At 54.3% G+C, this 922746-nt stretch carries 859 protein-coding genes, 22 tRNA genes, 3 rRNA genes, 2 other RNA genes, 17 pseudogenes, 2 riboswitches and 2 other annotated features (2 of these 907 only partly in view); of the genes and pseudogenes, 378 read left to right on the plus strand and 525 right to left on the minus strand.

Features of this window, described 5'->3' with window-relative positions; all coding sequences use genetic code 11:
- From narH to JZ655_RS11940, 3 genes are all read right to left on the minus strand, one after another.
- Positions 1–401, minus strand: the 5' end (the start) of a protein-coding gene (gene narH, locus JZ655_RS11930) for a nitrate reductase subunit beta (protein ID WP_040075258.1). 1135 nt of this gene lie to the left of the window's left edge; 401 of the gene's 1536 nt are visible here — the first part of the coding sequence; its start codon is at positions 399–401; its stop codon lies off the left edge, out of view.
- Positions 398–4141, minus strand: a complete 3744-nt coding sequence (locus JZ655_RS11935; protein ID WP_207291877.1) for a nitrate reductase subunit alpha — start codon at positions 4139–4141, stop codon at positions 398–400. The genes narH and JZ655_RS11935 overlap by 4 nt, the downstream gene beginning before the upstream one ends.
- A 382-nt stretch (positions 4142–4523) precedes the next feature.
- On the minus strand, positions 4524–5921 hold the full coding sequence (locus JZ655_RS11940) for a NarK family nitrate/nitrite MFS transporter (protein WP_207291878.1): 1398 nt from the start codon (positions 5919–5921) through the stop codon (positions 4524–4526).
- Positions 5922–6229: 308 nt separating this feature from the next.
- Between JZ655_RS11940 and narX the strand changes: the two genes are divergently transcribed.
- Together narX and narL are read left to right on the plus strand one after the other, a co-directional pair.
- Entirely contained in the window at positions 6230–8026 is a 1797-nt protein-coding gene (narX, locus tag JZ655_RS11945; RefSeq protein WP_040075255.1) for a nitrate/nitrite two-component system sensor histidine kinase NarX, read from the plus strand.
- On the plus strand, positions 8019–8669 hold the full coding sequence (narL, locus tag JZ655_RS11950; protein WP_040075254.1) for a two-component system response regulator NarL: 651 nt from the start codon (positions 8019–8021) through the stop codon (positions 8667–8669). Before narX ends, narL begins: the two co-directional genes overlap by 8 nt.
- Here narL and JZ655_RS11955 read toward each other — a convergent pair whose 3' ends face one another.
- From JZ655_RS11955 to nasR, 7 genes are all read right to left on the minus strand, one after another.
- Positions 8670–10076, minus strand: coding sequence for a YchO/YchP family invasin (locus JZ655_RS11955; RefSeq protein ID WP_207291879.1), 1407 nt, complete (start codon positions 10074–10076; stop codon positions 8670–8672).
- Positions 10077–10151: 75 nt separating this feature from the next.
- Positions 10152–12701, minus strand: coding sequence for a nitrate reductase (locus JZ655_RS11960; protein ID WP_207291880.1), 2550 nt, complete (start codon positions 12699–12701; stop codon positions 10152–10154).
- Positions 12698–16684: a nitrite reductase large subunit NirB gene (nirB, locus tag JZ655_RS11965; RefSeq protein WP_207291881.1), complete on the minus strand. Its 3987-nt coding sequence runs from the start codon at positions 16682–16684 to the stop codon at positions 12698–12700. Before nirB ends, JZ655_RS11960 begins: the two co-directional genes overlap by 4 nt.
- A 9-nt stretch (positions 16685–16693) precedes the next feature.
- Positions 16694–17482 (minus strand): ABC transporter ATP-binding protein, encoded by a 789-nt coding sequence (locus JZ655_RS11970; protein ID WP_207291882.1) that lies wholly within the window; start codon positions 17480–17482, stop codon positions 16694–16696.
- 9 nt (positions 17483–17491) lie between these two features.
- A complete protein-coding gene (ntrB, locus tag JZ655_RS11975; protein WP_207291883.1) occupies positions 17492–18373 on the minus strand; it encodes a nitrate ABC transporter permease in 882 nt (293 codons plus the stop codon).
- Between the two features lies 1 nt (position 18374).
- Positions 18375–19622: a CmpA/NrtA family ABC transporter substrate-binding protein gene (locus tag JZ655_RS11980; protein WP_207291884.1), complete on the minus strand. Its 1248-nt coding sequence runs from the start codon at positions 19620–19622 to the stop codon at positions 18375–18377.
- A gap of 230 nt (positions 19623–19852) precedes the next feature.
- Positions 19853–21031: a nitrate regulatory protein NasR gene (gene nasR, locus JZ655_RS11985; protein ID WP_207291885.1), complete on the minus strand. Its 1179-nt coding sequence runs from the start codon at positions 21029–21031 to the stop codon at positions 19853–19855.
- Between the two features lie 73 nt (positions 21032–21104).
- Here nasR and JZ655_RS11990 point away from each other — a divergent pair, with 73 nt between their 5' ends.
- From JZ655_RS11990 to JZ655_RS12000, 3 genes are all read left to right on the plus strand, one after another.
- Positions 21105–21458 (plus strand): DsrE/DsrF/TusD sulfur relay family protein, encoded by a 354-nt coding sequence (locus JZ655_RS11990; RefSeq protein WP_040075245.1) that lies wholly within the window; start codon positions 21105–21107, stop codon positions 21456–21458.
- A gap of 107 nt (positions 21459–21565) precedes the next feature.
- The gene (locus JZ655_RS11995; RefSeq protein ID WP_207291886.1) at positions 21566–23350 is read left to right on the plus strand and encodes a methyl-accepting chemotaxis protein; all 1785 of its coding nucleotides are present in this window, start codon (positions 21566–21568) and stop codon (positions 23348–23350) included.
- A gap of 212 nt (positions 23351–23562) precedes the next feature.
- Positions 23563–23805, plus strand: coding sequence for a DUF1883 domain-containing protein (locus JZ655_RS12000; protein ID WP_207291887.1), 243 nt, complete (start codon positions 23563–23565; stop codon positions 23803–23805).
- Between the two features lie 31 nt (positions 23806–23836).
- Here JZ655_RS12000 and JZ655_RS12005 read toward each other — a convergent pair whose 3' ends face one another.
- Positions 23837–24532 (minus strand): gamma-glutamylcyclotransferase, encoded by a 696-nt coding sequence (locus tag JZ655_RS12005; protein WP_207291888.1) that lies wholly within the window; start codon positions 24530–24532, stop codon positions 23837–23839.
- A 197-nt stretch (positions 24533–24729) separates the two neighbouring features.
- Entirely contained in the window at positions 24730–24960 is a 231-nt protein-coding gene (gene chaB / locus JZ655_RS12010; RefSeq protein ID WP_207291889.1) for a putative cation transport regulator ChaB, read from the minus strand.
- Positions 24961–25230: 270 nt separating this feature from the next.
- On the opposite strand from chaB, the gene chaA reads away from it, so the two are divergent.
- A complete protein-coding gene (gene chaA / locus JZ655_RS12015) occupies positions 25231–26325 on the plus strand; it encodes a sodium-potassium/proton antiporter ChaA (RefSeq protein WP_207291890.1) in 1095 nt (364 codons plus the stop codon).
- Positions 26326–26376: 51 nt separating this feature from the next.
- Here the strand turns inward: chaA and kdsA are convergent, their stop codons facing one another.
- From kdsA to hemA, 6 genes are read right to left on the minus strand one after another with little or no spacing between them, the layout of a single operon-like run.
- Positions 26377–27231 (minus strand): 3-deoxy-8-phosphooctulonate synthase, encoded by an 855-nt coding sequence (kdsA, locus tag JZ655_RS12020; RefSeq protein WP_040075238.1) that lies wholly within the window; start codon positions 27229–27231, stop codon positions 26377–26379.
- Between the two features lie 36 nt (positions 27232–27267).
- Positions 27268–28077 carry an invasion regulator SirB1 gene (sirB1, locus tag JZ655_RS12025; RefSeq protein ID WP_040075237.1) on the minus strand — a complete coding sequence of 270 codons (810 nt, stop codon included), beginning with the start codon at positions 28075–28077 and terminating at the stop codon, positions 27268–27270.
- A 2-nt stretch (positions 28078–28079) separates the two neighbouring features.
- A complete protein-coding gene (gene sirB2 / locus JZ655_RS12030; RefSeq protein ID WP_040075236.1) occupies positions 28080–28469 on the minus strand; it encodes an invasion regulator SirB2 in 390 nt (129 codons plus the stop codon).
- Complete coding sequence (gene prmC / locus JZ655_RS12035) at positions 28466–29296, minus strand: peptide chain release factor N(5)-glutamine methyltransferase (protein WP_207291891.1); 831 nt, start codon at positions 29294–29296, stop codon at positions 28466–28468. Before prmC ends, sirB2 begins: the two co-directional genes overlap by 4 nt.
- Complete coding sequence (prfA, locus tag JZ655_RS12040) at positions 29296–30378, minus strand: peptide chain release factor 1 (RefSeq protein WP_046885179.1); 1083 nt, start codon at positions 30376–30378, stop codon at positions 29296–29298. The genes prmC and prfA overlap by 1 nt, the downstream gene beginning before the upstream one ends.
- A 42-nt stretch (positions 30379–30420) precedes the next feature.
- Positions 30421–31677: a glutamyl-tRNA reductase gene (gene hemA, locus JZ655_RS12045; protein WP_040075233.1), complete on the minus strand. Its 1257-nt coding sequence runs from the start codon at positions 31675–31677 to the stop codon at positions 30421–30423.
- Positions 31678–31877: 200 nt separating this feature from the next.
- On the opposite strand from hemA, the gene lolB reads away from it, so the two are divergent.
- The 4 genes from lolB (at position 31878) to dauA (ending at position 36225) form a co-directional block, all read left to right on the plus strand.
- A complete protein-coding gene (gene lolB, locus JZ655_RS12050; protein ID WP_040075232.1) occupies positions 31878–32489 on the plus strand; it encodes a lipoprotein insertase outer membrane protein LolB in 612 nt (203 codons plus the stop codon).
- On the plus strand, positions 32486–33355 hold the full coding sequence (ispE, locus tag JZ655_RS12055) for a 4-(cytidine 5'-diphospho)-2-C-methyl-D-erythritol kinase (protein ID WP_207291892.1): 870 nt from the start codon (positions 32486–32488) through the stop codon (positions 33353–33355). Before lolB ends, ispE begins: the two co-directional genes overlap by 4 nt.
- A gap of 125 nt (positions 33356–33480) precedes the next feature.
- On the plus strand, positions 33481–34428 hold the full coding sequence (gene prs, locus JZ655_RS12060; RefSeq protein ID WP_040078464.1) for a ribose-phosphate diphosphokinase: 948 nt from the start codon (positions 33481–33483) through the stop codon (positions 34426–34428).
- 120 nt (positions 34429–34548) lie between these two features.
- Complete coding sequence (dauA, locus tag JZ655_RS12065) at positions 34549–36225, plus strand: C4-dicarboxylic acid transporter DauA (protein WP_207293841.1); 1677 nt, start codon at positions 34549–34551, stop codon at positions 36223–36225.
- Here the strand turns inward: dauA and JZ655_RS12070 are convergent.
- Both JZ655_RS12070 and ychH read right to left on the minus strand, forming a co-directional pair.
- The gene (locus JZ655_RS12070; RefSeq protein WP_207291893.1) at positions 36220–37254 is read right to left on the minus strand and encodes a MerR family transcriptional regulator; all 1035 of its coding nucleotides are present in this window, start codon (positions 37252–37254) and stop codon (positions 36220–36222) included. The genes dauA and JZ655_RS12070 overlap by 6 nt on opposite strands.
- Positions 37255–37370: 116 nt before the next feature.
- A complete protein-coding gene (gene ychH / locus JZ655_RS12075) occupies positions 37371–37646 on the minus strand; it encodes a stress-induced protein YchH (RefSeq protein ID WP_046885176.1) in 276 nt (91 codons plus the stop codon).
- A 273-nt stretch (positions 37647–37919) separates the two neighbouring features.
- Between ychH and pth the strand changes: the two genes are divergently transcribed.
- Together pth and ychF are read left to right on the plus strand one after the other, a co-directional pair.
- A complete protein-coding gene (gene pth, locus JZ655_RS12080; RefSeq protein ID WP_040075229.1) occupies positions 37920–38504 on the plus strand; it encodes an aminoacyl-tRNA hydrolase in 585 nt (194 codons plus the stop codon).
- A gap of 126 nt (positions 38505–38630) precedes the next feature.
- Positions 38631–39725, plus strand: coding sequence for a redox-regulated ATPase YchF (gene ychF, locus JZ655_RS12085; protein WP_040075227.1), 1095 nt, complete (start codon positions 38631–38633; stop codon positions 39723–39725).
- A 57-nt stretch (positions 39726–39782) separates the two neighbouring features.
- On the opposite strand, the gene JZ655_RS12090 is transcribed toward ychF, so the two are convergent.
- Positions 39783–41777: a TonB-dependent receptor domain-containing protein gene (locus JZ655_RS12090; RefSeq protein ID WP_207291894.1), complete on the minus strand. Its 1995-nt coding sequence runs from the start codon at positions 41775–41777 to the stop codon at positions 39783–39785.
- Between the two features lie 10 nt (positions 41778–41787).
- Complete coding sequence (yncE, locus tag JZ655_RS12095; protein WP_207291895.1) at positions 41788–42846, minus strand: 7-bladed beta-propeller protein YncE; 1059 nt, start codon at positions 42844–42846, stop codon at positions 41788–41790.
- A 267-nt stretch (positions 42847–43113) separates the two neighbouring features.
- On the opposite strand from yncE, the gene JZ655_RS12100 reads away from it, so the two are divergent.
- The 3 genes from JZ655_RS12100 to JZ655_RS12110 all read left to right on the plus strand — a co-directional run bounded on the left by JZ655_RS12100 (position 43114) and on the right by JZ655_RS12110 (position 46562).
- The gene (locus JZ655_RS12100; protein WP_207291896.1) at positions 43114–45402 is read left to right on the plus strand and encodes an FdhF/YdeP family oxidoreductase; all 2289 of its coding nucleotides are present in this window, start codon (positions 43114–43116) and stop codon (positions 45400–45402) included.
- Between the two features lie 100 nt (positions 45403–45502).
- Entirely contained in the window at positions 45503–46240 is a 738-nt protein-coding gene (locus JZ655_RS12105; protein ID WP_207291897.1) for an AzlC family ABC transporter permease, read from the plus strand.
- 55 nt (positions 46241–46295) lie between these two features.
- Complete coding sequence (locus tag JZ655_RS12110) at positions 46296–46562, plus strand: AzlD domain-containing protein (protein ID WP_233804214.1); 267 nt, start codon at positions 46296–46298, stop codon at positions 46560–46562.
- Here JZ655_RS12110 and JZ655_RS12115 read toward each other — a convergent pair.
- The 3 genes and pseudogenes from JZ655_RS12115 to JZ655_RS12125 form a co-directional block, all read right to left on the minus strand.
- Positions 46560–47342 (minus strand): annotated as a pseudogene (locus tag JZ655_RS12115) (phosphate/phosphite/phosphonate ABC transporter substrate-binding protein); the annotation flags it as partial. The gene JZ655_RS12110 and the pseudogene JZ655_RS12115 sit on opposite strands and share 3 nt — an antisense overlap.
- A complete protein-coding gene (locus JZ655_RS12120) occupies positions 47305–47499 on the minus strand; it encodes a hypothetical protein (RefSeq protein WP_425352490.1) in 195 nt (64 codons plus the stop codon). The pseudogene JZ655_RS12115 and the gene JZ655_RS12120, both read right to left, overlap by 38 nt.
- 60 nt (positions 47500–47559) lie before the next feature.
- Entirely contained in the window at positions 47560–48762 is a 1203-nt protein-coding gene (locus tag JZ655_RS12125; RefSeq protein WP_207291898.1) for an MFS transporter, read from the minus strand.
- Between the two features lie 115 nt (positions 48763–48877).
- Between JZ655_RS12125 and JZ655_RS12130 the strand changes: the two genes are divergently transcribed.
- Positions 48878–49834, plus strand: a complete 957-nt coding sequence (locus JZ655_RS12130) for an AraC family transcriptional regulator (protein WP_207291899.1) — start codon at positions 48878–48880, stop codon at positions 49832–49834.
- 52 nt (positions 49835–49886) lie between these two features.
- On the opposite strand, the gene JZ655_RS12135 is transcribed toward JZ655_RS12130, so the two are convergent.
- Together JZ655_RS12135 and JZ655_RS12140 are read right to left on the minus strand one after the other, a co-directional pair.
- Complete coding sequence (locus JZ655_RS12135) at positions 49887–50636, minus strand: phage antirepressor KilAC domain-containing protein (RefSeq protein WP_040075218.1); 750 nt, start codon at positions 50634–50636, stop codon at positions 49887–49889.
- Positions 50637–50777: 141 nt separating this feature from the next.
- The gene (locus JZ655_RS12140) at positions 50778–51563 is read right to left on the minus strand and encodes an OBAP family protein (RefSeq protein ID WP_207291900.1); all 786 of its coding nucleotides are present in this window, start codon (positions 51561–51563) and stop codon (positions 50778–50780) included.
- Positions 51564–51790: 227 nt separating this feature from the next.
- Here JZ655_RS12140 and JZ655_RS12145 point away from each other — a divergent pair, with 227 nt between their 5' ends.
- Complete coding sequence (locus JZ655_RS12145) at positions 51791–53467, plus strand: alpha,alpha-trehalase (RefSeq protein WP_207291901.1); 1677 nt, start codon at positions 51791–51793, stop codon at positions 53465–53467.
- A 38-nt stretch (positions 53468–53505) separates the two neighbouring features.
- Here the strand turns inward: JZ655_RS12145 and JZ655_RS12150 are convergent, their stop codons facing one another.
- Entirely contained in the window at positions 53506–53760 is a 255-nt protein-coding gene (locus JZ655_RS12150) for a GlsB/YeaQ/YmgE family stress response membrane protein (RefSeq protein WP_046885150.1), read from the minus strand.
- Between the two features lie 204 nt (positions 53761–53964).
- Between JZ655_RS12150 and ycgR the strand changes: the two genes are divergently transcribed.
- On the plus strand, positions 53965–54696 hold the full coding sequence (ycgR, locus tag JZ655_RS12155; protein ID WP_207291902.1) for a flagellar brake protein YcgR: 732 nt from the start codon (positions 53965–53967) through the stop codon (positions 54694–54696).
- Between the two features lie 36 nt (positions 54697–54732).
- On the opposite strand, the gene emtA is transcribed toward ycgR, so the two are convergent.
- Positions 54733–55344 (minus strand): membrane-bound lytic murein transglycosylase EmtA, encoded by a 612-nt coding sequence (emtA, locus tag JZ655_RS12160; protein WP_040075211.1) that lies wholly within the window; start codon positions 55342–55344, stop codon positions 54733–54735.
- A gap of 113 nt (positions 55345–55457) precedes the next feature.
- Between emtA and ldcA the strand changes: the two genes are divergently transcribed.
- The gene (gene ldcA, locus JZ655_RS12165; RefSeq protein ID WP_046885147.1) at positions 55458–56372 is read left to right on the plus strand and encodes a muramoyltetrapeptide carboxypeptidase; all 915 of its coding nucleotides are present in this window, start codon (positions 55458–55460) and stop codon (positions 56370–56372) included.
- Positions 56373–56469: 97 nt separating this feature from the next.
- Positions 56470–58137 (plus strand): annotated as a pseudogene (locus JZ655_RS12170) (potassium/proton antiporter); the annotation flags it as partial.
- Between the two features lie 510 nt (positions 58138–58647).
- On the opposite strand, the gene dadX reads toward JZ655_RS12170, so the two are convergent.
- Together dadX and JZ655_RS12180 are read right to left on the minus strand one after the other, a co-directional pair.
- Positions 58648–59718 carry a catabolic alanine racemase DadX gene (gene dadX, locus JZ655_RS12175; RefSeq protein WP_207291904.1) on the minus strand — a complete coding sequence of 357 codons (1071 nt, stop codon included), beginning with the start codon at positions 59716–59718 and terminating at the stop codon, positions 58648–58650.
- A gap of 13 nt (positions 59719–59731) precedes the next feature.
- Positions 59732–61030 (minus strand): D-amino acid dehydrogenase, encoded by a 1299-nt coding sequence (locus tag JZ655_RS12180; RefSeq protein ID WP_207291905.1) that lies wholly within the window; start codon positions 61028–61030, stop codon positions 59732–59734.
- Between the two features lie 323 nt (positions 61031–61353).
- Between JZ655_RS12180 and JZ655_RS12185 the strand changes: the two genes are divergently transcribed.
- On the plus strand, positions 61354–62886 hold the full coding sequence (locus JZ655_RS12185; protein WP_207291906.1) for a SpoVR family protein: 1533 nt from the start codon (positions 61354–61356) through the stop codon (positions 62884–62886).
- A gap of 31 nt (positions 62887–62917) precedes the next feature.
- On the opposite strand, the gene fadR is transcribed toward JZ655_RS12185, so the two are convergent.
- Positions 62918–63637 carry a fatty acid metabolism transcriptional regulator FadR gene (fadR, locus tag JZ655_RS12190; RefSeq protein ID WP_040075204.1) on the minus strand — a complete coding sequence of 240 codons (720 nt, stop codon included), beginning with the start codon at positions 63635–63637 and terminating at the stop codon, positions 62918–62920.
- A 196-nt stretch (positions 63638–63833) separates the two neighbouring features.
- Here fadR and nhaB point away from each other — a divergent pair, with 196 nt between their 5' ends.
- Both nhaB and dsbB read left to right on the plus strand, forming a co-directional pair.
- Entirely contained in the window at positions 63834–65372 is a 1539-nt protein-coding gene (nhaB, locus tag JZ655_RS12195) for a sodium/proton antiporter NhaB (RefSeq protein ID WP_207291907.1), read from the plus strand.
- 144 nt (positions 65373–65516) lie between these two features.
- Positions 65517–66047: a disulfide bond formation protein DsbB gene (gene dsbB, locus JZ655_RS12200; protein WP_040075202.1), complete on the plus strand. Its 531-nt coding sequence runs from the start codon at positions 65517–65519 to the stop codon at positions 66045–66047.
- Positions 66048–66090: 43 nt separating this feature from the next.
- On the opposite strand, the gene JZ655_RS12205 is transcribed toward dsbB, so the two are convergent.
- The 4 genes from JZ655_RS12205 to JZ655_RS12220 form a co-directional block, all read right to left on the minus strand.
- Positions 66091–66531: a YcgN family cysteine cluster protein gene (locus JZ655_RS12205; RefSeq protein WP_040075201.1), complete on the minus strand. Its 441-nt coding sequence runs from the start codon at positions 66529–66531 to the stop codon at positions 66091–66093.
- A 94-nt stretch (positions 66532–66625) separates the two neighbouring features.
- Positions 66626–67285, minus strand: coding sequence for a fumarylacetoacetate hydrolase family protein (locus tag JZ655_RS12210; RefSeq protein WP_207291908.1), 660 nt, complete (start codon positions 67283–67285; stop codon positions 66626–66628).
- A gap of 46 nt (positions 67286–67331) precedes the next feature.
- Positions 67332–67607: a YcgL domain-containing protein gene (locus JZ655_RS12215; RefSeq protein ID WP_207293842.1), complete on the minus strand. Its 276-nt coding sequence runs from the start codon at positions 67605–67607 to the stop codon at positions 67332–67334.
- A gap of 139 nt (positions 67608–67746) precedes the next feature.
- On the minus strand, positions 67747–68136 hold the full coding sequence (locus JZ655_RS12220) for a HumD family translesion DNA polymerase (protein WP_207291909.1): 390 nt from the start codon (positions 68134–68136) through the stop codon (positions 67747–67749).
- A gap of 247 nt (positions 68137–68383) precedes the next feature.
- Between JZ655_RS12220 and JZ655_RS12225 the strand changes: the two genes are divergently transcribed.
- A complete protein-coding gene (locus JZ655_RS12225; RefSeq protein ID WP_207291910.1) occupies positions 68384–69379 on the plus strand; it encodes an acyltransferase in 996 nt (331 codons plus the stop codon).
- Positions 69380–69411: 32 nt separating this feature from the next.
- Here the strand turns inward: JZ655_RS12225 and JZ655_RS12230 are convergent, their stop codons facing one another.
- The 7 genes from JZ655_RS12230 to JZ655_RS12260 all read right to left on the minus strand — a co-directional run bounded on the left by JZ655_RS12230 (position 69412) and on the right by JZ655_RS12260 (position 74827).
- Entirely contained in the window at positions 69412–70317 is a 906-nt protein-coding gene (locus tag JZ655_RS12230; RefSeq protein WP_207291911.1) for an SGNH/GDSL hydrolase family protein, read from the minus strand.
- A gap of 119 nt (positions 70318–70436) precedes the next feature.
- A protein-coding gene (locus tag JZ655_RS12235) for an IS3 family transposase (RefSeq protein ID WP_160435769.1) occupies positions 70437–71584 on the minus strand; the annotation gives its coding sequence in 2 pieces (ribosomal slippage) (positions 70437–71347 and positions 71347–71584; 1149 coding nt in all).
- Positions 71585–71628: 44 nt separating this feature from the next.
- Positions 71629–72918 (minus strand): replicative DNA helicase, encoded by a 1290-nt coding sequence (locus JZ655_RS12240; protein ID WP_242637266.1) that lies wholly within the window; start codon positions 72916–72918, stop codon positions 71629–71631.
- Positions 72915–74015: a DNA replication protein gene (locus tag JZ655_RS21410; protein ID WP_242637267.1), complete on the minus strand. Its 1101-nt coding sequence runs from the start codon at positions 74013–74015 to the stop codon at positions 72915–72917. The genes JZ655_RS12240 and JZ655_RS21410 overlap by 4 nt, the downstream gene beginning before the upstream one ends.
- A 46-nt stretch (positions 74016–74061) precedes the next feature.
- Positions 74062–74226, minus strand: coding sequence for a hypothetical protein (locus tag JZ655_RS12250; protein ID WP_207291912.1), 165 nt, complete (start codon positions 74224–74226; stop codon positions 74062–74064).
- A gap of 41 nt (positions 74227–74267) precedes the next feature.
- A complete protein-coding gene (locus JZ655_RS12255) occupies positions 74268–74552 on the minus strand; it encodes a CII family transcriptional regulator (RefSeq protein ID WP_023306037.1) in 285 nt (94 codons plus the stop codon).
- Positions 74553–74638: 86 nt separating this feature from the next.
- Positions 74639–74827 carry a Cro/CI family transcriptional regulator gene (locus tag JZ655_RS12260; protein ID WP_023306036.1) on the minus strand — a complete coding sequence of 63 codons (189 nt, stop codon included), beginning with the start codon at positions 74825–74827 and terminating at the stop codon, positions 74639–74641.
- Positions 74828–74930: 103 nt separating this feature from the next.
- Here JZ655_RS12260 and JZ655_RS12265 point away from each other — a divergent pair, with 103 nt between their 5' ends.
- The 28 genes from JZ655_RS12265 (at position 74931) to minE (ending at position 88232) form a co-directional block, all read left to right on the plus strand.
- Complete coding sequence (locus JZ655_RS12265; RefSeq protein WP_207291913.1) at positions 74931–75641, plus strand: LexA family protein; 711 nt, start codon at positions 74931–74933, stop codon at positions 75639–75641.
- Positions 75642–75702: 61 nt separating this feature from the next.
- A complete protein-coding gene (locus JZ655_RS12270) occupies positions 75703–75954 on the plus strand; it encodes a hypothetical protein (RefSeq protein WP_207291914.1) in 252 nt (83 codons plus the stop codon).
- Positions 75951–76466, plus strand: a complete 516-nt coding sequence (locus JZ655_RS12275; protein WP_207291915.1) for a hypothetical protein — start codon at positions 75951–75953, stop codon at positions 76464–76466. Before JZ655_RS12270 ends, JZ655_RS12275 begins: the two co-directional genes overlap by 4 nt.
- Positions 76467–76603: 137 nt before the next feature.
- Complete coding sequence (locus JZ655_RS21550; protein WP_207291916.1) at positions 76604–76864, plus strand: hypothetical protein; 261 nt, start codon at positions 76604–76606, stop codon at positions 76862–76864.
- A 725-nt stretch (positions 76865–77589) separates the two neighbouring features.
- Entirely contained in the window at positions 77590–77757 is a 168-nt protein-coding gene (locus tag JZ655_RS12285; RefSeq protein WP_207291917.1) for a hypothetical protein, read from the plus strand.
- Positions 77758–77965: 208 nt separating this feature from the next.
- Positions 77966–78286, plus strand: a complete 321-nt coding sequence (locus tag JZ655_RS12290) for a hypothetical protein (RefSeq protein ID WP_207291918.1) — start codon at positions 77966–77968, stop codon at positions 78284–78286.
- Between the two features lie 53 nt (positions 78287–78339).
- Positions 78340–78531, plus strand: coding sequence for a DUF7167 family protein (locus JZ655_RS12295; protein WP_207291919.1), 192 nt, complete (start codon positions 78340–78342; stop codon positions 78529–78531).
- 55 nt (positions 78532–78586) lie between these two features.
- Positions 78587–78853, plus strand: coding sequence for a hypothetical protein (locus JZ655_RS12300; RefSeq protein ID WP_207291920.1), 267 nt, complete (start codon positions 78587–78589; stop codon positions 78851–78853).
- A gap of 144 nt (positions 78854–78997) precedes the next feature.
- Positions 78998–79336: a hypothetical protein gene (locus JZ655_RS12305; RefSeq protein WP_207291921.1), complete on the plus strand. Its 339-nt coding sequence runs from the start codon at positions 78998–79000 to the stop codon at positions 79334–79336.
- Positions 79333–79491, plus strand: a complete 159-nt coding sequence (locus JZ655_RS12310) for a hypothetical protein (RefSeq protein WP_177205267.1) — start codon at positions 79333–79335, stop codon at positions 79489–79491. The genes JZ655_RS12305 and JZ655_RS12310 overlap by 4 nt, the downstream gene beginning before the upstream one ends.
- Positions 79488–79694, plus strand: a complete 207-nt coding sequence (locus JZ655_RS12315; RefSeq protein ID WP_207291922.1) for a cell division protein FtsZ — start codon at positions 79488–79490, stop codon at positions 79692–79694. The genes JZ655_RS12310 and JZ655_RS12315 overlap by 4 nt, the downstream gene beginning before the upstream one ends.
- A gap of 10 nt (positions 79695–79704) precedes the next feature.
- Positions 79705–80139, plus strand: coding sequence for a zinc-finger-containing protein (locus JZ655_RS12320; protein ID WP_207291923.1), 435 nt, complete (start codon positions 79705–79707; stop codon positions 80137–80139).
- Positions 80140–80216: 77 nt separating this feature from the next.
- A complete protein-coding gene (locus JZ655_RS12325; RefSeq protein ID WP_207291924.1) occupies positions 80217–80414 on the plus strand; it encodes a thioredoxin reductase in 198 nt (65 codons plus the stop codon).
- Complete coding sequence (locus JZ655_RS12330; protein ID WP_207291925.1) at positions 80411–80569, plus strand: hypothetical protein; 159 nt, start codon at positions 80411–80413, stop codon at positions 80567–80569. Before JZ655_RS12325 ends, JZ655_RS12330 begins: the two co-directional genes overlap by 4 nt.
- Entirely contained in the window at positions 80566–81291 is a 726-nt protein-coding gene (locus tag JZ655_RS12335) for a Rad52/Rad22 family DNA repair protein (RefSeq protein ID WP_207291926.1), read from the plus strand. Before JZ655_RS12330 ends, JZ655_RS12335 begins: the two co-directional genes overlap by 4 nt.
- Positions 81292–81825 (plus strand): single-stranded DNA-binding protein, encoded by a 534-nt coding sequence (locus tag JZ655_RS12340; protein ID WP_207291927.1) that lies wholly within the window; start codon positions 81292–81294, stop codon positions 81823–81825. It abuts the gene before it with no gap.
- Between the two features lie 8 nt (positions 81826–81833).
- Positions 81834–82382 (plus strand): 3'-5' exonuclease, encoded by a 549-nt coding sequence (locus tag JZ655_RS12345; protein ID WP_207291928.1) that lies wholly within the window; start codon positions 81834–81836, stop codon positions 82380–82382.
- A gap of 21 nt (positions 82383–82403) precedes the next feature.
- The gene (locus tag JZ655_RS12350) at positions 82404–82733 is read left to right on the plus strand and encodes a hypothetical protein (protein ID WP_207291929.1); all 330 of its coding nucleotides are present in this window, start codon (positions 82404–82406) and stop codon (positions 82731–82733) included.
- The gene (locus JZ655_RS12355; protein ID WP_207291930.1) at positions 82733–82891 is read left to right on the plus strand and encodes a DUF1317 family protein; all 159 of its coding nucleotides are present in this window, start codon (positions 82733–82735) and stop codon (positions 82889–82891) included. Before JZ655_RS12350 ends, JZ655_RS12355 begins: the two co-directional genes overlap by 1 nt.
- Complete coding sequence (locus JZ655_RS12360; RefSeq protein ID WP_207291931.1) at positions 82888–83439, plus strand: phage N-6-adenine-methyltransferase; 552 nt, start codon at positions 82888–82890, stop codon at positions 83437–83439. The genes JZ655_RS12355 and JZ655_RS12360 overlap by 4 nt, the downstream gene beginning before the upstream one ends.
- A complete protein-coding gene (locus tag JZ655_RS12365; protein WP_242637269.1) occupies positions 83436–83660 on the plus strand; it encodes a hypothetical protein in 225 nt (74 codons plus the stop codon). Before JZ655_RS12360 ends, JZ655_RS12365 begins: the two co-directional genes overlap by 4 nt.
- 2 nt (positions 83661–83662) lie before the next feature.
- Complete coding sequence (locus JZ655_RS12370; RefSeq protein WP_207291932.1) at positions 83663–83878, plus strand: TraR/DksA family transcriptional regulator; 216 nt, start codon at positions 83663–83665, stop codon at positions 83876–83878.
- Positions 83879–83968: 90 nt separating this feature from the next.
- On the plus strand, positions 83969–84238 hold the full coding sequence (locus tag JZ655_RS12375) for a hypothetical protein (protein ID WP_207291933.1): 270 nt from the start codon (positions 83969–83971) through the stop codon (positions 84236–84238).
- Positions 84239–84326: 88 nt separating this feature from the next.
- Positions 84327–84953, plus strand: a complete 627-nt coding sequence (locus JZ655_RS12380; protein WP_207291934.1) for an Eac protein — start codon at positions 84327–84329, stop codon at positions 84951–84953.
- Positions 84954–85189: 236 nt separating this feature from the next.
- Positions 85190–86239 (plus strand): tyrosine-type recombinase/integrase, encoded by a 1050-nt coding sequence (locus JZ655_RS12385; protein ID WP_207291935.1) that lies wholly within the window; start codon positions 85190–85192, stop codon positions 86237–86239.
- Positions 86240–86415: 176 nt separating this feature from the next.
- Entirely contained in the window at positions 86416–87123 is a 708-nt protein-coding gene (gene minC, locus JZ655_RS12390) for a septum site-determining protein MinC (protein WP_046885140.1), read from the plus strand.
- 23 nt (positions 87124–87146) lie between these two features.
- Positions 87147–87959 carry a septum site-determining protein MinD gene (gene minD / locus JZ655_RS12395; protein WP_040075197.1) on the plus strand — a complete coding sequence of 271 codons (813 nt, stop codon included), beginning with the start codon at positions 87147–87149 and terminating at the stop codon, positions 87957–87959.
- A 3-nt stretch (positions 87960–87962) separates the two neighbouring features.
- Positions 87963–88232, plus strand: a complete 270-nt coding sequence (gene minE, locus JZ655_RS12400) for a cell division topological specificity factor MinE (RefSeq protein ID WP_040075196.1) — start codon at positions 87963–87965, stop codon at positions 88230–88232.
- Between the two features lie 42 nt (positions 88233–88274).
- On the opposite strand, the gene rnd is transcribed toward minE, so the two are convergent.
- From rnd to yoaA, 5 genes are all read right to left on the minus strand, one after another.
- Complete coding sequence (gene rnd / locus JZ655_RS12405) at positions 88275–89402, minus strand: ribonuclease D (RefSeq protein WP_207291936.1); 1128 nt, start codon at positions 89400–89402, stop codon at positions 88275–88277.
- Positions 89403–89476: 74 nt separating this feature from the next.
- Positions 89477–91162 carry a long-chain-fatty-acid--CoA ligase FadD gene (gene fadD, locus JZ655_RS12410; RefSeq protein WP_207291937.1) on the minus strand — a complete coding sequence of 562 codons (1686 nt, stop codon included), beginning with the start codon at positions 91160–91162 and terminating at the stop codon, positions 89477–89479.
- A 203-nt stretch (positions 91163–91365) separates the two neighbouring features.
- Complete coding sequence (locus JZ655_RS12415) at positions 91366–91950, minus strand: Slp family lipoprotein (protein WP_207291938.1); 585 nt, start codon at positions 91948–91950, stop codon at positions 91366–91368.
- Positions 91951–91987: 37 nt separating this feature from the next.
- Positions 91988–92683 (minus strand): tRNA (adenosine(37)-N6)-threonylcarbamoyltransferase complex dimerization subunit type 1 TsaB, encoded by a 696-nt coding sequence (gene tsaB, locus JZ655_RS12420; protein WP_207291939.1) that lies wholly within the window; start codon positions 92681–92683, stop codon positions 91988–91990.
- Between the two features lie 66 nt (positions 92684–92749).
- Positions 92750–94660, minus strand: coding sequence for a DNA repair helicase YoaA (gene yoaA, locus JZ655_RS12425; RefSeq protein WP_207291940.1), 1911 nt, complete (start codon positions 94658–94660; stop codon positions 92750–92752).
- Between the two features lie 126 nt (positions 94661–94786).
- On the opposite strand from yoaA, the gene JZ655_RS12430 reads away from it, so the two are divergent.
- Positions 94787–95131, plus strand: coding sequence for a RidA family protein (locus JZ655_RS12430; protein WP_207291941.1), 345 nt, complete (start codon positions 94787–94789; stop codon positions 95129–95131).
- Positions 95132–95139: 8 nt separating this feature from the next.
- Here the strand turns inward: JZ655_RS12430 and JZ655_RS12435 are convergent, their stop codons facing one another.
- The gene (locus tag JZ655_RS12435; protein ID WP_040075189.1) at positions 95140–95322 is read right to left on the minus strand and encodes a YoaH family protein; all 183 of its coding nucleotides are present in this window, start codon (positions 95320–95322) and stop codon (positions 95140–95142) included.
- A 61-nt stretch (positions 95323–95383) separates the two neighbouring features.
- On the opposite strand from JZ655_RS12435, the gene pabB reads away from it, so the two are divergent.
- From pabB to JZ655_RS12455, 4 genes are all read left to right on the plus strand, one after another.
- On the plus strand, positions 95384–96745 hold the full coding sequence (pabB, locus tag JZ655_RS12440) for an aminodeoxychorismate synthase component 1 (RefSeq protein WP_207291942.1): 1362 nt from the start codon (positions 95384–95386) through the stop codon (positions 96743–96745).
- A 3-nt stretch (positions 96746–96748) separates the two neighbouring features.
- The gene (locus JZ655_RS12445; protein ID WP_040075186.1) at positions 96749–97327 is read left to right on the plus strand and encodes a CoA pyrophosphatase; all 579 of its coding nucleotides are present in this window, start codon (positions 96749–96751) and stop codon (positions 97325–97327) included.
- A gap of 183 nt (positions 97328–97510) precedes the next feature.
- A complete protein-coding gene (gene sdaA, locus JZ655_RS12450) occupies positions 97511–98875 on the plus strand; it encodes an L-serine ammonia-lyase (RefSeq protein ID WP_040075185.1) in 1365 nt (454 codons plus the stop codon).
- A gap of 131 nt (positions 98876–99006) precedes the next feature.
- The gene (locus JZ655_RS12455) at positions 99007–100605 is read left to right on the plus strand and encodes an EAL domain-containing protein (protein ID WP_207291943.1); all 1599 of its coding nucleotides are present in this window, start codon (positions 99007–99009) and stop codon (positions 100603–100605) included.
- Here JZ655_RS12455 and yoaE read toward each other — a convergent pair whose 3' ends face one another.
- Positions 100606–102165 (minus strand): CNNM family cation transport protein YoaE, encoded by a 1560-nt coding sequence (gene yoaE / locus JZ655_RS12460; protein ID WP_040075182.1) that lies wholly within the window; start codon positions 102163–102165, stop codon positions 100606–100608.
- Positions 102166–102628: 463 nt separating this feature from the next.
- Here yoaE and manX point away from each other — a divergent pair, with 463 nt between their 5' ends.
- The 5 genes from manX (at position 102629) to mntP (ending at position 106765) form a co-directional block, all read left to right on the plus strand.
- Positions 102629–103591, plus strand: coding sequence for a PTS mannose transporter subunit IIAB (gene manX / locus JZ655_RS12465; protein WP_207291944.1), 963 nt, complete (start codon positions 102629–102631; stop codon positions 103589–103591).
- Between the two features lie 47 nt (positions 103592–103638).
- Complete coding sequence (gene manY / locus JZ655_RS12470) at positions 103639–104439, plus strand: PTS mannose transporter subunit IIC (RefSeq protein WP_040075179.1); 801 nt, start codon at positions 103639–103641, stop codon at positions 104437–104439.
- Between the two features lie 12 nt (positions 104440–104451).
- Entirely contained in the window at positions 104452–105303 is an 852-nt protein-coding gene (locus JZ655_RS12475; protein ID WP_040075177.1) for a PTS mannose transporter subunit IID, read from the plus strand.
- 55 nt (positions 105304–105358) lie between these two features.
- Positions 105359–105817 (plus strand): DUF986 family protein, encoded by a 459-nt coding sequence (locus JZ655_RS12480; RefSeq protein WP_207291945.1) that lies wholly within the window; start codon positions 105359–105361, stop codon positions 105815–105817.
- A gap of 197 nt (positions 105818–106014) precedes the next feature.
- Positions 106015–106150, plus strand: a riboswitch (yybP-ykoY riboswitch).
- Positions 106151–106198: 48 nt separating this feature from the next.
- Entirely contained in the window at positions 106199–106765 is a 567-nt protein-coding gene (gene mntP / locus JZ655_RS12485) for a manganese efflux pump MntP (RefSeq protein ID WP_207291946.1), read from the plus strand.
- Here the strand turns inward: mntP and rlmA are convergent.
- The 7 genes and pseudogenes from rlmA to mgrB form a co-directional block, all read right to left on the minus strand.
- Positions 106762–107577 (minus strand): 23S rRNA (guanine(745)-N(1))-methyltransferase, encoded by an 816-nt coding sequence (gene rlmA / locus JZ655_RS12490; RefSeq protein WP_046885131.1) that lies wholly within the window; start codon positions 107575–107577, stop codon positions 106762–106764. The two genes, mntP and rlmA, sit on opposite strands and share 4 nt — an antisense overlap.
- Positions 107578–107643: 66 nt before the next feature.
- The gene (gene ftsI, locus JZ655_RS12495; protein WP_207291947.1) at positions 107644–109362 is read right to left on the minus strand and encodes a peptidoglycan glycosyltransferase FtsI; all 1719 of its coding nucleotides are present in this window, start codon (positions 109360–109362) and stop codon (positions 107644–107646) included.
- A 219-nt stretch (positions 109363–109581) separates the two neighbouring features.
- Positions 109582–109791 carry a transcription antiterminator/RNA stability regulator CspE gene (gene cspE, locus JZ655_RS12500; protein WP_001062678.1) on the minus strand — a complete coding sequence of 70 codons (210 nt, stop codon included), beginning with the start codon at positions 109789–109791 and terminating at the stop codon, positions 109582–109584.
- 12 nt (positions 109792–109803) lie between these two features.
- Positions 109804–109948, minus strand: a pseudogene (locus tag JZ655_RS12505) (DUF2627 domain-containing protein).
- A 523-nt stretch (positions 109949–110471) separates the two neighbouring features.
- Entirely contained in the window at positions 110472–111461 is a 990-nt protein-coding gene (locus JZ655_RS12510) for an MBL fold metallo-hydrolase (protein WP_207291948.1), read from the minus strand.
- A gap of 20 nt (positions 111462–111481) precedes the next feature.
- Positions 111482–111772: a YebO family protein gene (locus JZ655_RS12515; protein ID WP_046885127.1), complete on the minus strand. Its 291-nt coding sequence runs from the start codon at positions 111770–111772 to the stop codon at positions 111482–111484.
- A 74-nt stretch (positions 111773–111846) separates the two neighbouring features.
- The gene (mgrB, locus tag JZ655_RS12520; protein WP_207291949.1) at positions 111847–111990 is read right to left on the minus strand and encodes a PhoP/PhoQ regulatory lipoprotein MgrB; all 144 of its coding nucleotides are present in this window, start codon (positions 111988–111990) and stop codon (positions 111847–111849) included.
- A 161-nt stretch (positions 111991–112151) separates the two neighbouring features.
- Here mgrB and JZ655_RS12525 point away from each other — a divergent pair, with 161 nt between their 5' ends.
- Positions 112152–112391: a YobH family protein gene (locus JZ655_RS12525; RefSeq protein ID WP_040078461.1), complete on the plus strand. Its 240-nt coding sequence runs from the start codon at positions 112152–112154 to the stop codon at positions 112389–112391.
- A 49-nt stretch (positions 112392–112440) separates the two neighbouring features.
- Here the strand turns inward: JZ655_RS12525 and kdgR are convergent, their stop codons facing one another.
- Complete coding sequence (gene kdgR, locus JZ655_RS12530; RefSeq protein WP_040075168.1) at positions 112441–113232, minus strand: DNA-binding transcriptional regulator KdgR; 792 nt, start codon at positions 113230–113232, stop codon at positions 112441–112443.
- Between the two features lie 177 nt (positions 113233–113409).
- Here kdgR and JZ655_RS12535 point away from each other — a divergent pair, with 177 nt between their 5' ends.
- On the plus strand, positions 113410–114780 hold the full coding sequence (locus JZ655_RS12535; protein WP_207291950.1) for an MFS transporter: 1371 nt from the start codon (positions 113410–113412) through the stop codon (positions 114778–114780).
- A gap of 48 nt (positions 114781–114828) precedes the next feature.
- On the opposite strand, the gene htpX is transcribed toward JZ655_RS12535, so the two are convergent.
- The 4 genes from htpX to JZ655_RS12555 form a co-directional block, all read right to left on the minus strand.
- On the minus strand, positions 114829–115710 hold the full coding sequence (gene htpX, locus JZ655_RS12540; protein WP_046885124.1) for a protease HtpX: 882 nt from the start codon (positions 115708–115710) through the stop codon (positions 114829–114831).
- Between the two features lie 193 nt (positions 115711–115903).
- Positions 115904–117952: a carboxy terminal-processing peptidase gene (gene prc / locus JZ655_RS12545; protein WP_207291951.1), complete on the minus strand. Its 2049-nt coding sequence runs from the start codon at positions 117950–117952 to the stop codon at positions 115904–115906.
- A 19-nt stretch (positions 117953–117971) separates the two neighbouring features.
- A complete protein-coding gene (gene proQ, locus JZ655_RS12550) occupies positions 117972–118658 on the minus strand; it encodes an RNA chaperone ProQ (RefSeq protein WP_207291952.1) in 687 nt (228 codons plus the stop codon).
- Positions 118659–118755: 97 nt separating this feature from the next.
- The gene (locus JZ655_RS12555) at positions 118756–119253 is read right to left on the minus strand and encodes a GAF domain-containing protein (protein ID WP_040075162.1); all 498 of its coding nucleotides are present in this window, start codon (positions 119251–119253) and stop codon (positions 118756–118758) included.
- 131 nt (positions 119254–119384) lie between these two features.
- Between JZ655_RS12555 and yebS the strand changes: the two genes are divergently transcribed.
- The 5 genes from yebS (at position 119385) to JZ655_RS12580 (ending at position 125426) form a co-directional block, all read left to right on the plus strand.
- A complete protein-coding gene (gene yebS / locus JZ655_RS12560) occupies positions 119385–120668 on the plus strand; it encodes a membrane integrity lipid transport subunit YebS (protein ID WP_046885122.1) in 1284 nt (427 codons plus the stop codon).
- Positions 120637–123270, plus strand: coding sequence for a PqiB family protein (locus JZ655_RS12565; protein ID WP_207291953.1), 2634 nt, complete (start codon positions 120637–120639; stop codon positions 123268–123270). The genes yebS and JZ655_RS12565 overlap by 32 nt, the downstream gene beginning before the upstream one ends.
- 76 nt (positions 123271–123346) lie before the next feature.
- Positions 123347–124789: a 16S rRNA (cytosine(1407)-C(5))-methyltransferase RsmF gene (gene rsmF, locus JZ655_RS12570; protein ID WP_207291954.1), complete on the plus strand. Its 1443-nt coding sequence runs from the start codon at positions 123347–123349 to the stop codon at positions 124787–124789.
- Positions 124790–124892: 103 nt separating this feature from the next.
- Positions 124893–125132 (plus strand): YebV family protein, encoded by a 240-nt coding sequence (locus JZ655_RS12575; RefSeq protein WP_040075156.1) that lies wholly within the window; start codon positions 124893–124895, stop codon positions 125130–125132.
- A gap of 102 nt (positions 125133–125234) precedes the next feature.
- On the plus strand, positions 125235–125426 hold the full coding sequence (locus tag JZ655_RS12580; RefSeq protein ID WP_040075154.1) for a YdfD/YebW family protein: 192 nt from the start codon (positions 125235–125237) through the stop codon (positions 125424–125426).
- On the opposite strand, the gene pphA is transcribed toward JZ655_RS12580, so the two are convergent.
- From pphA to yobA, 4 genes are all read right to left on the minus strand, one after another.
- Positions 125427–126071 (minus strand): protein-serine/threonine phosphatase, encoded by a 645-nt coding sequence (gene pphA, locus JZ655_RS12585; RefSeq protein ID WP_207291955.1) that lies wholly within the window; start codon positions 126069–126071, stop codon positions 125427–125429.
- Between the two features lie 532 nt (positions 126072–126603).
- Entirely contained in the window at positions 126604–126942 is a 339-nt protein-coding gene (locus tag JZ655_RS12590; protein WP_040075152.1) for a YebY family protein, read from the minus strand.
- Between the two features lie 16 nt (positions 126943–126958).
- Positions 126959–127831, minus strand: coding sequence for a copper homeostasis membrane protein CopD (copD, locus tag JZ655_RS12595; protein ID WP_207291956.1), 873 nt, complete (start codon positions 127829–127831; stop codon positions 126959–126961).
- 1 nt (position 127832) lies between these two features.
- The gene (gene yobA / locus JZ655_RS12600; protein ID WP_207291957.1) at positions 127833–128198 is read right to left on the minus strand and encodes a CopC domain-containing protein YobA; all 366 of its coding nucleotides are present in this window, start codon (positions 128196–128198) and stop codon (positions 127833–127835) included.
- Between the two features lie 137 nt (positions 128199–128335).
- Between yobA and JZ655_RS12605 the strand changes: the two genes are divergently transcribed.
- Positions 128336–128566, plus strand: a complete 231-nt coding sequence (locus JZ655_RS12605) for a DNA polymerase III subunit theta (RefSeq protein WP_040075148.1) — start codon at positions 128336–128338, stop codon at positions 128564–128566.
- A gap of 324 nt (positions 128567–128890) precedes the next feature.
- A complete protein-coding gene (gene exoX, locus JZ655_RS12610) occupies positions 128891–129553 on the plus strand; it encodes an exodeoxyribonuclease X (RefSeq protein ID WP_207291958.1) in 663 nt (220 codons plus the stop codon).
- Here exoX and ptrB read toward each other — a convergent pair.
- The 3 genes from ptrB to yebF form a co-directional block, all read right to left on the minus strand.
- Positions 129550–131610 (minus strand): oligopeptidase B, encoded by a 2061-nt coding sequence (gene ptrB / locus JZ655_RS12615; protein WP_207291959.1) that lies wholly within the window; start codon positions 131608–131610, stop codon positions 129550–129552. The genes exoX and ptrB overlap by 4 nt on opposite strands.
- Positions 131611–131699: 89 nt before the next feature.
- Positions 131700–132350, minus strand: coding sequence for a tellurite resistance TerB family protein (locus JZ655_RS12620; RefSeq protein WP_207291960.1), 651 nt, complete (start codon positions 132348–132350; stop codon positions 131700–131702).
- A 92-nt stretch (positions 132351–132442) separates the two neighbouring features.
- Positions 132443–132790, minus strand: a complete 348-nt coding sequence (yebF, locus tag JZ655_RS12625; protein WP_207291961.1) for a protein YebF — start codon at positions 132788–132790, stop codon at positions 132443–132445.
- Positions 132791–132939: 149 nt separating this feature from the next.
- On the opposite strand from yebF, the gene purT reads away from it, so the two are divergent.
- The gene (gene purT, locus JZ655_RS12630) at positions 132940–134118 is read left to right on the plus strand and encodes a formate-dependent phosphoribosylglycinamide formyltransferase (RefSeq protein WP_207291962.1); all 1179 of its coding nucleotides are present in this window, start codon (positions 132940–132942) and stop codon (positions 134116–134118) included.
- Positions 134119–134162: 44 nt separating this feature from the next.
- Here the strand turns inward: purT and kdgA are convergent, their stop codons facing one another.
- The 3 genes from kdgA to zwf all read right to left on the minus strand — a co-directional run bounded on the left by kdgA (position 134163) and on the right by zwf (position 138363).
- A complete protein-coding gene (gene kdgA / locus JZ655_RS12635; RefSeq protein WP_207291963.1) occupies positions 134163–134804 on the minus strand; it encodes a bifunctional 4-hydroxy-2-oxoglutarate aldolase/2-dehydro-3-deoxy-phosphogluconate aldolase in 642 nt (213 codons plus the stop codon).
- 39 nt (positions 134805–134843) lie between these two features.
- On the minus strand, positions 134844–136655 hold the full coding sequence (edd, locus tag JZ655_RS12640; RefSeq protein WP_207291964.1) for a phosphogluconate dehydratase: 1812 nt from the start codon (positions 136653–136655) through the stop codon (positions 134844–134846).
- A 232-nt stretch (positions 136656–136887) separates the two neighbouring features.
- Positions 136888–138363, minus strand: coding sequence for a glucose-6-phosphate dehydrogenase (zwf, locus tag JZ655_RS12645; RefSeq protein WP_040075139.1), 1476 nt, complete (start codon positions 138361–138363; stop codon positions 136888–136890).
- 360 nt (positions 138364–138723) lie between these two features.
- On the opposite strand from zwf, the gene JZ655_RS12650 reads away from it, so the two are divergent.
- Both JZ655_RS12650 and pyk read left to right on the plus strand, forming a co-directional pair.
- Positions 138724–139593, plus strand: a complete 870-nt coding sequence (locus tag JZ655_RS12650) for a MurR/RpiR family transcriptional regulator (protein WP_207293844.1) — start codon at positions 138724–138726, stop codon at positions 139591–139593.
- Between the two features lie 108 nt (positions 139594–139701).
- Positions 139702–141144, plus strand: a complete 1443-nt coding sequence (gene pyk / locus JZ655_RS12655; RefSeq protein WP_046885108.1) for a pyruvate kinase — start codon at positions 139702–139704, stop codon at positions 141142–141144.
- A 46-nt stretch (positions 141145–141190) separates the two neighbouring features.
- On the opposite strand, the gene lpxM is transcribed toward pyk, so the two are convergent.
- The 3 genes from lpxM to znuA form a co-directional block, all read right to left on the minus strand.
- Positions 141191–142162, minus strand: coding sequence for a lauroyl-Kdo(2)-lipid IV(A) myristoyltransferase (gene lpxM, locus JZ655_RS12660; protein ID WP_207291965.1), 972 nt, complete (start codon positions 142160–142162; stop codon positions 141191–141193).
- A 118-nt stretch (positions 142163–142280) separates the two neighbouring features.
- Positions 142281–143600 (minus strand): murein DD-endopeptidase MepM, encoded by a 1320-nt coding sequence (gene mepM / locus JZ655_RS12665; RefSeq protein ID WP_207291966.1) that lies wholly within the window; start codon positions 143598–143600, stop codon positions 142281–142283.
- A gap of 15 nt (positions 143601–143615) precedes the next feature.
- Complete coding sequence (znuA, locus tag JZ655_RS12670; protein WP_046885106.1) at positions 143616–144560, minus strand: zinc ABC transporter substrate-binding protein ZnuA; 945 nt, start codon at positions 144558–144560, stop codon at positions 143616–143618.
- Positions 144561–144637: 77 nt separating this feature from the next.
- On the opposite strand from znuA, the gene znuC reads away from it, so the two are divergent.
- A complete protein-coding gene (gene znuC / locus JZ655_RS12675) occupies positions 144638–145393 on the plus strand; it encodes a zinc ABC transporter ATP-binding protein ZnuC (RefSeq protein WP_040075130.1) in 756 nt (251 codons plus the stop codon).
- On the plus strand, positions 145390–146175 hold the full coding sequence (gene znuB, locus JZ655_RS12680; protein ID WP_040075128.1) for a zinc ABC transporter permease subunit ZnuB: 786 nt from the start codon (positions 145390–145392) through the stop codon (positions 146173–146175). The genes znuC and znuB overlap by 4 nt, the downstream gene beginning before the upstream one ends.
- A gap of 39 nt (positions 146176–146214) precedes the next feature.
- Here znuB and ruvB read toward each other — a convergent pair whose 3' ends face one another.
- The 6 genes from ruvB to aspS form a co-directional block, all read right to left on the minus strand.
- Positions 146215–147225 carry a Holliday junction branch migration DNA helicase RuvB gene (ruvB, locus tag JZ655_RS12685; RefSeq protein WP_040075127.1) on the minus strand — a complete coding sequence of 337 codons (1011 nt, stop codon included), beginning with the start codon at positions 147223–147225 and terminating at the stop codon, positions 146215–146217.
- Between the two features lie 8 nt (positions 147226–147233).
- Positions 147234–147845: a Holliday junction branch migration protein RuvA gene (ruvA, locus tag JZ655_RS12690; RefSeq protein WP_040075126.1), complete on the minus strand. Its 612-nt coding sequence runs from the start codon at positions 147843–147845 to the stop codon at positions 147234–147236.
- A gap of 81 nt (positions 147846–147926) precedes the next feature.
- On the minus strand, positions 147927–148448 hold the full coding sequence (gene ruvC, locus JZ655_RS12695) for a crossover junction endodeoxyribonuclease RuvC (RefSeq protein ID WP_040075124.1): 522 nt from the start codon (positions 148446–148448) through the stop codon (positions 147927–147929).
- Positions 148449–148482: 34 nt separating this feature from the next.
- Complete coding sequence (locus JZ655_RS12700; RefSeq protein WP_040075122.1) at positions 148483–149223, minus strand: YebC/PmpR family DNA-binding transcriptional regulator; 741 nt, start codon at positions 149221–149223, stop codon at positions 148483–148485.
- A 27-nt stretch (positions 149224–149250) separates the two neighbouring features.
- Entirely contained in the window at positions 149251–149694 is a 444-nt protein-coding gene (gene nudB / locus JZ655_RS12705; protein ID WP_040075121.1) for a dihydroneopterin triphosphate diphosphatase, read from the minus strand.
- 1 nt (position 149695) lies between these two features.
- Complete coding sequence (gene aspS / locus JZ655_RS12710) at positions 149696–151468, minus strand: aspartate--tRNA ligase (protein ID WP_207291967.1); 1773 nt, start codon at positions 151466–151468, stop codon at positions 149696–149698.
- A 264-nt stretch (positions 151469–151732) separates the two neighbouring features.
- On the opposite strand from aspS, the gene JZ655_RS12715 reads away from it, so the two are divergent.
- Genes JZ655_RS12715 through cmoB form a run of 5 tightly spaced genes read left to right on the plus strand, consistent with a single transcriptional unit; the run spans position 151733 to position 155312 of the window.
- Positions 151733–152299, plus strand: coding sequence for a hydrolase (locus tag JZ655_RS12715; protein ID WP_207291968.1), 567 nt, complete (start codon positions 151733–151735; stop codon positions 152297–152299).
- Positions 152296–153114 carry a DUF72 domain-containing protein gene (locus JZ655_RS12720; protein WP_207291969.1) on the plus strand — a complete coding sequence of 273 codons (819 nt, stop codon included), beginning with the start codon at positions 152296–152298 and terminating at the stop codon, positions 153112–153114. The genes JZ655_RS12715 and JZ655_RS12720 overlap by 4 nt, the downstream gene beginning before the upstream one ends.
- A 50-nt stretch (positions 153115–153164) precedes the next feature.
- On the plus strand, positions 153165–153560 hold the full coding sequence (locus JZ655_RS12725; RefSeq protein WP_040075115.1) for an MAPEG family protein: 396 nt from the start codon (positions 153165–153167) through the stop codon (positions 153558–153560).
- A gap of 40 nt (positions 153561–153600) precedes the next feature.
- Entirely contained in the window at positions 153601–154344 is a 744-nt protein-coding gene (gene cmoA / locus JZ655_RS12730) for a carboxy-S-adenosyl-L-methionine synthase CmoA (RefSeq protein WP_040075113.1), read from the plus strand.
- Positions 154341–155312 (plus strand): tRNA 5-methoxyuridine(34)/uridine 5-oxyacetic acid(34) synthase CmoB, encoded by a 972-nt coding sequence (gene cmoB / locus JZ655_RS12735; RefSeq protein ID WP_207291970.1) that lies wholly within the window; start codon positions 154341–154343, stop codon positions 155310–155312. The genes cmoA and cmoB overlap by 4 nt, the downstream gene beginning before the upstream one ends.
- Before the next feature lie 145 nt (positions 155313–155457).
- On the opposite strand, the gene cutC is transcribed toward cmoB, so the two are convergent.
- Positions 155458–156201 carry a copper homeostasis protein CutC gene (gene cutC, locus JZ655_RS12740; RefSeq protein ID WP_207291971.1) on the minus strand — a complete coding sequence of 248 codons (744 nt, stop codon included), beginning with the start codon at positions 156199–156201 and terminating at the stop codon, positions 155458–155460.
- Between the two features lie 85 nt (positions 156202–156286).
- Positions 156287–156847: a VOC family protein gene (locus JZ655_RS12745; protein WP_046885098.1), complete on the minus strand. Its 561-nt coding sequence runs from the start codon at positions 156845–156847 to the stop codon at positions 156287–156289.
- 173 nt (positions 156848–157020) lie between these two features.
- On the opposite strand from JZ655_RS12745, the gene argS reads away from it, so the two are divergent.
- Positions 157021–158754, plus strand: a complete 1734-nt coding sequence (gene argS / locus JZ655_RS12750; protein WP_207291972.1) for an arginine--tRNA ligase — start codon at positions 157021–157023, stop codon at positions 158752–158754.
- Positions 158755–158789: 35 nt separating this feature from the next.
- Here argS and bglB read toward each other — a convergent pair whose 3' ends face one another.
- The 24 genes from bglB to flhD all read right to left on the minus strand — a co-directional run bounded on the left by bglB (position 158790) and on the right by flhD (position 184215).
- Positions 158790–159929 (minus strand): beta-galactosidase BglB, encoded by a 1140-nt coding sequence (bglB, locus tag JZ655_RS12755; protein WP_207291973.1) that lies wholly within the window; start codon positions 159927–159929, stop codon positions 158790–158792.
- Positions 159930–159939: 10 nt separating this feature from the next.
- Positions 159940–161517, minus strand: a complete 1578-nt coding sequence (locus JZ655_RS12760; protein ID WP_207291974.1) for an MFS transporter — start codon at positions 161515–161517, stop codon at positions 159940–159942.
- A gap of 257 nt (positions 161518–161774) precedes the next feature.
- Positions 161775–162305, minus strand: a complete 531-nt coding sequence (locus tag JZ655_RS12765) for a DUF805 domain-containing protein (RefSeq protein ID WP_046885095.1) — start codon at positions 162303–162305, stop codon at positions 161775–161777.
- Positions 162306–162342: 37 nt separating this feature from the next.
- Positions 162343–162732, minus strand: coding sequence for a hypothetical protein (locus JZ655_RS12770; RefSeq protein WP_207291975.1), 390 nt, complete (start codon positions 162730–162732; stop codon positions 162343–162345).
- A 243-nt stretch (positions 162733–162975) separates the two neighbouring features.
- Positions 162976–163368, minus strand: coding sequence for a flagellar protein FlhE (gene flhE / locus JZ655_RS12775; protein WP_046885093.1), 393 nt, complete (start codon positions 163366–163368; stop codon positions 162976–162978).
- Positions 163368–165446 carry a flagellar biosynthesis protein FlhA gene (gene flhA / locus JZ655_RS12780; protein ID WP_046885092.1) on the minus strand — a complete coding sequence of 693 codons (2079 nt, stop codon included), beginning with the start codon at positions 165444–165446 and terminating at the stop codon, positions 163368–163370. The genes flhE and flhA overlap by 1 nt, the downstream gene beginning before the upstream one ends.
- Positions 165439–166587 carry a flagellar biosynthesis protein FlhB gene (flhB, locus tag JZ655_RS12785; protein WP_207291976.1) on the minus strand — a complete coding sequence of 383 codons (1149 nt, stop codon included), beginning with the start codon at positions 166585–166587 and terminating at the stop codon, positions 165439–165441. Before flhB ends, flhA begins: the two co-directional genes overlap by 8 nt.
- Before the next feature lie 145 nt (positions 166588–166732).
- Positions 166733–167377 (minus strand): protein phosphatase CheZ, encoded by a 645-nt coding sequence (gene cheZ, locus JZ655_RS12790; protein ID WP_040075096.1) that lies wholly within the window; start codon positions 167375–167377, stop codon positions 166733–166735.
- Between the two features lie 10 nt (positions 167378–167387).
- The gene (cheY, locus tag JZ655_RS12795) at positions 167388–167777 is read right to left on the minus strand and encodes a chemotaxis response regulator CheY (protein ID WP_046885090.1); all 390 of its coding nucleotides are present in this window, start codon (positions 167775–167777) and stop codon (positions 167388–167390) included.
- A 16-nt stretch (positions 167778–167793) separates the two neighbouring features.
- Positions 167794–168843, minus strand: a complete 1050-nt coding sequence (locus JZ655_RS12800) for a protein-glutamate methylesterase/protein-glutamine glutaminase (RefSeq protein ID WP_207291977.1) — start codon at positions 168841–168843, stop codon at positions 167794–167796.
- The gene (cheR, locus tag JZ655_RS12805) at positions 168840–169706 is read right to left on the minus strand and encodes a protein-glutamate O-methyltransferase CheR (protein ID WP_207291978.1); all 867 of its coding nucleotides are present in this window, start codon (positions 169704–169706) and stop codon (positions 168840–168842) included. The genes JZ655_RS12800 and cheR overlap by 4 nt, the downstream gene beginning before the upstream one ends.
- Before the next feature lie 19 nt (positions 169707–169725).
- Positions 169726–171327, minus strand: a complete 1602-nt coding sequence (gene tap / locus JZ655_RS12810) for a methyl-accepting chemotaxis protein IV (RefSeq protein ID WP_046885089.1) — start codon at positions 171325–171327, stop codon at positions 169726–169728.
- Between the two features lie 44 nt (positions 171328–171371).
- The gene (gene tar / locus JZ655_RS12815; RefSeq protein ID WP_207291979.1) at positions 171372–173039 is read right to left on the minus strand and encodes a methyl-accepting chemotaxis protein II; all 1668 of its coding nucleotides are present in this window, start codon (positions 173037–173039) and stop codon (positions 171372–171374) included.
- Between the two features lie 83 nt (positions 173040–173122).
- Positions 173123–174088, minus strand: a complete 966-nt coding sequence (locus JZ655_RS12820; RefSeq protein ID WP_207291980.1) for a Csu type fimbrial protein — start codon at positions 174086–174088, stop codon at positions 173123–173125.
- The gene (locus JZ655_RS12825; RefSeq protein WP_207291981.1) at positions 174085–176466 is read right to left on the minus strand and encodes a fimbria/pilus outer membrane usher protein; all 2382 of its coding nucleotides are present in this window, start codon (positions 176464–176466) and stop codon (positions 174085–174087) included. The genes JZ655_RS12820 and JZ655_RS12825 overlap by 4 nt, the downstream gene beginning before the upstream one ends.
- The gene (locus tag JZ655_RS12830; protein WP_040075086.1) at positions 176442–177200 is read right to left on the minus strand and encodes a fimbrial biogenesis chaperone; all 759 of its coding nucleotides are present in this window, start codon (positions 177198–177200) and stop codon (positions 176442–176444) included. Before JZ655_RS12830 ends, JZ655_RS12825 begins: the two co-directional genes overlap by 25 nt.
- 15 nt (positions 177201–177215) lie before the next feature.
- Positions 177216–177719 (minus strand): Csu type fimbrial protein, encoded by a 504-nt coding sequence (locus JZ655_RS12835; RefSeq protein WP_425352491.1) that lies wholly within the window; start codon positions 177717–177719, stop codon positions 177216–177218.
- Positions 177720–177775: 56 nt separating this feature from the next.
- Positions 177776–178345: a Csu type fimbrial protein gene (locus JZ655_RS12840; protein WP_040075084.1), complete on the minus strand. Its 570-nt coding sequence runs from the start codon at positions 178343–178345 to the stop codon at positions 177776–177778.
- A gap of 453 nt (positions 178346–178798) precedes the next feature.
- Complete coding sequence (gene cheW / locus JZ655_RS12845; protein WP_040075083.1) at positions 178799–179302, minus strand: chemotaxis protein CheW; 504 nt, start codon at positions 179300–179302, stop codon at positions 178799–178801.
- 21 nt (positions 179303–179323) lie between these two features.
- Entirely contained in the window at positions 179324–181342 is a 2019-nt protein-coding gene (gene cheA, locus JZ655_RS12850; protein WP_207291983.1) for a chemotaxis protein CheA, read from the minus strand.
- Positions 181343–181346: 4 nt separating this feature from the next.
- Positions 181347–182276 carry a flagellar motor protein MotB gene (gene motB / locus JZ655_RS12855; protein WP_046885083.1) on the minus strand — a complete coding sequence of 310 codons (930 nt, stop codon included), beginning with the start codon at positions 182274–182276 and terminating at the stop codon, positions 181347–181349.
- Positions 182273–183160, minus strand: coding sequence for a flagellar motor stator protein MotA (gene motA, locus JZ655_RS12860; RefSeq protein ID WP_040075080.1), 888 nt, complete (start codon positions 183158–183160; stop codon positions 182273–182275). The genes motB and motA overlap by 4 nt, the downstream gene beginning before the upstream one ends.
- A 123-nt stretch (positions 183161–183283) precedes the next feature.
- Positions 183284–183862 (minus strand): flagellar transcriptional regulator FlhC, encoded by a 579-nt coding sequence (gene flhC / locus JZ655_RS12865; protein ID WP_207293845.1) that lies wholly within the window; start codon positions 183860–183862, stop codon positions 183284–183286.
- 2 nt (positions 183863–183864) lie between these two features.
- Positions 183865–184215: a flagellar transcriptional regulator FlhD gene (gene flhD / locus JZ655_RS12870; protein WP_040075078.1), complete on the minus strand. Its 351-nt coding sequence runs from the start codon at positions 184213–184215 to the stop codon at positions 183865–183867.
- A gap of 791 nt (positions 184216–185006) precedes the next feature.
- On the opposite strand from flhD, the gene uspC reads away from it, so the two are divergent.
- Positions 185007–185435, plus strand: a complete 429-nt coding sequence (gene uspC / locus JZ655_RS12875) for a universal stress protein UspC (RefSeq protein WP_207291984.1) — start codon at positions 185007–185009, stop codon at positions 185433–185435.
- A gap of 19 nt (positions 185436–185454) precedes the next feature.
- Here the strand turns inward: uspC and otsA are convergent, their stop codons facing one another.
- The 6 genes from otsA to JZ655_RS12905 form a co-directional block, all read right to left on the minus strand.
- A complete protein-coding gene (otsA, locus tag JZ655_RS12880) occupies positions 185455–186879 on the minus strand; it encodes an alpha,alpha-trehalose-phosphate synthase (RefSeq protein ID WP_207291985.1) in 1425 nt (474 codons plus the stop codon).
- A complete protein-coding gene (gene otsB / locus JZ655_RS12885; RefSeq protein ID WP_207291986.1) occupies positions 186854–187660 on the minus strand; it encodes a trehalose-phosphatase in 807 nt (268 codons plus the stop codon). Before otsB ends, otsA begins: the two co-directional genes overlap by 26 nt.
- Positions 187661–187833: 173 nt before the next feature.
- Positions 187834–188814: an arabinose ABC transporter permease AraH gene (gene araH, locus JZ655_RS12890; protein WP_040075074.1), complete on the minus strand. Its 981-nt coding sequence runs from the start codon at positions 188812–188814 to the stop codon at positions 187834–187836.
- A 14-nt stretch (positions 188815–188828) separates the two neighbouring features.
- Positions 188829–190343: an L-arabinose ABC transporter ATP-binding protein AraG gene (gene araG, locus JZ655_RS12895; protein WP_207291987.1), complete on the minus strand. Its 1515-nt coding sequence runs from the start codon at positions 190341–190343 to the stop codon at positions 188829–188831.
- 69 nt (positions 190344–190412) lie between these two features.
- On the minus strand, positions 190413–191402 hold the full coding sequence (gene araF, locus JZ655_RS12900; RefSeq protein ID WP_046885078.1) for an arabinose ABC transporter substrate-binding protein AraF: 990 nt from the start codon (positions 191400–191402) through the stop codon (positions 190413–190415).
- Positions 191403–191718: 316 nt separating this feature from the next.
- The gene (locus JZ655_RS12905; RefSeq protein WP_207291988.1) at positions 191719–192276 is read right to left on the minus strand and encodes a DJ-1/PfpI family protein; all 558 of its coding nucleotides are present in this window, start codon (positions 192274–192276) and stop codon (positions 191719–191721) included.
- Positions 192277–192811: 535 nt separating this feature from the next.
- Here JZ655_RS12905 and JZ655_RS12910 point away from each other — a divergent pair.
- Together JZ655_RS12910 and JZ655_RS12915 are read left to right on the plus strand one after the other, a co-directional pair.
- Positions 192812–193315, plus strand: coding sequence for a non-heme ferritin-like protein (locus JZ655_RS12910; RefSeq protein WP_040075070.1), 504 nt, complete (start codon positions 192812–192814; stop codon positions 193313–193315).
- Between the two features lie 167 nt (positions 193316–193482).
- A complete protein-coding gene (locus JZ655_RS12915) occupies positions 193483–194826 on the plus strand; it encodes an anaerobic C4-dicarboxylate transporter (RefSeq protein ID WP_207291989.1) in 1344 nt (447 codons plus the stop codon).
- A 78-nt stretch (positions 194827–194904) separates the two neighbouring features.
- On the opposite strand, the gene JZ655_RS12920 is transcribed toward JZ655_RS12915, so the two are convergent.
- Both JZ655_RS12920 and azuC read right to left on the minus strand, forming a co-directional pair.
- Complete coding sequence (locus JZ655_RS12920) at positions 194905–195156, minus strand: DUF2766 family protein (RefSeq protein WP_046885075.1); 252 nt, start codon at positions 195154–195156, stop codon at positions 194905–194907.
- 108 nt (positions 195157–195264) lie between these two features.
- Entirely contained in the window at positions 195265–195348 is an 84-nt protein-coding gene (gene azuC, locus JZ655_RS12925) for a stress response protein AzuC (RefSeq protein ID WP_154298819.1), read from the minus strand.
- A gap of 211 nt (positions 195349–195559) precedes the next feature.
- On the opposite strand from azuC, the gene JZ655_RS12930 reads away from it, so the two are divergent.
- The gene (locus JZ655_RS12930; protein ID WP_207291990.1) at positions 195560–196981 is read left to right on the plus strand and encodes an MFS transporter; all 1422 of its coding nucleotides are present in this window, start codon (positions 195560–195562) and stop codon (positions 196979–196981) included.
- Positions 196982–197022: 41 nt separating this feature from the next.
- On the opposite strand, the gene JZ655_RS12935 is transcribed toward JZ655_RS12930, so the two are convergent.
- Positions 197023–197661: an RpiB/LacA/LacB family sugar-phosphate isomerase gene (locus JZ655_RS12935; RefSeq protein WP_207291991.1), complete on the minus strand. Its 639-nt coding sequence runs from the start codon at positions 197659–197661 to the stop codon at positions 197023–197025.
- A gap of 249 nt (positions 197662–197910) precedes the next feature.
- Here JZ655_RS12935 and JZ655_RS12940 point away from each other — a divergent pair, with 249 nt between their 5' ends.
- The 3 genes from JZ655_RS12940 to ftnA all read left to right on the plus strand — a co-directional run bounded on the left by JZ655_RS12940 (position 197911) and on the right by ftnA (position 201230).
- A complete protein-coding gene (locus JZ655_RS12940; RefSeq protein ID WP_242637270.1) occupies positions 197911–200088 on the plus strand; it encodes an HD domain-containing phosphohydrolase in 2178 nt (725 codons plus the stop codon).
- 97 nt (positions 200089–200185) lie between these two features.
- Positions 200186–200524, plus strand: coding sequence for a YecR family lipoprotein (gene yecR, locus JZ655_RS12945; protein WP_207291992.1), 339 nt, complete (start codon positions 200186–200188; stop codon positions 200522–200524).
- Positions 200525–200732: 208 nt separating this feature from the next.
- Positions 200733–201230 carry a non-heme ferritin gene (ftnA, locus tag JZ655_RS12950; RefSeq protein WP_207291993.1) on the plus strand — a complete coding sequence of 166 codons (498 nt, stop codon included), beginning with the start codon at positions 200733–200735 and terminating at the stop codon, positions 201228–201230.
- A gap of 38 nt (positions 201231–201268) precedes the next feature.
- On the opposite strand, the gene JZ655_RS12955 is transcribed toward ftnA, so the two are convergent.
- Both JZ655_RS12955 and JZ655_RS12960 read right to left on the minus strand, forming a co-directional pair.
- On the minus strand, positions 201269–201508 hold the full coding sequence (locus JZ655_RS12955) for a YecH family metal-binding protein (protein WP_207291994.1): 240 nt from the start codon (positions 201506–201508) through the stop codon (positions 201269–201271).
- A 66-nt stretch (positions 201509–201574) separates the two neighbouring features.
- A complete protein-coding gene (locus JZ655_RS12960) occupies positions 201575–201916 on the minus strand; it encodes a hypothetical protein (protein ID WP_046885071.1) in 342 nt (113 codons plus the stop codon).
- Positions 201917–202166: 250 nt separating this feature from the next.
- On the opposite strand from JZ655_RS12960, the gene tyrP reads away from it, so the two are divergent.
- Positions 202167–203378 carry a tyrosine transporter TyrP gene (gene tyrP / locus JZ655_RS12965; RefSeq protein ID WP_207291995.1) on the plus strand — a complete coding sequence of 404 codons (1212 nt, stop codon included), beginning with the start codon at positions 202167–202169 and terminating at the stop codon, positions 203376–203378.
- A 33-nt stretch (positions 203379–203411) separates the two neighbouring features.
- Here tyrP and JZ655_RS12970 read toward each other — a convergent pair whose 3' ends face one another.
- A complete protein-coding gene (locus JZ655_RS12970; protein ID WP_040075060.1) occupies positions 203412–204080 on the minus strand; it encodes a YecA/YgfB family protein in 669 nt (222 codons plus the stop codon).
- A 424-nt stretch (positions 204081–204504) separates the two neighbouring features.
- Here JZ655_RS12970 and JZ655_RS12975 point away from each other — a divergent pair, with 424 nt between their 5' ends.
- From JZ655_RS12975 to JZ655_RS12995, 5 genes are all read left to right on the plus strand, one after another.
- Entirely contained in the window at positions 204505–205626 is a 1122-nt protein-coding gene (locus JZ655_RS12975; protein ID WP_040075059.1) for a branched-chain amino acid ABC transporter substrate-binding protein, read from the plus strand.
- 97 nt (positions 205627–205723) lie between these two features.
- Entirely contained in the window at positions 205724–206638 is a 915-nt protein-coding gene (locus JZ655_RS12980) for an ABC transporter permease subunit (RefSeq protein ID WP_040078459.1), read from the plus strand.
- A 10-nt stretch (positions 206639–206648) separates the two neighbouring features.
- Positions 206649–207920: a high-affinity branched-chain amino acid ABC transporter permease LivM gene (gene livM / locus JZ655_RS12985; RefSeq protein WP_207291996.1), complete on the plus strand. Its 1272-nt coding sequence runs from the start codon at positions 206649–206651 to the stop codon at positions 207918–207920.
- Positions 207917–208792 (plus strand): ABC transporter ATP-binding protein, encoded by an 876-nt coding sequence (locus JZ655_RS12990; RefSeq protein ID WP_040075057.1) that lies wholly within the window; start codon positions 207917–207919, stop codon positions 208790–208792. Before livM ends, JZ655_RS12990 begins: the two co-directional genes overlap by 4 nt.
- A complete protein-coding gene (locus tag JZ655_RS12995; protein WP_046885065.1) occupies positions 208789–209505 on the plus strand; it encodes an ABC transporter ATP-binding protein in 717 nt (238 codons plus the stop codon). Before JZ655_RS12990 ends, JZ655_RS12995 begins: the two co-directional genes overlap by 4 nt.
- Positions 209506–209576: 71 nt before the next feature.
- Here JZ655_RS12995 and JZ655_RS13000 read toward each other — a convergent pair.
- The 6 genes from JZ655_RS13000 to uvrY all read right to left on the minus strand — a co-directional run bounded on the left by JZ655_RS13000 (position 209577) and on the right by uvrY (position 213117).
- Positions 209577–209663: transfer RNA gene (locus JZ655_RS13000), tRNA-Leu, on the minus strand.
- Positions 209664–209675: 12 nt separating this feature from the next.
- A tRNA-Cys gene (locus tag JZ655_RS13005) sits at positions 209676–209749 on the minus strand.
- Positions 209750–209799: 50 nt separating this feature from the next.
- A tRNA-Gly gene (locus tag JZ655_RS13010) sits at positions 209800–209875 on the minus strand.
- A gap of 151 nt (positions 209876–210026) precedes the next feature.
- Entirely contained in the window at positions 210027–210575 is a 549-nt protein-coding gene (gene pgsA, locus JZ655_RS13015) for a CDP-diacylglycerol--glycerol-3-phosphate 3-phosphatidyltransferase (protein WP_040075055.1), read from the minus strand.
- 56 nt (positions 210576–210631) lie between these two features.
- A complete protein-coding gene (gene uvrC, locus JZ655_RS13020; protein WP_207291997.1) occupies positions 210632–212464 on the minus strand; it encodes an excinuclease ABC subunit UvrC in 1833 nt (610 codons plus the stop codon).
- Positions 212461–213117 carry a UvrY/SirA/GacA family response regulator transcription factor gene (uvrY, locus tag JZ655_RS13025; RefSeq protein ID WP_040075052.1) on the minus strand — a complete coding sequence of 219 codons (657 nt, stop codon included), beginning with the start codon at positions 213115–213117 and terminating at the stop codon, positions 212461–212463. Before uvrY ends, uvrC begins: the two co-directional genes overlap by 4 nt.
- A gap of 378 nt (positions 213118–213495) precedes the next feature.
- Between uvrY and JZ655_RS21645 the strand changes: the two genes are divergently transcribed.
- Both JZ655_RS21645 and JZ655_RS13030 read left to right on the plus strand, forming a co-directional pair.
- On the plus strand, positions 213496–213549 hold the full coding sequence (locus JZ655_RS21645; protein ID WP_422732497.1) for a hypothetical protein: 54 nt from the start codon (positions 213496–213498) through the stop codon (positions 213547–213549).
- 35 nt (positions 213550–213584) lie between these two features.
- Entirely contained in the window at positions 213585–213809 is a 225-nt protein-coding gene (locus JZ655_RS13030) for a DUF2594 family protein (RefSeq protein WP_040075051.1), read from the plus strand.
- A gap of 68 nt (positions 213810–213877) precedes the next feature.
- Here JZ655_RS13030 and sdiA read toward each other — a convergent pair whose 3' ends face one another.
- The 10 genes and pseudogenes from sdiA to JZ655_RS13080 all read right to left on the minus strand — a co-directional run.
- Positions 213878–214600, minus strand: coding sequence for a quorum-sensing transcriptional regulator SdiA (gene sdiA, locus JZ655_RS13035; RefSeq protein ID WP_040075050.1), 723 nt, complete (start codon positions 214598–214600; stop codon positions 213878–213880).
- A gap of 222 nt (positions 214601–214822) precedes the next feature.
- Positions 214823–215575, minus strand: coding sequence for an L-cystine ABC transporter ATP-binding protein TcyN (gene tcyN, locus JZ655_RS13040; RefSeq protein ID WP_207291998.1), 753 nt, complete (start codon positions 215573–215575; stop codon positions 214823–214825).
- On the minus strand, positions 215572–216240 hold the full coding sequence (gene tcyL / locus JZ655_RS13045) for a cystine ABC transporter permease (RefSeq protein ID WP_046884874.1): 669 nt from the start codon (positions 216238–216240) through the stop codon (positions 215572–215574). The genes tcyN and tcyL overlap by 4 nt, the downstream gene beginning before the upstream one ends.
- Before the next feature lie 20 nt (positions 216241–216260).
- Complete coding sequence (gene dcyD / locus JZ655_RS13050; protein WP_046884873.1) at positions 216261–217247, minus strand: D-cysteine desulfhydrase; 987 nt, start codon at positions 217245–217247, stop codon at positions 216261–216263.
- 104 nt (positions 217248–217351) lie between these two features.
- The gene (tcyJ, locus tag JZ655_RS13055; RefSeq protein WP_046884872.1) at positions 217352–218152 is read right to left on the minus strand and encodes a cystine ABC transporter substrate-binding protein; all 801 of its coding nucleotides are present in this window, start codon (positions 218150–218152) and stop codon (positions 217352–217354) included.
- Positions 218153–218239: 87 nt separating this feature from the next.
- Positions 218240–218791 (minus strand): flagella biosynthesis regulatory protein FliZ, encoded by a 552-nt coding sequence (gene fliZ, locus JZ655_RS13060; protein WP_046884871.1) that lies wholly within the window; start codon positions 218789–218791, stop codon positions 218240–218242.
- 55 nt (positions 218792–218846) lie between these two features.
- Positions 218847–219566 carry an RNA polymerase sigma factor FliA gene (gene fliA / locus JZ655_RS13065; RefSeq protein ID WP_040075043.1) on the minus strand — a complete coding sequence of 240 codons (720 nt, stop codon included), beginning with the start codon at positions 219564–219566 and terminating at the stop codon, positions 218847–218849.
- A 208-nt stretch (positions 219567–219774) separates the two neighbouring features.
- On the minus strand, positions 219775–220821 hold the full coding sequence (gene fliB, locus JZ655_RS13070) for a flagellin lysine-N-methylase (RefSeq protein ID WP_207291999.1): 1047 nt from the start codon (positions 220819–220821) through the stop codon (positions 219775–219777).
- A 7-nt stretch (positions 220822–220828) separates the two neighbouring features.
- A protein-coding gene (locus JZ655_RS13075; RefSeq protein WP_160435769.1) for an IS3 family transposase occupies positions 220829–221976 on the minus strand; the annotation gives its coding sequence in 2 pieces (ribosomal slippage) (positions 220829–221739 and positions 221739–221976; 1149 coding nt in all).
- Between the two features lie 652 nt (positions 221977–222628).
- Positions 222629–223148, minus strand: a pseudogene (locus JZ655_RS13080) (flagellin N-terminal helical domain-containing protein); the annotation flags it as partial.
- A gap of 254 nt (positions 223149–223402) precedes the next feature.
- Between JZ655_RS13080 and fliD the strand changes: the two are divergent.
- The 4 genes from fliD to amyA all read left to right on the plus strand — a co-directional run bounded on the left by fliD (position 223403) and on the right by amyA (position 227162).
- The gene (gene fliD, locus JZ655_RS13085) at positions 223403–224815 is read left to right on the plus strand and encodes a flagellar filament capping protein FliD (RefSeq protein WP_207292000.1); all 1413 of its coding nucleotides are present in this window, start codon (positions 223403–223405) and stop codon (positions 224813–224815) included.
- Between the two features lie 12 nt (positions 224816–224827).
- The gene (fliS, locus tag JZ655_RS13090; protein WP_040075038.1) at positions 224828–225238 is read left to right on the plus strand and encodes a flagellar export chaperone FliS; all 411 of its coding nucleotides are present in this window, start codon (positions 224828–224830) and stop codon (positions 225236–225238) included.
- On the plus strand, positions 225235–225603 hold the full coding sequence (fliT, locus tag JZ655_RS13095; RefSeq protein ID WP_040075037.1) for a flagella biosynthesis regulatory protein FliT: 369 nt from the start codon (positions 225235–225237) through the stop codon (positions 225601–225603). Before fliS ends, fliT begins: the two co-directional genes overlap by 4 nt.
- A 71-nt stretch (positions 225604–225674) precedes the next feature.
- A complete protein-coding gene (amyA, locus tag JZ655_RS13100) occupies positions 225675–227162 on the plus strand; it encodes an alpha-amylase (protein ID WP_207293847.1) in 1488 nt (495 codons plus the stop codon).
- Between the two features lie 41 nt (positions 227163–227203).
- Here amyA and yedD read toward each other — a convergent pair whose 3' ends face one another.
- Both yedD and fliE read right to left on the minus strand, forming a co-directional pair.
- On the minus strand, positions 227204–227617 hold the full coding sequence (gene yedD / locus JZ655_RS13105) for a lipoprotein YedD (protein ID WP_040078455.1): 414 nt from the start codon (positions 227615–227617) through the stop codon (positions 227204–227206).
- A gap of 69 nt (positions 227618–227686) precedes the next feature.
- Positions 227687–228001, minus strand: coding sequence for a flagellar hook-basal body complex protein FliE (gene fliE, locus JZ655_RS13110; RefSeq protein ID WP_040074974.1), 315 nt, complete (start codon positions 227999–228001; stop codon positions 227687–227689).
- A gap of 229 nt (positions 228002–228230) precedes the next feature.
- Here fliE and fliF point away from each other — a divergent pair, with 229 nt between their 5' ends.
- From fliF to rcsA, 14 genes are all read left to right on the plus strand, one after another.
- Positions 228231–229913, plus strand: a complete 1683-nt coding sequence (fliF, locus tag JZ655_RS13115) for a flagellar basal-body MS-ring/collar protein FliF (RefSeq protein WP_046884852.1) — start codon at positions 228231–228233, stop codon at positions 229911–229913.
- Positions 229906–230901 carry a flagellar motor switch protein FliG gene (fliG, locus tag JZ655_RS13120; protein ID WP_040074972.1) on the plus strand — a complete coding sequence of 332 codons (996 nt, stop codon included), beginning with the start codon at positions 229906–229908 and terminating at the stop codon, positions 230899–230901. The genes fliF and fliG overlap by 8 nt, the downstream gene beginning before the upstream one ends.
- A complete protein-coding gene (gene fliH, locus JZ655_RS13125; protein WP_046884851.1) occupies positions 230894–231604 on the plus strand; it encodes a flagellar assembly protein FliH in 711 nt (236 codons plus the stop codon). Before fliG ends, fliH begins: the two co-directional genes overlap by 8 nt.
- Positions 231604–232974: a flagellar protein export ATPase FliI gene (gene fliI / locus JZ655_RS13130; protein ID WP_046884850.1), complete on the plus strand. Its 1371-nt coding sequence runs from the start codon at positions 231604–231606 to the stop codon at positions 232972–232974. Before fliH ends, fliI begins: the two co-directional genes overlap by 1 nt.
- A gap of 21 nt (positions 232975–232995) precedes the next feature.
- Positions 232996–233439: a flagellar export protein FliJ gene (fliJ, locus tag JZ655_RS13135; protein WP_040074969.1), complete on the plus strand. Its 444-nt coding sequence runs from the start codon at positions 232996–232998 to the stop codon at positions 233437–233439.
- Positions 233436–234647 carry a flagellar hook length control protein FliK gene (gene fliK, locus JZ655_RS13140; protein ID WP_207292001.1) on the plus strand — a complete coding sequence of 404 codons (1212 nt, stop codon included), beginning with the start codon at positions 233436–233438 and terminating at the stop codon, positions 234645–234647. The genes fliJ and fliK overlap by 4 nt, the downstream gene beginning before the upstream one ends.
- Positions 234648–234753: 106 nt before the next feature.
- Positions 234754–235221, plus strand: a complete 468-nt coding sequence (gene fliL, locus JZ655_RS13145; RefSeq protein WP_040074967.1) for a flagellar basal body-associated protein FliL — start codon at positions 234754–234756, stop codon at positions 235219–235221.
- Positions 235222–235225: 4 nt separating this feature from the next.
- Positions 235226–236230, plus strand: a complete 1005-nt coding sequence (gene fliM, locus JZ655_RS13150; protein ID WP_040074966.1) for a flagellar motor switch protein FliM — start codon at positions 235226–235228, stop codon at positions 236228–236230.
- Entirely contained in the window at positions 236227–236640 is a 414-nt protein-coding gene (gene fliN, locus JZ655_RS13155) for a flagellar motor switch protein FliN (protein ID WP_040074965.1), read from the plus strand. Before fliM ends, fliN begins: the two co-directional genes overlap by 4 nt.
- Before the next feature lies 1 nt (position 236641).
- Positions 236642–237016: a flagellar biosynthetic protein FliO gene (fliO, locus tag JZ655_RS13160; protein WP_207292002.1), complete on the plus strand. Its 375-nt coding sequence runs from the start codon at positions 236642–236644 to the stop codon at positions 237014–237016.
- On the plus strand, positions 237016–237753 hold the full coding sequence (gene fliP, locus JZ655_RS13165) for a flagellar type III secretion system pore protein FliP (protein ID WP_040074963.1): 738 nt from the start codon (positions 237016–237018) through the stop codon (positions 237751–237753). The genes fliO and fliP overlap by 1 nt, the downstream gene beginning before the upstream one ends.
- Before the next feature lie 9 nt (positions 237754–237762).
- Positions 237763–238032, plus strand: a complete 270-nt coding sequence (fliQ, locus tag JZ655_RS13170; protein WP_040074962.1) for a flagellar biosynthesis protein FliQ — start codon at positions 237763–237765, stop codon at positions 238030–238032.
- An 8-nt stretch (positions 238033–238040) separates the two neighbouring features.
- Positions 238041–238835, plus strand: coding sequence for a flagellar biosynthetic protein FliR (fliR, locus tag JZ655_RS13175; protein ID WP_040074961.1), 795 nt, complete (start codon positions 238041–238043; stop codon positions 238833–238835).
- A gap of 283 nt (positions 238836–239118) precedes the next feature.
- Positions 239119–239742, plus strand: a complete 624-nt coding sequence (gene rcsA, locus JZ655_RS13180; protein ID WP_046884848.1) for a transcriptional regulator RcsA — start codon at positions 239119–239121, stop codon at positions 239740–239742.
- Positions 239743–239820: 78 nt separating this feature from the next.
- Here rcsA and dsrB read toward each other — a convergent pair whose 3' ends face one another.
- Positions 239821–240009, minus strand: a complete 189-nt coding sequence (gene dsrB / locus JZ655_RS13185; protein WP_046884847.1) for a protein DsrB — start codon at positions 240007–240009, stop codon at positions 239821–239823.
- A 126-nt stretch (positions 240010–240135) separates the two neighbouring features.
- On the opposite strand from dsrB, the gene yodD reads away from it, so the two are divergent.
- Together yodD and JZ655_RS13195 are read left to right on the plus strand one after the other, a co-directional pair.
- Entirely contained in the window at positions 240136–240363 is a 228-nt protein-coding gene (gene yodD / locus JZ655_RS13190; RefSeq protein ID WP_040074957.1) for a YodD family peroxide/acid resistance protein, read from the plus strand.
- A 298-nt stretch (positions 240364–240661) separates the two neighbouring features.
- Positions 240662–241474 carry a mannosyl-3-phosphoglycerate phosphatase-related protein gene (locus JZ655_RS13195; protein ID WP_207292003.1) on the plus strand — a complete coding sequence of 271 codons (813 nt, stop codon included), beginning with the start codon at positions 240662–240664 and terminating at the stop codon, positions 241472–241474.
- Here the strand turns inward: JZ655_RS13195 and dgcQ are convergent.
- The 3 genes from dgcQ to JZ655_RS13210 all read right to left on the minus strand — a co-directional run bounded on the left by dgcQ (position 241459) and on the right by JZ655_RS13210 (position 244425).
- Positions 241459–243147, minus strand: a complete 1689-nt coding sequence (dgcQ, locus tag JZ655_RS13200; RefSeq protein WP_207292004.1) for a cellulose biosynthesis regulator diguanylate cyclase DgcQ — start codon at positions 243145–243147, stop codon at positions 241459–241461. The two genes, JZ655_RS13195 and dgcQ, sit on opposite strands and share 16 nt — an antisense overlap.
- A 116-nt stretch (positions 243148–243263) precedes the next feature.
- The gene (locus tag JZ655_RS13205) at positions 243264–243446 is read right to left on the minus strand and encodes a YodC family protein (protein ID WP_040074953.1); all 183 of its coding nucleotides are present in this window, start codon (positions 243444–243446) and stop codon (positions 243264–243266) included.
- A gap of 67 nt (positions 243447–243513) precedes the next feature.
- Positions 243514–244425 (minus strand): DUF808 domain-containing protein, encoded by a 912-nt coding sequence (locus tag JZ655_RS13210; RefSeq protein WP_046884929.1) that lies wholly within the window; start codon positions 244423–244425, stop codon positions 243514–243516.
- A 178-nt stretch (positions 244426–244603) separates the two neighbouring features.
- On the opposite strand from JZ655_RS13210, the gene yedA reads away from it, so the two are divergent.
- Complete coding sequence (gene yedA, locus JZ655_RS13215; protein WP_207292005.1) at positions 244604–245518, plus strand: drug/metabolite exporter YedA; 915 nt, start codon at positions 244604–244606, stop codon at positions 245516–245518.
- Here the strand turns inward: yedA and JZ655_RS13220 are convergent.
- The 3 genes from JZ655_RS13220 to JZ655_RS13230 are packed head-to-tail and all read right to left on the minus strand — an operon-like array spanning position 245478 to position 248141.
- Complete coding sequence (locus JZ655_RS13220) at positions 245478–245981, minus strand: very short patch repair endonuclease (protein ID WP_207292006.1); 504 nt, start codon at positions 245979–245981, stop codon at positions 245478–245480. The genes yedA and JZ655_RS13220 overlap by 41 nt on opposite strands.
- Positions 245962–247395, minus strand: coding sequence for a DNA cytosine methyltransferase (locus JZ655_RS13225; RefSeq protein ID WP_207292007.1), 1434 nt, complete (start codon positions 247393–247395; stop codon positions 245962–245964). The genes JZ655_RS13220 and JZ655_RS13225 overlap by 20 nt, the downstream gene beginning before the upstream one ends.
- Positions 247396–247445: 50 nt before the next feature.
- Complete coding sequence (locus JZ655_RS13230; RefSeq protein ID WP_207292008.1) at positions 247446–248141, minus strand: phosphohydrolase; 696 nt, start codon at positions 248139–248141, stop codon at positions 247446–247448.
- Between the two features lie 620 nt (positions 248142–248761).
- Here JZ655_RS13230 and JZ655_RS13235 point away from each other — a divergent pair.
- The 3 genes from JZ655_RS13235 to dcuR all read left to right on the plus strand — a co-directional run bounded on the left by JZ655_RS13235 (position 248762) and on the right by dcuR (position 252290).
- Positions 248762–249838 carry a porin gene (locus JZ655_RS13235; protein WP_207292009.1) on the plus strand — a complete coding sequence of 359 codons (1077 nt, stop codon included), beginning with the start codon at positions 248762–248764 and terminating at the stop codon, positions 249836–249838.
- A 131-nt stretch (positions 249839–249969) separates the two neighbouring features.
- On the plus strand, positions 249970–251568 hold the full coding sequence (locus JZ655_RS13240) for a sensor histidine kinase (RefSeq protein WP_207292010.1): 1599 nt from the start codon (positions 249970–249972) through the stop codon (positions 251566–251568).
- Positions 251565–252290, plus strand: a complete 726-nt coding sequence (gene dcuR, locus JZ655_RS13245) for a two-component system response regulator DcuR (protein WP_207292011.1) — start codon at positions 251565–251567, stop codon at positions 252288–252290. Before JZ655_RS13240 ends, dcuR begins: the two co-directional genes overlap by 4 nt.
- 146 nt (positions 252291–252436) lie before the next feature.
- Here dcuR and JZ655_RS13250 read toward each other — a convergent pair.
- A tRNA-Ser gene (locus JZ655_RS13250) sits at positions 252437–252526 on the minus strand.
- Positions 252527–252619: 93 nt separating this feature from the next.
- Between JZ655_RS13250 and mtfA the strand changes: the two genes are divergently transcribed.
- Both mtfA and JZ655_RS13260 read left to right on the plus strand, forming a co-directional pair.
- A complete protein-coding gene (mtfA, locus tag JZ655_RS13255; RefSeq protein WP_207292012.1) occupies positions 252620–253417 on the plus strand; it encodes a DgsA anti-repressor MtfA in 798 nt (265 codons plus the stop codon).
- A 100-nt stretch (positions 253418–253517) separates the two neighbouring features.
- Positions 253518–253593, plus strand: a tRNA-Asn gene (locus tag JZ655_RS13260).
- Between the two features lie 61 nt (positions 253594–253654).
- Here the strand turns inward: JZ655_RS13260 and JZ655_RS13265 are convergent.
- The 3 genes from JZ655_RS13265 to nac all read right to left on the minus strand — a co-directional run bounded on the left by JZ655_RS13265 (position 253655) and on the right by nac (position 256944).
- Complete coding sequence (locus JZ655_RS13265; RefSeq protein WP_207292013.1) at positions 253655–254662, minus strand: hypothetical protein; 1008 nt, start codon at positions 254660–254662, stop codon at positions 253655–253657.
- Positions 254663–254979: 317 nt separating this feature from the next.
- Positions 254980–255930, minus strand: a complete 951-nt coding sequence (gene cbl / locus JZ655_RS13270; protein WP_207292014.1) for an HTH-type transcriptional regulator Cbl — start codon at positions 255928–255930, stop codon at positions 254980–254982.
- 96 nt (positions 255931–256026) lie between these two features.
- Positions 256027–256944, minus strand: a complete 918-nt coding sequence (gene nac, locus JZ655_RS13275; RefSeq protein ID WP_040074943.1) for a nitrogen assimilation transcriptional regulator NAC — start codon at positions 256942–256944, stop codon at positions 256027–256029.
- Positions 256945–257266: 322 nt separating this feature from the next.
- Here nac and JZ655_RS13280 point away from each other — a divergent pair.
- Positions 257267–257342, plus strand: a tRNA-Asn gene (locus JZ655_RS13280).
- 117 nt (positions 257343–257459) lie between these two features.
- Here JZ655_RS13280 and JZ655_RS13285 read toward each other — a convergent pair.
- From JZ655_RS13285 to JZ655_RS13300, 4 genes are all read right to left on the minus strand, one after another.
- Positions 257460–257834: a fimbrial protein gene (locus JZ655_RS13285; protein WP_207292015.1), complete on the minus strand. Its 375-nt coding sequence runs from the start codon at positions 257832–257834 to the stop codon at positions 257460–257462.
- 195 nt (positions 257835–258029) lie between these two features.
- Positions 258030–258983, minus strand: a complete 954-nt coding sequence (locus JZ655_RS13290) for a fimbrial protein (protein ID WP_207292016.1) — start codon at positions 258981–258983, stop codon at positions 258030–258032.
- Positions 258967–261501, minus strand: coding sequence for a fimbria/pilus outer membrane usher protein (locus JZ655_RS13295; protein WP_242637271.1), 2535 nt, complete (start codon positions 261499–261501; stop codon positions 258967–258969). Before JZ655_RS13295 ends, JZ655_RS13290 begins: the two co-directional genes overlap by 17 nt.
- 34 nt (positions 261502–261535) lie before the next feature.
- Positions 261536–262210 (minus strand): fimbrial biogenesis chaperone, encoded by a 675-nt coding sequence (locus JZ655_RS13300; protein WP_207292017.1) that lies wholly within the window; start codon positions 262208–262210, stop codon positions 261536–261538.
- 332 nt (positions 262211–262542) lie between these two features.
- Here JZ655_RS13300 and shiA point away from each other — a divergent pair, with 332 nt between their 5' ends.
- The 3 genes from shiA to JZ655_RS13315 all read left to right on the plus strand — a co-directional run bounded on the left by shiA (position 262543) and on the right by JZ655_RS13315 (position 267203).
- Positions 262543–263856 carry a shikimate transporter gene (gene shiA, locus JZ655_RS13305; RefSeq protein ID WP_207292018.1) on the plus strand — a complete coding sequence of 438 codons (1314 nt, stop codon included), beginning with the start codon at positions 262543–262545 and terminating at the stop codon, positions 263854–263856.
- A 113-nt stretch (positions 263857–263969) separates the two neighbouring features.
- A complete protein-coding gene (locus tag JZ655_RS13310) occupies positions 263970–265424 on the plus strand; it encodes an AMP nucleosidase (RefSeq protein WP_207292019.1) in 1455 nt (484 codons plus the stop codon).
- A gap of 18 nt (positions 265425–265442) precedes the next feature.
- Positions 265443–267203 carry an aminopeptidase P family protein gene (locus tag JZ655_RS13315; RefSeq protein ID WP_207292020.1) on the plus strand — a complete coding sequence of 587 codons (1761 nt, stop codon included), beginning with the start codon at positions 265443–265445 and terminating at the stop codon, positions 267201–267203.
- A 68-nt stretch (positions 267204–267271) separates the two neighbouring features.
- On the opposite strand, the gene JZ655_RS13320 is transcribed toward JZ655_RS13315, so the two are convergent.
- Positions 267272–267347: transfer RNA gene (locus tag JZ655_RS13320), tRNA-Asn, on the minus strand.
- 80 nt (positions 267348–267427) lie between these two features.
- Positions 267428–268923 (minus strand): annotated as a pseudogene (locus tag JZ655_RS13325) (EmmdR/YeeO family multidrug/toxin efflux MATE transporter).
- Positions 268924–269084: 161 nt separating this feature from the next.
- Between JZ655_RS13325 and JZ655_RS13330 the strand changes: the two are divergent.
- Positions 269085–269160: transfer RNA gene (locus JZ655_RS13330), tRNA-Asn, on the plus strand.
- Positions 269161–269278: 118 nt separating this feature from the next.
- Here the strand turns inward: JZ655_RS13330 and JZ655_RS13335 are convergent.
- The 4 genes from JZ655_RS13335 to dacD all read right to left on the minus strand — a co-directional run bounded on the left by JZ655_RS13335 (position 269279) and on the right by dacD (position 272707).
- A complete protein-coding gene (locus JZ655_RS13335) occupies positions 269279–269614 on the minus strand; it encodes a DUF496 family protein (RefSeq protein WP_040074937.1) in 336 nt (111 codons plus the stop codon).
- A 167-nt stretch (positions 269615–269781) separates the two neighbouring features.
- On the minus strand, positions 269782–270840 hold the full coding sequence (locus JZ655_RS13340) for an FUSC family protein (RefSeq protein WP_207292022.1): 1059 nt from the start codon (positions 270838–270840) through the stop codon (positions 269782–269784).
- Between the two features lie 101 nt (positions 270841–270941).
- A complete protein-coding gene (sbmC, locus tag JZ655_RS13345) occupies positions 270942–271415 on the minus strand; it encodes a DNA gyrase inhibitor SbmC (protein WP_207292023.1) in 474 nt (157 codons plus the stop codon).
- A 119-nt stretch (positions 271416–271534) separates the two neighbouring features.
- On the minus strand, positions 271535–272707 hold the full coding sequence (dacD, locus tag JZ655_RS13350; protein ID WP_207293849.1) for a serine-type D-Ala-D-Ala carboxypeptidase DacD: 1173 nt from the start codon (positions 272705–272707) through the stop codon (positions 271535–271537).
- Between the two features lie 337 nt (positions 272708–273044).
- Here dacD and JZ655_RS13355 point away from each other — a divergent pair.
- From JZ655_RS13355 to JZ655_RS13365, 3 genes and pseudogenes are all read left to right on the plus strand, one after another.
- Positions 273045–273742, plus strand: a protein-coding gene (locus tag JZ655_RS13355; protein ID WP_242637262.1) for an IS1-like element IS1A family transposase whose coding sequence is annotated in 2 segments (ribosomal slippage) — positions 273045–273294 and positions 273294–273742 — 699 coding nt in all. Because the reading frame shifts where the segments join, the coding sequence is not laid out codon by codon here.
- A 16-nt stretch (positions 273743–273758) separates the two neighbouring features.
- A pseudogene (locus tag JZ655_RS13360) lies at positions 273759–274160 on the plus strand (IS3 family transposase); the annotation flags it as partial.
- A gap of 326 nt (positions 274161–274486) precedes the next feature.
- Positions 274487–274678 (plus strand): helix-turn-helix transcriptional regulator, encoded by a 192-nt coding sequence (locus JZ655_RS13365; RefSeq protein WP_207293850.1) that lies wholly within the window; start codon positions 274487–274489, stop codon positions 274676–274678.
- Here JZ655_RS13365 and JZ655_RS13370 read toward each other — a convergent pair.
- Positions 274659–275837: a tyrosine-type recombinase/integrase gene (locus tag JZ655_RS13370; RefSeq protein ID WP_207292024.1), complete on the minus strand. Its 1179-nt coding sequence runs from the start codon at positions 275835–275837 to the stop codon at positions 274659–274661. The two genes, JZ655_RS13365 and JZ655_RS13370, sit on opposite strands and share 20 nt — an antisense overlap.
- Before the next feature lie 181 nt (positions 275838–276018).
- On the opposite strand from JZ655_RS13370, the gene sbcB reads away from it, so the two are divergent.
- Positions 276019–277443, plus strand: a complete 1425-nt coding sequence (sbcB, locus tag JZ655_RS13375; RefSeq protein ID WP_207292025.1) for an exodeoxyribonuclease I — start codon at positions 276019–276021, stop codon at positions 277441–277443.
- Positions 277444–277476: 33 nt separating this feature from the next.
- Here sbcB and tsuB read toward each other — a convergent pair whose 3' ends face one another.
- The 6 genes from tsuB to JZ655_RS13405 form a co-directional block, all read right to left on the minus strand.
- Positions 277477–277704 carry a thiosulfate utilization sulfurtransferase TsuB/YeeD gene (gene tsuB, locus JZ655_RS13380; RefSeq protein WP_040074933.1) on the minus strand — a complete coding sequence of 76 codons (228 nt, stop codon included), beginning with the start codon at positions 277702–277704 and terminating at the stop codon, positions 277477–277479.
- An 18-nt stretch (positions 277705–277722) separates the two neighbouring features.
- Positions 277723–278778 carry a thiosulfate utilization transporter TsuA/YeeE gene (tsuA, locus tag JZ655_RS13385; protein WP_207292026.1) on the minus strand — a complete coding sequence of 352 codons (1056 nt, stop codon included), beginning with the start codon at positions 278776–278778 and terminating at the stop codon, positions 277723–277725.
- A 157-nt stretch (positions 278779–278935) separates the two neighbouring features.
- A complete protein-coding gene (locus tag JZ655_RS13390; RefSeq protein ID WP_046884827.1) occupies positions 278936–280294 on the minus strand; it encodes an APC family permease in 1359 nt (452 codons plus the stop codon).
- Complete coding sequence (yoeI, locus tag JZ655_RS21650) at positions 280284–280346, minus strand: membrane protein YoeI (protein WP_100245854.1); 63 nt, start codon at positions 280344–280346, stop codon at positions 280284–280286. Before yoeI ends, JZ655_RS13390 begins: the two co-directional genes overlap by 11 nt.
- A 219-nt stretch (positions 280347–280565) precedes the next feature.
- The gene (locus JZ655_RS13400) at positions 280566–281495 is read right to left on the minus strand and encodes a LysR substrate-binding domain-containing protein (protein WP_040074930.1); all 930 of its coding nucleotides are present in this window, start codon (positions 281493–281495) and stop codon (positions 280566–280568) included.
- Between the two features lie 38 nt (positions 281496–281533).
- The gene (locus JZ655_RS13405) at positions 281534–282358 is read right to left on the minus strand and encodes an SDR family oxidoreductase (RefSeq protein WP_207292027.1); all 825 of its coding nucleotides are present in this window, start codon (positions 282356–282358) and stop codon (positions 281534–281536) included.
- Positions 282359–282532: 174 nt separating this feature from the next.
- Between JZ655_RS13405 and hisL the strand changes: the two genes are divergently transcribed.
- The 9 genes from hisL to hisIE all read left to right on the plus strand — a co-directional run bounded on the left by hisL (position 282533) and on the right by hisIE (position 289748).
- Positions 282533–282583 (plus strand): his operon leader peptide, encoded by a 51-nt coding sequence (hisL, locus tag JZ655_RS13410; protein WP_154298781.1) that lies wholly within the window; start codon positions 282533–282535, stop codon positions 282581–282583.
- Positions 282559–282681 (plus strand) — a sequence feature (His leader region). It overlaps the preceding gene by 25 nt.
- A gap of 45 nt (positions 282682–282726) precedes the next feature.
- Positions 282727–283626 (plus strand): ATP phosphoribosyltransferase, encoded by a 900-nt coding sequence (gene hisG, locus JZ655_RS13415; protein WP_040074928.1) that lies wholly within the window; start codon positions 282727–282729, stop codon positions 283624–283626.
- Positions 283627–283631: 5 nt separating this feature from the next.
- Positions 283632–284936, plus strand: a complete 1305-nt coding sequence (hisD, locus tag JZ655_RS13420; RefSeq protein ID WP_207292028.1) for a histidinol dehydrogenase — start codon at positions 283632–283634, stop codon at positions 284934–284936.
- The gene (gene hisC, locus JZ655_RS13425; protein WP_046884824.1) at positions 284933–285994 is read left to right on the plus strand and encodes a histidinol-phosphate transaminase; all 1062 of its coding nucleotides are present in this window, start codon (positions 284933–284935) and stop codon (positions 285992–285994) included. Before hisD ends, hisC begins: the two co-directional genes overlap by 4 nt.
- Entirely contained in the window at positions 285991–287058 is a 1068-nt protein-coding gene (hisB, locus tag JZ655_RS13430) for a bifunctional histidinol-phosphatase/imidazoleglycerol-phosphate dehydratase HisB (protein ID WP_040074925.1), read from the plus strand. Before hisC ends, hisB begins: the two co-directional genes overlap by 4 nt.
- Positions 287058–287648 (plus strand): imidazole glycerol phosphate synthase subunit HisH, encoded by a 591-nt coding sequence (hisH, locus tag JZ655_RS13435; protein WP_207292029.1) that lies wholly within the window; start codon positions 287058–287060, stop codon positions 287646–287648. Before hisB ends, hisH begins: the two co-directional genes overlap by 1 nt.
- Positions 287648–288385, plus strand: coding sequence for a 1-(5-phosphoribosyl)-5-[(5-phosphoribosylamino)methylideneamino]imidazole-4-carboxamide isomerase (hisA, locus tag JZ655_RS13440; protein WP_207292030.1), 738 nt, complete (start codon positions 287648–287650; stop codon positions 288383–288385). Before hisH ends, hisA begins: the two co-directional genes overlap by 1 nt.
- Complete coding sequence (gene hisF, locus JZ655_RS13445; RefSeq protein ID WP_207292031.1) at positions 288367–289143, plus strand: imidazole glycerol phosphate synthase subunit HisF; 777 nt, start codon at positions 288367–288369, stop codon at positions 289141–289143. The genes hisA and hisF overlap by 19 nt, the downstream gene beginning before the upstream one ends.
- Positions 289137–289748: a bifunctional phosphoribosyl-AMP cyclohydrolase/phosphoribosyl-ATP diphosphatase HisIE gene (gene hisIE, locus JZ655_RS13450; protein WP_207292032.1), complete on the plus strand. Its 612-nt coding sequence runs from the start codon at positions 289137–289139 to the stop codon at positions 289746–289748. Before hisF ends, hisIE begins: the two co-directional genes overlap by 7 nt.
- A 41-nt stretch (positions 289749–289789) precedes the next feature.
- On the opposite strand, the gene wzzB is transcribed toward hisIE, so the two are convergent.
- On the minus strand, positions 289790–290770 hold the full coding sequence (gene wzzB, locus JZ655_RS13455) for an LPS O-antigen chain length determinant protein WzzB (RefSeq protein ID WP_207292033.1): 981 nt from the start codon (positions 290768–290770) through the stop codon (positions 289790–289792).
- 135 nt (positions 290771–290905) lie between these two features.
- Positions 290906–292096, minus strand: coding sequence for an RNA-guided endonuclease InsQ/TnpB family protein (locus JZ655_RS13460; protein ID WP_207292034.1), 1191 nt, complete (start codon positions 292094–292096; stop codon positions 290906–290908).
- Between the two features lie 57 nt (positions 292097–292153).
- Between JZ655_RS13460 and tnpA the strand changes: the two genes are divergently transcribed.
- Together tnpA and JZ655_RS13470 are read left to right on the plus strand one after the other, a co-directional pair.
- Positions 292154–292579: an IS200/IS605 family transposase gene (tnpA, locus tag JZ655_RS13465; RefSeq protein WP_207292035.1), complete on the plus strand. Its 426-nt coding sequence runs from the start codon at positions 292154–292156 to the stop codon at positions 292577–292579.
- Between the two features lie 70 nt (positions 292580–292649).
- Entirely contained in the window at positions 292650–293111 is a 462-nt protein-coding gene (locus JZ655_RS13470; RefSeq protein WP_207292036.1) for a helix-turn-helix domain-containing protein, read from the plus strand.
- Between the two features lie 4 nt (positions 293112–293115).
- On the opposite strand, the pseudogene JZ655_RS13475 reads toward JZ655_RS13470, so the two are convergent.
- From JZ655_RS13475 to istA, 3 genes and pseudogenes are all read right to left on the minus strand, one after another.
- A pseudogene (locus JZ655_RS13475) lies at positions 293116–294648 on the minus strand (IS3 family transposase).
- Between the two features lie 70 nt (positions 294649–294718).
- Complete coding sequence (istB, locus tag JZ655_RS13480; RefSeq protein WP_207293851.1) at positions 294719–295516, minus strand: IS21-like element helper ATPase IstB; 798 nt, start codon at positions 295514–295516, stop codon at positions 294719–294721.
- Positions 295516–296684, minus strand: a pseudogene (istA, locus tag JZ655_RS13485) (IS21 family transposase). The gene istB and the pseudogene istA overlap by 1 nt, the downstream one beginning before the upstream one ends.
- Positions 296685–296787: 103 nt before the next feature.
- Here istA and JZ655_RS13495 point away from each other — a divergent pair.
- A pseudogene (locus JZ655_RS13495) lies at positions 296788–297735 on the plus strand (IS3 family transposase); the annotation flags it as partial.
- A gap of 173 nt (positions 297736–297908) precedes the next feature.
- Here the strand turns inward: JZ655_RS13495 and ugd are convergent.
- The 29 genes from ugd to JZ655_RS13645 all read right to left on the minus strand — a co-directional run bounded on the left by ugd (position 297909) and on the right by JZ655_RS13645 (position 331657).
- Positions 297909–299075, minus strand: a complete 1167-nt coding sequence (gene ugd / locus JZ655_RS13505; protein WP_207292039.1) for a UDP-glucose 6-dehydrogenase — start codon at positions 299073–299075, stop codon at positions 297909–297911.
- A gap of 231 nt (positions 299076–299306) precedes the next feature.
- Positions 299307–300713, minus strand: coding sequence for an NADP-dependent phosphogluconate dehydrogenase (gene gndA, locus JZ655_RS13510; protein ID WP_207292040.1), 1407 nt, complete (start codon positions 300711–300713; stop codon positions 299307–299309).
- 185 nt (positions 300714–300898) lie between these two features.
- A complete protein-coding gene (locus JZ655_RS13515; RefSeq protein WP_207292041.1) occupies positions 300899–302134 on the minus strand; it encodes a glycosyltransferase family 4 protein in 1236 nt (411 codons plus the stop codon).
- 2 nt (positions 302135–302136) lie between these two features.
- The gene (locus JZ655_RS13520) at positions 302137–303270 is read right to left on the minus strand and encodes a glycosyltransferase family 4 protein (RefSeq protein ID WP_207292042.1); all 1134 of its coding nucleotides are present in this window, start codon (positions 303268–303270) and stop codon (positions 302137–302139) included.
- On the minus strand, positions 303245–303787 hold the full coding sequence (locus JZ655_RS13525) for an acyltransferase (protein ID WP_242637272.1): 543 nt from the start codon (positions 303785–303787) through the stop codon (positions 303245–303247). Before JZ655_RS13525 ends, JZ655_RS13520 begins: the two co-directional genes overlap by 26 nt.
- Positions 303781–305013, minus strand: coding sequence for a polysaccharide biosynthesis protein (locus tag JZ655_RS13530; RefSeq protein WP_207292043.1), 1233 nt, complete (start codon positions 305011–305013; stop codon positions 303781–303783). Before JZ655_RS13530 ends, JZ655_RS13525 begins: the two co-directional genes overlap by 7 nt.
- Positions 305010–306314, minus strand: a complete 1305-nt coding sequence (locus tag JZ655_RS13535) for a hypothetical protein (RefSeq protein ID WP_207292044.1) — start codon at positions 306312–306314, stop codon at positions 305010–305012. Before JZ655_RS13535 ends, JZ655_RS13530 begins: the two co-directional genes overlap by 4 nt.
- A gap of 58 nt (positions 306315–306372) precedes the next feature.
- Positions 306373–307653: a Vi polysaccharide biosynthesis UDP-N-acetylglucosamine C-6 dehydrogenase TviB gene (gene tviB, locus JZ655_RS13540; protein WP_207292045.1), complete on the minus strand. Its 1281-nt coding sequence runs from the start codon at positions 307651–307653 to the stop codon at positions 306373–306375.
- A gap of 409 nt (positions 307654–308062) precedes the next feature.
- A complete protein-coding gene (galF, locus tag JZ655_RS13545) occupies positions 308063–308956 on the minus strand; it encodes a UTP--glucose-1-phosphate uridylyltransferase GalF (RefSeq protein ID WP_207292046.1) in 894 nt (297 codons plus the stop codon).
- Between the two features lie 169 nt (positions 308957–309125).
- Positions 309126–310511 (minus strand): colanic acid biosynthesis protein WcaM, encoded by a 1386-nt coding sequence (gene wcaM / locus JZ655_RS13550; protein WP_207292047.1) that lies wholly within the window; start codon positions 310509–310511, stop codon positions 309126–309128.
- A gap of 12 nt (positions 310512–310523) precedes the next feature.
- On the minus strand, positions 310524–311744 hold the full coding sequence (gene wcaL, locus JZ655_RS13555) for a colanic acid biosynthesis glycosyltransferase WcaL (RefSeq protein ID WP_207292048.1): 1221 nt from the start codon (positions 311742–311744) through the stop codon (positions 310524–310526).
- Positions 311741–313021: a colanic acid biosynthesis pyruvyl transferase WcaK gene (gene wcaK, locus JZ655_RS13560; RefSeq protein ID WP_207292049.1), complete on the minus strand. Its 1281-nt coding sequence runs from the start codon at positions 313019–313021 to the stop codon at positions 311741–311743. The genes wcaL and wcaK overlap by 4 nt, the downstream gene beginning before the upstream one ends.
- Positions 313022–313070: 49 nt before the next feature.
- Complete coding sequence (gene wzxC, locus JZ655_RS13565) at positions 313071–314549, minus strand: MOP flippase family protein (protein ID WP_207292050.1); 1479 nt, start codon at positions 314547–314549, stop codon at positions 313071–313073.
- Position 314550: 1 nt separating this feature from the next.
- Positions 314551–315945 (minus strand): undecaprenyl-phosphate glucose phosphotransferase, encoded by a 1395-nt coding sequence (wcaJ, locus tag JZ655_RS13570; RefSeq protein ID WP_040074900.1) that lies wholly within the window; start codon positions 315943–315945, stop codon positions 314551–314553.
- 81 nt (positions 315946–316026) lie between these two features.
- A complete protein-coding gene (gene cpsG, locus JZ655_RS13575; RefSeq protein WP_207292051.1) occupies positions 316027–317397 on the minus strand; it encodes a phosphomannomutase/phosphoglucomutase in 1371 nt (456 codons plus the stop codon).
- A gap of 111 nt (positions 317398–317508) precedes the next feature.
- Positions 317509–318945, minus strand: a complete 1437-nt coding sequence (gene cpsB, locus JZ655_RS13580) for a mannose-1-phosphate guanyltransferase (RefSeq protein WP_040074898.1) — start codon at positions 318943–318945, stop codon at positions 317509–317511.
- 3 nt (positions 318946–318948) lie between these two features.
- On the minus strand, positions 318949–320172 hold the full coding sequence (wcaI, locus tag JZ655_RS13585; protein WP_207292052.1) for a colanic acid biosynthesis glycosyltransferase WcaI: 1224 nt from the start codon (positions 320170–320172) through the stop codon (positions 318949–318951).
- A complete protein-coding gene (locus JZ655_RS13590) occupies positions 320169–320648 on the minus strand; it encodes a GDP-mannose mannosyl hydrolase (RefSeq protein WP_207293853.1) in 480 nt (159 codons plus the stop codon). The genes wcaI and JZ655_RS13590 overlap by 4 nt, the downstream gene beginning before the upstream one ends.
- Positions 320649–320650: 2 nt before the next feature.
- Positions 320651–321616 carry a GDP-L-fucose synthase gene (gene fcl / locus JZ655_RS13595; protein WP_207292053.1) on the minus strand — a complete coding sequence of 322 codons (966 nt, stop codon included), beginning with the start codon at positions 321614–321616 and terminating at the stop codon, positions 320651–320653.
- Between the two features lie 2 nt (positions 321617–321618).
- Complete coding sequence (gene gmd / locus JZ655_RS13600) at positions 321619–322740, minus strand: GDP-mannose 4,6-dehydratase (RefSeq protein ID WP_040074894.1); 1122 nt, start codon at positions 322738–322740, stop codon at positions 321619–321621.
- A 19-nt stretch (positions 322741–322759) separates the two neighbouring features.
- Complete coding sequence (wcaF, locus tag JZ655_RS13605; protein WP_207292054.1) at positions 322760–323314, minus strand: colanic acid biosynthesis acetyltransferase WcaF; 555 nt, start codon at positions 323312–323314, stop codon at positions 322760–322762.
- A 15-nt stretch (positions 323315–323329) separates the two neighbouring features.
- The gene (gene wcaE, locus JZ655_RS13610; protein ID WP_207292055.1) at positions 323330–324076 is read right to left on the minus strand and encodes a colanic acid biosynthesis glycosyltransferase WcaE; all 747 of its coding nucleotides are present in this window, start codon (positions 324074–324076) and stop codon (positions 323330–323332) included.
- A gap of 12 nt (positions 324077–324088) precedes the next feature.
- Complete coding sequence (gene wcaD, locus JZ655_RS13615) at positions 324089–325309, minus strand: colanic acid polymerase WcaD (protein ID WP_207293854.1); 1221 nt, start codon at positions 325307–325309, stop codon at positions 324089–324091.
- Positions 325284–326501 (minus strand): colanic acid biosynthesis glycosyltransferase WcaC, encoded by a 1218-nt coding sequence (wcaC, locus tag JZ655_RS13620; protein WP_207292056.1) that lies wholly within the window; start codon positions 326499–326501, stop codon positions 325284–325286. Before wcaC ends, wcaD begins: the two co-directional genes overlap by 26 nt.
- Entirely contained in the window at positions 326498–326989 is a 492-nt protein-coding gene (gene wcaB / locus JZ655_RS13625) for a colanic acid biosynthesis acetyltransferase WcaB (protein WP_040074888.1), read from the minus strand. The genes wcaC and wcaB overlap by 4 nt, the downstream gene beginning before the upstream one ends.
- Complete coding sequence (gene wcaA / locus JZ655_RS13630) at positions 326989–327831, minus strand: colanic acid biosynthesis glycosyltransferase WcaA (protein WP_207292057.1); 843 nt, start codon at positions 327829–327831, stop codon at positions 326989–326991. Before wcaA ends, wcaB begins: the two co-directional genes overlap by 1 nt.
- A 74-nt stretch (positions 327832–327905) precedes the next feature.
- The gene (wzc, locus tag JZ655_RS13635; RefSeq protein WP_207292058.1) at positions 327906–330068 is read right to left on the minus strand and encodes a tyrosine-protein kinase Wzc; all 2163 of its coding nucleotides are present in this window, start codon (positions 330066–330068) and stop codon (positions 327906–327908) included.
- Between the two features lie 2 nt (positions 330069–330070).
- A complete protein-coding gene (gene wzb, locus JZ655_RS13640) occupies positions 330071–330514 on the minus strand; it encodes a low molecular weight protein-tyrosine-phosphatase Wzb (protein WP_040074885.1) in 444 nt (147 codons plus the stop codon).
- A 6-nt stretch (positions 330515–330520) separates the two neighbouring features.
- A complete protein-coding gene (locus tag JZ655_RS13645; protein WP_040074884.1) occupies positions 330521–331657 on the minus strand; it encodes a polysaccharide export protein in 1137 nt (378 codons plus the stop codon).
- A gap of 691 nt (positions 331658–332348) precedes the next feature.
- Between JZ655_RS13645 and JZ655_RS13650 the strand changes: the two genes are divergently transcribed.
- A complete protein-coding gene (locus tag JZ655_RS13650; protein ID WP_207292059.1) occupies positions 332349–333923 on the plus strand; it encodes a TerC family protein in 1575 nt (524 codons plus the stop codon).
- Between the two features lie 40 nt (positions 333924–333963).
- Here JZ655_RS13650 and asmA read toward each other — a convergent pair whose 3' ends face one another.
- From asmA to udk, 3 genes are all read right to left on the minus strand, one after another.
- Positions 333964–335808 carry an outer membrane assembly protein AsmA gene (asmA, locus tag JZ655_RS13655; RefSeq protein WP_207292060.1) on the minus strand — a complete coding sequence of 615 codons (1845 nt, stop codon included), beginning with the start codon at positions 335806–335808 and terminating at the stop codon, positions 333964–333966.
- 26 nt (positions 335809–335834) lie between these two features.
- Positions 335835–336416 carry a dCTP deaminase gene (gene dcd / locus JZ655_RS13660; protein WP_040074881.1) on the minus strand — a complete coding sequence of 194 codons (582 nt, stop codon included), beginning with the start codon at positions 336414–336416 and terminating at the stop codon, positions 335835–335837.
- A 91-nt stretch (positions 336417–336507) separates the two neighbouring features.
- The gene (gene udk, locus JZ655_RS13665; RefSeq protein WP_040074880.1) at positions 336508–337149 is read right to left on the minus strand and encodes a uridine kinase; all 642 of its coding nucleotides are present in this window, start codon (positions 337147–337149) and stop codon (positions 336508–336510) included.
- A gap of 342 nt (positions 337150–337491) precedes the next feature.
- On the opposite strand from udk, the gene JZ655_RS13670 reads away from it, so the two are divergent.
- A complete protein-coding gene (locus JZ655_RS13670; protein ID WP_207292061.1) occupies positions 337492–340818 on the plus strand; it encodes a diguanylate cyclase in 3327 nt (1108 codons plus the stop codon).
- Here JZ655_RS13670 and alkA read toward each other — a convergent pair.
- Complete coding sequence (alkA, locus tag JZ655_RS13675) at positions 340783–341655, minus strand: DNA-3-methyladenine glycosylase 2 (protein ID WP_207292062.1); 873 nt, start codon at positions 341653–341655, stop codon at positions 340783–340785. The two genes, JZ655_RS13670 and alkA, sit on opposite strands and share 36 nt — an antisense overlap.
- A 134-nt stretch (positions 341656–341789) precedes the next feature.
- Here alkA and yegD point away from each other — a divergent pair, with 134 nt between their 5' ends.
- The 7 genes and pseudogenes from yegD to baeR all read left to right on the plus strand — a co-directional run bounded on the left by yegD (position 341790) and on the right by baeR (position 354304).
- On the plus strand, positions 341790–343142 hold the full coding sequence (gene yegD / locus JZ655_RS13680) for a molecular chaperone (protein ID WP_207292063.1): 1353 nt from the start codon (positions 341790–341792) through the stop codon (positions 343140–343142).
- 207 nt (positions 343143–343349) lie between these two features.
- Positions 343350–344582: an MdtA/MuxA family multidrug efflux RND transporter periplasmic adaptor subunit gene (locus JZ655_RS13685; RefSeq protein WP_207292064.1), complete on the plus strand. Its 1233-nt coding sequence runs from the start codon at positions 343350–343352 to the stop codon at positions 344580–344582.
- Positions 344582–347704, plus strand: a complete 3123-nt coding sequence (locus JZ655_RS13690) for an MdtB/MuxB family multidrug efflux RND transporter permease subunit (RefSeq protein WP_207292065.1) — start codon at positions 344582–344584, stop codon at positions 347702–347704. The genes JZ655_RS13685 and JZ655_RS13690 overlap by 1 nt, the downstream gene beginning before the upstream one ends.
- Positions 347705–350797 (plus strand): multidrug efflux RND transporter permease subunit MdtC, encoded by a 3093-nt coding sequence (gene mdtC, locus JZ655_RS13695; protein ID WP_207292066.1) that lies wholly within the window; start codon positions 347705–347707, stop codon positions 350795–350797.
- Positions 350781–352185: pseudogene (mdtD, locus tag JZ655_RS13700) on the plus strand (multidrug transporter subunit MdtD). The gene mdtC and the pseudogene mdtD overlap by 17 nt, the downstream one beginning before the upstream one ends.
- Complete coding sequence (baeS, locus tag JZ655_RS13705; protein WP_207292067.1) at positions 352182–353585, plus strand: envelope stress sensor histidine kinase BaeS; 1404 nt, start codon at positions 352182–352184, stop codon at positions 353583–353585. The pseudogene mdtD and the gene baeS overlap by 4 nt, the downstream one beginning before the upstream one ends.
- On the plus strand, positions 353582–354304 hold the full coding sequence (gene baeR / locus JZ655_RS13710) for an envelope stress response regulator BaeR (protein ID WP_046884784.1): 723 nt from the start codon (positions 353582–353584) through the stop codon (positions 354302–354304). The genes baeS and baeR overlap by 4 nt, the downstream gene beginning before the upstream one ends.
- A 72-nt stretch (positions 354305–354376) precedes the next feature.
- On the opposite strand, the gene JZ655_RS13715 is transcribed toward baeR, so the two are convergent.
- On the minus strand, positions 354377–355120 hold the full coding sequence (locus tag JZ655_RS13715) for a MerR family transcriptional regulator (protein WP_046884783.1): 744 nt from the start codon (positions 355118–355120) through the stop codon (positions 354377–354379).
- Positions 355121–355234: 114 nt separating this feature from the next.
- Entirely contained in the window at positions 355235–356455 is a 1221-nt protein-coding gene (locus JZ655_RS13720) for a diguanylate phosphodiesterase (RefSeq protein ID WP_207292068.1), read from the minus strand.
- 326 nt (positions 356456–356781) lie between these two features.
- Here JZ655_RS13720 and ycgZ point away from each other — a divergent pair, with 326 nt between their 5' ends.
- The 6 genes from ycgZ (at position 356782) to yegS (ending at position 361035) form a co-directional block, all read left to right on the plus strand.
- On the plus strand, positions 356782–357021 hold the full coding sequence (gene ycgZ, locus JZ655_RS13725) for a regulatory protein YcgZ (protein ID WP_040074864.1): 240 nt from the start codon (positions 356782–356784) through the stop codon (positions 357019–357021).
- 139 nt (positions 357022–357160) lie between these two features.
- Positions 357161–357484 carry a hypothetical protein gene (locus JZ655_RS13730; RefSeq protein ID WP_207292069.1) on the plus strand — a complete coding sequence of 108 codons (324 nt, stop codon included), beginning with the start codon at positions 357161–357163 and terminating at the stop codon, positions 357482–357484.
- Between the two features lie 50 nt (positions 357485–357534).
- Positions 357535–357801 carry a biofilm development regulator YmgB/AriR family protein gene (locus JZ655_RS13735; protein WP_040078438.1) on the plus strand — a complete coding sequence of 89 codons (267 nt, stop codon included), beginning with the start codon at positions 357535–357537 and terminating at the stop codon, positions 357799–357801.
- Positions 357802–357975: 174 nt separating this feature from the next.
- Positions 357976–359337 (plus strand): prephenate-dependent tRNA uridine(34) hydroxylase TrhP, encoded by a 1362-nt coding sequence (gene trhP / locus JZ655_RS13740; protein WP_046884780.1) that lies wholly within the window; start codon positions 357976–357978, stop codon positions 359335–359337.
- A 333-nt stretch (positions 359338–359670) separates the two neighbouring features.
- The gene (locus JZ655_RS13745) at positions 359671–360009 is read left to right on the plus strand and encodes an anti-adapter protein iraM (RefSeq protein WP_207292070.1); all 339 of its coding nucleotides are present in this window, start codon (positions 359671–359673) and stop codon (positions 360007–360009) included.
- 126 nt (positions 360010–360135) lie between these two features.
- Complete coding sequence (gene yegS, locus JZ655_RS13750; RefSeq protein WP_207292071.1) at positions 360136–361035, plus strand: lipid kinase YegS; 900 nt, start codon at positions 360136–360138, stop codon at positions 361033–361035.
- 32 nt (positions 361036–361067) lie between these two features.
- Here yegS and JZ655_RS13755 read toward each other — a convergent pair whose 3' ends face one another.
- The 9 genes from JZ655_RS13755 to thiM all read right to left on the minus strand — a co-directional run bounded on the left by JZ655_RS13755 (position 361068) and on the right by thiM (position 370497).
- Positions 361068–361841, minus strand: a complete 774-nt coding sequence (locus JZ655_RS13755; protein ID WP_207292072.1) for an ABC transporter ATP-binding protein — start codon at positions 361839–361841, stop codon at positions 361068–361070.
- Between the two features lie 9 nt (positions 361842–361850).
- Positions 361851–362714, minus strand: coding sequence for an ABC transporter ATP-binding protein (locus JZ655_RS13760; RefSeq protein WP_207292073.1), 864 nt, complete (start codon positions 362712–362714; stop codon positions 361851–361853).
- Positions 362686–363591 carry an ABC transporter permease gene (locus JZ655_RS13765; RefSeq protein ID WP_040074856.1) on the minus strand — a complete coding sequence of 302 codons (906 nt, stop codon included), beginning with the start codon at positions 363589–363591 and terminating at the stop codon, positions 362686–362688. The genes JZ655_RS13760 and JZ655_RS13765 overlap by 29 nt, the downstream gene beginning before the upstream one ends.
- Positions 363588–364625: an ABC transporter permease gene (locus JZ655_RS13770; RefSeq protein WP_040074855.1), complete on the minus strand. Its 1038-nt coding sequence runs from the start codon at positions 364623–364625 to the stop codon at positions 363588–363590. Before JZ655_RS13770 ends, JZ655_RS13765 begins: the two co-directional genes overlap by 4 nt.
- Entirely contained in the window at positions 364622–366238 is a 1617-nt protein-coding gene (locus JZ655_RS13775) for an ABC transporter substrate-binding protein (protein WP_207292074.1), read from the minus strand. The genes JZ655_RS13770 and JZ655_RS13775 overlap by 4 nt, the downstream gene beginning before the upstream one ends.
- 33 nt (positions 366239–366271) lie before the next feature.
- Entirely contained in the window at positions 366272–367426 is a 1155-nt protein-coding gene (locus tag JZ655_RS13780; RefSeq protein WP_207292075.1) for a mandelate racemase family protein, read from the minus strand.
- Positions 367427–367693: 267 nt separating this feature from the next.
- The gene (gene fbaB / locus JZ655_RS13785) at positions 367694–368746 is read right to left on the minus strand and encodes a class I fructose-bisphosphate aldolase (RefSeq protein ID WP_040074852.1); all 1053 of its coding nucleotides are present in this window, start codon (positions 368744–368746) and stop codon (positions 367694–367696) included.
- A gap of 183 nt (positions 368747–368929) precedes the next feature.
- Positions 368930–369730, minus strand: a complete 801-nt coding sequence (thiD, locus tag JZ655_RS13790) for a bifunctional hydroxymethylpyrimidine kinase/phosphomethylpyrimidine kinase (RefSeq protein ID WP_207292076.1) — start codon at positions 369728–369730, stop codon at positions 368930–368932.
- Entirely contained in the window at positions 369727–370497 is a 771-nt protein-coding gene (gene thiM / locus JZ655_RS13795) for a hydroxyethylthiazole kinase (RefSeq protein ID WP_207292077.1), read from the minus strand. Before thiM ends, thiD begins: the two co-directional genes overlap by 4 nt.
- Before the next feature lie 36 nt (positions 370498–370533).
- Positions 370534–370630, minus strand: a riboswitch (TPP riboswitch).
- 354 nt (positions 370631–370984) lie between these two features.
- On the opposite strand from thiM, the gene JZ655_RS13800 reads away from it, so the two are divergent.
- Both JZ655_RS13800 and JZ655_RS13805 read left to right on the plus strand, forming a co-directional pair.
- A complete protein-coding gene (locus JZ655_RS13800) occupies positions 370985–372370 on the plus strand; it encodes a diaminobutyrate--2-oxoglutarate transaminase (RefSeq protein WP_040074848.1) in 1386 nt (461 codons plus the stop codon).
- 18 nt (positions 372371–372388) lie between these two features.
- Complete coding sequence (locus JZ655_RS13805; RefSeq protein ID WP_040074847.1) at positions 372389–373855, plus strand: pyridoxal phosphate-dependent decarboxylase family protein; 1467 nt, start codon at positions 372389–372391, stop codon at positions 373853–373855.
- A gap of 36 nt (positions 373856–373891) precedes the next feature.
- Here JZ655_RS13805 and JZ655_RS13810 read toward each other — a convergent pair whose 3' ends face one another.
- From JZ655_RS13810 to JZ655_RS13840, 7 genes are all read right to left on the minus strand, one after another.
- Positions 373892–374395: a protein disulfide oxidoreductase gene (locus tag JZ655_RS13810; RefSeq protein ID WP_046884770.1), complete on the minus strand. Its 504-nt coding sequence runs from the start codon at positions 374393–374395 to the stop codon at positions 373892–373894.
- Complete coding sequence (locus JZ655_RS13815; protein WP_207292078.1) at positions 374385–374984, minus strand: DsbA family protein; 600 nt, start codon at positions 374982–374984, stop codon at positions 374385–374387. Before JZ655_RS13815 ends, JZ655_RS13810 begins: the two co-directional genes overlap by 11 nt.
- A complete protein-coding gene (locus tag JZ655_RS13820; protein WP_207292079.1) occupies positions 374984–376990 on the minus strand; it encodes a protein-disulfide reductase DsbD family protein in 2007 nt (668 codons plus the stop codon). The genes JZ655_RS13815 and JZ655_RS13820 overlap by 1 nt, the downstream gene beginning before the upstream one ends.
- Before the next feature lie 48 nt (positions 376991–377038).
- Positions 377039–377383, minus strand: a complete 345-nt coding sequence (locus JZ655_RS13825; protein WP_207292080.1) for a copper resistance protein — start codon at positions 377381–377383, stop codon at positions 377039–377041.
- 112 nt (positions 377384–377495) lie between these two features.
- The gene (locus JZ655_RS13830) at positions 377496–379697 is read right to left on the minus strand and encodes a polysaccharide biosynthesis tyrosine autokinase (protein WP_207292081.1); all 2202 of its coding nucleotides are present in this window, start codon (positions 379695–379697) and stop codon (positions 377496–377498) included.
- Positions 379679–380155, minus strand: coding sequence for an arsenate reductase/protein-tyrosine-phosphatase family protein (locus JZ655_RS13835; protein WP_207292082.1), 477 nt, complete (start codon positions 380153–380155; stop codon positions 379679–379681). Before JZ655_RS13835 ends, JZ655_RS13830 begins: the two co-directional genes overlap by 19 nt.
- On the minus strand, positions 380146–381282 hold the full coding sequence (locus tag JZ655_RS13840; RefSeq protein WP_046884765.1) for a polysaccharide export protein: 1137 nt from the start codon (positions 381280–381282) through the stop codon (positions 380146–380148). The genes JZ655_RS13835 and JZ655_RS13840 overlap by 10 nt, the downstream gene beginning before the upstream one ends.
- 459 nt (positions 381283–381741) lie before the next feature.
- Between JZ655_RS13840 and JZ655_RS13845 the strand changes: the two genes are divergently transcribed.
- Together JZ655_RS13845 and JZ655_RS13850 are read left to right on the plus strand one after the other, a co-directional pair.
- Complete coding sequence (locus tag JZ655_RS13845; protein WP_040074836.1) at positions 381742–382074, plus strand: RcnB family protein; 333 nt, start codon at positions 381742–381744, stop codon at positions 382072–382074.
- Positions 382025–382507 (plus strand): GNAT family N-acetyltransferase, encoded by a 483-nt coding sequence (locus JZ655_RS13850; protein WP_207292083.1) that lies wholly within the window; start codon positions 382025–382027, stop codon positions 382505–382507. The genes JZ655_RS13845 and JZ655_RS13850 overlap by 50 nt, the downstream gene beginning before the upstream one ends.
- Positions 382508–382522: 15 nt before the next feature.
- On the opposite strand, the gene apbC is transcribed toward JZ655_RS13850, so the two are convergent.
- Positions 382523–383632 (minus strand): iron-sulfur cluster carrier protein ApbC, encoded by a 1110-nt coding sequence (apbC, locus tag JZ655_RS13855; RefSeq protein ID WP_040074834.1) that lies wholly within the window; start codon positions 383630–383632, stop codon positions 382523–382525.
- A 166-nt stretch (positions 383633–383798) separates the two neighbouring features.
- Here apbC and metG point away from each other — a divergent pair, with 166 nt between their 5' ends.
- Together metG and JZ655_RS13865 are read left to right on the plus strand one after the other, a co-directional pair.
- Entirely contained in the window at positions 383799–385832 is a 2034-nt protein-coding gene (gene metG, locus JZ655_RS13860) for a methionine--tRNA ligase (protein ID WP_207292084.1), read from the plus strand.
- Between the two features lie 145 nt (positions 385833–385977).
- Complete coding sequence (locus tag JZ655_RS13865; protein WP_207292085.1) at positions 385978–386433, plus strand: DUF1307 domain-containing protein; 456 nt, start codon at positions 385978–385980, stop codon at positions 386431–386433.
- Positions 386434–386477: 44 nt separating this feature from the next.
- Here JZ655_RS13865 and JZ655_RS13870 read toward each other — a convergent pair whose 3' ends face one another.
- The 3 genes from JZ655_RS13870 to JZ655_RS13880 are packed head-to-tail and all read right to left on the minus strand — an operon-like array spanning position 386478 to position 389394.
- Complete coding sequence (locus JZ655_RS13870; RefSeq protein ID WP_207292086.1) at positions 386478–386945, minus strand: YehS family protein; 468 nt, start codon at positions 386943–386945, stop codon at positions 386478–386480.
- 47 nt (positions 386946–386992) lie between these two features.
- Positions 386993–387712 carry a two-component system response regulator BtsR gene (gene btsR, locus JZ655_RS13875; RefSeq protein ID WP_040074830.1) on the minus strand — a complete coding sequence of 240 codons (720 nt, stop codon included), beginning with the start codon at positions 387710–387712 and terminating at the stop codon, positions 386993–386995.
- Positions 387706–389394, minus strand: a complete 1689-nt coding sequence (locus JZ655_RS13880) for a sensor histidine kinase (protein ID WP_040074829.1) — start codon at positions 389392–389394, stop codon at positions 387706–387708. The genes btsR and JZ655_RS13880 overlap by 7 nt, the downstream gene beginning before the upstream one ends.
- Before the next feature lie 219 nt (positions 389395–389613).
- Here JZ655_RS13880 and mlrA point away from each other — a divergent pair, with 219 nt between their 5' ends.
- Both mlrA and JZ655_RS13890 read left to right on the plus strand, forming a co-directional pair.
- Entirely contained in the window at positions 389614–390348 is a 735-nt protein-coding gene (gene mlrA, locus JZ655_RS13885; protein ID WP_207292087.1) for an HTH-type transcriptional regulator MlrA, read from the plus strand.
- Between the two features lie 59 nt (positions 390349–390407).
- The gene (locus tag JZ655_RS13890) at positions 390408–390521 is read left to right on the plus strand and encodes a protein YohO (RefSeq protein ID WP_072039489.1); all 114 of its coding nucleotides are present in this window, start codon (positions 390408–390410) and stop codon (positions 390519–390521) included.
- Here JZ655_RS13890 and JZ655_RS13895 read toward each other — a convergent pair.
- The 5 genes from JZ655_RS13895 to bglX form a co-directional block, all read right to left on the minus strand.
- Positions 390496–391233 carry an ABC transporter permease gene (locus tag JZ655_RS13895; RefSeq protein WP_040074827.1) on the minus strand — a complete coding sequence of 246 codons (738 nt, stop codon included), beginning with the start codon at positions 391231–391233 and terminating at the stop codon, positions 390496–390498. The two genes, JZ655_RS13890 and JZ655_RS13895, sit on opposite strands and share 26 nt — an antisense overlap.
- Positions 391217–392167 carry an ABC transporter ATP-binding protein gene (locus JZ655_RS13900; RefSeq protein ID WP_207292088.1) on the minus strand — a complete coding sequence of 317 codons (951 nt, stop codon included), beginning with the start codon at positions 392165–392167 and terminating at the stop codon, positions 391217–391219. Before JZ655_RS13900 ends, JZ655_RS13895 begins: the two co-directional genes overlap by 17 nt.
- Positions 392160–393317 (minus strand): ABC transporter permease, encoded by a 1158-nt coding sequence (locus tag JZ655_RS13905; protein ID WP_040074825.1) that lies wholly within the window; start codon positions 393315–393317, stop codon positions 392160–392162. The genes JZ655_RS13900 and JZ655_RS13905 overlap by 8 nt, the downstream gene beginning before the upstream one ends.
- A 22-nt stretch (positions 393318–393339) precedes the next feature.
- A complete protein-coding gene (gene osmF / locus JZ655_RS13910; protein ID WP_207292089.1) occupies positions 393340–394257 on the minus strand; it encodes a glycine betaine ABC transporter substrate-binding protein OsmF in 918 nt (305 codons plus the stop codon).
- Between the two features lie 144 nt (positions 394258–394401).
- Complete coding sequence (gene bglX, locus JZ655_RS13915) at positions 394402–396699, minus strand: beta-glucosidase BglX (protein ID WP_207292090.1); 2298 nt, start codon at positions 396697–396699, stop codon at positions 394402–394404.
- Positions 396700–396886: 187 nt separating this feature from the next.
- Between bglX and dld the strand changes: the two genes are divergently transcribed.
- Together dld and JZ655_RS13925 are read left to right on the plus strand one after the other, a co-directional pair.
- Positions 396887–398635 carry a D-lactate dehydrogenase gene (dld, locus tag JZ655_RS13920; RefSeq protein ID WP_207292091.1) on the plus strand — a complete coding sequence of 583 codons (1749 nt, stop codon included), beginning with the start codon at positions 396887–396889 and terminating at the stop codon, positions 398633–398635.
- Between the two features lie 110 nt (positions 398636–398745).
- A complete protein-coding gene (locus JZ655_RS13925; RefSeq protein WP_207292092.1) occupies positions 398746–399300 on the plus strand; it encodes a GNAT family N-acetyltransferase in 555 nt (184 codons plus the stop codon).
- Here the strand turns inward: JZ655_RS13925 and pbpG are convergent, their stop codons facing one another.
- Genes pbpG through JZ655_RS13940 form a run of 3 tightly spaced genes read right to left on the minus strand, consistent with a single transcriptional unit; the run spans position 399301 to position 401003 of the window.
- Complete coding sequence (gene pbpG / locus JZ655_RS13930; protein WP_040074818.1) at positions 399301–400248, minus strand: D-alanyl-D-alanine endopeptidase; 948 nt, start codon at positions 400246–400248, stop codon at positions 399301–399303.
- A gap of 17 nt (positions 400249–400265) precedes the next feature.
- Positions 400266–400415 carry a hypothetical protein gene (locus tag JZ655_RS13935; RefSeq protein WP_154298770.1) on the minus strand — a complete coding sequence of 50 codons (150 nt, stop codon included), beginning with the start codon at positions 400413–400415 and terminating at the stop codon, positions 400266–400268.
- On the minus strand, positions 400416–401003 hold the full coding sequence (locus tag JZ655_RS13940; RefSeq protein WP_040074817.1) for a Yip1 family protein: 588 nt from the start codon (positions 401001–401003) through the stop codon (positions 400416–400418).
- A gap of 116 nt (positions 401004–401119) precedes the next feature.
- Here JZ655_RS13940 and JZ655_RS13945 point away from each other — a divergent pair, with 116 nt between their 5' ends.
- Positions 401120–401686: a DedA family protein gene (locus JZ655_RS13945; RefSeq protein ID WP_207292093.1), complete on the plus strand. Its 567-nt coding sequence runs from the start codon at positions 401120–401122 to the stop codon at positions 401684–401686.
- A gap of 6 nt (positions 401687–401692) precedes the next feature.
- On the opposite strand, the gene JZ655_RS13950 is transcribed toward JZ655_RS13945, so the two are convergent.
- The gene (locus tag JZ655_RS13950) at positions 401693–402466 is read right to left on the minus strand and encodes an SDR family oxidoreductase (protein WP_207292094.1); all 774 of its coding nucleotides are present in this window, start codon (positions 402464–402466) and stop codon (positions 401693–401695) included.
- A gap of 110 nt (positions 402467–402576) precedes the next feature.
- Between JZ655_RS13950 and JZ655_RS21710 the strand changes: the two genes are divergently transcribed.
- Positions 402577–402660, plus strand: a complete 84-nt coding sequence (locus JZ655_RS21710) for a small membrane protein YohP (protein WP_483423527.1) — start codon at positions 402577–402579, stop codon at positions 402658–402660.
- A 43-nt stretch (positions 402661–402703) separates the two neighbouring features.
- Here JZ655_RS21710 and JZ655_RS13955 read toward each other — a convergent pair whose 3' ends face one another.
- The 6 genes from JZ655_RS13955 to JZ655_RS13980 all read right to left on the minus strand — a co-directional run bounded on the left by JZ655_RS13955 (position 402704) and on the right by JZ655_RS13980 (position 409164).
- Positions 402704–404098, minus strand: coding sequence for a glycoside hydrolase family 1 protein (locus JZ655_RS13955; protein ID WP_207292095.1), 1395 nt, complete (start codon positions 404096–404098; stop codon positions 402704–402706).
- A gap of 14 nt (positions 404099–404112) precedes the next feature.
- Positions 404113–405969, minus strand: coding sequence for a PTS beta-glucoside transporter subunit IIABC (gene bglF, locus JZ655_RS13960; protein ID WP_207292096.1), 1857 nt, complete (start codon positions 405967–405969; stop codon positions 404113–404115).
- A gap of 135 nt (positions 405970–406104) precedes the next feature.
- The gene (gene licT, locus JZ655_RS13965) at positions 406105–406938 is read right to left on the minus strand and encodes a BglG family transcription antiterminator LicT (protein WP_040074811.1); all 834 of its coding nucleotides are present in this window, start codon (positions 406936–406938) and stop codon (positions 406105–406107) included.
- Between the two features lie 248 nt (positions 406939–407186).
- On the minus strand, positions 407187–408119 hold the full coding sequence (gene dusC, locus JZ655_RS13970) for a tRNA dihydrouridine(16) synthase DusC (RefSeq protein ID WP_207292097.1): 933 nt from the start codon (positions 408117–408119) through the stop codon (positions 407187–407189).
- Positions 408120–408185: 66 nt separating this feature from the next.
- On the minus strand, positions 408186–408965 hold the full coding sequence (gene map / locus JZ655_RS13975) for a type I methionyl aminopeptidase (RefSeq protein ID WP_207292098.1): 780 nt from the start codon (positions 408963–408965) through the stop codon (positions 408186–408188).
- Positions 408946–409164: a ParD-like family protein gene (locus JZ655_RS13980; RefSeq protein WP_004868736.1), complete on the minus strand. Its 219-nt coding sequence runs from the start codon at positions 409162–409164 to the stop codon at positions 408946–408948. The genes map and JZ655_RS13980 overlap by 20 nt, the downstream gene beginning before the upstream one ends.
- Positions 409165–409349: 185 nt before the next feature.
- Here JZ655_RS13980 and JZ655_RS13985 point away from each other — a divergent pair, with 185 nt between their 5' ends.
- From JZ655_RS13985 to tolA, 5 genes are all read left to right on the plus strand, one after another.
- The gene (locus JZ655_RS13985; RefSeq protein ID WP_207292099.1) at positions 409350–409748 is read left to right on the plus strand and encodes a CidA/LrgA family protein; all 399 of its coding nucleotides are present in this window, start codon (positions 409350–409352) and stop codon (positions 409746–409748) included.
- Positions 409745–410440: a CidB/LrgB family autolysis modulator gene (locus JZ655_RS13990; protein ID WP_207292100.1), complete on the plus strand. Its 696-nt coding sequence runs from the start codon at positions 409745–409747 to the stop codon at positions 410438–410440. Before JZ655_RS13985 ends, JZ655_RS13990 begins: the two co-directional genes overlap by 4 nt.
- Before the next feature lie 128 nt (positions 410441–410568).
- Entirely contained in the window at positions 410569–411453 is an 885-nt protein-coding gene (gene cdd, locus JZ655_RS13995; protein ID WP_207292101.1) for a cytidine deaminase, read from the plus strand.
- 127 nt (positions 411454–411580) lie between these two features.
- Entirely contained in the window at positions 411581–412300 is a 720-nt protein-coding gene (sanA, locus tag JZ655_RS14000) for an outer membrane permeability protein SanA (RefSeq protein ID WP_046884742.1), read from the plus strand.
- Positions 412301–412587: 287 nt separating this feature from the next.
- On the plus strand, positions 412588–412974 hold the full coding sequence (tolA, locus tag JZ655_RS14005) for a cell envelope integrity protein TolA (RefSeq protein WP_207292102.1): 387 nt from the start codon (positions 412588–412590) through the stop codon (positions 412972–412974).
- Positions 412975–413216: 242 nt separating this feature from the next.
- Here tolA and JZ655_RS14010 read toward each other — a convergent pair.
- From JZ655_RS14010 to JZ655_RS14070, 14 genes and pseudogenes are all read right to left on the minus strand, one after another.
- Positions 413217–413990 (minus strand): annotated as a pseudogene (locus tag JZ655_RS14010) (IS3 family transposase); the annotation flags it as partial.
- A pseudogene (locus JZ655_RS14015) lies at positions 413987–414310 on the minus strand (carboxymuconolactone decarboxylase family protein); the annotation flags it as partial. The pseudogenes JZ655_RS14010 and JZ655_RS14015, both read right to left, overlap by 4 nt.
- Before the next feature lie 889 nt (positions 414311–415199).
- Positions 415200–416222: a DUF3307 domain-containing protein gene (locus tag JZ655_RS14020; RefSeq protein ID WP_207292104.1), complete on the minus strand. Its 1023-nt coding sequence runs from the start codon at positions 416220–416222 to the stop codon at positions 415200–415202.
- The gene (locus tag JZ655_RS14025; protein ID WP_207292105.1) at positions 416223–416879 is read right to left on the minus strand and encodes a hypothetical protein; all 657 of its coding nucleotides are present in this window, start codon (positions 416877–416879) and stop codon (positions 416223–416225) included.
- Between the two features lie 198 nt (positions 416880–417077).
- Positions 417078–417437, minus strand: a complete 360-nt coding sequence (locus JZ655_RS14030) for a hypothetical protein (RefSeq protein ID WP_207292106.1) — start codon at positions 417435–417437, stop codon at positions 417078–417080.
- A gap of 158 nt (positions 417438–417595) precedes the next feature.
- The gene (locus JZ655_RS21510; protein WP_281064304.1) at positions 417596–417727 is read right to left on the minus strand and encodes a hypothetical protein; all 132 of its coding nucleotides are present in this window, start codon (positions 417725–417727) and stop codon (positions 417596–417598) included.
- Positions 417728–417850: 123 nt separating this feature from the next.
- Positions 417851–418597: an HNH endonuclease gene (locus JZ655_RS14035; RefSeq protein WP_207292107.1), complete on the minus strand. Its 747-nt coding sequence runs from the start codon at positions 418595–418597 to the stop codon at positions 417851–417853.
- A 638-nt stretch (positions 418598–419235) separates the two neighbouring features.
- Positions 419236–420246 (minus strand): galactose/methyl galactoside ABC transporter permease MglC, encoded by a 1011-nt coding sequence (gene mglC / locus JZ655_RS14040; protein ID WP_040074800.1) that lies wholly within the window; start codon positions 420244–420246, stop codon positions 419236–419238.
- Between the two features lie 15 nt (positions 420247–420261).
- Positions 420262–421782: a galactose/methyl galactoside ABC transporter ATP-binding protein MglA gene (gene mglA / locus JZ655_RS14045; RefSeq protein ID WP_046884740.1), complete on the minus strand. Its 1521-nt coding sequence runs from the start codon at positions 421780–421782 to the stop codon at positions 420262–420264.
- 81 nt (positions 421783–421863) lie between these two features.
- Positions 421864–422862, minus strand: coding sequence for a galactose/glucose ABC transporter substrate-binding protein MglB (gene mglB / locus JZ655_RS14050; protein ID WP_046884739.1), 999 nt, complete (start codon positions 422860–422862; stop codon positions 421864–421866).
- A 295-nt stretch (positions 422863–423157) separates the two neighbouring features.
- A complete protein-coding gene (gene galS, locus JZ655_RS14055) occupies positions 423158–424180 on the minus strand; it encodes an HTH-type transcriptional regulator GalS (RefSeq protein WP_207292108.1) in 1023 nt (340 codons plus the stop codon).
- Between the two features lie 155 nt (positions 424181–424335).
- Positions 424336–425493, minus strand: coding sequence for a DUF418 domain-containing protein YeiB (yeiB, locus tag JZ655_RS14060; RefSeq protein ID WP_207292109.1), 1158 nt, complete (start codon positions 425491–425493; stop codon positions 424336–424338).
- Between the two features lie 17 nt (positions 425494–425510).
- Positions 425511–426179 carry a GTP cyclohydrolase I FolE gene (gene folE, locus JZ655_RS14065; protein ID WP_046884737.1) on the minus strand — a complete coding sequence of 223 codons (669 nt, stop codon included), beginning with the start codon at positions 426177–426179 and terminating at the stop codon, positions 425511–425513.
- A gap of 106 nt (positions 426180–426285) precedes the next feature.
- Positions 426286–427431: a YbfB/YjiJ family MFS transporter gene (locus JZ655_RS14070; protein WP_207292110.1), complete on the minus strand. Its 1146-nt coding sequence runs from the start codon at positions 427429–427431 to the stop codon at positions 426286–426288.
- A 137-nt stretch (positions 427432–427568) separates the two neighbouring features.
- On the opposite strand from JZ655_RS14070, the gene fghA reads away from it, so the two are divergent.
- On the plus strand, positions 427569–428405 hold the full coding sequence (fghA, locus tag JZ655_RS14075) for an S-formylglutathione hydrolase (protein WP_207292111.1): 837 nt from the start codon (positions 427569–427571) through the stop codon (positions 428403–428405).
- A 255-nt stretch (positions 428406–428660) separates the two neighbouring features.
- Positions 428661–430646, plus strand: a complete 1986-nt coding sequence (locus tag JZ655_RS14080) for a ligand-gated channel protein (RefSeq protein WP_207292112.1) — start codon at positions 428661–428663, stop codon at positions 430644–430646.
- Positions 430647–430700: 54 nt separating this feature from the next.
- Here JZ655_RS14080 and JZ655_RS14085 read toward each other — a convergent pair whose 3' ends face one another.
- Positions 430701–432170 (minus strand): amino acid permease, encoded by a 1470-nt coding sequence (locus tag JZ655_RS14085; RefSeq protein WP_040074787.1) that lies wholly within the window; start codon positions 432168–432170, stop codon positions 430701–430703.
- Between the two features lie 155 nt (positions 432171–432325).
- Complete coding sequence (gene yieE, locus JZ655_RS14090) at positions 432326–433192, minus strand: DNA-binding transcriptional regulator YeiE (RefSeq protein ID WP_207292113.1); 867 nt, start codon at positions 433190–433192, stop codon at positions 432326–432328.
- Between the two features lie 125 nt (positions 433193–433317).
- Between yieE and JZ655_RS14095 the strand changes: the two genes are divergently transcribed.
- Positions 433318–434364: a YeiH family protein gene (locus JZ655_RS14095; protein ID WP_207292114.1), complete on the plus strand. Its 1047-nt coding sequence runs from the start codon at positions 433318–433320 to the stop codon at positions 434362–434364.
- A 76-nt stretch (positions 434365–434440) separates the two neighbouring features.
- Positions 434441–435298 carry a deoxyribonuclease IV gene (gene nfo / locus JZ655_RS14100; protein ID WP_040074784.1) on the plus strand — a complete coding sequence of 286 codons (858 nt, stop codon included), beginning with the start codon at positions 434441–434443 and terminating at the stop codon, positions 435296–435298.
- An 84-nt stretch (positions 435299–435382) separates the two neighbouring features.
- Here nfo and JZ655_RS14105 read toward each other — a convergent pair whose 3' ends face one another.
- Both JZ655_RS14105 and rihB read right to left on the minus strand, forming a co-directional pair.
- Positions 435383–436636: a NupC/NupG family nucleoside CNT transporter gene (locus tag JZ655_RS14105; protein ID WP_040074783.1), complete on the minus strand. Its 1254-nt coding sequence runs from the start codon at positions 436634–436636 to the stop codon at positions 435383–435385.
- A 115-nt stretch (positions 436637–436751) separates the two neighbouring features.
- The gene (gene rihB / locus JZ655_RS14110) at positions 436752–437684 is read right to left on the minus strand and encodes a ribosylpyrimidine nucleosidase (RefSeq protein WP_207292115.1); all 933 of its coding nucleotides are present in this window, start codon (positions 437682–437684) and stop codon (positions 436752–436754) included.
- A 126-nt stretch (positions 437685–437810) separates the two neighbouring features.
- Between rihB and JZ655_RS14115 the strand changes: the two genes are divergently transcribed.
- Entirely contained in the window at positions 437811–438509 is a 699-nt protein-coding gene (locus JZ655_RS14115; RefSeq protein ID WP_046884729.1) for a transcriptional regulator YeiL, read from the plus strand.
- Positions 438510–438700: 191 nt separating this feature from the next.
- On the opposite strand, the gene fruA is transcribed toward JZ655_RS14115, so the two are convergent.
- From fruA to fruB, 3 genes are read right to left on the minus strand one after another with little or no spacing between them, the layout of a single operon-like run.
- Positions 438701–440386 carry a PTS fructose transporter subunit IIBC gene (gene fruA / locus JZ655_RS14120; RefSeq protein ID WP_207292116.1) on the minus strand — a complete coding sequence of 562 codons (1686 nt, stop codon included), beginning with the start codon at positions 440384–440386 and terminating at the stop codon, positions 438701–438703.
- A gap of 16 nt (positions 440387–440402) precedes the next feature.
- The gene (fruK, locus tag JZ655_RS14125; RefSeq protein WP_040074777.1) at positions 440403–441341 is read right to left on the minus strand and encodes a 1-phosphofructokinase; all 939 of its coding nucleotides are present in this window, start codon (positions 441339–441341) and stop codon (positions 440403–440405) included.
- Entirely contained in the window at positions 441341–442471 is a 1131-nt protein-coding gene (gene fruB, locus JZ655_RS14130; protein WP_040074776.1) for a fused PTS fructose transporter subunit IIA/HPr protein, read from the minus strand. The genes fruK and fruB overlap by 1 nt, the downstream gene beginning before the upstream one ends.
- 367 nt (positions 442472–442838) lie before the next feature.
- On the opposite strand from fruB, the gene setB reads away from it, so the two are divergent.
- On the plus strand, positions 442839–444020 hold the full coding sequence (setB, locus tag JZ655_RS14135; RefSeq protein WP_207292117.1) for a sugar efflux transporter SetB: 1182 nt from the start codon (positions 442839–442841) through the stop codon (positions 444018–444020).
- Here the strand turns inward: setB and JZ655_RS14140 are convergent.
- Positions 444017–444271, minus strand: coding sequence for a YkgJ family cysteine cluster protein (locus JZ655_RS14140; RefSeq protein ID WP_046884725.1), 255 nt, complete (start codon positions 444269–444271; stop codon positions 444017–444019). The two genes, setB and JZ655_RS14140, sit on opposite strands and share 4 nt — an antisense overlap.
- 164 nt (positions 444272–444435) lie before the next feature.
- Here JZ655_RS14140 and yeiP point away from each other — a divergent pair, with 164 nt between their 5' ends.
- Complete coding sequence (yeiP, locus tag JZ655_RS14145) at positions 444436–445008, plus strand: elongation factor P-like protein YeiP (RefSeq protein ID WP_040074772.1); 573 nt, start codon at positions 444436–444438, stop codon at positions 445006–445008.
- A 33-nt stretch (positions 445009–445041) separates the two neighbouring features.
- On the opposite strand, the gene uxuA is transcribed toward yeiP, so the two are convergent.
- On the minus strand, positions 445042–446232 hold the full coding sequence (gene uxuA, locus JZ655_RS14150; RefSeq protein ID WP_207292118.1) for a mannonate dehydratase: 1191 nt from the start codon (positions 446230–446232) through the stop codon (positions 445042–445044).
- 206 nt (positions 446233–446438) lie between these two features.
- Here uxuA and JZ655_RS14155 point away from each other — a divergent pair, with 206 nt between their 5' ends.
- From JZ655_RS14155 to yejF, 9 genes are all read left to right on the plus strand, one after another.
- Positions 446439–447911, plus strand: coding sequence for a mannitol dehydrogenase family protein (locus tag JZ655_RS14155; RefSeq protein ID WP_040074770.1), 1473 nt, complete (start codon positions 446439–446441; stop codon positions 447909–447911).
- 119 nt (positions 447912–448030) lie between these two features.
- Complete coding sequence (locus tag JZ655_RS14160) at positions 448031–449017, plus strand: CobW family GTP-binding protein (RefSeq protein ID WP_207292119.1); 987 nt, start codon at positions 448031–448033, stop codon at positions 449015–449017.
- A 33-nt stretch (positions 449018–449050) separates the two neighbouring features.
- Complete coding sequence (locus JZ655_RS14165) at positions 449051–449767, plus strand: phosphatase PAP2 family protein (RefSeq protein ID WP_207293855.1); 717 nt, start codon at positions 449051–449053, stop codon at positions 449765–449767.
- 411 nt (positions 449768–450178) lie between these two features.
- Positions 450179–450748: a bifunctional murein DD-endopeptidase/murein LD-carboxypeptidase gene (gene mepS, locus JZ655_RS14170; protein WP_040074767.1), complete on the plus strand. Its 570-nt coding sequence runs from the start codon at positions 450179–450181 to the stop codon at positions 450746–450748.
- 197 nt (positions 450749–450945) lie between these two features.
- On the plus strand, positions 450946–452502 hold the full coding sequence (locus JZ655_RS14175; RefSeq protein WP_207293856.1) for a cyclic di-GMP phosphodiesterase: 1557 nt from the start codon (positions 450946–450948) through the stop codon (positions 452500–452502).
- Positions 452503–452579: 77 nt separating this feature from the next.
- Entirely contained in the window at positions 452580–454385 is a 1806-nt protein-coding gene (locus JZ655_RS14180) for an extracellular solute-binding protein (protein ID WP_207292120.1), read from the plus strand.
- An 8-nt stretch (positions 454386–454393) separates the two neighbouring features.
- Complete coding sequence (locus tag JZ655_RS14185) at positions 454394–455488, plus strand: microcin C ABC transporter permease YejB (RefSeq protein ID WP_046884720.1); 1095 nt, start codon at positions 454394–454396, stop codon at positions 455486–455488.
- Positions 455488–456513, plus strand: coding sequence for an ABC transporter permease (locus tag JZ655_RS14190; protein WP_046884719.1), 1026 nt, complete (start codon positions 455488–455490; stop codon positions 456511–456513). The genes JZ655_RS14185 and JZ655_RS14190 overlap by 1 nt, the downstream gene beginning before the upstream one ends.
- Position 456514: 1 nt before the next feature.
- Positions 456515–458104: a microcin C ABC transporter ATP-binding protein YejF gene (yejF, locus tag JZ655_RS14195; RefSeq protein WP_207292121.1), complete on the plus strand. Its 1590-nt coding sequence runs from the start codon at positions 456515–456517 to the stop codon at positions 458102–458104.
- Between the two features lie 3 nt (positions 458105–458107).
- Here the strand turns inward: yejF and JZ655_RS14200 are convergent, their stop codons facing one another.
- The 3 genes from JZ655_RS14200 to rsuA all read right to left on the minus strand — a co-directional run bounded on the left by JZ655_RS14200 (position 458108) and on the right by rsuA (position 460704).
- Entirely contained in the window at positions 458108–458452 is a 345-nt protein-coding gene (locus JZ655_RS14200) for a YejG family protein (protein ID WP_040074760.1), read from the minus strand.
- Between the two features lie 333 nt (positions 458453–458785).
- Positions 458786–459982 (minus strand): Bcr/CflA family multidrug efflux MFS transporter, encoded by a 1197-nt coding sequence (locus JZ655_RS14205; protein ID WP_207292122.1) that lies wholly within the window; start codon positions 459980–459982, stop codon positions 458786–458788.
- A 14-nt stretch (positions 459983–459996) separates the two neighbouring features.
- Positions 459997–460704 (minus strand): 16S rRNA pseudouridine(516) synthase RsuA, encoded by a 708-nt coding sequence (gene rsuA / locus JZ655_RS14210; RefSeq protein ID WP_040074757.1) that lies wholly within the window; start codon positions 460702–460704, stop codon positions 459997–459999.
- Positions 460705–460854: 150 nt separating this feature from the next.
- On the opposite strand from rsuA, the gene radD reads away from it, so the two are divergent.
- Positions 460855–462615 (plus strand): DNA repair helicase RadD, encoded by a 1761-nt coding sequence (radD, locus tag JZ655_RS14215; RefSeq protein WP_040074756.1) that lies wholly within the window; start codon positions 460855–460857, stop codon positions 462613–462615.
- Positions 462616–462739: 124 nt separating this feature from the next.
- The gene (rplY, locus tag JZ655_RS14220) at positions 462740–463024 is read left to right on the plus strand and encodes a 50S ribosomal protein L25 (protein ID WP_040074755.1); all 285 of its coding nucleotides are present in this window, start codon (positions 462740–462742) and stop codon (positions 463022–463024) included.
- A 53-nt stretch (positions 463025–463077) separates the two neighbouring features.
- On the opposite strand, the gene yejK is transcribed toward rplY, so the two are convergent.
- Positions 463078–464085: a nucleoid-associated protein YejK gene (gene yejK / locus JZ655_RS14225; RefSeq protein WP_040074754.1), complete on the minus strand. Its 1008-nt coding sequence runs from the start codon at positions 464083–464085 to the stop codon at positions 463078–463080.
- Between the two features lie 134 nt (positions 464086–464219).
- Between yejK and JZ655_RS14230 the strand changes: the two genes are divergently transcribed.
- The 3 genes from JZ655_RS14230 (at position 464220) to JZ655_RS14240 (ending at position 466376) form a co-directional block, all read left to right on the plus strand.
- Positions 464220–464447, plus strand: coding sequence for a YejL family protein (locus JZ655_RS14230; RefSeq protein ID WP_040074752.1), 228 nt, complete (start codon positions 464220–464222; stop codon positions 464445–464447).
- A gap of 19 nt (positions 464448–464466) precedes the next feature.
- Positions 464467–466227: an LPS biosynthesis-modulating metalloenzyme YejM gene (yejM, locus tag JZ655_RS14235; protein ID WP_207292123.1), complete on the plus strand. Its 1761-nt coding sequence runs from the start codon at positions 464467–464469 to the stop codon at positions 466225–466227.
- Positions 466228–466299: 72 nt separating this feature from the next.
- Positions 466300–466376: transfer RNA gene (locus JZ655_RS14240), tRNA-Pro, on the plus strand.
- Between the two features lie 348 nt (positions 466377–466724).
- Here the strand turns inward: JZ655_RS14240 and JZ655_RS14245 are convergent.
- Positions 466725–466985: a DUF2534 family protein gene (locus JZ655_RS14245; RefSeq protein ID WP_040074749.1), complete on the minus strand. Its 261-nt coding sequence runs from the start codon at positions 466983–466985 to the stop codon at positions 466725–466727.
- A 206-nt stretch (positions 466986–467191) separates the two neighbouring features.
- Here JZ655_RS14245 and eco point away from each other — a divergent pair, with 206 nt between their 5' ends.
- On the plus strand, positions 467192–467668 hold the full coding sequence (eco, locus tag JZ655_RS14250; protein ID WP_242637273.1) for a serine protease inhibitor ecotin: 477 nt from the start codon (positions 467192–467194) through the stop codon (positions 467666–467668).
- 45 nt (positions 467669–467713) lie between these two features.
- On the opposite strand, the gene JZ655_RS14255 is transcribed toward eco, so the two are convergent.
- Complete coding sequence (locus tag JZ655_RS14255) at positions 467714–469102, minus strand: DUF1996 domain-containing protein (protein WP_207292125.1); 1389 nt, start codon at positions 469100–469102, stop codon at positions 467714–467716.
- 141 nt (positions 469103–469243) lie between these two features.
- Positions 469244–470902 (minus strand): malate dehydrogenase (quinone), encoded by a 1659-nt coding sequence (gene mqo, locus JZ655_RS14260; protein ID WP_046884713.1) that lies wholly within the window; start codon positions 470900–470902, stop codon positions 469244–469246.
- A gap of 177 nt (positions 470903–471079) precedes the next feature.
- Between mqo and JZ655_RS14265 the strand changes: the two genes are divergently transcribed.
- On the plus strand, positions 471080–472378 hold the full coding sequence (locus JZ655_RS14265; protein ID WP_207293857.1) for a SulP family inorganic anion transporter: 1299 nt from the start codon (positions 471080–471082) through the stop codon (positions 472376–472378).
- On the opposite strand, the gene mgtE is transcribed toward JZ655_RS14265, so the two are convergent.
- From mgtE to JZ655_RS14295, 6 genes are all read right to left on the minus strand, one after another.
- Positions 472341–473777, minus strand: a complete 1437-nt coding sequence (gene mgtE, locus JZ655_RS14270) for a magnesium transporter (RefSeq protein ID WP_207292126.1) — start codon at positions 473775–473777, stop codon at positions 472341–472343. The two genes, JZ655_RS14265 and mgtE, sit on opposite strands and share 38 nt — an antisense overlap.
- Positions 473778–473917: 140 nt before the next feature.
- On the minus strand, positions 473918–475561 hold the full coding sequence (locus JZ655_RS14275) for a multidrug ABC transporter permease/ATP-binding protein (RefSeq protein ID WP_207292127.1): 1644 nt from the start codon (positions 475559–475561) through the stop codon (positions 473918–473920).
- Between the two features lie 76 nt (positions 475562–475637).
- Entirely contained in the window at positions 475638–476288 is a 651-nt protein-coding gene (gene alkB, locus JZ655_RS14280) for a DNA oxidative demethylase AlkB (protein WP_207292128.1), read from the minus strand.
- Positions 476288–477358 (minus strand): bifunctional DNA-binding transcriptional regulator/O6-methylguanine-DNA methyltransferase Ada, encoded by a 1071-nt coding sequence (gene ada / locus JZ655_RS14285; RefSeq protein WP_207293858.1) that lies wholly within the window; start codon positions 477356–477358, stop codon positions 476288–476290. The genes alkB and ada overlap by 1 nt, the downstream gene beginning before the upstream one ends.
- A gap of 72 nt (positions 477359–477430) precedes the next feature.
- Positions 477431–478489 carry an FAD:protein FMN transferase ApbE gene (apbE, locus tag JZ655_RS14290; RefSeq protein WP_046884708.1) on the minus strand — a complete coding sequence of 353 codons (1059 nt, stop codon included), beginning with the start codon at positions 478487–478489 and terminating at the stop codon, positions 477431–477433.
- A gap of 118 nt (positions 478490–478607) precedes the next feature.
- Positions 478608–479738 (minus strand): porin OmpC, encoded by a 1131-nt coding sequence (locus JZ655_RS14295; RefSeq protein WP_046884707.1) that lies wholly within the window; start codon positions 479736–479738, stop codon positions 478608–478610.
- Positions 479739–480481: 743 nt separating this feature from the next.
- Here JZ655_RS14295 and rcsD point away from each other — a divergent pair.
- A complete protein-coding gene (gene rcsD, locus JZ655_RS14300; RefSeq protein WP_207292129.1) occupies positions 480482–483154 on the plus strand; it encodes a phosphotransferase RcsD in 2673 nt (890 codons plus the stop codon).
- Positions 483155–483170: 16 nt separating this feature from the next.
- A complete protein-coding gene (gene rcsB / locus JZ655_RS14305) occupies positions 483171–483821 on the plus strand; it encodes a response regulator transcription factor RcsB (protein WP_001061917.1) in 651 nt (216 codons plus the stop codon).
- Between the two features lie 66 nt (positions 483822–483887).
- Here the strand turns inward: rcsB and rcsC are convergent, their stop codons facing one another.
- Both rcsC and gyrA read right to left on the minus strand, forming a co-directional pair.
- Entirely contained in the window at positions 483888–486731 is a 2844-nt protein-coding gene (gene rcsC / locus JZ655_RS14310) for a two-component system sensor histidine kinase RcsC (protein WP_207292130.1), read from the minus strand.
- Positions 486732–486866: 135 nt separating this feature from the next.
- Positions 486867–489503, minus strand: a complete 2637-nt coding sequence (gene gyrA / locus JZ655_RS14315; RefSeq protein WP_207292131.1) for a DNA topoisomerase (ATP-hydrolyzing) subunit A — start codon at positions 489501–489503, stop codon at positions 486867–486869.
- Between the two features lie 146 nt (positions 489504–489649).
- Here gyrA and ubiG point away from each other — a divergent pair, with 146 nt between their 5' ends.
- The 4 genes from ubiG (at position 489650) to yfaE (ending at position 494502) form a co-directional block, all read left to right on the plus strand.
- Positions 489650–490378 (plus strand): bifunctional 2-polyprenyl-6-hydroxyphenol methylase/3-demethylubiquinol 3-O-methyltransferase UbiG, encoded by a 729-nt coding sequence (ubiG, locus tag JZ655_RS14320; protein WP_207292132.1) that lies wholly within the window; start codon positions 489650–489652, stop codon positions 490376–490378.
- A gap of 348 nt (positions 490379–490726) precedes the next feature.
- On the plus strand, positions 490727–493012 hold the full coding sequence (gene nrdA, locus JZ655_RS14325; RefSeq protein ID WP_040074725.1) for a class 1a ribonucleoside-diphosphate reductase subunit alpha: 2286 nt from the start codon (positions 490727–490729) through the stop codon (positions 493010–493012).
- A gap of 105 nt (positions 493013–493117) precedes the next feature.
- Positions 493118–494248, plus strand: a complete 1131-nt coding sequence (gene nrdB, locus JZ655_RS14330; RefSeq protein ID WP_040074723.1) for a class Ia ribonucleoside-diphosphate reductase subunit beta — start codon at positions 493118–493120, stop codon at positions 494246–494248.
- On the plus strand, positions 494248–494502 hold the full coding sequence (yfaE, locus tag JZ655_RS14335; protein ID WP_040074722.1) for a class I ribonucleotide reductase maintenance protein YfaE: 255 nt from the start codon (positions 494248–494250) through the stop codon (positions 494500–494502). The genes nrdB and yfaE overlap by 1 nt, the downstream gene beginning before the upstream one ends.
- A gap of 6 nt (positions 494503–494508) precedes the next feature.
- Here yfaE and inaA read toward each other — a convergent pair whose 3' ends face one another.
- The 3 genes from inaA to glpT all read right to left on the minus strand — a co-directional run bounded on the left by inaA (position 494509) and on the right by glpT (position 497817).
- A complete protein-coding gene (gene inaA, locus JZ655_RS14340) occupies positions 494509–495159 on the minus strand; it encodes a lipopolysaccharide kinase InaA (protein WP_207292133.1) in 651 nt (216 codons plus the stop codon).
- A 232-nt stretch (positions 495160–495391) separates the two neighbouring features.
- On the minus strand, positions 495392–496453 hold the full coding sequence (gene glpQ / locus JZ655_RS14345) for a glycerophosphodiester phosphodiesterase (RefSeq protein ID WP_046884702.1): 1062 nt from the start codon (positions 496451–496453) through the stop codon (positions 495392–495394).
- Between the two features lie 11 nt (positions 496454–496464).
- Positions 496465–497817, minus strand: a complete 1353-nt coding sequence (glpT, locus tag JZ655_RS14350; RefSeq protein WP_006176478.1) for a glycerol-3-phosphate transporter — start codon at positions 497815–497817, stop codon at positions 496465–496467.
- Between the two features lie 250 nt (positions 497818–498067).
- On the opposite strand from glpT, the gene glpA reads away from it, so the two are divergent.
- From glpA to glpC, 3 genes are read left to right on the plus strand one after another with little or no spacing between them, the layout of a single operon-like run.
- Entirely contained in the window at positions 498068–499696 is a 1629-nt protein-coding gene (glpA, locus tag JZ655_RS14355; RefSeq protein WP_207292134.1) for an anaerobic glycerol-3-phosphate dehydrogenase subunit A, read from the plus strand.
- Positions 499686–500903, plus strand: coding sequence for a glycerol-3-phosphate dehydrogenase subunit GlpB (glpB, locus tag JZ655_RS14360; RefSeq protein ID WP_207292135.1), 1218 nt, complete (start codon positions 499686–499688; stop codon positions 500901–500903). The genes glpA and glpB overlap by 11 nt, the downstream gene beginning before the upstream one ends.
- A complete protein-coding gene (gene glpC / locus JZ655_RS14365; RefSeq protein ID WP_207292136.1) occupies positions 500900–502090 on the plus strand; it encodes an anaerobic glycerol-3-phosphate dehydrogenase subunit GlpC in 1191 nt (396 codons plus the stop codon). Before glpB ends, glpC begins: the two co-directional genes overlap by 4 nt.
- Positions 502091–502123: 33 nt before the next feature.
- On the opposite strand, the gene JZ655_RS14370 is transcribed toward glpC, so the two are convergent.
- The 10 genes from JZ655_RS14370 to JZ655_RS14415 all read right to left on the minus strand — a co-directional run bounded on the left by JZ655_RS14370 (position 502124) and on the right by JZ655_RS14415 (position 512119).
- A complete protein-coding gene (locus tag JZ655_RS14370; RefSeq protein ID WP_207292137.1) occupies positions 502124–503323 on the minus strand; it encodes a nicotinamide mononucleotide deamidase-related protein YfaY in 1200 nt (399 codons plus the stop codon).
- A 93-nt stretch (positions 503324–503416) separates the two neighbouring features.
- Positions 503417–503956: a YfaZ family outer membrane protein gene (locus JZ655_RS14375; RefSeq protein ID WP_046884697.1), complete on the minus strand. Its 540-nt coding sequence runs from the start codon at positions 503954–503956 to the stop codon at positions 503417–503419.
- A 245-nt stretch (positions 503957–504201) separates the two neighbouring features.
- A complete protein-coding gene (menE, locus tag JZ655_RS14380; protein ID WP_207292138.1) occupies positions 504202–505563 on the minus strand; it encodes an o-succinylbenzoate--CoA ligase in 1362 nt (453 codons plus the stop codon).
- A complete protein-coding gene (gene menC / locus JZ655_RS14385; protein WP_207292139.1) occupies positions 505560–506525 on the minus strand; it encodes an o-succinylbenzoate synthase in 966 nt (321 codons plus the stop codon). Before menC ends, menE begins: the two co-directional genes overlap by 4 nt.
- On the minus strand, positions 506525–507382 hold the full coding sequence (menB, locus tag JZ655_RS14390) for a 1,4-dihydroxy-2-naphthoyl-CoA synthase (RefSeq protein WP_207292140.1): 858 nt from the start codon (positions 507380–507382) through the stop codon (positions 506525–506527). Before menB ends, menC begins: the two co-directional genes overlap by 1 nt.
- The gene (menH, locus tag JZ655_RS14395; RefSeq protein ID WP_207292141.1) at positions 507379–508155 is read right to left on the minus strand and encodes a 2-succinyl-6-hydroxy-2,4-cyclohexadiene-1-carboxylate synthase; all 777 of its coding nucleotides are present in this window, start codon (positions 508153–508155) and stop codon (positions 507379–507381) included. Before menH ends, menB begins: the two co-directional genes overlap by 4 nt.
- Complete coding sequence (gene menD / locus JZ655_RS14400; RefSeq protein ID WP_207292142.1) at positions 508152–509822, minus strand: 2-succinyl-5-enolpyruvyl-6-hydroxy-3-cyclohexene-1-carboxylic-acid synthase; 1671 nt, start codon at positions 509820–509822, stop codon at positions 508152–508154. The genes menH and menD overlap by 4 nt, the downstream gene beginning before the upstream one ends.
- Before the next feature lie 88 nt (positions 509823–509910).
- The gene (gene menF / locus JZ655_RS14405; RefSeq protein WP_207292143.1) at positions 509911–511206 is read right to left on the minus strand and encodes an isochorismate synthase MenF; all 1296 of its coding nucleotides are present in this window, start codon (positions 511204–511206) and stop codon (positions 509911–509913) included.
- A 92-nt stretch (positions 511207–511298) separates the two neighbouring features.
- Complete coding sequence (elaB, locus tag JZ655_RS14410) at positions 511299–511604, minus strand: stress response protein ElaB (protein WP_040074693.1); 306 nt, start codon at positions 511602–511604, stop codon at positions 511299–511301.
- Between the two features lie 62 nt (positions 511605–511666).
- Positions 511667–512119, minus strand: coding sequence for a GNAT family N-acetyltransferase (locus JZ655_RS14415; protein WP_207292144.1), 453 nt, complete (start codon positions 512117–512119; stop codon positions 511667–511669).
- A 71-nt stretch (positions 512120–512190) separates the two neighbouring features.
- Here JZ655_RS14415 and rnz point away from each other — a divergent pair, with 71 nt between their 5' ends.
- Both rnz and JZ655_RS14425 read left to right on the plus strand, forming a co-directional pair.
- Positions 512191–513108, plus strand: coding sequence for a ribonuclease Z (gene rnz / locus JZ655_RS14420; RefSeq protein ID WP_207292145.1), 918 nt, complete (start codon positions 512191–512193; stop codon positions 513106–513108).
- A 64-nt stretch (positions 513109–513172) separates the two neighbouring features.
- A complete protein-coding gene (locus JZ655_RS14425; protein ID WP_040074689.1) occupies positions 513173–514177 on the plus strand; it encodes a chemotaxis protein in 1005 nt (334 codons plus the stop codon).
- Positions 514178–514349: 172 nt separating this feature from the next.
- Here JZ655_RS14425 and nuoN read toward each other — a convergent pair whose 3' ends face one another.
- The 14 genes from nuoN to lrhA all read right to left on the minus strand — a co-directional run bounded on the left by nuoN (position 514350) and on the right by lrhA (position 530954).
- Positions 514350–515807: an NADH-quinone oxidoreductase subunit NuoN gene (gene nuoN, locus JZ655_RS14430; protein WP_046884689.1), complete on the minus strand. Its 1458-nt coding sequence runs from the start codon at positions 515805–515807 to the stop codon at positions 514350–514352.
- A gap of 6 nt (positions 515808–515813) precedes the next feature.
- Positions 515814–517343, minus strand: coding sequence for an NADH-quinone oxidoreductase subunit M (gene nuoM, locus JZ655_RS14435; protein WP_040074686.1), 1530 nt, complete (start codon positions 517341–517343; stop codon positions 515814–515816).
- A 76-nt stretch (positions 517344–517419) separates the two neighbouring features.
- Positions 517420–519261, minus strand: a complete 1842-nt coding sequence (gene nuoL / locus JZ655_RS14440; RefSeq protein ID WP_040074685.1) for an NADH-quinone oxidoreductase subunit L — start codon at positions 519259–519261, stop codon at positions 517420–517422.
- Positions 519258–519560, minus strand: a complete 303-nt coding sequence (gene nuoK / locus JZ655_RS14445; RefSeq protein ID WP_207292146.1) for an NADH-quinone oxidoreductase subunit NuoK — start codon at positions 519558–519560, stop codon at positions 519258–519260. The genes nuoL and nuoK overlap by 4 nt, the downstream gene beginning before the upstream one ends.
- Positions 519557–520111: an NADH-quinone oxidoreductase subunit J gene (gene nuoJ, locus JZ655_RS14450; protein ID WP_040074683.1), complete on the minus strand. Its 555-nt coding sequence runs from the start codon at positions 520109–520111 to the stop codon at positions 519557–519559. Before nuoJ ends, nuoK begins: the two co-directional genes overlap by 4 nt.
- A gap of 10 nt (positions 520112–520121) precedes the next feature.
- Positions 520122–520664: an NADH-quinone oxidoreductase subunit NuoI gene (nuoI, locus tag JZ655_RS14455; protein WP_003861491.1), complete on the minus strand. Its 543-nt coding sequence runs from the start codon at positions 520662–520664 to the stop codon at positions 520122–520124.
- 13 nt (positions 520665–520677) lie between these two features.
- A complete protein-coding gene (nuoH, locus tag JZ655_RS14460) occupies positions 520678–521655 on the minus strand; it encodes an NADH-quinone oxidoreductase subunit NuoH (protein WP_040074682.1) in 978 nt (325 codons plus the stop codon).
- On the minus strand, positions 521652–524375 hold the full coding sequence (nuoG, locus tag JZ655_RS14465) for an NADH-quinone oxidoreductase subunit NuoG (RefSeq protein WP_040074680.1): 2724 nt from the start codon (positions 524373–524375) through the stop codon (positions 521652–521654). Before nuoG ends, nuoH begins: the two co-directional genes overlap by 4 nt.
- Before the next feature lie 145 nt (positions 524376–524520).
- On the minus strand, positions 524521–525858 hold the full coding sequence (nuoF, locus tag JZ655_RS14470; protein WP_046884688.1) for an NADH-quinone oxidoreductase subunit NuoF: 1338 nt from the start codon (positions 525856–525858) through the stop codon (positions 524521–524523).
- A complete protein-coding gene (gene nuoE / locus JZ655_RS14475; protein WP_006176513.1) occupies positions 525858–526358 on the minus strand; it encodes an NADH-quinone oxidoreductase subunit NuoE in 501 nt (166 codons plus the stop codon). Before nuoE ends, nuoF begins: the two co-directional genes overlap by 1 nt.
- Before the next feature lie 2 nt (positions 526359–526360).
- Positions 526361–528163, minus strand: coding sequence for an NADH-quinone oxidoreductase subunit C/D (gene nuoC, locus JZ655_RS14480; RefSeq protein WP_154298765.1), 1803 nt, complete (start codon positions 528161–528163; stop codon positions 526361–526363).
- Between the two features lie 90 nt (positions 528164–528253).
- Positions 528254–528928 carry an NADH-quinone oxidoreductase subunit NuoB gene (nuoB, locus tag JZ655_RS14485; RefSeq protein ID WP_032612787.1) on the minus strand — a complete coding sequence of 225 codons (675 nt, stop codon included), beginning with the start codon at positions 528926–528928 and terminating at the stop codon, positions 528254–528256.
- 15 nt (positions 528929–528943) lie between these two features.
- Positions 528944–529384: an NADH-quinone oxidoreductase subunit NuoA gene (gene nuoA / locus JZ655_RS14490; protein WP_032612789.1), complete on the minus strand. Its 441-nt coding sequence runs from the start codon at positions 529382–529384 to the stop codon at positions 528944–528946.
- Between the two features lie 631 nt (positions 529385–530015).
- Positions 530016–530954, minus strand: a complete 939-nt coding sequence (lrhA, locus tag JZ655_RS14495; RefSeq protein ID WP_207292147.1) for a transcriptional regulator LrhA — start codon at positions 530952–530954, stop codon at positions 530016–530018.
- 948 nt (positions 530955–531902) lie between these two features.
- Between lrhA and alaA the strand changes: the two genes are divergently transcribed.
- Together alaA and yfbR are read left to right on the plus strand one after the other, a co-directional pair.
- Positions 531903–533117, plus strand: a complete 1215-nt coding sequence (gene alaA, locus JZ655_RS14500) for an alanine transaminase AlaA (protein ID WP_046884686.1) — start codon at positions 531903–531905, stop codon at positions 533115–533117.
- Between the two features lie 92 nt (positions 533118–533209).
- Positions 533210–533809, plus strand: a complete 600-nt coding sequence (gene yfbR / locus JZ655_RS14505; protein WP_040074673.1) for a 5'-deoxynucleotidase — start codon at positions 533210–533212, stop codon at positions 533807–533809.
- A gap of 45 nt (positions 533810–533854) precedes the next feature.
- On the opposite strand, the gene JZ655_RS14510 is transcribed toward yfbR, so the two are convergent.
- The 4 genes from JZ655_RS14510 to yfbV all read right to left on the minus strand — a co-directional run bounded on the left by JZ655_RS14510 (position 533855) and on the right by yfbV (position 537477).
- Complete coding sequence (locus JZ655_RS14510; RefSeq protein WP_207292148.1) at positions 533855–535687, minus strand: SLC13 family permease; 1833 nt, start codon at positions 535685–535687, stop codon at positions 533855–533857.
- Positions 535688–535763: 76 nt separating this feature from the next.
- Positions 535764–536423: a sugar phosphatase gene (locus tag JZ655_RS14515; protein WP_207292149.1), complete on the minus strand. Its 660-nt coding sequence runs from the start codon at positions 536421–536423 to the stop codon at positions 535764–535766.
- Positions 536424–536434: 11 nt separating this feature from the next.
- Positions 536435–536929, minus strand: a complete 495-nt coding sequence (locus tag JZ655_RS14520; RefSeq protein WP_207293859.1) for a YfbU family protein — start codon at positions 536927–536929, stop codon at positions 536435–536437.
- Between the two features lie 92 nt (positions 536930–537021).
- The gene (gene yfbV, locus JZ655_RS14525; protein WP_040074666.1) at positions 537022–537477 is read right to left on the minus strand and encodes a terminus macrodomain insulation protein YfbV; all 456 of its coding nucleotides are present in this window, start codon (positions 537475–537477) and stop codon (positions 537022–537024) included.
- Positions 537478–537814: 337 nt separating this feature from the next.
- Between yfbV and ackA the strand changes: the two genes are divergently transcribed.
- Positions 537815–539017 carry an acetate kinase gene (gene ackA / locus JZ655_RS14530; RefSeq protein ID WP_207292150.1) on the plus strand — a complete coding sequence of 401 codons (1203 nt, stop codon included), beginning with the start codon at positions 537815–537817 and terminating at the stop codon, positions 539015–539017.
- Positions 539018–539094: 77 nt separating this feature from the next.
- Positions 539095–541236: a phosphate acetyltransferase gene (gene pta, locus JZ655_RS14535; protein WP_207292151.1), complete on the plus strand. Its 2142-nt coding sequence runs from the start codon at positions 539095–539097 to the stop codon at positions 541234–541236.
- A gap of 45 nt (positions 541237–541281) precedes the next feature.
- On the opposite strand, the gene JZ655_RS14540 is transcribed toward pta, so the two are convergent.
- The 5 genes from JZ655_RS14540 to JZ655_RS14560 all read right to left on the minus strand — a co-directional run bounded on the left by JZ655_RS14540 (position 541282) and on the right by JZ655_RS14560 (position 545264).
- Complete coding sequence (locus tag JZ655_RS14540; RefSeq protein ID WP_207292152.1) at positions 541282–542235, minus strand: transketolase family protein; 954 nt, start codon at positions 542233–542235, stop codon at positions 541282–541284.
- Positions 542228–543058 (minus strand): transketolase, encoded by an 831-nt coding sequence (locus tag JZ655_RS14545; RefSeq protein ID WP_207292153.1) that lies wholly within the window; start codon positions 543056–543058, stop codon positions 542228–542230. Before JZ655_RS14545 ends, JZ655_RS14540 begins: the two co-directional genes overlap by 8 nt.
- A complete protein-coding gene (locus JZ655_RS14550; RefSeq protein ID WP_040074659.1) occupies positions 543055–544446 on the minus strand; it encodes a PTS ascorbate transporter subunit IIC in 1392 nt (463 codons plus the stop codon). The genes JZ655_RS14545 and JZ655_RS14550 overlap by 4 nt, the downstream gene beginning before the upstream one ends.
- Before the next feature lie 22 nt (positions 544447–544468).
- A complete protein-coding gene (locus tag JZ655_RS14555; protein WP_040074658.1) occupies positions 544469–544741 on the minus strand; it encodes a PTS sugar transporter subunit IIB in 273 nt (90 codons plus the stop codon).
- Positions 544742–544820: 79 nt separating this feature from the next.
- The gene (locus tag JZ655_RS14560; protein WP_046884681.1) at positions 544821–545264 is read right to left on the minus strand and encodes a PTS sugar transporter subunit IIA; all 444 of its coding nucleotides are present in this window, start codon (positions 545262–545264) and stop codon (positions 544821–544823) included.
- A 250-nt stretch (positions 545265–545514) separates the two neighbouring features.
- On the opposite strand from JZ655_RS14560, the gene JZ655_RS14565 reads away from it, so the two are divergent.
- On the plus strand, positions 545515–546534 hold the full coding sequence (locus JZ655_RS14565; RefSeq protein ID WP_040074654.1) for a LacI family DNA-binding transcriptional regulator: 1020 nt from the start codon (positions 545515–545517) through the stop codon (positions 546532–546534).
- 3 nt (positions 546535–546537) lie between these two features.
- Here JZ655_RS14565 and yfcD read toward each other — a convergent pair whose 3' ends face one another.
- From yfcD to yfcF, 3 genes are read right to left on the minus strand one after another with little or no spacing between them, the layout of a single operon-like run.
- Entirely contained in the window at positions 546538–547092 is a 555-nt protein-coding gene (yfcD, locus tag JZ655_RS14570) for an NUDIX hydrolase YfcD (RefSeq protein WP_040074653.1), read from the minus strand.
- Between the two features lie 56 nt (positions 547093–547148).
- Positions 547149–547700 (minus strand): phosphodiesterase, encoded by a 552-nt coding sequence (yfcE, locus tag JZ655_RS14575; RefSeq protein ID WP_046884678.1) that lies wholly within the window; start codon positions 547698–547700, stop codon positions 547149–547151.
- Positions 547701–547753: 53 nt separating this feature from the next.
- Positions 547754–548398, minus strand: a complete 645-nt coding sequence (gene yfcF / locus JZ655_RS14580; RefSeq protein ID WP_046884921.1) for a glutathione transferase — start codon at positions 548396–548398, stop codon at positions 547754–547756.
- A 136-nt stretch (positions 548399–548534) separates the two neighbouring features.
- Between yfcF and yfcG the strand changes: the two genes are divergently transcribed.
- The 4 genes from yfcG to JZ655_RS14600 all read left to right on the plus strand — a co-directional run bounded on the left by yfcG (position 548535) and on the right by JZ655_RS14600 (position 551081).
- A complete protein-coding gene (gene yfcG, locus JZ655_RS14585) occupies positions 548535–549155 on the plus strand; it encodes a GSH-dependent disulfide bond oxidoreductase (RefSeq protein ID WP_046884677.1) in 621 nt (206 codons plus the stop codon).
- Between the two features lie 69 nt (positions 549156–549224).
- Entirely contained in the window at positions 549225–549587 is a 363-nt protein-coding gene (folX, locus tag JZ655_RS14590) for a dihydroneopterin triphosphate 2'-epimerase (protein WP_040074650.1), read from the plus strand.
- Positions 549588–549606: 19 nt separating this feature from the next.
- Entirely contained in the window at positions 549607–550500 is an 894-nt protein-coding gene (locus JZ655_RS14595) for a TIGR01777 family oxidoreductase (RefSeq protein ID WP_046884676.1), read from the plus strand.
- Between the two features lie 56 nt (positions 550501–550556).
- Positions 550557–551081, plus strand: a complete 525-nt coding sequence (locus tag JZ655_RS14600; RefSeq protein WP_046884675.1) for a GNAT family N-acetyltransferase — start codon at positions 550557–550559, stop codon at positions 551079–551081.
- 22 nt (positions 551082–551103) lie between these two features.
- Here JZ655_RS14600 and hisP read toward each other — a convergent pair whose 3' ends face one another.
- From hisP to pdxB, 15 genes are all read right to left on the minus strand, one after another.
- Positions 551104–551877, minus strand: a complete 774-nt coding sequence (gene hisP, locus JZ655_RS14605) for a histidine ABC transporter ATP-binding protein HisP (protein WP_040074647.1) — start codon at positions 551875–551877, stop codon at positions 551104–551106.
- A 7-nt stretch (positions 551878–551884) separates the two neighbouring features.
- Entirely contained in the window at positions 551885–552601 is a 717-nt protein-coding gene (gene hisM, locus JZ655_RS14610; protein WP_040074646.1) for a histidine ABC transporter permease HisM, read from the minus strand.
- Positions 552598–553284 (minus strand): histidine ABC transporter permease HisQ, encoded by a 687-nt coding sequence (locus JZ655_RS14615; RefSeq protein WP_040074645.1) that lies wholly within the window; start codon positions 553282–553284, stop codon positions 552598–552600. Before JZ655_RS14615 ends, hisM begins: the two co-directional genes overlap by 4 nt.
- A gap of 82 nt (positions 553285–553366) precedes the next feature.
- Positions 553367–554149 carry a histidine ABC transporter substrate-binding protein HisJ gene (hisJ, locus tag JZ655_RS14620; RefSeq protein ID WP_207292154.1) on the minus strand — a complete coding sequence of 261 codons (783 nt, stop codon included), beginning with the start codon at positions 554147–554149 and terminating at the stop codon, positions 553367–553369.
- Positions 554150–554389: 240 nt separating this feature from the next.
- On the minus strand, positions 554390–555172 hold the full coding sequence (gene argT / locus JZ655_RS14625) for a lysine/arginine/ornithine ABC transporter substrate-binding protein ArgT (RefSeq protein ID WP_040074643.1): 783 nt from the start codon (positions 555170–555172) through the stop codon (positions 554390–554392).
- Between the two features lie 287 nt (positions 555173–555459).
- On the minus strand, positions 555460–556029 hold the full coding sequence (locus tag JZ655_RS14630; protein WP_040074642.1) for a UbiX family flavin prenyltransferase: 570 nt from the start codon (positions 556027–556029) through the stop codon (positions 555460–555462).
- Positions 556030–556118: 89 nt separating this feature from the next.
- The gene (gene purF, locus JZ655_RS14635) at positions 556119–557636 is read right to left on the minus strand and encodes an amidophosphoribosyltransferase (protein WP_040074641.1); all 1518 of its coding nucleotides are present in this window, start codon (positions 557634–557636) and stop codon (positions 556119–556121) included.
- A gap of 36 nt (positions 557637–557672) precedes the next feature.
- Positions 557673–558161 (minus strand): colicin V production protein, encoded by a 489-nt coding sequence (gene cvpA / locus JZ655_RS14640; RefSeq protein ID WP_040074640.1) that lies wholly within the window; start codon positions 558159–558161, stop codon positions 557673–557675.
- Between the two features lie 198 nt (positions 558162–558359).
- Complete coding sequence (gene dedD, locus JZ655_RS14645; RefSeq protein ID WP_046884673.1) at positions 558360–559067, minus strand: cell division protein DedD; 708 nt, start codon at positions 559065–559067, stop codon at positions 558360–558362.
- The gene (gene folC / locus JZ655_RS14650) at positions 559057–560325 is read right to left on the minus strand and encodes a bifunctional tetrahydrofolate synthase/dihydrofolate synthase (RefSeq protein WP_207292155.1); all 1269 of its coding nucleotides are present in this window, start codon (positions 560323–560325) and stop codon (positions 559057–559059) included. Before folC ends, dedD begins: the two co-directional genes overlap by 11 nt.
- A gap of 69 nt (positions 560326–560394) precedes the next feature.
- Positions 560395–561300, minus strand: a complete 906-nt coding sequence (accD, locus tag JZ655_RS14655; RefSeq protein WP_040074637.1) for an acetyl-CoA carboxylase, carboxyltransferase subunit beta — start codon at positions 561298–561300, stop codon at positions 560395–560397.
- Positions 561301–561454: 154 nt separating this feature from the next.
- Positions 561455–562114, minus strand: coding sequence for a DedA family protein (locus JZ655_RS14660; protein ID WP_207292156.1), 660 nt, complete (start codon positions 562112–562114; stop codon positions 561455–561457).
- A 28-nt stretch (positions 562115–562142) separates the two neighbouring features.
- The gene (gene truA, locus JZ655_RS14665; protein ID WP_046884671.1) at positions 562143–562955 is read right to left on the minus strand and encodes a tRNA pseudouridine(38-40) synthase TruA; all 813 of its coding nucleotides are present in this window, start codon (positions 562953–562955) and stop codon (positions 562143–562145) included.
- Positions 562955–563968 (minus strand): aspartate-semialdehyde dehydrogenase, encoded by a 1014-nt coding sequence (locus tag JZ655_RS14670; RefSeq protein ID WP_040074633.1) that lies wholly within the window; start codon positions 563966–563968, stop codon positions 562955–562957. The genes truA and JZ655_RS14670 overlap by 1 nt, the downstream gene beginning before the upstream one ends.
- 63 nt (positions 563969–564031) lie before the next feature.
- Entirely contained in the window at positions 564032–565168 is a 1137-nt protein-coding gene (gene pdxB / locus JZ655_RS14675; RefSeq protein ID WP_207292157.1) for a 4-phosphoerythronate dehydrogenase PdxB, read from the minus strand.
- A gap of 114 nt (positions 565169–565282) precedes the next feature.
- Here pdxB and flk point away from each other — a divergent pair, with 114 nt between their 5' ends.
- Positions 565283–566287, plus strand: a complete 1005-nt coding sequence (flk, locus tag JZ655_RS14680; protein ID WP_040074631.1) for a flagella biosynthesis regulator Flk — start codon at positions 565283–565285, stop codon at positions 566285–566287.
- A gap of 41 nt (positions 566288–566328) precedes the next feature.
- On the opposite strand, the gene JZ655_RS14685 is transcribed toward flk, so the two are convergent.
- Together JZ655_RS14685 and fabB are read right to left on the minus strand one after the other, a co-directional pair.
- Positions 566329–567504: an MFS transporter gene (locus JZ655_RS14685; protein WP_207292158.1), complete on the minus strand. Its 1176-nt coding sequence runs from the start codon at positions 567502–567504 to the stop codon at positions 566329–566331.
- A 206-nt stretch (positions 567505–567710) separates the two neighbouring features.
- Positions 567711–568928, minus strand: a complete 1218-nt coding sequence (gene fabB / locus JZ655_RS14690; protein WP_207292159.1) for a beta-ketoacyl-ACP synthase I — start codon at positions 568926–568928, stop codon at positions 567711–567713.
- A 158-nt stretch (positions 568929–569086) separates the two neighbouring features.
- Between fabB and mnmC the strand changes: the two genes are divergently transcribed.
- Entirely contained in the window at positions 569087–571087 is a 2001-nt protein-coding gene (gene mnmC, locus JZ655_RS14695) for a bifunctional tRNA (5-methylaminomethyl-2-thiouridine)(34)-methyltransferase MnmC2/FAD-dependent 5-carboxymethylaminomethyl-2-thiouridine(34) oxidoreductase MnmC1 (protein WP_207292160.1), read from the plus strand.
- 38 nt (positions 571088–571125) lie between these two features.
- Here the strand turns inward: mnmC and JZ655_RS14700 are convergent, their stop codons facing one another.
- From JZ655_RS14700 to prmB, 6 genes are all read right to left on the minus strand, one after another.
- Positions 571126–571404 (minus strand): YfcL family protein, encoded by a 279-nt coding sequence (locus tag JZ655_RS14700; protein WP_040074625.1) that lies wholly within the window; start codon positions 571402–571404, stop codon positions 571126–571128.
- 9 nt (positions 571405–571413) lie between these two features.
- On the minus strand, positions 571414–571962 hold the full coding sequence (locus tag JZ655_RS14705) for an elongation factor P hydroxylase (RefSeq protein ID WP_046884667.1): 549 nt from the start codon (positions 571960–571962) through the stop codon (positions 571414–571416).
- Positions 571962–572771, minus strand: a complete 810-nt coding sequence (locus tag JZ655_RS14710) for a sulfite exporter TauE/SafE family protein (RefSeq protein WP_040074622.1) — start codon at positions 572769–572771, stop codon at positions 571962–571964. The genes JZ655_RS14705 and JZ655_RS14710 overlap by 1 nt, the downstream gene beginning before the upstream one ends.
- Positions 572771–573595, minus strand: a complete 825-nt coding sequence (gene mepA / locus JZ655_RS14715; protein ID WP_207292161.1) for a penicillin-insensitive murein endopeptidase — start codon at positions 573593–573595, stop codon at positions 572771–572773. Before mepA ends, JZ655_RS14710 begins: the two co-directional genes overlap by 1 nt.
- Positions 573596–573597: 2 nt before the next feature.
- On the minus strand, positions 573598–574683 hold the full coding sequence (gene aroC / locus JZ655_RS14720; protein WP_207292162.1) for a chorismate synthase: 1086 nt from the start codon (positions 574681–574683) through the stop codon (positions 573598–573600).
- Positions 574684–574744: 61 nt separating this feature from the next.
- Positions 574745–575677 (minus strand): 50S ribosomal protein L3 N(5)-glutamine methyltransferase, encoded by a 933-nt coding sequence (gene prmB / locus JZ655_RS14725; RefSeq protein ID WP_040074619.1) that lies wholly within the window; start codon positions 575675–575677, stop codon positions 574745–574747.
- A 157-nt stretch (positions 575678–575834) separates the two neighbouring features.
- Between prmB and smrB the strand changes: the two genes are divergently transcribed.
- Entirely contained in the window at positions 575835–576386 is a 552-nt protein-coding gene (gene smrB / locus JZ655_RS14730) for an endonuclease SmrB (RefSeq protein WP_040074618.1), read from the plus strand.
- 43 nt (positions 576387–576429) lie between these two features.
- Here smrB and sixA read toward each other — a convergent pair whose 3' ends face one another.
- From sixA to JZ655_RS14750, 4 genes are all read right to left on the minus strand, one after another.
- Entirely contained in the window at positions 576430–576915 is a 486-nt protein-coding gene (sixA, locus tag JZ655_RS14735; RefSeq protein ID WP_207292163.1) for a phosphohistidine phosphatase SixA, read from the minus strand.
- A 206-nt stretch (positions 576916–577121) separates the two neighbouring features.
- Positions 577122–579269, minus strand: coding sequence for a fatty acid oxidation complex subunit alpha FadJ (fadJ, locus tag JZ655_RS14740; RefSeq protein WP_207292164.1), 2148 nt, complete (start codon positions 579267–579269; stop codon positions 577122–577124).
- Positions 579269–580579, minus strand: a complete 1311-nt coding sequence (fadI, locus tag JZ655_RS14745) for an acetyl-CoA C-acyltransferase FadI (RefSeq protein ID WP_207292165.1) — start codon at positions 580577–580579, stop codon at positions 579269–579271. Before fadI ends, fadJ begins: the two co-directional genes overlap by 1 nt.
- A gap of 161 nt (positions 580580–580740) precedes the next feature.
- A complete protein-coding gene (locus tag JZ655_RS14750) occupies positions 580741–581025 on the minus strand; it encodes a YfcZ/YiiS family protein (protein ID WP_040074614.1) in 285 nt (94 codons plus the stop codon).
- A gap of 371 nt (positions 581026–581396) precedes the next feature.
- On the opposite strand from JZ655_RS14750, the gene fadL reads away from it, so the two are divergent.
- The gene (gene fadL / locus JZ655_RS14755; RefSeq protein WP_040074613.1) at positions 581397–582743 is read left to right on the plus strand and encodes a long-chain fatty acid transporter FadL; all 1347 of its coding nucleotides are present in this window, start codon (positions 581397–581399) and stop codon (positions 582741–582743) included.
- Positions 582744–582787: 44 nt separating this feature from the next.
- Here fadL and mlaA read toward each other — a convergent pair whose 3' ends face one another.
- Positions 582788–583540, minus strand: coding sequence for a phospholipid-binding lipoprotein MlaA (mlaA, locus tag JZ655_RS14760; RefSeq protein WP_046884662.1), 753 nt, complete (start codon positions 583538–583540; stop codon positions 582788–582790).
- Between the two features lie 314 nt (positions 583541–583854).
- Between mlaA and JZ655_RS14765 the strand changes: the two genes are divergently transcribed.
- The 5 genes from JZ655_RS14765 to JZ655_RS14785 all read left to right on the plus strand — a co-directional run bounded on the left by JZ655_RS14765 (position 583855) and on the right by JZ655_RS14785 (position 587687).
- Positions 583855–584796 (plus strand): formate/nitrite transporter family protein, encoded by a 942-nt coding sequence (locus JZ655_RS14765; RefSeq protein WP_046884661.1) that lies wholly within the window; start codon positions 583855–583857, stop codon positions 584794–584796.
- Between the two features lie 75 nt (positions 584797–584871).
- Positions 584872–584943, plus strand: a tRNA-Arg gene (locus JZ655_RS14770).
- Positions 584944–585130: 187 nt separating this feature from the next.
- Positions 585131–586420, plus strand: coding sequence for a tyrosine-type recombinase/integrase (locus JZ655_RS14775; protein WP_069219528.1), 1290 nt, complete (start codon positions 585131–585133; stop codon positions 586418–586420).
- Complete coding sequence (locus tag JZ655_RS14780; RefSeq protein WP_069219527.1) at positions 586420–587361, plus strand: hypothetical protein; 942 nt, start codon at positions 586420–586422, stop codon at positions 587359–587361. Before JZ655_RS14775 ends, JZ655_RS14780 begins: the two co-directional genes overlap by 1 nt.
- Positions 587362–587474: 113 nt before the next feature.
- Positions 587475–587687: a helix-turn-helix transcriptional regulator gene (locus JZ655_RS14785; RefSeq protein WP_000153152.1), complete on the plus strand. Its 213-nt coding sequence runs from the start codon at positions 587475–587477 to the stop codon at positions 587685–587687.
- Positions 587688–587736: 49 nt separating this feature from the next.
- Here JZ655_RS14785 and JZ655_RS14790 read toward each other — a convergent pair whose 3' ends face one another.
- Entirely contained in the window at positions 587737–587910 is a 174-nt protein-coding gene (locus JZ655_RS14790; protein WP_162837907.1) for a hypothetical protein, read from the minus strand.
- Between the two features lie 134 nt (positions 587911–588044).
- On the opposite strand from JZ655_RS14790, the gene JZ655_RS14795 reads away from it, so the two are divergent.
- From JZ655_RS14795 to JZ655_RS14830, 8 genes are all read left to right on the plus strand, one after another.
- Positions 588045–588221 carry a host cell division inhibitor Icd-like protein gene (locus JZ655_RS14795; RefSeq protein WP_081328898.1) on the plus strand — a complete coding sequence of 59 codons (177 nt, stop codon included), beginning with the start codon at positions 588045–588047 and terminating at the stop codon, positions 588219–588221.
- Entirely contained in the window at positions 588214–588573 is a 360-nt protein-coding gene (locus tag JZ655_RS14800) for a hypothetical protein (protein ID WP_207292166.1), read from the plus strand. The genes JZ655_RS14795 and JZ655_RS14800 overlap by 8 nt, the downstream gene beginning before the upstream one ends.
- A 31-nt stretch (positions 588574–588604) precedes the next feature.
- The gene (locus tag JZ655_RS14805) at positions 588605–588889 is read left to right on the plus strand and encodes a hypothetical protein (protein ID WP_069219524.1); all 285 of its coding nucleotides are present in this window, start codon (positions 588605–588607) and stop codon (positions 588887–588889) included.
- Positions 588886–589269 carry a DUF5375 family protein gene (locus JZ655_RS14810; RefSeq protein WP_069219523.1) on the plus strand — a complete coding sequence of 128 codons (384 nt, stop codon included), beginning with the start codon at positions 588886–588888 and terminating at the stop codon, positions 589267–589269. Before JZ655_RS14805 ends, JZ655_RS14810 begins: the two co-directional genes overlap by 4 nt.
- Positions 589266–591938 (plus strand): TOPRIM and DUF927 domain-containing protein, encoded by a 2673-nt coding sequence (locus JZ655_RS14815; protein WP_207292167.1) that lies wholly within the window; start codon positions 589266–589268, stop codon positions 591936–591938. The genes JZ655_RS14810 and JZ655_RS14815 overlap by 4 nt, the downstream gene beginning before the upstream one ends.
- Positions 591939–592338: 400 nt before the next feature.
- Complete coding sequence (locus JZ655_RS14820; protein WP_207292168.1) at positions 592339–593100, plus strand: phage polarity suppression protein; 762 nt, start codon at positions 592339–592341, stop codon at positions 593098–593100.
- Positions 593100–593372: an ogr/Delta-like zinc finger family protein gene (locus JZ655_RS14825; protein WP_085843853.1), complete on the plus strand. Its 273-nt coding sequence runs from the start codon at positions 593100–593102 to the stop codon at positions 593370–593372. The genes JZ655_RS14820 and JZ655_RS14825 overlap by 1 nt, the downstream gene beginning before the upstream one ends.
- Positions 593373–593835: 463 nt before the next feature.
- Positions 593836–594711: a hypothetical protein gene (locus JZ655_RS14830; protein WP_207292169.1), complete on the plus strand. Its 876-nt coding sequence runs from the start codon at positions 593836–593838 to the stop codon at positions 594709–594711.
- Between the two features lie 78 nt (positions 594712–594789).
- Here the strand turns inward: JZ655_RS14830 and JZ655_RS14835 are convergent, their stop codons facing one another.
- Positions 594790–595746, minus strand: a complete 957-nt coding sequence (locus JZ655_RS14835; protein WP_032171695.1) for an HNH endonuclease — start codon at positions 595744–595746, stop codon at positions 594790–594792.
- A gap of 1226 nt (positions 595747–596972) precedes the next feature.
- Between JZ655_RS14835 and lpxP the strand changes: the two genes are divergently transcribed.
- Positions 596973–597893: a kdo(2)-lipid IV(A) palmitoleoyltransferase gene (lpxP, locus tag JZ655_RS14840; RefSeq protein ID WP_154298761.1), complete on the plus strand. Its 921-nt coding sequence runs from the start codon at positions 596973–596975 to the stop codon at positions 597891–597893.
- Between the two features lie 338 nt (positions 597894–598231).
- Entirely contained in the window at positions 598232–598321 is a 90-nt protein-coding gene (gene ypdK / locus JZ655_RS14845; protein WP_207292170.1) for a membrane protein YpdK, read from the plus strand.
- Positions 598322–598379: 58 nt separating this feature from the next.
- Here the strand turns inward: ypdK and alaC are convergent, their stop codons facing one another.
- Positions 598380–599618 (minus strand): alanine transaminase, encoded by a 1239-nt coding sequence (alaC, locus tag JZ655_RS14850; protein ID WP_046884660.1) that lies wholly within the window; start codon positions 599616–599618, stop codon positions 598380–598382.
- A 385-nt stretch (positions 599619–600003) separates the two neighbouring features.
- Here alaC and JZ655_RS14855 point away from each other — a divergent pair, with 385 nt between their 5' ends.
- Both JZ655_RS14855 and JZ655_RS14860 read left to right on the plus strand, forming a co-directional pair.
- Positions 600004–601701: a sensor histidine kinase gene (locus JZ655_RS14855; protein ID WP_046884659.1), complete on the plus strand. Its 1698-nt coding sequence runs from the start codon at positions 600004–600006 to the stop codon at positions 601699–601701.
- Positions 601702–601713: 12 nt separating this feature from the next.
- Complete coding sequence (locus JZ655_RS14860; RefSeq protein WP_040074607.1) at positions 601714–602454, plus strand: LytR/AlgR family response regulator transcription factor; 741 nt, start codon at positions 601714–601716, stop codon at positions 602452–602454.
- A 41-nt stretch (positions 602455–602495) separates the two neighbouring features.
- Here the strand turns inward: JZ655_RS14860 and glk are convergent, their stop codons facing one another.
- On the minus strand, positions 602496–603461 hold the full coding sequence (gene glk / locus JZ655_RS14865; RefSeq protein WP_040074606.1) for a glucokinase: 966 nt from the start codon (positions 603459–603461) through the stop codon (positions 602496–602498).
- A 204-nt stretch (positions 603462–603665) separates the two neighbouring features.
- Here glk and JZ655_RS14870 point away from each other — a divergent pair, with 204 nt between their 5' ends.
- A complete protein-coding gene (locus tag JZ655_RS14870; RefSeq protein ID WP_207292171.1) occupies positions 603666–604901 on the plus strand; it encodes an ion channel protein in 1236 nt (411 codons plus the stop codon).
- Here the strand turns inward: JZ655_RS14870 and ipdC are convergent, their stop codons facing one another.
- Positions 604902–606557, minus strand: coding sequence for an indolepyruvate decarboxylase (ipdC, locus tag JZ655_RS14875; protein ID WP_207292172.1), 1656 nt, complete (start codon positions 606555–606557; stop codon positions 604902–604904).
- A 183-nt stretch (positions 606558–606740) separates the two neighbouring features.
- On the opposite strand from ipdC, the gene mgrA reads away from it, so the two are divergent.
- Together mgrA and ypeC are read left to right on the plus strand one after the other, a co-directional pair.
- The gene (gene mgrA / locus JZ655_RS14880; RefSeq protein ID WP_046884655.1) at positions 606741–607739 is read left to right on the plus strand and encodes an L-glyceraldehyde 3-phosphate reductase; all 999 of its coding nucleotides are present in this window, start codon (positions 606741–606743) and stop codon (positions 607737–607739) included.
- Positions 607740–607865: 126 nt separating this feature from the next.
- A complete protein-coding gene (gene ypeC, locus JZ655_RS14885; RefSeq protein ID WP_046884654.1) occupies positions 607866–608207 on the plus strand; it encodes a DUF2502 domain-containing protein YpeC in 342 nt (113 codons plus the stop codon).
- Positions 608208–608250: 43 nt separating this feature from the next.
- Here the strand turns inward: ypeC and JZ655_RS14890 are convergent, their stop codons facing one another.
- On the minus strand, positions 608251–609489 hold the full coding sequence (locus JZ655_RS14890; RefSeq protein WP_207292173.1) for an Nramp family divalent metal transporter: 1239 nt from the start codon (positions 609487–609489) through the stop codon (positions 608251–608253).
- A gap of 348 nt (positions 609490–609837) precedes the next feature.
- Here JZ655_RS14890 and JZ655_RS14895 point away from each other — a divergent pair, with 348 nt between their 5' ends.
- The gene (locus tag JZ655_RS14895; protein WP_046884653.1) at positions 609838–611025 is read left to right on the plus strand and encodes a NupC/NupG family nucleoside CNT transporter; all 1188 of its coding nucleotides are present in this window, start codon (positions 609838–609840) and stop codon (positions 611023–611025) included.
- Between the two features lie 44 nt (positions 611026–611069).
- On the opposite strand, the gene JZ655_RS14900 is transcribed toward JZ655_RS14895, so the two are convergent.
- The 3 genes from JZ655_RS14900 to JZ655_RS14910 all read right to left on the minus strand — a co-directional run bounded on the left by JZ655_RS14900 (position 611070) and on the right by JZ655_RS14910 (position 613665).
- Positions 611070–613259 (minus strand): sensor domain-containing phosphodiesterase, encoded by a 2190-nt coding sequence (locus JZ655_RS14900; protein ID WP_207292174.1) that lies wholly within the window; start codon positions 613257–613259, stop codon positions 611070–611072.
- A 211-nt stretch (positions 613260–613470) separates the two neighbouring features.
- Positions 613471–613546: transfer RNA gene (locus tag JZ655_RS14905), tRNA-Ala, on the minus strand.
- Positions 613547–613589: 43 nt separating this feature from the next.
- Positions 613590–613665 (minus strand) — tRNA-Ala (locus JZ655_RS14910).
- 219 nt (positions 613666–613884) lie between these two features.
- Between JZ655_RS14910 and JZ655_RS14915 the strand changes: the two genes are divergently transcribed.
- Positions 613885–614238, plus strand: coding sequence for a YfeC-like transcriptional regulator (locus JZ655_RS14915; RefSeq protein WP_040074598.1), 354 nt, complete (start codon positions 613885–613887; stop codon positions 614236–614238).
- A 6-nt stretch (positions 614239–614244) separates the two neighbouring features.
- Positions 614245–614640 carry a YfeC-like transcriptional regulator gene (locus JZ655_RS14920; protein ID WP_207292175.1) on the plus strand — a complete coding sequence of 132 codons (396 nt, stop codon included), beginning with the start codon at positions 614245–614247 and terminating at the stop codon, positions 614638–614640.
- Positions 614641–614685: 45 nt separating this feature from the next.
- Here JZ655_RS14920 and gltX read toward each other — a convergent pair whose 3' ends face one another.
- Entirely contained in the window at positions 614686–616101 is a 1416-nt protein-coding gene (gene gltX, locus JZ655_RS14925; protein ID WP_046884650.1) for a glutamate--tRNA ligase, read from the minus strand.
- Positions 616102–616358: 257 nt separating this feature from the next.
- Between gltX and JZ655_RS14930 the strand changes: the two genes are divergently transcribed.
- The 6 genes from JZ655_RS14930 (at position 616359) to JZ655_RS14955 (ending at position 617449) form a co-directional block, all read left to right on the plus strand.
- A tRNA-Val gene (locus JZ655_RS14930) sits at positions 616359–616434 on the plus strand.
- A gap of 40 nt (positions 616435–616474) precedes the next feature.
- Positions 616475–616550: transfer RNA gene (locus JZ655_RS14935), tRNA-Val, on the plus strand.
- A 29-nt stretch (positions 616551–616579) separates the two neighbouring features.
- Positions 616580–616655, plus strand: a tRNA-Val gene (locus tag JZ655_RS14940).
- A 4-nt stretch (positions 616656–616659) separates the two neighbouring features.
- Positions 616660–616735, plus strand: a tRNA-Lys gene (locus JZ655_RS14945).
- Between the two features lie 29 nt (positions 616736–616764).
- A non-coding RNA gene (locus tag JZ655_RS14950) (RtT sRNA) lies at positions 616765–616890 on the plus strand.
- A 217-nt stretch (positions 616891–617107) separates the two neighbouring features.
- Positions 617108–617449: a FlxA-like family protein gene (locus JZ655_RS14955; protein ID WP_040074595.1), complete on the plus strand. Its 342-nt coding sequence runs from the start codon at positions 617108–617110 to the stop codon at positions 617447–617449.
- Here the strand turns inward: JZ655_RS14955 and JZ655_RS14960 are convergent.
- Positions 617446–618381: a LysR family transcriptional regulator gene (locus JZ655_RS14960; protein WP_207292176.1), complete on the minus strand. Its 936-nt coding sequence runs from the start codon at positions 618379–618381 to the stop codon at positions 617446–617448. The two genes, JZ655_RS14955 and JZ655_RS14960, sit on opposite strands and share 4 nt — an antisense overlap.
- 89 nt (positions 618382–618470) lie before the next feature.
- Here JZ655_RS14960 and JZ655_RS14965 point away from each other — a divergent pair, with 89 nt between their 5' ends.
- Entirely contained in the window at positions 618471–619469 is a 999-nt protein-coding gene (locus JZ655_RS14965) for a bile acid:sodium symporter family protein (RefSeq protein ID WP_046884647.1), read from the plus strand.
- On the opposite strand, the gene JZ655_RS14970 is transcribed toward JZ655_RS14965, so the two are convergent.
- The 3 genes from JZ655_RS14970 to zipA all read right to left on the minus strand — a co-directional run bounded on the left by JZ655_RS14970 (position 619466) and on the right by zipA (position 622773).
- Positions 619466–619681 (minus strand): DUF3820 family protein, encoded by a 216-nt coding sequence (locus tag JZ655_RS14970; RefSeq protein WP_003861328.1) that lies wholly within the window; start codon positions 619679–619681, stop codon positions 619466–619468. The genes JZ655_RS14965 and JZ655_RS14970 overlap by 4 nt on opposite strands.
- 1 nt (position 619682) lies before the next feature.
- A complete protein-coding gene (ligA, locus tag JZ655_RS14975) occupies positions 619683–621698 on the minus strand; it encodes an NAD-dependent DNA ligase LigA (protein ID WP_207292177.1) in 2016 nt (671 codons plus the stop codon).
- Positions 621699–621765: 67 nt separating this feature from the next.
- Entirely contained in the window at positions 621766–622773 is a 1008-nt protein-coding gene (zipA, locus tag JZ655_RS14980) for a cell division protein ZipA (protein WP_207292178.1), read from the minus strand.
- Between the two features lie 230 nt (positions 622774–623003).
- Between zipA and cysZ the strand changes: the two genes are divergently transcribed.
- The 5 genes from cysZ to crr all read left to right on the plus strand — a co-directional run bounded on the left by cysZ (position 623004) and on the right by crr (position 627849).
- A complete protein-coding gene (cysZ, locus tag JZ655_RS14985; RefSeq protein ID WP_207292179.1) occupies positions 623004–623765 on the plus strand; it encodes a sulfate transporter CysZ in 762 nt (253 codons plus the stop codon).
- A gap of 153 nt (positions 623766–623918) precedes the next feature.
- Positions 623919–624890 (plus strand): cysteine synthase A, encoded by a 972-nt coding sequence (gene cysK / locus JZ655_RS14990; RefSeq protein ID WP_046884645.1) that lies wholly within the window; start codon positions 623919–623921, stop codon positions 624888–624890.
- A 379-nt stretch (positions 624891–625269) separates the two neighbouring features.
- Positions 625270–625527, plus strand: coding sequence for a phosphocarrier protein Hpr (gene ptsH, locus JZ655_RS14995; RefSeq protein WP_000487600.1), 258 nt, complete (start codon positions 625270–625272; stop codon positions 625525–625527).
- A 44-nt stretch (positions 625528–625571) separates the two neighbouring features.
- Positions 625572–627299: a phosphoenolpyruvate-protein phosphotransferase PtsI gene (gene ptsI, locus JZ655_RS15000; RefSeq protein WP_040074587.1), complete on the plus strand. Its 1728-nt coding sequence runs from the start codon at positions 625572–625574 to the stop codon at positions 627297–627299.
- Positions 627300–627339: 40 nt separating this feature from the next.
- Positions 627340–627849 (plus strand): PTS glucose transporter subunit IIA, encoded by a 510-nt coding sequence (gene crr / locus JZ655_RS15005; protein ID WP_003861316.1) that lies wholly within the window; start codon positions 627340–627342, stop codon positions 627847–627849.
- A 44-nt stretch (positions 627850–627893) separates the two neighbouring features.
- On the opposite strand, the gene pdxK is transcribed toward crr, so the two are convergent.
- The 10 genes from pdxK to JZ655_RS15055 form a co-directional block, all read right to left on the minus strand.
- A complete protein-coding gene (pdxK, locus tag JZ655_RS15010) occupies positions 627894–628730 on the minus strand; it encodes a pyridoxine/pyridoxal/pyridoxamine kinase (RefSeq protein ID WP_040074585.1) in 837 nt (278 codons plus the stop codon).
- A 5-nt stretch (positions 628731–628735) separates the two neighbouring features.
- A complete protein-coding gene (gene cysM / locus JZ655_RS15015; protein ID WP_040074584.1) occupies positions 628736–629647 on the minus strand; it encodes a cysteine synthase CysM in 912 nt (303 codons plus the stop codon).
- A gap of 67 nt (positions 629648–629714) precedes the next feature.
- Positions 629715–630809, minus strand: a complete 1095-nt coding sequence (gene cysA / locus JZ655_RS15020) for a sulfate/thiosulfate ABC transporter ATP-binding protein CysA (RefSeq protein ID WP_040074583.1) — start codon at positions 630807–630809, stop codon at positions 629715–629717.
- Positions 630799–631674: a sulfate/thiosulfate ABC transporter permease CysW gene (cysW, locus tag JZ655_RS15025; RefSeq protein ID WP_046884643.1), complete on the minus strand. Its 876-nt coding sequence runs from the start codon at positions 631672–631674 to the stop codon at positions 630799–630801. Before cysW ends, cysA begins: the two co-directional genes overlap by 11 nt.
- On the minus strand, positions 631674–632507 hold the full coding sequence (gene cysT, locus JZ655_RS15030; protein WP_040074581.1) for a sulfate/thiosulfate ABC transporter permease CysT: 834 nt from the start codon (positions 632505–632507) through the stop codon (positions 631674–631676). Before cysT ends, cysW begins: the two co-directional genes overlap by 1 nt.
- Positions 632507–633523 carry a thiosulfate/sulfate ABC transporter substrate-binding protein CysP gene (gene cysP, locus JZ655_RS15035; RefSeq protein ID WP_040074580.1) on the minus strand — a complete coding sequence of 339 codons (1017 nt, stop codon included), beginning with the start codon at positions 633521–633523 and terminating at the stop codon, positions 632507–632509. Before cysP ends, cysT begins: the two co-directional genes overlap by 1 nt.
- A 171-nt stretch (positions 633524–633694) precedes the next feature.
- On the minus strand, positions 633695–634594 hold the full coding sequence (locus JZ655_RS15040; RefSeq protein WP_040074579.1) for a Dyp-type peroxidase: 900 nt from the start codon (positions 634592–634594) through the stop codon (positions 633695–633697).
- A 93-nt stretch (positions 634595–634687) separates the two neighbouring features.
- A complete protein-coding gene (locus JZ655_RS15045; protein ID WP_040074578.1) occupies positions 634688–635263 on the minus strand; it encodes an RpoE-regulated lipoprotein in 576 nt (191 codons plus the stop codon).
- 62 nt (positions 635264–635325) lie between these two features.
- Positions 635326–635775, minus strand: a complete 450-nt coding sequence (locus JZ655_RS15050) for a DUF2919 domain-containing protein (RefSeq protein ID WP_207292180.1) — start codon at positions 635773–635775, stop codon at positions 635326–635328.
- Positions 635762–636187: a GNAT family acetyltransferase gene (locus tag JZ655_RS15055; RefSeq protein ID WP_040074576.1), complete on the minus strand. Its 426-nt coding sequence runs from the start codon at positions 636185–636187 to the stop codon at positions 635762–635764. The genes JZ655_RS15050 and JZ655_RS15055 overlap by 14 nt, the downstream gene beginning before the upstream one ends.
- 213 nt (positions 636188–636400) lie before the next feature.
- On the opposite strand from JZ655_RS15055, the gene amiA reads away from it, so the two are divergent.
- The gene (gene amiA, locus JZ655_RS15060; protein WP_046884640.1) at positions 636401–637273 is read left to right on the plus strand and encodes an N-acetylmuramoyl-L-alanine amidase AmiA; all 873 of its coding nucleotides are present in this window, start codon (positions 636401–636403) and stop codon (positions 637271–637273) included.
- Positions 637273–638172 carry an oxygen-dependent coproporphyrinogen oxidase gene (hemF, locus tag JZ655_RS15065; RefSeq protein ID WP_207292181.1) on the plus strand — a complete coding sequence of 300 codons (900 nt, stop codon included), beginning with the start codon at positions 637273–637275 and terminating at the stop codon, positions 638170–638172. Before amiA ends, hemF begins: the two co-directional genes overlap by 1 nt.
- A 201-nt stretch (positions 638173–638373) precedes the next feature.
- On the opposite strand, the gene maeB is transcribed toward hemF, so the two are convergent.
- On the minus strand, positions 638374–640653 hold the full coding sequence (maeB, locus tag JZ655_RS15070) for an NADP-dependent oxaloacetate-decarboxylating malate dehydrogenase (protein ID WP_046884638.1): 2280 nt from the start codon (positions 640651–640653) through the stop codon (positions 638374–638376).
- Positions 640654–640945: 292 nt separating this feature from the next.
- On the opposite strand from maeB, the gene tal reads away from it, so the two are divergent.
- Together tal and tkt are read left to right on the plus strand one after the other, a co-directional pair.
- The gene (gene tal / locus JZ655_RS15075; RefSeq protein WP_207292182.1) at positions 640946–641896 is read left to right on the plus strand and encodes a transaldolase; all 951 of its coding nucleotides are present in this window, start codon (positions 640946–640948) and stop codon (positions 641894–641896) included.
- Positions 641897–641915: 19 nt separating this feature from the next.
- Complete coding sequence (gene tkt / locus JZ655_RS15080; RefSeq protein WP_040074571.1) at positions 641916–643904, plus strand: transketolase; 1989 nt, start codon at positions 641916–641918, stop codon at positions 643902–643904.
- On the opposite strand, the gene JZ655_RS15085 is transcribed toward tkt, so the two are convergent.
- The 3 genes from JZ655_RS15085 to aegA all read right to left on the minus strand — a co-directional run bounded on the left by JZ655_RS15085 (position 643901) and on the right by aegA (position 647674).
- On the minus strand, positions 643901–644944 hold the full coding sequence (locus JZ655_RS15085; RefSeq protein ID WP_207292183.1) for a DUF1176 domain-containing protein: 1044 nt from the start codon (positions 644942–644944) through the stop codon (positions 643901–643903). The two genes, tkt and JZ655_RS15085, sit on opposite strands and share 4 nt — an antisense overlap.
- A 123-nt stretch (positions 644945–645067) precedes the next feature.
- Positions 645068–645643, minus strand: a complete 576-nt coding sequence (nudK, locus tag JZ655_RS15090; protein WP_046884635.1) for a GDP-mannose pyrophosphatase NudK — start codon at positions 645641–645643, stop codon at positions 645068–645070.
- 66 nt (positions 645644–645709) lie between these two features.
- A complete protein-coding gene (aegA, locus tag JZ655_RS15095) occupies positions 645710–647674 on the minus strand; it encodes a formate-dependent uric acid utilization protein AegA (protein ID WP_207292184.1) in 1965 nt (654 codons plus the stop codon).
- 216 nt (positions 647675–647890) lie between these two features.
- On the opposite strand from aegA, the gene narQ reads away from it, so the two are divergent.
- Together narQ and acrD are read left to right on the plus strand one after the other, a co-directional pair.
- A complete protein-coding gene (gene narQ, locus JZ655_RS15100) occupies positions 647891–649564 on the plus strand; it encodes a nitrate/nitrite two-component system sensor histidine kinase NarQ (RefSeq protein ID WP_207292185.1) in 1674 nt (557 codons plus the stop codon).
- Positions 649565–649784: 220 nt separating this feature from the next.
- Positions 649785–652898, plus strand: coding sequence for a multidrug efflux RND transporter permease AcrD (acrD, locus tag JZ655_RS15105; protein ID WP_207292186.1), 3114 nt, complete (start codon positions 649785–649787; stop codon positions 652896–652898).
- Positions 652899–653005: 107 nt separating this feature from the next.
- On the opposite strand, the gene ypfM is transcribed toward acrD, so the two are convergent.
- Positions 653006–653065, minus strand: a complete 60-nt coding sequence (gene ypfM, locus JZ655_RS15110; RefSeq protein ID WP_001386977.1) for a protein YpfM — start codon at positions 653063–653065, stop codon at positions 653006–653008.
- A gap of 388 nt (positions 653066–653453) precedes the next feature.
- Here ypfM and JZ655_RS15115 point away from each other — a divergent pair, with 388 nt between their 5' ends.
- The 3 genes from JZ655_RS15115 to JZ655_RS15125 are packed head-to-tail and all read left to right on the plus strand — an operon-like array spanning position 653454 to position 655164.
- Complete coding sequence (locus tag JZ655_RS15115; RefSeq protein WP_207292187.1) at positions 653454–653810, plus strand: ArsC family reductase; 357 nt, start codon at positions 653454–653456, stop codon at positions 653808–653810.
- Between the two features lie 3 nt (positions 653811–653813).
- Positions 653814–654941: a succinyl-diaminopimelate desuccinylase gene (dapE, locus tag JZ655_RS15120; protein WP_040074563.1), complete on the plus strand. Its 1128-nt coding sequence runs from the start codon at positions 653814–653816 to the stop codon at positions 654939–654941.
- Between the two features lie 25 nt (positions 654942–654966).
- Positions 654967–655164: a YpfN family protein gene (locus JZ655_RS15125; RefSeq protein WP_040074562.1), complete on the plus strand. Its 198-nt coding sequence runs from the start codon at positions 654967–654969 to the stop codon at positions 655162–655164.
- Between the two features lie 36 nt (positions 655165–655200).
- Here JZ655_RS15125 and ypfH read toward each other — a convergent pair whose 3' ends face one another.
- The 6 genes from ypfH to dapA form a co-directional block, all read right to left on the minus strand.
- The gene (gene ypfH / locus JZ655_RS15130) at positions 655201–655896 is read right to left on the minus strand and encodes an esterase (RefSeq protein ID WP_207292188.1); all 696 of its coding nucleotides are present in this window, start codon (positions 655894–655896) and stop codon (positions 655201–655203) included.
- Between the two features lie 73 nt (positions 655897–655969).
- Positions 655970–657985 (minus strand): tRNA(Met) cytidine acetyltransferase TmcA, encoded by a 2016-nt coding sequence (locus JZ655_RS15135; RefSeq protein ID WP_207292189.1) that lies wholly within the window; start codon positions 657983–657985, stop codon positions 655970–655972.
- Positions 657985–658848 (minus strand): KPN_02809 family neutral zinc metallopeptidase, encoded by an 864-nt coding sequence (gene ypfJ, locus JZ655_RS15140; RefSeq protein WP_040074560.1) that lies wholly within the window; start codon positions 658846–658848, stop codon positions 657985–657987. Before ypfJ ends, JZ655_RS15135 begins: the two co-directional genes overlap by 1 nt.
- Positions 658849–658972: 124 nt before the next feature.
- Positions 658973–659686 (minus strand): phosphoribosylaminoimidazolesuccinocarboxamide synthase, encoded by a 714-nt coding sequence (gene purC, locus JZ655_RS15145; protein ID WP_046884628.1) that lies wholly within the window; start codon positions 659684–659686, stop codon positions 658973–658975.
- 110 nt (positions 659687–659796) lie between these two features.
- Positions 659797–660831, minus strand: coding sequence for an outer membrane protein assembly factor BamC (bamC, locus tag JZ655_RS15150; protein WP_040074558.1), 1035 nt, complete (start codon positions 660829–660831; stop codon positions 659797–659799).
- A 16-nt stretch (positions 660832–660847) separates the two neighbouring features.
- A complete protein-coding gene (gene dapA / locus JZ655_RS15155) occupies positions 660848–661726 on the minus strand; it encodes a 4-hydroxy-tetrahydrodipicolinate synthase (protein WP_040074557.1) in 879 nt (292 codons plus the stop codon).
- A gap of 145 nt (positions 661727–661871) precedes the next feature.
- Here dapA and JZ655_RS15160 point away from each other — a divergent pair, with 145 nt between their 5' ends.
- Both JZ655_RS15160 and bcp read left to right on the plus strand, forming a co-directional pair.
- The gene (locus JZ655_RS15160; protein WP_040074556.1) at positions 661872–662441 is read left to right on the plus strand and encodes a glycine cleavage system transcriptional repressor; all 570 of its coding nucleotides are present in this window, start codon (positions 661872–661874) and stop codon (positions 662439–662441) included.
- A complete protein-coding gene (gene bcp / locus JZ655_RS15165; protein ID WP_040074555.1) occupies positions 662441–662911 on the plus strand; it encodes a thioredoxin-dependent thiol peroxidase in 471 nt (156 codons plus the stop codon). The genes JZ655_RS15160 and bcp overlap by 1 nt, the downstream gene beginning before the upstream one ends.
- A gap of 51 nt (positions 662912–662962) precedes the next feature.
- On the opposite strand, the gene JZ655_RS15170 is transcribed toward bcp, so the two are convergent.
- Positions 662963–664024 carry an AI-2E family transporter gene (locus tag JZ655_RS15170; protein WP_207292190.1) on the minus strand — a complete coding sequence of 354 codons (1062 nt, stop codon included), beginning with the start codon at positions 664022–664024 and terminating at the stop codon, positions 662963–662965.
- 220 nt (positions 664025–664244) lie between these two features.
- Here JZ655_RS15170 and bepA point away from each other — a divergent pair, with 220 nt between their 5' ends.
- Entirely contained in the window at positions 664245–665708 is a 1464-nt protein-coding gene (bepA, locus tag JZ655_RS15175) for a beta-barrel assembly-enhancing protease (protein ID WP_207292191.1), read from the plus strand.
- A 12-nt stretch (positions 665709–665720) separates the two neighbouring features.
- Positions 665721–666080: an arsenate reductase (glutaredoxin) gene (gene arsC / locus JZ655_RS15180; RefSeq protein ID WP_040074551.1), complete on the plus strand. Its 360-nt coding sequence runs from the start codon at positions 665721–665723 to the stop codon at positions 666078–666080.
- A gap of 29 nt (positions 666081–666109) precedes the next feature.
- On the opposite strand, the gene JZ655_RS15185 is transcribed toward arsC, so the two are convergent.
- From JZ655_RS15185 to JZ655_RS15200, 4 genes are all read right to left on the minus strand, one after another.
- Positions 666110–666811: a DnaA inactivator Hda gene (locus JZ655_RS15185; RefSeq protein ID WP_212478503.1), complete on the minus strand. Its 702-nt coding sequence runs from the start codon at positions 666809–666811 to the stop codon at positions 666110–666112.
- Positions 666812–666906: 95 nt separating this feature from the next.
- Positions 666907–668196 carry a uracil permease gene (gene uraA, locus JZ655_RS15190; RefSeq protein ID WP_040074549.1) on the minus strand — a complete coding sequence of 430 codons (1290 nt, stop codon included), beginning with the start codon at positions 668194–668196 and terminating at the stop codon, positions 666907–666909.
- Positions 668197–668283: 87 nt separating this feature from the next.
- Positions 668284–668910 carry a uracil phosphoribosyltransferase gene (gene upp / locus JZ655_RS15195; protein WP_040074548.1) on the minus strand — a complete coding sequence of 209 codons (627 nt, stop codon included), beginning with the start codon at positions 668908–668910 and terminating at the stop codon, positions 668284–668286.
- Positions 668911–669073: 163 nt separating this feature from the next.
- A complete protein-coding gene (locus tag JZ655_RS15200; protein ID WP_207292192.1) occupies positions 669074–670507 on the minus strand; it encodes a 6-phospho-beta-glucosidase in 1434 nt (477 codons plus the stop codon).
- 280 nt (positions 670508–670787) lie between these two features.
- Here JZ655_RS15200 and purM point away from each other — a divergent pair, with 280 nt between their 5' ends.
- The 4 genes from purM (at position 670788) to ppx (ending at position 676282) form a co-directional block, all read left to right on the plus strand.
- Positions 670788–671825: a phosphoribosylformylglycinamidine cyclo-ligase gene (gene purM / locus JZ655_RS15205; protein WP_207292193.1), complete on the plus strand. Its 1038-nt coding sequence runs from the start codon at positions 670788–670790 to the stop codon at positions 671823–671825.
- Positions 671822–672463, plus strand: coding sequence for a phosphoribosylglycinamide formyltransferase (purN, locus tag JZ655_RS15210; RefSeq protein WP_207292194.1), 642 nt, complete (start codon positions 671822–671824; stop codon positions 672461–672463). Before purM ends, purN begins: the two co-directional genes overlap by 4 nt.
- Positions 672464–672676: 213 nt before the next feature.
- Complete coding sequence (gene ppk1 / locus JZ655_RS15215) at positions 672677–674737, plus strand: polyphosphate kinase 1 (protein ID WP_040074543.1); 2061 nt, start codon at positions 672677–672679, stop codon at positions 674735–674737.
- A 3-nt stretch (positions 674738–674740) separates the two neighbouring features.
- Positions 674741–676282, plus strand: a complete 1542-nt coding sequence (gene ppx, locus JZ655_RS15220; protein WP_046884622.1) for an exopolyphosphatase — start codon at positions 674741–674743, stop codon at positions 676280–676282.
- Positions 676283–676291: 9 nt separating this feature from the next.
- On the opposite strand, the pseudogene JZ655_RS15225 reads toward ppx, so the two are convergent.
- Both JZ655_RS15225 and JZ655_RS15230 read right to left on the minus strand, forming a co-directional pair.
- A pseudogene (locus JZ655_RS15225) lies at positions 676292–678033 on the minus strand (EAL domain-containing protein); the annotation flags it as partial.
- Positions 678034–678038: 5 nt separating this feature from the next.
- Positions 678039–678736 (minus strand): IS1-like element IS1A family transposase gene (locus JZ655_RS15230; RefSeq protein WP_242637262.1). Its coding sequence is split into 2 segments (ribosomal slippage): positions 678039–678487 and positions 678487–678736, totalling 699 coding nucleotides; the frame shifts between segments, so codons are not numbered across the junction.
- Between the two features lie 219 nt (positions 678737–678955).
- On the opposite strand from JZ655_RS15230, the gene JZ655_RS15235 reads away from it, so the two are divergent.
- Complete coding sequence (locus JZ655_RS15235; protein WP_046884620.1) at positions 678956–679144, plus strand: YfgG family protein; 189 nt, start codon at positions 678956–678958, stop codon at positions 679142–679144.
- A 44-nt stretch (positions 679145–679188) separates the two neighbouring features.
- Here JZ655_RS15235 and JZ655_RS15240 read toward each other — a convergent pair whose 3' ends face one another.
- Positions 679189–680064: a LysR family transcriptional regulator gene (locus JZ655_RS15240; RefSeq protein WP_207292195.1), complete on the minus strand. Its 876-nt coding sequence runs from the start codon at positions 680062–680064 to the stop codon at positions 679189–679191.
- A 97-nt stretch (positions 680065–680161) separates the two neighbouring features.
- Here JZ655_RS15240 and JZ655_RS15245 point away from each other — a divergent pair, with 97 nt between their 5' ends.
- From JZ655_RS15245 to JZ655_RS15260, 4 genes are all read left to right on the plus strand, one after another.
- A complete protein-coding gene (locus JZ655_RS15245) occupies positions 680162–681325 on the plus strand; it encodes an MFS transporter (RefSeq protein WP_207292196.1) in 1164 nt (387 codons plus the stop codon).
- 317 nt (positions 681326–681642) lie between these two features.
- Positions 681643–682104, plus strand: a complete 462-nt coding sequence (locus JZ655_RS15250) for a DUF6130 family protein (protein ID WP_207292197.1) — start codon at positions 681643–681645, stop codon at positions 682102–682104.
- 34 nt (positions 682105–682138) lie between these two features.
- Positions 682139–682393 carry a YdgH/BhsA/McbA family protein gene (locus JZ655_RS15255; protein WP_212478468.1) on the plus strand — a complete coding sequence of 85 codons (255 nt, stop codon included), beginning with the start codon at positions 682139–682141 and terminating at the stop codon, positions 682391–682393.
- A gap of 10 nt (positions 682394–682403) precedes the next feature.
- Complete coding sequence (locus JZ655_RS15260) at positions 682404–683153, plus strand: alpha/beta fold hydrolase (RefSeq protein WP_207293861.1); 750 nt, start codon at positions 682404–682406, stop codon at positions 683151–683153.
- A gap of 60 nt (positions 683154–683213) precedes the next feature.
- Here JZ655_RS15260 and guaA read toward each other — a convergent pair whose 3' ends face one another.
- Both guaA and guaB read right to left on the minus strand, forming a co-directional pair.
- A complete protein-coding gene (guaA, locus tag JZ655_RS15265; protein WP_040074536.1) occupies positions 683214–684791 on the minus strand; it encodes a glutamine-hydrolyzing GMP synthase in 1578 nt (525 codons plus the stop codon).
- 63 nt (positions 684792–684854) lie between these two features.
- Positions 684855–686321, minus strand: a complete 1467-nt coding sequence (gene guaB / locus JZ655_RS15270; RefSeq protein ID WP_207292198.1) for an IMP dehydrogenase — start codon at positions 686319–686321, stop codon at positions 684855–684857.
- Positions 686322–686479: 158 nt separating this feature from the next.
- On the opposite strand from guaB, the gene xseA reads away from it, so the two are divergent.
- On the plus strand, positions 686480–687856 hold the full coding sequence (gene xseA / locus JZ655_RS15275; RefSeq protein WP_207292199.1) for an exodeoxyribonuclease VII large subunit: 1377 nt from the start codon (positions 686480–686482) through the stop codon (positions 687854–687856).
- Here xseA and JZ655_RS15280 read toward each other — a convergent pair.
- Positions 687853–688995, minus strand: a complete 1143-nt coding sequence (locus JZ655_RS15280) for an MFS transporter (RefSeq protein ID WP_207292200.1) — start codon at positions 688993–688995, stop codon at positions 687853–687855. The genes xseA and JZ655_RS15280 overlap by 4 nt on opposite strands.
- A gap of 159 nt (positions 688996–689154) precedes the next feature.
- On the opposite strand from JZ655_RS15280, the gene JZ655_RS15285 reads away from it, so the two are divergent.
- Together JZ655_RS15285 and JZ655_RS15290 are read left to right on the plus strand one after the other, a co-directional pair.
- Positions 689155–690174, plus strand: coding sequence for a M4 family metallopeptidase (locus tag JZ655_RS15285; RefSeq protein WP_040074532.1), 1020 nt, complete (start codon positions 689155–689157; stop codon positions 690172–690174).
- Complete coding sequence (locus tag JZ655_RS15290; RefSeq protein ID WP_046884561.1) at positions 690175–690525, plus strand: protealysin inhibitor emfourin; 351 nt, start codon at positions 690175–690177, stop codon at positions 690523–690525. It abuts the gene before it with no gap.
- Here JZ655_RS15290 and JZ655_RS15295 read toward each other — a convergent pair.
- The 13 genes from JZ655_RS15295 to JZ655_RS15355 form a co-directional block, all read right to left on the minus strand.
- On the minus strand, positions 690522–690743 hold the full coding sequence (locus JZ655_RS15295) for a zinc ribbon domain-containing protein (protein ID WP_207292201.1): 222 nt from the start codon (positions 690741–690743) through the stop codon (positions 690522–690524). The genes JZ655_RS15290 and JZ655_RS15295 overlap by 4 nt on opposite strands.
- A gap of 50 nt (positions 690744–690793) precedes the next feature.
- On the minus strand, positions 690794–691873 hold the full coding sequence (locus JZ655_RS15300) for a Gfo/Idh/MocA family oxidoreductase (RefSeq protein ID WP_207292202.1): 1080 nt from the start codon (positions 691871–691873) through the stop codon (positions 690794–690796).
- A 69-nt stretch (positions 691874–691942) separates the two neighbouring features.
- Positions 691943–693496 (minus strand): peptide MFS transporter, encoded by a 1554-nt coding sequence (locus tag JZ655_RS15305; RefSeq protein ID WP_207292203.1) that lies wholly within the window; start codon positions 693494–693496, stop codon positions 691943–691945.
- Positions 693497–693806: 310 nt separating this feature from the next.
- Entirely contained in the window at positions 693807–695279 is a 1473-nt protein-coding gene (gene der / locus JZ655_RS15310) for a ribosome biogenesis GTPase Der (RefSeq protein ID WP_040074525.1), read from the minus strand.
- Positions 695280–695389: 110 nt separating this feature from the next.
- Complete coding sequence (bamB, locus tag JZ655_RS15315) at positions 695390–696568, minus strand: outer membrane protein assembly factor BamB (RefSeq protein ID WP_040074524.1); 1179 nt, start codon at positions 696566–696568, stop codon at positions 695390–695392.
- Between the two features lie 10 nt (positions 696569–696578).
- Positions 696579–697199 (minus strand): YfgM family protein, encoded by a 621-nt coding sequence (locus JZ655_RS15320; RefSeq protein ID WP_040074522.1) that lies wholly within the window; start codon positions 697197–697199, stop codon positions 696579–696581.
- Positions 697200–697212: 13 nt separating this feature from the next.
- The gene (gene hisS / locus JZ655_RS15325; protein ID WP_040074520.1) at positions 697213–698487 is read right to left on the minus strand and encodes a histidine--tRNA ligase; all 1275 of its coding nucleotides are present in this window, start codon (positions 698485–698487) and stop codon (positions 697213–697215) included.
- Positions 698488–698579: 92 nt separating this feature from the next.
- Positions 698580–699698: a flavodoxin-dependent (E)-4-hydroxy-3-methylbut-2-enyl-diphosphate synthase gene (gene ispG / locus JZ655_RS15330; RefSeq protein WP_040074518.1), complete on the minus strand. Its 1119-nt coding sequence runs from the start codon at positions 699696–699698 to the stop codon at positions 698580–698582.
- Positions 699699–699724: 26 nt separating this feature from the next.
- Positions 699725–700720, minus strand: a complete 996-nt coding sequence (gene rodZ / locus JZ655_RS15335) for a cytoskeleton protein RodZ (protein WP_207292204.1) — start codon at positions 700718–700720, stop codon at positions 699725–699727.
- Positions 700721–701012: 292 nt separating this feature from the next.
- Positions 701013–702179, minus strand: coding sequence for a dual-specificity RNA methyltransferase RlmN (gene rlmN, locus JZ655_RS15340; RefSeq protein WP_040074516.1), 1167 nt, complete (start codon positions 702177–702179; stop codon positions 701013–701015).
- A gap of 169 nt (positions 702180–702348) precedes the next feature.
- Positions 702349–702780, minus strand: a complete 432-nt coding sequence (ndk, locus tag JZ655_RS15345; RefSeq protein ID WP_003860625.1) for a nucleoside-diphosphate kinase — start codon at positions 702778–702780, stop codon at positions 702349–702351.
- A 161-nt stretch (positions 702781–702941) separates the two neighbouring features.
- Complete coding sequence (gene pbpC / locus JZ655_RS15350; RefSeq protein ID WP_207292205.1) at positions 702942–705266, minus strand: peptidoglycan glycosyltransferase PbpC; 2325 nt, start codon at positions 705264–705266, stop codon at positions 702942–702944.
- 1 nt (position 705267) lies between these two features.
- Entirely contained in the window at positions 705268–710226 is a 4959-nt protein-coding gene (locus JZ655_RS15355) for an alpha-2-macroglobulin family protein (protein ID WP_207292206.1), read from the minus strand.
- 286 nt (positions 710227–710512) lie between these two features.
- Here JZ655_RS15355 and JZ655_RS15360 point away from each other — a divergent pair, with 286 nt between their 5' ends.
- The 4 genes from JZ655_RS15360 to JZ655_RS15375 all read left to right on the plus strand — a co-directional run bounded on the left by JZ655_RS15360 (position 710513) and on the right by JZ655_RS15375 (position 715146).
- Positions 710513–712057 (plus strand): PTS transporter subunit EIIC, encoded by a 1545-nt coding sequence (locus JZ655_RS15360; protein ID WP_207292207.1) that lies wholly within the window; start codon positions 710513–710515, stop codon positions 712055–712057.
- A 12-nt stretch (positions 712058–712069) separates the two neighbouring features.
- Complete coding sequence (locus JZ655_RS15365) at positions 712070–713434, plus strand: 6-phospho-alpha-glucosidase (RefSeq protein ID WP_046884554.1); 1365 nt, start codon at positions 712070–712072, stop codon at positions 713432–713434.
- Between the two features lie 93 nt (positions 713435–713527).
- A complete protein-coding gene (gene sseA / locus JZ655_RS15370) occupies positions 713528–714376 on the plus strand; it encodes a 3-mercaptopyruvate sulfurtransferase (RefSeq protein ID WP_040074510.1) in 849 nt (282 codons plus the stop codon).
- Positions 714376–715146 (plus strand): MurR/RpiR family transcriptional regulator, encoded by a 771-nt coding sequence (locus JZ655_RS15375; protein ID WP_207292208.1) that lies wholly within the window; start codon positions 714376–714378, stop codon positions 715144–715146. The genes sseA and JZ655_RS15375 overlap by 1 nt, the downstream gene beginning before the upstream one ends.
- A gap of 18 nt (positions 715147–715164) precedes the next feature.
- On the opposite strand, the gene sseB is transcribed toward JZ655_RS15375, so the two are convergent.
- From sseB to trmJ, 11 genes are all read right to left on the minus strand, one after another.
- Entirely contained in the window at positions 715165–715941 is a 777-nt protein-coding gene (gene sseB / locus JZ655_RS15380) for an enhanced serine sensitivity protein SseB (RefSeq protein ID WP_207292209.1), read from the minus strand.
- A gap of 112 nt (positions 715942–716053) precedes the next feature.
- On the minus strand, positions 716054–717340 hold the full coding sequence (gene pepB, locus JZ655_RS15385) for an aminopeptidase PepB (protein WP_040074503.1): 1287 nt from the start codon (positions 717338–717340) through the stop codon (positions 716054–716056).
- 53 nt (positions 717341–717393) lie between these two features.
- Complete coding sequence (gene iscX, locus JZ655_RS15390) at positions 717394–717594, minus strand: Fe-S cluster assembly protein IscX (RefSeq protein ID WP_040074502.1); 201 nt, start codon at positions 717592–717594, stop codon at positions 717394–717396.
- A gap of 1 nt (position 717595) precedes the next feature.
- On the minus strand, positions 717596–717931 hold the full coding sequence (fdx, locus tag JZ655_RS15395) for an ISC system 2Fe-2S type ferredoxin (protein WP_040074501.1): 336 nt from the start codon (positions 717929–717931) through the stop codon (positions 717596–717598).
- A gap of 1 nt (position 717932) precedes the next feature.
- A complete protein-coding gene (hscA, locus tag JZ655_RS15400; RefSeq protein WP_207292210.1) occupies positions 717933–719783 on the minus strand; it encodes a Fe-S protein assembly chaperone HscA in 1851 nt (616 codons plus the stop codon).
- Positions 719784–719797: 14 nt separating this feature from the next.
- Positions 719798–720313 carry a co-chaperone HscB gene (gene hscB / locus JZ655_RS15405; protein WP_046884550.1) on the minus strand — a complete coding sequence of 172 codons (516 nt, stop codon included), beginning with the start codon at positions 720311–720313 and terminating at the stop codon, positions 719798–719800.
- A gap of 77 nt (positions 720314–720390) precedes the next feature.
- Positions 720391–720714 (minus strand): iron-sulfur cluster assembly protein IscA, encoded by a 324-nt coding sequence (gene iscA, locus JZ655_RS15410; protein ID WP_040074497.1) that lies wholly within the window; start codon positions 720712–720714, stop codon positions 720391–720393.
- A 15-nt stretch (positions 720715–720729) separates the two neighbouring features.
- Positions 720730–721116: a Fe-S cluster assembly scaffold IscU gene (iscU, locus tag JZ655_RS15415; RefSeq protein WP_207292211.1), complete on the minus strand. Its 387-nt coding sequence runs from the start codon at positions 721114–721116 to the stop codon at positions 720730–720732.
- Between the two features lie 24 nt (positions 721117–721140).
- Positions 721141–722355, minus strand: coding sequence for an IscS subfamily cysteine desulfurase (locus JZ655_RS15420; RefSeq protein WP_040074495.1), 1215 nt, complete (start codon positions 722353–722355; stop codon positions 721141–721143).
- 170 nt (positions 722356–722525) lie between these two features.
- The gene (gene iscR, locus JZ655_RS15425) at positions 722526–723017 is read right to left on the minus strand and encodes a Fe-S cluster assembly transcriptional regulator IscR (RefSeq protein ID WP_040074494.1); all 492 of its coding nucleotides are present in this window, start codon (positions 723015–723017) and stop codon (positions 722526–722528) included.
- Between the two features lie 214 nt (positions 723018–723231).
- Positions 723232–723960 carry a tRNA (cytosine(32)/uridine(32)-2'-O)-methyltransferase TrmJ gene (trmJ, locus tag JZ655_RS15430; RefSeq protein WP_040074493.1) on the minus strand — a complete coding sequence of 243 codons (729 nt, stop codon included), beginning with the start codon at positions 723958–723960 and terminating at the stop codon, positions 723232–723234.
- A gap of 125 nt (positions 723961–724085) precedes the next feature.
- Here trmJ and suhB point away from each other — a divergent pair, with 125 nt between their 5' ends.
- The gene (gene suhB / locus JZ655_RS15435) at positions 724086–724892 is read left to right on the plus strand and encodes an inositol-1-monophosphatase (RefSeq protein ID WP_172657805.1); all 807 of its coding nucleotides are present in this window, start codon (positions 724086–724088) and stop codon (positions 724890–724892) included.
- A 193-nt stretch (positions 724893–725085) separates the two neighbouring features.
- Here suhB and JZ655_RS15440 read toward each other — a convergent pair whose 3' ends face one another.
- Both JZ655_RS15440 and JZ655_RS15445 read right to left on the minus strand, forming a co-directional pair.
- Positions 725086–726066 (minus strand): nickel/cobalt transporter, encoded by a 981-nt coding sequence (locus tag JZ655_RS15440; RefSeq protein ID WP_207292212.1) that lies wholly within the window; start codon positions 726064–726066, stop codon positions 725086–725088.
- Positions 726057–726695 carry a DUF1007 family protein gene (locus JZ655_RS15445; protein ID WP_207292213.1) on the minus strand — a complete coding sequence of 213 codons (639 nt, stop codon included), beginning with the start codon at positions 726693–726695 and terminating at the stop codon, positions 726057–726059. Before JZ655_RS15445 ends, JZ655_RS15440 begins: the two co-directional genes overlap by 10 nt.
- A 124-nt stretch (positions 726696–726819) precedes the next feature.
- Between JZ655_RS15445 and csiE the strand changes: the two genes are divergently transcribed.
- On the plus strand, positions 726820–728097 hold the full coding sequence (csiE, locus tag JZ655_RS15450; RefSeq protein ID WP_207292214.1) for a stationary phase inducible protein CsiE: 1278 nt from the start codon (positions 726820–726822) through the stop codon (positions 728095–728097).
- On the opposite strand, the gene JZ655_RS15455 is transcribed toward csiE, so the two are convergent.
- Both JZ655_RS15455 and JZ655_RS15460 read right to left on the minus strand, forming a co-directional pair.
- Positions 728094–729230, minus strand: coding sequence for a 3-phenylpropionate MFS transporter (locus JZ655_RS15455; protein WP_207292215.1), 1137 nt, complete (start codon positions 729228–729230; stop codon positions 728094–728096). The genes csiE and JZ655_RS15455 overlap by 4 nt on opposite strands.
- Before the next feature lie 144 nt (positions 729231–729374).
- Complete coding sequence (locus tag JZ655_RS15460) at positions 729375–729872, minus strand: DUF2569 domain-containing protein (protein ID WP_046884545.1); 498 nt, start codon at positions 729870–729872, stop codon at positions 729375–729377.
- Positions 729873–730030: 158 nt separating this feature from the next.
- On the opposite strand from JZ655_RS15460, the pseudogene JZ655_RS15465 reads away from it, so the two are divergent.
- Positions 730031–730454: pseudogene (locus JZ655_RS15465) on the plus strand (DoxX family protein).
- A 70-nt stretch (positions 730455–730524) separates the two neighbouring features.
- On the opposite strand, the gene glyA reads toward JZ655_RS15465, so the two are convergent.
- Positions 730525–731778 (minus strand): serine hydroxymethyltransferase, encoded by a 1254-nt coding sequence (gene glyA / locus JZ655_RS15470; protein ID WP_046884544.1) that lies wholly within the window; start codon positions 731776–731778, stop codon positions 730525–730527.
- A gap of 304 nt (positions 731779–732082) precedes the next feature.
- On the opposite strand from glyA, the gene hmpA reads away from it, so the two are divergent.
- Positions 732083–733273 carry an NO-inducible flavohemoprotein gene (gene hmpA, locus JZ655_RS15475; RefSeq protein ID WP_207292216.1) on the plus strand — a complete coding sequence of 397 codons (1191 nt, stop codon included), beginning with the start codon at positions 732083–732085 and terminating at the stop codon, positions 733271–733273.
- Between the two features lie 64 nt (positions 733274–733337).
- Here the strand turns inward: hmpA and glnB are convergent, their stop codons facing one another.
- From glnB to purL, 5 genes are all read right to left on the minus strand, one after another.
- A complete protein-coding gene (gene glnB, locus JZ655_RS15480; protein ID WP_003860685.1) occupies positions 733338–733676 on the minus strand; it encodes a nitrogen regulatory protein P-II in 339 nt (112 codons plus the stop codon).
- 79 nt (positions 733677–733755) lie between these two features.
- Complete coding sequence (gene glrR, locus JZ655_RS15485; RefSeq protein WP_207292217.1) at positions 733756–735090, minus strand: two-component system response regulator GlrR; 1335 nt, start codon at positions 735088–735090, stop codon at positions 733756–733758.
- Positions 735080–735787, minus strand: coding sequence for a two-component system QseEF-associated lipoprotein QseG (gene qseG / locus JZ655_RS15490; protein WP_207292218.1), 708 nt, complete (start codon positions 735785–735787; stop codon positions 735080–735082). The genes glrR and qseG overlap by 11 nt, the downstream gene beginning before the upstream one ends.
- Positions 735784–737217, minus strand: coding sequence for a sensor histidine kinase (gene qseE / locus JZ655_RS15495; protein ID WP_207292219.1), 1434 nt, complete (start codon positions 737215–737217; stop codon positions 735784–735786). Before qseE ends, qseG begins: the two co-directional genes overlap by 4 nt.
- A 543-nt stretch (positions 737218–737760) precedes the next feature.
- Positions 737761–741648, minus strand: a complete 3888-nt coding sequence (gene purL / locus JZ655_RS15500; RefSeq protein WP_207292220.1) for a phosphoribosylformylglycinamidine synthase — start codon at positions 741646–741648, stop codon at positions 737761–737763.
- Between the two features lie 36 nt (positions 741649–741684).
- On the opposite strand from purL, the pseudogene JZ655_RS21655 reads away from it, so the two are divergent.
- Both JZ655_RS21655 and mltF read left to right on the plus strand, forming a co-directional pair.
- Positions 741685–741769 (plus strand): annotated as a pseudogene (locus JZ655_RS21655) (hypothetical protein); the annotation flags it as partial.
- Positions 741770–741916: 147 nt separating this feature from the next.
- Entirely contained in the window at positions 741917–743467 is a 1551-nt protein-coding gene (gene mltF, locus JZ655_RS15505) for a membrane-bound lytic murein transglycosylase MltF (RefSeq protein ID WP_207292221.1), read from the plus strand.
- Here the strand turns inward: mltF and tadA are convergent.
- The 4 genes from tadA to murQ are packed head-to-tail and all read right to left on the minus strand — an operon-like array spanning position 743355 to position 746814.
- Positions 743355–743894 carry a tRNA adenosine(34) deaminase TadA gene (gene tadA / locus JZ655_RS15510; RefSeq protein WP_207292222.1) on the minus strand — a complete coding sequence of 180 codons (540 nt, stop codon included), beginning with the start codon at positions 743892–743894 and terminating at the stop codon, positions 743355–743357. The genes mltF and tadA overlap by 113 nt on opposite strands.
- Positions 743895–743918: 24 nt before the next feature.
- Positions 743919–744554, minus strand: a complete 636-nt coding sequence (gene yfhb, locus JZ655_RS15515; RefSeq protein WP_207292223.1) for a phosphatidylglycerophosphatase C — start codon at positions 744552–744554, stop codon at positions 743919–743921.
- Between the two features lie 3 nt (positions 744555–744557).
- The gene (locus JZ655_RS15520; RefSeq protein WP_207292224.1) at positions 744558–745910 is read right to left on the minus strand and encodes a PTS transporter subunit EIIC; all 1353 of its coding nucleotides are present in this window, start codon (positions 745908–745910) and stop codon (positions 744558–744560) included.
- A 10-nt stretch (positions 745911–745920) separates the two neighbouring features.
- Positions 745921–746814, minus strand: coding sequence for an N-acetylmuramic acid 6-phosphate etherase (murQ, locus tag JZ655_RS15525; protein WP_207292225.1), 894 nt, complete (start codon positions 746812–746814; stop codon positions 745921–745923).
- Positions 746815–746932: 118 nt separating this feature from the next.
- Between murQ and JZ655_RS15530 the strand changes: the two genes are divergently transcribed.
- Positions 746933–747781, plus strand: a complete 849-nt coding sequence (locus JZ655_RS15530; protein ID WP_046884535.1) for a MurR/RpiR family transcriptional regulator — start codon at positions 746933–746935, stop codon at positions 747779–747781.
- Positions 747782–747837: 56 nt separating this feature from the next.
- Positions 747838–748098: a YfhL family 4Fe-4S dicluster ferredoxin gene (locus JZ655_RS15535; protein WP_040074472.1), complete on the plus strand. Its 261-nt coding sequence runs from the start codon at positions 747838–747840 to the stop codon at positions 748096–748098.
- On the opposite strand, the gene acpS is transcribed toward JZ655_RS15535, so the two are convergent.
- The 13 genes from acpS to JZ655_RS21425 all read right to left on the minus strand — a co-directional run bounded on the left by acpS (position 748095) and on the right by JZ655_RS21425 (position 757759).
- On the minus strand, positions 748095–748475 hold the full coding sequence (acpS, locus tag JZ655_RS15540; RefSeq protein ID WP_040074471.1) for a holo-ACP synthase: 381 nt from the start codon (positions 748473–748475) through the stop codon (positions 748095–748097). The two genes, JZ655_RS15535 and acpS, sit on opposite strands and share 4 nt — an antisense overlap.
- Positions 748475–749206 (minus strand): pyridoxine 5'-phosphate synthase, encoded by a 732-nt coding sequence (gene pdxJ / locus JZ655_RS15545; RefSeq protein WP_207292226.1) that lies wholly within the window; start codon positions 749204–749206, stop codon positions 748475–748477. Before pdxJ ends, acpS begins: the two co-directional genes overlap by 1 nt.
- Before the next feature lie 24 nt (positions 749207–749230).
- On the minus strand, positions 749231–749941 hold the full coding sequence (recO, locus tag JZ655_RS15550) for a DNA repair protein RecO (RefSeq protein WP_046884533.1): 711 nt from the start codon (positions 749939–749941) through the stop codon (positions 749231–749233).
- A gap of 18 nt (positions 749942–749959) precedes the next feature.
- Complete coding sequence (gene era / locus JZ655_RS15555) at positions 749960–750865, minus strand: GTPase Era (RefSeq protein ID WP_040074468.1); 906 nt, start codon at positions 750863–750865, stop codon at positions 749960–749962.
- Positions 750862–751542, minus strand: a complete 681-nt coding sequence (gene rnc, locus JZ655_RS15560; RefSeq protein WP_040074467.1) for a ribonuclease III — start codon at positions 751540–751542, stop codon at positions 750862–750864. Before rnc ends, era begins: the two co-directional genes overlap by 4 nt.
- 223 nt (positions 751543–751765) lie before the next feature.
- The gene (gene lepB, locus JZ655_RS15565; RefSeq protein ID WP_040074466.1) at positions 751766–752740 is read right to left on the minus strand and encodes a signal peptidase I; all 975 of its coding nucleotides are present in this window, start codon (positions 752738–752740) and stop codon (positions 751766–751768) included.
- 15 nt (positions 752741–752755) lie between these two features.
- Positions 752756–754555 carry a translation elongation factor 4 gene (gene lepA, locus JZ655_RS15570; RefSeq protein WP_046884532.1) on the minus strand — a complete coding sequence of 600 codons (1800 nt, stop codon included), beginning with the start codon at positions 754553–754555 and terminating at the stop codon, positions 752756–752758.
- 186 nt (positions 754556–754741) lie between these two features.
- Positions 754742–755218 (minus strand): SoxR-reducing system protein RseC, encoded by a 477-nt coding sequence (gene rseC / locus JZ655_RS15575; RefSeq protein ID WP_046884531.1) that lies wholly within the window; start codon positions 755216–755218, stop codon positions 754742–754744.
- A complete protein-coding gene (gene rseB / locus JZ655_RS15580) occupies positions 755215–756168 on the minus strand; it encodes a sigma-E factor regulatory protein RseB (protein ID WP_040074462.1) in 954 nt (317 codons plus the stop codon). Before rseB ends, rseC begins: the two co-directional genes overlap by 4 nt.
- Entirely contained in the window at positions 756168–756818 is a 651-nt protein-coding gene (gene rseA, locus JZ655_RS15585) for an anti-sigma-E factor RseA (RefSeq protein ID WP_207292227.1), read from the minus strand. Before rseA ends, rseB begins: the two co-directional genes overlap by 1 nt.
- Positions 756819–756849: 31 nt before the next feature.
- Positions 756850–757425, minus strand: coding sequence for an RNA polymerase sigma factor RpoE (gene rpoE, locus JZ655_RS15590; RefSeq protein ID WP_032613187.1), 576 nt, complete (start codon positions 757423–757425; stop codon positions 756850–756852).
- Positions 757422–757490 carry a rpoE leader peptide RseD gene (rseD, locus tag JZ655_RS21660; protein WP_231313890.1) on the minus strand — a complete coding sequence of 23 codons (69 nt, stop codon included), beginning with the start codon at positions 757488–757490 and terminating at the stop codon, positions 757422–757424. Before rseD ends, rpoE begins: the two co-directional genes overlap by 4 nt.
- The gene (locus JZ655_RS21425; RefSeq protein ID WP_046884530.1) at positions 757478–757759 is read right to left on the minus strand and encodes a hypothetical protein; all 282 of its coding nucleotides are present in this window, start codon (positions 757757–757759) and stop codon (positions 757478–757480) included. The genes rseD and JZ655_RS21425 overlap by 13 nt, the downstream gene beginning before the upstream one ends.
- Positions 757760–757845: 86 nt before the next feature.
- Here JZ655_RS21425 and nadB point away from each other — a divergent pair, with 86 nt between their 5' ends.
- Positions 757846–759465 carry an L-aspartate oxidase gene (gene nadB / locus JZ655_RS15600; protein ID WP_207292228.1) on the plus strand — a complete coding sequence of 540 codons (1620 nt, stop codon included), beginning with the start codon at positions 757846–757848 and terminating at the stop codon, positions 759463–759465.
- Here the strand turns inward: nadB and trmN are convergent.
- Positions 759450–760187 carry a tRNA(1)(Val) (adenine(37)-N(6))-methyltransferase TrmN gene (gene trmN / locus JZ655_RS15605; protein ID WP_207292229.1) on the minus strand — a complete coding sequence of 246 codons (738 nt, stop codon included), beginning with the start codon at positions 760185–760187 and terminating at the stop codon, positions 759450–759452. The genes nadB and trmN overlap by 16 nt on opposite strands.
- 132 nt (positions 760188–760319) lie before the next feature.
- Between trmN and srmB the strand changes: the two genes are divergently transcribed.
- Entirely contained in the window at positions 760320–761648 is a 1329-nt protein-coding gene (gene srmB, locus JZ655_RS15610) for an ATP-dependent RNA helicase SrmB (protein WP_046884527.1), read from the plus strand.
- 49 nt (positions 761649–761697) lie between these two features.
- Here srmB and grcA read toward each other — a convergent pair whose 3' ends face one another.
- A complete protein-coding gene (gene grcA / locus JZ655_RS15615; protein WP_040074456.1) occupies positions 761698–762081 on the minus strand; it encodes an autonomous glycyl radical cofactor GrcA in 384 nt (127 codons plus the stop codon).
- A 314-nt stretch (positions 762082–762395) separates the two neighbouring features.
- On the opposite strand from grcA, the gene ung reads away from it, so the two are divergent.
- Positions 762396–763085 (plus strand): uracil-DNA glycosylase, encoded by a 690-nt coding sequence (gene ung, locus JZ655_RS15620; protein ID WP_207292230.1) that lies wholly within the window; start codon positions 762396–762398, stop codon positions 763083–763085.
- Between the two features lie 47 nt (positions 763086–763132).
- Here ung and JZ655_RS15625 read toward each other — a convergent pair whose 3' ends face one another.
- Positions 763133–764203: a tRNA/rRNA methyltransferase gene (locus JZ655_RS15625; RefSeq protein ID WP_040074454.1), complete on the minus strand. Its 1071-nt coding sequence runs from the start codon at positions 764201–764203 to the stop codon at positions 763133–763135.
- Between the two features lie 205 nt (positions 764204–764408).
- Here JZ655_RS15625 and trxC point away from each other — a divergent pair, with 205 nt between their 5' ends.
- The 5 genes from trxC to JZ655_RS15650 all read left to right on the plus strand — a co-directional run bounded on the left by trxC (position 764409) and on the right by JZ655_RS15650 (position 770131).
- Entirely contained in the window at positions 764409–764828 is a 420-nt protein-coding gene (gene trxC, locus JZ655_RS15630; RefSeq protein WP_040074452.1) for a thioredoxin TrxC, read from the plus strand.
- 71 nt (positions 764829–764899) lie between these two features.
- Positions 764900–765598: a tRNA-uridine aminocarboxypropyltransferase gene (locus tag JZ655_RS15635; RefSeq protein WP_040074451.1), complete on the plus strand. Its 699-nt coding sequence runs from the start codon at positions 764900–764902 to the stop codon at positions 765596–765598.
- A gap of 35 nt (positions 765599–765633) precedes the next feature.
- Positions 765634–768297, plus strand: coding sequence for a bifunctional acetate--CoA ligase family protein/GNAT family N-acetyltransferase (locus JZ655_RS15640; protein ID WP_207292231.1), 2664 nt, complete (start codon positions 765634–765636; stop codon positions 768295–768297).
- Positions 768298–768407: 110 nt separating this feature from the next.
- Positions 768408–769763, plus strand: coding sequence for a CDP-diacylglycerol--serine O-phosphatidyltransferase (pssA, locus tag JZ655_RS15645; RefSeq protein WP_207293862.1), 1356 nt, complete (start codon positions 768408–768410; stop codon positions 769761–769763).
- A 44-nt stretch (positions 769764–769807) separates the two neighbouring features.
- A complete protein-coding gene (locus JZ655_RS15650) occupies positions 769808–770131 on the plus strand; it encodes a YfiM family lipoprotein (RefSeq protein ID WP_046884524.1) in 324 nt (107 codons plus the stop codon).
- On the opposite strand, the gene JZ655_RS15655 is transcribed toward JZ655_RS15650, so the two are convergent.
- From JZ655_RS15655 to rluD, 9 genes are all read right to left on the minus strand, one after another.
- The gene (locus JZ655_RS15655; RefSeq protein ID WP_207292232.1) at positions 770128–771435 is read right to left on the minus strand and encodes an MFS transporter; all 1308 of its coding nucleotides are present in this window, start codon (positions 771433–771435) and stop codon (positions 770128–770130) included. The genes JZ655_RS15650 and JZ655_RS15655 overlap by 4 nt on opposite strands.
- A 152-nt stretch (positions 771436–771587) precedes the next feature.
- Complete coding sequence (locus tag JZ655_RS15660) at positions 771588–772043, minus strand: DUF4385 domain-containing protein (protein ID WP_207292233.1); 456 nt, start codon at positions 772041–772043, stop codon at positions 771588–771590.
- 118 nt (positions 772044–772161) lie between these two features.
- Positions 772162–772277 (minus strand): 5S ribosomal RNA (gene rrf, locus JZ655_RS15665).
- 71 nt (positions 772278–772348) lie between these two features.
- A 23S ribosomal RNA gene (locus JZ655_RS15670) occupies positions 772349–775254 on the minus strand.
- A 183-nt stretch (positions 775255–775437) separates the two neighbouring features.
- Positions 775438–775512 (minus strand) — tRNA-Glu (locus tag JZ655_RS15675).
- 87 nt (positions 775513–775599) lie between these two features.
- A 16S ribosomal RNA gene (locus JZ655_RS15680) occupies positions 775600–777139 on the minus strand.
- The 16S, 23S and 5S rRNA genes sit together here with 1 tRNA gene alongside, the layout of an rRNA operon.
- Positions 777140–777599: 460 nt before the next feature.
- Positions 777600–780173, minus strand: coding sequence for an ATP-dependent chaperone ClpB (gene clpB / locus JZ655_RS15685; protein ID WP_040074444.1), 2574 nt, complete (start codon positions 780171–780173; stop codon positions 777600–777602).
- A gap of 129 nt (positions 780174–780302) precedes the next feature.
- Positions 780303–781034 (minus strand): purine nucleoside phosphorylase YfiH, encoded by a 732-nt coding sequence (gene yfiH, locus JZ655_RS15690; RefSeq protein ID WP_207292234.1) that lies wholly within the window; start codon positions 781032–781034, stop codon positions 780303–780305.
- A complete protein-coding gene (gene rluD / locus JZ655_RS15695) occupies positions 781031–782011 on the minus strand; it encodes a 23S rRNA pseudouridine(1911/1915/1917) synthase RluD (protein ID WP_046886231.1) in 981 nt (326 codons plus the stop codon). The genes yfiH and rluD overlap by 4 nt, the downstream gene beginning before the upstream one ends.
- Before the next feature lie 130 nt (positions 782012–782141).
- On the opposite strand from rluD, the gene bamD reads away from it, so the two are divergent.
- From bamD to pheA, 4 genes are all read left to right on the plus strand, one after another.
- The gene (bamD, locus tag JZ655_RS15700) at positions 782142–782879 is read left to right on the plus strand and encodes an outer membrane protein assembly factor BamD (RefSeq protein WP_046886232.1); all 738 of its coding nucleotides are present in this window, start codon (positions 782142–782144) and stop codon (positions 782877–782879) included.
- 270 nt (positions 782880–783149) lie between these two features.
- Positions 783150–783491 (plus strand): ribosome-associated translation inhibitor RaiA, encoded by a 342-nt coding sequence (gene raiA, locus JZ655_RS15705; RefSeq protein WP_032613238.1) that lies wholly within the window; start codon positions 783150–783152, stop codon positions 783489–783491.
- A 103-nt stretch (positions 783492–783594) separates the two neighbouring features.
- Positions 783595–783720: a sequence feature (Phe leader region), on the plus strand.
- Entirely contained in the window at positions 783596–783643 is a 48-nt protein-coding gene (locus tag JZ655_RS21665; RefSeq protein ID WP_411815397.1) for a hypothetical protein, read from the plus strand. Its footprint overlaps the feature before it by 48 nt.
- Positions 783721–783750: 30 nt before the next feature.
- Positions 783751–784911, plus strand: a complete 1161-nt coding sequence (pheA, locus tag JZ655_RS15710) for a bifunctional chorismate mutase/prephenate dehydratase (RefSeq protein WP_207292235.1) — start codon at positions 783751–783753, stop codon at positions 784909–784911.
- Here the strand turns inward: pheA and JZ655_RS15715 are convergent.
- The 3 genes from JZ655_RS15715 to aroF are packed head-to-tail and all read right to left on the minus strand — an operon-like array spanning position 784908 to position 788043.
- The gene (locus tag JZ655_RS15715; RefSeq protein ID WP_207292236.1) at positions 784908–785780 is read right to left on the minus strand and encodes an SMP-30/gluconolactonase/LRE family protein; all 873 of its coding nucleotides are present in this window, start codon (positions 785778–785780) and stop codon (positions 784908–784910) included. The two genes, pheA and JZ655_RS15715, sit on opposite strands and share 4 nt — an antisense overlap.
- Before the next feature lie 60 nt (positions 785781–785840).
- The gene (tyrA, locus tag JZ655_RS15720) at positions 785841–786962 is read right to left on the minus strand and encodes a bifunctional chorismate mutase/prephenate dehydrogenase (protein ID WP_207292237.1); all 1122 of its coding nucleotides are present in this window, start codon (positions 786960–786962) and stop codon (positions 785841–785843) included.
- A gap of 10 nt (positions 786963–786972) precedes the next feature.
- The gene (aroF, locus tag JZ655_RS15725; RefSeq protein WP_207292238.1) at positions 786973–788043 is read right to left on the minus strand and encodes a 3-deoxy-7-phosphoheptulonate synthase; all 1071 of its coding nucleotides are present in this window, start codon (positions 788041–788043) and stop codon (positions 786973–786975) included.
- A gap of 214 nt (positions 788044–788257) precedes the next feature.
- Here aroF and JZ655_RS15730 point away from each other — a divergent pair, with 214 nt between their 5' ends.
- Entirely contained in the window at positions 788258–788482 is a 225-nt protein-coding gene (locus JZ655_RS15730) for a DUF2799 domain-containing protein (RefSeq protein WP_207292239.1), read from the plus strand.
- Positions 788483–788492: 10 nt separating this feature from the next.
- On the opposite strand, the gene JZ655_RS15735 is transcribed toward JZ655_RS15730, so the two are convergent.
- Positions 788493–789190, minus strand: a protein-coding gene (locus JZ655_RS15735; RefSeq protein ID WP_242637262.1) for an IS1-like element IS1A family transposase whose coding sequence is annotated in 2 segments (ribosomal slippage) — positions 788493–788941 and positions 788941–789190 — 699 coding nt in all. Because the reading frame shifts where the segments join, the coding sequence is not laid out codon by codon here.
- 49 nt (positions 789191–789239) lie between these two features.
- Between JZ655_RS15735 and dgcN the strand changes: the two genes are divergently transcribed.
- Complete coding sequence (dgcN, locus tag JZ655_RS15740; protein WP_281069594.1) at positions 789240–790412, plus strand: diguanylate cyclase DgcN/YfiN; 1173 nt, start codon at positions 789240–789242, stop codon at positions 790410–790412.
- Between the two features lie 4 nt (positions 790413–790416).
- On the plus strand, positions 790417–790899 hold the full coding sequence (locus JZ655_RS15745; RefSeq protein ID WP_040074432.1) for an OmpA family protein: 483 nt from the start codon (positions 790417–790419) through the stop codon (positions 790897–790899).
- 4 nt (positions 790900–790903) lie between these two features.
- Here the strand turns inward: JZ655_RS15745 and JZ655_RS15750 are convergent, their stop codons facing one another.
- The 7 genes from JZ655_RS15750 to ffh all read right to left on the minus strand — a co-directional run bounded on the left by JZ655_RS15750 (position 790904) and on the right by ffh (position 796478).
- Positions 790904–792271: a PepSY-associated TM helix domain-containing protein gene (locus JZ655_RS15750; protein ID WP_207292241.1), complete on the minus strand. Its 1368-nt coding sequence runs from the start codon at positions 792269–792271 to the stop codon at positions 790904–790906.
- Between the two features lie 38 nt (positions 792272–792309).
- Entirely contained in the window at positions 792310–792738 is a 429-nt protein-coding gene (locus tag JZ655_RS15755) for a DUF2946 domain-containing protein (protein ID WP_040074430.1), read from the minus strand.
- A gap of 131 nt (positions 792739–792869) precedes the next feature.
- Entirely contained in the window at positions 792870–793217 is a 348-nt protein-coding gene (rplS, locus tag JZ655_RS15760) for a 50S ribosomal protein L19 (RefSeq protein ID WP_002914145.1), read from the minus strand.
- A gap of 43 nt (positions 793218–793260) precedes the next feature.
- Positions 793261–794028, minus strand: a complete 768-nt coding sequence (trmD, locus tag JZ655_RS15765) for a tRNA (guanosine(37)-N1)-methyltransferase TrmD (protein WP_040074388.1) — start codon at positions 794026–794028, stop codon at positions 793261–793263.
- Positions 794029–794058: 30 nt separating this feature from the next.
- Positions 794059–794598 (minus strand): ribosome maturation factor RimM, encoded by a 540-nt coding sequence (rimM, locus tag JZ655_RS15770; protein WP_040074387.1) that lies wholly within the window; start codon positions 794596–794598, stop codon positions 794059–794061.
- 15 nt (positions 794599–794613) lie between these two features.
- Positions 794614–794862, minus strand: coding sequence for a 30S ribosomal protein S16 (gene rpsP, locus JZ655_RS15775; protein ID WP_003863133.1), 249 nt, complete (start codon positions 794860–794862; stop codon positions 794614–794616).
- A 254-nt stretch (positions 794863–795116) separates the two neighbouring features.
- On the minus strand, positions 795117–796478 hold the full coding sequence (gene ffh / locus JZ655_RS15780; RefSeq protein WP_046886243.1) for a signal recognition particle protein: 1362 nt from the start codon (positions 796476–796478) through the stop codon (positions 795117–795119).
- A gap of 166 nt (positions 796479–796644) precedes the next feature.
- On the opposite strand from ffh, the gene JZ655_RS15785 reads away from it, so the two are divergent.
- Both JZ655_RS15785 and JZ655_RS15790 read left to right on the plus strand, forming a co-directional pair.
- On the plus strand, positions 796645–797436 hold the full coding sequence (locus JZ655_RS15785; RefSeq protein WP_046886254.1) for a cytochrome C assembly family protein: 792 nt from the start codon (positions 796645–796647) through the stop codon (positions 797434–797436).
- A gap of 17 nt (positions 797437–797453) precedes the next feature.
- Positions 797454–798743, plus strand: a complete 1290-nt coding sequence (locus JZ655_RS15790; protein WP_207293863.1) for an HlyC/CorC family transporter — start codon at positions 797454–797456, stop codon at positions 798741–798743.
- A 48-nt stretch (positions 798744–798791) separates the two neighbouring features.
- On the opposite strand, the gene grpE is transcribed toward JZ655_RS15790, so the two are convergent.
- Positions 798792–799385, minus strand: a complete 594-nt coding sequence (gene grpE, locus JZ655_RS15795) for a nucleotide exchange factor GrpE (protein WP_040074383.1) — start codon at positions 799383–799385, stop codon at positions 798792–798794.
- A 121-nt stretch (positions 799386–799506) separates the two neighbouring features.
- On the opposite strand from grpE, the gene nadK reads away from it, so the two are divergent.
- From nadK to bamE, 3 genes are all read left to right on the plus strand, one after another.
- Positions 799507–800385 (plus strand): NAD(+) kinase, encoded by an 879-nt coding sequence (gene nadK, locus JZ655_RS15800; RefSeq protein ID WP_040078426.1) that lies wholly within the window; start codon positions 799507–799509, stop codon positions 800383–800385.
- An 85-nt stretch (positions 800386–800470) separates the two neighbouring features.
- The gene (gene recN / locus JZ655_RS15805; protein WP_207292242.1) at positions 800471–802132 is read left to right on the plus strand and encodes a DNA repair protein RecN; all 1662 of its coding nucleotides are present in this window, start codon (positions 800471–800473) and stop codon (positions 802130–802132) included.
- Positions 802133–802283: 151 nt separating this feature from the next.
- Positions 802284–802625, plus strand: coding sequence for an outer membrane protein assembly factor BamE (bamE, locus tag JZ655_RS15810; protein WP_040074379.1), 342 nt, complete (start codon positions 802284–802286; stop codon positions 802623–802625).
- Positions 802626–802683: 58 nt separating this feature from the next.
- Here bamE and JZ655_RS15815 read toward each other — a convergent pair whose 3' ends face one another.
- Together JZ655_RS15815 and JZ655_RS15820 are read right to left on the minus strand one after the other, a co-directional pair.
- Entirely contained in the window at positions 802684–802971 is a 288-nt protein-coding gene (locus JZ655_RS15815; RefSeq protein ID WP_207292243.1) for an RnfH family protein, read from the minus strand.
- Positions 802961–803398 carry a type II toxin-antitoxin system RatA family toxin gene (locus JZ655_RS15820; RefSeq protein WP_207292244.1) on the minus strand — a complete coding sequence of 146 codons (438 nt, stop codon included), beginning with the start codon at positions 803396–803398 and terminating at the stop codon, positions 802961–802963. Before JZ655_RS15820 ends, JZ655_RS15815 begins: the two co-directional genes overlap by 11 nt.
- 155 nt (positions 803399–803553) lie before the next feature.
- Between JZ655_RS15820 and smpB the strand changes: the two genes are divergently transcribed.
- The 3 genes from smpB to JZ655_RS15835 all read left to right on the plus strand — a co-directional run bounded on the left by smpB (position 803554) and on the right by JZ655_RS15835 (position 805868).
- A complete protein-coding gene (smpB, locus tag JZ655_RS15825) occupies positions 803554–804036 on the plus strand; it encodes an SsrA-binding protein SmpB (RefSeq protein WP_040074375.1) in 483 nt (160 codons plus the stop codon).
- Between the two features lie 89 nt (positions 804037–804125).
- Positions 804126–804488: a transfer-messenger RNA gene (gene ssrA / locus JZ655_RS15830) on the plus strand.
- A gap of 183 nt (positions 804489–804671) precedes the next feature.
- Positions 804672–805868, plus strand: coding sequence for an integrase domain-containing protein (locus JZ655_RS15835; protein WP_204083215.1), 1197 nt, complete (start codon positions 804672–804674; stop codon positions 805866–805868).
- Between the two features lie 36 nt (positions 805869–805904).
- Here the strand turns inward: JZ655_RS15835 and JZ655_RS15840 are convergent, their stop codons facing one another.
- The 4 genes from JZ655_RS15840 to JZ655_RS15855 form a co-directional block, all read right to left on the minus strand.
- Entirely contained in the window at positions 805905–807842 is a 1938-nt protein-coding gene (locus JZ655_RS15840; RefSeq protein WP_207292245.1) for an AIPR family protein, read from the minus strand.
- Between the two features lie 511 nt (positions 807843–808353).
- Complete coding sequence (locus tag JZ655_RS15845) at positions 808354–808920, minus strand: phage polarity suppression protein (protein ID WP_207292246.1); 567 nt, start codon at positions 808918–808920, stop codon at positions 808354–808356.
- A 10-nt stretch (positions 808921–808930) separates the two neighbouring features.
- Complete coding sequence (locus JZ655_RS15850; protein ID WP_207292247.1) at positions 808931–809170, minus strand: ogr/Delta-like zinc finger family protein; 240 nt, start codon at positions 809168–809170, stop codon at positions 808931–808933.
- Positions 809167–809970, minus strand: coding sequence for a capsid protein (locus JZ655_RS15855; RefSeq protein WP_207292248.1), 804 nt, complete (start codon positions 809968–809970; stop codon positions 809167–809169). Before JZ655_RS15855 ends, JZ655_RS15850 begins: the two co-directional genes overlap by 4 nt.
- A 552-nt stretch (positions 809971–810522) precedes the next feature.
- Here JZ655_RS15855 and JZ655_RS15860 point away from each other — a divergent pair.
- The 6 genes from JZ655_RS15860 (at position 810523) to JZ655_RS15885 (ending at position 814998) form a co-directional block, all read left to right on the plus strand.
- Positions 810523–810789, plus strand: coding sequence for a helix-turn-helix transcriptional regulator (locus JZ655_RS15860; RefSeq protein WP_207292249.1), 267 nt, complete (start codon positions 810523–810525; stop codon positions 810787–810789).
- The gene (locus JZ655_RS15865) at positions 810786–811343 is read left to right on the plus strand and encodes a host cell division inhibitor Icd-like protein (protein ID WP_207292250.1); all 558 of its coding nucleotides are present in this window, start codon (positions 810786–810788) and stop codon (positions 811341–811343) included. The genes JZ655_RS15860 and JZ655_RS15865 overlap by 4 nt, the downstream gene beginning before the upstream one ends.
- Positions 811340–811567, plus strand: a complete 228-nt coding sequence (locus JZ655_RS15870; RefSeq protein WP_207292251.1) for a hypothetical protein — start codon at positions 811340–811342, stop codon at positions 811565–811567. The genes JZ655_RS15865 and JZ655_RS15870 overlap by 4 nt, the downstream gene beginning before the upstream one ends.
- Entirely contained in the window at positions 811564–811884 is a 321-nt protein-coding gene (locus JZ655_RS15875; RefSeq protein WP_207292252.1) for a DUF5375 domain-containing protein, read from the plus strand. Before JZ655_RS15870 ends, JZ655_RS15875 begins: the two co-directional genes overlap by 4 nt.
- A gap of 14 nt (positions 811885–811898) precedes the next feature.
- Positions 811899–814232, plus strand: a complete 2334-nt coding sequence (locus tag JZ655_RS15880) for a primase-helicase zinc-binding domain-containing protein (protein WP_207292253.1) — start codon at positions 811899–811901, stop codon at positions 814230–814232.
- 265 nt (positions 814233–814497) lie between these two features.
- A complete protein-coding gene (locus JZ655_RS15885) occupies positions 814498–814998 on the plus strand; it encodes a DUF6998 domain-containing protein (protein ID WP_207292254.1) in 501 nt (166 codons plus the stop codon).
- Between the two features lie 234 nt (positions 814999–815232).
- On the opposite strand, the gene JZ655_RS15890 is transcribed toward JZ655_RS15885, so the two are convergent.
- A protein-coding gene (locus JZ655_RS15890; RefSeq protein ID WP_160435769.1) for an IS3 family transposase occupies positions 815233–816380 on the minus strand; the annotation gives its coding sequence in 2 pieces (ribosomal slippage) (positions 815233–816143 and positions 816143–816380; 1149 coding nt in all).
- Positions 816381–816443: 63 nt separating this feature from the next.
- Here JZ655_RS15890 and JZ655_RS15895 point away from each other — a divergent pair.
- A pseudogene (locus JZ655_RS15895) lies at positions 816444–816656 on the plus strand (secretion protein HlyD); the annotation flags it as partial.
- Positions 816657–816693: 37 nt separating this feature from the next.
- On the opposite strand, the gene JZ655_RS15900 reads toward JZ655_RS15895, so the two are convergent.
- Together JZ655_RS15900 and JZ655_RS15905 are read right to left on the minus strand one after the other, a co-directional pair.
- The gene (locus JZ655_RS15900) at positions 816694–817038 is read right to left on the minus strand and encodes a type II toxin-antitoxin system HicB family antitoxin (RefSeq protein WP_207292255.1); all 345 of its coding nucleotides are present in this window, start codon (positions 817036–817038) and stop codon (positions 816694–816696) included.
- Positions 817031–817309 (minus strand): type II toxin-antitoxin system HicA family toxin, encoded by a 279-nt coding sequence (locus tag JZ655_RS15905; protein WP_046886088.1) that lies wholly within the window; start codon positions 817307–817309, stop codon positions 817031–817033. The genes JZ655_RS15900 and JZ655_RS15905 overlap by 8 nt, the downstream gene beginning before the upstream one ends.
- 804 nt (positions 817310–818113) lie before the next feature.
- Here JZ655_RS15905 and JZ655_RS15910 point away from each other — a divergent pair.
- From JZ655_RS15910 to cydB, 6 genes are all read left to right on the plus strand, one after another.
- Positions 818114–818299: a con-10 family general stress protein gene (locus tag JZ655_RS15910; protein WP_040074347.1), complete on the plus strand. Its 186-nt coding sequence runs from the start codon at positions 818114–818116 to the stop codon at positions 818297–818299.
- A 94-nt stretch (positions 818300–818393) separates the two neighbouring features.
- Positions 818394–818888 carry a YciE/YciF ferroxidase family protein gene (locus JZ655_RS15915; RefSeq protein ID WP_040074346.1) on the plus strand — a complete coding sequence of 165 codons (495 nt, stop codon included), beginning with the start codon at positions 818394–818396 and terminating at the stop codon, positions 818886–818888.
- Between the two features lie 30 nt (positions 818889–818918).
- The gene (locus JZ655_RS15920) at positions 818919–819425 is read left to right on the plus strand and encodes a ferritin-like domain-containing protein (RefSeq protein WP_040074345.1); all 507 of its coding nucleotides are present in this window, start codon (positions 818919–818921) and stop codon (positions 819423–819425) included.
- A 15-nt stretch (positions 819426–819440) separates the two neighbouring features.
- Entirely contained in the window at positions 819441–820313 is an 873-nt protein-coding gene (locus tag JZ655_RS15925; RefSeq protein ID WP_207292256.1) for a manganese catalase family protein, read from the plus strand.
- A 68-nt stretch (positions 820314–820381) separates the two neighbouring features.
- The gene (locus JZ655_RS15930) at positions 820382–821785 is read left to right on the plus strand and encodes a cytochrome ubiquinol oxidase subunit I (protein WP_046886090.1); all 1404 of its coding nucleotides are present in this window, start codon (positions 820382–820384) and stop codon (positions 821783–821785) included.
- A complete protein-coding gene (gene cydB / locus JZ655_RS15935; protein WP_207292257.1) occupies positions 821785–822795 on the plus strand; it encodes a cytochrome d ubiquinol oxidase subunit II in 1011 nt (336 codons plus the stop codon). The genes JZ655_RS15930 and cydB overlap by 1 nt, the downstream gene beginning before the upstream one ends.
- A gap of 89 nt (positions 822796–822884) precedes the next feature.
- Here cydB and JZ655_RS15940 read toward each other — a convergent pair whose 3' ends face one another.
- The 4 genes from JZ655_RS15940 to JZ655_RS15955 are packed head-to-tail and all read right to left on the minus strand — an operon-like array spanning position 822885 to position 825380.
- Positions 822885–823874 (minus strand): SDR family oxidoreductase, encoded by a 990-nt coding sequence (locus JZ655_RS15940; RefSeq protein WP_207292258.1) that lies wholly within the window; start codon positions 823872–823874, stop codon positions 822885–822887.
- Between the two features lie 10 nt (positions 823875–823884).
- The gene (locus tag JZ655_RS15945) at positions 823885–824409 is read right to left on the minus strand and encodes a 2-oxo-tetronate isomerase (RefSeq protein WP_046886092.1); all 525 of its coding nucleotides are present in this window, start codon (positions 824407–824409) and stop codon (positions 823885–823887) included.
- A complete protein-coding gene (locus JZ655_RS15950; RefSeq protein WP_207292259.1) occupies positions 824406–824858 on the minus strand; it encodes a DUF421 domain-containing protein in 453 nt (150 codons plus the stop codon). Before JZ655_RS15950 ends, JZ655_RS15945 begins: the two co-directional genes overlap by 4 nt.
- 9 nt (positions 824859–824867) lie before the next feature.
- Positions 824868–825380 carry a hypothetical protein gene (locus JZ655_RS15955; RefSeq protein ID WP_207292260.1) on the minus strand — a complete coding sequence of 171 codons (513 nt, stop codon included), beginning with the start codon at positions 825378–825380 and terminating at the stop codon, positions 824868–824870.
- Between the two features lie 142 nt (positions 825381–825522).
- Here JZ655_RS15955 and JZ655_RS15960 point away from each other — a divergent pair, with 142 nt between their 5' ends.
- The 6 genes from JZ655_RS15960 (at position 825523) to JZ655_RS15985 (ending at position 837294) form a co-directional block, all read left to right on the plus strand.
- Positions 825523–825915, plus strand: coding sequence for a YdeI family stress tolerance OB fold protein (locus tag JZ655_RS15960; protein ID WP_046886094.1), 393 nt, complete (start codon positions 825523–825525; stop codon positions 825913–825915).
- Positions 825916–826191: 276 nt separating this feature from the next.
- Complete coding sequence (locus JZ655_RS15965; RefSeq protein ID WP_207292261.1) at positions 826192–827814, plus strand: ShlB/FhaC/HecB family hemolysin secretion/activation protein; 1623 nt, start codon at positions 826192–826194, stop codon at positions 827812–827814.
- Entirely contained in the window at positions 827814–828362 is a 549-nt protein-coding gene (locus JZ655_RS15970) for a toxin-activating lysine-acyltransferase (protein WP_040074334.1), read from the plus strand. The genes JZ655_RS15965 and JZ655_RS15970 overlap by 1 nt, the downstream gene beginning before the upstream one ends.
- Entirely contained in the window at positions 828355–836121 is a 7767-nt protein-coding gene (locus tag JZ655_RS15975) for a two-partner secretion domain-containing protein (RefSeq protein ID WP_207292262.1), read from the plus strand. The genes JZ655_RS15970 and JZ655_RS15975 overlap by 8 nt, the downstream gene beginning before the upstream one ends.
- A gap of 12 nt (positions 836122–836133) precedes the next feature.
- On the plus strand, positions 836134–836490 hold the full coding sequence (locus JZ655_RS15980; protein WP_207292263.1) for a hypothetical protein: 357 nt from the start codon (positions 836134–836136) through the stop codon (positions 836488–836490).
- Positions 836491–836733: 243 nt separating this feature from the next.
- Positions 836734–837294 carry an Ail/Lom family outer membrane beta-barrel protein gene (locus JZ655_RS15985; protein WP_207292264.1) on the plus strand — a complete coding sequence of 187 codons (561 nt, stop codon included), beginning with the start codon at positions 836734–836736 and terminating at the stop codon, positions 837292–837294.
- On the opposite strand, the gene JZ655_RS15990 is transcribed toward JZ655_RS15985, so the two are convergent.
- Positions 837291–838181 carry a LysR family transcriptional regulator gene (locus tag JZ655_RS15990; RefSeq protein WP_207292265.1) on the minus strand — a complete coding sequence of 297 codons (891 nt, stop codon included), beginning with the start codon at positions 838179–838181 and terminating at the stop codon, positions 837291–837293. The genes JZ655_RS15985 and JZ655_RS15990 overlap by 4 nt on opposite strands.
- 97 nt (positions 838182–838278) lie before the next feature.
- Between JZ655_RS15990 and JZ655_RS15995 the strand changes: the two genes are divergently transcribed.
- Positions 838279–838881 (plus strand): short chain dehydrogenase, encoded by a 603-nt coding sequence (locus tag JZ655_RS15995; RefSeq protein ID WP_207292266.1) that lies wholly within the window; start codon positions 838279–838281, stop codon positions 838879–838881.
- A gap of 208 nt (positions 838882–839089) precedes the next feature.
- On the opposite strand, the gene JZ655_RS16000 is transcribed toward JZ655_RS15995, so the two are convergent.
- The 6 genes from JZ655_RS16000 to JZ655_RS16025 all read right to left on the minus strand — a co-directional run bounded on the left by JZ655_RS16000 (position 839090) and on the right by JZ655_RS16025 (position 846782).
- Positions 839090–840469, minus strand: a complete 1380-nt coding sequence (locus tag JZ655_RS16000; protein WP_207292267.1) for an amidohydrolase family protein — start codon at positions 840467–840469, stop codon at positions 839090–839092.
- Positions 840470–840486: 17 nt separating this feature from the next.
- Positions 840487–841437 carry a carbamate kinase family protein gene (locus tag JZ655_RS16005; protein WP_040074322.1) on the minus strand — a complete coding sequence of 317 codons (951 nt, stop codon included), beginning with the start codon at positions 841435–841437 and terminating at the stop codon, positions 840487–840489.
- A 118-nt stretch (positions 841438–841555) separates the two neighbouring features.
- Complete coding sequence (locus tag JZ655_RS16010) at positions 841556–843100, minus strand: xanthine permease (RefSeq protein WP_207292268.1); 1545 nt, start codon at positions 843098–843100, stop codon at positions 841556–841558.
- Between the two features lie 11 nt (positions 843101–843111).
- A complete protein-coding gene (locus JZ655_RS16015; RefSeq protein ID WP_207292269.1) occupies positions 843112–844527 on the minus strand; it encodes a YlbE family protein in 1416 nt (471 codons plus the stop codon).
- On the minus strand, positions 844527–846068 hold the full coding sequence (fdrA, locus tag JZ655_RS16020) for an acyl-CoA synthetase FdrA (protein ID WP_207292270.1): 1542 nt from the start codon (positions 846066–846068) through the stop codon (positions 844527–844529). Before fdrA ends, JZ655_RS16015 begins: the two co-directional genes overlap by 1 nt.
- 108 nt (positions 846069–846176) lie before the next feature.
- Positions 846177–846782 (minus strand): ankyrin repeat domain-containing protein, encoded by a 606-nt coding sequence (locus JZ655_RS16025; protein WP_207292271.1) that lies wholly within the window; start codon positions 846780–846782, stop codon positions 846177–846179.
- Positions 846783–847141: 359 nt separating this feature from the next.
- Between JZ655_RS16025 and JZ655_RS16030 the strand changes: the two genes are divergently transcribed.
- A complete protein-coding gene (locus JZ655_RS16030; RefSeq protein ID WP_207292272.1) occupies positions 847142–848071 on the plus strand; it encodes a LysR substrate-binding domain-containing protein in 930 nt (309 codons plus the stop codon).
- On the opposite strand, the gene JZ655_RS16035 is transcribed toward JZ655_RS16030, so the two are convergent.
- Entirely contained in the window at positions 848068–848226 is a 159-nt protein-coding gene (locus JZ655_RS16035; RefSeq protein ID WP_040074316.1) for a YqaE/Pmp3 family membrane protein, read from the minus strand. The two genes, JZ655_RS16030 and JZ655_RS16035, sit on opposite strands and share 4 nt — an antisense overlap.
- A gap of 221 nt (positions 848227–848447) precedes the next feature.
- Here JZ655_RS16035 and JZ655_RS16040 point away from each other — a divergent pair, with 221 nt between their 5' ends.
- A complete protein-coding gene (locus JZ655_RS16040) occupies positions 848448–848627 on the plus strand; it encodes a hypothetical protein (protein WP_040074315.1) in 180 nt (59 codons plus the stop codon).
- Positions 848628–848669: 42 nt separating this feature from the next.
- Here the strand turns inward: JZ655_RS16040 and stpA are convergent, their stop codons facing one another.
- Positions 848670–849074, minus strand: a complete 405-nt coding sequence (gene stpA / locus JZ655_RS16045) for a DNA-binding protein StpA (protein ID WP_207292273.1) — start codon at positions 849072–849074, stop codon at positions 848670–848672.
- A 629-nt stretch (positions 849075–849703) separates the two neighbouring features.
- Here stpA and alaE point away from each other — a divergent pair.
- On the plus strand, positions 849704–850171 hold the full coding sequence (gene alaE, locus JZ655_RS16050; protein ID WP_046886110.1) for an L-alanine exporter AlaE: 468 nt from the start codon (positions 849704–849706) through the stop codon (positions 850169–850171).
- Positions 850172–850185: 14 nt separating this feature from the next.
- Here the strand turns inward: alaE and JZ655_RS16055 are convergent, their stop codons facing one another.
- Positions 850186–850530 carry a DUF2002 family protein gene (locus tag JZ655_RS16055; protein ID WP_040074312.1) on the minus strand — a complete coding sequence of 115 codons (345 nt, stop codon included), beginning with the start codon at positions 850528–850530 and terminating at the stop codon, positions 850186–850188.
- 161 nt (positions 850531–850691) lie between these two features.
- Here JZ655_RS16055 and JZ655_RS16060 point away from each other — a divergent pair, with 161 nt between their 5' ends.
- The 12 genes from JZ655_RS16060 to emrB all read left to right on the plus strand — a co-directional run bounded on the left by JZ655_RS16060 (position 850692) and on the right by emrB (position 863751).
- Entirely contained in the window at positions 850692–851018 is a 327-nt protein-coding gene (locus JZ655_RS16060) for an ElaB/YgaM/YqjD family protein (RefSeq protein ID WP_040074311.1), read from the plus strand.
- Positions 851019–851254: 236 nt separating this feature from the next.
- Entirely contained in the window at positions 851255–851509 is a 255-nt protein-coding gene (gene nrdH, locus JZ655_RS16065; protein ID WP_072039482.1) for a glutaredoxin-like protein NrdH, read from the plus strand.
- Positions 851506–851916, plus strand: a complete 411-nt coding sequence (gene nrdI, locus JZ655_RS16070; protein ID WP_207292274.1) for a class Ib ribonucleoside-diphosphate reductase assembly flavoprotein NrdI — start codon at positions 851506–851508, stop codon at positions 851914–851916. Before nrdH ends, nrdI begins: the two co-directional genes overlap by 4 nt.
- Entirely contained in the window at positions 851889–854033 is a 2145-nt protein-coding gene (gene nrdE / locus JZ655_RS16075) for a class 1b ribonucleoside-diphosphate reductase subunit alpha (protein WP_207292275.1), read from the plus strand. Before nrdI ends, nrdE begins: the two co-directional genes overlap by 28 nt.
- Before the next feature lie 9 nt (positions 854034–854042).
- Positions 854043–855002: a class 1b ribonucleoside-diphosphate reductase subunit beta gene (gene nrdF / locus JZ655_RS16080; protein WP_046886115.1), complete on the plus strand. Its 960-nt coding sequence runs from the start codon at positions 854043–854045 to the stop codon at positions 855000–855002.
- A 332-nt stretch (positions 855003–855334) separates the two neighbouring features.
- Positions 855335–856537 carry a glycine betaine/L-proline ABC transporter ATP-binding protein ProV gene (gene proV, locus JZ655_RS16085; RefSeq protein WP_207292276.1) on the plus strand — a complete coding sequence of 401 codons (1203 nt, stop codon included), beginning with the start codon at positions 855335–855337 and terminating at the stop codon, positions 856535–856537.
- A complete protein-coding gene (proW, locus tag JZ655_RS16090; protein ID WP_040074305.1) occupies positions 856530–857591 on the plus strand; it encodes a glycine betaine/L-proline ABC transporter permease ProW in 1062 nt (353 codons plus the stop codon). Before proV ends, proW begins: the two co-directional genes overlap by 8 nt.
- Before the next feature lie 68 nt (positions 857592–857659).
- Positions 857660–858655: a glycine betaine/L-proline ABC transporter substrate-binding protein ProX gene (gene proX / locus JZ655_RS16095; protein ID WP_207292277.1), complete on the plus strand. Its 996-nt coding sequence runs from the start codon at positions 857660–857662 to the stop codon at positions 858653–858655.
- A gap of 173 nt (positions 858656–858828) precedes the next feature.
- Positions 858829–860013, plus strand: coding sequence for an MFS transporter (locus JZ655_RS16100; RefSeq protein WP_040074303.1), 1185 nt, complete (start codon positions 858829–858831; stop codon positions 860011–860013).
- Positions 860014–860357: 344 nt separating this feature from the next.
- Positions 860358–860888 (plus strand): transcriptional repressor MprA, encoded by a 531-nt coding sequence (gene mprA, locus JZ655_RS16105; RefSeq protein ID WP_207292278.1) that lies wholly within the window; start codon positions 860358–860360, stop codon positions 860886–860888.
- Positions 860889–861014: 126 nt separating this feature from the next.
- Entirely contained in the window at positions 861015–862187 is a 1173-nt protein-coding gene (gene emrA, locus JZ655_RS16110) for a multidrug efflux MFS transporter periplasmic adaptor subunit EmrA (protein WP_207292279.1), read from the plus strand.
- Between the two features lie 16 nt (positions 862188–862203).
- Positions 862204–863751: a multidrug efflux MFS transporter permease subunit EmrB gene (emrB, locus tag JZ655_RS16115; protein WP_040074298.1), complete on the plus strand. Its 1548-nt coding sequence runs from the start codon at positions 862204–862206 to the stop codon at positions 863749–863751.
- Between the two features lie 51 nt (positions 863752–863802).
- Here emrB and JZ655_RS16120 read toward each other — a convergent pair whose 3' ends face one another.
- From JZ655_RS16120 to mltB, 20 genes are all read right to left on the minus strand, one after another.
- Complete coding sequence (locus tag JZ655_RS16120) at positions 863803–867105, minus strand: FKBP-type peptidyl-prolyl cis-trans isomerase N-terminal domain-containing protein (protein WP_207292280.1); 3303 nt, start codon at positions 867103–867105, stop codon at positions 863803–863805.
- Positions 867106–867326: 221 nt separating this feature from the next.
- Complete coding sequence (locus JZ655_RS16125; RefSeq protein ID WP_207292281.1) at positions 867327–867692, minus strand: hypothetical protein; 366 nt, start codon at positions 867690–867692, stop codon at positions 867327–867329.
- A gap of 238 nt (positions 867693–867930) precedes the next feature.
- Complete coding sequence (gene luxS / locus JZ655_RS16130) at positions 867931–868446, minus strand: S-ribosylhomocysteine lyase (RefSeq protein WP_040074294.1); 516 nt, start codon at positions 868444–868446, stop codon at positions 867931–867933.
- Positions 868447–868597: 151 nt separating this feature from the next.
- On the minus strand, positions 868598–870142 hold the full coding sequence (gene gshA / locus JZ655_RS16135) for a glutamate--cysteine ligase (protein ID WP_207292282.1): 1545 nt from the start codon (positions 870140–870142) through the stop codon (positions 868598–868600).
- A gap of 71 nt (positions 870143–870213) precedes the next feature.
- Positions 870214–870642: a YqaA family protein gene (locus JZ655_RS16140; protein WP_046886122.1), complete on the minus strand. Its 429-nt coding sequence runs from the start codon at positions 870640–870642 to the stop codon at positions 870214–870216.
- Positions 870639–871205 carry a fructose-1-phosphate/6-phosphogluconate phosphatase gene (gene yqaB / locus JZ655_RS16145; RefSeq protein WP_207292283.1) on the minus strand — a complete coding sequence of 189 codons (567 nt, stop codon included), beginning with the start codon at positions 871203–871205 and terminating at the stop codon, positions 870639–870641. Before yqaB ends, JZ655_RS16140 begins: the two co-directional genes overlap by 4 nt.
- 173 nt (positions 871206–871378) lie before the next feature.
- Positions 871379–871455 (minus strand) — tRNA-Arg (locus JZ655_RS16150).
- A 65-nt stretch (positions 871456–871520) separates the two neighbouring features.
- Positions 871521–871597: transfer RNA gene (locus tag JZ655_RS16155), tRNA-Arg, on the minus strand.
- A gap of 64 nt (positions 871598–871661) precedes the next feature.
- A tRNA-Arg gene (locus JZ655_RS16160) sits at positions 871662–871738 on the minus strand.
- 197 nt (positions 871739–871935) lie between these two features.
- A tRNA-Arg gene (locus JZ655_RS16165) sits at positions 871936–872012 on the minus strand.
- A 4-nt stretch (positions 872013–872016) separates the two neighbouring features.
- Positions 872017–872109 (minus strand) — tRNA-Ser (locus JZ655_RS16170).
- Between the two features lie 342 nt (positions 872110–872451).
- Complete coding sequence (gene csrA, locus JZ655_RS16175; RefSeq protein WP_000906486.1) at positions 872452–872637, minus strand: carbon storage regulator CsrA; 186 nt, start codon at positions 872635–872637, stop codon at positions 872452–872454.
- A gap of 241 nt (positions 872638–872878) precedes the next feature.
- Entirely contained in the window at positions 872879–875506 is a 2628-nt protein-coding gene (gene alaS / locus JZ655_RS16180; RefSeq protein WP_207292284.1) for an alanine--tRNA ligase, read from the minus strand.
- A 131-nt stretch (positions 875507–875637) separates the two neighbouring features.
- Positions 875638–876138: a recombination regulator RecX gene (gene recX / locus JZ655_RS16185; protein WP_040074289.1), complete on the minus strand. Its 501-nt coding sequence runs from the start codon at positions 876136–876138 to the stop codon at positions 875638–875640.
- A gap of 67 nt (positions 876139–876205) precedes the next feature.
- The gene (recA, locus tag JZ655_RS16190; protein WP_040074288.1) at positions 876206–877264 is read right to left on the minus strand and encodes a recombinase RecA; all 1059 of its coding nucleotides are present in this window, start codon (positions 877262–877264) and stop codon (positions 876206–876208) included.
- A gap of 89 nt (positions 877265–877353) precedes the next feature.
- Positions 877354–877851 (minus strand): nicotinamide-nucleotide amidase, encoded by a 498-nt coding sequence (gene pncC / locus JZ655_RS16195; RefSeq protein ID WP_046886163.1) that lies wholly within the window; start codon positions 877849–877851, stop codon positions 877354–877356.
- A gap of 128 nt (positions 877852–877979) precedes the next feature.
- Positions 877980–878858 (minus strand): metal ABC transporter substrate-binding protein, encoded by an 879-nt coding sequence (locus JZ655_RS16200; RefSeq protein WP_207293864.1) that lies wholly within the window; start codon positions 878856–878858, stop codon positions 877980–877982.
- A 14-nt stretch (positions 878859–878872) separates the two neighbouring features.
- Entirely contained in the window at positions 878873–879733 is an 861-nt protein-coding gene (locus JZ655_RS16205) for a metal ABC transporter permease (protein ID WP_207292285.1), read from the minus strand.
- On the minus strand, positions 879730–880383 hold the full coding sequence (locus JZ655_RS16210; protein WP_207292286.1) for a metal ABC transporter ATP-binding protein: 654 nt from the start codon (positions 880381–880383) through the stop codon (positions 879730–879732). The genes JZ655_RS16205 and JZ655_RS16210 overlap by 4 nt, the downstream gene beginning before the upstream one ends.
- A gap of 233 nt (positions 880384–880616) precedes the next feature.
- Positions 880617–881717 carry a lytic murein transglycosylase B gene (gene mltB, locus JZ655_RS16215; protein WP_046886138.1) on the minus strand — a complete coding sequence of 367 codons (1101 nt, stop codon included), beginning with the start codon at positions 881715–881717 and terminating at the stop codon, positions 880617–880619.
- A 192-nt stretch (positions 881718–881909) separates the two neighbouring features.
- On the opposite strand from mltB, the gene gutQ reads away from it, so the two are divergent.
- Complete coding sequence (gene gutQ / locus JZ655_RS16220; RefSeq protein WP_040074283.1) at positions 881910–882875, plus strand: arabinose-5-phosphate isomerase GutQ; 966 nt, start codon at positions 881910–881912, stop codon at positions 882873–882875.
- On the opposite strand, the gene norR is transcribed toward gutQ, so the two are convergent.
- Positions 882872–884386: a nitric oxide reductase transcriptional regulator NorR gene (norR, locus tag JZ655_RS16225; RefSeq protein WP_207292287.1), complete on the minus strand. Its 1515-nt coding sequence runs from the start codon at positions 884384–884386 to the stop codon at positions 882872–882874. The two genes, gutQ and norR, sit on opposite strands and share 4 nt — an antisense overlap.
- A 190-nt stretch (positions 884387–884576) precedes the next feature.
- Between norR and norV the strand changes: the two genes are divergently transcribed.
- The 4 genes from norV to JZ655_RS16245 all read left to right on the plus strand — a co-directional run bounded on the left by norV (position 884577) and on the right by JZ655_RS16245 (position 889253).
- Positions 884577–886022 (plus strand): anaerobic nitric oxide reductase flavorubredoxin, encoded by a 1446-nt coding sequence (norV, locus tag JZ655_RS16230; RefSeq protein ID WP_207292288.1) that lies wholly within the window; start codon positions 884577–884579, stop codon positions 886020–886022.
- A complete protein-coding gene (norW, locus tag JZ655_RS16235; RefSeq protein WP_207292289.1) occupies positions 886019–887152 on the plus strand; it encodes an NADH:flavorubredoxin reductase NorW in 1134 nt (377 codons plus the stop codon). The genes norV and norW overlap by 4 nt, the downstream gene beginning before the upstream one ends.
- Before the next feature lie 163 nt (positions 887153–887315).
- Positions 887316–887474 (plus strand): hypothetical protein, encoded by a 159-nt coding sequence (locus JZ655_RS16240; protein WP_207292290.1) that lies wholly within the window; start codon positions 887316–887318, stop codon positions 887472–887474.
- A gap of 129 nt (positions 887475–887603) precedes the next feature.
- The gene (locus JZ655_RS16245; RefSeq protein ID WP_207292291.1) at positions 887604–889253 is read left to right on the plus strand and encodes an SgrR family transcriptional regulator; all 1650 of its coding nucleotides are present in this window, start codon (positions 887604–887606) and stop codon (positions 889251–889253) included.
- Here JZ655_RS16245 and JZ655_RS16250 read toward each other — a convergent pair.
- Entirely contained in the window at positions 889250–890263 is a 1014-nt protein-coding gene (locus JZ655_RS16250; RefSeq protein ID WP_040074278.1) for a LacI family DNA-binding transcriptional regulator, read from the minus strand. The genes JZ655_RS16245 and JZ655_RS16250 overlap by 4 nt on opposite strands.
- Positions 890264–890505: 242 nt before the next feature.
- Between JZ655_RS16250 and ascF the strand changes: the two genes are divergently transcribed.
- From ascF to JZ655_RS16280, 6 genes are all read left to right on the plus strand, one after another.
- Positions 890506–891957, plus strand: coding sequence for a PTS cellobiose/arbutin/salicin transporter subunit IIBC (ascF, locus tag JZ655_RS16255; RefSeq protein ID WP_207292292.1), 1452 nt, complete (start codon positions 890506–890508; stop codon positions 891955–891957).
- Between the two features lie 19 nt (positions 891958–891976).
- A complete protein-coding gene (locus JZ655_RS16260; RefSeq protein ID WP_040078404.1) occupies positions 891977–893401 on the plus strand; it encodes a 6-phospho-beta-glucosidase in 1425 nt (474 codons plus the stop codon).
- 206 nt (positions 893402–893607) lie between these two features.
- Positions 893608–894606 carry a siderophore ABC transporter substrate-binding protein EitA gene (eitA, locus tag JZ655_RS16265; protein WP_207292293.1) on the plus strand — a complete coding sequence of 333 codons (999 nt, stop codon included), beginning with the start codon at positions 893608–893610 and terminating at the stop codon, positions 894604–894606.
- On the plus strand, positions 894606–895643 hold the full coding sequence (locus JZ655_RS16270) for a FecCD family ABC transporter permease (protein WP_046886142.1): 1038 nt from the start codon (positions 894606–894608) through the stop codon (positions 895641–895643). The genes eitA and JZ655_RS16270 overlap by 1 nt, the downstream gene beginning before the upstream one ends.
- Complete coding sequence (eitC, locus tag JZ655_RS16275) at positions 895643–896404, plus strand: siderophore ABC transporter ATP-binding protein EitC (RefSeq protein WP_207292294.1); 762 nt, start codon at positions 895643–895645, stop codon at positions 896402–896404. Before JZ655_RS16270 ends, eitC begins: the two co-directional genes overlap by 1 nt.
- A gap of 14 nt (positions 896405–896418) precedes the next feature.
- Positions 896419–897639, plus strand: coding sequence for an MDR family MFS transporter (locus JZ655_RS16280; RefSeq protein ID WP_233800749.1), 1221 nt, complete (start codon positions 896419–896421; stop codon positions 897637–897639).
- Between the two features lie 3 nt (positions 897640–897642).
- Here the strand turns inward: JZ655_RS16280 and JZ655_RS16285 are convergent, their stop codons facing one another.
- Positions 897643–897987 carry a nitrous oxide-stimulated promoter family protein gene (locus tag JZ655_RS16285; protein ID WP_040074271.1) on the minus strand — a complete coding sequence of 115 codons (345 nt, stop codon included), beginning with the start codon at positions 897985–897987 and terminating at the stop codon, positions 897643–897645.
- A 184-nt stretch (positions 897988–898171) separates the two neighbouring features.
- On the opposite strand from JZ655_RS16285, the gene JZ655_RS16290 reads away from it, so the two are divergent.
- From JZ655_RS16290 to JZ655_RS16300, 3 genes and pseudogenes are all read left to right on the plus strand, one after another.
- Entirely contained in the window at positions 898172–898402 is a 231-nt protein-coding gene (locus JZ655_RS16290) for a SymE family type I addiction module toxin (protein ID WP_040074270.1), read from the plus strand.
- 323 nt (positions 898403–898725) lie between these two features.
- Positions 898726–899085: pseudogene (locus tag JZ655_RS16295) on the plus strand (Fic/DOC family protein); the annotation flags it as partial.
- Between the two features lie 360 nt (positions 899086–899445).
- Complete coding sequence (locus tag JZ655_RS16300) at positions 899446–900603, plus strand: DnaJ-like cysteine-rich domain-containing protein (RefSeq protein WP_207292296.1); 1158 nt, start codon at positions 899446–899448, stop codon at positions 900601–900603.
- Between the two features lie 3 nt (positions 900604–900606).
- Here JZ655_RS16300 and JZ655_RS16305 read toward each other — a convergent pair whose 3' ends face one another.
- From JZ655_RS16305 to JZ655_RS16320, 4 genes are all read right to left on the minus strand, one after another.
- Positions 900607–901668, minus strand: a complete 1062-nt coding sequence (locus JZ655_RS16305; protein ID WP_207292297.1) for a DNA methyltransferase — start codon at positions 901666–901668, stop codon at positions 900607–900609.
- A gap of 573 nt (positions 901669–902241) precedes the next feature.
- Positions 902242–903672 carry a hypothetical protein gene (locus JZ655_RS21435; RefSeq protein ID WP_242637275.1) on the minus strand — a complete coding sequence of 477 codons (1431 nt, stop codon included), beginning with the start codon at positions 903670–903672 and terminating at the stop codon, positions 902242–902244.
- Positions 903673–904238: 566 nt separating this feature from the next.
- Entirely contained in the window at positions 904239–905351 is a 1113-nt protein-coding gene (locus JZ655_RS16315; RefSeq protein WP_207292298.1) for a hypothetical protein, read from the minus strand.
- Positions 905352–905464: 113 nt separating this feature from the next.
- Positions 905465–905665 (minus strand): helix-turn-helix transcriptional regulator, encoded by a 201-nt coding sequence (locus tag JZ655_RS16320; RefSeq protein ID WP_207292299.1) that lies wholly within the window; start codon positions 905663–905665, stop codon positions 905465–905467.
- Positions 905666–905883: 218 nt separating this feature from the next.
- On the opposite strand from JZ655_RS16320, the gene JZ655_RS16325 reads away from it, so the two are divergent.
- Complete coding sequence (locus JZ655_RS16325) at positions 905884–906273, plus strand: hypothetical protein (RefSeq protein ID WP_207292300.1); 390 nt, start codon at positions 905884–905886, stop codon at positions 906271–906273.
- Positions 906274–906369: 96 nt separating this feature from the next.
- Here JZ655_RS16325 and JZ655_RS16330 read toward each other — a convergent pair whose 3' ends face one another.
- Positions 906370–906819 carry a hypothetical protein gene (locus JZ655_RS16330; protein ID WP_207292301.1) on the minus strand — a complete coding sequence of 150 codons (450 nt, stop codon included), beginning with the start codon at positions 906817–906819 and terminating at the stop codon, positions 906370–906372.
- Between the two features lies 1 nt (position 906820).
- Positions 906821–907018 carry a helix-turn-helix transcriptional regulator gene (locus JZ655_RS16335; RefSeq protein WP_077295220.1) on the minus strand — a complete coding sequence of 66 codons (198 nt, stop codon included), beginning with the start codon at positions 907016–907018 and terminating at the stop codon, positions 906821–906823.
- A 222-nt stretch (positions 907019–907240) separates the two neighbouring features.
- Here JZ655_RS16335 and JZ655_RS16340 point away from each other — a divergent pair, with 222 nt between their 5' ends.
- Positions 907241–907855, plus strand: a complete 615-nt coding sequence (locus tag JZ655_RS16340) for a hypothetical protein (RefSeq protein WP_207292302.1) — start codon at positions 907241–907243, stop codon at positions 907853–907855.
- On the opposite strand, the gene JZ655_RS16345 is transcribed toward JZ655_RS16340, so the two are convergent.
- The 5 genes from JZ655_RS16345 to JZ655_RS16365 form a co-directional block, all read right to left on the minus strand.
- Positions 907842–908771, minus strand: coding sequence for a tyrosine-type recombinase/integrase (locus JZ655_RS16345; protein WP_207292303.1), 930 nt, complete (start codon positions 908769–908771; stop codon positions 907842–907844). The two genes, JZ655_RS16340 and JZ655_RS16345, sit on opposite strands and share 14 nt — an antisense overlap.
- 46 nt (positions 908772–908817) lie before the next feature.
- Positions 908818–909270 carry a RadC family protein gene (gene radC / locus JZ655_RS16350; protein WP_207292304.1) on the minus strand — a complete coding sequence of 151 codons (453 nt, stop codon included), beginning with the start codon at positions 909268–909270 and terminating at the stop codon, positions 908818–908820.
- Between the two features lies 1 nt (position 909271).
- Entirely contained in the window at positions 909272–909733 is a 462-nt protein-coding gene (locus tag JZ655_RS16355) for a hypothetical protein (RefSeq protein ID WP_207293866.1), read from the minus strand.
- Positions 909734–909852: 119 nt separating this feature from the next.
- The gene (locus tag JZ655_RS16360) at positions 909853–910245 is read right to left on the minus strand and encodes a DUF2787 family protein (protein ID WP_207293867.1); all 393 of its coding nucleotides are present in this window, start codon (positions 910243–910245) and stop codon (positions 909853–909855) included.
- A 353-nt stretch (positions 910246–910598) separates the two neighbouring features.
- Positions 910599–911087, minus strand: a complete 489-nt coding sequence (locus tag JZ655_RS16365; protein ID WP_207293868.1) for a hypothetical protein — start codon at positions 911085–911087, stop codon at positions 910599–910601.
- 120 nt (positions 911088–911207) lie between these two features.
- Here JZ655_RS16365 and JZ655_RS16370 point away from each other — a divergent pair, with 120 nt between their 5' ends.
- From JZ655_RS16370 to JZ655_RS16410, 9 genes are all read left to right on the plus strand, one after another.
- Positions 911208–911477 carry a helix-turn-helix domain-containing protein gene (locus JZ655_RS16370; RefSeq protein ID WP_071645127.1) on the plus strand — a complete coding sequence of 90 codons (270 nt, stop codon included), beginning with the start codon at positions 911208–911210 and terminating at the stop codon, positions 911475–911477.
- Positions 911478–911488: 11 nt separating this feature from the next.
- The gene (locus tag JZ655_RS16375; protein ID WP_207292305.1) at positions 911489–912004 is read left to right on the plus strand and encodes a hypothetical protein; all 516 of its coding nucleotides are present in this window, start codon (positions 911489–911491) and stop codon (positions 912002–912004) included.
- 14 nt (positions 912005–912018) lie between these two features.
- Positions 912019–912378, plus strand: coding sequence for an acyl-CoA dehydrogenase (locus JZ655_RS16380; RefSeq protein ID WP_207292306.1), 360 nt, complete (start codon positions 912019–912021; stop codon positions 912376–912378).
- A 30-nt stretch (positions 912379–912408) separates the two neighbouring features.
- A complete protein-coding gene (locus JZ655_RS16385; RefSeq protein WP_207292307.1) occupies positions 912409–912744 on the plus strand; it encodes a hypothetical protein in 336 nt (111 codons plus the stop codon).
- Positions 912745–913014: 270 nt separating this feature from the next.
- Positions 913015–913218, plus strand: a complete 204-nt coding sequence (locus JZ655_RS16390; protein WP_242637278.1) for a hypothetical protein — start codon at positions 913015–913017, stop codon at positions 913216–913218.
- A gap of 378 nt (positions 913219–913596) precedes the next feature.
- Positions 913597–915330, plus strand: coding sequence for an HD domain-containing phosphohydrolase (locus JZ655_RS16395; RefSeq protein ID WP_207292308.1), 1734 nt, complete (start codon positions 913597–913599; stop codon positions 915328–915330).
- An 18-nt stretch (positions 915331–915348) separates the two neighbouring features.
- Entirely contained in the window at positions 915349–916176 is an 828-nt protein-coding gene (locus tag JZ655_RS16400; protein ID WP_207292309.1) for a CHASE4 domain-containing protein, read from the plus strand.
- A gap of 21 nt (positions 916177–916197) precedes the next feature.
- Positions 916198–917865 carry a putative bifunctional diguanylate cyclase/phosphodiesterase gene (locus JZ655_RS16405; protein WP_207292310.1) on the plus strand — a complete coding sequence of 556 codons (1668 nt, stop codon included), beginning with the start codon at positions 916198–916200 and terminating at the stop codon, positions 917863–917865.
- 324 nt (positions 917866–918189) lie between these two features.
- Positions 918190–919734, plus strand: a complete 1545-nt coding sequence (locus JZ655_RS16410; RefSeq protein WP_207292311.1) for a methyl-accepting chemotaxis protein — start codon at positions 918190–918192, stop codon at positions 919732–919734.
- Between the two features lie 27 nt (positions 919735–919761).
- Here JZ655_RS16410 and JZ655_RS16415 read toward each other — a convergent pair whose 3' ends face one another.
- Both JZ655_RS16415 and JZ655_RS16420 read right to left on the minus strand, forming a co-directional pair.
- Positions 919762–920721: a sensor domain-containing diguanylate cyclase gene (locus tag JZ655_RS16415; protein WP_207292312.1), complete on the minus strand. Its 960-nt coding sequence runs from the start codon at positions 920719–920721 to the stop codon at positions 919762–919764.
- Between the two features lie 988 nt (positions 920722–921709).
- Positions 921710–922746, minus strand: partial view of a tyrosine-type recombinase/integrase gene (locus JZ655_RS16420; RefSeq protein WP_207292313.1) — the 3' portion only. The gene runs 244 nt beyond the window's last position; the window shows 1037 of its 1281 coding nt (coding positions 245–1281); the start codon falls outside the window, past its right edge; it ends in the stop codon at positions 921710–921712.

Genomic DNA, 922746 nt, shown 5'->3' on the forward strand with positions numbered 1-922746 from the left:
ATGCGCTGCCCGGTGATCAGGGAGCGAGGGCGTGCAATCGGCTGGTGCTTACCTTCTGCGGCGTTATGCAGGTTCTGATAGTCAAAATCAAACGGCTCGTAGTAATCGTCGATGCCCGGCAGATGCGGGTTTGCGAAGATTTTACCCAGCAGCATGGCACGGTTACCCATGCGCGGCTGAATTTTGCCGTTGATTTTGCGGATCCAGCCGCCCTTGTATTTTTCCTGGTCTTCCCAGTTGGTCGGGAAACCGGTGCCTGGCTTGGTTTCAACGTTGTTAAACCAGGCATATTCCGTACCTTCACGGCTGGTCCAGACGTTTTTACAGGTGACTGAGCAGGTATGACAGCCGATGCATTTATCCAAATTCAGCACCATGCCGACTTGTGAACGAATTTTCATTTTACGCTCTCCTGTACCTGGTCATTACCTTCGCCATCTAACCAGTTAATATTCTTCATCTTACGAACCACCACAAACTCATCGCGGTTAGACCCTACCGTACCGTAGTAGTTAAAGCCGTAGGCCAGCTGCGCATAGCCGCCGATCATGTGGGTTGGCTTCGGCGTAATACGGGTGACGGAGTTATGGATACCGCCGCGCTGCTCGGTAATTTCTGAGCCTGGAATGTTCACGATACGTTCCTGCGCGTGGTACATCATGGTCATACCTGCCGGTACACGCTGGCTCACTACCGCACGGGCGGTTAATGAACCGTTGCTGTTGAACACTTCGATCCAGTCGTTATCTTTAATGCCCAGATCCTTCGCATCCGCCTCGCTCATCCAGACAATTGGCCCACCACGACCCAGCGTCAGCATCAGCAGGTTGTCGCTGTAGGTGGAGTGGATACCCCATTTCTGGTGCGGCGTCAGGAAGTTCAGCGCTTTCTCAGGGTTACCGTTGGACTTCTCACCCATCACCGCTTTCACCGAACGGGTGTCGATTGGTGGACGGTAAACCAGCAGGCTTTCACCGAAGTCGCGCATCCACTGGTGATCCTGATACAGGGACTGACGTCCGGTCAGGGTGCGCCATGGGATCAGCTCGTGAACGTTGGTGTAACCCGCGTTGTAAGAAACATGCTCATCTTCCAGGCCTGACCAGGTCGGGCTGGAGATGATTTTACGCGGCTGGGCCTGAATATCCCGGAAGCGGATTTTCTCGTCTTCTTTATTCAGCGCCAGGTGCGTGTGGTCACGACCGGTGAACTCGCTGAGCGCAGCCCAGGCTTTCACGGCCACCTGACCGTTCGTTTCCGGTGCCAGCGTGAGGATCATCTCTGCGGCATCGATCGCGGTGTTGAGCATTGGCTGGCCTTTGGCCGGGCCCTCTGCTTTGGTGTAATTGAGCTTACGCAGCAGGTCCATTTCGCTCTGGGTATTCCAGGCAATCCCTTTCCCGCCGTTACCGATTTTCTCCATCAGCGGGCCGATAGAGGTAAAGCGCTCGTAAGTTGCCGGGTAGTCACGTTCCACCGGAATGATGTGCGGCGCGGTGACGCCCGGGATCAGGTCGCACTCGCCTTTTTTCCAGTCTTTTACGTCCAGCGGCTGCGCCAGTTCGGCAGCAGAGTCATGCTGGATTGGCAGCGTAACCACGTCGGTCTCTTTACCCAGGTGACCCACGCACACTTCGGAGAATTTCTTCGCGATGCCTTTGTAGATTTCCCAGTCGCTTTTCGATTCCCATGCCGGATCAACGGCGGCAGACAGCGGATGAATAAACGGATGCATATCCGAGGTATTCATGTCGTCTTTTTCGTACCAGGTCGCGGTTGGCAGAACGATATCGGAGTACAGGCAGGTGCTTGAGAGACGGAAGTCCAGAGTCACCACCAGATCCAGCTTGCCGTCCAGGCCGTTATCTTTCCATTCAACCTCTTCAGGCTTCACGCCGCCCTGCTTGCCGAGATCTTTGCCCTGGATACCGTGGTCGGTACCGAGCAGGTATTTCAGCATGAACTCGTGACCTTTACCGGAAGAGCCCAGCAGGTTAGAGCGCCAGATAAACAGGTTACGCGGGTGGTTTTTACCGTTTTCAGGCTGTTCCGCCGCAAAGCGGATAGCGCCCTCTTTCAGGGATTTGACGGTGTAATCCACCGGCGACATACCCGCTTTCTTCGCCTCGTCTGCGATACGCAGCGGGTTGGTCCCCAACTGTGGCGCAGACGGCAGCCAGCCCATACGCTCAGCGCGCACGTTGAAGTCGATCAGGTGGCCGCTGTAGCGGGATTTATCCGCCGTTGGCGACAGCAGTTCCTGCGCGGTGACCGTCTCGTAACGCCACTGGCTGGAGTGGTTGTAGAAATAGGAGGTGCTATTCATATGACGAGCCGGACGCTGCCAGTCGAGGGCAAACGCCAGCGGCTGCCAGCCGGTCTGCGGACGCAGTTTTTCCTGGCCAACATAGTGTGCCCAGCCGCCGCCGCTCTGACCGACACAGCCACAGAAGACCAGCATGTTGATCAGACCGCGATAGTTCATATCGAGGTGGTACCAGTGGTTCAGACCCGCGCCGACGATAATCATTGAACGGCCGTGCGTTTTGTCGGCGTTCTCCGCAAACTCGCGGGCAATGCGGGTGATCTGCGCGGCAGGTACGCCGGTGATCTGTTCAGCCCAGGCCGGGGTATAGGCTTTCACTTCTTCATAGCCGGTGGCACAGTTTTCATCGTTCAGACCGCGCTCCAGGCCATAGTTGGCCATAGTCAGGTCGTAAACGGTGGTCACCAGGGCAGTTGAACCATCTGCCAGCTGCAGGCGTTTTACCGGCAGTTTGTGCATCAGGACGTTATTCAGCTCAACCTTATTGAAATGTTCGGTGCCTTCGCCGCCAAAGTACGGGAAGCCAACGTCAGCGATCTCATCCTGGCTGCCCAGCATGCTCAGACGCAGCTCGGTTTCTTCGCCGGAGGTGCCGTCGCGCTGCTCCAGGTTCCATTTACCCTTCTCACCCCAGCGGAAACCGATAGAGCCGTTAGGTGCAACCAGCTCACCATTGCTGTTACAGGCAACGGTTTTCCACTCCGGGTTATTTTCCTGACCAAGCGCATCCACCAGATCGGCGGCGCGCAGCATGCGGCCTGCCGCATAGTAGCCATCGCGCTCTTCGAGCATCACCAGCATCGGGAAATCGGTGTAACGACGCACGTAGTCGGTGAAATACTGGCTCGGTTTATCGAGGTGGAATTCACGCAGCATGACGTGGCCCATCGCCAGCGCCATCGCGGCATCGGTACCCTGCTTCGGTGCCAGCCACAGGTCGCACAGTTTGGCGATTTCTGCGTAGTCCGGCGTGATGGCAACGGTTTTGGTGCCTTTGTAACGCACTTCAGTAAAGAAATGGGCATCTGGGGTACGGGTCTGCGGTACGTTAGAACCCCATGCCAGGATGTAGCTGGAGTTATACCAGTCAGCCGATTCAGGCACGTCGGTCTGCTCACCCCAGGTCTGCGGAGACGCTGGCGGTAAATCGCAGTACCAGTCATAGAAGCTGAGGCAGGTGCCGCCAATCAGGGAGAGGTAGCGGGCGCCGGAGGCGTAAGAGACCATCGACATCGCCGGGATCGGCGAGAAGCCAGCCACGCGGTCCGGACCGTACGTTTTCACGGTGTAGACGTTAGACGCGGCAATCAGCTCGTTCACCTCTTGCCAGGAAGAGCGAACAAACCCGCCGCGACCACGCGCCTGTTTAAAGCTTTTCGCTTTGTCAGCGTCTTCAATAATAGAGGCCCAGGCATCAACCGGATCGCTGTGCTGAACCTTCGCCTCACGCCACATTTTCATCAGGCGTTTACGCATCAGCGGGTATTTCAGACGGTTAGCGCTGTAGAGGTACCAAGAGTAGCTGGCACCACGCGGGCAGCCGCGCGGCTCGTGGTTTGGCAGATCCGGACGGGTGCGCGGGTAATCGGTTTGCTGGACTTCCCAGGTCACCAGACCATTTTTAACGAAAATTTTCCAGCTACATGAGCCAGTGCAGTTTACGCCGTGGGTAGAACGCACAACTTTGTCATGCTGCCAGCGTTGACGGTAACCGTCTTCCCAGTCCCGGTTGGTCTCCAGAACCTGGCCGTGCCCATCGGCAAAAGTTTCGCCCTTCTGTTTGAAGTAGCGAAACCGGTCCAAAAATTTGCTCATCGGGTATCTCCTGTGTGGAGCCTGTGGCTCTCTAAATCGACATTGCTGATTTGCCGCGAAGGTAACGCTATGAAAGATGGTGAGAATTGATAACGATCAAGGCGAAGGGGGTCTGGAGCAAAGGACAAACGAAGCCATACCACCAAAGCGGTATAAAAATAAATCGATTAATTCTCTGTTTTTAAAGGATATTATTTATTTATCGTACAATATGTAAGGGGTCATTTCTGCCCGGAGGTATTAAGGGGTAGGTAGCCCTGTCAGACGATGGCGATCACACTGCTGCATGGGCTACCCGACTGCCCACACCGTTAAGTATGTTGTAACTAATTACGGCTAAAAAAAAGCGCGGCATCGAGCCGCGCAAACGGATAATCAAATATTACTTATTTTTATTGGAATTACGGCCATATACCAGCCAGGTCACCAGGACGCAGACGATATAGAAAACGAGGAAGATTTTCATGGCACCGGCCGGTGAGCCGGTCAGCTCAAGGGAGATACCAAAGGCTTTAGGGATAAAGAAGCCGCCAATCGCGCCAATCGCCGAGATAAAGCCCAGCGCCGCGGCGGTGTCGGTACCCGCTTCACGCATCGCCTGCTCTTCAGTGCCGCCCTGGGCTTTGACGCGATCCATGGTCAGCTTACGGAAAATAACTGAGATCATCTGGAACGTTGAAGCGCTTCCCAGCCCGGCGGTCAGGAACAGCACCATAAATACCCCGAAGAAGGCGATAAAGCTTCCCCCTTCCCCGTGCGATGGCAGCGTCATGAACAGCAGCGCACAGAAGATGGCCATCACCACAAAGTTCACCAGCGTTACGCGGGTGCCGCCCAGTCGGTCAGATACCATACCGCCCAGAGAACGTGCCAGCGCACCAATGAACGGACCAAAGAAGGCGAAGTGCAGGATCTGGACTTCCGGGAACTGCGTTTTTGACAGCATGGCAAAACCCGCAGAGAAACCGATAAAGGAGCCGAAGGTCGCCAGATACAGTAATGCCATCACCCACAGGTGCGCGCGCTTCAGCACCGGTAACTGCTCGCTCAGAGAGGCCTTCGATGCTGACAGATCGTTCATAAAGAACCACGCCGCCAGGGTAAAGACCACGAGGAAGGGTACCCAGATCCAGGCAGCATTTTCGAGGTACAGAGAGGAACCATCCGGTTGCTCAACCCCGGTTCCGCCGAAGACAGCGAAGATGGACATGGAAATAGCCAGCGGAGCAAGCAGCTGCATCACGCTCACCCCCATGTTCCCCAGTCCACCGTTAATGCCCAGCGCACCACCCTGCTTGGCTTTCGGGAAGAAGAAGCTGATATTCGCCATACTGGACGCGAAGTTTGCGCCGGCAAAGCCGCACAGCAGAGAGATGATGACAAAGACGCTAAACGGCGTAGAGGTGTCCTGCACCGCGAAACCCAGCCACACGCAAGGAATGATCATGATGCCGGTACTAAACGCCGTCCAGCGGCGGCCACCAAACACGGGCACCATAAAGGCATAAGGAACGCGCAGCAGCGCCCCGGACAACGACGGTAAGGCCGTCAACATAAAGAGTTGATCGGTGGTAAAATTAAACCCCACTTTGGGTAAGTTAACCGCTACCGCACTGAACAGCATCCAGACGCAGAACGCCAGCAGCAGACAAGGCACGGAAATCCATAAATTACGACTTGCAACACGTTGACCGCGCTGTTGCCAGAATGCCGGATCTTCCGGACGCCATTCTGTAATAACAGCCCCTGTTGCCCGCTCTGGGGCAGATGAGTGACTCATAGACACCTCTGATTATCAAAAGATGCTGCAAACATTAGGGTTTTAAGCTGGCGGTAAGTTGATGCAAATCAAAGGAAAAGTGGGCGAAAATTTGTTAAAAATTTCCACATCACTCGAAGTGAGTAGTATTTAACGCTTAAAAAGGTGTGGTTTTTCACGCTACTGCTCATACCGCCCTCGCGCCTCCTCCCATTCATCATACCTATGGCAATTTGTGGGTAATCCTTTAGAGGTATGGGTATACTCCAGGGTATGCCCGAGAATAAGGCTCCTCCGAGTCCAGGCATTGTCAGGAGCCACACCGCCCTATGTTTAAACGCTGTTTTTCGCCGCTCACCCTGGTTAATCAACTGGTGCTGATTGTGTTGCTGTCTACCGCTATAGGGGTGACCGGCATGGCGATCTCTGGCTGGCTGGTACAGGGCGTGCAAGGCAGTGCGCATGCGATAAACAAAGCCGGATCGTTGCGGATGCAGAGCTACCGGCTACTGGCGGCCGTACCGCTAGAAGAGAAAGATCAACCGCTACTCGACGAGATGGAGAAAACGGCCTTCAGCAAAGACCTGCAAAGAGCGGCACAACGCGACGGGCAACAAGCCCAGCTGCAGGCGCTGCAGGGTTACTGGCACGGCCAACTGGCACCGGGGCTTAAGCAGGCGCAAAGCGCAGACAGCGTGGCCGGCGATGTCGCGACCTTTGTCGGGCGCATCGACGCTCTGGTCACCGCCATCGATCTGAGTACGGAAAAACGCATTGAGCGGGTGGTATTCCTGCACCGGCTGATGACGGTATTTATGTGTTTGCTGCTGGTCTTTACCATCATCTGGCTGCGTGCAAAGTTGCTGCACCCCTGGCGGCAATTGCTGGCCATGGCGCGCGCCGTCACCGAGCGCGACTTTACTCGTCGCGCGAATATTAGCGGTCGTAACGAGATGGCGATGCTGGGCGATGCCCTGAATACCATGTCTGCTGAACTGGCAGAGAGCTATGCGGTGCTCGAACAGCGGGTACGCGAAAAGACCGCCGGTCTTGAACAAAAAAATGAGATCCTCTCTTTCCTCTGGCAGGCCAATCGCCGCCTGCACTCCCGGGTACCGCTGTGCGAACGTCTGTCGCCGGTACTGAATGGGTTACAGAATCTGACTTTGCTGCATGATATCGAACTGCGCGTCTACGACGTGGAGGATGAAGAGAATCATCAGGAGTTTACCTGCCAGTCGGACATGAGTTGCGACGAAATCGGCTGTCATCTCTGCCCGCGACATCTCCCTCCCCTGACCACCAGCGGCACCCCGCTTAAGTGGCGGCTGGCCGATAACCTCTATCAGTACGGGATCTTACTGGCGACGCTGCCCGCTGGCCGCCACCTCAGCCACGATCAGCAGCAACTAGTGGATACGCTGGTCGAGCAGCTGACGGCTACGCTGGCCCTCGACCGACATCAGGAGAAACAGCAGCAGCTTATCGTAATGGAAGAGCGCGCTACCATTGCGCGCGAACTGCACGACTCGATTGCCCAGTCGCTCTCCTGTATGAAGATGCAGGTGAGCTGCCTGCAGATGCAGGATGAGGGGTTGCCTGAGAGCAGCAAACAGCTGTTGAGCCAGATCCGCAACGAACTGAATACCTCCTGGGTACAGCTTCGCGAGCTGCTCACTACCTTCCGCCTGCAGCTGACTGAGCCAGGCCTGCGCCCGGCGCTGGAGGCCAGCTGCCAGGAGTATAGTGCCCGACTCGGTTTCCCGGTGCAGCTCGATTACCAGTTGCCGCCGCGCTTTGTCCCCTCCCATCAGGCGATCCATCTGCTGCAAATTGCCCGGGAAGCGTTAAGCAATGCGTTGAAACATTCCGGTGCCACGGCGGTGACGCTGACCGTGAGTCAACATGAAAATCAGGTTCGACTCCGGGTCCGCGACAACGGCTGCGGCCTGCCGGAAAATGCCGAAAGAAGTAACCACTACGGTTTAATCATTATGCGAGACCGTGCGCAGAGTCTGCGCGGGGATTGCCAGGTACGTCGGGTCGACACCGGCGGTACCGAAGTGGTGGTGACCTTTATTCCCGAAAAGCCCCATTTATCTTCTCAAGGAGAACATGATGACTAACCAGGAGCCAGCCACAATCCTGTTAATCGACGATCATCCGATGCTGCGCACCGGCGTGAAACAACTGATCAGCATGGCGCAGGACATTACGGTGGTCGGTGAGGCCAGCAATGGCGAGCAGGGTATTGAACTTGCCGATGCCCTCGATCCGGATCTGATCTTGCTCGATCTCAACATGCCGGGGATGAACGGTCTGGAGACGCTGGATAAGCTGCGTGAACGCTCGCTCTCAGGCCGGGTGGTGGTCTTTAGCGTCTCCAATCATGAAGAAGATGTCGTTACCGCGCTCAAGCGTGGTGCGGATGGTTATCTGCTGAAAGATATGGAGCCGGAAGATCTGCTTAAAGCGCTGCAGCAAGCTGCCGCCGGTGAAATGGTCCTGAGCGAGGCTCTCACCCCGGTGCTGGCCGCCAGCCTGCGCGCCAACCGCGCCACCTCGGATCGTGATGTCAGCCAGTTGACTCCGCGTGAGCGCGATATCCTGAAGCTGATTGCCCAGGGGTTGCCGAACAAAATGATTGCTCGTCGTCTGGATATCACCGAAAGCACGGTAAAAGTGCATGTAAAACATATGCTGAAAAAGATGAAGCTGAAATCCCGCGTTGAAGCGGCGGTATGGGTCCATCAGGAGCGTATTTTCTAATCACTCTTCCGGCAGCAAGTTCCAGCGCGGGTCATCTGCAGGCGCCGCCAGCAGCGGTTCCGTCAGCGCGAGCGTGATCTCATTGGAGGAGACACGCTGCCCCTTTTCATCTTCCACCACCACTGACAACCGCCAGCGGTTACTGGCCCCTTCGCTATCATCCCAGGCGGGCATAATGATGCTCCAGCCATCGCTGTCATTCGCGTTAGCCGGCGAGGTCAGACTCAGCGCCTGAGCATCTCCCTGCCAGTGCAATTGACGCACGCCGTGAGCACTGCGTATTTGCAATTTGAGCATCACCGTCTCGCCCGGTTTCAGATCCCAGGGGGGTGTAGCCAGCCAAACGGAGAGCGTCTTACGCTGGCGAAACTCCATCACCGGCAGGTTCTGGCGCTCAACCGGATCGTAGCGACTGCCGCGTAGCGATCGGCTCGCGGCGACTTCGCTGGCCGAGAGCTGTTTTTTTAGCGGTACGCCAAAGCGATAATTTACCTTCAGCCCAAGGTTGTTCTGACTGACGCCGCTCTCGCCCTGTTTATGGGCTGCGGTAAAGGTCAACAGCGGGATGGGGGTGTAATCCAGCCCCAGGTTCACCGCCAGCGGATTATGGTAGCCGGTACCGCTGTGAAACAGATCGACGTTATCGCCAAAATATTGTTCGAAGCTGACGCTGGTATTGAGGTGATGGTAGAACGGCAGCCAGGCTCTGGCGGTCACGTCGTACCCGCGCGCCATCCGCTGCTCCTCCAGCGCAGTGGCGTTGCGCCAGCTGGCCAGCGGGTGGTAGTAGTTGGCCGACAGCCGCAAATATTCACCCCACGCCTCGGCCCCTACGCCCGCACGCTGCAGGTTTTCATCCAGCAGATTGTCATAGAAGGTGTTGTAGCCCACCAGCCAGTTGCCGGCAATCCAACGCTGCCCCACCCCCGCATTACCGACCAGCCCGTCCTCCTGCTGGGTTAAACCCATCTGGCTATAGCTCAGGAAACGGTTGTTATCCTGCCAGGGGATAAACCAGCTACCGTGGCTGCCGGTGAAATTCCCCTCCTGATCTACCAGCAGATCAACGCTGGCGTTGCCCCAGGGCTGAAGCCAGGATTCGATTTGCTGATTGACCTGCTCGCTCACCACATCCCGCACCTGGCCGAAGGCAAACAGCCGGGCCTGCTCCTCGGTTGTCAGGCCGTTGTCGGTCATGCTGGCTTCACCAAAAGCTTTTGCCATCTCCGCCAGATGTTTCTCGCCCTCACCGGTAGGACGGGCGAGGCCGAGATCGGGTAAGCCATCGTTATTGTTATCGAAAGGATTCTGTGCCTGTTCAACGAAGGTGTTAGGCGCAGCAGTAACGCTTCCAGCGAGGGAAAGAAGGATCGGGATCAGGGTTCTGACGCGAGGTAACACAGCCATTAATGTCGTAAAGGGGGCCCTGTGAAAATCAAAAACACCCCCATACTTTAACGTTTTGTGACGCCTTTTGCAGCCTTAAGGGGAATTTTCAGGAATAACCTGACACTGCGCCAGCAGCCCTTTTAGCTCCGGAATACAGGAGCCGCAGTTGGTGCCACAGCGCAGTGCGGCGCCCAGGGCGATTGCCGATTCACATCCCCCGGCAATCGCCTGACGGATCGCCTCCTCTCCGACGCTAAAACAGCTGCAGACGATCCGCCCCTGCGCGGGACGCTCGTTCGCCCCCTGCCCGCTGAGCAGAGCATGCCGGGCATCCAGCGTCCGGGGCGGCTGGTCAAAGGCATCGCTAATGGCCTGATGCGCCAGTTCGGGGCGTTCGGTGCCGCTCCAGAACCCCAGCATCAGCGCGCCATTGTGCCAGGCCAGCAGGTTACTCTGCGTCCCGCTCTGGGCCACCTGCAGTTGCCAGCCGCGAGCGCTGCAGTGATTCATTAGCTCCTCCAGCAGCGGTCGGTCCGCGGCCAGCGTAAACCGCTGCACACCGGTTGCCGCTTTACGCCACCAGGTGACATAACCGGGCAGTTCCGGCGCCTCGCGGCTGTAGAGCTCCCCCTGCCACCCGGGCTGCCAGGGCATGACCCGAACCGCAGTCTGTTTGCACTCTGGCTGACCGGAGAGCGGATCGCGCCGCCCCTCCACCAGCGCGTTGACCTTCCCCTGACGGGCAAAAACGCTGTTCCAGTGCATGGGGGCGAAGAGCTCGCCGTCGCGCTGGGCCGTGCTGACGCGGATCCGGGCCACCATCACCCCGCGAGGGGAGCTGATGCGGGCCAGCCGATCGTCGTGCAGTCCCAGGCGTGCGGTATCGCTGACGCTTACCTCCACCGTCGGTTCGTCGCAGTGCTGCATTAATCTGGCTACGTAACCGGTGCGGGTCATGGTATGCCACTGATCGCGCACCCGCCCGCTGTTAAGAATGAAGGGGTACAGCGCGTCTGGCGTGGCGCCGTGCCGCTGCGGCGTAACCGCCACCATCTGGGCTCGTTGCAGGCGCGCCCTGTCCAGCGGCCACTGCCAGGGGGTGAGCGTATCCCACTGCTCCCGGCTCAGTTTTGCCAGCGCTCCCAGATTCAGCGCCCGCGTGCCCGGGTTTTCGAATGCGGTGAGTGCGGCATGTTCACAGAAGATTTCATGGGGATGTTGCCAGCTAAAGGCCGCGCCGTGCCCAAGCTGCTCTGCGATACGGGCGATAATCCACCAGTCGGGTTTCGCCTCGCCTGGGGCGGGCAAAAACGCCCGCTGGCGCGAGATACGCCGCTCGGAGTTGGTGACGGTGCCCTCCTTTTCGCCCCAGCCCAGCGCCGGAAAGCGTACATGGGCGAAACGGCTGGTGTCGGTGTCGCGCATCACCTCAGAGACGATCACCAGCGGACAGGCAGCCAGCGCCTGGCACACCGTGTGGCTATCGGGCAGCGACACCGCCGGATTGGTGCCCATGATCCAGACCGCCTTCACCTCACCCCGGGCGATGGCATCAAACAACTCTACCGCCATCAACCCCGGCGTTTGCGCCAGCCGCTCTGTACCCCAGAAGCGGGCCACCCGGCTAAGATCGTCCGGCTCAAAATTCATGTGTGCCGCCAGCTGGTTGGCCAGCCCGCCCACCTCGCGCCCCCCCATCGCATTTGGCTGTCCGGTCAGCGAAAAGGGGCCGCACCCTTCGCGATCGATTTTGCCGCTGGCGATATGGACGTTGATGATGGCATTGCATTTGTCGCTGCCGCTGGCGGACTGGTTAATGCCCATGGTGTAGAGCGTAATGGCCCGCGGGGCGGCGATAAACCACTGATAGAAGGTCTCCACGACCCTGGTGGGCAGTTCGCAGAAGGCCGCCACCCGGCTCACAGGCCAGTCGCGCGCTCGCTGTTGGGCCTCGCTATCGCCCGCGCCAAGCGCATTGAGCAAGCCGACAAAGAGGCCCGCGTCGCTGCCCGGCGCCAGTTTAATATGCAGGTCGGCGATATCGCAGGTGGCGGTACGACGGGGATCGATAACCACCACCTTCATCGCCGGATTCGCTGCGCGCGCCCGCACCAGACGTTGATAGAGCACCGGATGGGTCCAGGCGGCGTTCGAGCCTGCCAGCACCACCAGATCGCTGTTTTCGATGTCCTGATAACTGCACGGCACCATATCTTCCCCAAAGGCGCGCTTGTAGCCCACCACCGCTGACGACATGCAGAGTCGTGAGTTGGTGTCGATGTTGGCGGCGCCGATGAATCCCTTCATGAGCTTGTTTGCAGCGTAGTAGTCTTCCGTCAACAGCTGGCCCGAGGCATAAAACGCCACTGCCTGCGGGCCGAAGCGGTCAATAATTTCACGCAGCCGCTGGCCCGCCGCATCCAGCGCCCGGGGCCAGCTCACCGGCTGGTTATCCAGCTCCGGTTGCAATAACCGGCCTGCTAATCCCGTGGTCTCCCCGAGCGCAGAACCTTTGACGCACAGTCGCCCAAAGTTGGCCGGGTGCTGCTCATCGCCCCGCACGGTGACGGAACCCGCCTCAACGCGGGCCACTACGCCACAGCCTACGCCGCAGTAGGGACAGGTGGTTCGGGTTTCACTCATGAGGCCTCCGCGCGCATGAGCAGCGCTTCACTGCTGACCCATACCTGATTGCCTTCAATTTTAACCGGCCAGGCGCGTACGGCCTGCTCCCCGGTATCACACTGGCGGCCATCGCGCAGGCGAATGCGCGTTTTATAGAGTGGCGAAATCACCACCGGCTCGCCGCCCGCGTCGCCCAGAATACCGCGCGACAGCACATTGGCGCTGCTGCCCGGCTCCAGATCGTCCAGCGCATAGACCGCTTTGCCAAAGCGGAACAGCGCAATCTGTTGTTCCCCCAGTCGGGCGCCAATCCCGGCCTGCTCGGGGATCTCGTCAATTCCGCAGATCGCCTGCCAGCGTTTGTGCTGAACCGGTGCCGCCTCGTTAACCTGGCTGCGGAACAGCGCCAGACGGTGAGGATCGGCAAGTGTGGTTTGCCATTCGCACTGGTAGGTATCCACTACGCGCGCCATCTCTTGCTCCAGCTCCGCGGCAATACCGAGGCTGTCTTCTATGATCACCTCCCGGAGATATTCCAGCCCTCCTTCAAGGTTATCCATCCAGGTACTGGTACGCTGCAGACGATCGGCGGTGCGGATATAGAACATCAGGAAGCGATCCACCAGACGGATCAGGGTCGCGTCGTCAAGATCGCTGGCGAAGAGATCGGCATGGCGCGGCTTCATGCCGCCGTTACCGCACAGATAGAGATTCCAGCCCTTATCGGTAGCAATCACCCCTACGTCTTTGCTCTGGGCTTCAGCGCACTCGCGCGTACAGCCTGAGACGGCCATTTTGATTTTGTGCGGGGCCCGCAAACCTTTGTAGCGATTTTCCAGGGCGACGGCGAGGCCGGTGGAGTTCTGCACCCCGTAACGGCACCAGGTCGACCCCACGCAGGATTTGACGGTGCGCAGCGATTTACCGTAGGCATGCCCGGTTTCGAAGCCCGCCGCGACCAGTTCGCGCCAGATGTCCGGCAACTGATCCAGCCGGGCGCCAAAGAGATCGATACGCTGCCCACCGGTGATTTTGCTGTAGAGTTGATAACGTTTGGCGATCTGTCCGATGGCAATCAGCCCGTCCGCCGTCACCTCTCCGGCGGCCATCCGCGGCACCACCGAGTAGGTGCCATCTTTCTGAATATTGGCGAAGTAGCGATCGTTGGTGTCCTGCAGAGGCAGATGCGCCGGCTTCAGCAGGTATTCGTTCCAGCACGAGGCCAGCACCGATCCCACCAGCGGTTTACAGATTTCACACCCGTGGCCCCTGCCGTAGCGGCTAATCAGCTGATCAAAGGTATGAATCCGGTTGACGCGAACCAGGTGGTAGATCTCCTGGCGCGAGTAGGGGAAGTGTTCACAAATATCTTTTTTCACCTCCACACCCTGGGCCGCCAGTTGGTACTCCATCACCTGCTTCACCAGCGCGCTGCAGCCGCCGCAGCCGGTGGCCGCTTTGGTGCACTGCTTGATGGCCCCCATATCGCCCGCGCCGCTGCTGACCGCCTGGCAGATATCCCCTTTGCTGACGTTATGACAGGAACAGATTTGCGCGCTCTCCGGCAGAGCCGCCACGCCGAGGGCTTTCGGCGCGTTCCCGGCGCTGGCGGGCAGGATCAGGGTCTCCGGATCTTTCGGCAGCGCAATGCCGTTGAGCATCATCTGCACCAGGGTGGCGTACTCTGCTGCATCGCCTACCAGCACGCCCCCCAGCAGGGTTTTGTTGTCGGCGCTGACCACGATTTTTTTATAGATTTGCTGCGGGCCGTGCGTCCACTGATAGCACAGAGCGCCCGGCGTGCGACCGTGTGCATCGCCAAACGAGGCGACATCCACCCCCAGCAGCTTGAGCTTGGTGCTCATATCCGCCCCGGTAAAACCGCTCTCTTCACCGGCAAGGGTGGCGGCGGCTACGCGGGCCATCTGATAACCCGGGGCGACCAGCCCGTAGATCTTGCCCTCCCACAGGGCGCATTCACCAATCGCATAGATATCCTTATCCGGCGTACGGCACTGGTTATCAATGCAAATTCCGCCGCGTTCGCCGAGCTGAAGCCCGCTCGCCCGGGCCAGGGCGTCCTGGGGGCGGATCCCCGCCGAGAAGACCACCATATCGGTCGCCAGCTCGCCGCCGTCGGCAAAGCGCAGCAGCAGACCGGCCTGCGTCATGGCAATTTCGCTGGTCGCTTTGCTGGTGTGTACCCCTACCCCGAGGGCTTCGATTTTGCGTCGCAGCATAGCTGCCCCGTCGTTGTCGAGCTGCACCGCCATCAGATTGGGGGCAAATTCCACCACATGCGTTTCCAGCCCAAGCTGTTTCAGGGCGTTGGCGGCTTCGAGCCCCAGCAGCCCGCCGCCAATGACCACCCCGGTACGCGAATTTTTCGCCTGCGCGGCGATCTGGTCCAGATCGTCGAGGGTACGGTAGACAAAGCAGCCCGGCAGATCATGCCCCGGCACCGGCGGTACAAAGGGATAAGAGCCGGTCGCCAGGACCAGCTTGTCCCAGTGGGTTTCATGCCCCGAGGCAGACCGCACAACGCGCGCATCGCGATCGATCGCCACCACCTGCCGGGAAAGGCGCAGTTCGATCCCATGTTCGGCAAAGAAATCCCCCTCAACCATCGACAGAGAGTCGGCGCTGCGTCCGGCAAAATAGTCAGAAAGATGGACGCGGTCATAGGCGGCGTATCGCTCCTCGCCAAAGACTACAATCTGATATTGCTGGTGCAGATTGTGTTTTACGCACTCTTCCAGAAAATGGTGACCGACCATACCGTGCCCTACCACCACCAACGTTGGTTTTGTCATAGCGTTCTTTCCTGCAACCTGCGGCTGCGTTGTGAATCGATCGAACAGCCAGTCCGCCTGGGCGGGTTCTGACTGAGCCAGTAAGTCCGTGAAGGTTGCCGCGCTGCGGCACTCTCCCAGCAACAGCACGCCCGCAAGCCTGCCGTCGCGAATCAGTAATCGACGATAGTGCCGGGTCAGGGGATCCCAGCTGCTCCAGAGGGCATCCCCCTCTCCGGCTGCGACCTGACCGGCGCTGAAGAGCTCAATCCCTGTCACCTTCAGGCGCATCCCGCTTTCAGTGGCGGCAAAAGGTGCGCAATATTCCCCTGCCAGCCGCGCCGCCAGCACCTCCGCCTGCGCCAGACAAGGGGCGACCACTCCCCAGGTTTGGCCGTCCAGCTCGCAACATTCGCCAATGGCGCTAACGCCCTCAATGGCGCTCTGCATCTGCTGGTTCACCAGGATGCCGCGTCCGCACGGGACCCCGCTCTCCTGGGCCAGTGCGATACGGGGTTTCACTCCCGTCGCCAGTAGCACGCGGGTGGCACAGAGTTCTCGCCCGGTGCTGAGCGTGACGTGCTGGGGGTGGATCTCGCGGATGGCGCACTCCAGCTCGCTGTGAATACCGCGCTCGCTCAGGGCCTCTTCCAGCAAGGCTCCGGCCTGCTGATCCAGCTGCTGATCCATCAGCCAGGGGCCGCGATGTATCAAAGTGACGTTGTCACAGATTCGTTTCAACGCCGCAGCGGCTTCAACGCCGAGCACCCCGCCGCCCAGCACCACCGCAGGGCCAAGGGTCGAGAGAATGGCTTCAACATCGGCCTGGGTACGAAAGGTAAAAACATGTGGCTGGTGACTGCCCGGGATCGGCGGCACGACGGGCTGCGAGCCGGTGGCGAATACAAGTTCATCCCACGCCAGGCTACGCGCATCGGTATGAAGTAAACGGGCCGCGATATCGACCCGAACCACCTGCTCGCCGTTAATGACCTCGACCCCGCGCTGTTGATACCAGTCGTCATCGTGATAACCGATGTCGGCAAACGCCTTCTCGCCCCCCAGTAGGGGTGAAAGCTGAATGCGGTTATAGGCGTGACACGGCTCATCGCCGATCGCGGTGATAGCAAAGCGACCTGGAGCACGGGCTGTCAGTGCCTCAATCAGTCGCGTTGCCGCCATGCCGTTGCCGATGATGACCAGTCGCATAGAGACTCCTCAGGCCGCTTTCGGCTGTTTTTCGTAGAGGAAGTGCAGGATCTGCTGACGCATGTGGTGATACCGGCTATCGTCCGCCAGCTGCACCCGGTTGCGCGGACGCGGCAGGTCGACGCGCAGGATCTCTCCCACCGTCGCCGCCGGGCCGTTGGTCATCATCAGCACCCGGTCCGAGAGCAGCACCGCCTCGTCGACGTCGTGAGTAATCAACACAATAGTGGTGTTAAGCGCCTGCTGAATGTTCATCACGGAGTCCTGCAGATGGGCACGGGTCAGGGCATCAAGCGCGCCGAACGGCTCATCCATTAGCAGGACTTTTGGCTTCATGGCCAGCGCCCGGGCGATGCCGACACGCTGCTTCATACCGCCCGAGATATCCCCCGGGCGCTTGTGCAGGGCGTGCCCCATCTGCACGCGGTCGAGATTGTGCTCAATCCACTCTTTACGCTCAGCCTTGCTCATGGTGCGGCGAAAGACCTGATCCACCGCCAGCGCCACGTTGTCGAAGCAGGTGAGCCACGGCAGCAGGGAGTGATTCTGGAAGACCACCGCCCGCTCCGGCCCCGGCCCGGCAATTTCGCGGTTATCGCAAATCAGTCCTCCTTCGGTGGGCAACGTAATCCCGGCAATCAGATTTAGCAGCGTCGATTTCCCGCAGCCGGAGTGGCCAATCAGGCTGACGGTTTCCCCTTCGTGGATATCGAACGAGACATTCTGCAGCGCCAGAAACTCGCCGCTGGCGGTGGAAAAACGCTGGCTAACGGCCTGGACCTGAATTAATGGTTTCATGTGCGCTCCTTATTTATCCTGCCAGCTGAAGCGGCGTGCGATGAGCATTAGCCCCTGCTCCAGCAGTAACCCGACCACGCCGATAATGACGATGGCGATGAGAATGTTTTCAACGTTGAGGTTGTTCCACTCGTTCCAGATCCAGAAGCCGATACCCAGTCCGCCGGTTAGCATCTCGGCGGCGACAATCACCAGCCAGGCAATACCAATTGAGAGGCGCACCCCGGTGAGTACCGCAGGCAATACGGCGGGGAAGAGAATGCGGCGCATCACGGTCCACTCGGAGAGTTGCAGCACCCGCGCCACGTTGAGGTAGTCCTCCGGTATGCGGCGTACCCCCTCGGCGGTGTTGATCACCATCGGCCAGATAGAGCAGATAAAAATGGTCCAGCTGGAGGCCGGTTCGGCTTTCTGGAATAGCAGCAGACCAATCGGCAGCCAGGCCAGCGGACTGACCGGGCGCAGCAGCGCGACAAGCGGGGTGAACATGCGTGAGAAGAAGACAAAACGGCCAATCAGGAAGCCAAGAGGGATCCCCACCAGCGCGGCGAGGCCGAAACCCACCGCCACGCGCTGCAGCGAGGCCAGCACATTCCAGCCGATACCCATGTCGTTTGGCCCGTCACGATAGAACGGATCTGCAAACAGGGTTCGCGCCGACTCCAGAGTGCTGAGCGGCGTAGGGAAACCTTTACTGTTGATGGCGGCCAGCTGCCAGCAGAGCACCAGCAACCCAAGGCCCAGTGCGGCCGGGATAAGCTGTTGTAAAAAACCGTTCATTCGGCGGGCAAATGCCGGGGCGCGCCGACGCACCTGAACCGGCGGCAGCGTAATGACTTCCCCGATGACGGGCGTCTCCACCGCCGCTTTGGTGTTTTGCAGATGTTTCATATCAGGCCTCCGTACGGTGAATGGCAAAATTGCGGGCATAGGCTTTAGGATCGGTTCCGTTCCAGACGGTGCCGTCCATCAGGGTGCTGCTGCGCATGGGTGAAGTGGGTGCGGTGATCCCGCCGACCGCCGTGGCGGCCTCCTGCCAGATATCGGTGCGATTGATGCGGCTGGCGAGAGCGGCATAGTCCGGGTCGCTTTTCAACAACCCCCAACGGCGGAACTGGGTCAAAAACCACATGCCATCGGAGTGCCAGGGATAGCTGACTGCCCCCTCGTCAAAAAAGCGGATCGGATGACTGTCCTGCCAGCGGTCGCCAAGGCCGTTGTCGTACGCCCCCAACATTCGGCCCGTGAGATACTGCTCTTTCGTATTGAGCCAGGCCCGGCGGGCAAGAATTTGCGCGGTTTCGCGTTTATTCTCCGGCGAGGCGTCGATCCAGCGTTGCGCCTCCATTACGGCAGAGACCAGCGCCCGGGCGGTATTGGGGTGCTGCGCTACCCATGCGCTGCGGGTACCAAGAATTTTTTCAGGGTGATCCGGCCAGATCGCCTGGCTGGTGGCGGCGGTAAAACCAATTCGATCGTTGATGGCGCGGGCGTTCCACGGCTCGCCGACGCAAAAGCCCACCATGTTGCCGATGCGCATGTTCATCACCATCTGCGGCGGCGGCACCACCACGGTGCGCACATCGTCAAAGGGGTTAATTCCCGCGCTTGCCAGCCAGTAGTAGAGCCACATGGCATGCGTGCCGGTGGGAAAGGTATGGGCGAAGGTGTAGGTTCCCGGCGCCTGCTGAGAGACCTGCTTGTGCAGCCCTTCGGCATCCCGTATCCCCTGCTCCGCCAGATCCATCGACAGGGTAATAGCCTGGCCGTTCTGGTTCAGGGTCATCAGGTTCGCCATCGGCGTGGCCTTACCGGCAATCCCCAGCTCCAGGCCATACAGCAGGCCATAGAGAATGTGGGCCGCGTCCAGCTCGCCCGCGACCAGCTTGTCTCGCACCGCCGCCCAGCTCGCCTCTTTGGTGGGCACGATGGTGATCCCATATTTTTTATCGAACCCTTTGAGGGCCGCGATAGCCACCGGGGCGCAGTCCGTCAGCGGAATAAATCCGACGCGTACGGTTTCCAGTTCTGGCTTATCTGAGCCTGCAGCCCAGGCCGCCTGCATGATGCCGGGTAACATCATTGCCCCGCCTGCCAGCGCGCTGGCCTGTAAAAATCGCCGTCTCGTCCACTCCACCATGCCCACTCCTGAAAAAAAGCCAAAAAAAAAGCGTCCGACAGTGCCGAAGCACTGCAGGACGCCTTTATCCCGAAGACTGACGCGCCGCCGTTGGCGCGTCGTCGAAAAATGGTTAATGAGTTAATGCAAAGGTGATGCCAGCTTTTAACGGCTTCATTTCCGGGCTTTTTCACGCCAGGCGGCAGCAAAACGCACCCCAACCATGCAGCAAATGCCCACAGACCGTGCAACTACTCCTTTGGTGTTACCTGCCAGAGTGCCTTAACGGTGAGCAGCGCCCGGGCGATATCCACCATGCGCTGGTTCTTGTCCATCGCCATCTTACGCAGCTGACACCAGGCTTGATCTTCGCTCATCTGCTGATGAGTCATCAGCACGCTTTTGGCTTTATCGATGATCTTGCGCTCCTCCAGGGTGTCGCGCATCGATGCCAGCTGCTGCGATAGTTGCTCAATCTCGCGCGCCTGCTGGCGAACCAGCGGTAAGAGTGGCTGAACAGGATAGTGGCCGAGGGGCTCACCGACCGCCGCAGCTTCCGGCGGGTAGTCGTCGGCGTGGGTAATCAGCCGATCGACGGCAATCATCAGATCGGCAATGAGCAGCTCTTCCTGGCTGCGCAGGTGTTCCAGCCGCTCGGTCAGCAGTGAAAACCAGTGCAGCGCCAGCACGCCGTTGTCCGCAGCAGGCTGTCGGGTGCAGGCCAGACGACGCAGCTGTTCCGCCTCCGCGCCGGGGGTGCTTAAGGTGAAATGCTCCTGCAACTGCTGAGGGGTAAGTGAGAGAAAAACGTCAAAGCAGGCCTGCTGGCCGTCGATGCGGTCCACCAGCGTCTGACGCATCTCGTCGCTGAAGAAGCCCTGCGTAAAGCCGATGGCCCCCAGCGCCCGCTCCTGCCCGACCAGCTCTTTGCCCTGCATCAGACTATAAAGGGCAACAAAACGGCCCGCGATTTGCGGATCGTCAATGCTATCATTGAGTTGCGGCACGATACTGAGCAGGTGGCGCAGCGTGCGGCTATAGTGCTCCATGGCGCGGTCAGCCGCCAGGGTGCGGGCCATAATCTGTTCGCGCAGAGTGGGCAACTGTTCAAGATGATGCAGGGCATGGGCCACGCGCTCACAGAGCGCGGCGCTGGCCATCAGCGGTGAGCCCAGCGCCTGCTGTAAAGCGAGCAGCTGTTCATCCACCAGCGCGCGGCTGGCTTTACACTCCGGGGCATACAGCGCACCCTGTGAACAGAGCCAAATATTCGAGGCGCCGCGTTCGCACTGGAGCATATGCGCCAGATGGCTAATGCGGCTGACCAGCGTACCCAGCTGTGCCAGTTTGCAGAGCTGCTGTTTACGCATCAATTTTGCGTGCTGTAACCATTCGGTGGCGCCGGGTGGACTGCCCGTTATTTTCATCATGCTTACTCTCCCGGGTCGTTGGTATCAGGATCAGTAAGCAATAACCGTGCCTTATCATTTAACAGGAGAAAATATGCAGAAGATTGTGATTATCGCCAACGGGGCGGCCTACGGAAGTGAATCCCTGTTCAACAGCCTGCGTCTGGCCATCGCCCTGCGTGAACAGGACAACGCGCCGGAATTGAAACTGTTTTTAATGTCTGATGCGGTCACGGCAGGGCTGCGCGGCCAGAAGCCTGCGGAGGGGTATAACATTCAGCAAATGCTGGAGATCCTGACGGCGCAAAATGTGCCGGTTAAACTCTGCAAAACTTGCACCGATGGGCGTGGCATCACGGCGTTACCGCTGATTGACGGCGTGGAGATCGGGACGCTGGTTGAGTTGGCGCAGTGGACTCTGTCCGCCGATAAAGTATTAACTTTCTAATAATAACCTTCAGTAGATATATTTTTCTTATGGACGCGGTTGCAGCATCAAGTTTGCCTCTGGGTTGCCGATAGGCTCTTTACAATCACTCAGAAGGTATTTCACTTATGTTCAGGTCAATTCGCGCACGCATTATCGCGGCGGCAGTCGGGTGTCTGTTCGTCGCGTTACTTCTTAACACCGTAATCAACTACCAGGTCACCCGCCTGGATAACCTGCAAACACAGCGCGATATGCTCGCCAGCAGCGGCTCTAGTCATAGCCTCGCCATTGGCGACTGGGTTGCGACCAAAATGACCGCGATTACCTCCCTGCAAAGCGTGGCCCTGACCGAAGATCCAGTACCGGTCTTCAAACAGCTGGCGCAGGCAGCGGGTTTTAGTAACGTCTATGTGGGCTATGCGACGAAAACCGCGAAATTTTCTGACCCGACCGGCGTGCCCGCCGATTACGACCCCACCGTACGCCCGTGGTATCAGCAGGTGCTGAACGCCGACGCACCGGCGGTAACGGCCCCCTACGTCGATGCAGGCACTGGTAAACTGGTGGTCACCTTCGCAGTACCGGTTAAAGAGAACGGGACGCTGAAAGCCGTCGTGGCGGGGGATGTGGTGATGGACAGCGTGGTGGCGAACGTGCGCGAGATCCATCCCACGCCGGCCAGCAGCGGCCTGCTGGTCAACAGCGATGGCAGCGTCATTGCCGCCAGCGATCCGGCTCTGACGCTGAAACCCTTTGCAGAAGCCATCAGCGGTGCCGACCTCAATGCCCTGAAAAAAGGGGACACCTCTACCGGCCTGCTGAAAGGTGCCGAGAAGAACTTTGCCGCCACGCCGATCCCGGGTACCCAGTGGATGCTGGTGGTGGCTTTGGATCAGCACGATGCCACCAGCGGTATGCGCTCGATGCTGAAAGCCTCCGCCCTGTCGCTGGTGATTTTGATCCTGCTCGCCGGCGCGGTAGTGCACGTCACCATTGCCCGCCTGCTTAAACGCCTGTCGGAAATTCGCGACGCCATGCACGCCATCGCCAACGGCACCAACGATCTCTCCCAGCGCCTGCCAGAGCAAGGCCAGGACGAAGTGGCCGAGATTGCCCACGCCTTTAACGCCTTTAGCGACAAGCTGTCGGTGGTGATGGCCCAGCTGCGCGACGCCAGCGCGTCGGTGAAAACCGCCGCCCAGGAGATTGCCGCCGGGAACCATGACCTTTCTGGCCGCACCGAGCAGGCGGCTTCAAGCCTGCGTGAAACCGCCAGCGCTGTCGAGCAGATCACCGCCTCGGTGGCGCAGTCGACGGAGTCGGCGGTACAAGCAAACGATCAGGCCTCCCGTGCCACCGAAGCCGCCTCGCGCGGTGGCAATGTGGTGTCTCAGGCGATCACCACCATGCAGTCTATTGAGAGCGCCTCGGCCAAAATCGGGGATATCACCAGCGTCATCGACGGTATTGCCTTCCAGACCAATATTCTGGCGCTGAATGCCTCGGTGGAAGCGGCGCGCGCCGGTGAGCAAGGGCGTGGGTTTGCTGTGGTGGCGGGCGAAGTGCGTAATCTGGCCAGCCGCAGCGCCCAGGCGGCGAAAGAGATCAAATCCCTGATCGACTCAACCACCCAGAGTGTGGCTACCGGCTCGCGTTATGTGCACCTGGCGGGTGAGAGCATGCAGGAGATCGTGGCCAGTATCGGCAGTGTGTCCGGCATCATGCACCAGATCACCGTCGCCACTCACGAGCAGATGAAAGGGATTCAGGAGATTAACCACGCGGTGAATCATCTTGACCGGATGGTGCAGCAGAACGCCGAGCTGGTTGTACAATCTGCCGCAGCCGCCAGCGCACTGCAGGGCCAGGCGGGCGAACTGGCTGAAACGGCCGGGCATTTCCGCATTTAATCTTAATCTGACGCGCATTCACCGTGAAAATGCGCGTCAGTGAAGCCCTTTCAGAAAGATTGTCATTTTTGTTTAAGGCTTATTCTTTTTTTTGATCAAAATCAGCACTCCAACCCCACCCCTTTGGTGTTATGCAGCGAGTGGATTGTGAACAACATCACGCTCAGGATTAACCGCAGGGAGCGCGTTTTTTTCGCATAACGGGGTAAAAAATGGCACTGGTGAAAACAAGTTTAAAACTCTTTGGTGGGGATACGGTGGTGGTGCGCTGCTCAGAGCGTTGTCATATCCATCTGATGAACTGCAAGGCGCCGCAGAAAACGCAGGCAGATATACTCAGCGTACAAAACCGGGATAATGCCTGGCTGACGGTGCCCTATACCGGCACCTGGGAGGTGTTAATCGATAGCCATAGCCAGTCGCTGGAGCATTCGATTAGTTTTGTGGCTGCTTAAAACGAAAACGCCCGGCTTCCCGGGCGTTTTTTCAGGCGTAGCCGGGGCGCAGATGGCTCTCCGGCGGGGTACAGTCCAGTAATGCACGCACCTTCATTACCAACTCATTCAGACACTCATCCTGCATTCCCAGACGCGTCAGCTCCTGGTCGAGTGAGAAGAGATATTGTGCGTTAGTGCCCAGCGGCCCGCTGGCGGCGGCGATCAATGGGGCGATAACCTGCGTGCGGGTATCAGATTCATACAGAGGATGACGCGGATCCATGATGAACACCAGCGCGTTAACGGTACGACCATCGTCGAGTTCCAGTTTGCACCAACTCGGCATATAGCAGCCGGTGATCATCTCGCGTTTCCACAGCAGCGTCAGCTCCTCTTCAAGAGCGGTATCGGGTAGACGGTAGGCCACCCCCGTGGTGCGTCCGCCCTCTTTCAGTGCAAGCATGCGTCCCGGCTGACAGGCGCTGCCGCGTCCTGCCGTCAGGCGCAGACAGAACGCACGGTGCCAGCCCGGTAGCGTACCGGTGGCCGACTCGACAAATTCCAGCGCCGGGTTCCACATTAACGAACCATAGCCGAAGATCCAGACCGGACCCGCGTCCGGACGGCAGGCCAGCGTGGCCGCAAGCGACGCGGCACGCTGTTCAGCCGACCAGAGAAGCGACTCTTCAATCGCACCGAAGGCCGTTTTGCAATCGGCCTTCATTAAGAAATCTCGCGTTAACACATTGCACCTCCGCCACTGCATGCCTCCTTGCGACAACTTTTTTTGAACCATCCAGGTCTTTTTACTGCTCATTTAGAAAGCAGTTCCAGTGACGATATGCAATTCCCTCGCCGCTTGCAACCCGGCGCTAGATTAATCGCCTTATTCGTCAAAGTTTGCAGTGTTGCGGTGTGATAGCGCTCACGCCTGACGCGCGTTTAGCGCTTTTTATGCCACTTATCGTCCTCTCCCTTCTCGTAATCCTGTTTGACGGCGGCCCAGGCGACCTTATGCGCCGTCTCCTCCCGGCTGTCATCACCCCGGCGATCATCCTTATCTTTATATTGATCCCAGGCGCTATTGAAGGCCTCTTTATAAATATCCTGCGCATGGGCAGGAAGCACATGCTGAACGCTATCGGGTAAATCGCTTTTTGATTTATAGGGCATTGTGAACCTCTCTTTTTCTGAACTTATTAAGTGTGGTAGACAACGCCAAATGGCGCCAGAAAAAGAAAGTAACTGTTCGAAAACGATTTATAATTAATTGTTATTCATTATTTATTTAGAAAAGATGCTGAATAATAGCTTCTTTGCTCTAAATATCTTAAAAACCGTAAAATCAAGTAAAGCATCATCAGAAATTGACTGAATTCTGTTAACTTATTGACCTTCAGTTTCTATCTATAATTACAAGCACCTGCATTGATGGAGAAACACATGACAACCACACATGAGGCGGTTAAGACCCGCCACAAGGAGACGTCACTCATTTTCCCGGTGCTGGCACTGGCTGTGCTGTACTTCTGGGGAAGCACACAGTCACTGCCAGTGGTCATCGGCATTAATATCCTGGCGCTGGTGGGGATCCTTTCTAGCGCATTCAGCGTGGTGCGCCATGCGGATGTTCTGGCCCACCGTCTCGGCGAACCTTACGGCTCGCTCATTTTAAGCCTTTCCGTTGTTATTCTGGAAGTTAGCCTGATTTCCGCGCTGATGGCGACGGGCGACGCCGCGCCGACATTAATGCGCGATACGCTCTATTCCATCATCATGATTGTGACCGGCGGCCTGGTGGGCTTTTCGCTGCTGCTGGGTGGGCGCAAATTTGCCACCCAGTATATGAACCTGTTCGGAATCAAACAGTATCTGATCGCCCTCTTCCCGCTGGCGATTATTGTGCTGGTCTTTCCGATGGCGTTACCGGGCGGCAACTTCACCACCGGACAAGCCCTGCTGGTGGCGCTGATCTCGGCGGCCATGTATGGCGTGTTCCTGCTTATTCAGACCAAAACGCACCAGAGTCTGTTCGTCTATGAACATGAAGATGACGGCGATGATCCGCACCACGGTAAGCCTTCCGCCCACAGTAGCCTGTGGCATGCCGTCTGGCTGGTCGTGCACCTGATTGCCGTGATTGCTGTGACCAAAATGAATGCCAATCCGCTGGAGGCGCTGCTCACTGAGCTGAACGCGCCGGTGGCCTTCACTGGCTTCCTGGTGGCGCTGTTGATTCTCTCGCCGGAAGGGCTGGGTGCGCTGAAAGCGGTATTGAATAACCAGGTGCAGCGCGCCATGAACCTCTTCTTCGGTTCAGTGCTCGCCACCATCTCCCTGACGGTACCCGTGGTGACCCTGATTGCCTTTATCACCGGCAATGAGCTGCAGTTCGCTCTGGGCGCACCAGAGATGATCGTAATGGTCGCCTCGCTGCTGCTGTGCCAGATTTCCTTCTCTACCGGGCGTACCAACGTGCTGAACGGTGCCGCGCATATGGCCCTGTTTGCCGCCTACCTGATGACGATATTCGCCTGAGTGCGTATCTGGCTTCAGGCCAAAAAAAACCCGCCGAGGCGGGTTTTTTTATTAGTTGCTGGTATCCAGCTCTTCAAAGTTCTTGACCAGATCGTCAATCGCTTTGATCTGTTTCAGGAATGGCTCCAGCTTATCCAACGGCAGCGCGGACGGGCCGTCGCATTTTGCGTTGGCTGGATCCGGGTGCGCTTCGATAAACAGACCGGCCAGACCGGTTGCCATCCCGGCGCGCGCCAGTTCAGTCACCTGGGCGCGACGGCCGCCAGAGGCGGCACCAAACGGGTCGCGGCACTGCAGCGCGTGGGTGACGTCAAAGATCACCGGCGACTGGTTAGAGACGTTCTTCATGACGCCAAAGCCCAGCATATCGACAACCAGGTTGTCATAACCGAAGTTCGCCCCACGGTCACACAGAATAACCTTGTCGTTACCGCCTTCGATGAACTTATCGACGATATTCCCCATCTGACCAGGGCTTACGAACTGCGGCTTCTTCACGTTAATCACGGCGCCGGTCTTCGCCATCGCTTCGACCAGGTCGGTCTGACGGGCAAGGAATGCAGGCAGCTGAATGACGTCAACCACGTCTGCGACTGGCTGCGCCTGTGCGGATTCGTGTACGTCGGTAATGATCTTCACGCCGAAAGTCTGCTTCAGCTCCTGGAAAATTTTCATCCCCTCTTCCAGGCCCGGGCCACGGTAAGAGTGAATAGAGGAGCGGTTGGCTTTATCAAAAGAGGCTTTGAACACATACGGGATGCCCAGCTTCTGGGTCACGGTTACGTAGTGTTCGCAGATACGCATGGCGAGGTCACGAGACTCCAGAACGTTCATGCCGCCGAACAGCACGAACGGCAGGTCGTTCGCTACATTAATGTCGCCAATGCTAACCACTTTTTGTTTCATAGGATTGCCTTATTCAAAGGTGAATCGGAATTATGATTAATGCAGTGTAATCGGTTTGTGCGCGATGGAGTTGATCTGCGCGCGAATCATCTCGCTGATCGGATCTTCCGGGCACTGTTCCACGAAATAGCTCAGATCGTTCAGCGCGACGTGGTCGCACTCCAGTTGAACGTAAATCAGGCCACGATCGCGGATTTCATAAGGGTCTTCCGGATTGAACTGTAACAGCACTTCACTGGCCCGTAAGGCCAGCTCCATCTGCCGCTCTTCCATCAGTGCGGACTTGAGGGTATCCAGCAATTTGCGGATCACCTCGGCGTTGTCGGCTTCGTCCAGATCTTCATTGAACAGCTCAGCCACCGGGCTGATGTTCCCCTTTAACCAGACGTCGAGGGTGTGCTCGTTAAGCGTCTCGCCGTTAAAGGGATTGATTAACCACATTTCGCCGTCCAGCCACTCGCCGCGCAGGATCATCTGCGTCGGGAAAATGACCGGCACCAGTGGAATATCCAGACGGTGGGCCACCCAAAGGAAAATGGCCCCCAGCGACACCGCGCTTCCCTGGCGGTGTTTCAGAACCTGGTCCAGCCACAGGGCATCCGACAGACGATAAACGCCACGTTTATCGCCGAATCCCCATTCGCCATAGAAAAGCGAAATCAGCTTTTCCAGTTGCCACTCCTGTGGACGTGCTTCGCTAATTTCTTCACGCGCCAGGCTGGCGAGATGTTCCAGTTCATCGTAGACATACTGCGCGTTGAAATCATCGCGGATTATCTCGGATATCTGGACCATTCCATCGCACAACGGCACTTTGTTAAATTCGAAATCGGCTAAGGACTTCATACTTACCCCAGTAACGGTATTCTTGTGGTGGCGAGTTTAATGATGATGTACAGCACCACCAGCCCCAGCAAAAAGGCGATAAACCCCGCCTGCTGGCTGCGCGGACGACGTCGCCCCAGCGCAATAAAACCCAAAACGATGTAGATGATAACGCCAAACAGCTTCTCAGTCAGCCATCCCCCTTCTTGCGTAAAGGGCAGATAGCCCGTTTTCCACATTAAACCGACCCCGGAAAGAAACAGGACGGTATCAACGCAGTGCGGCGCAACGCGTACCCAGCGGGCGTTTATCAGCGCATTATTGCTGTAACGCCACCAGTACCGCAGGATGAAAAAAGTGATGGTGAGTACCACGGCAGAAATATGCAGGGTGATTAACAGACTGAAACTCATGCCCGTTTTCCCAGCGTCAGGCGTTCATTGCCGCCGTAGTCAAGACAGGTTTCCACCGAGGTATAGCCTGCCGCACAAAAAAGTTCGCGTACCGCTTCGCCCTGCGTCCAGCCGTGCTCCAGTAACAGCCAGCCGTCTGGCTGCAAGTGGTGACGCGCTCTGGTAATGATGTGGTCAAGATCGGCCAGCCCCGCATTGGCCGCCACCAGTGCGGTCAGCGGCTCAAAGCGCACATCGCCCTGCGACAGATGCGGGTCGAGCTCATCGATATAGGGCGGATTGCTGACGATCATTGAGAATGTCTGGTTGCCCAGCGCACTGAACCAGCTACTGCAAAGGACGGTGACGTTGCTTAAGGCGTGGCGGGCCACATTGCGTTGCGCCAGCGCCACCGCATCGGGCATCAGGTCGACGGCGGTGATAGCGCAATCGGGTCGCTCGCTGGCCAGGGCCAACGCGATGGCACCGGTACCGGTGCCGAGATCGAGAATCTCGCAGGGGGTTGCAGGCAGACGCGCCAGCGCCTGCTCCACCAGACACTCGGTATCCGGACGCGGGATCAGCGTGGCCGCAGAGACATACAACGGTAGCGACCAGAACTCACGCTCGCCGACCAGATGCGCCACCGGCTCGCCGGTTTTGCGTCGGGACAGCAGTTCATCCAGCTGTGCCTGCTGTTCAGCCGTCAGTGGCGTTTCACCGAACGCGAGAATATAGGTGCGTGCCTTGCCGGTCACATGCTCCAGCAGGATCTCGGCGTCGCGGCGGGGGCTTTCGCTCTCCGCCAGCGCTGCAATAGCCTGCTGTAACCAGTGGTGAAAATCCATTAATCCTGCTCTGCCAACGCCGCCAGCTGATCGGCCTGGTACTCCTGCACGATGGGCTCAATCAGGGCGTCGAGCTTGCCTTCCATGGTCTCATCCAGACGGTAGATGGTGAGGTTAATACGGTGGTCAGTCACGCGACCCTGCGGGAAGTTGTAGGTACGGTTACGATCGCTGCGATCGCCGCTACCCAGCAGGTTACGACGGGTAGAGGCTTCGGCCTGCTGGCGTTTTGCCACCTCAGCCGCATGGATACGCGCACCCAGCACCGACAGCGCTTTGGCTTTGTTTTTGTGCTGTGAACGTTCATCCTGACACTCCACCACGATCCCGGTGGGCAGGTGGGTAATACGGATTGCGGAATCGGTGGTGTTAACGTGCTGGCCACCCGCGCCGGAGGAGCGGAAGGTATCGATACGCAGATCGGCCGGGTTGATGTCCGGCAGTTCCGCTTCAGGCAGTTCCGGCATCACCGCCACGGTGCAGGCGGAGGTATGGATACGGCCCTGAGATTCAGTCGCCGGCACGCGCTGCACGCGATGGCCGCCAGATTCAAACTTCAGACGGCCATAGGCACCGTCGCCGCTGATCTTGGCGATCACCTCTTTATAGCCACCATGTTCGCCCTCGCTGGCGCTCATGATCTCCACGCGCCAGCGACGGGACTCCGCATAACGGCTGTACATCCGGAACAGGTCGCCGGCAAAAAGCGCCGCTTCATCACCGCCGGTTCCGGCGCGCACTTCCACAAACGCATTGCGTTCGTCGTCCGGATCTTTTGGCAGCAACAGCACCTGCAGCTCTTGTTCCATCTCTTCGGAACGGGCCCTGGCCTCCTGCAGCTCTTCCTGCGCCATTTCACGCATTTCCGGATCGTCGAGCATCATCTGCGCCGTTTCAATATCTTCCTGAACCTGCTGCCAGGCGGTAAAGCAACGCGCAACATCGCTCAGCTGCGCATATTCACGCGACAGAGCGCGAAAACGCTCCTGATCGGCAATGGTCGCGGCATCGCCGAGCAGAGCCTGAACTTCTTCATGACGCTCGTGCAGAGCTTCCAGTTTGGCGACGATAGAGGGCTTCATAGGCGTAAGTGCACCTTGTAATAAAATTGGGGGTAGAGGGCGCTATTCCAGCCCGAGGCTGTCGCGCAGAATATTCAGGCGTTCGTCATCCCCGTCACGGGCGGCCTGTTGAAGTGATTTGGTTGGTGCATGGATAAGACGATTCGTCAGTTTCCACGCCAGATCCTGCATGATGACCTGCGGATCGCCGCCCTGTTCGAGGGCTGCCATCGCTTTTGCCGTCAGTTCATTGCGAACCTGTTCAGCCTGGCCACGGTATTCACGGATAGTCTGGCTGGCGCTTTGTGCTCGCAGCCAGGCCATAAATTCGCTGGTTTCTTGCTCGACGATAGTCTCTGCCTGCACCGCCGCCGCCTTACGCTGGGCAAGGTTGTGCGAAATGATGCTCTGCAGATCGTCCACGCTGTATAAATACGCGTTAGCCAGCTTGCCTACTTCCGGTTCGACATCGCGCGGGACGGCGATGTCCACCAGCAGCATCGGCTGATTACGACGCGATTTTAGGGCGCGCTCCACCATGCCTTTGCCAATAATGGGCAGCGGGCTGGCGGTAGAGCTGATAATAATATCCGCCTCCTGCAGGCGCGCGTCGATATCGCTCAACGAGACCACTTCGGCCCCGACCTCCTCTGCCAGCGCTTGCGCACGTTCGCGGGTGCGGTTGGCGATGATCATCTTTTTGACTTTGTGTTCGCGCAGGTGACGGGCGACCAGTTCAATGGTCTCCCCTGCGCCAACCAGTAAAACGGTGACCGTGGAGAGCGATTCAAAGATTTGACGCGCCAGAGTACAGGCAGCAAAAGCAACAGATACCGCACTGGCACCAATGTCGGTTTCGGTTCGCACTCGTTTGGCGACAGAGAATGATTTCTGGAACATGCGCTCCAGTTCGCTGGCCTTCAGATGCCCCTTCTGGGAGTCCGCAAAGGCTTTTTTAACCTGGCCGAGGATCTGCGGCTCGCCAAGCACCAGCGAATCCAGGCCGCTGGCGACGCGCATTAAATGGCTGACCGCGTCGTTGTCGTGGTGCCAGTAAAGGCTATTTCGCAGCTCATCTTCGTTCAGATTATGGTATTCACATAGCCAGCGAATGAGCGCTTCGTGCAGGTTATCCTGCTCCTCTACGCTCAGGTACAGCTCGGTACGGTTGCACGTCGACAGCACCACGCCGCCCTGCACCATCGGTTGGGCAAGGAGACTCTCCAGCGCTTGGTCGAGATTATCCGGCGAAAACGTAACGCGTTCTCGCAGTGAAACCGGGGCTGTTTTGTGGTTAATACCGAGTGCTAAAAGGGTCATGTGAGCGGGAGTAGTACCAGCGTTAATAAGGTTAGCAGGTCGCATCATACAGGATGCGCGAGATCAATAAAAGAGACAGCCCCCTTTCGGAGTAATAGCTTAGATCGCGCTTTGAGATAATTTGAACGTAGACGCTACCACGACGGGACGCTAGCATTAACAGTTATAACTGCCACGTATCTCAAGGATTTGTCATCATTATGACCAGAATGATTCGCCTGCTGCCCCTGGCCGCGCTGGTGCTTACTGCATGTTCGATTACTCCGCCAAAAGGGCCGGGTAAAAGCCCTGATTCGCCTCAGTGGCGCCAGCATCAGCAAGAGGTGCGTTCGTTAAACCAATACCAGACCCGTGGCGCCTTCGCCTACCTGTCCGATCAGCAGAAAGTCTACGCCCGCTTCTTCTGGCAACAGACCGGCCAGGATCGCTATCGTCTGCTGCTGCTGAACCCGCTGGGCAGCACCGAAATGGAGCTGCTGGCCCAGCCCGGTACCGTGCAGATCACCGACAATAAAGGGCAGAAATATAGCGGAACGGACGCGGAAGAGATGATTGGTAAGCTGACCGGCATGCCGATCCCCATCAGCAGCCTGCGTCAGTGGATCCTGGGTCTGCCGGGCGATGCCACCGATTACAAACTCGACGACCAGTATCGCCTGAGCCAGGTAAATTACAGCCAGAATGGTAAAAACTGGAAAGTGGTTTACGGCGGCTATGACAGCAGCGGTAAAACGGCGCTACCCTCCAGCCTGGAGTTGACCGAGGGCAGCCAGCGTATCAAGCTGAAAATGGATAACTGGATTGTCAAATGATGACCCACTGGCCCTCTCCTGCAAAACTGAACCTGTTTTTATACATTACAGGACAGCGTGCCGATGGTTATCACACGCTTCAGACGTTATTCCAGTTTGTTGATTATGGCGACACGCTCTCCGTTGCGTTGCGCCAGGATGGGCAACTCAACCTGCTGACCCCTGTTGAAGGGGTGGAAAACGAAGACAACCTGATTGTGCGTGCGGCGCGCCTGCTGATGAACGCGGCGCAGCAGTCCGGTCGCCTGCCCGCCGGCAGCGGCGCGGATATTCGCGTTGAGAAGCGTCTGCCGATGGGCGGTGGACTAGGCGGCGGGTCGTCTAACGCCGCCACGGTGCTGGTGGTATTGAATCATCTTTGGGGCTGCGGGCTCTCTGACGATGAACTGGCCGAACTGGGCCTGACTCTTGGTGCCGATGTACCGGTCTTCGTGCGGGGTCACGCGGCCTTTGCCGAAGGGGTGGGAGAAGTGCTCACGCCGGTGAATCCGCCGGAAAAGTGGTACCTGGTGGCCCACCCCGGCGTCAGCATTCCGACGCCGGTCATTTTCAAGGATCCGGGGCTAACACGTAATACGCCGGTGCGGTCAATAGAAACGTTATTAAATTGTGAATTCGGCAATGATTGCGAGGATATCGCAAGAAAACGTTTTCGCGAGGTTGATGCGGCGCTTTCCTGGCTGTTAGAATACGCGCCGTCGCGCCTGACTGGCACAGGAGCCTGTGTCTTTGCTGAATTTGACACAGAGACTGCTGCACGTCAGGTGCTCGAGCTGGCCCCGGAATGGCTGCACGGTTTTGTGGCGCGAGGTGTGAACATCTCCCCGCTACGACAGGCCATTCTGGCGCAACCTGAGTTTCGGTGACAACGTCACCCTGTTCCAGACGTTGCATCGCGCTCTTTAATACACCGCCTGGATAGCGTTCGCCTGGCCCGCACAGTTTTTGGCGAAGGTTATCCACCACTGGACGCATGCCTGAGGTTCTTCTCGTGCCTGATATGAAGCTTTTTGCTGGTAACGCCACCCCGGAACTAGCACAACGTATTGCCAACCGCCTGTACACTTCTCTCGGCGACGCCGCTGTAGGTCGCTTTAGCGACGGCGAAGTCAGCGTACAAATTAACGAAAATGTACGCGGTGGTGATATTTTCATCATCCAGTCCACCTGTGCTCCAACGAACGACAACCTGATGGAATTGGTTGTTATGGTCGATGCCCTGCGCCGTGCTTCTGCAGGCCGTATCACGGCTGTTATCCCTTACTTTGGCTATGCCCGCCAGGACCGTCGCGTCCGCTCCGCGCGTGTGCCAATTACCGCTAAAGTTGTTGCTGACTTCCTCTCCAGCGTAGGCGTTGACCGTGTTCTGACGGTTGACCTGCACGCTGAGCAGATCCAGGGCTTCTTCGACGTTCCGGTTGATAACGTATTCGGCAGCCCAATCCTGCTCGAAGATATGCTGCATCTCAACCTGGACAATCCTATTGTGGTTTCTCCGGATATCGGCGGCGTGGTTCGCGCACGTGCTATTGCCAAACTGCTGAACGACACCGACATGGCGATCATCGACAAGCGTCGTCCGCGCGCTAACGTCTCTCAGGTGATGCACATCATCGGTGACGTTGCTGGCCGCGACTGCGTGCTGGTTGATGACATGATCGATACCGGCGGCACCCTGTGCAAAGCCGCGGAAGCCCTGAAAGAGCGTGGTGCTAAGCGTGTATTCGCTTATGCAACACACCCTATCTTCTCGGGTAATGCGGTAAACAACCTGCGCAACTCCGTTATTGATGAAGTTGTGGTTTGCGACACTATCCCGTTAAGTGATGAGATCAAGGCGCTGCCAAACGTGCGCACCCTGACCCTCTCCGGGATGCTGGCCGAAGCGATTCGTCGTATCAGCAACGAAGAATCTATCTCGGCTATGTTCGAACACTAATCGGACGCAGCCTGAAAACCCGCTACGGCGGGTTTTTTTGTCTGTGAGTTTCATTTGTATGATTAATGCCTCCTTCACCTGCCATTGATATGACAGATGATGCGCACACGGATGATGATTGTGAAAAACGCTTCCTCTCATGTATTGCCCTTTCGCGCCCTCATCGACGCTTGCTGGAAAGAGAAGTACACCCTGTCGCGCCTGACGCGTGACCTGATAGCCGGGATCACCGTCGGCATTATCGCCATCCCGCTGGCGATGGCGCTGGCGATAGGGAGCGGCGTGGCGCCGCAGTATGGCCTCTACACCGCCGCAGTGGCGGGGATCGTTATCGCCCTGAGCGGCGGATCGCGCTACAGCGTCTCCGGTCCCACCGCCGCCTTTGTCGTGATTCTCTATCCGGTTTCCCAGCAGTTTGGTCTTGCCGGCCTGCTGGTTGCCACCCTGATGTCAGGCGGATTTCTGATCCTGTTTGGCCTGGCGCGCTTCGGCAGGTTGATTGAGTACATCCCCCTTCCGGTGACCCTGGGCTTCACCTCCGGGATCGGGATCACTATCGGGACCATGCAGATAAAAGATTTTCTTGGCCTGCAGTTAACGCATGTGCCGGAACATTACTTGCAAAAGGTGGGCGCGCTGGCGATGGCGCTGCCGACGGTCAATCTGGGGGATGCCGCGATTGGCATCGTCACGCTCGGCACCTTAATTCTGTGGCCACGGTTAGGCATTCGCCTGCCGGGGCATCTTCCGGCGCTACTGCTGGGCTGTGGGGTCATGGGCGTAGTGAACCTGTTGGGTGGGCAGGTGGCCACCATCGGTTCGCAGTTCCACTATCTTCTGGCGGATGGCACGCAGGGCAACGGTATTCCGCAGCTGTTACCCCAGTTAGTTCTCCCCTGGGATATGCCGGGTTCTGATTTCACCCTGAGCTGGGATTCCCTGCAAGCCCTGCTTCCCGCCGCGTTTTCAATGGCGATGCTGGGTGCTATCGAATCACTCCTGTGCGCCGTGGTGCTGGACGGCATGACGGGCACTAAACACAACGCCAACAGTGAACTGATAGGCCAGGGGCTGGGGAATATCGTTGCGCCGTTCTTTGGCGGGATCACCGCCACGGCCGCGATTGCCCGTTCTGCCGCCAACGTACGCGCCGGGGCGACGTCGCCCATCTCCGCGGTGATCCACGCCCTGCTGGTGATCCTCGCCCTGCTGGTGCTGGCACCGTTACTCTCATGGCTGCCGCTCTCGGCGATGGCTGCCCTGCTGCTGATGGTGGCCTGGAACATGAGCGAGGCGCACAAGGTGGTGAACCTCCTGCGCCGGGCCCCGAAAGACGACATCATCGTGATGCTCATCTGTATGTCCCTGACCGTCTTGTTCGACATGGTGATAGCGATTAGCGTCGGGATCGTACTGGCATCCCTGCTCTTTATGCGCCGCATTGCCCGCATGACGCGACTTGCCCCGGTAAACGTCATTGTGCCCGACGACGTGCTGGTGCTGCGGGTTATCGGCCCGCTGTTCTTCGCAGCGGCAGAGGGGGTGTTTAATGACCTGGAGGCCCGAATCGTAAATAAACGCGTCGTGGTGCTGGAGTGGGACGCAGTGCTGGTACTGGATGCGGGCGGTCTGGACGCCTTCCAGCGCGTTGTGCAACGTCTGCCGGAAGGCTGTGAATTACGGATCTGTAACCTGGAGTTCCAGCCGCTGCGCAGTATGGCGCGTGCGGGGATCCAGCCAGTTGCTGGCCGCTTGTCATTCTATCCGACCCGCGACGCAGCGTTAGAAACGTTATGAATAGCGGCGCTGCATCATGATGCCAATCGCCTGTTGTAGCCAGCCAAGCACTTCAGGCGTCATCCAGGTCCCTTTCATCAGATGGGGCTCCTGCTCCATCGCCTGGCGAAATTTCTGCTGCGTCACCGGGTCGGTTCCTGCATAGGACTGAAACAGTTCGAGCCACGTTTGCGCCAGAGCCTGCGCCTGCGGGCTCGCGGCTGACAGCCCTTCCCGACAGGCCTGGTGCAGTTTAGCCACCAGCGAGGGCCACTCCATCATCCGATCAAAGTAGTGGGCGCGGGTAAAGGCCATCTCCTGCGGGGTGAGATAGCGCTGCCAGATGGCGAGCTTGCTCTCGGCAAAGGCCCGGGTGATAAAATCGAGGATATTGGCGTTGATACCGGTCTGTTCGCGCATCTGCGGCTCCACGCTGTGCATCTCGTTCAGCCGGGTCAGAAACTCGGGCTTGCCGGCGGTATCTTGTTCCAGCTGCGTCATCCAGCGGGTGGCTAACGCTGTCGCGCGCGGATCATCTACCCTAACGTTCTCTTCCAGCAACGCCTGCGCCTCGGCAACCAGCCCGCTCCAGGTAGCGGCCAGCGCCTCTCCCTGTACGGCAAACGGCAACTGCTGTAACTCTTCTTTGCTAAACCAGCGATCGTACATATTCATTAACTCCAGCGTATGTAGCCAGGACTCCAGATCGGGCTCGCCGCCGGCGGCCAGTTTGCAGCGCAGGCCAGCCAGCTGCTCTCGCAGGGTATGAATGCTGCGTAGTTGCTTATCCAGCAAGGCAATTTGCCCATCAAGCAGTGCAGCCATAGAGTGCGTATCCCGATCGAGGCAATCCTTTATCTCAGCAAGCTCCAGCCCGGCTTTAGCCAGCACCTGAATACGGTGCAGGCGCTGAACATCCGCCAGGTTATAGAGTCGGTAGCCTGCCGCACTTCTGGCGGAGGGGAGCAGTAAGCCTGTTTGTTCATAGTGGTGAAGTGTCCGGACGGTAATCCCCGCTCGCGTTGCCAACTGCCCAACCTGAATTAACATTGCTGCTCCTTTTTTCGCGCCATCGATGACACTGTGGATCCTGACGTTACGTGAGGGTCAAGGCAAGGGGCAAAAAAAAACGGCTCCCGCAGGAACCGTCTTGATGGCATCCCAGATTAACTGGGCTTATGTTGATCGCGGCGACAACGTTTGTCGTAGTGGCGTACCCACCAGTATTTGTCGCAGACTTGCTCATGGCCGCTGACGCGGGCTCCTGCGAGCCAGAGAACGGCGCCCAGGAAGATGCTCAGTATCGCGCCATGCGCAAAGTATTGTGGCAGGTTAAATTGCGGAAGCTGGTTTAAAATAGAGTAACCGACGCCCCCTACCATGACGATCAATCCCAACCCCATGAGCACGTTACCGAGTAACGAAGCGTTTCTGCGTTTCATGTGTCACCTCCGGAACTTTGGGTTGCAGGGTTAACTATCCCTAATCCTGATGTGCAAAGTATAGACAGCCCCCCTTTTATTGATTGCGGGAGCGATCACATTTATGCACTTTGAGTCAACAAAACTTTACAAATAACCTATTGAGCTACTTGAAAATCTAATGATTCAGCGGAGCAATTATTCCATTCCCAAACATCGGGCGGCAGAATTTTGTCAAGCGGCGCGGCAGACAGTACACTACGCGCCAGACTTAGAACCCTCAGGAAGTTAAACGTGACGATTAAATTGATTGTCGGCCTGGCCAACCCTGGCGCGGAATATGCGGCAACCCGCCACAATGCGGGCGCATGGTATGTCGACCTGCTGGCTGAGCGGTTACGTGCCCCCCTGCGCGAAGAGCCAAAATTCTTCGGCTATACCTCCCGCATTAACCTTGCCGGCGCAGATGTGCGTCTGCTGGTGCCGACCACCTTTATGAATTTAAGCGGCAAAGCCGTGGCGGCGATGGCCACCTTTTATCGCATCAACCCGGACGAAATCCTGGTGGCGCATGATGAGCTCGACCTGCCGCCCGGCGTGGCGAAGTTTAAACTCGGTGGCGGCCACGGTGGCCATAACGGCTTAAAAGACATTATTAGCAAACTGGGCAATAACCCGAATTTCCACCGTTTGCGCGTCGGGATAGGCCATCCGGGCGATAAAAACAAAGTTGTAGGCTTTGTGTTAGGTAAACCTCCCGCCTCCGAGCAGAAATTGATCGACGACGCGGTTGACGAAGCGGTGCGTTGTACGGAGATCTGGATTAAAGAGGGCTTAACCAAAGCCACTAATCGTCTGCACGCTTTCAAAGCGCAATAAGCGGCGTCACGCCCCTTTTTTGCCCCGCGCGCTGCGGGTTACGTGTATAATAGGCGTAGTTATTTACTTTTCTTCGACTCGTTATGCTTAACGTGTTGAATATCAAGATATTAAGGTGATTCAGAAATGGGATTCAAATGCGGTATCGTTGGTCTGCCTAACGTTGGCAAATCCACCCTGTTCAATGCGCTCACGAAAGCGGGTATCGAAGCGGCTAACTTCCCGTTCTGTACCATTGAGCCAAACACCGGTGTCGTGCCGATGCCTGACTCACGCCTGGATCAGCTGGCAGAAATTGTTAAGCCACAGCGTATTCTGCCGACGACGATGGAGTTCGTGGATATCGCGGGGCTGGTAAAAGGGGCTTCTAAAGGTGAAGGTCTGGGCAACCAGTTCCTGACTAACATCCGTGAGACCGAAGCGATTGGCCACGTTGTGCGTTGCTTTGAGAACGACAACATTATCCACGTGAACAACAAAGTGGATCCGGCTGATGATATCGATGTGATCAACACCGAGCTGGCGCTGGCGGATCTGGATACCTGTGAACGTGCGCTGCAGCGCGTGCAGAAGAAAGCCAAAGGCGGCGACAAAGACGCGAAAGCGGAACAGGCTGCGCTGGAAAAATGTCTGCCACAGCTGGAAAACGCCGGCATGCTGCGTGCGCTGAAAAACTTGACCGACGAAGACAAAGCGGCGATCAAATACCTGAGCTTCCTGACTCTGAAGCCAACCATGTATATCGCAAACGTCAATGAAGACGGTTTCGAGAACAACCCTTACCTGGATAAAGTACGCGAAATCGCCGCTGCGGAAGGCTCCGTTGTGGTGGCGGTCTGTGCGGCTGTTGAATCCGACATCGCTGAGCTGGACGACGCCGACCGTGAAGAGTTTATGGCCGAGCTGGGTCTGGAAGAGCCGGGTCTGAACCGCGTGATCCGCGCGGGCTACCAGCTGCTGAACCTGCAAACGTACTTCACCGCTGGCGTGAAAGAAGTGCGCGCATGGACCATCCCGGTAGGCGCAACGGCTCCGCAGGCGGCAGGTAAAATCCATACCGACTTCGAGAAAGGCTTTATCCGTGCACAGACCATCGCCTTCGACGACTTCATCACTTATAAGGGTGAGCAAGGGGCGAAAGAGGCCGGTAAGATGCGTGCAGAAGGGAAAGATTACGTAGTGAAAGATGGCGACGTGATGAACTTCCTGTTCAACGTCTAATTCTCCCCTGCCCAAACAAAAATCCACGCCCCGGCGTGGATTTTTTTTTAGCTGTCCTTAGAACTCTACCCTTGCGCCAAGGTTGTAGCGGCGCCCTTCCAGGACCGACGCTTCGTTATAAGAGGTGGAATGAAGCGGGTTCGCATCAAACAGGTTATAGATGCCCGCCATTAACGTCAGGTTCTTATTCACCCGATACCGCGTCCCCAGATCCATTACCGCATAGGCTTCGGTCGAGGTGGATTTACCGATATCCGGCGTGTTGCTCCGCCAGCTCGCTTTCGTCCAGAGTTCCAGATCGTTCAACGCTTCCCAGGTCAGGGAGATATTGGCCATGCTGGTCGGGAATTCGTTCAGCGCATCCCCTTTATACTGGCCGCTCTTCTGCTCGCTGTGGGTATAGGTGTAGTTGACGTTAGCCTTCAGGGTCGGCGTGGCCTGCCAGTCACCGTTCAGCTCCAGACCATAAATTTCCGCATCACTGACGTTAAAGTACTGGGAGACCGATTCGGCTTCATAACCGTTGTAGACACACATCTGCGTCGCGGTCGCGGTACAGATGGTGTAATCGCTGATCTTGTCTTTGAATTTGGTGTGGAAGACAGTGGCATCCAGCGCCAGCGTATCCTTCTGCCAGTAAACCCCCACCTCGGTGTTGACGCTCTTCTCCGGTTTCAGGTCGTCATTACCGATACCAATCTCAGAGTAGGGATAGCTGCCATACACGCTGGTAAAGCCGGAGTTGTTCTGACGGAGATCTGGCTTTTTATAGCCCGCAGAGACGCCGCCTTTTACTGCCCAGTTTTCATCGAGCGTCCAGTTGCCGTAAAGTTTTGGCGTTACGTGGTAGCCGAAGTAGCTGTCGTGATCCAGACGCGCCGAGGTGGTCATCGTAAAGTCTGGCACAATCATCCAGGCATCTTCAGCGAATACCGCCCAGCCATCGCGGCTGATCTTGCTTACCGGCGTTACCCCTGGCACCTCTTTGTCGGCGATGCCGAAGGTGTCGTCCAGCTCATTACGCGTATAGTTTGCCCCCAGCGTCAGCTTGTGATCGCCCAGGGTGAAGGTGTTGGCACTGTTGGCCTCAAAGTTATTCTGTTTGACGAATTGCGGTGACAAATACGGCACGCGGTACTCAGTACGTGCTTTTTCATAGCTGACAAAGTTCTTCGACTCGAGGATATCACCGTACCAGGCGTGCTGAGACAGCGAGATCGCATCGCGATCGAAACCCCAGTACCAGGGGTTACCGTGGCGGGTTTTCTCCTGATGCCCTTTGACCGCATTGAGATCCCAGAGCTGTGTATCGGTCGGCGACATGGAGATGGTGGCATCCAGGTTGCCCGCCTCGTGCTTAACGAAGCGCTCTTTATCGGGGCTGTCATCATCGCGACGATCCAGATAATCCGCCGCCAGGCTAACGCCAAGCTTGCCCGGAATAACGGGCCCCATCAGGAACAGATTTGTCTGGTTGGTATTACCGTATTCGCTCTTTTCCTGCAGGAAGTAGTTATCCTCCAGCACGCCGGTCCAGCTATCAAGGTTATAGCCTTTTTTGGTGATCACGTTGACCACCCCACCGATGGAGTCCGAGCCATACAGCGAAGACATAGGTCCACGAATGACCTCTATACGCTCGATGGCCGCAATCGGCGGCATAAAGGCCGCTTCGGTACCAATGTGGTGACCATATGGACGAGATTCACGGGTCCCCTGCTTGATCCCGTTCACCATATACGACGTATAGGACGAGTCCATACCGCGCATCTGCACGTCACCGGTCGCCAGGCTACCGTTGCCGCTGCCCGTTAACACACCCGGCATCTCCCGGAGTGCCTCGGTAACGTTCTGGTTCGAGCGGGTGTTCAACTCTTTCTCATTGACCACCGAGATGGTGGCCGGTGCTTCGCGGCGCTCCTGGCTGAAACCGGTGGCGGTTACTACCAGCTGATCTTCGTTCGCCGGATCGCTATCGGCGGCGATGGCGGCAGGCGTTATGCCGGTTAAGGCGAGCGAAATCGCCACGGCCATGCGTGTCCTGGTTATCACGACGTATTCCTTAAAGTTGGGTTAAATCGATCTTGAGAACGTAGTCAGCCTTATTCGCCTTCTCATCCTGTTTCACGCTGACATACAACGTGTTGGCATCGGGAGAGAGCACCAGGCTGTTAGGCATCGCCGCCGTTGTAATGGTGTGTTTGACGGCGTTGGTTTTCGCGTCGATGACGCTAATCTGGCGATCGTTACGATGGGTGACATAGACCTCGTTGCGCGCGCCGTTGTAAAGCGCGGCAATGGAGTTCGGGGTGTCGATGCGTTGCTTTAGCTTGCCGGTCGCCAGATCGACCACCAGCACATCGCGCGTATTGGTATCTGCGATATAGCCCACGCCCGCTGCGGGGTTAAGCGCAATATTGAGGAAGTAATGGTCGGTCTCTTTGGGATCCACCTTCACGCGCGAAAGCACCTCTGAACTCCTGCCATCCAGGGTCACCAGCTCGCCGCTTCCGGTTACGGCATAGACTTTGTCCGCTGCGGTATCCACTGCAAACCCAACCGGATCCATCCCTTCGAGGGTTTTCGTCAGTGCCTGTTTTTGCGTATCCACGACCCACAGCAGCCCTTTTCCTTTACCGCCCATGCCGGAGATATAAAGACGCTGATGCTTCTTATCCAGCACCGCTTCGCGCGGATGGATCCGTTTCTTAGGATCGCTGGCGTCACTCAGTTGCAGGGTTTTGACCGCCTTGCCGCTGCGGGTATCCAGCGCGGTGATGGAGCCATCCAGCGCATTGCCCATCCAGAGCACGTGGTTCTCCTGATCGAGCGCCAGCGCAAAGATGCGCCGTTCGGTATCGATGCTCTTTTTCATAGCCAGAGAGTCTGCAGCCAGTTCGAAAAGGATGCCGGTGGTTTTGTCGGCCGCAAAAGAGGGGGAAGAGGCGGCATAGACCGTGTGCCGGGCGTTGTCATAGGCTAGTTCGTAAACCCCGTGCCCCAGCGCCTGGGAGTGAAAATCCTTTTCGCTAAATGTTTTTGCTAACGCTGAACCAGAGTACAGGGCCAGCGCAATAGCCACTGCGCAGAATGCTTGTTTCTTAGGTTGTTGAGGTGTCATGTCATTTTTCTTTACATTTAATTACGTAAAACAAATGATAATTATTATTAATATCATATTCAATTGCACTGCAAGCTTAAATACCTACCAATATCTGCCTTAATTGCGCATTAATTAACCACCAGTTATCAAAATGCCAACCCGATCCCGCTTTTCCTCACGAAAGTACGGCGTCAGTGACCCAATGTTTACTTTTCTCCACGACTAAAAATGCTATTACTAATAAGCAACATTTATGTAGCAATTTCAGATCAGTCAGGAGTTCCAATGAATAAGAAAAGACGCTCCGTTCCCGGCATCCGTCATTACGATGGCCCCGCCGGGGGATGGGGAGCGCTGAAAGCCACCGCCATCGCCGTACGCACTCAGATGGATGCCCTGGAAGCCCCTGCTACGCTGTTACGCACTAACCAGCCCGACGGCTTTGACTGCCCCGGCTGCGCATGGCCCGATAAAGAACACAAATCCACCTTCCAGTTTTGTGAAAACGGCGCAAAAGCCGTCACCTGGGAGGCGACCACCAAACGCGTCACCCCGGAATTTTTTGCCAACAACAGCGTCTCCTCGCTGTGGGCTAAAAGCGATTACGAGCTGGAGGGCTATGGTCGCCTGACCCACCCGATGGTGTATGACAAAGCCAGCGACACCTTCCGCCCGGTTGAGTGGCAAGAGGCATTCAGGCGAATCGGTGAGAAACTCCGTCAACTCGACCCCGACGCCGTTGAGTTCTATACCTCTGGCCGGGCGTCGAATGAAGCGGCGTTTTTACTGCAGCTTTTTGCCCGTGAGCTGGGCACCAATAACTTCCCGGACTGCTCCAATATGTGCCACGAAGCCACCAGCACCGGCCTGCCGCGCTCAATCGGCATCGGCAAAGGCACCGTATCGCTGGAAGATTTCGATAAAACCGAGCTGGTTATCTCTATCGGCCATAATCCCGGGACTAACCACCCTCGGATGATGGGCACCCTCCATGAGCTGTCGCGCCGCGGCGTGCCGATCATCGTCTTCAACCCGCTGCGTGAACGCGCTCTGGAGCGCTTCGCCGATCCGCAAAGCGTGGTTGAGATGGCAACCCTGGGTTCAACAGACATCGCGTCAACCTACTTTCAGGTCAAAGCAGGCGGCGATGCCGCCGCGCTAAAAGGGATCGCCAAACATCTGCTGGAAAGGGAAGTACGCGAGGGCGGGATCCTCGACCAGCCGTTTATCGACGCACATACCCAGGGATTTGCTGATTTCGCCGCGGATATCGCGGCCACGGGCTGGGAAGAGATTGAGCAAGAGTCCGGGTTAACCCGTGAGGATCTGGACGTGGTAGCGCGCGCCTACGCCAAATCGAACGCCACTATCATTACCTATGGCATGGGCGTTACTCAGCACAACAAAGGCACCGCCAACGTGCGCCTGATTGCTGACCTGCTCCTGCTGCGCGGCAATATTGGGAAGCCCGGCGCGGGCATCTGTCCCCTGCGTGGCCATTCAAACGTACAGGGCAACCGCACGGTGGGCATTACCGAAAAACCGACCGCCGCGTTCCTGTCCCGTATCGAAGAGGTGTTTGGCTTTACCCCGCCGACAAAACATGGCCACGATGCGGTGATGGCCACCCAGGCGATGATCGCCGGTGAAGCCAAAGCGCTGATCTGCCTGGGCGGTAACTTTGCCGTGGCGATGCCCGACCATGAACAGGCGTTTCCGGCGCTGCAGAAGCTCGACCTTAGCGTTCACGTAGGCACGAAGCTAAATCGCACCCATCTGCTGGTGGCGAAAGAGACCTGGCTCTTCCCGTGCCTGGGACGCACCGAGCTGGATATGCAGCGCACCGGGCGCCAGTCGATAACGGTTGAAGACTCCATGTCGATGGTGCATGCCTCGTCGGGAAAACTGCGTCCCGCCTCGCCTCACCTGCTCTCAGAGCCGGCCATTGTGGCCGGGATGGCGAGAGCCGCCCTGCCCGACAGCAAAGTCAACTGGGAGGAGCTGGTCGCTGATTACGATATGATCCGCGATCGCATTGAGCAGACTATCCCCGGCTTTACCGACTACAACCAGCGCATCCGCACGCCGGGCGGTTTTCGCATGCCCTTACCGCCTACCGAACGCGTCTGGCCTACCCCAAGCGGCAAAGCGATGTTCTCGGTGTTTGAGGGGGTTGATGAGAACGCCAAAGGGGTGGGCGAGAGTGTACTGCGCCTCATAACCCTGCGCAGCCATGACCAGTACAACACCACCATTTATGCCATGGATGACCGCTACCGCGGGGTCTTTGGCCGCCGCGATATTCTCTTTATGAACGAAGAGGACATGACGGAACGTGGGCTGGAGCATGGCGACAGGGTAGATATTGAAACCGCGCTGCCGGGTCACGCCCAGCGTCTGGAAGATATTACGGTGGTCGCCTACAGCATCGCCCGGGGCTCGGTTGGGGCCTATTATCCGGAAGCCAACGTGCTGGTGCCGCTGGATTATCTTGATAAAGAGAGCGGCACCCCTTCTTACAAATCGGTACCCGTTCGCCTTACGCTGCGCTCGAAAGAGATCCGCCCGCTGTAGCGTTTGTCATGCCGGGCAGTACGCCCGGCATAAATTTTACTGTCGCGCATTTCCCGTTTTCTGAAGATAATCACCCGGTGAGGATAAAACGGGACGCGCGATGTTAATGAAAACACAACCACTCCACAGGGATGCCGTTTTGGCGTTTCGCGCAGGCGTATCGGCCTGTTTACCGACCATTCCGGGCTACTGGAGCATTGGCTTTGCCGCCGGCGCCATAGGCACCCTTTCCGGTTTCACCACCCTACAAACCGCACTGCTGGCCAGCCTGCTTTACGCCGGGTCGGCGCAGTTTCTGTTTTACTCCCTCTGGGCGACGGGGGCAGAGGTCGCCTCGGTGGTGTTCAGCGTTCTGCTGGTCAACCTGCGTTATTTACTGATGAGTTCAGCCATGAGCGTCTTTTTTCGCGAACACACTACCCTGGAAAAGATCGTGAGCGGCCTGCTGTTAACGGACGAAACCTTCGGCGTAGCGGTACAACATGGCAGCCAGCAAAGCAAAGTCCGCTTTGCCTGGATGTTCGGGCTGAACGTGGCCGCCTGGCTAAACTGGATCCTGGCCTGCGTGGTAGGGGCATGGCTCGCCGCCGCGCTGCCACCGGCATTGATGGAGGGGCTGAGCTTTAGCCTGGTGTCGATGTTTATTGGTCTGGTGCTGATGCTGTGGTTTGCCAGCCAGCGCAAAATTCTGGAGACCTTCAGCATTTCGGCGGCGGTTATCGTCACCCTCTTCACCGCCGGGCAGACCGATATCAGCATTGTCATTATCATTGCCGCCTCGGTGGCCGCGACCCTGTCGACCCTGGGTCTGCGCCTGTTCTACAAAGGAGAGCGCTAATATGGAGCGAAATATTCTGCTGGCGATCGTCGCTTCTGCCCTGGTGACCGCCCTGATGCGCACTATACCGATTCTGCTGCTATCACGTTTCCGGCTCGCCCCGGTGGTGCAACAGTGGCTGAGCTTCATCCCCGCCGCGATCATGGCGGCGATCATCACCGCCGAGCTGCTGGGCAAACCGGCGCTTACTCCCTCCGGCATGAGTCTCTCCCTCGTGGCGGCCATCATCGCTGCGGTGGCCGGGGTGGCGACCCGGAGCCTGTTTGCCACGGTCATCGTCGGCATGATGGCCTTCACCGCACTCAATTTCTTTTTCGGATAGACGCTTGACCCCGAGCCCGGCGGCAGCATCACGCCGGGTCAACAGCACTTGCCACGCCTCGCGCGACATTTCGCTAAATCCCCTGATCAGCACCCTTTGCGCCGTCGGGCTGTGAGCGACCTCCTCCAGTGCGCCGCGTAATGCCGACACCGTCGCATCCGGCGTGCCTGCCGGGGTGATGAGCGGCAGCCCCGGCGCGAGTGGGCTACGGCCGATAATAGATAACCCCTGCAACAGCTCCGGCTCATGACGCTGTAATAGCGCCCAGGTCACACAGTCGATCGCGGCAATATCCGCCTGCCCTTCGCGTAGCGCCACCAGCGACTGGCGATGGCTGCCGCTAAAGAGGGTCGCAGCGAAAAAATGTGTTTCAACGCCGAGTCCGGCGATCATGCCCAACAGCACGTTATAACCGGACCAGGAGTCGGGGGCGTTACACACCACCCTTCGGCCACGAAAATCCGCCAGGGTTTTGCCCTCCTCCTCTGAGCGGGCCACCAGCCAGCTGCGGTAATGAACGCCTTCGCATCCCAGCGCCGAGTAATGAAATGCTCCTACCACCTGCACATCGGGTAGTTGGGTCATTAAAGGAAAGCCGCAACTCTGGCTCAGGAGCAGATCGGGGCTGCGCCAGTGGTGGAGAAGGTCCCTGGGCAAGACGGGTTGAAGATGATCGACGGCCAGCCCCTGCTTCACCAGTTGCGTTTTTACCGCCAGCCAGAAGGCCTGGTTGTCATCCGGATTAACCGCGTACATGGGAAAGGCGAGCGGACTGCTCATCCGCGCCTCCCGGATGGGCAGTGACATCCTCCTGGCGTTTCCAGAACTGGCGTAACCATTCGCTATCCCCCCTTACCATTTCCTGGTTGCGCCGGTGATAACGTACCCTGTCGCGCAGCCACACCTTGCGAAGACCGTACCAGGGCACCCCCGGCAGGCCGTGATGTAGAGAATGATAGTTGAGATTAAAAACCGCAGCCGCCGGTAAAGGAGGAACTCACTCCGCTTGCCCGGTTACCGGTTTAACCCGCACGCCGACAAAGACCATCACCATCGCAGCGACCAGCAGCACGCCGCTCGCGGTAAAGACCCCGCTGGCACCGTTAAGATCAAATACCGCTCCGCCCCCTGCTGCACCGGCGCTGATGGCCAGTTGAATGGAGGCCACCATTAACCCGCCGGCACTTTCCGCTTCATCCGTGACCGTAGTGGCAAGCCAGGTTGACCAGCCCACCGGCACCAGTCCAAAGGCAAACCCCCACAGCGCTACCAGCAGGCCATCCAGCATCGCCAGGTGCCCGAAAGCCGCCATCAGCAGTGCCAGGATACCCATGGCAAACGGCACCAGAGCCAGCGTGAGACGGAGGTTTCGCGCCAGCAGGTGTCCGGCAATCGAGGTTCCCACAAAGTTGGCAATACCAAAACCGAGCAGGATCAGTGAAATGGTCTCGACGCTCGCCTGGCCTACGGTCTCAAGGAAGGGGCGCAGATAGGTGAAGAAGGTAAAATGACCGCTGAAGATGAGGATGGTGGCCAGCAGGCCGCCAACCATTCCCGGGCGGCGGAGCACATGCAGCAACGTGCGCAGGCTGCCGCTGTTTTCCGGACGCATAGCAGGCAGTACCCACAGCTGCCAAAGCAGCGCCAGGCCGCTGGGGATCGCACAGAGGATAAAGACGTTACGCCAGCCAATCAGGCTGCCAAGATAGCTGCCGAGCGGTGCGGCGACCACCGTGGCAATCGACACGCCGGAGAAGATGATCGCCAGCGCCTTTGGTACATCGGCGGGGGGCACCAGGCGCATGGCGGTGGCCGTGGACATCGCCCAGAATCCGCCTATCGCTACACCCAGCAGCAGACGGCCTGCCAACAGTACCTCCAGCGAAGGGGCAAATGCCACCAGCAAGCTAGAGACAATCTGCATGATTGAGAAGAACATTAACACCCAGCGCCGATCGATGCTTTTGGTCGCCGGGGTGATCAGCAACCCCGTCACCAGCGCCACCAGCGCAGTGGCAGTCACGGTCTGCCCTGCCACGCCCTCGCTAACGCCCAGGCTTGCCGCCATTGGGGTGAGCAGGCTGGCAGGCAAAAACTCGGCGGTAATGAGCCCGAAGACCCCCAGCCCCAGTGACCAGACCGCACGCCAGGCGGGTCTGGCAGGGGTTAAGGCCTGGCTGGCCGCGATAGATGAATTCATCTGTTATTCTCCGGTTATTAAAATGTGACATCTGTCGCAAATAATAGGAAGTTCACCCCGGACGATCTATTACATATAATCTCCAATTATTGATTAATCGTCCGGAGTTGCCGTTATGACCCTCCATGCCCCTGATTTGATCAGCGAAATGCTGCGCGGAATGCGCCTCTCCGGGGTGAAATATCGCCGTATCGAAGCCAGCGCCCCCTTCGGCGTAGCGTTCAGCCATGCGCCCGGAAAGGCGCAGTTTCACTTTATTAGCCGGGGTCCGGCGGTACTGAAAATGGAGAGCGGCGCAACCTTTGCCCTCAACAGCGGCGATGCGCTGTTTATTCCCAACGGTAATTCACATGCCCTGCTCTCGGACGAACATGCCGACGTTACGCCGGTGTCGGCCTTCCCCAGCGAGCCGATTTGCAATTCGGTATGTGATATTCACTGCGAGCCGTGCCCGGACAGTGAGAATGTGATTATTTTCAGTGGATGTATGGATTTCGAACTGGGGGGGATGCAGCCGCTGATCCGCGCCATGCCGGAGGTGATGATGGTCAGCCGACTCATGTCCACCTGGCCTGAAATTCACCCGTTACTGGCCGCGATGGAACGCGAATCGACAGCCCAGCAGGTGGGTTTTGCCGGAATACTCGCCCGTCTGGCGGACGTGGTGGCCGCGCTGATTGTGCGCGGCTGGGTTGAATCCGGCTGCGGCAAAGCCACGGGTTGGGTACAGGTGCTGCGTGATCCACGCCTGAGCCGGGCGATTTATGCCATGCACCAGCAGCCAGGCATAAACTGGAGCGTGGCGGAGCTGGCCAGAGAGGTGGGGACATCGCGCTCGGTCTTTGCTGAGCGTTTTCTCTCCGCCACCGGCACGACACCGGCCAAATATCTGGGCGAGCTTCGGATGCGGCTGGCGATCCAGTATATCGGGCAGGAAAATCAGGCCATCGAAACCGTGGCACTGCGCCTGGGATACAGTTCGCTGGCGGCCTTTAGCCGGGCATTTAAGCGTATCGTCGGCCATTCGCCGGGGGCGCTGCGCGAGGCAGGCCAGGTGCCTGAGGAGATTTGACCCTCTCGCCCCCGGCCTGGCGCCGGGGTACGAAGGGTGATGTACGCGGGGGTTATAGCCAGTTTTGCCCTGGGGTTGCCCCCTCGCTGCGCTCATCGCGAGGTACTTCAATCAACAGCGAAGAGAGGTGTTTTGCCCACAGTCCGGCAACCCATTTCACGCCGCGCGCCGTAAAGCGAGCCTGAGACCAGCTGTGCTGGTTTTCACCCACGCCGCTGTGCAGGGTAAAATAGCCCGCCTCAATATGATGCTGCGGTGGTACCAGGGTTCCCCCCACGCGCTGCATGATATTACGCTCCAGTAAAAATGCCCGGAACGCAGGCTCTTTCGCGTTCAGCATTTTACAGAGCTGACGAAAGCCCAGCGATGTATTCACGCTAATGAACTGATCAAAAAAGGCGGCCTTTGGGGCGGAACGGGCAAGTTCCTCCTCCGCACGCTGGCGTTTTTCGTACTGCTCGGCCCACGCGCGCGCCGCCGCTGCCGGATTAGTGAAATCAGGAAGATTGACGCTTTTCTCTCGCTCCTGCCAGCGATCCAGCATGGTGGCGGTAAAGGCCGGAGAGATGCGCGACACCGTCAGCAGGGAGTCGCGTTTGTTCAGCAAAAACTCCTGCCGCATTTCACCTTCACGCTCATACACACTCGCCGTCACAGGCTGCGAAAGACGTTGCGCCGTTTCCAGGCTTTTAACCATGCGCTTCACCTCGGTATGGGTCATACCGATCACCTTCGCGATTTCACGGCTGCTGATGGTGGCAGGCTGCTCATAGGACGGGAAACTTTCAACAGGAATTACCATAGGATTCACCCCTCACTCATACAATACTCGGGTAATTTGCTCTAATAGTATACAAATACCTGTTTAAATATCCAGTATAATTTTTGTCCATTTTACGACGCGTGCTGGCCTACCACTAACAGGATCCCATCTTTATGATCTTTAAGGTGAATGCTGTTCAGAGGTGCCGAAATGCGCGGTATCACCCTTGCCATGCTCTCCACTTCCCTTCACGCGCTGGAGCTGTATGACCTCTCCGTGCTGCCAGGCATTGGCCCCCTTCGCTACCGGGTGCGCGACGATATCAGCGCGCTGACGTTTAATCTCCTGCGTATTGATCTTCAGACGACGATCGCGATCCGCCAGCAGCCCAGGATCGAGTTGCCCTTCTCCCGTGAAGCCCATCATCAGTGCCGGTATACCCAGCGGCAGGTTTTTATCCCGATCGGTATGCCAGGTGTGCCAGGTCTTGCCGTAGGTGTTCACTATTTTTTTCATTAACGCCTTATCCGCGATGGCAGGCAGCCCCGGTGCCACCAGACTCCCTGATTTCACTTCGTACTGATGGCTGTGCCAGAGTTTTTTCTCTTCTGGCGGTAAGGTGTTAAAGAGACGTTCGCTGATGATGTACTCCACCCCCATCAGCCGGGCATCCCGGGTATTACCATCATAAATGACCGCCTGCATGACATCGTCATTCAGTACCGTCACATAATGATGGGCCTCCATTTGCCCATTTTTATCCCCGCTATAGAAATGGAAACCATCCAGATAAGCGCTAATGGCATCAATAGGGGGGCGAGACTGAATGACTTGCGCACCCGTTTCCAGCGTACTGAGAGTCGCGGAGGTCTTCTCTCCGGGGATCGGCGTTTGCGGCGGCGTGTTATTCGCCCCGCAGCCGACAAGCATCACCATGGCTGGAACGAACAGAGACAGAAATTTCATGAGCACTCCCTTTATGTTAACCCGGTTATGAAGGTAGTGCAGGCTCGGGAATTAATCCGGTGAAAAGGCAAAAAAGCGCACTTTTACTCTGGCCCCTGCGCAGCGGTAAATTGTCTGTAACTGCGCAAAATGCCGTATCCGGCACGCGAAATGTCTAAGATTCGTCTAAGGTTTTCAGGTGATTGATGACAGCGGACACGCTGCTCAGCAACTTAAGGAGAATCACCATGATAACACCTCAACTGCGCCCTGCGCTGCGGCTGGCAATGGGTGGCATATTGCTTGGTTTTAGCGCCTGTAGCCTTGCCGACGATGCCCCTGCCGGGCAGCCGCAATCCCCTGATATCCTGTTTGGTCCGCTGTTTAATGATGTACAGAGCGCCAAGCTCTTCCCCGATCAGAAGACCTTTGCCGACGCGGTGCCAAAAAGCGATCCGCTGATGATCCTGGCCGATTACCGTATGCAGCGAAATCAGTCCGGCTTCGATCTGCGCCATTTTGTGGATATGAACTTCACCCTGCCCAAAGCGGGCGAAAAGTATGTTCCCCCCGCAGGACAGAGTCTGCGTGAACATATTGATGGTCTCTGGCCCGTGCTGACGCGCACCACCGATACCGCCGGCAAATGGGACTCCCTGCTTCCGCTGCCTAAGCCGTACGTAGTGCCGGGCGGCCGTTTTCGTGAGGTCTATTACTGGGATAGCTATTTCACCATGCTGGGGCTGGCGCAGAGTGGCCACTGGGATAAGATTGCCGATATGGTGGCGAACTTCGGGCATGAGATCGACGCCTGGGGACACATTCCTAACGGCAACCGCAGCTACTACCTGAGCCGCTCCCAGCCGCCTTTCTTCTCACTGATGGTAGAGTTACTGGCGACCCACGATCCCGAGGCGCTGAAGCAGTACCGTCCTCAGATGGAGAAAGAGCATGCCTACTGGATGGAGGGCGTCGATGCACTCCAGCCAGGCCAGGCTAATCAACGCGTGGTGAAACTGGAGGATGGATCCATTCTCAACCGCTACTGGGACGATCGTGACACGCCGCGTCCGGAGTCGTGGATGGATGATGTGACTACCGCCAAAAACAACCCCGATCGACCGGCGACGGAGATCTACCGGGATCTGCGTTCTGCGGCCGCTTCCGGCTGGGACTTCAGTTCGCGCTGGATGGACGACCCGAAAAAACTGGGCACCATACGCACCACCAGCATTGTGCCGGTGGATCTGAACGCCCTGATGTTCAAGATGGAAAAATTGCTGGCAAAAGCCAGCCAGGAAGCGGGTGACAGCGCCGCAGCCAGCAAATATGACGGCCTGGCGAGCGCACGTCAGAAGGCGATGGAGAGCCACCTGTGGAATGATAAAGAGGGCTGGTATGCCGATTACGACCTGAAAACCAAAAAGGTCCGTAACCAACTGACCGCCGCTGCACTCTTCCCGCTGTATGTGAATGCGGCTGCGCAGGATCGCGCCGATAAAGTGGCGAAGGCCACCGCGTCGCGTCTGCTGAAACCCGGTGGCATTACTACCACTACCGTTAACAGCGGTCAGCAGTGGGATGCCCCAAACGGTTGGGCGCCGCTGCAGTGGGTCGCAACCGAAGGGTTGCAGAACTACGGGCATAAAAAAGTGGCGATGGATGTAACCTGGCGCTTCCTGACCAACGTACAGCACACCTACGACCGGGAGAAAAAACTGGTGGAGAAATATGACGTCTCTACCACCGGCACGGGTGGCGGTGGCGGCGAATATCCGCTGCAGGATGGTTTCGGCTGGACTAACGGCGTGACCCTACAGATGCTGAGCCTGGTCTGTCCGAAGGAAAAACCGTGCGATAGCCTGCCCGCAAACCAACCCGCGGCAAACGATGAGCCTGCCCCGCAGGCTCAGGCCGCGCAATAAAGAAAAAGGCCCTCAGATGAGGGCCTTTTTTTACGACGTTATGCGCGACGTAACAACCTGAATATACCCAGCACAACGATGGCGCCGACCACGGCGACCAGGAAACTGTGCAAATTAAAACCAGATACACTGCCGCCGATACCGAACATGGTAGCCAGCCAGCCGCCCACGACAGCACCCACGACGCCCAGGACACAGGTCAGAATAAAGCCGCCGCCATCACGACCAGGCATAATAAACTTGGCGATAACGCCAGCAACCAGACCAAATACAATCCAGGCGATGATACCCATAGCGATGCCCTCTTGCTTTGAAAGGCGCGCGAGACACCTGTCCGCGCAGGTAATGTAAGTATAGGCAATGGTGAGAAAATCATTTTCTTCTCACTGACTTAATTCGTCCGGCACAACGAAAAAAATCCCTGGTTTGTATTAAGTTCTGCGCAGGTGCTGCCGATAACTCAGGGATAGTCTCTCAATATCGAGGAGCCCCAGGGCGTGAGTAATTACAGTGAGCAGTTCCTGAAAAACAATCCGCTGGCTGTGTTAGGTGTATTACGGGACCTGCAAAAAAATGATGTCCCGGTACGTATTAGCTGGGGCAACAACCAGTTTATTAGCAAGATTCTCGACCTATCACCTGACAACGTGATTATCGACCTGGGTAGCCAGGACTATGAAAACCGCGCGGTGCTGCGCGCCGAGAGCCTCTGCGTCACGGCAGATACCAAAGGCGCCAAGGTTGAATTCACGCTGCCGGCATTTGAAGAAGGAGAGTATGAGTCGCTGCCTGCTTTCGTTGCCCCCCTGCCCGATTCCGTCTGGTTTATTCAGCGTCGCGAGTTTTTCCGTATTCCTGCGCCACTGCACCCTGCTTACTACTGCAGAGCCAAAATGCCGGACAAAAGTGAACTGCGCTTTCGCCTGTATGACCTCTCGCTGGGGGGAATGGGCGCATTAATGGAGGGCGCGAAACCGGAGTCGCTGGAGGAAGGGATGCGGTTTTCGCAGCTTGAGCTGGATATGGCGAACTGGGGGATATTTCGCGTCGATGCCCAGCTGATCTCCGTAAGCGAGCGGCAAGTGGTGGACGGTAAAAACGAGACCATTTCTACCCCGCGTCTCAGCTTCCGCTTCCTGAACGTCAGTCCGGCGGTTGAGCGCGATCTGCAACGTATCATCTTCTCACTGGAACGCGATGCGCGCGAGCGCGCGAGCAAAGTGCGCTGAGGATAACCGGGCAGCGTGGGGCTGCCCGGCCTGTTTTTACATCGCGTCCATCGCTTTCTGTACTTTCCAGATATAGCGCGGTGCCTGCGGAGCCGGATGGTTTTGCACCACGTGATCGTAAAACTCCTGTTTATTGAGATCGTTGATCTCGCTTATTGCCTTTTTACGATCCGACGAGAAGGTTCGCAGTAACGCGCCTGCCCCGTTCACGTATGAGACCACCAGCGCATACTGCATCACTTCCGGGTCTTCAATTCCCTTCAGAATGCCGTGTTCGAGAATACTCAGATAGGCCGTGCCCATCGAGATATTGCGCTCCGGGTTTTTCAGCTCGCTGGTAGAGGGCTCACCCTTCCAGCCCATATAGCGATACACTTCGCGCCCGGCCGTGGAGGCTTTAAGCTGCATCAGCCCAACCGCGTTGGATTTACTCACCAGCGTCGGATTACCGCCCGACTCCACCGCGATGATTGCGGTGATCAGCCGTGGACTCACCCCCCATGCCGCACCGGCTTTTTCGGTGATAGGCATCCACTGCATAGCGCGTTTGACCGGCACTTCCGGGTTCCAGGGTTGTTGTTTGTAATCCTGCTTCGACGAACAGCCCGCCAGCAATACCATCAAAAAAGCAAACCATCTCAATTTCACGTCATCTATCCTTATGGCCAGTCATCGCAGCTGCCCTCTCATCCACTTGCTGAAGGGCAATAACAAGCGGCATGATATATACATTTGGTTTTATAAGTCAGCAAGGAAATGCCATGTCTCAGTTTCATCTTATCGCTCCGTCCGGGTACTGCATAAACCAGGAGGCGGCGCAGCGGGGAATAGCGCGTCTCATTGAGAGCGGCCATAGCGTACAAAATCAGACAATTGTACCCCGCCGCCAGCAACGTTTTGCCGGCACCGAAGCGCAGAGACTGAACGATATCAATGCGCTAGCCACGCTGCCCGGCGCTGATCAAATTGTGATGGCGGTACGCGGCGGCTACGGTGCCAGCCGCCTGCTGGAGCAGATTGACTGGGCAGGGCTGGCGAGACGTCAGCAGCAGGATCCGCTGCTCATCTGCGGTCACAGTGATTTTACCGTGATTCAGTTGGGTCTGCTGGCACTGCACAATGTCATCACCTTTAGCGGCCCCATGCTGGCGGGCAATTTCGGCGCCCCGACGCTGGATGCCTTTACCATCGACCATTTCTGGCGGGCGCTGAGAAATCCTACCTTCACCCTGCACTGGCAGGGTCAGGGCCCCCGTTGCACCTGCGAGGGTCAACTCTGGGGCGGCAACCTGGCGATGCTGGTATCGCTGATTGGCACCCCCTGGCTACCCGTCATTGAGAACGGCATCCTGGTGCTGGAAGATATCAATGAGCATCCGTTCCGCGTTGAACGCATGCTGTTGCAGCTACACCATGCGGGTATCCTCGCGCGCCAGCGGGCGATTGTGTTGGGCAGTTTTAGCGGCGCAGCGGCCAATGATTACGATGCCGGCTACGATCTGCAAACCATGATCGATTACCTTCGTAGCAGAGTAGCGGTACCGGTGATCGCCGGACTCGATTTCGGCCACGAACAGCAGACGGTCACGCTGCCGCTGGGTGCGCAGGCAGTCCTTTTAAACGATGAAAAGGGCACCTCTTTAACGGTTAGCGGCCATCCGGTCATAAAGTCATAAAAAAAGGTGCTTAACCGCCTCATTTAAACGCTGTGAGTGTCGTTAATATGTTAGGGTTTTAATAACAGTCACAGCGTCAGGCGGGAGTAAGCAAACATTGGATGCCGCAGCAATAATCAGTCTCTTTATCCTGGGTTCAGTTCTTGTAACCTGTAGTATTTTATTAAGTTCGTTTTCTTCCCGTCTCGGCATACCTATTCTGGTTATTTTCCTGGCTATCGGCATGCTCGCAGGCGTTGATGGCGTGGGCGGTATTCCTTTCGATAACTACCCCATGGCGTACATGATCAGTAACCTCGCGCTGGCGGTGATCCTCCTTGACGGCGGCATGCGCACGCAGGCCAGCTCCTTTCGCGTAGCGCTGGGCCCGGCCCTGTCGCTGGCCACGGTCGGAGTGCTTATTACCTCAGGCCTGACGGGAATGATGGCGGCATGGTTATTTAAGCTGGATATCATGGAGGGGCTGCTGATTGGCGCCATTGTCGGCTCTACCGACGCCGCCGCGGTATTTTCTCTTTTGGGAGGCAAGGGGCTTAACGAACGTGTCGGCTCCACGCTTGAGATTGAATCCGGCAGCAACGACCCCATGGCGGTATTTCTTACCATCACGCTGATTGAGATGATTCAGCAGCATGAAACCGGCCTCAGCTGGATGTTCGCCTGGCACATCATCCAGCAGTTTGGTCTGGGGATCATTATCGGTCTAGCCGGGGGGTATTTGCTCCAGCAGATGATTAACCGCATTTCGCTGCCTGGCGGTCTCTACCCCTTACTGGCGCTCAGCGGCGGAATTTTGATCTTTGCCCTTACCACCGCGCTGGATGGCAGCGGCATCCTGGCGGTTTATCTGTGCGGCTTTTTGCTGGGTAACCGGCCTATCCGTAACCGGCACGCCATTTTGCAGAACTTCGACGGGCTAGCCTGGCTGGCACAAATTGGCATGTTCCTGGTGCTGGGGCTGCTGGTGACCCCGTCCGATCTGCTGCCAATTGCCGTACCGGCGCTGCTCTTATCGGCATGGATGATCTTCTTCGCGCGTCCACTGTCGGTATTTGCTGGCCTGCTGCCGTTCCGCGGATTTAACCTGCGCGAGCGCATCTTTATCAGTTGGGTTGGTTTACGCGGCGCGGTGCCGATCATCCTGGCCGTCTTCCCGATGATGGCGGGGCTGGATAACGCCCGCTTGTTCTTCAATGTGGCCTTCTTTGTGGTGCTGGTGTCGTTACTCTTCCAGGGGACCTCGCTGGGCTGGGCGGCCAAAAAAGCCAAAGTGGTGGTGCCGCCGGTCGGCTGGCCGGTCTCCCGCGTCGGGCTGGATATTCATCCGGAGAACCCGTGGGAGCAATTTGTCTACCAGCTGAGCGCCGATAAGTGGTGCGTGGGCGCGTCATTGCGCGACCTGCACATGCCCAGCGAAACACGCATCGCCGCGCTGTTTCGTGATAACGCTCTGCTGCACCCGACCGGCAGTACGCGCCTGCGCGAGAACGATATTCTCTGCGTGATTGGCCGCGAGCGAGACCTGCCTGCGCTGGGCAAGCTGTTTAGCCAGTCGCCGCCGGTGGCGCTGGATCAGCGCTTCTTCGGTGATTTTATTCTGGAGGCCAGTGCCAAGTTTGCCGACGTGGCCTTGATCTACGGTCTTGATGAAGGTCTGGAGTATCGCCAACAACAGCAGACGCTGGGTGAGATTATTCAGCAACTGCTAGGCGCCGCGCCGGTAGTGGGTGATCAGGTGGAGTTTGCGGGGATGATCTGGACCGTCGCTGAGAAGCAAGATAACGCAGTCCTGAAGGTGGGTGTTCGCGTTGCTGAGGATGCTGAAGAGTAGCGGCCTTGTTTATCGTATAAACAAGGCAATCTGAGGGTTGTAATGCCGATCAGTTAAGCACGGTGGAATTGTTCCGTTCACCTCATGTTCAGCAGAATATGGCATCACACCACCCGTGAACGTGATAAGGGGGACCGCCGGGCCCCCCTTATCAATCCCCGCGGCCCCGCGACGAAATCGGTGCTTCGCACTGCGCTCACCTCCCGACCTCCTGCCTGCGGTCGGCTCAACTCGACGTCCCTGTCTCGCTTCGCCTCTGGCCGCCATCCATGGCGTCCAGCCCTTGTCATCCGGTCTCCGGTTCGCCGATTTCAGCGGGGAGTCAACACCCGTGCCCCGGTCAGGCCGCTGAGGAAACGGCATAGAACAGAAATGCTTTAGTTAACGGAACAATTCACCCTACTTAACTGACTGGCATGACATCCCACGTTGTTTTTTTAGTGGTTACACCGTCACAACCGGTACCCGCGGTGCCAGGGCGCACATCAACTCGTAACCGATGGTGCCTGCCGCTGCGGCGACATCATCAATTTTTATCTCGTTGCCCCAGAGCTCAACCGGTGAACCGATACCCGCTTGCGGGCACGGCGTTAAGTCAATGGCCATCATATCCATTGAGATAGCGCCAACGGTGCCGGTGCGTACCCCATCCACCCATACCGGGGTGCCGTTGGGGGCGATGCGCGGATAACCATCGGCATATCCCCCCGCCACGATGCCGATCCGCTGCTCCCCGCTGGCGCGGTAGCGGCTGCCATAACCTACGGCATCACCCGCCTTCAGGGTCTGTACGCCGATAATTTCGCTGCGCAGGGTCATCACCGGTTTTATTCCGCTATTGGCTACATCCTGCCACTGACCCGACGGCGAGGCGCCGTACAAAATGATGCCGGGGCGCACCCAGTCGAAATGGGCCTGAGGATGCCAGAGCGTGGCCGCCGAGTTAGAGAGCGACCGCGGGCAGTTAAGCCCCTCGGCCGCCTGTTCGATACGCGCCATTGGCGCGGTAATTCCGTCGGGCAGTTCCGATTCGGCGAAGTGGGACATTAAGGTCATTTCGCCCACATTCTGCATGGCACGCAGCTGCTGCCAGACGCTGTGCACCCGCTCAGGTGGGAAGCCCAGGCGATTCATGCCGCTGTTGACCTTCACGTAGATATCCAGCGGCGCGTGCAGTTTCGCATTTTGCAGAACTTTGACCTGCCAGTTGCTGTGAATGCTGGTAGTAAGACGATATTTATCCAGCAGGGGTAACTCATCCGCATGGAAGAACCCCTCAAGCAGTAAAATCGGCCCTTTCCAGCCGCGCTCACGCAGCAGGATCGCCTCTTCAAGATTGAGCAAGGCAAAACCATCGGTAGCGCTTAAGGCGCTCCAGATGCGATCCAGACCATGGCCATATGCATTGGCTTTGACCACCGACCAGACGCGTGAAGCTGGCGCAGCGCGACGCACAACCTGCAGGTTATCCTTCAGGGCCTGCAAATCGATCTGTGCCAGAACGGGACGGGACATGACGACTCCTTTATTAGTTATGTGCGCCGTGCAGGTGTTGTGCGCGTGACGGAGAGTACCCCGGACGATAGCGCGCCACACTTAAATCATCAAACGGAATTGCCGGCGTCCGCCCGGAGATCAAATCGCTCAGCAGCTGACCAGAGCCACACGCCATGGTCCAGCCCAGCGTGCCGTGGCCGGTATTGAGCCACAGGTTTTTAAACGGCGTGCGGCCTACCACAGGCGTACCGTCCGGCGTCATCGGACGCAACCCGGTCCAGAAAGTGGCCTGCTCGATAACACCGCCGCGTGGGAAAAGATCCCCGACGACCATCTCGAGCGTTTCACGCCGCGGCTGCAGCAGCTCGGTGTTAAAACCGACAATTTCAGCCATGCCACCCACGCGGATGCGGTTATCAAAGCGGGTGATGGCGATTTTATAAGTCTCATCCAGGATGGTCGAAACCGGGGCGCCACTCTCCTCTTTCACCGGGATGGTGAGCGAGTAGCCCTTCAGCGGATAGACCGGAATGTCGACAATGCCTTTCAGCATGGCGGTGGCGTATGAGCCAAAGGCCATAACGTAGGCGTCAGCTTTGACCACCTCTTCCCCGCATTTCACACCGTAGATTTTTTCCCCTTCGTACAGCAGCTGATCGACAGCGGTGTTGTAACGGAATTTCACCCCTGCCTGCTCCGCCATCAGAGCCAGGTTCTGGGTAAAGAGCTGGCAGTCGCCGGTTTCATCGTTAGGCAGACGCAGGCCGCCGGTCAGTTTATGCGCCACGTCCGCCAGCGCAGGCTCAATCTGGGCCAGTTGACTGGCTTCCAGCAGTTGATAAGGCACGCCCGCATCTTCCAGCACTGCAATATCACGGGTGGCGTTCTCGTACTGCTGCGCCGTGCGGAACAGCTGCAGGGTGCCGCCCTGCCGTCCTTCATACTGGATATTGGTGCTGGCGCGCAGCGCTTTCAGGCAGTCGCGGCTGTATTCCGCCAGACGCACCATGCGGCCTTTATTCTCCATATAGTGCCGCGTGTCGCAGTTACGCAGCATCTGCCACATCCACTTTAACTGAGACTGGGTGCCATCCAGGCTTATCGCCAGCGGCGCATGGCGCTGGAACATCCATTTAATCGCCTTCAACGGCACACCGGGTGCCGCCCATGGCGCCGCATAGCCTGGCGAAATCTGCCCCGCGTTCGCGGCGCTGGTCTCCAGGGCCGGGCCCGGCTCCCGATCGATGACGGTCACATCATGTCCCGCCTGACTCAGATACCAGGCGCTGGTTACGCCAACGACGCCACTTCCCAGTATGACAACACGCATAGCCACTCCGTTAATAAGCAAAAGAACAATCTTCTGATTACAGATTGATAACTCAGATGAAAATATTATTCAACATACGGCTTTTTTATGGTGACTTACCTCACACCTTCCCCATCAGGCGGGGATGGGCGTTATTTGGCATCTCCTGCTGCGCGTCATTTTTAACCAGTATAAAATACTGCCGGGACCCCATTTTACCCCGTATTGAAAACGGGAAATCGCAAAGAAAAAAATCCTGCGTCAGCACGCTTTTGAATGGGGTGTTCTATGCTTGAAAAGAGGTTCTCCAGACAGAGAGAGCTAATCACAATGAGGGCGCGCTAATGGCTACTATTGATTCGATGAATAAGGACAGCACACGTCTCAACGACGGACCCGACTGGACCTTCGAGCTGCTGGATATCTATCTGGCAGAGATCGATCGGGTGGCAAAGTTGTACCGTCTGGATACCTATCCTCATCAGATTGAGGTCATCACCTCCGAACAGATGATGGACGCCTACTCCAGCGTCGGGATGCCCATCAACTATCCGCACTGGTCATTCGGCAAAAAATTTATCGAAACCGAACGCCTCTACAAGCATGGCCAGCAAGGGCTGGCGTATGAAATTGTGATTAACTCTAACCCCTGCATTGCCTATCTGATGGAAGAAAACACCATTACCATGCAGGCGTTAGTGATGGCCCACGCCTGTTACGGACACAACTCTTTCTTCAAGAACAACTATCTGTTCCGTAGCTGGACCGACGCCAGCTCAATCGTGGATTACCTGATTTTCGCCCGAAAATACATTACCGAGTGCGAAGAGCGCTACGGCGTGGATGAGGTGGAGAAGCTGCTCGACTCTTGCCACGCGCTGATGAACTATGGTGTGGATCGTTACAAACGCCCGCAGAAGATCTCTTTGCAGGAGGAGAAAGCGCGGCAGAAAAGCCGCGAAGAGTATCTGCAAAGCCAGGTGAATACGCTGTGGCGTACCCTGCCAAGACGCGAGGAGGAGAAGGCCATGCCCGAGGCTCGCCGCTATCCCTCCGAGCCGCAGGAGAATCTGCTCTATTTTATGGAGAAAAACGCCCCGCTGCTGGAGTCCTGGCAGCGTGAGATCCTGCGCATTGTGCGCAAGGTGAGCCAGTATTTCTATCCGCAGAAACAGACCCAGGTGATGAATGAAGGCTGGGCCACCTTCTGGCACTACACCATCCTTAATCACCTGTATGACGAAGGCAAAGTGACCGAGCGCTTTATGCTGGAGTTTCTGCATAGCCACACGAATGTAGTGTTCCAGCCGCCCTATAACAGCCCCTGGTACAGCGGGATCAACCCCTACGCGCTGGGCTTTGCCATGTTCCAGGACATCAAGCGTATTTGCCAGACGCCGACCGAAGAGGACAAGTATTGGTTCCCGGACATCGCCGGTTCAGACTGGCTGACAACGCTCCACTTCGCGATGCGCGACTTTAAGGATGAGAGCTTTATCAGCCAGTTCTTGTCTCCCAAAGTGATGCGCGACTTCCGCCTGTTCACGGTCATGGATGACGACCGCAATAACTATCTGGAGATTTCCGCGATTCATAATGAAGAGGGATACCGTGAGATTCGCAATCGCCTCTCCTCTCAGTACAACCTGAGTAACCTTGAGCCCAATATTCAGGTGTGGAATGTGGACCTGCGGGGCGACCGTTCATTAACGCTGCGTTATATCCCGCATAATCGCGCGCCGCTGGATAAGGGACGCAAAGAGGTGCTGAAACATGTGCATCGTCTGTGGGGATTTGACGTCACGCTGGAGCAGCAAAACGAGGATGGCAGCGTGGAGTTACTGGAACGTTGTCCCCCGCGAATGAACACGCTTTAAACAAAAAAGCCTCTCGATGAGAGGCTTTTTTTTAGTGACCGTGAATGGCCAGATCGCCGGGCAGCGTCTTCTGCATACGGTGCCAGATCTCACCACTCTCATGACCGTAGCGGCGTACCGTTTCGTATACTTGATCGTGCTGGCTTTCTGAACAGAGCTCGCTGAGCTTGTGGTAAAAACCGAGCGCCAACGCGCGGGCTTCCGGATTGGCGAAGTAGTGACGCCCAATGCGGGTATACAGACCTTTCATTCCGTTCAGGATCAGCCCGTAAATCGGGTTGCCGGAGGCAAAGGCCAGGCCGCGGAAGATGTTGTAATCCAGGGTGGCAAAGGCATCGGCATGATCTTCAACTTCGGTTGCACGGGCCAGCACTTCCAGCGCCTGGTCCGGATGCTGGCGGAATGCCGTGCGGATGAAGATAGTCGAGATGTTCGTGCGCACAGAGAGCAGGTTATCGATCAACTGCGGTACACTTTCATGATCGAGGCGCGCCAGCGTTTCGAGGATGTTCAGCCCCGATGTCTCCCAGAAGTTATTCACTTTGGTCGGTTTGCCATGCTGGATCGTCAGCCAGCCATCGCGGGCCAGACGCTGCAACACTTCACGTAAGGTAGTACGGGTAACGCCAATCAGTTCAGAGAGTTCTCGTTCAGCGGGAAGGATCGATCCAGGTGGGAAACGGTTATTCCAGATGCTTTCGATGATGTACTCTTCCGCGAAACCCGCCGGGCTTTGCGCCTTAATGACCATAGTGAGATTTCCATTACACAGCTTTTTGCTAATGGACTCATCATACCAGAGGCAGGCAGAGGCAGATAGCGCAGCGACGCGAGAAAAAAGGGATCGCTGTTCTATTTTTGTCAATTTACGTCTGCCTCCATGCCCCCTGTGCAGCTCAGTTGCGTATACTTAAATTGTAATTATGTGATGGGCAAGGAAATCTGCTGTGGAAATGTCTTATGGGCGCGCTTTTTGGCGCAATTTTTTAGGTCAGTCGCCGGACTGGTACAAACTGACTCTTCTCGCGTTTTTGATTATCAACCCGGTAATCTTTTTCATTCATCCCTTCACCGCGGGCTGGCTGCTGGTGGCGGAGTTTATTTTCACCCTGGCGATGGCGCTAAAATGTTATCCGCTGTTGCCCGGTGGGCTGCTGGCCTTCGAGGCGGTCGTGATCGGCATGACCAGCGCGGACCACGTGAAAACAGAGCTGGCGAATAATCTGGAAGTCTTGCTGCTGCTGATGTTTATGGTGGCAGGGATCTTCTTTATGAAGCAGTTGCTGCTGTTTATCTTCACGCGCCTGCTGCTGAGCATTCCGTCAAAGACCCTGCTCTCCCTTGCTTTCTGCTGCGCAGCCGCATTCCTGTCGGCGTTTTTGGATGCGCTGACGGTAGTGGCGGTGGTCATCAGCGTCGCCGTGGGCTTTTACGATATTTATCACCGGTTCGCCTCCTCGCGCCCGGCAGAGACGCTACAGGATGACAGCCATGTCGATGCCCAACAGCGCGATGTGCTGGAGCAGTTTCGCGCCTTTTTACGCAGCCTGATGATGCACGCCGGGGTGGGTACCGCGCTGGGTGGCGTCATGACCATGGTCGGCGAGCCGCAGAACCTGATTATCGCTAAAGCGGTGGGCTGGGGCTTTGGTGACTTCTTCCTGCGCATTGCACCCGTTAGCGTGCCAGTTCTGGTGTGCGGGCTCTTTACTTGCTGGCTGGTGGAAAAGAGAAAATGGTTTGGCTACGGTACTGAACTGCCTGCCCCGGTACGCCAGGTGCTGCAGGATTATGATGCGAAAAGCCGCAGCCAGCGGACTCGTCAGCAGACGCTTAACCTGATTGTCCAGGGGGTCATTGGCGTCTGGCTGATCATTGCCCTGGCGTTTCATCTTGCTGAGGTAGGCCTGATTGGCCTGTCGGTGATTATTCTCGCCACCTCGCTCACCGGCGTGACCGACGAACACGCCATCGGTAAGGCGTTTACCGAGGCGCTGCCTTTTACCGCTCTGCTGGCGGTCTTTTTTGCGGTGGTGGCGGTCATTGTTGATCAGCAACTGTTTGCGCCTATTATCCACTTTGTTCTGCAGGCCGAGCCGGACGCGCAGCTCACGCTGTTTTATCTCTTTAACGGCCTGCTGTCGTCGATTTCGGACAACGTCTTTGTAGGCTCGGTCTATATTAACGAAGCCAAAGCGGCGCTGGAGAGCGGAGCCATTGATCGCCAGCAGTTCGAGATGCTGGCGGTGGCGATCAACACCGGGACTAACCTCCCCTCGGTTGCCACTCCAAACGGCCAGGCCGCCTTCCTCTTCCTGCTCACCTCTGCGCTGGCCCCACTCATCAGGCTCTCTTATGGCCGCATGGTATGGATGGCGTTGCCCTACACGGTGGTCTTAACGCTGGTTGGTTTGTTGTGCGTCAAAATTATGTTGATTCCTCTTACCCACTGGATGATCGGGGCGGGTATACTGGCCGCGCAATAAGTCAGTCAAACCGGGCAGTCAGATGCCCGGTTTGACTTTCCGCATGATAAATATCCGATTACGTTTTATTTTTCGCTGAGCAGGTGGCGTGTGAAATGAATTCGTTTACACTGCGCTTTCTAAGCATGTCCCAGGGAAATGATTATGTTGAGATTTTTGAACCAGTGCTCGCGCGGTCGCGGAGCGTGGTTATTGATGGCGCTGACCGCCTTTGCGCTGGAAATGGTCGCGCTGTGGTTCCAGCATGTGATGCTGCTGCAACCCTGCGTGATGTGTATCTATGAGCGTTGTGCACTATTTGGCATTATGGGTGCCGGTCTGGTCGGCGCTATCGCGCCGAAGACGCCGTTACGCTACGCGGCTATCGCCATCTGGTTATACAGCGCCTGGCAAGGCGTTGAGTTGGCCTGGCAGCACACCATGATCCAGCTGCACCCCTCGCCGTTTATGACCTGCGATTTTGCCGCTCGCTTCCCAGGCTGGCTGCCGCTGGATAAATGGCTGCCGCAGGTGTTCGTGGCATCGGGCGACTGCTCTGTGCGTCAGTGGGAGTTTCTGTCACTGGAGATGCCGCAGTGGCTGGTTGGTATTTTTGCGGCTTACTTCATCGTGGCGCTGCTGGTACTGATTGCTCAACCCTTCAAACCGAAAAAACGCGATCTGTTTGGTCGGTAATGAATGCGAATAAAAAAACCCGCCTCGGCGGGTTTTTTTATGTTTAACGATTGGGATGATTCAAAATGTGGTCTTCCCAGTCGCGCACCTCAGACTCTTTCACCGCAATATGGCGTACCGAAATACGCTCGCCGTGCATCGCCGCTTTCGAACCGGTCAATAACGGGTGCCACGTCGGTAACCCCTTCCCTTCCGCCAGCAGACGATAGGCGCAGGTATGGGGCAACCACTCGAAGGTTGGCAGGTTATCACGGGTCAATTTTATGCAGTCCGGCTCAAGCTCGAAGCGACGCTCATAATTACGACACTGACAGGTTTTAATATTGAGTTGGTTGCAGGCGACGTTAGTGAAATAGATCTCATCAGAGTCTTCATCCATCAGCTTATGCAGGCAGCACTGCCCGCAGCCATCGCACAACGATTCCCACTCCGCGTCGGTCATTTCGTCGAGAGTTTTGCTTTGCCAGAAAGGGATTTCGCTCATAAGGATGTCCACACGTCAAAAAGAAAGCGCACCTTATAACCAGTCTGGCACGGGGATGCAAGTTTTGCCGCCCATTAGCGGCGGCAAGCTGTGCTTACAGCACGCGGGTTTTCAGCGACTGGCCTTTAAAAGCCACTTCCAGTTCATCACCGCTATTCAACGGCCCAACCCCATCCGGGGTGCCCGTCAGGATCACATCACCCGGTTTCAGGGTGAAGAAACGGCTCATATAGGCAATAAGCGGGACGATTTTATGGATCATGTCTGCCGTGGTGCCTTCCTGACGCACTTCGCCGTTCACCTTGAGGCTGAGCGGGGTATTTTGTGGATCGTCAGGAAATTCAGAAACAGGCACAAATCCGGAGATCGGGCAGGAATTATCAAAACCTTTGGCTTTTTCCCACGGCTGACCGGCTTTTTTCATTTTACCCTGTACGTCGCGCAGCGTCAGATCCAGCGCCACACCATAACCCGCTATCGCTTTCTGGACATGCTCTTCCGAGGCCTGACGAAGCGTTGCGCCAATCAGTACCGCCAGCTCAACTTCATGATGGACTGATCCCAGCCCCTGCGGCAGGGCCAGCGGCTGGCGAATATCGCAAAGCGCTGTTTCAGGTTTAATAAACAGCACGGGTTCGTCCGGAACCGCGCTACCCATTTCCTGAATATGCTTCGCATAATTACTGCCTACGCAAACTACTTTACTTACAGGATAATCGAGTAATGCCCCTTGCCAGTTATGATGCTGATACATAATCGTCCCCTAAAAGGTTAATGTGACGCTGACAGATAATTCTGAACTACTTTTTTCCCTGCTCCGCAAGATGCTGTTTAAGTAAATTCTCCGGAGGAGGAGGAAGTTGTAAATAATAGCCTTGCTCGGCCAGTGCGGTTTTTACTTTTTCGAGATCGGCATTGATCAATTTTTTACGGCCATCCAGCGGCAGAAGCATCGCCAGCTGGCGTGGACCAAACTGCTTCAGTAATTCTTCAGGCACGCGGGAAAAATCGTCTTTTTTTTCGACATACAGATAAGCCTGGTCGCGTTGGGTACTTCTATAGATCACACAAAACATACTTTTACTCTTTTTGATGCGTAATTTCGACATACGCTATCACCAACCAAACCCGCACCACAAGCCAGCCAGCTTAAAATGGGTTTGCAGATTTTTGCCTTCCTCTGCTCATTTGTGTCAATCCTGTGGCACATTCCCGTCACATCACCGGGCATTCGTCGAACTCACCCGACCGCGCATCATTGATGATGTACTTGATCACCCCAAACACCGCCAGCGCATCTGACGTATTCTCCCTGTCCACCGGCAACTCCTCCCATCTCCCATCAGCAAGATTCTCCAGGTGTGGTCGCGGATGAGTCCGGTACCGCTTTATCCTGAATTCACCCTCAAGAGCACAAACAAGAAGAGAACCGTCGCAGGGCTTCAATACCGAGTCGATGAGCAGCAGCGCACCGGACATGATTCCGGCTCGATAGTGAGTCTCTGCCGCGCGCATGTAGTACGTGGCTGACGGATGGCTTATGAGCATCGAGTCAAGTGATATACGTGATTCGGTGAAGTCTGCTGCGGGTGATGGAAAGCCCATGATCTGCACTCCAATTTATACTGTATACATATACAGTGCATCACCCATTGAGATTGATCAACACGCATTGGGCAGCCATATTAGAACAGCAATATGATGAGAATTACGCCTGATAGGTTTTTAAAAGCGAATGAATCATTTGCGCGCCTAAGCTAAATTTAGATGTACATCACAGTAATCACGAGTATCAGTTTGCAATTGAATAATTATCCATTGTATAGTTTTGTTTTTTGCGCGAATTTACACAATGAATCAACGTATTGTCTGGCTGGACAACATAAGAGCTCTGTCTTGCATTCTGGTGGTGCTTCTTCATGCTGCTGCTCCATATCTATATAAATTTCAGAAAATAGATATATCTACCTGGTATGTGGCGAATATTATCGACTCATTTACCAGAGTCTGCGTACCTCTATTTTTTATGATTTCGGGGTACATCTTTATGCGCAATAAAGATGTTAAAACCAAGAATATTATAAAACTTGTGGTGAATTTGGTTTTTTATAGCTCAATCTCCGTGGCATATATTGCATATGCTTACGGCATTGTTCCATCTCTTGAGACTTTGTTTAAAGCTATAACAAAACCCGTTTTCTATCATTTGTGGTTTTTCTACACGATAATTCTGTGCTATATCTTCTTCTGTATTTTTCAGGTTAAGCAAGTATCACCTAAAAAAATGATTTTCGTGGCTTCGATCATCTTTGTATTTTTCAATCTCAGATCATTCCACTTCACGAGAACTCTTTTTGATTTTGAAATGAAAGGAGTGCTGTTCCTGGATGAGTCGACTTTGTTTTACCTTGTCTATGCAGCGCTCGGGGCGTCGTTAGGTGCTGCTGAGAGTAATGGCAAGAATAATAAGCTATATCTTCTTGGTTTTGTTGTGTTCTCGGCTTTAACCGCAGTATTTACCGCGCTAGCCTCTCACAAGGGAGGGACTTGGTTTGGCGGGTTCTACAGCAACTTCTCATTCCTGGTTCTTTGGGCATCAATTTGCATGTTCATCTTCATAAAGAACTGCGGCGATTCATTTCTTATTTTTGGGAAGGCAACACCATTCATAGCATCGGTTTCTCTGCCTGTTTATGGTCTGCACGCTCTTGTACTTGATTATATAAATAAGGTGCACAAAGATTCCAACTACTTTGATATCCTGTATGTATTTTCAGTAGGGGCTATAGTCAGCGTCGCGATGGGATATTTGATTTATAAGCTAGACACCAGAAGATTTGTTTCATGATTTAATTGGCAAGGCATCCCCTTGCCAAAATCTTAAAAACTCGACTCCATAAACGCAGAGATTTTGTCTGCGAGCAATTCATATCCTTCCTTGGTTGGATGTACACCATCAACAAGGTATTCTTTCGCGGTATATTGATTTATTCCGCTTTTCCTATACCCGTCCCATACCTCAATGTGATTCCTACCGCAGCACTCTATCAATGCGTCTACAAAATCAACAAGGAATACACCATTTGCATTCGTTGTTTTATCTGAACCACCATTGACGCCATCATAATCAGACGGAGTTCTTAATCTCCATAGAGGGGTTATAAACACTAGCCGCATTCTTGGATTTCGATCCAGTAACTGCTGAATAATATAGTTTATACTGCCACAGAATGTTGAACCATCAGGTGTGAAGTCTGTAACCTTTCCAATTTGGTTATTAATATGTCTGTTGCCACCATAGTCGTTAGTTCCGAACGCAACTATCGCGTAATCAACGCTTTCCCAGTCAGTCAGTTTCAGTTTATTTATTTGCGGAAGGTTATTATCGCTAAACTCACGGATTAAATCGTCAGCGAAAGACTCCATTCGTGAATAATCATTGGTATTAATGGAGTGAGCAATGCGGTACATACTCATTGAATCGTAACCGATATGGATGTGAGCACCCATACGGCAGCCACCGAAGCCATACTTGAGGACATTCGCACCGGTTCGAAGCGCTATACGCTCCGGAATATCACCAAACTCTGTCAATGAGTCACCGAAGTAAGCAATTGTTTTTTTGCTTAGCGAACGCCTATTTGCAACAGGCTTATCTATCAACTTCCTAATGCCATTTTTATCATCTTCTGGTGTCTTTTTATTTGCTGAAACATACCCGGACATTGCAAATGCACCCGCTATAGATGCCAGTGTCAGCTTGAGTATGTTTCGCCTGTTTTCCATTGATAATGCCACCCCGTCAGATTTCAGATTAATAGGATCTTACGTCGTGACGGGCGCACATTCAATGTTTTACCAGCGAGCCTCCCAATTCACCGCTGCAGTGAATCGCCACAGATAATCTAGACACTTCCGAGCCGCTGATAATATTGTTTTTCGTATTCAGTTGGTGGCATATGATCACTCGAACCATGCCGACGCTTACTGTTATAAAACATTTCGATGTAATCAAAAATATCACCGCGAGCTTCTTCTCGCGTTCCGTAGATCTTTTTCTTTATCCGTTCACGTTTCAGTAGCTGGAAAAAACTTTCTGCGACTGCGTTGTCATGACAGTTACCGCGACGGCTCATACTGCCCTCCAGCCCGTGTGATTTCAGGAACGACTGCCACTCATAGCTTGTGTACTGACTGCCTTGATCAGAATGAACCAGCACCTGCTTTTGAGGATTACGTCGCCACACGGCCATCAGAAGTGCATTCAGGACAATATCCTTTGTCATCCGGGGCTGCATTGACCAGCCAATAACTTTGCGCGAGAACAGGTCAACAACCACAGCCAGATACAGCCAGCCTTCGTGAGTCCGGATGTAGGTGATGTCCGTTACCCAACGCTCATCCGGTGCTTCCGGGTTGAACTGCCGCTGGAGCCTGTTGGGCGTCACGATGCTGGTTTCACCCTTACGTGCCCGTGGGCTACGGTACCCGACCTGAGCCCTTATCCCGGCACGCTTCATCAGTCGCCAGACACGGTTAACTCCGCACTGTTGTCCGGTATCCCGCAGGTCGAGGTGGATCTTGCGATAACCATAAACGCAACCCGACTCCAGCCAGAACTGCTTTATCAGCCCCGTCAGCCTCAGGTCAGCATGATGCCGCCGTGAATCCGGCTGCTGAAGCCAGGCGTAAAAACCACTCGGATGCACATCCAGCACCCGACAAAGCAGTCGGACAGGCCAGCAATAGGTGTTGTCACGGATAAAGGCGTACCTCAGTCGGACAGCTTTGCGAAGTACGCCGCGGCTTTTTTTAATATGTCCCGTTCGTCGGTAACCCGCTTCAGCTCTTTCTGGAGGCGTCGGATCTCAGCCTGAGCGTCTGACTGGACTTTATTGGTTGAGGAATCCGGGCCATATGCCTTTATCCAGGCATAAAGACTGTGGGTGGTGATACCGAGACGTGTTGCCACGCTGGAAACAGAATGGCCGCGATCAACAACCTGTTTTACCGCTTCAATTTTAAACTCTTCGGGATAACGCTTACCGCTCATGGGCACCTCTCTTTAAGTCATCTTAAATGACTCTGAGGTGTCTGTTAAACCCGTGGCGATTCACACGGGGCGTGTCGGGATTTAACGCAGATGATTTCGGTTATGCCTTTCAGTTCTGTGTTCGGGTTGTATTTCTCATCCCGGTAGATCATGAAAATGACATCGGCTTCCTGCTCGATAACACCGGACTCTCGGAGGTCAGCTGCGACCGGGCGCTTGTTCGCACGCTCTTCGACCTTACGGTTAAGCTGAGCCAGTGCGATGACCGGGCAGCGCAACTCCTTCGCCAGGTTCTTCAGCCCAGTGGCGATCTCCCCTACGCTGCGGTTCATGTTCTCAGGGTCAGACATGCGCATCTTCTGGAGGTAATCGACAATGACCACACCAAGTCCGCCAAGCTTCTTGCTCATGCGCCGGGCTTCCGCTCGCACCTGGTGAACGCTGAGGGATGGCTTGTCGTTGATATAGATCGGGGCTTCGATGAAATCCTTCATGCAGTGGCCGACCTTACCCCAGGCACCATCCATCACGCCGCTTTGCTTGCTGAGTAAATCCTCTTTGCTCACCCGGGCCCGGTGGAAAGCGACACGCTCCGAGATCTGATCAACTGGCATTTCCAGACTGAAGAACAGCACAGGCTTTTTGTTCTTCAGGCCGACGGTCTCGGTCACGGTGGTGCTGAACATGGTTTTCCCCATGCCCGGGCGACCGCCAACAACGATGAAATCGGTGTTGTTGAACCCGCCGAAAGCGCTGTCGATGGTTGCCATACCCAGCTCGGTTTTGTGCTTCCAGATATCGCCGCTGATAATCGACTGGATGGTCTCAAGAGACATGTCGATCCCGGTGGTGATGTGCTCGGTTCCATAGTCAGCACTGTGCTCAATGCCGGAGATATCAGCCTGAATGTTGCCGATGATGTCAGCTATACCCTCACTGGATGGCTCCGATAGTTTCTGTATCCCTACCTGCAGGGCAAGAGTCATCCGGCGACCCAGGTGCATTTCACGAAGCTTCTCGCAATAAGCCGCAAGGTTTGCGAACGACGGCGTGTTCTTGCTGCATTCAGCCAGGTAAGCGAATCCACCTGCGTCCTCCAGCGCCCCAAGATGCTCAAGGTCACTGGTCAGGGTTAGCAGGTCTATCTTCTCCCCGGACTCGTTGAGGCGCTTGTAGGACCGCAGAGCCACCTTGTGAGGCGCTGCTGTGAAGTGATCCTCAGTCAGCCCCTCAATCGCGTCAGTCGCCATATCAGCACCCTCTGTGCGCCCTGCTGCAAGCATGATCCCGCCAATGACGGCCTGCTCAACGTACAAATCGATAAAACGGCTCATGCAGTCACTCCCTTGCGCATACGGTGCTCGTTGATGGCCTGCTCGTAGACAGAGCCCCAGTTTTTCGGATTCAGGATCCAGTCGAGAGTCAGCCATGGCTGATCGCCTCGGGTGCTGAACAGGGAGGATTTCCCGATCAGCTCGAAGGCCATGCCCATGTGCTTCAGCTCTCGCCAGTTGCCCTGGCTGGTTTTGCCATTCCAGACCGCCTCAAGGTCGCGGTAGGCCGGTCGGCGGCGGCTCCACTCATGCAGCGAGACAGCCTTAGCCGGGAATTTGCCATTCCAGAGTTTGATGATCTCTTCGTGTGGGCATGGTGCCGGGTTGCTGCCCTGCCCGTCTGCCCAGATCAGGGCGTCTGACAGGTAGCCATCGAAGCGGGTCATTCGGCACAGGTTTTCCGGCTTGAATCTGTGGTCCCATTTTGCGTGGGCCCAGCGGATAACCAGTTTCAGCTCTTCAGCGGTGTAGCACTGGTCTTTGCACTTCACGGTGGTGAGCGCTTTTTCGAACGGTGCCAGGTTTGAGTAACGACCGCCTGTCAGCTGGTTGAAGTAATCCATGACTTCCTGAGCGAGCATGTTTTCCCCCTGGGGGGTAAGGGGGGTTTTATTAGTTTTAGTAACTCCATTCTTGTTCTGTTCGACGGGTGGTTCGTCACCCCCTTCGACGGGTACGAGCTTCAAGACCGCGCCAGCACTGGGTTTAGGTTCGACTGGAGGTTCGTCACTACCTTCGACGCCTGAAATACCCTGATATTCACAGTAATTTGTGATGGTAATCACGGTTCCGAATGGGGTTCCTTTAGTGCTTAACATCCCTTCCCGACTGAAGAAATTCAGCATTCGCTCAACGGCTTTCGAGCTCTTTTCGTTGCCATCCTGATCGCGAAGTTTTCTCGCCAGAATGGCGGTGGTGGTCACCAGCTGCCCGGCCCCAAGCATCCACTCACGACCGGCAAATTCAACGCTGCCCGGCTTAAAGCGAGCCTCACCAAGCAGGCGCACCCACAGGGCTAACTTTGCTGTATCCTTTGACCACGGTGCCGTGAGAGCGCTTCTGAACATGGCAAAGTGACCCTGCTTCCTGTTGTCCACGCGAGAGCTCCTGGAGGAATACACGCCTCCGTTTCGATCTGCTAACTTAACGACGCCCATGCTTCACCCCTGACTTAGCCATTGCGATGCGGATAACCCCAATCAGGCGCTCTGCGAATGCCTGGTTCTTGGACGCTGCGACGATAAGACCGTCTGGCGAATCTGGATGGCGTCGCTCCTCTTTTTCCTGGTACTTTTTGCGTTTAGCCATTAAAATGACTCCTGTTAGATGTGTTGGCGTAACACAGTGACTTAAGCCCTGAACGAGTTACCGCTCGTTTGGGGTTTTTCATTTGAGAGAATCTCCGCAACCTGCTTTGCCAGTCTCGCCATGTCGTCATCAACGACACCCCACTCCAGAACCGCTAAGAGCATCGCCAGCTTAGGCAGCATGTTTTCTTTCCAGCGGGTAATGCCTGATTTATCCATCCCGATCGCTTTGGCCACGTTTGAGGCACCTTTCATGGCAATCTGATTCAGGATCCAGGACTCAATTTTTCGAGCCTGGGCTTTGTTTCGGGTAGTTGTGTTTTCCATTAGTTAAAATCCTTAATAAGTTGTTGAGTCGGCTGACTAATCAGCCGAGTAAAATTGGGTTCCAGATTGTTAAAGAGCGGTAGTACTTACGGGGTTTTGCTGTGCGGGAAAGGCTTGATTTCTTCAGCCTTGATTTTCCCGTCGGGCAGTCGGTTGATAAAAATCTGACGCCCAACCCTAATTGCCTTGCTGATTGCCGTCTGGTGTACACCGATAGCGTCAGCTGCTTTGGCCTGACCTACCTCGCCAACAAACTCAGCTAAAGAAATCTTCATGTGGTTGCTCCTTTGAGTGCACAACCAAACAATACCAGAAGTATTACATAAAGCAATACCTGCGGTATTTTTAAAATATGAGCTTTGGTATTAATATCTGATAATGGAAAAGAAAAAGATCCTCACCACCGCTCAAGTGGCTGATTCACAGCGTTTAAAAGCCCTTTACGAAGCGAAGAAAAAAGAACTGGGTATTACTCAGCAATCCATTGCGGACGCGCTGGACATATCTCAGGGTGCCGTCGGCCATTACCTGAATGGAAGGAATGCCTTAAATACAGCGGTAGCATCGGTCTTTGCCAGGCTTCTTGGGGTTAGTGTCTCGGACTTCAGTCCTTCCCTGGCGAAGGAAATCTCTGATATGAGTTCGGTAGCGTCAGAAAATACTTCGTTCGCCGGGCATTATTCACCTGGCTCAAAATATCCCGTCCTTAGCAAGGTACAGGCCGGCGCATGGTGCGAGGCTGTTGAGCCGTACACTCTAAAGGATATAGACCTTTGGCTTGAATCAGATGCTCATATTCAGGGGGAGGCGTTCTGGCTGCAGGTGGATGGTGACTCGATGACAGCTCCAGCTGGCCTTAGCATCCCTGAAGGTACCTTCGTTCTTTTCGATACGGGCCGCGAGGCGATCAACGGCAGCCTGGTAATAGCAAAGCTATCTGATTCTAACGAGGCGACGTTTAAGAAGCTGGTTATCGATGGTGCACAGAAGTATCTGAAGGGGCTCAATCCCCAGTGGCCGCTTGTGGCAATTAACGGCAACTGTCGGATCATAGGTGTCGCTGTAGAGACAAAATTACGATTGATATAATTTTAGCGTTAACGGTTCAAAGTTAACTGTAACGTTAACCATGACTCACACGGAAAGTTAAATGAACTTCTCTATCTTCGGTGGCGATATCGACCTAAGCGCAATGCCCGACAGCATTAAAGAGCTTAGGATTTTTTGGGAATCGTTGTATGATAAGTGCCCTGTAATAGCGTTGCTCTTGATATTGATGGTTCCGGTGACGTTGCTCTATATCATCTACACTGTAGGTAGCATCTTTAAAAATGAACGATCTCTTGATAAAAAGGTCGTAGAAGCAATGAAGAAATCGAAAAAGAGGGGGAAAAAGAAATGATTGTTAACATGCTGTCAGCTCTTGCCCTTGCTTTAGTTATCGTTGCGTACTGGGTATTGTGCCGCAGGCGCGCATTGAGATATCAGAAAAAAGCTGTAGAGCTTATCGAAGAATACTTTGAAGATAGGGGTGTTCCAGAAGCAGATAAAGAGTCGTTGTATCGCTCTTACCGTCTATCTCGTAAATTTTATATGTTGCCCTTATGCGCCATGGCGTGTCCGTTCGTCTTGGCTTACATGTTGATAGCAAAAGGCAAGCTCGACATTAAGCCAACTCAGAGAGCGAACAACAAACTCTATGATGCAGCTTTTGATCAGTGCATGAAAATGACAATCAGCAAAAATCCAATATCTTCTATATTGGCGATTGCGTTGATTGGATTAAGTTTTGCTTTCGCAATCCCGGTTGGTGTCATCCTTAACAGACTGTCATCAATGCCTACAGCTGCTGGAATAGCAAACCTTTTTGCAACCATAAGCTCAGTGGCTTCAAGAAAAGCTCACGGCCACTAATATTACAAACCCGGCCACCGCGCCGGGTTTTTTATGCCTGCTATAGCGAGATCCAAAAGTTACTGCGCTGGCGTTAAAATCAATGACTTACACTAACCACTAAAGCCAGCATCCAATGCAATTCAATCACTTATGACGTGATCCAAAATAACCTGCGCTGGCGCATGTTGCTCCTGCACTTTTTTGTCACTCCTGCACTACCTTCCTTTCCGCACTATCTCGGCTGCATCCCTGTTCACGCCCTTCCCTATCACATTGCCAGCATCTCTTCGGTTCTGCTCCAGCTGCTCGACCAGGTTATCTCTGTTAATCACCTTCCCGTCACCTATAAGCTGAACGATAGCTGCACCAATGGCGCAGCCGATCATGCCTGCACGCTCTTCGTCCATCATAACTGACACCCTATTTGCTGTTTTTCGAAGCATATCACTGAGATTTACAAAAATAAATTCCCTTATATTTCATACCAATAGTATTAATTCTCAATTTATTAATACTCGCGGTATTGCTATAAATTAATACCGCTAGTATTGTTACCCCATCGAAACGAACTCGACAGCTGAGCGAAGTTAGCCAGCGGCGGACAGCAAGTCGCCTGCTTTTTAACAATTCAGACAAGCAGCAAATCACCCGGAGCGCTCCTGGCAAATTGAAATGGCGCCCAATGGGATTGAGGCAGGTGTGTAACGCGTGGCGGGTATAGCGCACGAAGAGGACGCCGCACCGGAATGGTTTGCTGCTCAGTCGCCCTGAACATCGGGGCAGATTTACCAGGTGGCATTCACGAGTGCCACCCGGCAAATCAACCAACAACCAAGGAGAGCATATGCGACGGCGCAAATCTTTAAATACAAATTACTAATACCTGGTCGGCGTACTGCATACATCGTGCAGTTGCGATGTACTCCCCCGGCATAGTCGGGGGTTTACAAGGAATGTTTTGGGGTGTGGTGAAGCTCAACGGCGAGCTAGGGAATAGTTTTGTGGCAAATACTCGCGATAAGTAGCTGCAAGGCGCGCGTAACCCAATCGGCAGCGCACCGATGGAAGCTGGTTCGACTCCAGCCACCACACCGCCAAAGCATTTCACAGCGCGTTAATAACAACTTATTGAGGTGAGGAAATGGAAATAGAAGTACCAGAAAGTTTCGACCCGGAATGGCAAGCAGCAATGCTGGAACAGCTGGCGGGAAATATCTCAGCTTTTAAAGAGCGAGATGATGAACCGAATGAGCTTCTTATCGACTGCGAAGAGATTATCGAAGCTCTTCGTGAATATTCAGGGTATTGAGGTCGCTTAGGCGGCCTTCACCATAGGTCATTTACGAGTGGCCTGCGGTGAATAAACAAAGGGGTGAATCAGCCTCAAGCATCGAAAGCCGGTGCTTGGTGATGGTAATCTCACCATCATCAACCTAACAGGAGACGATGATTCTGTTCTGGTTGAATTGGAGAAGACTTCTTAGCCCGCCCCGTGCGGGCATTTTTTCGGGGGTTGTATGTCTGCTGACGATATCTCATTGAAATATGGCACACATCAGCCAGAGACGACTCTGGCGACTCTTTCCATTGAAGAGGCATCAGAAATCATTCGGGAGAAGCTTCGCGCTGAGGTTCGCTCAGAACTCGAAGGCGAGTATGGGGATCGAATTTACTATGCAGAGGAAGAGGCTTCCGAATGGGAGAGTCGCGCTGATGACTTCGAATCAGACGCTAAGCAGCTGGCGATGGCTATAAGGGAGGCTCTAGATGCTGAGAGTCTTGATGATGCAAAAATCATCCTGGAAAGGGTCAAGCGTGACCTTGATAACTATTTCTGACTGAGGTCGCTTAGGCGGCCTTTTTTACGCGGGTAACTACAGAGGGTGAGGGTATGGGCAGGAAGTTCAAAGTTTACCTGGATTCAGGGGCGAACATCCACAGTCGCTATGAGGCAGAGGTTGATCTGGATGACTTCGGAATCTCGTCAGAGGAATGGGATGAAATGTCTGACGAAGAGCAGCAGGAAACCATGCGTGAAGTAGCGTGGGAGCGCATGGAATGGGGCTACAACGAAATTAAATAGGCTGCGTAACGCGGCCTTTTTTTTGCGGGTAACTACAGAGGGTAAGGCGATGCAAGTGCAAGTGAGCGTTAGGAAAGAGGTGAACGTTAAGCGCATCAAGACCTGCATAAAGGTTTGCGACCGCTTTACGGCAGAAGTATTTGATGAGGCGGATAACAACATTCGCACCATTGAGAATGAGTACGTTCCTGACTGTTTTCCGGGTCAGCATTACGGCGACTATCTGGAGCTTGATATAGATATCGAAACCGGGCAAATCCTCAACTGGAAAAAGCCAACACCTGAGCAGCTCAGTCAGCTACTCGGCGAAGAAGACGAATAGACCCGCTCCGGCGGGTTTTTTATCGGCCATACATAGGCAGATTTTCGAGTCTGCCCATTTATGACAACCGGCGGCCATCCACCGCCCCTTAGCGCAGAAGTCTTGTTTAACGTTCAGCGGCCCGGCTTAAGGGCGGAGATGATTATGAAAAGTAATTTCGCATGGGGAGACTCCAAGTTCCCGCAAGTTGGGCAAGAAGTAAATTTCTGGATTGATGAAGACTCTCGATACGCTCAGGGAGTGGTTGTTTATTCAGGTCGTAAGGGCGCCACAGTTGATATTGGCTATCTGGCTTCATCTGGTGAGCCGGGTGACTTCTCGCCAATCACTGAAGAAGACCGTAAGAAATACGCCTTCATCAATGCTCTGCATTATGACCCATGCGTTATTGGGGAGCATCGCTTATTTAAGAACACCGCAGAAGCTCTGTACGACGCAATCAAGGCAGGGAAAGTTCCTGGCGTTAAGTTGGAGTCATCATGACAGTCACCCACAACGGCAAGCAGTACACCGCCAAAAAGCTCAACGATAACGAGTGGCAACTGACGTCGGTATCGGCACCGCGTGAAAAACTGACGCTGAACCGCTGGCAGATGCATATCGCTGGCCTCCTGGAACAGGTTGAGGTAAAGGTATGATTGGAATGCACTACGGCACCGCATCAGTGCCACGTGGCGAGGTTTTACCGGGCACAATGCTGCAACACCACGGTAAAACTTATCGCGCCTCTGCGAACGTTGCGAAAGGCCTGTACGCCTTCAACATCTTCGAAAAAACCATCATCAAAAGTGATTCCGTCGTTGTGCTGCTGAATGAGCGCGGCGAGCCGATGGTTCACTGAGGTCGCTGATATGGAAATCAAAACTCCAGCAAATCCAAGCAAAAAGGCGACGGCCAGAGTAGAGAATCCTCTTCCCGCGCCAACTAATTGTCACCTGTGCTCTGGTTTAGTGCGGATCGGCACTCATGAAGAAGTCTATGGACGCGACTTCAGTGAATGGCCGTATGTCTATCTTTGCGAATGCTGCGGAGCATACGTCGGGCTTCATCCTTTCACAGCGATACCTCTCGGGACTCTGGCAGACAAGCCAACCCGCGACGCGCGGAAGAGCTGCAAGATGCCTTTTGAACGGATCTGGAAGTCCGGAGCCATGACGCGCACTGAGGCATACCAATGGCTGGCTGGCAAGATGGGTATACCTGTTACCGAATGCCACTTCGGCTGGTTCACCGTAGAGCAGTGTCAGGCGGCAATGGCGCACTGCAAAGAATGGCTTAACGGCTAACTCTCCCTACCCTACCTAAACCATCTGGCAGAACATCTTTGCCTGTTGGCTCACAACTAAATTTCAGGAGTTCAGCAATGAACATTACATGCGAGTGCGTGGATGTGCGCACGTCTGTAGGTCCGCATAACAACATCAAGCTTGAACTTGAAGGTGTGGTGCTGGCCGGCACCGTGGACACCAGAGAGGTGCTTAAACAACTGGATGGCGCTGTAGTCATCGAATGGTTGGTTGAGCAGGGTTACACCGTCAATCATCAGGAGCGTGCAGCATGATCGCAATGGAGCGCTGGGATGACGATGCTTTCGTCCGGCTGATGCGTGACGTTATCCCTGATGCGCCGGAAGAGAAAGACGAGCCAGTTAACCTGGCAGCAGAACGTCAGAATCAGGTGATTAGTTGGGCTGAATTTGCAGGAGATTTCACATGAACCTGAATCTGTTAGATGAGCCATTCGCCACTGTAGATATCGAGTGGCGCATTCAGCAAGCAGGGAAAAGCGGCAACAAGATCTGGGCCAAGGTGCTGGCCTACGTCACCAATCGGGCAATCATGAAGCGTCTCGATGAAGTGTGCGGGAAAGCAGGCTGGCGTAACGAATATCGCGACATCCCTAATAACGGCGGGGTTGAGTGCGGCATCTCCATCAAGGTGGATGGAGAGTGGATCACCAAATGGGATGCAGCTGAAAACACCCAAGTGGAAGCGGTTAAAGGTGGGCGTTCTGGGGCGATGAAACGCGCCGCCGTGCAGTGGGGGATCGGGCGTTATCTATACAACCTTGAAGAAGGATTCGCCATTGTCTCTGCGGAGCGGGCAAATGGATTCCACTATGCCAAATCAAAAGAAGTTGGCGTGTTTTACTGGAAACCACCTGCCTTGCCAGCCTGGGCATTACCTGCCGGGGCGGTGCATGAGCAGATCGAACCACAGCCTGCAGAGCAAACAAAAGAGCCAGATCCACCTCAAGGCGTGGATGCGGACAAGATACTCGCCGCGTTCTCTTCTTATGCCAATAACGAAACGGACATCAAGAAGTTAACTGAGCAATACAGAAAGACCTGGGCGGAACTTAGTGGGTATGTAGAGCACCAGGAAAAATGCAAAGACGTCACTGGCATCAGACGTTCAGAACTTACACAGGCGGCATAAATGGCAAGTAAAGGCGTTAACAAAGTAATCCTCGTTGGCAACCTCGGGCAGGATCCTGAGGTTCGTTATCTGCCAAGTGGTGGAGCGGTAGCAAATATCACGCTGGCGACCTCGGAGTCGTGGCGAGATAAGGCGACCGGCGAGCAGAAAGAGCAGACTGAATGGCACCGGGTTGTGCTGTTCGGAAAGCTGGCAGAAGTGGCTGGCGAATATCTCCGCAAGGGCTCTCAGGTTTATATCGAAGGCCAGTTACGTACCCGGAAATGGACGGATCAGTCAGGCACTGATAAGTACACCACGGAGGTGCTGGTAAACGTCGGCGGGGTCATGCAGATGCTCGGTGGACGGCAGGCAGGCGCACAGGCGGGAAGTGGTCAGCAGCAATCAGGTAACTCTTCCGGTAACGGGCAACCTCGCCAGCAACAGCGGTCAGCATCTGCTCAGTCAAATGAGCCACCTATGGATTTCGACGACGATATTCCGTTTGCTCCCGTAACCCTTCCCTTCCCTCGCCACACTATTCACGCCATTTAAGGATGAACATGAACCACTTAATGATTGACCTAGAAACGATGGGTAAAGGGCCATACGCGCCGATCATCTCCATTGGCGCCGTATTCTTCGATCCGAACACCGGGGCCACTGGCGATGACTTCCAGGTAAACGTATCGCTTGAGTCATCAATGAGGTTCCGCGCCCGGCCTGACGCCTCAACAATCCTGTGGTGGATGGAGCAAGGCGAGGATGCTCGAAAATCGTTAACCAATGACACCGAAGAGCTTTCCACCGCTCTGTGCTGGCTGTCTGATTTCATCGCTAAGCACGCCAAGCCGCGATTCGTTCAGGTATGGGGTAACGGCGCATCATTCGACTGCGTCATTCTCCGTAACAGCTACGCGCTTACCTGGCAGGAAGCGCCGTGGCAATGGTGGAATGACCGCGATGTGCGCACCGTCGTCGAGATGGGTAAAGCGATCGGATTCGACCCTAAGCGCGATATGCCATTCGAAGGAACCAGACACAGCGCCCTGGACGATGCCATTCATCAGGCCAAATACGTTTCCGCCATCTGGCAGAAATTAGTCAAGTAACACTCAGTTAAGGATTAAAAAATGTCACAACCTCCTCAAGGGGCGGGTTACTTTCGCGCGCCCAAAAAACTGGAATCGAAGGATGAAGTGATCGCTCGCGTCTGCGCCTTCCTTGCGGAGGAGTTGGGAAAGAAGCGAGTGGATAAGCGCAGTCAGGAAGAAAAGGATATGGCGGCTGATGCTTGCTGGGAGGAGAGAGGGTTACGCAGATACGAATCCATGCTCTGGCGAAACAACTTCAAAGCCTCCTTCTCTCCTGTATTCATCCCATGCGGCCCTATGCAGCCATCACGAATTAACGACCGAGACCGTGACTATATCGGTCGCTACGGCCATGTGAGGAACGACTGATGAAACATGCTCACGACGACATTGTTATTTACGGGCTTCGACTGACATTCATTGTCGGACCTAACGGCTGGCTGATGCCATGGGGTGATGTCATCTGCAACCCTCTGAAGGCGCAGCGACTGACTGAAGAGTATCTCAACAGGCAGGAGGCCGCATGAGCGATTACACCGGAAGTAATACGCCAGCGGATCAGCGTGATTTATGGCGCACGCCACCGGCACTGTTTGCAGCACTGGATGCTGAGTTCTGCTTTCAACTGGACGCCGCCGCCGCACCTCACAACACGCTCTGCCGCAAGTTCATCACCGCCGAGCAGAACACGCTGGAAACACCGTGGGCCGACTACCTCACCATCCCCGGTTATGCCTGGATGAACCCACCTTATAGCGACGTCACGCCATTTGTGAAGAAGGCTGCAGCGGAGAGCGAGAACCAGATTGGTACCGTCATGCTGGTTCCGGCTGATACATCCGTAGGCTGGTTCAAGGAAGCTATCCAGACCGCCAGCGAGGTTCGCTTCATCACCGCCGGGCGGCTGGCATTTATCAACCCGGTCACCGGTAAGCCGGTCAGTGGGAATAATAAAGGCAGTATGCTCATCATCTGGCGACCGTACCCGCGTACACACTGCCACTTCGCAACTGTGGATCGGGATGAGTTGATGGCTTTCGGGGCGAAACTTCTCGCCCGACGGGAGGAAGCATGAAGAATATGACCATTGAGCAAGAGAACGCTCTGCGCGCCACTGCCAAGAGATGTAACGATGAGCTGAAAGAGGCCATGGCGCAGAAGCCAAAGCCGAAGTTTGACTCTGTCAGTCGGCCACTGTTGGCGAAGCACTACGAGAAGATAAAGGGGCTTGGAGTCCCTTTTTTATTGTTCGTCTACACCATCGGCATGATTAACAAACAGTTCCGGGAGCATTGACCATGGACATCATCGATACAGCAGCAGAGATAGAAGAGCTTCAGCGTAACGCTGCCCTTTCCGCTCACCGCATCAACCGTAACGCCGTATCAGCTGAGCGTTGTGAAGAATGCGACGAACCAATTCCCGATCCGCGGCGCGCTGCCGTTCCCGGCTGCCAGACCTGCTCCAGTTGCCAAGAAGAAATAGAGCTGAGGAATAAGCAGAGGGGGTTCTAACTCATCCTTGCCCCCTTACTAAGCGGCGGTATTTACGTCCTTCACTGTGTCAGCCTAATATTTGTTAGTCTGTATTCAGGAGATCATAAGATGAAAGATATTATGCTTTTTGGTGCTGGACATGAAGGCACAAAGAAACAGGTTGAACCCGGGAAAGAATCCTACTACTTCAACAGCAAACCAGTACCATCGCCCACAGGCAATAATATAGTTAGTCATAGTGCAGAGCGGGTTTCATTCCGGGTTAGCACTGTTTATCCAGAAAAAGGAGGTTTTTTGATTGGAGTGCATGGTGAAGAACCTTCAGATAAAACGATAGTAGATGCGATATTTAAGTACAACCCTACCCCGCTAAACTGAAAACAGTGTACTGAAACGAACCTCGCCCTGGCGGGGTTTTTTATTGGATAAAACTCGCTGCGCCCAGCGTGCGGCATGAGGATAGATTATGTCAGACCAAAGCAAATTTTATGATTACTACATGGTTGAAGGCGATGAAGTGAAGTCGCTTATTGCCGGTTACGACGCTATCGGAGAGCAGCGTAACGCCATTCTGCCTGAAGCGGCCGGAAAGGTAGGTGCCATTGCATGGACAACATCTAGCGGATGGGGCGGCGGAGGCGGTTTGCTTAGTGGGTTTGTGTGGGAAAAGGGATATGAGTTCCCCTGCCCTATGACTATCAAGCGTGAAGAGATGTTTGATGGAAAGCGGGTGGTTCTTGGAAGGGGAAAAGGAAATACAAAGGAAGGGCGGGCTTTCAATAAGCAGCTCGATGCTGCGATGCAGGAAGCTAACGCAAAGCTAAAATCGCTGCCTGAGTGGAAAGACTACATCGTCAACCACTACGGGATTATGCGTACTGGAATCGGTGGCCCTTCAGGTCGTGGTTTCGGTTTCGCTATGCTTTCGACTTATGGCGGCAAAGCGCCGGGGCGTGATGATTGTCTGGTTTTTGCCATCCCCAACAACATCGAAGATCGGCACGGAAAGGTGGCAATCCCTGAGAACTTCCAAAAGCTCACCTACGGTCAGTTTTACGACATTGTGAATAGCGAACCTAACGAAGCCGCCTGAGGGCGGTTTATTTTTGCCTGGAGTAAACCAATGGCCGGAAACACACCATTCATGAAGGTGCCGGAGCTTGCGGCACGCATCAATGTCTCTCCCAGCACCATCTATCGCAACCCTGCCAGATATCACATGTTCAAAGTAGGCGGTTCATGGCGGGCCAGCGAAGAAAGCGTGGAAAAGTTCTCTCAAACATCCAACAATGTATTCCGGCTGGCTGTGGTCGGTAAGGAACATATGAAATGCCGATCTACAAAAGAGGTAAAACCTACTGGGTCGATATCTCCGCTCCAGATGGAACGCGAGTTAGACACTCTTCTGGCACCGAAGAAAAGGCAAAGGCGCAGGAGTACCACGATAAGCTGAAGCATGAGATGTGGGATGTCTCCAGACTTGATAAACGTAAGGAACATCTATTTGAGGAAATCGTAATCATGGCCCTCAAGGACGCAGAGGGCCAGAAGCTATACGATACGAAGAAAGGTTATGCGAAGTACTGGCTTTCAGTTTTTAAAGGAAGAGCGATCTCCACTATCCAGGGGGATGAAATTGCCAGAAAGATGCCAACCCATGCTCAGCATAAATCCCGAAAGCCACTTGAGAACGGAACTATCAACCGCTACCGGGCGTTTATCATCAGGGCGTTCTCGCTGGCTCTTAAGCATGGATGGATTGATCACCGGCCATACGTACCAGAACTCAGAGAGCCTAAGGTTCGTGTGCGGTGGATAAGGAAGTGGCAAGCCAGAGAGCTGATCGAGTCAATTAGCGCCCCCGTTCTGAAGCGGATAGTCTCCTTCGCCCTGCTTACCGGAGCAAGGCGCGGAGAAATACTTACGCTCAGGTGGGATAACGTTGATATCGAAAACAGAAATGCGATGGTCACCGCCGAGAACGCCAAATCAGGACGGGCCAGATCACTACCGCTTAACGATGAAGCGATAAGAGTACTTCGTGAATGCGATATGTCATGCGAGTACGTTTTCTCGATAAATGGGGAAAGGCTGATGGATATCGAGAGGAAAGAGTTTAACCGGGCGCTGCAGTCCGTACAAATTTCTGACTTCCGTTTTCACGACCTGAGGCATACCTGGGCAAGCTGGCATATTCAGAATGGAACACCTCTCATGATGTTAAAGGAAATGGGCGGTTGGGAGACTCTGGAAATGGTGAAAAAATATGCCCACCTGAGTGCTGAACATTTGAACAGATTCGTTGACTCTGTCACGTTTTTGACACAGGACGATGAATTACAAAAAATACGAGGAGAAAAGAAGCGAGTAAGCGGCTGATATGATTAATGTTTTTTGAGGGTGTTTTTTGAACTTAGTCTAATAAAAATAGACTTTTACTCTGAATTAATGGGTGGTTGCTTGCCTCAATATAATAGTGACTATAACATGCCTGATACTCTTCGGAATATCGCGTCGGATACGTCGCGGTTCAAAGCAAATTGAGTAAGGCCAGGATGTCAAACACGCCCATCGAGCTTAAAGGCAGTAGCTTCACCTTATCAGTGGTTCATTTGCATGATGCAAAACCCGAGGTTATTCGTCAGGCGTTAGAAGACAAAATCGCTCAGGCGCCCGCATTTCTAAAACATGCTCCCGTGGTCATTAATGTCAGCGACCTTGACGCACCGATCAACTGGCAGCGCCTGCAGCAGGCGGTGACCTCTACCGGACTACGGATCGTGGGCATTAGCGGCTGCAAAGATGCCGAACTGAAAGCTGAAATCGATCGGGCTGGCCTGCCGTTGTTGAATGAAGGCAAAGAAAAAGCCCCACGCGCCGCCCCCACCGAGGCCGCTCCGCCTGCCCCGCCGGTTGAAATTGATAGCACAGTCACAAAAACGCGATTGATTGATCTGCCGGTTCGTTCCGGTCAGCGCATTTATGCGCCAAACTGTGACTTAATTGTGACCAACCACGTTAGCGCGGGCGCGGAACTGATCGCGGATGGCAATATTCATATTTATGGCAGCATGCGTGGACGCGCGCTGGCTGGCGCCAGTGGCGATCGCGACGCGCAAATTTTTTGTACCCACCTGTCGGCGGAGCTGGTTTCCATCGCAGGGGTTTACTGGCTGAGCGATAAAATCCCGGCCGAATTTTATGGCAAAGCGGCGCGTCTGCAACTGGCAGATAACGCTTTGACTGTTCAACCGTTGAATTGATCCCTTTTTAACAAGGAATTTCTATGGCACGCATTATTGTTGTTACTTCGGGTAAAGGAGGCGTTGGCAAGACCACCTCCAGCGCGGCCATCGCTACTGGTTTGGCCCAGAAGGGAAAGAAAACCGTCGTTATCGATTTTGATATCGGCCTGCGTAACCTCGACCTGATCATGGGCTGCGAGCGTCGCGTGGTGTACGACTTCGTTAACGTTATTCAGGGCGATGCCACCCTAAACCAGGCGCTGATCAAAGATAAGCGCACGGAAAACCTTTATATCCTCCCCGCGTCTCAGACGCGCGACAAAGACGCGCTGACGCGTGAAGGCGTGGAGAAAGTGCTGGATGAGCTGAAAAAGATGGAGTTTGACTTCATTGTTTGCGACTCGCCGGCAGGGATTGAAACCGGTGCATTGATGGCGCTCTACTTTGCTGATGAAGCCATCATTACCACCAACCCTGAAGTCTCGTCTGTTCGTGACTCCGACCGTATCCTGGGTATCCTGGCGTCCAAATCACGTCGTGCGGAAAATGGACAGGATCCAATCAAAGAACACCTGCTGCTCACCCGCTACAATCCGGGCCGGGTCAACAAAGGTGACATGCTGAGCATGGAAGACGTGCTCGAAATTCTGCGCATTAAACTGGTGGGCGTTATCCCGGAAGATCAGTCCGTGCTGCGCGCGTCAAACCAGGGTGAACCTGTTATTCTCGACGCCACCGCCGACGCGGGTAAAGCTTATGCTGATACCGTGGACCGTCTGCTTGGTGAAGAACGTCCTTTCCGCTTCATTGAAGAAGAGAAGAAAGGTTTCCTCAAACGCCTGTTCGGAGGATAAGTTATGGCATTACTGGACTTTTTTCTCTCGCGGAAAAAAAGCACCGCCAACATCGCGAAAGAGCGACTGCAAATTATTGTGGCGGAACGACGCCGCAGCGACGCTGAGCCGCACTACCTGCCTCAGTTGCGTAAAGACATTCTGGAAGTGATTTGTAAATACGTGCAGATTGACCCGGAAATGGTCTCTGTACAGCTGGAGCAACGGGACGGGGACATCTCGATTCTGGAGCTCAACGTCACCCTACCAGAAGCGGAAGAGTCACGTTCCTAGTGACGTATAGCGCCGGGCAGCGCGCTGCCCGGCCTACCCTTCTTACAGCGGATAGTTTTTCAGCAGTGCGCTCAGGCGTTCAGCCATTAACTCCCCGCGCCAGCCTGCCATCAGCTCCGGCAACCCGTTCTGCGGTTTTAACTGCCAGTGCCAGTTGAGCAACTGATTGATTTGACGACGTGACGCCAGCAGCTCTGCGCTGAGTTTGCTCTCTGTCGCCACCTCCTGGACCAGCGCCTTGATCTCTTTAAACGCTTTACGGTAGCCAGGCATGTCCATTAGATTCAACAGCGGTTCCGGCAGTTCGTCTTCCGGGATCTCCTGCGCTTTGGCCACCAGCGCCAGTAACGTTTTGCCGTGGAAACGGATCTCGCTACCGGAGAGGCCAATGCTGTCTAGCTCACCCATGCTGCCCGGCATAAAGCGCGCCACGCCCCAGAGATGTTCTTCCCGCACCACAAAATTCACCGCCATGTCGCGGTCGCGGGCTTTACGCAGACGCCATTCCGCCAGCAACTGCAGACAAGCCAGCTGGCGCGTACGCAGCTGTGAAGCGTTATTGATGTCGCGCCAGGCGTCTTTCGGGTCGACGGTCTCCTGACGACGTTGCTGCGTCATCCAGCACTCGTCCAGCGCGGCTGGCAGCCAGCCAGAGGCTTCGGCCTCTTTCATCAGCTGTCCGGCAATGGGCAGCAAATAGAAAACGTCGGCGGCAGCGTAATCAAGCTGGCGCTCGGTGAGCGGACGCGCCAGCCAGTCGGTACGGGATTCGCTCTTATCGATAGCCAGTCCGGTGTACTCTTCGACCATCGCGGCAAAGCCCCAGGAGAGCGGACGACCGGAGAAGGCGGCCAGAATCTGGGTGTCGATAAGCGGTTGCGGCATAATGCCGAAGGTATTCAGGAAGACTTCCAGATCTTCACTCCCGGCATGCAGATATTTGGTCACAGCGGTGTTCAGCATCAGCTCGCGCAGCGGCGCCCAGTCGGTGATGCCCAGCGGGTCAATTAAGGCCAGCCGTTTGCCATCATACATCTGTATCAGGCCCAGCTGTGGATAGTAGGTGCGGGTACGAACAAACTCGGTATCCAGGGCGATAGCGGGTGCATCACGCGTGACATCGCACAGGGAGGCCAGCTCGTCGTTGGTGGTGATCATCTGGTAATTCAAAACAAGTTCTCTTTGGTTTGCGCCCATAAAAAAACGCCGGCTTAGCCAGCGTTTTGGGGTGACTCACACGAAGCTCAGGCCTTATTGTCGCTTTTGGCGCGCGCTTCGTCACGTAATTCTCGTCGTAATATCTTGCCGACGTTGGATTTTGGCAGTTCATCACGAAACTCAACCAGTTTCGGGACTTTATACCCGGTAAGCTGGCGTCGGCAGAAGGTAATCAGCGCCTCTTCGGTCAGCGACGGATCCTTTTTCACCACAAAAATCTTCACCGTTTCGCCGCTTGTGCCGGCCGGTACGCCGACAGCGGCCACCTCCTGCACCCCGTTGTGCTGCATAACCACTTCTTCGATTTCGTTGGGATAGACGTTGAATCCGGAGACCAGAATCATATCTTTCTTACGATCGACAATACGCAGGAAACCCTCGTCATCCATCACGGCGATATCGCCGGTATGAAGCCAGCCGTCTTTGATGATCTCATCGGTGGCGTCCGGACGCTGCCAGTAACCCAGCATGACCTGAGGCCCTTTCACGCAGAGCTCACCGGGCTCGCCTGGCACCACTTCGTTATCGTTATCATCCACCAGTTTGGCTTCCGTGGAGGGCACCGGCAGGCCAATGCTGCCGCTGTGATAGTCAATATCGTGCGGGTTGACGCTGACCAGCGGCGAGCACTCGGTGAGCCCGTAGCCTTCAAGCAGATATTGGCCGGTCAGTTTCACCCAACGTTCGGCAACCGCCTGCTGCACCGGCATACCGCCACCGGCAGAGAGGTGCAGGGTTGAGAAATCGAGTTGCTGGAACTCTTTGTTGTTCAACAGTGCATTAAACAGGGTGTTGACCCCGGTCATGGCGGTGAAGGGGTATTTCGCCAGTTCCTTCACCAGGCCCGGGATATCGCGCGGGTTGGTGATAAGCACGTTTTGTCCGCCCAGTTCAATAAAGAGCAGGCAGTTCATGGTTAGTGCAAAGATGTGATACAGTGGAAGCGCGGTGATCACCAGCTCTTTGCCACGATGGAGCAGCGGGCCGTAGGTGGCGTTTACCTGTTCGAGGTTGGCCAGCATATTTCGATGGGTCAGCATCGCCCCTTTCGCTACGCCGGTGGTGCCGCCGGTATATTGCAGAAACGCCAAATCTTCCGGGACGATTTCGGGTTTAACATACTGCATGCGGTAGCCCGTCTGCAGGGCCCGGCGGAAGGAGATGGCATCTGGCAGGTGATATTTGGGTACCAGCCGCTTAACGTATTTGACGACGAAGTTCACCAGCGTACCCTTCGCGGTGGAGAGCTGATCGCCCATCCGCGTCAGGATCACGTGTTTGACCTGAGTTTTGTCCACCACTTTTTCCAGCGTGTGGGCAAAGTTAGAGACGATAACAATCGCCGCCGCACCGCTGTCATTCAGCTGGTGCTCCAGCTCACGTGGGGTATAGAGCGGGTTGACGTTAACTACGATCATGCCTGCGCGCAAAATGCCAAACAGCGCGACCGGGTATTGCAGCAGGTTTGGCATCATCAATGCCACCCGATCCCCTTTTTGTAACCCTAAGCCTTGCTGGAGATAGGCGGCAAAAGCCCGGCTGCGCTCTTCCAGTTTGCGGAAGGTCATGACCTCGCCCATGTTCACGAACGCGGGCTGGTCGGCATAGCGTGCCACCGAATGTTCAAACAGTTCAACCAGGGATTGATAGCGGTCAGGATTGATCTCCGCAGGAACATCCGCGGGATAACGGTTTAGCCAAACCTTATTCAATGAATCACCTCTGAAATGAGTATTTGTCGTCATCACAACCCCGGTTAAATACAAAGTGTTAACATTATATTAACTCAGCGTACCAGTTTATTAATTGTCCGCTTTTCGGGTTGCGAAGCACGTCACTATTTATTTTTGTTATATCCGTATAAAACGAGAAACAGCGGCGAGGCCGCTGTTTCTTTTTCAATAATAACAGTAAGTTACTCTGTTACTACGTTCTGAACGCGAGCTGGACCGGGGTTATACCAGCCCCAGCCACCGTAGCCGCCATAACGGTACGGATGGGGTCCCCAGTACCAGGGATCGATAGGCTGCGGCGGCATCATGACCTGTTGCGTAACATGCCAGCGTTTGTAGCCGTTGGCCCGCATGGTCATAAATTTGTAGGGGGTGCTGCCCACCTTGCCTTCCGCCGTACCGGTGATAGGACCCACGACGGTGACCAGTTGCCCACGAAAATCAACCGGGTCGAGGAACCCGTTCACGTCCGCATAGATACGGCCACGTGACGCTTCGCCCAGTATCGGACGCGCGCCGCTATCGAGTGCGACCGTGGCAATCTCCAGCCGGGTTTTACCCTGCTGGTTGTACACCTCGACCACCTTACCGCCAAAACGCGCTTCCTGGCCGACGTAAAGTTCAGGTGCGTTCATCACCCGGACCAGATCTTGCTGCGGCGTCGGACTGCTGCCTTTGATGGCGTCCGGTACCGATACGCATCCACTCAATGCCAGCGCCACCGCGCCGGCCGCCAGAAGGCGTACTACATAATTATGAACCGCCATGATGCGACCCCTTTTTCTCAGTTCCTGATACTGAGATTCACTCGCGGCCTGGAAGTTTCTTCCATGCCACCTCGTTTCGTAAATAAACTGGTTCGGCCTTCTCAACCGCCACCGTTTTGCCTGCTGCCAGCAGATGGCAGGCGATGGGGAGCATGTCTTCGGCTTCAGGCAGCAACATCTCGCCCTCTTCCAGCGTTACGCTACTCGCCTGCGCCATATCCGGCCAGGCTTTCCAGCCCGTACCTACCGTTGCCCAGACGCCGGAAAGCTGCTTCAACCGCTCGCTAACGGCTTCCGGCTTGAGTACCGCTTCACTCTCTTCACCGTGCCAGACACCCTGTTCATCACGCGTGTACTCCGCCCAATAAACCTCACCCATGCGGGCATCAATGGCGGCCAGCACGCGGGTGGCGCCGGTTTTACGCCAGGCACCTTGTGCCATGGTTGCCAGGGTAGAGACGCCAATCATTGGCAGCCCGGCGCCGAGCGCCAGCCCTTGCGCAATACCGATGCCAATACGCACGCCGGTAAAGCTCCCCGGGCCGCGGCCAAAGGCCAGCGCGTCGAGGTCGGTTAAAGTGGTGTCGCCCTGAGTCAGGATCATCTTTACCAGCGGTAAAATGCGCTGGGTGTGTTCTCGTGGGCACTCTTCGAAATGAGCAGAGATGGCACCGTCATTCCACAGGGCAACAGAACAGGCCTCTGTGGCGGTATCAATAGCCAGAATTCGCATCAGTTGTCGCGCTCTCGCAGTGGGTCAATACAAAATGGCGCGCATCTTAGCACACTCCAGGGCAAATTACTCCGCCGATGGCGCCGCCAGGAAACGCACTGCTCGATTGATGTCCCGCGTGCGCGGCGCGGGTGGCAGACTGGCAATAAAGGTTGCGCCGTAAGGACGCATCACCAACCGGTTGTCGCAGATCACCAGCACCCCCCGATCGTCTATATCGCGGATAAGACGCCCTACCCCCTGTTTAAGGGTGATCACCGCGTCCGGTAGCTGCACATCGTCGAAGGGATCGCCTCCGCGCAGGCGGCAATCCTCCATACGGGCCTTCAGCAACGGATCGTCCGGCGAGGTAAAGGGCAGCTTATCGATAATAACCAGAGAGAGCGCATCGCCGCGGACATCCACCCCTTCCCAGAAGCTGCTGGTTGCCACCAGCAGGGCATTGCCGTGGCTAACAAACTGCTGCAACAGTTGGCCTTTACTGGTCTCACCCTGTAACAGCACCGGCAGGGTCATGGTGGCGCGGAACTGCTCTGCCAGGTCGCGCATCATGGCGTGAGAGGTGCAGAGCATAAAGCAGCGCCCGTTGTTCGCCTCGATCATCGGTTTAAGCATCGCCGCCAGGTGGCGCGCCGCGCCGGGCTGATTCGCCAGTGGTAAATTACGTGGTACGCAGAGCAGCGCCTGAGTCGCGTAGTCAAATGGGCTGGGTAGCAGCAGCGACTCCGCCTCGTTAATCCCCAGTCGTTCGGTGAAGTGGTGCAGGTCATCATTTACCGAGAGGGTCGCGGAGGTGAAAATCCAGCTCCCCGGCTTGTCGGCCATGACTTCTTTGAATTTATCCGCCACGGTAAGCGGCGTAAGGGCCAGGGTGAAATGGCGCGAGTTACATTCGTACCAGTAGCTGTATCCCGGCTGGTTGATCTCTTTCAGGCGCTTAAGACGGGCACGGTAAAGGGTGGCGCGTTCAAAAGCCGCGTCCAGTAATGCGGAGCGGCCCAGAGATAATTTCGCCACGTCATAGCAGAGCTCCAGCGCATCATCCAGCAGCAGGAGCGCGCGCTGAATAGTATTGTCTGCCAGAAGTTCACGCAGATTGCCGCGAAAGCCCGGATCGCCCAGCTGCATGCGGAAATCCTGTGTACTCTGCGCCAGACGATCAGCACATTTTTGTAACTGCTGGGTATCCTTCAGTTCGGTGCGGTAAGCGATAGTGAAATCTTTGGCCAGATCCAGCAGCTGACGGCTGGAGAGGGACTGGCCGAAATATTGACTGGCAATATCCGGCAGTTGATGGGCCTCATCGAAGATCATCACGTCAGCCTCGGGGATCAGTTCACCAAAGCCGCTCTCTTTTACCACCATATCGGCCAGGAAGAGGTGATGGTTGACCACCACGACGTCAGCGTTCATCGCCGTCTTACGCGCTTTCACCACGTAGCAGTCTTTATAGAGCGGGCAGTCGCTACCGAGGCAGTTATCGTTGGTGCTGGTGACCAGCGGCCAGGCGGCAGAATCTTCGGCCACGCTGGCGCAGGTGCTGATATCGCCATCCTGGGTCTGGTTGGCCCAGGCGCGAAGGATGATGACATCGCTCAGCGTTTGTACCGGCAGATCGCCCCCCGCCAGCGCTTGTTGCTCCAGGCGTTCGAGGCAGAGGTAGTTTGAGCGACCCTTCAGCAGCGCCAGCCGGCCTTTATATTTGAGAGCCTTGGCCACGGTGGGCAGATCGCGACTGTAAAGCTGATCCTGCAGCGCTTTCGAACCGGTCGAGATAATGACCTTTTTCTTCGCCCGTAGCGCAGGCGCCAGATAGGCGTATGTTTTCCCGGTCCCGGTCCCCGCTTCCACAACCAGCGGCTGCCCGTTATCGATCGCGCGCGCGACGGCATGCGCCATCTGGCGCTGGGGCTCACGCGGTTTAAAGCCAGGAATTGCTTTTGCTAACTGCCCGTCTGCTGCGAAATCGTCTGCCACTCTGCCCCCTGTAATTTTGCACAGGGGATTATGTCAGGCTGCCGGGCCTTGCGCCAGTCGATAGTGACGGCGGCGAGACAATATGGCAGTCTTGCCCGGCAATGAAAAAATAACGAGGAGACGTTTATGACAATTGTGCGCATTGATGCCGAAGCCCGCTGGTCTGATGTGGTGATCCACAACCAGACCCTCTACTACACCGGCGTACCGGAGAATCTGGATGCCGAGGCCTTTGAGCAGACAGCCAACACCCTGGCACAGATTGACGCTATCCTGCAAAAACAGGGCAGCGATAAATCGAAGATCCTGGATGCGACCATTTTTCTGGCGAATAAAGATGATTTTGCAGCCATGAACAAGGCCTGGGATGCGTGGGTAGTCGCGGGCCACGCGCCTGTACGCTGCACCGTACAGGCCACGCTGATGAAACCGCAATATAAGGTTGAGATTAAGATTATCGCCGCGGTATAACGCGCCGGTTACTCTTCTTCATCATCCTCAAAACGCGCCACGATCCGCTCGCCGGTATGGGTGGCGCGAAGTTCTTCTGCCACCTGCGCAATGGCCTGGCCGCTGCTCATCCCTTCGGACATTAACGTCTGAATGCGTTCAACTGCTTTCTGCTGCTGCTCGTGGCTCAGTGAAGGTAAACCTGCAAACATCATTAACTCCTGCTAGATTATCAGCGCTAATTATTTCACGCTGCCCGGTTGTTTGCTATAGATGAACTCGTTATCCCCCACCGTTATTTCGTTACTCTGGCGTCCAGACGCCGCTGAAGCATGGTTTGCGCCGCTGAGCCATCAACCCTGGGCGATGCTGCTGCATTCCGGCCACGCTGACCATCCCTATAGCCGGTTTGATATTCTGGTGGCCGATCCCGTCGCCACGCTGGTTACCGAGGGTGAGCTTACCCGAATAACGCGGGAGACGGTGTTCGAATCGTCTGGCTGCCCATTGAGCTTGCTGCAGCAGATGCTGGACGACCTGGGCCTGCCTGCGGATGCGCACCCCGATCTGCCTTTTCAGGGCGGCGCGCTGGGGCTCTTTGGCTACGATCTGGGTCGTCGCTTTGAAACGCTGCCGCAGCAGGCAGTTGACGACATCAGCCTGCCGGATATGGCGGTGGGGCTGTACGACTGGGCGGTCATTGTTGATCACCATAAACAGGCCGTATCGCTGGTCTGCCATGGCGATGCGAAGGCGCGACTGGCGTGGCTGGAAGCACAGCGTCCCCCGACAGGGCAAACCCCGTTTCGCCTCACCTCTGACTGGCGCGCAAACATGACCGCGCTGGAGTATGACGCAAAATTCCGCCAGGTGCAGGCTTATCTGCACAGTGGCGATTGCTATCAGGTGAATCTTGCCCAGCGTTTTCAGGCTCACTATCAGGGTGATGAATGGCAGGCATTTACTCGCCTGAATGCGCAGAACCGCGCCCCCTTCAGCGCCTTTATGCGCCTTGAACAGGGGGCGATTCTGAGCCTGTCACCTGAGCGCTTTATTCATCTGGCCGAGGGCGAAATTCAGACCCGCCCCATTAAAGGCACGCTACCGCGTCTTACCGATCCCGATGACGATCGCCAGCAGGCGGAAAAACTGGCCGCCTCCCCGAAAGATCGCGCCGAAAATCTGATGATCGTAGATTTGATGCGTAATGATATCGGGCGCGTGGCCGAACCCGGCAGCGTGCGGGTGCCCGAACTGTTCGTGGTTGAGCCTTTCCCGGCGGTCCACCATTTAGTCAGTACCATTACCGCGCGCCTGCCCGCATCGCACAGCGCCTGCGATCTGCTGCGGGCGGCATTTCCGGGGGGGTCGATTACCGGTGCGCCAAAGGTGCGGGCGATGGCAATTATCGACGAACTGGAACCCCAGCGCCGTAACGCCTGGTGCGGCAGCATCGGCTATATCAGCCTCTGCGGTACCATGGATACCAGCATTACCATCCGCACCCTGACCGCCTTTGACGGGCAGCTATACTGCTCTGCAGGCGGCGGTATCGTGGCTGACAGTGAGTCGGCGGCGGAGTATCAGGAAACCTTTGATAAAGTAAACCGCATACTGCAACAACTGGAGAGTTAAATCGTGGAGACCCGCAATCTGACCCTGGATGATTTTTTATCGCGTTTTCAGTTATTACGGCCGCAGGTCAATAGCGCCTCGCTTAATCAGCGCCAGGCCGCGGTGCTGATCCCGGTGGTACGCCGCGACGAACCCGGACTGTTGCTCACCCAACGCTCCCCGCTGATGCGTAAACATGCCGGTCAGGTTGCCTTCCCCGGTGGCGCAGTAGACAGCAGCGATGCTTCGCTGATTGCCGCCGCGTTGCGCGAAGCGCAGGAAGAGGTGGCGATTCCGCCCGAGGTTGTGGAAGTGATTGGCGTGCTCCCGCCTGTCGACAGCGTGACCGGGTTTCAGGTTACGCCGGTGGTGGGGTTGATTCCGCCAAATCTGCACTATCACGCCAGCGAAGACGAAGTGGCGGCAGTATTTGAAATGCCACTGGCGGAGGCCCTACGTCTGGGTCGTTATCACCCCCTCGATATTCATCGTCGCGGCCACCATCATCGGGTCTGGTTATCCTGGTACCAGCATTATTTTGTCTGGGGCATGACGGCAGGCATTATTCGTGAACTGGCGCTGCAAATTGGCCTGAAGCCTTGACTATACTTTACATTCCCGACTTTTTACTGCGTTTGCGATCGCTCTCTCGCTATTAGTAAAACCGCCGTTAGCCATTAGTTTAATTCATGTGAATAGTTGAGCTGACGATCAGGTTCCCTCTTACACTATGCGCAGTTATAACATCGTTACTGGAAACCCGGTAACCCTGTCAGGAGTGTTAAAGTGATTAGTATATTCGACATGTTCAAAGTGGGTATTGGCCCCTCCTCTTCCCACACTGTCGGCCCTATGAAGGCCGGTAAACAGTTCGTCGATGACCTGGTCGAAAAAGGATTACTGGAAAGCGTTACCCGTGTTGCCGTAGATGTCTATGGCTCGCTCTCTTTAACGGGTAAAGGCCACCACACCGATATCGCCATCATAATGGGTCTGGCCGGGAATATGCCGGATACCGTTGATATTGACGCCATTCCGGCGTTTATTCGCGACGTTGAAACGCGCGGCCGCCTGCTGCTGGCTAACGGCCAGCACGAAGTCGATTTCCCGCAGGATGACGGCATGCGTTTTCGCAGCGACAACCTCTCACTGCACGAAAACGGCATGCAGATCCACGCCTTTAACGGCGATAAAGTGATTTACAGCAAAACCTATTACTCCATCGGCGGTGGTTTCATCGTTGATGAAGAGCATTTCGGCAAAGATACGGCCGGTGATGTCAATGTCCCCTATCCGTTTAAATCCGCCCAGGAGATGCTGAACTACTGCAAAGAGACCGGCCTGTCGCTTTCCGGCATGGTGATGCAGAACGAACTGGCGCTGCACAGCAAGAAAGAGATTGAAGAGTACTTTGCGAACGTGTGGCAGACCATGCGTGCCTGTATCGATCGCGGTATCAATACTGAAGGCGTATTGCCTGGCCCACTGCGCGTGCCGCGTCGTGCCTCGGCGCTGCGTCGCATGCTGGTGACCACCGACAAATACTCCAATGACCCGATGAACGTGGTGGACTGGGTAAACATGTTTGCCCTGGCGGTCAACGAAGAGAACGCAGCCGGTGGCCGCGTTGTGACGGCCCCAACTAACGGCGCCTGCGGGATCGTGCCGGCGGTACTGGCTTATTACGATCACTTCATCGAATCCGTTAGCCCGGACATCTACATTCGTTACTTCCTGGCTGCGGGTGCGGTGGGCGCGCTCTATAAGATGAACGCCTCCATTTCCGGCGCGGAAGTGGGTTGTCAGGGTGAAGTGGGCGTGGCCTGCTCGATGGCTGCTGCCGGTCTGGCTGAGCTGCTGGGCGCCAGTCCGGAACAAGTTTGCGTTGCCGCAGAGATTGGCATGGAGCATAACCTCGGTCTAACCTGTGACCCGGTCGCCGGTCAGGTGCAGGTACCGTGCATTGAGCGTAACGCCATTGCGTCGGTGAAAGCGATCAATGCCTCACGCATGGCGATGCGTCGTACCAGCGAGCCGCGCGTTTCACTGGATAAGGTTATCGAAACCATGTACGAAACCGGGAAAGATATGAACGCGAAATATCGCGAAACTTCCCGCGGTGGCCTGGCTATCAAGGTGCAGTGCGACTAATCCCCCCTTTCGCCCATCTGCAACGGATGGGCGAAATTTCTCCCCTCGTCTCGTCTCCTTAATATTTCCCCACTACACTTGCTGTATTGCCTGCGGCATTGGGTGCCCCTGGCTTACCGGATGACCCCTGCATGCAAACTGCGCAAAGGATAATCACCCATTATCGTCGAAAACGCCTCGCGGTTTGCGTGGTGGTTGCGGTTCTCACCCTGATTACGACCCTTGGCATCCGCTTTATTTCGCAACGTAATCTTAACCAGCACCGTACTGTCGCCTTTGTCACCCACGCCGTCGAGGCGCTGGATAAAATTTTGCTGCCGTTGCAAGCCAGCCGTGAAGCGCTGCTGCCGCTGGTAGGACGTCCATGCCTTTCTACCCACTTGCTGTTGCGCCGACATGCCGCCATCCTGCAGACCGTGCGCACGATCGGGCTGGTTAAAGACGGAATCCTTTACTGTTCCAGTATTTTTGGTCAACGCGATGTACCTGTTCGCCAACTCCAACCTGCGCTTCCCTTCCCGGAACCTTTACTGGTGCTCTCGACGGATCGGTCACTGCTGCATGGTAGCCCCATTCTGATCCAGTGGTATCCGCTGCCTGGTAACAGCCAGAACGGGGTCATGGAGGGGGTCAATATCGATCTGATTGCCCGCATGATCCTCGAACCGCAAGCCCCCCTGATTAACGAAGTTACCCTGAGCGTAGGCAATAAACACCTGCGTTACGGATCGAATGTCTCTGATACCCTGACACACAATGCTGGCGACAAAATTTATCGCCAGCCGTCGGGTAATTTCCCCTTTTCCATCACCGTCAGCGGCCCGGGCCCTACGGCATTAGCGTTAAAGGAGCTTCCTGGCCAGTTGCCGCTGGCTCTGCTGTTAAGCCTGCTACTGGGCTATATCGCCTGGCTGGCCACCGCAAACAGGATGAGCTTTACCTGGGAGATAAATCTCGGCCTTGCCGCCCGCGAATTTGAGCTGTTCTGCCAGCCGCTGATGAATGCGCGTAATCAGGAGTGCGTCGGCGTGGAGATCCTGCTGCGCTGGAATAATCCGCGCCAGGGGTGGATCTCCCCTGACGTGTTTATCCCCCTGGCTGAGGAACACAATCTGATTATTCCCCTCACCCGCTATGTCATCACGGAAACCGTACGCCAGCTGACGGTATTCCCGGCGGATCCTGGCTTCCATATCGGAATCAATGTTGCCGCCAGCCATTTCCGCCATGGCGTGCTACTGCGTGACCTGAATCACCACTGGTTTAACGCCCGCCCTGTACAACAGCTCATAATTGAACTGACCGAGCGCGATGCCCTGCTGGACGTGGATTGCCGTCTGGTACGGGAATTACACCGAAAAGAGGTCAAACTGGCGATTGATGATTTTGGCACCGGGAATTGCTCGCTCTCATGGCTGGAAAAGCTGCATCCGGATGTGCTGAAAATTGATAAGTCATTTACGGCTGCGATAGGGACAGACGCGGTGAACTCTACCGTGACCGATATCATTATTGCCCTTGCACAGCGGTTGAACATTGAACTGGTGGCAGAAGGGGTAGAAACCCCTGAACAAGCGCGTCATCTTCGCCAGCGCGGGGTGCACATTTTGCAGGGATATTTTTATGCGCGACCGATGCCGCTAAGAGACTTTCCGGGGTGGCTGGCGGGGAGTTCGCCCCCGCCAGCGCCGCATAACGGGCAGATCATGCCCGCGATGCCGCTACATTAATTACTCGTCTTCTTCGTGCTCTGACTGCTCTTTAACAATACGCACCAGATCCACGCGGTAGTCGTTCGCCGTCACAATGGTGATCTTCAGCGGCGGCAGTTCCAGAACATCACCGGTACGCGGGATCTGACCATTAATGGCAATGACCAGACCGGCTACGGTGGCGATATCGTCATCATGATTAGTCAGGTGCTCCAGCCCCAGCGTGTGTTGCAGCGCATGCAGGTCGGTGGCGCCTTTTACCAGCCAGCCGTCGTTATCGGCAACAATTTCCGGCGTTTCGTCGGCATCCGGGAACTCACCGGCAATCGCCTCCAGCACGTCCAGCGGCGTAACCAGCCCCTGAACCACACCAAACTCGTTGGTCACAATAACAAAGCTACCGCGAGCACGACGCAATACGCCCAGCAGGTTAATCGGGTCGAGCGTTTCCGGTACCACAATGGCCGGCGATGCGGCGGCTATGGCCTCGACATCTACACCCTCTTCCAGCGCAACCAGAAGCTCTTTAGCACGTACCACACCGATAATTTCATCCAGCTCGCCGCGACACACCGGGAACAGACTGTGTGGCGAAGAGAGCAGTTGCTGGCGGATTTCATCCATGCTCAGGCTGGCGTCAACCCAACTGATTTCACCGCGGGGCGTCATGATGCCACGCAGAGAGCGGGAGGCGAGCGACAGTACGCCGTTAATCATGTAGCGCTCTTCTTCAACAAAAGCACCTTCGGGTACCGGCACCGTCACATGGTTTTCGCTCTCCGGCTGAACCGTTGCCTGGCGACGACCGCCCATCAGACGCAAGATGGCATCCGCAGTACGCGCACGCAACGGCTGGTTAGATTGCTGACGAATGAAGTTACGTCGCGCAACCTGGTTGAAGAACTCAATGATGATCGAGAAGCCAATCGCCGCGTACAGATAACCTTTCGGAATATGGAAGCCGAAACCTTCTGCGACCAGGCTCAAACCAATCATCAGCAGGAAGCTCAGACAGAGCACCACCACCGTCGGGTGTTCGTTGACGAATCGCGTCAGCGGTTTCGAGGCCAACAACATCACCGCCATGGCAATGACCACCGCGGCCATCATGACCGGAAGATGGTTTACCATACCCACTGCGGTAATGACCGCATCCAGGGAGAAGACCGCATCCAGCACCACAATCTGCATTACCACAACCCAGAAGCTGGCGTAGCCTTTACCATGCCCGCCATCATGCTGCCTGTTTTCAAGCCGTTCGTGTAGCTCGGTCGTGGCTTTGAAGAGAAGGAATAGTCCCCCCACCAGCATGATCAGGTCGCGTCCAGAGAAGGTAAAATCCCACACGCTGAAGAGCGGTTTGGTGAGCGTAACCATCCACGAAATAACGGAAAGCAGCGCAAGACGCATAATCAGCGCCAGCGACAGGCCGATAAGGCGTGCTTTGTCACGTTGTTTAGGCGGCAGCTTGTCCGCAAGAATGGCAATAAACACCAGGTTGTCGATGCCGAGCACAATCTCGAGCACCACCAGCGTGAGAAGCCCCACCCAGATTTGCGGGTCCATTAAGAATTCCATGACAAGCTCCTGCTGAAGGAATGACAAAACGGCGCCGCGTTAGAAACGGGCGAAGCGGTAAAAGACGATTTAAGTGTGTGGCGAGAATCGCCGGTGAGGCTGATCCAAAGGGATCGGGTAGGTGACTGACGTCGGTGACGGTCCATACAGTGGGCTATAGCCCATTACTCCTGACAATTAAACGGAAGGTAAACATATCAGAGACATGAGCTTTAAGGCAAAGATTTACTTTCCTTTGCAAACAGATGTTACCGTCTCCATTTCGCGCCGCAAATTATCCAACACGCTAAAGCTAAATTACGGATCTTCATCACATAAATTATTTTTTCACTGTCTAAAATAATTCGCTGAAGTCTGAGTTAGTTCTACTCTAACCCTTATCTGAATCGATTCGCTGTAATGAACACGATTTATGATGCCCTCGTCACACAGGTGCATAAACGATAATAAATGGAGGTAGCAAGTGACCATTGCTATTGTAATAGGCACACATGGTTGGGCTGCAGAGCAGTTACTCAAAACAGCAGAGATGTTGCTTGGCGAGCAGGAAAATGTTGGCTGGATCGATTTCGTGCCCGGCGAAAACGCCGAAACATTAATCGAGAAATACACGGCTCAACTTGAAAAGCTCGATACCCGCAGCGGCGTGCTGTTTCTCGTCGATACATGGGGTGGCAGTCCGTTCAACGCCGCCAGCCGCATTGTCGTCGATAAAGAGCACCATGAAGTCGTGGCTGGCGTTAACATTCCGATGCTTGTCGAAACGCTGATGGCGCGTGACGATAACCCGAGCTTTGACGAACTGGTAGCACTGGCGGTAGAAACCGGCCGCGAAGGCGTGAAAGCGTTGAAAGCTCAGCCAGTAGAGAAACCCGCGCCGGTGGCGGCAGCGCCGAAAGCGGCAACGCCTGCCAAACCGATGGGGCCAAATGATTATATGGTTATCGGCCTTGCCCGTATCGATGACCGTTTAATTCACGGCCAGGTGGCAACGCGCTGGACCAAAGAAACCAACGTACAACGCATTATCGTCGTCAGCGATGAAGTTGCCGCAGACACCGTCCGCAAAACCCTTCTTACCCAGGTCGCTCCACCGGGCGTAACCGCTCACGTGGTGGACGTTGCCAAAATGATCCGCGTTTACAACAACCCGAAATATGCGGGTGAACGCGTCATGCTTCTGTTTACTAACCCGACAGACGTTGAGCGTCTTGTTGAAGGCGGCGTGAAAATCACCTCCGTCAACATCGGTGGTATGGCTTTCCGTCAGAGGAAAACGCAGGTCAACAACGCGATTTCAGTCGATGAAAAAGATATCGAAGCCTTCAATAAACTGAATGCACGCGGTATCGAGCTGGAAGCCCGTAAGGTTTCTACCGATCAGAGACTGAAAATGATGGACTTGATCGGCAAAGTTGGGAAATAACCCGGCGCTGATTTTTCACACAAAGCTTATGTTATAGGAGAAGTACAATGGAGATTACCACTCTTCAGATTGTGCTGGTGTTCATCGTCGCGTGTATTGCGGGTATGGAATCCGTACTTGATGAATTTCAGTTTCACCGTCCGTTGGTCGCCTGTACCTTAATTGGTGCCGTTCTTGGCGATATGAAAACCGGTATTATCATCGGTGGTACCCTGGAAATGATCGCCCTGGGCTGGATGAACATCGGTGCGGCCGTTGCCCCGGATGCGGCCCTCGCCTCCATCATCTCTACCGTTCTGGTTATTGCCGGGCACCAAAGTATCGGCGCCGGTATCGCGCTGGCTATTCCACTGGCCGCGGCAGGCCAGGTTCTGACCATCATTGTTCGTACTATCACCGTCGCCTTCCAGCACGCTGCCGATAAGGCGGCGGATAACGGCAACCTGACGGCACTCTCATGGATCCACGTTTCATCCCTGTTCCTGCAGGCGATGCGTATCGCAATCCCGGCGGTTATCGTTGCTATCTCTGTCGGTACCAGCGAAGTGCAGAGCATGCTGAACGCCATTCCAGAAGTGGTGACCGGAGGTCTGAACATCGCCGGTGGCATGATCGTTGTGGTCGGTTATGCGATGGTTATCAACATGATGCGTGCAGGCTACCTGATGCCGTTCTTCTACCTCGGCTTCGTGACCGCGGCGTTTACTAACTTCAACCTGGTTGCTCTGGGTGTGATTGGCGCCGTCATGGCGATTCTCTACATTCAGTTGAGCCCGAAATACAACCGCGTAGCGGGTGCACCAGCGCAGGCGGCTGGTACTAACGATCTCGATAACGAACTGGACTAACAGGTGAGCGACATGGTTGATATGACTAAAACTACCCCAGAGAAGAAACTGACTCCGGGCGATATTCGTGGCGTGTTCATCCGTTCAAACCTGTTCCAGGGTTCGTGGAACTTCGAACGTATGCAGGCGCTGGGCTTCTGCTTCTCAATGGTGCCGGCGATTAAACGCCTGTATCCAGAAAATAATGAAGCACGACGTCAGGCAATTAAACGTCACCTGGAATTCTTCAACACCCATCCGTATGTTGCCGCCCCGGTTCTGGGCGTGACTCTGGCGATGGAAGAGCAGCGTGCGAACGGCGCAGAGATTGACGATGGTGCCATCAACGGTATCAAAGTGGGTCTGATGGGGCCGCTGGCGGGCGTGGGTGACCCGATCTTCTGGGGTACGGTGCGTCCAGTCTTCGCCGCGCTTGGCGCCGGTATTGCGATGAGCGGTAGCCTGCTTGGTCCACTGCTGTTCTTCATTCTTTTTAACCTTGTCCGCCTGGCAACCCGTTACTACGGCGTGGCTTATGGCTATCGTAAAGGCGTGGACATTGTTAAGGATATGGGCGGCGGCTTCCTGCAAAAACTGACCGAGGGGGCCTCCATTCTCGGCCTGTTTGTGATGGGCGCGCTGGTTAACAAATGGACGCACGTTAACATCCCGCTGGTGGTCTCTACCATCACCGGTCAGGATGGTCAGACGCGCGTGACCACGGTGCAAACCATCCTTGACCAGCTGATGCCTGGCCTGGTTCCGCTGCTGTTGACCTTCGCTTGTATGTGGCTTCTGCGTAAGAAAGTTAACCCACTGTGGATTATCGTTGGCTTCTTTGTCATCGGTATCGCGGGCTATGCTGTTGGCCTGCTGGGTCTGTAAGACGTTGCGTTAAACGCCGGGGGCTTGCCCCCGGCTTTTTTTATCTGGAGGATGAATGACGATCACGGACATCGTACTGGTTTTTTTTATTGTTGCACTTCTGGCTTATGCCATCTACGACGAATGGATCATGCCGCGACGTCATGGCGCGACGCTGCTGTCTATCCCCCTGCTACGTCGCGGCCGCGTTGATGCCTTTATCTTTGCCGGCCTGCTGGTGATTCTGATTTATAACAACGTAATGAACGGCGGTGCATTATTAACCACATGGTTATTATGTGCGCTGGCATTAATGGCGATCTATCTGTTCTGGATCCGGGCGCCCAAAATCCTCTTCAAAAAGGATGGGTTCTTTTTCGCCAATGTATGGATAGAATATAACCGTATTAAAGAGATGAATTTATCGGAAGATGGCGTGCTGGTGATGCAATTAGAACAGCGGCGTCTGCTCATTCGGGTACGGAATATAGACGACCTGGAAAAGATATACAAATTACTTGTTAAAACTCAATAACTTGAAATTATAGCACTGGCTATATTTGGACTGATTTTCTCCGCACAATTATAGCCAAAGCTATATTAGACAATAAAATCCACTTATATTTATTAACGTTATTCTCACCAATAAACTCAAATGAAAATCGTTATCAAGAAGTTAGTGAAATTATAATTCCTGAATATTGTTTTAACGGCTAAAAATATGTTAAGGTTGCGCCCGTCGTTGGGGAGTAGCCGATTTCCTTTCAAGGAAATGTACGTGTCAACATACTCGTTGCAAAACGTGGCACGTACGGACAGTTCATATCAGAACTGTCAGGCGAGACCATAGATACATCTACTGCTGTTTACTGGGGGCAGTGATGTGTCATATGGAGATCCCGGTCTGGACGCACTTATGAATTTCTCAGCAACACTTCTACTGGCCTTTGGCATGTCGATGGACGCATTTGCGGCCTCGATGGGGAAAGGCGCCACCCTGCATAAACCTAAATTCTCTGAAGCACTGCGCACTGGCCTTATCTTTGGCGCAATCGAAACCCTGACGCCGCTTATCGGCTGGGGTTTGGGTATGCTGGCAAGCCAGGTTGTGCTGGAGTGGAATCACTGGATCGCCTTTGTGCTGCTGGTCTTCCTCGGTGGGCGTATGGTCATTGAAGGTTTTCGCAACGAGCGTTGTGAAGATGACGCGCCGGTTCGCCGTCACGGCTTCTGGCTGCTGGTGACTACCGCGATTGCCACCAGCCTGGATGCGATGGCGGTGGGCGTCGGTCTGGCATTTCTGCAGGTTAATATTATCGCCACCGCCCTGGCCATTGGCTGTGCGACATTCATCATGTCAACGCTGGGGATGATGATCGGTCGGTATATTGGCCCGCTGTTGGGTAAACGGGCCGAAATTCTGGGAGGCGTTGTACTGATAGGTATTGGTGTACAAATCCTCTGGAGCCACTTCGCAGGTTAATCGACACGCTGCCAGCAGTGGATGCTGAAATCCGTCTGGCAACGGAATACCTTCTCGTTCTTTAATGCGTCCCACACCGCCGGTTTTGCACGCCAGGCAAACGGCGTCATCTGTAACAAGGCTACCGCCTCTTCTCCGCTCAGGTTCATCTCATACCCGAGTTCTTGCTCATCAGCCAGTCGGAAACCGCTCAGTTGCTCAGAATGCGGAGCGTGAAGCTGTACCTCATCGTAAATCAGACCTTTCAGCTCCATCAGATGGCGTGGCCCTGGCGTCACGGTGATCACCCAACCCCCTGCTTTCACCACTCGCGCCAACTCTTCGCCTTTGCACGGGGCATAGATGCGGATAACCGCGTCCATGCTGTTATCGTTAAACGGCAAGCGATGGCTGGAGGCCACACAAAAAGTCACGGCAGGGTAGCGTTTGGCGGCAGCGCGAATAGCGACCTTAGAAACATCGAGGCCAAACGTGCTTGCCCCCTTTTGCCGGGCGATATCTGCAAACGCGGCGGTGTAATAGCCTTCACCACAGCCGATATCCAGAATCGTGGCGGCGTTATCTGCCAGTTTCGTTGTCAGCAAGTGCCCAACCCGGTCGCGCAGCGGCTGATAATGGCTGGCGTCCAGGAAAGCCCGGCGTGCCTGCATCATCTCTGCGCTGTCACCCGGATCTTTAGAGCGTTTATGCTGTACCGGCAGCAAGTTAACATACCCCTCTTTCGCCAAATCGTAGCGGTGCCCCTGTGGGCAGGCATAGCTTTTATCGGTTAGCACCAGCGGCGCGTGGCAAAGTGGACAACAGAAGGACATGGTAACTCCGGGCAATCGTAAAGGGCGAGAGTTTACCGCTAATTGCCCGGTTATAAAACGCCTGACTTAACGCATCACAATGAGATGGCTCGATTCCGGAGCGAGACCATCGGGTGGAATATTTTCGAGTCGAAGCACATCTCCCATTATCTGGCTAAAGACCGGAGCCGACACCGCCCCGCCATAGTAGGCGCCGTTCTGGGGATCGTTAATTACCACCGCCAGCGCAAAGCGCGGACGACTGGCGGGCGCAACGCCGGCAGTATAGGCCACGTACTTATCGACATACTTACCGCTCTCATCAATCTTTTTCGCGGTACCGGTCTTAACGGCAACCCGGTAGTCACGTACCGCCGCTTTCACGCCGCCGCCGCCCGGCAGCGCCACGCTCTCCATCATATGTTCAACCTCTTTCACGATCTCTGGCGGCATAACCTGGGTGCCCATTACCGGAGGATCGATACGCGTGATCGACAGAGGGCGCTCTACACCGTAGCTACCAATAGTGGCATAGACGTGTGCCAACTGCAGTGGCGTGACCATCAGTCCATAGCCAAAGGAGAACGTAGCTCGATCCAACTGACTCCAGAATTTGCGTTCAGGTAGCAGGCCGCTGCTTTCGCCGGTTAGCCCCAGCCCGGTGCTTCGTCCAAAACCAAAGCCTTTATAAGTATCCAGCAGGCGCTGAATGGGCATCGCCAGCGAAAGGCGTGATACCCCGGTATCGCTCGATTTTTGCAAAATGCCGGTCATCGTCAGCTCAGGATAGTAACCTACGTCGCGGATACGGTGTCCGGCCAGCGTATAGGGATGCGTATCGATTACGCTGTCAGGCTGTACCAGCCCTTGCTTCAGAGCGGTCATCAGCACCAGCGGCTTAACGGTTGAGCCGGGTTCAAAGGTGTCGCTAATGGCGCGGTTGCGGAAATCGTTCAAGGTTGCCCCTTCACGATTATTGGGGTTGAAGTCCGGGAAGCTCGCCATGCTGAGAATTTCACCCGTCCGCACGTCAATCAGTACCGCTGCACCGGATTCCGCTTTGTTCCAGGCGACGGCATTATCCAGGGCATCCTCTGTGATCGTCTGCAATCGTGCATCAATGCTAAGGTGAATAGTATGGGCGGGAACCGGTGGCTGCTCGGTGATATTTTCAATGACATGCCCATATCGGTCTTTACGTACCTTGCGCAGGCCCGGTTTGCCAGTGAGCTGTCGATTAAAGCTCTTTTCAATCCCTTCTATACCCTGCCCATCAATATTGGTAAAACCAATTAAGTTGGCCGCTACGTGTCCTGAAGGGTAAAAACGGCGCGACTCATCTCGTAGGTTAATGCCCGGCAGATGCAGTTTCTCGATCCATTGCGCCTGCGCCGGATCGATCTGTCGAGCCAGGTAAATAAAACGACCTCGCGGATTACTATTGATACGCTGCGACAAGGTGTCGAGTGAGAGATGCAGTGTGTTCGCCAGGGCTTGCCAGCGGTCATCAAACCCTACGCCACCCTTCTCCCGCACCGTTTTGGGGTCGGCCCAGACCGCCTGAACCGGCACGCTCACTGCCAGCGGCCTGCCCTCCCGGTCAACGATCATTCCGCGAGGTGCATCGATGGGTACCTCACGCAAGGAGCGCTTGTCCTCCTGCGCCACCAGCGTGTCCGGCTTGATAATTTGTAACCAGGCCACGCGAGCCAGTAGAAAAACGAGGCTGCAAAGTATGACAAAGCAGAGTAAAGCAAAACGCGTCGGGGTGAAATTTGCTGCGGGGTTGAAAGGTCTTTTTTTCACCGTGGCTCCAGGGCTATAAAACAACGCCCTGATTTAACGGGAAATTTGCACGGTGCGGGTAAAAACAATGCTAATAACCTCGCAGCTTTGCAACAAAATGCGAACAGATGGCCTTGTGTTAACACTTTGAAAAGCAGGCATTAAAAAGCCCCGCATTAACGCGAGGCTTTATGTGCTCAGCTGAAACGACCTGGCGTTTCAACGTTGGCAGGGGTTCGATCAGATAGCGGTTACGTTAACAGCAGCCGGACCTTTCTGGCCGTCCTGAATTTCGAACTCAACGTTCTGGCCTTCAGCCAGAGTTTTGAAGCCATTGCCCTGGATTGCAGAGAAGTGTACGAATACATCTTTGCTGCCGTCAGCTGGGGTAATGAAGCCAAAACCTTTAGACTCGTTGAACCACTTAACTTGACCTTTAATCTTTGCCATTTGCAAAATTCCTTAGAGTGTTTTCATAGCCCGCAGGCATTAACTGAGATAAAACTGAGACATTACTGCATGAGGCACTAATATAAGGTTCGGCAGAGAAGCGGTATTCAACGACAACGTGTTTACTCAGGACTTCTTTACTGAAAATGCCACACATAAACAGAACTGTACCTCGTTTGACCCAAACCGTGTTATCACATACAACGTAAATAATGGCAAGCCATTTTTAAACGTGTCTCGATCAGTCGCACAAATTCCGAAGCTAACTTGCCACAATCTGCACGGTAAGCAACGTGTGCGGTATACCGGGCCTGAGTGGTGCTTGTCCAGTCACTGTCTTCATAAGCGCTGTAATCTAAGACTTTTTTACCATAGCTCAATAACTTCCGAACGTCCAGCCAGGCTATTAATTTTTCTGAATGAGGCTATTTTGTTAGAACTTTTTCCGAAACGTTATGCACAAATGATCGTAACGGTAAAGTGGGTTGTCTTGATAAAACATTGTATATCGCTTCGCCTCTTTCTATATTTACATTGGCAATTCTAATTTCTCTCTGCACCAAAATAATGAAACTTTTATGATCTTGCCTCAAAAAAAGGCAAGCAAAACGTTTCGATAAAAATAAAACATTAATGGTACAGGTTAATATCAGAATAATAGTAAACGAAGCGATGAATAGTCATAAGGATAAATATTGACCGATGTTTAGTATTTTGAAGTTATTGTTAATTGTGGCTGTATGATTGAGTGCCTGCCGTAGTTCAGCCACGGGTTCATCAAGCGACTCATCGGCCAGTTCGAAGACGCCCCAGTGAATGGGGATGGCAAGCGGCATTCCTAGCTGCTGCCAGAGGGAGACTGCCGAACGCGGGTCCATATGGTTTGTCGCCATGAACCATTCTGGTGCATATGCGCCTATCGGGAGGGCGATCGCATCGAGTTTACCGAAACGCTGCGCAATGGTGAGTAACTCTGGCGTATATCCGGTATCGCCGCTGAACCAAAATCGCCGTTCACTGCCCTCGAATACCCATCCGCACCAAAGCGCACAGTTCCGATCCCAAAAGCTACGCATGCTCCAGTGCTGGGCCGGAACGGCACTGTAGGTGATGCCTTGATGCACATAGCTTTGCCACCAGTCCAGTTCAACGATGTGCTTCGCGCCCCGACGTCGAAACCAGTCCCCCAGCCCCAGAGGGACAAACAGGGTAAGCTTTGGAAATCGTTGCAATAACTGACGAACGGTAGCGGAATCGAGGTGATCATAATGATTATGAGAGATGACTAGCGCATCAATGGCCGGTAGCCCAGCCACGCTAATCACCGCAGGGGTTTTGCGCAGCGGTCCGGCAAAACTTACGGGCGAGGCACGCCGGGAGAACACCGGGTCCGTGAGAATATACTGACCACTGATTCGCAGCAATAGACTGGCATGGCCCAGCCACCAGACAGCGTCTCCTTCGGGGGTAGTAAGATCGACAGGTTGGCACCAGTCATGGATAAATTTTTCATAGCCGCCGCGAGGAGGTTTCGGTAAACCGGCAGCTTTGCGCTCTTTGCGCCAGCGCTCAACATCTCCAGGCTGGTACCCAGCAGCAGAAGTATTGCGAAAACCCTGCGGGGTATGGTGAGGCAGGGAGGGGTTATACCAGGGATTTTTCCGGGTCATGTTCACCTCCCCAGATGCGATTAACGCTCAGCGACCAGACGAATAAAGTCGTCGCTTTCATCTTTCACGGGCGCAGCAGCGGGTTTAACCTCTTCTTCGACGTCCGGTTCATTGGCTTCACACAGACGACGAAGCAGCGCATTTTGTCTTTTCTGGAGATCAACCAACGTCTCCAGTAACTCAATTTGTTCATTTGTCCGGGAGCTGGCGCGGTTGACGAAAAACCACAGTACCAAACCCACCACCAGCAACACGACGGATATGACCAGAGATGCCATGCTAAGCACTCCAGTATTCAACAACTCACCCATTTCACCACCTCACTAAAAACGGCTATTTTACCACTCGCGTTGAGGAAGGAAATCACTTGCCATAAAAATGCCTGCTACCAGGGGATAAACTTATTGATAGAACATATACCGCTAAAAAACTGTACATCCTGATCGCACATCACATTGATCATCTGCGTCCACATAACGACGCAGGCAATCAACACTACCACCAGAATGACCCAGCGTATTTTCTTCACTACACTCTCCGTCTACTCACTTAGGCTACCAGGTTACCATGCTTAACTTAAACCGGGGCTAACTGTAACGCCATCGTCCCGTTTTCGGAATCATGTACTTGTTTCATATAGCTAACAGGATAGGCTTAGAGGCAGGAAGAACCATTATAAAAGAGGCAATGATGCGCTTAATTATTCGCACAGTTGTGATTTTAGCCCTTATCTGGATTGGTTTATTGTTGTCAGGCTACGGTATCTTGATTGGCAGTCATGAAAACGCTGCGGGGCTGGGTATCCAGTGTAAATACCTCACTGCACGTGGCACCAGCACGGCCCAGTACATCCATTCGGATAGTGGGATTATCGGCCTGACCAACTGCCCAATTTTGCGTAAAAGCGAAACGGTCGTTGATAACGGCTAACCATCGGTATTAGTGAAAAGCCGCTAACGTAGCGGCTTTTTTTATGTGTTCAGAACGGATAGTCGTTATAGCCCATCTGTTCAGAAATTTTTCGCGCCGCGGTATGCAGCATTTCAACGTACTCATGCAGACGCTCTTCAGAGAAGCGTAGCGTCGGGAAAGAGATACTCAGGCCAGCGATCACCACACCAAAGCGGTCAAACACCGGGACGCCAATACAGCGCAGCCCTTCTTCCTGTTCCTCGTTATCTTCACCGTAACCCTGTTCACGTACCTTATCCAGTACCGTGAGTAACCCTTCCGTGGTGGTGATCGTACGCTCAGTGCTGCGTTTGTACTCTACACCTTCCAGAATTTGCTTAACCTCTTCGCGGTCACGCCATGCCAGTAAAACCTTACCGATGGCCGTGCTGTAGAGCGGATTACGGCGACCGATACGGGAGTACATACGCAGGTTGTACATCGAGTCGATCTTATGGATATAAACAATGCTGTCTTCGTCCAGCGCCCCCAGGTGCACAGTCTCTTTCGTCAGACGCGAAAGTTCACGCATCTGAATATCTGCGCTACGAATCAGGTCGACATTTTGCAACGCGCGCGCGCCCAGCTCAAACAGCTTCAGGGTCAGAGAGTATTTTTCCGACTCCCCTTCCTGTGCAACATAGCCCAGTGATTTCATGGTCTGCAAAAAGCGATAAACGGTGCTTTTCGACATCATCACACGCTGTGACAGCTCGGTAATACCAATTTCGCGCTCTTCTCCAAGCGCCTGCAGGATGCCAAACACCTTCAACACAGAAGAGACAGAATCTGGTTGTTTATCCAAATCTGCGATTGCCATTTATCACCTCAAAGCAAGTGTTTTATAAAAATCAGAACTGGTTTTTATTATAAATTCGTACTGGCTTCGCTGCAATCAATCCTGGCTTACCTGGTTACAAATCTGCGACATATAACCAAAATAAGCATGTTAAAATAATTACCCTGAATATAATTACCTCTGACGCAGATCGATGACATGACCACGACTCCCCCTGATGGCCTGCCCTTACCGCAGCGCTATGGCGCGATAGCCACTATTATTATTGGCATCTCCATGGCCGTACTGGACGGGGCCATTGCCAACGTCGCGCTGCCAACCATTGCCAGCGATCTGCACGCCTCTCCTGCCAGTTCTATCTGGATTGTTAACGCCTATCAAATTGCCATCGTTATCTCGCTGCTCTCGTTCTCTTTTCTCGGGGATATGTTTGGCTATCGCCGCGTTTATCAATGCGGCCTGGTGGTCTTTACCATTACGTCGCTATTTTGCGCTCTCGCAGATAACCTCCCGATGTTGACGCTGGCACGTATTGCGCAGGGCTTTGGTGGTGCGGCGCTAATGAGCGTTAATACCGCGTTAATCCGGCTCATCTTTCCGAAGCGCCAGCTTGGGCGCGGCATGGGCATTAACTCGTTTATTGTGGCGGTCTCTTCTGCTGCGGGACCGACCCTCGCAGCGGCGATCCTCTCCGTGGCCTCCTGGCAGTGGTTATTCCTCATTAACGTACCGCTGGGCGTTGTGGCACTGCTCTTTGCGCTGCGTTTTCTTCCCGCGAATGCGGCGAAGAGCAGCATGCCGCGCTTCGATCTACCGAGCGCCGTCATGAACGCCCTGACCTTCGGTTTGCTTATTACTGCGCTCAGCGGCTTTGCTCAGGGGCAATCGCGGCTCTTAATCGCCGGTGAAGTAATGGCATTATTGATTATCGGCTTCTTTTTTGCCCGTCGTCAGCTCGCCCTGCCGGTGCCGCTGCTGCCGGTAGACTTACTGCGTATTCCGCTCTTCTCCCTCTCTATTTGCACCTCGATTTGTTCATTCTGCGCGCAAATGCTGGCCCTGGTTTCGTTGCCCTTCTTCCTGCAAAGCGTGGTGGGACGTTCGGAAGTGGAGACGGGACTGCTCCTGACCCCCTGGCCGCTGGCAACCATGGTGATGGCCCCGCTGGCAGGCTACCTGATTGAGCGTCTGCATGCCGGGTTACTGGGGGCACTGGGACTGGCCGTGATGGCATCCGGCATGTTTGCCCTGGCTTTGCTGCCCGCCGCCCCGGGCGATCTGGATATCATCTGGCGTATGATTTTATGCGGCGCGGGGTTTGGACTGTTTCAGTCGCCCAATAATCACACGATCATCACCGCCGCCCCACCCCACCGCAGCGGAGGAGCCAGCGGTATGCTCGGCACGGCGCGCCTGCTGGGGCAGAGTAGCGGCGCTGCGCTGGTGGCATTAATGTTCAATATGGCCGGCGATAAGGGTACGCATGTGGCTTTGATCACCGCAGGTGCCCTCGCGACGCTTGCGGCGGTAATAAGCGGTATGCGGATCACCCTGTCCAAACGCAGCTAATAAAAAAGCGCGTCGAATGACGCGCTTTATTTGTCTGCCCGGGCGGGCTTACTTCAGATATTCCCCACTACGTAACGCTTCGATACGTTTATCCAGCGGCGGGTGAGACATGAACAGCTCGCTCAGCGATTTAGATTTACCGTTGATGCAGAATGCCATCATGGTGTTTGCTTCCTGCGGTTCGTAGCTGGTTTTCAGACGCTGCAGGGCAGCAATCATCTTCTCGCGACCCACCAGTTTTGCCGAGCCCGCATCCGCGTGGAATTCACGGTGGCGGGAGAACCACATGGTGATAATGCTTGCCAGGATACCAAACACCAGCTCCAGCACCATTGAAACTGCAAAGTAGATCAGTGGGTTGCCGTTGTTACCTTCACCTTCATCACGGTTGCCGCCCATAAACCCGGCCGCGATCTGCGCCAGAATACGTGAAATGAAGATCACGAAGGTGTTCACTACGCCCTGAATCAGGGTCATAGTCACCATATCACCATTGGCAATGTGGCTAATTTCGTGAGCGATAACCGCTTCGGCTTCGTCACGGCTCATGTTCTGCAGCAGGCCAGTGCTGACGGCAACCAGTGAGGCGTCACGACGCGCACCTGTTGCGAAGGCGTTGATATCCGGCGCGTGGTAAATAGCCACCTGTGGCATTGCGATACCTGCCTGGCGGGACTGGTTTGCCACGGTGGTCATCAGCCACTGTTCCATATCATTGCGGGGTTGCTCAATCACTTCGCCGCCCACGGATTTGAGCGCCATCCACTTTGACATCAGCAAAGATACAAAGGAGCCACCAAAACCAAACAGCAGCGCCATAATTAACAAGCCCTGAACGCTGCTCGACTGAATTCCCGTCAGGCTTAGCACGAGCCCGAAGACCACCATCACCGCAAGGTTGGTGAGCAGGAAGAGCGCGATTCGCATCATAATTTTCTTTTAACCTCAGTTTAACAAAACGCACTATGCGATTACCCACATCGTATGGGTATTGCGGCTATTTTCAAGGATTCAGGGGGCGTAAGTCACCAGAAAGACACAACTTTACATTAGAAATGGACTCGCTTACCGCAGCATGCAGAAAGCAAAAAAACGGGCACAATTTCTTGTGCCCGTGGGGGGATTATTTTGTCGGAGCGGGCTCAGCCGCGGGCCGATCTTTTTCCTGTTTCGCCAGGTCAATGGCGATTTTTACCGTCTCGTCCAGATAAGGATCGGGCTCCTGGTAATCTTTCGGTAGATCGTCCAGTTTTTTGAGCAGCGGTTTGCCTTCGCGTTTGAAACGATCGTTAATGCGCGCCAGGCGGGTTGCATCATCTTCTTCGTTCTCTTTCTCACGCTGAGCGTAGTTCAGGGAGACAATATTTCGCTTCGCCTTCAGCGCATTGAAGCGGGCAATGTCCTTCATGATGTACTGGAATTCCGGATCTTTCGCGATACGTTCGTCATGCTGTTTTAACAGCGCCGGACCAAACTGCGTCATATCACCGGACTTCACGTAGGTGGCAGCGTTAATGCTATCCCACGGCAGTGCATTATCCTCGAACTTCTCGCCGGTTTCCGTCTCTTCATTGCCGGTCGGCATGATGATGTCTGGCGTCACGCCTTTACGCTGCGTACTGCCACCGTTCACGCGATAGAATTTCTGAATGGTGTACTGTACAGACCCCAGAGCCGGCCATTCCGGACGGAGCATCTGATCGTAAATACGGTTCAGGGAGCGATACTGCTGTACCGTACCTTTCCCGAAGGTTGGCTCGCCGACCACCAGGGCACGACCATAATCCTGCATTGCCGCCGCAAAGATTTCAGAAGCAGAGGCGCTGAAGCGGTCAACCAGTACGACCAGCGGGCCTTTGTAATAGACTACGCCATCGGTATCGGCATCTTCACGCACTTTACCGTTGTTATCACGAACCTGAACGACCGGGCCGGACGGAATGAACAGACCAGAGAGCGAAACCGCTTCAGTCAAGGCACCGCCGCCGTTAGTACGCAGATCAATGATCACACTGCTGACGTTCTGTTTTTCGAGCTTCTGCAGTTGCACTTTTACGTCGTCCGTCAGGCCGACGTAGAAACCTGGGATATCCAGTACCCCAACCTTCTCTTTACCGACGGTTTTCACTGACATTTTGACCGCGCGGTCTTCCAGACGGATACGCTCGCGGGTCAACGTAATGATACGGGTTTTCGTGCCTTTCCCGGCAGGCAAGATCTCAAGGCGCACTTTGCTGCCTTTAGGCCCTTTGATCAGCGCAACCACGTCATCCAGACGCCAGCCAATCACATCGACCATATTCTGGCCCGTCTGGCCGACACCAACGATGCGATCGCCAACGCTAATGGCCTTACTCTTGGCAGCAGGGCCACCCGCAACCATAGAGTTGATAACGGTATAGTCGTCATCCATCTGCAGCACCGCGCCAATCCCCTCGAGTGAGAGGCTCATCTCGGTATTGAACTGTTCGGTGTTGCGTGGGGAAAGATAGTTGGTGTGAGGATCAATTTCGTGCGCGAAGGCAGTCATCGCCAGCGAGAACACATCTTCGCTGTTGGTCTGCGCCAGGCGGCGAATAGCAAATTTGTAGCGGCGGGTCAGCGTTTCGCGGATCTCTTTCTCATCTTTACCGGTGAGTTTGAGGCTCAGCTGATCGTACTTCACTTTACCGTCCCACAGCGCATTCAGCTCGGCTTCATCTTTAGGCCACGGCGATTTGCTGCGATCGAGATTAAAGGTGTCGTTGCCGGTAAAGTCCATCGGACGCGCCAGCACCTTGAGCGCATATTCATAACGCTCAAAACGACGCTTCTGCGCCAGATTGTACAGGTCGTAGAAGAGGTCGAGTTTACCGCTGCGCAGTTCGTCACCCACCACCGATTTACGCTTCGCAAACTGCTCGACATCGCTGGCCAGCAGAACGTTGTGGCTATAATCCAGCAAGTTCAGGTAGCGGTCAAAGATTTTGCCTGAGAAAGCCTGATCGAGGTCGAACTGACGGTAATGCGAGCGAGTGAAGCGCGATGTAACGCGCTCACTGACCGTTGCGTGCTGGGTCTCTTCCTTCAGAACCGGAATTTGATCCACCCGCGTAATCTCGTCCACCGCAAAAGCGTGGCCTGTTATAGCAAACAGGCCAGCCAGCGCGGTGAGCTTAAAAAATGTGTTCATGCCGGGCCTGGCCTCCGTTTCAGAACAACAAGTGCTCTGCGCGTACAATCATTGACATACCAGAAGTCAGCTGTACTCGTACGCCATCTTTGGTGATTTCCGTTACGGTGGCGTCCATAGCGTTATTACCCGCTTTCACCTTCAGTGCCTGACCCACGCTCAGTGCGTTGATATCAGAAACCGGGGTATGGCGCTGCTCTTCACGAGGCGCACGAGGGGCTTTCGCTGCTGGTTTATCAGCACGAGGCTTACGCTCGGTGTTGTCGGTCCGACGCTGGGCCGGACGAGGTTTACGCTCACGACGTGGCGCCTCTTCCTGACCGTTCGCAGCTCCAGCTTCGCGTTTTTTCGCCTGCTGCTCAGCACGCTGAGCCTGTACGCGTGCTTTGGCTTCTTCGAGCTGCTTACGCGCATGTTCTACGTGTTGCTCATCCAGCACACCGCATGGGTTGCCATCAAGATCAACACGCGTTGCGCCCGCTTTGATACCGTACAGGTAGCGCCAGCTCGATGTATAAAGACGTAATGCGGAACGAAGTTGGGTCTTGCTGAGATTCAGCTCGCCCTCAACACGCGATACGAGATCCTGGAAGATACCAATCTTCAGGGGGCGTGCTTCGCCTTCGGCACTGAAACAGTGAGGAAAACGTTCGGCCAGAAATGCGATAACTTCTTTACTGCTATTCAACTTAGGTTGATTTTCCATGAAATTTCCTGATTACAACGGACGTTGCCAACTCGCCGCAGGCATGAACAGGCGTCATTATAATGACGCCATCGGTAAATGCTACGTTATCCGTTGATTATCCTGCGACACTCGCAAAGAATTTTTGATAATCGGTCGCCGCCAGCACGTTTTCGAGATTCGCCACCAGCTCGCGCAGCCCCTGCTCATCCTCGTGTGAGAAGCGGCCAAAGGCCGTACTGTCGATATCCAGTACGCCAATAATCTGATTTTTGACCTGCAGAGGCAGGACGATTTCAGAATTACTGGCTGCGTCGCAGGCAATGTGCCCGTCAAATGCGTGAACATCTTCCACACGCTGCACCTGATTTTGCGCCACGGCGGTACCACACACGCCGCGCCCTACTGGGATACGCACACAGGCCAGACGGCCCTGGAACGGCCCCAACACCAGGGTTTCGCCTTCCAGTAAATAAAATCCCGCCCAGTTGACTTCACTCAGACGCTCAAACAACAATGCACTGGTATTTGCCAGGGTGGCTAAAAAACTGGTTTCACCTGCCATTAATGCCTGAAAATCACGGTTGAGATCCGTGTAGAATTCTGTTTTGTTCATTATTCAATCACTTGGTTGACTTACAAAATTACAGCATAGCCTATTAAAATAAGCATTAAATGCGTTCATGCTCAAGATGAATCCATTCATGAGTTAAGATAACTATTAACTATCCTTTTCATGCGCGACCCATGGCACTTAAAACACCGAAAATAACGCCAGTAAAAAAGATAACCGTGCATTCCGTCGGCGACGCACTGCCTCGTGCACATTATCAGCGTTGCCCGCAATGCGATACGCTTTTTACGTTGCCAAAGATGAAATCGCACCAAAGTGCTTATTGTCCTCGCTGCGACGCTAAAATTCGTGATGGACGTGACTGGTCCTTGACCCGACTGGCGGCGATGGCGGTCACCATGCTGCTGCTCATGCCGTTCGCCTGGAGCGAACCGCTGCTGCATCTGTATCTTCTCGGGGTGCGCATCGATGCCAACCTCCTGCAGGGGATTTGGCAGATGAGTCAGCAGGGCGATCCCCTCACCGCCTCCATGGTGCTGTTCTGTACCGTCGGCGCGCCAGCGGTGTTAGTAGCGGCTATCGCTTATCTCTGGCTGGGCAACATCCTGGGAATGAATTTGCGTCCGGTACTGTTAATGCTGGACAGGCTTAAAGAGTGGGTCATGCTGGATATTTATCTGGTGGGCATTGGCGTGGCCTCCATCAAGGTCCAGGATTATGCCTTCCTCCAGCCAGGCATCGGCCTTCTGGCATTTATTGCTCTGGTATTGCTGAGTATCTTGACGATGATTCACCTCAACGTTGAGCAATTGTGGGAGCGATTTTACCCACAACGCCCTGCCACCCGCTATGATCCCGCATTGCGGGCCTGTCTCGGTTGCCACTTTACCGGGTTGCCGGATGCGCGCGGACGCTGCCCCCGCTGCCATATCCCGCTACGCCTGCGTCGCCATAATAGCCTGCAAAAGTGCTGGGCTGCGCTAATTGCCTCGATGGTATTGCTGTTGCCTGCTAATCTTTTGCCCATCTCGATCATTTATGTGAACGGCGAACGGCAGGCAGATACCATCATGTCGGGGATTATTTCGCTGGCAGACAGCAACATCGCTGTCGCCGCGATTGTCTTCATCGCCAGTATTCTGGTGCCCTTTACCAAAGTTCTGGTGATGTTTACCCTGCTAATCAGCATTCATTTCAAATGTGAGCAAGGGCTGAAAACCCGTATCTTATTATTACGTTTCGTCACCTGGATTGGCCGTTGGTCAATGCTCGATTTGTTTGTTATTGCCTTAATGATGTCGCTGATCAATCGCGATCAGCTCCTCGCTTTTACTATGGGACCCGCAGCGTTCTATTTCGGCTCTGCGGTGATATTGACTATTCTTGCAGTGGAATGGCTGGACAGCCGCTTACTTTGGGACGCACATGAGTCAGGAAACGCCCGCTTCGCCGACTGAAGCGAGAATTAAAACAAAACGTCGTATTTCACCGTTCTGGTTACTGCCTGTCATCGCGCTAATGATCGCGGGATGGCTGATCTGGACCAGCTACCAGGATCGCGGCAACAGCATCACCATCGACTTCCAGAATGCGGATGGCATCGTGGCTGGCCGCACCCCTGTGCGTTTTCAGGGGGTGGAAGTTGGCACCGTACAGGATATTTCGCTGGATAAAAAACTGAACAAAATTCAGGTTCGCGCCAGTATTAAATCCGACATGAAAGATGCCTTGCGCGAAGAGACCCAGTTCTGGCTGGTCACGCCAAAAGCCTCTCTGGCCGGGGTCTCCGGGCTGGATGCGCTGGTCGGCGGTAACTATATCGGCATGATGCCGGGCAAAGGCGAGCCGCAGGATCACTTTACCGCGCTGGATACTCAGCCGCGCTACCGTCTGAACAATGGCGATCTGATGATTCACCTGCATGCGCCTGATCTGGGATCGCTCAACAGCGGTTCGCTGGTCTACTTCCGTAAAATCCCCGTTGGGCGCGTTTATGACTATGCCATCACGCCTAACAAGCAGGGGGTGACGATTGACGTCCTGATCGAACGCCGCTTCACGAACCTGGTGAAAAAGGGGAGCCGCTTCTGGAATGTCTCCGGGGTAGATGCGGATATCAGCCTGAGCGGCGCAAAAGTGCAGCTCGAAAGTCTGGCCGCACTGGTTAACGGCGCTATCGCCTTTGACTCACCGGAAGACTCCAGCCCGGCCAAACCGGAAGATAACTTTGGTTTGTACGAAGATCTGGCTCACAGTCAGCGTGGGGTTATTGTGAAGCTGGCCCTTCCCTCAGCTGAAGGTTTAAAAGCCAACTCCACGCCGCTGATGTACCAGGGTCTCCAGGTCGGACAGTTGACTAAACTCACGCTGAACCCGGGAGGTTCCGTTACCGGTGAGATGACGGTCGACCCGAGCGTGGTGGATCTGTTGCGTGAAGATACTCGCCTTGAACTGCGCAGCCCAAAACTGTCGCTGAATAATCCAAGTATTAGCACCCTGCTGACGGGCAGCACCTTTGAGCTGATCCCCGGCGGCGGTGAGCCCACCAATACTTTCGTGATTGCCCCTGCGGATAAAGCCTTGCTACAAAAACCCGGCGTTGCCACCGTAACCCTGAGTGCGCCGGAAAGCTACGGCATCGAGGCCGGACAGCCGCTGGTTTTGCATGGGGTTCAGGTCGGCCAGGTACTGGAGCGTAAGTTGACCAGTAAAGGCGTCAGCTTCTCTGTCGCCATCGATCCCGAGTTCCGGGAATTGATTCACGGTGACAGCAAATTTATCGTGAACAGCCGTGTCGATGTCAAAGTCGGGCTGGATGGCATTGAGTTCCTTGCCGCCAGCGCCAGCGAATGGGTCAGCGGCGGTATTCGCATTCTGCCTGGCGCCAAAGGGGAGCTGCGTAATAGTTACCCTCTTTACGCTAACCTCGATAAAGCGCTGGAGAACAGCCTCAGCGATCTGCCGACCACAACCCTCACGCTGACTGCCGACACCCTACCGGACGTGCAGGCAGGCTCCGTGGTGCTATACCGTAAATTCGAAGTGGGTGAAGTGATTACCGTGCGCCCAAGGGCCAATGCCTTTGATATCGATCTGCATGTCAAACCGGAGTACCGCAATCTGCTAACCGCCAATAGCGTGTTCTGGGCAGAAGGCGGAGCCAAAGTTCAGCTCAACGGCAGTGGGTTAACGGTGCAAGCCTCTCCACTTTCGCGCGCCCTGAAAGGAGCCATCAGCTTTGATAACTTAAGTGGTGCAGGTGCCACCCAGCGTAAGGGGGATAAACGGATACTTTATCCATCCGAAACCGCCGCGCGTGCGGTGGGCGGGCAGATTACGCTCCACACCTTTGATGCGGGCAAGCTGGCAGAAGGGATGCCGATTCGCTATCTGGGTATTGATATTGGCCAGGTCCAGTCCATGAAGCTGATTACCGCCCGTAACGAAGTGCAGGCGAAGGCGGTACTTTACCCCGAGTATGTCGACACCTTCGCCCGGGCCGGTACGCGTTTCTCGGTCATCACGCCCCAGATCTCCGCTGCCGGTGTGGAACATCTCGATACTATTCTTCAGCCTTATATCAACGTCGAGCCAGGCCGGGGTAATGCGCGTCGTGATTTTGAACTGCAGGAAGCCACCATCACCGACTCGCGCTATCTGGATGGGCTAAGTATCGTTGTGGAGGTACCAGAGGCAGGTTCACTGGGCATCGGTACACCGGTCCTGTTCCGCGGCATCGAAGTGGGTACGGTTACTGGCCTGACGCTGGGGACGCTCTCCGATCGCGTTATGGTTGGCCTGCGTATCAGCGAACGTTACCAGCATCTGGTGCGCAATAACTCCGTTTTCTGGCTGGCCTCCGGCTATTCGCTTGATTTCGGCCTGGTAGGCGGCGTGGTGAAAACCGGTACCTTTAACCAGTTTATCCGGGGCGGTATTGCCTTTGCGACTCCGCCTGGCACACCGCTGGCACCGAAAGCCCAGCCGGGTAAACATTTCCTGCTGCTGGAAAAAGAGCCGAAAGAGTGGCGTGAGTGGGGAACCGCCCTGCCGCGCTAAGCTGCACGCTCCGGTGTCAACCCACCGGAGCGTTTATGGTACACTGCGCGCCTCTTTGACTCCCTGTGGTGCGCCCGTGACTCAACGTCCCGTATATCTTCCTGAAGACTTCCTGGTGCAGATGCGCCAGGCCATGCCTGAACATCTCTCTTTCGATGCGTTTATCGCTGCCTGCCAGCGCCCTCTCCGGCGCAGTATTCGCGTAAATACGCTGAAGATAAGCGTGAGCGATTTTCTCACGCTGGTCGCCCCTTACGGCTGGCAACTTACGCCGGTTCCCTGGTGTGAAGAGGGATTCTGGATCGAGCGTGATGACGAAGAGGCCTTGCCGCTGGGCATTACCGCAGAACATCTATCCGGTCTGTTTTACATTCAGGAAGCCAGCTCCATGCTGCCGGTTGCCGCCCTGTTTGCCGATGGCGAATCACCCACCCGGGTGATGGACGTGGCCGCTGCGCCGGGCTCTAAAACGACCCAGATTGCCGCCAGAATGGGCAACCAGGGGGCTCTTCTGGCCAATGAGTTTTCTGCCAGCCGGGTCAAGGTGCTGCATGCCAATATCAGCCGCTGCGGTATTAGCAACGTAGCATTAACCCATTTCGATGGCCGCGTCTTCGGCGCAGCCCTGCCGGAGGCTTTCGACGCCATTCTGCTCGATGCCCCCTGCTCCGGTGAAGGGGTGGTCCGTAAGGATCCAGACGCCCTGAAAAACTGGTCAGTAGAGAGTAACCAGGCGATCGCGGCGACCCAGCGTGAGCTCATTACCAGCGCGTTTCACGCCCTGCGACCTGGCGGTACGCTGGTTTACTCCACCTGTACCCTTAATCGCGACGAAAATGAAGCGGTCTGCCTGTGGCTGAAAGCGCAGTATCCGAACGAGGTCGAGTTCCTGCCGCTGGATGGACTCTTTGCCGGGGCAAAAGAGGCCACTACCCCCGAGGGCTTCCTGCACGTCTTCCCGCAGATTTTTGATTGCGAGGGTTTCTTCGTGGCTCGCCTGCGTAAAATTGCCTCTGTCGAACCGCTCCCGGCCCCGACTTTTAAGCCTGGAACCTTTCCTTTCATGCCAGTAAGAAACAAAGAAGCGGCGCTCATTACCGCGGCGGCAAATCGGAGCGGCCTGAACTGGGGCGACCATCTGCGTTTATGGCAGCGTGATAAAGAGATCTGGCTCTTCCCGGTGGAGATGGAACCGCTAATTGGTAAAGTGCGTTTCTCCCGCATTGGTATACGCCTCGCAGAAGTCCATAATAAAGGCTATCGCTGGCAACACGAGGCGGTAGTTGCTCTGGCAGGTGACAGCAACTGCTTTGAACTCAGCTGGCAGGAAGCCGAGGAGTGGTATCGTGGGCGTGATGTTTACCCAGAGGTGATGCCCACCGGAGACGATGCGATTGTCACTTTCCAGGGCATTCCAATTGGTCTGGCGAAAAAAGTGGGGTCGCGCCTGAAAAATAGCTATCCACGTGAACTGGTTCGTGACGGTCGGCTCTTTACCGGTAACGCTGAAAAAGGCTAAAAAAGGCACTTTTTTACTGGCGCGATCGCTTTTCCTTTACCAGGCTAAAAGATGGGTGACCATACTGGTCGTACCAGAATTAGCCTGTATACCGGAGAGCATTATGACGAAAACCAATGTGCGCATTGGCGCATTCGAAATCGATGACGCCGAGTTGTCTGGCGAAAATCAAGGCGATCGAACGTTACGGATCCCCTGTAAATCCGACCCGGATCTCTGCATGCAGTTAGACGCATGGGATGCCGATACCAGTGTCCCAGCGATTCTCGATGGAGAACATTCAGTCCTGTACCGTGAGCACTACGATCATCAATCTGATGCCTGGATCATGCGCCTTGCCTGATTCAAAGAGAACCCGCCCACAGGCGGGTTATTTATCTCATAATTACCTCTCCCTCCAATCATCCCCTACAATATCAGTACGGTAGTTAATTTTGAGGACGTGATGTTCGCACTGGTTCTGTTTGTGTGTTACCTGGACGGTGGTTGTGACGATATTGTGGTGGATGTCTATAACACCGAAGAGCAATGCGTTGCCTCCATGGACAATCAGCGAATACGCCACGGCGGTTGCTACCCGGTAGAGGATTTTATCGATGGATTCTGGCGGCCTGCGCAGGAGTATGCCGATTTCTAATCACTGCAACTGCGCCAGCGTCAAGGTGCCGCCAAAGACCGCGCCGGTATCAATATAGTGAAGGCCGGCAAAATCGATGCGTTTTTCCAGTGGCGTGTGACCAAACCAAAAGTGGTCGGCGCCGCCAATCCCCTCCCCTTTTCCTGCCATCAGCTTGCTAATGCGGCTGCGATCCCACAGCAAGCTATGCTTATCTACGGGTTTATCCCGCACATAACAGGAGGCAGGGTAATCTGCATGGGCAATCACGTTCAGGCCGTTTCGGCAGGTGATCTCGATTACCCAGGGTAGCTTGTCGCAAGCAGCAAAGAGGGTCTGCGCCTGAGCTTTTGAATCATCGTCCAGTTCTGCAAACCATGCACCACCATTCATCAGCCAGAGCGCATAGTTCTGAGATGCAATCGCATCCAGTGCCATCTGCTCATGGTTTCCCCGTACGGCGCGAAACCATTTTTCAGTGATAAGGTGCAGACACTTCAGGCTTTCTGGGCCGCGATCGATGAGATCCCCTACGGAAATAAGGAGATCCTGATAGGGATTAAATTTCTGACGCTTTAGATGCTGCATCAGCAGTTGATAGCAGCCGTGAATATCGCTGACCACCCAGACGTGCCGCCAGCGATGGCCATCAAGTGAAAGATACATAACGCCTCCTCGCGCACTGTATTGGCCCGTCAGACGAAAGGGAGAAATGGCCTGCGAAATTAAATAATTACTCCTTAAAATGACAATATCGCGTTCAGATCGTAAGGCGCTAAAATGGGTTCTCGCCAAATCGCTGCTTTCATTACTATCAAACAAAAATTTAACAAAACGACAAAAAAGCGCTGGACTCCTGCATGCCCCGTTGTGGTATGGTTTAAAGAATTATCAGGGATGAAATCGATCTGCAAAAATATGCAATGGAAAATAGCATTTATTTTCAAGCAGATAAAAAGAGACCGAATACGATTCCTGTATTCGGTCCAGGGAAATGGCTCTTGGGAGAGAGCCGTGCGCTAAAAGTTGGCATTAATGCAGGCTTAAGTCGCCTTGCACTATAAGAATAGATGACAGCGCCAGGTTTTCCAGTCCGCATCAAAAGTGGTCAGAAAAAAAGCGCCCGCCTGTTCTTAAACAAAAAAAACCGCAACGCTTCCAAAGAGAAGCCTGCGGTTTTTTTACTGGAAAGACGTTATTAGCAGAGCTTGCTGGCGCGTTCAATAAACGGGGCCAGACTCATCTTCTGTCCTGGGTTAGCCGGGTCATCAACCTGAATCACGCTGATTGGCTGACCACTACTTTTACCGCTTTTCACCTGCTGCTGTGCAACCTCGTTCAGGGGATACTGCACCAGAGTGCTGGGGTTGATGGCATAGAGCGCCTGACCCGGACGGCAGGTCAGCATGACCTCTTCACGGTTAAAAGCCCATTTATCTTTACCCACTTCAAACCGGCTAACGGTAATCACCTGCGGCGCAGCCATGGCGGTGGCGGAACAGGCCAGCAATAAAAGAGTAAGTACGGTTTTTTTCATCTGTTGATTCACCTTGTCAGAAGGGCTCCCAGGTAGCAAACAGGCTGACCATCGCCAGCACCAACGCCCCCAGCACAACCTCAGTCTGCGTCATTCTGATAAAAAACTGTTGCGCAGGCCCATGATGAGCAGTAAAACGCGGAACCAGAACATACCGGTTCACCAGCGCAATTGCCACCATCAACGCCACCAGCGCACATTTCAACAAAAGCATTTTTCCCCAGTCGCTGTTCAGGGGATTGGTCCAGCCCTGGATAAGCAGTACATTATTCACACCGCTTATCACCACCCCGGCAACGGCATAGTGGCCATAACGGGAAAAACGCATCATGGTATGGATAGCTGCATTTTGCCAGCGTCCGCGCGTCAGGCGCAGACAAAAAAGCAGCGGCAGTAAACTGCCAACCCAACTGGCGGCGCAAAGCAGATGCAGGGCATGATTAATGCGTTGCGCTAACCCTGTCGCACCGTCGTTCATCGCCGAATGACCCGTTCCGGCCAGTAACACAAACTGCGCGCAAGCCAACAGTAGCAGTAAACGTGGACCACTTCGGGGCTCCAGCCAGGCGATACAGGCGGTAATAACGGCCAGCAAAATCTGCCATAACCAGACTCGACCAAACTGCGTGCTGGCCACTGCCTGCCAAATATCGGGACGTAACACATCTTGCCAGCCATTCCCCATTAGCCCACCCTGCAGCATCATCATGAGCAGCGCCGAAATGGCACTCACTAATACCGCATATTTCTGCTGGCGCGCAAAGCGACGGGTCATAAGCCGACGCAGCGACGAGGGTGCCAGCCATGCGCTGTAGAGCGCATTGCCGAACAGCATCATCAATGCGGCAAAATGGATAAAGCGCAGGGTGACGTAGCAGAGCCCCAGCATCTTATTTCACGCTAAAGCGGTAGCTGCCTTTTGTCTTATGGCCATCCACCGAGACCACATGCCAGTCCACCTTATAGCTGCCAGGCTTCAGGGGGGTTTCGAGCGGTACAATCAACTGAGTGTGATCCTTCTCGTTGCGTTTGATGGCGCCGGTTTTAATAATTTGCTCTTTATCCCCCGTCACCGAGACGCCACTAAAACCGGTCTCAACCCCTTCGGAAAAGTTCAGGGTCAGGGCCTGCGGTGCGGCAGTTACGGCTGCATCGGCGGCGGGATACTGGTGTTTAAGGTGCGCGTGGGCAAAAACGGCGGGGGCCGTCAAGGCCGCGAGCAAAACCAGCGCGGTGCGAAAAGCGGTGTGTGCCATAATGAGCATTCCTTTTGGTTATGACTGTTTGATAAAGAATAACGCTCTATAATGCTTGCGTCGAGGATCATCCCATCCGGGCTTGCCAGCAGCCCAATCTGCAGGTAACGTTGCCCCGCAATATAAAGGAGACGGATATGCAAACCAATCTCGCCGCCCTCCCGCAGGAGGAGATGGACAAAGTGAATGTCGATTTAGCTGCGGCCGGCGTCGCGTTTAAAGAGCGCTACAATATGCCCATCGTGGCCGAAGTTGTAGAGCGTGAACAACCCGCCCACCTGCGTGACTGGTTCCGTGAGCGCCTGATTGCGCACCGCTTGAGCTCTGTCAATCTCTCCCGCCTCCCCTGGGAGCCGAAAGTTAAATAAGTATTTCCTTATACTGAGTATGCAGAATACAAGGCACCTGATGACAGAGGGGCTTACTGGATCTTTGCAACCAGGTGCATAAGGAAATCAGGATATCTCACCGGCTAATCGCCACGACCTGGTATCCCCCTCAGCATCATCGGGGAGTGGTTACTCCCCTCGTTCGTCATCATTTAATGAACCAGCCGTTCAGGGCACTGCCCTCTCTGGTCTGTTTTCCATAACAGAGCCGCAGGTGATGCTCTGCCCCGCCGCTTTACGGCTCAGGGTTGGCAAGGGGATATCATTCCATTACGCTAAGCGTTTTAGGGCCAGGAGAGCGCCATGTTACGCGTCATCGATACCGAAACCTGCGATTTACAGGGTGGGATAGTAGAAGTGGCTTCTGTCGACGTTGTAAACGGGCAGATCGTCAACCCCATGAGCCATCTGGTGCGTCCAGACCGGCCCATCAGCCCGCAGGCCATGGCAATCCATCGCATCACGGAGTCGATGGTCGCGGATAAGCCCTGGATTGAAGAGGTGATCCCGTTTTATCACGGCAGCCCGTGGTACGTAGCGCATAACGCCAGTTTTGACCGTCGCGTGTTACCGGAAATGCCCGGCGAGTGGATCTGCACCATGAAACTGGCGCGTCGCCTGTGGCCAGGTATTAAATACAGCAATATGGCGCTCTATAAATCCCGTAAGCTAAGCGTGAAAACGCCGGAAGGGTTACATCATCACCGGGCTTTATATGACTGCTATATTACGGCCGCATTGCTGATTGATATCATGAACACCACGGGCTGGACGCCGGACGAGATGGTCACCATTACCGGCCGCCCCGCCCTGTTAACCACCTTTACCTTTGGTAAATACCGTGGAAAACCGGTCGCAGAAGTGGCGGATAAAGATCCGGGCTATCTCCGCTGGTTATACAACAATCTGGATCGGATGAGCCCGGAACTGCGTCTGACCTTAAAACACTATCTTGGCGAAGCCTAATCGGCCTCCCGGCCTGTCAGCGTCCCCTGTGCCAGGCCGATGATGAACGCATACTCCAGGGCTACCCCTTCGTACGATTTAAAGCGTCCCGATTTACCGCCATGTCCAGCGTCCATATCCGTACAGAGCAACAGCAGGTTATCGTCTGTCTTCAGCTCTCTCAGCTTCGCCACCCACTTAGCCGGCTCCCAGTACTGAACCTGAGAGTCGTGCAGCCCGGTAGTCACCAGCATATGCGGATAGGCCTTAGCCTCGACGTTGTCATAGGGGCTGTACTCTTTCATGTAACGGTAATAGGTTTCATCCTGCGGATTCCCCCACTCTTCAAATTCGCCAATCGTAAGGGGAATAGATTCATCCAGCATGGTGGTCAGCACATCAACAAACGGCACCTGCGCAACCACGCCTTTGAACAGTTCAGGGCGTTGATTAATCACGGTCCCCATTAACATACCGCCGGCGCTGCCGCCCATCGCAAAACACTGCTCCCGATCGCCGTAGCCCTGAGCCAGCAGCCCTTCGCAGACGTCCAGATAGTCATTGAAAGTGTTTTTCTTCTTCAGGAATTTGCCATCTTCATACCAGTGCTGCCCGAGCTCACCGCCACCGCGTATATGAGCGATAGCATAGACAAAGCCGCGATCGAGCAGGCTTAAGCGGCTTCCGCTGAAGTCGGCGTCGATGCTGGAACCATACGAACCATAGCCGTAAATCAGGATGGGATTTTTACCGGGCTGGAAGTGCTGCTTATGGTAGACCAGCGATACCGGCACTTCACTGCCGTCGCGAGCCACTATCCAGACGTGTTCACTGCGGTAATTTTCAGCATTGAAGCCCTTAACTTCAGCCTGCTTAAGCACCTTGCGTTCCCCGGTATCCATATCCAGTTCAAACAAGGTGTCAGGCGTGGTCATCGATGAATAACCGTAACGCAGGCGCGAAGTCTCCGCCTCAGGGTTATAACCGATCCAGGTCACATAGGCCGGATCGTCAAACGCAATGCCGATCACCTCGCGAGTTTTGCGGTTGATCTGGCGAATACTGGTCAGCCCACGCTGGCGCTCCTCAACGACAAGCCAGTCGGTGAAAAGGGTAAACCCTTCCAGCATCACCTGCTCCCGCGCCGGGATCAGCACCTCCCACTTACGCTCATCGCGTACCCGGGTTTTGTAGAGACCAAAGTTTTTCCCTTCCCGATTCGATCGCAAATAGAAGGTGTGCTGGAAATGGTCAAGGCTGTATTCATGATCCTTGCGTCGGGGCAGGAAGCAGAGCGGCTGCGCGTCGGGCAATTCGGCATCCAGCAGCAACACTTCTGTGGTGGTCGCGCTGGCCAGAAAGATAATGATGTAGTGCTTCGAGGTGGTTTTATGCAGGCTAACGTAAAACGTTTCGTCTTTCTCTTCATACACCAGTTCGTCGGTGGCCGCAGGTGTACCGACGGTATGACGCCACACCTGATAAGGCAGCAGCGTTGTAGCATGTTTTTTAACGTAGTACACCGTTTCGGAATCGTTCGCCCAGACAAAATCTGGCGAGACATTATCCAGCATTTCCGGATACCAGTTACCGCTCTCCAGATTGCGAAAACGCAGGCCATACTGACGCCGTGAGAGGTAATCTTCTGCCAGAGCCATAATGGTGTTGTCTGGCGAGATGCCCATGCCACCCAGGGTGTAAAACTCGCTGTGCGCCGCACGCTTGTTGGCATCCAGCAGCGTTTCCCACTCTTCCCATTCAGCGCAAAGCACCGACTGACGCTGATAAATGGCGTACTCATTGCCCGGTTCATAGACGTGACGGTATCGGTAGCCGTTTCTGCTCCACGGCGCAGAGACATCCCGCTGCGGTACGCGTTCTACCATCTCGCTGAGAAGGCGATCCTGGAGCGCCTGTTGTGAGGCCATGACCTTACGGCCATAGTCATTTTCCTGGTGCAGATAATCCAGCACTTGCGGTTGCGAACGATTATCGTCCCGCAACCAGTAGTAGTTGTCGATACGCGTATCACCGTGGGCGGTGATCGCGTGAGGAATACGGCGGGCTTTCGGTGGCATGACGATTTTATTCTTCTGCGATTAACACCCTATAAGGTTGGCAAATCACACGAATGATGCAAGCGAAACGCGCAGTCATGCACAAAAATTTATCCCGGTAGTGCCTGTTTCTGCTGCTTTATATCCTGTTCAATGCCCTCCCGAACCTCCTGCGGGATCTTTAACGCATCGCCCAGCGCATTCAGATAGCTGCGCTCCATAAAATGGTCGATGTCGATGGCGGCACAGCTCAGGAAGTAGACCTCCAGCGCCTCTTCCTCGTTTTTGACCCCCTGGGCCAGGCGTGCGGGATCAAGAGGTTGTTCAATGGCGCGTGCGACCAGGGCCCGGCCCTGCTCTTCCACGCCTGCTTCACGCATCTGCTGCTCGATTGCGGCACGTTCGGTCGCATCAATATGTCCGTCGCTTTTTGCGGCAAACACCAGCGCAAGAATAAGGCGCTCACTGCGTTCATCGAGGGAGGATGACTGTTGACCAAACTGCGGCTCATCCTGATGCGCCCCTCGAATTTTGTCCTTATATTTATTCCACAGCACCGTACCAGCAACCGCTCCGCCCCCGGCCAATAACGCACCGGTGCCATATTTAGTCAGCAATTTTCGGGATGATTTATTAGCGACCAACAGGCCGGCAAGCCCGCCCAACGCGCCGGGTACCAGCAATTTACTCAGCCCTTCACCCGAGCCGTTCGATGACTTCTGACCCAACATAGACTGTATTTGATTCAACCAGTTCGACATGATTCCCCTCGCATTTTAGTTCATCAATTTCACAGCCTAAGCGAGGGGATGTCAGGAAATGTCTGCGGCATAAAAAGAAGCGAAAATTCATATTACTGCGCGACGTACTGCGCGCTGCCGGCTGCGCAATCAATTTTTACCTGATAATGAATATCGGCGCTTTTACCGCGCACCGTCAGCGGCACGGTCCAGTGGTTATCCTGACTTTTGACCTGTTGCGGATTGATCCATGCGACCGGATCGGCCTGCCCCAGCTTCTGTTGATCGTCTGCCCAGCGGACAATACGATTTTGCAGGTAATCCCGTTTTACGCTGGCGGCGATACCTTCCGCATTTTGCCCTTCACAGGCAGGAAATTTCACCGTTTTCTCACTTTTTGCCTGCGCGCCGGCGCTGGCGACCAGTAGCGCGACGACCATTACGCCCCCTGTTTTGTTCATGCTCTTCTCCTGTGATTTAACACATTGACAAGCATGGACTAAAAATAGGGCTTTGCCAGTAACGCGCTGTAACAGAGGCAGATTCTGTAACAGAAGACAGACGCAAACGTTTTCGTTTATACTGCGCGCAACTTTTTCAGGGGGATGTTATGACTCGTTTAGGTACTGCGCTGCGTCCGGCAGCCACGCGTGTAATGCTGTTAGGCTCCGGTGAGTTGGGAAAAGAGGTCGCCATTGAGTGCCAGCGTCTGGGAATTGAAGTTATAGCGGTCGATCGTTATCCCGATGCGCCCGCCATGCACCTCGCGCATCGCTCGCACGTCATTAACATGCTCGACGGCGATGCCCTGCGGGGCCTGATTGCTAAAGAGAAACCGCATTTTGTGGTTCCCGAGATCGAAGCCATCGCGACCGACACCCTGCTGGCGCTTGAGGCCGAAGGCCAGCGCGTGGTGCCCTGCGCTCGCGCCGCGAAATTGACCATGAACCGTGAGGGCATCCGTCGGCTGGCCGCCGAAGAGCTGGCGATCCCCACCTCCAGCTACCGTTTTGCCGACAGCAAAGAGGCCTTTTTACAGGCGGTGAACGAGATTGGCTACCCGTGCATCATTAAGCCCGTGATGAGCTCTTCTGGCAAAGGCCAAAGCTTTATCCGTACGGCTGAACAGCTCGATGCGGCCTGGGATTACGCGCAACAGGGTGGTCGCGCGGGAGCCGGACGGGTGATTGTTGAGGGCGTTGTGAAGTTTGATTTTGAAATCACGCTGCTTACCGTCAGCGCCGTCGACGGGGTGCACTTCTGCGATTCTATTGGTCATCGTCAGGAAGATGGCGATTACCGCGAGTCCTGGCAGCCACAGCAGATGAGTCCTCTGGCGCTGGAGCGCGCGCAGGAGATCGCCCGCAAAACCGTCTTAGCCCTGGGCGGTTATGGTCTGTTTGGCGTGGAGCTGTTTGTCTGCGGCGATGAGGTGATCTTTAGCGAGGTCTCCCCTCGCCCGCATGATACCGGCATGGTGACACTGATATCGCAAGATCTGTCCGAGTTTGCGCTGCACGTGCGTGCTTTCCTCGGCCTGCCGGTGGGCGGAATTCGTCAGTACGGCCCGGCGGCATCGGCGGTGATTTTGCCTCAGCTTACCAGCCAGAATGTCATTTTCGACCATCTCGACGACGCGGTCGGTGCCGGTTTGCAGCTTCGTCTGTTCGGCAAGCCCGACATCGACGGATCCCGTCGCCTGGGGATGGCGCTGGCGACCGGCGAGACCCTTGACGACGCGGTTACACGGGCGAAAGCCGCTGCCAGCGCGGTGAAAGTGGAAGGATAAAAAAAACGGGCCTGATGGCCCGTTTTTTTATGCTCTGACAGCGATTACTGCTGCGCACCCTCAACGGCTTCGCGCGCCAGTTTGGTGATACGATCCCAGTCACCCGCTTCCAGTGCATCAGCAGGAACCAGCCATGAGCCACCGATACAAAGCACGCTTTTCAGCGCCAGGTAGTCACGGTAGTTGGCTGGAGAGATACCGCCGGTTGGGCAGAAACGAACCTGAGAGAATGGACCCGCAATTGCCTGCAGCGCTTTGGTGCCGCCGTTCGCTTCCGCCGGGAAGAATTTGAACTCTTTCAGACCGTAGTCCATGCCCAGCATCAGCTCGGAGACGGTGCTGATCCCAGGAATCAGAGGAATAGTGCCTTCGGTTGCTGCTTTCAGCAGCGGCTCAGTCAGGCCCGGGCTGATAGCAAACTGCGCACCGGCTTCGGTGACGTCGGCCAGTTGCTGCGGGTTCAGTACGGTACCTGCGCCAATGATCGCCTCGGGCACTTCTTTCGCAATGGCACGGATCGCATCCATCGCGCATGCGGTACGCAGGGTCACTTCCAGCACACGTACGCCGCCAGCGACCAGGGCTTTCGCCATCGGTACGGCATGTTCCAGTTTGTGCACCACAATTACCGGCACAACCGGGCCCGTTTTCAGGATTGCTTCTGCACTTGTTTTCCAGTTTTTCATCAGAGTTTTTCTCTCGCCAGATCGATAATTCTTGTCGTCTTAAAACGTAATACAGGTCGCGCCCTGCTCCGCGCCGGAGAGTTTCTCGCGCAGCGCGCTGAACATTTCGCGCCCTGTGCCCACGCGCGATGCGCTCAGGTCAGGAATATGCGGCTTGCGTGCGGCAAGCACGTCTTCATCCACCAATAAGGTCAACTCACCGGTCTGGCCGTTTACGCGGATGATGTCGCCATCGTAAACCTTCGCCAACAGACCACCGTCATAAGCTTCCGGGGTGACGTGGATAGCTGAAGGCACTTTACCTGATGCGCCGGAGAGGCGTCCATCGGTTACTAACGCAATTTTGAAACAGCGGTCCAATAATACACCAAGTGGCGGCATAAGTTTATGTAATTCTGGCATCCCGTTCGCCTTTGGCCCCTGATGGCGTACCACCACCACGCAGTCTCTATCCAGCAGACCAGCCTCGAAAGCAGGCAATACATCATGCTGGCTTTCAAAGACCACCGCGGGGGCTTCGATGATCTGGTTTTCTACCGGCACCGCAGAGGTTTTCATCACCGCCCGGCCCAGATTCCCACTCAGCACTTTAGTACCGCCGTGGAGAGAGAACGGTTTTTCGATAGTGGCAATGACGTTTTCATCCAGCGACGCGGCTGCGCCGTCGCGCCAGTCCAGCTCGCCATTATTCAGCCAGGGCTCCAGGGTGTAGCGCGTCAGGCCAAAGCCTGCCACGGTGTTGACGTCTTCATGCAGCAGGCCACCTTTCAGCAGCTCACGCATTAGCACCGGTACGCCGCCCGCGGCCTGGAAGTGGTTAATATCTGCCGGGCCGTTCGGGTAGAGGCGAGCCATCAGCGGCACCACTTCAGAGAGTTCGGAGAAGTCATCCCAGTTAATCAGGATACCTGCCGCCCGCGCCATCGCCACCAGGTGCATGGTGTGGTTGGTGGAGCCACCGGTTGCCAGCAGGGCTACGATCCCGTTCACCACCACTTTTTCATCGACCATTTTGCCCATCGGCATCCATTCGTTGCCGTTGCCGGTAAGACGCGTCACCTGACGGGCGGCGGCTTCAGTCAGAGCCTGCCGCAGAGGCGCATCCGGTTGAATGAAAGATGAGCCCGGAAGCTGCATACCCATGAACTCCACCACCATCTGGTTGGTGTTGGCGGTACCGTAGAAAGTGCAGGTCCCCGGTGCATGGTAGGAGGCCGCTTCCGCCTCCAGCAGCGCGGCACGATCGGCTTTGCCTTCTGCGTAGAGCTGACGGACGCGGACTTTTTCTTTATTAGGTAAGCCGCTGGCCATCGGGCCTGATGGCACGAAGATTGCCGGAAGGTGACCAAAAGAGAGCGCCGCCATCACCAGGCCCGGGACAATTTTATCGCACACGCCCAGATAGAGCGCGCCATCAAACATATTATGAGACAACCCTACCGCGGCGGACATGGCAATGACTTCACGGCTCAGTAGCGACAGTTCCATACCGTCCTGCCCCTGGGTTACACCATCACACATAGCCGGAACTCCGCCCGCAACCTGCCCCACCGCATTGGCGCTGTGCAGGGCTTTGCGAATGATATCCGGGTAGCGCTCGTAAGGCTGGTGAGCCGAGAGCATGTCGTTATAGGAGGTGATAATCGCGATATTGTTACGCAGCATGCTCTTCAGCGAGGCTTTGTCTTCCGGCTGACAGGCGGCAAAGCCGTGGGCCAGGTTGCCGCAGGCTAACTGCGAACGGTGTACCGTGTCACGCTTCGCCTGCTGGATGCGCGCGAGGTAGTCTGAACGGGTCTGTTTTGAGCGCTCAGCAATGCGTTGTGTTACCCGTAACAATGTCGGATTCATAGATGCTCCTCAATATTAATCTGTCCAGGCTCTGGGATTAACAAAGTGTTTCGCACTCTATAACATCGCGGAAACGCTTTATTGCCGGAGCTCAGGGGCAAAATCGCTTCCGGCAGTGTAATAAAAAAAGCTCCGCGGGGAAATCCACGCGGAGCTTAAATGATTAAAAATTACACCGGGCCTGAGTTAGATCATGTTACCGGTAAAATAACCCTCAAGGATTATCCTGACCTTACTCAAATTCGTTCCAGGAACGACCATCGCGCGTGATCATCGCCACAGAAGCGACCGGACCCCAGGTGCCCGCCTGATAAGGCTTCGGCGCGTCCTGATCGGCAGCCCAGGCTTCGGTGATGGAGTCGACCCACTTCCAGGCCTCTTCCACTTCATCGCGACGCACGAACAGCGCCTGGATACCCCGCATGGTTTCCAGCAGCAGACGCTCGTAAGCATCAGCCAGATGAGTTTCGTTGAAGGTTTCGGAGTAGCTCAGATCCAGCTTGGTAGTCTGCAGGTTGTGTTTGTGATCCAGACCCGGCACTTTGTTCAGAACCTGGATATCCACGCCTTCGTCCGGCTGCAGACGGATGGTCAGCTTGTTCTGCGGCAGCTCCTGCCAGGACTCTTTAAACAGGTTCAGCTCTGGGTTCTTGAAGTAAACCACCACTTCAGAACATTTGGTCGGCAGACGCTTACCGGTACGCAGGTAGAATGGCACACCGGCCCAACGCCAGTTGTCGATATCAACGCGGATCGCCACAAAGGTTTCGGTATTGCTGGATTTGTTGGCACCCTCTTCTTCCAGGTAGCCCGGCACTTTTTTACCCTGCGCAAAGCCTGCAGTGTACTGACCGCGTACGGTCTTCTCACGCACATTCGAGCGATCGATACGGCGCAGGGACTTCAGCACTTTCACTTTCTCGTCGCGAATATTGTCAGCAGAGAGATCGGACGGCGGCGACATGGCGATCATGCACAGAATTTGCAGCAGGTGGTTCTGGATCATGTCACGCATCTGACCAGCCTGGTCAAAGTAACCCCAGCGGCCTTCGATACCCACCTCTTCCGCCACGGTGATTTCCACGTGATCGATGGTGCGGTTATCCCAGTTGTTCGCAAACAGTGAGTTGGCAAAACGCAGCGCCAGCAGGTTCAGAACCGTCTCTTTACCCAGATAGTGGTCAATACGGTATACCTGACACTCTTCGAAGTATTCGCCTACCTGGTCGTTAATTTCGCGGGAGGTATCCAGCGACGTCCCCAGGGGTTTCTCCATCACAACGCGTGCTGGTTTGGCGTTCAGCTTCGCTTCGCCCAGCCCTTTGCAGATTGCACCAAAGGTGCTCGGCGGCATGGCAAAGTAGTTGATGGTAACGCGGTTTTGCTGGTCCAGCATCTCGCCCAGGCGGGTAAAGGATGCCGTGTCATTCACGTCCAGGTTGCAGAAATCAAGACGTCCGCTCAGCGTATCCCACAAACTTTCATCGATCTTCTCCTTCATGAAAGTTTCCAGCGCTTCGCGAACGACCCTGGTGTACTCCTCTTTATCCCAGTCCGCGCGACCGACGCCCAGGATACGGGTTTCCGGATGGATCTGGCCCGCTTTTTCCAGTTGATACAGGGAAGGCAGCAATTTACGGCGTGCAAGATCGCCTTTCGCGCCGAAAATGACCAGGTCACATGCCTGGGCTGTTTGCGTTACCGCCATGTCATTCTCCTCAGTTGGATATGCTGGTGCTTTTGCCAGCATATCGTTGTAATTTTATTACAATGCACTGTACTGCTTTTACGTCATTCCCGAAACCATTAGCGCTTAACGACGCGTGCGATACGCTGTTTTTTCATCGCCCGGCCACATGCAGCACGGTAACGACTTATGAAACCGTTTAAAAATCGTCCTGGCTGCGGGAGGCTAAAACCCGACAGCGATCAAGTAATGAAAAAAAACAACAACATTTCTCAGCACGATTTGCCTTTTCCGGAAGTCACAGGCGTATATTCTTGCTAATTAGATCCATGATTTCACGTATTAATGAAATCGCTTCCACCCATGGGCGCCTTGTTAACAATGAACATGCTGGAAAAAATCCAGTTCCAACTGGAACACCTTAGCAAATCCGAGCGAAAAGTGGCTGAAGTCATTCTCGCCTCCCCCGCTCAGGCCATACACTCAAGCATTGCGGCACTGGCGCAGGGATCCGGGGTCAGTGAACCGACCGTCAACCGTTTCTGCCGCAGCATGGACACTCGCGGCTTTCCTGATTTTAAACTGCATCTGGCTCAGAGTCTTGCTAACGGCACACCTTATGTAAATCGTAATGTCGATGAAGGCGATAGCGTGGAAGCTTATACCGCAAAAATCTTTGAGTCGGCTATGGCAACGCTCGACCAGGTGCGCCAGTCACTGGATATGACGTCGGTAAACCGCGCTGTAGACCTGCTCACCCAGGCGAAGAAAATCGCATTTTTTGGGCTCGGCTCATCCGCTGCGGTGGCACACGATGCCATGAACAAATTTTTCCGCTTCAACGTGCCTGTTATCTATTCCGACGACATCGTGTTACAACGCATGAGCTGTATGAATTGTAACGAAGATGACGTGGTGGTGTTAATCTCGCACACCGGTCGCACTAAGAGCCTGGTTGAGCTGGCGCAACTCGCGCGCGAAAATGATGCCATGGTCATTGCTCTGACCACCGTTGGGACACCGCTGGCGCGGGAAGTCACCCTGGCGATCACCCTCGACGTCCCCGAAGATACCGACATTTATATGCCGATGGTCTCCCGTCTGGCGCAGTTAACGGTGATTGACGTTCTGGCTACCGGTTTTACCCTGCGTCGCGGTGCGAAATTCAGAGATAACTTGAAGCGGGTCAAAGAAGCGCTCAAGGAATCGCGTTTTGATAAAGAGTTACTTATAAAGGGTGATATGCCCTAATCGTTAAAACAAGGTTGTTACTTTTTTCGCTATTCGGTAAGTTTCTGCACAGAGCGCCGAATCAATGTTCACGCAACACCAAAGTTGTTTCAGTCAACGGAGTATTACATGTCCAGAAGGCTTCGCAGAACCAAGATCGTTACCACTTTAGGCCCAGCCACCGACCGCGATAATAATCTCGAGAAAATCATCGCTGCAGGTGCCAACGTGGTACGTATGAACTTCTCACACGGCACGCCAGAAGATCATAAACTTCGTGCGGACAAAGTCCGCGAGATCGCGGCTAAACTGGGACGTCATGTCGCCATCCTTGGCGATCTTCAGGGACCGAAAATTCGCGTTTCGACCTTTAAAGAAGGCAAAGTTTTCCTCAATATCGGCGATAAATTCCTGCTCGACGCCAACCTGGGTAAAGGCGAAGGCGACAAAGAGAAAGTGGGTATCGACTATAAAGGTCTGCCTGCTGATGTGGTACCGGGCGATATTCTGTTGCTCGACGATGGACGCGTTCAGCTGAAAGTGCTGGAAGTCCAGGGAATGCGCGTCTTCACCGAAGTGACCGTTGGCGGCCCGCTTTCTAACAACAAAGGGATCAACAAACTGGGCGGCGGCCTCTCTGCCGAAGCGCTGACCGAAAAAGACAAGGCCGATATTCTTACCGCGGCCCAGATCGGCGTGGATTACCTGGCCGTCTCCTTCCCGCGCTGCGGCGAAGATCTGAACTATGCTCGCCGTCTGGCGCGCGATGCCGGCTGCGATGCGAAAATCGTCGCAAAAGTTGAGCGTGCTGAGGCGGTCTGCAGCCAGGATGCGATGGATGACATCATTCTGGCGTCTGACGTGGTGATGGTGGCGCGTGGTGACCTGGGCGTGGAAATTGGCGACCCGGAACTGGTCGGTATCCAGAAAGCGCTCATCCGCCGCGCCCGTCAGCTGAACCGTTCCGTGATCACCGCGACGCAGATGATGGAGTCGATGATCACCAACCCTATGCCAACCCGTGCGGAAGTCATGGACGTCGCCAACGCCGTGCTGGATGGCACTGATGCGGTCATGCTCTCTGCCGAGACGGCGGCGGGTCAGTATCCGGCTGAAACCGTAGCGGCCATGGCGCGCGTCTGTCTGGGTGCAGAAAAGATCCCTAGCATTAACGTCTCAAAACACCGTCTGGACATTCAGTTCGACAATGTGGAAGAGGCAATTGCAATGTCCGCGATGTACGCCGCCAACCACCTGAAAGGCGTAACCGCTATCATTACCATGACCGAATCTGGTCGTACCGCGCTGATGACATCACGTATCAGCTCTGGTCTGCCCATCTTCGCCATGTCTCGCCATGAACGTACCCTGAATCTCACCGCACTCTATCGCGGTGTAACCCCGGTCTACTTCGACAGCAATAATGACGGCGTCGCCGCAGCTAACGATGCCGTTAATCTGCTGCGTGACAAAGGCTACCTGGTTTCCGGCGATATCGTTATTGTGACCCAGGGTGATGTGATGAGCACCATCGGCTCAACCAACACCACGCGCGTCATGACCGTCGAGTAATCTGTCGCGTTATCGTGATCTAAAAAAGCCCCTGACGGGGCTTTTTTTATTTCTTGCGATAGAGGTCGTTACGTTTGTAGGGCTGTATCTCCCCCGGCTTACGCGTCTTCAGCAACTTAAGGATCCAGGTATACTGCTCCAGATGCGGTCCCACCAGCAGCTCAACCTCTTCATTCATCCGGCGGGCGATGGTGTGATCGTCAGCGGTCATCAGGTCGTCCATCGGCGGGCGCACTTCAATAGTCAGACGGTGGGTCTTGCCATCGTAAATAGGGAACAGCGGCACCACGCGCGCGCGACATACTTTCATCAGGCGGCCAATTGCCGGTAACGTAGCTTTATAGGTCGCAAAGAAATCGACGAACTCGCTGTGCTCAGGGCCGTGGTCCTGATCGGGAAGATAGTATCCCCAGTAGCCCTGACGCACGGACTGAATGAAAGGTTTGATACCATCGTTACGAGCATGCAGACGCCCGCCAAAGCGGCGTCGGACGCTGTTCCAGACGTAATCAAAGACCTTGTTTCCCTGATTGTGGAACATCGCCGCCATCTTCTGCCCCTGGGATGCCATCAGCATCGCAGGAATATCGACGCCCCAGCCGTGCGGCACCAGAAAGATGACCTTTTCGTCATGACGACGCAGCTCGTCGATAATCTCCAGTCCTTTCCAGTCAACGCGCTTTTCCAGCTTTTTTGGGCCGCGCATCGCCAGCTCTGCCATCATCGCCATCGCCTGCGGGGCAGTCGTGAACATGTCGTCAATGAGGGCTTCACGCTCTGCTTCACTCTTTTCGGGGAAGCAGTAGAGTAAGTTAATCTGCGCGCGACGACGCGCGCTCTTACCAAACTTTCCCGCCAGACGCCCTACCGCTCCCAATAGCGGATCGCGAAACGCGGCCGGAGTTAGCGCCAGGCCCGCAAATGCAAAAACACCGATCCAGGCGCCCCAGTGGCGCGGATGGCGAAAGTCTTTCTCAAACTCAGGAATGTATTCAATATTGTTTTTTCTGGTTTTCATGCTTTTTCCAGTGGCGGGTGACGCTGAAAAGAATAATGAGATAGTTTAGCGAGGCAGTGCGTAACGCACAAAAGAAAAAGCCGGCACAGTCGCTGTACCGGCTTTGTCAGCAGAGAAATTAATCGATGCTGAGTTGTGGCAGCACCTGTTTCACCTGCGCCAGGTAATCGGTGCGGTCTTTACCGGTCAACCCTTCGGTACGCGGCAGTTTCGCCGTTAATGGGTTAACCGCCTGCTGGTTGATCCACACTTCATAGTGCAGGTGCGGGCCAGTAGAACGCCCCGTGTTACCAGAGAGCGCAATACGGTCACCGCGCTTCACTTTCTGGCCGGGTTTCACCAGCAGTTTACGCAGGTGCATATAGCGGGTGGTATAAGTACGGCCATGACGCACTGCCACGTAGTACCCTGCTGCACCGCTACGTTTAGCGATCACCACTTCGCCATCACCGACTGACAGCACAGGCGTGCCCTGCGGCATCGCGAAATCAACGCCACGGTGCGGCGCAATACGCCCAGTTACCGGGTTCAGACGGCGTGGGTTAAAGTTAGAGGAGACGCGGAACTGTTTAGCGGTCGGGAAACGCAGGAAGCCTTTCGCCAGTCCGGTACCGTTGCGGTCATAGAATTTGCCATCCTCTGCGCGGACAGCATAATAATCCTTCCCATCTGAACGCAGTCGGACACCTAAAAGCTGGCTCTGCTCACGTTTACCGTCCAGCATTTCGCGGGACATCAATACCGAGAACGCATCGCCTTTTTTCAGTTTGCGGAAGTCCATCTGCCACTGCATGGCTTTGGTCACCGAGCTGATTTCACCGCTCGTCAGGCCGGCATCACGGGCGCTGGCAACAAAGCTGCCGCCCACGGTGCCTTTAATGGCGCTATTCACCCATTCGCCCTGCTGCATCTCACTGCTCATCTTGAAACCGTTTGCAGTACGATCGTAGGTGCGGGTTTCACGACGGGACATTTCCCAGGTCAGGCGTTGTAAATCACCGTTGTCGGTCAGGGTCCAGGAGAGCTGCTGGCCAATTTTCAGGTTACGCAACTCTTTATCGGAGGCAGCAAGCTGGCTGATTTCGCCCATCTCAATGCCATACTGATTAAGAATGCTGCTTAAGGTATCGCCGGTCGAAACGACGTATTCATGGACACCGGCTTCGTTTGCGGTTTTGTCATCGAGCTCATCCTGCGGGATGGCTTCCTCTTCCTGGGGGGCCTGGTCAATAGGCTCACTCGCTTCCGGCAGCAAAGAACGAATTTCACTTCGTTCAAGCTCAATGGTTTTAACGATAGGTGTCGAAACCGGGTGGTAAACGTAGGGTCGCCAGACGGCGACCGCTAAGGTGAGAACGGTAAGCGACCCCAGCATGACGCGGTGGGGCCGGGGCAAATTATTAAATGCCAGGGCGACAGAGCGGGCTATCTGTTGCACGTATTCACTTCCTCGTTAATCTCCTTTCAGGCAGCTCGCATACTGGTTCGCCAGTTGGCTGAGGAACTGCGAATAGCTCGCTTTGCTCAACTGGATATTCGTTCCTAGCGGGTCAAGGGTGCCCATGCGCACGGATGTTCCCCTTGCCACGGCTTCAACGACCGCTGGCCTGAACTGTGGCTCAGCAAAAACGCAGGTCGCTTTTTGCTCAACCAACTGTGTTCTGATTTCATGTAAACGCTGCGCACCAGGCTGAATGACAGGATTCACGGTAAAATGGCCAAGCGGCGTGAGACCGTAATGTTTTTCGTAATAGCCATAGGCGTCATGAAAAACGAAATATCCTTTACCTTTCAATGGTGCGAGCTCGGTACCTACCTGCTTATCGGTTGCGGCAAGCTGTGCCTCAAAATCCTTCAGGTTGGCGTCTAGTTTGGCTCGACTTTGCGGCATAAGTTCCACTAATTTTTCGTGGATTGCAACCGCAGACAACCGCGCTATCTCGGGTGAAAGCCACAGGTGCATGTTGTACTCGCCATGATGGTGATGTGCATCACTATTTTCATCGTCACCCTCGCCGTGACCATGATCATGATCGTGGTCCTCTGCCCCTTTCATGAGCAGCGGTTTAACACCAGACAGATCGGCGATGGCAACTTGATTCGCCGCAGGGACCTGTTTGGCAGACTTCTGCATGAAAGCTTCCATCTCAGGGCCAATCCACACAACTAAGTCCGCGTTTTGTAAGCGTTTTACATCAGATGGGCGTAAGGAGTAATCGTGTTCGGAAGCGCCATCCGGCAGTAAAACCTCGGTCTCGGTCACGCCATCGGCAATGGCGGAGGCGATAAAACCGAGTGGTTTAAGCGAAGCGACAACGGCGGCGTTAACATCTTGTGCTGCGGAACCCCACAGCGCAGCGGATAATGCTGCGAAAAGAAGCGTATTTTTATGTAACATAATGCGACTACTGTTCGTAATGAGTGTGTGGAATGTGATATTATAACATTCGATGACTTCTGCAAGCTTAAATTGACATGACTAATTTAGTTTCTCTCGAAAATGTATCGGTCTCTTTCGGTCAGCGCCGCGTCCTTTCTGACGTCTCTTTGTGCCTGAAACCCGGAAGAATACTGACGTTGCTTGGCCCCAATGGCGCCGGAAAATCCACGCTGGTTCGTGTGGTCCTCGGTCTGGTAGCACCGGACGAAGGGCTCATCAAGCGTGACGGAAAGCTGCGCATTGGCTACGTACCCCAGAAATTACATCTGGACTCCACCCTGCCGCTGACTGTAAATCGCTTTTTGCGTTTGCGTCCTGATACGCGTAAAGAGGATATCCTTCCCGCTCTGAAACGCGTGCAGGCCGGACACCTCATCGACGCCCCGTTGCAAAAACTCTCTGGCGGTGAGACCCAGCGCGTCCTGCTAGCCCGCGCCCTGCTGAATAATCCGCAGCTACTGGTGCTGGATGAGCCGACGCAGGGTGTGGATGTTAACGGCCAGGTTGCGCTTTACGATCTCATCGACCAGCTGCGTAAAGAGCTGAATTGCGCCGTGTTGATGGTTTCCCACGACCTGCACCTGGTGATGGCCAAAACCGATGAGGTGCTCTGTCTCAACCACCATATCTGCTGCTCCGGTACCCCGGAAGTGGTCTCTATGCACCCGGAGTTTATCTCTATGTTCGGCCCACGCGGTGCGGAACAGCTGGGTATTTATCGCCATCAACATAACCACCGCCATGATTTGCAAGGACGAATTGTTCTGCGCCGGGGAAATGGTCACTCATGATTGAATTATTACTGCCCGGCTGGCTGGCCGGGATTATGCTCGCCTGCGCCGCTGGCCCGCTGGGTTCGTTTGTTGTCTGGCGTCGAATGTCCTACTTTGGCGATACGCTGGCCCACGCCTCGCTGCTGGGGGTGGCCTTTGGCTTGCTGCTGGATGTTAATCCATTCTATGCAGTCATCGTTGTTACCCTGCTGCTGGCAGCCGGTCTGGTCTGGCTGGAGAAGCGCCCTCACCTCGCGGTGGATACCCTGCTGGGTATTATGGCCCACAGCGCGCTATCCCTGGGTCTGGTCGTGGTCAGCCTGATGTCGAATATTCGTGTCGATCTGATGGCCTATCTCTTTGGCGACCTGCTGGCCGTGACGCCAGAAGACTTAATCTCCATCGCCATCGGGGTGGTTATTGTCCTCTCCATCCTCTTCTGGCAATGGCGAAATCTGCTGGCCATGACCATCAGCCCGGACCTGGCCTTTGTCGATGGCGTAAAATTGCAGCGCGTGAAGCTGTTACTGATGCTGGTCACCGCGCTTACTATTGGTGTGGCAATGAAATTTGTCGGGGCATTAATTATCACCTCGCTGCTGATCATTCCGGCGGCGACTGCGCGCCGTTTTGCCCGCACGCCGGAGCAAATGGCGGGTGTCGCCGTTGTTGTGGGGATGGTTGCGGTTACGGGCGGGTTAACGTTCTCGGCCTTTTACGACACGCCTGCCGGGCCGTCGGTAGTGCTGTGCGCGGCGCTGTTATTTATCTTCAGCATGATGAAAAAACCCGCCAGCTAGGCGGGTAGGTCCCCTCTCCCGCCGGGAGAGGGAGAAGCCTCACGGCATGGCGGGTGGGGTGATACCAAAGTGATTCCACGCCCGTACCGTCGCCATTCGCCCACGCGGCGTACGCTGTAAAAAGCCCTGCTGAATCAGATAGGGCTCCAGCACGTCCTCAATCGTTTCGCGCTCTTCACCAATAGCCGCCGCCAGGTTATCCAGCCCTACCGGGCCGCCGAAGAATTTATCCAGCACCGCCAGTAGCAGCTTCCGGTCCATATAATCAAAACCTTCCGCATCGACGTTAAGCATATCCAGCGCCTGGGCAGCGATGTCGGATGAGATCGTCCCATCGTGCTTCACCTCAGCAAAGTCACGCACGCGGCGCAGCAATCGGTTGGCGATACGCGGCGTTCCGCGGGAGCGTTTGGCGACTTCGAAAGCCCCCTCCTCGCTCATCTCCAGCCCCATGTAACGCGCGCTTCGACCCACGATGTGCTGCAGATCCGCGACCTGGTAAAACTCCAGACGCTGCACAATGCCAAAGCGGTCACGCAGTGGTGAGGTTAATGATCCCGCACGGGTGGTGGCACCAATGAGGGTAAAAGGCGGTAAATCGATTTTAATGGAGCGCGCGGCCGGGCCTTCGCCGATCATGATATCGAGTTGATAATCCTCCATCGCCGGGTAGAGCACCTCTTCTACCACGGGGGATAAGCGGTGGATCTCATCGATAAATAACACGTCATGCGGCTCAAGGTTAGTGAGCATGGCCGCCAGATCGCCCGCCTTTTCAAGCACCGGGCCAGAGGTGGTACGCAGATTCACCCCCATTTCGTTAGCAACGATATTGGCGAGGGTGGTTTTACCTAACCCCGGGGGACCGAAAATGAGCAGATGATCGAGGGCATCTCCGCGCAGTTTCGCCGCCTGGATGAAGATCTCCATTTGCGAACGCACCTGAGGCTGGCCAATATACTCGTCCAGTAACTTTGGGCGGATTGCGCGATCCACTGCATCTTCTGTCTGAACGCTGCCTGCCGACACCAGACGGTCTGCTTCAATCATCCTTTACCTCACAATGCCGCGCGTAGCGCTTCACGAATCAGAGTTTCACTGTTGGCGTCCGGCTTCGCGATTTTACTCACCATGCGGCTCGCTTCCTGAGGTTTATAGCCCAGCGCCACCAGCGCGGCAACCGCTTCCTGCTCGGCGTCGTCGGTTACAGGTGAGCCCGGAGAAGTAAGCACCAGATCTGCCGCCGGCGTGAACAGGTCGCCATGCAGCCCTTTGAAGCGATCTTTCATCTCAACGATCAGACGCTCCGCGGTTTTCTTCCCGATGCCCGGAAGTTTAATCAGCGCCGCAGGATCTTCGCGCTCCACGGCATTGACAAACTGCTGGGCTGACATGCCGGATAAAATAGCCAGCGCCAGCTTCGGTCCGACGCCGTTGGTTTTTATCAGTTCGCGGAACAGGGTACGTTCTTGTTTGTTATTAAAACCATACAGAAGCTGAGCATCTTCTCGCACCACAAACTGAGTAAAGACAATCGCCTCTTTGCCTGCGTCCGGCAGTTCGTAGAAGCAGGTCATCGGCATATGGACTTCATAGCCCACGCCTCCCGCTTCGAGCAGTACTAACGGGGGTTGTTTTTCAATGATGATGCCTCTGAGTCTGCCTATCACGTGACGCTCCTGCGTTAAGGGCTAAAAATTTCTGCTGCCATAATAAAAAAAGGCTGGATAAACATCCAGCCTGATTTGTCATTATCGTAACCTGCCTCGCGCCAGATTGAGCCGCGACTCGCTCATTTGCACGGCGTTCTGGCTAATATGGCAATGCGTAATCGCAATGGCCAGCGCATCGGCGGCGTCGGCCTGCGGATTAGCGGGGAGCTTTAGCAGAGTGCGCACCATATGTTGCACCTGGCTTTTCTCCGCGCTACCTATACCCACTACCGTCTGCTTGACCTGCCTCGCCGCGTATTCAAATACCGGCAAGTCCTGGTTCACCGCCGCCACGATGGCGACACCGCGTGCCTGACCGAGCTTTAACGCCGAGTCGGCGTTTTTCGCCATAAAAACCTGCTCAATGGCGAAATAGTCGGGCTGGAACTGAGTGATGATCTCCGACACGCCTGCGTAGATCAGCTTCAGGCGTGACGGGAGATCGTCCACTTTGGTGCGGATACAACCGCTGCCGAGATAGGTTAACTGGCGTCCCACCTGACGGATAACGCCATACCCGGTGATGCGTGAGCCAGGATCAATCCCAAGAATAATCGACATCACGCCTCTCCTGTAATGGGTTTACACGCTCTCATCAGAGCGTCGCTGCAACCTCATCAGAGATTTCACCGTTGTGATACACTTCCTGCACGTCGTCGCAGTCTTCGAGCATGTCGATCAGACGCAGCAGTTTTGGTGCAGTTTCCGCATCCATGTCGGCCTTGGTAGACGGGATCATAGAGACTTCAGCGTTGTCCGCTTTCAGGCCAGCCGCTTCCAGCGCATCGCGCACGGCACCCATCTCTTCCCACGCGGTATAAACGTCGATAGCACCGTCATCAAAGGTTACGACATCTTCCGCACCCGCTTCCAGCGCAGCTTCCATAATCACGTCTTCGTCGCCTTTTTCGAAGGAGATGACGCCTTTTTTGCTGAACAGGTAAGCCACGGAGCCGTCGGTACCCAGGTTGCCACCGGTTTTGGTGAACGCATGGCGCACTTCGGCAACGGTACGGTTACGGTTGTCGGACAGGCATTCCACCATGACCGCCGTACCGCCAGGACCGTAACCTTCATAAATGATGGTTTCCATGTTCGCGTCTTCGTCACCGCCCACGCCACGTGCAATAGCACGGTTCAGGGTGTCACGCGTCATGTTGTTGGACAGCGCTTTATCAATAGCGGCACGCAGACGTGGGTTAGAACCCGCGTCGCCACCGCCCAGACGTGCCGCTGTTACCAGCTCACGAATGATTTTGGTAAAGATCTTACCGCGTTTGGCATCCTGTGCCGCTTTACGGTGTTTGGTGTTGGCCCACTTACTATGACCTGCCATAAAAAGTTCTCCAAAAATCGCGCCTTCTCAGGCAGCGTTAATTACAAATTCTTCAATCGCCTGCCGGTTGCTCCACGACTTGGTCAGTGCAGCGGCTTCCGTTGCATTGACCCAGCGGTAGGTCAGGTGTTCGGTGAACACAATCTCCCGTTCGCGGGGGAGCGCGAGACAGAACCAGGATTCTGTATTGCGCTCGGTACCCGGCGCATAGCGATGACGTAAATGGCTAAAAATTTCAAACTCCACCGTGCGCTGACAGTCCTTCAGGGTCAGTTGCTCGCAAGCAACATCGATGGCGACCTCTTCCTTTACTTCGCGCGCGGCGGCCTGCAGCGCGGTTTCTCCCGCCTCCAGGCTGCCGGTAACCGACTGCCAAAAAGCGGGATCATCGCGCCGCTGCAACATCAGCACCCGCTTCGTGTCCTGGGCATAAATGACAACTAAGACAGAAACGGGACGCTTGTATGCCATATCAGTTTTTCTCTTCCTTTTTCACCACTTCGATGCCGAGCTCAGCCAGAGAGGTCGGATTGGCGAAGCTTGGCGCTTCCGTCATCAGACAGGCCGCGGCGGTGGTTTTCGGGAAGGCGATAACATCACGGATGTTATCAGTACCGGTCAGCAGCATGGTCAGACGGTCGAGACCGAAGGCCAGACCTGCATGCGGCGGCGTACCGTATTTCAGGGCGTCCAGCAGGAAGCCAAACTTCTCGCGCTGCTCTTGCTCTTCAATGCCGAGGATACCGAACACCGTCTGCTGCATTTCACCGCGGTGAATACGCACGGAACCGCCGCCCACTTCATAACCGTTAATAACCATATCGTAGGCGTTGGCAATGGCCGTTTCCGGCGCAGCTTTCAGCTCGTCTGCGGTCATCTCTTTCGGTGCGGTGAACGGGTGGTGCATCGCGGTCAGGCCGCCTTCGCCGTCGTCTTCAAACATCGGGAAGTCGATTACCCACAGCGGCGCCCATTTGGATTCGTCGGTCAGGTTCAGGTCTTTGCCAACTTTCAGACGCAGTGCGCCCATCGCGTCGGCAACCACTTTCTTGTTGTCCGCGCCGAAGAAGATCATATCGCCATCCTGTGCGTCTGTACGCGCGAGGATCGCTTCCACGATGTCAGCGTTGAGGAATTTCGCCACGGGGCTTGTGATCCCTTCGATGCCTTTCGCCCGCTCGGTCACTTTGATGTACGCCAGCCCTTTGGCCCCGTAAATCTTAATAAAGTTGCCGTAATCGTCGATCTGCTTACGGCTGAGTGCGGCACCACCTGGTACACGCAGGGCAGCCACGCGGCCTTTTGCATCATTAGCCGGGCCCGCGAATACCGCAAACTCAACCTCTTTCACCAGGTCCGCCACGTCAACCAGCTCCATTGGGTTACGCAGGTCTGGCTTATCGGAACCGTAACGACGCTCTGCTTCGGCGAAGGTCATGATCGGGAAGTCGCCGAGATCGACACCTTTCACGTCCTGCCACAGACCGCGCACCAGCGCTTCCATCACTTCACGCACTTGTTCAGCCGTCATGAAGGAGGTTTCGACGTCGATCTGGGTAAATTCAGGCTGGCGGTCAGCACGCAGGTCTTCGTCGCGGAAACATTTTACAATCTGATAATAGCGATCGAAGCCGGACATCATCAGCAGCTGTTTAAACAGCTGAGGGGACTGCGGCAGCGCGTAAAATTTGCCTTTATGGACGCGGGAAGGAACGAGGTAGTCACGCGCGCCTTCCGGAGTCGCTTTGGTCAGCATCGGGGTTTCGATATCGAGGAAACCGTGATCGTCCATAAAGCGACGCACCAGGCTTGTGATCTTAGCGCGCGTTTTCAGGCGCTGAGCCATCTCCGGGCGACGAAGATCCAGGTAACGGTATTTCAGACGCGCTTCTTCAGTATTGACGTGGTTGGAGTCGAGCGGCAGCGACTCTGAACGGTTAATGATAACCAGATCGGACGCCAGCACTTCTACTGCCCCCGTTGCCATCTCCGCGTTGACGTTTTTCTCGTCGCGCGCACGCACGGTACCGGTGACCTGAATGCAGAACTCATTACGCAGTTCAGAGGCCAGTTTTAACGCATCCGCGCGATCCGGATCGAAGAACACCTGCACAATGCCTTCACGGTCGCGCAAATCGATAAAGATAAGGCTACCAAGATCACGACGACGGTTGACCCAACCACACAGGGTAACCTGCTGCCCGACATGGGTCTGACGCAGCTGCCCGCAATATTCTGTACGCATGAGATATCCCTTAACTTAGCCGACGGCTAAATGTTGCCTGTGATGCAGGCTACTATGTCGCAGCTTTTTGTATGTCACAACTGGATGAAAAAAGGCGGCTATTATACTGGAAATTCCGCCGGACGATAAGAGCGAAGCACGGCCAGAAGCGCGATTGCTGCTCGCATCTTGCATATTCTCACAAAAATTAACAAAAATATCAGACCTGGAACAGGCCTCCACAGCGTAAGGTGTAGCAAAGCTATTTATTTGACTGGAGAAATTATGTTGAACCTCGACGCCACCAAAACCGCCCTTGTCGTGATTGATTTACAGGAAGGGATCCTGCCGTTCGCCGGAGGTCCTTACACGGCGGACGATGTGGTCAGTCGTAGTGCGCGTCTGGCCGACAAGTGCCGGGCCAGCGGGTCACAGGTAGTGATGGTACGCGTCGGCTGGTCTGCCGATTTTGCCGAAGCGCTGAAACAACCGGTAGATGCGCAGGCTCCGGCGCACGCCCTGCCCGAGAACTGGTGGACGTACCCGGTTGCACTGGGTAAACGCGACAGTGATATCGAGGTGACCAAACGCCAGTGGGGCGCATTCTACGGCACAGATCTGGAACTGCAGCTGCGTCGTCGCGGTATCGACACCATTATTCTGTGCGGCATCTCCACCAACATCGGAGTGGAATCAACCGCGCGTCACGCCTGGGAGATGGGCTTTAACCTGATTATCGCCGAAGATGCCTGCAGTGCCGCCTCAGCAGATCAACACCAGGGCAGCATGACGAACATCTTCCCGCGCATTGGCCGCGTGCGTAGCACCGACGAGATCCTTAGCGCGTTATGATCTATCTGGGCCTGCCCCAATGGTCGCACCCGAAATGGGTGCGGCTGGGTATCACCAGCCTTGAGGAGTATGCTCGCCACTTTAACTGCGTGGAGGGCAATACGACGCTATACGCCCTGCCCCGGGCGGAGATTGTTGAACGCTGGCGTGAGCAGACGACCGATGATTTCCGCTTTTGCTTCAAGTTTCCATCCACCATTTCACACACTGCTGCACTGCGCAACTGCGACGATCTCACAGCGGAATTTTTTACCCGTATGGATCCCCTGGCGAACCGCATCGGTCAATACTGGCTCCAGCTCCCGGCAACATTTGGCCCGCAGGGGCTGCCGGCGCTGTGGCACTTTCTCGATACCCTGCCCAAAGCCTTTACTTACGGAGTGGAAGTGCGCCATCCAGCGTTCTTTAATAAAGGCGAAACGGAAAAGGCGCTCAACCGGGGGTTACATGAGCGCGGCGTGAATCGCGTGATCCTCGACAGTCGTCCCGTACACAGTGCCGTACCCCACAGTGAAGCCGTTATCGACACCCAGCGGAAAAAACCGAAGGTGCCGGTGCATGCCGTGGTGACCGCCAGCAACCCGATGGTGCGCTTTATCGGCAGCGATAATATGCAGCAAAACCAGCAGATGTTCGCCGTCTGGCTGCAAACATTAGCGAAATGGCAGCAGACCACCACCCCCTATCTGTTTCTGCATACCCCGGATATTGCCCAGGCCCCGGAACTGGTCGATGCTCTCTGGCAGGCCTTGCAGGACGCGCTTCCGGGCCTGGGTCCTGCCCCTGCCATCCCACAACAATCTTCTCTTTTCTAGCCGCACCCCCTATCATAGAAGTGCCATCTGCCAGATAACAGGGAGTTTGTATGGTCAGCGCGCTGTATGCGGTTTTGGGTGCGTTACTGTTAATTAAGTTTTCGTTCGATGTTGTGCGTCTGCGGATGATGTATCGCGTCTCCTGGGGCGACGGTGGGTTTTCTGAGCTGCAAAGCGCGATTCGTGTGCATGGGAATGCCGTGGAGTACATCCCGGTTGCCCTGATCATGCTGCTTTTTATGGAAATGAACGGCGCTGAGACGTGGATGGTGCACGTTTGCGGTTTGCTGCTGATTGCCGGTCGCCTGATGCATTACTACGGCTTTCACAATCGGTTGTTCCGCTGGCGTCGCTCAGGCATGAGCGCCACCTGGTGTTCGCTTTTGCTGATGGTGCTGGCTAACCTCTGGTATATGCCGTGGGAGTTGGTTTTTTCCCTGCATTAGCGCACAATACGCCCCTTTATTTTTCCCGGATTTTAACGTTATGTCAGATCGCGACACGCTTTTTTCTGCGCCTATCGCCAGTCTGGGCGACTGGACCTTTGATGAACGGGTGGCTGAAGTCTTCCCGGATATGATTCAGCGCTCAGTGCCCGGTTACTCTAATATCATCTCCATGATCGGTATGCTGGCGGAGCGTTTTGTTCAGCCTGACACGCAGGTATACGATCTGGGTTGCTCGCTGGGCGCGGCTACGCTGTCGGTTCGTCGTAACGTTAATCAGCCAGGCTGCAAAATTATCGCCGTGGATAATTCCCCGGCCATGGTTGAGCGCTGTCGCCGCCACATCGACGCCTGGAAAGCCTCCACGCCGGTGGAAGTCATTGAGGGCGATATCCGTGATATCGAAATTCATAATGCCTCCATGGTGGTACTGAACTTTACGCTGCAGTTTTTAGAGCCCGCCGATCGTCAACTGCTGCTGAATAAGATCTATCAGGGGCTTAACCCGGGCGGCGCCCTGGTGCTGTCAGAGAAATTTAGCTTCGAAGATGCCAACGTCGGTGAACTGCTGTTCAACATGCACCACGATTTTAAACGTGCCAACGGCTATAGCGAGCTGGAGATCAGCCAGAAACGTAGCATGCTGGAAAATGTGATGCTGACCGATTCGGTCGAAACGCATAAGGCTCGCCTGCGCAGCGCAGGTTTTGAGCATAGCGAGCTGTGGTTCCAGTGTTTTAACTTTGGCTCTCTGGTGGCACTGAAAGGCGGCGAAGCGGCATGATTGAATTCAGTAATTTTTATCAGCTGATTGCAAAGAATCACCTTTCCCACTGGCTGGAGACCCTGCCCGCGCAAATCGCCACCTGGCAGCGCGACCAGCAGCATGGCTTGTTAAAGCAGTGGTCTAACGCGGTGGAGTTTTTGCCTGAGCTTACGCCTTACCGTCTCGACTTGCTGCACAGCGTTACGGCAGAGAGCGAAACGCCGTTAAGCGCCGGGCAGACGAACCGTATTGAAACCCTGCTCCGTAACCTGATGCCCTGGCGTAAAGGGCCCTTCTCGCTCTATGGGGTGGACATTAATACCGAATGGCGTTCTGACTGGAAGTGGGATCGCGTTTTGCCGCACCTGTCTGACCTGTCAGGCCGCACCATTCTTGACGTGGGCTGCGGTAGCGGCTATCACCTGTGGCGCATGATTGGCGCCGGCGCGCACCTTGCGGTCGGTATCGATCCTATGCAGCTGTTCCTCTGTCAGTTCGAAGCGGTGCGAAAACTGTTGGGTAACGATCAGCGCGCGCATCTGTTGCCGTTGGGTATTGAACAACTGCCTGCCCTGAAAGCCTTCGATACGGTCTTCTCGATGGGGGTGCTTTACCACCGTCGCTCCCCGCTGGAACATCTGTGGCAGCTGAAAGATCAGCTGGTCAACGGGGGTGAACTGGTGCTGGAAACACTGGTAATTGAAGGTGATGAGAACGCGGTGCTGGTGCCAGGCGACCGCTACGCACAGATGCGAAATGTCTATTTCATTCCATCCGCGCTGGCGCTGAAAAACTGGCTTGAGAAGTGCGGCTTCGTGGATGTGCGTATCGCCGACGTCTGCGTAACCTCGACCGAAGAGCAGCGTCGTACCGACTGGATGATCACCGAGTCGCTGGAGCAGTTCCTGGATCCGGCTGACCAGAGCAAAACGGTGGAAGGCTATCCTGCGCCGATGCGTGCAGTACTGATTGCAACGAAGCCGTAATCTCTCCTCAATCAGGGCAAGCGAGGCGGCTAACGCCGCTGCGGCCTGAAATATGCAGGAGAAAAAAAGGCCCCTGTGTAAAAGGCAGGGGCCTGGTACAAACAAGCATCATATTGGGCGACATGATGCGGCGGTAAAAACGTTGCTACACGTGATAACGGTCAATAATCGCTTTCATTACCGCAACCGACTCTCCATCAACGCTATAGCGGGAGTACTCATCCGCCTCGGCATCCGTCGACATAGACAACCCTGTATTGCGATAACGCATGGGCGAGGGTATCCATTTACCCGCTGAGCTATGCAGCTCCTTCACCCCTGCGTCGAGAAACTTATGCAGATTGCCGGCGCGCACGCCTGCTCCTGCCATGATTATTGGAACACCAGATCGGCCATTAAGTTCCGTAATTAATGAAAGACCTTTTTCTGCGGATGCTTGCTGCCCCGAGGTGAGGATCCGCGTGACGCCGAGTTCCGCCAGCTTTTCATAAGCTTGTCGTGGATCGGCACACATATCGAAGGCGCGATGAAATGTTACCGCCATCCCCTTCGCAGCCGCCATCAGCTTGCGCATTGCCGGCATATTGACTTCGCCATCTTCATTGAGCAGGCCAATCACCACCCCCGGAAAGCCCAGCGCGTTGATATGCGCCACATCGTCCAGCATGGCGCTCAGCTCGCCTGAGCTGTAACAGAAATCGCCGCCGCGGGGACGGACAATGGGATGAACCGGAATAGTGACGGCCTCACGCACTGATTTCAGTACGCCATAAGAGGGGGTTAAGCCCCCCTCTTTCGGTGCCGCGCAGAGTTCGATGCGATCGGCCCCCTGTTGCTGTGCGGTCACGGCGCACTCCATGCTGTAACAGCAGATCTCCAGCACTGCCATGATTCCTCCTTAAAACATCATGAATACGGCATCATGCCATGCCCGAACAGGCCGGACACGGCGGTCGCTCACAAACTTCTACGCGTTATGCTTCGCTGGCGACGATCTGCTCGATAGTCCAGGGGTGAAACTTCACCGTCACACTACCGTCCGTCACCGCCAGGGTGGGATTCGGCAGGCGCTCGCGCTCCCCTTTGGGTGAACTGCATTTCACAAAAATCCCCGGCTGGCTTAACCCCTCGTCAGAGAGCAGCGCCAGCGCGCGGGCATTCAGGCCGTCGGGGTCGCCGGGCAGAACGATCTCAATGTGCTCCCACCCTTCATGGGGATAGCGCTTCTCACCCGGCCATGGCAGCTCCACCACGTCAAATTGCCAGTGGGCGACGCAGACGGGCTCATGCAGTTTAAACAGGCAGATTGGGCGGCCATTAATGATGTTTTCAGAGAGCAGCTCGCCGCACTGTTCAAAGCCTCGACGCCAGCGCTCGGCGGTGGCATTCTGGTGGCAGCGCAGGGAGATATGGTCTGCCGCCAGCGGAGCGATCTCTAGCCCCAGGCGTTGAGTCAGCGCGTGAAAATCGCGGGTAAAGCGCGGCAGGTCGGCGCGGATGTCCTGCAGTTCGTCAATGGATTGCCAGTTCGCCATTATTATTACTCGTCCTATCGTACAAAACGGTTAATTTACTCTGTTGCGCGCCGCCCACCAACCGCTGATTTGTCCGGTGCTGACGGCAAGAGGCAATTGCAGTATACTCCCGGCCTCATTCTTAAACTGGCGCGGATGGTTGGTCTGCCGCAGCAAAAAAGTAAGGTATCCAGGTGAATATTCAGGCACTTCTCTCAGATAAAGTCAGTCAGGCACTGATTGCCGCAGGCGCGCCTGCGGATTGCGAACCTCAGGTTCGTCAGTCAGCAAAAGTACAGTTTGGCGACTATCAGGCAAATGGCGTGATGGCCGTAGCTAAAAAACTGGGCATGGCGCCGCGACAACTCGCAGAGCAGGTACTCACTCATCTGGATCTTGACGGTATCGCCAGCAAAACTGAAATTGCCGGACCGGGCTTTATCAATATCTTCCTCGACCCGGCCTTCCTTGCCAGCCACGTTGACGCGGCGCTGAAATCTGACCGTCTGGGCGTAAATCAGCCGGCAGCACAAACCATCGTGGTGGACTACTCGGCCCCTAACGTGGCGAAAGAGATGCACGTAGGACATTTGCGCTCCACCATCATCGGTGATGCGGCCGTGCGTACGCTTGAGTTCCTGGGCCACAAGGTAATCCGCGCTAACCACGTTGGCGACTGGGGTACCCAGTTCGGGATGCTCATCGCTTATCTCGAGAAGCAGCAGCAGGAAAATGCCGGTGAAATGGCGCTGGCAGACCTGGAAGGTTTTTACCGCGAAGCGAAAAAACACTACGACGAAGACGAAGCCTTCGCCGAGCGCGCGCGTAGCTACGTTGTTAAGCTGCAGGGCGGCGACGAGTACTTCCTGCAGATGTGGCGTAAGCTGGTGGACATCACCATGTCCCAGAACCAGATCACATACGACCGCCTGAATGTGACCCTCACCCGCAAGGATGTGATGGGTGAAAGCCTCTATAACCCTATGCTGCCAGGCATTGTGGCCGATCTGAAGGCCAAAGGGCTGGCGGTCGAGAGCGAAGGTGCGACCGTGGTCTTCCTTGATGAGTATAAAAACAAGGAAGGCGAACCTATGGGCGTCATCATCCAGAAGAAGGATGGCGGCTATCTCTACACCACCACCGATATCGCCTGCGCCAAATATCGCTACGAAACGCTGCATGCGGACCGCGTTCTCTATTACATTGACTCTCGCCAGCACCAGCACCTGATGCAGGCGTGGACTATCGTGCGTAAAGCCGGTTATGTGCCGGACTCCGTACCGCTGGAACACCACATGTTCGGCATGATGCTGGGTAAAGACGGTAAACCGTTCAAAACCCGCGCTGGCGGTACGGTGAAGCTGGCCGATCTGCTGGACGAAGCGCTGGAGCGTGCGCGCCGTCTGGTGGCGGAAAAGAACCCGGACATGGCGGCGGACGAGCTGGAAAAACTGGCTAACGCGGTCGGTATCGGCGCGGTTAAATATGCGGATCTCTCCAAGAACCGTACCACGGACTATGTGTTCGACTGGGATAACATGCTGGCCTTCGAAGGCAATACGGCCCCTTACATGCAGTACGCCTATACCCGCGTGCTCTCCGTATTCCGTAAAGCGGCAGTGGATGAAGCGGCCCTTGCCGCCGCAGCGGTAGTCATCTCTGAAGATCGTGAAGCCCAGCTGGCAGCACGCCTGCTGCAGTTTGAAGAGACGCTCTCTGTGGTCGCCCGTGACGGTACCCCGCACGTGATGTGCTCATACCTGTACGACCTGGCTGGCCTCTTCTCTGGCTTCTACGAACACTGCCCTATCCTCTCTGCCGAGAGCGAAGCCGTGCGTAACAGTCGCCTGAAGCTGGCGCAGCTTACGGCGAAGACCCTGAAGCTGGGTCTGGATACCCTGGGTATCGAAACCGTCGAGCGCATGTAAAAAAACAAACCCGGCAATCGCCGGGTTTTTTCTTATCAGAAGTACTTTCGCAAATACTCCGTCAGACAGAGTATCGCCATGGCCTGACCATACGGCATGGAGGTGAGCGGTATCTGGCGATAGAACTCCAGATCGCTGCCCATCCCGGTACCGAATGAGGTTTGCAGCAGCTCCCCTTCCGGCGAAATGTTTTTCACAATGCCGCGAATCGCTTTTTCTGCCACCCCGGCATACTCTGCGCCGACGTACCCTTTGCGCACCGCCTTCAGGATCCCGTAAGCAAAGCCTGCCGTGGCAGAGGCCTCCAGATAGGAGTCAGGATCGTCGAGCAGCGTGTGCCAAAGGCCACTCTCATCCTGGCATTTAGCCAGCGCAGCGATTTGCGCATTCAATACCTGAACCAGATAACGGCGCACCGCATCCTGTTTCGGCAGATCCACCAGCTCCAGGAAATCCGGGATCACAATGGTTAACCAGCTATTGCCACGCGCCCAGCGCGCCCTGGCAAAGTTGTGCTGGCCGTCGTAATTCCAGCCGTGGAACCAGAGGCCGGTCTCCCGATCCATCAGGTTCTGTACGTGCAGCAGGAACTGGTAAACCGCCTCTTCCACATACTCGGGACGATTGAGCAGCTTGCCGATTTTTGCCAGCGGCAGCACGGTCATCATCAGGGTGTCATCCCACATCTGCTGATGGTTCTCTTCCGCCAGCGTGATGTGCTGCATGCCACCATGATCGGTACGCGGCATCTCGTTCATCGCCCACTCCGCCCAGCTCTCCAGCCAGGGCAACCAGGCCGGATTGCGGCTCTCTTCATACCGGTAGGCCAGGGTCAAAAAGGGTGACATCGTATTGACGTTCTTGGTGGTGGCCCCTTCGTTGAAGCGGTCGCGGAACCAGCTGTCGATGATATCGCGCATCCCTTCATCACCGGTCTGGCAGTAGTACTGCCAGATACCGTAGAGACCAACGCCGTGCGTCCACTCCCACCCCGCCCAGCCTTTGGTATCGATCACGCGCCCGTCGTCCAGCCGCAGTAAAAACTCACCGGTCTTATCGTGAATGTTCACCAGGTTATGCGTCACCTTTTCAATCAGCGACTTCAGTTCATCCCGGGCGATAAACCGCTCTGGCTGACGCAGTAATGGGCTATGTTTGACAGGCCAAACCTTCATATTCTTAACCTCAGTTATATGTCGAATTCAGTGATGCACGATGTTTCAGAGACGGCGCAGCGGGCTTGTTGCGGTTCAGATAACCGATATTGTTGTTACCCCACAGACACTCGTAAGGCATACCGGCCAGCATTTCCACGGTGGCGCGCGCTTGCGGGGTTGCCGCTTCAGGAATTGCCCGGCCACTTTCACGCATTTTTGCCGTCTCTTCCCGCAGGACACTGTGGGTCTGCAGATTGAGTTTGAAGCGCAGAGAGACCAGGAAGCCGCAGATCAACACCAGAATAGTGCCCACGCTTAAGATCATCAGAATGGTGTGACTCACCCCTTCAGCCTGCACTTTCTGGCCGCTGACGAAGCCGGACATCTGCATCACAATCCCCACCAGCATGACCGCACCCGCCTGGGACGCTTTACGGGTCAGCGTCATGATGCCAGCGAAGATCCCTTCGCGGCGTTGGCCGGTCACGACCTCATCCACATCGGCGATGTAGGTATAGGTATTCCATGGCACATAGTTGATCCCCCCGCGACCCAGGCCCGCAACCGCAGAGATCAGCAGCAGCAGAGAGTAGACGTCGCTTAAGCCGGCATAGTAGAGACCCGCATAGGAGAGCGAGGCCAGACCAAAGAGCACAACAACCATGCGATACGAAGGCGCCGGTCCGAAGCGGATGCAGAGCGGGATCATGGCGATAACCGCGATGAACTGGAAGATAGCCATGGTGCCCAGCAGGTTAGAGGCCATGGAGGCTTCCTGCATCAGCACAAATACGACGTAGTAGGTGAATACGGCGTTGAACACATCCTGCGCGATATACCCCCCAAGATACATCCCCAGATGCTGGCGGAAGATCTTGATGCGCAGGGTTGAGCTCAATTCGGTGATCAGGCGGCTCAGGCTCTGGCTCAGGGTCAGGCTCTTCTTCTCTTCTTCCGCACGCAGGGCCGCTTCGCTCCACTCTTCACGCGGTCGCTCCCAGGTGAAGAACCAGACGAAGGTCAGCATCAGGGCGCAGAGCACCGAGAAGACCAGGCTGGCATAGAAGAAGGAGATCGGGTTGTCTTTGCCGAATGCGGTCAGCAGGACACCCGGCAGGAACGAGGCGAGAATCGCTGACATCTGCGCCATAGAGATACGGGCGCCAGAGAATTTGGTCTTCTGTTTGAAGTCATCGGTCATCTCCGGTACCAGGGTCTCATACGGCACCAGAATCATGGTGTAGACAATATCAAACACCAGATAGGTGAGCAGGTAGTACCAGAAGCTCATGTCACCGACCCACATCAGCGAGTAGCTGAAGACGCACGGGATACCCAGCAGAATAAAGAATTTGCGACGGCCAAAGCGTTTGCCAAGCCAGGTGGTGCCGAAGTTATCGGTGAGGAAGCCCATCAGCGGACTCACCACCGCATCCAGCACCCTTGCCGCGGCAAAAATAAAGGTGGCTTCGATAGGGGTAAGGCCACAGAAAGTGGTGTAGAAGTATAAAAGCCATGCGGCCGTCAGCGCGGTGGTGCCGGCCCCAAGAAAATCGCCTGATCCGTAGGCCAGGTAGTTTGTGAGTCCAATTTTACGTGTTTTCATTGCCGTCAACCCTGTAAGTTTTGGGAGACTCCCTGACAACCACATTCTTTACGGGAGTGATTACACGGCTACAGTAAGAGTATCACCAGTGGGATACCTTTCTGTTTCTGCCACCCGGGGAAACCATCTGGCAAAAATGCAAAGAGACTCACTACGCGTGTCACTGATTTATAAAACAGTGTTTCTTTTGCTTCAAAAGAGAGGGTCAGAATTGCGAGCCAGTCATCAGATTCGCCTGATGACTGGGCAAAAAGTGATCAGAGCAGTGCGCCTGGGCGGCGGGTATCAGGGCGGGGTTCATTACCAGGAACCGTCGGTTTACAGCATAGCCAGAGGAGAACACAGGACATCACGGTCCCCGCTAAGCTCGCCATGGGGATAACCCACAGGTTGACGGCATTAACTGGCAGGAGCCGCGAAGCCAGAGTAATCAGCAGCGGCAAGCCAGCCAGTTTCGCGAAAAGCAGCCCGCCGAACCACCAGCCCGATTTACCGATATCGTGCATCCGGCGGATCCCCGCGGCTACGATCGGCGGCAAGAGCACCAGCGGGGCAAGACCGCCAAGCGGAAGTAAGACGTACCAGCCCCACACCAGCAACATACCGCCACGGCCTGTCTCGTCCGTCACGCTCAGGGTCAGACCCAAATAGGTCAGCACCGCTATGAATAATAAAATAATAATATTGATGAATATAAATAACCAGAACGCACGCCGTGTCGAACGCCCCCGGTAATCCCCTATTTTCTTCCAGCCTTCGGTGTAGCATTCCATCGCCGTTTTATTCATTTTCCTTCCTTGTTTGTGTGTTAGTAAAAGAGAGCGCTCAGGTTTCTAGCCGTTTGGTTAATAACAGTGAGGCCACCTTCAGGATCTCCGAAGCAATTAACAGACTGAACGCAAGGATGACGCTGTGAATATTCAGGCCGTTCAAAACCCAGGGTAAAAAAGAGACCGATGGCACAACCATCAACAGCCGCAACGGCGTTTGCCCCAGCGCCAGCCAGCGGGCGTAATACGGCCGGCAGAACCACAGGGCGGCAGAGACCCCAATGGAGAGCGTGGTGACGAACGAGAGAATAAATCCCCCTATCAGCCAGCCACCGCCCCCATGCTGCGTATAGAGGTCGCTGAAGCTCATCACATCATCCACCAGCGGGATGCGCTGCTGAACAAGATTTTCCGTCAAATACCCTGCGCAATATAACGTATCCATTGCGCCCCAAAACAGAGAGGCCTTAGATAAATGCCGCATTCCCTGTGCCCTTTTCGTCGTGCTAATTATTTTTGTGAGTTATCAAAAACAGAATATAGATAAATAAAATACCGGAAACTTAGATCGCCAGTATATTCGCAGGGGGACAATTATCTACTTAATTGCATTATTACCAGGGGCAGGCGGGGAAGTGTGGCGGAGGGAAATAGCGCTGCCGCCCCTGAGTGGAGCGGCAGCAGCGGATTAGCGGTAGTTGACAATCACTTCGTTACGCTGAATTTTCAGGGCCGGGATCAGGCGACCACCGCCCGGCACTTCCCAGATAAACCGCAGCGGCTCGGCAGCCGGTACGTTATTGAATGCATGGGTGGTGCCGCTCTGTCCGTCCAGCTCGGTACAACGGGATTGCGAACAGAGACGCGCCCGCAGCCCTGCGGGAATCGGGCCATTGAGCTCATAGCGCCAGGCCACCAGCGTCATCAGACCGGAGACCGGCTCACTGGCCGACAGTGGCCTGGAAGAGGCAGCCACTCCCCGGTTGTTCAGGGTCAGACCGATACTGCTGGCCTGCCAGCTCCCCTCACCCGCCGCCTGCGCCATAAAAGGTAAAACCAACAGCCAGAGTAATTTGCGCATTACTGGCCTCCAATGGTGGCGGTCATACGAATATGACGGTTGTCCGACAGCTCGAGATTCGACAGAACCACCAGCTGCGGCAGGCTGCGACGCAGGAAGCGCGAGAGCAGTGGACGCAGCGCATGGTTGACCAGCAGCACCGGCGGTGCCCCCAGCATCTCCTGACGACGCAACGCTTCTTGCGACTGAGCCAGCAGGCGATCTGCCAGCCCAGGCTCCAGACCACCGCCGCCCTGCAATGCCTGAAGCAATAGACGTTCAAGCGGCGTATCAAGGCCAATCACCTGCACCTCGTCGTTGCCCGGGAACCATTGTTGAGTTATGGCACGACCCAGCGCCACGCGCACCACCGCCGTCAGTTCATGCGGATCGCTTTGCAGCGGCGCGTGCTCGGCCAGGGTTTCCAGAATGGTACGCATATCGCGGATAGGCACCTTCTCTTCAAGCAGATTCTGCAGCACTTTATGCAGCGTGGTGAGGGTCACTACACCCGGCACCAGATCTTCCGTCAGCTTCGGCATCTCCTGGGTGACGCGGTCAAGCAACTGCTGCGCCTCCTGGCGACCGAACAGTTCGGCCGAGAACTGGCCAATCAGGTGGTTAAGATGGGTTGCCACAACGGTACTGGCTTCCACCACGGTGTATCCCTGAATTTGCGCCTGCTCTTTCAGGGCGCTCTCAATCCAGATTGCCGCCAGGCCAAACGCCGGGTCAGTGGTCTGCTCCCCTGGCAGCGTCCCCGCCGCCGTGCCTGGGTTAATGGCCAGCCAGCGCCCCGGATAAGCATCACCACTGCCAATCTCAACCCCTTTCATCAGGATACGGTAGCGAGCAGGTGGCAGATCCATATTGTCGCGGATATGCACTACCGGCGGCAGGAAGCCCATATCCTGGGCAAACTTCTTACGAATACTGCGAATACGCCCCAACAGCTCACCGTCCTGCTGGAAATCAACCATCGGGATAAGGCGGTAACCCACCTCCATACCCAGAGAGTCTTCCAGTTGAACATCATTCCAGGTCGCTTCAACCGCCTGGCTGTTCTCCGGCATTTTCACCGGCGCCGGCTCCGCCTTCGGTTTGGTTTCACGTCCGCGCAGCCACCACGCCAGCCCCAACAGCGCACCGGTGAAGAGCAGGAAGACAAAGTTAGGCATGCCAGGTACCAGACCCAGCAGACCCAGAACGGCGGCGCTCAGCAACATCACGCTCGGGTTGCTGAACAGCTGGCCAACCATCTGCTGACCCACATCCTGGTCAGTAGCCACGCGGGTAACGATAACGCCCGCGGCGGTAGAGATAACCAGCGCAGGGATCTGTGCTACCAGGCCGTCACCAATGGTCAGCAGCGTATAGCTTTCGGCGGCATGTCCCATATCCATACCGTGTTGCAGAACCCCAACCAGCAGCCCCCCCACCACGTTGATCACCATGATCAGGATCCCCGCGATGGCATCGCCACGCACGAACTTACTCGCCCCGTCCATCGAGCCGTAGAAGTCCGCTTCCTGGGTCACTTCCGAACGGCGTTTTTTCGCTTCATCTTCGGCGATCAGCCCGGCGTTCAGGTCGGCGTCGATCGCCATCTGTTTGCCCGGCATTCCGTCCAGCACGAAACGCGCGCCCACTTCGGCGATACGTCCCGCACCTTTGGTAATAACCATAAAGTTGATGATAACGAGGATCACGAACACCACGATGCCGATGGCGAAGTTGCCGCCCACCAGGAAGTGGCCAAAGGCTTCCACCACTTTACCCGCTGCCGCAGCCCCCGTATGGCCATCCATCAGGATGATACGGGTTGAGGCCACGTTCAGCGCCAGGCGCAGCAAGGTGGTAAACAGCAGAATGGTTGGAAACGCGGCAAAGTCCAGCGTGCGCTGGGTGAACATCGCCACCAGCAGCACCATAATGGACAGTGCAATGTTAAAGGTAAAAAGCAGATCGAGGATGAATGCCGGCAGCGGCAGTACCATCATCGACAGAATTAGCAGGATGAGAATCGGGCCGGCAAGGATTTGCCATTGCGTCGATTTCAGGTTGCCGGGCAGGCGCAACATTGCCACCAGATTAGCCATCAGTGTCCTTCTCGTTCAAAAAATCCAGCGCTTCAGGCACTGGCAAATTCACCGGTTTCACAGGTTGTTGACCGCCGGCCAGACGCCAGCGCTTCAACTGCCAAACCCACGCCAACACTTCCGCTACCGCGGCATAGAGCTGACCTGGGATCTGCTGTCCAATTTCAGCGTGGCGATAAAGGGCACGCGCCAGCGGCGGCGCCTCCAGCATCGGCACGCGATTTTCACTACCAATCTCACGAATTCGCAGGGCGATAAGACCTGCCCCTTTCGCCACCACCTTCGGCGCGCTCATTTTGTTTTCGTCGTACTGCAAGGCCACGGAGTAGTGCGTCGGGTTGGTGACAATCACGTCCGCTTTTGGCACATCCTCCATCATGCGGCGTCGGGCAGCGGCGCGCTGCATTTGACGGATACGCCCCTTCACGTGCGGGTCGCCTTCCATCTGCTTATATTCGTCACGGATATCCTGGCGGGACATCCGCAGTTTTTTGATGTGGCTGTAAATCTGGAAGATGACGTCAAAGCCCACCATCGGAATGATCGACAGCACCACCAGTAGAGCGCACAAGCCAACCAGGTTGAGGGCATTCGAGATGGCGGTAACGGGCGATTCACTGATCAGCCGCATCATGTCAGGCCAGTGCAGCCACAGATAGAAGCCTGCGGCGCTGCCCATCAACGTCGCTTTCAGAATCGCTTTCAGCAACTCGGCACCGGTCTGGGCGGAGAACATGCGTTTAATACCGGGCAGCGGGTTAAGCTTGGAAAACTTAGGCTGCAGCGATTTACCGCTAAAGACCAGCCCGCCGAGCAGAACCGGGGAGATAAGCGCCACCAGAACCACGCCGACAATCAGCGGCAACAGCGCCACCATAGCGCCTTTAATCAGCAGAATAATCTGTCCGAGGATCAGGTTGGGGTCGTTAACCATACTGTGGTCAAAACGCAGCCCGGCCGAAAGCATCCCTGCCAGCCTGCGGGCAAGAGACTCCCCGCCAAACCAGATAATGCACACGCCTACCACTAAAATGAGCAGGGAGGTGAGTTCTCTGGATCGGGGTATTTGCCCTTCCTCACGCGCTTTATCAAGTCGGTGGGGTGTGGGGGCTTCTGTTTTGTCGTCGCTGTCGTCTGCCACGGCAAGCGTCCCGCAGGTAGAAGTTTGGCAATATCATGCCAGCCGCCTGCAAAGCTAATGGGCAGAGTAAGGGTCAAAAAGGGCAGGTTTTTCGGATATAGGCAAAAAAGCTCCGGTTTCGTTGCCAAAACCGGAGCGATTCAGATTAGAAACCTAAGCTGTCCAGCAGGTCGTCGACCTGATCCTGGCTGGCAACCACACCGGCTTTGGTGGTGTCGAGCTGCGGGCCATTGAGCAGGCTTTCGTTTTCACGCTTCGGACGGGCGGCAGGCTCTGGCATATTTTCCAGCAGTACCATCAGCAACTGACGCTCAATCTCCTGGATCACATCCATCATCCGCTTGATAACCTGACCGGTCAGGTCCTGGAAATCCTGCGCCATCATGATGTCCAGCAGCTGGGCGTTAGTGAAGCTGGTATGACCCGGCACCGCTTTCAGATACTGACGGGTGTCCGTCACCAGCTCACGCGCATCAGAGAGCTCAATCGGGTCTTCGAACCACTCATCCCAGCGTTTGGTCAGGTCTTTGGCGCCCTTCTCCATCTCGTCCTGGTGCGGCTGAGACGCTTCAACGCTGTTCAGCGCACGTTCAGCCGCCTGAGCGGTCATCTGTACCACATAATCGAGACGGTCGCGCGCATCCGGAATCGCTTCCGCGGCTTCGGCAATCGCCTGATCCAGACCCAATTCGCGCAGACTGTCGCGCAGCATGCGCGTCAGGCTACCGATACGGGCTATGATTTCGCTGGGTGAATGCTCCTCAGCGGGTTTAATTGCAGGCTGCATCATATTCACCACCTTACATGCCGAGTTTCTCGAAGATCTTGCCGAGTTTCTCTTCCAGGGTTGCAGCAGTGAACGGTTTCACTACATATCCGCTTGCCCCCGCCTGTGCGGCAGCAATAATGTTCTCTTTCTTGGCTTCTGCGGTCACCATCAGCACCGGCAGCGCAGACATATTGCTGTCGGCACGAATGGTTTTCAGCAGCTCCAGACCGTCCATGTTAGGCATGTTCCAGTCAGAGATGACAAAACCGAAGCCGCCCGCCTGCAGTTTGTTCAGCGCATCTACGCCGTCTTCTGCTTCTTCAACGTTGTTGAAGCCCAGCTCTTTCAGCAGGTTGCGCACGATGCGACGCATGGTGGAAAAGTCATCCACAACCAAAAATCTGAGCTCTTTGTCCGCCATAAAACTACACTCCTCTTTAAATACGTATTGCCTGTCCGGCACTGATTTTTGCCAGCATCTGCTGGCTTACCTGGCTAAGATCGACCACTTCGCTCACGCCACCCATATTGATGGCCTCGCGCGGCATGCCGAACACCACACAACTTGCTTCATTCTGCGCAATCGTCCAGGCGCCAGCCTGGTGCATTGCAAGCATTCCGGCGGCACCATCGTTGCCCATCCCCGTCAGGATCACCCCAACGGCGTTGCGCCCCGCATGTTTCGCCACCGAATGAAACAGCACATCCACCGACGGACGGTGCCGGTTAACCGGCGGCCCGTCATGAATTTTGATTTGATAGTTTGCGCCACTGCGCGCCAGCTCCATGTGCTTATCGCCCGGCGCGATGTAAGCATGTCCCGGCAGCACGCGCTCGCCATCTTCCGCCTCTTTAACGCTGATCTGGCACAGTTTGTTCAGACGCTCAGCAAAAGAACGGGTGAAGCCCGGCGGCATATGCTGCGTAATCAGAATACCGGGGCTGGAGAGCGGCAATGGCTGGAGTACATGGCGAATTGCCTCTGTTCCCCCGGTTGACGCGCCAATAACCAGCAGTTTTTCCGAGCTGAGCAGCGGCCCCGCTTTCAGGGTCGCCGGTGCGGCAATCGGCTTATGCGCCGCAATCTGCGCCCGGGAGGCGGTGCGGATCTTCTCCGCGATCATCTCGCTGTAGGCCAGCATGCCTTCGCGGATCCCCAGTTGCGGTTTGGTGACAAAATCCACCGCCCCCAGCTCCAGGGCTCGCAGCGTAATTTCAGAGCCCTTACCCGTGAGCGAGGAGACCATCAGCACCGGCATCGGGCGCAGACGCATCAATTTTTCCAGGAAATCGATGCCGTCCATCCGCGGCATTTCGACATCCAGCGTCAGCACGTCGGGATTGTATTTTTTAATTAAATCCCGGGCGACCAGCGGATCGGGAGCCGTTGCCACCATCTCCATGTCACTGTGACTGTTGATAATTTCGGTCATGATCTGGCGCATCAATGCCGAATCATCGACTGACAAGACCCTGATTTTACTCATGCTTTATCCTTACTCAGCGCATATACCGTTTGCCCACGCAGGCTAAACTCACGCACGAGGTTGCTGAAGTTCTCCGAGTGCCCGGCAAACAGTAATCCGTCCGGCTTGAGCAACGGTACAAAGCGACGCAGAATCTCCTGTTGCGTCGTTTTGTCGAAATAGATCATAACGTTACGGCAAAAAATTGCGTCAAAGGGTCCCGGCACGTTGTACTGCTTATCCAGCAGGTTCAGTTGGGTAAACTCCACGTTGTTGGCCAGCTCCTGACGCACCCGCACCAGCCCCTCGTGCGGGCCGGTACCGCGCATGAAGTATCGCTGTAGCTGCTGGGGCGACAGCGTTTTCAGCTCATCCTGACGATAGATACCGCTTTGCGCCTTTTGCAGCACTTCGGTATCGATATCGCTGGCGAACACTTTCCAGCGCCCCGGCGCGGTGCCGAGCGTATCCGCCAGCGTAATCGCCAGTGAATAGGGCTCTTCTCCGGTTGAGGCCGCCGCGCTCCAGACCCGGTACTCTCCGCTACGCCGACGAGCATGCTCCGCCAGCACCGGAAAGTGATGGCCTTCGCGGAAAAATGCCGTCAGGTTGGTGGTCAGCGAGTTGATAAACGCTTGCCACTCCGCGCTGTTCGGGTTTGCTTCGAGCATGCCCAGGTAGCGGCCAAAATCGTCCAGTTCCAGGGTCCGCAACCGCCGAACCAGCCGGTTGTAGACCATGTCGCGCTTGTGATCGGCTAGCACGATCCCGGCACGCTGGTAGATTAACTGACATATCCGACGGAAATGCGCATCGGACAGCGCGAGGCGCTGTGTCATCTGCAAAAGTAATGACGATTGCCCTGAGGGCAGAGATGATGTCATAGCGCCTTCTTTATCACTTTCAGGATCCCACTGGCACGGCTTGTGACCGTCCGACTTCTGTTACTTTTACGACCTGCTCACTTACATTAAAAACGGCCACCAGCGAGGTCAGGTGATCCGCCTGGTTGGCTAACTGGTCGGTAGCGGCGGCCGCCTCTTCTACAAGGGCGGCGTTCTGTTGCGTTACCTGATCCATCTGGCTTACGGCCTGGGCAACCTGTTCAATTCCCCGGCGCTGCTCATCCGATGCGGAGGCAATCTCTCCCATAATGTCGTTCACCCGCGTCACCGAACTGACGATCTCCGTCATGGTCTTCGCGGCGGTGTCTACCAGTTCGGAACCCTGCTGAACGCGGGAGACCGATTCTTCAATCAGCACTTTGATCTCTTTTGCCGCGTTGGCGCTCCGGCTGGCCAGATTACGTACCTCACCGGCGACAACGGCAAATCCCCGTCCCTGCTCCCCGGCTCGGGCAGCTTCGACCGCCGCGTTCAGCGCCAGGATGTTGGTCTGGAACGCGATACCGTCAATCACGCTAATAATGTCGCCAATTTTCTGCGAGCTGGTGGCGATATCCGACATGGTGCGCGCCACGTGGGTTGCTTGATCGCCCCCTTTTTTCGCCGTCTGCGCAGCGCTCTGCGCCAGGCCAGATGCCTGGCGAGCGTTGTCGGCGTTCTGACTGACGGTCGCCGTCAGCTGTTCCATGCTGGCTGCCGTCTGCGCCAGCGAGGCCGCCTGCTGCTCGGTGCGGGAAGAGAGATCATTGTTGCCTTCGGCGATCTCTGAAATCCCGGTGTGCATGGCATAGCTACCCTGCCGCACATTACTCACCGTTTCCCGTAACGATCCCTGCATCGCCTTCAGGCTGGCAAAGATCGCCGATATTTCGTTTTTACCGTACACCGCCACCGGACGGGCAAGATCGCCTTTGGCGATGCTGTCGAAATGGCTGCTGATGATCGCCAGCGGCTGCACGATCATCCTGCGCGACCAGAACAGCGCCGCGCTGGTCAGCAGCGCGGCCAGAATCACCACGGTGGTGAAGATCACACCGGACATGTGATAACTGGTGCGGCTGTCGGCCCCCGCCTTCTCGACGAAGTGGTTAATCTCCAGTTGCCAGGCATTGAAACTCTTATCAAACGCCGCCTGCGACTCCTGCACCGGCGCGGTGAGGAAGTCCGACAGCTGATTGTTTTCAAGCCATGTGGCCTGGTGCTCCAGATCGCCGTGCCACTGGGCATACCCTTTCTGCATGTCTGTACGCAGTTTTTTACCCTGCTCACTGAGGGTATCCTGCGCGATAAAAGCCTTAAACATCGTGTCAGCCTGCTTCAGGCTGTCGCGCGCGGTTACCATCAGCGCTTTAATGTCATCCGGCGGATAACTCAGCGCGGTTAAAGTTCCCGCCTTGTTGAGCGCGGTGCTGGCCTGTAAAAGCACGGCGCGGGTCTGCGCCAGTGCGGAGCGTTGTTGATTGCTGGTCTCGACTTCCTGCAAATTCTGATAGCCATCGCGAAACGCCCAAAAAGACAACCCGTTACTGCCAACCTGCAACACACCGCAAAGGATCAGAATCAAAAACAGTGTGGTCGAGATACGAATACGATTTAACATCCACGCTCCCATTCAGCGGCCAGCAGCCGCGGTTTAAATTTCAGTCAAAATGATTCCCAGTTCTCTTCTTGTCCGGCTGTCGGCACGCGCAAGCTGCCTGGCGCGGCGGCGGATGCCGTCGTACCAGGGTTTCTGCGGGCTGAAACCAATTTTGTAGGTGCTGCAGTAAGACGAAACGCCGAGACGGCCATCTTCAGACGACTCGCCTGGTCTTCCAGCGCAGCGGCCGCCGCAGCGGACTCCTGCACCAGCGCGGCGTTTTGTTGTGTTACCCGATCCATCTCTGATACCGCCAGAGCGACCTGATCGATACCCCGGCTCTGTTCATCAGATGCCGAAGCGATTTCACCCATGATGTCGTTTACGCGGGTCACCGCATTCACGATGTCATTCATGGTCTCGCCGGCGGTTTCGACCAGCACCGAGCCGGTATCCACACGCGAGACGGAGTCTTCGATTAACGCTTTGATCTCTTTGGCGGCATTGGCGCTGCGGCTGGCGAGGTTACGTACCTCTCCTGCTACCACAGCGAAGCCACGCCCCTGCTCACCGGCGCGGGCAGCTTCTACCGCGGCGTTGAGGGCTAAAATATTGGTCTGGAAAGCAATACCGTCGATCACGCTGATGATGTCGGCGATTTTTCGCGAACTATCGGCAATCTCGTGCATGGTTTTCACCACGCCATCTACCACTTTCCCGCCGCGCTGGGCAGTTTCCGACGCACTTTCTGCCAGATGCGAGGCCTGACGCGCATTGTCGGCGTTTTGTTTTACCGTCGCGGTCAGCTGTTCCATGCTGGCGGCGGTCTCCTCCAGCGCGGAAGCTTGCTGCTCGGTACGGGAGGAGAGGTCATTGTTACCCATGGCGATTTCGCTGGTGCCGTCGTAGATGGCATCAGAGCCGTGACGCACATTGGTTACCGTTTCGCTAAGGGAGCGCTGCATATGATCCACGCTGCTGGCCAGTTCGCTGATTTCGTTGCGCCCGGAAATCACCAGCGTCTGGGTCAAATCGCCGCTGGCAATGTCACGGATATGGGTAATGACGCGCCCCAGCGGGTTGAGCAGAATATGGCGAATGCCGTACCAGACGCCGACCAGCACAATGACCAGCGCCAGTGCCAGCGATGCCATTTGCCATTTAGCAAACTGGTAGTCATTGGCGCTTTCGCTAAAGGCGGTGTGATACTGTTCGGCGCTGGCTTTGGCGTAGTCGCCAAGCGCGGCGCCGAGCGCGTTCTGCATCCCCTGCGTCGGCTGGGCAAAGTAGGCATCCATGTTCCCGCTTTCGAGGAACTGAATCAGCTCCGCCAGCGCGGCAGCATAGTTGCGGTACTTCTCTTCAATATTGTTACTGGCATCGACCATCGTCGGTAGCGGCGCGATAGCCTTAAAGGCCTCGTAGTGTTTACCGGCTTCATCCAGCGTGGTACGCGCATTCTTCAGCAGTTCCGTTTTGGCACTGCTCTGCTGGTTATTAGGATCCATCATCATCCGGGCGGAGGAGCGGCTGAGGTTGATGCGGGTTTGCAGCATCAGATCCCAGGTGGTGGTCAGCTCGCTTTGTTGCAGGCGTAAATCATTGGATGCGGCGAAGCTCTCCTGATTTTCCTTTAATGATGAGAAAAAGAGACCGCCGGAAATCAGCTGCAGAAGTGCGAAGACAACCAGCACTAACATCAGCATTGTGACAACGCGCATACGGTTCAACATACAACACCTTCTCCTGGATTGGTTATCGGTGTTATCGGCACAGCTGACGGGAACTTTACATTTGCGAAAGGGAAAAGCGCGGCTTAGAAGGCGACATCAACAATCAGGGTATCGGTGTAACTACCGGCGGGCGGGGTGGCCTGGGTCGTCAGGACTTTGGCGGTGTAATTATAGGTACGCAGCAGGCCATCGGCACTGACCTGTGAGGAGGTGCCGCTGGACCAGCGCTCCGAACCGCTGCTTCCCCAGCGGTTGGCAGTGGCGCCTTTATAGATGTCATAGCTCATGCGGTTACTGCCGCTGGCCATTTGCCGCACGTTGTTAAGGGCGTTAGCGCCATTGTTAATGCCAATGGTGTAAACGCTGCCCTTGGTACAGGAGACAGAGATTGCCTGCGAGACCGTGGGGAAATTTTGCACCAGCGGCGCACTGTTGAAGTTGATATCCGGCGTGGTCATGGCGCTACAGTCATTGGTGACATTGATATCCACCGCGATGCTGGTGGTGACCGTACCGGTTTGCGGCGTAAGGCATAATCCGACCGCCCCCACCGAGCAGACATTGTAATAGATGCTGAAATTGAGGGTGACCCGATAGGGTCCGGCGGTGACATTCTGCCCGGCCAGGGTACGAAAATAGAGCGGAATATTATACTGCCGGCTGCCCAGCAGACCCAGCAGCGTGTTGCCGCTCCAGGTGTAGGTTCTGCCGATCTGCACTTCGTTAGCGGTATTACACCCGGAGGCGCCGCACAGCCGGACAGGGATGACGTCGGTGATTGCCGCATTATCGGTGCGTTTCAGGGTCGCGCGATTCGACGCGGCAATGGTGGCCCCGGTGTACGTTAAGGTGATGGAGTCGTTGGTCAGCAAATTCAGTATTGCATCGCAGTTCACGACCAGCGTGCCGGTGGTCTGCACTTCATTGCTACCGCTCAGCGCAAAAGAGGTCACGCTGCCAAAGTTGGCGTTCAGGGTGCTGGCAGTACAGGCTCCCCAGCTGGCGCCGGAGAGCATCAGCAGCACAAAGAGCAGTAGCAGGCGCTTCATGGCGTCAGCCTGCAGGTAAGTGGACCGTATGTCTGCAGCTTATGGTCCGGGTTGGCGGCCAGTGTGAGGGTGACCTTGCAGGTTTTGCCTTCCGGGGTGCGCACCTCTAACGGATTGATGTCGTTCAGATCCTCGAGCCAGGCGATACCGTCATACCCCACGGTAGCGTTGGAGTGCGACGCCCGTCGAACCTGACTGCCCAACGGAATAGCATGCCCTTCCCCATCGTGCAGAATCACGCTGGCGACGCGCTCCTGTTCCATCGGAAAATCAACCAGATAACCGCTATTACGGCGCAGGGCGACCCGGCGTTCGGTCTCTTTCAGCCGGGTATCGGCAGGGAGATCGAGAGTGTTAATGCTGTAGCTGGCGGGATAATAGGCCGAGACGCCGCTAACCAGCAGATAGCCATTCCTGTTCGTTTTTCCGACCGGCTGGTTTTCATAGCTGACCGGCACGTCCGGCTGCCCGTCGGTGCTGATGACTACGAAGGCGTCGTTGATCTTATTGGCGGCAAAGAGTTCGCCATCCATCAGCACCACCGAACCTAACGCTTCGCCCCACCAGGTCATCATGTCACGTTCGCCGTAACCGCCGCCCTGCACTTCAATATTGTTATTGCGCCAGCCCAGCGACGCCTGCTGATAGTTGCTGGAGCGGGACTGCCGCGCCAGCGCCATGTTCCAGCTAAAGCCGCCGTCGGTCGGCATCGAATGGTTGTAATTGAGACGCTGGGTACTGCCCGAATCCGGCGTATTCTCCAGAGTTACCGCAGCACTGTCGCGCTCGCCAAGCGGAATTTGCAACGACATGGCCACGGTCCAGTCGCCGCGCTGCTGATCCCGGCTGGCGGCCAGATAGATACTGCTGCTGCCCCAGAGATTGCGGCTCCAGGAGAGGTTAAGCAGCTCGGTTTTCTGGCTATCAAAACTCTCTACGCCAATCCATGCCGCACCGATGTTGCCGTAATCGCCGAGGTTAACGCTCACGGAGTATTGATCCGTATTGCGGCTGAGACTGGCAATAGGCTGGTTGTATTCGTCATAAATCGTAGGCTGATCGTACAGCGCCAGGTTACCAAAGCCGCGATCGCGGCGGCTGTGCTGGGTAGCAAGACTGAATGCGCTGGTACTGTACTGATAACCCCAGTTGATCTGCTCCCCGTCGTCGCCGCGCATTCGGCTGTGAGACAAGGCGGTATTCACTACCCCAAAGCGACCCAGTTTAACCACCGTGCCTGCCCCGCCAAGAGCCAGCTCCTCCGCCCCCTCAACGTGTCCTTCAAGAGTGAGCCAGTCGGTCAAACCATAGCGGTAGGATCCGCTGCCCGCCGCCGGGCCGTAGTCGAAATTTTCAATCCCGTAGTTACGTCGCAGGCTCCCGAGGGTTATCGCCCCGTCGCTCAGCCCCTCTTTGAGCAGTTCGCTGGTGACGTAAAACGGAAGTGTGGTGCTTACCTGGCGACCAAGCGCGTCGGTGGTGACCAGAACCGCATCACCCGCGCCGTTGATATAAGGAAGGTTGGTCAGGGTGAAGGGGCCCGGCTGTAATCGGGTGGAGCCAGCCCGGTAGCCATTCACAAAGAGATCCACCGACGTTGGCACCGCCGCCTCGCCGGAAAATTCCGGCAGTGGCCAGGTCACAAGATCCGGGCGCAGCGAGAAGTCACGGCCGTAGCTGATACCGCCCATGCGCACGCTGCTGCTCCAGCTCAGGGCATCGCTGATCACATCCCCGGCGCTCCAGGTGATGGCGTCATCTTCATTGGTTACCAGCAGCGTCGTGTCGTAGCGCACATACCCCTCCTGCTGGCCACCGCCAGAGAAGTTTTGCCGGTAATAACCGGTCGAGGATAATGAACCCCGGTCGTCAAAATAGCGGAATTCATGCCAGAGAGAGGCTTGCCCGCCCGCGTGCTCGGTTTTGCTGGAGTAGAAGTCATAGTTCAGCAGCGCCCCTCTGCCGTAACGCGGTTTGCTCTGGGCAGGCGTGCCGCCGAAGGGGGTAACCCTGGCAGAGATCCAGTCTCGCGGCACGCTCAGCAATAGACGCTGGCCGGCGCTATCATATTCGGTTCTGACGCCGGTTAGCTGCGCCAGATTGACCTCGCCTGGCGGCACTTTTTCCGGCGGTAGTCCGGCGCGCAGCAGATCGGCGCTGGAGATCCAGAACTCACCGTTACGCTGGCTCACAGGCACTACCTGTCCGGTGTCGTAATGGTTAACGATCAACCCCAGTTGAAATACGGCTTCGTCATTTAACGACTGCGGTGCAGGTGGCGGCGGTAAAGCGTCATCGCCGGTTTCTGCCCAGCTTGCGGTCGACAGACAAAGCAGCATCATCATGGTCGGTTTCAGTTGACGGGGGCCGACTGCCATCGCGTATCCCGGGCATTAATTTCCGCACTCATCTGTCCCGGCTGGCCAATCCCGGCAGGCAACGGCCAGCTGCGTTCGCTGCCCGGTAAAACATAGCCGAGCAAACCATCCGCGATAGTTCGTTGCTGCCCGCCCTGCGAAAGGGTGACCTTGCTTAAGCGAACATGCACGTCGCTGCGGTTACGCACCTGTAGCGCCGGTTGTCCATTGTCGCGAACTACTCGCCAGCTCAGGGCATTGGTATCGACCAGAGCGTGATGCTCACCCTCTTTAATGGTCGGGATCCCCTGTCCATAAACAAACAGCGGAATGGAGTAACGCATCTGCAGTTTCAGGCCCATTTGCGGCGTCGCGTTGTCCTGAGGCTGGGGAATTTCATCGACAATAATCCGGTAGGCCTGCTCGACGCCCACCGGCACATCACCTTGTTTAATCAGACGAATCAGCTGTTTACTGCCTTTCGCGATGGTGACGATAGGAGGGCTGGCGACCACATCCTGCTGCGCGGTGTAGCGCTCAAGGCCATTCTCCTGCCGCCAGCGCACAATGCGCACCTGCATGGTGGTGGCGCTGTTTCCCTGATTCTGCACCCACAGCTCGGTCGCTTTGGTATCCGCAGAGAGCCAGGGATCGATTGGCCAGAGTAGAATGGTTGCCGCGCCGTGCGCCGTGCCTGCCGTGATGCCCAGCGCCATGGCTAACGCCAGCGCCCTGCCGGATGCAAATATCCTCATCGTCCTTCTCCCTATTCACCATGACAAGGTCACGGTGAGTTGATCTGAATAGTTTCCTGCCGGGCTAAAGCCGGTCAGAAGCGCCACGCCAAAAAGTGGCAAGGCAATGTTATTGCTATTGGTATAGGCCACAGGAATGGCCTGGTTTACGCCGATTTCACTGTTGGCCCCAAGCGAACTGCTGCTGTAGAGGCGGTACGCCACGCGCTGAGTTCCTCCGCTGCGCTGCATGTTCCGTACCGAGGTGTAATACTGGCCACCGTCGATAGTCATGCTCAGCGCCACGCCGGGTGTACAGGCAATGCTGAGCGCGCCGTTAGGGACAAAACTGGTGCTGACCTGGCCTCTCTCCACCCCGGAGCGGGTACCAAAGTTGAGCGTCCCTAACACACTGCCCGTGCCAGCCATCACCGAGCATCCGGGAGTGATGGTGGCGTTAACCCTGAACTGCTGGGTGGTGATCGCCTGAGCGCTCTGTGTCACCAGCAGCGCCAGGCTTAGGCAGAAAAATGTGCGCAGCTTCCCCTTACCCCGTGGCCGGAGCGATGCACTCTCTACGCGCATTGCGGGACAGCTTAATAGGTGACGCTAACGTTGATGGTATCGGTGTAGGTGCCGGGAACAACCGTCACGCTGTTGCCACCACCGGTAATTCGGCCATACAGCGTATAGCTGTTTACGCCCCCAGCGGTGGATGCAATCGGAAGCGGTGCGTTATTGGCAATGATATTGTTGTACCCGCTGTCGCTAAACAGACTATAAGCCACGCCCTGTGCGGCATTGGCCGTATTCACCAGATAGCGCGTTGGGGTCCCTGGCGTACCCACTACCGTACCAGGGGCCGTGGAGTTGGTGTTGCCGGTAATGGCGACCGTATAACTGTCGGTGGTGCACTGGATGGTAAAGGTATTGCCGCCGCTGGCCCCGGTAAGCTGGGTAGTCAGGGTGGAGAAAGTCGCCGGGTGAGTACCGAAGTCCAGAGTACCGAAGTTAATGCCGTTTTGCGTTGGCGATCCGTTGATCAAGCATCCGTTGGTCAACGTCAGGGTTGCGCCAATCGTCCCGCTGCTGGTTACCGCCTGCGCCGAACCGGCACTTAACGCCAACAATGAACCTGTGAATATCGTGAGAAGTTTCCTGTTCATTTTCCACCCTCCAGAAAATGTTATCAGCCTTTGTCTATTTGGCTAACGCATAATTGGTGCTGACTCATTATTGTTATTTATGAGTCACTAAAATGAATTTGGTTTACGGAACGACAATCAGCCACTTTTATTGCACTCTATCGGAAAAAACGGGTGTCAATTTTTAATGTGCATCAAAAACAATAACTTAAGGCAATCCCACTTTTCCAGGATCGCTGTTTTTTAGCGTTTTAGCGATTTAATTTATGATCATGTTCGCAATTCAGGGCGCTGAAAGCTTTCAGGATAAATAGCCTGAAGGGGTTATATTTAAACTCTTATAATAAACAGTTAAGGATAGCTAAATAATAGGCGGGCTATTTATTCGAAATATATTTTGCAGAGGCGTTTTTTTTACGAGGAAAAAGCAGAAAAGGGATAAAAAAACGGGAGGGATTCCCCTCCCGTTACACATCAGGCTACGTGCGTCGCGGCAATGTCCAGCAGTGCCATCTCATCGCTGTTCAGTAACTTCTCGATGTTCACCAGAATCAGCATCCGCTCACCCAGCGCACCCAAACCGGTCAGGTACTCGGTTGACAGCGTCACCGCGAATTCTGGTGCCGGGCGAATCTGATCGGCAGTCAGGGAGAGGACATCAGAGACGCCATCCACCACAATGCCCACCACACGCTGACCGAGATTCAGTACGATCACGACGGTGTTATCGTCATAATCCACGTCGCCCTGGCTGAACTTCACGCGCAGATCGACGATCGGCACGATGACGCCACGCAGGTTCGTTACGCCTTTAATGAATTCAGGCGTGTTAGCAATGCGAGTGACCTGATCATAGCCACGGATCTCCTGCACTTTCAGAATATCGATACCGTATTCTTCGTCACCTAAAGTGAATACCAGGAATTCCTGCCCTGACGGCTCGCCGGCCAGCTTGGTTACATTACTCATACCGGTCATGTTATTACCTTCTTAACAGTATCAGGCGGCTGTGTACGCCACACGTTGTTCACGATTTAAACCCTGAAGCGCCGAAACATCGACGATCAGCGCCACGCTGCCATCCCCAAGGATGGTGGCGGCTGAAATTCCAGGCACTTTGCGGTAGTTGCTTTCCAGGTTCTTCACCACGACCTGGTGCTGGCCAATCAGCTGATCGACCAGCAGCGCATAACGACGACCCGCGCTCTGCAGAATGACCACAATCCCCTGCGTCGCCTCGGTTTTGGCCCCTGCCACATCGAACACTTTCCACAATTCCACCAGCGGCAGGTACTCGCCACGCACTTCCAGTACGCGCTCACCACCCGCCAGCGGATGCAGATCTTCTTCGCGCGGCTGCAGTGATTCCATTACTGCGTTCAACGGCAGAATGAACACTTCGCCTGCCACTTTGACTGACATACCGTCGAGGATCGCCAGGGTCAGCGGCAGCAGGATACGAATAGTGGTACCGGAGCCCTGCTTAGACTGAATCTCAACGTGGCCGCCCATCTCCTGGATGTTACGTTTCACCACGTCCATGCCCACACCGCGGCCAGAGACGTCGGTCACCTGCTCGGCGGTGGAGAAGCCAGGGGCGAAGATCAGCATGCCCACTTCTTCGTCGGTCATGTTTTCACTGACTGCCATCCCCTGGGAGATCGCCTTCGCCAGAATACGCTCGCGGTTAAGGCCTGCCCCGTCATCGGTCACTTCGATGCAGATGTTTCCGCCCTGGTGTTCCGCAGAGAGAATCAGATTCCCGACCGGTGATTTACCTGCGTTCACGCGGGTTTCCGGCAGCTCGATGCCGTGGTCGAGGCTGTTACGCACCAGGTGCGTTAACGGATCGATAATGCGCTCGATCAGGCTCTTATCCAGCTCGGTGGAGCTGCCCATTAGAGTCAGTTCGATCTGCTTATTCAGCTTGCCCGCGAGGTCACGCACCAGACGCGGGAAGCGGCTGAAGACGTATTCCATCGGCATCATACGGATCGACATAACCGATTCTTGCAGATCACGGGCGTTGCGTTGCAGCTGGCCCATGCTGGTGATCAGGTCACCGTGGTTGACCGGATCCAGCTCGTTCGAGCGCTGGGCCAACATTGACTGGGTAATCACTAGCTCGCCCACCAGGTTGATCAGCTGATCGACTTTTTCAACCGCCACGCGGATGCTGGTCGATTCGCTGGAGCGCGCCGCCGGTTTTTCCGCGCGGTTTGGCGCGGCCGCTTCGCGAGGCGCGGCTTTTACTGCCGGTGCGGCAGGAACGACGGCCGGTGCAGCCGGGGTTTCGGCAACCGCGACCACCTCAACGGCGGCTGGCTCGACGGCAGCTGGCGTTTCAAAGCTAATCTGATCCGGTTCAATCACGAAGCAGAGCACCGCCACAACATCATCTTTACCGATGTCGCCATTCAGGGTCGCGGCAAGGGTATCTTTCCCTTTCACCACGTCGCTCAGCGTAGCGAGGTTGCTCAGCTCTTCTTCGAGAAGGTTAACTTCGCTCTCTTTCAGACCAGACAGCACGATACGCAGACGATCGTCCTGGGCTGGTACCGCGGCAGGGGCGGTCTCTACAACGCTCAGTTTCGCCGGCGCAACGGCAGGTACCGCCGCTTCGCCTTTGGCTTCCAGCGCTAACTGGCGCAGAGCGTTGCAGATATATTCAAAGCTGGCGGCATCCGGCTCTTGCGAGCTTTTATAGGCGTCGAGCTGTTCCTGCATAATATCTTTGGTTTCCAAAAACAGGTTGATAATATCGGTATTGAGCTGCATCTCACCGCGCCGCGCTTCATCCAGCAGGTTCTCCATTAAATGGGTCGTCTCCTGCAGAATGGTGAAACCAAAGGTTCCGGCGCCTCCTTTTATAGAGTGCGCAGCACGAAAGATGGCGTTGAGCTGCTCAGAGTCCGGTGCTTCGGGCACCAGGTCCAGCAGGTGTTGCTCCATATCAGCCAACAGTTCGTCGGCTTCATCAAAAAACGTCTGGTAAAAATCGCTAATATCCATGCTCACGCTATCACCTCGGATTGGCTGGTGGCGATGTTGGAACGGCAGCCGAAGGCAAGGCGCCAGGCTGTTTCAAATCATCCAGTGACTCACTCTGACTCTCGGCGTTTTCATGCAGGATGGCCTGCTCCGCCTGGTTGTTGAGCACTAAAAGACTAATACGACGGTTAATGGCATCATCCGGGCCGCGATCGCTCATGCGCATGGTTGCGGCCATGCCGACAACCCGCAGCACTTTGCCATCGTCCAGGCCACCTATCACTAATTCGCGGCGGGAGGCGTTAGCGCGATCCGCAGAGAGCTCCCAGTTGCTATACCCTTTTTCACCGTTGGCATACGGGAAGTCATCGGTGTGGCCGGAGAGGCTAATTCGGTTCGGGATCCCGTTCAGCACCGGGGCGATCCCGCGCAGAATATCGCGCATGTAGGGCTCCACTTCGGCGCTGCCGGTTTTAAACATCGGGCGATTCTGGCTGTCGATGATTTGAATACGCAGCCCTTCCTGCACCAGATCGATCTTCAAATGCGGACGCAGCGCACGCAGTTTCGGATCCGCCTCGATCAACTGGTCGAGATCGCCGCGCAGTTTTTGCAGGCGACTGCGCTCCATGCGTTTTTTCAGCTCGTCGATGTTCGGTTCGCGTTTCACTTCGCCCTTGGACTGGGTGTAGTCATCGCCCCCGCCAGGAATCGGGCTATCGCTATTGGAGATACGCTGCCCACCGGTCACCGCCGTCGCCAGCGGGGTACGGAAGTATTCGGCAATCTGGATCAGCTCTTTCGGGCTGGAGATTGAAATCAGCCACATCACAAGGAAAAACGCCATCATCGCGGTCATAAAGTCCGCATACGCGATTTTCCACGAGCCATGGGAACCGTGCCCATGGCTTTTGTGTTTGCGTTTTTTAACTATGACGATGGGATGGGACTGGTTTTTCATGCGTCCTCAGTGGTCGTCTGTTGGTTGGGGTTTTTCACCGCACGCACGTGTTCTTCCAGTTCGATAAACGACGGACGCTCGCTGGAGTAGAGGGTCTTACGCCCAAATTCCACTGCAATTGGCGGGGCATAGCCATTAAGGTTGGAGAGCAGCGTGATCTTGACGCACTGCATCATCTTGGTGGTTTCGGCGCTCTTCTGACGCAGTACGGAAGCCAGCGGCGAGATAAAGCCGTACGCCAGCAGGATCCCGAGGAAGGTACCCACCATGGCGTGGGCAATCAGCGCCCCCAGCTCTGCCGCGGGACGATCCGCCGAAGCCAGGGCGTGTACCACCCCCATTACCGCGGCCACGATCCCGAACGCCGGCAGGGAATCCCCCACCAATGCCAGGCTATTCGCCGGCACTTCGGATTCGCTTTCATGGGTTTCGATCTCTTCGTCCATCAGGGCTTCGATCTCGAAGGTGTTCATGTTGCCGCTGATGATCAGACGCAGGTAGTCAACGATGAAATCGAGCATGACGGTATCCGCGATAATACGTGGATAGCTCGCGAAGATTTCGCTCTCTTTCGGGTTTTCGATATCCCGTTCAAGCGAGAACATCCCCTGCTGACGCGACTTCGCCATCAGGCGATACAGCAGTGCCAGCAAGTCCATGTACATACTTTTGGTGTATTTAGAACGACGGAACAGCAAAGGTAACGCCTTCAGCGTCCCCTTGATCGCTTTACCGTTGTTACCAACGATAAAGGCCCCCACCCCTGCGCCGCCGATAATGATCAGCTCGGCCGGTTGATAGAGTGCCCCAAGGTGCCCGCCGGTCATCATGTAACCGCCGAAAACTGTACCGAGAACAACCAGGTAACCTAATAAGATAAGCACGACATCATCCTTCCGCTAGTGACTTTCGCAGGATGCGCAGCTCGGGAGGTTTAGCCAAACGGCGGGTAAAAAAAAGCAGCGGTAATCACTTACCGCTGCTGGAATCTTGCCCACACGTAAGGGTTAAACAGCCTGTTCGATCTGTTCATCCAGCAGTTGTGGAATAATATCGGCAGCCTCCCGGGAAAGTTTACGTCTTTTTACGGCTCGGGATGGAGGCTGGCACAAACTACAGGCGAAGCTGCCTGCAGGCTGATGAGCGTGGGTGATAAAGTTGCCGCCGCAGCAGTTGCAGCGAGAGAGTTCCAACATTCCGCTTTCAACGAAACGCACCAGTGTCCAGGCACGCGTCAGTGCCAGCAAAGGCTCCTCTTCCGGCTGTGGACACTGTTCAAGATAGAGTTTGTAGGCTTTGATAACGGCATCAACGCCGCTGCATAAGCCAGTCTTCAGTAAATACTGCCAGGCATTGCAGAACATCGAAGCGTGAATGTTCTGCTCCCAGGTCATAAACCAGTCGGTTGAGAACGGCAGCATGCCTTTCGGCGGAGGGCTACCGCGCAGCTCTTTGTACAGTTTGATAAGGCGACCACGGCTCAGCTGAGTCTCGCTTTCCAGCATTTGCAAACGAGCACCAAGCGTAATCAGTTCCATCGCTAACTGAATGTCTCGCGCTTCCTGAACAATGCTTTTTTCGCTCATCATCAGGCCCTTTTTTTCCTTGCCGCATCATCAGGCTGGCTGATTTCGTTGAGCAGGCGTGTCGAGAGTAAAATACCGGTATGGACCTGTTGCAGATCGTCAACACGGGATTCTTGAGTGAGACGCGTAATAGCCTGAGGATTATCGAAGCGGAACTGGCAAACCAGCTGATTCGTCTCGGCTAATTTAACCATCTGTGGCAGTGTTAATCCGCCCAGAGAGGTCGCCATCTCTTCGTTGATACCCAGTCGGAACATAGCGGACGCCTTGTCCTGGCTAATCAAGCGCTGTGCTAGCAATAAATATGACAAGTTGATGTCATAAACGTGTTTTAGCAACTCGGATGTATGCATTTTTCCCATCCCGAATAACCAACTAATATTTTTATGCGGTGTAACCGCACCCCGTGATGTCGCCGGGAAAAACCCCGGTAAAAAGAAGAAAAGGCTAAAATGCATAGTTGAATTAAGGTTTGTATAGAGTCCGAACGACACGAAAAAATAGATTCCTTTTCTTCGCGTTTATCATTTCTTACAAATAACTAAGATTTTTCCTAATTCGACGCAACTGTACTCGTCCGGTTTGTCACATACAATGCAGCCCTCGCTGAAATTTAAAATAAATGTGATCCACGTCACATAATTTAAGTGAATTTGAGGCAGAAATCCATCAGTATGACTTCTAATTTGCCCTCTTTTTGAACGATTAAGGGAAGAATATATTCTGAACAGACGAATACTCATGCAGAAGTGTTAATAAGTCAGGCACGCATCTTGCCGAGAGCGTCCGTCATCGCCCCCTACGCAATATCAACCATTTCTATGTTAGAAACGTTAATAAAATACTCTTTAAATACAGCTGCATGAGGCATGTCAATAGGTAAACTATTACCTTGCGTTACCATTTTTTTGGTGGTTGATTTTGTTTAAAAGAGGTTGGCCGATGTGGATTGAATTTGTATGATTTCGGTTAAGTGCATGTTTTTTGACTTGCTATGCAGTACACGGATTATTCTTTCTATAAGAATAATTAATGAATAATTATGATTAGCGTCACACTATTGACATGTCTACCCCTTGCGCTGAAAACCATTCCGCGCTAAAGCTGATGAATAGACCGCTCACGCTCTAAAAAGGAGTGTCCAATGCGTTACTCCCATCTGCTTGTTTCTGTTGCTGTTTCTCCTGAAAGCCACTATCTCCTCGCCAAAGCGGTGGCCATCGCCCGCCCTTATCAGGCCAAAATTACGGTGGTTACGCTTAGGGCTGAACCGGAAATGTATAACCAACTCGCAGCGCCAATGCTGGAAGATATTCGTGGGGTTTTACAGGAAGAAACGCAGACATTTTTGAATGAACTTGTCGCGCAGGCAGAATATCCTCTCACCCGCGCAGTGATTGCAACGGGTGAATTGAGCGAATATATTCTCGATATTTGTGAAAAGCAGCAGGTCGATTTAGTGGTATGTGGCAATCATAATCAAAACTTTTTTTCCCGGACTACCTGTTCTGCTAAAAAAATTGTTAGCAGCACTAAAGTCGACGTGCTGTTAATACCGCTCGGCGGTTTATAAAGCCACCGGCGGTATGACCTCAGGCCAGTTTAGGAAAAGTTGCGACCTTTTTTTGGAGATTGCTCTCCACGCTGCGAGCGGTTATTTGATTTAAATCGTCAATAAAACGCGCCTGCCAGCGATCAATATCGTTCTCTTTAATAATTTTCATCATTTCTGCATGACGCGAAATACGTTCCGTTAACGGCATCGTTAATGCGCGGTTGAGTGCGTTCGCCACATCATCGCGGTCATAAGGATTGACGATCAACGCCGAGGTCAATTCGTTCGCCGCGCCGGCAAACTGTGACAGCACCAGCACACCGGGATCGGCAGGATCCTGCGCGGCGACATACTCTTTCGCCACCAGATTCATCCCGTCACGCAATGGCGTAACCAGACCGACCTCCGCATAGCGGAACACCTTCATTAGAATTTTGCGATCAAAATGCTGGTTGAGGTAGTAAAGTGGGGTCCAGCCCAACTGACCATAGCGGCCGTTAATACGCCCTGCTTCGGTCTCCAGCTGATGGCGGATGTCCTGATAAGCCTGCACCTCTCCCCGGGACGTAGGGGCAATCTGGGTGTAACGAATTTTGCCATGATGCTGCGGGAACTTGTCCAACAGGGTTTCAAAGGCAAGGAAACGCTCCGGCAACCCTTTGGAATAGTCCAGACGCTCTACGGAGAAGATATTCTTCACGTTTTTCAGTTCGTTTTTCAGCTGCGCCAGTTTTGGCGGCAGAGGTCCGGAAGCGTCGGCGGCAATCTCGTCAGGTTCAATACCAATCGGATACACTTCGGTGTGGAATCGCTTACCCCAGGCGCTGTAAGAACCATCATCGTGGCTGGTCAGGCGCGTTTTGCTGGCGACACAATCCAGGAAAGCCATCTGATCGTTATCGGTCTGGAAGCCCAGAAGGTCATAATCACACAGCGCTTCCAGCAGCTCTTCTGCAGGCGGCAGCGCGTTAAAGATCTCAGGGGTCGGGAAAGGAATGTGCAGGAAAAAACCGACCCGGTTATTTACGCCACGTTTGCGTAGCTCACCGGCGAAAGGCAGCAGATGATAATCATGTATCCACAGCCTGTCGTCCTCTTCCACCAGCGGCAGCAGTTTGTCTGCCAGCATGCTATTTACCCGGGTATACCCTTCCCAGGACTCACGCTGGAACTTAACCAGATCCAGACGATAGTGAAACGCTGGCCACAGTACGGCATTTGAAAACTGGCAATAGTACTCTTCGTAATCCTGCTCGCTAAGGTTAAACGATGCCCAGGTGATGTTCCCGCGCGTCTCCTTTTTAAGCGGCTGATCCTCGTTGCCTATGTCTCCGCTCCAGCCAAACCAGAGGCCGCCTGCGGCTTTTAACGCCCCAAGTACCCCGACAGCAAGACCACCCGCACTGGCTTTTTTATCGTCCGGCGGTGCGATTCGGTTAGAGACTACGACTAAGCGACCCATAATGATTTCTCCTGTTAGTTTGCGCTATTTCTTCTTCTTGTTTCTGGTTAGCGACTTGTTTAACCCATTCCCAGACGCTGGAGACGCCCTCCAGGCGCCATTTTGCCGCGGTATGACCCGGGCCAACCTTCACAGATAAACCCTCCGCCTGGTTTACCACATTGAATCCGTACTCATCCGTCAGGTCATCGCCGAAAAAGACCGGCGTTTTACCCAAAAACGGCGGTTCTGCCATAAATGCAGCGATGGCCTCACCTTTGTTGATGCCTTTTGGCTTCAACTCCACCACGCATTTACCCGGCTGAAGTGATAGCTGAGGGGTTTTCTCCACCATGCGGGACGCCAGTGCCATGATTTCCGCCTCATACTGCGGCGCGCGCCGATAGTGCAGCGCAAAGGCCATTCCTTTCGCTTCCAGCTCGGTTCCCGGCAATGCGGCAAGCGCGATGGCCAGCTCGGCATGCAGCGATTGAATCAGGCTGGTCGGGAGAGAAATAATATGAGAGTGATCATGGATGTCGCGGCGCTCTGCCCCGTGTACGCCGGCAAGCGGGAAACGGTATGGTGCGGCCAGCTGATCAAGCTCGGCCATTGAACGCCCTGATATCAATGCCAGTGCCCCCTGATTTTGTAGCGCAAGCTGATTAAGCGCCTGTAAGACATCAGGTGGAACAACAACCTCGTCCGGATGTGGTTTTATCGTCGCCAGCGTTCCGTCGAGATCAAAAAAATAAGCAAAATTTCCAGCTAACACAGGCGGTGCAGTTAACGTATCTGCCACACTTGTCCTCCTCACAGTTAATGAGATATCAAGTAACGGATATCTCTACAGCCATGTAAGTATAGACAGTGTGACGCTGCTCGCCATTTGAAGACCCCCTTCCCGCTGCGGCTGGAAGGGGGTTTTGTAGGCAACTACACTTAAAAGTTGGGTCGCCAGAGGGGGATTTTTGCTTAAACTGTGCGCTTCGCTTTTTGCTTATAACGGTCGAAGATCACCGCTGCCAGCAGGATGAGGCCGCGAACCACGTACTGCGAGAACGGGGAGATATTCAACAGGTTCATCGCGTTTTCCACCGTGCCGAGGATCAGGATACCGGCCACGACATATGAGATTTTTCCGATGCCGCCTTTCAGTGAAACCCCGCCTAAAACGCAGGCTGAGATGACAATCAGCTCATAACCGATGGAGGTCATCGGCTGGCCGCTGGTCATACGCGATGCCAGGATAATACCCGCCGCTGCCGACACCAGCCCCGAAAGAACGAAGATAATGATTTTGGTGCGTACAACCGGTACCCCGGCCAGACGCGCCGCCTCTTCATTACCGCCAATGGCGAGGGTATTACGGCCAAAAGTGGTTCTGTTGAGCAGGAAACCAAAGATAATCAGGCACCCGACCGTCAGCCAGATAGGCGCCGGCAGCCCTAACCAGTTGGCATAGCCGAGCGTAAAGAAGCGCTCGTCTTCAATACCCACCGCTTTACCATCCGAAATGATATAGGCCAGCCCACGCACAATCTGCATGGTGGCTAGCGTCGTGATCAGGGCATTGATTTTCAGGCGGGCGATGACAAAGCCGTTCACCAGCCCACTGGCCACACCCAGCAGCAACCCGGCCGCGACGCCAATCCACAGACTTTCGGTCATATTGATGACCACCGCCGTGGTGACCCCGGCGCAGGCGATGACAGAGGCCACCGACAGGTCAAAATCACCGGATGCCAGACAGAACAGCATTCCGCAGGCGACCATCCCGGACATAGAGATAGCCAGCCCCAGCCCCTTCATATTGATAAAGGTGGCAAAGTTGGGCACGAAAATCGCGCAGCCGAGAAACAGTACGGCGAAGACCACCAGCATGCCGTATTGATCCCAGATACGCCCAAAGCTGAAGGCCGATTTTGGCGCTCCGGAAGTTGTGACAGAGGACATCATATTCTCCTTAATCAGGCGACTGCCTGGCTAACTTTAGGCATCGCAAGGCTTAACGCCTGCTGTTCATTCGCCTGTTCATGAAGTAATTCACCGGCGATTTCACCTTCCCGCATTACTACTATGCGGTCGGCAACCCCCAGTACTTCCGGCAGATCGCTGGAGGCGAAGAGCACCGCCACCCCGCGTTTTGCCAGCGCGTAAATCACGTTGTAGATTTCATGCTTCGCCCCGACGTCAATGCCGCGGGTCGGTTCATCCAGCAAAATCACCTTCATCTCTTCCGACAGCCAACGCCCAAGAATCGCCTTCTGCTGGTTACCGCCAGAGAGGTTCATAATCAGCTGTTCGGCACCCGGCGTTTTGATATTCAGAGAACGAATGTGGTGGTCGGCATTGCTCACCTCCCAGCTATCGTTAATCAGGCAGCCGGCGCGGATGGTTTTACGGCGCGCGGAGATATTGATGTTATCGCGCACTGAATGCACCGGGATGATCCCCTCGGCTTTACGATCTTCGGGGCAGAGCATCATCCCCGCACGAATGGCGTGAGCAGGCTTCTGAATATCGATCCGCTGTCCGTCGATATAGACTTGCCCTTCGGTGATACGCGTTCCACCAAACAGCCCTTTCATTAATTCACTGCGCCCTGCTCCCACCAGGCCAAACAGACCGACGATTTCGCCGCTGCGCACCGTCAGGCTAATGGGCTTGCGTACGCCAGGGGCTTTAACCTCCTCCAGACGCAGCAATTCACCGCCATACTGACGCGGCTCCCAGTGATAGATATCCCCCAGGTCGCGGCCCACCATCGCCTGCACCAGCTGATCATGATTGACCTGCTGCATATCAGAGAAGGTGCGCACATAGCGGCCATCTTTAAAGACGGTGATGGCATCGCTGAGGGCAAAAATCTCTTCCATACGGTGGGAGACATATAAAATGACGCGCCCCTCTTTGCGCAGCTCGCGAATCACGCGGAAGAGGTTGTCGATTTCGCGCGCCGAGAGCGAACTGGTCGGTTCATCAAAGGCGATGACTTTGGCATTTCGCGCCAGCGCCTTGGCGATTTCAACCATCTGCCACTGACCAATTGAGAGATACTTAAGCGGCGTCTGCGGGTCAATATCCAGGCCGAGATGCTTAAGCTGCAAACCGGCTTCGTAATTGAGCAGGGAGCGGTTCACAAAACCGCCTTTATGGGGCAACTGGCCGAGATAAATGTTCTCGGCGACCGTCATCTCCGGCACCAGATGCAGTTCCTGATAAATAATCGCCACCCCGGCATTCAGCGCGGCGGTGGTGTCAGCAAACGAGACCTGCTCCCCTTTCAGGGCCAGGCTGCCCGTGGTCGGGGCGTAGTTACCGCTGAGAATTTTCAGCAGGGTAGATTTTCCGGCGCCGTTCTCCCCCATCAGGGCATGAACCTGACCGGCATAGCAATCGAAGCTGATATCGGTAAGGGCATTAACACCGGGGAAGGTTTTGCCGATGCCGCGAAAAGAGAGATAGGGTTCAGACTGTTGCATAACGTCTCCGAAGATCGAGTAGTGAACGTCTGGCCCTCTGCACAGCGCAGAGGGCGCAATCACAGTAACTTATTTACCGCCCAGCCCTTTTTTCTCCAGCTCTGCTTTGAAGTTGTCGCGGGTGATCAGCACCACGTCGGTCACTTCGGTAAACTTCGCCGGCTCTGCGTCTTTGGTCACCCAGTTGTAGAGCATTTCGCTGGATTTATAGCCATGCACGTCCGGGCTTGGCAGCAGAGAACCGTAGAAGCCGGTCGCCTTCGCTTTCGACAGTTCACTTACCGCATCCACGCCATTGATACCGATACCGATAACGTCTGCGGCTTTAAAGCCCTGACCTTCTGTTGCACGCACGCCACCCAGCACGGTGTTATCGTTCATCCCTAACACCAGCCAATGCTTCACTTCAGGGTGCTGTACCAGCATGGAATTCGCGGCATCGAATGCCCCTGGGATATCGTTAGATTTGGTTGGCACTTTGAAGATCTGTTTTTCCGGGAAGCCTGCGGCCTTCAGCGCATCCATGGAGCCGGTGGTACGACGACGCGCGGTATCCAGCTCATCTGCGGTAATCGCCATTACGCCGGTCTCTTTCACGTCCCAGCCGCGCTTTTGCATCTCTTTGTATAACTCTTGCCCCTGACGCTCACCGATTTTGGTGGCGGCCATCATCACCAGCGGTACGGTCTCCATCGGTTGACCTTTGGCGTTGACGAACTGGTCATCAACCGCGATCACTTTCATGTCGTAGCCGCGCGCTTTCGCCATGATGGCCGAGCCCAGTTTGGGATCCGGAGTACAGATGACAAACCCTTTCGCGCCGCTGGCCGCCAGGCTATCGATGGCGTTCAATGTTTTCTCACCGTCCGGCACGGCAATTTTGATCACCTCGAAACCTAAATCCTTGCCGGCTTTGTCAGCAAATTTCCATTCCGTCTGGAACCAGGGCTCCTCTGGTTGTTTCACCAGAAAACCGAGCTTCAGATTCTCTGCCATAGCGGATTGTGACATAACCGCGGCCAGACCAATGGCCGCCAGCGCTTTAGTAAATTTGTGCATGGTAAACTCCAGCTTTAATGTTCTTTTCTGTAGGGAAAACGTATTCAAATTTAATTTTATCGGACTTAAAACAAGGCATTAGCGCCAGCAGGGATTAAAGCGCGTTTGCTTGAGATAGTTTTAGCGGGAAATTAATCATCCATAAGAGAGCGCCATCACACGGCAGAATTACAGTAATTGCGTACATAAATTCAGCGAAAAATGACATAAAAAAAGGGGGTTTTGTCAGACAAATCAAGAGGGGGTAAGCAGGATAATCCATAACTTCAGCTATGATATCCTTGTGAAATGGGCGCCATAGCGCCCGTAAGAAAAATTACCAGGCGTAATAGATATGGTCGGCGTGATCGCGTACCGGAGCTTCGTCTTTTAAAAGACGCGCCGCCAGCGTCAGGGCAAAATCGAACGCATGCCCTAATCCTTTGCCGCTAAGAAGGTGGCCATCTTCTACAACCGGGGCATCAATATAGACGCCATCTTTTACGTCCTGCCAAAGATCGCCTGAACAGACATAGCGGCGCCCTTTTAATAAACCATTGCCGCCCAGTACACGTGCCGCCGCTGAGCAGATGGGGCCGATATATTTACCCATCTCATCGTGTGCCGCCACAAAGCGCACCACCTCCTCACTGGCGGCCAGATGGATACTGCCCTGCGGCCCGCCGGGCAGGACAACGGCGTCGTAGCGGGTCTCGCGCTTTTCACTCAGGGTGCTGTCTGCCACCATGGGAATATTATGGTAACTCACTACCGCACGCGACTCAGCGCAGGCCAGCGTCTCGACCTCAATGTGCATGCGACGCAGGATATCAATGGTAATAATCGCTTCTGCTTCTTCAAAACCGGGTGCCAGCAGCACCGCCACCTTTGCCATAAACCACTCCCGTATCCAACAAAGATAAAACAATGTTTCATTTTTACAGAAGTTTTGCCAGCAAACCTCATGATGGATCACAGAACGGGCTAAAGCAGGAGAAAGACTTTTGAAGATGGCGCTTAGCCGTCGTTGTGCTGAATAAATAACCAACGCGTGTGAACTGAGACAGGGACACTGGTTTTTATTGCTTGGATCATTTTTCTCAAGCGCATAAAAACAGGGGGGATTGATAAAGACCCATCCGGATCAATAAATGGAAATTAATTTTATATATCAACATGTTATAAGAAACATAACTACCAACTAAATTGTCAACATCTTCCCTGCGTTAAGTTTTATAAATTAAGAGTAATGAACGGTAAGAATATATTTATAAGGATTTTCTTATAAAAGCGCCAGGGGTATTATAATTTGTGTTAAGTGCACTTAATGAATATTTCTCATCTTTCATCTTCTGAAGAGCAACTATATTTATAAGCCCTTCGAGGTGAAATTTACCCCGTTCAAGACCCCCAAATAAAAGGAAGTTATTATGGTTGTTCAGGTCATGATGAAGAAACTTAACACCCAGATGAATCGGGAGTATTACGCTTCTAATCTTTATCTCCGCCTCAGTGAATGGTGCTCACACAACAGTCTGAATGGTACAGCAACATTTTTGCGTACCCAGGCGCAGAGCAACGTCACTCAGATGATGCGGGTATTTGACTTTATAAAAGCCTCTGGCGCCATGCCGGTTCTTGAAGCCATTGATTTGTGCGACGAAGATTACTCCACGCTGGAAGCACTCTTTCAGCGAACGCTTGAAGATTATGAACAGCGCCATCATAACCTTGCGGAATTAACGCAGGATGCCAGAGCGTTGAAAGATAGCAGCACGCTCAATTTCCTGCAGGAAATTAAACAAGAACAGCAGCAAGATGGCCTGTTATTAAAAGCGGTACTCGACGAAGTGAAGAATGCCCGCCAGGCGGGCTTATGTCAGGAACAGACCGACCGACATCTCCTGAATATTGTCAGCCATCAGCACCATTAATCCTCCTGTTGCTTAAACGCCCGGCTCCGCCGGGCTTTTTTATGTTACACAAAAGTTACTAACGCATTGCTTTTATTAACTTTTAATAAATCCGATCCCGCTCGCAATGAATACCCACACATCATGTAATGATTTGGCAAAATCTGTTTACATTGATGAGGGCGTTCATGATTACGATGGAATTTCTGGTCATTATCCTCTGCCTGCTGGCGGGCACGCGGTTTGGCGGAATGGGGCTTGGCCTGATAAGCGGCATTGGGCTATTTATTCTCTGCTTTATTTTTGGTCTGCAGCCCGGTAAACCCCCGGTCGATGTGATGCTCACCATCCTGGCGGTGATCGGCTGTGCGGCCACGCTGCAAACCGCAGGCGGGTTAAATGTGATGATGCAGTTTGCGGAACGGCTGCTGCGCCGACATCCTCAGCACATCACCCTGCTGGCCCCTTTTACCACCTGGATGTTGACCTTTCTCTGCGGCACGGGGCATGTGGTTTACGCCATGTTTCCTATTATCGCCGACATCGCGCTGAAAAAAGGGATCCGCCCCGAGCGCCCGATGGCCGTAGCCTCTATTGCTTCGCAGATGGCGATCACCGCATCGCCAGTCTCTGTGGCGGTGGTGTCATTGATCTCTATCCTTGCCCAGCATCACGGGGGCGGTCAGGCCTGGGGCATTCTGCAGATTCTGGCCGTGTCAGTACCCGCGTCGTTAGCGGGTGTGGCGATAGCGGCGCTCTGGAGCCTGCGCCGGGGTAAAGATCTGGCCGATGATGAAGCGTTTCAGAAGCGAATCAGCGACCCTGAGCTACGAAAGTTTATTTACGGTAACACTGAGACCCTACTTAACCAGCAATTTCAAAAACACGCCTGGTGGTCAACGTGGATCTTCTTTGCCGGTATTGCGCTGGTGGTTCTGCTGGGGGCGTTACCTGATTTACGGCCGGCATTTGAGGTGAAAGGCAAGCTGACCCCGCTCTCAATGAACCTGGTCATTCAGATGATGATGCTGATAGCCGGTGCGGTAATGCTGGTGGTCTGCAAGGTTAACCCCTCATCCATTTCCAATGGCGCGGTCTTTAAAGCGGGTATGGTGGCCATCTTCTCGGTATTTGGCGTGGCGTGGATGAGCGATACCTTTTTCCAGGCCCATCTGGAAGAGTTAAAAATGGCTCTGGAGGGGGTAGTGAAGAACCATCCCTGGACCTACGCCCTCGTGCTGTTTTTAGTCTCAAAGCTGGTGAACAGCCAGGCGGCAGCCTTAACCGCCGTCGCGCCGATGGGGCTTATGCTGGGCATCGATCCCAAAATGCTGATTGCTTTCTTCCCCGCTTCGTACGGCTATTTTGTCCTGCCTACCTACCCCAGCGACCTCGCCTGTATCGGCTTTGACCGTTCCGGCACCACGCGGATTGGCAGATTCATCATCAACCACAGCTTTATCTTACCGGGGCTGATTGGGGTAAGCTGCGCCTGCGCGGTTAGTTACATGCTGGTGCAGTTGTTCTTCTAAAAACCTTTCCGGGCGGCGCGCTGCCGCCCGTTTAAAAACTTCACAAAAACGTTTCTAAATTCAAAACATCGGTTTATTTTAATGGGATTCGCCCTGCGGAGTGAACTTAAGCTCAATCAACGCAATGGCTTTCTGGATAGCGCGCAGGGTGACCGGGTCGGCGGCGGCAGGATGGCTGCTAAAATCGATATTTTTGAGCTGGGTGGTCATCTTCTCGCGAACTTCGACCGGGGCGATGACGTCAAGCACGTCCAGAATCTGTTTAATGACCAGCTGGCAGGCGACCACGTCAGAGACCAGCTCCTGATCGGCACTCAGGTTTTGAGACATTTGGCTTCTCCTTATTGAAAGGCGGCCATAGTAGCAAAACTCCTGCCCTTGCACCTTCCCGGATGCCGTTTTCGGGCATAAAAAAACCTGCCGCAGCAGGTTTTTTTATCAGAACATCGCGCCAGGCGGGACGTCTTTGAAGGTTTTGCAGTAGGTTTCCCACATGCTCTTCAGGATTGCGCGCAGTTTCATCGGTATGCTCCGGTTGTTTTTATGTGCAGGTGTTTTGGTTGATGCGCTTATAATATGACCTGCATCACAAAAATCAATGGTTTTGTGATGCCCATCACTCATGCAAATGCCAGATAAATGGCGCATTTGACCAAAAATATAAGCAAAAACATGAGATTAAAATTAAACAACTCTCAGTAAAATTTAAAATTTTTTTAGTGGCAGAGGACAAATGGCAGAAAACAATACCGGTAAAGCCTCCGGTGGGCTCTCGCCCGCCGCGCTGTTGGTTGCCGGCGCCTTCTTTATGGAGTTTCTCGACGGCACCGTGATCGCCACGGCGCTTCCTGATATGGCCAAAAGCTTTGGCGTTCAGGCGGTCGATCTTAACATTGGCATTAGCGCCTATCTGATTACCCTGGCCGTGCTCATTCCGGCCAGCGGCTGGATTGCAGACCGCTTTGGCGCACGCAAAGTCTTTGCGCTTGCGTTAGCCATTTTCACCCTTGCCTCGGTATTTTGCGGCCTGGCCAATAGCGTCGATCAATTTGTCGCCATGCGTATTTTGCAGGGGATGGGCGGCGCCTTGATGGTACCGGTCGGACGACTGGCCGTACTGCGCACTACGCCAAAACATCAGCTCATTACCGCTATCGCCACCCTCACCTGGCCTGCACTGGTGGCCCCCATTATCGGACCTCCGCTCGGAGGCTTTATTACCAGCTATGCCAACTGGCGCTGGATCTTCTTTATCAATGTGCCGCTGGGCTTGATAGCTATCGCCCTGGCCCTGCGCATTATTCCCGATATCCGCGAGGAGGCCCGCCGACCGTTTGACACGCCAGGCTTTATCGCCACCGCCATTGCGATGGTAAGCCTGGTCTATGCCATGGAGTCGCTGGGCGTCGGGCAGATTGAGCTGGGGTTGACCCTGGGTTTGCTGGCACTCGGCACCGTCACGCTGGTCTGGGCTCTGCGCCACTTCCTGCGGGCACCATGGCCCATGATCCGCCTCGATGCCATGCAGGTGCCGACGTTTCGCGTCACAATGTACGGTGGCTCATTATTCCGCGCCTCTATCAGCGCGGTGCCGTTTCTGCTGCCGCTGCTGTTTCAGGTGGGGTTTGGAATGGATGCGTTTCACTCAGGGCTGTTGGTGCTGGCGGTATTTGTCGGTAACCTGACCATCAAACCGGCAACCACGCCGCTGATTCGCACGCTGGGATTCAAAAAATTGCTGCTCATCAACGGGACGCTGAACGTCCTGGCGCTGTTAGCCTGTGCCTTGTTGACCCCCGAGACGCCCGTCTGGCTTATTATGCTGATTCTCTATCTCGGCGGCGTGTTTCGTTCAGTGCAGTTTACCGCAATTAGCACCCTCGCCTTTGCAGATGTCCCTTCACCACAAATGAGCTATGCCAACACCCTCTTCTCGACCGCTACCCAACTGGCCGTGGGGCTGGGCATCACGCTTGGCGCAATCGGGATCCGCATTGGTGAGCTTTTTAGCGAGATGCTGGAGATTAACGCGCTGCCCGGCATTAGCTTCCGGCTGGCGTTTGTGGTGATTGCGCTGATCTGCCTGGCAGGCATGTTCGATACGCTGCGGCTGACGAAAAACGCCGGTAGCGCCGTCTCGGGTAAGCAGGCATAAAAAAAGCCAGCTGCTGCTGGCTTTTTATTACTACCAACATATTAGCCAACAATACTGCGAACAAAGGCTTCGATCTCTTTGTCCTGGCAGTTTTCAAAGAAGCACTGCTGGAAGCGCTGACCCGTTACTGCGGTTTTCACCAGTTCCGGATCGATGGCGCGCAGCGTGTCGAGATAGTTATCTTTGACCACCGCTGCTTTCACCTGGTTAAGAATGCCGGCATTACGCACCTGCGGCTCTTTACGCTCTGGTGGATAGCCTTCGCCTTTACGCCCCGTGAAGGCTTTTTCAAAGATAAAGCGCACGTTCAGCTCTGCACCCCAGCCGAAGCCTTTCGCAAAAGGCAGCGCCAGCGCGTTACCGTTGTTAATCTGTGCAAACAGGAACGCATCTGCCGGATCGATGCAGTAGCCGCAGTTCACCCCCGGATGGATGTTCAGGGACATCAGTGCACCCTGGCCGGTGCCGCAGCCGGCGATAACAAAATCAACTGCTTTGGAGTTGAGCAGGATGCTCGCCATGATACCGAGGTGAATATAGGTCAGATGGTGATCTTGCTCATCGCTCATGCCGACGTTAAACACCGGGAAACCTTTCTCATCGGCAACGGCGTTTAATTCATTGAGGATGATGGCGTTTTTGCTCGCCTGGCTGTTTTCCATCATCAGTGCAATTTTCATTCTTCATCTCCTGAATGCGTGGCGGGCTTTCCCGCGGTGAATAGCTAACCTTTTCAACCTTACTACTTAGCAAACAGACTTTCAAATTAACTGAAAAATAGTTTTAAAAAATAAAGATGGGCTCACAGTTTCGTCCTTTAACCGTTTTGCTGCATGGATTCACAACCTGAAAAAAAGCTTAGTCGCCCTGCTCTTCTTTTGACTAGACTGCAAGAAAAAGACGACAAACCATCAGTTCGAGGTTTAACTGTGAATTTGCGCCGCCTGACGCTTCGTTTCACCGCTTTGCGTGTCGCCATCCTGTTTATGACGACATTATGGACCCCCTGGCTACTTGCCAGCTCAGAGCCTGCCGCTGACGCAGTGCCGGTCTGGATCTACAATGCGGACAGTTTCGAATTCTGGCACACGCCGCAGGGTGAGGCGCGCGGGTTTTATCCCATACTCGTTTCCGCCCTTAATCAACGTTTTAACCTCAATCTGCAACTGCGTCCGATTTCCGGCAGTGAAATTGGCCAGCGTTTTAATACCGACGCTTATGGAGTCTATGTGGGCGTCTTGCGCACAGAACAGCGAGCCCGCACCAAACTCCTCTCCTCCCGGCTATTTGATAATGAAGTGGTAGCCGCCAGCCAGACACAGCAGATTAGTACGCTGGAGCCGTTACGCCATGCTCGCGTCCTGTTTCGCGAAAACGACGCTACCCTCGCAAGCGTGAAACAGCGCTACCCCGATCTCACCTTCCGCTCTCTGCGCGAGGTGGCCAGCAGCGATGAAGCGTTTCGACTGTTGAGCGAGAATAAAGCCGATTTTTACATTAACGACGCCAGCGAAATGGAGAATACGGCCCGCTATTATGTTATCTCCCGCCCCTTCCCCGAACTTCGAATTCCGGTGGTCATGGCCTTCAGCCCCGATCTGCGCCCGTTACGGGAGCAGGTCAACACGTTAATTAGCGAATGGTTTCGTAGCGGAAAGATGCGCCACCTGCTGGAAGAGAGTAAGCGCGATTATCTCCTGAGCCGTATCACGCTGTCAGAGGCCGAACGCGACTGGTTACAGCAGCATCATTTACAGGTCTGGCTGCCCAAAAATGAGAACTACGCCCCGGTGATCTGGAGAGAGGGTCAGGGTTATCATGGCATCGCCCTCAATATGATCAACGACATGCGCGAACTGCTCGGGATGAAAGTGGACGTGCAGTTTATCGATGATTACGCAACTGCCCTGCGAAAGCAGCAGTGGCCGGTGCGGTTACTCAATATCACTGAGTCGAAAGGTGATAACCTCACCCAGGGGCAGATTGGGCCCACCATTCCCTGGCACAATGCGTATTACCATCTTATCGGCCACCCCTTTTTGTGGGATGAAGAGAGTATCCGTAACCAGCGTATCGGGGTACTCACGGGCTCCTTTGCTCAAACCTATCTGCAACGTCGCTTCGGCGAGGACGTGACGATCGTTAACCGCGCCTCTGTCGACCAGTTGATCGCTGCCATAGAAGATAAAGAGATAGATTATATTCTCGGGGACCTCAGTACGCTGGAGTCCGCCCTTCGCGGAAATGAACTGTTCCGCGGCGTGCTCAAAGTGGCAGGGGTAACCCGGTCAGAGTTCGAGATCGGTCCCTGGGTCGCCCCTGACCATCCGCTGCATAATCTGCTGAGCCAGGTACAGCGGCTCTCCAGTTTCCGCACGCAGCTCGAACGGCAGGAAAAACCGGATACCTTACCGGAGCTGACGAAAAACAGCTGGAAGATGATCAGCGTAATACTGCTTATCGCCTCGCTATTCAGCCTCGGGATGCTGGTGATGATGTGGCGGCACATGCAGAAAAACCGGCTGGTCAATCGCAATATCGTGCAGGCGCTGGAGAAGGTCAACCGCGCACACGATGACGAAACCGGCAGCCATATTCAGCGGGTGGCGAAATATTGCGGGATGATGGCTCGTGAACTGGGCCTGCCCCGTCGTACTGTTCATGATATCGAACACTTCGCCTCACTCCACGACGTCGGCAAAATTGCGGTGCCCGATCGTATTCTGCGTAAACAGGGCAAACTCACCCCGGAAGAGTTCAGCGAAATGAAACTGCACGTGCTGAAGGGCTGGCGCGTTATTCAGGGGCTGGGACTAGGGCCCGTGGCGGAAAACATGATCCACTTCCATCATGAGAAGTGGGATGGCAGTGGCTATCCGCAGGGGCTACGCGGCGAGGAGATTCCAGTAGAGGCGCGTATTCTGGCGCTGGCGGACGTGTACGACGCCCTTCGTCAGAAGCGGATTTATAAGCCCGCCTTCAGCCATGAAGAGGCCTGCGAGGTGATCCTCGCAGGCAACGGACGCCATTTTGATCCCATGCTGGTTCAGTTATTCCGCCGTCACCATCTGGCGTTTCAGGCCATCTTCGACAGCATGTCCGATTAACTATCAGTAAAGAAAGGGGATAAACCCCGGCTATTCAGGCCATTGCGCGCGCAGGGTCACGGTAGGATAAGCTATTTCACCTCATGCAGAGTGTTCCATGAAGAAAGTATGCCTTAGTGCCCTGCTCTTATTGCTGACGGGATGTAGCGTAACCCGGCAGGCGGAAGTGAGTCGCGTCGATGTGCCGCAGGGCCTCGTCTGGATGAATTACAGTCAGGCCGCACTGCAAAATGCCCGCTACGACGCTTATGTGACAAACGGCACCGCCACCCGCGAATGCCAGGCGATGGGCTACAACACGGCCATGGCCTACGGACAGCCGGTTAAAACCTGTAGCGTGATTAGCGGCTCGCTGTGCCTGAACGAAACGGTGACCATTCAGTATCAGTGTCAGGGCTTTGCCCCAAATCCGGTGACGGCCCCCGCTTATTATTAATCTGATTGCCAGTTTACCCGGCTGGCAATATTTCGATTAAACACGAAACAGAATAATTCTCATTAATATAATTTAATAAGCCTCAATGCGTGTTATTCCCATTCGTATTATGATCATTTAATTATTTATTTTAACTTTTGCAAATACATAAATAACAAATTATAGTGGCGTTCGCGTTGACCAATGAATAATAAAACGGAGCGACACCATGCTTAAACCTGAAATGATCGACAAGCTGAATGAGCAAATGAATCTGGAGCTTTTTTCCTCTCTGCTGTATCAACAGATGAGCGCCTGGTGTAGTTACCATAGCTTTGAAGGCGCTGCGGCTTTCCTGCGCCGCCACGCTCAGGAAGAGATGACGCACATGCAGCGCCTGTTCGATTACCTGACCGATACCGGCAGCCTGCCACGCATCGCACCGGTCGACTCGCCCGTCGCTGAATATGGCTCACTGGATGAATTGTTCCGTGCCACCTATGAACACGAGCAGCTGATCACCCAAAAAATTAATGAGCTGGTTCACTCTGCTATGATCGGCCAGGATTATCCCACCTTTAATTTCCTGCAGTGGTATGTCGCGGAACAACACGAAGAAGAGAAACTGTTTAAATCTGTTCTCGATAAATTGTCGCTGGCGGGTAAATCGGGCGAAGGTCTGTACTTTATTGATAAAGAGCTGGCAACGCTCGACGCACAGAAATAATTATTCCGCGGCGCCTTTAATGGGCGCCGTTATTATTTTCAGTGTTTACATATCTTACTTTCGTCTGTTGTGAACCCCGCTTCCTGCGGAATAAATTTCCCTTTCTCGGCCAGAAAGGCCACCAGCTCTGCCGCGGTCATCTGCGCGGCTGAACAGGTGTGAAAACGTGCCTTATCACCAAAACGTGCAATAATGGCCGCCACCAGGCTCTGCCGGGTGTAGCGCTCGCCGGATGCTATCATCATGGTTAATACTTCGTGACCGTGTACCGATGCCATAAACCCTCCAGATTAAAGCCGCAGCCTACCCGTTTCGCCCTACGCTTGCCTTGCGCTGGCGCAGGTTTACATGCAGCCTGCACAGCTGGTGCAGCGCCAGTCATGGCGATTCACGGCCTGATAAAACTGGCGGTATGAGCGGCTTTCCAGCGGTATGCCCTGGTCGTAAAAGAGGTCGGTTAGCCACTCCACGTTTGCAATGATCCACTCATCTTCTTCCAGACCCTGCGCAAAGGTCTCGTCCTCCGGATCAATGATGGAGTAGATACCCCAGGTCCCCATCTCTTTTTCGCGTCGCGATTCGGGCAACGTCAGAGGCTGCCCTTGCCAGAGGATGGTCCAGTGTCCGTGACAGAGCAAATTACCTGAGCGGCTCCAGGATGCCTGAAATGGATTGCTATCCGTCATCACTACCTCATTTTTTTGATTATTTGCGGGATTTGTTTACGTTACGCCCGATTGTGCCGGGAAAACATTGTCCTTATGAAGTAGATGGATTTACCAAATTTGTTGGGCAAATGTCCGGAAAGCATGTCTAGCGAGTTTTTCCGTAAAGAAATAATTACAGAGCATGTAACGCCGGTTTGACGAGGCGGCACTTTTCCCTTACTCTGCGCCGCAAATTGGTTCGCGGTATGGTAATGCTGTAGAGGAAAGAGTGAAAAACAGAACGCTGGGAAGTATTTTTATCGTCGCCGGAACGACGATTGGCGCAGGAATGCTGGCAATGCCGCTGGCGGCTGCAGGAGTCGGGTTTGGCGTTACGCTGGCGTTGCTGGGCGGATTATGGGCGCTAATGTGTTACACCGCCTTGTTGCTGCTGGAAGTGTATCAACACGTTCCTGCCGATACCGGCCTGGGTTCGCTGGCGGGTCGCTATCTTGGCCGCTATGGTCAATGGCTTACCGGCTTTAGCATGATGTTCCTGATGTATGCCCTGACGGCGGCCTACGTGAGCGGCGCCGGCGAGCTGATTGCTTCCAGCATTAATGACTGGTTCGGTGCGGATATCGCCCCCTCTACCGGCGTGATCTTCTTTACGCTGATTGGCGGCGCGGTGGTCTGCGTGGGTACCGCCCTGGTGGATCTCTTTAACCGCTTCCTTTTTACCGCCAAAATTATCTTCCTGGTGGTCATGCTTGCCTTACTGGCACCACACATTCATCAGGTCAACCTGCTCACGTTACCGCTGGAAAAGGGGCTAGCGCTTTCGGCTATCCCGGTTATTTTTACCTCATTTGGCTTCCATGGTAGCGTACCCAGCATTGTCAGTTACATGAATGGCAACGTACGTAAGCTGCGCTGGATTTTTATCACCGGTAGCGCGATTCCGCTGATTGCCTATATTTTCTGGCAGCTGGTCACGCTGGGCAGTATTAACGCGCCTACCTTTATGGGGCTGATGGCCAACCATTCCGGGCTGAACGGTTTCCTGCAGGCACTGCGGGAAGTGGTTGCCTCACCGCACGTGGAACTGGCCGTGCATCTGTTTGCCGATCTGGCGCTGGCAACCTCGTTCCTGGGGGTGGCGCTGGGGCTGTTTGATTACCTTGCCGATCTGTTCCAGCGTAGCCGGTCCGCTGCCGGGCGGATACAGACCGGGGTCATCACTTTCCTGCCGCCGCTGGCGTTCGCCCTCTTCTATCCGCGCGGATTTGTTATGGCGCTGGGGTATGCCGGCGTCGCGCTGGCGGTGCTCGCCCTACTGATTCCGTCGATGCTGGCATGGCAGAGCCGCAAACAACACGCTGCTGGAGGGTACCGGGTGCCAGGCGGGAAACCGGCGCTCTGTCTGGTCTTTGCCTGCGGGATTGGCATTATTCTGGTGCAGCTGGCTATTGCTGCCGGGCTTTTACCGGAGCCTGGATAAAATAAAAGGGCTCATTGTGATGAGCCCTCTTTATTAATGTAAGCAGCAGCTTTTAAACTTCTTACCGCTGCCACACGGACAGGGATCGTTACGCCCGACTTTGGTGCCATTAATCACCGGCTGCTGGCTTACTGGCTGCTGCGGATTCGCTGCCCAGTACGCATACAGACGCAGCGCCGCCGGACGAATCTGCGCTACGCTTTCGTGGAACGCCTCTTCGGTCATCTCATCCAGAAGGGAGAAGTTCTCTTCGGAGCCGTGCAGGGCAATAAGATCCAGATCGGCTTTCAGCTCCTCTGGCAGGGTTGACCAGTCGGTGAGTGCCACGCCGCGCATATAGCCGAAGCACCACTCTTCCACCACGGTGTACTCCTGCCCATCCATCTCGTTAAAACCAAACATCGGCTCAAACTGATCCGGATAGTCGCTCAGCCGTTCAGCAATGTCGTTCATGTGCTTAAAGCTGAGGTTAATGAAGCGGTTCATTTCGCGCTCATTTTTCCAGCGTGGAATGTTCTTCTCACCGCCCCATACGGCCACCAGCCAGCGATCCGGTTCAACCACTACTGGGCCGGAGAGCACGGCAGTCAGCATACCGTCGAGCTCTGAGACGTCCATAATCGACTCGTCGTCATGACCATAAGCCATTAACGTCTCTTCCAGCCACTCCATTTCGGATGCATTTAATGGGCCTTCGGACATGATTGTGCTACTCCTGAATAAAAATGTATTCCCTCGATCGTAACACATAACGCCCCACTAAGGGCGCACGACCTTGCCTGGCTAACAGGGCCCCAAATCGTGACCGTTGCACAACTTACGGGCATTAATGTTAATGAGATGTGATCCCCGCTGGAATTTCACCTCGCCGCCTCAGGCGGCGTAAAACGGCGCTCTATACTCAGAATTGTCGGAACCCAGACGATGGGTTTACGACCTGGCAACAATTTTGCTTATTTTTTCCTCGCGGCGATCTCGCCTCAGGAAACCTCGCCGTCATAAGCAGAGCCTTGCTGGTCTGTCGTTCAGAGCTTTGTGTTCTCATTAATGTGTTGGTATTGGGTGCGCCATCCGGCGTTCGGCTACACAGGGTTGCGCAAAAACCGCTCAGAAAAGGTACATCATAATGTCGCTGAAACTAATCAGAAGTCCTCTTTCGCTGGTGTTGGCAGGTTGTCTGGTGACGGCATTTTCCGCCCAGGCAGATATCGTTATCGGTGTGGCCGGGCCCTTTACCGGCCCGAACGCAACCTATGGCGACCAATACTGGCACGGCGCAACCCAGGCCGCCGAAGATATCAATGCCGCAGGGGGGATCAACGGCGAGAAGATTAAGCTGGTACAGGGGGATGATGCCTGTGAACCCAAACAGGCCGTTGCCGTGGCTAACCGCCTCGTTGATCAGGATAAAGTGAAGGCCGTGGTCGGCCATTTCTGCTCTTCATCGACCATGCCGGCCTCCGAGGTATATAGCGATGCCGGCATCATCGCCATCACCCCCGGCTCTACCAACCCACTCATAACTGAACGCGGCATGAGCGATATGTTCCGCATGTGCGGGCGCGATGACCAGCAGGGTCAGGTGGCGAGTGACTTCATCATCGATAAGTTGAAAGCCAAACGCGTGGTGATCATTCACGACAAAGATACCTACGGACAGGGGCTGGCGGATGCGACAAAGGCCGCGCTGGCGAAACGCGGCGTGAAGGATGTGATGTACGAAGGGCTGTCGCGCGGTGAGAAAGATTTCAACGCGCTGGTCACCAAAATTGGCGCGCAAAAGCCAGACGTTGTCTTCTTTGGCGGCTGTCATCCTGAGGCCGGGCCGCTGGTGCGCCAGATGCGCGAGCAAGGGGTTCAGGCCAAATTCTTCTCCGGCGACTGTATTGTGAATGAGGAGATGGTTACCGCTGCCGGTGGCGCGCAGTATACCAATGGCATCTATATGACCTTTGGCAAAGATCCGCGTCTTATTCCGGATGGCAAAGCGGTTATCGAGAAGTTCCGCACCGCCAAATTTGAACCTGAGGGCTACACCCTCTACGCCTATGCCTCTATTCAGGCCATTGCCGCCGCCTTTAAGGCCAGCGGTGGTACCGACTCGGCCAAAGCCAGCGCCTGGCTGAAAGCGAACCCGGTGGAAACGGTCATGGGTAAAAAGGCCTGGGACGAGAAAGGCGACCTGAAGGTCTCTGACTACGTGGTTTACCAGTGGGACGATAAAGGCAAATACCAGGAAGTGCCGTAACGGGACGGCGTCACGCTCATCGTCGGCAGGAACCTCTGCCGACGCACGATAACCAGAGGGCCGCACTCCCTGCGGCCTGATACACGAGCGCGCGATGATGAGTACATTCTTTTTGCAACAGCTGGTCAATGGCCTGACGCTGGGTTCGGTCTACGGATTAATCGCCATCGGCTATACCATGGTTTACGGCATTATCGGCATGATCAACTTCGCCCACGGCGAGGTGTATATGATCTCCGCCTATCTGTGCGCTATCGGTCTCGCCCTCCTCGCCTTCTTTGGGCTGGAGTCCTTTCCTTTGTTGATCCTCGGCACGCTGGTTTTCACCATTGTGGTCACGGGGGTATATGGCTGGACCATCGAACGCATTGCCTATAAGCCGCTACGTAACTCTACCCGGCTGGCCCCCCTGATCTCTGCCATCGGGATGTCATTGATCCTGCAAAACTATGCCCAGCTTAGCCAGGGGCCGCGCCAGCAAGGGGTCCCTACCATGCTGGACGGGGTCCTGCGTTTCCATATTGGCGAAGGCTTTGTGCAGATCACCTATACCAAAGTGTTTATTTTGATCGCCTCGTTTGCCGGCATGGCGCTGTTAACCTGGATCATCGCCCATACCCGGCTGGGCCGGATGTGCCGGGCGGTGCAACAGGATCGTAAGATGGCCTCGATTTTGGGTATCAATACCGACCGCATCATATCGCTGGTGTTTGTGATTGGCGCCGCGATGGCCGGCCTGGCAGGGGTATTGATCACCATGAACTACGGCACCTTTGATTTCTATGCCGGCTTTGTGATTGGGATAAAAGCCTTCACTGCCGCCGTACTGGGGGGGATTGGCTCGCTGCCCGGAGCGATGCTCGGCGGACTCATTCTTGGGATTGCCGAAGCACAGTTTTCAGGGATGGTGAACTCCGACTACAAAGATGTCTTCTCGTTTGGCTTGCTGGTGGTGATCCTGATTTTCCGTCCTCAGGGACTGCTCGGCCGCCCGGTTGTGGCTAAGGTGTGAGGGACGAACAATGGCTGATGATTTTTCCCTGAAGCGCTGTCTGCTGGATAGCCTGCTGGCAGGTATGATTGCCCTGATAATTTTTGGCCCCATCGTCGGCGTGGTGCTGGATGGCTACAGCTTTAATTTTGAAGGACGGCGGCTGGCATGGATTGTGGCGACCGTGGTGCTGGGACGATTTTTACTGAGCGCCTTTCTGATGACCGCCGCCGGCAAGCGCCTGTTAGCGCGCTTCGACACCGACAACGCCGGGGTCTATGTTCGCCCGCCGAGGTATAAAAGCCGCCTGCGCTGGATAATCCCCCTGCTGCTGGCCCTGGCCCTCTGCTTTCCCTTTATCGCAACCAAGTACCTGCTGACGGTGGCGATCCTTGGGTTGATCTACGTCCTGTTGGGGCTGGGGCTGAACATTGTGGTCGGGCTGGCGGGACTACTGGACCTGGGCTACGTGGCATTTTACGCCATCGGCGCTTATGGCCTGGCGCTGGGGTATCAATATCTGGGTCTGGGATTCTGGACGATGCTGCCGCTGGCGGCGCTGATGGCGGCCGCGGCCGGCGCGCTGCTCGGTTTCCCGGTACTGCGGATGCACGGTGACTATCTCGCCATCGTGACGCTCGGCTTCGGGGAGATTATCCGGCTTATCCTCAACAACTGGCTCAGCTTTACCGGCGGACCAAACGGTATATCTGCCCCGCCTCCGACCCTGTTTGGCCTGGAGTTCGGACGGCGTGCAAAGGATGGCGGCGTTCCATTTCACGAGTTTTTCCACCTCACCTATAACCCCAATCTGAAGTTCATCTTTATTTATGCCGTCCTCATACTGGTGGTGATGCTGGTTCTGTACGTCAAGCATCGGCTGACCCGCATGCCGATTGGCCGGGCGTGGGAAGCGCTGCGCGAAGATGAGGTGGCCTGCCGCGCGATGGGGTTGAATCACGTGCTGGTGAAATTGTCTGCCTTTACGCTCGGCGCCTCGACTGCCGGGATCGCAGGGGTGTTTTTCGCCACCTATCAGGGATTCGTCAACCCCACCTCCTTTACCTTCTTTGAGTCGGCCCTGATTCTCGCCATTGTTGTGCTGGGTGGGATGGGATCGACGCTGGGTGTGGTGCTGGCGGCATTTGTTCTGACCGTCACCCCTGAACTGCTGCGCAGCTTCGCCGAATATCGCGTCTTGCTGTTTGGCATGCTGATGGTGGTGATGATGATCTGGCGGCCACGGGGCCTGATTCGCATCAACCGCAGCGGTTACGCCCCGCGCAAGGGAGTAGCACCATGAACGGGACCATACTGAGCGTGGAGCACCTGATGATGCACTTTGGTGGTATCAAGGCGCTTAATGACGTGAATCTCGAGGTACAGCGCGGATCCATCACGGCGCTTATCGGCCCCAACGGCGCCGGAAAAACCACCGTGTTTAACTGCCTCACCGGTTTTTATAAAGCATCGGGCGGGAACATTCTCTTTCATACCCGGCAGAGATCCACCAATGTGATTCAGGTGCTGGGGCAGAAGTTCCAGCCCGGCGACTGGATCAACCCGGCCCAGCTGGGGCAACGGCTGTTCTTTAAAATGTTTGGGGGTACCCATCTGGTCAACCGCGCCGGACTGGCGCGTACCTTTCAAAATATCCGTCTGTTTCGGGAAATGTCAGTGGTAGAGAACCTGCTGGTCGCGCAGCATATGCGCGTTAACCGCAATCTTCTGGCGGGGGTGCTCAATACCCCTGCTTACCGCCGGGCAGAGAGCCAGGCGCTGGACCGGGCCTTTTACTGGCTGGAGGTGGTGGATTTGGTGGATTGCGCTAACCGGCTGGCGGGTGAGATGTCTTACGGCCAGCAACGGCGGCTGGAGATCGCGCGCGCCATGTGCACCGGCCCGGAACTCATCTGTCTGGATGAACCCGCTGCCGGGTTAAACCCGGTGGAAACCCGTGCGCTGAGCAAAATTATTCGCTTTTTGCGCGACCATCACCACATTACGGTCCTGTTGATTGAGCATGATATGGGGATGGTGATGGAGATCTCCGATCATATTATTGTTCTGGACCATGGAGATGTGATTGCCCAGGGGAAACCTGACCAGATACAGCATGATGAGAAAGTGATTGCTGCGTATCTGGGTACCGATGAATCCGAGGTGAATCTATGAGCCTGCCGATGCTGGAGTTTCGGGAAGTCGACGTTTTCTACGGCGCGATTCAGGCGTTAAGGCAGGTGTCGCTGCAGGTTAATGCGGGGGAGACCGTGGCGCTGATAGGCGCTAACGGCGCCGGAAAGTCGACGCTGTTGATGTCCATCTTTGGCCAGCCGCGCATTCGTCAGGGGCAGATCCTCTTTTGTGGCGAGGATATCAGCCATAAATCTACACACTACGTTGCGTCGGGCGGCATCGCTCAGGCACCGGAAGGACGGCGGATCTTTCCGGATATGACCGTTGAAGAAAACCTGCTGATGGGCACCATTCCGGTCGGGAATCAGTATGCGGCCGAGGATCTGCAAAGCATGTTTGACCTCTTCCCGCGCCTGAAAGAGCGGCGTAAACAGCGGGCGATGACCATGTCCGGCGGCGAACAGCAGATGCTGGCCATCGCCCGGGCGTTAATGAGTCGCCCCAAATTATTGCTGCTGGACGAGCCCAGCCTCGGCCTCGCCCCTATCGTGGTGAAACAGATATTCCAGACGCTGCGCGAGCTGGCCCGCAACGGGATGACAATCTTCCTGGTTGAACAGAATGCGCACCATGCCCTGAAGTTGTCCGATCGCGGCTATGTGATGGTTAACGGGCAGATTCGCCTGAGCGGCAGCGGTGAGGCGCTGTTAGGGGACCCGGAGGTGAGAAAGGCGTATCTGGGTGGGGTGTAACAAAAACAAAAAAACCACCCGGAGGTGGTTTCACGACACTGCTTATTGCTTTGATTATTCTTTGTATCCCATGGTACCCGGAGCGAGACTTGAACTCGCACAGCGCGAACGCCGAGGGATTTTAAATCCCTTGTGTCTACCGATTCCACCATCCGGGCTCGGGAAGAAAGTGGAGGCGCGTTCCGGAGTCGAACCGGACTAGACGGATTTGCAATCCGCTACATAACCGCTTTGCTAACGCGCCTTAAATCTTCTGTCTTTCGACGGCATCCGCAACTGCCGATGCACTTAATTTGGAGCGGGAAACGAGACTCGAACTCGCGACCCCGACCTTGGCAAGGTCGTGCTCTACCAACTGAGCTATTCCCGCAATCATCAAGTCATTCGCTAATCACTTGATTTTGCTATCGACTGGCTGGCTGTGCCGCCGTTCGATGCGTTGCATTCTACTTATATGACGTTTTGAGTCAACGTTAATTTTCGTCAGTATTGTTCGTTTGCTGAAAATTACGGCGAAACGATCACTGTTCAAGCAAATCGCCACGTGCGGCGTTCAGATACTGCAACATAGACCAGAGCGTGAGCACCGCTGCCACCCACAGCAGACCAATGCCGGCCCACTCTACCCAGGCGTTCGGTCGCCACAGCATCCAGACCAGCGAGGCCATTTGCGCAGTGGTTTTCACTTTGCCAATCCAGGAGACCGCCACGCTGCTGCGCTTGCCCATCTCAGCCATCCACTCACGCAACGCCGAGATGATAATCTCGCGGGCAATCATGGTTGCGGCTGGCAAGGTCACCCACCAGCTGTGATAGTGCTCGGCGACCAGCACCATTGCAATGGCGACCATCACTTTATCAGCCACCGGGTCAAGGAACGCGCCGAAGCGGGTGCTCTGATTCCAGCGGCGCGCCAGATAGCCGTCAAACCAGTCGGTGACGGCGGCGACAAGAAAAATAAGTGCACATGCGAATGGCGCCCAAATGAAGGGCAGGTAAAACGCCACTACAAAGAACGGGATAAGTACGACACGAAAAAGCGTGAGTAGCGTTGGAATATTTAATCGCATAGTGACGGTAACTGTTTGTTGGCAGTAAATATTAGCTCTATGTTGCTACAGAGCCCTCAATGTTTCAACGAGTAGTAGATCTTTTCTGCCAACGCTTGCGAAATACCCGGCACTTTTGCAATTTCCTCAACGCTGGCGTTGAGTAAACCTTGCAATCCGCCCATATATTTCAACAACATCTGGCGACGTTTTGGCCCAACGCCCTCAATGGTCTCCAGCGTACTGGTATTTTTGACCTTCGCCCGCTTTTTACGGTGACCACCGATCGCATGATCGTGCGACTCATCGCGAATGTGCTGGATGACGTGCAGCGCCGGTGAGTCCGGCTGCAAGCTGAATCCCTCCCCTTCCGGCTCCAGGAATAGCGTCTCCAGGCCCGCCTTACGATCGGTACCTTTGGCGACACCCAGCAGCAGAGGATGATGCTTATCCCAGCTGACGTCCAGTTTGGCAAACACCGTTTTCGCCTGGCCTAGCTGCCCCTTGCCACCGTCAATCAGGATAACATCCGGGATCTTGCTCTCTTCAATCGCTTTGCCGTAGCGGCGGCGCAGAACCTGATTCATGGCAGCGTAATCATCACCCGGGGTTATGCCGGTAATATTGTAGCGGCGATACTCTGCGCGCAGAGGGCCGTTGGCATCAAAGACCACACAGGATGCGACGGTCTGCTCGCCCATGGTGTGGCTGATGTCGAAACACTCCATGCGTTTCACTTCCGGCAATTTTAACACCGTCGCCAGCGCGGCAAGACGCTGATGAACTGTAGATTGCTGTGACAGTTTGGTGGTCAGCGCCGTGGCCGCGTTGGTTCGCGCCAGCTTGAGATAACGGGCCCGATCGCCGCGTGGACGGGTCTGCACATTTACGCGACGCCCGGCCAGCTCAGAGAGCGACTCTGCTAACAACGTTTTATCGGTAAGGTTGAAATCGAGCAAGATTTCCGAGGGGAGCGTACGCATCTGGCTTCCCTGCAGATAGAACTGTCCGACAAACGTTTCGACCACTTCACCCAGTTCGGTGCCACCCGGTACTTTGGGGAAGTAGCTCCGGCTGCCCAGCACTTTACCCTGACGAATAAACAGCACGTGGACGCAGGCCATGCCCGCATCAAACGACACGCCAATCACATCCAGATCGTCACCATTATTGGAGACGAATTGCTTCTCTGTGACCCGGCGCACGGCCTGAATCTGATCGCGAATTCGCCCTGCCTCTTCGAAGGCCAGCGCCTGGCTCGCTTTTTCCATCCGCTCAATAAGCTGCGTGAGCACCTGGTCATCTTTACCGGCCAGGAACAGCCGCACGTACTCCACCTGCTGCGCATACTCCTCTTCGCTGACCAGCCCGGCGACGCAGGGCCCCAGGCAGCGGCCGATCTGATATTGCAGACAAGGGCGCGAGCGGTTGCGGTAGACGCTATTTTCGCACTGGCGAACCGGGAAGATTTTTTGCAGCAAGGCGAGCGTTTCACGCACTGCGTAACCATTCGGGAATGGACCGAAATACTCCCCTTTCGCATGCTTTGCACCGCGGTGCATTGCCAGACGCGGGTGGGTGTCGCCGCTGAGGAAAATAAACGGATAGGATTTGTCGTCGCGCAGCAGTACGTTGTAGCGAGGTTGATAGAGCTTGATGTAGTTATGTTCAAGCAGCAGCGCTTCCGTCTCCGTATGGGTGACGGTTACGTCAATTTGCTGGATTTGCGCGACGAGCGCTTCCGTTTTACGGGACGCAAGATTGCTACGGAAATAGCTGGAAAGACGCTTTTTAAGGTCCTTGGCTTTACCGACATAGATAACCGTACCGCCAGCATCGTACATCCGGTAGACGCCGGGCTGGCTGGTCACGGTTTTCAGAAATGCACTGGATTCAAACACATCACTCACTGACTGGTTAAGGTCTCTGCATTACACAGACCATGGCGAATGGCCAGGTGAGTGAGTTCGACATCACCATGAATGTTCAGTTTACTGAACATACGATAGCGGTAGCTGTTCACCGTTTTCGGGCTGAGATTAAGCTGCTCGGAAATCTCATTCACCTTCTGGCCTTTGGTTATCATCAGCATAATCTGCAATTCGCGCTCAGACAAACTGGCAAAGGGTGATTCGGTCTTTTCTGGCTCAATCTGGCTTAGCGCCATCTGTTGCGCAATGTCAGAGGCGATATAGCGCTGTCCGGCGTGAACAGAGCGAATGGCGTTGACCACCTCTTGCGGCGCAGCGCCTTTGCTTAAATAACCTGCAGCACCTGCCTGCATAACACGTGCAGGAAGGGGGTTCTCGGTATGCACCGTCAGCATAATGACTTTGGTGTCTACAAAGGCGCGGGCGATTTTTCGGGTTGCTTCAAGCCCGCCGATCCCAGGCATATTCATATCCATCAGGACAACATCGGCGGTATTGGCGCGGCACCATTTTACGGCGTCTTCACCGCAGCAGGCCTCACCGGCAACTTTAATACCCTTAATATCTTCCAGAATGCGTCGTATCCCTGCGCGCACCAGTTCGTGGTCATCAACAAGAAGGACGTTGATCAATGGAAAGTCTCCAGAATAGGGATAACGCTATGGAATGCTAATGTCGTATATATTACCGTTTTTTACCTCAACTTTAAAACGTTAAAAATGCAGATAAGCGATACCGAACAAATTTTTGGAAATTAACCTATACAGTAACTGGAAACGATAAGAAGGCACTTCAACGCTTGTCGCTAAATTTTAGCTCCCTTTTTTCAGAAGGTTACAATTGTTCAGGCGGGGTTGCGTTCACCAATATAATTTTCAAATTTTTGTAACAATAATTAACTGCATTAAAACTGCCGGTATATGTTAATTGTCAGTAAAAGCAAGATGAAGTTTATGCTTATTGATTGTTTATTCAATTAAACCGCATGCCAAAAGTACAAAAAACAACCGCTGCATTTTTTTGTCAAGCTTGTGGTATACTCCGCCGCCTTAACTAAGGTCTAAGCGCGTATGCGCCGTTTTTATAATGAGGAAAATGAATGAGCACACCTGATTTCGCCACTGCGGAAAATAACCAGGAACTGGCGCAGGAAGTCTCCTGTCTGAAATCCCTTCTGACCCTGATGCTTCAGGCAATGGGCCAGGCTGATGCGGGTCGTGTGATCCTTAAGATGGAAAAGCAGATCGCGCAAATGGAAGACCAGGCTCAGGCCGACGTATTTTCCAGCACGGTTAAGCAGATTAAACAAGCTTACCGTCAGTAAAAACAAAAACGGCTGAACGCATTGCATTTAGCCGTTTTTTCGTCTGGCACGCAGAACGTCAGAACGCGTCAGATAATGCCCGTCGCCGCCGCATAACAGGCTATCTGCGTTTTGTTTGGCGCATTGAACTTCTTCTGCATATTCTTCTGATGGAAGTTCACCGTATTTTCAGAAATAGAGAGAATAATCGCTATTTCTGCTGAGGTTTTTCCTTCCGCCGTCCATTTCAGAATCTCTTTCTCGCGCTTGCTGAATTTCATCTCTGGCGGCATCACCATTTCATGTTCCAGACGCAACAGGGTGGTCAGCGCCATCTGCACCAGCATTTGCAGACGCAACTCCAGCTCTTCTTTGCTGAATCTATTAATGCCTTGCACCGTGCTGGAGACGGACAGAAAACCGAGCGCATGATTCGGTAACATCAGGCACTGGGTAATTCCCCTGCGCAGCCCATGCTCCCGTGCGCCATCCCATAGGGGTTGCGCATCGGCAAACAACGCGTCATTCCAGGGGAGGTGGCCGTGCACAAAATTCTCTGGTTTGAGTACCGGATCGATGGCGAAATAATTCTCCGCCTGATAATGCGATAGCCATTGCGCCGGATAATTACTCTGCAATGAGAGTTTAGGCCGGGTAAACGGCACGGGATGACGGACACAAAGCGAAAAATAATCGAACTCTAGTGCCTGTGTTTGTCGCAGAAGTTCGGAATATACCTGATCGGCCGAAGTCATTTCCTGAAACCGAAGATAGCAATCCCGTCGCCATGTGAAAAAGTCTGAATCCTTCATACTTACGGAATGAAGCCCCTGTAAAAGATAATCATTATTATGGATTGATTAAACTAACACATAAATCTTATTTATATGTGTAAAATATCGACCACAAGGGAAATTTGTACAGAATTTATGTGGTTACAGCAATTCAGACAGAATAAAACAATATATGTAAAGACTTTCAGGGGGAATTATTTGCTCCAGATAATGTTTCTGGAGCAAAAAAGAACAAAGATTCTACTGAAGAAGGAATTTTTCCAGGAACTGTCGGGTACGCGGCTGTTGCGGGTCGGCGAATAACGCTTTTGCCGGCCCTTGCTCAACAATACGCCCCTGATCCATAAAGATAGCCCGGTCCGCCACGTCACGAGCAAAGCTCATCTCATGGGTCACGATCACCAGCGTGCGCTTCTCCTGAGCCAGTTGACGGATGGTATTTAATACCTCCCCCACCAGCTCTGGGTCGAGTGCGGATGTGGGTTCATCAAACAGAATTACCTCCGGGCGCATTGCCAGCGCGCGGGCAATAGCCACGCGTTGCTGCTGCCCGCCGGAGAGACGGCGCGGATAACTGGTCTCTTTCCCTGATAGTCCCACCTTGGCCAGCAGTTCGCGGGCGCGGGTTGTCGCCTCCTCTTTCGGCTCACCTTTTACGATAACCGGCCCTTCAATGATGTTCTCCAGCACCGTGCGATGAGGGAACAGATTGAAGCTCTGGAAGACGAAACCCACATGCTGGCGCAGACGGCGAATTAGCCCCTTCTGTTGCCCCATGGGTTTACCGGTATCAATAGTGATATCCCCTACCCGGATGGTGCCGCCTTCTGGCTGCTCCAGCAGGTTTATACTGCGCAGTAAGGTAGTTTTACCCGAGCCGCTGGGGCCGATAATGGCCACCACTTCGCCCTGCTGGACCTCCAGATCGATACCATGCAGTACCGTTTGACCGTGGAATTTTTTAACCAGGTTTTTGACTTCGATAGCACTCATTTCGGATCACGCTCCTGGCGGTTCAGCTGGTTTTCAAAGTAATTTTGCAGCGCGGAGAGGACCGTCGCCATCACCCAGTAAATCAGAGAGGCCGCCAGATACATGGTGAATACCTCCAGCGTACGCGACGTAATCAGCTGCGCCTGACGGAACAGTTCCGGCACCTGAATCGTGGCCGCCAGCGACGTATCCTTCACCAGGCTAATAAAACTGTTGCTAAGCGGCGGTAATGCTACGCGCGCCGCCTGCGGTAAAATCGCCCTGCGCAGCGTCTGCCATGGCGTCATTCCGATACTGGCTGCGGCTTCCCACTGCCCTTTATCAATAGACGAAATGGCGGCACGGAGTGTTTCAGAAGTATATGCCGCCGTGTTAAGCGATAACCCAATCATGGCCGCCGGGATGGGATCCAACTCAATACCAAACTGCGGGAGACCGTAATAGATCATAAACAGCTGGGCAATCAGCGGCGTGCCGCGGAAGACTGAGATGTAAAAACGCGCCAGCCAGCGCACCGGCAGAATCGATGACATGCGCATCAACGCCAGTATAAAGCCCAGCAGCAACCCAAAGAACATGCCGCCGATACTCAGTTGCAGCGTAAATACCGCCCCTTTGAGCAAGAAGGGCAAGGAGTCGATAACCAGTTGGATACTTTCTTGCATTCGAATTTTTCTACCCGCAGTTAAACATGAGGATGGTAGGCAAAAAGAGCCGGCGCTCCGCCAGTATGGACAAACAAAATAGGCCCTTCATCCTTAAAGCGTTTCTGGCTAATCCCATCGATAAGCCCTGCCATGGCTTTGCCCGTATAGACCGGGTCGAGCAGGATACCTTCCAGGCGCGCCAGCAGTTTGACGGCTTCCATCCCCTCATCATTCGGCGTGCCATAGCCTGGCGCAAAGTAGTCATCCCAGAGCGTGATGTCCGCGCTGGCCGTGACTTCCAGCGCTTGCGCCACCGCCTGTTGCAGCGTGACCACTTTCGGTTTTTGATCCGCAATGCTGCGCGAGACCGTCACGCCAATGAGCTCAACCTGCGGCATAAGCTGTTCCAGCCCTACCGCCAGCCCGGCATGCGTGCCCGCGCTGCCCGAGGCCACCACTACCGACGAAATCCCTACCGCACCTTCACACTGCTGGGCAATTTCCAGCGCGCTCTCCACATAGCCCAGCGCGCCCAGTGCGTTTGATCCGCCAACGGGAATGACATAAGGTCGGAACCCCTGCGCTTCAACGCGGGTGGCCAGTTCATCAAGCTGCGTGACAGGGTCGTGCAGGGCATCGCACATTTCAATCTGCACATTAAACAGGTCGAGCAGCAGGCGGTTGCCGTTGGTGAGATAGTTTTCCGCGCGGGTGCCAATCGGATTTTCCAGCAAGGCCACACAGTGTAGTCCCAGCTTCGCGGCGACGGCCGCGGTCTGACGGACGTGGTTCGACTGAATAGCGCCGGCGGTGATGAGCGTATCGGCCCCCTCACGCAGGGCTTCAGCGGCCAGAAACTCCAGTTTGCGCAGTTTATTACCGCCCATTGCCATTGGAGTCACATCGTCCCGTTTGATCAGTATGTCGCGGCCCAGGTAATCCGATAAACGAGGTAAATACTCGAGCGGCGTCGGTGCGCCAATAAATTCCAGACGCGGATAACGCGTTAAGTTTTGCAATGACATGGATTCCCCCGGCGGGTCTGTTTGATCTGTTATTATTTATTATGCACGTAGATCGGCAGGAAATAAAAAAGGCGCTGAATAAGCGCCTTTTTCTGAGCAAAAACTTATTGGGTGACGTCTGCGCCGAACCACTTCTCAGAGAGTTTCTTCAGCGTGCCATCTTTCTGCATATCGGCAATCGCGCCATCGATGGCTTTCACGAGATCTTCATTGTCTTTACGCACGGCAACACCGGATTCCTGACGGGAGAACGCGTCACCGGCCACTGCCAGGGTGTCTTTGGTTTTCTTCACCAGATCCAGCGCAGCAAGACGGTCAACAAGGATGGCGTCGATACGGCCTACGCGCAGATCCTGGTATTTAGTCGGGTCATCATCATAAGTGCGGATATCCACGCCCTGTACGTTCTGGCGCAGCCACTCTTCATAGTTAGTGCCCAGACCAACCCCCACTTTCTTGCCTTTCAGGTCGGCGGCGGTTTTGATACTGCCTTCATTCCCTTTCTTCACCAGCGCCTGAATACCTGAGACGGTATAAGGCGTCGAGAAGTCATACTTCTTCTTACGCTCGTCAGAGATGGTGACCTGGTTTATCACCACGTCGATACGTTTAGAGTCCAGCGATGCCAGCATCCCGTCCCACTTGGTCGGCTTCAGCGAGGCTTTGACCCCGAGATGCTTCGCCAGCTCCTCGGCAAACTCCACTTCAAACCCGGTCAGTTTACCGTCGTCACCCTGGAAGCTAAACGGAGGATAAGTACCTTCCAGCCCAACCAACAGCGTACCGCGCTCTTTGACTTTATTTAACAGACCTTCGGCGGCGAAGGTTTTGACACTCATACCCGCAACCAGCGCCACGGCCATAACACCCATCAGCGCCTGACGACCCAGAAGTGCTAATTTCATAAGTACCCCGATATAGTGGAATTTTGACTGTAGTGTAGGGCGTTTGGCCCACAGGTCAAACACGACTGCGCTACATGTTATTCATTTTTAATATATATCAGAAGTTGTCTCGAGGAGGACTTTCTGCTTCTGCACCGCCGGCATTTGCGCCTTAAACTGTGCATATTTACGCAGCGCAATTCGGTAGTTGTTGGTGCTGGTGACGGGCAGCCACGGCTCCAGATTTTCATCCAGTAAACCGCTCTTCAGCAGATCGCGAGAAATCGCTTGTGTGGTCAGATGCTGGCCAAGACGACGCAGGCGCACGACATATTCGCGGACCGTGCCGTGGCTCATCTCGGTTTGCTCAAACAGGAACTGTTTGAAGCCGATGATATCAAAAAAGTCGCTCTGTTCTTTGCAGTGAAGATCGCCGCAGAAACGACATAACGCCACCCACTCTTTCTGCTCTTCTTGCCACGCGGCTTCGTCCATCAAGGTATCGAGGCGGGAAATCGCAATCTTGTTCACGATTTCACCGCGACGAACCAGCGTGATGCGGTCGAGCAATTTATGGCAATGGGCGCAATGCGTCTGGCTGTGTTTAAAGTCTTTCAGATAGCGGCTTAAAGGCCGTCTTTTAGATTGCTGCACCGTCATGATAACTCCTGGTTGTCAATACGTTGTGCGGCACTTTTCGGATGAAATGAATCACCTATAACTTACCCAGTTTGGTACGTAAGCGTTTAATGGCCTGACTGTGCAGCTGACTTACCCGTGACTCCCCGACTTCCAGTACCGCGCCAATCTCTTTGAGATTGAGCTCTTCCTGGTAATAGAGCGTCAACACCAATTGCTCACGTTCCGGTAAAGCTTCTATCGCTTCCATTACGCGCTGGCGTAAATTGCCTTCAAGTAATTGGTGTAACGGGTTTTCCTGCTGATGATCATCAGTCACGAGCTCGATGCTATCGCCATGCTCTTCACGCCACTCGTCATAAGAGAAGAGTTGGCTATTATTGGTATCGAGCAACATCTGGCGATATTCGACAACAGCAATACCCAGACGCTCCGCCACTTCGGTTTCGGTTGCGTTACGTCCAAGCTCCTGTTCCAGCTGTCCCATCGCCTGCGCCACTTCGCGTGCGTTACGTCGGACGCTGCGCGGCACCCAGTCCCGGCTGCGCAGTTCGTCCAGCATCGCACCACGAATACGCTGTACTGCGTAAGTAGTAAATGCCGTTCCTTGCAGAGCGTCGTACCGGTCAACTGCATTCAATAACCCGATACCGCCCGCCTGTAGCAGATCGTCCAGTTCCACGCTCGCCGGCAACCGCACCTGTAGGCGCAATGCTTCGTGACGCACTAGTGGTACATAACGCTGCCACAGCGAGTGTTTATCCATTACACCTTCAGCGGTATAGAGTGAATTCACGATAAACAGCCCTGCGTTAATTGAGTTATCGGCATGATTATCCGATTCTGCAGGGCGTTCTATCGAATGAATAAAGACACAAAAAGAGGGTTATTTAGCTTTTGTTGGCTATCCACACCATCTCAGTATACTTTGTACGAGTTTTTTATGTTTCTTTTCAGCGGCTTGCATTAATAGCGGCAAAGCAATCTGTTTGCCGCAAAAAAGTTTACGCCAGAAGATGAATCAAAGATATATCATCACCTAATCTCACGCTCTCAATGTGACGATAAAAGGCATCAGTCACTGCTTTATTATGCTGACTGAGAGAGTGGAAACTGTAAACGATATTCGTTAAATCTTCGATGTCCGCATGACCTCGCTCTTTCGTGCAGGCCGACATCAGTAGTTTAATAAAATAATATTCCGCAATAACTATATATAGGGCGCGCAGCGGTGGAATGCCAGGTTGGTTTGGGAAGTTATTTTGCCAGAATTTATATAGGATAAAATTCTTGATAGCAAATTCACTGCCCTGCATGTTTGGGATAACCTCATCCCGCCAGACATCTTCCAGACGCCCTATTTTTTCTTCAACATTAATCTCTTCACCGGAAACCATCTGGCGTAACAGGCACTCAATGTAGTGATTAATCACTTCGCTACCACGAGACATTTGGGCATTACGGAAAAAATCCTGCATGAGCATTATTAATGACATTTTAACTTTATTATCAGCTGATAAGGTTGCTAGTTCCGCTTTCATTTGGCCCGTATGCAATTGTTCTGCCAGTAAGGCGTAAGCACCTTCAACAGCAGGTAAATTATCGTCATCAATAGATTCATATTTTTCTATAAATATCAGGAATTTGACGACAGCATAGAGTGCGGTTTCTACATCAGATTCAATATGATCAATCAGACTCAAACAGAATAGGTTGAGCAATTTGCTTTGTGTAGTAAGCGCGGGCAGATTATGAAATTTATCTTGCAATTTTACCTGTTCATTAAGGCGCATAGCATCTGCACTTTTGAAAATAAGTGAGGCAACCTCCGGGCAAGAGATAGCAAGAGAATTTTGTTCTTCCGATTTATAGAGACGTTGTGAGCGCGGAAATACCGAGCAGGTCTGGCTAAGCGCTTGTGCACCCAAATTCTTCTGCACCATGCAAAGACGAGATTCATCCAGATAAGGACAGTTCCCTGTTTGCTGCGAGAATTTAATTACGCCCCATGCCTGAGGACTATGTTTGATAAGCTGGATGTGAATCGCCACAGATAATCTAGACACTTCCGAGCCGCTGATAATATTGTTTTTCGTATTCAGTTGGTGGCATATGATCACTCGAACCATGCCGACGCTTACTGTTATAAAACATTTCGATGTAATCAAAAATATCACCGCGAGCTTCTTCTCGCGTTCCGTAGATCTTTTTCTTTATCCGTTCACGTTTCAGTAGCTGGAAAAAACTTTCTGCGACTGCGTTGTCATGACAGTTACCGCGACGGCTCATACTGCCCTCCAGCCCGTGTGATTTCAGGAACGACTGCCACTCATAGCTTGTGTACTGACTGCCTTGATCAGAATGAACCAGCACCTGCTTTTGAGGATTACGTCGCCACACGGCCATCAGAAGTGCATTCAGGACAATATCCTTTGTCATCCGGGGCTGCATTGACCAGCCAATAACTTTGCGCGAGAACAGGTCAACAACCACAGCCAGATACAGCCAGCCTTCGTGAGTCCGGATGTAGGTGATGTCCGTTACCCAACGCTCATCCGGTGCTTCCGGGTTGAACTGCCGCTGGAGCCTGTTGGGCGTCACGATGCTGGTTTCACCCTTACGTGCCCGTGGGCTACGGTACCCGACCTGAGCCCTTATCCCGGCACGCTTCATCAGTCGCCAGACACGGTTAACTCCGCACTGTTGTCCGGTATCCCGCAGGTCGAGGTGGATCTTGCGATAACCATAAACGCAACCCGACTCCAGCCAGAACTGCTTTATCAGCCCCGTCAGCCTCAGGTCAGCATGATGCCGCCGTGAATCCGGCTGCTGAAGCCAGGCGTAAAAACCACTCGGATGCACATCCAGCACCCGACAAAGCAGTCGGACAGGCCAGCAATAGGTGTTGTCACGGATAAAGGCGTACCTCAGTCGGACAGCTTTGCGAAGTACGCCGCGGCTTTTTTTAATATGTCCCGTTCGTCGGTAACCCGCTTCAGCTCTTTCTGGAGGCGTCGGATCTCAGCCTGAGCGTCTGACTGGACTTTATTGGTTGAGGAATCCGGGCCATATGCCTTTATCCAGGCATAAAGACTGTGGGTGGTGATACCGAGACGTGTTGCCACGCTGGAAACAGAATGGCCGCGATCAACAACCTGTTTTACCGCTTCAATTTTAAACTCTTCGGGATAACGCTTACCGCTCATGGGCACCTCTCTTTAAGTCATCTTAAATGACTCTGAGGTGTCTGTTAAACCCGTGGCGATTCAGTCATGTCTACTGCGATCGCAGCTTGTGCGGCTGTTGTTTTACCCGGGACATCAAGAACATTATTCGTGTTTGCTTTCGTATAACCGGTTGTGAAATCAGCTGTAGCAGCATCTTTAGCGCCAAGCGTTACCTTACCTGTAGTGAGGTCGATAGTGGCTGCAGAATAAGTATCAGAACCAACTTTAACAGCATACGCGCCAGTGTCATCTTTGCGATAAACTTCAAATGCTGGTGCAGGTGTTGTATTGCCGTCTTTCAGCGTGGCACCAGCCAATTTTGCCTGAGAAACAATATCACCATTGCCATCAACGAAGGAATTCTGATTTCCGTCCGCTGGAGTGGCGATTTTTGTGCTGCTGGAATCGAAGCTAATTGTATTGGATGCGGAATCATAGTTACCGGCATAGTAATCGCTCCCAACCTGTACAGCCAGGGATCCGTCGTCCAAAACTTTAGCTTGAGGCGCTGCTGCAGTATTAGGGAACTCAAGAGCAATTTTAGTTGCTGGAACAGTTTGTGGCAGAACGGCATCTTTGATGTTGCTACCAACTGCTTTCAGGTCCTTGCTGCTCACTTGATTGGTCAGATCCAGCTTGTCCAGACCCAGGGTTTTAGAGGTGATCTCTTTCAAGTTGATATCGATGGTTTCGCCATCGTTAGCGCCAACCTGGATTTTCAGAGTCTGATCAGAAGCCAGTACTTTAACGCCATTGAACTGAGTCTGGCCGGAAACGCGATCGATTTCCTGCAGACGTTGTGTGATTTCAGCCTGAATGGATTTCAGGTCGGAATCGGAGTTAGTGCCGTTAGTTGCCTGTACTGACAGTTCACGTACGCGTTGCAGGTTGTTGTTAATTTCGGACAGAGAACCTTCGGTGGTCTGTGCGATGGAGATACCGTCGTTAGCGTTACGGGAAGCCTGAGTCAGACCTTTGATGTTAGCGCTGAAACGGTTTGCAATCGCCTGACCAGCAGCATCGTCTTTCGCGCTGTTGATACGCAGACCAGAGGACAGACGCTCGATAGCAGAACCTAAAGCAGACTGGGATTTGTTCAGGTTGTTCTGGGTCAACAGCGACAGGCTGTTAGTATTAATGACTTGTGCCATGATCTTTTCCTTATCAATTTACATCTTGATGTTGATGGGCTGCTGCCCGCGGTTTCTCACCGTAAACCATGTATCGGCACCTTAATTTCGAACTTTAGAAAATTTTGCGTTTCCGTCTCTTTTTTTTTACCCCCGGAATTACCCTCTTTATTTGTCATTATTCTGCCCATTATTTTTTCCCGTTAATCATTAAACTTCGTAGCAAGATTGCCGATAACGTTGCTAACCACTGTTTGCAATTAAAGGGATTACGCATGGCTTCTTTTACATCTTTAGGTGTGGGCTCTAACCTGCCGCTGGATACGTTACTGACTAATTTAACGACAGCTGAAAAAGGCCGGCTGACGCCTATAACCCAGCAACAGAGCAGCTTTTCAGCGCGTCTGACCGCATTTGGCACATTGAAAAGTTCTCTGGAGAAATTCCAGACTGCCAATACCGCTCTGGCTGATGCAAATTTGTTTAAAAGCACGACAGCCAGCAGTAACTCTACCGATTTGACGGTGAGCACGACTGCTGGCGCGGCAGCTGGAACTTATAAAATTAACGTAACCCAACTGGCGCAAGCACAGTCTATCCGCACCACGACTACCGTTACGGACAACAAAGCGGCACAGGGTAACGATAACGAAACCCGGACCTTGATCATTAAGCAGGATGGAAAAGAAAAACCGGTTGAAATTAAGCTTACAAAAGATCAGACGTCTCTGGAAGGTATGCGTGATGCTATCAACAACGCTAACGGCGGCGTAACTGCAAGCATCGTTAAACTGAAAGACAATGATTATCAGTTGGTACTTACCTCTTCTGAAACCGGTCTTGCCAATAAAATGAGCATTTCCGTTTCTGGGGATGAGAAGCTAAACCAATTTATTAGTTTCAACAATCCTGACGTCATCGGTAATAACGTTCAGCAGGTCGTTGAAGCTAAAGATGCAGAATTAAGCGTTAACGGAATCAACATCGTCCGCAGCAGCAATATCATTACCGATGCCCCTCAGGGAGTAACCTTAAAACTGACAAAAGAAGTCAGTGATGTGACAGTAACTGTTAGCAAAAGCAACGATAAATCCACAGCGGCAATTAAATCGTGGGTTGATGCGTACAACGCTCTGATAGATACGATTGGTACTGTTACAAAGTACTCTTCGGTCGACGCTGGTGCAGAAGAGCAAAACGCGAGCAACGGTGCTCTATTGGGCGATAGCTCGGTGCGAACTATCCAGACCGGAATACGTGCGCAATTTTCTGCGACCGCGAATAGCGGTAAATTCCAGACGTTGTCTCAAATGGGTATTACACAGGACGGCACAACCGGAAAACTAAAAATTGATAACGATAAGCTGGCTAAAGCTCTGAACGACAATACCGTAGACGTCCAGCAATTGCTGGTTGGAGACGGTAAAGAGACAGGTATTACCACCAAGGTCGGCTCGCTGGTGAAAGGATATTTGGCGGATGATGGGATCATAGATAGCGCCCAGGACAGCATCAACACCACGCTGAAAAAATTAACAAAACAGTATCTTGCGGTAAGCGCCAGCATTGATGACACCATTGCTCGTTATCAGGCCCAATTTACCCAACTGGATACCATGATGAGCAAACTCAACAATACCAGTTCTTATCTGAACAGCCAGTTTGCAGCGATGAGTAGCTCTTCATAACACGAGGTAAATATGTACACCGCGAGCGGTACCAAAGCATATGCGCAAGTCGGCGTGGAAAGTGCCGTCATGAGCGCCAGTCCACATCAGCTCATTGAAATGTTATTCGATGGCGCCAACAGCGCGCTGGTGCGCGCACGTCTATTCATGCAGCAGGGAGACACTGTTGCGAAGGGCGAAGCGATTAGCAAGGCCATTAATATCATCGATAACGGGCTCAAAGCGGGCCTGGATCTTGAGCAAGGCGGAGAGATCGCCACTAATCTCACGTCATTGTACGAATACATGACCCGCCGTCTGCTACAGGCAAACCTTCGTAACGACAGTCAGGCCATTGAAGAAGTGGAAGGGTTACTTAGCAACATCGCGGAAGCCTGGAAACAGATATCACCCAAAGCACCTTCCCAGGAGTCTCGTGCATGACCTCAACCGTGGAGTTTATTAACCGTTGGCAGCGCATCGCACTGCTTAGTCAGTCGCTGCTGGATCTTGCGCAGCGGGGTGAGTGGGACCTTTTACTCGAACAGGAAGTCACCTATCTGCAAGCCATCGAAATGGTAATGGATACACAAACTCCACCAGGCATGACGCGAAGTATTCAGGATATGATTGCGGGCTATATCAAACAAACGCTGGACAATGAGCAGCAGTTGAAGGACTTACTCAGAGTTCGTTTGGATGAACTCAGTGGATTAATCGGCCAGTCATCGCGCCAGCAGTCACTCAATAATGCTTATGGACGTTTATCCGGTATGCTGCTGGTACCAAACACTCCTACACCTTCATAATTAAGCCTCACTACGCAAAGAATATCATCCATACTCCAGAGGTCTGCCTAACGGCTTCTGGAGCACGGATGATGAAAAACCCCACCCTGTTACAACTCTTTCACTGGTATTACCCCGACGGCGGAAAACTCTGGTCTGAAGTAGCCGAACGTGCTGACGGTCTCAATGACATCGGCATCAATATGGTCTGGCTGCCTCCGGCCTGTAAAGGCGCCTCTGGCGGCTATTCCGTAGGCTATGACACCTACGACCTGTTCGATCTCGGTGAGTTTGACCAGAAAGGCTCGGTCGCGACCAAATACGGTGATAAAGCCCAACTCCTCGCTGCCATCGATGCGCTAAAACGCAACGAGATTGCCGTTCTGCTTGATGTTGTGGTGAACCATAAAATGGGCGCCGACGAGAAAGAACCGGTCCGCGTGCAGCGAGTGAATGAGCAGGATCGTACCCAGATCGACGATGAGATTATTACCTGCGAAACCTGGACCCGTTATACCTTCCCCGCCCGCGCCGGGCAGTACTCGCGTTTTATCTGGGATTACAAATGCTTCAGCGGCGTGGACCATATCGAAAATCCGAATGAAGACGGCATCTTCAAAATCGTTAACGACTATACCGGCGAAGGGTGGAACGACCAGGTTGACGATGAAATGGGCAACTTCGACTATTTGATGGGTGAAAACATCGATTATCGCAACCGCGCCGTGACGGAGGAGATCAAATACTGGGCGCGCTGGGTCATGGAGCAGACCGGCTGCGACGGCTTCCGGCTCGACGCGGTGAAACACATTCCGGCGTGGTTTTATAAAGAGTGGATTGAGCACGTTCAGGAAGTGGCGCCAACGCCGCTGTTCATCGTGGCGGAGTACTGGTCTCACGAGGTGGATAAACTGCAGCAATATATCGATCAGGTTGAGGGTAAGACCATGCTGTTCGATGCCCCGCTGCATATGAAATTCCACGAAGCGTCGCTTCAGGGCAGGGATTACGACATGAGTCAGATCTTTACCGGCACGCTGGTGGAAGCCGATCCCTTCCACGCGGTCACGCTGGTGGCTAACCACGATACCCAACCGCTGCAGGCGCTGGAAGCCCCGGTGGAAGCCTGGTTTAAACCTCTGGCGTATGCCCTGATCCTGCTGCGGGAAAATGGCGTCCCCAGCGTCTTTTATCCGGATCTCTATGGTGCCAGTTACGACGATACCGGCGGGGATGGCGAAACCTACCATGTTGATATGCCGGTCATTGAACATCTGGATAAACTCATTCTCGCCCGCCAGCGCTATGCACATGGGATCCAGACCCTCTGGTTCGATCATCCTAACTGTATCGCCTTTAGCCGCAGCGGCACGGAAGAAGATCCCGGCTGCGTAGTGGTCCTCTCCAATGGCGATGAGGGGGAGAAGACAATCGTCCTCGGCGAAAATTATGGCAACAAACAGTGGAAGGATTTTCTCGGTAACCGCGACGAGACCGTCACTACCGATGAAAGCGGCACCGGGGTCTTCACCTGCCATGGAGGCAGCGTCAGCGTGTGGGTGTTAGAAGAGGTGCTGTAGTAACGAGACCGGGTAGTGCTTGTGCCCTACCCGGCGCGGTTTTATGGCAGTTGGCTGGCGAGCGGCGCTTTCTCCAGCGCGTCAGCACACTCTACGGTAGGCCGGGTCACGCGTTCCAGCGTCATCCCATCGTACTCAAGCAGGCTGCCATCGCGTTCGAGAGAATAGATATCGAGCTTGCTGGTCACGTTGTAAAAATCATCTGAACGCAGCATGACTTTACCCGGTACCGCAATCACCCGTTGCCACTGGCGACAATCCAGCGTATCGCCCTGCGGGGTCACCACCAGGGAAGCGATGGCCTCCGGGCTGACCAGTTTGCTCTGTGGCCCTTTCGTCTGCCAGTAGCCCGCCAGACTGGCCGGGACCGGATGTTTAACCACATCCTGATAGTTATCAACCTGCACACATCCGCTTAAGGCCAGCAGCGCACCAATAATTGCTATTTTTTTCATCATCTTTCTCACATGAGAAGAAAAAAATATTGTGGCATTAAAGCGATGAGGCCGCCAGCCTGATAAAACCTAAACCTGCATGGACATGACGTCCTGATAGGCCTGCATCAGTTTATTACGGACCTGAATACCCATCTGCATCGATACAGAGGCTTTCTGCATATCGGTCATCACGTCATTCAATGCTACGCCTGGCTCTCCCAGGGTGAACTTCTCTGCCTGGGTGCGGGCGGCAGACTGGGTTTCGCTAATGCGGTCCAGCGCGGCATGCAGCTGACCGGCAAAGCTCACGGTTGGCTGCACATCCGCCACGTTCTGATTACGGGCCGTCATTGCCGTTGCCTGCAACTGGCTGATAACGCCCTCAATACCCTGAATTGCCATGACTCTCCCCTGGATGGATTTTTACGCGCTCAAGAGTACCAGCCTGTCAATAAGATAAAGGCGCTAAATAGCGCGAAAAAACCAGGTTATTTGACGCATAGAAAATCCCGAATCATCAAATAATGACACAGCCATCAAATATGGAATTTTTGTCGTGTTTGCCGACCCGGGAGTCTGTTTTGTTTCTCTACACGAATAATGTAATCCACGAAGAGTCACGAGGTGCGCTATGAGTGCAACAGCAACAACAGCACCTCAAACTAAACCTCTCGAGTGGATGAGTCGCCTGCGCGCGAACCCAAAAGTACCGCTGATTGTCGCCGGTGCTGCTGCTATTGCTATCATTGTCGCCATGGTCCTGTGGGCCAAAGCCCCTGACTATCGCACCCTTTATAGCAACCTCTCCGATCAGGATGGCGGTGCCATCGTCACCCAGTTGACCCAAATGAACATCCCTTACCGCTTCGCTGATAATGGCGGTGCGCTGGAAGTTCCGGCAGACAAAGTTCATGAATTGCGCCTGCGTCTGGCCCAGCAAGGTCTGCCGAAAGGCGGCGCCGTGGGCTTTGAGTTACTGGATCAGGAAAAGTTTGGCATCAGTCAGTTCAGCGAGCAGGTCAATTACCAGCGTGCGCTGGAAGGTGAACTGGCCCGCACCATTGAGACACTGGGGCCGCTGAAAAGCGCCCGCGTTCACCTGGCCATGCCGAAGCCATCGCTGTTTGTCCGCGAGCAAAAAGCCCCTTCCGCCTCCGTTACCGTAAACCTGGAGCCTGGCCGTGCGCTGGATGAAGGCCAAATCAACGCGGTTGTGCACCTGGTTTCCAGCGCTGTTGCCGGTTTACCGCCGGGCAACGTGACCCTGGTAGACCAGAGCGGGCACCTGCTGACCCAGTCCAATACCAGCGGTCGCGATTTGAATGATGCCCAGCTGAAATACGCTAATGATGTTGAAAGCCGCGTTCAGCGCCGCATCGAATCTATCCTCGGTCCTATTGTCGGTAACAGCAATGTCCACGCACAGGTCACCGCGCAGATCGACTTTGCTAATAAAGAGCAGACTGAAGAGCAGTATCGTCCGAACGGTGAAGCATCGCAGGCGGTAATGCGTTCACGTCAGGTTAACGAGAGTGAGCAGATTGGCGGCCCGAATGCGGGCGGCGTGCCGGGTGCGCTCTCTAACCAGCCAGCACCGGCCAACACTGCACCGATCACTACGCCGGCTCAGAACCAGCAGGGTCAGCAGAATAATCAGCAACAGACGACGTCAACGGCGGCGAATTCCGGCCCACGCAACAGCAGCCGTAATGAAACCACCAACTACGAAGTTGACCGTACGATTCGCCACACCAAACAGAACGTGGGCGACATCGAGCGTCTCTCCGTTGCCGTGGTGGTGAACTACAAAACCCTGCCAGATGGCAAACCCCTGCCGCTCACCGCAGAGCAGATGAAACAGATTGAAAATCTGACCCGCGAAGCGATGGGCTACTCCGAGAAACGTGGCGATACGCTTAACGTGGTCAACTCGCCGTTCAGCGCAACGGATGAAACAGGCGGTGAACTGCCGTTCTGGCAACAGCAGACGTTTATTGATCAGCTGATGTCTGCCGGTCGCTGGCTGCTGGTTCTGCTTGTCGCGTGGCTGCTGTGGCGTAAAGCCATTCGCCCACAGCTCAATCGCCGTGCAGAGGTTATCAAGGCACAGCAAGAGATGCTCACGCAGCGTGAAGAGACCGAAGAAGCGGTGGAAGTCCGCCTCAGCAAAGACGAGCAGCAACAGCAGCGTCGTGCTAATCAGCGCCTGAGCGCCGAGGTCATGAGCCAGCGTATTCGCGAAATGTCAGATAACGATCCGCGCGTCGTGGCGCTGGTCATTCGCCAGTGGATGAGTAACGAAGAACATGAGTAATCTTTCCGGAACGGACAAAAGTGTCATCCTGCTGATGACCATTGGCGAGGATCGTGCGGCAGAGGTGTTTAAACACCTCTCCCAGCGCGAAGTTCAGATCCTCAGTTCAGCGATGGCGAATGTACGCCAGATCTCGAACAAACAGCTGACCGACGTGCTGGCCGAGTTTGAGCAGGAAGCAGAACAGTTTGCAGCGTTGAACGTCAATGCCAACGAATACTTGCGTTCAGTGCTGGTCAAGGCACTCGGCGAAGAGCGTGCCGCCAGCCTGCTGGAAGACATTCTCGAAACCCGCGACACCGCCAGCGGTATCGAAACGCTTAACTTTATGGAGCCGCAGAGCGCCGCCGACCTTATTCGCGACGAGCATCCGCAGATCATCGCCACCATCCTGGTTCACCTCAAGCGTGGCCAGGCGGCAGATATCCTGGCGCTGTTCGACGAACGTCTGCGTCACGATGTCATGCTGCGTATCGCCACCTTCGGCGGCGTGCAGCCTGCCGCACTGGCAGAGCTGACCGAAGTGTTGAACGGCCTGCTCGACGGCCAGAACCTCAAGCGCAGCAAAATGGGCGGCGTGAGAACCGCAGCCGAAATTATCAACCTGATGAAAACGCAGCAGGAAGAGGCCGTTATTTCGGCGGTGCGCGAGTTCGATGGCGAGCTGGCACAAAAGATTATCGACGAGATGTTCCTGTTCGAAAACCTGGTCGAAGTGGACGATCGCAGTATTCAGCGCCTGCTGCAGGAAGTGGACTCCGAATCGCTGCTTATCGCCCTCAAAGGGGCCGAACAGCCGCTGCGCGAGAAATTCCTGCGCAATATGTCCCAGCGTGCAGCCGATATCCTGCGCGACGATCTGGCCAACCGTGGTCCGGTACGTCTGTCTCAGGTGGAGAACGAGCAGAAAGCGATCCTGCTTATTGTTCGTCGTCTGGCCGAAACCGGCGAGATGGTAATTGGCAGCGGCGAGGATACCTATGTCTAACGAACTGCCGTGGAAGGTCTGGACACCGGATGACCTCGCCCCTCCCCTTGCGGAGTTTGTGCCTGCCGTAACGGCGACAGAGACGCCCGACGGCGAAGAGACCGACGTGCCCGAGCTTAGCGAAGAAGAGCTTAAGGCGCAGCAGTTAGCGCAGATCCAGATGCAGGCCCACGAGCAGGGTTATACCGCGGGCATGAACGAAGGCCGCCAGCAAGGGCACGACAAGGGTTACCAGGAGGGTCTGGCTCAGGGGCTGGAGCAGGGTCTGGCGCAGGCGCGTCAACAGCAAGCGCCTCTTCACGCCCGTATGCAGCAGCTGGTGAGCGAATTCCAGCATACGCTGGATGCGCTGGACAGCGTCATTGCCTCACGCCTGATGCAGATGGCGCTGGAAGCCGCGCGTCAGGTTATCGGCCACACGCCGCCGGTAGACAACTCGTCGTTGATAAAACAGATTCAGGGTCTGCTCCAGCAGGAGCCGCTGTTTAGCGGTAAGCCGCAGCTGCGCGTCCATCCGGACGATCTGCAGCGAGTGGAAGAGATGCTGGGTGCCACGCTTAGCCTGCACGGCTGGCGTCTGCGTGGCGACCCGACTCTGCATCACGGGGGCTGTAAAGTCTCTGCGGATGAAGGCGATCTTGATGCCAGCGTCGCTACCCGCTGGCAGGAGCTGTGCCGTCTGGCAGCGCCGGGAGTCGTCTGATGACCGCGCGCCTCACTCGCTGGCTCACCACGCTGGATAATTTCGAAACGAAAATGGCGCAGCTGCCTTCGGTTCGTCGTTACGGTCGTCTGACCCGCGCTACCGGCCTGGTGCTGGAAGCGACCGGCCTGCAATTGCCGCTGGGCGCCACCTGTATTATTGAACGTCAGGACGGTGCCGATATCCGCGAAGTTGAAAGCGAAGTGGTCGGTTTTAACGGCCAGCGGCTATTCCTGATGCCGCTGGAAGAAGTCGAAGGCGTTCTCCCCGGCGCCCGCGTTTACGCCAAAAGTTTAACCGGTGACGGTCTGCAGAGTGGCAAACAACTGCCGCTCGGTCCGGCGCTGCTCGGTCGCGTACTGGATGGCGCAGGTAAACCGCTCGACGGCCTGCCTGCTCCAGATACCACCGAAACCGGGGCCCTGATCACCGCCCCCTTCAACCCATTACAACGTACGGCGATCGAGCATGTGCTGGACACCGGCGTGCGTCCAATCAACGCCTTGCTGACCGTCGGCCGTGGTCAACGTATGGGGCTCTTTGCGGGCTCGGGTGTCGGTAAATCGGTGCTGCTGGGCATGATGGCCCGCTACACTCAGGCCGATGTGATCGTGGTGGGGTTAATCGGCGAGCGTGGCCGTGAAGTCAAAGATTTTATCGAGAACATTCTCGGTGCAGAGGGGCGCGCCCGCTCGGTGGTGATTGCCGCCCCGGCCGATGTGTCTCCCCTGCTACGCATGCAGGGTGCCGCCTATGCCACCCGTATCGCCGAAGATTTTCGTGACCGCGGTCAGCATGTACTGCTGATCATGGACTCCCTCACCCGCTACGCCATGGCGCAACGTGAAATCGCGCTGGCGATTGGCGAGCCGCCGGCCACTAAAGGCTATCCGCCGTCGGTGTTTGCCAAACTTCCGGCGCTGGTAGAGCGTGCCGGTAACGGCATCACCGGTGGGGGCTCCATCACCGCGTTTTATACGGTCCTGACCGAGGGTGATGACCAGCAGGACCCTATTGCCGACTCCGCGCGCGCCATCCTTGATGGGCACATCGTGTTGTCGCGCCGCCTGGCCGAGGCGGGTCACTATCCGGCCATTGATATCGAAGCGTCAATCAGCCGTGCGATGACCGCGCTGATTAGCGAGAAGCATTACGCCCGCGTGCGTAACTTCAAACAGTTACTCTCCAGCTTCCAGCGTAACCGCGATCTGGTCAGCGTCGGCGCCTATGCCAAAGGCAGCGACCCGATGCTCGACAAGGCGATTGCGCTCTGGCCACAGCTGGAGGCCTATCTGCAACAAGGTATTTTTGAAAAAGCTGACTGGGAAGATTCGATTCAGGCTCTGGAGCATATTTTCCCGCAGGTGTAACAGAGGTAGAGGGCGAAGGTCATGGCACAAAATAGCGCATTAACGACGCTGAAAGATCTGGCCGAAAAAGAAGTTGATAACGCCGCACAACAACTCGGCGCTATGCGTCGCGGCTATCAGCAGGCTGAGGAGCAGCTAAAAATGTTGATCGACTATCAGCATGAGTATCGCTCCAACCTCAACAACGATATGACACAGGGCATCGGCAGCCAGCGGTGGATCAACTATCAGCAGTTTATCCAGACGCTGGAAAAGGCGATCGATCAGCATCGCCAGCAGCTTGACCAGTGGAACCAGAAAGTCGATACGGCGCTCAATTTCTGGCGAGAGAAAAAACAGCGGTTACAAGCCTGGCAAACCCTGCAGGAGAGACAAGTGGCCGCCGCGACTCTGGCCGAAAACCGCCTTGATCAGAAAAAAATGGATGAGTTTGCCCAGCGCGCTTCAATGAGGAAACCTGAATGATCACACTGCAACAACTGCTCTCAAGCGATACCGACCTTACCGGCGGTGCGCTGGGCGGTAAAGCCGCCGACGGCGGGCAAGATTTTCTTGCTCTGCTGGCGGGTGCATTAACCGATGCGAAAGCGCAGGGCAAAGAGACGCCGCTGACGCTTAGCGATCTGCAGGCGGCAGGCGACAAACTGTCGAAAGCAGCGCTTTTAAAAGGTGACGAAAGCCTGGATGCCAGCGCCCTGAGCGATCTGCTGGCAAGTAAAGAGATTAAATTCGCTGACGATAGCGTTCAACAGGGCACGCTGCAGGGGCTGGTCTCTGGCTTAATGCCGGCGGGTAAAACCGATGTGCTGAAGACGCTGACGCAGGCGGTTAAAGAGGCCGATAGCAAAAGCGAGCTGAGCGATGACGAGCTGGCGGGCCTGAGCGCCCTGATGGCGATGCTGCCGCATCAGCAGCAGGCCAGCACCATCGCCGCGCCGAAAGCGATGAGCAGCGACGCCATTGCTGTTCAGGTTCCGCTGACGGGAGCGAGCGCCGGACGTCAACCTGCGCTGGAGACCGACGCCCAGCGCACCGGTAAACAGGTTGCTCAGGATCCGACCGTAGCGCTTCCGGGCAATAATCAGCTCTCCCCAGCCGTAGCGGCGGTCGCTACGAAGCACGAGGTGGATAGCACCCCTTCTCCAACGGTATCTGGCACGCCAACCGCCAGCATCGCCCCCGTACTGAATACCGCCAATGCCGCACAGCCAACCCTGGTTGCCGCACCGGTGGTCAGCGCGCCGCTGGGCAGCCATGACTGGCGCCAGAGCGTTAGTCAACACATCACCCTGTTTACCAAAGAGGGCCTGCAGAGCGCCGAGTTGCGTCTGCACCCCGAAAATCTGGGTCAGGTGCAGATTTCACTTAAACTGGATGATAACCAGGCGCAGTTGCAAATGGTATCGGCGCACAGTCACGTGCGGGCCGCACTGGAAGCCGCCATTCCAGTTCTGCGTACCAACCTGGCTGAAAGCGGTATTCAGCTTACCCAAAGCAGCGTGAGCAGCGAGAGCTTTGCCGGACAGCAAAATGCCTCGTCGCAGCAGCAGGGACAGGCTTCCCGCTCTGGTCATCAGGGTGGTTTTAATGAAGAGAGCGATGAGATTCTGCCGACCCCGGCCGCCTTGCAGTCAGCCGCCCGTGGTAATGGCGCGGTAGACATCTTCGCCTAAACGTCAGAGGTAGCGTGATTATCCTCGTCTTTTCCACGCTTTGACGCGGTAAGGACACGGGATAATCACTTTATTAGCAGTACCCGAAACAGGAAGCTCGTATCAGATGACTGACTCCGCTATCAGCAAAAAAAGTAAGCGTTCCATCTGGATCCCGCTGCTGGTGTTAATTACCCTCGCCGCCTGCGCGACCGCCGGTTATAGCTACTGGCGCATGAACAAGGCACCGACAGAAAAAGTAAAAGAAGAGATTCCGCCGCCACCTGCGCCGGTCTTCTTTGCGCTGGATACCTTTACCGTCAATCTGGGTGACGCGGATCGCGTCCTCTATGTCGGTATCACGCTGCGTCTGAAAGACGAAGCGACCCGCACACGTCTGAGCGAATATTTGCCAGAAGTGCGTAGCCGTCTGCTGTTGCTGTTCTCTCGTCAGGACGCATCACAGCTCGCGACCGATGAAGGTAAGCAAAAACTGGTAGACGCTATTAAGCAAACGCTGGCCGTACCGCTGGTATCTGGCCAACCTAAGCAGGAAGTCACTGACGTTCTGTATACAGCCTTCATTCTGCGGTAAAGACATGGGCGATAGTATTCTTTCTCAGGCTGAAATCGATGCGCTGCTTAATGGCGACAGCGATAAGAGCGATGATCCAACGCCAGGGATAGCGGGTGAGAGCGATATTCGCCCCTATGACCCGAATACTCAGCGTCGCGTAGTACGTGAACGTCTGCAGGCGCTGGAGATTATTAACGAACGTTTTGCACGTCAGTTCCGTATGGGGCTGTTTAACCTGCTGCGTCGTAGCCCGGATATCACCGTTGGCGCGATCCGCATTCAGCCGTATCACGAGTTTGCCCGTAACCTGCCGGTGCCGACCAACCTCAACCTGATTCATCTGAAACCGCTGCGCGGTACAGGTCTGGTGGTCTTCTCGCCGAGCCTGGTGTTTATCGCGGTCGATAACCTCTTCGGCGGTGATGGGCGTTTTCCGACGAAGGTCGAAGGTCGTGAGTTCACCCATACGGAGCAGCGGGTCATTAACCGCATGCTGAAGCTGGCGCTTGAAGGCTACAGCGATGCCTGGAAGGCGATTCACCCGCTGGAAGTGGAGTATGTGCGTTCGGAGATGCAGGTGAAATTCACCAACATCACCACCTCGCCTAACGATATCGTCGTGAATACCCCGTTCCATGTGGAGATCGGCAACCTGACCGGCGAGTTCAATATCTGTCTGCCGTTTAGCATGATTGAGCCGTTGCGCGAAGTGCTGGTCAACCCGCCGCTGGAAAACTCTCGTCATGAAGACCAGAACTGGCGTGAGAACCTGGTGCGTCAGGTGCAGCACTCACAGCTGGAGCTGGTGGCGAATTTTGCTGATATCTCAATGCGGTTATCCCAGATTCTGAAATTACAACCCGGCGATGTTCTGCCGATAGAAAAGCCCGATCGCATCATTGCCCATGTGGATGGCGTACCCGTCCTGACCAGCCAGTACGGCACAATCAACGGTCAATACGCGTTACGAGTAGAGCACTTGATCAACCCGATTTTGAATTCGCTGAATGAGGAACAGCCCAAATGAGTGATATGAACAATCCGTCCGATGAAAACAGCGGAGATATGGACGATCTGTGGGCTGAGGCGTTAAGCGAACAAAAAGCACCGGCCAGCAAAAGCGCGGCGGATGCGGTATTCCAGCAACTGGGCGGCGGCGATGTTAGCGGCACCCTGCAGGATATCGATCTGATTATGGATATCCCGGTCAAGCTGACCGTTGAGCTGGGTCGTACCCGCATGACCATCAAAGAGCTGCTGCGTCTGACGCAGGGTTCCGTCGTGGCGCTGGAAGGCCTTGCCGGTGAGCCGCTGGATATTCTGATCAACGGTTACCTGATAGCCCAGGGTGAAGTGGTGGTGGTTGCCGATAAATATGGCGTGCGTATCACCGACATCATTACCCCGTCTGAACGTATGCGTCGTTTGAGCCGTTAAGATGACGACCCAGGCCACCGTATCACAGCCCTCTGCAGTTCCAAGCTCGCCGCTGTTGCAGGTGAGCGGCGCACTGCTGGGGATTATCGCGTTTATCCTCGTGGTGGCCTGGCTGGCAAAACGCGTGGGTCTGGCCGGTAAAAACGCCGGTGCACGTGGCCTGAAGCTCAGCGCCAGTACCTCGCTGGGTCCGCGCGAACGCGTGGTGATTGTTGAGGTTGAAGATGCCCGGCTGGTGCTGGGCGTTACAGCGTCAAACATCCAGGTTCTGCACAAATTGCCGCCTGCGCCCGTTTCCACCGACGCAGCCGCAGAAGTTCCGGCGGATTTCCAGTCCGTTATGAAGAGTTTGCTTAAGCGTTCCGGGAGATCCTGATGCGCCGTTTGTTATCCCTTACGCTTGCAGGCCTTGCGCTGTTTGCTCCTTCCGTATATGCCCAGTTGCCCGGTCTGATCTCCACCCCGATGGCAGGCGGCGGCCAGAGCTGGTCGCTACCGGTACAGACGCTGGTTTTCATCACCTCGCTGACCTTTATTCCGGCTATTTTGCTGATGATGACCAGCTTCACTCGCATCATCATCGTTTTTGGTTTACTGCGTAACGCCCTCGGCACCCCGTCGGCACCACCCAACCAGGTGCTGCTGGGGCTGGCGCTTTTCCTGACCTTTTTCATTATGTCGCCGGTCATCGACAAGATTTATACCGATGCGTATCAGCCCTTCAGCGAAGAGAAAATCTCCATGCAGGAAGCGCTGGATAAAGGCGCCCAGCCACTGCGTGAGTTTATGCTGCGTCAGACCCGTGAAGCGGATCTGGCTCTTTTTGCGCGTCTGGCTAACGCCGGCCCAATACAGGGACCAGAAGCCGTCCCTATGCGCATCCTGTTGCCAGCCTACGTGACCAGTGAGCTGAAAACGGCTTTCCAGATTGGCTTTACCATTTTTATTCCGTTCCTGATTATCGACCTGGTGATCGCCAGCGTACTGATGGCACTGGGTATGATGATGGTGCCTCCGGCGACCATTGCCCTGCCCTTTAAGCTGATGCTGTTCGTCCTGGTGGATGGCTGGCAGCTGCTGGTGGGCTCGCTGGCACAGAGTTTCTACAGTTAAGGGGCGGCCATGACACCCGAATCGGTAATGATGATGGGCACGGAGGCGATGAAGATTGCGCTTGCCGTTGCCGCCCCGCTGCTGCTGGTGGCGCTGGTAACAGGTCTGATAATCAGTATCCTGCAGGCCGCTACCCAGATAAACGAAATGACCCTCTCCTTCATCCCGAAAATTATCGCTGTCTTCGTGGCGATGATTATCGCGGGTCCGTGGATGCTAAACCTGCTGCTCGATTACATGCGTAATCTCTTCAGCAATATTCCGTACATCATCGGCTAGCACAGGCGATGCTGCACTTCACCAGCGACCAGTGGATCCACTGGCTTAGTCTCTACTTCTGGCCGCTGCTGCGGGTGCTGGCGCTGATCTCAACGGCGCCTATTCTCAGTGAACGCTATATTCCAAAGCGGGTGAAGATTGGCCTCGGGTTTATGATTACGCTTATCATCGCCCCGTCGTTGCCCCCCGTTGAGGTGCCCATTTTTTCTGCCGGGGCGCTCTGGCTGGCGTTACAGCAAATTCTGATTGGCGTGGCCATCGGCTTTACGATGCAGTTTGCTTTCGCCGCGGTACGTACCGCAGGGGAAGTCATCGGGCTGCAGATGGGGCTCTCCTTCGCCACCTTCTTCGACCCCGGCAGCCATCTGAATATGCCGGTACTGGCCCGCATTATCGATATGCTGGCGATGCTGTTGTTCCTCACCTTTGACGGGCATCTGTGGCTCATCTCAATGCTGGTAGATACCTTCCATACGCTGCCAATTGGCGGTAACCCCGTTAACAGCAACGCCTTTATGGCGCTTACCCGCGCCGCCGGGATGATCTTCCTTAACGGTCTGATGCTGGCACTGCCCATCATTACGCTGCTGCTCACGCTTAACCTGGCGCTGGGTCTACTCAACCGTATGGCACCTCAGCTGTCAGTCTTTGTGATTGGTTTTCCGCTGACTTTGACGATTGGCATACTGCTTATTTCGCTGTTAATGCCATTTATTGCGCCATTCTGTGAACACTTATTTGGTGAAATATTCAATCTCTTAGCCGATATAGTAAGCGAAATGCCAGCAAATACTAACCCGTAATTTTTATATTGTCTTTCTGAGGATATTCCTAAAATATTTTTAGAAAAACATCTTCCAGGATATATCTGGTGCGGTTTATTTGTTTTTATGCTCCTCACATTCCTCAACATTTACTTTACTTTGAGAAGATTCCTGGCAAATTATACGTAACTTTACGAGATAGTGAGTTCGCCTGAAAGTCCTTGTAATGCTCACAGGTTATTAGTTATTTCCATCCCGTATGGCTGTTTTGAGCTCTCAGGCTGGTGGTGAATTATCGTTACGCATTGAGTGAGGGTATGCCATGTCAACGATCATTATGGATTTATGCAGTTACACCCGGCTAGGGTTAACCGGGTACCTGGCTAGCAGAGGGGTAAAAAAGAGAGAAATCAACGACGTACACTCCGTTGACGAACTTGAAGCCGCTTGTGATGAATTGAAGCCAGGTGTGGTGTTTATTAATGAGGACTGTTTCATACACGATCCCGCTAACAGTCAGCAAATAAAGCAAATCATTAATCAGCATCCGAAAACTATGTTTATAGTTTTTATGGCGATAGCCAATATTCACTTCGACGAATATTTGCTGGTACGTCAGAATCTTCTTATAAGCTCGAAATCCATTAAGCCAGAATCTCTGGATGAACTTCTTGGCGATTATTTGAATAGAGCGATTAAGAATGTAGGAACAATTAATTTACCGACTTTATCATTAAGCCGTACTGAATCAAGTATGTTAAGAATGTGGATGGCGGGTCAGGGAACCATTCAGATATCTGACCAAATGAATATCAAAGCTAAAACGGTATCGTCACATAAGGGTAATATTAAAAGGAAGATTAAGACGCATAATAAGCAAGTGATCTATCATGTGGTACGTTTAACCGACAACGTGACCAACGGAATTTTCGTCAATATGCGTTAACCCTGTGCAATCTCTGGCTATGCCAGAGATTTTTATCTCTCCCCTTATCCGGGGCGGCCTTACTCCCCCGCGCAGCCTTTACTCATCGCGTTCAACAAAGATACCGTCAGGGTGGCCCATCTCGTTAAAGAACCAGATACCAAGCGGGTAATCCTCCAGCGAGACCAGATACATTGTCCCTTCATTAAAGGGTTCTACCGCCAGCACCACACCCGGGCGTCGCGGCCCACCGTCCGTTTTTACCGTAACCCGATCGTTGACCTTCATACAATCCTCCTCTGGTTTTGAGCCAGTGTAGAACAAATTGCGTCTACTGGCAGTGCCCCTATGCGCGATTGCCGCTTTTATCGGCGGTCTATACTTACGGGTGAATGTTCAAACGAGGTAGACAGAATGAAGACCGCCAAAGAGTACAGCGATACTGCCAAGCGAGAAGTGAATATCGACGTCGATGCCCTGCTCGCCGCTATTAACGAGATCAGCGAAAGTGAGGTTAGCCGCATTGAGGGCGAGCCGGCACGGGTGATGGTGGATGGACGGGACTACCACACTTACCATGAACTGGCTGAAGCGTTCGAACTGGATATTCACGATTTTAGTGTGACGGAAGTGAACAGATAAAGCTGAAAAAAATCCCGGTCATGGGGTGACCGGGATTAAACTTGCTCATGCAAGAAGCACTTGAAAATTCGTTACACCAGGAAATCTGATGTCGGGGATTACCTTATCTGCAAATAATTTGCATGACAAGGAAATATCCTCTATCTGAATAGATGGTCTAAGTAACCTACATTTTGGTTATAAGTGTCAGGGCGCATGGCCTCTGGGATTGATGGTAACGATCCCAATTACGGTCTTACGCATTGCGAATTTTTTTAAGATAAATCTTACTAACGTAGCTATTAACCCGGGAGACGCTATGCCTTTACTTCAGGATCCCTTGCTGATTTTCTCCGATCTCGACGGCACCTTGCTGGACATTCATACCTACAGCTGGGCGCCTGCCGCCGACTGGCTTGAGAAGCTGCAAGAACATCAGATCCCGGTCATTCTGTACAGCAGTAAGACCGCTGCTGAGATGCTGGCGATTCAGAGCGATCTGGGGTTAGATGGCCTGCCGTTTATTGCTGAAAACGGTGCGGTGATACAGCTGGACGCACGCTGGGATGACCACCCCGATGCGCCAAGGTTAATTAACGGCGCCCCACACGAAGAGATCGTCAGCGTCATTAATCAACTGCGCGACCAGCAAGGATTCAAATTCACCAGTTTCGATGACGTTGAGGTCAAAGTCGTGGGTGAATGGACTGGCTTAACGCGGGAGAGAGCGACGCTGGCGCGCCTGCATGAGGCCTCAGTGACCCTGATTTGGCGCGACAGCGATGAGCGGATGGCGGCATTTAGCGAGGCGCTGGACGCGGTGGGATTAAAGTTTGTCCAGGGAGCCCGCTTCTGGCACATCCTGGATGCCCGTGGTGGAAAAGATCAGGCCCTGCGCTGGCTGGCCGAACAGTACCGTTTGCGCGAAGGGGTCGCCCCCGTCACGCTGGGCCTGGGCGATGGCCCGAACGATGCTCCGCTTCTCGACAGCGTGGATTACGCGGTGGTGGTGAAAGGGATCAACCGACTTGGCGTCCCTCTGCAAAAAGATACCCCTGAGCGGGTTTATCACACCCGTCAGGAGGGACCGGAGGGCTGGCGCGAAGGGCTGGATCACTACTTCTCGTCCTGACTGATCACCCGGTTACGCCCGCGCTGTTTCGCCTGATAGAGCCGGGCATCGGCAATGGATTGCAATTGTTCAAATTCGTAATTGCCTTTTTCTCCGGCGCAGCTCACCCCAATCGAGATGCTAATACGTACCGTCTGACTCTTTTGCACCAGAATCTCCCGACGGTTAACCCGCGCCCGGATCCGCTCAGCCACCTGAGATGCCTGCGCAAGCGTAGTATTGGGTAATACCACGCAAAACTCTTCACCCCCTACCCGGCCGGCCACGTCACTCTCCCGGAGCGTGCTGACAATCAACCCTGCGGTATGGATCAGCACTTTGTCGCCGGCCTGATGCCCGTAGCGGTCGTTAATACTTTTGAAATGGTCGAGATCCATCTGGATCACCGAGAAGGGCTGATTCTGTCTCTGACAGCCGGCGGCCAGCGTTTTGGCCTGCTCAAAGAGGGCACCCCGGTTATGCAGACGCGTCAGGGGATCATGCCACGCCTGCCACTGCAAGGTGTGTTGCAGGCTGTACATATTGCTCACCATACGGCGAATTACCAGCCATGATCCCACCAGCATGGCCGTAAATAATAGCCAGAGAAGCGCCAGTACCACCGAGATACGGCCAAAATCTCCCTGCAAACCTTCGTCCAGCCGATGCACGCGCAGCAGTACACCATCGAAGTGATTCAGGCGATGCCAGCTCAGATAACGACTCCCCAGTCGCACGCCCCCTTCGTTGTCGTGCTCTAGCGCAAAGGCAAGCTGCGCCCGCTCACGTTCATCAAACAGGCTGATTCTCTCTGCCTGCTTTCCGGATGAGACGAGCAAAGTTAACTGATTATCGTAAAGCTGGTATTCACCATCTTCGTAACCGTCCAGCGCTTCGCTTAGCATCTGCCCGACGGCCGTCACGGTAAAATCGATCGCCAGAACGCCATACCAGTACTGCTGATGATCGACAGGCACGCTGACGGTAACCGTCTGTTCATCGCCGGACCAGGATTGCGCGGGACGGGTGAACCAGCGTACGCCACGGCTGCGGTTACTGGATTCCGATTGCTGCGTATACCAGGGGCTGGTCACTAAATGATAGTAACGGGACGGGATTGCGCCTCCCCAGTCGGCAATATTACTGGAGACATAAAACCCGGCGCGGGAGACATACATGATTCGCCTGGCAAGCTTTGCCAGCGGCGAGGTGATTCGCATCAGATACCCCGCCTCAAAAGCCGCCCTCAGCTCGTCAGCAATAAGCATCTCATCGCGACGCAGACTGACTGTTTGCATCACAAACGCATCGGAAACACCGTTGAGCGGCAGCGTCCGGTGTTCATCGAAAGTGAGTTGCCATGAAGGCTGAGCGCTGATGTCCGAAAAGCGCGCCACGCTCTGACGCAGCAAACCTGAGATCAGCGGCGTATGCAGCGCGTCGTACATTCCATTACGGAAGAAAAGGAGTTTATCGACGCTGTATTCCAGTTGCCTGTCGAGCGAGTTAGCCACCGTTTCCAGATGGTTACGTTGGCTGGAGATGTAGGCATCTTCCAGCACCACCACTTCACGCCAGGTAAGGAGTGTGGAGAAGATCAGGACGGTAACAAAACAGAGTGTCACAATCCGGCCAGGATGTAGACGCTGACGTAAGAAAAACGGGGGTTTTCTTACCCTATTCTCATGCTGCACACACTCTCCATGATAACGATCTTACGGCAACGCGCTGCCGGCGGTTTCGCGAGACTTCGCGCTTAGCAGCGATTATAGCGTACGAAAACGCCCGGCATAGCCGGGCGTTGCGTGACCTAAGCCTGATCCTGGCTGCGGTAGCCGTCACCATGCTGGAGTTCGTCTTCACGAAACGCCTCCCGCTTGATGCCATAACCATCATACCAACGACACTCCACCATGCCGCTGGAATAGCCGGTCACGACCATACGCGGACCGCCGCTTTTAGGCTTAACTTCATCGCTGACCAGAAAGACCATAACTGCCTCCTTTATCAGTGCGAAACTGTTTCAATTTAGTCGAGGAATGGCGTTTCTGCGCTCTTTTTTAGTGCGCGCTACCTCGCATTTTGCCAATGCCCTTCACCAGCGCAACGACAACCGCACCGATGATGAAGCCCAGCACCAGGTTCAATAACGTCGGCAGGATGGCCGCCATCACGGTACCCTGCGCCTCGGCAAAATGGAGAATGGCATGATGCAGCGGCGCGATGCCATGAACAACGATGCCGCCCCCAACCAAAAACATGGCCAGTGTGCCGATGACTGAGAGCGATTTCATCAGCCAGGGAGCAATGAACAGCAGGGCTTTTCCGAGCCACTGCGCCAGCGCTGCGCGTCTCTCCGCCAGCCAGTAGCCCATATCATCAAGTTTAACGATGATACCAACCAGACCATAGACGCCAATCGTTACCAGTACGGCGATACCGGAGAGCACCAGCACCTGATTCAGCAGCGGCGCGTCGGCAACAATACCCAGCGTAATCGCCACGATCTCGGCCGAGAGAATAAAATCGGTGCGCACCGCCCCTTTCACTTTATCGCGCTCAAAGGCCTTGGGGTCGGCGGCGGCCAGCGCTTCCAGACGCTGCTGACGCGCCGCCGGGCTCTCTTTCTCTTTACGTGACTCGAAGGTATGCAGCACTTTCTCTACCCCTTCGAAGCAGAGAAACGCGCCACCAATCATCAGCAGAGGGGTAATAGCCCAGGGAATAAAGGCACTGATCAGCAGTGCCAGCGGTACCAGAATCACCTTATTGAGAAGGGAACCCTTCGCCACGCTCCACACTACCGGCAGTTCACGATTGGCGCGCACCCCGGTGACCTGCTGCGCATTTAACGAGAGGTCGTCCCCCAGAACCCCGGCCGTCTTTTTCGCGGCCAGTTTACCCATCACGGAGATATCATCCAGCAAGGTGGCTATGTCATCCAGTAAAGTTAATAAGCTACTTCCCGCCACAATGAACATCCTTCTTTTATTGTTAAAAACCTAAATAGTATGGAGTAAAACCGGCAAGCCTGAAACTACTACGCCTCGTCAACAAATAATTCACATCACCTACACAATTAAAGCGCTCGCCAGCGTGATAGTTTTAACGTTAACTATACGCGACCTTTTTATTTCGCCGTGAGGGAGTATGCGTATCAGGCACTTGTTACCGCTTATTGGCGCGTTATTTGCGCTTTATATCATCTGGGGTTCCACCTATTTCGTGATCCGTATTGGCGTAGAGAGCTGGCCGCCACTGCTGATGGCCGGGGTTCGCTTCCTCTCGGCGGGTCTCTTGTTACTGGCCTTCTTATTTCTGCGTGGACACAGACTACCGCCGCGCCGTCAGCTGCTGAATGCGGCCTTGATTGGGGTGCTATTGCTGGCGGTGGGCAACGGATTTGTCACCGTGGCAGAACACCAAAATGTGCCGTCGGGCATTGCCGCTGTAGTGGTGGCGACCGTACCGCTCTTTACGCTCTGTTTCAGCCGGCTGTTTGGCATCAAAACGCGCAAGCTGGAGTGGCTGGGAATTGGCATCGGGCTGGCGGGCATTATTCTGCTGAACAGCGGCGGTAACCTGAGCGGTAATCCCTGGGGGGCGCTGCTGATTTTGATCGGTTCCATGAGCTGGGCATTCGGCTCGGTCTATGGCTCCCGTGTCGAACTCCCGTCCGGCATGATGGCCGGAGCAATCGAGATGGTGACGGCGGGCGTAGTATTGCTTGTCGCGTCTCTGCTTTCCGGGGAGAAACTGACGGCCCTCCCCGACCTGTCGGGCTTCCTGGCGGTGGGATATCTCGCTATCTTCGGCTCAGTGATTGCGATTAATGCTTATATGTTCCTGATCCGCAATGTCTCCCCCGCCGTGGCAACCAGCTATGCCTACGTAAACCCGGTGGTCGCAGTGCTGTTGGGAACCGGACTTGGCGGCGAAACGCTCTCCTCCGTTGAGTGGATAGCGTTGGGCATTATCCTTATGGCCGTAGTGCTGGTCACGCTGGGGAAATACCTGATCCCCGCTAAGCCGGTGGTTGTTCCGTGTCCGGCGGAAAAACCCTGAGCGTGCGAATGCCCTGAGTGTCGATCTGCGCGTTTGTCCCTTCTGCGCAGATCCACTCTTCCAGCCGCGCGTTAAGAGCGGCATCGGTTAACTTCATTTTGCCCCGCAGCGCACATTCCCACACCACGAGTACCCGCCAGCCTTGCTGGTCGAGCAATCCCAAATCGCGTCTGTCACGCGTCACGTTCTTACCAATTTTCTCCAGCCAGAAGTCGGTGCGCGTTGCCGGGACTTTAAACAGATAGCAGTCGTGGTGATGCCAGAAACAGCCGTGCGTAAAAATTACGCAGCGCCACTCATCCAGCACAAAATCGGGTCGACCGGGTAGCGAACTGTCCTGCACGCGGAAAGCAAAGCCCGCCTGCGTGAGAAGCTCGGCCAGCCGCTTTTCGATTGCGGTATCACGCGTGCCAATGGCACGCATGTTTTTACTGCGGGTCGCCTTATTGTGGACATCCGTCATTGACGGCCTCATGAGTGCGATGTTGTGCCGCCTGCAATATGCGTGATTTTAAAAGCCTGGCCACAGCGGCAAAGGCAGGCACCACCACCGAATTTCCGAATTGCCGGTAGGCCTGGGTATCCGAAACCGGGATCCGGAAGCGGTAACCCTGCGGCGTTTCAAACCCCATCAGGCGCGCGCATTCGCGTGGCGTAAGGCGACGCGGACGATGACGCTGATTGTCAGGATCGTCAAAATCTTTCTCACCCAGGGCTTTATCCCAGCCCCGGTCAATCAGGATTTCGGCGCCGTCTTTGTAGTAACGCGCAGAGAGGGTGCGCGCCACACTATGGGGGTTGGTGGGATCTACCATGCCAAATCCAAAACCATTCCCTTTCGCCTGATGTTTTTTCGCATAGCGATACAGATACTTCCACAGGACCGGGGTAAGAATGAATTTGGCATCGACGACCGGCTCCAGCAGCTCGGCAATGGTCGGACGATGTTGCGGATAATGCGCGGGCAAGTCGCGCAGGGTAAAGTCGCCACGCAGGTTGAGATCGCGCCGGAACCCCACCAGCACGATGCGCTCACGGTGCTGCGGCAGGAAATGTTTGCCATCGATAATTTTCGGATCGTCCGGGCCGCTCTCATCGGCATCTGAGACGTCATAACCCAGCTCATCGAGGGTTTGCATAATGATGCGGAAGGTCTTGCCGCCATCATGGCTTTTCAGATTTTTGACGTTCTCCAGCACAAAGATGGCCGGCCGGCGTGCGTCAATAATGCGCGCCACGTCGAAAAACAGCGTGCCCTGAGTATCGCAAGCAAAACCGTGTGCCCGACCGAGCGCATTCTTTTTTGATACCCCGGCAAGGGAAAAGGGCTGGCATGGAAAGCCGGCCAGCAGCACATCATGCTGGGGGATCACGCTGCGAATATGGTCCGCGGCCTCCTGGTCCGTTACCCCTTCGTGATGGCTCAGGGTAACCTCACGAATATCCTCGTTAAAGGTGTGCGCATCAGGATCGCAGTACCAGTTGGCTTTATAGGTGCGTACCGCATGTTTATTCCATTCGCTGGTAAAGACGCACTGCCCGCCAATGGCCTCAAAGCCGTGGCGAATACCGCCGATACCGGCGAACAGATCGATAAAGCGGAAGGCCGGTCGGCTCTGCGTAGCTGGGGGACGAGGCAACAGACTGTGTAAAAAAGTAAATTCGCGATCGCTCAGGCGCTGCCCTGCCCGGTCGCTGACCAACAGGCGTTTAACAATAGCCGGGCTCCAGTGCCCCTCTCCCTGACCATTCAGAAGCGTTGCCAGGGTTCTGGCATCATAAATGTCCAGCAGCTGGCGTAACAGCGTCTGAACGGACGCGGTGGATTTTTCTGCCAGCATAAAGGCGGAGTTCGTCACTGATAAATTTTCCTGCATACATTTAACCAGGCCTGGGAGAGAGCTGAAGAGAGTACCACATAACCGCCTTACAGCGTTGCGCGGAAACGCTGCAGCACCGTCTCGTCAACCCCGAGGCAATCGCCGGCTAACTCAGCACTCAGTTTGGCCATAAACTGGATTAAAAAATCGGCATTATGGCGCGCCAGCGCTTGTCCGGCGGCAGTTTGCATGGTTTCGGGCAGGCGTAACAGCTTTGTCTGGAAATGGTCCAGGGCGTATGCCCGGTCATTCAACGCTCGGCGATCGGCGAAAGGGTCCTCGGCATCAAAAAGTGCCACGCCCAGGGCACCGGAAACGGCAAACACCCGCGCCAGGCCGATCGCCCCCAATGCTTCTAGCCGGTCAGCATCCTGAACGATTTTCGCCTCCAGCGTCCGGGGCGTAATGGCTGCGCTAAAGCTGTGCGCTTCGATCGCATGCTGAACCGCCGGATAGTGCGTGCCGGGAAAATCTGCAAAATAGTCGCGCAGAATGTCCAGCGTGCGTTCGGCTGCCAATACTGACGAGCGGCTACGCTGCGGGTGGTTTTTGGGAAGGCTCACGATGTCATGAAAATAACAGGCGGTAAGAATGACCAGCGGCTCGACCGGCTGGTTAGCCATCAGCCGCTGGGCAGTATGCCAGACGCGGCGAAAATGGGAGATATCATGTGCTGCATCATCGCTGGCGTGATGTTCCGCCAGCCACTGTTCAAAATGTTGCTGCCACTGGGCAAGTTCCATAGCCGTTTCCACAAGACTGAAACGGGTACATTAGCAATTAATCAACGCGCTGACACGCTCATCAAAGCATTGCCACAGGCGATGCTGTCGCAATTTGCAAAGTCGGGTTTTCAGACCTTTTCGCATGACCGCCTGAGTACACCGCGGCGCCAGCCGTTACTTTTTGGGTTAATTTCATAAAATATTCCTAAAAGTTAATTTTATTCTGGCGATCGATTTTAAATAAGTAAACGCTATGCAATTATTATCCCGTTTATGCTTTTTATCGTTTAGCGCTCTCATGCCATTCATTCCTATCCGTTATGCCCAATAGCCACATTGGGCTTTTTTTTCCACTTCACCCCCTTTTCGTCCCATAGGCGATCCAAAACCATCATCAGTAACAATCAAATCAACCAACACATAACTCACTGATATATAAATCAATAGATGTCATTTATTTTCTTTTTCACTAGAATAGATAAATAATATAAAACACCCCCCATTAATATTTTGAAATACTTTTAACCTTTCGAATGAGATATTTTCAAAAGATCGCAATTGCGTCATGAAATAGTATTATTCCGCACCCGGAGCGGGTCGCAATTATTCATATAAACAATATATAAAGGATATATATAATGAAAAGAAAAGTTCTGGCAGTTCTGGTCCCCGTTTTATTATCCGCTGGCGCTGTCAATGCAGCAGAAATCTACAAAAAAGACGGTAATAAATTTGACCTGTATGGAAAAATGGTTGGGAAACGCATCTGGAGCGAGGCCGACAGCAGCAACAGCAGCAACGCCGATGACTCCTATGCTCGTTTCGGCATCAAGGGTGAGACCGAAATTACCGATCAACTGACCGGTTTCGGTCAGTTCGAATACAACCTGGAAGCCAGCAAGCCGGAAGGCGCACAGGATGAAAGCACGCGTCTTTCCTTCGCGGGTCTGAAATTCGGTGATTTTGGCTCCTTCGATTACGGCCGTAACTATGGCGTGGCTTATGACGCAGCGGCTTACACCGATATGCTGGTTGAATGGGGCGGCGACGCCTGGTCAGCAACCGACAACTTCATGACCGGCCGTACGACCGGCGTGGCCACCTACCGTAACAACGATTTCTTCGGCGCGGTTGAAGGCCTGAATTTCGCCCTTCAGTATCAGGGCAACAACCACGACAAAAACCTGCGTAAAGGTAACGGCGATGGCTACAGCACGTCCCTGAGCTATGAAATTGATGGCTTCAGCTTTGTGGGTGTCTATGGCAAATCAGATCGTACTGATACCCAGGCTGCAGACGGTTACGGCGACAACGCTGAAGTGTGGTCTCTGGCGGCAAAATATGATGCAAATAATCTTTATGCCGCGGTAATGTACGGCGAAACCCGTAATATGTCCTGGGCTGGTAGCGACATTGGCTTTGCCAATAAAACCCAGAACGTTGAAGCTGTGGTCCAGTATCAATTCGACTTCGGCCTGCGTCCATCCCTGGGTTATGTCTACTCCAAAGGCAAGGATTTGGGTGCGAAAGAGGGTGAAAAGGGGACTAATGCAGATCGTCTTAACTATGTCGAACTGGGTACCTGGTATTACTTCAACAAGAACATGAACGTCTACGCTGCTTACAAATTCAACCTGCTGGACGACCGGGATACCGCCATCACTGGCGCCGACAATGGCGACCAGATAGCGCTGGGTATCGTTTACCAGTTCTAAGGATCTCTTCCCCCTATTCAGGCCCGCCACGTTGCGGGCTTTTTTCTTTCCTGCCCCACCAGCTTAACCTGGCTTTAACAATCGTGCGGCATCGGCGATAATAGCGCTTTTCTGCCCTTTCCGGAGTTTCAATGCGCGATCTGCCCCACGTGACTACCCCGCACAAGCGCCCAATGAAACTGACGACCCTGGTGACTCTGATGGTGTACTCCGTGACGGGCTCCATTCTGTTGGTCATTTTTGCTCTCTACTTTGCGCAGATCACCAAAGCGACACGCGAAGGGGTTAAAGAGACGGCGCTGGCGGTGGCGAGGACGCTGGCCGACAGTCCTGACGTGGTGCGAGGGTTAGAGCACCCTCCTCAGAGCAACCTGATTCAGCCGATCGCCCTGGCGGTAATGCAGCGCAACAATTTGTTGTTTGCCGTCGTCACGGATATGCGCGGAATACGTTATTCCCATCCCAACCCCTCGTTGCTCGGAAAAGCCTTTATCGGGGAGGACCTGCGCCCTGCCCTGCAGGCAAAAGAGAATGTCGCCATCAACCACGGCGTGCTCGACGAGGCGCTACGGGTTTTCACGCCCGTTTATAACGCCAGCCACCAGCAGATTGGCGTGGTGTCAGTAGGTATTTCGCTGGAAAAAGTGGAGCAACAAATCAGTCGTAACCGCTGGGATGCCATCTGGCTGGTATTGTTCAGCGCCCTTCTGGGTGCGCTGGCTGCCTGGGGGCTGGCAAGAATGCTCAAACGCGTACTCTTTGGCCTTGAGCCCTGGGAGATTTCCGCGCTCTTTGAACAGCGTCAGGCTATGTTGCAGTCACTGCGTGAAGGGGTTATTGCGGTCGATCAACAAGGACAGATTACGATGGTCAATCTCGCCGCGCGCCAGATTCTTGCCCACGATCCCCTTAATACGCCGTTACTGGTTACGCTGCGTGAAGTCTCCCGCAGCGGACAGGCGCGTGAGGATCAGGAGATCAACTGCAACGGTCGTCTGTTACTCTGCAATACCTTGCCCATCAGGGCGCATAATCAGCAGGCCGGCGCGATTACCACCTTCCGCGATAAGACCGAAATCAGCCAAATGATGCAGCGTATGGATGGTCTGGTGAGCTACCTCGATGCCCTGCGTACCCATTCTCATGAGTTTATGAATAAGCTGCATGTGATACTCGGCCTGCTGCATATGAGACGCTATGACAAACTGGAGTCGTACATACTGCAAACTGCGCAAAATTATCAGCTCGATGTGGGCGCGATTCAGCGGACTATCCAGTCTCCGGTGGTTGCGGGTTTTCTGTTGGGCAAAATTACCCGCGCGAAAGAGGCGGGCTTTACCTTAACCCTGGCTGATGAGTGCCGGGTACCAGACAACCCTAATGAAGAGCAAACCGCCGTCCTGGTTACCGTCCTGGGTAACCTGATAGAAAACGCCCTGGATGCGATGGCAGCGCAGCCGGCGGGAGAAGTCAGCCTGCTGCTCCATTACCAGAACGGCATACTGAGTGGCGAAGTGAGTGACGACGGGCCGGGCATTCCGGCGCAGAACCTCTCAGCAATCTTTGATAAAGGCTTCTCGACCAAAGGTGAACACCGGGGAGTGGGGTTGTATCTTGCGCGCCAGCAACTTGAAAAGCTGGGGGGCGAATTGAGCGTGGAATCAGAGCCAGGCGTGTTTACACAATTTTTTGTGCAAATCCCCTGGGACAGTGAAAGGAATAGCGCGTGATAAATGTTTTGATCGTCGATGACGATGCCATGGTGGCCGACCTGAACCAGATGTATGTGAACCGTGTCGAAGGATTCCACTGTAGCGGTATCGCCTCTACCCTGACGCAGGCCAGGAGGATAATCAGTGACAACACCTCGCCGATAGATCTTATTCTGCTCGACGTCTATATGCAGCAGGAGAGCGGCCTGGATCTGCTACCGGTAATACGCGCCTCTGGCCGTTCAATTGCAGTCATTATGATCTCATCGGCATCCGATGCTGCCACCGTTCAGACCTCGCTGCACTATGGCGTGGTCGATTACCTGATTAAGCCCTTTCATTTTCCGCGTTTTGAAGAGGCGCTCACCGGCTGGCGAGCTAAGAAACAGGCTATGGACGCGCATCAGCATTATGAGCAGGCGGACGTGGATAAGCTCCTGCATGGCAGTACCGGCGAATTTATGGAGAACAAACGGCTGCCGAAAGGGTTAACGCCCCAAACGCTACGCACGCTCTGTTTGTGGATCGATGCCAATCCAGGCATGGAATTTTCAACCGATGACCTGGCCAATGCGGTCAAAATCTCGCGGGTCTCATGCCGTAAATATCTGATATGGCTTGCGCAGATTAATCTGCTTTTCACCCGCATTCACTATGGTGCCACCGGGCGTCCGGTCTATCGCTATCGTCTGCGACCCGAGCAGGGGGCACGGCTGAAACAGTTCTGCGAGCCGGGTTAAGAATCGACGCAACAAGACAATAGCATCGCTGAAACATCCTGATTTAGCTCACAGATATCGTGACGAAGCGGTAAAGGAATGTTACTTAACGCGATCAGAGTGATAAGGTACGCAACGCAGGAAGAGGTCGACAGCCTGAAAAGATGTGGCGGAGAGAGGGGGATTTGAACCCCCGGTAGAGTTGCCCCTACTCCGGTTTTCGAGACCGGTCCGTTCAGCCGCTCCGGCATCTCTCCGTTTTGATGGTTGCCATGATGCCAGGTAATTTGGCATTTTAACAGTCCATAACCGTTCAATTTTGTTCAAGTGACGAGTTTGCGAGCAAAGCGATGATTAAGTGGCCCTGGAAATCTAATGAATCCGCGCGTAACACGGCATTCCCCTGGGAAGAAGCGCTGGCGATCCCGGTGTTGGCCTGGCTTCCGGACGAGGATAAACATCAACTCGCTCAGCTGGCAGAACGTTTTTTACAGCAAAAACGCCTGGTTGCGCTGCAAGGTTTTGAGCTTGATGAACAGAAGAGTGCGCGTATCGCCCTGCTCTTCTGCTTACCCGTGCTTAAACTCGGTATTGAGTGGCTGGATGGTTTCCACGAAGTGCTGATCTACCCTGCCCCCTTCGTCGTCGATGACGAGTGGGAAGATGACATCGGGCTGGTGCACAATCAACGCATGGTGCAATCTGGCCAGAGCTGGCAACAGGGGCCCATTATCCTGAACTGGCTCGATATTCAGGACTCCTTCGACGCCTCCGGATTTAACCTTATCGTGCATGAGGTGGCGCATAAGCTCGACACCCGCAATGGCGATCGCGCCAGCGGTGTGCCCTTTATCCCGCTGCGGGAAGTCGCAGGCTGGGAGCACGATCTCCATGCCGCCATGAACAATATTCAGGATGAGATCGATCTGGTGGGGGAGAGTGCAGCGAGCATAGATGCTTACGCCGCAACCGATCCGGCGGAGTGTTTCGCCGTGCTGTCCGAATACTTCTTCAGCGCCCCTGAACTGTTCGCCCCTCGTTTCCCGTCGCTCTGGCAGCGGTTCTGCCATTTTTATCAGCAAGATCCCCTGCAGGGAATTCGTAATAACGAAGCGCGTGATGGCGATACAGGCGTTCAGGTACATTAAATCAGCGGTTTGTGGCTTAATTAATCAGTTGATTCAGTGCGTTAAATTTAGTGTTGACACAAAATAGCGAGGCCATTAACATGCGCCTCGTTCACACGATTCCTCTGTAGTTCAGTCGGTAGAACGGCGGACTGTTAATCCGTATGTCACTGGTTCGAGTCCAGTCAGAGGAGCCAAATTTGAAAAGCCTGCTTTTAAGCAGGCTTTTTGCTTTTCTACGTCCGGGGCGCATTTTTGCTATTTTCCACCGCGCTCTGGGGCGTCACGGTTGAGCACCTCACCGCAGAGGCGCATTTCTGGCGGCTCAGCAGGGGTGATAACGCCAATTCGCACTGGCAACGCATCCGCTTGCTGGCACGCTTTTTTCAGCTGTTGCCACGCCTCTGCCTCCGACTCCATGTCACTTATCAGGGTATCAAACGCCCCTTCAACGACCTCAATCTTGACAGGCTGATCGTCATGACGCTCGGTGGGTTCTCGCTCCCCTTCCCCGGTAAGGGTGTTCTCCAGCTCGTTGAGCCTGCTGGTTAAGACCGCCAGGTTGTTTTCCGCCGCGTTCGGTGAATAGAAAAACAACCCGCTAATAAATAACGCTTCCATCACCTCAAAGAAGGCAAAGGTCGTGTCGCCGTAAACGTAGAGTCCTCGTTCGCTGCGCCGCACTCCCGAAACCTGTTCATTGAGCAGTTCCTCTTTCTGCGAAACCGTGAGCGTCTGCTTGTTGTAAAGAATAACCGGCAAGTTTTTAATTTCGTGGATATTCTCACTCAGACTCCAGCGCTCCTTCTCGCCCTGGATAAAACCGGACGCATCGCAGACGGTTTCAATATCAAATTCATCGGTGGAGAAGCGCTCGCGATTAAAATAGTCGCTCACGTCCTCGCTCTCCTCCATGCCTTCCCGCACCCAGCAGCGATAGACTGAACTTCGGCGATCAATGCCAATCCACTCCAGATCCACGGTGCCAGGGCTGGAAGGTTTTCTTGCCTCGTCAATCCATGCGCCGACATCTCTGTCGAGATAGGCGCCAAGCAGGTCTTTCCAGGGCTCAATCGCCACGAAGATATTGGCAAGGGTTGTCCCTGCTTCAATGATGACGGGATGGCGAAAAAATCTGAGGAGGAACCAGGGATCGGTAGCGGCAGTGGTGTTCTGTATTGCCAGCAAGGGCAACGCTGTTGTCTCATCGTAATGTGAGCGAAAACGCAGTACCGAATCGGTACAAAAAATTAATTCACCGTCCATCTTGTCTCTGGCTCCTGATGTTGTATTGCAGCCCTGCAAACCAAACCACTCATCAAAACTGTCCGTCGTTTTGATCGCCCATACGGGATCTCCTGAACATAGAACACAAGCCTTATAGGTGTAAAGCTACAGGAGAGAGTGTGCCGGGCTGTCAGATAAAAAGGTATCCGCCTTTACAGGATGTGCGAGTGAGGCTTCGCCATAAGCCTGATGGGGATGAAACCTACACTTTTGCGTGCGACCATTGTCGCAACGCGTGCCGGTGCGGGCGTAAAAAAACCTGCGCATGGCAGGCTTTTGTCGCGGGTGCGTGGGTTCTAAATCTGATAATCAAGCGCCACCTCTTCCGGCTCCATGGCCTGGCGCTTGATTTCATCCACCGACAGGCCGGCGTTACAGAGTTCAATGAAACGCCAGACGTAGTTACGCTGCAGTTGACCGCGCTTCAGACCAAGCCAGACCGTATTGGCATCGAAAAGGTGGCGTGTATCAAGGCGCACCAGATTACCCGGCTCGCTCTCAGTGCCGGACTGCTCGGCCACCAGCCCGATTCCCAGGCCCAGCTCGACGTAGGTGCGAATCACGTCGGAGTCCTGGGCGCTGAGCACAATGTCTGGCGTTAACCCTTTACGATGAAAGGCTTCATCGATGCGCGAACGCCCGGTAATACCCTGCCGATAGGTAATCAACGGCCATTTATTGATCTCTTCCAGCGTAAGTGGGTTTATCTGCGTCAGGGGGTGATCGGTCGGCAGGAGGAGCGTGTGATGCCAGCGGAACCAGGGAAAAGCCACCAGCTGCGGATCATTGCTTAAACGCTCGCTGGCGATACCGATATCCGCCCCACCATTTTGCAGCAGAACGTCTATCTCCTGGGGTGTCCCCTGGATCAGCTCCAGGCGCACCTGCGGAAACAGCTCGCGGAAAGCCTTAATCACCGGCGGCAGACTGTAACGTGCCTGGGTATGGGTGGTGGCGATAGTCAGCACCCCGGAGGCATCGTTGGTAAAGAGGTCGGCCAGACGGCTAACGTTACTGGCTTCGTTGAGAATACGCTCTGCGATGGTCAGCAGCGCTTTTCCCGGTTCGGTCATCCCCAGCAGACGCTTACCGCGGCGGATGAAAATCTCGATACCCAGCTCCTCTTCCAGCTCACGGATATGACGACTGACGCCGGACTGAGAGGTATAAAGCATATTGGCGACCTCGGTCAGGTTGTAATCCCGACGGGCCGCCTCGCGAATAATTTTAAGTTGCTGGAAGTTCACTGTTCGCTCCGGGGCATCTGACATGGCTCTATTGTTAGAGCCTGCCTACCCCGAGAACAAATAATAAAAACCCGCATCTTATGCTTTTATGGAATATTAGCTCACCAGCTGCAGTTCTCGATTCTCCAGCGATGGACGACTCACCAACGACATCAGGATCTCTTTAACCGCCTGAGCCTGAGGTGACAACGAACCGCGGGCAGAGACATTAAGCGAGAGCGGCAAACTCATCGAAGGCGTAGTAATACGGGCCATCCAGCCGTTCGCTGCACTGCAGAGAGAACGCGCGGCAGATTCAGGCAGAACCGTCACGCCCATACCGCTGGCGATCGCCGCAGTCAGGGTCGAGATAGAGTCGATTTCACCGATGATTTTCGCCGTCAGGCGGCGCAGGGAAAAGGCCTCATCGACCCGCAGGCGTACGGCGCTGTAATCACGGGGCAGGAAGAGGTTCATCTCTGCGACGGCCGTGAGATCGACGCTCTGCCCTGGGCAATCGCGCGTCCCCACCAGGAAAAGATCTTCTTTTAGTAACGGCTGGCTGGTGATGCCTGCCACCGGCGAACGATCGTAGAGCACGGCCATATCTAGCTGGCCGCTCAGTAATTTATCGTTCAGGACGGAGCCGCTGTTCTCATGCAGATAAACCAGTACTTCTGGCAGTTCGGCGCGAACGGCCTGCAGCAGCGGCATGGTCACAGAGGAAGCCGCCGTTCCGGGTGCCAGGCCAATTGAAACCTGTCCGGTTAGCGTCTGCCCGACGTTGCACACCGCCAGCTGTGCCTGTTCACACTGACGCAGAATAGTCCGTGCATGGGTATAAAGGATCTTTCCGGCTTCCGTTGGCGTAACGCCGCGCTTGGTACGGATTAACAGCTGCTGATCCATTTCGCCTTCCAGAGTAGCAACCTGCTGGCTCAACGCGGGCTGCGCAATATGCAGCACTTCTGCGGCCTGAGTCAGGCTACCGATGTCGACGATTTTTACGAAGTATTTCAGTCGTCTTAAGTTCATTTTGCCCCCTGTACGAAATGCGTTGCCGGTTCCGGCGCGAATTGTTGTAGAGGGTTTTGCAAGATGCTTGCCAGTTTTGGAGAGGAGGTCGGATATGTTCGCTAAGCGCCTGAAAATAAGAGATTCCAATTGTTAGTCGTAAAAAGAGAAGCGTAACAGTGGTTTCTGATCTGCCCCATTAGGGGTATGAGTGCACCAAATCTGTGCAATCCGTTGGCAAAATCAGCACTTTGTTGATTTTGTCAGCAAACGATACACAAGGCGGTTTTCCCCCTTTGACAAGCGCATCGGAGGCCGCTAATATTCGCCCCGTTCACACGATTCCTCTGTAGTTCAGTCGGTAGAACGGCGGACTGTTAATCCGTATGTCACTGGTTCGAGTCCAGTCAGAGGAGCCAAATTTTGAAGAAACCGCTCAGGAAAACCTGAGCGGTTTTTTTACGTTTGCCCTTAAGGGTTCGGGCAGAGTGCGCATGGCCTTCTGCCCTGGCCCGACTAAGACAACGCGTCCTGATTTACTGGTATTCAAACGCGGCCACAATAACCGACGAGACATCGCCAGGCATTACTGAGCCCGCTTTTGACAACACGCGAGCCTGCAGTTTAAACGTCGTACTGCCCTCGCTGACGGCACCAATCAGTGAGCTGTTATTGCTCAAAATGGTGTCGGTCGTCTGCTGCGATAACTCGACAGCGGTGTTGGCTGCCGCATTAGCGGCACTGTTTGCCCACAGGGTGCTGTCGCCAGAATCAGGTGTGCCAGTAAAGGTCACCTTCACGTTGGTGGTACTTGCCGGGCAGCCCGCCACGGGGAGATCGAAGGTTTTTAACGTGGTACCTGCGCCTGCTGTTGCCAGGCTGGACGCCTGAATAGCTTGTCCTAAGTCCACATTCAGCGCATTTGAACCCCCATTAATTGTTGTACACGGTGAAGCAATCACTTTTCCTGTTACGTTAATATTAACGTTATCTGCCGCATAGATATTTCCCGCAAACAGCATTGCCGAAACGGAACCCGCCACATAACATAAATATTTTTTCATTTTTAGCCTGCCTTGGCATCGGTATTTAGAGATTACATTGGATTATTGATATGTCAGCGTGAGCGTAGCTGAACTATTGGCTTCGCCGACGGATACATGGTTTTTTGTTTGATAATAACGCGCAGTAATAGGAAATGTTTCGCTCCCGCCGCTGGAGTGTTTTAATGAAAGTGTGCTGTTAATAATAAGTGGTTTCCCATCATATAATAACTGTACTCCAACGCCTTGCGCTGTATTTGCCCCCCCTTGATTATTCAGTGCCAGTACGCTGGCGTCACTTACATCTGGATTTTGCGTGCCATTTAATGTCACGTTGATATTTGCATTTCTGTCGCAATTCAGCCCGAGATTTTGGGTGCTGGTTTTCGCTGCAATAAAACCGACCGTTGTACCGAATTCTGAATTCAATACATTCCCGACAGGAAATGTTAACTGGGGCGTCGTGACAGAACAGGCGACCTGTGCAACATAGCCCCCCATCAGATTAATGGTCACCGGCGTGATACCGGAAACGGTCCAGGTGCCTAACTGTGCTACCGTAAATGATCCCGGTTGGATATCCCCTGTTTTATATAACCGATATCTTACCCACGGCATATTCACCGTGGCATCGCCCGTTTGGTCTGTTGACGCCGGGTTGTCTAATTTTCCCCAGCCCAAATCAACCTCTATGGCGACGCCTGGAATATTGGTGGCATAGGCGTGAGCAATAGAAGTGGGTATCCCGCCAAGATAGGTCATCTTGTAATAGTTGGTATTGTCGCCGGTACAGTTAAGTAATGTCGGCCCCTCTCCGGAGGTGCTGGAGTATATCACCGACCCCACCGGTGCATCCCGCTGCACAATAACCCCGCTGGGTGTGAACCCAAGAGTTTGTGGCTCCATGCCGCTGGCAAAATTACAGGTTGCGCAGGCCTGCTCGCTGACGCCAAAGATTATCACCAGCATAAAAAACCTGAGGGCGTTATTTAACCCAATTTTATTTGCAATGTTCATTGCTTAGCACCACTCCTGATTCTGCATCCTGCTGATGAAGGGTAAAGTACACCCGGCACTGCTCATTCTTTTCCTTGCCCCATTGCGCCAGGAGTTCACCGTTATCAGGTAGCCCGGTTAAATAGACTTGCCCCGCGTCTCCCACGATGAATCCCGCCCCGTTTTGCTCGCCTCTCAGGGTAACCGTCGTGCCAAAAGGCACGGGGCGGCCATCGGTTCGGGTCAGCGTCATCAGGACGCGATTACCGACGCTGGCGATATATTGCGCGCGCACGATGGCGCCTCGCGTGGGGATCACGGTCTGCGTGGTTAACTGCAGATCAACGTCATCGGATAAGGTCGCCGGATCCAGGGAAAGGGTATTTTTACGATACGGGGAGATATTGCTGACTACGGTATAGCCGCGGTAGTCGGTCTTCACGCCGGACTGACCGGTCATGCCGACGCCGGATGCGCCTGGCGCTTTAACCAGCGCCAGCGTTTCGCCGAAAGGCTGTGCCAGGGTAATGCCGTCGGCATGCGCCAGAATGCCGCCGTTCAGGCCATAGTTCATCCGCTGGCGGGTTTCGTCATAGCTATAACCGCCGATGACTTCGCCATAGGTCCCGTGGTAATCGGCGCTGACATTACCCGAGTGCCCTGCACCGTCATTCCCATAGCCTTGCTGCAGGCTCCAGCTCAGCGCATCCCCCTGCATGGCTGTGCCACTCAACCCCAGCGAATGGGTGGTCTCCCCCTGTTTACTGGTATTCAGGCCGTAATTGGCCCAGGTATGGCTCAGGAACCGGTCGAGCGGAATACTGGCATTCACCGCAATAATCTGGTCTTTCGGGTAGGTTTTCCCTTCGTTGCCGCCCCCGGCGCTGGCGTTGTTGCTGTAGGTGTAATTGATCCCCCAGGATATACCCTGCCAGGCGTTGTTATAGCTCAGGCTGTACGAGCTCATGGTCTTGCTGGCGTTCCAGTAATCCTCCCGGATTGCGCTGCCGCTGAGAGAGCCATAAGCGGGTCCCAGCGTCTGGCTTAGCGTCAGCTCGGCCCGGCTGCGGCGACGATCCTGCAGGGTATTATCGTCACTCCAGGAGTCCAGCACCTCCTGCATACCGTAATAACCTGCCGTGGAGTAGCGGTAACTGGTGGCAGAGAAGGTGGTTCCGGTATCGGTAAAATTCTTACTGAAGCGTATGCGCCAGGCTTGTCCTTTCGACGAGCTCCCCCCTTTTGGGCTTGACCAGGCCTGGGTCACATCGACAGATAGCGCACCCATTCCTCCCATATTTTTACCCACGCCCAGAGCGTAAGCCTGGTACGGAGTGGATTGCTGCACGCCGCCGTACAGGGTAAATCCCTGGGGCAGACCATAAATAGCGGTGCCAAGAAGGAGGTTTTTTTTATCCACGTTGCTGTCGCTGGGACGATAGTGGCCGCCCGTCAGGCTGTACTTCAGCCGCCCTTCCCGCTGCAACACCGGAACCGACGCAAAAGGCACAACAAAATCCTGCTCGCTCCCGTCCGACTCTTTTACGGCGGCATTGAGATCGCCCGCGCCACCGGTTGGGTACATGTCGGTAATTTCAAACGCGCCCGGCGCAACATAGGTCTGATAAATAACGTAACCATTCTGTCGCACAATGACTTGCGCATTGGTACGCGCAATACCGCGCACCACCGGCGCATAGCCTTTCAGACTATCGGGCAGCATATCGTCGTCGGAAGCCAGCTGGCCGCCGCGAAAGGGCAGGCTATCAAAGACGTCGGAAGGCGAGGTGCTGTCACCGAGGGTCATCTGGCTTTTTAAGGGCACGATGTTGCGCTGGGCATAGGTATAGGCCGAATCCCACCGCGCCTTACCGTCAGAATCACGGTTCCAGGTGGTGTAATTGCGCAGGCGCCACGGCCCAATATTGATCCCCGGACGCAGGTTGGCGTACTGGCTGTTGCTGTTATCAGAGGTACGGTTTCTGCTCCAGCTATTATCGCCGCTGAGACTGTAATTCAGTAAAAGGGCATTAATCCCCTCATCCCACATCTCCGGCGCAACATAGCCCCGGGCCTGCGATGTTAATGCCGCCTGAGGAAGGGTTAACAACAGCTTTTGTGAACCGAAGTTAAAATCAGCCGACGCCTTGGGGATCGCGGCTAAATTAACGCATCCGTGGCCTTCATCGAGCCGGGGATAAAGCCCGGTTTTTACGCCATAGCTTTGCAGCAACCCTTCCGACAGGCAGGGCTGCAGGCTGTGATCCCCTTGCGCATTTTCTACGCGGACAAATTCAATCTCGCGGGTATCTACCGTTTGATCGTTGAGTACGACCTCCACGCGATATTTACCTGGCGCCTGAGCACCGGCCTCAAATTGTGAAAGATCGACCCCTTTCATTGAAGGGTTGTCCACTTCCAGTAATGCCGGATTAAAATACTCTTCCGCGCTGGCATTCTGCACGACCGCGGGGAGCGCCAGTGCAATCAGACAGGCGAGACGGGCCCGGGGAAACCAGGGATACATTTTCTTCTGCATAACGCGTAATACCTATTCCCTGGTTTTATATCCGTTATATAGCGGCGCGATGAATGGCACCCACGCCACCATAGTCATTAATCAATTTGAACGTCACCGGCCCGGTGTTAACGCCCGCGGGTAAGGCAAAAGCGGCCGATGCCCCAGGCGCAACGTAGGTGGGCTCGGGGACATTTTTCCCTGCAACCGTAATCTGGTTAAAATTCATATAATAATGAGAGGGGTTGCTGACAAGAATTTGTCCGCCGGCGATTCGCCACACCAGGTCATTGGCGAAGTTTTCCGCCCCTTTATCTCTTAACCCTACCGGGCGATATATTAATTTGATGCGCGTTTTTATCGCGATCTGCAATGAGTTGGCTTTTTTTTCAGCCGCCGGAATTGCTTTAATGTTAAGCCAGTACATCGACTCTTTATTATCCGGCAGATTTCCCGCCCGCACGATGCGCATCACGTTCTCTTGCCCGCGATCCAGTCGATAAAGCGGCGGCGTAATAATAAAAGGCACCTTCCCGGCGCTTTTATCCGGGTTATCTAGCCAGGACTGAATTAAATAGGGCACGTTGTCCGGGTTGGAAACGCTCAGTGCTGCCTCTTTTTTCCCGCCGTCATAAATGACGCGAGTGCCGCCGATATTTACCCCAGCGTTAACCGACGTGATATATAACAGCAGCAACAAAGTTAATAATGCCTTCTGAAGACCTTTCATTAAAAATCCGTTATTTCATGTGGCTGATAACGCTATTGACATCTGCCGTAGCCGGCTTATTTATTACTAACATCTATTATTTAATGCTTCGTCATAGGCAACAATCGAGGCGCGGTGTAATTTTATTCGCGTAACATCTTGCTCCTGATGGCGTGCCCGTTCAGGCTTTGGCATGGCCCGGCGGGGCGGTTTTCATCTCCGGACGATTTAATCGTTTTCTCCTGTGCGCAGTCGCGGTAGTCTCATAAGCGTTGCCAATGTTTCGGCGACGGCTATGTGAGTAATCTTTAATCGATACCTATAAAAAGAAATAAGTGACAGACAGGATAACTATGGATTCCACCCTCACCTCCCCTTGCCCCGACCCGGAGGCACCTTCGCTCAATCGCGCCCGCCGGGCAGCCCTCGGCAGCTTCGCTGGTGCCGTCGTCGACTGGTATGATTTTCTGTTATATGGCATCACCGCGGCGCTGGTCTTTAACAGTGAATTCTTTCCGCAGATAGGCCCGGCGATGGGAACGCTCGCCGCCTTTGCCACCTTTGGCGTTGGGTTCATCTTTCGTCCGCTGGGCGGGATTATCTTCGGCCACTTCGGCGATAAGCTGGGCCGCAAGCGGATGCTGATGCTTACCGTCTGGATGATGGGGATTGCTACGGCGCTGATTGGCTTACTGCCCTCTTTTGCCACGATTGGCTGGTGGGCTCCGGTTCTGCTGGTCACCCTGCGCGCCATTCAGGGCTTTGCCGTAGGCGGCGAATGGGGGGGTGCTGCACTGCTCTCCGTCGAGAGCGCACCTGCGAAAAAGAAAGCTTTCTACAGCAGCGGCGTACAGGTGGGTTACGGGGTGGGTCTCCTGCTCTCGACCGGTCTGGTTTCGCTGATAAGTGCCCTCACCACCAATGAGCAGTTTCTGAGCTGGGGCTGGCGCATTCCGTTTCTCTTCAGCATCGTGCTGGTGATTGCCGCACTGTGGGTGCGTAACGGGATGGAAGAGTCCGCCGAATTTGAACAGCAGCAAACCACACCGGCTACAAAAGAGCGCTTACCGGTAATGGAGGCCCTGATCCGCCATCCGGGCGTATTCCTGAAAATCATCGGCCTTCGTCTGTGTGAACTGTTGACGATGTATATCGTCACGGCGTTCGCGCTGAACTACTCCACACAAAATCTGGGATTGCCGCGCGAGCTATTTCTCAATATCGGCCTGCTGGTGGGTGGGCTGAGCTGCCTGACCATCCCCTGCTTCGCGTGGCTTGCGGATCGCTATGGTCGTCGTCGGGTCTATATCACCGGCGCGCTTATCGGCAGCCTCAGCGCCTTTCCGTTCTTTATGGCTCTGGAAGCGCAGTCCATCTTCTGGATTGTGGTTTTCTCTGTGCTACTGGCGAACGTGGCCCATGACATGGTGGTATGCGTGCAGCAGCCGATGTTCACCGGCATGTTCGGGGCCCGCTATCGTTATAGCGGCGCAGGGGTCGGTTATCAGGTCGCCAGCGTAGTCGGCGGCGGCTTCACCCCCTTTATCGCCGCCGCACTGGTCACCTTTTCCGGTGGCGACTGGCACAGCGTGGCTATCTATTTGCTGGCGGGCTGCCTGATTTCAGCCCTCACCGCCCTGCTGATGAAATCTCCCTCCCACACATAATCTCTACAGCGAAGGCGTTCTGCCTTCGCTGCTTCGCGTTGCCTGACTTTTGTTTCATAAGACGGTGTCATACTATCGGGTATGTCGTACACCTGTGGAACAAGGAGAAAGAGATGAATAATAAGGGCTCCGGCCTGACCCCGGCTCAGGCACTGGAAAAACTGAACGCGCTGTACGAGCAGTCAGTAAGCGATTTACGTAATGCCATCAGTGACTATATTGAAGACGGTACGCTTCCTGATGTGGAAGCCAGAGCCAACGGCCTGTTTGTCTATCCATCGCTTTCCGTCACCTGGGATGGCAGCGTGACCAACTCCCCCAAAACCCGCGCCTATGGCCGGTTTACGCACGCCGGCTGCTACTCCACAACCGTGACCCGTCCGATGCTGTTTCGCCCCTATCTGGAAGAGCAGTTAACGCTGCTGTATCGGGATTATGACGCCCATATCACCGTAGAGCCTTCGCGCCACGAGATCCCCTATCCCTACGTGATAGATGGCTCCGCCCTGACGCTGGATCGCTCCATGAGCGCCGGGCTGACGCGCCATTTCCCGACCACCGAGCTGTCGCAAATTGGTGATGAGACCGCTGACGGGATCTACCATCCGGCGGAGTATTCCCCCCTTTCGCACTTTGATGCGCGCCGGGTGGATTTCTCGCTGGCGCGTCTGCGCCATTACACCGGCACCCCGGCAGAACATTTCCAGCCGTTTGTGCTGTTCACTAACTACACCCGCTATGTGGATGAGTTCGTGCGCTGGGGATGCAGCCAGATCCTCGATCCGGATAGCCCGTACATTGCCCTCTCCTGCGCAGGCGGGATCTGGATAACCGCCGAGACCGAGGCGCCAGAACAGGCCATTTCTGACCTGGCGTGGAAAAAACACCAGATGCCGGCCTGGCACCTGATCACCGCCGACGGCCAGGGCATCACCCTGATTAACATCGGGGTAGGACCGTCAAATGCCAAAACCATCTGCGATCATCTTGCTGTGCTGCGCCCGGATGTCTGGCTGATGATTGGTCACTGCGGCGGCCTGCGTGAAAGCCAGCTGATTGGCGATTACGTGCTGGCACATGCTTATCTGCGTGATGACCACGTGCTGGATGCCGTCCTGCCTCCGGACATCCCCATTCCAAGCATTGCCGAAGTACAACGCGCGCTCTACGACGCCACGAAAGAGGTGAGCGGTATGCCGGGTGAAGAGGTTAAACAGCGCCTGCGTACCGGTACGGTGGTGACTACCGATGACCGCAACTGGGAATTGCGTTACTCCGCCTCAGCGCTGCGCTTCAACCTGAGCCGCGCGGTGGCCATTGATATGGAAAGCGCCACTATCGCCGCCCAGGGTTACCGTTTCCGCGTCCCTTACGGCACCTTGCTGTGCGTATCCGACAAGCCGTTGCACGGCGAAATCAAGCTGCCCGGGCAGGCGAACCGCTTCTACGAGGGGGCGATCTCCGAACATTTACAGATTGGCATTCGGGCCATTGATCGGCTGCGGGCCGAAGGCGATAAGCTGCACTCGCGCAAACTGCGAACCTTTAACGAGCCGCCGTTTCGCTAATCATAAAAAAGGAGCGTTATGCAAACCCCATCCTCTCTATCCGCGCTGCGCGAATGGCTTCGCGCGCAGAACCTTGACGGCATGATCGTGCCGCGGGCCGATGCCTTTCAAAGCGAATACTGCGCGCCGCACGATGACCAGTTGGCCTGGTTGACCGGCTTTGACGGCTCGGCGGGCCATGCGTTGATCCTCCAGGATCGCGCACTGATGTTCGTCGATGGCCGCTATCAGGTTCAGGTTCGTGAGCAGGTTGATTTAGACGCCTTCGAGATCCTGCATCTGCACAATGATCCGCTGGCCCCCTGGCTGCGCGAGAATCTCCGCCCCGGTGCGCGTATCGCGTTTGAAGCTATGTTGATGACCCCGGCGCAATACGACGCTCTGCGTGCCAGCCAGTGTACGCTGGTGCCGCTGAATGACTCCCCCTTTGACGACATCTGGCACGATCGCCCCCCGGCTCCGGTTGGGGCCATCCGCGAAATGCCCTATGAGTACAACGGGGAGAACAGCGCCGACAAACGCCAGCGCATCGCCGCCCTGCTTGATGCTCACAATACGGATTACCTGGCGATTACCCAGCCGGACAACATCGCCTGGCTGTTGAATGTGCGTGGCAGTGATATTCCAACCAGCCCGGTGCCCAACTCGTTTGCCCTGCTGGGACGCGATGGTCGCGTCGAGTGGTTTGTTAACGCCGACAAGACTCGCTCGCTCTCGCCTGCGCTACTGGCGAGCCTTACCCTCTCTTCAGAAGGTGATTTCCTCTCCCGGAGCCAGCATCTTTCGGCGGGCAAGCGCGTGATGATGGATGCCGATACCGCCCCCGTAGCCCTGCGTTTTGCGGTAGAAAAATCGGGTGAGATCGTCTGGAATGCCGATCCCATCACCCTGATGAAGGCACTAAAAAACCCGGTGGAGCTGGCGGGCTATCGTCAGTCTCACCAGTATGACGGCGCGGCATGGGTTAATTTCCTCGCCTGGCTGGCACGTGAAGTGCCCCGGCGTGAGGCGGCAGGCAATCCGCTCACCGAGCTGGAAGCGCAAGAACAGCAGCTGGCTTTCCGCACGCAACAGCCCGGCTTTATCGAACCCAGTTTTGCCACCATTTCAGCCTCCGCCAGTAATGCGGCAATGTGCCACTACCACTCAAGCGAAAGCACCAACAAGGCCATCACCCACCGCGACTTTTATCTGAACGACTCGGGCGGCCAGTATCATAATGGCACCACCGATGCTACGCGCACTCTGGCCTACGGCCCGCTGAGCGCTCAGTGTCGTCTGCACTATACGGCCGTGCTCAAAGGTTTTCTGTCGATGATGAGCCTGCAGTTCCCGTCCGGCACCCAGGGACACCAGATTGACGCCTTTGCCCGCAGACCTCTGTGGGAGCTGGGTCTCGATTTCGATCACGGCACCGGCCACGGCGTGGGGCATCAATTGCTAATTCATGAAAATCCGCACCGCATCGCGAAAAAGGTCAATCCATGGCCGCTGGTGGCGGGGAATATTATGACCATCGAACCGGGGTACTATCTGGCCGATGCGTATGGCATTCGTATTGAAAACCAGGTGGAAGTGGTAGAGAGTCTGCCGGGCTTTTGCAAATTCGCCTCGCTGACGCTTATCCCGATCGATCTGAGTCAGGTGGAACTGCACCTGCTGAGCGAGCAGGAAAAACAGTGGCTGGACGACTACCACCAGCAGGTGCGGGAGGTACTCATGCCGCTGGTAGAGAGTGAGGCGCAGCAGTGGCTATTTGCCGCAACCGCCCCGATTTAGCGCCAGAAGGGGTAAATTCCCGGACGCAGAAAAGCAAAAAGCCTGCTTAAAAGCAGGCTTTTTAAATTTGGCTCCTCTGACTGGACTCGAACCAGTGACATACGGATTAACAGTCCGCCGTTCTACCGACTGAACTACAGAGGAATCGTGTGAACGGGGCGCATATTATCGATGCCACCCGGCGATGTCAAAGGCAGAATGCACATTTTGAATCGATTGCCGAATTATTCTCCAGTTTGCGCATCTATAAGTCGTTCTTTTGGCGCTTCCCGGACCGGACGCGGGTATTTCCACAGCCAGCGCCCACTCACCATTCGCCAGTAGAAGAACGCGCCGCGTACCGCCCAGTCCAGGAACATCCCCAGCCAGACGCCGACCACACCCCATCCCAGCATGATACCCAGCGTGTACCCGGCCACGACACGACAGCCCCACATACCGAGCATGGAGACCCACATCGCAAAACGTGCATCACGTGCCCCCTTCAGACCGGCAGGCAACACCCAGGAGGCAGCCCAGATCGGCATAAAGGCGGCGTTAAGCCAGATCAGGATCACTACCACATCTTTTACATCCTGCTCATGGGTATAGAAGGAGGCCATCAGACTGGCAAACGGCGCGGTAACCCAGGCGATGGCGGTTAATCCAATGGTCGAGAGCCAGAAAACATGGCGGAGTTGCCGCTCGGCCTGGCCAATCTGCCCTTTGCCCAGGCGCTTACCGGTGATGATGGTGGATGCCGAGCCGAGGGCGTTCCCCGGCAGGTTAATCAGCGCCGCAATGGAAAAGGCGATAAAGTTGCCGGCGATGACGTCGGTGCCCATCCCGGCAACAAACATCTGCGTCAGTAATTTTCCGCTGTTAAACAATACGGATTCAATGCTGGCCGGCACGCCAATACCCATCACCTCCCAGATAATGGCGAAGTTAAGCGGCCGAAAGTAACTCTTCAGGCTGATGCGAAGCGAGGGAGTGAACCCCACCCCCAGCACAGCAATAATAGCAATCGCGCCAATATAGCGAGAGATGGTTAGCCCCAGCCCGGCGCCGATAAAGCCCAGTCCATCCCAGGAGAAAATACCGTAGATCAGCACGCTACTGATCATGATGTTCAGTATGTTCATCCCACCGTTAATCATCAGCGGAATTTTCGTATTCCCTGCCCCACGCAAGGCCCCGCTGCCAATCAGGGCGATGGCGGCCGCCGGATAGCTTAGCACGGTCATTTCCAGATACGAGAGCGCCAGGGCCTTAACCTCGTTTGTCGCCTCCCCCGCCACGATGTTGATGATCTCTTCACCGTAGTAGTGGATCACCGCCGCCAGCACTATCGAGAATAAAGTCATGATCACCAGCGACTGGCGGGCAGCAGCGCGCGCGCGTCGCGGATCGCGCTTTCCGAGGCTGAACGCCACCACCACCGTGGTACCCAGATCAATAGCCGCAAAGAAGGAGATGATGACCATGTTAAAGCTATCTGCCAGGCCCACGCCCGCCATCGCCTCCTTGCCCAGCCAGCTGACAAGGAAGGTACTGAGCACGCCCATCAGCAGTACACAGGTATTTTCCAGAAAGATAGGCACAGCAAGGGGGGTGATTTCACGCCAGAACAGAACCCGATAACTTTTACGTTTGGTATACCAGGGCGTACGCATGACGCGCTGGCGTAAAGCGGAAGTGACGTTCAAAATGGACCTTAGCGAGAAAGTTGAAACTCCATTTCAAATGATGAGGGAGAATAGACGATCCTGCAAAGTATTTTGCAGAAAAAAGTGTGGGTTAATGCGTCAATCTGCTGAATGAATCGTCAGTTAAACAAAATGCGTTAAGATCAGGTTTGACAAAACTTTTTTCGCCGCTAAGATAACGCTCCACAACGATTCCTCTGTAGTTCAGTCGGTAGAACGGCGGACTGTTAATCCGTATGTCACTGGTTCGAGTCCAGTCAGAGGAGCCACATTTAAGAAGCCTGCTTTCGAGCAGGCTTTTTGCTTTTCTGTGACCAGACGGCCTTATGTAAGGCGCAAAAAAAAAGCCCCCCGAACGAATCGGAGGGCCTGGATAGCTGGCGGAGGTTACTCGCTTTTGGCTTCCACGTGCTTCATTTCGCCCATCACTTTCAGCTTTTTCGAGATCTCACGGCGCTCTTTGGAGATCTCAGCGTTTTTGATGATGTAATCATCTACGCGGTCTTCGTAGTCGCTCTTCATGCTGGCGATGATGCCCTGGATAGCTTCAACGCTCATACCCGGTTTGATGTAATCGCTCAGGTTGTCCAGCAGCAGTACGCGCTTCTGGTTGTCACGGATCTTTTTCTCAACGTCCTGAATTTCACGCTGCAGTTTGTTCTTGCGGCGGAACAGGCGGACGAATTCCAGAACATCCTGGAACGAAGGCTTGGTAGTTTCCATTTTTACACCCCTGATAATGTGAGATTCGGATTCGTTTAAACAACCGCTATGGCAGTAACCTTACTGACAGCGATTGCGGATGACAATAATTTTTGCTTTGGTCTTATCATAACCGTAAATGGTGCTGAATCGAAGCAGCAGACATCACTCAACGTAATGGCTGCGCTTTATTTGCGCAGCGCCCGGCAGATTAAGTGCGAAAGCAGTTCCAGTTGACGCGCCAGCTCCATACTCAACCATACATAGCCATGAATAGGCGTTTCCGCCACGTTTTGGCTCTGATGCTCATTAATCAACTCACGCAGTTCGGCAACGATCTCATTCAGCTTTTCGGTATTGGCCAGAATCGGCTGCGGATTGCCTTCATACAGGGCGTGGGCAATAGTGAGCAGCGTTTGCTGGGTCATCTGCTGCGTCTCTTTGAGGGTACGGGCGTTGAGCATCACAAAGTGGCTCTCTCGCGATGCCCAGTGCGCATTGATTTGAAGCTCCAGCATGCAGACCAGATTGCGACTGACGGTCTGGATCCCCTCAAAAATAGACTTCTGGATGTGCGTCTCTTTACTGGCGGGGGTAATAAGACCTCGCATTTTCACTACGTCATTCAGGATGGTTTGCAGGCGCTTTTCCAGGCGCGGGCGCTCAACAAGATTAGGGGAAAAACCAGCCTGATAAACGCGGTTAAAGGCTGTGACGTAGTTAGCCATCTGAATGCGCCAGTGCAAAAATGCCCGCTGCGGCCAGATACCCGTGAAGAGCATTGCCAGCAGTGAACCCAGTATCACATCGCCGCTTCGCCACAATGCCGTATTCATATCCCCCGTGGGCGCACCGACAACCACCGCCAGGGTGATGCCAATCAGCAGTGCCTGGTAAGGTTTTTTACCCAGCGCCAGCCAGCCGCAAAGGAACATCGCCGCCGCACACCAGAGCAACATCAAGGGCAGTGAATAGAGCTCCAGCTTCAGGGCAATCAGGCCCAGCGCCGAGCCTAAGATAGTGCCGCCGATACGTTCAAACGCCCTGGGTACCACATTACCCCAGAAAGAGATTGGCCCCATAATTACCACCAGGGTAATGAGCGGCCACGTCCCTTCCGGCACATGCAGTAGGCGCACAAGCAGGAAAGTGAGGATAAACGCCAGCGCGATGCGGCATCCATGCACCACGCGGTAATGACGATAGAGACGAATTTCAGACGAGGTTAATGGTTTATCGGGGCGCACACCCGCTCTCCAGCCATTGAATAAAGTCTGATTGTAACTGGTTTTCTGCCGTAGAGGGGTCTGCGGCAGAAAAACCCTTTAGATTCTATGCCTAAAGGTTACTAACCCGCTTTGTGCTGTACCGGAATATACATTTCGATATCCCAGTAGCCGTCGGCATTACCGTCGTTGAGGTAGCGCTCAAAGCAGGGTTTTGGCGCGATCTGGTAGCGGTTGTCCTCCAGCAAGCTGGCGAACAGATGATTCCAGGGCGTCGCGAAATCGTGATTTTCGACACGGGCAGTGGCAGAGGCGTATTCGCCTTCGGCGACCTCGGTCAGGATCACCCCTTCGCTATTGGCAGGCAGCGTAAAATCGTCGGCGACGCGGACGACGGTGTCGCAGCGCAGTTTTTCCGCAGGCACTTCATCAGGGTTATCGTAATAGACCGCCAGCCATTCCTGTGAGGGAATGTCATGACCGTCGACCCACATAACAAGCTGTTCGAACCCCTGTTTTACCGTCTGCTCCCACGGTCCGACCAAGTGAAAACCCGCGATTTTACGTTTAGGTTGACGCGAAATGTTATAGTCCATGCTGCCTCCTTTATCACTGTATATTCATACACTATAAAGCAGTAAAAAGCGGTGTGACAAACGTGAAGTGTTTATTATGCGAGCAGACTCGCAGAGTCGCCAGTCTGCTCGCAGGCAGGTTATATTTTGTGGTGAATATAGTCGCTCAGTCGCGAGAACATCCCCCCCTTCCCGACAGGCTCAAGGGTGACCAGCGGCCAGTGCGCCACCACTTTGTCGCGATCGTATAAAGCGATTTCGCCGACACGCTGATGCGCAGCAATGGGCGCTTCAAGCTCTTTTTTATCCAGGACATAGCGCGCTTTAATATTGGCCACTTCCGCCTTCGGCAGCGCCAGCCAGAAGTCCTGATCGGTACCCAGCGCAATCTTCTCTTTATCGCCGTACCAGATGCGCTCGGTTCCTACTTGCTTGCCGCTGCGCAGGATCTGCACAGTATCAAAGTTCTGCTGGCCCCAGTGCAGCAGCTTGCGCGCCTGATCTTCACGCGCTTTCGGGCTTTCGGCACCCATCACAACGGCGATAAGACGTCGCTGCCCATCCACCGCAGAGGCGATCAGGTTAAAGCCGGCACCGGAGGTGTGGCCGGTTTTAAGACCATCAACATCAAGATTTTTATCCCATAACAGACCGTTACGGTTTTGCTGGGTAATACCGTTCCAGGTGAGGCTCTTCTCGCTATACATGTGATAAAACGCCGGCTCACCATGAATAATCGCGCGAGAGAGTACTGCCAGGTCGTAAGCCGAGCTGTGCTGCCCCGGCGCATCCAGGCCATGCACGGTTTCGAAATGGGTGTCGCGCAGATTCAGTTTCTGCACATAATCGTTCATCATTTTCACAAACTGCGGCTGCCCGCCTGCCACATGATCGGCCAGCGCCACGCAGGCGTCGTTTCCGGAATCGACAATTAAACCGCGGCTTAAATCCCGTACGGTAATGCGATCGCCGGGTTTGATAAACATCAGTGAGGAACCGTCGAAAACGGGATTCCCTTTGGCCCAGGCATCGCGCCCCACGGTGACCACATCGTCGGCAGAGATACGGTGACTATCAATCGCGCGATCGACAACATAGCCGGTCATCAGCTTAGTGAGGCTGGCCGGGTTACGTTGCTGATGTTCGTTGCCCGCCGTTAAAACTTGCCCGGTCGTATAATCCATCAACACCCATGATCCTGCCTGTATAGCAGGCGGTTGCGGCGCATAATCAATCGGGTCGGCAGCCAGCGCGGATGAAATACTTACAGCGAGCAAAGAAACTGCAATAAACAGACGGCGTTTCAACGGTATATCCTCAGGTCATTTAAAATCGTTAGCCTTTTTACGGAAGTTCTGATGTCGATACCTGGATAAATTGCAATGAAATGTGACAGAGCGCAGATTTTTTTGCGAGGCAGGTCCGCAATTTTCACCTTTTCGACCGCTTTTTCTTCGGCGTGCCTGAGCGGATGGTTTACTATAGAGGGTGACTTACAAACAGGATGGTATTACTGGTGTCTGACTCCGCCGCGCTGATGACGCTCCATAAACAAGCGCTTGATTGTTTATAGTTGCTAATAGTAAGGGATTTTGGGTGATGCTGCCAACTTACTGATTTAGTGTATGATGGTGTTTTTGAGGTGCTCCAGTGGCTTCTGTTTCTATCAGCTGTCCCTCCTGTTCAGCTACTGACGGGGTGGTGCGTAACGGCAAAAGCACCGCCGGACATCAGCGCTATCTCTGCTCTCACTGCCGTAAAACATGGCAACTGCAGTTCACTTACACCGCTTCTCAACCCGGTACGCACCAGAAAATCATTGATATGGCCATGAATGGCGTTGGATGCCGGGCAACCGCCCGCATTATGGGCGTTGGCCTCAACACGATTTTACGTCACTTAAAAAACTCAGGCCGCAGTCGGTAACCTCGCGCATACAGCCGGGCAGTGACGTCATCGTCTGCGCGGAAATGGACGAACAGTGGGGCTATGTCGGGGCTAAATCGCTCCAGCGCTGGCTGTTTTACGCGTATGACAGGCTCCGGAAGACGGTTGTTGCGCACGTATTCGGTGAACGCACTATGGCGACGCTGGGGCGTCTTATGAGCCTGCTGTCACCCTTTGACGTGGTGATATGGATGACGGATGGCTGGCCGCTGTATGAATCCCGCCTGAAGGGAAAGCTGCACGTAATCAGCAAGCGATATACGCAGCGAATTGAGCGGCATAACCTGAATCTGAGGCAGCACCTGGCACGGCTGGGACGGAAGTCGCTGTCGTTCTCAAAATCGGTGGAGCTGCATGACAAAGTCATCGGGCATTATCTGAACATAAAACACTATCAATAAGTTGGAGTCATTACCTGGCTGGTCAATGCAGCCCCGGATGACAAAGGATATTGTCCTGAATGCACTTCTGATGGCCGTGTGGCGACGTAATCCTCAAAAGCAGGTGCTGGTTCATCCTGATCAAGGCAGTCAGTACACAAGCTATGAGTGGCAGTCGTTCCTGAAATCACACGGGCTGGAGGGCAGTATGAGCCGTCGCGGTAACTGTCATGACAACGCAGTCGCAGAAAGTTTTTTCCAGCTACTGAAACGTGAACGGATAAAGAAAAAGATCTACGGAACGCGAGAAGAAGCTCGCGGTGATATTTTTGATTACATCGAAATGTTTTATAACAGTAAGCGTCGGCATGGTTCGAGTGATCATATGCCACCAACTGAATACGAAAAACAATATTATCAGCGGCTCGGAAGTGTCTAGATTATCTGTGGCGATTCAGAAGGGACCGTTGTGGTTGTTGGAGGTACGGTTAACTTCGGACTTGGTGAATTTGTTGCCATCAAAGTTAAACGGACGAACTGTATTACGGATATCAACCCATGCTTCCTTCGCCCTATCCGCTCAGAAGCAGATAAGAAGCGAGAGGAAGCAGAAACAAATCTCAGAACATGCCTTGCTGGCACCGGTGCTGGTATCACGCCTCTTGCTGCAAAGAGCATCTATGACGCAATCGCCGCCGGGAAGGTTCCTGGCATCCGAATCGAATAGCCGCCTGAGGGCGGTTTCTTTTTGCCTGGAGAATTATGATGATTGACACCAGTCTGATACCCGAAAAAGAAGTGATGAGTACACTCGGTGTTTCATCACGTCAAACCATCTGGAACTACACGCACCAGCACGGATTCCCGAAGCCGGTACGGACGCATCCAAAGGCTTACCTGCGCACAGCTTTTGAGCAGTGGCTACTCAATGGCGGCGTTAACCAGAAATGTTCCTGATGTGCCAGAAGAGCTTATCAGCGTGGAGTTCATACGCTTTGCGCTGAGCCTCTATCCAGTCGTGTTTGTTGTACACCGCCATAACCCCGCCAAGTTCATGCCCGAGCATTCTTTCAGTAACGTGTGGCTCGACATCCATTTCAGACAGCCTTGTTGCCAGCGTCCTGCGGAAATCGTGAGTTCGCCAGTAGCCGAGGTCCATCCCTCCCCTTATTCGATTTATGAACCGGTTAGCGGCCGCAATGCTGATCGGTTCGTTAATCTCTTCTCCAGGGAAAAGAACATCCTTATAAGTGGTCATGGCCTTTTCAAGGAATGGCTGCATTTGCTCGAAGATAGGGCGGCGGATCACGTTGCCCATCTTGCTGTGCTCTTTCGGTACGGTCCATACCATGTCATGCAGGTCGAACTCTGCTTTGGTGGCCAGCCTGAGCTCGGAAAGTCTTGCTCCCCAAAGTATCAGCATCTGGTGAAGAAGCTTGTTTGAAGTTGAGGCCCGGCTCCTTTCTATCTCAAGCCATATCAGCGCCAGTTCGTTATAAGACAGCACTCGGTCACCCACTGCAGCGCGGGAGCCAAAGTCTCGCGGCTGGATACTCATAATTGCGCAACTATCTATAACCTGTCGCCGCATGCACCAACTGATAGCCGAACGCAACTGACTGAGCACCTGCCTTGCCCGACGAGGATTGTCCCTCTCTTCTTCCGTGAGAAGGTCAACCCACTGTTTCACAGTGATCGACGATGCAGGTCGATTTGGAAAAGCGCCTCGCATACGCTTCATTACCGTTGACTGGTACAGTGCCTGGGTCTTTTCTCTCAGAGACGTTTTAACGTAATTGTCGAACCAGTAATCAAGGCACTCGGCTACCGTTATGGCATCCCCGGTCTTCTCATCGAAGTAAGTGCGCGGATCCGTACCAGCAAAATATAGGTTTCGCAACTCAGCTGTTATCTGCCTGGCATCCTTCAGCGCTACTGACGGGTACCGGCCAATGCCAAGACGCTGCGGTTTTCCATGCCACCTGTACCGGTACTGAAACTGGATAACCCCCTTAGGCGAAATACGGACGCTAAGCCCATCGGCATCAGCCACTTCTTGTGGGCCCGAATATGGTTTACCATGAATGGTACGCAGTTTTGTGTCGCTGATAGCCATAGATAATATTTGGTACGCTCAGAATTAGTGGTTTGGTACTCTTCTGGTACGCAATATCACATGGACATCAAGGCACAGTAAACAACTATATTTAACGTTCGTGGACAAACTCAGATAAGGAAAGGGTTGTTTTTCGAGTGATAACAGCAAGTTAATTAACTAATGTGGACAGAGCTAGACAATGGCAGACACCGATAAACAACCTACCTTCCTTTTCCACGATTACGAAACCTTTGGCACCAGCCCGTCGCTGGACCGCCCTGCCCAGTTTGCAGCTATCCGAACCGATGCCGACTTCAACATTATCGGCGAGCCGGAAGTGTTCTGGTGCAAACCAGCAGACGACTATCTGCCTCAACCCGGCGCAGTGATGGTGACAGGCATTACGCCGCAGGAAGCTCGCGCTAAAGGGGTTACCGAAGCGGAGTTTGCCCGCCGTATTCATGATCTGTTTACCGTACCCAATACCTGCGTGGTGGGTTATAACAACGTGCGCTTCGATGATGAAGTGACGCGCAACATTTTCTACCGCAACTTCTACGATCCTTACGCCTGGAGCTGGCAAAATCGCAACTCCCGCTGGGACCTGCTGGATGTGATGCGCGCATGCTACGCCCTGCGTCCGCAGGGGATCACCTGGCCTGAAAACGATGAAGGGCTGCCCAGTTTTCGACTTGAGCATCTGACCCGCGCTAACGGTATCGAACACAGTAATGCCCACGATGCGATGGCGGATGTTTACGCCACCATTGCCATGGCAAAGCTGGTGAAAGCTCACCAGCCGAAGCTGTTCGATTATCTGCTGAGCCACCGCAGTAAGCAGAAACTGACTACCCTAATCGACGTTCCGCAAATGAAACCCCTGGTCCATGTCTCGGGGATGTTTGGCGCCTGGCGGGGTAATACCAGCTGGGTAGCCCCTCTGGCCTGGCACCCGGAAAACCGTAACGCGGTGATTATGGTAGACCTGGCGGGGGACATCTCTCCCCTTCTGGAACTAGATAGCGATACCCTGCGCGAGCGGCTGTATACGCCTAAAGATGAACTGGGCGACGAGTCCGCCGTGCCGGTGAAGCTGCTGCATGTCAATAAATGCCCGGTACTGGCGCAGGCGAATACCCTGCGTCCGGAAGATGCTGACCGGCTGGGTATCGACCGTCAGCGCTGTCTGGATAATCTGAAGGTGCTTCGCGAGAATCCCCAGGTGCGTGAGAAAGTGGTGGCAATTTTCGCCGAAGCCGAACCTTTTACGCCATCAGATAACGTGGATGCCCAGCTTTATAACGGCTTCTTCAGCGATGCGGACCGTGCGGCAATGAACATCGTTCTGCAAACCGAACCACGTAATCTGCCCGCGCTGGATTTGACCTTTGCCGATGCGCGTATAGAGAAGCTTATCTTTAATTACCGTGCCCGTAACTTTCCCGGCACGCTGGATGAAGACGAGCAGGCGCGCTGGCTACAGCATCGTCGCAACGTCTTCACGCCTGAGTTCTTGCAGGCTTATGCCCAGGAGCTGGAGATGCTCTACGGTCAGTATGAAGGGAATAACGAGAAGCTTGGGCTACTGAAGGCGCTTTATCAATACGCCCAGGAGATCGTCTAATTACGCCCTCCCGTGGCCGGGAGGGCGTTTGGGTCAGGCCTTCTGAACGGTGATGCTCCACGCGGCATCACCCACCTGCTGATAATCTGTGATCGCGTGGCCCTCTTCTGCCGCCCATTGTGGGATGGCTTCTGTCGCCTGCGTGCAGTCGAATTCGATAATCAATTCATCACCGCTGGCCATCTCAGCCAGCGCGGCTTTTGCTTCAATCAGAGGAAACGGGCAAACCTGCGTCACCACATCCAGTTTTTTAATCGCCATAACAGCTCCTGTTATTCATCAGGCCGTCGCAGCCGCAAGTTTCGCTTTGCGTTGCGGACGGACATATAAAAACCATGACGCAGTCCATACGCCAAGGATCATAAAGGCCAGACCAATCCAGCCCTGCCAGGTCATCATTGCCGTCATGACCAGGCCATTGCCGATAGAGCAACCACCGGCCATACTGGCGCCAACTCCCATCAGCATGCCACCCAGGCCGCTGCGTAGCGTGGTTTGCGCATCTGCGGCGCGTACACGAAACTCGCGGCTGGCTTTCGCGGCAATAAAGGAACCCAGGAAAATCCCCAGCACCAGGAAGACGCCCCAGTTCAGGAACTTGCTCTGTCCGGCTACCAGGAACTGCAGAATATTGGCTGTCGGGGAAGTCACCCCTAAACCGAACATACGCCCTGTCGCCTCGCTCAGTGGCCATGCCAGCAGCGCGATCAAACCAATGAGAACGGCGGTGACAAAGGGATGCCAGCGCTTTTCAAACAGCAAGTGAGCAAGACCGGTACGGCGCGGCGGCAATGACGCGACCTTAAGCTTAGGTTTACGCAGCTCTTTGCTTACAGCCCAGAGCGTGACCACCAGTAACAGCGCAATCAACGGCCAGACAGAGAAACCAAAGGTCTCGGCAATAGAGTTGTGCCCGGTACTGTAAGTTTTTAGCACCTGATTGAGGCCATCCGCATGGGGTGAACGCATTACCGCGCTCAGCAGCATATAGGTGAAGAGCGCAATCCAGCTGCCGATCAACCCTTCGCCAGCGCGATACCAGGTTCCGGTGGCACAGCCGCCTGCATAGACGATACCCAGGCCAAAGATATAGCCCCCCACCACGGTACCAAGCCACGGAAAGGTGCCGGCATCATACTGCACCAGCCCCATCTGAATGAGCGCAAATACGCCCAGGCTCTGAATGGAGATAGCAATTAAGAGGGCGTAAAACATGCGGTTGTTTTTCGCAATGTACATGTCGCGAAAACCGCCGGTGAGACAGAACCGCCCACGCTGCATAACAAAACCCAGCAGCGCGCCGCAGAAGAGTCCGCTAAAGATCATAGAGAGCATAATTATTAATAAGCCAGCAAAACATCAGGAGGCAAATTATTAATGACTCGCCGGGCAGGGACAAATAACCAAATGTTCCTGGTTAGAACCTTTAGTTATTTCAGATATAAAAAAACCGGAGGCGATGTCTCCGGTTTTTATTATTCAACGCTATCGATTATGCAACGTCTTCGTACTGCGGTACCGGGTTACGGAAGCTTTTGGTCACGCAAGCCAGATAAACCAGACCGATACCACCCCAGATCAGACCCAGAACCATGGAGCTCTCTTCCAGGTTAACCCACAGTGCACCCACAGTCAGGGCACCACAAACTGGCAGAATCAGGTAGTTAAAGTGGTCTTTCAACGTCTTGTTACGCTTCTCACGGATCCAGAACTGCGAGATAACCGAGAGGTTAACGAAGGTAAAGGCCACCAGCGCACCGAAGTTGATCAGCGCGGTTGCGGTTACCAGGTCAAAGTTGATGGCCAGCAGTGCGATCGCACCGACCAGCAGCACGTTCCATGCCGGGGTACGCCATTTCGGATGAACATAACCGAAGAAGCGCGTCGGGAACACACCATCGCGGCCCATCACGTACATCAGACGAGAAACCCCTGCGTGTGCAGCCATACCGGATGCCAGAACGGTCACGCTGGAGAAGATCAGCACGCCCCACTGGAAGGTTTTACCCGCAACGTACAGCATGATTTCTGGCTGTGACGCGTCCGGATCTTTAAAGCGAGAGATATCCGGGAAGTACAGCTGCAGGAAGTAGGAAGCACCGATAAAGATCAGGCCGCCAATCAACGCCGTCAGGAAGATGGCACGCGGAATCACGCGCTCTGCGTCTTTGGTCTCTTCAGACAACGAGGAGATACCATCGAAGCCGAGGAACGAGAAGCAGAGAATGGTCGCGCCGGTAATCATCGGCACAACGTGCGCCCCTTCAGACCAGAACGGACGGGTGCTGGTGAGCGTACCTGCCCCTTCACCGTGGGAAACGCCATAAATGATCAGACCCACGATAACCGCCACAATACCCATCTGCAGAATAACGATCAGGGTATTGAAGTTAGCAACGGTTTTGATGCTGCGCAGGTTAGAGATGGTCATAAAGGCCACCAGCGCCACAACGAAAATCCACGACGGTATAGAAGGTACCAGCGCTTCGAAGTAAATTTTAGCCAGCAGAATGTTGATCATCGGCATGAACAGGTAGTCCAGCAGAGATGACCAGCCCACCATAAAGCCAACAGCCGGGCTAATGGATTTCTGAGCATAGGTGTATGCAGAGCCTGCAGACGGGAAACGGCGAACCAGTTTACCGTAGCTCAGCGCTGTAAAGAGAATCGCGACCAGCGCAAAGGCGTACGCCGTTGCAACGTGACCGTCAGTAAGGCCTGATACGATACCGAATGTATCGAACAGCGTCATTGGCTGCATGTAGGCAAGGCCCATCATAACAACCGGAATCAACGTAAGGGTTTTACGTAATTCCACGCGAGAGGTGTTTGGAGTTGCGTTATGCGACATAGTTAATCTCCTTTACGGTGATAACCGCCACGTAAGCGAAAAATTGCCCCATTTCGTTTATTCCTCAGCGACAACAACTGTCGGATTTTAGTAAATATCTATCCGGTACGAAGCCCGGCCTCTTGGTTTTAGTTTCGTTTCGTACATGCAAAAAAAAATAACCGACGCCTTTTATATCGTCGATTATTCATTTGTTTGCAGCGGCGGCATTTTGCCCCATCTGCTGGCAGTAATGCAATAGATTGCGAAGGCATGCAAAACTTTATTTGATCTAACTGGCTGATTTTTCGACGCCAGCTGCTGCATAAACTGCAGCAATAGCACTATTTGCTAAAATCTCTTGCCGCCACCATGCACTGGCAAGCCCCGCAGTTTGCTCATTCCAGCCTATCCATACCGACTCATCACTGGTCTGTGCTAAAACCTGCTTTTCTATTAGCGCTCCGCTTTCTATAAAGCGCTGGGCTAAATAGCGAGGCAGATAACCGCAACCGAGGCCGTTTATTTGCAGTTCGAGTTTAGTTTTAAAGTCAAAGACGGTGATGGCCTCTTGATCGTCGAGCAGTTGAGACGAAACCGCACAGCCAGGCAAACTATTATCTCCCACCACGATAGCGCGGTAATTTTTAATAACGCGTCGGTTAATAGGTTCGGCTTCCTGAGCCAGGGGGTGATGCGGCGCCACCACGAAGACCTGCTCCAGTTTACCAAGACAGGCAAAGCCAAAGGCACTGAGCTGGGGAGGTTCATGGAGTGCACCGACGATAATGTCCGCCCGGCCCTGAATTAGTGCCTCCCAGGACCCGGCCAGCACGCCGTTGATAAATTTCAGCCGGGTGACGCTATGGCGCGCATAAAAAGCCTCGATCAGCGGAGCCAGTAACGAAAACGGAAAGGTATCATCCACGCCAATGACCAGTTCGTTTTCCCATCCCTGGTGCAGTTTAATGGCCTGTTTTTCCAGCTCACGCACGGCGTGCAGTACATCCCGCCCTTTCTCCAGCAGCATTTGCCCGGTACGGGTAAAGCGGGCGCGGTGCCCGGTACGATCGAGGATCTGGATATTGAGATCGCTTTCCAGCTTGTGCACGGTATAGCTGAGCGCCGAGGGCGTTTTAAACAGTTTTGCCGACGCAGCGGCAAAACTGCCCTCTTTTTCCAGCGCATCGAGGATGATAAGAACATCCAGCAGTGGTTTCATGCTTCCCCCTTGTGGCGCAATTGCCTCCGCGGGCTGCATCACTCCATCGGCATAACCAGCGGATCGGGAAATTGATACTCAAATCCCAGTTCGTGACAGATACGGTTACCATCAATCACTTTGCCTTTTCTTTCGCCCTGCGCATCGTGGAAATGCGGAGGTTCCAGACCAAGCTGACGCGCCATAACCGGGTAGAAGGCGCTACGAGCGGGATGAGAGGGCGCACATATATTATAGATGTGTCCGCCTTTTGGAGCCTGCAAAAGCAGGGTAATTGCCGCGATGACATCTTCAAGATGCACAAGATTAACGCCATGTTGCCCGTCCGGCGCCGTTTTACCCGCAAAGAAACGACCCGGGTGCCGCCCCGGCCCGACCAGGCCGGCAAGACGCAGGATATCAACCTGTGTACCCGGTAAATTGTGCAGCCAGTCTTCCAGGTCTTTTAATACCCGTCCGCTCGCGGTGACCGGCGCGCGCGGACTGTCCTCTTTTACCGTTCCTTCGGTATCGCCATAGACCGAGGTTGAACTGGTAAAGATAATGCGTGGAATATCATGGGCCAGGGCGCTGTCGACAATCTCCTGCATCGCCTGCAGGTAGAATCCGTCTCCCGGTCCGGTTCGGCGGGCGGGCAGCGTAATGACCAGCGCGTCGACATTCATCAACGTATCCAGATCGTCGGCATCGCAGATAAGCTCTGGCTCCAGGCGCAATTCGACCCCTTCGATACCCCACATCCGCGCGGCTTCCACGCCGTCTGCAGTGGTTTTGCTGCCCGTCACCTGCCAGCCTCTTGCCGTTAATGACATCGCCAGCGGCATCCCTAACCACCCTAAACCGACAATTGCGACCTTTTTCATCCGTCTTCTCCTGACATTTACGCGTCTCTGTTAAGGCTACGCCAGCCGTCCGGAACTGACAATTCATAGCTACAATATGAAATGAATTAATGATTAAAAAAAGCCCTTGCTTTCAGTGACACAAGTGGTTTAGGTTAAAAGACATCACATGAATAAGCATTCATCGAGAATTTTATGACACGCGTTCCATTTAAACACCACCATCATCACCATCATCCTGACTAGTCTTTCAGGCGATGTGTGCTGGAAGACATTCAGATCTTCCAGTGGTGCATGAACGCAAGAAAAGCCCCCGGAAGATCTTCTTCCGGGGGCTTTTTTTTGGATCGTATTCAGACAGGTTAAAACAGGATCACGAGGAACCAACAATGTTAGATAATTCACGTTTACGCATAGCTATTCAGAAATCAGGCCGTTTGAGCGATGATTCACGCGAGCTTCTGGCGCGCTGCGGCATTAAAATTAACCTGCACACACAGCGCCTGATCGCGCTGGCAGAGAATATGCCGATTGATATTCTGCGCGTACGTGATGACGATATTCCAGGCCTGGTGATGGATGGCGTGGTGGATCTGGGGATTATTGGCGAGAACGTGCTGGAAGAAGAGCTACTGACCCGCCGTGCGCAGGGTGAGGATCCGCGTTACTTTACGCTACGTCGTCTGGACTTCGGCGGTTGCCGCCTGTCGCTGGCAACCCCGGCTGACGAAGCCTGGGACGGCCCGGCCTCCCTAAACGGTAAGCGCATCGCCACCTCTTATCCGCACCTGCTGAAGCGTTACCTCGACCAGAAAGGGGTGCAATTTAAATCCTGTCTGTTGAATGGTTCAGTTGAGGTCGCGCCGCGCGCCGGACTGGCCGATGCCATCTGTGACCTGGTTTCCACCGGTGCGACCCTCGAGGCTAATGGCCTGCGTGAAGTGGAAGTCATGTTCCGTTCAAAAGCCTGTCTGATTCAGCGCGATGGCGAGATGCCTGATGCCAAACAGCAGCTGATTGACCGCCTGCTGACCCGTATCCAGGGCGTTATCCAGGCGCGTGAATCCAAATACATCATGATGCACGCCCCGACCGAGCGTCTGGACGAAGTGATTGCCCTGCTGCCGGGTGCCGAGCGCCCAACCATTCTTCCGCTGGCAGGCGATCAGCAGCGCGTAGCAATGCACATGGTGAGCAGCGAAACCCTCTTCTGGGAAACTATGGAAAAACTGAAATCGCTGGGTGCCAGTTCTATCCTGGTGCTGCCTATTGAGAAGATGATGGAGTAATGCCCATGAGCTTTAACACAATCATCGACTGGAATAGCTGTAGTGCCGCGCAGCAAGGAGAATTACTGATGCGCCCGGCGATCTCCGCCTCCGACAGCATTACCCGTACCGTTGCGGAGATTCTCGAAAACGTCAAAAAACGTGGCGATGACGCACTGCGTGAATACAGTGCTAAGTTCGATAAAACCGAGGTGCGTGCCCTGAAGGTCAGTGCGGAAGAGATTGATGCCGCCAGCGCGCGCCTGAGCGATGAACTGAAGCAGGCGATGGCCGTTGCTGTAAAGAATATCGACACCTTCCACACGGCGCAGAAACTGCAAAACGTCGATATCGAAACCCTGCCAGGCGTGCGCTGCCAGCAGGTAACCCGCCCGATTGACTCTGTCGGCCTTTATATCCCGGGGGGCTCAGCCCCTCTCTTTTCTACCGTATTAATGCTGGCGACCCCGGCACGCATTGCAGGTTGCCGTAAAGTGGTGCTCTGTTCTCCTCCGCCAATTGCCGATGAGATCCTCTATGCCGCACAACTGTGCGGCGTGCAGGAAATCTTCAACGTGGGTGGCGCGCAGGCTATCGCAGCGCTGGCGCTGGGCACCGATTCGATTCCTCGCGTGGATAAGATCTTTGGCCCTGGCAATGCCTTCGTGACCGAAGCCAAGCGCCAGGTGAGCCAGCGTCTGGACGGCGCGGCCATTGATATGCCTGCCGGCCCTTCTGAAGTGCTGGTGATCGCCGACAGCGGTGCCACGCCTGACTTTGTTGCCTCCGATCTCCTGTCGCAGGCAGAGCACGGCCCCGATTCTCAGGTGATCTTACTGACGCCGGATGCGGGCATGGCACAACGCGTGGGCGAAGCCGTAGAGCGCCAGCTGGCCGATCTCCCCCGTGCAGAGACGGCCCGCCAGGCGTTATCTGCCAGCCGTCTGATTGTGGCCAGTGACCTGGCCCAGTGCGTGGCGATCTCTAACCTCTATGGACCAGAGCACCTGATCATTCAGACCCGCAACGCCCGTGACCTGGTCGACAGCATTACCAGCGCTGGATCGGTATTTCTGGGCGACTGGTCACCCGAATCCGCTGGCGATTACGCCTCGGGGACGAACCACGTGCTGCCAACCTATGGTTATACCGCTACCTGCTCCAGCCTGGGACTGGCGGATTTCCAGAAACGGATGACCGTGCAGGAACTCTCTCGTGAAGGCTTCGCCTCCCTGGCGGCGACCATCGAAATCCTGGCCGCTGCAGAACGCCTGACCGCCCATAAGAATGCCGTTACGCTGCGCGTTGCAGCCCTGAAGGAGCAAGCATGAACATTGAAGAGCTGGCCCGCGACAACGTCCGCGCGCTGACCCCGTATCAGTCTGCTCGTCGTCTGGGCGGAAGCGGCGATGTCTGGCTGAATGCCAATGAATTCCCCACACCTGTGGAGTATCCCCTCACCCAACAAACGCTCAACCGCTATCCGGAATGCCAGCCAAAGGCGGTTATTGAAAATTATGCCGCTTATGCCGGCGTAAAGCCGGAGCAGGTGCTGGTTAGCCGGGGCGCTGACGAAGGCATCGAACTGCTGATTCGCGCGTTCTGTGAGCCAGGCAAGGACGCGGTGCTCTACTGCCCGCCAACCTACGGTATGTATAGCGTGAGCGCCGAAACCTTCAATGTGGAACTGCGCAAAGTGGCTGCCCGCGACGACTGGCAGCTCGATTTGCAGGCTATCGCCGATAATCTGGACGGCGTGAAGGTGGTGTTTGTCTGCAGCCCGAATAATCCGACCGGGCAACTGATCAACCCGCAGGATATCCGCACCCTGCTGGAGATGACTCGCGGGAAAGCACTGGTGGTGGCAGACGAAGCTTATATCGAGTTTTGCCCGCAGGCGACGCTGGCAGGCTGGCTGGATGAGTATCCGCACCTGGTGATCTTGCGTACATTATCGAAAGCCTTCGCCCTCGCCGGGCTGCGCTGTGGATTTACCCTGGCCAATAAACCGGTAATTGACCTGCTGATGAAGGTCATCGCACCCTATCCGCTCTCTACGCCAGTTGCTGATATCGCGGCCCAGGCGCTGGCTCCGCAGGGCATTAACGCGATGCGTGACCGCGTGGCGCAGATCCTTGTTGAACGTCAGTACCTGGTGAACGCTTTAAAGTCCATTCCCTGCGTTGAACAGGTATTCGATTCGGAAACGAACTACATCCTGGTGCGCTTTACCGCCTCCAGCTCAGTATTTAAATCTTTGTGGGATCAGGGCATTATCTTACGGGATCAAAATAAACAACCTTCCCTGAGCGGCTGCCTGCGCATCACCATCGGCACCCGTGAAGAGAGCCAGCGCGTTATCGACGCCCTGAATGCGGAGAAAGTATGAGCCAGAAGACCCTCTTTATCGATCGTGACGGCACCCTTATTTCGGAGCCCCCCAGCGATTATCAGGTCGATCGTTTCGACAAACTGGCCTTTGAAGCCGACGTGATCCCTACTCTGCTGAAGCTGCAGAAAGCCGGTTTCAAACTGGTGATGATCACCAATCAGGATGGGCTGGGTACCGTCAGCTTCCCGCAGGCAGACTTTGACGGCCCGCATAACCTGATGATGCAGATCCTCTCCTCGCAGGGGGTGGTGTTCGATGACGTGCTTATCTGTCCGCACCTGCCGGCGGATAATTGCGAATGCCGTAAGCCGAAGGTCAAGCTGGTAGAGCAGTATCTGGCAGACGCGGTACTCGATAAGGCTAACAGCTATGTCATTGGCGACCGCGCCACCGACATTCAGTTGGCGGAGAACATGGGCATCGCTGGCCTGCGTTACAACGCTAACGACCTTAACTGGGCCATGATTGGCGAACAACTCACGAAACGCGACCGCTACTCTCACGTTGAGCGTAATACCAAAGAGACGCAAATTGATGTGAAGGTCTGGCTGGATCGCGAAGGCGGTAGCAAAATCCACACCGGCGTCGGTTTTTTTGACCATATGCTGGATCAGATCTGTACCCACGCCGGTTTTCGCATGGAGATTGCCGTTAAAGGTGACCTTTATATTGACGATCACCACACCGTCGAAGATACCGGTCTGGCGTTGGGCGAAGCCCTCAAGCTGGCGCTGGGGGACAAGCGTGGCATCAACCGCTTTGGTTTTGTGCTGCCCATGGATGAGTGTCTGGCACGCTGTGCCCTCGACATTTCGGGTCGGCCGCACCTGGAATACAAAGCCGATTTTACCTATCAGCGCGTAGGCGACCTGAGCACCGAGATGGTAGAGCACTTCTTCCGTTCACTCTCCTACACCATGGGTGTAACCCTACACCTGAAAACCAAAGGGAAGAACGATCACCACCGCGTAGAGAGCTTGTTTAAAGCCTTCGGCCGTACGCTGCGCCAGGCTATTCGTGTGGAAGGTGACGCCCTGCCGTCGTCGAAGGGAGTGCTGTAATGAATGTGGTGATCCTTGATACCGGCTGCGCCAATCTGAACTCGGTAAAATCGGCCATTGCCCGTCACGGTTATGACCCCGTGGTGAGCCGTGATGCCGATATTGTGCTGCGCGCCGACAAACTGTTTTTACCCGGCGTGGGCACCGCCCAGGCCGCGATGGACCAGATCCACGAGCGTGAGTTAGTCGAACTCATCAAAGCCTGCACCCAACCGGTATTGGGTATCTGCCTCGGCATGCAGCTTCTGGGTCGCCGTAGCGAAGAGAGTAACGGCGTGGATTTGCTGGATATTATCGAGCAGGACGTCCCCAAAATGACCGACCACGGTCTGCCGCTGCCGCATATGGGCTGGAACCGCGTCAACCCGAAAGCGGGTAATCGCCTGTTCCAGGGCATTGAGGATGGCGCATATTTCTACTTTGTGCACAGTTACGCCATGCCAGTGAACACTTACACCATTGCCCAGTGCCAATACGGCGAAGCATTTACCGCAGCGGTGCAGAAAGATAACTTCTATGGCGTGCAGTTCCACCCGGAGCGGTCGGGTGCCGCAGGCGCACAGCTGCTGAAAAACTTCCTGGAGATGTAATGATTATTCCAGCATTAGATTTGATTGACGGCACCGTTGTTCGTCTGCACCAGGGCGACTACGGCCAGCAGCGCGATTATGGCAAGGATCCGCTGCCGCGTTTGCAAGATTATGCCGCTCAGGGGGCTGAAGTACTGCACCTTGTAGACCTGACCGGCGCAAAAGATCCCACCAAACGCCAGATCTCCCTCCTGAAAAAACTGGTTGCCGGCGTGAACGTGCCGGTGCAGGTCGGTGGTGGCGTACGTACTGAAGAGGATGTGGCGGCGTTGCTTAACGCGGGCGTGGCGCGCGTGGTGGTCGGTTCTACTGCGGTAAAAGATCCCGAAACGGTGAAAGGTTGGTTTCGTCGCTTTGGCGCTGACGCGCTGGTGTTGGCGCTGGACGTACGCATTGACGACCAGGGTACGAAGCAGGTGGCAGTAAGCGGCTGGCAGGAAAACTCCGGCGTCACCCTGGAAGCACTGGTGGATACCTATCTCCCGGTTGGTCTAAAGCATGTCCTTTGCACGGATATCTCCCGTGATGGCACCCTCGCGGGCTCGAACGTCTCGCTGTACGAAGAAGTCTGCGCCCGTTATCCGCAGGTGGCGTTCCAGTCTTCAGGTGGTATTGGTGAGCTGGATGATATTGCTGCCCTGCGTGGGACAGGCGTGCGTGGCGTGATCGTAGGACGCGCCCTGCTGGAAGAGAAATTTACGGTGACGGAGGCAATTCAATGCTGGCAAAACGGATAATTCCCTGCCTCGACGTACGCGATGGTCAGGTGGTAAAGGGGGTGCAGTTCCGCAACCACGAGATCATCGGTGACATCGTCCCGCTGGCCAAACGCTATGCCGACGAAGGTGCGGATGAGCTGGTCTTTTACGATATTACGGCCTCCAGCGATGGCCGCGTGGTGGATAAAAGCTGGGTGGAACGCGTCGCAGAAGTGATTGATATTCCTTTCTGCGTGGCGGGAGGCATCAAGTCGGCAGAGGATGCTGCAAAAATCCTCTCCTTCGGCGCTGATAAAATTTCTATCAACTCCCCTGCCCTGGCAGAGCCGGAGCTAATTACCCGTCTGGCGGATCGCTTTGGTGTACAGTGCATTGTGGTGGGGATTGATACCTGGTTTGATGAAGCCACCGGCAAATATCATGTTAACCAATATACCGGCGACGAAAGCCGCACCCGGGTGACGCAGTGGGAGACCCTCGACTGGGTGCAGGAGGCGCAAAAACGCGGAGCGGGCGAAATCGTACTGAATATGATGAACCAGGACGGCGTACGCAACGGGTATGACCTGGCACAGCTGAGCAAAGTTCGCGCCGTGTGCAACGTGCCGCTGATCGCTTCTGGCGGTGCCGGAACCATGGAGCATTTCCTGGAAGCCTTCCGCGACGCTAATGTCGACGGTGCGCTGGCCGCGTCGGTGTTTCACAAGCAGATAATTAATATTGGTGAGTTAAAAACGTTCCTGGCGGGCCAGGGCGTGGAGATACGGGTATGTTAACAGAGCAACAACGCACGCAGCTGGACTGGGAAAAAACCGACGGCCTGATGCCGGTTGTGGTACAGCACGCGGTATCGGGCGAAGTGCTAATGCTGGGGTATATGAATCAGGATGCCCTGCAGCAGACCCTCTCCACCGGTAAAGTGACCTTTTTCTCACGCACTAAACAGCGTTTATGGACCAAAGGTGAAACCTCGGGCCATTTCCTGAATGTGGTGAGCATCACGCCGGACTGTGATAACGATACCCTGCTGGTGCTGGTTAACCCTATCGGCCCAACCTGCCATCTGGGTACCAGCAGTTGCTTTGGTGAGGCCAGCCACCAGTGGCTGTTTTTATATCAACTGGAGCAACTTTTAGCAGAACGTAAAACGGCCGACCCAGATAGCTCATATACTGCAAAACTTTACGCCAGCGGTACCAAACGTATCGCGCAGAAAGTGGGAGAAGAAGGTGTTGAAACCGCTCTCGCTGCGACGGTATATGACCGCGATGAACTGACCAATGAAGCCTCTGATTTGATGTATCACCTGCTGGTGCTGCTTCAGGATCAGGAGCTGGATTTAACGACGGTTATTGAGAACTTGCGTAAAAGACACAAATAAAAAAACCGGGGAATCCCGGTTTTTTTTCACTTAATGAATCATTACGCTTTCTGCTTGTAATTTCGCAGTGCGTTCCGGCCGAGGACGAAACCAGAGCCGATCAGACCGCCGAGAAGCACGGCCAGGATAACCGTAATACTGCGCTTAGGACTGTCGCGACGAATAGGCAGGTCTGGCTTCATAACGTAGCGATAGCCATGAATGGACGTCGGCTCAATCTTGAGCTTTTCAATATCCAGCAGGCGCTGCTTGTTCTGGTAATAGTCATTCGCAAAGGTCAATGGGCGCGAAGACTCGCGTTGCACCATCGTCGACAACGCATCGGTCCCCAGCAGGAACATGCTGTCCTGAGTGACATCCTGTGTCTGCTGGATCTGCGGTTTGGTTACGTTGGCCGCCTCAGCATATTTGAGCGCTTCACTAATCTGTCTGATGCGCAGATCTTTCTGCTCTTGCGCAATCTCTTCCTGGTTTTCAATTGAGGTCTTCAGGGTCGCAACCTGCTGCTCAATGTTATCTTTGAGATCGCTGAACAGCTCTTTGCCGATCTGCTCATCAATCTCCTGAATGTATATAGCGAGGTGCTTTTGCGCGGCTACCGCTGAATCACCTACATAGCTAACCTGAAGGGGCGATGGTTGTCCTTTAACCACCGGCTCGATGGTCAGTTTCTCTGGCTCTTCTTGATTTTCCAGTGTGCCTGATAAAGCTGAAATTGCGGCATTATAGCGGTTGAATACGTTAGCCTGTATATCCTGCAGGCGGGGTGCAGAATTGCCATAAAGTACGTTTAAAGCGTTGCTGTAGGGACCAATTTGAGCAGAATCAGGCTGAGTAATGATTGAGGAGGAGGACCATTGTTCTTTAGCCAGCATGAGATACGAGCCAGCGATAACGATAGCAATGGCAACAAACACAGCGATCAACCATTTTTCACGCCAGAGCTGTAGTACAAGATCAATTAAATCGATCTGTTCCGGGTCATTTCTTCGTGAGACCACGTTATTGTTATTGTACGTCATATAATCCTTAACAAGGAAAAACCACAAGGCATAAAGTTATCAATACAGTTTATCGGTTGTTGCATGAATTTCTATAGGAAATCGACGAAGCATAAAGAAATGAGTACGACATATCCAACGTGACTGCTCACCGCCCTAAAGGGCGATGCTTCCCACTTCAACGGCTGCAACTGGCACAGTGCCAGACTTACGCAAGCCTCGATGGGCTTTGACGACGTGACCCGCCGCCATTAATTCTGTTATGCCCTTGTGCTGTATGTTGATCGCCGCGTTTATATCGCGGTCATGGTCAGTATTACAGCCGGGGCACTTCCATTCCCGCACCTTTAGCGGCATTTCCGGCATCCTGTGACCGCAACAATGGCAGGTTTTCGAGCTGGCGAACCACTGATCCAGTTTGACCAGGTGAACCCCCGCCGACTCTGCTTTGTATGCAAGTTTTTCCACAAAGCCAGACCATGCCGCATCCCCGATATGACGGGCAAGGCGACGATTTTTCATCATGTTTGCCGATTTCAGTGTTTCCACAATCACCGCTTGGTTTTCGTCGATAATTCGTCTGGAAAGTTTGTGCTGGAAGTCAGCGCGGGCATTAGCTACCCGTTCGTGTTGTGCGGCAAGGCGTAAGCGAGCCTTACGGCGGTTTGCGCTCCCCATCTTCTTACGGGATAGCGCCTTGCTGTCACGGCGCAAGCGGCGGTATGCGTTGATCAGATGACATGGATTCGCCACCTTGCCGCCGCCATTGCCGATCAGGTAGTGCGATAGCCCCAAATCGTAGCCCGCTACCGTGGTGATATAGGTCGGCTTCGCTGCTGCCTCTTGTCCATCATCCGCGAGTATTGAGGCATAGTATTTGCCCGCCGCGTTGCGAGTGATCGTAATGCTGGAAACCTTGCCGACGATCTCCCGGTGGATGTTCGCCAGGATAGGCTTCAATTTCGGCAACTGGATAGCGTCTGTTAATACCTTGCCGTTGGGATGATAGCTGGACTGTTTACCATGCTTTTTTTTGAAAACAGGAAAGCGGGCTTTAAGTTTCTTGTTAAAGAAGTTGGCAAATGCCTTGTCCAGATTAATGACTGCCTGCTGTAGTGCCAGCGAGTCATACTCTTTGAGCCAGCTATAGCGGCGTGACTTCTTCGCCACTGCCAGCAATGGTTTTATGTCGCGTGTTGGCTTGAGTGAAATGCCGTAGCGCTGATACATGTGGCGGCTGATTTGAAGAGCTTTATTGTACGCAAAACGCACCGCGCCGAACTGCGCATTTAAGAATACGGCTTGTTCTGCGTCGGGATAAATACGTACTTTAGTAGCTCTTTTCATTTTCAGCGCTCATGTATAGAATCCCCATAATTTAATATTTTGATCGAGGTTTTTCAAGTGAGTGTGCGTGGTAAGGAGTTTGAGGGGTATCTCTCCCGTCGTCATAGCGTCAGTAAATTGGTCGTACATCTGATATTTACGACGAAATACCGCCGTAAGATTTTCGACGGCATGATGATCCAGCAGATACGGGAATCGTTTCAAAGCGCTGCGGAAAAACTGGAAATTGAGATTTTAGAAATGGACGGGGAAGCGGATCACGTCCACGTTTTGATAGCGTACCCGCCGAAATTGTCTATCAGTGTGTTGGTGAACAATTTAAAGTCGATCAGTAGCCGCCGTGTGCGAATCCTGAATACAAATTTACGCAAGGCGAGTAATAGCGGGGTGCTCTGGTCGCGCTCCTATTTCGCCTGTAGCGCTGGAGGTGCAACAATCGAAACATTGAAGGCTTACGTAGCCTCGCAGAAAACCCCTGATTAGCTCCCCTTATATCCCCGCCCGACTGAACTGCACCCCAAAAGTTGGACACCAACTGAGTAAGGTGCAATTTATGGGCAACCCCAGTTACACACTGGAATTTCGCATTGCTGTCGTGAAGTATTGTCAGGGTGGAATAAAAAGGACCGCTGCGCATTTTGGCCTCCACAAATCCACCGTCAGCCACTGGGTGGCCTCATGGCAGTTGCATGGTATCGACGGTATCACCTGGAAAGTCGCCGGTTACACGCAGGCTTTTAAACTTAACGTAGTGAAAACCCTGCAGAAAGAGCATCTCTCTTTTCGTGAAGCCGCAGTCCGGTTCAATGTGTCCGATAATAAAGTGGTGAAACGCTGGTTTGATGCTTATGAAGCTGCCGGTGAAGCAGGACTGCAGAAGAGGAAACGACACCACGTGAAAACAAAAAACATCCCTGTACAAGCGACACGTTCGCCGGTGAGCGCAGCAAAACCTGCTGATGTCAACGCCAAGATTTATGACCGTTTTGGGGGGGCGGACGATTTCCTGGACTGATTGATTAGATTAACCCCAGTCTTTGCCGGTACGTTTCAGGGCTCACTGCTCCCAGCGACAGTTTGATCCGATGACCATTGTACTAGCGGATGTAGCCATCCACCTGCTTTATAAAGTCATCTACTGTTACGCCTGACCAGTTGCGACCGTAGTACATCTCGTTTTTCAGCCGCCCGAAGAACCCTTCGCACGCTGCATTATCCGGAGAGCAGCCTTTGCGCGACATGGAGCGCACCAGGCCCGAGGAGGATATTCTCTGTAACCACCCCGGCCACCGGTAATGCCCACCGCGATCACAGTGTATTATCGGACGTTCATGCGGTTTCAGCGTGCCGATCCCGCTTTCCAGCATGCTGTTGGCCAGCATCGCGTCTGGCCGGGTGCCTACCGACCAGCTCACCACTTTACCGTCGAAGCGGTCCACCACAGGTGACAGCCACACTTTGCCTGCGGGCAGATGGAACTCCGTGATATCCGTCAGCCACTTCTAATTTGGCAACTCAGCATTAAAGTCCCTCGCAAGAAGATTGTCAGGGGTCGGGCCAATTTCTCCGCAGTACGAGCTGTAACGCCGCCGACGGGCTGTGCTAACAACAAGCTTCTCTTCAGACATCAGCCTGCGCACGACTTTTTCAGAGAGCCGGACTCCTTCATGACGGAGCATTGCGTGCAAGCGGCGGTAGCCGTAACACCGATAGTTGGCATGGAAGAGCTCCGACAGACTGACGCGCACACCAGCGTGTTTATCACCGGCCCGCAATGCTGCACGTTGATAAAAATAGCTGCTGCGGGCAAGCCGCAGGGTGCTCAGCAGCACCGGCAGCAGATGGGTATCTCTCAGGGCATCAGCGATCTTCGACTTTTCCCTGTTTGTCAGGGGGCTGACGCTGATGCCCGGAGCTTTTTTTATTATTTCCTCCGCCTTCCTCAGGATATCCAGCTCCAGCTGCTGGCGTTTTACCGCCTGAGTGAGCCGGGCAAGCTCTTCCCGAAGCGCATCACGTTCCTGGATAAGGGAGGGGTCGTCTTTTTTTCGCATGGACTGGTACGTCTCATCGCCGATGGCCTCGTCTTTCCATTTATACAACACCTGCCGGCTGACGCCCACGCCCTGGGCGATTTTCTTGGCGGGGGGGGGGCGGGTGCACAGGTCCCTGACGGCCTGTAGCTTCATCTCAGGCCTAAAGGGCGCGCTGGCGTTTTGCACACTGGTGTGGATGCGTCGCCTGCCGGGATGGAGTTCATCTATCCAGCGAATAAGAAGTGCACTGCAGTGGGTATCCCAGCTCCCTTCGGGTAAAGGCAAGGCTGCAGCCGTGCGTAAGGTAGTGGTCGATGGCGGCCTGTTTCTGCGCATCAGAGTATCGTTCTTTGCGTGGGAAGCAACTGATATCCCCCCGCTGGCTTCCCATGCCTGCACCCATCACCGGAGGTTCCGCTCTGAGGGGTAGCCCAACTCACGAACAACAGCGACGATTTTTTTGCCATATTTGAAGTAGAGTTCAATAGCGCGAAGGCGTTTAGTTTCGGAATGCATAATTTATCTCCTGAGAGTCCAGGAAATCGTCCGCCCCCCCTTTTCGCCATTTTTAATGTCCGCTATTTGATCACTTCTGTTGTCCGCTTTCCGCCATTTCATCATCACTGATTGGCGTTGCGTTTTTGGCCAGTACTCCGGCTTTGCGTTTTTCCTTCAACCGGTAACTTTCTCCTTTTATATTCACTGTAGTTGAGTGGTGCAGCAACCGATCCAGGATCGCCGTTGCCAGTACGTTATCGCCGAACATCTCTCCCCAGTCTGCGAAGACTTTGTTTGATGTCAGGATTATGCTCGCTTTTTCATACCGTCTGTTCAGCAGGCGGAAGAACAGGCTGGCTTCCTCTCTGTTCATCGGCAGGTAGCCTATTTCATCCAGGATCAACACCCGCGCATAGCTCAGCTGTTGTAGTTGACGCTCCAGCCGGTTTTCCTGCTTCGCTTTCATCAGGGTCGCTACCAGCCTGTCGAGTGGCATGAACAACACCCGGTGACCTGCATCCGCCGCTTTCACGCCGAGGGCTACGGCCAGGTGGGTTTTCCCCACTCCGGGAGGCCCCAGCAGGATCACATTCTCGCAGCGCTCCACGAACGCCAGACCGGCCAGCTCCCTGACGACCTTACGATCGATACCTGGCTGGAAGCTGAAGTCGAACTGCTCCAGCGTTTTGACCCACGGCAGCCGGGCCTGTTTCAGACGGGACTCCATTCCGCGCTGATGTCTGCCGTTCCATTCCTGCTGCAGCGCCATACACAGGAACTCCCGGTAGTTCAGCTCTTTTTTTGCAGCCTGCTCCAGCAGGCTTTCAACGTGATAGCTCAGGTGCTCCATTTTCAGGCGACTCAGCAGCGCTTCAAGTTCATGCATCACAGCAGCTCCTCATACGCACTCAGTGGGCGATGCTCCACCATGCTGACCTGCTGCCAGAGCGGGGCATGATGTTCCGGCACCGTTTGCCAGCCAGATGATGCTGAACAGAGCCGATGTGATGCCACCTGCTGCTCATTACTGTAGATCCGCAACTCATCATCCAGCGATATGCGTATCGAGACCGGCTGGCCACACAGCATTTCGGGAACGCTGTAGCGATTGCCGCCAACCTCGATATAGCTGTCCCAGGACACATGGCGGATGTCGAAGTAGCTGGTATCGAAGTCCGTATCAGGCAACGGTTGCAGATGCTCCTGCTCGAGCGCGAAGCGCTGTTCAGGGGTCTGTCTGAACTGGCGAAGCTCCCGTTTGTCAGCCACATCAGCCATTGATCCAGTTGCTGGTTAACATGAGCGAAGCTGTCGAACCTGCGATAGCGGACGAAGAAGTTCTCCTTGAGATATTTCACCATCCGCTCCACCTTACCTTTGGTTCTGGCCCTGCGCGGACGGCAGGCACGCGGCAGGAAGTCATAGTGGTCGGCCAGCAACAGGAACCCGGAGTTGAACACCATTTTCCCATTGTTATTTTTCAGCACCGCCGCTTTTTGGTTATTAACCAGTACGGTTTTCACACTGTCACCGAAGTAGCGGAAGGCGCGAACCAGCGACTCATAGGTATGTTCAGCATCCTGCTTTGGCGCGGCAAAGACATGGAAGCGACGGGAGAACCCCAGCGTATTAACCGCGAAGTTAACTTTGCATCGCTGCCCGGCGACCTCCACCTCAACTTCGTCCCAGTCGTGCTGCAGCTGGTAACCGGGCTGGGTTTCGAAGCGGACTGTTTTCTTCGACGGGCGCATTTTGCGTTTGGGCTGGATGTAATAGCGCAGCATGGAGCGACCACCGGTGTAACCCATCGCTTTGATTTCTGCGAGGATGACCTCGCCATTCCAGACATTTTCGGCCAGACGTGTATCTATATAATCCATAAACGGCTTCAGTTTGGTCATTTTATGGCGCGTCTTTCTGGCCGGTGGTTCAGGGTATTTAAGATACCGTCTGACGGTGCGTTCAGAGCAACCCACCTGAGTTGCAATGTCGATAATGTACGCACCCTGCTTACGCATTTGTTTTATCATGTAAAAGTCCTCTCTGCTCAGCATGTCGATGTCCTTTCTGGTGTGAGAACCTCAAGGAAACAACATGTTGGGTGGAGCGGACATTTCAAATGGTGAATTACCGTCTTATATCATTGGCGCTAACACTGAGGAGCTCACCCGTGACGAGTTGCTGGTCGAGTTGCGGTATCTGCGTGCAGAGGTCGATTACTTAAAAAAGCTGAAAGCCCTGGCTCAGCAAAAGAAAAAGCAGAAATAGTTCGTGAGCTGAGGAATATTCATGCCCTGCGGGACCTGCTGGCTGCCGCAGGAATGGTCCGTAGTACCTGGTATTATCAGCAGTCGGTCCGCAACCGGCCGGATAAACACGCACAGTTAAAGCAAAAAATCAGCCAGATATACCAGCATCATAAAGGATGCTATGGATACCGACGGATAACGGCGCTTCTCACCAGAGAGCACGAGCATGTGAATCACAAAACGGTGCAGCGGTTGATGAACGAGCAGTCCCTGAAAGCTGTGATCCGGGTGAAAAAATACCGTTCCTGGAAAGGAGAGAAGGGAAAAATCGCCCCCAATGTCCTGCAGCGGAACTTCAGGGCCACACGGCCAAACGAAAAGTGGGTGACGGACGTGACAGAGTTCGACGTGGCGGGCCTGAAGTTGTATCTGTCGCCGATTATCGACCCGTTTAACGGAGAAGTTGTCTCGCATGTGATGTCGGAACGTCCGGCGATGAACATGGTCAGCACGATGCTGGAGAGGGCTGGCGACACTGTGCCCGGGGGAGACACCGGTGTTACATTCGGACCAGGGCTGGCAATATCAGATGCAACGCTGGCAGGCACAACTGAAAGCACATGGGCTGACGCAGAGCATGTCACGGAAAGGAAACTGTCTGGATAATGCCGTGGCGGAAAGCTTCTTCGGGACACTGAAATCAGAATGTTTTTACCTTAAGAAATTTAGCAGCGTCAGAGAGCTTCGTCAGGCGGTGGAAAAGTATATCCACTATTACAACCATGAACGAATAAAAGTGAAGTTAAAGGGCCTGAGCCCGGTAGAGTACCGGACCCGGACCACATCGACGAGTTGATTATTACTGTCCAGGTTTATGGGGTCAGTTCAGACTGGGCGAGGGTTTACGGGGCATTTGCTAAATACGCAGTATCGGATTGCCTTTTCAGGATGAATTTTTCCTATAGTTAGCCTGATGGAAGCTGGTGCAATATAAAAATAATGCCCGGACAAGCCGGGCATTCAAGGTTTTCAACCATTGCCAAAGAGATCGCGGGTGTAGACCTTGTCGGCAACGTCGATAAGGTCTTCTGCCATACGGTTAGAGATAATGACATCGACTTCTTCTTTGAAGGCGTCCAGCTCACGAACCACACGGGAATTAAAGAATGAATCTTCCTGCATTACGGGCTCGTAAATGATGACCGGGATACCTTTCGCCTTGATACGTTTCATAATCCCCTGAATAGAGGACGCGCGAAAGTTATCGGAACCACTTTTCATGATCAAACGATAGATACCGACCACTTTAGGCTGGCGCGCCAGGATGGAATCGGCAATAAAGTCTTTACGTGTGCGGTTGGCATCTACGATGGCCGAAATAATGTTGTTTGGCACCGATTGGTAGTTAGCCAGCAGCTGCTTAGTATCTTTTGGCAAGCAATAGCCACCGTAGCCAAAAGAGGGATTGTTATAGTGATTGCCAATCCGCGGGTCGAGACAAACCCCTTCAATGATCTGCCTGGTATTCAGCCCCAGGCTCTCGGCATAGCTATCGAGCTCGTTGAAGTAGGCAACGCGCATAGCCAGGTAGGTGTTAGCAAAAAGCTTGATGGCTTCGGCTTCCGTCGAATCTGTAAACAGAACAGGAATATTCTGTTTTATTGCCCCTTGCTGCAATAAGGTGGCGAATTTTTCAGCTCGAGCGGAACGTTCACCAATGACAATGCGAGAAGGGTGTAAGTTATCATAAAGCGCTTTCCCCTCACGTAAAAACTCAGGCGAAAAAATAATATTTTCGGTACCGTATTTCTTTTTCATTGCGTCAGTAAAACCAACCGGCACAGTCGATTTAATGACTATTACTGCGCTGGGGTTGATTCGAACTACGTCAGTGATGACAGACTCAACACTTGATGTATTAAAATAGTTCGTTTTAGGATCGTAATCTGTAGGTGTGGCAATGATAACAAAATCGGCGTCTTTGTAAGCCAAGTCTTTATCAACTGTCGCTTTGAATCGAATAGTATCTAGCTTTAAATATTGCTCAATTTCTTTATCGACAATAGGAGATTTCCTGGCATTTAACATTTGCACTCGCTCAGGAATAATATCTAAAGCGATGACCTCATGTTGCTGAGCAATTAACAACCCGTTCGAAAGGCCAACGTATCCCGTTCCAGAAATGGCAATTTTCATTTCGTGTTCTCAGAATTAACTTAATTAAGAATCATGATGCGTAGACATCCCGATAAGAATTAATAATTTTAACGCTTCGATGAAATGTGATCAACCAAAGTAAAAGCATTTCAGATTTTCTTGATCACAGCACAATGTCCATTGTGCGCCAAGTGTAATCGTACTGAAAATGCAATAAGAAAAATAAAAAAAAAGCCCGGCAAACACCCGGGCTTTTCATTATTAAATATATTATTCTAACCACTCGGTGTGGAACACACCTTCTTTATCAGCGCGTTTGTATGTATGTGCACCAAAATAGTCACGCTGCGCCTGAATCAGGTTTGCAGGCAGGACAGCGGCTCGGTAGCTGTCATAGTAAGCGACAGCTGCAGAGAAAGTCGGTACCGGAATACCATTTTGAACCGCATAAGCCACAACATCACGCAGTGCCTGCTGGTAGTCATCCGCGATCTGCTTGAAGTATGGTGCTAGCAGCAGGTTAGCGATACCGGCATTTTCAGCGTACGCATCGGTGATCTTCTGCAAGAACTGCGCACGGATAATACAACCCGCGCGGAAAATCTTCGCGATTTCGCCGTAGTTAAGATCCCAGTTGTTCTCGTCAGATGCAGCGCGCAGCTGAGAGAAGCCCTGAGCGTAAGAAACGATTTTACCGAGGTACAGTGCACGACGCACTTTCTCAACGAATTCAGCTTTGTCACCGGCAGGTTTAGCTTGCGGACCGCTCAACACTTTAGATGCGGCGACACGCTGCTCTTTCAGAGAAGAGATATAACGAGCAAATACAGATTCGGTAATCAGAGACAGTGGCTCGCCCAGATCCAGAGAGCTCTGGCTAGTCCACTTACCGGTACCTTTGTTCGCAGCTTCATCCAGAATCACGTCAACCAGATATATACCGTCTTCGTCTTTCTTGGTGAAAATATCTTTGGTGATGTCGATCAGGTAACTGCTCAGCTCGTCGTTGTTCCACTCAGTGAAAGTTTCCGCAAGTTCTTCGTTAGAGAGGTTCAGGCCACCTTTCAGCAATGCGTAAGCTTCAGCGATCAGCTGCATGTCGCCGTACTCGATACCGTTGTGAACCATCTTCACATAGTGACCTGCACCGTCCGGACCGATATAGGTCACACAAGGTTCACCATCTTCAGCAACTGCAGCGATTTTGGTCAGGATTGGCGCAACCAGCTCGTATGCTTCTTTCTGGCCACCAGGCATGATGGATGGACCTTTCAGAGCGCCCTCTTCACCGCCGGATACACCTGTACCTATGAAGTTGAAGCCTTCCTCAGACAGTTCACGGTTACGACGAATGGTGTCGTGGAAGAAGGTATTACCGCCATCAATAATGATGTCGCCTTTATCCAGATACGGTTTCAGTGAATCGATAGCAGCATCCGTACCTGCACCCGCTTTCACCATTAACAGGATACGACGAGGCGTTTCCAGAGATTCAACAAACTCCTGCACCGTGTAGAACGGAACCAGTTTCTTGCCCGGGTTCTCGGCAATCACTTCTTCGGTCTTATCACGGGAGCGGTTGAAAACGGAGACGGTATAACCACGGCTTTCGATGTTGAGCGCCAAGTTGCGCCCCATCACTGCCATACCGACGACGCCGATTTGTTGCTTAGACATTACATACTCCTGTCAGCTGTGGTCACCGCAACTTACGTGCGGTTGATTAATCAACTTACTATAAAATGGATAAAGTTAATATACAATATATCTTTATAGAAATAAAAATACAACCACCTTCAACTTGGTGTTAAATTTTTAATCAAAACAGATATATCAATCATTAAAACAATATTAAAACCACATCAATTTTCATTTATTTCATCCAGAAGATCGTCGTAAATTTTATCTGACCTAAAGTGCTCATTATAATGAAATTTCATTCTTGAATTAATTTCACTTTCTCTATCAATATTTTTGATGATTTTACTAATTGCATCAATTAGATCATCGTGGTTACCATTTTTATAAGTTGCTCCAAAATCATTATCACTAAGAAAATCTGCAACATGACCTTTTAACGATGAGAGTATAGGCAAACCATATGCGGTGTACTCCATTATTTTGTTGGGAACATGCCCATCAAAATTATCATTATTAATATATGGAGCAAGCCCTACACTCGCAGTATTCAATAGATAATCAATATGATATTTATCAACCCAACCATAGAATCTAATATTAGAAAGTTTCTTTGTCCTTTCCTTCCAATATCCAATTGTATCTCCATTACCAAACATTGCAAAAAAATACTGACTACACCCATCCAGTTTTTCCGCTGCCTTCACGACAGTCTCTAAATCAAACATATACCCAATCGTACCTACGAATACTATTTTTCTGCGACCAGCGGCATCGGAATTCATTTGGCGAATGACTTCACTACCGTCAAAAGTTGGATATGATTCCTTGTTATAACCAAGATATGACAATTTTATTTTATTATGTGCTTTTTTATTAACGAAGCCTTTTAGCCAATTTGAAAAACTTAATGAAGGAACTGTAGAAATCGTACTATTTTCAACCGCCCATTTAACCATTAATTTGAATGGTAAAGATAAGAAATATATTATCTTCCGCTTCATACCTCGGGATGACATCCAAAATATATCTGGCCATTTATCTCTAATTTCAACGACGACTTTCTTATTTAACAATTTAGCTAATAACACAAGAAAAAATGTTGCAGAGATCGTCGGCACAGAGGTTATGATGACATCGACATTATGCCTATCACGATAAACTTTGAGTAAAACTTTCAGCCCCCAACTAAAATGATCATAAATTCGCGCCACCGAAATGTTTCGTGTATATCCAGGAGATTTCACATACACAACTTTGCCGTGTTCATTAATCACTTTTTCGAAACTTTCGCTTTTTCTTTGTTTTTTATTAAAATGATTAAATGTAGATGTATACCAATCGCAATCAAGACCTTTTGATGTGAAATGAAAAAACATTTGCCCCGTTCTGAGATATCGTGGGAAATCTCCATCGTATGGTGTAACCTCACCGTGACGAACAAGTATTATTTTTTTCAATTTTATTTCCCCGTAAACAAATCAACGTATTTTTTTGCAACGCCAGTCCATGAAAAATTATCAATCAAATAAGATGGAAGCTCATTACTTTTAATGCTTTCACTTTTCTTAAGTGCACAGATTATTGCATTTTTTATAGATTCAACTTGATGCGGATTGCAGGTTTCGATCACATTAAAACCATCGAAGAAACCATCAATACCTTGCCCTGAACTACAAATACATACACAACCTTGAGTGATCGCTTCAACATACACTAAACCAAATGTTTCACGGTATGAAGGCATGATGAAAACGTCATTTTCTTGATATTTTTGCCTGATAAAATCTTTATCATTAGTCGTCGGGAAATGAGAAATCCACGCAGGAAGAGACTTTAACTTCAAAAAATCAATTAGCTCTACAACCTCTCCACCGATAATAGTCCAAAAAACTTGATATTTAGAGTCTAACAATTGTAGGCATGCCTGGTAGGTACTAATTAAATTTTTATTACTATCTAATCTACCAACATATATAAGTTTTATAAAATTTTCGTTATCTTTTGTTTTTGGTCTATAACAATTTATGTTTTCCAACCAGTAATCATCCACACCATTTGGTATTATTTTTATCTTATCTGCCTTTGGAAATACATTCTGATACCTATCAATTGCTGTATTGTAATTTGCATAAGATATGAATACAACATACTTTGCATTATTGAATATATATCGCTGAAGCACTCTATAATGCTTTAAATATTTCAAAAAAATATTTAGATCGGTATTTCTCACACATAATATATATTCTTTCTTGAATAATTTTGAAATTAAAAAGCAAATACCCCCATCTGACCAGAGAGTATATCCAACGATTAGATCAGCATTTTTCAATTCCCTTCTATATTTACTAACGACTGAATAAAAAACCTTAAGGACTTTCAGTAAAGGGAAAAACTTTATAAGTTTTGGGGTGATTACATGATCATATGCTAATGTAAAATCATGATTAGAACTCCCCCCTACAACCCTTTCTCTTGTAGGTATATATACCAACTGCTTATTTTTGTAAAGAGGCTTTGCTAAATTTTCAATTAATTTCTCATGAACTAAACTAGATACATAGTTATTACAAATGTGAAATATCTTCATCATTCCCTCTGGATTTTATTAACTTCGCAGGATTCCCTCCATATATCGCATAAGGCTCAATATTTTTTGTTACTACTGAATTAGCAGCCACAATGGCACCTTCGCCAATAGTGATCCCTGGAAGGATAACCACGCGATAACCCAACCATACATTATCTTTAATTACGATAGGTTTATTTGAGTACCCTTGTTTTTTTATATCAATCTCTCTGACAGAATAGTTATGATTGCGGGTTATCATTATACAATCAGCAGCAATCAAACAATTTCTACCGATTGAGATATTTGCATCATAGGCAACCAATTTAGTTCCTTCGCCAAGGAATGATCCTTCGTTAATGATGATGTTTTTGACACCGTATAATCTTACTTGGCGTTGAATTCTCACATCGCTGCTAATAATAGCGCCTAACATTTTATATGTTTTGACTCTTAATAAACTCAGCAGTCTAGAACGTTCGCTTATAAGCTTCAATATAAAAAAAGGGGTAAAGATACAAGCAAAAACATTAATCAACATATTTCCTCTTGATTTCGCTGAAATGCTTTAATAAGCAAATAAATTAAATAAAAAATATAATAGAGTGGCATTACAATTGAAAATATATATATTTTATCAGGAAGAGATGTCGGTAAATATAATGAAGCAAAAGCCAAGGTTGTAGATAATAATTGAAAAATTAAATTTTCTCTAAACAACCCTTTGATATAAACTATATTAGCAAAACAGTTAAAAAAGTAACGAGTGAAAAACAATGGAATAAGGACACCTCCTGTCAAAAAAACACTTTTCCATTCGTTTGAGAGGAAATACTCATACATAACGTAAAATACAAATACCCCAAAAATATAGAGAGGTATCATATAGATAAATAAAATCTTTATAGCTCTTTTCGTTGAGTTAATACACGTCCCAAGTTTCAGATATTCTTCAGCCGCATACTGTTTTAACGTCACGCCGAACGATTGAGCAACAAGCAGGCTAGGTGCTCCAATGAATCTATTGATAGCAAAGTAAACACCTGAAAATATTTTTTCATCCATTAGAAAGAAATAAATTATCGGTAAGTAAATTGTTACCATGCTAAATATAGAAGCTGGGAAATCGTATTTTATATTTACTAGAATTTGAAGAAATATACTCTTGCCATTTTTTAAAACTTCAACAAAACTTTCATTTCCTTGCGCTGTGACTCTATTTTTTTTATTTTTAATGAATGCAGGCAATAAATACGAAAAAGCTATTATTGTAATAAACCAATATATATTAAAGTCTAGCATCCAAGCTACAACCACAGCCAATGACTCAATAACCATTCTTATTACACGTAGAATTATATAATTGTTCTCAGCACCAATCCTTACAAGATGATTATATTTAATATTAAAACAGGAATATGTAAACCCGCCAAAAACAGACAGTAGGAAAACCTTTTGGTCTGTGCCTAGTGGATTGAATATAAAAAAAATGAATATCAGAGAAAATATAATTGGTGTTACAATTATTGCCAGCAGGTAGAGAAAGAATACGAATTCTCGGCAATCTTTCTCTTCACGTATTATGAATAAATTATTTTCAGCCCTCAATGAAATAAATACTGATATAATAGCAATGCAGGAGGTAAATGTCCCAAGATATGACATTTCGCCAGGCGAGTAGACTTTTGTCAAAAGCGGTACAGTCAATAACCCTAGAGCCTGAACAAAAACATTACCACCAAACACTTTCAACAGACTCTTAATCACGGAAAAATCCTTTTAAAAGGGCAAATTATCGTTAATAAAAGTATTGCAAGTAAACCGTGAGTAAGAATGACTGTAGGTAATGAACTGTCTAGTAATGCCCATGTTGGAAGAAGCATTAAGGATAACGTTCGGATATTATTTTTAAATATTACAATGCAATCTATTACTTTATAAATACTACAAAGTATTAATGTATAGACAACCATACCTAACAAAGAGAAATCAGCAAACGCCGCCATAAGATAGTTAACATTGGCTGACATTTCAGCACGAGAAAAATAATACTCGCCTATTACAAATGGAGGAGTGGCATTGTAAATATTTTCTATAAATGGAGACAAGAATGAGTACGACAGATACATATTGGGGTGGTTAATAAAGAAATCATGATAATACGCTCCTAACACACCTGGCATGATAAATATTCGTCTGATGACAAATAATAACAAGGCCTGACTTCCCATCCAATTCAAAGTTAAAGCTAGCACAAACGATAATGCCAAAATATAACATATAGAACGAAGCGTCAGTATGTTTCTTTTGCGCATAAATAAACAAAAGCCTAACACTAAGAACCAACCTAAGAATACACTTTTCTGACCAGTAATCAGAAATAGCAATAATTGTATTATCAAAGAAATAACTATGATATTTATTTTTTTCCTTTCAATGCCATAAAAAAGCATGAAAGGAACCAAGACTTTCGCACTTATTGTTAGTGCGTATATAGCTAACCTTGGCACTTCCGAGTTTTGCTCTCGGAAATCCCCTCTTATATTATAGAGTCCGCTAATATCCGATATGTTAAATATATTAGCAAGACTAAATTTATAGTTAAAAATAACAAGACAAAGAGCGCAAGCCATTATAATAAAAAAAGTGCACAGATAAGCTTTGACGGAAAAGACAGGAATCCGTAAATTCACTATTCCTGTCTTTGCAAAAATTGCTTGAATGAGTATGCAAATTGATAAGGTCACATATAGTAATATATAGTGCAGATAAGATGATTCGGAAACAAGAGTTAGCAAAGCCAAAGTTGGAATATAAATCACAAAGAAACTTAATACTAATAATAATTTATTTGCCGAGTTTATTTCACTTGGTAGAAACGAGCCAAATGATATTATTGAGAGCAAGAAAAACAGTGTAAAATAGATATTATTGTCATCAACATCTCTTAAAGTAAAACCCATATATGAAAATTGCGGATAAAATATATCTGTATAAATATATCGTATTGCAAAGAAAAGTAAAAAACAGGATAGAATTACAGGAACTATTTTACTTTTAATAATCATTAATCACATATCCCAAAAAAAATGCACTCCCCTCTAAACAGAAAAGTGCATAAATAATCTACAGTCTTAAATCACAAGCATCTTTGGAAAAGATATTTTTAATATCATATGTCACTTTATTTTCGTTGCACAGTTTGTTTATCCTATCGATGCCCAATTCAATAAATTCATCATGAGATACACCAATTAGCACAGCATCATATTTTTTATCAAGCTGGTCAAATCTAGTCATAACTTCAAGGTTGTACTCTTCTTTAGCAACCTCAGGCGAACACCATGGATCATAGACATCGATATTTGTATTATATTCTTTTAATACAGATACAATATCCGTTATACGTGTATTTCTCAGATCAGGGCAGTTTTCTTTGAATGTTAATCCCATCACTAAAATATTAGCGCCATCAACCTGGATACGTTTTTTGATCATCGCTTTAATCAATTGATTAGCAATGTATCCCCCCATCCCATCATTAATTCGCCGTCCAGATAAGATCACATTAGGCAAATAACCAATCGACTGTGCTTTATGCGTTAGATAATATGGATCAACACCAATACAATGACCGCCAACTAAGCCGGGTTTGAAATGCAAAAAATTCCATTTTGTTGCAGCAGCATTTAAAACAGCCTCAGTATCAATCCCCATTAGATTGAATATAATTGCTAATTCATTAACTAATGCAATATTCAGATCGCGCTGAGTATTCTCAATGATTTTTGCTGCTTCAGCAACGCGGATAGACTCTGCTTTATGCGTACCTGCGATAATAACTTCATTGTAAATCGCATCAACAACATCAGCAATATACTGCGTTGAACCAGATGTAACTTTTTTGATTGTGGTTACACGATGTTTTTTATCACCAGGGTTAATACGCTCAGGACTATAACCTGCAAAGAAATCTTTATTGAATTTGAGCCCAGAATATTGTTCGATAACTGGAATACAATCATCCTCTGTTGCGCCTGGATAAACAGTTGATTCATAAATGACAATATCATCTTTTTTGATAACTTGAGCGATTATCTTGCTCGCGCTTATCAGAGGTGTCAAATCAGGCATCTTATGGACATCAATTGGAGTCGGCACTGTCACAATAAAAACGTTGCACTGTCGTACATCTTCAATATCTGTGGTAAATGCCAAACCCGAAGAGGTGTTCAGCTCTTCATCAGTGACTTCTAAGGTTGAGTCAACGCCATTTTTTAATTCATCAACTCTACGAGAATTAATATCGTACCCAACTGTTGTAAATTTTTTACCGAATTCAACTGCGAGCGGCAGGCCAACATAGCCCAATCCAATGATCCCAATTTTTTTATCCGTTATGTTCATAGCTACCTTCGATTAATGATGTAAATACTTTGTTAGATACTATCCAGCCTATCAATTTCAACATATACATTATTGGCATGCCATATTAAACATGCTGGGAAGTTAAGCATACATTTTATGATCTTACGATTCTCCGTTTTACCATAATCACGCTACCGCCCTGGCTCAACAGCTACCAGTCAACTAATAATATACCTGAAATGCCCTCACTAAATTCCTAAGTTCTTTGTTTCTTGTAACTTATCCAGTCGCATTTACGACAAGATATCAACCTTTACAAAACATAGAATACCGATAGCAAATCTGTTTTGCATCAATAAAAAAGAAAGCTACATGCCAAAATAGTATTTTGGCATGTTCAGCTGCTATATTATTAAGGCATTGTTTTGTAAGCTTATTTTAGAAAGCACTACTTGCCTAATAGCTCGCTTATACTCTTCCTAAACTTCTGGCCTTCCTTCAGATTCCGCAGCCCATACTGAACAAACGCCTGCATGTAACCCATCTTCTTACCGCAGTCGTAGCTTTCGCCAGTCATCAGCATCGCATCTACTGATTGCTTCTTGGCCAGCTCAGCAATAGCATCCGTCAACTGGATACGCTCCCAGGCACCTGGCTCAGTTTTCTCCAGTTCTGCCCAGATTTCAGCATTGAGCACGTAGCGACCAACAGCCATCAGATCGGAATCCAGGGTATGCGGTTGATCCGGTTTTTCAATAAAGTTAACAATACGGCTAACTTTACCTTCAGAGTCCAGCGGTTCTTTAGTCTGAATCACAGAGTATTCGGACAGGTCGCCATGCATACGCTTAGCCAACACCTGGCTACGCCCTGTCTCATTAAAACGTGCAACCATGGCAGCCAGGTTGTAGCGCAGCGGGTCAGCTGTTGCGTTATCGAGAATAATGTCCGGCAGCACAACCACAAACGGGTTATCACCCACAACCGGACGCGCGCACAAAATTGAGTGGCCAAGGCCAAGGGGCTGTGACTGTCGAACGTTCATAATCGTCACTCCTGGCGGGCAGATAGACTGCACTTCGGCCAGAAGCTGACGCTTAACACGCTGCTCAAGCAACGCTTCAAGTTCGTAAGAGGTGTCGAAGTGGTTTTCGACTGCATTCTTTGATGAATGCGTGACCAGAACGATTTCTTTGATCCCTGCAGCAACAATCTCGTCGACAATGTACTGAATCATCGGCTTGTCAACGATCGGCAGCATCTCTTTAGGAATAGCCTTAGTGGCTGGCAGCATATGCATGCCCAAACCCGCTACCGGTATGACTGCTTTCAAATTAATCATTATTTCTTCCACCTTAAAATGGTTGACGAATTATAGCTTTTTAGGCTCTTTTCGCCACTTCGAAATGTTCTGATCGGGACATAGATTACGCAATCTCCCCATCATTTACAGTAGTTGCATTCCTATTCATCACGTTTGAGATCAGGAATCATCGCAAAATGGCTAAAAATCATCTTCGTGGCAGCGCAAAATTCAACCTATCCACATTCACCACATGTTGATCCATCCGGTCGATATCCACCGAGCTCTGCCCCTTCTCATTCACCGCCTTCACGTTCGCCAGTGACAGAAGCGTTTCCTCCTTAGCCATAAACTTGCCCCTAACGTCTTTGCGCAGGTCGAAGTTAAGCTTCAACGCCGGGCCGGTCGTCGCCTCCTGCATCACGTGAATATTGCGCATAAAGAGGTGTTGCGGTTTGTTGTGTAGGGTAAGAGAGGCGCGCTGGATGTTCACATTGGTGATAGCGACAAACGACGTCGCGTTGCCTGAAGAGATTTGGATCCCACGCAATTTTTTATCCGCACGACGATTATCCAGCCGGATATCGTTCAGTTTAAAGTTTTGCGGGATGGAGAGATAATTCCCTTTGATCACGCCATAGCCAATGAGAAAGCCTGCGCTGTCGACCATTTCAACGTTATCAATGACAAAGTTATCGCAGCCATAGATCGCCACCGTTGCGTTATCAATACCCGCTTTTTTGCTAAAGTCCGGCGTGATATTTCGGGCCTTGACGTTGCGAATGATAAAATGTTTACCGTTCTCAACATGCACCAGCTGGCGGCAGTTGCTGCCGGTGATGTTGGCCACGACAAAGTTTTTTACCGACTGATCTTCAGGGTACTCATTGTCGTAAGTGCTACCCGCCAGACCGATACCTATCCCCCAGTTGATCTTACCGTTGGTGCAGTCAATATGGTCGATAACGTGGTCAGAAATCAGGATGTTCTGGTCATTGATCGCCACGTTCCACTCGATGGCATCCCCCTGCAGGTAACTGAAGTGACAGTTGGTGATTTTCGCGCCATCAACCTGATTGTGGAATCCCTGCCGCAGGATGGCGTAGTTAGCTTTGGTTACCGTCAGGTTATCGATCAGCAGATTGCGCATCACCTTCGGTTTTTTACCGCCGATATAGATCTGCGTAACGGGCCCATATCCACTCATGGTCAGCCCTTTGATCTCGCAGTTCGAACCGCGTACATCGAGAGTGATGTTTTCGGTTCTCCCCTCCCCTTCCCCTATAACTTTACAGCCATCCTGCAGAACGAAGCGACCGCGACCATTGCCGGTTAGCGCGCCGCGTATCAGCAAGGTTTTACCCTGGGGAATGAAAATCCCGGTGTTGATGTTCTCGCAGGTCAATCCTGCCGGAACTTCCACCGTATCGCTTTCGGCAAAGGCCTGCTTAAAGGCGGCGATCCAGTCGCGGTTGTTATAATCGCGGATATTCACCGTGCCGCTCTTTGTCGCGGCGCGCACACCTACCAGAGGCGTTACCGCCAGCAATGAACAGGTAGTGACGAACGTGCGTCGCGTCATGGATTTCGGCATAGAGCCTCCGTTTTAAAGCGTTTGTAACAGACTGGCCAGCTGATGATTAATGTGCTGCTGGTTAAAATCGGTCTCCACCTTACGGCGAGCGTTATGCACAACCGGCGTCAGCGTGTCGTTATCGATATCGCCAAAGGCGGCAAGCTGATCGGCCAGTGCCTGCGCATCATTTTCCGCCACCAGCCACCCGGAATGGCCGGGTTCAATCAGCTCCGGGATCCCGCTATGCACGGTGGAGACCACCGGGATCCCCACGGCCATCGCCTCCATTAAGGCCACCGGAATGCCTTCCATATCCCCGTCGGTACCGGTAATGGAGGGCAGCAGAAAGAGATCGGCTTCGTCGAGCATCGCTTTCACTTCGTGGCTGGGCTTGAAGCCCGGCATCTCAACATGAGAGTCCAGCTGATACTGCTCAATAAGCGTGCGCAGACGACGCTCCCAGGGACCGATACCCAGAATGCGATAATGGAAATCGACACCGCGCGCTTTCAGCTGACGGCAGGCCTCGATGGCCACGTGCAGCCCCTTCTTCTCGGTCAGGCGCGCCACGGAAATTATCTGCAACGGTTTACCCGGCACTTTGACCGGACGCTGGGTAAAGCGATCCATGTCCACGCCCATGCGGGAGACGGTAATTTTCTCTGTCGGGCATCCCATCGTTTTCAGGCGCCCAGCCCACAAGTCGCTGATGGGCAGCATCATATCGCCGCGCTTAAACAGCTGTTGGTATTCGGGCGTGTAGTGGCTGAGCACATCGCGGCTGGAGATATCGATCCCGTGAAACACGGTAGCGATTTTGCCTTCGATCACGCCCAGTTCACGCAGTTTGGCGGCCGTAACGCCCGCCGGACCAAAGTGGGCGATGAAAACATCTGCCCGATGCGGTTGCGGCGTCTGGCCGCAAATAGAAGAGAGGATAAGATTGCGCGATTCCGCGCCATAGCGGGAGACATTCAGCGCCTTCCAGGTGGCGGGGCGATGCATACCACTCAGGGTACGCAGCGCACGGTATTGCAATTTTGCCAGTCGTCCCTGCGGCTCTACCTGCAGCCAGCGCGTTTTTGCCGCAAGATTATAATCAGTCCAGGCCGCATGGGTGTTCTGCGTATCGCCCTTTTGCAGGGCGACAATCTCCACGTCATATCCCATATCAATAAACGCGGTGATCTGATTTAAGACAAAGGTTTCTGACGACAGCGGGAATTTCAGCAAGAAGAAACCAACCTTCATTTCTCCTCCCCGATGCGATCGAGAACCGATTTCACCATGCTAAGGCCATTTTCGCGCTCGGCCTTCACGGCAACCGCCAGACGTTCATTAACCGTGGGCAGCGAGCCCAGCGTATCGGCGACCATCGCCTCCAGCGAGCCATCCAGCAGGTGACGGATATCGATAGCCATCTCCGGCATCCCCAACTGCTGCATAATGCCCGCCGACTTGTGTTCATAGTTGATGGCAATGGCCGGGGTGGCAAAGTTCATGGAGATGATAGCCGAGTGCAGACGGGTTCCCACCGTCAGGTCACAGGCACCCAGCAGTTTGCCCATCTCAAGGTCGTTCAGTTCATCCATCACCACGTGATAACGGGACGGATCGCTGACATGCTCGCGCAGGTTCAGCGCCACCATGCGGTCATCTTTGTTATAGCTGTCGATCCCGGTACAGGTAGAGAGCGCCAGCACCTGGTAGCCACTCTCCAGGATACGATTTACCACGCTGGCAAAAGCTTTCTCATAAGCAGCCTGCGTTGTGCCCAGACGTTTGTCGAAAGGCGCCAGTTCGCGCAGGGTAATGGCAACGGTTTTCTGCTTCGCCGCTACGTCAAGCCAGTGCTGCACCGCGTAGCTCGGCTGAAAGTTTTCCGTCTGATGATCCACCAGCCAGGCCGTATCAACGCCATGCTCGACTTTGCTGGTGTCGATATCGCTACGCTTCATCAAATCCAGGCTCACGGATTCGCGCAGAATCAGCGCGTCACAATGGCCAAACACGTAGTTGGCCAGCTGATTAAACTGCGGATCCTGGAATGGCCCCACGCTGTGACCAATCATAAACAGCGGTTTTTTCGCCATAAACGTACAGAGCGCATGTTCGAACTGCGGCACGCCATAGAGGTCGACAAAGAAGGAGCCGCCCACCTGAATAATCGCATCATAGCCCGACAGCAGGCGCACAAAATCAGTAAACCCCTGGGCAATCGCAATATTGCGCAGCTTGCCGGTGTCGGTCACACGGGATAAGAGCACCTGATGTTGATAGCGACGGCGCAGCACTTTTTTGACGCGTCCCACCACGCCCGCCGCACTGTTATGTTGCTTCATCTGTGAAAAGAGCGGATCGCCCATCACCGGGCGATTCAGTAACCAGGAGGAGCTCACCGGATAGCGGCTCATTACATCCACTTCTGTCTCAGGCGCAAGCGTGTTAATAGCATCCAGAAGACCGCGCAGAATGGCGCTGTCGCCGCGGTTACCGCAGGTGTGGTTGCCAAGAATCAATAATTTCATAATGACCTCTAAAAGGGGTTCTTCATTCAGCGGATGCGGCCTTTGGCCCTCATCCTGCACGCAATAAGGTTTTCATCTTTTCGCTGCGGCAAAACTGGCGTTTCAACTCCACCACCAGCGCATTACGCGACAGCACAATCATGACCACGAACGCCAGCGCCCCTGAGGCAATCTGCGCCGCCAGCAAGGCCCCCAGCGCCAGGTGACCGCCGAGGGCAACCCCTAAGCCGTAACTCACCGCAAGCGTCGGTAACGAAAGGTAGAACGGCAGCCACAGGCTCAGGATGTATTGACGGTAGCTGGAACCCAGCACCGGTTTGATCATCACGAAATAGCTCAGAACGGTATTGATTATCTGTACCAGCAAGAAGCCCAGCGTCACGCCGATCGCACCGGCCATGTGTCCACCCACGATAATGGCCGGAATAAACAGGAACGTTTTGAACACATTGAATTTAAAGCTAATGTCCACGCGCGCTTTCGCCATCAGCAGTGAACCAATCGGATTACCTACCGAGCGCAACAGACCCACCACGCATAGCAGTTGCAGAATGGGAACGATCGAGACCCATTTCTCGCCAAAGACCAGCGGAACAAAGTTGTTGGAAACCACCATCAGCCCCAGCAGCGCCGGAAAGTTGATAATCCCCACCACCGAAAGCAGCTTGTAGAAATTCACCCGAAGCTTCTCAGTATCATCCTGAATTTTGGCAAAGGCCGGGAAGAGTACGCGGGTGATGATCGGGTTGAGCTTCATCGGCGGGACCACCGCCACGTTATAAGCCAGGTTGTAGCCCCCGGCGACGCTGGCACCGAGAATACGCGCCAGCACCAGGGTTGAGAGGTTGGTATTCACATAGTTGATAATGCTGTCGGCCGTCAGCCAGGCGCCAAAGCGCAGGTTGGAGGAGACCGACTTTAGGGAGAAGTGCAAACCGGGGCGGTAAATCTTGCGGCCAAAATAGCCAAACAGCAGGGTACGCACCGCCGTGTTGACCAGATAACCCAGGATCGCGGTCATCGCCAGCGGCCAGAAGTGAGCGCTAATCACGGTAAAGGTAAAGCCCGCCAGTACCGAACTGGTCTCAATCATGCCAATTTTGTTGAACTCCAGCTCCTTCTGCATTAGCGCGCGGAACTGCTGCCCGTGCGGGATCAATACGAAGGCAAATGACAGCGTGCGAATCAGCGGGGCCAAATCCGGGTTGTTCAGTACATGACCAATCACATCGCTCAGCAGAAACACCACCACGAAGACCGACAGTCCCAGCCCGACGTTCAGCCAGTAAAGCGTGGTCAATTCCAGGTGGCTAATCTCTTTGCGCTGGATAATGGAGTTGGCGATGCCGAAATCCGAGAGAGTATCGGCGAGGGCGATAATCACCAGCGATACGGTCAGCAGACCGAACTGGTGATTATCGATGATGCGCGCCAGCACCGTCATCTGTACCAGCCCAAGGCCGATGATGATGATAGTGGCCATGGCTGACCATTTGGCGCCGCTGATGGTTTTTTCTCGTAAGCTCATCTTAGTACGCCGCTTTGTTCACAAAGCCTTTGAAGATCGTCAGGAAAACGATTTTGATATCGAACCAGACGCTCCATTCGCGGATGTATTCCAGGTCAAATTCAATTCGTTTTTCCATCTTCTCAAGCGTGTCGGTCTCACCGCGCCAGCCGTTAATCTGCGCCCAGCCGGTAATACCTGGCTTCACTTTATGGCGCAGCATGTAGCCTTCAATCAGCGCACGATACTGCTCGTTGTGCGCAACCGCATGCGGTCGCGGGCCCACGATGGACATACCGCCGGTCAGCACATTGATGAACTGTGGCAGCTCATCAAGAGAGGTACGGCGCAGGAAATTACCCACGCGGGTTACGCGCGGATCGTTCTGCGTCGCCTGCGTCACCACCGTGTCATTCTCCATCACCTTCATTGAGCGGAATTTCCAGACCTTGATAGGCTTACCGTCCATACCGTAGCGGGTCTGTCGGAAGATGATTGGTCCAGGCGAACTGAACTTCACCGCCAGCGCAATGGCGCACAGCACCGGAGAGATCAGTAACAGAATCAAGGACGAGAGGATGATGTCCTCTACGCGCTTCAGTACCCGGTTGATACCCGAGAGCGGTGTGTCGTACAGAGGCACGACCGGCACGCCGTTAACCTCTTCAATGCGTGAATGGAGGATGTTGAAGGTAAAGACGTCAGGGATCAGGATCACCGAACAGGTTGTGTCGGCCAGCTCTCGCATCAGCCTTTTGATGCAGGACTCTTCGCTCATCGGGATGGCGAGATAAACATTGTGGATTTTGCCGGCTTTGGCATCCTCAATCAGCTGCTCGTAGTTACCTGCCCAGTCAGCGGTCACCCCGCCAGGTTTGGCGTCGTGATACACCCCTACTACGTCGAAACCCAGCCACGGCTCATTGCGAAAGCTCTCCATCAGGGCCAGCCCCACCGGGAGATCCCCTGCTACCGCCACATAACGCTTGTTATACCCCCGATTGCGCAACCAGCCCGCGCCGAAGCGAATCAGCGAGCGGCAGGTGACCATGCCGACGCTGGTCAGCAGATACCAGTAAAAATAAGTACTGAAACTGTTGTCGAAAGCGCTGCTAAAGGCCACCAGGCCTGCGCTGAAGATGAGGCTCAGCGTCCAGTTTTGCAGTAATAACATCAGCTCCGTGGTCATTTTTACGCCACGGTATGAGCGATAAAAATCGGTCATACCGCCAATCATCTGGAAAACCACCAGCGCAATCAGCGCCATCAGCAGGTGCATGTATAAAAACGAGAGCCCACTGAGCTTACACACCACCCACAGCCCACCGAACATGATGGTGATATCCGAAAAACGCTGCACCATTGAGATTAACGATGCATTCGTTCTGGCTCGCTCGCGCTTTTTTAGATTTGTCATCGTTGTTCCTTTCGTTACCTTTCCCCTCGCACCGCCCTCTCGCCAATGGGGAGAAGGCGGGGTAAGGGGGAGGTTTTCGTATTACTGATTCAACAGCGCCAGAATGTCCTTTGTTCGTGCTTCCATCATCGCCGTGTCGGCGCGGGACTCCACGTTCAGACGCACTACCGGCTCGGTATTCGATGAACGCAGGTTGAAGCGCCACTGCGGGAAGGCCATGCTGATCCCGTCGGTGCGGTCAATCTCCAGCGCGTGGAGGGCAAAATGATGCTCCACGCGGGCAATCGCCTCGGCAGGCTGTGCCAGCTTGCTGTTAATCTCACCGCTCGCCGGGAAGGCGGCCATGCGGTCGCGCACCAGCTCACCCAGGGTCTGTCCCTTCAGGCAGAGCAGCTCTGTGACCAGCAGCCACGGGATCATCCCGCTGTCGCAGTAAGCAAAATCGCGGAAGTAGTGGTGCGCACTCATCTCGCCGCCATAAATGGCGTCTTCTTCACGCATACGCTCTTTAATAAAGGCGTGGCCGGTTTTCGACATCACCGGCGTGCCGCCTGCCGCCTTCACCACGTCCACCGTGTTCCAGGAGAGACGCGGATCGTGAATGATTTTTGCCCCCGGGTTTTTCTCGAGGAAGGCTTCCGCCAGCAGGCCGACGATGTAATACCCCTCGATAAACTGTCCTTTCTCGTCAAACAGGAAGCAGCGGTCAAAGTCGCCGTCAAAGGCGATGCCCATATCCGCGCCGTGCTCGATCACCGCGTTGCGGGTGTCGTCGCGGCATTCAGGCAGCAGCGGGTTGGGAATACCGTTCGGGAAGTTGCCATCCGGGGTGTTGTGAACCTTGATAAAGGTCACCGGCACATTCAGCGCCTTAAAGCGGGCCTCCAGCGCATCCACCACCGGGCCGGCCGCGCCGTTGCCGGAGTTGATCACCAGCTTCAGCGGCTTCAGGTTCGCCACGTTGATGTAGCCCAGCAGGTGGTCGATATACTCGTTTTGCAGATTAATTTGTTTGTAGCTGCCGCGCCGGGCTTCATCGACCTGCGGGAAATCGTTGGCTTCCGCCAGGCGCTGCACATCACGCAGGCCGGTGTCACCACTGATAGGACGGGCGCCCTTGCGCACCAGCTTCATGCCGTTGTAGTCCATCGGGTTATGGCTGGCGGTCACTTCGATACCGCCATCCACCCCCAGGTGGAACGTCGCAAAATAGATCTCTTCGGTACCGGACAGGCCGATATCCAGCACGTCCACGCCCGCGTCCTGCAGCCCTTTTGCCAGCGCCAGCTTCAGGGACTCGCTGGTGAGGCGCACGTCGCCGCCCAGCACGATAGTTTGCGGTTTTAAATATTCGCCGTAGGCGCGGCCAATACGCCAGGCAATGTCTTCGTTCAGCTCTTCGCCCAGCTTGCCGCGAATATCGTAGGCTTTAAAACAGGTTAACTTTTCCATGATTACCCCTTATTCAGGCAACAGTTGGCCCGACCCATACCCGGGCCAATTTCATTCTTATTTATTCACAGGCCAGGTAAGCGACACGCTATCTGGCAAACAAGTGCGCGGTTACACTCGCCCGTAGCGATCCTGGAAGCGGACGATGTCATCCTCTTCAAGATAGGAGCCTGAGCGCACTTCAATTAAGTCGAGAGGAATTTTCCCTGGGTTTTCCAGGCAGTGGGTTGCACCCAGCGGGATGTAGATGGATTCGTTTTCACCCAGCAGTTTGATTTCGCCGTCGATGGTCACTTTGGCGGTTCCCGCCACCACTACCCAGTGCTCCGCGCGATGGTGGTGCATCTGCACCGACAGCCCCTCGCCCGGCTTCACGGTGATGCGTTTCACCTGATAGCGGTCACCGGCATCAATGGAGTCATACTTCCCCCACGGACGGTACACTTCGCGGTGGATATGGTGCTCGTGGCGGCCGTCGGCTTTGATCTGCTCAACCACTTTTTTGACATCCTGAACGGCGTTGCGGTCTGCAATCAGCACGGCGTCTTTGGTCTGCACAACTACCAGGTCTTTGACCCCCACGGTAGTCACCAGGCCGGACTCGGCATACACGTAGCTGTTTTCGGTTTTATGGCTAATGACATCGCCATGATGGACATTGCCCTCTGCGGTATGCGCACTGATCTCCCACAGGGATGACCACGAACCCACATCGCTCCAGCCCGCGTCCATCGGCACGACCACCGCATCGGCGGTACGTTCCATTACCGCGTAGTCCACGGACTCTTCCGGGCAGGCCAGGAATGCCGCTTCGTCGACGCGAATAAAATCGAGATCCGGGTCGGTGACGTTCATCGCTTTTTCACAGGCGCGCAAAATATCCGGGCGATATTTCTCCAGCTCCTCGAGGTAACGCCCCGCGCGGAACAGGAACATGCCGCTGTTCCAGTAGTACTCCCCGCTGGCAACATAGGCCTGCGCGGTATCCAGATTCGGTTTTTCGACAAACTGCGCCACATCGAATGCCACGCTGTCGCCTTCGCCTGGTGTCACATCACCGCGACGAATATAGCCATAGCCGGTTTCCGGCATGTCCGGCACGATACCAAAGGTCACCAGCTTACCGTTTTCGGCATAGGGGATAGCGGCGCGAACCGCATCGCGGAAGGTCTCTTCCTGCTGGATGACATGGTCCGCAGCCAGTACCAACATCAGCGGGTCACACTCCGGGCTGCTGCGTTTTGCTGCCAGTGCCGCCAGGGCAATGGCCGGCGCGGTGTTACGTCCGGCAGGCTCCAGAATGATGTTTTCTGTCAGTTTGTTCAGCTGGCGCAGTTGCTCGGCAACAATAAAGCGATGCTGTTCGTTACAGATCACCACCGGGCTTTCACACTCCACGCCGTTCAGACGGTTCACCGTCGTCTGCAGCATGGTGAGCTCCCCTTTCAGGCAGAGGAACTGTTTTGGATAGAGCACGCGGGACAGCGGCCACAACCGGCTACCAGAGCCTCCAGCCATCACGACCGGATACAGTTTGCTTTGACTCATGATTTATCCCCGTATATCTGCAATAAATTGGCTCAGCACGTTCTCTTTTTCGAGCGTGCGTTCGGCATATTCACGTGCCACCGTGTTCTCTTTTGGCATGGCGAGTGCCTGTTCAATGCCGGCGACCAGGGCAGAGACCGACTCTGGCTCTACGCAGACGGCGATCCCTGGATAGTTGTCGCACAGCTGGCCTAATTCGGTTTCGGCTTCGGCGGTGATGACTGCGTTACCGCCGACGGCGAGTATGTTGGTCAGCTTCGACGGCAGGACGGCATCTGCCGCGCCGCGTTTCTGTACCACCAGATGGCAATCGCCCATCTTCAGCAGCGCCGGCAATGCGTCGTAGGACTGAAGCGGGAAGAATTTCACATTGGTCAGGCCGCGTTCGGTGGCCATTTTTTCCAGTCGGGCTTTGCCGCCCCCCTGGCCAACAATGACAAACTGCCATGGCTGGTCGCTAAGCTGGGTCGCTGCCTCAATCACGCTCTCCAGCCCCTGCTTTTCGCCGATGTTACCCGAGTAAAGAATGATTTTGTGCTCGTCAGGCAAACCCAGCTGCGTGCGCAGTGCCTGAGCGTCACTTTCTGTCACGTCACGAAAGCGCGCCACTTCCGACCAGTTAGGGAAGAAGATGACTTTTTCCGCCGCCACCCCCTTCTCCTGCGCTTTGTTCATCATGGAGCGCGAGATGGTCGAGACGTAATCGACGTTGTGCAGGCCATTGCGCTCGAAGGCGCTGGCCAGCTTCGCAACGGTGCCGCCCTTCCCTTTGCCGGCCATTCCCAGCCCGAGCATGGCGTCCACTTCATAATCCTGAATATGCAGCAGGGTGCGCGCGCCGGAGAGTTTGCCCAGCAGACGCATGCCTGGTGTGCAAAAGAGCGTCGGCACGACGCCAATAATGCGATCCGGCTTCCAGCGACGCTGCGCCATCAGCGGGAAGAAACTGCTCAGGGCAAAGCTGCCCAGATGAATTAAACGTTTCAGCGTCGACGGCTGCTTCGGTACATAAAGCGGGCAGCGCCATACGGTGGCCTTGCCCTCTTCCCGACGATAGCGCCAGCTGGAGTAGCGTTCGCCCACTTTCCACTCCGGGTAGTAAGGCGGTGCGGTAATGACCCGCACCTCGTGACCCTGGCTCGCCATCCACTCGACCATCTCACCGGTGTATTTCCCGATCCCGGTCAGCTCTGGGGAGTAGTTGATTCCGTAAACGAGGATTTTCATAGTCCCGGCACCCCGGCCTGACGCTCGGCAAGGAAATAGGCTCGACTGTTGTCGTGAACATTGTCGCTTGCCAGCAGCGCCTGTGGCGTCAGCCAGCGGTAGTCGTCATGCTGGGCGTCAGGCAGACGCAGATCTGCCTCACTGACCTTCAGACGGAAACCGAGCACCACGTAGTGGGTGGTGAAGTCCGGACCTGAAAAGTTATCGTCATAGAAGTGCTGCCAGACCCCGTAAAACTGCCCTGCCGCCATCGGCAGACGCAGGCCCAGCTCCGCGAGAGTCAGTCGCTCAAAGGCATTCGCCAGCGTCTCATCCTTCTGTACGCGCCCACCGGGCACGAACCAGAAACCCTGTGCAGGACGATTGGTTCGTTTCCCCAGTAAGAACTCGCCGCGTTCGTTCTCCACGATCAAATCAATAGAGATGAGCGGAGTGGAACGAACGACCGTGGCAAAATCTTCCTGACTTAAAAACATCATTACCCCCGGAAGCGGTGCTGATTTTCCAGGAACCACTGGTACGTGCTTGCCAGCCCCTGTTCCAGTGATACCTCGTGATACCAGCCCAGCTGATGCAGACGGGTCACATCCAGCAGTTTGCGCGGGGTGCCGTCCGGTTTGCTGGCGTCGAACACCACGCGACCTTTGTAGCCCACCACTTTCGCGATGGTCTGTGCCAGCTCACGAATGGTGCAGTCCACGCCGGTACCCACATTAATGTGCGACAGCATCGGCTCGGTATTCTCCTGCCATACCTCGCGATCCAGCTCCATCACGTGAATGCTGGCTGCCGCCATATCATCCACATGCAGGAACTCGCGCATCGGCGTACCGCTGCCCCACACCACCACGTCCGGTGCGTTATCCGCAGTGGCTTCGTGGAACCGACGCAGCAGCGCCGGGATCACGTGCGAATTGCTCGGGTGGAAGTTATCGTGCGGCCCGTACAGGTTAGTCGGCATCACCGAGCGATAGTCGCGGTTGTACTGACGGTTGTAGGACTCACACAGCTTAATCCCGGCAATTTTGGCAATCGCGTACGGCTCGTTGGTCGCTTCCAGCGTCCCCTGCAGCAGTTCGCTCTCAGCGATAGGCTGCTTCGCCATTTTCGGGTAGATACAGGAGGATCCGAGGAACAGCAGCTTGTTCACGTCATGCTTATGCGCCGCGTGAATGATGTTGCTCTCGATCATCATGTTCTCGTAGATGAAATCCGCCGGGTAGGTATTGTTCGCCACAATACCGCCCACTTTCGCCGCCGCCAGATAGACCTGGTCAATGCGCGTGTTGGCAAAGAAATCTTCTACCGCACGGCCATCAAGCAGATTCAGCTCGTCGCGGGTGCGAACAACCACCTCGACATCGCCGCGCTGTTCAAGCTGGCGAACAATCGCGGAACCCACCATTCCGCGATGACCGGCGACAAAAATACGTTGTTTTGTCATTCTCAGGACTCCAGCGCGATGGCAACCTCGTAGCCATGGGACTTAAGCAGGGAGTGTTTCTTCGCGGCTTCGAGATCTTTTGCCACCATCTCTGCGACCATCTCCTGCAGCGTGGTTTCCGGCTTCCAGCCCAGTTTTTCGTGCGCTTTGGTTGGGTCGCCCAGCAGGGTTTCTACTTCAGCAGGACGGAAGTAACGCGGGTCAACCTCAACAATGACATCGCCTGGTTTCACGCCCGGTGCGTCATGACCGGTTACAGAGACCACGATACCTTTCTCTTCAACGCCGGTGCCTTCAAAGCGCAGTTTGATACCCAGCTGCGCCGCGGCCATCTCTACGAACTGACGCACGGAGTACTGCACGCCGGTAGCGATAACGAAATCTTCTGGTTTTTCCTGCTGCAGCATCATCCACTGCATTTTCACGTAATCTTTCGCATGGCCCCAGTCACGCAGGGAGTCCATGTTGCCCAGGTGCAGTTTCTTCTCCAGACCCTGCGCGATATTAGCGATAGCGCGGGTAATTTTACGGGTTACGAAGGTTTCGCCGCGACGTGGAGATTCGTGGTTGAACAGGATGCCGTTACAGGCATACATGCCATAGGATTCACGGTAGTTCACGGTGATCCAGTAGGCGTACATTTTGGCTACGGCATACGGAGAACGCGGGTAGAACGGGGTGGTCTCTTTCTGCGGGATCTCTTGCACCAGGCCGTACAGCTCAGAGGTAGACGCCTGATAGAAACGGGTTTTCTTCTCCAGACCCAGGAAGCGAATCGCTTCCAGCAGACGCAGGGTACCGATGGCGTCAACATCTGCGGTGTATTCCGGGGATTCAAAGGAGACCGCAACGTGGCTCATTGCCCCCAGGTTGTACACCTCATCCGGCTGCACTTCCTGCAGGATACGGGTCAGGTTAGAGGTGTCGGTCAGGTCGCCGTAATGCAGATGGAATTTCGGGTTAGCCGCGTGCGGATCCTGATAGATATGGTCAACACGCTCTGTGTTAAACGAAGAGGCACGACGCTTAATACCGTGCACTTCATACCCTTTTTCCAGCAGCAGCTCTGCCAGGTAAGAACCATCTTGTCCGGTAACGCCGGTGATGAGAGCGACTTTAGACATGTTTATTTTCCTCTACTTATCAAAGTTTTTCAGTTTCTACGCGTTCGCGTATCACCACTGCGGGATTGCCACGGCAAACTGCATTTGCCGGTAGCGATTTAAAAACGCTGCTGCGGGCGCCAATAACGGTGCCATCACCAACAGTTACACCCGGTGCAACAAAAACATCTGTTGCCAGCCAGCATTTTTCACCAATCACAATAGGCGTGGCGGTAATATCAAAATGCGGGCTCATAAAATCGTGGCTGCCAGTGCACAAATAACACTTTTGCGATACCACCGCGTTTGCGCCGATGGTAATGTCGCCAAGGGTATATAACACCGCGTCATCCCCTACCCAGGCATAATCTCCGAGGGTTAATTTCCAGGGATAGGTAATTTTTACCGATGGGCGAATGACTACGTTTTTTCCTATTTTTGCGCCGAAGAGTCGTAATAAAAATGCTCGCCAGCGATATAAAATCTGCGGTGACCAGGCAAATAACGTTGCCTGTACGGCCCACCACAATTGAACTTTGATTCCGTTTGCGCCGCGAAACCCCTTCAGCATGGAAAAACCACTAAGATCCTGCATAACGTTCTCTTATATTTAGGCTTTGTTATAGAGGGCTTTCGTTTTACCCGTCGTTTTCAGACGTAAAAAATAAGATAATTCCGCCCAGAACCCTGGTACTCGTAATATTTTGCGCTGGACTTTTTTGGCGTCCTGGCACAATTCCAGATTATTCGAGGTTGAAACGCCGCCGATTGAGAATTCCGACACCAACCCTTTAATGCGTTTAAACGGGAAGCCCGCTTTAAACATTCTGGCGGCAAGGGCGTAATCGGATGAAACCTTATACTGCAAATCATAGGGGTAGGTTTTTAAGCCATTGACCGGGAAGAAAATAGCCTGATGACTGGCGGGCAGGCTATGATAAATATACCAACCATGTTTTGCCGCACGTTTGACTTTATTCCCGTCGCCGAAATCGAGCAGCGCATCGCCGATGTACATGGCATTCTCTTTTTCACGCATCAGCTGGCGCACAAACAACGCGACGTCTTCATGGAACACATCACCGGAGTTCAGGAAGATCGCGTAACGACCTTGCGCCATGTCGATGCCCTTATTCATGGCGTCGTAGATGCCTTTATCTTTCTCGCTGATATAACGTAAGTTGAACTCACCATTGCGTTTTTCGAGAAACTCTGCGGTGCCATCGTCCGAGCCGCCATCGACCACGATCCATTCAAAAGTGAGGCTGGGGTCGCGTGCCAGATTGCGCAGCGAGCGCCAGGTTTTTACTACCCCATCGTAATTACGAAAGGCGACAGTAATGACGCTAAGAAACATATAACCACCTCGTTATGAATTCGTAATATTAAGCGCTTTGCGCAAAATAAACGGACAGACAATTAAGAACGCATACTCCGGGCTAAAAATTGACCCAGTAAAGAACAGTGAAACCGGCGTAAAAAGATAAAGCTGCACACGAAAATTCTGATTATCACCAAACGCGTTGATCGTCATTTTGAATACTTTAAACAGATACCACAGCGTTAACAAAACGGCGAACCAGGAAAAATAAATAATTAACAGATACAGACCATTGTCTATGGTTTTACCCACGTCCGCACCGTTAAAGATTCCGAATGATGCAACATATTCGTAAAGTGAGCCGAATCTTACTACACCATCAATATGGGTTAATGAATAACCCACCATCACCAGCGGTCCAATTATACGATAATACGATGACGAGCCTTCTGTTCCTAAATCACCCAGACGGGTAGAAATGTACGGGAACGCGAATACCAGCCCGACTAAAAACACCGCTAATGAAATGATTGCCAGGGGCAGTTTTTTCTTAATCGCCTCTTTATTCAGGTACTGAAACGCCCATTCCAGCAGGTAAAACAGGATAAATGTCATCCCCCCTGAGAAGGACCCTGACAGGACAATTCCTGCAAGAATCATAGCATCGCTCTTAGGGGTTTTGATACCAAACTGTTTGATGCTGAGCCAAATTGAGATTAAAGCCAGAGCAAAAAATGCCGGTTCAAAATAGAGCGCAGTGGTTCGTTTTCCACCGAACTTAATGAAGTTCAGAACATAGCTGTTACTGTAAATCAGATATTTCGAGATTATCTCCATCAGGCTACTGCCACCGGTTAAAATAATCTGCGCCATTTCCATAGCGGCAAGCATAACAATGATGGCAATGACAATATAAAAGAACCTGAGGATCTTCCGATAATTATGTGGAGAGATGGTTTTAAACCGAATACTCCACACCATACCGATAATAATGACGATATAAACAAACAGCATGGTCGAGGTGACATATTTGCTGGCATCCAGCGACTGACCAAAGATGTAGTTAAAGGCGGTAAGCCCGGCGCCGAGCCCCAGCGCAATCATCAACTTCTTCACGCTTATCTTATCGACATACAACAACAGCAGAACCGGTAAGAAGGTGACGATGGTGATGGGGAAGCTCTCCCCCAGCTGGGCAATCTTGACGTTGACCAGCAGGTAAATCAGCGGCAGCAGCAGATAACTACAGATTCTGATAGAACGAGACATACTCCTCCAGCATCTGTTGGCCACTGTAAGCCTTGCGGCTGCGGTTGCGGAACGATTCCAGGGTAGTGCCAAAAACAGCCTGGGCAATCTCGGTCTTCGGCAGCTGGACCAGCGGCAGTACCTCCTGCTCAGAGAAGGTTTTCCCGCCCGATTTCTCCAGCACCTCTTGCGCCGCATCGCTGTGCGTTGCAATCACCGGCACGCCAATAGAGAGCGCTTCACATAAAATCAGGGGGTAGTTATCGACCCGGGAGCTGAACACCAGCGCATCCATACCGTTGAGGGCGCTCATCAGCTTGCGTTTGTCGGTTTCAAAGCCGTGGTTCACCACGTTAGCCCCTTCGAACGGCGAAAATTTACCGAAGGTGTGCAGCTCAATTTTGTCGCCGAGCGCCATCATGTCGCGCACCAGCTGCTGATTGGTTTTACCGTCGTAACGCAGGTCATGGGCGACGATAGCGATTTTCGGTTTGCCCGCTGTCGCCGCGACCGGCTCCAGCTCTGCCAGAATGGCTTCGGTGGCAACGTCGATGCCGTTATTAATGATCTTGCAGCGCCCTGCCCCATACAGGCTATTGAACGCATCGGCGACGTGCTGGCTCGGGGAGATAAACTGGCAGCCCAGCGCCAGCATGTCGCGAAACAGCTGACGTTTACCCGCCACCAGCTGATGGGCACGGTCAATTTTCACCGGCGGATAATTCTCGAGGGTCGGGCATTTCTGGCAGTTCGTTTTCCAGCCTTCACAGCCATCGGTAAACGCGCAGCGGCCGGTTACGCTCCAGTGATCATGCAGCGTCCAGACGAAGGTGGTATCGGGTTTATGCCCTTTCACCTTTTCACAAAACGCCACCACCTCTGTCAGCTTTAACCAGTAGCTGTGCAGCACATGAAAGTGCAGAACCACCGGACCCGGCGTGCGGGTTACCGTGCGATAGAGGTTATTCAGGTTGCCGAACAGATCCCGGTTAAAGAGGCGAAACAGCGCGATGTTTGCCACCGAGGTCAGGCGCGGGGTGTGTTTCACCACTTGCGGATAGTTATCGTGACTCACGCTTTTTTTACCGCCCTTGCCATAGCCGTAGACAAAACGCGACGCGAGCCCTTTTTGTAATGCACGCTGATGCAGATCCAGCGCGACGCCTGCTGCCCCGCCCTCGGCGAGACGAACATTAAATTGCAGAATATTCATTTAATCACCTTCACGCGGGCTTTTTCACCCACCACCAGCGCGTTGTCCGGAATACTGTCGAGCACGACGCTGCCCGCACCAACGGTGACGTTATTCCCCACGGTGATTTCGCCAATCATCACCACGTTGGCTCCAAGCTCAACGTTATTACCAATCACCGGGCAGGCAAGATTGTCCGGGCCGCGATTACCCAGGGTGACCCCATGGCGGATGGTGAAATCATCCCCGGCGACCACAAATTTATTGATCACCACCGCATAGCCGTGGTGAATCGTAAAGCGACGACCAATGGTGGCCGCAGCCTGAATCTCATAGCCAAAAAAGCATTCGGTAATGATGCGATAGAGCACCAGTACCGGCGCCGCCCAGAGGTTATTAATCACATTCTTCTTGCGCCAGACAGAGCAGAAATGGGCGATGCGATAAGCCAGAACCATGCAGCAGGGGCGCAGGCTCCAGCCGTTTGCGCGGCAATCTTCCAGAAACATTATTTCCCCCGAAGCCCGTCAGCCAGACGCTTGGTATTACGCACAGAAAAGAGCGTCAGCAGCGTGCGCCAGTTCATGCGCTTATTGCGGATCTGGTAGAGGGTAAAGAGCTGATACTTACGGCTCGCACGGTCGAACTTGTCTTTGTGCTTGCGGTAGAAATGGAAGTAGCCGGAGAACTTTTTCGGCGAGGAGGTAATCTGCATCTCACCGTGGTTGATGTGCAGGATCTGCGTCGCGTCCTCTACCTTCCACGGCTCACCGTACTCCACCACCATCCGCAGAAAGATGTCGTAGTCCTGCGCCGCTTTCAGGGTAGTGTCGAATAGACACTCTTTGAAACGCCATGACCAGGTAAAGACCTGATTACCAATAATATTGCGCTTATAAAAGAGGCGACGGGAATAAGGCGATTTCGGGTAGAGCGGCAGGCTCGCCGGTTGTGAATAGACTTCGCCCTGGCAGACATAATCGTTGGCGTACAGAAACGCGTGCGTAACCAACTGCGCCTGGTGAGACAGGAAGATAGAGAGACGGTTTGGCGTCCACTCATCGTCATCGTCAATACCGGTTAAAAACTCGCCTTTCGCCTGCAAAATCGCCTGATTGCGTACCGCGCAGGCGCCGGAATTGATCGCGTTGTGCGTGTACATCACTCGCGGGTCATTGAGGTCGGTAACGAAGTTCTGTAACTGCTCCCAGGAGGAAGAGCAGTCATCAACAATAATCAGCTCCCAGTTGTCGTAATCCTGACGTAAAACCGATTTAATCGCGCGGATCGCCAACTGCTGACGGTTCCATGTCGGCATATAGATAGAGATCAATGGGCGTTGTGTGGTCATGGTCTTCCCCGGATGAATTCGATGCCCTCACCCCTACCCTCCCCCTCTGGGAGAGTCGGGATGAGGAAAACAGGTTATTTACTGTCAGACTTATATTCGTACTCGTAGTACCCGTAATCCTGGTACTCGGTGGCGCGACGGAAGATGGAGTTAAGAATGACCCCCTTCACCTCAATGCCGTTCTGCTCGAAGCGACTGAGGCTGGTCTCCACCTCTTTAAGGGTGTTAACTGCATAACGCGCAACCATCAGGGTGGTTCCCGCATGGCGGCCGACAATGGCAGCATCCGTCACGGCAAGGATTGGCGGGGTATCGATTAACACCAGGTCATAGTGTTTGCTCGCCCATGCAATCAGCTGAGTAAAGCGCTCGCTCATCAACAGTTCAGACGGGTTTGGCGGCACCTGACCACGCGGTACGAGGTCGAAATTGGTAATAGAAGTGGGTTTGGCGCAGTTCTCAATGTCACCTTTGCCCAACAGCACTTCTGACAGGCCATTGACGTTATTGGTGCCGAGCAGCTCGTGGGTGTAGCCCTTACGCATATCACAGTCGATCAGCAGCACGCGCTTGTTGGTCTGGCTGATCACCGCCGCAAGGTTGGCACAGACAAAGGTCTTACCAATTGATGGACTAACCCCGGTCAACATCAGGACGTTATTTTTCGCCTGCATCATGGCGAAGTGGAGGCTAGTACGCAGGCTGCGCACCGCTTCAATCGCCAGATCCGTTGGGTTACCCACCGCCAGCAGCTGGCTCTGTTTGTAACGCTTAACCCCCTTCACGGTTTTGACGCTATCGCGGGATTTTTGCCATTCAGAGAGCGGAATGCTGGCATAGACGCTGATACCGTTCTCTTCCAGCACCTGCGGGCTTTCGATACCGCGGTTGAACAGAGAGCGCAGCAGTACGCCCACAATCGAGAGCATCAGGCCAAGAATGATACTGCCGAGAATAATCAGCGCTTTCTTCGGCTTCAGTACCCCTGGCTGGGTGATGGCCGGGTCGACGATACGGACATCGCCTACGGTACTGGCCTCAGTGATCTTCAGCTCCTGCTGTTTATTCAGCAGCTGCATATAAACCTGCTGACCCGACTCCACATCACGCGTTAGACGCACAATCTCTTGCTGGGTCTTCGGCATGGCGGTCACGCGGTTGTTCAGTTTGGCTTTCTCATCCTCTAAGGCCTTACGTTTTTCCAGCAGCGTGCGGTATGCCGGGTGACGTTTGGTATAGAGCTTGGAGATTTCCGCCTCTTTAAAGGTCAGCTCGTTCAGCTGGGCGTCGATATTGACCATCGAATCCAGCACCGATTTCGCCTCTAAAGGCAGGTCAACTGAGTCCTTATCCTGACGATAGGCGTTGAGTTTGTTCTCGGCTTCATCCAGGCTGGCGCGCACTTCAGGAAGCTGTTTCGCCAGGAAGGCCAGGCTCTTCGCCGCTTCTTCGGATTTACGCTCAACGTTCTGCTCGAGATAGTTGCGGGTGATGCTGTTCAGGATATCGCGGATTTTATCTTTATCTTCACCGGTAAAGGTCATGCTCAGCACGCCGGTATCTTTACCCGTTTCCGTCACCGTGAGGTTATTTTGCAGGTTGTTAATCATCCCAAGCGTGGAGAACTTGGTGACGGTAAACTCGCTGCCCTCAGCGGCCTGAATCGCGTTCACTTTAATGCTCACGCCATCTTTGCTGAGCAACTGCCCTACTTCGCCACGGGCGCTAAAGCCGGCGTCGCTGGTCAGTTGGTACTGCTTAGGCCCCAGCACTTCGAGGGTGAAGACCTGATCGGCCGCCCCCTTTGGCAGGCTAAAGTCAGTCACTTTGACGGTATCGTTTTGCCGTCCCATCAGACGATCCCAGCCCGCACCGAAGACCGGGAAGGTATTTTTGCTAACGGCGATATCCAGACCCAGGTCGCGCACGGTTTTACCCAGCACCAGACGCGACTGCAGCAGCTGAATTTCCGCTTCTGAAGCCGGTGGCTTGTTTGCCAGCGCCGAGCCAATATCCTGCACCAGCGAGTTGCCGGTGTTTTGCTCAATCTGCACCAGCGCATCGGCGCTGTAGATGGGAGTGGCGAACAGGGTGTAGACCACCGCCGCCAGCGCAAAGACGGCGGTGGTGCCTAACACCCACCAGCGCGCCTCAACCACGGTCCCAATCAGGCGACCAATATCGATTTCATCGCTGCCCGCGGTCGAGGCGGAAGAAGCTTTTACTTTTTCTGTCATTGTTATCCCTGCTGAACGTTCAGTGCCTGCGCCCACTGACGGGCAGACTGGTCAAGTAAGGTGTAAACCGCTTCAAAGGCTTCACGGCTTTTGCGATAGGGATCGGGGATTTCGCGTTCGTTGTCCCAGTGACCAAACAGCATCACTTTGCCGCGCATCTCCGGCGCGATATCGCACAGAGCGTGAATATGGCGCTTTTCCATCGCCAGGATCAGGTCATATTCCCGACACATGGCGGCTGAAACCTGACGGGCGCAATGCCCGTCTAGAGAAAGGTTATGTTGCTCTGCCACGCTCGTTGCACGCTCGTCGGCCCCTTTGCCTACCAGCGCACCCAGGCCTGCAGAACCCACCGTCAGCCCCGGCTGATATTGCTTTAACAGCCGCTCGGCCGTGGGGGAACGGCAAATGTTCCCCACGCACACCACCAGAATTTTGTTAAACATCGCGGATTACCAGTTATGCACGTCGCTTGCCGTGTCGGTCATGTAGCGAACGCCACTGATCGTCGGCAGCAACTGGTTGATCAGGCGGTTCCAGCGAGCAACCGGTGCGGTCGTCACGTAGACCACGTCATACGGCTGGAGGCGGAACTCGGTTGCCATCACCAGAGAGGTGGCATCGGACATATCCAGCTGATAAATGTTAGCAATCTTGCCGTTGCTGCCCTGTCCTTTGAGCGGACGAATAACGAAGATGCCGCTGGCATTGGAGGTCGTCAGATCGATACCTTCCGCCGAGCCCAGCGCTTCGGTCAGCGTCATGCCGCTGAAGTCCATTTTGAGGGTGCTCTGTTTCTTCACTTCGCCCATCACGAACACTTTCAGATCGTCATTACGCGGCACAAAGAGGATGTCACCCGGATAGAGCAGTCGGTTCTGGCTCAGGTCGCCGTTTTGCATCAGCGCCTGCAAGGAGATGCGTTGTTCTTTGCCCTGATGGGTCAGTACAACATTGCGCCAGTCGGCATTTTCAGTCAGCCCGCCTGCGGCGTTGATAGCGTCAAGTACGGTCAGCGGCACGTTGGTGATCGCCTGCTGCCCCGATTTATTGACCTGCCCGGAGATATAGGCTTTTTGCGAACGGAACGCGGCGATATTAACGTCCACCTGCGGATCAGCGATGTACTGCGCTAAGCGGCTGGTAATATCACTACGGATCTCGGCCAGCGTTTTGCCAACCACGTGTACTTTGCCAATGTAGGGATAGAACATGGTGCCGTCAGGCTGTACCCAGTTGCCGGTATCGCTCGAGCTACGGTACTGACCGGCTGGCGTCGTCAACTCCGGGTGGTCCCAGACGGTAACGCTAACGACATCGCCTGGTCCGACGCGATACTGATAAGAGGAGATCTCCTGATCCAGCGAAACGTTCGGCTGGGCCACGTTCGGGCGTGGGCGTAATTGCTCCACCAGTCTTGGTGTAAGGGGATAGACATTTACCATCCGATCAAGGTCGAAATCAGCATCTTGCTGTTTAATCACATCCTTACCCATGGTCGACATATTGCTGCCAGGTAAGACGGTGCACCCACTCATCAAGGTCACAGACACCAATAATGGCATCAATTTCATTTTGGATTTCATCATTGATTATTTATCACTTTGGCAGAGTAATTATCCTGTGCGGTTTAATTAAATGCGCGGCATTTAACTTTTAGCATGCGGTTAATAAAACAGAAATATAACTGGCATCAGTCCTAAAAAAAGTTTATTCATCCGCAAGCTATTGACAGAATAATCGAGGCTGATTAACACGCTTTCAGGCACGCTACCGCCCTTGGCTTTCAGTTACCAATCCACTGTTTAAACAGTAATTTATGGATAAACACCCTCTTTGACATGGTTTAATCGAAAGATATATCGGGCAAGAAAACGCTTCTCCAGATATAAACTTTCTGTTCTTTAAACCGACACTGAAATAGCAACAAGAGGCTTTAACATTTGATGCTGGAGGAATTGTTGCAGCTAACGATTTAGCAGGCAAGGAAACAACAGTCGGCGCATCGCTTTTTAAGATTAATATTAACGGCAAAGTTTTAATGTTTTAGGATTTTCTTCAGGTTGACAAAAATGAATATATAACCGTTACCTGCGATATTTCTTAAATATAATTATTTAAGGGAATTCTGGTTATAACCCTAAATTAACCATGGGAATAGAATGAGCCGTATTTGCGGCGTTGCACGAGGAAATCCCGTGCTGGCATTGCATTTTTCGCAGGCTTTATCCATGATCGAAATGTGACATTTGTCATATTACAAAAGGTATGATTCCCGCTATGGAATGGATTGCAGATCCATCAATCTGGGCCGGTCTGGTCACTCTGGTGTTACTGGAACTGGTGCTCGGCATCGACAACCTGGTCTTTATCGCCATTCTTGCCGAAAAATTGCCCCCTGCTCAGCGCGATCGCGCTCGCGTCACCGGCCTGCTTCTGGCCATGGTGATGCGCCTGCTGTTACTGGCCTCTATTTCCTGGCTGGTGGGGCTCACCAAACCGCTATTTACGGTACACGGCCTGGGCTTCAGCGCACGCGACCTGATTATGCTTTTTGGCGGCCTGTTCCTGATCTTCAAAGCCACCGTCGAACTCAATGAACGGCTGGAAGGTAAGGATAATGAAAACCCCACCCAGCGCCGGGGCGCCAGATTCTGGCCGGTGGTGGCGCAAATTGTGGTGCTGGACGCTGTCTTCTCTCTTGATTCGGTGATCACCGCCGTGGGGATGGTGGACCATCTGGCCGTTATGATGGCAGCCGTCATCATTGCCATTGCGCTGATGGTGATGGGCAGTAAGGCGTTAACGCGCTTCGTTAATAGCCACCCGACAATCGTCATTCTTTGTCTTAGCTTCCTGCTGATGATCGGCTTTAGCCTGGTGGCGGACGGCTTTGGCTTCCACATTCCGAAAGGCTATCTGTACGCCGCCATAGGGTTCTCGGTCATCATCGAGGCGCTAAACCAGCTGGCCATTTTCAACCGCCGTCGCTTTCTGTCAGCCAATCAGACGCTACGTCAGCGCACAGCTGAGACGGTGATGCGTCTGCTGAGCGGAAAGAAAGAGGATGCGGAACTGGATGCGGAGTCGGCCTCCCTGCTGGCGGATCATGACAGCAGCCAGATCTTTAACCCGCAGGAACGTCGAATGATTGAGCGGGTATTAAATCTTAACCAGCGTTCTGTCAGCAGCATTATGACCTCCCGTCACGATATCGAGCATATCGACCTCAACGCACCGGAGGCGCAAATCCGCGCGCTGCTGGAAAAAAACCAGCATACCCGCGTGGTGGTAACCGGTGGCGAGCAGGAGGAGGATCTGCTCGGCGTGGTACACGTTATCGACCTGCTCAACCAGCAGTTACACGATGAACCGCTTGACCTGCGGGCGCTGGTGCGTCAGCCGCTGGTCTTCCCGGAGGGGCTGCCGCTGCTCTCTGCGCTGGAGCAGTTCCGCAACGCCCGTACGCACTTTGCCTTTGTGGTGGATGAATTCGGCTCTGTTGAGGGGGTGGTGACCCTGAGCGACGTGATGGAAACCATTGCCGGTAACCTGCCCAATGAAGTGGAAGAGATCGACGCCCGCCATGATATCCAGAAAAATGCCGACGGAAGCTGGACGGCGAACGGTCATATGCCGCTGGAAGACCTGGTGCAGTATGTGCCACTGCCGCTGGATGAGAAGCGTGAGTATCACACCCTCGCCGGTCTGCTGATGGAATACCTGCAACGTATTCCCGCCCCAGGGGAAGAGGTCCAGGTGGGTCACTATGCTCTGAGGACGCTTGAAGTCGATCATCACCGGGTGCAGAAAGTGCAGTTAATTCCGCAGGCAGAGGAAGAGTACGAAGTGTAATAAAAAGCCGGGTTAGGCTAACCCCTACCCGGCTTAATCATTAAAGTTTTTCCAGCAGCTTTTTCACGTCTTTACTGTTTTTCGAATCCTTGTTGCGATCCGCCCAGTCGTTCAGACGCCGTTTGGCTTCATCCTGAAGATGTTTACGCATCAGCTGATCCACCTGCAGACTGTAGTTGAGCGCCTGCCACTGCCCATACACGCTAAGCGGGATCGGCGTCTGTTTCAGGAAGTCAATCAGCTTGCCTTCGCCCAGCCAGCCCTCCAGCACCGTCACTTTAAAGTGGGTATCCGCCGTCTCTTTGACCAGGTCCATCGTGCCATCGCCCTCAAGCGATAACATAGGCGATTCCCCCTGCATGCTTTCCAGCGAGAGCTGGCCGTTATCAAGCGAAAGCTCGGTAACAAAGCGATTCAGACGGGTGGCGTTCTCAAAGTTATCTTTGACCTTCACATTACTGCTGCGCTCCACCGCCTGCTGCACCAGCTGCTGGAAGTTAAGCCCTTCCATACGGGTGTTGCTCATCTCGACGTGGGCCTGCCCTTGCCAGTTGCGACGGAAGGCCTCGGCGTCGATCTTGCCGCCAGAGAAATCACCCGCCAGCGTCAGGCTACCGGTCAGGGGGATCGGATAGTTGAAAGCTTTCAGGATGGTGCCAATCTCGACATTTTCCAGCCGCGGCTGGAATGCCGTGCGGGCCTCCGCTTTGCGCACATCCAGGGTGCCTGGCAACGAGAGGCGCCCCTGCCCCATCTCGCCGCTCAGATCGCTGATGGTGAGCAAACCATTTTTGTTGGTCATCTGGCTGGAGACATGGGTGAAATCCATGCCGCGCCAGTGGACGCGGTTGGCTTTTAGCATGATATCCGCGTCAAAACCGCGCAGACCGTTATAGTCAGGCCGATCGAGGTTCGTCGAGCTCACCGGGCGCGGCTTCGGCTGAGACTGCCCCTGCTGCGCCACGTCACCCTGGGCGGCAGCGGCTTGCGCCGTAAGCAGATTTTCAAGGTTGAGCGTATCGAATTGCAGATTGATCACCCATTGCGGGGTGTCGCTCAGCATCACGCTCGCCTGGCCAGTCAGCGCGCTGTCGTTCGCTTTCAGATCGAGCTGATTGAGCTCAAGCTGTTTGCGCTCTTCCCGCCAGACTGCCTGCAGTTTACCCTGTCCGGTGATCCCCTGCGCCGGAAGATCGGCCCCGGTCAGCTGCCAGTCAAGCTGCTGAATATTGGCAATCAGCTGGTGAGGATAGTCAGACGCATCGACATTCGCATTCAGCGAGACCACCATGTCGCGCTGATTACGGTTCACGCGCCCGCTAAAGTCCATCGTGCCTTTGTGGTGCTCATCCTGCTCCATCTGCAGATTGATATTACGCACCGTCACCTGTTCGTCGCTCTCATGCTGGAACACCAGCACGCTATCGGCGACCTTCAGTTTGCCAATATCAAACGACCAGCCGTTATCTTCAGCTACGTCGGGGAGCGTGTTTTCGCGCGGCACCACCGGGGCATCGGGCTTGCGCACCGCCTCGGTCTGCGGCGTCAACTGAATTACCGCCCCTTTAAGCATCACCTGATTCACCTGCAACTGATGCGAAAGAAGCGGCATTAACGCCACGTCCAGACGCATATTGTCGGAGGTAAGCAGCGGCACGGAAGCCCCCGGCGCGGTTAACGACATCCGGCCGGAAAGAATGCTTAACTGCGGCCAGACGTGCCAGCGCAGCGGGCCGTCCAGCTTCATCACGTAGCCACTGCGCGCTTCAACCTGGCGCACCATGTAGGCGCGAAAATCGTTGGGATTAACCAGCAGCACCAACGCAGTAAGACCTGCCAGCAAGACCACCAGCAAAATCATCAGCGTTGTCAGAACTCTTCTCATGGCTTCCTCGGTGGACTGGGCTGGGCTCAGTCTTTGTCAATACGACTGGCAACCGCACCCTGCTGATCGCGGTATTTTGCATCCTGGCGGCGGTTGTAAGGACGTGCAGCCGGGCCGGTCAGCGGCTCGAAACTGAGCGCGCCAATCATCATGCCTGGACGTAATGCCAGCGGCAATTTACCGGCGTTAAAGAACTCCAGCACAATGCGACCCGACCAGCCTGGATCGATACGGTGCGCGGTTACGTGCACCATCAGCCCCAGACGCGCCAGAGACGAACGTCCATCAAGCCAGCCAACCAGATCGGCAGGCAGGGTCACGGACTCAAAGGTAACCGCCAGCGCCAGTTCTCCTGGGTGCAGATAAAAGGCCTCGCCGTCCTCAAGAACAATCTCGTCGCTCATCACGCGTTCGAGTGCGGCGCTCACTTCATCTTTTGGACCGCTAAGGTCGATAAAGGGGGCGGTATGCCCGCTGAAGGTGCGGAATTTATTGCCCAGACGCACATCCACGGTCACGCCATTAATGCGCTCCACGGGCGGACGGGGTGAAATGGACAGACGGCCTTCATCGAGCCAGGCTTCAATATCTTTATCACACAGACGCATGGCACTCTCTCCTTTCGTGCATCACTCCCTCGGGCTTATCTGCGCCGAGGGTGAACCGGGTTATCTCTGAACGGTACACAATTCGCGTGTTTTATTCAAAAAACTGGCTGATTTTCGCTTTCAGAATATCGATTGCAATACGGTTTTTACCCCCGCGCGGCACGATAATATCGGCGTACTGTTTGGACGGTTCAATAAACTGCAGGAACATTGGACGTACCGTTTTTTGATATTGCGCCATAACGGAGTCCATGGAGCGACCGCGTTCGTTAACGTCGCGCTTGATGCGGCGCATCAGGCAAATATCCAGTGGCGTATCAACAAAAATGGAGAAGTTCATCGATTCGCGCAGACGCGCGTCGGTCAGCAGCAGGATGCCTTCAAGGATAATGACCTTCTTTGGCTCAATACGGATAGTTTCCTGCGTGCGGGTATGTTCAACATAGCTGTAGACGGGTAATTCAATTGGGGCGCCGTTCTTCAGAGACTGAAGATGCTGAAACAGCAGGCTGTGATCCATCGCGCTGGGATGGTCATAGTTGGTCTTAACGCGCTCTTCCATCGACAGATGACTTTGATCCTTGTAATAGCTGTCTTCCGGAATGACACCGATGTGCTCATCACCAACCTGTTCACGTAATTCACGGTAAAGCGTACTAGCAATAAGACTTTTACCTGAAGCCGATGCGCCGGCGATGCCTATAATGACGCACTGATGAGACTTATCAGTCATAAATTTAGCGACCTGAGTAACCTGGATGTAAAGGAAGGACGACGCCGAAGCGTCAAACGGCGCAATTATAGGGATTTCGCTCCCGTGATACCAGTCGAAAGCGCAGGTTATGCGTGACGCGCGAAAATAGCCTTTTTCTTCCCGCTGCGTTATTACCCTGTTCACTTTTCCATCATCAAAGATGAAATTTTTGCAGGATAACTATTTAATAACTCTATGATGTCAAATTATGAGCAGCCACCATATGAATTGTAAATTGTTTGTACTAGCATAATCCAAATTCATCATTCAACTCGTCCGGACCTGGTTCGTGACGGCATGGCGTCCCCTGGATAAGCGGTAATGAATAAACAATACCAGCGCGTTTTGGTTACCACCCCACATCCTTTACTACGGCTTGTCAGTCTTGGTCTGGTTACCTTTATCTTTACCCTTTTTTCGCTGGAGCTGACGCGTTTCGGTACATTACTGGCACCTTTATGGTTCCCAACCGCCATTATGATGGTGGCCTTTTACCGTCACGCCGGCAAAATGTGGCCCGGTATCGCGCTCGCCTGCACCTTCGGCAATATCTTTGCCACCTGGCTGCTCTTCTCCTGGGATACCCTTAATCTGTGGTACGGGTTGATCAACACCCTCGAGGCGGTGGTCGGCGCGCTGTTGCTGCGAAAACTGCTCCCCTGGTATAACCCGCTGCAAAATCTGGGCGACTGGATCCGTCTGGCGATCGGCAGCGCCGTGATCCCGCCTCTGCTGGGCGGCATGTTGGCGTATCTGCTGGTTCCTACCGCCGAGCCGATGCGCAACTTTCTGGTCTGGGTGCTCTCGGAAACCATCGGCGCGCTGGCGCTGGTGCCGCTGGGGCTGCTGTTTAAACCCCACTACCTGCTGCGTCATCGCAATCCGCAATTACTGCTCGAAACGCTGGTCACCATGGTGGTGACGCTGGTGCTAAGCTGGATCGCCATCCGTTTTTTACCCTGGCCCTTTACCGCGATTATCGTCTTGCTGATGTGGAGCGCCGTCCGATTACCACGCCTTGAGGCATTTCTGGTCTTCCTGGTCACGGTAATGATGGTATCGCTGTTGATCGCCTCTTCGCCGGTGCCGCTGGTCACTGAAAATGCCGCCATGCTCAACGCCCCCTGGCTGCCATTCCTGATGATGCTGTTGCCCGCTAACGTCATGACCATGGTGATGTACGCCTTCCGCGCGGAGCGGAAACACATCACCGAGAGCGAAGAACGTTTTCGCAATGCCATGGAGTACTCCGCGATCGGCATGGCGCTGGTCGGTACCGACGGCCAGTGGCTGCAGGCCAACAAAGCGCTTTGTCAGTTCCTCGGTTACTCCCAGTCTGAGCTGCACTCCCTGACCTTCCAGCAGGTGACCTGGCCCGAAGATCTCAATCTTGACCTCGAGCAGATGGAGCAACTGATCCGCGGGGATATCAACAGTTACTCGATGGAGAAGCGTTACTACACCCGCAATGGTGAGGTGGTCTGGGCGCTGCTGGCGGTCTCGCTGGTGCGCCATGCGGACGGCAGCCCGCTCTATTTCATCGCCCAGATCGAAGACATTAACGATCTCAAACAGACCGAATGGGTTAACAAGCGCCTGATGGAGCGCATTACTCTCGCTAACGAAGCGGGGGGAATAGGTATCTGGGAGTGGGATGTTAAACCGGACGTGATCAGCTGGGATAAGCGCATGTTCGAACTCTATGAAGTTCCGCCGCATATTAAACCCACCTGGCAGATGTGGCATGAGTGTATGCTCCCGGAGGACCGCGCCCATGCTGAACAGGTGGTACGTGATGCCCTGGCCGCGCGCATTCCCTTCAAGCTGGAGTTTCGTATTCGGGTCAAAGAGGGGGTTCGTCACATCCGCGCGCTGGCTAATCGGGTGCTGAATAAGCAGGGCGAGGTCGAACGCCTGCTCGGCGTCAATATGGATATGACCGAGGTAAAAGAGCTTAACGAAGCGCTGTTCCAGGAAAAAGAGCGTCTGCATATTACCCTCGACTCCATCGGCGAAGCCGTGCTCTGTACCGATGTCGATATGAACGTCACCTTTATGAACCCGGTCGCCGAGAAGATGAGCGGCTGGACGCAGCAAGACGCGATGGGCCAGCCGATCTTATCGGTGCTGCATATTACCTTTGGTAATAGCGGCCCGCTGATGGAAAACATTCACAGCGGGGATATGTCCCGTACCGATATCGAACAGGATGTCGTCCTGCACAGCCGCAGTGGCGGGAGCTACGATATTCACTACAGCATCACCCCACTGAGCACTCTCGATGGACAAAACATCGGCTCGGTGCTGGTCATTCAGGATGTTACCGAGTCGCGCAAAATGCTGCGTGAACTGAGCTACAACGCCTCTCACGACGCCCTCACCCACCTGGCAAACCGCGTCAGCTTTGAAGCGCACCTGAAACGTCTGCTCCATATGGTGCAGGAGACCCGCCAGCGACATGCGCTGGTGTTTATCGATCTCGACCGTTTTAAAGCGGTGAATGACACCGCAGGCCATGCGGCGGGCGATGCCCTGCTGCGTGAGCTCTCTTCGCTGATGCTCAGCATGTTGCGTTCGACCGATGTGCTGGCGCGTCTTGGCGGGGACGAGTTTGGTTTACTGTTGCCTGAATGCAATACCGAAAGCGCCCGCTACATCGCGGGGCGTATCATTAATGCCATCAACGATTACCACTTTATGTGGGACGGCCGCCTGCACCGTATCGGCGCCAGCGCCGGGATTACGCTTATCGACGCCGTAAACCACCAGGCCGCTGAAGTGATGTCTCAGGCGGATATTGCCTGCTACGCCTCAAAAAACAGCGGGCGTGGGGTGGTCACGGTGTATGAACCGCAGCAAGAACGCATGCAGAGCAACCGCAATATGATGTCGCTCGATGAACAGTGGCACATGATTAAAGACAACAACCTGGTGATGCTGGCGCGCAGCGTGGCGTCACCGCGTATCCCGGAGAGCAGCAATTTCTGGATGCTGTCGCTGCGCCTGTGGACCAGCGAAGGGGAAGTTCTCGAAGAGCAGACCTTCCGTGCCGGGCTGGCTGAGCCCGAGCTCCTTCACGCTCTCGACAGACGCGTGATGCAGGAGTTCTTCCGCAGTTTTGCCGCCCCGCTGGCTAAAAAAGGGACCGGCGTGGCCCTTCCGCTGTCGCTGGCTGGACTGGCCAGCGTGACCCTGGTTGACGAGTTGCTGGATATGCTGGCACAGAGTCCGCTGCCGACACGACTACTGCACCTGATGCTGCATATTGACGTACTGAGACAGCAAAATAACGCCTGTCTGCAGGGGCTGGATAAACTGCGCCGCGCCGGCTGCCGTATCATCCTCAGCCACGTCGGGCGAGATATGGACGAGTTCAACTACCTCAGCGCCCATCAGGCAGATTACCTGCTGCTGGATCCCGAGGTCGTGACCAACGTTCACGGCAACCTGATGGACGAGATGTTGGTCACTATTATCCAGGGTCATGCCCAGCGGCTGGGCATGAAAACCATCGCCGGGCCGAGCAACCAGCCGGTGGTGATGGACACGCTCTCGGGCATCGGCATCGACTATATCTACGGCAATACCATTGACGAACCGCGTCCGCTGGAACTACTGCTTAATACCAGCTACTTCGCTATCAACTGACGGCGTCCAGCCTTCGGTATACCAGATATGCAGCAGCGCGTATGAGCGCCACGGCTGCCACCGGGCGGCATAGCGCCGTATCCCGGCCGGGGTCATGCCGGCAAAGCGTTGCTTGATCAAATAATCATCCGGTAAGAACACATCTTTTGCCTGCCAGCCGCGCAGGGCGAAATAATTCGCCGTCCAGCGCCCGATGCCCGGGCGAGTTTGCAGTGCCTTCACGCCCGCCTCGATGTCATCCGGCGGCGTAAGAGGAAATGTCCCGGCCTCCACCGACTGCGCCAGGTGAATGAGCGACTCGGCGCGTTTAACTGGCATGCCGAGCGCCTTCAAGGCCAGCGGGTCGGCATTTGCCAGCGCCGCCGGGGTAGGAAAGCAAAAATAGCCCGGCGCCCCTGCGAGCGGCTCACCACACAAGGCGACCACTTTCGCGGTGAGCTTCGCTGCCATCGCTACGCTCACCAGCTGGCCGAGAATAGCGCGTACCCCCTGCTCGTAAGCATCCATCGAGCCGGGCAGTCGCAGGCCGGGCCGGGCAGCACCGAGCGCCCCGAGTACCCCGGCTATCTGCTGCGGGCGACAATCCAGGTCAAACAGCCGGGCCACGCGCGCCAGGACCGGGTCAGCGACCGGCAGCAGCCCGTCACTCAGTTCAACCTGAAGCGTGCCATCTTGCAGGTGCGGCGTGGCGCGAATCAACCCGACATGCCCCTTACAGGCGAAACTGCGCACGTAGTCAGTGGCGGTCACGGTTTCGATACCGGTGACCGCACGGGCGGCCAAAAAATCGAACATCCATTGCCAGTCGTAGGGGGGTTGCCAGTGCAGAATAAACATTACGGCTCCTTTTTTCGTTACTCCACAGCATAACGCTGCCCGGCGGTTCTTGCCTTGCTTTCATATTCCAGTTGTCGCAGGCGAGACATTTCGCTAAAGTCTCGCCCCTTCTCAATGGCATGGGGATTTCGCACGTGTTTATCGGATTTGACTATGGTACCGCCAACTGTTCTGTGGCGGTGATGCAAGACGGGCAGCCACAGCTGCTCAAAATGGAAAATAACAGCACCCTGCTGCCATCAATGATTTGCGCGCCCACGCGTGAAGCGGTAAGCGAGTGGCTCTATCGTCATCATCAGGTTCCGGCTACCGGCACGGAAACCCAGGCGCTGTTACGCCGGGCGGTAAGCTTCAATCGCGAAGAGGATATCGACGTTACCGCCACCAGCGTGCAGTTTGGACTCTCCTCGCTGGGCCACTATATTGAGGACCCGGAAGAGGTCTACTTTGTTAAATCCCCGAAATCCTTCCTCGGCGCCAGCGGCCTGAAGCCGCAGCAGGTTGCTCTGTTTGAGGATCTGGTTTGCGCCATGATGCTGCATATTCGTCAGCAGGCACAGTCGCAGGTGACGGATACCATTACCCAGGCGGTGATTGGTCGCCCTATTAACTTCCAGGGGCTGGGGGGAGACGACGCGAACCAGCAGGCACAAGGGATCCTTGAGCGTGCCGCCCACCGCGCAGGTTTTCAGGACGTGGTGTTCCAGTATGAGCCGGTTGCCGCCGGTCTGGATTTTGAAGCGACGCTCAGTGAAGAGAAACGCGTGCTGGTAGTGGATATCGGCGGCGGGACAACTGACTGCTCGCTGCTGCTGATGGGGCCACAATGGCATGTCCGCCGCGACCGTGAAAATAGCCTGCTGGGACACAGCGGGTGCCGCGTAGGCGGGAACGATCTTGATATTGCACTGGCGTTCAAAAGCCTGATGCCGCTGCTGGGCATGGGCGGCCAGACGGAAAAAGGTATCGCCCTGCCGATCCTCCCCTGGTGGAATGCGGTTGCCATTAACGACGTCCCCGCTCAGAGCGATTTCTACAGTACCGCCAACGGTCGTTTCCTTAATGACCTGGTGCGCGATGCGCAGGATGCCGACAAAGTCGCCCTGCTGTATAAGCTCTGGCGTCAGCGTCTGAGCTATCGCGTGGTGCGTAGCGCCGAAGAGAGTAAAATTGCCCTTTCAGAAGCCGCCGATCATACCGTTACGCTGCCGTTTATCGGCGATGAGCTGGCCACCGCGATTAGTCAGCAGGGGCTGGAGGCGGCACTGGCGCAACCGTTGCAGCGCATTCTGGAACAGGTGCAGCTGGCGCTGGATAACGGTAAAGAGAAACCGGACGTGATCTACCTTACCGGCGGTAGCGCCAAATCGCCGTTAATTAAGCGTGCGCTGGCGGAGCAGTTGCCGGGCATCCCGATTGCTGGCGGCGATGATTTCGGCTCGGTGACGGCGGGGCTGGCGCGTTGGGCGCAGGTAGTGTTTAGCTGACATAGGCGCAGGCTGATGCTCTCACCCCACCCCTCTCCTACAGGGAGAGGGGGAAATGCCTAAAAAAGGCAACCCGTGTTGCCTTTTTGCTTTACCCTCATTCAGACAATTCCAGACAGTCTTCCATATTTCCTCCATTTTTCTGCCGTCTCCACTCACTAAACTAGTATCATTTCCCGAAATGTTTCAGGATGAGAACGTATAACGATGAAAGGCAGTCAAAAATCCCGCTGGGCAATTGCCGCAGGCCTTATTGTGGTGGTCATTGCCGCCGCGTGGTACTGGCACAGTCACTCCGCGGCACCGGCAGGTGCCACCAGCCAACAGCGCCCCGCAGGCGGTGGCCGCCACGCTATGCGCGGTGGCGTGCTGGCCCCTGTCCAGGCTGCCACCGCCGTCAATAAATCCGTTCCGCTTTACCTTACGGGCCTGGGAACTATCACGGCGGCAAATACGGTGACCGTGCGCAGTCGCGTTGACGGCCAGCTTATGGCGCTCCACTTCCAGGAGGGGCAACAGGTCAAAGCCGGTGATCTGCTGGCTGAAATCGATCCCAGCCAGTTTAAGGTTGCCCTCGCCCAGGCGCAGGGGCAGCTCGCAAAAGACAAAGCGACTCTCGCCAACGCACAGCGCGACCTTGCCCGCTTCCAGAAACTGGTGAAAACCAATCTGGTGTCACGCCAGGAGCTGGATACCCAGCAGTCGCTGGTCAGTGAATCACAGGGCACGATCAAAGCGGATGAAGCCGCCGTCGCTAGTGCCCAGCTCCAGCTTGACTGGAGCCGGATCACCGCCCCGATTGATGGCCGCGTGGGGCTGAAACAGGTTGATATCGGTAACCAGATCTCCAGCGGCGATACCACAGGCATCGTGGTGATCACCCAGACCCACCCCATCGATCTGGTTTTCACCCTGCCAGAAAACGACATTGCTACCGTTGTTCAGGCGCAGAAAACCGGCCAGCCGCTGGTGGTTGAAGCCTGGGATCGCGCCAACAAACAGAAACTGAGCGAAGGTACGCTGCTGAGCCTGGATAACCAGATCGACACCACCACCGGCACCATCAAGCTGAAGGCCCGATTTACCAACCAGGACGACGCGCTCTTCCCGAACCAGTTTGTTAACGCCCGGATGCTGGTCTCGACTCAGGATAACGCGGTAGTTATCCCGACCGCAGCCCTGCAGATGGGCAACGAAGGCAACTTCGTGTGGGTACTGAACAGCGAGAATAAAGTGAGTAAGCATCTGGTGAAAACCGGCATCCAGGACAGCCAGACGGTGGTGATCAGCGCCGGGTTGTCCGCAGGCGATCGCGTAGTCACTGACGGTATCGACCGCCTGACCGAAGGGGCTAAAGTCGAGGTAGTGGAAGCGCACAGCGACACCGCCACTCCGAAGCAGCCTGCCCGTGAACAGGCCAAACAGAGAGAGAACGCCTGATGCAGGTGATGCCACCCAGCGCCACGGGCGGGCCGTCACGCCTGTTCATTATGCGCCCGGTCGCCACCACGCTGTTGATGGTGGCGATTTTACTGGCGGGGATTATCGGCTACCGTTTTCTGCCGGTCTCCGCCCTGCCGGAAGTCGATTATCCCACCATCCAGGTGGTGACCCTCTATCCCGGCGCCAGCCCGGATGTGGTCACCTCTGCCATAACCGCCCCGCTGGAGCGTCAGTTCGGCCAGATGTCGGGGCTGAAGCAGATGTCCTCACAAAGCTCTGGTGGCGCGTCGGTGGTAACGCTTCAGTTCCAGCTCACGCTGCCGCTGGATGTCGCCGAGCAGGAGGTGCAGGCCGCCATTAACGCCGCCATCAACCTGCTGCCGTCCGATTTGCCGAATCCGCCAGTCTACAGCAAGGTCAACCCGGCGGATCCGCCCATCATGAGCCTCGCCGTCACCTCGTCTGCCATGCCGATGACGCAGGTGGAAGATATGGTCGAAACCCGCGTGGCGCAGAAGATTTCTCAGGTATCGGGCGTCGGCCTGGTGACCCTCTCTGGCGGCCAGCGTCCGGCTGTACGCGTGAAGCTTAACGCGCAGGCCATCGCCGCGCTGGGGTTGACCAGCGAAACCATCCGTACCGCCATCAGCAACGCCAACGTCAACTCGGCGAAAGGCTCCCTGGATGGCCCCACCCGCGCGGTCACGCTGTCGGCCAACGATCAGATGCAGTCTGCCGATGAGTACCGCCAGCTGATTGTCGCTTACCAGAACGGGGCCCCTGTTCGGCTGGGCGATGTGGCCACGGTCGAACAGGGGGCGGAAAACAGCTGGCTGGGTGCCTGGGCGAATAAGCAGCAGGCCATCGTGATGAACGTGCAGCGCCAGCCGGGCGCTAACATTATCGATACCGCTGACAGCATCCGCGCCATGCTACCGCAGCTGATAGAGAGCCTGCCGAAGTCGGTGAGCGTGAAGGTGCTTTCGGATCGCACCACCAACATCCGCGCCTCGGTCAGCGACACGCAGTTTGAGCTGATGCTCGCCATCGCGCTGGTGGTGATGATCATCTATCTGTTCCTGCGCAACGTTCCCGCCACCATTATCCCCGCCGTCGCGGTGCCGTTATCGCTGGTGGGGACATTTGCGGTCATGGTGTTTCTCGATTTCTCCATCAATAACCTGACGCTAATGGCGCTGACCATCGCCACCGGTTTCGTGGTGGACGATGCCATTGTGGTGATTGAGAATATCTCGCGCTATATCGAGAAAGGCGAGAAACCGCTGGCGGCAGCGCTCAAAGGGGCTGGTGAGATCGGCTTTACCATCATCTCATTGACCTTCTCCCTGATAGCGGTGCTGATTCCGCTGCTGTTTATGGGCGATATTGTCGGACGTCTGTTCCGCGAATTTGCGGTCACCCTGGCGGTGGCGATTCTGATCTCGGCGATAGTGTCATTAACCCTGACGCCTATGATGTGCGCGCGCATGCTGAGCCACGAGTCTCTGCGCAAACAGAACCGTTTTTCTCGCGCCTCTGAACGGATGTTCGAGCGGGTGATCGCCGCTTATGGCCGCCTGCTGACCAAAGTGCTTAACCACCCCTGGGCGACGCTGGGCGTGGCGCTGGCAACCCTGGCCCTCAGCGCCCTGCTGTGGGTCATGATTCCGAAGGGCTTCTTCCCGATTCAGGACAACGGCATTATTCAGGGAACGCTGCAGGCGCCGCAGTCGGTGTCGTTTGCCAGCATGGCCCAGCGCCAGCAGCAGGTTTCCGAAATTCTTATGAAGGATCCGGCCGTCGAGAGTCTGACCTCATTCGTGGGGGTGGACGGTACCAACCCGTCGCTGAACAGCGCTCGTCTGCAGATCAACCTCAAACCGCTCGATGAGCGTGATGACCGCGTTAATGCGGTGATTGAGCGCCTACAGCAAGCCGTGGCGCGCGTACCGGGTATCGAACTCTATCTGCAACCGACTCAGGATCTGACGATCGATACCCAGGTCAGCCGCACTCAGTATCAGTTTACCTTGCAGGCCACCACGCTTGAGGCGCTCAGCACCTGGGTGCCGCAACTGGTAGAGAAACTGCAGGCGCTGCCGCAGCTTTCCGACGTCAGCAGCGACTGGCAGGATAAAGGGTTGGCGGCCTATATCAATGTCGATCGCGACAGCGCCAGCCGGCTGGGCATTACCATGGCGGATGTGGATAACGCCCTGTACAACGCCTTTGGTCAGCGCCTGATCTCCACCATTTATACTCAGGCGAACCAGTACCGCGTGGTGCTGGAGCACGATACGCAACGGACGCCGGGACTGGCAGGGCTGGACGCCGTGCGTCTCACCAGCAGCGAAGGCGGCAGCGTGCCGCTCAGCGCCATCGCGAAAGTGGAGGAGCGCTATACGCCGCTGGCGGTGAACCATCTGGATCAGTTCCCCTCTACCACCATCTCGTTTAACGTCCCGGACGACTACTCGCTGGGCGAGGCGGTGGAGGCTATCCTGGGTGCGGAAAAAGATCTCAGTTTCCCCACCGATATTCAGACCCAGTTCCAGGGCAGTACGCTGGCATTCCAGGCCGCACTGGGCAGTACCATCTGGCTGATCGTGGCGGCAGTGGTGGCAATGTACATCGTGCTTGGCGTGCTGTACGAAAGCTTTATTCATCCCATCACCATCCTCTCTACCCTACCTACTGCAGGAGTGGGAGCCCTGCTGGCGCTGATGCTGGCAGGCAGTGAACTGGATGTGATCGCCATCATTGGCATCATCTTGCTGATTGGTATCGTCAAGAAGAACGCCATCATGATGATCGACTTTGCCCTTGCCGCCGAGCGCGAGCAGGGAATGGCACCGCGCGAGGCCATCTATCAGGCCTGTCTGCTGCGCTTTCGTCCGATCCTGATGACCACCCTCGCCGCCCTGCTCGGTGCCCTGCCGCTGATGCTCAGCACCGGGGTTGGCGCAGAGTTGCGTCGTCCGCTGGGGATTGGCATGGTAGGCGGCCTGCTGGTCAGCCAGGTGTTAACACTCTTTACCACACCGGTGATTTACCTGCTGTTCGACAGCCTGGCACTGAAGATGAAATCCCGCTTCCCGAAGCGTACTGAGGAGGCGTAAGTGAAGTTTTTCGCCCTCTTCATTTACCGCCCGGTGGCGACGATCCTGATTTCGCTCGCCATTACGCTCTGCGGCGTGCTCGGCTTCCGGCTGCTGCCGGTGGCCCCGCTGCCGCAGGTGGATTTCCCGGTCATTATGGTCAGCGCGTCGTTGCCCGGCGCGTCGCCAGAGACCATGGCCTCGTCGGTCGCCACGCCGCTTGAGCGCTCCCTCGGACGCATCGCCGGGGTCAACGAGATGACCTCCAGCAGCTCGCTGGGCAGTACGCGCATCATTCTGGAGTTCAACTTTAACCGCGACATCAACGGCGCGGCCCGTGACGTGCAGGCAGCGATCAACGCCGCGCAAAGCTTGTTGCCAAGCGGTATGCCGAGCCGCCCGACGTACCGCAAAGCTAACCCGTCAGACTCGCCGATCATGATCCTGACGCTCACCTCGGATACCTATTCCCAGGGTGAGCTGTATGACTTTGCCTCTACCCAGCTGGCGCAGACCATCGCCCAGATCGACGGCGTGGGCGATGTGGATGTGGGGGGCAGTTCCCTGCCAGCCGTGCGCGTGGGGCTCAACCCGCAGGCGCTGTTTAACCAGGGCGTATCGCTGGATGACGTGCGCAGCGCTATCAGTAATGCTAACGTGCGCAGGCCGCAGGGAGCCATCGAAGACAGTAGCCACCGCTGGCAGATCCAGACCAACGATGAACTCAAAACCGCCGCCGAATACCAGCCACTGATTATTCACTACAACAACGGCGCGGCGGTGCGCCTCAGCGACGTGGCAAGCGTAACCGACTCGGTTCAGGATGTGCGTAACGCCGGGATGACCAACGCCAAACCGGCCATTTTGCTGATGATCCGCAAGCTGCCGGAGGCCAACATCATCGAGACGGTCAACAGCATCCGCGCCCGTCTGCCGGAGTTACAAGAGACCATTCCGGCGGCCATCGATCTGCAGATCGCTCAGGACCGCTCCCCCACCATTCGCGCCTCGCTTGAAGAGGTTGAGCAGTCGCTGATTATCTCCGTGGCGCTGGTGATCCTCGTGGTCTTCCTGTTCCTGCGCTCCGGTCGCGCCACGCTGATCCCCGCCGTGGCGGTACCGGTGTCGCTTATCGGCACCTTCGCCGCCATGTATCTGTGCGGTTTTAGCCTTAATAACTTGTCGCTGATGGCGCTGACTATCGCCACCGGCTTCGTGGTGGATGACGCTATTGTGGTGCTGGAGAATATCTCCCGTCATCTGGAGGCGGGCATGAAGCCGCTTCAGGCGGCGCTGCAGGGGTCGCGTGAAGTGGGCTTTACCGTGCTCTCCATGAGCCTGTCGCTGGTGGCCGTGTTCTTACCGCTGCTGCTGATGGATGGCCTGCCGGGACGGCTGTTGCGCGAATTCGCCGTGACGCTCTCGGTCGCCATCGGCATTTCGCTGGCGGTCTCTCTGACCCTCACCCCGATGATGTGCGGCTGGATGCTGAAATCCGGCAAACCGCACAGCCAGCCGCGTAAACGCGGGTTTGGCCGGCTACTGATGGCGCTGCAGGAGGGCTACGGTAAATCACTGAAGTGGGTACTGAACCATACCCGCATCGTCGGGCTGGTGCTGCTGGGCACCATTGTGCTCAATGTCTGGCTCTATATCACCATACCGAAAACCTTCTTCCCGGAGCAGGATACCGGGGTGCTGATGGGCGGCATCCAGGCTGACCAGAGCATCTCCTTCCAGGCGATGCGCGGAAAGTTGCAGGACTTTATGAAGATCATACGCGACGACCCGGCGGTGGATAATGTCACCGGCTTTACCGGCGGCTCGCGGGTCAACAGCGGGATGATGTTTATTACCCTTAAATCCCGCGATAACCGCAGCGAAACCGCCCAGCAGGTTATTGATCGTCTGCGCGGCAAGCTGGCGAAAGAGCCCGGCGCAAACCTCTTTTTGATGGCCGTTCAGGATATCCGCGTTGGCGGGCGGCAGGCCAATGCCAGCTACCAGTACACCTTGCTGTCGGACGATCTCGCCGCCCTGCGCGAATGGGAGCCGAAGATCCGCAAAGCGCTGGCGGCCTTGCCGCAGCTGGCGGATGTTAACTCAGACCAGCAGGACAACGGCGCAGAGATGAGCCTGACCTACGACCGGGAAACCATGTCGCGGCTGGGGATAGATGTCAGCGCGGCCAACAGCCTGCTGAATAATGCCTTCGGTCAGCGGCAGATCTCTACCATCTACCAGCCGATGAACCAGTACAAGGTGGTGATGGAAGTCGATCCGCGCTACACCCAGGATATCAGCGCACTGGATAAGATGTTTGTGATTAACAACGACGGCAAGGCAATTCCGCTCTCCTACTTTGCCAGCTGGCAGCCGGCGAACGCGCCGCTGTCGGTTAACCATCAGGGGCTGTCCGCGGCGTCGACCGTCTCATTCAACCTGCCTACCGGCTCTTCGCTCTCAGAGGCCAGTGAAGCCATCAACCGCGCAATGACTCAACTGGGGGTCCCTTCGACGGTGCGCGGCAGCTTTGCCGGTACGGCGCAGGTTTTCCAGGAGACGATGAATTCTCAGATCATTTTGATTCTGGCGGCGATTGCCACCGTCTATATCGTGCTGGGGGTGCTCTACGAGAGCTATGTCCATCCGCTGACGATTCTTTCCACCCTGCCGTCGGCGGGGGTGGGGGCGCTGCTGGCACTGGAGCTATTTGGCGCACCGTTTAGCCTCATCGCGCTTATCGGGATCATGCTATTAATAGGAATAGTGAAGAAAAACGCGATCATGATGGTCGATTTTGCTCTGGAGGCGCAGCGCAACGGCAACCTGAGGCCGCAAGAGGCCATCTTCCAGGCCTGCCTGCTGCGTTTCCGCCCGATTATGATGACCACCCTGGCAGCGCTGTTTGGCGCGCTACCGCTGGTTATCTCCAGCGGGGACGGTGCCGAGCTGCGTCAGCCGCTGGGGATCACCATTGTCGGCGGTCTGGTGATGAGCCAGCTGCTTACGCTCTACACGACGCCGGTGGTTTACCTGTTCTTTGATCGTCTGCGGTTGCGTTTTTCACGGCAAAACACTAACGGTGACGGAGTAAATGACCGATCTCCCTAAGCAGGTTCGCTGGCAGCTATGGATTGTCGCCTTCGGCTTCTTTATGCAGTCGCTGGATACGACCATCGTTAACACCGCCCTCCCCTCAATGGCGAAAAGCCTGGGGGAGAGTCCGCTGCATATGCACATGGTCATCGTCGCCTACGTGCTGACGGTGGCGGTGATGCTGCCTGCCAGCGGCTGGCTGGCTGACAAAGTGGGGGTGCGCAATATTTTCTTTACCGCCATCGTGCTCTTTACCACCGGCTCGCTGTTTTGTGCTCAGGCGAACACCCTCAATGAGCTGATCATGGCGCGGGCGTTACAGGGGGTCGGCGGGGCGATGATGGTGCCGGTTGGCAGGCTGACGGTGATGAAAATCGTCCCGCGCGCGCAGTATATGGCGGCAATGACCTTCGTCACCCTACCCGGGCAGGTTGGTCCGCTGCTCGGCCCGGCGCTGGGGGGGATTCTGGTTGAGTACGCTTCCTGGCACTGGATCTTCCTGATTAACCTTCCTGTGGGGGTTATCGGCGCCATCGCCACCCTCTGGCTTATGCCCAACTACACCATGCAGACCCGACGCTTCGATCTGGTGGGCTTTTTTCTGCTGGCGGCCGGTATGGCGACCCTGACCCTGGCGCTGGATGGGCAAAAGGGGCTGGGGATCTCTTCTCTGTCGCTGGTCGCTCTGGTGGCCATCGGGGTGGTTTCGGTGCTGTGGTATCTCTGGCATGCCCGCGATAACGACCGCGCCTTATTCAGTTTGTCGTTATTTCAAAATACGACCTACCGGCTGGGGCTGCTGGGCAGCTTTGCCGGGCGCATCGGCAGCGGTATGTTGCCCTTTATGACCCCGGTCTTCTTACAGATTGGTCTGGGTTTCTCCCCGTTCCATGCCGGGCTGATGATGATCCCCATGGTGCTGGGCAGTATGGGGATGAAGCGGATCGTCGTGCAGGTGGTCAACCGCTTTGGCTATCGGCGGGTGCTGGTGACGTCCACCCTGGGGCTGGCGCTGATCAGTCTGCTGTTTATGGCCGTCGCCCTGCTGGGCTGGTACGCCGTTCTGCCGCTGGTGCTCTTCTTCCAGGGCGTCATTAACTCCACCCGCTTCTCGTCGATGAACACCCTCACCCTCAAGGATCTGCCGGATTCGCTGGCGAGCAGCGGCAACAGCCTGCTGTCGATGATCATGCAGCTCTCCATGAGCGTCGGGGTCACTGTCGCTGGGGATGTATGGCCAGCACCATCTGAGCGCCGATACCGCCGTGGCCCACCAGGTCTTTTTATACACTTATCTCAGCATGGCGGTCATCATCGCTCTGCCCGCGTTGATCTTCGCCAGGGTTCCGGATGATACCAGTAAAAACGTCGTCCTCCGGCGGCGTAAAAGGAGTGAACCATGAAGTTCTGGCGTCCCGGTATTACGGGTAAGCTGTTTCTCGCCATTTTCGCCACCTGTATCGTCCTGCTTATCACGATGCACTGGGCGGTGCGGGTCAGTTTTGAACGCGGCTTTATCGATTACATTAAGCATGGCAACGAACAGCGTCTGCAGGGGTTAAGCGATGCGCTGGGCGAACAGTATGCCCTGCATGGCAACTGGCGGTTTTTACGTAATAACGATCGCTTCATTTTTCAGATCCTGCGCTCCCTCGAACATGATTCTGATGATGATCGCCCCGGTCCGGGCATGCCGCCGCACGGCTGGCGCACCCAGTTCTGGGTGATTGATCAGGATATGCGCGTGCTCGTTGGCCCGCGCGCCCCCGTCCCCCCGGACGGGACCAAACGTGCCATCAGGGTCAACGGCGCCAACGTCGGCTGGGTCATTGCCTCCCCGGTGGAGCGGCTCACCCGCAATACCGATATTAATTTCGATCGCCAGCAGCGGCAGACCAGCTGGCTGATTGTGGCCCTCTCCACCCTGCTTGCCGCGCTGGCCACCTTCCCGCTGGCGCGCGGCCTGCTGGCGCCGGTCAAGCGGCTGGTTGAAGGGACGCACAAGCTGGCGGCGGGCGATTTCTCGACCCGGGTAGATACCCGCAGCGAGGACGAACTGGGCAAGCTGGCGCAAGACTTTAACCAGCTTGCCAGCACCCTGGAGAAGAACCAGCAGATGCGCCGGGACTTTATGGCCGATATCTCGCACGAACTGCGCACCCCGCTGGCGGTGCTGCGCGGCGAACTGGAGGCCATCCAGGATGGGGTGCGGCAGTTCACCCCCGAGTCGGTGGCCTCGTTACAGGCAGAAGTGGGTACCCTCACCAAGCTGGTGGACGATCTCCACCAGCTTTCGATGTCCGACGAAGGGGCGCTGGCCTATCAGAAAGCCCCGGTCGATGTGATCAACATTCTGGAAGTGGCCAGTGGGGCGTTTCGCGAACGTTTTGCCAGCTGCGATCTGCGCATTGAACTCGCCCTGCCCGACCATGCGGTGGTCTTTGGCGATCGCGACCGCCTGATGCAGCTATTTAATAATCTGCTGGAAAACAGCCTGCGTTATACCGATGGCGGAGGGGCATTACGCCTCTCCGGCCACCTTACAGACACCCATTTTGCCCTCACCTTCGCCGACACGGCCCCCGGGGTCACGGACGCGCAGCTCACAAAACTGTTTGAGCGCTTTTACCGTACGGAAGGTTCGCGTAATCGTGCCAGCGGCGGCTCCGGGCTGGGGCTGGCGATTTGCGTGAACATTGTGGCGGCGCACGGCGGCACGCTGCGCGCCGCGCATTCGCCTTTTGGTGGGGTTAGCATTACAGTAGAGCTACCGCTGGAAAGAGAGTTATCGAGAGAAGTATGACTGAACTCCCTATTGACGAAAACACGCCACGAATTTTGATCGTGGAGGACGAGCCTAAGCTTGGGCAGCTGTTAATCGACTATCTGCGGGCAGCCAGCTATGCGCCCACCCTGATCAGCCACGGCGATCAGGTGCTGGCGTATGTGCGTCAGACCCCACCGGATCTGATCCTGCTGGATCTGATGCTGCCAGGCACCGATGGGCTGACCCTGTGCCGCGAAATCCGCCGCTTTTCCGATCTCCCCATTGTGATGGTGACGGCCAAAATCGAAGAGATCGACCGCCTGTTGGGGCTGGAAATTGGTGCCGATGATTACATCTGTAAGCCCTATAGCCCGCGCGAAGTGGTCGCCAGGGTGAAAACGATTTTGCGCCGCTGCAAGCCACACCGTGAGCTTCAGGCTCTGGATGCGGTCAGCCCGCTGATTATCGACGAGAGCCGTTTTCAGGCCAGCTGGCGTAATAAGCTACTGGATTTAACCCCCGCCGAGTTTCGCCTGCTGAAAACCCTCTCTCACGAACCGGGGAAAGTCTTCTCCCGAGAACAGTTACTTAACCACCTGTATGACGATTATCGCGTGGTTACTGACCGTACTATTGATAGCCACATTAAAAATCTGCGCCGCAAACTGGAAGCGCTGGATGCCGATCAGTCGTTTATTCGCGCGGTGTATGGTGTGGGATATCGCTGGGAAGCGGACGCATGCCGCATCGGATAGGAGAGTGTGAACGCAGCTGAGGGGTAACAGGCTTAACCGGCCTGCGTTACCCGTGCGCGTCACGGAAGAGGATTAGCGGGCTTCGCCCAGCCCGTGCGCCATAATGGCGTAGCCCTGTTTTTGCCAGTGCTCAAGTTGTTCTGATTGTAACGCCGTTAACGTCCGGCCCGCCCACACGAGGATCTGCTGTCCCGGGAAAAACTCCGGGTGCGGCAATTCGAGCGGTTCAGCAAAGACATCGATACGCCAGCCGCGCTGTGAGAGCCGCCAGGCTTCCAGCCACAGGCTGGTGCGATCGACGATACCCCAGCCGATTAACAGCGCATCTCTGCCAGCCTTAACCCGGGACTCGCTAAGACTGGAGACCGCATGTTCAATCAAAATGCCATCGAGCAGGCTGCACATGGCTCGCGCCGTGTTTTGATCCAGGCTCAGCGTCTGGCGAACAGGTTCAAAGACATGATCAATGAGTGAATCAATGGGATGCAGATGGCAAAAGGCATTGATTTTCGCCCGCACTTTTAGCGGGTTAACCTGCCGTAAAGTACTCATCATCTCTTCTTGTAGTGCGCGCCAGTCGCCCGGCTCAGGCGCTTTGTCCTGATCAAGCAGCGCTTTAACCTTGCCGACCGGCACACCACGCTCTATCCAGCGCTTGATCTCCTCAATGCGCTGAAGGTCTTCGTCGTCAAATTGTCGATGCCCGCCTTCACTGCGCTGCGGCTTTAGCAACCCGTACCGGCGCTGCCAGGCGCGTAATGTGACGGGATTTATGCCGCAACGTTCTGCGACATCGCCAATACTGTAAAAGGCCATCGAATCCCCATGCGTAAAACGATATATTCTGTATCCAAGGTAACCAATCTCACCAGGGTGTACAACCTGTAATATTGTACAATAAGTTTGTACTATAACCCGGTGAGAGAGGATTTAAATGTCATCGACCCGCTCAGGCCACGCGATTGCCGGGATCCCCGCCAGTTGAGGACGGGCGAAAAGATGCCCCTGGAACTGAGAAACACCTGCCGATTCAAGCCACATCCACTCTTCTGGCTTCTCAATACCTACAGCAGAGATCAAGATTTCCAGCGTTGTACAACATTTGATGATAGCCAGGACGATAGCCTGCCGTGGACCACTTTTGTGTACATCGCGAATCAGATCACGGTTAATCTTAATTCTGTCCGGCTGGAACTGCGCCAGCAGCAATAATCCGGCGAATCCGCCGCCAAAGTGGTCAATAGCCACCCCTATGCCTGCTGCCTTCAGTTCGCGCACGGCACCGGTGAACTCTTCCAGCCGGGAAATGACTTCGTTCTCAGTGAATTCCACCACGATCTGCTCTGCCACCAGCCCGTTTGCTTCTATCTCCTGGAGCAAGAAATCTACCGCGTTAGGTACCATGACCAGCGTCATCGGTAATAAATTCACTGACAAGCTTTGCTTCCCTAGCCCCAGCTGGCGGGCCATAGCAAAGGCTACGCTTTTGCTCCGCAGGTCAGCTTCGTAGACCTCATCTCCTGGTCGATCGTCGAACCAGGTTTGGGCCTGTTCGCCACCCGGCGCACGAATCAAGGCCTCAAAAGAGACCACTTCCCGGGCCAGTGGGTCGATAATCGGCTGAAAAGCGAAGCTGCACGTCTCATCAGGGCTCTGCTCAAGCTGACGGATGCCACTGGCATTATCATCGACAATAAATTGCCATGAGTCTCCCGGTGGGATCTCGAAGTAGTTCTCTCTTTCACTCTCTTCGACAAACGTCCGGAAAAACTGCAGAGCGCGATCGTTATAAATCAGCTGATAACGGCTGGTTCCTTTATCCAGCACCGTTTGTAGCACCTCGTGGCGGTCATATTTGCGCAGGTCAAACAGCTCCATGCCAAACTTGCCAAAACGCCGCGAGCGGGAGAAATCGCTAAGCAGCTCTACCACGTTGTGGTGGCGGTCATCGGCGCAGATGTCGCGATAGATAGCCCGAACTGTCTCATCAGGTCCCTCGAGCAGTTGGAAAAAGAGCTTACCGTTAAACAACAGAATGCCGGTTACATTGGATTCGATGTTTTTCTTATTTGCTGCAACAACCATGTCTTCCAGCGTGCTAACCGGCAGTTCATCGCGAAGATGACTACGGTAAATGATGGTAGTGAGCATAGGGTTTCCAATAGAGGAGGTGAATGAAATGCCACGATATCAGACGGTTGCTAACGCGTCCTGTTGCAGGTCTGTAGTGGTTTTCCTGTCACGCCGTATGACCTTTTGTAGGACTAAAATTATGCCATAATGTACAAGCTTTTTTAAATACACGCTAAACATTAGTTTTATAAGTTGCTGATATTAATAATTTAGCACTTAATGATCAAAAATAAATTGATAAGTTGTACAACAGGTGTGTACAGTATTTATAAATTTACATTGTGTTAACCATTTGCGTTAACGCATTTTTGAATGTTTCAAGCATTAAAAGCGAGGAGTGACATATGCGCGAGAACGGCTTTGTACCGAATACAGCGAATGCCATTACCCAATACTTCAACAAAGCAAGTCAGCCTACCCAACAAGAAGCGCTGGGACAAATTGTTGTCGAAATCCTGCGGGAGGGTAAAGTTCTTAACCGAAAAGCGATTTGCACAAAACTGCTTTCCCGGATGGAAAAGGCGTCTGATTTTGATGAGGAGAGTCGCTACCAAACTTTAATCGGCTTGCTCTTTGACCGTTAACAGATTGAGGTCAAGCGCCGCTGATTACCCGTTTTTAAGTCAGTTTTTTTGCGCCATCTTAATGCCTTATACTGGCGCAATTTACTGATGAAATGCCGCCCTTTCGCTAGCTGAATTTGGCGGCAACAGAGACGTAGTTATGAACAGAAGTGAACATGAACGACTGACTGATGAACTTATTGGCGAAGCCACCCTATCGCTGCTGAAAGATAACGGCCCTATCAGCATGAAGCTGCTGTTGGCAAGGCTGCAATCCATGCTGTCAACAGAAAAGGATGGTGAACGACGCGCTGTACTGGCCCAGATAATCCTGGAGATTTCTAATGGGAATACCAGTACAGAAGTGCCGGCTCGTAAGCACAAAGGTGAGCAGCATGAATGGGACAAGGAGAGTCGCCAGAGCAGTAATGTTTATCCCCTGTTTGGTGATAGCCAACAATCCAGCAGCAGCAAAAAACATTAACTGCATACATTTACTCTAAACTGAACCGGTGTGACACTATGAGCCAGGCTATGCTCCAGAAATCCGACTTTTATGATGAACTGCCCGATCCTGTCCTCTCCAGCTATTTTCGCAACTCCGGCGGTTTGCTGGCAGAAGAGTGGGCATTACTCGAATCTGTTATGGGTGCCATTCTGGATGCGAAGGAACCGCTGACCAACAAAGCGATTATCTTGCGCTTGATTCAACAAATTGAATCCACGCAGGACGTGGTAAAAGCCGATATTATCCGCAAGACGCTGGAAATTATTGTCGATCACACTCAGGACGACCTCTAATACGCACCGCAATTTTTTAACGCTGACGGTACACTGCTGCCGTCAGCGTTTCTCTGTAGAGTGGTTTACCTCCCTTCCCCGTAGCGTTACAATGCCCGCCCTTAAAGTAGGGGATCTCCCCCTGGCGCCCACCTTGTGAGGCGCATCTGACCTGTCATCAGAACGAGAACATACATGTTTAAACCGGAACTTCTCTCCCCGGCGGGAACGCTGAAAAATATGCGTTACGCCTTCGCCTATGGCGCCGATGCCGTTTATGCGGGCCAGCCGCGTTACTCCCTGCGCGTGCGTAATAATGAATTCAACCACGAGAATCTGCAGCAGGGCATTAATGAAGCGCATGCCCTCGGCAAGAAATTCTATGTAGTGGTCAACATCGCCCCGCACAACGCCAAGCTGAAAACCTTTATCCGCGACCTGCAGCCGGTGGTAGAGATGGGGCCGGATGCCCTGATTATGTCGGATCCCGGCCTGATCATGCTGGTACGTGAACACTTCCCGCAGATGGATATTCATCTCTCCGTGCAGGCTAACGCCGTTAACTGGGCGACGGTGAAGTTCTGGAAACAGATGGGGCTGACCCGCGTTATTCTCTCCCGCGAACTGTCGCTTGAGGAGATCGAAGAGATTCGTACCCAGGTTCCCGATATGGAACTGGAGATCTTCGTCCACGGTGCACTGTGCATGGCCTACTCTGGCCGCTGCCTGCTCTCGGGCTATATCAATAAGCGCGACCCGAACCAGGGCACCTGTACTAACGCCTGCCGCTGGGAATATAAAGTCCAGGAAGGGAAAGAGGACGATGTCGGGAATATCGTACACAAATACGAACCGATTCCCGTACAGACCGTTGAGCCGACGCTGGGTATTGGCGCTCCGACGGATAAAGTGTTCATGATTGAAGAGAACCAGCGCCCGGGCGAGTACATGACCGCCTTTGAGGACGAGCATGGCACCTACATCATGAACTCCAAAGATCTGCGGGCCATCGCTCATACCGAACGGTTGACGAAAATGGGCGTGCACTCTCTGAAGATTGAAGGTCGCACCAAATCCTACTACTACTGTGCGCGTACCGCTCAGGTCTATCGTAAAGCGATAGACGATGCCGCAGCCGGCAAGCCATTCGACACTGGGTTACTGGATACGCTGGAAGGGCTGGCCCATCGCGGCTACACCGAAGGCTTCCTGCGTCGCCATACACACGACGATTATCAGAACTATGATTACGGCCACTCCCTTTCCGAGCGCCAGCAATTTGTTGGGGAATTTACCGGTGAGCGTAAAGGGCCGCTGGCGGCCGTCGCCGTGAAAAACAAATTCCTCGTGGGCAACAACATGGAACTGATGACGCCGCAGGGCAATGTTAACTTCACGCTGGAACATATGGAAAATGGCAAAGGCGAAGCCGTTTCCGTGGCGCCGGGCGATGGCCATACTGTCTGGTTGCCGGTCCCTGAAGATATCGCGCTGGAGTATGCGCTGCTGATGCGTAATTTCGACGGTGAAAACAGCCGTACGCCTTACGCGAAGTAATTTAGTGGGGTTATTTCTTCAGGGTGGGATAATTCTTAGAATCGGATCACATACCGCTGCGTTCAATACGGGTATTATCCCCAGCGCTGAAAAACATAACCCATAAATGCTAGCTGTACCAGGAACCACCTCCTTAGCCTGTGTAATCTCCCTTACGCAGGCTTATTTTTTTGCCTGCCATTCCCCGCTTTCTCTCCGCTGTTACGTAAATTTATCTCTGTTTACCTGTAGAAACGCATCGATTCGTTTGATATTGAATTTCAGTCTATTCATAGAGATACATAATGTTATTCTTTCCGCGTATAAAAATTTACCTTAGGGAAAGGAGGTAATATGTATTGGGTCGTTGAAAACAGGATGGTCTGTCCTGCAACGGGAACGATTTTTGTTCATGTACTCACGGTAAAAAACATCAGGATGATAGTTTGGTATAAAGGCGATTATTTCATCAGCGTTGGTTCAATCCTCGTCACTGGCCCCTTTGGCATAGCCGTAGACGGCACCCTCAGAGAGCTACACATTCTTCGTGTATTCCCCTATAAAGACGCGCTTTGGTCTGAATTTCTCGCCGGGACCCGCTGCCCCGGCAACAGCGGCGCCCTGATAACCCACTGTAAACGGCGCCCGTTCTGCGCCTTTTCCCTCTGCCCCTGGGGGGCCCGGGACTGCTAATTTATTGCCTTACGCCGCCCCCCCTGCCGGGGGCGATGACGAAATTTCATCTCTTTCATCCTCTTCTTACCCGTTTTTTCTCGCGCTGCGATACACTTTTCAGAGACCCGAACAGGAGCAACGTGGATGGCAACCTATCCCGCAAGTTTATTAATTCTTAATGGCAAAGGGGCTGGCAACGATCTTTTACGCCAGGCCATCACCCTGTTACGCGAAGAGGGCGTGGTGATCCACGTCCGCGTGACCTGGGAGAAAGGCGACGCGGCGCGCTATATCGACGAAGCCTGCGCCCTGGGCGTAGAGACCGTGATCGCCGGCGGAGGCGATGGCACCATAAATGAGGTGGCAACCGGGTTGATTGCGGTACCCGAAGCCCGGCGTCCGGCGCTGGGGATTTTGCCGCTGGGCACCGCTAACGACTTTGCCACCAGCGCCGGCGTGCCGGAGAGTCTGGACAAGGCACTGCAGCTGGCGATCGCCGGAAAAGCGACGGCAATGGATATCGCCCGGGTTAACGATAAAACCTGCTTTATCAATATGGCGACCGGCGGTTTTGGCACGCGTATTACCAGTGAAACGCCGGAAAAATTAAAAGACGCACTGGGCGGCGTCTCTTATCTTCTTCATGGACTGGTCAGGATGGACCTGCTCAAGCCAGATAGCTGTGAAATCACCGGTGAGAACTTTAACTGGCAGGGGAACGCGCTGGTTATCGGCATTGGTAACGGACGCCAGGCGGGCGGCGGTCAGCAGCTCTGTCCCGAGGCGCTAATCAACGACGGGCAGCTGCAGCTGCGCATTTTTACCTCTGACGAGCTGCTCCCTGCCCTCTTCACCACGTTGACGCATCCGGAAGAGAGTCCGAACGTCATTGACAGCCAGTCTGCCTGGTTTGAGGTAAATGCCCCACACGGCATGACTTTCAACCTGGACGGTGAACCGCTAAGTGGCACGCACTTCCGTATGTCGTTGCTACCGGGTGCGCTTAAGTGCCGCCTGCCGCCGGACTGCCCGCTACTGCGTTAATCTTTGCCGGTCAGGTGACTGACCGGCCTGGCTTAATATGCCGCCACCTCACGCGCCATCTCACGGCTATATTGTTGACTGGCATTGACCAGCATTCGCGTGTAATCCGTCTTCGCATGACCGGCGACCAGTTCATCCACGCTCAGCGTTTCAAGGATCTTGCCGTACTGCATTACCGCTACCTTCTGGCAGAGATGAGCAATCACCCCCAGATCATGCGTGACCATCAGATAGGTGAGATTCGACTCCCGCTGCAATTCTGCCAGCAGGTTGAGGATCTCCGCCTGTACCGATACGTCCAGTGCCGAGGTGGGCTCATCCAACAGTAAGACCTGCGGCTCCAGTATCAACGCGCGGGCGATAGCCACACGCTGGCGTTGCCCGCCTGAAAGCTGATGCGGATAGCGATCGCGAAAAGCCCGGTTTAATCCCACCCGATCCAGCAGGGTGTGAATACGGCGATCCCGCTCTTTCATCCCATGGATTTGCAGCGGCTCTTCCAGAATATCGCCGATAGTGTGGCGCGGGTGTAGCGAACCGTACGGATCCTGGAACACCATCTGGACCCGACGACAACGTTCAGCGCTGATGCTGCGTCCGAGCGCGACCCCGTCAATAGCGAGCGCCCCCTCCCAGTGGGTGAAAAGCCCCGCCAGGCACTTCAGTACTGTGGTTTTGCCGGAGCCCGACTCTCCCACCAGGCCATAAATCTCGCCTGGCTGAACATGGATATTCACGTCGTACAGCACCTGGGTGCGCTTTTCACCTTCGCCGAAAGTCAGATTAAGATTCTGTATATCGATCATGGCCCCTCCCTATTCGCTGAGCCAGCTGGCCTGACGTTGCAGCACCGGCAACACCGGGCGGCGATGGTTAATTTCCGGCAGGGCATCGATCAGCCCCTGGGTATAAGGATGCTGTGCATTGTGCAGCTCGCTTGCGGCGATCGACTCCACCACGCGCCCGGCATACATCACCAGCACCCGATCGCAGAAGCTACGGACCAGGTTGATGTCGTGGCTGATAAATATCAGCCCCAGCCCGCGCGACTGCACCAAATCATCCAGCAATCCCAGCACTTGTAAGCGCACCGAGACGTCCAGCGCCGAGGTGGGTTCATCGGCAATTACCAGTTCGGGGTCGGTGATTAACATCATGGCAATCATGATGCGCTGCCCCTGCCCGCCGGAGATCTCGTGCGGGTACAAATGATAAACCCGCTCCGGCTGGCGAATACGCACGACGTCGAGCATCTCCAGCACTTTGGTTTTGGCCTCCGCCTTGCGGCCGGGGTGGTGGGTAAGCCATGCCTCAGCGATTTGATCCCCCACGCAGACCACCGGATTGAGCGAATACTTTGGGTCCTGCATGATCATTGAGATGCGTTTGCCGCGGATCGCACGCATTTTCGCCTCGCTGACGGTGCGTAAATCCACATCGCCAAACTGCATTTTTGTCGCACTAATCCGCGCCTTTGCCGGGTGCAGACGCATCAGCGCGCGCCCAACGGTAGATTTTCCGGAGCCGGATTCGCCGACAATCGCCAGCTTCTCGCGCCCCAACTGGAAGGAGACGCCGCGCACCGCGTTGGTGACAGCGCGTCCGTTGATAAAATCGACGTGCAGATCGCGCACATCTAACAGCGGCGCATCAGGCGCTGCGAGGATCGAGGATGTCACGTAAGCCATCTCCTAAGAAGTTGAACGCCAGACTGTTGATTAAAATCGCCAGCCCCGGGATCGTTACTACCCACCAGCACTCCATCATGTAGGTCCGGCCGCTGGAGATCATCGCCCCCCACTCCGGCTCTGGCGGCTGTGCTCCCAGGCCAAGGAAACCGAGCCCGGCGGCGGTCAGAATGATGCCGGCCATGTTCATGGTGATACGGATAATCACCGACGGCAGGCACAGCGGCACAATGTGACGCCAGAGGACACGCACCGGGGAAGCGCCCTGTAAACGGACGGCGGAGATGAAATCGGCCTGCCGTAAAGAGAGCGTTTCAGCCCTGGCAAGGCGGGCAATCGGCGGCCAGGCGGTGATCGTAATCGCAATGACCACGTGCTCCAGCCCAGGCCCCAGCGCGGCAACAAACGCCAGCGCCAGAACCAGGCTCGGGAAGGAGATAAAGATGTCAGTCACCCGCATCAGTACCGCATCCACCTTGCCGCCAAAATAGCCGGCGGTCACGCCCAGCAGTAGCCCCAGCGGGCCGACCGTGACCGACACCAGCAACACGATATAGAGCGTGATTCGCGCGCCATACACCAGACGGCTAAAGATATCCCGGCCAAATTCATCGGTACCGAACCAGTGCTGGCCATTAGGGGCCACCAGGGCGTTATTGAGATCCTGCACCAGCGGGTTATACGGGGCGATCCAGGGGGCAAATATCGCCACAATCAGCAGCAGCAAGATAATCCCGCCGCCAATCGCGGTAAGGGGGTTGCGTGCCATCTGGCCAAGAAAGCCCACCATGCGTGAAAGTGAACGTTTGATACGCTGGCGGCTTTCAGATTGCCCCGCCCCCAGCGGCGTATCCAGAGAAACGGTCATGATTTCGTCCTCGGGTCAAAGAGTTGATACAGCATGTCGGAGAGCAGGTTGAGCATCACAAAGATTATCCCTACCAGCAGCACGCAGCCCATTACCGCATTCATATCCCCCAGCAGCAGGCTGCCAGTAAGATAGGAGCCAAAGCCAGGCCAGGAGAAGACGGTCTCAATCAGGACGGCCCCTTCCAGCAGCGAACCGTAGGCCAGCGCGACTACGGTTAACAACTGCACCAGGATATTACGAAACGCGTGGTTCCAGATAACCTGCCGCTCGGTTAACCCTTTTACGCGGGCGGTGATAATGAACTCCTGCGACAACTGCGCCAGCATAAAGCTACGGGTCATACGGCTGATGTAGGCCAGCGAATGAAAACCCAGCAGTGAGGCAGGTAGCACCAGGTGGTTAATGGCATTCCAGAATACGGCGCTGTTACCCGCCAGCAGGGCATCGACGGTCATGAGTCCGGTACGGCGCGGGACTAAACCGTCCAGCCCCAGATCCAGACGTCCGGCGCCCCCCACCCAGCCAAGCCAGGCGTAAAACAGCAGCAGCCCCATCATTCCGACCCAGAAAATGGGTGTGGAGTAACCCGCCAGGCTAATAATGCGCACCACGTAATCGGAAACACTGTTGCGCCGCGCGGCGGCCAGAACGCCCAGCGGAATACCCAGCCCTGCGCCGACAATGATCGCCATCGTCGCCAGCTCCAGCGTGGCCGGGAAGACGCGTAAAATATCGTCCAGCACCGGCTTACCGGTCAGCAGCGCATTCCCCAGGTTGCCGTGCAGCAAGTTGTTCAGGTAGATACCAAACTGCGTCAGCAGAGATTGATCAAAACCTAGCTGCTGATAAACCTGCTGATAGGTACTGTGGTCGGCATCCGGGCCCACAATCGCCAGTACCGGGTCAACCGGCATCACCCGACCAATAAAGAAGGTGAGCACCAGCAGGCCAAACAGCGTGATCAGCACCTGAGTCACCCGCTTTGAGAAGCGCCGGGTACGGGAGCCCGACGCGAGGATCGCCACACTCATTGTTCACCTCCGGTTTTATAGACTTCACGCAGGAAGGTGGTGGCCGACGGATGCGACTGGAAGTTTTTCACTTCGTTACGCACCACTACCGAATCCACCATCTGTGACAGCGGGATCAGCGCCGGTATCAGTTGGTCATAGCGCACCTGGATCTGCTGATAGTCGGCAATCTGTTTTTGCGGATCGCGCTCCAGCAGCGCCTTGTCGATCATCGCGTTGAGCGGCTTATCGTAGAAGCTGGTGCGCCAGCCCTGGAAGTTGGTCAGCCGCGCTTCGTCGCTGTTGTCGGGGTTATAGACCAGCGCGCGCAGGCTGGAGTGTGGATGAGGCTCTACGCCGCTCCCCCCACGCCCGACCAGCATGTCGAATTTGCGCTCGCGCATGGCCCCATAAATCTGGTTCCCGGTACCGGTAACGATTTTGGCGTTGATCCCCGCCTGCATCAGGGTGGACTGCACGGCGATGGCAATATTCAGGAAGGGCTGATCCGCCAGCACGCGCAGGGTGGTGTCGAATCCTTCCGGATACCCTGCCTCTGCCAGCAGTTTTTTAGCGCGCGGGATATCCAGCTTATAGCCGGGATCCGGCAGCGTGGAGGGCATCCCCGCCTTGATGGGCCGCTGATGCAGCACGCCGTAGCCCGGCATCAGCGCTTTGTTGATGCCCTGATAATCAATGAGGTAGCGCACCGCCTCGCGCACTTTCGGATTGGCGAAATGGGCCTCTTTCATGCTCATCGCTACGTAGTAAACCGTCCCTTTCTGCACGGCCTCTACCGTTAACTGCGGATCCTTACGCAACGCATTGATATCGGCCACCGCCATATTGTTGGCAATGTCGAGGTCGCCCTTTTCAATCATCAGACGCAGGGTTTGCGACTCCTGGAAATGGCGCAACACAATGCGATTCATTTTAGGCGCGTCTCGCCAGTAGTGCGGATTGCGCTGCATACGCAGCACATCTTTTGCCTGCCAGGTCTCCAGCATAAAGGGGCCAGAACCCGCTTCGTTCGTGGTGAGCCAGCGGTTACCCCAGTCGTTATTCACTTCATGCTGTTGCACGGTTTTGCTGTCGAGCACGCCGAGGTTGCCAAGCGCCCCGAGAGAGTAAATCACCAGCTGCGGGTCATTGGCTTTCGGCAGGACGATTTGCACGGTGTAGGCATCTGGCGCACTCACCTGCTGATCAATATTCTTCTTGCTAAAGCCGTAGGATTTCCACACCGAGGCCTGGGCCAGATTCAGGTGCAGCAGGCGACGCATCGACCAGACGACATCCTCGGCGGTAAGCGGGTTACCGGAATGAAAGGTGACGTTATCGCGCAAATGGAAGGTCAGGGTTTTGCCGTCCGGGGCAATATCCCAGGATTTCGCCAGGGCCGGTTTCACGTTGGTGAGTTGATTCGGATCCAGCTCCACCAGCGAATCATAGAGATTGACCACAATACCCACCACTTCGTTTCCGGTCATCGCCGCCGGATCGAGCGTCAGCAGGTTGTTCATATTCATGCCGATGATGAGCTGATCGGGCGGCGTTTTTGCGTACGCCGCCCCGCTCCCCATCATCAGCGAGAGCGCGAGCAAGCACGCGCCGGCTAAGGGAGATCGTTTCATGTATATATCGCCTGTAGGGTACGTTTTTATTTGTCAGTCGTGGCTGACGGTATTGGCTTCGATATATGCAAAATTAATGTCTTCGCCCAGTCCCGGACGGTTTGGCAGGCTGACCATGCCGTCGTCGTCCATCGGGTCGACCAGGCTGTTGAGGTACGCTGCGGGCTCCTCATAGTCGAGGAAGGGGTGCAATAAACCGCGCTCATACCAGCGGCAGTTTTTGATTGCCCCAATCACCGCCAGGCTTGCCGCCCCGTTGCCATGGACTTCGCAATCCATACCAAACGACTCGGCCAGGTGGGCCACCTTCAGGGTTGGCGTAATACCGCCCACGCCGTTTGACCCGGCGCGCAGAATGTCGCACGCCCCTGCCTTCACCCAGTCGGCACGGCTGTGATGTTTACCGCCCAGGCTCTCCGGCCCGATGATGGGGATAGAGAGGTTCTCTGCCAGCCAGACGTAGGAGGACATGCTCTCCTCTTCCATCGGCTCCTCAAACCAGGCGAAATTAAGCTTTTCCAGCTCTTTACCGATGTACAGCGCTTCGGCCCGGCTATACCAGTGGTAGCCGTCGATCATCAGATCGATATCCGGCCCTACCGCCTCACGCACGGCGGCGCAGGCTTTAACATCCATTTTGGGGTTCGGGGCGAAGGAGACCGGCGGCATCCAGGTGTGTAGCTTGATCGCTTTGTAACCGCGCGCCACCAGTTTTTCGGCAAAGCTGGCGTACTCCTCCGGGGTGGAGAGGCCACCCGGCAGGTCATCACCGCACATGGTGCTGCCGTAGGCCGGCACTTTATCGCGATAACCGCCCAGCAATTTCCACACCGGCATATTCAGTTTGCGTCCAATCAGATCCCACAGCGCCTGTTCAACGAAGCCCAGCGCACGCTCGCTAAGCTGATGGGCGCTGCCGCGCTGCCAGTGCGCCAGGTCCTGCCAGATGCGCTCGCGATTAAACGCATCCTGGCCGATCATCACCTTGCGAAAGAAGGTGTTGACCACAAAAGGGCGCACCACTTCCGGCGGTGCAAACGCGTACCCTTGGGTGCCATCGTCTGCGGTAATCGTCAGCATCGCCATTTTTGCCAGGCTCTCTGGCCCCGGGTGCGAATGCCCGGCGGTGTCAGAGACGCGGCGCGTGGGATACTGGAAGACGGTGACATTGACAGATTCGATTTTCATTTTCAGTCCTTAAAACTACAGAGGTTCAGAGCGACTTTGTATTTTGAAAAGCTGTTTCGAAAGTAACTTTAAGCGCAAAATTCGTCCGCTGCCTTAGACAAATTCCGCTAAGCATCGGCCATTTTTTGGGCATATGCACGGCAACGAGTGACAGTTTTCACAAAAGAAAGGTGAACTGTGATGTCGATCGGGAAGGATGTTTGAATGAAATGAAAAGCAGTTTCGAGCAACCCTCTTCCCGTCGGGAAGAGGGTCTGGAGAGGGGTATCAGGCGATGGTGACCTTGCTGTCCAGGTAGACATCCTGCACGGCGTTGATCAGCTTCACGCCGTCGGCCATCGATTTCTTAAAGGCTTTGCGGCCCAGAATCAGCCCCATACCGCCCGCACGCTTGTTGATAACCGCCGTACGTACCGCGTCGGCCAGGTCGGTCTCGCCGCCTGCAGCACCACCAGAGTTGATCAAGCCAGCGCGGCCCATATAGCAGTTCGCCAGTTGGTAACGGACCAGGTCAATCGGGTTATCGCTGGTCAGCTTGCTGTAGACCCGTTCGTCGGTATACCCGTAATTCACCGCCGTATAGCCACCGTTATTTTCGGCCATTTTCTGCTTCACGATATCCGCACCAATGGTCGCCGCCAGGTGGTTGGCCTGGCCGGTAAGGTCGGCAGATACGTGATAGTCGGTGCCCTCTTTTTTGAACGCATTGTTACGCAGATAGGCCCACAGGACGGTGACCATCCCCAGCTCGTGCGCACGTTCAAAGGCGCTTGAGATCTCTTCGATCTGGCGACGCGACTGTTCAGAGCCAAAGTAAATGGTCGCCCCTACCGCCACGGCCCCCATATTGAAGGCCTGTTCCACGCTGGCATACAACGTCTGGTCATATTCCGTAGGATAGCTCAGGGTTTCGTTGTGGTTGAGTTTCACAAGGAAAGGAATGCGGTGCGCATAGCGGCGCGAGACGGAGGCCAGCACGCCATAGGTGGAGGCCACGCAGTTACAGCCCGCTTCGATCGCCAGTTCCACAATATTCTTCGGATCGAAATAGAGTGGATTAGCGGCAAACGACGCCCCGGCAGAGTGTTCCACCCCCTGGTCTACCGGCAGGATAGAGAGATATCCGGTGCCACCAAGACGCCCGGTGTTATACAGCGTCTGCATATTGCGCAACACCGCAGGCGGGCGGTTGTTATCGATCATCACGCGATCGACGTAGTCGTGGCCAGGCAGGTAGAGGTTGTCGGCTGGAATGGTCATACAACGGTGCTGTAACAGGCTATCGGCATCTTTGCCAAGCAGCTGCGTAATATCAGTCATAACTTTGCTCCCCTATGTGCCGACGTCATGTCGGCGCGTGTCTTCCGGACCCATGTTTTTATGGGCAGGGTAAGCCTGGTCCCGACTGAACATCTTTGCCACTTTTAAGACCGATTTTCAGGACAATCTGCTGGCACGATTCGGGTACGGCAGCGTGACACGCCGCCGTTATGCACTCTCGCCCTACCACCAGGCGTGGAAATGGTGGACCGGGCCGATGCCTTGCCCGACTTCCAGGGTATCTGCCTGGGCCAGGGCGCGGGAAAGCCAGTGCTTAGCCTCCTGTACAGTGCTGGCCCAGTTCTCATGGCGGGGCCGCAAGGCCGCCAGCGCAGCCGAAAGAGTACAGCCGGTCCCGTGCGTGTTTTTGGTGTGTACCCGCGGGGCGGTGAAACGCAGTTCGCCGTCGCGCGTGAATAACCAGTCGGGACTTTCTGCATCATCCAGATGACCGCCCTTCATTAACACGGCCTCGCAGCCCAACGCCCGTAGCGCTCTGCCCTGCTCTTTCATCTCTTGCTCGCTGCGCGCATGGGGAGCATCGAGCAACGCCGCAGCCTCCGGCAGGTTCGGCGTAATAAGCGCGACCTGCGGCAACAATTTGTTACGCAGGGTCGCAACCGCCGAGGGAGAGAGCAGCGGATCGCCGCTTTTCGCCAGCATTACCGTATCCAGCACCACGCTCTTGACCTGATGTCGCCGGAGTTGTTCCGCCACCGCTTCCACAATATCCGTCTCTGCCAGCATGCCGATTTTAGTGGTGTCGATGCGAACATCACTGAAGACCGACTCCAGCTGCGCCGCCACAAAATCGGGTTCGATGCGGTAGACCGACTGCACCCCACGGGTGTTTTGCGCCACCAGCGCGGTAATGACCGAGCAGCCGTAAGCTCCCAGCGCCGAAAAGGTTTTCAGATCGGCCTGGATACCCGCTCCACCGCTGGGATCGGTGCCGGCGATAGTCAGTGCATTAATCCGTTTCATGCCGCCCCCTCCAGGTGCCAGATGGCATCAAGGAACGCAGTGGCGAAGCTGCCGGGCCCCTGGCTTGCCTGAGCGGCTTCGCTTCCGGCACGTTTCATCAGGCCGCAGGCCGCGGCAACGTTATCAAGCCGATCGCCAGGCAGGGCACAGCTGGCCGCCACCACCGCAGAGAGCGCGCAGCCTGTCCCCACTACGCGGGTCATTAACGGATCGCCGCCGGTGACCTCCTTCGTGCGTTGGCCATCGGTGATGTAATCCACCTCTCCGGTCACGGCCACGATGGCGTGCATCTGCCGCGCCAGCGCCTGTGCCGCAGGCAGCGCGCTGCTGGCGGTATCGGTGGTATCGACCCCGCGTCCACCGGCGCTTATGCCGGCGAGGGCCATAATCTCAGAGGCATTGCCGCGAATGGCGGCGGGTTTGAGCGCCAGCAGTTGCTGGCAAAATTGCGTGCGAAACGCCAGTGCGCCTACGGCTACGGGATCTAAGGTCCAGGGCTTACCCGCTGCCCGCGCACTCTCGACGGCCAAACGCATCGCCTGAGCACGGGGCACCGTCAGGGTGCCGACATTGATCAGCAGCGCATCGGCAATCGCAGCGAACTGCTGGGCTTCTTCGGCCTCAATCACCATCGCGGGCGAAGCGCCAAACGCGAGCAGTACGTTGGCGGTGAAGGTTTGCACCACATCGTTCGTCATACAATGGGTCAGCGGTGCGCGGTCGCGGAAGTGGTTAATAAGAAGGTGTTCGGGCAGGTCAGGCTGCATGTTATCGCTCCTGCCTTGCGTGAAGAAGCGATAGCCGTGAAGGGCATCTGACTTCCCTACGCTGGCATTATCCAGATCAGGTGGTACGGGTATTTCTCAGCCTTCACAAAGAAGGGCACCCCGAGTCATTTAAATCATTACGTTGCAATTACTGTGCGTAAATCGCTATTCAGAATACTGCCTCTGCGGCGCTGAAATCTACTGATTTAACGTTTTCGCCTATTTCCGTTGCGCTTAACTGATTTTGTAAAGGTTCGGTAAAACCGTCAATTTGCACCTCATCAGACCACCCGACAACCCCAGGTACCATGCGGGTTTCGCGTACCTTTCTTCTATTTATGTATCCAGTAATAAAACGTTAAACAATTAACCATTGAGCCCCACGAAAAAAGGCTCTATATTGGCCGCGATTTTTGCCACGTTTCTCATTTTTCTTAACTAATGATTCAATCGGGGCCGCCTGACGTGCCGCGGTTGTAGGAGTGATATGATGACGGATAAAGTCCGTATTGATACTTTGAATGCCTCTACTTTCAATAAATCCAACGAGACCTACCTGGCCCGTCAGGCCGAAATGGAATCCAATGTCAGAAGTTATCCGCGTAAACTGCCTTTAGCGATCACAAAGGCGGACGGCGTATGGGTAACGGATGCGGATAATAAAGAGTATCTTGATTGTCTGGCAGGCGCCGGTACCCTGGCGCTGGGTCACAACCATCCTGACGTACTGAAAAGCATCCAAAGTGTTATTACCAGCGGCTTGCCGTTACATACCCTGGATCTGACAACGCCGTTGAAAGACGCGTTCTCTGAATACCTGCTCTCCCTGCTGCCGGGCGAAGGCAAAGAGTACTGCCTGCAATTTACTGGCCCATCCGGTGCCGATGCCGTTGAGGCAGCGCTGAAGCTGGCGAAAAAAGTCACCGGTCGTAGCGGCATCATTAGCTTCTCGGGCGGCTATCACGGCATGACTCACGGTGCACTGTCCGTGACCGGTAACCTCTCTCCGAAAGAAGCGGTTGACGGCATGATGCCTGAAGTTCAGTTCATGCCTTACCCGCATGAGTACCGCTGCCCGCTGGGTATTGGCGGTGAAGCTGGCGTGAAAGCACTGACCTACTACTTCGAAAACCTGATCAACGACGTTGAGAGCGGCGTGCGTAAACCTGCTGCCGTGATCCTGGAAGCCGTTCAGGGCGAAGGTGGCGTGAACCCGGCGCCGGCCGAGTGGCTGCAACGCATCCGTAAAGTGACTCAGGAACACGGTATCCTGCTGATCCTCGACGAAGTGCAGGCAGGCTTTGCCCGTACCGGTAAATTCTTCGCCTTCGAACACGCGGGTATTGAGCCAGACATCGTCGTGATGTCAAAAGCAGTGGGCGGCGGTCTGCCGCTGGCCGTGCTGGGTATCAAAAAGCAGTTCGACGCCTGGGCTCCGGGTCACCATACCGGTACCTTCCGCGGTAACCAGCTGGCGATGGCAACCGGCCTCACCACCCTTAAGATCCTGAAAGAGCAAAACATCGCTGACAAAGTCGCTGCACAGGGTGAATGGCTGAAAGCGAAGCTGGTTGAGCTGCAGAAACGTTATCCGGTTATCGGCCACGTTCGCGGCCTGGGCATGATGATCGGTATTGAGATCGTTAAGCCAAATGAAGCCGCCGATCAGCTGGGTTGCTTCCCGGGCGATGGCGAGCTCTCTGCCCTGATTCAGAAGAAGTGCTTCGAAGCGGGTCTGATTCTGGAGCGCGGTGGCCGTAACGGTAACGTTGTGCGTCTGCTGCCTTCTCTGCTGATCAGCGATCAAGAGCTGAACGTATTCCTGGATAAATTTGAGCAGGCGCTGCTTGCTGCGGGCGTTCGCCCGGCTTAACCGAAGACGAGAGATAAGATGTCAGATGTAAACCCGATTTTGTCGTCCTCGGCGCAAAGCATTGAAGCCTATCAGCAGGCGATTTCGCAGAGCACCGAAGCGGTAAAGCAGTGGCTACAGCAGCCGGAAATGTACAAAGGCAGAACGGTCGCGGAACTGCGTGACCGTATCCAGCTGGATTTCAGCCCGCAGGGGCTGGGCAACGAAGCCGCTATTGCGCGCGCCGTTGAATACTTCCTGAAGGACAGCCTGGCCGTGCATCATCCCCAGTGCGTTGCACACCTGCACTGCCCGAGCCTGGTGGTGAGCCAGGCGGCGGAGATCCTGATCAACGCCACCAACCAGAGCATGGACTCCTGGGATCAGAGCCCGTCCGCCACCATCATCGAGATGAAACTGATCGAGTGGCTGCGTACTCAGGTGGGCTACCAGGCTGGCGACGCGGGTGTCTTCACCAGCGGCGGCACCCAGAGCAACCTGATGGGGCTGATGCTGGCGCGTGATGCTTTCTTCGCGCGTCAGGGCCACTCCATTCAGCAGGATGGGCTGACAGGCGATCTGCGTAAAATTCGCGTTCTCTGCTCCGACAGCGCCCACTTCTCTGTGCAGAAGAATATGGCGCTGATGGGTCTGGGTTACCAGTCCGTACTGCAGGTGAAAACCGACCAGTACGCGCGTATGGATCTGAACGATCTGAAAGCGAAGCTGGCGCAGTGTGAAGCCAACGGCGAGCAGGTGATGGCGATTGTAGCCACCGCCGGCACCACCGATGCAGGGGCCATTGACCCGCTGCGCGAGATTGCTGAACTGGCGAAAGCACAGCAGATTTGGGTGCACGTGGATGCCGCCTGGGGCGGCGCGCTGCTGCTCTCTGAAAAGCATCGTCATTATCTCGACGGTATTGAGCTGGTTGACTCCGTCACGCTCGACTTCCATAAGCAGTACTTCCAGACCATCAGCTGCGGTGCTTTCTTGCTGAAAGAAGCGCGTCACTATGAGCTGATGCGTTACCAGGCCGCTTACCTGAACTCTGAGTTTGACGAAGAAGCAGGCGTGCCTAACCTGGTCTCTAAGTCGCTGCAGACGACCCGTCGTTTCGACGCGCTGAAGCTGTGGATGAGCCTGGAAGCGCTGGGACAGAAGACCTATGCCGCGATCATCGATCATGGCGTAACCATGGCGCAGGACGTTGCCGCCTGGGTTGATGGCCATAAAACGCTGGAGCTGGTCATGAAGCCGCAGCTGGCGAGCGTGCTGTTCCGTTTCCGCCCTGAAGCGGCCATGGACGACGCGGCAATCGCGCTGCTGAACCAGAAAATCGGTGATGCGCTGCTGGAGTCTGGCCGCGCAAACGTCGGCGTGACCGAGCACAATGGCATCACCTGCCTGAAGCTGACGCTGCTGAACCCAACGGTGACGCTGGAGGATGTCAAAGTCCTGCTGTCGCTGGTTGAGCGTACAGCGCTGGAAATTCTGGCGAAGTAATCTCCGGCCCGGCAGGCAGAACCTGCCGGGCTTTTTTTAGCGCCCCGCCCACCAGAGGCGAAGTTTCATTCCCCAGTAGCTGCTCCAGCCGGTTGTCGTACCGACTACATTTCCTTTCGACACTATCACCAGCGTCGGCGTTACGCTCACTTGCCACTGGCGTGATAGCGCCCCGCTCGCGTCATTCACTACCGGCATGGTCAGGCGTTTCTTTGCCATCCAGCGCGACAGTTGTCCGTCATCTCCCGAACGCAACGCGACGCTCAGAACGTTGCCGCCCTCTTGCGTTAGCCTTTCAACCGCAGGAGTGGTGTAGCGGCAAATGGCGCACCAGGTCGCCCAGACGTAAATCAGCAAAGGGCGCTCCTCGCTGAGGGCGGCGATATTCATCTGCGCACCCTCCAGCGTCTCAACAGAGGTAGCCGAAAACCCGGCGGGCAGGACCGGTTTTCGCAGCTGATCCATCCCCCATACCGTTGCGATAACCATCAGCAGCAGAATTAGCAGCTCGCGCGCCCAGCGGCGTAGTTTACTGCGCATCGCTTTTCGCCAGCTGTTCTTTGACCAGCGCCTCCAGATCCGCCTGAGGAATCGCCCCGGCGACCATTTGATCGCCAATAATAGTGGCAGGCGTTCCCTGAATGCCCAGCACCTGCGAGAGAATCAGATTCATTTGCAGACTCTGCTGGCTTTTCGCATCGGGGGTGATCCCCGTTGTGGCTGTCTTTTGTTGAGCAGCCAGAATGGAGGCCGCGTCATGATTGCCCTTCTTCGTCATTAATCGCTGGTGTAACGCCCAGAATTTATCAGGCATCGTGCGCCAGGCCGTGAGCGCCACCCGTGCCGAGGCCATTGAGCTTTCGCCGCGGAAGGGTAAAAGCTTCACAATCAACTGCACGTCCGGGTTGTCGTGGACAATTTTCTCCAGCATCGGGTCAAATTTTTTACACCACGGACAGTTGTAATCGGTGAAGCTGACGATAGTCAGGCGGGGATGCTTTGCCCCCATTCGCGGACTGTCGGGATCGTTAAAGATCAACTCATCCAGCTGCTGGTTGGCATCGGGTTGCTGCTCAGCCGTGCTGACGGCAGAAAAACAGAACAGGAAAATCATCATCCAGTAACGCATTAGTGCTCTCCTTTAGCGGCAGACAGTGCGTTCAGCACCCCTTCGCGACTTAACAGCGCAGGCAGAATGGTGCCCTGCGGCTGAGCCGGACCATAAATCTGATTAAACGGAACCGCCGCACTCTGACGGCGTGTCAGAAACTGCGAGACAGTATCGGATGGTCGACTCCAGTCACCGCGCAGGGCAACCACATCCGGGGCACTCAGTGCCTGTTGTACATCGTCACGCAACAACACATTGTATTTATTGGCTTTACAGGTTACGCACCAGTCGGCGGTGACATCGACAAAGACCCGTTTATTGGCCGCCAGCGCGTCGGTGATGGCCTGCTCGCTCAACGGCTGCCAGGCAATACGGTCTTCGACAACGGCACCGGTCGTCTGCGAGGTCAGCCAGTATCCCGACAATGCCATCAGCAGTGCCAGCACGGTGGCGGCAAGGGCGCCGCGTCGCTGGTAGCGTCGCCAGACTCCCTCCAGCAGGAGCACTAACACCAGCGCCAGTACACCCCACGTCGCCTTACCAATATGCAGCCAGAGCAGCGAGATAAGCCACACGGCGGAGCCCAGCATCATCAGCCCCAGCACCACGCGCAGCGTATTCATCCAGCGTCCGGGGCGCGGCAGGCGGCGCGCCAGTCCTGGCCAGGCGGCAATCGCCAGCCACGGCAAGCTCATACCGATCCCCATGGCGAGGAAGATCCCCCACAGCTGTACCAGCGGCGCCACCAGCGCGACCGACACGGCGGTGCCCAGGAACGGTGCGGTGCAGGGAGTGGCGAGTAAGGTGGCGAACGCCCCCTGCCAGAAATGTCCTGCCAGACCGTTGCCGCCTCGCGTGGCCAGCGAGGTGGTAATGCCAGAGGGTAAGCGGATTTCAAACAGCCCCAGCAGGCTGGCGCTGAACAGCACCATCACCAGCGCCATAGCGGCGATAAACCACGGATTCTGGAACTGAATCCCCCACCCCAGCGCCTGGTTGCTAAGACGCAGAAACGTCATCATCAGCGCCAGTGCTAAAAACGACACCACAATGCCGGCCACCGAGGCGAGAAACTGGCCGCGTACACGGCTTCTGGTCTGCCCTTCCACCTGCAATACCGAGCCCAGTTTCATCGCCAGGACCGGCAAGACGCAGGGCATCAGGTTGAGGATAAACCCGCCCAGCAGCGCCATCGCCAGTACCGGTAAGAGGGACGACGTTGTCACCTCGGCTTCACCAATGGTGGTTTGGCTCTGCTGGGCCAGACCACCGTCGGCCAGTACCAGTGATAGCGTTTTGCCACGCAGATCGGGCGCCGCCTCACCCCAGCCGTCCGTGACCGGCACGGTCGCGGTCAGCGTTTCGCCCTGAATCTTAAAGGTCGGGCGCGCAAAATCCGCGTCCTCAATCCCATCGAGATAGAGCGCGGGGGCGTGCCAGCCACCGTCGCGGGTGGCGGTTACCGTCAGTTTGCCGGGGGCCCAGGCTGCCTTCAGCGAGGAGGTCAGCCCGTCTTCCCGCGGCAGCGTACCCATCGCTTTGGTGAAGTCATAGGTAAACTGACGCTCTGTTGGCCCACTCAGGTCGAGGGAGAAGGGATAGTCAGTCAGGATACAGACATCGCTACAGGTCGAGAGCGTCAGCACACCGGCCAGGGTGTCCGGCATCTTGCCTTTCACCACCAGCGGGAAGGTCACGTTACCTTGATAGCCCTGGGTGGCGATCCCCGCCACGTCAAAGCGCTGGGGTGTCGGCCAGTACCACTGCACCGGGAGCGGCGTTTGCCAGGCAATAGAGGGGGCAATTCCGCCCTCGCCCGGGGATCGCCAGTAGGTTTTCCAGCCCTTTTCCAGGGCTACGTCCAACAGCAGGTGTGTCTCTCCCGCCTCAGCGGGTTGGGCACGTAGACGCACGCTGGCGTCATCGTTATCGGCAGCGCGCAGCCAGCCGCTATCGGCCGCCCAGCTTACGGGCAGCCACAGTAATGCCAGGCAGACTAAAAGCCGCCTGAAAACAGTCAACATAGATTTTCTCCGTAAATGATTAATTAACCTGGAATAACAGGTGATTAATCACTCACGGAAGACGCATAAGCGGAGATGCACCCTGAGCCGGGGCGGAGAGATAACGCGAGGAGGCCAACGCCGTTGATGCCTGACCGGCTGAGGAGTGAGGACGACCATCAGCAACGCCAGGGCAAAGAGCGCACCTTCAAACATAATAGGTGGCGATGCCAGCAAGGATTTGGCACTCAGTTCACAAGAGGTGACAGGCGGTTCAACGTCGGACTGCTGGGTAACGAGCGGAGCTTTCATCGCCAGCGCGTGCAGGCTTGCCATGCGCTGTGCGCTGCAAACCAGCACCACCAGACATGCAAGCACTACTAATAATATCGCTTTCCGCTGCTGCTTGATCATCATTGCCCCTTTATTCACGACGCTTATATTAACGGGCTTAAACCATTTGGCAACGATAATGCTGTAAAGAAGTTTAGAGAACCGCTGCACCCTGACGGGTGCAGCGATAGGATCAGGGATGCGCGGTTTTACTGTGCTGCGGGTCTTTGCTCTTTGACGCGGTATAGGCATAGGCGTCGTAGCCGGTGCTGTAGTGGTTAACCAGAGATTTGACCACGTCGTTAAGTATCGCCCCTTTGATGTTCACCCCCATCTGTTCGAGACGACGGACGCTGGTGACCATCTCCTTCACGCTGGTGATGTTATGGCGCGCCACCAGCAGCGTCGAGGCGGCCATACGCCCGACCATGGCGGCATCGGTGACCGCCAGAATCGGCGGCGTATCGACAATCACCATATCGTAATTCTCGCTGGCCCAGTGCATAAAGGCCTTGAAGCGCGAGTGCATCAACAGTTCGGAGGGGTTCGGCGGATAATATCCGCAGGTGACCACATCGAAATGACCGTCCTCGTAGGTCTGCACCGCCTCGTCGAAGGCGATTTTGCCAGACAACAGTTCAGAGAGCCCGCGCTCGTTTTGTAGCGCAAAAATGTTATGGACATAACCCTTACGCATATCCGCATCAACGAAGAGGACACGTCCGCCAATCTGCGCAACCAACGCCGCCAGCGAGGTACTGACCAGCGTTTTACCGCAATCCTGCGAGGGGCCACTGAACATCAGGATGTTATTATCAGCGTCCATCATTGCAAAGTGCAGGCTGGTGCGCAGACCGCGTATCGCCTCAACAAAGATGTCCAGCGGCTTGTCGACCGGCAAAAAGGGAACATTAACAATTTTATGCCGGGTACGGTTACGCCAGAAATCAAAGCTACGCAGATGCGTTTTACTGCTCAGCCATTCTGAACGGGGCAGCGTTGCGTAGACGGTAATGCCCTGGTTTTCGAGTTGCTCCGGCGAAATAATCCCCTGGCGAATTGCGCTACGTGCCAGTATACCTCCCGAGGAGATCAGCAACCCGAGCAGGGTGGCAAGAACAACAATCAACCCTTTGCGCGGCTGCACGGGGTCAGGCTGCGCGACCGCCGAATCGATAATACGGACATTGCCGATCGTGCTGGAACGAGAGATATCCAGCTCCTGCTGACGGGTAAGCAGTTGCAGGTAGATCGCGCGCCCCGAATCCACGTCCCGACTCAGCCGTAAAATCTCCTGCTGGGTGGATGGCATCGTTCCGACCCGCTTATTCAACCGCTCACGCTCCTTTTCCAGCGTAGCCCGTTTGTCCCGTAGCGCACGATAAGTAGGGTGATTCTTTTTGAAGTGCTGTGAAACTTCCGCCTCGCGGAAGGTCAGTTCGTTCAGTTGATTATCGACATTGACAATCTGCTCAAGGACCGATTTAGCCTCCAGCGACAGATCCACCGAATCCCGCTTTTTGCGGTAGTTGTTCAGGCGACCCTCCGCTTCATCCAGCTCTCCGCGCACCTTCGGCAACTGTCGCTTCAGGAAGGCGAGACTTTGTGAATCCTGCGCGGCCTGACGGTCGATATTCTGCTGCAGATAATTATTGGCAATTTGATTTAGCGTAGCCGCAATGGCGTCTCGCTCAGGACCGGTTAAACTGAGTTCCAGTACCCCACTCTCTTTGCCCTTTTCGACCACACTAAAGCGTTTCGACAAGACGTTGATCGCCTCAAGCTGCGTTTTCTGGCTGATTTTAAAGCGAGTACCGACCGGGGCGCGCAATTCACGCACCCGCAGCGCGACGCCCGCTTTCTGCACCAGTTTCCCCGGGGTGCCATGCACGTTGATATCAATGCCTTCGAGCAGGAACTCGCCATTTTTCCCGGCGGTCAGGGTCAGGGGGGAGTGCCTGGAGGGCAACATCAGCCAGTCGAGCTTCAGCACGGGCTTCTCCTGGCCTGTCAGCCGGGCCAGACCATTGCCAATGAGCGGGAAACGCACCGGGACGATCTCATCGCGCAGGCGTAAATCATCGACGGTTTTACCCAGAATCATCCGCGATTTCAGCAGCTGGATTTCTGCCGTCGAGTCTGGTGAGGCATCCCCCGACAGCTGAGTGATCGATTTAAGGAGATTATTTTGCTGCTTTTGTTCAATTTGAATGATCGCATCGGCGATATAGACCGGCGAGGCAAAGAGTGCATACAGCAGACCGCAGGTTGCGCAGAGCAGCGTGAAACTCAATATACAAACGCGATGATCGATCAATTCGCTGAGCAGGCGAGCCAGATCCAGCTCCTGGGTTTCCATCCCGTAGCCAGACTGATTTACTGTTTTTGACGACATGTTGGTAATCCCTTAACTGTGAGCCGGCTGGCCCATTCCTGACTCGCCTCGCTTAACAGGTGAAAAACATACTCAAACGCATCCCGGCTCTGGCCGAACGGGTCCGGGATCTCCTGTCCCCCCTGCCATTTACCATACAGTAGCGCTTTGCCGCGCACCTCCGGCGCGATTTGCGAGATGCGGTTGATTTGCGCCTGCTCCATCGCAAGAATCAGATCGTGCTGCTTAAGCATGGGGGCGGTGACTACGCGCGCGACATGATCAGCAAGCGAAATGCCATGCGCCGCCGCCACTGCGAGCGCCTGAGGGTGAACGGGCCGTCCGTTCAATCCACTGATGCCTGCCGAGCTGACGGCGATCTCAGGCATCTTCTGCTGTAAAAGCCCCTCCCCCATCGGGGAGCGGCAGATGTTTCCTGTACACACCACCAGAATGGTTTTGATCCGCATTATGGCCACGTCCTGATGGAATGAACGGTTTCAGTCAGATCGTGGATACCGGTGATTGTCGGTACCAGCTGTTTCACGACGCGGTTCCAGCGAGCCAATGGCGCCGTAGTGACATAGACGATGTCGTAAGGCTGCAGCTCAAACTCCGTGGCCAGAACCATGGCCGACGCGTCGCGCGCTTTCAGCTGATAGATATTGGCAATTTTGCTCCCGGGCTTTTTCTCAGTCGTCGAGCGAATCACAAAAATGCCGGTAGCATCCGCCAGATCCTGGTTAATACCGCCCGCATTACCCAGGGCTTCCGCCAGGGTCATACCGCTGCGATCCATCTTCAGCGTGCTCTGTTTCACCACTTCCCCCATCACAAAGACCTTGAGGGCATCATTACGTGGAATAAAGAGGATATCGCCGGCGCTAAGCAGCCGGTTCTGACTGAGATCGCCATGCTGCATTAACGCATAGAGGGAAATCACGGAATCTTTGCCGTCATGGGTCAGCACCACGTTTCGCCAGTCGGCATCCGCAGAGAGACCGCCTGCCGCGTTAATGGCATCCATCACGGTCAGCGGAATATTGGTGATAGGCTGTTGGCCCGATTTTGCGACTTCACCCGTGACATAGGCTTTTTGCGAGCGAAACGCCGCGACGCTGACGTCAACCTGTGGGCTTTCGATCACCCGCTCCAGCCGTCGGGTGATCTCACTGCGCACCTCTGCCAGCGTTTTCCCGGCTACGTGCAGCTTGCCAACGTAGGGATAAAAGAGAGTACCATCCGCCCCTACCCAGTTGCCGGTATCGCTGGCGCTACGATATTGCCCGGCAGGCGTGGTGAGCTCCGGGTGATCCCATACGGTGATCATCAGAATGTCACCGGTACCGATCCGGTACTCCCACTTTTTAAGCTGTTCGTCGAGTCCAGGATTTGCCTGAGATTTCAGGCTGGCTGGACGCAACTGTTCAATCACAGAAGGGGTAAGTGGCCATATTTCGACTTTTTTGCTTATATCGTCGGAGGAATCAACGGTGTGGGCTATCTTTTTCCCATTCGTTTTAAGATGTTGCCCCGGAATATTAACGCAGCCTGTTAACAACCCTGTTGTAATAAGTAAAGTCCATATCCGTATTTTAGCTTTCATTAATAATGACGCCCTGAAATTAATGTTGATACACCCGACAAGCCTGGCATTGCTGATTTTTTTAATAACTAATTAATATTTATAGATTTATGAGGCATCGAAACGGTATTATCCGTCCGACGAAAGTATGCTGATATTATCTGAAATATAAGCAGTGAGGAAAATCCAATAACCTTCCAGGCATTTTAAACGCTGTGCTACAAAATTAACACAGCGTGTGCGCTCTATTACTGGATAACTGCTTCAGATTCGGAATTCATTAATAAAGCAATACAAATAATTATTACTATTCTTAATGCAATTCATGCGACCGATAATTAGCGACCGCGCCTGGCGGCCAAAAGTACGGTTTTGTTACATTTTTTCTCTGACGCGCCAGCAGGCGAAACTTGAGATAGACTGTCGGTTGAGTAATAACTGATGTCGCGTCACAGCAAAGCGTTAAGAACTGGAGAAAAAATGAACAAAGGTAAAGTACTGCTTCTGGGCACATTACTGTCTCTGGCGAGCACAGCATTTATTGCGCCTCTGGCCGTTGCGGCCCCTGGTGGCATCCAGGCCTATGAGGAGCAGGAGTTTATTGCCGATTTCACCAAATACAAAATTGGCGATTTTGCCCCCGCGCAATACCAGACCCCGGAATACACCATTAAACAGTACAATCTGCGCAACTTGCCTGCGCCCGATGCCGGCACGCACTGGACTTACATGGGTGAGAACTACGTACTGATTGGCGATACCGATGGCAAAATCTACAAAGCCTACAACGGTGACATCTTCTACCATCGTTAAGCCCGTGAAAATTCGTCCCTGGCAGGAGAGTGACCGCCCTTTCCTGCGCACGCTCTACCTCCACGCCCGTCGCGCTGCCTGGCCATGGCTTGATGACAGCGCCTGGCGTCTTGAGGATTTCGATGCCGCCACGCTTAATGAGCAGATTTGGGTGGCGATTGACGCGGGTCACCGGGTAGGTTTTGCCTCAGTGGCGGTCAATGACAATTTCCTGCACTGCCTGTTTGTCGATCCCCATTTTCAGGGTCAGGGGGTAGGTAAAGCCTTGCTCGAACATGTTCAGCAAACGTTTACCAGCACCGGTGCATTGAAATGTCTGGTGAAGAACAGTCGTGCCGTGGAATTTTACCAGCGCCAGGGGTGGCATATTGAAGCGACGGGAGCGTCGCCGGACGGTGAGTATTATCTGATGCACTACAGGCTGCCCGGTTAGGGCAGCCCGCTGATTTTAGACCGCGCGGAACGCGATTTCACTCGGGATAACGTCACCCTGCCAGTAGAGCTGCGCCGCAACGCGCCCCGCCAGCTGGCGATACATATCCGCAAACTCGCTAGCCGGACGGCTCACGACCGTTGGCTTGCCGCTGTCGAGATCCTCACGCAGCGTGATGTGTAACGGCATCTGTCCCAGCAGTTGAGTGTGATACTGTTCAGCCAGTTTTTCTGCGCCCCCGGTCCCGAAGATAGGCTCATGATGCCCGCAGTTGCTGCAGATGTGCATGCTCATGTTCTCAACGATACCCAGCACCGGCACTTCCACTTTCTCGAACATCACGATGCCTTTTTTAGCATCGATAAGCGCGATGTCCTGCGGTGTGGTCACCACAACCGCCCCGGTGACCGGGATGTTCTGCGCCAGAGTTAACTGAATGTCCCCGGTACCCGGCGGCATATCCAGGACCAGATAATCCAGATCCGGCCACATGGTCTCTTGTAACATCTGCATCAGGGCTTTACTGGCCATCGGACCGCGCCACACCATGGCGTTGTCGTCAGTTACCAGGTAACCGATAGAGTTTGTCGCCAGTCCGTGCGCCATGATCGGCGCCATATGGGTGCCATCCGGCGACGTTGGGCGCTGGTTTTCTGCTCCCAGCATGTTCGGGATCGATGGGCCATAAATATCCGCATCCAGGATGCCCACTTTTGCCCCTTCTGCGGCTAGCGCCAGCGCCAGGTTTACCGCGGTAGAGGATTTCCCTACCCCGCCCTTGCCGGAACTAACCGCAATGATATTTTTCACGCCGTTAACGCCCGGATGGTTTTTCACGCGCTTGAGGGTGGCGATGCTGTGCGACAACTTCCAGTCAATCGCTTTTGCGCCAGTAATGCGCAGCAGCTCAGAGCTGGTCTGCTCTTTCAGCGTTTCGAAAGCGCTGCGCCAGATAAATGGCATTTGCAGCTCAATGTGCAGCGTCTCATCCAGCCACGCTACATGGTGCAGCGCTTTCAGCGTGGTGAGATTGTGTTTCAGGGTTGGATGCTGAAAATTTGCCAGCGTCCCGGCGACCATTGCTCGTAAGGCTTCCGGTGATTTGGCCTGGGATTGAGAACTCATCCCGACTCCTTTGTTGTAGTTCTGAAATAGCATGCGTAGAGCCTAAGTTTACCCTACAGGCCACAATTATTCATTTATGGATTGATGCCCTTATTTCTTGGCGTAGTTATTCCCTTTCGGGTAACATCAAACCCCCTTTTCACAGTTAAAAGAAGTAATGCTTACTATGACTCAAGTCGCGAAAAAAATTCTGGTAACGTGCGCACTGCCGTACGCCAACGGCTCCATCCACCTCGGCCACATGCTGGAGCATATCCAGGCTGATGTCTGGGTCCGTTACCAGCGAATGCGCGGCCACGAAGTCAACTTCATCTGTGCAGACGATGCCCACGGCACGCCAATCATGCTGAAAGCGCAGCAGCTTGGCGTCAGCCCGGAGCAGATGATCGGGGAGATGAGTCAGGAACACCAGACCGACTTCGCCGGTTTCGATATCAGCTATGACAACTACCACTCGACGCACAGCGACGAGAACCGCGAGTTGTCAGAACTTATCTATACCCGTCTGAAAGAGAACGGTTTTATTAAAAACCGCACCATTTCTCAGCTCTACGATCCGGAAAAAGGCATGTTCCTGCCAGACCGTTTCGTGAAAGGCACCTGCCCGAAATGCAAATCGCCGGATCAGTATGGCGATAACTGCGAAGTGTGCGGCGCGACCTACAGCCCGACCGAACTTATTGAGCCGAAATCCGTGGTGTCTGGCGCAACGCCTGTCATGCGTGACTCTGAGCACTTCTTCTTTGACCTGCCGTCGTTCAGCGAAATGCTGCAGGCGTGGACCCGCAGCGGTGCGCTGCAGGAGCAGGTCGCCAATAAAATGCAGGAGTGGTTCGAGTCTGGTCTGCAGCAGTGGGATATCTCCCGCGATGCGCCGTACTTTGGCTTTGAGATCCCGAATGCGCCGGGCAAATATTTCTACGTCTGGCTGGATGCGCCAATTGGCTACATGGGCTCCTTTAAGAACCTGTGCGACAAGCGCGGCGACACCACCAGCTTTGATGAATACTGGAAGAAAGATTCCGCCGCCGAGCTCTACCACTTTATCGGCAAAGACATCGTTTACTTCCACAGCCTGTTCTGGCCGGCCATGCTGGAAGGCAGCAACTTCCGCAAGCCAACCAACCTGTTCGTCCACGGCTATGTGACGGTGAACGGCGCGAAGATGTCCAAATCCCGCGGCACCTTTATTAAAGCCAGCACCTGGCTGAACCACTTCGACGCGGACAGCCTGCGCTACTACTACACCGCGAAGCTCTCTTCCCGTATCGACGATATCGACCTGAACCTGGAAGATTTCGTCCAGCGCCTCAACGCGGACATCGTTAACAAGGTGGTGAACCTGGCCTCCCGTAACGCGGGCTTCATTGCTAAGCGTTTCGACGGCGTGCTCTCTGCCGAACTGGCCGATCCTGCGCTGTACAAAACCTTCACCGACGCCGCCGCTGCGATTGGCGAGGCCTGGGAAAGCCGTGAATTCGGTAAAGCCATTCGCGAAATCATGGCGCTGGCTGACGTGGCGAACCGCTACGTTGACGAGCAGGCACCGTGGGTTGTCGCTAAACAGGAAGGCCGCGATGCGGACCTGCAGGCTATCTGCACCATGGGCCTGAATATGTTCCGCGTGCTGATGACCTGGCTGAAGCCGGTTCTGCCGCAGCTCTCTGCGCGTGCTGAAGCATTCCTGAACACCGAGCTGACCTGGGATGCCATCCAGCAGCCGCTGCTCGGCCACAAGGTGAACACCTTCAAGGCGCTCTATAACCGCATCGAAATGAAGCAGGTTGAAGCCCTGGTCGACGCCTCTAAAGAAGAGGTGAAGGCTGCCGCTGCGCCGGTAACCGGCCCGCTGGCAGACGATCCGATTCAGGAGACCATCACCTTTGATGATTTCGCCAAAGTCGACCTGCGCGTCGCGCTGATTGAAAACGCGGAATTCGTCGACGGCTCCGACAAGCTGCTGCGTCTGACGCTGGATCTGGGCGGCGAGAAACGTAACGTCTTCTCCGGCATCCGCTCTGCCTATCCAGATCCGCAGGTGCTGATTGGTCGCCTGACGGTGATGGTGGCTAACCTTGCGCCACGCAAAATGCGCTTCGGTATCTCTGAAGGGATGGTGATGGCCGCAGGTCCTGGCGGGAAAGATATCTTCCTGTTAAGCCCTGACGACGGCGCGAAGCCGGGTCAGCTGGTGAAATAACCCCCTCCCCTTAAAGCGCTGCAGTGGCAGCGCTTTTTTTATAAATTCCGAAATCAAATCCCTTCACCACATTCCCGCTTTGGATATCACGATGACCTGTTAGCATCGTCGCGAAAAAGGGTCTGCTTTAACAAAAGGGAATTTGATGACAGTAAACCGCCTCACCACCGCGCTGGCCGTGGTCTTGCTCGCCGCCACGGCTGTGGGCTGCGATAGCACAAGCGAAAACAGCCGCACCTTTACCAACGGCGCAAAAGAGAGTGAGATCACCTTCACTTATTACTATGAAGGGGACACCATCACTCGCCAGGATACCCAGAGTAAAATCACCTACCGATCGATGGGTGCCGCGGATGAAGCGCAGGCGCGCCAGTCCATTGAGACCATGGTGGCCCATTACGCCGGGGTGAAAGGCGCCAAATACAGTGCAGAGTATCAGCCCGACGCCGTACTGCTACGCGTCTCGGTAAACTTTAGCGAGGTCAGCGACCGCGATCTGTGCAGATTACAGGGTAAAGAGGCCGACTGTGAAAAACCGAGCCTTTCAATGGCTGAATCGGCAGAACATCGGCTTGCGCAGGGATTTGTCGAGGTGAAATGAGTACGCGCCCCCGCAGAACGTAGCTGCCGGGGCGGTCACTGGCGTCAGGCTTTGGCGTGCACCCGGTTGGTCAGGCCGCGCAGGAAGTAACGCAAGAACTGATCGCCGCACTCACGGTAGTTCTTGTGGTCCGGCGCGCGCATCATGGCCGTGATTTCCGGCATAGAGACGCGAAACTTCTGCTCGGTCATGATCGCCAGAATATCGTCTGTTTTCAGGGAGAAGGCGATGCGCAGCTTCTTCAGCACCGTGTTATTGTTAACACGACGCTCAAGCGCCAGCTCAGGTGCGGATTCATCTTTGCCACGCTTATCGTAGATCAGCCCGTTCAGGAAGCCAGACAGAATAATGTCCGGGCAACGGACAAAACCCTCTTCGTCCTCTTTGGTCATCCAGGTATCGAAACCGGCAGAGGTGGACTCCATCTCGGAGAACGCAAGAATGCGCACCATATCGTTATTGTTCGCTTTCAGGGTGTAGCGCAGGCTACGAAGAATGTCATTACTAAGCATGAGTGCCTTTAACTGTCGATGATGCAATGGCGCGCAGTGTAGCAGTTTTACAGCCCAATCGCCTCTTTCAAACTCTTCAGATAGCGGCGGCTCACCGGCACCGTCTGCCCGGATTTTAACACCAGCTCCGCCTGACCGTTCTCCTCCAGCCGGATCTCTTCCAGGTGGGCCATGTTAACCAGGTATTGTCGATGGCAGCGCAACAGCGGCGTGCGGCTCTCCAGGGTTCGTAGCGTCAGCTCGGTAAAACCCTCTTTGCCTTCATGGCTGGTCACGAATACCCCGCTCATTCGACTGCTGACAAAGGCCACGTCATCCATCTGCAGCAGATAAATACGGCTATGGCCCGAACAGGGAATGAACTTCAGGGGCTGCTGATTTTCCGCCAGCAGCGAAACATCCTGCACGCTACGCTCTTGCCGTAAGCGGTTAAGGGTCTTTTCCAGCCGCTTCTCTTCGATGGGCTTCAGCAGATAATCAAACGCATGTTCTTCAAAAGCTTTTACCGCGTACTCATCGTAGGCGGTCAGAAAAACGATATAGGGCCGGTGCGCCGGATCGAGCATTCCCACCATCTCCAGCCCGCTGATGCGTGGCATCTGAATGTCCAGAAACAGCACATCCGGGCGCAGCGTATGGACGGCCCCGATAGCTTCGATGGCGTTGGCGCACTCCCCTACCACCTCGATATCACGCTGTTCCTGCAGGAGCACCCGCAGGTTTTCCCTCGCCAGAGGTTCATCATCAACTATCAGCACGTTCAGCATGTGCGTTCCTCCAGGGGCAGACGTAAGGTAATACGGGTAAAGCAATCCGGTTCACAGGCCACGGTAATGCCACAGCTATCGCCGAAATGGGCACGCAATCGTTTATCGACCAGCCCCATGCCCAGTCCGGTGGATCCGGGTTTTGCGGTATACAAGCCGGCGTTATCTTCAATATCAAGCACCAGATGGTGATTAAACTGGCTGGCGGTAATGGAGATCTCACCGGTGCCCAACAGCTGGGAAGTGCCATGCTTGATAGCGTTCTCGACCAGCGGCTGTAGGGTAAAAGCAGGCAGCTGTTGCCATGAGAGCTTCTCCGGCACGTTCAGCGTTACCTGTAAACGCGCCTGGAAGCGCGCCTTTTCAATTTGCAGATAGGCATTCACATGCTCTATTTCATCTGCCAAAGTGACAATCTCTGACGGTCGCTTCAGGTTCTTACGGAAGAAGGTCGATAAAAATTGCACCAGCTGCGTGGCCTGGTCGCTATCACGGCGGATCACCGCCTTAAGCGTATTCAGGGCATTGAATAGAAAGTGCGGATTCACCTGAGCATGCAGCAGCTTGATCTCCGACTGCGTCAGTAACGCTTTTTGTCGCTCATACTGTCCGGCCAGAATTTGCGCCGAGAGCAGCTGGGCAATCCCCTCCCCCAGCGTGCGGTTGATGGAGCTAAAGAGTCGGTTTTTGGCTTCATAGAGCTTGATGGTGCCCATGACCCGCTGGTTCTCTCCCCGCAGCGGGATCACCAGCGTTGACCCTAGCTTGCATTGGGGATGCAGCGAACAGCGGTACGGCACTTCGTTACCGTCTGCGTAGACTACCTCACCGGTCTCGATGGCGCGAAGCGTATAGCTGGACGAAATCGGTCTGCCCGGCTGGTGATGGTCGTCTCCGATACCGGTAAAGGCCAGCAACTTCTCACGATCGGTGATGGCTACCGCGCTGATGTCCAGCTCCTGATGCAGAACCAGCGCCACTTTCATGCTGTTCTCTTCGTTGAATCCCTGGCGCAAAATCCCCTCTGTCGAGGCCGCGACTTTCAGGGCGGTGGCGGAAAATGCCGAGGTATACTTTTCAAACATGGCCCGCTTATCGAGCAAGATACGCATAAACAGCGCGGCACCGACGGTGTTCGTGACCATCATCGGTGCCGCGATGCTGCTCACCAGATGCAGCGCGCTGTCATAGGGGCGGGCAATAAGCAGGATGATCAACATTTGCACCAGTTCGGCCACAAAGGTGATGGCGCCCGCGGTCAAGGGGCTGAAAACTTTGTCCGGACGGCCACGCTTAATCATGTAGCTGTGCACCAGCCCACCCAGCAGCCCCTCAACGATGGTGGAGATCATGCAGCTTAGCGCCGTCATGCCGCCCATGGAGTAGCGGTGCAGCCCACCGGTCAACCCCACCAGCCCGCCTACAACCGGGCCGCCCAGCAGCCCGCCCATGACCGCGCCAATGGCGCGCGTATTGGCAATAGAGTCTTCAATATGCAGGCCGAACCAGGTACCAAGAATACAGAAAATAGAGAATACGACGTAGCAGAGGAGTTTATGCGGCAGACGCACGGTGACCTGCATCAGGGGGATAAAGAGGCGCGTTTTGCTCATCAGCCAGGCAATGACCAGGAACACGCACATCTGCTGAAGCAGCAACAACACCAGATTGAATTCGTACATACTTGAAAACCGCAAACCCTAAAAGCGCGTAACATACACCCATAAGCGTTAACTTTCTTTGTAGCAATACTTAATAAACCTCGTTTCGTGGCTGACATCACACCTTTTGCTGAACATATTCTGATCTTCGTATTGTTTGTGCAAAAAAAGGACAATTCTTCCTGGTTCGCGAAACTCGGTCTACAGTTAAGCTGGGAATGCGCAAGCCAGGGGGCTCAGATGGCGCTTTACACGATAGGGGAAGTGGCACTTCTTTGTGACATCAATCCCGTTACGTTACGGGCCTGGCAGCGTCGCTACGGATTACTGAAACCGCAGCGAACCGACGGCGGGCATCGGCTGTTTAACGATGCGGATATCGATCGGATCCGCGAAATTAAAGGCTCGATTGATAACGGCGTGCAGGTCAGCAAGGTGAAAACCCTGCTGAGCGAGCAGAATAATACTGAACAGGACATCTGGCGCGAACAGCAGGAAGTGTTGCTACGCTATTTGCAGTCTGGCCATCTCAACCGCCTGCGTCTCTGGCTTACGGAGCGGGGCAGTGACTATCCCGCACAGACATTAATTGCCCACCTTTTCATCCCCCTTCGCCGACGTCTGCAATCCCAACAACCAACCCTTCAGGCGTTACTGAGTGCCCTGGATGGCGTGCTGATTAATTACATCTGCATCTGTCTGGCGACGGCGCGTAAGAAAAACAGCAAAGACGCGCTCGTCATTGGCTGGAACGTGCATGATACGACCCGTCTGTGGCTGGAAGCCTGGATCGCCGCCCAGCAGGGGTGGCGCGTCGATGTGCTGGCTCATTCGCTCGGCCAGTTGCGCCCGGAGCTGTTCGACGGCCAGACGCTGCTGGTGTGGTGCGGTGAGTCCCCCACCGAAGCACAGCAGCAGCAACTGACCCAGTGGCAAGAGCACGGATATCCAGTCTTCTCCCTTAATGGCAATTAATGGTTCATTAACAGCCTTGCTTCGCCGTATAATCGCTCTGTTAACAAAAGGAGCACAAGATGAAAGCAACCAAAGTGGCGGTAATCACCCTGTTCGCACTGATGGCCGTAAGCGGTATTGGCGGTGTGATGCTGGCTGGCTATTCCTTTATTGTTCGCGGCGGTGTCGGCTGATCCAGCCTGCCAGCCGTTCAAAGGCGCGGTCTACCACAATGGCCGCCAGCGCCACCAGAGTCGCCCCCTGAATGATATAAGCCGTATTGAATCCGCTTAAGCCGATAATAATCGGCGTTCCCAGTGTGTTCGCCCCCACCGTCGACGCGATAGCCGCCGTACCAATATTGATGATCACCGAGGTGCGGATACCGGCCAGCATCACCGGCGCCGCCAGCGGCAGCTCAATACTGCGCAGTCGCTGCCAGCCGCTCATCCCCATCCCTTCCGCTACGCTGATGGCCGAGGCGGGCACTGCCGCGAGCCCTGCCAGCGTCGCCTGTAAAATCGGCAACACGCCGTAGAGGATCAGGGCGATAATCGCCGGCTGTTGCCCAAATCCCATCACGGGCACCGCAATGGCCAGTACCGCCACCGGCGGGAACGTCTGCCCGATAGCAGCCAGCGTTTCAATTAATGGGCGAAACTCCGCCCCTGCCGGGCGCGTCACCGCAATGCCTGCCCCCACGCCAATCGCCACCGCAATCAGGCTCGATATCCCCACCAGCCAGAAGTGCGCCAGCGTCAGGCTCAGAAAGCTCTCTTGCTGATAAACCGGACGAGGCAGTTCAGGAAACAGAGCGCTGAAAAGGGGCGCACTATGGGGCATGAGCAGCAGCAGCGCCACGAAGAGCAGCACCAGCCACAGCAGCGGATCACGCATCCACTTCATGCGCGGCCTCCCCGTTCAGCAGATCGCGAAAATGCAGCGTGCCGCAAGGCTGACCCTGGGCGTTGACGACCGGCAACCGCTCGCAGCGGCCAGTGACAAACGCCGACAGGGCATCGCGCAGGCTCATGCTGTCGTGTAAGGGCTCACCCGCCTCAGGGGTCATCTCCCGACGCATCGACTCACCCACCGTTCGCAGGGAGAGCAACCGCACCCCCAGCTCGCTGTGGCCAAAGAACTCACGTACAAAGGGGGTGGCGGGCTGTGTTAACAGCTCCAGCGGCGAGCCTTGCTGCACGACTCTGCCGTTATCCATCAGCACCAGTCTGTCCGCCAGCCTCAAGGCCTCGTCAATATCGTGGGTCACCAGAACTATGGTGCGCCCCAGAATGCGGTGAATACGGGTCATCTCCAGCTGTAATGCGCTGCGTGTGACCGGATCCAGCGCCCCGAAGGGTTCATCCATTAATAGCACTTCTGGGTTAGCAGCCAGCGCCCGGGCAACCCCTACGCGCTGCTGCTGCCCGCCAGAAAGCTGATGCGGATAGCGTTCCCGCAGGGAGGGATCCAGACCCAGCAGCGCCATCAGCTCATCGACGCGGTCGTCGATCTGTTGTTTCGACCACTTTTGCAACTGCGGCACGGTGGCAATATTGCGCGCGACCGTCCAGTGGGGGAACAGCCCGATGGATTGAATGGCGTACCCCATACGCCGACGCAGCTCCAGCACCGGCAGGCTGCGGATCTCTTGCCCGGCGAAGCAGATGCGGCCGCTGTCATGTTCCACCAGCCGATTGATCATTTTCAGGGTGGTGGACTTCCCCGATCCGGAGGTGCCAATCAGCACTGAAAACGCCCCCTCCTCACAGGTGAGGTTCAGGTCGCTGACCGCCGGCTGACCGGCAAATACTTTATTTACATCCTGGAATTCAATCATCGCGACTCCCTTTCAGTAGCGCTATCCACAGGGCGAAGAGAGCGTCAATGACGACTGCCAGCGCAATAACCGGCACCACACCCAACAGCACAAGGTCGAGGGCACTACTCAGCAGCCCCTGGAACACCAGTGCACCAAACCCGCCGGCTCCAATCAGCGCGGCAATAACCGCCATCCCGACCGTCTGCACCGCTACCACCCGTAATGCGCGTAGCAGCACCGGTAGCGCAAGGGGAAGCTGGATCTGCCAGAAGCGCTGACGGGCGTTCATGCCCATCGCATCAGCACTTTCCAGCACGTCGGCAGGCACATGGCTTAACCCCGCCACCATCCCTCGCGCCAGCGGCAGCAAGGCGTAGAGCACCAGGGCAATCAGCGCCGGGGTCAACCCTGTCCCGGCGATACCCAGCGTCGAGAGCCACGGAAAGGCTTTGGTCAGCCCGGCCAGCGGCGCGATCAGCAGGCCAAACAGGGCCACGGAAGGGATAGTCTGGATAACATTCAACACCGCAAACACCGGCCCCTGACGGGTGGGATGACGATAACACCACATCCCCAGCGGCACGCCAATGACCAGCGCCGGGGCGAGAGTGCCCAGCAATAGCGTTAGATGCTGCGCCAGCGCGTTATCAAACACCTCCTGCCGATTGGCGTACTCCTTTAGCAACGATAAGCTATTCAGCTCACCGCTAAAGAGCAGGGCTAACGGCAGGATCCAGATTTGCGCATGCAGCAGCCAGCGCCAGACGGGCTGAGTCGAGAGACGACGAATAGCATCGCTGCAGGCCAGCAAGCACAAGGCCAGCCAGAGCCACAGACCGCTGCCAACCGACGTACGAGCCAGCGGACTTTCTGCCGTTACCAGGTGTGTGGCCGCCTGCCCTGCGCTCCAGAAAAGCACAATAAACAGCAGCTCGCATACCAGTAGCGTCAGCATCAGCGCCAGTCGGCCACGCGCCAGCGATAGCCCCGCCAGCAGGCAGAGCGGCGCGAGAAGCAGCCAGGGGGAAAAAGACCAGATTTGCCAGAGCGCACGCCCCTCTCCGGAAACCAGCCGGTTTGGAGCGAAATTCACGAAAGGCAGCGCGGCTGCCGCCACAGCCAGTATGGCCAGCAGCAACAGCACGCGGTTATGACAGGTTATCGGCACAGCAGAGTCCTGTTGCGGTGGGCTATTTCACCAGCCCTTTCGACTGAAGATAATCTGCCGCCACTTTTTTGGCATCCAGCCCCTCTACCGCAATGCTGGCATTCAGCTGCTGTAAGGTTTTCTCATCCAGGCTTTCAAAGACGGGCTTCAGCCATTCGCCGAGCTGCGGATAGGCCTTCAGCACCGCTTCCCGCACCACGGGTGCAGGCGCATAAATAGGCTGAACCCCCTTCGGGTCGGTAAGGGTCTGTAGACCCAGCGCCGCGACCGGGCCGTCGGTGCCGTAGGCCATTGCCGCGTTCACTCCGGAAGTCTGTTGCGCCGCCGCTTTAATGGTCACAGCCGTATCGCCACCGGCCAGTGACAATAGCTGGCTCTGGTCGAGCTTGAAGCCGTAAGTTTTTTCAAACGCGGGTAACGCATCCGCACGTTCGATAAATTCTGCCGACGCGGCCAGTTTGAATTCGCCTTTCTCTTTCAGATAGCGGCTAAGATCCTCAAGCGTCGTCAGTTTGCCCTTTTCCGCCACGTCTTTACGCACCGCGATGGTCCAGGTGTTATTGGCCGGGGCCGGGGTTAACCACACCAGCTTGTTCTGTTCGGCGTCGAGTTTTTTAACTTTTTCGTAGCCCTGGCTGGCATTCTTCCATGCGGCATCGTTTTCATCTTTGAAGAAAAACGCCCCGTTGCCGGTATATTCCGGGTAGATATCCAGCTCGCCGGACGTGATGGCACCGCGCACCACCGGGGTGGTGCCAAGCTGAACTTTATTGACTGTTTTTACGCCGTGACTTTCGAGCACCTGCAAAATGATATTGCCGAGCAGCGCCCCCTCAGTATCAATTTTAGAGCCCACTTTCACAGGCTCCGCGGCCTGTAGCGGTAAACTCAACGCCGCCAAAAGTGCCGCTGAGCCTAAAATCCCCTTCGAAATCGTCATACCTCATTCCTCATTTTTTTATCGCCCTTTTCAGAGGCTTGAGTGAAAAGCGTAGTTTAAAATGGCGAAATTAACCGCCAAATTACGTTATTTGCATCGCGTGAGAGACATCCCCCGCATGGCAGGGGATGTCTGGAGGAGGGGTTACAGCAGTTCGAACTCGCCTTTGTTTACCCGCGCAGAGTCCTGGCCAATAAAGACGTTGAATTTGCCCGGTTCAGCATCGTACTTCATGCGCTGATTCCAGAACTTAAGCGCCTCGATATCGATCGGGAAGTTAACGGTTTTGGTCTCGCCCGGCTTCAGGCTAATCTTCTCAAACCCACGCAGTTGTTTAACCGGGCGGCTGGTTGAGGCGGTAACGTCCTGAATGTACATCTGCAGCACGGTCGCACCTTCACGCTTACCGCTGTTGGTTACCTGCACGCTGGCGGTAACCTTGCCGTCACGCGCCATCGACGGGGAAGACATTTTCACCTCAGAGACGGTAAAAGTGGTGTAGCTCAGACCATAGCCAAAGGGATAAAGCGGGCCATTGGCTTCGTCGAAGTAGCGCGAGGTGTATTTGTTTGGCTTATCCGCGTTGTACGGACGGCCGGTGTTGAGGTGGCTGTAGTAAACCGGGATCTGTCCAACCGAACGCGGGAAGGACATCGGTAGCTTACCGGACGGGTTGTAATCGCCAAACAGCACATCGGCAATGGCGTTCCCGCCCTCGGTGCCGGCAAACCAGGTTTCCAGAATGGCGTCCGCCTGCTGATCCTCTTTTACCAGCGCCAGCGGACGGCCATTCATCAGCACCAGCACCAGCGGTTTGCCGGTGGCTTTCAGCGCGGTAATCAGGTCACGCTGACTTTGCGGCAGGGTGATGTCAGTCCGGCTGGAGGCCTCATGAGCCATGCCCTGTGCTTCACCCACAACGGCAACGATGACGTCAGACTGCTTCGCGGTATTCACCGCTTCGTCGATCATCTCTTTTGGCGAACGCGGATCGACCTTCACCGCCTCTTCATACTGATTGAGGAAGGTGACGATGCCCTGATCGTTAGTCACGTTGGCACCTTTGGCATACTTCACGGTGGCGTTGTCACCCAGCGCATTTTTGATACCCGTCAGCACGGTGACCGACTGGTCCGCAACCCCGGCTGCCGACCAGCTCCCCATCACGTCGCGCTTGCTGTCGGCCAGCGGCCCGATCACCGCCACGGTGCCCGATTTGGCGATCGGCAGCGTATTGAGACGGTTTTTCAGCAGCACCAGACTTTCGCGGGCGACTTCGCGGGCTTCTTTGCGGTGCAGGCGGCTTTCGGCGTTCGTGTCTACCGGATCAGACTCTTTCGGTCCCAGGTGGCTGTACGGATCGTTAAACAGCCCCATGTCATATTTCACATTCAGAACGTGACGGGTCGCGTCGTCCAGCTCCGCCATGGTGACCTTGCCCGATTTGACCAGCCCCGGCAGATATTTGCTGTAATACTCGTCGCTCATGCTCATGTTAATGCCAGACTTCAGGGCGACGCGCACAGCATCTTCAGGATCGGAGGCGGTGCCGTGCTTGATCAGCTCCTTAATGGCCCCGTGATCGGAAACGGTGATGCCCTTGAAGCCCCACTCGTCACGCAGAACCTCTTTCAGCAGCCAGGCATCCGAGGTCGCCGGGGTCCCGTTCAGGGAGTTCAGGGCGACCATTACCGCGCCGCTGCCCGCGTCCAGCCCCGCTTTGTAGGGCGGCATATAGTCGTTAAACAGACGCTGCGGGCTCATGTCGACGGTGTTGTACTCTTTACCACCCTCAACGGCGCCGTAGGCTGCGAAGTGCTTTACGCTGGTCATCACCGAATAGCGATCCGCCGGGCTTTTGCCCTGCATCGCTTCCACCATGGTTTTGCCCAGGGTGGCGGTAAGGTAGGTATCTTCCCCGAAGCCTTCCGAGGCGCGGCCCCAGCGCGGATCGCGAGAGGCATCGACCATTGGCGCCCAGGTCATATTCAGGCCATCGTCGGCTGCTTCATACGCCGAGACGCGTCCCACGGTTTTCACCGCATCGAGGTTAAATGAGGAGGCCAGACCCAGGCTAATCGGGAAGACGGTACGCTGGCCGTGCAGCACGTCATAGGCAAAGAACAATGGGATCTTCAGGCGACTCAACTCCATCACCTGGTCCTGCATTTTGCGGATGTCCTGGCGGGTGACGGTATTGAAAATCGCCCCAACCTGACTCTCTTTGATCATCTCACGGATGGCCTCTTTCGGGTTATCCGGGCCGACGCTGATAAGACGTAACTGACCAATTTTCTCATCGACCGTCATCTTCTTGAGCAGGTCGGTAACAAAGGCGTCACGCGCTTCCGGCGTCAGGGGATGATTGCCAAACAGCTCATCAGCCAGCGCGGGTTGCAGTGCCAGACTTACAGCGACACCTACAGAACATAGCCATTTCATGTCGTTTACTCTCTCATCAATAACCGCCGGATAATCGCGGCCAGACCGTGCGAAAAACGCAGTGTGCCATAAACCCTGCGCCGCTTGCAGGGTTTATTCTCTGATTTTTCTGGTGAATAGAGGTTCGTCTAAAGATTAATCGCGCTATGCTGTAGAGCACGAGTTTGCTTCATCACAAGGAGTGGAAATGTCTTCCGTCAACACGCACGATAACAACGCATTTATCAATGAATTGTCACGACTGGTGGGCGCATCCCACCTGTTGACCGACGCGGCGAAGACCGCCCGCTATCGTAAAGGGTTCCGTTCCGGCCAGGGCGATGCGCTCGCGGTGGTATTCCCGGGAACCTTGCTGGAACTATGGCGCGTGCTCAGCCTCTGCGTTGAGGCCGATAAAATCATCCTGATGCAGGCAGCCAATACCGGCCTGACCGAAGGTTCTACCCCCAACGGTAACGACTACGACCGCGATATCGTGATCATCAGTACCCTGCGACTGGATAAGCTGCACCTGCTGGACAACGGCGAACAGGTTCTGGCCTATCCGGGCACCACCCTCTACTCACTGGAAAAAGCGCTTAAGCCGCTGGGACGCGAGCCGCACTCGGTGATTGGCTCCTCCTGCATTGGGGCGTCGGTAGTCGGTGGTATCTGCAATAACTCCGGTGGATCACTGGTGCAGCGCGGTCCTGCATATACCGAGATGTCGCTCTTTGCGCGCATCGATGAAAACGGCAAGCTTCAACTGGTGAACCATCTCGGTATTGAACTGGGCGTTACGCCAGAGCAGATCCTTAGTAAGCTGGATGACGATCGGGTCAAAGATGAGGATGTGCTTCATGACGGGCGCCACGCGCACGATCATGACTACATCAGCCGCGTGCGCGAGATTGATGCCGATACGCCGGCACGTTATAACGCTGACCCGGATCGACTGTTTGAATCCTCCGGCTGTGCGGGCAAACTGGCGGTCTTTGCCGTGCGCCTGGACACCTTTGAAGCCGAGAAAAATCAGCAGGTGTTCTATATTGGCACCAACCAGCCGGAGGTCCTGACCACCCTTCGCCGTCATATCCTTGGCGAGTTCTCTCATCTGCCGGTGGCGGGTGAGTATATGCACCGGGACATTTACGACATTGCTGAGCGTTACGGCAAAGACACGTTCCTGATGATCGACAAACTCGGTACCGACAAGATGCCCTTCTTCTTTACTATGAAGGGGCGTACCGATGCGATGCTGGAGAAAGTCTCGCTCTTTAAACCGCACTTTACCGACCGGTTTATGCAGAAACTGGGCAACGCCTTCCCGGCACACCTGCCCCCACGTATGAAGAGCTGGCGCGATAAGTACGAGCATCACCTGCTACTGAAGATGGCGGGCGACGGTATTGCCGAAGCGCAAAGCTGGTTAAGCGAATATTTCAAAACCGCCGACGGGGATTTCTTCGCCTGTACCCCGGAAGAAGGCAGCAAAGCTTTCTTGCACCGTTTCGCCGCCGCCGGCGCGGCTATCCGTTATCAGGCGGTTCATGCCGATGAAGTTGAAGATATCCTTGCGCTGGATATCGCCCTGCGCCGCAATGATACCGAGTGGTTTGAACACCTGCCCCCGGAGATCGACAGCCAGCTGGTGCATAAGCTCTATTACGGCCACTTTATGTGTTATGTCTTCCACCAGGACTATATCGTCAAAAAAGGGGTGGATGCCCATGCGCTGAAGGAGCAAATGCTGGCGCTATTGCAGGCGCGCGGGGCGCAATATCCTGCGGAGCATAATGTCGGCCACCTCTACGAAGCGCCAGAAGCATTAAAGCAGTTTTATCGCGCAAATGACCCCACCAACAGTATGAACCCCGGCATTGGTAAAACCACTAAGCACAAAAACTGGGCTGAAGGGGCTAATCCAGCGGGTGATACTTTGCAAACGACGAAATAGACCAGAAAGGGTCGCAGAAGCATTTGTTAAGCGACATGCAGCAGGACTAAAGTAGCATCATTGTGCCAGAGAAACGTTTCTCTGGCTTTTTGATGAGGAATGGGCAGACCATGTCGGCTGTAGAAATGTTAACCGAAACGGAAGTTGTGGTACGCGATGTGCTGCCCGACGATGCGCATGCCATTGCGGCAATTTACGCCTGGCATGTCCTCAATGGGCGGGCCTCGTTTGAAGAGGTTCCCCCGACGGTAGAAGAGATGCGTCAACGCATCAAGAGCGTGACCGGAGAGGGATTACCCTGGCTGGTTGCCCTCTATCGCGGCATCCTGGTGGGCTACTGCTATGCGACGCTGTACCGTCCCCGCTCCGCCTATCGCTACACCCTTGAAGAGTCGATCTACGTTGACGCCAGCACGCCGGGACGGGGTTTTGGCAGCGCCCTGCTCAGCGCGTTGATTGCACGCAGCGAACAGGGGCCGTGGCGGCAGATGATTGCCATCATCGGCGATGGGCCGAATAACACCGGCTCGTTGCGCCTGCATAAAAAGCACGGATTTGAAGTGGCCGGACAGCTCAGGAGCGTGGGTTACAAGAAAGGGGACTGGCGCGATACCCTGATTTTGCAGCGTCCACTCAACGACGGTGACTGGACGCTGCCGGAGTAATTAGTCGTTCTGGGCGGTCTGTTCGCCGGCGAGAGTACCCGCCGCCGCCATCTGGGCCGCTTTTTGCTTTTTATAGCTCAGCGCCGCCGCCGGAACCGGCATCACTTTCCCCGTCTCAATCCAGGTACGCAGACGGCTGGCATCCGCGAAGTGGGTGTATTTGCCGAAAGCATCCATCACCACCAGCGCCACCGGTTTACCCTTGATCACCGTACGCATCACCAGGCAGTGGCCTGCCGCGTTGGTAAAGCCGGTTTTGGTCAACTGAATGTTCCAGTTATCACGGTAGACAAGATGGTTAGTATTGCGGAACGGCAAGGTATAAGCCGGGTTCGCAAAAGTCGCCATCTCTTCTCGGGTAGTGCTCAACTGGCCAATCAGCGGATACTGTTTGCTGGCGATCAACATTTTGGTCAGATCCTGCGCGGTCGAGACGTTATGGATCGACAGGCCTGTCGGCTCTACGAAGCGGGTATGGGTCATGCCCAGCGCTTTCGCCTTAGCGTTCATGGCCTTGATAAAGGCGTTATAGCCGCCCGGGTAGTGGTGAGCCAGGCTCGCCGCCGCGCGGTTTTCCGAGGACATCAGTGCCAGCAACAGCATATTTTTACGGCTAATTTCGCTGTTCAGGCGCACGCGGGAATAGATCCCTTTCATTTCAGGCGTCTGACTGATATCGACTTTCAGTTTCTCATCCAGCGGCAGTCGTGCGTCCAGCACGACCATCGCGGTCATTAATTTGGTGATGGAAGCGATCGGGCGCACCAGATTTGGGTGGCTGGCGTAGATCACCTTATTGGTGTTCAGATCGACGATCATCGCGCTACCGGAGGCAATTTCCGGCTGGGCTGCCGTCGTCACGGCGGCGGTTTTCGCGAGGGCCGGTGTCGCAACAGGCACGGTCAGCAACAGGGCAAGGCTCAGTATAGAAACGCGGAATTTCAGCATGGGGAGACTTCGGATAATTATTCACGCACGTGATAACGTACACCGCCGATGAAGTGAGGCATCACCGGCTGGCAAACGTCATCATAGCCGCCCGGATGCCTGGCCGCCAGAAGATAATCGTGAACAGATGCTGCATTGCTGGCTATTACGCCAGCAATGCAGTGCATTCAGAACAGGCGATACCCATAACCCCAGAGAATAACAGTCAGCGCCAGCAGCGCTTCCAGCACCAGCACGCCGATAGCCAGCGTCGAGCTGGAGAAACTGAGCCCCTCCTCTTTATTGATATTGAGGAAGGTGGGAATGCCGACATACAGCAAATAGCCGGTATAGAACAGCGCAACGGTGCCCACCAGCGCACAGAGCCAGACCAGCGGGTAAATCGCCACAATGCCGCTTAAAAACAGCGGAGTAGCAACATAGCCGGCGAAGATCATACAGAGCGTGAGGGAGGGACGCTGCGGGTGGTTACGCGCCATCCAGTAAATCACGCGCCCCATGATCGCCACACCGGCCAGCATCATGCCGTAAAAGATCACCGCAAGCGCCAGGCCGGTCATCCAGGAGAGTTGTATAACTGTGCCATCACCAAAATCCCAGCCAATCTGCGTGGTACCAATAAACGCGCAAATGACGGGGATCGCCGCCATCAGCAACACATGATGGGTATAGTGATGACTGACGGTTTCGTTTTCACTTCTGATAACGTGCATTTCACGGTCGGGATGGGAAAAAAGTCCCCAGACATGGTTCATAACGCCCCCTTGTTGTCGGCCCGTACAGCGATACTTAAGTATAATCCAGGCATCAGATTATTTTGTGTACAGCATAAAAAATGCCGTTATGGCCAGAGAGGAACTACGCTTATCTTATGGATATCAATGCACTGATAGAACAATACGGATACGCCGCGTTAGTGATAGGTAGCGTGGCAGAAGGGGAAACCATTACGCTTCTGGGCGGCGTGGCCGCGCATCAGGGCCTGTTGAAATTCCCGCTGGTGGTGGCTGCCGTGGCGCTGGGGGGGATGATCGGCGATCAACTGCTCTATTTTCTTGGCGTCCGCTTTGGCCCCGCGCTATTACGGCGCTTCTCTCGCCATCAGAAAAAAATCCAGCGGGCGCAAAAACTGATTCAGCGCCACCCTTACCTGTTTGTCATCGGCACCCGCTTTATGTATGGCTTTCGCATTATCGGCCCGCTGCTCATCGGGGCCAGCCGTCTTCCGCCCAAAATCTTCCTGCCGCTAAATATCCTCGGCGCCATCGTTTGGGCGCTGATCTTCTCCACCCTGGGTTACGCGGGTGGAGAAGTGATTGGCCCGTGGCTGCATAGCCTTGACCAGCACCTGCGCCACTGGGTATGGCTGATTGGCGTGCTGGTGCTGGTGGTGCTGATACGCCTGTGGTTAAAGCGCCGTGAGAATAAGCGCGATTAACCCCGGCTACGACTGGGGCTTGAACTGCGGATTGGCCAGCATAAAGCCCCCATCAACGATAAACGACTGCCCGGTGGTGTAACTGGCGTCGCTGTCGCATAGCCAGGCGACCAGACTGGCGATCTCTTTGGTGTGCCCAGGCCGCGCCAGCGGGATTTCGGGCATCGAACCCGGCTTCACTTCGCTGTCATCCATGTCGTTCATCGGCGTGGCAATAGCGCCCGGCGCCACGGCATTGACCAAAATATTGTGGTGGACGAGCTCCAGCGCCATCGATTTGGTCAGCCCACCGAGGGCGTGTTTAGCCGCCGTGTAAGCGCTGGCCTCCGTTAACGGCGTATGTTCATGCACTGACGTGATGTTCACAATGCGCCCGCCCTGCCCCTGCTTCACCATCTGCTGCGCCGCAATCTGCGAACAGAGAAAGGCCCCGTCCACATCGACGGTGAGGATGCTGCGCCACTCCTCAAATTTCATCTCGAGGAACGGGGCTTTGGTCATCGCCCCGGCGTTATTGACCAGCACATCGAGACGCCCAAAGCGGGCAATCAGCGTCTCGATGGCCTTCGCCCCCTCCGGAAGCGTGCTTAAATCGAGGTGAATGGACTCCGCGCGGCGGCCACGGGCTTCTACCTCCCGGCAGGTCTTCGCTGCCCCCTCTTCGTCCGAATGCCAGGTGACGCCTATATCAAATCCGCGCTCTGCCAGCATCAGTGCCGTGGTTTTACCGATGCCGGAATCGGATGCGGTCACAATCGCGACCCGTTGTGTTGCCGTCATACTCACCTCCTCAAGGACAAAGAGGTAAGTATAGATCCTGACTAAAATCAGGCCGCTTTTGTCATGGTTGCTACACTTAAAGGGAAAATACACAGATGAGGGAACTGACAATGAAAATTTTGCTATGGGTTATTTTAGTTATATTTCTGATTGGGTTACTGGTGGTGACGGGTGTGTTTAAGATGCTCTTCTAAGCGATACCCCGGCAGGCTGACCCCTGCCGGGATGTTTCCTGCGTTACTCTTTAAGCGATGCCCCGTTGGTGGCAATCACCTCCTGATACCACCAGAAGCTCTTTTTACGGCTCCGCGCCAGGGTGCCGTTACCCTTGTCGTCACGGTCAACGTAGATAAAGCCATAGCGTTTTGACAGCTCGGCCTTCGAGGCGCTGACCAGATCAATCGGCCCCCAACTGGTATACCCCATGATCTCGACGCCGTCGTCAATCGCCTCGCGAACCTGCACCAGGTGATCGTTCAGATAACTGATGCGGTAATCATCTTGCACCACGCCGTCGGCATCCGGTTTATCCTTCGCACCAAGTCCATTTTCCACAATAAACAGCGGCTTCTGATAGCGATCCCACAGCACGTTCAGCAGCGTACGCAGGCCAATCGGGTCAATCTGCCAGCCCCATTCGGAGCTGGCCAGATGCGGATTGGGGACCATGCTCAGGATGTTGCCGCGTGCCTGCTGGTTTAGCGCTTCATCGGTGGTCACACAGCCGGTCATGTAGTAGCTAAAAGAGATAAAATCGACGGTTGATTTCAGCGCCTCGCGATCGGCGTCGGTGATCTCCAACTGGATGCCGTTTTCGCGGAAGAAGCGCAGCATATAGCCTGGATACGCCCCGCGGCACTGTACATCACCGAAGAACTGCCAGGCGCGGTTCTCCTGCAGCGCTTCCAGCACATCGTCGGGTTTGCAGGTCAGCGGATAGACCAGGCCGCCCAGCAGCATGTTGCCAATTTTCGCCTCCGCAATGATCTCGTGGCAGGCTTTGACCGCCAGTGCGCTGGCCACCAGTTGGTGGTGGATCGCCTGATAGACTTCGCCTTTACTGCTGCTCTCCGGCAGGCCGACGCCGGTCATCGGCGCGTGCAGGGACATGTTGATCTCATTGAACGTGAGCCACAGCTTCACCTTCTCTTTATAGCGTGTAAATACGGTGCGCGCGTACCGCTCAAAGAAGCCGATGGTCTGACGACTGCCCCAGCCGCCGTACTGTTTCACCAGGCCCCAGGGCATTTCGTAGTGGGAGAGCGTCACCAGCGGCGTGATGCCGTGGGCGGCCAGTTCGTCAAAGAGCTTGTCATAAAAGGCCAGCCCGGCTTCGTTTGGCTGCTGCTCGTCACCGTTCGGGAAGATACGCGTCCAGGCAATAGAGACGCGCAGGCAGCTGAAGCCCATTTCGGCAAACAGGCTAATATCTTCCGGGTAACGGTGATAAAAGTCGATCGCCACGTCTTTGATGCCGCTGTCGCCCACAACCCGTTCCACCACCGGGCCAAAGACCCCCTGCGGCTGCACGTCAGAGGTGGATAACCCTTTCCCATCCTCCAGATAAGCACCTTCTACCTGATTAGCGGCAACCGCGCCGCCCCACAAGAAATCATTCGGAAACGTTTTCATAGGTTCTCCTATTATTAATGGCTGACGCAGAGTAACGGCGTGCCCGCATTGACGGCAGTGGCCGCCACGGTGGCTACGTCCCGGTACTCGTCGCTATTACTGATAATGATAGGGGTCGCCAGATCGTAGCCGGCATCGATAATCGCCTGGCGATCGAACTCCAGCAGCAGATCGCCCGGCTGAACTTTGTCACCCACCTTCACGTGAGCGGTAAAGGGTTTGCCGTCGAGCTTAACGGTGTCGATTCCCACATGAATCAGCACTTCAATGCCGCTGTCGCTCAGCAGGCCGATGGCATGCTTGGTGGCAAACAGCGAGGCCACCTCCCCGGCAAATGGGGCGATTACTTTATTGTCTGAAGGAATAATTGCCGCCCCGTTGCCCAGCAGCCCGCTGGCAAAGGTGGTATCCGGCACCTGATCCAGAGCCAGTACGGTGCCGGTCATCGGCGACAGCACATCGTTTTCACCCGGGGCCACCGCCACCGGGGTGGCTTCCGCTGCCCGGCCCGGCATACCGGCCACCAGCGTCATGACGCAGCTCAGCACCAGTGCCACCAGCGTACCGATAATGCCGCCCCACAGGGTGGCATCCACGCCGCCTGGCGGGATCATCTGCGCCACGGTAAAGATATTGGCAAAGCCGAAGGAGTAGACGTGGGTATCGCTGAAACCCACAATCGCGCCGCCGATAGCCCCCGCCACACAGCCAAAGATAAACGGACGACGCAGCGGCAAGTTCACGCCATAGACCGCCGGTTCAGTGATGCCAAAAATCCCTGCGGTGACGGACGAACCGGCCAACATTTTCTGACGGCTATCACGGGTACGCAGGAAGATACCCAGCGCGGCGCCTACCTGGCCAAACACCGCCGGCAGCAACATCGGCAGCATAGTGTCATGCCCCAGTACCGCAAGGTTGTTAATCATCAGCGGCACCAGCCCCCAGTGCAGGCCGAAGATCACGCAGACCTGCCAGAGCGCCCCCATTGCCGCCCCTGCCAGCCACGGCGCCAGCACGTCGATCCACTGGTACCCGTTTGCCAGCATCTGGCTAAGCCAGGTGGCAATCGGCCCAATGACCAGGAAGGTCAGCGGCACGGTCACGCCCAGACAGATGAGCGGGGTAAAGAAGTTTTTCATCGAAGAGGGCAGGCGTTTTACGCTCTGCTTCTCCAGCCAACAGCTGACCCAGGCAGCGAGAATGATCGGAATCACCGATGAACTGTAGTTGAACCAGGTGACAGGGATCCCGAGGAAAGCGTCCTCCATCGCCCCTGCCTGCTGGCTGGCCTCAAAGGCCTGAATCATCATCGGATGGGTTAATGCCCCCCCGATGACCATGGTGATGAAGGGATTACCGCCAAATTTCTTACCGGCGGTGTAACCCAGTACCAGTGGGAAGAAGAAGAAGAGCGCATCGCTCGCCGCAAACCAGATTTTGTAGGTGCCACTGTCGGTGGTCAGCCAGCCGCAGACTACCGCCAGCGCCAGCAGCCCTTTTAAAATACCGGAGGCGGCCAGAATGCCGATAAAGGGAGTAAAGATGCCCGAAACGATGTCGATCAAACGGCCAAGCAGATTACCTTTGTCGCCCGCCTCTTCCGTCACCGGCGTATCATCGGTGAGCCCGGCTTCATGACGAACGGCTTTCCACACATCGTTAACGTGGTTGCCGATCACCACCTGGAACTGACCGCCGCTTTCGACAACCATAATCACGCCCGGGTTTTTCTTCAGCCCCTCAGCATCCGCCTTTTGGCTCTCTTTCAGTTTAAAGCGAAGCCGGGTGGCGCAATGCACCAGACTGACAATGTTCTCCTTGCCCCCGACGTGGGCGAGAATATCCTTTGCCAATGCTTGATATTCCATCTCGATTTCCTTCTTCAATGCCCGCAGGCACCCGTTGACTGAGACTAAAAATAAAAAAACCCGAGAACGACCCCCATCAGGGGGTCGCGCTCAGGTTTTGCCTGCGTAATGCAGTAACAATCCAGTTGTTGAGGCTTAACGCCCCTCTTTTCTTACCCGCTCAATATGGATAGCGAGGAACATAATCTCTTCGGTTGTCAGCTCGCGCTGATAACTTTTTTGCAGATGCTGTGCGATCTTCTCGGCGCATTTCCACGCCTTCGCATAGTTATCTTTCACCGCGGTATGCAGCGAGGCATCGTCATCTTCCACGACGGTTCGCGTCAGCATGCGCTGGGCGAAGAACTTCAGATGGGTGACGAAGCGCTGATAACTGAGCGACTCCTCGTCATACTCCAGCTGCAGTTGATACTTCACCAGCTGCAGAATTTCCTGCATCACGCGCGTAACGTGCATCACCTCCGGCATTTCGCTATTCAACTGGGCGGTGACCAGATGCAGCGCGATAAAGCCGGCCTCATCTTCGGCTAAGGCGACGTCGAGCCTTCTGGCGATGATGGCCCGGGCTTCCTGTCCCAGTTCAAACTCTTTTGGATAAAGGCGTTTGATCTCCCACAGCAGCACGTTTTTAATCGCCAGACCCTTCTTCTGCCGCTCAATGGCGAAGTAGCAGTGGTCGGTCAGGGTGATGTATAAACTCTCCTGCAATTTACCCAGTCGCTGCGCCGCCAGCCCGATAATGCGGTCGCAGGTGGTCATCACCTCCAGAGGGATCTGACTGAGAAGCTCCCCGAGGCGATGCACCAGTTCGTCACTTTGCAGTGCGAACACCTTTTCCACCTTCTCTTTATCCAGGTTCTCACCCACGCGCTTTTGAAAGGCCAGCCCACGACCCATCACGACCTGTTCGCGCCCGTGTTCATCCTGAACAACCACCACATTATTATTAAGAATTTTGGCGATGATCATCGGAACCCCAAAAACAAAAAAACCTGACCTCCGGCGGAAGCCAGAAATCAGGTTTTGCCTGCCGCAGCAGTAACAATCCAGTTCAGGTACTCTATCACTTTCATTCGTAGCCTCAATCCGCCACGAACAGAAACGTGATGGAGATCGCTCTCGGCCACTGTACAGCCAGCAGGCGATTGGCGTACCAAAGGCCCTTTAATGCTGGGCGAAAGAGGCATCTAAAAGCCCCGAGCCTGCACGAGCGGGTATTATTTTGCCTGGATGACGCGCGCAATCTCTGCTGAGGTTTGCAGCGTGCGGATCTCCTGAAATAACGACAGCGCCTCGTCATACTCTTTGCGCAGATAACTGAGCCACTGTTTAATGCGCGCCACATGATACAACCCGGTATCACCCTGCTTTTCCAGACGACTGTATTTTTGCAGCAAGGTCACCACCTCCGCCCAGGGCATGCGCGGCGCGTTATATTTTATGACCCGGCTCAGATTGGGCACGTTCAGGGCGCCACGGCCAATCATGACCGAATCACAGCCGGTAGCGGCCATACAGGCCTGGGCACTTTCGTAATCCCAGATCTCACCGTTGGCAATAACCGGAATCGACAGGCGTTTACGGATCTCGCCGATGGCCTGCCAGTTAATGCGTTCCGCCTTGTAGCCATCTTCTTTAGTACGCCCGTGAACCACCATCTCGCTGGCCCCCGCCTGCTGCACGGCATCGGCAATCTCAAACTGGCGATCGCTGCTGTCCCATCCCAACCGCACTTTTACCGTCACCGGCAGGTGCGCGGGTACCGCTTCGCGCATCGCCTTTGCGCCACGGTAGATAAGCTCAGGATCTTTTAACAGCGTGGCCCCGCCGCCGCTGCCGTTAACCAGCTTCGACGGGCAGCCGCAGTTGAGATCTACGCCATACGACCCCAGCTCCACCGCCCGTGCGGCGTTTTCCGCCAGCCACTCAGGATATTGCCCCAGCAACTGTACCCTTACCAGGGTGCCCGTAGAGGTGCGGCTCTGGTTGTGGAGTTCAGGGCAGAGTCTGTAAAACGACTTTACTGGCAGCAACATATCGACCACGCGCAGAAATTCGGTGATGCAGAGATCGTAATCGTTAACCTCGGTCAGCAGCTCGCGCACCAGTGAGTCGAGCACGCCTTCCATCGGCGCCAGTAATACACGCATTGTTCGTACCTGTGAAAAAAGACGCGCTATAGTAGCCGCTCTCCCGGTATGTGGAAAGCCCGGCGCTTACTCAGGCACCGTCTCTTCCGGGCGCAGCGTCAGCACTTCAAAACCCTCCGCCGTGACGGCGATGGTATGTTCCCACTGGGCCGAGAGTTTTTTGTCGCGGGTCACCACCGTCCAGCCATCTTTTTTGGTCTTGATACGGCTGTCGCCCTGGTTGATCATCGGCTCGATGGTAAAGACCATCCCTTCTTTGAGCACAGCGCCTTCACCGGGCTTTCCATAGTGCAAGACCTGCGGCTCTTCGTGCATCTCTTTGCCGATACCGTGTCCACAATATTCCCGCACCACGCTGTAGCCGTTGCTCTCAACATAAGACTGAATCGCATGGCCAATGTCCCCCAGAGTCGCGCCCGGCTTCACGGCCTTAATCCCTCTCCACATCGCCTCGTACGTTTTATTAACCAGTCGACGGGCCAGCGGCGAGACGTCGCCAATGAGATACATTTTACTGGAGTCGGCAATCATGCCCGCTTTTTCGAGCGTGATGTCGACATTGACGATGGACCCGGATTTCAGGTGCTCGGACGATTTCGGGATACCGTGGCAGACCACATCATTCACCGAGGTGTTAAGCACATACGGGAAATCGTACTGCCCTTTACTGGCCGGACGGGCCTGGAGTTGATTAACAATAAAGGCTTCCACCCGGTCGTTGATCTCCATGGTGGTGACGCCTGGCTTAATAAAGTCGTCCAGCATGGTAAAGACCGAGGCCAGCAGTTCGCCCGCATGACGCTGGCGCGCCAGCTCATCTGCGCTTTTAATGAGAATTGATGGCATTGATCACCTCCAGTAAACGATCGGAGCCAGATTTCAGCATCATCATTTTGATCTGCTGATGATTAAGTTCAGGGTAGAGCTCACTCATCATACCGAGGCGGATCCAGTATTCGGCCTGAGCGTTGACCGAACGTGACATGGCTTTGCTGGCATCACGAATGTCGTCATGCAGCAGGTCGGAAATTTTTACGATACCCATTTATATACTCCGTAATGATTCATATATAAATCGTATATCGTTAGCGAAGGCTTGTCACCCGTGTTTGTGGAAATGCCCGACGTTCCAAAAAGCAATGTCTGGTATGCTCAAATTTCATGATGTGATCCGTAGCACGTTTCCGGGTTTAATTGTATGATGAATGCGTTTCTTCAAGGGCTTTCACCATGAACAAATCATTGAATAACGTCTGGCAGTATCTGCGCGCGTTCATATTTATCTATCTCTGCCTCTATGTGGGTAACTTCCTGGCATCGCTGCTGCCGATCACCATTCCGGGCAGCATCATAGGCATGCTGATCCTCTTTGTCTTACTGGCGCTGCAGATCATTCCGGCGAAGTGGGTTAAACCGGGATGCTCGGTGCTGATTCGCTATATGGCGCTGCTGTTTGTCCCCATCGGCGTGGGGGTGATGCAATATTACGACCAGCTTAAAGCCCAGTATGGTCCGATCGTTGTTTCCTGTTTTATCAGCACTCTGGTGGTCTTCCTGGTGGTGAGCTGGAGTTCACACCTGGTTCATGGTGAGCGCAAAGTAATTGGCGAGAAGGAGAGTAAGAAATGATGGTAAATATCTGGTGGTCATTGCCGTTAACCCTGGCCGTCTTCTTCGCCGCGCGTAAGCTCGCCATGCGTTTTAAGATGCCGCTGCTCAATCCGTTACTGGTGGCGATGGTGGTTATCATCCCTTTCCTGCTGGTGACCGGTATCTCGTACGAGCACTATTTTGCTGGCAGTAAAGTCCTCAACGATCTTCTGCAGCCTGCGGTCGTGGCGCTGGCTTTTCCGCTGTATGAACAGCTGCATCAAATCCGTGCGCGCTGGAAATCCATCATCACTATCTGCCTGGTGGGCAGCGTGGTGGCGATGATCACCGGTACCTCGGTTGCACTGCTAATGGGGGCATCACCGCAAATCGCCGCCTCTATTTTACCGAAATCGGTCACGACCCCTATTGCGATGGCGGTGGGCGGAAGCATTGGCGGAATCCCGGCCATTAGCGCCGTTTGCGTAATTTTTGTCGGCATCCTCGGGGCGGTGTTTGGTCACACGCTGCTGAATCTGATGCGCATTCGGACTAAAGCAGCCCGCGGCTTAGCGATGGGAACCGCGTCGCATGCCCTTGGCACCGCGCGCTGTGCCGAGCTGGATTATCAGGAAGGGGCTTTCAGTTCGCTGGCGCTGGTGATTTGCGGGATCATGACCTCGCTTCTCGCGCCGTTCCTGTTCCCAGTGATTCTGGCGGTAATGGGCTAAAATTTGCGACGCGTCGCGCATTTTTCATTTCTGTTTCATAAGTTGCACACATAATGAGATCGCCATCACATATAAACCGGTTGCGGCTCCGTACACTACCGATCCATTAATCCTTATGAGGCAATGCCATGCACCCACGTTTTCAATCAGCTTTTGCCCAGCTTGCAGAGAATTTGCAATCGGCCCTGGCCCCAATTCTGGCAGATGCGCACTTCCCCGCCCTGCTGACGGCTGAACAGGTCACCGCACTGAAACGGGCAACCGATCTGGATGACGACGCGCTGGCCTTTGCGCTACTGCCGCTGGCCGCCGCCTGCGCACGCGCTGACCTTTCACACTTCAACGTCGGTGCCATTGCGCGCGGCGTGAGCGGCACCTGGTATTTTGGCGGCAATATGGAGTTCCTGGGCTCCACCATGCAGCAGACGGTGCACGCCGAGCAGAGCGCCATCAGCCATGCCTGGCTGCGCAGTGAAAAAGGGCTGAGCGCCATCACCGTGAATTACACGCCGTGCGGCCACTGTCGTCAGTTTATGAATGAGCTGAATAGCGGCTTAGAGCTGCGCATCAACCTGCCGGGTCGCGCCCCTCATACGCTGGCCGATTACCTGCCTGATGCTTTTGGTCCAAAAGATCTGGAGATCAAAACCCTCCTGATGGATGAGCAGAATCAGGGGTTCGCTCTGAGTGGCGACGCCTTAACTCAGGCCGCCATCGCCGCCGCCAACCACTCCCACGCCCCTTATAGTAACGCCCCGAGCGGTGTGGCCCTGGAGTGCCGGGACGGTACGATCTTCACGGGCAGCTATGCTGAAAATGCGGCATTCAACCCGACCCTGCCCCCATTGCAGGGTGCTCTGAATCTGCTGAGTCTGAATGGCTATGATTATCCGGACATTCAGCGCGCCATGCTGGCTGAAAAGGCTGATGCGTCGCTCATTCAGTGGGATGCTACGGTGGCAACCCTGAAGGCGCTGGGCTGCCAGAATATTGACCGCACCTTGCTGGCCTGATCCGCTTCGCGGGCAGAAATGCCCGCGTATCTGGTGAAAATCCCCCCAATTAAACCGCCGTTTCTTGCGCTTACCAGACGGGTAAAGTAGCCTGAGTGAAATTTCACCCACGACACGAGTCATCTCCATGTTTAAGCGCGTTTTTTACAGCCTCTTTGTCCTGACTGGCATCGTGCTGTTGACTGCGCTTGGCCTCGACCGCTGGATGAGCTGGAAAACCGCCCCTTACATCTTCGACGACCTGCAAGATCTGCCTTACCGTCAGGTGGGCGTGGTGCTGGGTACCGCCAAATATTACCGCACCGGGGTGATCAATCAGTATTACCGCTACCGTATTCAGGGGGCGCTGAATGCCTATAACAGCGGCAAGGTAAACTACCTGCTGCTGAGCGGCGATAATGCGCTCCAGAGCTATAACGAGCCGGTCACGATGCGTAAAGATCTGATTGCCGCCGGGGTCGATCCCGCGGATATCGTGCTCGACTATGCTGGTTTTCGTACCCTGGACTCGATTGTGCGCACCCGTAAAGTCTTTGATACCAACGACTTTATCATTATCACTCAGCGCTTCCATTGCGAACGCGCGCTGTTTATTGCGCTGCATATGGGCATCCAGGCCCAGTGCTACGCGGTCCCATCCCCGAAAGATATGCTCACCGTACGGGTACGCGAATTTGGCGCACGTCTGGGTGCGATGGCCGATCTCTATCTCTTCAAACGTGAACCGCGCTTTTTAGGTCCACTGGTGCCGATCCCCACCCAACACGAAGTGCCGGAAGATGCGCAGGGTTACCCGGCGGTCACGCCGGAGCAGTTGCTGGATTTCCAGAAAAAAGAGAAAAAGTAGCCGTTTTATTTACGGCGAAAATGAGACGGCAAGTCTGAACATTGCACAGAGAGCACGCTATTGGACTGACTCCCTATCGCGGGCCTTTTCATGGATACGTGCAGTCAGAGATCCTCGAACTGATGTCTGCAATGAGCGAAAAGCGGACCTTATAGTCTGGCAGGCTGGTTTAACAAACGTGGAGACGCGCTCATACGCATCTCGGTTGAGCACATGAAATCGCCATTTCCAGGAGCTTTCTCTTACCACGTGATCTCATTAAGATATCCCTATTGTCAGTAATGGGAATGACTTTAGTGCCATCACAACGTATTACAACCTTTTGGTTGCTCGTTCCGTTTCTACTGGCAGCCTGTGCCGGAAGCCACAAAAATGCGCCCTTCCCGCCGGATATAAGCCAGGCAGACTTAGTTAAAATTGATGCCTATGGTGAACAAGTGCGGCAGGCCATATCAGAACAAATGCCTGATAATGATACCTGGTCGGGGAAAGAGTGTACTGTCATGATTTCCATTCTGCCGGACGGCATGTTGGTGAAGGTAGAGGCCGAAAAAGGCGACCCTGAACTCTGTCAGGCTGCGGTTTCTGCTGTAGCCCGTGCTAAAATCCCGCCTGCGCCGGATGCAAAAACCGGGGAAATATTTAAAAAAGCCTATCTGGATTTTGCTATGTAACCCCTCTTCCATTTGAAAAAGCGGTAGATTATCTTTTACGCGTTATGTTGGTCTTATTTTATTTCAAGCGTTAAGAGTTTGAAAATTATGCTTGTGTCAAGGCCGCTATTTTTGGCGGCTTACGCTGGTGCAATCTTCAAACTACCATGCCTATTTCGCCTCTCACAGGGAACGTCCATGATGTATTCTGGTCGTCTTTTAGCGCTTTCACTCGTTCTACCCTTTGAATCGCCACAGATAATCTAGACACTTCCGAGCCGCTGATAATATTGTTTTTCGTATTCAGTTGGTGGCATATGATCACTCGAACCATGCCGACGCTTACTGTTATAAAACATTTCGATGTAATCAAAAATATCACCGCGAGCTTCTTCTCGCGTTCCGTAGATCTTTTTCTTTATCCGTTCACGTTTCAGTAGCTGGAAAAAACTTTCTGCGACTGCGTTGTCATGACAGTTACCGCGACGGCTCATACTGCCCTCCAGCCCGTGTGATTTCAGGAACGACTGCCACTCATAGCTTGTGTACTGACTGCCTTGATCAGAATGAACCAGCACCTGCTTTTGAGGATTACGTCGCCACACGGCCATCAGAAGTGCATTCAGGACAATATCCTTTGTCATCCGGGGCTGCATTGACCAGCCAATAACTTTGCGCGAGAACAGGTCAACAACCACAGCCAGATACAGCCAGCCTTCGTGAGTCCGGATGTAGGTGATGTCCGTTACCCAACGCTCATCCGGTGCTTCCGGGTTGAACTGCCGCTGGAGCCTGTTGGGCGTCACGATGCTGGTTTCACCCTTACGTGCCCGTGGGCTACGGTACCCGACCTGAGCCCTTATCCCGGCACGCTTCATCAGTCGCCAGACACGGTTAACTCCGCACTGTTGTCCGGTATCCCGCAGGTCGAGGTGGATCTTGCGATAACCATAAACGCAACCCGACTCCAGCCAGAACTGCTTTATCAGCCCCGTCAGCCTCAGGTCAGCATGATGCCGCCGTGAATCCGGCTGCTGAAGCGGGCTTCGCGTAATTCACGCGTCTGCTCGTCAGTGTATCCGGCCTTTTTTGCCATCAGCGTGTGGGCGGCAAGACAATAGTCACAGCCAGACTCTTCGCTTACCGCAAGATTAATGGCTTCCAGCTCACGCGCATTGAGACTTCCCTTATGTAATGCCGCGTTCAGCTGCAGCATCTGGCCCAGTATTTCCGGCGACTGCGTACCAATGGTCAGATAGGCGTTCGGAACTTTACCCATGCTGCCTTTGATAGCGCTGAACAGCTGTGCGGTTTTACCGGTTGCTTCGTCTTCGGCGATAGTATGTAAGCGGCTCATAATTACTCCTGATTTCATTTAGATAATTGTTCAGGTGACAGAACGTTAATGCCCTGCCACGCCAGGTTCATGAGCACATTACTGCGACAGGATAGGAGGAAAAAGTCAGCAGCCGAATTAAGACTTTCTCTCGAAAAGGTAAAATAGAACGTATACCAGGGACAGTTTAATCATGCTGTGTCCCAGAGCGGCGCTTGCCTGTATCGATCCCGAATGAGGGGCTTAACGGGCGGCCGGTTTTCCCACCCAGTTTCATTACTGCTTCCTGCAACATAAATTTCTCAGTTTTAATGACTATTCCGCCTTAATGTTTTTCGGTTGCAATAACCTCATTCGGAACATATTTGTTCTTTATTTCTCTTTTCTCTTCAGAAGATCCTAAAAACCCTGAAGCCGAATCCGGGCTGGCTAATCGTATTGAAGGGTGAGGGAGCTACAGCAGGAAGGGGTTCACGGCATGAGGTGGATGGAAACGGAAGGTCTGTTTTGAGCGAAAAGCGGACGTTATGACTCTACAGTACTACTATAAAATTTATATATATGAACAATATCGTGGTAACGGAATAGGCAGCCAAATGCTGAGCGCGATTCTGTCCCTTTCGAATAAAGTAGATCTGCTTTGTTCGTCCGATCTTGTTCCATTTTACGAATCTGACGGAACTCATTCTAAAGGTAAATTCACTACACCATCAGATGCGAATTTCACAAAACTACGGATATGTATTCAGGTTTATGCGTAATGAGCACTAATGACAGTGTGGACGCAAAAGGACTACCTATCTTTAACTGAACGATAGAGATATGGAAAATATGGCTAAGGACATCATTTCAGCCCAAAATTGACCGCAATCCCAGCAAAACCGGGGATTTTAATTATCATTTTCTACAGTTACATAAAGGGCTTTATAAGACTATCTAAAAATTTGGCCATTTCATTTACTGATATATAGTGCTTTATAATAAGCGATATTAAAAAGGTCATGAAAAGGCTTACAAAGGTGCCCAACATAATGTACTCAGAACGATGGCTGTCATTGTCATCTTTCAAGTCATTGAATCTGAATGCAGTTTTTATTGCCATCATAGCTGCTATCGCTGTAAATTGTCCGTAAATGAAGAAAGTGAATATCATTACCCGCTCTACAAACCCTATCCATTGCCCCCCTTTATTTGAGGAGAATGCCATTTTGGATTCTATACTAATATCAACCTTTGGTATTTCCATTACAATGATTTCAGCACGTTTTCTGTAGTCTGTAAATGCTGTATTGGCATCGGAAGATGCGCAAGATGCACTATTCATTAGCGTATTAAGCTTTTCCTTAAGATTATCTTCTAACATTCTAGATATATGGCTCTTAGTAACTTTGATGTGAGTTATCTTAGTTTCCGCCATTGCCATAGTAAGAAATTTTTCAACGAAAAATGAAACCGGCCTCAAAAGGATAAGTAAACCACAGACAACAAGAGCGAAACTTGCCAATCCTTTAATATGGTCATACTTTAATAAACTAAACTTCATTATTTCAAATGATTGAATACATACAACCAACAGAATAATGGTTAAAAAATGAATAATCTGATCTGATACGAAAAATAAAAAATCTCTTTTTGGGTATTTAATGTTTAATTTTTCTTTCAAACCATCAATTACTAAATGGATAAAAGCATAAGCCGTGCCAGTGTACAAAACAGGATAAGCAAAAATGAAGATATTTCCGCCCATTAAGTAAAACCATATAGTGAGACTTAAAAGAAATGCCAGGTAATGCTCTCCGGCATGAACCACGTGTGCTACCACAGCTGCCTTTTTTCCACGGAGACCGGATTTCCTTTCCACCATACTTTTACTTTGCGTGTAAAAATCAACAATGAGATGAGACAAAATGAGTAAAAGAGCGAGGTAAAACATTTAAATTATTCCTGTAATGTATTTCCGGCAATCCATTAATGACTCGATAACTCTTTCTGTTCCTGAACGTTCGATTATCTTGTGTATATTCTGTCGGCTTTTTTGCGCCTTCTTTGCCAGTTCTGGCGGGTTAACATCCATAACATCCAGAGCCTCTTTCAGAATCTCCGCCTGTGGCTTCGAAAGCATTGTTATCGTGTTATCGAGAAGATTTGTAATGGATGATAATGAAAACATAAGCGCCTTATGCGATGAGTTAAACACCATGTTTTTGGCCTTATGCATGGTTTCAAGATTTCTGCCCGACAGTATGTAAGCAACTTCATAAGCACTTTCATCGTATTGAGAATATTTGTTTAGCATTTCAATTGAAATGGAAAGCCTGGCATCCAGTTTTGTCAGTTCGTATACATCCGTCAAAGAGATCAGGTAAGTTCGGATAAATGCGGCCATCTCTAGAATAGATTGAGGTGATTCAACCGTAATTTGGAATGAATCGCCCCTGAAAAACTCAGTTTTAGATACGCCATACCAGTCGTGTCGCGTAACTTCCTTCAGCATCGTTGTAGCTATTTGCCTGTATGTTATACCGCGATCCAGTCCACCCATAGAGGTTACCAAATCCCCTGTGATGACCCCCATATATCTGTTTTCCATCGTTTATCCTCTCCCTAGGCTCAAGTATTCATTCATTTAGCGTGACGATAAATAATTGTTGACATGATACTACTTTGTCATATTTTTTAGTCAACCAAAATGATTGACATTGGGCATTGTCAACCATTTTGGTTGACGATCTCGCCAGCTAGTCTGCTGGTTTTACACGTAAATTTGACTTAAAGCAGGCGTGAAAGACTAACCATTTCTGCTCTTCTCCGTGTCCCGCCGGTGTTTGTCTGCAATCCGTTTTGACTTCCTTTCCATCCGGCGCAGGGTTGAAGCCGACTTCGAGGCCTGCATCTGGATCAGTCGCTCCCGGATGGACGCAGAAGGATTGAAACCGCCTTCCCATGACGTGAGACTGATGGCAAATTCGCGGCAGATATCCTCTGATAATTCCACTACATAAAGACCGTGTTTTGCATAGAGCTCCTGACGCTTGCTGTAATAACCTGAAAAATCCGGCCCGTCCTCAAAGTATCTGTCATCAAGGTTAGCCAGCTCATTCCTTAACTGGGCGTGTTTGGATTCAATGCTGTGCAGTCTGTAGAGCATATCTGTGTTGAGATATTTGTAATCCCCTTTACCGATGACATTTTCAGTTCCGGCTCATCGTATCTCATGATGATTTCCTTAGAGACAGGATCATATATCCCTTCATTACCCGAAAGAAATTCGCAATCAGCAATGTACTTATCGAGAATAAAAATCAGCTAAACGATAATGTAACGTTCTTCTCTCTTTTGTTTACTTTTTTCGAATACGGCTTCTTTAATCGTGTTGTATACCAGTGGTGCTACAACTGCCGTTTCCGCACCAAACAGCGTCCACGTTTCTTTTGCCACCCGGCTTTCCTCTGTATTCGTGGAACCTCCCTACCTTCATTACATTATCATTTGCCATGGTCATTATTTTTGCGTGCGGCAAATACATTCCTGCAACCCAGTTGAGAGGATCGGTTACTCTGGCTACCAAAATGACGCGTATCTATCTGACGTAGTTAATTTATCCCCACCTTTATCTCCATTACAAACATCGCAGACCATTTGCAAATTGGTTGGATCGTTAGTTCCCTCAAGATTGAGTGGGACAATATGATCAATCGCGATATTTGCAGTATTAGCATATACCCCCGTTAGATCGCGCTGGCAAATAGCACAGTGTCCATCTTCCCGCTTTAATAGACCTTTTTTTAACCAAACAGGCCATCGTGTCCAGCGCACCATCACACCATCACGCTTAAGATAAGACGGATAATCAGATTGTTTTAATTTTTTTATTTCTTCAGAAACATTAAGATTAAACTGACGCATCACGTCGCGGTCTCTGAAAAGCAGAGTGAATGTATCTTTTACCAAGGATGGGTTTACCTCTGAGTTAAATATCTCAAAAAGATATTCATGATAATTACACTTCTGGTACTCTTCGAACCTCTGAAAAATTACATTATAAGCATCAAATTCCTTATAAATATCTTGATAGATTTCACATCCCATTTTTTTTAAGTCGTGCCGGAAATCATCCAGTATTCTGTAAGATATATAATCATGAAGAAGCGTGTAAGTTTGTGGTTTAATCGTTATTTTTAAAACATCTTCCCCCATATAAAAAGAATATTTAAAAGGGATGCGGCATTCTTCGCTGTATATTTCTCCCTTTATCATGGCGGCTGCGTCAAGTGCGTACCGTTGTCGTGCCACAGCGAATCTGTTCATTTAAATTTTCCTGTTATAACCGTGGTGCCATCCGGATATTCATTGATGGCACTACTCCCAATTTGAGCAATTTTTTGTTGAGTAGCTGACATGTTAACACCTTAATGGGATCTTAAATTCAGCCTGAAATGCAGAAAATTTATCGGCCAAATCCATTTACCTAAGTTGCGTATAAAAGTCTTGTTAGCTGGAAGTACACATGTCACTGGCGACTGACATATTATACCATATGTTCAGGAAGTGTAATAACTGATGCACCTAATCAGGCTGGGAAGTATCATTATTCAGTAAAACGCCAACTCTTCTGGACCATGCTACTAGATAATCATCAAACCGCAGGAGTTAGGTTAAAACTCAGTCTTTCCGATGAAGACTTCATAGTGTTAACCTGCTCCCTTTTATTTAACAAAGTATGATGTTGGACACGTCCGCTTCTGGCACAAAGCGGACCTTTTCGATTTTTTCCCTGAACGTTAACAGGACATCTGTGTCTCGCAGCTCAGGTGCCACTTCTGCTTTGCGTTGACGGTCGAACGTTGCAGGATACGTTGCGTCGCCACGAAACTAGCCCACCCTCTCTTCTTTGCTGGAAATAAAAAAGCCCGCTCACTGAGCGGGCCTGATAACAGATGGATAGATTATTTCTTACGCGCGTATTTCAGTGAATCCAGCGCAACGGCGAAGATAATAATGCCGCCCTTGATAATGTACTGCCAGTAAGGGTTCACGCCGATATAGGTCAGACCGTAGTTGATAACGGTAAAGATAATGACCCCCGTCACCACGCCGAGTACGGTACCCACACCGCCGCTGAACGAGACGCCGCCCACTACGCAGGCTGCAATCGCATCCAGTTCGTACATAAAGCCGAGGTTGTTGGTTGCCGAACCGATACGGCCCGCTTCCAGCATCCCACCGAAGGCATAGAAGACACCCGACAGCGCATAAATCATCAGCAGATTCAGGCCAACGTTAACGCCAGACACTTTTGCCGCTTCCGGGTTGCCGCCGATAGCGAAGATGTTTTTGCCAAAACGGGTCTTGTTCCACAGGATCCAGACGAAGGCCACCGCAATCAAAGCATAGAAGGTGATATACGAGAGACGGAAGCTCCCGAGTGCGATAAAGCCCTGCGTGAAGGAGGAGAATCCGCTGTCGAAGCCAGAAATAGGCGACGCGCCTACGAAGTCATAGTACAGGGAGTTGATACCGTAAACGATGATCATCGTACCCAGGGTGGTGATAAACGGCGTCACGTTCAGGTAAGCGATGATAATGCCGTTAATCAGACCAATGACGGCACCCACTGCGCAGACGATGAGCATAACCACGAAAATCGGCATGGTTGCCATCTCCGGGAACACCTTGTTGGCGTTCTCCATCGACTGCAACAGCGTGGCGGCGACAACCGCAGCCAGACCCACCTGACGTCCTGCAGAGAGGTCTGTCCCCTGGGTCACAATCAGCCCGGCAACGCCGAGGGCGATGATAATACGCACGGAGGACTGGGTCAGGATGTTACTCAAGTTCAATAAGCTTAAGAACGTGGGGTCCTGGAAAATAATAATGGCCAGTAACACTAAAAGAACAACGTAAATACCGCCTTCTTTCAGATAAGTGAGAAAACTTTTTTTATTTAACGCACTCATGAGGAGCCCCTGATCTTAAAGGTGCAAAGACGCAAGACGGAGAATTTCGTTTTGCGTTGTCGTTTTGGTGTCAACAATTCCGGCAACGAGACCATTGCTCATTACCAGAATACGGTCTGTGATCCCTAACAATTCCGGCATTTCGGAAGAAATAATAATGATCCCTTTATTCTTTTTAGCCAGTTCAGCAATCAGCTGATAGATTTCAAATTTTGCACCTACGTCAATACCACGGGTGGGTTCGTCCAGCATTAAAATTTCGGGCTGGGTCAACAACCAGCGGCCAATAATGACCTTCTGCTGGTTACCACCAGAGAGAGAACCAATCTGGGTACGGTGTCCTGGCGTTTTAACGCGCATTGAGTCAATAACCCACTGGGTATCACTCTTCATGCGGGAATTATCCAGCAGGCCAACTTTATTTTTATAGTTGCGAATATTAGAGATTAACGAGTTAAAGTTAATATCCAGATAAGCGTAAATACCGGTAGAGCGGCGCTCTTCGGTGACCAGCGCAAAACCATGGTTAATGGCTTCGTTGGCGTTATGGTTATTAATTTTTTTACCATGCAGGGTAATGGTGCCGCCCGATTTTTCACGGATACCAAACAGGGTTTCCACGATATCGGTACGCTTCGCCCCCACCAGACCGGCAATGCCCAGGATCTCGCCCTTATGCAGGTCGAAGGAGACATCACGAATCGAGGGTTGACGCAGAGAGGTCAGGTTACGGACCTCGAGGATCACTTCGCCCGGGACGTTCTCGCGGTCCGGGAAGCGCTGGTTCAGTGAGCGCCCCACCATCATGGCGATGATCTTATCCATATCCAGCCCTTCAAGAGGCTGAGTGGCAATCCACTGACCGTCACGCAGAATGGTGATTTCATCGCAGAGCTGGAAGATCTCTTCCATCTTATGCGAGATATAAACAATGCCGCAGCCACGCTCTTTCAGCTTGCGGATAATAGTAAACAGATGGTTCACCTCTTTTTCCGTTAAGGAAGAAGTCGGTTCATCCATAATGACAATCTTGGCATCATAGGAAAAGGCTTTCGCAATTTCGATCATCTGCATTTGAGAAACGGATAGCGTGCCAACGCGGGCCCGTGGGTCAATATCAATATCCAGTTCATCAAAAATCGCTTTGGTATCGCGATACATTTTGTCCTGATCGACAAATACGCCTTTAGTGGGGTAACGCCCCAGCCACATATTGTCCATAACAGAACGCTGGAGAACCAGGTTTAATTCCTGGTGCACCATTGAAATGCCGTTTTCCAGTGCTTCTTTGGCCGAATGGAAGTCAATCTCTTTCCCCTGAAAAAGAATGCTACCTGAATCTTTAGAATAGATTCCAAAAAGGCATTTTAATAATGTTGATTTACCTGCACCGTTCTCCCCCATCAACGCGTGAATAGAGTGAGGACGCACTTTCAAATTAACATTATCGAGAGCCTTAACGCCCGGGAAAGACTTGTTGATATTGCTCATTTCCAACAAGAATTCACCCGACGACTGAGTATTTGTGCTGACCATAATTATACCTTGTTGGCCTCGCATATCGCGTTATAAAAGGGCGCAACGAATTGCGCCCAGTGAGAACTTACAAAAAAGAACTTATTTACCGATAAACTCAGCCAGGTTGGACTGGTCTACGCCCACGTAAGGTACGCGTACGATTTTATTTTCAATTTTCCAGTTGGTGCCATCAGCGGCACCTTTACCGTCGGCCAGGTTTTTCGCCAGGTCGAAGGTGGCTTTCGCCTGGTTGTTGGCATCGTTCAGAACGGTACCGGCCATTGCGCCAGATTTAACCAGAGCCAGCGCTTCTGGCAGGGCATCAACACCGAATACCGGAACAGAGGATTTGTTGTGTGCTTTCAGCGCTTCTACCGCACCCATTGCCATCGCATCGTTGTTGGCAATGACCACTTCAATTTTGTTCGCATTCGGGCCAGAGAGCCATGCGTCCATCTTATCTTTCGCCTGAGCGGTATCCCACATTGCGGTATCTAACGCCAGCTGCTGGGTCTTCAGGCCCTTGTCATTCAGCTCTTTAATCACGTAAGAGGTACGCGCTTCTGCATCCGGGTGGCCCGGCTCGCCTTTCAGCAGCACGAACTGAATCTGACCATCTTTGTTCAGGTCCCAGTTCGGGTTAGCCGCCCAGTGTTTAGCAATCAGGTCGCCCTGGATAATGCCGGATTCTTTCGAGTCGGTGCCCACGTAGAACGCTTTGTCGTAGCTATCCAGCGCTTTACGGGAAGGTTCTTTGTTGAAGAAGACGATAGGAACGTTCTGGCCACGTGCTTTTTCAATAACGGTGCCTGCAGCAGCCGGGTCAACCAGGTTGATTGCCAGGGCTTTAACGCCCTTCGCCAGCAGAACGTCAATCTGATCGTTCTGTTTGGACTGGTCATTCTGGGAGTCATTCATCAGCAGCTGAACGTCTGGCGCTGCTTTAGCATCTTTCTCGATAGCTTTACGCACAACGGACATGAAGTTGTCGTCGTATTTATAAATAGTTACACCGATACGGGTATCAGCAGCGTGCGCTGCGGCACCGAAAAGCATGCTTGCCATTACAGCAGACAGGGTCAACACCTTCTTATTCATGGTATCTCCGGTTTTTTTTATGCAGGGTAGTTCGTGTGAATAACGGTCGGCGGGCAGTATGTTAAAAAAACGTTACTGACTACCGAAGCTCACTTATAAAATTTCTATCTTCCTTGGTCGGTAACGCTCCAGAATGCGTTTTTTTCGTTGTTTGCGGAACGTTTGCTATGGTGAAAATGAATAATCACCGTTACATAGCGTTTCAGCCCCTAAAACGCTGACATCATAGCCAGCGCCTTGTTAAGATACTGTGAATTTACTCACAGATTGAAAGCGGTTACATCACTGCAGATAATTAGTTAGTGATCGGCGCCACAATTTGCCGAATGGCTACGGAATGGCGACGCACCAGCGTTGGCATAAAACAGTGCGTCGCATCAGGATCAAGTTGCCCCGCCGCGCCCAGTAATGCCAGCTCTGTCGCCAGTTTCGCCATAGAAGCAATGGGATAACGGACGGTAGTGAGCTGCGGATCGGTGTAACGGGCAATGGGAATATCATCGAAGCCAATCAAGGAGAGATGCTGTGGCACCGCAATGCCATTATCTTTCAGCGCCGTCAGGGCGCCAGCAGCCATACTGTCGTTGTAGGCAAAAACTGCCGTTAATTGCAGGTTTCGGCCCAGCAACTCAACCATTGCCGTCTCCCCACCCTGCATATCAGGCTCTCCGGTTCCCACCCAGCTATCAGAGGGCGTTATCCCCTGCTCTTTCAGCGCATTTTGCCAGCCTTCGTAACGCATCACGTCATCTTCAATGTGGTGGCTGGAGGCCAGATAGCCGATGCGCTGATGACCATGATTGAGCAGCATCCGGGTAGCCATCATCGCCCCGCTGACGTTATCCAGCCCCACACAACGATGGGCGTAGCCCGGTACAATCCGGTTAATAAGCACCATGCCCGGGATCTGATCCATAAAGCTGGCCAGTTCGTCGTCCGCAAGGGCTTTTGAGTGCACAATCAGGGCGTTACAGCGCTGACGTATCAGCACCTCAATGGCGTTACGCTCTTTCTCTGCCTCGTGATAGCTGTTACCAATCAGCACATACTTCTGATGCTGCTGCGCCACCACATCCACGGCTTTAACCAGCGCACCGAAAAAGGCATCCGACACATCCATCACCACCACGCCGATGGTATCACTGACCTGGGTGGCCAGCGCCTGGGCATTCGCGTTCGGGCGATAGCCAAGCTCGGCCACCGCTTTCAACACGGCTTCCCGTGTATCAGGGCTGACCAGCGCGCTGTTGTTTAAAACGCGGGAAACGGTGGCAACAGAAACGCCCGCGATGCGGGCCACGTCACGAATGGTGATCATATTCACCATCCTTAAAGAGATTGCAGCAACTCACAGACACCCCCTGTGTTTAGCAAGGTGTCTATTCTGGCAGCGCAAGCGCGGGGACTACGTGAAGAAGCTCACACAGATGAAAACGGTTACATCCATTTTGTTAATGATTGTGATCCAGATCGTTATCTGGATGTATCGTTCAATGAAACACCGGCAGCCCTGGCGGTCAGTTGGCGCCACAGCCATTCAACCGGACCCTGGCGGAACCGGCGCAGCCAGTAAACTGAAAAGAGAATGTTTGCGGCCCATACCGGGAGTACGAATGCCAGCAGTTGCAGGCGGTCGAACTTCATAAACAGGCCCAACCGGTAGAAGAGTGTCGTACAAATCAGGGTTTGCAAAAGATAGTTGCTTAGCGCCATGCGCCCCACGCAGGCGATGGCGGTGACCAGGCGAAAACGGCATAGCTGCGGCCAGTAACCATACAGTAACGCCGCGTATCCCACCGTCTGGAACGGCGCACTCAGTTCGCGCGGGGCCTGCAGGAGAAAGGCACACCAGCGATAGTCCCACCCCAACTGCCACTGGGTAATGACCGCCGGCAGATTGATGGCGATACCGGTCAGCACCAGCCACAGGCCAGTACGACGATAGTGCTTCAGGCTAAATTCACCCTTCAGCCAGCCGCTGCGCATCAGCGCGGCGCCCATTAACATCATCCCCGCCAGTTGCCATCCGTACTGTGCCCCGAGCGCCAGCAAACTATCGCCCAGCATATCAAGGCGGTTCGTTATGGCTTCACTGCCTCCGGCAAGCTTCCATAACTGTTCATACTGTAAGTTTGCCGCATCCGGAACCCAGGAGCGGTTGGTGGAATCACCCGAGATTAACCCCAGCAATACCAACACCCCGATCCCCATGGCATACAGCACTACGCCGGTCATAAAGAGATTTTTCACGCCGTGGGCGTCGCGGATCATGCGCCAGCAAATTAACCCCACCAGCCCATACGCCAGCAGAATATCGCCATCCCAGAAAAAGAGACCGTGCAGAAAACCGAGCAACACCAACAGCGTCAGCCGCGACTGGATCCAGCGTTTACCGCGTTTCAGTAACAGCTGTAGTCCGGCGCCGAACAGCAGAGCAAATAAGGTCAGGAATTTAACCTGAGCGAAGAGATCCAGCACCGCCCAGGTCCAGGCGTCGCGGCGAGTGATCTCGCCATACCAGGCAGGATTGAGATAAGCGGCCTTCGGCAGACCGAAGGCGCTTATATTCAAAAGCAGGATACCGAGGATGGCAACGCCACGTACAAAATCCAGCGTGACATTCCGCTCCATATACCCTGCCCTGACGATCAGTTGTGGTGACGAACGGCGCGCAGGAACTCCTGGCGGGTGTTCTGGCTGGATTTGAAAAGACCGCCCAGCGATGTGGTGGTGGTGGCGCTGGTGGCATCGCGAATACCGCGCGCTTTTACGCAGTAATGCACGGCATCAATGGAAACGGCCACGTTATTCGTACCCAGCAGCGTCTGCAGCGCGGTAAGGATCTGCTGCGTTAAACGCTCCTGAACCTGCGGACGCTGAGCAAAGAACTGCACGATACGGTTGATCTTGGACAGACCGATTACCGCATCTTTCGGAATGTAGGCCACCGTTGCTTTACCGTCGATAGTCACGAAATGGTGCTCGCAGGTGCTGGTGAGCGTGATATCACGCACGGTGACCATCTCATCTACCTTCATTTTGTTTTCAATGACGGTGATTTTCGGGAAGTTGGCGTAATCCAGCCCGGAGAAGATCTCATCCACATACATTTTCGCAATGCGGCGCGGGGTCTCCATCAGACTGTCGTCACTCAGATCGAGATTCAGCAGCTGCATGATTTCCGTCATGTGGCCGGAAATAAGACGTTTACGGGTTTCATTGTCCATCTCCTGAACCGGTGGGCGTAGCGGGGTTTCAAGACCGCGCGCAACCAGCGCTTCATGGACAAGGGCAGCTTCTTTACTGAGTGATGGCATTCATTGTTCTCCTGCAGGTGTGGCTCGCTTTTGCCTCTTGGGGGCAAAATGTGCACTCATTGTGCGCGAGGCGGCGCACTTAATCCAGTATTCACAGCGATAATTATTACGATTGCTGTAGCCTTTCATCGTAACGGCGCCAGACCAGCGCGCCCGCGACGAACAGCGCGATACCCGCAAGGCCTAAAGCCGGCTCAAGCTGATGCGTGAGCCAGGTCGACAGCGCCGAGGTTACCGGCCCTACCAGCTGCCCGACCGCATAACCGGTAGTTAATAATCCGGCCATGTAGCGGGTATGACCAGGCGCCAGTTCACGGCCATATAACAGCGATAACTGCACGGCACATAAGAAACCGCCGCCGACCAGCAGCGCGCCGGTAATCAGGCCGGCCATACCGGGCATCAGCCAGGCGGCCAGCACGCCAATACCCTGTAACCAAAGCACCAGTGCCAGCCTGCGGTTTGACGTCGAAATATGACGCAGCGCGATACTCAGCGCAATACCGATCACTGCGGCAACGCCAAATACGGGCCAGACGAACTGGGCGAAGACGCTACCCGGAAAACGCAGCGCCGCCATTTGCGACAGGAAGGTGGCCGGCAGGATATAGCCAAACCCCGCCAGACTGTAGCTCCATACCAGACGGCGGAGATCGCGCGTCAGGACCAGAGGCTCAGGCGCGCTCCCCGGACGGTGAAGCTGCCCGGCGCGGGGCAGATAGCGGGCGACCAGGGCAATCAGCACCAGCGCCAGCACGCCATAAATCTGCCACGCGGCCCCTGCACTCAGGGCGCGCGACTGAATATAAACCGCCAGTAGCCCGCTGATAGCAATACCGGCTCCCGGTCCGGCGAAAACCGCCGCACTCAGCCCAGGCTTGCCGTAATGGGCCAGTCGTTCGTTGGTCCAGGCGGCAATCAGCACCATCGACCAGCCGCTCATGCAGCCAATCACGAAGCGTAACAGACCATGAACAATGGCGTTATCTGCCACGGCAGAGAGCAGCGTTAGCGCTACGGCACCAATAATCCCCAGCCACAGCCGCCCTTCGACGAAGCGGTGGGCGCGCATGGCATCCCACGCACCGACCAGATAGCCGAGATAGTTCATCGCCGCAACCAGCCCGGCGCTGGTGAGCGTCAGTTGACCGGCCGCAATCATCAGCGGCACCTGCGGCGTGAAAGCAAACCGTCCGATACCCATCGCCACGACCAGAACCACAAAACCGCTGAGCGCGATACGCAGCGCCATGATCACTCCAGTTGTTAAAATTTAGTTAATTTATGATGCAGTATTGGGAGGCGATGCGGAAGTGAAAGTTGCTCACAGGTGAATGAATTATCTGTATTATGGGCCGAATGATTCGCCCAACCCTTAAGGAGCCCTGCATGGAACTGCTCGAAGAGCACCACTGTTATGAAGGCCGACAGCAGCGCTGGCGCCACGACTCCACGGTTCTGAACTGCGCCATGACGTTCAGCATCTTTCTGCCGCCGGTTGACGAAACGGCAAGGCCACCGGTGTTGTACTGGCTCTCCGGCCTGACCTGTAATGATGAAAACTTCACCACCAAAGCGGGCGCCCAGCGTGTTGCCGCAGAGCTGGGCATCGCCCTGGTAATGCCGGACACCAGCCCGCGTGGGGACGATGTAGCGGACGATGCCGGCTACGATCTGGGTAAAGGCGCCGGCTTTTATCTCAACGCCACCCAGCAGCCCTGGGCCAGCCATTACCGCATGTACGATTACCTGCGCGATGAGCTGCCTGCGCTGATTACTCAAACCTTTGCGGTGAGCGAGCGCTGCGCCATCAGCGGCCATTCTATGGGCGGCCATGGGGCATTAATCATGGCCCTGAAAAATCCGGGTCGCTTCACCAGCGTGTCGGCCTTTGCGCCGATTGTTAATCCGACACAGGTGCCCTGGGGACAAAAAGCCTTCAGCCACTATCTGGGTGATGATGCCACCTGCTGGCAGGCATGGGACAGCTGCGCGTTGATGCTCGCCAGTCAGCCAGAGCATGCCATCCCTACGCTTATAGATCAGGGCGATGCGGATCAGTTCCTCGCTGGCCAACTCCAGCCTGCGGTGCTGGCCGAAGCCGCGCGTCAAACTGCCTGGCCCCTCACCCTGCGCATCCAGCCGGGATACGATCACAGCTACTACTTTATTGCGACCTTTATCGAAGACCACCTGCGTTTTCACGCCGAACACCTCTTCGCCTAGTTATTCAGGAGGGCGCTGCCCTCCTTCTTTACCTTCCCCTACCTTTACATTCCATCATCTTATTGAATCTTCTGTCATTCTTTACCCCTCCGATCAAACACAAATGATTTCAATTATCATTAGTGTTTACAAATAAACATTCTTTTGTACAATTCCAGGCTCTTCTCCATGCCAAAGAGTTCATACAAGACAAATACATAGGGTTCTCAGGGTTATCTCCATGGAGTTTTATCTTTTTTTATACGGAATGTACAAATGACAATACCTCAGATTAATCGTCTGGCTATCGCCGTTAGCATCGCCACATTGTCCCCTCTCCTTCACGCAGCCGACCAGGATACCGTTGTTGTCACGGCGACCGGCTTTGAACAAAAAATCCAGAATGCCCCCGCCTCTATCTCCGTCATCTCTAAACAGCAGATCGAAGATAAGGCCTACCGGGACGTGACTGACGCGCTGAAAGACGTGCCGGGCGTGGTGGTGACAGGCGGTGGCAGCAGCAGCGATATCAGTATTCGCGGCATGTCTTCGCAATACACCCTCTTCCTGGTCAACGGTAAGCGAATCAGCACCCGCAGCACCCGCCCTAACAGCGATAACTCCGGCATCGAACAAGGCTGGCTGCCGCCGCTGGAGTCCATCGAACGTATCGAAGTGATCCGCGGGCCGATGTCCTCCCTGTATGGCTCCGATGCCATGGGCGGCGTGATTAACGTCATCACTAAGAAGGTATCGAACACCAAAGCCTGGACCGGCTCGCTGCATGGCGATGCCACCTTCCAGGAGAATAACGATTCTGGCGATCTGTTCCAGACCAATGCGTATGCCTCTGGTCCGCTGATTGACGGGCTGCTGGGGGCGAAGGTGACCGGCCTGCTCTCACGCCGCGCGGAAGATAAGATTGAGAACGGTTTTAACGAGCAGAAAATGCGTAACGGCGGTATCACGCTCAACTTCACGCCGGACGAGAAGAACGACATTGACCTCGATTTTGCCCGTGAGTTGCAGGATCGCAACAGCACGCCGGGGATGTCGAAAGCGGCTGAAAACTGTCGCGGTAATGTCTGTACCCCAAATACCAAAAGTGAAACCCGCTACGAGCACACCACCTGGGCTCTGACCCACAGCGGCTATTACGACGATTTCAATAGCACCAGCTACATTCAGCAGGAAGAGACCAACAACCCCGACCGCGATATGCGCTCGTACAACACCACCTTTAATAACCAGAACCAGGTTTTCCTGGGCGATCACACCCTGACGCTGGGTGGGCAGTATCGTTATGAAAAACTGCGTGATGAAGGTAACCAGCTGGCCGCGGCCGATGGGTTAAGCAAGCTGACCCGCTGGAGCTGGGCACTGTTTGCCGAAGACGAGTGGGCGATGACCGAAAGCTTTACGCTGACCGGCGGCCTGCGTATGGATAAAGATGAGAACTACGGCACCAACTGGACGCCACGTGGCTACGGTGTATGGCATCTGGCGGATCAGTGGACCCTGAAGGGTGGCGTCTCGGCAGGCTATCGTGCGCCCGATCTGCGTCAGTCTTCTGCCAACTGGGGCCAGGTTACCGGCGGTGGTCGTCTGGAGGGCATTATTGTTGGCAACCCCGATTTGAAGCCGGAAAAGAGCCTGAGCGAAGAGATTGCCCTGCTGTGGGATAACAACGATAACCTCAACGCGGGCGTCACCCTGTTCAATACCGATTTCAAAGACAAGATCACGGAAGTCCGCCGGTGTAACAGCCGCACCGATCCGGCCTGTACCATCGGCAACCAAACCTATGATTTCGTAAGCGATCGTGTCAACGTCGATAAAGCCAACATGCGCGGCGTAGAGTCCACCTTCGGCTGGAAAATCACCCGGGATGTGAACTGGACGGCCAACTACACCTATACCGAATCTGAACAGAAGAGCGGCCAGTTCTCTGGCAAACCGCTGAACAAAATGCCGAAGCATATGTTCAACACCACGCTGGACTGGCAGGCGACCGAAGATGTCGGCCTCTGGAGTCGCCTCAACTTCCGCGGCAAAACGTCTGAGTACCTGAGCCGTACTTCCATGTCCCATGGCACCCCGTCTTACACCCAGATTGATGTGGGCCTGCGTTATAACGCCAACAAAAATCTGCTGGTTTCTGCCGGGGTCTACAACGTTCTCGATAAGCAGATCGATTACGATACCTACGACACCGTGCTGGACGGACGCCGTTACACCGTGGGGATGACCTATAGCTTCTGATCCACAAACAAAAAGCCCCCGGCGGTTGCCGGGGGCTTTTTTATGGCCGGAACATTATTTCTTAACGCGTCCCGGGAATTCCATTTCGCTGTAGCGCACGAAGCGCGTTCCTTTCGCCAGTTTGTAACCAAACCAGATGATGAGGAACAGCGGGATGCCGATATAGGTCGCCATCACCCCACCCCAGTCGATGGTGTCCGACAGGAAGGCTTCGTAGTTCTGACCCAGGGTGATGATCAAGCAAAGTACGAAGGCAAAAATCGGACCCAGCGGGAAGAAGCCGGATCGGTACGGCAGATCGTTAATATCATGACCCTGTTTCACATAGCCACGACGGAAACGGTAATGGCTAATGGCAATACCCAGCCAGGCGATAAAGCCCGTCATCCCGGAGGTATTCAGTAGCCACAGGTAGACCGTCTGGTTACCGAACATCGAGGTAAGGAAGCACAGGCTGGCAATGACGGTAGTGGCCAACAGGGCGTTACGTGGCACACCGCCGCGAGACAGTTTGGCGAAAATACGCGGCGCTTTACCGTCGCACGCCAGCGCGTAGAGCATACGGGTTGAGGCATACATGCCAGAGTTACCCGCAGAGAGCACCGCCGTCAGGATCACCGCATTCATGATTGCCGCCGCTGAGAGCAGGCCCGCATGCTGGAACACCAGGGTGAACGGGCTGACGCTGATATCTTTCACGTCATTACGCAGCAGGCTTGGATCGGTATACGGAATAATCAGGCTGATGATCAGGATAGCGAACACGTAGAACAGCAGGATACGCCAGAACACCTGCCGCACCGCGCGGGGAATGTTCTTCTCCGGGTCGGCAGACTCCCCCGCCGCGATACCGATCAGTTCAGTACCCTGGAAGGAGAAGCCCACAATCATCGCCACGCCAATCATTGCCGAGAGGCCGCCGGCAAACGGCGCATCGCCAATCTCCCAGTTGCTCCAGCCCGCAGGCTCGCTGCCCTTGAAGATGCCGACGATCATCGCCAGACCCACAATGATAAAGATAATGACGGTCGCCACTTTGATCAGGGAGAACCAGTATTCCGCCTCACCAAAGCCGCGCACCGAGATGAAGTTCAGCAGGAAGATGACGGCCAGGAAGAGCGCACTCCAGATCCAACCTGGCGTGTCCGGGAACCACCATGTCATCACCAGCTGTGCCGCCACGAGGTCAACAGCGATGGTCACCGCCCAGTTGTACCAGTAGTTCCAGCCCAGCGCGAAGCCGAAGCCTTCCTCGACGTACTTTTGCCCATAAGTAGAGAAAGAACCGGAAACCGGCATATAGGCCGCCAGTTCACCGAGACTGGTCATCAGGAAATAGACCATCAGGCCAATCAGAATATAAGAGAAGAGTGCCCCACCCGGGCCTGCCGCGGAAATCGTTGCGCCAGAGGCAACGAAAAGACCTGTACCGATGGAGCCGCCAATGGCGATCATCGTCAGGTGACGCGCCTTGAGTTCGCGACGTAGCGCGGGCGCTTCTGTGGTTTTAGTTTCGGAAACCATATGAAAATGCTGTCCATTCAAAAAATGAGGCGCGATTGTAGCAGAGGATCCGCGTTCCTTCCGGCAGAAATCCTCTGTTATAAGAGAGCTTCATGACCGGTCCAGGATTATAAGTAAAGCAGAGTTTCGACCGATTTCACCCCGGCCCCTGGCGCTTACTGCTGGCAGTAGCGCAGGAAGCGTTGTAGCGAGCTGGAAAGGTGTTTCTGACGATGGCGAATGCACCATAGCGTGCGCACCAGCTTTGGCAAGGGCAGCGCAATCTCTACCAGCGAACCGCTCTCCAGTTGCTCGGCAATCACCCGCCGTGAAAGGCAGCTGATGCCCAACCCATGGCGAACCGCATGCTTGATGGCTTCAGAGTTGCCAAGCTCCATGCCCAGATGAAACTGCGGCAAATGCGACAACAGCAGATAATCGACAATTTCACGGGTACCTGAGCCATGCTCACGTAAAATCCACGGCGCCTGCGCCAGCCGCGCCAGCGTCACCTCCCCCTGTAGCAGCGAAGAGGCCGGCGAGGCAAAGACCACCAGTTCATCTTCCAGCCAGGGTTCAGCAACAATATCCGCGTTATGGCATGGCCCTTCGATCAGACCGATATCGACCCGAAAGTCGATAATGGCGTTAATCACATCCTGGCTGTTCCCTACGCTCATCTCCAGCGGCAAGGTAGGGAAATCCCGGCGGTAGCGGGCGATGACCTCCGGCAGGATATAGTTGCCAATCGTACTGCTCGCCGAAACGCGAATGGCTCCGTTCTCTTCCCGGAACAACTGCTCAATCTCGACCGTCTGCTCCAGCAACGCCAGCGCCCGGGGGTAGAGCAGCCGCCCATGCTCGTTCACCACCAGCCGCTTCCCTACCCTGTCAAAAAGCTGCACGCCGAGTTGCCCTTCAAGGTCGGTGAGCGCCGCGCTGACCGCAGATTGCGATAACGCCAGCATCTGCGATGCCTGGGTCGTCGAGCCGCTTTTCAGCACTTCGGTAAAGACTTCAAGCTGGCGTAAGGTAATGTGCATAGTCGCATTCCACGGTAGGGTCAGTAGGGGATACTTACCACTTATAGAGATTAATTATAAATATATAATCAATTTTATTTTTAAACCAGCGCGGCGTAATCTCCAGCCAGAGAAAGGAGAAGATTATGACGACACTGATTGCACAGCATCATCGTTCTGTATGGCATTACGCCCCGGGTCTGGCCCTGAGCGCACTCATCACCGGCGCGGCGCTCTGGGGTGGCAGTATCCCTGCGGTAGCGGGGGCCGGGTTTAGCGCCCTGACGCTGGCCATTTTATTTGGCATGGTGGTCGGTAATACGGTGTACCCGCGTCTCTGGCGTTCCTGTGACGGCGGCGTGATCTTTGCTAAACAGCACCTGCTACGCCTGGGGATCATTCTGTACGGTTTTCGCCTCACCTTTGCCCAGATTGCCGACGTGGGCGTCAGCGGCATCGCCATAGATGTGTTGACGCTGAGCAGCACCTTTATGCTGGCCTGCTTTATCGGACAAAAAGTGTTCGGGCTGGATAAGCACACCAGCTGGTTGATTGGCGCAGGCAGCAGCATCTGCGGCGCGGCGGCAGTGCTGGCGACCGAGCCGGTAGTGAAAGCCGAGGCCAGTAAAGTGACGGTGGCCGTGGCAACCGTGGTGATATTCGGTACCCTGGCCATTTTCCTCTATCCGGCCATGTACCCCCTGCTGGCGCACTGGTTCAGCCCGGAAAACTACGGCATCTATATCGGTTCGACCATGCACGAGGTCGCCCAGGTAGTGGCTGCGGGTCATGCTATCAATCCGGAGGCGGAAAACGCGGCGGTGATCGCCAAAATGCTGCGCGTGATGATGCTGGCACCGTTCCTCATCTTCCTCGCAGCAAGGGTTAAACAGCTGGCACCGGCGGGCCAGGCGCAGAAAGGTAAAATCACCATTCCGTGGTTCGCTATCCTCTTTATCGTGGTGGCTATCTTTAACTCCTTCCACCTGCTGCCAAAAGCGGTGGTCGATATGCTAATCACCCTGGATACCGTCCTGCTGGCGATGGCGATGGCAGCACTGGGGGTCACAACCCACGTCAGTGCTCTGAAAAAGGCCGGCGTTAAGCCGCTGCTGATGGCGTTGATCCTCTTTATCTGGCTGATCGTCGGCGGGGGTGCCATCAACCTGGCGGTTCATAGCCTGATGGCATAAACCACTACATCCTTCTCCTGTTAACCCGCTATCATAAGCGTTTGCTTTCCCCGGCGGGTTAAACAGGAGTCCCTTTATGAAATATGTTGGAGCGCACGTCAGCGCAGCTGGCGGTCTTGCAAATGCTGCCATTCGCGCTGCTGAAATTGAGGCGACCGCTTTCGCCCTGTTCACCAAAAATCAGCGCCAGTGGCGCGCCGCCCCGCTCTCCACACAAGTGATTGATGATTTTAAAGCCGCATGCGAGAAATACCACTTTGGCCCCGGCCAAATTCTGCCGCATGACAGCTACCTAATTAATTTAGGTCATCCGGTCCAGGAGGCTCTCGATAAATCTCGCGACGCGTTCATTGATGAGATGCAGCGCTGCGAACAGCTTGGCCTGACCTTGCTGAACTTCCACCCTGGTAGCCACTTGTCGCAAATCGACGAATCCACCTGTCTGGCACGCATCGCTGAGTCCATTAATATCGCGCTGGACAAAACGCAAGGGGTGACCGCCGTCATCGAAAACACGGCCGGTCAGGGCAGCAACCTCGGCTTTAAATTCGAACAGCTGGCCGAGATTATCGCCGGGGTTGAGGACAAAACCCGCGTGGGGGTGTGTATCGATACCTGTCACGCCTTTGCCGCAGGCTACGATCTCCGTACTACCGAAGAGACCGAAAAAACCTTCGCAGAATTCGAGCGTATCGTCGGCTTCCAGTATTTGCGCGGTATGCACCTGAACGATGCGAAAAGCGCCTTTGGTAGCCGCGTTGACCGCCATCACAGCCTGGGTGAAGGCAATATTGGCCATGATGCGTTCCGCTTTATTATGCAGGACGCCCGCTTCGACGGCATTCCCATGGTTCTGGAGACCATTAATCCGGATATCTGGGCCGAAGAGATTGCCTGGCTGAAGGCGCAGCAAACGGCGGAGGCAACGGCGTAAGCTTAAGCCCCGGAGCCTGCTGATAACGTCCTCTGCCGCAGGCCCATTTCGATCGACTATCGCGCCGCTTACGCGGCGCGACTCTTACCCAGCCAGGCCAATAAAGAAACCCGCAATGGTGGCGCTCATCAGATTAGAGAGCGTCGCGGCGGCCAGTGCCCGCAACCCCAGCTGCGCAATTTCCGGCGCGCGTCGGGGGGAAACGGCAGAAAACGCCCCGACCACGACCCCGATCGATCCGAAATTCGCAAACCCGCACAGCGCAAACGAGATAATGGCGATGGTTTTCACATCCAGCTGGCCGGCAGTTTGCAGCCAGGGCGAGAAGTGGAGATAAGCGACAAATTCGTTTATCGCCAGCTTCTGACCAATCAGGCTACCGGCCAGATGCGCATCGCTCCAGTCGACCCCCATCAACCATGCCAGCGGCGCCAGCGCGTAGCCAAAAATCCCCTCCAGGGTCGCCCCGCCGAAACCAAACCAACCGCCAATACCGCCAATAATCCCGTTGATCATGGCGATAATGGCCACAAACGCCATGACTACCGTCGCCACGCCGGCGGCGATTTTCAGCCCGGTCATCGCCCCGCTGGCGGCCGCTTCAATAATGCTTTTGGGCGGCGTTTCGGTAAACGAAAGGTTATCGAACGATACCTGCGAGGCCTCCGTCGCCGGGCTCAGTAGGCGAGCAAAGAGAATGCCGCCCGGGATTGCCATCAGCGAGGCGGCCAGCAGGTAACCAATGGGTACCCCTAAAGCGGCGTAGCCAATCATTGTCGACCCCGCGATCGACGCCATCCCGCTACAGATCGCGGTAAAAAGCTCATTGCGGTTAAGACGCTCCATAAAAGGCTTCACGATCGCCGGGATCTCGTTCTGCCCGAGGAAAATGGTGGTGACCGCGACAAAGGATTCGATTTTGCTGATATTAAGCGCTTTCTGGAAAATTCCTCCAAGAAGACGAATCAGGAAGCCCATTACGCCAATGTAATAGAGCAGGCTGACCAGCGCGGTGATAAAAATGATGGCGGGAAGCACGCGAAAGGCAAACACAAAGCCGGCGCCATCAAAGACTTTGTCCATCTTGGGCCCGACCAGCGAGCCAAAGATAAAGGCGCTACCGGCATCGCTATAGGTCATCACTTTGTGGATGCCGTAGGCAGCCTTTTCTGCCAGCCACTTCCCGGGTGGAAAATAGAGCATGATGCCGCCGATGGCGATTTGCAGCAGCAACGCCGCCCCTACCGTGCGCAGACTAATACGCTTTTTATTCACTGACAGCAGAAACGCGATTGCCAGTAATACCACCATACCCAGAACACTTCTCATGACGTCCATAATGATTTTCTCTTACGGCCAGGTCTGATTTTGTTGCGGGCTACCGCTTGCTGCCCGTTGGGTGTGACAGCGATGGCGCTTTGCGCAATGGCTGTCACGCCGCACGCCCAGGGGATTAGTGGTACTTACGTACACACTCTTCCACTAAGTCCCAGAACCAGTGGGTGTCGATGGTGATGCCCACTTTGGTGTTCGCCGGTTTGCCCAGAACGCCCAGCTCATCGCAGACCGTGCGTCCATAGCAAGGGCCACTGTTGACGTCGATTTCGACGTACATCTCCTGGGTTTTAATGCCGGCAGGGTTGATGAGGTAAGCAATACAGGTGGCGTCGTGAACCGGGCCGCCCGCTAAGCCATAGTTTTCATACTGGGTTTTGAGGGTAAAGTTCATGATGTCGCTGAAGAGCTTGCCGGCCGGTCCCCCCGCTTTTTCCATTCTGGCGATCACGTCGGCAGTGCAGACCGTCTGGTTAGTCAGATCCAGCCCCATCATCACCAGCGGCACACCGGAGGTGAAGACAACGCGGGCCGCTTCCGGATCGGCAAAGATATTAAACTCAGCGGATGGGGTGAAATTACCAGTGCCGTAAGCCCCGCCCATCAGCACAATCTCACGGATTTTGGGCACAATGGCGGGCTGCATACGCATCGCCACCGCAATATTGCTCAGCGGACCGACGGGCACCAGGGTGATATCCCCTTCGCTTGCCATCAGCGTATCGATAATGAATTTTACGGCATGCGTATTTTCCGCTTTGCGGGTCAACGGAGCAAATACCGGGCCATCCAGACCCGTTTCGCCATGGATATTATCGGCAACGATTTGCTGGCGCATTATCGGCTGCGGCATACCCGCATAGACCGGAACATGAATATCTAATGTCTGACAGACATTTAATCCATTGACTAATGTTTTATCCAGCGTCTGATTACCGGCAACAATCGTTATCCCTAATAAATCGATAGCCGGATGCCTTGCTGCCAGCATTATCGCAATAGCATCGTCATGGCCTGGATCGCAATCAAGAATAATCTTTCTCTTTTCCATTTTTATTTCCTCGGTTCGCTGTTGCGTTAATTTCATTTCAGTCATTAAGGGGGTAGTGTCGACGATTGAATGTTAACAACGGAGAACGTATGCTAAATATGAGAAATCTCACATCAGGAATGGGCCGTGAAAGAGATCCACAATGAGGTTGTTAAACAGGAACTGATTCTGCAGTCAGGATATAAGGAACGGTTTTCCGTGGATATTTTGCGGGATACCCGCTTGTTTGAGGTCGCAGCAGGTGAGGAGATTGTGAGAGTAGGCCAGCAGCCCGCCTGGCTCTTCTATCTCGTGCGCGGACGCGCCAGACTGTACGCCACCTCAGCCAATGGGCGGGTGTCGCTGATCGACTTCTTTACTGCACCCTGTTTTATTGGCGAAATTGAATTAGTTGACGCGGATCACGAACCCCGGGCTGTTCAGGCTATTGAAGCGTGCTGGTGTCTGGCGTTGCCGATGAAGCAGTACCGCCCCTTATTGTTGAATGATGCAACATTTTTACGGCATTTGTGCATTGCGCTAAGCCGCAAAAATTATCGCAATATTGTTTCGCTTACCCAAAATCAATCTTTCCCGCTGATTAATCGACTGGCGGCCTTTATTTTATTGACGCAGAATTGTGATATCTATCGCGAAAAACATACGCAGGCGGCCGAATATATGGGGGTCTCCTACCGTCATCTTCTTTATGTTATTGCGCAGTTCACTCAGGAAGGTGTACTGATAAAGCAAAAAGCGGGCTATATCATCAAAAATAAATCCCGACTGCTTAATCTGGCGCGGGAGATGGATCCCGAAAATAATTTCTCTGAATTATTACGTTAACCGCTTCACGCCTTTCTCGTTATATTACGCCGATCGACTCTGCCACCCGTACTCCAGACGGGGTGAGTGCGGAAAAGCGATATGTCCGGAGGGAAAATGGCCGTTTGTCAGGCCATAAAAAAACGCGGCCGACGCCGCGTTTTTGAGATGAAAAAAGGCAGAGTCACCTCTGCCTTTATGCGTGAGCGGGTTTAAGCCGCTTTGGCAACTGCTTCCGCTTCCGGGCGCTTCAGCACCGCGTAAGAGAGGCCCGCCACCAGGGTACCGGCGATAATCGCCAGCAGGTAACCCAGTACCGGCGTGATCGCCCCAGGGATCAGCAGGACAAACAGACCGCCGTGCGGTGCCATCAGCTTCGCACCAATGGCCATAGAGATAGCACCGGTCACTGCACCACCCGCGATACAGCAAGGCAGAACGCGCATTGGGTCACGCGCAGCGAACGGAATGGCACCCTCGGTGATGAAGCACAGACCGAGAACCAGCGCTGCTTTGCCGCCTTCCTGTTGTGCCTTATCGAATTTACGGTGTGCAATGATTGTCGCCAGGCCCAGCGCCAGCGGTGGCACCATACCGGCAGCCATAATGGCAGCCATCGGCGCGTAAGTCTGGGTACTCAGCAGGCCAACACCAAACGCATAGGCCGCTTTGTTCACCGGGCCGCCCATATCGGTACACATCATGCCCCCGAGGATTGCGCCCAGCAGTACCGCATTGGCAGTGCCCATGGTTTGCAGCCAGTGGGTCAGGCCTTCGAGGATACCCGCGACCGGCTTACCGATCAGGTAGATCATTCCCAGACCCACCACCAGGCTTGAAAGCAGCGGAATGATCAGGATCGGCTTCAGCGCTTCCATACTCTGCGGCAATTTCAACTTCGAACTAATCAGCTTCGCAACATAACCGGCCAGGAAGCCCGCGATGATCCCGCCGATGAAACCTGAACCTGTGCTTACAGCCAACATACCGCCGATAAGACCTGGAGTCAGACCCGGACGATCCGCGATAGAGAAGGCGATATAACCTGCCAGGACAGGTACCATCAGCGCGAAGGCAGAACCCCCACCAATTTGCATCAGCGCCGCAGCCAGCGTGTTCGGCTCTTTAAAGGCTTCGATACCGAAAGCGAAGGAGAGTGCGATACACAGACCACCAGCTACCACCATCGGCAGCATATAGGAAACCCCGGTCAGCAGGTGACGATAAGCGCCAGCAGACTCTTTTTTGGTTTCCGTCGCGCCCTGGGCACCGCCCGCCGCCTGATACGGCTTCGCTTCTGCTACGGCCTTATCGAACTCCTGCGCGGTCTTCTTCAACGCCAGACCAGTAGAGGTACGGTACATCGGTTTTCCGGCGAATTTCGCCAGATCCACTTCGATGTCTGCCGCCACGATCACCAGATCCGCTTCAGCCACCTCTTCGGGGGTGATGGCATTGCCTGCACCCACGGAGCCGCGGGTTTCAACTTTTACCCACCAGCCACGTTTTTTGGCTTCGGTTTCAATGGCTTCAGCCGCCATGAAAGTGTGTGCCACGCCCGTTGGACAGGCTGTCACCGCCACCACGCGTTTCGGACCGCCGCTCAGGGCCGGTGCCGTTGCCGCTGGCAGGGTATAGACCGAGGCGTGATCCTTCGCTTCGCTCAGGAACAGCTCCGGGTGGGCAACCGCGCGATTGATATCGCCCAGCCACACCTTTTTGCCGTTCAGCGCGCTGTCAGCAGGAATGGTGTCGCCCAGAACGATCACCAGTTCGGCATCGTTCGGGTTGTCCAGGATATCCAGATGTGCTTTGTGTGCCGCCGCGCCCAGCAGGGTCTTTGCCATATAGGCGCGGGCCTGTCCGAGAGCAGAGTCGATAATCAGCAGCGTTTTCATTATGCCTCTCCTGCTGTTAGTTAAAGGGTTTTAAGTCAACGCGCGCCATCATCGCGGCTAACTGGGTACGATCGGTAATACCGACATTGCTCTGGCTCACGGCCAGGGCAGCAACAGCGGTAGCAAGACGTAACGTGTGTTCACTGGATTCACGCATCAGCAGGCCGTAAATCAGCCCACCTACCATGGAATCCCCTGCGCCAACGGTGCTTACCACTTCCATCGACGGCGGTTTGGCAATCCATTCGCCAGACGCGTTAACCCACAGCGCGCCTTCTGCACCCAATGAAATCACCACATGAGCGATACCCTGTTCACGCAGCGCATGGGCAGCATCAATCACATCTTTCAATTCTGGCAGCTTACGGCCAGCCCAGATTTCCAGTTCGCGACGATTTGGTTTGACTAGCCATGGTGCGGCTTTAAGGCCTGCAACCAGCGCATCACGGCTGCTGTCGAAAATAATGCACGGGCACTGGCTGCGCAGACGCGTCATCCAGTCGGTAAAGGCTTCCGGGCTGACGCCCGACGGCAGACTGCCGCTGACGCATACCATGTCGAACTGGCCCAGCCAGGAGAGCGAGTCGTTAACAAAACGTTCCCAGTCTGACTGCGTCACTTCGAAGCCGGAGAAGTTCAGGTCGGTCACTTCACCGTCTTTCTCGGTCAGCTTCACGTTGATGCGGGTACGGCCCTGCACAATCTGGAAACGGTTAGCAATGCCCAGTTCGCTGAACAGCTGCTGAAAGCCGTCCTGGTTATCTTTGCCCAGGAAGCCGCCTACGGTGACATCGATGCCCAGATCTTTCAGCACCTTCGCCACATTGATCCCTTTACCTGCCGCATGCAGGCCAGTGGTGCGCACCAGGTTGACTTCGCCGCGCTCAATCTCCGGGCAGAATCCTACCAGGTCGTAAGCCGGGTTCAGCGTAATCGTTGCAACACGTCTGCTCATTATGCGCCCTCCCCCAGACCTGCCGCGATGGCATCGCCAATGGCTTTCAGCGCCTGTTCAGCATCGGCACCCTGGGCGGTGAAGCGCAGGCGATGGCCTTTTTTCACACCCAGCGCGACCACTTTCATCAGGCTACGGCCATTAGCGGGCTTACCGCTGCCGTCGAGGTTAGTGACGGTGATGTCGCTTTCAAACTGCTTGATGGTATTAACCAGCATGGTGCCGGGGCGGGCATGCAGACCGTGTTCGTTACGCACCACGTACTCTGCACTGAGCAGGTCGTCGGTCAGCGCGTCATCGCTGGTCAGCAGCGCCAGCAGGGTCGCGGCATCTGCGTTCAGCAATTTGTCAGCTTTGTTGATCAGCAGCAGATCGCTCAGGCGTTTGAGCACGGCAACCGGCTGGTCATCGGCCATCGCGACGGTCACCAGCAGGGCTGCTTTCTCACCTTCAACATCAAATGCGGAGGCCGCACGGCTGACGGCAACAGCGCTGCGCAGATTGCCTTCAGCACTGTCGTTCAGCCAGACGCCCTGGCCCAGGTTCAGCGGCTTGTCCGTTATGGTATGGGTGACGAATGCCGTGTCGACCGCACCCGCCTCTTTCAGACGTGCGGCGTTCATCGCCTGCAGCGTCACCAGATCGGAGGCGACCACATCCAGCGACAGCGTCGCGTTATCCAGCTTCAGCGCTTCGCTCTGCTTTTCACCCATCAGCAGTGCTCGCAGCTCTTCAGCGGTGGTGGCAGATTTCAGTTGTTCCGCCACTGCGTCATCGCTCAGCACGTGCGTCAGTTGACGCAGCAGGCCCAGATGTTCGTCACTGCTGGCGGCGATACCGATGGCGACATACGCCACCTGCCCTTCGCCCCAGAGCACGCCCTGCGGGAACTGATACACCTGCACACCGGTCTTCAGAACCTGATCGCGGGTATCGGTGGTGCCATGAGGAATGGCGATGCCATTGCCGAGGAAGGTTGAAGTCTGCTGCTCACGCGCCAGCATGCCATCAACATAGCCAGCGGCAACATTGCCAGACTGCACCAGCGCGGCAGCGATCTGCCGGATGGCCTCTTCTTTATTACCGGCCTGTTCGCCCGGATGAATGTCCTGTACGGATAACTGGAACATAGCTCTCCACTCCTGCTGAAATTGAATCGTTTCAGCTTAAATGTGAAAATAGGCGCCAATCCGTTTGTATTAGATCAACCAATTAGCGCTGAAACGTTTCAAGAAGTCTTGCTTTTTATCGCCATCCTTGCAAGTAAAGTTACGTTTCAGCTTTCGGAATTTAGAGTTGCAGCACATTTTTGCAACATTCCGTCCTCTTTCGCGGGCAATAAAAGAGACCAGCGCCCTTTACTTCAGCAGCTTCAGCAAGCGCAGCGGCATTATGAAATGCCATTTTGATTTATTGTGGGTAATCAGAGTGCGCATCTGTTCATTTTCTGACAAGCGGCGTAAACTCCGCCTCTCTTCATATTACTGATACAGAAACATGCATACGACTCCCGCTGCCGCCAGGCAAAAATCGTTTGATTTGACGTCATCGGCGTTTTTGATTGTGGCCTTCCTCACCGGTATTGCCGGTGCACTGCAAACCCCTACGCTGAGCCTGTTCCTGACCACGGAAGTGCATGCCCGTCCGGCGATGGTTGGCTTCTTTTTTACCGGCAGCGCTATCATCGGCATTTTTGTTAGCCAGTTTCTGGCGGGCCGCTCAGACAAAAAGGGCGATCGCAAAAGCTTGATCGTCTTCTGTTGTCTGCTGGGCGTGTTCGCCTGCCTGCTATTTGCCTGGAACCGTAACTACTTCATTTTGTTGTTCGTTGGCGTCTTTTTGGGGAGTTTTGGCTCTACGGCTAACCCGCAGATGTTTGCCCTCGCCCGCGAACATGCGGATCGCACCGGGCGTGAAGCGGTGATGTTCAGTTCAATATTGCGTGCCCAGGTTTCGCTGGCCTGGGTGATAGGTCCGCCGCTGGCTTACGCCCTGGCGATGGGTTTTGGCTTTACGGTGATGTATCTCAGCGCCGCAGCGGCGTACATCATTTGCGGCCTGATGGTATGGTTCTTTTTACCCTCTATGCGTAAAGAGCCGAAGCTGGCGACCGGTACGCTGGAAGCCCCGCGTCGTAACCGCCGCGACGCCCTGCTGCTGTTTATTATCTGCACATTGATGTGGGGTACTAACAGTCTGTACATCATCAATATGCCGCTGTTTATTATTAATGAACTGCATCTGTCGGAAAAACTGGCGGGCATCATGATGGGCGCGGCGGCGGGGCTGGAAATCCCGACCATGCTGATTGCCGGCTATTACGCCAGGCGCTTCGGCAAACGCTTTCTGATGCGTATTGCCGCCGTAGCAGGGCTGCTGTTCTATGTCGGGATGCTGACCGCCAGCTCACCGGCATTGTTGCTGGGTTTACAACTGCTCAATGCGATTTATATCGGCATTCTGGCGGGGATCGGCATGCTCTATTTTCAGGATTTAATGCCCGGTCAGGCGGGAGCAGCCACCACGCTTTATACCAATACGACGCGCGTGGGCTGGATTATCGCGGGCTCGATGGCCGGTGTGGTGGCCGAGATCTGGAGCTATCACGCGGTCTTCTGGATAGCGCTGGCGATGTGCGTAATCACCTGCGTTTGCCTGACGCGCATAAAAGACATTTAAGGCGCGGTCAGCGCCTCCAGCTCCAGCAGCCAGGTCATCGCCTGCTGGCGCGAACTGCCGCACATATCGGCTGCGGGCTGCAGGCCGGCGCAGACTTTTGGGCGTAGCGGTGAGCCAAAAATCTTACAGCGCTGCTGCGCATCCAGCTGTACGCACGGTGTATTCGCCGGCTTGCCGTTGGGCATGCCGGGAATCGGGCTGGTAATGGAGGGTGCAGTACAGCACGCTCCACAGTCTGGACGGCATTCCATAAAGGCTCTCTTACCCTGACGAGAACCCGCAGAGCGGGCGTGGCGCGCACAGTAACACCTTTTATGTATTGATAGCAAAACCCACGAATTCCTCTTGCCTGAAAGCCCGCGCGCGAGTACTTTGACGCGATATTTTTGACCTCCCCGTTAACAGGATTACTGCAATGCCAAGAGCGAACGAAATTAAAAAAGGTATGGTGCTGAACTACAACAGCAAGCTGCTGATTGTGAAGGATATTGATATCCAGGCACCGAGCGCCCGTGGCGCAGCGACGCTGTATAAAATGCGTTTCTCCGATGTCCGCACCGGTCTTAAAGTGGAAGAGCGCTTTAAAGGCGACGATATCGTCGATACCGTGACCCTGACCCGCCGCTTCGTTGACTTCTCTTATATTGATGGCAACGAATACGTGTTTATGGATAAAGAAGATTACACCCCGTATATCTTCACCAAAGATCAGATCGCAGACGAGCTGCAGTTTATGCCTGAAGGCGGCATGCCGGATATGCAGGTACTGACCTGGGACGGCCAGCTGCTGGCGCTTGAGCTACCGCAGACCGTTGATCTGGAAATCGTTGAGACCGCACCGGGCATCAAAGGGGCTTCAGCCAGCGCCCGTAACAAACCGGCGACGCTGACCACCGGCCTGGTAGTGCAGGTTCCGGAGTACCTCTCCGCTGGTGAGAAGATCCGTATCCATATCGAAGAAAAACGTTATATGGGTCGTGCAGACTAAGACAAAAAACCCGGCTTTCGCCGGGTTTCTTTTTTACAGCAGTTCGGGATATTTGGTCATTTTTAGCGCCAATTCCACGCCACGCACTTCCGCCATCCCCTTCAGTCGCCCAATCGCCGAATAGCCAGGATTGGTTTTCTTACGCAGGTCATCCAGCATTTGATGGCCGTGATCGGGACGGAATGGAATCGGTCGCACATCGCCCGCTTTCTTGCGGCGTTGCTCTTCGCTGAGGATAGCGTCCACCACCGCCACCATATTCACGTCACCGCCCAGATGCGCGGCTTCGTGGAAGGTTTTTGGATTCTCTTCCCGGCAGGTAGCGCGCAGGTGAGTAAAGTGAATACGGTCACCAAAGGTTTCGATCATCCGCACCAGATCGTTATCGGCACGCACGCCGTAGGAGCCGGTACACATGGTGAAGCCATTGTTGATGCTGTCGACGGTCTCTTTCAGCCACTGCATATCTTCAATGGTAGAGACAATACGCGGCAGACCGAGAATTGGACGCGGTGGATCGTCCGGATGCACTGCCAGACGCACACCCGCTTCTTCTGCCACCGGGACGATAGCGCGCAGGAAGTGGGCCATGTTTTCCCGCAGCTGTGCTTTATCGATATTGCCATACTCCGCCAGACGCGTGCGGAACTGGTCGAGGGTATAGCCCTCTTCAGCGCCCGGCAGGCCGGCAATAATATTGCGGGTCAATTTTTCAATTTCTGCCGCGCTGGCCGCATTAAACCATGTCTGGGCTTGTTGCTGCTCTTCAGGGCTGTAATCGGCTGCGGCGCCTTCACGCTTCAGAATATGCAGCTCAAATGCGGCGAAGGCGATCTGATCAAAGCGCAGTGCTTTGGAGCCATCCGGCAATTCGTATTCCAGATCGGTGCGCGTCCAGTCGAGGATAGGCATAAAGTTGTAGCAGACCGTATCAATACCGCAGGCCGCCAGATTACGAATGCTCTGCTGGTAGTTGGCAATCCAGGTCGCGCACTGCCCGGAATGAGTTTTGATCTCTTCGTGCACCGGAATGCTTTCCACGACCGACCAGGTGAGCCCTTTTTCGGCCAGCAGCTTCTGGCGCTGTTTAATCTCTTCTACCGGCCATACCTCACCGTTAGGAATATGATGCAGCGCGGTCACCACGCCGGTCGCGCCTGCCTGGCGCACGTCATCAAGAGAAACCGGATCGTTCGGGCCATACCAACGCCAGGTTTGTTCCATCGCTTCATCCTCGCAAAGTTGTTATACCAATATAATGTGACGCAATGACGACTACCATACATGTCTAACGCGCCGGGTCAACGCGCCTCGCCTCATTGATTGATCAAACTCACAGTTCCCGCATATTTACGGCTCACCAATTTAAATTGCTGTCATATAACTTTAGACTGACATTGTTAATTAACGGTTAATCAGGTGTGTATTTCATGAAGACAATTGCCTCTATTACGCTGCCCGCTAACGTTAAGCAGCCCCAGTACGATCGTCAGCAACTGCGCTCCCGCATCGTCCATTTTGGATTTGGTGCTTTTCATCGCGCGCATCAGGCGCTGTTAACCGATCGCGTGCTGAATTCCGAGGGCGGCGACTGGGGTATCTGTGAGATTAGCCTGTTTAGCGGCGATAAGCTGATGAGCCAGCTGCGCGCGCAGGATCACCTGTTTACCGTGCTGGAAAAAGGGGCGGACGGGAATCAACCCATCATCGTCGGCGCGGTGCATGAGTGCCTGAACGCGAAGCTTGATTCGCTGGCCGCCATTATTGAGAAGTTCTGTGAACCGCAGGTGGCGATAGTCTCTCTGACCATTACGGAAAAGGGTTACTGCATTGATCCTGCCACCGGCAAACTGGATGTGCAGAACGAACGTATTCTTCACGATCTGGAAAATCCCACTGAGCCACACTCGGCGCCGGGTATTCTGGTCGAAGCGTTACACCGTCGTCGCGAACGCGGCCTGACGCCCTTCAGCGTACTCTCCTGCGATAACATCCCCGATAACGGTCATGTAGTGAAAAATGCGGTGCTGGGCATGGCGCAGAAACGCTCGCCGGAACTGGCTGAGTGGATTGCGGAACATGTTAGCTTCCCGGGGACGATGGTGGATCGCATTGTTCCTGCAGCGACCGACGCCTCCCTTGCGGAAATTGCTGACGTGCTGGGTGTGGATGATCCCTGCGCCATCAGCTGTGAGCCCTTTATCCAGTGGGTGGTTGAAGATAATTTTGTGGCCGGTCGCCCGGCGTGGGAAGCCGCGGGCGTTCAGCTTGTGCAGGATGTGTTGCCCTGGGAGCAGATGAAGCTGCGAATGCTTAATGGCAGCCACTCTTTCCTCGCCTGGCTGGGTTATCTCAGCGGGTTTGCCCATATCAGCGACTGCATGCAGGACGAGGCTTTGCGCAAGGCTGCCCGTCAGCTGATGCTGACCGAACAAGCCCCTACCCTGCGCATTACCGGTGTGGATCTGGATGCGTATGCCGACAGTCTGATCGACCGTTTTACTAACCCGGCCCTGCAGCACCGTACATGGCAGATTGCGATGGATGGCAGCCAGAAGCTGCCCCAGCGCATGCTGGAAGGGATCCGCGTGCACCTGCAGCGCGGCACGCCGTGGCCACTGCTGGCGCTTGGCGTAGCGGGCTGGATGCGTTACGTCAGCGGCGTGGATGATGCGGGTCAGGCCATCGACGTACGCGATCCCCTGAGCGACAAAATCCGCGCTATCGTCGACAGCAGTACCGAGCAGACGCGCGTGCAGGCGCTGCTTGGCCTGAGCGAAATTTTTGGCGAGGATCTGCCGCAGGATGCCGGGTTTGTTGACGCCGTCAGCAACGCTTACCAGCGTATTCAGCACACCGGCGCCCGCCAGGCGATCATTGATACGCTAAACCTTTCCCAATAATGGCGGTTTACGCGGACGGAATAGGGTTCCGTTCGCGTGACCTCTTCTCATGACTGTTCTTTTCAGCCAGGATTATTGATAATTGTTATAAGATTACAGTTATCACTCCTGGAGCACATGTGACCAAGACTAACCTGATCACCGGTTTTCTCGGCAGCGGCAAAACCACCTCAATTTTGCATCTGCTGGCCAATAAAGATCCTGCCGAAAAATGGGCCGTACTGGTCAATGAATTTGGCGAAGTGGGTATCGATGGCGCGCTGCTGGCCGACAGCGGCGCGATGATCAAAGAGATACCCGGAGGCTGCATGTGTTGTGTTAATGGTCTGCCGATGCAGGTTGGCCTGAACACGCTTCTGCGACAGGGTAAACCCGACCGCCTGCTCATCGAGCCCACTGGCCTTGGCCATCCTAAGCAGATCCTCGACCTGCTCACCTCGCCGGTTTATGAACCCTGGATCGATCTGCGTGCGACGTTGTGCGTACTCGACCCGCGTCAGCTGCTGGACGAAAAAGCGGTACAAAATGACAACTTCCGCGATCAGCTGGCTTCTGCCGATATTATCATTGCCAACAAAGAAGACCGGGCGACGCAAGAAAGCCGTGAAGCGCTTAAGATTTGGTGGCAACACGTCGGTGGGGAGCGTCAGTTGCAATACGCAACGCAGGGCAATATCGATATCGCCTTGTTAGATCTGCCGCGCCTGAACACGGTGGAACTGCCTGCCAGCGCGGAACACAACCATTCCCATCGCGATCAGAAAGGGCTTGCCGCCCTGAGCCTGCCCGCCCACCAGCGCTGGCGGCGTAACCTCAATAGCGGCCAGGGCCATCAGGCGTGCGGATGGATTTTTGACGCTGACACCTGTTTTGACACTATCGGTCTGCTGGAATGGGCGCGACTGGCGCCGGTTGATCGCGTTAAAGGGGTGATGCGCACGCCAGATGGCCTGGTGCGGATTAATCGCCAGGGGGAAGATTACTTCATCGAAACCCAGGGAGTGGCTCCGCCGGACAGTCGTATAGAGCTAATTAGTGCGGTAAATACCGACTGGAACGCACTTCAGGCTAGTCTGTTGAAGCTTCGTTTAACTTCCGACAACTAACGTTGCCCGGACTTCTTAGCTTAGTAAACGATGATGAAAACACGATTCCCCCAGATAATACTGCTTAATGTCGCTGGCCTGGCGCTCTTCTTCTCATGGTACCTGCCGGTTAACCACGGCTTCTGGTTCCCGCTGGACAGTGGCATCTTCCACTTCTTTAACCATAAGCTGGTGGAGAGTCGTGCCTTCCTGTGGCTGGTCGCCATCACCAATAACCGTGCTTTTGACGGATGTTCGTTACTGGCGATGGGCTGTCTGCTTCTCTGGTTCTGGCGCCAGGCATCGGCAGAAGGACGTCGGCGCATTATTATTATCGGGCTGGTAATGTTATTGATCGCCGTGGTGCTGAATCAACTGGCATCTGCCCTTATTCCGGTGAAACGTTCGAGTCCTACGCTCTGGTTTTCTGATATTTATCGCGTTAGCGAATTGCTGCATATTTCAACGAAAGACGCCTCGAAAGACAGTTTCCCTGGCGATCACGGGATGATGCTGCTTATTTTTGCGGCAGTAGTATGGCGCTATTTCGGTCATAAAGCCTTTATGGTTGCCCTGATTATCTTTATGGTCTTTGCTTTCCCGCGAGTCATGATTGGCGCCCACTGGTTCACCGATATTGCTGTCGGGTCGCTCTCTGTGGCGCTGATTGGTCTTCCCTGGTGTCTGATGACTCCATTAAGTGATAAATTAATCGCCGTGTTCGATCGTTATTTACCTCATAAATTCAACAAAAATAAAACAAATAACTAACCGAAATTATTAAGCGCCGTCAGGGATCGTTATCGATCCCTGACGATTTAACGGCTGCTTAATTTACATTATGTCATCATGCTGTAACATTAATCGGCTTACAAATGAATCAGTTGTGTGATTTTTAGCCTGATTTCTCCCCTCATTTCCCTTTCCCATCAGCCTGATTTGGCTATCACAAATACTTATAAAAAATTGGCTTTTTTTACTCGCAATGGGTTCGGCAATCGGTTACTCTCAGACTCGTTTTACCCAGCACCGTAATTATTTCTAATGCAGAAAAATTTGTGCGATTCGCCACAGATTTGACCATAAAGAATTGTCTCAAAGTGCGCAGGTAATTAGTCTCGTCACGTTTGGCATTTTTATAACGATATTGATCGTTAAGGACTTCAAGGGAAAATAAACAAAATGGTCAAATCTCAACCGATTTTGAGATATATCTTGCGGGGGATCCCGGCGATTGCAGTTGCGGTTCTGCTTTCTGCTTGTAGCACAACGAATACCGCGAAGAATATGCATCCTGAGACGCGTGTTGTGGGGTCAGAAGACGCCTCTTCACTGCAAGCCTCTCAGGATGAATTTGAAACAATGGTACGTAATCTGGATGTGAAATCCCGACTTATGGACCAGTATGCCAGCTGGAAAGGCGTTCGTTACCGCCTGGGTGGCAGCACTAAAAAAGGTATTGATTGTTCCGGTTTCGTACAGCGTACTTTCCGTGAGCAGTTTGGTTTAGAACTTCCGCGTTCAACCTATGAACAGCAGGAGATGGGCAAGTCGATTTCGCGTACCAGCTTACGCACCGGCGATTTAGTCCTGTTCCGCGCAGGTTCGACCGGCCGACACGTCGGCATCTATATCGGTAATGATCAGTTCGTCCACGCATCCACCAGCAACGGTGTGATGATCTCCAGTATGAACGAGCCTTACTGGAAGAAGCGCTACAATGAAGCGCGCCGTGTACTGACGCGGAGTTAATCGATGCGTGTTGTCCGTTACCCTTGGCTGACAACACGTTGAATAAAGCACTGCTACGGCGGTGCTTTTTTTGTTTCATCGTCAGGCAAGAGAGCGTAACCTTTCTCTGGCAAAGCCAATCCAGGCTATAGTCGTGTAACTGCATGAATTTAGCCGTCATGAAGACGGGGGCGGCAAATCAGGATCTGATAACATCAATGTTCACCCGCTACTTTTCATCCCGCCGTAAGGTGCTGATCATTAGCCTTCTTACCGGCCTGTTTATCGCCCTGCTCTGCGGCGGTTTGCAATTTTTTTCCAGTTACCATAAACGCGCGGTAAGGTTCGATAACCTGATTGTCGATCTTCGACTGTATATGGAGAGCTATTTCACCGAGCTGCGTACCTCTGTCGACCAGTTGCAACCCATGACTTTGAATAGATGTGAGGATGTGGGTTCAGAGCTGACCTCGCGCGCGGCCTTTAGCCTGAACGTTCGCGCATTTCTGCTGGTGAAAGACAAAATCGCTTTTTGCTCTTCGGCCACCGGGCCGATGAACACCCCCCTTGCGGATCTGGTTCCCGAAATTGATCTGAAAAAGCCAATCGATATGGCGCTGGTCCCCGGCACCCCAATGATGCCGAATAAATCCGCCATTGTGCTGTGGTACCGTAACCCGCTGGTAAACGATGGCGGCATTTTTACGTCAATTAACCTCAACCTGACCCCTTACCTTTTATATACAGCCCGTCAGGATGAGTTTGCGGCCATTGCGCTGGTGGTAGGAAACACCGCCTTTTCAACCTATGCCGATCACCTGCTGCATACCAACGAATTAACTACGCCACCCATACGGTCCACCCGCATTGAAGAGTTGCCGCTGCAAATAAATCTCTACGCCGAAGCCTGGACACGAGAAGACTTGCTGTTTGCATTACTGTTCGGCGTGATTTGCGGCATCAGCAGTGCGGTTGTCTGCTACTACCTGTCGATGGCGCGGGCTAACCCAAGAAAAGAGATCCTGACGGCCATTAAGCAGGATCAGTTTTATGTGGTCTATCAGCCGGTTGTAGATGCCAACGATCTAAAAATGACTGGCGTAGAGGTACTCATGCGCTGGCGTCATCCGGGTGCCGGAGAGATCCCGCCTGATGCTTTTATCAACTTTGCTGAAGCACAAAAGTTGATCGTCCCGCTGACGCTGCACCTCTTTGACCTGATACTGCGCGATGCGCCAATGTTAAAAAAACGGCTACCGCCGGGTGCAAAACTGGGGATCAATATTGCTCCAGGCCACCTGCATGCCGAAAGTTTTAAAGAAGACATGCGCAAATTTGCCGCCTCGCTACCGCCGAATCACTTCCAGGTCGTGCTTGAAATTACCGAGCGCAATATGCTGCAGCACAGCGAAGCGGCCCGGCTGTTCGACTGGCTTCATCATGAAGGCTTTGAAGTGGCGATTGATGACTTTGGTACCGGGCATAGCGCGCTCATCTATCTTGAGCGCTTCTCGATGGACTATCTCAAAATCGATCGTGGGTTCGTCAACACCATCAGTATGGAAACGGTTACCTCCCCCGTCCTCGACGCGGTCATTACCCTGGCGCGCCGGCTGAATATGGTCACCGTGGCGGAAGGGGTAGAAACAGTCGAGCAGGCAAAGTGGCTGCGGGAACATGGCGTCAATTTCTTACAAGGATACTGGATTAGTCGCCCTATGCCGCTGGACGCGCTGCTGACGTGGCAAGAAGATCCCGGGCTCAGTCGTGAATAATTGCACAACGGTCGCCTCGTCACTTATTATTCAATGATCATCGGGTGGCCAGCTAATAATAAGGAATGCGTAGCGGAATGATATTGCGCGTAATGATGCTACTGCTTGTAGCGCTGAGTGGATTCTGTCAGGCGCAGACCATCAAAGAGAGCTACGCGTTCGCCGTCATCGGCGAGCCGAAATACGCCATCAATTTCGATCACTACGATTACGTCAACCCGGCGGCGCCAAAAGGGGGAAAGGCTACCCTTTCCGTTATCGGTACCTTTGATAACTTCAACCGCTATGCTCTGCGCGGCGTGGCCGCCGAACGCACTGAATCACTTTACGATCCCCTCTTCACCACCTCGGACGATGAACCCGGCAGCTACTATCCTCTGGTCGCTGAGTTTGCACGCTACGCTGATGATTATTCCTGGGTGGAGCTTACGATCAATCCGAAAGCGCGCTTTCATGATGGGACACCGGTCAGCGCCCGTGACGTCGAGTTTACCTTTCATAAATTTATGACTGAAGGGGTCCCCCAGTTCCGACTGGTCTATAAAGGCACCACCGTTAAAGCCATCGCGCCGCTTACGGTGCGTATTGAGCTGGCGAAGCCCAATAAAGAGGATATGCTGAGCCTCTTCTCCCTGCCGGTGATGCCAGAGAAATTCTGGAAAAATCATAAACTCAGCGATCCTATCTCCACGCCGCCGCTGGCCAGCGGCCCGTATCGCATTACCAGCTGGCGTATGGGGCAGTATGTCATCTGGTCACGGGTAAAAGATTATTGGGCCGCCGACCTGCCTGTTAACCGCGGCCGCTGGAACTTCGACACCCTGCGCTATGACTATTATCTGGACGATAATGTCGCCTTTGAGGCCTTCAAGGCCGGGGCATTTGATATGCGCCTTGAGAGCAGCGCCAAAAACTGGGCCACCCGCTACACCGGCAGAAATTTCGAGCGCGGCTATATCGTTAAAGATGAGTTTAAGAGCGATTCGGCGCAGGACACCCGCTGGCTGGCGTTTAATATCCAGCGCCCCGTCTTTACCGACCGACGCGTGCGCGAAGCCATTACCCTCGCCTTCGACTTTGAATGGATGAATAAAGCGCTCTTCTACGGTGCCTACAGCCGGGTGAACAGCTATTTTCAAAATACGGAGTACGCCGCAACAGGGTATCCGGACGCCGCTGAGCTGACGCTGCTCGCTCCGCTCAAGGGTGAAATCCCGGCCGAGGTCTTTACCTCCGTCTATCAGCCGCCGGTGTCAAAGGGCGACGGCTACGATCGTAACAACCTGCTTAAAGCCAGTAAATTGCTGGATGAGGCAGGCTGGACGCTGAAAAATCAGAAACGCGTTAATAACCAGACCGGGAAACCGCTCACCTTTGAGCTGCTACTTCCCTCCGGCGGCAATAATCAGTGGGTGTTGCCGTTCCAGCACAACCTCGAACGCCTGGGCGTGACGATGACGATTCGTCAGGTCGATAATTCGCAAATCACCAATCGTATGCGTAGCCGCGATTACGATATGATACCGCGCCTGTGGCGGGCGATGCCATGGCCAAGCTCCGATCTGCAGCTCTCCTGGGCTTCGGCATATATCGACTCCACCTATAACTCCCCGGGAGTAAAAAGCCCGGCCCTCGACGCGCTTATCGCCCGGATCGTTGACGCCCAGGGCGATAAAGAGAAATTGCTGCCGCTCGGGCGGGCACTCGACCGGGTTCTGACCTGGAACTATTACATGCTGCCCATGTGGTATATGGCACAGGATCGCGTCGCCAGCTGGGATAAATTTTCTCACCCGGCGGTACGTCCGGTTTACGCCCTCGGTTTTGAAAACTGGTGGTATGACGTGAACAAAGCGGCGAAATTACCCGCCGAGCGACGGTAAGGAATGTTATGGGCGCTTATCTGATTCGTCGCTTATTACTGGTGATCCCCACCCTGTGGGCCATCATCACCATCAACTTTTTTATCGTGCAGATTGCCCCCGGTGGTCCGGTGGATCAGGCCATAGCCGCTATCGAAATGGGTAGCAGCAACAGCCTGCCGGGAGGGGGTGGCGAAGGGATGCGCGCCAGCCATGCCCGTACCGGCGTGGGTAATATCAGTGAAAGCCACTATCGCGGCGGACGCGGTCTAGATCCGGAGGTGATCGCCGAGATCACTCAGCGCTACGGTTTCGATAAACCGCTGCATGAACGCTATTTCAAAATGTTGTGGGATTACGCGCGCTTCGATTTTGGTAATAGCCTGTTCCGCAGCGCCTCGGTATTGCAACTGATTAAGGAGAGTCTGCCCGTCTCCATCACCCTGGGGCTATGGGGTACCTTGATTATCTACCTGGTCTCTATCCCGCTGGGTATTCGCAAGGCGGTCTATAACGGCAGCCGTTTCGATACCTGGAGCAGTACCTTTATCATTATCGGCTATGCTATTCCGGCCTTCCTTTTCGCCGTAGTGTTGATCGTCCTCTTTGCCGGAGGCAGCTATTACGACCTTTTCCCGCTGCGCGGGCTGGTCTCGGCGGATTTTGACTCTCTGCCCTGGTACCAGAAAGTGACGGATTACCTCTGGCATATCACCTTGCCGGTGCTGGCCACGGTCATTGGCGGCTTCGCCGCGCTCACCATGCTGACCAAAAACTCGTTTCTTGATGAGATCCGCAAACAGTATGTGGTCACCGCCCGGGCGAAAGGGGTGAGCGAGCGCAAAATTCTGTGGCGGCATATATTCCGCAACGCCATGTTGCTGGTCATCGCGGGCTTTCCGGCCACCTTTATCAGCATGTTCTTCACCGGCTCGCTGCTCATAGAGGTGATGTTCTCCCTGAACGGCCTCGGCCTGCTGGGCTACGAAGCGACGCTCTCCCGTGACTACCCGGTGATGTTCGGCACGCTCTATATCTTCACCCTGATTGGCCTGCTGCTGAATATCATCAGTGATATCAGCTATACGCTGGTCGACCCACGCATCGATTTTGAGGGCCGCTGATGCTACGCCTAAGCCCCATAAACCAGGCCCGCTGGGCCCGTTTTCGCCACAACCGCCGCGGCTACTGGTCGCTGTGGATCTTTGCGGTGATTTTTATTCTGAGCCTGTTCTCTGAACTGGTGGCTAACGACAAGCCGCTGCTGGTCCATTTTAACGACCGCTGGTATCTGCCAGCGATAAATAACTACAGTGAGAGCGACTTCGGCGGCCCGTTCGCCACCCCGGCAGATTATCAGGATCCGTGGCTACGCGCGCAGCTCGATAACCACGGCTGGGCGCTGTGGGCGCCGGTTCGTTTTGGCGCCACCAGCATTAACTTTGCCACTACCCGTCCCTTTCCTTCTCCCCCCTCCAGTCAGAACTGGTTAGGCACCGATGCCAACGGCGGCGACGTACTGGCTCGCATTCTCTATGGCACCCGCATCTCGATTCTGTTCGGCCTGCTATTGACCCTTTTCTCTAGCGTTCTGGGGATACTGGCGGGCGCCCTTCAGGGCTATTACGGCGGCAAAATCGACCTCTGGGGACAGCGTTTTATTGAGGTGTGGTCGGGCATGCCGACCCTGTTTCTGATCATTCTGCTCTCAAGCGTAGTGCAGCCGAATTTCTGGTGGTTACTCGCCATCACCGTGCTGTTCGGCTGGATGGCGCTGGTCGGCGTAGTACGGGCTGAGTTTTTGCGTACCCGTAATTTTGATTATATCCGTGCCGCGCAGGCGCTGGGCGTGGGCGATCGGGGAATTATTTTCCGCCACATTCTGCCCAATGCGATGGTGGCTACCCTCACCTTCCTGCCGTTTATTATGTGCAGCTCCATCACTACCCTGACCTCTCTCGATTTTCTCGGTTTCGGCCTGCCGCTGGGATCGCCATCGCTGGGGGAACTGCTATTGCAGGGCAAAAATAACCTACAGGCGCCATGGCTTGGGATCACCGCGTTTATCTCGGTGGCATTGCTGCTGTCGTTACTGATCTTTATTGGCGAAGCGGTACGCGATGCCTTCGACCCCAACAAGGCGGTGTAACATGACGCAGCCCCTTCTGCATATTGATAACCTCTCCATCGCTTTTCGTCAGCAGGGCGAAACGCGTCCGGTAGTGAGCGATCTCTCACTGCATATCGATCCGGGAGAAACGCTGGCGCTGGTGGGTGAATCCGGCTCGGGGAAGAGCGTTACGGCCCTCTCAGTGCTGCGCCTGCTGCCTTCGCCACCGGCCATCTATCCCCAGGGCGATATTCTCTTTCAGGGGCAGTCACTGCTGCATGCCGATGAACGTACCCTGCGCGGCGTGCGAGGCAATAAAATCGCGATGATCTTCCAGGAGCCGATGGTCTCGCTCAACCCACTGCATACCCTTGAAAAACAGCTGTATGAAGTGCTCTCTCTGCATCGGGGGATGCGTAAAGAGGCCGCGCGCGGCGAGATGCTCGACTGTCTGGAGCGCACCGGCATTCGTCACGCGGCCAAACGGCTCTCTGACTTCCCGCATCAGCTCTCGGGAGGAGAGCGCCAGCGCGTCATGATTGCCATGGCCCTGCTCACCCGCCCTGAACTGCTGATTGCCGATGAACCCACCACGGCGCTGGATGTCACGGTACAGGCGCAGATCCTGCAACTGCTGCGGGAATTGCGCGACGAGCTGAACATGAGCCTGCTGTTTATCACCCATAATCTCAGCATCGTTAAAAAGCTTGCCGATAGGGTCGCGGTGATGCAAAGCGGGCGTTGCGTCGAGCAGAACAGCGCCCCTGCCCTGTTTAGTGCTCCGCAACATCCCTACACGCAGCGACTTCTTGATAGTGAACCCACCGGCGGCCCTGTTCCGCTGGCAGAAAATGCCCCGACGCTACTCACCGTAAATAACTTGTCGGTGGCCTTCCCGATACGTAAGGGTCTTTTACGCCGGGAGGTGGATAGCAAACGGGTGCTGAACAAGGTCAGCTTTACCCTTCGGGCAGGTGAAACTCTGGGGCTGGTGGGGGAATCTGGTTCCGGTAAAAGCACCACCGGGCTGGCGCTACTGCGGCTGATTACGTCGCAAGGTGAGATGACTTTCGATGATAAGACGCTGCATGACCGCAATCGCCGTCAGATGCTTCCGTTGCGCCATCGAATGCAGGTGGTTTTCCAGGATCCCAACTCCTCACTCAACCCGCGACTCAATGTCCTGCAGATTATCGAAGAGGGGTTACGCGTACACCAGCCTGCGCTCACCCCGGCGCAGCGAGAAGCCGAGGTGATTCGGGTAATGGGCGAGGTGGGGCTGGATCCCGAAACCCGGCAACGTTATCCGGGGGCCTTTTCCGGCGGTCAACGACAGCGTATCGCCATTGCCCGCGCCTTGATCCTGCGACCGGAGCTGATCATCCTTGATGAACCGACGTCATCGCTGGATCGCACCGTGCAGGCGCAGATTCTGGCGTTACTAAAAGATCTTCAGCAACAGTATCGGCTGGCGTATATCTTCATTAGCCATGACCTGCAGGTCGTGCAGGCGCTTTGCCATCAGGTTATTGTTTTACGTCAGGGAGAGGTTGTCGAGCAGGGAGAGTGTCAGCGCGTGTTTGCCGCGCCGACGCAGGCATATACCCGCCAGCTGTTAGCGTTACGTTGACACTCAGAAAGGATTCTGGCCAGACACCGGCTCAGCAATGGCTACGCCGAAATTTTTCAGGCGGCAGGTGGCGGCAAATTCGTCCTGACTTTTCACGAACAGGCAGGGTTCGCCCTCGCACTCCAGCACGGAGCTGTCGAGTTCAATATCCGTCAGCGCCTGGCTGAGCTTTTCCATTACCGGCCACGCGTTTTCGTCTTGCGGACTGAGCAATTTAAGCGCCACCAGGCAGTTATCGCAGTTCGTCCCGCTTTGCGGAATCGGTTCAACTTTCGAACCTGCGAAACCCGCCGACCAGCGATAGCTCTGCGGCAAGCGATGGACGATGGAGAGCTGTAATGTATCCACGTTTGTTCCCCGGAAGCAAAATATACTTCACAATCTATTTACATTTATAGTAACACATCATTACTCACCTGCCCTGTTTTTAGTGAGAAAGCGGTTACAGCCAGATATCATCGGCGTTAGCGTCTTATTTCTCAGGGCTTTTTGTATGAGTTTCAGGTTCGCAACGGCGCTATATGTACCCGTTTCTGCGATCTAACTCAACCTTTTTAACTACAACGATGTGACTTTTTACATAAATAGATTTTACATAAAAGAAACAAACAAGGAGACCGGGATGAACGTTTTGGTTGATATGTGTCAAAAAAGGGTTCCTGTGGAACCCTTTCTTGTGCGTCATTTAACCGTTTTTTGGGGTCGGCTGGCATAGAGGTAGAAAAGAATGGAGCCCGTCGCACAGAAAGCGATGGACCAGAGCATCGGCCAGGCACTGTTGAAGGTGGCCATCGACAGTAACGCACCGATAATGGCGCCAATGCCAAAGCGGAAGGTCCCGGCGAGCGACGACGCCGTGCCCGCCATGTGCGGGAACTCATCCAGAATGACCGCCATCGCGTTCGACGAGACCATGGAAACGCAACCGACAAACGCCGCCACGCCCACCACCAGCGACCAGAAGCCCACATCGAAGAATGCCGTCACCACCATCCAGATTGCCATGGCGAACTGGATCCACAGCCCGGCACGGAACATATTCAGCGCTCCAACGCGGCGGACAAAGCGGCTGTTGATCAGCGTCATCACAATCAGGAAGACGATGTTCAGTGCAAAGTAGTAGCCGAAATGCTGCGGTGAGACGTGGTTCAGTTCAATGTAAACAAAGGGCCCGGCGCTCAGGAATGAGAACATCCCCGCGAAGCTGAATCCGCTGGCCAGCATATAGCTCAGCACCCGCTTATAACGAAACAGCGATGCGAAGTTGCCGAGCGTGGTGCGGATGTGGAACTTTTGTCGACGTTCAGGCGGCAAAGTTTCCTTGATAAAGAAGAAGATCATCGCCGACGCCAGCAGCGCCGCAAGCGCCAGGATCCAGAAGATAGCGTGCCAGCTAAACCAGACCAGCACTGCCCCACCTGCCATCGGCGCTATCAACGGCGCCACGGTGGTGACCAGCATGACGAAGGACATCATGCGCGAGAACTCTTCTTTCGGGTAGATATCGCGCATCAGGGCATTAATCACCACGCTGGCAGCGGCGGCGGCCAGCCCGTGGAAGAAACGCATGACAATCAGGTGGTCAATGGTCTGTGCCAGCGCGCAGGCAACGGCCGCACCGGCAAACACCAGGGTACCGCCGAGGATAACCGGTTTGCGCCCCAGGCTATCGGCCATCGGCCCGTAGAGCAACTGCCCCACGGCAAAGCCGAGAATATAGGTGCTGAGGGTCATTTGCGCGCTGCCTGCCGGTACGCCGAACTGCTCGGAAATGACCGGCAGTGCGGGCAGGTACATATCGATAGAGAGCGGCATCAGCATGGCCAGCAGGCCAAGGATAAAGACAATGCTAAATGACGAGTGTGGCCTGTTGGTCACAATAAACTCCTGGATTAGCGTGGAGCCAGGCCAACGCTGGCAATTTCTTCATCCGTTAACGGGCGGTATTCACCGGGTTCCAGATCATCATCAAGCTCGATGGCGCCGATACGCTCCCGGTGTAAACCAATCACGTGGTTACCCACCGCGGCGAACATACGTTTCACCTGATGGTAACGCCCTTCGCTGATGGTCAGGCGCACCTCGGTCGGTGTGATCACCTCGAGCGTGGCCGGCCTGGTCAGATCTTTTTCATTATGCAGCTGTACACCCTGCGCGAACTGTTCCGCCGTATTATCGCTCACCGGCGATTCCAGCATCACCCGATACGTTTTTTCACAATGATGGCGTGGTGAGGTAATGCGGTGCGACCACTGACCGTCGTCGGTCATTAATACCAGCCCGGTGGTGTCAATATCCAGACGCCCGGCGGCGTGTAGCTTGTGCGCCATCGGCTCATCAAGGAAATAGAGAATGGTCGGATGATCCGGATCGTCGGTGGAGCAGACATAACCTTCCGGTTTATTGAGCATGAAATAGCGCGGACCATTCTGCTGAGTCAGCGAATTACCGTCGTACTCAACCTGATGGTCAGGCTGGAGTTTGAACGCACTATCTTTCACAATATCGCCATCCACGGTAACGCGGCTGGCGCGAATTTCACGCCCGGCAATAGCGCGGCTTACGCCGAGTTGCTGAGCGATAAACTTATCAAGTCGCATGAAGTATTTTTAGCCTTAATGGTGCCAGGAGCCGGACAACACATCCGGAAAAGAGGCAGTCTGAAGAAGCCAGTATAACGGGCTATCTGCGCCACTCAAGGGAAAAAGTTTCGTGGCATACTATATGCGAGATAACCAAACTGAGATCCCATGACATTTACTCTTCGCCCCTATCAGCAGGAAGCGGTTGACGCGACCCTCGCCCACTTTCGCAAGCATAAAGAACCGGCGGCCATTGTGCTCCCTACCGGGGCTGGCAAGAGCCTGGTGATCGCCGAACTGGCCCGGCTGGCGCGCGGGCGCGTGCTGGTGCTGGCGCATGTGAAAGAGCTGGTGGCGCAGAACCATGCCAAGTACCTGGCCCTCGGCCTTGAGGCGGATATCTTTGCCGCCGGTCTGCAGCGTAAAGAGAGCCACGGCAAAGTGGTGTTTGGTAGCGTACAGTCGGTGGCGCGTAATCTGGATCAGTTCCGCAGCGAATTTTCGCTGTTGATTGTGGACGAGTGTCATCGCATCAGCGATGACGACGACAGCCAGTATCAGCAGATCCTTGCCCATTTGAAAAGCGTTAACCCCTCGATTCGGCTGCTGGGATTAACTGCCACGCCGTTCCGTCTGGGCAAAGGCTGGATTTACCATTTCCACTATCACGGCATGGTGCGCGGCACAGACAAAGCGCTGTTTCGCGACTGTATATACGAGTTACCCCTGCGTTACATGATAAAGCACGGTTACCTCACCCCGCCTGAGCGGCTGGATATGCCGGTGGTGCAGTACGACTTTAGCCGCCTGCAGGTGCAGAGTAATGGCCTGTTTAGCGAAGCGGATCTTAATCGCGAACTCAAAAAACAGGATCGTATTACCCCGCACATCATCAGCCAGATAATGGAATTTGCCGAAACCCGCAAAGGGGTGATGATTTTTGCCGCCACCGTGGAACACGCCCGTGAAATCACCGGGTTGTTGCCCGCTGACGATGCGGCACTGATCACCGGTGAAACGCCGGGCAGCGAACGCGATCGCTTAATTGAAGCCTTCAAAGCGCAGCAGTTTCGCTATCTGGTGAACGTAGCGGTCCTGACCACCGGTTTTGATGCTCCTCACGTGGATCTGATTGCGATTCTGCGCCCTACCGAATCGGTGAGCCTGTATCAGCAGATCGTCGGCAGGGGGTTGCGTCTGTCGCCGGGTAAAACCGACTGCCTGATTCTGGATTACGCCGGCAACCCCCACGACCTGTATGCCCCGGAAGTGGGTACGCCAAAAGGCAAAAGTGACAACGTTCCGGTGCAGGTATTTTGCCCGGGATGCGGCTTCGCCAATACCTTCTGGGGAAAGACAACGGCCGACGGCACCCTTATTGAACACTTTGGCCGGCGCTGTCAGGGCTGGCTGGAGGATGACGACGGCCATCGCGAGCAGTGCGATTATCGTTTCCGCTTCAAAAATTGTCCGCAATGCAATGCTGAAAACGACATTGCTGCCCGCCGCTGCCGCGAGTGCGATACGGTGCTGGTCGATCCGGACGATATGTTAAAAGCGGCGCTGAAGCTGAAAGATGCGCTGGTGTTGCGCTGTAGCGGCATGGTGCTGGCCCAGGGGGCGGATGAGAAAGGCGAGTGGTTAAAAATCACCTATTACGATGAAGACGGTGCCGATGTGAGTGAGCGCTTCCGTCTGCACACACCCGCCCAGCGTACCGCCTTCGAACAGCTGTTTATCCGTCCGCATACCCGTACGCCAGGGGTGCCCCTGCGCTGGATCACCGCCGGGGATATCCTTCACCAGCAGGCGTTGCTTCGCCATCCGGACTTTGTGGTGGCCCGCAAAAAAGGACAGTTCTGGCAGGTGCGCGAGAAGGTGTTTGACTATGAAGGGCGCTACCGCCGGGCGAATGAATTGCGTGGCTAAAGGGAGTTTTCATTGATGTCAGCGCTGATTACGTATAAAATGCCGCCCGCCTCACATCCGTGAAGCAGAACACCTGCCTGCTGCTGGGTCGCCTGTAGCAGGATCTATATACAGAGAGAAATCAATGTTCACTATTAATGCAGAAGCACGTAAAGAGCAGGGTAAGGGTGCGAGCCGCCGCCTGCGCGCAGCTAACAAATTCCCGGCCATCATCTATGGCGGCGAAGCTGCTCCTGTCGCAATCGAACTGGACCACGACAAAGTGTGGAACATGCAGAACAAAGCTGAGTTCTACAGTGAAGTTCTGACTATCGTTGTTGACGGTAAAGAAGAGAAAGTTAAAGCTCAGGCGGTGCAGCGTCACCCGTTCAAGCCAAAACTGTCTCACATCGACTTCGTTCGCGCGTAATCGCTGACAAGTTGAATGAAAAAACCCCGCTCTGCGGGGTTTTTTCATGGCGCTTATTTGCCGCCTGAGGTGCGACGCTGAAGCTGGTCGCGCAGGTTTGGCGGAGTACCTTTGATCGTCAGGGTATCCGTGGCCGGGTCCCAGAAAATGCGCTCACCCAGCAGCAAAGCATCGAAGTTGATCGTCAGCCCGCCGCCGCTCCCGGCGAATTTGGTCAACTGACGCAGGGTGCTGCGATCCGCCGGGAAGCTCTCTTCCAGCTCGTAACCTTTATCAGCCGTAAATTCCTGGAAACTCACTTCACTGACGCCCGCCAGCTCTTTCGATAACGACTCAAGCTCGATCTCTTCCCCCGCCTGCAGCTGTTCGTTGCAGTAGGTGTACACCTGCTGACGCACGGTCTGACGCTCGGATTTATCGAGCTGCGCCTCTGCGGTAAAGTCGTCCACCGCCTGCAGCAAGCCTTTGTTTTGCGCTTTGGCGTTAAGCCCTTCGCTGGCGCCGAGGAAATCCATAAAGAAGTCGGCCACTTTGCGCCCTACCCGCCCTTTAAGGAAGGTGAGGTAGCGTGTGGATTCCGGATTGGTTTCCCACTCGGTAAGGTCAATACGCGCCACAATATCGGCATGATTGATGTCCAGATAGTGGGTCGAGCTGATGTCCAGCTGCTCATTTACGCGCATGCTGCTTAAGTTGTTCAGCACCGTCACCAGCAGATACTCTACCGCCAGGTAGCGGTACTGACAGAACAGCACGATACCGCCGTCAGCAAAAGGATATTTTGCCAGCTCATCGCGCAGGCGTCCGGTCGCCGCCCTGCTGAAGGCGAGGAACTCCTCTTCGCCCTGACGCTGTAAGCGCAGGCTTTGCGCCAGTTCACTCTCTTCGTTGAACATGCCGTAAGCTTTATTTTTGGCGCTATAGACGCGGTGTAGCTCCGCCATCATGTCCACGACGGTTGGCGTCGGTTCAAGTAACGTATCGCGCAGCACCAGCTCAAGGGTTTGCTCATCACGCTTGATAAGCTGGTGCAGCGCAATCTGGTTGATATCCAGACTCATGATAAACTCTCCTGTTAGACCGGGCGGTATTCAACCATCCCCTGCGCATGTGCGCAATAGAAGATAAAAAAGGGGAAAAAATGCTGTTGCTACGGTACTATGTTGCCCTTTCATCAACGAAATGATTTTGATTTATGCCACAACATTCCCGCTACAGTGACGAACACGTAGAACAGCTTCTGAGTGAGCTGGTTAACGTACTGGAAAAACACAAAACGCCAACCGACCTTTCCCTGATGGTACTGGGGAATATGGTGACCAACCTGATTAATACCAGCGTTGCTCCGGCTCAACGTCAGGCCATTGCGAAATCCTTCGCACAGGCGTTGCAGTCCTCGGTTAACGACGACCCGGCACACTAAGGGAAACGAACGACAGCTTATGGTGACGAATCGTCAGCGCTACCGCGAAAAAGTGTCCCAGATGGTAAGCTGGGGGCACTGGTTTGCCCTGTTCAACATTCTGTTGGCGATGGTGCTTGGCAGCCGCTATCTGTTTGTAGCCGACTGGCCAACCACGCTGGCCGGGCGGATTTACTCCTGGATCAGCGTCATTGGCCATTTTAGCTTTCTGGTTTTCGCCACCTATCTGCTGATTCTGTTTCCACTGACCTTCGTTGTCATGTCGCAGCGGCTTATGCGGTTCATCTCCGCGATTCTGGCCACTGTAGGCATGACGCTGCTGTTAATCGACAGCGAAGTCTTTACCCGTTTCCACCTGCATCTCAATCCCATCGTCTGGGAACTGGTGATTAACCCCGACCAGAACGAAACCGCGCGTGACTGGCAGCTAATGTTTATCAGCGCGCCCATCATCCTGATGATTGAGATGCTTTTTGCCACCTGGAGCTGGCAAAAACTGCGTAGCCTGACGCGTCGCCGTCATTACGCCAAACCCATTGCGGCGCTCTTCTTCGTCGCTTTTATCAGCTCACACATTATGTATATCTGGGCTGATGCCAACTTCTATCGTCCGGTCACGATGCAGCGCGCCAACCTGCCGCTCTCTTATCCGATGACCGCGCGACGCTTTCTGGAAAAACACGGTCTGCTGGATGCGCAGGAGTATCAGCGCCGTCTTGTCGAGCAGGGCAATCCGGAAGCGGTATCCGTGCAGTATCCGCTCAGCCCGCTGCGTTTCCGCGATATGGGCCAGGGCCAGAACGTGCTGTTGATTACCGTCGACGGCCTGAACTACTCGCGCTTCGAAAAACAGATGCCGACGCTGGCCGAATTTGCGGATAAGAACATTAATTTTACTCAGCATATGAGTGCCGGTAATTCGACGGATGCGGGGATCTTTGGCCTGTTCTACGGGATTTCGCCTGCCTATATGGACGGCGTCCTGTCGGCGCGCATCCCTGCGGCCTTGATCACCGCGCTGAATCAGCAGGGCTATCAGCTGGGGCTCTTCTCTTCAGACGGCTTTAGCAGCCCGCTCTATCGTCAGGCGCTGTTGTCCGATTTCTCTCTGCCAACCGCCAAAACGCAAACTGATGCGCAAACCGCCGGGCAGTGGATTAACTGGCTGCAGCGTTATGCGCAGGAAGATAACCGCTGGTTCTCGTGGGTCGCCCTGAACGGCACCGCAATCGACGACAGTCAGCAGAAGGGCTTTAACCAGCGTTATGCGCGCGCGGCCGGTGAGGTCGATGCTCAAATTGCCCGCGTGCTGAACGCCTTACGCGAGTCTGGCAAGCTGGAAAATACCGTGGTGGTGATCACGGCGGGCCATGGCGTGGCACTGGGTAGCGATCGCGACAGCATGGAGTGGTCTCGCCCTCGCCTGCAGGTACCGCTGGTTATTCACTGGCCGGGCACACCTTCCCAGCGCATCAACAGGCTTACCGATCATAAAGATGTGATGACCACGCTGATGCAGCGCTTACTGCATGTGAATACGCCAGCTAACGAGTACTCACAGGGGCAGGATCTGTTCAGCGCGACGCGTCGTCATGACTGGGTGACCGCCGCAGATGGCAATACGCTGACCGTGATGACGCCAAATCTGTCGCTGGTGCTGAATAGCAACGGCACCTATAAGACCTACACCCTGAAGGGCGAAAGAATCAACGATCAGAAACCGCAGCTCAGCCTGTTGCTGCAGGTATTGACCGATGAGAAACGCTTCATCGCTAACTGATTAATATTAAATCAGTTAGCGGTCAGGGCGCTTGCAATAGACCGTAAATTGAGTAGTATTAGCTACCAGTGTCGGCACGTAGCGCAGCCTGGTAGCGCACTGTCATGGGGTGTCAGGGGTCGGAGGTTCAAATCCTCTCGTGCCGACCAAAAATCCCAAAGAAACCAACCTTCTACGGTTGGTTTTTTTATGCCTGTAATAAACCCTGGCGTCGATGGCGAGGCTCCCTCGCTCAGAGTGAGACCAATTCTGGCGGCCTACGCAGCAGGTAAACGAGCGTTACCAGCGGTTTAAGCGCCCCGATCTGAAAGGTCTACCCCGCCCCCCCAGCTTTCCCGGATGATGCCCGCGCCAGAAGACGACGCCGCTTACCAGAGTGAACAAGCCAAAAGGGTGAGATTTGGAAACGCGACCGGGTATCGTTAATTCATCAGGCACGTTTTTCAGATGTAAAAAAACCAGCCCGTGGGCTGGTCTGGCGTATCACCGTGCGGGGCTTATTGTTTATTACTGCCACCGAGGAAAAAAATCCCCAGCGGGATGGCCAGCAGCACGGTAAAGACGGTGCTATAGACGAGGATCATGGCCGACTGCAAAACAAACATGCTGGTCGTCCACGAAGAGAGTGGGATGTTGTACTGTTCAATGACACCTACGATGGTTGCGCGGCCGACGCAGGCCACCGCAATTGAAAATACCACCAACAATGCCAGAAGAAACTTTCTGCCCGACGGGGTGTTAAGCTTTGCGCGTACCATCGCTCTTTCCTTTACAGATGAATAACCATGATTGCCGCTAACCCTACCACGATCTTGCCGGTCACGCCATATCAGCATTTAACACTAAACAACAAGCAAACAACCAGCTGATTAAACCGGTTAAACAGAAAATTTAAGTAAATCACCCTACCAGTGAGGGTTCAATATGCTACGCTTGCCACGATCGTTGAACAAAAGGAATGATTGTGAAAAAAGTACCGAAGATTGCTATCGCCCTACTGGCGGCCAGCTGTACCAGCGCTTTTGCCAGCAATGATATTCTGACCCCTTTCCCGCAGGCCGAAAAAGGGATGAAACGTCAGGTGATACAGCTGCCGGAGCAGAAGGATGAGGCGCAGTACAAAGTCGAACTACTGATCGGTAAGACGCTGGAAGTGGACTGCAATCAGCACCGACTGGGCGGCGAGCTGTCCCAAAAAACGCTGGAAGGCTGGGGTTACGACTACTACCGCTTCGATAACGTTACTTCACCGGTCTCAACGATGATGGCCTGTCCGGACGGCAAGAAAACCGAGAAATTTGTTACGGCATACCTCGGCGACCACAGCCTGCTGCGCTATAACAGTAAGCTGCCGATTGTGGTCTATACCCCGGAAAATATCGACGTAAAGTATCGCCTCTGGAAGGCAGACGAGAAAATCGACGACGCACAAGTGCGTTAAAGAGGCGATTTCAGGGTTCCAGCGCTCGCCTGGAACCCCTTTCATCTAAATCTCTGGCGTGTGTTTAAAGCCTGTCAGCATCAGCACAAGGCTCTCTTTCGACGCAGCGGTGTTGAACTGATAATGGTTACCCTGTCGATCGCCTCCGATATACCAGGAGATCTCCGTTTTCCCTGCGGCCAGTGCTTTACGTACTGCGGTATCGACATCCACCATCCGGTATTCCCGGACATGATTGAGATAGAGCAACGCCTCTGAGCGATAATTGCAGGCAGGACGCTGTTTCCAGTTCACCGTGGCGGGCTCCCAGTCATTGCTCGCCGGATAGAAGAAGATCTGATCGGCACCATTATTCTCTACCTTCCCGTCATAGAGGCGTATACGGTACTTAAACTGCGCAGGATCCTGCCCGGCCGGCAGCGGTGGGATGGCAAGTTTCACCAGGCTCAGCGTTTCCGGGTTGCGGGTACGGCCCCCCTGTTTCCAGTTATCGCTAATCTGCAGCCCCTGCCCTGATGGAGTCTCGCTGCTGACAGTGACATTCGCCAGCGCCTTCGAATACCCGTAGGGTACGTTGGTACCGCAGTCCATCCCCTGGTTCATACAGAGATCGGTCATAAATCGTGCCCCCTCCTCTGTCCAGCCGTTCATAAAGTCGGCGTGGGCCGTATAGAGGCTACCCCAGTGCTCCTCCCGCGTATCACCATTCATCGTGGGATCAAGAGAAAGCTGCGCTTTTGCCGTATCCAGGAAGGTAATGCCCTTTAGCACATAGGCCACATTCATATTGACGGTCGGGATCTTTACCGGATACCCGGATGGACACTGCCCTTTTACGTCATAAACGGCATTTTTCATACCGTGCATCGGCTTAAGATGGATCCCATCCCAGCAGTTGGGAAACTGGATACCGATATTGAACTGCACCGCATCTTTGGCTTTACGCAGTCCGCATACCTCACCCAACTTATTGCTGTAACCTTTGCCGTTGGCGCATAAGAAGGTAATTTTGCCGTTAGGCTGCGTGCCATGGTGATCGCCCGCCAGTAGCGCCAGCCCCGCCGGAAAAGGGGTTAGTGGATATTGCGTAACATGCGAAGCCTGATAATAGGTTTTCTGATAAGCAGGCTGCACGACCGTACCATCCGGCAGACGCAGAGAAGGCGCCCAGTAAGCAGAGCTATCGGCTTTGTTATCGCAGGTGGTCTCAGGGCGCTGACGCAGCGATAAATAATCCGACCAGGCATCGGCATGGGTGTTGCCGAAAAAGTCATGCCACATGGCCTGATTGGGCATACCGTACATCATGATCGCGTCATCGCCACGCGTATGGCTCATGGCGCAAACCACGTGAGCATGCGGGCCGGCGTGAGCACAAAGGGAGGGAAGCAGCATGGCCGACGCCATCGCTGCAGAGAGGGTGGTCCTTTTCATTATTATCTCCTGATATGAAAGGCCACATTGGTATCAAAAGCGCGTGTACACGCCTAAATATTGCCGGGGTACTTTTCCTCGCGGGTTTGCTTTACGCGTAAAAAAGGCCGGAAGAACCGGCCTTTTTCTCCCAGCGTGACATTACAGTGCGATATCTGCCACGGGCTTGTTAACTGCTGGCTGGGGCTTGCCCTGCGGCTCCGCTTTTGGCGCCACATCGGCCGCCTGCGGTTTTTCATATTTCAGCTGCAGAACGCGGCTGGTGTACTCCAGCTCCTGTTCAGTCGCTGCCACATTACCGTTCAGTTTGGTGCCGTAAGACGGAATAATGGTTTTCAGTTTCGCCTGCCATTCCGGCGTCGCGACTTTATCTTTGAACACTTTTTCCATCAGGTGCAGCATGATAGGTGCAGCGGTAGATGCGCCTGGAGAAGCGCCCAGCAGCGCCGCAATGGTGCCCTCTTTATCGCTCACCACTTCAGTGCCGAGACGCAGAACGCCGCCCTCTTTTTCATCACGTTTGATGATCTGCACGCGCTGACCTGCCTGCCACAGACGCCAGTCCTCTTTTTTCGCCTGCGGGTAGTACTCTTTCAGCGCCTCGAAACGCTCTTCATCAGAGAGCATGACCTGGCTAATCAGGTATTTCACCAGATCGAAGTTATCCAGCCCGACGTTCATCATCGGCACGATGTTAGAGGTGGTGGTGGAGCTCAGCAGATCCCACAGCGAACCGTTTTTCAGGAATTTCGTGGAGAAGGTCGCGAACGGTCCGAACAGCACGACGCGTTTGCCATCCAGCATACGGGTATCGATATGGGGAACAGACATTGGCGGTGCGCCCACAGAGGCCTGGCCATACACTTTCGCCAGATGACGGTTCACCACTTCCGGATTTTCAGAGACCAGGAACTGGCCGCCCACCGGGAAACCACCGTAGTTGTCGGCTTCCGGAATACCGGTCTCCTGCAGCAGTTTTAACGCTGCGCCGCCCGCACCGATGAAGACAAACTTCGCCTTAATGACGTGCTCTTCTTCATTGTGCTTCAGGTCGGCTACGGTCACGCTCCAGGAGTTATCAGCGTTACGCTTAAAGCCACGGACTTCGGTATTCAGCGCCAGGTTGAAGTGCTCTTTCTTCTGCAAAGCGCCCACCAGCTGACGGGTGATTTCACCGTAGTTCACATCGGTGCCGATTTCGGTACGGGTTGCAGCTACCTTCTGGTTGGGATCACGCCCTTCCATCACCAGCGGCGCCCACTCTTTGATCTGCGCATGATCTTCAGAGTATTTCATGCCGCGGAACAGGGTGCTCTGCTGAAGGGCGGCATAACGTCCACGCAGGAAGTTAACGTTGTCATCGCCCCAGACAAAACTCATGTGTGGCACGGTGTTAATGAAGCTGTGTGGGTCGTGCAGCACGCCGCTGTTCACCTGATGAGACCAGAACTGACGAGAAATCTGGAACGCTTCGTTAATCTCAACCGCTTTTTCGATACTGATGGAGCCGTCCTTCTTCTGCGGCGTATAGTTCAGCTCCATCAATGCCGAGTGGCCGGTACCGGCGTTGTTCCAGCCGTTCGAACTCTCTTTCGCCACCCCATCCAGGCGCTCAACCATGGTCATTGACCAGTCTGGCTGCAGTTCTTGCAGGTAGGTTCCGAGCGTTGCGCTCATGATCCCGCCACCAATTAAAAGGACATCCGTTTGCTGCTCTTTTGGTGCGTCAGCCTTCGCCGCCATCGAGACAGCGTTCAGCCCCACGGCCAGCGAAAAGAGCACGGCAGTCATTTTTTTCATCATTTATGCCTTAAGTTATACGTGGAAATTGCAGGTGAAATAAGCTGCGGGGCAACGGTAGCAACATTTAAATATTGTTTAAAGGTTACGAAATTATTGTAATTGTGAAATTTAATGGTGGATTGTTTATACGGGAATGGCGCATCGGACTGGCAAAGCGACCATTTTCTGGCTACTATGCTGCACTTTGTGATCGCGCGCACGGAAGCCCGCCCTGACCTGCGAAGCCTTATGTCTAAAATCCTGACCTCTCACCAGCCCGATGAGGGCCGTGTAGCGCATATCCTGCGCTCGCCGAATCTCTTTGTCCGCGAAATTCTGGCGGGTGTTATCACCGCCCTGGCGCTGATCCCGGAAGTGATCTCCTTCTCTGTGGTGGCTGGCGTCGACCCGAAAGTTAGCCTCTTTGCCTCAGTGGTACTCTGCCTGGGGCTCTCTGTGTTGGGCGGTCGCCCGGCGATGGTCACCGCGGCAGCCGGTTCGGTGGCGCTGGTGATTGGTCCGATGGTGGCGCAGCATGGCGTGCAGTACATCCTGCCAGCGGTACTGCTCGCCGGGTTAATTCAGATCCTCTTCGGCGCGCTGGGGATGGCACGATTGATGCGTTTTATTCCCCAGTCGGTGATGACCGGGTTTGTTAACGCCCTTGGGATATTGATCTTCTTCGCGCAGGTTCCCCACTTCTGGAGCAAAAGCCCGCTGATTGTCGGTCTGTTTGTACTGACGATACTGATTGTGCTCTGGGTGCCACGCTACATTAAGAGCGTCCCCTCCCCGCTGATTGCCATTGTGCTGCTGACCCTGTTTACCGTCACCAGCGGACAGATCCTGCCGACCGTGGGCGACGAGGGTTCCATGGGTGGCGGACTGCCAGGGCTGACCGAACTGCTGGTGCCCTTAAACCTGAACACCCTCAGCATTATCTGGCCTTGTGCGCTCAGTATCGCCTTTGTCGGACTGATGGAGTCGTTACTGACGGCAAAACTGGTGGATGAGCTGACGGCAACCCCCTCCAGCAAGCGCCGGGAAAGCATTGGGCTCGGCGTCACCAATATCCTGGCTGGTTTTTTTGGTGGGATTGCCGGTTGCGCGATGATCGGGCAAACCATCGTCAACGTCGAGATGGGCAAAGGCCGCAGTCGCGTATCCACCTTCGCTGCCGGTCTGGTGCTCCTGCTCCTGGTGACCGCGCTGAGCGAAGTGATGGCCAAAATCCCGATGGCGGTGCTGGCGGGGATCATGGCCATCGTCGCGGTGAAAACCTTCAGCTGGCATAGCATCCAGCCTGGTACGGTGAAAGGTGCGCCGGTGGCTGAAACGCTGGTGATGCTGGTGACCGTTGCGGCGACCGTTTCAACCGGTAACCTGGCCATTGGCGTGGTAGGCGGGATTATCGCCATGGCGATCATCCCGGCCCGTCTTAAGCGCAAGCAGGCCGCTACAGCAGAAACAGCGTCGCAAGCCCAAGAAAAATAAAGAAGCCCCCGGTATCGGTGATGGCGGTGATCATCACGCTCGACCCCACTGCGGGGTCGCGCCCGAGACGATTCATGGTCATCGGGATAATCACCCCCATCAGCGCCGCCACCAGCAGGTTAAGCACCATTGCCAGGGTCATGACCGCGCCCAGAGCCATATCATCGTACAACCACCAGGTCACTCCGCCCATAATCCCGCCCCACACCAGACCGTTGATAAGCGCCACGCCCAGTTCGCGGAAAATTAAGAAGGTGAAGTTGCCGGGCTGGATGTTCTGCAACGCCAGCGCACGGACAATCATGGTAATGGTCTGGTTACCGGTATTGCCGCCAATCCCCGCGACAATCGGCATCAGCGAGGCCAGGGCAACCAGCTGCGAGATGGTATGTTCAAAACCATCAATCACCCGCGAGGCGATAAAGGCAGTGCAAAGGTTGATGGCAAGCCACGCCCAGCGGGTTTTTACCGCTTTACTGACCGGCGCATAGACATCCTCTTCCGCGCTCAAGCCCCCCATGGCGCGCATATCGTTATCGGTCTCTTCATAGACCACATCAACGATTTCATCGATGGTCACACGTCCCATCAATTTGCCCGTCGAGTCCACGACGGCGGCGCTGAGCAGGTTGTCACGTTCGAAGGTGCGCGCCGCTTTTTCCGCGTCATCTTCCGGCATGAAGATCACCGGATCGGGCTCCATCACTTCACTCACTCGCCGCTTCGCGCCGTGCAGCAGAATGGTTTGCAGATCCAGCTCGCCCAGTAAGGTTTTATCCCGTGAGGTGACAAAGAGTTTGTCAGTGTTATTGGGCATTTTCCCCAGACGTCGCAGATAGCGCTGCACCGCGCCCAGAGTGACGTCCGGGCGCACGAGAATAACGCCAAACTCCATGATCGCGCCGACGCTGTTTTTCTCATAATGCATCACCTGGCGAACGCGGGCGCGTTCATCAGCCGGCATCGAGGCCAGCAGGCGGCCCGTCAGATTACGCGGCAGATGCTGTACGAGGTAGATCTGCTCATCAATATCCAGGGTCCGGAGCGCGTCAAGGATAGCGTGATCGCTCATCTCCTCGATCAAGTCGTCCCAGACGTTCTCTGAGGCTTCAAGCAGCACCTGGCCGCGCTCGTGATCTTCCACCAGCCGCCACAGAGCGAGACGCTCTTCCCGGGGCAACGCTTCAAGGGTATCGGCAAGATCGGGCGGCGGCAGATGCGACACCAGTGCCCCTACCTCAGCAATATCGTCGGCTAAGGTGCCGACGTCATATTGCTCAGCCAGGGTCAGTTTACCCAGCAGCGTGGAGACCAGCGCTTTATCGGTGGTCATCAACCAGATCAGTCGCGCACGCTCTTCATCGCGCAGCCTTGCGCTGTTTTTGTTTTTTAACGGCATTGATCATAAATCCATGTAATGTGATGGCATTAAGAATAGCGGCAGGATATGTAAATAAGAATAAACGACGGGCGGAGATGAACAAAAAAAGAGCATAAAGAGGGAAAATACCCGGCCATTGGGACGGCCGGGCAAAGAAGTCAGGCAGTACGGGCAACCGCATCCCTGGAGGCAGCATCGCGCTCGGCACCGGTCAGCTCGCTCAGCTGGCCATTACGCATCTCCAGCAACCGATCCGCATGAATAAAGTAGTGATCGTCATGGCTGATGGCAAAGATGGTTTTGCCCATCTGCTGCATCAGCGGTAGCAGCACCTGGTAGAAGTCGCGGCGGAAGTGGGGATCCTGATCTGCTGCCCACTCGTCGAGCAAAATGATGTCACGCTCTTCGGCCAGCGCCAGGAGTAGCGCCACGCGCTTCTTCTGCCCTTTCGACAGCTTCAGGTTGAGAATTTTGCCATTCTCCAGCTCAAGCTTATGTGACATTTGCAGATGGTCGAGCCACTTCGCGACCAGCGCCGAATCGGCCTGTTTGCCCTCTGGTCCCAGCAACTGGTCAAACAGCCAGACGTCGGTGAAGACCGCCGAGAAGAGCTTGCGGTAGTCTTCAGGCTGCTCAACGTTCATGGGTTTGCCGTCAAGGAGGATGTCGCCTGACTGAGGCTGGTAGAGGCCCGTTAACAGCATCGCCAGCGTTGATTTACCGCTACCGTTCCCGCCAATCAGAAACAGCAACTCACCGCGATGGATCGTTAAATTTACCGGCCCAATGGCGAAGGCGTTGTCCTGGTAGTGGAACGTGACATTGCGTAACTCCAGGGTCTGCCAGTTCGGGAAGGCCTGTGGACGCGGGAACGCAGGCTTGTAGGGCGCCAGCGCAAATTTGTTAAGCTTATTAAATGCCACCTGCGCGCTCAGCAGGGTCGGCAACGCACCCACGGCAGAGAGCATCGGCGTACGCAGGAACAGCAGCGTCAACGAGTAGGTTGCCGCCACGTTGGTATCGGCCCAACCGAGGCTGTTCGCCATCCAGAACACCAGGCCGATAGCGCCCAGCATCATAATGTTCGACCAGTTTACCGCGCTCAGATGAAAGGTATCGGCGCGAATAATATGGTGGCGATACTCGCGGGCATCCGGAACATAGAGATTATTGAAGATGTGTTCAGCGCGCTCGCGATTCAGGGTCAGCTCTTTGCGCCCTTCCAGCACGGTCTGATAATCGTTGTAGAGCTTATCTTCGGTTTCACGCAGCACGGCCATATGTTTGTAGACCCGCGCCACCAGCACGAACCCGCCCCAGATGGTGATCACAATCCACAGTGCGGTGATGGCCAGCATTTTGGTAGACAAGAATGCGAGATAGGCTGCCGATCCGAAGGTCAGAATAATCCCCTGCACCAGCTCCGGCAGACGCACAAAGGCAATGGTGATGGCACGCACATCGCTGGTCAGCCCGGCCAGCAACGAAGCGCTGCCTAACTGCTCGATGCGCTCTACGTGGGTATCCAGAATACGCTTGATAAACTCGCTACGCAGGCGATAAACGAAGTGGTGGCCCAGCGTGGTCAGCGCCAGCTGTGAGCCCAGCGTTACCGCCATCAGCAACAGCAGCAAACCGAGAAATTCGGGTAGCACCGTCAGGGTGGTATCGACCGTTTCGATTAAACGCAGATTGATAAAGGCGATGAGCCCTATTCCCAGCGCGGCGCTGAGCAGGCTTAGCGCCATCACCGCAATAAAAGGCCAGCGATATTGTCGCCAGACCAGAAGAAGGAGTTCCATGCAGAGCTTTCCGGACAAGAAAAAACAGCCAGCAGTTTAAACTGCCCGCCGCTTACATCAAGAATAATTCTTATTTTTATTCGCTCTTCGCTGCCTGGCGGAACGTAAGGTTGTAGCGATACTCGCCGGTCAGGGGATGTTCGCCTGGCTTGAGCGGTTGGATCCCGTGATAAAAGAGGCGCGATGCACCGCCCCACACCACCACATCACCATGCTCCAGCAGCAGGCGTTGTAGGGGATCATTACGTTTCATTCCGCCAAACTGGAAGACGGCCGGCAATCCCAGCGAGACCGAAACAATCGGTGCCCGCAGGTCGGCTTCGTCTTTATCCTGATGCAGCGAGAGCTTTGCCCCTACGCCGTAGCGGTTGATCAGGCAGGCGTCGGGTTGAAAATCGGCGTAGCCTGCCGCGATAGCCGCCCGGTGGCAAAGCGTAGTAAAAGCGACAGGTAGCGGCGGCCAGCGATGACCGGTGAGCGGATCGTTGGGAGAGTATAGATAGCCGCGTTGGTCGGTCGTCCAGCCGAGCGGGCCGCAGTTGGTCATGGCCACTGACATGGTATACCCGCCCGGGGTCACCATCTGGCGAAAGGGGGCATGCGTCGCCACGTCGGCAATCGCCGCCATCAGGGCGGAGTCAGAGGCGAGCGCAAAGCGGCGCAAGATCACGGCCCCCGGCGCCAGCGGCTCTTCCCAGGGTTCGGCATCGGCAAAAAGATCGAGCATTACTCCTCCTCATTTCCGGCTTCACGGCGCAGAAGCGCCGCTTTTCGCGCTATTCCCCAGCGGTACCCTGAAAGCCCACCGTCGTTTCGCACTACCCGGTGACACGGAATGATAATGGCGAGCCGGTTGGCCGCGCAGGCACGGGCCACTGCCCGCACCGCATTCGGTTTACCGAGGCGGGTAGCCACCTGCTGATAACTGACGGTTTCCCCAGCCGGAATAGTGCGTAATGCTTGCCAGACCTGCTGCTGGAAGGCGGTACCGCGAATATCCAGCGGCAGCGGCAGCGTCAGGCTCAGGGTATGGTTATCAATGCTGGCGATAACCTGCTGCACGCGTGCGGCAAATCCGGTATCTGCCTGCTCGTGGCGGGCGTGCGGGAACAACGTCTGCAGTTCGTTCAGCAACGCCGCGTCCTCATCTCCGGGCAGTATGGCACAGATCCCGCGCTCGCTCTCCGCGACCAGACAGCGGCCCAGCGCGCAGTCGCTGAGCGCGTAACGGACGGTTGTCTTATCGCCGCCCCGGCGAAACTGCTTCGCGGTCATGCCAAGCGCGGCGTCTGCGTTACGGTAGTAGCTGCTGCTGTCCGGAAAACCGGCCGCCAGCAACGAATCGGTAATCTTTTCGCCCTGCGCTAACCGGCTACGGAGACGCGCCGCGCGGGCGGCCTGCTGCCAGGCTTTGGGCGTCATCCCGGTGGCGGATTTGAACAGACGGTGCAGATGATAAGGGCTTACCGCCACCTGCTGCGCCAGTGCATCCAGCGTGAGGGACTCTTCCTGCTCCAGCAGGCGGCAGGCTTTCTCGATAAGCAATACACGCCGCGCCTGCGGATCATGTTCATCGGGGCGACAACGTTTACAGGGACGAAAGCCGGCCTGAAGGGCGGTATCAGCATCGTCAAAGAAACGGACATTCTGGCGTAAGGCGTGGCGCGCCCGACACGACGGGCGGCAAAAGATACCGGTGGTTTGCACGGCAAAGACGAACTGGCCGTCAGCGGCGGTGTCGCGAGACAACACCGCCTGCCAGCGTGGGTCATCATTAATCAGGGTCGTTTTGTTCATCATGCGCTCCTTCAGTAAGCATACTCCTACCCTGCCTGAGCGCCAGAGAACAAAAACCCGTAACCTTGCTTTTTAATTTTTTCCGTTAACCAGATAGCCGCTGAACTGCGGTGACATCCAGGTTTTGAACCCGTTACCTTCACGGGTGATCATATAGACCGCCAGCCCTTCCCGGCGCACAACTTCCTTCGCTTTTTCCGTCCCCAGCACCATCAGACCTGTATCCCAGGCATCGGCCTCCAGCGCCGTGGGGGCTATCACCGTCACGGACACCAGATTATGGGTGATAGGTCGCCCGGTCTGAGGGTCGATCGCGTGGGAGATGCGCTTGCCGTCCAGCTCATAATAGTTACGATAGCTGCCCGCCGTACTAATGCCGTGGCCGTTGATGTCAACGATCGCCTGTACGGCATTCTGCTCATCGGTAGGTTTTTGGATCGCCACGCGCCACGGTTTATCGCTGGCATTCATCCCCCGGCTGACCAGCGCGCCCCCTACCGACACCAGATAGCGGGGGATCCCCTCTTCGGCCATCAGCGCGGCCAGGTGATCGGCGGCATAGCCTTCGCCAACGGTAGAAAGATCAACAAACAGGTCGGGGATATTCTTTTCCAGATACTGCTGACCGTACTGGTACAGCACCGACAGATGGTGCAGCCCGGTTTGTCCTCGCGCATCATCAATTTGTTGCTGGGTGGGTGTTTTTACGGGCTGTTTGTCGGGACCAAATCCCCACAGGTTGACCAGCGGCCCTACGGTGATATCCATCGCCCCCTGGGTTTTGTAGCCCACGCGCAGGGATTCGGTCACGATATCTGCCATCGCCTCGCTAACGGGCCACGGAGAGGTGCTTTTTGAGTGATTAAAGCGCATCAGCGCGGAGTCGTTTTTCCAGGTAGAAAGGAGCTGATCGTCGGCATCCAGCTGCGTCTGGATCTTACCGCGTAGTGCTTCAGCCCTGGCTTTATCAACGTTGATAACGCTAACGCGCCAGAAGGTGCCCATGGTTTTACCTTCTAACACCGTTGCCACTGCGGCATTTTCACTTTTTTCCGGCGTTTTTGGGGCATCGCACGCTGTTAACATAAAGAGTGCCGACAAGACGCCGACACGAAGAAAAGTCATATCCATTATTTATTATCCTCTGGCCTGAGCCCGGCAAGAGTACACCAAAAACAGGGATTTGTAAGAGCCGATTACAGGAACAAAAAAGGGGCCATCAGGCCCCTTATCTGACACGCTATGCGTCTTAGAACTGGTAAACCAGACCCAGCGCGACGATGTCGTCAGTGCTGATGCCAGCCTGTTCGGTGAATTCGTTTTTATCCAGCAGGTTGATTTTGTAATCAACGTAGGTGGACATGTTTTTGTTGAAGTAGTAAGTCGCGCCAACATCAACATACTTCAGCAAATCCTGATCGCCGAAGTTGGTGGTGTTGTTACGGATGTCTTTCCCTTTAGACTGCAGGTACGCCACGGACGGACGCAGACCGAAGTCGAACTGGTACTGTGCGACCACTTCGAAGTTCTGCGCTTTATCAGCGAAACCGTAGGCATCGGTGATGCTGCTGCCGTTAGAAGAACCAAAACGGGTCGCGTTATAGGTCTGGGAGTATTGCGCTGCCAGGTAAACATTGTTCGCGTCATATTTCAGGCCGCCGCTGTATACGTTAGCGCGATCGCCGTCGCCGTAGACATCTGCTGCGTTCTGGTCAGCGGTACGTTTAGAGGAGGCCAGAGCGGCACCCGCACTGAAACCTTCGCCCAGATCGTAAGTCAGAGACGCGCCATAGCCATCACCGTTCTGTTTCAGCAGGCTACGACCGCCGGCAGAGTCATTCTCGCCGCTTACGTTGTCGTTCGCGCCCTGGTACTGCAGCGCGAAGTTCAGGCCTTCAACCAGACCGAAGAAGTCCTGGTTACGGTAGGTCGCAACACCATTAGCACGGGATTGCATGAAGTTATCAGCACCGTAGGTGTCGCCGCCGAATTCTGGCAGAACGTCAGTCCAGGAGGTGACGTCGTAGATAATGCCGTAGTTACGACCGTAATCGAAAGAGCCTGCGTCGCCGAATTTCAGACCTGCAAATGCCACACGGGTCCAGGACTGGTTATCGCTTTCAGAGGTGTTGCCCTGAATCTGGTATTCCCACTGGCCGTACCCGGTCAGCTGGTCATTAACCTGCGTTTCGCCTTTAAAGCCGATACGCATATAGGTCTGATCGCCATCGCTACCGTCGTCATCAGAGAAATAGTGCAGGCCATCAACTTTGCCGAAGAGATCCAATTTGTTGCCGTCTTTGTTATAAATTTCAGCCGCATTCGCTGCGCCCGCTACCAGCAGTGCTGGTACCAGGAGGGAAAGTACTTTAACTTTCATTTTTATACCCTCTGTTATATGCCTTATTTTTATTACCACTGCTTACTGATTAACCCTCTTAACCAGTCGGCAACTTCATTCTCCGCAAAAATACAGAATAATCCAACGGGAATATGATACGAAAACTTTGAAGATGTTTCACTTTTCAATCAGGATGTTTCATTTTGTAAAAACCAGGGAACTTTCTGACAGCACAAATAGTTAAAAAACAAACACGCCATACAGCACATTCAAATAAAAACTATAAATATCAATGATATAGTCAATACTGCGTTATAGCACTGATTGACAAAACAATTTCTTATCTCCCGTCTAAAATAACTCTCGCTATCATCATTAACTTTATTTATTACCGTCATTCAGTTTTGAATGTCTGTTTATCCCAAATTGAGCCGAATGCCCTGCATTCGGTTTTTTTTTACACTTCTCTACACAAATAGTCATTATTTGTGCTACCGCCCTGAAACTATAACGACTATTAATTAATTGCCGTTGTGCTGAAAATTAGACAGCAAAAATGAACGGCAAATATAATTGTTTGTTTGATTGTGCTATTTTCTTTAATTATCGCTAATAATTTGTACAATACATTTCATGGTGTACAAATTTTCGCCAGAGGAACGGACGGGCTTTTCTGACGTAAAAAGTCAGCTCATCAGGTAGCGTGACGCTGGAAATTCGATTATTACCCTTTATACTGCCCTTTCCGCCTGCAGCGCAGCCATAACGGGTTAAACATAGCAATGAGTCAGTCTGAAACCACAGCCGCCAGTAAATTTTCACTGCTTCCGGGCAGCATTACCCGTTTCTTTCTTCTATTGATAGTTGTGCTGTTAGTCACCCTGGGCGTGATGGTGCAGAGTGCGGTAAATGCCTGGCTAAAGGATCGCAGTTATCAGGTTGTGGATATCACCCATGCCCTTCATAAACGCATTGATACCTGGCGCTATGCCACCTGGCAGATTTACGACAATATCGCTGCAACGCCTGGTAACTCTTCGGGAGAAGGCTTGCAGGAAACCCGCCTTAAACAAGACGTTTACTATCTTGAGAAGACGCGTCGGAAAACCGAAGCCCTGATTTTTGGCTCTCACGACAGCGCCACCCTTGAGATGACGCAGCGTATCTCTACCTATCTTGATACCTTGTGGGGCGCCGAAACTATTCCCTGGTCGATGTACTACCTGAACGGCCAGGATAACAGCATGATTTTAATCTCTACCCTGCCGCTGAAAGACCTCTCCTCCGGGTTTAAAGAGACCACGGTCGGCAATATCGTTGACTCGCGTCGGGCAGAGATGTTGCAGCAGGCCAATGCGCTGGATGAGCGTGAAAGTTTCTCTTCTCTGCGCCGGCTGGCATGGCAGAACGGGCATTACTTCACGCTACGCACCACCTTTAACCAACCGGGGCATCTGGCAACGGTGGTGGCGTTCGACCTGCCGATAAACGATTTGATCCCACCGGATATGCCGCTGGATAGTTTCCGCCTCGATCCGGATACTGCCTCGCAAAATCTGCGTTCATCACAAGATAAAGAGAGCCCGGACAGCGTAAGCATCTCTTTCAACGGCTCGAAGATCGAGATCGCCTCTTCCCTGAACAGTACCGGGATGCGACTGGTCTGGCAGGTGCCTTTTGGTACCCTGCTGCTCGATACGCTGCAAAACATTCTATTGCCACTGTTGCTGAACATTGGCCTGTTGGCTCTGGCGCTGTTTGGTTACAGTACATTCCGTACGCAGTCCGGGCGTCAGAGCGATGTCCCGGTCAATACCGGAAGCAGCAATGAGCTTCGCGTCCTGCGCGCCCTGAATGAAGAAATAGTTTCGGTATTACCCCTTGGCCTGCTGGTGCATGATCAGGAGGCAAACCGCACTATTATCAGCAATAAGATCGCCGATCACCTGCTACCGCACCTCAATTTGCAAAACATCACCACGATGGCCGATCAGCATCAGGGTGTGATTCAGGCCACCATTAATAATGAGCTGTATGAAATTCGTCAGTTCCGCAGCCAGGTGGCTTCGCGTACCCAGATCTTTATTATTCGCGATCAGGATCGCGAAGTGCTGGTGAACAAAAAGCTTAAGCAGGCGCAACGGCTGTATGAAAAGAATCAACAGGGCCGGGCGGCCTTTATGCAGAACATTGGTGAGGCGTTTAAACAGCCTCTGAAGACGTTGGCCGATGAGGCTGCACATCTCAACGGCGCGGACAGTCTGCAGCTTGCCAGACACGCCGATACGCTGGTAAGGCTGGTGGACGAGATTCAGCTGGCAAATATGCTGGAGAATGATAGCTGGAAGAGCAACGCAGAGTTGTTTTCTATTCAGGATCTGATTGATGAAGTCGTTCCGGAGGTGCTGCCGGTTGTTAAGCGCAAGGGTCTGCAGCTTCTTATTAATAACCCGCTTCCGGCTAACGATAAACGTCACGGGGATCGCGAAGCGCTGCGCCGGATCTTGTTGCTGCTGATTCAGTATGCCGTCACCACCACCCAGATCGGTAAGATCACCCTTGAAGTGAGCAATGACGAATCGGCAGACGATCGCTTGACCTTCCGTATTCTGGATACCGGTGAAGGGGTCACGCTGAGCGAAATCGATAATCTCCACTTCCCGTTCCTGAACGAGACCCAGGGGGATAGTTACGGTAAAGCCAACCCCCTCACCTTCTGGCTCTGCGATCAGCTCGCCCGTAAACTTGGCGGTCATCTGAATATTAAAGCCCGCGAATCGCTGGGAACCCGTTACTCTCTGCACGTAAAAATGGCGGCGACGGCACAAGAAGCTGAAGATGATGAACGTCTGCTCGATGACGTGGTAGCCATGATTGACGTCACCTCTAATGAGATTCGTAATATCGTGGTTCGTCAGCTGGAAAACTGGGGTGCAAGCTGCATCACGCCTGACGAAAGGCTGGTAAGTCAAGAATATGATCTGTTTTTAACTGATAATCCGTCTAATCTTACTGCCTCCGGCTTGCTTTTAAGCGATGATGAGCCAGGCGTGCGAAATATCGGCCCCGGGCAGATGCGCGTCAACTTTAATATGAGCAATGCTATGCAGGAAGCTGTACTACAACTAATAGAAGAGCAGCTGGCCCAGGAAACGATCCCGGACTCCCCGCTTGGCGGTAATGAAAATGCCGAGCTTCAGGCCAGCGGTTATTATTCGCTCTTTGTAGACACAGTACCAGATGATGTTAAGAGGCTGTATACTGAATCCGCCGCGAGCGATTTTGCGGCGCTGGCTCAGACAGCACACCGACTAAAAGGGGTGTTTGCCATGCTTAATCTGGTTCCAGGCAAGCAATTATGTGAAACGCTGGAACATCTTATTCGTGAGAAAGATGCCGCCAGCATAGAAAAATACATCAGCGACATTGACGCCTACGTCAAAAGCTTGCTGTAGCAAGGTAGCCCTATACATGAACAATATGAACGTAATTATTGCCGATGACCATCCGATTGTACTGTTCGGTATTCGCAAATCACTTGAACAGATCGAGTGGGTGAATGTTGTTGGCGAATTTGAAGACTCCACAGCACTGATTAATAACCTCCCGAAACTTGATGCGCACGTGCTCATCACCGACCTTTCCATGCCTGGAGATAAGTACGGTGACGGCATTACGCTTATCAAATACATCAAGCGCCATTTCCCAAGCCTGTCGATTATTGTTCTGACCATGAACAATAACCCGGCGATCTTAAGCGCCGTGCTGGATCTCGACATTGAAGGGATTGTCCTGAAACAGGGTGCGCCAACCGATTTGCCAAAAGCGCTGGCCGCACTGCAGAAAGGGAAGAAGTTTACCCCGGAGAGCGTCTCTCGCCTGCTGGAGAAAATCAGCGCAGGTGGCTATGGCGACAAACGTCTGTCACCGAAAGAGAGCGAAGTTCTGCGTCTGTTCGCCGAAGGTTTCCTCGTTACCGAGATCGCCAAAAAGCTGAACCGCAGTATCAAGACCATCAGTAGCCAGAAGAAATCAGCGATGATGAAACTGGGCGTGGAAAATGATATCGCACTGCTTAACTACCTCTCTTCCGTGACCCTGAGCCCGGCGGATAAAGATTAACCCCGTAAAAAAACCGGGCTACGCTTACGCGTGCCCGGCTTCTCAATAACGCCTGCGGGCGTTTTTTTATACCCGCGCTTTTCTCACCCGATCCGCATAGACCGCCAGCGTCTGTTTTAATACATCCAGCGTGACCGGCTTGGAGAGACAGCTATCCATCCCCGACTCCAGACAGCGCTGCTTCTCTTCCGCCAGCGCGTTGGCCGTTACGCCTACGACCGGGAGCGTGAGGCCAAGCTGACGGATCCGCTGAGTAAGGCGATAACCGTCCATATTCGGCATGTTGACATCACTCAGCACGATATCAATGTGATTTTTACTCAAAACATTGAGGGCATCCACGCCGTCGTTCGCGGTTTTACATTGATAGCCCAGCGAGCCGAGCTGATCGGCCAGCAGACGGCGGTTGATAGGATGATCGTCCACCACCAGAATCATCATATCGTCGTTCAACTGCGCCGTTTCCGGTGACGGCAGCGCCGCCGTACCGTCGCTGGTCTCAAGCTCTACGCGCCAAATACGCGCCAGCAGCGCAATCAGCTCATGAGGAGAGGCCACGCTGTTTACCCACACGCCGTGCGCACGCTCAAGCGGAATACCAATATGACGACGGCAGAAGAGTACTGACGCCTTGCCCTGCCACGGCTGTGCCAGTTCATCATCGGTGAGCAGCACATCTTCCGCATCCGGCGTTTGCCCCTGATAGCGCGCCACGCGGATACCGCTGCGGGTCAGCAGGGATTCAAGATAGCTGTGCAGCGAGGCGTTATTAACCGCCAGCCAGCAGCGTTTATCACTCAACCCTTTCACCGCCACGCTGGACAGCGACTGGGCAGCATAGAGAGGAATACGAATAGTAAACTGGCTGCCCATGCCCGGTTCGGTATCTACCGAGATATCCCCGTCCATCATGCTGATCAGTTTTTCACAGATTGCCAGCCCCAGCCCGGTGCCCTGGAAGTTACGCTGCACCCCGGTCCCCACCTGGAAGAACGGGTCGAAAAGCTTAACCACCTCTTTGGCCGGGATCCCTACCCCGGTGTCGCGCACGCGGATACTCAGATAATCACCGGCCCGGGTGACATGGAGTACGATACAGCCGATATCGGTGAATTTAATGGCGTTACTTAACAGGTTAGAGATGACCTGCTGCAGGCGCATCGGGTCGCCCTGCAGGGTAACCGGCACATCAGGTTCGATAAAGCAGTACAGTCCCAGCTGTTTGCGCACCACCAGAGGCAGGTAGTTAGCGCTGATATGGTTCATGACCTCACGGGGAGAGAACTCACGCGGCTCGATCTTCAGCTGTTCCGACTCGATTTTAGAGAAGTCGAGAATGTCGCTGATGATTTTTAGCAGCAGGCTGGAGGAGTTGTTCATTGCTGTCACCAGACGGTCTACACCCCGCGGCAGCTCTTTGGTTTGCAGCAGATCCAGGTTGCCGATGATGCCGTATAGCGGGGTACGCAACTCATGGCTAACGGTGGCAAGGAACATCGATTTCGACTGGCTCGCCTGCTCTGCCGACTGGGCCATGTCCTGTAACGACTCTTCCATTTTGACGCGGGCCGAGACGTCGACCAGCACGCAGATCGCCACGTTTTCATTACGGTAGCGCGAGTGGACAAAGCTAATCTGCAGATTGGTGTTATTGCTGGTGAGCACGTCCACAAAGTTAACCTGCTGTCCGCAGATAATCTGCGTCAGCCGCTGCCGGTCTTCGTGGGTGAGCATGTTCAGATAGTTATGCGCCAGCTCGTTACTCAGTATGTTAGTGCCATCGACCGTACGCAGAATGCAGATCCCCACCGGCGCCGAAGCGACGATCTTGCGGTTGAACTGCTCGTGCTCTTCAAGGCGCTGGGCGTCGGCTTCTGCCGGAATAAAGATTTTGCGTTCGTACATCCGCGCGAGAGTAAAGAGCGCAATCCCCACCAGCACGTTCAGTAGCACCGAGTTCAGGATTAACATGCGGATCCGCTCAAGCACCATATCCACCGGCACCGAATAGACGATACTCAGCGAGGACGGCGGTAAGCTTTTCTTCAGCACCAGGTCACGGAAACCGGAGGTATAGCCAAACCATGAACGCTCCTGCATCCAGCGCGGATCGATCTTGATGCGATTTTCCGGTCCGGTCAGGGAAATAAGGGGATGACCGTTTTCGTCCAGGATGGTCACCCCAATTGGTAAGGTACCCGGGGTAAAGAAGTTCTCCATCCGGATAGTCTGTTCAATACCCAGCAGCGCCTGCAGGCGGTTCGCCAGATACACCGGGGTCAGGGAATAGAAGTACCCTATCCCCGGACGCGGCCCCTGGCTAATCCAGAAGATGTTATTGCCCCGCTCATCCTGCGGCGCATTGCGGTATTTGACGATGCGCTCATGCAGGCTCTTCAGCGCATCATCGCGCTCAACCGGTACGTCACGCAGGCCAAAATCGGCCATACAAAGATTGTCACTGCCAATTAAGAAGACACGATTAAGATCGTAGGCGGCGGAGAAGTTATCGCGCCAGTAGCGCATAAACCAGGCCAGCGACTCCAGCGAACCGCGCCATGCACTGCCCATCGTAGAACAGTCGGAATCCGGGAAAAGCGGTTCGAAATCGGGCACTTCGGCTTTGCTATCACGCCCACGGCTGGCCATGATGCCGTTTTCTGCCGTCAGGCGGTTTTCCGCGATGTATTTCAGCTCTTTCATCACGTCTGAGGTGCGCTGAATATAACGCTGAGCCTGATCGGAGCTAAGATTGAACTCCTGACGAATCTCCGACTCCTTCTGATGCAGCGCGTTCATGATGTAAAACACCGAGAAAAGTGCGATCAATAGCCAGAGTAGCAGTGCCAACGCCCGAAACAGATAGCGGGAGACTTTTAGCGTAGTTCGAAAGGAGACGAGGTATTTCAAGGGGGCGAGGCTCCGCCATCGGGGTAAAAAAGAATGTGGTTAAGGTAGCGGTAAACGCGCCGGGTCGCAACGTTCACTTGTCTGCTTGTGCAAAAGAAAAGGGCCGGAAACCGGCCCTTTTGCAACAGGGAGACATTACTCGTCAGCGTCGTCCGCTGCATCGTCGTCTACGTCTGCTTCCGGCGCGATTTCATCATCGCCTTCCGCTACGGTACCGTCGATAGAATCAAGCTCTTCATCATCTACCGGTTCGGCAACACGCTGCAGACCCACTACGTTTTCGTCTTCCGCAGTACGGATGAGGATCACGCCCTGCGTATTACGGCCGACAATGCTGATCTCGGAAACGCGTGTACGCACCAGCGTACCGGCATCGGTGATCATCATAATCTGGTCAGCATCATCTACCTGTACCGCGCCAACAACGGAACCGTTGCGCTCGGTCACTTTGATAGAGATAACGCCCTGGGTGCCGCGAGACTTGGTTGGATACTCGCTTTCCGCCGTACGTTTACCATAGCCGTTCTGGGTAACGGTCAGGATCGCCCCTTCGCCACGTGGAACGATCAGGGAGACCACGGCATCTTCGCCCGCCAGTTTGATACCGCGAACGCCGGTCGCCGTACGACCCATTGCGCGCACCGCGTTCTCTTTAAAGCGCACCACTTTACCGGCGGCAGAGAAGAGCATGACTTCATCAGAACCAGAGGTCAGATCCACGCCAATCAGTTCGTCGCCTTCGTTCAGGTTCACTGCAATAATACCGGCAGAACGCGGACGGCTGAATTCGGTCAGCGCGGTTTTCTTCACGGTACCGCTGGCGGTCGCCATAAAGACGTTCACGCCCTCTTCATACTCACGCACCGGCAGGATAGCGGTAATACGCTCGTTCGCTTCCAGCGGCAGCAGGTTGACGATTGGACGACCACGCGCGCCACGGCTCGCTTCCGGCAGCTGATAGACTTTCATCCAGTAGAGACGACCGCGGCTTGAGAAGCAGAGGATCGTGTCATGGGTGTTCGCCACCAGCAGGCGGTCGATAAAGTCTTCTTCTTTAATACGTGCGGCAGATTTGCCTTTACCGCCACGACGCTGAGCTTCGTAGTCGGTGAGCGGCTGATACTTCACATAGCCCTGGTGAGACAGGGTGACCACCACATCTTCGCGGTTGATCAGATCTTCAATGTTGATATCAGAGCTATTAGCGGTGATTTCAGTACGACGCGCATCGCCAAACTGATCGCGGACCAGCTCCAGCTCTTCGCGGATCACTTCCATCAGACGCTCGGCGCTGCCCAGGATGTGCAGCAGCTCAGCAATCTGTTCCAGCAACTCTTTGTACTCGTCGAGCAGTTTTTCATGCTCAAGGCCGGTCAGTTTCTGCAGACGCAGATCCAGAATCGCCTGGGCCTGCTGCTCAGTCAGATAGTACTGACCATCGCGCACGCCGAATTCAGGATCCAGCCACTCAGGACGTGCAGCGTCATCACCCGCACGTTCAAGCATGGCAGAGACGTTACCCAGCGCCCATGGCTGAGAGACTAACGCCGCTTTCGCTTCCGCAGGGGTTGGCGCACGACGAATCAATTCAATAATCGGTTCGATGTTTGCCAGGGCCACGGCCAGCGCTTCAAGGATGTGCGCACGGTCGCGCGCTTTGCGCAGTTCGAAAATGGTACGACGCGTTACCACTTCACGGCGGTGACGCACGAACGCGCTCAGAATCTCTTTCAGGTTCATGATCTTCGGCTGGCCATGGTGCAGCGCAACCATGTTGATACCGAAGGAGACCTGCAGCTGAGTCTGGGAGTAGAGGTTGTTAAGAACCACTTCACCCACCGCGTCGCGTTTGATCTCAATCACGATGCGCATCCCGTCTTTATCAGACTCGTCACGCAGCGCGCTGATACCTTCAACACGTTTCTCTTTTACCAGCTCGGCGATTTTTTCAATCAGACGCGCTTTGTTCACCTGATACGGGATCTCGTGAACAATGATGGTTTCACGGCCGGTTTTGGCGTCCGCTTCCACTTCCGCACGGGCACGGATATAAATCTTGCCGCGACCGGTGCGATACGCCTCTTCAATACCACGACGACCATTGATGATCGCCGCTGTCGGGAAATCCGGGCCCGGGATGTGTTCCATCAGCCCTTCAATGCTGATCTCTTCATCGTCGATATAGGCCAGGCAGCCGTTGATGACTTCGCTAATATTGTGTGGCGGAATGTTGGTTGCCATACCCACGGCGATACCGGACGACCCGTTAACGAGCAGGTTCGGGATCTTGGTAGGCATAACATCTGGGATTCGCTCGGTGCCGTCGTAGTTATCGACGAAATCAACGGTCTCTTTTTCCAGGTCGGCCATCAGCTCATGGGCGATTTTCGACATACGGATTTCCGTATAACGCATCGCCGCTGCGGAGTCGCCGTCAACAGAACCAAAGTTACCCTGACCATCTACCAGCATGTAACGCAAGGAGAATGGCTGCGCCATACGGACGATGGTGTCATATACGGCGGTATCACCATGGGGGTGGTATTTACCGATTACGTCACCAACGACACGGGCAGATTTTTTGTAGGCTTTATTCCAGTCATTGCCCAATACGTTCATGGCGTATAGTACGCGACGGTGTACCGGTTTAAGTCCATCGCGGACATCCGGCAGCGCACGGCCAACAATGACCGACATCGCATAGTCCAGATAGGAGCTCTTCAGCTCTTCCTCGATGTTAACCGGTGTAATTTCTCTCGCAAGGTCGCTCATCTAACCGCTATCCCTCTACTGTATCCCGGATTCAAAGGTCGCAAATTATAACACAGCCGCGGTGTAAGAGGTAAACCAATACGGTTTATTCATCCCCTTCACCTGATATACTTCCGGGTCTGACCACAAAAGGAGTAAAAGCGCCCATGAATGCCGAAAAAACGTCGGTGGGTCACAACGTTGACCATGAAGAGATCGCCAAATTCGAAGCCGTCGCCTCGCGCTGGTGGGACCTTGAAGGCGAGTTTAAACCGCTGCATCGTATTAACCCGCTACGTCTGGGCTACATCGCCGAGCGCTCCGGTGGCCTGTTTGGCAAAAAGGTGCTTGATGTCGGCTGCGGCGGCGGAATTCTGGCAGAAAGCATGGCGCGCGAAGGCGCGAACGTTACCGGGCTGGATATGGGCTTCGAGCCACTGCAGGTAGCACGGCTGCATGCGCTGGAATCGGGTGTTCAGGTTGAGTATTTTCAAGAGACCGTAGAAGAGCACGCCGCTAAGTATGCTCATCAGTATGACGTAGTGACCTGCATGGAGATGCTCGAACACGTTCCTGATCCGCAGTCAGTGGTGAGCGCCTGTGCAAAACTGGTTAAGCCCGGCGGTCAGGTCTTCTTCTCTACCATCAACCGTAACGGCAAGGCCTGGCTGATGGCGGTGGTCGGGGCTGAATATGTCTTGCGCATGGTGCCGAAAGGGACCCACGACGTGAAGAAATTTATTAAGCCTGCCGAGTTACTGAGCTGGGTTGACCAGACGGGGCTTAAAGAGCAGCACATGACCGGTCTCCACTACAATCCTGTTCTGGATAAATTCAAGCTTGGACCGGGCGTTGATGTTAATTATATGTTGCATACAACGGCAAAAAACGACTAACGACATCACGAATTCTTATAAACAATGCGCAACCCTGTGTTGCGCAATTTTGCCCGTCGTTGAAGAAATCAGCACTTGATCAAAATTTGGATTTTTTTTCTAGATTATTGACACGGGGTCCAGGCCTTATAGCACGAGGACTTACGCTTTTTTACCCTTTCACAACCTCAAATTAACGTCAAAATCAACCCTTGTACTGAAATGATTCGATACTAGAATACTCACCATATAGCGTTTCTCTTATCGCAAACCCCCTATATGTAGTATTTATCCACAGAGTTAGTCACAAGGCGAATCTGTGGATAAGCGGGGGATATTTTTTTATTTCACGGACAGGTAAAAACCCACATGAATCAGAGTCTGCTGGTGACAAAGCGCGACGGTGCAACCGAGCGTATCAATCTGGACAAAATCCATCGTGTTCTCGACTGGGCAGCAGAAGGACTGAATAACGTATCAATCTCCCAGGTCGAACTGCGATCGCACATCCAGTTCTACGATGGCATTAAAACCTCTGATATCCACGAGACCATCATCAAAGCCGCGGCAGATTTGATCTCCCGCGAAGCGCCGGATTATCAGTACCTGGCGGCACGTCTGGCCATCTTCCATCTGCGCAAAAAAGCCTACGGTCAGTTTGAACCGCCAGCCCTGTACGATCACGTCGTGAAAATGGTCGAGCTGGGCAAGTACGACACGCATCTGCTGGAAGACTACACGGAAGAAGAGTTCAAGCAGATGGACGGGTTTATCGACCACTGGCGCGACATGAACTTCTCCTATGCTGCCGTTAAGCAGCTGGAAGGCAAATACCTGGTGCAAAACCGCGTGACCGGTGAGATCTACGAAAGCGCACAGTTCCTCTATATTCTGGTTGCCGCTTGCCTGTTCTCTAACTATCCGCGTGACACCCGTCTGGAATACGTGAAGCGTTTCTATGATGCGGTCTCCACCTTTAAAATTTCGCTGCCTACGCCAATCATGTCTGGCGTGCGTACCCCAACGCGTCAGTTCAGCTCTTGCGTCCTGATCGAATGCGGTGACAGCCTGGATTCCATTAACGCCACCTCCAGCGCCATTGTGAAATATGTCTCCCAGCGTGCCGGCATCGGTATCAACGCGGGCCGTATTCGTGCGCTGGGTAGTCCTATTCGCGGCGGTGAAGCGTTCCACACCGGCTGTATTCCGTTCTATAAACATTTCCAGACGGCCGTGAAGTCCTGCTCTCAGGGCGGCGTGCGCGGCGGGGCGGCTACCCTCTTCTACCCAATGTGGCACCTGGAAGTGGAAAGCCTGCTGGTACTGAAAAATAACCGTGGCGTGGAAGGTAACCGCGTGCGTCACATGGACTACGGCGTACAGATCAACAAACTGATGTACACCCGTCTGCTGAAAGGCGAAGACATCACCCTGTTTAGCCCGTCCGACGTACCGGGCCTGTACGACGCTTTCTTTGCCGATCAGGACGAGTTTGAGCGTCTGTACACCAAATACGAAAAAGATGACAGTATTCGTAAGCAGCGCGTGAAAGCGGTCGATCTCTTCTCCCTGATGATGCAGGAACGTGCTTCGACTGGCCGTATCTACATTCAGAACGTTGACCACTGCAACACCCACAGCCCGTTCGATCCGGCGATTGCCCCGGTGCGTCAGTCTAACCTGTGCCTGGAAATCGCGCTGCCGACCAAACCGCTGGACGATGTGAACGACGAAAACGGCGAGATCGCGCTCTGTACGCTCTCTGCGTTTAACCTGGGCGCGATTAAGAGCCTGTCCGAGCTGGAAGAGCTGGCGGTGCTGGCGGTTCGCGCGCTCGACGCCCTGCTGGATTACCAGGATTATCCAATCCCGGCGGCCAAACGCGGTGCAATGGGTCGTCGTACCCTGGGTATTGGTGTCATCAACTTCGCCTACTGGCTGGCGAAGAACGGTAAGCGTTACTCCGATGGCAGCGCCAACAACCTGACCCATGAGACGTTTGAAGCCATTCAGTACTACTTGCTGAAAGCCTCTAACGAACTGGCGAAAGAGCAAGGTGCTTGCCCGTGGTTCAATGAAACCACCTATGCAAAAGGCATTATGCCAATCGACACCTACAAGAAAGATCTGGATGCGATTGTCAGCGAGCCGCTGCACCTGGACTGGGACGCGCTTCGTGAGTCCATCAAGACCCACGGCCTGCGTAACTCTACGCTCTCTGCCCTGATGCCGTCCGAGACCTCTTCGCAGATCTCTAACGCCACTAACGGCATTGAGCCGCCGCGCGGCCATGTGAGCATTAAGGCGTCGAAAGATGGCATCCTGCGCCAGGTGGTGCCGGATTATGAACTGCTGAAAAACAACTACGAACTGCTGTGGGAAATGCCGAACAATGACGGCTACCTGCAACTCGTGGGTATCATGCAGAAGTTCATCGATCAGGCGATCTCGGCGAATACTAACTATGACCCGTCACGTTTCCCGTCCGGAAAAGTGCCGATGCAGCAGTTGCTGAAAGACCTGCTTACCGCTTACAAATTTGGCGTGAAAACCCTGTACTATCAAAACACCCGTGACGGTGCAGAAGATGCACAGGATGACCTGGCTCCTTCTATCCAGGATGATGGCTGCGAAAGCGGCGCATGTAAGATCTAATAAATCCCCTCACCCTAACCCTCTCCTACAAGGAGAGGGAACTCTTTCCCCCTCTCCCTGTGGGAGAGGGCCGGGGTGAGGGAAATAACACCACAGGACACATTCATGGCATACACCACCTTTTCACAGACGAAAAATGACCAGCTCAAAGAGCCGATGTTTTTCGGCCAGCCGGTCAACGTGGCACGCTACGATCAGCAAAAATATGACATCTTCGAAAAGCTGATTGAAAAGCAACTCTCCTTCTTCTGGCGCCCGGAAGAAGTGGACGTTTCACGCGATCGCATCGATTTCCAGGCATTGCCAGAGCATGAGAAGCATATCTTCCTCAGCAACCTGAAATACCAGACGCTGCTGGACTCTATTCAGGGACGTAGCCCGAACGTGGCGCTGCTGCCGTTGATCTCTATTCCGGAGCTGGAAACCTGGGTTGAGACCTGGGCGTTTTCCGAGACGATCCACTCACGCTCGTATACCCATATCATCCGTAATATCGTTAACGATCCGGCGATTGTGTTTGATGATATCGTGACGAACGACCAGATCCTGAAGCGCGCAGAGGGCATCTCCCACTTCTACGACGATCTGATTGAGATGACCAGCTACTGGCATCTGCTGGGCGAAGGTACGCACACCGTTAACGGTAAAACCGTCACCGTGAGCCTGCGCGAGCTGAAGAAAAAACTGTACCTGTGCCTGATGAGCGTGAACGCGCTGGAAGCGATCCGCTTCTACGTCAGTTTCGCCTGCTCCTTCGCCTTTGCTGAACGTGAGCTGATGGAAGGCAACGCCAAAATCATCCGCCTGATTGCCCGTGACGAAGCCCTGCATTTGACAGGTACTCAGCATATGCTGAATCTGCTGCGCAGCGGTGTAGACGATCCGGAAATGGCCGAGATCGCAGAAGAGTGCAAACAGGAGAGCTACGACCTGTTCGTTCAGGCTGCAGTGCAGGAAAAAGAGTGGGCAGAGTATCTGTTCCAGGGCGGCTCCATGATTGGCCTGAACAAAGATATTCTCTGCCAGTACGTCGAGTACATTACCAATATCCGTATGCAGGCGGTGGGCCTTGACCTGCCGTTCCAGACGCGCTCTAACCCGATTCCGTGGATCAATACCTGGCTGGTCTCTGACAATGTCCAGGTTGCGCCGCAGGAAGTGGAGGTGAGCTCTTACCTGGTCGGTCAGATTGACTCTGAAGTGAATACCGACGACCTGAGCGACTTCCAGCTCTGATGAGCCGCGTGACGCTTCGCCTTTCCGGCACAGAGGTTATGTGCCGGGATGAGCACCCCTCCCTGCTGATTGCTCTTGAGTCGCATCAGGTTGAAGTAGAATACCAGTGTCGTGAAGGTTACTGCGGCTCTTGCCGCTGTCGCCTGGTATCCGGTCAGGTAGACTGGATTGCCGAACCGCTGGCCTTCATCAGCGAAGGGGAAATTTTGCCCTGCTGCTGCAGGGCTAAAGGGGATATTGAGATCGAGATGTAACAGCGATTACATCGCGTAGTAATACGCTTTGACTTGTTCCCAGTCACGCTTCGGAATCGGGTCCAGATATTTTTCCAGCTGCCGGAAGTCGTGATTTGCAGCCTTATGGCGGCGCAGACGACGGCGGCTCTTCTCAAGATCGAGAAATCCTGCCTCGACCACCCCTTCGGTCTTCACATAGATATGACGTACATAGCAGCAACCATGCTGGCGGTTAACGCTATGCATTTTTTTGAACGCCAGGGCGACCGCTTTTAGCATGGCGTCACGCACCTCGTCCGGGAACGGCGTAATTGCGTGCTGATGATACCAGTCAGCAATACTGATAAATCCCGCCATATCTTCGGTGACCAGCAGGGCACGCCATTCACCCTCGACCTTCATCGCTTTGCCATAAACGATCTTAGGAACGATCACACCCGCTTTTTCCAGATCGTGGATAACGCTGATCTCATGAACAATGGTGGGGCGGCCAAAAGGGTAACGTAAGGAGTGGAACAGATGGTGCGTCATGCGTTTGACATACAGCTTTTTGCCGTCACGCTCGACACATTGCACGCCGCTCATTCCCTTACGCCGAAAGTTCGGTTCTTCAACCCAGTCGCCTTCTGTGGCCCACCAATGGCTAAATTCTTTATCTTTTGCAGCCATGTTCATGCTGTACCATCCGTTACTATTCACAGGTAAATAATCAGCCTTATGATAACCAACATGATTAGGAAAAATCTCAACAATTTGTGTCGGGAAGCAGACAATGTCCCACTTAATAAAGGCTTTATTCATGGCAGGCAGGATAGGCGAACGGAGTAAGGCTGCGTAAAGGGTTAGTGGCGAGGGTTCGGCGGTCCCGGCCTGCGAAATCGCAGGCCGGATGAGGTTACGTCTGTCATTAACGCTTGTGGTTCAAAAATTCCACAGCCTTATCGGGGAAATCCGTAAACAGCCCATCAACGTCTGCCTGGTTGTACAGCACGTTGTAAAGCTGGTTCACGTCCGTCGCATAATCAGGCAACTGGTCGGCTCGCACCGTAAAAGGATGGACCTGCATATGGTTCGCATGCGCCTCTTTGACCATTGCCGTCAGCTTTATGTGACCCGGCGTTGAGCCCTCCGCCACCAGCATGTGGTAATCCGGCCCGATGCCGTCGGCGTACTGGGCAATCTGCTTCATCGCGCCCGGCTTAAACATCCAGTCGTAGTTGTAGTTAACCCACTTGCCGTCCGGCTGCTTCTCCTGCGTTTCATTCCAGTCGGTATAGGCAATCAGCTGCACCAGATTGAGATCCATCCCCCGCTTCGGTTCCAGCTCGGTTTTAATGCGCTTGAGTTCAGCCGCATCAAAGCACTGGAGGTAGACCTTATCCTTCTTACTGGTGTAGCCGTACTGCTTCAGCACATCCAGCGTTTTCGCCGCAATGTCCTTCCCTTCCTGATGATGGAACCACGGCGCTTTGATCTCCGGGTAGATGCCGATGTTTTTACCGGTAGAGTGGTTCAGCCCCTGCACAAACTCGATTTCCTCTTCAAAGGTATGAATGCGGAAGTCGGATTTGCCCATCGGGAAACGCCCCGGATAGACCTGCACCTTCTTGCCGTTTTCAATCTCGAAGCCTTCGGTAAATTTCAGCGAGCGGATCTCGTCAAGCGTGAAGTCGATGGCGTAATAACGGCCGTCCTTGCGGGCACGGTCGGGAAAACGGTCGGCGACATCGGTGACGCGGTCAAGATAGTGGTCATGCAGGACGACCAGATGGTCGTCCCGGGTCATCACCAGATCCTGCTCAAGATAATCCGCCCCCTGCGCGTAAGCCATCGCTTTCGCGGGCAGCGTATGCTCGGGCAGATAGCCGCTGGCGCCGCGGTGAGCAATGACAATCTTGTCTGCCGCCAGCGCCGAGCCTGTCATGACACCGGCCAGCAGCAGGCCGGTCGCGAGTTGAGTCAGTTTCATCGTAATGCTCCTTATTGACGACGTGCCTGTATTTCGGCGTGATGACGTTTTTCACCAATCATGACAACAATCAGCAGCAGTACCGCCAGTACGCTACCGCCAATCATGACCATGAAGCCGCCATCCCAGCCGAAGAAGTCAACGGTATAGCCGACAATGGCGCTTGCGGCGACCGAGCCGCCAAGGTAGCCAAACAGGCCGGTAAAGCCTGCCGCCGTCCCTGCTGCTTTCTTCGGTGCCAGCTCAAGGGCATGCAGGCCAATCAGCATCACCGGGCCGTAGATCAGGAAGCCGATCACAATCATACAGGCCATGTCCACGCCCGGGTTGCCCGGTGGGTTAAGCCAGTAAACGACGGTGGCGATGGTCACCAGGGTCATAAAGAAGACACCCGTTGCACCACGGTTGCCGCGGAAGACCTTGTCCGACATCCAGCCACAAATCAGCGTGCCCGGGATACCCGCGTATTCATACAGGAAGTAGGCCCAGGAGGATTTATCCAGCGCGAAGTGTTTCACCTCTTTCAGGTAGGTTGGCGACCAGTCGAGGATGCCGTAACGCAGCAGGTAAACGAAAACGTTGGCTACCGCGATGTACCACAGCAGTTTGTTGGGCAGCACATACTTCATGAAGATCTGTTTGGCCGTCAGCTCCTCTTCATGCTGTTCGCTATAGTCGTCCGGATAGTCGTTTTTATACTCTTCGATTGGCGGCAGGCCGCAGGACTGCGGCGTATCGCGCATCAGGGCGAAGGCGATAATCGCTACCACGATCGCGCCAAACGCCGGCATGTAAAGCGCAGCTTTCCAGTCGTTGAACCATGCCATCCCGAGCAGGAACAGCAGCGGAGGGATACCGCCGCCCACGTTATGCGCGCAGTTCCAGACCGACACAATCCCGCCACGCTCTTTCTGCGACCACCAGTGCACCATGGTGCGTCCGCACGGCGGCCAGCCCATCCCCTGGAACCAGCCGCAGAGGAACAGCAGCACAAACATAATCGCGATACTGGAGGTCGCCCAGGGCACAAAGCCCATAAACAACATCACCGCGGCCGCCAGAATCAAACCGGCTGGCAGGAACACGCGCGGGTTCGAGCGATCCGACACCGACCCCATAATGAACTTGGAAAAGCCGTAGGCGATCGAGATCCCCGAGAGCGCAAACCCTAAATCACCGCGCGAGAAGCCCTGCTCTACCAGATACGGCATGGCGAGCGCGAAGTTTTTACGTACCAGATAATATGCCGCGTACCCGAAGAAAATCCCCAGGAAGATTTGCCAACGCAGACGGCGGTAAAGCGGATCTATCTCTGCCTCTGGCAGACGCGCCCGATGCGGCGCAGGTTTAAAGATACTGAGCATGACAGCCTCCGTGGCCTTGTGATGAATGAGAAGGTGCTTCGCACCCGATTCCAGAGGCGGGGATGTTAAGAAATCACGGTGATTGTTACTGTGAATCAACGCACAGATTGTTACAGAAATATGACAGAATGCGCAAAATAGCGCATGAAATCACGTTTCACTTTCGAATAACGCGCGTTTATGTTCGAAATCAAACAAACCACATTTTTAGTGTGGCTAAATGATAAAAAACGAACATAGAGGGAAGACAATGACGGTTCTCGATCCTCGCTACAGCGATGTAATAATCATTGGCGGCGGCGCAACCGGGGCCGGCATCGCCCGCGACTGCGCCCTGCGTGGCCTGAGCGTGACCCTGCTGGAGCGCCATGATATTGCGACAGGCGCCACGGGCCGCAACCACGGCCTGCTGCACAGCGGCGCGAGGTACGCGGTAACCGACGGCGAGTCGGCGCGGGAGTGCATTACGGAAAACCAGATCCTGAAACGCATCGCCCGCCACTGCGTCGAGCCGACCAACGGACTGTTCATTACCCTCCCCGAAGACGATCTCGCGTTTCAGCAAACCTTTATCACCGCCTGTACGGCCGCCGGGATCCAGGCCGAGGCCATCGACCCGGCGCTGGCGCGTCGGCTGGAGCCTTCTGTCAACCCGGCCCTCACCGGTGCGGTGAAAGTCCCCGACGGCACGGTCGATCCGTTTCGCCTGACCGCCGCCAATATGCTGGACGCACGGGAACACGGCGCGCGCATTCTGACCGGGCATGAAGTCACCGGGCTTATCCGCGACGGCAACACTGTGCGCGGCGTGCGGGTGTTCGACCCGCAATATAACGAGCGCAGCGAACTGTACGCCGCCGTGGTTATCAATGCGGCGGGGATCTGGGGGCAGCGCATCGCGGAATACGCCGACTTATCCCTCCGCATGTTCCCGGCGAAAGGTTCACTGCTGATCCTCGACCATCGCATCAACAACCACGTCATCAACCGCTGTCGTAAGCCTTCCGACGCCGATATTCTGGTCCCGGGCGACACCATTTCGCTTATCGGCACCACCTCTACCCACGTCGATTACAGCGAGATTGACGTTAACCGGGTGACGGCCGAAGAGGTGGATATTCTGCTGCGCGAAGGCGAGAAACTGGCTCCGATGATGGCACAAACCCGCATTTTGCGCGCCTATGCGGGCGTGCGGCCGCTGGTTGCCAGCGATAACGACCCCAGCGGGCGCAACGTCAGCCGGGGAATTGTCCTGCTCGATCATGCCCAACGTGACGGCATGGAGGGCTTTATCACCATCACCGGCGGCAAGCTCATGACCTATCGCCTGATGGCGGAGTGGGCCACGGATGCGGTCTGCCGCAAGCTTGGTAACACCACCCCGTGCGTCACGGCAGAACAGCCCCTGCCCGGCTCGCGTCAGTCCACCGAGAAAACGCTACAGAAAATCATCTCTCTGCCCGCCCCGCTGCGCGGCTCTGCTATTTATCGCCACGGCGACAGAACGCCGCAGTGGCTTGGCGAGGGGCGACTAAGCCGCAGCCTGGTGTGCGAGTGCGAAGCGGTGACCGCAGGCGAGGTGCAATATGCCGTCGAGAACCTGACGGTCAATACGCTGCTCGATCTTCGCCGCCGCACGCGCGTCGGCATGGGTACCTGTCAGGGCGAGCTTTGCGCCTGTCGCGCCGCCGGGCTGCTGCAACGCTTTCACGCCACCACCTCAACGCAGTCCCTGACCCAGCTCAGCGATTTCCTCAATGAACGCTGGAAAGGCATTCAGCCCGTTGCCTGGGGCGATGCCCTGCGTGAAAGCGAGTTTACCCGCTGGGTTTATCAGGGACTTTGCGGCCTGGAGAAGGAGCCACATAATGAAATTTAATACCGTCATTGTCGGCGGCGGACTGGCAGGGCTGCTGTGCGGGATCACGCTCACGCAACGTGGTCTGCGCTGCGCCATCGTCACCCGCGGGCAGAGCGCTTTGCACTTCTCTTCCGGATCGCTGGATCTCCTCGACGATGCCTGTCGCGGCGCACTTGCGCCTGAGCACCCCTACAGCCTGATCGGCGAGCACAACATTGCCCGCCTGGCGCAAGAAACCGAAAGGCTGCTGAGCGCCTGTGGCGCGCGGATGCAGGGCAGCGCTGAGAAAAATCACCAGCGCGTGACGCCGCTCGGCACCCTGCGTTCCGCGTGGCTCAGCCCGGAAGACGTTCCTGTCGCCCCGTTCGGCGCAGAACGCGTAATGGTGGTGGGGATTGGCGGTTTTCTTGATTTTCAGCCGCACCTGGCGGCGGCCTCGCTCTGTCAGCGCGGCATTAACGCGACGGCGGCGGAGATAGACCTTCCCGAACTGGACGTGCTGCGCGAAAACCCCAGCGAGTTTCGGGCAGTGAATATCGCGCGGCTGCTGGATAACGACGATAACTGGCCGCTGCTGTATGACGCGCTCAGGCCGCTCGCTGAACAGTGTGATGCCCTGTTGATGCCTGCGTGCTTTGGCCTCACCGCCAATCGACTCTGGCGCTGGCTGTCGGACCGCCTGCCGTGCACGCTCGGCTTGCTGCCGACCCTTCCCCCTTCCGTACCGGGTATTCGGTTGCACACGCAGCTTAAGCAAAAATTTATTGCCCAGGGCGGCGTGTGGATGGCGGGTGACGAGGTGAAAAAGATCACGCTGTCTGATAGCGAGGTCAGCGAGGTGTGGACGCGAAACCACGGTGACATTCCGCTGCGCGCACGCGCCGTGGTACTGGCCAGCGGCAGCTTCTTCAGTAACGGCTTACTGAGTACCCGCGAGGGGATCCGCGAAGCCATTCTGGGGCTGGATGTCCGGCAGAGCGCCTCCCGTTCGGACTGGTATCAGAGTGATTTCTTTACGCCGCAGCCCTGGCAGCAGTTTGGCGTGATTGTTGATAACCGCCTGCACCCGCAGCTCAACGGCCAGTCGCTTAACGGTCTCTACGCCATCGGCTCGATTCTGGGCGGCTACGATCCGATTGCCCAGGGCTGTGGCGGCGGCGTGTGTGCTATCACGGCGCTTCATGCCGCAGAGCAGATTATTCAACGCATGGAGGCAGAACAATGAGCGATAGCCGTTTCGAAAGCTGCATAAAATGCACGGTGTGTACCACGGTCTGCCCGGTCAGCGGCGTGAACCCGCGTTATCCTGGCCCAAAACAGGCCGGGCCTGACGGCGAGCGCCTGCGTCTGAAAGACGCCGCACTCTACGATGATGCGCTGAAATACTGCATTAACTGCAAGCGCTGCGAGGTGGCCTGTCCGTCAGACGTCAAAATCGGCGACATCATCCAGCGCGCACGGGCGCAGTACAGCACGCAAAAACCGACGCTGCGCGATGCGATCCTCAGCCATACCGACCTGATGGGCAGCGTTTCCACGCCCTTCGCGCCGCTGGTGAATGCCGCCACCTCCCTGAAACCGGTACGCCGGCTGCTCGACGCGACGCTGAAAATTGACCACCACCGCAGCCTGCCGAAATACTCCCACGGCACCTTCCGTCGCTGGTACAAATCGGTGGCGGCAGAGCAGGCCCGCTTTGCCGATCAGGTGGCGTTCTTCCATGGCTGCTACGTGAATTACAACCACCCGCAGTTGGGAAAAGACCTGCTGAAAGTGCTGAACGCGATGGGTACGGGTGTACAGCTCCTCAGCAAGGAAAAGTGCTGCGGCGTGCCGCTGATTGCCAACGGCTTTACGGACAAAGCGCGCAGGCAAGCCCGCAGCAATGTCACCTCCCTGCGTGATGCGATCGTCGGGAAAGGGATACCGGTCCTGGCTACCTCGTCTACCTGCACCTTCACCCTTCGCGATGAGTACCCCCACCTGCTGGACGTGGATAACACCGATCTGCGCGACCATATTGAACTGGCAACGCGGTTTCTGTGGCGCATGCTGGACAGCGGGAAGACCTTACCGCTGGGCAACCTGCCGCTGAAGGTGGTGTATCACACCCCGTGTCATATGGAAAAGATGGGCTGGTCGCTGTATACGCTGGAGCTGCTGCGGCTGATCCCCGGGCTGGAGCTGACGGTGCTGGATTCGCGCTGCTGCGGGATAGCGGGCACCTACGGATTTAAGCGTGAAAACTATGACACGTCGCAGGCAATTGGCGCGCCGCTGTTCAGGCAGATAGAGGAGAGCGGCGCCGATCTGGTGGTGACCGACTGCGAAACCTGCAAATGGCAGATTGAAATGTCCACCAGCAAACGCTGCGAACATCCCATCACCTTGCTGGCAAAGGCGCTGGGCTAAGCGTTGCCGGGGCGGTTCGCCCCGGCACATCCGTTACTCAACAAACAGCGAATCAACCACATTGATCCAGCCATGCTCGCTGGCGACCGGTTTGTCGTTCAGCCAGCGCCGCAGCATGTTGAGCGCCATCATCGCACACACCTCCTGACGCACCGCCTGGCTGTTGCGGGTGATACTCATTTTTACCTGCAGCGCATGGGTCCCTTCCGGCGTCGCGAGAGCAAAATTAAGATGCTCGTCATCCACGCCGCCGACGGCCAGCGCCAGCCCGGCGAAATGCTTAACCCTGCGCTCGGCCGCCCAGCGCGCGGTCTGTGCCAGCGTTTCCTGCTGGAACGGCACCACTTCACTGGCCAGCAGCGGCGCATCCGCCCGAGAAAGCTGCAGCGCCAGCAACCCGCCGGTGAACTGTTCGCTCAGCGTGACGCTCAGCTGGCGAGCCTTCAGGGTCCGGGCAATCTGCGCAGGCAGCCCTTCCGTTCCCTCAAAGATCAGGCTCTCTCCCGCCACGCGCTGCACCTCAGGCCATAGCGCCAGCATGGCCTCCTTTTGCGTCGCCGGGCCGGTCAGCTTCAGTTCAATAATCGGCATGGAGGAGCGGTAGCCCATCGAGACGCCTGGCGGCAGCGGCAGGCTGTCGAGGCTCTGGGCAAGATCGCTTTCAGAGCGGCCAAAGGTGGTCAAACGCAGACACAGCGGCGGCTCAGGCAGAGTGAAACGCGCGCGCAGGCGCGGCAGGATTTGCTGCTCGACCATCACTTTAAATTCAGACGGCACGCCCGGCGTGAAGAACATCAGGCAGCGGTTAAGCTTAACGGCAAAGCCACAGGCGGTACCGACGGGGTTATCCACCAGCTCGGCGCTGGCCGGGATTTCGGCCTGCTTGCGGTTGCTGGGGGCCATGACGCGACCGCGCTCGGAGAAAAAGCGCTCCATCTGCGCCAGCCACGCTTCGTGGAGGACCAGCCCTTCGCCTTTCGCCGTGGCGGCGGCCAGCGCGCTAAGATCGTCCCCGGTTGGGCCAAGGCCGCCGTTCACAATCAGCACGTCAGCGTGCTCGCTGCGTTCGCGCAGAATGTTCACCAGCGACTCAAGGTCGTCGCCTACCGTATTGCGGCGCGTTAACGGTAATCCCTGTTCAAAGAATAAATCGGCGAGCCAGGCCGCATTGGTATCGATAATTTGACCATGCAGCACTTCATCGCCGGTGGATAACATCTCCACGTTAATCATTGTGTTCTCCCGCTTTAATAGTCAAAACACTATAGCGCAATTGGGAGAGGGGGAAGCGATAAACTGGCGCGGCAGGCCGCCGCGCCGGGGGGATTAGAAGCCTGCGCTCACGCCCACGTATGGGCCATCGGCCAGGGCGTTGTCGCGGTTGCCGTTTTTACCGGCCAGGTTCAGATAGCGGTAGCCTGCTTCGATGGTAACAGGACGCATGATGGTCCAGCGCGCACCGGCGTTAGCTTCCTGATAGCTGTCGATACCGCTGGAGAGCGAATCCGGAGAGTAGTAGTACTCGCCGAACAGGCCGAAGCTGTCGCCAATTTTCCACTGCAGCCCGCCGCCAACGGCCGCCGCGTACCCTTCATCACCGTCGTTCGGGTTGGTGTAGATACCTTTACCGCCCACGGTTGCCAGGAATGGCCCCAGCGGAACGTTAAGGCCAAGGCCGAGGCTTGCCGCATCGCCGTCGTCGTCGTTATGCGTCCAGCCGCCCGTCATCGCCAGGCCGGAGGTTTCCGTCCCCAGGCCAAAGCCCAGATGGGTGTACTCTTTACCCGCCGAGCCGTTAAAGGAAATTGCGTTTGCTGCTACTGAAACAAACATCAGGCCTGCGCCCAAAAATGCCACTTTTTTCATTGTCGTGTCCCGCACGTAATAATTAGAGATCTCCCAAAACCGCGAGATTTTAACCTGCGTGTCTTTGGGATCAAGCACTCTGTGTGCGTCAGGCAATTAGTTTGTAACGGTTTGATAATTTCGGTATTTAGAGCATCAATAAAAAGCGCATTTTTACTGCGCGTTAACTGAAGGTGGGCGCGCTAATCTTCTTCAACATCTCACCGGGTCTGGCGATGTACACCGAACAGCCGGATTTCGGCTAACTATCTTCTCAGCAGGGCATTAACCCACTGTTTTAACGCCTGGCGGGAGATCTTTATCCCGCCATTTTTCAGCTCTGGCGGCAGCGCCAGCCAGTGGACCGGCTGTTCAAAGCGCGCCAGCTTGCCCTGAACCCACTCCGGTAACGCTGTGATGTCCGTGTCCGGCTCACATTCCATGACCGCGACCGGGCGCTGTCCGAACTCTGCGTCGTCCAGCGGGACGATAAACACCTGGTTTACCCGCGGATGGGTGACGATGATGCGCTCCAGCGATTCCGGCTGGATCCCCTCTCCCCCACTGAAAAAGAGATTGTCCATGCGGCCCAGAATGGTCAGGCGACCGTTGTGCCACTCACCGCGATCGCGGGTGGCAAACCAGCCCTGGTCGTTGACCAGCGGCAAAAGTGCGCCGTCTCGCCAGTAGCCCGCCGCCATGCTCTGCGCCCTGATCCAGACTTCACCGTTCACCACCTGCACCTCTCTGCCCGGGAGCGCGCTACCCACGTCCGGCGCGCCGTCAGCCTCTTTGGCGCAGACGGTGGAGGCAAACTCGGTCAGTCCATACCCGCAGAAGGTCCGAATACCCTGCTCACGCGCGCGCGCAGTCAGTTCAACGGGGATTTCCGCCCCGCCAAGCAGCACGGCTTTCAGTGCGATGCGGCACTCACCATTAAGCAGTCGCCACAGCTGTGTTGGCACCAGCGAGGCGTGGGTGCAGCCCTGTAGCGCCTGCTCCAGCGGCTGCTTCTCACGCACCGTTAGACGCGCCCCGGCCTGGAGCCAGCGCCACAAAATCCCCTGGCCGGAGACGTGAAACAGCGGCAGGGAGAGCAGCCAGTCGTCGTCATCGCCGTAAGGCATCAGCGACAACACGCCTGCCGCGCTGGCAAGATGCGCCGCACACGTGTGTACCGCCGCCTTGGGTAAGCCGGTAGAGCCGGAAGTGAGCGTCATCGACGCCAGACGCTCCGGCTGCCACGGGGCGGCATAATCACCGGGTTGGTCATCCAGTGCGAGCCGCGAAAGCCCGTCAAACGCGCCGTCAAGCAGCAGCGCGAAGCGCAGCGTCATCTGCGGGATCAGGACGTCAAGCAGAGGGCGCGGAAGCTGCGGATTGACCGGAAGAATACGCGCGCCGCACTGCAACAGCGCCAGCCACGCCAGCAGCGTCTGAGGATGGTTATGGGCGAGCAGCATCACGCCGTCGCCCTCACCAAGCCCCTGACGGTGGAAGCCTGTCGCCAGCCTGTCCACCCGCTCGCACAGCTGCTGCCAGCTCAGCGCATCGTCGTTTAACCGCAGCGCGGGTTTATCCGCACGCTGCGCACGCCAGTGTCGCCACGGCCAGTCGGTAAAGATCATAGCAACGGCTCCAGCGCCTCGACCCCGAGGCACGGCAGAGCACTGTCCGGCCATGTGCGGATCAGCTGCGCCTGCATCAGGTTCAGCGTGTCGAGACCCGGAATGGTTTCCGGTGTTAACCACGCGGCGAGGCGCGCAAGTTGAGTCAGTCCGAGGCTGGACTCAATGGACGAGCTGATCACCGCCGTCAGCCCTACGGCATGGGCCGCCACGACCTGCTCACGCACTTTCTCCAGGCTGCCGGTGAGCGTGGGTTTGATCACCACCGCGCTCACGCCAGGCTCGGCGATGAACGCAAAATCCGCCTCGCGCAGGCTTTCATCCCACGCAATCGCAATGCCCGTTTCACGGGCAAAGGCGCGGGAGTCATCGCGGGTTTTACAGGGCTCTTCAAGGAAGGCGATACGGTTGCGGTACGCGGGATTAACGTACTTCGCAAACTGCTGAGCCTTGAGCGGCGTCCAGGCGCGGTTGGCGTCCAGACGCAGATGCAAATCGGGGATCGCTTCGAGCAGCAGATTCGCCACCATGCCGTCGCGCACCGCTTCGTACAGCCCGACCTTGATTTTCGCCACTTTTTCGCCCGGCATGGCGGAGAGCAGCGCAAACAGCTCGTCCGGATCGCCGGTGCAGAGCGGCGCGGCGCGATAGTTCGCCGCGTTGGGCAAGCGGCCCTCAAGCTCGGCCAGCGCGCAGCTGACACCGAAGGCAGCGGAGGGGATGTCCGGCAGTGCCGGTTCGGCCCCCTCGCGCCATTCGCGCGCCCAGGCAAGCACTGCAGCCTGCGTCTCCTCCAGCGACTCATGGCTAAAGCCCGGAAGGGGCGAAACCTCGCCCCACCCTTCGCGCTCGCCCTGCCGGAGATGCACGAACAGCCCGTCACGGGTTTTTAACCGCCGTTCACGCAGCACCACACCCGCGTCCATGGGTATCTGCCAGCGGTAAACCTGCGCGCAACGCATTACGGGTTCCGTTTGTATTTGCTGAAGTCTGGCTGACGTTTTTCATTGAACGCGTTGCGTCCTTCCTGACCCTCATCGGTCATGTAGAACAGCATGGTGGCGTTACCCGCCAGCTCCTGCAGACCCGCCTGGCCGTCGCAGTCGGCATTGAGTGCCGCCTTCAGGCAGCGCAGCGCCATGGGGCTGTTTTGCAGCATTTCGCGACACCAGCGGACGGTCTCTTTTTCCAGATCGGCGATAGGTACCACGGTGTTCACCAGGCCCATATCCAGCGCTTCCTGAGCGTTGTACTGACGGCACAGGAACCAGATTTCGCGTGCTTTTTTCTGACCCACAATGCGAGCCATGTAGGAGGCCCCCCAGCCGCCGTCGAACGAGCCGACTTTCGGGCCGGTCTGGCCGAAGATGGCATTTTCAGCGGCAATGGTCAGGTCACACATCATGTGCAGCACGTGGCCGCCGCCGATGGAGTAGCCCGCGACCATGGCAACAACCGGTTTTGGACAGGTGCGAATCTGGCGCTGGAAATCGAGCACGTTCAGGTGGTGCGTACCGGCATCATCCTGGTATCCACCGTAATCGCCACGCACTTTCTGGTCACCGCCGGAGCAGAAGGCTTTGTCGCCTTCACCGGTCAGAACGATGACGCCGATATTGTCGTCATAGCGTGCATCCGCCAGCGCCTGAATCATCTCTTTTACGGTCAGCGGGCGAAACGCGTTGCGCACCTGCGGGCGGTTGATAGTGATTTTGGCAATGCCATCAGCTGATTTGTGGTAACGAATGTCGGTATAGCCTTCGGAGCAGTCTTGCCATTCAACCGGTGCGTAGAGCATGTTTTCATCAGGATAGATCATAGCGTTTCCTTAACGGGAAGTCGGAGTATCTGACACAGCCGGGCAGTCACCGCAGCGGGATTATCCCGATGGGCGTTGTGTCCGGCATGAGGAATTGCGAAACAGGTGGCGGCAAGTTCGCCAGCGATGTGAGCGAATTTGTTATCCCGCTCGCCAAAGAGATAATAAAAAGGGAAAGCGGGCTGACTGAGGCCCGGACGCAGGTCCGGCTGCTCTGCCAGCGAAGTGGCCTGTAACATGGCGGCCAGCGTGCGGCCATTGTTCTTACTACGCAGGGCAATGAGCTGTTGGCGCTGCCCCGCCGTGAGCGAGGCAAAAACGGGCTGCTGATACCAGTCGGCAAAGACTTCCGGCAGAGGTTCATGGCGAAACCGCTCCGCCCAGCCGGCATCCGACACCCTGCGCTGGTGACGTTCGTCAGGGTGGCTCAGGCCCGGATGCGCGCCTTCGACAATCAGGCCCCGCAGCCCTTTCGGCCCCTGACAGGCATGATACATTGCAATGCGGCCGCCGAGAGAGTACCCCACTAGCCAGTAATCTAGTATGTTGTAACTAATTAGCGTAGCACGCAGTAGCGCATCGACCTGGGCGAAATCCGCGACCGCAATATCGGCCGACCCGCCATGGCCCGGGAGGTCAAGATAGAGCCGGGGCATAGCGCTAAGTTGCTCGCCCACCGGCTGCCACTCGGCAGCATCGCCGGAAAAACCATGCAGAAATACCAGCCAGGGTTGGCCGACTGTGCCCGACTTTACCTCTCCGGCGAGGATCACAGGTGGCTTACCTGTGCGAGCATGTTCTGCAGCATCTGCGCGCCGTCGCTGTCATTAACAATAACCTCGATCAGCGTGGCGCCCGGCTTACTCCAGGCGCTGTTAAGCGCCATATCAAGCTCGGCCCAGCTTTGTGGGCGCTGGTATTTAAGGCTAAACATGGCCGCCGCATGTTCAAAGTTTATGTTCTGCGGCATGAGGTAGAACTGCTCGCGTTCGCGCGGCGGTGTGGGTAACAGAGAGAAAATTTGCCCGCCATTATTGTTCACCACCAGCAGCACAAAAGGTGCCGAAGCCTGGCGCAGCAGCGCCAGCGCATTCAAATCGTATAACGCAGAGAGATCGCCCACGATAGCCAGCGTGGCTTTGGCGGTCGCACGCTGCACCCCTGCAGCGGTCGAGATCAAACCGTCGATGCCGCTTGCTCCCCGATTACTGTAAACCGGATAGCCCGCCGGCAACCGGGAAAAGGCGTCGATCAGGCGGACAACAAGGCTATTACCGACAAAGAGCTGCCCCTGCTCGGGCAGACAGTGCCGGATACGGTGCGCCAGCTGCGCTTCACCAAACTGCTCGCTATGTTGCTCGACGAGCGCCCAGGCCTGGCGGGAGAGTTCAGGAATGGCCGTTGCCCAGGGTTTACGCTTTTCAGCCGGATGCAGGTCCAGCCACTCCGCAACCCCCGATACCAGGCGGCGCCCGCGGTGGTGGGCCGGATCGAGCCGCCCTTCGCGGTTTTCGACCAGCCAGTACTCTTCGGGTTCGCAGGTGGCCTGCCACTGCAGCAGCCGTTTGCCCGTCAGGCTACTGCCCAACTGCACAACGATTTGCGCCTGCTGGAGTTCGGTCACCGCGCGGGCATTTCCGAGCCAGAGGTCGGCGCAGGGTAACGGCTGCCCGGTCTGGGATAACACATCGCCAATCAATGGCCAACCCAGAGTCTGGGCCCATTCGGCCACCCGCTTTCCTTCGGCGGCGCTCATTCTGCCTGCCACGATCACCCCGCGTTTCTGGCGCCAGAAGAACCAGTCGCGCTGTTTCGGGCTGACAAGCTCAGCGGGGGCGCGCAGCCAGGGTTTATCGCTCTGCCACCAGTCGCCCAGCGCCTGCTGCCAGTCAAGATCGGCATTATCCATTTCGCCATACAAAGGCTCGGCGAAAGGACAGTTAATGTGCAGTGCGCCCTGACGCAGTGATCCCACGGCGTTATCGACCGTGGATACCAGCCAGCGCGCGGGGATATCCCGCGTTGGCCGAGGAAGAGAGAGCGTTTGTGTGGGGTGGGTAGCGAACATAGCCTGCTGGCGGATGGCCTGATTCGCGCCGCAGTCGATCAACTCCGGAGGACGGTCAGCGGTCAGCAGGATCAGTTTTTCCCCCGTCAGCCCGGCCTCAATCAGTGCCGGATAAAGGTTAGCCACCGCCGTGCCGGAGGTCACAATTACCGCCACCGGCTCGCGGCTCGCTTTTGCCAGCCCAAGCGCCAGATGTCCCAGACCACGCTCATCAAAATGGGTGTGATGTATAAAAGCCGGGTTGTCGGCAGCGGCCAGCGTCAGCGGCGTAGAGCGGGAACCCGGTGCGATACAAATATGCCTGACGCCATGGCGAGTCAGGGCTTCAAGAATGACCGTCGCCCAGCGCCGGTTAAAAGAACTTACTGACATGAGGTTGTCCGGTATCAAATATGCGACACAGTATAAATAATAGAAAAAATCGTAATTTTGATATGAATCGGTATTGCGCGACTTTGACTTAATCCCTAAGGAGCAAAGAGCGCAGCCCTGCGGCTTTGTTTTCTATCTCTTGCCACTCCTGTTCGGGATCGGAGCCGCTGACGATCCCCGCTCCGGCGTACAGACGGACACGGTTTGCCGTCACCCGCGCTGAACGCAGCGACACGCAAAACTCGCTCTGCTCCAGGCTGAGATACCCGGCGGAACCGGCATACCACTCCCGGTCAAAAGATTCATGATGGGCGATAAAGTCCCAGGCCGCCTGACGCGGCAACCCCGCAACGGCGGCGGTCGGCTGTAACAACATCAGGCACTGTTCATCATCCGGCTGCCGCAGTGCGGTCCAGATGCAGCGACGCAGATGCTGCACTTTACGCAGGCGCACAACCTGCGGGGGCAGCACCTCCAGCGGCTGGGTGTGATGCTGCAAGCGCTGACAGATATCTTCGACCACCAGCATATTTTCACGCTGGTTCTTGTCGTCGTTCATCAGCCAGTCGGCCAGGCGGCCCGCGCGATAATCATCGCTGTGGCTGGCAACGGTGCCTGCCAGTGCCTCGGTGCGCAGTAACTCGCCTCTGCGACGCCACAGGCGTTCAGGCGTAGAGCCGAGAAAGGCGTTATCAGCATCAAGCTGCATAAAGAAGTGGAAGCAGCGTAGGTTAACGCGCCGACTGGCAGCCATCAGGGCCGCAGGATTGACCGGGCGGTTAAACTGCAGGTCGGTGGCCCGCGCCAGCACCACTTTGTCAAAATCATGGTGAGCGATAGCCTCTGTAGCGTTGGTCACCAGCGCTAACCATGCGGCCTTGTCAGGGAGATGCGTTTCGCTCACGCTGTGCAAGGAGAGCGGAACAATCGGCCTGGCGACATTTAGCGAAAGTAAAAATGCGCGGGCGGTTTTAGCGTCGTCATGCAGAGAAGTGTCGCTCCAGAGCAGCAGGCGAAGAGTGGCGCGCCCGCCATGCCGCTGCCAGGTCAGCCGCGGCAGGAAGAGTTCGCCCTGATGCGGATCGAAGGCGTTTAAGCCGACAATGCGGGTAGCCGGGCTGTCGGGAAACAGATGTAAAAACTGCCGGGCGGCCGCCAGCGATGAAAAACGTTGAATAGCCCCCAGCGCCGCCAGCTCTTCATCGCCGTTGCGCTGCTGCCAGTAGAATTGCGGATAATATTGCTGCGCGTTGAGCCACGCGAGCGGGTCGAAGGCATCATTAAGCGGGAAGGTGACGTCATATTGGCGTAAGCCTGGCGTCGCGGGAATATCCTGGTCCAGCTGGCTGCAGAGTCCCTGCAGCGCGGTAGTCATTGAATGCACGCAAACCTCTCCCTGCTAAAACCCTACATTATACGGGGTACTAGCATTAAAAGGCAGTACCCCCGATTTAGCAGGGAGAAGGATGAGTGCGATTAGCGGCGAGCGAGCAGGAGACCCAGAACCAGACCTGCGGCCGCGCCGACGCCAACGCCTTGCCACGGTTTTTCATGCACATAGTCATCTGCGCGATAAACCGCCTGTTTCGCCCGATAGTAATAGTTATCGGAGGCATTACTGACGCGAGCCTTCACTTCGTGCAGCGCCTGCTCGGCGCGCGCTTTAAGCTCAATGTATTTTTGATCGGCCGGATCGCCAGAAGAGCGCAGTACCTCTTCCAGCGTTTCGCTTAACAGCGCCAGATCGTCATCGACACGAGAATCCCAGGATTGATATGACATAGTTATCTCCATGTAGTTGTACCAGTTCGCTAACTATAGACAATGCCTGGCGATTTCGCCTGTTACGCTTCCTTCGCCATGCCGACGTGAGGAATGCCATCTTCGTCATAGATTTCGGTCACCGGGCGGAAGCCAAAGTGAGCATAGAACGGCTGAAGATGTGCCTGCGCCCCCAGATATAACGCCTTGTCAGGCCACTGTTTTTGACACGCAGCCAGCGTTTGCTCCATCAGTTGATATCCCATTTTTTCGCCCCGCGCTTTGCTGCTGACGATCACCCGCCCGATCGTCACCGGCTCCAGATCATCCTCACTTTTCAGAATCCTCGCATACGCCACCAGTTCGTTATCTCTCCAGCCCAAAATGTGGCGGTTCTCCCCCACCAGATCGTCACCGTCAATATCCAGATAGGGGCAGGTTTGCTCAACAACGAACACTTCACAGCGCAGTTTAAGCAGGGCATAGAGGGTCGAAACGGTAAGCTCGCGATGGTGTAAATCTTGCCACTGAATCATGTCAGGCTCCTTATGGGTTATCATCCCGTTATACTAAATGCTTTCGGTTCGGCAAAGGGTGTTACCGCGTTATGGAACTGCTTTTTCTGGGTACGTCTGCGGGCGTACCGACACGACAACGAAATGTGACGGCCATGCTGCTCGATTTACAGCATCCTACCCATGCAGGGTTGTGGTTATTCGACTGCGGCGAAGGCACCCAGCATCAACTGCTTGAAACGGCTTATCACCCGGGCAAACTCGATAAGATTTTCATTACCCACCTGCACGGCGATCACCTTTTCGGCCTGCCGGGTTTGCTGTGCAGTCGCTCGATGGCAGGCAATGCCCGGCCGCTGACCCTGTATGGCCCGGCGGGCATTCGCGAATTTGTCGATACCACGCTGCGTCTGAGCGGCTCCTGGACGGACTACCCTCTTGAGATCGTCGAGATAGGCGAAGGGATCGTCCTGGATGATGGGCTGTACCGCGTTACTGCCCTGCCGCTTAATCATCCCGTCGAGTGCTATGGCTACCGCATAGAGGAGCAGGATAAACCGGGCGCGCTGGATGCGGCCGCCCTGGTCGCCGAGGGTATTGTGCCCGGCCCCCTATTCCAGCGCCTGAAACGTGGCGAAACCGTGACGATGGAGGACGGGCGCGTCATTAATGGGCAGGATTATCTCTCTGCCCCACTGCCCGGGAAGAAACTGGCCATTTTCGGGGATACCGCCCCCTGCCCTGCCGCCCATCTGCTGGCAGAGAACGTCGATTTGCTGGTGCACGAGGCCACGCTGGAAACGGCGATGGAGGAGAAAGCCAACAGTCGCGGGCACAGCTCTACCCGCCAGGCGGCGCAATTAGCGCGTCAGGCTGGGGTGAAAAAGCTGATGGTGACCCACGTCAGCTCACGCTATGACGCGCAGGGTTGCCAGGCGCTACTGGCAGAGTGTCGTGAATACTTTGCGAATACCGAGTTAGCCGACGATTTCACTCAAGTCAGCGTTTAGTCCTTCACTTTTCCCTCCGCGTGCCGATAACGATTAAAAGGCAGGCATTTCACTTGAGGGTAAAATGGATAATTTCCAGAAAGACATTGATGACAGGGCGAATCTCACCCTGTCGAACCGATTTGAGCTATTGCTGTTCCGTCTCGGCACCTCGATGCACGAAAACAAGTCCGAGCTGTTTGGCATTAACGTATTTAAGCTGCGTGAAATTGTGCCGATGCCGGAGTTCACCAAACCTGCGGGTATGAAGTCACCGCTGATGGGGATGGTGAATATTCGCGACCAGGTGATCCCGGTTATCGACCTGGCCGCCGTGGCTGGCTGTAAACCCTCCACCGGCCTCAATATCCTGCTGATTACCGAATACGCCCGTAGCGTACAGGCATTTGCGGTTGAGTCCGTCGAGAACATTATGCGTCTGGACTGGAAGCAGGTTCATGCTGCCGAAACCGCCGTCAGCGGCCGTTACATTACCAGTATTGCCTGCCTGGACGAGCAGACGGACACCAACGATCTGGCGATGGTGCTGGATGTGGAACAGATCCTATACGATATCACCCCGGCCAATCACGATCTGCATGCTACCAACCTGAAAACCACCAAGTTCAATATCAAACCTGGTGCGGTGGCCATCGTGGCGGAAGATTCGAAGGTTGCGCGCTCGATGCTGGAGAAGGGTCTGCAGGCGATGGCGATCCCGGCACAGCTGCATATCACCGGGAAAGAGGCCTGGGAAAAGATTGGCGTGCTGGCGGCTCAGGCGCAGGCAGAAGGCGTGCCGATCACCGACAAGATCTCGCTGGTGCTGACCGACCTGGAAATGCCCGAGATGGACGGCTTTACGCTGACGCGTAAGATCAAAACCGACCCGGTGCTGAAGGACATTCCGGTGGTGATCCACTCTTCACTGTCAGGAAATGCTAACGAAGATCATATTCGTAAAGTGAAGGCCGACGGGTATGTGGCGAAGTTCGAACTGAACGAACTGTCGTCGGTGATTGAAGAGGTGCTGGATCGTTCAATGAAGAGAATTGACGGGCCGCTGATTAGCCGTAAGCAGCTGGCGTAAGATCGGTGCGGGCTGATGCCCTCACCCCGACCCTCTCCCACGGGGAGAGGGAGTAAACATCAAAAACCCGCCGAGGCGGGTTTTTATTTGGTGCGGATCTGGTGCCCTTTCCGCGGCGAGAGGGTGTAAATATAAAAAAACCCGCCGGAGCGGGTTTTTGTTTTTTGCTTGCTTACATCAGCGGCATCGCGTGTTGCACGATGGTGATAAGCGGCTGCGGCCAGATACCAAAGATCAGCACCAGCAGCGCGGAGATGAGCACCACGATACCACCGGCGCTGTACTGCCAGTTAGACGGCGCATCGCGGTTGAGCTGCTGAGGCGCGCTCAGGTAGAGGCTCACGGCAACGCGCAGGTAGTAGTACAGACCAATCGCAGAACCGATAACCACACCGGCGGTCAGCCACCACAGGCCAGCCTGCACACCGACGGCCAGCACGTAGAACTTACCGATAAAGCCCAGGGTCATCGGGATACCTGCCAGGGACAACATCATCACCGTCATCACCGCAGACAGAATCGGACGGTGCCAGAACAGACCACGGTAGGAGAACAGTGAGTCGGCATCCGGGCCACGGTACGGGCTGGACATCAGGCTCACCACGCCGAACGCGCCGAGGCTGCTGAACAGATAACCGGCCAGATAGACGCCTACGGTCTCCATCGACATTTCACCGCTCTGCAGCGCAATCAGCGCCACCAGCAGATAACCCAGATGGGAAATAGACGAGTAGCCCAGCAGACGCTTGATATTGGTCTGGCTCAACGCCATCAGGTTACCGAAGATAATGGAGACGAACGCAATAATGCCCAGCACCACGCGTACCGCTTCGCTATCACCCACCGGTGCGTACAGGAACAGACGCATCACCACCCCGAAGATAGCGATTTTGCTCGCCGTCGCCAGGAAGGTAGAGACCGGCGCTGGTGCGCCCTGGTAGACGTCTGGCGTCCACAGGTGGAAAGGCACCAGAGAGAGCTTGAAGCCCAGGCCAACAATCATCATACCCAGGCCTGCCAACAGCAGCGGCTCATGCAGCATACCGTCGCCCAGGCTCTTGCCGATAGCCAGGAAGGAGAGGTTACCCGTCTGTGCGTACAGCAGTGCGATACCGAACAGCAGGAACGACGACGCGGCAGCGGACAGGATCGTGTACTTGATCGCCGCTTCCAGCGAGCGTTTCTGGCGGAAGGCGTAGCCAATCAGACCGAACAGCGGCAGCGAGATCAGCTCAATACCGAGGAACAGCGCGGCCAGGTGGTTCGCATTCGCCAGCAGAATGCCGCCCAGTGCGGCAATCAGTACCAGCAGGTAAAACTCTTCTTTGTTGTCCTTGTAACCTTCCAGCCATGGATAAGCAAAGGTACAGGTCGCCAGGCTCGCCAGCAGAACCAGACCGGTGTACAGCATGGCGTAGCCGTCAACGCGCATTAGCGGCGTGACATCCATCGCGCCCGCCTGGCCAACAAACCAGAGGGAAACCAACGCAGCGTTCATACCCAGAACCGACAGGGTCGCATTCAGGAAGTGATTGCGTCGCCACGCAATGGAGAGCATCACAACCACCACCGTCAATCCGACGATCAGCAGCGGTAGCAGCGCAATCAGTTGTTGTGGAGTTATTGTCATGGCGATTTACGGCCTTGTAGTAGAAGCAGAATTAACAAACCACTGCTGGATGTTACCCATTGCGCTGTGCGAGGTATCCAGAATCGGCTGCGGGAAGAAGCCCAACAGCACCAGCAGTACGACCAGCAGCAGGATGATGAACAGCTCACGCAGCGACATCCCCGGCAGCTCTTTGGCAGCGATTTCACTCTTCGCTTTACCGAAATAGGCGCGGTGCAGCATCGCCAGGGAGTAGACGGAAGCGAACACCAGACCAAAGGTAGAGATCACGGTAATAACCGGCACCACTTTGAAGCTGCCGAACAGAATCATAAATTCGCCGACGAAGTTACCGGTGCCAGGCATCCCCAGCGTCGCCACCGCGAAGAACATCGACATCGCCGGCAGCCACTTAATTTTGCTCCACAGACCGCCCATCTGACGCATGTCGCGGGTGTGCAGACGTTCGTACAGCTGGCCACACAGGATGAAGAGACCGGCCGCAGAGAGACCGTGCGCAATCATCTGAATCACTGCCCCCTGGTACGCCAGCTGGCTGCCGGTGTAGATAGCAATCAGCACGAAGCCCATGTGAGAAACAGAGGTGTAAGCAATCAGACGCTTGATGTCGTACTGCGTGAAAGCCATCCACGCGCCGTAGAAGATACCGATCACACCGAGCCACATCGCAATCGGCGCAAATTCAGCAGAGGCGTTCGGGAACAGCGGCAGTGCGAAACGCAGCAGGCCATAGGCCGCGGTTTTCAGCAGGATGCCTGCAAGGTCAACGGAACCTGCCGTCGGTGCCTGAGAGTGCGCATCCGGCAGCCAGCCGTGCAGAGGAACCACCGGCATTTTCACCGCGAAGGCAATGAAGAAGCCCAGCATCAGCAGATATTCAACACCGTGAGACATTGGCGTCTTCAGCAGATCCTGGTAGTTGAAGGTCCAGACACCGGTCGCGTTGTAGTGCACGAATACCAGCGCCAGAATCGCAATCAACATCACCAGACCGCTCGCCTGGGTATAGATGAAGAATTTGGTAGCCGCCGTGATACGCGTTTTACCGTCGGATGCCTTATGGCCCCACAGCGCGATCAGGAAGTACATCGGCACCAGCATCATCTCCCAGAAGAAGAAGAACAGGAACATGTCGATGGCAAGGAACACGCCGATAACGCCGCCCAGGATCCACATCAGGTTCAGGTGGAAGAAACCCTGGTACTTTTCGATTTCTCGCCAGGAGCAGAGCACCGCCAGAACACCGAGCAGACCCGTCAACACCACCATCAGCAGCGACAGGCCGTCAATAGCCAGGTGAATGGTTATGCCAAAGCGTGGGATCCACGGCAGAATAAACTCCGACTGCCACTGCGGAATGCCCGCAGACTGCGTCAGGGAGTAGCCACCCTGCAACCACAGTTGCAGGCCAAGCGCGAGCGTCAATCCCATGGTAATCAGCGCAATCCAGCGCGGCATCTTCACGCCAAAGCGTTCAGTCTGCCAGCACAGGAAGCCGCCGATGAAGGGAATTAATATTAGCCAGGGTAGTAACATGGCGATTTGCATTCCTTTTTAAGGCCCCCAGCAGGGGCCTGATTTTCAACGAATTCGAATAAAATTCACTTAACGATCAACGCAATACCATCAGCAGCGCCAGCACAACAACCGCACCGATGCTCATGGACGCTACATACCAGCGCAGATAACCGTTCTCGCTGAACAGCAGGCCTTTACCTGCAAAGCGAGAGAGGATTGCCGGGATGTTCATCAGTGAGTTCAGTGGATCGCGCTTAATCAGCCACGCAATGCCGAGGAACGGTTTCACGAAGATCATGTCGTACAGCCAGTCGAAGCCCCACGCGTTGTACCACCAGGTGCCCAGCAGACGGCCCGGCGCGCTGTTAGCAACCGCAGTCACCAACGTACGTTTGCCCAGCCACAGCCATGCCGCAATCAGGATGCCCGCAATCGCGACCACACCGGAGGTGATTTCGAGGGTCAGAACGCGACCGTGCTCAAGCTCGGTGGTTGCCGGCAGTACGCCCTGCAGCGGTGGCACGATCATCGCGCCAACGAAGGTGGAGAGTACCAGCAGTACAATCAGCGGCAGGTGGTGGGTAATCCCCTTCCCTGCGTGAGCGTGAATCTGTTCTTTACCGTGGAAGACGATGAAAATCATACGGAAGGTGTACAGGGAGGTCATGAATGCACCGACCAGACCCGCAACCATCAGATTGATATGACCATTCGCCATGGCGCCCGCAAGGATTTCGTCCTTACTGAAGAAGCCCGCAGTGATCAGCGGCAGTGCCGCCAGCGCCGCGCCGCCCACCAGGAAGCAAGCGTAAACCAGCGGGATGGACTTACGCAGTCCGCCCATTTTGAAGATATTCTGCTCGTGGTGGCAGGCCAGAATCACCGAACCGGATGAGAGGAACAGCAGCGCTTTAAAGAACGCGTGAGTCATCAGGTGGAAAATGGCCGCGTCCCACGCCTGAACGCCCAGCGCCAGGAACATGTAGCCGATCTGGCTCATGGTGGAATACGCGAGAACACGCTTGATATCGGTCTGCACCAGCGCGGCGAAACCTGCCAGCACCAGCGTTACGGCACCCACGATACCCACCAGATGCAGAATTTCCGGGGTCATCAGGAACAGACCATGGGTACGCGCAATCAGATAAACCCCTGCGGTCACCATGGTCGCGGCGTGGATCAGCGCGGAGACAGGCGTTGGGCCCGCCATCGCGTCGGCCAGCCATGTCTGCAGCGGCAGCTGTGCGGATTTACCCACAGCACCACCCAGCAGCATCAGCGTCGCCCACCACAGCATGTTATTACCTGCCTCGAAGTGCGCCGGCGCCAGTTCCACCATTTCGCGGAAGTTCAGCGTGCCCAGTTCGTTGTAGAGAATGAACAGCGCGAAGGCGAGGAAGACGTCACCCACGCGGGTTACGACAAACGCTTTCATGGCCGCTGCGCCATTCTTCGGATCGGTGTAGTAGAACCCGATCAGCAGGTAAGAGCAGAGCCCCACCCCTTCCCAGCCGAGATACATCAGCAGCAGGTTATCGGCCAGCACCAGAACAACCATGCTGGCGATAAACAGGTTGGTGTAGGCGAAGAAGCGGGAGTAACCCTCTTCACCGCGCATATACCAGGAGGCGAACATGTGGATCAGGAAGCCCACGCCGGTGACCACAGAGAGCATGGTCAGCGACAGTCCGTCCAGCACCAGGTTAAAGCCGATGTTGAAATCACCGACCGACATCCAGGTCCACAGTGGAACGCTAAAGGCCTGACGCCCGTTATTAAAGAAGTCGATACCCGCATACGCCGTCACCAGCGCAGCCAGACCGACAGACCCCATACCAACGGTGGCAGAGAGATTCTCAGACCAGCGGCCGCGTGAGAACGACAGCAGCAGGAAGCCAATCAGCGGAAAAATAATGGTTAAGGCAAGCATGTTCATCCACGCAACTCACTTACTGAATCGATGTTCAGGTTCTGGCGGCGACGATGGAGCTGCAGCAACAGCGCCAGGCCAATACTCGCTTCGGCAGCCGCGAGGCTGATAGCAAGAATGTACATCACCTGACCATCGGCCTGGCCCCAGTAGCTCCCGGCGACCACGAAGGCCAGCGCCGAAGCATTAATCATGATTTCCAGTCCAATCAGCATAAACAGCAGATTGCGGCGGATAACCAGACAGGTTAAGCCCAGGACGAACAAAATCGCAGCGAGGATCAGTCCATGTATTAAGGGGATCATGCGCGCTCCTCCGTTTTTCTTTTCGCGCGGTCGTCAGTGCGGTTGCTCAGCACCTCGCCGACGCGCTCTTCGCGGCCAACGTGGAAGGCAACAACCAGGCCCGCCAGCAGCAGCATTGAGGCCAGCTCAACCGCCAGAACGTACGGGCCAAACAGGGCAATACCCACGGTTTTGGCGCTGATCGGCGTGCCGTCGATGCCCTGATCGTTCACGCCCAGAATGGCGTAAACAATCACCGCCAGCATGATGGCCGACAGAATCGCCGGGCCAATCCACACCTGCGGTTTTAACCACTGACGTTCCTGCTCAATTTCGGAGCCGCCCAGGTTCAGCATCATCACTACGAAGACGAACAGCACCATAATGGCACCGGCGTAAACGATGATTTCCAGCGCACCGGCGAAGTGCGCGCCCAGCGCAAAGAACACCCCGGAAATAGCCAGCAGCGAGATGATTAAATAGAGCAGCGCATGCACCGGGTTGGTGTGCGTAATCACTCGAAGCGTAGCCAGGATGGCGATAAGGCCACAGATATAAAAAGCGAATTCCATTGCCCTCTCCTTACGGTAACAGGCTCTTGACGTCGATAGGCTTAGCTTCGTTCTCTGCTTCGCCCTTATCTTTGCCGTCGATTGCCATACCCGCCATCCGGTAGAAGTTATATTCCGGGTATTTGCCCGGACCGGAAATCAGCAGATCCTCTTTCTCGTACACGAGATCCTGACGCTTGTACTCACCCAGCTCGAAGTCTGGAGTCAGCTGAATCGCCGTGGTTGGGCACGCTTCTTCACACAGACCGCAGAAGATGCAGCGTGAGAAGTTGATGCGGAAAAACTCCGGGTACCAGCGGCCGTCTACCGTCTCTGCTTTCTGCAGAGAGATACAGCCTACCGGACAGGCTACCGCACACAGGTTACAGGCTACGCAGCGCTCTGAACCGTCCGGATCGCGCGTCAGCACGATACGGCCACGGTAGCGCGGCGGCAGATATACCGGCTCTTCCGGGTACATCCGGGTTTCGCGTTTTGCAAACGCGTGCAGGCCGATCATCCAGATACTGCGTACCTGGGTGCCGAAACCTACCAATAATTCTTTTAAGGTCATGGTCTAAAGCCCCTTATGGCTGCTGCCAGAGAATGACAGCCGCCGTTACCAATAAATTGACGAGCGTCAGCGGCAGGCACACTTTCCAGCCGAAGGACATTACCTGGTCATAACGAGGACGCGGTAACGCTGCGCGAATCAAAATAAACATCATCATAAAGAACGCGGTTTTCAGCGCGAACCAGATGAATGGCGGTAAGAACGGGCCATGCCAGCCACCAAAGAACAGCGTTACCATCAACGCGGAAATGGTGACGATACCGATGTACTCGCCCACGAAGAACAGACCGAACTTCATACCGGAATATTCAATGTGGTAACCGTCGGCCAGTTCCTGTTCGGCTTCTGGCTGGTCAAACGGGTGACGGTGACACACCGCCACGCCTGCGATAGCAAAGGTAACAAAACCAAAGAACTGCGGGATAACGTTCCAGATGTCGGCCTGGTTGTTGACGATGTCGGTCATGTTGAATGAACCGGCCTGCGCCACCACGCCCATCAGGGAGAGCCCCAGGAACACCTCGTAGCTTAGGGTCTGCGCGGAAGCACGCATCGCACCCAGCAGTGAGTATTTGTTGTTACTGGACCAGCCTGCGAACAGTACCGCGTAAACCGCGAGGCCTGCCATCATCAGGAAGAACAGGATGCCGATGTTCAGGTCAGCCACAACCCAGGTCGGGCTGACGGGAACGATAGCAAACGCCAGCAGCAGCGAGGTAAAGGCGATCATTGGGGCCAGCGTAAAGATGACGCGATCCGAGAATTTCGGGATCCAGTCCTCTTTAAAGAACATCTTGATCATGTCCGCGACCAGCTGGAGTGAACCACCCCAGCCCACGCGGTTCGGCCCGTAACGGTTCTGGAACAGACCGAGCAGGCGACGTTCACCAAAGCTCATGAATGCACCGCAGGTGACCACCACCAGCAGAATCACAACCGCCTTCAGAATGCTTAGCAGGATGTCGATAAGATCCGGCGTTAACCAACTCATGCTTTTGCCTCCTGCAGGTTATCAAGACGCGCACCCGCCAGAACCGGCGCGATGCCAGGCATACCCATCGGCAGACCCACCTGGCCGGCGGTCAAACCTTCGGAGATAATCAGCGGCAGGCTGATCGTCTGGCCATCGTAGCTGAAAGCGATGTTCGCACCCGCGTTAACGCCAAGCTTCGCGGCGTCCGCCGGGTTGAGCTTGATGTACGGCTGCGGCATACGGGTCTGGAAGACCGGAGAGCGCTGGGACATTTCATCGCTACCGAACAGATGGTAGTAAGGTGCAATACGCCAGTTACCCTCTTCCGCCTGGAAGCTCGCCGGCACGGTCGTGAAGAAGTCCAGACCGGTTTCAGAGGCTTCAATCAGGCGTACGCCCGGATCGCCGTGGCGCAGGGAGCCGCCCACTTCAGCCTGGAACTTGTTCCATGCCTGCGGTGAGTTCCAGCCCGGAGCCCATGCGAACGGAATCTGTGAACGCGGTGCAGACGGCTGGTTGTTCCCTTCCATCGAGAAGGCAAACATCGTGTCTTTGTCCTGCGGCTGACGAGGCTCATGCACGCTGATGTTGGCACGCATCGCGGTACGGCCGCTGTAGCGGTGCGGCTCACGCGCCAGTTTCTGACCGCGAATACGGAAGCTCGCTTCCGGCGCCGCGTCTTTGATACCGGCCAGTTGAGGCAGTTTTTCGACTACCGCATCAATAACGTGGTCGAGCTGCGTCCAGTCCACTTCACGGCTGAGCAGGGTGCTGTGCAAGGAGTGCAGCCAGCGCCAGCTTTCCAGCATGATAATGTTGTTGTCGTAGTAGGCCGGGTCGTAAACCTGGAAGAAGCGCTGTGCGCGTCCTTCGTTGTTGATGACCGTACCGTCGCTTTCGGCGAAACTTGCCGCAGAGAGCACCAGGTGCGCTTTGTCCATAATCGCGGTGCGCTGATGGTCAATGACCATCACCAGCGGCGCTTTTGAGAGCGCTGCGTCAACGCGAGCGGCAGAGGCGTGGCGATGCAGGTCGTTTTCCAGCACCACAACGGCGTCAGCAGAACCGGATTCCAGTTCGCTTAACGCGTCTTCCAGCGAGCCGCCGCCAATCATACCCAGACCGATGCTGTTCACCGCACGGGCAATCATGGTGATACCCACGTCCGCGCCGCGGCCTTTCAGGGCTTTAGCAACGTTCGCTGCCGCCTGAACGATCTCGGCACTACCGGCGTTGGTACCGGAAATAATCAGCGGTTTCTTCGCGCCCGCCAGAGCCTGAACAATCACGTCAACCTTGTTCTGCAGGTCACGATCCAGTTCAACGGCCGGAGAGTTACTATCCAGCGCATGCGCGATGGCGAAGCCCAGGCGTGCCTGATCTTCCACCGGTGCACAGTAGGTCCACGCGGCGATGTCGTCCAGACGGGTATTGTCGACGTTGGTTACAAACAGCGGATGCTTCGCGCGCTGACCGATGTTCAGGATCGCCGCAATCTGCCAGTCAGCCACTTTCTGGGCCGCTGCCATTTCACGCGCTTTACCTTTCACCGCCTGACGAACCGCCAGAGCCGCACGTGCGCCGGTCTGAGTCAGATCTTCACCCAGCACCAGCACCGCGTCATAAGATTCGATTTCGCGCAGCGCAGGGGTGTGAACGCCACCTTCACGCAGCACTTTCAGTACCAGCTGCAGACGTTCCTGCTCTGACTTCGCGATACCGGTATAGAAGTTTTCTGCCCCAACCAGCTCGCGCAGCGCGAAGTTGCTTTCGATGCTGGCGCGCGGGGAGCCGATACCGATCACCTTCTTCGACTGACGCAAAATATCAGCCGCGCCCTGCATCGCCTGCTCGGCGTTCAGGGTGATGACGTCATCGCCACGGCGCTGAACCGGCTGACGCGGACGGTCTTTCAGGTTCACGTAGCCATAGCCGAAACGACCGCGGTCGCAGAGGAAGTAGTGGTTAACGGTACCGTTGTAACGGTTTTCGATACGACGCAGTTCGCCGTAACGCTCACCCGGGCTGGTGTTACAGCCGAGGGAACACTGCTGGCAGATGCTTGGTGCAAACTGCATGTCCCATTTACGGTTGTAGCGCTCGGAGTGCGTTTTATCTGTGAATACGCCGGTCGGGCAGATTTCTACCAGGTTACCGGAGAATTCGCTTTCCAGCACGCCATCTTCCGGACGACCGAAGTAGACGTTGTCATGCGCGCCATACACGCCCAGATCCTGACCGTCTGCGTAATCTTTGTAGTAACGCACGCAGCGGTAGCAGGCGATGCAGCGGTTCATTTCGTGAGAGATGAACGGCCCCAGGTCCTGGTTACGGTGGGTACGCTTGGTAAAGCGATAGCGACGGAAGCTGTGACCGGTCATGACGGTCATATCCTGAAGGTGGCAGTTACCGCCCTCTTCACACACCGGACAGTCGTGCGGGTGGTTGGTCATCAACCACTCCACCACGCTTTCGCGGAACTGTTTGGCTTCTTCGTCATCAATCGAAATAAACGTGCCTTCGGTGGCCGGCGTCATACAGGACATCACCAGGCGACCACGCGTGTCTTCCGCGTTTTGATATTGCTTCACCGCACACTGGCGGCAAGCACCGACGCTGCCCAGCGCCGGATGCCAGCAAAAGTACGGAATATCGAGGCCAAGAGACAGACAAGCTTCTAGCAGGTTGTCCGCCCCGTTGACTTCGTATTCTTTGCCGTCTACATGAATCGTAGCCATTAGCATGCTTCCAGTTGGCTCGAATTGCTTCGAGCGTTAATCAAAATTCTTTTTATCACCCTTACCCTACCCCTCTCCCTGAAGGAGAGGATAGAGCCCGGTTTTCTCCCTCTCCCTTGAGGAAGAGGTCCGGGGCAAGGGGGAATTACCAGCGTGCTTTAAGCAGGTTCGGCTGAATACCATTGATCGAATGGGTATTACTGAACGGCTGCTTGATGCCTGCTTCGAATTCTTCGCGGAAATATTTAATCGCGCTCTGCAGCGGCTCGACGGCACCCGGTGCGTGGGCACAGAAGGTTTTACCTGGGCCCAGGAATCGACACAGTTGCTCAAGTGTCTCGATATCACCAGGCTGACCTTCGCCACGTTCGATAGCACGCAGAATTTTCACGCTCCACGGCAGACCGTCACGGCACGGCGTACACCAGCCGCAGGACTCGCGGGCAAAGAACTCTTCCAGGTTACGCACCAGCGGAACCATGCCGATCTCGTGGTCGACGGCCATCGCCAGCGCCGTACCCAGACGGCTGCCCGCTTTACCAATGCTTTCGAATTCCATCGGCAGGTCGAGGTGAGCTTCGGTCAGGAAGTCTGTTCCTGCTCCACCCGGCTGCCAGGCTTTGAACTTCAGGCCATCACGCATGCCGCCCGCGTAGTCTTCAAGAATCTCACGCGCGGTGGTACCGAACGGCAGTTCCCAGACGCCAGGATTCTTCACGCGGCCGGAGAAGCCCATCAGCTTGGTGCCGGCATCTTTGCTTGAAGAGATGCCCTGATACCACTCCACGCCATTGGCGAGGATCGCCGGAACGTTACACAGGGTTTCGACGTTGTTAACGCAGGTCGGTTTACCCCACACGCCGGAGCTTGCCGGGAACGGCGGCTTGGAACGTGGGTTCGCACGGCGGCCTTCCAGGGAGTTAATCAGCGCGGTCTCTTCACCGCAGATATAACGCCCTGCCCCGGTATGCACGAACAGTTCGAAGTCAAAACCGGTGCCCAGAATGTTTTTACCGAGCAGACCGGCTTCGGTCGCTTCGGCAATCGCGCGACGCAGGTTTTCCGCCGCTTCGATATACTCACCGCGCAGGAAGATGTAGCCACGGTAGGCTTTCAGCGCAAACGCGGAGATCAGCATGCCTTCCACCAGCAGGTGGGGCAGTTGCTCCATCAACAGGCGGTCTTTATAGGTACCCGGCTCCATTTCATCAGCGTTACACAGCAGGTAACGGATGTTCATGGATTCGTCTTTTGGCATCAGGCTCCACTTCAGACCGGTGGAGAAGCCCGCGCCGCCGCGCCCTTTCAGGCCAGCATCTTTAACCGCATTGACGATCTCATCCGGGGCCATACCGCCGAGCGCCTTGCGCGCGCCAGCATAGCCGTTTTTCGCCTGATACTCTTCCAGCCACACCGGCTGCTTGTCGTCGCGAAGACGCCAGGTCAGCGGATGGGTTTCGGGAGTCAGAATAATATTTTTCATTATTTATACTGCTCCAGCAGGTCAGGAATCGCTTCCGGCGTCAGATGGCTGTGAGTGTCCTCATCAATCATCATGGTCGGCCCCTTGTCGCAGTTACCCAGGCAACAGGTTGGCAGCAGGGTAAAGCGACCATCAAAGGTCGTCTGACCCGGCTTGATATTGAGTTTCTTCTCAATGGCGGCCTGAATGCCCTGATAGCCCGTGATGTGACAAACAACGCTGTCACAGTAGCGGATCACATGGCGGCCTACCGGCTGACGGAAGATCTGGCTGTAGAACGTGGCTACGCCTTCAACGTCACTTGCCGGAATACCCAGCACTTTTGCAATCTCATAGATCGCCCCATCCGGCACCCAGCCACGCTGTTTCTGTACGATTTTCAGCGCTTCAATGGACGCCGCACGCGGGTCTTCGTAGTGGTGCATCTCGTGCTCAATGGCGGCACGCTCTGCTTCACTCAGCTCAAAAGCCTCGGTCTGTGGTTGTTGATTCTCGTGCATAATTAGCGGTCCACATCTGACATAACAAAATCGATACTACCCAGATAAACAATCAGGTCGGAGACCAGACTGCCGCGAATGGCGGCCGGGATCTGTTGCAGGTGCGCAAAGCTTGGCGTACGCACGCGGGTACGGTAGCTCATGGTGCTGCCGTCGCTGGTCAGGTAGTAACTGTTGATACCCTTGGTCGCTTCAATCATCTGGAAGGATTCTTGCGCCGGCATGACCGGACCCCAGGAAACCTGCAGGAAGTGGGTGATCAGGGTTTCGATATGTTGCAGCGTGCGCTCTTTCGGCGGCGGCGTGGTCAGCGGGTGATCCGCTTTAAACGGCCCTTCCGGCATGTTGTTGAGGCACTGCTCAAGGATGCGCAGACTCTGACGCAGCTCTTCCACTTTCAGCATCACGCGGGTGTAGCAGTCGGAAACACCACCGCCAACCGGGATTTCAAAGTCGAAGTTCTCGTAGCCAGAGTATGGACGGGCTTTACGCACGTCGAAATCGATACCGGTAGCGCGCAGACCTGCACCTGTTGTGCCCCACTCCAGCGCTTCTTTCGCGCCATAGGCAGCAACGCCCTGGGAGCGGCCTTTCAGAATGGAGTTGCGCAGCGCAGCTTTCTCGTAGGAGGCGAGACGTTTCGGCATCCAGTCGAGGAACTCACGCAGCAGACGGTCCCAGCCGCGCGGCAGGTCGTGTGCGACGCCGCCAATACGGAACCAGGCCGGGTGCATACGGAAACCGGTGATTGCTTCCACCAGATCGTAAATTTTCTGACGGTCGGTAAAGGCGAAGAAGACCGGGGTCATCGCACCGACGTCCTGAATGAACGTGGAGATGTACAGCAGGTGGCTGTTGATACGGAACAGTTCAGACAGCATAACGCGGATTACGTTAACGCGATCCGGCGTGGTGATCCCTGCCAGTTTCTCAACGGCCAGCACGTATGGCATTTCGTTAACGCAGCCGCCCAGATACTCAATACGGTCGGTATACGGAATATAGCTGTGCCAGGACTGACGCTCGCCCATCTTCTCAGCACCACGGTGGTGGTAACCGATGTCAGGAACACAGTCGACAATCTCTTCGCCATCAAGCTGAAGAATAATACGGAAGGCACCGTGCGCAGACGGGTGGTTTGGACCGAGGTTGAGGAACATGAAGTCCTCGTTATCGGTACCGCGCTTCATGCCCCAGTCTTCCGGCTTGAAGGTCAGCGCTTCCATCTCCAGATCCTGCTTGGCTTTGGTCAGCTCAAACGGGTCGAATTCGGTCGCACGTGCCGGATAGTCTTTACGCAGCGGGTGGCCGGTCCAGGTCTGCGGCATCATGATGCGCGTCAGATTCGGGTGGCCATCGAAAGTCATACCAAACATTTCCCAGGTTTCACGCTCATACCAGTTCGCGTTCGGGAAAATTTTGGTGATCGTCGGCAGATGCATGTCGTTTTCAGACAAGGCCACCTTGAGCATGATATCCGTGTTGCGGTCTATTGAGATCAGGTGGTAGAAAACGGAAAAATCCGCCGCGGGTAACCCGTGGCGGTGCGTACGCAAACGTTCATCCATGCCGTGTAAGTCAAACAGCATGACGTAAGGTTTTGGCAATTTCTTAAGGAAATCGACAACTTCCAGTAATTGCTCACGCTTCACCCAAACAACGGGTACCCCGGTGCGGGTGGCCTGAACAGTAAAGGCATCCGGCCCAAAACGGTTGCGCAGTTCGCCAATGACCGGGTCATCCAGGTGATCCCGTGTTTGCCATGCGGCGTCTTGCGCGGTTAAGTCGGTCATATTGTTCACCATTGCAAATGGTCCGTGGTGACTGCCAGGCGGGGCTTCGCGCTATTTGAATAGTGATGTACGAAGCTTTTCTCCACCGCCCGCAGGCGCAAATTAAATTTCGTCAGGCGTACGCAGGTTGGTCACTGCAATACGTTCGCCGCGTTTACGCTCGCGCTCAGACTGCATGTTCGCGCGATAGACACCCTGGTCGCCTACCACCCAGGAGAGCGGACGGCGTTCTTTGCCAATCGACTCCTGCAGCAGCATCAGCGCCTGCATGTAAGCTTCCGGGCGCGGCGGGCAACCTGGGATGTACACATCAACCGGGATGAACTTATCTACGCCCTGGACAACGGAGTAAATGTCGTACATTCCGCCTGAGTTTGCACAAGCGCCCATGGAAATAACCCATTTTGGCTCGAGCATCTGGTCGTACAGACGCTGAATGACCGGCGCCATTTTGGTAAAGCAGGTACCGGCCACCACCATCAGGTCAGCCTGACGCGGAGAGGCACGCAGTACTTCTGCACCAAAACGCGCAACGTCATGCACCGCAGTGAATGACGTCACCATTTCAACGTAGCAGCAAGAAAGACCAAAGTTATACGGCCAGATGGAGTTCTTACGACCCCAGTTGACCATATCGTGCATGGCATTTTCGAGTTTGCCCATGTACACGCTTTTATTGACTTCTTGCTCCAGGGGGTCGGTTACGATCTCCTGTTTTTGCAGGGGGTAACGGTCATTCTCACCGTTAGGATCTATGCGGGTGAGCGTATAATCCATCTTATTGCCTCGCTGTTACTGCTGACGATTAGAGATACTGTTTTCCGGGTTGATACGTTCACGACGTGAACGTGCAGGTGTCCAGTCCAGCGCGCCAATACGCACCAGATAAACCAGACCGGCCAGTAACACTAAAATGAAAATTGCGGCCTCGACAAAGCCCACCCAACCACTTTCACGAATGGAGGTAGACCATGCGAAAAGATAGAGCGCTTCAACGTCGAAGATGACGAAGAACATGGCTACCAGATAGAACTTGGCAGACAGGCGTAAGCGAGCAGTACCTACAGAATCAATACCTGATTCAAAAGGTGTGTTTTTGTGCCTTGCGCGGGCGCGACCGCCCAGGAACCAGCCGCCGACTAACATCAGGCAGCACAGGCCAATGGCTACAATAAGAAAGATTGCGAATGCCCAGTGATGAGCGATGACTTCTGTGGATGTTGACATACTCATTGCTTACTCATCAAAAGTGATACCGACGACACTGCTCTTGCTGGCAGATGGGCATCACATCGATTCATGGGGAGGAACAAATAACCTTACACCAACTGTCAGAAATGAGACATAGACAGCAAAATGATGTGGTTTTTTACTCCTTGCTATAACCTTTTGTCAACTTTAACAAAGGTTTCTTCACATTAAATTACATCGAACGATTCTCGTTAACATTTAATGCCCTTTAACCCTGGCGGGAACATGACATTTGGTCAACTGCATACTGTTGAATCGTGTCCGTTTTGATGTAAAAAAAAGATTACCCTCCTATTTTGACAGGATTTGTCGCTGATTCCTCCCCCCAAAGAGGAGTATTTTCTTGATCTGAGACACGCTTTTGTTAATTCAATCAAAAAAACGGCAACATCTTCGCTGTTTTTTTAACATGCAAATTGACAACCATAAGCTGTAAGAATGGGAGTAACGAATACAGCGCGTAATCCATATAATGTTGATAAGCAATAAAATTAACTTTACTTAACAAAAACTTTTCAAATCGAATTACAAAAAAAGAACCAATGCGCGCGAAAGTGGCGTCAGTGGCTCTTTTTTAACACTTACATTTTGTTACGAGGAAATTGCCGAACTTTTATTCAAAATCTCCTTCGATGACGAGAGAGTCATCCCCTCCTTCCGGGGTAACATTATTGTACTGCCATGGATTCTGATAATTTTCCATTGCCGAGAAGATGGTTTGCGCTAACTCGTTCTGACGAGTCGCGTTATGACACAGCAAATATTCCGTATCGGGCAGCATCGGCAGCCCGTCTGATTTGCCTAATACTCGTAAATCCGGGCTCATCATCTCAACCGGGCGCGCGGTGACGCCCAGTCCGGCTTTCACCGCCGCACGGACGGCTGGCAGGGTTGTCGCTACGTAGGCGAGACGCCAGGGAATATTGGCGGCATTTAATGTGGCCAGAACCATGTCGCGGAACGGGCTGGGGTCATCCATCAGTACCAGCGGGATGGGCTCGCCGCGCTGCAGTTGATACTCGGCTGCACAATACCAGTGAGTAGGTGACGTACGGAGCGTCAGGCAACTGAAATGCTCCATTCGTTGGGTTGTGACAACCAGGTCTACTTCCTGCTCCTTCAGCATCTCCATCATAAACGCATTGCGTTTAACCCTGACGTCCAACGCAATCTTCGGATAAACCGAGCTAATACGATTAAGCAGGAAAGGCAAAATAGTATCAGCCGACTCATCAGACGCCCCTACGGTTAAGACACCCTGTAGGTTACTAAACATTAGCGACGTGCAGGCTTCATCGTTGAAGCGAAGTATTTTTCTGGCATAGCCCAGCAGCTGAATACCATGTTCAGTCAGGAGTTTATTGCGGCCTTGGCGGGCAAAAAGCTCTTTTCCGACCAGTTGTTCCAGTCGTTGCATTTGTTGGCTAACAGCCGATTGGGTACGGCAGACTGCCGCAGCCGCAGCTGCAAATGTATTCAGATCGGCGACTGCAACAAAAGTTCTCAGCAGATCGAGATCGAGGTTCAGTATCGGACGATTTGCATTCATCATATCTTTTCACTTACAGGTGGCTCATGCGGAGCTGCCTCGGGTAGAAGCTGTGTGCGTAAAAGTAAAACAGGTCCTTCTGAACAAGAATCCTTGTAATCCCGACCGGCAGACTGCCAGACAGAAAGTTGAAGTCCAGGTATATCCGTCGTCAAACACAACGTATCTGACGATATTTTTATTGGCTTTACGTTCAGTAAATATAAATTTTTACCGGATTAGGTAATGCACGAAAGGCAGTGGCGCTTCAGGCTCAACTTTATCGTAGTCAAGCTAAAGCAGCAATGGGCGTCGCGTCGCTTCGCTTCTCCGGGTAAAGATAAATCTATTAATAACAATATGCTATTAATGGAGGCATAACTAAGATTTACAACAAGCCGCAATCGCGTACTGCAGGCCTGTTGCATCATCTTAACCTAAATCCATTTTATTTATAAGTCTTATTGCATCCCGGATGATTTAACCCTGTTGATAAGAGTCTAAATTATTTTTATTAATATTAACGAAAGTTACGATTTCACCCTTATTTTGAAATACACAATAATTTAAAAAAAGATTGTTCATTAATTATACTTAACATTATATTCACATGATCAACGTTTATATAAAGCGGGATTTGAATCGTGATAATCGCAATTAATTCAGCATTTACGAAAAATTGCCAGGGGAAACCTCTGTATATCGGTCTGCGAAGCCAATGCCGATTGATCCGTTAGCGTAAAATCCAGTAAAAGATGTCACTTGCAAAACTTTACACCAGATTATAACAAACCCGTGGCAGGTCTTATTCGTCGTAACGCAAATAGTAGATTAAAATTTTAATGATAGTTTTTCTTAATTAGCAAAATCTTCTTCTGCTCATGCTTTAAAAAAGGCCTTTCAAGGAGTACATTGTTTCGTGCTGACTTCCACGGCAGGGAGTGGCAATAACAGTTAAAAGGTCAAAGGTTCATGTCCCCTATCGAAAAATCCAGTAAATTAGACAACGTCTGTTATGACATCCGCGGGCCCGTTCTTAAAGAGGCCAAACGCCTCGAAGAAGAAGGCAATAAAGTTCTCAAACTCAATATCGGTAACCCGGCGCCATTTGGTTTCGATGCCCCGGATGAAATACTGGTTGATGTGATCCGAAACCTGCCTACCGCACAGGGCTACTGTGATTCGAAAGGGCTTTACTCCGCCCGTAAAGCCATTATGCAGCACTACCAGGCTCGCGGGATGCGCGATGTTACGGTAGAAGATATCTATATTGGCAACGGCGTATCAGAGCTGATCGTGCAGGCCATGCAGGCGCTGCTCAACAGCGGTGACGAAATGCTGGTGCCCGCTCCGGATTACCCACTCTGGACCGCCGCTGTCTCGCTTTCCAGTGGTAAAGCGGTGCATTACCTCTGTGATGAGTCATCCGACTGGTTCCCTGATCTGGACGATATCCGCGCTAAAATTACCCCTCGCACCCGCGGTATTGTGATCATCAACCCGAACAACCCAACGGGTGCGGTCTATTCAAAAGAGCTGTTGATGGAGATCGTTGAGATCGCCCGTCAGCATAACCTGATCATCTTCGCCGACGAAATTTACGACAAGATCCTTTACGACGAAGCGCAACACCACTCTATCGCCGCGATGGCTCCGGATCTGCTGACCGTCACGTTCAACGGCCTGTCTAAGACCTACCGCGTCGCCGGTTTCCGTCAGGGCTGGATGGTTCTGAACGGCCCGAAAAAGCACGCCAAAGGCTATATCGAAGGGCTGGAAATGTTGGCCTCTATGCGCCTGTGCGCCAACGTACCAGCCCAGCACGCTATTCAGACGGCGCTGGGTGGTTATCAGAGCATTAGCGAATTTATCGTGCCAGGCGGTCGCCTGTATGAGCAACGTAATCGCGCATGGGAGCTGATTAATGACATTCCGGGCGTCTCCTGCGTGAAGCCAAAAGGCGCGCTCTATATGTTCCCGAAAATCGACATCAAACGCTTTAACATCTTTGACGATCAAAAAATGGTGCTCGACTTCCTGCTGCAAGAAAAAGTGCTGCTGGTCCAGGGAACGGCGTTCAACTGGCCATGGCCGGATCATGTGCGCATTGTTACCCTGCCGCGTGAGGATGAACTTGAGATGGCGGTCAGTCGTTTTGGTCGATTCCTCTCTGGGTATCATCAGTAAACCTTCCGGGCTGCCAATGGCAGCCCGATTTGCATCTGCCCGCCCCTCCCCTCACAATGAAGTCTGTCGCCGTGTTAGACAAAAGGTACCCTATGAGTGAGAGTCATTTCTTTGCCCACCTTTCCCGCCTGAAACTGATTAACCGCTGGCCGCTGATGCGCAACGTGCGGACCGAGAACGTCTCAGAGCATAGTCTGCAGGTCGCCATGGTTGCCCATGCGCTGGCCGCCATTAAAAACCGCAAATTCAACGGACAGGTGAACGCAGAGCGAATCGCGCTGCTGGCGATGTATCATGATGCTTCTGAAGTGCTGACAGGGGATCTGCCCACGCCGGTGAAGTATTTCAATTCGCAGATTGCTCAGGAGTACAAAGCGATTGAAAAAATAGCTCAGCAGAAACTGGTCGACATGGTGCCTGAAGAGCTGCGCGATATTTTTGCCCCCCTGATCGACGAACACCAATACAGCGAGGAAGAGAAGTCTCTGGTTAAGCAGGCAGATGCGCTCTGTGCTTATCTGAAATGCCTTGAGGAGCTCTCGGCCGGCAATCATGAATTCTTGCTGGCGAAAACGCGCCTGGAAAAGACGCTGGAAGCCCGTCGCAGTGACGAAATGGATTACTTTATGCAGGTATTTGTCCCGAGCTTCCATCTGTCGCTGGATGAGATTAGCCAGGATTCCCCACTGTAATATCCGGGCCGGGTGGCGCTACCGCCACCCGAATTTCGCGCGGTATTAAAATGGAAACAGCACCGGGATCAAAATGACGCACACCACCATAACCAGCACGGTAAAAGGCACGCCCAATTTTACGAAATCGCTAAACCGGTAGTTCCCGGGCCCCAGTACCAGCGTGTTAACCGGAGAAGAGACCGGGGTCATAAAGGCGGCTGAAGCGGCCATCGCCACCATCATTGCAAACGGGTAAGGCGAGACCCCCATCGATTTCGCCATCGCCAGCACAATGGGCGCCATCAGCACAGCCGTGGCGGTATTGGAGATAAACAGACCAATGGTGGCGCACATTACAAACAGGCAGATTAGCATCATGTAAGGCCCATATCCGCCGCCGAGTTCCATCAATCCTTTAACCACCAAATCTACCCCGCCCGTTTTTTGCAGCGCCAGCGCAAACGGCATCATCCCGACGATGAGTATTATGCTCGGCCAGTGGATTGCCTTATAGGCGCTTTGTGCATCAATACAGCGGAATTTCCCCATCAGCAGGCAGGCGATAATCGCCGCAATCGGGTTAGGGATCTCATCCGTTAACATCAGCGCGACCATCAGCACCAGACAGAAAATAGCATGTGGCGCCTGGCTGTGAGCCGGTGAGGCATCACTCACCTCAACGGGCAGGTTCATGACCACAAAGTCGCGTCCGCGCTGGCCGAGTTGAGTGATGAGTTTCCAGTTCCCCACCACCAGAAAAATGTCCCCCAGCTGTAAGGGTTCATCCACCACGGCGCCATCCATTGCCACGCCGTCACGCTTCAATCCCACTACATTGAGCCCATAGCGCGTACGAAAACCGATCTCGCGCGTGGTCTTGCCCAGCAGCTCCGATTCGGGAATCAGCGAAAATTCGGCCATCCCCACGTCCAGCGCCTGATCGGAGAAATACTCTCCCCGCAGCACCATCGGCTCCAGCAGCTGCTCGCTGCAAAATTCACGCAGATCGACATCGGCAGAGGACATGTCGATAAGTAATACGTCACGGGCGCGGAATTCAGATACACCGTAAACATTCACGATCACCCGCCGAAAACGGCGCCAGCGCTCTACCCCAATCACGTTCGCGCCGTAGCGTTCACGCAGTTTAAGATCGTCCAGACGTTGACCAATCAGGGGGGAACCGGGGCGGATAGCCAGACGACGGGCCCGCCCGGTCAGGCGATACTCTTTGATCAAATCGCGAAATGTGCGGCGCTTCCAGCCGTCCCGGGATTTATCCTGCGTTTCGCTCTTCAGGACAAAGCGCGTCAGCAGCATGTAGACAATACCCAGCACCAGAATCACCAACCCCAGCGGCGTGACGCTAAAAAAGCTAAATCCCTGCAGCCCTTCGCGCAAAAGTTCGCTGTTAACCACCAGGTTGGGTGGCGTTGCTACCAGCGTCATCATGCCGCTGATAAGCCCGGCGAAGCTGAGCGGCATCATCAGGCGTGATGGCGGGATCTGCATCCTCATGCTGACGCTTAACACCACCGGGATAAAGATGGCCACTACGCCGGTGGAGCTCATAAAGGCTCCCAGTCCGGCCACGGTCAGCATCAGCAGGATAAGCATTTTGGTTTCGCTGCTGCCTGCGGCGTTCACCAGCCAGGAGCCCATACTGGTGGCGACGCCGGTGCGAACCAGCCCATCACCAATAATAAAGAGTGCGGCAATCAAAATAACGTTCGGATCGCTAAAGCCCGATAACGCTTCGGGGAGCGTGAGGGTGCCGCTTAGCACGAACGCCACTATCACCAGTAATGCCACGGCATCCATGCGCACTTTACCGGTAGCAAAGAGAATGATGGCGAAGACCAGCAGGCTCAATACCCAGATTAATTCACCGTTCACAACAGGTCCTTGTCAGAAAAGAGTGACAGCATACTGCCATAAAAAAGCCCCACAGTTGTGGGGCTAAATCATGGGATTACATTTTCTGCGTCACGGTTACCGTTCCGTCGGCCGTTTTGCTGACCTCAATGGCTGCCAGTGAAGTCAGCACAAAACCGGCTTCATTCAGGCGCGGCGCCGTGGCAGGTACATTCACGGCGATGACATGACACCCCGCCGCCAGCCCGGCAAGGACGCCGGCAGCGGCATCTTCCACCACCACGCACTGTTCTGGTGCCAGCCCTAGCAGCTCGGCGCCCAGCAAAAAGGCGTCGGGCTCCGGCTTGCCCCGAGCGACACGCTCGGCGGTGACAAAGACTTCAGGCGTTGGCAAACCCGCCGCTTTATGGCGGGCGTGCGCCACCGGAACCGAGCCGGAGGTGACGATAGCCCACGGGATTTGTGATTCATTCAGATGACGAAGCAGCGCATGCGCGCCTGGTAGCGCGACGATGCCGTCGGTATCCTTCGCCTCTAGCTGCTCCAGCCAGCGAAACTCGACCTGAATTTCTTCTTCAGTGCTGCCCGCCATAAAGTGACGTAAAGAGGTAATGGCCTGTTTGCCATGGATGAAATGGAGGACTTCATCATGGCTAATACCGTGCCTGTCGGCCCAGCGGCACCATGAGCGCTCAACCACCGGTAAGGAATCTACCAGCGTACCGTCCAGATCAAACAGAAAACCTTTACACTGCACATCGACCTCCGTCAGGCATTAATGATTTGTTGAATTTCGTTGCTGCTCAGATGGTACTGGCGCGGGCAGGCGTGCCAGACGCTCAGCATACGTTGATATTTGTCCCACATCGGGGTCTGGGCATTAAAGCCATGCGTACCGGCATCGAAGTGGGTGTAACGCCCTTCGGTGTTAACCATAAAGCGGACGTAGCTCAGGTAACGCGCTTCGGTGGCAGCATCAAAACCGAGGAAGGTCACACGACGCTCATCAATTATCTGCGCGTCTTTCAGGTTAGCCCATGAGACGTGCAATGCGTGACACATCTCCATGATGTCAATGACAATACGGCAGGTCTCTTCCTTTAATTCGCCAAACTCGCGATCCAGTTCGCGCATCTGCAGGCCAAAGCCACGTTCGACGATAGTCTGCAGGCGGCGATAGCGCTCTGCGTTGTCGGGATCAAGCATGGTCATCATTTTGTACTGATTAGACAAAATCAGACGTTGAGCATTGGTCATTTCCATCATTCGACTCCTGTTGCGCGAAGCAACCTAAAAAAAAGACACGGTAACTAAGGGTTACTGTGCCTTCTTTTAATGATCGTTTCGATGATCAATCACAAATCATCCAGGAATGTTTTATCAAGTTGTTTAAATGCTTTCTTTAGCGTGTCGGCCAGCGCCTGATAATCGGGCTTGCCCTCGACCGGGGCCAGGGCCTGTCCCGCCTCCTGCAACTTGCCGCGTACTTCATAGAACCACTGCAGCACGGACGGGGGGAGCGGCGTGACGGAGCGTTTACCTAACCACCAGAGCCCCTGCATCGGCAGGCTAAGCGCAAACAGCGCGGTAGCGACGGCCGGTCCAAGCTGGCCGCCAAGCGCTATCTGCCAGCAGAGGGTGAAAATGGCAATCGGGGGCATCAGACGAATGGCGTGACGGGTGGCGCGAATCACACGGTTCTCGATAAAGACAGGCGCAAGGCGTTTTTCCAGCGGCCACGTCTTCGAATAGTGCTGTCCCCGGCGAAACAGACTAAAAAAGTTCACTGAGGGGGTTTCGGGTGTCGACATGGCTTTACCTCAACTTCACATATAAAAATTAAAAAATTCGTGCAAATTCCCAACTGGTCATGACATCGTTCAAAAACTTTTGTCTTAACTACCCAGTATCAGGTATCCTGTGCCGGCCTGAAAAGGCCCTGGACGATAATCGTAAATTCGTCAAGTTTAAGCACATTATGCCATTGCCGGAAAAATGCGCAAAATGGCATAAAATCTTATGTATTCCTTTCGTCATGCCAAAAAGTACTTTCGGCATGATGTTAATCATAAATGTCAGCGGATTCTTGCGCTACGCTACGATTCTCACTGACGTTTTTTTAGCCACGTATCAATAATAGGTACTTCCATGTCGAGTAAGTTAGTACTGGTTCTGAACTGCGGTAGCTCCTCACTGAAATTCGCCATCATCGATGCGCTCAACGGTGACGAGTACCTCTCTGGTTTGGCCGAATGTTTCCATCTGCCTGAAGCGCGTATCAAGTGGAAGATGGACGGCAGCAAACAAGAAGCGGCTTTAGGTGCAGGCGCCGCTCACAGTGAAGCGCTGAACTTTATCGTTAACACTATTCTGGCACAAAAACCAGAACTGTCTGCTCAGCTGACCGCAATCGGTCACCGTATCGTCCACGGCGGCGAAAAATATACCAGCTCTGTTGTGATCGACGACTCTGTCATCCAGGGCATCAAAGACTCCGCCTCTTTCGCGCCGCTGCATAACCCGGCTCACCTGATCGGTATCGCTGAAGCACTGAAATCCTTCCCGCAGCTGAAAGACAAAAACGTGGCTGTATTTGACACGGCGTTCCATCAGACCATGCCGGAAGAGTCTTACCTGTATGCCCTGCCGTACAAACTGTACAAAGAGCATGGCGTACGTCGTTACGGCGCACACGGCACCAGCCACTTCTATGTTACCCAGGAAGCGGCAAAAGTCCTGAACAAGCCGGTAGAAGAAGTGAACATCATCACTTGCCACCTGGGTAACGGCGGTTCTGTTTCTGCTATCCGTAACGGTAAATGTGTTGATACCTCCATGGGTCTGACCCCGCTGGAAGGTCTGGTGATGGGTACCCGTTCTGGTGACATCGACCCGGCGATTATCTTCCACCTGCACGACACCCTGGGCATGAGCGTTGATGACATCAACAAAATGCTGACCAAAGAGTCTGGCCTGCTGGGTCTGACCGAAGTCACCAGCGACTGCCGTTATGTTGAAGATAACTACGAAGCCAAAGAAGATGCTAAACGTGCCATGGACGTTTACTGCCACCGTCTGGCGAAATACATCGGTTCTTACACTGCACTGATGGACGGTCGTCTGGACGCGGTTATCTTCACCGGTGGTATCGGTGAAAACGCAGCAATGGTTCGTGAACTGTCCCTGGGTAAACTGGGCGTTCTGGGATTCGAAGTTGATCACGAGCGTAACCTGGCTGCCCGCTTCGGCAAGTCTGGCTTCATCAACAAAGAAGGCACCCGCCCTGCTATCGTTATCCCAACTAACGAAGAGCTGGTCATCGCGCAAGACGCGAACCGTCTGACTGCCTGATTCCACACCGCCAGCCTAGCTGGCGGTGCTGTTTTGAAACCCGCCTGACTTCGGCGGTAGCCAAAAGAGGATAAACCGTGTCCCGTACAATTATGCTGATCCCTACCGGAACCAGCGTCGGCCTGACCAGCGTCAGCCTCGGCGTCATCCGTGCTATGGAACGCAAAGGCGTTCGTCTGAGCGTCTTTAAACCTATCGCCCAGCCACGTGCCGGTGGCGATGCGCCAGACCAGACCACCAGCATTGTTCGTAAGAACTCTAATCTGCCCGCCGCAGAGCCGCTGAAAATGTCCCACGTTGAGTCTCTGCTCTCCAGCAATCAGAAAGACGTGCTGATGGAAGAGATCATCGCTAACTATCATGCGAACGCGCAGGATGCGGAAGTGGTACTGGTTGAAGGTCTGGTCCCGACCCGCAAACACCAGTTTGCCCAGTCGCTGAACTTTGAAATCGCCAAAACGCTGAACGCCGAGATCGTCTTCGTGATGTCTCAGGGTACCGATACCCAGGAGCAGCTGAAAGAGCGTATCGAACTGACCCGCAGCAGCTTCGGCGGCGCGAAAAACACCAGCATCACCGGCGTTATCATCAACAAGCTGAACGCACCGGTTGATGAACAAGGTCGCACCCGTCCTGACCTGTCCGAAATTTTCGATGACTCTTCCAAAGCGAAAGTCGTGAAAATCGACCCGGCAAAACTGCAGGAAACCAGCCCGCTTCCAGTGCTGGGCGCGGTGCCATGGAGCTTTGATCTGATCGCGACCCGTGCCATCGACATGGCGCGTCACCTGAACGCCACCGTGATCAACGAAGGCGATATCAATACCCGTCGCGTGAAGTCTGTCACCTTCTGTGCGCGTAGCATTCCGCACATGCTGGAACACTTCCGTGCAGGTTCCCTGCTGGTCACCTCCGCTGACCGTCCTGACGTGCTGGTTGCTGCCTGCCTGGCCGCAATGAACGGCGTTGAAATCGGCGCTATCCTGCTGACCGGTGCTTACGAGATGGACCCACGCGTGAGCAAACTGTGCGAGCGTGCCTTTGCGACTGGCCTGCCGGTATTCATGGTGAACACCAATACCTGGCAGACCTCTCTGAGCCTGCAGAGCTTCAACCTCGAAGTGCCGGTTGATGACCACGAGCGTATCGAGAAAGTTCAGGAATACGTGGCAGGTTACGTGAACGCAGACTGGATCGAATCCCTGACTGCGACCTCCGAGCGCAGCCGCCGTCTGTCTCCTCCAGCCTTCCGCTATCAGCTCACCGAGCTGGCGCGTAAAGCGGGTAAACGCGTTGTTCTGCCAGAAGGCGACGAACCACGTACCGTTAAAGCAGCCGCCATCTGTGCAGAGCGCGGTATCGCGACCTGTGTGCTGCTGGGTAACCCGGACGAGATCACCCGCGTAGCGGCATCTCAGGGCGTTGAACTGGGCGCGGGCATCGAAATCGTTGACCCGGAAGTGGTACGTGAAAGCTACGTTGCACGTCTGGTTGAGCTGCGTAAGAGCAAAGGCATGACCGAAGCCGTTGCGCGCGAACAGCTGGAAGACAACGTGGTTCTCGGTACCCTGATGCTGGAACAGGACGAAGTTGACGGTCTGGTTTCTGGTGCTGTTCACACCACCGCGAACACCATCCGTCCACCGCTGCAGCTGATCAAAACCGCCCCAGGTAGCTCTCTGGTCTCTTCCGTGTTCTTCATGCTGCTGCCTGAACAGGTTTACGTTTACGGCGACTGTGCGATCAACCCGGATCCAACCGCAGAGCAGCTGGCTGAAATCGCTATCCAGTCCGCAGACTCCGCTATTGCCTTCGGTATCGAACCGCGCGTAGCCATGCTCTCCTACTCCACCGGCACCTCTGGTGCAGGTAGCGACGTAGAGAAAGTACGTGAAGCGACCCGTATTGCGCAGGAAAAACGTCCAGATCTGATGATCGACGGCCCGCTGCAGTACGATGCCGCCGTGATGGCAGACGTGGCGAAATCCAAAGCACCGAACTCGCCGGTTGCAGGTCGCGCTACCGTGTTCATCTTCCCGGATCTGAACACCGGTAACACCACCTACAAAGCGGTACAGCGTTCTGCAGACCTGATCTCTATCGGGCCAATGCTGCAGGGTATGCGCAAGCCGGTGAATGACCTGTCTCGTGGCGCGCTGGTAGACGACATCGTCTACACCATCGCCCTGACCGCGATCCAGTCTTCACAGCAGCAGTAACTTTTAGCTGCATTAAAAAGGCGACCCGATGGTCGCCTTTTTTATTTACAGCAGTTCTCTTGCCGCCGACACAATGTCGTGCGCCGTCAGGCCGTACTCGCGTTGCAGGAAGTCCTGCGTGCCCACCTGGCCGTAGCGTTCTTTTACCCCCACCCGCCGCATCGGCACCGGGCACGTTTCGACTAACACTTCAGCCACCGCCGACCCCAGGCCATTGTGAATACTGTGATTTTCACAGGTAACGATACGTCCGGTTTTCTCGGCATAATTTTTCACCAGCATCCGGTCGATAGGCTTCAGGGTGAACATATCGATCACCGCCGCGCTGACGCCCTCCTGTTCAAGCTGCCGCGCCGCCTCCAGCGCCTCTGCGACCATGATGCCGTTAGCTATCAGGGTAATATCGTCTCCTTCGCGTAGCACGTTGCCCTTGCCGAGGGTAAAGGTCGAGCCCGGGGCGTAGATGCTCGGGGCTTGCTTACGGATAGTTCGCACCCAGTAAAAGCCCTCAAGGTCAATCAACTGGCGCAGGACATCCTCAAACATGACCGCGTCGGTCACTTCCAGTACCACCGAATGAGCCAGCCCGCGCACAATGCCCATATCTTCAAACGACATATGCGTACCGCCGTTGTGACAAGCGGTAACGCCCGCATCCGAGGCGATGACCTTCACGTTGTTACGCTGATAATCCAGCGACATAAACAGCTGGTCGAAGCAGCGGCGGCTGGCGAAGGCGGTAAAGGTGTGCACAAACGGCTTACGCCCGGTCAGCGACAGCCCCGCTGCGGTACCGATAACGTTGGCCTCCATGATCCCGCAGTTGATGACGTGCTGGGGATAATCGCGCGCCACGCCGTCCATCGCCATGGAGCTCATCAGATCCGCTTCAAGGGCGATAATTTCACTCCCCGCTTCAATCTGGCTTGCGACGAATCCGGCATAGACTTTGCGCATCTCGACGGCATCTTTTTGTCCTGTGGGTGCAAGCTTAATCATGGTTGGCCTCCAGCTGGCGAATCGTCTCGGTAAGGGCGGCTTTAACGTCATCAGTCAGTCGCAAATGGTGGGAGTTACTGAGCTGCTCCAGATACGGCACCCCCTGCCCTTTTATGCTGTCCAGGATCACGACCAGCGGTCGCGCATCCGCTTCAGGGATGAGCGATGTCACCTCAAGCAGCCCCGGAATGTCGTCCCCTTTGACCTTAACCACGTCATAGCCAAAGGCGCGGAATTTTCCTTCCAGGTCGAAGGCGCAGATGATCTCATCCAGCTCACCGTCCAGCTGTTGTTTATTCCAGTCCACGAAGACCGTCAGGTTATTCAGGCGATGGTGAGCGATAAACTGAAACGCCTCCCAGCACTGCCCTTCGTTCAACTCTCCGTCGCCCACGATGCAGAAGACGCGATTCGCGCGCCCCGCCAGTTTGTGCGACAGCGCCATACCGCCAGCAATGGAGATCCCCTGCCCCAGCGAGCCCGTGGTGGCATCCACGCCACGCGTTTTTAGCCTGTCCGGATGGCTTGGCAGCCGCGTTCCGTTCTGGTTCAGGGTGCTGAGTTCTTCAATCGGGAAGTAGCCTTTGATTGCAAGGGTGCTGTAGAGCGCCGGGCCCGCATGGCCTTTGGATAACACAAAATAGTCACGCTCAGGCCAGTCGGGATCGGCAGGATCAATCTTCATTACCGCGCCGTACAGCACCGCCAGCGTCTCTACCACCGACATACTGCCACCATAGTGCCCGAACCCCAGTTGGGTGAGCGATTTCAGGGTGGCAATACGGATTTCGCGTGCCAGTTGGGTCACTTCATTAACATTCATGATTTGGCTCCGGTATTTTCTTGCGCGCTATTACCCGCACTTTTGTTTTTAGCGAAGAGGTTCCAGGCCACCAGCAGCGCGAACACCGCCACAACCAGACCCGTAATAGCCATTGGCGACAGGTAGCGTGCCAGGTTACCCAGCACAATGCCGATGGCGCCAAAGTCCGCATCAGAGAAGGTGGTGTTGGCGAATCCAATCGCACCCAGCACAGGCAGCAGCAACACTGGCAGGAAGGTAATCAGTAAACCATTGGCAAAGGCGCCTATCATTGCCCCGCGACGTCCGCCCGTGGCGTTGCCAAACACGCCTGCGGTCGCACCGGTGAAGAAGTGCGGCACGACGCCCGGCAGGATCAGCACCCAGCTAAACTGCCCGCAGATAAAGAGTCCAACCAGACCGCCGAGGAAGCTAAACAGGAAGCCAATCAGAACGGCATTAGGGGCATACGGGTAGACCACCGGGCAGTCCAGCGCAGGACGCGCGTTGGGCACCAGTTTTTCGGAGAAGCCGGTAAAAGCCGGAACGATTTCCGCCAGAATCAGGCGCACCCCCTGCAGGATGATAAATACCCCCGCCGCGAAGGTAATGGCCATGATGATGGCGTAGACCAGATAGTTCTGTCCGCCGCTGAAGGTGGCCTCCACGTACTCACGTCCGGCACTCACCGCCATGATCAGATAGATAATCATCATGGTCAGGGAGATGGAGATAGAGCTGTCGCGCAGGAAGCTTAAATTCTTCGGCAGGTTCATCTCTTCGGTGGAGCGAGAGCCTTTGCCCACCTTGCTGCCAATCCAGCCTGAGAGCACATAGCCGAGGGTACCGAAGTGGCCAAAGGCGATGTCATCATTACCGGTGATGCGCTTCATATAGCGCTGCGCAATGGCCGGGAAGAAGGCCATCACCAGCCCAAGGATCAACGAGCCGGTGAAGACCAGCCCCACCCCTTCAAAGCCTGCCACCGTCAGGATCACGCCAATCATGCACGCCATATAAAACGTATGGTGCCCGGTCAGGAAGATGTATTTCAGGCGGGTAAAGCGGGCGACAATAATATTCGCCACCATACCGAAGGCCATGATCAGAGCCGTAGAGGCGCCATATTTTTCCAGCGCAATAGAGACGATTGCTTCGTTATTCGGAATGATGCCCTGAATATTAAAGGCATGTTCAAACATACCGCCTAACGGATTAAGCGATCCCACCAGCACGGTGGCTCCGCCACCCAGCACAATAAAACCCAGAATGGTTTTAATCGTGCCTTTCACCACATCCGAAAACCCTTTTTTCTGCGCCACCAGGCCGATTAATGCAATTAAGCCCACCAGCACCGAGGGTACTTTTAAAATATCAACAACGAAGTTCAGCGATTCAAGGATAAACATATCCACCTCGTCACAGTCAGGGTTAGTGTTTCGCGAACCAGGCGCTAAGCTGCGCTTCAAGTTCGTTGATATCAATGATGTTCTGGATCACCACTAGCTGGCTCTCCGGCACGCTGGCGCTGGCCGCGATATCTTTGGCCATCACGAACAGGTCGGCGGCGCCTGGGGTGGCTGAAGAGAGATCAGAATGCTCCACCTCGGCATCGATATTGAGTTTTTTGAGGACTTTTTTAATGTTCATTTCGACCATAAAACTACTGCCCAGCCCGGAGCCGCAAATCGCCATAATTTTCATTGTTATGCCCTTTTTTGAGTAGAGTACGTCCCCATCACGCTCGAGCGTAATGTGGTTAAAAACGATGTCGGAATTAAAACTAGAAGCGTTCGATAATGGCTTTTATTTCCTCCCGGGTCGTTGCGACATGTAATTGCGCCATATCCTCATCGCTCGAAAATAATTCTGCCAGCGCGGAGATCATTTCGATGTGGCTATGTTTGTCTGGTGCCGCGAGCATGACGATCACATCGACCGGATCAAACTCACCTGCACCAAACGAAATCCCCTCTTTCAACTTCAGCAGCGAAAGACCTAACCCTTTTGCCCCCTCTTCCGGGCGTGCATGCGGCATTGCCAGCCCAGGCGCAAGCACATAGTAAGGGCCAAGCTTCTGGTGTTGCTCGACAATCGCCGTAATGTATTCCGGCGCAATAACGTTCATCTCCAGCAGCGGACGCGCGCAAATTTCAAGCGCCTGCGGCCAGTTTTCCACGCTGTCCTGAAGCTGGATCGTCTGTTCAAAAATCCACTTATTGAGCACGCTTGTTCCTCGTATCAGGGGCTAAGATGGGCAAACTTTATGCAAGCCTACCCAAATTAGCTGCGATCAGGATCACAAAGATAGCGCTACCAATCGTTAACATTCATAAATGTGATAGCGCTATCAAAATGCAATCAGCGCAGCAAATCACAACCAGAAAACGGGATTTAAGGCGTATACTTCGAGCACAGCACGTGACGAACGATAAGAAAAACGTGTGCCAACATGTTGTAAAACAGCAGGAATCTGTATGTCTCTGACCAGAAAAAGGCGAAGTACCGGCAAAGTCACTATTGCAGACGTGGCGCAGCTGGCGGGGGTCGGTACCATGACGGTATCGCGGGCGCTGCGTACCCCTGAACAAGTGTCTGATAAATTGCGTGAAAAGATCGACGCTGCGGTTCATGAGCTGGGCTATATGCCCAACCTGGCAGCCAGCGCGCTGGCATCGGCCTCTTCGTGGACGATCGCTATGGTGGTGCCAAACCTTGCCGAGGCGGGGTGTTCCGAAATGTTTGCCGGCCTACAGCAAGTGCTCCAGCCTGCCGGATATCAGATCATGCTGGCGGAATCACAGCACCGACTTGAGCAGGAAGAAAAATTGCTCGAGACGCTGCTGGCATCGAACATTGCCGCCGCGATTTTACTCAGCGTGGAGCACAGCGAAACGGTGCGCCACTGGCTGCAGCATCGCTCAATTCCGGTGGTAGAGATGGGGGCGATGCGCGCCGACCCTATCGATATGAATATCGGTATTGATAACGTTGCCGCCATGTATGAGCTCACCGAGATGGTGATTCAGCGTGGCTATCAGAATATCGGCCTGCTGTGCGCTAACCAGGAGCAGTGGATTTTCCAGCAGCATTTGCAGGGCTGGTACAAAGCGATGCTGCGTCACCACCTGGCGCCAAACCGGGTTATCAACGCGGCGCTGCCTCCCAGTTTCTCGACCGGAGCATCACAGCTGCCGGAGTTTCTCCTGGCCTGGCCAGAGCTGGATGCGCTGGTCTGCGTCTCTGATGAGCTGGCCTGCGGGGTGCTTTATGAATGCCAACGCCGGCGAATTAAAGTGCCGGACGATCTCGCCGTTGTCGGTTTTGGCGATAGCGATGTGAGCCGCGTGTGCGTGCCGCCGTTGACCACCATGGCGGTACCGCATCGTAAAATCGGGGTTGAAGCCGGGAAAGCGTTACTGGAACGTCTGAATGACGGAGACTGGCGCGACCATAAACCTATCGCGTCCAGCCTGTGCTTGCGGGAAAGTTGCTGAGGCTTATTCCGCCTCTTCCTCTTTTTCCGGTTTAGCGGATTCGTTTTTGGCGTTGCGGGTCATCCACAGCGCCAGCGCTTTTAATGAATCCGGCGTGAACTCATCGCAACGCGCGGTGATCTCTTCCGGCGTCATCCAGCTGACTTCACTCACCTCTTCTTCCTGAAGCGCAAACGGCCCGTGAGAGACGCAGCTGAACAGCCCACCCCAGACGCGGCAGTTGTCGTCTTCGAAGTAGAACTGGCCATGCTCGGCGAAGGGCACGCCGGCAATACCTAACTCCTCTTCCGCTTCACGACGTGCGGAGTCGAGCAGCACTTCATCGGCCTGAACCACGCCACCGGCGGTCGCATCAAGCATACCCGGCATAAAATCTTTCGTTTCGGTACGGCGCTGGACCAGAATTTTACCCATCCCATCATGCACGACGATGTAGGTTGCGCGATGACGCAAGCGCTGCGCCCGCATCTGTTCGCGGCTCGCCTGCGCTATCACCTCATTGTCTTCGCTGACAATATCAACCCACTCTGTACTTGCCAAATGACTCTGCTCCACCATCGGGGAAACCTTCTCTTCATAGCGCTCTCGCGGCGCGTTTACGGTTGAGGTGTAAATTACGGATTAATCGTTGTCTGCGCAATAACCTGACCATTATTCAGCGCCATAACGCACAAATGGTCTCCTTCAAGCCAGCCATAGCTCGCCGGGAATCCCCCTTTCGGGATACTAACGGAGCCGGGATTGAAATGGATGATATCCTCCCGCGCCTCCGCCACTGGAATATGAGTATGACCATAAACCAGCACATCGCCAGCGTTCAGCGGCGGCTGTTTATCGGGGCCAAAAAGGTGACCGTGGGTCAAAAACAGACGGCGATTTTCCAGCAAAATTTGCTGCCACGGGGCGGTGATGGGGAACTGGAGCAACATCTGATCGACTTCGCTGTCGCAATTGCCGCGTACGGCAATAATGCGCGAGGCAAACGCGTTCAGACGTTCGGCGACCTGCGCCGGGGCATAGCCTTCCGGCAGCGCGTTGCGCGGACCGTGGTTAAGCACATCACCCAGGATAATCAACCAGTTCGCCCCGCTTTGTGTGAAACGTTCAAGGATCTGTTCGGTTGCGGGCAGCGAGCCGTGGATATCTGAGGCAAACATCAGCTTCATTGATAACTCCTTCTAAAAACCACGGCCTATCTTACCTTATTCAGCCAGCCTTATCAGCCCGGACGCTTCGCGGAAAGGGCCACATAACGCTGCACGGACGCGCGCTGCCACTGGAACGCGGCATAGTCTGCCAGACGCGGCGGCACCTCATCACCATTCAGTATCAGACGGTTAAGCATCAGCGCCAGATCGGTATCCGCAATACACCATTCGCCAAACAAATTCTGATGCCCCTGAGCCAACAAGGTGCTCGCGGTATCGATAAGTTTACCCGCCGCGCTTTGCGCCCCGGTGCTCAGCGGCGGTTTCTTAGCCCCGGCGAACACCACATCGGTGGCGCGCTCTTCGCGTATTGGACCGAGATCGCTACGTAACCAGGCTTGAATTTGCCGCGCCCGGGCGCGTTTTTGCAGATCATGAGGATAGATTCGCTCCCACTCCGGCGGGGCAAATCGTTCCTCAAGGTATTCATCGATGGCCGACGACTCGCTCAGCTCAAAACCGTCGATCTCCAGCACGGGTACCCGGCGGGTTAACGCATAGCCCTGCCACCGGGGATTTAAGTGCTCCCCCTTATCGAGACTCACGGTCTTCAGGGTAAACGGCAGCCCTTTCTCTGCCAGCGCAACGTAAACGCTCATCACGTAAGGGGAAAAGAAATCCGCATCGGACCACAAAGTTATTGCAGGTTGATTCATAGGATGCTCACTGGCTGTAGGGTTTTCATCCAACATATAGTCTGTCGGCCTCTCTGTCACCTGATGAAAAATCACGATGTAGCATCACCACCTATACTCGATCCAGTGCCGTAAAAATGTAGCGACAGGAGTGGAGATGATTGACCTCTATTACGCCCCGACCCCTAACGGACATAAGATCACCCTTTTTCTGGAAGAGGCGCAGCTAGATTACCAATTGATTCGGGTGGATATCAGCCGGGGAGAGCAGTTTCGCCCTGAGTTTCTGGCCCTCTCACCCAACAATAAAATCCCCGCCATCGTGGATAACGATCCCGAGGATGGTGGCCAGCCGTTAAGCCTGTTTGAATCGGGAGCGATCCTGCTTTATCTGGCAGAAAAGTCAGGCACGTTACTGAGCGGGGAGTTGCGCGAGCGGCATGTTACCTTGCAGTGGCTTTTCTGGCAGATGAGCGGATTAGGGCCGATGCTGGGACAAAACCACCATTTCAACTACCATGCACCGCAGCCGATCCCCTATGCCATCGAGCGTTATCAGGTGGAAACGCAGCGGCTTTATAACGTGCTTAACAAGCGGCTGGAAAAAACACCGTGGCTGGCGGGCGATCACTATAGCATCGCCGATATCGCCTGTTGGCCCTGGGTGAACGAGCACGTACGTCAGCGCGTAGACCTGGCGACATGGCCTGCGGTCAACAACTGGTTTGAACGCATACGTACGCGCCCGGCAACCCAACGCGCCCTGTTAAAAGCGTAATAGAAGCAGGCGTTTTCCGATGAATCCTCATGTATCATGTTGCGGAAAATGACACGGAGGAAGCCTGCAATGTCCCAACACGACGCAATAATCAGAATCAAAAATTTACGCCTGCGTACCTATATTGGTATTAAAGAGGAAGAGCGCGCTAATCGTCAGGATATCGTCATCAATGTGACCATTCACTATCCTGCCGATAAAGCGCGCGCCAGCGAAGATATTAACGACGCGCTGAACTACCGCACCATTACCAAGAGCATCATTCAGCTGGTCGAGAATAACCGCTTCTCATTGCTCGAAAAATTAACTCAGGATGTGCTCGATCTCGCACGCGAACATCACTGGGTCACCTATGCTGAAGTCGAAATCGATAAACTTCATGCGCTGCGCTACGCCGACTCCGTCTCTATGACGTTAAGCTGGCAACGCTAAGCGCAACCCTGGAGGTTGTATGCAGATTCTGTTAACCGGCGGAACCGGCCTGATTGGCCGTCATCTGATCCCCCGCTTGCGCCAGCTGGGCCATGAGATCACGGTGGTGACGCGCAGCCCGGAAAAAGCACGGCAGGTACTGGGTAGCGATATTACCCTCTGGAAAGGGCTGGCTGAACGGCAGAATCTCGACGGCTTCGACGCCGTCATCAACCTCGCGGGTGAGCCTATCGCCGACAAACGCTGGACTGAACAGCAGAAACAGCGTTTATGTAACAGTCGCTGGCAAATTACCCAGCGGCTGGTTGACCTGTTCAAGGCCAGCAATACACCGCCGTCGGTCCTGATTTCCGGGTCGGCCACGGGCTATTATGGCGATTTGGGTGAAGTGGTCGTTACCGAAGAAGAGCCCCCGCATAACGAATTTACCCACAAACTTTGCGCCCGCTGGGAACAGATAGCCTGCGGTGCGCAAAGCGATTCCACCCGCGTCTGCCTGCTTCGCACCGGCGTGGTCCTGGCCCCGAAGGGCGGGATCCTGGCGAAAATGCTGCCGGTATTCAAGCTCGGCCTCGGCGGGCCGATTGGCAATGGACGGCAATATCTGGCGTGGATCCACGTCGATGATATGGTCAACGGTATTCTGTGGCTGCTGGATAACGATCTGCGCGGCCCGTTCAATATGGTCTCGCCTTACCCGGTGCGTAATGAGCAGTTTGCCCACGCGCTCGGTCATGCGCTGCATCGCCCGGCGGTGGTTCGCGCTCCGGCCACGGCGGTGCGCCTGATGATGGGAGAGTCCGCTGTGCTGGTATTAGGCGGCCAGCGCGCTCTGCCGAAGCGGCTGGAGGCGGCTGGCTTTGCGTTCCGTTGGTTTGACTTAGAAGATGCGCTGGGAGATGTGGTAGGTTAAGCGTAGCGGCCGGTTATGGTACTGTTATTCGCCTGTTTCCCTGCAAGGGCATGACTATGGCGATCATTACCACTCCCCGGCTCTCCCTCTCCCCGTTCGAACCCTCTGACTGGCCCTTTTTTCGCGCCCTGCGTGAAGATCCGGCGATAATGCGCTACATGGCCGCCATTGCCCCTGAGAAAGAGACGCAGCGCCTGTTTGCGCTGCGCCTGACATCGAAACATCTCTTTGTGATTCGCCGCCATGACGATCCCACCCCGCTGGGGGACATCGGCCTACAAATCAGCGACCACCATCCTGAAGAGGCGGATATCGGTTATACCATCGTGCCCCAGGCGCAAGGCCAGGGCTACGCCAGCGAGGCGCTTCAGGCGGTCTGTGACTATGGGTTTACCCAGGCCGGCGTGAAGGCGGTCAATGCTTATGTACTGGCGGATAACGGCGGTTCAGTGCGGGTGCTTGAGAAAGCCGGGTTTGTCCGGACCCAGGTGCTGGAAAAAGCTTACGAGATTGATGGCGTGCGGTATGACGATTGGGTGTATCGGCTGGAGCCTGATGCGGCCAATTCCCCTCTCCCGTAAAGAGAGAGGAGAAAGCAAAAGGCTACTTCAACGAGCCTTTCAGGAACTGCTGCAAGCGGGCGCTCTGGGGGTTACCTAATACCTCGTCCGGATGCCCCTGCTCTTCGATCTTTCCCTGATGCAGGAAGATAACGTGGTTAGAGACGTTACGCGCAAAGCCCATCTCGTGCGTCACCACCACCATCGTTTTTCCCTCTTCGGCAAGCTGCTGCATAATACGCAGCACTTCGCCCACCAGCTCCGGATCCAGCGCGGAGGTGGGTTCATCGAACAGCAGCACTTCCGGTTCCATTGCCAGCGCGCGGGCAATAGAGACACGCTGCTGTTGGCCCCCTGACAGATGTACCGGGTATTTAATTTGCTGGCGCTCGTCGATACCCACCTTGGCGAGGTATTTTTCCGCACGCTTGCGCGCGTCTTGTTTGCTTAAGCCCAGCACCTGAATCGGCGCTTCCATCACGTTCTCGAGCACCGTCATGTGGCTCCAGAGGTTAAAGTGCTGGAACACCATCGTCAGGCGCGTACGCAGCATCCGCAGCTGATGCTTATCCGCCACCTTCAGCTGGCCGTCTTTATCACGTACCAGGTTGATGTTCTCGCCGCTGACCACAATAGAGCCTTCGCTCGGCTTTTCGAGGAAGTTGATGCAGCGCAGGAAGGTACTTTTACCCGAGCCGGATGAGCCGATAATGCTAATTACATCGCCGGCATTCGCCTGGAGCGATACCCCTTTCAGCACTTCATGTTCGCCGTAGCGTTTGTGCAAATCGGTAACGTTTAATTTGTTCTCAGCCATCATATTCTCAGTGCGTCGAAGTAGGTTTGATATGCTGTAACCAGCGCTTCTCCGCCTTGCGGAAGAGGCTAATCAGGACATACGAAATCATCAGATACAACACGGCCGCGATGCCGAACGCGGTAAAGGGCTGATAGGTCGCGGAGTTAATATCCCGGGCGATTTTCAGCAGATCCGGTACGGTGGCAGTAAATGCCAGTGCGGTGGAATGCAGCATCAGGATCACTTCGTTGCTGTAGGCAGGCAGCGCGATACGCAGGGCCGACGGCAGAATAATGCAACGATAAAGTTTCACCGAGGAGAAGCCATAAGCCCGCGCCGCCTCGATTTCACCATGGGGCACCGAACGGATGGCACCGGCAAAGATCTCGGTGGTGTAGGCACAGGTATTCAGCGTCAATGCCAGTACCGTACAGTTCAGGCCGCTACGGAAAAAGGCGTTTAACATTTCGGTGCCTTTTACAATCTCCAGCGTATACATGCCGGAGTAGAACACCAGCAGCTGCACGTACAGCGGCGTACCACGAAAAATGTAGGTAAACAGCCAGATCGGGAAGCGGATGAATTTATTGTTTGATACCCGGCCAATGGCGAGAAACACCGCCAGGATACCGCCCATCACCACGGATGAAATCAGCAGCCACAGGGTGATGGCCACGCCGGTAAAGCGATAGCCGTCGGTCCAGAGCAGCGATTTCCAGTACTCCTGAATAATCTCGATCACAGGTCAGCCCTCTTCACACCCACGGAGTAGCGACGTTCGAGCAGCAGCAGTACACCATTGGAGACGGTGGTAAAAACCAGATAGATAACGCCACAAACAATGGCGAAGTAGAACGGCTCCCACGTGCTTTTGCCCGCCAACTGGGTGGCTTTCACAACATCTTCCAGGCCCAGCAACGAGACCAGCGCCGTGGCTTTGAGGATCACCTGCCAGTTGTTACCAATGCCCGGCAACGCAAAGCGCATCATGGCCGGAAACATAATGCGACGGAAGGTCTGAGAGGAGGTAAAGCCGAAGGCGGTGGCCGCCTCGATATGGCCTTTGGGTACCGCGAGATAGGCGCCGCGGAACGTTTCCGTAAAGTAAGCACCGTAAATGAAACCGAGGGTGATGATACCCGCCACCATAGGATCAATATCGATCTGCCCCATGCCTATGGCATCGGTCACGCCGTTTAGCGCAATCTGCAGGCCGTAGAAAATCAACAGCATCAGTACGAGGTCAGGTACACCGCGAATAAGTGTGGTATAGCCTTCGAAAATCAACGCCAGCGCGCGATTTGCCGAAAGTTTTGCCCCCGCGCCCGCCAGGCCTATCAGCACGGCCAGCACCACGGAACTGAGAGCCAGTTCCAGGGTGACCAGCGCGCCTTGTAGAATAACGCCAGAAAATCCGTACAGCATACAGCCTGCCCTGTCGTGAGTGTGGTCAACCGTGTCTTTTCCCCTCCCGAAGCGGGAGGGGGCGCACGTTATTTAGCGGGGCTTAACCGCCGTATACGTCGAAATCAAAGTACTTTTTGGCGAGTTTTTCATAGGTGCCGTCGGCACGCATCTCTGCAAAGGCTTTGTTCAGCGCTTCACGCAGCTCGTTATCTTCTTTGCGCAGCCCCATACCGGTGCCGACGCCGAAGAGCTTCTCATCCTTAATGGACGGGCCGCCGAACTTATACTCTTTTCCGACCGGCTGCTTCAGGAAACCTTCGCTGGCCGCAACTTCATCCTGGAAGGCGGCATCGATACGGCCCGCAGTCAGGTCGGCGTAGATGTTCTCCTGGCCCTGATACGAGACGATTTCAATCCCTTTTGGCGCCCAGTGTTCGTTACCGTAGGTCTCCTGAGTGGTCCCCTGCAGCACACCTACGCGTTTACCTTTCAATGACTCAACGGTCGGCTGGATATCGGAGGATTTGGCCACCACCAGACGGGAATCGGCTGCATAGAGTTTGTCGGTAAAGGCAATCTCTTGCTGACGTTTTTCGGTGATGGAGAGTGACGACATGATGACGTCGATTTTCTTCGCTTTCAGCGACGGAATCAGCGCGTCCAGCGGGTTTTCAACATAAGAACATTGTGCTTTGATCCGTTTGCACAGCTCATTCGCCAGATCGATGTCAAAACCGACCAGTTCACCCTTCGCATTCTTCGATTCGAACGGGGCATAAGTTGGGTCCGTACCGATACGAATTTTTTGCGGAATTGCTGCAAATGCCGCGGTGGCGCTGGAAAAGGCCAGAACCAGAGAAAGTGACAATACCAATTTTTTCATATCTATCCTCAACAAACTGTCTTTTTACGGGTTTTCTACGTCGACGGGGTGTAAGTAATGTGCCATTAATCCACGCGACAAGGCAAAAGAATATGCTCGCCTTGCGCCAAAAAGTGCATCATTACTGCTTAATTATTCACTTTATAACCAGCCGGGCACGGAACATGCACTCTTCTGGTTCACGCACACCCGTCATGCACCATAATGACCCACCATTATGGTGCATTCGCTTAAAGCCGATTAATCACCGTAGACATTGAAGTCGAAGTATTTTTTCGCCAGTTTGTCGTAAGTCCCATCTTTGCGCAGGTCGTCGAAGGCTTTATCGAAGGCCGCTTTCAGCTCAGTATCGTCCTTACGCAGGCCAATACCGGTACCGTCACCAAAGTATTTTTTGTCTTTAACCGATGGGCCTGCAAAAGCAAACTCTTTGCCCGCTGGCTGTTTCAGGAAGCCTTCGCTGGCCGCAACTTCATCCTGGAATGCCGCATCAAGACGGCCCGCCGACAGGTCAGAGTAAATCAGATCCTGGTTCTGGTAGGCCACCACATCGACCCCCTTCTCACGCCAGTTGGCATTAGCGTAACCTTCCTGCGTCGAGCCCTGCAGCACGCCCACATGCTTGCCTTTCAGCGAGTCGATGGTCGGCTGTACGGGTGAGCCTTTTGCGGCAATCAGACGCGAATCTGCTGCGTAGAGTTTTTCAGAAAACGCGATCTCCTGCTGGCGCTTCTCAGTAATGGAGAGCGACGAGATAATCGCGTCAATTTTCTTGGCTTTGAGGGACGGGATCAGCGCATCGAAATCGCTGCCTACCCAGGTACATTTCACAGACATGCGTTTGCACATCTCATTCCCCAGATCGATATCAAACCCGACGAACTCCCCTTTCGCATCTTTAGATGAGAATGGCGCATAGGTCGCATCGGTACCGATACGTACGGTTTGCGGAAGCGCTGCGTAGCTCCCTGCGGCCGCGCTTAATCCCACCAGCAAAGACAGAGCCAGAACCGTCTTCTTCATACATTTACCCTCAAGTATCGTGATTTTATTATCTGTTGTGTTGTGTGTTGCAGGCATTGTCTTGCAGGTCTTATGCCATTTTGACGTCGGTATAAAAATTCAACGTTTAATATGTTAATGAAAGGTTGCAAGAATGCCTTAATGGTGAAAGATAGCAGGTCTGCCAAACGAACCGCAGCGAGGAGAGGGCAAAAAAGGAATTAAATGTTGAGGATATGATCGCTGTTGCATAATTGCCCTGAAACAGGGCAACACGGTGTTTTATCGCACTCAGCCAGTGCACATTTTTAGCTACCCTGCCAGCGGGTAAAAAGATCGGCAGGCAGTTCAATGTCGAACTGATCGATCACGCGATTAACCGTTTGATTGATCACGTCATCCAGACTTTGTGGGCGATGGTAGAACGCCGGCACCGGCGGCATAATCACCGCGCCCAGTTCTGCCGCCTGAGTCATCAGACGCAGATGCCCCAGATGCAGCGGCGTTTCACGTACGCACAACACCAGCGGACGACGTTCTTTTAGCACTACATCGGCCGCACGGGTCACCAGGGTGTCGGTGTAGCTGTTCACGATGCCAGACAAGGTCTTAATCGAACAGGGCAGTATGACCATTCCCGATGTTTTAAACGAGCCGGAAGAGATGGTGGCGGCGATATCACGGGCGTCATGAATGACGTCGGCCAGAGACTGAACGTCGCGCAGAGAGAGGTCTGTTTCAAGGGAGAGGGTTTGGCGCGCCGCCTGGCTCATTACCAGATGGGTTTCCACGTCCGGCACGTTACGCAGCACCTGCAGTAAACGCACACCGTATATGGCACCGCTGGCACCTGAGATCCCTACTATCAGTCGTTTCATGATTTTCGCCCTTTCCAGTTCAGGGCTGACTGTGCAGGATTTTGCGAGGAGTTGCAAGCGAGGGCCACTGCCCTCGCTTGCTTCGGCGATTAGCCTTCGTTATGCATCTCTAAGCTTTCAAGATCGTTCTGCATCTGAACCGCTTTCGCGTCGTCATTTCGCAGGGAATCGAGATAGTCGAGATACTGCTGATCGACATCTTTCGTGACGTAAATACCATTGAATACTGAGCATTCAAACTGCTGAATATCCGGATTTTCCGCACGCACCGCCTCGATGAGATCGTTGAGATCCTGGAAAATCAGGCCGTCCGCGCCGATGATCTGGCGAATTTCGTCCACTTCACGACCGTGGGCAATCAGCTCGTTCGCCGTTGGCATGTCGATACCGTAGACGTTCGGGAAGCGGATTTCCGGCGCAGCAGAGGCCAGATAGACCTTCTTCGCTCCGGCTTCACGGGCCATCTCGATAATCTGCTCAGAGGTCGTGCCGCGTACAATAGAGTCATCAACCAGCAGCACGTTTTTATCGCGGAACTCAGCGCGGTTGGCGTTGAGCTTACGGCGCACGGATTTACGGCGCAGGTGCTGGCCTGGCATGATAAAGGTACGACCCACGTAGCGGTTTTTCACAAAACCCTGACGATAGGGTTTGCCCAGAATACGTGCCATCTCCAGTGCGATATCGCAGGAGGTCTCCGGGATGGGGATCACCACGTCGATATCCAGATCTTCCCACTCACGCGCAATCTTCTCGCCAAGCTTGGTTCCCATATTCACACGGGCGCTGTAGACGGAGATTTTATCGATGAAGGAGTCTGGACGCGCGAAGTAAACATACTCGAACAGACACGGATTGCTGACCGGATTATCCGCACACATGCGGGTGAACAGCTGCCCTTTCTCGGTGATGTAAATCGCTTCGCCTGGCGCGACATCGCGCAGGAATTCAAAGCCCAGGGTATCCAGCGCCACGCTCTCAGAGGCCACCATGTATTCGGTACGGCCGTCGCCCATGTCACGTTTACCCAGCACCAGCGGGCGGATACCGTTCGGGTCGCGGAAGGCAACCATACCGTGGCCGATAATCATCGCTACGCAGGCATAAGCACCACGGATCAGACGGTTAGTGGCAGCCACGGCAGCAAAAATGTTATCTGCTTCAAGCGGATAGTGACGGAAGTTGTCCAGTTCACTGGCAAAAATATTCAGCAGAATTTCAGAATCAGAAGTGGTGTTAATGTGGCGACGCTTCTCTTCAAACAGCTTCTGGCGTAACTCGTGCGCGTTGGTCAGGTTGCCGTTGTGAGCAAGCGTGATGCCATACGGGGAGTTTACATAGAAAGGCTGTGCTTCAGAGGCGCTGGAACTACCAGCGGTAGGATAACGAACGTGACCAATACCCATATTACCTTGCAGACGCTGCATATGGCGGGCTTCAAACACATCGCTTACCAGGCCATTCGCCTTACGTAAACGGAAGCAGTTATTTGCATCAATGGTGATGATACCCGCAGCATCCTGCCCACGGTGCTGAAGCACCGTTAACGCGTCATAAATCGACTGGTTTACCGGCATGAAACCGGCGATACCGACAATACCGCACATTCGTCTTTTCCTCGTTAAGCCACATCTCAGAACCGATCAGGTTCTGGGCAAGAAACTCGACGAGCTTTGCAGATAGTCAAAGAACCATCTGATGATGAAACTGAATTGTGGAATCAGCTGCGATTTCTGCCAGTCTTCACTTTTTGAGAACCCGGTAAAGGTATCAAGGAAGAACAGTATCGCCGCCACAATCAGCGCGCCTCGCAATGCCCCAAAACAGATGCCGAGCACCCTGTCCGTACCTGACAGACCGGTTTTCTCGACCAGCTGACCTATCACATAATTGACGATAGCGCCGACAATCAACGTCGCGATAAACAGTACCGCGATGGCGATTCCGTTTCGGACCAGTTCATCTTCAAAGCCCGTGAACCAGACAGACAGGTAAGTGTAGTAATGACTGGCAACGAAGAAGGCACAGCCCCAGGTTACCAGCGATAACGCTTCACGAACAAAGCCACGGATCAGGCTAACCAGACAGGAAAAACCAATCACCGCAATGATGGCGTAATCAATCCAGACCATATATGTCCCACGATTTAACGCCCTGTCATCCAGTTCGGGGCGAATTCTAACAGAAAAAGAAAACGTTTGCGTAGGGATTTCCTTCCCATGCGTAAATAAAAAAGGCGTTGAAAAAATAGTCAACGCCTGTGGCGGGTTACGTCTCTGCGGACGGATGCCCCGGCCCTTATCGGTTAAGAAACGGGCCTATAGCGCGCGTCAGTTCGCGCTATAATTCATCACCACACCGCTCAATCCTGAGAGCTGATTGAGTTCCCCCAGCGAGCCTTTTAGCTTCTCTTTTGAGGCATCAGGCCCGACGAGAATACGGGTGATTTTACCTTGTACCGGTGTACCAGGTGAAGTGTAAGCGCGATACCCCGCGCCACGGAGTTTGGCAACGATCTCGTTAACCTTATCCGCATTTTTCAGCGCGCCGAGCTGCACCACATACGCTTTGCCAGTCGGTGCGGGCTTCTCTTCCGCCGCCGGTTTCGCTGGAGGCGTTTCCGTGGCTGCGGCCAGTTGGTCGCGAGTATTATCACGCTGCGGCTTCGGCTGCGGTTTCTCGGCAGGCTTCGGTTTTTGTACCGACTTTGGCGCAGGCTGTTCAGCCTGTACCGGCACGGGATCCAGTTCGCCATTATTACTGGCGGCCATGCGCGCAGGATCTATTGACGGCGCAGCGGCATCGCCCGCCTGTACCTCTTCTGCGGCGCCTTCAGGCGGCTGAGCAGGCAGGGCCTGCGTCGCGGCAGGCAGCATATCCGGCTCATCACGGTCGCCAGGTTTTGGTACCAGCGGGATCGCCGCGAACTCATCCTGATAATGTTTTTTCTGCCCGTCGAGCAGCCCCGGGAGGATGATCACCCCCAGCGCTACCAGCACAATGGTTCCTGCTAAACGGTTCTGAAACTTACTTGCCACCGGTTCTCCCCGCGTCCATCACTTCCATGACATGTGCCACCGTGTGGAACGACCCACACACCAGCACGGTATCTTCTGGTCTGGCATCGGCCATGGCTGCATGCCAGGCCTGCTCCACGCTATCAAAGCGTTTGCCTTCGCCGAGGTGTTCCGTCAGCTGTTCGGCAGACGCGCCGCGTGGACCTTCCAGAGGAGCACAATACCAGCTATCGACCGCACTCTCCATGCAGGCCAGCGTCCCCGCAATGTCTTTATCATGAAGCATACCGATAACCGCCAGGACACGCCCGGTTTTTGGCAAGCTTTTGAGACGTCCTGCGAGGTACGCCGCAGCGTGGGGGTTATGGGCGACGTCAAGTATCACGCGCGGTGCGTCACTGACAATCTGAAAACGTCCCGGCAGTATGGCATGCTGAACGCCCTCCCGAATAGCCTGCTCGCTAACAGCCAACCCACTGGCTCGCAGCGCAGCAAGCGCGGTGGCGGCGTTCGGCTGCGGCACCTGCGGTAGCGGCAAGTTTTCGAGCACGCCCTTCGCGTCGCTAAAGCGCCAGTCGTGTTCGCTCACGGCATAATGCCAGTCAACGTCACGGCGCAGCAGCGTGGCGCCCTTCTCCTGAGCCACATCGGCGATGGTATGCGGCATATCGGGCTCCCCCACTACGGCAGGTTTGCCGGCGCGGAAAATACCCGCTTTTTCGCGGCCAATGCTTTCGCGATCCGGACCAAGCCAGTCGACATGGTCCAGCGCGATGCTGGTCACCACGGCCACATCCGCATCCACCATATTGGTGGCATCCAGACGGCCGCCGAGACCCACTTCCAGAATGACGACGTCAAGCTGCGCCTGCTTAAACAGCCACAGGGCCGAGAGCGTTCCGTACTCGAAGTAGGTTAATGAGATATCACCGCGCGCAGCCTCGATCTCGGCAAATGAAACGGTGTGGGCTGCTTCAGTGAGCTCCTGATTCTGTACGCGCACGCGCTCTGTGTAACGTACCAGGTGCGGGGAGCTGTACACCCCCACTTTGTAGCCGGCGGCCATCAGCACCGCTTCCAGCGTACGGCAGGTCGTGCCCTTACCGTTAGTTCCTGCGACGGTAAAGACAAAAGGGGCCGGTTTCAGAACATCAAGGCGCGCCGCCACCTGACTCACACGGGCAAGGCCCATGTCGATGGTTTTACTGTGCAGGTTTTCCAGATAAGAAAGCCACGCGGCCAGAGGCGACGTGGCTTGAGGGATTGGGTTCTTTTCCATGATGCGCACTTTTCAGTTACGGTGAGAAAGCAAAAGGGCAGCGCCGTCTGGCCCTGCCCTTTGCAGTTATCAGGCCTCGGGTTCCTGATGCGGTACGACCACGCCTTCGCGCGGCTCATCCGGAGACGGCGATGGCAGATTCATCAGCTTCGCCAGGATGCTTGCCAGTTTCAGGCGCATTTCCGGGCGGCGGACGATCATGTCGATAGCGCCTTTCTCGATAAGGAATTCACTGCGCTGGAAGCCCGGCGGCAGTTTTTCACGTACCGTTTGTTCGATAACACGCGGACCGGCAAAACCGATCAGCGCTTTAGGTTCAGCCACGTTCAGGTCGCCCAGCATTGCAAAGCTCGCTGATACGCCGCCCATGGTCGGGTCAGTCAGGACGGAGATGTACGGCAGTCCACGCTCCTGCATTTTAGCCAGTGCCGCAGAGGTTTTCGCCATCTGCATCAGTGACATCAGCGCTTCCTGCATACGCGCCCCGCCGGAGGCGGAGAAGCAGATCAGCGGGCAGTTGTCTTCCAGCGCCTGCTCAACGGCACGCACGAAGCGCGCGCCCACGACAGAACCCATCGAGCCGCCCATAAAGGCGAACTCAAACGCCGCCGCGACAACCGGCATCTCGTGCAGCGTGCCTTTCATCACAACCAGGGCGTCTTTCTCGCCGGTCTCTTTCTGTGCAGAGGCCAGACGATCTTTGTATTTCTTGGAGTCACGGAACTTCAGCACGTCTTTCGGCTCAAGTTCGCTACCCAGTTCTACCAGAGATCCCTCATCCAGCAAGCTATGCAGGCGGTTACGCGCCGACATACGCATGTGATGGTCGCACTTCGGACAGACCTCAAGATTACGCTCGAGCTCGGCGCGGTACAGGACCTGACCGCAGCTGTCACACTTGGTCCACACCCCTTCAGGAATACTCGCCTTGCGGGTGGGGGTTATGTTGCTTTTAATTCGTTCAATCCAGCTCATTGATAACCTTTCTGCCTGAACCTGGTTCTATGCCAGTTTTGCTGTAAGGGGCGCATAATGCCATTTTTGCCCCCAACAGACCATGAATGTTGCACATTAAAACATAACAGCCCGAAACTTTGGACAAAAAAGTGGTCGAACCGCTAATGCGCCTTTACTTCGCTTGCTTTGCCGCCGCGCGTCGGTGACGAATAATCTCAATCACGCCCGGCAGGATGGACACCACAATTATCCCAACGATCAGGAGCTTAAGGTTTTCCTGAATCATCGGAATGGTGCCAAAGAAATAACCCGCGTAAGTAAAGCTGAGCACCCACAACAGGGCCCCCGTCACGTTATAGAGGGCAAAATGACGGTAGGACATATGCCCCATCCCCGCAACAAAGGGCGCAAACGTCCTGACGATAGGCACGAATCGCGCGAGGATAATGGTTTTTCCGCCGTGCTTCTCGTAAAACGCGTGGGTTTTATCCAGATAGCTGCGACGGAAAATTTTCGAGTTCGGGTTACTGAATAACCGCTCGCCGAACAACCGCCCTATAGTGTAGTTCAGCGCATCGCCGACGATAGCGGCAATCAGCATTAGCACCACCATCAGGTGAACGTTCAGATCGTTGGTCCCAAGCGACGCCAGCGCGCCCGCGACAAACAGCAGCGAATCGCCCGGTAAAAACGGCGTCACCACCAGCCCGGTTTCACAAAACAGGATCACAAACAGAATGGCATACACCCAGACGCCGTATTGCGCCACCAGTTCAGCCAGGTGAACATCAATATGCAGAATGAAATCAATCAGAAAGCGAATTAAATCCATATTGTCTTAGCCTTAATTGCACATGCGCTTAGTCCGCTAAAAACAGCGGTCCCATTGGCGGCTTCGGTAGGTCAAAATGGTCCGGATAATCCACAGAGACCAGATACAGCCCTTCCGCTTTCGCCGTTGCTGCCGCCAGCGTTCTGTCCTTTGCCGCTAACAGCTCTGCAATCCAGCTCTCCGGCTGGTGTCCGGCACCCACTTCCATCAGGCTGCCTGTAATATTCCGCACCATATGATGTACAAAGGCATTGGCTTTGATGTCCACCACCACATACGCGCCATAACGACTGACGTTAATGTGCATCACGTTACGCCACGGTGTGCGCGACTGGCACTGCACCGCACGGAACGAGGTAAAATCATTTTCACCCAGCAAACTCTGGGCCGCGCGATGCATACGATCGGCATCCAGCGGCTCATAGTAATGGGTCACTCCCTGGCCTAAGACCGCGGGGCGAAGACGCTGATTGTAGATGATGTAGCGATAACGGCGCGCGGTTGCGCTAAAGCGCGCGTGAAAATCATCCGGCACATCTTTCACCCAACGCACCGCGATGTCACCAGGTAAATTCGCATTTACACCCAGCGTCCATGCCGCGTCTTTACGCACCGCAGTAGTGGTGAAATGCACTACCTGGCCCGTGCCATGCACCCCCGCATCGGTACGACCGGCACAGAAGACGCTGATGGGTTCATTCGCCACCTGAGAGAGCGCTTTTTCCAGCTTTTCCTGGACGCTGCGCACCTCATTCTGGCGCTGCCAGCCATAATATTTACTGCCATCGTACTCAATGCCGAGGGCAATCTTATGTACTGGCTTGTGTTCCACTTCTGACATCAGTACAGATACTCCTGCACCAGTTTTTCGGCGATCTTCACCGCCATCAGCGCGCCGCCGAAACGGACGTTATCGGCAACCGACCAGAACTGTACCTGTTCCGGCATGCCGTAATCGTTACGCACACAGCCTACGGAAAGATGCCCGTTGCCCGTCGCGTCGCCGACCTGCGTCGGGAACTCACTCTCTTCGCTCAGGACAATATCCTCGCCGCGCGCAAAGGCATCGCGGGCCTCTTCTGCCGCCAGCGGGCGCAGCGCTTCGAAGTTCACCATCTGAGCGTGGCCGTAGAAGACCGGCGACTGCACGCAGCTGGCGGAGATCATCAGCCCTTCGTCCTGCATAATTTTGCGGGTTTCATCGACAATACGGCGCTCATCAGCCACGCTACCTTCCCGATCCGGCAGGAGTGGCAACATATTGAAAGCCAGCTGACGTCCAAAGAAATCGTCTTCGTCGACAGGAATACCGTTCAGTAGCTTCGCGCTCTGCCCCGCCAGGGCATCCACCGCTTTTTTACCCCGCGCGGAGGCGGAGAGCAGGCTGGTAACGGTGATGCGCGATAAGCCGCCATCGTCGATCAGCGGTTTCAGCGCGGTAAGCAACTGGCTGGTAAGGCTGTTCGGCACGGCAATGATGTTGCGATTGCGATAGTCGGCCAGCACAAAGGGGTTAACATCCGGCACGACCAGCGGGACATCGGGTTCAAGGGCAAACAGACCGCTCAGGTCAATGACCAGACAGCCCGCATTGGTCGCCTCTTCGGCGTAGGCTGCGCTGGCTTCAACGCCCGCGGCGAAGAAGGCCAGTTGGGCCTGGGTCCAGTCGAACTGCGCGGCATCCTGTACCATCACCGATTTACCGGCAAAGCGCAGATACTCCCCCGCGCTCTCGGTACGCGCCAGGGCAAAGATCTCACCCACTGAGAACTGACGCTCGGCAAGCGTTTCAAGCAGGGCTTCGCCCACGGCACCCGTGGCGCCCAGTATGGCAATGTTCCAGCCTTCAGACATGGTGGTTTACTCCAGAAAAAAGCGTCCCTGCCGGGATCGCCGACAGGGAGCATAAAGAAGATATTAACGTACCGGATGATGAACGGCGTTGAAACCCAGCTTATGCAGCATGGACGCGGCATTGGCGTCATCACACATGATATACAGGGAAGACCATTCGCGACGCTCATGGTAATGCTTGCGCAGCTTGTCAAACTCACCCGGAATACCCGCCACTTTACGCAGCAGCGCGTCATCGCGGCGCACATCATACACTAAATGGACCAGCCTTTTTAGCGTCGACTCATCGAATGGGCCATGCAGCGTCAGGCGGCCGAACTCAGGCGTCGGCAGCAGCGTGTCGAGCGCCACCTGCTGCGCCTGGCCAATGAAGGCGCTGTAGGCCTCAAAGACCTGGGTGGTGCCGCGCGCTTTCCCCTCAAGGGTGTAGCCTGCAATGTGCGCGGTGCCAATATCCACCTTCGCCAGTAATTCGACGTTGAGATCCGGCTCCGGCTCCCACACGTCCAGTACCACGCTCAGATCCTGTCCGGCGTCGAGACGGTTCAGGAGCGCGGCGTTATCCACGACCGGCCCGCGACAGGCGTTAATCAGAATAGTGCCAGGCTTAAGGGCGCGGAGGAGTGCGTCGTCGACGAGATGCAGCGATTTATAAGGACCATCTTTGAAGAGCGGGGTATGGAAAGTCAAAACGTCACACTCTGCCACCAGCTGCTCCAGCGAATGGAACTCGCCTTCGTCACCCCGATCGGCACACGGCGGATCGCAAAGCAGCGTACGTATGCCTAGCGCCTCAAGGCGTTTTTGCAGGCGACCGCCTACATTCCCCACCCCGATAATGCCCACGGTGCGATCGCGCAGGGCAAAGCCGTCGCGTTCGGCCAGCATTAAGAGAGCGGAAAAGACATACTCCACCACTGCGATGGCATTACAGCCGGGGGCGGCAGAAAAGCCAATACCGGCCTGTTTCAGCCATGTATCATCCACATGATCGGTGCCTGCTGTTGCGGTGCCGACAAATTTCACCGGCTTACCGGCCAGTAACGCCTCATTCACCTTCGTTACCGAGCGCACCATCAGGGCGTCCGCGTCGTCCAGTTCCGCGACGGGGATGGGGCGACCAGCAACCGCTTTTACATCGCCCAGACGGCTGAAAAGCTCACGCGCGTAAGGCATATTTTCATCAACGAGGATTTTCACGGCTGAGTACCTGTTTGAGAGGAAGAAAACCTGCCAAGTGTGCCATAATCTCGCCGCCAGGCATACACGTAAACCCGGTTTACGGTGAGTAATGACTTTAAGGATTGATAGACGATGCAGCCCATTTCAGGCACGCCGCCGCGCCCTCCGGGTGAAGGCCCCGTAGCCCCTTCGAACGTTGGCGAACAGCCTCTCTCCACGCAGCAGCGCACCGTGCTGGAGCGCCTTATTACGCGTCTTATTGCGCTAACATCGCAACAAAACGCGGAGGTCTGGGCCGGGGTTAAGCATGATCTGGGGCTGAAGAACGATACTCCGTTGCAATCGCGCCACTTCCCTGCGGCCGAACAGAATCTCAACCAGCGCCTTAACGCTGCGCAGCAGAATCACACTACGCGTCAGATGGTGTCACAACTGACGGAGTTGTTAAGCCAGGGGAATAACCGCCAGGCGGTGAGTGATTTTATTCGCCATGAGTTCGGACACACGGCGCTAAGCCAGTTGACGCCGGAGCAGCTAAAGACGGTGCTGACGCTTTTACAGAACAAAGAGCTGACCATCCCTCAGCCGCAACAGCGGCCCGCGACGGAACGTCCGCTTCAGCCTGCCGAGCACAACACCCTTAAACAGATGGTCACCCGGCTGGCTGCCGCTACCGGCGAGCCAACGAAGCTTATCTGGCAGTCGATGCTGGAGCTTTCAGGGGTGAAGGCGGGAGAGCTCATCCCGGCGAAACAGTTCACCCATCTGGTTACCTGGCTGCAGGCGCGCCAGACGCTGAATGCCCAGAGTGCGCCAACGCTGCACACGGTGCAGGCCGCGCTGAAACAGCCACTGGAGCCACAGGAGTTCGAGACGATACGCGACTATGCCCAGCAGAACTGGCAGGCGACGCCGCAAACGGTGCTGACGACCGCTCAGGTGCAGGATATCCTGAACCAGATCTTTGTTCGCCGTGCCGAACGTGAGAGCGGCGTGCCAGAGGCTCGCAATATTCAGCCTATTTACAGCCCGCTGTTTGCCCCGGTTGTAGAGACCTTCCGAACGCTGTCTGCACGTCCGGGATTGATGTTTGTGGCGCTGATGGTCGCGCTGGCGCTGTTCTGGCTGGTGGTCTGACAGGCTTCTCCTCAAGGATGAGGAGATCCCCCGGCAGCGAGCTACCCTTTACGAAATGCCAGCAGCGTAACGACAATCCCCACGACGGCTGAAACGGCCCCTGCCAGAAATACCGACGGATAACCCATCGAGGTTGCCAGTAGCCCTGCCAGCGGGCCGGTTACGCCGTACGAGATATCCTGAAACGCCGCATAACCACCCAGTGCCGTGCCGCGCACCTGCGGCGCCACACGCTTCACCACTTCTACGCCCAGCGCCGGGAAGATGAGCGAACAACCGCAGCCGGTTAGCGCCGCCCCGAGGAGCGCAACCGAAGCCACCGGCGCTTGCCACAACAGCAGCAGACCTGCCGTCTCGATCGCCAGCGACGCGACGGCAACCTTCACCCCGCCAAAGCGATCCGGCATCCAGCCAAAAAGCACGCGCATCAGTACAAAAGCTCCGCCAAACGCCGTCAGGGTAAAGCCCGCCATTGCCCAGCCGCGGCTCATAAAGTAGAGCGACACGAAGGTCCCAATAACGGCGAATCCCACTCCCTGCAACGCCAGCCCCAGACCTGGCTGCCAGATCTGCCCGACTACGCTCCATAGCGACGGTCGCTCGCCTTTATGGGCAGGCACCTTTCGTACCGGGCCGTTAAAGGCCCAGGCCAGCAATGGCAGTAGCATGGTGGTGCCGGCCAGCGCAGCAAAACCAAAATGGCTGTGAATCAGCAGACCCAGCGGCGCACCCGCCGCCAGAGCACCGTAGATAGCCATACCGTTCCAGGACATCACTTTCCCGGAGCGCGCAGGGCCAACCAGCCCCATTCCCCAGGTGAGGGTCCCGGTCAGAAGCTGGCTTTCACCAAAGCCCAGAATAAGGCGACCTACAATGAGCAGCGCGAATTTCACCACTGCATCCACCGGCAGTAGCGCCGCCAGCAGCCAGGCACCGCCGGCCAGTCCACAGGCAAACATCCCCTGTAACGCCGAACGTTTGGCGCCATGCTGATCCGCCAGTCGCCCGGCGTAGCCACGGGTTAGTACGGTAGCTAAAAACTGAACACCCACGGCAATGCCGACCAAAGTATTGCCGTAGCCCAGCTCCTGGTGAACAAACAGGGGGATCACCGGTAGCGGCAAGCCGACGGTCATGTAGGTGAGAAACACCGCGAAGGCGATGCGAAACAGCGAGACATTCGCTGAAGAGGTTTCTTGTTGGGTTACTGCTGTCATGCTTTACTCCGAAATGAAGAGTAAGGCGGGGAGAAATGCCACGCCCCCTCTACCTGACGATCAGGATTAAGGTGCGTTGGTTGACGTTAAACGCTTACGCATTACCGTGATGATAATGTTGAGCCAGGAAGTTTGCCTGCCGGATCAGCACCTTGTCAACGTAAAAAAGGGAGCCCTAAGGCTCCCTTTTTGCAAACTGCCTGAACTTACGCGTTCAGCTTACGCATTACCAGCGTGGCATTGGTACCACCAAAACCGAAGCTGTTAGACATAACAGTATTCAGTTCACGCTCGGTTGGCGCGGTCACGATGTTCAGACCCGCAGCCTGCTCGTCCATCTCGTCGATGTTGATGCTTGGGGCAATAAAGCCGTGTTCCAGCATCAGCAGAGAGTAGATAGCTTCCTGCACGCCAGCTGCACCCAGAGAGTGGCCGGTCATCGCTTTGGTTGCAGAGATAGCCGGGCTGTTGTCGCCGAAGACTTCACGAATCGCACCCAGTTCTTTCACATCGCCTACCGGCGTGGAGGTGCCGTGGGAGTTCAGGTAATCGATTGGGGTGTCAATGCCGTGCATCGCCATCTTCATGCAGCGCACTGCGCCTTCGCCAGACGGAGCAACCATATCTGCACCATCGGAAGTTGCACCGTAGCCAACGATTTCAGCGTAGATGTGAGCACCACGCGCCAGGGCGTGTTCCAGCTCTTCAACCACAACCATGCCGCCGCCGCCTGCGATAACGAAACCGTCACGGTTTGCATCATAGGTACGGGAAGCCTGGTCAGGCGTTTCATTGTACTTGGTAGAGAGCGCACCCATTGCGTCGAACTCACAGGCCATTTCCCAGCCCAGCTCTTCGCCGCCGCCAGCAAACACGATGTCCTGTTTACCTAACTGGATCTGCTCAACCGCGTTACCGATGCAGTGCGCGGAGGTCGCACAGGCAGAGCTGATGGAGTAGTTAACGCCATGGATTTTGAAAGGGGTTGCCAGGCACGCGGAGACCGCAGAACCCATTGCTTTGGTGACGACATACGGGCCAACCGCTTTCAGACCACGCGGGCTACGCATTGCGTCAGCACCAAATACCTGCGCCTTAGACGAACCACCGGAACCGGCGATCAGACCCACACGTGGGTTGTTCTGATAAACGTCTTCGCTCAGGCCAGCATCAGCAATCGCTTCCTGCATGGAGAGATAAGCATAAATAGAGGCATCGTTCATGAAACGAACCACTTTGCGGTCGATCAAACCGGTGGTGTCCAGTTTGACGTTACCCCATACGTGGCTACGCATACCTGAATCTTTAAACTCTTCAGAGAAAGTGATCCCGGAGCGTCCTTCACGCAGAGATGCCAGGACTTCCTGCTGGTTATTACCGATGCTGGAAACGATGCCCAGGCCAGTAATCACTGCACGTTTCATTCAATACCTCTGTAAGTCGCACTAAAGTAAGTTTCGAGTCGCACAATAGCGTACACTTGTACGCCGAACAAGTCCGATCAGCCAATTTCTGCGGAAATTTGCACCCTCAGGCACACATCGCTAAGATCGTGCCACTGCCTGTCAGACGAGTAACTTACGTGAAACATAACGCTATACAACCCGCCAACCTCGAATTCAACGCTGAGGGTACACCTGTTTCCCGAGATTTTGATGACGTCTACTTCTCTAATGATAACGGACTGGAGGAAACTCGTTATGTTTTCCTCAACGGAAACCACATTCTTTCGCGCTTCCCTGACCACCCGCGCAGCCAGTTTGTGGTGGCTGAGAGCGGTTTTGGTACGGGTTTAAACTTTCTTACCCTCTGGCAGGCGTTTGCGCATTTCCGCACCGCACACCCCGACGCTACCCTGCAAAGATTACATTTCATCAGTTTTGAAAAATTTCCGCTGACCCAGGACGACTTGATCCTTTCGCATCAGCACTGGCCAGAACTCGCCCCCTTTGCAGAGCAGCTGCAAAAGCAGTGGCCCCTGCCGCTGGCGGGCTGCCATCGCCTGATCATGGACGAGGGGCGCGTCACGCTCGATCTGTGGCTTGGGGACATTAACGCGCTAACCGAAACCCTGGATGACTCGCTTAATCAGAAAGTCGATGCCTGGTTTTTAGATGGCTTTGCCCCGGCGAAAAATCCGGAGATGTGGAATGACAATCTGTTTTCTGCAATGGCGCGCCTGGTGCGCCCGGGCGGGACATTTGCGACCTTTACCTGCGCCGGTTTTGTCCGTCGCGGGTTAAAAGAGGCCGGTTTCAGCGTGCAGAAGGTAAAAGGTTTTGGCCGCAAACGGGAAATGCTGGTGGGGGTGATGGAGCAGGACAACGCCTCCCCGGCTCGCGCCCCCTGGTTTGCCCGCAGCGGCAGTGAGAAACGGGAAACGGCCATTATCGGCGGCGGCGTCGCCAGTGCCCTTCTCGCGCTGGCCCTGATTCAGCGCGGCTGGCAGGTCACCTTGTACTGCGCCGACGACGGCCCGGCCGCGGGAGCGTCCGGCAATCGCCAGGGGGCGCTTTACCCGCTACTCAGCGCTCACGATCCGGCCCTGAGCCGCTTTTTCCCCGCGGCCTTTACTTTCGCCCGTCGTTTCTACGATGCCCTGCCGGTTAGCTTTGATCATGACTGGTGCGGCGTAACCCAGCTCGGCTGGGATGAAAAAAGTCAGCAAAAAATCGACCAGATGCTTTCACTGGGGCTGCCAGCTCCCCTCGCCGCAGCGGTGAACGCGGCGCAGGTGCATGAAACAACCGGGGTGGAAACCGGCTGCGGTGGCATTCAGTACCCGCTCGGCGGCTGGCTCTGCCCGGCAGAACTCACCGCAGGCGCTATCGCCCTCGCCTGCCAGCGCGGTTTACAGGTGCACTACGCCCGCACCGCAGCATCTTTAACGCGTGAAGAGGCACAGTGGACGATTACCTTTAGCGACGGCCAGCGCGAGCAGCATCACGCGGTAGTGCTGGCCAACGGGGAAAATATCAGTGGGTTCAGTCAGACAGAGGCCCTACCGGTCTATCCGGTGAGTGGCCAGGTCAGCCATATCCCGGCGGCGCCTCGGCTCAGCCAGCTGCGCCAGGTACTCTGTTATGACGGCTACCTCACGCCACAGAATCCCTCCAACGGCCAGCACTGTATTGGCGCCAGTTATCATCGCGGCGAGACCGAGGCTCGCTATCGCGATGAAGATCAGCAGCATAATCGTCAGCGCTTGCTGGACTGCTTCCCCAGTGCTGAATGGGCTAAAGAGGTGGATGTCAGCGGCAAGCAGGCCCGTAACGGGGTGCGCTGCGCCTCGCGCGATCATCTGCCGATGATCGGTAACGTGGCAGACTACGACGCCACGCTGGCGCGCTATGCCGATCTGGCAAGCAATAAAGAGAACGCCGACTCTGCGCCGGTGTGGCCCGATCTCTATCTGCTGGGTGCGCTGGGTTCGCGTGGCCTCTGCTCCGCGCCGCTGGCGGCAGAGGTGCTGGCATCGCAAATGAGTAATGAGCCTATTCCGCTGGATGCGACGACCCTGGCGGGATTGAATCCGAACCGGCTATGGGTGAGAAAATTGCTGAAAGGAAAGCAGGTAAAATAGGGGTACTTCCCTCTCCCGCGGGAGAGGGAGGGTAAAGCTTAGTGCTTGCTGGCCTGCTGGAACAGGTTGTCCCACATGCCCACCACCAGAGACTGGTCGCGCGGGTTGAGTTCACCGGCCTGAATCGCTTTTTCAAGGCTGCGGCTCACCCCCTGGTGCACGGCCTGCGGAGAGTGATCGTCACCCGCTTCCAGCTCGGCAATCGCCAGCGTCAGGTGCCCACGCAGATAACCGCTGGCAAACAGTTCATCGTCACTGGCGTGCTCTACCATGTCATCAATTAACGCCAGGATGCGTGATTCAAATTCTGCGATCATCTTCTTTCCTCAATTAAGATCTTCCGGCCACGGGAACTGCTCCGCCGTTATGGCCGGTGTGTGATAATAGTTTTGCAGCGCCTGGATAAAGCGCGCCGGGCGTTCCGGTATTCCCTTATCCAGGTACGTCATGACCTGCGCATGCACGCGACGTTGAAACGCGATACGATCCGGTTCGCACTCGCCTTCCAGATTGTCGCAGCTGACGTTAAAGGGAAAACCCGCCGCGACGCAAAACAACCATTCGAGGGACTGCGGTTTCACTTCCACATCCTCAAATTGCCCCTGCGTCGCGGCGTCGCGACCGTCCGGGCAGTACCAGTAGCCGAAATCGACCTGCTCGCGGCGGGCTTTTCCGGCAATGCACCAGTGTGAGATCTCGTGCATGGCGCTGGCATAAAATCCGTGGGCAAAGACGATCCGGTTGTACGACACTTCTGCATCTGCAGGAAGATAGATCGGTTCGTCGTCGCCTTTAATCAGACGGGTATTAAAATCATCGGCAAAGCAGCCGTCGAAAATGGCGATCAGCTGTTCATATTTATGCGTACTGTTCATTAGTTCATCCCCAACCAGCTGAGGATCTCCTGTCCGTGGCTGTCATAAAGTAGTTTTGCACTCATCACCGCCGAGACGATCACGATCATCGGACGAATGAGCTGTTGCCCTTTGCTGAGCACCAGGCGCGAACCCATTCGCGCCCCAAGAAATTGTCCTGCCATCATGACAAAACCGGTTGCCCAGATCACCTTACCGCCGATGATAAACAGCAGCAGGCCGCCCAGGTTCGAGGTGGCGTTGAGCATTTTGGCATGGGCGGTGGATTTAGCGAGGTTAAAACCGGCCAGGGTGACAAAGGCCAGCGCGTAGAACGACCCGGCCCCCGGCCCGAAAAAGCCGTCGTAGAATCCCACGCAACCCCCGGCGATGAGGGCAAACGGCAGACCGTGCAGTCGGCGCTGGCGGTCCTCTTCGCCCAGTTTTGGCATAAGCAGGAAGTAGAGACCAATACAGATGACCAGCAGCGGCAGGATTTGACGTAAGATGTCGGACTGAACGTGCTGCACCAGCAGCGCCCCGCTCGTTGAGCCGATAAAGGTCATCAAAATATTGAGTTTCTGATCGGCAATGCTGACCACTTTGCGGCGTACAAAATAGAGCGTGGCGGAGACGGATCCCCCGCAGGCCTGCAGCTTATTGGTCGCCAGCGCTTGCGCCGGGCTCATCCCTACCGCTAACAGCGCAGGGACAGTTAACAAGCCGCCGCCGCCCGCCAGGGCATCGATAAAGCCCGCCAGCATAGCGACAAAAAAAAGTGCCAGCAGCAGCAGCGGTGACACCATAAATAACTCAACGAAATTATCCATTACAGTACATGCTCGTCCAGTAGCGCCTGACAGGAAGGGGGCAGCGGAGGCGGTGTCTTCTTCTCAGGTTTAGTGGTACCCGGTTTTGGTGGTTCAAACCAGCTTTGTAACTCCATGCCACAGCCGTCGCCATCCGGAGGCAAAGGCTGATCTTCACACTCCAGGCTGTTTGCCGGGCAGCGCAGCCGAACGTGCATATGCGCGCGATGCTGGAACCACGGCCGCACTTTGCGCAGCCAGTCACGATCGCTGCCGGCATCCTGGCAAAGACGCTGTTTAATGGCCGGGTTAACAAAGATGCGCGTCACGTCGTTGTCTTTTGCCGCAAGCTTGATCAGGCTAAATACCTCTGGGGTCCAGAGCGACGGCACCACGTTTTTGCCGTCACGCGCTACCAAATCCAGCGCCTGGGGCTTTAATAATTGCGAAGACGTCCAGCGTGTTTTAGGGAGTTGCAGGAAGATATCGACATCCAGCCCGGTCTGATGGCTGGCGTGGCCGCCATTGAAGCGCCCGCCCGCTGGCATCCCCATATCGCCTATCAGCATCGTTCCCAGCCCGAGAGTGTTAACCTGGGTACCCAGACGTTCGATAAACGAGACCAGATCCGGATGGCCGAAGTAACGTCGCTGATCGGTGCGCATGACTTGATACGTGCTGGATTGCAACGGCAGCGCTTGCGCGCCGACGATACAGCCATTCGAGAAGGCGCCAATAGACTGCGCGCTTCCCGCCACCGGATGGGTAATCTTCTGCCACGGCGTCGCTGCCAGGCTGGCTCCGCTGGCAACCAGCGCCAGCAGAGCAATTGTGGTTTTTTTCATGTTTACCAGCGTGGAATGGTGGTCGTCACATCCGCATTCTGCGCGCGCTGGCGCAGGAAGTGATCCATCAGCACGATGGCCAGCATCGCTTCTGCGATCGGCACCGCGCGGATCCCCACACAAGGATCGTGACGCCCTTTGGTGATCATCTCAACTTCTTCGCCAGAGCGGTTAATCGTGTGACCCGGCACGGTGATGCTGGAGGTCGGTTTCAGCGCAATATTGGCCACAATGTGCTGACCGCTGCTGATACCACCCAGAATGCCGCCCGCATGATTGCTCTGGAAGCCCTCTTTGGTAATTTCATCGCGATTCTGACTACCGCGCAGCGCCGCAACGCCGAAACCGTCGCCAATCTCCACCCCTTTCACGGCGTTGATGCTCATCATCGCGTGGGCGATATCAGCATCCAGGCGGTCGAAGACCGGTTCACCCCAGCCCGCAGGAACACCCTCCGCCACAACCGTGACTTTGGCACCGATGGAGTCGCCCTCTTTTTTCAGGCCACGCATCAGTTCGTCCAGCGCCTCAAGTTTATCGGCATCGGCACAGAAGAACGGGTTTTGTTCGACCTGATCCCAGTCTTTGATGGCCAGCGGAATGTCGCCCATCTGGGTAAGGCAGCCGCGGATCACGATGCCAAATTTCTGGGCCAGGTATTTCTTGGCAATCGCCCCTGCCGCCACGCGCATCGCTGTCTCACGCGCAGAAGAGCGTCCGCCGCCGCGATAGTCGCGAAAACCGTATTTTTGTTCGTAGGTGTAATCGGCATGGCCCGGACGGAACACATCTTTAATGGCGCCGTAATCCTGCGAGCGCTGGTCAGTGTTTTCAATCAGCAGACCAATGCTGGTGCCGGTTGTGCGGCCTTCGAAAACACCGGAAAGGATCTTGACGCTGTCCGGCTCGCGACGCTGTGTGGTGTAGCGCGAGGTGCCCGGGCGACGACGGTCGAGGTCGTGCTGTAAATCCGCTTCTGTCAGTTCGATGCCTGGCGGCACGCCATCAACGATACAGCCCAGCGCCAGCCCGTGTGACTCACCGAACGTGGTCACGCGGAATAATTGTCCAATACTGTTTCCTGCCATCACGGCTCCGTTGTCGTTGTTCTGTGTTTGAGCGTTGTGAAACGGGCCGAAGCCCGCTGGATTAATCTTTGTAGATGCTGAAGTATTCGCGCGCTGCGATCAGCTGCGCTTTGGTCAGCATAAAGACGCCGTCGCCACCGTTGTCAAATTCGAGCCAGGTGAACGGCACATCCGGGTACTGCTCTATCAGATGTACCATGCTGTTGCCCACTTCACAAATCAGAACGCCGTCGTCGGTCAGGTACTCTGGCGCGCAGGCCAGAATGCGGCGGGTCAGTTTCAGGCCGTCGCTACCGGAGGCAAGACCCAACTCTGGTTCATGGCGATACTCGTTTGGCAGATCGGACATATCTTCCGCATCGACGTACGGCGGGTTGGTGACAATCAGATCATATTGCAGCTTCGGCAAATCGCGGAACAGATCGGAGCGGATCGGCGTGACGTGATGGATCAGGCCATGCTCTTCGATGTTATGTTCCGTCACCGCCAGCGCGTCGGAAGAGATATCGACCGCGTCCACCTCTGCTTCCGGGAAGGCGTAAGCACAGGCAATAGCTATACAGCCGCTACCGGTGCACATATCCAGAATATGTTCAGGCTGATGGTCGATAAGGCCAGAGAACTGATTGTTAATCAGCTCACCAATAGGCGAACGCGGAACCAGCACGCGCTCATCAACGTAGAATTCGTGGCCGCAGAACCAGGCTTTATTGGTGAGGTAGGCTACCGGAATACGCTCGTTCACGCGGCGAATGACGCGCTCAACGATACGGTGTTTCTCGCTGGAGGTCAGGCGCGCAGTGCGCATATCTTCAGGGATATCCAGTGGCAGATAGAGCGACGGCAGAACTAACTGCACCGCTTCGTCCCACGGGTTATCAGTACCGTGACCATACCAGATGTTGGCGGCGCTGAAGCGGCTAACCGACCAACGCAACATGTCCTGAATGGTATGCAGCTCATTCACTGCTTCATCGACAAATATTTTATCCACTTTTCCCTCCAGGGCATGCTCGCTAATTTTTCGGCGGCTAGTTTGCCATGAAGACGGCGATAAATCAGCATTGTCAGCAACGGCTGGCGTTTAAAAAATGCGTTTTGCGGGGCGGGTAGTCAGGTACACTGTGGCAAACAGAAGATGAGACGACCAAATGAAAAAGAAAACATCGCTCAGCGAGGAGGATCAAACGCTGTTTCGTCAGCTCATGACCGGCACGCGTAAAATTAAGCAGGACACCTTTGTCCACCGCCCGCAGCGTAAAAAAATCACCGAGCTACCGGTAAAACGCCTGATCTCAGAGCAGGCCGATGCCAGCCACTATTTCTCGGATGAATTTCAGCCGCTGCTGAATACGGAAGGGGCGATGAAGTATGTGCGCCCGGATGTGAGCCACTTTGAGCTGAAGAAATTGCGTCGGGGTGATTATTCGCCGGAGTTATTTCTCGATCTGCACGGATTAACCCAGATGCAGGCCAAACAGGAGCTGGGCGCATTGATCGCCGCCTGCCGTCGGGAGCATGTTTTCTGCGCCTGCGTGATGCACGGCCACGGAAAGCATATTCTTAAACAGCAAACCCCGCTCTGGCTTGCCCAGCATCCGCATATTATGGCTTTTCATCAGGCACCCAAAGAGTACGGTGGAGATGCCGCATTACTGGTGCTGATTGAGGTGGAAGAGTGGCAGCCGCCTGAGCTGCCCTGACAGAAAGGCGGGTGCTAAGCGCCCCGCCTTAATGACATTGGCGTCAGATGGCTTTGGCCATCTTTAGATTGCAAGGGCCGATCTGCCAGTTAAACACCCCTTTACCCGACTCATCGAGAGTGACATTCGCTATCCCTGAGGTGCTGAACATCGGCGGCGTTTCGCCCGGGCAGAGTTCAGAAACCAGATAACCAACCAGTGGCAGGTGGGAGATGATCAGCGCCGAGGCGACACCTTCATTGCACAGGGCCTGAAGATAGGCACTGACCAGACCGACATCGCCGCCCGGAGTAAGCTCAGGCAGAACATCGACCTCTTTTGGCAGGTTCATACACTCCCCTACCACATCCAGCGTCTGTTCAGCTCGCAGATACGGGCTCACCAGGACACGTTCAATATCCACTTTTTGCCCTTTCAGCCAGGTAGCCATCTGACGGGATTCGTCACAGCCGCAAGGTGTAAGAGGACGGACAGAGTCACTGGCGGCTTCAAGAGCCGCGTCGCCGTGACGCATGATAAAAACTTGCATATTGCACCGCTTTTGTTGACCAGGATCATCGGCGTTCACAACCTGCAAAAATTGCAGGGTAGCAAACCCAATGGCCGGGCATTGTGCCTGATCCCATCGTTGAATGAAACGCCGTTTTTTACCTCATCGGCGTAATTATAGTCAATGCCCGTTTACAATTTGGACGGAGACCCTTCATTCAACGAAGGATTTACTCTTCTTTGACCTTAACTTACAAGATCAGTTTCTTTTGCTGGCCAGAATTTCAGCCCCTGCGTGGCCATCTGCAATAGTGCGTCGCACGGTGCGAACCGTGGGCCATATTGCGCAGCCAGACGCTGCAACGTTGCAACCACTTCACCCGCTCCCAGCGTATCCATATACCTGAACGGGCCACCCAGGAAAGGTGGAAAACCGATACCAAACACCGCACCGATATCGCCATCCCGGGCGTTTTTGATCACACCCTCGTCAAAGCAGCGTGCCGCTTCGTTAAGCATCATCATTACGCAGCGTTCTACGCACTGCGCTGCGGAGAGTTTGCTCTGCCCCTGTGACCTAATAAGCCCATAAATCGCTGGGTCAACTTGCTTCTTGCTTTTACGCCCTTTTGCAGCGTAAAGATAGAAACCACGGCCATTTTTTCTGCCTTTGCGATCGTCATTCAAAATCGCTGCAACGATGTTTGCAGGGGCAGCAAATCGTTCACCGTAAGCACTTTCCAGTACAGGAATAATTTTAGTTCCGGTATCAATTCCTACCTCATCCAAAAGTTGGATTGGGCCGACGGGGAAACCAAATTTCACCAGTGCGTCGTCGATATGCTCGACCTTTTCCCCTTCGGTGAGTAGACGCATCGCCTCATTAATGTAGGGAGCAAGAATACGGTTCACGTAGAAACCGGCTTTATCCGCTACCACGATCGGCGTTTTTCCCTGCTTTTTCGCCAGACTGACGATAGTTGCCACGGTTTGCGGACTGGTCGCAGCGTGTGGAATCACCTCCACCAGCGGCATTTTTTCAACCGGACTAAAGAAATGGAGCCCAATCACTTGCTCCGGCCGCGCAGCAAGGGCGGCAATATCACTAATCGGCAGCGAAGAGGTATTTGACGCAAAAATGGTGTGCGGCGCGCAGTGCGCTTCAACCTCTGCCACCATCTGCTGTTTAAGCGCCAGATCTTCAAACACCGCCTCGATCACCACATCCCGGTGATGAAATCCGCTGTAGTCCGTGGTACCGGAGATCATTCCCAGGGTTTTATCGCGCTCGCTGGCTTTGATATGGCGCCGTTTGACCTTGTTATCAAGCTGCTGCCAACTGTGCTGCAGCGCATGATTGATCCCTTTTGGATTGATGTCTTTAATACGTACTGGCACTCTGGCCTTGCTGGCGGTGACAAAGGCAATTCCCCCTCCCATCAGTCCGCCTCCGAGCACGCCAACCGCATTGAGCGGGCCAGGTTGAGCCTCGCTGCCGGGATCTTTTTTCAGATCGGTACTGGCGAAAAAGAGACTGCGTAACGCCTGCGATTCGGTAGTCATCGCCAGTTCACCAAAGGCTTTCGCTTCAGCGGCATAACCGCTGCTGCTGCCCTGAGCAAGACCTGTCTCCACGACCTCAAGAATGCGTTTTGCCGCCGGGTAGTTTCCTTTGGTCTTCTGCTCGGTTTTTTTACCCACCATGCTGAAGAGCAAGGTGCGCCCCAGCGGCCCGGCCAGCACACGCTCGCGCACGGGCAGAAGGCGACGGGTCGTACGCCCCTGCAGGGCGCGCTCGACGGCCGCCTCAAGCAGAATGGAGTGCGGTACCACTTCATCCACCAGCCCCGCCTTCAGCGCCTGCCGCGGACGCAGTTGCTTGCCGGTGAGGATCATCTCCAGGGCCATGCTGACACCCACCAGACGCGGCAGACGCTGCGTGCCGCCAGAGCCGGGAAGCAGGCCGAGCTGAACTTCCGGTAAACCGAGTACCGTTTTGTTGTCGTCAGTGCAGACGCGCCCATGACATGCCAGCGCCAGCTCAAGCCCACCGCCGAGACAGGCGCCGTGGATCGCGGCGATCGCCGGGATCGACAAGGCATGGATCTCGGCCATGATCTGCTGTCCCTGGCGGGCAAGATCTTCGGCAGCCTGTGCGTCAGGCGCACTGGCAATCATGTTGATATCGGCGCCGGCAATAAAGTTGTCGGGTTTTGCAGAAATGAACACCAGGCCGCGCAGCGCTTTGTTTTCACGCACCTGTTTGAGGATGGCACGCACCTGCGCGCCAAATTCGGCTTTCAGGGTATTCATCTTTTCGCCGGGGGCGTCGATGGTCACCACCGCCACGTTATCCAGCCGTACATGTAGGGTAAATGCTGTCATGTTATCCATTATTCCGCCTCCAGTACCATGGCTGCACCCAAACCACCCGCCGCGCAGGCGGTGACGAGGCCAAATCCACCACCGCGACGGCGCAGCTCGTGCAGCGTCTGGGTAATCATGCGCGCCCCGGTTGCCGCGAAGGGATGTCCGTAGGCAATAGATCCACCCAGCACGTTGAATTTGCTCTCATCAACCTCGCCGGTGGCATGAGAGCGCCCCAGTACATCACGGGCGAATCGTTCGCTGGCAAGCAATTGCAGGTTCGCCAGCGTCTGGGCGGCAAACGCTTCGTGCATATCAATAAGGGTAAGATCGCCGAGGGTAAGACCCGCTCGCTCCAGCGCCAGTGGCGTGGACCAGGCAGGGCCCAGCAGCATGTCTTGCCAGACATCAATGGCGGTAAAGGCGTAGCTGCGCAGGTAGCCGAGCGGCGTGAGCCCCAGCTCTCTGGCACGAGATTCAGTCATCAGGATCACGGCGGCGGCACCATCGGTGAGCGGCGTGCTGTTTGCGGCCGTTACGGTGCCATGTTTACGATCAAAAGCCGGGCGCAGTTTGGCATAATCGGCAAGCGTTGATTGGCCACGAATATTGTTGTCTTCACTTAGCGGCTCACGGTACGGCGGGGTGTATGCCGTCATAACCTCCTGAGCCAGCTTTCCCTCCGCCCAGGCTTGCGCTGCGCGCTGATGGGAGCGATGAGCCAGCATATCCTGTTGCTCGCGGGTGATACCGTAGGTTTTTGCCATCTGTTCAGCGGTGTCGCCCATCCGCAGACCCGTGGAGTACTCGGCAACCGCAGGGGGCACCGGAAGCAGATCGCGCAGACGCAGCCGTGAGAAGAGTTTTAAACGTTGCCCCAGGGTCCGGGCTTTGTTGACGTCTACCAGCACCCGGGCCAGCGTTTTACTCACACCAATGGGGAGCACAGACGAGGAGTCAGCGCCGCCGGCAATACCGGCGCGAATGGTGCCAGCCATCAGGCTTTCGGCAACGTTAGCCACCGCCTGGAAGCTGGTGGCGCAGGCGCGGCTGACGCTGTAAGCATCGGTATGTACGTTCATACCCGTGCCCAGCACAATTTCACGGGCGATATTTGGCGCTTCCGGCATTTGCACAACCTGGCCAAAGACCAGCTGTTCAATCACCTCGGGAGGTATTTCGCTGCGGGCAAGCATCTCCCCCACGACCATTTTTCCCAGATCGACAGCCGGTATCCCGTGAAACGCCGTTGCCTGGCGGGCAAAGGGGGTACGTAATCCGCTGACAATGGCAATGCGATCGCCCTGACGGGTGATTAGCGGTAATGCCTGACTCATAACACTCCCCTGTAATGACAAAATTAAGCGCAAAGTGGTCTGACCTGATAACAGTCTTAACCAAATTTTTACATAAGCCAATCAGGAGGAAGAAAAATTGCGAGCGGTAACACAGAGAGGGGGAGAAAACGCCTCTGGAATCAGAGGCGTTGATGCGAATCTTAACGCAGCCCAAGCTGGAAAATCAGCGTTTCGGCTTCACAGGCAAAGACAAAATCGATATCCAGCTGCACGCCACCTTCAACCTCTTTAAAGGTAGGGGTGATCTGGCAAGGATCGGACTCCACGCCACGCGCGCGTTCTGTTAATGCGGCAAGGGTCTCTTCAGCCTCGGCACGGGTGTCGAACACACGGCTGTATGAGGCGGTGCAATCGGAGTTGTCCATGATGGTGCCAACATCCATACAGCAGCAAACCGGGGTTTCATCAGCACTGCATTTACTCATAGTCGCTTTCCTCTCTTTTCGCGCAGGGCGCGAGCTAAACACGATGCTGATATTTTACTCCCCGGAGAATCCGCTCTCCAGTCGTTAATGGCGTAAAGCGCGACCCCGGCGCTTTATCCCACTTAAAAATGATCTAAAACAAAAATCACCCATTCGGAGGAGTCCGATGGGCGGCAAAATTGCCAGCCAGATCCCGTTTCGAAAAACATGTTGTGCGAAATTAATAAACATACTTGCAACATTCCATCTGGTCAGACCTATACTCTCGCCACTGGTCTGATTTCTAAGTGTTACCTCAGACCCTACACTTCGCGCTCCTGTTACTCTATGTAACAAAAATTGCATAAAAATAACTCAATGAGGTTATGGTCATGAGCCAGAAAACCCTGTTTAAAAAAACTGCGTTAGCAGTCGCAGTGGCAATCGTCTCCACCTCCGCCTGGTCAGCGGGCTTCCAGCTTAACGAATTCTCTTCCTCGGGCCTTGGCCGTGCCTATTCCGGGGAAGGTGCAATCGCTGACGACGCAGGTAACGTGAGCCGTAACCCGGCCCTGATTACCCTGTTCGACCGTCCGACCTTCTCGATCGGTGCCGTTTATATCGATCCGGATGTTGACGTAAAAGGTAACTCAGCCCTGACGGGCAGTGCCAACCAGGACAATATTGCCCCGGTAGCCTGGGTGCCGAATATGCACTTCGTTATGCCAATCAATGAACAGTTTGGCTGGGGCGCATCCGTAACCTCTAACTATGGTCTGGCAACCGAATTTAATAATAATTATGGTGCCGGGATTTACGGCGGTAAAACCGATCTGACTACCGTTAACCTGAATCTGAGCGGTGCCTATCGTCTGAATAATAGCTGGAGCTTCGGTCTTGGTTTCGATGCCGTTTACGCGAAGGCCAAAATTGAGCGCTACGCAGGTTCCCTGGGTCCACTGCTGGCTGGCGGCTTGCAACAGCAGGGTGTCCCTTCCCAGTTGGTTGACGGTATCAACTCTCCGGACGATCAGATTGCTCACCTGAAAGGGGATGAGTGGGGCTATGGCTGGAACGCCGGTATCCTCTATGAGCTGGATAAAAACAACCGTTGGGGCCTGACCTATCGCTCTGAAGTGAAAATCGACTTCGACGGCGACTACAAGAGTTCTATCAATCCGGCGTTAAGCTCAATCTTCGCCAGCATGGGGATGACTCAGCTGCCAGCGGGCACCGGCGGCAGAACCGTTAACGGCTCCCTGACCCTGAATCTTCCGGAAATGTGGGAAGTTTCGGGTTATAACCGCGTTGCGCCGCAATGGGCGATTCACTACAGCCTGGCATACACCAGCTGGAGTCAGTTCCAGGAGCTGAAAGCGAAAGGCGACAATGGCCAGGTGCTGTTCCAGAAGGACGAAGGCTTTAAAGATGCGTATCGTATCGCGCTGGGTACCACTTATTATTACGATAAAAACTGGACCTTCCGCACCGGTATTGCCTTCGATGACAGCCCGGTTCCGGCTGACAAACGCTCTATCTCCATTCCTGACCAGGATCGTCTGTGGCTGAGTGCCGGTATGACGTATGCCTTCAACGATGATGCCTCTATCGACGTCGGTGCATCTTATATGCACGGCCAGAAAGTGAGCTTCACCGAAGGTGAAGGCGCTGCGGCTTACGACTTCAAATCTGAAGGGAAAGCCTGGCTGTTCGGTACGAACTTTAACTACGCGTTCTGATTTCGCGCAGGCAGTAAAAAAGGTGAGCTTAGCTCACCTTTTTTTTATTCCGCATCAATCTCGGATAGGTTGTTCTCGATCGCCTTGGCGTTCGGGTTCTCTTCCGGCTTCAACTTACCGCCGCTGGCAATAAAGTCGTGATTCTGGAAGTACGCCTCACGCACCAGAATGTACGGATCGGAAGACTGACGCAGCAGCCCATCGGAATCCAGCAGCTGCGCGCGGCTTTCAACACCTTCAAGGGTCCACTTACCGATAGAGAGTGGCCAGGTAAGCCAGGAGAGCACTGGGTAAAGGGTATCGACCATATCACCGCCATCCTCACGCAGCGTAAAGCTGCCATAGAATGGCAAATGGACGTACGGGCCGTAACCCACATCGTAATGCCCAAGCGTACTACCGAAACGGTGCGGCTGTTCACGCTGCAGTTTAGGATTAGCCATCCCCGCCACGTCAATAAAGCCCCCCATCCCCAGCAAGGTATTCAGGAAGAAGCGGGTGAAATGCACCATGCCCTGATAGGGATCGCCCTGCAGGAAATAGTTCGCCATCACGGCAGGCTCTTCAAGGTTGCTGGTGAAGTTGCTCAGACCGTTACGGGCCGGCTGAGGGACGTAATCACGCCAGGCGACCGCCACGGGACGGACGACATAAGGATCCAGCACGTTGTAGTTGAAGCTGTACATAGAGCGGTTAAACCCTTCGAACGGGTCCGAGCGCCCCTGCTGCTCTCCGGAACTGGCACACCCCACTAGCAAAGTCGTGCCCAGCGCAAGCGCCGATAGCCGAAGTTTCATAGGTTTCTCCCTGTTAAGTATGGCCATCGTTGATTGCCATCCGCAACGAAGCGTTTGCGCTCCGTCTGTAAACATGCAGGTGATTGTATCAGCACGTTTATCGATGTCCACGAACACAATTACGGGCAGGAATCATCATCTTTATGATTTCAGAATAGCCTGGCTTAGCATTTTCGATCGCCGCCGATTTTAACTCTGCTTTAAAGAAGATGTATTGGCTTTATAAGCTTTAGAAGAATTTCGGAGCTTCCCCAAGGGATACGGGCAAAAAGTCGCTACGCTTAATAGATAAGAACCCCGTCAGGAGCAGCGAAATGGATGAATTAAAAGAAGAGAAAATTGATGAGCATACCGAAGATTTGGAAGTCGAAAGTGAAGAGAAAAGTCGGGGCAAAAAAATAGAGGTCGACGAGGAACATCTTCCGTCTCGGGCGATGGCGATTCATGAGCACATTCGCCAGGATGGTGAAAAAGAGATGGAACGCGATGCGATGGCCCTCTTCTGGTCGGCTATCGCCGCGGGGCTATCGATGGGCGCGTCTCTGCTGGCGAAAGGGATTTTCCACGTACAGCTTGACGGCGTGCCGGGTGCTTTTCTGCTGGAAAACCTCGGCTACACCTTTGGTTTTATTATCGTCATTATGGCGCGTCAGCAACTCTTTACCGAAAACACCGTCACCGCCGTTCTGCCCGTTATGCAGAGCCCGACATGGAGCAACTTTGGCCTGTTGATGCGGTTGTGGAGCGTGGTACTGCTGGGGAATATCGTCGGGACCGGGATAGCGGCCTGGGCGTTTGAATATATGCCCATTTTTGATGAAGAGACGCGAGATGCTTTTGTCAAAATTGGTATGGACGTGATGAAGAATACTCCGCTGGAGATGTTCTCCAACGCGATTATTTCCGGCTGGATCATCGCCACCATGGTGTGGATGTTTCCCTCTGCCGGCTCGGCGAAAATCGTGGTCATTATTCTGATGACCTGGCTGATTGCGCTGGCCGATACGACGCATATCGTGGTTGGCGCCGTTGAAATTCTGTACCTGGTTTTCAACGGGACAATCCCCTGGACGGAATTTTTCTGGCCATTCGCTCTGCCAACCCTGGCGGGAAATATCTGCGGCGGCACCTTTATTTTTGCTCTGCTGAGCCATGCGCAAATCCGTAACGACATGTCAAATAAGCGCAAGGCCGAAGCCAAAGCGAAAGAACAGGAGTTGCAGGAAAGCGGGAAAGACGCAAAAAAATCAACCTGAATGGCGACTCTTTAAGCAGTCGGGCGGCCACGCGCTTAACGCAAAGTGTAAATGACGTTATACTCGTGCCGCCTCGTCCCCTTAGTTAAATGGATATAACGAGCCCCTCCTAAGGGCTAGTTGCAGGTTCGATTCCTGCAGGGGACAATACCCTTTCATTTCATCACGTTTCAACACACTTCACCTCCTCCCTTAAAACGAGAAAAATCAGGGCTTGACGCCTTGAACATGGTTTCAGTTCATTTCATGACATTACATGATCCTGATGGTATCGTTGATGGTACTCACGGTTCGATAAGCCGATACCATCAACTGACAACAAAGATTACCCTCCATGGCACTAAATGAGCTATCACCTAAGAAAGTTGAAAACGCTAAACCCAAAGAAACAGACTACAAACTGACGGATGGGGGCAGCCTGTATCTTTTAGTTAAAAAGAACGGGACCAAGGCATGGCGAATGAACTACAGATTTAACGGCAAACAAGCTACGCTGGCTTTGGGCGTTTTCCCAGACGTTTCGCTGGCACTTGCCCGTAAGCGCAGAGATGAAGCAAGGCAACTTTTAGCCGACGGTGTTGACCCCAGAGTATCTAAAAAAGCAGCGCCAACAGAACCCACCTCGGCTACATTCCAGACAATCGCTTTAGAGTGGCACAAAGGCTCTATAGGCCATCCTTCATGGAAAGAAATTACCCGCATTAAAATTTTAAGAGAAATGGAAAATCATATTTTCCCATTTATCGGAAATAAACCCATCGATTCATTAAAAACAAGTGATCTGTTGCCATTATTAGTGAGGATGAGTGATCAGGGAATTGGAGCGACAACAGGAAGAGTGAAAACTACTCTTGCAAGTGTTTTCCGGTACGCTATTCAGCGTGGAATTGTTGAATACAACCCTACCCATGATCTAAGAGGAGCAATTGCCAGTCCCAAAATAAAGCATCGTCCTGCACTTCCGTTAGAACGATTACCCGAATTAGTATCAAAAATTGATAGCTATACAGGGAGGCCGTTAACTAAGTTGGCGGTATTATTTTCCCTTCATACTTTTGTTCGCTCCAGTGAACTAAGACACGCAAGATGGGAGGAAATTAATTTTGAAACTGCAATGTGGACTATTCCTGCTGAAAGAAAAAGAATTGAGGGGGTAAAATATTCAGAACGCGGGGCAAAAATGGGTAGTATTCATTATGTTCCATTATCTAATGAAGCTATTGATGTTCTCGAAGCCATTAAAAAAATAAGTGGTGAGTATGAGCTTATTTTCCCCGGAGATAGTAACCCTTACAAGCCGATGAGTGAGAACACAGTTAATAAGTCGTTGAGGATTATGGGGTACGACACGCAGGCGGACATTTGCCTTCACGGATTCAGAGCAATGGCGTGCTCAGCCCTGACAGAATCAGGGTTATGGTCTAGGGATGCAGTGGAACGGCAAATGAGCCATCAAGAACGAAATGAAGTTCGAGCGGCTTATGTTCACTTGGCACAACACATGCAAGAACGCCGGAGAATGATGCAATGGTGGTCACATTATATAATCAGCAATTGTGAAAGTTATATTGCACCCTATGAAATTAGTGAAAAACCATTGGCAATGCTTAAGGTGGTCAAATAATGAGCAAACATAACGAAAAAAATATTTGGAAACGTAACGGCTTAGCCCCATTAGAATATTGCTCTGTATCCAGAGCGGCAAAAATACTTGATTGTGAAATTGATGATATATTCCACTGGTGTTATACAGGGAAAATTAATCTCTGTTTAAATTTTCAAAACATTTATTATTTCTATATTCCATTCTTAAAGTCCGATGGTGATATTTTAGAGCAAGTTGAAACTCTCAATCTAGAAGCTCTGCCATCTGCGGATGGCATACCATATATTTTCGCAGATAAATTTAAGTCAGGTTATTTTTACATACCTGAAAAATTTCATTTGGTCGAAACCGAAGAACATTACTTGGTACAAACATATCTTAATGGAATATGGCCTGTAGATGGAAATATTTTATCTGCAATAAATACGGGATTAATGGACTCAATTGAACTTTCTTTATTTAGTGAAGAAAACCCTGAATTTAAATCAGAAGGGGAAAGATTTCAACTCATTTCTCCAATTTTGATAAATAATCAATTTTCTGGAAAATTAAAGAACTGCGTAGAGGGTGATATTAAATACTTACAGTATCTTTGCGAGCATGCTCCTGATATAAACGACAAGCACTATCAACTGCAAATTACTGGTTATTATATTGAATATATAAATAAACATGCTTTATCTGGCACACACATGCCTGTAATAAGCAAAGATAAAGATACAAGAACATTAACCTCATATCAAACAACTGAAACGCCGAAAGTCAGGACTACGGCGAAACAATCAACCTACATAGCATCCCTGATGAATGCTTTGGGGGTAACGGAAGAAATGATGAGATTCTCATCTATTGCTCAAATAAAAGATCATCTGAGCAGAAAAGCAGGCCCTGAAATGGAACTCCCTGAAATCACTGATGATACTTTAGATGACTGGCTTCAAAGGGCAGGTAAAAGGTAGATAATTTTTGATAATTCTGACGAGTTTTCAAAAACTCCGCGCATCACTGCACACCTAAAAGTAGCCTGCATCCGTTCGTTTCATTACGTTAAGTAGGATTGCAGGTGATTCATATGACAATCAAAAATTACCCTCTGTCAGGCAATGCCAGAGCTAAACACACTGCTGATTTTCTCAACATCAGTTCAGTAACTCTCTGGCGCTGGACCAAAAATAAACCCGGTTTTCCCCAAGCAACTCGATTAACCGAAAGGGTAACCATCTACGATGCACAAGAAATTAGGCAGTGGGTTAAGGCACAATCAGCGGGAATAAAGGGAATATAATGAAAATGTTAACTAAGTTGGGGAGAAAAAATTCTCCCCCATCAATTAATCAATTCTTTGGATCGATGCCACGATTCAGTAGCTCTTTACGCAAAATTCGCTTGATCCAAGATGCAAGAGCTGAATCTCCATCTTTGCGCATTTCTTCTTCAAGCTGTTGGCGGAACTCGTCTGTAAGACGCATCTGGAAAGGAGGAGAACGTTTTTCTTTTGGTGTTGACATGGTGATGACCAAACCCTATATTAACCTACATGGTAATTACCATTATAAACACCAAAGCTACAAAAAAACAATGCCCGAACTGTGCTGGAACACAAATCGGGCATCTGACCAATCCGCTGTATGAGGAAACGAAGATGGCTAAACAGAAGTGTACCTGGTTATTTGCGGCGATCAACCGCAGTCAACGCAATGCCCGTCCTGTGATGTTAAGGATCACCGCAGATAACGAGCACTCAGCGCGGCGCAGACTGGCCCCGGACTACGGGCTGAGCTTTGCCGGTCGCATTCCTTGCGGAGGTGAACATGCGTAATTATCCGCAACCCGGCGAACGCTGGCAGCATGAACGTGGCTGGACCGTAACAATCATCCGATTAATTGAAGCGTCTCCCTCCGTGGCGCTGGTTAATCCTGAATTCAGCTGTGAAGTGCTGATACGTCATGACAGCGACAACCAGCTTTCTTCCTGCCCTCTGGCATGGTTTGAACAGCGGTATACGCGTCTGTTTGATGCGCCGCTCTTTAAACCTTCACCAGCTCCGGCAGGCGGTAGTGGCTCCGGCCCGCTGACACTACATCCGTCTGTGGTATTTACCCGCTGGCGGGAGCGCAACATACGGCGTTCTGCTGAACCTGACGACAATCACTATTCAAAGTTTCTCTGACAAAACACCGCTGAAAACGGAGTAATCCACGATGAATTTTTCAAACGGGCACAACAGTGCTCAGGGCCACACTTTGCCTGAAAAACAAAATACCGGTGCTTTTGCCTATGGATTGTCAGAGGACGGTTTCGGAAAGCTGACTCGCGCAAGAAATGCCTGCGACATGCTCCAGCTTCTCTTTTCTGAATACCCGTCTCAGGGCGGAACGCTGGATGCAGGCTGTGCGCCAGGCATTGCGGCGCTGATGGAGTACCTGCGGGCAGATTTGACGGATATTGCGCACAGCTGTGCACTGATTGAAGGAGGTGCCAGATGAACCAGCCGCAGGTTTCCATTTTCCCGGCAGAAATGACCACCGCGCTGTACCGGCGGGCGATTGCATCGGCATGGCGGCAGAAAGCGCTGACTGAAACCGGCAGCGAGCAGTATGGTCCGCACAGCCTGACGGTTGAGCGTATTGAAATGGCCATTGCCCTGCATATCGAGTGCGCATTGATTAACGAATATGGCGAAGCACAGGGAGCAGCGGCGGCGCTGGCACTGCTGACTGACATGCTGGAGCCGTCACTGCTGACCGCACCGCCGGTACTGACCGTGCGCGGCTATGAAGTGATGGCGGAGCTGTACCGCACGCTTCCGGCGGCCTTTGATGACTTCTGCAGCACGGGTGTGGCGCTGCATCAGGGGGAAGTATGACAACACAGACGGTTACGCAGATTTCAGCCGCCGCGCGGGGGAAATGGCCCGTTATTCTGCAGATGCTGCGTATTGATGTACCTGAAAACGGCAGGCACGGTCCCTGCCCGAAATGTGGGGGCAAGGATCGTTTTCGCCTCGATGACCTTGATGGGCGCGGGACGTGGATTTGCAGCCAGTGCGGCAATGGTGACGGTCTGGATCTGGTTAAGCTCATGACCGGTTACGGCGTCAGAAAGGCCGCGCAGGAGGTGGCGCAGGTGCTTAATGTGCCGGATGTGCAGGAACTGTCTGTTAAGCCTGCCAGGCAAAAAGCCCCTAAACGTGACATGAGCCTTACCGTGGCGGCGCTGATGAAAGAGAGCCACACGGGAGAAAGCCCCTATCTGACCGGAAAAGGGTTCGCCGGATACCCGGCCTCCCTGACCGGGAGCGTGCAGCATATCAGCGGTAAGGATTTTCCTGCCGGTTCCCTGCTGTTACCGTTCACCACCAACGCCGGAGCCGTGACCGGTGCGCAGCTTATCGCCCCGACGGGTGAAAAAAGCATACTGCCCGGCAGCACGATGAAAGGCGCGTTTGTGGCGCTCAGCCCGTTACCGTCTGAACCGCCGGTACAGGTGGTGATTACCGAAGGTTACGCCACGGCGCTGACGGTAAGCCAGCTCACCGCCGGATGGGTAGTGGCTGCCATATCTGCGGGCAACCTGCCCAACGTGGCGCAGTCGCTGCGGGCACGCTGGCCTGAGGTAAAAATTATCATCGCCGGTGATAACGATTTTCAGGACGGGGGCGAGAATCCCGGCAGATCCTTTGCTGAACGGGCGGCAAAAGCCGTCGGCGGCTGGATGACGCTGCCACCGGGAGAGATTAAGGCTGACTGGAATGATTTCCATCGGGAGCACGGTATTACCCGTGCCCGTGAAGCCTTTCGTAACGGTCTGGTGCTGTGCGGGGAAAGCCGCACGCAGCTGCCGCACGGGTTCCGTCTTACCCAGGAATATCTCTGGTATGAAAAACAGGTACAGCGCAACGGTGAGACGGAGATCCAGAACGTCAAAATATGCAACCCGCTGCGCGTGACGGCAATCACCTGCGATGCCGATGGCGGTAACTTCGGGCGACTTCTGGAGTGGGAAGATACGTGGGGTGAGCGCCGCCGCTGGGCGATGCCGATGGAAATGCTGAGCGGCAGCGGTGAGGAGCTGCGCCGGGTACTGCTGGTCAACGGGCTGTCCTATATCAGCACCACCGGTGAGGCCCGCGCCCGCCTGATGGAATATATCTCTCTGTGTAAACCGGAACGCCGCGTGACCTGCGTAAGCCGTACCGGGTGGCATGGTCAGGTTTACGTCCTGCAGGATGAGGTCAGCGGTGAAGGCGCGGAAAGTGTCATTCTCCAGACCACTTCCGTGCAGGGGCGCGATTTCCGCGTGTCGGGCACAACGGAGGAATGGCGGGAGCACGTTTCACGTTACTGCACCGGCAACTCCCGCGTGGCATTTGCCGTCAGTCTGGCTTTTGCTGCACCACTATTACGGCTGGTTGGTATGGACGGCGGCGGCTACCACCTCAAGGGGGAATCGACGGACGGTAAGACCACCACCATGAAAGCGGCAACCTCCGTCTGCGGCGGGCCTGACTACTGGCAGACGTGGCGGGCAACCGGCAACGCGCTGGAGGGATGCGCCAGCCGCCGCAACGATGCCGCCATGATGCTCGATGAGATCCGGGAGGTGGACGGACGCGAGGCAGGCAATATCGCCTACATGCTGGCAAATGGTCAGGGCAAGGGCCGTGCCGGTACGGACGGTGAGCTGCGCACCCGTAAGCAGTGGCGGCTGCTGTTCTTTTCAACCGGCGAGCTGTCACTGACTGAACATGCGGCAAAAGCCGGAGAGCGTACTTTTGCCGGAATGGAAGTCAGGATGATCCAGATCCCCAGCGATTCCGGGAAGTTTGGCGTATTTGAGGAGCTGCACGGCTTCGACAGCGGCAAAGCGCTGGCGGAGCATCTTGAATGGGCCACGTCCAGTTACTACGGTTCGCCGTTCCGGGAGTGGCTGAAAGCCCTGACCGCTGATCTTAACGGGCTGACGGCACAGGCAAAGTCACTGATGAAGGAATATACCGCCGCCCTGACCCCGAAAGATGCGGGTAATCAGGTAGGCCGGGCTGTGAACCGCTTTGCACTGGTGGCGATGGCGGGCGAGCTGGCAACCCGGCTGGGTATCACCGGCTGGCCTGAGGGTGAAGCGCTGCGGGCAACCCGCGTCTGCCTGAACGCATGGCTGAAAGATCGTGGGCACACCGCCAATCAGGAAGATATTGCCGCACTGGAGCAGGTACGCAGCTTCTTTACCGCGAATCAGTACAGCCGCTTTGCTGACTGGCACGACGAGCGTAACCGCCCCGGCAATATGGTGGGCTGGCGCAGGGTGGAGAAAGGCAGTACCGCGCAGGGCACGGAAGCCGTCACCACATTCTACGTCATGCCGTCCGGCTGGAAAGAAATCTGCCGGGGATTTGACCCGCGCAAGGTGGCGCGTCTGTGCGCGGATCGTGGATACCTGCTGCCCTCCACCGATGGCAAGCTGCAGACAACCATTCGCCCGCCAGAGATGAATCCCCGCAGGCTCTATGTCTTCAACAGCGAGGTGCCGGGTTAAGGCTTTGCGTGAGTCTTATTTATTAAGGGTAACAGGTGAAACAGGTGGAACAACCGTATTTTACAAGGGCTGAGCCTGTTCCACCTTCTGAAATAGTGAGGTGGAACAGGTGGAACGCCAGCCGATCCGTTGTTCCACCTTGTTACCCGCGATGTTCCACCTGTTCTTTGCCTATAAATGCTTTACAAAACAATGCTGTAACACATGTTTCACCTGTTCCACCGCACCGTGGACATAAAGCAGACTGAAACCGAGGCATTTTTATCTGGCTGGCTGTCATAGCCGCGTCTGAATAACCGCAAACGCCCGTTGTGCCAGCCACCACACACTGAGCACCGATAGTGCGCTTGTGTCAGCCACGACACAATTGACGTAACGAAGCAACGCGACAGGAGAAGTCATGAACAACACCGCAGAGAATAACAACCTTTCCACTTTTCCGGCTGTCACGCAGCGGGCACTGGAAACCCTGAACACAACCAGAAACGCATGGCTTGAAGCACGTCGTCAGCAAAAAACGGCAGCGGATAATATTGCGACAATCCGCCAGCGCCGCGCTGAAATGGAAGCCACGACTAACGCGCTGAATGAGGAGTGGCGCACGCTGTTTCGTGACAGTCAGGGCGTAGTCTCAAAGGAAATGAAAAAACTGCGCACGGAAATTGCGCTGGGACGAGAAACGCTTGAGGATTTTGATGAATTACTGGCTGCGCATGAAAAGGAAGCCGCTTTTTTACCGCAGGAAGCCGGGAAATTAGCCGGGCAGTATATCAGCGCACATAACACCCTTGTGGAAATTCGCGCAAAGCAAATCTGGGAAGACTTCATGCAGTCGCATGGTAAGGCGTTAATCCAGACACTGAGCCTGCTCAAAACCACAATGGGGCGGGAAGCCAGTGCCGTTGTGGGTGTGGTGAATTCAGTTAATGACCCGGACACAGTACTGAAAGACTTTATTCACAAACATATCACCAGACCGGCTCTTACTAACGCTGCGATGCCGGAACAGGACCCTGTGTTTAAACTGGCAGGTGTTGCGCCGGATTATGCTGCCCTTGCTGATTTCCGCAAACTTCCCTCTCCGGCGGCCCTTCATAAAATGAAGATCCGGCAGGAACGTGAAGAACTGCAAAAACGTAACCGAGTCGCGGAGGGGATCTGATGGCACTTAAATGTCCCGAATGCGGCACTACGGCACATGCCAGAACCTCCGCCTATGAAGCACCATCGGTTAAACGCTCATGGTATCAGTGCCAGAACCTGGAATGTTCCTGCACATTTACCGCACTCGAAAGTGTGGATACGATAATTATGAAGCCCCGGCGCAATGAAAATGTATCAGTCGAACCGGAGCAACCTGAAAAGCAGCAGAGAACGCTCAATCGCTATGGCTCCGCGTCAAAGCTGTCAGGCCGTCAGCAAATCCCTGTCTGATTAACAAAAAACGCCCACGTAATCCCGGTCCTGTACCGGGATTTTTTACGCCTTTTTCCTGGCTGGCCTGAGAGCGCATGAGTGCATGTCTATGGCGCATGTAATCGCATGAGATTTATGCATCATTTTTGACGCGAAAACCCTTGTATAGCAGCTTCTGAGACGATTTACGGGGTGCATGAAAACCATTCTGTTAAGCGAAGCGGGCAGGCGGGCGGGGCTGCGCACGCTGAGGGTCTAAGTGACAACTATCGGCCAGTTCCGCTAAGACAATACTTTGTCGTGAAGATGGATGAAGCTAAAGTATTAATCAGACAAGACCTGCAGGAGATACAACTTTGCACCGAGCATTTTTAGCATTACTCTTGAAAAAATCATTCAATGGTTGCATTATTAATTCGTATGACATTCATGCACATACATAAGTAATATGGATTCCCAATTATTCCCGCATGGAGTTTTTATGCTTACTTTACCCTCCCAACCTGCAGTTACTGCAGCTCTAATCTCAGCCATCGTTACTATTTCTATATTTATAATAAAGGGAATCACAGGTTCTTTTTGGGACAAATATTTCCACAAATATAAAATAAAAATTGATCATGAGTATGAGCAACGAAAGAAAATCAAAGAGGCCATATCTAAATACAAAGTTCCATTACTCAGTTCTGCCGAGGATTTAAATCATCGATTATGGAATTTTTCAACTCACTGCCATAAAGGCTGGCATATTCTTGGTCCAAATGAATCCGTTAGTGAAAAGTACTATTTACAGTCATTTTGTTATAGATTACTTGCATTTTTAGCTTGGTGTAAAAAGTTTGAACGCGAGTCAATTTATTTAGACAGTACTCTTTCGGCAAAAAATGACCTCACCTTTGTTAAATACATAAAAACAATGCAAAACACTTTTTCAAATGCATTTATTTTTAATGGATTAAATTATGATAGCGAGCATGCCACAGATCACTTCTTTAAAGATGAACTTGCAATCCTTGTTGAACATATGATAACAACAGAAGGAGTCATCACCTTTACTGATTTCAAAAAAATTGATAAAGAGCACTATCAAAAAATGACATTGTATATTTCCTCAATATTAACATCACGAAACTGTAATAAATGGTATTTAATGAACGGCTTTCACTTCATATTAATGGCATTCCTGTCAAAATATGGTTATGACTATCAAAAAACCGAATTGAAAAAACTCAAGGTACTGAGAAAATCACAGCCTCAAAATATAATAGCTGAAAATTTCAATGCAATAGTGAAGCAAGGTAAGCTTGATGGGTGCAAAGAAATGAAAAAAGCCGTCAATGTACTGCTTAGTATCTAGAACTGGTTACTGATTTTGCCAGAGGATATTAATCCAACATATTCTCTGGCACTGAGAATTATTCTTACAACTGATAAACTAAAGACACTCACTACTTTTTATAAAAAACGCCCACCTTTTCGATAAAGCTGACTTAGACAACTCATGCTTGACTCCTATCTTCAATCCTTCATATTCACTATATTTTTCAGATAGTGCTTTTTTTGAGAAGTGCAATGTTTTTTTATCAGGATCGATAGCCAAGTGGTTTAAATCATATAATGTATGAATATCACTGCGAAGTAATAATCCATTGCTAATATGATTGTGACTATCGTTACGGTATGCATCAATATGAGCCGCTTCTAAAATATCTACAAGCATGCATCCTGTAACAGCACATACAGGATTTGATTTTAAAAGCTGGTCACGAAAAGTTTTTTGCCCTCGTCGCTTCTTAATTTGTCGTTCAATCACTTGTCGTTGATCTTCATCTAATAATGCAGGAACAGCTTCATCGGCTTCATCTGCTTCAAGGTCTAACACTACACTAGATAGAGGATTAACTAAGTCGATAGCCCACTGAAGATTAACTTCCTGAATTGACATTTGACCATTATAACGAGGGGTTTCAGTGATTAGTTGAGACATTGTAATATTCGATAGCTCTCTAAACTGGTTGCCATAGATAGCAACAAACTCTATTGCTGGCTCAAAGATCACTCTTGGCGCATCAAATTCATGTCCATTATCACAACGCCATTCTGGTTTTATAGTCTTTCTTGGAAGAATTTTTTTTGCATTACAATCAGGATGAATACACTTGTTACGTTTTTTATTGATATCCTGTGTCTCTATTTTTTCAATAACAGATACACCCAAAACATTTTCTCTGTTGGTAATAATAACGACATCGCCATTTTTCACATTTTTGTGGTTGGCTACGAAACTATCATAACGATAAAAAAGTGATGAATCGTCATGATAACCATCATTGCCCCAGTATCTTAAATCCTCTTGTTCAATTGCCTTGAAGGACCATGCTTGCTGTACCACGACCTACCCCTCTATGTAATCAAATGTTGTTCTATCGAACAGCAAAGTATGTTGGTTTACAAGTAAAATCAGCTTATAGGGGTTCTATCAGATCTCACAATTTCCTCATTTAGCCAGTCATATACTACTGTTATTCTTTTTCCGCAATGGAGCAACTCATTTCAAACAAACATGTTTGTAGCCTTCTCTACATCCCAAAACTCGCCGGCATTGCTCGACATAATTCCCATCATCTGCGGCGGTACAAGATGCACTGCCACTATGTCATCGTGGCTCACTTTTTTAGATGAAACGGGCAAAGAACTGCAGGCTAAGATGTAGGAACTGCTTAGAATGTCACCCTTAACGGCACTTGGTAAACTGTGATGTACAGCTGCGCGGCAAATACATCAGATCAAGGGGACATGGTATACACGATTAAGCCAAGGTACAGAGCTGGCTAGTGAGTGATTTAACTCCATTTTGGTATACAGACAGTGAAAATAATACATAGGGGGATATACCCCTGACTTCAAGAGCTGACGCTGGGTTGCGAACGGCGTCGTATAATGCGTGGGGTGTGATAACTTTACTGGGCATTTTTCAACCTAATAGCAAATTTCTCCCTGCCCTATCGTTCTTTCATCCCTTTCTGTTCATTATCTTTGGAACAAATGAAATAGGCCAATCTCTATGGCCTTAATGAGACGTTTATATCTACTGATGGTATCCGTGATGGTACCAATAAAAACAAATGAAAAATAACACTTTAAAAACAGGCAATTAAATCATTTTTCGATTCCTGCAGGGACACCATTAATGCACACCGCTTACGCCTCTCCCACTTACTAAAACTTCTCATTCGCTGATGCAAAGTACAGCGATACGCATAACGACGCGCCGGAGCTTTAGAGAATCGCTCTGTTCGTTGATCCCGTTCGCAAAACAGTTTCGCTCGCTGCTTTTTTAAACGATCCCGACGAAAAGCAAGCTTCTTTTTACCCGTTTTTATCGTATAAAAAGCACACTGCGCAGACCTCTTTGAGATTATCTTTTTCCGTACTATAAGTAGTGTTAGTCACGTACAGTGCAAGGGTGCTATATTACGCCGCCGCCTGGTGTGCTTCAGTCGCGCCGGGGTTAATTTCCGAATTATTCAGATACCACCCATTGGTCTCTGTCTCTAAAAGCATTATGGTGTAACGTGATAATAGCGTTACCAATATCCCCTCCATAAAGGTTGTTTTATCTTGTCGCAAAGCAAATTCAAACGCTCACTTCTGCATCCTCGTTACTGGGTAACGTGGTTTGGTCTGGGTGTTTTGTGGCTGCTCGTGCAGCTCCCCTACCCTGCGATACGTTGGCTTGGCACCCGACTGGGTAGCCTGTCACGACGTTTTCTGAAACGTCGCGAGAAGATTGCACGCAGAAATCTGGAGCTCTGTTTCCCATCGTTATCTGAAAACGAGCGTGAACAGATGATCGCCGAAAATTTTAAAGCCATCGGCATGGCTTTGCTGGAGACAGGCATGGCCTGGTTCTGGCCTGACTGGCGAGTACGTAAATGGTTTGACGTTGAAGGCCTTGAGCATTTGCAGCATGCTCTGGCCAAAAACCGTGGCGTGATGGTCATCGGCGTTCACTTTATGTCGCTGGAACTCGGTGGCCGGGTCATGGGTTTATGCCAACCGATGATGGCGACCTACCGTCAACATAATAGCCCCCTGATGGAGTGGGTTCAGACCCGCGGGCGTATGCGCTCGAATAAGGCGATGATTAACCGTAATAACTTGCGTGGCCTGGTGAGCGCCCTGAAGAAAGGCGAAGCGGTCTGGTTTGCACCGGATCAGGATTATGGGCGTAAAGGCAGTAACTTTGCCCCCTTCTTCGCCGTGAAGGATGTCGCGACCACTAACGGCACCTTTGTGATTTCTCGCCTGTCAAAAGCGGCCATGCTTACCGTCACCATGATCCGTAAAAAGGATAACTCTGGCTATCGTCTGTTTATCACACCGGTGATGGAAAACTATCCGGAAGATGAGAGTGAAGCCGCCAGCTATATCAATAAGATCATTGAGCGCGAAATCATGCGTGCTCCTGAACAGTATTTATGGGTGCATCGCCGCTTTAAAACCCGCCCTGAAGGCGAAACGTCCCTCTATTTATAATGCTGACGTCAGGTTAGTTTCACTAAGAAACTAACCTTTTCAGACATCTGCATCTTCGCCATTACCGTTTCGTTCCTGACGTCGCTCAAGTGAAATTTATTACCCGGCGAAATTAAACTGTCGCCGTTCCACGACACCCCTAAGTAACGGAAATCATTTAAAAAAATCTCACTTGTCACCCCTGATTTTTAAGCGTACATTAACGCCGTCTGGCAATGGGATGCCATAGAATTCTGAGCTGGTGTTGGGTCTATTACGGGGATAATTCTTATTTCCGCGTTGCCCTGACTTCACCTCTCTATACTCAGTTGGACTCTGTTTTTAAGGCGTGTCAGTGGATGCGCGGAGCGATGAACGTGAAATATTTCTTTATGGGTATGTCGGTGATTGTTTTAGTCTGGGCCGGTACCTTTGCCCTGATGATCTGAGCGAAGAACATGCAGTCAAAAAAGCAGGCGCCGTTGGCGCCTGTTTTTTTTGGGATGGTTAACTCGCCTGTTCCGTCGTATTTTTTGTGGCAGCCGGCAATAGCCCATCGGCGCGGAACATGCCTTTAATGCCCCTCACCGCCTGGCGGATACGGTCGCTGTTTTCGATGAGCGCAAAGCGGACATGGGTGTCACCGTAATCGCCGAAGCCAATACCCGGAGAGACACACACTTTGGCGTCCTGCAGCAGCTTTTTAGCAAACTCCAGCGATCCCATCGCCGCGTAGGGTTCAGGGATTTTTGCCCAGACGTACATAGACGCTTTTGGCATCTCAACCATCCAGCCTGCTTCGTGCAGCCCCTTCACCAGTACATCGCGGCGACGTTTATATTGTGCGGCAATGTCGCGCACACACTGCTGATCCCCCTCCAGCGCAGCGATGGCCGCAACCTGTAATGGGGTGAAGGTGCCGTAGTCGTGGTAGCTTTTAATACGCGCCAGCGCATTGACCAGCGTTTTATTACCTACCATAAATCCGATACGCCAGCCGGCCATATTGTAGCTTTTCGACAGCGTAAAGAACTCGACGGCCACGTCGCGAGCACCGGGTACCTGCATGATGGAAGGCGCTTTCCAGCCGTCATAGACGATATCGGCGTAGGCCAGATCATGCACCACCAGCACATCGTAGCGCTTCGCCAGCGCTACGACCTTCTCAAAAAACTCGAGCTCAACGCACTGCGCGGTTGGGTTAGAGGGGAAACCGAGAATCATCATCTTCGGCTTGGGATAGCTTTCGCGAATCGCGCGCTCCAGCTCATTGAAAAAGTCGACGCCTTCTACCAGCGGCACTGAGCGTACCTGCGCGCCGGCAATGACCGCACCGTAAATGTGGATAGGGTAGCTTGGGTTTGGCACCAAGACCGTATCCCCGTGATCGAGCGTTGCCAGCATCAGGTGCGCCAGCCCCTCTTTGGAGCCGATAGTGACGATAGCTTCGCTTTCAGGGTCGATGTCAACGTTATAACGATCCTGATACCAGCGGGAGATAGCGCGGCGCAGGCGAGGAATACCACGGGAAGTCGAGTAACCGTGCGTATCCGGGCGTTGCGCTACGGTGCAGAGTTTTTCAACGATATGGGGCGGGGTCGCACCGTCCGGGTTACCCATACTGAAATCGATAATGTCTTCGCCGCGCCGACGCGCAGCCATTTTCAGCTCAGCTGTGATGTTAAAAACATAAGGGGGGAGACGATCAATACGCGTAAAGCGGCGTTCAGGACTGGAGTCAGCCATAGATTCCTCGATTAACGTGAGCGCCCGGACCGTCCGAGCGACGCTGCCACGTGTGTGGCATGTAGAGAAAATAGCCTGAAAAAAAACAGCTTGTCGAGAGGCTGAGTGAAAAAAGTCGTCGGCCAGAAAACGGGAACAGTGCCAGAGAGAAAACAGGAACTAAAACGACCGCAAGTTCTTGAAACATGCTTTTTTGTTAACATGATGATATCAAACATTTTACCCTCAGGTTTAAACGTCTCTCTCTTTGGCGAAGCAGCCTCCCTTTACGCCCTATCCCCTTTGGATTGCATGGACTTTCCTCATTTGATAATTCTGAGTGATGGCTGGTCATTCGGCGTCAGGTTTTTTATTATGCCTTTTTCCCCGTCTTGCAGGTTTTCTCGTGCACGAAATATTCAATATGCTGCTGGCGGTCTTTGATCGTGCGGCATTGATGCTGATTTGCCTTTTCTTTCTAATCCGCATCCGCCTGTTCCGCGAACTGCTCCATAAGTCGGCGCACTCGCCGAAGGAGCTGCTGGCCGTTACCGCCATCTTTTCGATGTTTGCGCTGTTCAGTACCTGGTCCGGCGTACCGGTAGAGGGGTCGCTGGTCAATGTGCGCATTATTGCGGTGATGTCCGGCGGCATCCTGTTTGGCCCCTGGGTGGGCATTATTACCGGTCTCATCGCCGGGGTGCACCGCTATCTGATTGATATCGGAGGGGTCACGGCGATCCCCTGCTTTATCACCAGCATTATTGCCGGCATCCTGTCGGGCTGGATCAACCGCAAAGTCCCGAAAAAACAGCACTGGAAAGTTGGCATCCTGGCAGGGATGGCTTGCGAAACCCTGACCATGATCCTGGTGGTTGTCTGGGCACCTACCATTGCACTGGGCCTGGATATCGTGTCGAAAATCGGTGTGCCGATGATCCTCGGCAGCGTCTGCGTTGGCTTTATTGTGCTGCTGGTACAGAGCGTGGAAGGGGAAAAAGAGGCCAGCGCCGCCCGCCAGGCCAAGCTGGCTCTGGATATTGCCAACAAAACGCTACCGCTGTTTCGCCATATCAACGCCGAATCTCTGCGTCAGGTGTGCGACATCATCCGCCGCGATATTCATGCGGATGCCGTTGCCATTACCAATATTGACCGCGTGCTGGCCTATGTGGGTGTCGGGGAAGATAACTATCGCGACAATGACGACAACGTGAGCCCGACTACGCGTCAGGCCATCAACTACGGCAAGATCATCATCAAAAATAACGATGAGGCCTACCGTACGCCGGAAATTCACTCGATGCTGGTGATCCCCTTATGGGAAAAAGGTGTGGTCACCGGCACGCTGAAAATCTACTACTGCCACGCGCACCAGATCACCTCCTCGCTCCAGGAGATGGCCGTGGGGTTATCGCAAATTATCTCCACACAACTGGAAGTCTCCCGCGCCGAGCAGCTACGAGAAATGGCCAATAAGGCTGAACTGCGTGCGTTACAGAGTAAGATTAACCCTCACTTTCTGTTTAACGCGCTGAATGCCATCTCCTCTTCGATCCGCCTTAATCCGGATACGGCGCGCCAGCTGATTTTTAATTTGTCCCGCTATTTGCGCTACAACATTGAGCTGAAAGACGATGAGCAGATCGATATCAAAAAAGAGCTGTATCAGATTAAAGATTACATCGCGATTGAGCAGGCTCGCTTCGGCGATAAATTGACGGTGATATACGACATTGATGAAGAGGTAAACTGTGTAATTCCCAGCCTGCTGATCCAGCCACTGGTGGAAAACGCGATTGTGCATGGCATCCAGCCCTGCAAAGGGAAAGGAGTGGTCACCATCAGTATTGCCGAGTGCGGTAATCGGGTGCGCGTATCGGTGCGGGACACCGGACACGGTATCGATCCGAAGGTAGTTGAGCGGGTTGAAGCGAATGAAATGCCCGGCAACAAAATTGGCCTGCTTAACGTGCATCACCGGGTGAAACTCCTCTACGGAGAGGGGCTACACATCCGCCGCCTTGAACCGGGCACCGAGATCGCGTTTTATGTCCCAAATGAACGCTCAGCCGTTCATGCCCAGACGCTGTTATTACCTTAGTCCGGAGTTAGCATGAAAGTCATCATTGTGGAAGATGAGATACTCGCCCAGCAGGAGCTAAGCTGGCTAATTAAAGCGCATAGTCAGATGGAGATCGTCGGGACCTTTGACGACGGGCTGGACGTTTTAAAATTCCTGCAACATAACCGGGTCGATGCCATTTTTCTCGACATTAACATCCCGTCGCTGGATGGCGTATTGCTGGCACAAAACATCAGCCAGTTTGCCAGCAAGCCCTACATTGTATTTGTCACGGCCTGGAAGGAGCATGCGGTTGAGGCCTTCGAACTGGAAGCGTTTGACTATATTCTGAAGCCTTACCAGGAGTCGCGTATCGTCAGCATGCTGCAAAAGCTGGAGCAGGCCTGGGCACAACAGCAATCGGGCAGCGGACAGAGCGTTGCCTCCCCTGCTCCGCGTGAAAATGACACCATCAATCTGATCAAAGACGAACGCATCATCGTGACGCCGATGGACGATATCTACTATGCGGAAGCCCATGAAAAGATGACCTTTGTCTACACGCGGCGCGACTCCTTTGTCATGCCAATGAACATTACCGAGTTTTGTAGCAAGCTGCCGGCCAGTCGCTTTTTCCGCTGCCATCGCTCATTTTGTGTCAATCTGAACAAGATCCGCGAGATTGAGCCCTGGTTTAACAATACCTATATTTTGCGTCTGAAAGATCTCGATTTTCAGGTGCCGGTCAGCCGTAGCAAGGTGAAAGAGTTTCGCCAGCTTATGCACTTGTAGGGGAGATGTCCCGGTGACCTGACAGCCACCGGGAGAGGACGTTACAGTACCTGACCCAGCGTCTGGCGCAGATGGGCGCCCGCCCCCAGCAGACCGGGGTTATCGTGGACGATCAGGAACACAGGGATATCCTGTACGTAAGCTTTGAAGCGACCTTTATCTTCAAAGCCGCCACGGAAGCCGGACGCTTTAAAGAATTCCAGAAAACGCGGTACGATGCCGCCAGCGATGTACACCCCGCCAAAGGTGCCAAGGTTCAACGCCAGGTTACCGCCGAAACGCCCCATTATGACGCAGAACAGCGACAGCGCCCGACGGCTATCAATACAGGTATCTTCCAGTGCGCGTTGAGTAACATCTTTCGGCTGCAGATTTTCCGGCAGGCGGCCATCTGATTTGACAATCGCACGGTAGAGATTCACCAGCCCAGGCCCCGAGAGGACGCGCTCTGCCGACACGTGGCCAATCTCTGCTCGCAGCTCTTCAAGGATAATGCCCTCTTCTTCGCTGTTCGGCGCAAAATCAACATGGCCCCCTTCGCCCGGAAGGCTTACCCAGCGCTTATCAACGTGCACCAGGTGCGATACCCCTAAGCCGGTGCCTGCGCCATAAACGGCAATCGGTTTGCCTTCTACCGGCTGCGTGCCGCCGAACTGGATAAGATGCTCTGGCGTTAACATCGGGATCGCCATCGATACCGCGGTGAAGTCGTTAATAATTTCCAGATGCGCAAAACCCAAGTTGTTTTTCATCTCTTCGATGGAAAAGGCCCAGGTGTGGTTGGTCATGGCCACCCAGTCACCCGTGATAGGGCAGGCAATGGCGATACAGCCATCCTCGACGCTGACGTTGTGCTCCGTCAGATAGACGCGCACCACGGCTTCCAGGCTGGGATAATCCAGCCCGGAATAGGTCTTCGCGCGGGAAATCTCCCCGTTACTGACATCGCATAATGCCAGACGCGCATTCGTCCCCCCCACATCACCTACCAAAGCATACTTTGTCATTCTTCTACTGCTCCGCTAAAGTCAAAATAACTCTTTGGCACACTCTAAATTCAAGGCACCGTAACAACAACGGTCTGGGTGAAAGTGCCCCAGGATTATCGATCTACGTCACAGAATAACTTTACCGTTTCAGCACCAATTGCACTATGAGATACAAACTGATTGTGCAAAGTAACGCGTGTCATTTTCTACAAGGAAATCATCATGCTCCATCCGCGAGCCAGAACCATGCTGTTGCTGGCCCCCCCGGCGTTAATTATTGGCGTGGCATCCAGTCTGATCCTGATCGTTATTATGAAGGTCGCTTCCGTTTTACAGGCTTTCCTGTGGAAAACGCTGCCTGCCGCCATGGGCTTGCGCTTTGACTCTCCCGTCTGGACGCTGGTGATGCTGACCCTCACGGGGATTGCCGTCGGTCTGGTGGTGCGCTACAGCCCTGGCCATGCCGGGCCCGATCCGGCCACCGAACCTCTGATCGGTGCACCAGTGAATGGTAGCGCACTGCCAGGGTTAATTATCGCCCTGATTATTGGCCTGGCGGGTGGCGTGAGCCTGGGGCCGGAACACCCGGTGATGGCTGTCAATATTGCTCTGGCCGTGGCCATTGGGGCACGGACTTTCCCACGCGTGGATGCGCTCGACTGGACGATCCTGGCCTCTGCCGGCACCATTGGCGCACTGTTTGGCACCCCTGTCGCTGCCGCGCTAATTTTCTCGCAAACCCTGAGCGGTAATAATGATCTCCCCCTCTGGGATCGTCTGTTTGCCCCACTGTTAGCGGCTGCTGCCGGCGCGCTTACCACCAGCCTCTTTTACCATCCCCACTTCTCCCTGCCCATTGCGCACTATGGGCAGATGCAGCTCGTCGATCTCTTCAGCGGCGCGGTGGTTGCGGCCATCGCCATTGCTCTGGGCATGGTGGCGGTCTGGTGTCTGCCGCGTCTGCACAGGGTCATGCACCGCCTGAAAAACCCGGTGTTGATTCTGGGCGCAGGCGGTTTGCTGCTGGGGATCCTTGGCGCCATCGGCGGACCGATAACCTTATTTAAGGGACTGGATGAGATGCAGCAGATGGCCTTTAGTCAGGTCTTCAGCGTCAGCGATTATCTGCTGTTTGCCCTGATTAAACTGGCAGCCTTAGTGGTCGCGGCCGCGTGCGGCTTTCGCGGCGGGCGTATCTTCCCGGCCGTGTTTATCGGCGCGGCGCTGGGGCTGATGCTGCACGAACACGTCGAAGCGGTGCCGGCGGCGATTACCGTTTCATGTTCGATTCTGGGGCTGGTGCTGGTGGTGACGCGGGATGCGTGGCTGAGCCTGTTTATGGCTGCGGTGGTGGTGCCGGATCTTAACCTGATGCCGTTACTCTGCATCGTCATGCTGCCCGCCTGGCTGTTGCTGGCGGGCAGACCGATGATGATCGTCGGGCGTAGAGATCGCTAATCAGGCATTATTACGCGCCTCAAGCGCACGGGTGATAGCACCCAATAACGGCGGAATATCATGCTTCGGTAACATCACCTCAATTAGCGAAAGCCGCTCGCTGTGAGCCACCTTCTCCAGCACCTCGGCGAGTTGGACCGTTTCACTCACTCGCCAGCACTCAGCCTGACAATCCAGGCTGAGCGCCTGGGGAATTTTAGTCCAGTCCCACAGGGCAATATCGTTATAGCGTTGTTCGGGACCGTGAATGGCGCGCTCGACCGTATACCCTTCGTTGTTCAGCACCAGAATGAGAGGATGCTGGTTATCACGCAGCATCGACCCCAGCTCCTGAATAGTCAGCTGCGCGGCGCCATCACCGGTAATGGCAATCACTCTGCGATCCGGACACGCGGTCTGAGCGCCAAAGGCGGCGGCGAGCGTGTAGCCGATCGACCCCCAGATAGGCTGGACAATAAAATTCACCTCGTTCGGCAGGCAGAGATCTATGGCCCCAAACGCAGAGGTCCCCTGGTCGGCCAGAATAATATCCCCGGGGCGAATGAAGGTTTGCAGGGTTTTCCAGAAACTATCCTGCGTCAGGCTGCCGTGGTGCATCGCCGTTGAAGGGATAGGCCGGTTCGGCAGATTTCTGCCATCACTCTGTTCCCGACACAAGCGATGCAGCACCTCAATGGCCTGCGTCATGGGGATGCCGGTAAACCAGGTGTCGCCGACGCGTGACGCGTGCGGCTGCACCTCGATAGTTTGTTGCTGCGTGAGCGTGTGCGTAAAGCCCGCCGTCAGGGTGTCGGTAAAACGTGTCCCTACGCAGATCACGGTGTCTGCGCCTTCAATGGCTTCGCTTACCGCCGCGCTGCTGGCAGAACCGCTGTATGTACCGTAAAAACCCGGTTTACGTTCATCGAATATCCCTTTCCCCATCAGCATAGTGGCATGAGCGATAGGCGTTTCGCAGACCCACTGCTGAAGCTGTTTTTGCAGGCCATAACGCAATACCAGGAAGTCAGCCAGCAGCGCGGTACGTTCGCTCATCGCCAGACGTTGTTCCGCGGCCTGGCGGAAGGCTTCGAGGCGGAAACCGTCGCTCTCATACCGCTCATCGATGAGAGCGTTTACAGGCGGCGTGGCAGGTTTTTTTGCCACATCGGCAGGCAGCATCAGATAGCCGGGACGGCGCTCGCGCAGCATGGCGATCAGCACCCTGTCGATTTCATAGCAGGCGTTTTGTTCGGTGAGTAGCGCCTGCGCCACCGTAATGGATTCACTCATATGGTAAAAATGACGGAACTCGCCGTCACCAAGGGTGTGATGGAGCAACTCCCCCTTTTTCTGCGATGCGCTGCCAGGCGCACCCACAATATGCAGAACCGGTACATGTTCTGCAAAGCTGCCCGCTACGCCGTTAATGGCGCTGAGCTCCCCCACGCCAAAGGTGGTCAGAAGAGCAGCAAAGCCTTTACAACGCGCGTAGCCGTCGGCGGCATAGGCCGCATTCAGCTCATTGGCACAGCCCACCCAACCGATATCGGGGCTGTCGATGACGTGATCAAGAAACTGCAGGTTATAGTCGCCAGGCACGCCAAACAGGTGGTCTACGCCACAATCAGTAAGACGATCCAGTAAATAATCAGCGACGCAGTAGGGGGTACGCATAGCAGGTGTCCTTATTATGATGACTTCAATTTGAGTATTGAAGAAGCGTGATGGGTGTCCAGAAACACAAACAATGAGGTTATGGAAAGAATGCTTTACAAATTTTCGCGCTGTAATCTGCCGATCTCGTTTATTGTGTAAACGTATACACTCACCTTTATTTCCGGCTCAGAGGACGTACCTATGGTTTATCAGGCGGATAAAAACCGTTACCAGTCAATGACGTATCAGCGATGCGGAAGCAGTGGCCTTAAAATGCCCGCCATCTCGCTTGGCTTATGGCATAACTTTGGTGACACCACCCTGATCGAGAACAGCCGTCAACTATTACAGCGGGCCTTCGATTTAGGCATTACGCACTTTGACCTGGCCAATAACTACGGCCCGCCACCGGGCTCCGCTGAACGTAACTTTGGACGTATTTTGCAGGAGGATTTCCTGCCCTATCGCGATGAGCTAATTATCTCCAGCAAAGCGGGATACACCATGTGGGAGGGTCCCTACGGCGACTGGGGCTCGCGCAAGTACCTTATTGCCAGCCTTGATCAGAGCCTGAAACGCATGGGTCTGGAATATGTGGATATCTTCTACCACCATCGCCCCGATCCCGAAACGCCGCTGCAAGAGACGATGAAAGCGCTTGACCATATTGTCCGCCAGGGGAAAGCCCTGTACGTCGGGCTGTCCAACTACCCGGCCGAACTTGCGCGCCAGGCTATTGAGATTCTGAATGATTTAGGCACCCCCTGCCTTATCCACCAGCCGAAATACTCAATGTTCGAGCGCGCACCGGAAGCTGGCCTGCTGGAGGTGCTGCAAGAAAATGGCGTGGGCTGCATTGCCTTCTCGCCGCTGGCGGGTGGGCAATTAACCGACCGCTATCTGAATGGCATACCGGCCGATTCCCGCGCCGCAAGCGGCAGCCGTTTCCTCAATCCGGATCAGCTCACAGAAGAGACGCTGAAAAAAGTGCGGATGCTGAATGCGATAGCCGAACGCCGAGGTCAGAAGTTGTCGCAAATGGCACTCGCCTGGGTGCTGAGAAATCGTGCCGTCACCTCAGTGCTGATAGGTGCCAGTAAGACAGCACAGATTGAAGATGCGGTAGGCATGCTGGCGAACCGCCATTTTGCTGCTGAAGAGTTGAGTGAAATCGAAGCGATTCTGGACAGCGCAAAATAGCAGCATTTTTAGCAAATCGTGCTTCGCCTTCTCATTTCGGAGTTACGCGCATTAAACGCGGCTTCACAGCCCCGTAAAATTGCGTTAACAGGCCGGCTTCGGCCCCGATCGTGAAGGAGAATAACAATGTTCAGGTCCCTGATTCTGGCCGCAGTTTTACTGGCTTCAGCACCGCTGGTTGCTAATGCTGGCGAAATCACCCTGTTGCCATCGATTAAATTACAAATTGGCGATCGCGATAATTACGGTAACTACTGGGACGGCGGTGGCTGGCGTGACCGCGGCTACTGGCATCGCCATTATGAATGGCGCGGCAACCACTGGCGCAAACATGATAATGGCTATCATCGTGGCTGGGATAAGCGTAAAGCTTATGAGCGCGGCTACCGTGAAGGCTGGAGAGACCGGGATGATCATCGCGGAGGTCGTGGTCGCGGCCATGGCCATGGTCACGGACATCACCACTAATACGAAAAAGGAGCCTACCGGCTCCTTTTTTATCACTCCACGTTTATAACCCCAGCGCTGTCCCGATAAGCAACCAGAGGTTAAGCGCAACCACTACCACGACGATCGCCCATCCGATTCGCTTCACCATCGTCGAGTTGACGAGCTCACCCATCAGGGATTTGTCACTGGTAAAAATTAGCAAGGGCACCAGCGCCAGCGCAATACCAAAGCTCAGCAGCACCTGGCTCATGACCAGAATCCGCGTCGGATCGAGCCCCATCAGAATCACAATGAATGAAGGCATCATCGTAATGGTACGGCGTACCCACAGTGGAATATGAAAGCGCACAAACCCCTGCATAACAACCTGCCCTGCCAGCGTGCCAACGACCGTAGAGGAGAGCCCGGCAGCCACCAGGCTCAGGCCGAAAATCGTGGCGGCAGCGTGGCTTAACAGCGGTTCAAGGGTCAGATAGGCCTGATCGAGATCGGCAATCCCGGTATGGCCATTAAAATGAAAGGCCGCTGCTGCAGTAGCCATCATGGCCAGGTTAACAAAACCGGCGATGGTCATTGCGAGCGCCACATCCCATTTCGTTGCGGAATACTGCTCCTTTGGCGATCCCTGATGCAGATGCTGGGTTAAAGAAGAGTGCAAATAAATGACGTGCGGCATAATGGTCGCCCCCAGAACCCCGGCGGCGAGGAATACCGCTTCCGATGTCGGCAGGCTCGGAATGGCCATCCCCTTCGTTAACTGCACAAAGTCCGGCTGCGAGAAGACCAGCTCGACAATGTAGGCCGCCGCCACAAATAGCAGCAGGCCGCCAATGACCAGCTCAAGTGGTTTTTGCCCACGTCGCTGAAGCATCAAAATCAGGAAAGTGGCGATACCCGTTAAGACCGCGCCCTGCAACAGTGAAATCCCAAGAATCAACTTAAAGCCGATGGCCGCGCCAATGAATTCTGCCAGGTCAGTGGCCATGGCGATGATTTCTGCCTGCACCCAATAAAACCAGACCAGCGGACGCGGGTAGTGGTCGCGGATCTGCTCCGCCAGATTTTTCCCGGTTGCGATACCCAGTTTGGCCGACAGCACCTGAATCAACATTGCCATCAGGTTCGCCCACACCACCACCCACAGCAATTTATAACCGAAGCTGGCGCCGGCCTGAATATTGGTCGCAAAGTTCCCCGGGTCGATATAACCAATCGCAGCGATGAACGCAGGTCCCATTAATGCGAAACGCATCTTGCGTGCTGCGCGGCCGCTGCTACTCTCAACGCGACTGTTCGTCATCTCTGCCTCTAAAATATAGCCTTTGCTATGTTTAATGCTATCAAAATGCGAATGATTATCAAGTTCATTTGCGATGGTTGTATTGATGACTGTGATAGCTAAGAACAATGATCGGGCTGGAAAATAAAAATAGACGTAGCGCAGATTGAATGCGCCCATATTTGTGAAGCGTAGCACACGAACTTAACTTTTAACTCATTTACATAACATAACAAAATTGTATGGTGTGTCACTATTTTTGAGTCTCGTCACAGGACGTGACTATAGTGTGGCTTTGATCTCGTTTTCTTTACTGTTGTTACATAGAATGTGCACGGAAATTAAACCTGCCTCATATTTGGAGCAAATATGGACCGCGTCCTTCATTTTGTCCTGGCACTCGTTGTCGTTACAGCGCTTGCGTTGCTGGTCAGCCATGACCGCAAAAAAATCCGCATTCGCTATGTTGTACAGTTACTCGTTATTGAAGTTTTACTCGCCTGGTTCTTCCTGAACTCCGACGTGGGTCTTGGCTTCGTAAAAGGCTTCTCCGAAATGTTTGAAAAACTGCTCGGATTCGCAAATGAAGGGACCAACTTCGTATTCGGTAAAATGAATGATGAAGGTCTGGCATTCTTCTTCCTGAAAGTTCTGTGCCCTATCGTCTTCATCTCTGCGCTGATCGGTATTCTGCAGCACATTCGCATTCTGCCCATTGTGATCCGCGCTATCGGTACAGTACTGTCCAAAGTCAATGGCATGGGCAAACTGGAATCTTTCAACGCCGTCAGCTCGCTGATCCTGGGTCAGTCTGAGAACTTTATCGCCTATAAAGATATCCTCGGCAAGATGTCCCGTAACCGCATGTACACCATGGCGGCAACCGCAATGTCGACTGTATCCATGTCTATCGTGGGCGCATATATGACAATGCTGGAACCGAAATTCGTGGTTGCGGCGCTGGTTCTGAACATGTTCAGCACCTTCATTGTTCTGTCACTGATCAACCCGTACCGCGTGGATGAGAGTGAAGAGAACCTGCAGATGGCAAATCTGCACGAAGGTCAGAGCTTCTTCGAAATGCTGGGTGAATACATCCTGGCTGGTTTTAAAGTTGCGATTATCGTTGCTGCGATGCTGATCGGCTTCATTGCCCTGATCTCCGCACTGAATGCCCTGTTTGCTGCGGTACTGGGCATCTCCTTCCAGGGGATTCTGGGTTATATCTTCTACCCGGTTGCATGGGTGATGGGTGTTCCGGCAAGCGAAGCGCTTCAGGTTGGCAGTATTATGGCCACCAAACTGGTCTCTAACGAATTCGTTGCCATGATGGACCTGCAAAAGATCGCGGGCACCCTGTCGCCGCGCGCGGAAGGCATCCTGTCTGTATTCCTGGTCTCCTTCGCTAACTTCTCTTCTATCGGCATTATCGCGGGCGCGATTAAAGGCCTGAACGAAGAGCAGGGTAACGTGGTTTCTCGCTTCGGTCTGAAGCTGGTGTACGGCTCTACGCTGGTTAGCGTCCTGTCTGCTTCTATCGCAGCACTGGTTCTGTAATACGACGCTGTAAAAGCAACCGGGAGCAAATGCTCCCGGTTTTTTTATCCCTGTAATTCCGCTAAAGGCATCGGTTTGCCTATCAAATAGCCCTGAAGATAGTCCACACCGAAACGCAGCAGCATGTCGCGCTGCTCAGGCGTTTCCACATATTCAGCTACCACAGAAAGCGCTTTCGTTTTTGCCAGATTGCAAATAGATTGCACAATCATGGCATCCATATTGTCGGTACAGATATCTTTCACAAAACAGCCATCGATCTTAATGATGTCTGCCTCCAGGCGCTTAAGGCGCTCATAGTTGGCGTAACCTGACCCAAAGTCATCAATCGCAATGCGGAAACCGTAGTCCCTGAGCTGCTGGATATTTTTGATGCTGCTTCCGGAGTTCGAAAAAGCCTGCTCTTCGGTTATCTCGATGACGACGGTCTGCGGGGCCACCCCGTAACGCTCAAAGAGGCCGATGATCTCTGCAGCCACCTCTTGCTGCATCAGCGTCATCGGCAGCAGATTGACGGAAAACCGTGTCCCGGCATCCCTCACGGGGTGCTGGCGTAGCCAAATGAGCAGATTCTCAACGACGTTAAGATCAAAGCGATGGCTCAGGTTAAATTGGGCAATCAGCGGAATGAAGCGATCGGGGGTGATAATCTCACCTTCACTCTCCAGACGTGAGAGGATTTCATAGTAACCTTTCCCCTCAGCATCCCGTATCGCCTGGGCGTAAAGATGTAAGCCCCCCTCTTCAAGAGCGCGTTTAATGCGGCCCAGCAGCAATACCCTGTCGGTGGTTTGGCCGGAGGCATCTTCAATCCTGTTGGTGAGCGCCAGCACATTATGCGCGGCACAGGATTGCTCAGCCAGCCAGCTCAGTTGCCCCAGCGTATGATGCAGATGCTCACCGTTCTCAACCTCTCCCCACGAGGCGCCAAATTCAATATCCAGCCCGGTGTTGTTCCAGACAATTTTACGGCTGTTGAGTCGGTCGACCATATGCTGCAGTCGCTCGGCCGTCCCCGGCCCCAGCAACGCCAGTACCAGCTCACTTCCGGGTAGCTGGAATAGCGTCTCGTCCTTTTGCAGTAACGGCTGTAACGATGCGGTGATCCTGCGTTTGCAATGAACCCGCATAAGAATGCCGTAATGGCGACTGAGAAACTCGAGATTATCCATGCGCAGGCAACAGAGTTTCGCGCCAGGGTGGATTTGTAGAAAGTCTTCCAGTGCGCGAATGTTAGGTAAACCAGTAAGCGGATCGGTGAGCGCCCTCTCCTGCCAACCCTGCTTAAGCCATTCACTTCGCTGGTAGATCTTCGACATGTAGAGTAAACAGATCGCAAAAGTGATCAGTACAGAAAGGATGAAGGAGAGAGAATGACCCGACTCGACCCCTGTAAGAAAGTTGTAATTGTAGGTTAACAGCAGGAGCGCGGTTGCAGCCCAGAACAGCGAGATAAGCGCATAGCTCAGGTGACTAATACCTAACGTAAAGAGGATAAAAATAATCGGCATTAAATATCCCGCAATGATGGGTGACTCTACAGGAGCACATAAAATGGCGATAATGAGAATTAAAAGCAGTAACCAGATGACGATATATAACGATTTTTTGTGAAAAAAGACGGGCTTCACGCTCTGTAGCCAGAACGTTCTGGCGTAGCGGGGATTAATTATCATTCTTAACGGATAATAGAACATCATGGTAAAAATTAACGCTGCACAAATCAGGCTCTGAATATCCACAACGTTATATATTGCCGTTCCCTCGCCGAAAAATGTCGATATTGTTACCGGGAAAAGAAATAGATAACCAGCAAGGTACATCGATAATTTGATACCTATCGGCACCATAAAACCGAGCCAGAAAATACGTAACCCGACATATTTGTTGGGCACGCGATAGCGCCAGCGTTTGCCTAGCATGAGACGCATCATGCCACAGACGGCAAACACCGAAAAAGTCTGACAAAACAATAATACAGCATGTTGTAGCGGTGCTAAACTTACGCTTAATATGTTAGTAGCAATAAAACTTAAAAGAACAGGAATAACCGCCCGACGACCAAATAACAGTATAACCGCCAGCATAACGCTTAACGGTAGCCATGCTAAATAGACATCATGCCCATTTACCATAGCGCGCGGAGAAAGATATCGGGAAAAGGGCACAGTAATCAGACATAGCGTCAGCGCTGTTATAAATATCTTTACATTATTGTAAGCTTTTCTGTTCATTAAATTAAATAATCTATTAACCGTTTGCCTCATTGACCGGATGGATAATAGGTTTATTAATTGCGCGAATCAAGTTCAAGTCTATTTAGAGACCTGTTTATTGATATAGATTGAGTCAAGGTATAGAAAGCATTATTTCTGGCAACAAAAAGTGCGAATAGATGTTACATAGGCATAAAAAACCCCCGTCTTTCGACGAGGGTGTGAATTTTGGTGGAGCTAAGCGGGATCGAACCGCTGACCTCCTGCATGCCATGCAGGCGCTCTCCCAGCTGAGCTATAGCCCCAACGCGTTGCTTATACGAACCTCACTCTGTTGGGTTCAGAGTTTGGTGGAGCTAAGCGGGATCGAACCGCTGACCTCCTGCATGCCATGCAGGCGCTCTCCCAGCTGAGCTATAGCCCCATACGTAAAGCTTGTCGTGTTGACGGGCGGCATCATATGAATTCCGCTGCGGAGTGTCAACGGCAAATTCAGCCGTCAGTGATTGATCGCCGAAAAATCAGGCAAATGAACCACATTGCGAGGAGACTCGCAGCCTGTAGTTATACTTGTCACGTTTTGACGTTAAATGATGCTATAGGATGAAACCTCAATTAACCCTGGTAATTCTCTGGAAATGGCATGATCAAGGAAAGAATGACGCCGGAGGAGTTGGCCCGACTCACTGGCTACAGTCGACAAACCATCAATAAATGGGTGCGCAAAGAGGGCTGGGCAACGTCGCCAAAGCCTGGCGTACAGGGTGGAAAAGCACGCCTGGTGCATGTGAACGATAAAGTTCGCGATTTTATCCGCAGCGCACGCAGGGCACCCGACGCCGCGACCTTACCAGAAATAGCCGGAGACAACTCGCTCTCTGCCCTGCTCCTGACGCTGGCAAATGAGATGACGCCAAAAGAGCAGAAACAGCTCTCCTCTTTATTACTCCGGGAAGGGATCTCGGGATTGTTACAACGCTTAGGGATACGTGATTAAACGCTTATGAAAAGCTTACGCAGCAAAATGACCACCGAGGAGCTGGCGGATAGTCTGGGTGTCGCCAGGCAGACCGTGAATCGCTGGATACGTAAAAACGGCTGGAAAACAGAAGGAATTAACGGGGTCAAAGGTGGACGCGCTCGCCTGGTCTATATTGATGCTCAGGTGCGTAAACACATCATGAATATTCCGGCGATCCGTAAACGTCAAGCGCTCTACCAACTGGCGGAAAGTATCCCTCCATATGGTGATAACAGACCCACTGCTGTTTTACGGCAAATTACCGATGCGCTAGAGAAGATGACGACAGATGAGCAGGAACGTCTGGCATTGCTGTTGGCACGGGAAGGGATAAAAGGTTTTCTCACCCGCCTCAATCTGCAGGCAAGCGGGACATAAAAAAAACGGCAGGCTTGACCCTGCCGTTTTTACATCCTGACGAGATTACTGCTGGCTTTCTCGCTCGGCGATATAGCCCAGCGCTTTATTGATGCGCGCCACGCTGCGTGATTTGCCAATAGCGTGTACGGTAACGTCCAGCGCCGGAGACTGACCCGCACCGGTAACGGCTACGCGCAACGGCATGCCCACTTTACCCATCCCCACTTCCAGCTCATCGGCAGTCGCCTGAATGGCATTATGCACAGCTTCAGCGCTCCAGTCGGTAAGGGTAGCCAGTTTATCGCGAACCACTTCCAGAGGCTGACGCGCAACCGGACGCAGGTGTTTCTTCGCCGCATCTGCATCAAACTGCTCGAAATCTTCATAGAAATAGCGGCAGCTTTCGGCAATTTCTTTCAGCGTTTTGCAGCGCTCGCCGAGCAGTTTCACCAGCTCAGCCAGCTGCGGGCCATTGCGGGTATCGATGTTAGCCTGCTCAATATGCCATTGCAGATAGGTTGCAACGTATTCTGGCTGCATCGTATTGATGTAGTGATGGTTCAGCCACAGCAGCTTATCAGTATTGAATGCACTGGCCGATTTGCTCACCGCGCCCAAAGAGAAAAGCTTAATCATCTCTTCACGGCTGAAAATTTCCTGATCGCCATTAGACCAGCCCAGACGCACCAGATAGTTCAGCAGGGCTTCCGGCAGATAACCATCGTCGCGGTACTGCATCACGCTAACGGCACCATGACGTTTCGACAGTTTTTTGCCGTCGTCACCGTTGATCATGGAGACATGCGCATAGACCGGTACCGGTGCGTTCAGCGCCTTGAGGATGTTGATCTGACGTGGCGTGTTATTGATATGATCTTCACCACGGATCACGTGGGTGATCTCCATATCCCAGTCATCAACGACTACGCAGAAATTGTAAGTTGGTGAGCCATCGGTACGACGGATGATCAGGTCATCGAGCTCCAGGTTACTGAACTCAATCGGACCACGGATCTGATCGTCGAAGATCACCGAGCCCTCTTCCGGATTGGCGAAACGCACTACGCAAGGTTCATCATCTGCGTGGTGCTCATGACCGTGGCGGCAGCGGCCGTCGTAACGCGGCTTTTCATTATTTGCCATCTGCGACTCACGCAGCGCCTCAAGACGCTCTTTAGAGCAGTAGCATTTGTAGGCGGTGCCCGCTTCCAGCATCTCATCGATGACGGCGTTATAGCGGTCAAAGCGTTTGGTCTGGAAGTAAGGGCCTTCATCCCACTCCAGATTCAGCCAGTTCATGCCATCCATGATGGCTTCAATTGCTTCCGGCGTAGAACGCTCAAGGTCGGTATCTTCGATACGCAGAACGAAATCACCGCCATTGTGACGCGCAAAAAGCCAGGAATAGAGAGCAGTACGCGCACCGCCGACGTGCAGATAGCCGGTAGGGCTTGGCGCGAAGCGAGTTTTGATTTTCATGAAGTGGCCTTACAGTAATAAAGATGCCGACAACCGGCATATCCTGGAAATGAGAGTGGGCAATATTCTATCACTCCAGCCTGAATCCTCAATCTTGTTGCAGCCGGAACCGCCACCTTTGCCATTTTTGTATAGAAATCATGCTGCCTGGCGCGTTTTGCGATCGTTTTGCCTAATTTTACGACGAACAAACAAAATCTTTAGAAAAGGCGTTGACTCATTTTCAACTCTCCCTATAATGCGACTCCACACAGCGGGGGTGATTAGCTCAGTTGGTAGAGCATCTCCTTTACACGGAGGGGGTCGGCGGTTCGAGCCCGTCATCACCCACCATCTTCTTCGATGGCTCGCAGTGTAGATAAGAATTGAGATTGGGCGATTAGCTCAGTTGGTAGAGCATCTCCTTTACACGGAGGGGGTCGGCGGTTCGAGCCCGTCATCGCCCACCATTCTCACCTTATCGCAGCAGTTCCGAAATGGGCGATTAGCTCAGTTGGTAGAGCATCTCCTTTACACGGAGGGGGTCGGCGGTTCGAGCCCGTCATCGCCCACCATTTCGGGTCGTTAGCTCAGTTGGTAGAGCAGTTGACTTTTAATCAATTGGTCGCAGGTTCGAATCCTGCACGACCCACCAATGTAAAAAAGCGCCCTAAAGGCGCTTTTTTGCTATCTGTGATTTGAAAGATTCGAACCTGCAGCAGGCTCGAGCCGAACGCAGTGAGGCACCGGAGCCGTTTACGGCGACGGCCCGAAGGGCGAGCGAAGCGAGTCATCCTGCACGACCCACCAATGCAAAAAAGCGCCCTAAAGGCGCTTTTTTGCTATCTGCGATTTGTACTCTGCATGCACTCGGTAACTCCCCTTTCTCTATCGTCTTTATCAATCGCTCAACCGAAGATTTACATGCCAATAACCTTTCGCCTCGTTACCTGTCATTTCTTGCAGGTGATCTCAAGTAGAGGCGAACTTATGCCGATAAAAGGGATTTCCGGCAAGAGATCTTTATATGACTACAATTCAGGCATCAACCCCATCAATACAGACCAGCAGTAACAGTAAAAGCGGCTCAAGCGATAACAGCATTGCTGGGCAAATCAGCCGCATCACGGCCCAAATTTCTGAACTGAGCCAGAAATTTAAGGATATTGCCCTGGGAAGCGGCACTCCCGAAGAAAAAAAGGAGCAACAAGAGATACTGAAAGCGCAAATTGACGGCCTGCAGGCACAACTGCAGATGCTGCTCCGTCGTCAGGCTGAAGAGGCAAAACAAAAACAAGAACAGGCGCAAGCTAAAGTGGAAGGCGTAAACAAACCTTCCGATGAGCATGAAATTGATATTTACGTTTAACGCGCCTCATAGTTAAACAAGGGATCGCGCATACGGGCTTGTGTGAGCTGTTCAGCCTGGATGCGCACCACCTCCCAGATCGCCTGCGCCGCGCCAGAAAGCGAACGATTTTTACGCCGCACCAGCATTAACTTACGCTCGACTGCAGGCGTAAATCGTTTCACCGTGAGCTGGCTCCCCTGCGGTAAAGGCAGAGCCAGAGCCGGGAGAACGCTAATACCAATCCCGGCTTCAACCATCGGGAAGAGCGTCGCAGGATGTCCAATCTCCTGGACTATGGTGGCATTCACCTGTTGGTCCGCAAGGGCGGCATCGATCAGCGGTCGACTTCCTGAGGCATAGTCCTGCAACACCAGCTTTGCTCCTTCCAGCGCTTGCCACGTCACGCTCGTCTGCGCTGCCAGCGGGCTATCGTTACGACAAAGCAGTAAGAATGGCTCCGAGAGCACGACTTCACACTCAAGGTCGCTTACCGGGCCAGGATCGATAACGATGCCGAAATCTACCTCTCCCTGACGAATACTTTCCAGCACCCACTGTTGAGGCCGATCATGCAGCACAAAATTGATATCGGGGTAACATTGATTACTTTGCGCGATACAGTGTGGAATCAAATGCGCCGAAATGGTCTGACTGGCGGCTACACGTACCGTGCCTGAAAGCTGCTGCCCTACCCTTCCTACATCGCGAAGCGTGCTCGAAAGCTCATCTAACAAACGCGCCAGCCGCGCGGCCAGCTGTTGCCCCGCCTCGGTGAGTATCACTTCACGCGTGGTTCTGTCCAGCAGGCGCACGCCCGTTTGCTGTTCCAGCTCTTTCACGCTATGACTTACAGCAGACTGGCTCAATCCAATCATCTCTCCGGCGCGGCTAAAGCTTTTCGCCTGTGCGACGGTGACAAAAACACGAAGTTGACGCAGGGAGTAATTCATCTGTTTTACTCATAAATAGATGCAATAAATCAATTTTATTTCTCAAACGGATAAAAGCACAATAGCAGCATCTGTTTTCAGGAGTGGTTATGAAAATTTTAAAGATTCTTGATCCGTTTACGTTAACGCTGGTGGTCACCGTATTACTCGCCTCTTTCTTCCCGGCGAGGGGCGGTTTTGTCCCCTTCTTTGAAGGGCTGACCACCGCCGCTATCGCGCTGTTGTTCTTTATGCATGGCGCAAAGCTGTCGCGCGAAGCAATAATTGCGGGCGGCAGCCACTGGCGACTGCACCTCTGGGTGATGTGTAGCACTTTCGTTATCTTCCCGGTGCTGGGCGTGCTTTTTGCCTGGTGGGCCCCCGTTAACGTAGATCCGGCGCTCTATAGCGGCTTCCTTTATCTGTGCATTCTGCCTGCCACCGTCCAGTCCGCCATTGCCTTTACCTCACTTGCAGGGGGTAACGTTGCGGCTGCGGTCTGTTCGGCGTCGGCCTCAAGCCTATTGGGGATCTTCGTATCGCCATTGCTGGTAGGGCTGGTCATGAATCTGCACGGCGCAGAAGGCAGCCTCGAGCAGGTGGGTAAAATCATGCTGCAATTGCTGCTGCCGTTTGTGCTGGGACATCTTTCCCGCCCCTGGACTGCCGCCTTTGTGGCAAAACACAAGAAGTGGATCTCTAAAACTGACCAGACTTCCATTCTGCTGGTGGTCTACTCTGCCTTTAGTGAAGCGGTAGTCAACGGTATCTGGCATAAAGTGGGCGTGGGTTCGTTGCTGTTTATCGTGGTGGTAAGCCTGGTGCTGCTGGCGATTATTATTGGCATCAACGTGTTTGCCGCCCGCCGCTTCGGCTTCAATAAAGCGGATGAGATCACTATTGTCTTCTGTGGGTCGAAAAAGAGCCTGGCGAACGGTATCCCGATGGCCAATATCCTCTTCCCGACAGCGGCAATAGGGATGATGGTGCTGCCGCTGATGATCTTCCATCAATTGCAGCTGATGCTCTGCGCAGTGCTGGCGCGCCGTTATAAACAGCAGACCGAGAAGTTGCAGGCGCAGGAAGAGACCCGCGCCGCGAAGGCTTAAGGGCGTTTCAGGGGCTGAACCAGCTGGGTCAGCCCCTCTGTTTTGATCAGTAACGTGATAGCCATCAGCTCACCCAGTCGCCCGGCAGGGAATTCATCTTTACGGGCAAACCACAGCAGATACTCTTCCGGCAAATCAATCAGCCTGCGGCCTTTATATTTACCGAATGGCATCTCTGTATTGGCAATCTCAACAAGCTGCTCCTTCTCCACGTTACTCTCCCAGCAGACGCATCATTTCATCTTCGTCGATAACGTCAATGCCAAGCTCCTGCGCTTTCGCCAGTTTTGAACCGGCCGCTTCGCCGGCGATCACCAGATCGGTTTTCTTTGAGACGCTACCCGCCACTTTCGCCCCCAGTGCCACCAGACGCGCTTTCGCATCATCACGTGAAAGCTGGCTAAGGCTGCCCGTCAATACTACGGTTTTACCCGCAAACGGACTGTCGATCTCCTCGGCATTGACCACCACTGGCGCAGGCCATTGAATGCCCTCTGCCAGCAGGTTGCCAATCACCTCGCGGTTGCTCTCTTCAGCAAAGAAGTTGAAGACGTGTGTCGCAACCACAATACCGACATCCGGTACCTTTTGTAGTTCGTCAATGCTGGCTTTTTCAAGCGCCTCCAGGGTACCGAAGTAGGCCGCCAGCCCGGCTGCCGTCGCTTCACCCACTTCACGGATCCCCAGTGCATAGAGGAAGCGGGCAAAGGTAGTCTGTTTCGCGGCTTCCAGAGCATTGACCACATTCTGCGCCGATTTAGGTCCCATACGATCAAGGCCCGTCAGCTTACCGGCGGTCAGCCTGAACAGATCGGCTGGGTTATGGACGTACTCTTTCTCGACCAGTTGATCGATAATTTTGTCACCCATGCCGTCCACATCCATGGCGCGGCGGGAGACAAAGTGCTTCAGCGCCTCTTTACGCTGCGCACCGCAGATCAATCCGCCGGTGCAGCGGGTAACGGCCTCACCTTCCACACGCTCCACATCAGAGCCGCACACCGGACAGTGGGAGGGGAAGACAATAGCGCGGGTATCGGCCGGTCGCTCGGACTCCACCACGTTAACGACCTGCGGAATAACGTCCCCTGCGCGCCGTATGACCACTTTGTCGCCAATGCGCAGACCCAGGCGCGCGATTTCATCGGCATTATGTAGCGTGGCGTTGCTCACCAGCACGCCAGCCACCTGGACGGGCTCAAGGCGCGCCACCGGCGTGATTGCGCCGGTTCGTCCTACCTGGAACTCGACGTCCCGAACAACGGTCAGCTGTTCCTGTGCCGGGAATTTGAAAGCCACTGCCCAGCGCGGAGCGCGCGCCACAAAGCCAAGCTGCTCCTGTAACGCGAGCGAGTTGACCTTGATCACCACGCCATCAATATCGAAGCCGAGCGTTGGGCGGTCCTCTTCAACCTTGCGGTAGAACGCCAGCACGGCTTCGGGAGAATCGCAAAGCTGCACGCGGTTGCTCACCGGCAGGCCCCACTTTTTAAACTGGAGTAAACGTCCCAGATGGGTATCCGGCAGTTCACCGCCCTCCAGTATTCCCACCCCATAACAGAAGAAAGTAAGTGGTCGCTTCGCGGTGATACGCGGGTCAAGCTGGCGCAATGAACCAGCCGCAGCGTTACGGGGGTTGGCGAAGACTTTTCCACCCGTACGGCGAGCGTCGTCGTTAATTTTTTCAAACCCGGCCTGCGGCAGGAACACTTCTCCGCGCACTTCCAGCCGCGCAGGGATGTTGTCGCCGTGCAGCTTCAGCGGAATGGCGCGAATGGTACGGACGTTCGTGGTGATATCTTCACCGGTAGTGCCATCGCCGCGGGTGGCGGCACGTACCAGCACACCGTTCTCATACAGCAAGCTCACCGCCAGGCCATCGAGCTTAAGCTCACAGCACCAGGTCAGTACATCCACGCTCTTTAAACGGTCTTGCACGCGTTTATTAAAGGCGAGGAAGCTCTCTTCATCAAAAACGTTATCCAGGGACAGCATCGGCACTTCATGACGTACCTGAGTAAACGCCGTCAGCGGCGTGGCACCCACGCGCTGGGTAGGCGAGTCCGGCGTAATCAGCTCCGGATGCTGCGCTTCGAAATCGCGCAGTTGGCGCAGCAGGCGATCGTACTCCGCGTCCGGGATTTCGGGGGCATCCATCACGTGATACAGGTATTCATGATGGCGAAGCGTGGTTCGCAGTTCAGTGAGTTGTTGTTCGATAGAGTCCATGTCGCACCATCAATGAGAAAAACCCCCGACAGGCGGGGGTTGATAAGGGATGAAACGAACGCCAGGCTTAGGCGTTTGCTTCCTTAACTTCGCGGATACGGTCCTGATACTCACGCAGCTTCTGCGGTGTCATCATGCGACGCTGATCGTCAAGTACCACCCCACCCACTTCATCGGCGATATGCTGAGCGGACTGCAGCATCAGCTTAAAGTTTTGCACTTCATCACCGTAAGAGGGCACCTGCATAAAGATTGTGACGCCGGGTGTAGTGAAATCACCGGTCATTTCAGGGTCAAAGGTTCCCGGATTCACCATATTGGCCAGGCTAAAGAGGGCTGGGCCGCTGCCGTCCGGACTCAGATGACGATGGAAGATATTCATATCGCCAAACTTGAAACCAGCCTGCTGAATACTGTTCAGTAATACATCACCGTTTAACCATGTCCCATGATGCGCAGCGACGTTCATGACGATGACCGTCTCTTTACGCTGCGGTTTTTCTACCACGGGCTCTTCAACCACAACCGGCTCTGGCTCAACTACTGGCGTAGGCTGCTGTACCTGAACAGGCTGCGGCTCTGGCTGCAGTGGCTGTTGCACAGGCTGCGGCTGATGGACAGGCTGCTGTTGCACAGGCTGAGGCTGATGCACAGGCTGCGGTTGATGCACAGGCTGCTGTGCTGCGGGTTGCGGAGCCTCCGGCTGAGTCTGTACAGGCTGCTGCGTCTGATGAACAGGCGCTTCTACCGGTGCCGGCTTAGCGGGGCGCGGCTGAGCAGAGGCATACGGCGGCTGGTACTGGTGCTGCGAAGGACGGGGGGCTTCGTGCTCCCCAAAGCCTGCGCCGGGCGCACTGTGAGTACGATGAACGCGAACTTCACCCACGCCTTCGTCTTCAGATTCCATGTCGTCATCATCGTTCTCATCGTCACGTTGAGACTTCATGCGCTTTAGTGGGCGATCGCGAAACATAGAGGAACGCTCTTTACGGCTGGTCCAGAAACCGTGCACCAGTAAAGCGAGTATGGCGATCGCGCCAACAATGATTAATATCAGACGCAAATCCTGCATCATTATATTCTCTGTTGTTCTAACACCTTGCCACCACGGCAAACATTTACTCACTAAGAGTATTTGCCGATTACGTCAAGTGCAAGTGGATGCAGAGCATTCACCGCATAAAGATGAATTAAATCGTGCTTTTTGCTGTTTTTTCGAACATTTCCGAACTGGTCAACAGCGTGCAACTGGCTAATATAGGCAGGCAATTTCACTGGTTGCGATAAAAGGAGCTCAACCTGGTTATGGTTTCATCAAATTCTACCTCCCCTCGCAGTGGCGTCTGGTACTTTTCACAGGGCTGGAAGCTGGTCTCCCTGCCAGGCATCCGCCGTTTTGTGATCCTGCCACTGGTGATCAATACCTTACTGATGGGGGGCGCATTCTGGTGGCTGTTTCATCAGCTCGATAGCTGGATCCCATCATTGATGAGTCATGTACCCGACTGGCTGCAATGGCTGAGCTATCTGTTATGGCCTATTGCAGTCATTTCCGTGTTACTGGTCTTTGGCTACTTTTTCTCAACCCTGGCGAACTGGATTGCGGCGCCGTTTAACGGTCTGCTGGCCGAACAGCTTGAAGCGCGCCTTACCGGCGCAACGCCGCCCGATACCGGTATCCTGGGCATCATGAAAGATCTGCCGCGCATCATGAAACGCGAGTGGCAAAAGCTCGCCTGGTACCTCCCCCGTGCCGTGGTGTTGCTGATCCTCTATTTTATCCCCGGTATCGGACAAACCGTGGCCCCGGTGCTCTGGTTCTTGTTTAGCGCCTGGATGCTGGCGATTCAATACTGCGACTACCCCTTCGACAACCATAAAGTGCCTTTTAAAGAGATGCGCACGGCCCTTCGTTCGCAAAAGGTTGCCAATATGCAGTTTGGTGCCCTGACGAGCCTCTTCACGATGATCCCGCTGCTCAACCTCTTTATTATGCCCGTCGCCGTCTGTGGCGCGACTGCCATGTGGGTGGACTGCTACCGTCCGAAACATGCTTTGTGGAAATAAGGTCAAAAAGGAGTGGCTTATATCACTCCTTATTCCATACTGATCCCCATTATTTCCTTGTAGCATATAGATATGCGAATTCCTTACTTCCCCATACTTATTCAGCAGGTATGCTGGGTCGGTATCCCAATTTCATACAGTTAAGGACAGGCCATGAGTAAGATTTTTGAAGATAACTCGCTGACTATCGGTCATACGCCCCTGGTTCGACTGAACCGTATCGGTAATGGACGCATCCTGGCGAAGGTCGAATCACGTAACCCGAGCTTCAGCGTGAAATGCCGTATCGGTGCCAACATGATTTGGGATGCGGAAAAACGTGGCGTGTTGAAAGCGGGCGTTGAACTGGTTGAGCCAACCAGCGGGAACACCGGTATTGCTCTGGCCTACGTCGCCGCGGCGCGTGGTTATAAACTGACGTTAACCATGCCTGAAACCATGAGTATCGAACGCCGCAAGCTGCTGAAAGCGCTGGGGGCGAATCTGGTGCTGACCGAAGGCGCCAAAGGGATGAAAGGTGCCATCCAGAAAGCAGAAGAAATTGTTGCCAGCGATCCGGCTAAATATCTGCTGCTTCAGCAGTTCAGCAACCCGGCAAACCCGGAAATTCACGAGAAAACCACCGGTCCGGAAATCTGGGAAGATACTGACGGCCAGGTCGATGTGTTTATCTCCGGTGTGGGTACCGGCGGTACGCTGACGGGCGTAAGCCGTTATATTAAAGGCACGAAGGGCAAAAAAGATCTCATTACCGTCGCCGTCGAGCCAACAGATTCCCCGGTCATTGCTCAGGCACTGGCAGGTGAAGAGTTAAAACCAGGCCCGCACAAAATTCAGGGCATTGGAGCAGGCTTCATCCCGGGTAACCTGGATTTGAAGCTTATCGATAAAGTGGTTGCCATCAGTAACGACGAAGCGATTTCTACCGCACGCCGCCTGATGGAAGAAGAGGGTATTCTGGCGGGTATCTCCTCTGGTGCCGCCGTGGCCGCTGCGTTAAAATTGCTTGAAGATGAAACCTTTACCAACAAGAATATCGTGGTTATTCTGCCGTCTTCGGGTGAGCGTTATTTAAGTACGGCCCTGTTTGCCGATCTCTTTACTGAGAAAGAACTGCAACAGTAATGCCAGAATGTAAATAATGCGTAAAAAAGCACCCTTATGGGTGCTTTTTTGTGGTCCACGTCAAACTTTTGCCTCTATCGGCATTGCTTCACCCTGTTAGCTCTGGTATTTAAGCTGGCAATTATTTTGATGCGCGAAATTAATCAACGCACGAAATCACGCTGCTGAATCGATTTTATGATTTGGTTCAAGTCTTGCTTCCACGGCATAATGTTTAATGTGACGAAGCGTCAGTTGCAAGACATGCAGGCACCAGGTTACGTCATGCGCTAACGTATACCGCGTACCCTTAAGTCGGTGCTAACAATACAGGCTAAAGTGGAGCCGCCAGGCTAGACTTTAGTTCCACAACACTAAACCTATAAGTTGGGGAAATACAATGTTCCAGCAAGAAGTTACCATTACCGCTCCGAACGGTCTGCACACCCGCCCTGCTGCTCAGTTTGTTAAAGAAGCAAAAGGCTTCACTTCTGAGATCACTGTGACTTCCAACGGCAAAAGCGCCAGCGCAAAAAGCCTGTTTAAACTGCAAACTCTGGGCCTGACTCAGGGTACCGTCGTAACCATCTCCGCTGAAGGCGAAGACGAGCAGAAAGCAGTTGAGCATCTGGTAAAACTGATGGCTGAGCTCGAGTAAGTATCCGGGTTCTTTTCAATATCAGTCACAAGTAAGGTAGGGTTATGATTTCAGGCATTTTAGCATCCCCGGGTATCGCTTTCGGCAACGCACTGCTGCTGAAGGAAGACGAGATCGTCATCGACCGGAAAAAAGTTTCTGCCGACAAGGTTGATCAGGAAGTTGAACGTTTTCTGAGCGGTCGTGCAAAAGCATCTGCGCAGCTGGAAGCGATCAAAACAAAAGCTGGTGAAACTTTTGGCGAAGAAAAAGAAGCCATCTTCGAAGGGCATATCATGCTGCTCGAAGATGAGGAGCTGGAGCAGGAAATCATAGCCCTGATTAAAGATAAGGGCATGACGGCCGACGCGGCTGCGCATGAAGTTATCGAAGGCCAGGCAACCGCCCTGGAAGAACTGGATGATGAGTACCTGAAAGAGCGTGCGGCTGACGTACGTGACATCGGTAAGCGCCTGCTGCGCAACATCCTGGGTCTGGCAATCATCGACCTGAGCTCCATTCAGGACGAAGTTATTCTGGTTGCTGCTGACCTCACCCCGTCTGAAACCGCACAGCTGAACCTGAACAAGGTGCTGGGTTTCATCACCGATGCGGGCGGACGTACCTCCCACACCTCAATTATGGCGCGTTCTCTGGAGCTGCCAGCCATTGTGGGCACCGGTAGCGTCACCACTCAGGTGAAAAACAACGACTATCTGATTCTGGATGCCGTAAACAACAAAGTTTACGTCAACCCAACTAACGAAGAGATCGAGCAACTGCGTGCCGTTCAGGAGCAGGTTGCTACCGAGAAAGCCGAACTCGCGAAGCTGAAAGATCTGCCGGCTATCACGCTGGATGGTCACCAGGTTGAAGTTTGCGCTAACATCGGTACCGTCCGTGACGTCGATGGCGCTGAGCGCAACGGTGCGGAAGGTGTGGGTCTGTATCGTACTGAATTCCTGTTCATGGACCGTGACGCGCTGCCTACTGAAGAAGAGCAGTTCGCCGCATACAAAGCCGTTGCTGAAGCCTGTGGCTCTCAGGCGGTCATTGTCCGTACCATGGACATCGGTGGCGACAAAGAGCTGCCGTACATGAACTTCCCGAAAGAAGAGAACCCGTTCCTGGGCTGGCGTGCAGTGCGTATTGCCATGGATCGCAAAGAGATCCTGCGTGACCAGGTTCGCGCCATTCTGCGTGCTTCCGCTTTCGGTAAGCTGCGCATCATGTTCCCGATGATCATCTCCGTTGAAGAAGTGCGTGCCCTGAAAAAAGAGATCGAAATCTTTAAACAGGAACTGCGTGACGAAGGTAAGGCATTTGACGAGTCAATCGAAGTGGGCGTGATGGTGGAAACACCGGCAGCGGCGACAATTGCGCGTCATTTAGCCAAAGAAGTCGACTTCTTTAGTATTGGTACCAATGATTTAACGCAGTACACCCTGGCAGTTGACCGTGGTAATGATATGATTTCACATCTCTACCAGCCAATGTCGCCGTCCGTACTGACGCTTATCAAGCAAGTTATTGATGCTTCTCATGCTGAAGGTAAATGGACAGGCATGTGTGGTGAGCTTGCAGGCGACGAACGTGCTACACTTCTGTTGCTGGGTATGGGTCTGGACGAATTCTCTATGAGCGCCATTTCCATCCCGCGCATTAAGAAGATTATCCGTAACACGAACTTCGAAGATGCGAAGGTATTAGCAGAGCAAGCTCTTGCTCAACCGACAACGGACGAGTTAATGACGCTGGTTAACAAGTTCATTGAAGAAAAAACAATCTGCTAATCCACGAGATGCGGCCCAAATTACTGCTTAGGAGAAGATCATGGGTTTGTTCGATAAACTGAAATCTCTGGTTTCTGATGATAAAAAAGACTCCGGAACTATTGAGATTGTTGCTCCGCTCTCCGGCGAGATCGTCAACATCGAAGACGTGCCGGATGTAGTGTTCGCAGAGAAAATCGTTGGTGATGGCATTGCTATCAAACCGACCGGTAACAAAATGGTTGCACCGGTTGACGGTACTATCGGTAAGATTTTTGAAACCAACCACGCGTTTTCTATCGAATCTGATAGCGGTATTGAACTGTTCGTACACTTCGGTATCGACACCGTCGAACTGAAAGGCGAAGGCTTCAAGCGCATCGCTGAAGAAGGTCAGCGTGTGAAAGTAGGCGACCCGGTCATTGAATTCGATCTGCCATTGCTGGAAGAGAAAGCCAAGTCTACCCTGACGCCGGTTGTGATCTCCAACATGGACGAAATCAAAGAACTGATCAAACTGTCTGGCAGCGTCACCGTGGGCGAAACCCCGGTTATCCGCATCAAGAAGTAATTTGCCACACAGAAAAATGGCGCCTTCGGGCGCCATTTTTGTTTCTACGCTGGGAGAATAAGCTCGTCGTAGCCCTTTTGCAGGGTATAGTCCATCACTTCAGTCACCCGATTACCGGCCAGTGCTATCGCCTCAGCTACCGGCTTGCCTCGTACGATACCGCTTACCAACTCTGAGCAGAACAGATCGCCCGTCCCTTTCAGATCGGCCTGCACGCGCGGATGCGCGCTCACGCTAACGCCCCCGGCCGTCACCAGCACCACGTGAATGTGGTCGGGATCCGCCGCAACGGGTGCGCTGGTGATGGCGACCCACTTCAGCGTCTCGCTGAGCAGACTTTTCGCCGCCGCAATTGCGCTCTCCGGCGTACGACAGGACTGGCCGCTCAGCACTTCCAGTTCGAAAACGTTGGGCGTAATGCCCTGCGCTAACGGCAGCAGATACTGGCGGTAGGCTTCAGGGATCTCGGGCTTAACGTACATCCCGCTATCCACATCGCCGATCACCGGATCGACCAGCACCAGCAGTTCGGGATGGCTGGCTTTAATCGCGCTCAGCCATTTGGCCAACAGCGCAATCTGGCTGGCGCTCCCCATATAGCCCGTGGTCACTGCCTTCAGTTCACGCAGGACGTCACGCTCTTCCAGCGCCTGCAGATAGCCGACAAACCACTCGTCAGGAATGACGCCGCCGTAGAAGGTGTCATAGTGTGGCGTATTACTGAAAAGCACCGTAGGAACGGCGGTGACGGTAAGCTGATGGCGGCGAATGTTTGGCACCGCAACGCTGTTACCCACGCTGCCATAAACGACCTGAGACTGTACCGCCACGATATCGCTCTGCTGCGCCCGGGTTTTATCCCGAAATAAAATCATCTCCATGAGGCTTAAATCCCCGCACCCTGCGAATAACTCTCTTCACCAAAGACGCCCGTAGAAAGATAACGATCGCCACGATCGCAGATAATCGCCACTACGACCGCGCCCGGATGTTGCGCGGCGACACGCAACGCACCGGCTACTGCGCCGCCCGAACTGACGCCACAGAAGATACCTTCGCGCATGGCCAGCTCACGCATTGTATTTTCCGCCTCGCGCTGATGAATATCCAGTACCTGATCCACCAGTTGTGCATTATAAATGCCCGGCATATATGCCTGCGGCCAGCGACGAATGCCCGGGATACTGCTCCCCTCTTCCGGCTGTAAGCCAACTATCGTGACCGCGCTGGGCTGCTCGCGCAGAAAGCGCGACACGCCGGTAATGGTTCCGGTGGTGCCCATACTGGAGACAAAATGGGTGATCCGCCCCCCGGTCTGCTGCCAGATTTCCGGCCCAGTGGTGGTGTAATGCGCATACGGGTTATCCGGATTATTGAATTGATCCAGCAGCTTACCCTCGCCCCGACTGGCCATCTCAAGGGCCAGGTCGCGTGCCCCTTCCATCCCCTGTTCCTTCGTGACCAGAATGAGCTCGGCGCCGTAGGCCCGCATGGCAGCTCGTCGCTCCTGGCTCATGTTGTCGGGCATCAGCAGTTTCATGCGATAACCTTTCAGGGCAGCGATCATCGCCAGCGCAATGCCGGTGTTGCCGCTGGTCGCTTCAATCAGCACGTCGCCGGGCTTAATCTCGCCCCGCAACTCGGCCTGCACAATCATCGACAGCGCAGCTCTGTCTTTCACCGAACCCGCAGGATTGTTGCCTTCCAGTTTGACCCAGACTTCGCTGCCATTGGCTGGCCCCATGCGCTGAAGCCTGACCAGAGGAGTGTTGCCGATGGTTTGCTCTAATGTGTTCACGATTTTTGCTCAATAAAAAGCCCGGCTAGCGCAGCGCCACCGGGCGATAAACATACTGATTAACCTATCAGGCAGATTCGGCCAGAGCAAGATCCCCACGCGTTTCGATACGCGCTTTCCCGTGATAGATACGGGCATGCTGTAGCCCGACAAACAAGCGCTCACCGCGATGTGGCGGGGTTTCATCGCGCATGACTACCGTCAGGGGATCGGTGTACCAGCCCAGCGGTTGTACAACCAGTTGGGTATAGTGTCCTTTCGGGCTGGCCTCCAGTACCTGCACCGGCAGCGGGGAGTCGAGGCTGGTACGGCGACTGACATCCACTTCCCACGGACGCAGGAACAGATCCACCGGCCCCTGGTGCGCGGGGGTATAACCCAGCGGCCAGCGGTGCGCGCCGACGTGAAACTGCCCGCCGCGAACGGTACCATGCAGGCGGTTGACTTCGCCCATAAACTCCAGCACGAAACGGGTCGCCGGTTCACGCCAGAGCTGCTCTGGTTCGTCTACCTGTTCAATGTTCCCCTGGCTCATCACCACTACCCGGTCGGCCACTTCCATCGCCTCTTCCTGATCGTGGGTAACGAACACGCTGGTGAACTGCAGCTCTTCATGCAGTTGACGCAGCCAGCGACGCAGCTCTTTACGCACCTGTGCGTCCAGTGCGCCAAAAGGTTCATCCAGCAGCAGGATTTGCGGTTCAACGGCCAGCGCACGTGCCAGCGCCACGCGCTGCTTCTGCCCGCCGGAAAGCTGAGCGGGAAAACGATCCGCCAGATGGGCGAGCTGCACCATCTCCAGCAGTTTGGTTACTTTCGCTTTGATGGCTGCCGCATTGGGACGTTCGCGGCGCGGCAGCACGGTCAGGCCGAAGGCGATGTTATCGAACACCGTCATATGGCGGAACAGCGCATAGTGCTGGAACACAAAACCCACCTTACGGTCGCGGGCATGCAGGCGGCTCACGTCGGTACCGTGGAAGCGGATATGTCCGCTGGTCTGGTGCTCAAGCCCGGCGATGATGCGCAGCAGCGTGGTTTTACCAGAGCCGGACGGCCCCAGCAGCGCGACCATTTGTCCGGAAGGGATATCCAGCGAGATATCGTTCAGCACCTGGGTGCGACCAAAAGACTTCTTAATATTGGCAATCTCAATGCTCATGATTTCCCTCCTGATGCTGGCGTTTTTCCTGATTTTCTAAACGCCACTGCACCACACTCTTTAAAAACAGGGTCAAAATCGCCATCAGCGTCAGCAGGGCTGCGGCGGTAAAGGAGCCGACGGTGTTATAGTCCTGCTCCAGCAATTCAATCTGTAACGGCAGCGACAGTGTTTCACCGCGAATCGAGCCGGAGACCACCGACACAGCGCCAAACTCACCAATAGCGCGGGCGTTGGTCAGTACCACGCCATAGAGCAATGCCCAGCGAATATTCGGCAAGGTGACTCGGCGGAACATTTGCCAGCCGGATGCGCCCAGCAACACCGCGGCTTCATCTTCATGGCTGCCCTGGCTTAACATCACCGGCACCAGCTCACGGACAACAAACGGACAGGTCACAAATATGGTCACCAGCACCATTCCCGGCCAGGAGAACATAATCTGCAGGTTGTGCTCATCCAGCCATTCGCCCAGCGGGCCGTTGGAGCCGTAAAAGAGCAGGTACACCAGGCCCGCCACCACCGGCGAAACGGCAAACGGGATATCCAGTAAGGTCAGCAGCAGCTGACGGCCCGGGAAGTTAAAGCGCGTGACCAGCCATGCCAGCAGGATGCCAAACACCAGATTTACCGGAACCGTGATCAACGCGATCATCACCGTCAGCCAGATGGCGTGCAGCATGTCCGGGTCGGCGAGGTTTTGCAGCGCGGGCATAATCCCCTTGCTGAAGGCCTGCACAAAGATATAGACCATTGGCACCACGAGGATAAAGACAGACACCACCGCCCCGGTACCAATCAAAAACCATTTACCCCAGTTGATGCGGGGTGCGTCGTAGCGCTTCAATTGTGTAACTTCCGCCATCAGTGACCTACCACACGTCGCCCAAAGCGACTTTGCAGAGTGTTAATTGAGAACAGCAGCAGCAGCGAAGCCGCGAGGATCACCGAGGCGATGGCGCTCGCCGCCGGGTAATCGAACTCCTGTAAGCGAACAAAAATCATCAGCGAGGTGACTTCGGTCTTCCAGGCGATGTTGCCGGCAATAAAGATTACCGCGCCAAATTCTCCCAGGCTTCGGGTAAAGGAGAGCGCTACGCCCGCCAGCAGCGCAGGAGAGAGCTCTGGCAGTACGACTTTGCGAAAACTCTGCCAGCGCGTCGCGCCCAGCGTCTCCGCCGCTTCTTCATACTCCGGCCCTAACTCTTCCAGCACCGGCTGTACGGTACGTACCACGAAAGGAATGCTGGTAAACGCCATGGCCACCGCGATGCCGAGCCAGGTATACGTCACTTTGATATCAAACTTTGCCAGCCACTCGCCGTAAAAACCGTTCACCGAGAACAGCGAGGCCAGCGTCAGGCCGGCCACCGCCGTGGGCAGCGCAAAGGGTAAATCCATCAGCGCATCCAGCAGCGTACGCCCCGGAAAACGATAGCGGGTTAAGATCCACGCCATCAGCAGGCCGAACACGCCGTTAAAAATGGAGGCGACAAACGCAGAGAGCAGCGTCACTTTGTAAGCCGCCACCACCTGCGGGTTAGTAATCACTTCCCAGTACTGGGCCCAGCTCATTTCGGAGAGCTGCATGGCCAGCGCGCTAAGCGGTAATAATAAAATCAGACAGACGAACAGCAGGCTGGTCCCAAGGCTTAAAGTAAAGCCCGGCAGCACGCGTCTGGAGGAGACTGCAAACATTACTTACGCCCCGCCGCCAGCAATTTGTCTAACTCGCCGCCGCTGGTGAAGTGCGTTTTCATCACCTCAGGCCAGGAGCCAAACTTCTCTTCCACACGGAACAGCTGCGTCTGCGGGAATTTGTCTTTCAGTTTGTCCATGACTTCCGGGTTATTCACACGGTAGTAGTAATCGGTGATGATGGTTTGCGCCTGTGGGCTGTAGAGCCAGTTCAGGTACGCTTTCGCCGCTTTCTCAGTGCCGTTGGCCTCGACGTTTTTGTCTACCCACGCCACCGGGAATTCCGCCAGAATATTGGTCTTCGGAATCACGACCTCAAAGCCCTGAGCTTCATACTGCTTACGGATGTTGTTCACTTCCGATTCAAAGCTGATCAACACATCGCCCAGGCCACGTTCGGCAAAGGTTGTGGTCGCGCCACGTCCGCCGGTATCGAACACTTCAACGTTTTTCAGGAACTGGGTCATGAACTGCTCGGTTTTGGCTTTATCGCCACCGTCAGCGTTATCTGCCGCCCCCCAGGCCGCCAGATAGGTGTAGCGCGCGTTACCGGAGGTTTTAGGATTCGGGAAGATCAGTTTCACGTCAGAACGTACCAGATCGTTCCAGTCGTGAATATTTTTCGGGTTGCCCTTACGCACCAGGAAGCCCATGGTGGAGTAGAACGGTGAGCTGTTATTGGGCAGGCGGCTTTGCCAGTCGGCCGGGATCAGCTTGCCCTTGTCATGCAGGATCTGCACGTCCGTCACCTGGTTGTAGGTCACTACATCCGCCTTCAGACCCTGCAGGATAGCCAGCGCTTGCTTGGAAGAGCCCGCGTGGGATTGCTTAATGGTCAGCTTGTCTCCGTTGTTCTCTTTCGCCCACTGCTGTTCAAACGGCGGGTTAAGGGCGGCAAACAGCTCGCGGGAGACGTCATAGGAGCTGTTAAGCAGCTCAGTTGCCTGCGCCTGCGCCACCAGCAGCACGGAAGCAGCCAGCGTCAGATATCCTTTTTTCAGTAACGTAACGGCCATTGAGCACCCTTATAAATGTGATGACTATCTTATGGTCATAATATTTATAACGAGTACGAAAGGAGTAACGGTTTTATATACCGTTTGGTGATTTACAAGTAGAAAAGAGAATAAGGGTGCGGCCTGAAGCCCGCACCCCAGCCCTCTCCCGCGGGAGAGGGAGGAAGGCTTTTATAACGCCAGCAGACGCTCGACGGACGGGGCGAAATAGTAACCACCGGTCACCGGTTTGGTGAAGCGCAGCATCGCGTCGCGTTTACCGTCGGTATCACCAAACATACTCAGCAGCTGCTGCTCAATGTTATAGAGACGCGCGCAGTAGGCACAGAAGTAAAGGCCATGCGTGCCGCTCGCCGTGCCATAGGGCAGGCTCTGGCGCACAATCTTCAGCCCTTTGCCGTCTTCTTTCAGATCGACGCGGGTCAGGTGAGAGGTCACCGGGCGATCGTCGCCGTCGATCTCTTCATTGGCCTGTTTGGTACGGCCAATCATCATCTCCTGGTCATGCACGCTCATGCGGTTAAGCTGCTTCAGGTTATGCTCCCAGCGCTGAACGAATACATAACTGCCGCCCGCATCCACGCCCTCTTTAATGACCGCCACGTCGCGGCGCGTCTCTTCCCCGGCTGGGTTTTCGGTACCGTCGACAAAGCCGCTCAGATCGCGCTCTTCAACCCAGCGGAAACCATGGACCTCGTCCTGCACCTCGATGCTGTCGCCAAAGGCTTCCAGCGCCGCCTGGGCAACAGAAAAATTCACGTCATGGCGCAGGGAAAGAATATGAATCAACACGTCATACTGGGTAGCCGGTGCCAGACCTTTCCCGTAAGGGATGAAGTCTTTCAGCTCTTCTGCCCCCTCACCGCCGCTCAGCTGACGCCAGACGTTGTTTCCGAAAGCAACGACCGCGCCCAGGTGTGCCTCGGGAAATGCGGCCTGGAAAGTGGCCAGTTTATCGATAAAAATTTTGCTGGCCGCACGCAGGGCATCGACATCCCCTTTAATATTGGCTTCCATCCAAATCGCCGCGCGGCAATGTTCTGGCAAAATGCCACTCTGAACCTGAGACATCGCTCCTCCTGAAAAAAAGATGCCACGTCAGCGTGGCATTGTTGGCGGCGATTATACCCGCTTTTTCAGCAAGGCAGATTGTCCAGACGCAATTTACTGCTGCCAGATAATTTTGCTGACTTTCCAGCTCTTCAGGGTATCGTCAGAAGGCATTAACCCTTCCGGGCCGCTCCAGCTGCCGCTAAACAGATAACGGATGTGCTGGCTCTCTTTCGCTTTACACTCAACCCCAACGCCTTCCTCTACCACGGCGCTGGTACAGTTTCCGAATGCTTTCTGATACAGGTCACTGAACGGCGTGCCGATTTTGACCCCACTGTCGGTTTCAATCTCGCTATCCAGAACTTCAACGCGTTTTACCGCACTATTATCACCGCTGATGACCAGCGCCAGCTTGTCATCTTTCAGCGCTTCGTAATAACGCACGATATTGCCATTTTCGGTTTTCATCCCGCTACGCAGGCGATAATCGCTGCTCAGCGCTGAGGCGATCGCCTCCTGCTCCATCGGCGTGGCGGAGGTGATATTGCCTACCCCCTCCTCGGTAACCTCGGTGGAGGCGCCAAACCAGTTCCAGGGATAAGCCGCAGACCAGTTAACCGACGAGAGAGTGGAACAACCCGTCAACACAACGGGGAGCGCGCAGATCAATAAACGCAGCGATTTCATGAGAGGGTCCTTTCTGGTTAATTCAACGCTTGTTGGAGTGCATCATCGGCAAAAAGTGCCGTTTAATCTTTATCAGGTATGAAACAGGCGCGCAGACGGGGATTGGTGACCAGCCATAACAGCGCCACGATGTCCGCAATCACCAGCGTAATTCCAATGCCGCTTAACGGTTCGCCCTGCAGCCAGAGCCAGGGCTGCCAGGCCAACAGGATGAGCTGCGCCGCAATCAGCAAACTACGAAGCGCGAACCACAGGCGGGGCCAGAGATGGCGTCGTCCGCTCAGCAAAAACGCCAGCACCGCAGGCACGCCCGGTAATAGCCCGAGCCAGAAGTTATCATGATCGGGATAAAAGAGATTTAGCAGGGTGTTGCCCTGATCGCGTGAGGCCCCTGCCAGCACAAAGAGCACCCAGGTGCGTGCCTGTAGTAGCAATACGCACCAGAACAAGAGCGGCAAGCGCATGCGTCCCTGGCTGTCGTAGTCGCCGGGGTGAAACTCAATACTCTTCATCTTCTATCAGGCGCTTGCCGAGGGTCAGCACATCGGCATGTTCATAAGCCAGCCGTTCGTACATCCCCAGCACCACATCGTTGTCTTCGCGAACCATGATCTGAATTTTGGGACAGCCGCGGGCAATCAATTTCTTCTCGAGACGGTTGAGCAGCGCATTGGCAATACCGCGTCCACGGAACTCCGGATGCACACCAAGATAGTAGGCTGAGCCGCGATGGCCATCGTAACCGCCCATCACCGAGCCAACCACTTCGCCATTCACTTCCGCCACCAGGAACAGACTGACGTCATGATTAAGCTTACGTTCAATATCCATTTCCGGATCATTCCAGGGGCGCAGAAGATCGCAACGCTCCCACAGGGTGATGACCTCTTCGAAATCTGCCTGGCGAAAAACGCGTATCTCCATGGTATTAGCCGCCTTTTTAGGTTCAAAAACAGTGATTATCGCCCGAACGCCGCGTTTAGCCAATATTCGGGGAAAATCTCACCAAAATTTGGCATAATGTCACTCTGTCACGTATTGAAATGAAAAGTAAAACAATTATTAGCAAGGACTGTCGTAACGCGAAAGACGATACGATATAACACCAGGACCCCCATTTTTTACAATTCAGGCCGCATGAGCACATTCAAACCATTAAAAACACTCACATCGCGTCGTCAGGTTCTCAAAGCGGGGCTGGCAGCCTTAACTTTATCCGGCATTGCAAAAGCCCAGGCCAAAGAAGAGAGCACGCTTAAAACCAGTAACGGACACAGTAAACCTAAAGCTAAAAAACCGGGCGCTAAGCGCGTGGTCATGCTCGATCCGGGCCACGGCGGCATCGATACCGGTGCCATTGGCCATAACGGCTCTAAAGAGAAACATGTCGTGCTGGCGATTGCAAAAAAAGTGCGGACAATTTTACGCAGCAACGGCATTGACGCACGGCTGACCCGCACCGGTGATACCTTTATTCCCCTGTACGATCGGGTGGAAATTGCCCACAAGCACGGCGCGGATCTGTTTATGTCTATCCATGCGGACGGCTTTACTAATCCGAGCGCAGCCGGTGCCTCGGTGTTCGCCCTTTCGAACCGCGGCGCCAGTAGCGCCATGGCGAAATATCTTTCGGATCGCGAAAACCGCGCCGATGAAGTGGCCGGTAAAAAAGCCACCGATAAAGATCATCTTCTCCAGCAGGTGCTGTTTGACCTGGTGCAAACCGACACCATCAAAAACAGCCTGACCCTCGGGTCGCATATTCTGAAGAAGATTCGGCCCGTGCACCGTCTGCACAGTAAAGGGACCGAGCAGGCTGCCTTTGTGGTGCTGAAATCGCCCTCCATCCCCTCTGTGCTGGTGGAAACCTCCTTTATTACTAACCCGGAAGAGGAGCGCTTACTCGGCACTACCGCGTTTCGCCAGAAGATCGCTAACGCCATCGCCTCCGGGATAATCAGTTACTTTAACTGGTTCGATAATCAAAAAGCCCACGTGAAGAGACGCTGATGAAACCAAATGCGCAACGGGTTAAAACCTTCTTGCTACAGTTGCAGGACCAGATTTGCCAGAAATTGACCGCAGTTGACGGCGGAGCGTTTCAGGAAGATGAGTGGCAGCGCGAAGGCGGCGGAGGCGGACGCAGTCGGGTGCTGCGTAACGGCGGTATCTTTGAGCAAGCCGGCGTGAATTTCTCGCACGTACATGGCGATACAATGCCTGCCTCAGCCACCGCTCACCGTCCGGAGCTGGCAGGCCGCAGTTTCGAAGCGATGGGGGTTTCGCTGGTGGTCCATCCCCACAGCCCTTTTGTACCGACCAGCCATGCTAACGTGCGCTTTTTTATTGCCGAAAAACCCGGCGCCGAGCCGGTATGGTGGTTTGGCGGTGGCTTCGATTTAACGCCTTTTTACGGCTTTGAAGAGGATGCCGTTCACTGGCACCGTACGGCCCGCGATCTTTGCCAGCCCTTCGGTGACGAGGTGTATCCCAAATACAAAAAATGGTGTGACGACTATTTCTATCTGAAGCACCGCGACGAGCAACGGGGTATCGGCGGGCTCTTTTTTGACGATCTCAACACGCCGGATTTTGATACCGCTTTCGCCTTTATGCAGGCGGTGGGTAACGGCTTTACCGACGCGTATCTGCCTATTGTGGAACGGCGTAAGGATACCGATTACGGCGTACGAGAGCGTGAGTTCCAGCTTTATCGCCGGGGGCGTTACGTAGAGTTTAATCTGGTGTGGGATCGCGGCACGCTGTTTGGTTTGCAGACCGGCGGGCGTACGGAGTCGATTCTGATGTCGATGCCGCCGCTGGTGCGCTGGGAGTATAATTTCGAGCCAAAAGAGGGCAGCCCGGAGGCTGCCCTGAAGAATTTTATTCGGGTTCGGGACTGGGTGTAGCCTTTACCCCCTCACCCCGGCCCTCTCCCTGAGGGAGAGGGAGAAAACGGGGGGTTCCCGTCAGTCCCCTCTCCCCGTGGGAAAGGGAGAAAACGGGGTTCCCGTCAGTTCCCTCTCCCCGTGGGAGAGAGAAAAAACGGGCGTTCCCGTCTGTCCCCTCTCCCCGTGGGAGAGGGTTAGGGTGAGGGGAAGAAATAAAAACTACAGCGGCTGCGTCTGCGCCTCTACTACCGCCAGCGCCACCATGTTCACAATACGACGCACAGAGGCGATCGGCGTCAGCACATGTACCGGCTTCGCCACCCCCATCAGCACGGGACCAACCGTCACCCCTTCAGAGCTGGAGACACGCAGCAGGTTGTAGCTGATACGCGCCGCTTCGACGTTCGGCATAATTAGCACGTTCGCCGAGCCTTTCAGCGGGCTGTCCGGCATACGCTCATTGCGGATACTCTCCACCAGCGCGGCATCACCGTGCATTTCACCATCAATCATCAGCTCAGGCGCACGCGCGCGCACCCGTTCCAGCGTCTCGCGCATCTTGCTCGCCGCCGGAGATTTTGATGATCCGAAGTTTGAGTGCGACAACAAGGCTACCTTTGGTTCGATCCCGAAACGACGCACGGTTTCTGCCGCCATCACGGTGATTTCAGCCAGCTGCTCCGGCGTCGGATCGTCATTCACATAGGTATCAGCGATAAAGGTGTTACCGCTTGGCAACAGCAGCGCATTCATCGCCCCCGCCGTATGGACACCCTCACGATAGCCGAAGATCTCCTGCACCACGGTAAAGTGCTCGTGGTAATCCCCTACCGTGCCGCAGATCAGGGCGTCGGCTTCACCGCGGTGGACCATGATCGCGCCGATCACCGTGGTATTGCTGATGACCGCTTTCTGCGCCTGCTCCTGGGTGATCCCGCGACGTTTCATGATCGCGTAATATTCGTTCCAGTACTCTTTAAAGCGCGGATCGGATTCGTTGTTCACGATCTCAAAATCCACGCCCGGTTTAATCTGCAGCCCCAGTTTCTGGATACGCATCTCAATCACGCTCGGACGGCCAATCAGAATCGGCTTCGCCAGACCTAAGGTGATCAACTCCTGCGTGGCATGCAGCACGCGCGCCTCCTCACCCTCTGCCAGCACCACGCGCTTCGCGTCTGCGCGTGCCTGGGAGAAGATAGGCTTCATAAACAGATTCGTTTTGTAGACGAACTCGGTCAGTTTATCGACGTAGGCATCAAAGTCCTGAATCGGACGCATGGCTACACCGGAGTCCATCGCTGCCTTCGCCACTGCCGGAGCGATCTTCACAATCAGGCGCGGGTCGAACGGTTTCGGAATAATGTAATCCGGACCAAAGCTGAGATCCTGATCGCCGTAGGCCGAAGCTACCACTTCGCTCTGTTCGGCGTGAGCCAGTTCGGCGATGGCGTGAACGGCGGCCAGCTTCATCTCTTCGTTGATTGCCGTAGCACCCACGTCCAGTGCGCCGCGGAAGATGAACGGGAAGCAGAGCACGTTGTTCACCTGGTTTGGGTAATCAGAACGGCCGGTACAGATAATGGCGTCTTCACGCACCGCTTTCGCCAGCGGCGGCAGAATTTCCGGCTCCGGGTTGGCCAGCGCCAGAATCATCGGCGCACGAGCCATCTTCTTCACCATCTCCTGGGTCAGCACTTTCGGGCCGGAGCAGCCGAGGAAGATATCCGCGCCGTCAATCACATCATCCAGCGTGCGCTTGCCGTCATCCACGACCGCATAGGCGGCTTTGGTTTCGGCCATATTGGGTTCGCGATCTTTGTAGATAACCCCTTTTGAGTCGCAGACCACAATATTGTGCTTCTGCATACCCAGCGCCACCAGCAGGTTCATACAGGCGATGGCTGCCGCACCGGCACCGGATACCACCATACGCACGTCAGAGATGTTTTTCTCTACCACCCGCAGGCCGTTCAGAATGGCGGCTGTACTGATAATGGCGGTGCCATGCTGGTCGTCATGGAACACCGGAATATTCATCCGTTCGCGCAGTTTTTGCTCAATATAGAAACACTCTGGCGCTTTGATATCTTCGAGGTTAATACCGCCGAAGGTTGGCTCCAGCGCGGCCACCACGTTGATAAACTTATCGGGATCGAGCTCATCGACCTCGATATCAAACACGTCGATACCGGCGAATTTCTTGAACAGAACGCCCTTCCCTTCCATCACCGGCTTGCCCGCCAGCGCACCGATATTGCCAAGTCCCAGCACCGCGGTACCGTTAGAAATCACCGCCACCAGGTTGCCGCGCGCGGTGTATTTGTAGGCAGCGAGCGGATCTTTCTCAATTTCCAGGCAAGGGGCGGCAACGCCCGGCGAGTAGGCTAGCGCCAGGTCACGTTGCGTGGCGAGAGGTTTGGTGGGGGAAACCTGGATTTTACCGGGAACCGGGAATTCATGAAAATCGAGGGCACTCTGTTTCAACTGATCGTCCATCTTATCCTTCCTTTAACGTATCGTTCAAAATGGGTGCTGTTTTTCTGTCCTGAGGCACACCCTGGCGTGCCGCATAGTATCGCCGCTGGCTGCGGTTCAAACTTTGAAGGCTGCCAAACTCTGACCAACAAACAACAAAATTTGTTATCAATTTATAACAAGCCTGTTACCCACCCGCCAAAGCAAGACCCTCCTCGTCTGCTATGCTTTTTTGTTAAGCACGTCGCGAATTTTCCAGAAGTGTGATCCAACGCACTCGACTAACTCTTTTGATTTCAAGGAGTCATACTTTATGAACCAACTAGACGGCATTAAACAATTTACCACCGTCGTTGCCGACAGCGGTGATATTGAATCTATCCGTAGCTACCAGCCGGAAGATGCGACCACCAACCCTTCGCTGCTGTTAAAGGCGGCGGGATTGACCCATTTCAGCCATCTTATTGACGACGCCATCGCCTACGGTAAGCAGCGCGGTAAAACGCAAGAGCAACAGGTGGCAGAGGCCAGCGACAAACTGGCGGTAAATATTGGTGCGGAAATTCTGAAAAGTATTCCCGGCCGTGTTTCAACCGAGGTTGATGCCCGCCTCTCCTTCGATAAAGAGAAGAGCATTAACAAGGCCCGTCGTCTGGTTGAGCTTTATCAAGACCAGGGCATCGATAAGTCGCGCATTTTGATCAAGCTGGCCTCGACCTGGGAGGGGATCCGGGCGGCGGAACAGCTGGAGAAAGAGGGAATCAACTGTAACCTGACGCTACTGTTCTCATTTGCCCAGGCCCGTGCCTGCGCCGAGGCTGGCGTCTATCTTGTCTCCCCGTTTGTTGGGCGCATCTATGACTGGTATCAGGCAAAAGAGCCGATGGACCCCTACGTGGTTGAGCAAGACCCCGGCGTGAAATCCGTACGTAATATCTACGATTATTACAAGCAGCACCGCTACGAAACCATCGTGATGGGTGCCAGCTTCCGCCGCACTGAACAGATCCTCGCCCTGGCCGGCTGCGACCGCCTGACCATCTCCCCGGATCTGCTGAAAAAGCTGCAGGACAAAGACGAGACCGTCATGCGTAAGCTGATCCCTACCTCAACCGTGCTGCCGAAGCCGAAAGCGATGACCGAAGCCGAATTCCGCTGGGAGCATAACCAGGATGCAATGGCCGTCGAAAAACTGGCAGACGGCATTCGTCAGTTTGCCGTTGACCAGCGCAAGCTTGAAGATCTGCTCGCCGCCAAACTTTAAATCAGCCATGGAGTGAACTATGTCCCGTAAAGAGTTAGCCAACGCCATACGCGCCCTAAGCATGGATGCCGTGCAAAAAGCCAATTCCGGCCATCCGGGGGCACCGATGGGCATGGCCGATATCGCCGAAGTGCTGTGGAACGACTTTCTGAAGCACAATCCTAACGACCCGGCATGGTACGACCGCGATCGCTTTATTTTGTCTAACGGCCACGCCTCCATGCTGCTATATAGCCTGCTGCACCTCTCTGGCTACGACCTGCCGCTGGAAGAGTTGAAAAACTTCCGTCAGCTGCACTCCAAAACGCCAGGCCACCCGGAGCTGGGCTACACGCCGGGCGTTGAAACCACCACCGGTCCGCTGGGCCAGGGGCTGGCCAATGCCGTGGGGCTGGCCATCGCAGAGCGCACCCTGGCGGCGCAATTTAATCAACCAGGCCATGACATCGTCGATCACTTTACCTACGTCTTTATGGGCGACGGCTGTCTGATGGAGGGGATCTCGCACGAGGTCTGCTCCCTGGCCGGCACCCTGGGGCTTGGCAAACTGATCGGTTTTTACGATCACAACGGCATCTCCATTGATGGCGAAACCGAAGGCTGGTTCACCGACGATACGGCCAAACGCTTCGAGGCGTACCACTGGCACGTTGTTCACGAAATTGACGGCCACGATCCTGAGGCGGTGAAAAAAGCGATTCAGGAAGCGCAGAGCGTGAAGGACAAACCGTCCCTGATTATCTGCCGGACCACCATCGGCTTCGGCTCGCCGAACAAAGCGGGCAAGGAAGAGTCGCACGGCGCGGCGCTGGGTGAAGAAGAGGTGGCGCTGACCCGCCAGAAACTGGGCTGGAAATATCCCGCCTTTGAGATCCCGAAGGAGATCTATAGCGCCTGGGATGCCCGCGACAAGGGGAGTAAAATCCAGGCCTCGTGGAATGAAAAATTTGCCGCGTATAAAAACGCGCATCCGGAGCTGGCCGCCGAGTTTACCCGCCGGATGAGCGGCGGTATGCCAGAAGCCTGGGAAGAGAAGACTCAGGCACTGATTGAGGAGTTGCAAGCTAATCCGGCGAAAATCGCTACCCGTAAGGCGTCGCAAAACACCCTTAACGCACTGGGGCCGATTCTGCCCGAGCTGCTTGGCGGTTCCGCAGACCTGGCGCCCAGCAACCTCACCATCTGGTCGGGGTCGACATCGATTAAAGAGGACCAGGCCGGTAACTACATCCACTACGGTGTACGTGAGTTCGGCATGACCGCCATCGCCAACGGTATAGCCCATCACGGCGGCTTTGTGCCTTATACCGCGACCTTCCTGATGTTTGTGGAGTATGCGCGTAATGCCGCGCGCATGGCGGCACTGATGAAAGCGCGACAGATCATGGTGTATACCCACGACTCCATCGGGCTGGGGGAAGATGGGCCGACCCACCAGGCGGTGGAACAGCTGGCGAGCCTGCGCCTGACGCCAAACTTTAGCACCTGGCGTCCTTGCGATCAGGTCGAGGCCGCAGTGGGCTGGAAGCTGGCCATAGAGCGCCATAACGGCCCGACGGCGCTGATCCTGTCGCGTCAGAATCTGGCGCAGATTGAACGTACGCCGGAGCAGGTCAAAAACATCGCCCGCGGTGGCTACATCCTGAAAGACAGCGGCGGCAAGCCGGACGTGATCCTGATTGCCACCGGCTCGGAAGTGGAGATCACCGTGAAGGCGGCAGAAAAACTTACCGCTGAAGGTCATGCGGTACGTGTAGTTTCTCTGCCTTCGACGGACATTTTTGATGCCCAGGATGAGGAATACCGTGAGTCGGTGCTGCCTTCAGATGTGAGCGCCCGCGTGGCGGTCGAGGCCGGAATTGCCGACTACTGGTATAAATATGTCGGCCTGAAGGGGGCGATTGTCGGCATGCGGGGATACGGCGAATCGGCCCCTGCCGATAAGCTCTTCCCGTACTTCGGCTTTACGGTCGAAAACGTGGTGGAAAAAGCGCAGAACCTGCTTTAACGGGTGATCCACAAGGTGGGCCAGGCATCTGGCCCATGCCAGTTATCGCAGCTTGGCTCTTCAGCATACCGCACCAGACGAAAGCGCTGGCCATTAAAACGCCAGCGCGTCTGGATGCCACAATCGGCAATGCCCCGCCCTAACGCCAGAGTGGTTAGCTCGCGGTTTTTTTCATCGAATCCTGCATTCATCAGCTCCATATCACTGCTCTCACTTGCGGCAACAAACGGCAGACGCAGGCGGACAGGCCGTGCGGCAAAGGGTTTTTTACGCGAAACCAGCCACGCCAGATCTACGGTATTGTAGGCCCCCGCTTCACAGCTAATCATCATCAACGCTTTATCATCGGTCAGGGCCGTTACCCGTACCTCCCGGCGCGCCGGATCGAGCGAGCACTGGCTGTTATTCATTCGCCAGGTACCGTAATCAATTAAATCGCTGCGCTCCTGGCGCGTCAGGGGCGTAGGCGTTGGATTAATTACCGCTACCTCTTTCAGCGCCGGTGCGGGTGGCACGCTGAGCGGCGGATCGTCGCCCTTTTTAATCCAGGCGGTTTCACTGCCCACACGCTTTTGCTGGCTGTCGATAAACAACAGCGTGGCCTTCAGGCCATCGAGGGAGATCTCTTGCTTGCCCCGGTTCAGGGCGATCATATGCTTTTCCTGAATGGTGGCCAGGAACGCATTAATAGTGGCGGTATCGTCAGTTGATAAACGCCAGGGGGAGATTTGCCAGTGCCGGGTATCGAGCGCTAACGGTTCGCCGTCGAGGAGTAAACGGGGGGCGATCGCCGGCTCGCCGGCAGAAGGGGTCGCCAGCCCGCCGAGTTCAATGCGCAGGACCGCATCGGTTTTGGCACCGGCGCTACGACTCAGGGTCATCACCAGCCCTTTATGCTCGTTAATATTGCGCGCAATGCAAAAATTCTGATTGTTGCAGGTCACCTGCCAGTCAGAAAAAGCTCGCTGCGCGGGGGCCGCCTGCACATAAAGTGCCGGCAGCATAGTGAGCATAAAGATAAATAAATAGCAGTGACGCATGTATGGCACGATCCCGGAAGCATGACTCAAAAACTGGCCGTATCTTCCTGCGCAAACCGGGATGGCTCAATCGGATTTATCGGATAGATTTATTTAAAATACATCTTATTAACATTAATAAGATCAAGTCATTAAGCCGGATGTCTGAAGATACTGCAGTAATATCACCGTCTTGCCATCCCGGATTTCGCCGGTTTTAACCTTCTCCAGCGCCTCGGTGAAAGGCATCTCCAGTACCTCGATCTCTTCATCTTCAATGCCGCCGCCCGCATTGGCGCGGTGAGCGTCGCTGTATTCCGCAACAAAAAAGTGAATGAGTTCGGTGACACCGCCCGGGGACATATACAGCTCAAAGACTTTACGCACTTCGCTGACGGCGAAGCCGGTCTCTTCAATTGCCTCTTTACGGACGCAGACGTCGGGTGCATCGTCATCCAGCAGACCGGCACAGGTTTCAATCAGCATACCGTCGGGATTGCCATTAACCCAGGTCGCTACCCGGAACTGACGGATCAGCACCACGGTTTTTTTATCCCGGTTATAGAGCATCACCGTTGCGCCATTACCACGATCGTAGACCTCACGCTTATGGCGCACGACTTCGCCGTTTTCACGCGTTAGATCGTAAGTCATGTTGCGAAGCAGAAAGTAATTGTCGGAGAGGATTTTATCTTTGATTAGGTCAATTTTCAGGGTCATGCGGACTCCACAGCGCAAAATATCCTCGTCATACTACGCCGTGAAGTCCGCTTTGTCGTGGCCGGGTTAATGGATAAGATTCTGATTTACGCCCAGCCAGTCGGCGATGCCCTGCGCCGCATGCCGCCCTTCGGCCATGGCGGTCACCACCAGGTCAGCACCGCGAACCGCATCGCCACCGGCGAAAATTTGCGGGTTACTGGTCTGATAACGGTAACGGCTGTCGACGCCGGCGACAATCCGTCCCCACTCATCCACGGCCACCCCCTGCGCCTGCAGCCACGCCGCGGCATGCGGAGTAAAGCCAAAGGCCATGATTACCGCATCGGCAGGGATCACGAATTCACTGCCGGCAATCGGCACCGGACGCCGCCGCCCCTCGCCATCCGGCTCGCCAAGCTGGGTGCGCAGTAGACGAACTCCGTTGACCCGTCCGCTGTCATCCAGCGCCAGCGCCACCGGCTGGACGTTGAATTCAAAGGCGGCCCCCTCCTCTTTGGCATTTTTCACCTCTTTACGGGAACCGGGCATGTTGGCTTCGTCGCGACGGTAGGCGCAGGTGACGTTTGCCGCCCCCTGACGCAGAGCGGTACGCACACAGTCCATCGCCGTATCGCCGCCCCCCAGTACCACCACGTTGAGCCCGGCGGTATCGATAAAGGGATCGGCCACCGAGGCGGGCAGCCCCATAAGCTGACGGGTATTGCCCACCAGATACGGCAGCGCATCGTAAACACCCGGCGCCTCTTCGTTAGGGATGCCGGCTTTCATCGACCGCCAGGTGCCGACTCCTATAAAGAGCGCATCATAATCCTGCTGAAGTTCAGCCATCGACACATCCTTACCCACCTCGCAATTGAGTACAAAACGGATCCCCATCGCGGTAAAGATGTCGCGACGGCGGGCCAGCAGCGACTTATCCAGTTTGAACGACGGTATGCCAAAGGTCAGCAAACCGCCAATCTCCGGGTGACGATCGTAGACGGTCACGCTAAGGCCACGGCGCACCAGCGCGTCCGCGCAGGCTAACCCCGCAGGCCCGGCACCGATAATGGCCACACGTTTATCGACCGGCACTACCTGGCTGAGATCGGGCCGCCAGCCTTTCGCCAGCGCCTGGTCAGAAATATAACGTTCAAGGTTGCCGATGGTGACCGCGCCGGACGCCTCGCGCACCGTGCAGGCCCCTTCGCAAAGTTTGTCCTGCGGACAGACTCGCCCGGTGATCTCCGGCAGGCAGTTGGTCTGGTGTGATAACTCGACCGCCGCCTCGATATCACCGGCTTTTACCCGCTCAATCCACTGCGGGATATGGTTGTGCAGCGGACAGGTCCATTCACAAATCGTGTGCTCGCCGCAGGTAAGACAGCGCGATGCCTCCCGCTGCGCCTGCTCTGTTCGAAATGGCAGATAAATTTCTGCAAAGTTGCCCACGCGCGCCTCAGGGCTGAGCTTATCCGGCTCGCCACGCGGGCTAAGCGCCTGCAGCTGCGCCCGCTTTCCGCCGGCTTTCACCGCCGCCGGGGCAATCCCTTTCCATGGCTGCGCCTCATGACTCGCCGTACGCAGCCTGCGCGCGCGGGAGAGTTGATTCAGTGCGTCAGGGGTGGCAAGCGTCAGGACATCGGCCGGGCAGTTTTCCACGCAGGCTGGCCCCTGCGGCCGTCCGGCACAGAGATCGCACTTCTGCGCGGTGGCTTCCCCCTGGGCGGTAATCACGATGTCCATCGTGCCAAAGGGGCAAGCCACGACGCAGGCTTTACAGCCAATACAGCGCTGTTGATTCACCTGCACGCTGTCGTTTTCGCGGGCGATGGCCCCGTTCGGACAGCTCTGGATGCAGGGAGCATTTTCGCAGTGATGGCAGGTGACGGTGTTGAAGCGGCTCCCCTCTTTCACCACGGTGATTCGTGGCGTGAATTCCCGCTGACTCAGCGCATGTTGTTCATTATGATGCGCCATCACGCAGGCGACTTCGCAGGCGTGACATCCGATACATTGCTGGCTGTTGGCCATAATAAAATGATTCATAGCGACACCTGCCCTGGTTATTAACCTTATTTTTTACAGGGGTTAAGTATTTACGCACCGGGGCGGGTTCAGGCAATGTTCATATGCCCAGAAACGCGAACTTTCTGCCCTGAACCTGAGTGAGATCAAATATATTTTGCGTAAAGGGAATAGCGTTTCCTTCGGCTGGCGCAGTCGCGCCGGACCTTTGTTCAGACATCATTCAGGAAGCCATGTGTGATAGTAAAACGACCCGTCTCGCGAAGCCTTGCCCGGGCATTCATCTCCATAATTGTGTTATCGATCCTGTCCAGCGCAGTAGCGCTATTGACCCTTGCCAGCAGCCAACGCGATGCAGAAGCCATTAACATTGCCGGCTCCCTGCGTATGCAGAGCTATCGTCTTGGCTACGAGCTGCAGCGTGGTGGGAGCGATCTGCATGAGCACTTGCTTACCTGGCAAAACACGCTGAATGCGCCAGCGTTAACATCGCTGGATAAGTGGTATGTGCCGGAGGAGGTAAAGCAACGCTATCATCAGTTGCAGGCGGCATGGCAGGTGATGAATGAGCAATTATTGCAGGGCAACGAGGCGTGGTACCAGGCGCATATCGAAGAGTATATCGGGCGAATGGATGCCTTTGTGCTTTCACTGCAACATTATGCCGAACACAAGATGCAGATGGTGGTGATCATTTCGCTGGCAGGCGGCGGCGGGATCCTGCTGCTGGTCTTTATCACGCTGCGTCGCATTCGCCGCCAGGTCGTCGCCCCGCTCAACCATCTGGTAAGCTCCAGCCTGCAGATTGAACAAGGCCGCTTTGATACCCCCGCTCCGGACAGCGATCTGCCCAACGAACTGGGCCTGCTGTCGCGCACCTTTAACCATATGGCCGAGGAGTTGCACACCCTTTACCGCTCCCTGGAAAGCTCCGTGGAAGAGAAAACCCATCATTTGCATGAGGCCCACCAGCAGCTGGAGATGCTTTTCACCTGTTCACAGGCCCTGAATGCCAGCCAGACAGACAGCCACTGCTTTCGCCACATTTTGCAAATTGTGAAGGAGCATACCGGCATGCGCTATCTGGCGCTAAGCACCAGCGACGGCTGGCAGATGAGTGAGGGCTACAAAAGTGATCGTTTACCCATGCAGCAGTTGCCGGTGGTGATGCAGGAGACGCGATTTGGTGAACTCTGTTGGCAGAACGAGCACGGCACGGTGTCAGGGCCGCTGATGAAAAGCGTGGCCACGATGCTGGGGCGCGGCATCTATGTGAACCAGTCGCAGAAGCATTTCCAGCAACTGCTGTTGATGGAGGAGCGTGCCACCATTGCCCGGGAATTGCACGACTCGCTGGCCCAGGTACTCTCTTATTTACGCATTCAGCTAACGTTGTTAAAACACGCCGTACCGGAGGAGAACCAGCCGGCGCAGACCATTATTAGCGACTTCTCGCGAGCGCTGAACGATGCCTGGCTTCAGTTACGCGAACTGCTGACCACCTTCCGCCTGACGCTCAATCATGCCAACCTCCCCGCGGCGCTCCAGGAGTCGCTGGATGGCTTACAAAGCCAGACCCGCGCGAAACTCTCTTTAGATTGTCGTCTCTCCTCCCTCGCCCTCGATGCGCAAAAGCAGGTGCACCTGCTGCAGATTGTGCGCGAAGCGGTGCTGAACGCTATTAAGCATGCGCAGGCCAGTGAGATTGCCGTCGCCTGCGTGACCACCGCCAGCGGCGAGCACATCGTTTCTATTCGCGACAATGGGATAGGGATTGGCGATGCCAGCGAACCCCCTGGCCATTACGGGCTCAATATCATGCGCGAGCGCGCCGTGCGGCTGGGAGGGACTCTTCACTTCACGCGTCCGGCGGAGGGGGGAACTCAGGTGGAGGTGCGTTTTCCACAATGAGCCGTGCAGAGGGTAAATAAGCGTAAATAACCCTCGCATCTCATCAGAACGCCACGCGCGTGCGTAATACTCAGCCGCACAGGAGGCGCGATTGCGCTGTAAACGCGCATGATAATTTACACTATCTCCTTATTTTCTCCACGTTTGACATCCGCCTTGCCGCTAGAGTGATGCGGGCAATGTACAATAACAATTCGACGCTAAATGAGGTCCTGGTTCAATGGCGAATTTTTTCATCGATCGCCCCATTTTTGCCTGGGTACTGGCAATCTTATTATGCCTGACCGGCACCCTGGCCATTTTTTCACTTCCTGTTGAGCAATATCCCGACCTGGCACCGCCGAATGTGCGTATCACTGCCAACTATCCGGGGGCGTCGGCACAGACGCTGGAAAATACGGTCACCCAGGTTATCGAGCAGAATATGACCGGCCTCGATAACCTGATGTATATGTCTTCCCAGAGCAGCGCTACCGGTATGGCAACGGTCACGCTGAGCTTTTCCGCCGGCAGCGATCCCGACGAAGCGGTGCAACAGGTGCAAAACCAGCTGCAGTCAGCCCTGCGTAAACTGCCCCAGGCGGTGCAGAATCAGGGGGTGACGGTGCGTAAAACCGGGGACACCAATATCCTGACCATCGCCTTCGTCTCTACCGATAACTCAATGGATAAGCAGGACATCGCCGACTACGTCGCCAGTAATATTCAGGATCCGCTGAGCCGTATTAACGGCGTGGGGGATATCGACGCCTACGGCTCACCATACTCCATGCGCATCTGGCTTGACCCGGCGAAACTGAACAGCGTTCAGATGACGGCGAAAGATGTGACCGACGCTATCGAGTCGCAAAACGCCCAGATTGCCGTTGGCCAGTTGGGCGGGACGCCCGCCATCGACAAGCAGGCGCTGAACGCCACCATCAATTCGCAATCATTACTGCAGACACCGCAGCAGTTCCGGGACATCACGCTGCGCGTGAATCAGGACGGCTCCGAGGTGCGCCTCGGCGACGTGGCGACGATTGAGATGGGTGCCGAGAAATATGACTATCTTAGCCGGTTCAACGGCAATGCAGCCTCCGGGCTGGGGGTGAAACTGGCGTCGGGGGCCAACGAAATGGCCACCGCCAAACTGGTCATCGACCGCCTCGATGAACTGTCGCATTTCTTTCCCCACGGGCTCGAATACAAGGTCGCGTACGAAACCACCTCCTTCGTGAAAGCCTCTATCGAGGACGTAGTCAAAACGCTGCTGGAAGCCATCGCGCTGGTGTTCCTCGTGATGTATCTGTTCCTGCAAAACTTCCGCGCCACCCTCATTCCAACCATCGCCGTGCCTGTGGTACTGATGGGGACCTTCTCCGTGCTCTATGCCTTTGGCTACAGCATTAACACCCTGACGATGTTTGCTATAGTGCTGGCGATAGGGCTACTGGTCGATGACGCCATTGTGGTGGTGGAAAACGTCGAACGCATCATGAGCGAGGAGGGGCTCTCCCCACGGGAGGCCACCCGAAAATCAATGGGGCAGATCCAGGGGGCGCTGGTGGGTATCGCCCTGGTGCTGTCGGCCGTCTTTGTGCCAATGGCCTTCTTTGGCGGCACTACGGGGGCTATCTATCGCCAGTTCTCCATTACCATTGTCTCGGCGATGGTACTGTCCGTGCTGGTGGCGATGATCCTGACCCCTGCCCTCTGCGCTACCCTGCTTAAGCCGCTACACAAAGGCGAGCATCACGGGCAAAAAGGCTTGTTCGGGTGGTTCAACCGCATGTTCAATCGCAACGCGGCACGCTATGAAGCGGGCGTGGGGCGAGTTTTGCAGCACAGTCTGCGCTGGATTGTGGTGTACGTGCTGCTGCTGGGCGGAATGGTGTTCCTGTTCCTGCGCCTGCCCACCTCATTTTTACCTCTGGAAGACCGCGGCATGTTTATTACCTCGGTGCAGCTTCCCAGCGGCGCGACGCAGCAGCAGACACTGAAAGTGGTGCAGCAGGTCGAACAGTATTTCTTCACCAAAGAGAAAGAGAACGTCGTGTCGGTGTTTGCCACCGTCGGCTCTGGCCCTGGCGGCAACGGGCAGAACGTGGCACGTATGTTTGTACGCCTGAAAGATTGGGAGCAACGTGATGCGAAAACTGGCACCTCGTTTGCCATTATCGAGCGTGCCACCAAAGCGTTCAGTCGGATTAAAGAAGCGCGCGTCTTTGCCAGCAGCCCGCCGGCCATCAGCGGCCTGGGTAGCTCCGCCGGTTTTGATATGGAGTTGCAGGATCACGCCGGTGCGGGGCATGACGCCCTGATGGCGGCGCGCGATCGCCTGCTGGAGCTGGCCGGAGAAGAGCCCAACCTGACCCGGGTACGCCACAACGGCCTTGATGACAGCCCCCAGTTACAGATCGATATCGATCAGCGTAAAGCGCAGGCGCTGGGCGTCTCTATTGATGATATCAACGACACGCTGCATACCGCGTGGGGCTCCAGCTACGTGAATGATTTTATGGATCGTGGCCGCGTGAAGAAGGTCTACGTGCAGGCAGCCGCCAAATACCGCATGCTGCCGGAGGATATCAACCTCTGGTACGTACGCAATAAAGAAGGCAGCATGGTGCCCTTCTCCGCCTTCGCTACGTCACGCTGGCAAACCGGCTCGCCGCGCATGGAGCGCTACAACGGCTATGCGGCAGTGGAAATTGTCGGGGAAGCCGCGCCAGGCGTCAGTACCGGTACGGCAATGGATGTGATGGAAGGGCTGGTCAGTCAGCTTCCGGCAGGCTTCGGGCTGGAGTGGACGGCCATGTCGTATCAAGAACGCCTCTCCGGCGCGCAGGCACCTGCGCTCTATGCGCTGTCGCTGCTGGTCGTCTTCCTCTGTCTGGCCGCGCTCTATGAGAGCTGGTCAGTTCCCTTCTCGGTCATGCTGGTGGTGCCGCTGGGGGTAATTGGCGCCCTGCTGGCCACCTGGATGCGCGGGCTTGAGAACGACGTCTACTTCCAGGTCGGGTTGCTGACGGTTATTGGGCTATCGGCGAAGAACGCCATATTGATCGTCGAATTCGCTAACGAGATGAATGAGAAGGGCCAGGATCTGGTAGCCGCTACGCTGGATGCGTGCCGTCAGCGATTGCGTCCAATTCTGATGACCTCGCTGGCGTTTGTTTTCGGCGTACTGCCGATGGCGACCAGTTCCGGTGCCGGCTCAGCAAGTCAGCATGCGGTAGGGACGGGCGTAATGGGCGGGATGATCGCGGCCACGATACTTGCCATCTACTTTGTACCGCTCTTCTTTGTGCTGGTACGCCGTCGCTTCCCGCTAAAAGCGCGCCCGGAATAAGGCGTTAGAAATAAAAAAGGCGGCCTCACTAGCCGCCTTTTTTGTGTGCTTTTGTGCACACTATCATTATTTTACAACCAAGTGCTTTTTGCTGTTCTTCCTGAATTTCATTTACGAAGCATGACTTCGATAAAATCTTTCCAGTTCCCCAGTTCACGTTCAATCATAACAACCTCTCTTATTATTATGGGCATTTTACGAGAATATATCGCCAATGTGAAGAATCTTTAATCAATCACTGCGATTGCCCTACCCTGCTATCACAGGGCTTGTAAGTAATATGGAGGGAGAACGATAAACTTTATGTGACGTACTGCAATATTTTGAAACAACCCTGATTTAAGTCGATGAAATAAATCCAGGTCGTTTTGCCAGGCTTTTATTTGATTCTGTAGGGCTATGCAGCGAGAGTGAAAGAATATTCATTATTTCCCTTAAGCAGCGGTGCGTAGCATGTTTAAATAAAGTCATAAACTGAATGTGTTATATTTGTGCATCACTAACATATTCGAAAATACTGCGCATTTGAGCGCATTTAATACAAAAGGATTCACCATGACCCAGCTCTATGGCATCAAAAATTGCGATACCATCAAAAAAGCACGCCGCTGGCTTGAAGATAACAATATTGACTATCGTTTTCATGACTATCGCGTGGACGGACTGGATGAAGATTTGCTGCAAAAATTTATCGCTGAACTGGGTTGGGAAGCGTTGCTGAACACCCGAGGGACGACCTGGCGTAAGCTGGATGAGAGCCTGCGCGCCAGCATTAATAACGCCGACAGCGCGGCGGCACTGATGATTGAAATGCCTGCAATCATTAAACGCCCATTGCTCTGGACGCCAGGTCAGCCTATGCTGCTGGGCTTTAGTGATTCCAGTTACCAACGCTATTTTGACGAGGTGTAGTTTATGTCATGCCCGGTCATTGAGCTGACTCAGCAGCTTATTCGCCGCCCCTCCCTCAGCCCGGACGACGCTGGTTGTCAGGCGCTAATGATAGAACGCCTGCGCGCTATCGGCTTCACCGTTGAAGCGATGGATTTTGGCGATACGCAAAACTTCTGGGCGTGGCGTGGTGAGGGCGAAACCCTGGCCTTTGCCGGACACACCGACGTGGTACCTGCGGGCAACGCCGACCTCTGGATCAACCCGCCTTTCGAACCCACCATCCGCGACGGTATGCTGTTTGGTCGCGGCGCGGCAGACATGAAAGGCTCGCTGGCGGCCATGGTTGTGGCGGCTGAACGCTTTGTCGCTCAGCATCCGAACCATAAAGGCCGTCTGGCATTTCTGATCACCTCTGATGAAGAGGCCAGCGCTAAAAACGGCACCGTGAAGGTAGTCGAAACCCTGATGGCGCGTAATGAACGCCTGGACTACTGCCTGGTGGGTGAGCCCTCCAGCACCGAAGTGGTGGGGGATGTGGTGAAAAATGGTCGTCGGGGCTCACTCACCTGCAACCTGACCATCCACGGCGTGCAGGGCCATGTTGCCTACCCACACCTGGCCGATAACCCGGTACACCGCGCAGCCCCTATGCTCAACGAGCTGGTGGGTATCGAGTGGGACAAAGGCAATGAGTACTTCCCGCCCACCAGCATGCAGATTGCCAACATCCAGGCCGGAACCGGCAGTAACAACGTGATCCCGGGCGATCTGTTCGTTCAGTTTAACTTCCGCTTCAGCACCGAGCTGACCGACGAGATGATCAAAGCCCGTGTGGCCGCGCTTTTGGATAAATATGCGCTGCGCTACAGCGTGGATTGGTGGCTCTCAGGCCAACCTTTCCTGACCGGACGCGGCAAGCTGGTCGATGCGGTCGTTAACGCTATCGCGCACTATAATGAAATTAAACCGCAGCTACTTACCACGGGCGGCACATCCGATGGGCGCTTTATCGCCCGTATGGGTGCGCAAGTGGTAGAACTTGGGCCAGTGAACGCCACCATTCATAAAATCAATGAATGCGTGAATGCGGCTGATTTACAGCTACTGGCTCGTATGTATCAACGTATCATGGAGCAGCTCATCGCCTGATGATGTTCTGTAAAAGGAAAAGCGAATGGACTGGCTGGCAAAATACTGGTGGATTCTGGTGTTGGTTTTCCTGGTGGGCGTGCTGATCAATGTCATCAAAGATCTGAATCGCGTGGACCACAAGAAATTCCTCGCCAACAAACCCGACCTCCCGCCGCATCGTGATTTTAACGATAAGTGGGATGATGACGACGACTGGCCGAACAAAGACCAGAAGAAGTGAAAATCAGCCCTCTCCCCACCGGGAGAGGGCTTTTTATTACAAGAACTCTACGATGTCATCGTCGTTAGGCTTACCGCCGCTCAGCGCTTCGTCAAAATAGTGCTTCGGTACGGTAAAACGCAGATGGTCCAGTGCGAACTGCATACTGCGATCGTCGATGGCGTGACCCAGATCTTCAACGATATCCAGCGTCACATCTCCTCCCGCCCGCAGCAATGCCTCCTGGGCGTCGACGGCGTGCGATAACTCAATGATCCGGTCTTCACCACCGTGAATCAGATGGATGGTCGTGGCGGTATCGGCATATTGCGGCAGGGTGGCGTAGCGGCCATTAAAGGCAATCACCCGTGATGCCAGCCCCGGCTCTGCTTTTATACTTTCCAGCGACATAATTGAGCCCTGCGAGAAACCAATCAGCGCGGTGGCATTGGCGCCTACCCCACTCTGCTGCTGCCAGTAGTGCACCGTTTCGATAAATCGCGGCATGATGGCGTCCACCCGCCCCTGACGACTCTCTTCGGTCACGCCCTGCACGGCGAACCACTGGCGGCCGTTCGGGCCGCACGGCTCTGCGCCACCGATGCTGACAATAAGCGCATCCGGGAAATGCGGCGCAAACCAGGATCCGATCTGCGCCATGTTAGCCGCGCTATCGCCTACGCCATGAAACAGCAGCAATAATTGTTTTGCCGGTTGCACCGGGCTTTGAACAACAAAATGATCATGTTTCATGGCACTCTCCTTATTTGATGAACCCGATTTTACGCCTGATGGGCATATTAACCATGCCAGTTCATTGAAGAAGTCATTGAAAAAATTGCCATTGCAATATGTCGTTTTTGAGCTGCTGGCTACGCGGCAGATCCAGCTGCGCCAGTGTCTGGCCGGTTTCGGCACGCAACCGCGCTAACAGCGCTTTACGCCCGTTTAGCCCCAGCCTGCGGCTCATTTCGCCCTCCTCCAGCTGCAGCTCGATTTTGCCCCTTAACGCCTCCAGCGGTGCTGAGGTGGCATTTAACAGCCGGGTGAGGCTGCCCACAGAGGCGGAAAACGGGCGATGAGCCCAGGCGAATCCCGCCAGCTCCAGCCAGTCATCATCCGTAAGGGTAGCCGACTCAAGCGTCTCTACCGGGATCTTTTCACCATTCCAGCGCTCAATGATGCGGGCATCCCGGCGCAGGCGTTGATGCTCATGCGCGCAAAGCGCTCGCCCTGCATCGCTGAGGGGACGTATCGCCATGGCGCTGTAGCAGCCGCTGCTCGCCTCCCGGTGGCTGCCTATTCGTACCAGCACAAAACCGCAGCGCTGCCAGAAGCGCCAGAGCTCCTCGGTATAGCCGAAGCTGACCGAGAGGTAATCGACCGTTGCGCTGGCCGCCGCGCTGGCAATCAGCGCCTGACCGAGCCCCTGACGCTGGTGGCCAGGATGGACGGCCACCCGGGTTATTCGTCTGCCGCTGAGGGTCGCGGCAAGCGGCGAGCCGCCATGTGCTGCCAGAGACTGCGCCACCAGATTACCGCGCGGACGCCGGTACCCGGCCCAGACCGCCCGGCTGAGTCCAGGCGCCAAGCCGCCTTCATCGACCAGCCACACTGCCCCCGTTACGCGATCCCCCTTGCAGGCGACGGTAAAGTGTTGGCCCGGAGCATCCATCATCCGCCGTAAGTCGAGCGGCGAGGTACGATAATGGGCGGCACACAGGAGTTTATAGACCGCGGATGGCCGCGCGGGGGCAGAGAGCCAGGCTTCCGGCTCAAGGGGTAAAAAACGGACCTCGCCCTGCGCAGGCTCACTGTCAGGGCGATCGTCAAACAGCAGCACCTCATCGATAAAGCGCTCCAGCGGACAGCCGACGGCCCAGCGCATCGGCTCGGAAAGCGGGAAATAGCGCAGCCCGGCAAAGCGAGCGCAGAACTTCAGTAAAAATCCCCGGCCCGTGCCTTCGTACCCCTGTACGGTTGTGGTTAACAGTACCCGCGGAAAACGACTCACCAGCTGTTCCAGTAGCGGGCCGGGGATGGCAGCAGCTTCGTCAACAATGAGCCAGTCAGCCACTCGCCCTGAGGCCAGCAGCGCGTCCGGCGCCATAAAGTGAAAGTGCTTATCGGCGAAGTGGGCAATAACGTCCGTGGCGCCTCTGGACGGTGCCGTCACGATTGCGTTGCCGGTAATACGTTGCAGTAGCATGCCCGCCAGCGCCGATTTGCCTCGCCCGCGGGGGGCAGTAACGGCGGTGATGCCTGGGGGCTGGGTCAGTAAACGCTCGAGGATTTGCGCCTGCTCGCGCTGGGGTTCACCGCTGGCGGGTTGCCAGGGGATCGCTGGCGGTAGGTCCGGAAGGATCAACGGGTCGCCCTGCTGCCACAGGAGCACCTGCGGATCGGCAGCGAGGTGGCGACAAAAGTGCTGCACGAAACGCGGTGTAGCAATTGGCTCGGCGCTGTCGCTCCAGCGCACGGCGTCCTGATCAGGTTTGGAGGGCCACTGTGTTAAAGGGGGCGTCAGCAGGACCAGCAGACTGCCGGCGCGCAGCGTACCGCAGAGCGCCGCCAGGGCGGCCACGTCAAAGCCGTAACGTGCATCAAACACGGCGTGAAGATGCTCTCGACCCAGCAGGTTGCTTAATGCCTGGGGAGCGCAGGCGTTCGGAACCGGCGCGTTATTGCCCACCCAAAGCCAGTCGCCGGCAAGCGTATCGCAAAGGGTGAGCGCCTGCTGCTGCGCCCACTCATCTTCACCGCTGACCACCAGTAGACGCCGATGCCCGGCACGCGCCAACTGCAGTTGAAACCGGGATAATGTCTCAACGCCCTTAGACATTACATTGCGCGGCCAAAGGTATTGCACTGCGCCGGGTCACCGCTATCGAAACCGCGTTTGAACCAGGTGTAGCGCTGCTGTGAGCTGCCGTGAGTAAAGCTATCGGGGACGACGTGCCCCTGGCTTTGCTGCTGCAGGCGATCATCACCAATGGCTTCGGCGGCGTTGAGCGCCTCTTCCAGGTCGCCCGCTTCCAGCACGCCTTGCTGCTGCATATTGTGTCCCCACACGCCGGCGTAGCAGTCGGCCTGTAGCTCCATGCGCACCGACAGCGCGTTTACTTCAGTCTGGCTGGCATTTTGCTGCAGCTGACGCACCTTTGGCTCGATACCCAGCAGCTTCTGCACGTGGTGCCCAACTTCATGGGCAATAACATAGCCCTGAGCGAAATCGCCATCGGCGCCCAGTTTTGATTTCATGTCATCATAAAAAGAGAGATCGATATAGACGGTCGAATCGGCCGGGCAGTAGAACGGCCCCATTACCGACTGGCCGGTGCCGCATCCGGTGCGCGTGGCGCCGCGATACATCACCAGTTTCGGCTGCTGATAGGTCCGGCCCATTTTGTCGAACAGCTGGCTCCATGTGTCTTCGGTCGTGGCCAGGATCACCGAAGTGAATTTTGCCGCTTCGTCCTCATTAGGGCTAATGGAACGCTGCGATTGCTGCTGTTCCATCGGTTGGCCGGTGAGTAAACCGGTCAGGTCGACGCCGTAGTACCCTGCTACCAGTACCACCACCAGCAGAACCAGCCCCCCCTTACCGCGAGGTAAGCGAAAGCCCGGGCCGCCCATCATCGGACCGCCGCCACCGCTGCGCCTGTCTTCTACATTGTCACTTTCACGACGCCCTTGCCAGCGCATATCCCACCTCAATAATATCGCATTGATAATATGTCTGATCGTAGGCGTTTAAGGGGAAGATTACCACAGGCAACACGGATGAAACGTCAGAGGCAGGTATCTACCTCTGACGGAAAAGCGGGGATTAATCGAGGTTCACACCCAGACGATGGGCAACGGCTTCATAGGCTTCAACCACGCCACCCAGGCTCTGGCGGAAGCGGTCTTTGTCCATTTTATCCAGGGTCTCTTTATCCCACAGACGGCTACCGTCTGGAGAAAATTCATCGCCCAGTACCACTTCGCCTTTATAAAGTCCGAATTCCAGTTTGAAGTCGACCAGAATCAGGCCGGCGTCATCGAAGAGTTTTTTCAACACGTCGTTGGCTTTGAAGGTCAGCTCCTGCATGCGCGCCAGATTCTCTTTGCTCACCCAGCCAAAGGTTTCGCAGTAAGACTCGTTCACCATCGGGTCGTGCATCGCATCGTTTTTCAGGAACAGGTCGAACAGTGGCGGGTTCAGTTCGATACCCTCTTCAACGCCCAGACGTTTCACCAGGGAGCCAGCGGCACGGTTACGGACTACGCACTCAACCGGAACCATATCCAGTTTTTTCACCAGACATTCCGTATCGGACAGCAACGCTTCCATCTGCGTCGGAATACCCGCTTCCGCCAGTTTGCTCATAATGAAATAGTTAAACTTGTTGTTCACCATCCCTTTACGATCGAACTGCTCAATGCGCGCGCCATCTCCTGCTGACGTATCATTGCGGAACTCGAGCACCAACAGATCGGGATTTTCCGTGCTGTATACGGTTTTCGCTTTGCCACGATACAACTCAGCTTGCTTCTGCATCTTCTCTACTCCTGGTGTGATGATTTGTGTACAAAACCCGGCGTATTATGCCACGCACACGTTTGCGTAGCACTAAAATAAAAAGAGCTGGATAAACCAGCACCTTTTTTTTATTTGCTGAATGCGGCCTGGAAGGCAGCAACCAGCGCATCGTTTTGCGACTGGGTCAGCGTATGCCCTTTCGGGTCGATAAATTGCAAACTACTGCGGTTATCCAGATCCCCTACCTGCAACTTATAGTCGCCGGCTGCGAGGCCTGGGTCACGCGCGCCAAGCTCTTCCCAGCTGCTATCGGAAAGCGGCTTGTAGGTCACCGCCATGCTGCCGGTAGAGCGGGTGCTGTCGTTGACCTTCATACCTACGCGCTCCAGCGTCGACGGCAGACGTTGCCAGACCTGGTTGAACGGACCACGTACCACGAGCATAGGCAGGCCAGTATCGTCTGCAGCGCTCTGTACATCGAAGGTGGCGCCGTTACGGCTCTGCGCCGCGTTCGCCGCGTCGGTAGCGTTTTTATCGAGGCCCGCAGAGATTACGTTCAGCATCTCGGCGCTGTAGCGCTGCAGAGAAGCAGCATCAGCAACCGGTTTACCCGCCTGCTCCAGGTTCAACAGTTTGACCACCACGGCCTGCTGATAACCCTGAGCCTTAACAGAGACTTGATAACGACCACGGTACTGCTGATCTTCATCCAGACGGTTCCATTCGATCCAGTCCGTTGTCAGCGTCTGGCTGGCATCATCACGTTTATCGATGGTGTAGTTCTTCGCCTGCAGCACGCTAACCACCTGTGGCCACAGGTTAGCGTTACGCGCGCTTTCGACCTGCAGGGTGGCGGTATCACCGGTAAACTGCGTGCGCGCACCGCTCACCAGCGCCAGCGGCTGTGCCGGCGGACGGATATCCAGCGCTTTACCCACCGCGCCACTGCCATTGGTGACAGGAATGGTGTAATCGCCATTCTCAACCGGCAGGATCATGCCCGCAGGAGCATGAAGTTCAGCAAGCGGCGTAGCATCCAGGTAGGATTCGTCACCGCTCACCTGGCGTTTATAGCGTGAATCTGAGCTACAGGCCGCAAGCAGCATAACAAGCGAAACACCCGCAACCTTCGCCAGGCGCGATTTCTGTACTGAGTAAGCCATCAAATCTCCCTAAACTTTACAGCAAACCAGCATGCTTCAACGCGCCGGTAACCACTTCACGACCATGGTCGGTGATGGGGGTCATCGGCAGACGCAGCGTGTCGGTTGCTACAAGTCCCAACTCCTTACATGCCCATTTCACTGGGATCGGATTGGGTTCGACAAATAATTTATTGTGCAGCGGCATCAGACGCTGGTTGATCAACCGTGCTTCCTGGAAATGCCCTGCGGCAGCCAGTTTGCACATTTCAGCCATATCACGGGCCGCGATGTTTGAGGTCACGGAAATGACCCCATGACCACCGAGCTGCATAAAGTCCAGCGCAGTGGCATCATCCCCGCTGAGCAGGATGAAGTCGTCTGAAACCAGCTCTTTGATCTGGTGAACACGGCTTAAGTTCCCGGTCGCCTCTTTAATCGCAATAATATTTTTTACTTTGGCGAGACGGCCCACGGTTTCTGGCAGCATATCGCAGCCAGTACGCGACGGCACATTATACAGGATTTGCGGCAAGTCAGTATGTTCGGCGATAGCTTTGAAGTGCTGGAACAGACCTTCCTGGGTAGGACGGTTGTAGTATGGCGTTACCGTCAGGCAACCCACAACGCCGCTGTCGTTAAAACGCTGCGTCAGGCTGATAGCCTCAGCAGTAGCATTGGCGCCAGTTCCGGCAATGACCGGGATGCGGCCGTCAGCCAGTTCAAGGGTCATCAATACGACATCGCCATGCTCATCGTGGCTCAGCGTGGCAGATTCACCGGTAGTCCCTACCGATACAATCGCCGAGGTTCCGCTGGCGACATGATAATCAATCAGTTTCTTCAGGCTTGACCGGCAGACATTACCTTTTTCATCCATCGGTGTAACAATCGCGACAATACTTCCCGTGAACATGGGCCATCCTCAATGCGTGCAAGAGCCTCAATGGTACGTTTGGAACTGTAATAAAAGCAAGCGACCTGAGGCCCCCAGGTTGTTGTATGCCGGTTTTTTTTATGCTTTCCTTAGTAAGACTTAACCACGCAAAGGAAGAACAGGTTTGACAACCCCATCACAACATTACCTGGTTATCACTGCGCTGGGTGCCGACAGGCCTGGTATTGTGAACACCATCACCCGTCACGTCAGTAGCTGCGGCTGTAACATTGAAGATAGCCGGCTGGCGATGCTGGGCGAAGAGTTCACGTTTATTATGCTGCTTTCCGGGTCATGGAACGCCATTAACTTAATTGAGTCGACGCTGCCGATGAAAGGGGCTGAGCTGGACCTGCTCATCGTCATGAAGCGCACCACTGCACGCCCTATTCCGGCCATGCCCGCAACCGTCTGGGTGCAGGTCGAGGTGAATGACTCACCGCATCTAATCGAACGTTTCACTGCGCTGTTCGACAGCCATCAAATGAACGTCGCAGAGCTGGTTTCTCGCACGCAGCCCGGAAATGATGAGAATGCCCCACGGCTGTTCATTCAGATTACCGCTCATAGCCCCGCCTCGCACGATGCGTCAAATATCGAGCAAGCGTTCAAAGCCCTATGTACAGAATTGAATGCGCAAGGCAGTATAAACGTCGTCAACTATTCACAGCATGAACAGGATGGAGTTGAGTAATGAATCCACTGAAAGCCGGTGACATCGCACCGAAATTTAGCTTGCCCGATCAAGACGGTGAGCAAGTAAATTTGGCCGACTTCCAGGGACAGCGTGTTCTGGTCTATTTCTACCCGAAAGCCATGACGCCAGGCTGTACCGTACAAGCGTGCGGTTTACGCGATAACATGGACGGTTTGAAAAATGCAGGCGTTGACGTGCTGGGTATCAGCACTGACAAGCCTGAAAAGCTCTCTCGCTTCGCCGAAAAAGAGCTGTTGAACTTTACGCTGCTTTCCGACGAAGACCACAAAGTTTGCGAAAGCTTTGGCGTCTGGGGTGAGAAATCCTTTATGGGGAAAACCTATGACGGCATCCACCGTATCAGTTTCCTGATTGACGCCAACGGCAAAGTCGAACATGTGTTTGACGATTTTAAAACCAGCAATCACCATGACGTGGTGCTTAACTGGCTAAAAGAGAACGCCTGATTTAAAACAAAACGGCAACCCTGAGGTTGCCGTTTTTTATGTTGAGGCTCGCTACTCTTCTACCGCAGGAACATCTGGCCATGCGTGCACCACGGCCTTGATGAGCGTCGCCAGTGGAATCGCAAAGAACACCCCCCAGAATCCCCATAGCCCGCCAAAAATCACCACCGACAGAATAATCACCAGCGGATGCAGGTTCACCGCTTCAGAGAAGAGCACCGGGACCAGCAGATTGCCATCCAGCCCCTGGATAATCAGGTACACCGCGAAGCAGCTCCAGAACTCAGTATCCAGGCCAAACTGGAATAGCGCGACCCCGACCACCGGAATCGTCACCACAAATGCCCCGATGTAGGGGATCAGCACCGAGAAGCCGACCAGCACTGCCAGTAGCAACGAATAGTTGAGCCCAAAGATGACGAAGCCAATCCAGGTCGCCACACCCACTACAATCATCTCCAGCACTTTGCCGCGAATGTAGTTCGTGATTTGCTGATTCATCTCTTGCCATACCTGCCCTGCCAGCCCGCGGTTCCGCGGCAGTACGCGGCGTACCGCGTTGAGCATCTGCTCTTTATCCTTCACCAGGAAGAAGACCATCAGCGGCACCAGAACCAGATAAACCGCCAGCGTCAGCAGCCCGACCAGCGAGGCGAGGGAAAATTTCACTACCGTATCCCCCATCGTCATGATGCGGGTACGCACATTTTCCGCCATGGCATCAATGATGCCCGCGTCCATCAGCGCCGGATAGCGGCGCGGCAAGGTAGCGGCAAAATCGGAGAGCTTGCTGAGCATACCGGGCATATCACGTATCAGGTAGATGCCCTGCTGCCAGGCAATGGGCAGAACCACAAAGGACATCAGCAGTAAGATTCCGACAAAGAGCACCAGCACGATGGTGCTTGCCCAGCGGCGAGAGCAGCCGATATGTTCCAGGCGAACGGTAGGCCACTCCAGAAGATAGGCCAGAACGATGGCGACCAGCAGCGGTGCTAAAAGTCCGCTAAAGAAGAAGAGAATGCCAAATCCGGCAACAAGAATAACCAACAAAGCAATGGCTTCCGGATCGCTAAAACGCCGGCGATACCACTGCATCAATAACTCAAGCATACAGTCCTTACCTGGGGAGGTGGCGAGAGAGAACAGGCGAATTGTATCGAAGAGTCGTTGAAAAGACTTTCGCTTTTTATCGTCTTGTCGCAAAACGCAAAAGCTGAGACGGGGGATTTTCTTATCGCCCCGACACGGCTACACTCGCAAAGCAGCCGCTGGTGAACGATATACGGGTTCGCCGGTCAAAATAGCACACCCAACAGACAGGACCGAGGTTATGTTCAGGCAGTTGAAAAAAACGCTGGTTGCAACGCTTATCGCTGCTCTGACCGTGGGTCAGATGACGCCAGCCTTTGCCGATTCGGCCGATTCATTGCCGGATATGGGCACCTCAGCAGGAAGCACGCTCTCCATTGGCCAGGAGATGCAGATGGGCGATTTTTATGTCCGCCAGCTTCGTGGCAGCGCGCCGTTGATCAACGATCCCCTGCTGGTGCAGTACATTAACTCACTGGGCATGCGGCTGGTCTCCCATGCAGATTCAGTGAAGACGCCGTTCCACTTCTTTTTGATCAACAACGACGAGATCAACGCCTTCGCCTTCTTTGGCGGTAACGTGGTGTTGCACTCGGCGCTGTTCCGCTATGCCGATAACGAAAGCCAGCTGGCGTCGGTGATGGCGCACGAAATTTCCCACGTTACCCAGCGTCACCTGGCTCGGGCCATGGAAGATCAAAAACGTAGCGCCCCGCTGACCTGGGTTGGTGCGCTGGGTTCGATTCTGCTGGCAATGGCAAGCCCCCAGGCCGGTATGGCCGCCCTGACGGGTACGCTGGCGGGCACCCGCCAGGGGATGATCAGCTTTACCCAGCAAAACGAACAGGAAGCCGACCGTATCGGTATCCAGGTATTGCAACGCTCTGGCTTTGATCCGCAGGCTATGCCCACCTTCCTTGAAAAATTGCTCGACCAGGCGCGTTACTCCTCCCGTCCGCCGGAAATCTTGCTGACTCACCCCCTGCCTGAGAGCCGCCTTTCTGATGCCCGTAACCGTGCCAATCAGATGCGTTCGGTGGTGGTGCAGTCTTCAGAAGATTTTTACATGGCGAAGGTGAGAACGCTCGGGATGTATAACTCTGGTCGTAATCAGTTAACCAGCGATCTGCTCGACAGCTGGGCTAAAGGGAATGTGCGCGAACAGCGCGCGGCGCAGTATGGCCGGGCCCTGCAGGCGATGGAGGCGAGTAATTACGATGAGGCACGCAAGAATCTGCAGCCTTTGCTGACGGCTGAACCGGGCAATGCCTGGTATCTCGACCTCGCCACAGACATTGATTTGGGCCAGAAACGCGCCACAGAGGCGATTAATCGCCTGAAGGGCGCACGCGATCTGCGCAACAATCCGGTGCTGCAACTCAACCTGGCGAATGCTTACTTACAGGGTGGTCAGCCGCAGGAGGCTGTGACCATCCTCAATCGCTATACCTTCAGCTATAAAGACGACCCCAACGGCTGGGATCTGCTGGCGCAGGCCGAAGCCGCGCTGAACCATCGCGATCAGGAGCTGGCCGCGCGCGCCGAGGGTTATGCCCTTGCCGGACGACTGGATCAGGCTATCTCGTTGCTGAGCAGCGCCAGCTCGCAGGCGAAGCTGGGGAGCCTGCAGCAGGCGCGCTACGATGCCCGTATCGATCAGCTGCGACAGTTACAACAGCGCTACCGCCCGTATGAAAAGATGTAAAAAGGAGAACAGATGACTAACGCGGTAAAGATCTACCATAACCCTCGCTGCTCCAAGAGCCGCGAAACGTTAAGCTTGCTGCAATCGAACGGTATTGAACCAGACGTGGTTCTTTATCTTGAGACGCCGCCGGATGCCGACACGATCAAGGCGCTGCTGCAAATGTTGGGAATGGGTAGCGCACGTGAACTGATGCGCCAGAAAGAGGAGCTCTATAAATCGCTCAACCTGGCTGACAGCCACCTGAGCGAAGCCGCGCTAATCCAGGCGATGGTAGAGAACCCGAAACTGATTGAGCGGCCGATTGTGGTCGCGAACGGCAAAGCGCGTATCGGACGCCCGCCGGAACAGGTACTGGATATCGTCAAGTAAGAAGAGGTCAACCCGGCAGTCGGCCGGGTTCAGAGCGCCAGAATATCTTTTACGAAAGGAATAGTCAGCTTTCGCTGGGCGGTAATAGAGGCATGGTCCAGCTTGTCGAGCGTGACAAACAGCGTGCGCATTTCACGATCCAGCCGCTTCAGCAAGAAGCGCCCCACATCTTCCGGCAGTTCAAAACCTCTCAGCCGCGCCCGCAGTTGCAAAGCCTGTAGTTTGTCTTCGTCTGACAGCGGTTGCAGCTTATAGATCTGTCCCCAGTCCAGTCGCGACGCGAGATCCGCCAGCCCCAGGTTCAACTGGCGCGGAGGACGATCGCCGGTGATCAACAGCCGGGTGTTACCGGATTCAAGGATGCGGTTGTAGAGATTAAAGATCGCCATCTCCCAGAGTTCATCACCCGCCACGCACTCAATATTGTCGATACAGACCAGGGAAAGCTGCTCCATACCGTCAAGCACTTCGGGTACAAACCAGGTGCGTTTATCGAGCGGAACGTAACCCACGGCGTCACCACGCTGAGAGAGCTCAGCACAGGCTGCGTGCAGTAAATGGCTGCGGCCCGCACCTTCGCGCGACCAGATATAGATGTAACCGCTATGCTCCTGGCGCAGCACGTTTTGCAGTGCAGCCAGTAAAGAGGGGTTATCACCCGGCCAGAAACTGGCAAACGTTTCGTCGTCGGGTAAATAAAGTGGCAAAGAGAGCTGTGCCGGTGCGTTCAGAAATACCTCAACCAGGTCTTACTCGTAATCGGCAAAGAGTTTAGCACGGAACATGCAGGGAGAGAACCGGGCGGAACGGCCGCCCGGTTTATCGATCAATGTGCGGATTTTTCGCTCTCTTCCGCATCCAGAACTACCTCTTCCGGACGCAGAACCGAGATCGCTTTGAAGATCAGGCTCAGGGCGATGCCGACAATCGTGGCCAGCGCCATCCCTTTCAGCTCTGCGGCGCCGATGTGTACCTTCGCGCCGCTCACGCCGATGATCAAAATCACGGAGGTCAGGATCAGGTTTTGCGCTTTGCTGTAATCGACCTTGGATTCGATCAGGACGCGGATACCGGATGCGCCAATCACGCCGTACAGCAGCAGCGACACGCCGCCCATTACCGGAACCGGGATAATCTGAATCGCCGCAGCCAGCTTACCCACGCATGAAAGCAGAATGGCGATGATGGCCGCGCCGCCAATTACCCAGGTGCTGTAGACGCGGGTGATCGCCATAACGCCGATATTCTCACCGTAGGTGGTGTTTGGCGTGGAGCCGAAGAATCCGGAAATCATGGTCGACAGGCCGTTCGCAAACATTGAGCGATGCAGGCCAGGGTCGCGGATAAGATCGCGCTTAACGATATTCGCCGTGACCACCAGGTGGCCGACGTGCTCCGCAATCACCACCAGCGCAGCAGGCAGGATGGTGAAGATAGCGAACCACTCGAAGCGCGGAGTATAGAAGGTTGGTAGAGCGAACCAGTGCGCCTGGGCAATAGGGGTGGTATCCACAACGCCCATTGCGAAGGAGAGCGCATAACCCGCCAGCACGCCGATCAAAATCGGGATAATGGCCATAAAGCCACGGAACAGCACGGAACCAAATACCGTTACACCCAGCGTGACCAGCGAGATGATAATGGTTTTAGAATCCGGCGATTGTCCCTCAGCAGGGAGTAATCCCGCCATATTGGCCGCCACGCCTGCCAATTCCAGACCGATGACGGCCACGATCGCCCCCATCGCCGCAGGCGGGAACATGACGTCCAGCCAGCCGGTACCGGCTTTCTTCACAATGAAAGAGACCAGACAGAACAGCACGCCACACATGATAAAGCCGCCCAGCGCCACTTCATAACCCAGCGGCAGCAACAGCAGCACCGGAGAGATAAATGCAAAGCTGGAACCCAGGTAAGCCGGGATTTTACCTTTACAGATGAAGAGGTAAAGCAAGGTGCCGACACCGTTAAACAGCAGCACGGTAGCCGGGTTAATGTGGAACAGGATGGGCACCAGCACGGTTGCGCCAAACATGGCAAACAGGTGCTGCAAACTAAGCGGGATCGTCTGTAAAAGCGGCGGTCTTTCACTCACCCCGATAGCACGGCGCGTCATAGTGTTGTCCTCTGAGTAATGATTATTGTGGGTGTTGTATTCAAAAAAAAGCCGACTATCAAAGTCGGCTTCTTTATCGTTATTCGATTACTTAGTACCAAAAATCTTGTCGCCGGCATCGCCAAGCCCCGGGATAATGTACCCGTGCTCGTTCAGCCCCTGATCAACGGACGCGGTATAGAGCTCGACGTCCGGGTGCGCTTTTTCCAGTGCCGCGATACCTTCCGGTGCCGCCACCAGAACCAGCACTTTAATGCTGCTGCAGCCCGCTTTTTTCAGCAGGTCGATAGTGGCGATCATCGAACCGCCGGTCGCCAGCATCGGGTCAACGACCAGTGCCATACGCTCGTCGATGTTGGAAACCAGCTTCTGGAAGTACGGCACGGGCTCCAGGGTCTCTTCGTCACGGTAGATACCCACTACGCTAATACGTGCGCTGGGTACGTGCTCCAGAACGCCTTCCATCATGCCCAGACCTGCGCGCAGGATCGGCACAACGGTAATTTTTTTACCTTTGATCTGCTCAACCTGCACCGGGCCGTTCCAGCCTTCGATGGTCACTTTTTCGGTTTCGAGATCGGAGGTCGCTTCGTATGTCAGTAAGCTGCCCACTTCAGAGGCCAGTTCGCGAAAACGTTTCGTGCTGATGTCATGCTCACGCATCAGGCCCAGCTTGTGTTTTACCAGCGGGTGTTTCACTTCAACAATCTTCATACTTTTCTCCTTCGGGGGTGGCAGCCACAAAAAAAATCGCCGGATTATACCGCTTTTTCGGGATTGCGCCATACCCAACTTGCTTGACGCAAATCAAGCAAAGTGTTCTGAGCATAAAAAAGCCGGAGAACAAGCTCCGGCTTTTTAACGGCATTTTGCCCGCTTATTCAATATTAGCGCCGTTGCTGGCAATTACCTGCTTATACCAGTCAAACGACTTTTTCTTACTGCGATTCAGGGTGCCATTGCCTTCGTTATCTTTATCTACAAAGATAAAGCCGTAGCGTTTTTTCATCTCACCGGTGCCAGCGGAGACCAGATCGATACAACCCCATGGGGTATAGCCCATCAGATCCACGCCATCCTCAATGACCGCTTTTTTCATTTCGCTAATGTGGGCAGAGAGATAATCAATGCGGTACTGATCGTTGACCGTGCCGTCACTTTCCTGCACGTCGATAGCCCCGAAGCCGTTTTCAACAATAAATAGCGGTAACTGATAGTGATCCCAGAACCAGTTCAGGGAGTAACGCAGTCCCACCGGGTCAATCTGCCAGCCCCAGTCCGATTTTTGCACGTAAGGGTTGGAGACCAGGCTCTTGCTCTCATCGTAATCCAGCTGCGGGTTGTCGGGGGTCGCTTTAGTGGCAAACGACATGTAATAGCTGAAGCCGATGTAATCCACACAGCCCTGCTTCAGCGCAGCGATATCCTCGTCGGTGATATCCAGCGCGAAGCCGCGGCGCTCGAAGTAGTTGAGCAGATGTTGCGGATAGGCGCCGCGCACATGTACATCGGTAAACCAGTAGCGACGGTGCATCGCATTCATCGCCATCATCATGTCGTTTGGCGCGCAGGAGAACGGATAGATCGGGCACATGGCAATCATGCAGCCAATCTGCAGCGCCGGGTTTATCTCCCGCCCTGCTTTCACCGCCAGCGCGCTGGCCACCAGCTCATAGTGCGCGGCCTGGAACATCACGGGCTCTCGCTCTTCTCCCGGCTGATATTTCAGGCCGGAGTTAGTAAAGGGGGCGAAGTCTTCATGGAAGTTAGCCTGGTTGTTGATCTCGTTGAAGGTCATCCAGTACTTCACTTTATGTTGATAACGCTCGAACACGACGCGGGCAAAGCGTACGAAGAACTCAATCAGCTTACGGTTGCGCCAGCCGCCATATTCGCTAACCAGGTGATACGGCATTTCAAAATGTGAGAGGGTAATAACCGGTTCGATGCCGTGCTTAAGGCACTCATCAAACAGATCGTCATAAAACTGCAGACCGGCCTCATTCGGGGTCTGCTCATCCCCTTTCGGGAAAATACGCGTCCAGGCGATAGAGGTGCGGAAACACTTAAAGCCCAGTTCGGCGAAGAGCTGAATATCGTCTTTATAGCGATGATAAAAATCGATGGCTTCGTGGTTAGGGTAATTTTTGCCCGGCAGCACGCCGTCGGTGATCTCACGCGGAACGCCATGCGCGCCGGCGGTCATAACATCTGCCACGCTTACGCCTTTGCCACCCTCCTGCCAGCCGCCTTCAAGTTGATGCGCCGCAACCGCGCCGCCCCACAGAAAACCCTCTTTAAATCCTGACATGCGATATCCCTCATTCAGCGTTAATTATCGGCAAAATTGAGCACAGAAACCGGTTTCAGTGGAATGATGTTCATTCATCGTAACGGTTGCAAGAACAAGACTGTACCCGGTTTCATTTTCGTGAACAGTATCAACTTTGTACCGCCTAGCTGGTTGATGCAGAGCAAAAATCTTCATGCAAACTTCTGTTGCAGAATAGGCTCGCAAACGTTTGCCTGGACTGTTAGAATTGCGCCGATTTTTCTTACTATCGCAATGCAATCGCGTGGGGACTTGAGCCGTGACCAACAAAACTTCTCTCAGCTACAAAGATGCCGGTGTTGATATTGACGCAGGTAATGCGCTGGTTGACCGAATCAAAGGTGTGGTGAAAAAGACCCGCCGCCCTGAAGTGATGGGTGGTCTGGGTGGATTCGGCGCACTGTGCGCACTGCCACAAAAATATCGTGAACCGGTACTGGTCTCTGGCACCGACGGCGTAGGCACCAAATTGCGTCTGGCAATGGATCTGAAACGCCACGACACTATCGGTATCGACCTGGTCGCTATGTGCGTTAACGATCTCGTCGTCCAGGGCGCTGAGCCGCTCTTCTTCCTCGACTACTATGCGACCGGAAAACTGGATGTCGACACCGCAGCAAGCGTCATCAGCGGCATCGCTGAAGGCTGTCTGCAGTCTGGCTGTGCGCTGGTGGGCGGTGAAACCGCAGAGATGCCGGGCATGTATCACGGTGAAGATTACGACGTGGCCGGTTTTTGCGTAGGCGTGGTAGAAAAATCAGAAATTATCGACGGTAGCAAAGTTGCAGATGGCGATGTGCTGATCGCGCTGGGCTCCAGCGGCCCACACTCAAATGGCTATTCACTGGTGCGCAAAATCATTGAAGTGAGCGGCTGTGATCCTGAAACAACCGATCTGGAAGGTAAACCGCTGGCCGACCATCTGCTGGCACCGACCCGTATCTACGTGAAAAACATTCTTGAGCTGATCGAGAATGTCGATGTCCATGCTATCGCTCACCTGACCGGCGGCGGCTTCTGGGAAAACATCCCGCGCGTTCTGCCTGACAACACCCAGGCCGTGATCGACGAATCCTCCTGGCAGTGGCCGGCTGTCTTCAACTGGCTGCAGGAAGCCGGTAACGTCAGCGATCATGAGATGTATCGTACCTTCAACTGCGGCGTAGGCATGCTCATTGCCCTGCCGGCAGCCGAAGCCGATAAAGCCGTGAGCCTGATGCAGGCCAAAGGTGAAAACGCCTGGAAAATCGGTATCATCAAAGCCTCTGATTCCGAAGAGCGTGTGGTTATTGCATGAAAAACATCGTGGTGCTCATTTCCGGTAACGGAAGTAATTTGCAGGCCATTATTGATGGCTGCAAACAGAAAAGAATTAACGGCACCATCCGTGCAGTATTCAGTAACAAGGCCGACGCGTACGGCCTTGAACGCGCTCGTGAAGCCGGCATTCCGGCGCACGTCCTTGAGGCGAGCCAGTTTGCGGGCCGGGAAGCGTTTGATCGGGAGCTGGTGCAAGAGATCGACGCCTACGCCCCCGATGTCGTCGTGCTGGCAGGCTACATGCGTATTCTCAGCCCGGCGTTTGTTGCACACTATGCCGGACGCCTGCTGAACATCCACCCTTCCCTGCTGCCAAAATACCCGGGCCTGCATACCCACCGCCAGGTCCTGGAAAACGGTGACGAGGAGCACGGCACCTCCGTCCATTTTGTTACTGACGAGCTGGACGGTGGCCCGGTCATTCTGCAGGCCAAAGTCCCGGTGTTCGACGGCGACAGCGAAGAGGACATTACGCACCGCGTTCAGGCACAAGAACATGCCATCTACCCGCTGGTGGTAAGCTGGTTGGTTGATGGCCGCCTCGCCATGCGTAACGGTGCGGCCTGGCTGGATGGCGTACAACTTCCCCCGGAAGGACATGCCTCCGAAGCGTAACGTGATACCGAGCCGGCGATTGCCGGCTTTTTTTTATCTGCAAATCGCAAAAACTGTAAAAAAATCAGGCGTCTGATGACGGTTATGCCCCTCCTACGGTCAGTTAACTGTCATACTTTTCTGGCACAGTTGGACATATCGTGACAATGCTCGCCATAATAAGGTTGAGACGGATTTGCCACGTCCTGTGATTGAACTGGAGTGTGAGTAGTAATGGGTCAGGAAAAGTTATACATCGAGAAAGAGTTAAGCTGGTTAGCATTCAACGAGCGTGTCCTTCAGGAAGCGGCTGACAAGAGCAATCCGCTGATTGAGCGTATGCGTTTTCTGGGGATCTATTCCAATAACCTGGATGAGTTTTATAAAGTTCGCTTCGCTGAGCTGAAGCGCAGAATCATCATTAGCGAGGAGCAGGGACTCAACTCGAATTCACGCCATCTGCTCGGTAAGATTCAATCCCGCGTTTTGAAAGCCGATCAGGAATTCGATAGCCTGTATAACGAATTGCTGCTGGAAATGGCACGCAATCAAATCTTCCTCATCAATGAACGCCAACTCTCTGTCAACCAGCAAAGCTGGCTGCGTCACTACTTCAAACAGTACCTGCGCCAACATATCACGCCCATTCTTATCAATCGTGAAACCGATCTGGTGCAGTTCCTGAAAGATGATTACACCTATCTGGCGGTAGAGATTATTCGTGGCGATAATATTCGTTATGCGCTGCTGGAGATCCCGTCAGACAAAGTGCCGCGTTTCGTTAACTTGCCGCCGGAGACCCCACGCCGACGTAAGCCAATGATCCTGCTGGATAACATCCTGCGTTACTGTCTGGATGATATCTTTAAAGGTTTCTTCGATTACGATGCGCTGAACGCCTACTCCATGAAGATGACCCGTGATGCCGAGTACGACCTGGTACACGAAATGGAAGCCAGCCTGATGGAGCTGATGTCATCGAGCCTGAAACAGCGCCTGACGGCCGAGCCGGTACGCTTTGTCTATCAGCGCGACATGCCCGATGCCATGGTGGAGATGCTGCGCGATAAGCTCACCATCTCACGCTATGACTCCATCGTGCCCGGCGGGCGTTATCACAACTTTAAAGACTTCATTGGCTTCCCGAACGTTGGCAAAGCCAACCTGGTGAACAAACCGCTGCCGCGTCTGCGCCACCTCTGGTTCGACAAATTCCGCAACGGTTTCGATGCCATTCGCGAACGCGATGTCCTGCTTTATTATCCGTACCATACCTTCGAGCACGTGCTGGAGTTGATGCGCCAGGCCTCATTCGATCCGAACGTGCTGGCGATCAAAATCAACATCTACCGCGTAGCGAAAGACTCCCGCATTATTGATGCCATGATCCACGCCGCCCATAACGGTAAAAAAGTGACCGTAGTGGTTGAGCTGCAGGCGCGTTTTGATGAAGAGGCCAATATCCACTGGGCCCGTCGTCTGACAGAAGCTGGGGTACACGTTATCTTCTCCGCGCCGGGTCTAAAAATTCACGCCAAACTGTTCCTTATTTCGCGTAAAGAGGGTGAAGAGGTGGTGCGTTATGCCCACATCGGTACCGGCAACTTTAACGAGAAGACGGCGCGTATTTATACCGACTACTCGTTATTGACCGCCGATGCGCGTATCACCAATGAAGTGCGACGGGTCTTTAACTTTATCGAGAACCCTTACCGTCCGGTGAGCTTCGACTATCTGCTGGTCTCTCCGCAGAATTCGCGTCGCCTGCTGTATGACATGATCGATCGTGAGATCGCCAATGCGCAGCAAGGGGTGCCAGCAGGCATTACCCTCAAGCTGAACAACCTGGTCGATAAAGGGCTTGTTGATCGTCTGTACGCGGCCTCCAGCTCCGGTGTGCAGGTGAATCTGCTGATCCGCGGTATGTGCTCTCTGATCCCGGAACTGGAAGGTATTAGCGATAATATTCGCGTTATCAGCATCGTCGACCGCTATCTGGAGCACGATCGCGTCTATATTTTTGAAAACGGCGGCGACAAACGGGTGTATCTCTCCTCCGCCGACTGGATGACTCGCAACATCGACTACCGCATCGAAGTGGCGACACCGCTGCTTGATCCGCGGTTGAAACAACGCATTCTCGATATCATTGAAATCCTGTTAAGTGATACCGTAAAAGCACGTTATATCGATAAAGAACTGAGTAATCGCTATGTGCCGCGCGGTAACCGCCGCAAAGTGCGGGCGCAGCTGGCGATTTACGACTATATCAAATCACTCGAGCAACCCGATTAACCTATGCCGATAAATGATACGACCCCACGACCGCAGGAATTTGCCGCGGTCGACCTTGGTTCTAACAGCTTCCACATGGTCATCGCCCGTGAGGTGGATGGCGCGATGCAGATCATCGGTCGCCTGAAACAGCGTGTCCATCTGGCGGATGGTCTGGATGAGAACAGCATGCTCAGCGAAGAGGCCATTGAGCGCGGGCTGAACTGCCTGTCGCTGTTTGCTGAACGCCTGCAAGGTTTCGATCCCTCAAGCGTCTGCATCGTGGGCACCCATACGCTGCGTCAGGCGCTCAACGCGTCGGAGTTCCTCAAGCGCGCAGAGAAGGTCATCCCCTACCCGATCGAGATTATCTCGGGCAATGAAGAAGCCCGGCTGATCTTCATGGGCGTGGAACATACTCAGCCGGAAAAAGGGCGCAAGCTGGTAATCGATATCGGCGGCGGCTCCACTGAGCTGGTGATCGGCGAAAACTTTGAACCGCATCTGGTTGAAAGCCGCCGGATGGGCTGCGTAAGCTTTGCCCAGCTTTACTTCCCGGGCGGCGCCATCAGTCGCGATAATTTCCAGCGCGCGCGCATGGCCGCCGTGCAGAAACTGGAAACGCTGGCCTGGCAGTATCGTATTCATGGCTGGAACGTGGCGCTGGGCGCCTCAGGCTCCATTAAAGCCGCCCACGAAGTGCTACTGGCGATGGGTGAAAAAGATGGGTTTATCACCCCTGAACGTCTGGTTATGCTGACGGAAGAGGTGCTCAAACATAAGAGCTTTGACGCGCTGAGTCTGCCTGGTCTCTCTGATGAGCGTAAAGCCGTGTTTGTGCCGGGGCTGGCAATTCTGTGCGGCGTTTTTGATGCGCTGGCGATTAAAGAACTCCGTCTCTCTGACGGCGCCCTGCGTGAAGGGGTGCTCTACGAGATGGAAGGCCGCTTCCGTCATCAGGATATCCGTAGCCGTACGGCTCAGAGCCTGGCCAATCAGTACAATATCGACCGCGAACAGGCGCGCCGCGTCCTGGAAACCACGACCCATATGTATGAACAGTGGGAAATCCAGAATCCGAAGCTGGCGCATCCGCAATTGGCAGCCCTGCTGAAATGGGCGGCCATGCTGCACGAGGTGGGGCTTAACATTAATCACAGCGGGATGCACCGCCACTCGGCCTATATTCTGCAAAATAGCGATTTGCCCGGCTATAACCAGGAGCAGCAAACCATGATGGCCACCCTGGTGCGCTATCATCGCAAAGCGGTGAAGCTGGATGATATGCCACGCTTTACCCTGTTTAAGAAAAAGCAGTTCCTGCCCATGATTCAGCTGTTACGTTTAGGCGTGCTGCTGAATAACCAGCGTCAGGCGACCACAACGCCGCCTACGCTGACGCTCACCACGGATGATAACCACTGGACGCTGAGCTTCCCGCACGACTGGTTCAGCCAGAACGCGCTGGTCTTGTTGGATCTGGAAAGAGAGCAGCAATACTGGAGCGCGGTTACCGGCTGGAACCTGAAAATCGAGGAAGAACACTCCCCGAACGTGGCGGCATAAAACCCGCGATCAGGCGCTCAGACCGGGCGCCTGATCGATGAGCAGATTCGTCATGACTTCGGGTTTGCCGATCAAATACCCCTGCAGATAATCAATGCCAGCGCCACTGCAGCATCGCGGATTTGTTCGTTTTCGACATACTCTGCCACCACCTGCATATTCTTCATTCGCGCCAGATGGCATATCGAGGCCACAATTTGGTAATCCAGGCTGTTACTGACAATATTACGAATAAAACTGCCGTCGATTTTCAGGATATCCGCATCCACATCCTTCAGGCGAGCATAGCTGGCGTAGCCGGTACCAAAATCATCTATCGCAATCCGACAGCCCATTTTTTGCAGCTGGCCCATGATCTGGTTCGCCAGCCCCGCATTGCCGAAACTGCTGCTTTCGGTGACTTCAAAAACAAGCTGCCAGGGCTCAATGGCATATTTTTGCAGCAGTCGGTTGACCTCAAGCGGCAACTGGGCGCGGCAAATCGCGCTGGGTGAAAGATTGATCGCAAAACGCTGACCCGGCATAGAGACGCGATTGTCGGCCATAAACTGCAAAGTCTTCTCCAGCACCCACAAGTCGATCCGCGAAGAGAGGCCAAACTCCTGGGCCACGGGTAAAAACAGATCCGGAGAGATCATTTCGCCTTTATCGTCGCGCATTCGCAGCAGCACCTCATGATAGTGATCCCCGCGAATTCCCTGAACAGGCTGCACCATCAGAACAAAGGCGTCGTTTTCCAGCGCCCGCTGTACGCGGTTCATCATCTCGACTTTATCTTTCAGCCCGCGCTGCATATTAAGGGCACCACGCTGCTGCAGATTTTCTGGATGACAGGTGGAGAGGGAGAGATCGGCGATGGTGCTCAGCTCACCCAGCAAAAGATAGAGATGGGCGACGGGCGAGCGCACGTAGCAGTAGCTCACTCCCACCTGCGGTTGTAGCGGCATCCCGTCCCAGTAGAACCGAAAGCGTTTAATTTGCTGATCCAGTTCCTCAATCCGGGTCTGGTAGGATTCGGTATTGAGGCGTAGCGCCAGATCGTGTCCGGAAAGTTGATAGACGCACTCATCAGGCTGCAGGTAACCGTTCAGCCACTCCGCCAGTTTCTGTTTGTACTGTATCCGGAGCAGGACGCCGTAATTACGCCCCAGCACTTCCAGCTCCGGTATGCGCAGGAAACAGAGCGCTGACCAGGGCCTTTCATCCAGCGCGCGGCTGAGCGCACGCAGGTTAGGCATATGGACGACCGGATCCAGAAATGCCAGACGACGAGCATGAATGCTGATGGCGCGCTGACGTGTTGCCAGCATGCCCATGTACACCACGACGAAGGTAAAGACGAGGTAGCTGGACGAGGTGATCGTGAGCTGGATGTCATACCCCTCTGACAGGGGAATATAGCGATAGAAATAGTGTATAGAGACAATCAGCACCGGCGTCCAGAGCAGTGACATCAGCTTATAACCGAAACGCATTGAACCCCAGAGCATAACCGGCATCAGCAGTGACAGGGTATAGTTGGTGCTGAAGATAGAGCTGTTCTCGTTCATCGGCCATAACAGCATTCCCAGCAGGATGCCGTTGATGATAAGCCAGAGCACGATCTCCAGCGCGGTAACCTTCGGGTCGAATTGAGCACGAATCTGCGACACCAGGCTGCGCAGATAGCGCGGATGGCGGATTGCGCGCAGCAGCACGTAGCAGAACGGGACCCCGGTCAGACAGCCTACCAGCAGTCCCTGGTAATGAATCCAACTTATTGATAGTGTTTTATGTTCAGATAATGCCCGATGACTTTGTCATGCAGCTCCACCGATTTTGAGAACGACAGCGACTTCCGTCCCAGCCGTGCCAGGTGCTGCCTCAGATTCAGGTTATGCCGCTCAATTCGCTGCGTATATCGCTTGCTGATTACGTGCAGCTTTCCCTTCAGGCGGGATTCATACAGCGGCCAGCCATCCGTCATCCATATCACCACGTCAAAGGGTGACAGCAGGCTCATAAGACGCCCCAGCGTCGCCATAGTGCGTTCACCGAATACGTGCGCAACAACCGTCTTCCGGAGCCTGTCATACGCGTAAAACAGCCAGCGCTGGAGCGATTTAGCCCCGACATAGCCCCACTGTTCGTCCATTTCCGCGCAGACGATGACGTCACTGCCCGGCTGTATGCGCGAGGTTACCGACTGCGGCCTGAGTTTTTTAAGTGACGTAAAATCGTGTTGAGGCCAACGCCCATAATGCGGGCGGTTGCCCGGCATCCAACGCCATTCATGGCCATATCAATGATTTTCTGGTGCGTACCGGGTTGAGAAGCGGTGTAAGTGAACTGCAGTTGCCATGTTTTACGGCAGTGAGAGCAGAGATAGCGCTGATGTCCGGCGGTGCTTTTGCCGTTACGCACCACCCCGTCAGTAGCTGAACAGGAGGGACAGCTGATAGAAACAGAAGCCACTGGAGCACCTCAAAAACACCATCATACACTAAATCAGTAAGTTGGCAGCATCACCGATATTTTTGTGCGATTTATCAATGGTGTAAATTAACTGATTAATATACATAACAATGGATTATTTAAATGCTGACAGAATTTTACATAAGCATTAATTGACCCCGCTTCGCCGCTATGCCTTAATGAGCCTATCGCCCGGAAGGGTATTATCTGGATAACATTGTGAGTCAGGCTACACGTATGCGAAAACGACATCGGTTTAACACTCGGATGACGCGCATCATTTTGCTTATTAGTTTTCTCTTCTTCTTTGGCCGCTTCGTTTATTCCTCGATAGGTGCCTGGTATCATCATCAGGACAAACTCGAGTCGCAGCAATCCTCCCTCTCTGTTGATACTGCCGTTCGGTAACCCTTATTGCGGAATAAATAAAATTCCTTCATTGACCTTGCCTGCTATTTTTCCTGCTGCAGCAGTCTGATCAACCCACTTATGCCTTTGCTAAGAATTTTGTCCTGACGCATGACAATGGCCAACTGGCGATGTAATACCGGCGTTAATGACAATACGCATAACCCTTCGCGATCGGCCACCTGCTCTACCGCCATACGTGGAACGATGCTGTACCCCAGCCCGGCGCGAACCATCCTTTTTATCGCTTCGATGCTACCCAGCTGCATCACCGGTTCCGGCTGTAACCCACTCGCCTGAAACCAGCCGTCAATAAGCGCACGCGTTCCACTTCCCGACTCAAACGCTATCAGCGGCAGGGTGTGTAACGAATCCGGCGTGGGCTCACACTCCTCCTCCTGCGCAGAAATACAGACAAACTCCTCGTCGAGAATCGGTGTAATTTCCAGCCCTCTGCCGCTGACCGGCATCGTCACTAGCCCCAGGTCGAGGCGATTCTCTTCAATAGCGCGCACCACGCCGGGGGTATTGCCGGTGGTCACCCCCACCTTCAGCAGCGGGTACATCTCCCGTAACTGCTGCAACAGCGGCGGTAGCAGATGAATACAGGCCGTCGCCCCTGTGCCAAGCGACACTGTCCCGCTCACTTCATGGCTGAACGCATCCAGCGAACGCAGGGTCTCTTCGACCGCCTGCTCAATACGTTCGCCGTGGGTCAGCAATGCCAGACCGGCGGCAGTGGCCTTTACGCCCCGTCCGGTGCGCTCGAGGAGTCGTGAACGTAAAAAATGTTCCAGTTGTCGGATTTGTAAACTGACGGCAGGCTGCGAGATCCCCAGCACGTCTGCCGCTGCGGAAAAGCTTCCCCGCTGAATAACCAGCCGGAAGGTGGCCAGATGTGCCAGGTTGAGCGTCGTCATACAAAGTTTCTCTTATACGGGTGATAACCGTCAGGACCTGCCTGCACCTTACCGCGCCCAGTATGCTCGGGACAACTGCATAACGGAATGAAAGATAATGAAAACGTCTGCCCTCCCCCGCGCATTACCCCTTGCCGCTGGCTGTAATCAACTCATCAACTGGGGGATTTCGTTTTATATGCCCGGGACCTTCGCCCGGGCGATTTCCGCCGACAAAGGCTGGTCATCTGTGCAGATCTATCTCGGCCTGACCTTCGCGATGCTGGTGATGGCGGGCGTATCGCCTTTTGTTGCCCGCCTGCTGGCGCGGTTTGGCGGGCGGCGGGTGGTGATGAGCGGCACCTTAATGATTGCGGCCAGCTGCGTGGGGATGGCTTACACCCCCTCGCTGGCAGGCTGGTACGGCGCCTGGCTGCTGGCCGGCATCGGTATGCGCCTGTCGCTCTACGACGCTCTCTTCGCCTCTCTGGTTAATCTGTATGGCCAACAAGCACGAAAAACGATATCCCGCGTGACGCTGGCGGGTGGACTGGCCTCCGCCGCCTTCTGGCCGTTCGGCGACGCCCTGCTTAACATCATGCGCTGGCAAGATGCGCTGTTGATCTATGCGCTTTGTGGCGTGCTAAGCGCCATTTTGATTCGCCAGCTTCCGTCCCAGCGCTGCCCGGTGAAGCGAACCCCGCCGGCCCGCGCCACAGGTAATGACCGACGTAACGCAGGGTGTTATGCCGCCTTCATTGCGTTAATCACTTTTGTCTCTAACGGCACCTCTACCCACCTTCCGGAATTTATCGCCAGCTGTGGCTTACCCATGGCTATCGGTATGTTGTGGGGTACAGGACAAACCGGCGCACGTTTTATGGAGGTGGTGGCAGGCCAGCATCTTACGCCGCTTCGGCTCACGCTGATTACCGCCCTGGCCATGCCGCTCTGTTTTTTACTCGGGTTGAGCAGTTCATTTTTTGCCTGGTCCGCCGCCGGGTTTGTGCTGGGCTATGGGGCGATTAACGGACTGGTGACCATCGTGAAAGCCACCCTGCCGCTGCAGCTGTTTGCCCCAGAAGAGTACGCCAGACGCACCGGGGTGCTGTTGATCCCGGCCCAGCTGATGGCCGCAGTCTCTCCGCTGGCCTATGCGTGGTTGAACCGGACATTGGGGATTACCGGTGCGATGTGGCTGTCATGGGGGCTGACGCTGGTAATTACCGGGCTGGGGGTGTCTATTGTGAAAAATCAGCCGGGGCATCCCTGCCCTGCGTGATTGAAACACAACGCCACCGTCAATGGTCAGGCCTGCTCCGGTGATATAGCCGGATGATTCCCCGGCAAGCCATGCCGCCATGTTGATAGTTATTCGTCGTGGCGCCAGATCCAGGCCGGGGATGTGCACCCTCGCTGCGACAGCCGCTTTACTCATGGCATACACGTGCTGCCCGCATGCGCGGAATGTATCGCACTGTATCCACCTCTCCCTGCTTACGCAACCATACAAAAAAGCCGCCCGCAGCAAACAGACCCGATACATAAAAATGGTCTTCTATGTCTGTCGCAAATGATTACCGAAGAGGAGTTCCCCGAATGAAGCATCGAAATTTACTGCTGGCGCTGCTCGCACTGACGTCAGGCTGCACCTGGGCCGCGCCATTAAGCGGACTGAGTGCCGCGGAGGTTAATGGCCCCGCTGCCGTTGCGCCGCTTGAACAGCCCCAGCCTCCGGCGAAGCTGATTGTCGATCCGCCCCTGGCGGGCCCGCTGAGTAAAGGCGCGGTCTTTATTCAGTACCGCACAGAGAACATGCGCATCGAACCCGTTTTCGGGCCCGAGGCGCTAAAAGTCACGCCACGCATTGGCCATATTCACGTCATCGTCGATGACAATCCCTGGCACTGGGCCGACGCCAGCGGCGAGCCGGTCATTCTGGTGGGGCTGCCTGCTGGCCAGCACAAGGTGACGATTATTCTCGCCGACCCAACCCATAAGCCTGTTGATCGTAAAACCATTGAATTCACCGTGCCGCCGCATGCTGCGGTTATGCACTGAACACAACCACTGACCTATTTTGAGGATTTTAACCATGAAAACATTACTGATTGCTGTTCTGACCTTCTCTGCTGCCATGGCTTCTTCCGCTTTCGCTGCTCAGGAAATTAACCAGCCTCACGGGCAACAAAAGATTGGCACCATTTCCGACAGCAGCGGCGCAACGTCGCTTACGGATCTGGAGGCGAAACTGCAGGCCAAAGCCGCCGAAGCGGGCGCCAGCGCGTTCCGCATTACCTCCGCCGGGGGCAATAACACCCTGTCTGGTACCGCAGATATTTATCGCTGAGGTCGTCATGATGAAAAAACTGTTTACGCATACGCTAGCAGCAGGCCTGCTGCTGGCCGCCGCCAGCGGCGTAGCGCTGGCGGGCAGCGATAAAACCGTGGTGTTGGTGCATGGTGCTTTTGCCGATGGCAGTAGCTGGAACTCTGTGATCAATAAATTGCATAACCAGCATACCGAGCTCATTGCCGTTCAGTTGCCGCTCACCTCATTAAAAGATGATGTTGCCGCGACTCAGCGCGCCATCGCCCGGGCTCACGGTGATGTGGTGCTGGTGGGGCACTCCTGGGGCGGGACGGTAATTAGCGAGGCGGGCAACGATGCGCGGGTAAAAGCGCTGGTCTATGTGGCGGCATTTGCCCCGGATTCGGGCCAGTCGACGGCGGATCTGGCCGGAAGCTACCCTGCCCCACCGGGCAGCGCAGGCATCGCTAAGACCGCGGACGGTTATCTTTACCTGCCGGGCAAATCGGTACGCGAGGATTTTGCGCCGGACATTAAGGCGGGCGAGCAGAACGCGCTGACCGCCACTCAGGGCCCGATCCGTGCAGATGCCTTTGCGGAAAAGGTGACCCATGCGGCCTGGCACGACAAACCGAGCTGGTATGTGGTCAGCAAGAATGACCGGATGATCAACCCGGATCTGGAGCGCGCCATGGCGAAGGCGATTCATGCCAAAACCACCGAAGTGGCGGCAAGCCATGTCTCGATGGTGAGCCATCCGGAGGAGATTGCCCGGACGATTGAGCAAGCGGCGCAATGAGCAGGCAATAAAAAGCCCGCGGGTAGCGGGCTTCAATAAAACGCGATTATCGGGCGGGGATTATTCCCACTCGATCGTCGCCGGTGGCTTACCGCTGATGTCATACACTACGCGGGAGATACCGTTCACTTCATTGATGATACGGTTAGAGACGCGCCCCAGGAAATCATACGGCAGATGCGCCCAGTGTGCGGTCATGAAGTCGATGGTTTCCACCGCACGCAGGGAGACAACCCAGTCGTATTTACGGCCATCGCCCATTACGCCTACAGAGCGAACCGGCAGGAACACGGTGAACGCCTGGCTCACTTTGTTATACAGGTCGGCTTTGTGCAGTTCTTCAATGAAGATCGCATCGGCACGGCGCAGCAGGTCGCAGTACTCTTTCTTCACTTCGCCCAGTACGCGCACGCCGAGACCTGGCCCCGGGAACGGGTGACGGTAAAGCATATCGTACGGCAGACCCAGCTCCAGGCCGATCTTACGCACTTCGTCTTTAAACAGCTCACGCAGCGGTTCAACCAGGCCCATCTTCATCTCTTTCGGCAGGCCGCCCACGTTGTGGTGAGATTTGATGACGTGTGCTTTACCGGTGGCAGAGGCCGCAGACTCGATTACGTCAGGATAGATGGTACCCTGCGCCAGCCATTTCACGTCTTCCAGCTTCAGCGCCTCTTCGTCGAACACTTCGACAAACACGCGACCGATGATTTTACGTTTCGCTTCCGGATCGTTTTCACCGGCCAGCGCGTCCAGGAAGCGCTTCTCGCCTTCCACGTGAACGATGTTCAGACCGAAGTGGTCGCCGAACATGTCCAGCACCTGCTGAGCTTCGTTGAGGCGCAGCAGACCGTTGTCCACGAACACACAGGTCAGGTTTTTGCCAATAGCGCGGTGCAGCAGCATCGCGGTCACGGAGGAGTCCACGCCGCCGGAGAGGCCAAGAATCACTTTGTCATCGCCAACCTGCTGGCGGATACGCTCCACGGCGTCGTCAATGATTTTTGCCGGGGTCCAGAGGGCTTCACACTGGCAGATGTCACGCACGAAGCGCTCCAGCATGCGCATACCCTGACGGGTGTGGGTCACTTCCGGGTGGAACTGCACGCCATAGAAGCGTTTTTCTTCGTTCGCCATGATCGCGAACGGGCAGCTTTCGGTGCTGGCCACGGTCACGAAGTCAGACGGGATAGCGGTAACTTTATCGCCGTGGCTCATCCATACGTCCAGCAGCGGTTTGCCGTCTGCGGTCAGGGAGTCTTCGATACCGCGCACCAGTGCGCTATCGCTCACCACTTCTACCTGCGCATAGCCGAACTCACGTTCAGTAGAGCCTTCTACGTGGCCGCCCAGCTGCATTGCCATGGTCTGCATGCCGTAGCAGACGCCGAAGACCGGCACGCCCGCTTCAAACACGTACTGCGGTGCGCGTGGACTGTTCTCTTCGGTGGTGCTTTCCGGACCGCCAGACAAGATGATGCCGCTTGGGTTGAACTCGCGAATCTGTGCTTCCGTGACATCCCATGCCCACAGTTCACAGTAAACGCCCAGCTCACGGACGCGACGTGCCACCAGCTGCGTGTACTGAGAACCGAAATCGAGGATAAGAATGCGATGTTTATGAATGTTTTCCGTCATTGACGCTAATTCCGAGGCAAGTGAAACAAAATCGCCCGGCATATAGCCGGGCGTGGAAACTTATCAGGAGCCCATACGGTAGTTCGGGGACTCTTTGGTGATGGTCACGTCATGGACGTGACTTTCCTGAATACCCGCACCGCTGATACGCACAAATTCCGCTTTAGTACGCAGCAGGTCGATAGTACCACAGCCGGTCAGACCCATACAGGAGCGCAGGCCGCCCATCTGCTGGTGAATGATCTCTTTCAGGTAGCCTTTATAGGCTACGCGGCCTTCGATACCTTCCGGCACCAGTTTGTCTGCCGCGTTATCGGTCTGGAAGTAACGGTCAGAGGAGCCTTTAGACATCGCGCCCAGAGAGCCCATCCCACGGTAGGATTTGTAAGAACGGCCCTGGAACAGCTCGATTTCACCCGGAGACTCTTCGGTACCGGCCAGCATGGAGCCAACCATTACCGCTGCCGCACCGGCCGCAATCGCTTTGGCGATATCGCCAGAGAAGCGGATACCGCCATCAGCGATAACCGGGATGCCCGTGCCTTCCAGCGCTTCAACCGCGTCGGAAACGGCGGTGATTTGCGGAACGCCCACGCCGGTGACGATACGGGTCGTACAGATGGAGCCTGGGCCGATACCCACTTTCACCGCGCTGCAACCGGCTTCCGCCAGGGCGCGAGCGCCTGCGCCAGTCGCGACGTTACCGCCAATAATCTGCAGATCCGGGTATTTTGCACGGGTTTCACGAATACGTTGCAGCACGCCTTCGGAGTGGCCATGAGAGGAGTCAATCAGCAGCACGTCAACGCCTGCGGCAACCAGCGCATCAACGCGCTCTTCGTTGCCCGCACCTGCGCCAACCGCAGCACCGACGCGCAGACGTCCATGCTCGTCTTTACAGGCGTTCGGTTTACGTTCTGCTTTCTGGAAATCTTTTACGGTGATCATGCCGCGCAGATGGAAGCTATCATCCACCACCAGCGCTTTCTCAACGCGTTTTTCGTGCATCTTCGCAAAGACCACTTCGCGGGATTCACCTTCACGCACGGTAACCAGACGCTCTTTCGGAGTCATATAAACGCTAACCGGCTGGTTCAGGTCGGTGACGAAGCGGACGTCGCGGCCAGTGATAATACCCACCAGTTCGTTATCGGAGGTGACAACCGGGTAGCCTGCAAAGCCGTTACGCTCGGTCAGCGCTTTAACTTCGTGCAGCGTGGTGGTTGGCAAAACAGTTTGCGGGTCGGTAACGATGCCAGATTCATGTTTCTTCACGCGGCGAACTTCTTCTGCCTGACGCTCGATAGACATGTTTTTATGAATAAAGCCAATGCCGCCTTCCTGAGCCAGGGCGATAGCCAGGCGCGCTTCAGTCACGGTGTCCATTGCCGCGGAGAGCATAGGAATGTTCAGGCGAATGGTTTTGGTTAACTGCGTGCTGAGGTCGGCAGTATTCGGCAGAACGGTGGAGTGAGCGGGAACGAGGAGGACGTCGTCAAACGTCAGTGCTTCTTTAGCGATACGTAGCATGGGCAATATCTCTGACCTGGGTGGTTAAATATTGCCGTGGCATTATACAGAGCGTAACCGATTGCATCTACACTTTTTTAGAAAAAAGCTTGCGATCGCCTCTCAGCAGGTTACTATCGACTGAATAACTTGCTGATTTAAAATTTGATCCCGCTCACATGTTATCCTCTCAATCCCCCTCAATTTTTACGGTCAGCCGCCTTAACCAGACGGTGCGTTTGCTGCTTGAGCAGGAAATGGGGCAAGTCTGGATCAGCGGTGAGATCTCTAACTTTACCCAGCCCTCTTCCGGCCACTGGTACTTTACGCTAAAAGACGACACCGCTCAGGTGCGCTGTGCAATGTTCCGCAACAGCAACCGTCGCGTCACGTTCCGTCCTCAGCATGGCCAGCAGGTTCTGGTACGCGCCAATATTACGCTGTATGAACCACGCGGTGATTATCAAATCATCGTCGAGAGCATGCAGCCTGCGGGCGAAGGGCTGTTGCAGCAAAAATATGAACAGCTAAAAGCGAAACTCTCTGCAGAGGGGTTGTTCGATCAGCAATATAAACAACTTCTGCCCGCTCCGGCTCACTGCGTTGGCGTAGTTACCTCGAAAACCGGTGCGGCCTTGCACGATATTCTCCACGTTCTGAAGCGTCGCGATCCCTCCCTGCCCGTCATCATCTACCCCACCTCGGTTCAGGGGGATGATGCCCCAGGCCAGATCGTGCGCGCCATTGAGCTGGCGAATGCGCGCCGTGAGTGTGATGTGTTAATTGTCGGGCGCGGTGGCGGTTCGCTGGAGGATCTGTGGAGCTTTAACGACGAGCGCGTAGCACGGGCCATCTTTGCCAGCGCCATTCCGGTGGTCAGCGCTGTCGGCCATGAAACAGACGTCACCATCGCCGATTTCGTGGCGGATTTACGCGCCCCGACGCCGTCCGCAGCGGCCGAAGTGGTGAGCCGCAATCAGCTGGAGCTGCTACGACAGCTTCAGAACGGGCAGCAACGCCTGGAGATGGCGATGGATTACTTCCTCGCAGAACGTACGCGTCGCTTTACCCAGCTCCAGCATCGCCTGCACCAGCAGCACCCTCAACTGCGCCTTGCGCGTCAGCAAACCGTGCTGGAACGTCTGCGCCAGCGCATGAACGTTGCGCTGGAGGGCCAGCTCAAACGTGCGATCTTGCGTCAGCAACGCGTGGCCCAGCGCCTGAACCAGCAAAATCCGCAGCCGAAAATCTACCGTGCGCAAACCCGCATTCAGCAGCTTGAGTATCGGCTGGCCGAGAACCTGCGTGCGCGGCTCAGCAGCACGCGCGAACGCTTTGGCAACGCGGTTACCCATCTGGAGGCGGTCAGCCCCCTCTCTACCCTGGCACGCGGTTATAGCGTCACCACCGCGACCGATGGCAAAGTGCTTAAACAGACCCAACAAGTCAAAGCCGGCGATGTGCTGACGACCCGCCTGTCAGACGGCTGGGTCGAGAGTGAAGTGAAAGGCGTGACGGCCGCGAAAAAAACGCGGGCCCGAAAAAAACAGCCCTAATCTGTAGGCGTATCGCCCCCCGGCGTGACGCAAAGCATCAGCCAGGATAAGGCAGAAAAGCTCATCAGCGCGCCAGCCGCGCCTATCGCTCCATACAGCTGCCCGAAGACAATCGCCCCGACAATCTGCCCGACCGCCAGCATTAAAAAGGCCAGACTCACCCCCATCGCGGGTGCAGAGGCGACAATCGCCGCCCCCTGAACTAATAGCACGCCGGAGAGGATCACATAGCCCGCACCGTTCAATGCCACGGCGGGTATCAGCCACCCGCTAAAGCCGTGGATCAGGGCGAGCAGAATAAGCGAAACCGCCATAAAAATTTGCGATCCCCGGTAGACCACCCGCATCCCTGTGCGCTGAGCTACGCTACCGGTTAATACCGCCGCAATGCCCGCTCCCCCGCTGATCAGCCAAAGAATATTCGTGGTGCCGCTCTCCAGCCCGGTATGACGTTGAAGCAGCTCTGGACCAAAACTCCACCATGCCGCGCTGGCGATACCGCTGACAAACGCGATCAGCAATAATCGCATCATCGCCGGTTTAGCCAGCTGGGCCCGCCACCCCTGTTGCACCGCAGCCTGGGGGGCTTTGCCCGCAGGGAGAAAGCGCCAGACAGGGATCAGGCAGAGCAGAGCCAGCAGCGCAAAGGCGACACAGGCGAATCGCCACCCTCCCGGCAGAAAAAACAGTATCGGTACCGAGAGGATGATCCCTCCGCTGGTACCCGCATTGATGACCGTGTTCACTTGCGTGTTACGCTCAGGCGGTATTACCGCGCTGACCGCGCCGGCCAACGAGGGGGACGCCAGGCCTGAGCTCAGTCCCGCAATAAACAGTCCGATGGCCAGACAGAGCGGCGAAGGTGAAACGGCCAGTATCAGCAGCCCGACGGCCGCGGTGATGGCCGCGAGCGACGTCGTGAACCGGGCACCGAATCGGTTGGTTAACAACGACGCAAATAATACCGACAGGCAGTATGCCGCGTAGCTACAGGCTGCAATCAGACCGGCGGTTTCCATAGAGAGCGGGATGGCCTGTTTTATATCGGGCAGCATAATGCCCCATGAAAACCTTGCCATCCCATAGGTCACGGCGATCAAGACAAAACCGCTGAAGGCGAATGCCATGCTTTTTTTCATTCTGATCCTCGTTATGTACCCCGCTAAAACCTAATCCCTGAACCGGCGGAGTGCCAGTTTTACGCTGCGCGATTTGTCCGACTTATGCCCATCCCCGTGTCGATGGCTTACACTTACAATGGTTCTTTTTTCGGCATTGCCAGAACACAGGAGAGCAGCATGACCCAGCCTTATAGCGTTATTCCCCCCTACATCTTGCGCCGCATCATCGATCGCGGCTCTGAATTACAGCAGCAGTGTGCTCGCCAGACATTAACCCACGTGCAGACCTTAATGGCCCATATGCCCGGCAAACCCGCCGCCCCGCACGTCAACAATGCCGGTCAGCTGGAGCGTGATATCTACGATGCCCGAAATCTGCAGGAGCTACCGGGAACGCAGGTTCGCTATGAAGGACAACCCTCAACCGGCGATATCGCGGTGGATGAGGCCTATGATTACCTCGGCGTCACGCATGACTTTTTCTGGGAAAACTATCAGCGCGATTCGCTGGATGGTAAGGGGCTAATATTGACCGGCACCGTACATTATGGCCGGGAATATCAAAATGCTTTCTGGAATGGCGAGCAGATGGTGTTCGGCGACGGCGACGGCGAAATATTTAACCGCTTTACCATCGCCATCGACGTGGTGGCCCATGAACTGAGTCACGGCGTGACCGAAACCGAAGCGGGATTAATTTATTACGAACAATCCGGCGCGCTGAACGAATCGCTTTCAGATGTCTTTGGCTCGCTGGTTAAGCAATATCATCTTAAACAGACCGCCCAGGAAGCCGACTGGCTCATTGGTGAAGGGTTGCTGGCATCCGGAATTAACGGGAAAGGGCTACGCTCCATGAAGGAGCCCGGTAGCGCCTATGACGACCCTCTGCTGGGTAAAGATCCGCAGCCGGGCCATATGAATGATTTCCTGAAAACCCGTGAGGATAACGGGGGCGTGCATATTAACTCCGGGATACCTAATCGCGCATTCTATCTCGCCGCGACCGCGCTGGGGGGCTATGCATGGGAGCAGGCCGGATATGCCTGGTATGATACGGTTTGCGACCGGGCCCTCCCGCAGGATGCCGATTTCGCAACTTTCGCCCGATTGACAATCAACCACGGGGGCAAACGGTCCGGCAGCGCAGTGGCAGCAGCAATCGAGGCGGCCTGGAAAACCACAGGAGTGCTGTAAATGCAGATTCCGGAATTGACTGAAGACGCTGTCGTTGAACTGGCGCGTGAAGGCGGCGTCGCCTTTATTCCAAAGTTAAGCGGCCTGCGCAGAATCGCGCTCTCTTCATTGAATGCGCAACAGCGCCAAAAAGTGGTAGAGATTCTGGACCAGGCGCTGGAGCTGGGCCAACCGCCCGGCCAGCCTGCGTCGCCAGGCCAGGGCGATCAGCGCTACTTTCGTATTCAGATCGTCTGGACCCGGCACAATCAGGCGCAATATACGGATGTCATCTTGCTGGTACCCGAACAGGAAGCGCCGCCGTCGCTGGTGGATTTGTGGTTGAAAGGCGAAGGTTGCGTCTGCGATTAAGCCTCTGGCAGAACAAACTCCACGCGCTTTTTCGAGATCAGACCGTGGCCATTCTGGCAAAAATAATCCACTGCGCCGCAAGCTTTTAAGACCTGCAAAGGCTGATGGCACTCCGGGCAAAGGGCTTGCAGCGCAATCTCTTTGTTACAGGCCGCACAGTGCGCCAGGCCATTTTGCGGGGTTAATTCTGCATGACAATCCGGGCAGGAAACAGGCATTGTGACTCCTTAAAAGGGGTTCAGCATGGGCTGATTTTACCACAGCGCGGTCAGTGGGGGCCACGCAGCCGCTGCTGTAAATTCAGGAGCAGTGTGACTTCGTCCAGTCGCCGTCGGGTAATGTGGCGCACCTCATCCGGCGCGCGGGAAAACAGGCTCGCCTCCCCAAGGATCTGTTCTGCGAGGCAGTGTTCATAGAGCGTACCGGTACGCGCCCAGCGCTGGAGATGTTCACCTTCGGTGAGCGTTAGCACATCCTGCTGGCCTCGCCTGTCGTGGCTGATAATGCGGCCATCGCGAAGATGCAGCCGCAGCCCTTTTTGTCCGCCCTGAGGCCCGGCATATTTATTAAGCCAGACAGCCACCGGAATACCGCTCAGATGCCCTTCTAAATGCGCTTCACCTTCTGCCGTGCGCAGATCGCCTCTCTCGATATCGCGCCCCAGCCGATCCCTGGCGGAGATCACCTGCAGCGCCATCTCGTTATTTCCCCCGAGATGGCAAACCGTTTCCCGCATCATTGCCAGTACGTGGGTGCCAATATCCAGAATTACGCCGTCCGGATGGTGCAACATACGTGGATCAGGCTCCCCGGTAGCGAAGTTAAGAGCGACAGGTTCTCCTGCCTCATTAAAACCGCTGGGTTCCAGCAAAAAGCCCTCGATTTTGACGATATCTGCAACGCCGGAAATGGCGCGCATTGGGCGTGCTTCACCCAGCGGCTGCCAGCGGGGATCCGGTTGCCCCAGCGCCAGCTGCAGCGCACCGGTTCGCGCCATCCAGTGATCGAGGGCCAGCACCCGGCGGGCGACCCGGGGATCGTTCAACAGCCCGTTTAACCGGGTGGCCTGAGCGAGGGTTGCAATAATCGGTTTTTCCACCACGATACGGGGGATCGGGGAAGCCAGGGCCTGCTCGAGTACCTCAAGGTGATGGAGCGAAGAGGTGGTAATAAATAGCGTTTCCAGCGGGGAGTCCAGGAGCGTCGACAGCATGGGACAGCGAATGATCCCCTCAGGCTGGCGGTCTGGGCGAAGGTCAAAGCCGTAACAGTTTGCCCCCGTCTGCCGTAGCGCAGGGAGGTAAGCCGTTTCCACCACCGCCCCCAGGCCGATAAAGCCGACATTCATATTCTGCCTCGCTCAATATAAAAAAACCGGCGTACAAGGCGCCGGTTTTGTCTGGTTATAACCCTGCCATCAGGCGGTAGTTACCGGTTTTTCCTCACCTTTCGTCTGCGCATTTTCCAGCATGCGGCGGACCGGAACAATGAGGACGATCAGTACGGCAGCACAGATCAGCAGGGCAATGGAGCAGCGTGCAAAGAGATCCGGCAGCATATCCAGCTGGTCGGCCTTAACGTGGCCACCAATCAGGCCCGCTGCCAGGTTGCCCAGCGCACTGGCACAGAACCACAGGCCCATCATCTGGCCACGCATTCTTTCTGGGGCCAGCAACGTCATGGTTGCCAGGCCAATCGGACTCAGACACAGCTCACCCAGGGTCAGCATCAGGATACTGCCCACCAGCCAGAACGGCGATACGCCTGCCCCGCCATTTTGCAGCACGTTCTGTGCCGCCAGCATCATCAGGCCAAAACCTGCCGCTGCGCAGAGAATACCGATGACAAATTTGGTGATGCTGCCCGGACGAATGTTCATGCTCGCCATCTTCGGCCACGCCCAGCTAAAGACCGGTGCCAGCAAAATAATGAACAGAGCATTAATAGACTGGAACCATACCGCCGGAATTTCAAAGTCGCCGATCATACGATTCGTATAGTCATTGGCGAACAGGTTGAACGAGGTAGGTTTCTGTTCAAACGCAGACCAGAAGAAGGCCGCCGAAATCAGCAGAATGAAGCAGACCAGCAGGCGGGCACGCTCTTTGCGATTGAGACCGGCAAAAACGAACAGCCAGATGAAGTACAGCGCTACCGAGGCGGCAATCACGTAGACCAGCGCGCTGGCGACCGCGACCGGATTAATCACAATCACGCCCTGAGCTATCAGCGCAACGACAATCGCCACACCCACCGCCAGCGCCACCAGCCAGGCCCCTACGCCATTTTTCTTCGCCACCGGGCTGTTCCAGGTGGAGTCGAGCCCCACTTCGCGGTCATAGCGTTTCATTGATGGCACGGCGAAGAGACGGAAGATCACCAGGGCAACCAGCATCCCGATCCCACCGATGCCGAAGCCCCAGTGCCAGCCATGAGATTTAATCAGCCAGCCGGAAATCAGTGGCGCGATAAATGACCCCATGTTGATGCCCATATAAAAGAGCGAGAAGCCGCCATCACGACGCGTATCGCCTTTTTTATACAGGGTCCCTACCATCACCGAGATACAGGTTTTGAACAGACCCGATCCCAGCACAATGAACATCAGGCCGATAAAGAACAAATTGTTCCCCATCACCGCCGACAGCGCAATCGACAGGTGGCCGAGCGCAATCAGAATGGAGCCGTACCAGACCGCTCTCTGCTGGCCGAGCCAGTTGTCGGCCAGCCACCCACCCGGCAGGGCCGCCAGATACATGGTACCGGCGAAGATCCCGACGATAGCCGAGGCATTTTCACGTGCCAGCCCCATGCCGCCGTCATAAACGGTGGCCGCCATGAACAGAATCAGTAACGGGCGAATGCCATAGAACGAGAAACGTTCCCACATCTCTGTGAAAAAGAGCGAGCCAAGCGGATACGGGTGGCCGAAGAAGGTCCGGCTTTCTTTATTATTAACTGAGGATTGCATAGTTCTCCCGAAGAGGTGTGTCGTTGTGCTTATAAAGGCGGAATTAAGGTCGGCCAGTTAGGATTCAGGTCGATCAATACACTCCGAAAATTTTATTTAACCATTTGATAACCAGTCGCTGGTTTTGTCTAGTGCCAGATGCGGAACGTTAAGACGAAAATTCGACAGGTATCTCTTTTCGTAGATTTTATGCTGGAAAAAGCAGAATTGTGATTGACATCAGCGCACTAACGTCAGGAAGGTGAAAGAGCGTGAAAAGTAAAAAGCCCGCTGAAAGCGGGCTTGTTGAGCAACAGGTCACCTGAAACGGTTATTTGCCCTTTTTGATGTGTTTGATTAAACGCTTACGTTTACGCATCTGGTTTGGCGTCAGGGTGTTGCGCTTATTGGCGAACGGGTTATCCCCTTCCTTGAACTGGATACGAATCGGCGTGCCCATTACGTCCAGAGACTTACGGAAGTAGTTCATCAGATAACGTTTGTAGGAATCCGGCAGGTCTTTTACCTGGTTACCGTGAATCACCACAATCGGCGGGTTATAACCACCGGCGTGCGCATATTTCAGCTTCACGCGACGGCCACGCACCAGCGGCGGCTGATGGTCTTCAGCGGCCATGGTCATGATGCGGGTCAGCATCGCCGTGCCTACGCGGCGGGTGGAGCTGTCATAGGCTTCACGTACGGATTCAAATAGATTACCCACCCCACTGCCATGCAGAGCAGAGATGAAGTGCACGCGCGCAAAGTCGATAAAGCCCAGACGGTAGTCCAGGGTCTCTTTCACCTGCTCTCTCACTTCATTGCTCAGGCCATCCCACTTGTTAACCACAATCACCAGTGAGCGCCCACTATTCAGGATGAAGCCGAGCAGAGAGAGATCCTGATCGGAAATACCTTCACGGGCATCAATAACCAGCATAACTACGTTGGCATCTTCGATCGCTTGCAGGGTCTTAATAACCGAGAATTTTTCCACCACATCGGTAATCTTGCCGCGCTTACGCACACCTGCGGTGTCAATCAGAACGTATTCACGCTCGTCACGCTGCATCGGAATATAGATACTGTCACGGGTGGTGCCCGGCATATCGTAAACCACCACGCGGTCTTCGCCGAGGATACGGTTGGTAAGCGTAGACTTACCTACGTTCGGACGCCCCACGATAGCCAGTTTAATCGGCAGATCCTGCGGGTTGAAGTCGTCTTCCGGCTCTTCTTCGCCCTCTTCACGCTCTTCAAACTGCGCCCAGTATTCGGCGTCTTCATCAACCTCTTCCGGCGGGCTGATTTCATCAACGAATGGCAGCAGTGCAGTTTCGAGCAGGCTGGTTACGCCACGGCCATGGGAGGCCGCGATAGGATAAATATCGCCCAGCCCCAGAGACCAGAAATCGGCCATCGCCTGGTCGACATCAATACCGTCTGTCTTGTTCGCCACCAGGAAGGTCGGCTTTTGACGCGAACGCAGGTGCTTGGCAATAGCGGAATCCGCAGGCATCAGACCCGCGCGGGCATCCACCAGGAAAAGGACGACATCGGCTTCTTCGATAGCCAGCAGAGACTGCTCAGCCATACGCGTTTCAACGCCGTCTTCGGTTCCGTCGATACCGCCGGTATCAATACAGATGAATTCACGACCTTCCACTTCTGCACGACCGTACTTACGGTCACGCGTGAGCCCCGGGAAATCCGCAACCAGCGCATCACGGGTGCGTGTTAAACGGTTAAAAAGAGTGGATTTTCCAACGTTCGGGCGCCCGACAAGCGCGACCACAGGTACCATGTTTAAAGCCTCATAAAATGCATTACTACGTCGCTTTTGCGGCGTAGATAAAAAAGTCAAAACGGCCCCTGAAGAGACAGGAGCCGTTTATTATACTACAACCGCTGTGATTAACGCGTGATCGCGTACAGCGTGCCGTCTTTTGCCTGAATCAGCAGTTTGCCGTCAGCGACGACAGGTTCCGTCAGGAAACCGGAGCTGTCGACTTTATCCTGAGCAACAAAGCGGCCGTTTGACGGGTCGATCCAGTGCATATAGCCTTCACTATCGCCCACCACCAGGCTGCCGTTATAGAGCGCCGGTGCGGTCAGCAGACGGTGCAGCAGATCGCTTTGCGTCCACAGGGTCACGCCCCCTTCGGTGCTCAGCGCCAGCAGACGATCGTTCTGGTCAACCAGGTAGATACGGTCGCCATCAACGATGAAATCATTCACTGAACCCAGCTCACGTTTCCACATGATCTGGCCACTACGCAGATCCAGCGCGGTCAGGTTGCCGTTGTACGCCAGCGCGTAGACGACGCCGTTGACGATAACCGGCGTGGTATCCACGTCGCTCAGACGGTCGATCTCAGTCGGACCGGTCGCCTGTGAAATACGCTGTTGCCAAATCAACTGGCCCTGCTGCATCAGCACGGCGTTCACACGACCGTTATCACCGCCCACGATAGCTGCGCCAAAGGCGGTTGCAGGGGCGGATTCACCGCGCAGAGAGAGCGCAGGCATATCCAGGTTAACGGTCCATTTTACCGCGCCATCAGCTTCGTTAAGCGCCTGAAGCTGACCATTCGCCGTGTGAACCAGCACCATACCATCGCTCACCACCGGACGAGAAAGCGCTTCGCCTGCAACACGACTCTGCCAGACGATTGAGCCATCGCCGCTGTCCAGGGCGTAGACCTGTGCTTTTTCACTGGCCACATACACGCGTCCACCGGACACGGTTAAACCGCCAGAGAGCAGCGCTGGGTTACGGGAGAACCAGCCGCTTTTTTCTGCCAGATTGATCGACCAAATCTCTTTTCCGTCGTCGGCGTTGACCGCTTTCACGGTGCCTTTACGATCGGCCGCATAGACGACGCTGTCCGCATAGGCCGGGTGCAGGTTGGAGTAGAAATCACCGATACCGTCACCGACGGAGGTACTCCACGCAGTAGACGGGGTGAATTGATTTTCCACCGTCGGCAGCGGAGACATGGTGACAACATCTTCTTCGCCACTGAACAGTGAACAGCCACTCAATAACGTAACGGAAAGCAGTCCTGGCAGAAGTAATTTACGCAATTGCATCGGGTCCCTCTCAGACGGACAAATTATTTATTTTCATCTGCATCATTTCGCTCAGCGCTGGCGAGGCGTTGCTTTTTACGCCCGCTTCCCATGCGCTGCGCGCGCCTTGTTTATCGCCTTTGCTCAGCAGTGCTTCACCGCGCAGATCGGCAACAATAGAGGCAAAACCTTCACCTTTAATGGTGTCGAGCGTTTTCAGCGCTTCGTCAGCTTTCTTCTGCTGAACCTGAACGCGTGCCAGACGCAAGTTGATCAGCGCTTTCAGGTTATCGTCGCTGGCGGCAGCCAGACCTTGCTGAAGCTGAGCCGCTGCTTTATCCAGGTCGTTTTTATCAACGAACTGCTGCGCAACTTCCAGCGACGCCAGTGCACCATAGGTGTTTTTTGTCTCCGCGGCGAATTTCTCAGCGGCGGCCAGGGTTTGCGGCTGGTCGGCTTTGATCGCGCTGACCGTATTTTCATACTGCAGCGAGGAGCCACGCACGGAATCCACCTGATGACTGGTCCAGTAACGCCAGCCAATTAATGCGCCAACACCTAAAATAACCCCAACTGCCAGAGCCTTGCCGTTTTCAGCAAAGAAGCGCTTGATGGCATCAACCTGGTCGTTTTCGTTTTCGTACATTTCCACGCCGTCCTTCTCCTTAGAAAGTCAAAGAGCGCAAGTGCGCCGCAACGCCGTCCTGCGTTACCGTAATCTGTTCACCAGAGCGCAAGTCTTTCACCACGACGTTACCCGCAGCGACTTCAGACTCACCCAGTACCAGTGCCACCTGTGCGCCCCACTTATCGGCACGCGCAAACTGTTTTTTAAAGTTGCCGCCACCATGGTTGGTCATCAGCTTAACGCCCGGCAATTCATCACGAATGCGTTCGGCCAGCTGCATTGCCGCAGGTTGCGTATCCGCACCCGAGGCGACCAGGTATATATCGACAACGGATTCTGCTTTAAATTCCGGATTAACTGCCTGAACCAGCAAAACAAGTCGCTCAAGACCCATGGCGAAGCCCACTGCAGGCGCAGCACGCCCACCCAGTTGCTCAACCAGGCCATCGTAACGACCGCCCGCGCAGACTGTACCCTGCGAGCCCAGGCTGGTGGTTACCCACTCAAATACGGTACGGTTATAGTAGTCCAGACCACGCACCAGGCGCTGGTTCACGGTGTAGGCAATGCCCGCCGCTTCCAGTAATTTGCACAGACCGGTGAAGTGTTCACGCGACTCGTCGTCCAGATAATCACCCAGCGCAGGCGCGTCGTTCAATAGCGCCTGTACCTCGGCGTTTTTGGAGTCCAGTACGCGCAGCGGGTTGCTGTACATCCGGCGTTTGCAATCGTCGTCCAGCTTCTCTTTATGCTGTTCAAGGAACGCGACCAGCGCGTCACGGTAGTTGGCTCGCGCTTCCAGAGAGCCGATAGAGTTCAGCTCCAGGGAAACGTGCTCAGCAATACCGAGCGCACGCCACCAGCGGGCGGTCAACATAATCAGTTCGGCGTCAATATCCGGCCCCTGCAGGCCAAAGACTTCAACACCCAGCTGGTTAAACTGACGATAGCGGCCTTTTTGTGGACGTTCGTGGCGGAACATCGGGCCGATATACCACAGGCGCTGCTCCTGATTGTACAGGAGACCATGTTCGATGCCGGCGCGTACACAACCCGCCGTACCTTCAGGACGCAGCGTCAGGCTATCGCCATTGCGGTCTTCAAAGGTATACATCTCTTTTTCAACCACGTCGGTTACTTCGCCGATTGCGCGCTTGAATAACGGGGTCTGCTCTACAATCGGCAAACGGATTTCGCTGTAACCGTAGCTGCCGAGCACCTGTTTCAGTGTGCCTTCAATGCGCTGCCAGATGGCGGTCTCGCCAGGCAGATAATCGTTCATGCCGCGAATGGCTTGAATGTTTTTTGCCACGTTTATTCTCTTTCTATATACAAAAATGAACCCAAAGATTCATTAACCCAAGGGTTCAATCATACACAGGAAGCGCACCGCTTCCCATCTCGTTATTTTTCGACGTGTTGCACGCTGATGCGTTGCGTCTCATCTAGCATGGTTGCCTTGGCACGAATGCGGGCTTCCAGCTGATCAATCATGTCGTTATTATCCAGACGATCTTTGCGAACGCCATCTTCATAGAGACCGCTTTTCTTGTTACCGCCGGTTACGCCCAGGGTAGAGACCAGCGCTTCGCCCGGGCCATTGACCACGCAGCCAATGATAGAGACATCCATTGGCGTGATGATATCTTCCAGACGCTGCTCCAGGGCATTAACCGTACCGATAACGTCAAACTCCTGACGTGAACAGGTTGGGCAGGCGATGAAGTTGATCCCACGCGAGCGGATACGCAGCGATTTAAGGATATCGAAACCGACTTTGATCTCTTCGACCGGATCCGCCGCCAGTGAAACGCGCAGCGTGTCGCCGATCCCTTCGGAGAGCAGCAGGCCCAGGCCAATGGCTGATTTCACCGATCCGCTGCGCAGTCCACCGGCTTCGGTGATCCCCAGGTGCAGCGGCTGATCGATCTGTTTTGCCAGCAGGCGATAGGACTCTACGGCAAGGAAGACGTCAGACGCTTTCACGCTGACTTTAAACTGATCGAAGTTCAGACGATCGAGGTGATCCACATGGCGCATAGCGGATTCGAGCAAAGCCTGCGGCGTCGGCTCGCCATACTTTTCCTGCAGATCTTTTTCCAGCGAACCGGCGTTCACACCGATACGGATAGGAATGTTTTTATCGCGTGCGCAGTCAACGACGGTGCGAATACGCTCTTCACTACCGATGTTACCCGGGTTGATACGCAGGCAGTCCACGCCGTATTCCGCCACTTTCAGGGCGATACGGTAGTCAAAATGGATGTCTGCAACCAGCGGAACGCTGACCTGCTGTTTGATAAGTTTGAACGCCTCGGCGGCATCCATGGTTGGCACGGAGACGCGAACAATATCGGCGCCTACGCGTTCTAACGCTTTAATCTGATTAACCGTCGCTTCCACATCCGTGGTGCGTGTGTTCGTCATTGACTGAACGGCGATAGGTGCCCCATCGCCGATTGGCACATTCCCAACGTAAATGCGTTTGGACTTTCTACGCTGAATAGGGGCCTGGTTATGCATGAAAAATCTCCCGCGTCGCCTGTCTGTTACTGTGCTGCTGATTGTTCGGCATCGAGGGTCAGACGCGCAACCTGGTTAGTTCTGATAAAACGGCTCAGATCGACAGGTTTACCCTGGAACTGAATCTGTACGGCTGATGGTGCACCGATTTTAAGTTTGTACGGTGTCTGGCCTGCCAGATTTAAACTGCCATCTTTACGCTGCAGGCCGCTGAAGAGTTTTTTGCCTGTGGCATCGGTCACTTCCAGCCAGCAATCGGCGGTGAAGTTCATGACCAGTGCATTAGGGTCAGCCGCGGGGGTTGCCACCCCTGCCGGATCGGACGGCAGAGTCTGGGCGGTATCCGTCGTCGTGGTGGCCGGAGCGCCAGAATCGACGTTCGCCTGAGACGGAGAAACCACGGCGTTATCCACCGGTGCCTGTGCAGGCTGATCGGCGGCTGGCGTCTGTGCCGGCGTCGCCGCAGGCGCAGCGGTTGCTGCTGTCTGCGGATCGGCTGAAGGCGTGCTGCTGTCGGTGTTCAGAGGAACGTTCTGCGCGCCGCTGTTTCCGGAGTTGTTAAGCTCGATAGAAGATTGATCGGCCATGGTGGTGATCTCTTCTTGCTGCGCTTTGTGGTTCTGCCACCACCATGCGCCCGTCAGACCGATCACTACAAACAGCACCAGCCAGGTAAAGCTCATTAACCAGCCGTCGCGTTTTTTGCGGCGTTTACCTAAAGAAAAAGTCTGCATCGGCGCGACCTTAGCCGCTCTGACCGGTGCCTGCTTTTCCATCATAGGCAGAAGTTCTTCTTCGGGGATATGCACCAGTTTTGCATAAGAGCGGATATAACCACGCAGAAACGTTGAAGCGAGATCGGCCGGAGCCTTGTCTTCTTCAATATCGCGAACCGTGGAAACCTTCAGACATAGGCGCTCTGCAACGGCTTGCTGGCTAAGTCCGAGTTGTTCACGGGCGTTGCGGAGACGAACGCCGGTGGAAAGTGCTGCATTTTGGTCGTGAGTGGCTTCAGTATTCATTCGCTACAACTACTGGTACGTGAAAATTAAGGATCCAGGTGCCGGTGAGTCACAATGCTACCCGCACCGCGAAACTTCTGGTCAGTTAACCTTAGTAAGACAGTCCTGGACTGTCAGGTTTTTGTTGACAGAAGAGGCCTGCCCGCGAGGCTAAACTGTTGTTGCGTCGTTACATACTGCCCTAAAGTCATCAGAAACGCACCGTAATTATTTCCCCTTCACTCGCACACGGAATGATTATGCGCGTGAGACGCCGTCACCGCGCAAAACCTGCGCGGTGGCGGCATAAGGATTAGACGGCTTTGACCGCAATCGACTCGCCCTGCATGCGTTTACGCAGCGTGCGTTTGGTACGGTCAATGACGTCACCCGCCAGCTGACCACAGGCGGCATCGATATCATCACCGCGGGTTTTACGCACGATAGTGGTGAAACCGTACTCCATCAGAACTTTGGAGAAACGGTCGATGCGGCTGTTAGAGCTACGGCCATACGGCGCGCCAGGGAACGGGTTCCATGGGATCAGGTTGATCTTGCATGGCGTATCTTTCAGCAGCTCGGCTAACTCATGCGCATGCTCGGTACCGTCGTTCACATGATCCAGCATCACGTACTCAATGGTCACGCGGCCCTGGTTAGCGTTGGACTTCTCCAGATAGCGGCGTACACCGGCAAGGAAAGCTTCGATATTGTACTTTTTGTTGATCGGTACAATTTCGTCACGAATTTCGTCGTTAGGTGCGTGCAGGGAGATAGCCAGCGCCACGTCGATCATGTCACCCAGTTTATCCAGCGCAGGCACAACGCCCGAGGTAGAGAGGGTAACGCGACGTTTAGACAGACCAAAGCCGAAGTCGTCGAGCATGATCTCCATGGCCGGCACAACGTTCGTCAGGTTGAGCAGCGGTTCGCCCATGCCCATCATCACAACGTTCGTAATCGGACGGGTACCGGTCACTTTTGCCGCACCGACGATTTTCGCCGCACGCCAGACCTGGCCGATAATTTCGGACACGCGCAGGTTGCGGTTAAAGCCTTGCTGGGCCGTAGAGCAGAATTTACACTCCAGCGCGCAGCCAACCTGTGAAGAGACGCACAGCGTTGCACGATCGTCTTCCGGAATGTAGACCGTTTCAACACGCTGATCGCCCACGGCGATGGCCCACTTAATGGTGCCGTCAGAAGAGCGTTGCTCTTCTACGACTTCCGGCGCGCGAATCTCAGCCACTTCTTTAAGCTTGTTACGCAGCACTTTATTGATGTCAGTCATGTCATCAAAGTTGTCGCTGCAATAGTGGTACATCCACTTCATAACCTGATCGGCACGAAATGGCTTCTCGCCCATCTCTTTAAAGAACTCGCGCATCTGCTGACGGTTCAGATCCAGCAGGTTAATTTTTCCATTTTTATTTGGAACCGCAGGCGTGGCGATTTCGGAGGTGTTCACTAATTCAGACATAATTTTTTCCGGCCTCGTTGTTACACGTTATGGCCCGTGGAGGGTTGAAAAGAAACGCCCCGGAAAGCAGTGTGCTCATCCGGGGCGTTGCATTGTACAAAGTCTGGCGCAGGGATGCCACGTTTGCACGTGGCATTTACGAAAATAATGTGTAAACGAAACCGTTAAATTAACGGGTACGTGGACACACTTCGCCTTCTGCGAAGAAGAAAGCGATTTCACGGGCTGCTGATTCAACAGAGTCGGAACCGTGGGTGCCGTTCTCGGTGAAGCTGTCTGCGTAGTCAGCGCGCAGCGTACCCGCCAGGGCGTTGTCCGGGTTGGTTGCACCCAGCAGATCGCGGTGACGCTGAACCGCGTTTTCGCCTTCCAGTACAGAGACAACGATTGGGCCAGAGGTCATGAACTCTACCAGGCCGTCGAAGAATGGGCGACCTTCATGCTCAGCGTAGAAACCGCGAGCCTGCTCTACGGTCAGATGCAGCATTTTGGTGCCAACGATTTTGAACCCTGCAGATTCAAAGCGAGCAAAGATGCTGCCAATAACGTTTTTTGCCACCGCGTTTGGTTTGATGATGGAAAAAGTACGTTCAATAGCCATGATTACCTCTGTGATTTGTTATGTGGTTTGCATACAGCGTTAGACCTGGCGCGGATTATAATGAGCAATAGCGCCATTGCCTATGGATGGATGTAACATTTTTTTAAAATAAGACGAGTTTCAACAACAGAAACGTTCAGAGACGCCTTTTCTCCGTTTACCTACTGCAGCGTAAAGTGCACAGTGGCCACCTGCCCGGCTTCATCCATTACCAGAAGTTGATACTCCCCGGCCTGTTCCAGTTTTAAGGTATAGGTCCGCCCTTGCGCATTGAGCGGTTCACCGTTTAAAAACCACCAGCGCTGCCCCGTACTACCGCTAACCTGTAGCGGCAGCGACACGCGCGGCTCGCCCGGAAGACGCTTAACAACCGCCCCCTCCTGAATACCGGAAAGAATTAACGGCACCGGATCGTCCTGACTCAACGGCGGGCACTGCGTCGATGACGGCGGAATACGCTCCGCCCGCCGCTCTGTTCCCGGCAGCCACGGCTCCAGCGCCAGCGGCCAGACGTCGACTGTTTTCTGCCTCGCCTGCGGGCAATCTGCCGCGACCCGTTTACCGGCGCTATCCAGCCACAGAGGGAAGCGGATCCCTCGCATCCCCTCCTGCTCGGGCAGTAAAAGCGTAGGCGGCTGGCTGCCATCGAGCAGCCAGGTTGCCAGACGTCGACGGCAGTTATCATCCCCATCGGGCAATGCCTGGCCTCCAGGCCAGCAGATGACCCCGCGCCCCACAGACGCAGGACGCGGGTCGCGTGGGAGTCGCGCTTCATCCACCACCGAGTGCGACAGCAGCAAATTGTTCACCTGGTTAAGCAGCGGTACCGCGCTGGCATAGCCAAACTGCCCCGCCACCGGCGTACCGTCCGGCCGACCGGTCCAGATGCCGATGACATAACGGGCATTAACACCGATAGCCCAGGCATCGCGATAGCCATAGCTGGTGCCGGTCTTAACCGCCAGCGGCACCACCTGAGGCAACGCGCTATCTGGCAAAGGCTGGGCCTGGTTAGCCAGTATTCGACGAATGATCCACGCCGCCCCCGGCGTCATTAACGGGCGTTCAACCAGCGGATCGCCGGGTAACAGACGCAGTCGCGCGGCATTTCCATGCCGGGCAAAAGCACTGTAGGCGGCGACAATATCCTGCAGGCGTGCCCCCGCCCCGCCCAGAATCAGCGCCAGATTGGGCTGGGCTCCGGCGGGCAAGATGAGCGGTAAGCCGACGTTACGTAGCTTCCCGGCAAATTTTTTCGGTCCGTAGGCTTCCAGCACCTGTACCGCAGGGAGATTCAGCGAGCGTAGCAGCGCCTCGCTCATACTGATTGGGCCATGGAATCCGCTATCGAAATTGCCAGGCCGATAATCGCCGGTGCGGCGAGGAACGTCCTGTAGCAGCGAGGCCGGATGGATCAGTCCGTCGTCCATCGCCAGGCCATAAACGAAGGGCTTCAGCACCGATCCCGGGGATCGGATTGCGCTCACCATATCCACATGACTGAAGCGACTGTCATCGTTAATGTCTACCGATCCCACCCAGCCGCGCACTTTCATCGTGGCGTGATCGACAACGATCATTGCCAGCGAGCTACGCGGCGGCAGGCGCCCTTTCCAGTTCATTGCCAGCTCTTCAAGCTGGCGCTGCAAGGCGGCATCCAGCGTGGTGACAATTTTATCGTCGCGGCTTTTGCCCAGCATCATTCGCGAGAACAACGGCGCCAGCTGCGGCATCTGACGCGGCGCCAGCCACACCGGCTCTTCACGGGATTCCCGCACCTGCTTCGCGCTCCACACCCCCTGGGTTTCCATCCGCGCCAGCACTTTGTTGCGCGCCGCTTCGGCGCGCCCGGGCCAGCGGTCAGGACGCAGACGGCTCGGCGCCTGCGGCAATACTGCCAGCAACGCCGCCTCGGAGTAGCTGAGCTGTGCCGGTGATTTGCCCAGGTAGGCCCAGCTTGCAGCCCCTACCCCCTGCAATGTGCCGCCAAAGGGGGCGCGATTGAGGTAGAGCGTCAGGATATCGCGCTTTGACAGGTGCCACTCCAGCTGCAGGGCGCGCCAGAGTTGACGAATTTTGCCGCCAAAGGTGCGGGGATGTGGATCGAGAAGGCGCGCGACCTGCATGGTCAGGGTGCTCCCTCCGGAAACCACTCTGCCAGAGGTGAGATCTTGCCAGGCGGCACGCAGAACGGAAAAGGGGTTAACGCCCGGATGATCCCAGAACCAGCGATCTTCGTACTGGATCAGCGCTTCAAGATAGCGGGGAGAGACCTCTTCTATTGTGACCGGATAGCGCCAGATCCCTTCACTGTCGGCAAAGCGCCAGAGCGGCGTGCCCTGTTCGTCCACAACAACCCGCGCGGGATTAACCTCTTTTAACGGTAGCGGCCACAGGCGATCGGCGGCAACAACCAGCCCCCATATCAGCAGAATCGCCCCCGCCAGCCACAGCCAGCGGGAGCGCAATGGTGAAAGAACCGGCACGTTATGGGGCTACAGTCAGCGGGCCACTTGCCGCACCCGTTGCCCGCCACTGGGGAACGTACATCGATTCAACCATGGGGACCGGCACCTGATAGGTCCCCGGCGTCACGGCACGTGCCAGGTAGAACAGCGTGACGGGCTGACCTTCATTCACCGGTACTGCGGCCACAAAACGGTCATCGCGAAACTCCATGTGCTGGATATCCGCCTGCTGCATCTGGTTTAGCAGATTTTGCACTTCGCTACCGCTCTCCTGCAGGCTGGCGCTGCTGCTGGCCAGATTCTGATTTTCCAGCTCAAGACCGGCAGGGAGCAGATCAACCACCAGCGCATCCGGTACGTTCTGGCTGGCCTGCACCTCGAGCCAGACCAGTACCAGCTCACCGCTCTTCAGGGTAGAGAGATCTTTGCTGCTGCCATCGGTGGCCAGAATGTGGCGCTCGATTTTCAGCACCTTCGAGGAAGGCTGCGGCGCACGCTGTGGATAGCCGCTACTGTCGAGACGTACCCACAGCGGACTGGTGCCACTGTTAGTCACCTGCAGCGCAGCCAGCCGATCGCCATCGACATTGGTTACCTGCGGTTTGTCACCGTGCGCCGGCTCTTCTGCCAGGCTGGTGGTGGCCTGCCACGCACCAGAGAGCGTTTGTTGCGCGCGTCCGGCGAGGAACAGGGCATTACTCTCCTGGGTTGATAGCCAGCGCTGGCTGAATGCCTGCTGTACCAGGGCATTCAGCAGGGTGTTTTGTGCCTGCGGTAACAGAGAATTTTCCTGCAACAGCGCGAGCATCATGGCGTTATCACGCAGCTGACTGCCGTAATCCGCGATCCAGTTTTGCGACTCGATACGCGGGGTTTGCAGCGCAGCTTCCAGCGCCTGCTGGCTTCGTGGCGCATCTCCCATCATCTTCAACGCGATGCCTAACTGCATCAGCGGCAGACCCGATTTTGCCTGCGCATGCTTTTCCCATATTTCACGCAGCGCACCCAGCGGGGCTTTTTGCTGACGCGCCAGCACCAGCGCGGCATAAGCCTGCACCGCGAACTTACTGGCCTGGGTATCGTTACTGTAGCGAATAGAGATCATGCCCGGGTCCTGCAGATAACGCAGCAGACGGTTGTTAGCACTGTTTAGCGCCTCTGCCGGCACGCTGTAGCCCTGCTCGCCCGCCCGTACCAGGAAGTCAGTCACGTAGGCCGTCAGCCAGTACTCTTCCGGGCCGTTTTTATCCCAGAGCGCAAAACCGCCGTCATCCCGCTGCATCTGTAACAGACGCGAGATGACTACATCAATCGCACCACGACGTTTTTCATCGGTGTCACCTTTGATACCCAGCGCAGCCAGCTGCGCGGCGTTGGTGTAGATCGACGGGAAGAGTCCACTGGTAGTCTGCTCCAGGCAGCCATAAGGATAGGCCTGCAGTTCACGGATATAACGCGCGAGGTTGAGCGGCGGTTTGCCGCTCAGCATCAGTTGCCCCTGCAACGTAGCAGGCGAGAAACCGGCAAGGTGTTGCCCTGGCGCAATCCAGCTCTCCCCCGGGTTGAGCATCGTACCCGAGTTAACCGTCTGTGCCGGGAAGGCCGAACGCACGCCGATTTTCCAGTTTTTACTCAACGGCGCGAAGGTTTCGCCGGGAAGCGACAGGCCATTGACCTGGGCCACTACCTCTCCGTCGCCATATCCCTCCAGCGCACGCACCGGGATGAATAGGGTGCTACGTGCACCGGGCGCCAGTTTTACGGGCTGCGGTTGCCCCCCTTCCAGCGCCAGTTTGCCGTGAACCGTTAACGCCACGTTCAGCGTCTGCGGCCGATCGGTCAGGTTAGTGAGATCCAGCGTCAGCCGCGAAATATCGCCGCTGGCGAGGAAGCGTGGAGTGTTGAGCTCAGCGATGACCGGTGCCGCGACCACGACCTTACTTTCGCCGCTGCCAAAGTCGTCGTCGGTCCAGGCTTGTGCCATCAGACGAAGCTCACCGTTAAAATCGCCGATCGGCATCGTAATGGTGCCTTCGCCGTTAGCATCCAGCTCAACCGGCTGCGCCTGCTGGGCGATGATGGTCACGTGATTAACAGGCGGTTTGCCGCCACGTTTGAGCTCATCGCCATCGCCGCCGAAGCGCAGGGAGGCCAGACGCCCCCGCCCCTCTATGACCTGGCCGTAGATGTCGTAAATATCGGCGCCGTAACGCTTCTGCCCAAAGAAGGCCTGCCAGGGATCCGGCGTGACATAGTCGGTAATGTTTAGCACGCCGCTGTCCACCGCCGAGAGCAGGACATTCACTTTCTGCGGCACCGCCCCCTCTTTAACGCTGGCTTTCACCTTCACCGTCACCGTCTGGTCAGGACGCATTTTTGGCGGGTTTTCCAGCGAAAGATTCAGACGACGGTTTTCATCCCCCATCGGCAAGTGCAGCAGGCCGACGGCGCGTTTTGGCGTGGCAGATTTAGACTTATCGCCGGGACGTACCACCAGCGTACTGAGGTAGAGGTCGTGGCGTTTCCAGGCTTTATCGACAGGAATAGAGAGCTCCAGCCCGTCGGCCGGAACATTGATCTCTTTCCACCATAGCGGCCCTTCGCTGGATTCGATCATCGCATAGCCTTTCCCGGCAGCCGGGGCGGCAATATGCAGCTTGATGGTATCGCCAGGCTGGTAAGCCGGTTTGTCTATCTTCAACGTAACGCGATCCGGGCGCGCCGCGCCGCTGCCTTCACTGTTATCTTGCCAGCTATAACCGGCCCAGAAACGGACGCTGCTGACGGTGTCGTTTGGCGCTTTTACTTCCAGACGATATGATCCCCACTCCACCGGGAAGCTCACTTTACCGGTCTCATCGGCCTTCAGATCCAGCGCCTGCTCCGCTTCGATCAGATCTTTTTGATCGTACTGGGACTGCCAGCCTTCGCTCTCTGACCAGTTCCAGAAGTAGTCACGACGCTCGCGGATAAGGCGAACCTGCAGACCTGAAACTGCTTTTTTGGCGCCGCTGGCATCGGTGTAAACAATATCGAAACCGGCCTGGCTATTTTCGTCCACGATGGGCTGCGTCACGGTGGTGTCGGTGCGGTAGTCATAGACCGCTTTGCTGGCGAACTGCGGGCGAATCCCCGCCAGCGTGTCCGCCGGCCAGATAGCCTGTTCAGCGCGACGTGTCACCGGGCGGCCACCGGACTCCAGCAGGCTGGCCTGCAAAATGAGCTGCAGCGGTGAGTGCGTCTCTTTCCACTGGCTCTCCGCGCTGACCTGCCCGCGCCCCTCGTCATTTAACGTGAGTTGAACTTCATCCAGACTGCGGCTCAGGTTCTCTTCAGCGATATCGCCAAACTGGAATCCCGGCAGTGCCGCGACCGCCTCACGCAGCGGGCGCAGGAACAGCTGCCCCTGTAGACTATTGCCGTTTGCGGGCGCGCCATACAGGTAATACCCGTTCACGTCGAAGCTGACATTGTCCTGCGGTTTAACAGGCGCTTTTTGCCCGCTGATATTCAGCGCCATCCGCTCCGGCATAAAGTCTTCGACGTGGAAATCCCACATCTGCTTTTGATTATCGCCGGTGCTGGCGCGGATGTGCCACATCCCGGTCTGTGCGCCGCTATCCAGCGCATAATTAAAGCGATAGAGGCCATTTTCCGGCTGGCTCACGACGGTTCGCGCCACCTGTCCATCCGGGCGTAATACTTCCAGTTTTACCGGCTGGTCAGGCAAGGGTTTTCCATCACTGTCGCGCAGTAAGCCATTAAGAATTACCGTTTCTCCCGGCCGGTAGAGGTCACGCGGGCCAAACATAAAGAACTGTTTGCTAAAACCTGGCGCACCGGCAATAGCGAATTCGGCGAGGTCGAGTGCGGGCAGATTGAGGTCGAGAAGCGTGGTTTGCCCCTCTTTACGCGCCAGAATAAGCGCCGCTTCTTTATCCGTTTGCAGCACAGCGTGACCATCGCCGTCGCTGGCGGCCTGAGCCAGCGTCTGGCCTTTGTCGTTGAGCAGCACGACATCAACGCCGGCCTGCGCGCCACCGTTTTCAATGCTCTGGGTAAAGATATCCAGCCGGTTGTGGTAGCGGTGAACCGACAGGCCAATATCGCTGAGGGTAAAGAGCGTGGCGGCATTGCTGTAATTGTAATGCCCCGCCTGGTTCATTACCGCCAGGTAAACACCGGCCTGCTGCAGCGGTGCGATATCACGCAGCGGTAACAGCAGTTTTTCACGGGTGTTACGCGCCGGGTTGAGGTCGAAGCGGCCGGTATAGACCAGCTCCGCCATTTTAAGCAAATTGTCGGATTCCCAGTTGGTCAGGGAGTTACGGTATTCCCACTGGCTGACAAATGCCGTCAGCGACTCCGGTTTCACCCGATAGAAATTGACGTCAACGTTGCTGACGTTCAGCGCCATGACCGGCAGCCCCTCTACCACCTTGCCCGGTAGCAGCGAGCCGCGGCTGGCAAAGCCGACGGTAGGCTCGATATCGCGCGTGGTTATCGCTTTTTCGTAGTCGCTATCGAAGGTAGCTTTATTCAGTGCCAGCAGGCCACGCTCAACGGTCACCACCAGATTGCGGTTGGGCTCCAGATGACGTAAACGGACCTCTTTCAGATTTGGCGCCAGTTCCCATGCGCCATCCACCTTGCCGCTTTTCTTGTCCACGACGTGGAGGGTTTTTGCGAAATCCTGGGAAGGATCGAGCGGCACCGAGAAGGTGAGCACCAGCGTCGATGCGCCGTCGAGCTGAATTTCCGACGCATCCAGCAGCGTCAGCGGCTTGCCCTGACTCTGTTCCGCCAGTTTTTGCAGCGTGGCGTCGTCGGGTTTAGTCGCAGCCTTCGGTTCAGCAGGCGTTGCCGCAGCGGTTGCCGGCGCTTCTGCATGGGGTTTCTCGGTGTTGTCATCACAGCCGGCAAGCGTAAAGGCTGTCAGCAGCGCTATGGACAGCGCGGCGAGGCGAAACGGTTTCATCCTGCATCCCTGGCCTGAGAGGCCTGTTGGTCGTCGTCGGGTTAAGTATTATCCGCAAGTTTCATTAATACAAAAGCCCATTTTGAGGGGGCTGGAAAGCGCCTCGCAAAATGGTATAGGGAACAGCATCCACCCTGTTATACCGATCACAACCTGCATGGTTACATGTTACCTTTTAGGTCATTTGTTTTTAAAACAATAAGATAGCTGGCTAAGCTCCGTTAGCGCCTGCTAGTTTTATGCCTAAGACGCACCCCGAGTGCGCGGTTCAATAAGAGAGATAGCCATGAAACGAGCCGTGAACGCCCTACAAAATTTCGGAAAATCATTGTACGGACCGGTACTTATCCTGCCGATCGTTGGTCTGTTTATCGCCTTTGGTAACGTGCTGGGTAATGGCGCGCTTGCCGATTACCTGCCGTTTCTTGGGCATCCGTTGGTGCAGAGCCTTGGGCAGTTAATCGCCAGGTCTGCCGTTTCGGTGTTAGTAAACCTGGCGCTGGTATTCGCTGTGGGGATCCCTATCGGCCTGGCGACACGCGATAAAGGTTACGCGGCCCTGATCGGCCTGGTGACCTTTGTGGTCTTTATCAACGCCATGAACGTGACCCTGCAGTTACAAGGCGCGCTTGCCCCTGCCGATCAGATGAAAGCTGCCGGGCAGGCGATGGTACTCGGGGTACAAGTCCTGGAGATGGGCGTTTTCGCCGGGATCCTGACCGGCGCGCTGTCGGGCTACCTCTACAACAAATATTCCGGGGTACAGTTTAACGGGGCGATGGCCATCTACTCCGGTCACTGCTTCGTCGCTATCGTGATGCTGCCCGTCTCAATGCTGCTGGGCGTGGTGATGAGTGAGCTCTGGCCGTTCGCCCAGCATGGTATTAGCGCAATGGCGCTGGCCATTAAAGGGGCAGGCCCGTTTGGGGTGGCGGTGTATGGCTTCCTTGAACGTATCCTGGTGCCGACTGGTCTTCACCATCTGGTCTATACCCCGTTCCTCTATACCGAACTGGGCGGTACCCAGGAGGTATGCGGCACCACCTACCAGGGCGCGCGCAACATCTACTTTGCCGAAATGGCCTGTCCGGGCGTGAAGCAACTGAGCAGTACGGTGGTCTGGGATGCGCGCGGTATCAGCAAAATGTTTGGCCTGCCTGCAGCGGCGCTAGCGATGTACATGACCGCGAAGCCTGAGCGTAAAGCTGCGGCAAAAGCGATTCTGATCCCGGCAGCCCTCACCTCCCTTCTGGTGGGCGTGACCGAACCTATCGAGTTCTCCTTCCTGTTCGTCGCCCCGCTGCTGTTCGTGGTGCATGCGGTACTGACCGGGATTGGCATGATGCTCTTCTCCCTGTTTGGCGTTCACGCCATCGGTGCGAACGGCATTATCGATTTCATTCTTTATAACCTGCCGCTGGGCACCGAGAAGTCCAACTGGCCGATGTACATTTTGGTCGGGCTCATCATGTTTGCTCTCTACTTTGTGATTTTCCGCTTCCTGATTGTTCACTTCAACATGAAGACGCCGGGTCGGGAAGATGACGAGCAAGAGACCCGTCTCTATAGCAAGCAGGAGTATCAGGCGAAAGGCAATAACGACGGTCTGGGTGAATCCATTGTGATTGGCCTGGGCGGGCGCGAAAACATTGAAGTGGTGGATAACTGCTACACCCGCCTGCGCGTCACGGTAAAAGACGTGGCGATCATCGACGAGCCGCGACTGAAAGCGACGGGTGCGAAAGGCATTATCAAACAAGGTAACAATGTTCAGGTGGTCTACGGGCTGCATGTCAAAAAAATGCGAGAAGCCGTTGAGACGTTTCTCTGAAAGGAGCTAAAGATGTTTAAACCCCCATTCATTCTCTCTATCGCCGGCGGTGGCAGTACCTATACGCCGGGTATTGTGAAAAGCCTGATGGTGCGCCTGCAGGATTTCCCGCTGGCGGAGATTCGCCTCTACGACATCGATGAAGCACGCCAGAACACCATTGCGCCGGTGGTCGAGAAGGTGATTCGTGACCATAGCCAGAGCATCAAATTTACGGTCACCACCGACCCGGAAGTCGCCTTTAGCGGCGCCCACTTCATCTTCGCCCAGATGCGCGTTGGGCAGTATAAGATGCGCGAGCAGGATGAGAAGATCCCGCTGCGCCACGGCGTGGTTGGCCAGGAGACCTGTGGACCAGGCGGGCTGGCGTATGGCTTGCGTACGATCCTGCCGATGGTAGAGCTGATCGATTTGGTAGAGCGCCACGCCCACGAGAAAGCCTGGATCGTCAACTACTCTAACCCGGCGGCGATCGTCGCCGAAGGTGTACGTCGTCTTCGTCCTAACGCGCGGGTGCTGAATATCTGCGATATGCCGGTAGCGGCTATGCGCAATATGGGAGCGATTCTGGGCGTTGATCGTCATAAGCTGGAGGTGGACTATTTTGGTCTGAACCATTTCGGCTGGTTTACCCGCGTGCTGGTAGATGGCGAAGACAGACTGCCAGAGCTGCGTCGCCATATCGCTAAATTTGGCCTGCTAACGGAAGATGCCGCCAAAACCGACCCGCAACACTCAGATCCGTCATGGGTGAAGACCTGGCGCAACATTAAGCCAATTATGGATAACTTCCCCGAGTATTTGCCAAACCCGTATTTGCAGTATTACCTGATGCCGAACCAGATCGTCGAGCATCAAAATCCAGAGTACACGCGCGCTAACGAAGTGATGAACGGTCGTGAGAAAAAACTGTTTGCCGCCGCCGAAGAGTATCAACGTACCGGGATTTTGCCCGATGCGTTTCACGTGGGGGTGCACGGTGAGTTTATCGTTGATGTGGCCCGCTCGCTGGCGTTTAACCTGCGTCAGCGCCATCTGGTGATGGTGGAAAACCAGGGAGCGATTACCAACTTGCCGTACGATGCCGTGGTGGAAGTGCCCGCTTATATCACCTCTGAAGGGCCAGAGCCGATCCGCGTGGGGCAGGTTCCCCTGTTCCATCAGACGCTGTTGCAGCAGCAGCTCGCTTCGGAGCAGCTACTGGTGGAAGCGACCATCGAAGGCAGCTACGAAAAAGCGCTGCAGGCATTTACCCTGAACCGCACCGTGCCCACCATGGAGCACGCGAAAGCGATTCTGGATGAGATGATTGAAGCGAATCGTGAGTACTGGCCAGCGCTGCAAAAAGCCTGGCGGGATGGCGAAGCAGTGAAATAATACGGGCTTGCTCGCGAGTTGAACGTGGTTTGCTTGTCGGTGTCAGAAAAAACACCGACAATCCTCTTTTACGGAAAAGAACGGAGGCAACCCATGTCCACCTCATATTTTGTCGCCGCCGACTGGCTGATTGAGCACAGCGACGACCCGGAAATCCAGATCCTCGACGCGCGAATGGCCCCTGCAGGGCAGGAGCATCTCCGCGATATGACCGCTGAATACCGCGCCGGGCATCTGCCGGGGGCGGTATTTTTCGATATTGAAGCCTTATCCGATCACACCTCATCACTGCCACATATGCTTATCCGCCCGGAGGCGTTTTCCGTCGCAATGCGCGAGCTGGGCATCAGTCGCGACAAGCATCTGGTGATCTACGACGAGGGTAATCTCTTCTCCGCGCCGCGTGCCTGGTGGATGCTGAAAAATTACGGCGTTGAAAAAGTCTCTATTCTGGCGGGCGGGCTTGCGGGCTGGCAGCGGGATGAACTGCCGCTGCAGCAGGGCGACGTGACGCTGCCGGAAGGGGAGTTTGACGCAACCTTTGACCCGCATGTCGTAAAACGTCTGACCGACGTGCTGGTCGTCAGCCATGAAAAAACGGCGCAAATCGTCGATGCCCGCCCTGCCCCACGCTTCAATGCCGAAGCGGACGAGCCGCGGGCTGGCCTGAAGCGTGGCCATATTCCCGGCGCGCTAAACGTGCCCTGGGGCGATTTAGTGTTTGAAGGGGAGCTGAAAACCACCGACGAACTGCAGGCTATCTTTGAGCGTCAGGGTGTGGATCTGCACAAACCCATTGTTGCCAGCTGCGGCTCTGGCGTCACCGCCTGCGTGGTGATTCTTGCCCTTGCTACCCTCGGTAAAACCGACGTCACGCTCTACGACGGCGCCTGGAGCGAATGGGGTGCACGGGACGATCTGCCGATTGAACCGGCTCACTAATGGATAATCGTCTGGCGACGCTTCTCACGCGCGGGGAGTCACTGACCCGCGCGGAATACCGTGTACTTTCCCATCTGACGGAGCATCCGCTGCTGGTCGGCAACATTACGGTACGCGAGCTCGCGCAGGCGACATTCGTTTCGACCGCCACAATCATGCGGCTTTGCCAGAAGCTGGGGTTCAGCGGGTTTAGCGAATTTATCTGGCACTGTAAGCAACTGCTGTCTGATACCCCGCATATTGCCACTGAGGCCAGAGCCTCCAGCGACGTGCCCGAACTCTTCCATCGGTTTATTGCCAACTATCAGCAGACATTGCAATGGGCGACGGTGGAGAAGCGTCAGCGCTTCCGCGCACTGCTTAGCGAGAAAGAGAGCTTTTTTCTGTACGGTGCCGGGTTTTCTTATCTGTTTGCCGAGTACCTGACCAAAAAACTGCAGGTATTGGGAAAAACGGCGTTTATCTCGGGGCCGGGCGACAGCCGGAATATCTTCCTCAGTAATGCCGCCCGCTATCAGGTCTTTATCGCCGTCTCGCGCAGCGGCGAAACGGAACAGGTGCTGGATAAAGCGCGGATTGCGCAGAACGTGGGGATGGTCGTGGTGGCCTTTACGCGCGCCTCGGCAAATACGCTGGCGGGCATGGCCGATCTGCATTTCGCCCTGTATGACGAAGCTGTGCACTTTGCCGCCGAGGCCGCCGGTGTCACCTCGTTTGAGTCGAATCTGGTGTTGCTGATGGATTTACTGCTGCTGGAAGCAACGGGGTGAAAAACCACCCCGTCTTCATCAAATGATACGGGTCGTTTTGAGATCGCGAAGGAACCCGCCCCAGCGACGCTCATAAAAGGGTGTGATGTGCTCGGTAATAAAGTGGCTAATGCCCTTCTCGCCTTTCAACACCTGACAGATATCAATAGGTTCATCGCCTGGCAGCGTGTCGGTCGCCACACTGCCCGCCGCCTGGATAATCTCGTCGATATCGCCGTCTGCCTCAATGCCAATCAACAGCACTGGCTGCTCGTCGGCTCGCTCTTTGATGGAGCAGAGAAACGCGCGTCTGACGGGCTTCAGGGTTTTAAACAGCGTGGTTAAAGAGTCAATCATCTGCGCCGGCGGCTCGGCCACTTCTGAGAGCAGCAGCGTTTCGCCCCCTTCCAGCACCTCCTGCGTGCTGAGCGGGTTGCCTTCTTCACCCATCAGATGACTGATTTCGCGTGGGGTAAACTCTTTCCCGGTCGGCAATTTGGCGTTCAGGAACAACGTCTGGCCCAGGGTCATCTCAAAAAGGGTACGTACGGGCATGACCACAAACGCCTGTTCGTCTTCCACCGCTGTCTGTAGGGCTTCAAGAGAAGTAAAGAACGGGATCACCGACGTGCCGTCGTCTTTCTCCCAGTGCAGCAGATCCAGCGCGCTGTCTTCAACAACTTGCTCACCTTCCGCCGCGGTACCGGGCACCCAGACGGTAGACTCCAGCAGCGTGCGGAAAAATGCCGGACGGTGGGCGGGCTCGGTCGCCGCCTGCTCCAGCAGGGTTTCTAATTCGTTTTTGGTTTCGGACATAATTATTCCAGATGGTGCATTCGCCCCCTCACCCCGGCCCTCTCCCTCAAGAGAGGGGGAGTAAACCATCCCCTCTCCTCCATGGGAGAGGGTTAGGGTGAAGCGGTAACAGTTACTCTGCCGTCAGCAGGTTTGCAATGGTACGCACGCCCAGCCCGGTTGCCCCTGCGGACCACTGTTCAACCGCCGCTTTGCGGTAGGTCGCAGAGCAATCGATGTGCAGCCAGCCTTCGCGGTAGTTTTCAACAAAGTGGGACAGGAAACCTGCCGCCGTGCTTGCTCCCGCCGGGTAGGCGGCGCTGGCAGTGTTGTTCAGCTCGGCAAAGTTAGAGGGCAACTGGCTGCGGTGGAACTCGGCCAGCGGCAGACGCCAGAAGGGTTCGTTTTCTTCGGCAGCACTCGCCAGTACGCGAGCCGCCAGCTTGTCGTCGAAGCTGAACAGCGCGTGGTAGTCATTACCCAACGCGGTTTTCGCGGCTCCGGTCAGGGTCGCCATATCGATAATCAGCTCAGGTTTCTGGGCAGAGGCATCGATCAGGCCATCGGCCAGCACCAGACGGCCTTCGGCGTCGGTGTTCATCACCTCCACATTTTTACCGTTGCGGTAGCGAATAATGTCGCCCAGCTTAAAGGCATTGCCGCTAACCATGTTATCCGCGCAGCACAGGTACAGCTTCACACGCTTATTCAGACCACGGGTAATGGCGAAAGCCAGCGCACCGGTAATGGTGGCCGCGCCGCCCATATCGGACTTCATGGAGTCCATAAAGGCGCTCTGCTTCAGGCTGTAACCACCGGTATCGAAGGTGATGCCTTTACCGACCAGGCAGGCAAATACGGGCGCTTCTTTATCACCGGTTGGGTTGTAGTCCAGCGCCAGCAGCACCGGCGGACGCTCAGAGCCGCGGCCCACGGTGTGGATGCCCATATAGTTCTGCTCGCGCAGATCTTCACCTTTGGTGATGCGGTAAGACATGTTGTCCCCCGCCACGCCGCAGAGCAGGTCAACGGCACGCTGCGCCAGCTGCTCAGGACCGAGCTCTTCCGCCGGCGCGTTGATGGTGTCACGTACCCAGTCAATAATGGTCAGACGGCTTTCCAGCTCTTTCTGTCCGGCTTCGTCGAGGTTCGCCCACTCGATTTTACGGGTGCCTTTCGGCCCTTTATATCCGGCCCAGAATGCCCAGCTACGATCGATATCCCAGCCTTCACCCGCTAAAGAGACATGTTTAATGCCAAGACCGTCGATTTTACGTGCTGCGCGTTGAATCAGACCGGCGTCATCCTGGCCCGTCAGGTGCAGGGTAATACCGTCGTTATTGATACTGTAAGTGGCTTTTTCGCCCCAGCGCGCGTCGGCTGGCTGATGCGAAATCGTAATCTTCATCGCTTCGGTCATTTTATTTATCCTTATTAGCAAACGGGCCGCCTGAAGGCAGCCCGTAATGTGATTTAGCTAGCCTCATCTAACCAGACTAACAGAATCGCCTCCAGAATTTTTTCATTGGATGCGTTAGGATCATCGTCAAAATCCTCCAAATCGCAAATCCACTGGTGCATATCGGTGAATCGTACGGTCCTGGGATCAAGATCCGGGTTCGCGTCATAAAGCGCTTCGCCGATTTCACGGCTGTCTGTCCACTTCAGTCCCATATCAATGCTCGCGTGCGTGGTTAATGGTGTAACGCGGGAATTCGACCACCAGATCTTCATCGGTGACGCGCGCCTGGCAGCTTAAACGGCTGTCTGGCTCCAGACCCCATGCTTTATCCAGCATGTCATCTTCGTCTTCGGTGCTTTCGGCGAGCGAGTCAAAACCTTCACGTACGACGCAGTGGCAGGTTGTGCAGGCACAGGATTTTTCACAGGCGTGTTCAACTTCAATACCGTTACGCAGGGCAACGTCAAGGATGGTTTCGCCGGTCTCAGCTTCCAGAACTGCGCCATCCGGACAGAGGTCCGCATGAGGCAGAAAAACAATCTTTGGCATATTAAACCTCGTCCACGGAGTGGCCTTTCAGCGCGACACGGACCGACTGATCCATACGGCGAGCGGCAAACTCCTGGGTTTGTTTATCAACGTTTTTAATCGCTTGTTCTATGGCGTCAGCGTCATTACCTTCTGCTACCGCATGCAGTTGTACGATGGCATCGTCAATGGCCTGACGTTCTGCGGCGCTTAGCAGCGCGGCATCGGCAGTGAGCGCACCGGTCAGGCTTTCCAGCACACGTGCGGCTTCAACTTTCTGTTCAGCCAGCATACGCGCCTTCACGTCCTGTTCGGCAAAGCTCATTGAGTCCTGAATCATGGAGGCGATTTCGCCCTCGGTCAGCCCGTAAGACGGCTTAACCTGGATGGAGGATTCGACACCCGTGGATTTTTCCATCGCCGTCACGCTCAGCAGGCCATCGGCATCCACCTGGAAGGTGACACGAATATGTGCCCCTCCCGCTGGCAGCGCCGGGATCCCGCGCAGCGCAAAGCGCGCCAGCGAGCGGCAATCCTGTACCAGCTCACGTTCACCCTGCATCACGTGAATAGACATGGCGGTCTGGCCATCTTTAAAGGTGGTGAACTCCTGCGCACGCGCCACCGGAATGGTGGTATTACGCGGGATCACTTTCTCCACCAGGCCACCCATGGTTTCGAGCCCCAAAGAGAGCGGGATCACATCCAGCAACAGCATTTCGCTGTCCGGTTTGTTCCCCACCAGAATATCCGCCTGAATTGCCGCCCCGATAGCGACCACTTTGTCCGGGTCGATAGAGGTCAGTGGCGTACGGCCAAAGAACTCACCCACGCGCTCGCGCACCAGCGGTACGCGGGTTGAACCGCCCACCATGACCACTTCCAGTACGTCCTGCGCCTCTACGCCAGCATCTTTCAATGCGCGACGGCAGGCCAGCAGCGTGCGTTTAACCAGGGAGGCGATCAGGTCATTAAACTGGTCACGGGTGATCTCCCCCTTCCAGCCAGCGACCTCAACGGTGACGCTTTGCGCATCGCTGAGGGCAATTTTGGCCGCAATCGCCGCATCCAGCAGTTCACGCTGTACGCGTGCGTCGCTGCGATCGTCAATCCCCGCCTGCAGGCGGATGAAATCTGCCAGCAGGTGGTCGAAGTCATCTCCGCCCAGGGCTGAATCACCACCGGTGGCCAACACTTCGAATACACCGCGGCTCAGGCGCAAAATAGAGATATCAAAGGTTCCACCGCCAAGATCGAAGACGGCAATGACCCCTTCCTGACCGGAGTCGAGGCCGTAGGCAATGGCGGCGGCGGTTGGTTCATTGAGCAGACGCAGAACATGCAGGCCCGCCAGACGCGCGGCGTCTTTGGTGCCTTGACGTTGTGCATCGTCAAAATAGGCCGGAACGGTGATCACTACGCCATCCAGTTCGCCCTGCAGCGAGTCAGTGGCGCGCGCGGCCAGCGCTTTAAGAATGTCTGCAGAGACACGAATCGGGTTGAGCAAACCGGCAGCGGTGGCAATCATCGGCAGACCGTTCTCACTCGCCTGCAGCTGATACGGCAGATGCGGGTAACGGGTCTGGATGTCGGCCAGGGAACGGCCCATCATGCGCTTCACAGAGCTAATGGTATTAGCCGGATCTTTGGCAGCATTAGCACGCGCGTGGTAACCGACCGTGTGACCCTGTTGCTGGTAGTGGACCACCGACGGCAACAGGTGCTGGCCCTGTTCATCTGCCAGCGTACTGGCCTCGCCGCTACGCACGGTTGCCACCAGCGAGTTGGTGGTGCCTAAATCAATGCCCACCGCCAGACGACGCTGGTGCGGCGCAGCACTTAAACCGGGCTCACTAATTTGTAATAAGGCCATAATTGCTTCCGAAATTAAAAATCGAGCAGCTTTTCTTCGAGTTGTTCAGCACTGCTTCGCAGTTTATCGAGAAAACGGAGTTTGCGTACCGTGTCGGCCGCTACGTCCCACGTCTCATTGTTCAACTGCTCCACCATCTGCTGATGGCGGGTATCAAACATGCCCTTCACGCGGGTGATAAAACGTTCCAGACGCGCTTCGTCTTTGGCTTGTTCAATCTCATCCAGCTCTTCGCGCAGTTCCAGCTGTTCCATCAGGAACGCGGTATCACGTACGGTATGCTGTTCACTCGCCAGGTCGAAACCGTGGAGGGAGAGCAGATACTCAGCGCGGGTCAGAGGATGACGCAGCGTCTGCCAGGCCTGATTGATGGTGGCAGAGTGTGAAACGGCAGCCAACTGTTCTGACTGCGTCCCACTCGCGAATTTATCCGGATGATACTGGCGCTGCAGATCCTGAAAGCGGGTCGTTAAAGCCGGGATATCGATCGGGTATTGAGCGGGTAGTCCGAAGAGTGTGAAGTAATCCATAACAATCTCAGGGGTAGCCTGTTAGAACAAACCCCACGCGCAGGTAACTGCGGTGGGGTTATTCGGGTGACGCACAATCAAACGTGGAAGCTTTCGCCGCAGCCGCACTCATCTTTTACGTTCGGGTTGGTGAATTTAAACCCTTCGTTCAGACCTTCTTTAACAAAGTCCAGCTGAGTGCCGTTGAGGAACTGTAGGCTTTTGCCATCGACCACCACCTTCACGCCCTTGTCTTCAAACACGGTATCGTCAGACGCCGGTTCATCAACGAACTCCAGGACGTACGCCATGCCAGAGCAGCCGGAAGTCCGCACGCCCAGGCGCAGGCCAAAACCTTTACCACGGTTTGCCAGGAAGGCGCTTACGCGCGCGGCAGCGCTGTCGCTAAGGGTAATCGACATAACAACCTCAACTAATTATTTTGCTTCACGTTTACTTTTGTAATCCGCAATAGCGGCTTTGATCGCGTCTTCTGCCAGGATAGAGCAGTGAATTTTCACCGGCGGCAGTTCGAGTTCATCGGCGATATCGGTGTTTTTAATCGCCTGCGCTTCGTCCAGAGACTTGCCTTTCACCCATTCGGTGACCAGCGAGCTGGAGGCAATGGCGGAACCGCAGCCGTAAGTCTTGAAGCGCGCGTCTTCAATGATACCTTCATTGTTAACTTTGATCTGCAGCTTCATGACGTCGCCACACGCCGGTGCGCCAACCATGCCGCTACCTACGTTGTCGTCGCTGTTGTCGAAAGAGCCAACGTTGCGTGGGTTCTCGTAATGATCAATAACTTTTTCGCTGTATGCCATGATTGAATTCTCCTTATAAACCGATTAGTGATGTGACCATTCAATGCTGTTCAGATCCACGCCTTCTTTGAACATTTCCCACAGAGGAGAAAGCTCACGCAGACGGCCAATGGAGTTGCGAACCAGCTTGATGGTGTAGTCAATCTCTTCATCGGTAGTAAAACGACCTAAAGAGAAACGAATGGAGCTGTGTGCCAGCTCGTCGGTCATGCCCAGCGCGCGCAGCACGTAGGATGGCTCGAGGCTTGCAGAAGTACAGGCAGAACCGGAAGAGACCGCCAGATCTTTCAGCGCCATGATCAGCGATTCGCCTTCAACGTAGTTAAAGCTGACGTTGAGGATGTTTGGCGCGCCCTGCTCAAGATCGCCGTTCAGATACACTTCTTCCATATCTTTCACGCCATCCCACAGACGGTTACGCAGCGTACGCAGGCGTGCCATCTCGGTTTCCATCTCTTCTTTGGCGATACGATACGCTTCGCCCATGCCCACGATCTGGTGAACAGGCAGAGTACCGGAACGCATGCCGCGCTCGTGACCGCCGCCGTGCATCTGGGATTCGATACGGATACGCGGTTTACGACGCACATACAGCGCGCCAATGCCTTTCGGGCCATAGATTTTGTGGCCGGAGAAGGACATCAGATCCACTTTCAGCTGGCTCAGGTCGATAGGCAGTTTGCCCACGCTCTGGGTTGCATCCACGTGGTAGATAATACCGCGTGCACGGCACAGTTCGCCGATGGTGGCGATATCCTGAACCACGCCAATTTCGTTGTTTACGTGCATGATGGAGACCAGAATGGTGTCATCACGCATTGCCGCTTCGAGCTCTTTCAGGTCGATGATACCGTTGCTCTGCGGGGCGAGGTAGGTCACTTCAAACCCTTCACGCTCCAGCTGACGGCAGGTATCCAGCACGGCTTTGTGCTCGGTTTTGCTGGTGATGATGTGCTTGCCTTTTTTCTGATAGAAGTTGGCCGCACCTTTAATCGCCAGGTTATCGGATTCGGTGGCACCGGAGGTGAAAACAATTTCACGCGGGTCAGCGCCAACCAGCTCAGCAATCTGATTACGGGCGATATCAACCGCCTCTTCAGCATGCCAGCCAAAACGGTGTGAACGGGAGGCAGGGTTACCAAAGTTTCCGTCCAGGGTCAGACACTGCATCATTTTCTCGGCAACACGCGGGTCCACCGGCGTGGTTGCGGAGTAATCGAGATAGATCGGTAATTTCATTGCTCTTTAAACTCCGTACATCGCTTCAATGCAAGGAATCAGGCTACCGGCTGGATGTACGACCGAGTACACGGGGCGAGTTAACGCCCCGGCCTGATTCTAAAATTCTTTATAATTTTTACCCTGACTATTTTGCGGGGCTGCAACGCACCGAAAACAGGCCAGGGAAACTACGCGCGCAGTTTAACGTCGATGGCGTCTTGCGTGCGGGTATTGCGCTGTGCTTCGTGATTATGCTGACGGTCAGAGACGTCCAGCACTTCCTGGTTGTTAACCAGTTCACCAATGGTGATGTTGTTCAGGAAGCCGGTCAGACGGTCGCTCAGGTCGCGCCACAGCGCGTGCGTCAGGCATTTATCACCACCCTGACAACCCCCTTTGCCCTGGCAGCGGGTCGCGTCAACGGACTCGTCCACTGCGCTAATGACTTCGCCAACCGCAATACTGCCTGCGTCTTTACCCAGTAAATAACCACCGCCAGGACCACGGACGCTGGAAACCAGGCCATTTTTACGCAGTCTTGAAAACAGCTGTTCCAGATAAGAGAGGGAAATTCCCTGACGTTCAGAAATATCAGCCAACGGTACCGGGCCCGCTTCGGAGTTGAGCGCAACGTCCAGCATCGCGGTCACGGCATAACGCCCTTTAGATGTCAGTCTCATGTCTTACTTAACCTCAAACTCGCCCCTGCCCGGGGTTTTTTATTGTAAAATGGGGTATTGCATAGCAGGGCCAAGTCTGACATTCCCGACTAAAATGGTCAACTATTTAGTTGACTGTTTTAGTCAGGTATTTAACCTTCTGTGCCGTATCATAAAAGTGCGACCTGATGCCCTCACCTCTCCCCTCTTCCAGGGGAAAAGGTAGAGAGTGGCGCTACTCTTTATTCTTCTGCTCTATCGACGCCAGAATGCCGCGCAGGATATTCAGCTCCTGGCTTTCCGGACGGGCGCGCGTAAACAGACGACGCAGCTTATTCATGACCTGACCCGGATGATCGGCGCGGATAAACCCGGTGCCCAGCAGCGTTTTTTCAAGGTGCCCATAGAACCGTTCCAGATCGTCCACCAGCGGGTATGGCGCCTCTTCCGGCTCGGCGACCGGCGCGTTTTCCTGGGTTGCCAGCCATGCCATACGCACTTCGTAAGCAATAACCTGTACCGCCATCGCCAGGTTCAGCGAGCTGTATTCCGGGTTCGCTGCAATGGCCACGTGATAATGGCACTTTTGCAACTCTTCGTTAGTCAGGCCGACGCGTTCACGGCCAAACACCAGCGCCACAGGGGCGTGCTGCCCTTCAGCAACGCTTTTCAGACCGCATTCGCGAGGGTCAAGCATTGGCCACGGCAGCGTGCGGGAGCGTGCACTGGTGCCAACAACCAGGCTGCAACCCGCCAGGGCTTCATCCAGGGTATCGACGATTTGCGCGTTACCGATGACATCGCTGGCACCCGCCGCGAGCGCAATGGCCTGTGAGTCGGGTTTGACCAGTGGGTTAACCAGCCAGAGGTTGGTTAAGCCCATGGTTTTCATCGCGCGGGCCACGGAGCCCATATTGCCGGTATGCGAGGTTTCGACCAGCACAATTCGAATATTTTGCAGCATAATTTTTCTGAGTATGAAGAATATTCGGCCATGCTACCATAAACGGAAGACATATTCCGAACTCGCTGCTATACTCTGCGCCGTTTTCGTATCCCCCGTTCTTTAACATCCAGTGAGAGTAACCGATGCAACATCCAATGTTGACCATCGCCGTGCGCGCAGCGCGCAAGGCGGGTAATGTAATTGCCAAGCACTACGAGACGCCAGATTCCGTAGAAACCAGCCAGAAAGGCAGCAATGATTTTGTGACCAACGTCGATAAAGCCGCAGAAGCGATGATTATCGAAACCATTCGCAAATCTTACCCGCAACACACCATCATCACCGAAGAAAGCGGTGAGCACGTGGGCGAAGATCAGGATGTTCAATGGATTATCGATCCGCTGGATGGCACCACCAACTTCGTAAAACGTCTGCCCCACTTTGCTGTTTCTATCGCCGTACGCATTAAAGGCCGTACTGAAGTCGCCGTGGTTTACGATCCAATGCGTAACGAACTCTTCACCGCGACCCGCGGCCAGGGCGCACAGCTGAACGGCTACCGTCTGCGCGGCAGCAACGCCCGCGATCTGGATGGCACCATTCTGGCGACCGGCTTCCCGTTCAAAGCGAAACAGCACGCTCCTGCCTATATGAAGGTACTGGGCAAACTCTTTACTGAATGTGCTGACTTCCGTCGCAGCGGTTCTGCAGCACTGGATCTGGCCTACGTTGCCGCAGCGCGCGTGGATGGCTATTTTGAAATTGGCCTTAAGCCATGGGACTTTGCCGCAGGCGAGCTGATTGCCCGTGAAGCCGGCGCGCTGGTGTGTGATTTCACCGGTGGTCATAACTACATGATGACGGGCAACCTGGTTGCCGGTAATCCGCGCGTCGTCAAAGCCATGCTGGCCAGCATGCGTGACGAACTGAGCGAAGCGCTGAAGCGCTAATCTCTGAGGGCGGGTGAGGTTCTCCTCACCCGCTACTGCCGTAAATCTCTCACGCGCTTAAGCCAACAGCGAATGCAGAGCACCGCAAAACATCCCCGCAATTTAACTCTCAACGCCAAATAACAGTGACAAATAAACCACACTGTAAGATCCAGCTGCGCCCAGTCCAGCCGACCCGTTGTCGGCAGAGAGACTAAAACGGCCGCAGCCCTCGTCCTACCGGAACCGCACTGACCCACATCACTACTGCAGCCGCGAGCAACATCACCCCGCCGGCCAGGGCTAAGGTCGTCCAGCCAATTTGCTGCCACAGTACAGGGGTTTTATTGCCGCTAAGCCTGATGGCCAACTGGCGAAAGCTATGCACCAGCAACGCCAGCGCGCTGATGGTAATAGAGGTGCCTGCCGACATCGCCAGGGCAGAGATGACGCCCCAACCGAAGACGCCGATAACCTTACTGAAGAGCAATACCATAATCGCCCCGGAGCAGGGCCGCATCCCCATAGAGAGAATGATCATCAGCCTGGCGCGCCAGTCATCGCCCTGCTGTAATTGTGCCCCGGTGGGCAGATGTTGATGGCCGCAGCCACAGTGGGCATCGTGCACATGATGCGGCGCAAAACGTTTAAACGTCGGCTTACGCAGCAACGCACGTAACTTTTTTATTGCCCGCCAGCAGAGCATCACTCCCAGTACCCCCACCAGCGCATAGCTCCCTTTTTCTAGCCAGAAACTGCTGGCATGAAGCTGGCGTGCGGGCAGTTGCAGAAGCGTTAGCACCACGATCACTAACGCAATGGCCACCAGCCCCTGCAGCAGCGAGGAGGCAAGCGTCAGACCAATACTGGATTTCAGCTTAGAGGGATGGGTTGCCAGCCATGTAGTAATAACAATCTTGCCATGCCCGGGCCCGAGCGCATGCAGCACACCATAGAGAAAGCTGAAAATCAGCAGCGAACCGCCCGCACGGGCAGGGTTATCCGCCACCGCCTTCAGCAACCCGCTCATCTGCTGGTTAACCTCACGCTGCCAGATAACGCTCTGCATCATGACCTGCGGCCAGGCCTGCCATAACCAGATCGCTGCCCCGACGGCCAGTAGCGTAAAGAGTCCCAGCGGCCAAAGATGCAGCCAGCGGCGCTGTTTGGAGGGCTGAGAAAAGGTTACTGACATTGTAAGGTCACCTGTTGAGCAAACTGTTTACCGAGGTCCATGTCCTCCGGCGGCGCATCGTCCTTATCAAGAGAAATGGCAAAATTGAGCGTCTCTTCGCTGGGCTCGGGGGTATGAACCGCGAGGGAACATTTTTTCTGCAGCGTGGCTGGCAGCGTGACATCGCCATCTTCGGCATAGCTCATGTCCACATAATATGAGGGATCGAAGGTAGAGAAGGTGTAGGTCTGCCCGGCCAGCGGCTGCGGTTGCGCCAGCGGCAGCACAAAGGTCAGCACGGCCTGGTGATCCTCGCGGCTCATGCCGTACTCCGTAGGACGATTGAGAAACTTCACCTTCTGCCCGTTATGCCAGAACTCGGTGAAGTAGTGCTGGCCGAGCACATTGGCCATCACTTCTGCCGCCAGCTTTTTCCAGATCTCATCTCCCGGACGCGCATCGCCGGCGTCGTACAGCAGATCGGCGGAGGTCATTTCATCCATGGTCCAGCGCATCTTAAGCCCGGTAAGTTGACCGTCGTTAGCCACGATCTCGGTTTTGAGGGTGATAAAACTGTGAGGATGCGCGGCCACGGCAGAAGATATTACCGCCAAAAATAGCGCCGCAGCGCTTTGTTTAACTATTTGCATCTCTTCCTCACGTCAAAAATTCTGTGATGTCCGCCCGCATTCCTGAAGGAAAGAGCCCTGAACGCGCGCTATTACGCAGATCCTTTAGCTATTCTTATCAAACATTCTTACTGGAACCTTGCAGATGATGACGACTCTCGAAATGCCATCTGTGCTTTCCAGTTCGCAGCGCCGCTGCCAGGTGCTGCTGATGCTCTATCTGCCGGATTTTATCGCCACCGAGCAGCGCATCGGTGAAATCAACGGGGTGGATCACAGCATTGCCCGGCAAGATATAGCCGAGACGCGCGATGAAATCCAGCGCTATCATCGGCTCAACATTGCTACGCACCATGACGGCAGCTACCGGATTGAAGGCACCACACTTGACCAACGCTTATGCTTGCTGCACTGGCTGCGGCGTGCACTCCGACTCTGCCCGCATTTCGTCGCGCAGCAGTTTACCCCATCTCTGAAAACCGCGCTTAAACAGCATGGCATTGCACGCACGTTGTATGACGATACCAATTTACGGGCGCTGATAAATTTCTGCTCCCGCCGCTTGCAGCGTCAATTTGAGTGCCGCGACGTGCAGTTTTTACAGCTTTACTTGCAATATTGTTTGATTCAGCACCATCTGGGCCAGACGCCGCAGTTTTCGGAGATTCAGCGCAGCTGGACGCAACAACGTGGTGAGTATCTGATGGCGCAGGAGATTGTTCGCCACTGGCAGCGCCGCGTGCTCCCCCTGCCCCATGAGGATGAGCAGCCATTCCTGACGCTGCTCTTTATGATGCTGCGCACCCCGGATCCACTACGGGATATGCAAAACCAGGATGAGCAGTTACGCCAGGCAATTGGCCGGATGATTACCCGCTTTCATTGCCAGACGGGGATGCGTTTTAGTGACGAGCAAGGGCTGACCGATCAGCTCTATATTCATCTTGCCCAGGCGCTAAACCGGTCTCTGTTCGGGATTGGGATTGATAACAGCCTGGCGGAGGAGATCCAGCGTCTTTATCCACGCCTGATGCGCACCACCCGCGATGCGCTCCTGGAGCTGGAGAGCACGTTTTCGCTCTCTTTTTCCGAAGAGGAGGCCAGCCTGGTGGCGGTGATATTTGGCGCCTGGCTGATGCAGGAAAATGACCTGCATGAAAAACAGGTGGTGCTGTTAACCGGAACGGATAAAGCGAGCGAAGAGGCGATCGAGCAACAACTTCGCGAACTGACCCTCCTGCCCTTAAACATTCGCTATGTGCCGTTACAGGCTTTTCAGAAGGAGGGCGCCCCCCGGGAAGCAGCCCTGGTGGTGACCCCCTACGCGACCGCCCTGCCGCTCTTCTCGCCGCCGCTCATCCACGCGGTAGAGACGTTGAATGCGCAGCAGCAGGAACATATTCGCGTGATGCTGGAGACCTAGCGCGCTGCCACGCGCGGTCGGAGCACCATCGCCGGCAGCGCCAGCAGCGCCATTACCCAGAAGACACCCTGACCGAGATGCTGATACAGGAAGCCAGCAAATACGGTCATAACCGCAATACTTCCCCCCATCGCCACCGCAGAATAGACCGCCTGTAGACGAATCACGTCGGCCCCTTCCCGTGAAGCGATGTAGCGCATCGCCGCCAGGTGGCAGACCGTGAAAGTGCCGCAGTGCAGGATCTGGGCGACAATGAGCCACGGCAACGCTGTCGTCCAGCCCATGATCCCCCAGCGGGCCAGGCCGCAAACGGCAGAGAGCAGCAGCAGGTCCCGGGCGCCGAAGCGGCGGAACAGCCTGTTGCTTAAGGCAAAGATAATCACTTCAGCCACCACGCCCAGCGACCAGAGATACCCCACCGCCGAGGCTGAATACCCTGCCCCCTGCCAGTAGATGGCGCTAAAGCCGTAATAGGCCGCGTGCGCCCCCTGTAGCAGGCAGACGCAAGCCAGGAACCGCCAGCTCTGGGTTACCAGAGCGCGCCAGGCCGGCCAGCCTGCGCTCTCCTGATGACGGCTTTCTCCCTGCGGCATCACCGACGGGCGCAACAGTAGCCCAAGCAGCATTGAGAAAATACCGAGGCTTAACAGCGCCAGAATCGCCTGATAGTCATACAGGCTAACCAGTTTGCCCACCAGCGCAGAGCCAATGACAAAGGCGATCGATCCCCACAGGCGCACCCGACCATAATCCATGGTGATCTGTTTCTGCCAGGTGTTTGCCAGCGCATCGGTGAGGGGCACCAGCGGTGAGAAAAAGAGGTTGAAGCCAACCATCACCACCATTAACCACGCAAACTGCTGGCTGACCCAGAAGCCGCAGAGAAACACCAGGGTTAACAGCGCCAGGACGCGCACGGCGTTGATCAGAAGAGCGGGATCGCTCACGCGAGGGGCAATCAGCAAGCTACCGAGGAAGCGCGCCACCAGGCCTGCGCCCAGCAGTACACCAATGGTCTCGGGCATCAGGCCTATGCCTTTAAGCCAGACGCTCCAGAAAGGTAGAAAAATACCGTAGCTAAAAAAGTAGGTGAAGTAGCTGAGCGCCAGCCAGCGTGTGGAATGCAAAACCATGAATCCCTCCCGTTATGGAGGCGATAGTCTGGCGAGAAAGGCGATACTGCGCAAGTCCATAAGCTGGCTAAGCATTAACTTTTATTTAACTTTTATCACCGGCCTTCCCTTCCTGGCCCGGCTATAGTTGCGCGGTGTCAGGAGTCACTCCTGAGTGAAAACGCGCGGGATCCGTTTTGAGAAGAGAAAATACGGGATCCAGATTAGCGCGCCGACAACGGGTGTTAGCGCATTGCGGATATCCATCGTATCCAGCGTGGCCCCGAACAGCCACACGCGTAAGGCGACAAAGTACAGCATATAGAGCAGGCCAAAAAGATAGTATGGAATAATCACCTTGCGAATATTTCGCTTCCTTTTGAAGAAGTACCAGCCCGTCAGGAAAGTCAGCACAACATCAATAACAATCAGCGCCACGCCGCCTATACCGAAAGGGGTGATTGCCATTCCTTGTCGCATAAAGCCCACAATGGACGAGATAAATTCCCAGGCATTGAAGGGGGAGATCAGCATATTGATGACTAACCCGGCCGCGGGAAGATAGAGCAGGCCGTTAATTTTCTTCTCATCCAGACTTTCACACTGATGACATAACCCCGACTCTTTATTGGCCGGTTGTTCCTGACATTCAATACATTGCATCGCGATATCCTTGCCGAAAAAAGAGAATTCTACACACCCAGCCAGTGACCCTGAAATTAAAATCACCCTAACGGCTGATTTATAGCGGGAAGGTCAATGGCAGGCGCCGATAATTTGTATTAGGGTTAAATTACGCCCCACCGAAAAGCGAGCTCATCATGAACGCACTTCGCTATTTAGATTTCGGTCAGTCACGTCCTCTGCTTCTTTTGATCGCCCGGATCGCTATCGTGCTGCTGTTTATTATTTTTGGTCTGCCGAAAATGACCGGGTTTGATGGCACCGTGCAATAGATGGCGAAGCTGGGCGCCCCCATGCCGATGCTGGCCGCGATTATTGCGGTGGTGATGGAGATCCCGGCGGCTATTTTGATCGTGCTGGGTTTCTTTACCCGCCCTATCGCACTGCTGTTTGTCTTTTACACGCTGGGTACGGCAGTTATCGGCCATCCTTACTGGGATATGAGCGGCGACGCCGTCATGCCGAATATGATTAACTTTTATAAAAAATATCAGTATTGCTGGGGCCTTTTTATTATTGGCCGTCACCGGGCCTGGCGCAATTTCTATTGACCGGCACTAAGAACCTCCCTTTTTCGCCACCAAATAGAAAAGGCCGCTTGCGCGGCCTTTTCTCTTTCTGCGGAGCAGAATTATGCGTATACCGGGAAGCGTGCGCAGATTTCCAGAACTTTACCTTTAACGCGCTCGATAACCGCGTCGTCATTGATATTGTCCAGCACGTCACACATCCAGCCTGCCAGCTCTTTCACTTCCGCTTCTTTAAAGCCACGGCGAGTAACGGCCGGTGAACCGATACGGATACCGGAGGTCACGAACGGGCTCTTCGGATCGTTAGGTACGCTGTTTTTGTTTACGGTAATGTTGGCGCGGCCAAGGGCAGCGTCAGCCTCTTTACCGGTCAGGTTTTTATCGACCAGATCCAGCAGGAACAGGTGGTTTTCAGTACCGCCAGACACCACTTTGTAGCCACGGTTCAGGAACACTTCCACCATCGCTTTAGCGTTTTTAGCAACCTGCTGCTGATACACTTTGAACTCTGGCTCCATCGCTTCTTTCAGCGCCACGGCTTTCGCTGCGATAACGTGCATCAGCGGGCCGCCCTGCGCGCTTGGGAAGACAGCAGAGTTCAGTTTCTTATACAGATCTTCGTCGCCGCCCTTCGCCAGGATCAGGCCACCGCGTGGACCCGCCAGGGTTTTGTGAGTCGTGGTGGTGACAACGTGCGCATGTGGAACCGGGTTCGGGTAAACGCCCGCAGCAATCAGACCGGCAACGTGCGCCATATCCACAAACAGATATGCGCCGATGCTGTCTGCGATTTCGCGCATTTTAGCCCAGTCAACGATACCGGAGTAGGCAGAGAAGCCGCCGATGATCATCTTCGGCTTGTGCTCTTTGGCCTGCTTCGCCATGTCTTCGTAGTCAATTTTACCGGACTCATCAATACCGTAAGGAATGATGTTGTACAGTTTGCCCGAGAAGTTAACCGGGGAGCCGTGAGTCAGGTGGCCGCCCTGCGCCAGGTTCATACCCAGAACGGTATCGCCCGGCTGCAGCAGTGCGGTGTAAACCGCGAAGTTAGCCTGAGAACCGGAGTGCGGCTGGACGTTAGCGTAGTCGGCGCCAAACAGCTCTTTCGCGCGGTCGATTGCCAGCTGCTCAACGATATCCACGTACTCGCAACCGCCGTAGTAGCGCTTGCCCGGATAACCTTCAGCGTATTTGTTGGTCAGCTGAGAGCCCTGCGCCTGCATCACACGCGGGCTGGTGTAGTTTTCGGAGGCGATCAGTTCGATGTGCTCTTCCTGACGTACTTTTTCCTGCTCCATAGCCTGCCACAGTTCGGCATCATAATCGGCAATGTTCATTTCACGCTTTAACATCCGCATCTCCTGACTCAGCTAACAATAAAATTTTGACCTGAAAAAGGCAGTCCTGTTGGACAACGCGCAACAGTATAACTGATTAGTTCTGTGATAACAGGTCTTGACAAACGATTTTACGCAAACGTTTTCCTGCCCGCCACGCAAGGGTTTGACACATAAAGCGCAGACGGCAAGTAAGGGATTTCTTTTCAGGTTTGTGATGTGAATATTTCACGTTGCAAAGAACCATTTACAACGCAGGGTTATTTTTTATAAGATGTATTTAAAATACATCATTAGATTTACAGAAAAGGAAGCAGCCATGCTCGACGCCCAAACCATCGCAACCGTGAAAGCCACTATTCCCCTGCTGGTTGAAACGGGTCCTAAACTTACCGCCCACTTTTACGACCGGATGTTCGCCCACAATCCCGAGCTCAAAGAAATTTTTAACATGAGCAACCAGCGTAACGGCGATCAGCGCGAAGCGCTGTTTAATGCGATTGCCGCCTATGCCAGCAACATCGATAACCTGGCGGCCCTACTGCCGGCGGTAGAGAAAATTGCGCAGAAGCACACCAGCTTCCAGATCAAGCCGGAGCAGTACAACACCGTGGGTACTCACCTGCTTGCCACCCTGGATGAGATGTTCAGCCCGGGTCAGGAGGTGCTGGATGCCTGGGGTAAAGCTTACGGCGTGCTGGCTAATGTCTTTATCAACCGTGAAGCGCAGATCTACAGCGAGCATGCCAGCAAAAAGGGTGGCTGGGAGGGCACTCGCGCCTTCCGTATCGTAGAGAAAACCCCGCGCAGCGCGCTGATTACCAGCTTCGAATTCGAACCGGTGGATGGTAAACCCGTAGCGGATTATCAGCCTGGCCAGTATCTGGCCGTATGGCTGAAACCCGAAGGCTTCCCGCATCAGGAGATCCGCCAGTATTCCCTCACCCGCAAAGCCAATGCTAAGAGCTATCGTATCGCCGTGAAACGCGAAGAGGGTGGTCAGGTCTCAACCTGGCTGCATAACGAAGCGAAAGTAGGCGACGTGGTGCATCTGGCCGCGCCGGCCGGTGATTTCTTTATGGCCGTTGACACCCACACGCCGGTTACGCTGATTTCCGCAGGCGTGGGGCAAACCCCGATGCTGGCGATGCTGGATACTCTGGCGAAATCGCAGCACAGCGCGCCGGTAAACTGGTTCCACGCCGCCGAGAACGGTGATGTGCATGCGTTTGCCGATGAAGTACAGGCTCTGGCCGCTCAGCTGCCGCACTTTACCGCACATACCTGGTACCGCCTGCCGACGGAGACCGATCGCACAGCAGCACGCTTTAATAGCGAAGGTTTGATGGATTTAGCCCAGCATAAAGGCCTATTTAACGCCCCGGAGATGCTGTTTTATGTCTGTGGCCCGGTAGCCTTTATGCAGTTCGCAGCTGCGCAGCTGGTCGAACTGGGGGTCAATAAAGAGAACATCCATTACGAATGTTTTGGCCCGCACAAGGTGCTGTAATGCAAAAAGCCCCCGGCAATTACCGGGGGCTTTTTTTATACAGATGAGTCAGCGTGATGCGGGTTTAGATCGCCGCATCGTCCTCTTCACCCGTACGAATACGGATCACCCGCGCGACATCAAAGACAAAGATCTTTCCGTCGCCAATTTTGCCGGTCTGAGCGGTGCGAATAATCGTATCCACGCAGGTGTCGACGATATCGTCGCTGACCACGATCTCAATTTTCACCTTCGGCAGAAAGTCCACCATGTACTCTGCGCCACGATACAGCTCAGTATGGCCCTTCTGGCGACCAAAGCCTTTCACTTCAGTTACCGTCATCCCGGTGATGCCGACTTCCGCCAGCGCTTCACGCACATCGTCCAGTTTGAAAGGTTTAATAATCGCATCAATTTTTTTCATGGTGAGTCCTTGAAATCGTACCTGTCAGCAGCATCGTAATCGGTTGCTCACAGTATCATACCCGATGGATTTAGCGGTATTACTCTTTAAAGTCGTTTGCTTCCAGCTCATGGCGCGACAGCAATTTGTAAAATTCGGTGCGGTTGCGTCCAGCCATACGGGCCGCATGGGTCACGTTGCCTTTGGTAATTTGCAGCAGCTTACGCAGGTAGTTGAGTTCAAACTGATTACGCGCTTCCACAAAGGTGGGGAGCGCGGTGTTCTCCCCTTCCAGCGCCTGCTCAACCAGCGCATCGCTGATCACCGGCGAGGAGGTCAACGCTACGCACTGCTCGATCACGTTTACCAGTTGGCGCACGTTGCCCGGCCAGCCGGCGGTCATAAGCCGCTTCATGGCATCGGTTGAAAAGGCACGCACAAAGGGTTTATGCCGCTCAGCCGACTGGCGCAGCAGCTGCGTCGCCAGCAGCGGGATATCTTCAGCACGCTCTGCCAGCGGCGGTATTTTCAAATTCACCACGTTAAGGCGATAGTAGAGATCTTCACGGAACTCTTTGCACTCCATCGCTTTCGGCAGATCGCGATGGGTTGCAGAAATAATGCGGACATTGATGTCGATATCGCGGTTACTGCCCAGCGGACGTACTTTACGCTCCTGCAAGACGCGCAGGAGTTTCACCTGCAAAGGCGCGGGCATATCGCCGATCTCATCCAGAAATAGCGTGCCGCCCTCTGCGGCCTGGAACAGCCCTTCGCGGCTGCTCACGGCCCCGGTAAAGGCGCCACGGGCATGACCAAAGAGCTCCGACTCCAGCAACTGTTCAGGCAAGGCGCCGCAGTTAATGGCGATAAAGGCATTTTTACTACGCGGGCTGGCGTTGTGAATGGCCTGGGCGAGGATCTCTTTCCCGGTACCACTCTGGCCGTTAATCAATACGCTGACGTCAGACTGAGCCACCATTCTCGCCTGCTCAAGCAGACGCAGCATAATGGGGCTGCGGGTCACAATCGCCTCGCGCCACTGGTCATCGCCGGACGAAGCGGTATGTTCCAGCGCATCGTCGATGGCTTTGTAGAGCGCATCTTTATCCACCGGCTTGGTGAGAAAACTGAACACCCCCTGCTGCGTGGCCGCCACGGCATCGGGAATCGATCCGTGGGCGGTAAGGATGATCACCGGCATGCCGGGCTGGACTCGCTGGATCTCGATAAAGAGCTGCATGCCATCCATCTCATCCATGCGTAGATCGCTAATCACCAGATCCACTTTTTCCCGTGCCAGCACCCGCAACCCTTCCTGTCCGCTTTCGGCGGTCACGACGCCGTAGCCTTCACTCATCAGACGCATTCCCAGCAGCTTTAGCAGCCCAGGATCATCATCTACCAGTAAAAGGTGCGCAGGTTTACGGCTCATGGCTCACTTCCTCAGATTTTGGCATATCGCCCACCGGTTTGCGGGTGGAGAGTTGACGCTCAATATCGGTCAGGTTTTCCAGCTTGCGGGTAGTGGTCTCCAGCTCGCCACGCAAATATTGCTGCTGCTGGCGCAGTGTATCCAGCTCTTCGTCACTCGCTTGCTGAAGCTTACTGTAACGCGAACGCTCTTCGGCAAGCTGCAGCTGCTGCATCTGCCCGTCACGCCAGACCTGGAATAAGGGGCGTACCTGTGCCGGGATCTGTGGGCTCAGGGCATCAAGTCGGGTGGTATAGGCGCGGCGCTCCACAGGGCTGATTTTGGCATTTGCCAGCAGGATGCCGCGTTTAAAGGTTCCTTGCCAGCTATCATCCGCCCAGTTCCTTGCCTCTGCGCGGGCAACCGATGGCGCCAGGCGTTCGGCACAGTCCATGCTGCGCAGCCAGTAAAGAGGGTTAGTCTCGGTTTCGTGTCCCTGTAATCGCCAGATATTATTGCAGTCCGTGGAGAGGAAATCGGCCAGTTGATGTTCAGGCAGTTTCTCTTCCGGCTTATTGCTAATGGCGCTGGTCGGCGCATGGGTAACACAACCGCTCAGCAGCAGACCGGCAAGGCTGATACGTAGACATTTGCTGTTAAATACCGCGTTAATGGCGCGGGAAAAGATATGTGACATACTCACCAGGCATAGATTCATTTCATTGATTTTTCCGGCTTAAGCGGCAGTTCGATGCGAAAGCAAACATCGGTACGGTCGTCAGTAATTAGGTTTAGCTCTCCGTGCATGCGGCGAATGCAGTCGCGAGCGATGCTCAGACCCAGGCCGCTCCCCTTGACCGCCCCTTTGCGCTGATGGCTCCCCTGGTAGAAGGGCTCAAAGATCATCTCCTGCTCGTCATCAGGGATAGGGCTTCCAGTATTGGCGACATCAATACAGACCCGCGAACCCTGGGTAAAACTCCGAATATAAATGGTACCGGATTCAGTACCATAGTGCACCGCATTGGAATAAAGATTGTCCAGCACGCTCATCAGTAGCATTGGCTCGGCAACACAGGCTGACGCCTGCAGATCCATTTCGGTATGCATCATTTTAGCTCGCGCCGGCAAGCTATGGGCGGAGAGCACCATATCGACCAGCGGCGCAATCTCAACCCGCTCTAGCTCTGGCGCACCATCCGCCAGTTTACGGTTGTAATCAAGCAGCTGCTCAATCAATTTTTGCAGATTGCGGCTGCTGTCATCGAGAATATCCACTATCTCTTTTTGCTCGGGGGTGAGCGGCCCGGCAACCTGATCCGCCAACAATTCGGTGCCTTCACGCATGCTGGCCAGCGGCGTTTTCAATTCATGGGATATATGGCGCAGGAACTGGTGGCGTTGTGATTCAAGCCACGCCAGCCGCTCCGAGAGCCAGATGATACGCTGCCCCACCGAACGCAGCTCGCGCGGGCCGGTAAAGACCACGGTATTGCCCAGAGAGCGCCCTTCCCCCAGGCGGTTGATCATCCGCTCAATGCCTTTTACCGGGCCGATGATCATGCGGGTAAAGAGCAGCACCAGAATCAGGCTGACCAGGAACAGCACCAGCGCCTGCCAGCCGAAGAACTGCCCGCGTTCGGCGATCTCCTGCTGTAGCTGCTGGCCACGAGAGAAGATCACCGAACGGGTAGCCTGTACCATCTCGGTATTGGCCGCGGCGAAGGCTTCCAGTCGGGAGGCGGCGTCAGCGTCCGGGCCGCTGTTATGGCATTGAAGCTGGGCAAGCGCGTTGAGATCCTGACGCAACGCCTGATAGAGTTTATCGTCCGGTAATACCCCGGCGTGGGCATCCAGCATTTCACTGTAACGCTTGCGCTGATTCTGGTACACCCGCGCCAGCGTACGGTCATCCAGTACGCAGTATTGCCGGTAGCTGCGCTCCATCTCCAGTGCGGCATTGGTCATCGCCTCACTGCGACGGGCATCTATCAGCGTGGTCCGGTTAGTCAGCGCCGCCTGGGCGCTGAGCGCGTTCAGGCTTTGCCAGGCCTGCCATGCCAGCACCAGTAGCGGCAGCAGGATCAGGATAAAGGCCATCATAACTAACTGTCGCAGGGAGCGAGGAAAAACAGGCCAGCGTTTCAACGCATTACTCTCAGCTAAATAGGGGGTGAGTGGGATGCTACTGACTACGCGCTTCAGATACAACAAAGCCGGGTAAAAACCCGGCTTTGTTGTGGAATGAGGCGGTGCCTAACTCGACGTTTCGCCCTGGGTCTGATAAAGCAAAGCAATTATCAGTAGTTGGACGGCAGGCACCTTGTTGTGCGTCATTCGAAGTTTATGTAGCGCGTCCCGAAGGGGCTGACATAAGAAGGTGAATGAGCCACTGGCTATAATTATGCAACACTCGTGCCAGAATGCAAATAAACTTATTAATTATATGATTTATAATGGTTTAATATATAAAAGACGTTAGTTTGCCGCTGAATGATTTTCAGGCTAACTGTCGCCATTTAGCAACAGCTTAAAGTGCAATTACCTCAACTCATAAAAATCAATCACTTATGCGTCTCCATATAGAGACACCCGATTATTGCGCTTGTCGCAATTTCCCGACACTATCGCGTGTTCTCCATCACAAATAAAAATCCCGGCGTTTGCCGGGCCTTATTACTTGCCGGGGAATTAACCCAGCTGTTTACGCGCGTTGCGGAAGATACGCATCCATGGGCTGTCTTCGCCCCAGTTTTCCGGGTGCCAGGAGTTGCTGACGGTACGGAAGACGCGTTCCGGGTGCGGCATCATAATGGTCGCACGGCCGCTTTCGCTGGTGACCGCGGTAATACCATTGACTGAGCCGTTCGGGTTCGCCGGGTAGGTCTGGGTGACTTTGCCGAAGTTATCCACGAAGCGCAGCGCCACCAGCCCTTTACTTTCCAGCTGAGCGAGATGCGCCGCATCACGTACTTCTACCTGCCCTTCGCCGTGAGAGACGGCAATCGGCATCTGCGATCCTACCATCCCCTGCAGCAGCAGAGACGGGCTTTGGGTCACTTCAACCAGGCTGAAACGCGCTTCGAAGCGATCGGACTGGTTACGCACAAAGCGCGGCCAGGCCTCGCTACCTGGGATCAGCTCGCGCAGGTTAGACATCATCTGGCAGCCGTTACACACGCCCAGCGCCAGCGTCTGCGGACGATGGAAGAAGGTTTCGAACTCATCGCGCACGCGGCTGTTGAAGAGGATCGATTTCGCCCAGCCTTCACCGGCCCCCAGTACGTCACCGTAAGAGAAACCACCGCAGGCTACCAGCGCATGGAAATCTTCCAGACCCCTGCGTCCGCCAATCAGGTCGCTCATGTGCACATCGATGGCATCGAAGCCCGCACGGTGGAAGGCCGCTGCCATCTCAACGTGTGAGTTCACCCCCTGCTCGCGCAGAACCGCCACTTTCGGGCGCGCGCCGGTCGCGATATAAGGCGCGGCGATATCCTCGTTGATATCGAAGGAGAGCTTCACATTCAGCCCTGGATCGTTATCGTTGGCCTTGGCCTCGTGTTCCTGATCGGCACATTCCGGGTTATCGCGCAGGCGCTGCATCTGCCAGGTGGTCTCTGCCCACCACATACGCAGGGTGGTACGGCTTTCGCTGAACACCGCATGGCCGTCCGCTTCAATCACGAAGCGATCGCCCTGTACGGCTTTACCCAGATAGTGCACGCAATCTGCCAGGCCATGCTGAGCCAGCAGGGCCTCAACCGCGTCGCGATCGGCAGCACGCACCTGAATCACGGCGCCCAGCTCTTCATTGAACAGTGCGGCCAGACGATCCTCGCCCAGCGTCGCGATGTTGGCTTCCACGCCACAGTGACCGGTAAAGGCCATCTCTGCCAGAGTCACCAGCAGACCGCCGTCGGAACGGTCGTGATAAGCCAACAGTTTGCGCTGCGCCACCAGCGTCTGAATCGCGTCGTAGAAGCCTTTCAGCTGCGCCACGTCACGCACGTCGGCAGGCTTATCGCCCAGTTGGCGGTAAACCTGCGCCAGCGCGGTTGCCCCGAGGGCGTTCTGGCCTTTGCCGAGATCGATCAGCAACAGGGCATTATCTTCGAGAGAGAGCTCAGGGGTAATGGTCTGACGCACATCTTCCACGCGGGCAAAGGCGGTAATCACCAGCGACAGCGGAGAGGTCATCTCGCGCTGTTCGTTACCTTCCTGCCAGCGGGTTTTCATCGACATGGAGTCTTTACCCACCGGAATGGTCAGCCCCAGCGCCGGACAGAGCTCTTCGCCCACGGCTTTCACCGCTTCGTACAGCCCGGCGTCTTCACCCGGATGACCCGCTGCGGCCATCCAGTTAGCAGAGAGTTTGATGCGTTTGATATCGCCAATGCGGGTAGCGGCGATGTTGGTCAACGCTTCACCCACGGCCAGACGAGCCGAAGCCCCGAAGTCCAGCAGTGCAACCGGCGCGCGCTCGCCCAATGCCATCGCTTCACCATAGTAGCTATCGAGGCTGGCGGTGGTTACCGCGCAGTTGGCAACCGGGATCTGCCATGGCCCTACCATCTGGTCACGGGAGACCATTCCGGTCACGGTACGGTCGCCGATAGTTACCAGGAAAGTTTTTTCCGCCACGGTGGGCAGATGCAGAACGCGGTTTACCGCTTCTGCTATCGAGATGTCCTGACGTTCCAGCGCTTTGCCTGCCGCTTTACGGGTCTCGACATCGCGGGTCATCTTCGGCGTTTTGCCCAGCAGCACGTCCAGCGGCAGATCGATCGGCTGGTTGTCGAAATGGGTGTCATTCAGGCTGAGGTGCATCTCTTCGGTCGCTTCACCGATCACCGCATAAGGAGCACGTTCACGACGGCACAACTCATCGAACAGCGGCAACTGGTCTGGCGAAACCGCCAGCACGTAACGCTCCTGCGATTCGTTACACCAGATTTCCAGCGGGCTCATGCCCGGTTCGTCGTTCAGGATGTCGCGCAGGTTGAAACGGCCACCGCGACCGCCATCGCTCACCAGCTCCGGCATAGCGTTGGAGAGACCGCCCGCCCCGACGTCGTGGATGAAGAGAATCGGGTTCGCATCGCCCAGCTGCCAGCAGCGGTCGATCACCTCCTGACAACGGCGCTCCATTTCCGGGTTATCACGCTGTACGGAGGCAAAATCGAGGTCCGCATCAGACTGACCGGATGCCATGGACGAGGCCGCCCCGCCGCCCAGACCGATATTCATCGCCGGACCGCCGAGCACGATCAGCTTCGCACCGACGACGATCTCACCTTTCTGCACATGATCGGCGCGGATGTTGCCGATCCCGCCAGCCAGCATGATGGGTTTGTGGTAGCCTCGCAGCTCTTCGCCGTTGTGGCTCTCCACTTTCTCTTCGTAGGTACGGAAGTAACCGTTAAGCGCCGGACGACCAAATTCGTTGTTGAATGCCGCACCGCCCAGTGGGCCGTCGGTCATAATATCCAGCGCGGTGACAATACGTTCCGGCTTACCGAAATCTTCTTCCCAGGGCTGTTCAAAGCCCGGGATACGCAGGTTGGAGACGGAGAAGCCCACCAGACCCGCTTTGGGTTTTGCACCGCGACCGGTTGCCCCTTCGTCACGGATTTCACCGCCGGAGCCGGTCGCCGCACCCGGCCACGGCGAAATCGCCGTCGGGTGGTTATGCGTTTCTACTTTCATCAGGATATGCGCAGGCTCCTGATGGAAGTCATAGCGCCCTGCTTCGCGATCGGCGAAGAAGCGGCCCACCTCGGAACCCTCCATTACCGCGGCGTTGTCTTTATAGGCAGACAGCACGTGGTCAGGGGTTAGCTCCATGGTGTTTTTAATCATTTTGAACAGCGACTTCGGCTGCTGTTCGCCGTCAATCACCCAGTCGGCGTTGAAGATTTTGTGGCGGCAGTGTTCTGAGTTCGCCTGGGCGAACATATAGAGTTCGATATCGTTCGGATTGCGGTTTAGTTTAACGAACGCATCCTGCAGATAATCAATTTCATCTTCGGCCAGCGCCAGGCCGAGACGCAGGTTGGCGTCAATCAGCGCCTGACGGCCCTGCCCCAGCACATCCACGCTCTGCACGGGCGCCGGCTGATGATGGGCGAAGAGCTGCTCCGCGTCGTTTAACGCGCCAAAGACGCTCTCCATCATGCGGTCATGCAGTTCAGCGGCCACGGTCGCCCACTGGGCGTCGGTCAGCGTTGAGGCTTCAACGTAATAAGCCACGCCGCGTTCAAGGCGGTTTACCTGCGTCAGGCCACAGTTATGGGCGATGTCGGTTGCTTTAGAAGACCAGGGGGAGATGGTACCAGGGCGAGGGGTGACGAGCAGAAGTTTACCGGTTGGGGTATGGCTGCTCAGGCTCGGGCCATACTTCAGCAGGCGCTCAAGTCTCGCTCGCTCCTCTGCATCCAGAGGGGCATTCAGGTCAGCAAAATGGACATACTCAGCGTAAATATTGCTTACCGGAAGGTCGGCCGCCTGAAAACGTGCCAGCAGTTTGTTGATACGGAAGGCAGACAGTGCAGGCGAACCACGCAGAATTTCCATCATAAGTCTCTCGTCTTCGAAGCGCCGGAGGCGCTTACAGTGTGCGCAAGGGGGGAAAACGGGCGTCATTATAGAGAATCCTGAGCGCAGACGAAACCGTTTGCGTCGAAATAAAATCACAGCGTAAATTTAACAATAGGTGTTGCCGTTATCTGTAATAAGTTGCCAACTGGCTTAAGTTTACGCAAAATGCCGCTCAATCAATGGCAAACCGTACTTTTAACATGGCCACTGCAGACTGAGGCAAGCGCTGACGCAGAGAATTAACTAATTGAAAAAATTAAAGATTAATTATCTGCTCATCGGCATTGTTACCTTGCTGCTGGCAGCGGCCTTATGGCCTTCTATCCCCTGGTTCGGCAAAGCCGAAAACCGTATCGCCGCGATCCAGGCGCGGGGGGAGCTGCGCGTCAGTACCATTACCTCCCCGCTGACCTACAACGCCATCAACAATAAAGTGATTGGGCTGGACTACGAGCTGGCGCAACATTTTGCTGACTACCTGGGCGTGAAGCTAAAAGTAACCGTACGCCAGAACATTAGCCAGCTTTTCGACGATCTCGATAACGGCGATGCCGACCTGCTGGCCGCGGGTCTGGTTTACAACAGCGAGCGCAGCAAAAATTATCAGCCGGGCCCAACCTACTATTCCGTTTCGCAGCAGCTGGTCTACCGCGTGGGCAGGCTGCGCCCGCGTACCCTGGCAAATCTGACCGCTGAACAGCTGGTCATTGCGCCTGGCCACGTGGCAATCGAAGACTTACGCGTCCTGAAAGAGAAAAAATATCCTGACCTTAGCTGGACGGTCGATGAAAAGCTGGGCACGACGGCCCTGCTCGAACAGGTTAAAGACGGGAAGCTGCCCTATACCATCGCCGACTCGGTTGCCATTAGCCTCTTCCAGCGTGTACATCCTGAACTGGCCGTGGCGCTGGACGTGACCGACGAGCAGCCGGTGACCTGGTTCAGTAAACTTGATGACGATCAGACCCTCTCTGCCGCAATGCTCGATTTCTTCAGCGGCCTGAATGAAGATGGCACCCTGGCACGGCTGGAGGAAAAATACCTCGGTCATGGCGATGACTTTGATTATGTGGATACCCGCAGCTTCCTGCGGGCCGTCGACAACGTGTTACCGGATCTTCAGCCGTTGTTTGAGAAATACGCTCAGGAGATCGACTGGCGGTTGCTGGCCGCGATTTCATATCAGGAGTCGCACTGGGATGCGCTGGCCACCTCGCCCACCGGCGTACGTGGATTGATGATGCTGACCAAGAATACCGCCCAGAGTCTCGGCCTTACCGACAGGACGGATGCGGAGCAGAGCATCAGCGGCGGGGCACGCTATCTGCAGGACATGATGAGCAAAGTCCCGGAGACGGTACCGGAAGAGGAGCGGATCTGGTTTGCGCTGGCGGCGTATAACATGGGCTACGCCCATATGCTCGATGCCCGCGCCCTGACGGCCAAAACCAAAGGCAACCCGGACAGCTGGTCAGACGTGAAGCAGCGCCTGCCTCTCCTGAGCCAGAAACCCTGGTACAACAAGCTCACCTATGGGTATGCGCGCGGCCATGAGGCCTACGCCTACGTCGAAAACATTCGTAAATATCAGATAAGCCTGGTGGGTTATTTGATGGAGAAAGAGAAAGAGGCGGCGCAGGCGCGCCAGATGGCTGAAAACTACCCGGTGGTCGCCCCGGACGAACTTAACCACCCGGTAACTTCGATTCTGCCTTTTGTTGCTTTTTCTGCTGGCGACGCATTCGAAAAAAGTCACTCAGCATCGCCGAACAGGCTGGTGCAAGTACCCCACCGATGACATTAACCTGATGATTCATTCCCGGGTGTCCCAGCACGTTCATAAGAGAACCTGCGGCCCCGGTTTTTTCATCCTGCGCGCCGTACACCACGGTGCCAATGCGGCTGTGGACCATCGCACCTGAGCACATGACGCACGGCTCCAGGGTAACATAAAGCGTGGTCTCCAACAGACGGTAGTTTTGCAGTACTAGCCCCCCCTGACGCAGCGCCATAATCTCTGCATGCGCGGTAGGATCGTGGCGGCCAATCGGGCGGTTCCACCCTTCGCCAATCACCTTATTGTTGTGTACCAGCACGGCACCCACGGGCACTTCGCCCTCATCCCAGGCGCGTTGAGCCAGCGAGAGCGCATGGCGCATCCAGTATTCATGATTAGGTTCAGGGTTAGACAACGACATGTACTCCAGTCTGTAAAGCGGGCGCATTATACACACAGCTTATGTATAACACTATTCCAGCTGCTGTAGCTCGCCCTGGGGAGTGACACGCCAGCGGTGCTGGCAGAAGTAGAGCAGCGGGTTATCTTGCTTACTGTCGCTGTAACCACTGTACAGGCGCAGCGGCGTACCGATTCTTTTCTCCAGTTGCGCCACCTTTTCATGGCCAAGACAGCGCATGGTGAGCACCCAACCGCCGTAGCGTCGCCCTGTCTGGGTGGCGATAAGGTTCACTTTCGGCAACCACGGCGTATCGAAATAGACGAGCTCCACCAACGGCTGTGGAGATCCGGTAATCAACCAAATATCGGCATCCGACGCATCAAGATAGGCGGTGAGCCTCTGCTGCACCACCGGAAAGGCGGTAACATGCTGGCGAAACCAGTCGGCAAAATCCTGACGCAGCTGTTGCAGTCGCGCCTCGCTGTGGCCAAATGTGCATCCCCACAGCAACAGACTCATGGGCCAGCGGGCTGCGCGCCCTTTTATCAGTAACGCGCAGCCGATGACCGGCAGGAGGGGCAATACGAGCAACGCATTCAGGGGTTGTCGGCGCAATAAATAACGCATAAACGTACCGAACATATCCTGTTGATGAAGCGTTCCATCCAGATCAAAAAAGACAACCCGACGCTCGTTATTAACCAAACCTCACTCCTCTGGATCGTTGAACCCTAACAGCCAGGTAAAGAGGAACCCGGCGATCACCGCTATTAAATAGCCTAACAGATAGAGCATGACTTTTCCGGTCACGATGGTTAATGCCAGCGGTAAACCGGAAATACCAAAGGTGATGACGGTCGCCACTTTCCAGAAACTGATCAGCGCCCCACCCACGGCACCGCCCAGGCAGGCACCGATAAATGGCTTACCGAGCGGCAGCGTGACGCCAAAAATGAGCGGTTCGCCGATGCCGAGTAAGCCCACCGGCAGAGCCCCTTTAATCACTTTTTTTAGGCGTGCATTGCGGGTTTTCATCAATACCGCAATCGCTGCCCCCACCTGCCCGACACCGGCCATCGACAGAATCGGCAGCAAGGCGTTAAAGCCGTGGGCCTGCACCAGCTCGACGTGGATGGGCACCAGCCCCTGATGCAGGCCAGTCAACACCAGCGGCAGGAAGGTCCCGGCCAACACCGCCCCTACCAGGAATCCACCCCGGTCGATAGCCCAGGAGGCACCGTGCGCAATCGCATCGGAGATCCAGCCGCCGAGCGGTTGCAGGGCAATAATCGCAATACTGCCCGTAATGAGCGTCGTCAGCAGCGGGTTGAGGATCAGCTCCAGCGAGCCCGGCAGGGCATTGCGCAGCTTTTTCTCGACCCAACACATCAGCACGACCACCAGCAGCACGGCAATAACCCCGCCACGGCCAGGCTGGAGCGCCTCGCCAAACAGGCTTATTTGCGCCAGCTGTGGGCTGGAGAGGATCCCGGCCATAACCCCGCCCATAGCAAGCGAGCCGCCAAATACCTTAGCGGTATTGACCCCCACCAGAATGTTCATGATCGCGAAGACAGCACTGCCAAAGATGCCCAGGATCCCCAGCAGATTGGGGTACTGCATAGCAAAATCACCGACAATATCCGGGCGCTTCAGGATATTAATGATCCCGGTGATCAGCCCGGAGGCGATAAACGCCGGAATCAGCGGAATAAAGACGTTTGCCAGTTGGCGCAGGGCATCGCTCATCGGTGCTTTATAGCGCGCCTTCACCTGAGCTTTGGTGCGCTCGGCGTCATCCACCTCTGCGCCCCCCATCAACGCGCGCATGGCATCCACGACTTGCGCAGCTTTGCCCGGCCCGACAATCAACTGGTGCTGCTCGCCCTGCTTCACATAGCCGCTGACGCCCGGCAGTTTCTTCAGATGCGGGAGATCGAGCCTGGACTCGTCTACTACCTCCACCCGCACGCGCGTCATGCAGTTTTCCAGACGCAGGATGTTTTTCTCTCCGCCAATCCCCTGCAGGATACAGCTGGCGAGCGCTGCCGTTTTTTCCATATCCGCCTCTTTAGTTTTCTAACGCCGCCCGTAAAAAACCACTGTGCTGGTCGAGTCGGGCACGCGCCGTCGTCGCATCCAGCCCGCTTAATATCATCAGAATGGCAGGCTTAACGTCATAATCGGTCTGCTGGAGCACCTTTTCGGCCTCTTCACGCGTGGTGCCGGTCGCTTCCACGACCGTGCGGCAAGCCCTGTCGATAAGCTTCACGTTGGTGGCCTTCATATCCACCATCAGGTTCTGGTAAACCTTGCCAAACTTCACCATCGCGCCGGTAGAGATCATGTTCAGCACCAGTTTCTGCGCCGTGCCGGATTTAAGTCGCGTGGAGCCGGTCAGAGCTTCAGGCCCTACCACGGGCGAAATAGCGATATCCGCCACCTGGGCGATAGGGGATCCTGGATTACAGGAGATGGCCACCGTCGTGCAGCCGGTCTGTCTGGCATATGCCAGGCCACCCAGCACGTACGGCGTGCGCCCCGATGCCGCCAGCCCGACGACCAGATCCTGCGGTGTCAGGGCAATGTCGCGTAAATCGTCTTCACCGAGCTGCGGGCTGTCCTCCGCCCCTTCGACGGCTTTTAACAATGCCCCCGGCCCACCAGCTATCAGGCCGATCACCAGGCCGTGCGGTACGCCGAACGTAGGTGGACATTCAGAAGCATCCAGCACGCCCAGGCGACCACTGGTCCCCGCCCCCATGTAAATAATGCGGCCGCCCGATTTCAATGCAGTAGCCGCCGCATCGACCGCTTTCGCAACCTCGGGCAATGTCTCTTTCACTGCCTGCGCGACCAGCGTATCCTGTTGATTAAAACGGCTTACAAGGTCAAAAGTGGAGAGCGCATCCAGATCCATGGTCTGCGGGTTACGGGTTTCAGAAACAAGCGATCCTAGATTCATCTTTTGTGCCTCAAGAATTTTTAATTCATAATAATCGCACTATAATGGAATATAAAATTCATTCGGGCGAGCAATATTCTCAATTTGCAACAGCTATCACATTTCGCCAGGAGACCTCATGAACTGTTTAATCCGAATTCGCCAGCGATACGCGGGCTTTGCCCAGAGCGACAAAAAACTGGCGGATTTCCTGCTGTCTCAGCCCGACCATGCCCGGCATCTGAGTTCACAGCAGCTGGCCCAGGAGGCAGGCGTCAGCCAGTCGAGCGTGGTGAAATTTGCGCAGAAGATCGGCTTCAAAGGGTTTCCCGCGCTCAAACTAGCCATCAGCGAAGCGCTGGCCAGCCACCCTAACCCACAGTCGATGCCGGTACATAACCACATCCGTGGCGACGATCCGATGCGGCTGGTCGGAGAGAAACTGATCAAAGAAAAAGTGGCGGCCATGCACGCTACCCTGGATGTGAATACTGAAGAGAAGTTGCTGGAGAGCGTGACGATGCTGCGCACGGCACGACGGGTGATCCTGACGGGTATTGGCGCGTCGGGGCTGGTAGCACGCAACTTTGGCTGGAAGCTGAATAAAATTGGCCTGACCGCTATCGTCGAGCAAGATATGCATGCTCTGCTGGCCACCGTTCAGGCTATGGAGCCCAGTGACGTGCTGCTGGCCATCTCCTATTCCGGCGAGCGCCGTGAAATCAACCTGGCAGCAGACGAAGCCCTGCGGGCGGGGGGGAAGATCCTTGCGATTACCGGTTTTACCCCTAACGCCCTACAGCAACGCGCCTCTCGCTGCCTGTATACCATTGCAGAAGAGCAAGCGACCCGGAGCGCGGCCATCTCTTCCACCAGCGCACAGATGCTGCTGACGGACCTGATGTTTATGGCGCTGGTGCAGCAAGATCTCGAACATGCGCCGGATCGTATTCGCCACAGCGAAGCGTTGGTTAAAAAACTGGTTTGAGTACGTAATGAGCGTATAATGCCCGCCCTGTTTGTGATGTTTCTGAGAATTACCTGATGGCGCTGTTAATTACCAAAAAATGTATCAATTGCGATATGTGCGAACCCGAATGTCCTAACGAGGCCATTTCCATGGGTGATAGCATTTATGAGATTAACAGCGACCGTTGCACCGAGTGTGTTGGCCATTACGAGACGCCGACCTGTCAGAAAGTGTGCCCCATCCCGAATACCATTCTCAAGGATCCGGCACACACTGAATCAGAAGAGCAACTGTGGGATAAATTTGTACTGATGCACCACGCGGATAAGATCTAACTTTCAATAATGACCGTTGCGCAGGCGTAGTGGCGCTCATCCGCCAGCGTAACGTGCATATGCGCTACCCCCAGCTTCTCAGCCAGTTTTAACGCTTCTCCCCACAGACGCAGACGCGGCTTGCCCAGCTCATCGTTAAAAACTTCAAACTGATTGAAGGCCAGCCCGTTACGGATCCCCGTGCCGAATGCTTTCGCCGCCGCCTCTTTCACCGCAAAACGTTTAGCCAGAAAACGCACTGGCTGCTGGTGCGTCTCCCAGATGGCCCACTCGTTATTGCTAAGTACGCGACGGGCAAGGCGATCGCCACTACGGGCAATCACCGCTTCAATACGCGAAATCTCAACGATGTCCGTGCCTAAGCCAAGAATGGCCATTAGCGACGGGCTTCCAGCATCAGGCGTTTCATCTCTGCCACCGCCTCTTTCAGGCCGCTCATCACCGCACGGCCAATAATGGCGTGACCAATATTCAGTTCGTGCATCTCCGGAATGGCGGCGATGGCTTTCACGTTGTGGTAGGTAAGGCCATGACCGGCATTGACCTTCAGTCCGAGGCTTGCGGCGTAGGTCGCGGCTTTGGCGATGCGCTCAAGCTCTTTTGCCTGGGTGGCTTCGTCTTTGGCATCCGCATAGCAACCGGTGTGAATTTCGATGTAGGGCGCACCCACGTCTGCTGCGGCTTTGATTTGGGCCTCATCGGCATCAATAAACAGCGAGACCAGAATACCGGCATCTGCCAGACGTGTGCAGGCATCGCGCATTTTTTCCAGCTGGCCGGCAACGTCGAGGCCGCCTTCAGTGGTCACTTCCTGACGTTTTTCTGGTACCAGGCAGCAAAAATGAGGTTGCGTCTCAACGGCGATGTTCAGCATCTCTTCGGTCACCGCCATCTCGAGGTTCATGCGGGTATCCAGCGTTTGACGCAGCACCCGTACATCGCGATCGGTGATGTGACGGCGGTCCTCACGCAGGTGAACCGTAATGCCGTCGGCCCCCGCCTGCTCAGCAATAAACGCGGCCTGTACCGGGTCCGGATAGGCCGTGCCGCGCGCGTTACGCAGGGTGGCGATATGGTCAATATTGACGCCTAACAGTAATTCAGCCATGACAATCCTCGGTTTTCTCGTTGTTCATTTACGCTTGGGCATAAACTGCCTGAATAATTCGCGGCTCTTTAAGGGCTTGCCTCCAAGATACGGCTTCAGCGCAATACGGGTAAAGCGTTTTGCCGCCCGCAGTGTCTCTGCATCCGGAAATTCCCGCTCGGCTAACGCGCGCAGGTCACGCCCGGTAAAGGTACTATTATCAATCACAATACTGGCGATAAATCCTTTCTCTTCCCGGTAGCGGTAGGTCATGGTCTCTTCCACCGGATCGCCACTGCCTGCACAGTGAAGAAAATCTACGCCGTAACCCAGATGGCCAAGCAGCGCCAGCTCAAAACGGCGCAGGACGGGTTCAGGCGAGCCAGTTACCCCCGCCAGGGCCTGGATACAGTGCAGGTAGTCGAAGAAAAGTTCAGAGAAGCGAGTCTCATGCTCAAGCACGCGTGAGATGAGTTCGTTGACGTACAGGCCGCTATAAAGAGTGATACCAGAGAGAGGAAGTGCCAGGGAGACGGCTTCGGCGCTGCGCAGGGTTTTGACCTCCCCTCGCCCACCAAAGCGGACCAGCAGCGGTGTGAAAGGCTGTAAAGTTCCTTTCAGATTAGAACGTTTGGAACGTGCGCCTTTAGCCACAAGGCGCACGCGGCCCGACTCTTCCGTGAAGACGTCCAGTATCAGGCTGGTTTCGCTCCAGGGACGACTATGGAGAACGAAGGCACGCTGCCAACCTTCCATACTGTTCGTCGTCTTGCGTTACTGATCTTCGCCGTAACCGAGGCTGCGCAGTGCACGCTCATCATCGGCCCAGCCAGATTTCACCTTCACCCACAGCTCCAGGTGAACCGGTGCTTCGAACATCTCCTGCATGTCTTTACGGGCTTCAATACCGATGGTTTTGATCTTGGCGCCTTTGTTGCCAATCACCATTTTCTTCTGCCCTTCACGCTCCACGAGGATCAGGCCGTTGATATCATAGCCACCACGCTCGTTCGTCTGGAAACGTTCGATCTCAACGGTGACAGAGTACGGTAACTCCGCGCCAAGGAAACGCATCAGCTTTTCACGGATGATCTCAGAGGCCATAAAGCGCTGAGAACGATCGGTGATGTACTCTTCCGGGAAGTGATGGATCGCTTCCGGCAGATGTTTACGCACGATGCCCGCGATGGTATCCACGTTCAGACCGGTCTCTGCAGACAGCGGTACGATATCGAGGAAGTTCATTTGGCTGCCCAGCCACTGCAGATGCGGCAGCAGATCGGCTTTTTCCTGCACGTTGTCAACTTTGTTGACCGCCAGGATCACCGGGGTTTTCCCATCACGCAGCTTGTTGAGCACCATTTCGTCGTCAGGCGTCCAGCGGGTGCCTTCCACAACAAAAATCACCAGCTCAACGTCACCGATAGAGCTGCTCGCCGCCTTGTTCATCAGACGGTTGATCGCACGCTTCTCTTCCATGTGCAGGCCTGGGGTATCGACATAAATCGCCTGATACGCGCCTTCCGTATGGATACCGACGATGCGGTGACGCGTGGTTTGCGCCTTACGAGAGGTGATAGAAATCTTCTGCCCAAGCAGATTATTCAACAGGGTGGATTTGCCAACGTTTGGACGACCAACGATGGCAATAAATCCGCAATAGGTTTTCTCTTCGCTCATTCCAGCTCCAGCATTTTCAACGCCTGTTCGGCGGCAGCCTGTTCCGCCTTACGACGGCTAGAACCTGTGCCCACCACCGGTTCACTCAGGCCACTGACCTGGCAATGGATGGTAAATTCCTGATCGTGCGCTTCGCCACGGACCTGCACCACCAGATAAGATGGCAGCGGAAGGTGACGACCCTGCAGATATTCCTGCAGACGCGTTTTCGGATCTTTTTGTTTATCGCCTGGGCTAATTTCGTCCAGACGGGTCTGATACCAGTTCAGAATCAGTTGCTCGACGGTCTGAATATTGCTGTCGAGGAAAACGCCACCGATTAAGGCTTCGACCGTGTCCGCAAGAATGGACTCACGGCGGAAACCGCCACTTTTCAGTTCGCCCGGCCCCAGACGCAGGCACTCACCCAATTCGAACTCACGCGCAATTTCTGCCAGCGTGTTACCGCGAACCAGCGTTGCACGCATGCGGCTCATATCCCCTTCGTCCACGCGTGGGAAACGGTGATAAAGCGCATTGGCAATAACGTAACTTAAAATGGAATCGCCCAAAAATTCGAGACGTTCGTTGTGTTTGCTGCTGGCACTGCGATGGGTTAATGCCTGTTGCAACAACTCCTGATGCTGAAAAGTGTAGCCCAGCTTCCGTTGAAGCCGATTAATTACGATGGGGTTCATGCGATACCAATAGAATGAATGCGTCAAAAATGCAGCACACGAAACCGACCTGAGAAAGCCAACGCGGTTTCGTGTGCCGTGGCACTGATTCAGCGCCAACCTTAAACTTCGGGGGAATATTCTATACACAACGACAGGGGTTGTCGTTAGTCTGGAGAGATTTATCGCTTAAATAATTCACATCGCCCTTAAGATAAAGGGCGATGTGTTCAGATATCACGAATTAATGGATCCCGCCGATACGATTTAGACGTACCCCGGTCGGCCATTCGCCTTCCTGCTTCTCGAAGCTCATCCAGATGGCGGTCGCTTTACCGACCAGATTCGCTTCCGGCACAAAGCCCCAGTAACGGCTGTCCGCAGAATTATCGCGGTTATCACCCATCATGAAGTATTGGCCCGGTGGCACAATCCAGGAAGCCAGCTGCTGACCGGACTGATGGTAGTACATCCCCAGTTGATCCTGCGCAATAGGCACCGTCAGAATACGGTGTGTGACGTCACCCAGCGTCTCTTTACGCTCAGTCAGACGGATACCGTTCTCTTTGGTCTCGCCTTTTGGCATCTGGAAGAAACCGCTGGTAGCTTCACCGCCGTTACGACGGGCAAAGGTCTGCACGAAGTCACTCGGCTCTACGTTGGAGTAGGTAATGGGCAGCGCGCTTTCACAGGCCGTACCAGAACTGCAGCCAGGCTGTACCGTCACTTCTTTCGCAACCGGATCGTAGGAGACTTTATCGCCAGGCAGACCCACCGCACGTTTGATGTAATCCAGACGCGGATCGTCGGGGTATTTAAAGACCACGATATCGCCGCGTTTCGGATGACCGGTTTCGATCAACGTTTTCTGGTAGATAGGATCTTTAATGCCGTAGGCAAACTTCTCGACCAGGATGAAGTCACCAATCAGCAGCGTTGGCATCATCGAACCTGATGGGATCTGGAAAGGTTCATAAATAAATGAACGTACCACCAGCACAATCGCCAGCACCGGGAAGACCGAAGCCCCTGTCTCCAGCCAGCCCGGTTTCGGGCCGACTTTTTTCAGGGTCTTCGCATCAAGCCCGTCGCCAGTGGCTGCCTGCGCGGCAGCCTGACGTTCACGACGTTTCGGGGCGAAAATAAACTTATCCAGACACCACAATAGACCCGTCACCAGCGTCGCAATGACCAGGATCAGGGCAAACATGTTCGCCATGCCAACTCCTTAGGATTATTTGCCGTCTTTACCTACGTGCAGAATGGCGAGGAACGCTTCCTGCGGCAGCTCAACGTTACCAACCTGCTTCATACGTTTCTTACCGTCTTTCTGCTTCTGCAGCAGCTTTTTCTTACGGCTGACGTCACCGCCATAGCATTTTGCCAGAACGTTTTTACGCAACTGTTTCACGGTAGAACGCGCGATGATGTGGTTGCCAATGGCCGCCTGAATCGCGATATCAAATTGCTGACGCGGGATCAGCTCTTTCATCTTCTCAACCAGCTCACGCCCGCGATATGGCGCGTTGTCGTTATGCGTGATCAGCGCCAGCGCATCGACACGCTCGCCGTTAATCAGTACATCTACACGTACCATGTTGGAAGCCTGGAAACGTTTGAAGTTGTAATCCAGTGACGCGTAGCCACGGGACGTCGACTTCAGACGGTCGAAGAAGTCGAGTACCACTTCCGCCATCGGGATTTCGTAAGTCAGCGCCACCTGGTTACCGTGGTAAACCATGTTGGTCTGTACGCCGCGCTTCTCGATACAAAGGGTGATGACGTTGCCAAGGAACTCTTGCGGCAGCAGCATGTGACACTCTGCGATAGGCTCGCGCAGCTCAGAAATGTTGTTCAGCGGCGGCAGCTTGGACGGGCTATCGACGTAGATCACCTCTTTCGAGGTGGTTTCCACTTCGTAAACTACCGTCGGCGCGGTGGTGATCAGATCCAGATCGTACTCACGCTCCAGACGTTCCTGAATGATCTCCATGTGCAGCAGGCCGAGGAAGCCGCAGCGGAAGCCGAAGCCCAGCGCCGTGGAGCTTTCTGGCTCATAGAACAGAGAAGCATCGTTCAGGCTCAGTTTGCCAAGTGCGTCACGGAAGTTTTCATAATCATCAGAGCTGACCGGGAAGAGACCTGCATATACCTGTGGCTTCACTTTTTTAAAGCCAGGCAGTGCTTTATCAGCCGGATTACGGGCGCCCGTCAAGGTATCGCCAACCGGCGCACCGAGGATGTCTTTAATTGCACAGACCAGCCAGCCTACCTCGCCGCATTTCAGCTCGGTACGGTCAACCTGTTTCGGGGTGAAGATACCCAGACGATCGGCGTTATAGACCTGGCCGGTGCTCATAACCTTGATCTTTTCGCCTTTACGCATGGTGCCGTTTTTAATACGTACCAGCGAGACAACACCCAGATAGTTATCGAACCAGGAGTCGATGATCAGTGCCTGCAGCGGTGCATCCGGGTCGCCTTCAGGAGCAGGGATATCGCGGACCAGACGTTCCAGCACATCCGGAACACCTACGCCGGTCTTCGCGGAGCAGCGCACAGCATCGGTGGCATCAATGCCCACGATATCTTCAATCTCTTCCGCCACGCGCTCAGGATCGGCGGCGGGCAGGTCGATTTTGTTCAGTACCGGCACCACTTCCAGGTCCATTTCCATCGCGGTGTAGCAGTTCGCCAGGGTCTGGGCTTCTACGCCCTGCCCGGCATCTACCACCAGCAGCGCGCCTTCACAGGCCGCCAGCGAGCGGGAAACTTCATAGGAGAAGTCAACGTGGCCTGGGGTGTCGATAAAGTTAAGTTGATAAGTTTCACCGTCAGACGCTTTATAATCGAGCGTTACGCTCTGGGCTTTAATGGTGATACCGCGTTCGCGTTCCAGGTCCATGGAGTCCAGAACCTGGGCTGCCATTTCACGATCAGACAGGCCACCGCAAATCTGGATAATACGGTCAGACAGCGTCGACTTACCGTGGTCAATGTGAGCTATGATCGAAAAGTTACGTATGTTCTTCATATAGTTAAATAATTTTGCCTTACGAATTCCTGGAGGCCGCTGTTCTTAGCCTGACGTTTTTCAGTGCGAAAACGCAGCATTCTACACTACATCTTCGTCACCAGGAAATGCTCTTGAATTCAGGTATAGCGCTAAGTTTGAGGGTTTTGGTTTATGAGAATCAAACATAGATAAAGCCCGGTGTATTTACCGGGCCTCTGAGGATAGTGTTTCAACGCGCAGTTCGTCGGGTGGTAAGCCAACGCTGAGAATGGTTGGCTGCCAGTTATCGCGCACAGCAAGCCTGGGCGAAAGCCCCCGCGCCAGTAAAAAACCGCCTACACCGCCGAGGGCTGCCCCGCACATGGCGGCAAGATCGGTGGCAAACAGGAGCTGGAAAAGACCACCCACGGCAAACAAGCCCACCAGCGGAGAGAGATAAACCAGCATCGCCGAGCCCAGCAGGCTCGCTTCGGCAATCCCCAACTCCACTTTTTGCCCTTTCACCAGCGGTTGCTCGCTAGGAACGGAAAGCGTGTGGGTAGTTTGCGGGCCCAGTTTATTCAGCACGCGGCTGCCGCATCCTGCGCGGGAGGCGCAGCTGCTGCAGGAGGCCTTAACGTCGCAACTCACCAGCGCGACGCCATTTTGCCATGATACGACCGTAGCCCACTCTTTAATCATTGTGCTGCCCTAAATTTGATACTGTCGGCGATACGCTTTGCAGTTTGCGGCGGAAGCTCACCCACGACCGTAATTTCGGCATTATCACGCACCGTCGTGCTCACTGTGCGACGACCGGTACGCAGCATCTGGTCGGCACTGATCGCGGTGGCGCGGTTGATATTCACCGAGAAGCTGAACAGACCATCCGAGTAGAGACGCGATTCAACCGGCGTATCAATCGTAGGAAGCTGGCGTTTGCTGCTGGAGATCTCGCTGAACCCTTGCGGGATCCAGGTCGGGGCCCAGTTAAAGTTAATGGTATCCCCTACCGGTACAGAGAGCAGCGGCGGCAGACTGGCTTTAGCAAGATTCTGCATGCTATTGCCGACCTGATCATCGACGCTGAAGGAGATCACGCGGAACTGTTCCAGCGTTTCACCATCGCGATCAAGTAGATCGACCCGCATCGGAAGCTTGGTTTCGGCATCCATCCAGACGATATAGCTGTAGCGCGTCCCGTCCCGGGCCACGACCCGGATGACTTCACATAACCGGTCTGCAATGCGCGTACGGCCAACGGAAATAAAGTCGTAGTAGGGGGCAAGACGCTTAAAGTCGGTATAAACCAGCGATGGCAGCGAATCGACGATGTAGTCGCCATTAAGGGTGAAAGGCTCAAGGCCCGGCTCAAAATAGCTGATTTCATTACCACGCTGCACAACTTCACGGCGCGGGCCATCCATCTGCAAGAGCTGAGCGAGAGGCTGTTTATCAAGACGGGCGTGGCGATAGCGTAACGACTCGACGCCCTGCTTATTGATACTGATAAAAGCCAGTTCATAGTTGAGTGACTGGCTAGCGAGGTTCATCTGCTGCAACAACGCCCCGGACGATACATCAGCCGAGGCGTTGACAGAGAAGAGCAAGCTACCCGCCATCAAAGACATGGCGCACCAAAGTTGCTTCATTACTGCGATTGCGTTCCTAAAGTTTGGTTTCCGGGCACTTGCACTGCGGCTTGCTGGGTTTGTGCCTGTTCAAACTGAAGCTGCTCTGAATGCAAACGACGTTGCAATTCATAGTCCTGCAACATCGCATTAATGCGACGACGCTGCTCCTGTACCTGCTGCTGCTGGCCAGCACCCGCCGACGCGTCGGAAGGAATACCCAGGCTAACCGGGCTGGCTTTGCCCATCATCGGCAGCGTGTTAAACACTGGCGCTTCAGGTTGCTGGTTGACTTCAGATTGGCTGTTATACTGCTGGACGCCAACGATAACCGCAAGCGACACGCAAGCTGCGACGCCCATCTGGGTCAGTTGACTCGCCCACGGGCGCACTTTATTCCAGAATGGCATTTTTTGCCACAGGTGTGGTGCAGGCTGGGCTTCAGGGATCAGCGGAGTGGCCTGAGTAACAGGTTCGTTCTCTATCGCCGCCATTACGCGTGATGAGATATCGAAATGGAGGAGCTCGCTGGTATCGCCGCGCATAGAATCGCGAATAAGATGATAACTCTCCCAGGCTTTTTGCATCTCAGGAGAGCGAGAGAGCTCATTAAGCAGCTCACTGTCCAGCGTTTCACCATCCATTAAAGCGGAAAGTTGTTCTTTCTGCATGCCTAATACCTTTTCCAGTATCCCGCTATCGTCAACGCCTGATAAGCGGTTGAACTTTATTATCAATAGCTTCTCGCGCACGGAAAATACGTGAACGAACCGTACCAACCGGACAATCCATGATAGCGGCTATCTCTTCATAGCTCAGGCCATCAAGCTCCCGCAACGTAATTGCCATGCGTAAATCTTCCGGAAGCGACTCGATGGTACGAAAAACTATTTGTCTCAGTTCTTCTGACAACATTAAGTTCTCAGGGTTCGAAATTTCTTTCAACGCGCCGCCGCTTTCGAAGTTTTCTGCGTCTATCGCATCAACATCACTGGAAGGCGGACGACGGCCCTGAGCGACCAGGTAATTCTTTGCCGTATTGACAGCAATTCGGTACAGCCAGGTATAAAAAGCACTATCCCCCCGGAATGATTCCAGCGCGCGATAGGCCTTAATAAAAGATTCCTGTACGACATCAGGGACATCCCCTGAAGGTACATAGCGGGAAACCAGACTCGCCACCTTATGCTGGTAGCGCACCACCAGTAGGTTAAAAGCTTTCTGATCTCCCTTCTGGACCCGTTCAACCAGAATCTGGTCCGTTAACTGCTCGCTCATCCGAGGTAATGTCTCCCCAAACCTAAAATCCACGCGTTATCGAAACGCCACTCTAAACACTGCACTGTGAGCAAGCAGTTGTGTAGAGGGCTGTTTTCTTAAAAAGTTCCGTCACGCCTTTGTTTTTGTTAATCGCGCCGCAGACTGTTCGTTTTCTATCATTATAAGTCTGTTCACGATACGCACCCAGTTTCTGATAAGAAATGGCATTTCCGCCAGCAGAGTACCGCAACGCGGGCTTTATTTCACCACATAATCTGAAGCTAACGATCTGCTTCGCAAAATATTTCTCCCATTTTTGCCCCAGAGCGGTCCACCAGGCTTGTTTAGTCATTGCAACACCCAGTAAAAAAAACGTGCGATTTCTCGCATTCGGGTGGTATGCTGGCCAGACACTGTTTAGTAAATTAAACAAAGATCATGAACACACTTCCAGAACTCTCTTGCGACGTCCTGATCGTCGGCAGTGGTGCAGCGGGCCTCTCTCTCGCCCTGCGGCTCGCCAAACACCAAAAAGTCATTGTCCTGAGTAAAGGACCGGTAAGCGAAGGGTCAACTTTCTACGCCCAGGGCGGTATCGCAGCCGTGTTTGACGAAACAGACAGCATTGCTTCACATGTTGAAGACACCCTGATTGCCGGGGCCGGAATTGTTGATAAACACGCCGCAGAATTTGTTGCCAGTAACGCACGCCACTGCGTCCAGTGGCTGATCGATCAGGGTGTTTTGTTTGATACCCACGTGCAGCCAAACGGGGAAGAGGGTTATCACCTGACGCGTGAAGGCGGTCATAGCCATCGCCGTATTCTGCATGCTGCCGACGCCACGGGTAAAGCGGTGGAAACCACCCTGGTGAGCCAGGCGTTGAGTCACCCAAATATCCAGGTGCTGGAGCGCAGCAACGCCGTAGATTTAATTGTCTCTGACAAAATCGGCTTGCCCGGCACGCGTCGGGTTGTCGGGGCCTGGGTCTGGAACCGTAATAAAGAGACGGTTGAAACCTGTCAGGCCAAAGCCGTTGTGCTGGCCACCGGCGGTGCGTCAAAAGTTTATCAGTACACCACTAACCCGGACATCTCCTCAGGAGATGGTATCGCCATGGCGTGGCGTGCAGGCTGCCGTGTGGCGAATCTGGAATTTAATCAGTTCCACCCGACAGCCCTCTTCCATCCGCAAGCTCGCAATTTTCTGCTAACAGAAGCCTTGCGCGGTGAAGGCGCACACCTGAAGCGGCCCGATGGCACACGCTTTATGCCCGACTTTGATCCGCGAGGCGAACTTGCCCCACGTGACATTGTTGCCCGCGCTATCGACCATGAGATGAAACGCCTGGGAGTGGACTGTATGTATCTGGACGTCAGCCATAAGCCCGCCGAGTTTGTCCGTCAGCATTTCCCGACAATCTACGAAAAGCTGCTCGGATTAGGCATTGATCTCACCCGGGATCCGGTACCCGTAGTACCTGCCGCGCACTACACTTGCGGCGGCGTGATGGTGGACGATCATGGTCGTACCGATGTGGATGGGTTGTATGCGATTGGCGAAGTGAGTTATACCGGCCTGCACGGCGCAAACCGCATGGCCTCTAACTCTTTGCTGGAGTGTCTGGTGTACGGTTGGTCGGCGGCGGAAGATATCGTTAAGCGCATGCCCTATGCGCGCCATGCCCATACCCTGCCCGCCTGGGACGAAAGCCGGGTCGAAAATCCGGATGAACTGGTCGTGATCCAGCACAACTGGCATGAGTTGCGCCTGTTTATGTGGGATTACGTCGGTATCGTACGCACCAGCAAACGTCTGGAGCGCGCCCTGCGTCGTATTACCATGTTGCAGCAAGAAATTGATGAGTACTATGCCCACTTCCGCGTCTCTAACAATTTGCTGGAGCTACGTAACCTGGTGCAGGTGGCAGAGTTGATTGTTCGCTGTGCGATGATGCGTAAAGAGAGCCGCGGATTGCACTATACGCTGGATTATCCGGAGCAACTGGAACACTCCGGGCCGTCCGTGCTCTCGCCGCTGGCTCACATAAAGAGATAGAAAGGGTGGGTCAGCGCGGTGTAATCCTCGGAATAGCGCTGGTCTGATCCACGGATAACCATTCTGTCGCTAAAGCACTCTCCCTCTTTCGGCGACAAGGCCAGCAGCACCCGGTGCGGCAACCTGCCTTCGGTATCGGCGATATCGGTGCGCAGGCGCAGATACCAGCCCATCTCTGTTGCCATATTTATGAAATGGCTACCCGTGCTTTCCGGCAGCACGACACAGAAAAATCCCTCTTCCGAAATAAGCGCCGCGGCACAGGCAAGCAAGGCACTGTGGCTGAGTGAACCGGTATATCGCGCTTGTTCGCGCTGCGGCGTCGCACACTCGACGCCGGGTTCATAATAAGGCGGATTACTCACGATAAGATCATAACGTGCGGTTTGTTCTGGCGCCCAGCTAAGGACATCCGCACAATGAATAGTGATGCGCGAGGCCCAGGGCGATTCGGCCTGGTTTTCGCTCGCCTGCTCTGCTGCATCGGGATCCAGCTCGACGGCATCGACGGTCGTCGACTGCTCCGTTCGCTGCGCCAGCATAAGCGCCAGCAGGCCGCTCCCGGTGCCAATATCCAGAATACGTTTAGCGCCGGCTACCGGCGCCCAGGCGCCAAGCAGGATGCCATCGGTACCCACTTTCATTGCACAGCGATCGTGTGCAACGAAAAATTGTTTAAACGTAAATCCATCGCGGCGCAATTGCGCTTTGAGTTGAGACATGTCAGAGCAACCTTCTAAACGAAACTGAAGTAGCATAGGGGAAAGCGTAACGGTGGAAAAGGGATATCCACACAAACAGATGAAGATTGCAGCGGTAACGTCTATAATCAGCGCCCCACACAGAGGTAGAACATGACTGTAACGACTTTTTCCGAACTTGAACTCGATGAAAGCCTGCTCAATGCGCTTGAGAGCAAAGGCTTCACACGCCCGACCGCCATTCAGGCTGCGGCCATTCCGCCTGCACTGGAGGGCCGTGATGTGCTCGGTTCTGCGCCAACCGGCACGGGGAAAACAGCAGCATACTTGCTGCCGGTGTTGCAGCATCTGCTCGATTTCCCCCGTAAAAAATCAGGCCCACCGCGCATTTTAATCCTGACGCCTACCCGCGAACTGGCGACACAGGTTGCCGAACATGCGCGTGAACTGGCGGCGAATACCCATCTGGACATCGCCACTATCACCGGTGGCGTAGCCTATATGAACCACGCCGAAGTATTCAGCGAAAACCAGGATATTGTGGTTGCCACAACGGGCCGTCTGCTGCAGTACATCAAAGAAGAGAACTTCGACTGCCGCGCCGTTGAGACACTCATTCTGGACGAAGCTGACCGCATGCTAGACATGGGCTTCGCGCAAGATATCGAACATATCGCCGGTGAAACTCGCTGGCGTAAACAGACCCTGCTGTTCTCCGCAACGCTGGAAGGCGATGCCATCAAAGACTTTGCAGAGCGTCTGCTGGAAGATCCCGTTGAAGTGTCAGCCACGCCATCCACCCGTGAGCGCAAGAAAATTCATCAGTGGTATTACCGCGCCGATAACCTCGAGCACAAAGTGGAGTTGCTGAAGCACCTGCTCAAACAGGACGATGCGACCCGTACCATTGTGTTTGTACGCAAGCGTGAGCGTGTGCATGAGTTAGCTGAAATGCTGCGTAACGCCGGGATCAATAACTGTTATCTCGAAGGCGAGATGGCGCAGGTCAAGCGTACTGAAGGGATTAAGCGTTTGACCGATGGCCGCGTGAATGTCCTGGTCGCTACCGACGTTGCGGCGCGTGGTATCGATATCCCTGACGTGAGCCATGTCATCAACTTCGATATGCCACGTAGCGGCGATACCTACCTGCACCGCATTGGCCGTACGGGTCGTGCTGGCCGTAAAGGTATTGCGATTTCGTTGGTCGAGGCGCATGACTACCTGCTGCTGCAGAAAATCGGCCGCTACGTCGAGGAGCCGCTGAAAGCGCGCGTTATCGATGAGCTTCGTCCGACCACGCGTGCACCAAGTGAGAAAATGACGGGTAAACCGTCCAAAAAAGCACTCGCGAAACGTGCAGAGAGAAAAGAGAAAGAAAAAGAGAAGCCACGCGTTAAACAGCGCCACCGCGACACCAAAAACATTGGTAAGCGTCGTAAGCCAAGCAGTTCGGCGGCCGAATCCAAAACTGAAGAGTAAAAAAAAGCCGGGTGATAACCCGGCTTTTTATTTGCCCAATAACTGAACCTTAGAGGCTTTCAGTAAAGGTACGCGCGATAACGTCGCGTTGCTGCTCTGGCGTCAGCGAGTTGAAACGCACTGCATAACCGGACACGCGAATGGTCAGTTGTGGATATTTTTCCGGATGCTTAACGGCATCTTCCAGCGTTTCACGACGCAGCACGTTCACGTTCAGGTGCTGACCGCCTTCTACGCGCACTTCTGGTTTCACTTCCATTGGAATTTCGCGATATTCGATCTCGCCCAGTTTGCTAACCGGTACGATTTCGTCTTCAGCAAAACCCGCTTTTGCTGCAACACAGCGCGCTTCGCCTTTTTCGCTGTCCAGCAGCCAGAATGAGTTCAACAGGTCATCGTTTGCTGCTTTAGTAATCTGAATACCCGTAATCATGTGGTGTCTCCCTTAGACTACATTAATATGGTGTCTGCCCGGCTTCGGGCAATTGGTAAAACCATTGTTGCTTGTGTGTATATATATCACTCACCCACCCGCCATTTATTGACGTAAATCAATAGAAACGCCAACCACACAAACCGTGTGGTCTGATTTTGTTGCTTTAGATCAATTTAACGCCTTCACCGAATCAATTTATCGCGCACTTATTCAATACAAATTGAATGACTTAGCGGCAATTTCAGCGTGGAATTTTGCTACTCAGGATTTAACAGGTAAGCTTAGGCGATTGAGATTTGCAGGAGAGCGAAATGACGACATCCTTAACATGGCACGACGTACTGGCAGAAGAGAAACAACAGCCCTATTTTGTTAATACCCTCAGTACTGTTGCCGCTGAACGGCAGGCTGGCCAGACGATTTACCCGCCACAGAAAGATGTTTTCAACGCTTTTCGCTATACCGAACTGAGCGATGTTAAGGTGGTTATCCTTGGGCAGGATCCCTATCACGGGCCCGGACAAGCACACGGACTGGCCTTTTCCGTACGCCCTGGTATTGCTATCCCCCCTTCGCTACTGAACATGTATAAAGAGCTTGAAGGGTCGATTCCCGGTTTTACCCGACCAAAACACGGTTATCTTGAAAGCTGGGCCCGCCAGGGCGTGTTGTTATTAAACACCGTGCTGACGGTACGTGCAGGCCAGGCGCATTCCCATGCCAGCCTCGGCTGGGAGACATTTACGGACAAAGTGATCGGCCTGATTAACACGCATTGCGAAGGGGTGGTGTTTTTACTCTGGGGATCGCATGCGCAGAAGAAAGGGGCGATTATCGACCCGGAGCGTCATCATGTTCTTAAAGCGCCGCACCCTTCACCGCTGTCAGCACATCGCGGTTTCTTTGGCTGTAATCACTTTGTACTGGCGAATGAGTGGCTGGAAAAACGCGGCGAGAAGCCTATTGACTGGATGCCAGTGTTACCGGCTGAAGGGGAGTAGTCTTGATTGTATGCCCGGTTAACCGGGCATACAGGTAACATCAATGTTTAGGCTTTATTCTGACGCCACCACTCTGCCAGCAGTACGCCGGTAGCCACGGAAACGTTCAGACTTTCAACATTGCCTGTTCCGTCGATAGAGACGCTCAGATCCGCACTGGACAGCGCAGCATCAGACAGACCATCTCGCTCCTGGCCTAATACCAGTACCATTTTACGTGGCAGCGTTGCTTTGAACAGCGGCGTACCAGCGTGGCTGGAGGTGGTTACGATAGCGTAACCCGCTTTGCGGAACTGCTCGAGGGCATCCAGAACGCTGTCACCCGTGATAGGCTGCACATGTTCCGCGCCGCCTTCCGCCGTGCGGATAGCCGCGCCAGATTCAAGCAGTGCGGCATCCTGCAGTAAAACACCTTTTACGCCAAAGTGAGCACAGCTGCGCATCATCGCACCGAGGTTATGCGGGTTACCCACATCTTCCAGCGCCAACACACAGTCATCGGCCTCTGCCTCGCTTACCCACTGCTGCACGGTGGTACCGTTACGTTTTTTAATCAGGAAGCAAACGCCACCGTGGTGCTCAGTACCCGATGCTTTTGTCAGCTCGGCATCATCGACCACATGGTACGCCTTGCGATTGGCCGCCATCCAGCGCAATGCTTCTTTGAAGCGCGGCGTTACGCTCTGAATAAACCAGGCGCGAACAATACAGTCCGGACGGCTCTGGAACAGAGCCTGACATGCGTTTTCACCGTAGACGCGGGTCTCTTCAGCACGCTGACGGCGCAACACTTCCGGATCGATAAAGCTTTTTCCGCTAATACCGCCGTGATCGGTTTTAGCCGAGGTCTCTTCGCCCGGTGCACGGGATACGGTACGCCATGGCGATCCCCCGTCACGACCGGCATCGTCACGTTTACGGTCATCGCGTTTGCGGTCTTCACCGCGGTTGTTTCTTTCATCGCGGGCGGGGCGACGGCCACCGTCTGCACGAGATGGACCCGGACGTCCGCCGCCTTTTCCGGTACGCGGATTTGCGGTGCGTTTATCAGAGTCATCATCACTGCGGACATACATCACTTTGACCTTGCCGCTTTTGTTTTTCAGTTCGTCGTTCATGCTTTTCTCCACCAGCGCTGCGCGAAGCGCGCAGATTACCCGATGTATCCACTCATAGCCATTATTTCGTATCAAAGCTTATGACTATTGTTCTTATTGAATAAAACGCATTGTCGTTTCAAACAGGGTCACTGATAATATGTAACATATTAGAAACACTCCGGCCCTGGGCCGCTATGTTCCACTGCTATTCCTGAGGTTAGTTATGAATACCGTATGTGCCAACTGCCAGGCCCTTAATCGCATTCCGGAAGACCGAATTGATGATGTGGCTAAATGCGGACGTTGCGGTCATGAATTGTTCGATGGTGATGTCATCAACGCTACCGGTGCAACTCTGGATAAACTGCTGAAGGACGATCTGCCGGTGGTCGTGGATTTCTGGGCGCCATGGTGCGGTCCTTGCCGTAACTTTGCCCCTATCTTTGAAGATGTGGCTGAAGAGCGTAGCGGGAAGATGCGCTTTGTGAAAGTGAACACCGAAGCAGAGCGTGAACTGAGTGCTCGCTTCCGCATTCGCAGTATTCCCACCATTATGATTTTCAAGAATGGTGAAGTCATCGATATGCTGAACGGCGCGGTACCCAAAGCCCCCTTCGATAGCTGGCTGAACGAATCCCTCTGACATACCCGGGGCACACCGCTTGTGCCCCGCCCACTCCTCTGCGAAAATGGCGTTTTTTCTGCGCATCTATCATGACTGATAACGCCGTATTGCAACTGCGTGCTGAACGCCTTGCCCGCGCAACGCGCCCTTTTCTCGCCCGTGGCAACCGCATCCGACGCTGCCAACGCTGTTTGTTACCGCTGAAACAGTGTCTGTGCGCTACCCTGACGCCAAGCCATGCTACCAGCCGCTTTTGCCTGGTGATGTTCGATACAGAACCCATGAAACCCAGCAATACCGGGCGATTGATTGCCGATATCCTGCCAGATACCGTCGCGTTTCAATGGTCGCGCACCGAGCCGCCAGAGGCGCTACTAGAGCTGGTAGCCAGTGACGCTTATCAGCCGATGGTGGTGTTCCCCGCCTCTTATGCCGGCCCGGATCGCCAGGTGTTGACGACGCCGGCGACGGGAAAACCGCCGCTGTTCATCATGCTGGACGGTACCTGGACAGAAGCGCGCAAAATGTTTCGTAAAAGCCCTTATCTTGATGCGCTGCCGGTGATCTCTGTAGATCTCTCTCGCGTCTCAGCCTACCGGCTGCGCGAAGCGCATGCAGACGGCCAGTATTGTACCGCCGAGGTTGCCATTGCCTTGCTGGATCTGGCAGGCGATCGCCAGGCGGCTGGCGCATTGGGTCAGCATTTTTCCTGTTTTCGCGAACGTTATCTGGCCGGAAAAACCGTACATAAGGGAAGCGTCACAGCAGCCGAGTCAGAAAGCGTTTAAAATCATCAGGTCACTCGTACTCTCAGGAGACCTGAATGAGCCAGCGTGGGTTAGAAGCCTTACTCCGCCCCAAATCCATCGCCGTTATCGGCGCGTCAATGAAGCCCGAACGCGCTGGCTATCTGATGATGCGCAACCTGTTGGCTGGCGGCTTCAGCGGGCCTGTGCTGCCCGTTACCCCTGCCTGGAAGGCGGTGCAGGGGGTACTTGCCTGGCCGGATGTCGAAAGCTTACCTTATATCCCCGACCTGGCGGTGCTCTGCACGCACGCCCGGCGCAATCTGGATCTGCTGGAAGCGCTCGGCAAGAAAGGGGGTAAAACCTGCATCATCCTCTCCTCTCCTCCTGAACAGCACAACGACCTGCTGGCCTGCGCGGCACGTTATCAAATGCGTTTGCTTGGCCCAAACAGCCTCGGCCTGCTGGCCCCCTGGCAGGGTCTGAATGCCAGTTTTTCTCCGGTGCCCATTCGTAAAGGCAAGCTGGCATTTATCTCCCAATCGGCAGCGGTTTCCAATACTATTCTCGACTGGGCTCAGCAACGTGAGATGGGCTTTTCGTATTTTATCGCGCTGGGTGATAGCCTCGACATCGACGTGGATGAGCTGCTCGATTTTTTGGCGAGAGACAGCAAAACCAGCGCTATCCTGCTCTATCTTGAACATCTGAGTGATGCGCGGCGGTTTGTCTCTGCGGCGCGTAGCGCGTCGCGCAATAAACCTATCCTGGTGATCAAAAGCGGACGTAGTCCGGCAGCCCAACGGTTATTGCACTCCCACTCCGGAATGGATCCGGCCTGGGATGCCGCCATTCAGCGCGCGGGTCTGTTACGCGTGCAGGACACGCATGAACTCTTCTCCGCCGTTGAAACGCTGAGCCATATGCGCCCGCTTCGTGGAGAGAGGCTGATGATTATCAGTAATGGCGCAGCCCCGGCCGCACTGGCCCTCGATGAGCTCTGGTTGCGTAATGGTAAACTCGCCACCCTTAGCGAAGAGACGTTACAACGACTGCGCGAGGCCTTGCCCGCAGGCGTTGAGCCGGGCAATCCGCTTGATCTCCGTGACGATGCCAGCAATCAGCACTATTTAACGGCCCTTAGCCTTCTGCTCGACAGTCAGGATTTCGATGCTCTGATGGTCATTCACTCGCCCAGTGCCGTTGCCCCGGGCAGCGAGAGCGCGCGGGCGCTGATTGATGGCATTAAAAATCATCCACGTGGCAAGTATGTCTCTGTACTGACCAACTGGTGCGGTGAGTTTTCATCCCAGGAGGCACGCCGCCTGTTCAGTGAAGCAGGGCTGCCGACCTACCGGACCCCCGAAGGGACTATCACCGCGTTTATGCATATGGTGGAGTACCGACGTAACCAGAAACAGTTGCGTGAAACGCCCGCGCTTCCCGGCAATCTGACCGCGAACACCAGCGGTGCCCGTAATCTGTTACAGCGTGCCATTGATGAGGGTGCGCGTGCGCTGGATACCCATGAGGTGCAACCGATTCTTCAGGCGTACGGTCTGAATACCCTGCCTACCTGGATTGCCAGCGATAGCGCAGAAGCCGTACATATCGCCGAGCAGATCGGCTATCCGGTCGCCCTTAAGCTGCGTTCTCCGGATATCCCTCATAAGTCTGAAGTTCAGGGCGTTATGCTCTATCTGCGCACGGCCGCAGAGGTTCAGCAGGCGGCCGATGCCATCATCGATCGAGTTAAAATGACCTGGCCCCGGGCACGCATCCATGGCCTGTTGGTACAAAGCATGGCCAACCGCGCCGGCGCGCAAGAGTTGAGGGTGGTCGTTGAGCACGATCCGGTATTTGGCCCGTTGATCATGCTTGGTGAAGGGGGCGTGGAATGGCATCCGGAGGAGCAGGCTGTGGTGGCTCTGCCGCCGCTGAACATGAACCTGGCACGATATCTGGTGATCCAGGCGATCAAGAGCAAAAAGATCCGCGGGCGCAGTGCACTCCGACCTCTGGATATTGCCGGACTGAGCCAGTTCCTCGTGCAGGTCTCTAACCTGATCGTGGATACCCCAGAAATTCAGCGTCTGGATATTCATCCTCTGCTGGCGTCAGGCAGTGAGATGACCGCTCTGGATGTCACCATGGATGTAGCAGCCTTCAGCGGCGATCGCGAAAGCCGGCTGGCTATTCGCCCTTACCCACAGCAGCTGGAAGAGTGGGTCGAGATGAAAAACGGTGAAAAATCGCTGTTCCGCCCTATCCTGCCGGAAGATGAACCGCAGTTGCAGCGCTTTATCGCTCAGGTGACTAAAGAGGATCTCTACTATCGCTATTTCAGCGAAATCAATGAATTTACCCATGAAGATTTAGCTAACATGACGCAGATCGACTACGATCGGGAAATGGCGTTTGTTGCCGTTCGGCGAACCCCTGAAGGTGATGAGATACTCGGCGTAACGCGCGCCATTTCGGATCCTGATAACGTCGATGCTGAATTCGCCGTGCTGGTTCGCTCGGATCTGAAAGGATTAGGTCTTGGGCGACGGCTGCTGGAGAAGCTCATTAGCTATACGCGCGATCACGGATTACTGCGCCTTAATGGTATTACTATGCCTAACAATAGGGGCATGATCGCCCTGGCGCGAAAACTTGGATTTACCATAGATGTGCAGCTTGAAGAAGGCATCGTGGGGCTAACGCTGCATCTGATGCAGCAGGGTAAACAAGAGTAAGGTACTGGAAATGTTGACCACTTTCGCGGGTACTAATGATATGATTGTCCGCTTCTGTTGTCTGCTTAGTACAGATAACCCTTCAATGAACAGAGAAGAAACGCACTGTGATGTTGTCAAAATTTAAGCGCAACAAACATCAACAACACCTTGCTCAACTACCGAAGATTTCTCAGTCAGTTGATGATGTCGAGTTCTTTTACGCTCCCGCCCATTTTCGGGAAACGCTTCTGGAAAAAATTGCCAGCGCGACGCAACGTATTTGCATCGTGGCGCTTTATCTTGAACAGGATGAAGGCGGCAGCGCTATTTTACACGCAATTTATGAAGCAAAGCGCCAGCGTCCGGAACTGGACGTGCGTGTACTGGTCGACTGGCATCGGGCACAGCGCGGACGCATCGGCGATGCTGCCTCTAACACCAACGCTGACTGGTATTGCCGCATGGCCCAGCAGAATCCGGGCGTTGACGTTCCGGTTTACGGTGTCCCTGTAAACACCCGTGAAGCCCTGGGCGTACTGCATTTCAAAGGTTTCATCATTGATGACAGCGTGCTCTATAGCGGCGCCAGCCTGAATGACGTTTACCTGCATCAGCTTGATAAGTACCGTTACGATCGTTACCACCTGGTACGCAATGCGCGTATGGCGGACGTGATGTTTGCATGGGTCGATCAGAACCTGGTACACGGCCGTGGCGTTAATCGCCTTGATGATCCCCATCGCCCTAAAAGCCCGGAAATCAAAAATGACATTCGCTTATTCCGTCAGGAGTTGCGTGATGCTGCATTCCATTTCCAGGGCGATGCCGATAACGACCAGCTCTCGGTTACACCGCTGGTCGGCCTTGGCAAATCGAGCCTGTTAAATAAAACCATCTTCCATTTGATGCCCTGTACAAACGAGAAACTGACGATTTGTACCCCCTACTTCAATTTGCCGGCAGTGTTGGTTCGTAGCATCATCCAGCTACTGCGCGATGGTAAAAAAGTGGAAATCATCGTTGGCGATAAAACGGCAAACGATTTTTATATCCCTGAAGATCAACCGTTTAAAATCATCGGTGCGCTGCCTTATCTCTACGAGATCAACCTGCGCCGCTTCCTGAGCCGCCTTCAGTATTATGTGAATACCGATCAGCTGATCGTGCGTCTGTGGAAGCACGAAGATAATAGCTATCACCTGAAGGGAATGTGGGTTGACGATGAATGGATGCTGATGACGGGGAATAACCTTAACCCGCGCGCATGGCGACTTGATCTTGAGAATGCGATCCTGATCCACGATCCGCGTAAAGAGCTATCGGTACAGCGTGAACGCGAGCTGGATCTGATCCGCACGCACACCACCATAGTGAACCACTACCGCGATCTGCAAAGTATCGCTGACTATCCGGTAAAAGTGCGTAAGCTGATACGCCGTTTACGCCGCATTCGTATTGATCGGCTTATCAGCCGTATTCTGTAATGCACCTGCCCCGTCATTGACGGGGCTTTTTTATGGAGGTTGCAATGCGATATCTCCTTCTCCTGGGCTGTTGTCTACTGTGCGGCTGTAGCCACATGGCACAAGACAGCTGGGCGGGCCAGGATAAAGCCCAACACTTTCTGGCTTCCGCTATGCTCTCCGCCGCCGGGAATGAATATGCCCGGCACCAGGGCTATAGCCGCGATCGCAGCGCAGCTTACGGACTGATGTTCTCGGTCAGTCTGGGGGCCAGTAAGGAATTTTGGGACAGCCGCCCGGCAGGAAGCGGCTGGAGCTGGAAGGATTTTGCCTGGGATATCGCCGGCGCAACCACCGGCTATACCCTATGGCAGCTGGCTGATCACTAAAGACGAATACCTTTGCCTTTACGGTGCAGCATTAAGGAGACGATGAACGCCAGCGCGCCCATGAGCGTGACGTACCAGAAAAAGATCGTCTCGCTACCTATCGATTTCAATGAAAGCGCCACATACTCGGCCGAGCCACCAAAAAGGGCATTGGCCACCGCATAAGACAACCCAACCCCAAGCGCACGCACCTGAGCTGGAAACATTTCGGCTTTAAGAATGCCACTGATCGAGGTGTAAAAGCTGGCGATAATAAGTGCCACCATCACCAGCGCGAAGGCGGCGTAAGGTGAGGAGACATGTTGTAATGCCGTCAGGATAGGCACGGTGCATAACGTCGACATTCCCCCGAATATAAGCATTGAACTACGGCGACCAATTTTATCCGACAGCGCGCCGATTACAGGCTGGATCAGCATAAAGACAAAAAGCGCCACAGTCATAACCATACTCGCCACATTAGCGTGCATACCTGTCGTATTGACCAGATACTTCTGCATATAGGTAGTGAAGGTATAGAAGGTAAGCGATCCCCCCGCCGTAAAACCGAGCACCATCAAAAATGCCTTTCGGTTGCGCCATAGCCCCTTGAATGAACCCGCCTCTTTCAGCGAGCGCACCTCTTTCTGTGACGTTTCATCCAGTTGACGGCGTAGCCACAGTGCCACTATTGCCAACACTGCCCCCAGCGCAAAAGGTACGCGCCATCCCCATGCACGTAGATCTTCATCGCTCAGCACCTGCTGCAGGATCACCACAGCCAGTATGGCTAACAGTTGACCGCCTATGAGCGTTACGTACTGGAAGGAAGCATAAAAACCTTTGCGCCCTTCCACGGCGACTTCACTCATATAGGTCGCGCTCGTGCCATATTCACCGCCGACGGATAATCCCTGGAATAGACGAGCGAGCAGTAAGAGCGCCGGAGCCCAGGTGCCGATAACGGCATAGCCGGGCAGACACGCGATCACTAGCGATCCAAAGCACATCATGCAGACTGAAATCAGCATAGAGGTTTTACGCCCTTTACGATCGGCAATGCGGCCAAATAGCCAGCCACCGATAGGACGCATCAAAAATCCAGCTGCAAAAACGCCTGCTGTCTGCAGCAACTGGGTCGTGGTGTTACCGGATGGAAAGAAGATGTGAGCAAAATAGAGTGAACAGAATGAGTAGACGTAGAAGTCAAACCACTCCACCAGGTTACCTGAAGAGGCACCAACGATTGCCCAGATTCTGCGGCGGGTATCTTGCACCGCGCTCTGTTTATGATCCGTATCTGTACTGGCTACGGTTTCTGTCATTTTAAATCCCCTGTCTTACATTGCGGGCCATTGCACCCATACCAAGTAAAACCGCATTTAAAATGTAGCGTTAGGTAAAAAACTTGTTATTTTTATGTTTCATTAAATTTTGTGAGGCAAATCATAAAAAAGATAACTTCTGGTGATGTCTCCTAGCCCCATTTCTTTTGATGCTCTTGTTTTCGTTGCAGATAGTCCTCATCTGCGCGGATTTTATCCCACCACGTTTTAAAGATTTTGGCCGCTTCGGCCTTCACCGGATCGTGATCTAATGGCTTCACGTTACGATCTTCGTCATATTTTCTTCCTCCTTTATGGTTCGCATAGCGTCTGGCACGGGTATATCCCATCTGAATGAATTTACGGGCCATGTCCATGCCGACAAAGTCATTCTTCTGCCGATATTGCTCGAACAAAGCGTAAATTTCCTGGGCGGACGTCGTGGCAACTTCAGCATTTTTATAGCGCCAGTGGGGGAGAATTTCACTTTTATAAGGTTCAACCAATAATACCCCCTGCTCTCCTCGTCCGACCTGGTAGAGCTCCGGATGCTCGCGAAAGTTTATGTTGGCGAAATCTTGTTGGTAGTTAAAAGGAGGGTTCGGCAAAATAACCTCACTGCTGTGATTTGTTTTATTATTTTAGCCAGAGAATAGTGAACGTGCCGTATGCGAATGCAAAGCAAAAAACCCCGCACCTTACGGTACGGGGTTCTTCTTAATTGATGCCTGGCAGTTCCCTACTCTCGCATGGGGAGACCCCACACTACCATCGGCGCTACGGCGTTTCACTTCTGAGTTCGGCATGGGGTCAGGTGGGACCACCGCGCTAAAGCCGCCAGGCAAATTCTGTTAAATCTGTATCACAGCTGAAAATTGTCTCTGTCTCTTCGCCGAAACAGCTTCGGCGTTGTAAGGTTAAGCCTCACGGTTCATTAGTATCGGTTAGCTCAACGTATCGCTACGCTTACACACCCGACCTATCAACGTCGTAGTCTTCAACGTTCCTTCAGGACTCTCAGGGAGTCAGGGAGAACTCATCTCGGGGCAAGTTTCGTGCTTAGATGCTTTCAGCACTTATCTCTTCCGCATTTAGCTACCGGGCAGTGCCATTGGCATGACAACCCGAACACCAGTGATGCGTCCACTCCGGTCCTCTCGTACTAGGAGCAGCCCCCCTCAATTCTCCAGCGCCCACGGCAGATAGGGACCGAACTGTCTCACGACGTTCTAAACCCAGCTCGCGTACCACTTTAAATGGCGAACAGCCATACCCTTGGGACCTACTTCAGCCCCAGGATGTGATGAGCCGACATCGAGGTGCCAAACACCGCCGTCGATATGAACTCTTGGGCGGTATCAGCCTGTTATCCCCGGAGTACCTTTTATCCGTTGAGCGATGGCCCTTCCATTCAGAACCACCGGATCACTATGACCTGCTTTCGCACCTGCTCGAGCCGTCACTCTCGCAGTCAAGCTAGCTTATGCCATTGCACTAACCTCCTGATGTCCGACCAGGATTAGCTAACCTTCGTGCTCCTCCGTTACTCTTTAGGAGGAGACCGCCCCAGTCAAACTACCCACCAGACACTGTCCGCAACCCGGATTACGGGTCTACGTTAGAACACCAGCCATTAAAGGGTGGTATTTCAAGGATGGCTCCACGCAGACTGGCGTCCACGCTTCAAAGCCTCCCACCTATCCTACACATCAAGGACCAGTGTTCAGTGTCAAGCTATAGTAAAGGTTCACGGGGTCTTTCCGTCTTGCCGCGGGTACACTGCATCTTCACAGCGAGTTCAATTTCACTGAGTCTCGGGTGGAGACAGCCTGGCCATCATTACGCCATTCGTGCAGGTCGGAACTTACCCGACAAGGAATTTCGCTACCTTAGGACCGTTATAGTTACGGCCGCCGTTTACCGGGGCTTCGATCAAGAGCTTCGCGTTGCCGCTAACCCCATCAATTAACCTTCCGGCACCGGGCAGGCGTCACACCGTATACGTCCACTTTCGTGTTTGCACAGTGCTGTGTTTTTAATAAACAGTTGCAGCCAGCTGGTATCTTCGACTGATTTCAGCTCCACCCGCAGGGGCTTCACCTACACATCAGCGTGCCTTCTCCCGAAGTTACGGCACCATTTTGCCTAGTTCCTTCACCCGAGTTCTCTCAAGCGCCTTGGTATTCTCTACCTGACCACCTGTGTCGGTTTGGGGTACGATTTCGTGTTACCTGATGCTTAGAGGCTTTTCCTGGAAGCAGGGCATTTGTTACTTCAGCACCGTAGTGCCTCGTCATCACACCTCAGCGTTAAAAAGGAACCGGATTTACCTGGAACCTCCGCCTACATGCTTAAACCGGGACAACCGTCGCCCGGCTAACATAGCCTTCTCCGTCCCCCCTTCGCAGTAACACCAAGTACAGGAATATTAACCTGTTTCCCATCGACTACGCCTTTCGGCCTCGCCTTAGGGGTCGACTCACCCTGCCCCGATTAACGTTGGACAGGAACCCTTGGTCTTCCGGCGAGCGGGCTTTTCACCCGCTTTATCGTTACTTATGTCAGCATTCGCACTTCTGATACCTCCAGCATGCCTCACAGCACACCTTCAACGGCTTACAGAACGCTCCCCTACCCAACAACACCTAAGTGTCGCTGCCGCAGCTTCGGTGCATGGTTTAGCCCCGTTACATCTTCCGCGCAGGCCGACTCGACCAGTGAGCTATTACGCTTTCTTTAAATGATGGCTGCTTCTAAGCCAACATCCTGGCTGTCTGTGCCTTCCCACATCGTTTCCCACTTAACCATGACTTTGGGACCTTAGCTGGCGGTCTGGGTTGTTTCCCTCTTCACGACGGACGTTAGCACCCGCCGTGTGTCTCCCGTGATAACATTCTTCGGTATTCGTAGTTTGCATCGGGTTGGTAAGCCGGGATGGCCCCCTAGCCGAAACAGTGCTCTACCCCCGAAGATGAGTTCACGAGGCGCTACCTAAATAGCTTTCGGGGAGAACCAGCTATCTCCCGGTTTGATTGGCCTTTCACCCCCAGCCACAGGTCATCCGCTAATTTTTCAACATTAGTCGGTTCGGTCCTCCAGTTAGTGTTACCCAACCTTCAACCTGCCCATGGCTAGATCACCGGGTTTCGGGTCTATACCCTGCAACTTAACGCCCAGTTAAGACTCGGTTTCCCTTCGGCTCCCCTATACGGTTAACCTTGCTACAGAATATAAGTCGCTGACCCATTATACAAAAGGTACGCAGTCACACCACTAGGGTGCTCCCACTGCTTGTACGTACACGGTTTCAGGTTCTTTTTCACTCCCCTCGCCGGGGTTCTTTTCGCCTTTCCCTCACGGTACTGGTTCACTATCGGTCAGTCAGGAGTATTTAGCCTTGGAGGATGGTCCCCCCATATTCAGACAGGATACCACGTGTCCCGCCCTACTCTTCGAGTTCACAGCAAGTGTGTTTTCGTGTACGGGACTTTCACCCTGTACCGTGCGACTTTCCAGACGCTTCCACTAACACACAAGCTGATTCAGACTCTGGGCTGCTCCCCGTTCGCTCGCCGCTACTGGGGGAATCTCGGTTGATTTCTTTTCCTCGGGGTACTTAGATGTTTCAGTTCCCCCGGTTCGCCTCGTTAACCTATGTATTCAGTTAACGATAGTGCAACGAGTTGCACTGGGTTTCCCCATTCGGACATCGCCGGGTCAAAGGTTCATATCACCTCGCCGGCGCTTTTCGCAGATTAGCACGTCCTTCATCGCCTCTGACTGCCAGGGCATCCACCGTGTACGCTTAGTCGCTTAACCTCACAACCCGAAGATGTTTCACTTCTGATTGCGAAAATTTGAGAGACTCGAACACACATAACATGTGTGTCGTTTCAATTTTCAGCTTGATCCAGATTTTTAAAGAGCAAATATCTCAAACATAACTCACTGAGTTAGTTTTGAGATACTGATTGGTTGTGCCTTTCACTCACACCCAGCAAGTGGCGTCCCCTAGGGGATTCGAACCCCTGTTGCCGCCGTGAAAGGGCGGAGTCCTAACCGCTAGACGAAGGGGACACGGAGTGTCGCGACTTCGCAGCCGTCTTGCTCGTTACTTTTCATCAGACAATCTGTGTGGACACTACAAAGGCAGGTTCTTTAAGGTAAGGAGGTGATCCAACCGCAGGTTCCCCTACGGTTACCTTGTTACGACTTCACCCCAGTCATGAATCACAAAGTGGTAAGCGCCCTCCCGAAGGTTAAGCTACCTACTTCTTTTGCAACCCACTCCCATGGTGTGACGGGCGGTGTGTACAAGGCCCGGGAACGTATTCACCGTAGCATTCTGATCTACGATTACTAGCGATTCCGACTTCATGGAGTCGAGTTGCAGACTCCAATCCGGACTACGACGCACTTTATGAGGTCCGCTTGCTCTCGCGAGGTCGCTTCTCTTTGTATGCGCCATTGTAGCACGTGTGTAGCCCTACTCGTAAGGGCCATGATGACTTGACGTCATCCCCACCTTCCTCCAGTTTATCACTGGCAGTCTCCTTTGAGTTCCCGGCCGGACCGCTGGCAACAAAGGATAAGGGTTGCGCTCGTTGCGGGACTTAACCCAACATTTCACAACACGAGCTGACGACAGCCATGCAGCACCTGTCTCACGGTTCCCGAAGGCACCAAAGCATCTCTGCTAAGTTCCGTGGATGTCAAGAGTAGGTAAGGTTCTTCGCGTTGCATCGAATTAAACCACATGCTCCACCGCTTGTGCGGGCCCCCGTCAATTCATTTGAGTTTTAACCTTGCGGCCGTACTCCCCAGGCGGTCGACTTAACGCGTTAGCTCCGGAAGCCACTCCTCAAGGGAACAGCCTCCAAGTCGACATCGTTTACGGCGTGGACTACCAGGGTATCTAATCCTGTTTGCTCCCCACGCTTTCGCACCTGAGCGTCAGTCTTTGTCCAGGGGGCCGCCTTCGCCACCGGTATTCCTCCAGATCTCTACGCATTTCACCGCTACACCTGGAATTCTACCCCCCTCTACAAGACTCTAGCCTGCCAGTTTCGAATGCAGTTCCCAGGTTGAGCCCGGGGATTTCACATCCGACTTGACAGACCGCCTGCGTGCGCTTTACGCCCAGTAATTCCGATTAACGCTTGCACCCTCCGTATTACCGCGGCTGCTGGCACGGAGTTAGCCGGTGCTTCTTCTGCGAGTAACGTCAATCACCAAGGTTATTAACCTTAATGCCTTCCTCCTCGCTGAAAGTACTTTACAACCCGAAGGCCTTCTTCATACACGCGGCATGGCTGCATCAGGCTTGCGCCCATTGTGCAATATTCCCCACTGCTGCCTCCCGTAGGAGTCTGGACCGTGTCTCAGTTCCAGTGTGGCTGGTCATCCTCTCAGACCAGCTAGGGATCGTCGCCTAGGTGAGCCATTACCCCACCTACTAGCTAATCCCATCTGGGCACATCTGATGGCAAGAGGCCCGAAGGTCCCCCTCTTTGGTCTTGCGACGTTATGCGGTATTAGCTACCGTTTCCAGTAGTTATCCCCCTCCATCAGGCAGTTTCCCAGACATTACTCACCCGTCCGCCGCTCGTCACCCAGGAGCAAGCTCCCTGTGTTACCGCCCGACTTGCATGTGTTAGGCCTGCCGCCAGCGTTCAATCTGAGCCATGATCAAACTCTTCAATTTAAGTTTGATGCTCGTGAATTAAACTTCGTAATGAATTACGTGTTCACTCAGAGACTTGGTATTCATTTATTGTCCGAAGACATTAAGAATCCATGTCACTTTGAGTGCCCACACAGATTGTCTGATAAATTGTTAAAGAGCAGTGCCGCTTCGTTTTTCGCTGCGGCGCGGGGTGTGCATATTACGCTTTCCCGCTTCAGAGTCAAGCAATTATTTTTGCTTTTCTCCGGGATTCTTCAACCGCCTCAGCGGGAGAACCCTTCTGACCCGGCGGCTTGCTTGCCGTTGTTCCGTGTCAGTGGTGGCGCATTATAGGGAGTTATTCCGAACCCGCAAGTACAAAGTTAAAAATATTTACCAACCGCTCACTATTTGGTCGATTTATACGTCAGAGACGCATTATTGCCTGGTTTTTAAACAAAAACGAGCCGCAAGCGGCTCGTTTTTACTGTTTTGTGACTTACTGCACTGCCACAATGCGATCGTTGTTGGCTTCCAGACGGATAACCTTGCCCGGGATCAACTCCCCGGAAAGAATCTGCTGTGCCAGCGGGTTTTCTATCTGTTGCTGGATTGCTCGTTTCAATGGACGAGCACCATAAACAGGATCATAACCATTTGCACTCAGCAGCTTCAGCGCTTCGTCGGAAATATGAATTTCATAACCGCGCTCTTCCAGTCGTTTATACAGACGCTGCAACTGGATCTGGGCAATCGACGCGATGTGTTTCTCACCCAGCGGGTGGAATACTACGACTTCGTCGATACGGTTAATGAATTCCGGACGGAAGTTTTGGCTGACGACACCCAGAACCAGATCTTTCATATGGCTATAGTCCAGTTCACCAAAACGTTCCTGAATCAAATCGGAACCCAGGTTAGAGGTCATAATGACCACGGTGTTACGGAAATCAACCGTTCGCCCCTGCCCGTCGGTCAGACGGCCATCATCCAGTACCTGCAGAAGAATGTTAAACACATCCGGGTGCGCTTTCTCTACTTCATCCAACAGGATGACAGAATAAGGACGACGACGTACCGCTTCGGTCAGATAACCGCCCTCTTCGTAGCCGACATATCCCGGAGGCGCCCCGACCAGACGAGACACCGAGTGTTTTTCCATAAACTCAGACATGTCGATACGAATCATCGCGTCATCACTATCGAACATGAAGTTCGCCAACGCTTTACAAAGTTCCGTCTTACCGACCCCTGTTGGCCCCAGGAATAAGAACGAACCGATGGGACGATTAGGATCGGATAACCCTGCACGACTACGGCGGATGGCATTCGACACCGCCTCAACCGCTTCATCCTGGCCGATAACCCGATGGTGCAAATCCTGCTCCATGCGCAGCAGTTTTTCGCGTTCGCTCTCCATCATGCGCGCCACGGGGATGCCGGTCCAACGCGCCAGCACTTCCGCAATCTCTGCATCCGTCACTTTGTTACGCAGCAAGCGCATTGTTTTGCCTTCAGACTGGGTTGCAGCTTCCAGCTGTTTTTCGAGCTCCGGTATTTTGCCGTACTGCAGTTCAGACATGCGCGCTAAATCGCCCACACGACGCGCCTGCTCAATCGCAATTTTTGCCTGCTCGAGCTCGGCTTTAATAGTCTGAGTACCGGAAAGAGAGGCTTTTTCTGCTTTCCACTCTTCTTCTAATACCGAATACTGACGCTCTTTGTCGTCCAGCTCTTCATTGAGCATGTCGAGACGTTTCTTACTGGCGTCGTCTGACTCTTTCATCAACGCCTGCTGTTCCAGCTTGAGCTGGATGATGCGGCGATCGAGCCTGTCGAGCTCTTCCGGCTTCGAGTCAATCTGCATACGAATGCTGGAAGCGGCTTCATCGATAAGGTCGATGGCTTTGTCTGGCAGCTGACGATCGGAAATGTAGCGATGCGATAAGGTTGCGGCAGCCACAATCGCCGGGTCAGTGATCTGCACATGGTGGTGCAGTTCATAACGTTCTTTTAAACCACGCAGAATGGCAATGGTGTCTTCGACCGTCGGTTCTGCAACAAACACCTTCTGGAATCGACGTTCCAGCGCGGCGTCTTTTTCTATGTATTGACGATATTCATCAAGTGTAGTGGCCCCTACGCAGTGCAGTTCACCACGCGCCAGTGCAGGTTTCAGCATGTTGCCGGCGTCCATCGCCCCATCGGCTTTACCCGCGCCCACCATAGTGTGCAATTCGTCAATAAACAGGATGACATTACCCTCCTGTTTAGCCAGATCGTTCAGCACCCCTTTCAGACGCTCTTCGAACTCACCGCGGTATTTCGCCCCGGCCACCAACGCACCCATGTCCAGCGCCAGTACGCGGCGGCCTTTCAGCCCTTCCGGTACTTCGCCGTTGACGATACGCTGAGCCAGCCCCTCAACGATGGCCGTTTTACCGACCCCGGGTTCACCGATGAGTACCGGGTTATTTTTAGTACGGCGTTGCAGTACCTGGATAGTACGACGTATCTCTTCGTCACGGCCAATCACCGGGTCAAGTTTGCCCTGCTCGGCACGCTCGGTCAGATCGACAGTAAATTTTTTCAACGCCTGACGTTGGTCTTCGGCTCCCTGATCGTTCACGCCTTCACCTCCACGCATTTGATCGATCGCCTGAGTCACATTAGCAGTTGTCGCTCCGGCAGATTTCAGCAGGTCGGTCAGCGTGCCACGTGAATCAAGCACAGCCAGAACAAAGAGTTCCGACGAAATAAAATTATCCCCACGCTTCTGCGCCAGTTTGTCGCACAGGTTCAGCGCCCGCACAAGATCCTGAGATGGCTGCACATCGCCGCCGGTACCTTCTACCTGCGGTAGACGGCTTAACGCCTGATCGATGGCCGTACGAAGCTGCCCGACGTTGACGCCAGCAGAGGTTAATAAAGGACGTACTGATCCCCCTTCCTGATTCAGTAAGGCGCTCATTAAATGAAGAGGTTCAATAAATTGGTTGTCGTGCCCCAGTGCGAGTGACTGGGCATCAGCGAGAGCAAGCTGGAATTTATTAGTAAGACGATCCAGACGCATAACTCCTCCCATAACAGGTCAAATTTGCTACTGGAGATTAAATGAGGTCATCCCTCAATTATTCAAGGTGAATGACCTGAATTATGCGAAAAGAAAACTACACGTACCGGATCGTCTTGATTCTATAGGTTATATCAGCCAAATGAAACTTGCCATACGACCGGTAGTCTTGTCGCGACGATATGAGAAGAATTCGTCCCGTTCTGTGAAGGTACACCGATCGCCGCCGTAAATTTGCGTCACACCCAGCGCGGCTAAGCGCTGACGCGCAAGCTGGTAAATATCGGCCATATACTTCTCACCGACTGGCGTGAATGCGCTGGCCGCCTGCGGGTCGGCGTGCATAAAGGCCTCTCGTACTTCGGGGCCTACTTCAAAGGCCTGAGGGCCGATTGCGGGCCCAAGCCAGGCGAGGATGTTATCTGGTGTATCGGTAAAACAGGCGATGGTCTCTTCCAGCACGCCGGCACACAGGCCTCGCCAGCCTGCATGGGCAGCCCCCACTTCCGTACCCGCGCGATTACAGAAAAGCACAGGTAAACAGTCGGCGGTCATCACGGCACAAACGGTACCCGGCGTATTGCTCCAGGAAGCGTCAGCACGTTTTGAAACGTAAGGTTCGCCAGTGAGTTTGAGCACCTGAGTGCCATGAACCTGTTCAAGCCAGACCGGTTTGGACGGCAACCGGCCAGCCGTAAACATACGGCGGCGGTTCTCTTCGACATGTTCTGGATTATCACCGCAGTGCGCCCCGAGGTTCAGTGAGTGCCAATCCCCTTCGCTGACGCCGCCAATACGCGTAGAACTACAGGCGGCCACACCTTCAGGCAGTGGCCATTGCGGGATAATCACTTTAGTCATAACCAGTCCACATCGTCCTTATGTTCTTCGAAATCGGCGCGCATGGCGTCGATAAGGTCCACCATATCCTGCGGAATAGGCGCATGCCACTCCATCTCAATACCGGAGATCGGGTGGTACAGACGCAGCATGGTCGCATGCAGCGCCTGGCGGTCAAATTTACGCAGTTCGGCGATGAACGCCTCCGACGCACCTTTCGGCGGACGCGGACGGCCACCGTACAGCTGATCGCCCACCAGCGGGTGAGTGATATGTGACATATGCACACGGATCTGGTGCGTACGCCCCGTTTCCAGACGCAGGCGCAAGCGCGTGTGGATACGGAAGTGCTCCATGATGCGATAGTGCGTCACCGCAGGTTTACCCATCGGATGCACTGACATATGCGTTCGTTTGGTCGGGTGGCGGCTGATCGGCTGCTCCACCGTGCCCCCAGCGGTCATATGCCCGATTGCAACGGCTTCATATTCACGGGTGATTTCACGCAGCTGCAGTGACTCTACCAGGCGCGTCTGCGCCGGAATAGTTTTCGCTACCACCATCAGGCCGGTGGTGTCTTTATCCAGACGGTGAACAATGCCCGCACGCGGCACATCAGCAATGGGCGGATAATAGTGCAGGAGTGCATTCAGCACCGTCCCGTCAGGATTACCTGCTCCTGGGTGGACAACCAGGTCGCGCGGCTTATTAATAACGAGGATGTCATCATCTTCGTAGACGATATTCAGCGGGATATCTTGAGGCTCAAAGCGAACTTCTTCTTCGATCTCAACATCAATGGCGACAACCTCCCCGCCTAACACTTTCTCTTTCGGCTTGTCCCAGACTTTGCCATTTACCAGCACGCGCTGGTCAAGGATCCATTCTTTTATGCGTGAACGCGAATAATCAGGGAACATTTCGGCCAAAGCTTGATCTAAGCGTTGACCGAGCTGATTTTCGGAGACTGTTGCGGTGAGTTCTACTCGTTGTGCCATGGACTGCTTCTTCGTTTAACGTTGGGTTTTACGGCTTTGCCGTTTAATATAGTGTGCTATTGTAGCTGGTCTTAATCGGGAGCAGGAAAGAGATTCTCCCGGACAAACATTTGAGGAAAGTCAAAACGTCATGACGCGCATGAAATATCTGGTGGCAGCGGCCACGTTGAGCCTGGCTTTGGTGGGCTGCTCCGGTTCAAATGAACAGGTCCCTGACAATCCGCCGAATGAAATCTATGCGACTGCTCAGCAAAAGCTGCAGGACGGTAACTGGAAACAGGCGATAACGCAACTGGAAGCGTTGGATAATCGCTATCCATTTGGTCCGTATTCGCAGCAAGTGCAGCTGGATCTCATCTACGCCTACTATAAAAACGCCGATCTCCCGCTGGCTCAGGCGACTATCGATCGTTTCATCCGTCTGAACCCGACTCATCCTAACATCGATTACGTGATGTATATGCGCGGCCTGACTAACATGGCGCTGGATGACAGTGCGCTGCAAGGCTTCTTCGGCGTGGATCGCTCTGACCGCGACCCGCAGCACGCTCGCGATGCGTTCAACGATTTCTCCAAGCTGGTTCGTGGTTATCCGAACAGCCAGTACGTGACCGATGCCAGCAAACGTCTGGTATTCCTGAAAGATCGTCTGGCTAAATACGAGTACTCCGTTGCCGAATACTATACGCGTCGTGGCGCGTGGGTCGCCGTGGTGAACCGCGTTGAAGGAATGCTGCGTGATTATCCGGATACGCAGGCTACGCGTAATGGCCTGAAGCTGATGGAAAACGCCTATCGCCAGCTGCAGATGAATGCCCAGGCTGAGAAAGTGGCAAAAATCATTGCTGCCAACAGCAGCAACACCTGATTTATCGCTCTCAAGAGAAACGGCAGCCCTCGGGCTGCCGTTTTTTTATGCGTTTAGTGATTTCGCTGAAGCGGTTTAGCCGCTACCAATCTAGTCAACTATGACCCCTAATCAGCTCTTCGACAAGGTTAAACTTACGTCTTCCTGTCCTGGCTCACAAAAAGAATGAACTGACAAAAAGTGACAAAATAACGTGATTTACATCACACATTTTGACATTGGAGACGGTATGCTGGAATCACCAAGACGGAAAGACAAGAGGTAAAATTTATGACAATGAACATTACCAGTAAACAAATGGAAATTACTCCGGCAATCCGCCAGCACGTCGCAGACCGTCTCGCCAAACTGGATAAATGGCAAACACACCTGATTAATCCACATATCATTCTGTCCAAGGAGCCGCAGGGCTTCATCGCTGATGCAACTATCAATACTCCTAACGGCCATCTGGTCGCCAGCGCAAAACACGAGGATATGTACACCGCTATTAACGATTTGATCAACAAGCTGGAACGGCAGCTCAATAAAGTGCAACACAAAGGTGAAGCCCGTCGCGCCACAACATCGGTGAAAGACGCCAGCTTCGCTGAAGAAGTTGAAGATGAGTAATCCTTTACATTGAGTCTATCGCCAACGCGCCTTCGGGCGCGTTTTTTATTGACAGGGTGAAAACAGTACAGGTACTTTAAGTCTGTCTTTACAAGGAATCTTCCCTGATGCTTAAACCGTTTTTCTTCGCATTCTTTTTTACCTTCCCCTGATTGGGAGGCGTTTCGTCGTGTGATAAAGAATGCGAAGACGAACAACAAGGCCTCCCACACCGGGGGGCCTTTTTTATTGATAACGATAATATGATTAAGGCAAAGCGATGACACAGGAAAACCCGTTACTGGAACTGCGCGATAAGATCAGCGCACTGGATGAGAGATTGCTTTCACTGCTGGCTGAACGCCGTACCCTGGCGGTTGAAGTGGGTAAAGCCAAGCTCGCCACTCATCGTCCGGTACGTGACATTGACCGCGAACGCGACCTGATGGAGCGGTTAATTCAGCTGGGTAAAGCTCATCATCTGGATGCGCATTATATTACCCGCCTGTTCCAGTTGATCATCGAAGACTCGGTGCTTACCCAACAAGCTCTACTCCAGCAACATCTGAATAAAACCAATCCCCACTCTGCCCGTATTGCTTTCCTTGGCCCGAAAGGATCTTACTCGCACCTGGCGGCACGCCAGTATGCTGCTCGTCATTTCGATGAGTTTATTGAGAGCGGATGCGCGAAGTTTGCTGATATCTTTAACCAGGTAGAGACCGGCCAGGCCGATTACGCTGTGGTGCCAATCGAGAACACCAGTTCCGGGGCAATCAACGACGTTTATGACCTGCTGCAACACACCAGCCTGTCGCTGGTTGGCGAACTGACCATCCCCATTGACCACTGCGTGCTGGTCTCCGGCTCGACGGACCTGAGCCAAATCAAGACCGTTTACAGCCACCCGCAGCCTTTCCAGCAATGCAGCCAGTTTTTGAATCGCTATCCGGACTGGAAAATTGAGTACACCGAGAGTACCTCCGCAGCGATGGAGAAAGTTGCGCAGGCTAACTCCCCTACCGTGGCGGCACTGGGCAGCGAAGCCGGTGGTGCGCTCTATCATTTACAGGTGCTGGAACGTAACCTGGCAAACCAGACGCAAAATATCACCCGTTTTATTGTGCTGGCACGTAAAGCAATTAATGTCTCTGACCAGGTTCCAGCCAAAACCACGCTGTTGATGGCGACAGGGCAGCAGGCGGGCGCGCTGGTTGAAGCGCTGCTGGTATTACGCAACCACAACCTGATCATGACCAAACTGGAGTCCCGTCCCATTAATGGCAACCCATGGGAAGAGATGTTTTACCTGGATATCCAGGCCAACCTTGAATCTGCATCCATGCAGAGTGCCCTGCGTGAGCTAAGTGATATCACCCGCTCAATGAAAGTGCTGGGCTGCTATCCTGGCGAAAATGTCGTGCCCGTCGATCCTGCTTAACGCTCGATAAAGAGGCTTTTCTTTACCCCTGCCACATTCACTGGCAGGGTGAAGATTGCGCCGGATAAAGGATATTGCTTCACTTCTTCCGCGCTCATGTTTTCACGCGTGGTGGTAATAAAGAGCGTTTTCATATCCGCACCGCCAAAGCAGACCATGGTGGGGCAACGTACCGGCAGTTTATATTCCTCGAGCTGCTCGCCCATGGGTGAAAACCGGGCGATACGCCAGCCATCATACATGGCGCTCCAGTAACACCCTTCCACATCCGTGGCCGCGCCATCCGGAATGCCTTCGCCCTCTACGAATTGACAGAACACTTCACGTTGGCCGGGCTCGGCCTGTTCATCGAGCGGAGTGCGATAAATCACCGCATTTGGCGTATCTGAGGTATACATCCACTTGCTATCCGGGCTGAAAGCCACCCCATTATGTCCCTGGATATCACACTGGATAACCCTGGGCGTAAGATCGTTATCAATACGCATCAGCATAGCCCCGTTATAATCCCCCGGCGCCCAGAACGTACCCGCGTAGAAACGTCCGAGAGGGTCAGTTCCGCCATCGTTGAAACGGGCAAGCTGCGGGTTAGAGGGGTTATCACAGACTTTACGCTGCAGGGTGCCGTTTTTATCCGTTAGCCAGATGGCATTACGCATGGCGACAATAAATCCGCCCCGCTCACGCAGCGCGAAACAGCCCACCTCTTCGTGAAAAGCCAGTACAGAATGTTCACCGTTGACCGGATGATAGCGGTGGATCTCGCCCTCAAGAATATCTGCCCAGTAGAGAGCCTGTTCCTCCTCGCTCCAGGTTGGACATTCCGGTAAGTGCCCGGTGTAGTTAAACAGGCGCTGTAATTCAGCCATAACCGTTCCCCATAATGAAAAAAGCCAGCATTGCTGGCTTTTAGTATATACATCGCTGGATTACTGACGACTGTCATTTGCCTGTCGTAACAGTATTCGGCTCTCACTCTGGAAGCGCTGAGCGTAATCGCCAAACCAGAGTTCAACCTTGCGGAAACTGTCGATAAAGGCCTGTTTATCACCCTGCTCCAGCAGCGTTATGGCCTCGCCAAAGCGTTGGTAATAACGTTTGATCAGCGCCAGGTTGTTCGTTGACGACATAATAATGTCGGCATAAAGCTGCGGATCCTGGGCGAACAGACGCCCGACCATAGCCAGTTCCAGACGATAGATAGGTGAAGACAACGACAGCAGTTGCTCAAGCTGTACGTTCTCTTCCGCCAGGTGCAGGCCATAGGCAAAGGTGGCAAAGTGGCGCAGCGCCTGAATGAATGCCATATTCTGGTCATGCTCAACTGCGCTGATGCGGTGCAAACGCGCGCCCCAGACCTGAATTTGCTCCAGGAACCACTGATACGCCTCCGGCTGGCGGCCATCACAATAGACCACCACCTGCTTCGCCAGACTGCCGCTGTCCGGGCCGAACATCGGGTGCAGACCAAGCACCGGCCCCTGATGGGCAGCCAGCATCGCCTGTAGCGGACCATTTTTCACGGACGCCAGATCGATCAGGATACAGTCTTTGGGTAATGGAGGCAGTTTAGCAATGATCTCTTCCGTCACGTGGATTGGCACGCTGACAATAACCATTCCGGCGTCCGATACCATTGCTTCGGCCTGTGCCCAGTCCTCTTTTTCCAGAATACGCACCTGATAGCCAGAAAGGGTAAGCATCTTTTCAAACAGACGCCCCATCTGGCCGCCACCGCCAACTATGACTACCGGGCGCAGCGAAGGGCACAGAGTTTTGAAACCCTTATCGTTTTCGCTGGAGTAAGATTCACGCATTACACGGCGTAAGACATCTTCAATTAAGTCCGGTGAGACGCCCAGCGCCTCGGCCTCTTTTCGACGGGATGCCAGCATGGAGGCTTCACGTTCAGGCACATAAATCGGCAGGCCGTAATGACTTTTAACCTCGCCCACTTCGGCAACCAGCGACATCCGGCGCGCCAGCAAATCCAGCAGCGCCTTGTCCACCTCATCAATTTGATCGCGTAACGCGGTCAATTCAGCAACCATAACTACCCTCTTAAGCCAGACGCTTCGCCAGCTGGCCATTTAAATCTTTGTGGATCTCACGCAGCAGCGCATCGGTGGTTTCCCAGCTAATGCAGGCATCGGTCACGGAAACACCGTGTTTCATGGCGCTGCGAGGCTGTTCAGATGACTGATTTCCTTCATGGATATTGCTCTCGATCATCAAACCAATGATTGAGCGGTTGCCATCTTTAATCTGCGCTACCACCGATTCGGCCACCGCTGGCTGACGGCGGTAATCTTTGTTTGAATTACCATGACTGCAATCTACCATCAGCGCCGGGCGCAGTCCCGCCTGTTCCATCTCTTTTTCACACTGCGCGACGTCCGCCGGGCTGTAGTTAGGGGCTTTGCCACCGCGCAAAATCACATGCCCGTCCGGGTTACCCTGGGTCTGCAGCAGGCACACCTGCCCGGCCTGGTTGATGCCCACAAAACGGTGAGGCATCGCGGCGGCACGCATGGCGTTAATCGCCGTAGCCAGGCTTCCGTCGGTACCATTTTTAAATCCAACCGGCATTGAAAGGCCAGAGGCCATTTCACGGTGAGTTTGTGATTCAGTGGTACGCGCGCCAATGGCTGACCAGCTGAACAGGTCCCCCAGGTACTGCGGGCTGTTCGGATCCAGTGCTTCGGTCGCTAGGGGCAGCCCCATACTGACCAGCTCCACCAGAAGATTACGCGCAATCTTCAGGCCTGCTTCCACATCAAACGAGCCATCCATATGAGGATCGTTAATCAGCCCCTTCCAGCCAACGGTGGTACGGGGTTTTTCAAAATAGACGCGCATCACCAGATAGAGGCTATCGCTGACCTCTGCGGCAAGGGCTTTAAATCGGTGAGCATATTCAATGGCAGTTTCAGGATCGTGAATAGAGCATGGACCGCATACCACCAGCAGGCGCGGGTCACGGCCAGCAATGATGTTAGAGATGGTCTGGCGGGAGTGCGCGATTTGCGCTTCCTGCTCGATGCTCAGCGGGAATTCCGCTTTCAGTTGATCCGGGGTGATCAAAACATGTTCATCGGAAATATGTACGTTGTTCAGCGCGTCTTTTTGCATGATGGCGATCCTGGAAGCTCGTTTGCGATAGTTGTTTTCCTCAGTGAGGAGACCTAACCATATCATAAAAAGTAAAGATTTCAATCCAAAATACGTACATAAAAGTTTACGAAAGGCTATTTTAATGAAAAAACAGCCCACAAATTCGTAAAGAATAAATTACAGTCCATATTCCTATTCGCCAGGCTATGCTGAAATAAAACGGAGAACATTGATGCGCCCGATTGCGATTTCACTGCTTTGCCTGCTGCTGGCTGCCTGTCAGGTCGATCCCTATACCCATCAACCTGACTGGAGGGGCACCGACTGGTTCGATGCCGGGAAAGAAGATGCGCTGAGCGGTGCGGCGATCAAATCCAACGAAACGCTGGCCGATACCTATCACGATCCCGAAGTCGATCGGAGTCGCTATCTAAAGGGCTATAAGGCGGGGCGGTAATGACTCCAACTTATTGATAGTGTTTTATGTTCAGATAATGCCCGATGACTTTGTCATGCAGCTCCACCGATTTTGAGAACGACAGCGACTTCCGTCCCAGCCGTGCCAGGTGCTGCCTCAGATTCAGGTTATGCCGCTCAATTCGCTGCGTATATCGCTTGCTGATTACGTGCAGCTTTCCCTTCAGGCGGGATTCATACAGCGGCCAGCCATCCGTCATCCATATCACCACGTCAAAGGGTGACAGCAGGCTCATAAGACGCCCCAGCGTCGCCATAGTGCGTTCACCGAATACGTGCGCAACAACCGTCTTCCGGAGCCTGTCATACGCGTAAAACAGCCAGCGCTGGAGCGATTTAGCCCCGACATAGCCCCACTGTTCGTCCATTTCCGCGCAGACGATGACGTCACTGCCCGGCTGTATGCGCGAGGTTACCGACTGCGGCCTGAGTTTTTTAAGTGACGTAAAATCGTGTTGAGGCCAACGCCCATAATGCGGGCGGTTGCCCGGCATCCAACGCCATTCATGGCCATATCAATGATTTTCTGGTGCGTACCGGGTTGAGAAGCGGTGTAAGTGAACTGCAGTTGCCATGTTTTACGGCAGTGAGAGCAGAGATAGCGCTGATGTCCGGCGGTGCTTTTGCCGTTACGCACCACCCCGTCAGTAGCTGAACAGGAGGGACAGCTGATAGAAACAGAAGCCACTGGAGCACCTCAAAAACACCATCATACACTAAATCAGTAAGTTGGCAGCATCACCCTAATTAGCGTCGTCATTACCATGACCCTGGTCTGGCTACTCCTTAGCATTGCTTCTGTGGTCACGCTGAAACAGTATGCACAAAAAAATCTGGCTTTAACCGGGGCCACAATGAGCCGCAGCCTGGAGGCCGCGATGGTATTCAACGATGCCACCGCCGCCAACGAAACGCTCGCGACCCTGGGTAAGCAGGGACAATTTTCCGCCGCCGTGGTGGTAGACCACCACAACAAGCGCTTTGCTGCCTGGTCAATGGGACCAAATGATAATACTGACAAACTGGGCGCCCTGGTCAGCCGCTGGCTCTTCCCGCTGCCGGTATCTCAGCCCGTTCAGCATAACGGCCAGACCATTGGCGAATTACGTCTTACCGCACGCGATAGCCTGATCGGCCATTTCCTGTGGACCTCTTTTGCCGTACTCACCGGCTGTATTCTCTTCGCCTCGTTTATCGCGTTAACCATCACCCGCCGCCTGCATAACGGTGTGGTGGATGCGCTACAGAACATTACCGATGTGGTGCATGATGTGCGCTCGAACCGTAATTTCTCTCGTCGCGTGCAGCAGGAACGCATCGACGAATTTCATCGCTTCGGTCAGGATTTCAATAGCCTGCTGGATGAGATGGAAGAGTGGCAGTTGAAGTTGCAGGCAAAAAATGCGCAATTACTTCGCACAGCGATGCACGATCCCCTCACTGGGCTTGCCAACCGCGCAGCGTTTCGTACCAGCATCCATTCGCTGATGAATGACGCCGCCGCAAGTACCCGCTCTGCCCTGCTCTTTCTGGATGGCGATGATTTCAAACGGATTAATGATACCTGGGGGCATGCGGCCGGGGATTGCGTATTGATAGAAGTGGCCCGCCGTCTGGTGGAGTTTAGTAGCAATCGCCATCAGTCCTTCCGCCTGGGCGGGGATGAATTTGCGGTGATCCTGTACGACATCCACTCGGAATACGAAGTTCAGGATCTCTGCGCCGACATTGCGCAACGGTTTACTCCTCCATTTGATCTGCATAACGGCAACACAACAACAATGTCTTTGAGTATTGGTTCTGCTCTAACGTGGGAACACAGTTCGGTTGAACATTTACTGGAGCAGGCCGACAGAAATATGTACCGGGTAAAACACCGGCGCGCAAAAACAATATCGGAAAAAGGATGACACTATGTTCAGGCGTTATATCGCACCGCTAGTATTAGCTTCAGCAATGCTTACCGGATGTCAGGCACCGCAGGGGAAATTCACGCCGGAGCAGATTTCCGCTATGAAGTCATACGGCTTTAGTGAAGCGAATGGCGACTGGTCACTTGGGCTATCGGCAAAGATCCTGTTCGGCAAAAACGAATATCAGCTACGCCCCGAAAGCGAGCAGCAGATCAAAACCATGGCATCGCGTCTTGCCGCAACCGGGCTGACCCATGCGCGCATGGATGGTCATACGGATAACTACGGTGAGGATAGTTACAACGAAAGTCTTTCGTTGAAACGGGCAAATGTGGTCGCGGATGCGTGGGCACAGGGTGCCCAGGTTTCTCGCAACAATTTCACCACTAACGGGTTAGGCAAGAAATTCCCGGTGGCAGATAACAAAACAGCCCAGGGACGTGCCGAAAACCGCCGCGTCGCGGTCGTTATCAGCACGCCCTGAAGCGTTATTTCATCGATTCTGCCAGTGAAAGCGCGCTGGCTTTGCGCCAGCGCAGCCAGTCAATCATGACAAACAGCACCAGACTGCACCCCATCACTGGCATCATCAAACCCAGCAGCACGCTAATCAACAGCGTGACCATTCGCCCCCAGATCGGTAAATCTTTCCAGCTCTGAAAGAGCATCTGGGCCGGATTCATCACATTATGTGCCGGCCTGCGCATCCACCACATGCGATAACCCCAGACAATCATCACGCACAGGCCAACGCCAAAGGCGATGAGGAGCAACTGATTCGGCAAGCCAAACAGCACGCCCATATGCAGATCCACACCCCAGCGAGTTAACTTTGCCATTAGCGGATAATCGGCGAAACGAGCATGGTCGAGTACCCTCAGAGTGTGCGGATCCACCGCCACGGCATCCACCTGAGTAGGCCAGCCACGATCGATTTCCGTCACCGTCCAGGCCTGGGTGTCGCTTTTAGCCGGTCGAATTTCAAGGCGAGACGCATCAATACCTGCCGCTTTAGCCACATGCAGCACACCGTCGAATAGCGTCAAATCCGGTTTAACCGCAGGCATCGGCATACTCATTCCGTGCCCATGATGTTCAGCATGCGGATCGGCAGCCATCGCTGGCCCTTGCAATTGCGTATTCACCTGCGGCGTCATCCATCCCATCTGCGCCCGCAGTTTATCTACGTTGCCGCCTGCCCACTGTGACCAGGTAAGTCCGGTAGCAGAAAAGAGCAGCATACCGACCAGCAACGTCCAGCCGAGAGTGACATGTAGCCGACGACGATTCTGGAAGCGATTATTAATGCGACGTTTCGGCCGGGTGATAAACCACAATGCGATTCCGCCAAGGGCAGCAATCCACATCCATGAGGCGGCCAGCTCGCTATACAGGCGGCCAACATCTCCCAGCAGCAGCGAGCGATGCAGGTAATCAATTTTCTGGCGCAGTGGCAGGATCCCACTGGTACCGTAAACGGTCATGTCGCCCCGAACGGCGAGGCTCACGGGATCGATAAAAATCGCCCGGTTTTCAGAGGCAGACAGTTCAGGGTCGGCATACATGACCCGGGTGGTTTCACCCGCAACCAAACCCGGACGTACAGCATGCAGACGCAACTCACCGCCCGTCACCTTGTCTGCTGCAGCAATTTGCTCTGCCAGCGGCCGCGCAGGCCCCTGTGAATCGGTATGCAGGGCATGGTGATAAAGCGCCTCTTCCAGCTGTGGGGTGGCGACATACAGCGTGCCGGAAAGCGCGGCAATAAAGATAAAGGGCCCGACAAACAGACCAACGTAAAAGTGTAAGCGACGTAATAGGTTGCCCCATGCCGCGCGCGGAGTGCAGGTAGTCATACTTTTCCTTTTAAGGCAAAAAGTTATCGATTGTATTTTTAAAGGGAAAAAGCAGACCGGCGCGGTGGTGCACGCGTATCAGGGTATAGCCAGGGGAAGAAGTACCAGTGTTTAACAACCGGCCGCACTGGGGTGACCCGCTGTCTTAACAACATTCCGGCAAGCAGCACAACCAGCGCCAGGAGTAGCCCTGGAACATGCGCCAGGAGCACGCAGTAGCCACAGGCTTCAGCGTGATCGATAGGCAGGCTTTCTGGTGTGTTATGAGACATGTCGTGAGGCATGTCATGGGGCATCGCATGATGCTCTGCCATGCTCATTTCATGGTGCATCCCGGGCATGGCGCTCATGGGATCTTTATTGAGCGATACTGAAATTAACGGCGCGACAACGATCAGCAGGATCGCAAACAGCGCGGACCATGCCGCTGCGCGTTGCCATCTTTTTAGCTGCCGATTTAACGTCATTATCCCTCCAGTAAAGCGCGGGTATTGTAAACGATTTATGTCGAAAGGGTTAACGCGAGAGAGAGGATGAGATAAAAAAAGGGCCAACCTTTCGGTCAGCCCTTTTTAACAGGATGTCGCTTAAGCGAATCTTAGTTCAGACGCTCTTTAATACGAGCAGACTTACCAGTACGCTCACGCAGGTAGTACAGTTTAGCTTTACGTACAGCACCACGACGTTTAACAGCAATGCTGTCAACTACCGGAGAGTGAGTCTGGAAGACACGCTCAACGCCTTCGCCGTTGGAAATTTTGCGAACAGTGAATGCAGAGTGCAGACCGCGGTTACGAATAGCGATAACCACGCCCTCGAATGCCTGCAGACGTTTTTTGGAACCTTCAACAACCCATACTTTCACTTCCACGGTATCACCCGGACGGAAGGAAGGTACGTCCTGCTTCATCTGCTCTTGTTCAAGTTGCTTAATAATGTTGCTCATAATTTAATCTCTTATCCTGGGTAAACTGATATTCGGGAGCGTATTACGCATTCCCATCATGTTCATGCTGCTGGTGCGCGTGTTCTCTTTTGAACTCGGCCAGCAACTTTGCTTGCTCTTCAGTCAGAGCCAGGTTTTCCAGAAGTTCAGGTCTTCTAAGCCAGGTTCGGCCCAGCGACTGCTTCAGGCGCCAGCGACGTATCTCGGCATGGTTTCCAGACAGTAATACTGCCGGAACCTCCATCCCTTCTAACACTTCAGGACGAGTATAGTGGGGGCAATCCAGCAACCCGTCAGCAAAGGAATCTTCCGTTGCTGATGCTTCATGTCCCAGTACACCCGGAACAAACCGGGCCACGGAGTCAATCAGCGTCATTGCCGGTAACTCACCACCGCTGAGAACGTAATCGCCGATAGACCATTCTTCGTCAATCTCGGTTTGAATTACGCGCTCATCTACACCTTCGTAGCGCCCACAGACCAGAATCAGCTTTTGATTCGTCGCCAGTTCGCTCACGCCCGCTTGATCAAGCTTGCGTCCCTGAGGTGACAGATAAATCACCTTCGCGCCTTCACCTGCCGCGGCTTTAGCTGCTGCGATGGCATCCCGTAAAGGTTGAACCATCATGAGCATCCCCGGTCCGCCGCCGTAAGGACGATCGTCCACGGTACGGTGCCGGTCATGCGTGAAATCACGAGGACTCCAGCTTTCGATGCTCAGCAGGCCATTTTTTACTGCCCGGCCAGTTACCCCGTAATCGGTAATCGCGCGGAACATTTCAGGAAACAGGCTGATTATGCCAATCCACATAGCGCCGTCTTTTACCGTTTTCAGGAGAATTTAAAAACCAGGATCCCAATCTACTTCAATCGTTTGAGTAGTGAGATCGACTTTCTTGATAACCTGTCCATCGAGGAACGGAACCAACCGCTCCTTGATGCCAAATGCATCTTTCAGGTTTGCCTTAATAACGAGAACGTCATTTGACCCGGTTTCCATCATATCGATGACTTTCCCCAGGCTGTAGCCTTCGGTAGTGACCACCTGGCAACCCATAAGGTCTTTCCAGTAGTAGTCGCCCTCTTCCAGCTGTGGCAACTGCGACGAATCCACGACAATTTCACAATTAGTCAGTGCATTCGCGGCATCACGATCATCTACGCCTTTCAGCTTGATGATGATGTCCTGATTGTGGTGACGCCAGCTTTCCAGCTCGACTTCGACCCACTTACCGGCTTTCTGGATAAACCAGGGCTGGTAATTAAAAATGCTATCAGCGTCTTCAGTGGAGGAAAACACTCTGAGCCAACCACGGATACCGTAGCAAGAACCCATTTTGCCCAATACAATCGGTTCAACAGGTGCTTTATTGCTCATCATGACCACCGTGACAGATTAAGCTGCTTTGTTTGCTGCTTTGATCAGCGTAGCAACGCGATCGGAAACAGTAGCGCCCTGGCCAACCCAGTGAGCGATACGATCCAGATCCAGACGGGTTTCTTCTTCTGCGCCAGCGGCCAGTGGGTTGAAGAAACCAACGCGCTCGATGAAGCGACCGTTGCGTGCATTACGGCTGTCAGTAACAACAACCTGGTAGAACGGACGCTTTTTAGCGCCGTGACGTGCTAAACGAATAGTTACCATAACATCCTCTTGTGTGAATAAAACAACCGGGCCCCATCGAGGAACGGAGCCCGGGTGTCATATTAAAAGCCCGAAAATTTTACTGATTTCTGGGGAAAATGCAATCAGCAGTTCATATTCTGCTGTAAAAGGCCGTCGGCGGTGCAGTCAGTTTGGTGCCGGCGTGCGCGCAGTCACCGCAGCGTACACGCAGTACGTGAGGATGACGAGCACACCCCGGTGCCAAAATGGCAAACAAGCCAGGCCAGAATTGATTAGCGGCCAGGGAATCCTGGGGGCATCATCCCCTTCATCCCGCGCATCATCTTCGCCATACCGCCCTTCTTCATTTTCTTCATCATGCGCTGCATGTCGTCGAACTGTTTCAGAAGACGGTTTACGTCCTGCACCTGCATACCGCAGCCGGCTGCGATACGACGTTTACGCGAACCTTTGATGATTTCTGGCTTCGCACGTTCTTTCAGCGTCATCGAGTTGATAATCGCCTCCATACGCACCAGCACCTTATCGTCCATCTGCGATTTAACGTTGTCCGGGATCTGGCCCATGCCCGGCAGTTTGCCCATCAGGCTTGCCATGCCGCCCATGTTTTTCATCTGGCGCAGCTGCTCAAGGAAGTCGGTCAGGTCGAAGCCATCGCCTTTCTTCAGTTTATTCGCCAGCTTCTCAGCCTGAGCGCGGTCAACTTTGCTTTCGATATCTTCGATCAGGGACAGGACATCGCCCATGCCGAGGATACGCGAGGCGATACGATCCGGATGGAACGGCTCCAGCGCTTCGGTTTTCTCACCCACGCCGAGGAACTTAATGGGCTTACCGGTGATATGACGAATCGAGAGCGCCGCACCGCCGCGGGCGTCACCGTCCACTTTGGTCAGTACCACGCCGGTTAACGGCAGCGCTTCGTTAAACGCTTTGGCGGTATTGGCCGCATCCTGACCGGTCATGGCGTCAACAACAAACAGGGTCTCTACCGGATTGATAGAGGCATGCACCTGCTTGATCTCGTCCATCATCGCTTCGTCAACGTGCAGACGACCGGCGGTATCCACCAGCAGCACGTCGTAGAATTTCAGCTTCGCTTCTTTCAGCGCCGCGTTAACGATGTCGACTGGCTTCTGGGCAACGTCGGACGGGAAGAAATCCACGCCAACCTGCTCGGCCAGGGTTTCGAGCTGCTTGATCGCCGCCGGGCGATAGACGTCCGCAGAAACAACCAGCACTTTTTTCTTGTGCTTCTCGCGTAAGAATTTACCCAGCTTACCAACGCTGGTGGTTTTACCTGCACCCTGCAGGCCCGCCATCAGCACGACCGCAGGTGGCTGAGCCGCCAGGTTCAGCACCTGGTTCTCTTCGCCCATCGCCGAAACCAGTTCATTACGAACGATTTTGACGAACTCCTGCCCTGGGGTCAGGCTCTTGTTAACTTCATGGCCAACCGCTTTCTCTTTCACACGGTTGATGAATTCACGCACGACCGGCAGCGCCACGTCGGCTTCGAGCAGTGCCATGCGGACTTCGCGCAGCGTCTCTTTAATATTCTCTTCGGTAAGGCGTCCGCGGCCGCTGATGTTGCGCAGCGTGCGCGACAAACGATCGGTTAAATTATCAAACATTGTCTCTCGCCTGGGGTAGAAACGTTGGGTCGCTCATGCGACACATACACAGAATTTTGCCGGAGTATAACATGAAGGCGGCTTTGTTGTTATGCAACGGTTGGAGCAGGCGTCACGTAACGTTATACTGCTTCTCTTTCTTATTAAGACAACTGTCGACACCTATATGCCTGTTTTCGCACTGATCGCCCTTGTTGCCTACTCCATCAGCCTTGCGCTGATTATTCCTGGCCTGCTGCAAAAAAACAGCGGCTGGCGGCGCATGGCTATTTTGTCGGCGGTGATAGCGCTGGTGAGTCACGCCTTTGCGCTGGAGTCGCGCATCATTCCTGGCGACGGCAGCGTGCAAAATCTGAGCGTGTTGAACGTCGGTTCGCTGGTTAGCTTGATGATCTGTACGGTGATGACTGTCGTCGCCTCCAAGAACCGCGGCTGGCTGTTGCTGCCTATTGTTTACGCGTTTGCGCTGATCAACCTCGCCTTTGCCACCTTCGTCCCTAACGAATACATCACCCATCTGGAGACGACGCCCGGGATGATGGTGCATATCGGTCTGTCGCTCTTCTCCTATGCCACGCTGATTATTGCTGCGCTGTATGCCATGCAGCTGGCATGGATCGATTATCAGCTCAAGAACAAAAAGCTGGCCTTTAGTCATGAAATGCCGCCGCTGATGGTGATTGAGCGTAAAATGTTTCACATCACTCAGGTTGGCGTCGTCCTGCTAACACTCACGCTCTGTACCGGCCTGTTTTACATGAACAATCTGTTCAGCACTGAGAATATCGACAAAGCCGTCCTCTCTATCGTGGCGTGGTTTGTCTATATTGTCCTGTTATGGGGCCATTATCATCAGGGCTGGCGTGGCCGCCGCGTGGTCTGGTTCAACGTAGCGGGCGCTGGCATCCTGACGCTGGCCTACTTCGGTAGCCGCGTTATACAGCAATTTGTTAGTTAGCAACCAAGGAGTTCCCCCTGGAACACATCTCCACCACCGCGCTGATCGTTACGCTGATCATCATGGTGGTTATTTCCGCCTATTTCTCCGGCTCGGAAACCGGCATGATGACCCTGAACCGTTACCGGTTACGTCATCGCGCCAAACAAGGTAACCGCGCCGCCCGCCGCGTAGAAAAGCTGCTGCGTAAGCCTGACCGCCTGATTAGCCTGGTGCTGATCGGCAATAACCTGGTCAATATTCTTGCCTCTGCGCTTGGCACCATTGTCGGGATGCGCCTGTATGGTAATGCAGGCGTCGCCATCGCCACCGGGGTGCTCACCTTTGTGGTGTTGGTATTTGCCGAAGTCCTGCCCAAAACTGTCGCTGCACTCTATCCAGAGAAGGTCGCCTACCCCAGCAGCTTCCTGCTGGCGCCGCTGCTTATTCTGATGATGCCGCTGGTGTGGTTACTGAATATGGTGACGCGCCTGCTAATGCGGATGGTGGGTATTAAAGCCGATGTCACGATCAGCAGCGCGCTGAGCAAGGATGAGTTGCGCACTATCGTTAATGAATCCCGCTCGCAAATCTCGCGCCGTAATCAGGATATGCTGCTGTCGGTACTGGACCTGGAAAAAATCAGCGTCGACGACATCATGGTGCCCCGTAACGAGATCGTCGGCATCGATATCAACGACGACTGGAAAGCCATTGTTCGCCAGCTCACCCACTCCCCGCACGGTCGCATCGTGCTCTATCGCGATTCACTGGACGATACCATCAGCATGCTGCGCGTGCGTGAAGCGTATCGCCTGATGACTGAGAAAAATGAGTTTACCAAAGAGGTCATGCTGCGCGCCGCAGACGAGATCTACTACATTCCGGAAGGCACGCCGCTTAGTACCCAGTTGGTCAAATTCCAGCGCAATAAGAAAAAAGTCGGTCTGGTGGTAGATGAATACGGTGACATTCAGGGACTAGTCACGGTCGAGGATATTCTTGAAGAGATCGTCGGCGATTTTACTACCTCTATGTCGCCGTCCCTTGCTGAAGAGGTGACCCCGCAGAATGATGGCTCTGTGCTGATAGACGGCAGCGCCAGCGTGCGCGAGCTGAATAAAGCCTTTAACTGGCATCTGCCAGAGGATGAAGCGCGGACGATAAACGGCATGATTCTGGAAGCGCTGGAAGAGATCCCGGCCGCAGGTACGCGGGTGCGTATCGGGCAATACGATATTGATATCCTGGATGTGCAGGACAATATGATTAAACAGGTGAAGGTGCTGCCGGTGAAGCCGCTGCGGGAGAGCGTGGCAGAGTCATGATGTTACAGGCCGGGTAAGCGAAGTGGCTACCCGGCCTGCAGGTACCAGTTACGCTTTCGCTTTCGCCACGGTCACCATCGCAGCGCGAATGGTACGGCCGTTCAGGGTATATCCCTTCTGCATGACCGCCAGCACGTTACCTGCGGCAACCTCTTCCGACTCCACCATCGCGATTGCCTGATGGACGTTCGGATCCAGCGCCACGTTGGTATCGGCCACGACTTCCACGCCGAACTTACGTACCACATCGAGCATGGATTTCAGCGTCAGTTCGATACCTTCAATCATCGCCGCGTTGTCCGGATTTGCTTTATCAGCCACTTCCAGCGCGCGATCCAGGCTATCGATCACCGGCAGGAGTTCATTGACGAACTTCTCCAGCGCGAATTTATGCGCCTTTTCGACGTCCAGCTCGGTACGGCGGCGCAGGTTGTCCATCTCCGCCTTCACGCGCAGGACGCTGTCGCGCTCACGGCCCTGGGCTTCAGCTAACTGAGCTTCCAGATTCGCAATTTTTTCATCGCGCGGATCCACCTGCTCAGCAGAAGCGTCCGGCTCAACCGCCTCAACTTCCTCGTGCTGTTCCATGATAATTTCTTCCGGGGCTTGCCCCTCAGGCGTTTTCTGTTCTTTACTACTCATGAATTTCTCCGCGTTTTTCTGCATTCAACTCGCTAACTTCGCTTATTATGGGGATCAGTTTCCGGGATTCAAGGGAACAAGCCACATTGTCATCATTCATTCGCACAAGGACCTCCAGAAAATGAATAATCATTTCAAGTGTATTGGGATTGTTGGTCATCCACGTCACCCCACCGCGCTGACGACACATGAAATGTTGTATCGCTGGCTGTGCGCCAAGGGCTATGAGGTGATGGTAGAGCAGCAAATCGCCCAGGAGCTACAGCTGACCAAGGTGAAAACGGGCACGCTGGCAGAAATTGGTCAGCAGGCCGACCTCGCGGTAGTGGTTGGGGGTGATGGTAATATGCTGGGGGCGGCGCGCACGCTGGCGCGCTACGACATCAAAGTGATTGGTATTAACCGCGGCAATCTGGGCTTTTTAACAGACCTCGATCCCGACAATGCTCAGCAGCAACTGGCCGATGTACTGGAAGGCCATTACATCAGCGAAAAGCGTTTTTTACTGGAGGCGCAGGTCTGCGCACAGGATTGCCAGAAACGCATCAGTACCGCCATTAACGAAGTGGTGCTGCACCCGGGTAAAGTTGCCCACATGATCGAATTCGAAGTCTATATCGATGAAACCTTCGCCTTTTCGCAGCGTTCCGACGGCCTGATTATTTCAACCCCGACCGGGTCAACGGCCTATTCGCTCTCTGCAGGCGGCCCGATTCTGACCCCCTCTCTGGACGCCATTACGCTGGTCCCCATGTTCCCGCACACCCTCTCGGCACGCCCGCTGGTGATCAACAGCAGCAGCACTATACGACTGCGCTTCTCGCACCGCCGCAGCGACCTGGAGATCAGTTGTGACAGCCAGATCGCGCTGCCAATTCAGGAAGGCGAAGATGTGTTAATCCGCCGCTGCGATTACCACCTCAATCTGATTCACCCTAAAGATTACAGCTATTTCAATACATTAAGCTCTAAGCTCGGCTGGTCGAAAAAATTGTTCTGATTTTGCATCCAGCACTTTACTGTATAAAAAACCAGTTTATACTGTATGAAAAAACAGTCATGGTTTTTCATACAGGAAAACGTTTATGCTGGCACAACTGACCATCAGCAACTTCGCCATCGTTCGTGAACTCGAAATCGATTTTCACAGTGGCATGACCGCCATCACCGGTGAAACCGGTGCCGGTAAATCTATTGCCATTGATGCGCTCGGCTTGTGCCTGGGCGGTCGTGCTGAAGGCGACATGGTGCGCGCAGGCGCGAGCCGTGCCGACCTCTGCGCCCGCTTCGCGCTCAAAGATACCCCTGCCGCCCAGCGCTGGCTTGAAGAGAACCAGCTCGAAGATGGCCGTGAGTGCTTACTCCGCCGCGTCATCAGCAGCGACGGACGTTCCCGTGGTTTCATCAACGGCACAGCCGTTCCCCTGTCGCAGCTGCGCGAGCTGGGTCAGCTACTGATTCAGATCCACGGTCAGCATGCGCATCAACAGCTTGTGAAACCTGAACATCAAAAATCGCTGCTTGATGGTTATGCTGGTGAGTATGCACTCACTCAGCTGATGGCTGAGCACTATCGCCAGTGGCACCATAGCTGCCGCGAGCTGGCCCACCATCAACAACAGAGCCAGGAGCGTGCAGCCCGTGCTGAGCTGCTGGCCTATCAGCTGAAAGAGCTGAATGAATTTAACCCGCAGGCGGGCGAATTCGAACAAATCGACGAAGAGTACAAACGTCTGGCCAACAGCGGACAGCTGCTCTCGGTTAGCCAGCAGGCATTGAGTCTGCTCGCCGATGGCGAAGATGTTAACCTGCAAAGCCAGCTCTATACCGTACGTCAGTTGGTAACCGAGCTGACGGGAATGGACAGCAAACTCTCTGGCGTGCTGGATATGCTGGAAGAGGCCGCCATTCAGCTCTCTGAAGCGGGAGATGAACTGCGCCACTATTGCGATCGGCTGGATCTCGACCCGAATCGTCTGTTTGAACTTGAGCAGCGTATTTCGCGCCAGATTTCTCTGGCCCGTAAACATCACGTGGCGCCGGAAGAGTTACCGGTTTACCACCAGTCACTTCTTGATGAGCAGCAGCTCCTTGACGATCAGGCCGATTCCCAGGAGACGCTCTCCCTGGCGGTGAGCGTTCATCACCAGCAGGCGCTGGAGACGGCGCAGCAGCTACATGAGGTTCGCCAGCGCTATGCCCAGGAGCTGAGCCAGCATATTACCGAGAGTATGCACGCCCTCTCCATGCCGCACGGTGTCTTCACCATCGAGGTGAAGTTCGAAGCCAACCATCTCACCGCAGATGGCGCAGACCGCATCGAGTTCCGTGTGACTACCAACCCGGGGCAGCCGCTGCAGGCCATCTCTAAAGTGGCTTCGGGGGGTGAACTGTCGCGTATTGCGCTGGCAATCCAGGTCATTACCGCGCAGAAGATGGAAACCCCGGCGCTTATCTTTGATGAAGTGGATGTGGGCATCAGCGGCCCGACGGCAGCCGTAGTCGGCAAACTGCTTCGCCAACTGGGAGAATCTACCCAGGTCATGTGCGTGACCCACCTGCCTCAGGTAGCAGGATGCGGACATCACCATTTCTACGTCAGTAAAGAGACCGATGGTGAAATGACCGAAACGCATATGCAGCCGCTGGACAAACGAGCCCGCCTGCAAGAGCTGGCGCGCCTTCTGGGCGGTAGCGAGGTAACACGTAATACGCTCGCGAACGCGAAAGAACTGCTGGCTGCCTAAACTTTTTCGGGATCTCAGAGTCATACAGAACAATAAAAACGCCGCCAGACCTGGCACCAAAGGTTTTAAAGTGGTGAAAGGTCTATTATCATCGGCATATTACATATGAGCCGTCGCGTATTGCTCGGGCCCGAAAAGGAATCAAATCACTATGCGCTGTAAAACGCTGACCGCTGCCGCAGCGGTTCTCCTGATGTTGACCGCTGGCTGCTCCACCCTGGAACGTGTGGTTTATCGCCCAGACATCAACCAGGGGAACTACCTGGCACCCAATGATGTGTCTAAAATTCGTGTTGGTATGACGCAGCAACAGGTTGCTTATGCCCTGGGTACGCCGATGATGTCCGATCCGTTCGGCACCCAGACCTGGTTCTACGTCTTTCGTCAGCAGCCTGGCCACGAGAGCGTGACCCAGCAAACGCTGACGCTGACCTTTAACAGCAGCGGTGTGCTGACCAATATCGATAACAAACCTGCACTCACCAAAGAGTAAGGCTGTCTGGAATGCAAAAAAGGTGCTCAGTGAGCACCTTTTTTATGGCATAAGGACCTTATTTTGCAGCTTTTTCAGCACGCTGGCGTCGCAGCTCTTTCGGGTCGGCAATCAGCGGGCGGTAAATCTCTACCCGGTCGCCATCGTATAGCGTATCGCCCAGTTTTACCGGACGGCTGTAGATACCGACTTTGTTCTTCGCTAAATCGATGTCGCTGCGCAGTTCCAGAATACCGGAGCAGCGGATAGCCTCTTCCACCGTCGCCCCCTCTTCCAGGGAAACGCGCTGGAGATACTGTTTTTCCGGCAGCGCGTAGGCTACCTCCACAGCGATTTTAGCTGGCACTGTAAACCTCTTTTGCGCGCGAGGTAAACGCCTGCACCATGTTCGCCGCCAGCTCTTTAAAGATGCGACCAAACGCCAGCTCAATCAGCTTATTGGTGAATTCGAAGTCGAGATGAAACTCGATACGACAGGCATCAGCGCTAAGCGGAGTAAACTTCCAGCCGCCCATCAACTTCTTGAAGGGGCCATCCACCAGCTGCATCAAAATACTCTGATTGTTGGTCAACGTATTACGGGTCGTAAACGTCTTGCTAATGCCCGCTTTCGAGACATCAACCGCGGCGGTCATTTGCGTCGGGCCAGATTCCAGCACCCGGCTTCCGGTACATCCCGGAAGGAACTCTGGATAAGCATCCACATTGTTCACTAACTGATACATTTGTTCCGCACTGAACGGAACAAGCGCAGTACGACTAATCTGAGGCATAGCGTTTTCCATGATCACACAACCACTAAATAATAACATTTATCGCTTGTTAAAAAAACGCTAAGCCTCATCTCGTGCTAAGATAGCGCGTTAGGCCTCACAGGACGCAATGAGGTGACTTTTGACATCAGATTACTTATGGCTTCACGACACTTATGACGAAGAAAAAAGTACATAAACCCGGCTCGGCAACCATTGCGCTCAATAAGCGTGCCCGCCATGAATACTTCATTGAAGAAGAATTCGAAGCCGGCCTTGCGCTGCAGGGCTGGGAAGTAAAATCGTTGCGCGCCGGTAAAGCTAACATCGGCGATAGCTATGTCATTCTTAAAGACGGCGAAGCGTTTCTGTTCGGCGCCAACTTTACGCCGCTGACGGTCGCCTCGACGCATTACGTTTGCGACCCGACCCGCACCCGTAAGCTGCTGCTGAACATGCGCGAACTGGAGTCCCTTTACGGGCGCATCAATCGCGAAGGCTATACCGTGGTTGCCCTGTCGCTGTACTGGAAAAACGCCTGGTGCAAAGTCAAAATTGGCGTGGCGAAAGGTAAGAAACAGCACGACAAACGCTCTGATGTGAAAGAGCGCGAGTGGCAGGTCGACAAAGCACGTATCATGAAAAACGCAGGCCGATAAATCCTGCGCACTTATTGGTCAATTCAATAAGTTAGGTTATGGGCTGGTATCCCGGACGACAAATCTGGTATACTGCGTTCAACACTATTGGGGCTGATTCTGGATTCGACGGGATTTGCGAAACCCAAGGTGCATGCCGAGGGGCGGTTTGCCTCGTAAAAAGCCGCAAAAAAATAGTCGCAAACGACGAAAACTACGCTTTAGCAGCTTAATAACCTGCTCTGAGCCCTCTCTCCCTAGCTTCCGCTCTTAAGACGGGGATCAAGAGAGGTCAAACCCAAAAGAGATCGCGCGGATGCCCTGCCTGGGGTTGAAGTGCTAAAACTAATCAGGCTAGTTCGTTAGTGGCGTGTCTGTCCGCAGCTGGCGTGCGAATGTAAAGACAAACTAAGCATGTAGTACCGAGGATGTAGAAATTTCGGACGCGGGTTCAACTCCCGCCAGCTCCACCAAATGATGATCCGGATACGTCCGGTGAAGTACAGAAAGCCCGCATGGCACAAGCCCTGCGGGCTTTTTTGTGTCTGTCGTTGTCCGAGAACATCCGGCTAAATCCAGAGAAAATTGGTACACGTTTAGGTACACGCTATACTGTGGACCATTAAACGTGTACCAATTATGGAAGGGATCCAGACATGGCGCGCATTACACGCCCCCTCACTAACAACGAAATCCTCAAAGCGAAACCCCGCGAAAAAGACTTCACCCTGCATGATGGTGATGGCCTGTTCTTACTCGTCAAAACCTCCGGTAAAAAACTCTGGCGCTTCCGTTATCAACGACCGGGAAGCAGCAGCCGCACAAATTTGAGTCTCGGCTCATACCCTGCCCTTACACTCGCAGCAGCTCGTCAGATACGCGACCAGCACTTAACCACACTCGCGCAAGGCATGGATCCACAACAGCAACAGGAGCAAGCATCAGAACAACGCCAGATTGAGTTAGACAGCATTTTCTCAACTGTGGCTGCAAACTGGTTCCAGATTAAAAGCAGAAGTGTCACAGAGGATTATGCAAAGGATATTTGGCGTTCTTTGGATAAAGACGTGTTCCCGGCAATCGGTGCGATACCCGTTCAGGAGATAAAAGCCAGAACGATTGTTGAAGCACTTGAGCCAATCAAAGCACGAGGGGCACTGGAGACTGTTCGCCGACTGGTACAGCGTATTAACGAAATAATGATTTATGCTGTTAACACTGGTCTGATTGATGCCAACCCGGCATCAGGTGTAGGTATGGCCTTTGAGAAGCCCAAAAAGCAAAATATGCCGACACTGCGACCAGAAGAATTGCCGAAACTGATGCGTTCTTTGGTGATGTCCAATCTCTCTGTATCGACGCGCTGCCTGATTGAATGGCAACTCCTTACTCTTGTACGTCCTTCTGAGGCTTCCGGTGCTCGATGGAAAGAGATTGATCTCGAGGAAAAGCTCTGGACGATTCCAGCCGAACGGATGAAGGCTAAGCGGGAACACATAGTCCCTTTATCATCCCAGGCGTTAGATATTCTTGAAGTGTTGAAACCTATCAGTGCTCATCGCGAACATATTTTTCCAAGCAGGAATGATCCAAAACAACCAATGAATAGTCAGACTGCGAATGCTGCCCTCAAGAGGATAGGGTACAGCGGGAAACTAGTAGCACATGGTTTACGATCCATAGCAAGTACAGCTATGAATGAGGCTGGTTTTAATCCTGATATAATTGAAGCGTCGCTGGCACATAGCGACAAAAATGAAGTAAGACGAGCTTATAATAGATCTATATATTTACTTCAAAGGAGGGACTTAATGGACTGGTGGGGTAAGAATGTTAAATCTATAAGCATATAATTAAATGCCCCACAACTACAAATGTGGGGCACATGTTTAATGAATGGAAGTTTTATTAACAGTAACCTTTTTCTCTAAATCATTTTCTTTTTCTTTTTCATCTTCATCTTCATCTTCATCTTCATCTTCATCTTCATCTTCTAAATACAATTCCAACCCTTGGCCTTCAATATCCTCGACTGTAAAATCCAACGTTCTAACTTCATCGAGTATGATTTCAAAATAAGCTGACTTTGTCATAAGATTGAATATATAATCATTTACTTCATCATCATCACGTTTATTGACATTACTCCCAAGCAATTCAACTGAGAAAGCAATGATTTTACGTATAATTTCGATCTCACCACCAATGTCAACATTCTTTGAAACTTTTAGTATAAATGGTGTTGTTTTAGCATTTGATCCATACTTCATTCTTAAGTACTTATCCATTACAACTCTAGATATACTTAAAACATGAAAGCAATTTGTATACATTAACTGAGAAAAAGATTTTTTAAAAGATGGTAATTCCGTAACTTGATCCAACATAATAAATGATGCATGTACATCCTCAGGCATGGTTCCCTCATTAAATATTTTCTCATATAAACCATCCTTATTATCTAACCGAGAAGTAAATACGAGATCTAAATCATCAACCCTATCTTGCATAGCAGATTTAACAACATCAACAGCCCCTCCAAGATTGAAACTTAAGTGAGCGTTGGCAAAATATTTATTTGATATTACAGCAATACCAGCAGGCAACTCCCTGAATTCACCCTCTCTTCTTTCATACCAATAATTAGTATTGAAAAAATAATCCTGAATTCTTTTTTGAAGCATATCATTGGACCAAAAATCACGATCAGAAACAGGGTTTTGAGAGTTTGTATATTTTGTAACTTTCAAATCGAAATCATCACCGCCTGATTTTAGTAACCTAAAAGTAATTCTTGCCTCTTCATCTAAAATTGCACGTTCCGCCGGACTGCAGTCCTTATACGCGGTATAAATTGAGTACGCAGTTTGCGCGCCATTAATGACTTGAAGTCCTGTCACTTCAAACTCTATTGCTTCGTTGCTTAACTTTGGTATTTTTCTAGTTATCGCAGTAATCCCATTATTGTAATACCAAAAATATGCTGGGTTTTTATGAATTGTATTCTTAATTTCAGAATTTATCGCAGATGTAAGTAATGGGTTCCTTACATTCTTGTTAAAAAGAGAAACACCATACTTTGTTACCAACTCAAATAACAATTTTGGTTTAATCAAAAAAACATAAGCATCAAAAGGTGAGTTTATCTCCACACAGCTATTGCCTGAATCTCGACAAATTTCAATTCTAATCTTATCTAAACTGGGATCGTAAATATTTTCAAGCGGATTTGGCGGGTAACTTTTCTTGAATTCTCTACTTATATAATCTATTTTCAAACGATTAATATCAAACCCTTCTATATCAATATCCCCATCCATAGTTTTTTTAAATGAATCGATATTCCCTTGGCAATTATCACAGTTGTTTTTAAGAGATAAATATATAACTTTAACACGACCATTTTTTTTAATGTGTTCTCTTAATTTATCATATTGATTATTGAACTTTTCATTGGTACCTTTTGCTTTATCTCCCTTTAATACACTTTGCACGTCGCTCAAAAAAGATTTTAATTCTTTGCTTTCAAATTCAGACTCGCAATTATTTATTGCATTCCATTTTGACTGGACAACATAATAAGTAACTACACCTTGAGAATCAACTCGTTCAAGGATTATATCGCAAGACGAATCATCACAACCATCAGTAATGTAATCCTCAACATTACTAATGTCTGCGTAGTTTCTTAAAAACCAGATAAGAAAAGCAAAGGATTTTTTTTGATTGTCTTGATTGAATGTAGAAAAATAGTTCGAATACACCTCACTATTAATGACATCCATTAGCTGGCTATCTATAACTTTATAAAAATCTTCATTTTTCATTTATTCATTCCACATTACAAATTGATAATGGTATTATGACGTCCAACTTTAGGACATATCCGCTAGACATTTGAACATTTATAAAAGTTCATTTGCAACGCTTTTATAGAAAAAACCGAGCAACATTCAAAAATATATTATCAAGTTAACCCGCAGGAGTACCCACGCCACACCTGCCAGTTCCATGGGACGGTTCAAATACAGGTTAGAGGATGGTTTAAACCTATCCCATTTCATCAACAGTCTTACCCCCGAGCCTCTATACGATACAACGTTATCCATAGGACGCAAAAAAATACACATTACCGCTGGCGCGCAATGCTCTCCCCGCCACGCCTGCCCGCTTAATGGGTCGCTTTTAATGCAGGTGCATCAGTGGGCTCAGGCCGCTGCACGACTGGCGCGGAAGAGCGTTTACAGGGGGTCAAAAACGCATGCAAAACCATGCACCTGATGCGTGCATGGCTATTTAATGAAAAAATGGCGGGATTTTTGGATATTTTTTCGTGAACTACCGGGCGGCCAGTTCAGCGCGTTTATTCACGTAATTCTGATTTTGTGCAGGGGTGAATTTTTCACGATTATCAGCCCGCGAAGCCGCGTCAGGCCTGAATCCTGCTGCCGTTAATAATTCACTGTCCTGTGCTGAATAATTAATTTTTTCGCCTCTGGCCAGCCAGACCACAAGTGCTTCACGCAGATACTGCATTGAATGCTGCATGACGCATTGTTTTACGGTGCTGTGCTGCCCGTGATAACCCATGAGCTCAGGTGCCAGCGCGGCGGCCAGCTCAGCACCATGCGACACCATGAAATCATCCAGCCGGTTACGGATGCTGATACGCTGCATCTCCTCATGCGAACGGATATAGCGCCCGGCGGTCTGGTTCACTTCCCATTTTTTTACATCAATAATATCGCGCAGCATTTGCAGTGACCGGGCACCGTTGTCATTCCCGGCCGCAAATAGTTCCTGATATTTCCGCTCAGCCTCCGCCAGTTCACTTTTACGGCTAAGCCAGGTGCTTTTATTTTCCTGACAGGTTTGAAATGCCTGCTCCAGTGTTATCTCATTCATCCTGTTCTCCTCAGTGACGCACGGACGGGCGCGCGCGGTCTGCAATCCGGGCTGCGGGTGTTACCTGAGCCGGTGCCTCCTCTTCTTTCTCCGCTGGCGGACTTATCACCTTGTCGAGGGATTCCAGCGTGCGGAAGGAAGCAGAGCAGAAGACATTTACGCACTGGTGATAGGTCTGCTTAACCGTATCTGACAGATAACGACTGGTTCGGGCATGGGCGGCATTCCGGCAGAACGGACAGCGCATCATTTGTTATTCCTCTGAGCCTGCTTCTTTTCAGCCAGTTCTTTGCCAAGTTTCATACGGCGTGCCGGGCTTTTATAGAGTTCCATATCAACGCCGGTCAGCGCCGGGCGATGCAGGCCAAGCTGCGAAAGAACAGGCTCCTGCTCCATATTGAATGAGTAGAAACGGCTCTGCGTCAGCAAATGCACGCCCAGCTCCTGAATCAGCGTACTGCTGGCGTTCTCATCCCCTTTCATTTCCAGCTCACGCAGACGCAGGGAAAATGCCCGTACCAGAGCCGGACTGATATTTTCCATCACCGCAGACCAGGCATTATTTGCACAGACAGAAAATGCTTCCTGATGGGCGATGACATATTCCTTTCCGCTCCGGCAGGCATCGAGCATGGCACTGCTTTTATCCGTCTCCAGCTCACCAATCAGGGCGGTGAATTCTTCTGCCAGCTCACGACCGGCCACCCGCTGGCTGTGTTCGGCTTTGAGCTCCGGCGTCATTACCCCGCGCAACTGACGGAACCGGGTGCGCCAGTTCTGCTCTGCCTCGGCACTTTCATCAAGCGCGCTCTGACGCTCTTTCTCACTCCGGGTGATGGCCGCCCCGATATCGTTCAGCTTCAGCATGCTCTCAGTGTGGGCAGCTTTTGCCTGGCTGAATGATTGCAGTGCGTTGTCCATGCTGGCAGTTGCCTTCTGGCTGGCCTCGGCATTCACGGTTTTCATGATGTTTTCGAGCAGCGTCCGGGTCTTCTCGTCCTGCGTGCTGCCAAAGGTATTCATCATTGCCGTGAGGGTGTCTTTTTTCATCGTCTGGTTCTCTCTGTGTTTTCAACCTGACGTCATTCTGCCGCTCACTGCACAACAACTCGATTCATTGCAGTTGTGGCAAAGCTGACACAAACACCACCTGAAACCCGGCTTGCCAGAGAAAGGTCGCAGGAAACCCTGACTCACTGTTTGTTTTTTTAGTTATAACTATTCACCACTGTTCACCTTAAGAAAAAAGATAAGTAATACAGTAAATTAAAGGGTGAACAGTTGAGGGTATTACTGTTCACCGTCTGTTCACCACTGTTCACCTTTTTCGGATAAGAGATTTTTATCCTTAATCTTTTTTTAGATAACCAAAAAAATAATTAACCACTTTTACTTCTATTTCAATGTGTGAGGATGTGCCAGAACATGTTCAGGATGTGCGAGAACATTGCCAGCGTTAACCACTGTATAAAAATCAGGCTGTTGTGTGGTGGTGTACAAAAAAATGACTTGTTGCCCTGAGCAAAAATATTCACAAAATAGAGAGCTACCCGAAGCCGGACGGACACGACCGGCACTGTATGGACTTTATGAGGTAGCCCGATGCACACCGCTTTTTCTTCCCCGTCTTCTGCCCCAGTAGCCCCGTTGATGCCGGTATCTGACGCCGTTCAGGAGCGCTTTATCCGCCTGCCCGAAGTGATCCACTTGTGCGGCCTTTCTCGCTCGACGATTTATGACCTCATCAGCCGAGAGGCTTTCCCGAAGCAAATCTCGCTCGGAGGTAAAAACGTGGCGTGGGCGCAGTCTGAAATCACCGCATGGATGGCAGATCGCATTGCTGAACGTAACCGGGGCTATGACGCATGATGATGGCCGTTCAGCAAACAACCCCTTTTTCTGGCTTGCATCCGTTGTATGTTTCCTGGTACAGTTTTTTTGCTGTCGCAAAATCGGCAGCCGGAATTGGCGTTCCGCGAAACTCAATGGCGACACCAGACGCGCCATGCGTCTTTTTTTTCGTCGTAGCTCAGGCACACCCATTTTCCGGGCTGTGGTGTCTATTTGTGCACTACGGTTCCAGCAAGATAATGGTAGTCCGGGCGGGGCAGCCTTCGGGCTGGCCGGTATCCATTGAGGCCGGTTACGCCAACCCCGTTCGGGCTGCCACCAGTGAAATTGGCGTTTCCGGTGGTAGCAATAACCGTTACTCAATGGAGGCTGCCATCATGGCTACGACCCTCACCCCGTCACATCCGCAGTTTATCTTTGTGTTTGCCGCTGTTCGTCGTGCAGACCGTAAACCCCGTATCTGCATGCTCCGCACTATCGCCGGTAATGAACAGGCCGCACGCCTTTCCCTCGTTCGCGATTACGTTCTCTCGTTCGCTGGCCGCCTGCCGGTAGCGGAGGTGTGCGCATGAAACACACCACCATCACGATTCAGGAGCTCGAATGTCTGGAGCATCTGCGCAACGTCGGCCACTTCGTTAACAGCCTGATGCAGGAGCAGGACTGCTCCACGGTACGCCGCGACCCTGCGCAGCAGTCGCAGCTCACCTCTGTGATTTATCTCATGACCGCCCAGCTCGATAGCGTGGTCGGGCAGTGCAATCAGCGCTGGCTGACCGGGGAGGGCAACGTATGAAACAGCCGTTACCGCCCGTACTGCGTGCTGCTCTCTACCGCCGCGCCGTGGCCTGTGCATGGCTGATTGTGTGCGAACGTCAGCGCCGCTATCCCCATCTCACCCTCGACGCGCTGGAAAGCGCCATTGCCGCCGAGCTGGAGGGCTTTTACCTGCGCCAGCATGGCGAGGAAAAAGGCCGTCAGATTGCCTGCGCACTGCTGGAAGATTTGATGGAAGCCGGGCCGCTTAAGGCCGCCCCGTCACTGTCTTTTCTGGGGCTCGCCGTGATGGATGAACTCTGCGCCCGCCATATCACATCGCCTGTACTGCACTGAGGGAGAAAACAACGATGAAAATGAACGTAACGGACACCGTTAAACAGGCGTGCGGCCACTGGCCGCGCATTCTCCCGGCGCTGGGGGTGAAAGTGGTCAAAAACCGTCATCAGGCCTGCCCGGTGTGTGGCGGCTCAGACCGCTTCCGTTTTGATGATAAAGAGGGGCGCGGGACGTGGTTCTGTAACCAGTGCGGCGCAGGTGATGGCCTGAAACTGATAGAGAAGGTGTTCGGCGTATCGGCTTCAGAGGCAGCAGGAAAGGTCAGTGCCCTGACCGGCAACCTGCCGCCGGTTGCCCCGGAAGGGATTGCGGCCGCAGGGGCGGAAAACGATGCTGAACGCAAAGCGGCCGCCGCGATGGCCGTAAAACTCATGGAGAAAACCTGCACGGGCACCGGCAACGCCTACCTGACCCGCAAGGGCTTCCCCGATAATGAGTGTGTGATGCTGACGGCCACGCATAAAACCGGCGGTGTGACATACAGTGCCGGTGATTTGGTTGTTGCGCTGCATGACCATTCCGGCGCCCTGGTTAATCTTCAGCTTATCAATGCTGACGGTCTCAAACGAGCCCTGAAGGGCGGCGCAGTGAAAGGGGCATGCCATATCATCGAAGGGCAGAAACAGGCAGGAAAACGCCTGTGGATAGCAGAGGGCTATGCAACAGCACTCACCGTGCATCACCTGACTGGCGAAACCGTCATGGTGGCGCTGTCCTCCGTGAACCTTCTTTCTCTGGCGAGCCTTACCCGACAAAAGCACCCGGCGTGTCAGATTGTCCTCGCCGCCGACCGCGACCTCAGCGGTGACGGCCAGACCAAAGCCGCAGCCGCCGCACGAGCCTGTGAGGGGATTGTTGCCCTGCCGCCGGTATTTGGTGACTGGAATGATGCGTTTATGAAGCAGGGTGAGGACGCCACGCGCAAAGCTATCTATGGTGCCGTCCAGCCAGCCGCACAAAGTCCGTTCGACACCATGAGCGAGGCGGAATTTACCGCCATGAGCGCCAGCGAAAAAGCGATGCGGGTGCATGAGCATTACGGCGAATCGCTGGCCGTGGATGCGAACGGCCAGCTCCTTTCCCGCTACGAAAACGGCATCTGGAAAGTGATACCGTCCTCGGATTTCGCACGCGACGTGGCCGGGCTGTTCCAGCGCCTGCGCGCCCCGTTCTCGTCGGGGAGAATTGCCTCGGTGGTGGAGACGCTGAAACTGATTATTCCCCAGCAGGCCACCCCGGCGCGTCGGCTGATAGGTTTTCGTAACGGGGTGCTCGATACTCAAAGCGGGATATTCAGCCCACACAGCAAATCGCACTGGCTGCGCACGCTGTGCGATGTCGATTTTACTCCGCCTGTTGAGGGGGAAACGCTGGAAACCCATGCGCCGAATTTCTGGCGCTGGCTCGACCGCGCTGCCGGTGGCAGTGCTGATAAACGTGACGTTATACTCGCCGCGCTCTTTATGGTGCTGGCGAACCGCTACGACTGGCAGCTCTTTCTCGAAGTGACCGGGCCGGGTGGCAGCGGTAAAAGTGTCCTGGCTGAAATCGCAACCCTGCTCGCAGGAGAGGATAACGCCACCTCTGCCGATATCGACACACTGGAAGACCCGCGCAAGCGTGCATCTCTGATTGGCTTCTCACTGATACGCCTGCCTGACCAGGAAAAATGGAGCGGTGACGGCGCAGGGTTAAAAGCCATTACCGGCGGCGATGCGGTTTCGGTTGACCCGAAATACCAGAACCCTTATTCGACGCATATACCGGCTGTAATAATTGCCGTAAACAATAACCCGATGCGCTTCACCGACCGCAGCGGCGGTGTGTCCCGACGCCGGGTGATTATTCACTTCCCGGAGCAGATTGCGCCAGAAGAACGCGACCCGCAGCTTAAGGACAAAATTGCCTGCGAGTTGGCCGTTATTGTCCGACAGCTTATGCAGCAGTTCAGCGACCCGATGACCGCACGCGCACTGCTCCAGTCACAACAGAATTCTAACGAGGCGCTCAGCATCAAGCGCGACGCCGACCCGACGTTTGATTTTTGCGGCTATCTGGAGGCGCTGCCGCAAACCAGCGGAATGTTTATGGGGAATGCCAATATCATCCCGCGACAACCCCGTAACTATCTCTATCACGCCTATCTGGTCTATATGGAGGCTAACGGATACAGGAACGTACTCAGCCTGAAAATGTTCGGGCTGGGGCTGCCGATGATGCTGAAAGAGTACGGGATAAATTACGAGAAGCGACACACCAAACAGGGGACGCAGACCAATCTGACGCTCAGGGAGGACAGCAACGGCGACTGGCTGCCGAAGTGCGACGAACCCACAGCAACATAGCCAACCTCAGACCGGCAACAGCCGGTCTTTTTATATCTGACACTAATAAAAGGTGAACAATCCACTGTTCACTCTTCACCATCTATTCACCACCTAACAAACTGAAATAATTGAATAAAAACAGATGGTGAACAGTGTGAACAGTTATCAGCAAAAAAACTTTTTTTAAGTATGATGTTGCTATCTTCCTTCAAGGAAATGCACAAGCTATGTGTATGTCCTAACAAGGGCTCGAAATAATCCATAACATAGAAAAGGACGTTTTATGGAAACAGCGTTGCTTTCTGATAACCATGACAAAATCGTAAACATACTTAATGAAGCCAAAGATGTGGCGCTAAGGTATTACAAGCTAACCAGTAAACCCCTCGGTATAACTGGTGAAATAGCTGAATTTGAAGCAGCAACTATTCTCGGAATGTCACTGTGTACGGCACGCCAGACCGGGTATGACGCGATCGAAATTCTGAACGGGGAAGAGCATCGAGTTCAAATCAAAGGCCGCTATATGCCTGATCCAAAGAAAGTTTCTGCACGTGTTGGCGCTATAGATATTTCGAAACCCTTCGATTCGGTACTGCTGGTTTTACTGGATGAAAATTATGATGCTTTTGCAATGTATGAAGCACCACGAGATAAAATCGTCGCAGCCCTGGAAGCTCCGGGATCAAGAGCAAGAAACGAGCGTAATCAGTTAGGCATTGCAAAATTCAAGTCAATTAGTAGCCTCCGTTGGAGCAAGGTTGCTAAACCTGAGATTCTTTAATTGGTACACGTTTAGGTACACGATTGAAAGCTGAACACAAAAAAATCCTTTATATTTAATACATTGAGAAATTTATTCAGACTCCGCCAGCCCACCACTTTTTAGTTGTTTGAAGTACAATGAAGTCTACTAAGCCCGCACGGCACAAGCTCTGCGGGCTTTTTTACGTCTATTGTCGTCTAGTGAGAATTGCTGAGAACCACGAGTTATGGCACCTGAATCGCCACAGATAATCTAGACACTTCCGAGCCGCTGATAATATTGTTTTTCGTATTCAGTTGGTGGCATATGATCACTCGAACCATGCCGACGCTTACTGTTATAAAACATTTCGATGTAATCAAAAATATCACCGCGAGCTTCTTCTCGCGTTCCGTAGATCTTTTTCTTTATCCGTTCACGTTTCAGTAGCTGGAAAAAACTTTCTGCGACTGCGTTGTCATGACAGTTACCGCGACGGCTCATACTGCCCTCCAGCCCGTGTGATTTCAGGAACGACTGCCACTCATAGCTTGTGTACTGACTGCCTTGATCAGAATGAACCAGCACCTGCTTTTGAGGATTACGTCGCCACACGGCCATCAGAAGTGCATTCAGGACAATATCCTTTGTCATCCGGGGCTGCATTGACCAGCCAATAACTTTGCGCGAGAACAGGTCAACAACCACAGCCAGATACAGCCAGCCTTCGTGAGTCCGGATGTAGGTGATGTCCGTTACCCAACGCTCATCCGGTGCTTCCGGGTTGAACTGCCGCTGGAGCCTGTTGGGCGTCACGATGCTGGTTTCACCCTTACGTGCCCGTGGGCTACGGTACCCGACCTGAGCCCTTATCCCGGCACGCTTCATCAGTCGCCAGACACGGTTAACTCCGCACTGTTGTCCGGTATCCCGCAGGTCGAGGTGGATCTTGCGATAACCATAAACGCAACCCGACTCCAGCCAGAACTGCTTTATCAGCCCCGTCAGCCTCAGGTCAGCATGATGCCGCCGTGAATCCGGCTGCTGAAGCCAGGCGTAAAAACCACTCGGATGCACATCCAGCACCCGACAAAGCAGTCGGACAGGCCAGCAATAGGTGTTGTCACGGATAAAGGCGTACCTCAGTCGGACAGCTTTGCGAAGTACGCCGCGGCTTTTTTTAATATGTCCCGTTCGTCGGTAACCCGCTTCAGCTCTTTCTGGAGGCGTCGGATCTCAGCCTGAGCGTCTGACTGGACTTTATTGGTTGAGGAATCCGGGCCATATGCCTTTATCCAGGCATAAAGACTGTGGGTGGTGATACCGAGACGTGTTGCCACGCTGGAAACAGAATGGCCGCGATCAACAACCTGTTTTACCGCTTCAATTTTAAACTCTTCGGGATAACGCTTACCGCTCATGGGCACCTCTCTTTAAGTCATCTTAAATGACTCTGAGGTGTCTGTTAAACCCGTGGCGATTCAGATACGATTCAGGACGAAGCCAAACCCGAAGTCTTCTACTACCGGGTCTTTATCCGCACCAATCAGGATTATCTGGTGAACAAGGCAGGAAGGCACTTTTCGATTGTGCCCGGAATGATTGCGACTGTGGATATTAAGACCGGTGAGAAGTCGGTGCTCGACTATATGATCAAGCCGTTCAACCGCGCAAAAGAGGCGCTGAGAGAGCGGTAAGCAAAAATGTAAAAGGGCCTGAGAGTGGCCCTTTTAGTCAAGCAAATTCGCGCTCCAGAACATCAACAATGAGCTGATTCTTTGAAACGGCATGTTGTTTAGCTATCGCTGTTAAACGCGATCCCAGACGGCTTGAAACGCGCAATGTCAGACGCTCCAGATGCTCCTGACAGTAGGGTTCAATGCCCTCCTCTGCGCAATCCTTAAGATATTCTGTGAGTGAGATTTCACCCTGCTGGCGAAGGCCATCGATACTATTAGCGACAAAATCACAATAGCCGGAAACATTGAGAAATGTGCCCCGAAAAGCGCCAATTTCGGCCTCAAAATTTATTACCGCAGGCTGCTCCATAATCATCATGATATTACTGGTTTTAATCATAATTAACTCCTACCGACTCTTCGAACCATGCCTGTAAACCTTTTACCGCCCCTTTATCCATTACACTCCCCGGGTGCGGTTGATGCGTCAGCCAGAGTGAACCTGAAAGGACAAAACGACGTCTTGAACCATTGCCATTTTTGACTTTACCGCCGAGGTATTGGATGAGACTGACGACATCATCCCATTTGATGCCTGATTTAGGCGGCACAGTCATTACGTCATCAAACGTTTTACGATGTCTGGAATTGAGTTCACTGACTTGTATCATCCTGCATCCTGTTGACGTCCTGTCATGCACTCATTCTAGCTACCGCACCGGAGTGATGTCAACAAGTGACGTCACTCCGGTAGATCATTGGCTTATGGGTACAGACTGCAGGCAAAGGGGCAATGCCCGGTGAGTATCGACACTCATTCTATGTCCTTATGCACTGCATCAGCCCGCATACCTTAACCAGGCTCACTCTGTATCCTGTATTTCCTTACCACAGCCTGATGACATTTCTGGATATTTCTTAAAAAGAAAGTGTTTTAAATATATTCCTCATCAGGCAAGCTCACTTTATAAACAAAATATATTCGACAAATATTGGCCAATAAGAATTTAAACATCTCTATTGAAAATTGACTGAGGTCAATAATCCATGAGATATCATTTCTTAAGCCCTTCACACCCCTACCACACGGTGAATTTATTTTATTTTAAACCTTTCAAGATAATTAAGAATTGTCTCAACAATTTTATTTTTCTATAGGCTATAAACCCTTGCATGGGTTATGTAAACTTACGTAAAGAACCCCGCCGCGTCTGGCACTCAATGCTGAACCGCAACGTAAAAGTAATTTATCGCTGCGCTTAAGCGGAAGAGCGATGTAATACATCATCTTGCCGCAGTTTATTATAAAAACAACCGAAGCGATAATGTGTTAAAAAACTAAAACCCTTAGTGAAATATCTAAAAACATCGATTTGACTCCCGCCAAATAAAAACTAAATTTAATCCTGAACGACATATTGATACGAACACATCGTATCTTAACTGACATAAATGCAACATGTGAGGGTTGAAATATGGCAGATCAACGTGGTGGTTCAGGTAATTTCTCTCAAGACCGTGAAAAAGCGTCTGAAGCAGGGAAAAAAGGTGGTCAGCAAAGCGGCGGTAACTTTAAAAACGATCCGCAGCGCGCCTCTGAAGCTGGCAAAAAAGGAGGTCAGAATAGCCATGGTGGCGGACGGAAATCTGACAACTCCTAATTAGTTTTTCATCTTACTAGTGAAGTGAAAAATGAGAGAGCTGCGGGCTTGCGGGCTCGCAGTATTTTACTGTCATCAATAACGGAGCGATCTTATGAATATGAAATCTATGGAAGATGTTTTTATTCATCTGCTATCAGACACCTACAGCGCAGAAAAGCAGCTGACACGTGCGCTGGCGAAACTTGCTCGTGAGGCTTCAAGTGAAAAATTGAGCGCCGCCTTTAAAGCGCACCTTGAAGAGACGCAAGGACAGATCGAACGTATTGATCAGGTTGTTGAATCTGAACCAAACCTGAAAATCAAACGAATGAAGTGTGTTGCGATGGAAGGCTTAATTGAAGAAGCCAATGAGGTCATCGAAAGCACCGAGAAAAATGAAGTCCGCGACGCGGCGTTAATCGCTGCCGCGCAGAAAGTCGAACATTACGAAATTGCCAGCTACGGCACCCTGGCGACCCTCGCCGAACAGTTAGGTTATCGCAAGGCGGTAAAACTGTTGGCTGAAACGCTGGAAGAAGAGAAAGCGACAGATATTAAACTGACTGATTTGGCCGTAGGCAACATCAATCAGAAAGCCGGTAAATAATAACGTTGCAAACACACTGAGGAACAGACTATGAATCACGTAGAACATTACCATGACTGGCTACGCGATGCTCACGCGATGGAAAAGCAAGCCGAATCCATGCTCGAATCGATGGCCAGCCGCATAGACAACTATCCCGATGTACGCGCGCGTATTGAGCAGCACATCACCGAAACCAAACATCAAATTACTGTGCTGGAAGAGATCCTTGATCGCAATGATATCTCGCGCTCGCTGGTAAAAGATTCCATGAGTAAAATGGCAGCCCTGGGTCAGTCCATCGGCGGTATGTTCCCGTCAGATGAGATTGTTAAAGGCTCCATCAGCGGCTATGTTTTCGAGCAGTTCGAGATAGCCTGTTATACCTCTCTGCTGGCGGCAGCGAAGAAGGCTGGCGATACCGCGTCAGTGCCTGCGATTGAATCAATTCTTGCCGAAGAACAGCAAATGGCCGACTGGCTAATCCGTCATATCCCGGATACCACGGAACAGTTCCTCCTGCGCTCCGACGCCGATGGCGTGGAAGCGAAAAAATAAACCACAGGAGAGCCTATGTTTCGACACGTAAAACAACTGCAATATACCGTGCGCGTCGCCGAGCCCAATCCGGGCCTGGCGAACCTGCTGCTCGAACAGTTTGGCGGCCCTCAGGGTGAACTGGCTGCCGCCTGCCGTTACTTCACCCAGGGGCTGGGGGATGACGATCCAGGGCGTAAAGATATGCTGATGGATATCGCCACCGAAGAGCTCAGCCACCTGGAGATTATCGGGACGCTGGTTGGCATGCTTAATAAAGGCGCCAAAGGTGAACTGGCAGAAGGGACCGAAAGTGAAGCTGAACTCTATCGTTCGCTAACGGCGAACGGTAACGACAGCCACATCACCTCGCTTCTGTACGGAGGTGGTCCTCCGCTGACCAACTCCGCGGGCGTCCCCTGGACGGCGGCCTATATCGACACCATCGGTGAGGCGACGGCGGATCTGCGCTCCAACATCGCGGCAGAAGCGCGCGCGAAAATCATTTATGAGCGTCTGATTAACGTCACCGACGATCCGGGCGTGAAAGATGCGCTGGCTTTTCTGATGACCCGCGAAGCGGCACACCAGCTCTCCTTTGAGAAGGCGTTGCAGTCCATTCGCAATAATTTCCCACCGGGGAAATTGCCACCCATCGAGCAATACGCCAACACCTACTACAATATGTCTGAAGGTGGTGAAGTACGGGGCAGCTGGAACAGCGACAATAACTTTGAATACGTCGCTAATCCGCAGCCTGCTGTTGATGGGGGAGATGGCAGCGCGTCTGTGTCTCTGTCAAAAGAGCAAAGCGCCCTGCTTAAAGCGATGGCTAAACGTACTGAGTCGGATCCGAAAGCCGACCCTCTCACCGGCGCAGAACTGGGTGCCGGTAAGAAAAAAGCTTAACCCCTTCTACTATGCCATACCCAAATGCCCCGTCCCCACGGGGCATTCGTTGATGGGGAAGAGAACACATGTTTGAACTCGACGCATTTCATCTTGCCAGGCTGCAGTTTGCCTTTACTGTCTCGTTTCACATTATTTTTCCCGCCTTAACCATCGGCCTCGCCAGCTATCTTGTGGTGCTGGAAGGAATGTGGCTGCGCACCAAAAATGACGTCTGGCGATCGCTCTACCATTTCTGGCTCAAAATCTTCGCCGTCAACTTCGGTATGGGGGTGGTCTCGGGGCTAGTGATGGCCTATCAATTTGGCACCAACTGGAGCGGTTTTTCCCAGTTTGCCGGCAGCATCACCGGGCCGTTACTCACCTATGAGGTGCTCACCGCCTTCTTCCTCGAAGCTGGCTTCCTGGGCGTGATGCTCTTTGGCTGGAACAAGGTTGGGCCGGGGCTGCACTTCTTTGCCACCTGCATGGTGGCGCTGGGCACGCTGATGTCCACATTCTGGATCCTCGCTTCCAACAGCTGGATGCACACGCCACAGGGGTTCAGCATTGAAAATGGTCAGGTCATTCCGCAAGACTGGTTTGCCATTATCTTTAACCCGTCCTTCCCCTATCGTCTTATTCATATGTCCATCGCCGCCTTTTTGAGTAGCGCCCTGTTTGTGGGGGCCTCCGGGGCGTGGCATCTGCTGCGAGGCAACAACACCCCGGCGGTGCGCAAAATGTTCTCGATGGCGCTGTGGATGGCGTTACTGGTTGCCCCGGTTCAGGCGCTGGTCGGCGATATGCACGGCCTGAATACGCTGGAGCATCAGCCCGCGAAGATTGCCGCCATTGAAGGACACTGGGAAAATCCCCCCGGCGAAGCGACGCCACTGCTGCTCTTCGGCCTGCCCGATATGGAGGAAGAGCGGACTAAATATGGCCTCGAGATCCCGGCGCTGGGTAGCCTGATCCTGACGCACAGCCTGGATAAACAAGTTCCGGCGCTGAAGGATTTCCCGAAAGAGGATCGCCCCAACTCCACCATCGTCTTCTGGTCGTTCCGGGCCATGGTCGGTCTTGGCCTGCTGATGATTGCCCTGGGCCTCGGTAGCCTGTGGCTGCGCTACCGCAAGCGGCTGTACCAGTCCCGCCCCTTCCACTGGTTTGCGCTCTGCATGGGCCCCGCCGGTGTGCTGGCGGTACTGGCGGGCTGGATCACCACCGAGGTGGGCCGACAGCCGTGGGTCGTTTATGGCTACCTACGAACCGTCGATGCCGTGTCACTGCACAGCACGCTACAGATGAGCATCAGCCTGCTGGCCTTTATTGTTGTCTACTGCTCCGTCTTTGGCGTGGGTTTGCTCTACCTGATTCGCCTGATTAAAAAAGGGCCGCAGCCGACCGAAGCGCTGACGCTGCATACCGATGGCAGGCCGGCACGTCCGCTCTCTGCGGCGGAACCGGTACCGGAAGAGGAGAAACCCTGATGGGCGTCGATATTTCAGTAATCTGGGTTGCCATAATCGTATTCGCCACCCTGATGTACATCATTATGGACGGCTTCGACCTGGGGATTGGGATGCTCTTTTATTTCGAGCGCGATCCCCAGTCGCGAGACGTGATGGTAAACAGCGTCGCACCGGTATGGGATGGCAATGAAACCTGGCTGGTGTTAGGCGGCGCGGGATTGTTTGGCGCATTTCCGCTGGCCTATGCGGTGATTATTGACGCACTGACCATACCGCTCACCGCCATGCTGATTGGTCTTATTTTCCGCGGCGTGGCTTTTGAGTTTCGCTTCAAGGCCACCCCGTCACACCGTAAATTCTGGGACTACTCTTTTGCAGGCGGTTCGCTGCTGGCGACCTTTAGCCAGGGCATTGTGGTTGGGGCGATGATCAACGGCTTTGAGGTGGAGGGACGTCGTTTTGTTGGCTCCTCCCTCGACTGGTTAACGCCTTTTAACCTCTTCTGCGGGCTGGGTCTGATGGTGGCCTATTCCCTTCTGGGCACCACCTGGCTGGTCATGAAAAGCGAAGGGGCGTTACAAATCCATATGCGCCATCTTACACGCCGGGTGCTGCTGGCGCTGGTGGGAGTCATTGCCGTGGTGAGTATCTGGACGCCTCTCGGCTGGCAGTATGTCTCCGACCGCTGGTTCTCGCTGCCCAATTTCTTCTGGTTCTTGCCGGTCCCGCTGCTGGTAGGGATATTTAGCCTGTGGATATGGCGTCTCAGCCTGAACCCCAACAGCCACGTGATGCCCTTTATCTTAACGCTGGGGCTGATCTTCCTCGGCTTTAGTGGGCTGGGTATCAGCCTGTGGCCCAATCTCATTCCACCGAGTATTACCCTGTGGGATGCCGCGGCACCGCCATCAAGCCAGCTGTTTATGTTGGTGGGAACGCTGTTGATTATCCCGGTGATCCTCGTCTATACCGCCTGGAGCTACTACGTGTTTCGCGGCAAGATCTCCGGTAATGAAGGCTATCACTAAGCTGCGCCAGGGTGGGGGCGGCCTTCTTATCTCATCAGGGCTGAAAGGGTTAACGCGGGGTCTGGTTACGCCAGCCCCCGCGGCGTTAATTAACGCTTACGACCGGTAAACAGCCGGGCGACCAGCAGACCGGCGGCCACCGCCACCGTACCGACCAGCACCTTACCCGGTACGCCAGAGGTGATGGCCGTCGCCCGGGTATTCGCTTCTGAAGAGAAGCGGCCATGAACCTGATGCATACCGCTGACCGGCCCCGAGAGATAATCTTCCCGATCGGGCGCATTCAGCTCATTGGTCATCTGCCCCTCCCACGCCTTTTTCACCATCATGCGGTCAAGCAGACCGGGAAAGAGGAATTGGCCGACAATCGACTGCAATGTACTGCGCCCAACCCAGAGCTCACGTACCGGGCGTTGTACCACGTTGTAGATGGCCTCGGCGGCCACTTCCGGTTCATACACCGGGCCCAGCGGGCGCATAGAAAAGGCAAATTTATTCCGCGCCCATGCAAACTGCGGCGTATTGAGTCCAGGCAGCTGGACCATCGCCAGGTGGATATTGATCCTCTCGTGAATCAGCTCGGTCCGCACCGCGTCGGTAAAACCGCGAATGGCCGCTTTGGCACCGCAGTAGGCTGATTGCAGGGGAATGGAACGATAGGCCATCGCCGAGCCGACCTGAATAATCATCCCTGAATCACGGGGCGTCATCACCGCCAGCGCCGCCCGGGTGCCATTGACGTAACCCAGATAGGTGACGTCGGTGACCCGACGAAACTCGTCATCTTCCATGGCGCGAAACGGCGCCAGGACGCCACACATAGCGTTGTTGACCCACACATCAATACTGCCAAGATGCTGCTCCATCTCCTGCGCCGCCGTCATAATGGCCTGCGCATCCGCGACATCAGCATTCACCGTATGGCATTTCACGCCATGACGCGCCACCTCTTCACGTGCAACCGCAAGGCTGTGGTCATCGCGGGCAATGATCCCCACATTGAACCCCGCCCGGGCAAAACGCAGCGCCGTTGCCTTTCCTAACCCCGCCGTCGCGCCAGTAATTACCACAACACCCATCTTGCTCTCCTTAGTGCAGCTGCTTTTTCCAGTGCGGAATGCGCCGCAACAGTTCCGACAGTGCATAACGCACCGCTTTTTCGATAACGTCTTCACACTCGCCGGTAAAATGCTGCACCGCCGTACTCACCTCGCCGCGAAACCCCCAGGCAAACCAGACGGTGCCCGCGGGGGTGCCGTCATCACCGCCGTCGGGCCCGGCGTAGCCGCTAATGGCGATGCTTAAATCCGCTGCCGCCAGCTTTAACGCACCCTGTGCCATTTCACTCACCGTCTGTCCGCTTACGGCGGTGTACTTATCCAGCGTCGCTTTACTCACCCCCAGCACTTTATGTTTGGCGTCATCGCTAAAGGTGACCACGCCAGTGTCGAAGAAGGAGGCGGTATCCGCTTCGGCGCATAACGCCGACGCCAGATTGCCGCCCGTACAGGACTCTGCCGTGGTGAGATACCAGCCCAGGTCAGGTAAAACAGTCGCAACCTGCCGAGTGAGCTCCTTAAGTGTTTTCGCTTCGTTCCAGATATTTTCTGTCATGACGCACTCTCTTCAGGAATAATAGAAATATGACCATTACGTTCAAGGATGGCATATTTAATCTCTTTCAGTTCAGTAATTCCGTGGTTTTGGCGGGCGGAGACCAAAATATCGTCGCAGGAGACATCGACTTTCTTCAATTTGTCATTTTGCAATTCCCCGTGCGACACCAAAATAATTGGCGAGCCATCCAGCACCGATTCCGCGCCATGAATATATTTTTTCAGCACGCCAAAAAGCATATCGATCACCACCAGCGTAACAATGGTTAACATTGCTCCCGTGACGGAGAAATCATTCCCCAGCAGCGCCTGCTGGGTGGCTTCGCTGATAATTAACAGCAAGATGAGATCGAAGCTGGTCATTTGTAGCAGGGCGCGCCGCCCGGCAATTTTAAAGACCACCAGCAAGATCAAATAGATCGCCACCGCCCTCAGAATCATCTCCATTTCGGCCCCCTACGGATAGATAAACTGCCAGAAGCGAATGCCTGGCTCGTTATTAACGCTGACGGTGGTAACGGCTTTTCCTGGCTGGTCTGGCGTGGTGTAGAGCCAGACGGTAAAGGGCTGCTGGGGGGTGACTTCGTTATAGACCAGAACGATATCTGTCCCGTCACTACGCATTTCGTCAGGCTGCGGCCAGATATTTTCGGTTTCAAAATGGGTCATATAATCCTGCCCCAGCCGGAGGGTCAGGCGCTGGCTATTTTGCAGTTGCAGGGAAATTTTCACCTGTACCGGGGTTTGCAATCGACCAAAACGTTCGTAGTGCACCTGCAATATATTATTCGGGGATTTTTGTATCGTTTCGCTAAAATAGCCGTTGGAAAAAAAACCGGCCAGTGCGGCGACAACGATAATTAACAAAAAAATTAAACCGAAGCGGTGACACAGTGACTCAAACTGGAGCGCAAAGCGGTCCTCATCAACCCCGGGGAGGGGGGATGAAGTTTCTTTTACTTTCGTCATTTATCACCTCACCGTCTCGTTTATTAAAATTATGCAGCCAGATGATTTTTATAGATAATTTGGATTAAGACTGTTCTTGTTTGCAAAATAAAAAATAGCAACCAGGCTTAATAAGTCAAGCAAGGTAAACCAAGGAGGCAGTATGAAATTATCCGTCGCACCCTTATTATGTTGTTTTTTAATCCCGGCGGCCTGGGCCGATGATAATGGTGGACTGAAGAAAGATGCTGCTCCCCCGGCGCCCCACTCGCTGGATGAAGGCTATCGTGGCACAGAGGATGCCCGCATCATGACCGTCACGCAGGCCAAAGAGATGCACGATGGTGCCACTATCTCGCTGCGCGGGAATTTGATTGATGGCTCAGGCGGCGATAAATTTAAATTCCGCGATAAAACGGGCACCATTGATACCATTATTCCGCAAGCCGTATTTGATGGACGTACGGTAAAACCCGATCACATGATCAGTATTAACGGCAGTCTGGATAAGAAAATGAACCCGCCAGTGGTGCGTGTGGACCATATCCAGAAATAAGCCAAATTTCACTTAAGTCTTGCGCGGGTATTTCTCCCATACCCGCTAATTACTGTTGAATATATTCTTGCCGCCCTTTACCTACCAGATTTAAGGAGATTAAAACTCGGAATATTCCGGGCTTTAGGATTAATCCCTCTTTCATTCAACGCCCTTTCCTTAAACAATTTTACACAAATTCACATTGCATCCTTTTTTCTTACACGGCACGGATTTCCCATGATAGCCCGACACAGTCTCGCGTTGATAATAACGACAGCCACTGGCCTGTCTTTAATGCTCCCTGCCCATGCGGCAGACCCCGAAAACCAATTCATTATTCAGCAGCAACGTCAGAGAGCATTAGAACAACAATTAACGCCGCCGGTACCGGATGTTCGCCTGTCTGAGCCGTCGTCGGGCTTTGGCCGCATCGACTTTCCCATCGAAACGCCCTGCTTTGAGATTAAACGCGTAGCGCTAAGCGGCCAGGAGGCTCTGCCGCACTGGTTACCGCTGCAGCGCATCGCCAGTCAGGCGCAAGGTCGCTGTATTGGCGGCAAAGGGATAAACCTGCTGATGAGTACCCTGCAAAACCGCATTGTCGACCACGGCTGGATAACGACCCGCGTGCTCGCCCCTTCGCAGGATCTGAAAAGCGGCACCTTAAAACTTACGATCGTGCCGGGCTATGTGCGACACGTGAAACTCACTGACGAGAGCGACGACTACATCCAGCTTTACAGCGCCTTCCCGGCTCACGAAGGCAATCTGCTGGATCTGCGTGACATTGAGCAGGGGCTGGAAAATTTACAGCGCTTGCCGACGGTGGAAGCCAATATGGAGCTGCTGCCCGGGGAGAAGCCCGGCGAGAGCGATATTGTGATTACCCGTAAGCAGCGCAAAATGTGGCGTCTGGGCCTGTCGCTGGACGATGCCGGTACCGAAACCACCGGCCGCTACCAGGGCGGCGTGACCCTGTCGCTGGACAACCCCTTCTCCCTTAGCGACCTGCTCTATTTTTCTGCCAGTCACGATCTCAATGACAAGAGCGGCAAAGGCAGTAAAAACTACACCGCCCACTACTCGGTGCCTTTTGGCTACTGGATGCTGGGCGTAACCGGTAGCGACTATGACTACCACCAGACCGTGGCCGGGTTGAATGGCGATTACCGCTACAGCGGCAAAAGTAAAAATCTCAACGTGCAGCTCAGCCGCGTGCTGCACCGCAGCGGCTCACAAAAAACCACTTTCACATACGATGTGATGACCCGTGAAACCCGCAACTTTTTCGACGATACCGAAGTCGGCGTCCAGCGCCGCCAGACGGCGGCATGGCGCGTAGGGCTGGATCATCGCCATTACATCGGCCAGGCGACGCTGGATGCAGGCATCAGCTATCAACGCGGTACCCGCTGGTTTGGTGCCCAGCCAGCGCCGGAAGAGTTTTGGGGCGAGGCGACCGCCCTCAGCAAAATCACGCAGCTCAACGCTCAGCTCGATCTGCCCTTTGAGATAGGAACGCAAAACTTCCGCTACAACGTGCAGTATCTGCGCCAGATGAGCAACACCCCGCTGACGCCGCAGGATCAGTTCTCCATCGGTAACCGCTGGACCGTGCGCGGCTTCGACGGTGAGCGCACCCTGAGCGCCAGCCACGGCTGGTACGTGCGTAACGATCTGGCCTGGCGCACGCCGCTGCCGAATCAGGAACTCTATCTTGGCGCCGACTACGGCGAAGTGGGCGGTTACAGCGCAGATATTCCGGTTGGCCGCCATCTGGCGGGCGGCGTGGTCGGCCTGCGCGGGAGCGCGTTTAACACCGGTTACGATTTCTTCGCCGGTACGCCGTTCTCGAAGCCGGACGGCTTTGAAACCAGCGATCTCACGCTCGGCTTTAACCTCAACTGGAGTTGGTGATGCGCATCGGAAACCTGGAGATCAAAGCGCCGCTGATCCTCGGCGGGGAAGAGAGTGAAGCCGAAGTGCTGGGGGCCACCGTCTGGCTGTGGATGCACTCCCCGATGCACCGGGATGCCCCGCTGCATGCCCTGCCGACGTTGCTCTTACCCATTATCAAGCGCCGTCAGTATGTGCTGATCGCCGAAGGGGATCGGCCGGTTTTCTTCCTCAGTTGGGCGTGGCTGAACGAGGAGTCAGAGGCGCGCTATCTGACGCGCGCTTCCATTGAGATGCCGGAGGAGGACTGGGATAGCGGCGACCGAATCTGGTTTTGCGACTGGATCGCCCCCTTTGGGCACACCGCCGCGATGTCAGCCCTGATCCGCCGCGATATTTTCCCCGATCACGTCTTGCGCGCGCTTTATCACCGGGGCGCCGAGCGCGGCAAGCGCGTGATGACGTTCCACGGCGATCGCGTCAGCCGGGAACAAGCAAGAGTCTGGCAACAGCAACACCCGCTCGCCGTCAACCTGCCGGAAGCGTTTAAAGGAACGAACCATGAATAAGAACCTCTACCGAATTGTCTTTAACAAAGCGCGCGGCATGCTGATGGTGGTGGCGGATATCGCCCGCTCTGGCCGCGCCGGTTCGTCCCGCGCTTCCGGTATTGGTCATACCCATAGCCGACTGATTGGCAAAGTCAGTGCCATCAGCTTTGGGCTCTGGCTGGCGATGGGGGCGATTCAGCCTGCGCAGGCCAACATCGTGGCCAATACCGGCGCGCCAAAAAATCAACAGCCGACGGTGATTAACAGCGCCAACGGCACACCGCAGGTGAATATCCAGACGCCATCGAAAGCAGGCGTTTCACGCAACAGTTACACCCAGTTTGATGTGGATAAAAAAGGGGCCATCCTCAATAACTCCCACAAAAACGTGCAGACCAATCTGGGCGGCATGGTGGCGGGCAACCCATGGCTGGCGCGCGGCGAAGCCAAAGTGATCCTGAACGAGGTCAGCGCCCGCGATCCGAGCAAGCTGAACGGCATGATTGAGGTCGCCGGGCAAAAAGCGCAGGTGGTGATTGCCAACCCGGCGGGCATTACCTGTAGTGGCTGCGGCTTTATCAACGCCAACCGCGCTACCCTGACCACCGGTCAGGCGCAGATGAAAGATGGCAACCTCACCGGTTTCAAAGTGGATCGCGGTGAAGTGGTGGTCGAAGGGGCCGGGATGGACACCTCCGGCGCCGATTACACCGACATTATCGCCCGCTCGGTCAAGGTAAACGCCGGGCTGTGGGCCAGGGATCTGAAAGTGACTACCGGGCGTAACACGGTCAGCGCCGCGCATGACAAGATCGAAAAAGGGAGCGATGACCCCGCCACGCGCCCACAGCTGGCCGTGGATGTCGCCAGTCTGGGCGGCATGTACGCAGGCAAAATCCGCATGGTCGGCACCGAGCGCGGCGTGGGCGTGCGTAACGCCGGAGCGATAGGCGCGCAGGCAGGCAGCGTCACCCTCACTGCTGATGGTCGCATCGAGAACAGCGGCACCGTCCGTGCCAGCGACAACGTCAGCGTACAGACCGCTGGCGCGTTTACCAACACCGGCGTGCTGACGGCGGCGAACAACGTACAGGCGAAAGCCGGAAGCCTCACCAGCAGCAAAGAGAGCGTGCTGGCGGCCGGGGTGAAAAATAACGGCCAACTCGCGGATGCCGGAAACCTGACGCTTACGACCAGCGGACAGTTGACAGCCGCAGGGCAGACGCTGGCGGGCGGTGACCTGAGCGCCAGCGGCCAGGGGGTGGACATGCGCGGCAGCCAGACCCAGGGCAAGCGCGTCACCCTGAACGGCGGCGCAGGCGATGTGAAAACCGCCAGCGCGAAAGTGAGCGCCCGCGAGCTGAACGTGCGCACCAGCAAGTTGCTCGATAACCGTGACGGTACGCTCAGCGCCGACACCCTCAGGATCAGCGCGCATGATATCGCCAACCAGCGGGGGAAACTGATTCAGAGCGGTAGCGGCACCCTGGCGGTGGCGCTACCCGGCAGCATTGATAATCAGCAGGGGCAGATTGGTGCGGCGTCCGGCGTCAACCTGAAGGCAAGCAGCCTCAATAACACCGCAGGCCAGATTGTCGCGGCCGCCGGGAAAAACCGGCTTGAGGCTGGCGAGTTGAATAACCAGCAAGGCCTGATTTCTGCCACCACCGGCGACGGCGAGATCGTTAGCCAGCAGGCCATTAACAACCGTCAGGGGCGTATTGAGGCGGCGAAAACTCAGCGCATCGAGGCGACAGGGATAAATAACCAGCAGGGAGTGATGGTCGCCGACGACGCCTCCCTGGCCCTGAATGGCGGCACGCTGGATAACCAGGCGGGCTCCCTGCTCGCATTAGGGTCGCTGACCCTGTCGAGCGGTGCGCTGAATAACCAGGGCGGCTTCCTGGCCAGCGATGGCGACTTCACCCTGACGAGCGGTAATATCACCAACACGGAGGGCCAGATTGGGGCGAATCAACGCCTCAACGCGACCTTCACCACCCTGAGTAACGCCGGCGGCTCGGTCAAATCGGCGGGCGATATGAGCCTGAACGGTGGCCTGCTGGATAACAGCAGCGGGACCACCCTCTCCGGCGCCAGCCTCACCTTTACGGGCGACGCGCTTGATAACCGCAATGGCGGGCGTCTGATTGGCATGGCGGATAGCGAACTGCATACCGCGAGCCTCCAGAACGGAGGTGGACAGATCCAGAGCGTGGGCGATTTGCTGATCGATGGCGCACAGGGCATGGTGGATAACGCCTCTGGCCTGATCCGGGGCGGCAAAGCGGTCACGCTTAACGCCCTGAACTTCGTCAACCAGAACACGCTGGGTGACAACCAGGGGCTGGAGGGGCAGAACGTCACCCTCAATACCGGGGATCTCGACAACCAGAGCGGCATCATTCTGGCCAGCAATGACCTGCTGATTCGCAATAACGGCGTGTTGAATAACAGCGCCGGGGCCCTCTCCTCCTCCAACAGTCTGGAGGTGAGCGGCGCGGCGCTGAACCTGATGAATGGCGGCGGCACCCTGAAAGCTGGCAAAAACCTTAACGTCCAGGCGCAGTCGCTCGATGCCAGCGGCCAACTGTTGTCGCTGGGGGATATGACGCTTAGCAGCGCCAACGGCGTTAATAACAGCGGCGAGACGATTGCCAACGGCAACCTCACCTTTGCGACACCAGGCGATTTTATCAACAGCGGCAAGCTGATGGCGGGCAGCGCCCTGAACGTACAGAGCGCCGGGCTCACCAACCTTGCCAGCGGCGAAATCAACGCCGGCAGCAACACCCTCACCGCTACCGGTAGCGTAATCAACTACGGCCTGATTGACGGGATCCACACCCGCATTAACGCCGACACGCTGAACAATATCGGCACCGGGCGTATCTACGGCGATGCGGTAGACGTCAATGCCATCACCTTTAACAACCTGGCTGAAAATGGCACGGCGGCGACGCTGGCCGGGCGTGAGCGGGTGGATCTCGGCGTGCAGACGCTGAACAACGTTGCACATAGCCTGATTTACAGCGCGGGCTCGCTGCTGATTGGCGGTTCGCTGGATGCCAACGGCGCCGCCACCGGGCGCGCGGGCACCATTAACAACCACAGCGCAACCATTGAGTCTGCGGGCGATATGGCTATTGCGGCCTCGCAAATCAACAATATTAACGATCACTTCAGCACCGAAGTGGTACGGGTGTCGCAAGAAGATCGCACCGAGTATCAACACCGCGGCTCAACCACCCGCTGGGAGGCGGGCCAGGAGGGGGTTGAGGTGAATGATAGATCTGCCGATGGTCTGCGTAACCTCAGCACGCCAGACAAGCCCGGCGGCGGTCACGACAACTTTAATCAGTACAACTACACCCGCACCATCGACGAAACGCGCATTAAAGAGAGCGATCCGGCGAAGATCCTCGCCGGTGGTAATCTACAGCTCACCGGCGACAAGCTCTTTAACGACAAGAGCCAGGTCATTGCCGGCGGAACGCTGCTGATCGACCAGTTGGGCACCGTACAGAATGACGATGTAACGGGCGAACGCCACATCACCGATAACGGCACCGTTACCCACTACTATCGTATTCGTCATAAAGGTGACGATGAGCAAGGTCGTAGCAAGACCGCTTACACACCGCCGACCGAGATTCAAAGCATTGCCCTGAAGCCAGGCCAGCTGGTGAGCAACGGCAGCGTTGAGGGAAGCCAGCTTAGCATCACGCCGCTGGTGTTAACGGGCACGGATGTGGCCATCGGTCGGGCGAACGCCATCACCGTTTCACCGGGGCAACCCGTCACCCCACCGGCCGGGCAGCAGTTTGAAGTGACGCCCGCGGACGGCATTATCCGCATCATCGGGCCGAATACGACTCTGCCCGATAACAGCCTCTTTAACGTTAACCCTTCGGCGGACGTGCCGTATCTGGTCGAAACCGACCCGCGCTTCACCAACGAGCGCGAGTGGCTGGGCAGCGACTATATGCAGCGCGCCTTTACGCAGGATGGCGACACCACGCTGAAACGGCTGGGCGATGGTTATTACGAGCAGCGGCTGGTACGCGAGCAAGTGGTTGGCATTACCGGGCAGCGTTATCTGGACGGCTACAGCAACGATGAAGAGCAGTTCAAATCGCTGATGGACAAAGGCATCACCTTCGGCAAACAGTACGACCTGAAAATCGGCGTGGCGCTGACGCCGGAACAGATGGCGCTGCTCACCGGGGATATCGTCTGGCTGGTGAATACCCGCGTGAAGATGCCGGACGGGTCAATGGAGAACGTGCTGGTACCGCAGGTTTACGCCAAAGTGAAACCGGGCGATATCGACGGCTCCGGGGCGCTGATTGCCGGGAACAACGTGTCGATGAAGCTGAATGGCGACCTGTTTAACAGCGGAACCATTGCCGGGCGTAAAGTCCTGCAGCTGGATGCGAACAACATTACCAACCAGTCCGGCACCCTTCTGGGGAACGACGTTAGCCTGACGGCCCGCACCGATATCATCAACACCGGTGGCGCGATCGTGGGCGGAAACAGCGTGCTGGCGAGCGCCGGGCGTGACATCACCCTCACCTCGACCACGACCAGCGCCCAGAGCGAGAACGGCGAAAACAGCTTTGCCCGTACCAACATCAAGAGCGTTTCGGGTATTTATGTCCAGGGTGACGACGGCAAGCTTGCGCTGCAATCTGGCCGTGATATCACTCTGACCGGCGCGCAGGTCATTGCCAGCGGTGAGAATGGCAAAGCGCAGCTGGTTGCCGGACGTGATGTGAACCTGAATACGGTCACCACCGCCCGCAGCGACAACCTGATCTGGGATGCGGACAACAGTCTGAAACAGCGCAGCCAGGAGCAGACCGGGAGCATCGTCAACGGTACCGGGGGCGTCATCGTCTCGGCGGGTAATGACATCAACGCACGGGGCGCCAGCATGCGTTCTGACGGTGCGCTGACGCTGGCGGCGCAGCGCAATATCACGCTCGAAGGCGTGCTTAACGAAGATCAGCTCGACGAACGCCATAAAGTGGTGGGCGGCAATGGCTGGCTGTCGAAAACCACCACCAAAACCCGTGATACCGTAGATAACCAGAGCGTACAGGGCAGCGAACTGAGCGCCGGTTCAGTGAACATTGCCGCCGGTAACAACCTCACCGTGGCGGGCAGCGCCGTGGTAGGCACTGACGATGTGGCGCTGCGTGCTGGTAATGATCTGACGCTCACCAGCATGGGCGGGCGCCAGAACGAAACGCATCTTAAAGAAGAGAAAAAATCGGGGCTGATGTCCTCCGGCGGCATCGGCTTTACGGTGGGGTCGCGTAAAGAGACCGTTGATCAGGCCAGCCAGGCGCTGGCAGGCCAGGGGACGACGGTGGGTAGCCTGCAGGGTGATACGGTACTGATTGCCGGTAATGATTACCGCCAGACCGGAAGCACCGTCTCTTCGCCGAACGGCAACGTAGGGATTCAGGGCAAAAACGTCACCATCGAAGCGGCAGAAAATACTTATGCCTCCCAGTATAAACGCACGGTTGAACAGAAAGGCCTTACCCTCGCTGTTAACGTGCCGGTGGTGTCAGCCCTGCAGAGCGTGCTGAACGCCACGAAGACCGTTGGCCAAAGCAACGACGACCGTATCAATATGCTCGCCGCCGCGAATGCGGCCTGGGATAGCGCCCGCGCGGCCAGCACCATGATGAACGCAGCCCAGGGCGTGATGACAGACGGTGCGCAGGCGGTGGCGCAAAACGTCAGCGTCTCCTTAACCTATGGTCAGAGCAAGCAGACCAACACCGAAACCACGGACAGCACCTCCGCGCTGGCGAGTAAGGTCAATGCCGGCAATAAGGCGGTGGTCGTGGCCACCGGCGGCGAGCAGTCGGATATCAATATCATCGGTTCCGACGTTAGCGGTAAGCAGGGCACGACCCTGTTCGCCGACAACGACATCAATATCCTCGCCGCTGAGCAGCAACGACATAACCGTTCGGATAACACCTCCAGCGGCTGGAATGCCGGTATCGCGGTGAGCTACGGCCAGGGGGGCGCCTCCTTTGGTGTCACCGCGGGGGCCAACAAAGGGAAAGGTTATGGCAACGGCGATGAGGTCAGCTGGCGTAACAGCCACGTAGGGGATATGGACAGCCAGACCACCCTTATCAGCGGCGGCGATACCACCCTGCGCGGCGGACAGCTGCTGGGCAAAGGGGTGGATATCACGGCGCAAAACCTGAACATCGAAAGTCTGCAGGACACCATGACCTGGCGCGGCGAACAGAAAAACATGGGCGGCCAGGTGACCGTGGGCTATGGCTTCTCCGCCAGCGGCAACTATAGCCAGTCGAAAGTGAATGCCGATTACGCCTCGGTGCAGGAGCAGTCCGGTGTCTTTGCCGGCAGTGATGGCTACAACATCAACGTGAAAGATCATACCGACCTGGTCGGTGGGCTGATCACCTCCAGCGACAGTGCCGAACAGGCGGGTAAAAACCAGTTCAGCACCGGCACGCTAAGCTGGCGCGATATCAACAATCATTCAGATTATGAGGGCAACGGCTTTGGGATTGGCGGCTCAGTGAGCATGAATACCGATCTGGGGCTGGGGGATAACGCCGCGCCTCAAAGCGATAAAACCGTGACTGACAAAAACGGCAACACCCACCTGGCGGACGGTTACGCCTCGCTGGATAAGAACATCAGCTTCGGTCTGGGACATGACAGCGGCAGCGACAGCTCCGTCACCCGCAGCGGGATCAACACCAGCAATATCACTATCACCCGTCCGGATGAGCAGCAGCAGGCGGTTGAAGGGGTGAAAACCGATATCACCACCGAAACCGCGGCGGCGAATTCCGGCCGCCTGGAGAATAATTTCGATAAAGACGACGTCTTTAAAGAGCTGAATCTTCAGGTGAAAGTGACGAGTGAATTCCGCGACAATGCAAATCAGCAGATTAGCCGCTACATAGATGGTAAACAGGCCGCCGCACGGGCCGCGCTGAAGCAGGCAAAAGACTCCGGCGACGTTGAGAAACGGGAAGCCGCGTTGGCCGAAGTCTACAAACTGCAATATCAACGCCGCTTCCTGCAGACCCTGGTGGGTATTGTGGCCGGCTCGCCGGATGTTGCTATCACTCAGGGGACGCTGGCTCTGGCGGCCACCAAAATGCGCGAGGAGACCATCAACAACTCGTTCTTGTCGCCCCCTATTGAAGATAAAACCGGCGAGGTGCTGAGTAACGTTTCCGGCGACAGTAATGGGTTGTACGACGGGATCAAGGCCGGCGGCGTGCGCGTGAGTCTGGATATCTTCTGTAAGGATAACAATACCCGCTGTGCCGTTAATCCGGACGGTTCGCTTGCACTTAACGATAAGGGGCACTATTACTTCGCCGGTGACAACAAGTATCACAACTTTGAAGAGTTGCTCAATACTGAAAAGAACGAAGAGGCAAAAGGCTTGTACGGCCCGACGGGCGGATTCCAGGGGACGGGCGGCCTGATGGGACCTTTAACCTACAAACCGGGCACCTTCTTTGGCGATATGCTCGATTCGCTGGTTGAAGGCTATGCGGGGACGCACGATTATGTGGGAGGACAGTTGCCGGGCTTCTATGACAGCCAGGGGAATACCGGGCGCCATCGGCAGCCATTAACCAACCTGGCGGCAGACACCTGGACGATAGTGGCGATTCCGGTGGCGACGCCGTTTGCGATGAGCGAACTGGTTTCACCCGAGCTGCTTGATTTCATCTTTACGACGGCGCAATAGCGTGAGGCTTATATGTTGAAACATCTTACACCTGGTCTCGTGCTGTTACTGACGGGCTGCGTCGTGGCGGATATGGACTCGACGAACCATACCGCCGTCCCCTATGCCCAGACGTTCCAGAAACCGGCCACGCTGGGCCACACGGATCGGGTGCAGCGCAGAGCCGATCTCTATGCCTGCGGGGTAAAGAAAAGCGTGGATGTGGATAGCAAAACCTGGCTCAGAGCAGAGGTCTACCCGGGTGAAACTATTGATCAAATGGTAGCCCGGGTAGAAAAGGTCGAAAGCTGCATGAAAGGGAAAGGTTATGTAGTACTGGGCTTCGATGCGTGTGGCCCTTTAAAAGCGCCCACCGGGAAATGTAATTAACCGAACCCAAGGGCGCCCGGTTATTACGGGCCTTAAGGCAAATTACCTGAAAATAGGGACTCCCCTACTAATTAAGGGGGGCCCTATACCAGGAATAATCTGGTCTTTAAGATTATTCCCCATTTCATCCATTGCAAAAAAAACCAACAATTTTAGCCGCTTCAGTTGGCCTGAAATATCCCTGCTATTTTTAGCTGGATATATCCGGCATCACTAAAAAAATAGCAATAAGGATTACGGAAAATGAAAAAAATATCGCTGGCGGTATTCGTGGCGACGACTCTGGCAAGTGGCGCGGCTCTGGCAGATAACCAAACCGTTTCTGTCGGTTATGCGCAGAGTAAAGTCGAAGACTTTAAAAATATCCGCGGCGTAAACGTTCAGTATCGCTATGAGTGGGACTCTCCGGTCAGCCTGATGGGCTCATTCACCTATATGAGCGGCGACGAAGATGAACATTATTATCTGTTCTCTGACTCCGTAAAAAACCATATTGAAGCGAAATATTACTCTCTGCTGGTAGGCCCGGCTTACCGTATTAACGACTACGTATCTCTGTATGCGCTGGGCGGCGTGGCGCGTGTGAAAGCCGACGGTCATACCACCTGGGTTAACGGCGGTGATAATTACACCCAGCGCGATAGCATCTCTGAAAAATCGACCTCCTTCGCTTACGGCGCGGGCGTGCAGTTTAACCCAACGCCGGAGCTGGCGATTGGCGTGGGCTACGAAGGCACCAATGCAGACCTGGGCGACGACTACGGCATCAACGGCTGGAACCTGACCGTAGGTTACCGCTTCTAATTCGGTTCCCCCGCCTGGGCGGTGAGATGGGCAATAAATTGCGTCAGCTTCGGCAGCGGGCGTAAATCTTGCCGCCACAGCAGGTGAACCGGCCTGGGTGCCGGAGTAAACGACTCCAGCACCCTGATCAACTTACCGTTTTTAAGTTCCTCTTCCACCAGCACCTCTGGCTGTAGCAGTAGCCCGGCTCCGGCACACGCGGCCATCCGTAATCCATATCCGTCGTTACAGCGCAAAATGGCGTCACGCTTCCAGCGCACCTCCCCTTCCACACCCGGTAAGCGCCACTCGTTGCGGGCAGTCCAGACCGTGTGCGACAGGCAGAGATGATCCACCAGATCGGCCGGGGTTTGCGGTGTGCCATGACGCGCCAGATAGTCCGGCGCGGCGCAGATCACCATCCGGTAGGCGCAGAGGTATCGCGCCACCAGATCCTGCTGATGGATCTCGCCGATGCGGATCGCCAGGTCAATCCCCTCCTCCACCAGATCGACCAGCCGGTTGGTCAGATCCAGCTCTACCCGTACCTCTGGCCAGCTTTGCAGAAAAGTGGCCGCCAGCGGGGCAATAACGCAACCGCCAAACGAGGTGGGCGCACTGACCCGCAGCGTGCCCGCCGGCGCGGTGCGCAGGCGCTCGACGGCGCTCTCGGCGATGCCGAGTTGTTCAATGACGCGTTTCGCCTCGTCGTAATAAACCCGTCCGGCGTCGGTGAGACTCTGGCGGCGTGTGTTTCGCTCCAGCAGACGTGTACCGAGACGCGCTTCTAGCTGGGCAATGTATTTGCCCACCATTACCGCCGACATCTCCAGACGCGTTGCAGCGCCAATAAAACTGCCGCTCTCCACCACCGCGATAAAGGTCTCCATGCCGCGAAGCTTATCCATATTGCAAACCTCTGGTTAGTAATCATCTAACTTTAACCCAGTTTATCCGACTTTTTATTTATTAAAGAATGGAGACACACAACAAGAGGAGTCGGCTATGAAAATCGTGATTATTGGTGCCAGCGGTACGGTGGGTCGTGCGGTAACAGAGGCGTTAAGCGATCGCCATGAGGTGATTCGCGTGGGGCGCACGCAGGGGGATTATCAGGTGGATATCACTTCGCAGGAGAGCGTCCAGGCGCTGTTCGACACTATTGGTAAGGTGGATGCGATTGTCTCCGCCAGCGGTGGCGTGCACTTTGGTCCGCTCACCACCATGAAAGCGAGCGATTTCAATCAAGGCTTACAGGATAAGCTTCTCGGTCAGGTGCGCCTGGCGCTGACCGGCCAGCACTATCTGAATCAAGGGGGCTCCATTACGTTGATTAGCGGCATTATCGCCCACGAGCCTATTGCGCAGGGGGTGAATGCCACCACGGTTAATGCGGCGCTGGAGGGCTTTGTCCGCGCCGCCGCCTGCGAACTGCCGCACGGTATTCGTATTAACCTGATTAGCCCCACGGTGCTCACCGAATCCGCAGAGGCCTATGATGGCTTCTTCCCGGGGTTTGAAAGCGTGCCCGCCGCGAAGGTGGCGCAAGCCTATCGCCGCAGCGTAGAGGGGGTGCAAAGCGGACGGATCTATCAGGTGGGGTATTAATGAAGTCAGTGCGGCCGGTTGCCCTCACCCCGGCCCTCTCCCACAGGGAGAGGGGGACAGACGGTGCGGCCTGTTGCCCTCACCCCGGCCCTCTCCCACAGGGAGAGGGAGACAGACGGTGCGGCGTGTTGCCCTCACCCCAGCCCTCTCCCACAGGGAGAGGGGGACAGGCTGCCCCCTAACCCTCTCCCATAGGGAGAGATGCACTTCAGCCCACGGTGCCCCAGACGAGGTTGCCCTTGTGGAAGGTGGCGGTACGCGGCGAAATGCGCGCCACCGCTTCGGCGGAGCAGGAGGCATCCACCAGCACAAAGCTGGCCTCGTCCTGTGCTTTCGGCCATACCCGCTCGCCTTTATCATTCAGCGGCAGCACATTGCCAGTGGCGATAGCCAGTGCCCGGGAGAGCGTCTGCTCGTTGGGACGGATATAGAGCTGCGCGTAGAGGTTGGCTTTTTCCAGCATGTCCCCCAGGCCATACGGCGACCAGTGGTCAATCACGCTGTCGGTACCGGTCATAACAAACACGCCTTTATCCTGCAGCTGTTTCAGCGGCATATGCAGGGTACCGATGGGCACGGTAGAGGCAATGGTTATCTGCTGCGCTGCCATGCGCGTAGCAATAGCATCCACCTGTTTTTCATCCATCATCGCCAGCGCAAAGGCGTGGCTGATGGTCAGTTTGCCCTTCAGTTCCGGCGTTTTCTCCACGGTTTCTACCATGTAGTTCACCGCTGCAATGCCCGCAGGGCTGGTTTCATGCAGGTGAATATCCACCCCTTTGTCGTAATCGAGGGCTATCTGGAACATCAGATCGAGAGATTTTTCCATAGCGCCGTCCACGTTGGTGGGATCCAGCCCGCCCACGTAGTGCGCCCCGGCCTGCATCGCCTCTCGCATTAATGATTCCGATTTTGAAAACAATAAACCGTGCTGTGGGAAGGCCACGATCTCGCAATCAAACCCGGCACGTCGGCGCGCCAGGACCGCCTGCAGGTTTTCCAGATTCTTCAGGCCGGAGGTCGGTTCAATATTGCAATGGCTGCGGGCGACGGTGGAGCCTTTTGACTGGAGCAGATCGATGAGCTTTTCCGCACGTTCTTGCGTGTAAGGCTGCAGTTCTGGCAACATTTTTTGTTCCAGTCGGATCATGTCCTGGATGGTGGTCCCCGCCGGGCGATTCAGCGAACGCCACGGGCCGCCATAGAAGGTCTTGTCCAGATGAATGTGCATGTCGCGCATCGCGGGCAGCAACAATTTTCCGCCCGCATCGTAGTGCGGCAGGGCTGCATCCGCATGGCTTTTGTTATCGCGCAGTGCGGCTATGTTGCCGTCTTTGATCTCCAGCGTTTTTAGCTCGGTACGGGTACTGACAGCCACGTTATTGTCAAACTGGAAGCCCGCTTCCAGAAGGACGTTATCCAGATAGTAGTGGCTGGCGGTGATGTTCATGGGTTTGCCCGTCTCACAGGCGGGCGCGGCGGTATCAGCAGCATACGCGACGGAGCCGGTAGCCCCGAACAGGGCGCAGGCGGTGACCATTTTGCCGCTCTGGCTAATAAACTCACGGCGGCTTTTATTCTCATTCATTGTCTTTTTCCTTTTACTTACGCTTTCACGATGTGGGTACCGGTTTCGCCGCGCAGCGCCGCAGGCAGAGAATCCGGCGAGGTGATTACCACCCGTTTGCCACCCTGCTGCAGGAACGCCAGGCTGGCGACAATTTTGGGGAGCATACTGCCGGCCGGGAAATGGCCCTCTTCCATATAGCGCATCATCTGCGCCACGTTAACTCTCTCCAGCGCTTGCTGGTTGGGCTTGCCGAAATGTATGCAGACTTTCTCGACGCCGGTGGTAATCACCAGGACGTCGGCGTGGATCTCACGGGCCAGCAGCGCGGTGGAGAGATCTTTGTCGATCACCGCATCCACGCTCTGGTAATCCCCCTCCTCGGTGCGGATCACCGGGATACCGCCGCCGCCCGCGCCGATTACAACAAAGCCTTTTTGCGTCAGCGCCTTGATGGCATCGGCTTCCACAATACGCACCGGCTGGGGAGACGCCACCACCCGGCGATAGCCGCGGCCAGCATCCTCGACAAAATGCCAGTCGGGGTGCGCCTGCTGCAGTTCATCACGCTGGGATTCACTGAAGAACGCGCCAATCGGTTTAGTCGGATGCGTAAAGCCAGGATCGTTTTTATCCACTTCCACCTGCGTAACGACGGTGACCGCTTTTTGCTCGCCGCGCGCCGCCAGGCGGTTGTTCAGCGCCTGCTGGATGAGGTAGCCGATACCGCCCTGGGTGTCTGCCACGCAGTTGGCCAGCGGGGTGAGCGGCAGCCCTTCCCGCTCGTGGGCAATTTCAGCGCGCCGGAGATCCAGCCCCACCTGCGGGCCGTTACCGTGGGTGAGGACGATGTCATAGTCGGAGGCCAGCATCTCCAGCACCGACTCCGCCACCGCTTTTACCGCCTGGGCCTGATGTTCAATCGACTGGCTGGCGTTATCTTTGATAATGCTGTTGCCGCCGATGGCGACGACCATGAGTTGTTTCATTTGTTTTCCTTCGCAACGGTGCGGTATTTTCCCCTCACCCCTACCCTCTCCCCAAGGGGGCGAGGGAGTTCATGTCCCCTCTCCCCTTTGGGAGAGGGTTAGGGTGAGGGGTAATGTTTTAGGACTCAGAAACCGGTGCCGCCGCGCTTGCCGCTTCCCGGCTATCCAGCACATGCTTCACCACGAACATACCGCCCATCATCAGGTAGGCCGTAACGAACAGCAGCGAACTGCCTTCGGCGAAGCCGACCACCGGCGCGTGGATCACCCCGAATAGTGCCAGTAGCGCCCCACCCGCTGCCGCAACGGCGCCGCGCAAAGGTTTGTTGATGATGGCGAAGATAGCGATACAGCCCCAGAGCATACTGGCGAGCGGCGCGCCGCTGCCCAGATGGACTAAACCTTCGTAATAGATCCCTTTGCTGTGCAGCACGTCGGTGCCAATTTTCGCCGCGTTCGTCCCCGCCGCCCCCATCACGCTGTTCATCATGGTCAGCGCCCAGTTGGCGATCCACGGGAACAGGCAGATGAAGATCACGGGCACCTCCACTTTCGGCGTCTCCCTCACCACCTGGTTAGCGGTGACCACGCCAATAAAGACCAGAATCGGCACGATGGCGGTCATCGGAATGATAGCGAGCATAAAGGCCCCCAGCCCGAACAGCGGCACGATGAACATGGTCACGCCGGAGGCCAGGGTGTAGCCGATGCTGGCCCCCATCGCCTTCCAGCCCGCGTGGCCGACGTAGACCGTCACCGGGAAAGGGTTACCCATCAGACAGCCGAGCATCGACGCCAGGCCGTTGGCCAGCATCACTTTACGCGTCGGGTATTCATCTCCCGCCGCATGGGCGCTCTCGATGTTCTCCAGGTCAAAGATGTAGTTCGCCAGCCCCAGCGGCACGGCGGAGGCCAGATACGGCAGCACGTGCGGCAGGCCCTGCATAAAGCCGTCGATATGGACGGACGGCGGGTTAAAGCCGAACGACGACATCGAGGCCCTGATCGCCTCCGGGCTTTGCAGGCCGGAGATCCACGCCAGCACCGTACCGGCGATCAACAGCAGCAGGCCGGTCGGAATACGGGCAAAGATCGGCTTTTTGCCAAACCAGTTAATGAAGATCAGCAGTAGCACAATGAATGACACGGTCGGCGCTTCGAAGGCCTGCAGCATCGGGTTCATTGCCAGCAGCAGCAGACCCAGACCGGACAAGCACGACAGCAGCACGGTGCGCGGGATCATCCTGCGGATGGTCTCCCCGAGGAAGGAACCGCCCGCGAGGATCAGCGCCTCAACGAAGCACCACACCAGGCCAATCTGGATGGCGAAATCCGCGTCGCCGGTCTGCTGATAGACCGGCATCAGCACCAGAAAGGTCACGGTGAAGATCGACGGTGCGCTCGGGCCAGACGGTAGCGCGGTGACGTCGTTACGTCCGGTCTGGCGCGCCATCTGCAGGCCAAACCAGGTGTAGCAGACGCTCGCTACCAGTACCGCCAGCCCGAAGGCTGGCGCAATGCGTCCATAAACAATCTCCTTCGGGATGCCGACGACAAAAATGAGCAGCCCCATCATGGTCAGCAGATTGGTCAGGTTGTTGGTCATCAACCCGAAATATGCCGCCCAGTCACCTCTTTTCCACTCCAGTTTCATGCTTTTCATGGATGCTTACCTTATAGGATGTAGCGATCGCGGAAGGTCAACAGCGCCTTTTCAAAACAGCTAAACGGCGGGTGAACGATGCCCGCCCCAATCATGCCGATACCGGCGTCTTTGTGGGCAATGGCGGTATTGATCACCGGCAGAATGCCACTCCCCGCCACTTTGGTAATGTCGATGGCGGTCGGAATCCCCATAAACGACAGCAGCGGAATAGTGACGTTGGGGTTTTCCCCGAGGGTGATTTCGCGCATCTGGCGGGAGAAGTCGATCGCCTCCTCCACCGTGCCGCCCACCAGCGCCACAATCGCCGGCGCCGTGGCCATGGCGAAGCCGCCGATGCCGTAGGTTTCGGTGATGGCACTGTCGCCAATATCCAGTCCGGAATCTTCCGGCTTGTACCCGGCGAACATGGGGCCAATTACCTGCTGTGCCGGGCCAGTAAACCACTGCCCCGGCAGGCCAGAGATGCGCAGCCCGAACTCGTAGCCGTTACGCGCCATGGTGGTGACCACGGTGCTGTATTCAATACCGTGGGCGGCATCCATGGCGGCTTTACACATCGCCATCCACGTCGGGCCGGAGAAGTAGTCGCTGCTGGCGACAAACTCGAACACCTGCCGCTGCTGCTCAACCGGATAACCTGCCTGAATCAGCCCCGGCGTCAGGGCCTGAATCAGCAGCGTGGTGCCTGCGTTGTTGCGGTTGTGGCACTCGTCGCCCATATGCAGCGCCTGCGCCAGCATTAAGCGCAGGTCGATCTCACCGATAATGTTCATGGCATCGCGCAGCATCGGGCCGAGCACGTCGCGCATCCAGTTCAGGCGGTCGATCACGCTCTGGTCATTGGCCCCCATGCGCAGGATCTTCGCCATCTGCTCGCTGAGGTTGGTAAAGGCACGGTTGCCGTAGGTTTTGTTTTCCACAATGTGCATAAACATTGAGGCAGAGGTGACGCCCGCCATGGAGCCGACACAGTCGTGCTCATGGCACGGCGAGAAGGTGATCTCGCCGGAAGCCGCGACGCGCGCCGCGTCCTCAATATCTTTCGCCAGCCCCTCGAAGACCAGCGCCCCGGTCACCGCCCCCTTCATCGCACCGCACATGTTTTCCCAGGTCACAGGCGGGCCCGCATGAAGAATGGTGGTGCGGGTCATCCCCGGCACTACATTGATGGCCTGGTCGTAGCCCACCAGCACCGGATGAGATTGAATGATGCGCTCAAGGGCCACTTTATTGGCGGCAGCGATCTTCTCGGCCAACGGTTTATCCGCCAGTTGATCGAGCGCCTCCACCACCTGCATATTGCCCTGCCCCGGCGGCGTCCAGTCGAGCTGGGTCACGGGGATGTGCTGTTTTTTTAGATCGTCGCTAAACATCGCAATGCCAACGTTGATCACGTTCAGCGGCTGGTTGAATAAGGTGGTCATTATGCGTTCTCCCCTTTGCAGACAAATTCACGCGCCAGTAATCCGGTGTTGGTACTGCTGCTGGCCCAGATCACGCCCGCGTCCGTGAGTAACTGGCACTGCTGCGCCAGGTACTGCGGATCCTGATCGGTGCCCAGTACATAGCCCAGGATCGCCAGTGGGCGATGGTCGGCTTTGGCGATCGCCTGCGCCTCTTTGATGGCGTCGAGCATCACGCCGACCGGATCCTCATGCGCCCCAAAGCCGAGGACGAAGTCCATCACGATCACCCCTACCTCCGGATCGCGCGCTTCCTGCAGCAGGCGACTAATACGGTTGGTGGGATCGATCATCGGGTGGGGTTTGCCGTTGGTGAAGTCGTCGTCACCAAAGTCGAGGAAGGTGTGTGCCTGGCTGACATTAATGTCGCGCAGGCGTTTTGTCGTATCCGGCTGAATGTTGCTGTAGACGTCGTCAAATTTCTCCAGCGCGGCGAACATCGCTTCATCACACAGGGTGCCGCCGCAGAACAGGCCGCGAATGTATTTTTGCTGCGGCGTCAGGCGGGTGCGTACCTCTTCAATCAGCGGCCAGTTGAGCGGATGCAGATCCAGAGACTCTTTTTTAATACCCGTAAGCAGTACCGCTTTTAATGCCGCCTCTTTCGTGCCGCGGGCAAACTGCAGCCCATCTTCATCGGCCGGGGGATCGTTGCGCCCGAGGAAACAGACCACCACCGGCTTGCGGCAGGCGCGTGCGCGAGCCAGCACTTTTTCCGCCACCGCCGGGGCGGGCGGCTTGGAGATCAGCGCGATCGTCTGGGTACCCTCATCCGCCTCCAGCATGTCGATGGCATCGAGCATCATCAGGCCGCCAATTTTTTCGCTCAGATCGCGCCCGCCGGTGCCAATCAGCTGCGAGACGCCGCCGCCAAATTCGTGGATGCGCACGCTCAGCTCCTGGCTGCCGGTGCCGGAGGCGCCCACAATACCGATTGGCCCACGGCGTACCGCGTTGGCGAAGCAGAGCCCCGCGCCGTTGATGATGGCGGTGCCGCAGTCCGGCCCCATCATCAGCAGCCCTTTCTGGTGCGCCAGCTGCTTCAGCGCCAGCTCGTCGTCGAGCGACACATTGTCGGAAAAGAGCATTACGTTCAGGTCGTTTTCCAGGGCCTGCCGCGCTTCGCGGGCGGCAAAGGTGCCATTTACCGAGATCACGGCAAGGTTTGCTTCCGGACGGTGTTTTTTGGCGCTGGTTAGCGTCGCATAGCGCGCTTCGTGAGCGCCCGCGCTCTCTTTACGGACGAAGAGGGCTTCGATGGCGGCCAGGGTGTCGTCGTTGGCGGCATCGCCTTTAATGACAATCATCAGATCGCCGTTTTTGGCCGCCTCTAATTCCGGGGTCAGTAAGCCGAGATTGCGTAATACCCCTTTATTCATTTCAGTCGCCATGGCGACAAAGGCCTGCTCTACGCCCGGTAATTTATTGGCTTTTGTTGAAACCGACATTAACGAGACAGAGTCGAAATAACTGTTCTTTTTCACAACGATTTTGGTTGGCATGATTTCCTCCCGAATTCGGGCAAAAGGGTGGCCGCCATCCTGCCATTTGGCATGATGGTAAAAAGGGTTCTGTTATTTCAGGCCAGCCGGACAGCTGGCCGCGCTGAATTACGCGCCTGCGGCGATCAGCAGTTCGGCGATTTCGTTAAAGCCTTTTTCGCGCGCCAGTTCGAGCGGAGACTTACCGTATTTATCGGTCATGTGAGGGTTCGCGCCATGATCAAGCAGGAGTTTGACGATCTCTTGCTGTTTCGCCCCGCCATCGTTAAGCACGATGGCTTCCAGCAACGGCGTCCAGCCCACGAAATTAGTATGGTTAACGTTGATATCCGTTTTCGCCAGCAGCTCGCGCACAATCTCTACATGCCCTTTTTCGCTGGCCGGCGTAATGCCCACGCCGCCAAAGCGGGTGAGGCGATCCAGATCCGGGTTTGCGGGCAGTACGATTCGCAGCAGGGTTAAATCGTTAGTCAGGCAGCTAATTAAAAAGGGGTTGAAGCAGGTGTGATCCTGCTGGTCGATATTCGCACCGGCAGCAATTAAGAGTTCAACGCAGGGATAATGCTTATTCAGACTGGCAATGATAATGGCGGTGCGTTTTTGACGGTTAGTGGCATTGATATCTACCCCTTTCGCCAGACAGGCTTTAAGCCCCTCGGTATCACCTTGTTCAGCGGCAACGAGAAATTCCGTGACGAGTTCATTCGCAGACATATTCACACTCCTGGTTTTCCTTTCTGATGCGTTGAGAATAGCAACAGCGATCCCGGAAAAGAATCCGCTTAAAAAGCATTCATCGTAAGGAGAGTGATTATTAAATAGCGTTCAACAATCCGGTGATAATGTGCGTCTGTGCAATCTTTTTCTTATGTTTCCTGCCCTTTTCTGCCTTAAAACAGCATTCTGCTTATATCTCGTCAGCCCTTGCACTGCGGGGCTCGCAACAAATTCGCAGAAGTGTGATTTGCTTCAAATGAGTTGTAAGCGCAGTGTTAAATATTGTTCAAAACTGGTTGCCGCTAACGCGGTTTATAAATAGATTCAACCGATGCAAAAAGCCCGAAAGGTGAGAGATGAATTCTATTTTTACCGAAGAGAACTTACTGGCATTTACTACTGCCGCCCGTTTTAGCAGCTTCAGTAAGGCGGCAGATGAGCTGGGGGTGACGACATCTGCCATTAGCTACACCATCAAGCGAATGGAGACCGGGCTGGACGTAGTGCTGTTTGTGCGCAACACCCGCAGTATTGAACTGACGGAATCGGGCTTCTATTTCTACCGCAAAGCTACCGATCTGCTAAATGACTTTCACGCCATCAAGCGCAGTATCGACACTATCTCGCAGGGCATTGAAGCCCGGGTGCGGATCTGCATTAATCAGCTGCTGTATACCCCACGGCACACGGCTCGCCTTCTCCAGGTCTTGAAAAAGCAATTCCCCACGACGCAGATTACGGTCACGACTGAAGTCTACAACGGCGTCTGGGATTCGATTATTAATAATCAGGCCAATATCGCCATCGGCGCGCCGGACACCCTGCTCGACGGCGGTGGCATTGATTACACCGAAATCGGCGCGATTCGCTGGGTCTTTGCCATCGCCCCCACGCATCCGCTGGCCTTTGCCCCCGAGCCGCTTGCCGAAAGTCAGCTACGGCTCTATCCCAACATCATGGTGGAAGACACCGCCCATACCATCAACAAAAAAGTCGGCTGGCTGCTGCACGGACAGGAAGCCATTCTGGTTCCCGATTTCAATACCAAATGCCAGTGTCAGATTTTGGGTGAAGGGATTGGGTTTTTACCGGAATACATGGCGCGCGAAGCGGTAGGAGATGGCCTGTTGGTGACGCGGAAGATTAATAATCCGCGCCAGGACTCACGCATGCTGCTGGCCACGCAACATGCGGCCACCGGCCAGGTGACCCGCTGGATTAAAGAGCAGTTTAAGCCCCAGGGGGTGCTGACCGGGATTTATAACGATTTACTGTGGCGGGACTAGCTGCGGCTCTGCACCCAGAAGGCGTGAATCAGGCCCGGGATGTAACCCAGCAGCGTCAGCACGATGTTGATGATAAATGCCCAGCCGAAACCTTTGCCAAGCAACACGCCCAGCGGCGGTAACAGAATGGTGATAACAATACGCCAGAAACCCATAATTTCTCCATGCAAGCAATCAGGTCATTGTAAAAAAAGAGATTTATCTCTAAGCGTAGCGAGTTTACTGCGCATCGCCATTTTTGACGCCCGCTTTTACCCTCCTTTACCCTCTTTACACTGACTGAGGCTGGCCATTTAAAGCCAGATCAAAGGTTAGACTGTACCCCTGACGGCGGCTGGGCTAATGTTAGGGTCACGATAACAATGAGGAGGTAAGTATGTTTTCTGTCGGCGATCTTGTGCAACCGCGTATGGGCGGTCCAAAACTGAAAGTCTTAGAAGTGAATGAAGATCAGGTGGTTGTGGTGCAAGCCAGTAACGAAGCGGGCGAGCGCTTTACCGTAAAAGCGGCAGACCTGACGCCGTATCAGGAAGAAGGGGATTTCGGCGTCTGCTAAGCAGACGCTACCGGGCGGTGAGTGCCGCCCGGTGCGCACGAATTAGATCAGAAAATCATCCAGCGATTTACCGTTCGCCAGTGCGACGGAAATAGGCTTAGGCGTACGTCCCTGGCCGGTCCAGGTTTTTTCCTGACCATCGGCATCAGTAAAACGGTATTTTGGCGCACGAACTTTACGTTTTTTCGGCTGTGCTGCGCCAATAGCGGCTTCAGAGCCCAGCAGATCTTCGGCGGAAATACCGTCTGCTTTCATACGCTCCAGCAAAGCAGCTATTTTTTGCTGCTGTTCAGCACGCTGCTGCTCAGCTTCAAGCTGCTCAACACGCTTCTCTTCGATAACAATACGCAGCTTTTCCTGCATGTCTTCCAGTACCTCGAGAGAGAAATCACGAGCCATCGCGCGCAGCGTACGGATATTATTCAAATTCTGTAACAACGAAGTCATATAATATGAAGACCTTTTCTAATCGTTTAAATATCATTTACCGTCCGATAGTAATCTATTTGCTTTTGAACATCCAGATTATAGCGCACGAAATTATAATTAATGCCGCCTACCCTGCCGATAATAAAATATAGGCAGGGTATTTCGCCACCATTAGTCCTTTATTTGTCGACCTGGTTTATATCTTATTTATTAATGTTAAATATAGTAAACAGCACGACATGGAATATCTATTCAGATTATCTGCATAAAATACATTTCTTAAAGGCAGCATATCCTACTTATTATTCCACTTATCAGAAACAATCCACGCAGACGCCCCCTCCTGCATACCAGAAAAGCGTATCCCGTTTAATGGGGTCTACGCCAATTGTCAGCCCACAGCAAGCTAAAGATTATCTTATTGTTTTAAAAGAACAAAATAAGCAGCAGGAGACAAAATAACGACCAGGTTCAAAAATCGCCAATTTTAGAGAATTTTGTTGCCAAAAGCGTAACAAATAAAAATTAATCACTAATTGTGAGTTAACAGGCAGAGATATAATCTATACGCGAAAAATAATGCAACTTAAAGCACCGTGCAACATTGCTTTGACGTCTTCTTAGCCCTCTTTCCAAGGAGTTCTGACATGTTCTCTCGACAGTCTCGCCTGCGCCATGCGGTAGCAGACACCTTTGCGATGGTTGTCTACTGTTCGGTTGTGAACATGCTGATCGAGATCTTTCTCTCCGGGATGAGCTTTGAACAGTCGCTTTCTTCCAGGCTGGTGGCGGTGCCGGTCAATATACTTATTGCATGGCCTTACGGTTTTTACCGCGATGCCATTATGCGCTATGCGCGCCGCGTAAGCCCAACGGGCTGGATGAAAAATCTGGCAGATGTACTGGCCTATGTGACCTTTCAGTCGCCGGTGTATGTCGCTATTTTGCTCACGGTGGGCGCTGACTGGCACCAGATTGCTGCCGCTGTCAGTTCAAATATTGTGGTTTCAATGCTGATGGGTGCGGCTTACGGTTATTTTCTCGATTATTGCCGCCGCCTGTTCCGGGTCAGCCCGTATAGCCCGGTAAAAGCGCAGGATGCAGCGACTGGCTGATGCCAGTCGCGTTTTTATTGCGGTTCGCCGAACAGACCTGTCAGAAAACGTTCCAGCGCCATCCGGGAGCTGAACCCGTGCGGAATACCATAATGTTCATGCCTTTCCCCGCCTAGATAGAGGGGAAATTGCTGATACTGATCGCAGGTTTTTATCTCTGAGGCAGGTTCCGCATAAGACAAACTTTTGTCTTTAAGCGTTGGATGGATGATCAGCGCCGTGCGTCCCATACGCGCTTCCCGGTTTACATAGACATAATTTTCACCACGGCGATAGCCGTACGCTTTTTGCGTTACCGCATCCATAGTAAATCCGGCTTTTTCAAGAACGCGCGCAACCTCATCAGGTCGTAAATACATATTTAATCCTCATTATCTTTTCCTGCCCAGCAACCTTACCGTAATCAGCAATAGCAGTGCTTTCAGAAAATTCCATAAACGGCCAATTATGCCGTGACAGACTTCAGATATTAAAAAGCTGGACTAAACTCTTTAATACCGCAAATTCAAGGGAGGAATGTATGTTTAACAGATCAAACCGAAATGATGTGGATGACGGCGTTCAGGATATTCATAACGATGTCAGCAAATTAGCCGACACGCTGGAAGATGTTCTGAAGTCCTGGGGATCAGATGCGAAAGATGACGCAGATGTCGCCAGACGCAAAGCGAAAGCGTTACTGCGTGAAACCCGCGCCCGTATGCAGGGTCGCTCCCGGACCCAGCAAGCAGCGTGTGATGCGATGGGGTGTGCAACCACCTTTATCCGCGAAAAACCGCTATGTGCCGTCGGTACCGTGGCCGCTGTCGGGATCTTCGTCGGTGCGCTGCTGAGCCTGCGTAAATAGTCACGGATCCGGGCTATTACTCTGCCCCTGCTAACCTCCGTTAGCGGGGGTTTTCTTTTTTTGGCTGAAAAGCCGCTATACCACCCCCTCCCCCGCTGTGCTCATCAACAGAGGCCCATCAATCTAATTTTCCCATATCTTGTATGGTTGAAACTTTAGATAACTACATCTAGTATTCCTTTAAGCAACACAGACACTACTGCTCGCGATTTTTTCGCGGCGCCCTGTTATTCTAAATGGAAATACGAATCATGAGCATTACTATTTACACTCGTAACAACTGTGTGCAGTGCCTCGCAACGAAACGTGCGATGGAAAACCGCGGCGTGTCCTTCGAGATGGTGAATGTTGATCAGGTTCCGGATGCCGCCGAGACACTCCGCGCGCGCGGTTTTCGCCAGCTACCTGTGGTGATCGCCGGCGAGACCAGCTGGTCTGGCTTCCGCCCGGACATGATTAACCGTCTTCAGGCGCAGGCCGCCAGCGCATGAGCCTGCTTGTCTACTTCTCCAGCAGCTCGGAAAACACGCACCGCTTTATCACGCGTGTCGGGCTGCCGGCAATCCGTATCCCCCTCAACGAGCAGGAGCGCATTCAGGTAGACGAACCCTACATTCTGGTGGTGCCGAGCTATGGCGGCGGCGGCACCGCGGGGGCTGTACCCCGTCAGGCGATCCGCTTTCTTAACGATCCGCATAACCGGGCGCTGATCCGCGGGGTTATCGCGGCGGGCAATCGCAATTTTGGCGAGGCCTACTGTCGCGCCGCGGATGTTATCTCTCAAAAATGCGGCGTGCCGTATCTCTATCGCTTTGAACTGATGGGGACACAGCAGGACGTAGAGAATGTGCGTAAAGGAGTAAACGAATTTTGGCAACGACAACCGCAGAACGCGTAAACCAGGGAACGACCGACTACCACGCCCTGAATGCGATGCTTAACCTCTACGATCGTGAGGGGCGTATTCAGTTTGAGAAAGACCACCAGGCGGTGGACGCCTTTTTCACGCACCATGTGATCCCTAATAGCATGACCTTCGCCAGCGTAACGGCCCGACTCGACTACCTGGTGAGTGAAGGCTATTACGAAGAGCGCGTGCTGGCCCGCTACGATCCCCGCTTTCTGGTTTCGCTTTTCGAGCACGCTCACGCCAGCGGTTTTCGTTTCAAGACGTTCCTTGGCGCCTGGAAGTTTTACACCAGTTACACCCTGAAGACCTTCGATGGGAAACGCTATCTTGAGCGCTTTGAAGATCGGGTCGTGATGGTGGCGTTAACCCTTGCACAGGGGAATGAGACGCTGGCGCAACAACTCACAGAAGAGATGTTGTCCGGCCGCTTTCAACCGGCGACGCCCACGTTCCTGAACTGCGGAAAAGCGCAGCGTGGTGAGCTGGTCTCCTGCTTCCTGCTGCGTATTGAAGACAATATGGAGTCGATTGGCCGGGCCGTGAACTCCGCGTTACAGCTCTCTAAGCGCGGCGGCGGGGTCGCGTTTCTCCTCTCAAATCTGCGGGAATCGGGCGCACCTATCAAGCGCATTGAGAATCAGTCGTCCGGCGTTATTCCGGTCATGAAAATGCTGGAGGATGCGTTCTCTTATGCCAACCAACTGGGCGCCCGCCAGGGAGCGGGGGCGGTCTACCTGCATGCGCACCATCCGGATATTTTGCGCTTCCTGGATACCAAACGTGAAAATGCCGATGAAAAGATCCGTATCAAAACCCTCTCGCTGGGTGTGGTGATCCCGGATATCACCTTTAAACTTGCGAAAGAGAACGCGGAGATGGCCCTCTTTTCGCCTTACGATATCGAGCGCTTGTATGGCAAACCCTTTGGCGACGTGGCGATAAGCGAACTGTATGACGAGCTGATTGCTGACGATCGCATTCGCAAAAAATACATTAATGCCCGTGATTTCTTCCAGACGCTGGCCGAGATTCAGTTTGAGTCCGGTTATCCGTACATCATGTATGAAGACACGGTAAACCGCGCTAGCCCCATCGCCGGCCGCATTAATATGAGCAACCTGTGCTCCGAGATTTTGCAGGTTAACAGCGCCTCGACCTACGATGAAAATCTTGATTACGCCGATATCGGCAAGGATATCTCCTGTAATCTCGGGTCGCTGAACATCGCCCATACCATGGACTCCCCCAATTTTGGTCGCACGGTTGAGACTGCCGTGCGCGGCCTGACGGCGGTATCGGACATGAGCCATATCCGCAGCGTGCCGTCCATTGAGGCAGGCAATGCCGCCTCGCATGCCATTGGGCTTGGGCAGATGAATTTGCACGGCTATCTGGCGCGCGAAGGTATCGCCTACGGCAGCCCGGAGGGGCTGGATTTTACTAACCTCTATTTCTACACCATCACCTGGCATGCGCTGAACACCTCAATGATGCTGGCGCGCGAACGGGGTCAACGCTTTGCCGGGTTTGAGCAGTCACGCTACGCCAGCGGGGAATATTTCAGCCAGTATCTGGAAGGTGACTGGCAGCCGAAGACCGCCAAAGTGCGCGACCTGTTTGCTCGCGCCGGGATTGTGTTGCCGACCCGCGCAATGTGGCAGCAGCTGCGTAATGACGTGATGGAGTATGGGATCTATAACCAGAACCTGCAGGCCGTGCCGCCTACCGGCTCGATCTCCTATATCAACCACGCGACCTCCAGCATCCATCCGATTGTGTCGAAGGTGGAGATTCGCAAAGAGGGCAAAACCGGCCGCGTTTACTACCCTGCCCCCTTTATGACCAATGACAACCTGGCGCTGTATCAGGACGCGTATGAAATCGGCCCGGAAAAGATTATCGATACTTACGCCGAGGCGACCAGGCATGTGGATCAGGGGCTCTCGTTAACGCTCTTTTTCCCGGATAGCGCCACCACGCGCGATATTAATAGAGCGCAAATCTATGCCTGGAAGAAAGGGATCAAGACGCTGTACTACATTCGCCTGCGCCAGCTTGCGCTGGAAGGTACCGAAATTGAAGGTTGCGTGTCCTGCGCGCTGTAAGGAGAGAGGATGAAACTGTCACTGGTTCGCGCCATTAACTGGAACAAAATCGAGGACGATAAGGATCTGGAGGTCTGGAATCGCCTCACCAGTAACTTCTGGCTGCCTGAAAAGGTTCCGCTCTCCAATGATATTTCAGCCTGGCAAACCCTGACACAGGCCGAGCAGCAGCTGACCATTCGCGTTTTTACCGGGCTGACGCTGCTGGATACGATTCAGAACACCCTGGGCGCACCGGCGCTGATGGCAGATGCGCTCACCCCGCACGAAGAGGCGGTGATGTCGAATATCAGCTTTATGGAGGCGGTACATGCCCGCTCTTACAGCTCGATTTTCTCGACGCTTTGCCAGACCAAAGATGTCGACGCGGCCTATGCCTGGAGCGAAGAGAACGCCGCGTTGCAGCGGAAAGCCGAACTGATACTGCACCACTACCGCGCCGATGAACCGTTGAAAAAGAAAATCGCCAGCGTGTTTCTGGAATCTTTCCTCTTCTATTCCGGCTTCTGGCTGCCGATGTACTGGTCGAGTCGCGGCAAGTTGACCAACACCGCCGATCTGATTCGCCTGATCATTCGTGATGAAGCGGTGCATGGCTATTACATTGGCTATAAGTTCCAGAAAGGGCTGGAGAAAGTCAGCGACGCCAGGCGTGAAGAGTTACAAAGCTTTGCGCTGGATTTGTTGATGGATCTCTATGACAACGAACTGCAATACACTGAAAGCGTATATGCGGGAACGGGCTGGGAAGAAGAGGTGAAAGCGTTCCTCTGTTACAACGCCAATAAAGCGCTAATGAACCTCGGTTATGAGGCGCTCTTCCCCCCCGAAATGGCGGAAGTGAATCCGGCCATTCTGGCGGCGCTGTCACCCAACGCGGATGAAAACCATGACTTCTTTTCCGGGTCGGGTTCATCTTACGTTATGGGTAAAGCGGTGGAGACGGAAGATACAGACTGGGACTTTTAATCTGCGAATTAACGTTTATTAATTTAATATAAATCGCATTCTTTTCCCGCAAATATTTCCACACCTTCTACACTGTAATTTCTATGCCCTATTCACCTGAATCACTCTGATTCAGGTGAAATTCCGCTGGCAGCCGCAAAAAAATCAGAGAAATTCAACTCACGCTCAGCCCTTTATTCATGGGAAATAGCGCCGTTTCGCTGACCGCAAAATTCATACCACAAGCGAACCCAGGGTTGTCTCAGATTCTGAGTATGTTAGGGTAATGCCAGTTAACTATTTACCATGGTAATCATATCGACATAAGCAAATAACAGGACACTCTCTATTGCATGGCAATTAAATTAGAAGTGAAGAATCTTTATAAAGTATTTGGCGAGCATCCACAGCGTGCGTTCAAATATATCGAAAAAGGACTTTCGAAAGAGCAAATTCTGGAAAAAACAGGGCTATCGCTTGGCGTTAAAGACGCCAGTCTGGCCATTGAAGAAGGCGAGATTTTTGTCATCATGGGATTATCCGGTTCGGGTAAATCCACTATGGTTCGCCTTCTCAATCGCCTGATTGAACCCACCCGCGGACAGGTGCTGATTGATGGTGAAGATATTGCCAAAATATCTGATGCCGAGCTCCGCGAGGTGCGCAGAAAAAAGATTGCAATGGTCTTTCAGTCATTCGCCCTCATGCCGCATATGACGGTGCTGGATAATACCGCGTTTGGCATGGAATTAGCGGGCGTACCCGCACAAGAGCGCCAGGAAAAAGCGCTGGATGCGTTGCGTCAGGTTGGGCTGGAAAATTATTCGCATGCTTACCCGGATGAACTTTCCGGCGGGATGCGACAGCGTGTCGGATTAGCCCGTGCATTAGCCATTAATCCCGATATTTTATTAATGGACGAAGCCTTCTCAGCACTCGATCCCTTAATTCGTACCGAGATGCAGGATGAACTGGTAAAACTGCAGGCGAAACATCAGCGCACCATCGTGTTTATTTCCCACGATCTGGACGAAGCGATGCGTATTGGCGATCGTATTGCCATTATGCAGAACGGTGAAGTGGTACAGGTCGGCACCCCGGATGAAATACTGAATAATCCGGCCAATGATTATGTGCGCACCTTCTTCCGTGGCGTGGACATTAGCCAGGTCTTTAGCGCAAAAGATATTGCCCGTCGTACTCCAAACGGCATTATTCGCCGCACGCCAGGTTTTGGCCCGCGCTCGGCGTTGAAACTGCTGCAGGACGAAGATCGTGAATTCGGCTACGTCATTGAACGTGGTAATAAATTTGTAGGCGTTGTCTCCATCGACTCTTTGAAAACCGCCCTGGGCGACAATCAGGGAATCGATGCGGCGTTAATCGACTCTCCGCTCGCCGTGGATGCCGAAACGCCGCTCAGCGAGTTGCTCTCTCACGTTGGCCAGGCACCCTGCGCGGTACCGGTCATCGGTGAAGAACAACAGTACGTCGGCATCATCTCAAAACGCATGTTGCTGCAGGCTTTAGATCGCGAGGGGGCAAACAATGGCTGAACAAAACCCGTGGGGCACCACTGAAGCGGCGGATAGCGCTGCACAATCTGCGGACGCGTGGGGTTCATCCACACCCGCACCCACCGATGGCGGCGCGGCAGACTGGCTGAATAGCGCGCCAGCGCCGGCACCGGAACACTTTAATATTATGGATCCCTTCCATAAAACCCTGATCCCACTGGATAGCTGGGTGACCGAGGGGATCGACTGGGTAGTGACCCACTTCCGCCCCGTATTCCAGGGGATCCGCGTCCCGGTGGATTATATTCTGAATGGTTTCCAGCAGATGTTGCTGGGTATGCCCGCGCCGGTAGCTATCGTGCTGTTCTCGCTCATCGCCTGGCAGTTTGGCAGCGCGGGAATGGGGATTGCCACGCTGATATCCCTGATTGCCATTGGTGCCATCGGCGCCTGGTCGCAGGCGATGATCACCCTGGCGCTGGTGCTGACCGCCCTGCTCTTCTGCGTAGTGATTGGTTTGCCGATGGGGATTTGGCTGGCACGAAGTCCGCGAGCGGCAAAAATCATTCGCCCGCTGCTGGATGCCATGCAGACCACGCCAGCTTTCGTCTACCTGGTGCCCATCGTCATGCTGTTTGGTATCGGCAACGTGCCGGGTGTAGTGGTGACAATTATCTTCGCCCTGCCGCCAATTATCCGCCTGACCATACTGGGCATTAACCAGGTGCCAGCGGACCTGATCGAGGCCTCACGCTCCTTTGGCGCCAGCCCGCGTCAGATGCTGTTCAAGGTGCAGTTACCACTGGCGATGCCGACCATTATGGCCGGGGTTAACCAGACGCTGATGCTGGCGTTGTCGATGGTGGTTATCGCCTCGATGATTGCCGTTGGCGGCCTGGGCCAGATGGTACTCCGCGGCATTGGCCGTCTTGATATGGGACTGGCTACCGTGGGTGGCGTGGGCATTGTGATCCTCGCCATCATCCTTGATCGCCTGACTCAGGCAGTCGGCCGCGATTCACGCAGTCGCGGAAACCGTCGCTGGTACACCACCGGCCCGGTGGGTCTGCTGACTCGTCCATTCACGAAGTAATCCTGTTGTTGCCCGGCGGCATCTCTCTGCCGGGCCAGCAGCACCCCTCCAAAAACGAAGGAACAACGATGCGACATAACATTTTATTTGCCACAGCGTTTGCCACCCTTGTCTCTACCAGCGCATACGCCGCTGACCTGCCAGGCAAAGGCATTACCGTTCAACCGGTTCAGAGCACCATTTCGGAAGAGAGCTTCCAGACCCTTATCGTCAGCCGCGCGCTGGAAAAACTCGGCTACACCGTTAATAAGCCGAGCGAAGTGGATTACAACGTGGGCTACACCTCGATCGCCTCCGGTGATGCAACCTTTACCGCTGTAAACTGGCAGCCGCTGCATGATGATATGTATGCTGCTGCGGGCGGCGAGAAAAAATTCTACCGTGAAGGGACGTTTGTCACCGGTGCAGCGCAAGGTTACCTGATCGACAAAAAAACGGCGGATAAGTACCACATCACCAATATTGAACAGCTGAAAGATCCGAAGATCGCCAAACTGTTTGATACCAACGGTGATGGCAAAGCGGACATGATGGGCTGCTCACCGGGCTGGGGCTGCGAAGCGGTTATTAACCACCAGAACAAAGCCTTCGACCTGGAGAAAACCGTTGAGGTAAGCCACGGTAACTACTCTGCGATGATGGCCGATACCATCGCCCGCTTCAAAGAGGGCAAGCCTATCATCTATTACACCTGGACCCCGTACTGGGTCAGCGATGTGATGAAACCGGGTAAAGAGGTGGTGTGGCTGCAGGTACCGTTCTCCTCCCTGCCCGGCGAGCAGAAAGATATCGACACTAAACTGCCAAACGGTATGAACTATGGTTTCCCGGTGAATACCATGCACATCGTGGCTAACAAGGCCTGGGCTGAAAAGAACCCGGCTGCGGCGAAGCTGTTCTCGGTCATGAAGTTGCCGCTGGCAGACATCAATGCTCAGAATGCGATGATGCACGCAGGAAAATCCTCAGAAGCCGACGTTCAGGGCCATGTTGATGGCTGGATTAAAGCCCACCAGCAGCAGTTTGACGGCTGGGTGAAAGAGGCGCTGGCCGCGCAGAAGTAACTCCCCTCCCCCCACCCTCTCCCTCCGGGAGAGGGTATTTGAATTCCCTCACCCTCCTGGTCAGGGAAATTCAAAGCGCACAATCCATCACGTAACAATTCCCCAACATTCACATTCATCCGTTATTATGGTTTCCGAATCGATAATCACTTAACTAATGATTTCAGACCATAATGACCAAAACTTCTCAAGGACTTAGCCCGGCACTGATCTTACTGATGTCAGTCGCAACGGGTCTGGCTGTCGCCAGCAACTACTACGCGCAACCTCTGCTCGATACCATCGCCCGCGCCTTTAACCTTTCGGCGAGCTCTGCGGGTTTTATCGTGACCGCCGCCCAGCTCGGCTATGCCGCCGGCCTGCTGCTGCTGGTTCCACTTGGGGATATGTTTGAACGCCGCTCCCTGATCGTTTTCATGACCCTGCTCGCCGCAGGCGGAATGCTGATCACCGCCAGCAGCCAGTCGCTGAGCATGATGATCCTCGGCACCGCCCTGACCGGGTTATTCTCGGTCGTGGCGCAGATCCTCGTCCCGCTGGCCGCTACCCTCGCAGCCCCGGAAAAACGCGGCAAAGTGGTGGGTACCATCATGAGTGGCCTGCTGCTGGGCATTTTGCTGGCGCGTACCGTGGCGGGATTACTGGCCAGTCTCGGTGGCTGGCGCACGGTGTACTGGGTGGCAAGCGTATTAATGGTGATCATGGCCATCGCCCTCTGGCGCGGCTTGCCAAAAGTGAAGCAGGAAAACCATCTTAACTACTTCCAGCTTCTCGGCTCCGTATTCAGTCTGTTCACGCAGGATAAACTGCTGCGTACCCGCGCCCTGCTGGGCTGCTTCACCTTTGCAAATTTCAGTATTCTCTGGACCTCCATGGCCTTCCTGCTGGCCTCTCCCCCGTTCAACTATTCCGAAGGGGTAATTGGCCTGTTTGGTCTGGCAGGCGCGGCGGGAGCGCTGGGCGCGCGGCCTGCAGGTGGACTGGCAGACAAGGGCAAATCACACCTCACCACATCAGCCAGTTTGGTTCTGCTGCTGCTCTCCTGGTCAGCCATCTGGTATGGGCATCTCTCGGTACTGTCGCTGATTGTTGGCATTCTGGTGCTGGATCTCACCGTGCAGGGCGTGCACATCACCAACCAGACGGTCATCTATCGCGTGAAGCCGGATGCCCGTAACCGTCTGACCGCCGGATACATGACCAGCTACTTCATTGGCGGCGCGGCGGGGTCGCTGATCTCTGCCTCGGCGTGGCAACATGCGGGCTGGGCTGGGGTGTGCCTGGTGGGTAGCGTGATGGCACTTCTGAACCTGCTTGTCTGGTGGCGCGGTTATCATCGCCAGGAGGCAATTACTTAAGCTTTACATTGCTTTGGGGCTTCTCTGGGTGCAAGAAGCCCCGCAGTCTGTTAAGGTGGCGGAAACATTTATCCCTGAAATTTTAATGTGGGTGATATATTTACGAACCGCATGAATAACCAGCCCATCGCACCTTCTTCGACATTTCACGCTGTTTCAGATCACCCAATCCTCTTTTCTCTGGGCACCCGCCCGACCGTCTCTTTAAACACCGGGACACGGATTCACCCGGCACTTTATGGCAGTGACATAAGCTTTGCGGATTTTAACCGCACAAATAATTCATTTACATTATTTGTCACTGTCGTTACTATATCGGCTGTAATTAATGAGGTTATGCCCAAATGGATAGTTCGTTTACGCCCATTGAACAAATGCTTAAATTTCGCGCCAGTCGTCATGAGGATTTCCCGTATCAGGAGATTCTGCTGACCCGTCTCTGCATGCACATGCAGGGCAAATTGCTGGATAACCGCAATAAGATGCTGAAAGCTCAAGGGATTAACGAGACGTTATTTATGGCGTTGATTACGCTGGAGTCTCAGGAAAATCACAGTATTCAGCCTTCCGAACTGAGTTGCGCGCTGGGTTCATCCCGCACCAATGCAACCCGTATCGCTGATGAGCTGGAAAAACGCGGCTGGATCGAACGCCGTGAAAGCGACAACGATCGTCGTTGCCTGCATTTGCAATTGACCGACAAAGGTCACGCATTCCTGCGTGAGGTATTACCGCCTCAGCACAATTGTCTGCACCAACTCTGGTCTGCTCTTAGCGCCTCCGAGCGCGACCAGCTTGAGCACATCACTCGCAAGCTCCTCACCCGTCTGGATCAGATGGATGAAGACGGTGTCATTCTTGAGGCACTGCGCTAACGCGACGACTCGCTCGACAATCCAGATTTATAAGAAAACCGACAGGCCAGCACGTCATACTGCTGGCCTTTCTGATAACAGGTCGGCACAGCCGATGTGAAAATAAAAAGATCGTGGAGAACAACAATGAGCGCAAATGCGGAGAATACCCCCCCGCAGCAACCAGCCAGTAAGAAAGGCAAGCGTAAAAGTGCCCTTCTTCTGCTGACCTTGCTCTTTATTATTATTGCCGTGGCATATGGGATCTATTGGTTTTTAGTACTGCGTCATTTTGAGGAGACGGATGATGCGTACGTGGCAGGGAACCAGGTACAAATTATGGCGCAGGTGTCAGGCAGCGTGACGAAAGTCTGGGCTGACAACACCGACTTTGTGCAGAAAGGCGACGTGCTGGTCACGCTCGACCCGACCGATGCACAGCAGGCATTTGAAAAAGCGCAGACCGAGCTTGCCTCAAGCGTGCGTCAAACGCGCCAGCAGATGATTAACAGTAAGCAACTTCTGGCCAGCATTGAGGTGCAGAAAACTGCCCTGGCGCAGGCGCAGAGTGACTTCAAGCGTCGTGTTCCGCTTGGCACCGCCAACCTGATTGGCCGTGAAGAACTGCAGCACGCCCGTGATGCAGTGGCCAGCGCCCAGGCGCAGCTTGACGTCTCTATTCAGCAGTACAACGCCAATCAGGCGATGATACTGAATACCACGCTGGATCAACAGCCGGCGGTTAAACAGGCCGCCACGGAAGTGCGTAACGCCTGGCTGGCGCTTGAGCGTACCAAAATCGTCAGCCCAATGACCGGCTACGTTTCTCGTCGTTCCGTTCAACCCGGCGCGCAGATCAGCACCACAACACCGCTGATGGCCGTGGTTCCGGCGACGCACCTGTGGGTCGATGCCAACTTTAAAGAGACTCAGCTGGCGCATATGCGTATTGGCCAGACCGCGACCGTGGTGAGCGATATCTACGGCGACGAGGTGAAGTACACCGGTAAGGTGGTGGGTCTGGATATGGGGACCGGCAGTGCGTTCTCCTTGCTGCCTGCGCAGAATGCGACGGGCAACTGGATCAAAGTGGTTCAGCGTCTGCCGGTACGTATCGAGCTGGATGAGAAACAGCTGGCGGATCATCCCCTGCGTATTGGACTTTCGACCCTCGTGACCGTTGATACGACCGATCGTGACGGACATATGCTGGCAAACCAGGTACGCACTAACCCGGCGTATGAAAGTAATGCCCGTGAAATCAGCCTTGAGCCTGTGAACAAGCTGATTAATGACATCGTGAAGGCGAACGCCGGTTAATCCGAAGGTGAGCGTTATGCAGCAGCAAAAACCGCAAAAACCACTGGAGGGGGCGCAACTGGTCATTATGACCATTGCGCTGTCGCTGGCGACGTTCATGCAGGTGCTGGACTCCACCATTGCAAACGTGGCGATCCCCACCATCGCCGGCAACCTGGGCTCGTCGCTGAGCCAGGGAACCTGGGTCATCACCTCGTTCGGGGTAGCGAACGCTATCTCGATCCCCATTACTGGCTGGCTGGCAAAGCGCGTCGGTGAAGTGAAGCTGTTCCTCTGGTCCACCATCGCATTTGTGATTGCCTCCTGGGCCTGTGGGGTATCAAGCAGCCTGAATATGCTGATCTTCTTCCGCGTATTACAAGGGATTGTTGCCGGGCCGTTGATTCCGCTGTCGCAAAGTTTGCTCCTGAGCAACTATCCGCCAGCGAAGCGATCTGTTGCTCTGGCGCTGTGGTCAATGACGGTGATCGTTGCGCCGATTTGCGGCCCTATCCTCGGCGGCTTTATCAGTGATAACTACCACTGGGGCTGGATCTTCTTCATCAACGTCCCGATCGGCGCCATTGTGGTGCTGTTAACGTTACAGTCACTGCGCGGTCGGGAAACCCGTACTGAACAGCGGCGTATTGATGGCGTGGGGCTGGCGTTACTGGTACTGGGTATTGGTAGTCTGCAAATCATGCTCGACCGCGGTAAAGAGCTGGACTGGTTTGCCTCTCAGGAGATCATCGTCCTGACCGTGGTGGCGGTGGTGGCGTTAAGCTTCCTGATTGTCTGGGAGTTGACCGATGAAAACCCGATAGTCGACTTATCGCTATTCAAATCGCGAAACTTTACCATCGGCTGCTTATGTATCAGCCTGGCCTATATGCTCTACTTCGGCGCGATCGTTCTGTTGCCGCAGCTACTACAGGAAGTGTACGGCTACACGGCCACCTGGGCAGGCCTGGCCTCGGCGCCCGTTGGGGTCATTCCGGTGCTGTTATCGCCAATTATTGGTCGCTTTGCCCATAAGCTGGATATGCGTCGGCTTGTGACGTTCAGCTTTATTATGTACGCGGTCTGTTTCTACTGGCGTGCGTATACCTTCGAACCAGGAATGGACTTTGGTGCCTCTGCGTGGCCACAGTTTATTCAGGGCTTCGCGGTTGCGTGCTTCTTCATGCCACTGACTACCATTACGCTCTCCGGCTTGCCGCCCGAGCGCCTGGCTGCGGCATCAAGCTTGTCGAACTTCACCCGTACGCTGGCTGGCTCCATTGGTACGTCGATTACGACCACTCTATGGACTAACCGGGAATCGATGCACCATGCGCAGCTTACCGAATCGGTGAACCCGTATAACCCGAACGCGCAAGAGATGTATAGTCAGCTGCAGGGTATGGGGATGACCGATCAGCAGGCCTCCGGCTGGATTGCCCAGCAAATTACCAACCAGGGACTGATTATTTCGGCTAACGAGATTTTCTGGATGTCTGCGGGGGTATTTATTGTCTTGCTGGGGCTGGTATGGTTTGCGAAGCCGCCGTTTGGTGCAGGCGGTGGTGGCGGAGGCGCCCACTAAGCGCGTCATCAAAACAAAAACGGATCTGCATGCAGATCCGTTTTTTTATGCCTATTTAATGCCGATGATCTTCACCGTAATGATGGAGACCGTGCCCGGCGGTACAAGCCCTGGCACGCCCTGTTCACCGTAAGCCTGCTTAGCGGGGATTATGATTTTGGCTTCACCGCCGAGACCAAGTCTGGTGGCCACCAACCGGAACAGCGGTGGCAGGTCTTGCACGCGGCTGGCGCGCACCTCTTTACTAGACATCACTTTACCCGTGCCCAGTACTTCATCAAGCTCGGTAATAATATTGCTCTGCCCATTAACCAGTGGTGCTTCACCCTGCTTGATGACACGGTAAATCGAACCATCTGCCGTTTTTACAGCGCCTTTTTCTTTTGCCGCCTTGCTGAGGATCGCTTTACTCTGTTTTTCGTTTTCAGAGAGCGTAGACGCCAGCTGTTTCTGCTGCTGTTTATCCAGCGTGGTCAGTTCTTTCGTGATCTTCGCCACCGGGAGTTGCAGCTGGTTGTTTACCTTATCGTTGAATCCCTGGGTGAATGCTTTCAGATCGAACTTCTTGCCCAGATCGGTCATTTTTATTTTTTCACGATCGGCGGCCTGACCATACCAACTGCCAATGGCATAGCTGGTTTGGGTATCTTTTGCTGCACTGGTATCAACTTTAACGCGCGGCTGTCCGCTAACAGGCTTCGTCTCTTTCGCTGCCTTTTCGCTGGCTGCCTGTTCCGTCTTCAGCTTCTCATTAAGGTTCGTCAGTTCGGTAAGAGAAGCGGCCTGCGCTTTCAATTTCTCATTCAGCGCAGCATTTTCTTTGTTAACAGACTCCAGCTTCTTACTCAGTTCGGCAGCCGCCTTGTCGTTGCCGACCACATTTTTTTGTACGGATATCAGCGACTCCTGAGAAGCGATGACCCGCTTCGCATCTTCCAGCTGGCTGAGCGTGATGTCAGATTTCAGCTGCATGTTTTTCAATGCGGTCTCCTGCTCCGCCAGCTTCGCGGCAACAGTTTGCTTCTGCGTGGTGAGGCCGGAAAGCTGTTGTTCACCCGCCTGTAGCTTCGCTTTTAGCTCTTCAACCTGTCTGGAAAGATGGGCTGAGAGCGTATTCGCGCTCGCCAGCTTTTGAGCCAGCTCGCTGCTTTTTTGATCCGCAGTGAGACGGGTGGCTTTAAGCGCGGCCAGCTCATCTTCCAGCGTTTTTTTCTGCGCTTTAAGATCGTTCAGTGTTTTATTAAGCGCTTCGCCCTGAGTGGTAAAGGTCGTTTCAGTCGTCTGCTTTTGCGCTTTCAGGTCGGCAAGCTGCTTTTCCAGCAGCTGCGATTTTGCTTTTAACGCTTTTGCCTCTTCATCCATTTGCGTGGCGCGCGCCGTCGCACTGGCTAACTGCTGTGTCAGCTGCAAGCTCTGCTGCTCTTTGCTGCCAGTGGTATTTTTCAGTGCAGCAAGCTGCTCATCGAGCGTTTTTTTCTGCAGCTTAAGCTCGGCGAGCTCTTTGAGCATGGAGGCACTTCTGGCTGCCATCTCGCTTTCAGCACTTTGCTTCTGGGTTTTGAGCGTAGAAAGTTCCTTTTCCATCTGCTGAGACCGGGCTTTCAGCCCTTCTGACTCTTTAGCCAACTGCGTCGTTTTTGCTGTCGCGCTGGCTAGCTGTTCCACTAGCTGAACATTTTTTTGCTGCGAACCGCTGCTGCTGTTTTTCAGGGCGGTGAGCTGATCGTCCAGCGATTTTTTCTGCGCTTTGAGGTCACTGAGCTGTCCCTCAAGCGTCGTAATTTGTGACTTGAGTTCAGCAAGTTCTTTAGTCTGAGCCCTGTCTTTGGTGGTCAGCGCAGTTTCTGCACTCTGCTTCTGCGCCTTCAGTTCGGTCAGCTGCTTTTCCAGCATCTGCACTTTTGACTTCAGGGTGGCAGACTCCTCCATGGTACGCGCAACGCGCGCTTTTTCTGCAGCAAACTGTTCTGCCAGTTGCGCACTTTTCTGGTCCTTATTGCCACTGGCGCTGACCAGCGCGGCGAGTTGATCGTCTACATTTTTTTTCTGGAGCTTGAGATCGGCAAGATCTTTGATCAACGTCGTGGTCCGGGTCGCCAGCTCATTATCCGCGGCCTGTTTCGCTATTTTGAGCTCAGAAAGTTGCTTTTCCAGAAGCGTCACTTTTGATTTCAGGGCTGCGGACTCTTCAGTCGTCTTTGCAGCACGCGTTTTTTCTGCGGCTAACTGCTCTGCCAGCTCTGTGTTTTTTTTCTGCGAACCAGTACTGGCCGTATTCAGAGCGATAAGGCGTGCATCCAGCGCCTCTTTCTGAAGTTTGAGTTCGGCAAGCTCTTTGACAAGGGCCGTGCTTTTGGTCGCCAGTTCGCTATCCGCAGCCTGTTTGCCTTTTTTCAGTTCGGCGAGCTGTTTTTCCAGAAGCTGTACTTTTGACTTCAGGGCGTCAGACGCTTCGGCCATTTGGGTGGAACGCGCTTTCTCAGCGGCTAACTGCTCTACCAACGCTGCGCTTTTTTTCTGTGCGCCACTGCTGTCAGTTTTCAGGGCCGCAAGTTGACCGTCCAGCGCTTCTTTCTGAAGCTTAAGGTCACTGAGTTCTTTAATCAGGGCCGTGCTTTTGGTCGCCAGCTCGGTATCCGTAGCTTGCTTCTGTACTTTCAGTTCTGAAAGCTGCTGTTCCTGACGCTGCAATTTTGCCTTCAGCGCGGCTGACTCTTCAGACGTGCGAGTCACGCGCGCTTTCTCAGCGGCAAGCTGTTCTGCCAGCTCTGCGCTCTTCTGCTGCGTGTTGCCACTGGCGGCTTTAAGAGAGGCGTACTGCTCTTCCAGAGTCTTGTTCTGGCTTTTCAGTTCGGTGAGTGCTTTGTTTAACGCAACGCTCTGGGCCAGAGCAGCTGCCAGCTGTTCTGATTGCTGGGTGTTCTTTTGCGCTGTTTCGCCGCTGCGCGTCTCCAGACCAGAGAGTTTTGCTTCCAGCGCCTGTTTCTGCTCACGAAGGGCGATTAGCTCTTTATTCAGCGCATCGCTTTTTGCGTTTGCCTGGTTAAGCTGTTCAGTAAGTTGCTGGTTCTTTTGTTTATCTCGTGAAGCGCTATTTGGAAGCGTGGCTGCAAGACTGTCCAGGGCTAACTGTTGTGCATTACCCGCCGGCTGCTGCTTCAGCTTTGTAAGTGACTGCTCATGCGCCTGCACACGTTTTTTTTCATTAGCCAGCGCCTGTTCCAGAGTCAATTTTTCACGCTCAATCTCCTGGAGGGAGTGGCCTAATCCTGTGATGGTGGCGTTCGCTTTACGGAGTTCTTCGGTCAGCCCGGCCACTTTTTTACGCCAGGTTGAACTGTCTTGCGAAGCCACAGGCAACGGCTTTGCCTGTGGCTTCGCTGGACGAGGGGCGGTTTTTATCGGCGGGGATTCAGGAACTGCAGCCGAGCTCTCAGTAGAACTAAAAGGGCTCGTGGGATCGTTGCCGATGATTTTTTCGTTACTTAACTGTTCGAGCAGGTCGGTATTAGCTGAATAACTACTCCCACTGGATAAAAGCAATCCACAATAAAGAGTAGCAGTCACGTATTTTTTCATAGATTATTCATTTCGTTCGCGCGTTTCATCATATTGGAATAAACGCTGTTTTTTATTCTGACGCAAACTAACGAGACCTTCTTATTAATTTCCGTCAGCATAACTTCTGAGGCATTGGCATCAACCAGAGATTTGTTTGTTTCATAAATTCTGTAGTTTTTGTTAGTGTTTTCGAACTGTTTACGGTAGCCTTCATAAGCCGCAGGATCCAGCTTCTGGAGCGCGGAGAACTCCTGGTAGCACTGCACCTCCTGCTTACGCGCTTCAGGCTCTTTCGCAATAGGGGTGGTATTAACGGTGCTGCATGCAGATAAAATAAATGCGGAAATTAGCACTGCTGAGCCTGAAACATAACTTTTCATAAATTCCTCTAAATAAACATTAATTTGCGACAATCGGGTCCGATATTATTAATACAACAGATAGTTTAAGACAACTTAATGTTAGAATTTTATTGGTCAGCCGCAAACCGACCTCAATAGTAAAACACTACGGGCACAATTCACATTACTGAAGAATTTTTTAGGATTTAATAAAGGGAATAATGACAGGATGTAATAATAAGAACCGGCACCTCATGAAAAAGTGCCGGTATGATCGCTAGATATGCAGTTCTTGCAGTTTTTCTTTCGGCAGGGCAAGTTCATCGTTGCTGTTCACGCGTACGTCACGTTCGATGATGTGGCGTGCAATCTCTTGCGCCTCTTCCAGCGAGTGCATCTGATATGTTCCGCACTGGTAAACATTCAGTTCCGGAATCTGGTTCTGCTCTTTTACTTTCAACACGTCGGCCATTGCCGCTTTCCAGGCATCCGCTACGCGGCTCTCTTCCGGTTGACCGATCAAGCTCATATAGAAACCGGTACGGCAACCCATCGGGGAGATATCGATAATCTCAACGCCGTTTCCGTTCAGGTGATCGCGCATAAAGCCTGCAAACAGGTGCTCCAGGGTATGAATACCGCGCTCCGGCATCACTTCTTTGTTTGGCACGCAGAAACGCAGGTCAAATACGGTGATTGTGTCGCCGTGCGGGGTATTCATGGTCTTCGCAACACGTACAGCAGGGGCTTCCATACGGGTATGGTCGACAGTAAAGCTATCTAATAACGGCATACGTCACCTCCGAAAGTGATTTTTTTAAAATTAATTGAACTCTTCGTTTCAACGCGAGTCTGAGTATATGAAAGACGCGCATTTGTTATCATCATCCCTGTTCTTCAGAGATGTAAGTTTGGCCACAGCGATGTGGCCTTTTTCTTTTCTGTCAGCTGTTCTTCGCCAGAAACGCTGCAAATGGCTCAGTATCTGCCGCTTCAATCTCTTTCTGACGCAGTTGCGATGCTTCACGCTCCGCGATAAAGTCGGCTTCGCTTATCACTTCCAGCGGTTCGCTTTTCAACATCTCACGATACTGCGCAGATAGCGATCGGCCTGTGCCACCAATGCCTTCATCAATCATAGAACGCAAAATACGGGCTGAAAACGTCAGTTCAGGATTGTCGAAGCTCTCTACAAGCTCATCGCAAACCTGTTGATAGGCTTCTCCGCCGTAGACGCTGTCCAGCGTCTGCGCGACGCGTTTCAGATCGCGGAACAGATCTTTCCCGACTTTTTGTAACGGGAACTGCGCCGTTTCACAGCCCATGCCTAGCGTCAGGCCCGGTTTACGCCCTTCCAGGATCACGCGATTCCAGTTAGTGCGGGTACATAACAGTTCATCAGCGCTCATCTCTGGCGCATCCGCCAGCACGCACCAGACCATGAAGAGATCGAGGAAACGGACTTGCTGCTCATCTACGCCAATTGGCGAGAAGGGATTAATATCCAGCGAACGAACTTCAATATATTCAATACCGCCACGCTGCAGCGCGTCAGAAGGTGTTTCACCACTGCGCGTTACGCGTTTAGGACGAATTGGCGCGTAGAGTTCGTTCTCAATCTGAAGAACATTGCTATTAATCTGTAGACGCTTACCGTCGCGTTCCAGCCCAATGGCTTCGTACTCTTCAGACGGGGTTTTAATCGCCCGCTTCAATCCTGCCACATACTCGGTCAGATCGTTAAACGTAATTCCGAGATTGCTTTGCGATTTATTGGTATAACCCAGGTCGCTGAGACGCAACGAGGTAGCATAAGGCAGGTAATACATACCACAATCGGTTTTTTCGAACGGCAGTGTGGTCGGTTTACCTTGCAGGAATGACGAGCAGATCGCCGGCGATGCGCCGAACAGGTAGGGGATGACCCAGCCAAAGCGATAGTAGTTACGGATAAGACGTAAATAGCCCGCAGAGATCGCCTCTTTATCTGTTTCACCACACTTCGCCTGCCAGAATGCCATCGGCAATGAGAAGTTGTAATGGACCCCAGAAATGGTCTGCATCAATGCGCCATAGCGATTTTTCAGCCCTTCACGATAGAGCGTCTTCAGGCGGCCGATATTGGAGGTGCCATATTGCGCCAGTTCAATATCCTGCCCCTGCTCAATGTAGCAAGGCATACTAAGAGGCCACATCCGCTCATCACCCAGTTGACGGGCGGTGTAACGATGAATGTCGCGCATAATCGTTAGCATATGGTCAATATCGCCATCTACTGGCGTTATGAACTCAAGCAGCGCTTCGGCGAAATCCGTGGTGATCCATTTATGGGTCAGCGCAGAGCCCAGCACTTCAGGATGGCCCGTTGTTGCAAGTGAACCATCTTCGTTTACGCGCAGCGTTTCGCGTTCAAGACCACGCTGAATACCCTTCAGAGCCTGAGGGTGGTTTTCCAGCCAGGCCAACGCCTGTGATACGTCCGGGATCAATTCGACCTCCCGCCTGTCAAAATCATTTTATTTAGCATAATTGTAATGGTTTAGGGTCACAAACAGTCCAATTAGTGCCACCACGACATGCCCTGTAAGGTTGCTACCGCCACAAGGACATAGCGTAACGCTTTACCAAGCGTTAAAAAAAAGAGCACCGGCCCCCAGGAGATGCGCATCCATCCCGCCAGCAGGCACAGCAAATCGCCTATTACAGGCATCCAGCTTAATAACAGCGTGGCAGCGCCATAGCGTTTTAGCCAGTTAACTGCCTTTTCCTGCCAGCGCGACGTTTTGCGAAGAGGAAAGAAACGCCCAAGAATAACGTTAGTCAGCCCTCCAAGGCTATTACCCATTGTTGCTATTAAGACCAGCAACCAGGGCTGACTCACGCCTGACAACAACATCGCGATCAGCACAACTTCGGAATTACCGGGCAGAAGGGTAGCGCTTAAAAAACTGCTGGCGAATAACGAAGCGAGTGACAGCAGTTCACTCACAGTCTGCGAACGTCCACTGCCGCCATGCCAGCCGCGTGCGCCGCCTGAAGACCAAAATCAGCATCTTCGAAGACAACGCATTTTTCAGGTGATACACCCATCCGTTCTGCGCAAAGCAGGAAGGTATCCGGAGCGGGTTTGTGATTCTGGACATGATCGGCAGCAACAACCGCCGTGAAATAGCGACGCAGGTCAAGATGTGCTAGTAAGGCTTCTGCCATCGCGCTTTCGCTCCCGGTGCCAATAGACATCGGGCGACGGCCATACCACTCTTTAACCACGTCAATTAACGGAAGGGGACGCACGGTATCCAGCAGCATCGCTTTTACCGCGTCACTCTTTTCTCGGGCAAGTAGATACGGATCGAGATCCGCCTGATTTAATTCGATAACCGCCTGTGCGATACGCCAGGTTGGCGAACCGTTAAGCGCCACCATCGCCTGTAGATCGAAACGCATCCCGTAGCGGCCAAGAACATCATCCCAGGCTTTACGGTGAGTGGGTTCGGTATCCAGGATGGTGCCATCCATATCGAAGATCAGACCGTCATACTGTGCGTACATCGAGCTTCCGCCAAACGATTAACAAAACATTACTTTAACGTAAACAGCTGTTTTTGTCGCTGATAGTCAAAGCGTTCGCTGACGAAATGGTGAAGGAATAAACGAATGAAGGGGGATGTTCTGGGGAAACTTAGAATTAGGAAACAACAGTGTTACTGCTATCGCAGAGAAGATGGTGCATCCGGGAGGATTCGAACCTCCGACCGCTCGGTTCGTAGCCGAGTACTCTATCCAGCTGAGCTACGGATGCATCGGGATTGACTGCTGTACTGCTTGATACTACATACCGCTTTGAAAACGACATGAAGTAATAGATGGTGCATCCGGGAGGATTCGAACCTCCGACCGCTCGGTTCGTAGCCGAGTACTCTATCCAGCTGAGCTACGGATGCATCGGGATTAACTGCTGTACTGCCTGGTACCACATACCGTTTTGAAACGACATGAAGTAAAAGATGGTGCATCCGGGAGGATTCGAACCTCCGACCGCTCGGTTCGTAGCCGAGTACTCTATCCAGCTGAGCTACGGATGCATCGGGATTTACTGCTGTACTGCCTGGTACCACACACCGTTTCGAAAACGACGTGAAGTAAAAGATGGTGCATCCGGGAGGATTACTCGGCTGCGCCTCACCCTTCGGGCCGTTGCTGAAGCAACGTTATCCTCTCTGGAGCCTGCAATTTTTTCGCAGACCATGAAACAACAGTATTGCTGCTATCTCAGAGAAGATGGTGCATCCGGGAGGATTCGAACCTCCGACCGCTCGGTTCGTAGCCGAGTACTCTATCCAGCTGAGCTACGGATGCAAAATGGCGGTGAGGCGGGGATTCGAACCCCGGATGCAGCTTTTGACCGCATACTCCCTTAGCAGGGGAGCGCCTTCAGCCTCTCGGCCACCTCACCACACAACGCCTCTTTCGAGTGCTTCGAGTAACTCGTTAAGAGCTTCTCGTCGCTGCGTGGCGCATATATTACTTTCTGAGACTTATAAGTCAAACAATTTTCCATGCACTTTTTCTGTTTGCACAAATCGCAGGCAATTCGCATGTAAAAGAGGCAAAGAGGGTGTTTTATAAACGGATTTTGCGGGCATTTACGCAACGAAGTGCCATCAACCAGGCGAATAAAGATGAAGATAAGCAAAGAGAGACGGTGAAAAACAGCGAAATTGAAATAGAAAGGTAACTTTAAGCAGGAAGAATGGCAGGAGGGTTGCGTCTCGCCTGAAAGCGAGACGCGATAATATCAGTAACTGGACTGCTGGGATTTTTCAGCCTGGATACGCTGGTAGATCTCTTCACGGTGTACAGAGACCTCTTTAGGGGCGTTCACACCAATACGAACCTGGTTACCCTTTACCCCTAAAACTGTCACGGTGACCTCATCCCCAATCATGAGGGTCTCACCAACTCGACGAGTCAGAATCAGCATTCTTTGCTCCTTGAAAGATTAAAAGAGTCGGGTCTCTTGTATCCCGGCATTATCCATCATATAACGCCAAAAAGTAAGCGATGACAAACACGTAAAGTGTAAGCAGTCACGGCATCACATTCTGTTAAACGTAAGTTTAGCCGATATACACAAACTCAACCTGACTTTATCATTATCGATAGCGTAGAGCGAAGTACGCCATAACACATAGGTTATGGCGTCTGTTTACGCTTTTTAGTTATTACAGTTTGGAACTCACCCAGCTTTCAACGCTGGTTAACGCTGCAGGAAGTGCCGCCGCATCCGTACCACCGGCTTGCGCCATGTCTGGACGACCGCCCCCTTTACCGCCCACTTGCTGAGCGACCATACCAATCAGTTCCCCTGCTTTAACACGGTCGGTCACGTCCTTAGACACGCCAGCAATCAGAGAAACCTTACCTTCAGCAACGGTCGCCAGCACAATGACTGCCGAACCGAGTTGGTTCTTCAGGTCATCGACCATGGTACGCAGCATCTTAGGCTCAACACCAGCCAGTTCACTGACCAGCAGTTTAATACCTTTAATTTCAACCGCTTTGCTGGAGAGATTTGCACTCTCCTGTACTGCCGCCTGCTCTTTCAGCTGCTGCAGCTCTTTTTCCAGCTGGCGAGTACGTTCGATAACGCTACGCACCTTCTCGCCCAGATTCTGGCTATCGCCTTTCAGCAGCTGTGCGATATCGTGCAGTTGATCGCTCTCAGCGTGCAGGTAAGCCAGCGCGCCTTCACCGGTGACCGCTTCGATACGACGAACGCCCGCCGCCGTTCCGGATTCGGACAGAATACGGAACAGGCCAATATCGCCCGTGCGAGAAGCATGCGTACCGCCACACAGTTCAGTAGAGAAGTCGCCCATGCTCAGCACACGAACACGCTCGTCATACTTCTCACCAAACAGTGCCATCGCCCCTTTTTGCTTCGCCGCATCGAGATCCATGATCTGAGTTTCGATTGGCAGATTGCGACGGATTTGGGCGTTCACCAGATCTTCCACCGCGCGGATTTCAGACGGTTTCATCGCTTCAAAGTGAGAGAAGTCGAAACGCAGCACTTTATCGTTAACCAGCGAGCCTTTCTGCGCAACGTGCGTCCCTAATACTTCACGCAGGGCTGCGTGCATCAGGTGAGTTGCGGAGTGATTCAGACGAATACGCGCACGACGCGCTTCATCAACGACAGCTTGTACGCCCTCGCCCACTTTCAGTGAGCCGGAGGTCAGCGAACCTACATGACCAATCGCCTGGCCATATTTTTGCGTGTCGTTTACGGTGAAGCTAAAGCCGTTACCTTTCAGCACGCCCTTATCGCCCACCTGACCGCCGGACTCGGCATAAAATGCGGTTTTATCGAGTACAACAACGGCATCCTGACCCGCGGTAATGCTCTCTACCGCTTTGCCGTCAACAAACAGCGCCGTCACTTTGCCGTTCAGTTCCAGATGGTCATAACCCTGGAATTCAGACGCGCCATCCACACGGATCATCGCGTTGTAGTCAGCACCGAAACCGCTGGATTCACGCGCACGACGGCGCTGCTCTTCCATTGCGGCTTCAAAGCCCGCTTCGTCTACCTTAATGTTACGCTCACGGCAAACGTCAGCCGTCAGGTCAACCGGGAAGCCGTAGGTGTCATACAGACGGAAGGCCGTTTCGCCATCCAGCGTGTCGCCTTTGAGTTTCGCCAGTTCATCATCCAGCAGCGCCAGCCCACGCTCCAGCGTACGGGCAAACTGCTCTTCTTCGGTTTTCAGAACCTGCTCTACCTGCGCCTGCTGGCGTTTCAGCTCATCGCCTGCTGAGCCCATCACGCTAACCAACGGCCCAACCAGCTTGTAGAAGAAGGTATCTTTCGCGCCCAGCATGTTGCCATGACGAATGGCGCGACGAATGATGCGACGCAACACATAACCACGGTTTTCGTTCGACGGAATGACGCCGTCCGCAATCAGGAACGCACAAGAACGAATATGGTCAGCAATGACGCGCAGAGATTTGTTGCTCAGGTCGGTCGCACCAGTGACCTCTGCAACAGACTTAATCAGCGTGCTGAAGAGGTCAATATCGTAGTTGGAGTTAACGTGCTGCAGAACCGCGGCAATACGCTCCAGACCCATCCCCGTATCGACGGACGGTTTCGGCAGCGGCTCCATGGTACCGTCAGCCTGACGGTTGAACTGCATGAAGACGATATTCCAGATCTCAATGTAGCGATCGCCATCTTCTTCCGGGCTGCCCGGAGGGCCACCCCAGATATGGTCGCCGTGATCGTAGAAGATCTCGGTGCACGGACCGCAAGGGCCGGTATCGCCCATCTGCCAGAAGTTGTCAGACGCATAAGGTGCGCCTTTGTTATCACCGATGCGAATGATACGTTCGCGCGGGATACCGACCTTTTTTTCCCAGATTTCGTATGCTTCGTCGTCGGTCTCGTAAACAGTAACCCACAGACGCTCTTTCGGCAGGTTGAACCAGTTTTCACCGGTCAGCAGTTCCCATGCGTACTGAATTGCATCGTGTTTGAAGTAGTCGCCGAAGCTGAAGTTGCCCAGCATTTCAAAGAAGGTGTGGTGACGTGCAGTGTAACCGACGTTTTCCAGGTCGTTGTGTTTACCGCCCGCACGCACGCAGCGCTGCGAGGTGGTTGCGCGGGAATAATTACGCTTGTCGAGACCAAGGAAAACATCCTTGAACTGGTTCATCCCGGCGTTGGTAAACAGTAATGTTGGATCGTTGTTTGGTACCAGGGAGCTGCTGGCAACAACCTGGTGTCCCTTACTATGGAAAAAATCGAGAAACGCCTGACGGATCTCAGCGGTGCTCTTGCTCATAATTATCCTGAAATCAAGCTAACGAAATGTCATAACCAGCCTGGACACACACTGTGTTGGACAGACCAGCTACTGGAAAAAGTGGGAATAAGATAAGTTTTCTTTTAAGGGAAGTAAAATCCCGCATGCGCTCAATCGGCAAAATTACGCCATATATCCTGAATATCTTCCATCAGGTAGCCGCGATAGAGCAAGAAGCGCTGGATTTTTACTTTTTCTGAAAACTCTTTTGGCAACGGCTCACCGTACTTACGTACGGCCTGCTCTCGCGCCTGTTCACACCAGTCTATTTCGCACTCGCGCATTGCCCGTTCCGTGGCTTCACGGTTAATCCCTTTTTGATTCAGCTCCTGGCGTATACGCTGAGGGCCGTAACCTTTGCGGCTGCGGCTGGCAATAAAGCGGGCGATAAAGCGGTTGTCGTCCAGATAGTTGTGTTCATAGCACCAGGCAATGACGCGATCGTAATCTTCTGCGCTGGCATCGATCTCTTCCGGCCCCTTTTTGCCCATCACGGGTGCCATTAATTTGCGGCGCAACTCCTGCTCGCTGTGGTCGCGCACGCCGAGTATGCGTACCGCGCGATCCAGCAAGCGGTTGTAGGCCGGTCGTCGTGGGGTTGATTCGCTCATAGAGAACCTGCTGAATAACAAATACAAAAAAGGGCCGCAATCGCAGCCCTTTTTTTACACGAAGTGATTAGAAGTCTTCTTTGGTTTCTTCAACGTCGGCATCATCGACCGCGAAGTCCGGTTTAGAATCCTGATTGCTGAGCAGCAGTTCACGGATTTTCTTCTCGATCTCTTTCGCTGCAGCCGGGTTCTCTTTCAGCCAGGAGATAGCATTCGCTTTACCCTGACCAATCTTGTCACCGTTGTAGCTGTACCAGGCGCCAGCCTTCTCGATCAGCTTCTCTTTCACGCCCAGGTCAACCAGTTCACCGAAGAAGTTGATACCTTCGCCGTACATGATCTGGAACTCAGCCTGCTTGAACGGCGCGGCGATTTTGTTCTTCACGACCTTCACGCGGGTTTCGCTACCGACGACGTTATCGCCCTCTTTCACGGCACCGATACGGCGAATATCCAGACGCACAGAGGCGTAGAATTTCAGCGCGTTACCACCGGTGGTGGTCTCTGGGTTACCGAACATCACACCAATTTTCATACGGATCTGGTTGATGAAGATCAGCAGCGTGTTGGACTGCTTCAGGTTACCCGCCAACTTACGCATCGCCTGGCTCATCATACGTGCCGCAAGGCCCATGTGAGAGTCGCCGATTTCGCCTTCGATTTCTGCTTTCGGCGTCAGTGCCGCAACGGAGTCGACGATGATGACGTCAACTGCGCCAGAGCGCGCCAGCGCGTCACAGATTTCCAGAGCCTGTTCACCGGTGTCCGGCTGAGAACAGAGCAGGTTGTCGATATCAACACCCAGCTTGCGGGCATATACCGGATCCAGCGCGTGCTCAGCATCGATAAACGCACAGGTTTTACCTTCGCGCTGCGCCGCAGCCACAACCTGCAGAGTCAGGGTTGTTTTACCGGAAGATTCTGGACCGTAAATTTCTACGATACGCCCCATCGGCAGACCACCTGCGCCCAGAGCAATATCCAGAGAAAGCGAACCGGTGGAGATAGTTTCAACATCCATGGAACGGTCTTCACCCAGGCGCATGATGGAGCCTTTACCGAATTGCTTTTCGATCTGGCCCAGTGCTGCCGCCAACGCTTTCTGTTTGTTTTCGTCGATAGCCATTATTACTCCTGTCATGCCGGGAGAAGCAACTGCGCTTCACCGTGGATTTCTGTTTCGTTGCCGCAATTATACTGTATGGTCATACAGTATCAAGTCTTTTGTAGAAATTGTTGCCAGAGTGTTTTTAACGCATATTCGGTGGCCTGACGGCGCACATTTTCCCGGTCGCCGGTGAAGCATTCGCGTCGGGTAATCCCCTCGCCCTGCGCCGTCGCAAAGCCAAACCATACGGTGCCGACCGGCTTAAGATCGCTGCCGCCATCCGGCCCGGCAATGCCGCTAATGGAGATTGCGTAATCGGCGCGGGCGGCACGCAATGCACCTATTGCCATCTCTATAACCACCGGTTCGCTCACTGCGCCATGCTCTTCCAGCGTCGGCTCCCGAACGCCAATCATTTGCGCTTTTGCTTCATTACTATAGGTAACAAATCCGCGTTCAAACCAGGCGGAGCTACCGGCGATATCGGTAATCACCTTCGCCACCCAGCCGCCAGTACAAGATTCTGCTGTGGTGAGCGTTGCGCCGCGCTGTTTCAGCGCTCGCCCTACTTCTTCGCTGAGCTGCATGAGTTCATGGTCAGTCATCATCGTTTAGGCTCCAGATAATCGTGCAGCACAAGATAGCACTTTCAGCAGAGATATGGGGACGAGGGGAAGTTTTTACGAGGGGGCTTCAGAAAATGCCGATGCAGAGGCATCGGCAGAATAGCGAATCACTTCATGCTGTTGACGAGAGTATCCACGTTGTGGCGAAACGCTTTAACGTAGGTGTCTGCCACGCCCCCTTTTGCAGAGAGCGCTTCGGGATAGAGCTCGCCGCCAGGCTGTGCGCCGGTCGCCGATGCAATCTGTTTCACGAGCCGCGGATCCAGCTGATTCTCCATAAACCAGGTCTTTACGCCGTCGGCTTTAATTTGCGTGATGATAGCGGCAACCTGGGCAGCGCTGGCTTCACTCTCCGATGATAGTCCCTGCGGAGCGATAAACGTGACCCCATAGGCGCGGCCAAAATAGCCGAAAGCGTCATGGCTGGTCAGCACTTTTCGCTTCGCCGTTGGGATGGGCTGAAAGCGTGCTTTTGCCCAGCTATCGAGCTCTGTTAACTGCGTAATATAGGATTTCCCCGCCGCCTCCAGCGCGATCTTTTCTTCGGGATCCGCCTTTATCAGCCCATTCAATACATTCCGGGCATACAACGCACCGTTGGCGGCGCTATTCCAGGCATGCGGATCGGTAATGGTCTCTCCGTCCTCAACCAGCGTGTGCGTTGGAACACCCGCCGACGCCACCACCAGCGTGCCTTTAAAACCAGACGCCTTCACCAGCCGATCGAGCCAGCCCTCCAGCCCGAGTCCATTCACAACCACCACGTCGGCTTTACTCAGCGCTGCGCTGTCTTTCGGTGACGGTTCGAAAGTATGAGGATCGCCATCCGGCCCCACCAGCGTCGTTACCTTGACGTGGTCGCCCCCGACCTGTTGGGTGATATCCCCCAGAATTGAAAAACTGGCAACGACGTTCAGCGTCTTCGCCTGCACCCCCTGAGCCAGCAGGCTCAGTGCGAGCGCCATCATAACCCCTGTACGTTTCATCATTTCTCCTTGCATTAAAAAAGCGCTCGCAGGCTGTGAGCCAGCCTGCTGCGCGTGCCACATAAAATCGAAAAGAAAAAGAGACCACTGGCAGTAAGTACAATCGCCGGCCCCGCCGGTAGGCTGATCGCCCACGAGAGGCTAAGCCCCAGCCAGGCACAGAAAATGCCGCTTACCCCGGCAAAAAGGAGCAATCCGGGCAGCGTCCTCGCCCAGCAGCGGGCCGCCACCGCGGGCAGCATCATCAACCCCACCGCCATCAGCGTACCCAGCACCTGAAAACCGGCGACCAGATTGAGCACTAACAGCGCCAGAAAGAGACCGTGCAGTAGCGCAGGCAGCCAGCGGGCGTTCACCTGCAGCCAGGCCGTATCGAATGCCTCGCTAACCAGCCCGCGATAGAACAGCGCCAGCGTTAATAAGGTGAAGATGCAGACCCCCGCCACGAACAGCGCCGCATCACGGTCTACCGCCAGGATGGAACCAAATAGCAAGTGCAGGAGATCCACATTTGAACCGCGCAGCGACACCAGCGTCACCCCCAGCGCCAGGGAGCCAAGATAAAACCCGGCGAAACTGGCATCCTCTTTTAACGGCGTGCGTCGGCTCACCAGCCCCGCCACCAGCGCCACGGTTATCCCGGCGATAAACCCGCCGACGCTCATTGCCAGTAACGACATTCCGCTTAGCAGATAGCCCACCGCCACGCCCGGCAGAATGGCGTGCGAGAGCGCATCCCCCATCAGGCTCAGGCGGCGTAGCAGTAAAAAGACCCCCAGCGCCGTGGTACTGACCGACAACGCAAGGCAGACGACCAGCGCCCGGCGCATAAAGCCATACTCAACAAAGGGCTGAAAAAGGAGATGCCACATCATGCCACCCTCATCCCAACGCCGGTCTCTAAAGACGGGGCGGCATCCAGGCGCAGGACCTGCGAAAAGTGGCGCGTGACGCGCTCGCTGTCATGAAGCACCGCCAGCACGGTTCGCCCCTGCTGCGCCATCTCAAGTATCAGCTCCATCAATATGTGACTGGTCGCTTCATCCACGCCGGTGAAGGGTTCATCCAGCATGACCAGCGGCGCATGCTGTACCATGACCCGCGCAAAGAGCATGCGTTGAAATTGCCCCCCGGAGAGTTCGTCAATCACCGTGCTTGCCAGCGCCGCCAGCCCTACCCGCTCCAGCGCATGATCGATACGCGCACGCGCCTGTTGTCCGGTTCCGGCAAACAGCGAGAGGGTTGGCCAGCATCCCATGCTTACGACATCCTTCACCGTCAGGGGGAATTGCGCCTCCAGTTCGTGTCGCTGGGCAAGCCAACCGATAACAGGCCGCTTTTCCTGCCAGCGGAACGTCCCGCTGACCGGAGGGAGGAATCCTGCCAGCGTTTTCAGGAGCGTCGATTTGCCGCAGCCGTTAGCGCCGGTGATGGCGGTCATACTGCCGCGCAGGATCACCTCATCCAGCGGACGCGTGATGGGCTGGCGGTGGTAGCCCACCACGAGGCGTTGTAGTTCGATCATGGGAGTGCTACCGCCCAGCGCACCGCGAAGACGATGGCTAAAACCAGCGTCAGCGCATACAACACGCGCGTTAACGAAGAGAGAGAGAAGAGAGAGTGCGTCATCAGCCACCCGATAAAATTATGTTATAACATAACAATAAAGAGGTGTGCTGTGATTGTAAATACCGGGCGGCTAACGGGAGTGTGGATAAATGTTACAGCCCCCTCTCCTGCCGGGGAGGGGGCGAAAGATTACTGACTGAACGGCGACGCCGCAGGCACGCGCGCCAGCGCAACGGCCTGGCCCAGTTGCCACACGGCCATTGCGTAGTGGGTGCTGTGGTTATAGCGGGTAATGGTGTAGAAGTTTGGCAGACCATACCAGTATTGATAACCGGTACCGATATCCAGACGCAGCAAGCTCGCCTGCTGGTGGTCACCCAGCGACTGCATAGGCATTAAACCGGCGGCGGCCAGCTGGGATACGCTGTACTTGGTTTTAAACCCATTTTCCAGCCCCGGGGCCTGCCCGTTAGCCTGAACGGCGACCGGATCGCCCTTCACCCAACCGTGTTCTTTAAAGTAGTTCGCCACGCTGCCGATGGCATCTTCCGGATCCCACAGATTGATATGGCCGTCTCCGTTGAAATCTACCGCGTACTGCTTATACGAAGAGGGCATAAACTGGCCATAGCCCATCGCCCCTGCGAAAGAGCCTTTCAGATCCAGCGGATCGTCCTGCTCGTCGCGGGCCATCAGCAGGAAGGTTTCCAGTTCAGAAGAGAAATACTCGGCGCGACGCGGATAGTTGAAGGAGAGCGTTGCCAGCGCATCAAGAATGCGCGTTTTCCCCATCACACGGCCCCAACGGGTCTCCACGCCAATAATGCCGACGATAATTTCCGGCGGCACGCCATACACCTGCCAGGCGCGGTTAAGGGTCTCTTCATGTTGATTCCAGAAGGCAACGCCATTTTGCACATTATCTGGGGTGATAAACTGCTTGCGATAACGCAGCCATGCCCCGTTTGGTCCGGTCGGCACCTGAGCTGTCGGTGCCTGTCGGTCCATCAGGCGCAGCACGTAATCCAGACGTTTCGCCTGCGACAGGATCTCCTGCAACTGCTGTTTATTAAAGCCGTGTTTGCTCACCATTTTATCGATGAACTGTTGAGCCGCCGGGTTGTTGGCGAAGTCGCCACCCATTTGCATCACATTGTGTTGCGGCTCAAGTAAGAAGCCACCGGAAGGGGCACCAGCCGTCTGCTGAACTTCCTCTGTTTTTGGTTTGCTGCTGCAGGCAGCCAGCATAATCAGCGCAGGTAACAGCGCTGCATAACGACGCTTAAACATGGCACATCCATTGAACGAATTCGATAAGTGGCAAGTATGGTAAAGCATCCCCGACACCACAAGGAAGCGGTTCTGTGGTCGCCAGCAAAATCTTTCATTTTTATCCATGAATGCCCCAGGGTGAATGCTTTATGATAGGCCGCCCCTTCTGCTGTGGCAGGGGCGCGGGAAGGATCGTAAACGGAGAGAAACATGAGTGATTTTCTGTTAAATGCAGGCCGTCAAACCCTGATGCTGGAGCTACAGGAGGCCAGTCGCCTGCCTGAAAGGCTGGGGGAGGAGTTTGTCTGTGCGGCAAATACGCTTATCCACTGCGAAGGCAAAGTGATTGTCTCGGGTATTGGTAAATCAGGCCATATCGGCAAGAAGATTGCGGCCACCCTCGCCAGCACCGGCACGCCAGCCTTTTTCGTCCACGCAGCAGAGGCGCTGCACGGAGATTTGGGCATGATTGAAAGCCGTGACGTGCTGCTGTTCATCTCTTACTCTGGCTCGGCCAAAGAGCTGGATCTGATCATCCCACGCCTGCAGGAAAAATCGGTCGACCTGCTGGCGATGACCGGCAAAACCCGTTCCCCGCTAGCGCTGGCCGCCAAAGCGGTGCTGGATATCTCAGTCGAGCGCGAAGCCTGCCCAATGCACCTGGCCCCCACCTCCAGCACCGTGAATACGCTGATGATGGGCGATGCGCTGGCCATGGCAGTGATGCAGGCACGTGGCTTTAATGAGGAAGACTTTGCGCGCTCCCATCCGGCGGGTGCCCTGGGTGCGCGTCTGCTTAATAAAGTGCACCATCTGATGCGCACCGGCGATGCCATCCCGCAGGTGAAACTCACCACCAGCGTGATGGATGCAATGCTTGAACTGAGCCGTACCGGGCTGGGTCTGGTTGCGGTATGTGATGAGCGCGAGCAGGTGAAAGGCGTCTTTACCGACGGCGATCTGCGCCGCTGGCTGGTAGGCGGCGGCACGCTGCAGGCCATCGTCAGCGAGGCAATGACGCCCGGCGGCCAGACGTTGAACGCCGACAGCCGGGCCATTGAGGCCAAAGAGGTACTACTGAAGCGTAAGATCGCCGCCGCCCCGGTGGTGGATGAGCACGGCAAGCTCTGCGGTGCCATCAACCTTCAGGACTTCTATCAGGCCGGAATTATCTAGCCCTTCAGCCCCAGACGTTTTGCCAGCCGGTGCAGGTTGGCCACGTCGGTTTCCAGCGCCCGCGCGCTTGCCGCCCAACTGCGGTTGTTCTGTTCCAGCGCGCGGGTAATCATCTGCCGTTGAAAATCTTCTGTCGCTTCACGAAGGTTTTCTTTCCCCGGTGCCGGGGCATCCGCTGTCACCGCCAGGGGGGTGTCATCCTGCAGGGCAAAATGGCCGGGCTGAATCACCACCTCATCGCCATGGCGCGCAGCCCGCGCCAGTACTACCGCCCGGTGAATAGCATGTTCCAGTTCGCGCACGTTGCCGGGCCAACCGTAACTCAACAGATGTGAACGGGCGGCAGGGCTTAGCACGACGCGAGCAAGACCCATTTTCAGACGACACTGCTCGCAGAAAAAGCCCGCCAGCAGCGCCACATCTTCGCCACGCTCACGTAACGGCGGCACGGAGAGTGGAAATACGCTCAGGCGATGGAAAAGATCGGCGCGGAAATTACCGGCCAGCACCTCCTCGCGCAGATCGCGGTTGGTAGCCGCCAAAACGCGCACATTGACGCGCAGGCTGCGGTCATCCCCCACCCGCTGGATATCGCCATACTGCAACACGCGCAGCAGCTTGGCCTGCAACGATAACGATAGCTCACCAATTTCATCAAGAAACAGCGTGCCGTTGTCGGCCATTTCAAACTTACCGCTACGGTTGCTGATAGCCCCGGTAAATGCCCCTTTCACATGCCCAAAGAGTTCACTCTCCGCCACGCTTTCTGGCAGTGCGGCGCAATTGAGATAGACCAGCGGGTTGACCGCGCGCGGCGAAGCCTCGTGGATCCCCTTCGCGACCAGCTCTTTGCCAGTACCGGTCTCGCCAAAGATCAATACGTTCAGGTCAGATGCCGCCACGATGTCGATCTCTTTTTTGAGCTGTATCATCCCCGGCGAGAGGCCAATCATCTCGGTATGCGCCACGGGCTCAAATGCCGCCGGGCTACCGGGCAACATATTCTGGCTCTCCAGCTGTTCAATCAGCAGCGCATTGTTCAGCGCCCCGGCGGCCAGCGCGGCAATCAACCGCAACTCCTCATCACTGAAGGTATCGAACTGGTCAGGCGACATACCGTCGAGGGTGAGCGCCCCTATCAGATTTTGCCCGGCAAACAGCGGCAGGCCGATGCAGGCATGCACCTTCAGGCTCTCCTGCCCCGGGATGAGGCCATCGTAGGGATCGGGCAGATCGCTGTCTGCGGGAAAGCGCACCACATCCCCGGCACGGGCGATGGTTTCAAGCCGCGGGTGGCCTTCAAGCGAGAAGCGCCGCCCCAAAACATCCTGCGCCAGTCCATCGATAGCCAACGGTATAAACTGCCGCCCTTCATAGCGCAGCAGCGCCGAGGCATCACAGGCCAGTACGTGACGCAGGGTCGAAATTAAGCGTTGAAAACGGTCCTGATGACCGATACCGGTTTGCAACTCGATAGCGATTTTCGCCAGCACGTCTACGGAAAAGCTCATATCTGCCTCGTTGTCATTTTGACAATTCATAATGTCATATTGACAATATTTTAGATAGTCATTATGACTACCCATTGTGGGTTATTATTTACTAAAACCATTAAAATCAATAAATTAAAAAACTGGCACGCATCTTGATATAGGCAATACATCTTTTTTAAACATGCCGCATTTAATTATCGAGGTTGCTATGTCTATTCTGGTTAAAAATAACATTCATTGGGTTGGTCAACGTGATTGGGAAGTGCGTGATTTTCACGGAACGGAATACAAAACGCTGCGCGGCAGCAGCTATAACAGCTATCTCATTCGTGAAGGCAAAAATGTCCTGATTGATACCGTCGATCATAAATTCAGCCGCGAGTTCGTGCAGAACCTGCGTAGCGAAATTGATTTGGAGACTATCGACTACATCATCATTAACCACGCGGAAGAGGACCACGCCGGGGCACTGACCGAGCTGATGTCCCATATTCCGAACACGCCAATCTACTGCACCACCAACGCAATCGACTCGATTAACGGTCATCACCACCATCCGGAGTGGAATTTCCACACCGTGAAAACCGGCGATACCCTGGATATCGGTAACGGCAAACAGCTGATCTTCGTGGAAACGCCAATGCTGCACTGGCCGGACAGCATGATGACTTACATGACCGGCGACGCGGTACTGTTCAGTAACGACGCCTTCGGCCAGCACTACTGCGATGAACGTCTGTTCAACGACGAAGTGGACCAGACCGAGCTGTTCGAACAGTGCCAGCGCTACTACGCCAACATTCTTACGCCATTCAGCCGTCTGGTGACGCCAAAAATTACCGAGATCCTCGGCTTTAACCTGCCGGTGGATATGATTGCCACCTCCCACGGCGTGGTATGGCGTGAAAATCCCACCCAGATTGTCGAGCTGTACCTGAAATGGGCGGCGGATTACCAGGAAGACCGCATCACTATCTTCTACGACACCATGTCCAACAACACCCGCATGATGGCAGACGCCATTGCCCAGGGGATCAACGAAGTGGATCCGAACGTGGCGGTGAAAATTTTCAACGTGGCTCGCAGCGATAAAAACGAAATCCTGACCAATACCTTCCGCTCCAAAGGCGTGCTGGTGGGTACCTCCACCATGAACAACGTGATGATGCCAAAAATCGCGGGCCTCGTGGAGGAGATGACCGGCCTGCGTTTCCGTAATAAACGCGCCAGCGCCTTTGGCTCCCACGGCTGGAGCGGCGGCGCGGTTGACCGTCTCTCTACCCGCCTGCAGGATGCCGGTTTCGAAATGTCCATGAGCCTGAAAGCCAAATGGCGCCCGGACATCGACGCACTGGAAATCTGCCGCCAGCACGGTCGCGATATCGCCCGTCAGTGGGCGCTCGCTCCGCTGCCGGAAGCCACAGCAAAACCGGCCGAACCACAGCCTGCCAGCAGCTGTGCCGCCGCTTCTGCCGATCTCGGCCCGCGCATGCAGTGCAGCGTCTGCCAGTGGATTTATGACCCGGAACTGGGCGAGCCGCTGCAGGATGTTGCGCCGGGCACGCCGTGGAGTGACGTACCAGACAACTTCCTCTGCCCGGAATGTTCGCTGGGTAAAGACGTCTTTGACGAACTGGCATCGGAGGCAAAATGAATAACGGAATCGTGATCATCGGCTCGGGCTTTGCCGCCCGCCAGCTGGTGAAAAATATCCGCAAACAGGATCCCAGCGTTCCGCTGACGGTGATTGCTGCCGACAGCATGGACGAGTACAACAAACCTGATTTAAGCCACGTCATTAGCCAGAATCAGCGTGCCGAAGATCTCACCCGCCAGACGGCGGGGGAGTTCGCGGAACAGTACAACCTGCGCCTGTTCCCCTATACCTGGGTCACCGATATCGACGCCGCTGCGCACGTCGTGAAAGCGAAAGATCATACCTGGCAGTACGACAAACTGGTGCTGGCCACGGGCGCCTCCGCTTTTGTGCCGCCGGTTGAAGGCCGCGAGCTGATGATTACGCTGAACAGCCAGCAGGAGTACCAGGCCAGCGAAACGTGGCTTCGCGACGCGCAGCGCGTAATGATTGTTGGCGGCGGCCTGATTGGCACCGAGCTGGCGATGGACTTTTGTCGGGCGGGTAAAGCCGTCACGCTGGTCGATCACGCGGCCAGCATTCTGTCGGCGCTGATACCCGCCGAAGTCAGCAGTCGCTTACAGCACCGTTTAACCGATATGGGCGTACACCTGCTGCTGAAATCTCAGCTGCAAAGCCTGACCCGTACCGAAACCGGCATTCGCGCCACCCTCGATCGCAACCGCAACGTAGATATTGATGTGGTGATTGCCGCCACAGGGTTGCGTCCGGAAACGGCGCTGGCGCACCGCGCGGGAGCGGAGGCAAACCGTGGCGTGAAGGTCGACAGTTACCTGCAAACCACGCAGCCCGACATCTATGCGCTGGGCGACTGCGCTGAGATCAACGGCCAGCTTCTGCCCTTCCTGCAGCCGATACAGCTTAGCGCGATGTATCTGGCGAAAAACCTGCTCGGGGGCAGCGCGCCCCTGAAATTACCCGCGATGCTGGTGAAGGTGAAAACGCCTGAACTGCCCCTGCACCTTGCAGGCGAAACCCAGCGTCAGGATCTTAACTGGCAAATCACCATCGAACCACAGGGCATGGTGGCTAAAGGCGCTGACAGCGAGGGACAGCTACGCGCCTTCGTGGTCAGCGAAGATCGCATGAAGGAGGCCTTTGCCCTGCTGAAATCTCTGCCCGCTTAACCCTCTCTGCCACTCTTACTTAACCTTTGGATCTTTTATCCGCAGCCCCGATGTCCCGGGGCTTTTTTCTGTCTAAATGCGGAACAACCGCAAAACCTCACCCTGTTTTATGCCGCCTATCCTGCTTAACCTGAAGCGGTATTCAACGGCGGGAGAGCGTGACATGACAAACCTCAAACAGGATCTGGCTTATCTGGAGCGGTGGTTCAGGAAGGTTCAGCCCGCCGAACCCGTGCTGTGGCGCTGGCTCTATCTTACCCCGTCGCAGCGCATGGAACGGCTACGCGAGCTTATGCTGCCGCTCGGCGAGAAAAAATCCTGACCCGAACCGGGTTGTGACGCTTTCAAAGGCTTTATTGCAAAAAGCGGAACAGGTTGATCAACTCCACCCTATTTCTTCCTGAAAAGCCCTTACACTCTCAACACACCTCATTAGATGCCGATCAAAGCCATGCGCCTGTTACAAAAAATTCGTCAGTATCAGCGGCTCTCTCTGCATTACGGCTCTTCGCCCAGGCAAACGACCCTTGCCGAAGTCGCGGAGGTGGCGGTTTGCAGTGAACGGCATGCGCGCACCCTGTTACGCCAGCTGGCGGAAAACGGCTGGCTACGCTGGGAGGCGCAGCCCGGACGCGGCCACCGCGCCACGCTGCACTGCCTGCGCACCACCAGCGAACTGAGCGCTCCGCTGATGCGCGCCAGCCTGGAAAAGGGTGACTACCAAAGCGCCCTGCAGTTGGCCGATGGCGATCCCGCCAGCCTGCATCACATCATTACCCCCTTTCTGGGCGGTAAATGGCTGAAGCACCAGCCGACGCTGCGTATTCCCTGGTACCGTCCCCTCACCTCCCTGCATCCGGCACTGCAACGCCGTCGCGCAGAACAACATATTATCTGTGCGGTACATGCAGGCTTAACCCGCAATGAACCCGGTCAACCGCACCCTATAGGCGATCTGGCACACCACTATGCTTCTCTTGATGGGGAACGGCGCTGGCATTTCTATCTGCGTAGCGGCGCGCACTGGCACAACGGCCAGCCTATTACCGACGACGATATCCTGACGGCGATGCGGCAGCTGCTGGCCGACCCGACGCGTAATGTCGGGTTGCAGCATATCGCCTCGCTTACGCGGGTGGCCCCCTGGTGTCTGGAAATCGAGCTCACTCGCGCCGATGCGCTGTTACCACAGCGGCTGGCGCATCCGGTCTGCCGGTTACCCCATCCACGCCAGCCCGAGATCGGCGCGGGCCCCTTTGCCATTGCCCGCCATCATTCACATTATTTGCGGCTGGAACGTCAGCCCTGGTACTTTGGCCATCACCCGCTACTGCATGCGATAGAGTTCTGGCGCACCGGCTCAATGCTGGAGAAACCGGCGTGGATTACCGTGGGCAAGGGCAATACAACCCGGGAGGCGGTAACCTCCACCAGCAGCGGCTTTGCCTGGCTGATGGTCACTAGCGCACTGCCCAAAGCGCTTGCCGCCGCCTTACGTCACCAGGCGATAAGCCTTAACCAGCGCTGCTTTGCCTCCCGCAGCGACCTGCAGATCCGCAGCGACATTCTGCCCGGCCTGCACGTGAAAGAACCGCCGGAACCGGCAGCCTGCCCGCTGCCAGCCCATCTGAAACTGGTGTGTTATCACACGCCCGAACTGCGGGAGCTGGCAGAAAAATGGCGACAACACTTGATGCGGCACGGTTGCCTGTTGCAGATCGAATGGCGAGACCGTGATGGCTGGCATCAGCCGGATGTGCTGGCCGACGCCGACCTGCTATTGGGGGATTATCTGGCGAGGGAAAACGCCGGGTTTGCGCTGGGGGAGTGGTTGATTTACGAGCCCGCCTGGCAGACCGCGTTAGGCGTGGCGCGCTGGCAGAAAAAGAAGCAGCAGCTTATGCAGATGTGCGACAGCGAAGCCCACTTTAACGCTCAACTGGCGCCCCTATTTCAACAGATTTTTGACGAGGGAACCTGTACGCCGCTTTTCCACTATCGCTATCAAATCAACGCCCTGGAAAATGTGCAGGATATGGTCTTAACCGCAGGGGGCTGGCTCGATTTCACCCGCGCCTGGCTTCCCCCGCCTGCAGGCTAGCGATGCGGCCCGGCCACCACCGAGTCACGCAATATCAGCTCGCCGGCAAAGTTTTGCTGTGAGGTGAAATCGCCGCCATCGAGCATAAAGATCAGCCTGCTGATGGTCTCTTTAATCATTTCCGTGACCGGCACCCGGACGCTGGAGAGTGACGGAACGATATAAGGGGCGATGGCAACGTCATCGAAACCAATGACCGAGACCGCCGCCGGGGTGGCGATCCCACTCTCGTGCAGCTGCTTGATGGCACCAATCGCCATATCATCATTACTGGCTACCAGTGCGCTGAAGGTCTCACCGCGAGCCAGCAACGTTGAAACCCCCGCCGCGCCGCTCGCCGGGTTCCATTTACCCTCTACAATCAACGACTCACGCAGCGGGATCTGATGCTGGGCCAGCGCCGCTTTGTAGCCACTCAGACGTTCGATTCCGGTTGGGGAGTCCAGCGAGCCGGTGATAAAGGCGATATCGCGATGACCCAGCTTGATAAGCTGCGTCACCGCGGCCTCGCTGGAGGCAATGTGATCGGACCAAACGCAATGGCTGCTGTTTTTACGCAGGCGACGGTTAAGCACCATCACCGGCTGGCTGTGATCCTGGATAATGGCATCCATCTCATCGACGCTGAGAAAACGCGGATAAATAATGATCGCGTCGCAGCGCATATCCAGCAGATACTGAATCGCCTCACGCTCCTCTTCCGCGCTGTGTTTGCCATCGGCCAGGATGAGCTGCCGCCCGCGCTCCTCGGTCATTCGCGCGGCATGGAACAACAGCTCGCTGAAGTAGACACCATGATAGAGGGTGTTAGTTACCACCAGCCCCAGGGTTTGCGTGCGTTTGGTCGCGAGGTTTCGCGCCAGTAAATTGGGGCGATAGCCACTCTCGTCAATGGCCTGAAACACGCGGTCTTTTGTCTCCTGGCTTACGTAACCGTTGCCCGAAAGCACCCGGGAAACCGTCGCCTTCGAAACCCCTGCCCGCTTCGCCACTTCCAGCATCGTGGTCATCACTTTTCCCTCTCAATCTAATGAGCGGCAGTGTACTTCACGGCGATTAAATTGTCGCAGCGGGAATATCACACTTGTCACCCTGATTGGTGATCATCATCACGAATATAAAAAATGGGCAAAATGCGATCTTGTTTGATCATGTGAAACTCTTCATGATTTTGTGGAACCGGTTTCCTATCTAAGTCTCATCCCGCTGTTCGATGAAGACGTACCTTACAGTTAAAACAGGATATAACCCGATGGCCAAAAACTATGCTGCGCTGGCGAATGCCGTAGTCAGCGCGCTCGGCGGCAAAGATAACATCACCGCCGTCACCCACTGCATGACGCGTTTGCGCTTCGTTGTGAAAGACGAGAGTGCCATTGATAGCGCAACGCTGAAGACAATCAGCGGTGTTCTGGGTGTGGTACGTAACGATAATCAGTGCCAGGTGATCATCGGCAATACCGTTTCGCAGGCCTACCGCGAGGTGGTGAGCATGCTGCCGACCGATTTACAGCCGGCTGCGCCGCAGGGCCCGCAAAAATTGACCTTACGCCGCATTGGCGCCGGGATCCTCGACGCGCTGATCGGCACGATGTCACCGCTGATCCCGGCGATCATCGGTGGTTCAATGGTTAAGCTGCTGGCAATGATCCTGGAGATGACCGGCGCGTTACCGAAGGGCGCTCCAACCCTCACCATCCTGACGGTGATTGGTGACGGCGCGTTCTTCTTCCTGCCGCTAATGGTGGCAGCCTCGGCGGCCGTGAAATTCAAAACCAACATGTCGCTGGCGATAGCCATCGCGGGCGTGCTGGTACACCCGAGCTTTATTGAGCTGATGGCCAAAGCCGCCCAGGGTGAGCATGTCGAGTTCGCCTTTATTCCGGTGACGGCGGTGAAATATACCTATACGGTGATCCCGGCGCTGGTCATGACCTGGTGTCTCTCGTACATCGAACGCTGGGTAGATCGCATTACCCCGGCGGTAACGAAAAACTTCCTGAAACCGATGCTGATCGTGCTGATTGCCGCCCCGCTCGCCATTGTGCTGATTGGGCCGCTGGGGATCTGGATCGGTACCGCCATCTCTGCGCTGGTGTACACCATCCATGATTATCTGGGCTGGCTGTCCGTAGCCATTATGGGTGCGCTGTGGCCTCTGTTGGTTATGACCGGTATGCACCGCGTCTTTACGCCAACGATCATTCAAACCATTGCCGAAACCGGGAAAGAGGGGATGGTAATGCCGTCTGAAATCGGCGCCAACCTGTCGCTGGGCGGGTCGTCGCTGGCGGTGGCCTGGAAGACCAAAAACCCGGAATTGCGCCAGACGGCGCTGGCGGCCGCGGCCTCTGCCATCATGGCCGGTATTTCTGAGCCGGCGCTCTATGGCGTGGCGGTGCGACTGAAACGTCCGTTAATCGCCAGTCTGATCAGCGGCTTTATCTGTGGCGCCGTGGCCGGTATCGCAGGTCTTGCCAGTCACTCCATGGCCGCTCCAGGACTGTTTACCAGCGTGCAGTTCTTTGATCCGGCCAACCCAATGACTATCGTCTGGGTCTTTGGCGTGATGGCGCTGGCCGTCGTACTCTCCTTTGTGCTGACGTTGCTCCTCGGCTTTGAGGATATCCCGGTAGAAGACGAAGCCGAAAAAGCACGCGCCCTGCAGACTGCGCCGGTGCAGGCAACAAAAGCACGAGCATAATGTGAATAGCGAGGTAAAAATGTCAGTTTTTCCAAAAGGATTTTTATGGGGCGGCGCACTGGCCGCCAACCAGAGTGAAGGGGCTTACCGTGAAGGCGGAAAGGGGCTGACCACCGTTGACATGATCCCCCACGGCGCCAACCGACTGGCGGTGAAAGTCGGCAAGGAAAAACGCTTCGCGCTACGTGAGGATGAATTTTACCCAAGCCACAACGCGATCGATTTTTACCATCGCTATAAAGAAGATATCGCTCTGATGGCGGAGATGGGCTTTACGGTGTTCCGCACCTCGATTGCCTGGAGCCGCCTCTATCCTAATGGCGATGAACCTTTACCCAATCAGGAAGGAATTGCCTTCTACCGTGCGGTATTTGAAGAGTGCAAAAAGCACAACATCGAGCCGCTGGTTACCCTGTGTCATTTTGATGTACCGATGCACCTGGTAACGGAATATGGATCATGGCGTAACCGTAAAATGGTCGAGTTCTTCGCCCGCTACGCCCGGACCTGTTTCGAAGAGTTTAACGGTCTGGTGAAATACTGGCTCACCTTCAATGAAATTAACATCATGCTGCACAGCCCGTTCTCCGGCGCAGGACTGGTGTTTGAAGAGGGCGAAAACGAAGATCAGGTGAAGTACCAGGCTGCCCACCACGAGCTGGTGGCGAGCGCGCTGGCAACCAAAATTGCGCATGAGGTAAACCCGGAAAACCAGGTTGGCTGCATGCTGGCAGGCGGTAACTTCTACCCCTACTCGTGCAAGCCAGAAGACGTGTGGATGGCGCTGGAAAAGGATCGTGAAAATCTCTTTTTCATTGACGTACAGGCGCGCGGCAGCTACCCGGCCTACTCCGCCCGCGTGTTCCGCGAAAAGGGAGTGGTCATTGTTAAAGACCCTGGTGACGACGAACTGCTGAAAAACACTGTGGATTTCGTCTCGTTCAGCTATTACGCCTCACGTTGTGCTTCCGCCGACATGAATGCCAATAACACCAGCGCGGCCAATATCGTTAAATCTCTGCGAAATCCGCACATCGAAGTCAGCGAATGGGGCTGGGGCATCGACCCGCTGGGTTTGCGTATTACCATGAACATGATGTATGACCGCTACCAGAAGCCGCTTTTCCTGGTGGAAAACGGCCTCGGTGCGAAGGATGAAGTTGACGCCAACGGCGAGATTAACGATGACTATCGCATCAGCTATCTGCGCGAGCATATCCGCGCAATGGGCGATGCCATTGAAGACGGCATTCCGCTGATGGGCTACACCAGTTGGGGCTGTATCGATCTGGTGGCGGCCTCTACCGGTGAGATGAGCAAACGCTACGGCTTTATCTATGTCGATCGCGACGACGCCGGCAACGGCACGCTCGATCGTAAACGCAAGAAATCGTTCTGGTGGTATAAAAAAGTCATCGCCAGCAACGGTGCCGATTTAGACTAACCTCCCCGACCGGGCGACCTGTGCGCCCGGCTGTTTCGCCTCGCCCCTTCCGCCCTTACAATACCCAATGATTTCATAGCGTTATTGTCATTCATTGACACCAAATATATTACATTGTATAAAGCTTCGCCATAATAATGAGTTTCATTTACATCTTGCTCACCACCAGGGCAGCGCAACATAAAATTAATGAAGGATAGCGTTCCATGAAAAACATCATCAGCGCAGTAGGATTGTTCCTCGCCACTGCGGGCTCCGCCTTTGCGACCACTTATCCGCTGACGATTGAGAACTGCGGCTATAAAGAGACGTTTACAAAAGCACCGGAACGCGTCGTCGCCCTGGGCCAGAATACCGTTGAAATTTTGCTGTTGTTGGGATTAGAGGATCACGTCGTAGCCAGCGCTTTCTGGCCAACCAAAGTCCTGCCGGAACTGGCGGCGAAAAACGAAAAAATCAAAACGCTGACAGTCGAAATCCCGGGTCTCGAATCTGTCCTCGCCCAGAATCCGGACTTCGTACCGGCACAGCTTCCGCTGCTGCTGGGGCCAGAGAGTAAAGTTGCCAAACGTGAAGACCTGCAGACAGTAGGCGTTAACAGCTATATGTCACCCGGCATGTGCGCTACCAAAAAAGACATTGGTGATATGTACGGCAGCCGTCAGAAACTCTGGGACATGACCTTCCTTTATAAAGAGATCGAAGACTTCGCAAAAATCTTCAACGTAGAAGATCGAGGCCAGGCGCTGATTGCCGACTTCAAAAAACGCGAAGCCGATCTGCGCACTGAGTTCAGCAAAAATAAAAAAGACCTTTCGCTCGTCTTCTGGTTCTCCAGCTCCTCCCCCTCCTCTGATGCCTATGTCGGCGGTAAAAATAGCGCGTCCGGCTTTATCGCCAATGTGCTGGGTGGCCATAATGCCATCACCTCTGAAACGGAATGGCCGACCGTGGGCTGGGAAAGCATTATTGCTGCCAACCCGGACGTGATTGTTGTTTCTAGCCTTGATCGCAACCGTTGGGCGCTGGATAGCGCGCAAGAGAAGATTAAATTCCTGAAAAGCGATCCGGCCGTCAGCCAGCTCGACGCCGTGAAAAAAGGGCATATCGTCGTTATGGACGGCCAGGCGATGAACCCTACCATCCGCACGATTTACGGTGCTGAGCAGGTGGGTGAGCAGCTCAGAAAGCTGGGGCTGAATTGATGACTGCAGTGGTGCAACAACGTCGACAAGGCCTGCTGCTTACCACCTCGTCCGTGCTGGCTGTTGTGCTTTTATTGCTGGTGATTGCGCTGGGCGTAAGCGTGGGTGAGCTCTCTATTCCCCTGCAAACCGTCTACTACGCGATTGCTAACAAAGCCGGGCTGACCGACGTTCCCCTGAACCGTATCTACGAGAGCGTGATCTGGGATTTCCGTCTTAGCCGCGCTCTGGTAGCAGCGTGCTGCGGTGCCGGGCTGGCTATCTGCGGTGCCGTGCTGCAAAGCTTGCTGAAAAACGCCCTCGCCGAGCCCTACGTGCTTGGCGTCTCTGCCGGGGCTTCCACCGGGGCGGTATCGGTCGTGGTTCTCGGGATTGGCTCCGGGGCCGTCACCCTCTCGGCAGGTGCATTTGCCGGCGCCTTTTCAGCCTTTGCCTTTGTCGCCTTTCTGACTAACGGCGCGCGTGGCGGCAATGAGCGCACGATACTGGCCGGGGTCGCGGCCTCTCAGTTGTTTAACGCCATCACGGCATACACCATCAGCACCTCCGCCAGCGCTCAGCAGGCACGCGATGTAATGTTCTGGTTGCTCGGCAGTTTTAGTGGCGTGCGCTGGCCGGAATTCCAGCTGGTATTAGTCGTGGTATTGCTGGGGCTGGCGATTTGTCTCTATTACTCCCGTGCGCTGGATGCCTTTACCTTTGGCGACGATGCCGCCGCATCGCTGGGGATCGCCGTACCGCAAGTCCGTTTGCTCTTGTTTACCGTCACCGCGCTGATTACCGCCACCATCGTTAGTATGGCAGGCTCGATCGGTTTCGTTGGGCTGGTGGTACCCCATATGATGCGCTACTTCTTTGGGCCCCTGCACCGTACGCTTCTGATTGCCAGTGCGCTGGCCGGGGCGATTCTGATGGTGCTGGCCGATATCGCCTCCCGCATGCTGATTGCGCCGCAAAGCCTGCCGGTGGGTGTCGTCACGGCCCTGGTGGGGGTACCCTTCTTCGCCGTCATTATCTACCGTTCAAGGAATAAGTGATGAGTATCACCGCCGATAACATTACCTGGAAGGTAGGCAAAAAGGTCATCGTTAATAACGTCTCGCTCCGGGTCACGCCGGGGCAGACGGTCGGCCTGCTGGGGCCAAATGGCTCGGGCAAATCCTCTCTGCTGCGCGTGCTTGCCGGGCTTCGCCGCCCTCACGCAGGCACCGTTGCTCTGGATGGCAATAACATTGCACGTATCAATAAAAAGCAGCTGGCGCGGCGCGTCGCTTTTGTTGAACAGCACGGCATGACCGACGCCAACATGCAGGTACGTGACGTCGTTAAACTCGGGCGTATTCCGCACCATACGGCGTTTTCCGGCTGGAGCAGCCACGATGATGCCACCGTGAACGCGGCGCTGGAGCGGGTGGATATGCTGGAAAAAAGCACCCAGGGCTGGTTAAGCCTCTCCGGTGGTGAACGGCAGCGTGTGCATATTGCCCGGGCGCTGGCGCAAACCCCCAGCGAGATCCTGCTTGATGAACCCACCAATCACCTGGATATTCACCATCAAATGCAGTTGATGCAGTTGATCAGTGAACTGCCGGTCACCAGCATTGTGGCGATCCACGATCTTAATCATGCCTCGATGTTTTGCGATGCGCTGATTGTTATGCAGAAAGGGCAGATTATTGCCACCGGCTCACCCCAGGCGATCCTCACCGAAGATCTGCTGTGGGACGTGTTCCGCGTGAAGACGAAAATTGAAATATCGCCATTTCATGGCAAGAAACATATCCATTTCCTCGTCTGATGCCAGGTAAGCTCATGCTCTCTTTGCGCCCGGCAACACAACTCTGGCCGCCGGTTTTACTGGGCAGCCAGTTTGTGTTCAACATCGGCTTTTACGCCGTTGTCCCCTTTCTGGCGATCTTCCTGCGCGATGACATGCAGCTCTCCGGCGGGCTGATTGGTCTTGTCCTGGGGTTACGCACCTTCTCCCAGCAGGGGATGTTTATCGTAGGCGGTGCCCTCTCTGACCGCTTTGGCGCGCGTAGCGTTATCCTTTGCGGCTGCCTGGTGCGGGTGGCGGGTTACTTGCTGCTGGCGCTGGGTGACTCCCTCGGGGCGATAATCCTCGGTGCCTGTCTGACGGGCATTGGCGGTGCGCTCTTCTCCCCTTCCATAGAAGCCCTGCTGGCCAAAGCGGGCACGCGTAGCGAAGCGGAAGGCAAACGCAGCCGTGCTGAGTGGTTCGCACTGTTTGCGGTTTGCGGTGAGTTGGGTGCTGTGCTCGGACCCGTAGCCGGCGCACTGCTGGCGGGGATCGGTTTTCGCCAGATTGCGCTGGCGGGCGCAGGGGTCTTTGTAGTGGCACTGATGGTGCTGCACTTTTGCCTGCCCACCTCCGCGCAGAAAAAACCGTTACACATCACACCCTGGTGGACCACCTTCCGGCAGCCACGCTTTGTCGCCTTTATCATCGCTTACAGCGCCTGGCTTTTAAGCTATAACCAGCTCTACCTGGCGCTCCCGGTGGAGATTCAGAGAGCCGGCGGCAGCGAGAAAGATCTTGGCCCGCTGTTTATGCTGGCCTCCGTGCTCATTATCGTTTTCCAGCTACCCCTGGCACGCGTTGCCCGCCGGGCCGGTGCGGTGCGCATTCTGCCCGTCGGCTTTGCCGTGCTGGCCGCTTCTTTCGTGAGTGTGGCTCTGTTTGCCAGCCATCCTCCGGCCGATGGCTGGCTGCGTCTTCTGCCGGCGGCCTGTTTCGTTACCCTACTGACTTTCGGACAGATGCTGCTGGTGCCTGCGGCTAAAGATATCATTCCGTGGTTTGCCAGCGAGTCGACGCTGGGGGCGCACTATGGCGCGCTCGCCACCGCAGGGGGATGCGCCGTGCTGGCAGGGAACTTGTTGCTGGGCAGCCAGCTCGATTACGCCCTTACCCCGTCGCCCCAGGCGGTCTATCCCTGGCTGCAACTGGCCTGTTTCCCACTCTGCAGCGCCGTGGCGATGATATTTATCTGCCGGCCGGTGCGACGCTAAGCGCTACTTTTTGGGGCGGTACTTTTCGGGCAGCGGCGGGACAGGACGGCGGTCATCGATGAGGTGGCGTACGGTCAAAATCGGGTGACGCCAGAGCATGCGCGGCCCGGCCCAGCGCATGACCTGTTTCATCTCTTCCCGTTTCGCCGGCTGATAGCAGTGCACAGGGCACTGTTTACAGGCCGGTTTTTCTTCACCGAAAATACATTTATCAAGACGCTTGTCCGCATAGGCATTCAGCGCCTGATAATGCCCCTCTTCGCTTACAGCCTGAGGGCATTGCGCCTCATAGAGCGCAATCATTTTGCGGATGGTCTCTTTTTCGCGCGTAATGCGTTTTCCGGACATGTGAGCATACCTGTTTATAAGTTGCATCTATGATACCTCTTCATGCTATGCGTTTCAGCCTGATTTCATTTTTTGCATCCCGTTTTTGGAAGCAGTCTCGCAGCTCTGCGTTTGTCATTGGGTGATTTTACTGGCATTTTATACAGGTGTTTTTTCTTCTTCAGGACCAGGAAAGGAGTCCGCAATGACTGAACTGAATACTGTAAAACCGTCTCGTCATTTAACCGTAAGTTCTTATCGCAGACGTCACGAAGATCGTCGGACCAAAGTGCCGAAAGGATACAGTCTGCACGCCGCGCTGAACCTGAAAGGCGACTGGCTGGAAGCGGCAGGTTTCAAAACCCACTCCCGGGTGCAGCTTAGCGTTGAGCAGGGCAAAATTGTGATTGAGCTGATGAACGAAAACTCGGCCTAAAGGGGCCACATTTTGCTGCGCGAGGTCATTTTTTCATGCGACAATAGCCTTAATTCATGACCATTGCGTCGCTTAAATCGTACTATTTTCAAAGAAATGGACATCATCACTCCATGACCACTACCGACAACTTAGACGCTCACACCCCGATGATGCATTGGTGTGTTAATGCTGATTGTTAACGATAATTTTCCATCAAATTATAAAAACTACATTTTAACCTACACCTTTGTAACCATCTGATTTTACGAATATTGTTTGCGGTACTCACCAGCGTTATAATCCCTCTGTTTTCCATCTCTCTAATAACACAGGGCATCGCCATGAGCCGATACCATGTATCCAGCAGTGAAGGCCAGTATGAGAAAGACTCTGGCGAACAAGTTTTGGCTAATAAGCTGGGGATCGCTACTTCTGATGAGATGGATGAGGCTGAACTTGTCCTGTTAGAACAACTCTACCAGTCTGTTTTTGAAGAACAGTTCCCGGAAGGGCTGCTCAGCGTAGCCATGCTAAAAAGCTGGCATCGCCGCTGGTTAGGTAACATCTACGAGTGGGCTGGACAAGAAAGAGCGGTTAATATCAGCAAAGGCGGCTTTATGTTTGCGCCCTCAGCGCAGTTGCCAAAACTGCTGAACGAATACAACACGAAATACCTTGCACTCTGTAGCGGCAAAGATGAAGGATAACTAAGCCAAGCAAGACGAAGATGCGAGAGCTTTTTGAACGAAGCTCCGGAGCTAGCTGATGACTTACTAAATTCTACAAACGATGGTGCGCCACAGAATTCTTAATGCCTGAACGAGAAGATTTAACATAAGCGGTATGTTCTTTGTTACTGTCATTGATCACCAAGCCCTCTCTACCCCTACAAGCTCTTGATGACCATATCTGGAGTATCACTTTTCTGATGTAATCTATTGACGAAGTTAACATTTTAAAGCCCTAACTATAGCTTCTGTCATCATGATGAAACGATTATAATCCCAGCAGTTACAAAGAAATCAGTTACTGAACTTGAATGAAAACTGAAAAGGAAGATCGTGGCGATGGGATTTGAAAGATGTCGCAAATGTCGTGGTAAAGGAGAAGGGATTTTTGACTGTCAGAACTGCTCTGGCACTGGTCGAGAGCCAAAGGAAGGAAAACCTTTTGGCCAATGCCACACTTGTTACGGTGATGGTGAGTATGAGCAAGTGTGTCCCGCTTGCTTTGGATTGGGAGAAATATATTCACCTACCGCATTACCTGACGATTCAAAATATATTGATGGATTAGAAACAATGAAAACTTCTGATATAATTAACATTGCTACTGAACAGTTATTGAACCTTGAAAGCCGGGAGTTTGATGTAATTACAGTATCAAAACCAGTTTCTCCTGATGCAGCTGTAAACCTTGCAAAAATAATATCGAAACTATCACCTATCGTCGGTAATCTAATTGAGTTTCATACTTGCGACTACCTCAACTCACAGGACACATATGCTGAATTAGGACATTGGGTTCGTCAAGACCCTGGTTTCCCTGATACAATTTTTGTTAGCGATGAAATAACTCCTACGCCAGGATTTGAAATTAAAGCATGGTTTCCTTTAGCTACGGAGATAACGGCCAGATTTAAGGATAGTCAAAATCATTTTTCTGAGGATCAAACTTATGTAGCAATGTTAGCATGGCTACCAGAGTATCTTATTTTTGGGAAACCAAAGGTAATTGATATAGTAATAGTTTCAGCAATGTCCGTCGCAAGAGCACGAGATCTACATTATCATCGTCCACCGGACTATATTGTTCTAGAACCGGAAGATACAACATTAAGGACAGGAAACCTGCAACAAACTAATACTAATGGATATAAGTTTCAAGGTACTCAGGAACAATTTATTGAAGCACAGCAGTTAGTTGCATCTTGGCAACCTCATGCTCAAGAATATAGCCCCACACCAGAATATCAAGAAATGCTTAGAACATTAATTGCAAGATACCCATACCGGTTAGATACAAATTTTGCAAAAATGGATAGGATAGTTCATCCACAAATTGAAGAATTCAAAACACGAGTTCATAACACTCGTTTTCACGGAAAAACGATTGGCGCATGGAACAAGCTTTTATCTAAAGGAAATGAATCTGAAATATTGATTGCGTTATCCGATACCTTTGGTATATCCGACGACGGAGATACCGCCGTCGAATAATTTTTACAAGGAGAGAAAACGCTCCATACCTATTTGAAAATAGGTGGGGTCTATCTCTCCAGCAAAAGATTTTCTACCTAACCGGTGAGCAGCAATTGAAGCAGAAAATAACCCACCAAAGGGTTCCCAAATCACATCACCTGCATCACTTGAAGCCTGAATAATCAATGACATCAGATCTAATGGTTTTTGGTTAAGATGAGCAGCCTTAGCTAATTGGCCTGGAACGCTGATCCTTTCACCACCTTTAAGAGTATTACGCTCCCAAACATTAGTGAATCCCATAGGACAATAAAACTTTGCTCTCATTTTTTCCCAATCTTGGAAGCTCATAGGCGTAACGCCATCAGCAGAGAAGTATGGTTTACCAGAAACATCGCCATGCTCATTAGCATACTCGACTAACTTGACAAACATTTCTGGAGGAGGGATATACCATAAATGCCCCTGATCCAAATATTTTCGGGTTGCTACATTTTTAACACCACAGGCTTCATTTGCTTTTTTTAAGGCTAGTTTTGTTCTTTTCCATTCACGGTAAAGCCAATGTTGCAAAGATAAATCGTTAATTTTAGGCTCAAAAACATATTGCACACACATCTCTGTCACGACAGGAAATCGTCTTATCTTTGCAGTGTTTACATTACCTGCAATATGCCCCTTGCCTTTATTCCATATATTTGCATTAACATAGCGCCAACCATGCTTCTCTAATATAGGGTGTACAGAGGCCCAACCTATTTCAGAGTTCCAAAACCATAACGTTGTTTGCGCCGTAGCCTTTTTACTCCACTCTATGACATGAGGTTCATACCATTCAGCAATCGAGGTATGATCAGCCGTATCACCTTCGAAACCTAGTATCCCATAAGCACCATCTGAAATAATAACGGTAGGTTCATCCCATGATGAGTACAAGTCTAAGCTATTTCCAAGTTGAATTTTCGCATCATTATTGCACCATTCATGTACACTAGGAGAAGTTTCAATTTTAATGCTTCTCCCTCTTCCAACAGTACTTCCAGGTATTATTTTGTTAATTGTGGGATTACTATTTTCAGCCATTGAAACACTCTCGCATAATGGATCTCCATTTAATATTATACATGATTAAAAAACAAAGATAAACAAAATTCATAGCTTGTTTTTCACCCTTGGACTGCAATTATAATTCAAGCAGTAACAAACAATTAAGAATCAACAATTGTTAGAATAAAATAATGACTACACTGATATCTCGCTCCTTTTTATCATGAAAAAACGTGATAATTTAGGCAGAAGTTATTATTAATTTTACGTAGAATTATGTGTATTCATTAAAATATCTCTTCCAACTTACAATATGAAATTAGATATATCTAAATATTAAAATAGATTTTTATTTTAATCTCTCTGTAATTAATCCTTTGTCTCAATCAAAAGGTATGGATTGGACCAGTCAGTGACCTCTTCATATGAAACAAACCCATCATGTTCTAGCGCCCCCCTTATGACTGGTAACATAATCGTAGACAGCCAGACCTTCCAGCCCCTGTAACATGTGTGACAGCAGCTTTCGGCGCATAACATCCGAGTTCCTGAGTTTACGAGCTGTCACACCTTTGTAGGTAATGTTAAACGGCTGCCGTATCGAGTTGGTTAATGTTTTTTTTTCAATTCAAGATAAGGATGGTTCCAACATATCTCACGGTTGGTCACAAGCCCATCATGCTCAATCGAACTGCATACACCGGGATTAGCCAGCACTGCTTCATACACCGCCTTACTCTCAATACCTTGGATCATATGGGACAACAAACATCGACGAACACTTGCAGTGATCTTGTCAGGTTTAACCATATAAGTCTGACGAACGGCATTGCGTATGGCCCAGCCACGACCGGGGCAATTAACATGTTCATCAAGATAATGCGCAACCAACTTGTTAAGTGCCCTTCTCACTGGCCGAACAAACTCAATCCACTCATCAGCCACACACACCGCTTCATTGTAACCATACAAATCACAAAGCTTACGAAACGCAGCGCTGTCCTTGTGCTTACGGAATTCTCCAAGTGAGTAAATCAGAGTATAGATAAGCAACTTAGCAGCCTTTTGATCAACGTTGAACCGTCGCATGACCTTCTTCTTGGTGATCTTTGCCAGCCGCTTACATTTGATGCCGTATCGATCCAGTTCATGTTTCAGGATATTCAGTTGGCTGCTTTTGATATCGTAATTAATACCCACAACAACTTCCCATTTTATAGCGGCCTTTAGCGCCTGAAAGCCACCGTTCTTCTCAAATGAACGCGTTCCCCGCTCCGCTAGTTTGTATTCAGGGAAGTATTCAACCACCAAAGGAACACTTGAAACCATCCTGCAACCACGCTCAGCCAGATGCTGGAGGAAGTGAGACTTCAGAGCAGCCTCCCTTTCGTCTTCAGGAACGTAGGCCTGTAGCTTATCAAGGTTGATACGCAACGCCCCCATGTTGAGATACACCTGACGCATATATTGCTGGGTTTCACGGGATACGTGACGCGTAGCATGGCGGGGCTTATTAAAGTGCGATAACGCTTTGTGGATCAATTGTTCCTCCGTCATGATCTTTTGGTCACGAACACGCTTACCCACAGACAGATAGATATAGCGATCATCACGCTGTTTGTAGTCATCAGGCGAGACTTCAAACCAGCGTTTGAGGTATGCCTTAGACAAAGCAAAAGTGCGGCTTTTCCCATTCCCCCATGAGTGAATTTTAATATCTATAATTCCTGCATCTTTCAGCAACTCTAACGCCCGGTCACAACACAGATACTTATCCTGCTTAAAGACAAACGGTAATTCCTTTTTACCCAGCTCATTATATATTGGCGAGTAATGCGTCCATGGATTATCCTTCGGGGTGTCTTTAGCATAAAGGAAGTTATTACAAACCAGATGCTGCAAAAACCGTTGAATATCCAGATAGTATGACGGAGACTGGCGACCATCTTTCCCAATGAAAGGTATGTTATGTACATCCTCAATGAACTTATTATAAGTCTCGAGTGTAACCAGAATACCACGCTTAATAATATAACCCACAGAACATTTCACAGAACACCTCGTGATTGAAAGTTGCATAACACAAGAAACACAGTTGTTTTTACAACATCAATTACGAATACCTTAATGAAGGCCAATTTTTTTCATATTACCAACACACTCATAACACTCACGCTCTTCTCGCTCTATTTCCGCTGCTGCTGATTATCACTATTAATATGGCAGTGACATACATATACTATATAGTGAGTAATATAGAGTTATATCTGATAACTACCTTGAGGAATGCTTTAACCGATGTAATTGACAAAAATACAGAATCGTAAATACAAACAGGGATCCTGTGCTATGGGTAGAATCGTTAATCCCTGCGGTTAATATCAGGGTACTAAAGCCGATGTTTGGAATAAAAAACCATCGGCGGTTTCCCCCTACCATTGTACGAGGTGCAAATCTGACACTAAACAGCAGCGGTAATTAGCTGGTCTGTCACACCAAAATTCTGCAACAATGGGTGGTTTAAAACCGTCATCTTTCAGGTTTCTGATTTAACATGTCCTCCATTTTCATGCTTTGAAGCAAACGGCATCCCTGCCCAACCACAATTACCCGTCTTTCAGTCGCAACTGAAGCCACTTCTGGCGATGCTTAAATTGCCAGTATTGCGGTTGCGCGAGAATCCCAAGTTTTTCCACCACAAGCGGTAACATAGCCCATATAGCCTCTGAATCGAATAATTCAACACGATAGCGCTCCATGAGTTTATCAACGCGCTTATCAGCAGCTTTTTTCGCTGGGCTGACCTGCTTACCATTCAGGGTCGCTGATGGTTGGTAATCCGCTCTGGCAACCGGGTAAGGAACATACTCACGTAGCAGGCGAGAAAAATCAGGCTCAAGTTCGGAATCTACCAGCGCATTACGATCATAAAATGCGAGTTTAGATACCAAATTCTCCATGTTTAGCAGGTTGTTAAGCATGAGCTTTTGCTTGCCGGGTGATAAACGCAATTCCAGTCGCAGAAACCGCCGAAACTGTTGCTCATCAAGTAGAAGGACAGCCTGTTCATACCTTCTCTCAGTTGCCAGACCCGGAGCATCGGCCTTTTCGTATATTGACGCGACGATAGTCGTAGACCCCAGCCGTAACCCTTCCTGCTCTCCATGCAAATCATTAAAGTCGCCGCTCCTTGCACCAACCAGCCGGATTAAATAGTCGTGGAGCCTCATTCCCACTACATCCAGCGCGTAGTGGATAGTTGTTATCCAGGCATTACGTAATCCCCGATATAGATACTTGCCGATGCGTCCCTTCCGCCCCAGCCACAGAAACAAATCCGTTATCTGTAGCGGTGAGTAATGCTGGGGGCTAAGCTCTGCTCTCAGAAACCCACGCTGTCTGCTGGTTGGGTCAAAATGGATTGCCAGCAATATGGGGTGTTTGCGCGATTTAGCTTTCAGTCGGATCTCGACTACATGACGATAGTGCCCGCCACACTCATACTTACCAGCCGGTCGAACTTTGATCTGGTAGCCCCCACCTGAAGCTAGGCCAAACAAACGCTGTCTGAGTATCTGATTCTCTTCCCAGTCATGCATGTCCGTTACCCATGCTATTTTGTCTATACTTCCATGCGTAGACTGGCCTGCACCATTAACTCCAAGTGAGGTTTTGTCACGTAAGGATGTCACCCGTTCACGATTAAATTGTTGCGTCATATTCTGTTCCGATAGTGCATAGCAGCAACAGTGATCCCCTCTTTCATATGCAGGTATCATCACTGTTACTGGTTCTATGATTGGTATGTCAGGGGTTGGATAAGGCTTACAGATCACTGCGTATTGCTAATCCCGCGCGACTCAATCCAGTTTTGAATTTCATTTGCTCCCCAGCCCACAGCCCGACCGCTATCACCAGTCAGTTTTTTCGATTTTGGAAAGTCTCCTTTAGCTATGAGCCGGTACAACGTCGCGGACGAGATCCCGGTCAGGTGAAGAACTTCTTTTTTGCGGAGAATACGGTTGGTGTTCATGCTTGTGCTCCTTTGAGCTGTTTCAGGAGCTGCGTTATTTACAAGCATGAAAAATCTCAAGGATTTGCTTCGGATTGGCCTCCAGACGTCAATCTTTGGCTTCCTCGGTAAATCACTACGTTATTAGGCGCATCAAAACGTTTAAAACTGGTCATGCAAGGACATCATTCCCATTGAGGCTCAGTGGTGATAAATCGACCTACAGGATAGATTTGGTAATGACGATGAGCGAGAAGAGCTGGAATGCGGATGCGGATGCGGATGCGGATGCGGATGCGGATGCGGATGCGGTATGTAACCGTAAGCGGATGGACCATAAAAAGATATTCGATTTTTTTCAGAAGAAGCTTAATCTGGGAATGGATACCAGACATAAAGTGGCTCTGATTGCGCAGGAAATGACAGGTGAAGGCTTTAATGTACATAATTTTGATGCAGAAAAAGCTGCAGATGTCATAGGCGCATATGTAAACCACATGTATAACGATCTCTTTTCCCACAACAAAAAAACCATTACAAGCTTCGAAGACAATCCGAAGAGAACGCTTTTATTCTTGGTTGTATATTGCTGGAATGAGCTGGAATTTCTATTCCTCTCAGTCAAGTAGTTACCTTTTGTCGGAGCATCCCCGCTGATGATTCCAGCAACGGGGATGCTTTGCCTTAGGAGCGTTAATTATCTCATGAACCGCCTATGATTGGTTTTAAACAGGCCATGAGGGATCGTGTAGATTGACCAGTCCGGCCGCACACCATTTCCTTGAGTAGTATGGGCTTTTAAAATCAAGAAAAACTGTAGTATGGCCCAGTTTACTGTATACGCCATACAAATCTAGAGACTGGTTGTGTAACTGTTTTGCTGCAGAGCAATGCGCACAAGCCAGACTACCACATGGAATATACGTACATCGCTGTAGTATCAACGCCAGTCGACAGTAAGAATTCGGCTGTTCGTAATTATCCCAATCTCCTTCCTTAATCAACCGAGAAACATGCTGGGCTGACCACTTATTAAGTTTACTTATCCTCGACTGATTTTCCTTCAGTACAGCAATTATGGTCCGTTCCGACAGGCCCAATTGTTGCCCCATAGTTTCAAACCAGGGAGTCAGCATTTCTTCAAATCCAGTTGTATTACATTTGATAATTGCCATCTTATTCTCCCGCCTGCATGCGGCTATTAACCCAGTTATTGATATCGCTTTCCAGCCAACCCATCGCCCGGCTACTGTCGCCAGTTAGCTTCTTTGACAAAAGAAAAGTTCCTTTCGAGATGAGTCGGTACAACGTCGCTAACGAGACCCCAGTCAGACGAAGAACCTCTTTTTTACGTAAAATACGGTTGGTACTCATGCTTGTGCTCCTTTGAGCTGTTTCAGGAGCGGAATGATTTACAACCACCAAAAAAGCAAGGATTCACTCAACGATGCCTTCGTTGAGCACGTTAAGGGCATCTTTCATGTGAATGTGATTCGATAGCACCTATTTCTGTCTCCAGAATGGTCATATAAATAAGAAATTTTCGCTGAGGCTCAATGATGATATTTTGTACAAACAACTTTCATGGAGGTGACAATGATTGGTAATCAAAGCAACAAGGCTGATGCTAAATGCCACCGGGAACGGAAAAGCAGTAACGAGGTCTTTGAATTTCTGGAGAAGAAGCTCTATCTGGGGCGGGATACACGGCAAAAGCTGGCGTTGATTGCCAGAAAACTGACGGGATCGGGTTTTAGTCCGGATAAATTTGATGCAGAGAAAGCGGCGGATGTACTGAGTGCCTGCGTGAATCACATGTTTAATGACCTGCTCAATGGGGGAGAGCTAAACGGCATTTATGGGCTGGAGGAGCACCCCGTGATAGTCCCGGGCAGGTCCCCTAAGGCACTGGAAATCTACACTGTTTACCAGCTCGTTAAAGGTCGCTTTGACAAGCTTCAAACGGGGGAGTCAGATCGAGAGAAATGCGCATCGGTGGCAGCAAAACTTAATGAATGCGGGCCGGGGAAACCGTTATTTAAACATTTCTCTGACAGTGAACAATGGACGCGTGAAGATGTTGCGTGGGTACTTCAGCCTGAAAATATCAATGCACTGATTAACGTCCAGAATCAAAAGTACGCGCGGTTGAGTGCTGAAGATAAAACTAAAGCCGCATCTGGAAACGGCTCAAAAGCTAAAAACACTTGATGCGTTTGCTGGCACTGATTTTCATGCTATCACCACGGTAGTCATAGCGCGTCGTCGTGGATATGTCGCTGTGGCCTGCCAGCTGGCGTACGGTATTGATATCCACGCCCTGCTCCAGTAAGCGGGTGATGAAGGTGCGCCGCATATCATGTGGGGTAAAACGTGCTATGCCTGACGTATGCTGTAACTGCTCCAGGATGCCCGTTAACCCGGTTGTTGTCAGAGGCTGGCTGGCGACCTTACCGTTGCGCTGGATACGGTTGAACAGTGCGCTGTCAGCCTCATCTGCGCCAACTTTCAGCCACGCGCGGATAGCCTTATCCACTGCATCCGCCACATGTATCTCGCGGTATTTACGCCCCTTCCCTTGTCTCACCGTCAGGATGCCGTTGTCATAGTCCCGGCGCTCAAGTTTAACCAGTTCCCCGGCTCGCAGACCCGTTCCGCAAAGCGTCAGCACAATGGCGGTATCACGGCAGCGCCGCACCGGTTGCGGATGCTGTTTTGCTGCCTGAATCAGTGCCCGGATTTCCTGTTTGTCTAACGCCCTTCCCTTACGCTGGATATCACCGTTCACACGCTTAACTGAACGGATACGTGCCAGCGTTTCGGCATTCATGCAATTGAGGTTAAAGGCCGTCTGCGCAATGCCCCGCAGTGCTGACAGCGCCATATTGACCGATGACACGGCGTAACCGTCATCCAGCAGTGCCGCACGTACTTTAGCGACGGCTGCGTAGTTAAGTTGTTCCCACGGATAAACTGCTGCATCCGCACCGCGTTTAAGTATGCCGGCGCTGCGGTTTAACAGGCTGGTGATACCCCGCCTCCCTGAGGGAGCAAGGCCGTTGATATACGCATCGAACACGGTAGTTTGCACCACTGGCTGAATCTGACGTAACGCAGCCCTTCTCATACGTTTAACCCGCAATAACGTACATTAAACCAGGTAACTTTCAGCATCACACCAGCCCCCGTTCAGCCATCGACACCGTTTCAGTTCCTGCCACGATAAAGTGGTCAAGCAACCGCACATCCAGCATTTCCAGCAGCTCCTGAAGTTTTTTAGTCAACTGGATGTCACAACGGCTGGGTTCAGGCTCGCCGCTGGGGTGGTTGTGTACAAGGATGACGGCGGCGGCGTTATGTTTCAGCACACGCTTGATAACTTCACGGGGGTGAACGCTGACCAAGTTTAGCGTCCCCCTGAACAGGATTTCACGGTGCAGCAGCTGATTCTGATTATCGAGCAGGATGATGCCAAACTCTTCATGTTCAAGCGGTGCCAGCTCAACCATCACACACCGCCTTACATCATCAGGGGAACAGAGTTGAACCCCACGCTTGTAGTATCTACTGATAATGTCACGCGCCTGGTCGAGGATACGGGTTTCACGCTGAGTAAACATGGTCATGTCAGAACTCCCGTTCAATGAAGTAAATGGCGTCGGGGAACAGCTGGCGGCGGGTTACGCCAGTACGCAAGGAGAAAGCTTTACGGGGCATTGTGGTTCGCCCGTTGCTGTCGAAGAAACAGAGCGTTTCTTCATCCATTTTGACCAGAAGGGACCAGTGAAACTGGTCGCTGAGCATAATCAGACGGGAGTGGTCAGTGACGTCAAGAAACCGCTGCATTACCCTGAAAAGCCGCCCGTCTGATAATCCCCGCTTCCCGGCAAAGGGTCTGGTGATTTGAACCGGGAACTGGCGGCTGTAATGTCCTTTCTGCAACACCTGCACTATCAGCCAGTCTAAACGGTCTTCTTCAATCCCTTCAGTCAGCCATTCCTGCAAAGGCCAGCGCTGCTGATAAGTCTGAATAAGCCGGTTCATTAACGGGCGTCGTTTCACCCTGCCGTCATACAGCCAGCTCAGCATGTTAACCACGCAATAAGCACCGCAAAGACAGTCCAGTTCGCCCTGTTGAGACGCACGTATCCCTCTGTTATCAGTCACAGATATTTCCCCATAAGATAGTGATGATTAGTGTGGTGGGATTAGCTTTCCCACAGGACGGTAATGGTGTAGACGTTCATGGCGTGATACTGAATAAAGTTGGATTGCCAGAGTTCAAACAACTCCCTTCCGGCGTTAACAGGCAGATCACCAACATGAGCAAGAAAGACATATTGTTGACTCCAGCTGATATCAATTTCCTTTTCCAGTTCGGGGTATACCACTCCCATATAACTGAAGTCGGTAATGTAATCAAAATACCATTCGTCATTGCGAGAAATAAGCCGTATTTCGACAGGATGGTAACCGCCATTTTCAGCGCTGTAACTCAGGTCTTTAAATAACAGACTGACGGCTGTAATTCTGGCTTTATGCGGCGATGGATTTCCCGCTTCATTTAATATGATATTTATTAATTCCTGATCGACGGGCATAGCAAGCCCTTCCTGATGGACAATATTCATCAGTGAGTTTCCTGTTCAATCTATTTTAATAAGACATCATGCCTGCACCAGTATCGGCGGGTTTTAATCACCTGATAAATAATAAGTACATGGCAACATACTGGCTGCAAGTAATAACACTATCCAGCAATGACATTATACCAACAATATACTTTCACTGCAAATAATAACAAAAGAAACTAATTTATGATTCAGAAAAGAAATAACTGACAACAGATTTTTATTCATTATTAAGTGATGGCATACTTTCCATTCTGCCATGTCAGACAGGTCAGGGTTCCGGGGTGGTTCCTTCTGTCTGGCATGGCGGAAAACTGACGCTATCACACCTTCCCGTTCAGCTTTTCAAACAGGCTCTTACGCTCATCTTCGGGCAGCTTCATGATTTGTACCGCCAGTTGAGAAACATCAGGCCCCTGAGATATTAGATCGTCCTTTACCAGCCTGAGGGCCTGCTCCATCAATTGCGCCCGCGAAGCTGGTGACATATTGCGATACAACTGTATCCAGAGACTAAGCTGGCGATCGCTGTCGGTGAGAGTAAACGCTTCGCCCTTAGCCCTGCTTCTCTCATCGTCAAGAGACATTGTGGCTGCGCTGATATGGTAAACAACGCCTTTTCCGGCAGTCCTTTTACGACGTATTTCCGGGTGCAGGGATGCCAACTTTTCCAGGCGCAACCTGGCGCCACGCGCAGTGCCCGGCATTCCCTCAATATGAGTGAATTCCTCTGCTGTCAGCCAGTCTTTAGCCTCTTCAACAGAAGCGTCAGAATGGGTCGGTATAGCCGATACTGTTCTCTTACTGCTCATATAAATTTCACCAGATATCAATGCGTTAATAAAAAACACAAAAATAGATACCAAAAGAACTTGAAGGGTATCTTTTATTCGCATTTAATATCCATGTACTGATTCCATGGAGTTAATACTGTGCGTAACTCAACAGCATCGCAGAAAAAACAGAGCAAAGGAAGTTCAGGGAACTGGCATCGTGCCGATATTGTGGCAGCACTTCACAAGCGAGGGTTAACGCTAGCGTCGCTTTCACGCAGTCACGGCCTTGCGCCACGTACATTAAATAACGCCTTAGAGCGTCATTACCCCAGAGCTGAGCGCATTATTGCCGGAGCTCTGGATACGACACCGGAAACATTATGGCCGGAAAGGTATGCCCTTAAAAATGGACCAAGTAGCAGGTAAAGAATGCAACCATGGCAACCACCATCACTGAAATAACGGAATGCTTTGAGTATTTTTTCAGTTCTCTTTATCGCAGGGAGTTCGTCAAAACCCTGCGTCTGAACGACTGTAGCGAGCGGGAATTACTGCCTCTGGTACGTTGCTATTTGCTGGGTTGGTTCGCAGATAATGTTTCACCGGAAGTCAAAAGCAAGCTGCCAGGAACTGTATCCGGGCACGGTTACATTGATTTTGTAGCCGTTGAGTTTGCAGTACGTAAACCAACTGCGGCACGTTCCAATGTCTCCGCGACCGTCAACAGTACAGAAGTAAAGAAATTGATGAAGCACGATGGCAAAGCCTTGCTTGTGCTGTTTGACTTCTCTGACACGCCCTATTCAAAAGAACAGATCGAATCTTTCCGCAACTGGCCCTCTCTTGGTCGAGGGAATCATCACAAGTCTGCATTCAACGTCGTTTATTTCTTTGTGGAAAAACGCAGACCGTTGGCACTGGGGAAAATCACCAAAAACATCCGTATCACTTAACAGGAAATTCAATAATGAACAGAAAACTGCTGGCCTTGCTGATGGCAGCCATAGCACTTCCAGCTGCGGCAGCGCAGTACGTAAAACCTGGAGCGATTCTAACCGTGTATCCGGGAGAGGGTAAGGCTGAATTCAGCATTAATGCCTCAACAGGGGATGGCTCGGGCCTATGCAATATGGATGGTACGGCACAACAAATAGCTGCCGGAGAAAACCAGAAACGTCGCTGGATGTGGAATGACAATACCAGTCAGTGTGTTGCAGTAATTAGTGAACTGAATAACGGAAAGACCAATGTTATGACTCGTGGTTGCGAAGGATACTGTGGAGATTCTGCGACAGGCGCAATGGATGGTCAATTTAATAAGAAATAAAAGTATCGTTAATTAATGAAGGAACTCAAGATGAAAAAAACAACGCTTCTGGTATTTATAGCCGCTGGTTTACTGGCTGGTTGTGATGAGAAAACGCCAAAATGCAGTAGTAATGATGCTAAAAATCTGGTCGTGGATATAGCTAGAAAAACAATCGAGAAAAGCATGACACTGGATAAGGATGTGCATATTTCAGTAGAAAGTGTCAGAACAATTAGCCATGAATCAGGTCTAGATGTTTATCTGTGTGCCGCTGATTTAACGTTTACAAAGCCAGACCTGCAAAATTCATTACCAATTACCTATCGAATACAGAAAACGGATGAGGGAAAAGGACAATTCTATATAAATGTGTCGGGTTTATAATCCCTGAGTAATAATTAAACACCCTTAAGGTAGAGTAATTATTATTTTTCGCAAAAAGAAAACCCATAAAAATATGCACATTTTCTACTATGGTTATTCTCGCATTTAATTGGTTCGTTTGTAGTGGTGTGATGAACGTCCCTTCCTAAAGTAGTCATTGCCATACTTTTACTGGCTGCATTAATCCGTGAGTAACATCACATGAATACGATCCGTTAAGACTGACCCAGCATAGTGGCTACGGTCTTCAGTTGAGAGGTGTAAATCTCGATGCGGCTTCAACGGACCTGTATTCAACAGGGTGCTTCAGGTGATGAACAAACCTATGGCAGAACCTGGCTCGAATCAAATGCCCGTAACGGCAGCATGAGCGCGATTCAGCTTTCGCAGGCAGAGCTGCTCTATAACCCGGAATACGCCCGGCAGTGTGATGCCTTTGGGGATAAAGTGGAAAACGAATGGCGTAAAAAGTAACCGGAACATGATATCCGGCCATCCGGTGAACAGAAACCTGCTTTCGGGCAGGTTTATAAAAAGAAAACTAAAATCCCCAAATAACTAATAAGCCCAAAAAACCTTATATATCAATGAATAAACAATGTTCATAGATTTCAATCATAACGATAGGAAAAGATATTTAAAATAAGAACGCACCAAAAATGAGAATACAACTCATTACTGGTATTTTTTTTCACGGTAACTTGATAAGCGGTAATTTTAATGTATTATTTGTTATGTAATTTAACAACTTTAACAATAACCTTACTCATATCATGCCAACACCAGGGCACTGACAACCTAAGTTAATGACAGACAATTTTTCGTATTTATTTGCAGCCAAAGCCCATAATTATGCAAGTGATAAATAAAAAACTGCCTCCTCCGCTATTCGTCATCGAATCGCTTCTAAAACAGAATCATACTATTTCAATCTACTCTGGAGCCCTGCCGGATGCTTTACCAGCAGAGATGATTGAGCTTAATCTGATGGAAGGCATATTAATCCTTGATATCAATTATGCAGGGAGTGAGGTTGATGAGAATGTTTTTAACGGGAACCTGAATATTGATATCGAAATCATTAAAGGTGTTCCCCCCAGTGAAAGAGAAGGTTATAGCATAAGTAGTATCCCTACAATTTTACTGGAAACTGATGCTAACCTGTGTCGTGTAGAGTGTCTTTTGCCGGAATCATTCTTTGCTTACGACAAAAGAGGAGCAGTGAGAATTCCTTTTATTCTGGGAATGAATTGCCGTGCAAGGCTTGAAGTATTTACGCATTATCTAAACATTTCTGGAATAGTCAAAAACCTGTCTGTAGGTGGATGTCTTCTGGAACTACAACTGATAGATAGCGCAGCCCTTGATATTAATCAAAGAATACCAAAAATTTATCTTGAGTTTCCAAATGGTGATATATTTATTTCTGAAGGGATTGTTCGCCATATAAGATTATTTGGAAATCATGGCTATATAGCTACAGGTATCGAATTTACTAACCTGTCACCAAAGCAATCCGAAATGTTGTTCCATACGGTTACAGAGTCTGAAAGAGAGATAGCTTACCTTAGTGGTATGTCTGGGCATGAAGTTACTAAATCCCCTCTTTTTATTCCGGGCTCAAGTGAAAAAATACTGCGGCTAAAGGAAATTCAGGAACGCGAAAAAAGAGCGCAACAGTCACCAATGGAAAAAGGTATTATGGAAATAGCACATCAACTCCAGATTGGATTGATAACTATTAAAACGAAAAAAAATTTCCCGGCTAAGCAATTTTATGACTGTGCTGATGCTTTGCTATTTTTATTGAGCAACGACCGGAAAGCTTTTCTTTATTCTCTGTCATTTATCAGAGATGAACCTACCTGGGTACGACATTCGATTAATGTGGCTTCCCGATTTGCGGATATCATATTATCCCATAGTCCACATTTCCCGGAACTGCGTGAGTATGTATTAGGAATACTATTGCATAACATGGGAAAACCGCTTTTAATAAGCGAAAAATTACCTTCCTTAGATATAAACCTGACAAATGAGCAAAGAACCCTGTTAAAAAAGCATGTGAAAGTAATCCTGGATAAATTTGATGAGTTGAACTGGCAACCAGACTCTGTATGCAGAGGGGTTATAGAAAACGCCAATGAAAAGCTTGATGGTTCAGGATATCCATCAGGAAAAAACTATACACAAATTTCACCTGTTATGAAATTAATTTCAGTACTAAAAATAATTGATAAGTTATCTTATCGTCGGAATGATTTGAAATCATACACTCCTTTAGAAGTGTACCGTATAGTTAATCAGCAACAGGCTGAATATGAGCGTAAATGGTTAGTGTATTATATGAAATTATACGGAACTTACCCGATTGGTAGTCTGGTCAAATACTCTGGTGGTTTTCTTGGCTGGGTAACCGACATTGATAGCTCTGGTCTGCCAGTTACAGTCAGGGTGGTCAAAGACCTGCGTTATCCTGATGCGAATATAAATAGTATAATATCGGGCTCAGATTTAGTACAAATAGGAAGGCTTGAGAATGTGGTTGACCCAGTAGAATATGAAATCAGAGTTAAAAAATTATAATAAGGAGTCGGTGTACTTATGAAAACCAGCTTTGTTGGTATTAGAAATCGTGAGCTGTTACATTTTAAGCGCTGGGGGGGAATTATAGTATTTACTATACTCTTAACGCCGATTTTTTTGTTTTATTTTATTTGTTATCAGATTGATACAAAAGAAAAGCACAGAACGCTTCGGGTAATTGAGTCAGGCTTTAACTCAGCAATAAAAACCTACGGAAAAGTAATTAAAGACTATGCTTTATGGGATCAGATGTACACAAATACCTTTCCTGTTATCAATGATAAATGGGCATGGGAAGAAGGTAATCTCGGAAGTGGTCTGTATAGAGAATATTCTATAAACGGAGTATTTATATTAGACAAGAATTACAATACTATATACAGTGTCTTAAATGGGAAAAAAGAACATTTTTCACTTGCTAACCTGGCCAGGAAAGCATCATTCAAAAAGTTTTTTTCACAGGAATGTGGGAGAAATAATTCTTTAACAATGATTAAAGGGGAGACAGAAGGTCGGCCAATTGTAATCTATTGCCACAGGATAATCAACCCATTAAGTCGGCAAAATATATCACATATTTCAACGACACTCGTATTCATTAAATTTTTCAAAGCAGATGAAGTCATTTCCCTGGGAAATTCTGTAGATGCCAGCAATCTGAAGTTAAACAAAATATCAAATCCTCATTCGGCTGAAACTATACGCTTTGGCAATACAGTCTTTGGTGCAGTATGGGATTATCGCAATTCAGGCAGGCATATATTTTACAGAACGCTACCCTCAATTTTCATTTTTTATCTTTTAGTTATAACAGGGGGCTATATATTGCTCTCAAAAATAAAATAAAAAGACAGTTTACTTGCCGAAATGAATGAGTTGGTAAATAATAATCAGCTGGCATTATATCTTTCTGAGAATAAGATAAAAGAAATTACCGAATTAGCTGTCATTCTCTTTGCACACCTAAAGAGTGACCTTGCGATTCTAAAAATAGAAACAAACACTTTCAGTCAGGACTATTATACCTGGAACCAGTGTTTCATATATGAGAAAATCGCTCATGACAATATATCTGTAAAAGACTGGATGTTAAATATTGAAGGCTATCAACCTAAAACGCTTTCAGGATGCTACCTTGAAAATACTAACAAAGAAAAAGTATTTGTTAATCTTACAGCCAAAAAAAATGAAGGTAATGAGAAAGCTCAATACTCAATTGTACTGACGGATATTTCCGCGTTTATAAATGAAGAAAAAGAAAGGGCAAATTGTCTGATAAGTACGCTTCCTGACAGCGAATTATCAAAAAAAGTGCTTAATGCAATTACTCATAACATAGCTGACAATAATAAAACAATACTTGTTTGTTTATCAGTGCGGAATTTGACGTTTATCTCTACTGTTTATGGCAATTCGTTTACCAATGATATATTAAAAAGAATTATATATAAAATTAATGATGTTTGTTCCACGTATGATTTTGTGGCTAAATTAGAATCAGGGAATATTCTGTGCTGCCTTCAATTCGTTCCAGTTCAGGAGGGTTATGACGAGGCCTGGAAGTCATACGTCACAAATCTTATTAATAACATTCAATTATCGTTAAGGAATAATACAGAATCAATCACACCTGTTATATGTGCTGGTTGCCTAATGTATGATGATGAAAATAATGACGTTGTAACCGTGCTTAAATTTTTAGAGATTGCACATAGTGAATCAAAAGAAATTAATGGTGATAATATCATATTCAGTAATACCGATAATATTAAAAAACATGAAGATCGTTTAAAAATGATGACTTTGATTACCGAGGCTATCGAGAATGATAATTTTTCTCTTGTGTATCAACCTAAATATAATTTCAATATGTCGTCAATAAGCGGGGTTGAAGCCTTAATTCGCTGGAGCCATAAAGAGTATGGTTTTATATCACCAGCTCAGTTTATTCCTGTGGCTGAAAAATCAGATCTCATTTTTCGTATAACAGACTGGGTCATTAAGTCTGTTTTTTTACTATCCTCAAAAATGCAAACGATCACCTTCTCGATTAATCTTTCTGGGAAAGACTTTGATAACCCGGATTTATTCAATCAGATAGAAAGGTATCTTAATCTGTACAGTACTAATCCTGAAAATATAACATTTGAAATTACTGAAGGAGTAATTATAAGCAATCCTGCTTCAGTAAGGCGCACCTTACTGCTGCTTAAAGAAAAAGGTTTTAATATTCATATCGATGATTTCGGAACCGGTTATTCATCTCTGGGATATTTACGCGAGTTTCCCTTTAATGCAATAAAAATCGATCGTTCATTCATTAAAGATATTGAGAAGAATGAACAGGATGCAAGAATTGTTAAAAGTATTATTAGCCTTGGCAAGGCTTTTAATTTACAAGTCATAGCAGAGGGTGTGGAGACCGTTAAACAGTTTACAATCCTTAAGAATATGGGGTGTGATGAGGTCCAGGGATATTATTACTCCAGACCTTTAGACAGAGAAAACCTCACTCATTTCTTATCTAATCAATAATACCTCGTACTATAACATGAGCCTGATTTTGAGTGTTAACTTTAAAATAATAATAAAACCCAGGAATGAGCAAACCAGAACAGAGAAGATTTTAAGGTGTTTCCTGAACAGAAGTATAATGATAACAATTGTGATTATCATTATTGATACTGGTGTATTTAAGGTTAAAAGCTCAATGGCAGTTAACAATGTCTGTATATTAAGCAAACAGCCTCCTTATATGTGAAAAACTTCAGCATTTTTGTATCATAAATTAAACATTTGACTCTTGTTACCGATAACTTATAAGCACCACCGGGGTGTTAAAACAAATGAGATCGCTCTATGAAAGTTAAAACTAAATTGCAGATTGGATTTTTAATACTTATACTGCTAATTATAACATCATCAATAATTTCTGTCTTCAGTATAAAAAGAACTAACCATGAAATCAACGCTATCTTGAGTATCAATATGGTAAAGTATCAGACAGCATTAAGCATCCGTAGCGGAGCACGAGATATTGCTATTGCGGTCAGAAACCTTGCGTTACTTAGCGATCCTCAGGATATGGAACCTGAATGGAATCGTTTTCAGACACAAAGCCAAAATATACTGAAACGTATCAGTGAACTTAAAGCGTTCGTTTCAGCACATGGAACACACCAGGAAATAAATTCCGTTGCACAGATAGAAAAAATCAATGCATCCGTCTTGCAGGCTTTTACTGAAGCAGCTCAACTTGCCTATAAGAATCAATCCAGAGAAGCAACAGATATTCTGATGTTCAAAGCCCGCCCTGTACAAAAGGAGCTGCTGGCTTTACTTGACAGCCTGACAGAACAACAGATGCAAAAAAATAATGCTGCTTCCAGTGATTTAAGCAGCTTTATTTACAAAACAGGTTTTACATTACTGATAATTGCGATAATAGCGGTTGTATTTGCTATTTTTACGGCTTACTACATCATCAGCGATTTGTTCAGACGTCTGGGAGATGAACCTGATGTCGCTCAAAAAATCGCATCTGATATAGCTTCTGGCGATCTCACTCAGCCAATATTAACCAGGCCTGATGATAGTTCCAGTCTCATTTATATGCTCAAAAAAATGCAGGATGAGCTAAATGATATGATAGCAAATATTAAACAGGCCTCCACTTCTGTCACACTGGCTTCTGATGAGATCGCGAAAGGGAACGTTGAATTATCAGCCAGAACAGAGCAACAGGCTGCTGCATTACAGGAAACGGCCGCCAGTATGGAAGAGATCACTGCAACCGTAAAAAACAATACCCTGAGCGCTGCAAACGCTGCGCGCCTTTCTATGGATATTGAAAAACTTGCATATCATGGCAATACACAAGTCGCTATGATGTCAAAAACAATGAGTGAAATCTCTGAAAGTTCCTCCAAAATTAATAATATAATTGCCATGATAGAGGGAATTTCTTTTCAGACCAATATACTGGCTCTTAATGCTGCTGTTGAAGCAGCAAGAGCAGGCGATGCCGGAAGAGGGTTTGCCGTCGTGGCCGGTGAAGTCAGGAATCTTGCGCAACGTAGTTCCACGTCAGCTAAAGATATTAAAACATTGATAAATAATGCCGCCGCGAAAATTTCAGATGGAGAACTGGCAGCACATTCAACAGTAAAAACAATTGAAGAAATTAATTCTAACATACAGCTTTTGTCTGGTTCATTAAATGAAATATCTTTAGCCTCAGGGGAGCAATTATCAGGTATTTCTCAGATAAATGTTGCAGTTACACAGATGGACAGCGTTACACAGAGTAATGCTGCGCTGGTCCAGGAATCCACATCAGCATCAGTGGCTCTTTCTGAACAGGCAAAAGAGTTAAGCAATATGACAAATAAATTCAAAGTATAAAAGACAGGGGGGCTTCTGCCCCCCTTATTATGATGTTAATAGTTTTTTGTTTCTCTTAATTGAGTACATTTTCTCATCAGCGTCATTCATAATATCAGCATACGTATGATGAATTTTCTCATCATATTCAACAACTCCGGCTGAGAAAACCAACTGATAAGGTTTGTCTGCATCAATATTATGCCTTATTAGCATTTCAGAAAGTTGATTGATAAATTCATTTGCCTGCTGGATAGTAGAGCAAGGAAGTAACACTCCAAATTCATCACCACCAAGTCTGGCAACCAGACTATTTTCTGGCGAAGCATTCTCCAGGATTTCTGAAAACTTTATGAGTGCCTGATTACCTTCTGCATGACCATACATATCATTGATAGGCTTGAAATCGTTTAAATCAATTATAGCAACACAAAAAACTCTTCTCCTTTTACAGGACTTTTTGAGTGTTTCTGCCGTAATCAGAGAGAACAGACGACGATTGCTGAGTGCGGTTAATGAATCCGTGGTTGCCATATTTATCATACGGAATTCATCTTCGACAATTTCAGCAAGATCGTGAAGTAAACCTAATTCCTCTTCTGAAAAATTGCGTGGTTTTGTATCGATTATGCAAATAGATCCTGCAATTTCACCATCTGGCAACTTTACTGGGTATCCGGCATAAAAACGAATATATGGCGAACCATTAACAAGCACATTATTTTCAAAGCGTGGGTCCTTTTGGGCATCATTAACGATAAGTGGCCTAGCGTCTTCGACCACATACGTACAAAAAGACTCTGTTCTTGGTGTAGAGCAAATATCAATACCATGGCTGGACTTAAACCATTGGCGGTCTTTATCTATCAGGGATATAAGAGAAACAGGAACATTAAAAAGTTTTCCTGCGATTCTGGTCAATCTGTCGAATCGCTCTTCTGACTCGGTATCAAGAATACCCATTGCATATAAAGCAAGCAGTCGCTTTTCTTCGTTGTGTTTACGCATTTTTACTCATATGAGAAAATGATAACTTATTGTAAGGCATGGTAATTCTTCCAGATTCAACTAGAAATCAGAAAGCAAAATGGATTCTAGCACATTTAATACACACTTCCATTTTTTGTTTATTAAGTATGAAACTTTTACAAAAGTTTCATAAACGCCATTAGTTATCATTCTCAAAAAAAACCACCCATTTGGGTGGCTAAGATGAGTTCACGGGTTTTGTTTTTGTTATGCACATTATCATAAGACAGTGAAGCAAAGTTAATCGTTCGAATAGCGATACAAAAACCGTTTATTTCGATTATAACCGAAGCCTTATATAAACGTAGTTGTGCCTATCTGTTTGTAGTAAAATAATTTACTACAAGTGAAATTCTTCCAGATCCGATTATAATAACCGTAAAAGTCCCTTCCAATGTAATATGCTTGTTAAGATTTTTAATATGATGAGTCACGAACTATTTGAACAAAAACATACAGTTACCCCATTCAATAACTAAATAATAAAAAACCTAATAATAGATTTCTAAGCAAATTATCACCCCCCGCAGCAATGACTACTACAGATTATATAACAACGCCAAGAACGGAATATATTATACAACAACATACAATTCCACATCGAATTAATTCCAGTTTAATTAACTGAATTAATAGCTTCGGGTAAATAATCATAGATTTAATTTAAATGTTTGTGTTTTCATGATAAAAAATATTGCTCAAACATAAATCGAACAATTAAACAACTATATAAATAAAACCACCACCGCCAATCAAGTAACGTTTTATATCAACCTTCTTATCTTTAAAATGGACAGCCTCCACCACCGTAGACATAGCCAGTCCTAACAACGAGGCCTATTCAAAGGCCTCAGGGGTGGGGACAGTACACAGAGCTTGATTGTTGCTCATCAACAACCTGGGCATAAGCATAGGAGCTGATGTCCGCTTCTTGAGGTTACATGAATAGTTGATATAGCGGACATACTTATGTCTGAGAATCCAAGCAATCCGCCCAAATTTGCAGCCATTGCTTGCACTCAGCATCATACTTGTAGAGGTTATAAATCCCTTCTACACCACCTTTTGTATGCCCTAAAATAGCCTCTGCCACTTCGTTAGGACATTGCAGCCGCGACAGCCCAGTACGCACTGTCCGCCGTAAATCATGAGGCGTCCAGCTCGGTATATCTAACATTTTCCCCGCCTCACGTAAGCGCCAGGCATTCTCTGTAAGATATTTTTGTTGGATTGGCAGTCTTGTTCGTGTAGACGGAAATAAATAGATATCCGAATTAAGACGGAGTACTTTTAGGAAATCTATGGCCTGCGTCGATAGTTGAACGTAACGTTCAACGCCTGTTTTAGTCTCACGGAGATGTATTGTCCCTTTATCGAGATCTACATCTTTCCATGCCATATTGCAGACCTCACCGGTACGGCAACCCGTCCAGAGGGTCAGACGAAGTACGTTTTTAATAGTTGGCGAAAAAGCGGAGCCCGGCAGCCACTGGAGAAACTTCTTCAGTTCAGCTTCACTCAGCACCCGCGTACCGCGGTTATTGGTAAGCTTGATTCGGGTCTGGCGTAAGCTGGATTTTGCCAGCAGTGCTGGGTTGGCAAAACTGGTATCAAAACGACCTAACCCTATTGCAAACTCGTAGGCCAATGACAGCTCCCGTAGAACGTTACCGGCTTGCACTTTTGCTCCTCTGGCAACAATGCCATTGATAAGCGTAATCACGTCATTGCGTGTGATTTCAGCTGCATTACGCTCACCTAGTTTATCTACCGCATCGGCATACAATGTTCTGCGCACCTCATCCTGGCCTTTCTTCTTCCGGGCCCCCGGAATGATTTTTCCATCCCTGGTTTTGCGGTCTTCAATCCGCTCAGTCAGGTAGAGCTCAACTAATCCCTGCACAGTTAATTCAGGTACTTTGGCCTGTTCAGCCTCGATTGCACGAAGCTGTTTTTCCTGCTTGAGTTCTGATGCAGGACACCGACCATCCTGACGGAGAAGCT

The sequence above is a fragment of the Leclercia pneumoniae genome (assembly GCF_017348915.1).
GTDB classification, from domain to species: Bacteria; Pseudomonadota; Gammaproteobacteria; order Enterobacterales; family Enterobacteriaceae; genus Enterobacter; species Enterobacter pneumoniae.

Bases quoted from the DNA above. Each gene is read 5' to 3' on its own strand.
- JZ655_RS11935 (WP_207291877.1), bottom strand. From the start codon at position 4,141: ATGAGCAAATTTTTGGACCGGTTTCGCTACTTCAAACAGAAGGGCGAA.
- JZ655_RS11940 (WP_207291878.1), bottom strand. From the start codon at position 5,921: ATGAGTCACTCATCTGCCCCAGAGCGGGCAACAGGGGCTGTTATTACA.
- narX (WP_040075255.1), top strand. From the start codon at position 6,230: ATGTTTAAACGCTGTTTTTCGCCGCTCACCCTGGTTAATCAACTGGTG.
- narL (WP_040075254.1), top strand. From the start codon at position 8,019: ATGACTAACCAGGAGCCAGCCACAATCCTGTTAATCGACGATCATCCG.
- JZ655_RS11955 (WP_207291879.1), bottom strand. From the start codon at position 10,076: ATGGCTGTGTTACCTCGCGTCAGAACCCTGATCCCGATCCTTCTTTCC.
- JZ655_RS11960 (WP_207291880.1), bottom strand. From the start codon at position 12,701: ATGAGTGAAACCCGAACCACCTGTCCCTACTGCGGCGTAGGCTGTGGC.
- nirB (WP_207291881.1), bottom strand. From the start codon at position 16,684: ATGCGACTGGTCATCATCGGCAACGGCATGGCGGCAACGCGACTGATT.
- JZ655_RS11970 (WP_207291882.1), bottom strand. From the start codon at position 17,482: ATGAAACCATTAATTCAGGTCCAGGCCGTTAGCCAGCGTTTTTCCACC.
- ntrB (WP_207291883.1), bottom strand. From the start codon at position 18,373: ATGAAACATCTGCAAAACACCAAAGCGGCGGTGGAGACGCCCGTCATC.
- JZ655_RS11980 (WP_207291884.1), bottom strand. From the start codon at position 19,622: ATGGTGGAGTGGACGAGACGGCGATTTTTACAGGCCAGCGCGCTGGCA.
- nasR (WP_207291885.1), bottom strand. From the start codon at position 21,031: ATGATGAAAATAACGGGCAGTCCACCCGGCGCCACCGAATGGTTACAG.
- JZ655_RS11990 (WP_040075245.1), top strand. From the start codon at position 21,105: ATGCAGAAGATTGTGATTATCGCCAACGGGGCGGCCTACGGAAGTGAA.
- JZ655_RS11995 (WP_207291886.1), top strand. From the start codon at position 21,566: ATGTTCAGGTCAATTCGCGCACGCATTATCGCGGCGGCAGTCGGGTGT.
- JZ655_RS12000 (WP_207291887.1), top strand. From the start codon at position 23,563: ATGGCACTGGTGAAAACAAGTTTAAAACTCTTTGGTGGGGATACGGTG.
- chaB (WP_207291889.1), bottom strand. From the start codon at position 24,960: ATGCCCTATAAATCAAAAAGCGATTTACCCGATAGCGTTCAGCATGTG.
- chaA (WP_207291890.1), top strand. From the start codon at position 25,231: ATGACAACCACACATGAGGCGGTTAAGACCCGCCACAAGGAGACGTCA.
- kdsA (WP_040075238.1), bottom strand. From the start codon at position 27,231: ATGAAACAAAAAGTGGTTAGCATTGGCGACATTAATGTAGCGAACGAC.
- sirB1 (WP_040075237.1), bottom strand. From the start codon at position 28,077: ATGAAGTCCTTAGCCGATTTCGAATTTAACAAAGTGCCGTTGTGCGAT.
- sirB2 (WP_040075236.1), bottom strand. From the start codon at position 28,469: ATGAGTTTCAGTCTGTTAATCACCCTGCATATTTCTGCCGTGGTACTC.
- prmC (WP_207291891.1), bottom strand. From the start codon at position 29,296: ATGGATTTTCACCACTGGTTACAGCAGGCTATTGCAGCGCTGGCGGAG.
- prfA (WP_046885179.1), bottom strand. From the start codon at position 30,378: ATGAAGCCCTCTATCGTCGCCAAACTGGAAGCTCTGCACGAGCGTCAT.
- hemA (WP_040075233.1), bottom strand. From the start codon at position 31,677: ATGACCCTTTTAGCACTCGGTATTAACCACAAAACAGCCCCGGTTTCA.
- lolB (WP_040075232.1), top strand. From the start codon at position 31,878: ATGACCAGAATGATTCGCCTGCTGCCCCTGGCCGCGCTGGTGCTTACT.
- ispE (WP_207291892.1), top strand. From the start codon at position 32,486: ATGATGACCCACTGGCCCTCTCCTGCAAAACTGAACCTGTTTTTATAC.
- JZ655_RS12070 (WP_207291893.1), bottom strand. From the start codon at position 37,254: ATGTTAATTCAGGTTGGGCAGTTGGCAACGCGAGCGGGGATTACCGTC.
- ychH (WP_046885176.1), bottom strand. From the start codon at position 37,646: ATGAAACGCAGAAACGCTTCGTTACTCGGTAACGTGCTCATGGGGTTG.
- ychF (WP_040075227.1), top strand. From the start codon at position 38,631: ATGGGATTCAAATGCGGTATCGTTGGTCTGCCTAACGTTGGCAAATCC.
- yncE (WP_207291895.1), bottom strand. From the start codon at position 42,846: ATGACACCTCAACAACCTAAGAAACAAGCATTCTGCGCAGTGGCTATT.
- JZ655_RS12100 (WP_207291896.1), top strand. From the start codon at position 43,114: ATGAATAAGAAAAGACGCTCCGTTCCCGGCATCCGTCATTACGATGGC.
- JZ655_RS12105 (WP_207291897.1), top strand. From the start codon at position 45,503: ATGTTAATGAAAACACAACCACTCCACAGGGATGCCGTTTTGGCGTTT.
- JZ655_RS12110 (WP_233804214.1), top strand. From the start codon at position 46,296: ATGCGCACTATACCGATTCTGCTGCTATCACGTTTCCGGCTCGCCCCG.
- JZ655_RS12125 (WP_207291898.1), bottom strand. From the start codon at position 48,762: ATGAATTCATCTATCGCGGCCAGCCAGGCCTTAACCCCTGCCAGACCC.
- JZ655_RS12130 (WP_207291899.1), top strand. From the start codon at position 48,878: ATGACCCTCCATGCCCCTGATTTGATCAGCGAAATGCTGCGCGGAATG.
- JZ655_RS12135 (WP_040075218.1), bottom strand. From the start codon at position 50,636: ATGGTAATTCCTGTTGAAAGTTTCCCGTCCTATGAGCAGCCTGCCACC.
- JZ655_RS12140 (WP_207291900.1), bottom strand. From the start codon at position 51,563: ATGAAATTTCTGTCTCTGTTCGTTCCAGCCATGGTGATGCTTGTCGGC.
- JZ655_RS12145 (WP_207291901.1), top strand. From the start codon at position 51,791: ATGATAACACCTCAACTGCGCCCTGCGCTGCGGCTGGCAATGGGTGGC.
- JZ655_RS12150 (WP_046885150.1), bottom strand. From the start codon at position 53,760: ATGGGTATCATCGCCTGGATTGTATTTGGTCTGGTTGCTGGCGTTATC.
- ldcA (WP_046885147.1), top strand. From the start codon at position 55,458: ATGTCTCAGTTTCATCTTATCGCTCCGTCCGGGTACTGCATAAACCAG.
- dadX (WP_207291904.1), bottom strand. From the start codon at position 59,718: ATGTCCCGTCCCGTTCTGGCACAGATCGATTTGCAGGCCCTGAAGGAT.
- JZ655_RS12180 (WP_207291905.1), bottom strand. From the start codon at position 61,030: ATGCGTGTTGTCATACTGGGAAGTGGCGTCGTTGGCGTAACCAGCGCC.
- JZ655_RS12185 (WP_207291906.1), top strand. From the start codon at position 61,354: ATGGCTACTATTGATTCGATGAATAAGGACAGCACACGTCTCAACGAC.
- fadR (WP_040075204.1), bottom strand. From the start codon at position 63,637: ATGGTCATTAAGGCGCAAAGCCCGGCGGGTTTCGCGGAAGAGTACATC.
- dsbB (WP_040075202.1), top strand. From the start codon at position 65,517: ATGTTGAGATTTTTGAACCAGTGCTCGCGCGGTCGCGGAGCGTGGTTA.
- JZ655_RS12205 (WP_040075201.1), bottom strand. From the start codon at position 66,531: ATGAGCGAAATCCCTTTCTGGCAAAGCAAAACTCTCGACGAAATGACC.
- JZ655_RS12210 (WP_207291908.1), bottom strand. From the start codon at position 67,285: ATGTATCAGCATCATAACTGGCAAGGGGCATTACTCGATTATCCTGTA.
- JZ655_RS12215 (WP_207293842.1), bottom strand. From the start codon at position 67,607: ATGTTTTGTGTGATCTATAGAAGTACCCAACGCGACCAGGCTTATCTG.
- JZ655_RS12220 (WP_207291909.1), bottom strand. From the start codon at position 68,136: ATGGGCTTTCCATCACCCGCAGCAGACTTCACCGAATCACGTATATCA.
- JZ655_RS12225 (WP_207291910.1), top strand. From the start codon at position 68,384: ATGAATCAACGTATTGTCTGGCTGGACAACATAAGAGCTCTGTCTTGC.
- JZ655_RS12230 (WP_207291911.1), bottom strand. From the start codon at position 70,317: ATGGAAAACAGGCGAAACATACTCAAGCTGACACTGGCATCTATAGCG.
- JZ655_RS12240 (WP_242637266.1), bottom strand. From the start codon at position 72,918: ATGAGCCGTTTTATCGATTTGTACGTTGAGCAGGCCGTCATTGGCGGG.
- JZ655_RS12250 (WP_207291912.1), bottom strand. From the start codon at position 74,226: ATGGCTAAACGCAAAAAGTACCAGGAAAAAGAGGAGCGACGCCATCCA.
- JZ655_RS12255 (WP_023306037.1), bottom strand. From the start codon at position 74,552: ATGGAAAACACAACTACCCGAAACAAAGCCCAGGCTCGAAAAATTGAG.
- JZ655_RS12260 (WP_023306036.1), bottom strand. From the start codon at position 74,827: ATGAAGATTTCTTTAGCTGAGTTTGTTGGCGAGGTAGGTCAGGCCAAA.
- JZ655_RS12265 (WP_207291913.1), top strand. From the start codon at position 74,931: ATGGAAAAGAAAAAGATCCTCACCACCGCTCAAGTGGCTGATTCACAG.
- JZ655_RS12270 (WP_207291914.1), top strand. From the start codon at position 75,703: ATGAACTTCTCTATCTTCGGTGGCGATATCGACCTAAGCGCAATGCCC.
- JZ655_RS12275 (WP_207291915.1), top strand. From the start codon at position 75,951: ATGATTGTTAACATGCTGTCAGCTCTTGCCCTTGCTTTAGTTATCGTT.
- JZ655_RS12285 (WP_207291917.1), top strand. From the start codon at position 77,590: ATGGAAATAGAAGTACCAGAAAGTTTCGACCCGGAATGGCAAGCAGCA.
- JZ655_RS12290 (WP_207291918.1), top strand. From the start codon at position 77,966: ATGTCTGCTGACGATATCTCATTGAAATATGGCACACATCAGCCAGAG.
- JZ655_RS12295 (WP_207291919.1), top strand. From the start codon at position 78,340: ATGGGCAGGAAGTTCAAAGTTTACCTGGATTCAGGGGCGAACATCCAC.
- JZ655_RS12305 (WP_207291921.1), top strand. From the start codon at position 78,998: ATGAAAAGTAATTTCGCATGGGGAGACTCCAAGTTCCCGCAAGTTGGG.
- JZ655_RS12310 (WP_177205267.1), top strand. From the start codon at position 79,333: ATGACAGTCACCCACAACGGCAAGCAGTACACCGCCAAAAAGCTCAAC.
- JZ655_RS12315 (WP_207291922.1), top strand. From the start codon at position 79,488: ATGATTGGAATGCACTACGGCACCGCATCAGTGCCACGTGGCGAGGTT.
- JZ655_RS12320 (WP_207291923.1), top strand. From the start codon at position 79,705: ATGGAAATCAAAACTCCAGCAAATCCAAGCAAAAAGGCGACGGCCAGA.
- JZ655_RS12325 (WP_207291924.1), top strand. From the start codon at position 80,217: ATGAACATTACATGCGAGTGCGTGGATGTGCGCACGTCTGTAGGTCCG.
- JZ655_RS12330 (WP_207291925.1), top strand. From the start codon at position 80,411: ATGATCGCAATGGAGCGCTGGGATGACGATGCTTTCGTCCGGCTGATG.
- JZ655_RS12335 (WP_207291926.1), top strand. From the start codon at position 80,566: ATGAACCTGAATCTGTTAGATGAGCCATTCGCCACTGTAGATATCGAG.
- JZ655_RS12340 (WP_207291927.1), top strand. From the start codon at position 81,292: ATGGCAAGTAAAGGCGTTAACAAAGTAATCCTCGTTGGCAACCTCGGG.
- JZ655_RS12345 (WP_207291928.1), top strand. From the start codon at position 81,834: ATGAACCACTTAATGATTGACCTAGAAACGATGGGTAAAGGGCCATAC.
- JZ655_RS12350 (WP_207291929.1), top strand. From the start codon at position 82,404: ATGTCACAACCTCCTCAAGGGGCGGGTTACTTTCGCGCGCCCAAAAAA.
- JZ655_RS12355 (WP_207291930.1), top strand. From the start codon at position 82,733: ATGAAACATGCTCACGACGACATTGTTATTTACGGGCTTCGACTGACA.
- JZ655_RS12360 (WP_207291931.1), top strand. From the start codon at position 82,888: ATGAGCGATTACACCGGAAGTAATACGCCAGCGGATCAGCGTGATTTA.
- JZ655_RS12365 (WP_242637269.1), top strand. From the start codon at position 83,436: ATGAAGAATATGACCATTGAGCAAGAGAACGCTCTGCGCGCCACTGCC.
- JZ655_RS12370 (WP_207291932.1), top strand. From the start codon at position 83,663: ATGGACATCATCGATACAGCAGCAGAGATAGAAGAGCTTCAGCGTAAC.
- JZ655_RS12375 (WP_207291933.1), top strand. From the start codon at position 83,969: ATGAAAGATATTATGCTTTTTGGTGCTGGACATGAAGGCACAAAGAAA.
- JZ655_RS12380 (WP_207291934.1), top strand. From the start codon at position 84,327: ATGTCAGACCAAAGCAAATTTTATGATTACTACATGGTTGAAGGCGAT.
- JZ655_RS12385 (WP_207291935.1), top strand. From the start codon at position 85,190: ATGCCGATCTACAAAAGAGGTAAAACCTACTGGGTCGATATCTCCGCT.
- minC (WP_046885140.1), top strand. From the start codon at position 86,416: ATGTCAAACACGCCCATCGAGCTTAAAGGCAGTAGCTTCACCTTATCA.
- minD (WP_040075197.1), top strand. From the start codon at position 87,147: ATGGCACGCATTATTGTTGTTACTTCGGGTAAAGGAGGCGTTGGCAAG.
- minE (WP_040075196.1), top strand. From the start codon at position 87,963: ATGGCATTACTGGACTTTTTTCTCTCGCGGAAAAAAAGCACCGCCAAC.
- JZ655_RS12415 (WP_207291938.1), bottom strand. From the start codon at position 91,950: ATGGCGGTTCATAATTATGTAGTACGCCTTCTGGCGGCCGGCGCGGTG.
- tsaB (WP_207291939.1), bottom strand. From the start codon at position 92,683: ATGCGAATTCTGGCTATTGATACCGCCACAGAGGCCTGTTCTGTTGCC.
- JZ655_RS12430 (WP_207291941.1), top strand. From the start codon at position 94,787: ATGACAATTGTGCGCATTGATGCCGAAGCCCGCTGGTCTGATGTGGTG.
- JZ655_RS12435 (WP_040075189.1), bottom strand. From the start codon at position 95,322: ATGTTTGCAGGTTTACCTTCACTGAGCCACGAGCAGCAGCAGAAAGCA.
- pabB (WP_207291942.1), top strand. From the start codon at position 95,384: ATGAACTCGTTATCCCCCACCGTTATTTCGTTACTCTGGCGTCCAGAC.
- JZ655_RS12455 (WP_207291943.1), top strand. From the start codon at position 99,007: ATGCAAACTGCGCAAAGGATAATCACCCATTATCGTCGAAAACGCCTC.
- yoaE (WP_040075182.1), bottom strand. From the start codon at position 102,165: ATGGAATTCTTAATGGACCCGCAAATCTGGGTGGGGCTTCTCACGCTG.
- manY (WP_040075179.1), top strand. From the start codon at position 103,639: ATGGAGATTACCACTCTTCAGATTGTGCTGGTGTTCATCGTCGCGTGT.
- JZ655_RS12475 (WP_040075177.1), top strand. From the start codon at position 104,452: ATGGTTGATATGACTAAAACTACCCCAGAGAAGAAACTGACTCCGGGC.
- JZ655_RS12480 (WP_207291945.1), top strand. From the start codon at position 105,359: ATGACGATCACGGACATCGTACTGGTTTTTTTTATTGTTGCACTTCTG.
- mntP (WP_207291946.1), top strand. From the start codon at position 106,199: ATGAATTTCTCAGCAACACTTCTACTGGCCTTTGGCATGTCGATGGAC.
- rlmA (WP_046885131.1), bottom strand. From the start codon at position 107,577: ATGTCCTTCTGTTGTCCACTTTGCCACGCGCCGCTGGTGCTAACCGAT.
- cspE (WP_001062678.1), bottom strand. From the start codon at position 109,791: ATGGCAAAGATTAAAGGTCAAGTTAAGTGGTTCAACGAGTCTAAAGGT.
- JZ655_RS12510 (WP_207291948.1), bottom strand. From the start codon at position 111,461: ATGACCCGGAAAAATCCCTGGTATAACCCCTCCCTGCCTCACCATACC.
- JZ655_RS12515 (WP_046885127.1), bottom strand. From the start codon at position 111,772: ATGGGTGAGTTGTTGAATACTGGAGTGCTTAGCATGGCATCTCTGGTC.
- JZ655_RS12525 (WP_040078461.1), top strand. From the start codon at position 112,152: ATGCGCTTAATTATTCGCACAGTTGTGATTTTAGCCCTTATCTGGATT.
- kdgR (WP_040075168.1), bottom strand. From the start codon at position 113,232: ATGGCAATCGCAGATTTGGATAAACAACCAGATTCTGTCTCTTCTGTG.
- JZ655_RS12535 (WP_207291950.1), top strand. From the start codon at position 113,410: ATGACCACGACTCCCCCTGATGGCCTGCCCTTACCGCAGCGCTATGGC.
- htpX (WP_046885124.1), bottom strand. From the start codon at position 115,710: ATGATGCGAATCGCGCTCTTCCTGCTCACCAACCTTGCGGTGATGGTG.
- prc (WP_207291951.1), bottom strand. From the start codon at position 117,952: ATGAACACATTTTTTAAGCTCACCGCGCTGGCTGGCCTGTTTGCTATA.
- proQ (WP_207291952.1), bottom strand. From the start codon at position 118,658: ATGGAAAATCAACCTAAGTTGAATAGCAGTAAAGAAGTTATCGCATTT.
- JZ655_RS12555 (WP_040075162.1), bottom strand. From the start codon at position 119,253: ATGAACAAAACAGAATTCTACACGGATCTCAACCGTGATTTTCAGGCA.
- yebS (WP_046885122.1), top strand. From the start codon at position 119,385: ATGGCACTTAAAACACCGAAAATAACGCCAGTAAAAAAGATAACCGTG.
- JZ655_RS12565 (WP_207291953.1), top strand. From the start codon at position 120,637: ATGAGTCAGGAAACGCCCGCTTCGCCGACTGAAGCGAGAATTAAAACA.
- JZ655_RS12575 (WP_040075156.1), top strand. From the start codon at position 124,893: ATGACGAAAACCAATGTGCGCATTGGCGCATTCGAAATCGATGACGCC.
- JZ655_RS12580 (WP_040075154.1), top strand. From the start codon at position 125,235: ATGTTCGCACTGGTTCTGTTTGTGTGTTACCTGGACGGTGGTTGTGAC.
- pphA (WP_207291955.1), bottom strand. From the start codon at position 126,071: ATGTATCTTTCACTTGATGGCCATCGCTGGCGGCACGTCTGGGTGGTC.
- JZ655_RS12590 (WP_040075152.1), bottom strand. From the start codon at position 126,942: ATGAAAAAAACCGTACTTACTCTTTTATTGCTGGCCTGTTCCGCCACC.
- copD (WP_207291956.1), bottom strand. From the start codon at position 127,831: ATGCTGGGGCTCTGCTACGTCACCCTGCGCTTTATCCATTTTGCCGCA.
- yobA (WP_207291957.1), bottom strand. From the start codon at position 128,198: ATGGCACACACCGCTTTTCGCACCGCGCTGGTTTTGCTCGCGGCCTTG.
- JZ655_RS12605 (WP_040075148.1), top strand. From the start codon at position 128,336: ATGCAAACCAATCTCGCCGCCCTCCCGCAGGAGGAGATGGACAAAGTG.
- exoX (WP_207291958.1), top strand. From the start codon at position 128,891: ATGTTACGCGTCATCGATACCGAAACCTGCGATTTACAGGGTGGGATA.
- ptrB (WP_207291959.1), bottom strand. From the start codon at position 131,610: ATGCCACCGAAAGCCCGCCGTATTCCTCACGCGATCACCGCCCACGGT.
- JZ655_RS12620 (WP_207291960.1), bottom strand. From the start codon at position 132,350: ATGTCGAACTGGTTGAATCAAATACAGTCTATGTTGGGTCAGAAGTCA.
- yebF (WP_207291961.1), bottom strand. From the start codon at position 132,790: ATGAACAAAACAGGGGGCGTAATGGTCGTCGCGCTACTGGTCGCCAGC.
- purT (WP_207291962.1), top strand. From the start codon at position 132,940: ATGACTCGTTTAGGTACTGCGCTGCGTCCGGCAGCCACGCGTGTAATG.
- kdgA (WP_207291963.1), bottom strand. From the start codon at position 134,804: ATGAAAAACTGGAAAACAAGTGCAGAAGCAATCCTGAAAACGGGCCCG.
- edd (WP_207291964.1), bottom strand. From the start codon at position 136,655: ATGAATCCGACATTGTTACGGGTAACACAACGCATTGCTGAGCGCTCA.
- zwf (WP_040075139.1), bottom strand. From the start codon at position 138,363: ATGGCGGTAACGCAAACAGCCCAGGCATGTGACCTGGTCATTTTCGGC.
- JZ655_RS12650 (WP_207293844.1), top strand. From the start codon at position 138,724: ATGAACATGCTGGAAAAAATCCAGTTCCAACTGGAACACCTTAGCAAA.
- pyk (WP_046885108.1), top strand. From the start codon at position 139,702: ATGTCCAGAAGGCTTCGCAGAACCAAGATCGTTACCACTTTAGGCCCA.
- lpxM (WP_207291965.1), bottom strand. From the start codon at position 142,162: ATGAAAACCAGAAAAAACAATATTGAATACATTCCTGAGTTTGAGAAA.
- znuA (WP_046885106.1), bottom strand. From the start codon at position 144,560: ATGTTACATAAAAATACGCTTCTTTTCGCAGCATTATCCGCTGCGCTG.
- znuC (WP_040075130.1), top strand. From the start codon at position 144,638: ATGACTAATTTAGTTTCTCTCGAAAATGTATCGGTCTCTTTCGGTCAG.
- znuB (WP_040075128.1), top strand. From the start codon at position 145,390: ATGATTGAATTATTACTGCCCGGCTGGCTGGCCGGGATTATGCTCGCC.
- ruvB (WP_040075127.1), bottom strand. From the start codon at position 147,225: ATGATTGAAGCAGACCGTCTGGTGTCGGCAGGCAGCGTTCAGACAGAA.
- ruvC (WP_040075124.1), bottom strand. From the start codon at position 148,448: ATGTCGATTATTCTTGGGATTGATCCTGGCTCACGCATCACCGGGTAT.
- JZ655_RS12700 (WP_040075122.1), bottom strand. From the start codon at position 149,223: ATGGCAGGTCATAGTAAGTGGGCCAACACCAAACACCGTAAAGCGGCA.
- nudB (WP_040075121.1), bottom strand. From the start codon at position 149,694: ATGGCATACAAGCGTCCCGTTTCTGTCTTAGTTGTCATTTATGCCCAG.
- aspS (WP_207291967.1), bottom strand. From the start codon at position 151,468: ATGCGTACAGAATATTGCGGGCAGCTGCGTCAGACCCATGTCGGGCAG.
- JZ655_RS12715 (WP_207291968.1), top strand. From the start codon at position 151,733: ATGTTGAACCTCGACGCCACCAAAACCGCCCTTGTCGTGATTGATTTA.
- JZ655_RS12720 (WP_207291969.1), top strand. From the start codon at position 152,296: ATGATCTATCTGGGCCTGCCCCAATGGTCGCACCCGAAATGGGTGCGG.
- JZ655_RS12725 (WP_040075115.1), top strand. From the start codon at position 153,165: ATGGTCAGCGCGCTGTATGCGGTTTTGGGTGCGTTACTGTTAATTAAG.
- cmoA (WP_040075113.1), top strand. From the start codon at position 153,601: ATGTCAGATCGCGACACGCTTTTTTCTGCGCCTATCGCCAGTCTGGGC.
- cmoB (WP_207291970.1), top strand. From the start codon at position 154,341: ATGATTGAATTCAGTAATTTTTATCAGCTGATTGCAAAGAATCACCTT.
- cutC (WP_207291971.1), bottom strand. From the start codon at position 156,201: ATGGCAGTGCTGGAGATCTGCTGTTACAGCATGGAGTGCGCCGTGACC.
- JZ655_RS12745 (WP_046885098.1), bottom strand. From the start codon at position 156,847: ATGGCGAACTGGCAATCCATTGACGAACTGCAGGACATCCGCGCCGAC.
- bglB (WP_207291973.1), bottom strand. From the start codon at position 159,929: ATGAAGGTTTGGCCTGTCAAACATAGCCCATTACTGCGTCAGCCAGAG.
- JZ655_RS12760 (WP_207291974.1), bottom strand. From the start codon at position 161,517: ATGAAAACACGTAAAATTGGACTCACAAACTACCTGGCCTACGGATCA.
- JZ655_RS12765 (WP_046885095.1), bottom strand. From the start codon at position 162,305: ATGAATAAAACGGCGATGGAATGCTACACCGAAGGCTGGAAGAAAATA.
- JZ655_RS12770 (WP_207291975.1), bottom strand. From the start codon at position 162,732: ATGGATACGTTATATTGCGCAGGGTATTTGACGGAAAATCTTGTTCAG.
- flhE (WP_046885093.1), bottom strand. From the start codon at position 163,368: ATGCGCAAATTACTCTGGCTGTTGGTTTTACCTTTTATGGCGCAGGCG.
- flhA (WP_046885092.1), bottom strand. From the start codon at position 165,446: ATGGCTAATCTGGTGGCAATGTTGCGCCTGCCCGGCAACCTGAAATCG.
- cheZ (WP_040075096.1), bottom strand. From the start codon at position 167,377: ATGATGCAGCCTGCAATTAAACCCGCTGAGGAGCATTCACCCAGCGAA.
- cheY (WP_046885090.1), bottom strand. From the start codon at position 167,777: ATGGCGGACAAAGAGCTCAGATTTTTGGTTGTGGATGACTTTTCCACC.
- JZ655_RS12800 (WP_207291977.1), bottom strand. From the start codon at position 168,843: ATGAGTAAAATCAGGGTCTTGTCAGTCGATGATTCGGCATTGATGCGC.
- cheR (WP_207291978.1), bottom strand. From the start codon at position 169,706: ATGACATCATCTCTGCCCTCAGGGCAATCGTCATTACTTTTGCAGATG.
- tap (WP_046885089.1), bottom strand. From the start codon at position 171,327: ATGTTAAATCGTATTCGTATCTCGACCACACTGTTTTTGATTCTGATC.
- tar (WP_207291979.1), bottom strand. From the start codon at position 173,039: ATGTTGAACCGTATGCGCGTTGTCACAATGCTGATGTTAGTGCTGGTT.
- JZ655_RS12820 (WP_207291980.1), bottom strand. From the start codon at position 174,088: ATGAAGCGCCTGCTACTGCTCTTTGTGCTGCTGATGCTCTCCGGCGCC.
- JZ655_RS12825 (WP_207291981.1), bottom strand. From the start codon at position 176,466: ATGGCAGTCGGCCCCCGTCAACTGAAACCGACCATGATGATGCTGCTT.
- JZ655_RS12830 (WP_040075086.1), bottom strand. From the start codon at position 177,200: ATGAGGATATTTGCATCCGGCAGGGCGCTGGCGTTAGCCATGGCGCTG.
- JZ655_RS12840 (WP_040075084.1), bottom strand. From the start codon at position 178,345: ATGAACAGGAAACTTCTCACGATATTCACAGGTTCATTGTTGGCGTTA.
- cheW (WP_040075083.1), bottom strand. From the start codon at position 179,302: ATGACCGGTATGAGTAATGTAACCAAGCTGGCCGGCGAGCCGTCAGGG.
- motB (WP_046885083.1), bottom strand. From the start codon at position 182,276: ATGAAAAACCAGTCCCATCCCATCGTCATAGTTAAAAAACGCAAACAC.
- flhC (WP_207293845.1), bottom strand. From the start codon at position 183,862: ATGAGCGAAAAAAGCATTGTTCAGGAAGCGCGAGACATTCAGTTAGCG.
- flhD (WP_040075078.1), bottom strand. From the start codon at position 184,215: ATGCATACATCCGAGTTGCTAAAACACGTTTATGACATCAACTTGTCA.
- uspC (WP_207291984.1), top strand. From the start codon at position 185,007: ATGCGTTACTCCCATCTGCTTGTTTCTGTTGCTGTTTCTCCTGAAAGC.
- otsA (WP_207291985.1), bottom strand. From the start codon at position 186,879: ATGGGTCGCTTAGTCGTAGTCTCTAACCGAATCGCACCGCCGGACGAT.
- araH (WP_040075074.1), bottom strand. From the start codon at position 188,814: ATGTCCTCTGTCACAACTTCCGGAGCGCCAAAATCGGCCTTCAGCTTT.
- araG (WP_207291987.1), bottom strand. From the start codon at position 190,343: ATGCAACAGTCTGAACCCTATCTCTCTTTTCGCGGCATCGGCAAAACC.
- araF (WP_046885078.1), bottom strand. From the start codon at position 191,402: ATGCACAAATTTACTAAAGCGCTGGCGGCCATTGGTCTGGCCGCGGTT.
- JZ655_RS12905 (WP_207291988.1), bottom strand. From the start codon at position 192,276: ATGGCAAAGGTGGCGGTGCTGCTGGCACCCGGTTTTGAAGAAGCAGAA.
- JZ655_RS12910 (WP_040075070.1), top strand. From the start codon at position 192,812: ATGGTTGTTCAGGTCATGATGAAGAAACTTAACACCCAGATGAATCGG.
- JZ655_RS12915 (WP_207291989.1), top strand. From the start codon at position 193,483: ATGATTACGATGGAATTTCTGGTCATTATCCTCTGCCTGCTGGCGGGC.
- JZ655_RS12920 (WP_046885075.1), bottom strand. From the start codon at position 195,156: ATGTCTCAAAACCTGAGTGCCGATCAGGAGCTGGTCTCTGACGTGGTC.
- azuC (WP_154298819.1), bottom strand. From the start codon at position 195,348: ATGAAACTGCGCGCAATCCTGAAGAGCATGTGGGAAACCTACTGCAAA.
- JZ655_RS12930 (WP_207291990.1), top strand. From the start codon at position 195,560: ATGGCAGAAAACAATACCGGTAAAGCCTCCGGTGGGCTCTCGCCCGCC.
- JZ655_RS12935 (WP_207291991.1), bottom strand. From the start codon at position 197,661: ATGAAAATTGCACTGATGATGGAAAACAGCCAGGCGAGCAAAAACGCC.
- yecR (WP_207291992.1), top strand. From the start codon at position 200,186: ATGAAGAAAGTATGCCTTAGTGCCCTGCTCTTATTGCTGACGGGATGT.
- ftnA (WP_207291993.1), top strand. From the start codon at position 200,733: ATGCTTAAACCTGAAATGATCGACAAGCTGAATGAGCAAATGAATCTG.
- JZ655_RS12955 (WP_207291994.1), bottom strand. From the start codon at position 201,508: ATGGCATCGGTACACGGTCACGAAGTATTAACCATGATGATAGCATCC.
- JZ655_RS12960 (WP_046885071.1), bottom strand. From the start codon at position 201,916: ATGACGGATAGCAATCCATTTCAGGCATCCTGGAGCCGCTCAGGTAAT.
- JZ655_RS12970 (WP_040075060.1), bottom strand. From the start codon at position 204,080: ATGTCCGAAGGCCCATTAAATGCATCCGAAATGGAGTGGCTGGAAGAG.
- JZ655_RS12975 (WP_040075059.1), top strand. From the start codon at position 204,505: ATGTCGCTGAAACTAATCAGAAGTCCTCTTTCGCTGGTGTTGGCAGGT.
- JZ655_RS12980 (WP_040078459.1), top strand. From the start codon at position 205,724: ATGAGTACATTCTTTTTGCAACAGCTGGTCAATGGCCTGACGCTGGGT.
- livM (WP_207291996.1), top strand. From the start codon at position 206,649: ATGGCTGATGATTTTTCCCTGAAGCGCTGTCTGCTGGATAGCCTGCTG.
- JZ655_RS12990 (WP_040075057.1), top strand. From the start codon at position 207,917: ATGAACGGGACCATACTGAGCGTGGAGCACCTGATGATGCACTTTGGT.
- JZ655_RS12995 (WP_046885065.1), top strand. From the start codon at position 208,789: ATGAGCCTGCCGATGCTGGAGTTTCGGGAAGTCGACGTTTTCTACGGC.
- pgsA (WP_040075055.1), bottom strand. From the start codon at position 210,575: ATGCGATTAAATATTCCAACGCTACTCACGCTTTTTCGTGTCGTACTT.
- JZ655_RS13030 (WP_040075051.1), top strand. From the start codon at position 213,585: ATGAGCACACCTGATTTCGCCACTGCGGAAAATAACCAGGAACTGGCG.
- sdiA (WP_040075050.1), bottom strand. From the start codon at position 214,600: ATGAAGGATTCAGACTTTTTCACATGGCGACGGGATTGCTATCTTCGG.
- tcyN (WP_207291998.1), bottom strand. From the start codon at position 215,575: ATGAGTGCTATCGAAGTCAAAAACCTGGTTAAAAAATTCCACGGTCAA.
- tcyL (WP_046884874.1), bottom strand. From the start codon at position 216,240: ATGCAAGAAAGTATCCAACTGGTTATCGACTCCTTGCCCTTCTTGCTC.
- dcyD (WP_046884873.1), bottom strand. From the start codon at position 217,247: ATGTCATTGCAAAACTTAACGCGTTATCCGCGTCTGGAATTTATTGGC.
- tcyJ (WP_046884872.1), bottom strand. From the start codon at position 218,152: ATGAAATTAGCACTTCTGGGTCGTCAGGCGCTGATGGGTGTTATGGCC.
- fliZ (WP_046884871.1), bottom strand. From the start codon at position 218,791: ATGACGGTGCAGCAATCTAAAAGACGGCCTTTAAGCCGCTATCTGAAA.
- fliD (WP_207292000.1), top strand. From the start codon at position 223,403: ATGGCTTCTTTTACATCTTTAGGTGTGGGCTCTAACCTGCCGCTGGAT.
- fliS (WP_040075038.1), top strand. From the start codon at position 224,828: ATGTACACCGCGAGCGGTACCAAAGCATATGCGCAAGTCGGCGTGGAA.
- fliT (WP_040075037.1), top strand. From the start codon at position 225,235: ATGACCTCAACCGTGGAGTTTATTAACCGTTGGCAGCGCATCGCACTG.
- amyA (WP_207293847.1), top strand. From the start codon at position 225,675: ATGAAAAACCCCACCCTGTTACAACTCTTTCACTGGTATTACCCCGAC.
- yedD (WP_040078455.1), bottom strand. From the start codon at position 227,617: ATGAAAAAAATAGCAATTATTGGTGCGCTGCTGGCCTTAAGCGGATGT.
- fliE (WP_040074974.1), bottom strand. From the start codon at position 228,001: ATGGCAATTCAGGGTATTGAGGGCGTTATCAGCCAGTTGCAGGCAACG.
- fliF (WP_046884852.1), top strand. From the start codon at position 228,231: ATGAGTGCAACAGCAACAACAGCACCTCAAACTAAACCTCTCGAGTGG.
- fliG (WP_040074972.1), top strand. From the start codon at position 229,906: ATGAGTAATCTTTCCGGAACGGACAAAAGTGTCATCCTGCTGATGACC.
- fliH (WP_046884851.1), top strand. From the start codon at position 230,894: ATGTCTAACGAACTGCCGTGGAAGGTCTGGACACCGGATGACCTCGCC.
- fliI (WP_046884850.1), top strand. From the start codon at position 231,604: ATGACCGCGCGCCTCACTCGCTGGCTCACCACGCTGGATAATTTCGAA.
- fliJ (WP_040074969.1), top strand. From the start codon at position 232,996: ATGGCACAAAATAGCGCATTAACGACGCTGAAAGATCTGGCCGAAAAA.
- fliK (WP_207292001.1), top strand. From the start codon at position 233,436: ATGATCACACTGCAACAACTGCTCTCAAGCGATACCGACCTTACCGGC.
- fliL (WP_040074967.1), top strand. From the start codon at position 234,754: ATGACTGACTCCGCTATCAGCAAAAAAAGTAAGCGTTCCATCTGGATC.
- fliM (WP_040074966.1), top strand. From the start codon at position 235,226: ATGGGCGATAGTATTCTTTCTCAGGCTGAAATCGATGCGCTGCTTAAT.
- fliN (WP_040074965.1), top strand. From the start codon at position 236,227: ATGAGTGATATGAACAATCCGTCCGATGAAAACAGCGGAGATATGGAC.
- fliO (WP_207292002.1), top strand. From the start codon at position 236,642: ATGACGACCCAGGCCACCGTATCACAGCCCTCTGCAGTTCCAAGCTCG.
- fliP (WP_040074963.1), top strand. From the start codon at position 237,016: ATGCGCCGTTTGTTATCCCTTACGCTTGCAGGCCTTGCGCTGTTTGCT.
- fliQ (WP_040074962.1), top strand. From the start codon at position 237,763: ATGACACCCGAATCGGTAATGATGATGGGCACGGAGGCGATGAAGATT.
- fliR (WP_040074961.1), top strand. From the start codon at position 238,041: ATGCTGCACTTCACCAGCGACCAGTGGATCCACTGGCTTAGTCTCTAC.
- rcsA (WP_046884848.1), top strand. From the start codon at position 239,119: ATGTCAACGATCATTATGGATTTATGCAGTTACACCCGGCTAGGGTTA.
- dsrB (WP_046884847.1), bottom strand. From the start codon at position 240,009: ATGAAGGTCAACGATCGGGTTACGGTAAAAACGGACGGTGGGCCGCGA.
- yodD (WP_040074957.1), top strand. From the start codon at position 240,136: ATGAAGACCGCCAAAGAGTACAGCGATACTGCCAAGCGAGAAGTGAAT.
- JZ655_RS13195 (WP_207292003.1), top strand. From the start codon at position 240,662: ATGCCTTTACTTCAGGATCCCTTGCTGATTTTCTCCGATCTCGACGGC.
- JZ655_RS13205 (WP_040074953.1), bottom strand. From the start codon at position 243,446: ATGGTCTTTCTGGTCAGCGATGAAGTTAAGCCTAAAAGCGGCGGTCCG.
- yedA (WP_207292005.1), top strand. From the start codon at position 244,604: ATGCGTATCAGGCACTTGTTACCGCTTATTGGCGCGTTATTTGCGCTT.
- JZ655_RS13220 (WP_207292006.1), bottom strand. From the start codon at position 245,981: ATGACGGATGTCCACAATAAGGCGACCCGCAGTAAAAACATGCGTGCC.
- JZ655_RS13225 (WP_207292007.1), bottom strand. From the start codon at position 247,395: ATGCAGGAAAATTTATCAGTGACGAACTCCGCCTTTATGCTGGCAGAA.
- JZ655_RS13230 (WP_207292008.1), bottom strand. From the start codon at position 248,141: ATGGAACTTGCCCAGTGGCAGCAACATTTTGAACAGTGGCTGGCGGAA.
- JZ655_RS13235 (WP_207292009.1), top strand. From the start codon at position 248,762: ATGAAAAGAAAAGTTCTGGCAGTTCTGGTCCCCGTTTTATTATCCGCT.
- JZ655_RS13240 (WP_207292010.1), top strand. From the start codon at position 249,970: ATGCGCGATCTGCCCCACGTGACTACCCCGCACAAGCGCCCAATGAAA.
- mtfA (WP_207292012.1), top strand. From the start codon at position 252,620: ATGATTAAGTGGCCCTGGAAATCTAATGAATCCGCGCGTAACACGGCA.
- JZ655_RS13265 (WP_207292013.1), bottom strand. From the start codon at position 254,662: ATGGACGGTGAATTAATTTTTTGTACCGATTCGGTACTGCGTTTTCGC.
- nac (WP_040074943.1), bottom strand. From the start codon at position 256,944: ATGAACTTAAGACGACTGAAATACTTCGTAAAAATCGTCGACATCGGT.
- JZ655_RS13290 (WP_207292016.1), bottom strand. From the start codon at position 258,983: ATGAACATTGCAAATAAAATTGGGTTAAATAACGCCCTCAGGTTTTTT.
- JZ655_RS13295 (WP_242637271.1), bottom strand. From the start codon at position 261,501: ATGCAGAAGAAAATGTATCCCTGGTTTCCCCGGGCCCGTCTCGCCTGT.
- JZ655_RS13300 (WP_207292017.1), bottom strand. From the start codon at position 262,210: ATGAAAGGTCTTCAGAAGGCATTATTAACTTTGTTGCTGCTGTTATAT.
- shiA (WP_207292018.1), top strand. From the start codon at position 262,543: ATGGATTCCACCCTCACCTCCCCTTGCCCCGACCCGGAGGCACCTTCG.
- JZ655_RS13310 (WP_207292019.1), top strand. From the start codon at position 263,970: ATGAATAATAAGGGCTCCGGCCTGACCCCGGCTCAGGCACTGGAAAAA.
- JZ655_RS13315 (WP_207292020.1), top strand. From the start codon at position 265,443: ATGCAAACCCCATCCTCTCTATCCGCGCTGCGCGAATGGCTTCGCGCG.
- JZ655_RS13335 (WP_040074937.1), bottom strand. From the start codon at position 269,614: ATGGAAACTACCAAGCCTTCGTTCCAGGATGTTCTGGAATTCGTCCGC.
- sbmC (WP_207292023.1), bottom strand. From the start codon at position 271,415: ATGGACTATAACATTTCGCGTCAACCTAAACGTAAAATCGCGGGTTTT.
- JZ655_RS13365 (WP_207293850.1), top strand. From the start codon at position 274,487: ATGATTGACACCAGTCTGATACCCGAAAAAGAAGTGATGAGTACACTC.
- JZ655_RS13370 (WP_207292024.1), bottom strand. From the start codon at position 275,837: ATGGCTATCAGCGACACAAAACTGCGTACCATTCATGGTAAACCATAT.
- sbcB (WP_207292025.1), top strand. From the start codon at position 276,019: ATGGCAGACACCGATAAACAACCTACCTTCCTTTTCCACGATTACGAA.
- tsuB (WP_040074933.1), bottom strand. From the start codon at position 277,704: ATGGCGATTAAAAAACTGGATGTGGTGACGCAGGTTTGCCCGTTTCCT.
- tsuA (WP_207292026.1), bottom strand. From the start codon at position 278,778: ATGCTCTCTATGATCTTTAGCGGACTCTTCTGCGGCGCGCTGCTGGGT.
- JZ655_RS13390 (WP_046884827.1), bottom strand. From the start codon at position 280,294: ATGTCGCATAACGCAACTCCAAACACCTCTCGCGTGGAATTACGTAAA.
- JZ655_RS13400 (WP_040074930.1), bottom strand. From the start codon at position 281,495: ATGAAACCACTGCTGGATGTTCTTATCATCCTCGATGCGCTGGAAAAA.
- JZ655_RS13405 (WP_207292027.1), bottom strand. From the start codon at position 282,358: ATGAAAAAGGTCGCAATTGTCGGTTTAGGGTGGTTAGGGATGCCGCTG.
- hisG (WP_040074928.1), top strand. From the start codon at position 282,727: ATGTTAGATAATTCACGTTTACGCATAGCTATTCAGAAATCAGGCCGT.
- hisD (WP_207292028.1), top strand. From the start codon at position 283,632: ATGAGCTTTAACACAATCATCGACTGGAATAGCTGTAGTGCCGCGCAG.
- hisC (WP_046884824.1), top strand. From the start codon at position 284,933: ATGAACATTGAAGAGCTGGCCCGCGACAACGTCCGCGCGCTGACCCCG.
- hisB (WP_040074925.1), top strand. From the start codon at position 285,991: ATGAGCCAGAAGACCCTCTTTATCGATCGTGACGGCACCCTTATTTCG.
- hisH (WP_207292029.1), top strand. From the start codon at position 287,058: ATGAATGTGGTGATCCTTGATACCGGCTGCGCCAATCTGAACTCGGTA.
- hisA (WP_207292030.1), top strand. From the start codon at position 287,648: ATGATTATTCCAGCATTAGATTTGATTGACGGCACCGTTGTTCGTCTG.
- hisF (WP_207292031.1), top strand. From the start codon at position 288,367: ATGCTGGCAAAACGGATAATTCCCTGCCTCGACGTACGCGATGGTCAG.
- hisIE (WP_207292032.1), top strand. From the start codon at position 289,137: ATGTTAACAGAGCAACAACGCACGCAGCTGGACTGGGAAAAAACCGAC.
- wzzB (WP_207292033.1), bottom strand. From the start codon at position 290,770: ATGACGTACAATAACAATAACGTGGTCTCACGAAGAAATGACCCGGAA.
- JZ655_RS13460 (WP_207292034.1), bottom strand. From the start codon at position 292,096: ATGAAAAGAGCTACTAAAGTACGTATTTATCCCGACGCAGAACAAGCC.
- JZ655_RS13470 (WP_207292036.1), top strand. From the start codon at position 292,650: ATGGGCAACCCCAGTTACACACTGGAATTTCGCATTGCTGTCGTGAAG.
- istB (WP_207293851.1), bottom strand. From the start codon at position 295,516: ATGCATGAACTTGAAGCGCTGCTGAGTCGCCTGAAAATGGAGCACCTG.
- ugd (WP_207292039.1), bottom strand. From the start codon at position 299,075: ATGAAAATTGCCATTTCTGGAACGGGATACGTTGGCCTTTCGAACGGG.
- gndA (WP_207292040.1), bottom strand. From the start codon at position 300,713: ATGTCTAAGCAACAAATCGGCGTCGTCGGTATGGCAGTGATGGGGCGC.
- JZ655_RS13520 (WP_207292042.1), bottom strand. From the start codon at position 303,270: ATGATGAAGATATTTCACATTTGTAATAACTATGTATCTAGTTTAGTT.
- JZ655_RS13525 (WP_242637272.1), bottom strand. From the start codon at position 303,787: ATGTTGATTAATGTTTTTGCTTGTATCTTTACCCCTTTTTTTATATTG.
- JZ655_RS13535 (WP_207292044.1), bottom strand. From the start codon at position 306,314: ATGATTATTAAAAGTAAAATAGTTCCTGTAATTCTATCCTGTTTTTTA.
- tviB (WP_207292045.1), bottom strand. From the start codon at position 307,653: ATGAACATAACGGATAAAAAAATTGGGATCATTGGATTGGGCTATGTT.
- galF (WP_207292046.1), bottom strand. From the start codon at position 308,956: ATGATTAATTTGAAAGCAGTCATACCGGTAGCGGGTTTGGGCATGCAT.
- wcaM (WP_207292047.1), bottom strand. From the start codon at position 310,511: ATGCCGAAATCCATGACGCGACGCACGTTCGTCACTACCTGTTCATTG.
- wcaL (WP_207292048.1), bottom strand. From the start codon at position 311,744: ATGAAGGTTGGTTTCTTCTTGCTGAAATTCCCGCTGTCGTCAGAAACC.
- wcaK (WP_207292049.1), bottom strand. From the start codon at position 313,021: ATGAAATTATTGATTCTTGGCAACCACACCTGCGGTAACCGCGGCGAC.
- wzxC (WP_207292050.1), bottom strand. From the start codon at position 314,549: ATGAGCTTACGAGAAAAAACCATCAGCGGCGCCAAATGGTCAGCCATG.
- wcaJ (WP_040074900.1), bottom strand. From the start codon at position 315,945: ATGACAAATCTAAAAAAGCGCGAGCGAGCCAGAACGAATGCATCGTTA.
- cpsG (WP_207292051.1), bottom strand. From the start codon at position 317,397: ATGGAAAAGTTAACCTGTTTTAAAGCCTACGATATTCGCGGCAAGCTG.
- cpsB (WP_040074898.1), bottom strand. From the start codon at position 318,945: ATGAGTCAAAGCAAACTGTATCCGGTCGTGATGGCTGGAGGCTCTGGT.
- wcaI (WP_207292052.1), bottom strand. From the start codon at position 320,172: ATGAAAATCCTCGTTTACGGAATCAACTACTCCCCAGAGCTGACCGGG.
- JZ655_RS13590 (WP_207293853.1), bottom strand. From the start codon at position 320,648: ATGTTTTTAAGTCAGGAAGATTTTGCCACGGTCGTTCGTTCCACTCCG.
- fcl (WP_207292053.1), bottom strand. From the start codon at position 321,616: ATGACAAAACAACGTATTTTTGTCGCCGGTCATCGCGGAATGGTGGGT.
- gmd (WP_040074894.1), bottom strand. From the start codon at position 322,740: ATGTCTAAAGTCGCTCTCATCACCGGCGTTACCGGACAAGATGGTTCT.
- wcaF (WP_207292054.1), bottom strand. From the start codon at position 323,314: ATGCAGGATCTTAGTGGTTTTTCCATGCTGAAGGGGTTTCGCGGCGCA.
- wcaE (WP_207292055.1), bottom strand. From the start codon at position 324,076: ATGTTTCTTAGCGTCATTACTGTCGCCTTTCGTAATTACGATGGGGTA.
- wcaD (WP_207293854.1), bottom strand. From the start codon at position 325,309: ATGTCTCGTTCTATCAGAATCTGTAGTTATCTGCTGCTGCCGCTGATT.
- wcaC (WP_207292056.1), bottom strand. From the start codon at position 326,501: ATGAATATTCTGCAATTTAATGTTCGTCTCGCCGAGGGCGGGGCAGCA.
- wcaB (WP_040074888.1), bottom strand. From the start codon at position 326,989: ATGTTTCTGGAAGATTGCCGCGCAAACGGCTGGAGCCTGCGCCCCTGC.
- wcaA (WP_207292057.1), bottom strand. From the start codon at position 327,831: ATGACCACACAACGCCCATTGATCTCTATCTATATGCCGACATGGAAC.
- wzc (WP_207292058.1), bottom strand. From the start codon at position 330,068: ATGACAGAAAAAGTAAAAGCTTCTTCCGCCTCGACCGCGGGCAGCGAT.
- wzb (WP_040074885.1), bottom strand. From the start codon at position 330,514: ATGTTTAACAAAATTCTGGTGGTGTGCGTGGGGAACATTTGCCGTTCC.
- JZ655_RS13645 (WP_040074884.1), bottom strand. From the start codon at position 331,657: ATGATGAAATCCAAAATGAAATTGATGCCATTATTGGTGTCTGTGACC.
- JZ655_RS13650 (WP_207292059.1), top strand. From the start codon at position 332,349: ATGGAATGGATTGCAGATCCATCAATCTGGGCCGGTCTGGTCACTCTG.
- asmA (WP_207292060.1), bottom strand. From the start codon at position 335,808: ATGAGAAGAGTTCTGACAACGCTGATGATTTTGCTGGTGGTCTTGCTG.
- dcd (WP_040074881.1), bottom strand. From the start codon at position 336,416: ATGCGTCTGTGTGATAAAGATATTGAAGCCTGGCTCGATGAAGGCCGT.
- udk (WP_040074880.1), bottom strand. From the start codon at position 337,149: ATGACTGATAAGTCTCATCAGTGCGTCATTATAGGCATCGCCGGCGCA.
- JZ655_RS13670 (WP_207292061.1), top strand. From the start codon at position 337,492: ATGAATAAACAATACCAGCGCGTTTTGGTTACCACCCCACATCCTTTA.
- alkA (WP_207292062.1), bottom strand. From the start codon at position 341,655: ATGTTTATTCTGCACTGGCAACCCCCCTACGACTGGCAATGGATGTTC.
- JZ655_RS13685 (WP_207292064.1), top strand. From the start codon at position 343,350: ATGAAAGGCAGTCAAAAATCCCGCTGGGCAATTGCCGCAGGCCTTATT.
- JZ655_RS13690 (WP_207292065.1), top strand. From the start codon at position 344,582: ATGCAGGTGATGCCACCCAGCGCCACGGGCGGGCCGTCACGCCTGTTC.
- baeS (WP_207292067.1), top strand. From the start codon at position 352,182: ATGAAGTTCTGGCGTCCCGGTATTACGGGTAAGCTGTTTCTCGCCATT.
- baeR (WP_046884784.1), top strand. From the start codon at position 353,582: ATGACTGAACTCCCTATTGACGAAAACACGCCACGAATTTTGATCGTG.
- JZ655_RS13715 (WP_046884783.1), bottom strand. From the start codon at position 355,120: ATGGCCTTTTACAGTATTGGCGATGTCGCAGAACGTTGCGGCATAAAT.
- JZ655_RS13720 (WP_207292068.1), bottom strand. From the start codon at position 356,455: ATGCTCACTACCATCATTTACCGTAGTCATCTTCGCGATGAACTGCCG.
- ycgZ (WP_040074864.1), top strand. From the start codon at position 356,782: ATGCGCGAGAACGGCTTTGTACCGAATACAGCGAATGCCATTACCCAA.
- JZ655_RS13730 (WP_207292069.1), top strand. From the start codon at position 357,161: ATGAACAGAAGTGAACATGAACGACTGACTGATGAACTTATTGGCGAA.
- JZ655_RS13735 (WP_040078438.1), top strand. From the start codon at position 357,535: ATGCTCCAGAAATCCGACTTTTATGATGAACTGCCCGATCCTGTCCTC.
- trhP (WP_046884780.1), top strand. From the start codon at position 357,976: ATGTTTAAACCGGAACTTCTCTCCCCGGCGGGAACGCTGAAAAATATG.
- JZ655_RS13745 (WP_207292070.1), top strand. From the start codon at position 359,671: ATGTATTGGGTCGTTGAAAACAGGATGGTCTGTCCTGCAACGGGAACG.
- yegS (WP_207292071.1), top strand. From the start codon at position 360,136: ATGGCAACCTATCCCGCAAGTTTATTAATTCTTAATGGCAAAGGGGCT.
- JZ655_RS13755 (WP_207292072.1), bottom strand. From the start codon at position 361,841: ATGATCGATATACAGAATCTTAATCTGACTTTCGGCGAAGGTGAAAAG.
- JZ655_RS13765 (WP_040074856.1), bottom strand. From the start codon at position 363,591: ATGACCGTTTCTCTGGATACGCCGCTGGGGGCGGGGCAATCTGAAAGC.
- JZ655_RS13770 (WP_040074855.1), bottom strand. From the start codon at position 364,625: ATGAGTGTGGCGATCCTCGCGTCGGGCTCCCGTACCCGGCGCTTCTCA.
- JZ655_RS13775 (WP_207292074.1), bottom strand. From the start codon at position 366,238: ATGAAACGATCTCCCTTAGCCGGCGCGTGCTTGCTCGCGCTCTCGCTG.
- JZ655_RS13780 (WP_207292075.1), bottom strand. From the start codon at position 367,426: ATGAAAATCGAATCTGTCAATGTCACCGTCTTCCAGTATCCCACGCGC.
- fbaB (WP_040074852.1), bottom strand. From the start codon at position 368,746: ATGACTGATATTACGCAGCTGCTTGGCAAAGATGCCGATAGCCTGTTA.
- thiD (WP_207292076.1), bottom strand. From the start codon at position 369,730: ATGAAACGGATTAATGCACTGACTATCGCCGGCACCGATCCCAGCGGT.
- thiM (WP_207292077.1), bottom strand. From the start codon at position 370,497: ATGCAGCCTGACCTGCCCGAACACCTTCTTATTAACCACTTCCGCGAC.
- JZ655_RS13800 (WP_040074848.1), top strand. From the start codon at position 370,985: ATGATGACGGATAAAGTCCGTATTGATACTTTGAATGCCTCTACTTTC.
- JZ655_RS13805 (WP_040074847.1), top strand. From the start codon at position 372,389: ATGTCAGATGTAAACCCGATTTTGTCGTCCTCGGCGCAAAGCATTGAA.
- JZ655_RS13810 (WP_046884770.1), bottom strand. From the start codon at position 374,395: ATGCGCAGTAAACTACGCCGCTGGGCGCGCGAGCTGCTAATTCTGCTG.
- JZ655_RS13815 (WP_207292078.1), bottom strand. From the start codon at position 374,984: ATGCGTTACTGGATGATGATTTTCCTGTTCTGTTTTTCTGCCGTCAGC.
- JZ655_RS13820 (WP_207292079.1), bottom strand. From the start codon at position 376,990: ATGTTGACTGTTTTCAGGCGGCTTTTAGTCTGCCTGGCATTACTGTGG.
- JZ655_RS13825 (WP_207292080.1), bottom strand. From the start codon at position 377,383: ATGATCAAGCAGCAGCGGAAAGCGATATTATTAGTAGTGCTTGCATGT.
- JZ655_RS13830 (WP_207292081.1), bottom strand. From the start codon at position 379,697: ATGTCGTCAAAAACAGTAAATCAGTCTGGCTACGGGATGGAAACCCAG.
- JZ655_RS13840 (WP_046884765.1), bottom strand. From the start codon at position 381,282: ATGAAAGCTAAAATACGGATATGGACTTTACTTATTACAACAGGGTTG.
- JZ655_RS13845 (WP_040074836.1), top strand. From the start codon at position 381,742: ATGAACAAAGGTAAAGTACTGCTTCTGGGCACATTACTGTCTCTGGCG.
- JZ655_RS13850 (WP_207292083.1), top strand. From the start codon at position 382,025: ATGGCAAAATCTACAAAGCCTACAACGGTGACATCTTCTACCATCGTT.
- apbC (WP_040074834.1), bottom strand. From the start codon at position 383,632: ATGAGTTCTCAATCCCAGGCCAAATCACCGGAAGCCTTACGAGCAATG.
- metG (WP_207292084.1), top strand. From the start codon at position 383,799: ATGACTCAAGTCGCGAAAAAAATTCTGGTAACGTGCGCACTGCCGTAC.
- JZ655_RS13865 (WP_207292085.1), top strand. From the start codon at position 385,978: ATGACAGTAAACCGCCTCACCACCGCGCTGGCCGTGGTCTTGCTCGCC.
- JZ655_RS13870 (WP_207292086.1), bottom strand. From the start codon at position 386,945: ATGCTTAGTAATGACATTCTTCGTAGCCTGCGCTACACCCTGAAAGCG.
- btsR (WP_040074830.1), bottom strand. From the start codon at position 387,712: ATGCTGAACGTGCTGATAGTTGATGATGAACCTCTGGCGAGGGAAAAC.
- JZ655_RS13880 (WP_040074829.1), bottom strand. From the start codon at position 389,394: ATGTACGAATTCAATCTGGTGTTGTTGCTGCTTCAGCAGATGTGCGTG.
- mlrA (WP_207292087.1), top strand. From the start codon at position 389,614: ATGGCGCTTTACACGATAGGGGAAGTGGCACTTCTTTGTGACATCAAT.
- JZ655_RS13890 (WP_072039489.1), top strand. From the start codon at position 390,408: ATGAAAGCAACCAAAGTGGCGGTAATCACCCTGTTCGCACTGATGGCC.
- JZ655_RS13895 (WP_040074827.1), bottom strand. From the start codon at position 391,233: ATGAAGTGGATGCGTGATCCGCTGCTGTGGCTGGTGCTGCTCTTCGTG.
- JZ655_RS13900 (WP_207292088.1), bottom strand. From the start codon at position 392,167: ATGATTGAATTCCAGGATGTAAATAAAGTATTTGCCGGTCAGCCGGCG.
- osmF (WP_207292089.1), bottom strand. From the start codon at position 394,257: ATGACGATTTCGAAGGGGATTTTAGGCTCAGCGGCACTTTTGGCGGCG.
- bglX (WP_207292090.1), bottom strand. From the start codon at position 396,699: ATGAAATGGCTATGTTCTGTAGGTGTCGCTGTAAGTCTGGCACTGCAA.
- dld (WP_207292091.1), top strand. From the start codon at position 396,887: ATGTCTTCCGTCAACACGCACGATAACAACGCATTTATCAATGAATTG.
- JZ655_RS13925 (WP_207292092.1), top strand. From the start codon at position 398,746: ATGTCGGCTGTAGAAATGTTAACCGAAACGGAAGTTGTGGTACGCGAT.
- pbpG (WP_040074818.1), bottom strand. From the start codon at position 400,248: ATGCTGAAATTCCGCGTTTCTATACTGAGCCTTGCCCTGTTGCTGACC.
- JZ655_RS13935 (WP_154298770.1), bottom strand. From the start codon at position 400,415: ATGCACTGCATTGCTGGCGTAATAGCCAGCAATGCAGCATCTGTTCAC.
- JZ655_RS13940 (WP_040074817.1), bottom strand. From the start codon at position 401,003: ATGAACCATGTCTGGGGACTTTTTTCCCATCCCGACCGTGAAATGCAC.
- JZ655_RS13945 (WP_207292093.1), top strand. From the start codon at position 401,120: ATGGATATCAATGCACTGATAGAACAATACGGATACGCCGCGTTAGTG.
- JZ655_RS13950 (WP_207292094.1), bottom strand. From the start codon at position 402,466: ATGACGGCAACACAACGGGTCGCGATTGTGACCGCATCCGATTCCGGC.
- JZ655_RS21710 (WP_483423527.1), top strand. From the start codon at position 402,577: ATGAAAATTTTGCTATGGGTTATTTTAGTTATATTTCTGATTGGGTTA.
- JZ655_RS13955 (WP_207292095.1), bottom strand. From the start codon at position 404,098: ATGAAAACGTTTCCGAATGATTTCTTGTGGGGCGGCGCGGTTGCCGCT.
- bglF (WP_207292096.1), bottom strand. From the start codon at position 405,969: ATGGAATATCAAGCATTGGCAAAGGATATTCTCGCCCACGTCGGGGGC.
- licT (WP_040074811.1), bottom strand. From the start codon at position 406,938: ATGATCATCGCCAAAATTCTTAATAATAATGTGGTGGTTGTTCAGGAT.
- dusC (WP_207292097.1), bottom strand. From the start codon at position 408,119: ATGCGTGTATTACTGGCGCCGATGGAAGGCGTGCTCGACTCACTGGTG.
- map (WP_207292098.1), bottom strand. From the start codon at position 408,965: ATGCCATCAATTCTCATTAAAAGCGCAGATGAGCTGGCGCGCCAGCGT.
- JZ655_RS13980 (WP_004868736.1), bottom strand. From the start codon at position 409,164: ATGGGTATCGTAAAAATTTCCGACCTGCTGCATGACGACATTCGTGAT.
- JZ655_RS13985 (WP_207292099.1), top strand. From the start codon at position 409,350: ATGAACAAATCATTGAATAACGTCTGGCAGTATCTGCGCGCGTTCATA.
- JZ655_RS13990 (WP_207292100.1), top strand. From the start codon at position 409,745: ATGATGGTAAATATCTGGTGGTCATTGCCGTTAACCCTGGCCGTCTTC.
- cdd (WP_207292101.1), top strand. From the start codon at position 410,569: ATGCACCCACGTTTTCAATCAGCTTTTGCCCAGCTTGCAGAGAATTTG.
- sanA (WP_046884742.1), top strand. From the start codon at position 411,581: ATGTTTAAGCGCGTTTTTTACAGCCTCTTTGTCCTGACTGGCATCGTG.
- tolA (WP_207292102.1), top strand. From the start codon at position 412,588: ATGACTTTAGTGCCATCACAACGTATTACAACCTTTTGGTTGCTCGTT.
- JZ655_RS14020 (WP_207292104.1), bottom strand. From the start codon at position 416,222: ATGTTTTACCTCGCTCTTTTACTCATTTTGTCTCATCTCATTGTTGAT.
- JZ655_RS14025 (WP_207292105.1), bottom strand. From the start codon at position 416,879: ATGGAAAACAGATATATGGGGGTCATCACAGGGGATTTGGTAACCTCT.
- JZ655_RS14030 (WP_207292106.1), bottom strand. From the start codon at position 417,437: ATGCTCTACAGACTGCACAGCATTGAATCCAAACACGCCCAGTTAAGG.
- JZ655_RS14035 (WP_207292107.1), bottom strand. From the start codon at position 418,597: ATGAACAGATTCGCTGTGGCACGACAACGGTACGCACTTGACGCAGCC.
- mglC (WP_040074800.1), bottom strand. From the start codon at position 420,246: ATGAGTGCGTTAAATAAAAAAAGTTTTCTCACTTATCTGAAAGAAGGC.
- mglA (WP_046884740.1), bottom strand. From the start codon at position 421,782: ATGGTCAGCACAAATACTCAGTCGTCGGGTGAATTCTTGTTGGAAATG.
- mglB (WP_046884739.1), bottom strand. From the start codon at position 422,862: ATGAATAAGAAGGTGTTGACCCTGTCTGCTGTAATGGCAAGCATGCTT.
- galS (WP_207292108.1), bottom strand. From the start codon at position 424,180: ATGATCACCATTCGTGACGTGGCCCGCATCGCGGGCGTTTCTGTTGCC.
- yeiB (WP_207292109.1), bottom strand. From the start codon at position 425,493: ATGGAGCGGAATGTCACGCTGGATTTTGTACGTGGCGTTGCCATCCTC.
- folE (WP_046884737.1), bottom strand. From the start codon at position 426,179: ATGCCATCACTCAGTAAAGAAGCTGCCCTTGTCCATGAAGCGCTGGTT.
- JZ655_RS14070 (WP_207292110.1), bottom strand. From the start codon at position 427,431: ATGGCGCTGCGTATCGCGCTCAGCGGTTTTGTGGTTCTGGTCGTGGCG.
- fghA (WP_207292111.1), top strand. From the start codon at position 427,569: ATGGAACTGCTCGAAGAGCACCACTGTTATGAAGGCCGACAGCAGCGC.
- JZ655_RS14080 (WP_207292112.1), top strand. From the start codon at position 428,661: ATGACAATACCTCAGATTAATCGTCTGGCTATCGCCGTTAGCATCGCC.
- JZ655_RS14085 (WP_040074787.1), bottom strand. From the start codon at position 432,170: ATGGTTTCCGAAACTAAAACCACAGAAGCGCCCGCGCTACGTCGCGAA.
- yieE (WP_207292113.1), bottom strand. From the start codon at position 433,192: ATGCACATTACCTTACGCCAGCTTGAAGTCTTTACCGAAGTGCTGAAA.
- JZ655_RS14095 (WP_207292114.1), top strand. From the start codon at position 433,318: ATGACGACACTGATTGCACAGCATCATCGTTCTGTATGGCATTACGCC.
- nfo (WP_040074784.1), top strand. From the start codon at position 434,441: ATGAAATATGTTGGAGCGCACGTCAGCGCAGCTGGCGGTCTTGCAAAT.
- JZ655_RS14105 (WP_040074783.1), bottom strand. From the start codon at position 436,636: ATGGACGTCATGAGAAGTGTTCTGGGTATGGTGGTATTACTGGCAATC.
- rihB (WP_207292115.1), bottom strand. From the start codon at position 437,684: ATGGAAAAGAGAAAGATTATTCTTGATTGCGATCCAGGCCATGACGAT.
- fruA (WP_207292116.1), bottom strand. From the start codon at position 440,386: ATGAAAACGCTGCTGATTATCGACTCTGCTCTCGGACAGGCCCGCGCC.
- fruK (WP_040074777.1), bottom strand. From the start codon at position 441,341: ATGAGCAGACGTGTTGCAACGATTACGCTGAACCCGGCTTACGACCTG.
- fruB (WP_040074776.1), bottom strand. From the start codon at position 442,471: ATGTTCCAGTTATCCGTACAGGACATTCATCCGGGCGAACAGGCCGGT.
- setB (WP_207292117.1), top strand. From the start codon at position 442,839: ATGCATACGACTCCCGCTGCCGCCAGGCAAAAATCGTTTGATTTGACG.
- JZ655_RS14140 (WP_046884725.1), bottom strand. From the start codon at position 444,271: ATGGAATGCCGTCCAGACTGTGGAGCGTGCTGTACTGCACCCTCCATT.
- yeiP (WP_040074772.1), top strand. From the start codon at position 444,436: ATGCCAAGAGCGAACGAAATTAAAAAAGGTATGGTGCTGAACTACAAC.
- uxuA (WP_207292118.1), bottom strand. From the start codon at position 446,232: ATGGAACAAACCTGGCGTTGGTATGGCCCGAACGATCCGGTTTCTCTT.
- JZ655_RS14155 (WP_040074770.1), top strand. From the start codon at position 446,439: ATGAAGACAATTGCCTCTATTACGCTGCCCGCTAACGTTAAGCAGCCC.
- JZ655_RS14165 (WP_207293855.1), top strand. From the start codon at position 449,051: ATGAAAACACGATTCCCCCAGATAATACTGCTTAATGTCGCTGGCCTG.
- mepS (WP_040074767.1), top strand. From the start codon at position 450,179: ATGGTCAAATCTCAACCGATTTTGAGATATATCTTGCGGGGGATCCCG.
- JZ655_RS14175 (WP_207293856.1), top strand. From the start codon at position 450,946: ATGTTCACCCGCTACTTTTCATCCCGCCGTAAGGTGCTGATCATTAGC.
- JZ655_RS14180 (WP_207292120.1), top strand. From the start codon at position 452,580: ATGATATTGCGCGTAATGATGCTACTGCTTGTAGCGCTGAGTGGATTC.
- JZ655_RS14185 (WP_046884720.1), top strand. From the start codon at position 454,394: ATGGGCGCTTATCTGATTCGTCGCTTATTACTGGTGATCCCCACCCTG.
- JZ655_RS14190 (WP_046884719.1), top strand. From the start codon at position 455,488: ATGCTACGCCTAAGCCCCATAAACCAGGCCCGCTGGGCCCGTTTTCGC.
- yejF (WP_207292121.1), top strand. From the start codon at position 456,515: ATGACGCAGCCCCTTCTGCATATTGATAACCTCTCCATCGCTTTTCGT.
- rsuA (WP_040074757.1), bottom strand. From the start codon at position 460,704: ATGCGACTTGATAAGTTTATCGCTCAGCAACTCGGCGTAAGCCGCGCT.
- radD (WP_040074756.1), top strand. From the start codon at position 460,855: ATGACATTTACTCTTCGCCCCTATCAGCAGGAAGCGGTTGACGCGACC.
- rplY (WP_040074755.1), top strand. From the start codon at position 462,740: ATGTTCACTATTAATGCAGAAGCACGTAAAGAGCAGGGTAAGGGTGCG.
- yejK (WP_040074754.1), bottom strand. From the start codon at position 464,085: ATGAGTCTGGATATCAACCAGATTGCGCTGCACCAGCTTATCAAGCGT.
- JZ655_RS14230 (WP_040074752.1), top strand. From the start codon at position 464,220: ATGCCACAACATTCCCGCTACAGTGACGAACACGTAGAACAGCTTCTG.
- yejM (WP_207292123.1), top strand. From the start codon at position 464,467: ATGGTGACGAATCGTCAGCGCTACCGCGAAAAAGTGTCCCAGATGGTA.
- JZ655_RS14245 (WP_040074749.1), bottom strand. From the start codon at position 466,985: ATGGTACGCGCAAAGCTTAACACCCCGTCGGGCAGAAAGTTTCTTCTG.
- JZ655_RS14255 (WP_207292125.1), bottom strand. From the start codon at position 469,102: ATGAAAAGGACCACCCTCTCTGCAGCGATGGCGTCGGCCATGCTGCTT.
- mqo (WP_046884713.1), bottom strand. From the start codon at position 470,902: ATGAAAAAAATGACTGCCGTGCTCTTTTCGCTGGCCGTGGGGCTGAAC.
- JZ655_RS14265 (WP_207293857.1), top strand. From the start codon at position 471,080: ATGCTGCACTTTGTGATCGCGCGCACGGAAGCCCGCCCTGACCTGCGA.
- mgtE (WP_207292126.1), bottom strand. From the start codon at position 473,777: ATGCCGTTAAAAAACAAAAACAGCGCAAGGCTGCGCGATGAAGAGCGT.
- JZ655_RS14275 (WP_207292127.1), bottom strand. From the start codon at position 475,561: ATGGAACTCCTTCTTCTGGTCTGGCGACAATATCGCTGGCCTTTTATT.
- alkB (WP_207292128.1), bottom strand. From the start codon at position 476,288: ATGCTCGATCTTTTTGCCGATGCCGAACCCTGGGAAGAGCCGCTGGCG.
- ada (WP_207293858.1), bottom strand. From the start codon at position 477,358: ATGAACAAAACGACCCTGATTAATGATGACCCACGCTGGCAGGCGGTG.
- apbE (WP_046884708.1), bottom strand. From the start codon at position 478,489: ATGGATATGACTTTTCTTCGTGTCGGCGTCTTGTCGGCACTCTTTATG.
- JZ655_RS14295 (WP_046884707.1), bottom strand. From the start codon at position 479,738: ATGAAAGTTAAAGTACTTTCCCTCCTGGTACCAGCACTGCTGGTAGCG.
- rcsD (WP_207292129.1), top strand. From the start codon at position 480,482: ATGAGTCAGTCTGAAACCACAGCCGCCAGTAAATTTTCACTGCTTCCG.
- rcsB (WP_001061917.1), top strand. From the start codon at position 483,171: ATGAACAATATGAACGTAATTATTGCCGATGACCATCCGATTGTACTG.
- gyrA (WP_207292131.1), bottom strand. From the start codon at position 489,503: ATGAGCGACCTTGCGAGAGAAATTACACCGGTTAACATCGAGGAAGAG.
- ubiG (WP_207292132.1), top strand. From the start codon at position 489,650: ATGAATGCCGAAAAAACGTCGGTGGGTCACAACGTTGACCATGAAGAG.
- nrdA (WP_040074725.1), top strand. From the start codon at position 490,727: ATGAATCAGAGTCTGCTGGTGACAAAGCGCGACGGTGCAACCGAGCGT.
- nrdB (WP_040074723.1), top strand. From the start codon at position 493,118: ATGGCATACACCACCTTTTCACAGACGAAAAATGACCAGCTCAAAGAG.
- yfaE (WP_040074722.1), top strand. From the start codon at position 494,248: ATGAGCCGCGTGACGCTTCGCCTTTCCGGCACAGAGGTTATGTGCCGG.
- inaA (WP_207292133.1), bottom strand. From the start codon at position 495,159: ATGAACATGGCTGCAAAAGATAAAGAATTTAGCCATTGGTGGGCCACA.
- glpQ (WP_046884702.1), bottom strand. From the start codon at position 496,453: ATGAAACTGACTCAACTCGCGACCGGCCTGCTGCTGGCCGGTGTCATG.
- glpT (WP_006176478.1), bottom strand. From the start codon at position 497,817: ATGCTCAGTATCTTTAAACCTGCGCCGCATCGGGCGCGTCTGCCAGAG.
- glpA (WP_207292134.1), top strand. From the start codon at position 498,068: ATGACGGTTCTCGATCCTCGCTACAGCGATGTAATAATCATTGGCGGC.
- glpB (WP_207292135.1), top strand. From the start codon at position 499,686: ATGAAATTTAATACCGTCATTGTCGGCGGCGGACTGGCAGGGCTGCTG.
- glpC (WP_207292136.1), top strand. From the start codon at position 500,900: ATGAGCGATAGCCGTTTCGAAAGCTGCATAAAATGCACGGTGTGTACC.
- JZ655_RS14370 (WP_207292137.1), bottom strand. From the start codon at position 503,323: ATGATTAACGTGGAGATGTTATCCACCGGCGATGAAGTGCTGCATGGT.
- JZ655_RS14375 (WP_046884697.1), bottom strand. From the start codon at position 503,956: ATGAAAAAAGTGGCATTTTTGGGCGCAGGCCTGATGTTTGTTTCAGTA.
- menE (WP_207292138.1), bottom strand. From the start codon at position 505,563: ATGATCTTTACCGACTGGCCGTGGCGACACTGGCGTGCGCAGCGTGCG.
- menC (WP_207292139.1), bottom strand. From the start codon at position 506,525: ATGCGTTGCGCGCAGGTTTACCGCTGGCAGATACCCATGGACGCGGGT.
- menB (WP_207292140.1), bottom strand. From the start codon at position 507,382: ATGATCTATCCTGATGAAAACATGCTCTACGCACCGGTTGAATGGCAA.
- menD (WP_207292142.1), bottom strand. From the start codon at position 509,822: ATGTCAGTAAGTTCTTTTAACCGGCGCTGGGCGACGGTCATTCTTGAA.
- elaB (WP_040074693.1), bottom strand. From the start codon at position 511,604: ATGTCATATCAATCCTGGGATTCTCGTGTCGATGACGATCTGGCGCTG.
- JZ655_RS14415 (WP_207292144.1), bottom strand. From the start codon at position 512,119: ATGATTCAGTGGCAAGATTTACACCATCGCGAGCTTACCGTTTCGACC.
- rnz (WP_207292145.1), top strand. From the start codon at position 512,191: ATGGAACTGCTTTTTCTGGGTACGTCTGCGGGCGTACCGACACGACAA.
- JZ655_RS14425 (WP_040074689.1), top strand. From the start codon at position 513,173: ATGGATAATTTCCAGAAAGACATTGATGACAGGGCGAATCTCACCCTG.
- nuoN (WP_046884689.1), bottom strand. From the start codon at position 515,807: ATGACAATAACTCCACAACAACTGATTGCGCTGCTACCGCTGCTGATC.
- nuoM (WP_040074686.1), bottom strand. From the start codon at position 517,343: ATGTTACTACCCTGGCTAATATTAATTCCCTTCATCGGCGGCTTCCTG.
- nuoL (WP_040074685.1), bottom strand. From the start codon at position 519,261: ATGAACATGCTTGCCTTAACCATTATTTTTCCGCTGATTGGCTTCCTG.
- nuoK (WP_207292146.1), bottom strand. From the start codon at position 519,560: ATGATCCCCTTAATACATGGACTGATCCTCGCTGCGATTTTGTTCGTC.
- nuoJ (WP_040074683.1), bottom strand. From the start codon at position 520,111: ATGGAATTCGCTTTTTATATCTGTGGCCTTATCGCCATCCTGGCTACG.
- nuoI (WP_003861491.1), bottom strand. From the start codon at position 520,664: ATGACCTTAAAAGAATTATTGGTAGGTTTCGGCACCCAGGTACGCAGT.
- nuoH (WP_040074682.1), bottom strand. From the start codon at position 521,655: ATGAGTTGGTTAACGCCGGATCTTATCGACATCCTGCTAAGCATTCTG.
- nuoG (WP_040074680.1), bottom strand. From the start codon at position 524,375: ATGGCTACGATTCATGTAGACGGCAAAGAATACGAAGTCAACGGGGCG.
- nuoF (WP_046884688.1), bottom strand. From the start codon at position 525,858: ATGAAAAATATTATTCTGACTCCCGAAACCCATCCGCTGACCTGGCGT.
- nuoE (WP_006176513.1), bottom strand. From the start codon at position 526,358: ATGCACGAGAATCAACAACCACAGACCGAGGCTTTTGAGCTGAGTGAA.
- nuoC (WP_154298765.1), bottom strand. From the start codon at position 528,163: ATGGTGAACAATATGACCGACTTAACCGCGCAAGACGCCGCATGGCAA.
- nuoB (WP_032612787.1), bottom strand. From the start codon at position 528,928: ATGGATTATACGCTCACCCGCATAGATCCTAACGGTGAGAATGACCGT.
- nuoA (WP_032612789.1), bottom strand. From the start codon at position 529,384: ATGAGTATGTCAACATCCACAGAAGTCATCGCTCATCACTGGGCATTC.
- lrhA (WP_207292147.1), bottom strand. From the start codon at position 530,954: ATGATGAATGCAAATCGTCCGATACTGAACCTCGATCTCGATCTGCTG.
- alaA (WP_046884686.1), top strand. From the start codon at position 531,903: ATGTCCCCTATCGAAAAATCCAGTAAATTAGACAACGTCTGTTATGAC.
- yfbR (WP_040074673.1), top strand. From the start codon at position 533,210: ATGAGTGAGAGTCATTTCTTTGCCCACCTTTCCCGCCTGAAACTGATT.
- JZ655_RS14520 (WP_207293859.1), bottom strand. From the start codon at position 536,929: ATGGAAATGACCAATGCTCAACGTCTGATTTTGTCTAATCAGTACAAA.
- yfbV (WP_040074666.1), bottom strand. From the start codon at position 537,477: ATGTCGACACCCGAAACCCCCTCAGTGAACTTTTTTAGTCTGTTTCGC.
- ackA (WP_207292150.1), top strand. From the start codon at position 537,815: ATGTCGAGTAAGTTAGTACTGGTTCTGAACTGCGGTAGCTCCTCACTG.
- JZ655_RS14540 (WP_207292152.1), bottom strand. From the start codon at position 542,235: ATGATTAAGCTTGCACCCACAGGACAAAAAGATGCCGTCGAGATGCGC.
- JZ655_RS14545 (WP_207292153.1), bottom strand. From the start codon at position 543,058: ATGAATGTTAATGAAGTGACCCAACTGGCACGCGAAATCCGTATTGCC.
- JZ655_RS14550 (WP_040074659.1), bottom strand. From the start codon at position 544,446: ATGTTTATCCTTGAATCGCTGAACTTCGTTGTTGATATTTTAAAAGTA.
- JZ655_RS14555 (WP_040074658.1), bottom strand. From the start codon at position 544,741: ATGAAAATTATGGCGATTTGCGGCTCCGGGCTGGGCAGTAGTTTTATG.
- JZ655_RS14565 (WP_040074654.1), top strand. From the start codon at position 545,515: ATGTCTCTGACCAGAAAAAGGCGAAGTACCGGCAAAGTCACTATTGCA.
- yfcD (WP_040074653.1), bottom strand. From the start codon at position 547,092: ATGGTGGAGCAGAGTCATTTGGCAAGTACAGAGTGGGTTGATATTGTC.
- yfcE (WP_046884678.1), bottom strand. From the start codon at position 547,700: ATGAAGCTGATGTTTGCCTCAGATATCCACGGCTCGCTGCCCGCAACC.
- yfcF (WP_046884921.1), bottom strand. From the start codon at position 548,398: ATGAATCAACCTGCAATAACTTTGTGGTCCGATGCGGATTTCTTTTCC.
- yfcG (WP_046884677.1), top strand. From the start codon at position 548,535: ATGATTGACCTCTATTACGCCCCGACCCCTAACGGACATAAGATCACC.
- folX (WP_040074650.1), top strand. From the start codon at position 549,225: ATGTCCCAACACGACGCAATAATCAGAATCAAAAATTTACGCCTGCGT.
- JZ655_RS14595 (WP_046884676.1), top strand. From the start codon at position 549,607: ATGCAGATTCTGTTAACCGGCGGAACCGGCCTGATTGGCCGTCATCTG.
- JZ655_RS14600 (WP_046884675.1), top strand. From the start codon at position 550,557: ATGGCGATCATTACCACTCCCCGGCTCTCCCTCTCCCCGTTCGAACCC.
- hisP (WP_040074647.1), bottom strand. From the start codon at position 551,877: ATGGCTGAGAACAAATTAAACGTTACCGATTTGCACAAACGCTACGGC.
- JZ655_RS14615 (WP_040074645.1), bottom strand. From the start codon at position 553,284: ATGCTGTACGGATTTTCTGGCGTTATTCTACAAGGCGCGCTGGTCACC.
- hisJ (WP_207292154.1), bottom strand. From the start codon at position 554,149: ATGAAAAAATTGGTATTGTCACTTTCTCTGGTTCTGGCCTTTTCCAGC.
- argT (WP_040074643.1), bottom strand. From the start codon at position 555,172: ATGAAGAAGACGGTTCTGGCTCTGTCTTTGCTGGTGGGATTAAGCGCG.
- JZ655_RS14630 (WP_040074642.1), bottom strand. From the start codon at position 556,029: ATGAAACGACTGATAGTAGGGATCTCAGGTGCCAGCGGTGCCATATAC.
- purF (WP_040074641.1), bottom strand. From the start codon at position 557,636: ATGTGCGGTATTGTCGGTATCGCCGGTTTCATGCCGGTAAACCAGTCG.
- cvpA (WP_040074640.1), bottom strand. From the start codon at position 558,161: ATGGTCTGGATTGATTACGCCATCATTGCGGTGATTGGTTTTTCCTGT.
- folC (WP_207292155.1), bottom strand. From the start codon at position 560,325: ATGGAAAAGAACCCAATCCCTCAAGCCACGTCGCCTCTGGCCGCGTGG.
- accD (WP_040074637.1), bottom strand. From the start codon at position 561,300: ATGAGCTGGATTGAACGAATTAAAAGCAACATAACCCCCACCCGCAAG.
- JZ655_RS14660 (WP_207292156.1), bottom strand. From the start codon at position 562,114: ATGGATTTAATTCGCTTTCTGATTGATTTCATTCTGCATATTGATGTT.
- truA (WP_046884671.1), bottom strand. From the start codon at position 562,955: ATGTCAGAAGTGGAACACAAGCCAGTACATAAGATTGCCCTCGGCATT.
- JZ655_RS14670 (WP_040074633.1), bottom strand. From the start codon at position 563,968: ATGTCTGAAGGCTGGAACATTGCCATACTGGGCGCCACGGGTGCCGTG.
- flk (WP_040074631.1), top strand. From the start codon at position 565,283: ATGCAGCCCATTTCAGGCACGCCGCCGCGCCCTCCGGGTGAAGGCCCC.
- JZ655_RS14685 (WP_207292158.1), bottom strand. From the start codon at position 567,504: ATGACAGCAGTAACCCAACAAGAAACCTCTTCAGCGAATGTCTCGCTG.
- fabB (WP_207292159.1), bottom strand. From the start codon at position 568,928: ATGAAACGTGCAGTGATTACTGGCCTGGGCATCGTTTCCAGCATCGGT.
- JZ655_RS14700 (WP_040074625.1), bottom strand. From the start codon at position 571,404: ATGATCGCAGAATTTGAATCACGCATCCTGGCGTTAATTGATGACATG.
- JZ655_RS14705 (WP_046884667.1), bottom strand. From the start codon at position 571,962: ATGAACAGTACGCATAAATATGAACAGCTGATCGCCATTTTCGACGGC.
- JZ655_RS14710 (WP_040074622.1), bottom strand. From the start codon at position 572,771: ATGGATAATTTCGTTGAGTTATTTATGGTGTCACCGCTGCTGCTGCTG.
- mepA (WP_207292161.1), bottom strand. From the start codon at position 573,595: ATGAAAAAAACCACAATTGCTCTGCTGGCGCTGGTTGCCAGCGGAGCC.
- aroC (WP_207292162.1), bottom strand. From the start codon at position 574,683: ATGGCAGGAAACAGTATTGGACAATTATTCCGCGTGACCACGTTCGGT.
- smrB (WP_040074618.1), top strand. From the start codon at position 575,835: ATGAAAAAGAAAACATCGCTCAGCGAGGAGGATCAAACGCTGTTTCGT.
- sixA (WP_207292163.1), bottom strand. From the start codon at position 576,915: ATGCAAGTTTTTATCATGCGTCACGGCGACGCGGCTCTTGAAGCCGCC.
- fadJ (WP_207292164.1), bottom strand. From the start codon at position 579,269: ATGGATAACATGACAGCATTTACCCTACATGTACGGCTGGATAACGTG.
- fadI (WP_207292165.1), bottom strand. From the start codon at position 580,579: ATGAGTCAGGCATTACCGCTAATCACCCGTCAGGGCGATCGCATTGCC.
- JZ655_RS14750 (WP_040074614.1), bottom strand. From the start codon at position 581,025: ATGAGTAAATGCAGTGCTGATGAAACCCCGGTTTGCTGCTGTATGGAT.
- fadL (WP_040074613.1), top strand. From the start codon at position 581,397: ATGAGCCAGAAAACCCTGTTTAAAAAAACTGCGTTAGCAGTCGCAGTG.
- mlaA (WP_046884662.1), bottom strand. From the start codon at position 583,540: ATGAAACTTCGGCTATCGGCGCTTGCGCTGGGCACGACTTTGCTAGTG.
- JZ655_RS14765 (WP_046884661.1), top strand. From the start codon at position 583,855: ATGGATGAATTAAAAGAAGAGAAAATTGATGAGCATACCGAAGATTTG.
- JZ655_RS14775 (WP_069219528.1), top strand. From the start codon at position 585,131: ATGGCACTAAATGAGCTATCACCTAAGAAAGTTGAAAACGCTAAACCC.
- JZ655_RS14780 (WP_069219527.1), top strand. From the start codon at position 586,420: ATGAGCAAACATAACGAAAAAAATATTTGGAAACGTAACGGCTTAGCC.
- JZ655_RS14785 (WP_000153152.1), top strand. From the start codon at position 587,475: ATGACAATCAAAAATTACCCTCTGTCAGGCAATGCCAGAGCTAAACAC.
- JZ655_RS14790 (WP_162837907.1), bottom strand. From the start codon at position 587,910: ATGTCAACACCAAAAGAAAAACGTTCTCCTCCTTTCCAGATGCGTCTT.
- JZ655_RS14795 (WP_081328898.1), top strand. From the start codon at position 588,045: ATGGCTAAACAGAAGTGTACCTGGTTATTTGCGGCGATCAACCGCAGT.
- JZ655_RS14800 (WP_207292166.1), top strand. From the start codon at position 588,214: ATGCGTAATTATCCGCAACCCGGCGAACGCTGGCAGCATGAACGTGGC.
- JZ655_RS14805 (WP_069219524.1), top strand. From the start codon at position 588,605: ATGAATTTTTCAAACGGGCACAACAGTGCTCAGGGCCACACTTTGCCT.
- JZ655_RS14810 (WP_069219523.1), top strand. From the start codon at position 588,886: ATGAACCAGCCGCAGGTTTCCATTTTCCCGGCAGAAATGACCACCGCG.
- JZ655_RS14815 (WP_207292167.1), top strand. From the start codon at position 589,266: ATGACAACACAGACGGTTACGCAGATTTCAGCCGCCGCGCGGGGGAAA.
- JZ655_RS14820 (WP_207292168.1), top strand. From the start codon at position 592,339: ATGAACAACACCGCAGAGAATAACAACCTTTCCACTTTTCCGGCTGTC.
- JZ655_RS14825 (WP_085843853.1), top strand. From the start codon at position 593,100: ATGGCACTTAAATGTCCCGAATGCGGCACTACGGCACATGCCAGAACC.
- JZ655_RS14830 (WP_207292169.1), top strand. From the start codon at position 593,836: ATGCTTACTTTACCCTCCCAACCTGCAGTTACTGCAGCTCTAATCTCA.
- ypdK (WP_207292170.1), top strand. From the start codon at position 598,232: ATGCGCGGAGCGATGAACGTGAAATATTTCTTTATGGGTATGTCGGTG.
- alaC (WP_046884660.1), bottom strand. From the start codon at position 599,618: ATGGCTGACTCCAGTCCTGAACGCCGCTTTACGCGTATTGATCGTCTC.
- JZ655_RS14860 (WP_040074607.1), top strand. From the start codon at position 601,714: ATGAAAGTCATCATTGTGGAAGATGAGATACTCGCCCAGCAGGAGCTA.
- glk (WP_040074606.1), bottom strand. From the start codon at position 603,461: ATGACAAAGTATGCTTTGGTAGGTGATGTGGGGGGGACGAATGCGCGT.
- JZ655_RS14870 (WP_207292171.1), top strand. From the start codon at position 603,666: ATGCTCCATCCGCGAGCCAGAACCATGCTGTTGCTGGCCCCCCCGGCG.
- ipdC (WP_207292172.1), bottom strand. From the start codon at position 606,557: ATGCGTACCCCCTACTGCGTCGCTGATTATTTACTGGATCGTCTTACT.
- mgrA (WP_046884655.1), top strand. From the start codon at position 606,741: ATGGTTTATCAGGCGGATAAAAACCGTTACCAGTCAATGACGTATCAG.
- ypeC (WP_046884654.1), top strand. From the start codon at position 607,866: ATGTTCAGGTCCCTGATTCTGGCCGCAGTTTTACTGGCTTCAGCACCG.
- JZ655_RS14890 (WP_207292173.1), bottom strand. From the start codon at position 609,489: ATGACGAACAGTCGCGTTGAGAGTAGCAGCGGCCGCGCAGCACGCAAG.
- JZ655_RS14895 (WP_046884653.1), top strand. From the start codon at position 609,838: ATGGACCGCGTCCTTCATTTTGTCCTGGCACTCGTTGTCGTTACAGCG.
- JZ655_RS14900 (WP_207292174.1), bottom strand. From the start codon at position 613,259: ATGAACAGAAAAGCTTACAATAATGTAAAGATATTTATAACAGCGCTG.
- JZ655_RS14915 (WP_040074598.1), top strand. From the start codon at position 613,885: ATGATCAAGGAAAGAATGACGCCGGAGGAGTTGGCCCGACTCACTGGC.
- JZ655_RS14920 (WP_207292175.1), top strand. From the start codon at position 614,245: ATGAAAAGCTTACGCAGCAAAATGACCACCGAGGAGCTGGCGGATAGT.
- gltX (WP_046884650.1), bottom strand. From the start codon at position 616,101: ATGAAAATCAAAACTCGCTTCGCGCCAAGCCCTACCGGCTATCTGCAC.
- JZ655_RS14955 (WP_040074595.1), top strand. From the start codon at position 617,108: ATGACTACAATTCAGGCATCAACCCCATCAATACAGACCAGCAGTAAC.
- JZ655_RS14960 (WP_207292176.1), bottom strand. From the start codon at position 618,381: ATGAATTACTCCCTGCGTCAACTTCGTGTTTTTGTCACCGTCGCACAG.
- JZ655_RS14965 (WP_046884647.1), top strand. From the start codon at position 618,471: ATGAAAATTTTAAAGATTCTTGATCCGTTTACGTTAACGCTGGTGGTC.
- ligA (WP_207292177.1), bottom strand. From the start codon at position 621,698: ATGGACTCTATCGAACAACAACTCACTGAACTGCGAACCACGCTTCGC.
- zipA (WP_207292178.1), bottom strand. From the start codon at position 622,773: ATGATGCAGGATTTGCGTCTGATATTAATCATTGTTGGCGCGATCGCC.
- cysZ (WP_207292179.1), top strand. From the start codon at position 623,004: ATGGTTTCATCAAATTCTACCTCCCCTCGCAGTGGCGTCTGGTACTTT.
- cysK (WP_046884645.1), top strand. From the start codon at position 623,919: ATGAGTAAGATTTTTGAAGATAACTCGCTGACTATCGGTCATACGCCC.
- ptsH (WP_000487600.1), top strand. From the start codon at position 625,270: ATGTTCCAGCAAGAAGTTACCATTACCGCTCCGAACGGTCTGCACACC.
- ptsI (WP_040074587.1), top strand. From the start codon at position 625,572: ATGATTTCAGGCATTTTAGCATCCCCGGGTATCGCTTTCGGCAACGCA.
- crr (WP_003861316.1), top strand. From the start codon at position 627,340: ATGGGTTTGTTCGATAAACTGAAATCTCTGGTTTCTGATGATAAAAAA.
- pdxK (WP_040074585.1), bottom strand. From the start codon at position 628,730: ATGGAGATGATTTTATTTCGGGATAAAACCCGGGCGCAGCAGAGCGAT.
- cysA (WP_040074583.1), bottom strand. From the start codon at position 630,809: ATGAGCATTGAGATTGCCAATATTAAGAAGTCTTTTGGTCGCACCCAG.
- cysW (WP_046884643.1), bottom strand. From the start codon at position 631,674: ATGGCGGAAGTTACACAATTGAAGCGCTACGACGCACCCCGCATCAAC.
- cysT (WP_040074581.1), bottom strand. From the start codon at position 632,507: ATGTTTGCAGTCTCCTCCAGACGCGTGCTGCCGGGCTTTACTTTAAGC.
- cysP (WP_040074580.1), bottom strand. From the start codon at position 633,523: ATGGCCGTTACGTTACTGAAAAAAGGATATCTGACGCTGGCTGCTTCC.
- JZ655_RS15040 (WP_040074579.1), bottom strand. From the start codon at position 634,594: ATGTCTCAGGTTCAGAGTGGCATTTTGCCAGAACATTGCCGCGCGGCG.
- JZ655_RS15045 (WP_040074578.1), bottom strand. From the start codon at position 635,263: ATGAAATCGCTGCGTTTATTGATCTGCGCGCTCCCCGTTGTGTTGACG.
- JZ655_RS15050 (WP_207292180.1), bottom strand. From the start codon at position 635,775: ATGAAGAGTATTGAGTTTCACCCCGGCGACTACGACAGCCAGGGACGC.
- JZ655_RS15055 (WP_040074576.1), bottom strand. From the start codon at position 636,187: ATGGAGATACGCGTTTTTCGCCAGGCAGATTTCGAAGAGGTCATCACC.
- amiA (WP_046884640.1), top strand. From the start codon at position 636,401: ATGAGCACATTCAAACCATTAAAAACACTCACATCGCGTCGTCAGGTT.
- hemF (WP_207292181.1), top strand. From the start codon at position 637,273: ATGAAACCAAATGCGCAACGGGTTAAAACCTTCTTGCTACAGTTGCAG.
- maeB (WP_046884638.1), bottom strand. From the start codon at position 640,653: ATGGACGATCAGTTGAAACAGAGTGCCCTCGATTTTCATGAATTCCCG.
- tal (WP_207292182.1), top strand. From the start codon at position 640,946: ATGAACCAACTAGACGGCATTAAACAATTTACCACCGTCGTTGCCGAC.
- tkt (WP_040074571.1), top strand. From the start codon at position 641,916: ATGTCCCGTAAAGAGTTAGCCAACGCCATACGCGCCCTAAGCATGGAT.
- JZ655_RS15085 (WP_207292183.1), bottom strand. From the start codon at position 644,944: ATGCGTCACTGCTATTTATTTATCTTTATGCTCACTATGCTGCCGGCA.
- nudK (WP_046884635.1), bottom strand. From the start codon at position 645,643: ATGACCCTGAAAATTGACCTAATCAAAGATAAAATCCTCTCCGACAAT.
- aegA (WP_207292184.1), bottom strand. From the start codon at position 647,674: ATGAATCATTTTATTATGGCCAACAGCCAGCAATGTATCGGATGTCAC.
- acrD (WP_207292186.1), top strand. From the start codon at position 649,785: ATGGCGAATTTTTTCATCGATCGCCCCATTTTTGCCTGGGTACTGGCA.
- JZ655_RS15115 (WP_207292187.1), top strand. From the start codon at position 653,454: ATGACCCAGCTCTATGGCATCAAAAATTGCGATACCATCAAAAAAGCA.
- dapE (WP_040074563.1), top strand. From the start codon at position 653,814: ATGTCATGCCCGGTCATTGAGCTGACTCAGCAGCTTATTCGCCGCCCC.
- JZ655_RS15125 (WP_040074562.1), top strand. From the start codon at position 654,967: ATGGACTGGCTGGCAAAATACTGGTGGATTCTGGTGTTGGTTTTCCTG.
- ypfH (WP_207292188.1), bottom strand. From the start codon at position 655,896: ATGAAACATGATCATTTTGTTGTTCAAAGCCCGGTGCAACCGGCAAAA.
- JZ655_RS15135 (WP_207292189.1), bottom strand. From the start codon at position 657,985: ATGTCTAAGGGCGTTGAGACATTATCCCGGTTTCAACTGCAGTTGGCG.
- ypfJ (WP_040074560.1), bottom strand. From the start codon at position 658,848: ATGCGCTGGCAAGGGCGTCGTGAAAGTGACAATGTAGAAGACAGGCGC.
- purC (WP_046884628.1), bottom strand. From the start codon at position 659,686: ATGCAGAAGCAAGCTGAGTTGTATCGTGGCAAAGCGAAAACCGTATAC.
- bamC (WP_040074558.1), bottom strand. From the start codon at position 660,831: ATGGCTTACTCAGTACAGAAATCGCGCCTGGCGAAGGTTGCGGGTGTT.
- dapA (WP_040074557.1), bottom strand. From the start codon at position 661,726: ATGTTCACGGGAAGTATTGTCGCGATTGTTACACCGATGGATGAAAAA.
- bcp (WP_040074555.1), top strand. From the start codon at position 662,441: ATGAATCCACTGAAAGCCGGTGACATCGCACCGAAATTTAGCTTGCCC.
- JZ655_RS15170 (WP_207292190.1), bottom strand. From the start codon at position 664,024: ATGCTTGAGTTATTGATGCAGTGGTATCGCCGGCGTTTTAGCGATCCG.
- bepA (WP_207292191.1), top strand. From the start codon at position 664,245: ATGTTCAGGCAGTTGAAAAAAACGCTGGTTGCAACGCTTATCGCTGCT.
- arsC (WP_040074551.1), top strand. From the start codon at position 665,721: ATGACTAACGCGGTAAAGATCTACCATAACCCTCGCTGCTCCAAGAGC.
- uraA (WP_040074549.1), bottom strand. From the start codon at position 668,196: ATGACGCGCCGTGCTATCGGGGTGAGTGAAAGACCGCCGCTTTTACAG.
- upp (WP_040074548.1), bottom strand. From the start codon at position 668,910: ATGAAGATTGTTGAAGTGAAACACCCGCTGGTAAAACACAAGCTGGGC.
- JZ655_RS15200 (WP_207292192.1), bottom strand. From the start codon at position 670,507: ATGTCAGGATTTAAAGAGGGTTTTCTGTGGGGCGGCGCGGTTGCGGCG.
- purN (WP_207292194.1), top strand. From the start codon at position 671,822: ATGAAAAACATCGTGGTGCTCATTTCCGGTAACGGAAGTAATTTGCAG.
- ppk1 (WP_040074543.1), top strand. From the start codon at position 672,677: ATGGGTCAGGAAAAGTTATACATCGAGAAAGAGTTAAGCTGGTTAGCA.
- ppx (WP_046884622.1), top strand. From the start codon at position 674,741: ATGCCGATAAATGATACGACCCCACGACCGCAGGAATTTGCCGCGGTC.
- JZ655_RS15240 (WP_207292195.1), bottom strand. From the start codon at position 680,064: ATGACGACGCTCAACCTGGCACATCTGGCCACCTTCCGGCTGGTTATT.
- JZ655_RS15245 (WP_207292196.1), top strand. From the start codon at position 680,162: ATGAAAACGTCTGCCCTCCCCCGCGCATTACCCCTTGCCGCTGGCTGT.
- JZ655_RS15250 (WP_207292197.1), top strand. From the start codon at position 681,643: ATGAAGCATCGAAATTTACTGCTGGCGCTGCTCGCACTGACGTCAGGC.
- JZ655_RS15255 (WP_212478468.1), top strand. From the start codon at position 682,139: ATGAAAACATTACTGATTGCTGTTCTGACCTTCTCTGCTGCCATGGCT.
- JZ655_RS15260 (WP_207293861.1), top strand. From the start codon at position 682,404: ATGAAAAAACTGTTTACGCATACGCTAGCAGCAGGCCTGCTGCTGGCC.
- guaA (WP_040074536.1), bottom strand. From the start codon at position 684,791: ATGACGGAAAACATTCATAAACATCGCATTCTTATCCTCGATTTCGGT.
- guaB (WP_207292198.1), bottom strand. From the start codon at position 686,321: ATGCTACGTATCGCTAAAGAAGCACTGACGTTTGACGACGTCCTCCTC.
- xseA (WP_207292199.1), top strand. From the start codon at position 686,480: ATGTTATCCTCTCAATCCCCCTCAATTTTTACGGTCAGCCGCCTTAAC.
- JZ655_RS15280 (WP_207292200.1), bottom strand. From the start codon at position 688,995: ATGAAAAAAAGCATGGCATTCGCCTTCAGCGGTTTTGTCTTGATCGCC.
- JZ655_RS15285 (WP_040074532.1), top strand. From the start codon at position 689,155: ATGACCCAGCCTTATAGCGTTATTCCCCCCTACATCTTGCGCCGCATC.
- JZ655_RS15290 (WP_046884561.1), top strand. From the start codon at position 690,175: ATGCAGATTCCGGAATTGACTGAAGACGCTGTCGTTGAACTGGCGCGT.
- JZ655_RS15295 (WP_207292201.1), bottom strand. From the start codon at position 690,743: ATGCCTGTTTCCTGCCCGGATTGTCATGCAGAATTAACCCCGCAAAAT.
- JZ655_RS15300 (WP_207292202.1), bottom strand. From the start codon at position 691,873: ATGAATGTCGGCTTTATCGGCCTGGGGGCGGTGGTGGAAACGGCTTAC.
- JZ655_RS15305 (WP_207292203.1), bottom strand. From the start codon at position 693,496: ATGCAATCCTCAGTTAATAATAAAGAAAGCCGGACCTTCTTCGGCCAC.
- der (WP_040074525.1), bottom strand. From the start codon at position 695,279: ATGGTACCTGTGGTCGCGCTTGTCGGGCGCCCGAACGTTGGAAAATCC.
- bamB (WP_040074524.1), bottom strand. From the start codon at position 696,568: ATGCAATTGCGTAAATTACTTCTGCCAGGACTGCTTTCCGTTACGTTA.
- ispG (WP_040074518.1), bottom strand. From the start codon at position 699,698: ATGCATAACCAGGCCCCTATTCAGCGTAGAAAGTCCAAACGCATTTAC.
- rodZ (WP_207292204.1), bottom strand. From the start codon at position 700,720: ATGAATACTGAAGCCACTCACGACCAAAATGCAGCACTTTCCACCGGC.
- rlmN (WP_040074516.1), bottom strand. From the start codon at position 702,179: ATGTCTGAATTAGTGAACACCTCCGAAATCGCCACGCCTGCGGTTCCA.
- ndk (WP_003860625.1), bottom strand. From the start codon at position 702,780: ATGGCTATTGAACGTACTTTTTCCATCATCAAACCAAACGCGGTGGCA.
- JZ655_RS15355 (WP_207292206.1), bottom strand. From the start codon at position 710,226: ATGAAACCGTTTCGCCTCGCCGCGCTGTCCATAGCGCTGCTGACAGCC.
- JZ655_RS15360 (WP_207292207.1), top strand. From the start codon at position 710,513: ATGAAACGAGCCGTGAACGCCCTACAAAATTTCGGAAAATCATTGTAC.
- JZ655_RS15365 (WP_046884554.1), top strand. From the start codon at position 712,070: ATGTTTAAACCCCCATTCATTCTCTCTATCGCCGGCGGTGGCAGTACC.
- sseA (WP_040074510.1), top strand. From the start codon at position 713,528: ATGTCCACCTCATATTTTGTCGCCGCCGACTGGCTGATTGAGCACAGC.
- JZ655_RS15375 (WP_207292208.1), top strand. From the start codon at position 714,376: ATGGATAATCGTCTGGCGACGCTTCTCACGCGCGGGGAGTCACTGACC.
- sseB (WP_207292209.1), bottom strand. From the start codon at position 715,941: ATGTCCGAAACCAAAAACGAATTAGAAACCCTGCTGGAGCAGGCGGCG.
- pepB (WP_040074503.1), bottom strand. From the start codon at position 717,340: ATGACCGAAGCGATGAAGATTACGATTTCGCATCAGCCAGCCGACGCG.
- iscX (WP_040074502.1), bottom strand. From the start codon at position 717,594: ATGGGACTGAAGTGGACAGACAGCCGTGAAATCGGCGAAGCGCTTTAT.
- fdx (WP_040074501.1), bottom strand. From the start codon at position 717,931: ATGCCAAAGATTGTTTTTCTGCCTCATGCGGACCTCTGTCCGGATGGC.
- hscA (WP_207292210.1), bottom strand. From the start codon at position 719,783: ATGGCCTTATTACAAATTAGTGAGCCCGGTTTAAGTGCTGCGCCGCAC.
- hscB (WP_046884550.1), bottom strand. From the start codon at position 720,313: ATGGATTACTTCACACTCTTCGGACTACCCGCTCAATACCCGATCGAT.
- iscA (WP_040074497.1), bottom strand. From the start codon at position 720,714: ATGTCGATTACCCTTAGCGACAGCGCTGCCGCGCGCGTAAGCGCCTTC.
- iscU (WP_207292211.1), bottom strand. From the start codon at position 721,116: ATGGCATACAGCGAAAAAGTTATTGATCATTACGAGAACCCACGCAAC.
- JZ655_RS15420 (WP_040074495.1), bottom strand. From the start codon at position 722,355: ATGAAATTACCGATCTATCTCGATTACTCCGCAACCACGCCGGTGGAC.
- iscR (WP_040074494.1), bottom strand. From the start codon at position 723,017: ATGAGACTGACATCTAAAGGGCGTTATGCCGTGACCGCGATGCTGGAC.
- trmJ (WP_040074493.1), bottom strand. From the start codon at position 723,960: ATGCTGCAAAATATTCGAATTGTGCTGGTCGAAACCTCGCATACCGGC.
- suhB (WP_172657805.1), top strand. From the start codon at position 724,086: ATGCAACATCCAATGTTGACCATCGCCGTGCGCGCAGCGCGCAAGGCG.
- JZ655_RS15440 (WP_207292212.1), bottom strand. From the start codon at position 726,066: ATGTCAGTAACCTTTTCTCAGCCCTCCAAACAGCGCCGCTGGCTGCAT.
- JZ655_RS15445 (WP_207292213.1), bottom strand. From the start codon at position 726,695: ATGCAAATAGTTAAACAAAGCGCTGCGGCGCTATTTTTGGCGGTAATA.
- csiE (WP_207292214.1), top strand. From the start codon at position 726,820: ATGATGACGACTCTCGAAATGCCATCTGTGCTTTCCAGTTCGCAGCGC.
- JZ655_RS15455 (WP_207292215.1), bottom strand. From the start codon at position 729,230: ATGGTTTTGCATTCCACACGCTGGCTGGCGCTCAGCTACTTCACCTAC.
- JZ655_RS15460 (WP_046884545.1), bottom strand. From the start codon at position 729,872: ATGCAATGTATTGAATGTCAGGAACAACCGGCCAATAAAGAGTCGGGG.
- glyA (WP_046884544.1), bottom strand. From the start codon at position 731,778: ATGTTAAAGCGTGAAATGAACATTGCCGATTATGATGCCGAACTGTGG.
- hmpA (WP_207292216.1), top strand. From the start codon at position 732,083: ATGCTCGACGCCCAAACCATCGCAACCGTGAAAGCCACTATTCCCCTG.
- glnB (WP_003860685.1), bottom strand. From the start codon at position 733,676: ATGAAAAAAATTGATGCGATTATTAAACCTTTCAAACTGGACGATGTG.
- glrR (WP_207292217.1), bottom strand. From the start codon at position 735,090: ATGAGCCGTAAACCTGCGCACCTTTTACTGGTAGATGATGATCCTGGG.
- qseG (WP_207292218.1), bottom strand. From the start codon at position 735,787: ATGAATCTATGCCTGGTGAGTATGTCACATATCTTTTCCCGCGCCATT.
- purL (WP_207292220.1), bottom strand. From the start codon at position 741,648: ATGATGGAAATTCTGCGTGGTTCGCCTGCACTGTCTGCCTTCCGTATC.
- tadA (WP_207292222.1), bottom strand. From the start codon at position 743,894: ATGCGCCCGCTTTACAGACTGGAGTACATGTCGTTGTCTAACCCTGAA.
- JZ655_RS15520 (WP_207292224.1), bottom strand. From the start codon at position 745,910: ATGGAAAAAACGGCAGCGCTCGCCAGCTGTATCCTGCAGGGGATTGGC.
- murQ (WP_207292225.1), bottom strand. From the start codon at position 746,814: ATGAATCTAGGATCGCTTGTTTCTGAAACCCGTAACCCGCAGACCATG.
- JZ655_RS15530 (WP_046884535.1), top strand. From the start codon at position 746,933: ATGAACTGTTTAATCCGAATTCGCCAGCGATACGCGGGCTTTGCCCAG.
- JZ655_RS15535 (WP_040074472.1), top strand. From the start codon at position 747,838: ATGGCGCTGTTAATTACCAAAAAATGTATCAATTGCGATATGTGCGAA.
- acpS (WP_040074471.1), bottom strand. From the start codon at position 748,475: ATGGCCATTCTTGGCTTAGGCACGGACATCGTTGAGATTTCGCGTATT.
- pdxJ (WP_207292226.1), bottom strand. From the start codon at position 749,206: ATGGCTGAATTACTGTTAGGCGTCAATATTGACCATATCGCCACCCTG.
- recO (WP_046884533.1), bottom strand. From the start codon at position 749,941: ATGGAAGGTTGGCAGCGTGCCTTCGTTCTCCATAGTCGTCCCTGGAGC.
- era (WP_040074468.1), bottom strand. From the start codon at position 750,865: ATGAGCGAAGAGAAAACCTATTGCGGATTTATTGCCATCGTTGGTCGT.
- rnc (WP_040074467.1), bottom strand. From the start codon at position 751,542: ATGAACCCCATCGTAATTAATCGGCTTCAACGGAAGCTGGGCTACACT.
- lepB (WP_040074466.1), bottom strand. From the start codon at position 752,740: ATGGCGAACATGTTTGCCCTGATCCTGGTCATTGCGACGCTGGTGACG.
- lepA (WP_046884532.1), bottom strand. From the start codon at position 754,555: ATGAAGAACATACGTAACTTTTCGATCATAGCTCACATTGACCACGGT.
- rseC (WP_046884531.1), bottom strand. From the start codon at position 755,218: ATGATTAAAGAGTGGGCTACGGTCGTATCATGGCAAAATGGCGTCGCG.
- rseB (WP_040074462.1), bottom strand. From the start codon at position 756,168: ATGAAGCAACTTTGGTGCGCCATGTCTTTGATGGCGGGTAGCTTGCTC.
- rseA (WP_207292227.1), bottom strand. From the start codon at position 756,818: ATGCAGAAAGAACAACTTTCCGCTTTAATGGATGGTGAAACGCTGGAC.
- rpoE (WP_032613187.1), bottom strand. From the start codon at position 757,425: ATGAGCGAGCAGTTAACGGACCAGATTCTGGTTGAACGGGTCCAGAAG.
- JZ655_RS21425 (WP_046884530.1), bottom strand. From the start codon at position 757,759: ATGACTAAACAAGCCTGGTGGACCGCTCTGGGGCAAAAATGGGAGAAA.
- nadB (WP_207292228.1), top strand. From the start codon at position 757,846: ATGAACACACTTCCAGAACTCTCTTGCGACGTCCTGATCGTCGGCAGT.
- trmN (WP_207292229.1), bottom strand. From the start codon at position 760,187: ATGTCTCAACTCAAAGCGCAATTGCGCCGCGATGGATTTACGTTTAAA.
- srmB (WP_046884527.1), top strand. From the start codon at position 760,320: ATGACTGTAACGACTTTTTCCGAACTTGAACTCGATGAAAGCCTGCTC.
- grcA (WP_040074456.1), bottom strand. From the start codon at position 762,081: ATGATTACGGGTATTCAGATTACTAAAGCAGCAAACGATGACCTGTTG.
- ung (WP_207292230.1), top strand. From the start codon at position 762,396: ATGACGACATCCTTAACATGGCACGACGTACTGGCAGAAGAGAAACAA.
- JZ655_RS15625 (WP_040074454.1), bottom strand. From the start codon at position 764,203: ATGAACGACGAACTGAAAAACAAAAGCGGCAAGGTCAAAGTGATGTAT.
- trxC (WP_040074452.1), top strand. From the start codon at position 764,409: ATGAATACCGTATGTGCCAACTGCCAGGCCCTTAATCGCATTCCGGAA.
- JZ655_RS15635 (WP_040074451.1), top strand. From the start codon at position 764,900: ATGACTGATAACGCCGTATTGCAACTGCGTGCTGAACGCCTTGCCCGC.
- JZ655_RS15640 (WP_207292231.1), top strand. From the start codon at position 765,634: ATGAGCCAGCGTGGGTTAGAAGCCTTACTCCGCCCCAAATCCATCGCC.
- pssA (WP_207293862.1), top strand. From the start codon at position 768,408: ATGTTGTCAAAATTTAAGCGCAACAAACATCAACAACACCTTGCTCAA.
- JZ655_RS15650 (WP_046884524.1), top strand. From the start codon at position 769,808: ATGCGATATCTCCTTCTCCTGGGCTGTTGTCTACTGTGCGGCTGTAGC.
- JZ655_RS15655 (WP_207292232.1), bottom strand. From the start codon at position 771,435: ATGACAGAAACCGTAGCCAGTACAGATACGGATCATAAACAGAGCGCG.
- clpB (WP_040074444.1), bottom strand. From the start codon at position 780,173: ATGCGTCTGGATCGTCTTACTAATAAATTCCAGCTTGCTCTCGCTGAT.
- yfiH (WP_207292234.1), bottom strand. From the start codon at position 781,034: ATGACTAAAGTGATTATCCCGCAATGGCCACTGCCTGAAGGTGTGGCC.
- rluD (WP_046886231.1), bottom strand. From the start codon at position 782,011: ATGGCACAACGAGTAGAACTCACCGCAACAGTCTCCGAAAATCAGCTC.
- bamD (WP_046886232.1), top strand. From the start codon at position 782,142: ATGACGCGCATGAAATATCTGGTGGCAGCGGCCACGTTGAGCCTGGCT.
- raiA (WP_032613238.1), top strand. From the start codon at position 783,150: ATGACAATGAACATTACCAGTAAACAAATGGAAATTACTCCGGCAATC.
- pheA (WP_207292235.1), top strand. From the start codon at position 783,751: ATGACACAGGAAAACCCGTTACTGGAACTGCGCGATAAGATCAGCGCA.
- JZ655_RS15715 (WP_207292236.1), bottom strand. From the start codon at position 785,780: ATGGCTGAATTACAGCGCCTGTTTAACTACACCGGGCACTTACCGGAA.
- tyrA (WP_207292237.1), bottom strand. From the start codon at position 786,962: ATGGTTGCTGAATTGACCGCGTTACGCGATCAAATTGATGAGGTGGAC.
- aroF (WP_207292238.1), bottom strand. From the start codon at position 788,043: ATGCAAAAAGACGCGCTGAACAACGTACATATTTCCGATGAACATGTT.
- JZ655_RS15730 (WP_207292239.1), top strand. From the start codon at position 788,258: ATGCGCCCGATTGCGATTTCACTGCTTTGCCTGCTGCTGGCTGCCTGT.
- JZ655_RS15745 (WP_040074432.1), top strand. From the start codon at position 790,417: ATGTTCAGGCGTTATATCGCACCGCTAGTATTAGCTTCAGCAATGCTT.
- JZ655_RS15750 (WP_207292241.1), bottom strand. From the start codon at position 792,271: ATGACTACCTGCACTCCGCGCGCGGCATGGGGCAACCTATTACGTCGC.
- JZ655_RS15755 (WP_040074430.1), bottom strand. From the start codon at position 792,738: ATGACGTTAAATCGGCAGCTAAAAAGATGGCAACGCGCAGCGGCATGG.
- rplS (WP_002914145.1), bottom strand. From the start codon at position 793,217: ATGAGCAACATTATTAAGCAACTTGAACAAGAGCAGATGAAGCAGGAC.
- trmD (WP_040074388.1), bottom strand. From the start codon at position 794,028: ATGTGGATTGGCATAATCAGCCTGTTTCCTGAAATGTTCCGCGCGATT.
- rimM (WP_040074387.1), bottom strand. From the start codon at position 794,598: ATGATGAGCAATAAAGCACCTGTTGAACCGATTGTATTGGGCAAAATG.
- rpsP (WP_003863133.1), bottom strand. From the start codon at position 794,862: ATGGTAACTATTCGTTTAGCACGTCACGGCGCTAAAAAGCGTCCGTTC.
- ffh (WP_046886243.1), bottom strand. From the start codon at position 796,478: ATGTTTGATAATTTAACCGATCGTTTGTCGCGCACGCTGCGCAACATC.
- JZ655_RS15785 (WP_046886254.1), top strand. From the start codon at position 796,645: ATGCCTGTTTTCGCACTGATCGCCCTTGTTGCCTACTCCATCAGCCTT.
- grpE (WP_040074383.1), bottom strand. From the start codon at position 799,385: ATGAGTAGTAAAGAACAGAAAACGCCTGAGGGGCAAGCCCCGGAAGAA.
- nadK (WP_040078426.1), top strand. From the start codon at position 799,507: ATGAATAATCATTTCAAGTGTATTGGGATTGTTGGTCATCCACGTCAC.
- recN (WP_207292242.1), top strand. From the start codon at position 800,471: ATGCTGGCACAACTGACCATCAGCAACTTCGCCATCGTTCGTGAACTC.
- bamE (WP_040074379.1), top strand. From the start codon at position 802,284: ATGCGCTGTAAAACGCTGACCGCTGCCGCAGCGGTTCTCCTGATGTTG.
- JZ655_RS15820 (WP_207292244.1), bottom strand. From the start codon at position 803,398: ATGCCTCAGATTAGTCGTACTGCGCTTGTTCCGTTCAGTGCGGAACAA.
- smpB (WP_040074375.1), top strand. From the start codon at position 803,554: ATGACGAAGAAAAAAGTACATAAACCCGGCTCGGCAACCATTGCGCTC.
- JZ655_RS15835 (WP_204083215.1), top strand. From the start codon at position 804,672: ATGGCGCGCATTACACGCCCCCTCACTAACAACGAAATCCTCAAAGCG.
- JZ655_RS15840 (WP_207292245.1), bottom strand. From the start codon at position 807,842: ATGAAAAATGAAGATTTTTATAAAGTTATAGATAGCCAGCTAATGGAT.
- JZ655_RS15845 (WP_207292246.1), bottom strand. From the start codon at position 808,920: ATGAATGAGATAACACTGGAGCAGGCATTTCAAACCTGTCAGGAAAAT.
- JZ655_RS15850 (WP_207292247.1), bottom strand. From the start codon at position 809,170: ATGATGCGCTGTCCGTTCTGCCGGAATGCCGCCCATGCCCGAACCAGT.
- JZ655_RS15855 (WP_207292248.1), bottom strand. From the start codon at position 809,970: ATGAAAAAAGACACCCTCACGGCAATGATGAATACCTTTGGCAGCACG.
- JZ655_RS15860 (WP_207292249.1), top strand. From the start codon at position 810,523: ATGCACACCGCTTTTTCTTCCCCGTCTTCTGCCCCAGTAGCCCCGTTG.
- JZ655_RS15865 (WP_207292250.1), top strand. From the start codon at position 810,786: ATGATGATGGCCGTTCAGCAAACAACCCCTTTTTCTGGCTTGCATCCG.
- JZ655_RS15870 (WP_207292251.1), top strand. From the start codon at position 811,340: ATGAAACACACCACCATCACGATTCAGGAGCTCGAATGTCTGGAGCAT.
- JZ655_RS15875 (WP_207292252.1), top strand. From the start codon at position 811,564: ATGAAACAGCCGTTACCGCCCGTACTGCGTGCTGCTCTCTACCGCCGC.
- JZ655_RS15880 (WP_207292253.1), top strand. From the start codon at position 811,899: ATGAAAATGAACGTAACGGACACCGTTAAACAGGCGTGCGGCCACTGG.
- JZ655_RS15885 (WP_207292254.1), top strand. From the start codon at position 814,498: ATGGAAACAGCGTTGCTTTCTGATAACCATGACAAAATCGTAAACATA.
- JZ655_RS15900 (WP_207292255.1), bottom strand. From the start codon at position 817,038: ATGATTAAAACCAGTAATATCATGATGATTATGGAGCAGCCTGCGGTA.
- JZ655_RS15905 (WP_046886088.1), bottom strand. From the start codon at position 817,309: ATGATACAAGTCAGTGAACTCAATTCCAGACATCGTAAAACGTTTGAT.
- JZ655_RS15910 (WP_040074347.1), top strand. From the start codon at position 818,114: ATGGCAGATCAACGTGGTGGTTCAGGTAATTTCTCTCAAGACCGTGAA.
- JZ655_RS15915 (WP_040074346.1), top strand. From the start codon at position 818,394: ATGAATATGAAATCTATGGAAGATGTTTTTATTCATCTGCTATCAGAC.
- JZ655_RS15920 (WP_040074345.1), top strand. From the start codon at position 818,919: ATGAATCACGTAGAACATTACCATGACTGGCTACGCGATGCTCACGCG.
- JZ655_RS15925 (WP_207292256.1), top strand. From the start codon at position 819,441: ATGTTTCGACACGTAAAACAACTGCAATATACCGTGCGCGTCGCCGAG.
- JZ655_RS15930 (WP_046886090.1), top strand. From the start codon at position 820,382: ATGTTTGAACTCGACGCATTTCATCTTGCCAGGCTGCAGTTTGCCTTT.
- cydB (WP_207292257.1), top strand. From the start codon at position 821,785: ATGGGCGTCGATATTTCAGTAATCTGGGTTGCCATAATCGTATTCGCC.
- JZ655_RS15940 (WP_207292258.1), bottom strand. From the start codon at position 823,874: ATGGGTGTTGTGGTAATTACTGGCGCGACGGCGGGGTTAGGAAAGGCA.
- JZ655_RS15945 (WP_046886092.1), bottom strand. From the start codon at position 824,409: ATGACAGAAAATATCTGGAACGAAGCGAAAACACTTAAGGAGCTCACT.
- JZ655_RS15950 (WP_207292259.1), bottom strand. From the start codon at position 824,858: ATGGAGATGATTCTGAGGGCGGTGGCGATCTATTTGATCTTGCTGGTG.
- JZ655_RS15955 (WP_207292260.1), bottom strand. From the start codon at position 825,380: ATGACGAAAGTAAAAGAAACTTCATCCCCCCTCCCCGGGGTTGATGAG.
- JZ655_RS15960 (WP_046886094.1), top strand. From the start codon at position 825,523: ATGAAATTATCCGTCGCACCCTTATTATGTTGTTTTTTAATCCCGGCG.
- JZ655_RS15965 (WP_207292261.1), top strand. From the start codon at position 826,192: ATGCTCCCTGCCCATGCGGCAGACCCCGAAAACCAATTCATTATTCAG.
- JZ655_RS15970 (WP_040074334.1), top strand. From the start codon at position 827,814: ATGCGCATCGGAAACCTGGAGATCAAAGCGCCGCTGATCCTCGGCGGG.
- JZ655_RS15975 (WP_207292262.1), top strand. From the start codon at position 828,355: ATGAATAAGAACCTCTACCGAATTGTCTTTAACAAAGCGCGCGGCATG.
- JZ655_RS15980 (WP_207292263.1), top strand. From the start codon at position 836,134: ATGTTGAAACATCTTACACCTGGTCTCGTGCTGTTACTGACGGGCTGC.
- JZ655_RS15985 (WP_207292264.1), top strand. From the start codon at position 836,734: ATGAAAAAAATATCGCTGGCGGTATTCGTGGCGACGACTCTGGCAAGT.
- JZ655_RS15990 (WP_207292265.1), bottom strand. From the start codon at position 838,181: ATGGATAAGCTTCGCGGCATGGAGACCTTTATCGCGGTGGTGGAGAGC.
- JZ655_RS15995 (WP_207292266.1), top strand. From the start codon at position 838,279: ATGAAAATCGTGATTATTGGTGCCAGCGGTACGGTGGGTCGTGCGGTA.
- JZ655_RS16000 (WP_207292267.1), bottom strand. From the start codon at position 840,469: ATGAATGAGAATAAAAGCCGCCGTGAGTTTATTAGCCAGAGCGGCAAA.
- JZ655_RS16005 (WP_040074322.1), bottom strand. From the start codon at position 841,437: ATGAAACAACTCATGGTCGTCGCCATCGGCGGCAACAGCATTATCAAA.
- JZ655_RS16010 (WP_207292268.1), bottom strand. From the start codon at position 843,100: ATGAAAAGCATGAAACTGGAGTGGAAAAGAGGTGACTGGGCGGCATAT.
- JZ655_RS16015 (WP_207292269.1), bottom strand. From the start codon at position 844,527: ATGACCACCTTATTCAACCAGCCGCTGAACGTGATCAACGTTGGCATT.
- fdrA (WP_207292270.1), bottom strand. From the start codon at position 846,068: ATGCCAACCAAAATCGTTGTGAAAAAGAACAGTTATTTCGACTCTGTC.
- JZ655_RS16025 (WP_207292271.1), bottom strand. From the start codon at position 846,782: ATGTCTGCGAATGAACTCGTCACGGAATTTCTCGTTGCCGCTGAACAA.
- JZ655_RS16030 (WP_207292272.1), top strand. From the start codon at position 847,142: ATGAATTCTATTTTTACCGAAGAGAACTTACTGGCATTTACTACTGCC.
- JZ655_RS16035 (WP_040074316.1), bottom strand. From the start codon at position 848,226: ATGGGTTTCTGGCGTATTGTTATCACCATTCTGTTACCGCCGCTGGGC.
- JZ655_RS16040 (WP_040074315.1), top strand. From the start codon at position 848,448: ATGTTTTCTGTCGGCGATCTTGTGCAACCGCGTATGGGCGGTCCAAAA.
- stpA (WP_207292273.1), bottom strand. From the start codon at position 849,074: ATGACTTCGTTGTTACAGAATTTGAATAATATCCGTACGCTGCGCGCG.
- alaE (WP_046886110.1), top strand. From the start codon at position 849,704: ATGTTCTCTCGACAGTCTCGCCTGCGCCATGCGGTAGCAGACACCTTT.
- JZ655_RS16055 (WP_040074312.1), bottom strand. From the start codon at position 850,530: ATGTATTTACGACCTGATGAGGTTGCGCGCGTTCTTGAAAAAGCCGGA.
- JZ655_RS16060 (WP_040074311.1), top strand. From the start codon at position 850,692: ATGTTTAACAGATCAAACCGAAATGATGTGGATGACGGCGTTCAGGAT.
- nrdH (WP_072039482.1), top strand. From the start codon at position 851,255: ATGGAAATACGAATCATGAGCATTACTATTTACACTCGTAACAACTGT.
- nrdI (WP_207292274.1), top strand. From the start codon at position 851,506: ATGAGCCTGCTTGTCTACTTCTCCAGCAGCTCGGAAAACACGCACCGC.
- nrdF (WP_046886115.1), top strand. From the start codon at position 854,043: ATGAAACTGTCACTGGTTCGCGCCATTAACTGGAACAAAATCGAGGAC.
- proV (WP_207292276.1), top strand. From the start codon at position 855,335: ATGGCAATTAAATTAGAAGTGAAGAATCTTTATAAAGTATTTGGCGAG.
- proW (WP_040074305.1), top strand. From the start codon at position 856,530: ATGGCTGAACAAAACCCGTGGGGCACCACTGAAGCGGCGGATAGCGCT.
- proX (WP_207292277.1), top strand. From the start codon at position 857,660: ATGCGACATAACATTTTATTTGCCACAGCGTTTGCCACCCTTGTCTCT.
- JZ655_RS16100 (WP_040074303.1), top strand. From the start codon at position 858,829: ATGACCAAAACTTCTCAAGGACTTAGCCCGGCACTGATCTTACTGATG.
- mprA (WP_207292278.1), top strand. From the start codon at position 860,358: ATGGATAGTTCGTTTACGCCCATTGAACAAATGCTTAAATTTCGCGCC.
- emrA (WP_207292279.1), top strand. From the start codon at position 861,015: ATGAGCGCAAATGCGGAGAATACCCCCCCGCAGCAACCAGCCAGTAAG.
- emrB (WP_040074298.1), top strand. From the start codon at position 862,204: ATGCAGCAGCAAAAACCGCAAAAACCACTGGAGGGGGCGCAACTGGTC.
- JZ655_RS16125 (WP_207292281.1), bottom strand. From the start codon at position 867,692: ATGAAAAGTTATGTTTCAGGCTCAGCAGTGCTAATTTCCGCATTTATT.
- luxS (WP_040074294.1), bottom strand. From the start codon at position 868,446: ATGCCGTTATTAGATAGCTTTACTGTCGACCATACCCGTATGGAAGCC.
- yqaB (WP_207292283.1), bottom strand. From the start codon at position 871,205: ATGTACGCACAGTATGACGGTCTGATCTTCGATATGGATGGCACCATC.
- csrA (WP_000906486.1), bottom strand. From the start codon at position 872,637: ATGCTGATTCTGACTCGTCGAGTTGGTGAGACCCTCATGATTGGGGAT.
- alaS (WP_207292284.1), bottom strand. From the start codon at position 875,506: ATGAGCAAGAGCACCGCTGAGATCCGTCAGGCGTTTCTCGATTTTTTC.
- recX (WP_040074289.1), bottom strand. From the start codon at position 876,138: ATGAGCGAATCAACCCCACGACGACCGGCCTACAACCGCTTGCTGGAT.
- recA (WP_040074288.1), bottom strand. From the start codon at position 877,264: ATGGCTATCGACGAAAACAAACAGAAAGCGTTGGCGGCAGCACTGGGC.
- pncC (WP_046886163.1), bottom strand. From the start codon at position 877,851: ATGACTGACCATGAACTCATGCAGCTCAGCGAAGAAGTAGGGCGAGCG.
- JZ655_RS16200 (WP_207293864.1), bottom strand. From the start codon at position 878,858: ATGAAACGTACAGGGGTTATGATGGCGCTCGCACTGAGCCTGCTGGCT.
- JZ655_RS16205 (WP_207292285.1), bottom strand. From the start codon at position 879,733: ATGATGTGGCATCTCCTTTTTCAGCCCTTTGTTGAGTATGGCTTTATG.
- JZ655_RS16210 (WP_207292286.1), bottom strand. From the start codon at position 880,383: ATGATCGAACTACAACGCCTCGTGGTGGGCTACCACCGCCAGCCCATC.
- mltB (WP_046886138.1), bottom strand. From the start codon at position 881,717: ATGTTTAAGCGTCGTTATGCAGCGCTGTTACCTGCGCTGATTATGCTG.
- gutQ (WP_040074283.1), top strand. From the start codon at position 881,910: ATGAGTGATTTTCTGTTAAATGCAGGCCGTCAAACCCTGATGCTGGAG.
- norR (WP_207292287.1), bottom strand. From the start codon at position 884,386: ATGAGCTTTTCCGTAGACGTGCTGGCGAAAATCGCTATCGAGTTGCAA.
- norV (WP_207292288.1), top strand. From the start codon at position 884,577: ATGTCTATTCTGGTTAAAAATAACATTCATTGGGTTGGTCAACGTGAT.
- norW (WP_207292289.1), top strand. From the start codon at position 886,019: ATGAATAACGGAATCGTGATCATCGGCTCGGGCTTTGCCGCCCGCCAG.
- JZ655_RS16240 (WP_207292290.1), top strand. From the start codon at position 887,316: ATGACAAACCTCAAACAGGATCTGGCTTATCTGGAGCGGTGGTTCAGG.
- JZ655_RS16245 (WP_207292291.1), top strand. From the start codon at position 887,604: ATGCGCCTGTTACAAAAAATTCGTCAGTATCAGCGGCTCTCTCTGCAT.
- JZ655_RS16250 (WP_040074278.1), bottom strand. From the start codon at position 890,263: ATGACCACGATGCTGGAAGTGGCGAAGCGGGCAGGGGTTTCGAAGGCG.
- ascF (WP_207292292.1), top strand. From the start codon at position 890,506: ATGGCCAAAAACTATGCTGCGCTGGCGAATGCCGTAGTCAGCGCGCTC.
- JZ655_RS16260 (WP_040078404.1), top strand. From the start codon at position 891,977: ATGTCAGTTTTTCCAAAAGGATTTTTATGGGGCGGCGCACTGGCCGCC.
- eitA (WP_207292293.1), top strand. From the start codon at position 893,608: ATGAAAAACATCATCAGCGCAGTAGGATTGTTCCTCGCCACTGCGGGC.
- JZ655_RS16270 (WP_046886142.1), top strand. From the start codon at position 894,606: ATGACTGCAGTGGTGCAACAACGTCGACAAGGCCTGCTGCTTACCACC.
- eitC (WP_207292294.1), top strand. From the start codon at position 895,643: ATGAGTATCACCGCCGATAACATTACCTGGAAGGTAGGCAAAAAGGTC.
- JZ655_RS16280 (WP_233800749.1), top strand. From the start codon at position 896,419: ATGCTCTCTTTGCGCCCGGCAACACAACTCTGGCCGCCGGTTTTACTG.
- JZ655_RS16285 (WP_040074271.1), bottom strand. From the start codon at position 897,987: ATGTCCGGAAAACGCATTACGCGCGAAAAAGAGACCATCCGCAAAATG.
- JZ655_RS16290 (WP_040074270.1), top strand. From the start codon at position 898,172: ATGACTGAACTGAATACTGTAAAACCGTCTCGTCATTTAACCGTAAGT.
- JZ655_RS16305 (WP_207292297.1), bottom strand. From the start codon at position 901,668: ATGGCTGAAAATAGTAATCCCACAATTAACAAAATAATACCTGGAAGT.
- JZ655_RS16315 (WP_207292298.1), bottom strand. From the start codon at position 905,351: ATGACGCAACAATTTAATCGTGAACGGGTGACATCCTTACGTGACAAA.
- JZ655_RS16320 (WP_207292299.1), bottom strand. From the start codon at position 905,665: ATGAACACCAACCGTATTCTCCGCAAAAAAGAAGTTCTTCACCTGACC.
- JZ655_RS16325 (WP_207292300.1), top strand. From the start codon at position 905,884: ATGACGATGAGCGAGAAGAGCTGGAATGCGGATGCGGATGCGGATGCG.
- JZ655_RS16330 (WP_207292301.1), bottom strand. From the start codon at position 906,819: ATGGCAATTATCAAATGTAATACAACTGGATTTGAAGAAATGCTGACT.
- JZ655_RS16335 (WP_077295220.1), bottom strand. From the start codon at position 907,018: ATGAGTACCAACCGTATTTTACGTAAAAAAGAGGTTCTTCGTCTGACT.
- JZ655_RS16340 (WP_207292302.1), top strand. From the start codon at position 907,241: ATGATTGGTAATCAAAGCAACAAGGCTGATGCTAAATGCCACCGGGAA.
- JZ655_RS16345 (WP_207292303.1), bottom strand. From the start codon at position 908,771: ATGAGAAGGGCTGCGTTACGTCAGATTCAGCCAGTGGTGCAAACTACC.
- radC (WP_207292304.1), bottom strand. From the start codon at position 909,270: ATGACCATGTTTACTCAGCGTGAAACCCGTATCCTCGACCAGGCGCGT.
- JZ655_RS16355 (WP_207293866.1), bottom strand. From the start codon at position 909,733: ATGCTGAGCTGGCTGTATGACGGCAGGGTGAAACGACGCCCGTTAATG.
- JZ655_RS16360 (WP_207293867.1), bottom strand. From the start codon at position 910,245: ATGCCCGTCGATCAGGAATTAATAAATATCATATTAAATGAAGCGGGA.
- JZ655_RS16365 (WP_207293868.1), bottom strand. From the start codon at position 911,087: ATGAGCAGTAAGAGAACAGTATCGGCTATACCGACCCATTCTGACGCT.
- JZ655_RS16375 (WP_207292305.1), top strand. From the start codon at position 911,489: ATGGCAACCACCATCACTGAAATAACGGAATGCTTTGAGTATTTTTTC.
- JZ655_RS16380 (WP_207292306.1), top strand. From the start codon at position 912,019: ATGAACAGAAAACTGCTGGCCTTGCTGATGGCAGCCATAGCACTTCCA.
- JZ655_RS16385 (WP_207292307.1), top strand. From the start codon at position 912,409: ATGAAAAAAACAACGCTTCTGGTATTTATAGCCGCTGGTTTACTGGCT.
- JZ655_RS16390 (WP_242637278.1), top strand. From the start codon at position 913,015: ATGCGGCTTCAACGGACCTGTATTCAACAGGGTGCTTCAGGTGATGAA.
- JZ655_RS16395 (WP_207292308.1), top strand. From the start codon at position 913,597: ATGCAAGTGATAAATAAAAAACTGCCTCCTCCGCTATTCGTCATCGAA.
- JZ655_RS16400 (WP_207292309.1), top strand. From the start codon at position 915,349: ATGAAAACCAGCTTTGTTGGTATTAGAAATCGTGAGCTGTTACATTTT.
- JZ655_RS16405 (WP_207292310.1), top strand. From the start codon at position 916,198: ATGAATGAGTTGGTAAATAATAATCAGCTGGCATTATATCTTTCTGAG.
- JZ655_RS16410 (WP_207292311.1), top strand. From the start codon at position 918,190: ATGAAAGTTAAAACTAAATTGCAGATTGGATTTTTAATACTTATACTG.
- JZ655_RS16415 (WP_207292312.1), bottom strand. From the start codon at position 920,721: ATGCGTAAACACAACGAAGAAAAGCGACTGCTTGCTTTATATGCAATG.